The 922,746-nt window shown below is 63.4% G+C and carries 796 protein-coding genes, 5 tRNA genes, 3 rRNA genes, 27 pseudogenes and 1 riboswitch (2 of these 832 only partly in view); of the genes and pseudogenes, 458 read left to right on the forward strand and 373 right to left on the reverse strand.

Annotated features, from left to right (window positions below; genetic code table 11):
* From RR42_RS22070 to RR42_RS22125, 13 genes are all read left to right on the forward strand, one after another.
* A protein-coding gene (locus RR42_RS22070) for a type VI secretion system Vgr family protein (RefSeq protein WP_043353037.1) crosses the window boundary here: on the forward strand, positions 1-897 show its end. 1,584 nt of this gene lie to the left of the window's left edge; only the last 897 of its 2,481 coding nucleotides appear in the window; its start codon lies beyond the left edge, outside the window; its stop codon occupies positions 895-897.
* Positions 898-990: 93 nt separating this feature from the next.
* Positions 991-2,259: a hypothetical protein gene (locus RR42_RS22075; RefSeq protein WP_043353038.1), complete on the forward strand. Its 1,269-nt coding sequence runs from the start codon at positions 991-993 to the stop codon at positions 2,257-2,259.
* Positions 2,260-2,345: 86 nt separating this feature from the next.
* On the forward strand, positions 2,346-4,226 hold the full coding sequence (locus tag RR42_RS22080) for an esterase/lipase family protein (RefSeq protein WP_236702152.1): 1,881 nt from the start codon (positions 2,346-2,348) through the stop codon (positions 4,224-4,226).
* Positions 4,223-5,332: a T6SS immunity protein Tli4 family protein gene (locus RR42_RS38135; protein WP_043353041.1), complete on the forward strand. Its 1,110-nt coding sequence runs from the start codon at positions 4,223-4,225 to the stop codon at positions 5,330-5,332. The genes RR42_RS22080 and RR42_RS38135 overlap by 4 nt, the downstream gene beginning before the upstream one ends.
* Positions 5,333-5,442: 110 nt before the next feature.
* Positions 5,443-6,447 carry a T6SS immunity protein Tli4 family protein gene (locus RR42_RS22090; RefSeq protein WP_236702153.1) on the forward strand — a complete coding sequence of 335 codons (1,005 nt, stop codon included), beginning with the start codon at positions 5,443-5,445 and terminating at the stop codon, positions 6,445-6,447.
* Between the two features lie 110 nt (positions 6,448-6,557).
* Entirely contained in the window at positions 6,558-7,559 is a 1,002-nt protein-coding gene (locus RR42_RS22095; RefSeq protein ID WP_236702154.1) for a T6SS immunity protein Tli4 family protein, read from the forward strand.
* A 117-nt stretch (positions 7,560-7,676) separates the two neighbouring features.
* Positions 7,677-7,964 carry a PAAR domain-containing protein gene (locus RR42_RS38715; RefSeq protein WP_082055043.1) on the forward strand — a complete coding sequence of 96 codons (288 nt, stop codon included), beginning with the start codon at positions 7,677-7,679 and terminating at the stop codon, positions 7,962-7,964.
* Between the two features lie 106 nt (positions 7,965-8,070).
* Positions 8,071-11,625, forward strand: a complete 3,555-nt coding sequence (locus RR42_RS22100; RefSeq protein ID WP_236702155.1) for an ImcF-related family protein — start codon at positions 8,071-8,073, stop codon at positions 11,623-11,625.
* Between the two features lie 46 nt (positions 11,626-11,671).
* Positions 11,672-13,246 (forward strand): type VI secretion system protein TssA, encoded by a 1,575-nt coding sequence (tssA, locus tag RR42_RS22105; protein WP_043353045.1) that lies wholly within the window; start codon positions 11,672-11,674, stop codon positions 13,244-13,246.
* A 23-nt stretch (positions 13,247-13,269) separates the two neighbouring features.
* A complete protein-coding gene (gene tssF, locus RR42_RS22110; RefSeq protein WP_043353046.1) occupies positions 13,270-15,093 on the forward strand; it encodes a type VI secretion system baseplate subunit TssF in 1,824 nt (607 codons plus the stop codon).
* 71 nt (positions 15,094-15,164) lie between these two features.
* Positions 15,165-16,142 carry a type VI secretion system baseplate subunit TssG gene (gene tssG, locus RR42_RS22115; protein WP_082055276.1) on the forward strand — a complete coding sequence of 326 codons (978 nt, stop codon included), beginning with the start codon at positions 15,165-15,167 and terminating at the stop codon, positions 16,140-16,142.
* 59 nt (positions 16,143-16,201) lie between these two features.
* The gene (gene tssJ / locus RR42_RS22120) at positions 16,202-16,807 is read left to right on the forward strand and encodes a type VI secretion system lipoprotein TssJ (protein ID WP_082055044.1); all 606 of its coding nucleotides are present in this window, start codon (positions 16,202-16,204) and stop codon (positions 16,805-16,807) included.
* A gap of 178 nt (positions 16,808-16,985) precedes the next feature.
* On the forward strand, positions 16,986-18,386 hold the full coding sequence (locus tag RR42_RS22125) for an XAC2610-related protein (protein ID WP_043353047.1): 1,401 nt from the start codon (positions 16,986-16,988) through the stop codon (positions 18,384-18,386).
* Between the two features lie 98 nt (positions 18,387-18,484).
* On the opposite strand, the gene RR42_RS22130 is transcribed toward RR42_RS22125, so the two are convergent.
* From RR42_RS22130 to RR42_RS22160, 7 genes are all read right to left on the reverse strand, one after another.
* Positions 18,485-19,927 (reverse strand): amidase, encoded by a 1,443-nt coding sequence (locus tag RR42_RS22130; protein ID WP_043357600.1) that lies wholly within the window; start codon positions 19,925-19,927, stop codon positions 18,485-18,487.
* A 316-nt stretch (positions 19,928-20,243) separates the two neighbouring features.
* Entirely contained in the window at positions 20,244-20,729 is a 486-nt protein-coding gene (locus tag RR42_RS22135; protein WP_043353049.1) for a hypothetical protein, read from the reverse strand.
* 1 nt (position 20,730) lies between these two features.
* Positions 20,731-21,186, reverse strand: a complete 456-nt coding sequence (locus RR42_RS22140; RefSeq protein ID WP_043353051.1) for a c-type cytochrome — start codon at positions 21,184-21,186, stop codon at positions 20,731-20,733.
* The gene (locus tag RR42_RS22145) at positions 21,183-21,704 is read right to left on the reverse strand and encodes a methylamine dehydrogenase light chain (RefSeq protein WP_043353053.1); all 522 of its coding nucleotides are present in this window, start codon (positions 21,702-21,704) and stop codon (positions 21,183-21,185) included. The genes RR42_RS22140 and RR42_RS22145 overlap by 4 nt, the downstream gene beginning before the upstream one ends.
* A 37-nt stretch (positions 21,705-21,741) precedes the next feature.
* Positions 21,742-22,329: a methylamine dehydrogenase accessory protein MauD gene (gene mauD / locus RR42_RS22150; protein WP_043353055.1), complete on the reverse strand. Its 588-nt coding sequence runs from the start codon at positions 22,327-22,329 to the stop codon at positions 21,742-21,744.
* Between the two features lie 7 nt (positions 22,330-22,336).
* Entirely contained in the window at positions 22,337-22,960 is a 624-nt protein-coding gene (locus tag RR42_RS22155; RefSeq protein ID WP_043353057.1) for a MauE/DoxX family redox-associated membrane protein, read from the reverse strand.
* A complete protein-coding gene (locus RR42_RS22160; RefSeq protein WP_236702156.1) occupies positions 22,957-24,171 on the reverse strand; it encodes an amine dehydrogenase large subunit in 1,215 nt (404 codons plus the stop codon). Before RR42_RS22160 ends, RR42_RS22155 begins: the two co-directional genes overlap by 4 nt.
* A 369-nt stretch (positions 24,172-24,540) precedes the next feature.
* Between RR42_RS22160 and RR42_RS40750 the strand changes: the two genes are divergently transcribed.
* A complete protein-coding gene (locus tag RR42_RS40750) occupies positions 24,541-24,717 on the forward strand; it encodes a hypothetical protein (protein ID WP_170301757.1) in 177 nt (58 codons plus the stop codon).
* 73 nt (positions 24,718-24,790) lie between these two features.
* Here the strand turns inward: RR42_RS40750 and RR42_RS22170 are convergent, their stop codons facing one another.
* The 4 genes from RR42_RS22170 to RR42_RS22185 all read right to left on the reverse strand — a co-directional run bounded on the left by RR42_RS22170 (position 24,791) and on the right by RR42_RS22185 (position 28,857).
* On the reverse strand, positions 24,791-25,153 hold the full coding sequence (locus RR42_RS22170; protein ID WP_043353062.1) for a translation initiation factor Sui1: 363 nt from the start codon (positions 25,151-25,153) through the stop codon (positions 24,791-24,793).
* A 130-nt stretch (positions 25,154-25,283) separates the two neighbouring features.
* Positions 25,284-26,150: an isocitrate lyase/PEP mutase family protein gene (locus RR42_RS22175; RefSeq protein WP_043353064.1), complete on the reverse strand. Its 867-nt coding sequence runs from the start codon at positions 26,148-26,150 to the stop codon at positions 25,284-25,286.
* Positions 26,151-27,033: 883 nt separating this feature from the next.
* Positions 27,034-27,732 (reverse strand): YceH family protein, encoded by a 699-nt coding sequence (locus RR42_RS22180; protein WP_043353066.1) that lies wholly within the window; start codon positions 27,730-27,732, stop codon positions 27,034-27,036.
* Between the two features lie 159 nt (positions 27,733-27,891).
* On the reverse strand, positions 27,892-28,857 hold the full coding sequence (locus RR42_RS22185) for a LysR family transcriptional regulator (RefSeq protein ID WP_043353069.1): 966 nt from the start codon (positions 28,855-28,857) through the stop codon (positions 27,892-27,894).
* Positions 28,858-28,947: 90 nt separating this feature from the next.
* On the opposite strand from RR42_RS22185, the gene RR42_RS22190 reads away from it, so the two are divergent.
* The 3 genes from RR42_RS22190 to RR42_RS22200 all read left to right on the forward strand — a co-directional run bounded on the left by RR42_RS22190 (position 28,948) and on the right by RR42_RS22200 (position 32,870).
* Positions 28,948-29,952 carry a Bug family tripartite tricarboxylate transporter substrate binding protein gene (locus RR42_RS22190; protein WP_082055046.1) on the forward strand — a complete coding sequence of 335 codons (1,005 nt, stop codon included), beginning with the start codon at positions 28,948-28,950 and terminating at the stop codon, positions 29,950-29,952.
* Positions 29,953-29,959: 7 nt separating this feature from the next.
* Positions 29,960-31,072 carry a CaiB/BaiF CoA transferase family protein gene (locus tag RR42_RS22195; RefSeq protein ID WP_043353071.1) on the forward strand — a complete coding sequence of 371 codons (1,113 nt, stop codon included), beginning with the start codon at positions 29,960-29,962 and terminating at the stop codon, positions 31,070-31,072.
* A gap of 196 nt (positions 31,073-31,268) precedes the next feature.
* A complete protein-coding gene (locus tag RR42_RS22200; RefSeq protein WP_082055047.1) occupies positions 31,269-32,870 on the forward strand; it encodes an alpha/beta hydrolase family protein in 1,602 nt (533 codons plus the stop codon).
* A gap of 70 nt (positions 32,871-32,940) precedes the next feature.
* Here the strand turns inward: RR42_RS22200 and RR42_RS22205 are convergent, their stop codons facing one another.
* Positions 32,941-34,299: an MFS transporter gene (locus tag RR42_RS22205; protein ID WP_043353074.1), complete on the reverse strand. Its 1,359-nt coding sequence runs from the start codon at positions 34,297-34,299 to the stop codon at positions 32,941-32,943.
* Between the two features lie 147 nt (positions 34,300-34,446).
* On the opposite strand from RR42_RS22205, the gene cyoA (RR42_RS22210) reads away from it, so the two are divergent.
* From cyoA (RR42_RS22210) to RR42_RS22230, 5 genes are all read left to right on the forward strand, one after another.
* On the forward strand, positions 34,447-35,526 hold the full coding sequence (cyoA, locus tag RR42_RS22210) for a ubiquinol oxidase subunit II (RefSeq protein ID WP_052494857.1): 1,080 nt from the start codon (positions 34,447-34,449) through the stop codon (positions 35,524-35,526).
* A gap of 79 nt (positions 35,527-35,605) precedes the next feature.
* Positions 35,606-37,609: a cytochrome o ubiquinol oxidase subunit I gene (gene cyoB, locus RR42_RS22215; protein WP_043353078.1), complete on the forward strand. Its 2,004-nt coding sequence runs from the start codon at positions 35,606-35,608 to the stop codon at positions 37,607-37,609.
* Complete coding sequence (gene cyoC, locus RR42_RS22220) at positions 37,602-38,258, forward strand: cytochrome o ubiquinol oxidase subunit III (RefSeq protein ID WP_043353081.1); 657 nt, start codon at positions 37,602-37,604, stop codon at positions 38,256-38,258. The genes cyoB (RR42_RS22215) and cyoC (RR42_RS22220) overlap by 8 nt, the downstream gene beginning before the upstream one ends.
* The gene (gene cyoD, locus RR42_RS22225) at positions 38,255-38,662 is read left to right on the forward strand and encodes a cytochrome o ubiquinol oxidase subunit IV (protein WP_043353083.1); all 408 of its coding nucleotides are present in this window, start codon (positions 38,255-38,257) and stop codon (positions 38,660-38,662) included. The genes cyoC (RR42_RS22220) and cyoD (RR42_RS22225) overlap by 4 nt, the downstream gene beginning before the upstream one ends.
* Positions 38,659-39,513, forward strand: coding sequence for an SURF1 family protein (locus tag RR42_RS22230; protein ID WP_043353084.1), 855 nt, complete (start codon positions 38,659-38,661; stop codon positions 39,511-39,513). The genes cyoD (RR42_RS22225) and RR42_RS22230 overlap by 4 nt, the downstream gene beginning before the upstream one ends.
* Before the next feature lie 16 nt (positions 39,514-39,529).
* Here the strand turns inward: RR42_RS22230 and RR42_RS38725 are convergent, their stop codons facing one another.
* Positions 39,530-40,732 (reverse strand): dipeptidase, encoded by a 1,203-nt coding sequence (locus tag RR42_RS38725; RefSeq protein ID WP_082055048.1) that lies wholly within the window; start codon positions 40,730-40,732, stop codon positions 39,530-39,532.
* A 248-nt stretch (positions 40,733-40,980) separates the two neighbouring features.
* On the opposite strand from RR42_RS38725, the gene RR42_RS22240 reads away from it, so the two are divergent.
* The 3 genes from RR42_RS22240 (at position 40,981) to RR42_RS22250 (ending at position 43,916) form a co-directional block, all read left to right on the forward strand.
* Complete coding sequence (locus RR42_RS22240) at positions 40,981-42,282, forward strand: UDP-N-acetylglucosamine 1-carboxyvinyltransferase (protein ID WP_043353086.1); 1,302 nt, start codon at positions 40,981-40,983, stop codon at positions 42,280-42,282.
* Positions 42,283-42,646: 364 nt separating this feature from the next.
* A complete protein-coding gene (locus RR42_RS22245; RefSeq protein WP_043353088.1) occupies positions 42,647-43,594 on the forward strand; it encodes a DnaJ C-terminal domain-containing protein in 948 nt (315 codons plus the stop codon).
* A 4-nt stretch (positions 43,595-43,598) separates the two neighbouring features.
* Positions 43,599-43,916 carry a chaperone modulator CbpM gene (locus tag RR42_RS22250; RefSeq protein WP_063778450.1) on the forward strand — a complete coding sequence of 106 codons (318 nt, stop codon included), beginning with the start codon at positions 43,599-43,601 and terminating at the stop codon, positions 43,914-43,916.
* A 23-nt stretch (positions 43,917-43,939) separates the two neighbouring features.
* Here RR42_RS22250 and RR42_RS22255 read toward each other — a convergent pair whose 3' ends face one another.
* From RR42_RS22255 to RR42_RS22275, 5 genes are all read right to left on the reverse strand, one after another.
* Complete coding sequence (locus tag RR42_RS22255) at positions 43,940-45,370, reverse strand: C25 family cysteine peptidase (protein WP_043353089.1); 1,431 nt, start codon at positions 45,368-45,370, stop codon at positions 43,940-43,942.
* A 24-nt stretch (positions 45,371-45,394) separates the two neighbouring features.
* Positions 45,395-46,729: a hypothetical protein gene (locus tag RR42_RS22260; RefSeq protein ID WP_043353092.1), complete on the reverse strand. Its 1,335-nt coding sequence runs from the start codon at positions 46,727-46,729 to the stop codon at positions 45,395-45,397.
* 51 nt (positions 46,730-46,780) lie between these two features.
* Positions 46,781-50,608: a hypothetical protein gene (locus tag RR42_RS22265; protein WP_043353094.1), complete on the reverse strand. Its 3,828-nt coding sequence runs from the start codon at positions 50,606-50,608 to the stop codon at positions 46,781-46,783.
* A 1-nt stretch (position 50,609) separates the two neighbouring features.
* A complete protein-coding gene (locus RR42_RS22270; RefSeq protein ID WP_043353096.1) occupies positions 50,610-52,664 on the reverse strand; it encodes a CHAT domain-containing protein in 2,055 nt (684 codons plus the stop codon).
* Between the two features lie 257 nt (positions 52,665-52,921).
* Entirely contained in the window at positions 52,922-53,188 is a 267-nt protein-coding gene (locus tag RR42_RS22275) for a hypothetical protein (RefSeq protein WP_043353098.1), read from the reverse strand.
* A gap of 108 nt (positions 53,189-53,296) precedes the next feature.
* On the opposite strand from RR42_RS22275, the gene RR42_RS22280 reads away from it, so the two are divergent.
* On the forward strand, positions 53,297-53,752 hold the full coding sequence (locus tag RR42_RS22280; RefSeq protein WP_043353100.1) for a cupin domain-containing protein: 456 nt from the start codon (positions 53,297-53,299) through the stop codon (positions 53,750-53,752).
* A gap of 72 nt (positions 53,753-53,824) precedes the next feature.
* Here the strand turns inward: RR42_RS22280 and msrA are convergent, their stop codons facing one another.
* The 3 genes from msrA to msrB all read right to left on the reverse strand — a co-directional run bounded on the left by msrA (position 53,825) and on the right by msrB (position 57,087).
* Positions 53,825-54,565, reverse strand: a complete 741-nt coding sequence (gene msrA, locus RR42_RS22285) for a peptide-methionine (S)-S-oxide reductase MsrA (RefSeq protein ID WP_043353103.1) — start codon at positions 54,563-54,565, stop codon at positions 53,825-53,827.
* A gap of 123 nt (positions 54,566-54,688) precedes the next feature.
* Positions 54,689-56,497 (reverse strand): cytochrome c biogenesis protein DipZ, encoded by a 1,809-nt coding sequence (locus RR42_RS22290; RefSeq protein WP_043353105.1) that lies wholly within the window; start codon positions 56,495-56,497, stop codon positions 54,689-54,691.
* Between the two features lie 50 nt (positions 56,498-56,547).
* The gene (msrB, locus tag RR42_RS22295) at positions 56,548-57,087 is read right to left on the reverse strand and encodes a peptide-methionine (R)-S-oxide reductase MsrB (protein WP_043353107.1); all 540 of its coding nucleotides are present in this window, start codon (positions 57,085-57,087) and stop codon (positions 56,548-56,550) included.
* A 226-nt stretch (positions 57,088-57,313) separates the two neighbouring features.
* Between msrB and RR42_RS22300 the strand changes: the two genes are divergently transcribed.
* Positions 57,314-58,036: a response regulator transcription factor gene (locus RR42_RS22300; protein ID WP_043353109.1), complete on the forward strand. Its 723-nt coding sequence runs from the start codon at positions 57,314-57,316 to the stop codon at positions 58,034-58,036.
* Positions 58,033-59,550: a sensor histidine kinase gene (locus RR42_RS22305; protein ID WP_052494858.1), complete on the forward strand. Its 1,518-nt coding sequence runs from the start codon at positions 58,033-58,035 to the stop codon at positions 59,548-59,550. Before RR42_RS22300 ends, RR42_RS22305 begins: the two co-directional genes overlap by 4 nt.
* A 12-nt stretch (positions 59,551-59,562) precedes the next feature.
* On the opposite strand, the gene RR42_RS22310 is transcribed toward RR42_RS22305, so the two are convergent.
* Entirely contained in the window at positions 59,563-60,462 is a 900-nt protein-coding gene (locus tag RR42_RS22310) for a LysR family transcriptional regulator (protein WP_043353111.1), read from the reverse strand.
* Between the two features lie 202 nt (positions 60,463-60,664).
* On the opposite strand from RR42_RS22310, the gene RR42_RS22315 reads away from it, so the two are divergent.
* Positions 60,665-61,105 (forward strand): DoxX family protein, encoded by a 441-nt coding sequence (locus RR42_RS22315; protein WP_043353114.1) that lies wholly within the window; start codon positions 60,665-60,667, stop codon positions 61,103-61,105.
* On the opposite strand, the gene RR42_RS22320 is transcribed toward RR42_RS22315, so the two are convergent.
* From RR42_RS22320 to RR42_RS22330, 3 genes are read right to left on the reverse strand one after another with little or no spacing between them, the layout of a single operon-like run.
* Entirely contained in the window at positions 61,057-62,445 is a 1,389-nt protein-coding gene (locus RR42_RS22320) for an MFS transporter (RefSeq protein ID WP_052494859.1), read from the reverse strand. The genes RR42_RS22315 and RR42_RS22320 overlap by 49 nt on opposite strands.
* Complete coding sequence (locus tag RR42_RS22325; RefSeq protein ID WP_043353116.1) at positions 62,442-63,539, reverse strand: hypothetical protein; 1,098 nt, start codon at positions 63,537-63,539, stop codon at positions 62,442-62,444. The genes RR42_RS22320 and RR42_RS22325 overlap by 4 nt, the downstream gene beginning before the upstream one ends.
* 31 nt (positions 63,540-63,570) lie before the next feature.
* A complete protein-coding gene (locus RR42_RS22330) occupies positions 63,571-64,074 on the reverse strand; it encodes an ester cyclase (protein WP_043353118.1) in 504 nt (167 codons plus the stop codon).
* Positions 64,075-64,488: 414 nt separating this feature from the next.
* Between RR42_RS22330 and RR42_RS22335 the strand changes: the two genes are divergently transcribed.
* Positions 64,489-65,766 (forward strand): collagen-like triple helix repeat-containing protein, encoded by a 1,278-nt coding sequence (locus tag RR42_RS22335; RefSeq protein WP_043353119.1) that lies wholly within the window; start codon positions 64,489-64,491, stop codon positions 65,764-65,766.
* A 29-nt stretch (positions 65,767-65,795) separates the two neighbouring features.
* Here RR42_RS22335 and RR42_RS22340 read toward each other — a convergent pair whose 3' ends face one another.
* Positions 65,796-67,082: a DUF2325 domain-containing protein gene (locus RR42_RS22340; protein WP_043357610.1), complete on the reverse strand. Its 1,287-nt coding sequence runs from the start codon at positions 67,080-67,082 to the stop codon at positions 65,796-65,798.
* Positions 67,083-67,312: 230 nt separating this feature from the next.
* On the opposite strand from RR42_RS22340, the gene RR42_RS22345 reads away from it, so the two are divergent.
* The 3 genes from RR42_RS22345 (at position 67,313) to RR42_RS22355 (ending at position 68,786) form a co-directional block, all read left to right on the forward strand.
* Complete coding sequence (locus RR42_RS22345) at positions 67,313-67,669, forward strand: gamma-glutamylcyclotransferase family protein (RefSeq protein WP_144409919.1); 357 nt, start codon at positions 67,313-67,315, stop codon at positions 67,667-67,669.
* Between the two features lie 150 nt (positions 67,670-67,819).
* Positions 67,820-68,248 carry a TOBE domain-containing protein gene (locus RR42_RS22350; RefSeq protein ID WP_043353121.1) on the forward strand — a complete coding sequence of 143 codons (429 nt, stop codon included), beginning with the start codon at positions 67,820-67,822 and terminating at the stop codon, positions 68,246-68,248.
* Between the two features lie 211 nt (positions 68,249-68,459).
* Positions 68,460-68,786, forward strand: coding sequence for a winged helix-turn-helix domain-containing protein (locus RR42_RS22355; RefSeq protein ID WP_043357615.1), 327 nt, complete (start codon positions 68,460-68,462; stop codon positions 68,784-68,786).
* Between the two features lie 128 nt (positions 68,787-68,914).
* Here RR42_RS22355 and RR42_RS37835 read toward each other — a convergent pair whose 3' ends face one another.
* Positions 68,915-69,409: a hypothetical protein gene (locus RR42_RS37835; protein WP_052494860.1), complete on the reverse strand. Its 495-nt coding sequence runs from the start codon at positions 69,407-69,409 to the stop codon at positions 68,915-68,917.
* 373 nt (positions 69,410-69,782) lie between these two features.
* Between RR42_RS37835 and RR42_RS41185 the strand changes: the two genes are divergently transcribed.
* A complete protein-coding gene (locus RR42_RS41185; protein ID WP_236702158.1) occupies positions 69,783-70,100 on the forward strand; it encodes a GyrI-like domain-containing protein in 318 nt (105 codons plus the stop codon).
* Positions 70,101-70,111: 11 nt separating this feature from the next.
* On the opposite strand, the gene RR42_RS40465 is transcribed toward RR42_RS41185, so the two are convergent.
* On the reverse strand, positions 70,112-70,264 hold the full coding sequence (locus RR42_RS40465; protein WP_158408293.1) for a hypothetical protein: 153 nt from the start codon (positions 70,262-70,264) through the stop codon (positions 70,112-70,114).
* Between RR42_RS40465 and RR42_RS40470 the strand changes: the two genes are divergently transcribed.
* From RR42_RS40470 to RR42_RS41190, 3 genes and pseudogenes are all read left to right on the forward strand, one after another.
* Positions 70,251-70,526, forward strand: coding sequence for a hypothetical protein (locus RR42_RS40470; protein WP_043353122.1), 276 nt, complete (start codon positions 70,251-70,253; stop codon positions 70,524-70,526). The genes RR42_RS40465 and RR42_RS40470 overlap by 14 nt on opposite strands.
* A gap of 142 nt (positions 70,527-70,668) precedes the next feature.
* Positions 70,669-71,049: a VOC family protein gene (locus RR42_RS22375; protein ID WP_043353124.1), complete on the forward strand. Its 381-nt coding sequence runs from the start codon at positions 70,669-70,671 to the stop codon at positions 71,047-71,049.
* A gap of 62 nt (positions 71,050-71,111) precedes the next feature.
* Positions 71,112-71,267, forward strand: a pseudogene (locus RR42_RS41190) (arsenical resistance protein ArsH); the annotation flags it as partial.
* Between the two features lie 4 nt (positions 71,268-71,271).
* Here RR42_RS41190 and RR42_RS22380 read toward each other — a convergent pair.
* The 7 genes from RR42_RS22380 to RR42_RS22410 form a co-directional block, all read right to left on the reverse strand.
* Positions 71,272-71,709, reverse strand: a complete 438-nt coding sequence (locus RR42_RS22380) for an ester cyclase (protein WP_043353126.1) — start codon at positions 71,707-71,709, stop codon at positions 71,272-71,274.
* An 85-nt stretch (positions 71,710-71,794) separates the two neighbouring features.
* Positions 71,795-72,772: a Bug family tripartite tricarboxylate transporter substrate binding protein gene (locus tag RR42_RS22385; protein ID WP_043353128.1), complete on the reverse strand. Its 978-nt coding sequence runs from the start codon at positions 72,770-72,772 to the stop codon at positions 71,795-71,797.
* Positions 72,773-72,835: 63 nt separating this feature from the next.
* Positions 72,836-73,642: an SDR family NAD(P)-dependent oxidoreductase gene (locus tag RR42_RS22390; RefSeq protein WP_201777380.1), complete on the reverse strand. Its 807-nt coding sequence runs from the start codon at positions 73,640-73,642 to the stop codon at positions 72,836-72,838.
* A 222-nt stretch (positions 73,643-73,864) separates the two neighbouring features.
* Positions 73,865-74,962: a substrate-binding domain-containing protein gene (locus tag RR42_RS22395; RefSeq protein ID WP_052494861.1), complete on the reverse strand. Its 1,098-nt coding sequence runs from the start codon at positions 74,960-74,962 to the stop codon at positions 73,865-73,867.
* Between the two features lie 112 nt (positions 74,963-75,074).
* Positions 75,075-75,695 carry a flavodoxin family protein gene (locus tag RR42_RS22400; protein WP_043353130.1) on the reverse strand — a complete coding sequence of 207 codons (621 nt, stop codon included), beginning with the start codon at positions 75,693-75,695 and terminating at the stop codon, positions 75,075-75,077.
* Positions 75,696-75,828: 133 nt separating this feature from the next.
* Positions 75,829-76,245, reverse strand: a complete 417-nt coding sequence (locus RR42_RS22405) for a hypothetical protein (RefSeq protein ID WP_052494862.1) — start codon at positions 76,243-76,245, stop codon at positions 75,829-75,831.
* A 136-nt stretch (positions 76,246-76,381) separates the two neighbouring features.
* Positions 76,382-76,936 (reverse strand): AAA family ATPase, encoded by a 555-nt coding sequence (locus RR42_RS22410; protein ID WP_043353132.1) that lies wholly within the window; start codon positions 76,934-76,936, stop codon positions 76,382-76,384.
* A gap of 384 nt (positions 76,937-77,320) precedes the next feature.
* On the opposite strand from RR42_RS22410, the gene RR42_RS22415 reads away from it, so the two are divergent.
* From RR42_RS22415 to RR42_RS22460, 10 genes are all read left to right on the forward strand, one after another.
* Positions 77,321-78,157, forward strand: coding sequence for a hypothetical protein (locus RR42_RS22415; RefSeq protein ID WP_043353133.1), 837 nt, complete (start codon positions 77,321-77,323; stop codon positions 78,155-78,157).
* A 141-nt stretch (positions 78,158-78,298) separates the two neighbouring features.
* Complete coding sequence (locus tag RR42_RS22420; RefSeq protein ID WP_043353135.1) at positions 78,299-80,722, forward strand: penicillin-binding protein 1A; 2,424 nt, start codon at positions 78,299-78,301, stop codon at positions 80,720-80,722.
* A gap of 312 nt (positions 80,723-81,034) precedes the next feature.
* Positions 81,035-81,703: a CDP-alcohol phosphatidyltransferase family protein gene (locus tag RR42_RS22425; RefSeq protein ID WP_043357629.1), complete on the forward strand. Its 669-nt coding sequence runs from the start codon at positions 81,035-81,037 to the stop codon at positions 81,701-81,703.
* An 8-nt stretch (positions 81,704-81,711) separates the two neighbouring features.
* Complete coding sequence (locus RR42_RS22430) at positions 81,712-82,554, forward strand: 2OG-Fe(II) oxygenase (protein WP_043353137.1); 843 nt, start codon at positions 81,712-81,714, stop codon at positions 82,552-82,554.
* A complete protein-coding gene (locus RR42_RS22435) occupies positions 82,551-83,558 on the forward strand; it encodes a flippase-like domain-containing protein (protein WP_043353139.1) in 1,008 nt (335 codons plus the stop codon). Before RR42_RS22430 ends, RR42_RS22435 begins: the two co-directional genes overlap by 4 nt.
* Before the next feature lie 32 nt (positions 83,559-83,590).
* A complete protein-coding gene (locus tag RR42_RS22440) occupies positions 83,591-84,355 on the forward strand; it encodes an NTP transferase domain-containing protein (RefSeq protein ID WP_043353141.1) in 765 nt (254 codons plus the stop codon).
* 53 nt (positions 84,356-84,408) lie between these two features.
* Positions 84,409-86,058: a phosphoenolpyruvate mutase gene (gene aepX / locus RR42_RS41645; RefSeq protein ID WP_419188928.1), complete on the forward strand. Its 1,650-nt coding sequence runs from the start codon at positions 84,409-84,411 to the stop codon at positions 86,056-86,058.
* Positions 86,055-87,236 carry a phosphonopyruvate decarboxylase gene (gene aepY, locus RR42_RS22450; protein WP_043353145.1) on the forward strand — a complete coding sequence of 394 codons (1,182 nt, stop codon included), beginning with the start codon at positions 86,055-86,057 and terminating at the stop codon, positions 87,234-87,236. Before aepX ends, aepY begins: the two co-directional genes overlap by 4 nt.
* The gene (locus tag RR42_RS22455; protein WP_043353147.1) at positions 87,237-88,301 is read left to right on the forward strand and encodes a 2-aminoethylphosphonate aminotransferase; all 1,065 of its coding nucleotides are present in this window, start codon (positions 87,237-87,239) and stop codon (positions 88,299-88,301) included.
* A 332-nt stretch (positions 88,302-88,633) separates the two neighbouring features.
* A complete protein-coding gene (locus tag RR42_RS22460) occupies positions 88,634-89,146 on the forward strand; it encodes an ABC transporter substrate-binding protein (protein WP_330218544.1) in 513 nt (170 codons plus the stop codon).
* On the opposite strand, the gene RR42_RS22465 is transcribed toward RR42_RS22460, so the two are convergent.
* The 5 genes from RR42_RS22465 to RR42_RS22485 form a co-directional block, all read right to left on the reverse strand.
* Positions 89,127-91,268 carry a putative bifunctional diguanylate cyclase/phosphodiesterase gene (locus RR42_RS22465; RefSeq protein ID WP_236702159.1) on the reverse strand — a complete coding sequence of 714 codons (2,142 nt, stop codon included), beginning with the start codon at positions 91,266-91,268 and terminating at the stop codon, positions 89,127-89,129. The genes RR42_RS22460 and RR42_RS22465 overlap by 20 nt on opposite strands.
* A gap of 173 nt (positions 91,269-91,441) precedes the next feature.
* Positions 91,442-92,767 (reverse strand): MFS transporter, encoded by a 1,326-nt coding sequence (locus RR42_RS22470; protein WP_043353150.1) that lies wholly within the window; start codon positions 92,765-92,767, stop codon positions 91,442-91,444.
* A 101-nt stretch (positions 92,768-92,868) separates the two neighbouring features.
* On the reverse strand, positions 92,869-93,084 hold the full coding sequence (locus RR42_RS22475) for a DUF2783 domain-containing protein (protein WP_043353152.1): 216 nt from the start codon (positions 93,082-93,084) through the stop codon (positions 92,869-92,871).
* Between the two features lie 35 nt (positions 93,085-93,119).
* Positions 93,120-94,853 carry an FAD-dependent oxidoreductase gene (locus RR42_RS22480; RefSeq protein WP_043353153.1) on the reverse strand — a complete coding sequence of 578 codons (1,734 nt, stop codon included), beginning with the start codon at positions 94,851-94,853 and terminating at the stop codon, positions 93,120-93,122.
* A 54-nt stretch (positions 94,854-94,907) separates the two neighbouring features.
* Positions 94,908-95,867 carry an MBL fold metallo-hydrolase gene (locus RR42_RS22485; protein ID WP_043353155.1) on the reverse strand — a complete coding sequence of 320 codons (960 nt, stop codon included), beginning with the start codon at positions 95,865-95,867 and terminating at the stop codon, positions 94,908-94,910.
* Between the two features lie 304 nt (positions 95,868-96,171).
* Here RR42_RS22485 and RR42_RS22490 point away from each other — a divergent pair, with 304 nt between their 5' ends.
* Positions 96,172-96,999 carry an IclR family transcriptional regulator domain-containing protein gene (locus tag RR42_RS22490; RefSeq protein WP_043353157.1) on the forward strand — a complete coding sequence of 276 codons (828 nt, stop codon included), beginning with the start codon at positions 96,172-96,174 and terminating at the stop codon, positions 96,997-96,999.
* 11 nt (positions 97,000-97,010) lie between these two features.
* Positions 97,011-97,874, forward strand: coding sequence for an IclR family transcriptional regulator (locus RR42_RS22495; protein ID WP_144409921.1), 864 nt, complete (start codon positions 97,011-97,013; stop codon positions 97,872-97,874).
* A 7-nt stretch (positions 97,875-97,881) separates the two neighbouring features.
* Here the strand turns inward: RR42_RS22495 and RR42_RS22500 are convergent, their stop codons facing one another.
* A complete protein-coding gene (locus RR42_RS22500) occupies positions 97,882-98,871 on the reverse strand; it encodes a LysR family transcriptional regulator (protein ID WP_043357635.1) in 990 nt (329 codons plus the stop codon).
* A 289-nt stretch (positions 98,872-99,160) separates the two neighbouring features.
* Between RR42_RS22500 and RR42_RS22505 the strand changes: the two genes are divergently transcribed.
* The 4 genes from RR42_RS22505 to RR42_RS22520 all read left to right on the forward strand — a co-directional run bounded on the left by RR42_RS22505 (position 99,161) and on the right by RR42_RS22520 (position 103,803).
* Positions 99,161-100,198, forward strand: coding sequence for an aromatic ring-hydroxylating dioxygenase subunit alpha (locus RR42_RS22505; RefSeq protein WP_043353158.1), 1,038 nt, complete (start codon positions 99,161-99,163; stop codon positions 100,196-100,198).
* A 6-nt stretch (positions 100,199-100,204) separates the two neighbouring features.
* Positions 100,205-101,164, forward strand: coding sequence for a PDR/VanB family oxidoreductase (locus tag RR42_RS22510; RefSeq protein WP_043353159.1), 960 nt, complete (start codon positions 100,205-100,207; stop codon positions 101,162-101,164).
* Between the two features lie 84 nt (positions 101,165-101,248).
* Positions 101,249-102,406, forward strand: coding sequence for an ABC transporter substrate-binding protein (locus RR42_RS22515; protein WP_082055278.1), 1,158 nt, complete (start codon positions 101,249-101,251; stop codon positions 102,404-102,406).
* 434 nt (positions 102,407-102,840) lie between these two features.
* Positions 102,841-103,803 (forward strand): tripartite tricarboxylate transporter substrate binding protein, encoded by a 963-nt coding sequence (locus RR42_RS22520; RefSeq protein ID WP_173430725.1) that lies wholly within the window; start codon positions 102,841-102,843, stop codon positions 103,801-103,803.
* A 219-nt stretch (positions 103,804-104,022) separates the two neighbouring features.
* Here RR42_RS22520 and RR42_RS22525 read toward each other — a convergent pair whose 3' ends face one another.
* The 3 genes from RR42_RS22525 to RR42_RS22535 all read right to left on the reverse strand — a co-directional run bounded on the left by RR42_RS22525 (position 104,023) and on the right by RR42_RS22535 (position 106,619).
* Positions 104,023-105,033, reverse strand: coding sequence for an AraC family transcriptional regulator (locus tag RR42_RS22525; RefSeq protein ID WP_043353161.1), 1,011 nt, complete (start codon positions 105,031-105,033; stop codon positions 104,023-104,025).
* Between the two features lie 161 nt (positions 105,034-105,194).
* Positions 105,195-106,250 (reverse strand): alkene reductase, encoded by a 1,056-nt coding sequence (locus tag RR42_RS22530; RefSeq protein ID WP_043353164.1) that lies wholly within the window; start codon positions 106,248-106,250, stop codon positions 105,195-105,197.
* Between the two features lie 72 nt (positions 106,251-106,322).
* Positions 106,323-106,619, reverse strand: coding sequence for an ArsR/SmtB family transcription factor (locus RR42_RS22535; protein WP_043353167.1), 297 nt, complete (start codon positions 106,617-106,619; stop codon positions 106,323-106,325).
* Positions 106,620-106,854: 235 nt separating this feature from the next.
* On the opposite strand from RR42_RS22535, the gene RR42_RS22540 reads away from it, so the two are divergent.
* The 3 genes from RR42_RS22540 (at position 106,855) to RR42_RS22550 (ending at position 111,195) form a co-directional block, all read left to right on the forward strand.
* On the forward strand, positions 106,855-108,087 hold the full coding sequence (locus tag RR42_RS22540; RefSeq protein ID WP_082055049.1) for an MFS transporter: 1,233 nt from the start codon (positions 106,855-106,857) through the stop codon (positions 108,085-108,087).
* Positions 108,088-108,209: 122 nt separating this feature from the next.
* Positions 108,210-109,808: a DUF1800 domain-containing protein gene (locus RR42_RS22545; protein WP_043353173.1), complete on the forward strand. Its 1,599-nt coding sequence runs from the start codon at positions 108,210-108,212 to the stop codon at positions 109,806-109,808.
* 28 nt (positions 109,809-109,836) lie between these two features.
* On the forward strand, positions 109,837-111,195 hold the full coding sequence (locus RR42_RS22550) for a DUF1501 domain-containing protein (protein ID WP_043353175.1): 1,359 nt from the start codon (positions 109,837-109,839) through the stop codon (positions 111,193-111,195).
* A 112-nt stretch (positions 111,196-111,307) separates the two neighbouring features.
* Here the strand turns inward: RR42_RS22550 and RR42_RS22555 are convergent, their stop codons facing one another.
* On the reverse strand, positions 111,308-111,895 hold the full coding sequence (locus RR42_RS22555) for a gamma carbonic anhydrase family protein (RefSeq protein ID WP_043353177.1): 588 nt from the start codon (positions 111,893-111,895) through the stop codon (positions 111,308-111,310).
* Between the two features lie 348 nt (positions 111,896-112,243).
* On the opposite strand from RR42_RS22555, the gene RR42_RS22560 reads away from it, so the two are divergent.
* From RR42_RS22560 to RR42_RS22635, 16 genes are all read left to right on the forward strand, one after another.
* On the forward strand, positions 112,244-112,426 hold the full coding sequence (locus tag RR42_RS22560; RefSeq protein ID WP_043353178.1) for a type II toxin-antitoxin system HicA family toxin: 183 nt from the start codon (positions 112,244-112,246) through the stop codon (positions 112,424-112,426).
* Between the two features lie 11 nt (positions 112,427-112,437).
* Positions 112,438-112,827, forward strand: a complete 390-nt coding sequence (locus RR42_RS22565) for a type II toxin-antitoxin system HicB family antitoxin (protein ID WP_043357640.1) — start codon at positions 112,438-112,440, stop codon at positions 112,825-112,827.
* 273 nt (positions 112,828-113,100) lie between these two features.
* Positions 113,101-113,829: an SAM-dependent methyltransferase gene (locus RR42_RS22570; protein WP_043353179.1), complete on the forward strand. Its 729-nt coding sequence runs from the start codon at positions 113,101-113,103 to the stop codon at positions 113,827-113,829.
* Between the two features lie 218 nt (positions 113,830-114,047).
* Positions 114,048-114,923: a hypothetical protein gene (locus RR42_RS22575; protein ID WP_236702161.1), complete on the forward strand. Its 876-nt coding sequence runs from the start codon at positions 114,048-114,050 to the stop codon at positions 114,921-114,923.
* Between the two features lie 61 nt (positions 114,924-114,984).
* On the forward strand, positions 114,985-115,380 hold the full coding sequence (locus RR42_RS22580) for a DUF4440 domain-containing protein (RefSeq protein ID WP_063778451.1): 396 nt from the start codon (positions 114,985-114,987) through the stop codon (positions 115,378-115,380).
* A 179-nt stretch (positions 115,381-115,559) separates the two neighbouring features.
* Positions 115,560-116,057: a MarR family winged helix-turn-helix transcriptional regulator gene (locus tag RR42_RS22585; RefSeq protein ID WP_043353180.1), complete on the forward strand. Its 498-nt coding sequence runs from the start codon at positions 115,560-115,562 to the stop codon at positions 116,055-116,057.
* A 185-nt stretch (positions 116,058-116,242) separates the two neighbouring features.
* Complete coding sequence (locus tag RR42_RS22590) at positions 116,243-116,668, forward strand: organic hydroperoxide resistance protein (protein ID WP_043353183.1); 426 nt, start codon at positions 116,243-116,245, stop codon at positions 116,666-116,668.
* Between the two features lie 144 nt (positions 116,669-116,812).
* Complete coding sequence (locus RR42_RS22595; protein ID WP_043353186.1) at positions 116,813-117,739, forward strand: LysR substrate-binding domain-containing protein; 927 nt, start codon at positions 116,813-116,815, stop codon at positions 117,737-117,739.
* A 130-nt stretch (positions 117,740-117,869) separates the two neighbouring features.
* Positions 117,870-118,238, forward strand: a complete 369-nt coding sequence (locus tag RR42_RS22600; RefSeq protein ID WP_236702162.1) for a CzcE family metal-binding protein — start codon at positions 117,870-117,872, stop codon at positions 118,236-118,238.
* 112 nt (positions 118,239-118,350) lie between these two features.
* Positions 118,351-118,722 carry a helix-turn-helix domain-containing protein gene (locus RR42_RS22605; protein WP_043353192.1) on the forward strand — a complete coding sequence of 124 codons (372 nt, stop codon included), beginning with the start codon at positions 118,351-118,353 and terminating at the stop codon, positions 118,720-118,722.
* A gap of 2 nt (positions 118,723-118,724) precedes the next feature.
* Positions 118,725-120,059, forward strand: coding sequence for a type II toxin-antitoxin system HipA family toxin (locus RR42_RS22610; RefSeq protein ID WP_043353195.1), 1,335 nt, complete (start codon positions 118,725-118,727; stop codon positions 120,057-120,059).
* A 203-nt stretch (positions 120,060-120,262) separates the two neighbouring features.
* Positions 120,263-121,267 (forward strand): tripartite tricarboxylate transporter substrate binding protein, encoded by a 1,005-nt coding sequence (locus tag RR42_RS22615; RefSeq protein ID WP_043353198.1) that lies wholly within the window; start codon positions 120,263-120,265, stop codon positions 121,265-121,267.
* A gap of 76 nt (positions 121,268-121,343) precedes the next feature.
* The gene (locus tag RR42_RS22620; RefSeq protein WP_043357646.1) at positions 121,344-121,733 is read left to right on the forward strand and encodes a Zn-ribbon domain-containing OB-fold protein; all 390 of its coding nucleotides are present in this window, start codon (positions 121,344-121,346) and stop codon (positions 121,731-121,733) included.
* A complete protein-coding gene (locus RR42_RS22625; protein ID WP_052494866.1) occupies positions 121,730-122,911 on the forward strand; it encodes a thiolase in 1,182 nt (393 codons plus the stop codon). Before RR42_RS22620 ends, RR42_RS22625 begins: the two co-directional genes overlap by 4 nt.
* A gap of 14 nt (positions 122,912-122,925) precedes the next feature.
* On the forward strand, positions 122,926-125,073 hold the full coding sequence (locus RR42_RS22630; protein WP_144409923.1) for a 3-hydroxyacyl-CoA dehydrogenase NAD-binding domain-containing protein: 2,148 nt from the start codon (positions 122,926-122,928) through the stop codon (positions 125,071-125,073).
* 207 nt (positions 125,074-125,280) lie between these two features.
* Entirely contained in the window at positions 125,281-126,354 is a 1,074-nt protein-coding gene (locus RR42_RS22635) for an FUSC family protein (RefSeq protein WP_043353200.1), read from the forward strand.
* Between the two features lie 94 nt (positions 126,355-126,448).
* Here RR42_RS22635 and RR42_RS22640 read toward each other — a convergent pair whose 3' ends face one another.
* Complete coding sequence (locus tag RR42_RS22640) at positions 126,449-127,270, reverse strand: CPBP family intramembrane glutamic endopeptidase (RefSeq protein ID WP_052494867.1); 822 nt, start codon at positions 127,268-127,270, stop codon at positions 126,449-126,451.
* Between the two features lie 239 nt (positions 127,271-127,509).
* On the opposite strand from RR42_RS22640, the gene RR42_RS22645 reads away from it, so the two are divergent.
* The 6 genes from RR42_RS22645 to RR42_RS22670 all read left to right on the forward strand — a co-directional run bounded on the left by RR42_RS22645 (position 127,510) and on the right by RR42_RS22670 (position 135,462).
* Complete coding sequence (locus tag RR42_RS22645) at positions 127,510-128,634, forward strand: LacI family DNA-binding transcriptional regulator (protein WP_082055050.1); 1,125 nt, start codon at positions 127,510-127,512, stop codon at positions 128,632-128,634.
* Between the two features lie 224 nt (positions 128,635-128,858).
* Positions 128,859-129,854 (forward strand): Bug family tripartite tricarboxylate transporter substrate binding protein, encoded by a 996-nt coding sequence (locus RR42_RS22650; protein ID WP_419188905.1) that lies wholly within the window; start codon positions 128,859-128,861, stop codon positions 129,852-129,854.
* Positions 129,855-129,929: 75 nt separating this feature from the next.
* Complete coding sequence (locus tag RR42_RS22655) at positions 129,930-131,087, forward strand: L-talarate/galactarate dehydratase (protein WP_043353202.1); 1,158 nt, start codon at positions 129,930-129,932, stop codon at positions 131,085-131,087.
* Between the two features lie 53 nt (positions 131,088-131,140).
* Complete coding sequence (locus RR42_RS22660; RefSeq protein ID WP_052494868.1) at positions 131,141-132,121, forward strand: Bug family tripartite tricarboxylate transporter substrate binding protein; 981 nt, start codon at positions 131,141-131,143, stop codon at positions 132,119-132,121.
* Positions 132,122-132,297: 176 nt separating this feature from the next.
* The gene (locus RR42_RS22665) at positions 132,298-132,585 is read left to right on the forward strand and encodes a hypothetical protein (protein WP_043353204.1); all 288 of its coding nucleotides are present in this window, start codon (positions 132,298-132,300) and stop codon (positions 132,583-132,585) included.
* Between the two features lie 297 nt (positions 132,586-132,882).
* Positions 132,883-135,462: a penicillin acylase family protein gene (locus RR42_RS22670; RefSeq protein ID WP_082055051.1), complete on the forward strand. Its 2,580-nt coding sequence runs from the start codon at positions 132,883-132,885 to the stop codon at positions 135,460-135,462.
* 138 nt (positions 135,463-135,600) lie between these two features.
* Here the strand turns inward: RR42_RS22670 and RR42_RS22675 are convergent, their stop codons facing one another.
* The 4 genes from RR42_RS22675 to RR42_RS22690 all read right to left on the reverse strand — a co-directional run bounded on the left by RR42_RS22675 (position 135,601) and on the right by RR42_RS22690 (position 139,856).
* Positions 135,601-136,692 carry a porin gene (locus tag RR42_RS22675; RefSeq protein WP_043353205.1) on the reverse strand — a complete coding sequence of 364 codons (1,092 nt, stop codon included), beginning with the start codon at positions 136,690-136,692 and terminating at the stop codon, positions 135,601-135,603.
* Positions 136,693-136,872: 180 nt separating this feature from the next.
* Positions 136,873-137,649, reverse strand: a complete 777-nt coding sequence (locus RR42_RS22680; RefSeq protein ID WP_043353207.1) for an enoyl-CoA hydratase — start codon at positions 137,647-137,649, stop codon at positions 136,873-136,875.
* 9 nt (positions 137,650-137,658) lie between these two features.
* Positions 137,659-138,630, reverse strand: a complete 972-nt coding sequence (locus RR42_RS22685) for a Bug family tripartite tricarboxylate transporter substrate binding protein (RefSeq protein ID WP_043353209.1) — start codon at positions 138,628-138,630, stop codon at positions 137,659-137,661.
* A gap of 44 nt (positions 138,631-138,674) precedes the next feature.
* Positions 138,675-139,856, reverse strand: a complete 1,182-nt coding sequence (locus RR42_RS22690; protein WP_043353211.1) for a CaiB/BaiF CoA transferase family protein — start codon at positions 139,854-139,856, stop codon at positions 138,675-138,677.
* 316 nt (positions 139,857-140,172) lie between these two features.
* On the opposite strand from RR42_RS22690, the gene RR42_RS22695 reads away from it, so the two are divergent.
* Positions 140,173-140,598, forward strand: a complete 426-nt coding sequence (locus RR42_RS22695; protein WP_043353214.1) for a phasin family protein — start codon at positions 140,173-140,175, stop codon at positions 140,596-140,598.
* 193 nt (positions 140,599-140,791) lie between these two features.
* On the opposite strand, the gene phaP is transcribed toward RR42_RS22695, so the two are convergent.
* The 6 genes from phaP to RR42_RS40755 form a co-directional block, all read right to left on the reverse strand.
* On the reverse strand, positions 140,792-141,349 hold the full coding sequence (gene phaP, locus RR42_RS22700; protein ID WP_043353216.1) for a TIGR01841 family phasin: 558 nt from the start codon (positions 141,347-141,349) through the stop codon (positions 140,792-140,794).
* 506 nt (positions 141,350-141,855) lie between these two features.
* The gene (locus tag RR42_RS22705; protein WP_043353218.1) at positions 141,856-142,179 is read right to left on the reverse strand and encodes a putative quinol monooxygenase; all 324 of its coding nucleotides are present in this window, start codon (positions 142,177-142,179) and stop codon (positions 141,856-141,858) included.
* 86 nt (positions 142,180-142,265) lie between these two features.
* Positions 142,266-143,015 carry an SDR family oxidoreductase gene (locus tag RR42_RS22710; protein WP_043353220.1) on the reverse strand — a complete coding sequence of 250 codons (750 nt, stop codon included), beginning with the start codon at positions 143,013-143,015 and terminating at the stop codon, positions 142,266-142,268.
* Positions 143,016-143,240: 225 nt separating this feature from the next.
* Entirely contained in the window at positions 143,241-144,890 is a 1,650-nt protein-coding gene (locus RR42_RS22715; protein WP_043353221.1) for an acyl-CoA synthetase, read from the reverse strand.
* A 158-nt stretch (positions 144,891-145,048) separates the two neighbouring features.
* A complete protein-coding gene (locus RR42_RS38735) occupies positions 145,049-145,666 on the reverse strand; it encodes an SH3 domain-containing protein (RefSeq protein ID WP_082055052.1) in 618 nt (205 codons plus the stop codon).
* Between the two features lie 31 nt (positions 145,667-145,697).
* Positions 145,698-145,865: a hypothetical protein gene (locus RR42_RS40755; protein WP_170301751.1), complete on the reverse strand. Its 168-nt coding sequence runs from the start codon at positions 145,863-145,865 to the stop codon at positions 145,698-145,700.
* Between the two features lie 186 nt (positions 145,866-146,051).
* Between RR42_RS40755 and RR42_RS22725 the strand changes: the two genes are divergently transcribed.
* Positions 146,052-146,606, forward strand: coding sequence for a YbhB/YbcL family Raf kinase inhibitor-like protein (locus RR42_RS22725; RefSeq protein WP_043353225.1), 555 nt, complete (start codon positions 146,052-146,054; stop codon positions 146,604-146,606).
* Between the two features lie 480 nt (positions 146,607-147,086).
* Entirely contained in the window at positions 147,087-148,292 is a 1,206-nt protein-coding gene (locus RR42_RS22730; RefSeq protein ID WP_043357659.1) for an NAD(P)/FAD-dependent oxidoreductase, read from the forward strand.
* A 20-nt stretch (positions 148,293-148,312) separates the two neighbouring features.
* Here RR42_RS22730 and RR42_RS22735 read toward each other — a convergent pair whose 3' ends face one another.
* Positions 148,313-148,852, reverse strand: coding sequence for an RrF2 family transcriptional regulator (locus RR42_RS22735; protein WP_043353227.1), 540 nt, complete (start codon positions 148,850-148,852; stop codon positions 148,313-148,315).
* A gap of 121 nt (positions 148,853-148,973) precedes the next feature.
* Positions 148,974-149,768, reverse strand: a complete 795-nt coding sequence (locus RR42_RS22740; protein ID WP_043353229.1) for an SDR family NAD(P)-dependent oxidoreductase — start codon at positions 149,766-149,768, stop codon at positions 148,974-148,976.
* A gap of 249 nt (positions 149,769-150,017) precedes the next feature.
* Between RR42_RS22740 and purT the strand changes: the two genes are divergently transcribed.
* The 3 genes from purT to RR42_RS22755 all read left to right on the forward strand — a co-directional run bounded on the left by purT (position 150,018) and on the right by RR42_RS22755 (position 152,470).
* The gene (purT, locus tag RR42_RS22745; protein ID WP_082055053.1) at positions 150,018-151,223 is read left to right on the forward strand and encodes a formate-dependent phosphoribosylglycinamide formyltransferase; all 1,206 of its coding nucleotides are present in this window, start codon (positions 150,018-150,020) and stop codon (positions 151,221-151,223) included.
* A 100-nt stretch (positions 151,224-151,323) separates the two neighbouring features.
* Positions 151,324-152,022 (forward strand): aspartate/glutamate racemase family protein, encoded by a 699-nt coding sequence (locus tag RR42_RS22750; RefSeq protein ID WP_043353233.1) that lies wholly within the window; start codon positions 151,324-151,326, stop codon positions 152,020-152,022.
* A 67-nt stretch (positions 152,023-152,089) separates the two neighbouring features.
* Positions 152,090-152,470: a DUF427 domain-containing protein gene (locus RR42_RS22755; protein ID WP_043353235.1), complete on the forward strand. Its 381-nt coding sequence runs from the start codon at positions 152,090-152,092 to the stop codon at positions 152,468-152,470.
* 43 nt (positions 152,471-152,513) lie between these two features.
* Here RR42_RS22755 and RR42_RS22760 read toward each other — a convergent pair whose 3' ends face one another.
* The gene (locus RR42_RS22760; RefSeq protein ID WP_052494869.1) at positions 152,514-153,317 is read right to left on the reverse strand and encodes a GntR family transcriptional regulator; all 804 of its coding nucleotides are present in this window, start codon (positions 153,315-153,317) and stop codon (positions 152,514-152,516) included.
* 198 nt (positions 153,318-153,515) lie between these two features.
* Between RR42_RS22760 and RR42_RS22765 the strand changes: the two genes are divergently transcribed.
* From RR42_RS22765 to RR42_RS22795, 7 genes are all read left to right on the forward strand, one after another.
* Positions 153,516-154,412: an isocitrate lyase/PEP mutase family protein gene (locus RR42_RS22765; protein ID WP_052494870.1), complete on the forward strand. Its 897-nt coding sequence runs from the start codon at positions 153,516-153,518 to the stop codon at positions 154,410-154,412.
* Positions 154,413-154,414: 2 nt separating this feature from the next.
* Positions 154,415-155,815, forward strand: coding sequence for a 3-isopropylmalate dehydratase large subunit (leuC, locus tag RR42_RS22770; RefSeq protein ID WP_043353237.1), 1,401 nt, complete (start codon positions 154,415-154,417; stop codon positions 155,813-155,815).
* Between the two features lie 2 nt (positions 155,816-155,817).
* The gene (gene leuD / locus RR42_RS22775; protein WP_043357665.1) at positions 155,818-156,444 is read left to right on the forward strand and encodes a 3-isopropylmalate dehydratase small subunit; all 627 of its coding nucleotides are present in this window, start codon (positions 155,818-155,820) and stop codon (positions 156,442-156,444) included.
* Between the two features lie 8 nt (positions 156,445-156,452).
* Positions 156,453-157,067, forward strand: a complete 615-nt coding sequence (locus tag RR42_RS22780) for a YbhB/YbcL family Raf kinase inhibitor-like protein (protein ID WP_158408294.1) — start codon at positions 156,453-156,455, stop codon at positions 157,065-157,067.
* A gap of 58 nt (positions 157,068-157,125) precedes the next feature.
* Positions 157,126-158,133: a Bug family tripartite tricarboxylate transporter substrate binding protein gene (locus tag RR42_RS22785; protein WP_082055054.1), complete on the forward strand. Its 1,008-nt coding sequence runs from the start codon at positions 157,126-157,128 to the stop codon at positions 158,131-158,133.
* Positions 158,134-158,271: 138 nt separating this feature from the next.
* On the forward strand, positions 158,272-159,684 hold the full coding sequence (locus RR42_RS22790; RefSeq protein ID WP_043353239.1) for an MmgE/PrpD family protein: 1,413 nt from the start codon (positions 158,272-158,274) through the stop codon (positions 159,682-159,684).
* A 36-nt stretch (positions 159,685-159,720) separates the two neighbouring features.
* The gene (locus tag RR42_RS22795; protein ID WP_052494872.1) at positions 159,721-160,716 is read left to right on the forward strand and encodes a Bug family tripartite tricarboxylate transporter substrate binding protein; all 996 of its coding nucleotides are present in this window, start codon (positions 159,721-159,723) and stop codon (positions 160,714-160,716) included.
* 30 nt (positions 160,717-160,746) lie between these two features.
* Here the strand turns inward: RR42_RS22795 and RR42_RS22800 are convergent, their stop codons facing one another.
* Positions 160,747-162,303 (reverse strand): MFS transporter, encoded by a 1,557-nt coding sequence (locus tag RR42_RS22800; RefSeq protein ID WP_043353241.1) that lies wholly within the window; start codon positions 162,301-162,303, stop codon positions 160,747-160,749.
* 248 nt (positions 162,304-162,551) lie between these two features.
* On the opposite strand from RR42_RS22800, the gene RR42_RS22805 reads away from it, so the two are divergent.
* A complete protein-coding gene (locus RR42_RS22805; RefSeq protein ID WP_043353243.1) occupies positions 162,552-163,427 on the forward strand; it encodes a LysR family transcriptional regulator in 876 nt (291 codons plus the stop codon).
* A 38-nt stretch (positions 163,428-163,465) separates the two neighbouring features.
* Here RR42_RS22805 and RR42_RS22810 read toward each other — a convergent pair whose 3' ends face one another.
* From RR42_RS22810 to RR42_RS22820, 3 genes are all read right to left on the reverse strand, one after another.
* The gene (locus RR42_RS22810; RefSeq protein WP_043353246.1) at positions 163,466-164,266 is read right to left on the reverse strand and encodes an SDR family oxidoreductase; all 801 of its coding nucleotides are present in this window, start codon (positions 164,264-164,266) and stop codon (positions 163,466-163,468) included.
* 191 nt (positions 164,267-164,457) lie between these two features.
* Positions 164,458-165,612: a patatin-like phospholipase family protein gene (locus RR42_RS22815; protein ID WP_043353247.1), complete on the reverse strand. Its 1,155-nt coding sequence runs from the start codon at positions 165,610-165,612 to the stop codon at positions 164,458-164,460.
* Between the two features lie 303 nt (positions 165,613-165,915).
* Complete coding sequence (locus tag RR42_RS22820; protein WP_043353250.1) at positions 165,916-166,545, reverse strand: LysE family translocator; 630 nt, start codon at positions 166,543-166,545, stop codon at positions 165,916-165,918.
* A 127-nt stretch (positions 166,546-166,672) separates the two neighbouring features.
* Here RR42_RS22820 and RR42_RS22825 point away from each other — a divergent pair, with 127 nt between their 5' ends.
* The 5 genes from RR42_RS22825 to RR42_RS22845 all read left to right on the forward strand — a co-directional run bounded on the left by RR42_RS22825 (position 166,673) and on the right by RR42_RS22845 (position 171,070).
* Complete coding sequence (locus RR42_RS22825; protein WP_043353252.1) at positions 166,673-167,134, forward strand: Lrp/AsnC family transcriptional regulator; 462 nt, start codon at positions 166,673-166,675, stop codon at positions 167,132-167,134.
* A 379-nt stretch (positions 167,135-167,513) separates the two neighbouring features.
* Positions 167,514-168,470, forward strand: coding sequence for an ATP adenylyltransferase family protein (locus RR42_RS22830; protein WP_043357675.1), 957 nt, complete (start codon positions 167,514-167,516; stop codon positions 168,468-168,470).
* Positions 168,471-168,805: 335 nt separating this feature from the next.
* On the forward strand, positions 168,806-169,228 hold the full coding sequence (locus RR42_RS22835) for a YfiR family protein (protein ID WP_419188906.1): 423 nt from the start codon (positions 168,806-168,808) through the stop codon (positions 169,226-169,228).
* A complete protein-coding gene (locus tag RR42_RS22840) occupies positions 169,225-170,523 on the forward strand; it encodes a diguanylate cyclase domain-containing protein (RefSeq protein ID WP_052494873.1) in 1,299 nt (432 codons plus the stop codon). Before RR42_RS22835 ends, RR42_RS22840 begins: the two co-directional genes overlap by 4 nt.
* Before the next feature lie 40 nt (positions 170,524-170,563).
* Positions 170,564-171,070, forward strand: coding sequence for an OmpA family protein (locus RR42_RS22845; RefSeq protein ID WP_052494874.1), 507 nt, complete (start codon positions 170,564-170,566; stop codon positions 171,068-171,070).
* 118 nt (positions 171,071-171,188) lie between these two features.
* On the opposite strand, the gene RR42_RS22850 is transcribed toward RR42_RS22845, so the two are convergent.
* Positions 171,189-172,268, reverse strand: coding sequence for a Leu/Phe/Val dehydrogenase (locus RR42_RS22850; protein ID WP_236702163.1), 1,080 nt, complete (start codon positions 172,266-172,268; stop codon positions 171,189-171,191).
* 380 nt (positions 172,269-172,648) lie between these two features.
* On the opposite strand from RR42_RS22850, the gene RR42_RS22855 reads away from it, so the two are divergent.
* Complete coding sequence (locus tag RR42_RS22855; RefSeq protein ID WP_043353254.1) at positions 172,649-173,086, forward strand: universal stress protein; 438 nt, start codon at positions 172,649-172,651, stop codon at positions 173,084-173,086.
* A gap of 81 nt (positions 173,087-173,167) precedes the next feature.
* Here the strand turns inward: RR42_RS22855 and tdh are convergent, their stop codons facing one another.
* Positions 173,168-174,223, reverse strand: a complete 1,056-nt coding sequence (gene tdh / locus RR42_RS22860; RefSeq protein WP_043353256.1) for an L-threonine 3-dehydrogenase — start codon at positions 174,221-174,223, stop codon at positions 173,168-173,170.
* Between the two features lie 57 nt (positions 174,224-174,280).
* The gene (locus tag RR42_RS22865; protein WP_043353257.1) at positions 174,281-175,483 is read right to left on the reverse strand and encodes a glycine C-acetyltransferase; all 1,203 of its coding nucleotides are present in this window, start codon (positions 175,481-175,483) and stop codon (positions 174,281-174,283) included.
* 257 nt (positions 175,484-175,740) lie between these two features.
* Here RR42_RS22865 and RR42_RS22870 point away from each other — a divergent pair, with 257 nt between their 5' ends.
* Genes RR42_RS22870 through RR42_RS22885 form a run of 4 tightly spaced genes read left to right on the forward strand, consistent with a single transcriptional unit; the run spans position 175,741 to position 180,080 of the window.
* Positions 175,741-177,204, forward strand: coding sequence for an ABC transporter substrate-binding protein (locus RR42_RS22870; RefSeq protein WP_236702164.1), 1,464 nt, complete (start codon positions 175,741-175,743; stop codon positions 177,202-177,204).
* A gap of 50 nt (positions 177,205-177,254) precedes the next feature.
* Entirely contained in the window at positions 177,255-178,310 is a 1,056-nt protein-coding gene (locus RR42_RS22875; protein WP_043353259.1) for an ABC transporter ATP-binding protein, read from the forward strand.
* Positions 178,307-179,212 carry a carbohydrate ABC transporter permease gene (locus RR42_RS22880; RefSeq protein WP_043353260.1) on the forward strand — a complete coding sequence of 302 codons (906 nt, stop codon included), beginning with the start codon at positions 178,307-178,309 and terminating at the stop codon, positions 179,210-179,212. Before RR42_RS22875 ends, RR42_RS22880 begins: the two co-directional genes overlap by 4 nt.
* Before the next feature lies 1 nt (position 179,213).
* Entirely contained in the window at positions 179,214-180,080 is an 867-nt protein-coding gene (locus tag RR42_RS22885) for a carbohydrate ABC transporter permease (protein ID WP_043353264.1), read from the forward strand.
* 129 nt (positions 180,081-180,209) lie between these two features.
* Here the strand turns inward: RR42_RS22885 and RR42_RS22890 are convergent, their stop codons facing one another.
* Positions 180,210-180,941: a TetR/AcrR family transcriptional regulator gene (locus RR42_RS22890; RefSeq protein ID WP_043353265.1), complete on the reverse strand. Its 732-nt coding sequence runs from the start codon at positions 180,939-180,941 to the stop codon at positions 180,210-180,212.
* Positions 180,942-181,228: 287 nt separating this feature from the next.
* Here RR42_RS22890 and RR42_RS22895 point away from each other — a divergent pair, with 287 nt between their 5' ends.
* The 9 genes from RR42_RS22895 (at position 181,229) to RR42_RS22935 (ending at position 193,887) form a co-directional block, all read left to right on the forward strand.
* The gene (locus RR42_RS22895) at positions 181,229-183,358 is read left to right on the forward strand and encodes a hydantoinase/oxoprolinase family protein (RefSeq protein WP_043353268.1); all 2,130 of its coding nucleotides are present in this window, start codon (positions 181,229-181,231) and stop codon (positions 183,356-183,358) included.
* Entirely contained in the window at positions 183,355-185,088 is a 1,734-nt protein-coding gene (locus RR42_RS22900; protein ID WP_043353270.1) for a hydantoinase B/oxoprolinase family protein, read from the forward strand. The genes RR42_RS22895 and RR42_RS22900 overlap by 4 nt, the downstream gene beginning before the upstream one ends.
* 66 nt (positions 185,089-185,154) lie before the next feature.
* Entirely contained in the window at positions 185,155-186,159 is a 1,005-nt protein-coding gene (locus RR42_RS22905; RefSeq protein ID WP_236702165.1) for an ABC transporter substrate-binding protein, read from the forward strand.
* Between the two features lie 14 nt (positions 186,160-186,173).
* Positions 186,174-186,947 carry an ABC transporter ATP-binding protein gene (locus tag RR42_RS22910; RefSeq protein WP_043353274.1) on the forward strand — a complete coding sequence of 258 codons (774 nt, stop codon included), beginning with the start codon at positions 186,174-186,176 and terminating at the stop codon, positions 186,945-186,947.
* A gap of 4 nt (positions 186,948-186,951) precedes the next feature.
* The gene (locus tag RR42_RS22915; RefSeq protein WP_043353276.1) at positions 186,952-187,791 is read left to right on the forward strand and encodes an ABC transporter permease; all 840 of its coding nucleotides are present in this window, start codon (positions 186,952-186,954) and stop codon (positions 187,789-187,791) included.
* Positions 187,792-187,860: 69 nt separating this feature from the next.
* A complete protein-coding gene (locus tag RR42_RS22920) occupies positions 187,861-188,298 on the forward strand; it encodes a hypothetical protein (protein WP_043353278.1) in 438 nt (145 codons plus the stop codon).
* Between the two features lie 95 nt (positions 188,299-188,393).
* The gene (locus RR42_RS22925; protein ID WP_043353280.1) at positions 188,394-189,467 is read left to right on the forward strand and encodes an efflux RND transporter periplasmic adaptor subunit; all 1,074 of its coding nucleotides are present in this window, start codon (positions 188,394-188,396) and stop codon (positions 189,465-189,467) included.
* Positions 189,467-192,616, forward strand: coding sequence for an efflux RND transporter permease subunit (locus tag RR42_RS22930; RefSeq protein WP_043353282.1), 3,150 nt, complete (start codon positions 189,467-189,469; stop codon positions 192,614-192,616). Before RR42_RS22925 ends, RR42_RS22930 begins: the two co-directional genes overlap by 1 nt.
* Positions 192,617-192,669: 53 nt before the next feature.
* A complete protein-coding gene (locus RR42_RS22935; protein WP_043357682.1) occupies positions 192,670-193,887 on the forward strand; it encodes a TolC family protein in 1,218 nt (405 codons plus the stop codon).
* A 60-nt stretch (positions 193,888-193,947) separates the two neighbouring features.
* Here the strand turns inward: RR42_RS22935 and RR42_RS22940 are convergent, their stop codons facing one another.
* A complete protein-coding gene (locus RR42_RS22940; protein ID WP_043357683.1) occupies positions 193,948-194,622 on the reverse strand; it encodes a TetR/AcrR family transcriptional regulator in 675 nt (224 codons plus the stop codon).
* 137 nt (positions 194,623-194,759) lie between these two features.
* On the opposite strand from RR42_RS22940, the gene RR42_RS22945 reads away from it, so the two are divergent.
* The 4 genes from RR42_RS22945 to RR42_RS22960 all read left to right on the forward strand — a co-directional run bounded on the left by RR42_RS22945 (position 194,760) and on the right by RR42_RS22960 (position 199,031).
* Positions 194,760-195,788, forward strand: coding sequence for an SDR family oxidoreductase (locus RR42_RS22945; RefSeq protein ID WP_043353283.1), 1,029 nt, complete (start codon positions 194,760-194,762; stop codon positions 195,786-195,788).
* 177 nt (positions 195,789-195,965) lie between these two features.
* Positions 195,966-196,823 carry a D-amino acid aminotransferase gene (locus RR42_RS22950; protein WP_043353284.1) on the forward strand — a complete coding sequence of 286 codons (858 nt, stop codon included), beginning with the start codon at positions 195,966-195,968 and terminating at the stop codon, positions 196,821-196,823.
* Between the two features lie 126 nt (positions 196,824-196,949).
* Positions 196,950-197,981 carry an isocitrate/isopropylmalate dehydrogenase family protein gene (locus RR42_RS22955; protein WP_043353286.1) on the forward strand — a complete coding sequence of 344 codons (1,032 nt, stop codon included), beginning with the start codon at positions 196,950-196,952 and terminating at the stop codon, positions 197,979-197,981.
* A 168-nt stretch (positions 197,982-198,149) separates the two neighbouring features.
* A complete protein-coding gene (locus RR42_RS22960; protein ID WP_043353287.1) occupies positions 198,150-199,031 on the forward strand; it encodes an alpha/beta fold hydrolase in 882 nt (293 codons plus the stop codon).
* Positions 199,032-199,076: 45 nt separating this feature from the next.
* On the opposite strand, the gene RR42_RS22965 is transcribed toward RR42_RS22960, so the two are convergent.
* Both RR42_RS22965 and RR42_RS22970 read right to left on the reverse strand, forming a co-directional pair.
* Complete coding sequence (locus RR42_RS22965; RefSeq protein ID WP_043353289.1) at positions 199,077-199,712, reverse strand: 3-oxoacid CoA-transferase subunit B; 636 nt, start codon at positions 199,710-199,712, stop codon at positions 199,077-199,079.
* Entirely contained in the window at positions 199,709-200,401 is a 693-nt protein-coding gene (locus RR42_RS22970; protein WP_043357684.1) for a 3-oxoacid CoA-transferase subunit A, read from the reverse strand. The genes RR42_RS22965 and RR42_RS22970 overlap by 4 nt, the downstream gene beginning before the upstream one ends.
* 143 nt (positions 200,402-200,544) lie before the next feature.
* On the opposite strand from RR42_RS22970, the gene RR42_RS22975 reads away from it, so the two are divergent.
* Positions 200,545-201,459, forward strand: a complete 915-nt coding sequence (locus RR42_RS22975) for a LysR family transcriptional regulator (RefSeq protein ID WP_043353291.1) — start codon at positions 200,545-200,547, stop codon at positions 201,457-201,459.
* Between the two features lie 60 nt (positions 201,460-201,519).
* Here the strand turns inward: RR42_RS22975 and RR42_RS22980 are convergent, their stop codons facing one another.
* On the reverse strand, positions 201,520-201,924 hold the full coding sequence (locus RR42_RS22980) for a ProQ/FinO family protein (protein ID WP_052494875.1): 405 nt from the start codon (positions 201,922-201,924) through the stop codon (positions 201,520-201,522).
* 564 nt (positions 201,925-202,488) lie between these two features.
* Here RR42_RS22980 and RR42_RS22985 point away from each other — a divergent pair.
* From RR42_RS22985 to rrf, 3 genes are all read left to right on the forward strand, one after another.
* A 16S ribosomal RNA gene (locus RR42_RS22985) occupies positions 202,489-204,020 on the forward strand.
* A 366-nt stretch (positions 204,021-204,386) separates the two neighbouring features.
* A 23S ribosomal RNA gene (locus tag RR42_RS22990) occupies positions 204,387-207,360 on the forward strand.
* 129 nt (positions 207,361-207,489) lie between these two features.
* Positions 207,490-207,602: ribosomal RNA gene (gene rrf, locus RR42_RS22995) — 5S ribosomal RNA — on the forward strand.
* The 16S, 23S and 5S rRNA genes sit together here, the layout of an rRNA operon.
* 189 nt (positions 207,603-207,791) lie before the next feature.
* Here rrf and RR42_RS23000 read toward each other — a convergent pair.
* The 7 genes from RR42_RS23000 to RR42_RS39845 form a co-directional block, all read right to left on the reverse strand.
* Positions 207,792-210,077 carry a xanthine dehydrogenase family protein molybdopterin-binding subunit gene (locus tag RR42_RS23000; protein ID WP_043353292.1) on the reverse strand — a complete coding sequence of 762 codons (2,286 nt, stop codon included), beginning with the start codon at positions 210,075-210,077 and terminating at the stop codon, positions 207,792-207,794.
* Complete coding sequence (locus tag RR42_RS23005) at positions 210,074-210,577, reverse strand: (2Fe-2S)-binding protein (protein WP_043353294.1); 504 nt, start codon at positions 210,575-210,577, stop codon at positions 210,074-210,076. The genes RR42_RS23000 and RR42_RS23005 overlap by 4 nt, the downstream gene beginning before the upstream one ends.
* A gap of 289 nt (positions 210,578-210,866) precedes the next feature.
* The gene (locus RR42_RS23010) at positions 210,867-211,325 is read right to left on the reverse strand and encodes a hypothetical protein (RefSeq protein ID WP_043353297.1); all 459 of its coding nucleotides are present in this window, start codon (positions 211,323-211,325) and stop codon (positions 210,867-210,869) included.
* A 163-nt stretch (positions 211,326-211,488) separates the two neighbouring features.
* A complete protein-coding gene (locus RR42_RS23015) occupies positions 211,489-212,031 on the reverse strand; it encodes a GAF domain-containing protein (RefSeq protein ID WP_043353299.1) in 543 nt (180 codons plus the stop codon).
* A 4-nt stretch (positions 212,032-212,035) separates the two neighbouring features.
* On the reverse strand, positions 212,036-213,016 hold the full coding sequence (locus RR42_RS23020) for a Bug family tripartite tricarboxylate transporter substrate binding protein (RefSeq protein ID WP_043353302.1): 981 nt from the start codon (positions 213,014-213,016) through the stop codon (positions 212,036-212,038).
* A 130-nt stretch (positions 213,017-213,146) separates the two neighbouring features.
* On the reverse strand, positions 213,147-214,976 hold the full coding sequence (locus RR42_RS23025; RefSeq protein ID WP_043353305.1) for a gamma-glutamyltransferase family protein: 1,830 nt from the start codon (positions 214,974-214,976) through the stop codon (positions 213,147-213,149).
* 179 nt (positions 214,977-215,155) lie between these two features.
* A complete protein-coding gene (locus RR42_RS39845) occupies positions 215,156-215,509 on the reverse strand; it encodes a hypothetical protein (protein WP_144409926.1) in 354 nt (117 codons plus the stop codon).
* Positions 215,510-216,154: 645 nt separating this feature from the next.
* Here RR42_RS39845 and RR42_RS23035 point away from each other — a divergent pair.
* Entirely contained in the window at positions 216,155-217,105 is a 951-nt protein-coding gene (locus RR42_RS23035; protein WP_043353308.1) for a LysR family transcriptional regulator, read from the forward strand.
* A gap of 99 nt (positions 217,106-217,204) precedes the next feature.
* On the opposite strand, the pseudogene RR42_RS41765 reads toward RR42_RS23035, so the two are convergent.
* The 3 genes and pseudogenes from RR42_RS41765 to RR42_RS23045 form a co-directional block, all read right to left on the reverse strand.
* Positions 217,205-217,366: pseudogene (locus tag RR42_RS41765) on the reverse strand (type II toxin-antitoxin system RelE/ParE family toxin); the annotation flags it as partial.
* 137 nt (positions 217,367-217,503) lie between these two features.
* Positions 217,504-217,788 (reverse strand): hypothetical protein, encoded by a 285-nt coding sequence (locus RR42_RS23040; RefSeq protein WP_043353310.1) that lies wholly within the window; start codon positions 217,786-217,788, stop codon positions 217,504-217,506.
* A 165-nt stretch (positions 217,789-217,953) separates the two neighbouring features.
* Positions 217,954-218,859 carry a LysR family transcriptional regulator gene (locus RR42_RS23045; RefSeq protein WP_043353312.1) on the reverse strand — a complete coding sequence of 302 codons (906 nt, stop codon included), beginning with the start codon at positions 218,857-218,859 and terminating at the stop codon, positions 217,954-217,956.
* 60 nt (positions 218,860-218,919) lie between these two features.
* Between RR42_RS23045 and RR42_RS23050 the strand changes: the two genes are divergently transcribed.
* The 3 genes from RR42_RS23050 (at position 218,920) to RR42_RS23060 (ending at position 222,200) form a co-directional block, all read left to right on the forward strand.
* Complete coding sequence (locus RR42_RS23050) at positions 218,920-219,999, forward strand: 4-oxalomesaconate tautomerase (protein ID WP_043353314.1); 1,080 nt, start codon at positions 218,920-218,922, stop codon at positions 219,997-219,999.
* Between the two features lie 55 nt (positions 220,000-220,054).
* Entirely contained in the window at positions 220,055-221,002 is a 948-nt protein-coding gene (locus RR42_RS23055; RefSeq protein WP_043353317.1) for a Bug family tripartite tricarboxylate transporter substrate binding protein, read from the forward strand.
* Positions 221,003-221,141: 139 nt separating this feature from the next.
* Positions 221,142-222,200: a porin gene (locus RR42_RS23060; protein WP_158408295.1), complete on the forward strand. Its 1,059-nt coding sequence runs from the start codon at positions 221,142-221,144 to the stop codon at positions 222,198-222,200.
* 158 nt (positions 222,201-222,358) lie between these two features.
* Here the strand turns inward: RR42_RS23060 and RR42_RS23065 are convergent, their stop codons facing one another.
* The 4 genes from RR42_RS23065 to RR42_RS23080 form a co-directional block, all read right to left on the reverse strand.
* Positions 222,359-223,534 carry an L-rhamnonate dehydratase gene (locus tag RR42_RS23065; RefSeq protein ID WP_043353321.1) on the reverse strand — a complete coding sequence of 392 codons (1,176 nt, stop codon included), beginning with the start codon at positions 223,532-223,534 and terminating at the stop codon, positions 222,359-222,361.
* A gap of 162 nt (positions 223,535-223,696) precedes the next feature.
* Complete coding sequence (locus RR42_RS23070) at positions 223,697-224,728, reverse strand: 4-hydroxythreonine-4-phosphate dehydrogenase PdxA (RefSeq protein WP_043353324.1); 1,032 nt, start codon at positions 224,726-224,728, stop codon at positions 223,697-223,699.
* Positions 224,729-224,759: 31 nt separating this feature from the next.
* The gene (locus RR42_RS23075) at positions 224,760-225,725 is read right to left on the reverse strand and encodes a Bug family tripartite tricarboxylate transporter substrate binding protein (protein WP_043353326.1); all 966 of its coding nucleotides are present in this window, start codon (positions 225,723-225,725) and stop codon (positions 224,760-224,762) included.
* A gap of 204 nt (positions 225,726-225,929) precedes the next feature.
* Entirely contained in the window at positions 225,930-226,865 is a 936-nt protein-coding gene (locus RR42_RS23080) for a LysR family transcriptional regulator (protein WP_043353329.1), read from the reverse strand.
* 159 nt (positions 226,866-227,024) lie between these two features.
* Between RR42_RS23080 and RR42_RS23085 the strand changes: the two genes are divergently transcribed.
* Both RR42_RS23085 and RR42_RS23090 read left to right on the forward strand, forming a co-directional pair.
* On the forward strand, positions 227,025-227,951 hold the full coding sequence (locus RR42_RS23085; RefSeq protein WP_043353333.1) for a dihydrodipicolinate synthase family protein: 927 nt from the start codon (positions 227,025-227,027) through the stop codon (positions 227,949-227,951).
* 33 nt (positions 227,952-227,984) lie between these two features.
* Positions 227,985-229,586, forward strand: a complete 1,602-nt coding sequence (locus RR42_RS23090; protein ID WP_043353335.1) for an aldehyde dehydrogenase (NADP(+)) — start codon at positions 227,985-227,987, stop codon at positions 229,584-229,586.
* 41 nt (positions 229,587-229,627) lie between these two features.
* Here the strand turns inward: RR42_RS23090 and RR42_RS23095 are convergent, their stop codons facing one another.
* Positions 229,628-230,443 carry an MBL fold metallo-hydrolase gene (locus tag RR42_RS23095; RefSeq protein ID WP_052494877.1) on the reverse strand — a complete coding sequence of 272 codons (816 nt, stop codon included), beginning with the start codon at positions 230,441-230,443 and terminating at the stop codon, positions 229,628-229,630.
* A gap of 89 nt (positions 230,444-230,532) precedes the next feature.
* Between RR42_RS23095 and RR42_RS23100 the strand changes: the two genes are divergently transcribed.
* On the forward strand, positions 230,533-231,498 hold the full coding sequence (locus tag RR42_RS23100; RefSeq protein ID WP_043353338.1) for a GlxA family transcriptional regulator: 966 nt from the start codon (positions 230,533-230,535) through the stop codon (positions 231,496-231,498).
* Positions 231,499-231,633: 135 nt separating this feature from the next.
* Here RR42_RS23100 and RR42_RS23105 read toward each other — a convergent pair whose 3' ends face one another.
* The 3 genes from RR42_RS23105 to RR42_RS23115 form a co-directional block, all read right to left on the reverse strand.
* Positions 231,634-232,092, reverse strand: coding sequence for a hypothetical protein (locus tag RR42_RS23105; RefSeq protein WP_043353339.1), 459 nt, complete (start codon positions 232,090-232,092; stop codon positions 231,634-231,636).
* Positions 232,093-232,285: 193 nt separating this feature from the next.
* Complete coding sequence (locus RR42_RS23110) at positions 232,286-232,816, reverse strand: isochorismatase family protein (RefSeq protein ID WP_043353341.1); 531 nt, start codon at positions 232,814-232,816, stop codon at positions 232,286-232,288.
* A 149-nt stretch (positions 232,817-232,965) separates the two neighbouring features.
* A complete protein-coding gene (locus RR42_RS23115; RefSeq protein ID WP_043353343.1) occupies positions 232,966-234,675 on the reverse strand; it encodes a serine hydrolase in 1,710 nt (569 codons plus the stop codon).
* A gap of 498 nt (positions 234,676-235,173) precedes the next feature.
* Here RR42_RS23115 and RR42_RS23120 point away from each other — a divergent pair, with 498 nt between their 5' ends.
* Positions 235,174-235,500, forward strand: a complete 327-nt coding sequence (locus RR42_RS23120) for a cupin domain-containing protein (RefSeq protein WP_043353345.1) — start codon at positions 235,174-235,176, stop codon at positions 235,498-235,500.
* Positions 235,501-235,532: 32 nt separating this feature from the next.
* Here the strand turns inward: RR42_RS23120 and RR42_RS23125 are convergent, their stop codons facing one another.
* The 8 genes from RR42_RS23125 to RR42_RS23160 all read right to left on the reverse strand — a co-directional run bounded on the left by RR42_RS23125 (position 235,533) and on the right by RR42_RS23160 (position 242,923).
* Positions 235,533-235,820: a DUF6881 domain-containing protein gene (locus tag RR42_RS23125; RefSeq protein WP_043353347.1), complete on the reverse strand. Its 288-nt coding sequence runs from the start codon at positions 235,818-235,820 to the stop codon at positions 235,533-235,535.
* A gap of 39 nt (positions 235,821-235,859) precedes the next feature.
* Entirely contained in the window at positions 235,860-236,225 is a 366-nt protein-coding gene (locus RR42_RS23130; protein ID WP_043353348.1) for a glyoxalase superfamily protein, read from the reverse strand.
* Between the two features lie 17 nt (positions 236,226-236,242).
* Entirely contained in the window at positions 236,243-237,439 is a 1,197-nt protein-coding gene (fabV, locus tag RR42_RS23135) for an enoyl-ACP reductase FabV (protein WP_043353350.1), read from the reverse strand.
* Between the two features lie 78 nt (positions 237,440-237,517).
* Positions 237,518-237,859 (reverse strand): FKBP-type peptidyl-prolyl cis-trans isomerase, encoded by a 342-nt coding sequence (locus RR42_RS23140; protein WP_043353352.1) that lies wholly within the window; start codon positions 237,857-237,859, stop codon positions 237,518-237,520.
* 143 nt (positions 237,860-238,002) lie between these two features.
* Positions 238,003-239,100: a CaiB/BaiF CoA transferase family protein gene (locus RR42_RS23145; protein ID WP_043353354.1), complete on the reverse strand. Its 1,098-nt coding sequence runs from the start codon at positions 239,098-239,100 to the stop codon at positions 238,003-238,005.
* A 29-nt stretch (positions 239,101-239,129) separates the two neighbouring features.
* Entirely contained in the window at positions 239,130-240,113 is a 984-nt protein-coding gene (locus tag RR42_RS23150) for a tripartite tricarboxylate transporter substrate binding protein (RefSeq protein ID WP_043353355.1), read from the reverse strand.
* A gap of 63 nt (positions 240,114-240,176) precedes the next feature.
* Positions 240,177-241,358, reverse strand: coding sequence for an acyl-CoA dehydrogenase family protein (locus RR42_RS23155; RefSeq protein WP_043353357.1), 1,182 nt, complete (start codon positions 241,356-241,358; stop codon positions 240,177-240,179).
* 11 nt (positions 241,359-241,369) lie between these two features.
* A complete protein-coding gene (locus tag RR42_RS23160; protein ID WP_043353359.1) occupies positions 241,370-242,923 on the reverse strand; it encodes an AMP-binding protein in 1,554 nt (517 codons plus the stop codon).
* A gap of 100 nt (positions 242,924-243,023) precedes the next feature.
* On the opposite strand from RR42_RS23160, the gene RR42_RS23165 reads away from it, so the two are divergent.
* Positions 243,024-243,914 (forward strand): LysR family transcriptional regulator, encoded by an 891-nt coding sequence (locus RR42_RS23165; protein ID WP_043353363.1) that lies wholly within the window; start codon positions 243,024-243,026, stop codon positions 243,912-243,914.
* Between the two features lie 9 nt (positions 243,915-243,923).
* Here RR42_RS23165 and RR42_RS23170 read toward each other — a convergent pair whose 3' ends face one another.
* Positions 243,924-244,859 (reverse strand): LysR family transcriptional regulator, encoded by a 936-nt coding sequence (locus RR42_RS23170; RefSeq protein WP_043353366.1) that lies wholly within the window; start codon positions 244,857-244,859, stop codon positions 243,924-243,926.
* A 192-nt stretch (positions 244,860-245,051) separates the two neighbouring features.
* Here RR42_RS23170 and RR42_RS23175 point away from each other — a divergent pair, with 192 nt between their 5' ends.
* Together RR42_RS23175 and RR42_RS23180 are read left to right on the forward strand one after the other, a co-directional pair.
* On the forward strand, positions 245,052-246,221 hold the full coding sequence (locus RR42_RS23175; RefSeq protein WP_043353368.1) for a mandelate racemase/muconate lactonizing enzyme family protein: 1,170 nt from the start codon (positions 245,052-245,054) through the stop codon (positions 246,219-246,221).
* Positions 246,222-246,440: 219 nt separating this feature from the next.
* Positions 246,441-248,627: a TonB-dependent siderophore receptor gene (locus RR42_RS23180; RefSeq protein ID WP_043353369.1), complete on the forward strand. Its 2,187-nt coding sequence runs from the start codon at positions 246,441-246,443 to the stop codon at positions 248,625-248,627.
* Between the two features lie 233 nt (positions 248,628-248,860).
* Here RR42_RS23180 and RR42_RS23185 read toward each other — a convergent pair whose 3' ends face one another.
* Entirely contained in the window at positions 248,861-249,910 is a 1,050-nt protein-coding gene (locus RR42_RS23185; RefSeq protein WP_043353370.1) for a DMT family transporter, read from the reverse strand.
* Positions 249,911-250,030: 120 nt separating this feature from the next.
* Between RR42_RS23185 and RR42_RS23190 the strand changes: the two genes are divergently transcribed.
* Positions 250,031-250,558 carry a hypothetical protein gene (locus tag RR42_RS23190; RefSeq protein ID WP_043353372.1) on the forward strand — a complete coding sequence of 176 codons (528 nt, stop codon included), beginning with the start codon at positions 250,031-250,033 and terminating at the stop codon, positions 250,556-250,558.
* 117 nt (positions 250,559-250,675) lie between these two features.
* Positions 250,676-251,623 carry a DMT family transporter gene (locus RR42_RS23195; protein ID WP_201777382.1) on the forward strand — a complete coding sequence of 316 codons (948 nt, stop codon included), beginning with the start codon at positions 250,676-250,678 and terminating at the stop codon, positions 251,621-251,623.
* Between the two features lie 94 nt (positions 251,624-251,717).
* Here the strand turns inward: RR42_RS23195 and RR42_RS23200 are convergent, their stop codons facing one another.
* Together RR42_RS23200 and RR42_RS23205 are read right to left on the reverse strand one after the other, a co-directional pair.
* Positions 251,718-252,158, reverse strand: coding sequence for a GFA family protein (locus RR42_RS23200; RefSeq protein ID WP_043353375.1), 441 nt, complete (start codon positions 252,156-252,158; stop codon positions 251,718-251,720).
* A gap of 91 nt (positions 252,159-252,249) precedes the next feature.
* Entirely contained in the window at positions 252,250-252,639 is a 390-nt protein-coding gene (locus tag RR42_RS23205) for a hypothetical protein (RefSeq protein WP_043353376.1), read from the reverse strand.
* A gap of 242 nt (positions 252,640-252,881) precedes the next feature.
* Here RR42_RS23205 and RR42_RS23210 point away from each other — a divergent pair, with 242 nt between their 5' ends.
* On the forward strand, positions 252,882-253,559 hold the full coding sequence (locus RR42_RS23210) for an alpha/beta hydrolase (RefSeq protein WP_043357692.1): 678 nt from the start codon (positions 252,882-252,884) through the stop codon (positions 253,557-253,559).
* Positions 253,560-253,576: 17 nt separating this feature from the next.
* Here the strand turns inward: RR42_RS23210 and RR42_RS23215 are convergent, their stop codons facing one another.
* Positions 253,577-255,115: a DHA2 family efflux MFS transporter permease subunit gene (locus tag RR42_RS23215; protein WP_043353377.1), complete on the reverse strand. Its 1,539-nt coding sequence runs from the start codon at positions 255,113-255,115 to the stop codon at positions 253,577-253,579.
* A 129-nt stretch (positions 255,116-255,244) separates the two neighbouring features.
* Between RR42_RS23215 and RR42_RS23220 the strand changes: the two genes are divergently transcribed.
* The gene (locus tag RR42_RS23220) at positions 255,245-255,688 is read left to right on the forward strand and encodes a MarR family winged helix-turn-helix transcriptional regulator (protein ID WP_043353379.1); all 444 of its coding nucleotides are present in this window, start codon (positions 255,245-255,247) and stop codon (positions 255,686-255,688) included.
* Positions 255,689-255,910: 222 nt separating this feature from the next.
* Here the strand turns inward: RR42_RS23220 and RR42_RS23225 are convergent, their stop codons facing one another.
* The 6 genes from RR42_RS23225 to RR42_RS23250 form a co-directional block, all read right to left on the reverse strand.
* Positions 255,911-256,285 (reverse strand): DUF1484 family protein, encoded by a 375-nt coding sequence (locus tag RR42_RS23225; RefSeq protein ID WP_052494878.1) that lies wholly within the window; start codon positions 256,283-256,285, stop codon positions 255,911-255,913.
* Positions 256,286-256,437: 152 nt separating this feature from the next.
* Positions 256,438-257,628, reverse strand: a complete 1,191-nt coding sequence (locus tag RR42_RS23230; protein WP_043353380.1) for a glycerate kinase — start codon at positions 257,626-257,628, stop codon at positions 256,438-256,440.
* Between the two features lie 124 nt (positions 257,629-257,752).
* Positions 257,753-258,643 carry a 2-hydroxy-3-oxopropionate reductase gene (glxR, locus tag RR42_RS23235; protein WP_082055057.1) on the reverse strand — a complete coding sequence of 297 codons (891 nt, stop codon included), beginning with the start codon at positions 258,641-258,643 and terminating at the stop codon, positions 257,753-257,755.
* 157 nt (positions 258,644-258,800) lie between these two features.
* A complete protein-coding gene (locus RR42_RS23240; protein WP_043353384.1) occupies positions 258,801-259,592 on the reverse strand; it encodes an HpcH/HpaI aldolase family protein in 792 nt (263 codons plus the stop codon).
* A 202-nt stretch (positions 259,593-259,794) separates the two neighbouring features.
* Entirely contained in the window at positions 259,795-260,505 is a 711-nt protein-coding gene (locus tag RR42_RS23245) for a fumarylacetoacetate hydrolase family protein (protein WP_043353386.1), read from the reverse strand.
* Positions 260,506-260,539: 34 nt separating this feature from the next.
* Entirely contained in the window at positions 260,540-260,962 is a 423-nt protein-coding gene (locus RR42_RS23250) for a VOC family protein (protein ID WP_043357696.1), read from the reverse strand.
* Between the two features lie 189 nt (positions 260,963-261,151).
* Here RR42_RS23250 and RR42_RS23255 point away from each other — a divergent pair, with 189 nt between their 5' ends.
* Entirely contained in the window at positions 261,152-262,024 is an 873-nt protein-coding gene (locus tag RR42_RS23255; RefSeq protein WP_043353387.1) for a LysR family transcriptional regulator, read from the forward strand.
* 540 nt (positions 262,025-262,564) lie between these two features.
* Here the strand turns inward: RR42_RS23255 and RR42_RS23260 are convergent.
* The 4 genes from RR42_RS23260 to RR42_RS23275 all read right to left on the reverse strand — a co-directional run bounded on the left by RR42_RS23260 (position 262,565) and on the right by RR42_RS23275 (position 266,344).
* A complete protein-coding gene (locus RR42_RS23260) occupies positions 262,565-263,260 on the reverse strand; it encodes a glutathione S-transferase family protein (protein WP_043353388.1) in 696 nt (231 codons plus the stop codon).
* Positions 263,261-263,288: 28 nt separating this feature from the next.
* Complete coding sequence (locus tag RR42_RS23265) at positions 263,289-264,458, reverse strand: MFS transporter (RefSeq protein ID WP_052494879.1); 1,170 nt, start codon at positions 264,456-264,458, stop codon at positions 263,289-263,291.
* A 280-nt stretch (positions 264,459-264,738) separates the two neighbouring features.
* Positions 264,739-265,254, reverse strand: a complete 516-nt coding sequence (locus RR42_RS23270) for a pyridoxamine 5'-phosphate oxidase family protein (protein WP_043353389.1) — start codon at positions 265,252-265,254, stop codon at positions 264,739-264,741.
* An 82-nt stretch (positions 265,255-265,336) separates the two neighbouring features.
* The gene (locus RR42_RS23275; protein WP_043353390.1) at positions 265,337-266,344 is read right to left on the reverse strand and encodes an NAD(P)H-dependent flavin oxidoreductase; all 1,008 of its coding nucleotides are present in this window, start codon (positions 266,342-266,344) and stop codon (positions 265,337-265,339) included.
* Between the two features lie 289 nt (positions 266,345-266,633).
* Between RR42_RS23275 and RR42_RS23280 the strand changes: the two genes are divergently transcribed.
* From RR42_RS23280 to RR42_RS23295, 4 genes are read left to right on the forward strand one after another with little or no spacing between them, the layout of a single operon-like run.
* Entirely contained in the window at positions 266,634-267,749 is a 1,116-nt protein-coding gene (locus RR42_RS23280; protein WP_043353392.1) for a porin, read from the forward strand.
* Positions 267,750-267,781: 32 nt separating this feature from the next.
* The gene (locus RR42_RS23285) at positions 267,782-268,804 is read left to right on the forward strand and encodes a Bug family tripartite tricarboxylate transporter substrate binding protein (RefSeq protein WP_158408296.1); all 1,023 of its coding nucleotides are present in this window, start codon (positions 267,782-267,784) and stop codon (positions 268,802-268,804) included.
* A 47-nt stretch (positions 268,805-268,851) separates the two neighbouring features.
* Positions 268,852-270,369, forward strand: coding sequence for an AMP-binding protein (locus RR42_RS23290; protein ID WP_052494880.1), 1,518 nt, complete (start codon positions 268,852-268,854; stop codon positions 270,367-270,369).
* 32 nt (positions 270,370-270,401) lie between these two features.
* Complete coding sequence (locus RR42_RS23295) at positions 270,402-271,139, forward strand: enoyl-CoA hydratase/isomerase family protein (protein ID WP_043353398.1); 738 nt, start codon at positions 270,402-270,404, stop codon at positions 271,137-271,139.
* 29 nt (positions 271,140-271,168) lie between these two features.
* On the opposite strand, the gene RR42_RS23300 is transcribed toward RR42_RS23295, so the two are convergent.
* Positions 271,169-272,071 carry a LysR family transcriptional regulator gene (locus RR42_RS23300; protein ID WP_158408297.1) on the reverse strand — a complete coding sequence of 301 codons (903 nt, stop codon included), beginning with the start codon at positions 272,069-272,071 and terminating at the stop codon, positions 271,169-271,171.
* 156 nt (positions 272,072-272,227) lie between these two features.
* Between RR42_RS23300 and RR42_RS23305 the strand changes: the two genes are divergently transcribed.
* Positions 272,228-272,803, forward strand: coding sequence for a hypothetical protein (locus RR42_RS23305; RefSeq protein ID WP_043353402.1), 576 nt, complete (start codon positions 272,228-272,230; stop codon positions 272,801-272,803).
* On the opposite strand, the gene RR42_RS23310 is transcribed toward RR42_RS23305, so the two are convergent.
* From RR42_RS23310 to RR42_RS23320, 3 genes are all read right to left on the reverse strand, one after another.
* Positions 272,800-274,125 carry a cytochrome-c peroxidase gene (locus RR42_RS23310; RefSeq protein WP_052494881.1) on the reverse strand — a complete coding sequence of 442 codons (1,326 nt, stop codon included), beginning with the start codon at positions 274,123-274,125 and terminating at the stop codon, positions 272,800-272,802. The two genes, RR42_RS23305 and RR42_RS23310, sit on opposite strands and share 4 nt — an antisense overlap.
* An 8-nt stretch (positions 274,126-274,133) precedes the next feature.
* Positions 274,134-275,690: a metallophosphoesterase family protein gene (locus RR42_RS23315; protein ID WP_043353404.1), complete on the reverse strand. Its 1,557-nt coding sequence runs from the start codon at positions 275,688-275,690 to the stop codon at positions 274,134-274,136.
* Between the two features lie 84 nt (positions 275,691-275,774).
* Positions 275,775-277,439, reverse strand: a complete 1,665-nt coding sequence (locus tag RR42_RS23320; protein WP_043353405.1) for a hypothetical protein — start codon at positions 277,437-277,439, stop codon at positions 275,775-275,777.
* A gap of 273 nt (positions 277,440-277,712) precedes the next feature.
* On the opposite strand from RR42_RS23320, the gene blaOXA reads away from it, so the two are divergent.
* Both blaOXA and bla read left to right on the forward strand, forming a co-directional pair.
* Positions 277,713-278,513: a class D beta-lactamase gene (blaOXA, locus tag RR42_RS23325; protein WP_052494882.1), complete on the forward strand. Its 801-nt coding sequence runs from the start codon at positions 277,713-277,715 to the stop codon at positions 278,511-278,513.
* 53 nt (positions 278,514-278,566) lie between these two features.
* Positions 278,567-279,454, forward strand: coding sequence for a class A beta-lactamase (bla, locus tag RR42_RS23330; protein WP_043353406.1), 888 nt, complete (start codon positions 278,567-278,569; stop codon positions 279,452-279,454).
* On the opposite strand, the gene RR42_RS41205 is transcribed toward bla, so the two are convergent.
* Both RR42_RS41205 and RR42_RS41770 read right to left on the reverse strand, forming a co-directional pair.
* Positions 279,446-279,826: a hypothetical protein gene (locus RR42_RS41205; protein ID WP_043353407.1), complete on the reverse strand. Its 381-nt coding sequence runs from the start codon at positions 279,824-279,826 to the stop codon at positions 279,446-279,448. The two genes, bla and RR42_RS41205, sit on opposite strands and share 9 nt — an antisense overlap.
* Before the next feature lie 148 nt (positions 279,827-279,974).
* Positions 279,975-280,187, reverse strand: a pseudogene (locus RR42_RS41770) (RNA repair transcriptional activator RtcR family protein); the annotation flags it as partial.
* 130 nt (positions 280,188-280,317) lie between these two features.
* Here RR42_RS41770 and RR42_RS23340 point away from each other — a divergent pair.
* Positions 280,318-281,544: an RtcB family protein gene (locus RR42_RS23340; protein WP_043353408.1), complete on the forward strand. Its 1,227-nt coding sequence runs from the start codon at positions 280,318-280,320 to the stop codon at positions 281,542-281,544.
* 104 nt (positions 281,545-281,648) lie between these two features.
* On the opposite strand, the gene RR42_RS23345 is transcribed toward RR42_RS23340, so the two are convergent.
* The 8 genes from RR42_RS23345 to fliL all read right to left on the reverse strand — a co-directional run bounded on the left by RR42_RS23345 (position 281,649) and on the right by fliL (position 287,455).
* Complete coding sequence (locus RR42_RS23345) at positions 281,649-282,596, reverse strand: methionyl-tRNA formyltransferase (protein WP_052494883.1); 948 nt, start codon at positions 282,594-282,596, stop codon at positions 281,649-281,651.
* 194 nt (positions 282,597-282,790) lie between these two features.
* Positions 282,791-283,576: a flagellar biosynthetic protein FliR gene (gene fliR, locus RR42_RS23350; protein WP_043353409.1), complete on the reverse strand. Its 786-nt coding sequence runs from the start codon at positions 283,574-283,576 to the stop codon at positions 282,791-282,793.
* Between the two features lie 126 nt (positions 283,577-283,702).
* Complete coding sequence (gene fliQ, locus RR42_RS23355; RefSeq protein WP_043353410.1) at positions 283,703-283,972, reverse strand: flagellar biosynthesis protein FliQ; 270 nt, start codon at positions 283,970-283,972, stop codon at positions 283,703-283,705.
* 34 nt (positions 283,973-284,006) lie between these two features.
* Entirely contained in the window at positions 284,007-284,696 is a 690-nt protein-coding gene (gene fliP / locus RR42_RS23360; RefSeq protein WP_173430752.1) for a flagellar type III secretion system pore protein FliP, read from the reverse strand.
* A 149-nt stretch (positions 284,697-284,845) separates the two neighbouring features.
* Complete coding sequence (fliO, locus tag RR42_RS23365) at positions 284,846-285,364, reverse strand: flagellar biosynthetic protein FliO (protein ID WP_052494884.1); 519 nt, start codon at positions 285,362-285,364, stop codon at positions 284,846-284,848.
* Positions 285,361-285,819, reverse strand: a complete 459-nt coding sequence (gene fliN, locus RR42_RS23370) for a flagellar motor switch protein FliN (protein WP_043353414.1) — start codon at positions 285,817-285,819, stop codon at positions 285,361-285,363. Before fliN ends, fliO begins: the two co-directional genes overlap by 4 nt.
* Positions 285,812-286,819 carry a flagellar motor switch protein FliM gene (fliM, locus tag RR42_RS23375; protein WP_043353416.1) on the reverse strand — a complete coding sequence of 336 codons (1,008 nt, stop codon included), beginning with the start codon at positions 286,817-286,819 and terminating at the stop codon, positions 285,812-285,814. The genes fliN and fliM overlap by 8 nt, the downstream gene beginning before the upstream one ends.
* Positions 286,820-286,969: 150 nt before the next feature.
* Positions 286,970-287,455 carry a flagellar basal body-associated protein FliL gene (gene fliL, locus RR42_RS23380; protein ID WP_043353421.1) on the reverse strand — a complete coding sequence of 162 codons (486 nt, stop codon included), beginning with the start codon at positions 287,453-287,455 and terminating at the stop codon, positions 286,970-286,972.
* A 720-nt stretch (positions 287,456-288,175) separates the two neighbouring features.
* Between fliL and RR42_RS23385 the strand changes: the two genes are divergently transcribed.
* Both RR42_RS23385 and RR42_RS23390 read left to right on the forward strand, forming a co-directional pair.
* Positions 288,176-288,493: a tripartite tricarboxylate transporter substrate-binding protein gene (locus RR42_RS23385; protein ID WP_052494885.1), complete on the forward strand. Its 318-nt coding sequence runs from the start codon at positions 288,176-288,178 to the stop codon at positions 288,491-288,493.
* Between the two features lie 156 nt (positions 288,494-288,649).
* Positions 288,650-289,513, forward strand: a complete 864-nt coding sequence (locus RR42_RS23390) for an alpha/beta fold hydrolase (protein ID WP_043353426.1) — start codon at positions 288,650-288,652, stop codon at positions 289,511-289,513.
* Positions 289,514-289,537: 24 nt separating this feature from the next.
* Here RR42_RS23390 and RR42_RS23395 read toward each other — a convergent pair whose 3' ends face one another.
* A complete protein-coding gene (locus RR42_RS23395) occupies positions 289,538-290,425 on the reverse strand; it encodes a LysR family transcriptional regulator (RefSeq protein WP_043353428.1) in 888 nt (295 codons plus the stop codon).
* 213 nt (positions 290,426-290,638) lie between these two features.
* On the opposite strand from RR42_RS23395, the gene RR42_RS23400 reads away from it, so the two are divergent.
* Positions 290,639-291,628: a Bug family tripartite tricarboxylate transporter substrate binding protein gene (locus RR42_RS23400; protein ID WP_043353432.1), complete on the forward strand. Its 990-nt coding sequence runs from the start codon at positions 290,639-290,641 to the stop codon at positions 291,626-291,628.
* Positions 291,629-291,640: 12 nt separating this feature from the next.
* Complete coding sequence (locus tag RR42_RS37845) at positions 291,641-293,026, forward strand: MmgE/PrpD family protein (protein ID WP_052494886.1); 1,386 nt, start codon at positions 291,641-291,643, stop codon at positions 293,024-293,026.
* On the opposite strand, the gene RR42_RS23410 is transcribed toward RR42_RS37845, so the two are convergent.
* On the reverse strand, positions 293,023-293,922 hold the full coding sequence (locus RR42_RS23410; protein ID WP_043353433.1) for a LysR family transcriptional regulator: 900 nt from the start codon (positions 293,920-293,922) through the stop codon (positions 293,023-293,025). The two genes, RR42_RS37845 and RR42_RS23410, sit on opposite strands and share 4 nt — an antisense overlap.
* 84 nt (positions 293,923-294,006) lie before the next feature.
* Between RR42_RS23410 and RR42_RS23415 the strand changes: the two genes are divergently transcribed.
* From RR42_RS23415 to RR42_RS40475, 14 genes are all read left to right on the forward strand, one after another.
* Positions 294,007-294,702 carry a carboxymuconolactone decarboxylase family protein gene (locus RR42_RS23415; RefSeq protein ID WP_419188907.1) on the forward strand — a complete coding sequence of 232 codons (696 nt, stop codon included), beginning with the start codon at positions 294,007-294,009 and terminating at the stop codon, positions 294,700-294,702.
* A 54-nt stretch (positions 294,703-294,756) separates the two neighbouring features.
* On the forward strand, positions 294,757-295,557 hold the full coding sequence (locus tag RR42_RS23420; protein ID WP_043353436.1) for an SDR family NAD(P)-dependent oxidoreductase: 801 nt from the start codon (positions 294,757-294,759) through the stop codon (positions 295,555-295,557).
* A 44-nt stretch (positions 295,558-295,601) separates the two neighbouring features.
* Entirely contained in the window at positions 295,602-296,597 is a 996-nt protein-coding gene (locus tag RR42_RS23425) for a Bug family tripartite tricarboxylate transporter substrate binding protein (protein ID WP_043353439.1), read from the forward strand.
* A 21-nt stretch (positions 296,598-296,618) separates the two neighbouring features.
* The gene (locus RR42_RS23430) at positions 296,619-297,434 is read left to right on the forward strand and encodes an amidohydrolase family protein (protein WP_043353441.1); all 816 of its coding nucleotides are present in this window, start codon (positions 296,619-296,621) and stop codon (positions 297,432-297,434) included.
* Positions 297,435-297,456: 22 nt separating this feature from the next.
* The gene (locus RR42_RS23435) at positions 297,457-298,410 is read left to right on the forward strand and encodes an SMP-30/gluconolactonase/LRE family protein (protein WP_043353443.1); all 954 of its coding nucleotides are present in this window, start codon (positions 297,457-297,459) and stop codon (positions 298,408-298,410) included.
* A 40-nt stretch (positions 298,411-298,450) separates the two neighbouring features.
* Positions 298,451-299,410, forward strand: a complete 960-nt coding sequence (locus RR42_RS23440; RefSeq protein ID WP_043353445.1) for a Bug family tripartite tricarboxylate transporter substrate binding protein — start codon at positions 298,451-298,453, stop codon at positions 299,408-299,410.
* 281 nt (positions 299,411-299,691) lie between these two features.
* Positions 299,692-300,684, forward strand: coding sequence for a tripartite tricarboxylate transporter substrate binding protein (locus RR42_RS23445; protein WP_043353447.1), 993 nt, complete (start codon positions 299,692-299,694; stop codon positions 300,682-300,684).
* 32 nt (positions 300,685-300,716) lie between these two features.
* Positions 300,717-301,511, forward strand: coding sequence for an enoyl-CoA hydratase/isomerase family protein (locus RR42_RS23450; protein WP_043353449.1), 795 nt, complete (start codon positions 300,717-300,719; stop codon positions 301,509-301,511).
* Between the two features lie 3 nt (positions 301,512-301,514).
* Positions 301,515-303,605, forward strand: a complete 2,091-nt coding sequence (locus RR42_RS23455) for an acetate--CoA ligase family protein (protein WP_043353450.1) — start codon at positions 301,515-301,517, stop codon at positions 303,603-303,605.
* On the forward strand, positions 303,598-304,146 hold the full coding sequence (locus tag RR42_RS37850) for an alpha/beta fold hydrolase (RefSeq protein ID WP_236702166.1): 549 nt from the start codon (positions 303,598-303,600) through the stop codon (positions 304,144-304,146). Before RR42_RS23455 ends, RR42_RS37850 begins: the two co-directional genes overlap by 8 nt.
* Before the next feature lie 2 nt (positions 304,147-304,148).
* Positions 304,149-305,483, forward strand: coding sequence for an MmgE/PrpD family protein (locus RR42_RS23465; RefSeq protein ID WP_043353451.1), 1,335 nt, complete (start codon positions 304,149-304,151; stop codon positions 305,481-305,483).
* Between the two features lie 31 nt (positions 305,484-305,514).
* Positions 305,515-306,480, forward strand: coding sequence for a Bug family tripartite tricarboxylate transporter substrate binding protein (locus tag RR42_RS23470; protein WP_043353452.1), 966 nt, complete (start codon positions 305,515-305,517; stop codon positions 306,478-306,480).
* Between the two features lie 22 nt (positions 306,481-306,502).
* Positions 306,503-307,306 carry an IclR family transcriptional regulator gene (locus RR42_RS23475; RefSeq protein ID WP_043357707.1) on the forward strand — a complete coding sequence of 268 codons (804 nt, stop codon included), beginning with the start codon at positions 306,503-306,505 and terminating at the stop codon, positions 307,304-307,306.
* A gap of 133 nt (positions 307,307-307,439) precedes the next feature.
* Entirely contained in the window at positions 307,440-307,610 is a 171-nt protein-coding gene (locus RR42_RS40475; protein WP_158408298.1) for a hypothetical protein, read from the forward strand.
* A gap of 20 nt (positions 307,611-307,630) precedes the next feature.
* Here RR42_RS40475 and RR42_RS23480 read toward each other — a convergent pair whose 3' ends face one another.
* From RR42_RS23480 to catA, 6 genes are all read right to left on the reverse strand, one after another.
* Positions 307,631-308,464, reverse strand: a complete 834-nt coding sequence (locus RR42_RS23480) for a 3-keto-5-aminohexanoate cleavage protein (RefSeq protein WP_043357708.1) — start codon at positions 308,462-308,464, stop codon at positions 307,631-307,633.
* Positions 308,465-308,616: 152 nt separating this feature from the next.
* Positions 308,617-309,402: a 1,6-dihydroxycyclohexa-2,4-diene-1-carboxylate dehydrogenase gene (locus RR42_RS23485; RefSeq protein WP_043353454.1), complete on the reverse strand. Its 786-nt coding sequence runs from the start codon at positions 309,400-309,402 to the stop codon at positions 308,617-308,619.
* Positions 309,403-309,430: 28 nt separating this feature from the next.
* A complete protein-coding gene (benC, locus tag RR42_RS23490) occupies positions 309,431-310,450 on the reverse strand; it encodes a benzoate 1,2-dioxygenase electron transfer component BenC (protein ID WP_043353455.1) in 1,020 nt (339 codons plus the stop codon).
* 25 nt (positions 310,451-310,475) lie between these two features.
* Entirely contained in the window at positions 310,476-311,006 is a 531-nt protein-coding gene (gene benB / locus RR42_RS23495; protein ID WP_052494889.1) for a benzoate 1,2-dioxygenase small subunit, read from the reverse strand.
* An 11-nt stretch (positions 311,007-311,017) separates the two neighbouring features.
* Entirely contained in the window at positions 311,018-312,406 is a 1,389-nt protein-coding gene (benA, locus tag RR42_RS23500; protein ID WP_043353457.1) for a benzoate 1,2-dioxygenase large subunit, read from the reverse strand.
* Positions 312,407-312,538: 132 nt separating this feature from the next.
* Entirely contained in the window at positions 312,539-313,453 is a 915-nt protein-coding gene (gene catA / locus RR42_RS23505) for a catechol 1,2-dioxygenase (RefSeq protein ID WP_043353459.1), read from the reverse strand.
* 196 nt (positions 313,454-313,649) lie between these two features.
* On the opposite strand from catA, the gene RR42_RS23510 reads away from it, so the two are divergent.
* From RR42_RS23510 to RR42_RS23520, 3 genes are all read left to right on the forward strand, one after another.
* Positions 313,650-314,567 (forward strand): LysR family transcriptional regulator, encoded by a 918-nt coding sequence (locus RR42_RS23510; RefSeq protein WP_043353460.1) that lies wholly within the window; start codon positions 313,650-313,652, stop codon positions 314,565-314,567.
* Between the two features lie 175 nt (positions 314,568-314,742).
* A complete protein-coding gene (gene acnB / locus RR42_RS23515; protein ID WP_043353461.1) occupies positions 314,743-317,328 on the forward strand; it encodes a bifunctional aconitate hydratase 2/2-methylisocitrate dehydratase in 2,586 nt (861 codons plus the stop codon).
* Positions 317,329-317,492: 164 nt separating this feature from the next.
* Entirely contained in the window at positions 317,493-317,966 is a 474-nt protein-coding gene (locus tag RR42_RS23520; RefSeq protein WP_043353463.1) for a thioesterase family protein, read from the forward strand.
* A 20-nt stretch (positions 317,967-317,986) separates the two neighbouring features.
* On the opposite strand, the gene RR42_RS23525 is transcribed toward RR42_RS23520, so the two are convergent.
* Positions 317,987-319,108 carry a tetratricopeptide repeat-containing glycosyltransferase gene (locus tag RR42_RS23525; RefSeq protein ID WP_043353465.1) on the reverse strand — a complete coding sequence of 374 codons (1,122 nt, stop codon included), beginning with the start codon at positions 319,106-319,108 and terminating at the stop codon, positions 317,987-317,989.
* A gap of 248 nt (positions 319,109-319,356) precedes the next feature.
* Between RR42_RS23525 and RR42_RS23535 the strand changes: the two genes are divergently transcribed.
* Positions 319,357-320,607, forward strand: coding sequence for a hypothetical protein (locus tag RR42_RS23535; RefSeq protein WP_052494890.1), 1,251 nt, complete (start codon positions 319,357-319,359; stop codon positions 320,605-320,607).
* 30 nt (positions 320,608-320,637) lie between these two features.
* Here RR42_RS23535 and alkB read toward each other — a convergent pair whose 3' ends face one another.
* The 7 genes from alkB to fliF all read right to left on the reverse strand — a co-directional run bounded on the left by alkB (position 320,638) and on the right by fliF (position 328,334).
* The gene (alkB, locus tag RR42_RS23540; RefSeq protein WP_043353468.1) at positions 320,638-321,291 is read right to left on the reverse strand and encodes a DNA oxidative demethylase AlkB; all 654 of its coding nucleotides are present in this window, start codon (positions 321,289-321,291) and stop codon (positions 320,638-320,640) included.
* Between the two features lie 134 nt (positions 321,292-321,425).
* The gene (locus RR42_RS23545; RefSeq protein ID WP_043353470.1) at positions 321,426-322,868 is read right to left on the reverse strand and encodes a flagellar hook-length control protein FliK; all 1,443 of its coding nucleotides are present in this window, start codon (positions 322,866-322,868) and stop codon (positions 321,426-321,428) included.
* 26 nt (positions 322,869-322,894) lie between these two features.
* The gene (gene fliJ / locus RR42_RS23550; RefSeq protein ID WP_043353472.1) at positions 322,895-323,350 is read right to left on the reverse strand and encodes a flagellar export protein FliJ; all 456 of its coding nucleotides are present in this window, start codon (positions 323,348-323,350) and stop codon (positions 322,895-322,897) included.
* A complete protein-coding gene (gene fliI / locus RR42_RS23555) occupies positions 323,343-324,806 on the reverse strand; it encodes a flagellar protein export ATPase FliI (RefSeq protein ID WP_043353475.1) in 1,464 nt (487 codons plus the stop codon). The genes fliJ and fliI overlap by 8 nt, the downstream gene beginning before the upstream one ends.
* Positions 324,799-325,656 carry a flagellar assembly protein FliH gene (gene fliH, locus RR42_RS23560; RefSeq protein ID WP_043353477.1) on the reverse strand — a complete coding sequence of 286 codons (858 nt, stop codon included), beginning with the start codon at positions 325,654-325,656 and terminating at the stop codon, positions 324,799-324,801. Before fliH ends, fliI begins: the two co-directional genes overlap by 8 nt.
* Positions 325,643-326,635, reverse strand: a complete 993-nt coding sequence (fliG, locus tag RR42_RS23565; RefSeq protein WP_043353479.1) for a flagellar motor switch protein FliG — start codon at positions 326,633-326,635, stop codon at positions 325,643-325,645. Before fliG ends, fliH begins: the two co-directional genes overlap by 14 nt.
* Positions 326,625-328,334: a flagellar basal-body MS-ring/collar protein FliF gene (gene fliF, locus RR42_RS23570; RefSeq protein WP_043353482.1), complete on the reverse strand. Its 1,710-nt coding sequence runs from the start codon at positions 328,332-328,334 to the stop codon at positions 326,625-326,627. The genes fliG and fliF overlap by 11 nt, the downstream gene beginning before the upstream one ends.
* A gap of 510 nt (positions 328,335-328,844) precedes the next feature.
* Here fliF and fliE point away from each other — a divergent pair.
* Complete coding sequence (gene fliE / locus RR42_RS23575; protein WP_043353483.1) at positions 328,845-329,165, forward strand: flagellar hook-basal body complex protein FliE; 321 nt, start codon at positions 328,845-328,847, stop codon at positions 329,163-329,165.
* 516 nt (positions 329,166-329,681) lie between these two features.
* Here fliE and RR42_RS23580 read toward each other — a convergent pair.
* From RR42_RS23580 to RR42_RS23660, 17 genes are all read right to left on the reverse strand, one after another.
* Positions 329,682-330,335: a hypothetical protein gene (locus RR42_RS23580; protein ID WP_043353484.1), complete on the reverse strand. Its 654-nt coding sequence runs from the start codon at positions 330,333-330,335 to the stop codon at positions 329,682-329,684.
* A complete protein-coding gene (locus RR42_RS23585; RefSeq protein WP_063778454.1) occupies positions 330,326-331,147 on the reverse strand; it encodes an NAD-dependent epimerase/dehydratase family protein in 822 nt (273 codons plus the stop codon). Before RR42_RS23585 ends, RR42_RS23580 begins: the two co-directional genes overlap by 10 nt.
* Before the next feature lie 8 nt (positions 331,148-331,155).
* Positions 331,156-332,226 (reverse strand): FkbM family methyltransferase, encoded by a 1,071-nt coding sequence (locus RR42_RS23590; protein WP_043357716.1) that lies wholly within the window; start codon positions 332,224-332,226, stop codon positions 331,156-331,158.
* A gap of 187 nt (positions 332,227-332,413) precedes the next feature.
* Positions 332,414-332,959: a dTDP-4-dehydrorhamnose 3,5-epimerase gene (rfbC, locus tag RR42_RS23595; RefSeq protein WP_043353486.1), complete on the reverse strand. Its 546-nt coding sequence runs from the start codon at positions 332,957-332,959 to the stop codon at positions 332,414-332,416.
* Positions 332,956-334,239 (reverse strand): class I SAM-dependent methyltransferase, encoded by a 1,284-nt coding sequence (locus RR42_RS23600; RefSeq protein WP_043353488.1) that lies wholly within the window; start codon positions 334,237-334,239, stop codon positions 332,956-332,958. Before RR42_RS23600 ends, rfbC begins: the two co-directional genes overlap by 4 nt.
* Entirely contained in the window at positions 334,236-335,294 is a 1,059-nt protein-coding gene (gene rfbG / locus RR42_RS23605; protein WP_043357717.1) for a CDP-glucose 4,6-dehydratase, read from the reverse strand. The genes RR42_RS23600 and rfbG overlap by 4 nt, the downstream gene beginning before the upstream one ends.
* A 5-nt stretch (positions 335,295-335,299) precedes the next feature.
* Positions 335,300-336,073: a glucose-1-phosphate cytidylyltransferase gene (rfbF, locus tag RR42_RS23610; protein ID WP_043353489.1), complete on the reverse strand. Its 774-nt coding sequence runs from the start codon at positions 336,071-336,073 to the stop codon at positions 335,300-335,302.
* Complete coding sequence (locus RR42_RS23615; RefSeq protein ID WP_043353492.1) at positions 336,070-338,295, reverse strand: tetratricopeptide repeat protein; 2,226 nt, start codon at positions 338,293-338,295, stop codon at positions 336,070-336,072. Before RR42_RS23615 ends, rfbF begins: the two co-directional genes overlap by 4 nt.
* Before the next feature lie 111 nt (positions 338,296-338,406).
* A complete protein-coding gene (locus RR42_RS23620) occupies positions 338,407-340,647 on the reverse strand; it encodes a tetratricopeptide repeat protein (protein ID WP_043353494.1) in 2,241 nt (746 codons plus the stop codon).
* A 237-nt stretch (positions 340,648-340,884) separates the two neighbouring features.
* Positions 340,885-341,205, reverse strand: a complete 321-nt coding sequence (locus tag RR42_RS23625; RefSeq protein WP_043353495.1) for an EscU/YscU/HrcU family type III secretion system export apparatus switch protein — start codon at positions 341,203-341,205, stop codon at positions 340,885-340,887.
* Positions 341,202-342,515 carry a flagellar hook-length control protein FliK gene (locus tag RR42_RS23630; protein WP_052494892.1) on the reverse strand — a complete coding sequence of 438 codons (1,314 nt, stop codon included), beginning with the start codon at positions 342,513-342,515 and terminating at the stop codon, positions 341,202-341,204. The genes RR42_RS23625 and RR42_RS23630 overlap by 4 nt, the downstream gene beginning before the upstream one ends.
* Before the next feature lie 8 nt (positions 342,516-342,523).
* On the reverse strand, positions 342,524-342,859 hold the full coding sequence (locus RR42_RS23635) for a flagellar protein FliT (protein WP_043353497.1): 336 nt from the start codon (positions 342,857-342,859) through the stop codon (positions 342,524-342,526).
* Between the two features lies 1 nt (position 342,860).
* Positions 342,861-343,307 (reverse strand): flagellar export chaperone FliS, encoded by a 447-nt coding sequence (fliS, locus tag RR42_RS23640; RefSeq protein ID WP_043353499.1) that lies wholly within the window; start codon positions 343,305-343,307, stop codon positions 342,861-342,863.
* A gap of 50 nt (positions 343,308-343,357) precedes the next feature.
* Positions 343,358-344,830 (reverse strand): flagellar filament capping protein FliD, encoded by a 1,473-nt coding sequence (gene fliD, locus RR42_RS23645; RefSeq protein ID WP_052494893.1) that lies wholly within the window; start codon positions 344,828-344,830, stop codon positions 343,358-343,360.
* A 42-nt stretch (positions 344,831-344,872) separates the two neighbouring features.
* On the reverse strand, positions 344,873-345,250 hold the full coding sequence (locus RR42_RS23650; protein WP_043353501.1) for a flagellar protein FlaG: 378 nt from the start codon (positions 345,248-345,250) through the stop codon (positions 344,873-344,875).
* A 143-nt stretch (positions 345,251-345,393) separates the two neighbouring features.
* The gene (locus tag RR42_RS23655) at positions 345,394-346,722 is read right to left on the reverse strand and encodes a FliC/FljB family flagellin (RefSeq protein ID WP_043353502.1); all 1,329 of its coding nucleotides are present in this window, start codon (positions 346,720-346,722) and stop codon (positions 345,394-345,396) included.
* 214 nt (positions 346,723-346,936) lie between these two features.
* Positions 346,937-347,260 carry an RNA chaperone Hfq gene (locus RR42_RS23660; protein WP_043353504.1) on the reverse strand — a complete coding sequence of 108 codons (324 nt, stop codon included), beginning with the start codon at positions 347,258-347,260 and terminating at the stop codon, positions 346,937-346,939.
* Between the two features lie 955 nt (positions 347,261-348,215).
* On the opposite strand from RR42_RS23660, the gene RR42_RS23665 reads away from it, so the two are divergent.
* Positions 348,216-350,297: a methyl-accepting chemotaxis protein gene (locus tag RR42_RS23665; protein ID WP_043353505.1), complete on the forward strand. Its 2,082-nt coding sequence runs from the start codon at positions 348,216-348,218 to the stop codon at positions 350,295-350,297.
* A 194-nt stretch (positions 350,298-350,491) separates the two neighbouring features.
* Here the strand turns inward: RR42_RS23665 and RR42_RS39855 are convergent, their stop codons facing one another.
* Complete coding sequence (locus tag RR42_RS39855) at positions 350,492-350,680, reverse strand: hypothetical protein (RefSeq protein ID WP_144409929.1); 189 nt, start codon at positions 350,678-350,680, stop codon at positions 350,492-350,494.
* Between RR42_RS39855 and RR42_RS23670 the strand changes: the two genes are divergently transcribed.
* Positions 350,670-352,157: an MDR family MFS transporter gene (locus RR42_RS23670; protein WP_043357723.1), complete on the forward strand. Its 1,488-nt coding sequence runs from the start codon at positions 350,670-350,672 to the stop codon at positions 352,155-352,157. The genes RR42_RS39855 and RR42_RS23670 overlap by 11 nt on opposite strands.
* A 46-nt stretch (positions 352,158-352,203) precedes the next feature.
* Here the strand turns inward: RR42_RS23670 and RR42_RS23675 are convergent, their stop codons facing one another.
* A complete protein-coding gene (locus RR42_RS23675) occupies positions 352,204-352,545 on the reverse strand; it encodes a DUF190 domain-containing protein (RefSeq protein WP_043357724.1) in 342 nt (113 codons plus the stop codon).
* Positions 352,546-352,821: 276 nt separating this feature from the next.
* Here RR42_RS23675 and RR42_RS23680 point away from each other — a divergent pair, with 276 nt between their 5' ends.
* Positions 352,822-353,832, forward strand: a complete 1,011-nt coding sequence (locus tag RR42_RS23680) for a tripartite tricarboxylate transporter substrate binding protein (protein WP_043353508.1) — start codon at positions 352,822-352,824, stop codon at positions 353,830-353,832.
* A gap of 74 nt (positions 353,833-353,906) precedes the next feature.
* Here RR42_RS23680 and RR42_RS23685 read toward each other — a convergent pair whose 3' ends face one another.
* Positions 353,907-354,425, reverse strand: coding sequence for a MarR family winged helix-turn-helix transcriptional regulator (locus RR42_RS23685; RefSeq protein WP_173430753.1), 519 nt, complete (start codon positions 354,423-354,425; stop codon positions 353,907-353,909).
* A 135-nt stretch (positions 354,426-354,560) separates the two neighbouring features.
* On the opposite strand from RR42_RS23685, the gene badH reads away from it, so the two are divergent.
* From badH to RR42_RS23715, 6 genes are all read left to right on the forward strand, one after another.
* Positions 354,561-355,328 (forward strand): 2-hydroxycyclohexanecarboxyl-CoA dehydrogenase, encoded by a 768-nt coding sequence (gene badH, locus RR42_RS23690; protein WP_043353512.1) that lies wholly within the window; start codon positions 354,561-354,563, stop codon positions 355,326-355,328.
* 85 nt (positions 355,329-355,413) lie between these two features.
* Positions 355,414-356,196 (forward strand): 2-ketocyclohexanecarboxyl-CoA hydrolase, encoded by a 783-nt coding sequence (gene badI / locus RR42_RS23695; protein ID WP_043353513.1) that lies wholly within the window; start codon positions 355,414-355,416, stop codon positions 356,194-356,196.
* 99 nt (positions 356,197-356,295) lie between these two features.
* Positions 356,296-357,447 carry a cyclohexanecarboxyl-CoA dehydrogenase gene (aliB, locus tag RR42_RS23700; RefSeq protein WP_043353515.1) on the forward strand — a complete coding sequence of 384 codons (1,152 nt, stop codon included), beginning with the start codon at positions 356,296-356,298 and terminating at the stop codon, positions 357,445-357,447.
* 51 nt (positions 357,448-357,498) lie between these two features.
* Positions 357,499-359,151: a cyclohexanecarboxylate-CoA ligase gene (gene aliA, locus RR42_RS23705; protein ID WP_043353518.1), complete on the forward strand. Its 1,653-nt coding sequence runs from the start codon at positions 357,499-357,501 to the stop codon at positions 359,149-359,151.
* Entirely contained in the window at positions 359,138-359,941 is an 804-nt protein-coding gene (locus tag RR42_RS23710) for an enoyl-CoA hydratase (RefSeq protein WP_419188908.1), read from the forward strand. The genes aliA and RR42_RS23710 overlap by 14 nt, the downstream gene beginning before the upstream one ends.
* Before the next feature lie 216 nt (positions 359,942-360,157).
* A complete protein-coding gene (locus tag RR42_RS23715; RefSeq protein ID WP_043353520.1) occupies positions 360,158-360,481 on the forward strand; it encodes a hypothetical protein in 324 nt (107 codons plus the stop codon).
* Positions 360,482-360,687: 206 nt separating this feature from the next.
* On the opposite strand, the gene RR42_RS23720 is transcribed toward RR42_RS23715, so the two are convergent.
* Entirely contained in the window at positions 360,688-361,587 is a 900-nt protein-coding gene (locus tag RR42_RS23720; RefSeq protein WP_236702167.1) for a hypothetical protein, read from the reverse strand.
* Between the two features lie 243 nt (positions 361,588-361,830).
* On the opposite strand from RR42_RS23720, the gene paaA reads away from it, so the two are divergent.
* The 9 genes from paaA (at position 361,831) to RR42_RS23765 (ending at position 369,178) form a co-directional block, all read left to right on the forward strand.
* On the forward strand, positions 361,831-362,835 hold the full coding sequence (gene paaA / locus RR42_RS23725) for a 1,2-phenylacetyl-CoA epoxidase subunit PaaA (RefSeq protein ID WP_043353524.1): 1,005 nt from the start codon (positions 361,831-361,833) through the stop codon (positions 362,833-362,835).
* A gap of 13 nt (positions 362,836-362,848) precedes the next feature.
* Complete coding sequence (gene paaB, locus RR42_RS23730) at positions 362,849-363,133, forward strand: 1,2-phenylacetyl-CoA epoxidase subunit PaaB (RefSeq protein WP_006156041.1); 285 nt, start codon at positions 362,849-362,851, stop codon at positions 363,131-363,133.
* A 15-nt stretch (positions 363,134-363,148) separates the two neighbouring features.
* The gene (gene paaC, locus RR42_RS23735) at positions 363,149-363,949 is read left to right on the forward strand and encodes a 1,2-phenylacetyl-CoA epoxidase subunit PaaC (protein ID WP_043353526.1); all 801 of its coding nucleotides are present in this window, start codon (positions 363,149-363,151) and stop codon (positions 363,947-363,949) included.
* Positions 363,950-363,955: 6 nt separating this feature from the next.
* Complete coding sequence (gene paaD, locus RR42_RS23740) at positions 363,956-364,522, forward strand: 1,2-phenylacetyl-CoA epoxidase subunit PaaD (protein ID WP_043353527.1); 567 nt, start codon at positions 363,956-363,958, stop codon at positions 364,520-364,522.
* A 26-nt stretch (positions 364,523-364,548) separates the two neighbouring features.
* A complete protein-coding gene (gene paaE, locus RR42_RS23745; RefSeq protein WP_043353528.1) occupies positions 364,549-365,637 on the forward strand; it encodes a 1,2-phenylacetyl-CoA epoxidase subunit PaaE in 1,089 nt (362 codons plus the stop codon).
* Positions 365,638-365,703: 66 nt separating this feature from the next.
* On the forward strand, positions 365,704-367,386 hold the full coding sequence (gene paaN / locus RR42_RS23750; RefSeq protein WP_043353529.1) for a phenylacetic acid degradation protein PaaN: 1,683 nt from the start codon (positions 365,704-365,706) through the stop codon (positions 367,384-367,386).
* A 170-nt stretch (positions 367,387-367,556) separates the two neighbouring features.
* The gene (gene paaK / locus RR42_RS23755; protein WP_043353532.1) at positions 367,557-368,882 is read left to right on the forward strand and encodes a phenylacetate--CoA ligase PaaK; all 1,326 of its coding nucleotides are present in this window, start codon (positions 367,557-367,559) and stop codon (positions 368,880-368,882) included.
* A gap of 140 nt (positions 368,883-369,022) precedes the next feature.
* Positions 369,023-369,098: transfer RNA gene (locus tag RR42_RS23760), tRNA-Asn, on the forward strand.
* A 4-nt stretch (positions 369,099-369,102) separates the two neighbouring features.
* A tRNA-Gly gene (locus tag RR42_RS23765) sits at positions 369,103-369,178 on the forward strand.
* A gap of 104 nt (positions 369,179-369,282) precedes the next feature.
* Here the strand turns inward: RR42_RS23765 and RR42_RS23770 are convergent.
* Positions 369,283-370,194, reverse strand: coding sequence for a tyrosine-type recombinase/integrase (locus tag RR42_RS23770; protein ID WP_043353536.1), 912 nt, complete (start codon positions 370,192-370,194; stop codon positions 369,283-369,285).
* Between the two features lie 328 nt (positions 370,195-370,522).
* Here RR42_RS23770 and RR42_RS39860 point away from each other — a divergent pair, with 328 nt between their 5' ends.
* The 6 genes from RR42_RS39860 to RR42_RS23795 all read left to right on the forward strand — a co-directional run bounded on the left by RR42_RS39860 (position 370,523) and on the right by RR42_RS23795 (position 379,371).
* Positions 370,523-370,849 (forward strand): hypothetical protein, encoded by a 327-nt coding sequence (locus RR42_RS39860; protein ID WP_144409930.1) that lies wholly within the window; start codon positions 370,523-370,525, stop codon positions 370,847-370,849.
* A gap of 82 nt (positions 370,850-370,931) precedes the next feature.
* Entirely contained in the window at positions 370,932-372,092 is a 1,161-nt protein-coding gene (locus tag RR42_RS23775) for an ATP-binding protein (protein ID WP_158408299.1), read from the forward strand.
* Positions 372,089-373,027 carry a response regulator gene (locus RR42_RS23780; protein WP_043353542.1) on the forward strand — a complete coding sequence of 313 codons (939 nt, stop codon included), beginning with the start codon at positions 372,089-372,091 and terminating at the stop codon, positions 373,025-373,027. Before RR42_RS23775 ends, RR42_RS23780 begins: the two co-directional genes overlap by 4 nt.
* 236 nt (positions 373,028-373,263) lie before the next feature.
* Positions 373,264-373,593 (forward strand): response regulator transcription factor, encoded by a 330-nt coding sequence (locus tag RR42_RS40480; RefSeq protein ID WP_158408300.1) that lies wholly within the window; start codon positions 373,264-373,266, stop codon positions 373,591-373,593.
* A gap of 385 nt (positions 373,594-373,978) precedes the next feature.
* Positions 373,979-375,319, forward strand: coding sequence for a phospholipase D family protein (locus tag RR42_RS23790; protein ID WP_043353546.1), 1,341 nt, complete (start codon positions 373,979-373,981; stop codon positions 375,317-375,319).
* Positions 375,320-375,714: 395 nt separating this feature from the next.
* Positions 375,715-379,371 carry an SIR2 family NAD-dependent protein deacylase gene (locus RR42_RS23795; RefSeq protein WP_043353549.1) on the forward strand — a complete coding sequence of 1,219 codons (3,657 nt, stop codon included), beginning with the start codon at positions 375,715-375,717 and terminating at the stop codon, positions 379,369-379,371.
* A gap of 331 nt (positions 379,372-379,702) precedes the next feature.
* Here RR42_RS23795 and RR42_RS37860 read toward each other — a convergent pair whose 3' ends face one another.
* Genes RR42_RS37860 through RR42_RS23815 form a run of 4 tightly spaced genes read right to left on the reverse strand, consistent with a single transcriptional unit; the run spans position 379,703 to position 385,049 of the window.
* Entirely contained in the window at positions 379,703-380,413 is a 711-nt protein-coding gene (locus tag RR42_RS37860; RefSeq protein ID WP_052494895.1) for a DUF4400 domain-containing protein, read from the reverse strand.
* On the reverse strand, positions 380,410-382,383 hold the full coding sequence (traD, locus tag RR42_RS23805; RefSeq protein WP_043353554.1) for a type IV conjugative transfer system coupling protein TraD: 1,974 nt from the start codon (positions 382,381-382,383) through the stop codon (positions 380,410-380,412). Before traD ends, RR42_RS37860 begins: the two co-directional genes overlap by 4 nt.
* 30 nt (positions 382,384-382,413) lie before the next feature.
* Positions 382,414-384,618, reverse strand: a complete 2,205-nt coding sequence (gene mobH / locus RR42_RS23810) for a MobH family relaxase (protein WP_052494896.1) — start codon at positions 384,616-384,618, stop codon at positions 382,414-382,416.
* Complete coding sequence (locus tag RR42_RS23815; RefSeq protein ID WP_043353557.1) at positions 384,615-385,049, reverse strand: hypothetical protein; 435 nt, start codon at positions 385,047-385,049, stop codon at positions 384,615-384,617. Before RR42_RS23815 ends, mobH begins: the two co-directional genes overlap by 4 nt.
* A gap of 254 nt (positions 385,050-385,303) precedes the next feature.
* Between RR42_RS23815 and RR42_RS41775 the strand changes: the two genes are divergently transcribed.
* Positions 385,304-385,657 carry a DUF4124 domain-containing protein gene (locus tag RR42_RS41775; RefSeq protein ID WP_419188918.1) on the forward strand — a complete coding sequence of 118 codons (354 nt, stop codon included), beginning with the start codon at positions 385,304-385,306 and terminating at the stop codon, positions 385,655-385,657.
* 53 nt (positions 385,658-385,710) lie between these two features.
* Positions 385,711-386,598, forward strand: a complete 888-nt coding sequence (locus tag RR42_RS38750) for a hypothetical protein (RefSeq protein WP_082055062.1) — start codon at positions 385,711-385,713, stop codon at positions 386,596-386,598.
* Between the two features lie 871 nt (positions 386,599-387,469).
* On the opposite strand, the gene RR42_RS23830 is transcribed toward RR42_RS38750, so the two are convergent.
* The 3 genes and pseudogenes from RR42_RS23830 to RR42_RS41780 all read right to left on the reverse strand — a co-directional run.
* Entirely contained in the window at positions 387,470-388,363 is an 894-nt protein-coding gene (locus RR42_RS23830; protein ID WP_043357736.1) for a TIR domain-containing protein, read from the reverse strand.
* The gene (locus RR42_RS23835; RefSeq protein WP_043353566.1) at positions 388,363-388,647 is read right to left on the reverse strand and encodes a hypothetical protein; all 285 of its coding nucleotides are present in this window, start codon (positions 388,645-388,647) and stop codon (positions 388,363-388,365) included. The genes RR42_RS23830 and RR42_RS23835 overlap by 1 nt, the downstream gene beginning before the upstream one ends.
* Before the next feature lie 376 nt (positions 388,648-389,023).
* Positions 389,024-389,212, reverse strand: a pseudogene (locus RR42_RS41780) (CPCC family cysteine-rich protein); the annotation flags it as partial.
* Between the two features lie 919 nt (positions 389,213-390,131).
* On the opposite strand from RR42_RS41780, the gene RR42_RS23840 reads away from it, so the two are divergent.
* The 25 genes from RR42_RS23840 to RR42_RS23965 all read left to right on the forward strand — a co-directional run bounded on the left by RR42_RS23840 (position 390,132) and on the right by RR42_RS23965 (position 417,750).
* Positions 390,132-391,727 (forward strand): AAA family ATPase, encoded by a 1,596-nt coding sequence (locus RR42_RS23840; protein ID WP_043353572.1) that lies wholly within the window; start codon positions 390,132-390,134, stop codon positions 391,725-391,727.
* A gap of 349 nt (positions 391,728-392,076) precedes the next feature.
* Complete coding sequence (locus tag RR42_RS38760; RefSeq protein ID WP_082055064.1) at positions 392,077-393,057, forward strand: DUF4365 domain-containing protein; 981 nt, start codon at positions 392,077-392,079, stop codon at positions 393,055-393,057.
* Positions 393,058-394,037: 980 nt separating this feature from the next.
* Positions 394,038-396,323 carry a restriction endonuclease gene (locus RR42_RS23855; RefSeq protein WP_082055065.1) on the forward strand — a complete coding sequence of 762 codons (2,286 nt, stop codon included), beginning with the start codon at positions 394,038-394,040 and terminating at the stop codon, positions 396,321-396,323.
* Between the two features lie 433 nt (positions 396,324-396,756).
* On the forward strand, positions 396,757-397,407 hold the full coding sequence (locus RR42_RS23860; RefSeq protein WP_063778455.1) for a lytic transglycosylase domain-containing protein: 651 nt from the start codon (positions 396,757-396,759) through the stop codon (positions 397,405-397,407).
* Positions 397,385-397,681: a hypothetical protein gene (locus RR42_RS23865; RefSeq protein ID WP_043353586.1), complete on the forward strand. Its 297-nt coding sequence runs from the start codon at positions 397,385-397,387 to the stop codon at positions 397,679-397,681. The genes RR42_RS23860 and RR42_RS23865 overlap by 23 nt, the downstream gene beginning before the upstream one ends.
* A 17-nt stretch (positions 397,682-397,698) precedes the next feature.
* Positions 397,699-398,058 (forward strand): hypothetical protein, encoded by a 360-nt coding sequence (locus RR42_RS23870; protein WP_052494900.1) that lies wholly within the window; start codon positions 397,699-397,701, stop codon positions 398,056-398,058.
* A 51-nt stretch (positions 398,059-398,109) separates the two neighbouring features.
* The gene (traL, locus tag RR42_RS23875; protein ID WP_043353591.1) at positions 398,110-398,406 is read left to right on the forward strand and encodes a type IV conjugative transfer system protein TraL; all 297 of its coding nucleotides are present in this window, start codon (positions 398,110-398,112) and stop codon (positions 398,404-398,406) included.
* 3 nt (positions 398,407-398,409) lie between these two features.
* Positions 398,410-399,051 (forward strand): type IV conjugative transfer system protein TraE, encoded by a 642-nt coding sequence (traE, locus tag RR42_RS37865; protein WP_052494901.1) that lies wholly within the window; start codon positions 398,410-398,412, stop codon positions 399,049-399,051.
* Positions 399,017-399,754 carry a TraK domain-containing protein gene (locus tag RR42_RS23885; RefSeq protein WP_043353594.1) on the forward strand — a complete coding sequence of 246 codons (738 nt, stop codon included), beginning with the start codon at positions 399,017-399,019 and terminating at the stop codon, positions 399,752-399,754. Before traE ends, RR42_RS23885 begins: the two co-directional genes overlap by 35 nt.
* 13 nt (positions 399,755-399,767) lie before the next feature.
* On the forward strand, positions 399,768-401,114 hold the full coding sequence (locus RR42_RS37870) for a TrbI/VirB10 family protein (RefSeq protein WP_158408302.1): 1,347 nt from the start codon (positions 399,768-399,770) through the stop codon (positions 401,112-401,114).
* 8 nt (positions 401,115-401,122) lie between these two features.
* On the forward strand, positions 401,123-401,890 hold the full coding sequence (locus RR42_RS23895; RefSeq protein WP_082055066.1) for a DsbC family protein: 768 nt from the start codon (positions 401,123-401,125) through the stop codon (positions 401,888-401,890).
* 10 nt (positions 401,891-401,900) lie between these two features.
* A complete protein-coding gene (locus RR42_RS23900; protein ID WP_052494903.1) occupies positions 401,901-402,470 on the forward strand; it encodes a TraV family lipoprotein in 570 nt (189 codons plus the stop codon).
* A gap of 7 nt (positions 402,471-402,477) precedes the next feature.
* Complete coding sequence (traC, locus tag RR42_RS23905; protein ID WP_043353597.1) at positions 402,478-405,171, forward strand: type IV secretion system protein TraC; 2,694 nt, start codon at positions 402,478-402,480, stop codon at positions 405,169-405,171.
* A complete protein-coding gene (locus tag RR42_RS23910) occupies positions 405,168-405,617 on the forward strand; it encodes a hypothetical protein (RefSeq protein WP_043353599.1) in 450 nt (149 codons plus the stop codon). The genes traC and RR42_RS23910 overlap by 4 nt, the downstream gene beginning before the upstream one ends.
* Complete coding sequence (locus RR42_RS23915; protein ID WP_052494904.1) at positions 405,614-406,144, forward strand: S26 family signal peptidase; 531 nt, start codon at positions 405,614-405,616, stop codon at positions 406,142-406,144. The genes RR42_RS23910 and RR42_RS23915 overlap by 4 nt, the downstream gene beginning before the upstream one ends.
* A gap of 11 nt (positions 406,145-406,155) precedes the next feature.
* Positions 406,156-406,770 (forward strand): type-F conjugative transfer system protein TraW, encoded by a 615-nt coding sequence (gene traW / locus RR42_RS23920; RefSeq protein WP_144409932.1) that lies wholly within the window; start codon positions 406,156-406,158, stop codon positions 406,768-406,770.
* Positions 406,767-407,822 (forward strand): conjugal transfer pilus assembly protein TraU, encoded by a 1,056-nt coding sequence (traU, locus tag RR42_RS23925; RefSeq protein WP_043353605.1) that lies wholly within the window; start codon positions 406,767-406,769, stop codon positions 407,820-407,822. Before traW ends, traU begins: the two co-directional genes overlap by 4 nt.
* Positions 407,822-408,502: a type-F conjugative transfer system pilin assembly protein TrbC gene (gene trbC, locus RR42_RS37875; RefSeq protein WP_052494906.1), complete on the forward strand. Its 681-nt coding sequence runs from the start codon at positions 407,822-407,824 to the stop codon at positions 408,500-408,502. Before traU ends, trbC begins: the two co-directional genes overlap by 1 nt.
* Positions 408,503-408,570: 68 nt before the next feature.
* Positions 408,571-409,716: a hypothetical protein gene (locus tag RR42_RS23935; RefSeq protein ID WP_043353606.1), complete on the forward strand. Its 1,146-nt coding sequence runs from the start codon at positions 408,571-408,573 to the stop codon at positions 409,714-409,716.
* Positions 409,713-411,623, forward strand: a complete 1,911-nt coding sequence (gene traN / locus RR42_RS23940; RefSeq protein ID WP_043353608.1) for a conjugal transfer protein TraN — start codon at positions 409,713-409,715, stop codon at positions 411,621-411,623. The genes RR42_RS23935 and traN overlap by 4 nt, the downstream gene beginning before the upstream one ends.
* A 29-nt stretch (positions 411,624-411,652) precedes the next feature.
* Entirely contained in the window at positions 411,653-412,027 is a 375-nt protein-coding gene (locus RR42_RS23945) for a hypothetical protein (protein WP_144409933.1), read from the forward strand.
* Positions 412,024-412,743, forward strand: coding sequence for a hypothetical protein (locus RR42_RS40485; protein WP_158408303.1), 720 nt, complete (start codon positions 412,024-412,026; stop codon positions 412,741-412,743). Before RR42_RS23945 ends, RR42_RS40485 begins: the two co-directional genes overlap by 4 nt.
* Positions 412,740-413,657 carry a conjugal transfer protein TraF gene (locus RR42_RS37880; protein WP_052494907.1) on the forward strand — a complete coding sequence of 306 codons (918 nt, stop codon included), beginning with the start codon at positions 412,740-412,742 and terminating at the stop codon, positions 413,655-413,657. Before RR42_RS40485 ends, RR42_RS37880 begins: the two co-directional genes overlap by 4 nt.
* A 3-nt stretch (positions 413,658-413,660) precedes the next feature.
* Positions 413,661-415,118 (forward strand): conjugal transfer protein TraH, encoded by a 1,458-nt coding sequence (locus RR42_RS23960; protein ID WP_043353615.1) that lies wholly within the window; start codon positions 413,661-413,663, stop codon positions 415,116-415,118.
* Between the two features lie 22 nt (positions 415,119-415,140).
* Complete coding sequence (locus RR42_RS23965; protein ID WP_043353617.1) at positions 415,141-417,750, forward strand: conjugal transfer protein TraG N-terminal domain-containing protein; 2,610 nt, start codon at positions 415,141-415,143, stop codon at positions 417,748-417,750.
* A 462-nt stretch (positions 417,751-418,212) separates the two neighbouring features.
* On the opposite strand, the gene RR42_RS23975 is transcribed toward RR42_RS23965, so the two are convergent.
* Together RR42_RS23975 and RR42_RS23980 are read right to left on the reverse strand one after the other, a co-directional pair.
* A complete protein-coding gene (locus RR42_RS23975) occupies positions 418,213-419,133 on the reverse strand; it encodes a hypothetical protein (RefSeq protein ID WP_144409934.1) in 921 nt (306 codons plus the stop codon).
* A 136-nt stretch (positions 419,134-419,269) separates the two neighbouring features.
* Positions 419,270-419,851 (reverse strand): hypothetical protein, encoded by a 582-nt coding sequence (locus RR42_RS23980; protein WP_043353623.1) that lies wholly within the window; start codon positions 419,849-419,851, stop codon positions 419,270-419,272.
* A 569-nt stretch (positions 419,852-420,420) separates the two neighbouring features.
* On the opposite strand from RR42_RS23980, the gene RR42_RS38765 reads away from it, so the two are divergent.
* The 7 genes and pseudogenes from RR42_RS38765 to RR42_RS41210 all read left to right on the forward strand — a co-directional run.
* Positions 420,421-421,131: a DUF3577 domain-containing protein gene (locus RR42_RS38765; RefSeq protein WP_082055069.1), complete on the forward strand. Its 711-nt coding sequence runs from the start codon at positions 420,421-420,423 to the stop codon at positions 421,129-421,131.
* Positions 421,132-421,564: 433 nt separating this feature from the next.
* Positions 421,565-422,029 (forward strand): hypothetical protein, encoded by a 465-nt coding sequence (locus tag RR42_RS23990; RefSeq protein WP_043353627.1) that lies wholly within the window; start codon positions 421,565-421,567, stop codon positions 422,027-422,029.
* A gap of 485 nt (positions 422,030-422,514) precedes the next feature.
* Entirely contained in the window at positions 422,515-422,760 is a 246-nt protein-coding gene (locus RR42_RS23995; protein WP_043353629.1) for a hypothetical protein, read from the forward strand.
* A gap of 81 nt (positions 422,761-422,841) precedes the next feature.
* Complete coding sequence (locus RR42_RS40490; RefSeq protein ID WP_158408304.1) at positions 422,842-423,009, forward strand: hypothetical protein; 168 nt, start codon at positions 422,842-422,844, stop codon at positions 423,007-423,009.
* A 140-nt stretch (positions 423,010-423,149) separates the two neighbouring features.
* Positions 423,150-423,665, forward strand: coding sequence for a hypothetical protein (locus RR42_RS24000; RefSeq protein WP_043353631.1), 516 nt, complete (start codon positions 423,150-423,152; stop codon positions 423,663-423,665).
* 98 nt (positions 423,666-423,763) lie between these two features.
* The gene (locus tag RR42_RS24005; protein ID WP_043353633.1) at positions 423,764-424,165 is read left to right on the forward strand and encodes a DUF2958 domain-containing protein; all 402 of its coding nucleotides are present in this window, start codon (positions 423,764-423,766) and stop codon (positions 424,163-424,165) included.
* A 178-nt stretch (positions 424,166-424,343) separates the two neighbouring features.
* A pseudogene (locus RR42_RS41210) lies at positions 424,344-424,475 on the forward strand (IS481 family transposase); the annotation flags it as partial.
* Positions 424,476-424,578: 103 nt separating this feature from the next.
* Here RR42_RS41210 and RR42_RS24015 read toward each other — a convergent pair.
* Positions 424,579-425,535, reverse strand: coding sequence for a LysR family transcriptional regulator (locus RR42_RS24015; protein ID WP_043353637.1), 957 nt, complete (start codon positions 425,533-425,535; stop codon positions 424,579-424,581).
* A gap of 161 nt (positions 425,536-425,696) precedes the next feature.
* Between RR42_RS24015 and RR42_RS24020 the strand changes: the two genes are divergently transcribed.
* The 4 genes and pseudogenes from RR42_RS24020 to RR42_RS24035 all read left to right on the forward strand — a co-directional run.
* On the forward strand, positions 425,697-427,010 hold the full coding sequence (locus RR42_RS24020; protein WP_043353638.1) for an MFS transporter: 1,314 nt from the start codon (positions 425,697-425,699) through the stop codon (positions 427,008-427,010).
* Between the two features lie 119 nt (positions 427,011-427,129).
* Positions 427,130-428,653 (forward strand): CoA-acylating methylmalonate-semialdehyde dehydrogenase, encoded by a 1,524-nt coding sequence (locus tag RR42_RS24025; RefSeq protein ID WP_043353639.1) that lies wholly within the window; start codon positions 427,130-427,132, stop codon positions 428,651-428,653.
* A gap of 17 nt (positions 428,654-428,670) precedes the next feature.
* On the forward strand, positions 428,671-429,567 hold the full coding sequence (gene mmsB / locus RR42_RS24030) for a 3-hydroxyisobutyrate dehydrogenase (RefSeq protein WP_043353640.1): 897 nt from the start codon (positions 428,671-428,673) through the stop codon (positions 429,565-429,567).
* A gap of 360 nt (positions 429,568-429,927) precedes the next feature.
* Positions 429,928-430,317 (forward strand): annotated as a pseudogene (locus RR42_RS24035) (transposase); the annotation flags it as partial.
* Between the two features lie 284 nt (positions 430,318-430,601).
* Here the strand turns inward: RR42_RS24035 and RR42_RS24040 are convergent.
* Positions 430,602-431,423 (reverse strand): FadR/GntR family transcriptional regulator, encoded by an 822-nt coding sequence (locus tag RR42_RS24040; RefSeq protein ID WP_052494908.1) that lies wholly within the window; start codon positions 431,421-431,423, stop codon positions 430,602-430,604.
* Positions 431,424-431,773: 350 nt separating this feature from the next.
* On the opposite strand from RR42_RS24040, the gene RR42_RS24045 reads away from it, so the two are divergent.
* From RR42_RS24045 to RR42_RS38775, 11 genes and pseudogenes are all read left to right on the forward strand, one after another.
* Positions 431,774-432,835 carry a cupin domain-containing protein gene (locus RR42_RS24045; protein WP_043357764.1) on the forward strand — a complete coding sequence of 354 codons (1,062 nt, stop codon included), beginning with the start codon at positions 431,774-431,776 and terminating at the stop codon, positions 432,833-432,835.
* Positions 432,836-432,878: 43 nt separating this feature from the next.
* Positions 432,879-434,531, forward strand: coding sequence for an FAD-dependent oxidoreductase (locus RR42_RS24050; protein WP_043353642.1), 1,653 nt, complete (start codon positions 432,879-432,881; stop codon positions 434,529-434,531).
* A gap of 199 nt (positions 434,532-434,730) precedes the next feature.
* Complete coding sequence (locus RR42_RS24055; protein ID WP_043353645.1) at positions 434,731-435,801, forward strand: aromatic ring-hydroxylating dioxygenase subunit alpha; 1,071 nt, start codon at positions 434,731-434,733, stop codon at positions 435,799-435,801.
* A gap of 11 nt (positions 435,802-435,812) precedes the next feature.
* On the forward strand, positions 435,813-436,811 hold the full coding sequence (locus RR42_RS24060) for a PDR/VanB family oxidoreductase (RefSeq protein ID WP_144409935.1): 999 nt from the start codon (positions 435,813-435,815) through the stop codon (positions 436,809-436,811).
* 53 nt (positions 436,812-436,864) lie between these two features.
* Positions 436,865-438,304, forward strand: coding sequence for an NAD-dependent succinate-semialdehyde dehydrogenase (locus tag RR42_RS24065; protein WP_043353647.1), 1,440 nt, complete (start codon positions 436,865-436,867; stop codon positions 438,302-438,304).
* 24 nt (positions 438,305-438,328) lie between these two features.
* Positions 438,329-439,387 (forward strand): alcohol dehydrogenase, encoded by a 1,059-nt coding sequence (locus RR42_RS24070; protein ID WP_043353649.1) that lies wholly within the window; start codon positions 438,329-438,331, stop codon positions 439,385-439,387.
* 209 nt (positions 439,388-439,596) lie between these two features.
* Positions 439,597-440,436, forward strand: a complete 840-nt coding sequence (locus RR42_RS24075; RefSeq protein WP_052494910.1) for a Bug family tripartite tricarboxylate transporter substrate binding protein — start codon at positions 439,597-439,599, stop codon at positions 440,434-440,436.
* A gap of 195 nt (positions 440,437-440,631) precedes the next feature.
* On the forward strand, positions 440,632-441,519 hold the full coding sequence (locus RR42_RS24080) for a fumarylacetoacetate hydrolase family protein (RefSeq protein WP_043353652.1): 888 nt from the start codon (positions 440,632-440,634) through the stop codon (positions 441,517-441,519).
* Positions 441,520-441,680: 161 nt separating this feature from the next.
* Positions 441,681-442,649: a Bug family tripartite tricarboxylate transporter substrate binding protein gene (locus RR42_RS24085; protein WP_043353654.1), complete on the forward strand. Its 969-nt coding sequence runs from the start codon at positions 441,681-441,683 to the stop codon at positions 442,647-442,649.
* Between the two features lie 111 nt (positions 442,650-442,760).
* Entirely contained in the window at positions 442,761-443,753 is a 993-nt protein-coding gene (locus tag RR42_RS24090; RefSeq protein WP_043357768.1) for a quinone oxidoreductase family protein, read from the forward strand.
* A gap of 35 nt (positions 443,754-443,788) precedes the next feature.
* Positions 443,789-444,273 (forward strand): annotated as a pseudogene (locus tag RR42_RS38775) (isocitrate lyase/PEP mutase family protein); the annotation flags it as partial.
* Here the strand turns inward: RR42_RS38775 and RR42_RS39870 are convergent.
* The 7 genes from RR42_RS39870 to RR42_RS24130 form a co-directional block, all read right to left on the reverse strand.
* Complete coding sequence (locus RR42_RS39870; RefSeq protein WP_052494911.1) at positions 444,248-444,790, reverse strand: hypothetical protein; 543 nt, start codon at positions 444,788-444,790, stop codon at positions 444,248-444,250. The pseudogene RR42_RS38775 and the gene RR42_RS39870 overlap by 26 nt on opposite strands.
* 384 nt (positions 444,791-445,174) lie before the next feature.
* Complete coding sequence (locus RR42_RS24105) at positions 445,175-446,278, reverse strand: porin (protein ID WP_043353658.1); 1,104 nt, start codon at positions 446,276-446,278, stop codon at positions 445,175-445,177.
* Between the two features lie 608 nt (positions 446,279-446,886).
* Complete coding sequence (locus tag RR42_RS24110) at positions 446,887-448,203, reverse strand: TRAP transporter large permease (protein WP_043353659.1); 1,317 nt, start codon at positions 448,201-448,203, stop codon at positions 446,887-446,889.
* Positions 448,200-448,775, reverse strand: a complete 576-nt coding sequence (locus tag RR42_RS24115) for a TRAP transporter small permease (RefSeq protein WP_082055073.1) — start codon at positions 448,773-448,775, stop codon at positions 448,200-448,202. Before RR42_RS24115 ends, RR42_RS24110 begins: the two co-directional genes overlap by 4 nt.
* Complete coding sequence (dctP, locus tag RR42_RS24120) at positions 448,772-449,755, reverse strand: TRAP transporter substrate-binding protein DctP (RefSeq protein WP_043353661.1); 984 nt, start codon at positions 449,753-449,755, stop codon at positions 448,772-448,774. Before dctP ends, RR42_RS24115 begins: the two co-directional genes overlap by 4 nt.
* A 42-nt stretch (positions 449,756-449,797) precedes the next feature.
* Complete coding sequence (locus RR42_RS24125) at positions 449,798-453,349, reverse strand: indolepyruvate ferredoxin oxidoreductase family protein (protein ID WP_063778456.1); 3,552 nt, start codon at positions 453,347-453,349, stop codon at positions 449,798-449,800.
* Positions 453,349-453,768: a hypothetical protein gene (locus tag RR42_RS24130; protein ID WP_043353663.1), complete on the reverse strand. Its 420-nt coding sequence runs from the start codon at positions 453,766-453,768 to the stop codon at positions 453,349-453,351. The genes RR42_RS24125 and RR42_RS24130 overlap by 1 nt, the downstream gene beginning before the upstream one ends.
* 62 nt (positions 453,769-453,830) lie before the next feature.
* Here RR42_RS24130 and RR42_RS24135 point away from each other — a divergent pair, with 62 nt between their 5' ends.
* Complete coding sequence (locus RR42_RS24135) at positions 453,831-454,802, forward strand: LysR family transcriptional regulator (RefSeq protein ID WP_144409936.1); 972 nt, start codon at positions 453,831-453,833, stop codon at positions 454,800-454,802.
* A 616-nt stretch (positions 454,803-455,418) separates the two neighbouring features.
* On the opposite strand, the gene RR42_RS24140 is transcribed toward RR42_RS24135, so the two are convergent.
* Positions 455,419-456,330, reverse strand: coding sequence for a LysR family transcriptional regulator (locus tag RR42_RS24140; RefSeq protein ID WP_043353667.1), 912 nt, complete (start codon positions 456,328-456,330; stop codon positions 455,419-455,421).
* Positions 456,331-456,542: 212 nt separating this feature from the next.
* On the opposite strand from RR42_RS24140, the gene RR42_RS24145 reads away from it, so the two are divergent.
* The 9 genes and pseudogenes from RR42_RS24145 to RR42_RS24185 all read left to right on the forward strand — a co-directional run bounded on the left by RR42_RS24145 (position 456,543) and on the right by RR42_RS24185 (position 465,877).
* Complete coding sequence (locus tag RR42_RS24145; RefSeq protein WP_236702168.1) at positions 456,543-458,168, forward strand: AMP-binding protein; 1,626 nt, start codon at positions 456,543-456,545, stop codon at positions 458,166-458,168.
* Positions 458,169-458,182: 14 nt separating this feature from the next.
* Positions 458,183-458,629: an acyl-CoA thioesterase gene (locus tag RR42_RS24150; RefSeq protein WP_052494913.1), complete on the forward strand. Its 447-nt coding sequence runs from the start codon at positions 458,183-458,185 to the stop codon at positions 458,627-458,629.
* Positions 458,626-459,768: an FAD-dependent monooxygenase gene (locus RR42_RS24155; protein WP_043353671.1), complete on the forward strand. Its 1,143-nt coding sequence runs from the start codon at positions 458,626-458,628 to the stop codon at positions 459,766-459,768. The genes RR42_RS24150 and RR42_RS24155 overlap by 4 nt, the downstream gene beginning before the upstream one ends.
* Positions 459,769-459,779: 11 nt before the next feature.
* Entirely contained in the window at positions 459,780-460,349 is a 570-nt protein-coding gene (locus RR42_RS24160) for an MFS transporter (protein WP_236702169.1), read from the forward strand.
* Positions 460,350-460,409: 60 nt separating this feature from the next.
* Positions 460,410-461,438 (forward strand): gentisate 1,2-dioxygenase, encoded by a 1,029-nt coding sequence (gene gtdA / locus RR42_RS24165; protein ID WP_043353675.1) that lies wholly within the window; start codon positions 460,410-460,412, stop codon positions 461,436-461,438.
* 25 nt (positions 461,439-461,463) lie between these two features.
* Positions 461,464-462,321: a fumarylacetoacetate hydrolase family protein gene (locus tag RR42_RS24170; protein ID WP_043353678.1), complete on the forward strand. Its 858-nt coding sequence runs from the start codon at positions 461,464-461,466 to the stop codon at positions 462,319-462,321.
* Positions 462,322-462,560: 239 nt separating this feature from the next.
* The gene (gene leuC / locus RR42_RS24175) at positions 462,561-463,970 is read left to right on the forward strand and encodes a 3-isopropylmalate dehydratase large subunit (protein ID WP_043353680.1); all 1,410 of its coding nucleotides are present in this window, start codon (positions 462,561-462,563) and stop codon (positions 463,968-463,970) included.
* A gap of 29 nt (positions 463,971-463,999) precedes the next feature.
* On the forward strand, positions 464,000-464,650 hold the full coding sequence (gene leuD / locus RR42_RS24180) for a 3-isopropylmalate dehydratase small subunit (protein WP_043353682.1): 651 nt from the start codon (positions 464,000-464,002) through the stop codon (positions 464,648-464,650).
* A gap of 403 nt (positions 464,651-465,053) precedes the next feature.
* Positions 465,054-465,877: pseudogene (locus RR42_RS24185) on the forward strand (IS5 family transposase).
* Positions 465,878-465,911: 34 nt separating this feature from the next.
* On the opposite strand, the gene RR42_RS24190 reads toward RR42_RS24185, so the two are convergent.
* The 3 genes from RR42_RS24190 to RR42_RS24195 form a co-directional block, all read right to left on the reverse strand.
* Positions 465,912-466,322, reverse strand: coding sequence for a hypothetical protein (locus RR42_RS24190; RefSeq protein WP_201777384.1), 411 nt, complete (start codon positions 466,320-466,322; stop codon positions 465,912-465,914).
* A 20-nt stretch (positions 466,323-466,342) separates the two neighbouring features.
* A complete protein-coding gene (locus RR42_RS38780; RefSeq protein WP_082055075.1) occupies positions 466,343-466,702 on the reverse strand; it encodes a transposase in 360 nt (119 codons plus the stop codon).
* Positions 466,703-467,026: 324 nt separating this feature from the next.
* Positions 467,027-467,863 (reverse strand): oxidoreductase, encoded by an 837-nt coding sequence (locus RR42_RS24195; RefSeq protein ID WP_043353684.1) that lies wholly within the window; start codon positions 467,861-467,863, stop codon positions 467,027-467,029.
* A gap of 260 nt (positions 467,864-468,123) precedes the next feature.
* Here RR42_RS24195 and RR42_RS38785 point away from each other — a divergent pair, with 260 nt between their 5' ends.
* The gene (locus tag RR42_RS38785; RefSeq protein ID WP_082055076.1) at positions 468,124-469,032 is read left to right on the forward strand and encodes an AraC family transcriptional regulator; all 909 of its coding nucleotides are present in this window, start codon (positions 468,124-468,126) and stop codon (positions 469,030-469,032) included.
* A 51-nt stretch (positions 469,033-469,083) separates the two neighbouring features.
* Here RR42_RS38785 and RR42_RS24200 read toward each other — a convergent pair whose 3' ends face one another.
* Positions 469,084-469,977, reverse strand: coding sequence for a LysR family transcriptional regulator (locus RR42_RS24200; protein WP_043353687.1), 894 nt, complete (start codon positions 469,975-469,977; stop codon positions 469,084-469,086).
* 167 nt (positions 469,978-470,144) lie between these two features.
* On the opposite strand from RR42_RS24200, the gene RR42_RS24205 reads away from it, so the two are divergent.
* Positions 470,145-471,287, forward strand: a complete 1,143-nt coding sequence (locus RR42_RS24205; protein WP_043353689.1) for an NADH-dependent flavin oxidoreductase — start codon at positions 470,145-470,147, stop codon at positions 471,285-471,287.
* A 123-nt stretch (positions 471,288-471,410) separates the two neighbouring features.
* Positions 471,411-471,821 carry a YybH family protein gene (locus tag RR42_RS24210; protein ID WP_043353691.1) on the forward strand — a complete coding sequence of 137 codons (411 nt, stop codon included), beginning with the start codon at positions 471,411-471,413 and terminating at the stop codon, positions 471,819-471,821.
* Between the two features lie 227 nt (positions 471,822-472,048).
* Here RR42_RS24210 and RR42_RS24215 read toward each other — a convergent pair whose 3' ends face one another.
* Positions 472,049-472,564 (reverse strand): IS3 family transposase, encoded by a 516-nt coding sequence (locus tag RR42_RS24215; protein ID WP_043353693.1) that lies wholly within the window; start codon positions 472,562-472,564, stop codon positions 472,049-472,051.
* A 680-nt stretch (positions 472,565-473,244) separates the two neighbouring features.
* Between RR42_RS24215 and RR42_RS24220 the strand changes: the two genes are divergently transcribed.
* From RR42_RS24220 to RR42_RS41785, 11 genes and pseudogenes are all read left to right on the forward strand, one after another.
* A complete protein-coding gene (locus tag RR42_RS24220) occupies positions 473,245-474,225 on the forward strand; it encodes a cupin domain-containing protein (protein ID WP_236702170.1) in 981 nt (326 codons plus the stop codon).
* A 16-nt stretch (positions 474,226-474,241) separates the two neighbouring features.
* Positions 474,242-475,453, forward strand: coding sequence for an FAD-dependent monooxygenase (locus tag RR42_RS24225; RefSeq protein WP_052494915.1), 1,212 nt, complete (start codon positions 474,242-474,244; stop codon positions 475,451-475,453).
* The gene (locus RR42_RS24230; RefSeq protein ID WP_043353695.1) at positions 475,450-476,343 is read left to right on the forward strand and encodes a fumarylacetoacetate hydrolase family protein; all 894 of its coding nucleotides are present in this window, start codon (positions 475,450-475,452) and stop codon (positions 476,341-476,343) included. The genes RR42_RS24225 and RR42_RS24230 overlap by 4 nt, the downstream gene beginning before the upstream one ends.
* A complete protein-coding gene (locus RR42_RS37885) occupies positions 476,340-477,017 on the forward strand; it encodes a TetR/AcrR family transcriptional regulator (RefSeq protein ID WP_158408305.1) in 678 nt (225 codons plus the stop codon). Before RR42_RS24230 ends, RR42_RS37885 begins: the two co-directional genes overlap by 4 nt.
* 315 nt (positions 477,018-477,332) lie before the next feature.
* Entirely contained in the window at positions 477,333-478,331 is a 999-nt protein-coding gene (locus tag RR42_RS24240; protein ID WP_043353698.1) for a Bug family tripartite tricarboxylate transporter substrate binding protein, read from the forward strand.
* Between the two features lie 131 nt (positions 478,332-478,462).
* The gene (locus RR42_RS24245) at positions 478,463-479,596 is read left to right on the forward strand and encodes a porin (RefSeq protein WP_052494918.1); all 1,134 of its coding nucleotides are present in this window, start codon (positions 478,463-478,465) and stop codon (positions 479,594-479,596) included.
* Between the two features lie 240 nt (positions 479,597-479,836).
* Positions 479,837-480,940: an aromatic ring-hydroxylating dioxygenase subunit alpha gene (locus tag RR42_RS24250; protein WP_063778457.1), complete on the forward strand. Its 1,104-nt coding sequence runs from the start codon at positions 479,837-479,839 to the stop codon at positions 480,938-480,940.
* A complete protein-coding gene (locus RR42_RS24255; RefSeq protein WP_043353702.1) occupies positions 480,937-481,893 on the forward strand; it encodes a PDR/VanB family oxidoreductase in 957 nt (318 codons plus the stop codon). The genes RR42_RS24250 and RR42_RS24255 overlap by 4 nt, the downstream gene beginning before the upstream one ends.
* Before the next feature lie 85 nt (positions 481,894-481,978).
* Positions 481,979-482,377 (forward strand): annotated as a pseudogene (locus RR42_RS38795) (transposase); the annotation flags it as partial.
* A pseudogene (locus RR42_RS24260) lies at positions 482,337-483,098 on the forward strand (efflux RND transporter permease subunit); the annotation flags it as partial. The pseudogenes RR42_RS38795 and RR42_RS24260, both read left to right, overlap by 41 nt.
* 746 nt (positions 483,099-483,844) lie before the next feature.
* Complete coding sequence (locus tag RR42_RS41785) at positions 483,845-484,237, forward strand: reverse transcriptase domain-containing protein (RefSeq protein WP_201777385.1); 393 nt, start codon at positions 483,845-483,847, stop codon at positions 484,235-484,237.
* 735 nt (positions 484,238-484,972) lie between these two features.
* Here the strand turns inward: RR42_RS41785 and RR42_RS24265 are convergent.
* The 5 genes from RR42_RS24265 to RR42_RS24285 form a co-directional block, all read right to left on the reverse strand.
* Positions 484,973-485,689 (reverse strand): FadR/GntR family transcriptional regulator, encoded by a 717-nt coding sequence (locus RR42_RS24265; RefSeq protein ID WP_043353706.1) that lies wholly within the window; start codon positions 485,687-485,689, stop codon positions 484,973-484,975.
* Between the two features lie 98 nt (positions 485,690-485,787).
* Positions 485,788-486,756 carry a Bug family tripartite tricarboxylate transporter substrate binding protein gene (locus RR42_RS24270; protein ID WP_043353708.1) on the reverse strand — a complete coding sequence of 323 codons (969 nt, stop codon included), beginning with the start codon at positions 486,754-486,756 and terminating at the stop codon, positions 485,788-485,790.
* 108 nt (positions 486,757-486,864) lie between these two features.
* Positions 486,865-487,752, reverse strand: a complete 888-nt coding sequence (locus RR42_RS24275; RefSeq protein WP_043353712.1) for a fumarylacetoacetate hydrolase family protein — start codon at positions 487,750-487,752, stop codon at positions 486,865-486,867.
* Positions 487,749-488,798 carry a cupin domain-containing protein gene (locus RR42_RS24280; protein ID WP_043353714.1) on the reverse strand — a complete coding sequence of 350 codons (1,050 nt, stop codon included), beginning with the start codon at positions 488,796-488,798 and terminating at the stop codon, positions 487,749-487,751. The genes RR42_RS24275 and RR42_RS24280 overlap by 4 nt, the downstream gene beginning before the upstream one ends.
* 1 nt (position 488,799) lies before the next feature.
* The gene (locus RR42_RS24285; protein WP_043353719.1) at positions 488,800-490,470 is read right to left on the reverse strand and encodes an FAD-dependent oxidoreductase; all 1,671 of its coding nucleotides are present in this window, start codon (positions 490,468-490,470) and stop codon (positions 488,800-488,802) included.
* Positions 490,471-490,751: 281 nt separating this feature from the next.
* Here RR42_RS24285 and RR42_RS24290 point away from each other — a divergent pair.
* Positions 490,752-491,478 (forward strand): IS6 family transposase gene (locus RR42_RS24290; protein ID WP_144409937.1). Its coding sequence is split into 2 segments (ribosomal slippage): positions 490,752-490,958 and positions 490,960-491,478, totalling 726 coding nucleotides; the frame shifts between segments, so codons are not numbered across the junction.
* 103 nt (positions 491,479-491,581) lie between these two features.
* On the opposite strand, the pseudogene RR42_RS24295 reads toward RR42_RS24290, so the two are convergent.
* Positions 491,582-492,714: pseudogene (locus RR42_RS24295) on the reverse strand (acyl-CoA dehydrogenase family protein).
* Positions 492,715-493,183: 469 nt separating this feature from the next.
* Between RR42_RS24295 and RR42_RS24300 the strand changes: the two are divergent.
* The 8 genes from RR42_RS24300 to RR42_RS24330 all read left to right on the forward strand — a co-directional run bounded on the left by RR42_RS24300 (position 493,184) and on the right by RR42_RS24330 (position 500,486).
* Positions 493,184-494,371 (forward strand): acetyl-CoA C-acyltransferase family protein, encoded by a 1,188-nt coding sequence (locus RR42_RS24300; protein ID WP_043353722.1) that lies wholly within the window; start codon positions 493,184-493,186, stop codon positions 494,369-494,371.
* A gap of 18 nt (positions 494,372-494,389) precedes the next feature.
* Positions 494,390-495,241, forward strand: coding sequence for a 3-hydroxybutyryl-CoA dehydrogenase (locus RR42_RS24305; RefSeq protein WP_043353727.1), 852 nt, complete (start codon positions 494,390-494,392; stop codon positions 495,239-495,241).
* A gap of 753 nt (positions 495,242-495,994) precedes the next feature.
* Positions 495,995-496,504, forward strand: a complete 510-nt coding sequence (locus RR42_RS24310) for a MaoC family dehydratase (protein WP_043353731.1) — start codon at positions 495,995-495,997, stop codon at positions 496,502-496,504.
* Between the two features lie 61 nt (positions 496,505-496,565).
* Positions 496,566-496,820, forward strand: coding sequence for a hypothetical protein (locus tag RR42_RS39880; RefSeq protein WP_144409938.1), 255 nt, complete (start codon positions 496,566-496,568; stop codon positions 496,818-496,820).
* Between the two features lie 112 nt (positions 496,821-496,932).
* Positions 496,933-497,412, forward strand: coding sequence for a MaoC family dehydratase (locus RR42_RS24315; RefSeq protein ID WP_173430726.1), 480 nt, complete (start codon positions 496,933-496,935; stop codon positions 497,410-497,412).
* Positions 497,412-498,635, forward strand: a complete 1,224-nt coding sequence (locus RR42_RS24320) for a CaiB/BaiF CoA transferase family protein (RefSeq protein WP_043353735.1) — start codon at positions 497,412-497,414, stop codon at positions 498,633-498,635. The genes RR42_RS24315 and RR42_RS24320 overlap by 1 nt, the downstream gene beginning before the upstream one ends.
* Positions 498,636-498,642: 7 nt before the next feature.
* Positions 498,643-499,569 carry an HpcH/HpaI aldolase/citrate lyase family protein gene (locus RR42_RS24325; RefSeq protein WP_236702172.1) on the forward strand — a complete coding sequence of 309 codons (927 nt, stop codon included), beginning with the start codon at positions 498,643-498,645 and terminating at the stop codon, positions 499,567-499,569.
* Positions 499,570-499,703: 134 nt separating this feature from the next.
* Entirely contained in the window at positions 499,704-500,486 is a 783-nt protein-coding gene (locus tag RR42_RS24330; RefSeq protein ID WP_236702173.1) for an IclR family transcriptional regulator, read from the forward strand.
* A gap of 102 nt (positions 500,487-500,588) precedes the next feature.
* On the opposite strand, the gene nadB is transcribed toward RR42_RS24330, so the two are convergent.
* Positions 500,589-502,223, reverse strand: coding sequence for an L-aspartate oxidase (nadB, locus tag RR42_RS24335; RefSeq protein WP_144410078.1), 1,635 nt, complete (start codon positions 502,221-502,223; stop codon positions 500,589-500,591).
* Positions 502,224-502,454: 231 nt separating this feature from the next.
* Here nadB and RR42_RS24340 point away from each other — a divergent pair, with 231 nt between their 5' ends.
* The 6 genes from RR42_RS24340 to RR42_RS24360 all read left to right on the forward strand — a co-directional run bounded on the left by RR42_RS24340 (position 502,455) and on the right by RR42_RS24360 (position 510,177).
* Positions 502,455-504,005, forward strand: a complete 1,551-nt coding sequence (locus tag RR42_RS24340) for a class I adenylate-forming enzyme family protein (protein ID WP_043357791.1) — start codon at positions 502,455-502,457, stop codon at positions 504,003-504,005.
* A gap of 137 nt (positions 504,006-504,142) precedes the next feature.
* Complete coding sequence (locus RR42_RS24345) at positions 504,143-505,255, forward strand: porin (protein ID WP_043353742.1); 1,113 nt, start codon at positions 504,143-504,145, stop codon at positions 505,253-505,255.
* Positions 505,256-505,441: 186 nt separating this feature from the next.
* Positions 505,442-506,353: an HpcH/HpaI aldolase/citrate lyase family protein gene (locus tag RR42_RS24350; RefSeq protein ID WP_236702174.1), complete on the forward strand. Its 912-nt coding sequence runs from the start codon at positions 505,442-505,444 to the stop codon at positions 506,351-506,353.
* Positions 506,354-506,457: 104 nt separating this feature from the next.
* Positions 506,458-507,231: an enoyl-CoA hydratase/isomerase family protein gene (locus tag RR42_RS24355; protein ID WP_082055081.1), complete on the forward strand. Its 774-nt coding sequence runs from the start codon at positions 506,458-506,460 to the stop codon at positions 507,229-507,231.
* 226 nt (positions 507,232-507,457) lie between these two features.
* A complete protein-coding gene (locus RR42_RS38805; protein ID WP_236702175.1) occupies positions 507,458-508,324 on the forward strand; it encodes a Bug family tripartite tricarboxylate transporter substrate binding protein in 867 nt (288 codons plus the stop codon).
* A gap of 458 nt (positions 508,325-508,782) precedes the next feature.
* Positions 508,783-510,177: an MFS transporter gene (locus RR42_RS24360; protein WP_236702176.1), complete on the forward strand. Its 1,395-nt coding sequence runs from the start codon at positions 508,783-508,785 to the stop codon at positions 510,175-510,177.
* A gap of 295 nt (positions 510,178-510,472) precedes the next feature.
* Here RR42_RS24360 and RR42_RS24365 read toward each other — a convergent pair whose 3' ends face one another.
* The 5 genes from RR42_RS24365 to RR42_RS24380 form a co-directional block, all read right to left on the reverse strand.
* Positions 510,473-510,970, reverse strand: a complete 498-nt coding sequence (locus RR42_RS24365) for a hypothetical protein (RefSeq protein ID WP_043353749.1) — start codon at positions 510,968-510,970, stop codon at positions 510,473-510,475.
* Positions 510,910-511,104, reverse strand: coding sequence for a transposase domain-containing protein (locus RR42_RS41790; protein ID WP_144410079.1), 195 nt, complete (start codon positions 511,102-511,104; stop codon positions 510,910-510,912). Before RR42_RS41790 ends, RR42_RS24365 begins: the two co-directional genes overlap by 61 nt.
* 6 nt (positions 511,105-511,110) lie before the next feature.
* Positions 511,111-511,326, reverse strand: coding sequence for an IS66 family transposase (locus RR42_RS41795; protein ID WP_419188919.1), 216 nt, complete (start codon positions 511,324-511,326; stop codon positions 511,111-511,113).
* A gap of 311 nt (positions 511,327-511,637) precedes the next feature.
* Complete coding sequence (locus RR42_RS24375; RefSeq protein ID WP_043353750.1) at positions 511,638-512,810, reverse strand: acyl-CoA dehydrogenase family protein; 1,173 nt, start codon at positions 512,808-512,810, stop codon at positions 511,638-511,640.
* A 17-nt stretch (positions 512,811-512,827) separates the two neighbouring features.
* Positions 512,828-514,591, reverse strand: a complete 1,764-nt coding sequence (locus RR42_RS24380) for an MmgE/PrpD family protein (RefSeq protein WP_082055084.1) — start codon at positions 514,589-514,591, stop codon at positions 512,828-512,830.
* Positions 514,592-514,754: 163 nt separating this feature from the next.
* Between RR42_RS24380 and RR42_RS38140 the strand changes: the two genes are divergently transcribed.
* The 3 genes and pseudogenes from RR42_RS38140 to RR42_RS38815 all read left to right on the forward strand — a co-directional run.
* Positions 514,755-516,380, forward strand: a complete 1,626-nt coding sequence (locus tag RR42_RS38140) for a GMC family oxidoreductase (protein ID WP_043353753.1) — start codon at positions 514,755-514,757, stop codon at positions 516,378-516,380.
* 37 nt (positions 516,381-516,417) lie between these two features.
* Positions 516,418-517,851: an aldehyde dehydrogenase family protein gene (locus tag RR42_RS24390; RefSeq protein ID WP_043357802.1), complete on the forward strand. Its 1,434-nt coding sequence runs from the start codon at positions 516,418-516,420 to the stop codon at positions 517,849-517,851.
* A 31-nt stretch (positions 517,852-517,882) separates the two neighbouring features.
* Positions 517,883-518,727 (forward strand): annotated as a pseudogene (locus RR42_RS38815) (efflux RND transporter permease subunit); the annotation flags it as partial.
* A 55-nt stretch (positions 518,728-518,782) separates the two neighbouring features.
* On the opposite strand, the gene RR42_RS38820 reads toward RR42_RS38815, so the two are convergent.
* The 3 genes from RR42_RS38820 to mdeB all read right to left on the reverse strand — a co-directional run bounded on the left by RR42_RS38820 (position 518,783) and on the right by mdeB (position 524,057).
* Positions 518,783-519,961 (reverse strand): OmpP1/FadL family transporter, encoded by a 1,179-nt coding sequence (locus RR42_RS38820; protein WP_082055085.1) that lies wholly within the window; start codon positions 519,959-519,961, stop codon positions 518,783-518,785.
* A gap of 454 nt (positions 519,962-520,415) precedes the next feature.
* A complete protein-coding gene (locus RR42_RS24410) occupies positions 520,416-521,285 on the reverse strand; it encodes a fumarylacetoacetate hydrolase family protein (protein ID WP_043353760.1) in 870 nt (289 codons plus the stop codon).
* A 57-nt stretch (positions 521,286-521,342) separates the two neighbouring features.
* Positions 521,343-524,057: an alpha-ketoglutarate dehydrogenase gene (mdeB, locus tag RR42_RS24415; protein WP_082055086.1), complete on the reverse strand. Its 2,715-nt coding sequence runs from the start codon at positions 524,055-524,057 to the stop codon at positions 521,343-521,345.
* Between the two features lie 409 nt (positions 524,058-524,466).
* Between mdeB and RR42_RS24420 the strand changes: the two genes are divergently transcribed.
* On the forward strand, positions 524,467-524,910 hold the full coding sequence (locus RR42_RS24420) for a nuclear transport factor 2 family protein (RefSeq protein WP_043353761.1): 444 nt from the start codon (positions 524,467-524,469) through the stop codon (positions 524,908-524,910).
* Positions 524,911-525,361: 451 nt separating this feature from the next.
* On the opposite strand, the gene RR42_RS38825 is transcribed toward RR42_RS24420, so the two are convergent.
* Positions 525,362-526,306, reverse strand: a complete 945-nt coding sequence (locus tag RR42_RS38825) for a helix-turn-helix transcriptional regulator (protein ID WP_082055088.1) — start codon at positions 526,304-526,306, stop codon at positions 525,362-525,364.
* Positions 526,307-526,502: 196 nt separating this feature from the next.
* Between RR42_RS38825 and RR42_RS37900 the strand changes: the two genes are divergently transcribed.
* The 7 genes from RR42_RS37900 (at position 526,503) to RR42_RS24455 (ending at position 534,788) form a co-directional block, all read left to right on the forward strand.
* The gene (locus RR42_RS37900) at positions 526,503-527,189 is read left to right on the forward strand and encodes a TetR/AcrR family transcriptional regulator (RefSeq protein WP_158408307.1); all 687 of its coding nucleotides are present in this window, start codon (positions 526,503-526,505) and stop codon (positions 527,187-527,189) included.
* Positions 527,190-527,663: 474 nt separating this feature from the next.
* The gene (locus tag RR42_RS24430) at positions 527,664-528,239 is read left to right on the forward strand and encodes a VOC family protein (RefSeq protein ID WP_043353763.1); all 576 of its coding nucleotides are present in this window, start codon (positions 527,664-527,666) and stop codon (positions 528,237-528,239) included.
* A 23-nt stretch (positions 528,240-528,262) separates the two neighbouring features.
* Positions 528,263-529,900 (forward strand): FAD-dependent monooxygenase, encoded by a 1,638-nt coding sequence (locus tag RR42_RS24435; RefSeq protein ID WP_043353766.1) that lies wholly within the window; start codon positions 528,263-528,265, stop codon positions 529,898-529,900.
* Positions 529,901-530,030: 130 nt separating this feature from the next.
* Complete coding sequence (locus tag RR42_RS24440; protein WP_043353768.1) at positions 530,031-531,335, forward strand: cytochrome P450; 1,305 nt, start codon at positions 530,031-530,033, stop codon at positions 531,333-531,335.
* A gap of 246 nt (positions 531,336-531,581) precedes the next feature.
* The gene (locus tag RR42_RS24445; RefSeq protein WP_052494926.1) at positions 531,582-532,553 is read left to right on the forward strand and encodes a PDR/VanB family oxidoreductase; all 972 of its coding nucleotides are present in this window, start codon (positions 531,582-531,584) and stop codon (positions 532,551-532,553) included.
* Positions 532,554-532,587: 34 nt separating this feature from the next.
* Entirely contained in the window at positions 532,588-533,520 is a 933-nt protein-coding gene (locus RR42_RS24450; protein ID WP_043353769.1) for a 3-keto-5-aminohexanoate cleavage protein, read from the forward strand.
* 155 nt (positions 533,521-533,675) lie between these two features.
* On the forward strand, positions 533,676-534,788 hold the full coding sequence (locus tag RR42_RS24455; RefSeq protein WP_052494927.1) for an aromatic ring-hydroxylating dioxygenase subunit alpha: 1,113 nt from the start codon (positions 533,676-533,678) through the stop codon (positions 534,786-534,788).
* A gap of 147 nt (positions 534,789-534,935) precedes the next feature.
* On the opposite strand, the gene RR42_RS24460 is transcribed toward RR42_RS24455, so the two are convergent.
* The 15 genes from RR42_RS24460 to RR42_RS24530 all read right to left on the reverse strand — a co-directional run bounded on the left by RR42_RS24460 (position 534,936) and on the right by RR42_RS24530 (position 549,387).
* On the reverse strand, positions 534,936-535,613 hold the full coding sequence (locus RR42_RS24460; RefSeq protein ID WP_158408308.1) for a phage integrase family protein: 678 nt from the start codon (positions 535,611-535,613) through the stop codon (positions 534,936-534,938).
* A 64-nt stretch (positions 535,614-535,677) separates the two neighbouring features.
* The gene (gene cqsA / locus RR42_RS24465) at positions 535,678-536,913 is read right to left on the reverse strand and encodes an alpha-hydroxyketone-type quorum-sensing autoinducer synthase (protein ID WP_330218538.1); all 1,236 of its coding nucleotides are present in this window, start codon (positions 536,911-536,913) and stop codon (positions 535,678-535,680) included.
* A complete protein-coding gene (locus tag RR42_RS24470) occupies positions 536,880-539,306 on the reverse strand; it encodes a DNA topoisomerase 3 (RefSeq protein WP_052494930.1) in 2,427 nt (808 codons plus the stop codon). The genes cqsA and RR42_RS24470 overlap by 34 nt, the downstream gene beginning before the upstream one ends.
* 149 nt (positions 539,307-539,455) lie before the next feature.
* Positions 539,456-539,821, reverse strand: a complete 366-nt coding sequence (locus RR42_RS24475) for a hypothetical protein (RefSeq protein WP_043353770.1) — start codon at positions 539,819-539,821, stop codon at positions 539,456-539,458.
* A 131-nt stretch (positions 539,822-539,952) separates the two neighbouring features.
* The gene (locus tag RR42_RS24480) at positions 539,953-540,285 is read right to left on the reverse strand and encodes a hypothetical protein (RefSeq protein ID WP_043353772.1); all 333 of its coding nucleotides are present in this window, start codon (positions 540,283-540,285) and stop codon (positions 539,953-539,955) included.
* A gap of 182 nt (positions 540,286-540,467) precedes the next feature.
* On the reverse strand, positions 540,468-540,905 hold the full coding sequence (gene ssb / locus RR42_RS24485) for a single-stranded DNA-binding protein (RefSeq protein WP_043353774.1): 438 nt from the start codon (positions 540,903-540,905) through the stop codon (positions 540,468-540,470).
* Positions 540,906-540,965: 60 nt separating this feature from the next.
* Positions 540,966-541,289: a hypothetical protein gene (locus RR42_RS24490; protein ID WP_144409940.1), complete on the reverse strand. Its 324-nt coding sequence runs from the start codon at positions 541,287-541,289 to the stop codon at positions 540,966-540,968.
* Between the two features lie 508 nt (positions 541,290-541,797).
* A complete protein-coding gene (locus tag RR42_RS24495) occupies positions 541,798-542,835 on the reverse strand; it encodes a PFL_4669 family integrating conjugative element protein (RefSeq protein ID WP_052494931.1) in 1,038 nt (345 codons plus the stop codon).
* An 11-nt stretch (positions 542,836-542,846) separates the two neighbouring features.
* A complete protein-coding gene (locus RR42_RS37905) occupies positions 542,847-543,557 on the reverse strand; it encodes a Rha family transcriptional regulator (RefSeq protein WP_082055090.1) in 711 nt (236 codons plus the stop codon).
* Positions 543,538-545,193: a hypothetical protein gene (locus tag RR42_RS24505; RefSeq protein ID WP_043353777.1), complete on the reverse strand. Its 1,656-nt coding sequence runs from the start codon at positions 545,191-545,193 to the stop codon at positions 543,538-543,540. The genes RR42_RS37905 and RR42_RS24505 overlap by 20 nt, the downstream gene beginning before the upstream one ends.
* A gap of 8 nt (positions 545,194-545,201) precedes the next feature.
* Positions 545,202-545,630 carry a hypothetical protein gene (locus RR42_RS24510; RefSeq protein ID WP_043353779.1) on the reverse strand — a complete coding sequence of 143 codons (429 nt, stop codon included), beginning with the start codon at positions 545,628-545,630 and terminating at the stop codon, positions 545,202-545,204.
* Positions 545,627-546,277 (reverse strand): hypothetical protein, encoded by a 651-nt coding sequence (locus RR42_RS24515; protein ID WP_043353780.1) that lies wholly within the window; start codon positions 546,275-546,277, stop codon positions 545,627-545,629. Before RR42_RS24515 ends, RR42_RS24510 begins: the two co-directional genes overlap by 4 nt.
* Positions 546,274-546,825: an STY4526/YPO1902 family pathogenicity island replication protein gene (locus tag RR42_RS24520; protein ID WP_043353781.1), complete on the reverse strand. Its 552-nt coding sequence runs from the start codon at positions 546,823-546,825 to the stop codon at positions 546,274-546,276. The genes RR42_RS24515 and RR42_RS24520 overlap by 4 nt, the downstream gene beginning before the upstream one ends.
* Positions 546,822-548,519: a ParB family protein gene (locus tag RR42_RS37910; RefSeq protein WP_052494933.1), complete on the reverse strand. Its 1,698-nt coding sequence runs from the start codon at positions 548,517-548,519 to the stop codon at positions 546,822-546,824. The genes RR42_RS24520 and RR42_RS37910 overlap by 4 nt, the downstream gene beginning before the upstream one ends.
* Positions 548,506-549,387, reverse strand: a complete 882-nt coding sequence (locus tag RR42_RS24530; protein ID WP_052494934.1) for a ParA family protein — start codon at positions 549,385-549,387, stop codon at positions 548,506-548,508. The genes RR42_RS37910 and RR42_RS24530 overlap by 14 nt, the downstream gene beginning before the upstream one ends.
* Positions 549,388-549,493: 106 nt before the next feature.
* Here RR42_RS24530 and RR42_RS24535 point away from each other — a divergent pair.
* A tRNA-Asn gene (locus tag RR42_RS24535) sits at positions 549,494-549,575 on the forward strand.
* A 5-nt stretch (positions 549,576-549,580) separates the two neighbouring features.
* Positions 549,581-549,656: transfer RNA gene (locus RR42_RS24540), tRNA-Gly, on the forward strand.
* 189 nt (positions 549,657-549,845) lie between these two features.
* On the opposite strand, the pseudogene RR42_RS41800 reads toward RR42_RS24540, so the two are convergent.
* Both RR42_RS41800 and RR42_RS24545 read right to left on the reverse strand, forming a co-directional pair.
* Positions 549,846-550,280: pseudogene (locus RR42_RS41800) on the reverse strand (putative Ig domain-containing protein); the annotation flags it as partial.
* 560 nt (positions 550,281-550,840) lie between these two features.
* Positions 550,841-552,511 (reverse strand): MFS transporter, encoded by a 1,671-nt coding sequence (locus RR42_RS24545; RefSeq protein WP_082055289.1) that lies wholly within the window; start codon positions 552,509-552,511, stop codon positions 550,841-550,843.
* 404 nt (positions 552,512-552,915) lie between these two features.
* Here RR42_RS24545 and RR42_RS39895 point away from each other — a divergent pair, with 404 nt between their 5' ends.
* The gene (locus RR42_RS39895; RefSeq protein WP_236702269.1) at positions 552,916-553,086 is read left to right on the forward strand and encodes a hypothetical protein; all 171 of its coding nucleotides are present in this window, start codon (positions 552,916-552,918) and stop codon (positions 553,084-553,086) included.
* Positions 553,087-553,105: 19 nt separating this feature from the next.
* Here the strand turns inward: RR42_RS39895 and RR42_RS24550 are convergent.
* Positions 553,106-553,378: pseudogene (locus RR42_RS24550) on the reverse strand (IS110 family transposase); the annotation flags it as partial.
* Positions 553,379-554,196: 818 nt separating this feature from the next.
* Here RR42_RS24550 and RR42_RS24555 point away from each other — a divergent pair.
* From RR42_RS24555 to RR42_RS24600, 10 genes are all read left to right on the forward strand, one after another.
* Positions 554,197-555,681: an NAD-dependent succinate-semialdehyde dehydrogenase gene (locus RR42_RS24555; protein ID WP_043353786.1), complete on the forward strand. Its 1,485-nt coding sequence runs from the start codon at positions 554,197-554,199 to the stop codon at positions 555,679-555,681.
* A 35-nt stretch (positions 555,682-555,716) separates the two neighbouring features.
* On the forward strand, positions 555,717-556,886 hold the full coding sequence (locus RR42_RS24560) for an iron-containing alcohol dehydrogenase (protein WP_043353788.1): 1,170 nt from the start codon (positions 555,717-555,719) through the stop codon (positions 556,884-556,886).
* 199 nt (positions 556,887-557,085) lie between these two features.
* Positions 557,086-558,549: a flavin-containing monooxygenase gene (locus tag RR42_RS24565; RefSeq protein WP_052494936.1), complete on the forward strand. Its 1,464-nt coding sequence runs from the start codon at positions 557,086-557,088 to the stop codon at positions 558,547-558,549.
* A gap of 70 nt (positions 558,550-558,619) precedes the next feature.
* Positions 558,620-559,540 carry an alpha/beta hydrolase gene (locus RR42_RS24570; RefSeq protein ID WP_063778459.1) on the forward strand — a complete coding sequence of 307 codons (921 nt, stop codon included), beginning with the start codon at positions 558,620-558,622 and terminating at the stop codon, positions 559,538-559,540.
* Positions 559,541-560,254: 714 nt separating this feature from the next.
* Complete coding sequence (locus tag RR42_RS24575; protein WP_043353792.1) at positions 560,255-560,668, forward strand: RidA family protein; 414 nt, start codon at positions 560,255-560,257, stop codon at positions 560,666-560,668.
* A gap of 56 nt (positions 560,669-560,724) precedes the next feature.
* On the forward strand, positions 560,725-562,092 hold the full coding sequence (locus RR42_RS24580; protein ID WP_173430728.1) for a DUF1329 domain-containing protein: 1,368 nt from the start codon (positions 560,725-560,727) through the stop codon (positions 562,090-562,092).
* Positions 562,093-562,169: 77 nt separating this feature from the next.
* Entirely contained in the window at positions 562,170-564,005 is a 1,836-nt protein-coding gene (locus RR42_RS24585) for a DUF1302 domain-containing protein (protein WP_043353793.1), read from the forward strand.
* A gap of 62 nt (positions 564,006-564,067) precedes the next feature.
* A complete protein-coding gene (locus tag RR42_RS24590) occupies positions 564,068-566,428 on the forward strand; it encodes an efflux RND transporter permease subunit (protein ID WP_043353795.1) in 2,361 nt (786 codons plus the stop codon).
* A 13-nt stretch (positions 566,429-566,441) separates the two neighbouring features.
* Entirely contained in the window at positions 566,442-567,413 is a 972-nt protein-coding gene (locus RR42_RS24595) for a WD40/YVTN/BNR-like repeat-containing protein (protein ID WP_043353798.1), read from the forward strand.
* Between the two features lie 57 nt (positions 567,414-567,470).
* Positions 567,471-568,301, forward strand: coding sequence for a phytanoyl-CoA dioxygenase family protein (locus RR42_RS24600; protein WP_043353799.1), 831 nt, complete (start codon positions 567,471-567,473; stop codon positions 568,299-568,301).
* Between the two features lie 333 nt (positions 568,302-568,634).
* Here the strand turns inward: RR42_RS24600 and RR42_RS24605 are convergent, their stop codons facing one another.
* The gene (locus tag RR42_RS24605; protein ID WP_043353801.1) at positions 568,635-570,068 is read right to left on the reverse strand and encodes a TetR/AcrR family transcriptional regulator; all 1,434 of its coding nucleotides are present in this window, start codon (positions 570,066-570,068) and stop codon (positions 568,635-568,637) included.
* 698 nt (positions 570,069-570,766) lie between these two features.
* Here RR42_RS24605 and RR42_RS24610 point away from each other — a divergent pair.
* The 11 genes from RR42_RS24610 (at position 570,767) to RR42_RS24655 (ending at position 581,845) form a co-directional block, all read left to right on the forward strand.
* Positions 570,767-572,257, forward strand: coding sequence for an FAD-binding oxidoreductase (locus tag RR42_RS24610; RefSeq protein WP_419188909.1), 1,491 nt, complete (start codon positions 570,767-570,769; stop codon positions 572,255-572,257).
* A 15-nt stretch (positions 572,258-572,272) separates the two neighbouring features.
* The gene (locus tag RR42_RS39900) at positions 572,273-572,530 is read left to right on the forward strand and encodes an SDR family oxidoreductase (RefSeq protein WP_236702178.1); all 258 of its coding nucleotides are present in this window, start codon (positions 572,273-572,275) and stop codon (positions 572,528-572,530) included.
* Positions 572,455-573,333, forward strand: a complete 879-nt coding sequence (locus RR42_RS24615; RefSeq protein WP_043353803.1) for a phytanoyl-CoA dioxygenase family protein — start codon at positions 572,455-572,457, stop codon at positions 573,331-573,333. Before RR42_RS39900 ends, RR42_RS24615 begins: the two co-directional genes overlap by 76 nt.
* A gap of 196 nt (positions 573,334-573,529) precedes the next feature.
* A complete protein-coding gene (locus tag RR42_RS24620; RefSeq protein WP_043353806.1) occupies positions 573,530-575,026 on the forward strand; it encodes a flavin monoamine oxidase family protein in 1,497 nt (498 codons plus the stop codon).
* Positions 575,023-575,706, forward strand: a complete 684-nt coding sequence (locus RR42_RS24625) for a c-type cytochrome (protein ID WP_052494937.1) — start codon at positions 575,023-575,025, stop codon at positions 575,704-575,706. The genes RR42_RS24620 and RR42_RS24625 overlap by 4 nt, the downstream gene beginning before the upstream one ends.
* A gap of 35 nt (positions 575,707-575,741) precedes the next feature.
* Complete coding sequence (locus RR42_RS24630; RefSeq protein WP_043353808.1) at positions 575,742-577,238, forward strand: flavin monoamine oxidase family protein; 1,497 nt, start codon at positions 575,742-575,744, stop codon at positions 577,236-577,238.
* The gene (locus RR42_RS24635; RefSeq protein ID WP_082055092.1) at positions 577,235-577,924 is read left to right on the forward strand and encodes a c-type cytochrome; all 690 of its coding nucleotides are present in this window, start codon (positions 577,235-577,237) and stop codon (positions 577,922-577,924) included. The genes RR42_RS24630 and RR42_RS24635 overlap by 4 nt, the downstream gene beginning before the upstream one ends.
* 34 nt (positions 577,925-577,958) lie before the next feature.
* Complete coding sequence (locus RR42_RS24640; protein WP_043353812.1) at positions 577,959-579,455, forward strand: flavin monoamine oxidase family protein; 1,497 nt, start codon at positions 577,959-577,961, stop codon at positions 579,453-579,455.
* Complete coding sequence (locus tag RR42_RS24645) at positions 579,455-580,135, forward strand: c-type cytochrome (protein ID WP_043353814.1); 681 nt, start codon at positions 579,455-579,457, stop codon at positions 580,133-580,135. The genes RR42_RS24640 and RR42_RS24645 overlap by 1 nt, the downstream gene beginning before the upstream one ends.
* Before the next feature lie 245 nt (positions 580,136-580,380).
* Complete coding sequence (locus RR42_RS24650) at positions 580,381-581,070, forward strand: hypothetical protein (RefSeq protein ID WP_043353817.1); 690 nt, start codon at positions 580,381-580,383, stop codon at positions 581,068-581,070.
* Positions 581,071-581,143: 73 nt separating this feature from the next.
* Complete coding sequence (locus RR42_RS24655) at positions 581,144-581,845, forward strand: TetR/AcrR family transcriptional regulator (protein ID WP_236702179.1); 702 nt, start codon at positions 581,144-581,146, stop codon at positions 581,843-581,845.
* Positions 581,846-582,050: 205 nt separating this feature from the next.
* On the opposite strand, the gene RR42_RS24660 is transcribed toward RR42_RS24655, so the two are convergent.
* Genes RR42_RS24660 through RR42_RS24670 form a run of 3 tightly spaced genes read right to left on the reverse strand, consistent with a single transcriptional unit; the run spans position 582,051 to position 586,891 of the window.
* Entirely contained in the window at positions 582,051-585,158 is a 3,108-nt protein-coding gene (locus RR42_RS24660; RefSeq protein WP_043353819.1) for an efflux RND transporter permease subunit, read from the reverse strand.
* Entirely contained in the window at positions 585,155-586,297 is a 1,143-nt protein-coding gene (locus RR42_RS24665) for an efflux RND transporter periplasmic adaptor subunit (protein WP_052494941.1), read from the reverse strand. Before RR42_RS24665 ends, RR42_RS24660 begins: the two co-directional genes overlap by 4 nt.
* Before the next feature lie 36 nt (positions 586,298-586,333).
* The gene (locus tag RR42_RS24670; protein ID WP_043353821.1) at positions 586,334-586,891 is read right to left on the reverse strand and encodes a TetR/AcrR family transcriptional regulator; all 558 of its coding nucleotides are present in this window, start codon (positions 586,889-586,891) and stop codon (positions 586,334-586,336) included.
* Positions 586,892-586,971: 80 nt separating this feature from the next.
* Between RR42_RS24670 and RR42_RS24675 the strand changes: the two genes are divergently transcribed.
* Positions 586,972-588,384, forward strand: a complete 1,413-nt coding sequence (locus RR42_RS24675) for an efflux transporter outer membrane subunit (protein ID WP_082055094.1) — start codon at positions 586,972-586,974, stop codon at positions 588,382-588,384.
* A gap of 42 nt (positions 588,385-588,426) precedes the next feature.
* Positions 588,427-588,978 carry a hypothetical protein gene (locus RR42_RS24680; protein ID WP_043353823.1) on the forward strand — a complete coding sequence of 184 codons (552 nt, stop codon included), beginning with the start codon at positions 588,427-588,429 and terminating at the stop codon, positions 588,976-588,978.
* 39 nt (positions 588,979-589,017) lie between these two features.
* Here the strand turns inward: RR42_RS24680 and RR42_RS24685 are convergent, their stop codons facing one another.
* From RR42_RS24685 to RR42_RS24715, 7 genes and pseudogenes are all read right to left on the reverse strand, one after another.
* Positions 589,018-589,290, reverse strand: a complete 273-nt coding sequence (locus RR42_RS24685; protein ID WP_043353824.1) for a hypothetical protein — start codon at positions 589,288-589,290, stop codon at positions 589,018-589,020.
* A gap of 41 nt (positions 589,291-589,331) precedes the next feature.
* A pseudogene (locus tag RR42_RS24690) lies at positions 589,332-589,610 on the reverse strand (AMP-binding enzyme); the annotation flags it as partial.
* A 62-nt stretch (positions 589,611-589,672) separates the two neighbouring features.
* Positions 589,673-590,389, reverse strand: coding sequence for a hypothetical protein (locus tag RR42_RS24695; protein WP_043357843.1), 717 nt, complete (start codon positions 590,387-590,389; stop codon positions 589,673-589,675).
* A 23-nt stretch (positions 590,390-590,412) separates the two neighbouring features.
* The gene (locus tag RR42_RS24700; RefSeq protein WP_043353827.1) at positions 590,413-592,095 is read right to left on the reverse strand and encodes a GMC family oxidoreductase; all 1,683 of its coding nucleotides are present in this window, start codon (positions 592,093-592,095) and stop codon (positions 590,413-590,415) included.
* Positions 592,096-592,125: 30 nt separating this feature from the next.
* Positions 592,126-593,547 (reverse strand): coniferyl aldehyde dehydrogenase, encoded by a 1,422-nt coding sequence (locus RR42_RS24705; protein ID WP_043353829.1) that lies wholly within the window; start codon positions 593,545-593,547, stop codon positions 592,126-592,128.
* Positions 593,548-593,655: 108 nt separating this feature from the next.
* A complete protein-coding gene (locus RR42_RS24710; protein ID WP_043353831.1) occupies positions 593,656-594,612 on the reverse strand; it encodes an alpha/beta fold hydrolase in 957 nt (318 codons plus the stop codon).
* A 2-nt stretch (positions 594,613-594,614) separates the two neighbouring features.
* Positions 594,615-596,141 carry a flavin-containing monooxygenase gene (locus tag RR42_RS24715; protein WP_043353833.1) on the reverse strand — a complete coding sequence of 509 codons (1,527 nt, stop codon included), beginning with the start codon at positions 596,139-596,141 and terminating at the stop codon, positions 594,615-594,617.
* Positions 596,142-596,610: 469 nt separating this feature from the next.
* Between RR42_RS24715 and RR42_RS24720 the strand changes: the two genes are divergently transcribed.
* The 3 genes from RR42_RS24720 to RR42_RS24730 all read left to right on the forward strand — a co-directional run bounded on the left by RR42_RS24720 (position 596,611) and on the right by RR42_RS24730 (position 598,686).
* Positions 596,611-596,952, forward strand: a complete 342-nt coding sequence (locus RR42_RS24720; RefSeq protein ID WP_043353835.1) for a hypothetical protein — start codon at positions 596,611-596,613, stop codon at positions 596,950-596,952.
* A 201-nt stretch (positions 596,953-597,153) separates the two neighbouring features.
* Entirely contained in the window at positions 597,154-597,780 is a 627-nt protein-coding gene (locus RR42_RS24725) for a hypothetical protein (protein WP_043353836.1), read from the forward strand.
* Between the two features lie 471 nt (positions 597,781-598,251).
* Positions 598,252-598,686, forward strand: a complete 435-nt coding sequence (locus RR42_RS24730) for a YybH family protein (RefSeq protein WP_043353838.1) — start codon at positions 598,252-598,254, stop codon at positions 598,684-598,686.
* A gap of 438 nt (positions 598,687-599,124) precedes the next feature.
* Here RR42_RS24730 and RR42_RS24735 read toward each other — a convergent pair whose 3' ends face one another.
* Positions 599,125-600,216, reverse strand: a complete 1,092-nt coding sequence (locus RR42_RS24735; RefSeq protein ID WP_043357845.1) for a porin — start codon at positions 600,214-600,216, stop codon at positions 599,125-599,127.
* 929 nt (positions 600,217-601,145) lie between these two features.
* Positions 601,146-601,841: a DAPG hydrolase family protein gene (locus RR42_RS24740; protein ID WP_043353840.1), complete on the reverse strand. Its 696-nt coding sequence runs from the start codon at positions 601,839-601,841 to the stop codon at positions 601,146-601,148.
* 99 nt (positions 601,842-601,940) lie between these two features.
* On the opposite strand from RR42_RS24740, the gene RR42_RS24745 reads away from it, so the two are divergent.
* Positions 601,941-602,582, forward strand: a complete 642-nt coding sequence (locus RR42_RS24745; RefSeq protein ID WP_043353842.1) for a TetR/AcrR family transcriptional regulator — start codon at positions 601,941-601,943, stop codon at positions 602,580-602,582.
* Positions 602,583-602,833: 251 nt separating this feature from the next.
* Here the strand turns inward: RR42_RS24745 and RR42_RS24750 are convergent, their stop codons facing one another.
* Positions 602,834-603,175, reverse strand: coding sequence for a hypothetical protein (locus RR42_RS24750; RefSeq protein WP_236702180.1), 342 nt, complete (start codon positions 603,173-603,175; stop codon positions 602,834-602,836).
* A gap of 143 nt (positions 603,176-603,318) precedes the next feature.
* Here RR42_RS24750 and RR42_RS24755 point away from each other — a divergent pair, with 143 nt between their 5' ends.
* The gene (locus RR42_RS24755) at positions 603,319-606,741 is read left to right on the forward strand and encodes an adenylate/guanylate cyclase domain-containing protein (protein WP_043353844.1); all 3,423 of its coding nucleotides are present in this window, start codon (positions 603,319-603,321) and stop codon (positions 606,739-606,741) included.
* A gap of 172 nt (positions 606,742-606,913) precedes the next feature.
* Entirely contained in the window at positions 606,914-607,267 is a 354-nt protein-coding gene (locus RR42_RS24760) for a GMC oxidoreductase (RefSeq protein WP_269083434.1), read from the forward strand.
* 263 nt (positions 607,268-607,530) lie between these two features.
* On the opposite strand, the pseudogene RR42_RS41220 reads toward RR42_RS24760, so the two are convergent.
* The 4 genes and pseudogenes from RR42_RS41220 to RR42_RS24775 all read right to left on the reverse strand — a co-directional run.
* A pseudogene (locus RR42_RS41220) lies at positions 607,531-607,752 on the reverse strand (tyrosine-type recombinase/integrase); the annotation flags it as partial.
* 154 nt (positions 607,753-607,906) lie between these two features.
* Positions 607,907-608,650, reverse strand: a pseudogene (locus RR42_RS24765) (aminotransferase class V-fold PLP-dependent enzyme).
* Positions 608,651-608,675: 25 nt separating this feature from the next.
* Positions 608,676-609,836 carry an NADH-dependent flavin oxidoreductase gene (locus RR42_RS24770; RefSeq protein WP_043353850.1) on the reverse strand — a complete coding sequence of 387 codons (1,161 nt, stop codon included), beginning with the start codon at positions 609,834-609,836 and terminating at the stop codon, positions 608,676-608,678.
* 142 nt (positions 609,837-609,978) lie between these two features.
* Positions 609,979-610,929 carry a LysR family transcriptional regulator gene (locus RR42_RS24775; protein ID WP_043353853.1) on the reverse strand — a complete coding sequence of 317 codons (951 nt, stop codon included), beginning with the start codon at positions 610,927-610,929 and terminating at the stop codon, positions 609,979-609,981.
* 160 nt (positions 610,930-611,089) lie between these two features.
* Here RR42_RS24775 and RR42_RS24780 point away from each other — a divergent pair, with 160 nt between their 5' ends.
* From RR42_RS24780 to RR42_RS24825, 10 genes are all read left to right on the forward strand, one after another.
* Positions 611,090-612,010: an alpha/beta hydrolase gene (locus RR42_RS24780; protein ID WP_043353856.1), complete on the forward strand. Its 921-nt coding sequence runs from the start codon at positions 611,090-611,092 to the stop codon at positions 612,008-612,010.
* Positions 612,011-612,084: 74 nt separating this feature from the next.
* Positions 612,085-612,732 (forward strand): SDR family oxidoreductase, encoded by a 648-nt coding sequence (locus RR42_RS24785; RefSeq protein WP_043353859.1) that lies wholly within the window; start codon positions 612,085-612,087, stop codon positions 612,730-612,732.
* 689 nt (positions 612,733-613,421) lie between these two features.
* Positions 613,422-614,363 (forward strand): LysR family transcriptional regulator, encoded by a 942-nt coding sequence (locus RR42_RS24790; RefSeq protein WP_043353862.1) that lies wholly within the window; start codon positions 613,422-613,424, stop codon positions 614,361-614,363.
* 174 nt (positions 614,364-614,537) lie between these two features.
* Positions 614,538-615,686 carry an acyl-CoA dehydrogenase family protein gene (locus RR42_RS24795; protein WP_043353863.1) on the forward strand — a complete coding sequence of 383 codons (1,149 nt, stop codon included), beginning with the start codon at positions 614,538-614,540 and terminating at the stop codon, positions 615,684-615,686.
* Between the two features lie 28 nt (positions 615,687-615,714).
* A complete protein-coding gene (locus tag RR42_RS24800; RefSeq protein WP_043353866.1) occupies positions 615,715-616,230 on the forward strand; it encodes a MaoC/PaaZ C-terminal domain-containing protein in 516 nt (171 codons plus the stop codon).
* A gap of 10 nt (positions 616,231-616,240) precedes the next feature.
* Positions 616,241-617,455, forward strand: coding sequence for a thiolase family protein (locus RR42_RS24805; protein ID WP_043357848.1), 1,215 nt, complete (start codon positions 616,241-616,243; stop codon positions 617,453-617,455).
* Positions 617,456-617,468: 13 nt separating this feature from the next.
* On the forward strand, positions 617,469-617,876 hold the full coding sequence (locus RR42_RS24810; RefSeq protein WP_043353869.1) for a Zn-ribbon domain-containing OB-fold protein: 408 nt from the start codon (positions 617,469-617,471) through the stop codon (positions 617,874-617,876).
* 59 nt (positions 617,877-617,935) lie between these two features.
* Positions 617,936-618,955, forward strand: coding sequence for a Bug family tripartite tricarboxylate transporter substrate binding protein (locus tag RR42_RS24815; RefSeq protein WP_043353873.1), 1,020 nt, complete (start codon positions 617,936-617,938; stop codon positions 618,953-618,955).
* 6 nt (positions 618,956-618,961) lie between these two features.
* On the forward strand, positions 618,962-620,167 hold the full coding sequence (locus tag RR42_RS24820; RefSeq protein WP_043353876.1) for a CaiB/BaiF CoA transferase family protein: 1,206 nt from the start codon (positions 618,962-618,964) through the stop codon (positions 620,165-620,167).
* A gap of 129 nt (positions 620,168-620,296) precedes the next feature.
* Positions 620,297-621,451: a CaiB/BaiF CoA transferase family protein gene (locus tag RR42_RS24825; protein ID WP_043353879.1), complete on the forward strand. Its 1,155-nt coding sequence runs from the start codon at positions 620,297-620,299 to the stop codon at positions 621,449-621,451.
* Between the two features lie 35 nt (positions 621,452-621,486).
* Here RR42_RS24825 and RR42_RS24830 read toward each other — a convergent pair whose 3' ends face one another.
* The 6 genes from RR42_RS24830 to RR42_RS24855 all read right to left on the reverse strand — a co-directional run bounded on the left by RR42_RS24830 (position 621,487) and on the right by RR42_RS24855 (position 628,578).
* Positions 621,487-622,287: an SDR family NAD(P)-dependent oxidoreductase gene (locus RR42_RS24830; RefSeq protein WP_043353882.1), complete on the reverse strand. Its 801-nt coding sequence runs from the start codon at positions 622,285-622,287 to the stop codon at positions 621,487-621,489.
* Between the two features lie 34 nt (positions 622,288-622,321).
* Positions 622,322-623,584, reverse strand: a complete 1,263-nt coding sequence (locus RR42_RS24835) for a CaiB/BaiF CoA transferase family protein (RefSeq protein ID WP_236702181.1) — start codon at positions 623,582-623,584, stop codon at positions 622,322-622,324.
* Positions 623,585-623,729: 145 nt separating this feature from the next.
* Positions 623,730-625,190, reverse strand: a complete 1,461-nt coding sequence (locus RR42_RS24840) for an aldehyde dehydrogenase (protein WP_043353886.1) — start codon at positions 625,188-625,190, stop codon at positions 623,730-623,732.
* Positions 625,191-625,241: 51 nt separating this feature from the next.
* Entirely contained in the window at positions 625,242-626,297 is a 1,056-nt protein-coding gene (locus RR42_RS24845) for a zinc-dependent alcohol dehydrogenase family protein (protein WP_043353888.1), read from the reverse strand.
* Positions 626,297-627,217, reverse strand: coding sequence for an alpha/beta hydrolase (locus RR42_RS24850; protein ID WP_043353890.1), 921 nt, complete (start codon positions 627,215-627,217; stop codon positions 626,297-626,299). The genes RR42_RS24845 and RR42_RS24850 overlap by 1 nt, the downstream gene beginning before the upstream one ends.
* Before the next feature lie 32 nt (positions 627,218-627,249).
* A complete protein-coding gene (locus tag RR42_RS24855) occupies positions 627,250-628,578 on the reverse strand; it encodes an MFS transporter (RefSeq protein ID WP_043353891.1) in 1,329 nt (442 codons plus the stop codon).
* Between the two features lie 715 nt (positions 628,579-629,293).
* Here RR42_RS24855 and RR42_RS37915 point away from each other — a divergent pair.
* From RR42_RS37915 to RR42_RS24895, 8 genes and pseudogenes are all read left to right on the forward strand, one after another.
* The gene (locus RR42_RS37915; RefSeq protein ID WP_236702230.1) at positions 629,294-629,701 is read left to right on the forward strand and encodes a helix-turn-helix domain-containing protein; all 408 of its coding nucleotides are present in this window, start codon (positions 629,294-629,296) and stop codon (positions 629,699-629,701) included.
* 417 nt (positions 629,702-630,118) lie between these two features.
* Positions 630,119-630,337 carry a CoA transferase gene (locus RR42_RS24865; protein ID WP_043353893.1) on the forward strand — a complete coding sequence of 73 codons (219 nt, stop codon included), beginning with the start codon at positions 630,119-630,121 and terminating at the stop codon, positions 630,335-630,337.
* A gap of 849 nt (positions 630,338-631,186) precedes the next feature.
* A complete protein-coding gene (locus RR42_RS24870) occupies positions 631,187-632,350 on the forward strand; it encodes a porin (RefSeq protein ID WP_043353894.1) in 1,164 nt (387 codons plus the stop codon).
* Between the two features lie 509 nt (positions 632,351-632,859).
* A complete protein-coding gene (locus RR42_RS24875) occupies positions 632,860-633,606 on the forward strand; it encodes an IclR family transcriptional regulator (protein ID WP_236702182.1) in 747 nt (248 codons plus the stop codon).
* A 28-nt stretch (positions 633,607-633,634) separates the two neighbouring features.
* Positions 633,635-633,811: pseudogene (locus RR42_RS39905) on the forward strand (LysR family transcriptional regulator); the annotation flags it as partial.
* Between the two features lie 103 nt (positions 633,812-633,914).
* Positions 633,915-634,694 carry an IclR family transcriptional regulator gene (locus RR42_RS24885; RefSeq protein ID WP_043353898.1) on the forward strand — a complete coding sequence of 260 codons (780 nt, stop codon included), beginning with the start codon at positions 633,915-633,917 and terminating at the stop codon, positions 634,692-634,694.
* A 334-nt stretch (positions 634,695-635,028) separates the two neighbouring features.
* The gene (locus tag RR42_RS24890; protein WP_052494945.1) at positions 635,029-636,969 is read left to right on the forward strand and encodes an AMP-binding protein; all 1,941 of its coding nucleotides are present in this window, start codon (positions 635,029-635,031) and stop codon (positions 636,967-636,969) included.
* An 88-nt stretch (positions 636,970-637,057) separates the two neighbouring features.
* Complete coding sequence (locus tag RR42_RS24895; protein ID WP_043353899.1) at positions 637,058-637,888, forward strand: enoyl-CoA hydratase/isomerase family protein; 831 nt, start codon at positions 637,058-637,060, stop codon at positions 637,886-637,888.
* 89 nt (positions 637,889-637,977) lie between these two features.
* On the opposite strand, the gene RR42_RS40505 is transcribed toward RR42_RS24895, so the two are convergent.
* The 4 genes from RR42_RS40505 to RR42_RS24910 form a co-directional block, all read right to left on the reverse strand.
* A complete protein-coding gene (locus RR42_RS40505; RefSeq protein ID WP_158408310.1) occupies positions 637,978-638,127 on the reverse strand; it encodes a hypothetical protein in 150 nt (49 codons plus the stop codon).
* Between the two features lie 23 nt (positions 638,128-638,150).
* Complete coding sequence (locus RR42_RS24900; RefSeq protein WP_043353900.1) at positions 638,151-638,789, reverse strand: SDR family oxidoreductase; 639 nt, start codon at positions 638,787-638,789, stop codon at positions 638,151-638,153.
* A 95-nt stretch (positions 638,790-638,884) separates the two neighbouring features.
* Positions 638,885-639,820 (reverse strand): alpha/beta hydrolase, encoded by a 936-nt coding sequence (locus tag RR42_RS24905; protein WP_043353902.1) that lies wholly within the window; start codon positions 639,818-639,820, stop codon positions 638,885-638,887.
* Positions 639,821-639,921: 101 nt separating this feature from the next.
* Positions 639,922-640,839 carry an alpha/beta hydrolase gene (locus tag RR42_RS24910; protein WP_043353904.1) on the reverse strand — a complete coding sequence of 306 codons (918 nt, stop codon included), beginning with the start codon at positions 640,837-640,839 and terminating at the stop codon, positions 639,922-639,924.
* 245 nt (positions 640,840-641,084) lie between these two features.
* Between RR42_RS24910 and RR42_RS37920 the strand changes: the two genes are divergently transcribed.
* From RR42_RS37920 to RR42_RS24945, 7 genes are all read left to right on the forward strand, one after another.
* On the forward strand, positions 641,085-641,438 hold the full coding sequence (locus RR42_RS37920) for a hypothetical protein (RefSeq protein WP_052494946.1): 354 nt from the start codon (positions 641,085-641,087) through the stop codon (positions 641,436-641,438).
* Between the two features lie 15 nt (positions 641,439-641,453).
* Positions 641,454-643,010, forward strand: a complete 1,557-nt coding sequence (locus RR42_RS24920) for an MFS transporter (RefSeq protein ID WP_052494947.1) — start codon at positions 641,454-641,456, stop codon at positions 643,008-643,010.
* 2 nt (positions 643,011-643,012) lie between these two features.
* Entirely contained in the window at positions 643,013-643,918 is a 906-nt protein-coding gene (locus RR42_RS24925) for a LysR family transcriptional regulator (RefSeq protein ID WP_043353906.1), read from the forward strand.
* Between the two features lie 105 nt (positions 643,919-644,023).
* Complete coding sequence (locus tag RR42_RS24930) at positions 644,024-644,620, forward strand: hypothetical protein (RefSeq protein ID WP_043353907.1); 597 nt, start codon at positions 644,024-644,026, stop codon at positions 644,618-644,620.
* Positions 644,621-644,790: 170 nt separating this feature from the next.
* Positions 644,791-645,975, forward strand: a complete 1,185-nt coding sequence (locus RR42_RS24935; protein ID WP_043353909.1) for a CaiB/BaiF CoA transferase family protein — start codon at positions 644,791-644,793, stop codon at positions 645,973-645,975.
* A gap of 229 nt (positions 645,976-646,204) precedes the next feature.
* The gene (locus tag RR42_RS24940) at positions 646,205-647,449 is read left to right on the forward strand and encodes a CaiB/BaiF CoA transferase family protein (RefSeq protein WP_043353910.1); all 1,245 of its coding nucleotides are present in this window, start codon (positions 646,205-646,207) and stop codon (positions 647,447-647,449) included.
* A gap of 38 nt (positions 647,450-647,487) precedes the next feature.
* Positions 647,488-648,453, forward strand: coding sequence for a tripartite tricarboxylate transporter substrate binding protein (locus RR42_RS24945; protein WP_043353913.1), 966 nt, complete (start codon positions 647,488-647,490; stop codon positions 648,451-648,453).
* 94 nt (positions 648,454-648,547) lie between these two features.
* Here RR42_RS24945 and RR42_RS24950 read toward each other — a convergent pair whose 3' ends face one another.
* On the reverse strand, positions 648,548-649,195 hold the full coding sequence (locus RR42_RS24950) for a TetR/AcrR family transcriptional regulator (protein WP_052494948.1): 648 nt from the start codon (positions 649,193-649,195) through the stop codon (positions 648,548-648,550).
* Positions 649,196-649,440: 245 nt separating this feature from the next.
* Between RR42_RS24950 and RR42_RS24955 the strand changes: the two genes are divergently transcribed.
* Positions 649,441-650,343: a LysR substrate-binding domain-containing protein gene (locus tag RR42_RS24955; protein WP_043353914.1), complete on the forward strand. Its 903-nt coding sequence runs from the start codon at positions 649,441-649,443 to the stop codon at positions 650,341-650,343.
* Between the two features lie 25 nt (positions 650,344-650,368).
* On the opposite strand, the gene RR42_RS24960 is transcribed toward RR42_RS24955, so the two are convergent.
* The 5 genes from RR42_RS24960 to RR42_RS24980 form a co-directional block, all read right to left on the reverse strand.
* Positions 650,369-651,901: a class I adenylate-forming enzyme family protein gene (locus RR42_RS24960; protein WP_043353916.1), complete on the reverse strand. Its 1,533-nt coding sequence runs from the start codon at positions 651,899-651,901 to the stop codon at positions 650,369-650,371.
* A gap of 160 nt (positions 651,902-652,061) precedes the next feature.
* On the reverse strand, positions 652,062-653,219 hold the full coding sequence (locus RR42_RS24965) for an acyl-CoA dehydrogenase family protein (RefSeq protein ID WP_043353917.1): 1,158 nt from the start codon (positions 653,217-653,219) through the stop codon (positions 652,062-652,064).
* A 98-nt stretch (positions 653,220-653,317) separates the two neighbouring features.
* Complete coding sequence (locus tag RR42_RS24970) at positions 653,318-654,526, reverse strand: acetyl-CoA C-acetyltransferase (RefSeq protein ID WP_043353919.1); 1,209 nt, start codon at positions 654,524-654,526, stop codon at positions 653,318-653,320.
* 48 nt (positions 654,527-654,574) lie between these two features.
* The gene (locus RR42_RS24975; RefSeq protein WP_082055096.1) at positions 654,575-655,876 is read right to left on the reverse strand and encodes an acetyl-CoA hydrolase/transferase family protein; all 1,302 of its coding nucleotides are present in this window, start codon (positions 655,874-655,876) and stop codon (positions 654,575-654,577) included.
* 38 nt (positions 655,877-655,914) lie between these two features.
* Positions 655,915-656,808 (reverse strand): MaoC/PaaZ C-terminal domain-containing protein, encoded by an 894-nt coding sequence (locus RR42_RS24980; RefSeq protein ID WP_043353921.1) that lies wholly within the window; start codon positions 656,806-656,808, stop codon positions 655,915-655,917.
* Between RR42_RS24980 and RR42_RS24985 the strand changes: the two genes are divergently transcribed.
* The 3 genes from RR42_RS24985 to RR42_RS24995 all read left to right on the forward strand — a co-directional run bounded on the left by RR42_RS24985 (position 656,807) and on the right by RR42_RS24995 (position 659,388).
* Positions 656,807-657,061, forward strand: a complete 255-nt coding sequence (locus RR42_RS24985) for a hypothetical protein (protein ID WP_043353923.1) — start codon at positions 656,807-656,809, stop codon at positions 657,059-657,061. The two genes, RR42_RS24980 and RR42_RS24985, sit on opposite strands and share 2 nt — an antisense overlap.
* Positions 657,058-658,224: an acyl-CoA dehydrogenase family protein gene (locus RR42_RS24990; RefSeq protein ID WP_043353925.1), complete on the forward strand. Its 1,167-nt coding sequence runs from the start codon at positions 657,058-657,060 to the stop codon at positions 658,222-658,224. The genes RR42_RS24985 and RR42_RS24990 overlap by 4 nt, the downstream gene beginning before the upstream one ends.
* A 384-nt stretch (positions 658,225-658,608) precedes the next feature.
* Positions 658,609-659,388: an SDR family NAD(P)-dependent oxidoreductase gene (locus RR42_RS24995; protein ID WP_043353927.1), complete on the forward strand. Its 780-nt coding sequence runs from the start codon at positions 658,609-658,611 to the stop codon at positions 659,386-659,388.
* 69 nt (positions 659,389-659,457) lie between these two features.
* Here the strand turns inward: RR42_RS24995 and RR42_RS25000 are convergent, their stop codons facing one another.
* The 10 genes from RR42_RS25000 to RR42_RS25045 form a co-directional block, all read right to left on the reverse strand.
* A complete protein-coding gene (locus RR42_RS25000; RefSeq protein WP_043353928.1) occupies positions 659,458-660,528 on the reverse strand; it encodes a zinc-dependent alcohol dehydrogenase family protein in 1,071 nt (356 codons plus the stop codon).
* 53 nt (positions 660,529-660,581) lie between these two features.
* Positions 660,582-662,069 (reverse strand): aldehyde dehydrogenase family protein, encoded by a 1,488-nt coding sequence (locus tag RR42_RS25005; RefSeq protein ID WP_043353929.1) that lies wholly within the window; start codon positions 662,067-662,069, stop codon positions 660,582-660,584.
* Positions 662,070-662,129: 60 nt separating this feature from the next.
* Positions 662,130-663,641, reverse strand: coding sequence for an aldehyde dehydrogenase family protein (locus tag RR42_RS25010; RefSeq protein ID WP_052494949.1), 1,512 nt, complete (start codon positions 663,639-663,641; stop codon positions 662,130-662,132).
* A gap of 96 nt (positions 663,642-663,737) precedes the next feature.
* Entirely contained in the window at positions 663,738-664,622 is an 885-nt protein-coding gene (locus tag RR42_RS25015) for an SMP-30/gluconolactonase/LRE family protein (protein ID WP_043353931.1), read from the reverse strand.
* A 22-nt stretch (positions 664,623-664,644) separates the two neighbouring features.
* A complete protein-coding gene (locus RR42_RS25020) occupies positions 664,645-665,424 on the reverse strand; it encodes an ABC transporter ATP-binding protein (RefSeq protein WP_052494950.1) in 780 nt (259 codons plus the stop codon).
* Positions 665,425-666,195 (reverse strand): ABC transporter ATP-binding protein, encoded by a 771-nt coding sequence (locus RR42_RS25025; protein ID WP_043353933.1) that lies wholly within the window; start codon positions 666,193-666,195, stop codon positions 665,425-665,427. It abuts the gene before it with no gap.
* Positions 666,192-667,094 carry a branched-chain amino acid ABC transporter permease gene (locus RR42_RS25030; protein ID WP_052494951.1) on the reverse strand — a complete coding sequence of 301 codons (903 nt, stop codon included), beginning with the start codon at positions 667,092-667,094 and terminating at the stop codon, positions 666,192-666,194. The genes RR42_RS25025 and RR42_RS25030 overlap by 4 nt, the downstream gene beginning before the upstream one ends.
* The gene (locus RR42_RS25035) at positions 667,091-667,984 is read right to left on the reverse strand and encodes a branched-chain amino acid ABC transporter permease (RefSeq protein ID WP_043353935.1); all 894 of its coding nucleotides are present in this window, start codon (positions 667,982-667,984) and stop codon (positions 667,091-667,093) included. Before RR42_RS25035 ends, RR42_RS25030 begins: the two co-directional genes overlap by 4 nt.
* Before the next feature lie 6 nt (positions 667,985-667,990).
* Positions 667,991-669,031 carry an ABC transporter substrate-binding protein gene (locus RR42_RS25040; RefSeq protein WP_236702183.1) on the reverse strand — a complete coding sequence of 347 codons (1,041 nt, stop codon included), beginning with the start codon at positions 669,029-669,031 and terminating at the stop codon, positions 667,991-667,993.
* A 252-nt stretch (positions 669,032-669,283) separates the two neighbouring features.
* On the reverse strand, positions 669,284-670,378 hold the full coding sequence (locus RR42_RS25045) for a Bug family tripartite tricarboxylate transporter substrate binding protein (RefSeq protein WP_236702184.1): 1,095 nt from the start codon (positions 670,376-670,378) through the stop codon (positions 669,284-669,286).
* A gap of 177 nt (positions 670,379-670,555) precedes the next feature.
* Between RR42_RS25045 and RR42_RS25050 the strand changes: the two genes are divergently transcribed.
* Together RR42_RS25050 and RR42_RS25055 are read left to right on the forward strand one after the other, a co-directional pair.
* The gene (locus RR42_RS25050) at positions 670,556-671,713 is read left to right on the forward strand and encodes a CaiB/BaiF CoA transferase family protein (protein ID WP_043353940.1); all 1,158 of its coding nucleotides are present in this window, start codon (positions 670,556-670,558) and stop codon (positions 671,711-671,713) included.
* Complete coding sequence (locus RR42_RS25055) at positions 671,710-672,693, forward strand: Bug family tripartite tricarboxylate transporter substrate binding protein (RefSeq protein ID WP_043353943.1); 984 nt, start codon at positions 671,710-671,712, stop codon at positions 672,691-672,693. Before RR42_RS25050 ends, RR42_RS25055 begins: the two co-directional genes overlap by 4 nt.
* Before the next feature lie 79 nt (positions 672,694-672,772).
* Here RR42_RS25055 and RR42_RS25060 read toward each other — a convergent pair whose 3' ends face one another.
* The 4 genes from RR42_RS25060 to RR42_RS25075 all read right to left on the reverse strand — a co-directional run bounded on the left by RR42_RS25060 (position 672,773) and on the right by RR42_RS25075 (position 677,872).
* Entirely contained in the window at positions 672,773-673,474 is a 702-nt protein-coding gene (locus tag RR42_RS25060) for a nitroreductase (RefSeq protein WP_043353945.1), read from the reverse strand.
* Between the two features lie 78 nt (positions 673,475-673,552).
* Positions 673,553-674,965 carry an MmgE/PrpD family protein gene (locus RR42_RS25065; protein ID WP_043353947.1) on the reverse strand — a complete coding sequence of 471 codons (1,413 nt, stop codon included), beginning with the start codon at positions 674,963-674,965 and terminating at the stop codon, positions 673,553-673,555.
* A gap of 159 nt (positions 674,966-675,124) precedes the next feature.
* Complete coding sequence (locus RR42_RS25070; RefSeq protein ID WP_043353949.1) at positions 675,125-676,423, reverse strand: MFS transporter; 1,299 nt, start codon at positions 676,421-676,423, stop codon at positions 675,125-675,127.
* Positions 676,424-676,462: 39 nt separating this feature from the next.
* A complete protein-coding gene (locus tag RR42_RS25075) occupies positions 676,463-677,872 on the reverse strand; it encodes an MmgE/PrpD family protein (protein WP_043353951.1) in 1,410 nt (469 codons plus the stop codon).
* A gap of 266 nt (positions 677,873-678,138) precedes the next feature.
* Here RR42_RS25075 and RR42_RS25080 point away from each other — a divergent pair, with 266 nt between their 5' ends.
* The 8 genes from RR42_RS25080 (at position 678,139) to RR42_RS25115 (ending at position 686,036) form a co-directional block, all read left to right on the forward strand.
* Entirely contained in the window at positions 678,139-679,740 is a 1,602-nt protein-coding gene (locus RR42_RS25080; RefSeq protein WP_043353952.1) for a Na+/H+ antiporter, read from the forward strand.
* A gap of 155 nt (positions 679,741-679,895) precedes the next feature.
* Entirely contained in the window at positions 679,896-680,831 is a 936-nt protein-coding gene (locus RR42_RS25085; protein WP_043353953.1) for a LysR family transcriptional regulator, read from the forward strand.
* A gap of 156 nt (positions 680,832-680,987) precedes the next feature.
* Entirely contained in the window at positions 680,988-681,458 is a 471-nt protein-coding gene (locus RR42_RS25090) for a MaoC family dehydratase (RefSeq protein WP_043353955.1), read from the forward strand.
* Positions 681,459-681,639: 181 nt separating this feature from the next.
* The gene (locus tag RR42_RS25095) at positions 681,640-682,515 is read left to right on the forward strand and encodes an HpcH/HpaI aldolase/citrate lyase family protein (RefSeq protein WP_144409942.1); all 876 of its coding nucleotides are present in this window, start codon (positions 681,640-681,642) and stop codon (positions 682,513-682,515) included.
* A 26-nt stretch (positions 682,516-682,541) separates the two neighbouring features.
* Positions 682,542-683,003 carry a MaoC family dehydratase gene (locus tag RR42_RS25100; RefSeq protein ID WP_042877232.1) on the forward strand — a complete coding sequence of 154 codons (462 nt, stop codon included), beginning with the start codon at positions 682,542-682,544 and terminating at the stop codon, positions 683,001-683,003.
* A 24-nt stretch (positions 683,004-683,027) separates the two neighbouring features.
* A complete protein-coding gene (locus RR42_RS25105) occupies positions 683,028-684,194 on the forward strand; it encodes an acyl-CoA dehydrogenase family protein (protein WP_043353958.1) in 1,167 nt (388 codons plus the stop codon).
* 143 nt (positions 684,195-684,337) lie between these two features.
* Entirely contained in the window at positions 684,338-685,021 is a 684-nt protein-coding gene (locus tag RR42_RS25110; protein ID WP_043353959.1) for a nitroreductase, read from the forward strand.
* Between the two features lie 211 nt (positions 685,022-685,232).
* The gene (locus RR42_RS25115) at positions 685,233-686,036 is read left to right on the forward strand and encodes an IclR family transcriptional regulator (RefSeq protein WP_236702185.1); all 804 of its coding nucleotides are present in this window, start codon (positions 685,233-685,235) and stop codon (positions 686,034-686,036) included.
* A gap of 39 nt (positions 686,037-686,075) precedes the next feature.
* Here the strand turns inward: RR42_RS25115 and RR42_RS25120 are convergent, their stop codons facing one another.
* Positions 686,076-686,855 (reverse strand): IclR family transcriptional regulator, encoded by a 780-nt coding sequence (locus RR42_RS25120; protein WP_043353961.1) that lies wholly within the window; start codon positions 686,853-686,855, stop codon positions 686,076-686,078.
* 323 nt (positions 686,856-687,178) lie between these two features.
* Between RR42_RS25120 and fabG the strand changes: the two genes are divergently transcribed.
* Both fabG and RR42_RS25130 read left to right on the forward strand, forming a co-directional pair.
* Entirely contained in the window at positions 687,179-687,928 is a 750-nt protein-coding gene (gene fabG, locus RR42_RS25125) for a 3-oxoacyl-ACP reductase FabG (protein WP_043353962.1), read from the forward strand.
* A gap of 307 nt (positions 687,929-688,235) precedes the next feature.
* Complete coding sequence (locus RR42_RS25130; RefSeq protein WP_043353964.1) at positions 688,236-691,739, forward strand: pyruvate carboxylase; 3,504 nt, start codon at positions 688,236-688,238, stop codon at positions 691,737-691,739.
* 127 nt (positions 691,740-691,866) lie between these two features.
* On the opposite strand, the gene RR42_RS41225 is transcribed toward RR42_RS25130, so the two are convergent.
* Positions 691,867-692,004, reverse strand: a complete 138-nt coding sequence (locus tag RR42_RS41225) for a hypothetical protein (RefSeq protein WP_236702186.1) — start codon at positions 692,002-692,004, stop codon at positions 691,867-691,869.
* A 580-nt stretch (positions 692,005-692,584) separates the two neighbouring features.
* On the opposite strand from RR42_RS41225, the gene RR42_RS25135 reads away from it, so the two are divergent.
* Positions 692,585-693,559 carry a LysR family transcriptional regulator gene (locus RR42_RS25135; RefSeq protein ID WP_052494953.1) on the forward strand — a complete coding sequence of 325 codons (975 nt, stop codon included), beginning with the start codon at positions 692,585-692,587 and terminating at the stop codon, positions 693,557-693,559.
* Between the two features lie 161 nt (positions 693,560-693,720).
* Here RR42_RS25135 and RR42_RS25140 read toward each other — a convergent pair whose 3' ends face one another.
* The 6 genes and pseudogenes from RR42_RS25140 to RR42_RS25165 all read right to left on the reverse strand — a co-directional run.
* Complete coding sequence (locus RR42_RS25140) at positions 693,721-695,154, reverse strand: MmgE/PrpD family protein (RefSeq protein ID WP_043353966.1); 1,434 nt, start codon at positions 695,152-695,154, stop codon at positions 693,721-693,723.
* Positions 695,155-695,160: 6 nt separating this feature from the next.
* Positions 695,161-696,165 (reverse strand): Bug family tripartite tricarboxylate transporter substrate binding protein, encoded by a 1,005-nt coding sequence (locus RR42_RS25145; protein ID WP_236702187.1) that lies wholly within the window; start codon positions 696,163-696,165, stop codon positions 695,161-695,163.
* Positions 696,162-697,562 (reverse strand): MmgE/PrpD family protein, encoded by a 1,401-nt coding sequence (locus RR42_RS25150; protein ID WP_043353970.1) that lies wholly within the window; start codon positions 697,560-697,562, stop codon positions 696,162-696,164. The genes RR42_RS25145 and RR42_RS25150 overlap by 4 nt, the downstream gene beginning before the upstream one ends.
* A 228-nt stretch (positions 697,563-697,790) precedes the next feature.
* Positions 697,791-698,453, reverse strand: coding sequence for a DUF2889 domain-containing protein (locus tag RR42_RS25155; protein WP_052494954.1), 663 nt, complete (start codon positions 698,451-698,453; stop codon positions 697,791-697,793).
* A 27-nt stretch (positions 698,454-698,480) separates the two neighbouring features.
* Positions 698,481-698,915 carry a YybH family protein gene (locus RR42_RS25160; protein WP_052494955.1) on the reverse strand — a complete coding sequence of 145 codons (435 nt, stop codon included), beginning with the start codon at positions 698,913-698,915 and terminating at the stop codon, positions 698,481-698,483.
* A gap of 654 nt (positions 698,916-699,569) precedes the next feature.
* A pseudogene (locus RR42_RS25165) lies at positions 699,570-700,182 on the reverse strand (IS3 family transposase); the annotation flags it as partial.
* Positions 700,183-700,591: 409 nt separating this feature from the next.
* Between RR42_RS25165 and RR42_RS25170 the strand changes: the two are divergent.
* From RR42_RS25170 to RR42_RS25180, 3 genes are all read left to right on the forward strand, one after another.
* Positions 700,592-700,963, forward strand: a complete 372-nt coding sequence (locus tag RR42_RS25170; RefSeq protein WP_043353971.1) for a tautomerase family protein — start codon at positions 700,592-700,594, stop codon at positions 700,961-700,963.
* Positions 700,964-701,171: 208 nt separating this feature from the next.
* The gene (locus tag RR42_RS25175; protein WP_043353973.1) at positions 701,172-702,095 is read left to right on the forward strand and encodes a 3-keto-5-aminohexanoate cleavage protein; all 924 of its coding nucleotides are present in this window, start codon (positions 701,172-701,174) and stop codon (positions 702,093-702,095) included.
* Positions 702,096-702,552: 457 nt separating this feature from the next.
* On the forward strand, positions 702,553-703,422 hold the full coding sequence (locus tag RR42_RS25180) for an AraC family transcriptional regulator (protein ID WP_043353975.1): 870 nt from the start codon (positions 702,553-702,555) through the stop codon (positions 703,420-703,422).
* A gap of 226 nt (positions 703,423-703,648) precedes the next feature.
* Here RR42_RS25180 and RR42_RS25185 read toward each other — a convergent pair whose 3' ends face one another.
* The 3 genes from RR42_RS25185 to RR42_RS25195 all read right to left on the reverse strand — a co-directional run bounded on the left by RR42_RS25185 (position 703,649) and on the right by RR42_RS25195 (position 708,214).
* Positions 703,649-704,527, reverse strand: coding sequence for an SDR family oxidoreductase (locus tag RR42_RS25185; RefSeq protein WP_043353977.1), 879 nt, complete (start codon positions 704,525-704,527; stop codon positions 703,649-703,651).
* A gap of 171 nt (positions 704,528-704,698) precedes the next feature.
* Positions 704,699-706,468: an acyl-CoA dehydrogenase C-terminal domain-containing protein gene (locus RR42_RS25190; protein WP_043353980.1), complete on the reverse strand. Its 1,770-nt coding sequence runs from the start codon at positions 706,466-706,468 to the stop codon at positions 704,699-704,701.
* A 66-nt stretch (positions 706,469-706,534) separates the two neighbouring features.
* Positions 706,535-708,214 (reverse strand): AMP-binding protein, encoded by a 1,680-nt coding sequence (locus tag RR42_RS25195; protein ID WP_236702188.1) that lies wholly within the window; start codon positions 708,212-708,214, stop codon positions 706,535-706,537.
* Between the two features lie 552 nt (positions 708,215-708,766).
* Here RR42_RS25195 and RR42_RS25200 point away from each other — a divergent pair.
* The 7 genes from RR42_RS25200 to RR42_RS25230 all read left to right on the forward strand — a co-directional run bounded on the left by RR42_RS25200 (position 708,767) and on the right by RR42_RS25230 (position 715,651).
* Positions 708,767-709,345 carry a TetR/AcrR family transcriptional regulator gene (locus tag RR42_RS25200; protein ID WP_043353982.1) on the forward strand — a complete coding sequence of 193 codons (579 nt, stop codon included), beginning with the start codon at positions 708,767-708,769 and terminating at the stop codon, positions 709,343-709,345.
* 375 nt (positions 709,346-709,720) lie between these two features.
* Entirely contained in the window at positions 709,721-710,455 is a 735-nt protein-coding gene (locus RR42_RS25205) for an SDR family oxidoreductase (RefSeq protein ID WP_043353984.1), read from the forward strand.
* Between the two features lie 172 nt (positions 710,456-710,627).
* Positions 710,628-711,812, forward strand: coding sequence for an acetyl-CoA C-acyltransferase (locus RR42_RS25210; protein WP_043353986.1), 1,185 nt, complete (start codon positions 710,628-710,630; stop codon positions 711,810-711,812).
* A gap of 139 nt (positions 711,813-711,951) precedes the next feature.
* Complete coding sequence (locus RR42_RS25215; RefSeq protein ID WP_043353989.1) at positions 711,952-712,575, forward strand: 2-hydroxychromene-2-carboxylate isomerase; 624 nt, start codon at positions 711,952-711,954, stop codon at positions 712,573-712,575.
* A 154-nt stretch (positions 712,576-712,729) separates the two neighbouring features.
* The gene (locus RR42_RS25220; protein WP_043353990.1) at positions 712,730-713,848 is read left to right on the forward strand and encodes a Re/Si-specific NAD(P)(+) transhydrogenase subunit alpha; all 1,119 of its coding nucleotides are present in this window, start codon (positions 712,730-712,732) and stop codon (positions 713,846-713,848) included.
* Positions 713,849-713,858: 10 nt separating this feature from the next.
* Positions 713,859-714,182: an NAD(P) transhydrogenase subunit alpha gene (locus RR42_RS25225; RefSeq protein WP_043354000.1), complete on the forward strand. Its 324-nt coding sequence runs from the start codon at positions 713,859-713,861 to the stop codon at positions 714,180-714,182.
* Positions 714,182-715,651 (forward strand): NAD(P)(+) transhydrogenase (Re/Si-specific) subunit beta, encoded by a 1,470-nt coding sequence (locus RR42_RS25230; RefSeq protein ID WP_043354003.1) that lies wholly within the window; start codon positions 714,182-714,184, stop codon positions 715,649-715,651. The genes RR42_RS25225 and RR42_RS25230 overlap by 1 nt, the downstream gene beginning before the upstream one ends.
* A gap of 351 nt (positions 715,652-716,002) precedes the next feature.
* Here RR42_RS25230 and RR42_RS25235 read toward each other — a convergent pair whose 3' ends face one another.
* The 6 genes and pseudogenes from RR42_RS25235 to RR42_RS25260 all read right to left on the reverse strand — a co-directional run.
* Positions 716,003-716,605 carry a 2-hydroxychromene-2-carboxylate isomerase gene (locus tag RR42_RS25235; protein ID WP_043354006.1) on the reverse strand — a complete coding sequence of 201 codons (603 nt, stop codon included), beginning with the start codon at positions 716,603-716,605 and terminating at the stop codon, positions 716,003-716,005.
* A 49-nt stretch (positions 716,606-716,654) separates the two neighbouring features.
* Positions 716,655-717,662: an NAD(P)H-dependent flavin oxidoreductase gene (locus RR42_RS25240; RefSeq protein WP_043354009.1), complete on the reverse strand. Its 1,008-nt coding sequence runs from the start codon at positions 717,660-717,662 to the stop codon at positions 716,655-716,657.
* 164 nt (positions 717,663-717,826) lie between these two features.
* The gene (locus RR42_RS25245; RefSeq protein ID WP_043354010.1) at positions 717,827-718,483 is read right to left on the reverse strand and encodes a flavin reductase family protein; all 657 of its coding nucleotides are present in this window, start codon (positions 718,481-718,483) and stop codon (positions 717,827-717,829) included.
* 27 nt (positions 718,484-718,510) lie between these two features.
* Positions 718,511-719,497 (reverse strand): tripartite tricarboxylate transporter substrate binding protein, encoded by a 987-nt coding sequence (locus tag RR42_RS25250; protein WP_043354013.1) that lies wholly within the window; start codon positions 719,495-719,497, stop codon positions 718,511-718,513.
* Positions 719,498-719,603: 106 nt separating this feature from the next.
* Positions 719,604-720,863, reverse strand: a complete 1,260-nt coding sequence (locus tag RR42_RS25255) for a serine hydrolase domain-containing protein (RefSeq protein WP_144409946.1) — start codon at positions 720,861-720,863, stop codon at positions 719,604-719,606.
* Positions 720,864-721,002: 139 nt separating this feature from the next.
* A pseudogene (locus tag RR42_RS25260) lies at positions 721,003-721,310 on the reverse strand (short-chain dehydrogenase); the annotation flags it as partial.
* Positions 721,311-721,732: 422 nt separating this feature from the next.
* Here RR42_RS25260 and RR42_RS25265 point away from each other — a divergent pair.
* Complete coding sequence (locus RR42_RS25265) at positions 721,733-722,104, forward strand: tautomerase family protein (RefSeq protein WP_043354016.1); 372 nt, start codon at positions 721,733-721,735, stop codon at positions 722,102-722,104.
* A 179-nt stretch (positions 722,105-722,283) separates the two neighbouring features.
* On the forward strand, positions 722,284-723,624 hold the full coding sequence (locus RR42_RS25270; RefSeq protein WP_043357876.1) for an MFS transporter: 1,341 nt from the start codon (positions 722,284-722,286) through the stop codon (positions 723,622-723,624).
* 241 nt (positions 723,625-723,865) lie between these two features.
* On the opposite strand, the gene RR42_RS25275 is transcribed toward RR42_RS25270, so the two are convergent.
* Positions 723,866-724,774 carry a LysR family transcriptional regulator gene (locus RR42_RS25275; RefSeq protein ID WP_043354019.1) on the reverse strand — a complete coding sequence of 303 codons (909 nt, stop codon included), beginning with the start codon at positions 724,772-724,774 and terminating at the stop codon, positions 723,866-723,868.
* Positions 724,775-724,954: 180 nt separating this feature from the next.
* Here RR42_RS25275 and RR42_RS25280 point away from each other — a divergent pair, with 180 nt between their 5' ends.
* The 5 genes from RR42_RS25280 to RR42_RS25300 all read left to right on the forward strand — a co-directional run bounded on the left by RR42_RS25280 (position 724,955) and on the right by RR42_RS25300 (position 729,908).
* Positions 724,955-725,926 carry a hydroxymethylglutaryl-CoA lyase gene (locus RR42_RS25280; RefSeq protein WP_043354021.1) on the forward strand — a complete coding sequence of 324 codons (972 nt, stop codon included), beginning with the start codon at positions 724,955-724,957 and terminating at the stop codon, positions 725,924-725,926.
* Positions 725,911-727,074 (forward strand): CaiB/BaiF CoA transferase family protein, encoded by a 1,164-nt coding sequence (locus tag RR42_RS25285; RefSeq protein WP_052494957.1) that lies wholly within the window; start codon positions 725,911-725,913, stop codon positions 727,072-727,074. Before RR42_RS25280 ends, RR42_RS25285 begins: the two co-directional genes overlap by 16 nt.
* A 41-nt stretch (positions 727,075-727,115) precedes the next feature.
* Positions 727,116-728,126: a Bug family tripartite tricarboxylate transporter substrate binding protein gene (locus tag RR42_RS25290; RefSeq protein WP_043354023.1), complete on the forward strand. Its 1,011-nt coding sequence runs from the start codon at positions 727,116-727,118 to the stop codon at positions 728,124-728,126.
* A 38-nt stretch (positions 728,127-728,164) separates the two neighbouring features.
* A complete protein-coding gene (locus tag RR42_RS25295; protein ID WP_043354024.1) occupies positions 728,165-728,689 on the forward strand; it encodes a gamma carbonic anhydrase family protein in 525 nt (174 codons plus the stop codon).
* 154 nt (positions 728,690-728,843) lie between these two features.
* On the forward strand, positions 728,844-729,908 hold the full coding sequence (locus tag RR42_RS25300) for a porin (RefSeq protein WP_043354026.1): 1,065 nt from the start codon (positions 728,844-728,846) through the stop codon (positions 729,906-729,908).
* Positions 729,909-730,640: 732 nt separating this feature from the next.
* On the opposite strand, the gene RR42_RS25310 is transcribed toward RR42_RS25300, so the two are convergent.
* Positions 730,641-731,564 carry a LysR family transcriptional regulator gene (locus RR42_RS25310; RefSeq protein WP_043354030.1) on the reverse strand — a complete coding sequence of 308 codons (924 nt, stop codon included), beginning with the start codon at positions 731,562-731,564 and terminating at the stop codon, positions 730,641-730,643.
* A 153-nt stretch (positions 731,565-731,717) separates the two neighbouring features.
* Here RR42_RS25310 and RR42_RS25315 point away from each other — a divergent pair, with 153 nt between their 5' ends.
* From RR42_RS25315 to RR42_RS25355, 9 genes are all read left to right on the forward strand, one after another.
* Positions 731,718-733,223, forward strand: coding sequence for a CoA-acylating methylmalonate-semialdehyde dehydrogenase (locus tag RR42_RS25315; protein ID WP_043354032.1), 1,506 nt, complete (start codon positions 731,718-731,720; stop codon positions 733,221-733,223).
* Positions 733,224-733,295: 72 nt separating this feature from the next.
* A complete protein-coding gene (locus tag RR42_RS25320) occupies positions 733,296-734,282 on the forward strand; it encodes a zinc-binding dehydrogenase (protein WP_236702189.1) in 987 nt (328 codons plus the stop codon).
* Positions 734,283-734,324: 42 nt separating this feature from the next.
* On the forward strand, positions 734,325-735,206 hold the full coding sequence (mmsB, locus tag RR42_RS25325) for a 3-hydroxyisobutyrate dehydrogenase (protein WP_043354033.1): 882 nt from the start codon (positions 734,325-734,327) through the stop codon (positions 735,204-735,206).
* Positions 735,207-735,239: 33 nt separating this feature from the next.
* Positions 735,240-736,466 (forward strand): ABC transporter substrate-binding protein, encoded by a 1,227-nt coding sequence (locus tag RR42_RS25330; RefSeq protein WP_043354035.1) that lies wholly within the window; start codon positions 735,240-735,242, stop codon positions 736,464-736,466.
* 240 nt (positions 736,467-736,706) lie between these two features.
* The gene (locus RR42_RS25335; protein ID WP_043357883.1) at positions 736,707-737,477 is read left to right on the forward strand and encodes an ABC transporter ATP-binding protein; all 771 of its coding nucleotides are present in this window, start codon (positions 736,707-736,709) and stop codon (positions 737,475-737,477) included.
* A 35-nt stretch (positions 737,478-737,512) separates the two neighbouring features.
* Positions 737,513-738,220 (forward strand): ABC transporter ATP-binding protein, encoded by a 708-nt coding sequence (locus RR42_RS25340; protein ID WP_043354037.1) that lies wholly within the window; start codon positions 737,513-737,515, stop codon positions 738,218-738,220.
* Between the two features lie 4 nt (positions 738,221-738,224).
* On the forward strand, positions 738,225-739,112 hold the full coding sequence (locus RR42_RS25345; protein WP_043357885.1) for a branched-chain amino acid ABC transporter permease: 888 nt from the start codon (positions 738,225-738,227) through the stop codon (positions 739,110-739,112).
* Between the two features lie 11 nt (positions 739,113-739,123).
* Positions 739,124-740,146 carry a branched-chain amino acid ABC transporter permease gene (locus RR42_RS25350; protein ID WP_043354039.1) on the forward strand — a complete coding sequence of 341 codons (1,023 nt, stop codon included), beginning with the start codon at positions 739,124-739,126 and terminating at the stop codon, positions 740,144-740,146.
* Positions 740,147-740,324: 178 nt separating this feature from the next.
* Positions 740,325-741,326 (forward strand): zinc-dependent alcohol dehydrogenase family protein, encoded by a 1,002-nt coding sequence (locus RR42_RS25355; RefSeq protein ID WP_236702190.1) that lies wholly within the window; start codon positions 740,325-740,327, stop codon positions 741,324-741,326.
* Between the two features lie 77 nt (positions 741,327-741,403).
* On the opposite strand, the gene RR42_RS25360 is transcribed toward RR42_RS25355, so the two are convergent.
* Entirely contained in the window at positions 741,404-743,068 is a 1,665-nt protein-coding gene (locus RR42_RS25360; protein WP_043354041.1) for an AMP-binding protein, read from the reverse strand.
* A gap of 242 nt (positions 743,069-743,310) precedes the next feature.
* Between RR42_RS25360 and RR42_RS25365 the strand changes: the two genes are divergently transcribed.
* From RR42_RS25365 to RR42_RS25380, 4 genes are read left to right on the forward strand one after another with little or no spacing between them, the layout of a single operon-like run.
* Entirely contained in the window at positions 743,311-744,060 is a 750-nt protein-coding gene (locus tag RR42_RS25365; protein WP_236702191.1) for a nitroreductase, read from the forward strand.
* A gap of 48 nt (positions 744,061-744,108) precedes the next feature.
* On the forward strand, positions 744,109-745,479 hold the full coding sequence (locus tag RR42_RS25370) for an MFS transporter (protein ID WP_043354043.1): 1,371 nt from the start codon (positions 744,109-744,111) through the stop codon (positions 745,477-745,479).
* Between the two features lie 23 nt (positions 745,480-745,502).
* The gene (locus RR42_RS25375; RefSeq protein WP_043354046.1) at positions 745,503-746,261 is read left to right on the forward strand and encodes an SDR family NAD(P)-dependent oxidoreductase; all 759 of its coding nucleotides are present in this window, start codon (positions 745,503-745,505) and stop codon (positions 746,259-746,261) included.
* Between the two features lie 11 nt (positions 746,262-746,272).
* Positions 746,273-747,472, forward strand: a complete 1,200-nt coding sequence (locus RR42_RS25380; protein WP_043357893.1) for an acetyl-CoA C-acyltransferase — start codon at positions 746,273-746,275, stop codon at positions 747,470-747,472.
* Between the two features lie 72 nt (positions 747,473-747,544).
* On the opposite strand, the gene RR42_RS25385 is transcribed toward RR42_RS25380, so the two are convergent.
* The 3 genes from RR42_RS25385 to RR42_RS25395 all read right to left on the reverse strand — a co-directional run bounded on the left by RR42_RS25385 (position 747,545) and on the right by RR42_RS25395 (position 750,705).
* Complete coding sequence (locus tag RR42_RS25385) at positions 747,545-748,303, reverse strand: Crp/Fnr family transcriptional regulator (RefSeq protein WP_082055100.1); 759 nt, start codon at positions 748,301-748,303, stop codon at positions 747,545-747,547.
* 305 nt (positions 748,304-748,608) lie between these two features.
* Entirely contained in the window at positions 748,609-749,247 is a 639-nt protein-coding gene (locus tag RR42_RS25390; RefSeq protein ID WP_043354048.1) for a TetR/AcrR family transcriptional regulator, read from the reverse strand.
* Positions 749,248-749,637: 390 nt separating this feature from the next.
* Entirely contained in the window at positions 749,638-750,705 is a 1,068-nt protein-coding gene (locus tag RR42_RS25395) for an alkene reductase (protein WP_052494959.1), read from the reverse strand.
* Positions 750,706-751,229: 524 nt separating this feature from the next.
* On the opposite strand from RR42_RS25395, the gene RR42_RS25400 reads away from it, so the two are divergent.
* Complete coding sequence (locus tag RR42_RS25400; protein WP_052494960.1) at positions 751,230-751,646, forward strand: winged helix-turn-helix transcriptional regulator; 417 nt, start codon at positions 751,230-751,232, stop codon at positions 751,644-751,646.
* 282 nt (positions 751,647-751,928) lie between these two features.
* Here the strand turns inward: RR42_RS25400 and RR42_RS25405 are convergent, their stop codons facing one another.
* From RR42_RS25405 to RR42_RS25415, 4 genes and pseudogenes are all read right to left on the reverse strand, one after another.
* Positions 751,929-753,644 carry a tannase/feruloyl esterase family alpha/beta hydrolase gene (locus RR42_RS25405; RefSeq protein ID WP_052494961.1) on the reverse strand — a complete coding sequence of 572 codons (1,716 nt, stop codon included), beginning with the start codon at positions 753,642-753,644 and terminating at the stop codon, positions 751,929-751,931.
* A 273-nt stretch (positions 753,645-753,917) separates the two neighbouring features.
* Positions 753,918-754,163: an IS4 family transposase gene (locus tag RR42_RS41230; RefSeq protein ID WP_144409947.1), complete on the reverse strand. Its 246-nt coding sequence runs from the start codon at positions 754,161-754,163 to the stop codon at positions 753,918-753,920.
* Positions 754,081-754,484, reverse strand: a pseudogene (locus RR42_RS39930) (transposase DNA-binding-containing protein); the annotation flags it as partial. The gene RR42_RS41230 and the pseudogene RR42_RS39930, both read right to left, overlap by 83 nt.
* Positions 754,485-754,889: 405 nt before the next feature.
* The gene (locus tag RR42_RS25415; RefSeq protein WP_082055101.1) at positions 754,890-757,733 is read right to left on the reverse strand and encodes a LuxR C-terminal-related transcriptional regulator; all 2,844 of its coding nucleotides are present in this window, start codon (positions 757,731-757,733) and stop codon (positions 754,890-754,892) included.
* Between the two features lie 610 nt (positions 757,734-758,343).
* Between RR42_RS25415 and RR42_RS25420 the strand changes: the two genes are divergently transcribed.
* From RR42_RS25420 to bktB, 8 genes are all read left to right on the forward strand, one after another.
* Positions 758,344-760,413 (forward strand): sigma-54-dependent Fis family transcriptional regulator, encoded by a 2,070-nt coding sequence (locus RR42_RS25420; RefSeq protein WP_052494965.1) that lies wholly within the window; start codon positions 758,344-758,346, stop codon positions 760,411-760,413.
* A gap of 943 nt (positions 760,414-761,356) precedes the next feature.
* Positions 761,357-763,294, forward strand: coding sequence for a hydantoinase/oxoprolinase family protein (locus tag RR42_RS25425; protein ID WP_043354050.1), 1,938 nt, complete (start codon positions 761,357-761,359; stop codon positions 763,292-763,294).
* Between the two features lie 16 nt (positions 763,295-763,310).
* The gene (locus RR42_RS25430; protein WP_017226736.1) at positions 763,311-763,697 is read left to right on the forward strand and encodes an acetone carboxylase subunit gamma; all 387 of its coding nucleotides are present in this window, start codon (positions 763,311-763,313) and stop codon (positions 763,695-763,697) included.
* A gap of 111 nt (positions 763,698-763,808) precedes the next feature.
* Positions 763,809-765,944, forward strand: coding sequence for a hydantoinase/oxoprolinase family protein (locus tag RR42_RS25435; protein ID WP_043354052.1), 2,136 nt, complete (start codon positions 763,809-763,811; stop codon positions 765,942-765,944).
* Between the two features lie 45 nt (positions 765,945-765,989).
* On the forward strand, positions 765,990-768,266 hold the full coding sequence (locus RR42_RS25440; RefSeq protein WP_043354055.1) for a hydantoinase B/oxoprolinase family protein: 2,277 nt from the start codon (positions 765,990-765,992) through the stop codon (positions 768,264-768,266).
* The gene (locus RR42_RS25445) at positions 768,263-769,141 is read left to right on the forward strand and encodes a hypothetical protein (RefSeq protein WP_043354057.1); all 879 of its coding nucleotides are present in this window, start codon (positions 768,263-768,265) and stop codon (positions 769,139-769,141) included. Before RR42_RS25440 ends, RR42_RS25445 begins: the two co-directional genes overlap by 4 nt.
* A gap of 75 nt (positions 769,142-769,216) precedes the next feature.
* Positions 769,217-770,494, forward strand: a complete 1,278-nt coding sequence (locus RR42_RS25450; protein WP_052494966.1) for a CobW family GTP-binding protein — start codon at positions 769,217-769,219, stop codon at positions 770,492-770,494.
* A gap of 249 nt (positions 770,495-770,743) precedes the next feature.
* Positions 770,744-771,928: a beta-ketothiolase BktB gene (gene bktB / locus RR42_RS25455; protein ID WP_043354059.1), complete on the forward strand. Its 1,185-nt coding sequence runs from the start codon at positions 770,744-770,746 to the stop codon at positions 771,926-771,928.
* Positions 771,929-772,056: 128 nt separating this feature from the next.
* Here the strand turns inward: bktB and RR42_RS25460 are convergent, their stop codons facing one another.
* From RR42_RS25460 to RR42_RS25525, 14 genes are all read right to left on the reverse strand, one after another.
* Positions 772,057-772,905, reverse strand: a complete 849-nt coding sequence (locus tag RR42_RS25460; RefSeq protein WP_043354061.1) for an IclR family transcriptional regulator — start codon at positions 772,903-772,905, stop codon at positions 772,057-772,059.
* A gap of 5 nt (positions 772,906-772,910) precedes the next feature.
* Positions 772,911-774,563 (reverse strand): fatty acid--CoA ligase, encoded by a 1,653-nt coding sequence (locus RR42_RS25465; protein ID WP_043354063.1) that lies wholly within the window; start codon positions 774,561-774,563, stop codon positions 772,911-772,913.
* 32 nt (positions 774,564-774,595) lie between these two features.
* Entirely contained in the window at positions 774,596-775,387 is a 792-nt protein-coding gene (locus RR42_RS25470) for an alpha/beta fold hydrolase (protein ID WP_043354065.1), read from the reverse strand.
* Entirely contained in the window at positions 775,384-776,298 is a 915-nt protein-coding gene (locus RR42_RS25475) for an alpha/beta hydrolase (protein WP_043354066.1), read from the reverse strand. Before RR42_RS25475 ends, RR42_RS25470 begins: the two co-directional genes overlap by 4 nt.
* A gap of 11 nt (positions 776,299-776,309) precedes the next feature.
* A complete protein-coding gene (locus RR42_RS25480; RefSeq protein WP_043354075.1) occupies positions 776,310-777,119 on the reverse strand; it encodes an enoyl-CoA hydratase/isomerase family protein in 810 nt (269 codons plus the stop codon).
* A 16-nt stretch (positions 777,120-777,135) separates the two neighbouring features.
* The gene (locus RR42_RS25485) at positions 777,136-777,609 is read right to left on the reverse strand and encodes a hypothetical protein (RefSeq protein ID WP_043354076.1); all 474 of its coding nucleotides are present in this window, start codon (positions 777,607-777,609) and stop codon (positions 777,136-777,138) included.
* Between the two features lie 30 nt (positions 777,610-777,639).
* Positions 777,640-778,626 carry a Bug family tripartite tricarboxylate transporter substrate binding protein gene (locus RR42_RS25490; protein WP_043354077.1) on the reverse strand — a complete coding sequence of 329 codons (987 nt, stop codon included), beginning with the start codon at positions 778,624-778,626 and terminating at the stop codon, positions 777,640-777,642.
* 33 nt (positions 778,627-778,659) lie between these two features.
* A complete protein-coding gene (locus RR42_RS25495; RefSeq protein ID WP_043354079.1) occupies positions 778,660-779,436 on the reverse strand; it encodes an SDR family NAD(P)-dependent oxidoreductase in 777 nt (258 codons plus the stop codon).
* Positions 779,437-779,693: 257 nt separating this feature from the next.
* Complete coding sequence (locus RR42_RS25500; protein ID WP_236702192.1) at positions 779,694-781,403, reverse strand: GMC oxidoreductase; 1,710 nt, start codon at positions 781,401-781,403, stop codon at positions 779,694-779,696.
* Positions 781,404-781,439: 36 nt separating this feature from the next.
* On the reverse strand, positions 781,440-782,141 hold the full coding sequence (locus RR42_RS25505) for an OmpW/AlkL family protein (protein WP_043354083.1): 702 nt from the start codon (positions 782,139-782,141) through the stop codon (positions 781,440-781,442).
* Between the two features lie 199 nt (positions 782,142-782,340).
* On the reverse strand, positions 782,341-783,129 hold the full coding sequence (locus RR42_RS25510) for an SDR family oxidoreductase (protein ID WP_043357909.1): 789 nt from the start codon (positions 783,127-783,129) through the stop codon (positions 782,341-782,343).
* Between the two features lie 11 nt (positions 783,130-783,140).
* Complete coding sequence (locus RR42_RS25515; protein ID WP_043354085.1) at positions 783,141-784,601, reverse strand: class I adenylate-forming enzyme family protein; 1,461 nt, start codon at positions 784,599-784,601, stop codon at positions 783,141-783,143.
* A 50-nt stretch (positions 784,602-784,651) separates the two neighbouring features.
* The gene (locus RR42_RS25520; RefSeq protein ID WP_043354086.1) at positions 784,652-785,584 is read right to left on the reverse strand and encodes an alpha/beta hydrolase; all 933 of its coding nucleotides are present in this window, start codon (positions 785,582-785,584) and stop codon (positions 784,652-784,654) included.
* Positions 785,581-786,555, reverse strand: coding sequence for an enoyl-CoA hydratase/isomerase family protein (locus tag RR42_RS25525; protein ID WP_043354089.1), 975 nt, complete (start codon positions 786,553-786,555; stop codon positions 785,581-785,583). Before RR42_RS25525 ends, RR42_RS25520 begins: the two co-directional genes overlap by 4 nt.
* Positions 786,556-786,713: 158 nt before the next feature.
* Between RR42_RS25525 and RR42_RS25530 the strand changes: the two genes are divergently transcribed.
* From RR42_RS25530 to RR42_RS25585, 13 genes and pseudogenes are all read left to right on the forward strand, one after another.
* Positions 786,714-787,430: a TetR/AcrR family transcriptional regulator gene (locus tag RR42_RS25530; RefSeq protein WP_082055103.1), complete on the forward strand. Its 717-nt coding sequence runs from the start codon at positions 786,714-786,716 to the stop codon at positions 787,428-787,430.
* Between the two features lie 66 nt (positions 787,431-787,496).
* Positions 787,497-788,108 carry a TetR/AcrR family transcriptional regulator gene (locus RR42_RS25535; protein ID WP_043354091.1) on the forward strand — a complete coding sequence of 204 codons (612 nt, stop codon included), beginning with the start codon at positions 787,497-787,499 and terminating at the stop codon, positions 788,106-788,108.
* 150 nt (positions 788,109-788,258) lie between these two features.
* A pseudogene (locus RR42_RS38855) lies at positions 788,259-788,432 on the forward strand (SDR family NAD(P)-dependent oxidoreductase); the annotation flags it as partial.
* A 95-nt stretch (positions 788,433-788,527) separates the two neighbouring features.
* Positions 788,528-788,992: a DUF2147 domain-containing protein gene (locus tag RR42_RS25540; RefSeq protein ID WP_043354092.1), complete on the forward strand. Its 465-nt coding sequence runs from the start codon at positions 788,528-788,530 to the stop codon at positions 788,990-788,992.
* Between the two features lie 8 nt (positions 788,993-789,000).
* Positions 789,001-790,002: an NADP-dependent oxidoreductase gene (locus tag RR42_RS25545; protein WP_043354093.1), complete on the forward strand. Its 1,002-nt coding sequence runs from the start codon at positions 789,001-789,003 to the stop codon at positions 790,000-790,002.
* Between the two features lie 247 nt (positions 790,003-790,249).
* On the forward strand, positions 790,250-790,939 hold the full coding sequence (locus RR42_RS25550; protein WP_043354095.1) for a Crp/Fnr family transcriptional regulator: 690 nt from the start codon (positions 790,250-790,252) through the stop codon (positions 790,937-790,939).
* A 154-nt stretch (positions 790,940-791,093) separates the two neighbouring features.
* Positions 791,094-791,354, forward strand: a pseudogene (locus RR42_RS25555) (HD family phosphohydrolase); the annotation flags it as partial.
* A 101-nt stretch (positions 791,355-791,455) separates the two neighbouring features.
* The gene (locus tag RR42_RS25560) at positions 791,456-792,835 is read left to right on the forward strand and encodes an MFS transporter (RefSeq protein WP_063778461.1); all 1,380 of its coding nucleotides are present in this window, start codon (positions 791,456-791,458) and stop codon (positions 792,833-792,835) included.
* A gap of 21 nt (positions 792,836-792,856) precedes the next feature.
* Positions 792,857-793,993 carry an alpha/beta fold hydrolase gene (locus RR42_RS25565; RefSeq protein ID WP_082055293.1) on the forward strand — a complete coding sequence of 379 codons (1,137 nt, stop codon included), beginning with the start codon at positions 792,857-792,859 and terminating at the stop codon, positions 793,991-793,993.
* 1 nt (position 793,994) lies between these two features.
* The gene (locus RR42_RS25570; protein ID WP_043354101.1) at positions 793,995-795,674 is read left to right on the forward strand and encodes a fatty acid--CoA ligase; all 1,680 of its coding nucleotides are present in this window, start codon (positions 793,995-793,997) and stop codon (positions 795,672-795,674) included.
* A 42-nt stretch (positions 795,675-795,716) separates the two neighbouring features.
* A complete protein-coding gene (locus RR42_RS25575) occupies positions 795,717-796,475 on the forward strand; it encodes a class II aldolase/adducin family protein (protein WP_201777400.1) in 759 nt (252 codons plus the stop codon).
* Between the two features lie 79 nt (positions 796,476-796,554).
* Entirely contained in the window at positions 796,555-797,265 is a 711-nt protein-coding gene (locus RR42_RS25580; RefSeq protein WP_043357915.1) for a haloacid dehalogenase type II, read from the forward strand.
* 237 nt (positions 797,266-797,502) lie between these two features.
* Positions 797,503-798,666: a porin gene (locus tag RR42_RS25585; RefSeq protein ID WP_043354104.1), complete on the forward strand. Its 1,164-nt coding sequence runs from the start codon at positions 797,503-797,505 to the stop codon at positions 798,664-798,666.
* 499 nt (positions 798,667-799,165) lie between these two features.
* Here the strand turns inward: RR42_RS25585 and RR42_RS25590 are convergent, their stop codons facing one another.
* The 5 genes from RR42_RS25590 to RR42_RS25610 form a co-directional block, all read right to left on the reverse strand.
* Complete coding sequence (locus RR42_RS25590) at positions 799,166-799,909, reverse strand: SDR family NAD(P)-dependent oxidoreductase (protein WP_043354106.1); 744 nt, start codon at positions 799,907-799,909, stop codon at positions 799,166-799,168.
* A gap of 84 nt (positions 799,910-799,993) precedes the next feature.
* Positions 799,994-800,857: an alpha/beta fold hydrolase gene (locus RR42_RS25595; RefSeq protein WP_043354108.1), complete on the reverse strand. Its 864-nt coding sequence runs from the start codon at positions 800,855-800,857 to the stop codon at positions 799,994-799,996.
* Positions 800,858-800,985: 128 nt separating this feature from the next.
* Positions 800,986-801,774, reverse strand: coding sequence for an SDR family NAD(P)-dependent oxidoreductase (locus RR42_RS25600; RefSeq protein ID WP_043354109.1), 789 nt, complete (start codon positions 801,772-801,774; stop codon positions 800,986-800,988).
* An 85-nt stretch (positions 801,775-801,859) separates the two neighbouring features.
* Complete coding sequence (locus RR42_RS25605) at positions 801,860-802,954, reverse strand: alkene reductase (protein WP_043354112.1); 1,095 nt, start codon at positions 802,952-802,954, stop codon at positions 801,860-801,862.
* Positions 802,955-803,102: 148 nt separating this feature from the next.
* Complete coding sequence (locus RR42_RS25610; protein WP_043354114.1) at positions 803,103-803,942, reverse strand: alpha/beta fold hydrolase; 840 nt, start codon at positions 803,940-803,942, stop codon at positions 803,103-803,105.
* A 133-nt stretch (positions 803,943-804,075) separates the two neighbouring features.
* Between RR42_RS25610 and RR42_RS25615 the strand changes: the two genes are divergently transcribed.
* The gene (locus RR42_RS25615; protein ID WP_043357917.1) at positions 804,076-804,657 is read left to right on the forward strand and encodes a TetR/AcrR family transcriptional regulator; all 582 of its coding nucleotides are present in this window, start codon (positions 804,076-804,078) and stop codon (positions 804,655-804,657) included.
* Positions 804,658-804,663: 6 nt separating this feature from the next.
* Positions 804,664-805,200 (forward strand): TetR family transcriptional regulator C-terminal domain-containing protein, encoded by a 537-nt coding sequence (locus RR42_RS25620; protein ID WP_043354116.1) that lies wholly within the window; start codon positions 804,664-804,666, stop codon positions 805,198-805,200.
* Between the two features lie 80 nt (positions 805,201-805,280).
* Here the strand turns inward: RR42_RS25620 and RR42_RS25625 are convergent, their stop codons facing one another.
* Positions 805,281-806,237 (reverse strand): LysR family transcriptional regulator, encoded by a 957-nt coding sequence (locus RR42_RS25625; protein WP_043354117.1) that lies wholly within the window; start codon positions 806,235-806,237, stop codon positions 805,281-805,283.
* Positions 806,238-806,398: 161 nt separating this feature from the next.
* Between RR42_RS25625 and RR42_RS25630 the strand changes: the two genes are divergently transcribed.
* From RR42_RS25630 to mmsB (RR42_RS25640), 3 genes are all read left to right on the forward strand, one after another.
* Positions 806,399-807,712, forward strand: a complete 1,314-nt coding sequence (locus tag RR42_RS25630; protein WP_043353638.1) for an MFS transporter — start codon at positions 806,399-806,401, stop codon at positions 807,710-807,712.
* 103 nt (positions 807,713-807,815) lie between these two features.
* Complete coding sequence (locus RR42_RS25635) at positions 807,816-809,339, forward strand: CoA-acylating methylmalonate-semialdehyde dehydrogenase (RefSeq protein WP_043354118.1); 1,524 nt, start codon at positions 807,816-807,818, stop codon at positions 809,337-809,339.
* Positions 809,340-809,356: 17 nt separating this feature from the next.
* A complete protein-coding gene (gene mmsB, locus RR42_RS25640; protein WP_043354119.1) occupies positions 809,357-810,253 on the forward strand; it encodes a 3-hydroxyisobutyrate dehydrogenase in 897 nt (298 codons plus the stop codon).
* A gap of 127 nt (positions 810,254-810,380) precedes the next feature.
* On the opposite strand, the pseudogene RR42_RS38865 reads toward mmsB (RR42_RS25640), so the two are convergent.
* A pseudogene (locus RR42_RS38865) lies at positions 810,381-810,649 on the reverse strand (transposase); the annotation flags it as partial.
* A 230-nt stretch (positions 810,650-810,879) separates the two neighbouring features.
* Here RR42_RS38865 and RR42_RS25650 point away from each other — a divergent pair.
* The 3 genes and pseudogenes from RR42_RS25650 to RR42_RS25660 form a co-directional block, all read left to right on the forward strand.
* Positions 810,880-811,080, forward strand: coding sequence for a hypothetical protein (locus RR42_RS25650; RefSeq protein WP_043354123.1), 201 nt, complete (start codon positions 810,880-810,882; stop codon positions 811,078-811,080).
* 95 nt (positions 811,081-811,175) lie between these two features.
* Positions 811,176-814,685 (forward strand): pyruvate carboxylase, encoded by a 3,510-nt coding sequence (locus RR42_RS25655; protein ID WP_043354126.1) that lies wholly within the window; start codon positions 811,176-811,178, stop codon positions 814,683-814,685.
* A gap of 5 nt (positions 814,686-814,690) precedes the next feature.
* Positions 814,691-815,365 (forward strand): annotated as a pseudogene (locus RR42_RS25660) (cytochrome c biogenesis protein DipZ); the annotation flags it as partial.
* Positions 815,366-816,188: 823 nt separating this feature from the next.
* On the opposite strand, the gene RR42_RS25665 reads toward RR42_RS25660, so the two are convergent.
* From RR42_RS25665 to RR42_RS25700, 8 genes are all read right to left on the reverse strand, one after another.
* A complete protein-coding gene (locus RR42_RS25665; protein WP_043354134.1) occupies positions 816,189-817,445 on the reverse strand; it encodes an MFS transporter in 1,257 nt (418 codons plus the stop codon).
* Positions 817,446-817,586: 141 nt separating this feature from the next.
* Entirely contained in the window at positions 817,587-817,907 is a 321-nt protein-coding gene (locus RR42_RS25670; RefSeq protein WP_043354138.1) for a hypothetical protein, read from the reverse strand.
* Between the two features lie 16 nt (positions 817,908-817,923).
* Entirely contained in the window at positions 817,924-818,391 is a 468-nt protein-coding gene (locus tag RR42_RS25675; protein WP_236702194.1) for a hypothetical protein, read from the reverse strand.
* Positions 818,392-818,411: 20 nt separating this feature from the next.
* The gene (locus RR42_RS25680; protein ID WP_043354140.1) at positions 818,412-819,038 is read right to left on the reverse strand and encodes a family 16 glycoside hydrolase; all 627 of its coding nucleotides are present in this window, start codon (positions 819,036-819,038) and stop codon (positions 818,412-818,414) included.
* A gap of 35 nt (positions 819,039-819,073) precedes the next feature.
* Positions 819,074-819,532 (reverse strand): chromate resistance protein ChrB domain-containing protein, encoded by a 459-nt coding sequence (locus RR42_RS25685; protein ID WP_043354142.1) that lies wholly within the window; start codon positions 819,530-819,532, stop codon positions 819,074-819,076.
* A complete protein-coding gene (locus tag RR42_RS25690; protein ID WP_043354146.1) occupies positions 819,529-820,449 on the reverse strand; it encodes a Fe-Mn family superoxide dismutase in 921 nt (306 codons plus the stop codon). The genes RR42_RS25685 and RR42_RS25690 overlap by 4 nt, the downstream gene beginning before the upstream one ends.
* Before the next feature lie 23 nt (positions 820,450-820,472).
* Complete coding sequence (locus RR42_RS25695) at positions 820,473-821,675, reverse strand: chromate transporter (RefSeq protein ID WP_052494967.1); 1,203 nt, start codon at positions 821,673-821,675, stop codon at positions 820,473-820,475.
* Between the two features lie 30 nt (positions 821,676-821,705).
* Positions 821,706-822,668 (reverse strand): chromate resistance protein ChrB domain-containing protein, encoded by a 963-nt coding sequence (locus RR42_RS25700; RefSeq protein WP_043357922.1) that lies wholly within the window; start codon positions 822,666-822,668, stop codon positions 821,706-821,708.
* A 722-nt stretch (positions 822,669-823,390) separates the two neighbouring features.
* On the opposite strand from RR42_RS25700, the gene RR42_RS25705 reads away from it, so the two are divergent.
* The 4 genes and pseudogenes from RR42_RS25705 (at position 823,391) to RR42_RS25720 (ending at position 825,365) form a co-directional block, all read left to right on the forward strand.
* Positions 823,391-823,705, forward strand: coding sequence for a hypothetical protein (locus tag RR42_RS25705; protein WP_043354147.1), 315 nt, complete (start codon positions 823,391-823,393; stop codon positions 823,703-823,705).
* A gap of 180 nt (positions 823,706-823,885) precedes the next feature.
* A pseudogene (locus tag RR42_RS25710) lies at positions 823,886-824,248 on the forward strand (ATP-dependent Clp protease proteolytic subunit); the annotation flags it as partial.
* 189 nt (positions 824,249-824,437) lie between these two features.
* Complete coding sequence (locus tag RR42_RS37930) at positions 824,438-824,890, forward strand: hypothetical protein (protein ID WP_052494968.1); 453 nt, start codon at positions 824,438-824,440, stop codon at positions 824,888-824,890.
* Positions 824,891-824,945: 55 nt separating this feature from the next.
* A complete protein-coding gene (locus tag RR42_RS25720; RefSeq protein ID WP_201777387.1) occupies positions 824,946-825,365 on the forward strand; it encodes a hypothetical protein in 420 nt (139 codons plus the stop codon).
* A 21-nt stretch (positions 825,366-825,386) separates the two neighbouring features.
* Here the strand turns inward: RR42_RS25720 and RR42_RS25725 are convergent, their stop codons facing one another.
* From RR42_RS25725 to RR42_RS25740, 4 genes are read right to left on the reverse strand one after another with little or no spacing between them, the layout of a single operon-like run.
* Positions 825,387-826,052, reverse strand: a complete 666-nt coding sequence (locus RR42_RS25725) for a DUF2894 domain-containing protein (protein WP_043357925.1) — start codon at positions 826,050-826,052, stop codon at positions 825,387-825,389.
* A 43-nt stretch (positions 826,053-826,095) separates the two neighbouring features.
* Positions 826,096-826,743, reverse strand: a complete 648-nt coding sequence (locus RR42_RS25730) for an OmpA family protein (protein ID WP_043354157.1) — start codon at positions 826,741-826,743, stop codon at positions 826,096-826,098.
* The gene (locus tag RR42_RS25735; RefSeq protein WP_043354160.1) at positions 826,740-829,727 is read right to left on the reverse strand and encodes a DUF802 domain-containing protein; all 2,988 of its coding nucleotides are present in this window, start codon (positions 829,725-829,727) and stop codon (positions 826,740-826,742) included. Before RR42_RS25735 ends, RR42_RS25730 begins: the two co-directional genes overlap by 4 nt.
* 9 nt (positions 829,728-829,736) lie before the next feature.
* Positions 829,737-830,480 carry a DUF3348 domain-containing protein gene (locus tag RR42_RS25740; RefSeq protein WP_043354163.1) on the reverse strand — a complete coding sequence of 248 codons (744 nt, stop codon included), beginning with the start codon at positions 830,478-830,480 and terminating at the stop codon, positions 829,737-829,739.
* Positions 830,481-830,779: 299 nt separating this feature from the next.
* Between RR42_RS25740 and RR42_RS25745 the strand changes: the two genes are divergently transcribed.
* Positions 830,780-830,854: transfer RNA gene (locus tag RR42_RS25745), tRNA-Thr, on the forward strand.
* Between the two features lie 155 nt (positions 830,855-831,009).
* Here RR42_RS25745 and RR42_RS25750 read toward each other — a convergent pair.
* The 3 genes from RR42_RS25750 to RR42_RS25760 are packed head-to-tail and all read right to left on the reverse strand — an operon-like array spanning position 831,010 to position 833,893.
* Positions 831,010-831,831: a DODA-type extradiol aromatic ring-opening family dioxygenase gene (locus tag RR42_RS25750; RefSeq protein ID WP_043354167.1), complete on the reverse strand. Its 822-nt coding sequence runs from the start codon at positions 831,829-831,831 to the stop codon at positions 831,010-831,012.
* Positions 831,832-831,856: 25 nt separating this feature from the next.
* On the reverse strand, positions 831,857-832,714 hold the full coding sequence (locus RR42_RS25755) for an IclR family transcriptional regulator (RefSeq protein WP_043354170.1): 858 nt from the start codon (positions 832,712-832,714) through the stop codon (positions 831,857-831,859).
* A gap of 48 nt (positions 832,715-832,762) precedes the next feature.
* On the reverse strand, positions 832,763-833,893 hold the full coding sequence (locus RR42_RS25760) for an FAD-dependent monooxygenase (protein WP_043354171.1): 1,131 nt from the start codon (positions 833,891-833,893) through the stop codon (positions 832,763-832,765).
* A 216-nt stretch (positions 833,894-834,109) separates the two neighbouring features.
* Here RR42_RS25760 and RR42_RS25765 point away from each other — a divergent pair, with 216 nt between their 5' ends.
* On the forward strand, positions 834,110-834,370 hold the full coding sequence (locus RR42_RS25765; protein ID WP_144409951.1) for a hypothetical protein: 261 nt from the start codon (positions 834,110-834,112) through the stop codon (positions 834,368-834,370).
* Positions 834,371-834,568: 198 nt separating this feature from the next.
* Here RR42_RS25765 and RR42_RS25770 read toward each other — a convergent pair whose 3' ends face one another.
* The 15 genes from RR42_RS25770 to RR42_RS25840 form a co-directional block, all read right to left on the reverse strand.
* Positions 834,569-834,949: a VOC family protein gene (locus RR42_RS25770; protein ID WP_043354174.1), complete on the reverse strand. Its 381-nt coding sequence runs from the start codon at positions 834,947-834,949 to the stop codon at positions 834,569-834,571.
* 101 nt (positions 834,950-835,050) lie between these two features.
* Positions 835,051-836,157 carry an S-(hydroxymethyl)glutathione dehydrogenase/class III alcohol dehydrogenase gene (locus RR42_RS25775; RefSeq protein ID WP_043354175.1) on the reverse strand — a complete coding sequence of 369 codons (1,107 nt, stop codon included), beginning with the start codon at positions 836,155-836,157 and terminating at the stop codon, positions 835,051-835,053.
* Between the two features lie 81 nt (positions 836,158-836,238).
* Positions 836,239-837,054 carry a TauD/TfdA dioxygenase family protein gene (locus tag RR42_RS25780; protein ID WP_043354176.1) on the reverse strand — a complete coding sequence of 272 codons (816 nt, stop codon included), beginning with the start codon at positions 837,052-837,054 and terminating at the stop codon, positions 836,239-836,241.
* A 373-nt stretch (positions 837,055-837,427) separates the two neighbouring features.
* A complete protein-coding gene (locus RR42_RS25785) occupies positions 837,428-838,099 on the reverse strand; it encodes a TetR/AcrR family transcriptional regulator (protein ID WP_236702196.1) in 672 nt (223 codons plus the stop codon).
* A 347-nt stretch (positions 838,100-838,446) separates the two neighbouring features.
* Positions 838,447-840,693 (reverse strand): xanthine dehydrogenase family protein molybdopterin-binding subunit, encoded by a 2,247-nt coding sequence (locus RR42_RS25790; RefSeq protein WP_043354180.1) that lies wholly within the window; start codon positions 840,691-840,693, stop codon positions 838,447-838,449.
* Positions 840,671-841,117, reverse strand: a complete 447-nt coding sequence (locus RR42_RS25795) for a (2Fe-2S)-binding protein (protein ID WP_043357927.1) — start codon at positions 841,115-841,117, stop codon at positions 840,671-840,673. The genes RR42_RS25790 and RR42_RS25795 overlap by 23 nt, the downstream gene beginning before the upstream one ends.
* Before the next feature lie 40 nt (positions 841,118-841,157).
* Entirely contained in the window at positions 841,158-842,237 is a 1,080-nt protein-coding gene (locus tag RR42_RS25800) for a porin (protein ID WP_043354182.1), read from the reverse strand.
* Between the two features lie 81 nt (positions 842,238-842,318).
* Positions 842,319-843,806 (reverse strand): MFS transporter, encoded by a 1,488-nt coding sequence (locus tag RR42_RS25805; RefSeq protein ID WP_158408312.1) that lies wholly within the window; start codon positions 843,804-843,806, stop codon positions 842,319-842,321.
* Positions 843,807-844,336: 530 nt separating this feature from the next.
* Positions 844,337-844,588: a helix-turn-helix domain-containing protein gene (locus RR42_RS25810; protein WP_043354185.1), complete on the reverse strand. Its 252-nt coding sequence runs from the start codon at positions 844,586-844,588 to the stop codon at positions 844,337-844,339.
* A gap of 1 nt (position 844,589) precedes the next feature.
* Complete coding sequence (locus RR42_RS25815) at positions 844,590-845,387, reverse strand: YdcF family protein (RefSeq protein WP_043354186.1); 798 nt, start codon at positions 845,385-845,387, stop codon at positions 844,590-844,592.
* Between the two features lie 47 nt (positions 845,388-845,434).
* Positions 845,435-846,055, reverse strand: coding sequence for a PolC-type DNA polymerase III (locus RR42_RS25820; protein ID WP_043354188.1), 621 nt, complete (start codon positions 846,053-846,055; stop codon positions 845,435-845,437).
* Positions 846,056-846,110: 55 nt separating this feature from the next.
* A complete protein-coding gene (locus tag RR42_RS25825) occupies positions 846,111-847,061 on the reverse strand; it encodes an oxygenase MpaB family protein (RefSeq protein ID WP_043354191.1) in 951 nt (316 codons plus the stop codon).
* A gap of 67 nt (positions 847,062-847,128) precedes the next feature.
* Positions 847,129-848,151 (reverse strand): cytochrome d ubiquinol oxidase subunit II, encoded by a 1,023-nt coding sequence (locus RR42_RS25830; protein ID WP_043354192.1) that lies wholly within the window; start codon positions 848,149-848,151, stop codon positions 847,129-847,131.
* Positions 848,148-849,527 carry a cytochrome ubiquinol oxidase subunit I gene (locus tag RR42_RS25835; RefSeq protein WP_043354193.1) on the reverse strand — a complete coding sequence of 460 codons (1,380 nt, stop codon included), beginning with the start codon at positions 849,525-849,527 and terminating at the stop codon, positions 848,148-848,150. Before RR42_RS25835 ends, RR42_RS25830 begins: the two co-directional genes overlap by 4 nt.
* 4 nt (positions 849,528-849,531) lie before the next feature.
* The gene (locus RR42_RS25840) at positions 849,532-850,149 is read right to left on the reverse strand and encodes a GbsR/MarR family transcriptional regulator (RefSeq protein WP_043354194.1); all 618 of its coding nucleotides are present in this window, start codon (positions 850,147-850,149) and stop codon (positions 849,532-849,534) included.
* Between the two features lie 637 nt (positions 850,150-850,786).
* Between RR42_RS25840 and RR42_RS25845 the strand changes: the two genes are divergently transcribed.
* The 3 genes from RR42_RS25845 (at position 850,787) to RR42_RS25855 (ending at position 855,662) form a co-directional block, all read left to right on the forward strand.
* Positions 850,787-852,367 carry an isocitrate lyase gene (locus RR42_RS25845; protein WP_043354195.1) on the forward strand — a complete coding sequence of 527 codons (1,581 nt, stop codon included), beginning with the start codon at positions 850,787-850,789 and terminating at the stop codon, positions 852,365-852,367.
* A gap of 494 nt (positions 852,368-852,861) precedes the next feature.
* Positions 852,862-854,232: a class-II fumarase/aspartase family protein gene (locus RR42_RS25850; protein WP_043354196.1), complete on the forward strand. Its 1,371-nt coding sequence runs from the start codon at positions 852,862-852,864 to the stop codon at positions 854,230-854,232.
* Positions 854,233-854,255: 23 nt separating this feature from the next.
* The gene (locus tag RR42_RS25855) at positions 854,256-855,662 is read left to right on the forward strand and encodes a cation:dicarboxylate symporter family transporter (RefSeq protein WP_043354197.1); all 1,407 of its coding nucleotides are present in this window, start codon (positions 854,256-854,258) and stop codon (positions 855,660-855,662) included.
* Between the two features lie 49 nt (positions 855,663-855,711).
* On the opposite strand, the gene RR42_RS25860 is transcribed toward RR42_RS25855, so the two are convergent.
* The gene (locus RR42_RS25860; RefSeq protein ID WP_043354198.1) at positions 855,712-857,109 is read right to left on the reverse strand and encodes an MFS transporter; all 1,398 of its coding nucleotides are present in this window, start codon (positions 857,107-857,109) and stop codon (positions 855,712-855,714) included.
* Between the two features lie 97 nt (positions 857,110-857,206).
* Between RR42_RS25860 and RR42_RS25865 the strand changes: the two genes are divergently transcribed.
* Positions 857,207-858,082: a LysR family transcriptional regulator gene (locus RR42_RS25865; RefSeq protein ID WP_043354200.1), complete on the forward strand. Its 876-nt coding sequence runs from the start codon at positions 857,207-857,209 to the stop codon at positions 858,080-858,082.
* Positions 858,083-858,179: 97 nt separating this feature from the next.
* Here RR42_RS25865 and RR42_RS41235 read toward each other — a convergent pair.
* Positions 858,180-858,290 (reverse strand): annotated as a pseudogene (locus RR42_RS41235) (MBL fold metallo-hydrolase); the annotation flags it as partial.
* 188 nt (positions 858,291-858,478) lie between these two features.
* On the opposite strand from RR42_RS41235, the gene RR42_RS25870 reads away from it, so the two are divergent.
* Positions 858,479-859,603, forward strand: a complete 1,125-nt coding sequence (locus RR42_RS25870) for a sterol desaturase family protein (RefSeq protein WP_043354203.1) — start codon at positions 858,479-858,481, stop codon at positions 859,601-859,603.
* A gap of 128 nt (positions 859,604-859,731) precedes the next feature.
* Here RR42_RS25870 and RR42_RS25875 read toward each other — a convergent pair whose 3' ends face one another.
* Both RR42_RS25875 and RR42_RS25880 read right to left on the reverse strand, forming a co-directional pair.
* Positions 859,732-859,923: a hypothetical protein gene (locus tag RR42_RS25875; RefSeq protein ID WP_043354205.1), complete on the reverse strand. Its 192-nt coding sequence runs from the start codon at positions 859,921-859,923 to the stop codon at positions 859,732-859,734.
* 105 nt (positions 859,924-860,028) lie between these two features.
* Entirely contained in the window at positions 860,029-860,853 is an 825-nt protein-coding gene (locus RR42_RS25880) for a hypothetical protein (RefSeq protein WP_043354207.1), read from the reverse strand.
* 477 nt (positions 860,854-861,330) lie between these two features.
* Between RR42_RS25880 and RR42_RS25885 the strand changes: the two genes are divergently transcribed.
* Complete coding sequence (locus RR42_RS25885; RefSeq protein ID WP_043354209.1) at positions 861,331-862,473, forward strand: GGDEF domain-containing protein; 1,143 nt, start codon at positions 861,331-861,333, stop codon at positions 862,471-862,473.
* 247 nt (positions 862,474-862,720) lie between these two features.
* Positions 862,721-863,812 (forward strand): branched-chain amino acid aminotransferase, encoded by a 1,092-nt coding sequence (locus tag RR42_RS25890; RefSeq protein WP_043354210.1) that lies wholly within the window; start codon positions 862,721-862,723, stop codon positions 863,810-863,812.
* Positions 863,813-863,960: 148 nt separating this feature from the next.
* Here the strand turns inward: RR42_RS25890 and RR42_RS25895 are convergent, their stop codons facing one another.
* A complete protein-coding gene (locus RR42_RS25895) occupies positions 863,961-864,869 on the reverse strand; it encodes an IclR family transcriptional regulator (protein WP_082055108.1) in 909 nt (302 codons plus the stop codon).
* Positions 864,870-865,002: 133 nt separating this feature from the next.
* On the opposite strand from RR42_RS25895, the gene RR42_RS25900 reads away from it, so the two are divergent.
* The 6 genes from RR42_RS25900 to RR42_RS25930 all read left to right on the forward strand — a co-directional run bounded on the left by RR42_RS25900 (position 865,003) and on the right by RR42_RS25930 (position 871,999).
* The gene (locus RR42_RS25900; RefSeq protein ID WP_043354211.1) at positions 865,003-865,779 is read left to right on the forward strand and encodes an enoyl-CoA hydratase/isomerase family protein; all 777 of its coding nucleotides are present in this window, start codon (positions 865,003-865,005) and stop codon (positions 865,777-865,779) included.
* Positions 865,780-865,788: 9 nt separating this feature from the next.
* Complete coding sequence (locus RR42_RS25905; protein WP_043354212.1) at positions 865,789-866,997, forward strand: CaiB/BaiF CoA transferase family protein; 1,209 nt, start codon at positions 865,789-865,791, stop codon at positions 866,995-866,997.
* Between the two features lie 31 nt (positions 866,998-867,028).
* Positions 867,029-868,195 (forward strand): acyl-CoA dehydrogenase family protein, encoded by a 1,167-nt coding sequence (locus RR42_RS25910; RefSeq protein ID WP_043354214.1) that lies wholly within the window; start codon positions 867,029-867,031, stop codon positions 868,193-868,195.
* Between the two features lie 91 nt (positions 868,196-868,286).
* Entirely contained in the window at positions 868,287-869,288 is a 1,002-nt protein-coding gene (locus RR42_RS25915) for a Bug family tripartite tricarboxylate transporter substrate binding protein (RefSeq protein ID WP_043354216.1), read from the forward strand.
* A 392-nt stretch (positions 869,289-869,680) separates the two neighbouring features.
* Positions 869,681-870,367 carry a hydrolase gene (locus tag RR42_RS25925; protein WP_043354220.1) on the forward strand — a complete coding sequence of 229 codons (687 nt, stop codon included), beginning with the start codon at positions 869,681-869,683 and terminating at the stop codon, positions 870,365-870,367.
* 98 nt (positions 870,368-870,465) lie between these two features.
* Positions 870,466-870,562: riboswitch (glycine riboswitch) on the forward strand.
* A gap of 168 nt (positions 870,563-870,730) precedes the next feature.
* Positions 870,731-871,999, forward strand: coding sequence for a D-amino acid dehydrogenase (locus RR42_RS25930; protein WP_043354222.1), 1,269 nt, complete (start codon positions 870,731-870,733; stop codon positions 871,997-871,999).
* 17 nt (positions 872,000-872,016) lie between these two features.
* On the opposite strand, the gene RR42_RS25935 is transcribed toward RR42_RS25930, so the two are convergent.
* Positions 872,017-874,443 (reverse strand): DUF3772 domain-containing protein, encoded by a 2,427-nt coding sequence (locus RR42_RS25935; protein WP_082055294.1) that lies wholly within the window; start codon positions 874,441-874,443, stop codon positions 872,017-872,019.
* A 436-nt stretch (positions 874,444-874,879) separates the two neighbouring features.
* Between RR42_RS25935 and RR42_RS25940 the strand changes: the two genes are divergently transcribed.
* Positions 874,880-875,797 (forward strand): helix-turn-helix domain-containing protein, encoded by a 918-nt coding sequence (locus tag RR42_RS25940; protein WP_043354223.1) that lies wholly within the window; start codon positions 874,880-874,882, stop codon positions 875,795-875,797.
* A gap of 163 nt (positions 875,798-875,960) precedes the next feature.
* The gene (locus RR42_RS25945) at positions 875,961-877,592 is read left to right on the forward strand and encodes an MFS transporter (protein ID WP_043354225.1); all 1,632 of its coding nucleotides are present in this window, start codon (positions 875,961-875,963) and stop codon (positions 877,590-877,592) included.
* A gap of 16 nt (positions 877,593-877,608) precedes the next feature.
* Here RR42_RS25945 and RR42_RS25950 read toward each other — a convergent pair whose 3' ends face one another.
* Together RR42_RS25950 and RR42_RS25955 are read right to left on the reverse strand one after the other, a co-directional pair.
* Complete coding sequence (locus RR42_RS25950) at positions 877,609-878,811, reverse strand: MFS transporter (RefSeq protein WP_052494969.1); 1,203 nt, start codon at positions 878,809-878,811, stop codon at positions 877,609-877,611.
* 5 nt (positions 878,812-878,816) lie between these two features.
* A complete protein-coding gene (locus RR42_RS25955; RefSeq protein ID WP_082055109.1) occupies positions 878,817-879,200 on the reverse strand; it encodes a response regulator transcription factor in 384 nt (127 codons plus the stop codon).
* A 374-nt stretch (positions 879,201-879,574) separates the two neighbouring features.
* Between RR42_RS25955 and RR42_RS25960 the strand changes: the two genes are divergently transcribed.
* From RR42_RS25960 to RR42_RS25980, 5 genes are all read left to right on the forward strand, one after another.
* Positions 879,575-883,888, forward strand: coding sequence for an ATP-binding protein (locus RR42_RS25960; RefSeq protein ID WP_043354229.1), 4,314 nt, complete (start codon positions 879,575-879,577; stop codon positions 883,886-883,888).
* Between the two features lie 305 nt (positions 883,889-884,193).
* Positions 884,194-884,853, forward strand: coding sequence for a response regulator transcription factor (locus RR42_RS25965; RefSeq protein ID WP_043354230.1), 660 nt, complete (start codon positions 884,194-884,196; stop codon positions 884,851-884,853).
* A gap of 124 nt (positions 884,854-884,977) precedes the next feature.
* Entirely contained in the window at positions 884,978-886,135 is a 1,158-nt protein-coding gene (locus RR42_RS25970) for an acyl-CoA dehydrogenase family protein (protein WP_043357934.1), read from the forward strand.
* Positions 886,136-886,229: 94 nt separating this feature from the next.
* Positions 886,230-886,469, forward strand: coding sequence for a DUF2789 domain-containing protein (locus RR42_RS25975; protein ID WP_043354231.1), 240 nt, complete (start codon positions 886,230-886,232; stop codon positions 886,467-886,469).
* Between the two features lie 253 nt (positions 886,470-886,722).
* Positions 886,723-887,331: a hypothetical protein gene (locus RR42_RS25980; protein ID WP_144409952.1), complete on the forward strand. Its 609-nt coding sequence runs from the start codon at positions 886,723-886,725 to the stop codon at positions 887,329-887,331.
* A gap of 90 nt (positions 887,332-887,421) precedes the next feature.
* On the opposite strand, the gene cyoD (RR42_RS25985) is transcribed toward RR42_RS25980, so the two are convergent.
* The 4 genes from cyoD (RR42_RS25985) to cyoA (RR42_RS26000) all read right to left on the reverse strand — a co-directional run bounded on the left by cyoD (RR42_RS25985) (position 887,422) and on the right by cyoA (RR42_RS26000) (position 891,361).
* The gene (gene cyoD, locus RR42_RS25985) at positions 887,422-887,796 is read right to left on the reverse strand and encodes a cytochrome o ubiquinol oxidase subunit IV (protein ID WP_043354233.1); all 375 of its coding nucleotides are present in this window, start codon (positions 887,794-887,796) and stop codon (positions 887,422-887,424) included.
* Entirely contained in the window at positions 887,793-888,395 is a 603-nt protein-coding gene (cyoC, locus tag RR42_RS25990) for a cytochrome o ubiquinol oxidase subunit III (RefSeq protein ID WP_043354234.1), read from the reverse strand. Before cyoC (RR42_RS25990) ends, cyoD (RR42_RS25985) begins: the two co-directional genes overlap by 4 nt.
* A 3-nt stretch (positions 888,396-888,398) precedes the next feature.
* On the reverse strand, positions 888,399-890,375 hold the full coding sequence (gene cyoB, locus RR42_RS25995) for a cytochrome o ubiquinol oxidase subunit I (RefSeq protein ID WP_043354235.1): 1,977 nt from the start codon (positions 890,373-890,375) through the stop codon (positions 888,399-888,401).
* A gap of 80 nt (positions 890,376-890,455) precedes the next feature.
* Positions 890,456-891,361 carry a ubiquinol oxidase subunit II gene (gene cyoA / locus RR42_RS26000; protein WP_082055111.1) on the reverse strand — a complete coding sequence of 302 codons (906 nt, stop codon included), beginning with the start codon at positions 891,359-891,361 and terminating at the stop codon, positions 890,456-890,458.
* A gap of 306 nt (positions 891,362-891,667) precedes the next feature.
* On the opposite strand from cyoA (RR42_RS26000), the gene RR42_RS26005 reads away from it, so the two are divergent.
* Together RR42_RS26005 and RR42_RS26010 are read left to right on the forward strand one after the other, a co-directional pair.
* Complete coding sequence (locus tag RR42_RS26005) at positions 891,668-893,071, forward strand: PLP-dependent aminotransferase family protein (RefSeq protein WP_043354236.1); 1,404 nt, start codon at positions 891,668-891,670, stop codon at positions 893,069-893,071.
* Between the two features lie 791 nt (positions 893,072-893,862).
* Positions 893,863-895,035, forward strand: coding sequence for an integrase core domain-containing protein (locus RR42_RS26010; RefSeq protein WP_043343959.1), 1,173 nt, complete (start codon positions 893,863-893,865; stop codon positions 895,033-895,035).
* 169 nt (positions 895,036-895,204) lie between these two features.
* Here the strand turns inward: RR42_RS26010 and RR42_RS26015 are convergent, their stop codons facing one another.
* Positions 895,205-896,707 carry an aminotransferase class I/II-fold pyridoxal phosphate-dependent enzyme gene (locus RR42_RS26015; RefSeq protein ID WP_043354237.1) on the reverse strand — a complete coding sequence of 501 codons (1,503 nt, stop codon included), beginning with the start codon at positions 896,705-896,707 and terminating at the stop codon, positions 895,205-895,207.
* A 260-nt stretch (positions 896,708-896,967) separates the two neighbouring features.
* Between RR42_RS26015 and RR42_RS26020 the strand changes: the two genes are divergently transcribed.
* The 7 genes from RR42_RS26020 (at position 896,968) to RR42_RS26050 (ending at position 906,859) form a co-directional block, all read left to right on the forward strand.
* Positions 896,968-897,867: a carbon-nitrogen hydrolase family protein gene (locus RR42_RS26020; protein ID WP_052494970.1), complete on the forward strand. Its 900-nt coding sequence runs from the start codon at positions 896,968-896,970 to the stop codon at positions 897,865-897,867.
* Positions 897,868-898,209: 342 nt separating this feature from the next.
* On the forward strand, positions 898,210-901,017 hold the full coding sequence (locus RR42_RS26025; protein WP_236702198.1) for an aminotransferase class I/II-fold pyridoxal phosphate-dependent enzyme: 2,808 nt from the start codon (positions 898,210-898,212) through the stop codon (positions 901,015-901,017).
* A 77-nt stretch (positions 901,018-901,094) separates the two neighbouring features.
* Entirely contained in the window at positions 901,095-902,612 is a 1,518-nt protein-coding gene (locus tag RR42_RS26030; RefSeq protein WP_269083435.1) for a biotin carboxylase, read from the forward strand.
* A 33-nt stretch (positions 902,613-902,645) separates the two neighbouring features.
* The gene (locus RR42_RS26035) at positions 902,646-903,710 is read left to right on the forward strand and encodes a C45 family autoproteolytic acyltransferase/hydolase (RefSeq protein WP_052494971.1); all 1,065 of its coding nucleotides are present in this window, start codon (positions 902,646-902,648) and stop codon (positions 903,708-903,710) included.
* Between the two features lie 460 nt (positions 903,711-904,170).
* On the forward strand, positions 904,171-905,484 hold the full coding sequence (locus RR42_RS26040; protein WP_043354239.1) for a dicarboxylate/amino acid:cation symporter: 1,314 nt from the start codon (positions 904,171-904,173) through the stop codon (positions 905,482-905,484).
* A gap of 152 nt (positions 905,485-905,636) precedes the next feature.
* On the forward strand, positions 905,637-906,530 hold the full coding sequence (locus RR42_RS26045) for an amino acid ABC transporter substrate-binding protein (RefSeq protein WP_043357942.1): 894 nt from the start codon (positions 905,637-905,639) through the stop codon (positions 906,528-906,530).
* A 65-nt stretch (positions 906,531-906,595) separates the two neighbouring features.
* Positions 906,596-906,859, forward strand: coding sequence for a hypothetical protein (locus RR42_RS26050; protein ID WP_063778462.1), 264 nt, complete (start codon positions 906,596-906,598; stop codon positions 906,857-906,859).
* On the opposite strand, the gene RR42_RS26055 is transcribed toward RR42_RS26050, so the two are convergent.
* The 12 genes from RR42_RS26055 to RR42_RS26110 all read right to left on the reverse strand — a co-directional run.
* A complete protein-coding gene (locus RR42_RS26055) occupies positions 906,850-908,091 on the reverse strand; it encodes a polyhydroxyalkanoate depolymerase (RefSeq protein WP_043354240.1) in 1,242 nt (413 codons plus the stop codon). The genes RR42_RS26050 and RR42_RS26055 overlap by 10 nt on opposite strands.
* 82 nt (positions 908,092-908,173) lie before the next feature.
* Positions 908,174-909,532 (reverse strand): sigma-54-dependent transcriptional regulator, encoded by a 1,359-nt coding sequence (locus tag RR42_RS26060; RefSeq protein WP_043354242.1) that lies wholly within the window; start codon positions 909,530-909,532, stop codon positions 908,174-908,176.
* Complete coding sequence (locus tag RR42_RS26065; RefSeq protein WP_052494973.1) at positions 909,525-911,300, reverse strand: sensor histidine kinase; 1,776 nt, start codon at positions 911,298-911,300, stop codon at positions 909,525-909,527. Before RR42_RS26065 ends, RR42_RS26060 begins: the two co-directional genes overlap by 8 nt.
* A 196-nt stretch (positions 911,301-911,496) precedes the next feature.
* Positions 911,497-912,492, reverse strand: coding sequence for a cytochrome d ubiquinol oxidase subunit II (locus RR42_RS26070; protein ID WP_144410086.1), 996 nt, complete (start codon positions 912,490-912,492; stop codon positions 911,497-911,499).
* A 5-nt stretch (positions 912,493-912,497) separates the two neighbouring features.
* Positions 912,498-913,901, reverse strand: a complete 1,404-nt coding sequence (locus tag RR42_RS26075; protein WP_052494974.1) for a cytochrome ubiquinol oxidase subunit I — start codon at positions 913,899-913,901, stop codon at positions 912,498-912,500.
* Positions 913,902-913,986: 85 nt separating this feature from the next.
* Positions 913,987-914,646, reverse strand: coding sequence for a DUF6781 family protein (locus RR42_RS26080; RefSeq protein WP_043354245.1), 660 nt, complete (start codon positions 914,644-914,646; stop codon positions 913,987-913,989).
* Positions 914,647-914,712: 66 nt separating this feature from the next.
* Positions 914,713-915,459: an acetoacetyl-CoA reductase gene (phbB, locus tag RR42_RS26085; RefSeq protein ID WP_043354246.1), complete on the reverse strand. Its 747-nt coding sequence runs from the start codon at positions 915,457-915,459 to the stop codon at positions 914,713-914,715.
* 54 nt (positions 915,460-915,513) lie between these two features.
* Positions 915,514-916,689 carry an acetyl-CoA C-acetyltransferase gene (locus RR42_RS26090; RefSeq protein WP_043354247.1) on the reverse strand — a complete coding sequence of 392 codons (1,176 nt, stop codon included), beginning with the start codon at positions 916,687-916,689 and terminating at the stop codon, positions 915,514-915,516.
* A gap of 65 nt (positions 916,690-916,754) precedes the next feature.
* On the reverse strand, positions 916,755-918,446 hold the full coding sequence (gene phaC, locus RR42_RS26095) for a class I poly(R)-hydroxyalkanoic acid synthase (RefSeq protein WP_052494975.1): 1,692 nt from the start codon (positions 918,444-918,446) through the stop codon (positions 916,755-916,757).
* Positions 918,447-918,513: 67 nt separating this feature from the next.
* Positions 918,514-919,872: an NAD(P)/FAD-dependent oxidoreductase gene (locus RR42_RS26100; protein ID WP_043354249.1), complete on the reverse strand. Its 1,359-nt coding sequence runs from the start codon at positions 919,870-919,872 to the stop codon at positions 918,514-918,516.
* A 13-nt stretch (positions 919,873-919,885) separates the two neighbouring features.
* A complete protein-coding gene (locus RR42_RS26105) occupies positions 919,886-921,238 on the reverse strand; it encodes a dicarboxylate/amino acid:cation symporter (protein ID WP_052494976.1) in 1,353 nt (450 codons plus the stop codon).
* 59 nt (positions 921,239-921,297) lie between these two features.
* Positions 921,298-922,746 carry the 3' portion of an NADP-dependent malic enzyme gene (locus RR42_RS26110; RefSeq protein WP_043354252.1) on the reverse strand. The gene runs 846 nt beyond the window's last position, so only the last 1,449 of its 2,295 coding nucleotides appear in the window; its start codon lies beyond the right edge, outside the window — the gene reads right to left on this strand; it ends in the stop codon at positions 921,298-921,300.

Below are 922,746 nucleotides of genomic sequence, written 5' to 3' on the forward strand. Positions count from 1 at the left end.
TTTGAGCTGCGCACCTCTGGCTGGGGTGCGATCCGGGGTGGCAAGGGGGTGTTCATTTCGGCGGATGACCAGCCGAATGCCGGCGGTCAGCAGCTCGATATGGAGGCTGCGCAGAACCTGCTGCAGCAAGCCCTCCAGCTGAGCGAAGCGCTGGCCTCGGCTGCCAATGCGGTGCAAGCGGTGGCCGCGGATTACAACCGGCAGAAAGCCCTGCTCAGCGATACGCTGACGGCGCTGAACAAGGCCGGGATACTTGTCAGCGCACCGGCGGGCATCGCGCTGGCCTCGGGCTCCGACTTGCAACTGACGGCCGCCCAGAACCTGATCGCCACCGCTGGCGGTCATGCCGACATCAGCGTGCTCAAGCGTTTCACGGTTGCGGCAGGCGAACGGATATCCATGTTCGCGCAGAAGCTCGGCATCAAGCTGTTTGCGGCAAAGGGCAAAGTCGAGATCCAGGCTCAGAGCGACGAGATGCGCCTGCTGTCGGACAAGAACATGACGATCAGCAGTGCAAACGGGCGCGTCGTGATCGAGGCCAGGGAGGAACTGCTGCTCAAGTGTGGCGGCTCCTATCTTCGCCTGTCGTCTACGGGCATCGAGGACGGCACGCGCGGGGACCGGACCATCAAGTCGGCTGCGTTCAGCCGTCAGGGGCCCACGTCACTGGCTCAGCATATGAATAGTCTTGCGACGACGGCGTTTAACGATCCCTACGTCCTTCGGAACAAGGTCACTGGCGAAGTGCTCAAGCATCAGTCCTACGAGATCGTGCGTGAAGACGGCACTCGTATCAAGGGCATGACCGATGCCATGGGTCGGACCGCACTGCAGAATAGCCACGATGTCGAAACCGTCGTGATTCGCGTGTTGGACAACCGGGGGGCCTCGGCATGATACCCGAAGGCACTCTCTTCCTCGGCGGAGCTGGGGCAGTTCACGGCCGACCGTATCGAGGTGACGCTTCTCATGCGGTGATGGAGGTGCGCCATGGCCGTTGATTTTTCGCTGCTTCCCGCTGAGGAACCGGCATCGCATCCCCCGCCCTCGCGGCTCGCCTGGACCGTTGCCTTCTTCCTGATGGTCCTGGCCGGCTTGTTTGCCGTGCTCTTCTTCTGGCCGAAGGACATGCCCACCCATTCATGGAGGTTCTGGGCATCTCTCGTCCTGTTCCCGGTGGGTATCCCTGCATGGATCGTGTTGCGCCGGTACAGCGTCTATGAGGGCCGAAAACTGGACACAGCGCTGCACAATGAAGCGGTTCAGGCCTTCAACGAGAGCGTGTTCAGCGCGGCAAGCATTCCACTGTCGGTGATCGCCGCCGCTCACCGGTTCTCGGCAGATCGCGAACAAAGTGCCACGGAAGCGGTCAGGCAGGGCAGCGTTGCCCTGCGCACGCAGGCCCCGATCGCGCGGGACGGCGAGCCTGTCAAAGCCCGCTGGCTCGTCGTGCCCGGCATGAAGGTTACGTCCGGCACGATGGAAGATGACCGCAACCGTCGTCGCGACGTGATGACGTGGCTGTTTGGTGAGCTGCTCGATCAACTATCGCCACGCATTCAGGCACTCCCTGTCCGAGTCCCGCTGACGGTGCGCCTCTGCCTATCAAACGGGCTCACTCGCGAGGAGAACGAGGCGCTATGGCAGGCGTGTTGGCATGCGCGGTCGCTTCGAAAGGCGGAGCCGGCCCCGGCCACGGAGCCCCCGGCGGACCTCATGATGATCGACAGCTGGCTGGACGAGATCCTTGGAGGCGAAAACCTGCACGTCATGCTGATCGTCGCCGCGCAGCTGCATCCATTGCTTGCGGGGACGCCGCCGCCGGGCACGGCGGAAGCTGGCGCGGCGTTGCTGCTGGCGCCGCAGACGCCGGCATTCAAGCACGGGATGCAACGCATAGCCCATCTGCACCGCCCGGTGCAAGGCTTGCTCGAACTGCCAGGTGACGCGCTTTCCCACGCCATGCAGTGGGCCGGCGTACCTGCGCAGCAAATCGCCGGCGGCTGGCAAACCGGCCTTGATGCGACGCAAACCGGCGTATTGCGCGAGCCGTCAAAGCAGCTTGGCCTGACAGCGCGCCCTACCGATCTCGATCAAGCCGTCGGGTACGCCGGCGCTGCCGCCCCCTGGCTGGCGGCGGCCTGTGCAGCTTCGTCGCTTGGCGAATCAAGCGGCGCGCAAATCGTACTCGCGGGTCAGGAAAAACACCTCCATTGCGCAATATTGAAGCACGCAAACCATGAAGACAACGCGCGCTGATCTTCAGGTGGAGGATCGTGTGACGGGCCCCGGACTGGCACGTCATTCCAGCGCTTCGCCAACCAAGCAGACCCAGGAGCAGGCCTATGAGCAGCAGCACCCCTGACGTGAATCCGCTCGCACAAGACCATGAAGACGCAACGGTCCCCGACGCCGGGCACGGAAGTGACGACGTCGTCCGGCTTGCCGGTGGGTTCGACCTGGATGGCGTGGCCTGCGCGCGCGCAGTGCTCACGCCGGATAGCGACCAGCGTCGCAAGGAAATAAGCTTTGATCCACGTTCGCCCATTCCGGTCATCTTCCTGCCTGGCGTGATGGGCTCGCTGCTGGCCAACAAGGACACCGGTGAAGAAGTGTGGTACCCGCCCAATATGGATGGCTTTTTTTCGGGTGCTGCGGGTCTGGTTTCTGTTATTGCAGGCTGGTTCGCCAGCGCCGCCGGGCGCGCCAGGCGCTTCGACCCGATCCCGGCCGTGGTTGATCCCCGCGGTCCGGTCAAAGTAGGCAACAGCGGCTTGAGCGAGAAGGAGGCAAGGCGACGGGGCTGGAGCACGGTGCACCGCTGGAGTTATCAGGGCACGCTGGCCTGGCTGGAGTACACGCTCAACCACCCCATGCTCGATGGCAAGCTCCATGGCGAATGGGCGCACGGCGATGCAGAGGGCAAGAAGGCCGCGCTGAAAGCCGTGCTTGGCACGCACCCATCCGATTACGGCGCCCATGGTCCTGGCGGACCGATTGACGCGTGCTCCGACGTGTTCAAGTCACTGGTCGGCTACCGCTATCCCGTCTACGCCATTGGCTACAACTTCCTGCAATCGAATGAGATCTCGGGCCAGCAAGTGCTGGACGGCATGGATTTCAAGGATCCCGAAAGCCAGGAGGTCACGCGCATCATGGGCATCCGGGAGATCTGCCGGGAAAACCGGACGGACAAGGCCATCATCATCACGCACTCGATGGGCGGCCTGGTGGCGCGCATGGCCTCGCAACTCTGCGGCGGCGCCAACGACATGCTCGGCGTGATCCACGGCGCGCAACCCGCCACCGGGGCGCCGCTGTTTGCCAAACGGTTCCGCACGGGGGGAGAGGGTTTCACCAACGAGAGCCTGATGGGCCGCGACGCGGCCGAGTTCGTGGCGATTGCCAGTAACGCGGAAGGTCCGATGGAGTTGTCGCCGATGCCGGATTACCACGATTCAGAGCCGTGGTGGATCTTTATGGACAAGGCGGGTAATGAGCGCATGAGCTTGCCTCATCAAAGCGCGCTGAAGGAGCTCTATACGAGCGATGCGTGGTATGGCTTACTACCCGACAGCTCTTTGCTGGACCCGGCGGGGATCGTGAAGAAGCGGCTGGAAGAAGAGATGGATTCCTCCACTGTGCACGAACATTTTAAAAGAACGATGCGTAATGTGGTGAATCGGCAAGAGAAGCTGATCAACAACTACCACCCCAACACCTATGCGCTGTTCGGAGACGGTGCGCTCAATCCACAACACTCCGCTGGCGCGCAGGAGTCGCCCAAGTGCGAGTTCAGCGAGCCGGAGACGAGCCTGCAAACCTGGGGCAGGGTGGTGTGGCGGGGCGACCTTCCCGCAAGTGTCGGGGAAGCTGAACTAAAAGCCGCCAAGCGGGTGGGCGACGATCAAGAGGGCGTACTCAAGATCGTGGTCGGCGGACGAACTGTCACGCTCACCGTGCAACAACAAGCGGTCGCGCCAAAGCCGGGGGAGAAAGACAACGGCATCATCCCGGGCGATGGCACCGTGCCGGCATGGTCCGCCGCGGCGCAAGGCCGCGGGCTGATCCCGGATCTGTCTGAAAGAAAAACCACGGGCGTGCAGATGGCCTTTGTGCAAGGCGGCTACGAGCATCAGAAGTGCTTCGACCATCCCTGGACGCGCTGGGCCACCCTGTACAGCGTGGCGCAGATCGTGCACAGCATCAGGGCAGCCTCCCAATGAATCCCAATCCGATCCCTTCGCGCGTACTGCGCGCGGCCCTCTTCCTGTCGATCTGCAGCCTGTCCGCCTGCGTGCGGACGGTTACCGTGGAGCCCGTAATGACCAACAACCCCTTGCTTGCTGATTCGCGTCCGTGGTGCATTGGCCGACTTGTGATGGATCGCCCCGCGCGTAGCGGAATCAGCTATGAAAAATACGAGTACTGGGGCAACAAGATTGATATTGCCCGAGATATCAGCCCGGGAACGTTCCGGTACCGAGTCGATACGCGCGAAAACGAGTTGCGAGCCAAGAGACGTACCACCTCCATTTCCTCATACAAGGAAATGCTGGCAAAGGGCTTAAAGTCCATGATCGTGGAGACCGACATTCCTTTGCTGGAGCAAGCCGTCTCGCCCACACCCAGTTCTCGGTTGTTGATTTTCAAGGACCTGGCGGAAGAGGATTACCCTTTCAGCGCCGAGGGCTATGTGTTGGCCGGCAGCAGGATGCTGACCATGAAGTTCGACGTTCAGCGCAGCAGCGGGATACAGAAGGTCACGCAACGCTCAACCGATGTTTACCAAAATATCACTTACCGCGATGACTGGACGGTTCCCACGGAACGCGGCTTTTGCATTCCGGGTGCGCTGATCGGCGGGCCTTCGCGCAACAGCGAACTGGCCGAGCAAACCATCGTCCTGCAACCCGGCCGAGCGTCCGCGTTCGTCCTGAAGATGCGAGATGCGGTGGATGTGGATCAGCAATCGTCGCTGCTCAAGACCCTGCCCGATCTACGCCAGCGGTTGGGCGGGCAAGGCAGCGTCCGGATTCTGCGCGAAGGCAAGCGTCAGGTCGCGGGCATGGAGGCGGAAGAAGTGCTGTTTTCCATCCGGGATGGTGGGAGTCAGCTATACCGCTTCTACCTTCTGGCGCCGGGCAATCCCGATTCAGTAGCGCAGCCGCACACCGAGATCCAACTGAGGCTGGGAAGTGCACTGACGTATGCTGACAAGGATCGCGGCGTGAAGCCGGAAGCCGTGTCTTCGCTCGTCGATGAGGCCGGCGCGATCCAGGCGTGGGATGCGCTGCTCAACAGCATGCATTTGCGCCCCGGGGCCATGTAATGACGAGTGACAGCCAACATCGGGCGTTTCGCAGGGGCGGGCTGCTGGCGGGGTTTTTGCTCGCGTTGAGCTTGTCCGCCTGCGTGCGGACGGTTGCCGTGGAGCCCGTAATGACCAACAACCCCTTGCTTGCCGATCCGCGTCCGTGGTGCATTGGCCGACTTGTGATGGATCGCCCCGCGCGTAGCGGAATCAGCTATGAAAAATACGAGTACTGGGGCGACGACATTGAAATTGCCAGAGATGTCAGCCCGGGAACGTTCCGGCACAAGGTCGATACGCGCGAAAGCGAGTTGCGAGCCAGCAAGCGAATCATATCCGTCCCGCTCACCGATGAGATGATGAGAAAGGGAGACAATGGTCTGCATAAGAGCGATGTTCCCTGGCTGGAGCAAGCCGTCTCGCCCACACCCAATTCTCGGTTGTTGATTTTCAAAACGAAGGTGAGAGAGGATTACCCTTTCAGCGCCGAGGGCTATGTGCTGGCCGGCAGCACGATGCTGACCATGAAGTCCGACGTTCAGCGCAGCAGCGGGATACAGAAATTCACGCAACTCACAACCGATGAATACCAAAACATCACTTACCGCGATGACTGGACGGTTCCGACGGAACGCGGTTTTTGCATTCCGGGTGCGCTGATCGGCGGGCCTTCGCGCAACAGCGAACTGGCCGAGCAAACCATCGTCCTGCAACCCGGCCGAGCGTCCGCGTTCGTCCTGAAGATGCGAGATGCGGTGGATGTGGATCAGCAATCGTCGCTGCTCAAGACCCTGCCCGATCTACGCCAGCGGTTGGGCGGGCAAGGCAGCGTCCGGATTCTGCGCGAAGGCAAGCGTCAGGTCGCGGGCATGGAGGCGGAAGAAGTGCTGTTTTCCATCCGGGATGGTGGGAGTCAGCTATACCGCTTCTACCTTCTGGCGCCGGGCAATCCCGATTCAGTAGCGCAGCCGCACACCGAGATCCAACTGAGGCTGGGAAGTGCACTGACGTATGCTGACAAGGATCGCGGCGTGAAGCCGGAAGCCGTGTCTTCGCTCGTCGATGAGGCCGGCGCGATCCAGGCGTGGGATGCGCTGCTCAACAGCATGCATTTGCGCCCCGGGGCCATGTAATGACGAGTGACAGCCAACATCGGGCGTTTCGCAGGGGCGGGCTGCTGGCGGGGTTTTTGCTCGCGTTGAGCTTGTCCGCCTGCGTGCGGACGGTTGCCGTGGAGCCCGTAATGACCAACAACCCCTTGCTTGCCGATCCGCGTCCGTGGTGCATTGGCCGACTTGTGATGGATCGCCCTGCGCGTAGCGGAATCAGCTACGAGAGGTACGAATACTGGGGCGACAAGATTGATATTGCCAAAGATGTCAGCTTGGGAACGTTCCAGCACGGCGTTGATGTGCGCGAAAGCGAGTTGCGAGCCAACAAGCGAATCTTATCCATCCCGCTCACCGATGAAATGATGAAAAAGGGGGGCAACGGTCTTCATAAGAGCGATGTTCCTTGGCTGGAGCAAGCCGTTTCGCCCACACCCAATTCACGCCTGTTGATTTTTAAAGACCTTGGGAGAGTGGACTACTCCTTTACCGCCGAGGGTTACGTGCTAGCCGGCAGCACGATGCTGACCATGAAGTCCCGCGTTGGTGGCAGTGAGGTACAGAAGTTCACGCAGCTCACAACGGATGTACACAAAAATATCACTTACCGCGATGATTGGACGGTTCCCACGGAACGCGGCTTTTGCATTCCGGGTGCGCTGATCGGCGGGCCTTCGCGCAACAGCGAACTGGCCGAGCAAACTATCGTGCTGCAATCCGACCGACCTTCCGCGTTCGTTATCAAGATGCGCGATGCGGTGGATGTGGATCAGCAATCGTCGCTGCTCAAGACCCTGCCCGATCTCCGCCGGCAGTTGCGCGGGCAAGGCAGCGTCCGGATTCTGCGCGAGGGCAAGCGCCAGGTTGCGGGCATGGAGGCCGAGGAAGTGCTGTTCTCCATCAGGGAAGGTGGGAGTCAGCTATACCGCTTCTACCTTTTGGCGCCGGGCAATCCCGATTCAGTAGCGCAGCCGCACACCGAAATCCAGTTGATGCTGGGGGATGCACTGACCGATGCTGACAAGGATGACGGAGTGAAGCCGGAAGAAGTGTCTTCGCTCGTCGATGAGGCCGGCGCGATCCAGGCGTGGGATGCGCTGCTCAACAGCATGCGTTTGCGACCGGGAGCGATGTGATGCGTCGTCACGGAAAACCGGAGCACTGGATTGACGCCGCCGAGGCTGGCAAACGGCAATCGGTCTGGTATGCAGCGCATCCTTCAAAACCTTTAAAACCGTGAGAGCGGCATAGCAATGAGGCGTTACGACATTTTAAAAGGTGACTCGACAACGGCCGGTGGCATTGTCGAGGGCGGTGACGCCAACGATCGGGTGGGGGGGCGCGAACAAGCTTATGAAGGCGATCCTGTATGGTGCCCGGCCTGCAACTCAATGGGAAGGATTGTGTGTGAGGGGCCGCGTCAGTCGATGAGGGGCGAGGACGGGCGTGAAGCCGCGTTGAGCGATGACCTGTGCGTTTGCCGCTGCACCACGAGTCCGCGCCTTGTGCCATCCCAATACACCTCGTACACGGACGTTTGATGCATCGGGGGGCGCATGCCGTCCGCTTTCATCATCACGAAGCGCTGCTGGTACGGACCATGGGCATTTGCATGAAAAAGTTTGGGAAGCCATGAAGAAACTACGAATGGATCTGCTATCCCTGCTAGTGCTTGCACTCCTCGCAGGCGGAGGCATCGTGATCTGGGGGGAGCGCCTTGGCATCAAGACACCCGAGGAAAGAGGGATTTGGTTGTCTGTGGCGGCATGCTGCACGATGGTGCTGGCCATCATCGTGTCCTTTGACCGCCTGGGCCGCTGGTCGGATGCGATGCGCACGCTTGGGAAATGGCTTCGCATTCGCCGCCCCGAAATGGCTGGCACCACCCAGGCGATCGTGCTCGCCGCGGATGCGCCGGCAAAGGCGGCTTCGAGGGGGGGCGAACCACTTCGCCAAACCTTGAAGCAACAACACGGCCTGCGCTGGCGCTACCGCCAGCCCTGGCTGCTCCTCACCGGCGACGACGCCGCCATCGCCCGGCTCCTGCCCGAACTGGCGGAACAAGGCTGGCTGATCACCCCCGACGCGGTGTTGCTATGGAGCAAGACCGGCAAGGAGGGCTGGCCGGAGGCCGACTGGCTCAAGCAACTCTACCGGCTACGCCGCCGCCGTCCGGTGGATGCGGTGATTTTCACAACGGACAGTGCCACGGATCTGCAGGCGCAGCGCCGCGGCGCCCATCCCGATGGAATGCGCCTGGCGCGCATCGCCGAGTTGCTGCGCTGGTCCGCCCCGGTCTACCTGCTGGATGTGGCGCAGGCGAGAACGGTGGCCCACGGCCTCATGCCGGTCATCGGTTGCGAGCTGCCGCGCCAGGCGGACGCGGATGCCATCGAGGGCGCGTTGCGCACGCTGCGCGAGCAGCTGGCGCAGCGCCTCGTCGTGCAACTGAAGGACGGCAACCGCGACCGCTATATGGGGGAGCTTTCCCAGCGGCTCGACACCCGCGGCAAGGCGCTCGCCGACTGGATCGCCGGATGGGGGGGCCGGCAGCGCTGGCGCATCGCCGTGGACGGCATCGTCTTTGCGCCGTATCCCCGGCCGGTCGCCGGTGACGCGGACGTGCAGAGCAGCATCGACCTGCCGCTGTGGCACTACCTGGGCGAAGCCGCCCGCCGCCGGCCGGGGCGGCGCGTTGGCTGGCACCCGGTCACGGTGTCTGCCATCGTGGGCCTGACGGCCATCGGCTTGTGGAGCGCCGGCATGCTGATGTCCGGCGTGGTGAACAGCCGGGACATGCACGCCGCCCGGCAATCCGTGGACGACTTCCAGTCGGCGCCCAACCCGGCTGCGCGCCTGCGCGCGCTCATCGCCTTGCAGCAGCAGATCGAGCGCTACGAGTACCGCACCCAGCATCACGCGCCGCTCGCGACCCGCTTTGGCCTGAATCGCGATCCGGCGGTCCTCGCCGCGCTGTGGAAGCCTTACGCGCAGGCCAGCCGCGAGTTGCTGGTCGCGCCCGTGCAGCGGGATCTGGAGGCGTCGCTGGTGGATCTCGCGCAACTGCGCACCACGGTGCTGGACGCGGCCACCAACCGGGTGGCGCTGAGCGGCCACCAGGCGCTCAAGACCTATCTGATGCTGGCCAACCCCGAGCGCGCCGAGCCGGCCTTCCTGGCCCCGCAGCTGGTGCGGCATTGGTCCACCGATGCCAGGATCACCCCGGGCGAGCGGCAGGATCTTGCCGAGCGCTTGCTCACCTTCTATGCGGAGCACCTGAAGTCCAACCCGGCCGGACGCATCGAGCCGCGGCCTGAGCTGGTCGCCGGCGCGCGCCAGACGCTGCTGGCCGTGATCGGGGAGCGCAATGCCGAGGACACCATCTACCGGGGCGTGATCCAGGCCTTTGGCGAGAGCGCTGGCAGCAAGTATCCGGACCAGACCCTGGCGGCGCTGACCGCCGGCACCGATCCCCGGGGGCTGGTGCGAGCTGCCGCCATCGTGCCCGGGGTCTTCACCCGCCAGGCCTATGAGGGCTATGTGGCGCCCGCGATCGAGCTGGCCGCCAGGCGCACGGAGATCGCCAATGACTGGGTGCTGACCGACGGCAAGCCACTGCAGCAGCAAGCCGCGAGCCGTTCGGCCGAAGCGCTGCAGGCGGCCCTGACCGAGCAATACTTTGCCGACTACGCCGAGCGCTGGCAGGACTTCATGAACAGCCTGCAATGGGAGGCCGCGCCGACCCTGCCGGCTGCGATCGCGCAGCTCAAGCTGATGGCCGATGCGCGCCAGTCGCCGGTGATCGCGCTGATGAAGTCGCTCGAATACCAGGGCGGGGCCGGTGCCCGCAAGGACTCGCTGTCCGACACGCTGGTGGCCAGGACGCAGGATCTGCTGGGCAAGAAGCCGGCGGGGCCCGAGGTGGCGAAGCCCGACGCGGCGGGGCCGCTGGGCGCGGCCTTTGGCCCGGTGCTGCGGCTGGTGGCGCAGGGCCAGCTTGGCACCAACGCTGGCACCCATGCGGGCGCCAGCGGTGACCTGAGCCTGCAACGCTTTCTTGACCGCGCGACGGCACTGCGCTTGCGCCTGCAGCAGGTCGGCAACAGCGCCGATGCCGATGCGCAGGCCCGCCAGATGGCGCAGGCGCTGTTCCAGGGCAAGGGCTCTGAGCTGGCCGACACCCACGCCTATGCGCAGCTGATGGCGGCGAGCCTCGGCAGCCAGTGGGCGGGCATGGGCGAGACGCTGTTCGTGCGGCCCATCGCGCAGGCCACGCAGACGGTGCTGCAACCGGCGCAGGCGAGCCTGAACGACGCGTGGCGCCAGAGCATTGCGATGACGTGGAGCCGCTCGTTTGCCGGGCGTTACCCGTTTGCCGACACCGCCAACGATGCCTCGCTGGTTGAACTGGCGCGCTTCCTGCGCCCGCACAGCGGCTTGATCGGGTCCTTCCTCGGCACGCAGCTGGCGGGCGTGCTCGAGCTGCAGGGCGATCAGTGGCTGCCGGCAGCCACCGGCGGGCAGGCGCAGTCCTTCGATCCGGCCTTCCTCAACGCGATCAACACCTTGCAGCGCCTGGCGGCGCACCTGCTGGCGCAGGGCGAGCCGCAGTACCGCTTCGCGTTCAGGCCGATCCCGACCCCGGGCCTGATCGACACGCTGCTGACGCTCGATGGGCAGACGCTGCACTACTACAACCAGCGCGAGACGTGGCAGGCGATGACGTGGCCGGGCAAGACCCTGCAGGACCCGGGCACCCGGCTGCAGTGGCAGACCGAGCGCGCCGGCACCAGCAAGAGCTACGAGTTCGGCGGCCGCTGGGGCCTGGTGCGGATGCTGGAGCGGGCGCACATCGAACCGGTGGATAGCGCGAACTACCAGCTGACGTGGCAGGCAAGGCCGGAAGAGCTGGATGGGATGGACGGGCAGGAAGCGCTGGAAGGGCCGAAGGCCGGTGCCGAGCGCCAGGCCGATGCGCACGGCCGGACCTTTGCCGAAGATCCCGACAGCCTGACCGCGCGCAGCGCCCAGGCGCCCGTTGCGGCGGACGTGACCTATCCGGTGCGCTACCTGATGCGCACCGAGGTCGGGCAGGGGCCGCTGGAGATGCTGGCGCTGCGGGGCTTTGTGCTGCCAACGCGGATCTTCGTGGGCCGGGAGCCGCAGGCGGCGGCCCGCGCCGTGCCCGGCCCGCGCAGGTAGAGACAGACAGGGACAAACGCAGACAGACAGGGACAAACGACAAACCATGTTTAACAACCTTCTCAACGCGCTCTTCGGCGCGCGTGCCCCTGCGGATCTCGCTCGCTCCACGCAGGCGCGCTGGGACCCATGGCTGCAGCCCATCCGTCCCGATGCCCCGGCCGGCGACGATCCGGGCTACGACGACGACTTCCTCGCCATCAAGGATGAGGTTGCCAAGCTGTCCGGCGTGAACGACACGCTGATCGTCGAGTCCGCCGAGCGGCTGCTCAAGCTGACCGCCAAGGACGCGCGCCTTGCCGTGTATTACGTCTACGGGCGCATGCGGCGCGATGGCGCCGAGGGCGTCGCCGCGGGCTTCGAGTTGCTGTCGGCACTGCTCGACCGTTTTGGCGCCCGGCTGCTGCCCGCCCGGGCCGAGAGCCGCAAGGCGGCACTCGAATGGCTGGCCGGCGCGACGTTCACGGACCGGCTCGACCGGGTGCCGGGCCTGGCCGGCGCGCCGCTGGAACGTACCCTGTCGGCGCTGGCGCTGATTCTCGAGCGCACGGCGCAGTGGCCGGAACCGGCGCGTCCGGCGCTGGATGGGCTCATCCGCCGCTTCGCGGGCCGGGTCGAGTCACCTTTTGCCACCGGCAACCCTGGCGGAGACGCGCCATCCGGGCCTGCGGCCGCCTCGGTCCTGCCAGCCCCGGGCGAGGTGGCCTCGACACGTGATCTGCTGGATCGGGCGCGCCAGATGGCACTGTACCTGCGCCAGCAACCGCAGGGCTACCTCGCGGCCTACCGCCTGATGCGCTGCGTACGGTGGGATACGTTGACCGAGATCCCGCCGCACGAGCACAGCGGCAAGACGCGCCTGGTGGCGCCGCGCGCCGAACTGCGCGCCCAGCTCAAGCGCCTGATGCTGCAAAAGCAGTGGCCGGAACTGCTCGACCGCATCGAGCAGGCCTTCGCCGAAGGCGCCAATCATTTCTGGCTGGACCTGCAGTACTACGCTTTCACGGCCCAGGATCAGGCAGGCGGCGCGTACGGCCGCGCGCGCGACCTGCTTGCCACCGACTGCGCACTCATGCTCGAACGCCTGCCCGGCCTCGATCAACTGGCCTTCACCGACGGCACACCGTTTGCGGATGACACCACGCTGGCGTGGATCGCGCGCCATGCCACCGTACGCAATGTCGAGCGCGGCGAGCCCATGGCGCCGGTATCGGTCGCGTCCGCCAGCACCGACTGGGCGGAGACGCAAGCCCAGGCGGCGGACCTCGCCGCCCAACAAAGCCTCGATGCCGCGTTCGCCTGGCTGCAGGGCCTGCCGGCGCCGGATGGCGAGCGCGACCGCTTCGTGCGGCAACTGGTGATGGCGCGCGTGGCCGAACGTGCGGCCCGGCCGGACACGGCGTTGCACTTGCTGGGCGCGCTCGAGAGGAACGCGCAACGCTTTGAGCTGGCCACCTGGGAGCCTTCGCTCGCGTTCGATGCCAAGCAACAGCTGCTGCGGTTGCTCAAGGCCCGCATGACGCGCAAGGATGTGGACAAGGCCGCTCTTGCCCAGCGTATTGAAGCCCTGGTCGGCGATCTGACCGCCATCGACCCGGCCCGTGCCGTGGCCATCGCCTGACCGGCGAGTTAACTGAGAGCCCCATGACCGACCCCACCCAAGACAACGAAATCCTGCGCTACTACGAAGCGGAAATGCGCTACCTGCGCGAAGCCGGGAAGGAGTTCGCCCAGGCCTTTCCCGACCGTGCACGGATGCTCAATATTGACGGCATCGGCGAGCGCGATCCCCATGTCGAGCGGCTGTTCGAGGGCTTCGCCTTCCTGATGGGGCGGCTGCGCCATAAGCTGGACGACGAGCTCCCGGAGCTGACCGAAGGGCTGGTCAGCATGCTGTGGCCGCACTACCTGCGGATGATCCCGTCGCTGTCGATCCTCGAGGTGTCCCCGAACACGGACACGTTGCAGCGCCACGAAACCCTGCCGGCCGGACTGGAGGTGCAGTCCGACCCCGTCCCGCTTGGCACGCAGGCCGCCGGCGGCAATGATGCCGTGCAATGCATCTACCGGACCACGCAGGCGGTCGATTTGTACCCGCTGCGCCTGACCGAGGCCAACGCCTATGCGCGCGAGGATGGCCGCTCGGTGATCCGGCTCAGGCTCGAAATACATGCGCAGGCACTGCGCGAGCAACTGGCGGTGCCGCGCCTGCGGCTCTACCTCCATGCCGACCGGCCATTGGCGCTGGCGCTGTATGCCGCGCTCACCGCCCGGGCGCAGGCCATGCAGGTGCGCATCCCCGGCTACCCGGCTGACCACCCGGGCGTGCCACAGGCAATGCCCGGCCTGGCGCTGGAAGCGGCCGGCTTCGACACGCAGGCGCGCCTGTGGCCCAAGCCGGACAATGCCTTTGGTGGCTACCAGTTGCTGCTGGAGTACTTTACCTTTGCCGAGAAGTTCATGTTCGTCGACCTGGTGGGGCTGGACATGGCCGCCATTCCCCCGGGCGCCGGGCACGTCGACGTGGAGGTGGTGCTGGCCAGGCCGTTCCCCGGCGACATGCGCTTCTCGGCCGAGAACGTGCGGCTCTTTTGCACGCCCATCATCAACCTGTTCGAACTGGAAGCCGACCCGATCACGGTCACGCACCTCGAGACCGAGTACCGGGTGCGGGCCATGGAGCAACACGGGCAGCATGTCGAAGCGTACTCGGTCGACACCGTGCGGGGCTTCGAGGCAGCGAACGGCGCGCGCTTCGAGTACGCGCCGTTCGCCGCCTTTCGCCACCGGGGTGGCATGCTGCGCCACGAGATGCCGGAGCGCTACTTCCACACCCGCATGCGCCGCGGGCCCTCGGGCAGGTTCGACACCTGGGTGGTGCTTGGCGGCCATGTCTGGGAGCAGCAACAGACCCTGCCCGAGGAGACGCTGTCGCTGTCGGTCACGGGCACCAATGGCATGCTGCCCCGCAAGGGTCTGCGCGAGGCCGGCATTACGCAGATGCGCAGCGGGTTCGCCAACGTCAGCGCCGTGCGCAACCTGACCGCGCCGACCCTGCCGGTGTACCCGCCCACCGCCGAGCGCTTCCACTGGCGCGTGCTGTCGCACCTGGCGCCAAACTACCTGTCGCTGCTCGATGCCGAGGTCCTGCGCGGCAGTCTTGCACTCTACGACTGGACGCAAGGCGAGATGAACCGCCGGCGCATCGACGCCATCACGGACGTGCGGCACCGGCCCCTGCAAAAGCTCGTCAAAGGCGGCCTGCTGCGCGGCGTGGAGATCGAGGTGGTGCTGGACAGCACCCGCTTTGCCGGCGAGGGCGATGTCGCGCTCTTCGGCGAGATGCTCAGCCGGTTCCTGGCGCTCTATGCCACGCTGAATCTGTACACCCGGCTGGTGATCGTGTCGCAGCCAAGCGGCAAGCGGCTCGCCTGGCCCGACAGCAAGGCAGAGGGGGCACCGTTTTGAGCCTGCCGAATCCGCCCGCAACCGGGGCGCAGCGCGCCTTGCTGCCGGCGCTGCTCGCCCGTGCGCCGCAGATGAACTTCTTCCGGCTCTGCGAACTGATCGAGTTGTCCGCGCCGCGGTGTCCGGCGCTGGGCACGACCGATTCCCCGTCCAATGAACCGGTGCGCTTCCGCTCGTATGGGCGGCTGGGCTTCCCGGGGCGGGAGATGTATGCGGTCGAGCACGACGGCGACCACCCCGAGCGAGCGCCAGTGGTGCGGACCACCTTCCTGGGCCTATACGGAGTCGATGCGCGCATGCCGTCCTACTTCGTGGACGAGATCGCCCAGCGTCGCGACGGGGCAGAGCCGCTGGCGGTCTTCCTGGACCTGTTTCACCACCGGATCGTCACGCAGTTCTACCGCGTCGCGCGCAAGTACCGCTATCCGGTGGGCTTCCGGCGCGGCGGACAAGACGCCGTGTCGTGTTACCTGCTGAGCCTGCTCGGGCTGGGCTTCGGCAGGCCGGGTGCCGAAGAGAGCGTCCCCACACGCAAGCTGTTGTCGATGCTGGGGCTGGCCAGCCAGCGCACACGTACCGCCGAGGGCCTCGCCGGCGTGCTGCAGCATGCCGTGCCGGACGCGCGCATCACGGTGGAGGAGTTCTACCCCGTGTGGGTGCACCTCGACGCCACCGACCGGATGCCGCTGGGGGAAAGCTGTGTGCTCGGGCGCGGCTTTTATGACCGCGCAAACACCGTACGCGTGGTGATCGCGCCGCAGGCGCGCGACTCGGTGCTGGGGCTGATGCCGGGCCGTGCCCTGCACCGGGAGGTGACGGCGCTGTTGCGCTTCTACCTGGGCTATGAAGCGTGCGCGCATCTGGAGATGCATGTGAGGCCCGCGCTGATGCCGGCGCCGGCCCTGAATTCGGACCAGGTGAGCCTGGGCTACACCACGCAGCTCAGGCAATCCGACGAAGCCGAAGCCACGGGCGCCGGCGATGCCGTCACCCGTGTGCAGCTCGGCAACTGGCGCGGGCACAGCTCGGCGCAGCCAACGCAACGCTGAACCCGCACTGTCAATGAAACCAAGCAATACGCTACAGCGACACAGAGAGGATCAACACGATGAGGCGACAGCTTCGAAACGGCGCCCTACTGCTGGTTGCCACCCATATAGCCGGCTGCGGCGTGGGCCAGGCCGTCAAGGACAGCACGGTGGAGGCGGCGAAATGGGCCTTCACGACCCAGGTCAAGACCATGCGCCTCGATCTGACCAGCCGGTCGTCGTCAAATACAAGCGGCGCCGGGCAATCGTTGTCGACGGTGGTGCGGATCTACCAGTTGAAGACGCCGCAGGCCTTTGAACAACTGAGCTATGCGCAGTTGCAGACGAATGACCTCGTGGCCCTCAAGCCGGATCTGCTGGCGACCAAGGACGTCATCCTGCGCCCCGATGCGAGCGTGAGCCTGAGCGAGCCGATGCATGCCGAGGCGGAGTATGTCGGGGTCATCGCGCTGTTGCGCAGCCCCGGCAAGGAGACGGTCTGGAGGCTGGTGGTGCCGAAGAAGCAGTGGAAGAAGACCGATCCAGTCAGGATCGAGCTGCGAGGCAGCACGCTGGAGCTGGCGGGAGCCAGCTTTGATGGTCCCGGTGCTGCGGATGGCGCTGGCATTGCGCGTTTTGCCGGCACGCTCCGCGATAGTAAGTGCATTACACCGCATGTAAGCTAAGCTGCGGCTTATGACAGTTCGCAGGAGGACTTGGCAAGACGGCATGGCATCGAGGCAGTTGCTTGCGAGGCCATGCCAGCGCCTCCTTTGAACGGAAACGAATACCTGATTCCGGACTTTCAATGCCCGGGCCTTTTAGCCAACCGACTGCATTCCTGCAATTTCCCGACATATCGCCGTGCTGCTCCCCATTCGCTATAAGGCCACATTTGCCAATTCTGCCGCTACCGCCGCTCTGGCCTTTGCTCTCGCGTGCATGAATTCGGCTTTCGCGGCCGACTTCCTGGCGCCAGGCATTTATCGTGTCGAGCCAGACTCCCATCTGAGCCCGCCCAACAGAATGCCGGAGGCCGAGACAAGCCGCGTCAAGGAGCGCTTCGAGCACGCCCTGCCCAAGTCGGCGGATATCACCTATGCCGTGGTGTCGCACGAACCCGGTTCGGACGGCAACAGGGTGCACTTTCTTGTAGACAAGGACTACAGGACCGACGTGAACTCCGCGAACAAGCTATGCGTGGCCTACGCCTTTCCGGGCTGGAACGACTACTCGGCATCCCAGCCGTTCTGCCGAACCAACATCAGTAACGAGTCTGAGGCACTGCTGAGGCGGCGGACGACGGCGGCGTTCACCGTGACCTGGCAGCCCAGGACGACGTACCTGAGCACCGAGACCATTCGGCCACAACGCAAGCCAACGGCCGACGAGGTCGGCGCTTGCGCGCTTGGCGTATGCAGCTCCGAGGCGTATGGCAAGGGGGTCGACCATTATGAGATGGCTTACTACACGGATGGCTTTGCCCTCGACAGGGTCCGCCCTTACCGGACAATTTTGTATCTCACCAAGGCGGTGCCACTGTTTGCCCGAACCGAACGTGACACGATCCTGACCCGTCTCGACGCGGGGACTTATGTTCCCGTCCTCTCCACGGATGCGCAATGGTACGAAATCGAGCGCGTCGGGCGGGACGGCTCGATCACCCACGGCTGGATCGACCGCGACGATGCGGTCGCGGTGAATTGGGTTGCGCAACGTGCCGGAACCAGCAGTTTCCTGTTTCGCGTTGCATTTATCGAGGACGAGCTCACATCCGACTCTCCGCAGGCGGTCGCCATTGAAATCATCGACCGGAAAACCGGAGTTCGTACTCAGGTCATTCGCGACTTCGATTCCGATCCCGGCTTTGCGGCGCGCGCGGACGCCTTGCGCGTGGTCGACGCCAATTTCGACGGCTATCCGGACATTTCGATTTTTGGCATGTCGGGAGGCGCCGGACCGAACAGCTCCGAGAACTTCTTCTTGTTCGACGCCGCCAGGCAACGGTTCGTTTTTGATGAGACCTTGTCGGGACTGTCGCAGATCGCCATCGACTCCCGCACGCGCTCTGTTCACTCGGCGCAGCGCAATAGCTGCTGCAGCCACTCGGGGCAAACCTACCGTTACGCCGGCAGAACGCTGACGCTGGTTTCGACCTGGGACGAAAGCCTGACGGCTGACGGCAAATGGCTGGAGACAACCATAGGCCGCGCGCGCAATGGGAAGCTGCATTACCAGACACGACGAACAAAACCGGAGCGGTGATGCAACAGGGGCGGCGTGGCGCATCCCGCCCGCGGTTTGCGCGATGGCCCGTTGAATGCGCAATCCTCAAGCCCATGCCTCAAGCCTCACGCGGTCCTTTACCCCATCATCGCCGACGGCAATCGCTTCCCAACCCAATCCCGCTCTTCTTCATAGGCCCGCGCCAGGCGCAACACCGACAGATCGTCCCGCGGCCGCCCAATCAACTGCATCCCCATCGGCAACCCCTGCGGCCCAAATCCCACCGGCACGCTAATCGCCGGACATCCCGACAGCGTCCAGGGAAACACCACTTCCATCCAGCGGTGATAGGTATCCATCTCGCGGCCGGCGATCTGCTTTGGCCAGGGCTGGTTCACATCGAACGGGAACACTTGCGCGGTTGGCACCGCGATGTAGTCGAACTGCTTGAACACGCCTAGCAGCGCTTGATACCAGGCGCTGCGCTCCATGCTGGCGGCATAGACGTCGCTTGCGCTGAGCTTGAGCATGCCTTCGATCTCCCAGATCGCGGAGTCCTTGAGCAGCGCGCGCTTGGCCGGGTCCTGGTAGAGGGGCAGCATGCCGTTGCCGGCCAGGAAATGACGGTGCACCAGCCAGGTCTTCCAGAGCCGTTCCGGCGAGAACGGGGGCTTGATGGCTTCCACCTGCACGCCAAAGGCCGGGAATGCGTTGAGGGCATCCTCGCACAGCGGCAGGATGCCGGCTTCCATGGGCAGGTAGCCGTCCCAGTCGCCCAGCCATGCCACGCGCTTGCCCTTGAGGTTGGTCTTCAGCACGTCGGCCACATTGGCCGGGGTGAGCGTGGCCAGCACCGGGTCCTGCGCGAGTGCCTGCGGCGTGCGCGCATCGGGGCCGGCCTGTGTGGCCAGCAGCAGGGCCACGTCGGCGACGGTGCGTGCCATGGGCCCTTCGTAGCCGAGTTGCTGGATAAAGACTTCCGGGGCGGGGCCGTAGGGCACGCGGCCGGCGCTGGGGCGCATGCCGTAGACGTTGCAAAAGCCAGCCGGGTTGCGCAGCGAGCCGCCGAAGTCGCTGCCGTCCGCCACCGGCAGCATGCGCAGCGCCAGCGCGGCGGCCGCGCCGCCGCTGCTGCCGCCGGCGGTGCGGTTTGCATCAAAGGGATTGCGGGTGGCGCCGTAGACGGGGTTGAAGGTTTGCGAGCCCAGGCCGAACTCCGGTGTGTTGGTCTTGCCGATCAGCACGGCGCCGGCGGCGCGTGCGCGCTCCACGATGATGGCGTCCGCCGTGGGCACGTTGTCCCGAAAGATGGGTGAGCCGAAGGTGGTGCGGATGCCGCGCGTGAGCGCCAGGTCCTTGGGGGCTTGCGGCATGCCGTGCATCCAGCCCACGGAGCCGCCGGCGGCGAGGGCCTGGTCGCAGGCGGCGGCTTCGCGCAGCAGCACTTCGGGCTCACGCAGCGCGACGATGGCGTTGGCGCCGGGATTCACCCGTGCGATGTGGTCCAGGTAGGCCGCCATGACTTCGCGGGCCGACAGCTTGCGGGCATGGATCTCGCGCGAGAGTTGCCAGGCCGGCATCATGACGATGGGGTTCGGGCCACCAGCCGAGGTGGCGGGGCCCGATGTGCCCGATGTGCCCGATGTGCCCGGTGCGCCGTTCTTGCCGGCGGGGGGCGCCGCGCTGGCGCCGCCGGAGGCGACGCCCGCGGCGATGCCGGCTAGCGTGGCGCCTGCCAGGTGGCCCAGCAAATGACGCCGCGAAGGTTGTCCGGGGGCGGGGCCATCGACTGCGTTGCGCGCATTGCCGCTATCACGGTCTGTGTTGCCTGTGGGGGTCATCGTGTCGTTCCTCGTTCCGGGCTGTTGTCCCGCGTCTTTGTTTTGCGTGAGTTTGTCACATTGGCCCGGGGCTCGCGCGGGCGGTCTTGTCCTGCGCCGGCGTTGCGCCACCGCCCAGGATCGCCGCGCGATGCGCGCTCACGTCGTCGAGCGGCTGGCGGCGATAGCGGCCCACCTCCTCGGTGCTGAACGCCTGCACGTCGTCGCGGCCGGTGAGCGCGGGCATCAGCCAGTTCATCAGCCCTGCGATCTGGGCGTCGCTCAGGGCGGAGGCCGAGGTGCCCGGCACCTGGATCAGGAAAGCGCGCCCGGCCGGCGTGGCAAGCAGCAAGGGCACGGTCTCGCGCATGTCGGGGATGCCGGCCGAGGGCTTGCCGCGTGCATCGGGCTGGTGGCAGCCCGAGCAGTGCAGCAGGTAGTTGTCGCGCGCCTGGCGCAGCTCGTTCTGCGCGCTCGCGGTCGTGGCCAGCGTGGCCAGCGCCAGCAGGCATAGCCCGCGCCGCGCGGCCGCGCGCAGGGTGCGTGCGCTGCGCGATGCCATGCTATTGCCCCGCCTCGCGCAGCTTGCGCACGGCGCCCGGGGTCTTGCGCTCGGCGCGTGCGCGGGCCAGCGTATCGGTGCTCACGGCCTGCTCGGGCGCGCCGTTGCTCACCGCCAGCCACGACAGCACGGCGGCCAGCGATGCATCCGGCAATGTGGCGAAGCCGGGCATGACGCCGTTGAACGACTGGCCCTGCGACTGGATCGGGCCAGCGAGGCCGTGGGTCAGCACATTGGCCAGGTAGGCCTGGCCCGCCGGCGTGGCGAGCCGCTCGCGCAGCGCGCCGGCCAGCGGCGGCGCCACGCCGGCGATGCCGGAGGCATCGGCATTGTGGCAAGCGGCGCAGTGCGTGCCGAACAAGGCCTTGCCCTGGTCAGCCAGCGACTGCGCAAGGGCGATGCTTGCGGGCGCCACGCATGCCAGGCACAGCGCGAGGCGTGAGAGAGACCGTTTCATTCCTGGACTCCGAGAATGATCGAGGTGGTGCAATGGAACATGGTGCTGTCGTTGCTCATGCACCAGTTCACATCGTTGTGCACCCCCAGCCGGTAGCCCGGCCGTTCGCGCTCGTTGGTGTTGCACTCGCAGCGCCCGCAGGTGGTCTTGCCGCAGCAGTCGTTGTAGCTGACCATGTAGCTCCTGCCGTCGGCCGGGTTGTGGCAGGTGCCGACCCACGACACGCGCGAGGGCTCGGTGCCGGGCGGGCAGGAGGTGGAAGTGCCGCCGCAGCATGCGCACAGAAAGCCATCCACCGCGCAGTACTTCCAGTAGTCGCAGGCGGTTTCGTCCTGCGCTTGCGGGCCGGCGGCCTTGCTGCCGCGTGCTCCCGCCGCGTGCGCGCTGCGGTCAAAGGGCAGCACCGGCAGCGCCATCGTCCCCACCATGACCTTGCCGAGCGTGGCCAGCACGCTGCGCCGGCCCGTGCGCTGCGCCGCGCGCCGGGTCTGGTGTTCGAAGAATCGGTCCATCCACATGGTTTTTCTCTCCCTGCCTTCAGTGCATTCAGTGCTTTCAGGCATGCGTTTCGAGGAACTGCTGCACCGAGCCCACGTTAAGGTCCATCGCGGTGAACAGGCTCTCCAGCTGCTCGCGCGAGTTCACCAGGCCCTTGGCGCGCAGCGTGCCGCGCTCGTCCATCAGCACGCCGTACGGCAGCTTGCCGATCTGCAGGTGCATGCCGAGCTCGGGCGATAGCACATAGGGGAAGGCTGCCAGCCCGGCCTGGCGCAGGAAGGCCAGGTGCTCGGGCTGTTCGCCGTCGGAGGCGAGCACCACGCGCAGCCAGCCTGCCTCGCTGGCCTGCATCGACTTGAGTACCGGCAGCAGCTTCTTGCAGACCGGGCAGGTTGGCGAGAGAAAGAACAGCAGCGTGCTGCGCGGCTGCGCGCCACCCACCGCCACCGGGCCGCCACGCACGTCCTGCAGGGCAAAGGGCGGCAGCGCCTCGCCCACGCGCGGGCCGGCGTCGATCACCAGCGCGCCCATCGGCGCGACGCGCTCGAACAGGATGCCGACCTGGCGGGCCAGGGCATAGAAACCGAAGAGCAGCGCCAGCACGGCGATCCACAGCACGATATTGGCAATCACAAGAGCAGTCATGGGAGTCTCACGAGAGGGGGGAATGCGTAGGGTGGCTGGAAGCGAGGTGGCCGGTGCGGCGGGCAGCGCGGTCGGCATTGACCAGCAATTGCGTGGCGCCAAGCCAGAGCAGCAACAGCGCGAGCGCGCAAAAGCCGGCGGCGAGGGTGTCGAGCCGCGTGAACGCACGGGGGGCCGTGCCGTCCGCCAGTCCGGCAGCAGCGATCGCGGCCAGCACCAGCACCGCGAGCAGGCCAAGGTTGCGCAGCAGCAAGCCGTTGGATAGCCGCAGGTTGTCGGCGTCGCTGCCGCAGCCGCAGCGGATGTCGCGCCGCCCGCGCAGCAGGTTGATGCCCACCGCGCCGCTGGCTACCGCCACCACGCATGCCGCCAGCAGCGCCGCGCCCGGGTGCAGCGGCGCGGCAACCAGCGCCGCCACGCTGGCCGTCTCGGCGCCCAGGTAGGCAAGCGCAAGCGGGCGCGACCATGCGTCGGGCACCAGCCGGTAGGCGCTGACGGCGCCCCGGAAGCCGGAGAAGTCGCGCAGCTTGGGCCACAGGGAGTGCGCGAGCACCAGTGCGGCAGCGGCGGAGCATGCCGCCACCACGACCGGATCGCGCAGCACGTCGGAGACCACGGCGGCGGCGCTCATTGATGCAGCTCCAGCTGCACCGCGTTCTCCGCCACCTGGTCCAGGCGCGCCACGGGCTTGAGGCCCCGGGCCGGGTCCAGCGATACCACGCCGGCCCTGGCGGCGTCCAGCACATACAGCGTCGGCCGCGGCCCTTGCGTGACGGTGAGCGCCAGCGCGTTCTGCCCCGGCGCGCGGGCGATGCGCTTGTGCTGCGCCAGGTCGATGGTCCAGATCTCGGCGGCGGGGGTCTTGTGCGATCCCTCCTTGCTGCGCGGATGCATGCCCAGGTACAGGCGGCCCGTGGCTGCGTGCAGCGCGAACAATTGGTAGCCGCCCGGCTTCCAGCCTGCCTTGCGGTCCGCCGCGTCCACCACGGGCCAGGGCTGCGCAAAAACCGGCGTCTCGCCTGCGAGATCCGCGCTATAGACGTTGCCGTTGAAGGACACGAAGGTCAGCGTGTTGCCCGCGCGCTCGCTGTGCAGGAAGACCGGATCGGCATCGGGATCGAACATGCGCGCACTGCGCTTTTGCCCGCCGGGCTGGCCGGCGGCGTCATGCGTCACCGTCAGCATGGTGCCGTCGCTGCACAGGGTGCGAAAACGCTGGCTGGACGCCTCGGTGGCAAATATGCCCCAGCAGCCCGGGGTTTGTGCCTCCGCCACGAACTTGCCGGCCTGCAGGTCGATGATGCTGACCGAGGTGGCGGGCGTGGCATTCTGCACATAGAGGAAATGCCCGTCGGCGGATACCGCGGCGATGCCCCGGTAGTTCAGGGACTGTGCGTGCTTGGGCGGGATCACGATCTCGCTGCGGTAGGCCAGCGTGGCGGTGTCGTACAGGCTCACCACATCGGCCCGCTCGCCGCGCGCGAGCCGCGTGTAGAACGTGGAGATCACATACAGCGTGCGCTTGTCCGGGGACAGCACGCTCTGGCCGCCGAACCCGGTGGGCACCAGCCCAAGGTAGCGCATGCGCTTGCCGTCCACCACGTGCAGGCGCCCGTCCACCATGTGCTTGAATGCCACATCGGAGATGTAGAGCCGGCCATCGTCGGCAGGCGCGAGTGGTTGCACGGAGAGGGTTTCCGGCTGCAGTTCGGCGGTGCTGGCGGCGTCGCTGGCGTTGGCGGCGGCGGCTGGCAAGGCTAGCACGCTCAACATCGTCGCTGCGGCTACGCTGCGTACCACGCCAGGCCGTCGGGTGATGGCCCTGGTGCTTACCTCGTTCACTGGATGGCTCCTTGGGATGCGCTTTGCGATGGGGCCAGTCTACGAACGGGGGCGGCGCGGGCGTTATCCGAAATCGGCAACGGCGGCACAGGGATATTCACCAATGCGGGCCGGGCTGCGCGGCACGCCATCCGGCATCAGGGCGAACCTGCAGCGCTGCTGTGCACGCAGCGCCATGCCAGGGGGCAAACGCCAGGGCGCAGGCTTATCCGTTTTCGGAAACGGAGCAGAATAGCCGGTGGGGATGAAGAGGGCGAAGGCGGCGTGGCCGGGGTGGCAAAAGCGGCGGCTAATGCGGCTGCGCAGCGGCGCCGGAACGGGCCGAGGCTGCCACCATGCTACGATCCGCGCCTTATACGGAGAATGACGATGTTTTATACCTGCCAGAACCAGTCGTGCCAGACGCGTTGGGACCCCAAGGACGTTACGGTCAAGGACGAAGGCCAGGGCCCGCTGTTTCGCTGCCCGGTGTGCAACTCCCGCAACCCGGTCGTGCCCCAGCGCAAGTCCGACGGCACCATCGTCTACAAGCAGCGCACCCGCTAGGAGGCCGGCTAAGGGGCTGATCAAGGCCTTTCATGGCCTGCTCATGGCCTGTTCATGCGCCGCCCAGAGGCGCTCAGCCTCCGGCCCGCTTGACGGTCATCCCGCGCTGCTTGAGTTTTTCCACGACCGTGTCGCAGTGGTCGCCCTGGATTTCGATCACGCCGTCCTTGACGGTGCCGCCCGAGCCGCAGGCGGCCTTCAGTTCCTTGCCCAACTGCGCCAGCGACAGCGCGTCCAGCGCCACGCCGCGCACCAGCGTCACGCCCTTGCCCTTGCGGCCCTTGGTCTCCCGCGACACCCGCACGATGCCGTCGCCTTGCGCGACGGGCCGCGCCTTGCCGCAGGTGCAGGCCGCCAGCGCATTGCCGCAGCCGGGGCACATGCGGCCGTGTTCGGTGGAGTAGACCAGCGAGCTGGCGGGTTTCGGGTGAGACATGACAGGCGTTCCGGGTGACGGGCTGGCTGGCGCAGCCCGGGGCAGGCAGCGTACGACAAGCGCGCGGCGCCTGCAAGAGGGCGACGGCGCATTTCAGGTGCCGCTTGCTGCCCTCGCCAGCGGCCGTGGCTCACTCGCCATAGCGCTGCCCCTGCGCGATCAGCTCCGGCGTACCGATGACGCCGTTCAGCCCGTCGAAATCCAGCATGGCATCGCGCATCGGCGCGGTGGTGCCATGTTCGAGCAGGCTGCTGTAGTAGCGCTTCATCTGCGCGCCGATGAAGCGCACCACGCCACCCGGGAAGATCACGATGCGAAAGCCCCGGCCGGCGAGTTCGGCAGCGCTCTGCACGGGCGTCTTGCCGCCTTCCACCATATTGGCCAGCAAGGGAACGCGCCCGGCAAAGTGCGCGCAGACGCGAGCCATGTCTTGCTCGGTGCGCAAGGCTTCGATAAACAGCGCGTCGACGCCGCATGCCACATAGGCCTCGGCGCGTTCGATCGCCGCGTCCAGTCCCTCGATGGCCACCGCATCGGTGCGGGCCAGGATCAGGGTCCGCGATGAAGCGCGCGCGTCCAGCGCGGCCTTGAGCTTGCCGCACATCTCGGCTGGCGTGACAACGCGCTTGTTGTCCAGATGGCCGCAGCGCTTGGGAAAGGTCTGGTCTTCCAGCTGGATCATGGCCGCGCCGGCGCGTTCCAGCGTGCGCACGGTCCGGATCACGTTGAGCGCATTGCCGTAGCCGGTATCGGCATCGACGATCAGCGGCAGGTCGACGCGGTCGGTGATCCTGCCGACGATATCCACCGTCTCCGTGGCGGTGGTCAGGCCCACGTCCGAGCGCCCGAGCTGCGTGTAGGCCACGGCGGCGCCAGACAGGTAGAGTGCTTCAAATCCCGCTTGCGCGGCGACCAGCGCCGAGAACGCGTCGTAGACGCCGGGCACCAGCAGCACGCGCGGTTGGCACAGGCGGTCGGCGAGGGATGGAGTTGTCATTGGTTTTTTCGGTGTGGCGGCCCATGGCCGGCGTGGAAAACGCCGGCATGGCGCTTGCCCTTCGATGGGGTGTGGTGCCGCATGATAGCGAATAACGAGCGAGCGCCCAGCCACTGGCGCGAGGTGCGCCATGTCCATACATTAGGGAGCGAAAGTGTCAGAGCGAAAGATGCCCGGGCCTTCGTTGAAGGCGCTCACCAGGCACGCGATGCCTGCATCGGGCCCGGGTGGCTTGACGGTGGGGCGCTTGTGCGGCGCCCCTTGCGCACTGTCGATGGCGCCGCCTAGCGCCCGGCAGGGCTCCCGTAAAACGCACCAGTGCGGGGATTCGAAACGATGTAGGTATTGCGTCTTGCCCAAGTCTGGGCAGCCATGAAGACTTCAGGCTCGCGCTGGCTCCAGTCACTCGTCATGAGTGGTGCAGCCTCCTGCTCCGTCGTGGCATACACGACGGCCTGGTGAAGGGCGGCCCGGCCTTGGCTTCCTGGAATGGTAATGGTGCGAATCGTCACGCGCATCGTCAAAGGCCTCAACGTGTTTGGACTGCAAAGTATGGCTGCCTTTCAAGGACAGATTTGTGACAGCGGAGTGTCCTGGTCTGCCCTGGAAGGCTGCGCCATGGGAGCTTGGCGAAGCCGTGACAATCTGGTTTGCGGCCTCGCGGTGAACAGGGAGCATTCATGCCCGATCATACGCGCAAGCACTAATCGGGCCAACGACATCTGTTGTGGCGCGTCGACAGGCCGGGAACCGCGTGCGGCGGGCACCGTGGCCATGCGGTTTCCGGCGCGAGCGGGTTCGCGGCCGGCCCGGGTAAAAAATGGTCTATCAGGCACTCTTTCACCGGCTGGAGAATGCGATCTCCTCGCGCCTGAGCTCGCGACTAAGGCGCCCCCTTGTCGATCGCAATGCCGAGTTCGCCCGCCATGCGCTCCACCAGCGCCTGAAGCCGGTTCACCTTTTCAGCCAGTTCCTTTTGCTCGGCCTTGAGCGACTCGAATTCGGAGGGTGAGATGCCGTCGTCGGTGCCGCCGCGCTCGGGGATATCGTCCACGCTGACTTCGCCGCACAGCAGGTGCATCCAGCGGTTCTCTCGCCCGCCGGGAGCGCGCGGCAGCTTGACGACGAAGGGTGGTTCGGCGGCGGCCAGTTCTTCCAGGAATACCTCGACCGACGAGATGTCGGCAAATGCGTGCAGGCGTGCGGAGTTCAGCCTCAGCTCCGCGGCTGTCTGGGGCCCGCGCAGCAGCAGCGTGGTGAGCAACGCGACCGACTGGCTCGGCACGCCCAGCACGCGTTTCATGTTCTGCTCGAATCGCGGCACGCGGCTGCTGCTGCCTTCCATGGCCAGGCTCAGGCGTTTCAGGCCATCGATGGCAGTGAGGATCTCGGCCTCGGAGGCATTCATCACCGGTGCGCGCGCGGTCTTTTGGTTGCAGCCGGATGCCAGTGCGTTGAGCGACAGCGGATAGGTGTCCGGCACCGTATGCTGCTTTTCGACCAGCACGGCCAGCACGCGCCCTTCAAGCTGCGTCAGGGAACGGATGGCCGGGCGTGCGGGGGTGTCGGGATTGGGATTCATGAGTGGTATCGCTAGGTGAAGCTGCCTGCCCCGGGCTGATGCGCGGATCCGCGGATCGTGGGCCAGCCGGGAGCGCCTTGTTTGGTGGGCATATGATATCCGGTCAGGGGGCGGGGCTATGTGAGTTTGCGTGAACCTGGCAACCCGTCCGGCGCCTCCCTAAGGGTTGCCGGCTTCCTGCAGCGCATTGGCGATCAAGGTGACCGCCGGCGCAACTGCCGCATCCCGTTGGGTAATGAACACCATCCGCCCGGAGGCGAACGGCGTGCGCAAGCGCACCTGGTGCACCATGGACGTCTGCGCGTAGTGGCGCACGGCGCTGGCCGGCGCAACCGTCAGGAAGCCACTCGCGGCAACCATCGACAAGCTGCTGTGAAATGAGATGGATTCGATATGCGGCACGGGCGGCAACTGACCGCTATCGAGAAACGGCTGCTCGAAGACCTCCCGCGTGTGGGTGCCGCGCGGCGGCAGGATCCATGGTCCTTCATGCAGTGCCGGCAGGCTGACCTCGCGGCGCCTGGCAAAGGGGTGGTCCCGCGCGCAGGCAATGGCCAGGTGTTCGTCCCATAGCGGCGTGATGGCCAGCCGTTCCCGCGATTGCGCGGGATGGCCGGTTTCCAGCCGGCCGATGACGCAGTCGAGCTCGCCACTGGCGAGCAGCCCGAGCAGGCCGCTGACGGTGTGCTCCCTTACCTGCAAGCGCGGCAGCACACCCTGCCGGCTTAGCGCGGCGATCATCCTTGGCAGCACGTTGACCCCGACCAGCGGCAGCACGCCCATGCGCACCAGCGGGATCTCCGGGCGGGCCGCCAAGGCCTCGCTGGCTGCATCCAGGGCGCCCAGTGCAATGCGCAAGCGCTCCAGGGCGCGCTCGCCCGCCGGGCTCAGGCGGCCGCCTCGCGTAGTGCGCTCGATCAGCGTGCAGCCGAAGGCTTGCTCCAGCTCCTGCAGCATCTTGGTCACCGCCGGCTGGCTGATGTGCATGACCTCGGCGGCGGCGGTCAGGGAGCCGGTTCGCGCCACCAGGTCCAGCAGCCGCAGATGGCGGATACGCAGGCGGTCGATCCGGTTCGGATGGGCGGCGCGCGCCGCAGCCACGCGCGAAGGGGAAACCGTTGCCATAACCAATCCTGATGGATTCATAAGAACTGGATCATTGTCTCGAATGATGGCGCGGCGTGACAATCGGGCAAAACCAGAAAGGAGACCGAGATGCCTGCATCCATCTGCCGCACGCGTCGCCTGATGCTGCGGACCCTGCTGACGCTGCCCGTTGCGGCAGCATCCGGCACGCCGGCTTTGGCGTTTGCCGTGGACAACTACCCCAGCCGCCCGATTCGCCTGGTGGTGCCGTATGCCGCCGGCGGCGGCCCGGATATCCAGGCGCGCAAGCTGGCCGAAGTGCTGGGCAGGGAGCTTGGCCAGCCCATCGTGGTGGAGAACAAGGTGGGCGCGGCAGGCATCCTTGCCGCCGAATCCGTGGCGCAGCAGCCGGCTGATGGCTACACCTTGCTGCTGGGCGCCTCCACCCACGTCGCGCAGAAACTCTTGCAGCCAACCGTCAAGTTCGATCCTGCGGCGTTCACCCACGTGATCCGCATCGGCGTCAGCCCCGCCGTACTGGTGGTGGGGGCGAACTCCCCGTACCGCACCGTGGGCGAACTGGTGGCCGCCGCGCGGCACTCGCCCGGATCGCTGAACTATGCATCGGGCGGCATTGGCTCGGCCGCGCATATCTGCGGGGCGGCCTTCGCATCGGCGGCAGGCATCAACGCGGTCCATATCCCCTACAAGGGCTCGGTGGAAATCGTGCCGTCGCTGATCAAGGGGGACACGCAATTCGGCTTTCCGGTAGCGGCCACCGCCGTGCCGCAGATCGGCAACGGCAAGGTGCGCGCGCTCGCCGTGACCTCGGCGCAGCGGATCCCCGGGCTGCCAGGCGTGCCGACCCTGAGCGAGGCGCTTGGGCGCAGCGATCTCACGCTGGATTCCTGGAGCGGCATCTGGGCTCCGGCAAACCTGCCGAAGCCCTTGGTGGCGCGCTTGCATGCCGCCATGCTGAGGGCACTGGCGGATCCCGGGCTGCGCCGGTTTTATGCCGAGACAGGGGCGCTCATCGAGCCGAGCCCCACACCCGAATCCTTCACCCGCCTTGTCGCCGAGGAAACCGCCAGGATGCGGCAGGTGATCGAGAAAAACCACATCACGATCGAGTGAGCCTGCCATGTCTATCACGGCTTCCCATTCATTTACCCCGCTCGCGGGCATCCGCGTGCTCGATTTCTCGCACGTCATCGCCGGTCCCTTCGCCACCTTCCTGCTGGCGCAGCTCGGGGCCGACGTGACCAAGGTGGAAAATGCCAACGGCGGCGATGTCATGCGCCGCACCGCACGGGGCCGCGAGGGTTTCGTCGCGCTCAACGCTGGCAAGTCGTCGCTTGCCCTCGACCTTGGCAGCGAACAAGGGCGCCAGCATGCGCTGGAGCTCGCCGCCACTTGCGATGTCTTCGTCGACAACCTGCGGCCGGGGGTGCTGGAGCGCTTCGGGCTCGGCTTCGAGGCAGTGCTTGCGCTGAATCCGCGCGTGGTCTACTGCAGCATCTCCGGCTTTGGGCGCGGCGCGCCGGCATGGCGCGGCCGGCCCGCTTACGACCACGTGGTGCAGGCCGCCACCGGCATGGCCTACATGGCGGGCAATGAGGGCGACCCGCCCATCAAGACGGGGTTCCCGGTCATCGACTCCGCCACGGGGCTGCTCGCCGCCTTCGCCATCCTTGCCGGCGTACGCGACAGCGAGCGCACCGGGCGCGGCATGCTGCTCGATATCTCCATGGCCAGCGCCGGCATGCAGCTGATGTACCCCATGACCTGCGACGCGCTCACGCACGGCGCCACGCCGCCCCGGCAGGGCAACCAGGGCTACTCCGGCAGCCCCTCCGCCGATTTCTTCCGCACGCGCGACGGCTGGCTGGCCATCGGCGCGAACACGCCAGGCCAGTTGCTGGCATTGCTCGAAGCGCTGGGCCTTGGCCAGCTTGCGCGGGATCCTGCCTTGTTCAATCCGCCGCTGGAACGCAGCGGCCTGCCTGCCTTTGTGCGCTCGCTCGATCCGGGCGCGCTCAAGGAGGCGCTCGCCGCCGCGCTGGCCGATGGCCTGGCCACGGAGCTGGAAGCGCGGCTTAGCGCGTGCGGCATTCCGGCCGCGCGCCTGCGCAACATCGCGGAGTTTGCCGCCGAATCCCGGGACAACGGCAGCCTGGAAACCATCGAGCTGCGCGATGGCGATGCCGCAGTGCTGTCGCCGGGGCTGGGCTTCCAGGTGCGCACAGGGCGCTAGGCCTGGCCGCCTGGCTGCAACCTTGCGTTACTGGTCCTGACCCTCGGGGTGGACAGGCATCACGACCTGTTCATCCCTTTTTCACAATACGAGATCGTGCGCTATAAGGCTGGCGGGTAGTTGGACCGTTTACCTACACTCCGCTAATTGTGTGGATCAGGCTAACCGACGTAGTCCACTGGCGGGGGGATGGAAGATGCGATTGACCATGGCGAAGGCGGGCTTTGCGGGCTTGACGTGTCTGGCGCTGAGCGCGGGGGCTTGTGCGCAATCGGCGAGTTCTTGCAGCGGGGGCAGTTGCAACAACAACGACAACAGTAGCCGCGGCCAGCTTCTCGATCACAGGACCACGCTGCGCCTGAGCGCGGCGGCGCTGGCCGGTGTTCTCAACGCGAGCGATTCAGGCCGGCAGCTATTGCAGATCGCAGGTACCCCTGCATGCGACCTGGAGATCGTCTATTTCCGCTACCGCACCATCGGCGGCGCCAATGAGCCGACCACCGCGAGCGGCGCGCTGATGATTCCAAGCGGCGGGCGCGCATGCGGTGGGCCACGCCCGGCGTTGATGTACGCGCATGGCACCACCACCTACCGCAAGTACAACCTTGCGGACCTGACGCAGAAGGACCCGGGCAACGGTGATGGCGCCTCGGAGGGCATCAGCGTTGCGGCCATGTATGCCGCGCAGGGCTATATCGTGGTGGCGAGCAACTATGCGGGTTACGCCGGCTCCGAGCTTTCCTATCATCCCTACCTGAATGCCCAGCAGCAATCGGCGGACATGATCGACTCGCTGCGGGCCGCGCGGGTTGCGCTGGCCGGGGCCGGCTCGGGCAAGGCGGCGCGGGAGAATGGCAAGCTCTTTATCACCGGATATTCGCAGGGCGGCCACGTTGCCATGGCCACGCATCGCGCGCTACAGGCGGCGGGCATCAACGTGACGGCGGCTTCCACGGGTTCGGGGCCCTATGCCATGGCGGCCACCGGGGACGCGCTGGTCGCGGGTGAGGTGGATCTGGGTTCCACCATCTTCACGACCATGGTGGCGACCAGCTACCAGAACGCCTACGGCAACATCTACCGCAGGCCGGGCGACCTGTTTGAGGCAACCTACGCGCGTGGCATCGAGGATCTCTTGCCGAGCGTGACGCCAATCGACACGCTGATTGGCAACGGAAAATTGCCCGCCACGGCGCTCTTCAGCCCCTATCCGCCGGCCGCGCAGTTTGCCTCGCTGACGCCCCCGACTTCGCCCCCGCTGGCACCGCCTGAGCTGACGCCGATCTTTGCCCTCGGGTTTGGCCAAGGCAACCTGGTGCGCAACAGCTTCCGCCTCGGCCTGCTGGAAGACGCGCTGGTCAATCCGGATGGCGCGTTCCCGTACACCACGGTGGCGATGGCGCCGGCGGCCAACCCGGCTGCGCCGCTGCGCCAGGCGTTCAAGCGCAATGACTTGCGCAACTGGATCCCGCGTGCCCCGGTGCAGCTTTGCGGCGGTCGCTTCGACCCGACGGTGTTCTTCTTCAACGCGGCCGTGCAGCAGGCTTACTGGCAGAACGCCAAGGTGCCGGCGGGGCTGACTTCGGTGCTGGATGTGGATGCGCCGGTGGCCGGGCCCGCCGATCCGTATGCCCCGATCAAGCAGGGCTTTGCGCTGGCCAAGGCGACGCTCGCCGCGCAGGCCGTGGCGGCGGGCGCAACCGATGGTGGCGCGTCGGCGGTGACCGAGGCCTACCACGGGAGCCTGGTGGCACCGTTCTGCATGGTCGCCGCGCGCGGGTTCTTCGGGAATTTCTGAGCAAAGCGGCGTGCAAAGGAAAGCGGCCAGTCATTGCGCATGACTGGCCGTTTGCATTATCGTGGCCGGGTCAGTCGCGCGCTTCCATCTTGCGATTGATCCACAGCGCCAGCAACGTGCATGCCACGCCGGACAGCAGGTAGCCGCTGACGGCAAACAAGCCGAACTCCGCCGACAGTCCCAACGCCACCAGCGGCGCGAAGGCGGCGCCGAACAGCCATGCAAAGTCGGAGGTCAGCGCCGCGCCGGTATAGCGAAAGCGCGATCCGAAGTTTGCCGTGACAGCGCCCGCGGCCTGCCCGTACGACAAGCCCAGCAAGCCGAAGCCGATCAGGATGAACAGGTCTTGCCGCGCCGGGGTGCCGTTCATCAGGTACGGTGCGAACAGGCCGAAGATGCCGATCAGGACTGCCATCAGCGCCAGGGTGGTGCGCCGCCCGATGCGGTCGGCGATCCAGCCGGAGGCGATGGTGGCCGCCATGGCGATCCCCGCGCCGATGATCTGGATGATCAGCACGTCATTGATGTCCTGCGTGGCGTGCAGCGCGACCCACGACAGCGGGAACACCGTGACCAGGTGGAACAGCGCGTAACTGGCCAGCGCGGCAAAGGCGCCGATGAACAGGTTGTAGCCCTGGGCGCGCAGTATCTGCGCCGGACTGATCGGCTCCAGCTCGCCTTCTTCCAGCAGCTGCGTGTACTCCCGGGTCACCACCAGCCGCAGGCGCGCGAACAGCGCGACCACGTTGATGGCGAACGCCACGTAGAACGGATAGCGCCAGCCCCAGTCCAGGAACTCGTCGAAATCCAGGTTGGCGCGCAGGTAGAGGAACAGCGAGCCGGCAAGGAGAAATCCGATCGGCGCGCCGAGCTGTCCCAGCATCGAGTACCAGCCGCGGCGGTGCGCCGGGGCGTTCAGTGCCAGCAGTGATGGCAGCCCGTCCCATGAGCCGCCCAGCGCAATGCCCTGCAGGATGCGCAGCGCCGCCAGGATGACGATGGCGTGGTTGCCGAGCGCATCGTAGCCCGGCAGGAACGCCATGCCCGCCGTGGCGGTGCCCAGCAGGAACAACGCGGCCGTCAGCTTGATGCTGCGTCCCCAGCGGTGCTGGATCGCCATGAACAAGGTGGTCCCGAACGGCCTGGCGATGAAAGCGAAGGAGAAGATCGCGAAGGACAGCAGCAGCCCTTCCAGTTGCCTGACGAACGGGAAGAACACGCTGGGGAAGACCAGCACCGAGGCGATGCCGTAGACGAAGAAGTCGAAATACTCGGACGCTCGCCCGATGACGACGCCGGCGGCGATCTCGGCGGGCGCCACCCGCGCCCGGTGCGCCGCGTCTTGCGCGGGCGTGGGGGAAGACGGTGACGGCTGGTGCTGGTGCGCAACGCCGCTGCTGCCGCTGCTGCTGCTACTGCTGCTGGACATCGTCAGGCCCTCTCGTCTCTCGTTGTTCGGGGTGGCGTTTTGTGTCACTCCTTTAAGAATGGCACTTCTTTGACTACAGTGCCATAGGAAATGTTGAGTTTCCGCGGCCAGCCCACCGGCGTAGTTCCAACGATCACTTCCACGGCTATGCAATTTCGCATTCGGATAGTGCCATCCCGCTACGCGACGCGCGGATGTCTGTTGTTTGCAGCCATCCTGCTGCTGACAGGCTGCAATGCGGTCTTGCTGGCCCCGGCCGGGGATCTCGCGATCCGGCAGCGTGATTTAATCATCATTTCAACCGGGCTGATGCTGTTGATCATCGTGCCGGTGATTGCACTGACGCTACTCTTTGCCTGGCGCTACCGCGAAGCCAACAAGCAGGCCATCTACGAGCCCGACTGGGACCATTCCACCTTGCTGGAGCTGGTGATCTGGGCAGCGCCGCTCCTGATCATCATCGCCCTGGGCGCGTTGACCTGGGTCAGCACGCACAAGCTCGATCCCTACCAGTCCTTGAGCCGTATCGACGCCGAGCGCCCGGTGCCCATGGGCATCGAGCCACTCACCGTGGAGGTGGTGGCGCTGGACTGGAAGTGGCTTTTCTTCTACCCCGAGCAGGGCATCGCCACCGTCAACGAGCTGGCGGCGCCGGTGGATCAACCGATCCGCTTCAAGATCACGGCGTCCAGCGTGATGAACTCCTTCTTTATCCCTGCCCTGGCGGGACAGGTCTACGCCATGCCGGGCATGGAGACCAAGCTGCACGCCGTGATCAACCAGCCGGGTGTCTACGAGGGCTTCTCCGCCAACTACAGCGGCGCGGGCTTCTCCGGCATGCGTTTCAAGTTCCATGGCATGAGCGCCGAGGAATTCGCGCGCTGGGTCCAGCAAGCCAAGGCCGGCGGCGGGGCCTTGACGCGCGACGCTTACCTGCAGCTGGAGCAACCCAGCGAGCTAGAGCCGGTGAGGCGCTACGCCAGCGTGGCGCCGGGCTTGTACGACGCGATCCTGAACCGCTGCGTGCAAGCCAACCGGCCTTGCATCAAGGACATGGCCATGAGTGCGAGGCAGGGCCAGGGCAAGGACAAGGCGCGGGCCTTCAACGTGGCGGCGCTCGAACGCGGCGACGCCGGCGCGAGCCTGGGCGCGATCTGCACGGCAAGCGATCCTGCCGGCATTGGCAACGGCCCCCGTGTGGCGTCCGCCAGGACGTTGCCGCAATGACATTGCCGCAATGACGTCGCAACAATGACTCGTTGCTCCCCGATTCCTGAAACAACGCCCTTGCGGCCCTGGTGACACAATGCCCGAGCACCTCGACCTGACGCAACTGGTATTCGGCCGCCTCACCTGGGAGGCAATCCCCTATCACGAGCCCATCCTGCTGGCGACCTTCGCGGCCGTCGCGATCGGGGGGCTGGCGCTGGTTGGCGCATTGACCTACCTGCGAGCGTGGGGCTATCTCTGGCGCGAGTGGTTCACCAGCATCGACCACAAGAAGATCGGCATCATGTATGTCGTGCTGGGCATCGTCATGCTGCTGCGCGGCTTTGCCGATGCGGTCATGATGCGGCTGCAGCAATCGGTCTCCTTTGGCGATTCGCTGGGCTACCTGCCGCCGCACCACTATGACCAGGTCTTCACCGCGCACGGCGTGATCATGATCTTCTTCGTGGCCATGCCGCTGGTCACCGGGCTCATGAATTTTGTCGTGCCGTTGCAGATCGGCGCGCGCGACGTCGCCTTTCCCTTTCTCAACAACTTCAGCTTCTGGATGACGGTTGGCGGCGCCGTGCTGGTGATGATGTCGCTGTTCGTCGGCGAGTTCGCGCGCACCGGCTGGCTGGCGTATCCACCGCTGTCGGGCGTGTTGCAGAGTCCGGACGTGGGCGTGGACTATTACATCTGGTCCTTGCAGGTCGCCGGGCTGGGCACGTTGTTATCGGGCATTAACCTGCTCGTGACCATCGTCAAGATGCGCGCGCCCGGCATGACCATGATGAAGATGCCGGTGTTCACCTGGACCGCGCTGTGCACCAACGTGCTGATCATCGCCGCTTTCCCGGTGCTCACCGCGGTGCTGGCCCTGCTGGCGCTGGACCGCTATGCAGGCACCAACTTCTTCACCAACGATCTTGGCGGCAACGCCATGATGTACGTGAACCTGATCTGGATCTGGGGCCACCCGGAGGTGTACATCCTGGTGCTGCCCGCGTTCGGCATCTTCTCGGAAGTGGTTTCCACGTTCTGCCGCAAGCGCTTGTTCGGCTACGCGTCGATGGTGTACGCCACGGTGGTGATCACGGTGCTCTCCTACCTGGTCTGGCTGCACCATTTCTTCACCATGGGCTCGGGCGCCAGCGTCAATTCGTTCTTCGGCATCACCACCATGATCATCTCGATCCCGACCGGGGCCAAGATGTTCAACTGGCTGTTCACCATGTACCACGGGCGCATCCGCTTCGAGGTGCCGATGCTCTGGACCATCGGCTTCATGGTCACCTTCGTGATCGGCGGCATGACCGGCGTGCTACTCGCCGTGCCGCCGGCGGATTTCTCCTTGCATAACAGCCTCTTCCTGATCGCGCACTTCCATAACGTGATCATCGGCGGCGTGCTGTTCGGGCTGATGGCCGGCATCACCTACTGGTTTCCCAAGGCCTTCGGCTACCGGCTGGATCCGTTCTGGGGCAAGTGCTCGTTCTGGTTCTGGCTGGTTGGCTTTTACGTTGCCTTCATGCCGCTTTATGTGTTGGGGCTGATGGGCGTGACCCGCCGCATGAGCCACTTCGAGGATGCGTCCCTGCAGATCTGGTTCCAGCTGGCGGCATTCGGCGCATTCTTGATTGCGCTAGGCATCGGCTGCTTCCTGATCCAGCTGGTGGTCAGCTACCGCCGGCGCGAATCCCTGCGCGACACCACGGGCGATCCGTGGGACGGCCGCACGCTGGAGTGGTCGACCTCATCGCCGCCGCCGCAGTACAACTTTGCCTTTACCCCGGTCATCCATGACAACGACGCGTGGTGGCAGATGAAAGAGCACCACTACCAGCGGCCACAGCAGGGCTTTATCCCGATCCACATGCCGAAGAACACCAGCGCGGGCATCATCCTGGCGGGGTTGAGCACGGTGCTCGGCTTTGCCTTGATCTGGCACATGTGGCTGCTTGTGATCGTGTCTTTCGCCGCCATCCTGATCGTGGCGATCGGCCACACCTTCAACTACAAGCGCGATTACTACATCCCGGCCGACGACGTCGTCCGCACCGAGGCAGAGCGCACGCGCCTGCTTGCCACCCATGGTTGATACCACCGCCTCCTACGGCCCCGGCGATGTGAGCATGCCGGACACCCCGCGCCAGAGCGAGCTAAGCTTCTACGCGACCAGCGAGGTGCATCCGCAGAACGGCACGTTGCTCGGCTTCTGGCTGTACCTGATGAGCGACTGCCTCATCTTCGCCAGCCTGTTTGCCGTGTACGGCGTGGTGGGGCGGCGCTACGCCGGCGGCCCCACGGGCGCCGAACTGTTCGAGCTGCCGCTCGTGGCGCTGAACACCACCATGCTGCTGCTGTCGTCGATCACCTACGGCTTTGCCGTGCTGGAGATGCAGAAGGCGCAGGTGCGCGCCACCCTGATCTGGCTCGGCATCACCGGCCTGCTGGGCGCGGCGTTCATCAGCCTGGAGCTCTACGAGTTCGCGCACCTGGTCCACGATGGCGCGGGGCCGCAGCGCAGCGCGTTCCTGTCCTCGTTCTTCACGCTGGTGGGCACCCATGGGCTGCACGTGACGGTCGGCATCGTCTGGCTCATCACGTTGATGGTGCAGGTGGGGCAGCACGGGCTGATCCCGGAGAACAAGCGCCGCCTGATGTGCCTGTCCATGTTCTGGCACTTTCTGGATGTGGTCTGGATCGGTGTGTTTACCTTCGTCTACCTGATGGGAGTGCTGCCATGAACGCGCATGACAATGCCCTTGCAGGCGATCCCCATGGCCACGGGCATGGCCATGACGACCACGGCCACGATGGCGAGGTCAGCCATAGCACCTTCAAGGGCTACATGACGGGCTTCGTGCTCGCGGTGGTCCTCACGGCGATCCCGTTCTGGCTGGTGATGGCCAAGGTTTTCGATAAATCCAGCACCACCGCGTTGTTCCTGCTGGGCTGCGCCGCGGTGCAGATCGTCGTCCACATGATATATTTCCTGCATATGAATGCGAGATCCGAGGGCGGATGGACCATGCTGGCGTTGATCTTCACGATCGTGCTGGTGGTCATCGCGCTGAGCGGCTCGCTTTGGGTAATGTTCCACCTCGACCAGAACATGATGCCAATGCACGACATGAAGAACCTGCCTTGACGGCCCGGCAGCAGGGCGCAGCCCAACCCAATCCGCCTTCCCGCAAGCGCGCCACTGGCGCGCTTGTGGCGTTTGCCCTGCTCGCCATCGTGGCGGTAGCCGGGCTGGTTTCGCTCGGCGTCTGGCAAGTCGAGCGCCGCGCGTGGAAGCTCGACCTCATCGAACGCGTGAACGCGCGCGTGCATGCTCCCGCCACGGCCGCGCCCAGCGCCGATCAGTGGCCGCGGCTCACCAAGGCCGCCGACGAGTACCGCCGAGTGCGTCTCACCGGCACCTTCCTGAACGACAGCGAGACCCTGGTGCAGGCCGTGACGGAGCTGGGTGGCGGCTTCTGGGTGATGACGCCGTTGCGCACGGTGGACGGCAATGTGGTGCTGGTCAACCGTGGCTTTGTGCCGCCTGAGCTGAGCGAGCGCGCCAGGCGCGGCGGGGGCGACCCCACCGGCGAGACCACCGTCACCGGCCTGTTGCGCTTCAGCGAGCCCGGCAACGGCTTTTTGCGCACCAACGATCCGGCGGCCGGGCGCTGGTACGCGCGCGATGTGCCGGCCATTGCCGCCGCGCGCGGCCTGCGCAACGTGGCGCCTTACTTCGTCGATGCAGACGCGGCCGTGCCGCTCGGGGACGCCAGCAAGCGCACCTGGCCGGTGGGCGGGCTGACCGTCATCACGTTCAACAACAACCACCTCGTTTATGCGATCACCTGGTTTGCGCTGGCGCTGATGTTTGCCGCGGGCGCTGTCTATGCCGGGCGGGAGGCGTACCGCCGGTCGCGGGCCGACGATACACGGGATACGCGGGATACCCAGGATACGCCGGGTGAGGGCAAGGCGGGACGGCGCGCGCCGTAAGCGCAGGTCCCTCGCGCTACCCCACGCACGCTTCGAACACCCGGCGGTAATTGCCGCCGAGCACCTTGCCGGCTTCCTCTTGCGTGAATCCTGCCGCCAGCAGCGCGGTGGCCAGCGAGGGCAACTGATCGTAGGTCCGGAACACCGGCGGCGAGATGAAGCCGAGCATGTCCGTTCCCACGCCCACATGATCCACGCCAACCACGTCGGCCATGCGCTTGATGCCTAGCGCCATCGCAGGCAGGTCGCGGAAGGTGCCCGCGCTGGGCCAGACCCCGATCACGCCACCGGTGCCCGCGATCACGCGCGCGTGGTCTGGCGTGATCAGCCGGCTGCGCAGGCTGGGGCGCGTCGCCAGCGCGGAGTGCGAAATCACCAGCGGCTTGGTGGAGATGGCGGCGGCGCGCTTGACCAGGTCATAGGTGCCGTGCGCGACATCGACGACGATGCCCAAGGCATTGCAGCGCCGCACCACATCCGCGCCGAAATCCGTCAGGCCTGCGTGCACCGGCGCCTCCGTCTGGATGTCGCCCAGTTCGTTGACGCGGTAGTGCGTGAGCTGCAGGTGGCGCAACTGGTGCATGCCGTACGCTTCGTCCACACGCTCGAGCCTGCCCTCCAGGAAGTCCGCACCTTCCGACGCGATGATCACGCACGGCCCGGCCGGCCCCCGCGTGGCCAGCGTAGCCGCGTCGGTCACCACTTGCATCTGCTCACGCTCCACCAGCTTGTGCGCACGCGCGAATTCGGCCACGCCAAGCGCGTAGAGCTCGCCTTCGGACGGGGTTCGCCAGGCTTCGAAGCGCGTGCGATCGGCGGACACGCGCGTGACGATGGTATCCGTCACGATCGCCAGGCAGATCACGTTCACGCCGCCCGCGCGCATCGGCGCGGCCAGCGCAAGGAAGGGCCGGTCCGCGCCGATGGCGGGATCGCGCGACACAATCACGCGCCCGGCATGGCTGTGCATGTCGATGACCAGCGCGGCGGGGGAGGGCTTCCTGGGGGAGACGTCTTTGACGCCGCTCGCGTCTTTGGCGGCCTTCGTGCCGGCTGAACCCTGCGGCTGGGTGTCGCCGGCAAGGTGTCCCTGTGCACAGGCGGCTAGCGCCAGTGCAGCGCCAGACGCCAGGAACGCGCGGCGGCTGATGCTGCCCGGTGCTTGTCCAGGCGGCGCATCGGCATCGCCCCGACAGATCGTCGTCCGGTCAATCTGCATTGTCGCCCCACGCGTTTGTGCAGCCACCATGATATCGCGGCGCAAAGTGCTTCAGGCGCACCACTTGCAGGACGCCGTCCCATCGCCCTGGGCCTGCGCGCTGCCTGAGGCGGTTTTTCCAACCTGGTCTTTTTTCGAGAGCGTCATCTGTGAACGCTGCCAGGGCGGCATCCTTGTCCTTGGCAGTGCAAGTACAATGCTGGGCGTTGTTCCATCCTGTCCTGGCTCGTCTCGCAATATCCCATCCCATGTCCAATCTCATCGTGCACGGCGGCAAGCCGCTCCGGGGGCGTATTACCCCTTCCGCCAACAAGAATGCAGTGCTTCCTGTGCTCTGCGCCACGCTTCTGACCGATGAGCCCCTGCGCCTGCATGGCGTGCCCGACATCACCGATGTGCGCAAGATTCTCGACATCTTCCGTGCTTTGGGCAGCAAGGTGCATATGGATGACGCAAGCGGCACGCTGTCGCTGCACCATCAGGAGACCGTGTTCGACGCGGCCCGCCATCGGCTGCCCGAAGAGATGCGCTCGTCCATCATGCTGGTGCCGCCGCTGCTCGCCCGCTTCGGCGTGGCCCGGCTCGAAGATAACGTCAAGGGTTGCACGCTTGGCGTGCGCGAGATCGATCCGCACGTCGATGTCTTCCGCCGCTTTGGCGGCGAGGTGGAGCGGGCCGATGGGTCGCTGCTGGTGCGCAGTGCCGGCCAGCTGACACCCACTGACCACTGGCTTGACTATGCATCGGTCACCACCACGGAGAATTTCGTGCTGTGCGCCGCTGCAGCGGGTGGCGCCTCCACGCTCACCAACGCCGCATCGGAGCCCCATGTGCAGGAATTCTGCCGCTTCATGGCGATGATGGGCGCGCGCATCGAAGGCATGGGCACCTCGCGCCTGACGGTGCATGGCGGCAACAAGCTCAAGGGTGGCGACTTTACCTTCGACGAGGATTTTCACGAGATCACCACCTTCCTGGCGCTGGGCGCCATCACTGGCGGCGATGTCGTGGTGCGCAACAGCGCACCGGGGAATTTTCCGCTGATCGACCGCACCTTCGCCAAGTTCGGCGTGCAGATCACGCACGAAGATGGCTGGTCCCGCGCCACCAGCGCCGGCCCCCTGAAAGTGCAGACGCCGTTTACCAGCAACGTGCTGACCAAGGTCGAGGCTGCGCCGTGGCCTTACTTCCCGGTTGACCTGCTGCCCATCTTCATCGCGCTGGGCGTGCGCGCGCAGGGCAACGCCATGTTCTGGAACAAGGTGTACGACGGCGCGCTGGGCTGGACCGGCGAGCTGTCGAAGTTTGGCGCCCATGTGTTTTCGTCCGACCCGCACCGGCTCATCACCTTTGGTGGCAATCCCCTGACGCCGGCGGTGGTGGAAAGCCCGTACATCATCCGCGTGGCCATCGCCTTGCTCATGGTGGCCGCGAGCATCGATGGCCGCTCGGAGATCCGCAACGCCGCGCCCATCCGCCGTGCCCATCCGCGTTTCGTCGAGAACCTGCGCAGCCTTGGTGTCGAGGTGGAGTGGACCAGCGAGGAGTAATGTCGACTGCGGCTCTAACCTCTGCCAACGGCCAGGATGCCGAGGTTCAGGTCGCCGGCGTGGCGGGCAACAGGCGGTCGAGCTCACGCTTGCGGCCCGAGCTTGCCGAGCCATGATTGTTCGGCGTCTCGCGGGGCGGATGCCCCGTCTTTCACCGGTGCCTCCTGTAGCTGGCTCGCCGATAACATAGCAGGCCCTGCAGGTGCGCACGCCACGTTTTATGGATACGTGCGCCGACAGCGCGCGCAGGGCGAACCGCGTCGCACCGCATGCCCGTGCCTTTGCCTATACTTAGAGCCGCAGGTCAAGCGCATCATTCGCCAAGCGCCGTGCGCGTGCCGCACGCCAGTTGCCGGGGGCATTCATGGAGTACAAGGATTACTACGCGATGCTCGGGGTGGAGCCCACGGCCACGCAGGATGAAATCAAGCGCGCCTACCGCAAGCTGGCGCGCAAGTATCACCCGGACGTCAGCAAGGAGCCGGATGCGGAGGCCCGCTTCAAGGATGTGGCCGAGGCGTATGTGGCGCTGAAAGACGAGGAGAAGCGCGCCGCTTACGACGACGTGGGGGCGCGGTACAAGAGCGGCCGCGAGTTCACTCCGCCGCCGGGATGGGATAGCGGCTTCGAATACAGCGGCGGCGAGGCGGATCTCGAGCAAGACCTGGATCGCAGCGATTTCTTCGAGTCGCTCTTCGGCGCCAGGCATGCGCAGTCTCGCGGCGCGCGAGGCGCTGCCCGCATGGCAGGGGGCGATCACCATGCCAAGGTGCAGATCGATCTGCAGGACGCCTACCGGGGCGGGCGCCGCACCATCACGCTGCGTACGCCCCAGGCAGACGCCAGTGGGCACGTGCGATTGCAGGAGCGGCAGCTGGAAGTCAATATTCCCAGGGGCATTCGCACTGGACAGCATCTTCGGCTTGCAGGCCAGGGCGGCCCCGGACTTGGAGACGCTCCCGCCGGCGACCTCTATCTCGAAATCGAGATCGCGCCGCACCCGCTGTTCCGCGTAGTCGATCGCGATGTCTACCTCGACCTGCCCGTGGCCCCATGGGAAGCCGCCTTGGGCGCCAGCGTCGGCATACCCACGCCGGACGGCAGCGTGCAACTCAGCGTGCCGCCGGGCTCGTCGGCGGGCCGCAAGCTGCGGCTCAAGGGCAAGGGCCTTCCCAGCACGCCGCCCGGCGACCTGTACGCGGTGCTGTCGATCGTCTTGCCACCCGCGGACACGGAAAAGGCCAATGATGCGTACCGGGAGATGGCCAAGACCTTTAGCGGCTTTGCCCCGCGCCGTTCACTGGAGGCTTGATGCGATGAGCGATCAAGGCATATCGATGCTGCATGGCGTCCTTGTCGAAGAAGAGGTGCAGTTCACGCTGGTGGAGCTGAGCGAGGCCTGTCATGCCGACATTGGACAGGTGGTGGCGCTGGTGGAGGAGGGCGTGCTGACGCCGCGCGGAGAAGACGCGCCGCGCTGGCGTTTCGACGGCGCCACGCTCAAGCGTGCCCGCACGGCGCTGCGCCTGGCGCGCGACCTGGAGCTTGGGGTGGCCGGCGCGGCCGTCGTGCTCGACCTGCTGGACGAGATCGAGACGTTAAAGGCAAAGCTGCGGCGGGCGAACCTGGCTTGAAGAGAAGCGTTTTGCACTCCCAGTCACGCCATGTCCCGCACCCTCAGCCGCACCGCCGGGTCCCCCAGCACCACATAGTTGCGCGCATCGTCCCGTGCCACCCAGCGCAGCGCGATGTCGGCGTCGGGGACGTCGGCGCCCGCGCTGCGGTCCCGCAGCAAGTCGGCCAGTTCGGTGCTCAGCGCGGCCCAACGGATGTTGAAGCGGTCTGTCGCCTGGCCAATGCGCTCGCCGCGCAGCAGGCTGCCGATCACGTCGCGGAACCCCTGGGTTTGCGCGTCGGCGCGTTCGGATTGGAAGCCGTAGGCCCACGCCCTGTCGATGTGTCCGAGCACGGCCAGCGCGCCGCCATGCGGATGCGCCAGCAGCCGCTGCGGCAGGCGCGCGGTGAAGGGCGCGGGCGCTAGCCGGGTGGGGGCGTTGCCGCCGTGGCCGAAGTTGTCGAAGTCCGGGCAGCCGGCGCCGTAGCAGGCAAAGCAGAACTGGATAAGGCCGTGGCACTGCGCGTCATCGGGGACGTCCTGCGCGGCGAACCAGTGCTCGGGGCCGATCGCGCCATAGCCTGGCCAGTCCTGGCAGACGATCGCGCCCTGGGTGCCGGCAAGCCGCGCATCGTCCGCGCGAAAGCCCATGCCGTGGGAGCCGGTGAAGAGCAGGGCGGGTGGCCCGTCCGGTCCTTTGCCGCGCAGTACATCTGTCAGCGCGGCTTTGGTGGCGGCCTCGCCCAGCAGCGCCTGCATGGCAAAGCCCTGGCGCTCACCCAGAGGCTTGGCTTGCGCGGTGCCCTGGCTGAGCGGGGTGGCCAGCTGCCGCGTGAGCAACTGGGTGGCGCGATCGAAATCAAGGCAGGTGGCGAACAGCGCAATCCTGCGCCGGGCGGCCACGCTGGCCATGGTCTCGTAAGCTGTCACGCTGTCCGCATAACTGCGAAAGTCCGCCAGTTGCGGAAAATCCAGCCGTCCCACCGCCCAGTACAGGTCCAGCGTGTATTGGAAGGCAAACGGGATCTTGTCCGGCGGCCCGACCAGCACGAGGTAGTAGGGCACGCCCAGCGCGGGGTCGACCACGTTGAGGGAGACACCGTGCCGCGCCAGCCAGGTGGCGGCGCTTTCGCCGGGCAGGCAGCCGTCGGCGCCCTGGAATACCGTGACCTGTCCCGCCTCGCGGTGCCGCCAGGCGATCAGCGGCGCGAGCGCGTCCAGGTAAGGCGCCGGATCCACGTCGGAGGGAAACAGCAGGCCCCAGCCGGCCTCGTCGAGCTTGGCGCCGTCGACATCGCCGAGCACCGCATAGGTCTCGGCCTGGCGGGCTTTCTCCGCGGCGCGTTCCGGCGCGCGGCGCAAGGCGTGCTCGTGCGCGGAGAACCCGGCGATGGCCTGCGCATCGAGGCTGGCGAGCGGGCGTCCGGTGTCGGCCTGGATGCCTAGCGGCATGGGCATGGCGTCGTCGGTCATGACTGGGGCTCCTTGGGTTTGTTCTCAGGCCAGCGCGGCTTGCCAGATCAGGTGGGCGACCTCCGGCCCGGCGATGTCGTTGTGGGCGCCGGCAATGCCACTGCCGTTGCAGATGTACTCACTGGCTTCGATGTTCAGCACCTTGCCGGCCGTCATGGCGTAGTTGCCGTCATACGGTTGCATCGGTGCGTCCGTGGCGGCGTCGGTGCCCTGGATGCCGAACGCACCGATGGCGCCAAAGGTGGGATAGGTGGGAGATGCCTGCGTGGCGTCGAACGCCACCTGGCCCGCCACGCCGGCCGCCCAGGGATACAGCGTGCCGACCGCGCTGTCGTGCCGCGAGCGGGTGACCACCAGCGGCCCGCTGACCTTGCCATCGGGCAGCACGTGGTGGCAGTAGCCCGCCGTGCCCGGGCGCACCGGGATGTCCGGCGCGTACGCCCAGAGCGACATGGCGCCCTGCACCAGCACGCAGGAGGCTGCCGGGCGCCGCAGCGCGGCCGTGCCGCCAGGGCCGCCCAGCGCGGCGGACATGACGACGGCGCCGAAGCTGTGGCCCATCAGGTGGATGCGCGCCGCCGGCAGCGCGTCGCCGATGCTGTTGAGCAGCGGGAAGACGCCGCACTCGCCCACGGTCTGGCCGCGCTTTTTCATGGTCCAGAACGAGAGTTGCCGCAGCGGCGCCAGCAGCCCGCCCAGCACCGGCCCGCCAAACGCGGCGCCCAGCTGGTTGGCTTCGGCGAAGGACGCCGCGGGATCGAAGGGCAGGCGGTCGGCGCCGGCGTCGCCGCCCGGGCCCTCGCTGCCCAGCGCGAGGGCCTGGTCGAGTTGCAGGTAGGCCTGGCGCACCGGGTCGGGCAGCGTCACGGCATCCGCCTGGGTGCGCGCGGCTTCGAAGATGACGGCCAGCGCGGCGCGTACCTGTGGCGTATCGCCCAGGCGCTGCGCATAGGCGTCGATCATGGCTTGGGCGCCTTGCGTGCCCGGTCCGGCCAGCGGCGCAAAGCTGGCGCCGTCGCCCAGTTCCTCGTCGCCCCAAGGCTGGCTGGGCCAGTGCACGCCGATATGGGCAATGGCGAAATCCGGGTGCCGGGCGCGCATGGCCTGCTCGTCGCCGGCGCTGCGCGCGAACGCGCCGATCCAGCGGTCGTACTGGATGCGCGCCGCGGGCAGGTCGCCCTGCCAGCCGTGGCTCCACAGGAAGACATCGGTGGGCGCGGCGGCTTGCCATTGCGCCAGCAAGCGCTCGGACATCCGTCCCGCGATCCCGTCCGGGTCGTCGCTGCGTTCGTTGCCGGCGGCGTCCAGCGCGAGCAGGGCGTAGGTGGCGCTGGTACCAGCGATGGTCTGGAATGGCATGGCGTGCCTCCCTGGCTTGTCAGGTTCAGTCGATAGATGCAGCGGATGCGGTCATTGCGCCTCACACGCGCTAGGTGATGGGGTATCGCCCGTGAAGAACTCGGCCTTCTGCCTGGGCGTAAAGCCGCCGCCGACGATGGCGCAGGCCGCCTGGCGCCACTGCGCCATGTCCAGGTCCCAGATCGCCGCGATCCCGGTGCCCGCCGCGTACAGCCAGCGCCCGTCGTCGCTCACGGATAGCGCGGCCATCGGCTGCCGCGGGTCGCGATAGAGCGCTTGCGGGATGGGCAGCGGACGATCGGCCTCGGGATCGAGCAGGAACAGGTTGCCGTGGTCATCCCCGGCGACGACGAATGGCGCATCGGGCGCGGCCAGCGCGGTGATCACGCCTGCGGCATCCTGCTTGAGGATGGTGGCCTTGGCCGGCACCGGCTGGCCCGGCGTTGTCGCCGAGATTGCTGCCGGCGTTGTTGCCGACATTGCCAAGGGCTTGGGCAATGCCAGGCGATAGACCTTGCCGAGGTAGTTGCCGGCCACCAGCGTGTCGCCGTGCGCGTCAAAGACCAGGCTGGTGATCTGCCCGCGCGGCAGGCCCTCGAAGCGCTGGGCCATGACAGCCTTTGCATTCGCGCAATCGGCGTCGGCCGCGGCAACCTGCCACAAGCTGATGCCGTCGTCGTCGGTGACCGCGAGCTCCGCGGTGCCTGGCCGGAAGGCGGCGTACGCAGCATGGGACAGGGCCTCGGGCAGCGGGATGCGGCAGGCGGCGGCTTCGAGGGTGGCTGCTGTGGACGCCATGGAGGCTGATGGCGCCGCGTGGCGGCTCGCGCCCTGATCTGGCGCCAGCCGCCATAGCTCCAGCCGCCGGTTCTCCGCGGGCTCACCTGAACGGATTGCCAGCAAGCGCGCGTCGTCGCTGATCGTCAGGCGGGTGCTGGCGCCGGCCATCACACCGGGCAGGATCGCATCGCCCGTGCCATCGGTCCGCAGCATCCAGACCTGGCCATTGTCGTCCGCCGCTACCAGGCGCTGCGCGCGGCGTGCCCAGTCGAGTGCCCGCACCGGTGGCGCCAGCAAGTCGATAGGGCGCCGGATGGCCTGCTTGCCCGGCTCGGCCTGCAGCAAGGCGAGCTTGCCATCTTCGGTCGCGGCCACCAGGGGCGGCGTGATGCCCGTGAGCGCAAGCAGCAGGACAGGCGCGCCCTCGTGCCGGCGCGAGACGATGCGGGCCATCGGGTGCCGCGGCGCATCGAAGCGCATCTGCAGCAGTTCGCCCTGCTCGGTGGAGGCGTAGAGCCGCTGGTCGCGGCCGGCCAGGGCCAGTCCGGTGATCTGGCTCGGCAGGTCCAGCAGCTCGGTGCGCGTTGCCCGCATGTGTTCCGGGTCGAGCCGCCAGCGGATCACGCGGCCATCCCAGCCGCCGGAGAGCAGTTGCCGGTCATCGGTAAACACCAGCCGCACCACGGCGTCGTCGTGCCCCAGCAGCGCCTGTGGCCATAGCTCGCCGTCGGCGGTGCGCCACACGCTGATGCGCCCGCCGCGCGTGCCCGCCACGGCCAGGCTGCCGTCGGGGCTGACGGCGATGCTGTGGTAGCCCGCGAACCAGTCGGTGTTGTCCGCGGGCGCCGACAGTTCGTGCGCGGGTGTTGTCAGCACGAAAGGATCCGCCGGGTTCGCCTGCGCCGGCAGGTGCCACAACCTTGCCTTGCCATCGCGCCCCGCGGTGGCGAGCTGCCGCCCCTGGTCGAACAGCGCCACATCGGTCACACGCAGCGCATGCGCGCGCGCGCTGGCAATCGGGTGCCGCCAGGCGTCTCCACCTTTGGCCAGATCCCACACGACAATGTGGCCGCGCTCGTAGCCCGCGACCAGGCGCTGCCCGTCGCTGGATAGGGCGGAGACCGGGCCCCAACCGCCTTCGCGCCCGGCGCCCGCCGGCAGCAGCAGCACCGTGGCGCGCGCAGGCTGGGCAACGTTCCATAACGCCACGCTGCCGTCCTGCCCACCGGTGGCCAGCGTGCCGGCGCCCGTCAGTGCAAACACGCGCACGCCTTCGGGGTGCTGGTTCCGGAGCGCGGTCTCGTCCAGGCGCACCGTTGGGGCACCGGGCGCAATCCCGGTGATCTCCATGAGCCAGTGATTCCCGCCGAGCCGGGCACTCACCCGATAGCCGGCATCGCCCTGCACCTCCAGCGTTTGCTCGTCCGCGCGCGCCAGGTAGGCCTCGATATGCCGGGCACGGTTCATGGCGCCGACCAGTGCGCGCCGAAAATCAAAGCCCTCCGGCGGCGCATGGTTGCGCTGGCCGCGCGTGCCCTCCACCGACGCCAGCAGCGCGGCGTCCGGTGCCGGGCGCGAACCGAGCAGCGAGAACAAGGCGTTTTGCCGCGCGATGTCCTGCTTGGTGGCGCGCAGTTGCCAGGCCAGGATCGCCACGCCAATCAGCACCAGCAGCCCGATGAGCCCGAGCGCATAGCCAAGCATGCGCCAGCGCCGCGCGCGCTCCCGCTCCGTGCGATGGCGCTGGTAGGCCGCCAGGAACCGGTTCTCCGCTTCGCTGTGCCGGTCTTCGGCCTCAAGCAAGGTATCGTCGAGTTCCGCGGTGGAGGTGAGCTTGCCGAATACGCCGGGATTCTCGCCGGACAGCGCCCAGGCCCGCGCCAGCTGTTTCCAGTGCGGCAGGTACTGGGTGCGCCATTGCGCGTTGCTGGCGCGCAGCGGCTCGATCAGCCGGTCGTGGGCCAGCTCCAGCCACTGCGCGTCCTGGCGGCTTTGCGCGCGCACCAGGTGGTACTGCTGCAGGATGTCCAGCTCGGCCGCGGTGGGCGCGTTGCGCGAGCCCGCATCCAGCGTCGCCTGCGCGCGCATGTTGGTGGCGGTGATCAGCTGGCTCTCGATCCAGTCGCGCACCACGCGTTGCCGGATGCGCGTGCCGGTGGCCGCGTCCAGGGCCATGTTGCAGTAGGAGGCGAGCGCAGCGCTGGTGTCCAGGCGCTGCACCTGCTCAAGCGTGATGGCGCCTGTGCCCGCCGGTGGCCCGGCCGGGCCGAAGCACGCCTGCCACAGGCTCAGGCCAACCACCTGCAACTGCACCGGTTCGACATAGCGCCCTTCGCGCAGGCTCACCTGGCCCGCGGCGTCGCGCGTACGGACCTGGGCCAGATCCTTCACGAGCTGCCGCGCCGCGTCCTCATGGAAATCCACGCCAGCTTCGCGCGCGGGGCCGCGCAGCGCTTCGAGCGCCTGCTCGCGCGAGAGCAGGTCGATCCGCATGGTGTTGGTGAGCCGTGTCGGCACCAGGTCGCGATAGGCATCGAGCCAGGAGAAGTACTCCTCACGCATCGCCACCAGCGCCCAGACGGGGCTCCCGCCGCGGCCGAGCAACTCGCCCAGCTGCGCAAAGAACGCTTGCTTGGCGCCAGTGTCGGTGGTGTCGAGTGTGAAGATCTCCTCGAACTGGTCGAGCACGACCAGCAGGCGTCGCGCGCGGCCGCCGTGGGCGGGGCCTTCCAGGCGGGCCAGGCACGACAAGAGCGTGTCGCCCGCGCGCGGCTTGAGTCCGGCGCGCGCGGCCCAGCAGTGCAGCACGCTGGTGACGTAGCGGTTGGCGCCTTCGTACGGCACGCTCACGCGGGCGGTCGGCAACACGTCGAAACGATCCGCCAGGCGCTTGCGCAGCCCCGCCTCTATCAGCGAGGTCTTGCCCGCGCCGGATGGCGAGTACAGCAACACGATGCGGTCGGCGATCAGGCGGTCGCGCAGCTCCTCGATCTGCGCATCCCGCCCGAAGATCGGATCGGTCTCGCCCAGCGGCATCGGGCCGATGTACGGGCCGTGGGCGCGCTGCGCGGCGCTGTCGCGGGCAGGATTGGCCGCCATCTCAGGCCTCCAGGCGCCGCAGCAGTTCGGCGGTGAACATGCCCACGTCGCCCCAGTACAGCTTGAGCCGCGCCTTGTCCTGGAAGTAGCGCTCCAGGTAGCGCCGCGCGCTCACCGGGTCGACGATGCTGTTGGGGTCCAGCTGCGCCGAGAGGTGCTGGTACTCCTGGCGCAGGTCCGCGCCCTCCAGGTTGAGGATGCTGCGAAACAGGATGCGGAATTCCCACGACTGCACGTCGAAGCCGACGAACAGCAGCGCGCTGTCGTTCAGGCGCGCGCGTACGGCCAGCGGGATGGCGGTGCCGTTCGTCGATACGCTGGTGAGGTAGTCGAAGTACTGGTCCTCGGTCAGCACCAGCGAGCCGGGCTCGCGCAGGTCGCCAAACAGCTTGAGCACCATCGGCGTCTGCGGGGTGGGATTGGCACGCTTGCGGCCTTCGGCCAGCGCGTCGTCGCAGGCCTGCGCCTGGCGGTTCCAGCGGCACAGGCGGATGCCGGGATCGGCGCCGCCCTCGCGCAACGCGTCGGCAAGCAGGTCGCTCGGGTCCGTCGTCAGGTAGACCGGCAGCTTGAGCCGCGCCATGGCGCGGTAGGGGTTGTGGGGGTCTTGCTGGCGCTGCGCGCGCCCCACGGCGCAAACCACTTCGCCAAGCTGGGCGATGATGTCTTCGTTGCGCAGCGCCGACAGCTCGGCCGGCAGGATGTCGCGGTACTGCTGGCTCAGGTGCTGGTAGGCAAACTTGAAAAAGAGCCGCCGCGGAAACACGCCTTGCTGGGACACGGCCAGGTACTGCGCCACCTGCGGCAACTCGTCGCGCTCGTGCGCCGCCATCGGGAAGTGATAGGCCTCGGCCCACATCTGCGCCAGTTTCAGGCGCGAGCCGAACACCGTCTCGCTCATGGCGGGCCCGAGGATCGGCGTGGTCTCGCCGTGCTGGATGTTCTCGATGACGGCGCGCCAGGCGTCGGCACCGTCGCCGTCGTCGGGACCGAAGCCCGGCGGGTAGAAGATCCGGCCACTGTCCAGGCGCGTGAATACCGCCGGCATCCACCAATCCGGATACTGGCTGACGGCGGCGCGCGCAACGCCCGCGGCACGGTCCACTTCGCCGTGGTCGCGCAGTTCAGCAAAGAACACCGGCATGAAGGCGGCCATGGTGGCCACGCTCACATTGCCCTGCATGGCCAGCACGGCAGGCACGCCAGCCTGCGCCAGCAACGGACCCAGCGCCATCAGCGTGCTGCCGCCGCGTGCGGCCCCTGTGCCAGCGCTCTGGCACGAGCACAGCACCACCAGGCTGGGCGGGCGTTCCAGCGCGCCGATGTGGTTCACCAGCACGCTGCCAGCCACCAGGTCGCGGGTGCCGTCCATGCGTTCGAGCCATAGCATGGGCTCATCGTCCACCAGCGCCCCGTGGCAGACCAGGTAGAGCACGTCCACGCCGTCGCGCAAGCCGCCAAGGATGCGTTCAACCGTGGCGCACCCTGGCTCGGCCAGCACGGTCACGGGCACCGGGGCCAGCGCGGCGCTGGCACGCGCGGCTTCGCCCGCGGCATCGATCGGCACCATCTCCTGGCCCAGGCCGCTCGGGTTTGACACGACCACCAGCGCCGTCACGTCGCTCTTGGCGCGCAGCTTGGGCAGGCGCATCTCACGCGCAAACAGGTAGCGCGAGAAAAAGCACCGTTGCCCAATGAACAGAGGGTGCTCGCCGGCCGGGTCGAACAAGGTCTCCCAGGGCAGCGCATGCAGCTCGCACGCCTGCACGCTGATGCGCAGGCGCACGCGCAGGTCCAGGCGCCGCTCATCCGCGGCGTTCTGCGCAGTGACAAAGGCATCGCGCACGACCGGCGCGGCAAACAGGCAGGCGGCCAGTGCGCGCCCGCATACCTGCGGATCCGCATCGCGCAGCGCCGGCGCATCCGGCGACAACGCCAGCGGCACGCGCGGCGTGATGGCGTCGCCCTCCGGCACCCGATGGCGGGCTTCCACCGCGTACCTGGCATCGCCATCGCTGTCGATGACGATCTCTAGCTCGGAGTAGTTGCGTGGCATGGGCCGTTTTGCCGCAGGGCGTGACGCGCGATGCGTTGCCGGCTATGCGCTATCGCGCGAATCGCACCCACAGCACGGATTGCACGGCTTGCCGTCCCGGCACGGTGCACTGGTCAGCGCAATGGCGGCCATGTTCCTCCCCCGCAAATCTGCCATCCACGCAGGGTGGATGGCAGCAAATCGCTTTTTGTCGCGGCAATGCCATGCTGGCGGCCCGCATGCCGGCTTGTCTTGTGCTCTGGCTTTGCGTTGCCTAACTACTGAATATGATATTTGCGAAAAATGCAATTTGCGTCGCCGCCGCCGCCGTGCCGATCTTGCCGATGGTGATGCAAGCGCCATCCGGCGCGGCCGCCCACGCTGGCAAACAGGTAGCTGCCGAGGAGCACGCAGAGCGCCGTCAGCAAGCCGGCACAGGCCGAGTAAAGGCCGAGTACAGGCCGAGTACAGGCCCGTGCCGCTGGAGATGACACCCACGCCAGCAGCCGCGAGCCGAAGGTGAACGCCGTGATTTCCGCGATCACGCCCGGCGCCCACAGCTAGCCGATGGTCCTGTCGCAAGCATCCACGCTGACCTAGAATCGCAATAGCGGCGGGGGCGAGCGGTGCTTTGAATTGGCGGGAGATTGAAAATGGCGCTTGATGGCGGGACTCCGGGCGATTCGATCCAGGTGGGTCAGTTGCACATCCAGTACCTGATCGATGGTGCGGCGGCGGGTGGGATGGGTGTATTCGAGTTGACGGTGCCGCCCGGCGCGCAGGTGCCGCCAGCGCACAGCCACACGCACAACGAAGAGTGCGTCTATGTGCTGGCGGGCCGGCTCCGGTACGCTGTCGATGGGGTGGCCCGAGACCTGGCGCCGGGAGAGTGGATGCATACCCCGCGCGGATCGGTGCATCAGTTCAGCAACCCGCACGGCGACGCGGCTCGCGCACTGGTTGTTCTCACGCCGGACATCGGGGCCCAGTACTTCCGCGACGTCGCCGATGTCGTCAATGCCGGCGCGCCACCCGACCGCGCGGCGCTGGTTGCGGTCATGTCCCGCTACGGGCTAATACCGGCAGCACCACCGGCAGCACCGGGTTAAGCGCAATCCACTGCCCGCAGGGCCGCGTCACCCGCGTGGTCGGCGCGGCAAGCAGCGATCTGCGCGCGGCCATCACGAGCCCGCCACCTTCAGCAGTACCGGGTCGTTGCGATACAGGTCGGGAAACATCTGCTTCAGGTAGCCGATCTTGGGCATGTCGTTGATGACGATGTATGGATGCGAAGGATGGCGGGTCAGGAAATTCTGGTGATAGCTCTCCGCCGGGTAGAAGGCCTTGTAGTCCTCGATGCGGGTGACGATGGGTGCCTTGAACGCATTGGCCTTGCCCAGTTGCGCGATATAGGCCTGCGCCACGCTGCGTTGCTCGGCATTGAGCGGGAACACCGCCGAGCGGTACTGCGTGCCGTGGTCCGGACCCTGGAAGTTGAGCTGGGTAGGGTTGTGCGCAACAGAGAAGAAGATCTGCAGCAGGCGGCCGTAGCTGACCTGCGCCGGGTCGAACAGGACCTGTACCGACTCCGCATGCCCGGTATCCCCGCCGCTGACGGTCTCGTACTGGGCCGTGCTGGCCGCGCCGCCGGCATAGCCGGACGTGACCTGCTTCACGCCGCGCACGTGCTGGAACACGCCTTGCACGCCCCAGAAGCAGCCGCCGGCGAACACGGCCGTTTCCGTTGGCGCCGTGCCGGCTTTTTCATCGAGCGCGGGCGGTGGGATCTTGACGGCGTCTTCCGCCGAGTTGGCCACGCGCTGCCAGGCCAGCAGGCCTGCCGCCAGCATGACGAGGCCAGCGACTTTTGCGGCGGACGAACGCGTCCACCAGGAGAAACCGGTTGAAGTTTGCGTGGTCATGATTGCCTGTCCTTGAACGTTGCTGTGTCGTAATCAATGTGTGGAATATGGCGGATATGGCGATATGGCGATACGGCGATACGGCGATACGGCGATACGGCGATATGGCGGCTTGCGTGCGCATCAACCGAAGGTAAAGGCGTAAGCCTCCACGCCGGGGTCCAGGAATTCGATCGCAAACGTGCGATCGGCTACCTTGCCCGTCTGCCGCACCAGTTGGTATAGCCGCTGCTCGGTCACCGTGCCGCTGCCATCGGCCGCCACATCGGTGCCGTGCGCGCTGCCTGGTGCGCCGCCGTCCACGCTCACCCGGAACCGCACTGGCTTGCCGTCCTTGCCCGGCCCCAGCACCAGATGCAGGTCGCGCGCGTGAAAGCGGTAGACGATCCGCCCGGAGGCGCCCGCCAGGGTGGCGTGCTCCGCACCCACCTGCCAGGTGCCGGCCAGGCCCCAGTCGTTGAGTGCGGGGTTTGCGGGTGCGGTATAAGTGTGCGCCTTGTCTTGCGCCTCGCCGCCGGGCGAGGCGAAGTTCTGCGCCCGCTCATAGCCAAGGTAGGTTTCGCCGGACTGGATTTCCGCTTCGTCGGCAGCCATCTGCACGCCTTGCACGTTTTGCGTATCGGCATGGCTGATGCCCATGGCCACCTTCGCCGCATCGGCGTGGCCCGCTTGCGCCAGCAGTTGCTGGATCACCTGCTCGGATTTCGCGTACTCGCCTTCGCCGAAGTGGTGAAAGCGGATCTGCCCCTGCGCGTCGATGAAATAGTGCGCCGGCCAGTACTGGTTGTTGAAGGCGCGCCAGATCGCGTAGTTGTTGTCGACCGCCACGGGATAGTCGATGCCGAGGTCGCGCGTGGCCTTCTTCACGTTGTCGAGATTGCGCTCGAAGGCAAACTCCGGCGCATGCACGCCGATTACCACCAGCCCCTGGTCGCGGTACTTCTGCGCCCAGGCCCTCACATAGGGCAGGGTGCGCAGGCAGTTGATGCACGAGTAGGTCCAGAAATCGACCAGCACCACCTTGCCGCGCAGCGCCTCGGCCGTGAGCGGCGGCGAGTTCAGCCACTCCACGGCGCCGCCCAGCCCGGGCAGCTGGCCTTCCACGGGGAGTGCCGCGGCGGCGCTTTCGCCGGTCTTCAGGCTGGTTGCGCGCATCATCGCGCCGGACGGCGTGGCCATGGCCGCGCCGTTGCCGGCTTGCGCCTGTCTAGCGGAGAGCTTGTCGACCAGCTGCTGCTCGATGCCGCCCGTGGCCACGGTCGAGACGCGGGCCAGCACACCGGTGTCCAGCCCCAGCCCGATGGCAACCACGCCGAGCAACATGGCCGCGCCAATGCCGCGCCGGACCCATTCTCCCGCACCCAGCGAGCGCTTCATCGCGGTAAAGACCCGGCCGCCGATCAGCAAGGCCACCGCCAGGGACGTGGCCGCGCCGGCCGCGTAGGCCACCAGCAGCAGCGTGGTGCCGGCGCTGGCGCCGCGCAGCGCCGCACCAGTCAGCACGAGGCCGAGGATCGGGCCAGCGCACGGCGCCCACAGCAGGCCCGTGGCAATGCCGAGCAGGAACGACGAGCCGGGCCGGACCTGCCCGCCATCGGCCTGCGCAAACGCGCTGAGCCGGCTGCCCGCGCTGACCAGCGGATGCATCAGCCGCTCGGCCAGGCGCGGCAGCAGCAGCGTCAGGCCGAACACGGCCAGCAAGGCAATGGCCAGCCAGCGTCCGTACTGGTTGGCCTGGGTTACCCAGCCACCGCCCACTGCCGCCAGCGTTGCCACCGCCGCAAAGGTCAGCGCCATGCCGGCCAGCAGCGGCAGGCCGCTGCGCACAAAGGGCTGGTCGGCCCGTGAGAAGACGAAGGGCAGCACGGGCAGGATGCACGGGCTGAGAATGGTGAGCGCGCCACCAAGGTAGGCGAGGATAAGGAGGAACATGGAATGCTTCAGTCTGGTTGTTGTTGTCGGCGTTGGAGGCCCGCGCGGGCTCAGGCGGCTTGCGGCTTGAACGTCATCGCCACGCCGTTCATGCAGTAGCGCAGCCCGGTCGGCTTGGGGCCGTCGTCGAACACATGGCCCAGGTGACCGCCGCAGCGCCGGCAGTGCACTTCCGTGCGCGATATGCCGAAGGAGCGGTCCTCGTTCGTGCGTACGGCGTTCTCCAGCGGCGCCCAGAAGCTGGGCCAGCCGGTGCGGCTGTCGAACTTGGTGCGCGACGAGAACAGGTCGAGCTGGCATCCGGCGCAGGCGAAGATGCCGGCGCGATGCTCATCGTTGAGCGGGCTGCTGTAGGGCCGCTCCGTGCCTTCCTGGCGCAGCACGTTGTACTGGCTTGCGCTGAGCATCTGGCGCCACTGGGCGTCGGAGCGCACTACCTCGAAGGCTTCGGCGGGCTTGCCCGCGTTCGCCGTGTTCGCCGTGTTCGTCGCATTTGCCGGGCCGGCGGCCAGCGCGCGCCAGCCGCTAACGGCCGCGAGCGCCGCCACGGCGGCACTGCCCGATACCAAAAAGCGCCTTCTGCTTCCCATGATGTGCTCCTTGCCTCAATGTATCGATCGCGGCGACCGACTTGCCGTCGATCGCTGCCATGCATCGTTGGCCGCATCGTATGGCTGGCACCATCCCGGAGTCCTCACCAAAGGTTAAATTAAATGTGATAACTCGCCGCCTCAAAATTTTGCACAATAGCCAGGCCGGCGCCTTTCCTGTGCCTCCCCTGTCACGCGCGAGCCGGCTCGCGCCTCTAGGCTGAACATGGATCACCCCAAGCGCATCCTGATCGTCGAAGACGACGTCGACATCGCCAACGTACTGAGCCTGCACCTGCGCGACGAGCGCTATGAAGTGGTGCACAGCGCCGACGGCAACGAAGGCCTGCGGCTGCTGGCGCAGGGCAACTGGGACGCGCTGATCCTCGACCTGATGCTGCCCGGCGTGGACGGGCTGGAGATCTGCCGGCGCGCCCGCGCCATGACGCGCTACACGCCGATCATCATCACCAGCGCGCGCGCCAGCGAAGTCCACCGCATCCTTGGCCTGGAACTTGGCGCCGACGACTACCTGGCCAAGCCGTTCTCGGTGCTCGAACTGGTGGCCCGCGTGAAGGCGCTGCTGCGGCGCGTGGATGCGATGGCCAAGGACCTGCGCATCGACGCGGGCAGCCTGGAGCTGGGCGGCCTGTCGATCGATCCGCTCACGCGCGAGGCCAGCGTGGACGGCCGGCGCATCGAGCTCACCCCGCGCGAGTTCGACCTGCTGTATTTCTTCGCCAGGCATCCCGGCAAGGTGTTCTCCCGCATGGACCTGCTCAACGCCGTCTGGGGTTATCAGCACGAGGGCTACGAACATACCGTCAACACCCATATCAACCGGCTGCGCACCAAGATCGAGGCCGATCCGGCACAGCCCAGCCGCATCCTGACCGTGTGGGGGCATGGCTACAAGCTCGCGGCGGGAACACAGGGAGGCGCGCCGTGAGCCTTGACCTTGGACTGAACCTGAGCCGCCGCCTGACCCTGACGCAGCGGCTGTCCCTGGTGTTTTCCGTGCTGCTGCTGGCCTGCTGCGGCGCCTCCGCTTGGCTGCAGGTCCGCTCCAACGACATGCGCGAAAAGGAGGTCATCCAGGACCTGTCGCGCGGGCTGGCCGGCCATATCGCGCGCAATGCATCGCTGATGGACGCCAACGGGCTCAAGCCGGATGCGTTGCGCCGCCTGTTCGGCCAGTTGATGGTGGTGAACCCGAGCGTAGAGGTGTACCTGCTGGACAGCCAGGGCCGGATCCAGGGGCACGATGCGCCGGCCGGGCACCTGCAGCGCCAGCAGGTCGACCTCAAGCCGGTGCAGCGCCTGCTGGCCGGCGAGCCGCTGCCTATCCTTGGGGACGATCCGCGCAGCGCGGGCGGGCGCAAGGTGTTCAGCGCCGCGCCGCTGCGCGTGGGCGGTGCCGAGCCCGCCGGCTACATCTACGTGGTGCTGCTGGGCGAGGCGCATGACGAACTGGCGGCGCGTGCCTCCGCCAACTCGGTGCTGCGCACCACGCTGTGGTCGATGGGGCTGGTGGCGCTGCTGGGCTTGCTGGCGGGGTTGATGGCGTTCGGCCTCATCACGCGGCCGCTGCGCCGCCTGACCGAAGCGATGCGGCGGTTTGATGCCGATGGCGCGCCCGAGACGCAGCCGCGCGTGCCGCGCTCGCCGCGCGGCAATGCACGCGATGAAATCGTCGCGCTGGAAGCGGCCTTCGCGCAAATGGCGGACCGCATCGCCGAGCAATGGCGCGCGCTGACCAAGCAGGACCAGGAGCGGCGCGAGCTGGTTGCCAATATTTCCCATGACCTGCGCACGCCGCTGACCTCGCTGCACGGCTACCTGGAAACGCTGTCGCTCAAGGCCGATACGCTCAGCGAGGCCGAGCGCCAGCGCTACCTGGCCATCGCGCTGGCGCAAAGCGTCAAGGTGGGGCGGCTGGCGCAATCGCTCTTTGAGCTGGCGCGGCTGGAGCACGGCATCGTGCAGCCGGCGCTGGAGGATTTCTCCCTGGTGGACCTGGTGCAGGACGTGTTCCAGAAGTTCGAGCTGCCGGCCGAGGCGCGTCATGTGCGGCTGCGTGCCGGCATCCCGCAGCGCCTGCCCGCCGTCACGGCCGATCTTGGCATGATCGAGCGCGTGCTGACCAACCTGCTGGATAACGCGATCCGCCATACGCCGGCCGAAGGCGCCATCGATGTCGATCTCGCCCTGCGCGACGGCAAGGTGGCGGTCACCGTCAGCGATACCGGCCCCGGCATTCCGGCGGAACTGCGCGAGAGCCTGTTCCAGCGGCCGTTCAGCGCCGGCGGCGCGCATCGCGGCGGCGGGCTGGGGCTGTTGATCGTGCAGCGCATGCTGCAGCTGCATCACAGCCAGATCCGGCTGGTGGAGCGCGCCGGCAGTGGTACGGTGTTCAGCTTTGAGTTGCCGGTGTCCAGCGTCGCTGCCGGCAATGCCCGCTAGCGGCGGGCAGGTTCAGTCCGCTGCCTGGCCGGAGAAGCGTTCGATCAGCCACGAGGCCGCGGGGCCGGGTGGCGTGTCGGTGCGGTAGATCGCATCGAAGGGGTAGAAGTTGCTGTGATTGTCGGGCAGGTCGAGCAGCACCAGGCGGCCCGAGTCGAGATCTTCCTGCACCATGGGCACCGGCATATTGCCCCAGCCGATGCCTTCGCGCAGCAGCATGTGCTTGGCGCCAAGATCGCCCAGGCGCCAGGTATGCGTGCTGATCACCGCGAAATCCTTGCCGCGCGTCAGCGCCGAGCGGTCCGACAGCACCAGTTGAACATGATGCCGTCCGGCACCCGGCAGGTTCGGGCTGCCGCTGGCCAACGGATGGCCTGGCGCTGCAACCGGCCGCAGCATCACATCGCCGATCCAGATGCGCTCGATCCCCGCCACGCCCGCGCCAAGCGGCCCGCTGACGCCGATGGCGGCGGAGCCGTCCAGCACCATCTGCGTCACGGCGCCAAGTGCTTCCATGTGCAGGTGCAGCGCTACCGTGGGAAACGCCTCTCGAAAGGCCTTCAGCGCGTCCACCACCCGGGATGCCGGCAGCATCACGTCCAGCGCCAGGTGGACCTCGGCCTCCAGGCCTTGCAGCAGGCCCTTGACCTTCGCGCGTAGCCCGTCGATGCCCATGGTGACCGTGCGCGCCTCAGCCAGCACGGTGCGGCCTGCCTCGGTCAGCTGCGGCTTTTTGGTGGTCTTGCGGTCGAACAGCGCCACGCCGAGCTGATTCTCCAGGTTGGCGATCGTATAGCTGATGACCGAGGTCGCCCGGCTGAGCTTGCGGGCCGCGCCGGCAAAGCTGCCGACGTCCACCACGGTCAGGAACACTTTCAGTTGATCCAGCGTGGGCGTACCGGGATTTGGCATCTTATCGATTTTATCGAACGTTTCGATCCATATTATCCCAGTTTCGCGGACGTAAAAACCCGCCTACATTTAGGCCCATCGGTTGCGGTACCCGATTCAGACCCTGAACCCCGAACCCGAACCCGAACCTGAACCTGAACCCTGAACCCCTGACTCAACCGGCCTGCCATGACCGTGCGGCCGCATCGAATGGAGAACCACCATGTCCCAAGCCGCCCAACTCAACGCCCAGACGAACGCCCACGCCGACACACCCGCCGCAGCCGGCGTGGCAGTGCTGGGCCGTGTCCTGATCAGCGCCATCTTCCTGCTCTCCGGTGCGTCCAAGCTGGCCGCGCCGGCCGCCATGATCGGCTACATCCAGTCGGTCGGCCTGCCGCTGCCGCAAGTGGCGCTGGCCATTGCCATCGCCGTGGAAGTGGTGGGCGGCATCGCCCTGGTGCTGGGATACCGCACCCGCCTGGTAGCTGCCATCCTGGCCGTCTTTAGCGTGGCGACCGCGCTGGCCTTCCATGCCAACCTGGCGGACCAGAACCAGTTCATCCACTTCTTCAAGAACATCGCGATGGCCGGCGGCCTGCTGCAGATCGTGGTCTACGGTGCGGGCCGCTTCAGCCTGGATGCGCGCCGCGGCAACGCCTGACGCGCGGGGCGGGTTTCACGCGCGGCCATGCGCATGGGAAACGCCAGCACGAAGAGCAGCGCGGCCAGCACCAGGGCCGCGCTGAGGATGTACAGGCTAACCGTGAAGCCTCCGGTGGCGGCCTTGATGGCGCCCACCATGACCGGCGCCACCAGGCCCGCGCTGCTGCCGATCGTGCTGATCATGGCGATGCCGGCAGCCGCGCCCCGGTCCGCCAGGATGCTGCCCGGCACGGACCAGAGAATCGTGAAGGCGCTGGAGATGCCTGCCGACGACAGCGCCAGGCACAGCACCGCCGCCAGCGGGTTGTGCATGAACAGCGTGGTGAGCGACAAGCCCAGCGCGCCAACCAGCGCCGCCACGGCAAAATGCCAGCGCCGCTCCCCCGTGCGGTCCGAATGGCGCCCCACGACGATGGACGCCGCAATCCCGGTGACAGCCGGCACCACCGCGTAAAACCCCACCTGCAGCACGCTCAGCCCCATCATCTTCAACAGCGTGGGCTGCCAGAACGACAAGGCGTAGATGCCCAGGATGGCGAGAAACGAAATCAGGCCGAGCATCCACACGCGCCGGTCGCGCATCGCGGCGCCAAAGCCGTGGGCCGCGCGGATGCCATTGGCGGCCTGGTCCTCCTCCAGCAGCCGGACGACACGTTGCCGCTCAGGGGCGCTGAGCCACCGTGCCTGCGCGGGACCGTCCGACAGGATGAAGAAGGCCAGGATGCCCAGCAGCGCGCTCGGTATCCCCTCCAGCAGGAACAGCCACTGCCACCCCTGCAAGGACCACGCGCCGTTGAGGAACGTCATCACCAGGCCCGCCAGCGGCCCGGCCACGATCGGCGCGGCGCCATACGCCATGAAGAACAGCGCCGTCACCTGTGCCCGGCGGCGCGACGGGTACCAGAGCGTGAAGTAGTACAGCACCCCCGGCGCGAACCCGGCCTCCAGCACGCCGATCAGGAACCGCAACGCATAGAATTGCGTGGGTGTGCTCACGAAGATCATGGCCGCGCTCGCCAGTCCCCACAGTCCCATGATGCGCAGCAGCGTGGCCCGCACGCCGATCTTCGCCAGCATCAGGTTGCTGGGCACCTCGAACAGCGCATAGCCGAGAAAGAAGATGCTCGCGCCCAGGCCAAAGACGGCATCGCCAAAGCCGAGGTCCTCGCGCATCTGCAACTGCGCATAGCCAACGTTGGTCCGGTCCAGGTAATTGAAGACATAGCACACGCATAGCAGCGGCAGCAGCCGCCATGTGATCTTGCGGAACAGTTCGGCGTCGCTGGCCGGATCGGCGGCGGCCGCGCCGGCCGGCTTGGTGAGGGCGGCGGTGTTCATTGCGCGGGCCCCCGGTCTGCCCGTGTGCTGGTCGGGTGGCCGAACTCGGTCTCGCCCCACAAATGGCTGGACGGCGCGCCCGGGAACAGCCAGTACGGCGTGCACTCGGACGACGGCACGACGTTGCAAAACGGATGCGCTTCGGAGCCGCCCGCGATGGTTTTCTCCAGCACCATGGACAGGTACTGGTCGTTGCTGCCCTCCTGTGTATTGCCGTTCAGGATCACCTCGGCCCCGGTGGCGCGCGCAAAGCGCCGGATGCCGTTGTGGCGCGAATGCTCCGGCGACCAGCTATCCGCGCTGACACCGTTCTCGCTGCTCACGCGGATGCCGTCGGGCGTGCGATAGACCAGCGAATGATTGCCTTCGGTGTGCCCTGGCGTGTGCACCAGCGCCAGGCCGTGGCCCAGGTGCACGCTGCCGTCGAAAGCGACGATGCGCTCCCGCGGCACGTGCGCGAGGCCATTGGGGCAGTACCAGTCGGCCTGCACCGGCAGCAGGCCGTGCACGCTGGCCAGCTCCTGCCGGTGCACCAGAAGCCTCGCGTTGGGCAGCAATCCGCGGCTCGCGCCGCTGCCGAGCCAGCGGCGCACGTCCTGCGTGTGCAGGTGATCGTAGGTGATGTAGTCGATCTGCTCCGGCGCCACGCCGCAGCGAGCCAGCGCTTGCAGCACCGTGCCGTAGACGGGGGCGATGGTGCTGTGCAGTAAGCGCGGCGTCTGCGTGCTCATGCGCTTGAAGTAGGGCGTCTCGGCGCCGGCCTCGAAGTCCGCGGGGGTAAACAGCAGCGTGCGCAGGCACCCCGCGAAGTCCTCGTACTGGATCAGCACCATGCGCGACAGCAGGTGGATCAAGTGCGGCTTGAGCAGCTGTTGCGAGTACACGCCGTTAAAGGCGTACCAGGCTGGGTAGGGAACCCGCAGCAGGTTGAAACTGCGCGCGAACCGGACCGGCGGTGCTTCCAGGAATTGCTCGCGGAAGTGCGCCGCGCCGCGGCGCAGGGCGCGCAGGCGGTCCTGTGGCGCGCTGGCGCAGCGCGCGCCGTCAAAGTCGGAGATCGGCAGCAGGCCGGTCGGGTCGGGTTCGCGTTTCATGCGTTGTCTCCTGTGGTTCTTGTTTTTCTTTTTATGCGGCTTCGGCCTGGCGCGCTTGTGGCTGGCCCAGCAGGCCGCCGATCAGCTGGGGCAGCATGTCCGGCGGCGTGCCGGCCAGCAACTGGCGCAGCATCGTCAGCGTGTCGAAATACACGCGCTCGCAAACCAGGCGCTCGCCCTCGAAGATGAACAGCGCGATCATGCGGCAGCGAAACGCATTGCCCGTCGGCGGCAAGCCGCGTAACGGGCCACGGTGCGTGCCCAGCAGCCAGAACTCCACGATCACGGCATCGTCCGTGTGGCGCAGCTGGATGATCTCGTGGCGCTGGTCGGGGAAGGCCAGGCGGCTGTCGATGTAGTACTGGCGCACGGTGTCGATGCCGTCATGCACTTCGCCACTGGGAATCAGCTCGTAGTGCGGGTGCGGGAAGGTGGCGAGCACGGCGTCGAAATCCTGCCGGGTTTCATCGGCGAAGTGGTCAAGCACCAGGCGCTCGCGGCGCGCCTTGAGATCGGGGGGGAGGGTTGTGGTCATGCTGAAAGCTCCGTGGCGGGCAATCTGCGGAACACTGCGGCCGATGCCGCAGTCCGTTGCCTGGAGCGATTATCTGCAGCGCGCCGGTGCAAGACTGTCGCCGCTTGGCAGTTGCCGATCCGGATAAACCCCCGGGTTTGGCGCGCGCGTGCCAGGCGCCCGTTTCTTCTGTTTGATTGGCGGTGGAGCCGGGGGGCGTTACGTAACGCGTAACGGAAAAGGTGGGCGATGGGCGCGCTTCAAACGCGCGATCCTGGCCACGTTAATTTCCCGCAAAGCCAATCCACAAGCGGGTTCCCGGGCTGTGAGCACGGTCGCGCGCGGCACGGGAAAAGGCGCCTTTTACTTCGGGCATAACTATTGCGTCCAGGCCACTACTTGACGATTCAACGCAATAACCAGAGAGGTCTGACCGTGCGCAATCAGCAATATTTCCTTGGTATCACATTGGGCGCGTTGGTGCTGCTTGGCGGCTGTGCCAACGGATCCGACGGCGCCATGGGCAAGACAGGCGCCACAGGCCCGACGGGCAATACGGGCGCGGCGGGCAACACCGGTGTCACGGGTGCGGCCGGTAGCGCAGGCGCCAAGGGCGATGCCGGGGCTACCGGCGCTACGGGGACTAACGGGACGAACGGAACGAACGGAACGAACGGAACGAACGGCGCGGCGGGAGCCACGGGCGCAACGGGTTCCGCAGGCGCTACCGGTGCCACGGGCGCCACGGGCACGAACGGTGCGGGCGGCGCCACGGGTGCTACAGGTCCCTCGGGCCCCACTGGCGCCACCGGATCCGCGGGATCTGCGGGATCCACGGGGGCCACCGGCCCGGCGGGCGGCACGGGACCCACCGGCGCCACCGGTGCTACCGGTGCTACCGGGGGCACGGGGCTCACCGGCGCGACCGGCCCTTCGGCGCTCAATCAACTCGGCACGGCAATCAGCGGCGTGGGCAGCGCCGTCGGCGCGGTGGGCACCGGCCCGCTGGCCGCCGTCACCACGCCGGTGGGATCCATCGTCAGCCAGGTTGGCCAGATCGTGGGTGGCGCGGGACCGCAGGCCATCACCAGTCCGGTGACCCAGATCACAGGCACGCTCGGCCAGGCGATCGTGCCGCTGACCTCCACGCTGACCGGCGCCACGCAGACCCTGGGCGCGGCGACCGGCCTGGGTTCCGTCGTCGACAATCTGCTGCGCACTGTTGGCGGTACGGTGGGCACCGTTGGCACTACGATCACGCAGACCAACGCGCCGGTGGTATCCAGCCTGGGGGGCATCGTGACGTCCACCGGCAATACGGTTTCCGCGCTGGGCGGCCTGGTCAACGCCCCCACGGGCGGCACTGGCAATAATCCGCTGGCGCCGGTCACGAACCTGCTTGGCGGGCTGACGGGCGGTCTGACGGGCGGTCTGACGGGTGGCCTGGCACCGGGCAATACGCCGACGTCGGGCCTGCTTGCGCCAGTGACCAGCCTGCTCAACAACACCCTCGGCACGGTGACGCATGCCACGGGCAGTGGCGGCGGCGCGCTGCCTGGTGCCTTGCCTGGCTCGCTGACCAGTGCATTGGCTCCGGTCACCAACGCGCTGTCGGGCGCAACGGGTGCAACCGGCACGGCGGGCGCCGGCAATGCGGGCACGGGTGGCCTGCTCGGCGGACTGCTTGGCGGGTTGGGCGGCACCAAGCCCTGATACGTTGGCGCCATGGCGCCGGCTTCTTGCTACGCCGCTGCGCTGACGCGCGTGGTCAGCTCGACAAAGCTGGCCACGCTGGCGGTTCGCAAGGGATAGTAGGCCACCTGATGGCGCTCGCAAACGCGCTTGAGCATGCTCATGGAGTCATGGTCGATGCAGTCGACGGGAAACACCACCATGTCCGCGCGGGCCACGGTTGCCGCCAGCAGGCCCTTCCTGTCCTCGATGCCGCCGTCGTGCAGCACGAGCTGGCCGCCGGTGGATTCCACCAGCGATTTCAGGGTGTGGTTGGAGCCGGGGCGTCCGCCGACATAGACAATGCGTTTTCCCTGTAGCTGGCGCAGCCCGGCGTGGCGCTCCTCCCCTTGTGCCGCGGCGGGGAGCACGGCGCGTTCCATGGCTTGCGATTCGGCGCGGCTGATCTTCAGCTGGGCCAGCGCGTCGTCAAGCTGCGCGCGCACCGCTTGCATCTGCTCGTGTTCGCGCATGGCGCGTTGCTCCGCGGCTTCGCGGCGGCTTGCTTGCAGTGCGAGTTCCGCATCGCGTGCCGCCAGGCTTTCTTGCAGCATCTGCAATGCCGCATCCATCTCCGTACCTGTGTCGCGCGGCCCCGCTTGCCGGGCCGCGCGCGCGTTCAGCTGGCTGAGCGGATCGCTCATCTGGCGGATCGCCATTTCATGCCGCGTGTTCAACGCCTGCAGGCGCTCCTGCTGGCGCTCGAGCTTGTCCCGCAGCGTGGCGTTTTCTTCTTCCAGCGCGATCAGCCGGCGGATGTCGGCGCGATTCGCCGCACCCACCAGGTGCGACAGCATATGCACCTCGCCAAACGCCGCCTGGCGAACCGCGGTGCCGGCTTCAGGGTGCGTCATCACCGCCCAGTAAGCCGGCGGGATGTCGCCGCTCCTGACGGCGTCGTCCCAGAGCTTGCGCACGGCATCCGCATCCCTGGCCACGCCGAAACGCTTCAAGGTGCTCGCGTAGCGCTCATCGAGCGCTTTCTGGAATGCTTTGCAACCCTCGCCGCCCGCGCTGGAAAGCTTGACCGCTTCATGGTGGATTTCGAGGTCGGTGGCGCGCTGCCGGTCCAGCGTGGTGAAGCGCGGTACCAGCTTGCGCAGCTCGCTGGTGGTCATGCAAGTGCCTATCACTGAGCAGTGCAGGTGCGAGTCCAGCTCGGCCAGGCGCGTGCGCCGCCGTACTGCGCGGCTCTGCGGCTCGGCTGGCGAGCAACAACCGGTGGCCGGTGGCTGCTCGTGGCCAAGCGCTGCACCAATGCCATTGGCGCGAGCAAGGCGAAACGGTGGCGTGTGCATGCGGACCTCGCGTGAGAGAAGACGGGCAGGGTGGCGCGTTGCCATGCCTCGGAGAGGGGCAACGCCAGGATTCCCGTTCGGTCAGCGAAATATACCATTGAATATAACGGATGTGCGGCGGCGCAGGAAGCGCGTCGCAGGCGCATCAGGTATGTCATGCGGCGCTGCCGGCAACCACCGGGCATGCCCTAGAATTGCAGCGCCAGACAGGCAGATCAAAAGGAGTGGCGATGATGGTGGATGCGAAAGATACGGCTGTACTGCTTTTTTCCTACGGGACGTTGCAAGACAAGGCGGTGCAGATCGCCAACTTCGGCCGCGAACTGGCCGGCCGCGATGACGCCATCCCCGGCTACTCGCAATCGATGGTCGCCATCGATGACCCCGCCGTGGTTGCTACCAGCGGAAAGACGCATCATCCGATTGTCCAGCCCAGCCCGGATCCCAACGATGCGGTGGCCGGCATGGTCTTCGAGATCACCGCGCAGGAACTGGCCGCGGCCGATGCCTATGAAGTCTCTGACTACAAGCGCATCGCGGTGACGCTGAAATCCGGCGTTCAGGCGTGGGTCTATGTCCGGGCCTGATCTGGCAATCTGGCAAGAATGGTGATCAGGAAGGACGGCATGGCGAAGGGATGTGAACGCGCTATGATCGGGCGATCAGGCACCCTGGCGCCACAGGCCGGGACCCATGCGGCCGGGCGATGGCCGCGGACATGACGAGGCGAGGGCAAGATGAAAACCAGCGCAAGAAACCAATTGAGCGGTAAGGTCAGCGCGGTCCACAAAGGCGCGGTAAACGATGAAATCGAACTGGAGATCGCCAGCGGCGTGCGGATCGTGGCGACCATCACCGCCGAGAGCACGAAGCGCCTCGGGCTGGCGGTCGGCAAGGAAGCCGTCGCGCTGATCAAGGCATCGTCCGTGATCGTGGGTGTGCCCGACCCGGACATCCTCCTCTCCGCGCGCAACCAGCTTGCCGGCACGGTATCGGGCATCAGGATCGGGGCGGTGAATGCGGAGGTTTCCATCGGCCTGGCGCAGGGCGGCGAGATCGTGGCCATCATCACCAATGACAGCGTGACCAGCCTCGGGCTGGTGCAAGGCGGCGCGGCTGTCGCCATCTTCAAGGCCTCCAGCGTCCTGCTGGCCGCGCGCGCATAGGCGTGCCGCGCAATGGCGCCTTTTGGGTGGCCGGCGCCGCGAACACTTGTAACGCTTTGCGGATCGTATGGTGCTATCCGCATCGGCGCTAGCGCTATTGCATGGCGCGCGTATTCCGCTGGGGATGCCGCCGGGGTACCATGCCGCCATGGTCAAACTTGCTCGCTCCCGAACCTCGGTCAGCCCGGATACGCCGCAGGCGCTGTTTCGCATGCGCGTCATGCTGGGCGATACCATCGCCATTGGCCCCGGCAAAATTGCGCTGCTGGAAGCGATCCGCGAATGCGGCTCCATTTCCGCTGCGGCGAAACACCTCGACATGTCCTACAAGCGGGCCTGGGATCTGCTCAACGAAATCAACCGCTCGCTGGCCAGGCCGGCAGTGGATTCCGAGCATGGCGGCGCGCAGGGTGGCGGCACCGTGCTCACGCCGGTGGGCGAGGAAGCGATCCGGCTCTACCGCGCCGCGGAGCTACGCGCGGCCAAGGCCTGCGAGGCCGAGATCAACGGCCTGATCAAGCTGCTGGCCAAGCCCTGAACCCTGAACCCTAAGATGCTGATTGTTTCAAAATGAAGCGAGGCGGTTCTGGCCACGCGCGGCCGCAGACAGTACAAGCGAATCGGCCAAGGCCGCGCAACGACGCCAGAATCTTTCGGAAATGGCCTCTAAGCCTGCCACTGCCGGACCTCGATGCCACTGACCGCGAGCGCCTGGCGCGGGCCAAGCTTGAGGTCGCGCAATGACACCAGGTGGAGCCCGCCAAGGTCGGGATCGAACGCCACGCCGTCCTTTTCCACCACCAGAATCACGCCGCTGCCCACGGCCGTGTTGTACAGCTCGTGCCAGGTGAACAGGCACCGGTAGGCGTCTTTCGCGACCACGGCGACCACGCTCTGCTTGCGCCGCCCGATGGGCAGTGCCTGCATGCCGGCGAGGTCAAGCAACTGCGTCACGCGCACGCCGCGCCAGTGCCGCACTTCGCGGACATGGCGCCCCGAATAGCATTGGATGGTTGCCGGCCCGCCCACCATATCAGCGCAGCCCGCCAGGGCTGCCGCGTCCAGGTTGAGCGTTTGCGGCAGCCCCGAAATCGTCAGCGCATCGGACTGGTATTGCCGCACGTTGCTCTCGCCAGTGCTGGCGGACAGTGCTTCATTCACGGAACTCTCTCCTTGGCTGGCCAGGGCGCCTGCTTTGACCCGCGTTGTATACATCGCTATATTTCGCTAATCAAGGCATGGTACGAGCTTCGAATCGGCGTATCAAGTGCCGGCGGCGTTTGCGCTATGCTTGGCGCCGCGCACGCCGCACATCTCCCATGGACTGCTGTTTCTCCGAGCCACAACGCATGCAAGAACCGAACGCCACCGTTCTGCCCACCCCACGTTTTGAAGCCGGCCGCACATTCTGGATAGCGGGCCTCGGCGGGCGGTTCACCCTGGAAACGAACGGCGGCATCCCCGCGCTCTGGGAAGCATTCGGCCCCTCCATTGGCGAAGTCCCGGGCCAGGTGGGCGGGATGACCTACGGACTGTGCTGCAATCCAGGGACGATGGCAGCTTCGAGTATGTGGCCGGCGTGGAAGTGAGCAGCCCGGACGGACTGCCGTCATCGTTTCGCTGCATCAAGGTCGAGCCGCAGCGCTACGCCGTATTCGTGCATGCAGGCGATATTTCGACGCTGCACGAGACGTTTCACCGCATCTGGCACAAATGGCTGCCGGCGTCCGGGTTCCAGGCCGGGCATGCGCCTGAGTTTGAGCGCTACAGCGCGGACTTCGATCCGGTGGCGGGGACGGGCACCGTGGAAATCTGGCTGCCGGTCAGGGGTGGGGCGGATGCACCGGCCTGAGGCGTTGCCCGTCACGGGCGCGACACCACCATGCCTGTAAAGACAGTTAACGCAGTGATCCTGGCATTGTTTTCCGCAAGCAGTTTTTCCACCACGCCGTGCCCGCCCGATGCGCCGTGCGGCCCGTTGGCGCCGGAATTCAAGGTGGCGATGTACGCCTCCATCGTTGCCTTCCCGATGGCTTGCGCGAAGCTGGATCCCGCGAACGCGCCGCGCTACGAGGCAGCCTTGTCGGCGGCGCTTGGCCAACTGGGTGCCGACGATCAGGCGGCCATGGACGAGGCAAGGCGCGATCCTGCCTTGCCCGCGATGCTGATCGCCGCGTCGAAGGCGCTTGAGGCGGAGCAATCGCCTGCGCGGCTTGTGCGCAAGTGCAGCCGTGCGCTCCAGCGCACCGAGGCGGCGGAGTCTGGTAGCACGAAGTAAGCCCAGGCTGAATCGCGCGCTGTGCTCTGTTACCTGCCTTGAGTCCCCCGCCGCGATGAACAATACTGGCCCGTAGGCCGCTGCGGCGCGAGCGGGCCGGTTTTGTTTGCGCATGCGCGGAAGTGATTTCAAGGAGCAAGCCATGTTGCGCGACAGTCATGCATTCAGCGGATTCTCGGTCGACGACATCGCCAGGGCCACGAACTTCTATGGCGGTACGCTGGGGCTGGAAGTGTCCGCAAGCGGGGGCTTGCTGACCCTGTATATCGCCGGCGGCAACAACGTGCTGCTTTACTCCAAGCCGAACCACGTGCCTGCGACGTTCACGGTGCTGAATTTCCCGGTGAAGAGCGTGGACAAGGCCGTGGAGACACTCGGCAAGCTCGGCGTGCGCTTCGAGACCTACGACCTGCCCGGGCTGAAGACCGACGAGCGGGGCATCTGCCGCAGCGAGGGCGGCCCCGTCATCGCCTGGTTCAAGGACCCGGCCGGCAATATTCTCTCTGTGCTTGAAGCGACATAAGCTGTTTTGGTCAGGCACCGGACACCGGGCGGCTCGTGGATCGCTTTATATCGCTGCCGGGATCACATGCGCCGCGCATTCTCCTGCTCGACGGCTCGCTGCACCCGAACTCCTGTAGCCGCCTGTTTGCGCTCGAAGCCCAGCGGATCCTTCGGCACCTCGGCGCGCAGACCAAGGTGTTCGATCCGCATGGCCTTTCCCTCACGGACAGCGTGCCATGCGCTAGGTGGCGGCCAGCCCCAGCGAGCGCAGCTTTGCCCCCTGGTCGAAGTACGGCCGCTCGCAAACGATCTTGTCGCTGTCGGGCGCGAACTCGAACGATGCGGCCATGCGCACGCGAAACGCGCGGCCTGTGGGCGGGTAGACGGTGCCGTTCGCCTTCAGGGGGCCTAGGTGGGTGCCGGTGAGCCAGAATTCCACCAGCACCGTGTCGCCGGCCGCGGCGATGCTGATGATCTCGTTGGCCTGGTCGGGGAAGGGCGTGCGCGAAGACGCGAAGTAGCCGCGCACCGCTTGCTCGCCGTCGAAGACCGCGCCGCCTCCGTGCATCTCGTAGCGCGGATGGGCAAAGGTGGCGATGACGGCGTCCCATTCCTGGGTGCACTCCAGGGCCATATGGTCGCGCACGGTCTGGATGCGGGCGAGAGACAGACTATCCATGTTCAGGGCTCCGTGATTTGGGTTTTTTGCGAACTTGCCGGGTGATTGATGCGCTGATGCGTGCATTGACGCGTGCATAAGGCGCTTAGTCCTGCGTCACGCCGGCGGTCTTTGCTACGTCTTTCCACGCCGGGATATCGCGCTCATTCAGCTTGCCGAGTTCCTCGCCGCTCATCGGCGTGGCCGCGATGCCCATCTCCAGCAGGCGGGCCTTGATCTCCGGCGTGGCCAGCACCTGGTTCAAGGCGTCCGACAGCTTCTGTACGATCGGTCTGGGCGTGCCGGCGGGCACATACAGGCCCCAGCGGAATACGCGGTCAAAATCGATGCCCTCGTCGACATAGCTCTTCACCCCGGGCAGGCTCGGCGAACGCGAGGTACAGGTGCCGATCGCCTTGACCTTGCCGGACTTGACGAAGGGCGTGCCCGAAGTCATGTCCACATAGCCCAGCTTGATATGCCCGGCAACGATGTCGTTGAGCACCTGTGGCACGGTCTTGTAGGGAATATGCGTCATCGAGGCGCCGGCCAGTTGCTTGAGCACCTCGCCGCAGAATTGGCCCGTGGAGCCGGTGCCCCAACTGGCGTACTGCACTTCGTTGGGATGGCTCTTGGTGTACGCCACCAGCGCCTTGATGTCGTTCGCGGGAAAGTCATTGCTGGCCACCAGCAGGATGGCGGCGGTGCCGACCTGGCCGATGGCGGTGAAGTCCTTCACCGGGTCATACGGCAGCTTGGTGTAGACCGCGGCGTTCAGCATATGCGTGGTCGCGCCGCCGAGCGTGAAGGTGTAGCCGTCGGGCGCCGCGCGTGCGACCGCTTGCGTGCCGATGATGCCGGAGGCGCCACCCTTGTTTTCCACCACGATGGGCTGCTTCAGGATGGCCGACATGCGCTGCGCGAGCACGCGGCCAAGGATGTCGCCGCCGGAGCCGGCCGAGATCGGCAGCAACAGGCGGATGGGGTGGGAGGGGTAGTCGGCGGAGGGTTCACTGGCCTGCGCTGCGATTGCGGGCGCGGCAAGCGCGACGACGAGCGTAGCGGCGGCTAGGTGGCGGGGCATGGGGCGTCTCCTGATTCTTTGTCATGTGCCGCGGTGCGGCCTTTGATTCGCTGTCTATTTTCGTCAAAGCCCCAGTCCGCCATCTACCACCATCTCCAGCCCCGTCACATAACGCGACTCATCGGAGGCAAGGAACAACGCCGCGTAGGCGATATCCCACGGCGTGCCTTGCCGGCCCATGGGGCAGCGGCTGTTGCGAAACTCGCGCGCGGCCTGCACGGCGGCTTCGTCGCCATCGGTCAGGTGGGCCGCATGGGGCGTATCGATCAGGCCGGGCAGGATCACATTGCAGCGCACCTGGTCCGCGGCGTAGCGGCGCGCGAGGATCCGCGTCATGTGGTTGAGCGCGGCCTTCGATGCGTTGTAGGAGAGAAAGGGCATCGGGCCCCATTTGCGGCTGGCGATCGACGAGATGTTGATGATCGAGCCGCCGCCCTGCGCGATCATGTGCGGCATTGCCTTCTGGCAGGCGAGCATGGCGCCTTTGAGGTTGATGTCGAACACGCGGTCCCAGGATTGCTCCGTGATGTCCTCGAGCTCGCCGATCTCCTCGATGCCCACGTTGTTGTGCAGCACGTCGATGCGGCCATAGCGCTCGCGGCAGGCCTCCACCATGGCTGCCAGCCGCGCGCCGTCGCGCACGTCGGCCTCGAAGGCGCTGGCGCTTCCGCCCGCATCCTCGATCTGGCTCGCGGTCCTGCGGGCCAGCGCCAGGTCGCGGTCCACGCACAGCACCCGCGCGCCTTCGCGGGCGTAGACGATGGCGGCGGCTGCGCCGTTGCTGGTGTCGGCGCCGATCGATCCCGCGCCTACGACGATGGCTGCCTTGCCGGCAAGCCGGCTCACTCCTTTGCGATTGCTGTCCGGCATGCTGTGGCTGTCTCCGTGGTGATCTTTGGATGATCTTTACGTGATTGTTTGCATGATCCCCACTACCAGGGATGGAAAAAATATAGCACGAAATTGAAACGTTTCATATAAAGGGTAAACGACTGCCTGCAAGGGCTTGAGACAGGGTAAGGGCATGCCGGAATGGCGGCATCGCGCCGCCCGGCGGGGGCTTGCGTGATGGGTCCGGGGAAAGTGGTAGTCCTAGCTGGCGAGGCGCTTCGCCCGGCCTCGCGCCGGTTTTTTGCCTGCCCCCGTGTGGACGGCGGCGCAGGACTCGCGCAGGATCAGCTCGCAGGTCAGCATCAGGTGCCCGGTTGCGTCAGGGCTGCCTTGCGGATCGATGCCGGGCTCCATCTCGGCAAGGAGCAGGCGGGCGGCATGGCGCCCCAGGACCTGCAGGTTCCAGGTGAGCGTGGTCAGCTCGGGCGTATGCACCTGGGCCAGTTCGGTATCGCCCACGCACACCACGGACAGGTCGCCCGGAATGTCCCTGCCGGTCTGGCGTGCTGCCTTGAGCGCGCCGGCGAGCAGGGTCGTGCCCAGCCCAAAGATGGCGGTCGGCGGCGCGGCCTGTTGGAATAACGCCAGGCATTGCGAAAAGGCGACGTCCATCGAGCTGGTGTCGATGCGCACAAGCTCCAGCGCATCGCCGATGCCGCGCGCGGCGGCAGCCGTCTCGAAGGCCTGCCAGCGCTCGCGCGCGGGGCGCAGGTGCGAGCTGGGGAAGAGCAGGGCAATGCGGCGGTGGCCAAGATCGAGCAGATAGTTGGCGGTCTTCAGCGCGCCGCTGAAGTGGTCCACCTTGACGCTGGGCCGATCCGGCGCGATATCGCGGTCCAGGATCACCAGCGGCACATCCACCTGCGCGATCCGCTGCTGCAGCTTTCCGGAGCTCTCGGAGCCGGGCGCGAACAGCACGCCGTCAACGCCGACACGGGTCACGTCCAGCAGCAGCTCGCATTCGCGTTCGGTGTCGTTATGGGTGTCGACCAGCAGCAAGGTGTAGCCGGCCTCGCGCAGCACATGTTCGGCCGCGCGCACGATCACGCCGTAGAAGCGGTTGGTGATGTCCGGCACCAGGCAGGCCACCAGGCGCGAGCGCCGCGAGCGCAGGCTGCGGGCCGCGGCGTTGGCGACATAGCCGATCTTGCGCGCCACCTCGAACACGTGGGCGACGGTCTCGGCGGACGGGCCGTCTCGCTCCGCCATCACGTTGGAGGCGGTGCCGACCGAAACGCCCGCTTGCTCGGCCAGGTCCTTCAGGGTCGGCTTGCGCTGCGCTGCGGCTTTTTTCTGCATGGCACTCCACGGATATCGTCGTTTGCTGTGGCGTGCAGTGTAGCACGCTATGAAACGTTTCAATCACGTGAAGCGCATTGGCACGCGTAGGTGTGTATTGGGGCGCAAGCCCTCAGGCTGCCTTCTTCAGCGACGCCAATGCCGCGCGGCCGGCGGCCAGTTGCCGGGCCACTTCCGCCACGCGCGCACCCAGATGCTCGGCCGTGCGCAGGTCTGCCGGCGGCGGCACCACGTCAGCGCTTTCGTCTGCATTCGACTGCGCTGCCGCACCCAGGAAGAAGCCATGTCGATTGAGCGAATCCTCGGTCGATTTCGAGTTGTTGTGGCCCGGGGGCAGGCCAAGGTTGATCCAGTGCATGCCGTGTTGCGCGGAGAAGATCGCGATCTGCTGCAGCGTGGCAAGCTTGTCGCCCGAACGCGAGGCCGAATTGGTGAAGCCAGCCGCCACCTTGTTGGCCCATTTGCCGCCTTTGGCGAAAACGGTGCGCGAGGTGGCGTCCATAAAGCCTTTGAACTGCGCCGACGCGCTGCCCATGTAGGTGGGCGCGCCGAAGATGATGCCCTCCACGTTTTCAAGTGTGTCCCAGTGCTGGTCGATGTCGTCGACGCTGATCAGCAGGCTTTCCACGCCATCGACGCTGGCGGCGCCGCGTGCAACGGCCTGTGCCTGCCTGGCGGTGTGGCCGTAGCCGCTGTGGTAGACGATAGCGATTTGGGTAGCGTTGGGGTTCATGATGCGGTGCCTCGATAAAGTTGGAAATATTTGAATTTGGCTCGCATCGCGTGGATCACTGGATCTGCTCGATTGCTGGGCCGGTGAGGCAAGTCTAGGCGCCGGCCGATCGCGTTGGCGACTGAAATCTCAATTATTCATTGAAATATTTTGAATTATCAGGCGAGGCCGGGGATTCTGTGCGCCTGGCATTTCGTGCCCACCGTGCCAGGCGCCGATGACGGTGGCGAAACAGCCATTTCACGACGGCTGCCATCGCGCTGCCACCACCGGGCAGCCAGGCTGGGGGTCCGCGCAAGGAAAAGACGAGCCGGTCGTGCACCTCGCAGCCGCCAGGGGTGTCTCGAACCGTTCGTTCGTGCACCCAGCTGCGCATGCTCAGCATCCGCGACGTTTCCTTGAAGCGGTAGCCCGGCCCCACCTCCGCCAGCATGATGTCGTCCGCGTCTACGGGAAACATGCCGAGCGCCAGCAGCCAGCTGCGGCCAAGCCGCTCGCCGAGCGGCAGCTCGCCGATCGCCTTGCCGCGCATGGCGGGCGGCGCCGCCATGCCTGGCTGGCGCTGACCGGCAGGGTGGATGCAAGCTCGAACATCAGGGACATGGCGGCTTTCGATTAGTGGGTGAACGTGTTCGCCATGATAGCGAGCCGAGCCATGCGGTCCGCCGCCTTCCCCGCTTTGCCTGTCAGGTCGCCGCCGCGCCGGCCTCGGATGGCACATGCCGGATCACGTTGAAACCCTCGTGCGCCGACGGAGCCACGAAGTAACGCGTGATGGCATCGAACTGCGCATCGGTCGTCTCGAACGGATGCGTGCCGCTGGCGTTGCGCGTGCGCAGGCGGGCCTTGCACACGGCGTCAGGCACATCGAGGTAGTGGAGTTGATGCGCCACGCCCGACTGCTCGAAGATGGCCCTGGCCCAGCTTCGCGTGGCCGGCGTGTTGGCAGGGAAATCAAGCACCACCGACATGCCCGCCAGCAGCAGCGCGTCGATGTGGCTGGCCATGGCGTCACGCAATCTTGCGGCGCAGCGGGCATAGTCGGCGACTTCCCGGATCTCGCCGGGATACAAGCGTGACAGCCAGTCGTCCTCGCTGATCCGCACGGTGGCTGGCCGGGCAGCGAGCTGCCTGGCCAGTGTCGATTTGCCGGAGCCGATCTTGCCGCAGACCATATAGAGGACCGCGGGCGCTGCTGCTTGTGGTGCTTGTGCTGCTGCTGCGGGGCGGGTTGGCTGCATCTTCAGGCTCCTTGGTGTTTGCAGGCCCCAAGGCGGCGGGCACAAAAAACCCGCCTCGTTGGGCGGGTCGCTGTGTGTGCTCAGTCCACGTGCGCTAACCCACCATCCCTGGGATGGTGCGAATAATCGACGGGTTTTGCGCGCGGGTCATGGCGCAGATGCTAGCGGATTGCCCGCATGCCCGCAATCGATGCGCCGCTTCGCCCTGATCGCTACACCTGTCTTTCTGACGCTCGCCGCCGACAATGCCTGCGCGCTCGATGCCCCGCAGCTGCTCGCCAAGCTCACGCCAAGCATCTATGCCGTGCGGGCAACGGGCGCCAACAACGCGCCGCTGGCGTCGGGCTCCGCCGTGGTGGTTGGCCCGGGGCAACTGGTCACGGCTTGCCACGTGCTGGCAGGCGCGCGGGCCTGGACGGCAAGCTGGACCGCATCGAGCTCACGCTTGATTTGCCGGCGGCCGCCAGCGGTGGCGGCCTGTTCGATGAGACGGGCCGGCTCGTGGGCATCCTGTCGGCACGGCGCGCGCCCGGCGAAAAGCTCAAGGCGTTGCCCGCAAGCTGGATCGCTCAGATCAAGGAGCGCGGCGCGGCGGCGATGGCCAGCTATCGCTCGTCTGCGCCAGCGGCTGCGGCGCCTGTGGTGGACGAGGCCGGCGCTGCCCCGGCTGGCGGCGAGTCGCCCCGCGTTGGCGAGGTCTGGCGCTATGAACTGATCGACAAGCTGACGCGCAAGCGGCGCGATGTGGTCTACCGGGTCGACCGCGTCGAAGGGGAGCGCATCACGTTCAACCAGGGCGCCCGCGTCGAGGCCCTGGACGGCCGCGTCGAGCGGATCAGCACCCCCAGCGGCGGCGAGTTCGATGGCGCATCGCCGCCGCGCGGCTGGGTGCCGGTAGACGTCAAGCCGGGTGCCCGATGGAAATACAGTTACAAGCAGGCCGGCACCGACATGCGTATGGAACTCACCGGCGAGGTGACCGGGGAGTCCGCCATCACGGTGCCTGCCGGCAGCTTCGGCGTCTTGCGCCTGGCCTGCAAGGGCTATGTGGCGCGGCCGTTCTACGGCTTCTCGTATGGCGCACCATCCTCCGTGCCTTACACGGCGGTGGCGTGGTATGCCCCGGAGCTCAGGCGCGTGGTGCGCTTCGATGCCAGCTACGCGTCCAAGTACGAGCGTCTGGACGAAAGCCTGGTGCTTGCGGAGCACCGCTTCGACTGAAGTGCTGAAGTGCTGAAGTGGCCCCGATCCGGCCTTGATTCCCAGGCGCGCGACGAGATGCCGGGGTGCCGCAAGCGATTTTGGTAGGATGCAGGCCTTTCTTCGTGCCGGAATGTGACTCCGCCCCATGCTGCTTGCTTCATGAATCTGGCCCAGATCAAATCCCTGGCCGCCGAGCGGCTTGCCCGCCTGCGGCGCCCCACGCGCCGCGGCGTGGCCAAGGCAGTGGCCGCCGTGCCGGTGCTGTTCCTGCTCTATGTGCTGGTGCTGATTCCCTTCACCCCGGGCATCAGCGACATCCGCAAGGCCAAGTCCGACCAGCCCGCGCAGATCCTGTCGGCCGACGGCAAGCCGCTGGCCGTGTTCAAGTGGGCTAACCGCGAATGGGTCCGCCTGGCCGATATCTCGCCCAACGTGACGACCGCGCTGATCGCCACGGAGGATCACCGCTTTTACCAGCACTTCGGCCTGGACTGGCGCCGCATGGGCTCGGCCGCGCTGCATACCTTCTCCGGCGACCGGCAAGGTGGCTCCACCATCACGCAGCAGCTGGCCCGCAATCTCTATCCCGACGAGATCGGCCGCGCGCCGACGCTCACGCGCAAGCTCAAGGAAGCCATCACGGCGCTGAAGATCGAGGCGCTTTACACCAAGGACGAGATTCTCGAGACCTATCTCAACACCGTGCCGTTCCTGTACAACGCCTACGGCATCGAGATGGCGGCGCGCACCTACTTCGATAAATCCGCCGACCGGCTCGACGTGCTGGAAAGCGCCACGCTGATCGGCATGCTCAAGGGCAACAGCTACTACAACCCGGTCATCAATCCCGAGCGCGCCGTGCAGCGGCGCAATACCGTGCTGGCGCAGATGGTCAAGTACCAGAAGCTGGAGCCGGCGAAGTACGAGTTGCTGAAAAAGCGCCCGCTGCGCATCGACTTCGAGCGGCAGACCGAGCCGCCCGGCCCGGCGCCGCACTTTGCCCAGCAGCTGCGCAAATGGCTGATCACCTGGGCGGACCGCAACGACTACAACATCTACACCGACGGGCTGGTGGTGCGCACCACCATCGATTCGCGCCTGCAGGCGCTGGCCAACCAGGCGGTGGCGCGCCAGGGCAACCAGCTGCAAGGGATTGCCGATGCCGCGTGGGCGCCGCGCTCCGGCTGGGCGGCCAACAAAGACCTGGTGCAGGCCTTTGTGCGCGAGACCCCGGCGTACCGCGCGGCGAGGGAGTCCGGGCAGACACCCGAGGCGGCCATGAAGCAGCTGCTGGCGGACACCGCCTTCATGCAGGCGCTGCGCCAGTCCAAGACCCGCATCCAGGCAGGCTTCGTCGCGCTGGACCCGCGCACCGGCGAAATCAAGGCATGGGTAGGCAGCCGCGACTTCACCCTGGATGCCTTCGACCACGTCCAGCAGGCGCAGCGCCAGCCAGGTTCCACGTTCAAGCCGTTCGTCTATGGCGCTGCGTTCGAGCAAGGCGCCAAGCCCGACGACACCTTCGTCGACCAGGCCGTGGAAATCCCGCTCGCCGGCGGCGAGGTCTGGCGGCCCTCCGACGATGGCCCCCCGAGCGGGCGCGCCATGAGCCTGCGCGATGGCCTGGTGTATTCCAAGAACACCATCACCGCGCAACTGATGCAGAGCGTTGGCCCGGCCAAGGTGGCCAAGCTGGCGCGCGCCATGGGCGTGCGGCAAAGCCGGCTCGATCCCGTGCCCTCGCTGGCGCTGGGCACCAGCCCGGTCACCTTGAAGGAAATGGTCAGCGCCTACGGCACCATCGCCAATCAGGGCGCCTACCTGGAGCCGGTGATGGTATCGCGCATCGAAGACCGCAAGGGCGAGGTGCTGGAGACGTTCCGTCCCGCGTCACCCGAGCAGGCGCTGCCGGTTGCCACCGTGCAGACCCTGCTCGACGTGATGCGCGGCGTGATCGATCGCGGCACCGGCGCGAGCATTCGCACGCGCTTCGGCATTCGCGCGGATGTCGCCGGCAAGACCGGCACCACGCAGGACAACGCCGATGGCTGGTTCATCCTGATGCATCCGCAACTGGTAGCCGGCGCCTGGGTCGGGTTCAACGACAGCCGGGTGACGCTGCGCAGCGACTACTGGGGCCAGGGCGCGCACAGCGCGCTGCCGATGGTGGGTGACTTTTTCCAGCGTTCGCTCCGGTCCCGCATGATCGATGCGAACGTCCGCTTCGTGGAGCAGAAGGAGACCGGCCTCTTTGAAGCCTTGGGCTGGACGATACGCGGCTGGTACCAGCGGTGGTTCGGGTCGGCGGCCAAGCCGGAAGCCCCGCCCGCGCCCAAGCGGGCCGCTCGCCCGGCGCCGCCGGATACGGCGGCATTGGAGCCGGAAGCCAGCGTGGCGGCATCGGTGGCGTCGGCGCCGCCTGCGTTGCCCGCGTTGCCGGGCGCGAGCAGCCCGGCCGTTGAGCAAGGCGGCGCCGATGCGGCACCGGCCGGAGCGCCGGCCAGCGCGCCGCCAGCCATGGCGGCGCCATCGTTCACGCAAGACGATGCCCGAGCACGGGCCAGCGAAAGCAGCCAGCCTTGAAGCCTGGCTTGGCCGGGCCCGGCGCGGCGCTGAGCGCCGCAACCCCGGGCTCCCTTGCGCCAGGTTCAGCCTGCCGGCATGCGGAAGGTAAAGCGCGTCCGCGCTGGCGTGGAGGCGACTTCCAGGTTGGCGCCGTTCACGCGCGCTTACCGTTGCGGGTCACATCGCTTAACATAGCGGTTTGACTGGCGTATGCCCCCAAAAGCGGCCCGGCCGGCCTTTCGGCGTTGCGTGCGCACAATGCAAGGTGCGCAATCCGGCGCTAGTATGCGAGCCGTGCGGCAGCTTTCCTGCCGGTGGACCTTTTTCCTGATGAACAAAAATCCAAAGAATTCTCGTGGCGAGCCTCCCGCTCCGCGTACCTGGGACGCCCGTCTGGCGCGCGCGCTTGTCCGCCCGCTCAAGGACTCCTGGATCACGCCGAACCACTTGACCACCCTGCGGCTCGCGATCGGCCTTGCCGGGGTAGCGTGCCTGATGCAAGGCGGTTTCGCGTGGACCAACTACGGCGCGCTCCTGATCGTGGTGTCCAACTTCGTTGACCACACTGACGGAGAATTGGCAAGAATTAGCGGTAAATCGAGCAAGATAGGCCATTTTTATGACCTGGCGAGCGATGCGCTGATTACCGTCCTGCTCTTCGTGGGCATGGGCGCAGCCATTTCCGGGCAGGCCGCGGCAGACACGATGTCGCCCGTCCTGCAAGGCGCGCTCGCGGGCGTGGCGGTGGCGCTGATCTTCTTCCTGCGCATGCGGATCGAGTCGCGTGTGGGGAAAAGCGGGACGAAGCAAGCCTCTGCCGGCGGTTTCGAGACCGAAGACGTGCTTTACCTGCTTCCCCTGGTGACGTTGACCAGCGGCATCGCGCCGTTCCTGATGGCAGCGTCGATCGGCGCTCCCCTGTTCGCGGCCTGGGTCATCATCGATTACTGGCGTGTGATGCGGCGTCCCCTGCCAGCCACGGCTTCGACGGAGATCTGAGAAACCCGATGAGCGAGCAAGCCAACGACATCACGCTGGACGACCCGTCCCCCGCTTCGGTTCCCTCCCGCCAAAGGCCGGCTGCGGAACCTGCCGCCGGCGCCATGCTGCCCAACCCCGATGCCTGCGTGGCCGAGCGCACCGCGCGGCTCGACAGCAAGCAGCTGCGCGCCGATTTCGTGCGCCAGGACGCTTTCCTGCACCTGGAGGATTTCCTGGCGCCTGAAGTCACCGCGCAACTGGTGGCCAGCGCCCGCGCGCTGGTGCCGCAGATCAACCGCAACTACCTGCCCGGCCACAAGCAGGGCGGCAGCGTCAGCCGGCACACCATCGACGAGCTAGCGCCGTTCATCGCCGAGCTGTACCGGTCGAAGGCGCTGATCGGCTGGCTGGAGCAGATGTGCGGCGAGAAGCTGCTGGTCTCCCCCGATTCCGATCCCCATGCCTACGCGCTGTATTACTACACGCGCCAGGGTGACCACATTGGCTGGCACTACGACACCTCTTATTACGACGGCCGCCGCTACACGCTGCTGCTGGGCGTGATCGAGGAATCGTCATGCCGCCTGGACTACGAACTGCACACGCGCAACGCGCAAGTGCCCGATGAGCCCGGCTCGGTGCAGACCACGCCCGGCGGGCTGGTGTTCTTCGATGGCGACAAGCTGCGTCATCGCATCACGCCGGCCGGCGCCAACGAAATGCGCGTGTCGCTGACGTTCGAGTACGTGACCGATCCGGGCATGCGCCCGTGGCTGCGCTTCATCTCCAATATGAAGGACGCGGTCGCCTATTTCGGCTTCCGGCAAGTGTTCAAGAGACTGGTACCGGGCCAGAAGCCCCGCTCATGACCCGTGCTGCCATGCTTTTCCTGTCAATCGGCGCGGCGCTCTTTGTCGCGCTGCTCGCCTGGCAGGGATTCGGCTCCGTCGCGTCGACGTTCATGTCGGCAGGCTGGGGCCTGGTGCTGGTCGCCGCGTTCCACCTGCTGCCGCTGGTGCTGGACGCCGGCGCCATCTACGTGTTGTTCGACCGCAGGGCCGGCCACGGCACCCTGCGCGACGCGCTGCTGGCGCGCTGGGCCGGCGAGTCCGTCAACAGCCTGCTGCCGGCGGGGCAGATCGGCGGCCCGGTCCTGATGGTGCGCTACCTGGCGCAGCGCGGCACGCGCATGCGCGACGCCGCCGCGGCCATCACGGTGAGCACCACCATGCAGGCGCTGGCGCAGATGGTGTTCGCCTTTATCGGCCTGGCGCTGTTTGGCCTGTATGGCGGGCACGATGCGCTTGCCGACCTGCGCACGCCGGCCCTGGTCGTCACCGCCGTGCTTGCGCTATGCATAGCGGGTTTCTACGTGGTGCAAAAGCGCGGCCTGTTCGGCCGGGTGCTGCGCCTGCTGTCGAAGGTATTCGGCAAGCGCGACTGGTCGGGGTTGACCATGCGCGCCGATGCCGTGGACGCGGCCGTGCAAGGCATGTACCGCGACCGCCGCAAGGTGGCGTCCACCTTCGCGCTGAGCCTGGTGGGCTGGCTGGTCGGCACGGGCGAGGTCTGGCTGGCCCTGCATTTCCTCGGGCATCCCGTCAGCTGGCTCGACGCCTTGCTGCTGGAGAGCGTGGGGCAGGCGATCCGTGGCGCGGCGTTTGCCATTCCCGGCTCGCTGGGCGCGCAGGAAGGCGGCTACCTGCTGCTGGCGCCCATCGTCGGCCTGCCGCCCGAAGCGGCGCTGGCGCTGTCCCTGGCAAAGCGCGCCCGCGAGATCGGGCTCGGCGCGCCCGGGCTGCTGTATTTACATTTGAGTGAACGAAAATTCCAACGGCGGCGTGCAGCAGGTGTGCAGCAGGCCGCCGATTGATCGATGGCAATTTGCATGGGTGCGGAGAACGAATGCGAGCAATCATCCTTGCCGCGGGCCTAGGCCTGCGACTTCAGCAACAACCCGGGGAGCAATTCCCCAAATGCCTGCTGCGTTTTGAGGGCATCACCCTGCTGGAGCGGCATCTGCGCATGCTCGACGCGGCCGGGGTGGACGAGATCGTGCTGGCGCTGGGCTTCCAGCCGGAACACGTCGAGGCCGAGCTGGTACGGCTGGGGCGCGACCCCTATCCGGAGATCGTGCTGAACCCGCGTTACGACCTGGGCAGCGTGCTGACCGTGCACACAGTGGCCGATGCGCTCACGCGCGGCGGCGACGTGCTGCTGATGGATGCGGACGTGCTCTACGACGAGCGCATCCTCGGCGCGCTGGTGGCGGGCACCACCACCAATCGCCTCTTGATCGACCGCGATTTCGAAGCCGGCGACGAACCCGTCAAGCTGTGCCTGAAGGACGGCGTGCCGGTGGAGCTGCGCAAGCAGCTCGCGGTTGGTCTGGAGTACGACACCATTGGCGAGTCGGTCGGTTTCTTCCGCTTTCAGGAGCAAACCGCGCGCCGCATGGCGCAGATCGTCCAGGGCTATGTCGACAGCGGCCGCTCGAACATGCCGCACGAAGAAGCGGTGCGCGACCTGCTGCTCGAAGGCGGCCACGTATTCGATGTCGCCGATGTGAGCGGCGCACCGTGGATCGAGATCGATTTCCCGAACGACGTGGCGCGCGCGCGCGACGAAGTCCTGCCTGAACTTCAGCCGATTGTGGGAGTAGCACAGTGAACGCGATTGACCCGATTTTTTCGACCGCTTCGCGCAGCGCCCGGCTGCGCCAGATGATTGTCGGCAACGAGCTGGAATTCATGATGGAAGCCCACAACGGGCTGTCCGCGCGCATCGTGCGCGAGGCCGGTTTCAAGGCCATCTGGGCTTCGGGCCTGGCGATCTCCGCCCAGTACGGCGTGCGCGACAACAACGAAGCGAGCTGGACCCAGGTGGTCGATACGCTGGAGTTCATGGCCGACGCCAGCGACCTGCCGATCCTGCTGGACGGCGACACCGGCTACGGCAACTTCAACAATGTGCGCCGCCTGGTGCGCAAGCTCGAGCAGCGCGGTATTGCCGGTGTGTGCATCGAGGACAAGCAGTTTCCCAAGACCAACAGCTTCATCGACGGCGAGCGCCAGCCGCTGGCCGAGATCGATGAGTTCTGCGGCAAGATCAAGGCCGGCAAGGATTCGCAGTCGGACGACAACTTCTCCATCGTCGCCCGCGTGGAAGCCTTGATCGCAGGCTGGGGCATGGACGAAGCCCTGCGCCGCGCCGAGGCCTATCGCCAGGCCGGCGCCGATGCCATCCTGATCCACAGCAAGCTGTCGCGCCCGGACGAGATCCTGCAGTTCGCGCGCGAGTGGGCCGGCCGGGGCCCGCTGGTGATCGTGCCGACCAAGTACTACAGCACCCCGACCGAAGCCTTCCGCAAGGCCGGCATCAGCGTGGTGATCTGGGCCAACCACCTGATCCGCGTGGCGGCATCCTCGATGCAGGCCGTGGCCAAGGAGATTCACGACAGCGAGACGCTGGTCAATGTGGAAGACCGCATCGCCACCGTCAACGAGATCTTCCGCCTGCAGGACGCCGACGAGTACTCGACCGCCGAGAAGATCTACCTGTCCGGCTCGCAAGCGCCGGGCGCGGCGGTGGTGCTGGCGGCCGGCCGCGGCACCGGCCTGGAGCCCCTCACCGAGGACCGTCCCAAGGTCATGCTGCCCGTGGCCGGCAAGCCGCTGCTGCGCTGGCTGGTGGACGCGTTCAAGAAGCAGTCGATCAACGACATCACCGTGGTGGGCGGCTACCAGGCCAAGGCCATCGACACGGCCGGCATCAAGCTGGTGGTCAACGAGCAGTACGCCCAGACCGGCGAGCTGGCCTCGCTGGCGTGTGCCGTTGACGGATTGCAGACGGATACCGTGATCGCCTACGGCGACCTGCTGTTTCGCAGCTATATCCTGCGCGACCTGCTCGAGAGCGACGCGCCGTTCAGCGTAGTGGTGGACTCGTCGCTGACCACGGAGTCGAACCAGAGCGTGCGCGACTTCGCCTATTGCTCCGCGCCCGACGACCGCGACCTGTTCGGCCAGAAGATCCTGCTGCGCCATGTGTCGAGCAAGGGCCAGGAGCCGGGCGCAGGTCAGGCCCAGGCACCGCACGGCCGCTGGATCGGCCTGCTGAACGTGCGCGGCGAGGGCCGCGTGCGCCTGCAGAAGCTGGTTGCCGAACTGCGCAAGCGCGACGACTTCAACACGCTGGACATGCCCGCGCTGCTTAACGCGCTGGTCGAAGCCGGTGAACAGATCGAAGTGAAGTATGTGCACGGCCACTGGCGCGGCGTGAACGACCTCGACGACTTCCGCCGCGCGGGCGATTTCGCGCATACGCAGACACCGTTTGCGGTCGGCGGCACGGACGCAGAGGAAGCCCGATGATCGAAGCGGCACAGTTTGTCGAGGCCGCACGTGCGCGCGGCTTCGACTGGTATGCCGGGGTGCCCTGCTCGTATCTCACGCCGTTCATCAACTACGTGATGCAGGATCCATCGCTGCACTACGTGTCGGCGGCGAACGAAGGCGATGCGGTGGCGCTGATCGCCGGCGTGACGCTGGGCGCGCAGGGCGGGCGCCGTGGCGTCACCATGATGCAGAACTCCGGCCTGGGCAATGCGGTCAGCCCGCTGACCTCGCTCACGTGGACGTTTCGCCTGCCGCAGTTGCTGATCGTGACCTGGCGCGGGCAGCCGGGCGTGGCTGACGAACCGCAGCACGCGCTGATGGGCCCGGTCACCCCGACGATGCTCGATACCATGGAGATCCCGTGGGAAACCTTCCCGACCGACCCGGCCGAGGTTGGCCCGGCGCTGGATCGCGCGGTGGCGCATATGGATGCCACCGGCCGTCCGTACGCGCTGGTGATGCAAAAGGGCAGCGTCGCGCCGTATGCGCTCAAGCAGCAGGAGCAGCCCGCGCTGCGCCCCAAGTGCACGCCGCAGTCGGAGGCGCGGGGCGCTTCGCGCGATGGCCTGCCTACGCGCCGCGACGCGCTGCAACGCGTGATCGCGCATACGCCAACGGACAAGACCGTGGTGCTGGCATCGACCGGATTCTGCGGGCGTGAGCTTTACGCGCTCGACGACCGTGCCAACCAGCTCTACATGGTGGGTTCGATGGGCTGCCTCACGCCGTTCGCGCTAGGCCTTGCGCTCGCGCGTCCGGACCTCAACGTGGTCGCCGTGGACGGCGACGGCGCGGCGCTCATGCGCATGGGCGTGTTCGCCACGCTCGGCGCCTATGGCCCGGGCAACCTCACGCATGTGCTGCTCGACAACGGCGCCCATGACTCCACCGGCGGACAGGCGACCGTGTCGCACCATGTCTCGTTTGCCGGCGTGGCGTCCGCCTGCGGCTACGCGTCGGCGGCCGAGGGCGACCAGCTCGACCTGCTCGACCAGACGCTCACGGCTGCGCCAGCGAGCGCCGCCGGCCCGCGTTTTGTCGCGCTGACGATCAGCGCAGGCACGCCGGACGGCCTGCCGCGCCCGACCATCACCCCGGTCGATGTGAAGACGCGCCTGGCGCGACACATCGGTGCCGACCAAGGAGGGAAGTAAATGCTGCTACTCAATCCGGGCCCCGTTACCCTGTCAGAACGTGTCCGCCAAAGCTTGCTGCAGCCCGACCTGTGCCACCGCGAAAGCGAGTTCTTTGACCTGCAGGACGAAGCCCGTGCACGCCTGCTGGACATCTACGAGCTGGATCCCGCCGAGTGGGCCGCGGTCCTGATGACCGGCTCCGGCACGGCGGCGGTGGAGAGCATGATCGCCGCGCTGGTGCCCGAGCAAGGCAAGCTGCTGATCGTCCAGAACGGCGTGTACGGCGAGCGCATCACGCAGATCGCCACGCAGTACCGCATCGCCCATGAGGTCGTTGCGCACGACTGGATGCAGGCGCCTGACCTTGCCCGCATTGCCGCCGCGCTCGACGCGGACCGCGCGATCACGCACGTGGCGGTGATCCATCATGAAACCACCACAGGCCGCCTGAATGACCTCCAGGCGCTGGACGCACTGTGCCGCGTGCGGGATGTACGCTTGCTGGTGGATGGCGTGAGCAGCTTCGGCGCCGAGGCGATCGATTTCGGCGGCAGCATTGCCGCGGTGGCGGCCACGGCCAACAAGTGCTTGCACGGCGTGCCGGGCGCATCGTTCGTCATTGTGCGGCGCAGCGCGCTGGAGCAAGCCGCCAGCCGGACGTACTACCTGGATCTCGGGCGGCTCGCGCGCTTGCAGGACCAGCGCAATACACCGTTTACGCCGTCGGTACATGCCTATTACGCGCTGGTGGAAGCGCTGCGCGAACTGGAGGACGAGGGTGGCTGGCGCGCCCGCCATGCGCGCTATGCGGCCCTTGCGGAACGCGCGCGCGCCGGGCTCGAGGCCTTGGGCATGCCGGCCCTGTGGCCGTCGGAACAGTCCTCGGTGGTGCTGCGGGCCTACCGCTTGCCGGCCCGCTTGTCGTATCCCCAGCTGCACGACGGCCTGAAGGAACGCGGCTTTGTCATCTATGCGGGGCAGGGCGGACTATCGGCCGAGTTGTTCCGCATTTCCACCATGGGCAATATCCAGCTGGATGACATCGAGCGCTTGCTGCAGGGTTTCAAGGCGCTGACGCAGTAATTGCCTGTTGGCCGGTGCGTGGTACGCGCCGGCCACTGTCGTTTCCGTCATTTTATTTTTGGCGGCAAAGCACTAGCATTAGGCAAGAGATGCGGGTACCCCGGGCCCCCGGGGCGAGCGCATCTTGTTCGTGGAGGATCATTGCGATGCCTCGCCCTTTCCGCTTTCGCTTTCGCCTTCGCTTTGCCACTGCGGGATGCAATGCCGCCGTGCTCGCGGTTTGCGCCGGCTTTATCTTTGTCCTTGGTGCATCCTTGCCCATCACCGCGCCGGCCGCGACACCTGGCGAGAGCCCTGCAGCCGCAGGCGTTGACCGCTCCTCGCCGGACCGCATGGTCCGCGCCGCCGTCGAAGGCGTGCTCACCACCATTCAAGCCAACGCCGACACCCGTAACGGCGATCTGGACAAGATCACGGCCGTGGTGCGCCGGCAGTTCCTGCCTTACACCGATTTTCAGCGCACTACCCGGCTTGCGGTCGGCAGCGCCTGGCGCGGTGCCACGCCTGAGCAGCAGAGGCAGCTTTACGAGCAGTTCCAGACGCTGCTGGTGCGCAGCTACGCCTTATCCCTTTCACAAGTGCGCGAGCAGACGCTGAAGTTTCGCTACAAGGCGCCGCGGACCGCGGGAAAGGATGTAGTGGTGGAGACCAGCGTGATCAATAACGGGGATGAGGTGCGGATCGATTATCGGCTGCAGCGGGGCGCGGCGGGGTGGTCGATTTACGATATCAATATGAGCGGGGCTTGGCTGATTGAGATTTATCGCAAGCAGTTTGCGGATATTGTGGCTAAGGGGGGGATTGATGGGTTGGTCAAATATCTGGCTAGTCATAATGCGGCGTGAGGTACCCCGCGTCATAGCATGACCCGATGGTGCCTTCCTCAACCGGCTCTGATAGCAGATTATCGTTGGACAGCGATTCAATCAGGTTTTCCGCGGACATCGGTCGTCCCAGCAGGAATCCTTGCAGCGAGTTGCATCCCAGCCGCGTCAGGAACTCCTGCTGCTTCGCCGTTTCGACCCCTTCTGCGACGATATTCAAATTCAGCGTGCGCCCCAGCGCCACAATGGCCGAGACAATCGCCGCATCCTCGGTATCGCGTGACAGATCCCGGATGAACCCGCGATCGATCTTCAGCTCGCTCGCAGGCAGCCGCTTGAGGTACAGCAGGCTCGAGTAGCCGGTACCGAAGTCGTCGATCGAGATGCGCACGCCCATGTCGTGGAGCTGCTGCAGGATCTGCAGGCTGGCATCCGCGTCGCGCATCGCCGTGGATTCGGTGACCTCCAGCGTCAGGCAGCATGGCTCCAGCGCATGCCGGGCCAGGGTGTCGCGCACGGTCGCGATCAGGCTGGCGTGCCGGAACTGCAGTGCCGAGAGGTTGACCGCCATGGTCCACTCGGGGCGGCCCTCGTCGCGCCACGCTCGCATCTGCCGGCAGGCTTCGTCCAGGATCCAGTCCCCGAACGGCACGATCAGGCCGGTTTTCTCCGCGAGGGGAATGAACTGGTCCGGGGCGATCAGGCCGCGCGTGGGATGCATCCAGCGCACCAGGGCTTCCACGCCGACTATCGGGCCGTTGGGGGCGGTGAGCTTGGGCTGGTACTGCAGGGTCAGCTCACGGCGTTCCAGCGCCATGCGCATGTCCTGCACCAGCTGAAGCTGCTCGTGCACGTTGGCGTTCATCGATGCTTCGAAGAAGCAGATGGTGTTGCGGCCCAGCGCTTTGGCGTGATACATCGCCGCGTCGGCGTTGGTCAGCAAGTCGTGCTGGAGTTCGCCATCGCCAGGGTACATGGCAATGCCGATGCTGGTGGACACGCGCAACTCGCGGCCGGCTACCTGGAAGGGCTCGCGCATGGCGCTCAGCACCTTCTCGGCAAGGGTGGCGGCATCCGCCGGCTCGCTGACGCTGGCCAGCAGCACGAACTCGTCGCCGCCCAGCCGTGCGATGGTGTCTTGCGAGTGGACATTGGCGCCGATGCGCCGCGCGACTGCCACCAGCAACTGATCGCCAATGGGATGGCCGTAGGCGTCGTTGACCGCCTTGAAGCCGTCCAGGTCCATGAACATCAGGGCGAAGCGGCTCTTCTCCCGCGTGGCGCCCTGGATCGCCTGCTCGAGCCGGTCTTCCAGCAGTACCCGGTTGGGAAGCTTGGTGAGGTTGTCGTGCAGCGCCAGGTAGGTCAGTTCCTGGTTGGCTTCGGCGAGCGAGATGGCCAGCATGGAGGTGCGGGCTTCCAGGCGCACATCGAGCACCGAGGTGATCAAGGCAATGGCCAGCACGGCCAGCGTGACGACGATGATCACCACGGCCAGCCAGCCGGTGTCCATGCCGTCGCGCGCCGCGCCGCAGACGGCGCCGATCGGAAATTGCGCGGCCGCCATGCCCGTGTAGTGCATCCCGGCGATGGCAAGGCCCATCACCACCGAGGCGCCCGCCCGCAAGGGCCGCACCCAGACAGACTCGCGCCGCAGGTTGAACGCAATCCACAGCGCCGTGCCCGACGCCAGGACCGCAATGACCACGGACAGGACGAACAACGATGGGATGTAGTAGATACCCGGGACCATGCGCAGTGCAGCCATGCCCGTGTAGTGCATGCCGGCAACGCCGCTGCCGATCAACAAGGCGCCGCCAGCCAGGCGCCGCCACGGCAAGGTTTCCCGGCCCACCAGCCAGAGCGCGAGCGCGGATGACGCGATGGCGATCAGCAACGAGGCCACGGTGATGGGCAGGTCGTAGCCCAGCGGAATCGGCAGGTGGAACGCCAGCATGGCGATGAAGTGCATCGACCAGATGCCGATGCCCATGGCGCAGGCACCACCCGCCAGCCACCAGTGGGCCGCGCGTCCTTGCGCGGTGGCAATGCGCCCGGCCATGTCCAGGGCGGTGTAGGAGGCCAGCATCGCCACAAGCAGTGAGAACAGCACAAGCAAACTGTTGTAGCTACCGGCGTGCATGGAAGACCTTTCTGGATGTTGACTTGGACCTGCCTGGAGGCCACCCGGCGCGCGCGCCAAGCGAGCGCGCCAAGCAAGGCGCCAGTGCGCCCCTCATATCGACAAGAGGGCGGGCAAGTTTAGTCGAAACCCCAGAAAGATGGGAGCCCGGGGGGGCCAGCCGGCCCCCGGGGTTAGCGCCGTGGCTCGGCCTTCGGCACGCCCGCCCACATGGCGACGCCGCTGGCCAGCAGCAACCCTGCGAGCAGGTACAGTGCGTTGTCCATGCTGCCTGTGTGCGTCTTGATCTGCCCGATCACCCACGGGCTGACGATGCCGCTGGTAATGCCGATGCTGCTGATAAAGGCAATGCCGGTGGCGGCGGTGTGGGCTGGCAGGTGGCTTGGCGGCAAGGACCAGAAGATCGGCAGCGCGGCGAAGATCAGCACGCACGCGGCGGACAGCAGCGCGAGCATCGCCGCGAAGCTGGGCAGGTGCAGGGTCAGCAGCGCGAGCGCCAGCGCGCCGCCTACCGTGCAGGCTACGAAATGGCGATGCCGCTCGCCGCGCCGGTCGGAGTGGCGGGCAATCAGGATCAGGCCGACGGCGCCGACGGCGTTCGGGATGACGGAGTAAAGACTGATGGACATCACATCGGTGATGCCGAAGTCTCGGATCATCAGGGGCATCCAGAAGCTCAGCGTCAGCGAGCCGCAGGTCAGTGCGAAGTAAATAAAGGCAAAGAGGTAGATGCGCGGGTTGCGCAACGCCTCGATGAGCGCGCCAAACGAGTGCGCGCGCGTGGCCTGTCCGGCCGGCCCGTTATGCGCGGCGAGCAATGCCTTCTCCGTGGGGGTGAGCCAGCTCGCCTGCTGCGGGCCATCGACCAGGAACACCGCGGCGACGAGCCCGAGCAAGATGGCGGGCGCACCTTCGATGGCAAACATCCACTTCCAGCCATAGAGCCCGAGCACGCCGGCCATGTCGCGCATGATCCAGCCCGACACCAGCCCGCCCAGCACGCCGGCCACGGCAACACCCGCGAAGAAAATGGCCATCACGGCAGCGCGCCGCCGCGCCGGGAACCAGTACGTCAGGTAGAGCACGATGCCGGGGAAGAAGCCGGCTTCGAACACGCCCAGCAGGAAGCGCAGCGTGTAGAAGTGCGTGGGTGTCGACACCCACATCATGCCGACCGATGCCAGGCCCCACAGCAGCATGATGCGGGTGAAGGTGCGGCGGGCGCCAAAGCGGGCCAGCAGCATGTTGCTGGGTACCTCGCACAGCACGTAGCCCACATAGAACACGGCGGCGCCCAGCCCGTACATCGCATCGCTGAAGCCCAGGTCCTGCTTCATCTGCAGCTGGGCAAAGCCGATATTGATCCGGTCGAGGAAGGAGATAACGTAGCAGACAAAGAGGAAAGGGATGATGCGCAGCCAGATCTTGCGATAGAGCGCGTCTTCGTCGCAGGCAGCACGAGCCGGGGGCGCAATGGCCCCTGCAGAGGAAAAGGTCATGGATTGTCTCCGGGAACGCGGGCCCGGCCGGGCCCTGGATGCCGACGTCTGGTGCGTATTGGCAATGAGTGGAAGCGGGCAGCGGGCAGCGCCCGTTGCGATCAGGCTTGCGCGCCGATCTCCGGCGCCGCGCCCTGCCGCGCGAGCTCCATGGCGGCGGCGAGCGTGTCGTGGTTGCCGATATGATTTGCGAGCAACAGGATCAATTGCGCATTGGCCGCCTGGCTCTGGCCGTCGTCGAGATCGCGGTGCATGTCGATCAGGGCTTCGTAGAAGTCGTCGGCGCGCGCCAGGTTGGGTTGGGTGTTGAGTGCCATTGCTGTCTCTCTGACTCGGAATGTCGCGGCGGGATTCATGCCGCTACCGGAGCGGCCGCTTGCGCTGCCGGTGCGCTGGTCTGCGTGCCTGGCAAGTTGCCGGTCGCGCGTGACATGGCCTGCTGGACGGCGGCGATGTCGACCTGCCGCCAGCGCGCGCAGACATGCTGGTCGGGGCGGATCAGGTACAGGGTGCCGGGCCGCGCGTCGTAGCGCTGCGCCGCAAGTCCCTCGGCGTCGTGCAACACCGCAATGCCGGGCGATGCGGCGGGCATGGCATCCGCGCTGACCACCACCAGCCTGAGCGGCAGCGTGCCTTGCTGGAGCCGTTGCAGGGCGGCCAGGCTGTCGGCGTCGGGTGTGCCGAACAGCAGCGCGGTGAATTGCCCGCCTAGTTGCGGCAGCAGCCATCCCTGGCCTTGCGCGCCGCGGACCGGCGCATCCACGCAGGCCGTGCCCGGCTCCATGGCGGCGGCAAAGTCGTCGGTGTCAGGCGTGTTGAGCGTCGAGTCGCGCAGCACCGATGGCAATGACAACCGCCCGCTATTCACCAGCTGCCGGGCGAACGCATGCTTCTTCGACAGTGCCAGCACGGCATCGCGGAACACCTTGCTGACCGCACTCTTCGGTGTGATGAAATCCGTCGAGCGCGTCGAGTTGCGGATGTTCTCGTCGGCAGCGTATTCGCGCTCGCTTGCATAGGTGTCGAGCAGGCTGTCCGGCGCGCGGCCCTGGATCACGTACGCCAGCTTCCACGCAAGGTTCTCCGCGTCCTGCACGCCGCTGTTGGCGCCGCGCGCACCGAACGGCGAGACGCCATGCGCGGAGTCGCCGGCAAACAGCACATGGCCATGGCGGAAGCTGTCCATGCGCAGGCAGGAGAAGGTATAGACGCTGACCCATTCCAGCTCGAACTTCGCGTTCGGCCCGAGCAGCGCCTGCACGCGCGGAATCACGCGCTCCGGCGTTTTTTCCAGCACGGGATCGGCGTCCCAGCCGAGCTGGAAATCGATGCGCCAGACATTGTCGGGCTGGCGGTGCAGCAGCACCGACTGGTTCGGATGGAAAGGCGGGTCGAACCAGAACCAGCGCTCCGTGGGGAATTCGGCTTCCATCTTCACGTCAGCGATCAGGAAGCGATCCTTGAATGTGCGGCCCTTGCTGTCCAGGCCCAGCAGGTTGCGCAGCGGGCTGCGCGAGCCATCGGCCGCCACCACGTAGCGGCCGGTGAGCGCATAGGGGCCGTCCGGCGTGTCGACGCTCAGCACCACGGCCGCGTCCGGCGTGCCGGCGTGACGCTGTTCGATGCCCGTCACCTTGTGCTTCCAGCGGATCTCCAGGTTCGGCAACTGGCGCGCGCGGTCGAGCAGGAAGCCTTCGACGTAATACTGCTGCAGGTTGATGAAGGCCGGCCGTTGATGGCCGGCCTCCGGCAGCAGGTCGAAGGTGTAGACCTGCTCGTCGCGCACGAAGACCTTGCCGACGTGCCAGCGCACGCCCTTGTCCACCATGGGTTCGCCGCAGCCTAGCCGGTCGAAGACATCCAGCGTGCGCTTGGCAAAGCAGATCGCGCGGGATCCGCTCGACAGCGTGCAGTCATCGTCCACCAGCACAACCGGCACGCCGTGCTGGGCCAGGTCGATCGCGGTGGCCAGGCCGACGGGCCCGGCGCCGACGACGATCACGGGGTGCGGCTTGCCTGCGTGCGCCTGCCTTTGCTCGCGGCAGGGCTGGTACTCAAATGACTGGTTCTGGTAATCGTTGCTCATGTTTGTGTCTCCATCCACTCTGTACGGCCATTCCATCTATGCGGCGATTGGCCTTCAGTTTTGCAGCGCGGCCCACATTTCCTTGTCGCGCTGTGCGGTCCAGATGCGCGGATGCTGGATGCCGCTGGCCTCATCGAAGGCGCGCGACACGTCGAACGGCAGGCAGTGCTCATAGATGAAGACGTGGCCGAATTTCGGGTCCATCGATTTGCGCGTATGGGCCATCGCGCTCTTCAGGTCCAGGCGGTCCACCACGGCTTCCTTGCCCGCCTGGAACAGCGTGGTGACGAAATCCTTGGTGTACTCGATGCCCTTCTTGACCTCTTGCGGATTGGTCAGGGCCGGGCCGCGGCCGGGGACGAGCTTCTCGGCGCCCAGGGCCTGCAAGGCGTCGAGCGTGGCGGGCCATTGCGCGAGTTGCGCGTCGCCGCAGTAGCAGGCCGCGTCGTACTCCACCAGGTCGCCGGAGAACAGCACCTTCTGCGACGGCAGCCAGACCACGGTATCGCCCTTGGTGTGGCCCGAGCCCAGATGGGCGATGCGCACTTCCAGCTTGCCGAGGTACAGGGTGATTTCTTTCTCGAACACCAGCGTCGGCCAGGTCAGGCCCGGCACGGTTTCCACGCCGGCGAACAGGCGCGGGAAGCGTTCGATCTCCGACTTCATGTCGGCCTCGCCGCGCTCCACGATCATCTCGTAGGTGCCGCGGCTGGCGATGATCTGCTGCGCGCCTTCGGCGAAATAGGCCGAAGCACCCAGCACGCGCACCGCGTGGTAGTGCGATAGCACGACGTACTTGATGGGCTTGTCCGTCACCGCGCGGATCCTGGCGATCAGGTCTTGCGCCATGGCGGGCGTGGCGGTGGTGTCGACGATCAGCACGCCGTCGTCGCCAATGATCACGCCGGAGTTGGGGTCGCCCTCGGCGGTGTACGCGTATGCGTTCTCGGAGAGCTGGGTGAAGGTGACTTTCTTGGCTTCCAGGTCGGCCTGGGATGCGAATGCCTTGCTCATGCTTGCCTCATCTCTTTTGTCTTGCGTGGGGAAAAGACGAGACAGCAGGCGCCGGAGCGGATCACTGCATGGCGGGGGACTGTCTCGCCCCGTATTCACTCTATAGCTGCACCGGTATCGGGGTAAGGCCATCTTAGGAATCGCAGTGAAATTAGTCAATAACAAATCATATTGTTTTTGACTAACTAACGTGGCGAGGCGGATAAGGCACAAGCAAGACGCGGAAATCCAGGGGGAAACCCTCGGTCTTGCCGGGTGGATGGCGTCGGGTCGATTACTATCTGGGTTTTCAAGCGGGGGCCGAATGCCACGACCAGCACGATCAGCGCGATCCGAGGACCACATGGCGGACGCCGGCGGCGAGGAGAAGGCGCAGCGCGGCATCCAGAGCGTGGAAGTCGCCGGCCGCTTCCTGCGCGCGCTGGCCGACGTCCGTGCGCCGATGGCCCTGGCCGATCTTGCGGCCAGCGTGCAGATTGCGCCCGCGCAAGCACACACTTACCTGGTCAGCCTGGTGCGGCTTGGCCTGATCAAGCGCGACCACCTGTCCGGGCGCTACGAGCCAGGCCCGCTGGCGCTGCAGCTCGGCATGCTGTATCTGGATCACGATCCGGCCTACCGGGCGGCGGTGCCGCTGGTGGCCGCGCTGGCTGGCTCGTGCGGGTTCAGCGTGGCGATCTGCGCCGCCGGCCCGCAGGGCCCCACCATCGTGCGCTATGCGCACGCGGGCTCGCCCTTGCACGTGAACCTGCACGTTGGCACGGTGATGTCGCTGTCGGCAACGGCGACCGGCCGCGTGTTCTGCGCGTTTCTTCCGCCCGGCCAGTGGCAGGCGATCTGGGCGCAACAGCACGCGGGCGACACGCCCGCCGTGGACGCCACCGCGTTCGCTGCGGATCTCGCCGCCATCCGCGAGCGTGGCATCGAGCGCAGCATCGACGCGCCGAGCCCTGCCGTCAGCAGCCTGTGCGTGCCGGTGCTGGACGCCAGCGGGCGGCTGCGCCTGGCGCTGACCGTGGTGGGATCGACCGGCGCCATCGATGTGGGCTGGCGTGGCCCCGTGGCGGTCGCATTGCTAGACACCGCCGCCGCCATCCGTGACGCGATCGCCGCCACTACCGAAGCCGAATGACACCCGCCCCCATGCCAATCGACGACATCCTGGGCCAAGCCGCCAAGCCGCAACGCGGCATCCAGTCGCTGGACAACACCGGCCAGTTGCTTGCCGCGCTGGTCGCGGCCGGGCGGCCGCTGCCCTTGCGCGACCTTGCGCGCGCGGCCGGCATGCCGCCCGCCAAAGCATTCCCGCATCTGGTCAGCCTGCAGAAGATCGGCTTGCTGGCGCGCGACGCGGCGGGCAATTTCCTGTCCGGCCCGCTGGGCCTCGAACTCGGGCTGATCGCCTTGCAGCGGCTCTCGCCAACCCGCGAGGCCGAGCCGGAAGTCATCGAGCTGGCTGGCGCGACCAGCCTGAGCGTGGCAATGGCAGTGCTTGGCCCGCTGGGGCCGACCGTGGTCCGCCTGGAGGAAGCCGCGCGGCCGCAGCACGTCAGCCTGCGGGTCGGCACCGTGCTGTCGCTGGTCAATACGGCGATCGGCCGGCTGTTCGCGGCGCACCTGCCGGAGCCTGTGCTGATCGGCCTGCTTGGCCAGGATGCGCTGCGGCTCGCAGGTGTACCGAAATCGGAAGTCGTCGAAGCGCACAGCGGCGCGGGCGAAGCGCTTGCGCCAGCGTACGCGGCCCGGCTGGCGCAAATCCGCGCGCAGCGGATCGACAATGCGCTGAGCCGGCCCGTGCCCGGCATCGACACACTTGCGGCGGCCGTGTTCGACCACACCGGCAGCATTGCGCTCGTCATCGCCCTGATTGGCACATCGGGCAGCTTCGACAGCAATACGGACAGCGCGACGGCCGGGACGCTGTTGCAGGCGGCGCGGCGGTTGTCGTGGCGGTTTGGCGCGATGGAGCCGATGGAGCCGATAGAGGCAGCCGCGGGGAACGGATAGCCGCCGCTTACTTTCCCTTTGCCGCTCGCCGGGGCCGCCTGGGTTGCGGCGCAGGCACCGCCGCCTCATCCTCGCCATCGTAGACCCGTGGATAGTGTTCGAAGGTCCGTTTCACCAGCTCGCGCAGCCAGATGATTGCCGGGTCATGGTGGAAACGCGGATGCCAATGCTGCTTGATGGCGAATTCCGGCAGCGCCACCGGCGGCTGCATCACGCGCACCGTGCCGTAGCGGGCAAAGACGTTGGCGAGCTCCAGCGGTACCGTGGCGATCAGGTCCGGCTGCTGCTCCATCAGCAACGGCACTACCAGGAAGTGCGGCGTCGAGAGGTAGATATTGCGCTGGATGCCATGGTCGTCAAACGCGCTGTCGTACGCCGCGCTGGCGCGCCCGGACAGCGTGACCACGATCTGCGGCATGCGCTGGAACTGCTCGAGCGTCAGGGCATCGCCAACCTCCTGGTTGCGCGCGCTCACGATGGTCACGAACGAGTGCATGAACAAGCGCTGCTGGAACAAGCCTTCCGGCGCGGCGCGAATCGATCCCAGTGCCAGGTCGGCCTCGCCCGTGCCGAGCATGCCCTCGATCTGCTGTAGTGGAACCTGCAACGTGCGCAGCTTGCAGTGCGGCGCCTCGCGGCGCAGCCTGCTGATCAGCGGCGGCAGGAAGACCAGTTCGCCCATGTCGGTCATGCACAGGTTGAACGTGCGCCGTGCCGCTAGCGGATCGAAGCGGGATTGCGACAGGACTTGCTGCCGCACAGTGGCCATTACGCCGACAATGGCCTCGGTCAGTTCCTCCGCCTTGTGCGTGGGCGTCATGCCTGCTGGTGTCTTGACGAACAACTGGTCATCGAAGAAGGCGCGCAGCCGGTTCAGTGCGTGGCTCATTGCGCTTTGCGTCAGGCCCAGCTCTTGCGCGGCCTTGGTCACGCTGCGCTCCCGCAGCATCGCATCGAACACCGCAAGGAGGTTGAGGTCCAGCTCATCTGCATGCATGGCGTACATTCTCGCTATTAGGTGGATGACGTTGACGCATGTTTCCTCCAAATCTATTCTGCAGTCAAGGACCCCGGAGATGGGTCGCCGCACTGGAGACAAGACATGACATCCCACGCTCGCACGCGCCGCCACCGGCGTTCCGGCCTGCAAGGCGCGTTGCCGCCATCCTGACTCTCCGCTTTTCTTAATGCCCGCAACACGCATTGCCTGCAAGCAATGCGTGCATGGCAACGTGCGCCCTGAATCTGCGCGCCGGGCGCAAAGTGAACGCTCCAAGGAACCCCGCATGTTCATCAAAAACACCTGGTATGTAGCCGGCTGGGATAAGGAAATCCCTGCCGAAGGCATGTTCTCCCGCACCATCATCGGCGTGCCTGTGGTGATGTACCGCAAGGAAGACGGCAGCATCGTCGCGCTGGAGGATCGCTGTTGCCATCGTGGCGCGCCGCTGTCGGTCGGGCGCAGGGAAGGCGATTGCATCCGCTGCATGTATCACGGCCTGAAGTTCGACAGCGCGGGCAGATGCATCGAGGCGCCCGCGCAGGAGCGCATTGCGCCGCAGGCCAAGGTGCGCAAGTTCCCCATCGTCGAGCAACACCGCTGGGTGTGGATCTGGATGGGAGACCCGGAAAATGCCGATCCGTCGCTGATCCCGGATACGCAGTGGCTGGACCATCCGGAATGGCGCAGCCTGGACGGCTACATCCACTACGACGTGAATTACCTGCTGATCTGCGACAACCTGCTGGACTTCTCGCACCTGCCGTTCGTTCACCCCACCACCCTGGGCGGCAGCGAGGACTATGCCGCGGTGCGGCCCAAGGTGGAGCGTATCGACGGCGGCGTGCGGATCACGCGTTGGGCCATCAATACCGAAGCGCCCGCCTTCGCCAAGGCCGTCAAGGATTATCCGGGGAAGGTCGATCGCTGGAACATCTACAACTTCACGATCCCCGCCATCCTGTTAATGGACTCCGGCATGTCTCCCACCGGCACGGGCGCGCCGGCGGGCGTGCGCGTCGATGCCGCTGAGTTCCGTGGCTGCCAGGCCATCACCCCCGAGACGGAAAATTCCACACACTACTTCTTTGCCCATCCGCACAACTTTGCCATCGACAAGCCGGAAGTCACCGCGTCGATTCATCAAAGCGTGGTCACCGCGTTCGACGAAGACCGCGAGATCATCTCCGCGCAGCAGCGAAGCCTCGAGCTTGAGCCCAGCTTCAAGATGATGCCGTTTTCCATTGACGCCGCGCTTTCGCAATTCCGTTGGGCGGTGAACCAGAAGCTCGAAGAGGAAGCGGCGGCGTCCGCGCGGAGGTAGCCCGGCATGCTCGAACTGATCGTATCCAGGATGACCGCGGAGGCCGAGGGCATTCTCGGCATCGAGCTGCGGCGCCCCTGCGGCGGCGCCTTGCCGGCGTTCACCGCGGGCGCCCACATCGATGTGCACCTTCCCGGCAATATCGTCAGGCAATACTCGCTGTGCAACGACGCCACGCAGACCGACCGCTACTGCCTTGGCGTGGGGCTCGCGCCCTCGTCGCGCGGGGGGTCGCGGTATATCCATGAAGGACTCAAGGCGGGCGACGCGCTCGCCGTGAGCGCGCCGCGTTCGCTCTTCGGCATCGACGCGGCCGCCTCGGTGCATCTGTTCATCGCCGGCGGCATCGGCATCACGCCGATCCTCAGCATGATCCGCTGGTGCGAGGCCAACGGCCGGCCGTGGAAACTGCTCTACTGCATGCGCTCGCGCCAGCGCGCGGCCTACCTGGATACGTTGTCGCGCTACGGGGAAAGGGTGCAACTGCATGTCGATGACGAGAGCCAGGGTGCGCTGGCGGATCTTGGCTCCTTTCTTGGCGGGCTGCACGAGGGCGGTCACGTGTATTGCTGTGGGCCTTCGCCACTGATGGACGCGGTGGCCGTCAAGGCGGCGGCGGCGGGTGTGCCACGCGCTGCCACGCACTTCGAGCGGTTCAGCGCGGATCCGCAGCAGGCCGGTGCCCATGCCGATGCGGACGCGGCTTTCACGGTTGTCCTGCACCGGCACGGCGGCCGTTTCACCGTGCCCGCCGGCTCAACCATTCTCGACGCGCTTGAGCACAACGGTGTGCCGTTGCCGTTCTCCTGCCGCGAGGGGCTGTGCCGCAGTTGCGAGGTGCCCTTGCTGTCCGGCAAGGCGGACCACAGGGACTACGTGCTGAGCGACGAAGAGCGCGAGGCCAACACAGCCATCATGATTTGCGTTTCGCGGGCGCTGACTCCCGAGCTGGAACTGGACATCTGAGCACGCCGCGCAGCCCCGCCGCCTGGCAAAAGCACCACAACACGCGCCACCCAGATGGCCGCGATCATCCAAGGAGACAAGACGATGTTCCATCCCATTCGCTCAATGCTGGCTGCCGTGCTCGCCATGGCCAGCCTGGCGGCAACCCCCGCACGTGCCGATATCAACGTCGGCGTCACCCTGTCGCTGACCGGTCCGGCGGCGTCACTCGGCATGCCGGCAAAGCGCGCGATCGACCTTCTGCCAAAGGAGGTCGCAGGGCAGAAGCTGAACTTCATCCTCCTCGATGACACCTCGGATCCGAGCGTCAGCGTGCGCAACTTTCGCCGCCTGGTGGATGAACACAAGGTGGATGTGGTGATGGGCTCCTCGGTCACGCCGTCCACCATTGCACTGGTCGACATTGCCGCCGAGACCAAGGTGCCTTTGATGAGCCTGGCCGCCAGCGCCAGGATCGTCGAGCCGCAGGACGAGAAACGACGGTGGGCATTCAAGGCGATCCAGAATGAGAACCTGATGATCGGCGCCACGCTTGACCATATGCAACAGGCCGGGACGAAGACGCTGGCATTCATGGGCTTCTCGGATGCCTATGGCGACGCATGGCTGTCCGCACTCCAGCCGCTGGCGGACAAGGCCGGCATCAAGCTTGTGGCGACGGAGCGCTATGTCCGCACGGACACCAGCGTCGTTGCGCAGACACTGAAGATCATTGCCGCGAAGCCGGATGCCGTCCTTGTCGCCGCATCCGGCACACCCGGCGCCCTGCCACAGAAGACGCTCAACGAGCGCGGGTACAAAGGAAGCGTCTACCAGACCTACGGCATTGCCAACCGGGACTTCCTGCGTGTTGCCGGAAAGGATGCGGAGGGCGCAATCTTCGCGGTTGGGCCGGTGCTGGTAGCGGACCAGCTTGAGCCAGGCAGCCCGGTGCGACCCGTGGCGCAGGATTTCGTCAAGCGCTACGAGGCCGCGTACGGCCCTAACTCAGCCTCGATTTTCTCGGCCAATGTCTGGGATGCGGGCCTGGTGCTGCGTGCGGCGATTCCCGGCGCCCTTGGCAAGGGCAAACCGGGCACCGAGGCGTTCCGCATTGCGCTGCGCGACGCATTGGAGAGCACCAGCGGTGTCGTGACTACCCAAGGCGTGACGACGATGTCCCGGACCGACCATGTTGGCTACGACAAGCGGGCCGCGGTGCTGGTCCAGATCCAGAATGGCGTATGGAAATACCTGAAGTAGATCGTTGCCTAAGAGGCCGTTTCAAAGTGAGGCGAAGCGGTTCTGGCCGGGCGTGCGGCCGCGGACAGTACAAGTGGATCAGCCAAGGCCGCGCAATGACGCCAGAATCTGTTTGGGCGCCGGCGGCCTGGGCGACCTGGCCGCCGGGGAATTGCAGGGCGGGAAGGGACAGGCTCGGGTCCGGCAAGGCAAGCAGCGGTTCGGTAACGGCGTTGATGCGGCGCTCCAAAAAAAGGGGGAAGCGGAACATCCCAAGGCTGCCGCCCGGGCGTGCCAACGCCGCAATCGGGTTTTTGGAAATGCAAGGGCGGCAGGCGGCGATGCGGCAGCGATGCGCCATCCCGTAGAATCCCCCCTGCGCGGCCGCTCCCATGCGCCGCACGCCATGCACATACCCAGCACCACCCATAAAACCAATAACGCAGGAGCGCCCCTTGCAGAAGCCCTTTGCCCTCATGGCCGCAGCAGCACTGACGACGGCTGCCGCCTTTGCCCACGCCGCTTATCCCGAGCGGCCCATCAAGCTGATCGTGCCCTTTCCGCCGGGGCAGGCCACCGATATCTTTGCGCGCGCGCTGGCCGAGCGGCTGGGCAAGCAGCTTGGCCAGCCGGTGGTGGTGGACAACCGTGCCGGGGCGGGCAGCAACCTCGGCATGGAGATCGCTTCCCACGCCGCGCCCGATGGCTACACGCTGGTGATGGCCGGCAGCGCGATGGCAGTCAACCAGACGCTGTACAAGAAGCTGAACTACAACCCGCGCCAGGATTTCCAGCCGATCTCCGGCGTGTTCTCGGTGCCGCTGGTGTTCCTCGCCACGCCGGCTTCCGGCATCGTCTCGCTGCGCGACCTGATCGCCAAGGCCAAGGCCGCGCCAGGCAAGTACAGCTACGCCAGCGCGGGGGTGGGGGGCACACAGCATCTGTCGGCCGAAATGCTCAAGGCCCAGGCCGGCATCTTCATGGTGCACATCCCCTACAAGGGCAGCGGCCCGGCGCAGTCCGACTTTCTCGGCAACCAGATCCCGCTGATGGTGGATTCGGTGACGGCGGCGTTGCCCCTGATCCAGTCGAAGAAGGCCGTGCCGCTGGCGGTCACGGTGGCCAAGCGCGCGCCGCAGCTGCCGTCGGTGCCCACGGTGCGCGAGCAAGGCGTTCCCGGCTTCGAAGCGCTGGGCTGGGCCATCCTGATGGCGCCCAAGGGCCTGCCCCCCGCGCTCGTGAGCCAGCTCAACGCGGAAACGGTGAAGGCGCTGCAGTCGCCCGAGCTGTCGAAGTTCATCACCGATCGCGGCTCGGAGCCGATGCCGATGAGCCCGGAGGAAACCGGCAAGTTCGTCGACAGCGAGATCCACAAGTGGGGCGCGGTGGTGAAACGTTTGGGCGCCCAGGCTGACTGAGCGCCTGGCGTGAAGCAAGGAATGGCCGGGCGCCGCATGGCGGCTCCGGCCATTTTCTCGTGCCCGGGGGGCAGTCCGCTATGCGCGCCTGTTCAACCGCGCCACGCGGCGGCAAAGCCTGACCGAGATCGGGAAGATCTCCTAAGCGCGTTGCAAAACCCTGTTGGCCGATGCCGAGTTGGTGGCGTCGGTGGCGCAGGCGCTGTCCGCCTCGCCGCGCTAGAGCGCACGCACGGGAATACACAGCTCGCAGGTCAGCGAGCCCGTTCGCGCGTCCAGCGCCGACACTGCTGAGAACCGCTCGAAGCACGGGCGCTCGTCGCATTGCAGACCGCTGGACGGCAGCCATTCCCGGGTCAGCCAGGTCCATGCCTGGGCGATGGCGGCAGGGGCGCCGCTGAATTGCGCCACGGCGTAACGTCCGCCCGGCAGGACGGAGACGCTGGCCCGGCCGCCGGGCTGGAAGGTTTCAGGTATCTCCACGCAGGCGTCGTAGCGGCACTTGTCCGGCGGCGTGATGCCGGGGGCGTCGTGGCCGATGCCGTAACACGTTTGCCCGGCCAGGCCGTTGGCATGCATCCATGGCGCGACGGTTTCACGCCAGAAGGTACCGATCGCCGGACCATAGGGGCCGATGTGGCGTTGGTAGGCGACACGTGCCTCGGGTAGATCGATGACGCGGACTTCCATATTGCTCTCTCCATCTGTTTGGCGGGAGAGGCCATGGTCGATGAAAGCACCGCCATCCACCTGATCGGCATTGCGCAGGACCTGATCGGGATTGCTATGGCGGTTGGCCAGGCGCGCGCGCGCCGCCGCGACCCGCGTGGCCCGATGTTCGGCTGCGCCTGCGCGCCAGGCAGAGGGCGTGCAGCCAAACTTGAGCTTGAAGGCGCGCGCGAATGCCTCGCCGGAGCCGAAACCGGTGGCCAGTGCGATTTCCAGCACCGAGGCGCAGGGTTTGCAAGCCAGCTGAAATGCGGCGGACTCGAGCCGGCGCCGCCGTGCGTAGTCGCCTAGCGTCTCGCCCATCCAGGCCGCGAACAAGCGATGAAAATGGAAGCGGGAAAAGTTCGCGACGTCCGCCAGTTGGGCCAGATCGAGCGGTGTGTCCAGATGCTGGTCGATATAGTCGAGCACGCGGTTCATGCGCCGCGTGTACTCCGCGCGATGGATACGCAACTGCGATGGGTCTGACTGCGGGCCTTCTGCTTGGTCGGTGGGTGCCATGGCTGCGGATTATGGCATGACGGCGACAAGCGCAAACCGGCCCGACCAACGGAAAACGCCCCGCGCTGGGCGGGGCGTTCAACCGTTCAACCGGTCACCTACTCGGCCAGGTCGCCTGGCCGCGCGCGCTCAGGCAAGCCGGCGCGGGCCGGCAACCGTGCTCAGGCAAGCGCGGGGTAGTCGATATAACCTTCCGCGCCCGAGTGGTAGTAAGTCTCCGGCTGCGGCGCGTTCAGCGGTGCGTCGATCTGCAGGCGGCGCGGCAGGTCCGGGTTGGCGATGAACAGCTGGCCAAAGGCCACCGCATCGGCTTCACCGGCTTGCAGCACGTGCTCGGCGGTTTCCTTGGTCATCTTCTCGTTGGCGATATAGGTGCCGCCAAACGCCTGCTTCAGCGCGGGACCGAGGCGGGGCTCGCCCAGCGCTTCACGCGAGCAGATGAAGGCAATGCCGCGCTTGCCGAGCTCGCGTGCCACGTAGCCGAAGGTGGCCGGCAGGTCCGAGTCGCCCATGTCGTGCGCATCGGCACGCGGTGCCAGGTGCACGCCCACGCGCGATGCGCCCCACACGTCGATGCAGGCGTCGGTCACTTCCAGCAGCAGGCGGGCGCGGTTTTCGAGCGAGCCGCCGTAGGCGTCGGTGCGCTTGTTGGTGCTGTCCTGCAGGAACTGGTCGAGCAGGTAGCCATTGGCGCCGTGCACTTCCACGCCGTCGAAGCCGGCGGCCTTGGCGTTCTCGGCGCCGTGGCGGTAGGCTGCGACGATGCCGGGGATTTCATCGGTTTCCAGCGCGCGCGGCGTGACAAACGCGCGCTTGGGGCGCACCAGGCTGACATTGCCCGCGGCGGCAATGGCGCTGGGCGCCACCGGCAGTTCGCCGTCCAGGAAGACCGGATCGGAAATACGACCCACGTGCCACAGCTGCAGGAAGATGCGGCCGCCGGCGGCGTGCACGGCATCGGTCACCACCTTCCAGCCGGCGACTTGCTCGTCGGACCAGATGCCCGGGGTGTCGGCATAGCCCACGCCTTGCGGGCTGACCGAGGTGGCTTCGCTGAGGATCAGGCCTGCGGAGGCGCGCTGCACGTAGTACTCGGCCATCAGGGCGTTGGGCACGCGGCCGCCACCCACTGCGCGCGAGCGCGTCAGCGGTGCCATGATGACGCGGTTGGGGAGGTCGAGGTCGCCGATGCGGATGGGGTCGAAGAGAGAGGTCATGTCAGTTTGTCCGGGTGTCGAGGAGAGTGGCGCACCGTGGGTGCGTAAGTAGGCGCTCGCGCGCCGCTGGTATCAAAGATCGCTGTGCATGTGATCGAGAAAGGCCTGGATGGTCTGCTCGTCACGCTTGAAAAAAATCCATTGGCCAACCCGCTTGGAAGTCACCAGCCCGGCGCGTTGCAACGTGGCGAGATGTGCCGACACGGTGGATTGCGACAGTCCGGTGCGCGCGTCGATCAGGCCCGCGCAGACGCCCAGCTCGAGCGGATAGTCCTGCATGGCGAAATTCTCCTGCGGGGCTTTCAGCCAGGCGAGGATGCTGCGCCGTACGGGATTGGCCAGGGCTTTGTGGATGGCGTCGATGTCCATTGCGTGGGTTTGTCCGGTCTCGGAGGCACGGGCTGTTTCGCGTTTTGGCGAAACATATATCCGCTTCTCACAAAATTAATATCGCAACTATACGATATACGTCGCGGCTCTGCTGGAGAGGCCGTTGCGCCACATGGTAGTACCTACTCGGCGTATGGTTATCCCTATCTGGTTGCTTAAAGAAACCAATGTGACTTAGACTCCGTTCAGTTTCTTTATAAAACCAAATGGATCCATGATGACGCCTGACCCAGCCACCGCCGCCACCCTGGCCACCGCACCGTTGGCGCAGGCCCCGGACGCGCCGTCTGCCATGTCGTCGTCGCTGGTCTGGCTGTTCGCATTGGCGTGCGGGCTCAGCGTGGCCAACGTCTACTACGCGCAGCCCTTGCTGGATGCGATGGCGCGCGAGTTCGGCTTCGGCCATGGGTCGGTCGGCATCGTCGTCACGGCCACGCAGGCGGGCTGCGCGCTGGCGTTGCTGCTGCTGGTGCCGGTGGGCGACCTGGTGGACCGGCGCCGCCTGATCCTGCTGCAGTTGCTGTTGCTCGCCGTCGCCCTGGCGCTGGTGGCGGCGGCTTCCACCCGCACGGCATTGCTGGCAGGCATGCTCGCGGTGGGCTTGCTGGGCACGGCGATGACCCAGGGGCTGATTGCGTTCGCGGCCACGCTCGCCGCGCCGGCCGAGCGCGGGCGCGTGGTGGGCGCCGCGCAGGGCGGCGTGATGATCGGCTTGCTGATGGCGCGGGCCATGGCGGGCGTGCTGGCGGATCTTGCCGGCTGGCGCGCGGTGTACGTGGTCTCGGGCGTGCTGGCGTTGCTGATGATCGGGCTGCTGGCGCGCCGTTTGCCGCGGCAGGCCAGCGCGCCGGCCAAGCTGCGTTACGTGAGCCTGCTCGCGTCGATGTTCACGCTGCTGGCGCAGGAGCGCACGTTGCAGGTCCGCGGCGTGCTCGCCATGCTGATGTTCGCCGCGTTCAGCGTGTTCTGGACCGCCCTTGTGCTGCCGCTGAGCGCGCCGCCGTATTCGATGTCGCATACCGCCATCGGTGCCTTTGGGCTGGTTGGCGCTGTGGGCGCGCTGGCAGCAGCGCGTGCCGGGCGCCTCGCGGATCGCGGGCTGGGGCAGTGGACCACCGGCATCGCGCTGGTGCTGCTGGTGGCGTGCTGGGCGCCGCTGGCGTTTGCGCGGGAGTCGCTGTGGCTGCTGGTGGCGGGCATCATCGTGCTGGACCTGGCCGGGCAGGCCATCCATGTCACCAACCAGAGCATGGTGTTTCGGGTGCGGCCGCAAGCGCACAGCCGTCTGGTGGGCTGCTACATGTTGTTCTATGCGCTTGGCAGCGGTGCCGGGTCCATCGCCTCGACGCATGTCCATGCGTACGCAGGATGGTCCGGCGTTTGCATGCTGGGCGCGGCGATCAGCGCGGCCGCGCTGGTATTCTGGGGGGTGACCTTACGTCGGTAACGCGGCGAGAGCTTTCATTTTGCTTACTGGTTCAGGCTGGATATCGGTGAATCCACGTCAACCAAATCCCGTCGGCCAGCGTAAGAGCGGTGTCACCCCTCGGGGTTCGAGACAGGCCAGCCATGTCCTTGCGCATTTCACGCCTGCGGTCACGCACGATGTCCCGCCTGATGTCGGTTTGCCTCCTGAGTGCGGCCGCAGGCCTGCTGGGTGCCTGCGCGCAAGGCGGCAGCGCGCCGCAGGGTACAACCGGTGCGGCCCTGAAGCCGGCCGACCTGCACTGGCTCAACACCGTTACCTTCGGCGCCAACCAGTCCAGCATCGAGCGCCTGCGCAAACTGGGGCGCGAGCGCTATCTCGAAGAGCAACTCAAGGCGCCCGGCACCGATACGGGCGAGCTTGCCGCCACCATCGGGGCGCTGAGCATTGCCCAGCAAAGCGGTGAGCAAAGGCTGCGCAGCGTGCGCGCCGAGCAGCAGCGCATCAATACCCTTACCGACGAAGACGAAAAGCAGAAGGCGCGCGACGCGCTCAACCGCAGCGGCAACGACGCGGTGCTCGACACCAGCCGCCGCCATCTGCTGCGTGCCCTCTACTCGCCCGCGCAGCTGCGCGAGCAGATGACGTGGTTCTGGATGAACCACTTCAGCGTGTACTCCGGCAAGGGCTCGGTGCGTTGGGTACTGGCCGACTACGAGGACAAGGCGGTGCGCCCGCATGCGCTGGGCAAGTTCCGCGACCTGCTGATGGCGACCGTGACATCGCCCGCCATGCTGGAGTACCTGGACAACGCGCAGAGCGCGGTCAACCGCATCAACGAGAACTATGCGCGCGAGCTGATGGAGCTGCACACGCTGGGCGTGGCCGGCGGCCCGAGCGGCTCGCGTTACACGCAGCAGGATGTGCAGGAGCTGGCCCGCGTGCTGACCGGCCTGGGCATCAACGCCAGCGGCGAGCCGCCCAAGCTCGCGCCGCAAAAGCAGGCGTTTTACCGCGCGGGCGGGCTGTTCGAGTTCAACCCGAACCGGCACGACTTCGGGCCCAAGACCTTGCTTGGCCATCGTATCGAGCCGAGCGGTTTCCACGAGGTGGAGCAGGCCGTGGAGATTCTCAGCCGCGATCCGGCCACCGCGCGCTTCATCTCCTACAAGCTCGCCGCGCACTTCGTCGGCGATACGCCACCGCCGTCGCTCGTCAATCGCATGGCAGGCACATTCACGCAGACCGATGGCGATATCGCGGCGGTGCTGCGCACGCTGTTCCTGTCGCCTGAGCTGAACACCACGCTGGCTTCCGGCACGCGCAAGTTCAAGGACCCGATGCAGTTCGTGGCTTCGTCGCTGCGGCTCGCGTATGACGGCCGCACGGTGGCCAACCTGCGCCCCGCCATCGGCTGGCTTAACCAGCTTGGCGAGCCGCTCTATGGCCGCATCACGCCGGACGGTTTCCCGGCAGCGGAGAGCGCATGGGCCAGTTCCGGGCAGATGGTCAAGCGATTCGAGATCGCGCGCGCCATTGGCTCGGGGCAGGCCGGGCTGTTCTCCAAGGATGACGGCAAGCCGGCCGAGCGCACCGGCTTTCCTTTGCTGACCAACCGCGTGTTCTTCGACAGCATCGAATCCACGCTCGGCCCCGCCACGCGCACCGCGATGACGCAGGCGACGTCGCAGGCGGAGTGGAACACCATCTTGCTGTCGTCGCCCGAATGGATGCAGGACTGAGCAGTCCGCCCAGAACAAGGAGTACCCCATGCAACGACGTGACTGGCTAAAGGGCGCGGGGCTGGCCGGACTGGCGGCATTGGCGCCCGGCATCGTCTCGCGTGCCTACGCGCTGCCGCAGCAGGCCGATGCGCGCTTCCTGCTGGTGTTCCTGCGTGGCGGCTACGATGCCACCAACGTGCTGGTGCCCGCGGGCAGCGATTTCTACTACGCATCGCGCCCGACCATCGCCATTGCTAGGCCGGTGGCGCCGGGCGCTCCGGCCGATCCGCGCGCCGCGCTGTCGCTGTCGCTGGCGCAAGCCTTCGATGGCGGCGCGGGCAGGGGCATCGATGCCTGGGCGCTGCATCCCGCGCTCAAGGACAGCCTGTTGCCGCTGTGGCAGAAGCAGCAGCTTGCGTTCGTGCCGTTTGCCGGCACCGATGACCTCTCGCGCAGCCACTTCGAGACGCAGGACGGGGTCGAGGCCGGCTTGCCGCTAGCCGGCAACGGCAAGGGCAGCGGACGCATCGATGCCTCGTTGCGCGGCACCGGCTTTCTCAACCGGCTGGCCGAATCCATGGGCGGACGCGCCGCGCCCGTCGCCTTTACCGACGGCCTGCCGATGGCGCTCAGCGGCGCGCTCACCGTGCCCAACGTCTCGCTCAAGGGAACCGGACGCACGCCCTTCGACGAGCGCCAGACCCGCGTGCTTGCGCAGATGTATCGCGGCACGCGCTTCGAGTCGCTGATCAACGAGGGCTTCGAGCTGCGCCAGACCGTGGCGCAGGAGGCCGAGGCCATGCAGCGGCGCAACAGCATGATGGCCGCGAACCTGCCCGCGCAGGCCGAGCCGGACATGGCGGGCCGCATGCAGGAGATGCAGGCGGCCAACCGCCGCGCACTCAGCGCCAAGGGCTTCGAGGTGGAAGCGCGCCGCATGGCGGGGCTGATGCGCGAGCGTTTCAATCTTGGCTTTATCGATGTCGGCGGCTGGGATACGCACGTGAACCAGGGCGGCGCGCAGGGGCAACTGGCCAACCTGCTCGATAACCTCGGGCGCGGCATCTCCGGATTCGCGGACGAGATCGGGCCGGCGTGGAGCAAGACCACCGTGGTGGTGGTCTCCGAATTCGGCCGCACCTTCCGCGAGAATGGCACGCGCGGCACCGACCATGGTCACGGCACGGCGTACTGGGTGGCCGGCGGCGCCGTGCGTGGCGGGCGCATCGCTGGCGAGCAAGTGGCGGTGGAGCAGCGCACGCTGAACCAGAATCGAGACTGGCCGGTGCTCAATGAATACCGCGCGATGCTGGGCGGGATCTTCAAGCGCCTGTACGGGCTGGACGATGCGCGCCTGGCGCATGTGTTTCCCGATACCCGGGCGGTGGATATCGGGCTGGTCTAGCTGCCCGGCTGCCAGGCTGTCCGGAAACACGAGACAAGGAACGAGGTGATCGCGCTGACGCGGATATCAAGCGAGCCCGGCTGCGGTGCGGCAAATGCCAAGTGCAGTGCGGTCAAGTGCCGGCAATCGCGTCCAACTCCGCCTGCAGCCTTTCCACCTCCCGCATCATCTGCGCCGAGAACGCCGGCCCTTCCCACGCCCGATAATTCTGCTCCGCATAGGCCAGCGCGTTCTTGTAATACAAGAACGCATTGAGCCGGTTGCGCACATAGTTGTTCTGCGTGCGAGTGACCTTGCCCGGGCTGCCCATCACGATGGAGTTGGGCGGGATCACGGTGCCTTCCTTGAGGAAAGCGTGCCCGGCAATGATGCAGTTATCGCCGATCACGCAGCCGTCCATGATCGTGGCGTTGATGCCGATCAGGCAGTTGTCGCCGATCGTGCAGCCGTGGATGGTGCAGTGGTGGGTGATCGAGCAGTGACTGCCGATGATGGTCGGCGTGCGCTCGCCGATATGCAGCATCGCGAAGTCCTGGATATTGGTGTAGGCGCCGATCACGATTTCCCGGCTCTCGGCGCGCGCCGCCACATTGATCCAGATCGATGCGCCCTCATGCACGGTGATCTTGCCATAGAGGTAGGCCGATTCATGCACGTAGGCGGTGGGGTGCAAGCTCACATCGGGGCCGATGAATGCCATCGCTGTCTCCTTGGGCTATTTTTGGAATGCGCAGATTGTACGTTGGTGCGTTCATGGGCTTAAGCACTCTCGCGCGGCCGCAGTTGCAGTTGCAGTTGCAGTTGTAGGTGTTCCGTTTTCGTCGTGGGCGCGGTGGTGCCGCTTTGCGCACCTCGTTATGCACAATTAAAAGAAAAGCCCACCGGGCTTACGCAGGGCGGGCGAATCGGCCGGAATGCCGAGGAGACAACTAGAACTGCCTGTCGGGATCGAACCGGCCTGGGCGGCGTGGAAGACCGATGCCTGACCAATCGGCCAAGTCCGCGAAATTCTTTTACGCAACGTTGTGTATTGTGTAAGATTACACACATGAACAGCGCAGACCTGATCAAACAACTCCGGGCCGATGGCTGGCAACTGGTCCACGTGGTGGGTTCTCACCACCAGTTCAAGCACTCGACGAAGCTCGGTAAGGTCACGGTGCCGCATCCGAAAAAGGATCTGCCGGTCGGCACCACGCGCAGCATCTTGAAACAGGCAGGTCTCAAGTAATGGAGGGAAAGATGCTCTATCCCGTTTTTGTCGAGCCCGGCGACGCGACCCATGCGCATGGGCTCTCCTTCCCGGACTTCCCTGGCTGCTTCTCGGCGGCCGACGACTGGGCCGATGTCCCGGCCAATGCGCAGGAAGCCGTGGAGGCTCACTACGCAGATGGCGACCCGGTTCCGGCTCCTTCGTCTCCCGAGCAGTGGATCGGGAATCCAGACTATGCGCACGGCATCTGGATGCTGGTCGACATTGATCTTTCGAAGGTCAACGCTAAAGCGGTGCGGTTGAACATCAGCCTACCCGAGCGCCTGGTGCAACAGATCGACGCCGTAGCCAAGCAGCGGCACATGTCGCGTTCGGCCTTCCTCGCCATGGCTGCGCAGCATGAGATGGAGCATGCCTGAGAGCAAGTCCCTGACGTTGCCCCCAGCGCCTTGCGCAAACATCCGCGCGGACCCAAAGCCCGGAAGAGAACAGGATACGTTGCCGGTTGCGAGGCGCGACGTCATGTCTCCACCATGCGCGTGCTCAAGGCTGGACGTATTGTTTGATCATCTTGAGAGGGGTAGGTCTCATACCAGCATAAGTTGTCATCTTGTCGCGCCGGGACTGGCCCTTTAGGCTGTTCAGGGTCATCTCCCCGCAACAAGACAGAGCGAACGAAGAGGAACGCTTCCATGACCCCCAATCAAACCGCCGCCGCCGATCCCGCCGCCAAATTCGACCCCAGCCGCGCTGGCGAGTACGAAAAGCAAAGCCGCATCGCGCTGGCTGGCTACGATGCCTGCCATGAGCTGTCCGCCTGCATGCTGGCGGCAACGCTTGGCGCCGGGCGCGCGGCCGAGGTGCTGGTGGTCGGCGCCGGCGGCACGGCGCAGGAGATCGTCTGCGCGGCCAGGCTGGAGCCGGCGTGGCGCTTCACGGCGGTTGATCCGTCGGCGCCGATGCTGGACCTTGCCATGGCGCGCGTCGCGCAGGCCGGGCTGGCCGAGCGCACGCATGCCGTGCCGGGCGTGGTGGAGGACTTGCCCGCCACGCCGCGCTTCGACGCCGCCACGTTGATCGGCGTGCTGCATCACCTGCCGGGGGACGAAGCCAAGCGCGATATCTTGCGCGCCATCGCTGCCCGCCTGAAACCAGGCGCGCCGCTGATTCTCGCCGGCAATTACCGCGCCTATGCCAGCGAGCCGCTGCTGCTGGCCGCGTGGGGCGAGCGCTGGCGCATGCAAGGCGCCAGCGCCGACGAGGTCCAGGCCAAGCTGGGCAAGATCCTGCAAGGCGCGGACCCGCCACACTCGGAGGCTGCCGTGCAGGCGCTGCTGGCCGAGGCGGGCTTTGCCGCGCCGCAACGCTTCTTTGGCAGCTTGTTCTGGGGCGCCTGGCTGGCGCGCAAGCAGGGCAGCTGAGTCCGCACGCTCGCGCCTGGCTGGGCTTTGCGCGCAATCCGGCCGAGGGCCGGATTAGGCATTTTATTCCTGAGGCCAGATTCATCGGTGCTGGCGCCAATCCGGGTTGTGGGGCGTCATGCCAAGTGCTACCTTCTGGACGTGCTGGCGGCCCGTCCGGGTTGAAACCCCGACCCATGGGCAAGCGCCAGCGGCAGGTTTTTTGCTCGGGAAACCACATGACTGCTAACCCTCACGGGCCGAAGCCCGCCTTCAGGCGGCTGGGTGCGGTGCTGCTGCCATTGCTGCTATGCGGGCTCGCTGATGAAGCCCTGGCGCAGCAAGGCCCCACCGACAGCCCGGCGCAGGGCGTGCCCGGTACCATCTGCGACGCGCCGTGGTTCCAGCCCGGCGCGCGGGCGCAGATGGAGGCCAGTGGCGACATGCCGATGTCGATCACCATGACTATCCGGAACCCGACGCTCACGGAAAATGGCTGCAGCGCCTGGCTGTCGATTCACTCGAAGTCGGCGCTGGCGGCCATGATGGGCCCGCCGGTGGTGATGGACCAGGTCCACAAGATGACGTTCGACCGCGGCGCCACGGCCGGCTCGGTCGGCAGCGTGAGCAGCCAGCGCGCCACCATCAATGCGCAGGCGCGCTACACGCGGTTGTTCGGGCAGGCATCGTTCCAGGGCAAAGGCGTGCTCAGCTACGCCGGCCTTGCGATACGGGAGGGCGTGGTGCTGCCGGGCGAGACGCTCAGTTCCAGCCTGGATCTCGAGATCCACAGCCTGGCTACGGACGAGATGGTCACGACCATTCGCGCGCCATCGGCCTCGGTCTCGGTTGGCGAGCGGCGCGTCGGCCGTGCGCAATCTATCGAGACCATGCTGGGCCGCCGCGAATGCATGCCGATCACTTACGAAAAGCGCACCTCGCTGGGGCCTTTGATGATGGGCGATGACCTCATCCAGACCGAGCCCGCGATCATGAGCGTCACCGACTGGTACTGTCCGACGGAAGCGTTCGTGCTGCGCACGGAGGTGCGGCAAAAAGGCAAGGTCGAGAGAATCGACACGACTGCCATTGGCATGGACGACGACGCACAGTGACGCGGAAATGCAGAGCGCTGGCAGGAACGCCGCGCCAGGGAACGCCAAGGAGCGACACGACATGAACAACGAGAACCAAGAGATCGATTTGCTGCCCTTGCTCCGGCAACTCGAAACCGAACTGCACCGTCCCGCCGCGCGCGGCGACCGCCATCGGCTGGACGCACTGCTGCACGACGACTTCCTGGAGTTCGGCCGCTCCGGTGGCATCTACACCAAGGCCGACACGCTCGACCAACTGCCCACCGAAGCCGCCTCGGGCACGATCTGGGCGCAGGATTTCTCGCTGCGCCCGCTTGCGCCGGGCGTGGCCATGCTGAACTACCGCTCTGCCTGCCAGCAGCCGGACAGCCGGCTGGAGCGGCACACCTTGCGCACCTCGATCTGGACGCTGACTGATAAGGGTTGGCAGATGTCGTTTCACCAGGGCACGCCGACGGACCCTTTTTCTGCTTGACGCGTTTCAAGCGGGCTGAATTCCGCACGTTGATCGGAATGCGCCATGTCAACGACTGCCTTGTAAGGGCCGGTAAGGGCCGGCAAGGGCCGGCAAGGGCTGGTAAGGGCTGGTAAGGGCTGGTTCGGTAAGAGAAAAATAGCTTGCAATTGAATCGCGCACTATATATATTTCAGCCCATGGACACGAAACGCACCTCCCGGACCAAGCAGGCAGCACACGACGCCACGGCAAACGCCGCGTCGGCGCTGCTTCTGGACCAGCAGTTCTGCTTTTCCGTGTACGCCACGTCGCTTGCGCTGAACAAGCTGTACCGCAAGTTGCTGGCACCGCTGGGCCTGACATATCCGCAGTATCTGGTGATGATGGTGCTGTGGGAAGCCGATGGCCTGACCGTGTCGGAAATCGGCGGCCGCCTGCATCTGGATTCGGCCACGCTGACCCCGCTGCTCAAGCGCATGGAAGCGCAGCTGCTGCTGCGGCGTGAACGTGCCGTTGCCGACGAGCGGCAGGTCATTGTCACGCTCACCGCCGAAGGCCATGCGCTCAAGGAGCCGGCGCAGGCGGTGCCCCGCGCGGTGCTGTGTGCCTCTGGCTGCAGCGTCGATCAGGTGATGGCCGTGAAGGCGGAGCTGGACCAGTTGCGCGAGCGGTTTGCCGTAGCAGCCGGCAGCTAAGGATCAAGGCGCCGGCGCGATGGGAGCAGCGGCGGATGGCGGGCTGAACAACTTGACAGCCCGTTTTGGTTGTCTAATATATAGCGTGCTATTTAATAGCAAACTATTAAATGTGGAAAGCGAACAGGCTTTCTCCAACCCAAGGCTCGATGAGCCAGTTTTATCAACTAGCCAGGAGTGTCATCATGTCGATCGAAAAAGTCCTCTACCGTGCTTCCGCCACCGCAACCGGAGGCCGTGACGGCCGCGCCGTGTCGTCCGATGGCGCCCTGGATATCAAGCTGGCCACCCCGCGCGAGCTGGGTGGCGCGGGCGGCGCCGGCACCAACCCGGAGCAGCTGTTCGCGGCGGGCTACTCGGCTTGCTTTCTCGGCGCGCTGAAGTTCGTGGCGGCGCGTGACAAGGTGGCACTGCCTGCCGACACCGCCATCACCGGCCAGGTCGGCATCGGCGCCATTCCGACCGGGTTTGGCATCGAGGTGGACCTGAACATCGCGCTGCCCGGCCTGGACCGCGCCGTCGCGCAAGACCTGGTCGACAAGGCGCACGTGGTCTGCCCGTACTCGAATGCCACGCGTGGCAATATCGACGTGCGCCTGACGCTGATCTAAGCACGCATCTCCATCCCTGCGTCCCCGGGGCCGGCCCCGCGCAATGCTCTAGAATGAGCCCCCTTGCGCGGGGCCGTCTGCTTTGTCTCGCGCGCGGCCACAAGTGGCAAACAGCGAAGCAACAAGACAGCCCCCGGAGACACAGTGCGATACGAGCTCACCGACCTGCGCCTGTTCCAGGCGATTGCAGAAGCGCAGAGCCTGTCCAGTGGCGCCTCTGCCAGCCACATCACGGCATCCGCCGCCAGCTACCGCCTCAAGAATCTCGAGCACGCGATGGGCACGGCCTTGTTCGTGCGCAGCGCGCGCGGCATGGAACTCACCCCTGCCGGCGAGACCTTGCTGGTGCACGTGCGTGAACTGCTGCGCGGCGTGGAGCGCATGCATGGCGAAGTCGGGCGCTTTTCCGCCGGACTCAAGGGCCATATCCGGCTGCTGGCCAACAGCAGTTCGCTCAACGGTTTTATCATCCCCAGCGTGAGCCGCTTCCTGGCCGCCAACCCGGACGTCAACATCGACCTGGAAGAGCGCGCCAGCCAGGCGATCCCGTGCGCCGTGGCTGCGCAAGAGGCCGATATCGGCATTCTGGCTGGCGATATCGATGCCAGCGACGTCCGTGCCGTGCGTTACGCGGTGGACGAACTGATCCTGGCGGTGCCCAACGGCCACCCGCTGGCGCGCCAGGCCGAACTGCGCTTCGGTGCCGCGCTGGATTTCGATTTCGTGTGCATGAGCCGCGGCAGCAGCAACTTCCTCTTCCTGCGCGATATGGCGCAGCGCGCCGGAAAAAGCCCCAACGTGCGGCTGCACGCCCATAGCTTCGAGGCCGCGTTGTCACTGGTCGAAGCCGGCGTGGGCGTGGCGCTGGTACCGCGCAGCGTGGCCGCGGCGGCCCTGCGCGATGCCCGGATAGCTGGCGTGCGGCTGGCGGAAACCTGGGCCCGCCGCGAGCTGAACCTGATCGTGCGCGCCGAAGGCAAGCTGCCGTCCTTCACGGCGGCGTTCGTGCAATTCCTGCTCAATGATCCGCGTGTTGCCGCCACGCGGGAGGATGGCGCCCCGGTCGCGTAGTTGCCGGCGTCATCACTGAGCATGAAAAAAGCGACTGAATGTGTGATGAATATATCATTTTTAGAATAGATTCATCGTCGCTACACTTTCCTCGTGTACCCAAATCTGACAAGGGTAGGCACAAGGAAAAATGATGAACAAGAAGCAAACGCTCGCCGCCGCTCTGGCACTCTCCCTCGTCGGCATCGCCGCCGCCAGCCCCTCCGCCTGGAGCGCCACGCCGGCCACGAAAGCCGCCCGTGTCGCCGCTCTGTTCGGCAGTCCCGCCGACGTGAGCACGACGACCCGCACGGTCACGCTGGTCCCGGGCATGAACTACGTGAACGCGGCATCCGGCGAATCGGTGGCCTTCCGCGCCGGCGACAAGACCGTCGGCTGGACGTTCCTGGAGGCCATCGGCGGGACCTCGGTCGACATGAGGACCATCTTCCCGGCGATGGCGCAGGCCAGGGGGATCCGGGTGTACATCGCGCCGAGCCAGTTGTTTACCGGAGGCTGAGTCTGGATGAAATACAGTGCATGGATTGTATTTTGAATTTACAATCTTTGGCCTGTATTTTGTTTTTACAAGTTATACTTTGTCGGGTAAGTAACATGTGCCGGAGATCGCCGTGGACTATCCCATCAAAGCCATCAGCCAGCTACGTCCCATCCTGCAAGGCTTTCGCAAGGCCAGTCACCTGACGCAGGCGGAGGTTGCCGCCAAGCTGGGCATCACGCAGCAGTCCTATGCCCAACTGGAGGCCAACCCAGCCGCGGCCAGTATTGAGCGTCTCTACCGGACCCTGCAAGTTCTTGGGGTGGAACTGGTATTGAGTCCGGTGGCCTCACAGGCTGCCATGCGTCCCAGCGCCTGTCAGTCGGCGCCGGGACAAGGCACCGCGGCGACTGCATGGGTGGCGCAAGATAGCGCCGCCTCCGCCAAGCCTAAGCGCGCGAAGGCGACCGCGCCCACCGTGCCGAAGCGGCGCGAGGCTTGGTAGGCATGGGACGCCGCTCACACAAGCAAAGGCTGCAGATCTGGATGAACGGCGTCCCAGTCGGCATCTGGGAGCGCGCGCAGGTGGAGTCGCTGACCTACTTTGACGAGTGGATCCAGGACGAGCAAGGGCGCCCGCTCTCGCTGTCCCTCCCATTCCTGCCGGCCAATGCGTCCTACAAGGGCCGCATCGTCACCGATTTCTTCGACAATCTGCTGCCGGACAGCGATGCCATCCGGCGTCGCCTCGCGCAACGCTACCGGACCGGCGGCGTCACGCCGTTCGAACTGCTAGCCGTGCTGGGGCGCGATTGCGTTGGCGCGCTGCAGTTGCTGGAGGAGGGGGATGTGCCAGCCGACCTGACGACGATCAACGGCAGGCCATTGTCTGAAGCGCAGGTCGCACGCGTGCTTCGCGACACCACGAGCGCCGCGCCACTGGGTGCTTACGATGGCGACGACGAGCTACGCCTGTCGATTGCGGGGGCGCAAGAGAAGACGGCGCTGCTCCACCATCAAGGACAGTGGATGTTGCCCCACGGCAGCACGCCGACCACCCACATCTTCAAGCTGCCGTTGGGCATGGTGGGCAATATGCGGGCCGACATGCGGACCTCGGTGGAGAACGAGTGGCTGTGCGCGCAGATCGTTGCCGGCTATGGGCTACCCGTGGCCCGCTGCGACATCGCACGCTTCGAAGACCAGAAGGCGCTGATCGTCGAGCGCTTCGACCGCCGGCGGGCGAGCGACGGGCGTTGGATTGTCCGTCTTCCGCAAGAGGATCTCTGCCAGGCAACGGGCACACCTGCGCTGCTGAAGTACCAGGCGGATGGCGGCCCCGGCATGACGGCGCTGATGAACATGCTTGCTGGTTCCGAGCAGGCCGAAGCCGACCGGCGCAACTTCTTTAAAGCGCAACTGGTGTTCTGGCTGCTTGCCGCGACAGATGGCCATGCGAAGAATTTCAGCATTGCGCTACTGCCGCGCGGCAGTTACCGGTCCACGCCGCTCTACGATGTGCTTTCGGCTCACCCAATCATCGGGCCCGGCCGCAATCAGGTCGCGCCGCAGAAAGCAAAGCTGGCCATGGCAGTTCGCGGCAACGAGAACTACTACCTGATCGGGCAGATACGCCGCAGGCACTGGCTTGCACAAGGCCGGCAGGTCGGCTTGAGCAAGGAGAGCGTCGAAGCGCTTATCCAGGAACTGATCGCCGCAACGGACCTGGTGCTGTCCACGGTCGCGGCCAGCCTGCCTGCAGGTTTCCCCGCCGACCTGGCCGCCGCAATTCTCGACGGCGTACGGCGGCAGTCCCGCAAGCTGGCCGGAATGCCGGCATAGCGGAGCAACTGCCAGGCGCCCGCCGGCTTTGATAACCACCCCCCAAGCGTTCCAATTCCACGAACCGGTGATTCGAATCTTTCGGATGGCCGGGCTCCGGCCACAAAAATATACTGGCCGGCAGCCCCAAGCCATCGATGTTGGCGTTCTCCGCCTCTTGTCGAGCAGGCGGCGGCACACAAGAACGAAAGACCGGAGACACCGTGAAATCCATCCAGGCCCGCCTGCGCCTGCTCGCCTTGTGCGGCAGCGCCCTTAGTTCCCTGATTTCCCTGACAGCCTCCGCGCCCGCGCTGGCCCAGCCGGACCCGTATCCCAGCAAGCCTGTCACCATCGTGGTGGCATTCGCGCCCGGCGGCATGACCGATATCGTGGGGCGTTTGCTGGCGGCCGAACTGTCGCAGGCGTTCAAGCAGAGCTTTGTGGTGGAGAACCGTCCCGGCGCCGCCGGGCAGATCGCGACCGAGTATGTGGCGCGCAAGCCCAACGATGGTTATACGCTGCTGCTTAGCGCGACCGGCCATGTGATCGGGCCGGCCGTGCAGAAGAACGTGCGCTACCAGCCGGTGAAGGATTTCGAGCCGATCGCATTGATCGCCAAGGCGCCGAACATGCTGGTGGTGAACCCATCGGTGCCGGCCAAGACGTTGCCGGAGTTCATCAAGTGGGCTAGATCGCAGCCCAGCGTGCCGTATGGCTCGGCCGGGGTCGGCGGCTCCACGCACCTTGCCGGCGAGTTGTTCCGGCAAGTGGCGGGCGTGCCGCTGGTGCATGTGCCGTACAAGGGCGCGTCGCCGTCGACCAACGATGTGGTGGCGGGGCAGATTCCGATGGTGTTCCAGGATTCCATGAGCGTGTCGGCGTTTATCGCGGCCGGCAAGCTGCGCCCGATCGCGGTCACCAGCGCGGAGCGCAGCAAGCTGTTTCCCGATCTGCCGACCATTGCCGAAGCCGGTTTCAAGAACTATGACCTCTACACCTGGCTGGGTCTGTACGCGCCAGCCGGCACGTCGCCGGAGATCGTGGCGCGACTGAACCTGGAGGCCAACCGCATCATGAGCTCGCCGGAGATGGCGGCCAAGCTGCGCAAGCAAAGCGCCGAAGCCGCGGGCACGCTGGGGCCGGCGGAATTCCGCAAGTACGTCGAGGCCGAGGTGGCCAAGTGGCAGCGCACTGTGCAGGTTACCGGCGTGAAGGTGGACGAGTAGGTGGGCGGCCAGGTGAACGAGCCGGTGAACGAGCCGGTGAGCGAGCCGGTGAACGAGCAAGGGCGGAGCCATGTCGATGCATAACGAATCTTCCACGCAGCACGCCCAGGGCGCGGACGCCTTCTACTTCGGGCAACTGGCCCAGGGCCGCTTCGTCATTCCCCGCTGTGCGGATTGTGGCCGGTGGCACTTCTTTCCACGCGTGCTTTGCCCGCACTGCGGCTCGGATGCGCTGGAATGGCTTGCGCCTTCGGGGCGCGGCACCGTGTACGCCACCACCACGGTGCGCCGCAGGGAGGGCGACTACAACGTCTGCCTGGTCGACCTGGACGAAGGGCCAAGGATGATGAGCCGCATCACCGGCGTCGCGCCGGATGCGGTGCGCATCGGCATGCGCGTGCAGGTGCAGGTCGCGCACGAGGAAGCCGGGCCGTTGCTCGTATTCACGCCGGGAGAGACGCAATGATGGGCAGCACCAGAGGCACATCCGGCTCGCAGCGCGGCGCCATCGCCATCCTCGGCACCGGGCTGGCCGGCCTGGGCCACGCCGGCGGGCGTACCGAGCAGGAGATCATCGCGCAGGCGGCGCATGCCGCGGTGAAGGCCAGCGGACTGCGCATGCAGCAGATCGACGGCATCATCACCTCCAGCCTCACCTCGCCGTGGTGGGTGATGCGCATGGCCGAGTACCTTGGCATCCGGCCGAGATTCTCCGATAGCACGATGTTTGGCGGCTCGTCGTTTATCGCCGACCTGAAGATTGCCGCCATGGCGATCGAGGCGGGCGAATGCGACAACGTACTGATCTGCTACGGCAGCACGCCGCGCAGCGTGCCGAGCAGCTCGCGCCAGAACCAGATGCGGGCCGAGCTTGACCCGCAGCCCTACGAGCACCCGTACAAGCCCTTCAACCCGCCCAGCAGCTATGCGCTGGCCGCGGCACGCCACATGCACCAGTACGGCACCACGCGCACGCAACTGGCTGAGGTGGCCGTGGCCGCGCGCAGGTGGGCGCAGCTCAATCCCGATGCGTTCTCGCGCGACCCGCTTACGGTGGATGACGTCATCAACGCGAAGATGATCTCGGACCCGCTCACGGTGCGTGATTGCTGCCTGGTCACCGATGGCGCCGGCGCCTTCGTGGTCACGCGGGCCGACCGCGCGCGCGGCCTGCACGCCAGCCCGGTGTATGTGCTGGGTTGCGGCCATGCCCACTGGCACCGGCAGATTTCCTGCATGGACGATGTGACGGTCACGCCCGCCGTGGAGTCCGGGCGCAGGGCATTCACCGAGGCGGGCCTGACGCCGGACGATATCGACGTGGTGGAGCTCTACGATGCGTTCACCATCAACCCGATCCTGTTCCTGGAGGATCTCGGCTTCTGCGCCAAGGGCGAGGGCGGCGCCTTCGTGTCTGGTGGGCGCATCGAGCCGGGCGGTGCGTTCCCGATGAACACCAATGGCGGCGGGCTGTCCTGCCTCCACCCGGGCATGTACAGCATCTTCCTGGTGATCGAGGCCGTCACGCAGCTGCGCCGCGAGGCGGGCGCCCGCCAGGTCAAGGACGCGGACATTGCGCTGGTGCATGGCAATGGCGGCGTGCTGTCCAGCCAGGCTACGGCCATTCTCTCCACCTCGCTTTGAGCCCGCGCAATCCTATGACTTCCCGTTCTTCGGCATCCGTCTTCACCCCGCTCACCGCTACGGTGCCGACGGTGCCGACGGTGCAATACGGCCGCCAGGGCCGTATCGCCATCCTGTTGCTCGACAACCCACCCGTGAACGGCCTCGGGGACACCGTGCGCCTTGGCCTGTTCGACGGCATCGCCCAGGCCACGCAAGACGATGCCGTGGCGGCAATCGTGATCCTCGGCGCCGGCAAGGTGTTCTGCGGCGGCGCGGATATCCGCCAGTTCAATGCGCCGGCTGCCAGCGCGCAGCCCACCCTGCGCCAGGTGATCGCGCGCATCGAGCAGTCGGCCAAGCCGGTGGTTGCCGCCATTCATGGCGTGGCGCTGGGCGGTGGCATGGAACTGGCGCTCGGTTGCCACTACCGCATCGCCAGCGCCGATGCCAGCCTGGGGCTGCCCGAGGTCAACCTCGGGCTGGTGCCGGGCGGCGGCGGCACGCAGCGCCTGCCGCGCCTGATTGGCGTACCGGCGGCGCTGGAGCTGATCCAGGGCGGCAAGCCCGTGCGCGGTGACAAGGCGGTGGCGCTCGGCATGGCCGATGCACTGATCGATGGCGATCCGCTGGCCGCGGCCATGGCCTTCGCCGAGCGCGTGGCCGGTTTGCCGGGCGCCCATCCGGTGATCGCGCGCAGGCCTTGTGCCGATGCCGCTGGCGTGGACTTTGCAGCGCGCAGCGCGGCGGTTAGCGCCAAGGCGCGCAATGCGCTGGCGCAACGCGCCGCCATTGCTTGCGTGCAAGCCGCCACGCGCCTGCCGATCGACGCCGGTCTCGACGACGAACGTGCCCGCTTCGACCAGCTCGTGGCAAGCACGGAATCGAAGGCGCTGCGCCACCTCTTCTTCGCCGAGCGCGAGGCGCCCAAGGTGGCAGCACTGCCGGCAGGCGCATCGCTGCGCACTGTGGCGCGGGTGGGCATTCTCGGCGCCGGCACCATGGGCGCAGGCATTGCCATGGCCTTTGCCAACGCCGGCATTGCGGTGACCTTGCTGGAGCAGCAGCAGGCCGCGCTGGATCGGGGGCTGGCCATGATCCGCCGCAACTACGAGATCACGGCCGCCAAGGGCAAGCTCACGGCGCAGGAGATTGCACAGCGGATGGCATGCATCACGCCCACGCTGGCCGATGCCGCCCTGGCGGACGCCGACCTGGTCATCGAAGCGGTCTTCGAGGACATGGCGGTCAAAAAGGCCGTGTTCGCCCGGCTCGACGCGTTATGCAAGCCCGGCGCCATCCTCGCCACCAATACCTCGCGCCTGAGCATCGACGTGATCGCCGCATCCACTTCGCGCCCGCAAGATGTGATCGGGCTGCACTTCTTCAGCCCGGCCAATGTCATGAAGCTGCTGGAAGTGGTGCAGGGCGAGCGCACCGCTCCGGAGGTCATCGCCACCTGCATGAAGATGGCCCGGGCCATCGGCAAGATCCCGGTGCTGGTGCGCGTGTGCGAAGGGTTTGTCGGCAACCGCATGCTCACGCCATACTGGCGCGAGGCCGGCTTCCTGCTGGAGGAGGGCGCATCGCCGCAACAGGTGGACGGCGCGCTCACGCGCTTTGGCATGGCCATGGGCCCGCTGGCCATGGCCGATCTTGCCGGCATGGATATCAACTGGGCCACGCGCAAGCGGCTCGCGCCGACGCGGCCCGCGCACCTGCGCTACTCCAAGGTGGCCGATCGCATCTGCGAGCAAGGCCGCTTCGGCCAGAAGACCAATGCGGGCTATTACCGCTACGAAGCCGGTAGCCGCGCGCCGCTGCCCGATCCGGCGGTCGACGCACTGATCCGCGCCTGCGCGGCGGAAGCCGGCATCGAACGCCGCGAGGTGAGTGACGAGGAGATCGTCGAGCGCTGCATGCTCGCGCTGGCCAACGAGGGCGCGCGCATCCTGGAGGAGGGCATCGCGCGGCGCGCCGCGGATATCGACGTGGTGTACGTGCATGGCTACGGCTTTCCTGCCTGGCGCGGCGGGCCGATGTTCCATGCCGAGACCATCGGCCTGGGCCGCACGCTCGAGAAGATCCGGGCGTTGAATGCCATCCACGGCGAGCACTGGACGCCGGCGCCACTGCTGGTGCGGCTGGTGGCGCAGGGCCGCGAGACCTTCGCCGCAGGCTGAAACGGCGCAAGGCGCGTGCCTGTGTGCCCGGGCCCCGGTTGCCTTACGGCGAAAGGCGGAGGACACTAGCGTAGTTTTTGCTGGTGCCAGCCGGGCGGTCGCGCCCAGCGTTTCTTCGTTGTCAGCCAGGTAGCCGAGGATGTTGCCAAGAATCACCCGTCTGCTGCAGCGCGTGGACGAAAGCATTGCGCAAGCCGGCGGGCGAGCATGACCAGCACGCTGCTTTCCCGTGCCCATCCGTGGCTGCGGCGCGTGCTGCGCCCGGTGCTGGACCCGGCGCGCCGCTACCGCCATGCCAAGGTGATTCATGCCGCCAGGGTGGCGCTTGGCCTGCTGACGTCCATTGCGCTGACCACGGGCATCCACCTGCCTCATGGCGAATGGGCATCGATCACGCTGCTGGTGGTCATCGGCGGCCTGCAGCACCACGGCAATATCCGCAAGAAGGCGGCCGAGCGTGCGCTCGGCACGCTGATCGGCGCGGGCGCGGGGCTGGTGATCATCCTGCAGCAATCGTATTTTCACGCGCCCTTGCTCAGCTACGCGCTGATCGTCATCGCTTGCGCCATCTGTGCGTATCACGCGATCGGCAAGGGTGGCTACGTGGCGCTGCTCTCCGCCATTACCATCTTTATCGTCGCCGGCCATGGCGAGAACGCCATTGCGGACGGCCTCTGGCGCGCGGCGGATGTGCTGATCGGCATCGCGATCGCACTGCTGTTCTCCTTCGCGCTGCCCCTGCACGCCACCTATACGTGGCGCTACAAGCTGGCCGAGGCCCTGCGCAGTTGCGCCAGGATGCACACGGCCATCGTCAACGATGCGGGCTTCGACCGGGCCGTGCTGCAGCAGGCCATGGTCCTGCAAGGCAGCTTGCTGGTACAGCTGCGATCGCTGATGCCGTCGGTGGCCAAGGAGATCAATGTCTCGATGGACCAGCTCGAAGCCATCCAGCACGCCATGCGCGTGTGCATCAGCCTGCTGGAAGTGCTCGCGGCCACGCGCCCGCGCGTTGACGACGAACAGGCCAAGGCATTCGTGCGCGACCATCTTGCCGAAGAGAACCGCCGCATCAGCGCCATGCTGATCGGCATGGCGCGCGCGTTGACCCATGGCGTGGTGGCGCGCCTGGCGCCGCGTGGTACTTGTTCGCTTGCGCGAATTGCGGGCACCGTTGCGCCGCAATGGGCTGGCTATGTCTCGCTGACGCTGCGCTTGTCCGGCGAGTTCGACGATCTCAGGCAGCGTCTGGCGGCCATCGCGGATCGCTGGAACATTTAAGCCCGCTTTGGTGTTCAACGGTTGCTTCGACGCCGATGCTGAAGTTTGCCCAGGCGCCGGCCTCGTGGATTGCCGGCAGGGAGGAAGCTGGCTGTCAGGATTGGCCTTCGGCCGCACCCGCGCCACGCGGGTACCACAGCAGCCGGCGCAGCATCCAGGCCCCGGCCAGCCCTAGTGGAACCGCTAACGCCCACACGCTGAGCGGCGCTTCCAGCGCCGTGCTGTCCGGCGCCATCGCGGCTGAGATCATGACGCCGGTGTTCAGGCCCGCGTGCAGGACGATGCCGGGCCACAGCGAACGTGTGCGGCAATAGAGCGCCGCCGCGAACAGCCCGATGGCGAATGCGATCACGAACTGGTAGATGTTCAGGTGCGCCACGCCGAAGACGAAGGCCGAATACACCGTGGCATCGGCACGCGCGTACCGCCCCAGCATGCCGCGCAGCAGGATGCCGCGGAAGAACATCTCCTCAACGAACGGCGCGATCACGCACACCAGCACCCAGATGCCGATGCCGCCGCTCGTCATCTGCGTGATCATGCGCGCGTCGTCGGCGGAAAAGGGGAGCAGCGCCTCTATGCCGACCATGGCCAGGCCGTCGAGCAGCAAGATCAGCGGCACCATCAGCAGGATCGGCGGGCCCAACAGGCCGAGCGTGGCCGCCACGCTGGCGCCGCCCTCGTGGAACAGCTTGCGATAGCTCAACCCGCTGGCATGCAGCAAGGTGCTGAACACCAGCCCGTAGCAGGCCACGCGGATGAGGCTGGCAGCGGCCATCGGCTGCATGCCGTTGCGCAGCAAGGCCGGGCGCAGCAACATGGTCAATATCACCTCGACAAACCAGGCCACGAAGGTGAGCGCTAGCGCCCACTGGAAGGTAATCGGTCGGGTCTGGTCTGGCCGGTTGGGATTCATGGATCGCGAGATCTATCGGGGCGAAGGGCTTGTCGTAGACGGCCGTCTCCATTAACGGCAGCGGCACCGCGATTCTGTAGGTTCGGCTGCTCGGAAACGGCGCGAAAGCCATGCGCGCGGCGCTGCGCCGCGGTACCGATTCTGGGGTCGTCGGGTCTGCCTGGCCAGGTGGGTATACTCTGCGAGTGCGGCGCTCGGAAGCAACTATCCGGTCCCCGGCACAACTACCAGCAGAAGCGATGAAGCAGGCAAAAAAAGCCATTGAGGGCAACCCGCCCAGCGAAGAGGGCAGCGGCAAGACACCGGCAGCGTTGCCGCACGCTCGCAGCTCGCCCCGAGCAACCGGCAGCGCCACGGTGGCCGATGTCGCCAGCATCGCTGGCGTATCTGCCATGACGGTGTCGCGGGTCCTGAACAACCCGGAACGGGTTTCGCCTCGCACGCTCGCAGTGGTGAAAGGTGCCATCGAGCGCACTGGCTATGTGCCGAACCTGCTCGCAGGGGGACTGGCTTCACGCCGTAGCCGGCTCGTTGCGGTAGTGGTGCCGACCATCGCGAATTCCATGTTCGCCCAAGTCACGCAGGCGCTCACGGACGAACTCGGCAAGTCCGGATACCAGGTGATGCTCGGCCTTTCCGGATACGACGTGTCGCGCGAGCAGGAATTGCTGGACGCCATCCTGAGCCGCCGTCCCGATGGCATTGTGCTGACCGGCACGGTGCATACCGACACCACGCGCACCCGACTGCTCAAATCCGGCATCCCGCTGGTCGAGACCTGGGATATGAGTCCCTCGCCAATGGACATGCTGGTTGGATTTTCCCACGAGCAGGTCGGGGAGGCCGTGGCGGAGTATCTGTTGGGCAAGGGGTATCGGCGATTCGGACTCGTGTTCGCCAATGACCAGCGTGGCGACGTTCGCCGCAGCGGCTTGCTTGCGGCGTTGGCCAGGCACGGCATCAGCGACGTGCCCCTCGAGTCGGTGCCGGTCCCAACCACCATGGGCTTGGGCAAGCGGCATTTTGCCAAGCTGCTGGAACGTGCCCCTGGGCTGGACGTCGTGGTCTGCAGCTCCGATCCCTTGGCGCAGGGGGTCGTCGTGGAGGCGCAAGAGCGGGGCATTGCTGTTCCGGATCAACTCGCGGTGATGGGGTTCGGTGACTACGATTTCGCCGCCGAGTTGTCTCCGACACTCAGTTCCGTCAGCATCGATGGGAAGGCGATCGGCATTCGCGCCGCGCGTTTCCTGGTCGCCAGGATCGAGAAGACGGAGTCCGCTGGGTCCGAGACCGTTGTCGACGTCGGTTTCAGCATCATCGAAAGAAGAAGCACCTCAAAAAGCAAATCCAAGAGCACGACTTGAGTGCGGTTAGGGATTTCCCCGCGAAGTTAAGCCTTGAATCCGCCGGATGGTAGCGCTAACATACAGCCGTTGTTGATCGGCAGGCGAAACGCCCAAGTGGTTCGCCTCGAAATGTTAGCGCTAACACTTTGCGTGTCTGGTTGATGAAGAGCGCGTTGGCAACGAGTAGAAGGGCTCGCCCTGTTACGCATGAGGCAGCCCAGTCCATCAGGCAGGAGACACCCATGACCATGATTTGCCCGGCGCAGGCGCGCCGTTGCGTTCCCTTGATTTGCGTGGCGCTCGCCGCTGCCACGCTGGCGTTGCCGGCGGCAGCGCAGCAGCCATATCCCGCCAAGCCAGTGAACATCGTTGTGCCGTTCCCCGCGGGGGGCAGCTCCGACGCAATGGGCCGGATCCTGGCCGCAGAACTGCAGGCCCAGCTCGGACAGTCGTTCGTCGTGGAGAACAAGGGCGGCGCTAATGGCGGGATTGGCTCCGTGGCGGTGGCGCGCGCGGTGCCAGACGGCTACACCCTGTTGATCTCTGGCGTGGGTTCGAATGCGATCAACTACGGCCTCTACAACAAGCTGCCGTACGCGGACAAGGATTTTGCCCACATTTCCTTGCTGGCGACCGGGCCGAATGTGCTGGTGGTGAACCCTGAGTTTCCGGCCAGGACCATTCAGGAATTCCTCAAGCTCGTCAAGGCCGCGCCTGGAAAGTACCAGGCTGCCAATTCCGGCAACGGGTCTTCGAACCACCTGGGCATGCAGATGCTCGAGTCCGCCGCAGGATTCAAGATCACGCCCGTGCCCTACAAGGGCGGCGCCGCTGCCATCAGCGACACGCTCGCCGGGCATGTGCCCATCCTCACGCTGAACCAGGACGTTCTGCTGCCGTACGTCAAGTCAGGCAAGCTGCGGCCGATTGCCGTATTCAGCGCCGAGCGGAACCCCTCGTATCCGAACGTGCCGACCATCGCCGAGTCCGGCTTCCCCGGTTTCTCGGCGGTCTCCTGGTTCGGCCTGGCAGCCCCCGCAGGTACACCCAAGGCCATCATCGACAGGCTAGCCGCCGCATCGGAAAAGGCGATGGCCAATCCCAAGGTCAAGGAAAAACTGGAGGCCGCAGGTTTCGTCGTGGTCGGCAGTTCACCCGCCAAGGCGAACGAGTTCGTCAAGGCGGAAATAGAGAAATGGGGCAAGACCGTCAGGGAATCCGGTGCAATGGTCGAGTAGGGCCGGCACCAGGCGTCACCATGCATCACCAGGCGGCCCCGGTGGGCCGTATCTCAAGGAATCAGGAGCACAAGCATGACCACGCAGCACCAGCCGAAGACCGGCGCAAACGACAACATCGCATCGATCCGGCTTTCGTCGGTGTACCTGCCGCTCGCGACGCCCATCAGCGACGCCAAGGTGCTGACCGGCAGACAGAAGCCGATGACCGAGATCGCGATACTCTTTGCCGAGATCGAGACGGAAGGTGGCGACAAGGGGCTCGGATTCAGCTACGCCAAGCGGGCCGGGGGACCCGGGCAATTCGCACATGCCAGGGAGATCGCTCCGGCGCTGATCGGCGAGGATGCCAACGACATCGCGCGGCTGTGGAACAAGCTGATCTGGGCGGGTGCATCCGTTGGGCGCAGCGGCTTGGCCACGCAAGCCATTGGCGCATTCGACGTTGCGCTGTGGGACCTCAAGGCCAGGCGCGCCAACTTGCCGCTGGCGAAGCTCCTCGGTGCGCACCGCGACTCGGTGAAGTGCTACAACACCTCGGGCGGCTTTCTTCATACGCCGCTCGACCAGCTCCTGATGAACGCGAGCAAATCGGTGGAGAAGGGCATCGGCGGCATCAAGCTGAAGGTGGGGCAGCCCGACTGCGCCGCCGACATCCAGCGGGTCGAGACAGTGCGCAAACACCTGGGTGATGGCTTTGCGCTGATGGTCGATGCCAACCAGCAGTGGGACCGGCCGACCGCGCAGCGCATGTGCCGCATCCTGGAGCAGTTCAACCTGATCTGGATCGAAGAGCCGCTGGACGCCTACGACTCCGAAGGCCATGCCGCATTGGCCGCCCAGTTCGACACGCCGATCGCCACCGGCGAGATGCTGACTAGCGTGGCAGAGCACTGGGACCTGATTCGCCATCGCGCAGCCGATTACCTGATGCCCGATGGCCCGCGCGTGGGCGGCATCACGCCCTTCCTGACGGTGGCAACGCTGGCCGATCACGCGGGACTGATGATTGCCCCTCACTTTGCCATGGAGTTGCATGTCCACCTCGCGGCAGCGTACCCGCGCGAGCCGTGGGTTGAGCACTTTGAATGGCTGGAGCCATTGTTCAATGAACGCCTCGAAATCAAGGACGGCCGCATGCTGGTGCCGACGCGGCCGGGGATCGGTGTGAGCCTGAGCGGTCAAGTGGCCGGGTGGACCCGGGAGCAGGCGGAGTTCGGCGCCAAGCGGTAACCGGCAAGCGTGCCGGGCCGGTGCAATGATAAAGATGCGATATAGACGGAGACATGATGCGAAACAGGATCACGACGCTACGCTGCGTGGCGGCGCTTCTGATGGCTTGTGCCGGTGGCGCCGCCACCGCGCAAGCCAAGTTCCCGACCGCACCCATTCGCATGCTGGTGGGCACGCCGGCGGGCGGGACCACTGACGTGATCGCCCGGTTGATCGCTGCCAGGATGAGTCAGTCGCTGAGCCAGAGTGTGGTGGTCGAGAACCGCACCGGTGCCAGTGGCCTGATCGCGGCGGAGAGCGTGGCGAAGGCCTCGGCGGATGGCTACACCGTGTTGATGGCTTCGTCGCAATTGGCGACCTATCGCGCGCTGTATGCGGCCACCAGGCTGGAACCGGAAAAGGACCTCGAGCCTCTTGGGATTGTGGCCACTTCCCCGTATGTGATGGTCGTGCATCCGTCGCTGCCGGTGAAAACGCTCCCTGAACTGATTGCGTACGCCAAGGCAAATCCCGGAAAGATCTCCTACGCGGGATCCAGCCCTGGCACCGCCCAGCATCTCGGTTGGGAACTGATCAAGACCAAAGCCGGCGTCGACATGCAGTACGTGCCTTACAAGGGCACTGGCGCCCTGATGCCCGACCTGCTTGCCGGCCGGCTGCAGGCTGGCATCGACAATGTCGCCATCCTGACGCCATACATCAAGAGCGGGCAGTTGCGAGGAGTCGCTGTGACGAGTCCGGCCCGCACGCCGTTGCTGCCGGACTTGCCTACCGTCGCAGCCTCCGGCGTGCCTGATTTCCAGGCCATGGGCTGGTTCGGCGTGTTCGCCACCGGCAAGGCGCCGCCGCAAGCGCTGGCGGCGTTGAGGAGCGCAGTGCGATCCGCGATGGCGGCGCCGGAGGTGAGGGAGAAACTGGTGGGCATGGGAGCGGAGCCCCAGAGTGGTGACCCAGCCGAATTGCGCGGCTTGCTCAAACGCGAGTCCACCGTCTGGTCCAAGGTGATCAAGGACAACCACATCTCGGCGCCATAGCCGGGCCAGCACGCACCGGGCCGTGCGCATTGTGGCTTTGCGCCCTCGCACCTGCCAGGTATTAACAATTGATTACAACCGAGGGAGGCCCGTCGCACTATGCTCCCCGAGCCCCAAAACATTGCGGCCGCCAGTACGGCGGCATGCCGTGCAACATGAAACGCAGGAAAAAGCGCATGAACAAGATCTACTCGTTTGCCTTGATGGCGATTGCCATGCTGGCAGCGACCTCGGGAGCCGCCCAGGCGCAGCATGTTGTCGGGGGGATGGGCGAGGAAGTCAGGCTCGGCGCTTTCAGTGGCCGCGCCGACACTTACCTGGGCGGCCGCAGCCTGCCCGACAGCCATGGGCGCAAGGCAGCAGGCCGGGACAGGAACCGCACACGAGCCATCGACCGGCAAGCAGTGCGCGCCAGTGGCGCGCGCGGAAGGACGCCTTCGCTTCCCGGCAGAAATTTGCCATAGGGCTCAGAGACACCCTCTTTCCGCCGTTCTGGCGCCCGAGTGCATACCCCTGGTGGGCGAGTCGGGAATGACTTCGCAAGCATTCCGCCAGGCGCGCCAGGGTACTGTCGCTTCAACGATGCAAAGTGCCGTCTGTCACCGATCCCGGAAGTGACGTTGACTGAATTTCATGGGCCAGGACGCTCCATTCCGACGCGTTCCTTCCGGGCTGGGATACGCCCCTTAATTAATTGACCGCCCGGTCGGTTTATTTTAGGATGTGCCGGCGCCATAAAGAAAAATGACTCCGGAGACATCATGACCCTGCGCCCCCGCCTTGCCCGCATTGCATCGACTGCCGTCATCCTCGCCCTCGGCGGCATCGCGGATATTCCCATTGGTCTTGCGACGGCGCATGCGGCCTCGTCCCATGCCGCGCAGCAGGTCGTGATCAAGCGGGACGAGTATGGCGTGCCGCATATCTACGCGGATACCGCCTACAAGCTTTTCTATGGCTATGCCTACGCCGTCGCGCAAGACCGGCTGTTCCAGATGGAGATGGCAAAGCGCAGCACGCAAGGAACGGTGGCCGAGGTGCTGGGCGATAAGTTCGTCAAGTTCGACCTGGCCACGCGCGGCAACTACTGGCCTGCGGCGATCGAGCAACAAATCGCGGCCTTGCCGAAGAGGGAGCGCGACATCCTCGATGGCTATGCCGCCGGGATGAATGCGTGGATCGCGCAGGTTCGTGCGCGGCCTGACACCTTGATGCCAAAGCAGTTCAACGATGCGGGCTTCAAGCCGTCAGACTGGAGCGCATTCGACGTGGCGATGGTGTTCGTCGGCACCATGGCGAACCGCTTCTCCGACAGCACCAGCGAGGTGGACAACCTGGCGTTGCTTACCGCCCTGAAAGACCGGTATGGTGAAGCGCGTGGCATGGACCTGTTCACGCAGTTGAAGTGGCTCGTCAATCCAAAGGCGGTCACCACCATCGCGGCCGGCGAGCGTACTTACCCGATACGGCTCGGCGCCCCGGCAGGCACCGGCGAACTTGCCTACGCATTGCCACGCTACGACGGACCGCCGCCGATGGCGCAGCGGCCCGCGCGCGGCGATGACGGCATGCTGCTCGCGCTCGACACGCAGGCCAACCGCGACACCGTGTTCGCCCAGTATGCGCAGAGCGGCGCCAACGGCCCCGCCGGCTTCCCGACCACCAGCAATATGTGGGTGATCGGCAAGCAGCGTGCGCGCGGCGCCAAGGCGATCATGCTCAACGGGCCACAGTTTGGCTGGTTCAACCCGGGTTACACCTACGGTATCGGCCTGCATGGCGCGGGCTTCGATATCGTCGGCAATACGCCGTTTGCCTACCCTTGCATCCTGTTTGGCCACAACGGCAAGATCTCATGGGGATCGACGGCCGGCTTTGGCGACGACATCGACATGTTCGCCGAGCGCGTCGACCCCGCTCGGCCTGACTTCTACTGGCACAACGGCAAGTGGGTGCAGATGCAAAAGCGCGCCGAGATCATCCACGTCAAGGATGGCGCGCCTGTGACACTCACCGTCTACCGCACCGTGCACGGCATCGTCATGCAGCGGGACGACGCCACGCACACTGCCTATGCCAAGGCACGCGCCTGGAGCGGAAAGGAAGTGCAGTCGCTCCTGGCGTGGACCCATCAGGCGCAGGCGCATGACTGGAAGAGCTGGACCGCGCAGGCCGCACGACAGGCCCTGACCATCAATTGGTACTACGCGGACCGCCAGGGCAATATCGGATACGCACACACCGGCGCCTATCCACATCGTCGCACGGGCCACGATCCGCGCCTGCCCGTGCCCGGCACCGGGGAATGGGACTGGCGCGGCGTGCTGCCGTTCTCAACCAACCCGCAGGTCTACAACCCGCGCTCCGGCTATATCGCCAACTGGAACAACTCGCCTGAGCAGGGCTACCCGGCCTCTGATCTGTTTGCCTTCCTGTGGGGCGCGGCGGACCGCAATGTCGAAATCCAGCATCGCATCGAGGCGCACGCGACGCTCGACAGCGACGATGCCTGGCAGATCCTGAAGGACACCAGCCGCTCGGACCTGAACGTGCGGCACTTCCTGCCGTTCATCCGCGATGCCGCGGCGGCGCTGCCCGCCGACGATCCGCGCCGCCGCCTCGCCGATACGCTGGCGGGCTGGAACGGCATCAACGACGACCCGCGCGACACTGGAAAGTACGCCCAGCCCGGCTCGGCCATCATGAACGCCTGGCTCACGTCGATGCTGGCAAGGACCGTCGTCAAGGCGGTTCCCGCACCGTTCGACAAGTGGTACATGGCCAGCGGCTACGAGACGACGCAGGATGGACCCACCGGCTCGCTGAACCTCAGCACGGGCAGCAAGGTTCTTTACGAGGCGTTGCTCGGATCTCGCTCGGCCATTCCCCAGCGCGTGGACCTGTTTGGCGGCGCCGCGCCGGACGATGTCATTCGCGCCGCACTGGGCGACACCTGGACATCGCTGTCGGCCAGGTACGGGGACGATATCGCCCGCTGGCAACCGCCAGCCGTGATGCTCACCTTCCGCGCGAACAACTTCTTCGGCATTCCGCAGGCGGATGCGGCCGAAGCCATTCGCGTGCCGGAGTACCAGAACCGCGGGACGGAGAATGACCTGATCGTGTTCGGCAGTGCCGCCGCTGCCGGCAAGACGCAGGCATGGGATGTGGTGGCGCCGGGGCAGAGCGGGTTCGTCGCGCCGGATGGCACGCGCTCACCGCACTACAGCGACCAGCTCCCCCTCTATACGAGCTTTGGCCGCAAGCCGTTGCGTCTGGAGGCGGGCGAGGTCGCACGCCACACGCGCAGCGAGGAAAGGGTCGCGGTCGCACCGCGATAGTTCGTGGCTGGCGGCCTCAGGCCGCCGGCCGGCCAGCGCTTTCGCCAGAAGCTGTCTGGCCGAAAAAAAAGCCCGCTTAAGCGCGGGCCAAGGTCGATAAAGCGTTTTGCGCTGGGCGAGCAACCCAAGAAGAGCGGCTCAGAACCGATGCCGCATGCCCACGATCGCACCCACCTGGCTCTGCCCGGCGCCGACTTGCTCCGTGGTATTCACCAGCGTTGTCGCATTGGCATTCAGCGACGGCCCGAACCCGGACAATCCCATCGCAGACCCATCGCGGTTCTTCGCGTAAGCGAGGATCGTGTAGAGATCGGTACGCTTGGACAGTGCGTAGGTGCCGGATAAGACAAAGCTCAGCGGATCGGCCGACGAGTTGCGCACGTCGGTGTAGTACGCAGCGCCGGTCAGCGAAATGGCTGGTGTGGCCTGGTACTGCACGCCGGCCCAGTAGAGATTGGTGCGCAGGGAACTGGTGGTGAAGTCGCCACGGTAGTAGCGGTAGCCCGCCAGCACCTTGACCGACGAGAAGGCATAGGCCGCGGCCACGGCGGCGCGGCGCTCGCGGTTATCCTGCAGCGTGACCGTGCTGCCGCGGACTTCGTCGTAGGCCACGCGCGTGGACAGGGGGCCGTTGGCGTAGCCCAAGCTGGCGCTCCATTCCCGTCCCGCCTTGGATGCGCCGGCGATTTCGCCGCCGGCGGTGCTGTCGTAGCCGGTGCTGTAGAACAGGCCGTAGTAGACGCCGCCAGTGGTGCCGGTGAACTTGATGGCGTTGTCTGCGCGGCCGGACATCCACTTGTCGTGCATCAGCAGGGAGTAGCGGGTCGAGATGACCATCGGGTCGAACGCCGACGAGAGATCGTACATCAGCGTCTGTTGGCGGCCGAGGGTCAGGGTGCCGTACCGGGCCTGCAGGCCGGCGAAGGCCTGGCGGCCGAACAGGCGGCCGCCCTGGTTGACCTTGCCGGTGTCGAGGTCGAAGCCGTTCTCCAGTACGAATACGCCCTTGAGGCCGTTGCCCAGGTCTTGCGTGCCACGCAGGCCGAAGCGCGAGGTGGAGAGGTTGCCGGCGGACATGCGCACCGTGGAGTTGCTGCCGCCGGTGGCGTTGGGCACGTGGCTCAGGTATTCGATGCCGGCATCGACCACGCCGTAAAGCGTGATACTGCCTTGCGCCATTGCGGCGCCCGGGATGAGCGGCAACAGCGCCAGCCATGCACGAGATTTCATTGCGTTGATTTCCTTATGATTTGCGACGCCCCTTGGGCTCGGGCATCGCAGCGGCGTCAATGTAGCCTCATAAGGACAATGCAAAAAAGGGAGTTCCCGGAACAGACTGTTCCTGCCGGCGAACAGTCCGTCCTGGCTCCCTTGGCCCGCTTTTCCCACGTACTGCTTACCGCGTACCTCTTACCGCTTGCGCTGCAAGAACGCGTTCATGTACCGCTGCGGCTCCCCGGTCTCGAAGGCACTGCCAAACTCCGCCACGCTGTTGTTGATGGACACATCCAGCGGCGCCTCCTCCCACTCGCGCAACAGCCGCTTTTGCTGGCGCACCACGGCGGGGCCGAAGCCGGCCAGCAGCGTGGCGAGGCGTTCGATTTCGGCGTCCAGTTCGGCTAGCGGCACCACCTTGCTCACCAGGCCCCAGGCCAGCGCTTCGCGCGCGTCGGAGATCTCGCCGGTCAGCAGCATCCATGCGGCGCGGGCGTTGCCGATCAGGCGGGGCATCAGCGCGGCGTGGATGACCGACGGAATGCCGACCTTGACCTCGGGCATGCCGACATGGGTGTTGTCCGCGGCGACGCGGATGTCGCAGGCCAGCGCGAGTTCCAGGCCGCCGCCCAGGCACCAGCCGGGCATGCGCGCGATCACCGGCACGGGGAAGTGGCGCAGCGCGTCGCACAGGCCACGCAGGCCACTGATGAAGCGCTGTGCGCTGTCACGGGTCAGGGCGGCCATCTCCTTGATGTCGGCGCCGCCGATAAAGCCTTTCTCTCCGGCGCCTTGCACGATCAGCACGCGGATCTCGTCCCGGGCCGCGAGCTCGGCCACGGCCTGGGTCAGTGCGGCGATGACCGGCGTGCTCAGGATATTGAGCGAGCCGGCCTCGCGGATGGTGAGGGTGGCGATGCCGAGCGCATTGATCTCGATGCCGGCGTATGGCTTGTTATCTGCTTGGCTCATGGCGTGGACTCACTGCAGTTTTGTGAAATGGATATCTTCGACGACCTTCTTCCAGTGCGCGTTCTGGCCGCGGATCAGCTCGGCGAATGCCTTGCGCGTCATCGGTGCGGGAATGGCGCCTTGCTTCTCGATGGCGGTGACGACCTCGGGATCGGCCAGCACTTGCCGCACTGCGTCGTTGAGCTTGTCCAGGATAGCCGCCGGCGTGCCGGCGGGCGCGCCCAGGCCGAACCAGGAGGGATTGTTCATGGCCGGCAGGCCGGCCTCGGCATAGGTTGGCACATTGGGCAGTACTTTCAGCCGCTTCCCGGCAGCCACAGCCACCGGGCGCAGGCGGTTGCCCTGGATCAGGCTGGAGGAGGAGGGAATGTTGTCGAACACCACCTGGATCTGGCCCGCCACCGCATCGTTGAGCGCGGGGCCCAGGCCCTTGTAGGGCACGTGGAGCATCCTGGTGCCAGTCTCGTTCATGAACAGCTCGCCATTCATGTGGCTCAGGCCGCCATTGCCCGAAGATCCGAACGAATACTTGCCCGGGTTGGCCTTGAGCAACTTGATGAAGGCGGGCAGGTCGCTGGCCGGGAAGGCGGGGTTGACCACCAGCACGTTGGGCACGTCGGCGAGGTTGCTGATGGGTTCGAAATCGCTGACGGGGTCATAGGCTGTCTTGGCGTACACGTTGGGGTTGACCGCATGCGAGCTCTCCACTTCCATGACCAGCGTGTAGCCGTCCGCAGGCTGCTTGGCCGCATAGGCGCTGCCCACGGCGCCGCCCGCGCCAGGGCGGTTTTCCACTACGACGGGCTGCTTGAGCACGGCGCCGAGCCGGGTGCCGACGATGCGCGCGATGATGTCGGTGGTGCCGCCGGCCGCGTAGGGCACGATCAGCTTGATGGGCTTGTCGGGGTAGGCCGAGGCGTGCGCGCCGCTGGCAAGGCTCAGGCCGGCGAGCAGGGTGGTGGCGATGATGTGTTTGTTCAAGCGATGTCTCCGGACGGGTTTCTTTAGGTGTCGGCGCGCAGGTACTAGCTGCCGTTACGCCTGCCGTGCTCATCGAGCAGCGGCGGTGGCGCCAGTGCTTGCGCGCCGCTGCCGGCCAGCATGGGGTTGCGGATCATCGGCACGCGGCCAAGCACCGGGTGCTCGGCTTGCTGCACCAGTTGCCGGTGCGAGACCTGCGGATGCGCAAACACTTCTTCCATGGAGTGGATCGGGCCCCATGGCACGCCGGCCGCGTCGAAGGCTTGCGTCCAGCTCTGCCGGTCGCGGGTGGGGAACACGTCGGTGAGCAGCTTGCGCAGCGCCGGCAGGTTGGCAATGCGCCCCGCGTTGCTGGCGTAGCGTGGGTCCGTTGCCAGCGCGCCGAGGCAGGCCACTTCGCACAAGCGCGCGAATTGCGCGTCGTTGCCGATGGCGAGGATCAGGTGGCCATCCGCGCAGCGGAATACCTCGTATGGCGCGCAGTTGGGATGCGCATTGCCACTGCGTTGCGGCGCCTTGCCGGACACCAGGTAGTTGGAGGCCTGGTTGGCATTGAGCGCGACTGCCACGTCGAGCAGGGCGATATCCAGGTACTCGCCTTCGCCGGTGGCGTGACGGCGCAGCAAGGCTGCCAGCACCGCCGAGGTGGCATACATGCCGGTGGTCAGGTCCACCACCGCCACGCCCGTGCGCAGCGGGCCGGCGCCAGGCTCGCCGTCGGGGTGCCCGGTGTAGCTCATCAGCCCGCCCATGCCCTGGAACACATAGTCGTAACCGGGCTTGTCGGCCATCGGGCCGCTCTGGCCGAAACCGGTGATCGACAGGTAGACCAGCCGCGGGTTGAGCGCCTTGAGCGACTCATAGTCCAGGCCGTAGCGGCGCAGCGTCCCAACTTTGTAGTTCTCCACCAGCACGTCGGCCTGCAGCGCAAGTTTCCGGATCCGCGCGGCGCCTTCCGGGGTGGCGTAGTCGATGGCCACGGATTGCTTGCCGCGGTTGCAGCAGATGAAGTAGGCGGAGAGGCCTGTTTCGCCATCGCCGTCAGCGCTGCCTTCGGGCGGGTGCAGGTAGGGCGGGCCCCAGCCGCGCGTATCGTCGCCGAGGCCGGGGCGTTCTACCTTGGTGACTTCGGCGCCCAGGTCGGCCAGGTTCTGCGTGCACCATGGGCCGGCCAATATCCGGGACAAATCCAGCACCTTGATGCCGGCCAGGGCCTGATGAAGCATGGGGTCTCCGCAAGACAATTCGTTATGGTGCGGGCGAGTGTATCGGCGGCCCCCGGCGCGAGCCAGTTCATAGTTTTCAAGGAAGCGTTCATCGAATTCGAACGGCCCGGTGAAGGCATGGTGAGGGCCGGGCTGGCCTGATGTGAGTTCGGGAGCGCTCGGCTGCAAACGGTGGCGCATTCCCCTCCTGGCGGCGTGCGGTACGCGCTACACTTGCGCTACCGCGCCCGCCATCGAGAAGTCAATCGGGCAGAAGCATCCGGATCACGGCGCGGCCAGTTTCCTGCTTCACCTACCCCCAGCGAGGAGATGCATCATGTCGACACCGTCCAATCCGTTCACCGATTTCAGCAAGTTGCTCGAGCAGTACAAGCTCCCCGGGGTCGATATGACTTCGGTAATCGAAGCGCGGCGCAAGGATATCGAAGCCATCACGGAGGCCAACAAGGTGGCCTACGAAGGCATGCAGGCACTGGTGCAAAAGCAAACGGAGATCCTGAGCAAGACCATGCAGGAGATCCAGTCGGCGGCGCAACAGATGACCACCGGCGGCAACCCGGCCGAGGCCATGGCCAAGCAGGGCGAGTTCGTTCAGCAGGGCCTGCAGAAGGCGTTCAACAATATGCGTGAACTGGCGGAGATGGCGCAGAAATCGCAGGCCGAGGCGCTGGCCGTGATTACCAGGCGCGCGGAGCAGAATATCGAAGAGGCGAAAAACCTGATGAAGCCGAAGGGCAAGTAAGCGCGAGCCATCTCAAAGAGATTCAGGCGTCGTTGCGCGGCCTTGGCCGATCCACTTGTACGGTCTGCGGCCGCGCGCCTGGCCAGAACCGCTTCGCATCATTCTGAAACGGCCTCCAAGGCGCCCGGCGTAGCCGAAGGCAATGCGCGAATCTCCCGCGCAGCACGGGAAGGCCGCGCTGCGCGGGCGTGCTTTACGCCTTGACAGCGCGGCGTGCGCTTTGCTGGACTGCGCCAGTCGCGGCCGCGGTCGATGCTTCGATGTTGGACTTCACCGTTTCAGCCGCTTGCTTCGAGGCCTTCTGCACCGATTCGTAGGTGTTGTTGGCGGCGGCAACCGTCTGCTGCAGCAGGGCGGTGAGCGCCTCCGATCCGGCCGGCGCATTCTTCACGAACGTATCGACGAAAGTCTGCACGCTGCGGTTGTGCTGTTCGTATTGCGCCTCCACCGTCTTGGTGAGCTCGGCCTGCGTGGCCGAGGCAATCTCGTACACATGGCGGGCATACGCAAGCGCCTTGTCGGCTGCCGGCTGCGCGAACTTACCCTGTGCGCTGAAGACATCCTTCAGGTCGCCACCGGACAAGGCCGCCTGCACGTTCTCCTGGCTCTCCGCCAGGTTCGACTTCACGGCTTGCAGGTTCAGCTCGGCCAGTTTCTGGAAACCGTCGAAAGCCGTATTCGTCAGCGCGAACAGGTTGGCGAAATGGGCTTTCTGGGCTTCAGCGAACTGGTCGGACGAAAAAACGAACATGCGTGTTCTCCTGTGTATCGCCCGGCAGCCAGGCCGACATGCACGGGATGTGCCGTCGCGGCAAACGGGTCGAATGTGAGATTCGGAAAGGCGGCGGCATCACTGATTTGCGCAGTGCACCATCCAAGGGCAGATTCTAGAGCCCCCTATTTGGATAGCCCCTAGGGAGATACCCGAATAAACGGAGTATGCCGCTTGCTGCTGTGCAGCAAGGTCGACATGGGTATACCCAACCGTGTGGGGGGTGCTTGCGGTAGTACCCTGCCGCCCCCGCCAATCCAGGGACTTTCTTGCCTCTCCGTTGGCAATCGGCAATCGGTAATCGGTAATCGGTAATCGCACGTTTTTTCACGACATGCGGCGGCCGGCATGCGCCTGCCTGTCCTCCTGGCGCGCTCCATATGGAATCCCGATGACGATCCGGGGCGGGCGCGACGACCGAGTCCTCCACTTCCGGATGATCGTCTTCCGGCTCCCGCCATCAAGGCAACGTCAGCTGCCCGAGCTTATGCCGCCGGCTTTTCGAATGCGCGCAGCGGCTTGAGGAATTCCAGCGTGCGCTCGCGCTTGAGCAGCGTCGGCAATGCCTGCTCATACGCCTGCCGATAGGGCCGGCTCAAGTGATGCGTCTGGAAATACGCGGGGCTGCAAGCCCAGGTCTCGTAGAGCACCAGCGTATCGGGGTCTTCGACCGAGCGATGCAGGTAGGTGTTGACGAAATCCGGCTCCTTGGCCATTTGCTCCAGCACTTGCAGCAAGCTGGATTCGAGTTCGTCGCGATGCTCCGGCTTACCCGGCAGGTGGACGATAAAGGCGATGCTTTCGCTCATGGTGTTCAGTGCTCCTTGCTGATGTCAGGTCAGATAAGTCAGATAAGTCAGTCAAGCCAGTAAAGTCGGTTGAGCCCGCTCGAGCCTCACAACTGGCTCATGCCGCCGTCGACGATGATCTCCGTGCCGACGATGAACGCCGACTCGGTGGCCGAGAGATGCAGCACCGTTGCCGCGATTTCTTTCGCCTCGCCAAAGCGGCCGAGCGGAATCTGGCTCTTGATCTGGGCGGCGGTGTTGGCGAGGGCGTCGGCGTCCAGGCCGAGCTTGCCGTAGAGCGGCGTGGTCACCGGGCCCGGGCTGAGCACATTGACGCGTACGCCGCGCGGCAGCAGTTCGGCCGAGAGTGTCTTGGCCAGCGAGATGAGGCCGGCCTTGCTGGCCGCATAGACGGCGGATGACGGCATGCCGATGTGCGCATTGATGGACCCGTTGAGCACGATCGATGCGCCTGGATTGAACAGCGGCACCAGCGCCTGGATCTGGAAGAAGGGACCCTTCACATTGGTATCGAAGGTCTGGTCCCACATCGATTCTTCGACATCCGGCAGCGGTGCGAACCTGGCGATGCCCGCGTTGATGAACACGGCGTCGAGCTTGATGCCTTCATCGGCGAGGCGTTTTGCCAGCGCGCGGGCTGCGGCCACGGTGCCGGCGTCATTCTGGATGGCCAGCGCGTTGGCGCCCAGCGTGGGCTTGGCTGCCTCCAGCGTCGCGGTATCCCGGCCCGTCACGATGACGCGCGCGCCCTCGGCAGCAAATGCCTGCGCGGTAGTCAGGCCCATGCCACTGTTGCCGCCAGTGACCAGTACGGTTTTGCCTTCGAAGCGATTCATGGTGTTCTCCTGAGAACGTGTTGTGGTGGTGTGAATGGAGTATGGACAGCGCAGGGCAATAAGCCGTACGAAAGAGTTGGCAATCTTGTTCGACAAGATTGGACATCTTCAGCGGCCCGTCAAAAAAGCGCTTCCAGCCACACGTGGACTCGGGAGAATGGAAAAAGGGCGCTGCCAGGCAGCGCCCCCCCGTGTTTTGCTGTGCCGGCAGCCGTGCCGGCTGCGCTACGCCTGCGCCTCGCGCTGCCGCGCCACTTCCTGGTTGCGCAGGATAAAGCGCTGGACCTTGCCGCTCGGTGTCTTCGGCAACTCGGGCACGAACTCGATTTCGCGGGGATAGGCGTGGGCCGCGAGGCGATTGCGCACGTGCAGGCGCAGTTCTTCGGCCAGCTCCGGGCTCGCCTTGTATTCCGAGCCGAGAACGACAAAAGCCTTGATCAGTTCGGTGCGTTCCGGATCGGGCTTGCCGATGACCGCGGTCTCGACCACCGCCGGATGCTCGATCAGCGCGCTCTCCACGTCGAACGGGCCGACGCGGTAGCCGGAGGTGGTGATGACATCGTCGGCGCGTCCGATAAAGCTGATGCTGCCATCGGGGTTCAGCTCCGCGGTGTCGCCGCTCAGGTAGTACTGGCCGACGAAGGCGCCGGTGGGCGTGCCGTGGTAGCCGGCGAACCAGGCCATCGGAGACTTCGACATATCCAGCGCGAGCGTGCCAGGCTGGCCGGCCGGCAACTCGCGTGCGTCGGCGTCCAGCACCACCACGCGATGGCCCGGGCTGGCGAAGCCGGCCGCGCCCAGGTGCACGGGATGGCGCAGCGCGTGGTGATTGCACAGCACCATGCCGAGCTCGGTCTGGCCGTAGTGATCGTGGATGGTGACGCCGAGCTGGTCGGCGAACCAGCGGATCACTTCCGGGTTGAGTGGCTCGCCCGCGCTGCTGACCGCGCGCAGCTTGCCGCGCAGCGGGCCGGCCACGGCCTGCCCCGCCGCGATCAGCAGCCGATAGGCGGTGGGCGAGCCGGCCAGGTTGGTGATGCCGTACTTGTCGATCATCCGGCATGTGCTCTCGATGCTGAATGGGCCGTCATAGAACGTGGTGGGATGGCCCAGGGCCAGAGGCCCGGTCACCGCGTAGTACAAGCCATAGGCCCAGCCAGGATCGGCGAGGTTCCAGAAGGCATCCTCGGGGCGCAGGTCGACCGCGTCGCGCATATAGCCCGCGAACGCAGCCACGGCCTTGAGCGGTACCAGCAGCGGCTTGGCGGGGCCGGTGGTGCCGGAGGTGAACATCATCAGGAACGGATCGTCGCCGGTGCGCATGACCGGATCGAACCGGGCCGGCTGGCGGTCAAGCTCCGCCCAGAAACTGAAGTCTCCACGCGCGATGCCGCGGCCTTTGGCGCCGCCAACGGTGAGTACGTCGGGGCAGTTCTCTACCTCATCGAGCTTGCCGCGATTGGCGCCGTCGGTGACCACGAGCCGGGCGCCGGAGGTTTGCAGCCGATGCTCGATGGCCTTGGGGCCAAAGGCTGTGAACAATGGCTGGTAGACCGCGCCCGCGCGCCAGGTGCCGAGGATGGTGACAAGCAGCTCCGGGGTGCGCGGCAGCAGGCCAGCCACACGGTCGCCGGGGCCGATGCCCTGCGCCGCGAGAAAGCTGGCGAACTGCGCGGAGAGCTTCTGCAACTGGCTGAAGGTATAGGTCTCGCTGGTGCCGTCGCGGCTCTCCCAGAACAGCGCGATGCGCCCTGGCAGTGCATGGCGGTCGCAGCATTCGACGCAGGCGTTGATGGCATCGAGCTTGCCGCTCAGGCACTCCGAGATCGATGCCTCATAGGAAAAGCCGGCGATAGCCTCAGCGTAGTCGCGCATGGTGGTCTCCTGGTTTCTTGTATGAATCGCAGCTGCCCGAATGGACAGGGGGTGCGCGAAATTCTGGGCCACGCCGGCGTGCCCGGCAATGGCCAGAATTTCCAGGCTGGCTGAACCCGTTTGCCAGTGTGCGTCGCGAGGGCTGTTTGGGCGCGCTGTTATCGGCCGCCGTGGCCACCATGGCCGCCGCCACCTCCATGACCGCCACCACCATGACCGCCGCCGCCCCCACCCCCGTGACCGCCGCCGCCACCGTGACCACCACCATGGCTGCTTCCGCCTCCATGACCAGGCGGACGGCCGGGCGGATAACCACCTGGCGGGCGCACATGCACTGGCGGATAGCCCGGTCCCGGCCCATATGGCGGACGATGCGCCCAGCGTCCCTGGTCGTGGTACCAAGGCCGTCCGCGATAGTAGTTACCCCAGTAGGAGCCGATGGAGAACGTGATGATGGGAAGGCCAATCACGGTGCCGTAGTTCAGCACAGAAACACTGCCGCCCTGATACGCGTACCCGAGCTGCCCGGCATAGACCCAGCCACGCAGGTTAGGCAGCGCCACGTCGCACCATGTGTACTGGCTGACGCACCCCATCACGGTGAGCGGCACGCCGCCGGACAGTTGCGCCACCACCGGGTAATCCGGTGCGGGTCCGGCACGCAGGTTGACGGGGCCGGTGGTAAAGGCTTGGGCAGGCTGCGCAAACGCCACACCGGGCGCGGCCAGCAATGCGGTGATTCCCGCCAGAACGCACTTAACGGCCATTCGGCGCATCAAGACCTCCGCAGCCGCTGGTGATTGTGGTTTACCCCGCCACGTGCCACGGCGAGACGGAGAACGCCACCATCAGGACGGAAACGATGGCAGGCGCACCGTATTTGATCGCGAGCGATTGGGAGAGTGTGCCGAGCAAGACATAGAGGCACACCAAGCCGATCGCGCACATGAACACAAGGCTTTGATAATCTTGCATGGATGTCTCCTTTAGTCGTTATATTTTTAACGTTATTTCTAATGACATCGTCCGTACTTAGCAACAGCCTTGAGCACGATCAAGCCCATATTAAGTCTGGTCAATCGTGAATGCCAGAGGGTATACGCGCACCTTCCTCTGCGTGCGCCGAATACATTCCACTCATTCCATCGGAGCGAGGCACAAATGAATCTCATCAGAACACGCTTCGCGCCGCTGGCTGGCGCACTGGTTTTGGGCTGCATTGGCACGGCATATGCGGCAGGCATGCAGGCGTCGTCCGCATCGTTTGCGGATGGGGCGGCGATCCCTACGCTGTATGGCAACAATACGTCCGATTGCGGCGGCAAAGGCGTGTCGCCGCAGGTGTCGTGGTCGAATCTTCCCGCCGGCACCAAGTCCATGGCGGTGCTGCTGCTGGACCTCGATGGCAACATGGGGCTAGGCTATTCGCACTGGGTCGCCTATAACATCGCCGCCGATCGCGGTCAGTTGAAGGAAGGCGAGGGCCAGGCTGATCGCCATGGCGTCACCGTTGGCAAGAATGTACGGGGCGAGCCGATTTATCTTGGACCTTGTCCGCCGGTTGGTGATGCGCCGCACCATTATGTGTTGACCGTCATCGCCACAGACCTTGCGCCAACCGCGCTGCCGCCCGGCCTGAACAGGGACGAACTGATGCAGGCGCTCAAAGGCCATGCGCTGCGCGGCCAAAGCGTCGTCGGAAGATATGCGCGTTAAGCGGCTGCGTATCTTTTTGAGCGCATCGTTCGAGAGCAGGAGGCTAAAGGAAAATGAAAAAGGCGAAAGGCGTTAAGCCATCAGCAATAGCCCTCGGAAGTAACCCCCGGAGTTGCTGAAAGCGCAATTCGCCAAGACCCGCCACACCGGCGCTGCGCGAGTGTTGCCCGCGCGGCGCCGGCCACAACAGGGCTGCGACCAGCACCAGCGCCGCCACCACTGACGCGCCAACGTGATGTCGAACATCACGCAATGCTGCTTGGCGCGCTCGATTCCCTCGCTACGATTTCGTGCTGCTGCCGCAGACAAGGCGCATCGTACGCCGCGTGCGGCGAACGGGACGCTGGTAACGCGTGCCGCGAAAAAATCCCTTGAGTTTCAAAACTACGACTCATAGAATCGGAGTTTTGAGTCGGGGCGTCGCGTGGCGTGCGCGGTCCGGCAGCATGAACGCATGCGTAATTTGAGAGGAGTTGCATGATGGCTAAACGTATCCTGATCATTGGCGCCGGCTTCGCCGGTATGTGGAGTGCGCTGGGCGCGGCGCGCCTGATCGATCTGCACGGCCAGAAGGATGTGGAGATCGCGCTGATCGCTCCCCAGCCGGAGCTGCATGTGCGTCCGCGCTTCTATGAGGCAGGTGCTGCGCGGATGAAGGCGCCGCTGCGCGACATCTTCGATGCGGTCGGCGTCAGGTTCATCCAGGGTACCGTCGAGCGGATCCATGCGGACCGCAATGAAGTCGAGGTGGTTGGCATCGATCAAGCGAGGTCCACGCTGTCCTATGACCGCCTCGTGCTTGCTACGGGCAGCCGCCTGTTTCGCCCGCAGATCCCGGGCCTGGACAAGCATGCGTTCAGCGTGGACCAGATCGATGAAGCGGCCGAGCTGGAGGCGCATATCAAGCGCCTTGCCGATCATCCGGCATCCGCCGCGCGCAATACCATCGTGGTGGCCGGCGGCGGCTTCACCGGCATCGAGACCGCGGCCGAAATGCCGGCGCGCCTGCGCGATGCGCTGGGCGAAGACGCCGAGGTGAACGTCATCGTGGTCGATCGCCATGCCGAAGTGGCCGCCGAGCTCGGCGCCGGCCCGCGTCCCGTCATCACGCAAGCGCTTGAAGCGCTTGGCGTGACCTGGCGGCCAGGCACGTCGGTGGCGTCCGTCGACGAGAACGGCCTGACCACGGCGCACGGCGAGCGCATCGATGCCAAGACGGTGATCTGGACGGCGGGCGTGCGCGCCAGCGCGCTCACGCAGCAGATTCCCGCGCAGCGCGATGCATTCGGTCGCCTGCATGTGGACAGCAACCTGCGCGTCAAGGGCGTGGATGCCGTGTTCGCCACCGGTGATGTCGCTTATGCCGCCACGGACGATGACGGCAACTATGCCGCGATGTCGTGTCAGCACGCGATGAACCTTGGCCGCTCGGCGGGGCACAACGTTGCTGCGGACCTGCTCGGCCTTGCACCGATTCCCTACCGCCAGCCGAGGTACGTCACCTGCCTGGACCTGGGCCCGTGGGGCGCGGTCTACACCGAGGGCTGGGAGCGTGAAGTCAAGCTCGTTGGCGCGGACGCCAAGGCGCTGAAAGGCCGGATCAACGCCGAGTGGATCTATCCGCCCAGCGCCGATCGCGCGCAGGCACTGGCCGCGGCCAATCCCGATCGCACCGTGGTAGCGTAGATCCGCTGCGCTCGCCGGGCCTAGTCTTTGTCTGCCGCATCGCGCTCGCCGCGCCGGTGGGTGGCGCGGTCGGCGAGCCATCGCACTACGTGCGGGCCGAAATTGGCCGGTGCCTTGACGAGGGTCCGCTCGGCGAGATCGGCGAGCGTGTGCCCGGCCAGTTCCTGCCGCATGGCCTTTTCTGCCGCCTGCATGACGGCATGGATGGAGCAGATGCCACGGGTGGCCCAGGCGGGCGGCGCCGCATCGAACAGCGCGCAGCGCTCGCGGATCTCGCGGCAGTCGAACAGCGCCTTGTCGCCGTCGATCGCTTGCACGACATCCATGACCGTGATCTTTGCCGCCGGCCGCGCCAGCGAGAAGCCGCCGCGAATGCCTTCGGTGGCCACGACCAGGTTGGCCTTGGCCAGCTTGGTGAACAATTTGGCGAGGTATTCGGCAGGGACGCCTTGCAGCTCGGCCAGGTCGCGCACGCTAGCTTCCTTGACGCTTGCCGTCGGGTCGGCGAGGAACAGGAGGCAGTGCAGTCCGTATTCGACGCCCGTGCTGATGTGGGACATGGCTTAACTAAGATAGATTGAATCGTAGTTCAGCCTATACAGATTCGGGGCGAAGCGCAAGCGTCGGGGGTGGCCAAGTTGCGCGGCCGCATGGCCGCGCAAGGAAAGCTGCGCAGAGGACTCAGGCGATCGTATCCACGACCCCGCCGTCCACGCGCAATGCGGCGCCGGTGGTGGCCGAGGCTTGCGGGGAGCAGGCATAGACGATCATGTTGGCGACTTCTTCGACGCTGGCGGCACGCTGGATGATCGAGGAGGAACGGTGTGTCTTGACGAAGTCCGCTGCCACGGCTTCGGCGGATTGCCCCGAGCTTGCCATGGCATCCTTGAGCATGTCGGTGACGCCCTCCGATAGCGTGGGGCCGGGCAGTACCGCGTTGACGGTCACGCCGGTACCGGCAAGCCGCTTGGCCAGCCCGCGCGAGACTGCCAGTTGCGCGGTCTTGGAAAAGCCATAGTGGATCATGTCGGCGGGGATATTCAGCGCCGATTCCGACGAGACGAACACGATCCGTCCCCATTTACGCTCGGCCATGGACGGCGCATAGGCCCGCGACAGCCGCACGCCCGACATGACGTTGGTTTCGAAGAAGCGGGTCCACTCGCTGTCGGGCGTCTCAAAGAAGTCCTGCGGCTGGAAGATGCCAAGGTTATTTACCAGCACATCCACTCGGGGATGGGCCGCCACCAGGCGGGCGCAGGCCTCGGGGTCGGCAAGGTCGCCGACGAAGCCCGTCACGTCGGCGCCGGCAACGGCGGCACGCAGCGCTTGCAGGGCCTTGTCCACCGTGGCGTTGCTGCGCCCGTTGAGGATGACGCGGGCGCCTGCGCCGGCGAGTCCCTTGGCCGTTGCGAAGCCGATGCCGGCGGTGGACCCTGAAACAAGGGCGATCTTGCCCGTGAGATCAATCTTCATGGCCATTCCTTGGGAGGCCTGCCGAGTGCAGGCCGACTGACCTAGTTTATTGGCTCGGCGGATTTCGGCAAGGCCCGTCCCCCAGGCGGCCACGCGCGCCAGTTCCACCCGCCGGTTCTTGCCGCGGCCTTCCTCGCAGGTATTGTCGGCAATCGGCTTGCGGGCGCCAAAGCCCTCGGCACGCACGCCTGGGCGCGCGCTTTCGGTCCACGTACAATCGCTGTTTTTACTTGATCCCAAGGGTCCCACATGACCACTCTCGGCACCCCTCTGTCGCCTGGCGCGACCAAAGTCATGCTGCTGGGCTCCGGCGAGCTCGGCAAGGAAGTCCTGATCGCGCTGCAGCGCCTCGGCGTTGAAACGATTGCGGTGGACCGCTATGCCGATGCGCCCGGCCAGCAGGTGGCGCACCATGCGCGCACCATTTCCATGAGCGACCCGGACCAGCTCAAGGCGCTGATCGAGGCCGAGAAGCCGGACCTGGTGGTGCCGGAGATCGAGGCCATTGCCACGCAGATGCTGGAGACGCTGGAAGCCGCCGGCGTGGTGCGCGTCATCCCCACGGCGCGCGCGGCGCGCCTGACCATGGACCGCGAAGGCATCCGCCGCCTGGCTGCGGAGACGCTCGGCGTGCCCACCAGCCCCTACAAGTTCTGCGACTCGCTGGAAGAGCTGCAGGCGGCCATCGATGGCGGCATCGGCTACCCGTGCGTGGTCAAGCCGGTGATGAGCAGCTCCGGCAAGGGCCAGAGCAAGATCGACGGCCCCGCCGACGTCAAGGCCGCATGGGACTACGCCATGGCCGGTGGCCGTGTCAGCCACGGCCGCGTGATCGTGGAAGGTTTCATCGACTTCGACTACGAAATCACGCTGCTGACGGTGCGCGCGATCGGCGCCGACGGCCAGGTGGAAACGCAGTTCTGCGAGCCGATCGGCCACGTGCAGGTCAGCGGGGATTACGTGGAAAGCTGGCAGCCGCATCCGATGCATCCGGCCGCACTGCAAAAATCCCAGCAGATTGCGCAGGCCGTCACCGCCAACCTGGGCGGGCAAGGCTTGTTCGGCGTGGAACTGTTCGTCAAGGGCGAGCAGGTCTGGTTCAGCGAAGTCAGCCCGCGTCCGCACGACACCGGCATGGTGACCATGATCACCCAGTGGCAGAACGAGTTCGAGCTGCACGCGCGCGCCATTCTCGGCCTGCCGGTCAGCACCGCGCTCAAGAGCCCGGGCGCCAGTGCGGTGATCTATGGCGGCGTGGATGCCAAGGGCGTGGTGTTCGACGGCGTGGACGAGGCGCTGCGCGTGCCGCAGACGGAGCTGCGCTTGTTCGGCAAGCCGGAGAGCTTCACCAAGCGCCGCATGGGCGTGGCCCTGGCGTACGACGCCGACGTGGAAGCGGCCCGCGTGCGCGCCAAGGATGCGGCGGGACGCGTGAAGCCGCGCGTGGCAGGCTGAGCCAGCGCTAACTTGCTTTACCCGCTCGGTGCGCGGCGGCTGAATCGGCCGCCGCGCATGATCCCGTGATTTGCCGTGACATCGCATGGAGCCAACCGTCATGACCCTGCATATCGGCATCGTTGCCTGCTCCGCCGAAGGTGCTGCGCTTTGCTACCGGACCATTTGCATGGAGGGCGCGCGGCTGCTCGGGCCGCATGCGCATCCCGAGATATCCATGCACACCCCGTCGCTTGCCGAGTACGTCAAGCACCTGGATCGCGGCGACTGGCAGGCCGTAGGTGAGTTGATGCTCACCTCTGCCAGCAAGCTCGCTGGCATGGGCGCGGATTTCCTGATCTGTCCCGACAACACCATTCACCAGGCGCTGCCGTACATGGCGGCGCGTTCGCCGCGGCCCTGGCTGCATATTGCCGAGGTGGTCGCCGAGAGCGCGGCGGCGCGCGGTTTCACCCGCCTGGGCCTGACGGGAACACGCTGGCTTGTCGACAGCGAGGTCTACCCCGAAAAGCTTGCCGCGCGCGGGCTCGGCTTTATGCGGCCGGACCCCGCCGAGCGCGATGAAATCAACCGCATCATCATGGATGAACTGGTGGGCGGCATCGCTACCCCGGAAGCACTCACTTACTTCCAGCGGGTTATCGGGCGGATGAAGTCGCAGGGTTGCGATGCTGTTGTGCTCGGCTGCACGGAAATTCCGCTGATCGTGAACGACGCTAACTCGTCACTGCCGACGCTGGATTCCACGCGGCTGCTGGCGCAGGCGGCGCTGCGCAGGGCGGTGCAAGGCGCATATTGATGCCGGGCAGGCTGGCGCGTTCACGCGTAGTATTGGCAGGCGCGGCAACACATCAGGAAGCCCAGCCATGACCAGCAAGCCCATCAAGATCCCGGGGCCCGATCATCCGATCGTGATCGAGGCGAACCCCGCGCGCGTCGTCGTGAGGCTCGGCGGCGCCGTCATTGCCGACACCCGCAGCGCGCTCACGCTGCGCGAGGCGGCCTACCCGGCCGTGCAGTACATTCCGCGCAAGGATGTCGATATGTCGCTGCTGGCGCGCACGGACCATGCCACCTACTGCCCGTACAAAGGCGAGTGCGCTTACTACAGCATCCCCGCGGGCGGTGAGCGATCGGTCAATGCGGTGTGGACTTACGAGGCGCCGTATGCCGCCGTCGAGGCCATCAAGGATCACGTGGCCTTCTACCCCAACCGAGTCGATGCCATCGAGCAGCGGCAGGGCTAGGCGGTGAACGCCAGGGCCGTGTGCTTTATGTTGAAACGGCCTCTTAGCCGCGCGGCACGTCGTGGACTAACTGCCCGGCGCTTAGCGTGTTGACCGTGTCGGCCGAGATATCCATCAGGATGCGGCTGCGTTCCGGGGACATGTACACCGTGATGTACTGGACCGGCCGCGACTCCGGGTCATGCATCAGGCGCACCAGCTTGAGCAGTGGCGCACCAACCTCGGTGCGCAGCCAGCCCGCATAAGCGGGGTCGGCCGCCTGGGCCGTGATTTCCTGCACCACGCGGCCAAACTTCACCCCCTGTGCCATCAGGATCTCGTAGAGCGCTTGCTTGCGCAGCGCCGCCGCCGACACGCGCTTGCCCAGCGCGGCGGGTACCCATGCATCCGTCAGTATCACCGGCGTGCCCTTGATGCTGCGCAGGCGCAGCGCGTGCACGGCTTGCTCGCCCGGGGCGAGCAGCAGCAGTTGGGCAATGTCCGCCGGCGGCACGGCCGTGGCCACCTCAAGAACCTCGACGTCCGTCTCCAGCGCGGTCTTGCGCAGGCTGTCGATCACGCTAAGGCTAGGGCTGCTGCGCCCTGCCGGCGCGTCCGCCCGCACAAAGGTGCCAAGGCCATGGCGCCGCTCCACCAGCCCTAGCGCCGCCAACTCGGACAGCGCCCGCCGCACCGTGATGCGCGAGACGCCAAAGCGCTCGCACAGTGCTTCTTCTTTCGGCAAAGCCCCCGTTTCCGCATAGATGCCGCGCGTGATTTCGTCGCGCAGCACGAGAAAGAGCTGCCGGTGCAGTGAGGTGCCGGGCATATGGCCCAGCGGCGAAGGGGAGTCGGTCGTGCGCGGCATGAGGTGACGGTTTAGTGGCGTGGGCAGCATAGCACAACGGTCCAGTGGCGAATTTCCCAATCCTTGACGGAACCGACAAGTTGTATCTAGAATATAAACACATAAACACAGGGCGAAGGTCGACAACCGATTCCCCTCCGCGCTGAGGCTTACTCCGTACGCATTCCGTCACCCACCGCAAGCAGACAGGACCCGTCCATGACCCTCGCAGCTATCCTTCGCCAGCGCCTGCAGGCGCCCGGCATGATCATCGCGCCCGGCGCTTACGACGCCATCGGCGCGCGCCTGATCGAGCAGGCCGGCTTCTCCGCCTGCTACATGACTGGCGCCGGCACGTCGGCGGCGCGCGGCTTCCCTGATTTCGGCCTGCTGACGATGAGCGAGATGGTTGAAAACGCCGCGGTGATGGCGCGCTCCGTGTCGATCCCGCTGATCGCCGACGCCGACACGGGCTACGGCAATCAGCTCAACGTCACCCGCACCGTGCGCGAGTACGAGGCCCGTGGCGTGGCGGCGATCCATATCGAGGACCAGGTTGCGCCCAAGCGCTGTGGCCACCTGGATGGCAAGGAGGTGGTCTCGCGCGAGGAGTTCGTCTCCAAGATCCGCGCAGCGGTGCAGGCGCGCCGCACGCCGGATTTCGTCATCATCGCGCGCACCGATGCGCGCGCCATGCTCGGGCTGGAAGAGGCCATCTGGCGCGCCAACGCCGCGCTGGAAGCTGGCGCGGACCTGGCCTTCGTGGAAGCCACGCAGACCATCGAGGAAGTGGCGGCGGTGCCGCGGCTGGTGCGCGGCCCTTGCCTGCTGAACGTGGTGCCCGGCGGCCGCACGCCGATCTTCGACCTGCGCGAGGCCGAGGTCATGGGCTACAAGCTGGCCATCCTGCCGGGCCTGATGCTCAAGGCCGCGATCCAGGCGGGCGACGAAGCCCTGGCCGAGCTCAAGGCCACCTTCACCGCGCCAGGCGTGTCGGCCAGCGTGGGGCAGACCTTCCGCCGCTTCGGCGCCGATGAATGGGACAGCCTGCGCCAGCGCTTCAATGCCGGCGAGCGCGCCACCAACCCCGATGCGCCGGCAAGCGCAAAGGCTTGACGATGGCGCGCACTCTCTTTGACAAGCTCTGGGACGCGCATGTGGTGCGCGAACTCGGCGATGGCTGGGCGCTGCTGCACATCGACCGTCACTTGCTGCACGATCTTTCCGGCCCGCCGGCGCTGGCCGAGGTGGCGGCGCGCGGCTTGCCGCTACATGATCCGGCGCTGGTGTTCTCCACGCCGGACCACGCGGTCTCCAGCCAGCCCGGGCGCGATGGCAATACCCATGTGCCGGGCGGGCGCCTGTGGTCTGCGCTGCGCGATCGCTCGGCCGCGGCGGGTGTGACGATGTTCGACCTCGGCCAGCCGGGGCAGGGCATCGTCCACGTGATGGGCCCAGAGCTGGGCATCGTGCTGCCCGGCCTGACGGTCATCTGCGGCGACAGCCATACCTGTACCAACGGCGGCCTGGGCGCGATGGCCTTCGGCGTGGGCTCGTCCGAGAGTACGCACGCGCTCGCCACGCAGACGCTGCGCCAGCAAAAGCCGCGGCGCATGCGCATCCGATGCGACGGCGTGCTGGCCGAGGGCATCACCGCGAAGGATCTGGCGCTGCATATCATCGGCCGCCTCGGCGCGGCGGCTGGCGGCGGCTATGCCATCGAGTTCGCCGGCACGGCCATCGAAGCGCTGGAAGTGGAAGGGCGCCTGACGCTGTGCAACCTGAGCGTGGAACTGGGCGCGCGCTTTGGCATGGTGGCGCCCGACGCGCGCACCATCGAATGGCTGCGCGGCCGCCCGTATGCGCCCTCCGGCGCGCAGTTCGACGGCGCGGCCGAGTACTGGCGCACGCTCGCCACCGATGCCGGTGCCGTGTTCGATCGCGAAGAGGTGATCGACGCCACCGCCGTGGCGCCCACCATCACGTGGGGCACCAGCCCCGAGCACGCGATCGCGATCGATGGGCACATCCCCGATCCGGCCGCCGCCAGCGACCAGGCGGCCAGTGCTGCCATTGGCGCCGCGCTGGATTACATGGGCCTGGCACCCAATGCCCCCATCGCCGGTACGCCGGTGGACTGGGTCTTTATCGGCTCCTGCGCGAACTCGCGCCTGTCCGACCTGCGCGCAGCGGCCGCCGTGGCGCGCGGGCGGCGCGTGGCCCCGGGCGTGACCGCCTGGGTGGTGCCGGGCTCGGAGAACGTCAAGCGCGCGGCCGAGGCCGAAGGGCTGCGCACCGTGTTCGAGGATGCGGGCTTTGGCTGGCGCGAGCCCGGCTGCAGCATGTGCGTGGCCGCCAACGGCGAGCAGGTGCCGCCCGGGCAGCGCTCGGTCTCCACCTCCAACCGCAATTTTGTCGGGCGTCAGGGGCCAGGTGCCCGCACCCATCTTGCCAGCCCCGCGATGGCCGCCGCCGCCGCGGTCACCGGCTGCATGACCGACGTACGGAAACTCACATGACCATGCAACCCTTTACGGTCGTCACGGGCGCTGCCGTGCCGCTGCTGCGCGCCAACGTCGACACCGACGTGATCATCCGCATCGAGCGGCTCACCGCGTTGCCGCGCGAGCAACTCGGCCCCTATGCGCTGGAAGCGCTGCGCTACCGCGCCGATGGCAGCGAGGACCCGGGCTGCGTGTTCAACCAGCCGGCGTTTCGCGGCGCGCCGGTACTGCTGGCCGGCGCCAACTTTGGCTGCGGGTCCTCGCGCGAGGGCGCGGTGTGGGCGCTGATGGGCCTGGGCGTGCGCTGCGTGATCGCGCCGAGCTATGGCGATATCTTCTACAACAACTGCTTCCAGAATGGCGTGCTGCCGATCCGGCTCCCCGCCGAGGCGGTGCAGGCGCTGGCCGCGCAATGCGCAAGCGGCGCGCCGGTGCGCGTGGACCTGGCGAGCGCCACGCTGAGCGCGCCCGATGGCGCGACCGTCGCGTTTCCCGTCGACCGGTTGCGTCGTGAAGCCCTGCTGCACGGGCTGGACGATATCGGCCTTACGCTCAAGGACGATGCGCTGATCCGCGCCTGGCAGCAAGCCGATCGCACCCGCCGGCCCTGGGCCTGGACGGTGCGCCGGCAAGACGCGGCATGAACGCCCGGTTGCAACATCCACTGTTGCTGCGCGCAGCCGGCCTGCTGCTGCGCGGACGCCACGCGGGCGATGGCAGCCTGGCATGCAGCGACGCCGTGCTGGCCGCATTGCCCCACACGCTGGCGCTGCACAGCGCGTCGTTTGCCGATCACGGCGCGATGCCCGAGCGCCACGCGGGCGCGGGCGCGGGCGCCAACTGCTCGCCCGCGCTGGTCTGGACGGGATTGCCGGCAACGGCCACGCACTGGCTGTTGCTGGTCGAGGATCCGGATGTGCCGCTGGCTTACGCCATCGTGCACGCGCTTGCCTGGGGCCCGGCCTCGGTCGGCTCGCTGGCCGAAGGCGCACTGTCGCGCGCGCCGTTGCCGGCCGGCGTGACACTGGCCGTCAACGGGCTGGGCCATGCCGCTTACGACGGCCCCCGGCCCCTGCCGGGGCACGGGCCGCATCGCTACGTGTTCCAGCTGTTCGCGCTTGCCGCCGAGCCGCCAGCGGGTCTTGCGCGCGAAGCGCTGATGGCGTGGCTGCGCACGCATGCCATCGCGCGGGGCCGGCTCAATGGCGTGTTCCAGCGCGACTGGCGAGGCCGGCCGCTGACTCCAGCGATCGTTGCGTCGGCTTGAGTGCTTGCACGGCTAGCCGGAAACACCACGGGTTACCACAAGAAAATATGGAGACAACATGCCATCCCTGATCCAACGACAAACCAGGTGCCGAGCCGTCGGCCCGCTCGCCATCGGCGCGGCACTGCTGTCGGCCTGCACGCTAGCCGCCGCCAGCCCCACTGCCAGCCCCGGCGCATGGCGCCCGGACCGTCCGGTCACACTGGTGGTCCCCTATAGCGCCGGCGGTGGTACGGACGCCACCGCACGCGCGGTGTCCAAGCCGCTTGGCGTGCTCTGGGGCCAGCCGGTGGTGGTGGAGAACCTGCCGGGCGCCGACGGCCTGATCGGCACGCGGCGCGTGATGGAGGCGAAGCCCGATGGTTATACGCTGCTGCTGCAGGTGCCGGCTATCGTGGCCACCAGGTACACGCCCGGGTTCAAGGGCATTGACCCGTTGGCGCGGCTCGACCCCATCACGGCGATTTCGCAGTCGCCCGCCGCGGTAGTAGCCAGCGCCAAGCTGCCCGTGAAGACGTTCGCGGAACTCGTGCAGTACTGCAAGACCGTCGCCAAGACCTGTTCGCTCGGCACCGGCGAAAGTCTAGCGCGCATCTCCGGCAAGCAACTGGCGGCGGAGGCGGGCTTGCCTGACCTCATTGTCGTCAACTACCGTGGCACCGGCGCCATCATCACGGACCTGATCGCCAACAACGTCAACCTGGCGTTCACCGGCATCACTGCCGCGCTGCCGCACTACAAGGCGGGCACGCTGAAGATCCTTGCCACGCAGGGGCGCACGCGCGCCGCCGCGCTGCCTGATGTGCCTACCACGGCCGAGGCCGGTTACCCGCAGTTCCAGTCGGTCACCTGGTATGGCCTGTTCGCGCCCAAGGGCACCCCGGCTGCGATCACGCAGGGCATTGTCGCCGCGCTGCGCGAGGCCGTGAAGGATCCGGAAGTGCAACGGACCATCGCCGCCGCGGGCGCCGAGCCGGTGGCGAATTTGCCTGCTGAGTTTGCCGCGCAGGTACGCCAGGAAAGCGAGCGCCTGGGGGCGCTGGTCAAGCAGTATCCATTCGAGTAAGGGGACCCGACCGCCAGCCGACTGCGCCAGTCTCCACGTAGCCTCACGTAACGCCACATAGGCAGACACATCATGCAAAACCAGGATCAGGATCAGGACCCGCATCAGAGTCAGAGTCAGAGTCAGAACGCCGCACCCATGCCGCCAACCGATCCCGACGGGCCCACCGGCAGGCTCGCCCAATGGCTGGCCGCCTTCCGGCTGGAGCAAGCCAGCGCCACCGCGCGCGAGCGCGCCAAGGCGCTCACGCTCGATGGCATCGGCTGTGCCATCGTCGGCGCGCAATTGCCGTGGTCGCGCACCGCCGCCAATATCGTCCGCCAGATGGAGGGGCAGGGGGACCGCACCATCGTCGGCTGGGGGGCGCGCACCAGCGCGCCGGGCGCCGCGCTGCTCAATGGCACCTTTATCCAGGGGTTTGAGCTTGACGACTACCATCCGCTCGGGCCGCTGCACAGCGCCTCGCTCGTGCTGCCCGCGCTGTGGGCCGCATCCGAAGGCGAGCGCCGCGTCAGCGGGCGGCGCTTCCTGGAAGCGGCCATGGCCGGCTATGAGGTGGGCCCGCGCGTGGGCATGGCCCTGCACGGCGCGCAGATGTTGTCGCGCGGCTGGCATTCCGGATCGGTGTTCGGCACGCACGCGGCCGCCGCCGCGGTGGGCAAGCTGCTGGGGCTCGACGCCGCGCGTTTCGAGGATGCGCTGGGGTTGGCCGGCACGCAGTCGGCCGGACTGATGGCGGCGCAGTACGAGGCCATGTGCAAGCGCATGCACCACGGCTTCGCCGCGCGCAATGGGCTCTACGCGGCGGTGCTGGCGGCGGGCGGCTACACCGGCATCAAGCGCGTGTTCGAGCGCGAGTACGGCGGCTTTCTTTCGACGTTCGGCGAAGGGCATGCGCCGGACGCCGCGCAGATCACCGACGGCCTGGGCGAGCGTTGGGAAGTCGAGCGCATCGTCATCAAGCCCTACGCGGCCATGGGTGGCATCCACGCGCCGCTCGATGCGCTGTTCGACGTGGGCGCACAGCGCACGCTCAAGGCAGGGGAGATCGCCGCGATCGAGGTGGATGTGTCGCATGCTGTCTATCACCATGGCTGGTGGGTGCCGCAGCGGCCGCTGACGCCAATCGGCGCGCAGATGAACATCGGTTACGCGCTTGCGGTGGCGGTGCTGGATGGCGCGGCGCTGGTGCCGCAGTTCGCGCCGGCGCGCATTGATGCCGACGACGTCTGGGCGCTGCTGCCGCGTATCGCCGTGCGCCACGATCCCGCCTTCGACGCAGGCGGGCAACGGGCACGCGGGCGCGTGCGTCTGGCCGTGACCTTCACCGACGGGCAGCGCATCGAGGTCAATCGTTGGGCATCGCGCGCCATCGAAGCGCCGCAATCGAGTGACGAAGTGGCCGCGAAGTACAGATCCCTGACGGACGGCTTGATCGCGCCGCAGCGGCAGCAAGCCATCGAGCGCATGGTGCTGGATCTTGAGCAGCTCGACGATGTGCGCGACTTGCTCGCCCTGCTTGCGCCACCGGTGGGTTGCGCGTTCGACTGAGTGCTTGCCGACAACAAAGAACATCAGGAGTGAGACATGACCCAACGATTCCCCCGGCGTGCCGTGCTGGCCCGGATGGCGGCTTGCGCGATGCTGGCCTTATCCAGCCTTTCGGCCGTTGCCCAGGCGCACTGGCCGGACAAGCCGATCCGCCTGGTGCTGCCATTCTCGGCCGGCGGCCCGGGCGACATCACCACGCGGCTGATCGCGCAGGCGCTTGGCCGGCAACTGGGCCAGACCGTGATCGTGGACAACAAGGCGGGCGCCGGCGGCATCATCGGCGCCGAGTTTGTCGCCAAAAGCGCGCCCGATGGCTATACGCTGCTGATCGCCGGCAATGGTGCGGTCGCCAACGCGTTGCTGCGCGCGAAGATGCCCTACGCCGACAGCGACCTCGTTCCTGTGGTCAGCACCAATGCGGCGCCGTCGGTTATGGTGGTGGGCGCCGGTGCTTCGCGCAAGGATATCAAGGACCTGCAGGCGCTGCAGGCCTACGGCAAGGCCAGGGGTGGCATCACGTTCGGCACCGCCGGCGCCGGCAGCACCGGGCATTTCGTGGCGGAGATGGTGGAGACGGCGCTCGGCGTGCCAGTGACACTGGTGCACTACAAGAGCGGCTCGGAAACGCTTAACGCGGTCATTGGCGGCCAGATCGACCTGGCGTCCGAAGCCCCGGTTGGTGTGCTCGGCTTCCTGCGCGGCGGCAAGCTGCGCGCGCTGGCGGTGACCGACGACAAGCGCGCTCAGGCGTTGCCGGACGTGCCCACCACGGCGGAGCAAGGTTTTGCAGGCATCCGCATGGAGCACTGGGGCGGCATCTATGCGCCCAAGGGCACGCCGGCGCCGATCCTGGACCGCATCGCGCAGGCCACGCAGGCCGCGTTTCGCAGCGACGCCGGCCTGCGCGCGCAGTTCGAGACCTACGGCTACCGCCCCGTGTCGGGCACGCGGGCGGAGTTCACGCGTTTTGTGCAGGACGAGAAGCTGCGCCTTGGCAAGATCGTGCACGACGCGCACATGACGATCGATTGAGTGGTTGGCACGGTACGCTTTAGCGGCGCGCTAGCGGCGCGCCGGCACTTCCACGCGCACCGCCTGGTGCGCCGCCGCTTCGTCTTTCATCAGCAGGCGCACCAGGACGGCGCTGAGCAGCGCAACCCCGGCTGCCACGCAAAGAATCCAGGCGAAGCCATCCGCGAAGGCGGTGCGCGCAAGCGGCTCCAGCACGCTGCGCAGCGATGCTGGCACATCGGCCATCGCGCCGTGCAGGTCGCCGGCAACCACGCGCGGGATGATGTGTGCGGCCATGCCGGGCATCACCCCTGCGCTTTGCGCATGCGCATGCAGCGCCGTGTCGAATGCGGCTTCGGTATGGTAGGCGAGGAGGCCGCCGAGCAAGCCGAAGGACAGCACGATGGCGCTGAACCGCGTGGTGGTGCTGATGCCGGACGCCATGCCGGAGCGCTCGCGCGGGATGCAGGCCATGATGTTCTTCTGCGTATCGCCGTTGAGCAGGCCCGCGCCGCTGCCGGTGACGGCAATGGCCAGCGCAAAAGGCAGGTAGGACATGGTGACGGCCGCCCACGCGCTGAGCAGGTTGCCCAGGCCGACCAGCACGAGCCCGAACACCAGCATCGACGGCGCGTCCAGCCGTCCCGACAACTGCACGCCGATGCGCGGAAAGATCAGCATGGTCAGCGCAAACGGCAGCATGGCGGCGCCTGACGCGATCGCCGAGAACCCGAGGCCCGTCTGCAGATATAGCGGGATCAGGGTCATCATCACCTGGGCGCAGGCGGCATAGGCGGCCATGCCGAGCAACGCGCCGATCAGGCGCGGATTGCGGAACAGCGCGAGATCCACCATGGGCCGGCGCTGGATGCGTTCCACGCCGATAAACAGCGCGAAGAGCACGGCGCCGCCGGCCAGCCGCATCTGGGTGTGCATATCGCCCCAGCCGATGCGGTTGGCCTCGATCAGGGCCCAGATCATCAGGAACAGGCTGCCGCAAAAACACAGCCCGCCCCACAGGTCGATACGTGCCGCGCCCGTGTCGCGCGACTCCGCGATATGCCGCAGCACCATGGCGCCCAGCAGGATGCCGACCGGCAGGTTCAGCAGGAACACCCAGCGCCATCCCAATGCTTGGCTGATGACTCCGCCAAGGCCGGGTGCCACCAGCATGGCCACACCCATGCACGCGCCCCAGAAGGCCCACGCCCGGGCGCGCTCGCGCTCATCGTGAAAGGCGTGCGCGATGGTCGCCAGCGCGGAGGTCAGCAGCATGGCCGCGCCCACGCCCTTGACGGCGCGCGCCAGGTTCAGCGCCAGGCTGCTCCCGGCCAGGCCGCAGCCCAGCGAGGCCAGCATGAAGACCGCCAGGCCGGTCAGCAGCATGCGCTTGCGGCCGAACTTGTCGGCCAGGCTGCCGGCAGGCAGCAGGCCGCCGGCAAAGGTCAGCATGTAGGCGCTGACCACCCACTCGATATCGGAGAACGTGGCATGCAGGTCGCTCGCGATGCGCGGCAGCGTGACAGCCACGATGTTGGTGTCCAGGACGATCAGCGCGCAGGCGCCCGAGGCGGTCAGCAGCGCGGCGCGCGAGTTCATGCCGCTCATGCCGGCTCCCCGTCAAACTGCCGTGCCGGCGATATTGCCTGAAATGAAATAAATCCGGATGTGCCGTGTCCGGCGGGCCGTGGGTGACGATTCGTCTTGTGCCGCATATCGTTGCTTGCTGTCGCATTCCTTGATTGGATGCGGGCCAGGATACGGCGGGCAGGGCCACGCGTTGTTGCGCCGGCCGTGCTATTTTGTTGCCTGTCGGCTAATAATCAGAAAGTACTCGGAAGGAAAACAGCAAACCGATGGAACTGCGCCACTTTCGCTACTTCATCGCGGTAGCCCAGGACTTGCACTTCACCCGCGCCGCCGCGCGGCTCGGCATTTCCACGCCGACGCTTACCCGCCAGATCCAGGAGATGGAAGCCAGCCTTGGCATTCGCCTGTTCGAGCGCAACCAGCGCTCGGTGGCGTTGACGCCGGCCGGCGAGGTGCTGCTGGCGGAGGCGCAATCCGTGGTGGCGCAGTTCGAGGCCGCGCAACTGCGCGCGCAGCGCGAGGCGCGCGGCGAGACGGGCAAGATCCATGTGGGTTATGTCGCCTCGGCGGCTTACTCGGGCGTGCTCCAGCGGCAAGTCGCGGCATTCCGCAAGGCCTGCCCCGATGTGCAGCTGCTGGTGCGCGAGGCGCCCATGGGCACGCTGCCCGAGCAGGTCAGGGATGGGCAGGTCGACATCGCCTATATCCGCTCCCCGATGAACCTGCCCGAGGGCGTGGACGCGCTGCCGCTGGCGCCGGAAGGCTTTATCCTCGCGCTGCACAGCGATTCATGGCTGTGCGGCCTGGCCGAGATCCGTCCCGCGCATCTCAAGGCGGAGACATTGATTCTTCCCGAACAGGTGTCGGGCACGCTGTCCACCGCCGAGCAGGGTGGCTTCGTGCCCAGGCTGGGCCCGCAGCCGGGCGGGCTGGTGGCGGTGCTGACGCTGGTGTCGCTGGGCGAAGGCGTGGCGATTGTCCCGAACTCCGTGGCCGGCCACATCAGCCTGCCCAGCCTTGTCTACCGGGATATCGCGGGCCTGGAGGTGACGTCGTATCTGTCGCTGATGTCGCGCCAGTACGAAAAAGCCGCCACCATCCGGCGCTATATCGAACTGGTGTCGCGGCCCGCGCCAGGCTAGGCGGGGCTGCTCCACGAAAGGCTGGCAGCGTCGCAGCGTCAGACGACCATCGGCGTGGTAGCGCCATCGACCGACAGGACGGCGCCCGAAATATAGCTGGCGCGGGGCGAGGCGAGGAACAGCACGGCGTCCGCCACCTCCTGCGGCGTGGCCAGGCGACCCAGGCCGGTGCGCGCGTTGGCGCGTGCCAATGCCTGCTCCACGGTCGTGCCGCTGATGCGCGCATCCACTTCCATGCCTTGCTGCAGGCGTTCGGTATGCGTGGCCGACGGGTTGACGGCGTTCACGCGCACGCCCTGCTTGCCATAGGCATTGGCCAGGCCGGCGCTGGCCAGCATCAGCGCCGCGTTGGCCGCGCCGCCCGCCAGGTGGGCGGGGTTGGCCAGCTTGCCGCCCATGCCCACGATATTGACGATGGCGCCGCGCCCCTGCTGTGCCATGCGCTTGACCACGGGGTCGATCACGTTGATGTAGCTGAAGTACTTGGCGGCCATGGCGTCCTGCCACAGCTGCGGGGTCAGCTCGTCCGGCGGGCGGCGCTTGGCCGCGCCGGCGGAGGTCACCAGGATGTCGATGGCGCCAAGCGCGGCCACTGCCTCGTCCACCGCGCGCGCGGCCGCGGCGATATCGGTCAGGTCGGCAGATACCGCGACCACGTCCTTGGCGTATTCGCCTTCGCCTTCGGCCAGGCTGGCGCAAGCCTTGGCCAGGTTCTCGGCGCTGCGCGAAACAATGGCTACGCGCGCACCCTCGCGCAGGAAGCCGGCCGCGCAGGCCAGGCCAATGCCGCGGCTGCCGCCGGTGATGAGCACGCGTTGATTGCGAAGTTCGAGATCCATGGTGATGTGTCCTGGGTGGTCAGGGAGCGCGCGGGCGTCGATCGATCAATCAATCAACGGCGGATCCGCGGGCGTGGCGGGGCGGCAGTCAGGCCGGTGAGACAACAGGGGTGCCATCTTAGCGCGCCCGCGCCAGCCTTGCTGGTGAGCGCTCAATCCCGGGACGTCGTGCCAGCGCGGCGTCAACACACCTACGCCGGTGTCAGCGCCACATGCACCGCGATGCCCTCGATCGGATCGAGCGCGCCACGCCAGGGCGCGGCTGCGATGGCTTGCTTGCCGTGGACATAGCCTGCGTTCCAGCGCGCGTCGATGCCGGCGGCGCTGAAGTCGATATCCTTGGTCAGGTCTTCGCCGCCGAGCGACGGCGCATTGAGCTCGACCACGTGCATGGTGGTATGGCAGCCCCAGCCCAGTAACGCCTCGACCGCGGGCGTGCTGCGCTCCGCCTGGGGAATGTGCCTGGCCAGTTCGCGGATCACATGCCGCAGCCGGTGCAATTGCCTCTGGTGCTCCAGCTGGGTCTCGGCGCGGCTTGAGTACTGGATGTCCCGCTGCCGTCCCATGGCTTCCCAGATGGTGTCGGGCTCCGGGCCTTGCAGGGGCCACAGCTGCACGGCGAAGATCACCGAGCTGCGGCGAGGGTGGTCGTCGAGCACGGCTTCGATCGGCGTGTTGGAGCAGATGCCGCCGTCCCAAAACGCTTCGCCGTCGATCCGGATCGCCGGGAAGCCCGGCGGCAGCGCCGCGGATGCCAGCAGATGCTCCACGCTCAGCGCGGTGTCCCGGTTGGTGTAGTAGCACATCCTACCGCTGCGCACATTGACCATCCCGACGGTGAGCCGCGTGTGTTGCTCGCCGAGGTAAGCGAAATCCACCAGCGAGAGCAGGGTGTCGCGCAGTGGCGAGACCGAATAGAAGCCGGCGCGCTCTACCCCGAGCGGCACGCGCGTGCCGAGCCAGGCAGCCGGGTTGGGCGTGAAGAAGCCAGGGATGCCCTGGGTGAGGGTTGCAAGGTTCGACATCGTGCTGTCGCCGCCCGAGAGCAGGCGGGCTAGTTCAAGCGGCCCGTGGCGGCCCACCTGCTCCCAGAACTGCCGCAGGCGCGGCAAGCGATCCGCAGGCCGGTTGCCAGCCACGATCGAGGCGTTGATGGCGCCGATGGAGGTGCCGATGGCCCAGTCGGGCTCGACCCCTGCCTCGTGCAGCGCCTGGTAGACGCCGGCCTGGAAAGCGCCCAGCGCGCCTCCGCCCTGCAGGACGAACACCACTTGCTGATCGATGGGCCGACTGGCCGCGCCAGGCGCGTCGGTCGGGGCTGCGGCGGGTTGCGTCTTGCTATTCATGGTGTTCCGGCTCCCTGGTTGTCGGGGGGCGGCCGCGTTTGCCGGTGTTCGCGGCATGAGCGGGCGCCGGACCCGGAACGTGGTCTCGCCAGGACGCGGCTTGACGTGCATCGCGCCGCCATGCCGGTACACCGCGGCCTGGTCAAAGATGCCGGGCACGCTGGCTTCCAGGAGCAAGGGGTCGCGCTCAAGGTGCCTGGCCGCCTTGTAAGGCTAGCACCTCATGCTGTTCTTGGCAGATCCGTGTTGACGGTGGGCAAAAGGCGTCACTCGCGTGGAGGTCCTGTCGTCCTGCGCTTCGCCTTACTCAAAGGAAATCCGCGCGGCAAAGGCCAGCAGCATGGCCGAGAAGGACCAGCGCTGGACCGTCTGCGCGCGCGGGCTGCGGCGAAGCCAGCCGGTCAGGCGCAGCGCGCCGAACACGCACGCCAGGTCGAAGGCAACGCCGGTCAGCACCAGCACCACGCCGAGCTCAAGCACTTGCGACCACACCGGCGCGCCATGCGGATCCACGAACTGCGGCAACAGCACGGAACAAAACAGCAGTGCCTTGGGATTAAGGATGCTGCTGAGCGCGCCCTTGGCAACGGAGGCGCGTAGCCGCACCGGCGCTACTGCCGTGCCGGTGCCGGCGTGCATCCCGAAAGCCGGGCTACGGAAGATCTGGATGGCCACATAAGCCAGGTAGAGGCCGCCCGCGACGCGGATGCCCTGGTACAGCCAGGGCGCCGCGCGCAGCAGCGCGGCCACGCCGCATGCCGAGAGCGTGACATGCGCGGCGCGTGCCATGGCCAGTCCGGCGACCGTGGCCAGGCCATGACGGACACCCCGGCCGGTGCTGGTTTGCAGCACCAGTGCCATGTCCGGCCCGGGTAGGGCGTAGACCACGGCCAGGGCGCCGATAAAGGTGACGAGGAGATGTATTGAGACCATGATGCATGCCGTGTCGAGGGCAACATCATGACCCAGAGGCTGGAGGGAATTCTGGCGTTCTTTTGGAGTTAATAAATATAATTTGGGGGAATCCGCTAATTTTGACGGATTTCTTGGGGGTTGACTTTTGGATCTGGATAAAACCGATCGCGCCATCCTGATGGCGCTGCAGGCGGACGGACGCGCCACCAACGCCAGCGTGGCGGAATCCGTGGGGCTGAGCGAGACACCGTGCGCGCGCCGGCTCAAGCGGCTGGAGGCCGACGGCTATATCGAGGCCTATCGCGCGGTGCTGTCCCGCCAGGCCCTGGGGCTAGGCCTGATGGCGTTCACGCAGGTCCGCTTTGGCGTGCACAGCCGTGAGCTCTCCGACCGCTTCGAGCGGGAGATCCAGGCAATCCCGCGTATCGTGTCCTGCCATAACGTGTCGGGCAGCGCCGATTATCTGCTGTTGGTGGTCGCGCGGGACCTGGAAGATTACGGCATCTTCATGCGCGACGTGCTGCGCACATTGCCCGGCGTGACGGCGGTGGAGTCCATGCTGTCGCTGGGCGAGGTCAAGCGCAATGCCGGCCTGCCGTTGTTGTGATGCGGTGACGTTGCAAGGCCTGGCGCCGCATCCGGCTCAGTCGTCGCGGTCCGCGGCCAGGGATATCTCACGCGCGCCGAAGGCGCATAGCAACGCGATTCCTGTGCACAGGAATCGCCACGGTGAAGGCCAGTTGCCGCCCGTGCCACAGATCGGAAAAGCACTGCGAGAACTCGGCAGCCAGCACCGCTGCCTTGCCGCCGATGCGTTCGAGCTGGAATGCATATTGCCTCTGCCACCCGGGGCCGTAGGCCAGGTCGCCGGCCTCGCCGCTCGCGGCGGACAGATAGATCGGGACGCTTGCGATCCAGCCTGTCCTGCCTTCGAGGGATAAGATCGATCAGCCCCCCCGGCTATAACTCACCCCTTGGGCCAGACCATGCCACATCGATCTCTCCAGCCCGGCACGCTATGGCCGGCCATCCTGCGCCAGACGGAGCACGCCTTGCAATGCGGTGCGCTGCGTCCGATCGAGACCTTCCAGGAGGGCATCGACGATGGCGGCGTGCGCTTCCTGGTGCGCCAGGTTTCCAGCCTTGCGCGCAAGGACCGCGACAGGGATGAGGGCCACGCGCGCCAGCATGACAACGCCGTCCCGGGCAACCAGGCGGGCGCCGACCCGTTCCTTCCCTACGACCCGGACCTGTTTGTCGCGGACATCTCCGAGACCCATCTCGCGCTGCTGAACAAGTTCAACGTCCTGGACCATCACCTGCTGATCGTTACCCGCCGCTTCGAGTCGCAGGACGCGCTGCTCAACCTGGCGGACTTCGAGGCGCTGCTGGCCTGCATGGCCGAGTTCGATGGCCTTGGCTTCTATAACGGTGGCGCGGCGGCCGGCGCAAGCCAGCGCCACAAGCACCTGCAACTGGTGCCGCTGCCGCTTGCCAGCGAAGGCCCGGCGTTGCCCATCGCGCCACTGCTTGCGGCCGCGCGCATGGATGGCGCGGACGGCACAGTGCCGGGGTTGGCGTTTTCGCATGCGTTCGCGCCGCTGGCTTTGTCGTCGGCGCGCGGGCCGGATCTGGCCCGCACCGCACTTGCGCGCTACCGCGCGCTGCTGGAGGCGGTGGGCGTGCGTACGATCCATGTGGATGGAGCGCCGCAGCCGTTGGCTCCATACAACCTGCTTGTCACACCGCTTGGCATGCTGCTCGTGCCAAGGTCGGCTGAGTCCGTCGAGGGTATCTCGGTCAATACGCTCGGGTTTGCAGGATCGTTCTTTGTGCGGAATGAGGCGCAGATGCGCACCATCGAGCGGCTCGGCCCCATGGCGATGCTGAGGCAGGCCGCAGGCCCGCCTTTGTCGTCGCTGGCATCGACGGGCCGGAAATAAGGGGTAAATATAAATGCGGGAGCGCCGTTAAAGGGTTTGGGCTAGCAGGGTTGTCCGGCGGCGTTCGCGCCGGGCAGGAATCCCCGCTTGATCGTGCTAGCCAGGTCAGATCGCATCGCTTGCTGTGCGCTGCGGCGTTCCCCAATCGCATTACTTGGTAGGCTTTACCACTTGCCTCTTCAAACGGCTACCGCCCTAGCCAGTCCGAGCCGCGGCAGCAAGCATTCGCGCCTGCCGCGCTTGCTGCCGGCCCTTCTCGCCGCCATCCTCTGCGCGCAGTCGCAGGGCACCACGGCGGACACGCCCCCCCGCGCACCGAGGCGGTGGCGCGGGTGGTGTTCAGCCTGCTTGGCTATGCGCGCTGGCCAAACGAGCGGGAAGTCCTGCGCCTGTGCGTGGACGGCTCGTCGCGCTACGGCGCCAAGCTCGCGGAAGGCGGCGTGCTGGCAAGCGGGCGCTCCGTGCAATCCAGGCGCATCGACCTGCAGGATGGCGTGTCCACCGCGGGCTGCGATTCCGTCTACCTCGGGCCCATGACGGATGCCCGGCGCAAGAATCTGTCGACGGAGCTGATCGGGCGCCCGGTCCTTGTCATCACGGAAGAAGACTACGAGTGCGAGATCGGCAGCATGTTCTGCCTCAACGTGGTCGATGGCCACGTCTCGTTCCGCGTCAACCTGGATGCCGTTGCCCGCAGTGGCATCCATATCCATCCGGCAGTGTTGCAGCTTGGCCGCCGCCGGGGGCCATCGCCATGAAGCTGCCATTGCGCCCCGACGCGACGAGATCGCGCCCGACGCTATACAACGCGCTGCGCCGCATTCATCTCAGCGTGGCGTTGATCGCCGTGTGCACGGCCGGCATCTCGCTGACCGCGCTCGGGCTGGCCGCGCTGCGCGTCTATGCCGACCACAACCTGCACCTGGTTGCCCGCTCCGTGGCGTACACGCTGGAAGCGCCGGTGGTGTTCCGCGACCAGGCGGCCGCCAACGAGGCGCTGGTGGCCATCGCCGCGACGGAGGTGGCCCAGGCCCGCGTCTATGACAAGGACAACCGCCTGCTGGCCGAGTGGCGGCGCCCGGCCGGCGAGCGGTTTCCCGGCCTGCAGCGCCTGGCCAGCCGCGTGATGGCGCTCGGCCCGGTGGAGCAGGAGATCCTGCATGAAACGCAGGCGGTGGGCACCGTCCGCCTGACCGCCGACACCGGCAACCTCTTGCACTTTGTGCTCAGCGGGCTGCTGGGGCTGCTGGCTTGCCTGCTGCTCACCGCGGTCAGCGCGCACTACATGTCGAGCCGCATGCTGGTCCATATCATCGAGCCGGTACGCAACCTCATGCGCGTGGCCCATGCCGTGCGCTCGGAGCGCGCTTTCGACCAGCGCACGCCGCCAGCGCATATTGCCGAGCTCAACGCGCTTGGGGAGGATTTCAACGGCCTGCTCGACGAACTGGAGACCTGGCAGAACCAGCTCCAGCACGAGAACAGGTCGCTGGCGCACCGCGCCAGCCACGACAGCCTGACCGGCCTGCTCAATCGGGCAGCGTTCGAGGATGCGCTGCATCGGGCCGTACGCTTCGCCGGCACCACCAAGGGATATGCGGGCGTGCTCTACCTGGACAGCGACGCGTTCAAGGAGATCAACGACAACTTCGGCCATGCCGCCGGGGACGAGGTGTTGTCCGACATTGCCCGGCGCATCCGTTCCTGCGTGCGCGAGGGCGACCTGGTCGCCAGGCTCGGCGGCGACGAGTTTGCGGTACTGCTCACCTCGCTGCGCAAGCCTGCCGACATCGTCCAGGTCGCGGAGCATATCCTGCTTCGCATGAAGGATCCGGTACAACTGTCGAGCGGCACCCGCATCGGGGCCTCGCTGAGCATCGGGTTGTCCGTGTTTCCGCTTCATGCCCAGACTGCAGCCACCTTGATGCACACGGCGGACGAGGCCATGTACCGGGCCAAGCGCAGGTCGGGAGGCGGCTGGGAGACCGCGGAGCCGCGGCTGGCGAGCACCGGGCCCGCCTCGGTGTCCGAGTGTGAAGACAGCGAGAAATAAGGCAAGAACGAGAACAAAAATAGGAATAGGAGCATCTGTCATGCTATCGAACTTGCAAGCCGCCGGCAGCCGGTGCATCACGGCCGCCGTGATTGCCGTCCCCCTTGCGCTTGCTGCCTGCCAGACGGTGCCGGCCCCGAAGCTCACTGCTGTGCAAGTCGAGGCGTTGCAGTCGCAAGGGTTCCAGCTTACCGAAAATGGCTGGGAGCTTGATTTTTCCGAGAAGGTGCTGTTCGGCCTGGACGAGGACGTGATCAGCGCGGACCGGCAGGTGGCGGTGCAGCGGATCGGCCGGGCACTATCGGGCGCGGGCATTGATCATGTGCGGCTGGACGGGCATACGGACGACTCCGGCTCGGCCGACTACAACCAGCAGTTGTCGGTCCGGCGCGCGCAGGCGGTGGCGAATGTGCTGGCCACCACGGGGTTCCAGGCGGAGAGCATCCAGGTGCGCGGACTGGGCAAGAGCAAGCCGGTGGTGGACAACCGCACCGCCGCGGGCCGCGCGGAAAACCGGCGCGTGGCCATCGTGGTCACGATCGAGTAGCTGCCGGCGACACCCAAAATGCAGCAATCTCAAGCACGGGCTCCAGGAGGACGACGCGATCCCGCCCGGGTCCGCGCCGTTGTCAGCGCGGACCCTCAACACCGTCAAGGCTAGCGGACTAGCGAGCGCCTTGCGCCAGCTTCTCCTGTGCCCAGTTGACCGCCTCGCGTGCGGGGGCCAGCCCGCTCTTCTCCACGCGCTGGGCCAGCGCGAACACGCGCTCGCGGATCCGTGCCACCTCGGCCAGCACCGCCGCTTCCTCGGCACCGCCCAGGTACTCGCGGGCGCAGCTAATGATGCCGCCCGCGTTGATCAGGAAATCCGGCGCATAGAAGATACCGCGGCGTTGCAGCGTGTCGCCCTCGTCCAGCGACGCGAGCTGGTTATTGGCGCCGCCCGCGACGATCTTGAACTGGCAGCCTTCGGCCACCGCCGGGGTGATCACCGCGCCGAGCGCGCAGGGCGCGAACACATCGGCGGCCACGCTGGTGATGGCGGTGGTGGAGACCACCTGCGCGCCGAATTGCTCGCGCGCCTGTTCTGCCTTGGCGCCATGGATATCGGCCACGATCAGCCGCGCGCCGGCCGCATGCAGCTGGCGGCAGAGGTCCCAGCCCACCGAGCCAAGGCCCTGCACGGCAACGGATACGCCTTGCAGGCTGTTATGGTCGAGCACGTAGCGCACGGCGGCCTCGATGCCGACGAACACGCCATATGCGGTCTTGGGCGACGGGTTGCCGCCGAAGGTGCCCTCGCGCGGCATGCCGCTGATGTAGCGGGTCTGCGTGCGGGCGGCGACCATGTCTTCTACCGTGGTGCCGACATCTTCGGCGGTGATGTAGCGGCCACCCAGCGATTCGACCATGCGGCCGAAGGCGCGGAACAGCTTGGTGCGATCGGTTTGCGCCGGGCTGCGCAGGATCACGGCCTTGCCGCCGCCGAAGGGCAGGTCGGCCAGCGCATTCTTGTAGGCCATGCCTTGCGACAGGCGCAGGGCGTCGGTCAGGGCGTCGCTCTCGGCAGGATAGGCCCAGTAGCGGCAGCCGCCAAACGCGGGGCCAAGGCTGGTGCTGTAGATGGCGATGATGGCCTGCAGGCCGGACTCGGGATCGGTGGCGAGCGTGACGCGCTCGTGGGATGGGCCTTCGCCAGTGCCGAACAGGCGGCCGGCGGCCTCTGCGTTGATGCGTTCAGTCAAAGCGTCTTCTCCATGAAGATGGGAGCGCAAAGGGATACCTTCGCTTTCCGGGTGCACCGCATTGGGTTGCAAGGCAGTGCAGTTGCAACGGCAGCCATCGGGGGCTGCCGTCTCGATAAGGCCGGGCTGCCATTGTGTGGCTGCCCGGCCTCGGGTAAACGCTGGGTGCCGCGTCGTGGCGCGGAACCGGTGCTGGATCTTACCGGCAAAATGCGGGGAGATGAAGGGCGCGCGCGGTGTATGTGTGCTGTGTGTGCGGTGTGCGCGGTGTGCGCGGCAGCGGCACATCTATACTTGGACAGAGGTAATCCTCAACCCGAGCGAAGCGTGAGAGGGCGCCCGTGCGGTGGCCTGCGCCCTTCGCGTGCCAGGAGGGCACCATGTTCCAGCATCTGCTGCTGCCCGTCGACGGCTCACCCCTGTCCGAAGCCGCTTTCCGCAAGGCCCTGGTGTTCGCCCATGAGGCGCGAGCCCGGGTCACGGTGATCCGGGTGATCCCGGACTTCCATGTCTACACCTACCAGGTGGAATTGCTGGCCGACACCCGTACGCGGTTCGTGCAGGAAGCCACCCGCAACTCGGCGGACTACCTGAAAACCCTGGCCGCCGAAGCCGAGGCTGCGGACGTGACTTGCCAGACCCTTTGCGTCATACATGACCACCCCTATGCGGCCATCATCCAGGCCGCCCAGGACAAGGACTGCGACCTGATCGTGATGGCCTCGCACGGGCGGCGCGGTTTGCAGGGCGTGCTGATCGGCAGCGAAACCAACAAGGTGCTGACGCATAGCAGTATCCCTGTGCTGGTGTATCGCTAGCGGCTCATCGCGGCCGGCTTGCGTTGTGCGGCGCCAGCCACCTGCGGCGTGACAGCGTCCGGGCAAGACATGGATGCGCTTCTAGCCCGCGACAGTAGTCGCCTTGCCCGGCTGCGTCCAGTCCAGCACCACCTTGCCGCTGTTGCCCGACAGCATGGCGGCAAAGCCGGCCTCGAAGTCGCCCACGCGGAAGCGATGCGTGATCATCGGCGTCAGGTCCAGCCCGCTTTGCAGCATGGCAACCATCTTGTACCAGGTCTCGAACATCTCGCGGCCGTAGATGCCCTTGATCTCCAGTCCCTTGAAAATCACCTGGTTCCAGTCAATCGCCATCTTCGATGGCGGAATGCCCAGCATGGCAATCTTGCCGCCGTGGTTCATGTGCTCGAGCATGGTCGCAAAGGCGGTCGGCACACCGGACATTTCCATGCCCACGTCGAAGCCTTCCGTCATGTGCAACTCGGCAGCCACGTCTTTCAGGTTTTCGTGCTGCACGTTGACGGCGCGCGTGGCGCCCATCTTGCGCGCCAGCGCGAGCCGGTATTCGTTGACGTCGGTGATCACCACGTTGCGCGCGCCCACGTGCCGAGCGATGGCGGCGGCCATGATGCCGATGGGGCCGGCGCCGGTGATCAGCACGTCTTCGCCCACCAGGTTGAAGGACAGCGCGGTGTGCGTCGCGTTGCCAAAGGGGTCGAAGATGGCGGCGATCTCGTCCGGGATATCGTCGGGAATGCGGAACGCGTTGAAGGCCGGAATCACCAGGTACTCGGCAAAGGCGCCGGCGCGGTTCACGCCCACGCCTACCGAGTTGCGGCACAGGTGGCGGCGCCCGGCACGGCAGTTGCGGCAGAATCCGCAGGTAATGTGCCCCTCGCCGGAAACGCGGTCGCCAATGGCCAGCCCGCGCACTTCCTGCCCGATGGCGACGATCTCGCCTACGTACTCGTGCCCCACCTGCATCGGCACGGGAATGGTGTTCTGCGCCCACTCGTCCCATTTCCAGATATGGATGTCGGTGCCGCAGATGGCCGTCTGGCGGATGCGGATCATCACATCGTTGTGGCCGACTTCCGGCTCGGGGACGTCGGTCAGCGTCAGGCCGGGCGCGCGTTCGAGTTTGGCGAGGGCTTTCATGGGGGAGCCTCCTGCTTGCAGCGTGGATGAAGTGCCTGGGTGACGCCTGAGCGCCGCTCAGGCGATGGCGCCGAACTTGCGGCCCACCTTGGCAAACGCGGCCACGGCCCGCTCGATCTGCTCGGCCGTATGCGCCGCGCTCATCTGCGTGCGGATCCGTGCCCGGCCCTTAGGCACCACCGGGAAGGAGAAGCCCACCACGTACACATGCTCCGCCAGCAACGCATCGGCCATGCCGGATGCCAGCGCGGCATCGCCCAGCATCACCGGGATGATGGGATGCTGGCCCGGCACCAGCGTAAAGCCCAGCGCCGTCATCTCGCGGCGGAAATGCTCGCCGTTCTCCCGCACGCGCGCGCGCAATGCCGCGCCTTCTTCGCTGGCCAGCAGCTCCAGCACTTTCAGCGTGGCGGCGCAGATGCTCGGCGCCAGCGAGTTGGAAAAGAGATAAGGCCGCGAGCGCTGCCGCAGCAACTCCACGATTTCCCGGTGCGCCGCCACATAGCCACCGGAGGCGCCGCCCAGCGCCTTGCCCAGCGTGCCGGTGATGATATCCACGCGGCCCTCCACGCCACACAGCTCCGGCGTGCCACGCCCGTGCTCGCCCACGAAGCCCACCGCGTGCGAATCGTCGACCATCACCAGCGCCCCGTAGCGGTCTGCCAGGTCGCAGATCGATTTGAGGTCCGCGATGATGCCGTCCATCGAGAACACGCCGTCGGTGGCGATCAGCTTGAAGCGCGCGCCGGCGGCATCCGCCTCCTGCAGCCGGGTCTCCAGGTCGGCCATGTCGTTGTTGCGGTAGCGGTAGCGCCTGGCCTTGCACAGGCGCACGCCGTCGATGATGCTGGCGTGGTTGAGCTCGTCGCTGATGACGGCGTCCTGGTCGTCGAGCAAGGTCTCGAACAGGCCGCCGTTGGCGTCGAAGCAACTGGAGTAGAGGATGCTGTCGCCGGTATGGAGGAACTTGGCGAGTACGGCTTCGAGGGTCTTGTGCACGGACTGGGTGCCGCAGATGAAGCGGACCGAGGCCATGCCGAAACCGTCTTGCTCCAGGCCGCGCCGGGCGGCTTCGATCAGGCGGTGGTCATCTGCCAGGCCCAGGTAGTTGTTGGCGCAGAAGTTCAGTACGTGCTCGCCGCCCGCCAGCCGGATATCGGCCGCCTGCGGGCTGGCGATGACGCGCTCGGATTTGTGGAAGCCGTCGGCGCGGATGGTGTCCAGCGTATCGCGGAGGTGGGAGAGATAGCGGTCGCGCATGGGAGGCCCCTGGCAAGGTTGTTGGGCGGCGTGGCTTGCGCCAGCCTCCATGGTATGGCGAAAGCCGGGGAAATGCCGCTTTTGCTGTGCGCGTGTTTTGTGCTGCGCTGCGCAAGCGGTGGCTGGCGAGGCGCGACCGATGCTGCTATGCGGCAGCCGCCGCGCCGGTCGCTGGATCGGATCGTAAACGCAATGAAATCAAGCCTTTGGCTCTTTGCCTTAGGGTCGGTAACTCCTATCCTTAAGAGAGGTTGCGCATGCCGCCGCGATCGGTGCGCATGCCGGCTACCGGCTTGCTGGCGGAGGCGGCCATGAACGAAGACGTACGGATTGCTCCTATCGAGCGAATCATCTATTCGCGCCGGCACGCATCCCCCGGCACCCTTGTTCGCCACAACGCGCGGCGCCGCCGCCTGATCCAGGCCGCTGCGGCCACCGCGCTTGCCGCGGGGCTTGGTCCCTTGGTGCTGCCGCGCCGGGCACAGGCAGCCAAGCACACCTTGAAGATCCTCCAGTGGAACCATTTCGTGCCGGGCTATGACAAGTGGTTCGACAACACCTACGTGAAGGAATGGGGCCAGCGCAACGATACCGAGGTCATCGTCGATCACGTAGGGATCCCCGCGCTGGCCACGCGGGCCGCCGCCGAGGTATCCGCGCAGAAGGGGCACGACCTGTTCATGTTCCTGTCGCCTGCGCCAGTGTACGAGGAGCAGGTCATCGACCACCGCGAGATTTACGAGGAATGCCAGCGCAAGCATGGCAAGCCGGTCGAATTGGCGATCAGGAGTACGTTTAACCCGAAGACGAAGAAGTACTTCGGCTTCTCGGACAGCTTCGTGCCGGACCCGATCAATTTCCGCAAGGACCTGTGGGACGAGAGCGGCATGGCACCGCCGGACAGCTGGGACGACGTGCTGAGCGCGGGCCGCAAGATCAAGCGCAAACGCAACGTGTCGGTGGGCATTGGCTTGTCGGCCGAACTCGATACCGCGATGGCGATGCGAACCATTCTCTTCGCATTCGGCGGCTCGGTCCAGGATGAGCGCCATACCGTCGTGCTGAATTCGAAGAACACGCTGGAGGCGGTCAAGTTCGTCAAGGCCCTGTACCAGGAAACCATGACGCCGGAGGTGCTGGCGTGGGATCCGTCCTCCAACAACCGCGCCATGCTGGCGGGCAAGATCTCGCTTTGCCTGAACGCCATTTCCATCACGCGCGAAGGCGAGAACAAGAACATTCCAGTCACGCCCGATATCTGGCTGACCCAGGCCTTGCGTGGCCCGGTGCGCCGCATCGGCATGGAGCACGTGATGGACTGCTACGTGATCTGGAAATTCGCCGAGAACATAGCGGGTGCCAAGAAGTTCCTGCTGGACTATATCGACAACTTCCACCAGGCCTTTCTCGGCAGCGAGTTCTACAATTTCCCCTGCTTCCCGAGCACGGTCCCGGACCTGCAGAAGTTGATCGCCGATGATCCCAAGGCCCGCCCGCGCGACAAGTACAAGGTGCTGGGCAGCCTGATGAACCAGGCCACCAACGTCGGCTACCCCGGCTATGCCAATGCGGCCATCGACGAGATCTTCAATACCTGGGTGCTCAACACCATGTTCGCCAAGGCCGCCACCGGCGACGAAACGCCGGAGAATGCCATCCGCGCCGCGGAAGCGACGTGCAAGCGGATCTTCGCCAAGTGGCGGGAAAAGGGACTCATATGAGCCGCCCCCGCCGGACCGGAGGCATCGGGATGGGCGTGGGCCGATAAGTCATGGCCACGGTGGAAACCCGCTCACTCACCAAGCGCTTCGACGGCACCAACGCTGTCGACGGCATCGACCTGGCCGTGCACGAAGCTGAGTTCCTGGTGCTGTTGGGCCCGTCCGGCTCGGGCAAGACCACCTTGCTGCGCCTGATTGCCGGGCTGGAAGCACCCACCTCCGGCGATATCCTGGTGGGCGGCCGTGTCGTCACCGGGCTGCCGCCGCGCGCGCATAACATGGCCATGGTGTTCCAGAGCTACGCGCTCTATCCGCACCTGAGCGTGGCCGGCAACATCGCCTTCCCGCTGGAGGCGCAGCGCATGCCGCGCGAGGCGATCGCGCGCAAGGTGAGCTGGGCCGCGGCGCTGTTCGGCATTGGCCACCTGCTGTCGCGCAAGCCGCGCCAGCTCTCAGGCGGTGAGCGCCAGCGGGTGGCGCTGGCGCGCGCGGTGGTGCGCGAGCCGGTGGCCTTCCTGCTGGACGAGCCGCTCTCCAATCTCGATGCCAAGCTCAGGACCTCCGCGCGCGAGGAATTGCAGCAGCTTCAGCGGCGTCTGGCGACCACCACGATCTACGTCACGCACGACCAGATCGAGGCGCTGGCGCTCGGCGACCGGGTCGCCATTCTCGACCACGGCCGCGTGCACCAGCTCGGTACCCCGCAGCAAGTGTATGAGCAGCCGGCAGATACCTTCGTGGCCACCTTCATCGGCTCGCCGCCGATGAATCTGGTCGACACCGATGCCCTGGTGACGGGCTTCCGGCCGGAGCACTTCCTGCCGCGCGAGGTCTACGGCAGCGATGAAGCGCTGGAACCCTTCCCCTTCCATATCACCCGCATCGAGAATCTCGGTTCTGACCGGCTGGTGTATGGCCTGCTGGAGCCGCCACTGCCGCCGGCCAAGGTCATCTCGCGGATTCCCTGCACCGTCACCTTCCCGCTGGAGACCGGCGCGCGCTACCCGTTCGCGGTGCGGCGTGCCGACCTGCGGCGCTTTGATCCGCGTTCCGGCGCCAGCCTCGGTGTGGCGTCGTCCGTAGCGCCGTCCGTGAGGCCGGCATGAGCACCCGGGCTGGTGCCTGGCAGGCGCTGGGCGAGCGCTGGCTCGGTGCCTTGATGCTGGCGCCGGCACTCATCTATATCGCGCTGCTGCTCGGCATTCCCTTCCTGCTGTCGATCTACTACAGCCTGTCCGATATCACGGTGGGCACGCGCGCCATGCATTTTGTTGGCCTCGCGAACTTCCAGCGTATCGTGCAGAACCCCACCTTCTGGCGCTCGCTTGGCAATGCGCTGGTGTTCACGCTGGTGTCGCAGGCGCTGGTGGTGGTTCTGGCCAAGATCCTGGCGCTGGCACTGCTGCGTGATTTTCGCGGAAAATGGCTGGTGCGGCTGCTGATCCTGCTACCGTGGGTGGCGCCGATCTCGCTGGGTTCGATCGGCTGGCTGTGGATCTTCGATCCGGTCTACAGCATCATCAACTGGACGCTGCGCGCGCTCGGCCTGTTTGGCCCGCAGACCTGGCCGGTCTGGCTGGGCCAGCCGGACCTGGCCATGGCGTCGGTGATCCTGGTGGATGTCTGGCGCCTGCTGCCGCTGGCCACGGTCATCATCCTGGCCGGCCTGCACGGCATCCCGCAGGATATCCACGATGCCGCGGCCATGGACGGCGCCGGCTTCTGGCGCCACCTGTTGCGCATCAATATCCCGCTGGTGATGCCGATCATGCTGGTGGCGCTGTTGTTCGGCATCGTGTTTACGCTCACCGACATGATCATCATCTTCGTGCTGACCCGTGGCGGGCCTTATGACACCACGCAGGTGCTCGCCAGCCTGGCATTTTTCACGGGCATCCAGGGCGGCGACCTGGCCGAGGGCGCGGCGATTTCGCTGTTCCTGTTCCCGCTGCTGGTAGCGGTGGTGGCGCTGCTGCTGACCATCGCCAACCGCGTGGAGGTGGCCTGACATGCGTGCTGATGCCAGTCACTGGAAGCACAGAGGCGCGCGCTGGGGCGCACGCTTCGGCCATGTCGCCATCCTTGCCGTCTTCGCGGGGTTCTGCGCCTTTCCCTTCTACTGGATGCTGATCACCACCTTCAAGGATGTCCACGACCTGATCAACACGGCCAATAATCCCTTCCTGTTCAACCAGCCGCCCACCCTGGACAACCTGCGCGTGCTGTTCCTGGAGACACAGTACCTGCGCTGGATTGCCAATACGCTGCTGGTGGGGGCGATGGTGGTGGCCATCACCCTGCTGCTGGCGGTGCCGGCCGGCTACAGCCTGGCCCGGCTGGCAGGCAGCCGCGGGCGGCAGCTGGCGATCGCCATCTTCCTGACCTACCTGATCCCGCCCACCATCCTGTTCATTCCCTTCTCCCGCATCATCGGCGCGCTCGGCCTGCAGGATTCGCTGTGGTCGCTGGTGCTGGTGTACCCGAGTTTCACCGTGCCTTTCTGCACCTGGCTGATGATGGGGTTCTTCAAGGCGGTGCCGCGCGATATCGAAGAGGCGGCGATGATGGACGGGCTGAGCCGCTTCGGCGCCTTCCTGAAGGTGGTGGTGCCGCTGTCCTCGGCCGGCATCCTGACCGTAGTCATATTCACGCTGACGCTGGTGATGCAGGAATTCGTCTATGCCCTCACCTTTATTACCAGTTCGTCGCAGTACACCGTCAGCGTTGGCGTGCCGACCTTCCTGGTGCGCGGGGATGTCTATTTCTGGGGCTCCCTGATGGGCGCCTGCCTGGTCGTCAGCGTGCCGGTAGCCGTGCTCTACAACCTGTTCGTCGACCGCTTTGTCGCGGGTTTTACCGTGGGCGCGGTGAAGTGAGTGCGTCTGGCGGTGGCCGGGTCCGTGCCGACAGCGAAGCGATCCGGGCAGCGTCGAGCGCGGATCGTTGGCCAGCGCAGATGCCATCGGAGCCAGCCACCGGCCAACGGGGCGGCCCGGCAATGCGTGCTACGGCAGCGCCGCCGCGCCTTGCGTGCGCACCGTCGCCTGCTCCGCGCGCGGCTGTTCCTTGCCCTGCGTCGCCGCGGCGCCAAAATTGCACAGGTAGCTCATCACCATGTCCGGCACATGCTGCAACCTCGACGCCACGCGATCCGGGGCGGCGAGGTCCACGCCAAGCACGAACGACAGCGTGTAGCGGTTCGAGATGAAGTAAGACCCCAGGCCCGAGATCGAAATATATAGATCCACCCAGTCTGCATCCTGCCTGAACACGCCTTGTTCCTTCCCCCGCTCCAGAATCTCCGCCAGCGCGCTCTTCAGCGGATTGAACATGGCAGGAATCACCTTGGACTTGCGGATGTGCTCCGCCTTGTGCAGGTTCTCCGTACCCAGCAGCAGGATGAATTCCGGTTGCTCGATGAAATGCTGAATGGTGTGCATCACCAGCGCGCGCATATCGTCGACGGGGCTCTTTCCCGTCAGGCCGAGTTCGTTCTGCCGCTCGCGCATGGCGGAGTAGGCGCGTTCCATGACTTCGATGAACAGCGCCTCCTTGCTGTCGAAATAGTGGTAGACCAGATTCTTGCTGATCTTGCTGCGGGCCACGATGCTGTCCACGCGGGCGCCGTCGAAGCCCTTGGCCGCGAATTCCTTCGAGGCCATCTGGAGGATCTTCTCGCGCGTGGCCTGGGCGTCGCGCGGCTTTGGCTTGCGCGCGGTCTTGGCGGTCACTGGCATACGGATGTTCCTCGATAAATTTGTCATGGCATTGTCATGGCGGGCAGCACCGTGCCAGTGCGCCCGCTAACCAGATGGTTAGTGTACACCCCCTGAAGCGCACCGCAAGAAGGCCGCCAGCCAAGCGCTGGCGCCATTCTGGTGCTCCGTGAAAACCCGGTTGACAAGCAAAATCCCGTCTTCTATTGTACTGACTAGTTAGTTAGCAGATCGGTCGGTGCGCGTTCCGGGGCAACGGAATGCGCGGCACGCGCAAGTCGCCCGTGCCTCACATCCTTGGAGTTGACATGGTTCATGCGGGAAGCAATGCGGGCGTCCGGGTCGGGTGCGATATCGGGGGCACGTTCACGGACATCGTCCTGGCAATGCCGGACGGGCGGTTGTTCGTCAACAAGACATCGACCACGCCGCACGACCTGGGCGAGGCCATCGTCACCGGCCTGAAGTCGCTGATCGGGCAAGCCGGGATTGCGCCGGGCGATATCACCGAAATCGTCCACGGCACCACCACGGCGTCCAACACCATCCTGCAGAAGGTGGGCGCGCGCACCGGCGTGCTGACCACGGCGGGCTTTCGCGACGTGCTGGAGATCGGCCGCATCCGCACCCCGACCATGTTCGACCTGGGCTGGCAGAAGCCGCAGCCGCTGGCGCCGCGCCGTTATCGCCGCGGGTTGAACGAGCGCATCGACGCGCGCGGCAATATCATCGTGCCGCTCAACGTGGACGAGGTACTGGCCGTGGCGCGCGGGTTGGTGGAAGAGGGCGTGGAGGCGCTGGCCATCTGCTTTATCAACAGCTATATCAACCCCGTGCACGAACTGGAAGCCAAGGCGCAGCTGGAGCGGGCGTTTCCCCGCCTGCTGGTGACCGCATCGTGCGATGTGCTGCCGGAAATCAAGGAATACGAACGCACCAGCACCACGGTGGTCAATGCCTACATCCTGCCTGCCATGCGCACTTACCTGCGGCGCCTGAAGGATGACCTGGCCCGCATGGGCGTGTCGGCGTCGCTGCAGGTGATGGCGTCCAACGGCGGCATGATGGGCGTGGCCAGCGCCAGCGAGAAGCCCGTGTTTGCCGTGGCCTCGGGGCCGGCCGGCGGCGTGGCGGGCGCGGCGCAGATCGGCGCGCTGGGTGGCGGGCGCGACCTGATCGTGTTCGACATGGGCGGCACAACGGCCAAGGCATCGATCATCACCGGCGGCACGCCGTCGCTGACCACCGAGTACGAGTTCCGCGACGGCATCAGCGCGCCGAGCCGCTTTGTCAAAGGCGGGGGCTATGTGCTGAAGGTACCGGCCATCGATATCGCGGAGGTGGGCGCCGGAGGCGGCTCGCTGGCCTGGATGGATGCCGGCGGCCTGCTGTGCGTGGGCCCGGAATCGGCCGGCGCCAATCCGGGGCCTGCGTGCTACGGGCGCGGCAACGATCGGCCCACGGTGACCGACGCCAACATGGTGCTTGGCTACCTGAATCCCGAATCGCTGGCGGGCGGCAGCCTCAAGGTGGACCCGGAGCAATCGCGCCGTGCCATCGACGCGCATATCGGTGCACCGCTCAAGCTCGATACGCTGGCCGCCGCGCACGGCATCCGCCATGTGGCCAACGTGAGCATGGCGCGCGCGCTGCGTGCCGTGACGGTGGAGCGCGGGCGCGACCCGCGCGACATGACGATGATCGCCTTCGGCGGCGGGGGGCCGCTGCACGCGGTGGACGTGGCCATGCTGCTGGGCATCAAGCGGGTGATCGCACCGGTGATGGCGGGCGTGTTCTGCTCGGCCGGCATGCTGTGCGCGGATGCCGAGCATAACTTCGTCAAGGCCATCCTGCGGCCGCTGGCGGATTGCGATGGCGCCGGCATTGGCGCGGTGATCGACGAACTGCGACAGCAAGGCCTGGCCATCCTCGCGCTGGAAGGCTATTCGGAGGCCGCGGTCGAGATGGCGGTGGGCATCGACCTGCGCTACCTCGGCCAGAGCTCGGAGCTGACCATCCCGCTGCCTGGCGGTGAAACCGGCAAGGCGCCGGACGCTGCTGCGCTTGCGCAGCTTATCGAGGATTTCGGCGTCCAATACCAGCAAACCTTTGGCTACCGCAACGACGAGCCGCTGGAACTGGTGAATGTGCGCCTGAGCGCCTATGGCCGTAGCGACCAGCGGCTGGATTTCGACGCCATCCAGGTGGATGCCAGCGCGCTGCATGGTGTTGCCGGCACGCGCCAGGTGAGCTTCGGGCGCGACCAGGCACCGCGCGAGACCTTGCTGATCCCGCGCTCGGCCATGACGGATGCGCCGCGCCAGGGCCCGCTCATCATCGAGTCGTACGACACCACCATCGTCGTGCCCCCAGGCGCTTCGGCGCGCGCGGACAAGATCGGCAACATCATCATCGATATCGCCCAGGAGGCAGCATGAGCACGCAGTTCGACCCGGTGACCTTCGCGGTCGTCAAGAACGCGATGGACTCCATCGTCGACGAAGTGGCCTACACGGTCATTCGCACGGCGCGCTCGGAGATCGTCAAGGACGTGATGGACTACTCGGCCGCGATCTGCGACCGGCACGGCCGCATGGTGGCGCAGGCCAAGACCATCGCGCTGCACCTGGGGGCGATCCCCGAGGCCATGGAGGCGGTGCAGGCGCGCTATGGCAACGACCTGAATCCGGGCGACGCGGTGGTGGTCAACGACCCCTACCAGGGCGGCATGCACCTGCCGGACATCTTCATGTTCGTGCCGTTCTTCTATGGCGGCGCGCTGGAAGGCTATTGCGTGGTGATCTGCCACCACACCGACGTGGGCGGGCGCGTGCCGGGCTCCAACGCCAGCGACTCCACCGAGATTTACCAGGAAGGGCTGCGCATCCCGGTGCTCAAGCTGTATGAAGGCGGCAAGGTCAACGACACGCTGGAGCGCATCATCGCGCAGAACGTGCGCCTGCCGGACCGTGTGCTAGGCGACCTGAAGGCGCAGTACGCCGCCACCCAGGTAGGCGTGCGCGAACTAACAGCGCTGTTCGACCGATACGGCCGCGACGACACGCGCGCCTACCTGAACGAGCTGCTGGACTACGCGGAACGCCTCACGCGCGAAGAGATCCGCAAATGGCCCAAAGGCACCTTCCACTTTACCGACTACATCGACGACGATGGCTTGTCGCCGGAGCCGATCCCCATCCAGGTTGCGCTGACGGTGCATGAGGACTATGTGAGCGCGGACTACACGGGCTCGTCGCCGCAGGTGCGCGCCGCCATCAACTCCACGCTGTCGTACACCAAGTCCTGCACCTACTTGAGCGTGCGCTGCGCCTTGAAGGGCGATGTGCCAAACAATGCTGGCGTGTTCCGCTGCATCGAGGTGCGCGTGCCGGAAGGCTCCGTGCTCAACCCCTTGCCGCCGAGCGCGGTGGCGGCGCGCGCGCTGACGGGCTACCGCGTGTTCGATGCGATGCTCGGCGCGCTGGCACAGGTGGTGCCGGACCGCATCCCCGCCGCCGGCGAAGGCGGCAACACGGTGGTGTGCCTGTCCGGCATGAGCGACGAGAACAAGCCCTACATCATCGTGGACATGATCTGCGGCGCATGGGGGGCGCGCCCCGCCAGCGATGGCATCGAGGCCATCACCAATGCCTCGCAGAACCTGTCGAACACGCCGGTGGAAACGCTGGAAGCGCAGCATCCAGTGCGCGTGGAAGCCTACGAGCTGGTGGAGGATTCCTGTGGCGCGGGCGAGTTCCGCGGCGGCCTGGGCATTCGCCGCAGCTATCGCGTGCTGGCGCCCAACGCGCTTTTGCAACTGCGTGCCGACCGCATGAAGTTCTCGCCGTATGGCCTGGCCGGAGGCGGGCCCGCCAGTCCGGCACGCAACCTGCTGCGGCAAGGCGATGAGATCACTGACCTGCCGAGCAAGGTCGGCATGACGATTGCACGCAACGATGTGGTGACGCATATCCAGCCCGGCGGCGGCGGCTTCGGCGATCCGCTGGTGCGCGACTTCGAGCGCATCCGGCAGGACGTGTGGAACCACAAGCTCACCGCCGCCTTTGTGCTCGAGCATTACAAGGTGGTGGTGGACCCTGCCACCGGCGAGATCGATGTGCCGTCCACCGCGGCATTGCGCGCGAAGCTGCTGGCCAAGGCGGCGTAGTATTTCCGGACGGCTGGCAGCCGTCCGCTTACGCATACCCACAGACCCCCCACAAAGGAAATCGAGATGCGTTTTTCTGTCATGAAACTGGCCCGGCGCGCGTGTGCCACCGCGACATCGTTGATGCTGTTCGCTGGCGCGGCCGCGGCGCAGGCGCCCGTCCAGAAGCTGCTTGTGCGGATGGACTACTCGCCATGGGGCATGCACGCCGCTATGCACCTGGCCAAGCAGAAGGGCTGGTTCCAGGAGGCTGGACTCGACGTGGAAGTGCAGGATGGCACCGGCACCATCAACACCCTGCAACTGCTCGCCGCCGGCCAGGCCGATGTGGGCCAGGTGCAGCTTGGCACCATGGCCGTGGCCAAAGAGAACGGGCTGGACCTGATGTCCATCGCCGGCTTCGCCCGCAAGGGCGACCTGGCGGTGATGGTCGATGAAAAGCTGGGCGTCAGATCCGTGCAGGACCTGGTCGGCAAGAAGCTGGTGTGCTTCACCACCAGCCCGTGGGCGCCATTTATCGATCCCTACTTCAAGGCCAACAAGATCGCCAAGGGCAAGGCCACTATCGTGATGGTGTCGCCCGCGGCCATGATCTCCACCTACGCCTCGGGCAACAGCGACGGCTTCCTGTCGCAGGCGCCGTTCGGCCAGCCGATGGTGTCCAAGGTGCGCCCCGCCAAGGCGCTGCTGCTGTCCGACAGCGGCATCAACTTCCCCAGCTATGGACTGGTGGCCACGCCGCAACGGCTGGCCGAGAAGGGCGCGGCGCTGAAGAAGTTCGCCCAGGTGCAGGTGCGCGCGTGGGAGTACATCTACGCGGGCCACGCCGATGAAGGCGTAGCCGCCATCCTGGCACAGCGCCCCAATGCCAAGCTGGACCCGCAGATCCTGCTGGCGCAGATCCAGGCTTACCGTGCGTTCTTCGACAGTCCCACGCACAAGGGCCTGCCGATCGGCAAGCAGAGCGATGCCGACTGGGCGGCCGCCATCCAGTCGATGGAGCAGGCCGGCATGATCAAGCCCGGGCGCAAGCCGGCCGACTACTACACCAACGCCATGCTGGCGAACTAGTCCGGGAGACGTACATGTCGGCATTCCTGCAGATCGGGCAGCTCAACAAGGTCTACCATTCCCAGCGCGAACCGCTGTACGCGTTGAAGGACGTCAGCCTCGAAATCGAGGAAGGAGAATTCGTCAGCATCGTCGGCCCGAGCGGCTGCGGCAAGAGCACGCTGCTCAAGTGCGTGGCTGGACTGGAGCCCATTTCCAGCGGCCACCTGGCGCTGCAGGGCGACCCCATCGTGGGCCCGCCGGCCAACATGGGCGTGGTGTTCCAGCGCGATCTGCTGCTTGACTGGCGCACGATCCTGGACAACGTGCTAATTGCCGCCGAGTTCCACGACCTGGATCGCGCCGATTTCGAGGAGCGCGCGCGTTCCGTGCTCAACCTGTTCGGCCTTGGCGCGTTCGCGCACCGCTATCCGTGGGAGCTGTCCGGCGGCATGCGCCAGCGCGCCTCGATCTGCCGCGCGCTGCTGGTAGACCCGCAGTTGCTGCTGATGGACGAGCCTTTCGGCGCTCTCGATCCCTTCACGCGGGACGATCTTAACGAGGAACTGCAGCGGACATGGCTGGCCACCGGCAAAACCGTGTTGTTCATCACGCATTCGATCTCCGAAGCCGTGTACCTGAGCGACCGCGTGGTGGTGATGTCGCGCAACCCGGGCGGCATCGCCGCGGTGATTCCGATCGAGCTGGAACGGCCACGCGGCCTGGCGGTGCGGGAGACGGAGGCCTTTGCCGGCTACGTGTCGCAGATCCGCCAGATTTTCCGCGAGCTTGGCATCTACAGGGGATGATGTGATGAAGTTGCTATGGAAGCGTTCCGAGAACAGCCGGCTGGCCATCCTGACCATCGTGGTGCTGTTGCTGATCTGGGAGGGCGCGGTGCGGGCCTTTGGCGTGCGCGAATTCCTGCTGCCGCCGCCCAGCAAGATCTTTACCGAGTTCCTGGCGCAGCCGGGTTTCCTGCTGATGCAGAGCCTGGACACGCTGCAGACCACGCTGGCGGGCTTTGTCCTGGCCGTGGTCCTGGGTGTGGGCTCGGCCATCGGCATCGTGTACTCCCGTTTCCTGGATCGCACGCTTTACTCGCTGATGGTGGCGCTCAACGCCGTGCCCAAGGTGGCGCTGGCGCCGCTGTTCGTGATCTGGCTGGGTACCGGTTCCGCGCCAAAGATCGCCATTGCCATGCTGATCGCGATCTTCCCGATCCTGATCGATACGGTGCTTGGCCTCAAATCCATCGACCCGGAAATGCTGAACATGGCGCGCGCCAACCAGGCGTCGCGCAGCAAGGTACTGTGGAAGATCCGCTTTCCCAACGCCCTGCCCAGCATCTTCGCGGGGATGAAGGTGGGCGTGTCGTTCGCGCTGGTGGGCACCATCGTCGGCGAGTTCGTGGCGGGCGAGACCGGGCTTGGCCACGTCATCCTGGTGGCGCAAGGCAGCTTCGACACGCCGACCGTGTTTGTGGCGCTGGCGCTGCTGTGCGCGCTGGGGGTGATCCTCTTCAAGGCGCTGGAGTGGGCCGAGGAGCGGATGCTGCCGTGGCACGCGTCGCAGCGCGGCAGGCCGGGGCAAAGCCATGTGCCCGCGTCGGGTACGGAACGGTTGACGCAACTGGTGCAAGCCAAACGCTGAGGGGGCGGGCGGCGCGGATGGTCCGTTCACAAACTGCGCCGCCGCCTCGAACTCGGCTACAATCGCGCCATGTTTCGCGCAGACCGCCCCTCCTTCTACCGGGGAGCCCTGCTGCTGTTGCTGTTTGCAATGCAGCTCCTTACCCCGCTTCTGCACGGCCATCTCGGAACCCCGAAACTCCATGGCCTGCATGTGCACACGGCGCTCCAAGGTGCGGTTAATTCTTATTCTCCTTCCGCTTCATCCACCTCGCCCGCGGGTTCCGCCGCGCTGATCGCGGTCGAGCCGCTTGAGGTCGACGTGCAGACCGCCATCGGCCCCATTGCCTTTCCCCTCCACGTGCAGGCCGCCGATGTGCTGATCGGCCTGGTCTTCGCGTTCCTGCTGTTTGGCGCGCGGCCGCTGCCGGTGTTCCGGCGCCTGCCGTGGCGGGAGCGCACGCCGCCCCGATGGCGTGGCAGCGACAGCAGGCCACCCCCTGCGCACGCCCCTCCCCTCGCTTCCTGATTCCCCTGCCGGCCACGCCGGCGGTGCACGCTGGCGCGCCTGATCGAGGCTGATCATGGCGTGCCGGGCGCTTCCATCCTGCTTTGGAGCCAGGCATGTTTTCCCGTCGAGTTGTTTTCGTTGGCGCGCTGGTCGCGTCGACGCTGTTCCCCATTGGCATGGCCCGCGCGCAGGTACTGACGCTGTCCGATGCCCAGGCCCGCGCGCTCGGCGTGCGGTTTGATCCCGTCGTCGGTGCCGCGCAGCTGGCGACCGGCGCCAGCGCTCGCGTGGTGCTAAAGCCCGATGCGCAGTACGTGGTTGCCGCGCCTTATGCCGGCATGGTCTCGCGTGTGCTGGTGTCGATTGGCCAGCCGGTGCGCGCCGGCCAGCCGCTGGCCGCCTTTGCCAGCCCGCAACTGTTCGAGGCCGGGCGTGCGCTGTCGGAAGCGCGCTCGCAGGCCAACCTGGCCCGCCTGGCGCTGGCGCGGGACCGCGGCTTGCACGACGACGGCATCATCCCGGGCAGCCGCTGGCAAGCCACGCAGGCACGCGCGGCCGAAGGGGCGGCGATGGTGCGCGCCCGCGAGGCCGAGATGGCTGCCGCGGGCATCGTGTTCGCGGGCGGCTCAGGTGAGCCGCAACTGGTGGCCGGCCGTGCCGGGCTGATCGCCGAGGTTAACGCCGTGCCCGGCACGCGCGTGGAAGGCGCCGCGCCGTTGTTCCGCATCGTGGACCCCACTGCGCTGGAGCTTGATCTGCTGGTCGGCCGCGATGCGCCGGCTCCCACCGGCGGCGAACGTGTGGAGGTGCGCCAGCGCGGCGCCACCGGCACGGTGGCCGGCGTGGTGCCGGCAAGCGACGGCACCGCCGCCGTGCGCGTGCGCGCGGTACTGGACAAGCGCGGTAGCCTGCAGGCTGGCGAGAGCGTGAATGTGATCGTGCACTTGCGTAGCGCACCCGACGCCACCGGCGCGGGCCGTGTGCGGGTGCCGGCCATGGCGTTGACGTATTGGCGTGGCACGCCGGGCGTGTTCGTGGCGACCAAGACCGGCGTGCGCTACCAGACCGTGGTGGTCGAAGCCGTGGACGATGCCGCCGCGACCGTGCGCGGCCCGCTGCCCGCCGGCACGCGCGTGGCGGTGGCCGGCGTGGGCGCGCTCAAGGGCATGCTCGCGGGAGGCCAGTGATGCTTGCCGGCCTGATTGAATTCTCCCTGCGCCAGCGGGCGCTGGTACTGATTGCCGCCTGTGTGCTGGCTGTGGCCGGAGCGTGGGCTTACTTGAAGTTGCCCATCGATGCCTTTCCGGACATCTCGCCCACCCAGGTCAAGGTCATCCTGAAGATCCCCGGCATGACGCCGGAGGAAGTCGAGCAGCGCGTCTCCACGCCGATCGAGCAGGAGCTGCTGGGCATTCCGCACAAGACCATCGTCCGCTCGGTGTCCAAGTACGGCATCAGCGACGTGACGGTCGATTTCGAGGAAGGCGTGGACAGCTACTGGGCCCGCCAGCAGGTGTCCGAGCGGCTCGCCGGCCTGCTGCGCGACCTGCCGCCCAACGCCATCGGCGGGCTGGCGCCGATCACCACGCCGCTGGGCGAGATGTTCATGTTCACGGTGGAGGGCGATGCCTTCTCGCTGGCCGAGCGACGCCGCGTGCTGGACTGGGTGCTGCGCCCGGCCTTGCGCACGGTGCCCGGCGTAGCAGATGTCAACGCGCTGGGCGGCGAGGTGCGCAGTTACGAGGTCATCCCTGACCCGGCGCGGCTGCGCGCCCGCGCCGTTACGGTGGAGCAACTGCGCCAGGCGCTCGACGCCAACAACCGCAATGACGGCGCGGGCCGGGTGGAGCAGGGCGACGAGAACTGGGTGGTGCGCGTGGAAGGCGGCGTGCGCGGCGTGGAAGACTTGCGCCAGGTGGCCGTTGCCGCGCCGGGCGGGCGCAACGGCATGCCGCTGGTGACGGTGGGCGATGTGGCCACCGTCAGGCTCGGCGTGGCCACGCGTAACGGCGCGGTCAGCAAGGACGGGCGTGGCGAAGCGGTGCAGGGGCTGGTGCTGGCCCTGCGCGGCGCCGATGCCCGCCAGCTGGTCGCCGATGTGCAGGCCAGGCTGGATGCGCTGGCGCCGCAGCTGCCCAAGGGCATGTCCACGCACGTGTTCTACAACCGGGGTGAACTGGTCACGCGTGCCGCCAACACCGTGGTGCGGGCCCTGATCGAGGCCAGCCTGCTGGTGGTGGTGACGCTGTACCTGTTTCTCGGCGGCCTGCGCGCGGCGCTGGTGGTGGCGGCAACCCTGCCGCTGTCGATGCTGGCGACCTTCATGCTGATGCGTTACGTGGGGCTGACCGCCAACCTGATGAGCCTGGGCGGCCTGGCGATTGCGCTGGGCATGCTGGTGGACGCGGCAGTGGTGGTGGTGGAGAACATCGAATCCGCCTTGGCGAAAGCGCACGAACGCAAGTCCGACCCATCGCTGCGCGGCGCGGTGATCCGTCATGCCGTCGCCAGCGTGGCGGTGCCGATGCTTGCCGGGGTGTCGATCATCGCGATCGTGTTCCTGCCGCTGCTGTCGCTGCAAGGCCTGGAGGGCAAGCTGTTCGGCCCGGTGGCGCTGACCATCGTGCTGGCGCTGGCGTCGTCGGTGGCGATCGCGTTCACCGTGGTGCCGGCGCTGGCGTCGCTGCTGCTGCGCACGCATGCGGACGAGTCCCCGTACCTGATGCGCAAGGTGGCACGCGGCTTTGCCCGGCTGCAGGACTGGAGCGCTCGGCATCCGCGCGCGGTCTTTGCCTCGGCTGGCGTGGCGCTGGCCGTGGCGGTGGCGCTCTACCTGTCGGTGGGCAAGACCTTCATGCCTACCATGGACGAGGGCGACATGATCGTGCAGTTGCAGAAGGCGCCGTCGGTTTCGCTGGCCACCTCGGTGGGCCTGGACCTGCGGGTGCAGCAGGCGCTGCTGGCCGAGGTGCCGGAGATCCGCTCGATCGTGGCGCGCTCCGGCTCGGACGATCTCGGCCTCGACCCGATGGGGCTGAATGAGACCGACACCTTCCTCGCGCTGCGGCCAAAGGACCAGTGGCGCGGCAGCAAGGAAGACATCGCCAGCGCCATCCGCCGCGTCATGGAGCGTTTCCCGGGCGTGGTGTATGGCTTCACGCAGCCCATCGAGATGCGCGTCTCGGAGATGCTGACCGGCACGCGCGGCGACGTGGCCATCAAAGTGTTCGGCTCTGATCTCGGCGCCATCGACACGGCGGCGCAGGCCATTGCCGCGCGCGTGCGCAAGATCCCCGGCGCGGCCGAAGTGATCGCGCCCAGCAACGAGGGCGTGCAGTACCTCACGCTTGCGCTGGACCGCGCAGCCGTCGGCCGCGCGGGGCTTTCCGGCGATGCGCTGCAAGCGTTGCTGCGCGCGCAGGTGGAGGGCGAGCGGATCGGCATCGTGCCGGAGGGCACCGTGCGCACGCCGCTGATCCTGCGTGGCAGCGATAGCCTGCGGCAGACGCCGGAGACCTTCACCAGCCTGCAGGTCACAGCGCCGGACGGCACGTCCTGGCCGCTCACCTCCCTGGCACAGGTGCGGCGCGTGGAAGGGCCGGTGCGCATCAACCACGAAGACGGCGGGCGCTTTGCGGTGATCCAGGTCAGCGTGGAAGGACGCGACCTGACCGGCTTCGTGCAGGAGGCACAAACGTCCGTGGCGGGCCTGGCCGGACTGCCCAAGGGATTGCGCGTGGCCTGGGGCGGCCAGTTCGAAAACCAGCAGCGCGCCGCCGCGCGCCTTGCGCTGGTGGTGCCGCTGGCGCTGGGCGCGATCTTCCTGCTGCTGATGCTGACCTTCCGCTCGATCCGCCAGGCAGCGCTCGTCATCGCCAATATTCCGTTTGCGCTGGTGGGCGGCATCGCCGCGCTGCGGGTGGCGGGCGAGTACCTGTCGGTGCCGGCCTCGGTGGGCTTTATCGCGCTGCTGGGCATTGCCGTGCTGAACGGCGTGGTGCTGGTTTCGCATTTCAATACCTTGCTGGAGGAAGGGCTGCCAATGGCCGAGGCGGTGCGCACCGGCGTGCGCGACCGCTTGCGGCCGGTCCTGATGACCGCCTGCATCACGGCGCTGGGGATGATTCCTCTGCTGCTCGCCAGCGGGCCCGGCTCCGAGATCCAGCGCCCGCTGGCCATCGTCGTCTCGGGCGGCCTGGTCAGCTCCACCGCACTGACCTTGCTGCTGTTGCCGCTGTTGTTCGAGCGCTTTGGCGTGGCGCGGCCGCGCGAGGACAAGCAAGGCCGCATGGCACAAGGAGAAGCACAAGGAGAAGCACAAGGAGAAGAGCAATGAGAGGCGCAATGGGCAAGATGGCAGCCGCGGCTGTCATGATCGCTGCCACCGGGATGCCGGGTGCCGTGTGGGCGCAAGCCGCCATGCTGGCGCAGGCCGGCGTGTTGCCGCTTGAGTCCGCTGTGCGCGACGCCGTTGGCCAGTCGCCGGACGTGCAGATGGCCGAGGCTCGCCGCGATGCGGTGCTGGCCCGGGCGGACGGCATCCGTGCCGGCACCGCCGAGGCCGTGGTGCGGGCCATCGGGCAGCGCCGCCAGGTGCGCGAGCCGTCCGACCGGTTTGCCGAAGGGCAACTGGCGCTGGAGCGCCCGCTGCGGCTTTGGGGCAAGGCCGACGCCGATGGCGAGCTGGCCGATGCCACGGCGCAGTCAGGCCAGCTCGCCGTGATGGATGCGCGCCATGAAGTCTCGCGGCAGATCCTGTCGCTGTGGTTCGGGGCGCTGCGCGCGCAACAGGCGCGGCTGGCGGCGCAGGGCAACGACAGCCTGGCGGGCGAGCTGGCGGCCGTGACCGCACGCCGCGTACAGGCCGGCGATGCAGCACCCATGGACCATGAGCTCTTGCTGGCCGAACGCGCCCGCACCGCAGCCGCGCTGGCCAGCGCGCGCGCGGCGGAAGCGGCGGCGGCGGCCGAGCTGCGGGCGCGCTTCCCGGGCCTGGGCGTGCCTGGCGGCCTGCCGGCGGATGCGCGCCTGCAGGCGTTGCCGGACGACCCCGCCGATGCGCTGCGCAGCCGCTATGTGGAGGACAGCCACGAGTTTCGCCTCGCCCGGTCGCAGGAGACGCAAGCCCAGCGGCAGGCCCGGCGCACCGACCTGGAGCGCAAACCGGACCCGACTGTGGGGGTGTTCTTCACGGTGGAGCGCGGCGGCGCGGAGCGGATTGCCGGCGTGAGCATCAGCATGCCGCTTGGCTCCGCGCACCGGCGTTCGGCGGCGGTGGCGGCAGCGGCCGACGCGGAGGCGGCCGCCCGTAGCCGGGTGGCGGTGGAGCGCAGGATCGGCGCCGAGTTCGAGGTGCTGTACCGCGGCCTGGAAGGCAAGCGCGCCGCAGCCGTGGCGCAGGCCGAAGCGCTCGCGCTGCAGCGCAGCGCCGCGGCACGCACCGGCCGGGCCTACAAGGCGGGGGAAACCGGCCTGAGCGAACTGCTGATGGTCCGGCGTGCCTTGGCCGATACCACGCTGGCCGAGCGTGTGGCCCTGGTCGATGCGCTGGAGGCAGACAGCCGGCTGCGCCTGGACCTGCACCGCATGTGGGATTTCGATGATTGAGCCAGTGGCTGCCCGGGTGCGATGCGCCCGGGCAGCGGGCGTCCGGCTACCTGTTACCGGCTACCGGCTTGCGCGGCCGCGCTTTGCCGGATGACTGGCATCGGCTGCTTCGCCAGCCACCTGCGCGCTCGCCAGCAGGCCGCGCAGGAACAGCATCAGCATCCGGCCGGTCGGGTCGGCGCTCGTCGTGCCCCGTTGCAGCGCTAGGCCATGGGCGAGCGCCATGAAACCCGCGGCCAGCTCTTCCGGCTGGGCCGGCGGCACGCGGCCCAGATGGCGGAACAGGCGCTCGATCAGGCCGCCGAGTTCGCCGCGATGCGTCTCGCACACCGCACGGTAAACGCTGGCAAACGACGGGCTGCGATTGGCGTGCATCTGCAGCTCGATCGATAGCATGGCCCAGTCGGCATCCGCATGGAGCGCCGCGGCCCAGGCATCCAGGCCTGTGAGCACCTCTGCGCCGGTGTGCTCCGCCGTGTCGAACACCGCTGCCAGCTGCTTTGCCTCGGCCTCCATATGGCCGCGCAGCAGATCGAGCAGCAGCGCCTCCTTGTCCGGGAAGTTCGAATAGAACGCCCCCTGCGAATACCCCGCTTCCTCCGCGATATCCCGGATCGACGTGCCGCCAAAGCCGCGCTGCATAAACAAACTGCGCGCGGCCTCAAGCAGGCGCTCGCGGGTCTGCGCCTGGCTTTGCTCGCGGCTCAGGCGCTTGCGCGGGGTGGGTGGCTTCATTGGCGTGGCATTGGGCATGGCATTGGGTGTGGCGAGAGGGATTGCCGTATCGATTGCATTTGGGATTTCAACTGCTATCATAACGGATATCAATTGATATCTGAATTTCATATGACCTTCGAAATAAGGGCCTGTCCATGAACTTGCAAACCGCTTTCGTGACCGGTGCCACCGGTCTGCTCGGCAACAATCTTGTCCGCGAACTGCAGGGCCGCGGCGTTGCGGTCAAAGCGCTGGTGCGCTCGGCGGAAAAGGCCAGGCAGCAATTCGGCGATCTCGCGGGTGTGGAGTTCGTGGTTGGCGACATGGCCGATGTCAAGGCGTTCGCCCCGGCCATGCACGGCTGTGATGTGGTGTTCCATACCGCGGCGTTCTTCCGCGACAACTACAAGGGCGGCAGTCACTGGGAAACGCTCAGGCGCATCAACGTCGACGGCACGGCCGCCCTGATCGCGCAAGCCTACGCGGCAGGCGTGCGCCGCTTTGTGCAGACCTCGTCCATCGCCGTGCTCCACGGCGCGCCGGGTTCGGTGATCGACGAAACGCATGTGCGAGAACCTGCCGACGCCGACGACTACTATCGCAGCAAGATCCTGGGCGATCGCGCTGTCCTGACTTTCCTCGAGAATGTTCCCGAGATGCATGCCACGTTCGTGCTGCCCGGCTGGATGTGGGGGCCGGGCGATATCGGGCCGACCTCAGCCGGACAAGTCGCGCTCGATACGGCACTGCGCCGATTGCCGGGCCTGGTTCCGGGGAGCTTTTCCGTGGTCGACGCCCGCGATGTCGCGCAGGCCCATATCGCCGCGGCGCTGCGCGGGCGGCGTGGCGAGCGCTATCTCGCGGCGGGCCGGCATATGACCATGCGCGAGCTGATCCCGCTGATCGGACGCACCGCGGGGGTGGCAACGCCCAAGCGCGCGCTGCCCGTGCCGTTGTTGTTTGCGCTGGCCAGCGTGCAGGAGATCTACGCCCGGATCACCGGCAAGCCGATCCTGCTCAGCCTTGCAACCGTGCGGCTGATGGTGAAGGAAGCGGACCGGACCCGCTTTAGCCATGCCAAAAGCGAGGGTGAGCTAGGCTTGGGCTTCCGGCCCGTGGATCACACGGTTCGCGATGTCATTGCCTGGTATCGGACGCATGGATGGCTGCCGGCCTCGGCATGAGGGCCGGGGGCGCAAGCTGAACGCCATGGCAGGCGGGCCGGGTGGCGGAGCAGGCCAAGGTCATGCCGATTTTGCATAAGATCCCCCAACGCCTTGTGGAAGAATGCATGCATTCTTCCAGTGCGCACCCGTACTGCAACCCAGGCCCCGGCGCCCGCCAGCCTTACCCTACCCACCATGAACGAAGAAATCGTCTATCTCAACGGCGAGCTCACGCCCTTGTCCGAAGCCCGCGTCCCCGTGCTGGATCGCGGCTTTATCTTTGGCGATGGCGTGTATGAAGTGGTCCCCATCTATGCCGGCAAGCCGTTCCGGCTGCCGCAGCACCTGGCGCGGCTGGCGCGCAGCCTGGACACCATCGGCATCCCCAACCCGCACACCGATGCGCAGTGGATGGCGCTGATCGACCGCGTGGTGCAGGCCAACGGCCTCGCCGACCAGATGGTGTACATCCAGGTCACGCGCGGCGTGGCCCGGCGCACTCATGCCTTCCCGAAGACGGTGACGCCGACGGTGCTCATCATGACCAACCCGATGTCGCTGCCCACAGCGGCCATGCGCGAGAAGGGCGTGGCCTGCGTGACGGCGCAGGACAAGCGCTGGCTGCACTGCCAGGTGAAATCCACCTCGCTGCTGGGCAATGTGCTGGCGGCGCAGAACGCGGTGGAGAACGACGCCACCGAAACCATCCAGTTCCGCGACGGGATGCTGACCGAGGCCTCCGCGTCCAACGTCTGGGTGGTCAGCAAGGGCCGGGTCTCGGCACCGCCGAAGGACAACCTGATCCTGGAAGGGATCCGCTACGGCTGGATGGAGGAGCTGTGCGCGGCGCTGGATATCTCGCTGGAAGCGCGCCGCATTTCGCAGGACGAGGTGATGGGCGCGGATGAGGTGTTGCTGACATCGGCCAGCAAGGAGATCCTGCCGGTGGTCACCATCGACGGCAAGACCATCGGCGATGGCGCGCCCGGCCCGGTGTTCAAGAAGCTGTACGCCGCATACCAGCAAGCCAAGGCGGCCACGGCGGCGGCGTGATCAACGCCTGAGTTTCCTTCCGGCAGTGCGATCCCGCCGGGCTGACATGATCCGCGCTAGACAGAAATGCGCCCGCATTGCATGCTCTGCGAACGCGGACATTCAACCTGTCGAGAGGAAGCGCAAATGGAACAACCAGCACGCAATCAGATTCCCGCCACCCTGATCCCGGGCGACGGCATCGGCCCGGAAGTGGTGCAAGCCACCGTCAAGGTGCTGGACGCGCTGGGCGCGCCGTTTTCCTGGGATGTGCAGCAGGCTGGCATGGCGGGCATCGAGCAGGGCGGCGATCCGCTGCCGCAGGCCACCCTCGATAGCATCCGCCGCACAGGCCTGGCGCTCAAGGGCCCGCTGACCACGCCGGTGGGCGGGGGCTTCCGTTCTGTCAATGTGCGGCTGCGCGAAGCCTTCAACCTCTTTGCCAACGTACGGCCCGCGCGCACGCTGGTGCCGGGCCGCTTCGAAGATATCGACCTGGTGCTGGTGCGCGAGAACGTGGGCGGCTTCTACGTGGCGCACGATTACTACATCGCCGTGGGCGATGACCCGCATGCTGTGGCCGTGTCCACCGGCACCAATACGCGCGACGCCTGCCGGCGCATCGCGCGTTTTGCGTTCGAATATGCGGTCAAGAACCAGCGCAAGAAGATCACCGTGGTGCACAAGGCCAATATCCTGAAGGCGCTGACCGGCATCTTCCTGGAGGCCGCGCGCGAAGTGGCGCAGGACTACGTGGGCCGCGTGGAGATGGATGATCGCATCGTCGATGCCTGCGCCATGCAGCTCGTGCTCAATCCCTGGCAGTTCGACATGTTGCTCTGTACCAACCTGTTCGGCGACATCCTGTCCGATCAGATCGCCGGCCTTGTCGGCGGGCTGGGCATGGCGCCGGGCGCCAATATCGGCGAGACGGCGGCCATCTTCGAAGCCGTGCACGGCTCCGCGCCGGACATTGCCGGCAAGGGCATCGCCAACCCGATCTCGCTGATGCTGGCCGCCGGCCTGATGCTCGAGCATGTGGGCCGCCAGGACCTGGCGGTGCGGCTGCGCCAGGCGATCGATCTGACGCTCAACCAGGATCAGGTGAAAACCGGCGACCTCAAGGGCTCGGCCTCGACCTTGCAGTTCGCCGAGGCGGTGATCAAGCGGCTGGGGTAAGCGCGCGGCGAACGTCCCGGCCTGCGCCGGGCAGCGGACTGGGAACCCTGCCGTTCCCCACAGCGGCAGGGCGGAGCAACCCCGATAGCCTGAACGCGCCCGCTTGCGTACCATGTCTGCGCCGCAACCGTCACTCCCGACGCGGCCGGCGTTAACCGAGGGCTTGGCATGCAGACATCGGAACCCTACGTCCACTTTCGTCTCGATTCGAATGACGATCACAAGATCGAGGTCCACCGCTGGCAGGGTGGCGCCACGCCGCGTGCCGTGGTCCAGATCGCGCATGGCATGGGCGAGCATGCGCGGCGTTACCGGCCCCTGGCCGACGCACTGGTGCGCGCGGGCTATGTGGTCTACGCCAGCGAGCATCGCGGACACGGCGCCGATGCGGCCGCGCAGGACAAGCTCGGCGACTTCGGCCCACGTGGCTTTGCCGCGCTGGTGGACGATATGGCCGTGCTCAGCCGGCACGCGCGCTCGCAGCATCCCGGGGTGCCGCTGATCCTGTTTGGCCACAGCATGGGCTCGTTCGCAGCGCAGTGCTACCTGGTTGAGCACAGCGCGCTGCTCGACGGCGTATCGCTGTCGGGCACCACCGCGGTGGACCTGATGCTGGCAGCAGCACAGGCGGGTTTCAAGCTGGAAGACATGAATGCCGGGGTGCCGGATAGCCGCACGCCATTCGACTGGCTCAGCCGCGACCCTGCCCAGGTGGATGCGTACATCGCCGATCCGTTGTGCGGGTTCACCGTGACGCCGGCTTCGCGCGCCTCGATGTTTACCGAGTGCGCGCGTCTGGCCGAGCCGGATACGCTGCGCCGCATCCGTGCGGCGTTGCCGATGTACCTGTTCACCGGCGATTCCGATCCGGTCAACAATCACCTGGCATGGTTCGAGCCGCTGGTCAGCCGCTACCGCGCGGCAGGGCAGGCCGACGTGTCGTCCCACGTGTTCGGCTGCGCGCGGCATGAGACGTTGAACGAGACCAACCGCGAGGAAGTGGTCGCGGTGTTCGTCGCGTGGATCGAGCGGGTGGTGTCCAGCCGCTGAAATGCCGATTCTCTGATTTGCTGGTTCGCTGATTTGCCGACGGCGCTAGGCTAGCAGTCGCGCCTCGGTCAGCGCCTGCAACTCGCCGAGGGTCATGCCCTCGGCCATGGCCTCCACCAGCAAGCCGTCGGGCGTCACGTGCATCACCGCCAGGTCGGTATAGATGCGGCTGACCACGCCGCTTGCCGTCAACGGCAGCGTGCAGCGGTGCAACAGGCGCGGGCGAGCGTCGCGCGTGGTGTGTTCCATCAGCACCCAGACCTCGCGCGCGCCGAAGGCCAGCTCCATGGCGCCGCCCACGGCGGGCGGCGTGTTCGGGTCGCCGCGGCTCCAGTTGGCCAGGTCACCGTTCTCCGCCACTTCGTAGGCGCCAAGGATGGCGAGGTCCAGGTGGCCGCCGCGCATCATCGCGAAGCTCAGCGCGGAATCGAAGATGGCCGCGCCAGGCTGCAGCGTCACCGGCTGCTTGCTGGCATTGATCAGGTCCGGGTTCTCGTGGCCCAGTGGCGGGCGTGGCCCGAGATGCAGGATGCCGTTCTCGCTATGCAGGAAGACCTCGCGCTCCCGCGGGAGCATGTCGCCGACCAGCGTCGGCAGGCCGATACCCAGGTTGACGTAGGCACCCGGCCGGATGTCCTGCGCCGCGTGCCGGGCGATCTGTTCCCTGTTCCATCGCTTCATGGCTGGCTCCCGGCTTGCTGTTTGCAGGCGTTAGCGGTGACGACGCGGTGGACAAAGATGCCGGGCGTCACGATCTGTTCGGGATTCATCGCGCCGGCCTCGACCATCGCCTCCACCTCCGCCACCACCACGCGCGCCGCCGTGGCCATGATGGGGTTGAAGTTGCGGCCCGCCAGGTGATAGTCCAGGTTGCCAAGGCGATCCGCATGACGTCCGCGAATCAGCGCAAAGTCCGCATGCAGCGGCAGCTCCAGCACGTGCAGCACACCGTTGATCTCCCGCGTGTCCTTGCCTTGGGCAAGGATCGTCCCGGCAGTGATGGGGCAGTAGAACCCGCCCAGCCCGGCTCCGGCGCAACGAATGCGCTCTACCAGCGTGCCCTGCGCCACCAGTTCCAGCTCGACCTCGCCGCGCCGGTAAGCATCGCGGAAGGCCGTGGCGCCCGCTGTCAGCGGGTAGGAGCAGACCAGCTTGCGCATGCGCCCGGCTTCAATCAGGCTCGCCACGCCTTCGCCGTCGTAGCCGGCGTTGTTGGAGATCACCGTGAGATCCCGCGCGCCATGCGCCAGCACCGCTGCGATCAGGCCGTCGGGCAGGCCCGCGCTGCCGAAGCCGCCCACCATCACGGTGGCGCCGTCGCGCAGGTCGGCGATGGCCTCTGCGCAACTTGCTACCCGTTTGTTGACCAATCCCATGCCCGACTTGCTCCCGATGCGTGCCGCGGCGTCGCCGCCGCCAAGTCGAGCATCATGCGGCGCAGACTTCGATAGGTTCAAGTGCGTAAAGCTTAATTATTGATAAGCTGTACTTATATTGAAAACGGGCCATCGCGATGAACCTCGAACTCCGACACTACCGATACTTTGCCGCGCTGGCCGAAGAGCTGCACTTTGGCCGCGCTGCAGAGCGCCTGGGCATATCGCAGCCGGCGCTGAGCCAGCAGTTCCGGTGGATCGAGCAAGAAGCGGGCGCGCCGCTGCTCTCGCGCAGCAAGCGCCGGATTGCGCTGACCGATGTGGGTGCGGTTTTTTACGAGGAAGCGATGGGTGTGCTGCGCCAGGTCCAGCATGCCGGGCTGGTCACGGCCAGCGCCAGCCGGGGTGATGTCGGCGGCGCTGCCATCGGGTATGTGGCGTCGGCCGCGCTGTCAGGATTATTGCCACGGCTCGTCTATCGTTTTCGCCAGGATCATCCGGCCGTGCGACTCGTCATGCGGGAGATGGACATGCCGGCCCAGCTCGAAGCGGTGGCACGCGGCGAACTCGATATCGGCTTTATCCGGCCACCGTTGCGGTCCCTGCCAGAAGGGCTGGCCTTGTTCGACATCGCGTCCGAGGCCGTCGTGGTGGCCCTGCACGCCACCCATGCGCTGGCTGGCCGCGCTCGCGTCGACGTAGCCACGCTGCGCGACGAGACCTTTATCTGCACGCATACCGAGCACGGTACCGGCTTCTACGCCATCACGCTCGCCATCTGTGGCAATGCTGGCTTCCAGCCGCGCGTGGAGGCTTTGTCGACCCAGATGGCCACCATCATCAGCATGGTGGCGGCCGGGTTTGGCGTGGCGCTGATCCCCGCCTCGATGTGCGCGTTTGCCCCGCCCGACGTGGTATTCAAGCCGCTGGCCCGCAACGACGTGGCGTCGCAACTGGCCGTGGTCCATCGCAAGAACGAGCGCTCACCTGCGGTGCTGAGGCTGATCGAGCGCTGCCGCGAGGCGAAGGGGGCAGAGCGGCCGCCAGAGTAGATCGTGCGGCAAGCCTTATAGCCTTATGCCTGTCCGCATCTGCCGCGCCACCGCCGCCGCTTATTTCTTGAAGCGCGTTGCTTCCGCTTGCGTGACAGCGCCCGCATCGGCGCCGTTGAGGTCTACTCGCGCAGCGCCTTCCGTGAGGCACGCCTTGTAACGGGTGCCACGGCACCAGGTCTTGATGGCTTCACGCAACTCAGCCTCTTGCAAGCCCAGTTCGCTAGCGTAGCCAAGCAGATCGTCAAAGATGCCGACTTTCAGTGCTTTCTTCGGTGCAGGGCTCTTAGGGAAGGCGAGGGGGAAGCGCTTTTGAAGCCGCCCGATGTTCCGTACAACAGGATCCACCGGTTTCGACTGGGCCGCTTGCGCGGGCGGGCGGGCGCGTGTGGGCTTGGCCGCCGGCTTGGGTTTGGCCTGTTGCGCCAGCTGCGCTTTTAGCGCAGCAAGTTGTTCGAATCCCATAGTGTTCTGTTGTGAAGAGGTGAGGAGTGAACGCGAATTTTAGCGGAAGCCGGTCAGCCCCGAGGTTTGATGCTTGATTGTGCGCCTTGAAGCTCTTTTTGCGTGCCGACTGAATTTTTCAGAAAAGACTTGCCAGCACCGTGCCGACAGCTTAGTATTCGCCCCCTTCCGCAGTACAACGCTCAGCTGCAAGGCAGACGGGCGAAGGTTGCGGGGGATGGCAGGAAAGGTGGGAAGAGCGCGTAGCGAATCCAGCCTGAGCAAGAAAAGATTAAAAAAGTATTGATGAAACGCAGATAATTCTTTATAGTCTCGTTTCTCCGCTGCAGCAAACGCAGCGACGCGGTAAGCAAAGCAAATCGCGGCCAGTTCTTTAACAAACAAACAACCGATAAGTGTGGGCGCTTGATAGCGGATGCGGAAGACTTCGGTCTTTTAGCTTACAAGTTATAAAGTGCTCGCACAGTAAAACATGTTGGTTATGTCTTCGGATGTAACCAGTCAGTTTTCTGAGAGTGAGCGACCGCTCGAAAGAGCGAGGTTCTTCGGAACCACACAGGTATTAAACTGAAGAGTTTGATCCTGGCTCAGATTGAACGCTGGCGGCATGCCTTACACATGCAAGTCGAACGGCAGCACGGGAGCAATCCTGGTGGCGAGTGGCGAACGGGTGAGTAATACATCGGAACGTGCCCTGTCGTGGGGGATAACTAGTCGAAAGATTAGCTAATACCGCATACGACCTGAGGGTGAAAGCGGGGGACCGTAAGGCCTCGCGCGATAGGAGCGGCCGATGTCTGATTAGCTAGTTGGTGGGGTAAAGGCCCACCAAGGCGACGATCAGTAGCTGGTCTGAGAGGACGATCAGCCACACTGGGACTGAGACACGGCCCAGACTCCTACGGGAGGCAGCAGTGGGGAATTTTGGACAATGGGGGCAACCCTGATCCAGCAATGCCGCGTGTGTGAAGAAGGCCTTCGGGTTGTAAAGCACTTTTGTCCGGAAAGAAATCCCTTGCTCTAATACAGCGGGGGGATGACGGTACCGGAAGAATAAGCACCGGCTAACTACGTGCCAGCAGCCGCGGTAATACGTAGGGTGCGAGCGTTAATCGGAATTACTGGGCGTAAAGCGTGCGCAGGCGGTTTTGTAAGACAGGCGTGAAATCCCCGAGCTCAACTTGGGAATGGCGCTTGTGACTGCAAGGCTAGAGTATGTCAGAGGGGGGTAGAATTCCACGTGTAGCAGTGAAATGCGTAGAGATGTGGAGGAATACCGATGGCGAAGGCAGCCCCCTGGGACGTCACTGACGCTCATGCACGAAAGCGTGGGGAGCAAACAGGATTAGATACCCTGGTAGTCCACGCCCTAAACGATGTCAACTAGTTGTTGGGGATTCATTTCTTCAGTAACGTAGCTAACGCGTGAAGTTGACCGCCTGGGGAGTACGGTCGCAAGATTAAAACTCAAAGGAATTGACGGGGACCCGCACAAGCGGTGGATGATGTGGATTAATTCGATGCAACGCGAAAAACCTTACCTACCCTTGACATGCCACTAACGAAGCAGAGATGCATTAGGTGCCCGAAAGGGAAAGTGGACACAGGTGCTGCATGGCTGTCGTCAGCTCGTGTCGTGAGATGTTGGGTTAAGTCCCGCAACGAGCGCAACCCTTGTCTTTAGTTGCTACGCAAGAGCACTCTAGAGAGACTGCCGGTGACAAACCGGAGGAAGGTGGGGATGACGTCAAGTCCTCATGGCCCTTATGGGTAGGGCTTCACACGTCATACAATGGTGCGTACAGAGGGTTGCCAACCCGCGAGGGGGAGCTAATCCCAGAAAACGCATCGTAGTCCGGATCGTAGTCTGCAACTCGACTACGTGAAGCTGGAATCGCTAGTAATCGCGGATCAGCATGCCGCGGTGAATACGTTCCCGGGTCTTGTACACACCGCCCGTCACACCATGGGAGTGGGTTTTGCCAGAAGTAGTTAGCCTAACCGCAAGGGGGGCGATTACCACGGCAGGGTTCATGACTGGGGTGAAGTCGTAACAAGGTAGCCGTATCGGAAGGTGCGGCTGGATCACCTCCTTTCAGAGCGTGCATCTTAAGTCGAGCGTTCACACTTATCGGTTTGTTGGTTGTTAGAGCCAGGATACGCGTTGCGTGTCTTGCGTAGCATGGTCAAATGCAAGCGCTTAGCATTGAGCGTTTGCATTTGGCTTTGCCAAGACGACATGAGACCCAGTCTCAGTCGGCTGTTCTTTAAAAATATGGGATGTAGTAAAGGTGTCGTGAGCGTTGATGAGACGCTGCAGTAAAACACGATACCGGGTTGTGATTGTATCAACCGAAATGTATTTAAGTGATCGAAAGATGACTTGGAATACGGCACAAATGCGAGAACTCATCCTGTAGCGAGCACGGCTTGAACGCAAGTTTGAGACACACTCGTTATAGGGTCAAGCGAACAAGTGCATGTGGTGGATGCCTTGGCGATCACAGGCGATGAAGGACGCGGTAGCCTGCGAAAAGCTTCGGGGAGCTGGCAAACAAGCTTTGATCCGGAGATGTCCGAATGGGGAAACCCGGCCCTTATGGGTCATCCCTGACTGAATACATAGGTCAGGGAAGCGAACGCGGCGAACTGAAACATCTAAGTAGCTGCAGGAACAGAAATCAACCGAGATTCCCAGAGTAGTGGCGAACGAAATGGGAAGAGCCTTGTACTCTTTAGCAGCATTGTTAGCAGAACGGGATGGAAAGCCCGGCCATAGCAGGTGATAGCCCTGTATGCGAAAACAGCGTTGTGGAACTAGGTGTACGACAAGTAGGGCGGGACACGTGAAATCCTGTCTGAAGATGGGGGGACCATCCTCCAAGGCTAAATACTCGTGATCGACCGATAGTGAACCAGTACCGTGAGGGAAAGGCGAAAAGAACCCCGGGAGGGGAGTGAAATAGATCCTGAAACCGCATGCATACAAACAGTCGGAGCCTGGAAACGGGTGACGGCGTACCTTTTGTATAATGGGTCAGCGACTTACATTCAGTGGCAAGCTTAACCGATTAGGGAAGGCGTAGCGAAAGCGAGTCCGAATAGGGCGTTCAGTCGCTGGGTGTAGACCCGAAACCAGACGATCTATCCATGGCCAGGTTGAAGGTGCGGTAACACGTACTGGAGGACCGAACCCACTAACGTTGAAAAGTTAGGGGATGAGCTGTGGATAGGGGTGAAAGGCTAAACAAGTCTGGAAATAGCTGGTTCTCTCCGAAAACTATTTAGGTAGTGCCTCGTGTCTCACCTTCGGGGGTAGAGCACTGTCATGGTTGGGGGGTCTATTGCTGATTACCCCGCCATAGCAAACTCCGAATACCGAAGAGTGCAATCACGGGAGACAGACATCGGGTGCTAACGTCCGGTGTCAAGAGGGAAACAACCCAGACCGCCAGCTAAGGTCCCTAAGATTGGCTAAGTGGGAAACGAAGTGGGAAGGCTAAAACAGTCAGGAGGTTGGCTTAGAAGCAGCCATCCTTTAAAGAAAGCGTAATAGCTCACTGATCGAGTCGTCCTGCGCGGAAGATGTAACGGGGCTAAGCCAGTCACCGAAGCTGCGGATGCGTGCATTCCTTTAAGTGCACCTTGCTTGTCGATGCGCAGCATCGACAAAGCGCCCAACAATGGTCGTTGGGATGCAAAGTGAAGTGGATTTAAAGGAGTGCACGCATGGTAGGAGAGCGTTCTGTAAGCCTGTGAAGGTGTCTTGTAAAGGATGCTGGAGGTATCAGAAGTGCGAATGCTGACATGAGTAGCGATAAAGGGGGTGAAAAGCCCCCTCGCCGTAAGCCCAAGGTTTCCTACGCAACGTTCATCGGCGTAGGGTGAGTCGGCCCCTAAGGCGAGGCAGAGATGCGTAGCTGATGGGAAGCAGGTTAATATTCCTGCACCGTCGTATGATGCGATGGGGGGACGGATCGCGGAAGGTTGTCCGGGTGTTGGAAGTCCCGGTCCCTGCATTGGAGAAGGCGCTTAGGCAAATCCGGGCGCGGAATTCAAGGATGCGGGGCGAGCGGCCTAGTGCTGCGAAGCAATTGGAAGTGGTTCCAAGAAAAGCCTCTAAGCTTCAGTCATACGAGACCGTACCGCAAACCGACACAGGTGGGCGAGATGAGTATTCTAAGGCGCTTGAGAGAACTCGGGAGAAGGAACTCGGCAAATTGGTACCGTAACTTCGGGATAAGGTACGCCCTTGTAGCTTGACTGGCCTGCGCCAGGAGGGTGAAGGGGTTGCAATAAAATGGTGGCTGCGACTGTTTAATAAAAACACAGCACTCTGCAAACACGAAAGTGGACGTATAGGGTGTGACGCCTGCCCGGTGCCGGAAGATTAAATGATGGGGTGCAAGCTCTTGATTGAAGTCCCGGTAAACGGCGGCCGTAACTATAACGGTCCTAAGGTAGCGAAATTCCTTGTCGGGTAAGTTCCGACCTGCACGAATGGCGTAACGATGGCCACACTGTCTCCTCCCGAGACTCAGCGAAGTTGAAGTGTTTGTGATGATGCAATCTCCCCGCGGCTAGACGGAAAGACCCCATGAACCTTTACTGTAGCTTTGCATTGGACTTTGAACCGATCTGTGTAGGATAGGTGGGAGGCTTTGAAGCGTGGACGCTAGTCTGCGTGGAGCCGTCCTTGAAATACCACCCTGGTTTGTTTGAGGTTCTAACCTTGGTCCGTGAATCCGGATCGGGGACAGTGCATGGTAGGCAGTTTGACTGGGGCGGTCTCCTCCCAAAGTGTAACGGAGGAGTTCGAAGGTACGCTTGGTACGGTCGGACATCGTACCTAAAGTGCAATGGCAAAAGCGTGCTTAACTGCGAGACCGACAAGTCGAGCAGGTGCGAAAGCAGGACATAGTGATCCGGTGGTTCTGAATGGAAGGGCCATCGCTCAACGGATAAAAGGTACTCTGGGGATAACAGGCTGATACCGCCCAAGAGTTCATATCGACGGCGGTGTTTGGCACCTCGATGTCGGCTCATCTCATCCTGGGGCTGTAGCCGGTCCCAAGGGTATGGCTGTTCGCCATTTAAAGAGGTACGTGAGCTGGGTTTAAAACGTCGTGAGACAGTTTGGTCCCTATCTGCCGTGGGCGTTGGAATCTTGACGGGGGCTGCTCCTAGTACGAGAGGACCGGAGTGGACGTACCGCTGGTGTACCTGTTGTCTCGCCAGAGGCATCGCAGGGTAGCTATGTACGGAAGAGATAACCGCTGAAAGCATCTAAGCGGGAAACTCGCCTGAAGATGAGGATTCCCTGGAGCCTTGAGCTCCTTGAAGGGTCGTTCGAGACCAGGACGTTGATAGGCTGGGTGTGGAAGCGCAGTAATGCGTTAAGCTAACCAGTACTAATTGCCCGTAAGGCTTGATCCTATAACCAGTGTGTTTCTACCTGGTGTGAGTGTCGCGTGCCGCTGCGCAGCAGCTTGGCCGATACGCACAACCCCTTACTACATCCCTATTCGCTGCGTTGAGCAACCCTCAGCGCGGCCACCGTTTATGCCTGGTGACCATAGCGAGTTGGAACCACCCCTTCCCATCCCGAACAGGACCGTGAAACGACTCCACGCCGATGATAGTGCGGATACCCGTGTGAAAGTAGGTAATCGCCAGGCTCTCCCTTGAAACCCCCCAGTACGAAAGTACTGGGGGGTTTTGCTTTTGTGCGATCGAAAGTGGCTGCGATTTTGCGGCTGCGATTTGCAGCAACGATTTTGCGCGATCACGTTTGCCAAATGAAATGTGAATCGCGGAGCGCGAAACCCAACGCCCCGCGATTCAGGCCCGGCCTCAGGCCTCAGGCCTCAAGCTTTCTTCAACTGCTCCCGGATCGGTAGCGCGCGGATGCGCTTGCCGGTAGCCGCAAAGATCGCATTGCACAGCGCAGGCGCGATGGTCGGCACGGCCGGTTCGCCGACGCCGCCGAGCGGTGCGTCGAACTTGCCCGGCACCAGATGCACATGGATCTGGCGCGGCGCCGAGGGCGCGCGCATCACCTCGTACTGGTGGAAGTTGTCCTGCTGGGCGCGCCCGTCCTTGAAGGTGATCTCGCCCGTGGTGGCCAGGCTGATGCCCATGATGCAGGCGCCTTCCACCTGTGAGCGGATGCGGTCCGGGTTGACCTGGGCGCCGCAGTCCACCGCCATGTCGATGCGCGGCACGCTGATGCTGCCGTCATCGGCCACCACCACTTCGACCACCGCCGCGACGTAGGTCACGAAGCTGTAGCAGACCGCCAGCCCCAGCCCGCGTCCCTTCGGCAGCGTCTTGCCCCAGCCGGCTTCGCGCGTAGCCAGTTCAATCACGCCGCGCAGGCGGCCGATATCAAGCGGATACTGCTGCGGCGATTCGCCGTAGTTCCAGGTATCGGACAGCTGCGTCGGGTCAATGCGCCGGTCCGGGCCGAGCAGCGCCAGCAGGTAGTCGCGATGGTCGCGCCCGGCTGCCGTCGCCAGTTCGGCCGCGAACGATTGCACGGCAAAGGCGTGGGGGATGTTGGACACCGAACGGAACCAGCCGATGCGGGTGTGCGCTTCCACCTCGGGGTTTTCCACGCGCACGTTGGGGATGTCGAATGGCATGTTCACCGCCGACATGCCAAGCTCGAACGCGGCTTCGTTCTTCGCGCCAGCCACGAAGGTCGACGTGATGGTGGAGGCTGCAGTGCGATGCAGCCATGCCTGCGTCTTGCCGTCGGTGCCGAGCATGGCTTCCATGTGCTCGACGGAAACGGTGTGGAAGTAGTCGTGATGCAGGTCGTCGTCGCGCGTCCAGGTTACCTTGACCGGCTTGCCACCCATGGCCTTGGACAGCAGCGCGGCCTCGGCGGCGAAGTCCGGCTTGGACTTGCGGCCAAAGCCGCCGCCCAGCAGCGTCACGTGTACGGTGACGTCCTCCGGCTTCAGGCCGAGATGCCCGGCCACGGTTTCGCGCGTGGCCTGCGGCGCCTGGACCGACGTCCAGACTTCACACTTGCCATCGGCGATGCGCGCCGTCGCAACCGGCGGCTCCATCGTGGCGTGCGCGATATGCGGCAAGTAATACTGTGCCACGATGCGCTTGCCGGGGCCGGACAGGGCGGCCATCGTGTCGCCCTGGTTGCGCACCACCTTGCCGGGCTGGCTTGCGGCCTTTTCCATCGCGGCGCGGAACGCACCGGACTCGTAGCTGGCGTTGGGGCCATCGTCCCAGCGCAGCTTCAGCGCCTCGCGGCCCTTGATGGCCGACCAGGTATTGGTGGCGATCACTGCCACGCCGCCCAGCGGGTGGAACAGGGCGGGCGCGGGGCTGCCGGCCAGCTCCACCACCTTGATCACGCCGGGCACCTTCATCGCCAGCGTGGAGTCAACGCCGGCGAGCTTGCCGCCGAACACGGGTGGGCGGGCGATGACGGCGTACAGCATGCCGTCGAGCCGCACGTCGATGCCGTACTGCGCGCGGCCAGTGGCGATGTCGTGGCCATCGATGCTGCGCGTGCTGTCCTTGCCGATATAGCGGAATTGGGCCGGATCCTTCAGCTTGAGGCTGGCGGCCGCCGGCACGGGCAGGCGCGCGGCGTCCTTTGCCAGCGCGCCAAAGCCAAGGCTCTTGCCGCTCGGCACGTGGACCACCGCGTGGTTGCGCGCCTGGACTTCGCTTGCCGGCACATTCCAGCGCGCGGCGGCGGCAGCTTCCAGCATCATCCGCGCACTAGCGCCCACGCGCCGCATGGGCTCGAAGAAATGCCGCACGCTGCGCGAGCCGTCGGTGTTCTGGTTGCCGTAGCGGATTTCATCGCCGGGCGCCTGCACCACCAGCACCCGCGCCCAGTCGGCTTCGAGCTCGTCGGCCACCACCATCGGCAGGCTGGTGCGCACGCCTTGCCCCATCTCGGAGCGGTGGCAGACGATGCTTACCTTGCCATCTTCGGCAATGGAGAGGAACACCAGCGGGCTATCCACGGCACCGCCGGGCATGCCGTCGCGGCCGTACTTCTTGGGCTCATCCGCTGCCAGCACGATGCCGTCCAGGCCAACCGTCAACGTCAGGCCGGCGAGGGCGCCCATGCCCTTGAGCCAGGCGCGGCGCCCGGCGGATTGCAGCGTGCTCATTGGGCGCTCCTCTTGCCGGTCGGCTGGGCAGACGGCTTTGCCGCCACGCTCGATCTGGCAACGTGCTGGATGGCGGCGCGGATGCGCGTATAAGTGCCGCAGCGGCAGATGTTGCCGCTCATGGCCCCGTCGATGTCTTCTTCGCTCGGGTGCGGGTTGGTGTGCAGCAGCGCGGTGGCGGACATCAACTGCCCCGCCTGGCAGTAGCCGCACTGCGGCACGCCGAATTCCTCCCACGCTGCCTGCAAGGCCTGCCCGATCTTGTCGGCCGACAGGCCCTCGATGGTGGTGATCTTCTTGCCGGCCACCGCCGAGATCGGGGTCACGCAGGAGCGGATCGGCTGGCCGTCCAGGTGCATGGTGCAGGCGCCGCACAGGGCCATGCCGCAGCCAAACTTGGTGCCGGTCAGGCCGAGGTGATCGCGCACCGCCCATAGCAGCGGGGCGTCATCGGGCAGATCGATCTTCTGCGGCTTACCGTTGATCGTGATGGTTCTCATGTTTTTTGTGGGGATGGTGCAACGGGGACGAGGGCTGGCGGACGAGCCAGGTGCCTGCGCGGCTTTGCGCAACGCGCATTGTGATGCCGGCGGCAGGTACTCGGGAATGGCGGTGTGGGGATTTGTTAATTCCAAAAACTGGAATTATGACGCTGCGCAGGGTGGGGCGAGGGGCGGTGCGGAGGAGGGGGCGGGGCGGTCTTTTATGCGGCAGGCATGGTGCACAGTCGCTGTCGCGACACCGCATCTCAGGCGGTGTCGCGGCGGGTGGCCAGTTGCGGGTACCGCATCAGGCGTTGGCACCTTCGGTGAAGACGTCGGCCTTGCCGCTGCGGGCGCCATCGGTGTAGGCATCGAAGCTGCGGGCCGGCGTAGCCGATACGCCCGAGCGATCCAGGCCGGCAACCAGCGCGCCATCGGTGTACGGGTCAACCTTGCCGGTACGCGCACCATCGGTGTAGGCATCGAATCCGCGCGCCGGCGAAGCCGAAACCCCCGAGCGGTCCAGGCCAGCGATGCGGGCGCCTTCGGTGAAGGTATCCAGCTTGCCGCTGCGAGCGCCGTCGGTGAAGGCGCCGGTTGAACGGAAGTCGTAGCCATACTTGTCGGCGGGCACCGAGGTGCGGAACTCATAGCCGTACTTGTCGCCGGCGAGGGTGTCCTTGGCAGAAGCGGCCTGGGCGGCGCCGATGGCGGCGAGCGACAGCACGAGGGTGGAAGCGAGCTTGAGGGCGAAGGTCTTGGTCATGATGTTCTCCAGTATCTTAAAATTCGTTGAATTTCGTTGATTGTTCGCTGCGACTGCCAGAACGTTGCTTTGTTTGTGCGCGCCGTCCATGTAACGAACTATAGGAGAGTCATCGGTGCGTTAGACCAGTCTTATCAGGATAAATTGTTCAGAATTTTTGAATTCACGTCGGTGGCATCAGGCAGCCGCTAGCCGCCATCACGGCCGGCGCCGCCATCTGCGCGAGCACGCGCAACACGGCCACCTCGCTCTGCGTCCACGCGTTGCGCGCGGCAAGAAAGTTGAACGTCCCCACGCAGTGTCCGCGCTCGCATACCGGTACGTTCACCACCGCCGAAAGCGCAAGCCCGCGAATCGTCGAGATATCGTCGAACACGGCTTCAAGCGCCGCGTCCCCCTCGCCCACGAAGACCTCGCCCTGATGCAGCACCCAGCGTGTCCACGGCGTATCAGCCTTGTACTTGCGCCCGCCCACGGGGTAAGCGGTGGTGTCGGAGGACCATAGCCGCACCACTTCCGAGCTGGCGCGCCGGTACGCGTTGATGGTGAGCAGCCCCGGGCCCAGCAGCGCGGCAGTGGCGCTGCCGATCGCATCGAAGGCGATGGCGGGCTTGGCCGCGCGCGCCAGCGTGTCGCATAGCGCGGCTAGCAGCGGCACCGGCAAGGTCACGACGCAGGGCGCGGCATCATTCACGGTCTCGGTCACGGCTTCACTCTCCCTTGATGCCCAGGTCCCGAATCAACTTGCCATAGCGGTCCGCGTCGCGGCGCAGGATGGCGGCGAACTGCTGAGGCGTGGAGGTCGCGGTTTCCACGCCGATGGCGTTCATCTTTTCCTTCACGTCAGGCAGCGACATGATGCGGTTGATCTCCTGGTTCAGGCGCGCCACCAGCGCCGGCGGCATGCCGGCGGGGCCGAAGGCGCCGTACCACACGGACAGCTCATAGCCGGGCACGGTCTCGGCCACCGTGGGCACGTTGGGCAGCAGCGGCGAGCGCTTGGCTTCGGTCACGGCGAGCAGGCGCAGCTTGTTGGCCCTGACGTGGGGCAGGGTCTGCGTGCCGGCGGAGAACAGCAATTGCGTTTGCCCGGCCACGGTGTCGACCACGGCGGGCGCGCCGCCCTTGTAGGGCACGTGCAGCATCTGCACGCCGGCCATCTTCTCGAACAGCACCGCGCTCAGGTGGTTGGTGGAGCCGGGGCCGGCGCTGGCATAGGCTAGCTTGCCGGGGTTGGCGCGTGCGTAGGCGATCAGTTCCTTGACGTTGCGCGCGGGCACCGATGGGTTGACCACCATGGTGTTGGTGACAAAGGCCAGCAGGCCCAGCGGGGTGAAGTCTTCCACGCCGCGAAAGGGCATATTGGGCATCAGCGCGGGGTTCATCGCGTGCGTGCTCATGGAGCCGACCAGCAGCGTGTAGCCGTCGGGCTGGGCGCGCGCCACCATGGCGGAACCGATATTGCCCGAGGCGCCGGGCTTGTTGTCGACGATCACCGGCTGGCCGAGAGAGCGGGTCAGGTGCTCGGACAGCACGCGGGCAAGGATGTCGGTGGAGCCGCCGGCGGCCCACGGCACGATCAGCGTGATGGGCTTTTGCGGGAAGGGATCGGCGGCGCCGGCGCCCGAGGCGGCGGCAAACAGCGAGAACGTGGCAAGGCCCAGCAAGCAGCGCTTCAAAACGGCTTTCATCTCTTTCCTTCTCCGATGGCTATGCGAACCGCACGGTGCGATCCGCCTTGATTCGATCCTGCGGGTCTGGTCCAGCGGGCCAATGCACCAATGCACCAATGCACCAATGCACCAATGCACCAATGCACCGTCAGCGGCCCACCGCATATCCCTGCATGCCACGCGCATTGGCGCCGGCGCGCAGCACCAGCCGCCCCTGCGCATCGCGCTCCCGCGTGCAGGCGGACATCCGACCCTCCGACCAGGGCTCGCCTACCTTGACCTCATGGCCGCGCGCGCGCAGCGCCGCGATGGTGTCTTCGGGCAGCCGGGACTCCACGCTGAGCCGGTTGAGCACCACCGAGCGCGGCCAGAACGAGCCGGGGAAATGATCGACATGCCAGGCCGGCGCATCGATGGCTTCCTGCAGGTTCATGCCGTGCACGGCGTGGCGCAGGAAGAAGGCGACAGACCATTGGTCCTGCTGGTCGCCGCCGGGGGTGCCGAAGACCATATAAGGCTCGCCGTCGCGCAGCGCGAGCGAGGGCGACAGCGTGGTGCACGGGCGCTTGCCCGGCGCCAGCGTGTTGGGCAAGCCGGGCTCCAGCCAGGTCATCTGCAGGCGGGTATTGAGCGCGAAGCCCAGCTCGGGAATCACCGGGCTGGACGACAGCCAGCCGCCCGATGGCGTGGCCGCGACCATGTTGCCGTCGCGGTCGATCACGTCGATGTGGCAGGTGTCGCCAACGAAGATCTCGCGCTCGGCCCATTGCGCTACCGGCGGCATGGCCGCAAAGGTGGGCTCGCCCACGCCGAAGCGCACATCGGCGTGGCGCAGCGTGCGCTGCGCCGCGCCGAGGTCAGGCAGGCGGGGCGCGCGGCCATCGACCGTGCCCGGCAGGATGTCGAGCGAGGCGCATCCGCCGATCTGGCGCGCGCGTGCGGCGAGGTAGCCGGGATCGAGCAGGCCGGCCAGCGGCACATCGCCAAAATCGGGGTCGCCATACCACGCCAGGCGGTCGGCCATGGCCAGCTTGGCCGCCTCGGCAATGCGGTGCACGAACTCGGGCGAGGTGGGTGCGTGCGCGGCGAGATCGGCGTGGCGCAGCATGCCGAGTTGCTGCAGGAACGCCGGGCCTTGGCTCCAGATGCCGCACTTGGCCACCGTATAGCGGCCAAAATCCAGCGTGGCGGGCGCCTCCACGGTGGGTGTCCAGTGCGCCATGTCTTCATGGCGCAGCAGACCTTTATGCCGCTCGCCGGTGGTGTCGCGCACCGCCTGGGTACGGCAGAAGCTGTCGATTTCCTTGGCGACGAAGCCCCGGTACCAGCCATCCAGTGCGGCGTCGATCTGCTGCTCGCGCGTGCCGCTGGCGGCTTCGGCGGTCTCGACGATGCGCGTATAGGTGCGTGCCACGCCAGGCACCGTATGCAGGCTGCCCGGGCGGGGCACGCGGCCATCAGGCAGCCAGACGGCCGCCGAGCTGTGCCATTCGTTCTGGAACAGTTCGCGCACCGCCAGGATGGCTTGCGAGATGCGCGGCACCAGCGGGAAGCCGTCGCGCGCATAGCCGATGGCGGGGGCCAGCACATCCGCCAGCGTCCAGGTGCCATAGTCGCGCAGCATGGTCAGCCACGCGCCGAAGGCGCCTGGCACCGTGGCGGGCAGCAGGCCGATGCCGGGCACCAGGTCCAGCCCCATGGCGCGCATCGCCGCCGGGTCGGCCAGCGCGGGCGCCGGGCCTTGCCCGCAGATGGCGCGCACCGCGCGTTCGCGCTCGCTCCACAGCAGGATGGGCACCTCGCCGCCCGGCCCGTTCAGGTGCGGCTCCACCACCTGCAGCACAAAGCCGCCGGCAACGGCCGCGTCGAACGCGTTGCCGCCGCGCTCCAGCACGCTCATGGCGGTTTGCGAGGCCAGCCAGTGGGTGGACGAGGCCACGCCAAAGGTACCGACGATTTCCGGGCGGGTGGTGAACATGCAGACTCCGTGGCGGATCGGGCAGGGTGGCGAAACGCGCTGGCGCTCAAGCGCGCAACGCAAGCCGAGTGGGATTGGTGCCTGGAAGTATAAGGTCACCGGATAACTGTTTTTGGTCAATAAATTATCGTTGCATAACAGATTGGTTATGCATGGAGCGGGTCATGGCCGCATCCGGACTAGCCCTTCGCCAACGCGAACAGCAGAAGCAGGACATTCACAACGATTAACGCGTACAACACCAGCATGGGCGCCGGCGTGCTCCGGCACAGCGCAACCACGTTGCGCAAGCGCCCGTCTCGTCCGCGTTTGAGCAGGTAGGCCAGGCTCATGCCGAACGCGCCAAACCAGGCCAGGTTGCCAAGCGTGCCTTTGGGGGCGGAGGCCGCCTTGCTAGCGAGAGGGGGCGCGGCAGCGACAGCCGGCGAAGCGCGCGACGATGTATCCGCCGTGGTGGCGTTTAGGGCCGGTGGCGCGTCGTGCAGCGCGGCCATCGGCTGCGCCGATGCTGGCGGATTCTGTCTGAGCGGCATTGGCCTTGCTGCTTCGCCGCGCCGTGGACTGTTATGCGCTTCCAGCTTCTCGTGCTGCTTGCTGGAGCGGTTGGTGTCCCGGGCCGGCTTCGGCCTGGCATCGTGCTGCGGCCATTGCGCGAAGACACCGTCAAGACAGCGCACGGTGTCGCAAGCGTCCCGCTTCTTGCGCCAGGCTACGATATCCGCTTGGCGAATGGCACCTGCGTGCAGCAGCCGTTGCTGCTCGGCATAGATGCGCTCATAACCAATCGACAGAAGGGCGTAATCGCAGATGAGCCGCGCCGCGCGTGGGCCTTTGTCTGTTTGCCGCGCACACGCCTGGTGGCTTGCGGCCGGGCCTTGGCAACCGGCAGGGGCCGCACGGCTCGCTGTCTTACAGACGATGTCCGACGCCTGCGCACCAGGAATGACAAACAGGCTCAATGCTAGGAGGACGGCCAGGTGGCCTGTGACCCTGTTCATCGTGTCTTCTCATAGAAGTGACGATTTCGGCGCTGAGGTCCGGCCGGGATCCGTCAGACATTGTGCTACAACGTCACGACCGCGGTCCGCGCGTTACCGCACGTACGCCGCCAGCATCTTTTGGAAATGGTCTCTTAATAAAATCAAAGGTGTGCAACGCGCACAGGCCCAGGACTTTCATTGCCCTCACCAGTCGACAAACTCCAGCACAACCTCATCTCGCGCCTGCGCTTGAAGCACCTTGCGCTGCTCCTGGCGCTGGACCGCCAGCGCTCGGTCTCGCGCGTGGCGGCCGAGATGGACCTGACCCAGCCCGCCGTGACCAAGGCGCTGCGCGAGATCGAGGAGATCTTCATGGTGCCGCTGTTCGTGCGTTCGCGCCGGGGGCTGGAGCCGACGGGCACCGGCGCGGCGGTCTTGGCGCATGCGCGACTGGCCATGGCGGATACGGAGGCGCTGGGGCGGGAGCTGGCGGTGATCGGCGCCGGACTGCATGGGCGGTTGCGCATCGGCGTGATTCCCTATGTGGCGCCGGTGGTGCTGGACGCGGCCTGCTCGCACGGCCTGCGCCAGCAGCCGCGCGTGGCGGTGCTGGTGCGCGAGGGCACCACCGATGAACTGGTGGCGGCGCTGCGCGCGCACGAGCTCGATTGCGTGATCGCGCGGTCCTTCTACGCGCCGGGCGATGACATCGCGCAGACGCCGCTCTACCGCGAGGAACCGGCGCTGGTGGTGCCTGTGGACGCCGCGGCGCGGCTCGCGCGCGGCAAGCTGGACTGGCAGCGCCTGGCGGCGCTGGACTGGATCCTGCCGCCCGCGCACACGCCGATCCGGCGCACCATCAACACACTGTTCGCCACCGCCGGCGCGGTGCCGCCCACGCCAGTGGTGGAAACCTATTCGATCAAGACCATCGCCACGCTGATGCGCGACCAGCCGCGCGCCATCACCATCGTGCCGCGCGCGGTAGCGGCTGAACTCGCCGCCACCGGCAGCGCGGCTGTGTTGCCGCATGCGCTGACGTGGGACTTGCCCGCGGTGGGCGCGATGTGGTTGCGGCGCACGGAGCATAGCGAGCCGCTGCAGGCGCTGGTGCGGGCGTTGCTGGGGGCGGTGGCGGTGAAGGGCTGAAGCCTATGGGGAGCAGCCGGCACGGGGTCAATGTGAACATCCCCCGGTACTTCCGTGGCATCAGCTCTTACGCCTAGCGATCAAGTCATGCATCCATGGCTATCGCGCGTCGCCACGGCTTGTCTTACTTGGCCACCGTCGTGCGGCATGCAGAATGCGCAATATTTTCACGTCACTGCGCCCAATACGGTAGACCATGATGTAGTTCGATCTCACAACGCATTCCCTGGTGCCGGCGACTCTGCCTGCTTTATATAACTCAGGCCGCTGCCGAACCTGTTAGGCCACGGCTTCAAAAGTTTCATCCAACTCAACTGCAGCAACAGGATTGTCATCGCCGATGTAATCCATGATTGCCGCCCGATCTTCAAGTGCCGCTGGTAGCCAGCTTAGCCGCATCACTCGGTAGCCTTGGTCCCGCGAAGCAGCGCTTCACGACGCTTCGCGAAAATTCGGCGGGCCTCATTGTCCTTAACGCTTGGGCGGGCATCCTCGAGGCTGGCCTGAACCTCTTTGCGGAACCACGCGTCATGTTCAGTCGCCTCATCTTGGCTGCGCTTGACGTAGTCGCGCATGAAATCACGAAGCAGCAATGACGCTGGCCGGTCATGGGCCTTCGCAGCCTCGGTGAAAAGTGCTTTTAATCTATCATCAACGCGAAAAGTGAAGGTGGTTTCGGACATGAGTGACGATCTCCATGCAGATACTAGGTATGTATTTCGCACTAACAATGCACTGTGAACAAACCGAACCTAACAACGTCGTCGTGGCCGCACCAGACACTGCGAGCCGTCGATGGCGCTAGTGCCCGCGTTGCAGCAGGCGATTCGTGTGGATGGCCTGCCGCCCTATGTCGCTCGCCTGGCGGTTTTCTGCACCATGTCGCGAAGCACCTTGGCCGTGGGCGAGAGCGGTACGCTGTGCCGGGTGATCAGGCCCAGGGTCCGCGACACCTCGGGCTCGACCAGCGGGATGCTGCGCAACGTGGCATGCCCCTTCACAGGCAGGGCCAGGCGCGGCACCGCGGCGACGCCCAGCCCGGCTTCGACCAGCCCGAGCAGCGTCGACACATGGGCCACTTCAAAAAAACTCGTCGGCCTGCGTTCGCAGTTTGCCAATGCCGAGTCGATCAGCACGCGATTGCCGCTGGAGCGGTCGACGGTCATGAACCGCTCATCCGCCAGCTCCGACCACCTTACGCTTTTGCGGCGCGCGAGCGGATGCGTATGGCAAACGGCTAGCACGAACTTCTCGCTGAAGATCCCTTCGAAGGCGACATCCGGCTCCTGCGTGCCGATGAAGTTGATGCCGAAGTCCGCGCGCCCGGTGATGACGGCATTCAGCACGGTGTTGGCGCTTTCATCCAGTACACGGACACGAATGCGTGGGTAGTGCTGCGCAAATCGCAGGATCACCGAGGGCAGGAAGTAGTAGGCGGCGGACGGCACGCAAGCCACCGTCACCAGGCCGCTGCGTTGCGCGGCAAGGTCCGTGATGTTCAGCACCCCACCCTCAAGCTCCTCGAGTGCCGCCCGTGCGTGATCCAGGAACAGGCGTCCGACGTTGGTCAATGCAACGTGGCGCGTGCTGCGTTCGAACAGCTTGACGCCCAGGATGCCTTCCAGTTTTTCAATGCGCCGGCTCAGTGCCGGCGGCGAAAGATGGAGGTCGTCCGCGGCCGCGCGGAACGACAGTCGGTCCGCTACGGCCACGAATGCCTGCAGTTCCTGCAAATCGAAATTGATGCGTGCCATGCAACGATGTCTCCTGGAATTGCAATATACAAGTAATTACCTATAGGACATCATCAATGCATGAGCAAGGACATTCCCTGTGTATTGATGCGTGGCGGCACGTCTCGCGGACCTTTGTTCCGTGCGGACTGGCTGCCCGATGACCCGGCCAGGCGGGATCAGGTACTGCTGTCGGCGATGGGCTCGCCCCATGCCTTGCAGGTCGACGGGCTTGGCGGTGGCAGCTCGCTGACCAGCAAGGCGGCGATCGTCTCGTGCTCGCGCCGGCCAGGATGCGACATAGATTATCTGTTCGCGCAGGTTGCGGTCGACAAGCATCGGGTAGACACCCGTCCCAACTGTGGAAACATGCTCGCGGCCGTGGCGCCATTCGCCATCGAGGAGGGCTTGGTCCGGGCCGGCCAGTGCGCGACCACCCTGCGCATCTTCAACGTCAATACCTCGTCGGTCGTCGAAGCCGTGGTCCAGACCCCGGGCGGCCAGGTGACCTACGCCGGCGCTACGCGGATCGATGGGGTCGCCGGGACAGCGGCCCCGATCATGCTGAACTTCCTGGACGCCTGGGGGCGCGTGACCGGCGCCATGTTCCCGACCGGGAACACGATCGACGTGATCGACGCGGTCCCGGTGACCTGTATCGATGCCGCCATGCCTCTCGTCGTCGTTCATGCGGCGTCGCTCGGCGTGCGGGGAGACGAAACGCCCGCGGCGCTCGATGCCAACCGGGAGATGCTCGCGCGGCTGGAGTCGGTGCGCAGGCAGGCCGGACGCCGCATGGGGCTGGGCGACGTCAGCCACAGCGTCATTCCCAAGCCTGTCCTCGTCAGCGGCTGCGGCCGGGCGAATGAGATCACGTCGCGCTATTTCACGCCTTTGCGTTGCCACACGGCGCACGCCGTGACGGGGGCCGTCGGCATTGCGGCGGCGTATTGCACGCCTGGGACGGTGGCCAACGGGCTTGCCTCGACGCCTTCGCCGCAAGGCCGCATCGTGGTGCGTCACCCCGCTGGCAGCATCGAGGTCCACGTCGAACCGGAGCGCGACGGCGGCCCGTCGCCGTTCCGGCGCATCGGGCTCGTGCGTACCGCACGACGCATCATGAAAGGCCTGCTTTCCGTTCCCGGCGAAGTGATGGGCTGACCCCCGGGGTGCTTCGCGCTTCATCGCATCACGATAAACCTATCAGGAGATAAAGATGGCGACTACCTTCAGGCATGCCTGTGTCCTCGCGCTGGCCCTCGCCGCCGGCGTGGCGCACGCCAGGAACATCACGATCGTCGTTCCAACTTCGGCGGGTGGCGGCAACGATGCCATGGCGCGCGTCATCGCCCAGCGCATGAGCGTGTCGCTCGGCAAGCCGGTGGTGGTGGAAAACCGTGCCGGCGCCAACGGCGCGATCGCATCCGAGTATGTTGCGCGGGCCAAGCCGGACGGGCATACCATCCTGTTCGGGTACATCGCGACGCATGGGATCAACCCGGCTCTTCAGAAACTGCGCTACGACCCCGTCAAGGATTTCACGCCGATCGGCATGGTCGCCAGTTCCCCCACCCTGGTTGTCGTCAACCCGATGGTAAAAGCCGGCGACATGCAGCAACTGATCGACCTGGCACGCAACAAGAGTGCGAACCTGAACTACGCCTCCGCGGGCAATGGCACCGCGCCCCATGCCACGGCGGAACTATTCAGGCTCGCCACGCAGACGCAGATGGTGCACGTGCCTTACAAAGGATCCGCGCCGGCGCTGGTCGATACGATCGCCGGCAATACGCAGATCATGTTCCCGAGCTTGTTCACCGCCTACCCGCAGATCCGCAACGGCAAGGTACGCGTTCTCGCCGTGGCCAGCAGCAGTCGCACGCCGCTGCTGAAGGACACGCCGACACTGAACGAGCTGGGGATCGATGTCGCCGTCGATCAGTGGTATGCCATGTTCGCCCCCGCGGGCACGCCGCCGGAGATCGTCGCCCGGCTGAATGCGGAGCTCAACGCAGCGCTGCGCGACCAGGAAGTCGCGGACAAGATCGCGGAGCAGGGCGCCTACGTGCAGACCAGCACGCCACAGGAACTCGGCGCGCTCGTGAGCGCCGAGGTCGCCAAGTGGAAGCGGGTGGTTCAGGCGGCCGGCATGACCACGGACTGACTTCGGCAATTCCCGCCGCGTGGCGCCAGCCCGGTCTCGATTGGGGCATCGCGCGATCCGCGCGCGTGCTTGCATCACCGCATCGCTTCGCAGCATGGCCTCACAACATGGCCTCACGACACCTGACCACGGGGGACAAATGAACCAATACCGCCTCGCCATGCACGTCGCAAAACACACTTCGCTCGGTGCGATCTCGACACTGATGGCGTGCGCCGCGCATGCCCAATCCAGCGCGGCCATGTACGGCACCGTCGAATCCGGCATCCGGTACGCGACCAACGCCAGCAAGACCGGGGACGGCAAGCTTGAACTAACGGCGGGCGCGCTGAACGGGTCGCGATTCGGATTGCGGGGCACAGAGGATCTCGGCGCAGGGGTTGCGGCGGTCTATGTGCTGGAAGCGGGCTTTGACCTCGGCACGGGAAGCGCCCCGCAGTCATCCGTCGCGGGCTATGGTCAAGCGTCATCCGGTGGCGCGGGGCGCATGTTCAGCCGGCAGGCTTTCGTCGGGATGCAAAGCCGTTTCGGCGCGATCACCCTGGGCCAGCTGTACGGCGCGGCCTATCAGGCGACGGCAGGCGCGCAGATCTTCGGCAACCTGAGCCTGGACACGCTGGCGATCACGCGCTTCTATACCGGTAGCCGGCAAGACAACGCGGTCAAATACGAAGGAAAGGCCGGCAGTTGGAAGCTGGCCGCGCACCACGCCTTCGGTGAAGTGCCCGGCAACACGCGCGCCAACGCCAGCACCGGGACCGGCCTTAGCTACGACGACAGGAGATTCCGGGCTAGTGCGTTTTACCAGCAGGCCCGAAGCGCCGATGGCGCGCAGGCAAGAAAGACCGTGGGCGCTACGGCGGGATATGCGAGCGGCCGCCTGAAAGCGACTGCCGGATACCTCTCTAACCGATACAGCGCAACGGGCACGCGAAACGATGTCGTCATCGGCGGCGTCAGCTATCAGGTGTCACCGGCCTGGCTGGTCGGCGTGGGCGCATTCCACGATGAGCAGAAGGACCCGGGCGGGCGGCGCTCGGCCGCCTATCTGATCGCCGACTACCGTTTATCCAAGCGGACGGATGTCTTTTTCGGCGCCGACTACAACCGCATCACTGGCGGATACGCGCTGATCAAGTCGCAAGGCAGGGTGGGTGCCAAGGTAGGGGCGATGGTCGGGCTTCGGCATGTTTTCTGACGCCTCGTTCGCAAGCCTCGTTCGCAACCGCGGCTTGCCGGAGCGCGCAAGCCGTTCGTCCCGATACGGGCAGCAAAAAAACGAGGCCGGCGGCGCCTGTCGCATGGCGCCGCCGGCCTCGTCCGATGCGATAGGGCGCCGGTCAAACGGCTTTGGCCTCACTCAATAATCTCGAACTCCCCGAAATACGCTTCATTCAGCGTCAGTCCCAACCCCGGCAGGTTATCGTCCAGTTGCAGATACCCGTTGTCCGGCGCCGGCTCGCCCTTGAAGATGTAATAGAACAGCTCATTGCCCACCTCCACGTCATGCACCGGGAAGAACTCGGACATCGGCGATGCGGTCGAGGCCATGGTCAGGTGATAGTTGTGCATCTGGCCCGCGTGCGGGATGACCGGCACGGACCAGGCCTCGGCCATGGCGTTGATCTTCTGCGCGGCGGTGATGCCGCCAACCCGGTTGGTGTCGTACTGGATCACGTCCACCGCACGGCGCTCCAGCAGGTCCTTGAAGCCGTAGGAGGTGAACTCGTGCTCGCCGCCGGAGATGGGGAAGGGGCTCATCTTCTTGAGTTCGGCGTAGCCTTCGATGTCGTCGGCAATCACCGGTTCTTCCAGCCAGCGCGGGTTGAATTCGGCCAGGCGCGGAATCATGCGGCGGGCGTACTCCAGCGTCCAGCCCATATAGCACTCCAGCATGATGTCCACACCGTCGCCCACCAGCTCGCGCAGCAGGCGCACTTGTTCGATGTTTTTTTGCATGCCGGCGGGGCCATCCTTCGGGCCGTAGCCGAAGCGCATCTTCATCGCCGTGAAGCCCTGGTCGAGATAGCTCTGAGCCTCGGCCAGGAAGGCGTCGCGGTCATCGTTGTTGTAGAGCTTGGAGGCGTAGCACCAGATCTTCTCCTTGGTGCGCCCGCCCAGCAGCTTGAACACCGGCTTGCCCACGGCCTTGCCCATCAGGTCCCACAGCGCGATGTCCACCGCCGAAATCGCTGCCATGCCGATGCCCTTGCGGCCCCAGGCATGGGTGCGGCGATACATCTTCTGCCACAGGTATTCATTGTCGAAGGGGTCCTGGCCGATCACGATCGGGGCCAGGTACTGGTCGATGATTTCCTTGGCCACGCGCGGCGCCAGCGCGCAGTTGCCGATGCCGACCAGACCCGTGTCGGTCTCGACTTCCACCACCAGCCAGCCGTGGAAGCGGAAGGAGCCCATGGCGTCGCCGCGCTCGAACAGGATGTCGGTGGCGTTGGTGCAGAAGTGGGCCTGCGGGGGCACGGTCTTGCCCTTCCATTCAAAGACGCGGGTGCGGATGTTGGTGATTTTCAAGAGAGTCTCCGTGGGTTTGGTTGCCAGTGGCGAATCGGTGGCGGGCTTAGAGGCCATTTCAAAAAGATTCTGGCGTCGTTGCGCGGCCTTGGCCGATCCAGTTGTACTGTCTGCGGCCGCGCGCCTAGCCAGAACCGCTTCGCTTCATTTTGAAACAGCCTCTTAGTCGGCTTTACGGGCTGCGCGGCTGCTGCCCATCTGGCAGGCGATGCGGAAAGCCTGCAGCGTGGCGCCGACGTCGGCGCGGCCTTGCTGCGTGATATCGAAGGCGGTGCCGTGGGCCGGCGTGGTGATCGGCACCGGCAGGCCGCCCTGCACGGTGACCCCGCGCGAGAAACCCATCAGCTTGATGCCGATCTGGCCCTGGTCGTGATACATGGTGACGATGGCGTCGAACTGCCGCTGCGCCGGGCCGCCCTGCACCTTGAGGAAGATGGTGTCGGCGGGGAACGGGCCGTCGGCCGCCACGCCGCGCGCCTGTGCGTCGGCCACGGCCGGCGCGATGATGTCGATCTCCTCGCGTCCGAAGGCGCCGTTGTCGCCGTTGTGCGGGTTCAGGCCGCACACGGCAATGCGCGGACGGGCCATGCCGGCGCCGCGCAGGGCCTGGTCGATCAGGTCGATGGCGTCGCCCACGCTGGCGCGGTTGATCATGGCGGGCACGTCCTTGAGCGCCACGTGCGACGTCACGCGGGAGGTCCACAGGCCATCGAGCACATTGAACTCGCAGAAGGCGCCGTGGTAGCCGAGCTTCTCGGCGAACCAGTGCAGCTCGTCGTTATGCCCCATGCCGGCGGCATGCAGCGCGCTCTTGTTGAGCGGGCCGAACAGGATGGCATCGGCCTTGCCGGCGTCGGCCAGTTCCAGCGCCAGTGCCAGCGTGCCGAGGCTGTAGCGCCCGCCTTCGGCGCTAGCCACGCCGCGCTGGTAGGCGGGCTTGCCGTCGAGTTGCCAGTGGAACAGGCGCGCTGCGTTGTTGCCGTCATCGCCGCCGAATGCCAGCGAATCGGTTTCGCGCAGTGCGATGTCGACACCGGCCACCTGCATGCCGCGGCGCCATTCGTCGCGATCGGCAATCAGCAGGATATCGGCGCGCGCCGCGGTGTCGGGGTCCGCGAGCAGCCTGGCGATCAGTTCGGGGCCGATGCCGGCGGGGTCGCCGAGCACCATGGCGATTCTGGGTCGTTGGGTCATGGGGTTCTCAGGGTGATCGGGAGATGTTGGTTCAGTCCAGCTTGACGCCGAGCTCGGCGATCATCTTGCCGTAGCGCGCATATTCGGCGCGCGAGAAGGCATCGAACTGGACGGCACTAAGCGTGCCTGGCAGCGCGCCCACGTCGTTCAGGCGGCGCACGGTGTCGGGATCCTTGAGTACGGTGGCCAGCGCGGCGCCCAGCTTTTGCAGCGTGGCGGGCGGCGTGCCGGCGGGGGCATAGACGCCGTACCAGGCATTGGTCTGGATGCCCGGCACGCCGGCTTCGGCCAGCGTGGGCACGCTGGGCAACAGCGCCGAGCGCTGGTCGGCGGTGACCGCCAGCGCGCGCAGCTTGCCGGCCTTGATATGGTTGATGACGGACGGCATGGTCTCGAAGCTCATGTCGACCTGCCCGCCCATCAGGTCCACCAGCGCGCTGCTGCTGCTCTTGTAGGGCACGTGCAGCAACTTGCCATGGATCTGGTGCGCAAACGCTGCGCCGGCCAGGTGCTGGGTGCTGCCCACGCCGGAGGAGCTATAGCGGAACTTGTCGGGGTTGGCCTGGATCTGCGCCACCAGCGACTTGACGTCGCGCGCCGTCACCTGGTTGTTGACCACCAGCACATTGGGCACCGACGACACCAGCGCCACCGGCACCAGGTCCTTGAGCGGATTGAATTGCAGCTTGAGCAGGTGCGGCGCGATGGCTTGCGAGGTGACCACACCCATCAGCAGCGTGTTGCCATCGGGCGCGGACTTGGCGGTAATGTCGGCGGCAATAGTGTTGGAAGCGCCGGGCCGGTTGTCCACCACCACGGGTTGCTTGAGGATGGCGGCGAGCTTGTCGGAGACGATGCGGGCCATGACGTCGGTGCCGCCGCCGGGCGCGGCACCCACCATCAACCGCACCGGGCGGGTGTCTTGCGCATAGGCGCCGGTCATGGCGGCGGCAATTCCCAGCAAGCCGGCGAGGGTGCCGGACATCCATCGTTTCATTATTGTCTCCATCGTTGTTATGGGTCTGCGCTGAGGTGCTGTTGTGCTGACGTGCTGTTTTGCTGATGCGCGGATAGCCAGACTATAAGGATGGGAGTGATATCTGACTAATGATGTTTATTGAATGGGTGATTACCTGCGGGAATACATCAGGACGCCCCCTGGTGTGTCTTGCCCGCCCTGCGCCCGGTCTGAAACGCGCTTTCAGGCTGGCGAGCAACCGGCGCGCAGCAGCTTGATCAGCTGGCCGGCCGCGGCGGACAGCGTGCCCCCGCGCCGGGTCACGATGCCGAAGGTCTGTTGCCGGGACTGCATCCTCACTGGAAGGATCCGCAGCAGCTTTTGCCGGGCAAACAGCTCCGCCACGCTGGTCGGCAGCAGCGATACCAGCCTGGCGCTGCGCTGCAGCATGGTCACCGTGACAAAGGTGGACGAGGTGGAGATCGCATTGGGCGGCATGCCCAGTCCCGCCATGTCCAGCTCCCGCTGCAGCAGGGCATGCATGGGCATCTGGCCGGGATAAACGATCCAGCGGTAGCCGGCAAGGTCGGCAAAGCCCAGTTCCTTGCCGCGCGGCGCCGCGTGGGCATAGCCCACCACCACGGAGATCGGCTCGTCGCCCAGCGGCTCGTATTGATAGCTGGCGGGCTGGTCGCTCACCAGCGCACGACCGATGACAAGGTCCAGCCGGCCATCGTCGAGCAGCGTCAGCATGCGCAGGCTGGTGTCCTCGACGATCTCGATGGACAGGTTCGGCTGGTCGGCCTGCATGGCATCGAGCGCCGGCACCAGCACCTGCGGCACCGCGCCCATGATGGTGCCCACGGCAAGGTGCCCGCCACGGCCCGAGCGGATCTCGGCCATGTCCTGGCACAGCGACGTCAGGTCCGTTGCCAGCAGGCGGGCATAGCGGATCACGCAATGGCCGAACTGGTTCGGCCGCATGCCGGTCTTGGAACGCTCGAACAGCGGCGCATCGAGCATGCCTTCCAGTTCCTGCAAGGCCTTGCTGGCCGCGGACTGCGTCATGGCCATGGCCGACGCGGCCTGGTGCAGCGATTTGTGGTCGTCCAGCGCGATCAGCAATTGCAGCTGCTTCATGCGCAGGCGGGACATCAGCACGTCCAGCGTGGCTTTCATATGCGTTCGGGTTCAGGAAGGAGGGCGGCCATTTGAGCGGCCATGTGAGTCGTAAAAGCGATCACGAGATGGAAAGGTTTCAATATACAGCGCGGCATGGCGCGCCGTATATTCATTCCCTGCCGCAAGTCGCCCAGCCATAACAAGGAGAGAGACACCATGCCCAGTATCCAGCCCGCCTATCGTGGCGTATTCCCGGTGGCGCCCACCATCTTCGACGAGCAGGGTGGCCTTGACCTCGACGGCCAGCGCCGCTGCATCGATTTCATGATCGACGCCGGCTCCAACGGCATCTGCATCCTGGCTAACTTCTCCGAGCAGTTCGTCCTTGCCGACGATGAGCGCAGCCTGCTGATGACCACGGTGCTTGAGCACGTGGCCGGCCGCGTTCCGGTGATCGTCACCACCACGCATTTCAGCTCGCGCATCTGCGCCGAGCGCAGCCGTGCCGCGCAGGATGCCGGCGCCGCCATGGTGATGGTGATGCCGCCGTACCACGGCGCGACCATCCGCGTGCCCGAGCGCGCCATCTACGAGTTCTTCGCGACCGTCTCGGCGGCGATCGATATTCCCATCATGATCCAGGACGCGCCTGTCAGCGGCACCACGCTGTCGGCGCCGTTCCTGGCGCGCATGGCCAAGGAGATCGCCAACGTCTCGTACTTCAAGATCGAGGTGCCGCAAGCCGCGGTAAAGCTGCGCGAGCTGATCGCGCTTGGCGGCGACGCCATCGTCGGCCCGTGGGATGGCGAGGAAGCCATCACGCTGATGGCCGACCTCGATGCCGGCGCCACCGGCGCGATGACCGGCGCGGGCTTCCCCGATGGCATCCGCAAGATCGTCGATGCCTACCAGGCCGGTGACACGGAACTGGCCGCGCAGCATTACCAGCAATGGCTGCCGCTGATCAACTATGAGAACCGGCAAGGCTGGCTGGCCACCGCCAAGGCGCTGATGAAGGAGGGCGGCGTGATTGCCTCCGACGCGCTGCGCCATCCCTTGCAGCCCATGCACCCGGCTACGCGTGCCGGCTTGCTGCAGATCGCGCGCCGGCTGGACCCGATGGTGTTGCGCTGGGGCAAGTGAGGCGCGCCGCTTTTTTCATTTCAAGGACCCAAGATGAACCTCACAGGCGAACTGCTCATTGGCCGCCAGTCGGTGCGCGGCACCCATGGCGAGATCCGGGCCATCGATCCCGCATCCGGCGAAACCCTGGCGCCGGCTTTTGGCGGCGCCACGCGGGCGCAGCTGGATCAGGCTTGCGCGCTGGCCGCGCAGGCGTTCGATGGGTATCGCGAAACGCCGCTCGCGCAACGCGCCGCGCTCCTCGAGAAGATCGCCGCCAATCTCCTGGCGCTTGGCGACGCGCTGATCGCGCGCTGCGTCAGCGAGAGCGGCCTGCCGCGCGCCCGCATCGAAGGCGAACTAGGGCGCACCATGAGCCAGTTGCGGCTGTTTGCCGGCGTGGTGCGGCGGGGCGACTTCCTCGGCCTGCGCATCGATCCCGCGCAGCCGCAGCGCATGCCGCTGCCGCGCGTGGACCTGCGCCTGCGCCACATCGCGCTGGGCCCGGTGGCCGTGTTCGGCGCCAGCAATTTCCCGCTGGCGTTCTCGGTGGCGGGTGGCGACACGGCGTCGGCGCTCGCCGCCGGCTGCCCGGTTGTCGTCAAGGCGCATCCGGCGCATCCCGGTACCTCGGAGCTGGTCGGCCGTGCGATCCAGAAGGCGGTGGAAGAACTTGGCTTGCCCGAGGGCACGTTCTCGCTGCTGTTCGATTCCGGGCTGGAGATCGCGCAGGGGCTGGTCAGCGATCACCGCATCAAGGCGGTCGGCTTCACCGGCTCGCGCGCTGGCGGCACCGCGCTGATGCAGCTCGCCGCGGCCCGCAGCGAGCCGATTCCCGTCTACGCGGAAATGAGCAGCATCAACCCGGTCCTGCTGTTCCCGCACGCGCTGGGCAACCGCGCTGATGCCATCGGCAAGGCATTCGCTGCCTCGCTGACGCTGGGCGCGGGCCAGTTCTGCACCAATCCCGGCTTGATCCTTGCCGTGGACGGCCCGGATCTGGAGCGCTTCCTGGCCGCGGCCGAAGCGGCGATCGCGCAGATCCCGGCTTCCACCATGCTCACGCCCGGCATTCACCGCGCTTACGGCGCGGGGGTGGAAACCCTCGGCTGCCATCCGCAGGTGAGCACCGTGGCGCGTGGCCAGGCAGGTGCGCAATACCAGGGGCAGGCCGCATTGTTTTCCACCACCGCGCAAGCGTTCCTTGAACACGAGGCCCTGCGCGCGGAGGTTTTCGGCGCGGCGTCGCTGGTGGTGCGTTGCCCGGACCTGGCCACCATGCAGCGCGTGGTGGAATCCCTTGAAGGACAATTGACCGCCGCCATCCACATCGATGAAGCCGATTACGACACTGCGCGCAGCTTCCTGCCAGCCTTGGAGCGGCGCGTGGGCCGGATCTTGGTGAACGGTTTCGCCACGGGTGTGGAAGTCAGCCACGCCATGGTGCACGGCGGCCCATATCCGTCCACGTCGGACGGGCGCTCTACCTCCGTTGGCTCGCTGGCAATCGCACGCTTCCTGCGTCCGGTCTGCTACCAGGACATGCCTGCGGCTTTGCTGCCGCAAGCGCTGCGCGCGGGCAATCCGCTGGGCCTTGCGGTGCGGGTGGACGGCGAAATGCAGCCGGGCCACCAGCCAGTGGCGCATACCGGCTGAGGACGCGTGACCCGAGTCTTCGTTATCGGAATGACGGTCGCCTAACCAGGCAGTGAGCACGGCCGTCGCTCTCTGTCCGGCGCCGCCAGATGCAACACCTCGCCATCCGTTGGAATACGCAATCGCGATTCGATGCCCGCCTGCCTTGCGGCGAGCGCTAGTGCGCAGCGTGTCACCGGGCAGTGGCTGAGCGCCTCCAGGTGATTTGCGACCACCGTGCCAGGTGCCAGGCGAGTGAGCTCGATGACTTCATCCACGCCCATGATGATGTCGCCACCCAGATCGAACCGTGCACCGCCGGCAGGCACGACGCACACCTGCGGGCGATGGCGCGCAACGAACGCCCGGACACCCGGTGTCAGTACGGTATCGCCGCTCAGATACAGGCTGGGCTCACCTGGTACTTCGATCAGGTAGCCGACGCCGTGCTCCATCAGTGTTCCAACCAGGCCACGGCCATGGGTGCAGCGGACCGTGCGGATCCGGCCTCCCAAAAAGGGGCTGGGCTGCTCATGCGCTTGCGGCAAGGGCTGGACATTCAATCCGCGTTCGGCCAGATAGGCGGCATCGTGCGGTGTGCAGATGGTCGGAATCTGCTTGTCGCGCAACCACCTTTTCGCGGCGCGATCCAGATGATCGAAATGGCCCTTCTGGCAATGCGTGATCAGGCAATGGGTGACAGATTCAAGCGCCGCCGCGGCCGAGCCGGGCAATTCGACTAACGGGTTGCGTTGCCTTGCGCCGAACAGGCGCAAGGGCGGCAGCGCATTTTTCGGCGCGAGCATCGGGTCGACCAGAACCCGGTTTGGGCCAAGTTCCAGAATGATGGTCGCGTTGCGAAGCTGGTGAATATGCATGACGAAGCCTCTGAGAAGAGACTTCATTGTGTCGAGGAGGCAATCCGTTGAGAATGGCGAGATTGGACATAATTGATTCGGTTTCTGCCATGCCAAAACCACTTCGCATTGGTTTGCTTTTTTTCCCGGGTTGCATGCCCGCCGGGCTGTTCGCGTTCTCGGATATGCTGCATGCGGCCAATCGGCGCACCGACCGCCCACTCTTCGAAATGCACCATGTGGCGCTGCGCGCTGGCACAGTCGAGTGCGCCCAGGGCGTGTCATTGCACGTTTCCAAGGCGCTGGATCTCACCAGCCTTGATGCTGTCCTGTTGCCAGGTTTTTGGGCCGAGTCGGCCCAGCAGGTAGACGACACGCTCGCGGCCAACGCAAGCCTTGTCTCGGCTCTGGCGACGCGACCCAAAGCAATGCTGCTATGGAGCTACTGCAGTGGGGTCTGCCTGTTGGCCGCAAGCGGGCAACTGAATGACCAGCCCGCGACCGTGACCTGGTGGCTGGCAGAGGCAATGGCACAACGCTACAAGAAGGTGAAATGGCAATGCGAGCGCAATTGCATTGTCACTGCGAGTACCGCCACGGCTTCCGGCGTGAATGGCTACCTGCCCATTGCCGAGGCGTTGATAGCGCGGCATGTCAGTCCTGAGGTGCTGCGCGATCTGGTCAACCTGATGGTGCTTCCACGTCCTGCGCAGCCGCATCCAGCGTTTCTGGCAATGAGCCTGATCGAGCAATCCAGCCGCTTGCTGCGGCAGTTGCATGCGCTGGTCGAGCAATTACCGGCCGAACAGGTCACGGTGCAACGGCTGGCGGAGCAACTCCGCATGTCGGAGCGCACGCTCGCTCGCAAGGTGAGAGCCGAAACCGGAGTGGCGATCGCAGCGTATGCCCGCTGCATCAAACTGAACCAGGTCAGTGACCGCCTTATTCTCACGGCATCGCCGGTCAGCATACTCAGCGCAGAGCTTGGTTTCAGCAGCGATTCCAATATGCGCCGCATGTTCAAGGAGTTGACTTCGCTGACGCCCCTGGCCTACAGGCAACGGTTCTCCAGATGACGACTCGGCACAGCATGCGCCTGGCTATCTGGTCGAGCCGGCTCGCTGCGTATTGACACCACCCACCCAGGCAAAGCGCGCGGCGCGGCTGTCAGCCGGCACCGCGCGCGGTGAAACCTCTTGCTAACGGACGCATCAGGCGTTGGCGCCTTCGGTGAAGACGTCGACCTTGCCGCTGCGAGCGCCATCAGTGTAGGCATCGAAGCTGCGGGCCGGCGTAGCCGATACGCCCGAGCGATCCAGGCCGGCAACCAGCGCGCCATCGGTGTACGGGTCAACCTTGCCGGCACGCGCACCATCGGTGTAGGCGTCGAATCCGCGCGCCGGCGAAGCCGAAACCCCCGAGCGGTCCAGGCCGGCGATGCGGGCGCCTTCGGTGAAGGTATCCAGCTTGCCGCTGCGTGCGCCGTCGGTGAAGGCGTCGGTTGCGCGGAAGTCGTAGCCATACTTGTCGGCGGGCACCGAGGTGCGGAACTCATAGCCGTACTTGTCGCCGGCGAGGGTGTCCTTGGCAGAAGCGGCCTGGGCGGCGCCGATGGCGGCGAGCGACAGCACGAGGGTGGAGGCGAGCTTGAGGGCGAAGGTCTTGGTCATGATGTTCTCCAGTATCTTAAAATTCGTTGAATTTCGTTGATTGTTCGCTGCGACTGCCAGAACGTTGCTTTGTTTGTGCGCGCCGTCCATGTAACGAACTATAGGAGAGTCATCGGTGCGTTAGACCAGTCTTATCCGGATAGATTATTCAGATTTTTTGAATATGCAGACAGCTCGGGCGCACTGTGGCCCGCTACTTCACAAAGCCAAGCACCTCCCGGAACCGTTCATGCTGGCTCGTGCGCATCCATTCAAAGGCAACCATCTCGACCGTGGCCGCGGTTGCCCCGCTGTTGCGCATCCTGTCGATTGCCGCCTCCCGGCTGCGGGCCTGCCGCGAGCCGATGGCATCCAGCACCACGGTGACTTTCAAGCCGTGCCCGAGCAGCCCGGCAACGGTCTGGAGCACGCAGACGTGGGCTTCGCAGCCGGCCACCACCACGTTCTTCCGGCCTTCAGGAAGCAAGTCGAGCAAACCGTCCCGGCAGCCGTCGAAGTAATCCTTGGCCAGGGTCCGGTCGCACAGGCGCTTGATGTCATCGATATTCCCGCCCAGGCTGCCGGGGCTTTGTTCGGTGCCGATCACAGGCACGTCCAGCACGCGCGCGATGTTGCCAAGACGGACGGCCTCCTTTGCCACGCGATCGCCTTCGTGGATCGCCGGCATCAGGCGACCCTGGAAATCCACCAGCACTAGAACGGATTCGGCGGCGTTGTGCAGCATGTTCATTTCCTTTGGCGAGTTGGAGTGCCCAGCGTTTCGCGCATGCGATGCCCGGCGGGAGCGGTCGACGTCTCAAGCCGCATTGTCCCGCTTTGAGGCCGGCTCGGGCAGGTCGATTCAAGGGCGCCGGCATGCGGCCGTGATGCGGCTTACGCCGGCACAGCCTGCCGCAGTGCCAGGAAGGTGCCATCAGGCTGGTAGAAGATGACCGCGTCCACGATGTCTGGCGAGGGACGGCGAAACGCGACCCGATACCCCTGGAGGCCTTCCAGGTCAAAGGTCCGCCTGTCAAATGGCCGCAGTGGCCAACTCTGCCGCTCGTCGATGCGCAGCGATAGCTGGCCCGCCGCATCGAGCGTGACGCTGATCTCCTGCATGCCGTGCATGAAACTGCCAGCGCAGAGGGCGCGGAATGCCGGGTCGAGCACGTCGCCGCCTGCCGCGCGGCGAAATACGATATCTGCCACCATCGGCTCCAAAGGCGCGCAGATCCGGTCGATGTTGCCTTCCCGGTCATAGCCGAAGCTCAGTGCGAGATTGTCGGGATGGATCTCGGCCGGCTTGTCGGGGGTCACGAACACATCGTAGTGGCGGTGTTCGAGCTGGCCCGACATGCCGCGCCAGCGCCATGCCAGCGCGTTGTTCTCTTTGGTGATGCCGATCCGCCCGTAGGCCGGGTGTTCGTACTCGCCCGCATAGTCGTCGAGCGGATGGCTCGGCGTGGTGCCGGTCCGGCGCAATTCGCTGCGCGCTTGCTGGTCGACCTTCTGCTGCGCAAGCGCCTGGCGGCGCATGGTGCGGAACCGGTCGAACCAGTCGATCGGCTTGTGGCCGCAAAGCTGATCGAGCGCGTGGTAGGTCAGCAGTTCGGTGACGGCGCTTGGGGCGCGATTGGTGAGCACCGCGATGCCGATCCGGCGTTCCGGCAGCATCGTCATGGCGTTGCCCCAGCCGACCCAGCTGCCGGTGTGCGAGACCTTTCGTTCGCCGCGATAGTGTTCCAGTGACAGGCCGAGCCCGTAGTGGAACTCGCCCACCTCCTTGAACACGGAGCGGCCCACGTGCACGCGCGGGGTCATCATTTGCCGGACGATGTCCGCCGACAGCAGCGGCTTGCCGTCCACGGTGCCTTCGTCGATCAGCAAGCGCATCCACTTCGCCAGGTCCGACACGCAGGCATTGAGCCCGCCGGCGGGCAGGGCACGGATCGGCGTCAGCATCGCACGCTGGCTTTCGTCGCCTTGCATGATGTGTGGATGCGCATGGTTCGGCGCGGCGGCGAGCGCTTCGATGGATAGTCCGAAGTGTGCGAAGCCCAGCGGACGGAGCAGGCGCTCGGTGGTGAAATCCTCCCAGCGCTGCCCGCTGATGCGCTGCGCGATCTGCCCGGCCACGAGATACCCCAGGTTCTGGTACTGGTAGGCCTCGCGCACGTCGCGGCTCGGCTCCAGATGGCGCAAGGCCGCCAGGATCTGCACCATGGACAGGTCGCCCGGCGAGTGGATCCAGTCGTGGCGCGGGACGCCGCTGTGATGGCAAAGCAAGTCCCGCACGGTCACGCGCTCGGTTGCGACCGCATCGTGCAGCCGAAACTCCGGTATGTAATCGCGCACGGGCCGGGTCCAGTCGAGCTTGCGCTCATCCACCAGCAGGCCAAGCCCGGCGGCGGTGAAAGACTTGGTGAGCGAGCACAGCAGGAACTGGGTGTCCGCCGTCACGGGCGCCGACGCTTCCGTGTCGCGCACGCCATAGCCTTTTGCCAGCACCGTTTCACCATCCCGGATCACGGCGAGTGCAAGGCCCGGCACCTTCCATTCTTGCATCGACGCCTGGACGAGATCATCGAAATCACTGAGCATGGCGCGGGATCCTTGTCTGTGCAACGGCATGGTTTATTGGCGCTCGGCGCGGTTTGCGTTGCGCGCCGGATCGCCCGCGGGGATCGCAGCATGCGCCAGACGTTAGCACCGGCCCGGCAAACTGTTATCGCCACCAAGGAGGGTGTGTTGTGGCCGCGCGACGGCGCAGGACGCGGCGCAATCCTGCGAGGTTCCCGGCCGGACTGATTTACCGCCAGGACCTCGGAGCGGGGCGGACACCGCTGGGCTGCCGGCGAATGTGCATGTGGTTGGCGACACGCCATCGGGGCCATGATGCGGGATGGCACCTGATGTTACCGGGGCCAGCGGGCGGCCAGGTATCCGGGTTTTTCCGTGTGCGCTAATTTCCGGATCGCTGGCGGGCACGACTAGAATGGATTGTCCGGAGCGAGGCGCTTCGCACTGAAGTGCCCGCCACGCCCCACATCGCTCGCATCGCTCACATTACTCACGCCGTTCGCACCAGAGGAGCCGCCCATGTCCCTGCCTCATCTAGCTTCCGGCCAGGTGGCCAGCGTGCTGCCGCTAGGCGAGCGTCTCGCGAAGACACCCACTACCGCCTTCTTCAAGGAAAGCCGCCTGGAGGTCATGCGCCTGGTGCTGACCGCCGGCAAGCATATGCCGGCCCATGCGGTAGCCGGGCCAATCACCGTGCAGTGCCTGGAAGGAGAGGTCGATATCGGCGTGGAGGGCGCGCACCGGCTGCTACGCCAGGGCGACCTGGTCTATCTGGAATCCAACGTGATGCACGATGTGACGGCGATCAGCAACGCATCGCTGCTGGTGACGCTGGTGCTGCTGTAGCCAGTGCCATAGCTGGCGTCGCCAGGAAACGCTCAGTGCTTTGCCGGACGCGCGTGCAATAGCCAGAGGACTTCAAATTCCTCCGGTGTCATCGCCGTGCCGTCGAACTCCGGATCCGCGTTGATCTCGGCAAGGCAGGGAACCGGCACCAGCCCGAGATTGGTACTGCCCGTTGCCGCGCCGGTGCTCGCGAAGCCTACGGTTCCATCCCGGAAGAATTCCAGCTTCCTGGTCTCGAAGCGTGCGCCGTCAAGCTCCGACACGAGTCGAACCGGCTCCGAGGCAAGCTCGTGCCGCCAGATGACGTCGATGTATTCCATCGGGGTCTCCCCTCAAGCTGCGTGTCGCCAAACAAAAACCTAGTCCTTGGATAGCTCGCAGAACCGCAGGCGGTTGCCAAACGGATCCGCGACTTGCAACTGCCGTCCCCAACCCACCACGTCGATGCCCGGTTTTGCATAGCGATACTGCCTGGCATCCAGTTCGCGATGCAGGGCATCGATGTCCTCCACGGGGACGAACACCGTCGAACCCGGCGTGGCGTCGCCATGGTGCTCGCTCAGGTGCAGCGTCAGGCCGGATCGCCTCACCTGGGCGTAGAGCGGAAATTCCTCACCGAAACGATGCTCCCAATCGAGTGAAAAGCCAAGATAGTCCAGATAGAATTCCTTGGCCTTCTCGACCGAGAAGATCCGGAAGATGGGGATGGCGGGGGACAGGTTCATGGCATTGCGCCTGCGGCTTACGCTTCGACCAGGTTGGGAATCTCCACAGCGGGATTGACGTCGGCCGCATAGTCCACGCCGTCGATGCCGAATCCGAACAGGCGCAGGAACTCCGCCTTGTAGCCCGCAAAATCGGTGAGCGCGTAGATATTGTCGTCGGTGACCTGGTCCCACAACTGCGTTACGCGGGCCTGGACATCCGGGCTGAGTTCCTTCTCGTCCGTGCGCAGGCGGCCTTCCGTGTCCTGGCGCGGCGACTGGCTGTACAGGCAGTCCTGGTAGAGCGAGTAGACCTGCTCGATGCAGCCTTCGTGGGTGCCGGTTTCCTTCATGACCTTGAACAGCAGCGACAAGTACAGGGGCATCACCGGGATGGCGGAGCTGGCCTGGGTCACTACGGCCTTGAGCACCGCGACACGCGCGTCGCCGCCGGTGGCGGCCAGCTTGCCGCGCAGGTCCAGCACCTTCTGGTCCAGGTCTTTCTTGGCGGCGCCGATGGAGCCGTTCCAGTAGATGTCGTGGGTGACCTTCTCGCCCAGGTAGGTAAACGCGGTGGTCTTTGCGTTGTCGGCGAGCACGCCGGCGGCGAGCAGGGCGTCGATCCACATTTGCCAGTCTTCGCCGCCCATCACGGCGACCGTGTGATCGATCTCTTCCTGCGTGGCTGGCTGCAGGTTGATTTCCTTGATCACCTCTTTGTCGGTGTCCAGGCCGCGCTGCCGGATTTCCTTGCCAATGGGCTTGAGCGTGGAAGTGAAGATTTCCCCCGTCTTAGGGTGCTTTCGCCGCGGCGCAGCAAGACTGTAGACGACCAGGTCGACCTGGCCGAGATCACGCTTGATGATGTCGATGGTTTGCTGCTTGATCTCGTCGGAAAAGCCGTCGCCATTGATGCTCATGGCATAGCGGCCTTCGGCCGCTGCCGCCTTGTGAAACGCCGCCGTGTTGTACCAGCCCGCGGTGCCAGGCTTGCTCTCGGTGCCGGCGCGTTCGAAGAACACGCCGAGCGTGTCGGCGCCGCAGCCGAACGTTGCCGTGATGCGAGCGGCAAGCCCATAGCCCGTGGAGGCGCCGATGACGAGGACCTTCTTGGGTCCGTTGGCGACCGGGCCGTTTGCCTTCACGTAGGCGATCTGCTGGTTGACGTTGGCTTCGCAGCCGGCGGGGTGGGCGGTGACACACATAAAGCCGCGCACGCGGGGTCCGATGATCATGGTGGGTTCCTTGCAATTTTGGTGGATTGTAATAGAACCCCGGCCTGCGGCATGCGCCAGCCTGCATTGCCGCCGGTATCAATCGTCCCGCGTCAGCACTTCCAGCAACTCGATCTCGAAGACCAGGTTCGAGTTTGGCTTGATATGGGCGCCGACCTGCCGCTCGCCATAAGCAAGGTGGGCGGGGACATGGAGCTTGCGTTTGCCGCCGACTTTCATGCCCATCAGCCCCAGGTCCCAGCCTTTGATCACGCGTCCGGTGCCGATCACGCACTGGAAGGGCTTGCCGCGATCGTAGGAGGAGTCGAACCTGGTGCCGTCCTCCAGGTAGCCGCTGTACTGGGTGGTGATCAAGGCGCCTTTGACCACGGCCTTGCCGTCGCCGAGTTGAATGTCTTCAACCTGTAGTTCGTTGCTCATCCGCTGCTCTTTTTCATGGGTGCATTGACCGAGGAGGCAGAGTTTACATCCCGCGGCAGTGTCACCAGAAGGGGCACTGGCGCCGCACGTGCACATGCTGGATCTTGGCGGGCGTCAAGATGGTGTTCAGCGCACCGTTCGCGCTACGTGTTGTTCTCGCCAAGCGCGGGAACGTGATCGTCGCTTGCAGGCAGTCCAAGGGAGAACTTGACGGGGAAGTTCAGCGCGATGGCGTTCTCCGATGGCACCTCGCGGACCATGTTCCGCGCCTTGACGTGCGGGTCCGCGAAAAGCTCCCGCGCGCTGAGCGCCGGTGAGAACGGCAGGTCGAAGGGCGCGAAGACTGCCGCCCATTGCGCAAGGGACCGCGACCGGAAGATCCCGCAGAGCAGGCCGTTGACTTCTGGCTTGTGCTGCTGGCGGCCGGGCCGCGACGTGAACCGGGCATCGAGCAGCGCTGGAAAGTCCGCACCAATCGCCTCGCACAGGTTGAGCCAGAACTTGTTTTCCAGGATGCCCATGGCGAGATGGCGGCCATCGCTGGTCTCGAAGATATCGTTGTCCGGCATGACGGTTGGCGATTCGTGCGGGCGATCCTCGTACCCGCGCGCGGCCCAGGCGCCATGGGCAGTCCACGACAGGATGGCGTCATGGATCGACACATCGAGATGCTGGCCACGGCCATGTTGCCGCGCGCTCATGACCGCCACGGCCAGCGCCAGTGCCGCATAGCCCGAGGCCGCATAGTCGGAAACGCGCACGCGCGGCCGGGACACCTTGTCGTCCACCTGCACCGGCACGGACCAGTAGCCTGCCAGCGCGAGATAGTTCAGGTCGTGGCCGGCATGGTTCGCATACGGGCCGGTCTGGCCGAACCCGGACACGGAGCACAGCACGATGGCCGGGTTGGCTTGCGCAAGCGCGTCATAGCCCAGGCCGAGGCGTTGCATCACGCCGGGCCGGAAGCCTTCGACAACGGCGTCCGCTTCTGTCACCAGGCGCAGGAATGCCGCGCGGCCCTCGTCGGATTTCAGGTCGAGCGCGACGGATTGCTTGCCGCGATTGAACTGGGCGAACACGGCAGGCCCGAGCTGGCGGGCGGTGTCGCCCGTGCCCGGCTGCTCCACCTTGATCACGTCTGCGCCCAGTTGCATGAGCAGGGTGGTGGCATGCGGGCCGGGCAGGAGCTGGCTGAGATCGATGATCTTGACGTCCTTCAGGCAGGACCATTCTGGTTTCATCGCGGGTTTCACTGCGGGCTCCCGGTGCTTTAGCCGACGTCGCCGTTCATGCCGATCGAGCGGATCAGCTTGCCGTATCGGGCGGTATCCGCGGCCACCATGCCGTTGAACTGCGACGGCGAAGCACTGCGGCGCAATTCCCCGGCGTTGGCCTTCAACTGCGCATCCAGGCGTCCGCTGGCCTGCAACGCCGTGACTGCGGCAAAGAGCCGCTGGGTGAGTTCGGCGGGCAGGCGCGCGGGCGCGAACAGGCCGCTCCAGTTGTCCAGCACCAGGCCGGGGGGCAGGACCTCGGCAAGCGTTGGCACCTCCGGGAAATAGACGGAGCGTGCGGACGACGACACCGCCAGCGCCCGCACCTGGCCATTGCGCAGGTACTGGGTCGCTGTGCCCAGCACCGGCATGCCGAACTGGGTCTGGCCGCTGAGCATGGCGGTGATGATCTCCGTGGCGCCTTTGTAGGGGATGTGCACGGCCTCGGTGCCCGTCTGGTGCAGCAAGGCCTCTACCGCCAGATGCGCGATGCTGCCTTTGCCGCCCGAGCCGTAGTTGAGCTTGCCCGGCGCGCGCCTGAGCGCGGCGATCAGCTCGCCGGCGGTCTTGTATGGCGCATCGGCAGGCACGACGAGAGCGGTAGGGCCGCCGGAAATCGCCGTGATGGCGGTGAAATCGCGCACGGGATCGTACGGCATGTTTTGGTACAGATGCACGTTGATCACATGCGCGTTCGCGAGAATGCCCAGCGTGTAGCCGTCCGCGGCGGCGCGCTTCAAGGCGTTCGCGCCGATCACGCCGCCCGCGCCTGGCATGTTCTCCACGACCAGCGGCTGGCCAAGCGTGCGGCCCAGCTCGGCCGACAACGTCCGTGCGATGTTGTCCGGCGCGCTGCCAGCCAGGAACGGGACGATCAGGCGCACGGGACGATTGGGATAGGGCGCGGCGGCGCGCACCGGCGCGAGCATGCTGCCAAGTGCGGCAGCGCCCGCGGTGGCGAGCCAGGTTCGGCGTTTCATAGGAGTGTCTCCAGTTATTGGCTGCGCAGTTTGCCTGCGTCGGATGGATCAACCGCTGCCGGCTCAGGCTTTCGCCTGCATGGGTTCGAGAATCGCGCGGGCGATGGTATTGCGCTGGATCTCGCTGGTGCCGGTGAAGATCCGGAACATGCGCAGCTTGCGGAAAGCCTGCTCCACCGGATGTCCTCGCGTCACGCCCACATTGCCGTGGATCTGTACGGCTTTGTCGGCCACCTCGAAACAGCGCTCGGAGATGAACAGCTTGCATGCCGCGGCCTTCACCCGAAGATCCGCGCCACTGTCCGCCAGCGTGGCGGTTTGCGCGATCATGCTCTCGCAAGCCCACAGCGCGGCGGCCATGTCCGCCAGCATGTGCTGGATGGCCTGGAAGCGCGCAATGGGCCCGCCGAACTGGCGGCGCTGGCCGGCGTACTCCAGCGAGGATGCGTAGGCCTTGGTGGCCAGGCCCAGCATGGTGGGGCAATGCAGCAGCCGGTTGACGTTGATGCGCGACATGCCGAGCTTGAAGCCGTTGCCTTCGCCGCCAAAGATGTTGGCGCGCGGCACCCGCACATTGACGAATTCGATGTCCCCATCGATATGCTGGCCCGACATCGGCACGTACTCGGTGCTGACCTTGACGCCGGGCAGGTCCAGGTCGATCAGCACGGCCGTGATGGCCGGGGGGGACGCAGTGGCGTCGGTGACGCACATGACGATGGCAAAGTCGGCAAACGGCGCGCCGCTGATGTAGTGCTTGCGGCCGTTGATGACGAGGTCATCGCCGTCCACCACGGCCGTGGTGGAGATGCTCTGGGCATCCGAGCCGGAATGCGGCTCGGTCAGGGCGAAGCAGGTGGACTTCTCGCCCCGGATGACGGGCTGGAAGTAGCGCGCCAGCTGGTCCGGCGTGGCGTACTTGAGCATATTGCCCACGCGCGGCGGGCCGCCCAGGTCGCCCAGCACGTGCGGCGCCAGCACCGCGCCGCTGGCGGCAAGGTCTGCCTTCAGCGCGCATTGCTCGGCGATGTTCAGCCCCTTGCCGCCGAGCTCGACGGGCAGGCAGGCGGCATAGAGCCCCAGCTCGCTGGAGCGGCGCCACACGCCGCGCAGCACATGGCGCGGCCAGGCATCTTCCGAGCCCAGGCCCAGCTCGCGCTCCAGCGGCAGCAGTTCCTCATGGATGTAGCGCTGGATGCTGGCGCGGGTCTCGACCAGCACGGGATTGGTGAGGTTGTCGAACATGGTGGTTCTCCTTAATTCACGCGACGGGATACGCCTTGCCAATACGGCTCGCGCACCAGTTTGCGAGCGAGCTTCCCGCTCGCGTTCTTGGGCAGTTCGGTGACGAAATCGATGGTTCGCGGCGACTTGTAATCGGCAATGCGCGCGCGGCAGTGCGCGATGAGGTCTTCGGCAGTGCCTTGCCGGCCGGGCCGCAGGGCGACGACGGCCTTGACGCTTTCGCCCCAGGTGTCGTCGGGCACGCTGATCACGCAGGCTTCCATCACGTCCGGATGCTGGTAAAGCGCGGCCTCGACCTCGGTCGGATAGACGTTGAAGCCGCCGGAGATGATCATGTCCTTCTTGCGGTCGACCAGGTAGATGTAGCCTTCTTCATCCACCCGGGCCAGGTCGCCGGTGCGCAGCCATCCGTCCACCAGCACTTCGCGCGTCAGCTCCGGCTCGCCCCAGTACCCGTGGAAGACATCCTCGCCGCGGATCACCAGTTCGCCGATGTCGTCCCCGGCCACTTCGCGGCCCTGCTCGTCGACCACGCGCACCTGCGTTTCGCCAAGTGCCCGCCCGCAGGAGGCCAGCCGCTCGGGCCGGTGCGCCAGTGCGTGGGCATGATCGTCGGTCGAAAGGCGGGTCACGCCGGAGGTGGACTCGCTCGCGCCATAGCCTTGCGACAGGATGGGGCCGATGCGCTCCCACGCCTCGCGGATGCGCGCGGGCGCCATCGGCGCGGCGCCGTAGGCCAGGGTCTTGAGGCTGCTCAGGTCGGCGCTGGCCAGGGTTGGCTCCGTCAGCAGCATATTGATCATGGCCGGCACCATGAACACATGGGTGAGGCGCAGTCTTGCCACCTCCGCCAGGAAATGCGCGGGCTCGAACTTGTCGAACAGCACCAACGTTGCGCCGGTGTACAGATACGGCTGCATCAGCATGCCGGAGGCGTGGGTGATGGGGCCGATCAGCGCCAGGCGGTCACCGGGACGTGCCGGCTTGTCCATGCTCTGCAGCATCTTGCGCAGCGCTGCCAGGCGGTTGCCATAGCTTTGCATGGCGGCCTTGATCTTGCCCGTGGAACCCGAGGAAAAATGCAGGACAGCGAGGTCGTCGGGCTGCGGCGCGATGTCGAGCGGCGCTGGGCTCGCGCCTGCGAGCAGGGCCTCGTAATCGCCGTAGCCGTGCGCGGGTTTGCCAATCGCGATGAACGTTTCCACTGACGCGAAGCCCGCGGTTTGCGCCGAGTAGCCGGTATAGCCCGGTCCGGCAAACAGGATGCGCGGCGTGCAGTTCTCGACCACATCCGATGCCTCCGCCGCCGTGAAGCGCGGATTGAGCGCGGCCTTGACGAGCCCGGCCTTGTACAGGGCGCACTCGATTTCGACCAGTTCGGGGCGGTTGCGTGACTGAATCGCCACGCGATCACCCCGGGTAAGGCCGAGGGCCAGCAAGGCATTGGCGAGGCGGTTCGAGCGCTCGTCCAGTTCGCGATAGGTCAGCACGCGGTCGTTGTAAAGCACGGCGGCGTGATCCCCCCAATAACGCGCGGCGCGGCGCAGGAAGAAAGCGAATCCCATGGGTTGTCTCCTTGATGGTTCTTGGCCGTAGTCTGTAAGATGCGGGGCATCACTACAATGCTGTACCGGATATAAAGACATAACCAGCGGGAATGTCACGATGGAGACGAGAGATCTTGAATACGTGCTGGCCGTGGATGCGCACGGCGGCATCGGCCGCGCCGCGGAGTCGCTGGGCATCAGCCAGCCGGCCCTGACCAAGGCGGTGCAGCGTGTGGAAGCGCAGATCGGCCTGCCCTTGTTCGAACGCACCGCCCACGGCATGACGCCGACGCAGGCGGGCATGCAATTCATGGTGCGGGCGCGCCGCATCCGGCTGGAGTTCGACGATGCGCTCAAGGAGATGCAAGGCATCCGCACTGGCGAACTGGGCATGCTGCGTCTGGGCTATTCGCCTTCGATCCCCAATGCCCTGGTGCTGGACGCCTGCCGTCAGCTGCTGCGGGAGCGGCCTGTTGCCCGCCTGCGATTGCGCCGGCTGCTGGCGCGGGACCTCATGGAGCTGCTGCTGGCGGGCGAGCTGGACCTTGCCATTGCCCCCACACCGAGGGAGCGCGCCAGCGAGTTCGCGGTGGAAGAACTGTTCGACGACCGGCTGGTGGTGGTGGCTGATGAAGCGCACCCGCTGCAGCGCCGCCGCAAGCTGACCCTGGCGGATCTGGCGGGCCAGGACTGGCTGCTGCCCGGGCCGCATATCATCTTGCGCCAGCAGGTTGACGCGGCGTTCCGCAAGCAGGGGCTGGCCGCCCCGAACCTGCGCATCGAGACCGATTTTGGCAGCGCCTCGCTCTTCGACCTGATGCGCGGCACGCTGATGCTAGGCATATCGGGCACGAACGCCAATGCGGTGACGACCGGGCTGCGCCCGCTCAACCTGGGGCTTGAAGAACTGGACCTGCGCCGGCGCGTGGGCGTGATCACCCGGGCCGGCGCCTATCTCTCGCCGCTCGCGCAGCGCATGACGGCGCTGGTGCGCGAGCAAGGCGCCTGAGCTGCCCGGCTATGCGCCACTGTCTGGGGCCAGCGGGGCCACCGGAGTGAAAGGGGCGCGGAAATGATCGACCAGGAAATCGATGAACGCCCGCGCCCGCGTGGTCTGGTCGCGCTGGCCCGGATAGTAGACGAACAGGTCGGCCGGGGGCAGGGTGGCGTCGGGCAGCACCAGCCGCAAGCGCCCGCTTTCCAGGTACTTGGCCAGATCCCACTCGGAGCGCATCAGGATCCCATGCCCGTCGAGCGCCCAGCCCAGGACGATGTCGCCATCGTTGCTCGACAGCGTGCCATGTACCCTGACCATCTCGCCTTGGGTCCCTGCCATGAAGCGCCATATGCCATGTGCGTCGTCGTTCTGGCGATGGATGATGCAGCGGTGATTGGCCAGTTCGGCCAGGCTCGCCGGGGTGCCATGCCGGTCAAGGTAGGCGGGTGACGCGCACAGGAAGCGCCGGTTCGACATGATGCGGCGCGCGTTGAGGCGGCCGTCCGGAAGGGCGCCGAAGCGGATTGCCAGGTCGAAGCCGCTTTCCACGAGATCGATTGCCTTGTCGGTGACTTCGAATTGCACCTCCACGAACGGGTAGCGCCTGGCGAATTCGGAGACCAGCGGGGCGATGGTGGTCCGGCCGAAGCCGAGCGTGGCGTTGATGCGAAGCAGCCCGCGCGGCTCGGCACGGCTGCTGGAAATGGCATCCTCCATCTCGCGCAGCTTGGCGAGGATCTGCGTGGCGTGCGCGAGGTAGATGTCGCCCTCCCGCGTCAAGCTGGTGCTGCGGGTGGTGCGGTTCACCAGCCGTGCGCCAAGCCGTTCTTCCATTTGCGCGAGCCGCTTGGTGGCTGCCGGTGGCGTCAGGTTCAGCGCCCGCGCGGCGGCCGAGAGATTGCCGTATCTCGCAATCAGCACAAAAAACTCGAGGTCCGAGGTGATATCGGTTTTCACTGATGGAAAAGAGTGATGGGTGTCCCAGTGGATTTTAAGCGGGTTATTGCCGCCCGGAGCCGCATCAGTATTAACCACAAGTGAATAGTGAAATGCGTTCTGGCGAAACTCAGCCATGCGCCGCCTCGCTACGCTGGAGCCTTCCTACCACTCAGCGCACGCACGCCGTGCCACGCTCCAGGAGACGCTCCAATGAAAATCGTGGAAATTCGCGAGAAGACGGTGCCCATCAGCTCGCCGATCCGCAACGCCTATATCGACTTCAGCAAGATGACGCTGAGCGTCGTCGCCGTGGTGACCGACGTCATCCGGGATGGCAAGCCCGTCGTTGGCTACGGCTTCAATTCCAATGGCCGCTATGGGCAGGGGCTGCTGATGCGCGAGCGGTTCATCCCGCGCGTGCTCGAGGCGGACCCCGCAACCCTCATCGACGACAACGGCACCAACCTCGACCCCCACAAGATCTGGGCGGCGATGTTCGCCAACGAGAAGCCGGGCGGCCACGGCGAGCGCTCGGTGGCGATCGGCACCATCGACATGGCGGTGTGGGATGCGGTGGCAAAAATCGAGGGCAAGCCGCTGTTCCAGTTGCTGGCCGAGCGCTACGGCGACGGCAAGCCGGAGCGCAAGATCTTCGTCTACGCGGCGGGTGGCTACTACTACCCGGGCCAGGACCACGGCAAGCTCAAGGATGAGATGCGCAGCTATATCGATCGCGGCTATACGGTGGTCAAGAAGAAGATCGGCGGCGCCTCGCTCGACGAGGACCTGCGCCGCATCGATTCGATTCTCAGCGTGCTGCAGGATGGCCAGAAACTCGCCGTGGATGCCAACGGGCGCTTCGACCTGGACACCGCGATACGGTATGCGAAAGCCCTCTCGCAATACGATCTGTTCTGGTACGAGGAGCCGGGCGATCCGCTCGATTTCGAGCTGCAGGCCACGCTGCGCAACTACTACGACAAGCCGATGGCAACGGGCGAGGACCTGTTCTCCATGCAGGATGCGCGCAATCTGATCCGCTATGGCGGCATGCGCCCCGACCGGGACTGGCTGCAGTTCGACTGCGCGCTGAGCTACGGCCTGGTGGAGTACCTGCGCACGCTGGACATGCTGTTTGAGCACGGCTGGTCGCGCACGCGCTGCATTCCGCATGGCGGCCACCAGATGTCGCTCAATATCGCGGCCGGGCTTGGCCTGGGCGGCAACGAGTCCTATCCGGATCTGTTCCAGCCCTACGGCGGCTTTCCCGATGGCGTGACGGTCGATAACGGCTACATCACCATGCCGGACCTGCCGGGCATCGGCTTCGAAGGCAAGGCCGACCTGTATCGCGCCATGCGGGCACTGGCGGGCGGATGACAGGCAGCACATGGGCCGGCTTGCCGGCCCATGTTGCGTACAGAATACAAATCCTTGGGAAATTTCTGACTGTCGTTGAGCTGGCATCTTTCTTTGTGGTAAAAAAGCGAACTATTCTCATTCGTATTCGTATTCGCATTTGAGGGTGAATGGGTGCTTCGCACCACACAGCAGCCCAGGTTCCCGCCAGACCCAACCTTCCCGAGGACGTTTCCGCCGATGTTCAATCACCGCCGCTTGCCGCTGCGCGCCGCCGCATGCCAGGCAATGCCCCGCCTCTCGCCCATTGCCAGCGCTGTATTTGGCCTGACCGTCGCGTTCGCCACGCTGCCCGCCGCCAGCCTGGCGCAGACCGCCACGCCGGCAGCCACGCAAGCCGATGCCACCTTGCCGGTGGCCACCGTCAAGGCCGAGCGGCTGACCGAGCCGGCCAAGGTGGAGAGGATTGGTGGTGGGGCGCTGGGTGAGCGCAAGCCTGTCGACACGCCGTTCTCGGTGGTGGCGGCAAGCAGCGAGGAGATCCAGGACCGCATGGCGCAGACCGCCAGTGACGTGTTCAAGTACGATCCCGCGGTGTCCATCCTGGGCGAGAACGGCCGTACCGAAAACGCCTATTTCGCCGTGCGCGGCATGGCCATCGACCTGCTTAACGGCACCAAGGTCGACGGCCAGAACTTCGTGTCCTGGAACACCGACCTGCCGCTGGAACCGTTCGAGCAGGTAGAACTGCTCAAGGGCCTGTCGGGCTTCATGTACGGCTTCGGCAGCCCCGGCGGCATCATCAACTATGTGGCCAAGCGCCCCACCGATGAGCCGTTGCGCCAGTTCACCGTGGGCTACCAGGCCAACAATGTGTGGAGCGAGAAGATCGACCTGGGCGGGCGCTTCGGGCCGGACCAGCGCTTCGGCTATCGCCTCAACGCGGCCCATGAAGAAGGCCGCACGGCCGATCCGGGCGTGCAGCTGCGTCGCGACGTGCTATCGCTGGCCGCGGATTTGCGCATGACGCCGGACCTGAAATGGAGCGCCGACGTGATGTACTGGAAGCGCAAGACCAACGGTACCCTGTTTGGCCTGGGGTTCGACGCCAGCCTGCCGGTCGCCGATGCCAGCAAGGTCTCGCGCCGCTTCGTCCAGCCCTACAGCTTCCACGAGACCGAGACCACCACGGTGGGCACCGGGGTGGACTACCGCATCAACGACAAGTGGAAGACCAGCTTCAAGTACCGCTTCGCGCGCGAAAGCCGCTTCAGCGGGGACAGCTACATCTTTGTCAACGATGCCGCCGGCAATTTCTCCGACACCCAGTACAACTGGAAGTCGGCGTTTTACTACCAGGCCTATGACGGCATGGTGCAGGGCAGGTTTTCCACCGGCGGCATCCAGCACGACGTGGTGTTGGGCGCGGGCTACCAGTCCCAGGTGCGCGTCAACGATGCGGGCGTTGGCGCCACCGACGGCATCTTCCTGGGCGAGAACAATCTCTACAATCCCACGCTGCTGACCAACCAGGCATCCGGCCTGGTGTACCAGCCGTACCGGGACTACAAGATCACGCAGAAATCCGTCTACGCCAGCGACACCATCCAGTTCACCCAGCGCGTCTCGGTCCTGGCCGGCCTGCGCTACACCGATTTCAGCCAGGACAATTTCGACAGCTCGGCCAATGTCACGGCGAGCTACAGCGCCAGGCCGGTCTCGCCCACCGTGGCCCTGATGGTCAAGACCGACAACGACTCCACCGCTTACGTCAGCTACGTGGAGTCGCTTGAGCAAGGCGGCTCGGCCAGCAACAGCAACGCCAACTTCCCGCAGACCTATGGCCCGCTCAAGAGCAAGCAGTATGAGGTTGGCTACAAGACCGAGCGCCGCGGCTGGGGGGCCAACGTAGCGCTGTTCCGCATCGACCGCGGCTACGAGTACACCAACACGGCCAACGTCTTCGTGCAGGACGGCACCCAGCGCTACACCGGCCTGGACACCAGCGGCTGGGTACGCGTGGCGCGCGACTGGCGCGTGATGGGCGGCGTGCTGTGGCTCGACACCAAGGCTACCGGCATCGACGATCCCGCGGTCAACGGCAAGCGCATCTTTGCCACCCCCAGCTACATCGTCAGCGGCCGCGTGGAGTACGACGCCCCCTTTTTGCGCGGCCTGACGCTGGCGGCAGGCGCCAAGGTCACCGGCGCCATGTGGGTGAATGCGGCCAATACCCAGTACGTGCCGTCGTACACCACTGCGGACCTCAGCGCCAGGTACACCACGCGCTACGCTGGCAAGACGGTGACGTTGCGGGCCGCGCTCAACAATGTGTTCGATCGTCGCTACTGGACTACCACGTACGGCGGCTTTGTGTTGCCGAGTGCGGCGCGCACATTCCTGGCGAATGCCACCGTGCAGTTCTAAAGGCCAGTTCTAGCGGTCATTTCCAAAAGATGCTGGCGTCGTCGCGCGGCCTTGGCCGATCCACTTGTACTGCCTGCGGCCGCGCGCCTGGCCAGAACCGCTTTGCTTCATGTTGAAACAGTCAGCCTCTTGCGAATGACTGCCGGAATCGTCCAAGCTAGGATGGTGGAAAGTCCCCCTGCTCATGCGTGCAAAGGGGCCTGGCTGAGCCCTTGCCTCAGTGCTTCAGTGCCTCAGTGCGAGTGCCGGTGATGCGTATCCGGATAGTGCGGGTGCTTGTGCACCAGCGGCTCGTGCCGATGCAGGTGCCGGTGCGGCTCCTTCCCGTCCCAGTCGAAGGCGTGCTCGTGCTGGTGATGCGCATCGTGGCGATGCGCGTGGCTGTGCTCGGTCGCCTCGTGGCTGTGCTCGTGCTCATGATGCTCGCGCAGGTGCAGCCACACGCCCAGCGCCATCAGCAGCGCCGCCACGTAGAACGCCGGCTGCGGCGCCTGCGGCCACATGCCGAACGCGATCACCACGCCGAACAGCGGCGCCACGGAGAAATACGCGCCGGTGCGAGCGGTCCCCAGCAGCCGCAGCGCGATGACGAACAGCGCCAGGCTCACGCCGTAGCCGAGGAACCCGATGATCATGGCCGCGCCCAGCGCGGGCAACGCCGGCAGGTGGTCACCGCCGGCCAGTGCCAGCCCGGTGTTGCACACGCCGGCAACCAGCCCCTTGATACAGGCGATCAGCATGGCGTCGTTGCTTGATACCTTGCGCGTCAGGTTGTTGTCGATGGCCCAGCACAGGCACGCGCCGACGATCAGCAAGGCGCCGGCGGACAGCCGCAGGCTGCCCGGCTGCCAGGACAGCAGCAAGCCGCCCGCCACGATGGCAAGCATGCCAAGGACGATGTGGCGGCTGGCGTTTTCCCTGAAGACCACCCAGGCGATCAGCGCGGTGAATACCCCTTCCACATTCAGCAGCAGGGAGGCCGATGCCGCGCTGGTGCTGGCCAGGCCAGTCATCAGCAGGGCCGGCCCGGCCACACCGCCAGCCAGGATGGCACCCAGCAGCCATGGCGTCTCCTGTCGCGGCACGGTGAGCGGGCTTGTTGCGGCGCCGCTCATGCTGCGCCGCAGCGCCAGCAGGATGCCAAGCCCCAGCCCGCTGCCCAGGTAAAGCAGGCCGGCCAGCAGCAACGGCGGGATCGACCCGGTCAGGGCCTTTGCAAGTGGCGTGCTTGCCCCAAACAGCAGGGCGGCGGCCAGGGCGGGGGCGGCGGTTCGGATGGTCATGGGCAAGGCAGCGAAGCGTGGCAATGCCGTATTGTCGCGCCACGGCGTGGTGGCGGGGGATGCTATATATTTCAGCCTTGGATGCCATGCCGGGCACGGCGGTTTCTACTCTGGAATGTTATGAAAACCCCCTCGCAATACGTGGGCGGCTGGCTGATCTGCGCGGCTGCGCTGCTGATGCTGCCAGCCTGCGCCATCCTGCAACCGGTGCAGGAAGGCCAGAAGCTGATCGGCTCGCCGGAAAGCGCGGTGCGCGCGACCTTCGGTGAGCCCACCAATATCTACCGGCTGGCCGACGGTTCCGTGCGCTGGATCTACTCCAAGCAACCGCTGGGCTATGAGGCCTACGCGGCAGATTTCGATGCCAGCGGAAAACTCACGAACTTCCGGCAGATGCTGGTCACTTCCGAGATCTACCAGGCCAAGGTCGATAGCTGGACCAAGCGCGATGTGGAAGAGCATTTCGGCAAGCCGCTCGAGCCGGTGCAGTACTACCCGCTGATGCAGCGCGACGTCTGGTCTTATCGTTTCCGCCAGGACGGCAACCTGTCTTCGCTGTTCAATTGCTACTTCGACAAGCAGGGCATCCTGAGGCAGGTGCAGATCACCCTGGATCCGCTGGGTGGGGATTCCAGCAGGGCGCCCTGATGCCCTGATGCCTCAATGCGCGCTGGCTTGGCCTGCAATCCATGCTTCGCCGCAAGCTGAAACGTTCTCCCGCGGCGCGCGCCCACAATGGCGACGTGTCCTTCCGGAGAGAACGCCATGCCAGCCTTGCCCAGCGCGGATGCGCGCGCCAACCACGCCCAAGGCGCCAGCGGCCGCGGGCTGGACATGGCCCTGCTGCTGGCTTTGTCCACGCTCTGGGGCGCGTCTTACACATGCATCCGGCTTGGCGTGGCGACGATTCCCCCGGTCACGCTGATTGCGGCCAGAACGTGGATCGCCGCTGCGCTGCTGATGGCGTGGATGGCGGCAAGAGGCATCCAGATCCCGCGCGGCGCGGCAGTCTGGCGCCGTTTTGCGGTGCAGGCCATGCTCAACAGCGTGGTGCCGTTCACGCTCATTGCGTGGGCTGAGCAATCGGTCCCGGCGGGGCTGGCGACGATACTGAACTCCGCGTCGCCGGTGATCGCCGTACTGGGCACGTGGCTGGTCACGCGCCATGAGCGCATCACGGCACGCAAGCTGTTCGGTGTGGTGACGGGGCTTGCGGGCATTTGCCTGATCGTCGGCACCAGCGTGCTGGGCGGGCTTGGGCTGCAACTTCTTGCGCAACTGGCCATCGTTGCCGCGACTGTCTGCTACGCCGGCGCGGCTATCTACGGGCGCTCGTTCAAGGACCTGCCCGCCGCCGCGCCCGCCGCGGGCTCGATGATCGTCGGGGCGGCGGTGCTGGTGCCGGCAAGCCTGGTCATCGACCGGCCCTGGACGCTGCATCCTTCGCTGTCATCGCTTGCCGCGCTGCTGGCGTTATCCGTGTTCTCGACCGCGCTGGCCTTTGTCATCTACTTTCGCCTGGTACGTACGCTGGGGCCGGTGGGCACCACGGCGCAAGCCTATCTGCGGGTGCCGATCGGGGTTGGCATTGGCATCGTGTTTCTTGGGGAATCGCTGGCTGCGGGGGCGTGGGCCGGCCTGGCGTGTGTTGTCGCGGGCGTAGCCGCCATGACGATGCCTGCCCGGCACCGGCCAGTCCGGCAAGGGGAATAGGCCGCACGCGCCGGCATTCGCACCCGCACCCAAATGCTCGAACCCGCTTAGGGTGCCTGGCGCTGCCGATGGTATCCGGGCCGCGGCCCTTGGCTCAGAACCCGGCCTTGTGCACAGGGCCATCCCAGCCGTCGAGGTACTTGGGCAGGGCGTCGTCGACGTCCAGCACGCGATGGCGATAGAACAGGTGCATGGCTGGCTGCAGCGCATCCGGCAGCGCACCGCCGCAGGCCCGCGCGAAAAGGGTGTTCGGGACCACCGACATGCCCAGCCGGTTGATGCCAAAGAGCGTCTCGCCGCACTGCGGGCAAAACTGGCGCTGGAGCTGCCGGGTCGCATGGTGATAGGTGGCCAGGTGCTGCGCGCCGCGCGCCACCACCACGTTGGCCGGCTCCCAGGCCGTGGCGGCGAACACCGGCGTGGCATAGAAATCCCGGCAGGCCTGGCAATGGCAATTGGCTCTCGCCACCGGTTCTCCGGCAATGCGCAGCTGCACCTGGCCGCAAAGGCACTCCAACGTAGCGGGAATCTGCATAGGCGTTATCTCCTGTTGTTTGTGTTTCCTGAATGGCGGGGTGCATTCTACTTGGCCGCGATGCGGGCTGCAGGGCGCGCCTTCCGGGCGCCTATCCCGCCACGGCCGCATCCAGCATGGCGCCGAACAACCCGATCAGCAGCGCGATGGCCGAGGCGATGAACCAGCGTACCGTCTTGCGGTACTCGGGCACCAGGTCGTCCTCCACCCGCAGCGAACGGAACAGGGCGATGATCTGCAGGCACACCGCCGCCACCAGCGAGATGGCGGCGAACAACGCCTGGACGCTCCAGTGGCCGGGACTCTCGAAGCCCCAGAAGCGCCAGAACGCCAGCGAGAAGCCCAGCAGGACCGTGATGGCGGTGATGATGCCTTGCCGGTAGCCGGCCGGCACGACCTGCGGCGGCGCGCCTGCCGCCTTGGGGGCGGGCGGTGGCGGGGCCGCGGGATCGGGGCCAGGATCGGCTTGAGAGGCGGTCATGGGCTGTCCTCCTGATTGGTGCCGCAAGGCCATGCAAGTGATGCAACGAGTATAGGCACCGGCGGGGCGCGAACGCTCCCCCTGGCCTCTGCATCCGACCTGTATCCGACCTGTCCTGTATCCGACCATCCGTGGCCGCCATCCACCCTCTGCGGGCATTACAATGCGGCTTCAAAGCCGCCGCGTTGCCCGCAACGCTGGCCGGTCTGTTTTTTTGCCTACGCCTGATCCCCTACCTCCTCATGTCCTCGCTTCCCCCCTCAGACAATCGCATCTGGTTCGATGGCGCAGCCGGTAGCATCGAAGCCCTGGCGGATGCGCCGCAAGGCCCGATCCGCGCGATCGCCGTCGTGGCGCACCCGCATCCGCTGCTGGGCGGCAGCGCGGAACACAAGATCCCGGTGGCGCTGGCCAGGATCTTCCAGGCGCGCGGCTTCCTTGCCGTGCGGCCGAATTTCCGGGGCGTGGGCGGCACGCAAGGCAGCCACGATGCGGGTGAGGGCGAGACCGACGATGTGCTTGCCGTGGTGCGGCAGATCCAGTCAGCGCACCCAGGCCTGCCGCTGGCGCTGGCGGGATTCTCTTTCGGCGCCTATGTGCAGACGCGCGTGGCGCAGCGCTTGCTGCAAGGCAGCGAGCCCGTCGCGCACCTGATCCTGGCCGGCATGCCGGCCGGCCCGGCGGCCGGCGGGCGCACCTACGACACGCCCGCGGTGCCGGCCGATGCTTTTGTCATCCATGGCGAGAACGACGCCAATGTGCCGCTGCAAGCGGTGTTCGACTGGGCACGCCCGCAGGAGCTGCCGGTCGCGGTGGTGCCCGGCGCCAACCATTTTTTCACCGGCAAGCTGCCGGTGTTCCAGCGCGCCGTGGCGCAGTACCTGGATACCCGGCTGCGAATCGCCGGGGCCGCCGGCTAAAGATTCTTTAAAGCGCGTCAATCCATGGCCGCATGCGCCACGGCATCGTCGTCGACGTGGCGCGTGGGCTTGATCAGCAGGATGAGCGGCACCACCAGCAGCGTGGCAAGGAACATGACCTTGAAATCGTTGAGGTAGGCGATCATCGCGGCCTGCTGGTTGATCGACTGGTTGAGCATGGCCAGGTCGTAGCGCGAGCCGCTTGCCAGCAGGGATTGCAGGGCCGGGTTGTACACGCTCACATTGGCCGCGAGGTCGGCGTGGGCCACCTGCGTGTTGCGCGTCATCAAGGTCTGGATCACGGAGATGCCGATGCTGCTGCCGATGTTGCGCATCAGGCTGTAGGTGGCCGTGCCGTCCGCGCGCAGCGCTGGCGCGAGCGTGGAAAACGTCAGCGCGCTTAGCGGCACGAACACCAGCCCCAGGCCAAAGCCCTGGATGATGCCGGGCCACACGATATCGGACACCGACAGCACCACGGTGTACTGCATCATCTGCCACAGCGCGAAAGCGGAAATCAGGAAGCCCGCAAACAGCAGCACCCGGGCGTCGATCCGCTTGAGCAGGCGCCCGGCCAGCAGCATGGAGAGCATGGTGCCGGCGCCGCTTGGCGCGGTAACCAGCCCGGTGGTGGCCACCGGATAGCCCATCAGGTTTTGCAGCATCGGCGGCAGCAAGGCGCGGGTGGCGTACATGACCGCGCCGATCACGAAGATAAAGCAGGCACCGGTGGCAAAGTTGCGGTCCTTGAGCAACTGGTACCGGAAGAATGACCTGGGCCCGGCAGTGGCAGTGTGCGCCAGGAAATACAGGAAGCTGACCCCCGCCAGGATGGCCTCGATGCGGATCTCCAGCGAGCCGAACCAGTCGAGCTGTTCGCCACGGTCGAGCATGGCCTGGAACGCGCCGATGGCCAGGCCTAGCGTGATGAAGCCGAACGCATCGAACTTCACGGCCCGCGCCGGCGCCCGGCTGGGCAGGAAGGACAGCACGCCGAACAACGCGAATGCGCCGATCGGCACATTGATGAAAAACACCCATCGCCAGTTGTAGCTATCGGTCAGCCAGCCGCCCAGCGTCGGGCCCAGGATGGGTCCCACCATCACGCCCATGCCCCACACCGCCATTGCCTGTCCCTGCTTCTCGCGGGGGTTGATATCCAGCAGGATGGATTGCGACAGCGGCACCAGCGACGCCCCGAAAATGCCCTGCAGCAGCCGCGACGCCACGATCTGCGCCAGCGTGTCCGACATCCCGCAGAACGCCGAGGCAATGGTGAAGCCGGTGATCGAAATGGCCAGCAGGCGCTTGACGCTGAGCCGGTCGGACAGCCAGCCGGTGAGCGGCGTGGCGATCGCGGCAGCGACGATATACGAGGTCAGCACCCAGGTGATCTCGTCCTGCGACGCCGACAAGCTGCCTTGCATGTGCGGCAGCGCCACGTTGGCAATGGTGCTGTCGAGCGTCTGGATCAGGGTCGCGGCCATGATCGCGATGGTGATCATGGGCCGGTTGAGCGGCATTTCTGCGCGCCCGGCTACCGCTTCGGAAGACATGGTTTGAACAACCTGGAGGGGTTCGGTTGAATAATAAGCATGCTTATTATACGGGCGCGCTAAAGCATGGCAAGCCGCTTGTGGCCGGCGTGCCGGCGTGCCCGAGGGAGATCTTTGTACAATCGCGCCATGGAAACGAAACTGGAAAAGCGCTTTGGCTTCCTGGTCTCGGACGTTGGCCGCCTCAACGGCAAGCGGTTCGATGAACTGGCCAAGTCGTCCCTCGACCTCACCCGGGCGCAATGCCGCGCACTCGCCTACCTGTCGCACTACGGTGAAGTCAACCAGGTGCGGCTCGCCGAACTGCTGGAAGTCGCGCCGATTTCGGCGGGACGCCTGCTTGACCGGATGGAAGAGGGCGGCTGGATTGCGCGCGTGCCCAACCCGGAAGACCGCCGCGAGCGCGTGGTGCGCATGACGCCCAAGGCGGAAAGAGCGCTGGACAAGGCCCGGCGGGTCGGCGACGAGGTTGCGGCGGAGGCGCTGGCCGGCCTCAGCGAGCCGGAGCGGGAGCAACTGATCGGCCTGCTCCAGCGCGTGCGGCAAAACCTGGGCACGATCGTCGATCGTTGATCGTTGACGGCGCGCAGCAAGCCCATCCGGAACCCCTGAATTTCTCAGCCCCGGCGCCGCCTTGCTTCGCTGCCTTGCTTCGCTCCCCTGCTTTGCCGCGCTCCCAGCGCGCCGCGCCATTGCGGCATCGAGTATCGGCGGCTCCCGTGCGATGCCGGCGGGCGGGATGTCGCGGCCAGGCAGGTGGGTGAACGCCGCCGCGTAGTGGATCGAGCCGGCGTCTCAGACCAGTCGAGCCACATCCTCCACTGCGTCAGCCAGTTGCAGCTTGAGCAACTTGAGCAAGCAATACAAGCCGTAAGCCTCCTCCGTCTTCTCGCTCTGCAGCTCCGCCAGTTGCAGCAGGCTATCCATCCCGGCGCTGACGCTTTGCAACTCCGCGCAACTGTTGGCGATGCGTTCGCGCAGGCCGCGATCCAGCGTTTCGATCCGCTCGATCAGCGCGGATACGAGGGGCTGTTCCTCGGCATTGGCGGGACGCGTCATGCCGATCAGCTCGGCGATGAGATCGCCTTGCTTGCTGATGGCGGGCAGGGTGGCGGTGGGACCGCCGCCGCGCGTGGCCGAATCGGGACCGGCTCGGGCGCTGGGATGCATGCAAGCTCCTTAAGGAGGGGGAGGCTATGGGGTGGCAAGACCAGGCCGCCGGCTTCAACGCGAGCGTGGCGGACTCGTAAAAGCATACTGCTTCCGCGCTCGCTCACCTTTAAGAAATTTCTGGATTTGCAGGCAGCCGTGCGCCGTTGCGCTCAGTGCAAGCCTTCGCCCGCTTGGCGGGGGCGCCCATGTTCGAGAGGGTGGGTGCCGGTGAAGCGCAGCCTTGCCATCTGCTCGGCCGCATCCGATAGCAAAGCGCTCGCATTGGCCATGGCCTGCTCGACGGTGATCGGGCCGGGCGCCAGGGAAAAGCAACCCGTGAAATGGGTCCCGAGCGCCGGCAGCGCGGCGGGGTCGATGGCGCCGGAAAGCAATGAGGCGGGCACCCCGCAGGCATGTGCGCGCTGGCAGGCGATCAACGGCGCCTTGCCGCTTAGCGTCTGCACATCGCTGCGCCCCTCGCCGGTGATCAGCCAGTCGGCGCCCGCGAGCGCGCCATCGAGGTCTACGCAGTCCGCCACGATGTCGGCGCCCGGGCGCATCTGCGCGCCAAGCATCAGCAAGGCGTAGCCCAGGCCACCGGCCGCGCCCGCGCCCGCGGCGTCCACGGCGTGGCGCCCGAGCGCCGGCGCCAGCAGGCGATCGTAGCCGGCGAGCGCGGCATCGATGGCATCCACATCCTGCGCTTGCACGCCCTTTTGCGGGCCGAACACGGCGGTGGCGCCTAGCGGCCCGGTCAGCGGGTTGGTGACATCGCACATCGCTACCAGCCTGGTGGAGGCCAGCCGCGGGTCGAGCTGGCTGGCATCGATTGCCGCCAGTTGGGGCAGCGCGGCGGGCGTTGGCGGGATGTCGCGGCCCTGCGCATCCAGCAAGCGCAGCCCCAGGCCATGCAGCAGGCCGGCGCCGCCATCGTTCGTGCTGCTGCCGCCAAGGCCGACGAAGATCTCGCGCACGCCCAGGTCGAGCAAGGCCTTGATGGCATCGCCGAGGCCGGTCGTCGAGCGCTGCGCCACGGGGCATGCCATGCCCGCCGGATCGGTGATGCCGACGATTTCCGCGGACTCGATCACGGCGCGGTCGCCCGCGAGCAGCGCTACCGTGGCGATGCGCGCGGCGCCGTGCGCGCCGCGCACCTCGATGCCGGTGCGCTGGCCGCCGGCGGCCAGCATCGCGTCGATGGTGCCTTCGCCGCCGTCCGCCATCGGGCGTTGCCGGATCGTCGCGCCGGGCAGTGCGCGCTGGATCCCGGCGGCGATGGCGGCGGCGACCTGGCCGGCCGCAAGGGAGCCCTTGAATGAATCGGGGGCAATGACGATAAGGGGATCGGGAAGGCTAGGCATAGGGCGAGGCGGGGTGAACGGCGCTCACCGCAGGGCAAACGCCATACCGAGGAAAAGGGATCAAGGGCCATCGGGTGGCAGCAGGTACCGCCCGATGGCAAAGACTGCTGGCCAAGTCGTGCCCTCAATCCTTCTTGGCCGCGACTTCATGGTTGGCCATCAGCTCAAGCGCGCGGACCAGTGCGGAGTGATCCCAGTCCGAGCCGCCATGGCTTGCGCAGGCATTGAACAACTCCTGGCAGGTGGCGGTGTTCGGCAGCGACACGCCCATCTCGCGCGCGTTCGACAGCGCAAGGTTCAGGTCCTTCTGGTGCAGCCCGATGCGAAAGCCCGGGTCGAACGTCCGCTTGATCATGCGTTCGCCGTGCACTTCCAGCACCTTGGACGACGCAAAGCCGCCCATCAGGGCCTGGCGCACGCGCGCCGGATCCGCGCCGGCCTTGGAGGCGAACAGCAGGGCCTCGGCAACCGCCTCGATGTTCAGTGCCACGATGATCTGGTTGGCCACCTTGGCGGTCTGCCCCGCACCGTTATCACCCACCAGCGTGATGTTCTTGCCCATCAGCTCGAACAGCGGGCGCACGGTCTCGAACGTCGCTTGCGGGCCGCCGACCATGATCGATAGCGTGGCGTTGCGCGCGCCGACCTCGCCGCCGGATACCGGCGCATCCAGGTACTGGCAGCCAAGCGCATTCACGCGCTCGGCGAAGGCCTTGGTGGCAATGGGTGAAATCGAGCTCATGTCGACCACGATCTTGCCCGCGCTCAGCCCTGCAGCGATGCCGCCGTTATTGAACAGCGCTGCCTCCACATGGGGCGTGTCCGGCACCATCAGGAAGATCACGTCCGCGCGTTCGGCCACTTCCTTGCCGGAGCTGCAAGCCACGCCACCGCTGTCCAGCAGGGATTGCGGCACGCCGCTGCGGCTGGACAGGCTGACTTCGTGCCCGCCGGCGATCAGGTTGGCGGCCATCGGGGTGCCCATGATGCCAAGGCCAATAAATCCAAGCTTCACTTTCGTTCTCCGTTAGTCGATCTCGATGGCATCGCTCGCCGCCGCACGCCTGCGCAGCGGGCACCGCGATGCCGGTGCCTCAAATCTGTTGTCTCAATACAGTCTGAAACGCTGTCTGAAATGCTGTCTGAAATGCTTGTGCAGAAACGGGGCCGGCTCAGTACCCCGATGTTTCGCCGCCTGATGCCAGCCCGTCGCGCATCTGCGTCACCACCTGCCGGGCACCGGCCGCCATCAGGCGCGCATCGGAGCCAACGGTGACGAACTGGAAGCCTTGCTCGATCCTGCGCAATGCCGCTTCCGGCGCGCCGTTGTGGATGCCGGCGACCACGCCGTGCGCCTTGGCGCGGGCCACCACGTGCGCGATCGCCTGCGCGACGGGCGGGTCGACATCGTCGAAGGTCGGGCGGCAGCCGAGCGCGAGCGACAAGTCGGACGGGCCGATATAAACCGCATCGAGCCCTTTGACCGACAGGATGTCGTCCAGGTTATCCAGTCCCTGCTTGGTCTCGATCATCGCGAAGACGACGATGGTTTCGTTGGCGCGCTCGGGATAGTCGGGGCCGCCATACAGCATGCCGCGGATCGGCCCGAAGCTGCGCGTGCCCATCGGCGGGTAGTGGGTGGCGGCGACCAGGCGCTGCGCGTCTTCGCGTGTGTTGATCATCGGGCAGATCACACCGTACGCGCCGGCGTCGAGCACCTTCATCAGGATGCCTGGCTCGTTCCAGGGCACGCGCGCCACCGGCATGGTGTCGGTGGTGGAGATCGCCGTGAACAGGCTGAGGGCATCGCGGTAGTCCAGCGCGCCGTGCTGCAGGTCCACCGTGAGGGAGTCCCAGCCCTGGTGGGCCATGGTCTCCGCGGCAAAGCTGCTGGGGATGGACAGCCAGCCATTGACGACGGCTTGCCCGTTCGCCCACATGTTCCGTATCCGGTTCTCGCGCATTGCGTCTCCTGTGGCTTAACTTATAAGTTATCGTACAACATGGGGCAAGTATAACCCTCGCAGGCACGTCGTCAAGCGAAGCGGCAAGGTTGAGGCCGGTTTGAGGAAAGTTAGTGCACCCGGCGTGGCCCGAGGCAGGCGGGGATCGTGCTGCGGCGATGACATGGCTCGGGCTAAGCCATGTCATCGTATGTCTGGCTGGCTAATTCAATACGTCTTCACGCTTGCCCACGCGGAAAGCGATCTCGCCGACACCCGCCACACCGGCGGTCACTTCGTCGCCGGGCTGCAGCGCGCCCACGCCGGCCGGCGTGCCCGTGAAGATCAGGTCGCCAGGTGCCAGGGTCACGCTTTGCGACACATGGGCAATGACGTCGGCCACGGGCCAGATCAGCTCGTCCAGGTCGCCTTCCTGGCGCGTCTCGCCATTGACCTTGAGCCACACGTGGCCTGCGCCGGGATGGCCGATGCTGGCCACGGGGTGCAGCGGGCCGCAAGGGCCGGAGGCGTCGAAGCCCTTGGACCAGTCCCACGGACGGCTCATCTTCTTGGCGGTGTCCTGCAGGTCGCGGCGGGTCAGGTCCACGCCCACGGCATAGCCCCACACCAGGTCGAGTGCCTGCTCGGGCTGGATGTTCGCGCCGCCCTTGCCGATCGCCACTACCAGTTCGATCTCGTGGTGCAGGTTCTCCGTGAGCGGCGGATATGGCACTGTGCCCTCAGCGGCCACGACGGCATCGGCCGGCTTGGTGAAGAAGAACGGCGGTTCGCGGTCCGGGTCATTGCCCATCTCGCGGGCGTGCGCGGCGTAGTTGCGGCCCACGCAAAACACGCGGCGGATGGGAAAGCGGGCGCTGCTGCCGGCCACGGCGACGCTTGCCTGTTCGGCGGGCTGGATAACGTATTCGGTCATGTTGGGGTCCGTCTGTGACGATAGCGGGGAGGGATTACTTTGCGAAGACCTGGCTGATGTCGCCAAAAGCCTTGAACTCCAGCGCGTTGCCCGACGGATCCAGGAAGAACATCGTCGCCTGCTCGCCGACCTGCCCCTTGAAGCGCACATGCGGCTCGATCACGAACTGCGTATGCGCTGCGCGCAGCTTCTGCGCCAGCGCTTCCCAGGCATCCATGGACAGGATCGCGCCGAAGTGGCGCACCGGCACCTCGTCGCCGTCGACGGCGCTGGTGGCACGGTGGCCGCATTCTTCCGGCGCGAGGTGGGCGACGACCTGGTGGCCATAGAAATTGAAATCGATCCAGGCGTCTGAGCTGCGCCCTTCGGGGCAGCCGAGGAGCTCGCCATAGAAGCGGCGGGCTTCCTCCAGGTCGTTGACGGGGAAGGCCAGGTGGAACAACGGGGTTGCGCTCATCAAAGGGGCTCTTGTGGGTGGGGGTTGTCGGTGTGTTGCCGGTGTGTTGCCGCGTTTGATTGTAATCAGCAGAAGTCGTAATATGAAACGAATGATTTCTGTGCTTAGTATCAAAAATTTCAATATCAATCACGCCATGCCGCCTGTAGTCCCCGCATGACTCCGGCATGATCCCGGCATGACCCCCAAATGATCCGTTACTTCCGCACCTTCCTCGTGGCGGCTGAGACCTCGTCCTTTTCCGCCGCCGGCGCACGCCTCGCCCTCACCCAGTCAGCGGTGAGCACCCAGATACGCCGGCTGGAGGAAGACCTTGGCTGCACGTTGTTCGAACGGGCCGGCAAATCGGTCGCGCTGAGCCAGGAGGGCCGCAAGCTGCTGCCTGAAGCCATGCGCTTCGTCGCGCTATACGAGTCCATGAAGGGCCGCGCGCATTGCGCCTCCGACACCACGCCGCTGGAGCTTGGCGCCGTCTCCACCGTGCAGGCCACGCTGCTGCCCGGAGCCATGAAGCGCTTTCGCGCCGGATTTCCCAAGACACACGTCAACATCGTCCCCGGCACGTCTACCCAGTTGCTGACCCAGGTCGATGCCCGAGAGCTCGACGTGGCGGTGCTGATCAAGCCAAGGCTCGGCATTCCGCAGGAACTCAAATGGGTGCCGCTGATGCGCGAGCGCTTTGTCGGCATTGCGCCGGCGGGCTCGCCGCGCGACTTGAAGGCGGTGCTGGCGGCCATGCCCTTCATCCGCTACAACCGGCATTCCATGGGTGGGCAACTGGTGGACCGCTATCTGCGCCGGCACCGGCTGTGGGTGGAGGAAGGCATGGAACTGGACGAGCCCGCCGTGATCCTGCGGATGGTCGACGAAGGGCTGGGCTGCGCGATCATTCCGGCCGCGCTGGTGCCGCTGCAAGCCGCGCGCCACGTGGTGGAGATACCGTTGCCCGGCGAGCCCATGTTCCGCGAGATCGGCGTCCTGGTCAGGCAGTCGGCGCTCAAGCGCGCGTCGATGGCAGCGCTGATCGATGCGCTTGTCGTCGAGACCGCGCACGCAACATGATGCCCTTGCCCGGGCCGCGCAAACGCCGCCGCGGCCTGAAAAAAAATGCGCCCCGCGCGGCGGGAGCGCACGCGGGGCGACCAGGACGACATGGCAGCGCCCACAAGGGCGCTGCCGGACCAGCAAATCTTCAGATGTTCAAGGTTCCGGGTTCACGTTCAGTCAGGGCGCTGCCGGGCAAGGCGCCGCAGAACGTTCCGTGATGGTTACGACGCTGTGGCACCTCGTCGCGTTTCGCGAGGTGCGGCGGCATCTTAAGCAGCGGGAAGAGGGATCAATGCGAGGAGGAGCAGGGCCATTGCGCCCTTATCCCGGCTTTAGGAACGGCGGAGCGGCCTGTCGCCGGCGAGGCGGGAGCGGGCAGGGCGGATGAACTGCCGCGTGCGTCACCTGGCGGGCGCTTGGCGCGGCAATTCGCCGCATATTGGTGCACATGCCACGCATGTGTTGTCATGCCTTTCAACACGCAGGCATTGATTGCGCCAGGCCGGCCAGGAAGACTTGTCGCAGGGCTACAACAGGTGCAACCCATTGACAGGATCAGGCAACCGGCGGCTCACCCTGGAGAAAGCGCGCCGGGATGGCGTCCTTGATTGGGAGCATGTGGAAGTAGGGGCGGGCCTCGGCCAGCACCCGCGCAACCGAAGGACGAGCCACCAGGCGCTCGAAATAAGCGGCCAGGAGCGGATGCGTTTGCGCGAACGGCACCACCATTGCCGCGTAGAACAGCGCGGGTTCCGCGGCGCAGTCGGCCAGCGTGAAGTGCTCGCCGGCCATCCAGGTGCGGCTGGCCATGCGCTGCTCGATCAAATCGTAGGCAGTGCGCAGCGCGGCTTGCGCGTCCGCCACGCCGCGTGGGTCGCGCTCTGCCTCGGCCCGTAGCTGGTCGCCCACGATCTTCTGCATCGGCTGGTGCACGTACAGGTCGAAGATGCGATCCCACAGCCGCGCCTCGCGGCGCGCATCGTCGCCGGCCGGCAGCAGCGCTTGCGCGCCCGGGTAGTGCTGGTCGAGATAGTCGATGATGATCGTGGTTTCCGGGAGCGTCACGTCGCGGCTGTCGTCGCGCAGCACCGGCATCTTGCCGACGGGCCAGAGCGCCAGGAACGCGGCGCGCGAGTCCTTTTCGCCAAGGTGCACCACAACGCCGGAAAATGGCGTCTGGTTTTCGTAGAGCGCGATCAGCACCTTGTGACAGAACGAAGACAGCGGATGGTAGTGGAGAGTCAGGGCCATGATCGTTGCTCCTTGCCGTAGTGCCCGCCTACGTGGCCATCAGCTGCGGCGGCCGCGGGCGCGTGGCCACCGCAAAGGCAATCTGCGCCAGCCCGGCGGCCAGCCCCAGCGCCACGCCGATCTGCCACGCCAGGGTGTAGGAGCCCAGCGCATCGTAGACCAGCCCACCGCCAAACGCGCCGACGAAGCTGCCGATCTGGTGGCTGAAGAACGCCACGCCGCCTAGCATGGCCTGCCAGCGCAGGCCGAAGGTCTGCGCGATCCAGCCCGCCACCAGCGGCGCGACGCCCAGCCACAGGAAGCCCATCACGGCGGCAAACACCAGCGTGCTGCCCGGCGTGGGCGCCGATGAGAAGTACCAGGCCAGCGCCAGCGAGCGCACGCTGTAGATGGTGCCGAGCAGCACCAGCTTGTTGGCCCGCCCGCCAGCCCAGCCGAAGAACAGGCTGCCCAATACATTGAAGCCGCCGATCACGCCGAGCGCCTTGGCGCTGAGCATCGGGTCCATGCCGCAGATGTCGAGATACGAAGGCAGGTGCGTGGTGAGGAAGACCAGTTGCATGCCGCACACGAAATACGCGGCGCCCATCACCAGGAACGCCTTGTTCCGCAGGGCCGCGCCAAGCGCCTCGCGCGCATTCTGCTGCACGGCGCCGGGCAACGAGGGCAACGGCAGGCGATCCACCTTGCCCGCGTACCACGCGGCGGGCAGCATGACCAGCGCAAGCAGGATAAAGGCCGCCAGCCCCACGCGCCAGCCGAACGACTGCGCCACCACCTGCCCGATCGGCGCCGCCACCAGCGCCCCGAGCGAGCCGGCGCCGGACACAATGCCAAGCACCGCGCTGCGCAATGCCGCCGGCACCGGCCGCGCAGCCACCGCCATGGCAATGGCGCTGCCCGTGCAAGCCATCGATGCGCCGATCGCCACGCCCGCGCCGAGCGTCACGCCTGCGATGCCGTGCGCCGTGGCCAGCAGCGCCAGCCCCAGCACATAAAGCAGCGAGCCGCTCATCATCAACGGCCGGAACCCCACCCGCGTGGCCCAGGCGCCGGCCATGGGCTGGAGCAGCCCCCAGGCCAGGTTCTGCACCGCGATCGCAATCGTGAAATCCGACACCGAGATGCCGATGTCCCTGGTCAGCGGGGGCATGAAGATGCCAAGGCTCTGGCGCAGGCCCATGGCCAGGCTCAGCATGACGGAAGCACCGAGCAGGATCGGCAGGACGGGGCGGAGGTCGGACAGGCGAGGGGGCACGGTGGAACGGTCTCTGTCTTTGTATTGTTGTTATTGTTTTCTTCTTTGTCGTGACCTGATCGGCACACTACGGGCAGCCTTGAAGCCACGTAGCCGTGAAGTGATATCGATATGGATATCAACATGCGGGCCGATCGGATAACCCGGCCGAGGGTAAGTCCGGGCGCAAGCGCTGTCAATCTGGATATGGCAAAGGCTGGGTTTGGCTAGCCGGGCGAGGTCAAGGGTTGCGTGCCGTCTCCCACAGCCCCTCCATCATCACCGGGTAGGCCACAGGCCTGAAGGCAGTGAACTGGATATCCCGCACGTGGGTGAAGCTCGACCACAGCAGCCGCGTCCCCTTGAGCCAGCGGGACCCCTTTACCCTGGCTTGGACCAACTGAAGCTCCGCGGCCGTTGCCGGGCGCAGCGGACCAATGGTGCCATAGAGGCGTACCCCTGGCGGCTGGTGAAAGCGGCCGCGCAGCAGCGAACGAAACCAGAAGCCTTTGCCGGAATCGACGGCCATCAGGCAAACCTGGTCGTTGTGGGCAAGGTTGGCGGCCAGCGTGCTGGTGTAGCGGTCGAAGAAGAATGCCGTCTGGTCCGCGCGCGCGAACACGGTCCCGATGGGCGTGACCGTAGGCATGCCGTCGGCGCCGACGGTGGCGAGGGCGCAGTAAAGGGAGGATCGCTGTCCGCGCTCGATCAGCGCGCGGATGGTGGGCCAGGCATCGGCAAGGCAAGGCGTTTGCATAGAGGTCCGTGGAGGTTGTCGGGACACGCCGGGTTGCGCGCGCCCCTTATTTATACGAACCACGGCGGCCGCATGTCAAACTTCAGGACATTGACGCGGCCGCCCGGGCCGCCGGCGCGAAGCGCTTGCGCTGCATCTCATCGGCGGCGCGGTGATACCCGGCCTCAAGCGTGGCGATGATGTCCGCCACGTGCTCGCTCGCATCGATGGAGCCGCATCCGTGGCCGGCGCCGCGAACATCGCGCCAGACCTTTACGTTGCCGTCCCCGGTACTGCGGTACTTGCTGGTTTCCTCGCTGAACGGCGGCAGGTTGTCGGGGTCCAGGTTTGCCTTGACCAGGCTTGCCCGCAGGTAGTTGCCGTACACCCCGGTAAAGGTGTTGCTGTAGACGATGTCGGCCGCCGTGCTCTGGATGAGCTCTTCCTTGTAGACATCGCTCACGCACGACTCCTGCGCGGCGAGAAAGCGCGTGCCCATGTACGCGAGATCAGCGCCCATGGCCTGCGCGGCCAGCACGTCGCCGCCCGTAGATATGGCGCCGCCCAGCACGACGGCGCCATCGAAGAAGCGCCGCACCTCGTTGATCAGGGCGAACGGGCTGCGGTCCCCGCCCTGGCCGCCAGCGCCGGCGGCCACCAGGATCAGGCCATCCACGCCCATCGACGCGGCTTTCCTGGCATGCCGCACATTGGTCACGTCATGCAAGACCAGGCCACCGTAGGCATGCACTTCCTGGATGACTTCCATTGGCGGGGCCTTCAGGCTGGTGATGATAATGGGAACCTGGTGCTCAACGATGGTGACGAGGTCTTGCTCCCAGCGTGTGTTGAGCTTGCTCATGACCTGGTTCACGGCGAAGGGCGCGACCTTGCGCGCCGGGTCAGCCCGCCGCGCGGCAGCCAGGCGCTCGCGAATCTCCGCGATCCAGTCGGCAAGCTGCGCCTGCGGGCGCGCGTTGAGCGCTGGGAAGGCCCCCACGATGCCGTTTATGCATTGCTGGACCACCAGTTCGATGCCCGAGCTGATGAACATGGGTGACCCGATGATTGGCAGGCGAAGCGCATTGTTCAGCGCCGACGGAATGGCCATGGAATTTCCTTGTGGGATGGAGGGAGGGGCAGTGCTTCGAAGAACTATACGAGCCGTGCGCCGGCCGCGTCCAATGCGCGTTCGGGCTTTAATGATGCGAACCTCGCATGAAACGCTCCATGCCGTCTGCCCCGTCTCCTTCGCATTGATTCCACTCTCACATCAATAAACCCGGAACCGTCATTGGACGCTCCCGGGTCGATATGAAATAGTTTGCGGCAGGACATCTCGCCGGACGCGATGCTCCCACGGATCAGAACAATAACGATGGCAGGAGGAGATTTCGAGTATGAAGCAATCGCTTTTCGCGTTGGCTGCATTCAGCCTGTTCGCTGGTGTGGCGCAGGCCGATTCCAGTGTGACCTTGTACGGCGTCGTGGATACCAATATCGAGTACGTCACCAATCTTTCCGGCGTCACGCCGTCCGCGGCCAATGGCTTTGCCGCCGGCCCGGCCAGCAACGTGGCACGGATGACGGCGGGTGGGTTGTCCGGCTCGCGCTGGGGCCTGCGCGGCGTGGAGGAGCTCGGCGGCGGCATGAAAGCCTTGTTTGTGCTGGAGAACGGCTTTGGCTCCGACGATGGCAAGCTGCAGCAAGGTGGCCGCCTGTTCGGGCGGCAGGCCTACGTGGGCCTGGAGAGCGCGAGCTTCGGCCGGGTTACCTTCGGCCGCCAGTACTCCACGCTGTTCAGCATGCTCGCTGATTTCTCCCCCACGGGCTACGCGAGCCAGTACGAGCCATTCGTGGCGTTGCTTGGCCTTAACGTCAGGTCGGACAACACGGTCAAGTACAACGGTGTCTTTGGGCCTGTCACGGCCATCGCGCACTGGAGCTTCGGCAACGGCGTTGCCGGTGGCGGCGAGGTGCCAGGGCAATTCCGCCGCGATACCGGCTACGGGGCGGGTGTGTCCTACGCAGCCGGCCCGTTCGGCGCGAGCCTTGCCTATGACCAGTTCAACCCCACGCTAAACGCGGCGGGCGGCACCGGCACGTTCAAGAAGGTCGGCGCCGCCGCTAGTTACACCGTGGGTGCCGCAAAGCTCATGGGCGGCTACCGCTGGGGCAAGAACACCGACGCCAGCGGCGCTGCGATCCTGCGCGACGACTACTACTGGCTCGGCACCAACTACCAAGCCACGCCGGCGCTCGGCCTCACACTGGCCTACTACTACGACGACGTAAAGAGCCTGGGCGGCGCGAACATCAAGAACCCGTGGCAGGTATCGTTCATGGTGGACTACAACCTGTCCAAGCGCACGGATGTGTACCTGAGCACGGCCTATGCCAAGAACGCCGGCCTGGATTTCGATACCTCGGCGAACAGCTTCGCCAATGGCTATTTCCTTGGCACGGGCAAGGACAGCATGCTGGGTGCGGCCGTCGGCATCCGTCACAAATTCTGATGCTGCGCGCATCCCAAGAGGAGTGTATGAACATGATCGCGAATAGCCGGTTCCCAGCTTTGTCACGGACGCGCCGCGCGCGGCTTGCGGCAGCGCCTGCCGTCTTGCTGGGGCTTGCGGCCCTGGGGCCAGGTGCGTCAGCGCAGCAGCCCGATGCATTTCCATCGCGTCCCGTCCGTGTCATCACGCCGTTCCCCGCAGGCGGATCCACCGACAACTTTCTTCGCCCGCTTGCCATCCGGGTCGCCAGGATCCTGGCCCAGCCCGTCGTGATCGAGCCCCGGCCGGGCGGCAACACGATCATTGCGACCAGCGCCGTGGCGAAGAGCCCCGCCGATGGCTACACCCTGTTGATCGCCGTCAACACGCTGCTGACCAACTCCGCGCTCTACCGCAAGCTGCCCTACAACACGGCAACCGATCTGGTTCCCGTCACCTACCTGGGCGAAGACGGCTTCGCGGTGGCCGTCAGCGGCACGCTGCCCGTGACCAACCTCGCGGGCTTTCTCGCCCTGGCCAGGACCAAGCCGGGTGGCCTCACCTACGGGACATCGACGGTAGGCGGCACGACGCACCTGGGCCCGGTGCTGCTCGAACAGATGGCGGGGATCAAGCTGACGCAGGTTTCCTACAAAGGTGGGCCGACCCTGCTCAACGACCTGGGCTCCGGCGTCATCGACATGACCTTCGATGGCTACACCGGGATGGCGCCGTTGCTGCCTACCGGCAGGGTCAAGGTGATCGCGCAAACGGGCCCGCACCGCAGTCCTTCCATGCCGGGCATACCGCTGGCCTCCGAAACACCGGGCATGGAGAAGTTTTCCGTGAAATTCCACGTAGGCCTGTACGCGCCGGCGGGTACGCCGGTGGCGGTCCTGCGCAAGCTGAACCTGGCGTTTCGCGAAGCGGTCGACGAAGAGATCAAGGCGAAGTCGCTGGCTTACAACCTCCAGCCGCTCAACCTCAGCGTGGAGGAATCCGCGCGGTACTTCCAGACGGAGCTGAAATTCTGGTCGGACGCGGTTCGCCATTCCGGCATCTCGATCGAAGAATAGAAGCCATGCAATCCGCAATGGCACCAAGCCGACTAGCCAACTGAATCATGCATCCATCCCATTTTGGAAAGACCGCGCCGGAAGACGTGTGCGCCATTTTTGCAGACGACAATTTCTCGTTGACGTATGGCGAGCTGGAGCGCAGAGCCAATCGCGGCGCACGCCTGTTGATGAGCCAGGGTCTTCGTGCGGGTGATACGCTGGTCTTCTGCCTGGAAAACGACGCAGCGTTCCTGGCGGTCTGTCTCGCCGCGCAACGTATCGGCGTCTACTTCACGCCGGTTTCGACACGGGCGACGGCGGAAGAACTCGCGTACATCGTGGCGGATAGCGGTGCCAGCATGCTGGTCATCGCGGCCAGCAAGGTTGCGACAATGCCGGGCCTGCCTGGCCTGCTCGATCCCGGTGTACACCGTATTGCCTGCATGGGAGAAGTGGCCGGTTACCTGGACTGGGACCGCGCCGCCGCGGGATTTGACGACAGCGAACTCTCCGACCCGGCCTGCGGGGAGGTGTTGCTGTATTCGTCCGGCACCACGGGCAAGCCCAAGGGCGTCAAGCGTGCCACGATGACCCGCCCGTACGACAGCGCTGATCCTCGCCTGGCAGCGCTGATGCAGACCTGCACCCGCGACACGGTCTTCCTCTCCACGTCGCCGCTCTACCACAGCGCGCCGTTCCGGTATGCGTGCGCCATTCTGGCAACGGGGGGGACGTTGATCGTGATGAAGCGTTTCGACCCGGAGCAGGCGCTGGCACTGATCGAGCGATACCAATGCACGGCCAGCTTGTGGGTGCCAACCATGTTCTCCCGCATGTTGCGCCTGCCCGATGCCGTGAAACGGCGCTACCAGCTCTTGTCGATGACCTTCGCGGTCCATGGCGCCGCGCCTTGTCCGGTCTACGTGAAGGAGGCCATGATCGCGTGGTGGGGCCCGGTTCTCTACGAGGTGTATGCGGGCACCGAAGGCGTCGGCACATGCGGCATCACGTCCGAGGAGTGGCTGCTGCACAAGGGCTCGGTTGGGCGCTCCACGCAAGCGCCCATCCACATCTTTGACGACGAATGGCATGAGTTGCCGGCGGGGCAGGTCGGCATGATCTTCTTCGAGGGCACGGGCAATTTCAGCTATCACGGTGACGCCGCAAAGACCGAAAAGGTGACGAGCCCGCAAGGCTGGCGGACCTATGGCGACCTGGGTTACGTCGACGCCGAAGGCTATCTGTACCTGACGGGCCGCAAGTCATTCACGATCATTACGGGTGGGGTCAACGTTTATCCACAGGAAGTGGAGGATGTGCTGGGTGCCCATCCGGCGGTTGCGGACTGCGCGGTGTTTGGCATTCCGGACGAGGACCTCGGCGAGCAGGTCAAGGCGGTGGTGCAGGCCGTCGCGCCGCACGACGCGGGCCCCGAGCTTGGCCAGGAGCTGATCGCCTGGTGCCGCAGCAAGCTCTCGGCGATCAAATGCCCCAAGACGATCGATTTCGATCCCGCGCTGCCCCGTGAACCCAACGGGAAACTCTACAAGCTGCCGCTGCAACAGCGGTACGCGAGACGCTAGTTCTACCAGGTTGACCAATCCCAAGGAGGCATATGTCAGATCAGGTCGTGTTGTATGAGGAGCGGGATCGGGTCGCGATCATCACCCTGAACCGTCCAGGCAAGAACCTGTTCAGCGATGAGGTCGTGCAGGGGCTGCACGACTCGCTTTGCCGGCTCAACGAAGGCAGTGCGCGGGCTGGCGTCATTTGCGCTAACGGTGAGAACTTCACGATGGGTGCGGATCTCCGCGCCTTCCCCAAGGACATCGCTCGCAGCATCCCTGGCGCGGGCGCACCGTCTGGCAAGCCGCTCGTGGCCGCTGTCAACGGCTGGTGCCTCGGTGCGGCGATGACACTGGTCCAGATGTGCGATCTGTGCGTGGCCACGGAGACGACAAGGTTCATGTACCCGGAAGCCAAGCTGGGTGTGTCGATGGGTATGATCGCCGGTCTGGCCGCGCGGATTCCGCACAAGGTGGCGATGGAAGTGATGTTGCTCGGCGGCGCGCTGCCGGCCCGGCGCGCTTATGAGGTCGGGCTGGTCAACCGGCTGGTACCCGAAGGCGAACAGTTGAACGCAGCGCTCGAGTATGCGAGGGCATTGGCGGACAACTCGCCGCTGGTCATCGCGCGGTTGCGGCGGCTGGTCAATGCGGTGGTGCCGGACAGCCCAGCCGTGCAGGCCTATCGCCTGCAGAGAGAGCTGTCCTTCATGCTGGAAAGCGATGACCTGAAGGAGGGCATGGGCAGCATCGCTGAGAAGCGCAGGGCGAATTTCGTTGGGCGATAGAAGCCGTGGGTGCGGGCGAAGGCCCGCTCTCACGACTTCGCCGCGGCCCCGTCGAAATACCGCGTCAGCATGCTGACCATGCTGCGGACCAGGGGCGACGTGGTGGATTTTCGCCACACGAACATATTCTCCAGGCAGAGCGCCAGGTCATCGATCTCTCGCAACGTCACGCCCCTGGGCAACAGGTAGTTCTCGGCCAGCGGGTGGATGCCGACGCGGCCGTTGTCGATGATGTCCCGTAGGACCCGGTCGATGAAGTTGGACTCGTAAGCGACCGCGCCGAGCAGGCCGCATTGCGCTAGCAAGGCATCCAGGTTCTCGCGCACTCGCGGCCAGGTCTTGGCGTTCACCAGGCTCAGTTCCTCCCCCCGCAGGTCCGCCAATGTCAGTGACGCGCGCTGTGCCAGTGGATGATCATCAGGCAGGAGCACGCGGTAGCGGATCTGCTCGATCTGGATGACGCCCAGGCTGTCGTCCGCGATCGGGCCGCCGCAAAAACCGACGTCCAGGTCGCCGTTGCGCACATAGAACACCACGTCTTGCGAAGGCATTGACTCGATGCGGCCATTCACGCTGGGAAAGGTCTGAAAGAATAGGTCGCTGAACTTCTGCCACTCTCCAAACCTTGAGGTTGCGCTAACGCCAATCAACAGCGAGCCGGCCAGGTCCGCATCCGTTGCGCCAATCTCCGCAAGCCCGGCTTGATAGCTGACCAGTGCCTCGCGCCAGTGGCGCGCCAGCACCATGGCAGCGCGGGTAGGACGCACGAAGCGGGTGGTGCGCTCGAACAGTCGTTGATTGACCCGTTCCTCGATAGCGCTGATCTTGCGCGACAGACCCGACTGGGTCAGGTGCAGTTTCTCCGCCGCGGCGTTGAAGTTGCGCTGCTCCACCAGCTCAAGGAATGCGTAGATGTGATTGATATTTATCATGTTGAGCGGGCGGTATTGGTTGACTGGCCACCTGACAGACCGAACGCGCACGTTCGCGATCATTGTGCCATGGCACACGCAATTGGCCTCTTGGGGAAAACCGTCATGAAATCAAAGCGGGTATGCTTTGCCGGTGGCCAACTTTCCTGCATCCCCATGTCGAAAGTCCGCAAAACCGCCATTCCGCCCGCTGCGCTCTGCGTCCTGGCGCTTGCCTTGTCCGGCTGCATTTCCCATTACCGGGTCGAGACCGGCACGCCCGCCGCCCGCATCCGGCTGGTGACCAACACGGACGACAACACGACTTTCAACGTGGTGGACGCCACCCGGTGCCCGAAGCCACCCAAGCCGCTCCTGCTGGGCGGCACGGGCAAGCAACTGCCCGCGATGGGCACGGAGCGCGACCTGGCCATGGTGGGGATATCGCCGGAGCCGCCCGGCCGCACGCGTGAGCGGTGGCTGGTGGCTGGCCAGCGCATCTACCTGACGGCAGCGGCGGTTGCCGCTGGCGAGCAGCCCTATCGGTGCGCGGTGGGGGTTTCCTTTGTGCCGCTGCCAGGCTGGCAGTACGAGTTGCGCTACCAGCGCGACGCGGCGGCGAAGAGCTGCACCGGGCAGGTGCTGCGGCTGGCCGGCAAGGACGGCCGCGAGATCGAGCCGCAGCCGGATCCCACGCAACTGGTCTTTCGCGGGTTCGAGGCCGATGCCGTCTGCGCGGCGCGGGGTCCTTAGGGCTTGGCGGCCTGCGCGGCCGGCATGAGGCCCACATAGGGCGCATCGGTCAGCGTGCGCAGGAACGCCACGAGATCGTCGATCTCCGCTTCGGTCATGGCCGGCGCGGTCCCTGCGCGCCGGTTCATCGGCGTCGAGTTGATATTGATGTTGCCCCGATACGCCGCCGGCACGTCATCGAAGGTCTTGCCGCCGTGATACCACTTGCCCGGGTCGGTCGAGCGCGTGTTGTAGAAGGCCACGGCATCGCGCAGCGTGGTGAACACGCCGTTGTGCATGAAGCTCTGGCGCACCGCGACATTGCGCAGGCCGGGCGTGCGGATGTACCCGCACCATTGCTCCGGCTCGGGCCAGCGCAGGCGGCGGGCGGTGTCGCACAGGCCATTGTCGAAGCGCCTGGGATCGCGGTTGGCGGCTAGCGCCCGGTTGCGGGGCACGGCAATCGCGTCATAGCCAAAATCCGTGAACAGCGATCGCTCCGGCCGGCTGGCGGTGTCCGAGAGCGTGTGGCAGGTCATGCAGTTGCCCTTGTCCGGGTTCTTGAACAAGGCCAGGCCGCGGGCTTGCGCTGGCGCCAGCGGCGTGCGATGGCGCAGGTAATCGTCAAAGCGGGAGCTGAACGGCGCCATCTCATCGCTCTGCAGGTAGGCCTCCAGCGCTTTGCCGAGCGCCAGCAGCATTTGCTCGGGATCGGTCTGCACGGCGGGGCCGAAGCGCGCCGCCAGCGCGGGCGCCAGCTCCGTCGCCTTGACCTTGCGCAGCAGGCTGGCCGGCGTTGCGTTGTTCATCTCGTTGGGATCGAGCAAGGGGCCGCGCGCCTGTTCGGCAAGCGTATCGGCGCGCCCGTCGGCGAACAGGCCGCCGAAAGGCGAGGCGTAGGGCGCGTCGTCGTCCTGGTAGAAGTGCCGGCGCGGGATGTAGCGCACGTACAGCAGCGAGGGCGCGTTGCGCAGGCTGAAGCGGCCGGGCCGGCTGCCCTGGGGCACGTGCGGGCCTGCCAGCGACGCGGGCGATAGCGTCGGCGCGAAGGCGCGCGCGGGGTCGTGGCACCCGGCGCAGGACATGCCGCGCGGCTCGGACAGGCGCGCATCGAAGAAGATGCGCTTGCCCAGCGCGGCCAGTGCCGGGTCGGGGCGGAACACGGCGGCGGTGGGGTCGACCTTGGCGGCGACCTTGGGCGTGCCCTTGCCGATGGTGTCCACCACGCTGGCGGGTGGGGCGCCGGGCATCAGCACCATCCCCGGCGCGGGCGCTGCAAGCGCCGCGCCGCCAGTGCCAGCCGCAAGACAGATGGCGGCAAGGGTGGCGCTGGCGGCGCGCATGGCCCCGGTCACGGCGCCAGGAAGCCGGTCTTGTCGCAAGCCAGCGTATTGGAGGTTTGCACGCAGGTCGCCATCAGCTTGCCGGCCACGCTATACGCCTTGAAGGTCCAGCCGGTGGCGGGCGACGCATTGCGCTCCATCATCAGGAAGCCAAAGCTTGCGCTGTGCGTGATCTTGTCGATCACGGTGCCGGGCGCGGGAATCGTGCCGGGCGGCAGCGGATCGGGCAGCGCTACGTCCAGGTTGTCGCCGCCGTTGCCCGACACGATGGTGGCCGGGTGGCTGGAGGCAAAGTTGATGGCCTGGAAGTCATGCACGTGGCCGTGCAGCGCCACTTGCACGCCGGGCGGGTAGTAGGCCTGGGCGTTGGCATTGCTCATGACCGATTGCAGGGCCAGGTTGCCCGGCGCCGGGTTGCTGCCCGCCACCGGCGCAAAGGCCAGGATGGGATGGTGGTTGGTGAACATCGTGGTGGTCATGCCCGGCTTGGCGGCCAGCCAGCCTACCGTCTGGAACTGCTTCTGGTAAGCGATGAACTGCGGGTCGGAGGTTGGCAGCGCGGCCTTGCCGGCCTTGGCCGAGTCGAACACGATGACCTGCGAGCCGGTGCCAAGCGCAACCGCATAGGGCTCGGAGTAGTTCGCGTTGCTGTCGTTGGCGGGGTCGTTGCAGGAGCGCGCGTCCGAGTACGGGCGCGGATCGAGGAAGCGGAACCAGCCCTGGCCGGCACGGGCGCATTCTTCATGGTTGCCGCGCACGACCACCCACGGCGCCTTGGCCATCAGTGGGGCGGCGGGCTTGAAGAGGTCGGCCTGCCAGGTATCCCAGCCATAGCCCCACGGCGTGCCCTGGCAGCCGGCGATGTCGGGCGGGCAGAGGTTTTCGCGGTAGTGGTAGTCGCCGATATGCAGCACCAGGTCCGGGTTCATGCCGGCGGCGGTAGTGGCCAGCGCGGCAAACGGCCAGGCGGTGCCATCGCTGCAAGGCTGGTAGGCGTTATCCGCTTTCTTCAGGCGGCAGCCGGTATCGGCCAGCACCAGCACGCGTTGCGGCTGGGCCTTGGGCAGCGGCAGCGTCTGGCCCGCCACGCTGGCGGCGGCGCCGGCCGGCAGCGTGGCTTCGCACACGGAGACCGGGAAATCAGACGGTTTGGAGTCGGCTGCGGCGCTGGCGGTGGTGCGCTGCGCCATGGTGCCGGCGCCCGTGCGCAGCGTCATGCGCTGCTGCACGCCATCGACGGTCAGCAGCGGGCAAAGCGAATTCGAAGGCAACGCGCTGCCTGCCACGACGGCCGGCGCGGCGTAGTTGGTGATGACGCGTGCAATGGCCTGGTTGCTGTCGCCGATCTCGACCCACGCGGCCTGGATGTTGGCGCTGGCGCTGGGTGCATCGCCGGATGGCGTGACCGGCGTGACCGGCGCGGTGGCCACGGCGGCTGGCGCCGCGTCCGTGCTGTCGCTGCCGCAGCCGTGCAGCACGGCGGCCGCGGCCAGCATGGCGAGGACAGCGCCAGCGCCCAGGCGCATGGCGGGGCCGGCGTGCCGGTTGGCGTTGTGGTTATCCATCCTTATATCTCCCTGTTATCCCTGATTGCGAGGCGGAAATATACGGATGTGATGTTTCGGTACGATGAATGTTATGTGTCAGCCTCACCGGCGAGGCGTTCCTTTGGTCTTGCGGGCAGCGCGCGGCGCGGCGCGGATGGCTTCGGCGGCGGCCAGTTGCAGCTCGCGTGGCAGCGCGGTGATGGCCGAGACGAAGAAGCGGCGCTCCGCCGCGCGCAGCTTGCCGAGCAGCCCGGCCAGGCGCTCCACGGTGGCAAACGCGGCAGCCGTGGCACCGTGCTCGAAGGCTTGGAACCAGCTGGCCTCCAGCAGCAGGTTGGCGAGTGGCAGGGCACCGTAATGCACGTGGCCGCTGTCGTGCTCGTCAAGCGCGAAGCTGGCCAGCGACGACCAGCTGATAAAGCCCTTGGCCCGCGCAAAGGGCGCATGGAAGGGACGCAGCGCGTCCACCGCTTCATCCAGCAGCAGCGGCTGTTGCGCGCGAAACGCCTTGAGCGTCCCGCCGCCGTCCTGCGCGCAGTTGCCGCGCGCAATGCGCAGCAGGAAGATGATGTTCCACGCCGAGCCGCCGCCCACGCCAAAGCGGTCGCAGATCCATTCCGACAAGCCCAGCCAGCGCACGGCCTGGCGCTGCACCTGGCCCGCGGGCCATGCGCGCCGGGGATCGATCAGTGCGTGGTTCCAGAACAGCCACAGGCAGAGCCCGAGGTTGGCCGCCACGTGCTGCGCGGCATCCACCGAGTCCGCCTCATAGGCTGCCTGCAGGGCGCCGGAGAAGCCTGCCACGGCCGCTTCAGCCGCTTGCCGCGCCGCCTCTGGCTGCGTTGCCATGTCGCGGATCGCCACCGTCTTGTGGACCAGCGCACCGAGGTTGAGGGTCTCGAAACGCACGCGCGGGTTGTAGCGCACCACGGGCTGCAGCGCCGGATCGGCGCCGAGGCCTTCCAGTTCCGCCTGCGCCGCCTCCATCTGGTTGCCTGCATAGCGCTCCCAGGCCCGCACCACGCGCGCCATGGCGGCGAAGGTGGGCACCGCCGTGTCCACGGTGCCGGTGCCCACGATGCGGTCAAAGCGCTGGAGCGCCGCGCGGCTGCGCGCAAGGTCGTCGCCGCGCCGCCAGGCCAGGCTCTCCTTGAGCAGCGCGAAGGCGTGCTGGAAATCGTCGGTGGCGCAGCGCTGCGCTGCGCGCAGGGCATCCGCTACGCCGTTGCTGGCACCACCACCCGCAACGCCCACGCCGTCCTGCATGCCGCGCATGGCTTGCGTGAGATGGCTCCAGTAGCTGATGTCGCGCATCACGTAGTCAACCGCGGGGTGGGCCGCGTCCGCCTGGCGGGCGGCGTGCTTCGCGCAGGCAGTGCCCAGCCCCACGAAGCGCGCCAATGCCGCATCGCCAGCGCTGCGGCCATCCACGGTGAAGCGCACGCGCTTGGCCGCCGCCGGCTCGATCCAGAACGGCCCGCGGCTGCGGCGCGCCGGGTTGAGACCCGCGATGCCCTGGCCCCGGTCCGGTCCCCACCCCACCGGCACGCCCCAGCGTGCGAAGTCGGCAAAGGCGCGCGAGACCATCATGCGGATATTGGCGGCATCGGGGAAGCGGGTTTGCAAATGCACCGCCGGCAAGCTGGCCCCGCGGTTGCGCGCGGCCGCGCAGACGGCGGCGAGCAGCCACAGGCTCTGGTAGCGCGCGGGCTCGCCGTTGACGAGATAGGGGGCGGATAGCTCAATGGCAAGGGCGGGCTGGCGCATGCGGGACGGTTGTGTGTGGGACGTTGATGCAGGACGTTAATGCAGGACGTTAATGCAGGACGTTGAGGCGGGTCTTTGCAGCGGCACTTTTTAGCAACAACTTGCAGCGGGACGTGTGGGAATTGTGCCATCGGCGCGTGCACCGAGGGTGCCATGTTACGCAGGTTACAGCCAGCGGGCTTGGCGTCATGCCGCCGCGCTTCTATGCTCCGTTTCGTGCGCCGACCTGGCCGGCCAGATCGATCGCGCTCATAAAAAAACACGGAGGTCATCTTGAAGCCAATCGCCATCTTTGCCGCGCTCTGCGCGGCGCTGTCCTTTTCAGCCGCCCATGCCGAGCTGACGTGCACGGTTCTTGCGGACGCCGGTAGCGGCAAGGTGCTCAAGCAAGAGGGCACCTGCAACCAGCGCGTGACCGCGGCATCGACATTCAAGGTCCCGCTCAGCCTGATGGGCTTCGACGCAGGGCTGCTGGCGGATGAGCACGCGCCAGCCATGCCGTATCGCGAGGCGTATCGTGAGAGCAACCCGTCCAAGCGCGTCACCACGGACCCGCAGAGCTGGATGAAGACCTCGGTCGTGTGGTACTCGCAGCAGTTGACGCAACAGCTTGGCCAGGCGCGCCTCGGGCGGTACATCAGTGCGTTCCAGTACGGCAATGGCGATATCTCTGGCGACCCCGGCAAGCACAACGGACTGACGCGCTCGTGGCTTAGCTCGTCGCTGAAGATCTCTGCGCTGGAGCAGGTTGCGTTTTTGCAAAAGGTGGTCAATCGCCAATTGCCCGTGACCGCGCATGCCTATGACATGACAAGCCGGATCATGGCGCTCGGCGAGTTGCCGAACGGATGGGCCGTCTACGGCAAGACGGGCACCGGCGCCCCGCGCCTGGCCAATGGCGCCGAGGACTGGAGCCACGGCTATGGATGGTTTGTCGGCTGGGCGGCGAAGGATGGCCGGAACGTTGTCTTTGCGCGCCTGATCCAGGATGAGAAAAACGAGCCTGTCAGCGCAGGATTGCGCGCGCGCGATGCGTTCCTGCAGGCGTTGCCGGGACTGTTGGGATCGCTCTGATGCAGCCACTCAATCAGCCACTCAATAAGTCACTCAATCACAGGAAAAGACCAATGACACATTCTCCCGTTCGCCGCACGCTGCTGCTCGCCGCCGCGACGGTCCCCTTCGCCGCCGCCTGCACTTCGTGGGCTGGCAGGACCGAAGGGAGCGTCGCGGCGCAAGACCGCCTGGCCGCGCTCGAACTTGCAGCAGGCGGGCGCCTTGGCATCGCTGCGCTGAACACCGCCAATGGCGCGCGGCTCAGTCACCGCGCCAATGAACGGTTTGCGCTGTGCAGCACATTCAAGGTGATCGCCGCATCCGCCGTCCTGCAGCGCAGCGCAACGCAGGCCGGGCTGCTGCAACGGCGCATTACCTACAAGAAGGACGAACTGGTCGCGTACTCGCCGATCACAGAGAAGCACGTCGGCGGTGGCCTGACGGTCGCCGAATTGTGTGCGGCCGCCCTTCAGTACAGCGACAACACGGCCGCCAACCTGCTGATGAAGCTGCTCGGTGGCCCTGCCGCTGTGGCCGCGTTTGCCCGCACGATCGGCGACGACCAGTTCCGGCTCGACCGCTGGGAGACCGAGCTCAACACCGCGCTGCCTGGTGACCCGCGCGATACGTCGACCCCCGCTGCCATGGCCGCTAGCCTGCAACGGCTCACGCTGGGCGATGCGCTGGGCGGGGTAGAGCGCGAACAGCTGGTGGCATGGATGCGCGGCAATACCACTGGCGCCACGCGGATCCGCGCCGGCGTGCCGGTGGACTGGCAGGTGGCGGACAAGACGGGCACCGGCGACTACGGCACGGCCAACGACATCGGAGTGGCATGGCCGCCCGGAAAGCCGCCCATCGTGCTGGCGATCTATTTCACGCAACCCGGCAAGGACACCGCCTATCGCAACGACGTGCTGGCCTCCGCCGCGCGGATCGCGGCCGAGGCGCTAAGCTAGGACTGGCTCGCCGCCGCGAAGGTCAGGCCGGATTTGCCGAGGTACTTGGCCAACCGGTCGCTGTCGTTGCTGCTGCCCTTGCCCAGCCGCAATACGGCAAACTACGGCAAACAGCGTGCGCCCGGCCTCGGCCTGGCTCTTGCTCCGGCGGCACACGCTCAACACATAGTCGAGCTGCACCAGGTCGAACGGGTCCGTGGCAGCCCGCACGGCGGGATCCGGGATGGCCTGCACCTGGCCCTGCATCTGGTCCTGCATCTGGCCTTGCGCTAACGCCTGCTGAGCGCCGTCCTGCCACGAGTCGCTCAGCCGCGCGATTTCCGCGTCCACGACGCTGGCATCGATGCGGCCGCTGTCGGCCAGCGTCATCATGCGCGTCACCGATGCGGCGAGGCCGCGGAAGTTGCCGCGCCAGGAACGACCTGCCGGTGCCGGTCGGGCCGATTAGCAGCACCACGCGCTCGACCTCGCCGATCGTCTGGTTGAAGGCGGCGTTGCGGGTGGCAATGCCGGATTTGAGCAACGACACCGCATCCTGCTGCTCGCGCGAGAAGCGCGCGGCCAGCTGGTCGTAGCGGGACAGGTCCAGATCGATGGCGGCGTAGCGGCCTGGCTGGCCGCTGGCCTGCCGCAAGGGCGGCGAGGTCTGCAACAGGCAGGCCGGCAGGTAGCGCGCCTCGGTCAGCAGGAACAGGCAGATCTGTGCCACGTGGGTGCCGGTGGTGATGTGCACCCAGTACTACTGTGCCGCATTGTCCTACGCTTACAGCACCGGTTCCACAACCCATAGTCGCCCACCTTATTTGGTATCTTGCTGGCCAACGCCAGCGTAGTCCCGCTGCAAGGCAAAGAGAGATGAAGACATGAGCAAGGAGAATTACGACGTATTCCTGTCCGGCACCGGCCGCCCGGTCAAGATGTGGACCCATGGCGTGCCCGTCGATGACGGCGCGCGCGCGCAGCTCGCCAACACCGCGCAGATGCCGTTCATCTTCAAGCATCTGGCCGTGATGCCGGACGTACACCTGGGCAAAGGTTCCACCATCGGCTCGGTGATTCCCACACGCGGCGCCATCATCCCGGCGGCGGTGGGCGTGGATATCGGTTGCGGCATGATCGCCGTCAAGACCACGCTAACCGCCAGCGACCTGCCCGATAGCCTCGGCCCGCTGCGCAGCGCCATCGAGAAAGCGGTGCCGCACGGCCGCTCCAGCAACCGCAGCGGCCGCGACAAGGGCGCCTGGGGCGCGGTGCCGGATGCGGTGGATGCGAGCTGGGCCGCGCTGGCAGGTGGCTTCGAGCGCATCACGCGGAAGTACCCGAAGCTGGCGCGCACCAACAACCGCAATCACCTGGGCACGCTGGGCACCGGCAACCACTTTATCGAGGTCTGCCTGGATGAGAGCCAGTCAGTCTGGTTCATGCTGCACTCGGGCTCGCGCGGGGTGGGCAATGCCATCGGCAACACCTTTATCGAGCTGGCGCAAGCGGATATGCGCCGGCACTTCATCAACCTGCCCGACCGCGACCTGGCCTACCTGGTGGAAGGCAGCGAGCACTATGAAGACTACGTGTTCGCGGTGGAGTGGGCGCAGCAGTACGCGCGCCGCAACCGCGAGACGATGATGGCCAACGTGCTGGACGCCGCGCGCGCTGTGATCGGCAAGCCCTTTGCCACGGAGATGGAGGCGGTGAACTGCCACCATAACTACGTGCAGAAGGAGCGCCACTTCGGCGAAGACGTGCTGATCACCCGCAAGGGCGCGGTCAGCGCCAAGGCCGGCGAGCTTGGCATCATCCCGGGCTCGATGGGCGCGCGTTCCTACATCGTGCGAGGCAAGGGCAATGCGGAATCGTTTTGCTCCTGCAGCCACGGTGCGGGCCGCACCATGAGCCGCTCCGAAGCCAAGCGCCGGTTCTCGGTGGAAGACCAGCGACTGGCCACGCAAGGCGTCGAGTGCCGCAAGGATGCCGAAGTCATCGATGAGATCCCGATGGCCTACAAGGACATCGACGCGGTGATGGCGGCGCAGTCCGACCTGGTCGAGATCGTCCACACGCTCAAGCAGGTGGTGTGCGTGAAGGGTTGAAGGCAGCAAACGCCGTCGCCGGGGACGAACCTGTCCCTGGCATCGCAACAAGAACAGGAGGGGCAACGCTGCATTCGCCCGTTGCGTCCCGCGGCCGTGTGCGCTCAGCGCGGCGCCGTGCCCCGCATCTGTCCGGGCGGCAACAGGTTCCACTCGAGAATGGCGATGAATCCGCCCGTGCAGGAGACGACGAAGCGCTCGCCATCGACATGGTCTACCACGCCCGGCGGCAGGTTATGCGGTTCGCGCCAGGTGTGGGCGTCGATGACGTGGACCACTTTGCCGTTGATGCGCGCCAGGCATTCATGGCGCCCGAAGGCGCGCAGCATCGCGTTAATGCGCTCGGGCGTCAGGGAAAAGTCGAGCGTACGGTCGGCGTCGGTCCAGAAGGGGATGTAGGAGCCCGCGCCCTGCGGCACGGCGTTCTTCCACAGGGCATCGAGATTGAAGGCCACTTCGTGGGCCAGGCGCGACGTGGCGCGCTGCACCTTCAGATCGAGGCTTTCATGCGTTTCGTCGGGGGCAACGTCGAACTGGCGCTGGGCCAGGATGTCGCCCTGATCGAAATCCTTGCTGATCTTGTGGCAGCTTACGCCCCAGGTGGCCAGACCGTCCAGGATGGCCCGTGGCAGCGGATAGGGTCCGCGGCCCACCGGCAATGGCGAGGGGTGGAAATTGATGGCCATCGGGATTCGCGAGGCCCAGTCTCCGATGCGCCACGCGTAGCTCGCCACCACCAGCAAGTCGCACCCGAGATCGCGCAGGCCGTCGAGTGAGTGGTCATTCATGGGGGAGAGCTGGATGTCGATCTTGCGGGCTTGCGCGCGGTCCAGGATGGCGTCGGTGCGATGCATGCGCCCGTCGACGCGGGCGGTGAACAGTTTCACCGGTTCCCATCCGTGCTGGACGAAGGCATCGAAGACGCCAACATAACGGTCGGATGCGGTGATGGCGAAGCGTTTTGGCGTGGCGGGTACCGCCACGGGTTGCGCGGCGGCGGGGCCGAAGCTGGCACTTGCACTGGTGTCGAGGGAGGCAGGGAGGGGGCTCAACGATCGATTCCTGAATCGTCGGGCGGCCCTGCTTGTAGCAAATGGATGCCGCTTCAGCATGAAGCGAAGCAAAAGGACCCTGGCTGGAACCGCGGCCGCCGACACGTCACTGTACGGCACCGCCGCGCAACGCTGCCAGCATCTATTTGAAACGGATTCTTAAAGCTCCGGGCGGGTCCGCCGAGACCTGACCCTCACCGCCCAAACTGCCCCAACACCGTTGCCACCGTACTCAACCCGCCCTCGATCAGCCGCGCCATGAAGGTGCTCATCTGCGGCATGATCAGCATCATCAACAGGAGGCCGCCGCCCAGCGTGACCGGGAAGCCGACCGCGAAGATCGACAGTTGCGGGGATGCGCGGTTCAGGATGCCCATGGCGAGGTTGAGCGTGAGCAGCGCGGCGATCAGTGGCAGGGCCAGCAGCAGCCCCGAGGAGAACACGGTGGCGCCGGAGGCGGCCACCGCCGCCCAGCCGGCGCCGGTGAGGGGCTGGGCGGCGATGGGCAGGCTGGCGAAGCTATCGGCGATGGTGGCCAGCAGCATCAGGTGGCCGTCCATGGCCAGGAACATCAGCATGGCGACCACATTGAGAAAGCGCGCCAGCACCATGGTCTGGCCGCCGGCGGAGCGGTCGTAGAAGGAGGCGAACGACAGGCCCATCTGCAGGCCGATGGTTTCGCCGGCGAATTGCACGGCGGAGAACACCAGCCGCATGCTGAATCCCATCGCCAGCCCGATACCTACCTCGTTGAGGATGATCAGGAAGCCTTCCAGCGAGTACACCGGCACCAGCGGCAGGTGGCCGATGGTGGGCGAGATGATCACCGCCATCAGGGCCGCCAGGCCGACCTTGGCGCGTCTCGGGATGGTCGACTCGCCAAACAGCGGGGCGGTGCCGATCAGGGCCAGCAGGCGGAACAAGGGCCAGAGGAAGGCGGCGATCCAGGCGTAGAGCTGGGCGGAGGTGACGGAGAGCACGGCGGCTGTTGCGGCTGTTGCGGCGGATACGGCTGTTGCGGCGATTGCGGCGTTAGATGTCGCTCAGCGCGGCCAGGCGCGACGCCTGGCTTGTCCGGCGCATGGGGCGCATCGCACGCATCGGACTCAATGCACCAGGGCGGGAATGCCCTGGAACACTTCGCGCATGTAGTCGACAAAGGTGTTGATCATCCACGGGCCGGCCAGCACCATGGTGGCGAACAGAGCCAGCAGCTTGGGGATGAAGGACAGCGTCATTTCATTGATCTGCGTGGCGGCCTGGAACAGGCTCACCACCAGGCCAGCCACCAGCGCCACCAGCAGCAGCGGCGCGGACAGCATCAGGGTCATTTTCATCGCCTGGGTGGCGATGCTCATTACGGTTTCCGGCGTCATGGCGAAGGCCTCGGGTGGGGCTAGCGCCCCGTGATCAGTTCAGGAAGCTCTGCGCCAGCGAGCCCAGCAGCAATTGCCAACCGTCCACCAGCACGAACAGCATCAGCTTGAACGGCAGCGCGATGGTGGCCGGCGGCACCATCATCATGCCCATCGCCATCAGCACGCTGGCTACCACCAGGTCGATGATCAGGAAGGGGATAAAGACGGTAAAGCCGATCTGGAACGCGGTCTTGAGCTCGCTGGTGACAAAGGCGGGCACCAGGATGTGCATCTGCACGTCTTCGGGGCCCTGCATCTCGGGCACCTTGGCCATCTGGGCAAACAGCGCCAGGTCCTTCTCGCGGGTCTGCTTGAGCATGAAGGTCTTGAGCGGCGCGGCGGCCTTGGCGGCGGCGTCTTCCAGGCTGAGCTTGTTCTCGGACAGCGGCTTGTAGGCGTCGGTGTAGATGCGGTCGAACACCGGCGACATGACAAAGAAGGTCAGGAACAGCGACAGTCCCACCAGCACCTGGTTGGGCGGGGAACTGGCCGTGCCCAGCGCATTGCGCAGCAGCCCCAGCACGATGATGATGCGGGTGAAGCCCGTCATCATCAGCATGGCCGCAGGCAGGAACGACAGCGAGGTGAGCAGGACCAGCGTCTGTACCGACAGCGACCAGGTCTGGCTGCCGCCCGGGCCGGCCTTGCTGGTCAGGCCGGGCAATGCCTGCGCGTGGGCCATGGCAGGCAACAGCACCAGCGCAAGGCAGGCGCTCACCAGCAATGCCGCGAGCGCAAGCCGGGAGGGTTGGCTGGCGCATTCGCGCACGGACCGGAGGTGGCGTTGCAGGTGGTGTTGCAAAGTGCGCCGGGAGGCGTCAGGCAGGAAATTCATGACTTCAGGTTGTCTTGCATGGCACGCAGCAGCTTTTGTCCAAAGCTGCCGGCCGGCCCCGGGGTTGCCGTGCTGCCGCAGGGGTGGTCCGGCTTGTGCGCGGCTTGCGCGGGCAAAGTGTGGAGCGTGCGAATCTCGCCGGCGCTCACGCCCAGCACCAGGCAGGTGTCGCCCACTTCCACCATCACCAGGCGCTGGCGGGGCCCGAGCATGGTGCTGCCCACTACCTTCATCTGGCCGCCTTGGCCATGCCGGACCAGGCCGGCGCGGCGCGCCAGCCAGGCCAGCAGCAGGATCAGGGCGATGACGGCAAACAGGCCGAGGCCGGCTTGCGCCAGCCCCGTTGCGCTGCTGACCGGGACATGGCTGCCGGCCCCGGCGTTGCTGGCGATCGTACCGGTACCGGCCGGGCTGGCCGCCGTGGCACTGGCTTGCGCGTACGCGCTCGCCGCATGCGCCAGGCCCACGCCGGCGGCAAGCGCAGCGTGGGCGGTCCGGCGCGGTCCGGCTTTCATCGGTTGAGCTTCCGGATGCGTTCGGACGGCGTGATGATGTCGGTCAGGCGGATGCCGAACTTATCGTTCACCACGACGACTTCGCCCTGGGCGATCAGGTAGCCGTTGACCAGCACATCCATCGGCTCGCCGGCCAGGCCGTCGAGCTCCACCACCGAGCCCTGGGCCAGCTGCAGCAGCGTCTTGATCGGCACCTTGGTGCGACCAAGCTCTACCGTGAGCTGGACCGGGATATCGAGAATCATCTCGATATCGTTGTGGAAGCCGCTCGGCGTTTCCTTCTCCAGCGGCTGGAAGACCTTGGAGGCGGCCGGTGTGGCTGTGGCTGGCGTGGCGGCGACAGCCTGGGCAGGCGCGGCGGCAGCGGCGAGATCCTCGGCGCTGGTCTGCTCCGCCAGGGCGCTGGCCCAGTCGTCCATCGGGTCGGCCGGCTTGTCGTCTTTGCCGTCAGTCATGGTCGGTTTCCTTGTTGGAATCGATTTCTTGGTGATTGATCATCCGTTCTACGCGCAGCGCATACTGGCCGTTCATGGTGCCAAAGCCGGCCTGCAGCACGGGTACGCCATCGACCTTGCCGAAGACCTGCTCGGGCAGCTCGATGGGGAGTACGTCGCCGACGCGCAGCGCCAGCACTTCGGCTACGGTGCTTTCCACGTGGGCAAATTCGGCCACCAGATCCACCTCCGCCGAGCGAATCTGCTGCGACAGCTGGGAGATCCAGCGTTTGTCTACTTCAACCTCGTCCTGCAGCGGGTTCATCAGCAGGTCGCGCACCGGCTCGATCATCGAGTACGGGAAGCAGACGTGCAGCTGGCCACCCACCGCGCCAAGCTCGATATGGAAGGCGGTGGTCACCACCACCTCGCTGAGCATGGCGATGTTGGCAAACTTCGTGTGCATTTCCGAGCGGATATATTCCAGCTCGATCGGATGTACGGCATTCCAGGCCTGGCCGTAGCTGTTGAGCGCAAGGTCCAGCAGGCGCCGGATGATGCGCTGCTCGGTCTGGGTAAAGTCGCGGCCTTCCACGCGGGTGTGGAAGCGCCCGTCGCCACCGAACAGGTTGTCGACCACCAGGAACACCAGGTTGGGGTCGAACACGAACAGCGACGTGCCGCGCAGCGGCTTCATGTGCACCAGGTTCAGGTTGGTCGGCACCGGCAGGTTGCGCACGAAGTCGCCGTACTTCTCGATCCGCACCGAGCCCACCGAGATGTCGGCGCCGCGGCGGATGAAGTTGAACAGCTGGGTGCGAAGCTGGCGGGCAAAGCGCTCGTTGATGATTTCGAGCGTGTGCAGCCGGCCGCGCACGATGCGCTCTTGCGTGGCCAGGTTGTACGGGCGCACGCCATCCTCGGAGACCGGCGCGGCGACCGCGGGCGTATCGGTCTCGCCTGACACGCCTTTCAGTAATTCGTCTACCTCGTCCTGCGAGAGAAACTTGTCGTAGGCCATCTAGTGTCCTGCCCCTTGAGTGCCGTGATGAATGAAAGCGACCATGCACCGATCAGCCCGCGCGCTGGCGTTGGCGCGCGCGCTGTGAGACAGGCAAGGAAAACAAGGACGCATTCATATCGGAGTTGCTGGTGGGGCAGGGCAAAGCGCTTACTGCACCACGAAGGAAGTAAATAGGACGTCCAGGATCTGCTGCTTGGGCAGGTTGGGCGCGAACGGCTGGCTGATGACGTTCTGGATTTCCTGGGCCAGCTTGCGCTTGCCGTCCACCGTCGCCAGATCGGGCGGTTGCTTGGCCGACAGCAGCAGCAAGATGCGGCTGCGGACTTCCGGCAGGTACTCGGTGATGCGCGCCTGGTCCTTCGCGTTCGCCACCTTGAGCGACAAACCGGTATGCAGGAAGCGGTCGCCGTCATCGCTCTTCAGATTGACGGTAAATGCTTCCAGCGGCACAAAAATCGGCGGCGGTACAACCGGAGCGGCAGGCGCGGCCGGTTGGCGGTTGCTCAGGATGTTGCCCAGAAAAAAGCCCCCGGCACCCAGCGCCGCGACGAGCACGACGCCGAGCACCAGCAGCAGTCGCCCGCGCTTGCTCGTGTTGCCGTCAGCCTGGGAAGAAGTGAGCGTATTCGCCATGAGATGCCTGTATCGGAATGCCTTGCCATTCTTGAGGGAATGACCGGCAAGCAAAGGGCCGAAAAAAAGGGTGAAACCCGCTCAGCTTGGCCCTTTGAGCCGAACAGGTCTTGTCATCCGAGCTACGCGGATGGTCTTACAGGGGTTAACGAATGACGGGCACGGAACTTGAGTGGATGTTTGACTAAAAGCCGCACCGGGTACCGGATAGCGGGCGACGGACCAGGAAGCCGCGATGATTTGCCGGGTTGGCGAGCGGGGGGCAGGCAGGCGCGGGTGGCCGCCAAGGGCATGGCGCTGGCGCTGGCGATGCCACCGTCACTTGTCGCGCCGCGTTGCTAAGTCGTTGATTGGTTTGTGGATTTAGTCCGCCAGTGGGACGGTGCGGAGAACCGCGCGACGCCGCGGACTGGCGCCACGCCGCGCCTGGCGGGCCGTAGGAGCTGGCTGCGGACCGCGAAGTCCGCATTCCCGGGCCGACCCATTCGCGAGTGGCGCTACCTGTCCGAGGCAGTGCAAAAATATGCATCTAAGTGCATATTTTGGAGGTGGGTAATACGTTGTGCGCCTCGCCATCCAGGGCATCGTTCCGAAAACGCCGCTTCCCGCTGTCTTGTGAAAAAAAACACGAAAATGCGAAGCGTTGGTCTGCTGGGAGGGGCGCGGTGGCGATCGGGGAGGGCCCGAGCCGGCGTCGCCGCGGCTCGGGCGTCCGCAGCTTTGCGCTTCCTGATCCAGTTCCTGCAGCGGTTGAAGGCACTCCCAGAGGTCCCGACCGTGGCCGAAAGCGGGCTGCCGAACTACGACGTAACGCTCAGGTACGGCCTGATCGGACCCAAAGGGATGCCGGCGGATGTGGTGAAGCGACTGAATACGGAGGTGAACCGTATTCTCGCCATGCCTGAGACCGCGACGAAGTTCTCTACAGATGGCGCGGCGCCCGCAGGTGGCACGCCGCAGCAGTTTGGGGGATTGATCTCGCGAGAAGTCACAGCCTGGACCGGGATCGTCACGAAGCTTGGCGTAAAGCCGGACTGACGAAGGAAGCAGGAGGCGGGCCCCCCCGGGGAACCCCCGGGAACGCGCCCGCTATAACTCTCAGTCAGAATCCATATTGGATATCGCGTTGCCCTCTCGGTACAGTTGTCTGGCGTTTTCACGGTGTCTGATCGCCCTCCAACCGAAGAGGTAGTTATGCAAGTGGATTGTCAGAAGGCGTCGCACGACAAGCTGTCGGTGCCGGTGCAGCGTTACGATGTTCGTCGCGATGACGAGATCTCCATTGAGGTATATGCGACAGGGACGGGCCCCGTCGTTGTTCTGTTGCCGTCCCTTGGCCGTGGTGCGACGGATATGCTCGAACTTGCTGAGCCGTTGGTGGATGCCGGCTATCGTGTGCTCTGTCCGGAACCTCGGGGGAACGCTCGGAGCACCGGTCCCATCGAGAATAAGAGCCTCCACGATTGGGCTGGCGATATTGCCGCCGTTATCGAACACGCCGGTCAGGCTCCGGTGGTGATAGTCGGGCACGCCCACGGAAACTGGATTGCTCGGACAACCGCAAGTGACTATCCCCACCTGGTCAGCTCACTGGTGTTGCTCGCAGGCTCTGCGGGCAAGGTGCCTCGCGGGGTCGATGCACTGCCTATTCCTGCCGAGATTCGTGCAAAGATCGAGCAGTGTGCAGACCTGACCCTTCCTGACGAAGTTCGTCTCGACAGCCTGAGGGCGGTCTTTTTTGCGCCGGGCAACGATCCGACCAGTTGGTTGACGGGTTGGAACACCGAATTGATGACGATGCAGACATTGGCCCAGAAGCGGACGCCAGTAGACGACTTCTTTGCCGGCGGTGGAAAGCCTATCTTCAACGTTCAGGCTGAGTATGACGTCATCGCGCCTCAGCGGTACGCGAATGTCCTCAGCGAGTATCTGGGCGAACAGGTCACGAATCACACGATTCGCAATGCGGCCCATGCGTTGTTGCCGGAGCGCCTGGATGAAGTTGCCGAGGCAATGATTGCCTACCTTAAATTGCCCACCATAAGGAACGGCGCGTAGTGGCTGAGAGCCTGGCGACCCCAGTCAGCTGACAATTGGCTCACGCATGACGGTACCCAGGACCTTGCGGACGAGTTCCCCTGGTCCTTGCTCGCGCCAGATGGCATAGAGCTGAATATGCCCGGCGGTCTCGCCTATTTCCCGAAAGACGACGCCGGGCATCCCTGCCCGCGCGTACGAACGCGGTACGAGCGCTACCCCTAAACCAAGTCTCACCATCTGGAAGGTCGTCAGCGGATTGCGCGCTGTATGCGCAATGGTAGGGCTGAATCCCGCGTCAAGGCACGATGCAATCATGGCATCGAACAGCGCTGGCGCGTGGTCGCGGGAGAAGGCCACCAGAGGCATTTCCTCCAGGTCCCTTATTGTCAGGTCCGACTTCGTCGTGAACTCGTGTCCCTCTGGCACGACGATCGAAAAATGTTCAGTGAAAATCGGGGCTTTTCCGAGGCCCGCTCGCGTAGGAACCGAGTGCACGACGCCGACATCGAGTTTCCCTTGCATGACTGCGTGCACCTGGTCAGCCGATCCCATGTCCGTTACGGCGATATGCAGTCCCGGAAAGCTCTCAGCCATACGCTTCAGGATTGTCGGGAGCACGTGGTAAATACCGGAGGTAACCATGCCAATCTGAAGCGTACCAATGTCGCCCGCCGCGGTGCGGCGTGCGGTGGATACGGCAACCCGCACCTGTTCCAGGACGGAGCGACAGTCGGATTGAAAGGCGCGGCCGGCGTCGGTGAGCCTGACTTCCCTGCGATTGCGGGTGAGCAGCTCTACGCCAATCTCGTCCTCCAGAGCCTTGATCTGCTGAGACAGTGGAGGTTGCGACATATGCAGTCGCACCGCAGCTTTGCTGAAGTTGAGTTCGTCAGCAACGGTGACGAAGTAGAGCAATTGGCGCAGTTCCATCCCGCTTCCCTTGTGTTTCGTGGCGTAAGGATAGCTCGAAGTGCAGCGTGGAGATGCTAGGGAAGACGTGGAGCGTAGCTGATTCGTCAGCCCTATAACTCATGGAGGCAATCGGTATTGGACGCTTGGCAGGGCGAATCTTAAAGTGGCTTGCATGCGCAGCCGGTGGTCAGTACCGGCGAGAAGCGTAAGAACACTTAGGAGGAGACTGCCATGAAGGTATCTGGACTTAACGCGCGACGTGCCGCCATCGGCCTGGCTGGTGCACTGTCGATGGCAATCGGCCTGCCTTCGCATGCGGCAGGGGACTACCCGAATCGGCCCATCAAGATGGTGATTCCCTATACCCCCGGCGGTTCCATCGATACGGTTGGCCGGCTGGTCGCCGCGCAACTGCAGCGTCAGATGGGGCAGCCTATTGTTGTGGAGAATCGCCCAGGCGCGTCGGGGATGATCGGCTCGGAAGCCGTTGCCAAGGCCCAGTCGGACGGCTATACGCTCCTCTTCAACGCGTCCAGCCAAGTCTATCTTCCTCTGGTTGCCAAGAACGCACCGTATGACGCCATCAAGGACTACACCCCGATTGGACAGATTGGCCACGTGCCGCTGCTGGTGGTGGCGAATACCAATGTTCCGGCGAACTCGCTGCGCGAGCTCGTGCAGCTGGCCAAGGCCAAGCCAAGAACCTACGCCTGGGCGACTTCGGGGCTGGGGACGACCAGCCATCTCACTGAAGAGATGATCCGCCACTCGTTCAAGCTCGATATGGAGATTGTTTCCTACAAAGGGGCGGTTCCACAGCTCAACGATGTCATGGGAGGCCATGTAACAGCTGCGGTTTCGCCGATGCCTGGCGTATATCCGTTCGTCAAGGGCGGGCGTTTGAAGGTCCTCGCGGTTACCAGTGGCAAGCGGATTCCCCAACTGCCTGATGTCCCGACTGTGGCGGAGAGCGGGCTGCCAGGCTTTGAGTTGCTGTCATGGTACGGAATCTGGGGCCCGGCTAATCTGCCGGCTGAGATCACACAACGCCTTTCACGAGAAGTCAACAAGGCCGTCCAGGATCCGGCGATGAAGGCGCGATTCGCGGATATGTCGTTCGAGACCGTGCAATCGACGCCGGAGCAGTTCAAGGCATTGATCAGCTCCGACATCACCAAGGTGTCCGCCATCGTCAAGGCAGCAAACATCCAGATTGATTGAGACGAGACGACTATGAATTTCAACGGGCCGGATGTGGAAATGACAGCGGCGCTTGCATCCTGGATTGCGAACGTCAGAAATGACGACCTGCCGCTGGAGGTGAGAGAGGCCGTTGGCTTGCTGTCTCTCGACACCTTCGGGGCGGGACTCACCGGCCATGATGAGCCGTGGTCGAAAGCCATCGCCGACTGGGCAGCCGAGGGCAGCCAGGTGCCACGTGTGAAGGGCGCGCGCGCCTGGGGAAGTCAGAGCGTGACATATCGGGCAGCTGATGCAGCCCTGGTAAATGGCGCAGCGGCGCATGCGTATGAATTGGATGACTTTCACAATGCAAAGGTCCATCTTGGTGCCGTCGTGTTGCCGGCGGTCTTCGCTTTGGCAGAGGAGCACCACGTAGCGCCTGGGCGGGTGGAGACCGCCATCGCCGTCGGTTACGAGACGATGATCCGCTGTTCACTTGCGCTGCAGCCGGCGCTTGCACGTATGAAGGGGTGGCACATGACGGCCGTGTGCGCGCCCTTAGGCGCCGCAGCGGCTTCGGCGGTCATGCTGGGCCTCGACGCCCAGCGTACGGCGTGGGCGCTGGGACTTGCCGGCACCCAATCTGGCGGGCTCTTCGCATTTGCATGCGATGGCTCGGATTCGAAGCGCTTCCATCCGGGGCGCGGTGCTCATGCAGGGGTCATGGCTGCGGAACTCGCGGCACGAGGGCTTACGGGTCCGGGAAAACTGTTCGAGACCGAAGATGGAGGGTGGTTGAAGGCATTCTCGGATGATCCCAGGCCGGACGAAATCCTGAACGGGTTGGGCCGGGAATGGCGCATGCCACGAACCAACTTCAAGCCATATGCCTGCTGTGGGAGCGCGCACTCTCATGTGGATTGCGCGCTTCAGCTGAGGGAAGAGTGGTCCCGCCAGGGGAAAATCAAGGTCGGCATGCCCACTGTCGTGGACGTGCAGTGCGGCTACAGGTACGAGCCGGGAAGCGTGCTCAACGCCCAGATGAGCGGACGCTACAGCCTCGCCGTGGCTCTGATCGATGGGCAGGTCCTGCCTGCACAGTTTGGCGACAAGCGGCTGTCTGACCCGGAGGTTGTCGCACTTGCAAATGCAATGGAAATCGTCCGCGATCCTCAGCTTGATGCGCTGTATCCGGCGAGCTTCTGCGGATGGGTGGAGCTTGAGTCGCGAGATGGCAAGCGAGTACGGGCGGAACAAACCAATCCGTCCGGCTCAGCGGAGAATCTTGCGCGCCCGGCAGCCATTCGCGCAAAGTTCAGGGCATTGACAGAGTCTGTCTTGTCACCGGGGCAGGCAGACGAGCTAACCGCCGCGTTTGGAAAGCTAAGCACGACTTGCGTCAAGGACATTCTCACCTTGGCCGTTCGTCGGAACTAAGCTACTGAGCTGTCCACGTCTGGAACTCCAAGTGCCTTCAAGGCTCGCAGCAGTACCGGTGACTGGTTCGCGGGGTTCCAGATTGCAGAGTATTCCGCCACGGCTGAGACATCGTTTAGCTCCCTCAGTGCAACGCCTGGCAACGAAGCCTTCGCAAGCGTGGCAGGGACCAGAGCGAAACCTCGTCCCAAGCCTACGAGGCTGACCACGGAAAGCAGATGCTTGGCGTAGTGGCGGATGTGGGGACTGAATCCGGCTTGCATGCACGTGGCGGTAACGAGATCGAAGTAAGCAGGCGCGCTGTCACGTGGAATTGCGACGAAAGGGACATCCGCGAGCTGGAAAAGGTCGATCTTCTTGCGTTTTGACGCAGGGTGGTCGTCCGGTAGCGCTGCAACCAGGCGTTCTTTATGAACGACGTGTGCGCGCAACTCAGCAGGCGGTGTTCCTATTTGGGCGAACCCGAGATCAATGCGGTCGCGTTGCAATGCGTCGACTTGCTCGGCCGTGCTGATTTCTTCCCAGGTCAGGTCAATCTCGCTGATGTCTTTTTCGAACTTTCGGACGATGTTCTCGATGTTCATGTAGAGCACAGCCGCGACGAAACCGATGCGGAGGTGGCCGATGTCACCGTGTTCCGCCTTCTTGACCGCTTCCACCGTCGCATCAAGCTGGTTCAGCATGCGGCGTGCTTCGCGCACCAGCGCGGAGCCAGCTGGTGTCAGTTTCACGGTACGCCGATTGCGGTCGAAGAGTTGCACGCCCAAGTCTTCCTCCAACTGCTGGATGTGCTTCGTCAGGGGCGGCTGGGATATCGCAAGCCGTTGCGCGGCGCGGCCGAAATGGAGTTCTTCGGCTAGCACGAGAAAGAGGCGGAGGGTACGGAGTTCGAGCATTTCGGGTGCTGCCGCGTTGCAGCAACGCGGCGTCGATGGGTCTCACTTATTCTAATCGGGAATTAGTCTCTTCCGAAATATGTATTGGACGCTATCGATTCGTCGACCCAGAATACAGCCATCAAATCAAGAATGAAACGGAGACAAGCCTTACCCGGCGGCACATCGATGATGGCGTCCGGGGCGGTGTTCCGGTTCATTGTCACCTCGGAACACATGCACACCATGGAACGTCTCCAGCCGCTCAAACCTGAAGAACTGTCGCCCGAACAGCGCGAGGTGTACGACGCCATTGCTTCCGGTCCGCGTGGCCAAGTACGTGGCCCGCTGGCCATGTGGCTGCACCGCGCCGGACTTGCCAGCCGAGCCCAGGCACTTGGACAGTATTGCCGTTACGACTCCTCGCTGCCTCCTCGGCTTTCCGAGCTTGCCATTCTCGTGATGGCCCGAACCTGGATGGCCGAGTTTGAGTGGTGGGCCCACAAGCCTATCGCGCTGAAGGCGGGCGTGTCATCCGAGGTAGTCGAAGCGATTCGCGTTGGCAAGACGCCGGAGTTTTCGCTCCCGGATGAAGCCGTCGTCTACGACTTCATTAATGAACTCCACGCTACGCGCAATGTCTCGGATGCGCTCTATCAACGTGCGCTCGACGTCCTTGGCAAGGAGAGGGTCGTAGACCTGGTGGGTGTGGCCGGGTATTACACCCTGATCTCCATGACCATCAATGTGTTTGGCGTCGTGCCGCCTGACGGGAGCGCGCCGGAGCTCCAGAAAGCCTGACGGCTTGCGTTCCAATCAACTTCGTTTGCGAATCAAGAGATAGAGGTATCAAGAATGGCTGGTCGTCTGGAAGGAAAGGTCGTCATCGTTACCGGTGCAGGTTGCGTCGGTCCGGGCTGGGGTAATGGTCGTGCGGTTGCTGTGCGTTTTGCGGAAGAAGGCGCGAAGGTATTCGCGGTGGACAAGAACCAGGACCCGATGGTGGAAACCCTGGACCGTCTGGCGGCAGTCGGTGGCGAGTTTGCATCGCATCTCTGCGATGTGACTGACTCGGCCGCCGTTGGCGCAATGGTCGAGGCCTGTGTTGAACGATTTGGCCGCGTGGATATCCTGGTCAACAATGTTGGCGGGTCTGCGAAGGGCGGGCCGGTTCAGCTGAGCGAAGAAGACTGGGACCGTCAGCTTAACTTCAACCTGAAGAGCGTTTTCCTGACTTGCAAGCACGTGCTGCCGCACATGGAAAAACAGGGTAGCGGCGCCATCGTGAATACGGCGTCAACGTCCGGTATCCGCTGGACTGGTTCCGCTCAAGTGGGGTATGCATCGGCCAAGGCTGCCATCATCCAGTTCTCACGCGTGGTCGCCGTCGAGTACGCGAAGAAGAACGTTCGCGTGAACACGGTGGTTCCTGGTCAGATGCATACGCCGATGGTCGAGGCGCGCCTGGCAGGTCAGCGTGCGGGTGGCGATGTCGATACGCTGCTCGCGCAACGTCAGGCTCGCATTCCTCTTGGCTTCATGGGCGATGGCCGCGACACGGCGAACGCTGCACTCTTCCTGGCTTCGGACGAGGCTCGGTTCGTCACCGGTACTGAGATTGTCGTTGACGGCGGCATGAGCGTTCGCTGCGACTAACCCTGAATGGCACATTACAGCGCAAGAGAACTCGAGGAGTCGCAATGAAGTCAAGTTTCCACGTGATGCGTCGTCGGTCGCTCGGTCTGGTGGCCGCTGCGGTACTGGGGGCTGTAGCATTCCCCGCAGCGGCCGGCGGGGCATATCCGGACAAACCGATTCGGCTGGTCGTGGCGTTCTCGGCGGGAGGGCCCACCGACATCATCGCGCGTGTCATCGCGAAAGACATGAGTTCGCGGTTAGGGCAGCAAATTATCGTAGACAACCGGCCGGGTGCAGGCGGAAACATTGCTGCGGAGTTTGCGGCAAAGTCGCCGGCCGACGGATACACGTTGCTCTATAACAGCTCCTCGATTGCGATTTCTCCTGCGCTGTTCAATCTCTCGAAACTGAATCCGGATCAGATTTTTACGCCGGTCGGTTACGTAGCAAATGTGCCGCTTGTTCTCATCGTGAACTCGGCGTCGCCGGTCAAGACACCGGCCGACTTTATCAAGTTGCTCAAGGACAAGCCTGGCCAGCTGAACTTTGGCTCGTCAGGCAACGGCACCATCGATCATCTGACGAGTGCCGTGTTCGCTGACAAAACGAAGACGAAGTTCAACCACGTGCCGTACAAAGGCAACGCGGCGGCATTGCCTGACCTTCTGGCTGGCCGCATTGATTTCATGATGTCCGGAAGCCTGAATGCCGTCCTGCCGTTCGTCAAGGAAGGAAGGCTGCGCGCCATTGCTGCTACCACGTCGAAGCGAGTTTCGGTTTTGCCCGGCGTTCCTACGTTGGCGGAAACCGTGATTCCCGGATTTGACTCGGGCACGTGGCAGGGAATCGTGGCACCGGTGGGCGCCCCGGCGCAGGTCGTCGAACGCCTGAATCGCGAGCTGAACCAGACGCTGAAGTCGCCGGAAGTTGTGAAGGCGTTGCAAGCGCAAGGTGCGGAGCCCACCGGCGGAACGCCTTCGCAGTACCACGACCTCATCCACAAGGAGTACGTTCGTTGGACGAAGGTCGTCAAAGAGACCGGCGCTACGGCGAACTAAACGATTCAAGGCAAGGGAAGCATGTCGGTTTCCACTCCTGTGTGGGATTGCCACACGCATATCTACGGCCCTTACGATCGCTATCCGCTGCCCAAGGAAGCCGTCTATGTGCCAGAGGCCGCGCCATTCGACGCGCTACGTGCGGTACACAAATCGATTGGCATCACCCACGGGGTGATCGTCCAGGCTGCCAACTATGGGCCGAATCATTGCGCGTTGTTGGCTGCCTTGGATGCTGGCAATGGGGCGTATCGAGGCATCGCCGTCATTTCGCCAGAAATCCCGGATGAAAAGCTCGCGATGATGGCGGCTCGTGGCGTCAAGGGGATTCGGATTGGTTTGATGAGCCATCTGGGTAACTCGTTTGATGCCGGCAAGGTGCGAGCGCTGGTTGAGCGCATACGACCGTACGGTTGGCACGCGCTGATCCATGGAGAACCCGAGAACGTAATGGCTGCGGCGGATGCTGCTGGTCACTATGGCGTGAAGCTGGTCATAGATCACATGGCCCGTCTTTCCTTGGATGCGCCCGACCTGACTGCCCGCCTCGATGACATCTGCACGCTGCTGCGTCACGAGCATGTATGGATCAAGGTTTCCGGAGTTGACCGTATCACCAAGGGTCGACTGGACGCGCCAGAGGCCAAAGCGGTGTTGCAGCGCCTGGTAGAGACGGCGCCGAAGCGTGCAATCTGGGGGACGGACTGGCCGCATCCGAACCTGACTTATCCAGTGCCCAAGGACGATGCGCTGCTCTCCTGGCTAGGTTCCGCTGTCGGGGATGAAGCCATGCTGAAAGCCGTTCTGTCCGAGAACCCCGCCAGCCTGTATCAATAACAATGCCAGAGAGGAGACCATCATGCAGGACGCTTCCTTGTCGGTCGAGCCCATCCGCTATCCGGACGCACGCATTCAAGCACTCAGCCCGCGGTTCGAAAAGTACCACTTGCCTCTGGCAGCGATCGACCGCATCGCGACGGGTGGCCGATGGAATGAGGGGCCTGTGTGGTTTGGCGATGCACGCTGTCTGCTTTGGAGTGACGTGCCGAACAACCGGATTCTTCGCTGGGACGAGGAGACGGGCAACACCACCATCTTTCGCAAGCCATCTAACAACGCCAACGGGAATACCCGCGACAGGCAAGGGCGCTTGGTTACCTGCGAGCACGGCGGCCGACGAGTCACCCGTACTGAATACGATGGCTCCATCACCGTGTTGGCTGACCAGTACGACGGGAAGCCGTTGAATTCCCCCAACGATGTGGTTGTGAAGTCGGATGGATCTGTCTGGTTCACGGATCCGCCGTTTGGCATCGTCGGGTTCTACCAGGGCGAGAAAGCCGTAGCCGAGCTTCCCGAGCGTGTCTATCGCATTGATCCGCATACCGGGGAGCTGAGCGTGGTTGCTGACGATGTGAGCGGTCCAAATGGCCTGGCTTTCTCTCCAGATGAGAAACTTCTGTACGTCATCGAGTCCCGCACTCGTCCGCGTCGGATTCGTGCCTTTCACGTATCCGGCGACGGTGAAAGCCTGACGGACAGCAAGGTGTTGATCGATGCCGGACCCGGCACCCCTGATGGCTTCAGGGTAGATGTTGACGGAAACCTTTGGTGCGGTTGGGGAATGGGCACGCCTGAGCTTGACGGAGTACGGGTCTTCGCTCCGGACGGTGAGGCGATTGGTCACATTGGCCTGCCTGAGCGATGCGCCAATCTTTGTTTCGGTGGTCGTCACCGCAATCGGCTTTTCATGGCGTCGTGCACGTCAATCTACGCCCTGTACGTCAACACGCAAGGGGCAATCGGCGGCTGACTGGCGCCGATTCAAGCGTTTCCATAGAGGGGACAGTGGTATGAGAAGGACATTCCTGCGGGTGGCTTTGGCCTGCGCAATGGCAGCGCTTTGCTCGCAATCCGCGATGGCGGCGGATATCGCCCGGATGGTGGTAGCGTTTCCGGCTGGCGGTCCTGCGGATGCCCTGGCACGGTCGATCGCAAAACAGCTCGAAATCGAACTCAAGCGAACCGTCATCATCGACAACCGCCCAGGTGCAAATGGCGCTATCGCAGTCAGCGCGGTTACGAAGGGACCTGCCGATGGTTCGGTCTTCTTCCTGACCAGCGCCGGCGCAATCGTCATCAATCCAGCGTTGTATAAGAACCTGTCCTATAAGCCCGAAAAGGACTTGGTCCCCGTTTCTCTTGTGACGACCACGCCGCAGGTCATCGTTGCCCCTATGCAGTCCAAGTTCACGACGGCAAAAGACATCGTTGTTCTGAGTCGTTCGGGTAAGGCGGTGTCGCTGGCTTCCTCCGGGGTTGGCAGCATGCCGCATATGGCTATCGAACTCTTCAAGGCATCGACCGGCGCCGAGTTCCTCCATGTGGCATACAAGGGTGCAGCGCCGGCGATCACGGACACCATTGGCGGTCAAGTTGATGCGTTCTTCGGCGATGCCTCTGGCCTGCTGCCTTTCATCGCAGGAAAAAAACTCAAGCCCATCGCCGTGACGACGAGTGCGAGGCTGCCCTATCTTCCCAACGTGCCCACGCTTGAAGAGGGAGGTATCAAGGGGGTGATCGCCGAGAACTGGTACGGCGTGATGGTACCGGCCGGCACCTCGCAGAAGGTTGTCCAGGAACTCAATTCCGCCATTCGCAAGACGCTCGAGAACAAGGAAGTCAAGGCTGGTCTCACGACCATGGGCATGACTCCGGCGCCGTCGTCTCCCTCGGAATTCGCTTCACGGATCCGCTCGGATGGAGAGAAGTGGTCGCGACTCATCACGGAACGCCGCGTGAAGCCGGAGTGACACGCAACGGAACTTTCTGACCCCTGTCCGACTTTGTAAAGTCTCCAGGAATCGAGGCAGGGTTAGCCCGGCGGAGTGCCTACCGCCGGGCTTTTTTTGTATTTGCCGCAAGCGTCGTTCGGTGGCCGGCTTGGATGGTGCTCCGCAAAATTCCACGGTATGGAATTTGGGGGGTGTCCGATCGCCAGCTTGCCGCTAACCTGTATCTAACAAAGAAACGCGCTGAGATGAGGGACGTATCGCGTCTCACACGCTCAAGCATTCGTTAACAGGAGACAAGTATGAATATCATCCGTGCGGCCTTCGTGCGAAGCATCGCTCTCGCATTGATTCCACTGGCAGCCGCTGTTGCACCATCTGCGGCGTCTGCCGCCTATCCAGACAAGCCAATTCGCCTGGTCGTTCCGTTTGCTCCGGGCGGCGGCACGGATCTGGTTGCGCGGGCGATGGGAATCACGATGGGCGAGGAGCTGGGGCAGCCCGTCATTGTGGACAACAAGCCGGGTGGCAGCACCATCATCGGTACCGACGCGGTTGCGAAGGCCGCGCCCGATGGCTACACGATGGTGATGGCAACCTTGGCACACGCGGTCAACCCCAGCCTTCACAAGAAGCTGCCGTTCGATACCGAAAAGGCATTCGCTCCGGTGATGCTTGTCGGCCGGTCGCCCAATGTGCTGGTGGTTCGCCCCGATAGCGCGATCAAGTCCGTTCAGGATCTCATTGCTGCCGCCAAAGCGAAGCCTGGAAAAATCACCTACGCCTCGCAAGGCGCGGGCACGTCCGCCCACCTGGCCGGCGAGCTCTTCAAGAAGCTGGCCAAGGTCGACATGAACCATATCCCATACCGCGGTGCGGGCCCGGCAATTACTGACCTGCTTGGCGGGCAGGTCGATGTGATGTTCGCAACAGCGGCAGCCGTGGCACCTCATATCGAGAGCGGGAAGCTCCGCGCCATTGCAGTGACCACAGCGCAACGCTCGCAGGCTGGCGGCCTGAGCAAGGTTCCGACCATCGCCGAGAGCGGTGTCCCAGGTTACTCCGCCGACAGCTGGTACGGCCTCTTCGTGCCGGCAGGCACGCCCAAGGATGTTATCGCGCGTCTGAATGCTGCCGCCAAAAAGGCAGTTCAGACAGAAATGTTTCGCAAGCGTGCTGAACAGGAAGGCCTGACGGTGAGCGCCGGTTCCCCTGAAGAGTTTGGCCGGTATGTAGCCGGTGAGAGCCAGCGCTGGAGCAAGATCATCAAGGAATCAAACATCACGGCCGACTAACCGCGGTGTAGTTACGAAAACTGGATTGGATCATGGAAAACTATTCCCTTATCGAACTGAAGTACGAGTCTGGCGTGGCTGTCATCGCGCTTAACCGTCCCGAGAAGCGCAACGCCATGAGCGACGATATGCGCACCGAGTTCATCGACGCACTCGAGCGTGTTGCTGCCGACAAAGCGGTGCGGGCTCTGGTTATCACCGGAAACGGTAAGGGATTCTGCGCTGGCGGCGACGTATCCGGTATGAAGCGCCGGATGGAGGCGCCGCAAGGCGAGGTTGGGTTCAATGGCTGGAGTCGTCAGCAGCGCGTGCATTACACTCAAAAGCTGCTGCATACCATGCCCAAGCCGACCGTTGCGGCGGTCAATGGCGCAGCCGCTGGCCTTGGCGCAGACACGGCGCTGTGCTGCGACTTCGTCATCGCGTCGGAGCACGCATCGTTCTCCTGGTCTTACATCAATCGTGGCCTGATTCCGGACGGTGGCGGCATGTACTTCCTGCCGCGACGGGTTGGTCTGGCGAAGGCCAAGGAGTTGGTCTTTACCGGCCGGAAGGTCGCGATTGAAGAGGCAAAGGAGATTGGCATTGTCGATCGCGTCAGCCACGCTGACAGCCTCGTGGCAGACGCCGTGGCATGGGCAAAGGAACTGAGTCAAGGATCGCCCACTGCAATCGCGCTGGGCAAAACCATCATGAATCAGTCTTACGAATTGCCGGCGGATCAAATCTTTGCTCAGGGCAGCCAGGCTCAAGGCATCTGCTACACCAGCGCTGAACACCGTGAGTCGGTACTGGCGTTCCTGAACAAACTCGCAGACAAGGGCTGAGCCATGAATGCTATCCAACGCCTTGTGGCGCCGCGTAGCGTCGCAGTGATCGGTGCATCCGCCGACCCGACGAAGACGGCTGGCCGGCCGGTCCAATATCTCCGCAAGCATGGCTTCACCGGCGCTATCTACCCCATCAACCCGAAGGTTGGCGAGATTGATGGCCTGCGTTGTTACCCGGATGTGGATTCCCTTCCAGAGGTACCGGACGTCGGCATCGTACTGCTTGGCGCCGAGCGTGCGCATTTGGCGGTTCGCGACCTTGCTGCCAAGGGCGCCGGGGCTGCGATCGTGCTGGCAAGCGGGTACACGGAAACCGGCCCCGAGGGCGCACGGCGTCAAGCCGAACTGATTGAGGCTGCGGGCGATATGCGGTTGCTCGGCCCGAACACGATTGGCCTGGTGAACCTGACCGATGGAATTCCGCTCTCTGCCAGCGGCGCTCTGGAGATGGACAAGTTTCCGGCCGGCAGCATCGGCGTTGTGTCGCAAAGCGGCGGCATCCTCGGCGCGCTGTTGTCGCGCGCGGCTGCTCGAGGGATCGGGATGTCCAAGCTCGTTTCCACGAGCAATGAGGTCGATCTCGATCTGGCGGATTTTATCGACTACCTGGCGGACGACGAGGCCACCAAGGTCATCGCGCTGTATGTCGAGAGCATCCGCAATCCCGAGACCTTCCGGCGTGCCGCGCTGAAGGCGGCTCGCGCTGGCAAGCCCGTTGTGGCATTCAAGATCGGTCGTTCGGAGAGCGGCGCGCGCGCTGCGGTATCGCACACCGGTGCGCTGGCCGGTGCTGACCGAATGTATGACGCACTGTTCGACCAGGTGGGCGTCATTCGCGCGCAATCCTTCGCGGACCTGCTGGATATTCCGGCCGCGCTTTCCACGGGGCGCAAACTGGCAGGAAAGCGAATCGCGATCCTCACGTCTACAGGCGGTGCTGGTACGCTGGTTTCGGATAGCCTGGGTGTCGCCGGTTTCGAGACGCCGGCCCCGGATGAAGAGACGGCAGAGAAGCTGCGCGCGATGCAAAAAGGGGACCATGCCGCGCTGGACCGTAACCCGATTGACGTGACGTTGGCCGGCCTGCAGCCAGACCTGCTTCGTGCGGCGATTCGCATCCTGCTGGACAGTCCGAGCTACGATGCAGTCACCGTCATCGTCGGATCATCGAGTCTGGCAATGCCCGACCTGATGGCAAACGCCATTCGCGATTGCCTCCCGACCAGCGCCAAGCCGGTCATCGCATACGTCAGCCCGCATGCGCCGGAAGTGGCGTCGCTCTTGAATCGGTGCGCAGTGCCGGCGTTTTCGGCCCCCGAGGCCTGCACGGTGGCTTTCCAGGCGATGCTGCGCTCCGGCTCGTCTAATAGCGCAGAGGATCTCGGCACTGAACCGAAAGCCGCTCCCAAGCTGGACGACTTTGGTTCGGGATCACTGGATGAGGCGGCTGGCAAAGCACTGTTTGGTGCGTTTGGGGTGCCGGTGACGCGAGAGACGGTGGTGAAGAGCCCGGAAGAGGCTCTCGCGGCCGCCAGGCAGTTCGAGGGTGGCGTGGTGCTGAAGATCTTGTCTGGCGAGATCACCCACAAGAGCGATGTCGGCGGGGTGGCTGTCAATGTGGACCCCGCTCGGATTGGCGAGCGGCTGGTTCAGATGGGCGACCAGGTCGAACAGGCGGTCGGTACGCGCCCGACTCGCTTCCTGGTACAGGAAATGGTGAAGGGTGGCGTCGAGGTCATTCTCGGCATGCACCGGGACCCGCTTGGCACGGGCATTCTCCTTGGGATGGGCGGTGTCGCCGCGGAACTCTTTGAGGACACGACGCTGCGCCTGCTGCCGTCGGGTCGCGGTTTGTCGAAGACGGTCGCGCTGGAAATGATCCGCTCATTGAAGACCGCCCCGTTGCTGGAGGGTTATCGCGGTCGGCCGAGGGCGGATGTCGATGCGTTGGCTGATGCCATCGTAGCCTTCTCGGGCATGGTTGCTTCGCTCGGTGAAAAGCTGGTGGAGGCCGAAATCAACCCGGTCTTTGTCCTGCCGGAAGGACGCGGCGTGGTGGCTGGCGATGCCGTCGCAGTCCTCGGTGCCTGAAGTCCTGACGACTTCGGTGGAGGGGCGCAAGGTCGCATGGCGGGTCGTCGGTGACGGCCCGCCAGCGATTCTCCTGCATGGCGGCCATGGCTCATGGAGGCACTGGGCTCGGAATATCGCATCGTGGTCGGGCGTTCGCCGGCTGCTGATTCCCGATATGCCAGGGTTTGGCGACTCGGACGACTCGCCGTTTGCCGACATGGCCGGATTTGTCGGCCTGTTGGCGAAATCGATAGACCAACTACCCACCAGTGACGGAAGCGTCGACCTGGTGGGTTTCTCGTTTGGTGGGCTTGCTGCCGCTCATCTGGCATGGGGTGATGCAGACGTAACAGTCACCCCGGCCGGGATTCCAGACATCATCCATGTCTCCCGTCCCAATGCCGGTGCGCAATGCGCTGACGGCCGCACGCGTGTGTGCGTCGTTCCGGCAGCGGGGCATTGGGGCCAGTACGAGGCTGGTCAATCGGTGAACGAACTCCTGCTGCAGTTGTGGCAGGACACAGAAAATAGCCTGGCTGGTGCCGGGCGAGGAGCCTAAACGTGTACGCAACAGAAGCCTTCGGCGAGTTCTACGCCACCGTCCAGTCTGCGCCGCTTCCCCCGCAAGCCATGCACCACGCCAAGCGCGCCTTGGTGGATTGGCATGCCGCGGTTTATCCCGGTATCAGCCATGAGGCCGTTGCGATCCTGGAGCGCATTCTCGAAGACGAGTTGGGGAAGGGCAGCGCAAAGCTGGCTTCCGGCAAGTCCGCGACCATCAGGGCGGCGGCGTTGATCAATGGCGCGGCCGCGCATGCGGCGGAGATCGATGATAGTTTCAAGGACGCCATGTATCACCCGGGGGCACCTACGATTGCCGCGGCAATCGCTGCTGCCCAGGACGTAGGCGCCACCGGCGAGACGTTGCTCAAGGGCATTGTCGTCGGCTACGAGATCTCTACTCGCATCGGCGTTGCTCTTGGCCGCGGTCACTACAAATACTGGCACAACACCGCAACTGTCGGCGTATTTGGCGCCGCGTCCGCGGCGGCCTTCATTTACGGTGCAACGCCGGCCCAACTGACTCACGCGCTGGCAACGGCTGCGACCTTCTCCTCGGGCCTGCAGCAAGCGTTCCGGATGGACTCCATGTCGAAGCCGCTGCATGTGGGGCGCGCTGCGGAGGGAGGACTGCTGGCGGCCAAAGCAGCAGCCGCGGGCGCAACCGGTTCGCTGGATGTCCTGGATGGTGATGCCGGCCTCGGCAAGGCTATGTCCGATGGTGCGAACTGGGACGCGGTGGCTGCGACGCTCGGCAGTGACTTCCATATCTGCCGGTTGACTTTCAAGAACCACATCGGTTGCGGCCACACGTTCGCGGCGATTGATGGCGCCTTGGCGTTGAAGGCTGTGCTCGGCATCGATTCCAGCAAGATCAGACGCATCCACGTCGCGACATACCGGCCCGCACTCGATATTGCTTGCAATCTGAATCCGAAGACCGAGAATGAGGCCAAGTTCAGTTTGAAGTACATTGTCGCGACCGCTTTGGCATTCGGCAGCGTGCGGCTTGCAGCCTACACACCGGAAAGGATTACTGACGCCGAAACTCGCCGACTGATGGACTGCATGACCATTGAGGTCGATCCGGAGATTGACGCGGCGTTTCCCGGAAAGCGCGCTGCGAACATCCGCATCGAGACTGTCGACGGGCAAGTTGCCGAACACTTCCAGCCGAATCGCAAGGGCGACCCTGAGGATCCTCTCACCGATGCGGACCTCGATGCGAAGTTGCTCGAGCTTGCATCTCCTGTTCTGGGGCAATCCGTGGCAGAGAAGCTTGCTTCAATGCTTTGGCGTATCGACCGTGCGACAACGGTGGATTTCGCACGGTAACCCATAAAAACAAAGATCAGGAGGAGACAGAATGCGTAGAAATTTCTTGAGGCTGGCCTGCGTTTGCGCAGCGTTCTCGGCGCTGCCCGTCCTGGCCGCATCGTACCCGGACCGTCCGGTTCGAATTGTCGTCCCGTTTCCTGCAGGTGGCGGAACGGATGCCATTGCAAGGTCGCTCGGCGAAGCGCTGTCACGTCGCCTCGGCAAGCCATTCATCGTCGAGAACAAGCCGGGCGCGGCGTCCATCATGGGTTCGGACCAGGTAAGCAAGAGCCCGGCGGATGGGTATATGCTGCTTCTGACGACGAGCGCGTTCGCGATTGTGGCAAGCGTTGGTCCCAAGCTCCCCTATGACGGTACGCGCGCGTTCGAGCCGGTCGCGTCATTGGGGCGCGCGCCTAACGTTGTGCTTGTCCGAAAAGAGAGTCGGCTGACATCGATGGAAGACCTGTTGCAGGTTGCCAAGGCGTCCCCGGGGAAGCTGACATATGGCTCGGCTGGCAACGGAAGCTCGGTGCATCTGGCTGCCGAGTATCTGCAGGCGATGTCCGGCATCAGGTTGATTCATGTTCCTTACAAGGGATCGGCACCGCAGTTTGCCGACCTCCTCGCGGGCCATATCGATGCCGCGTTTGCCACCATGGCCAGCTCGGCGAGCCTCATCCGGGATGGCCGCGTGCGCGCGCTGGCCGTGACCTCCGCTGATCGCTCCCCCACGTTTCCGGGGGTACCGACCGTCGGTGAAGTTGGCGTGAAGGGATATAGCGCGGACGTCTGGTACGGTGTCTTTGCGCCGAAGGGCACGCCCCCGGCGATCGTCCAGGTTCTCTATCAAGCGATTGCGAGTGCTTCGGCGAGTGGCCCGTATCGCGAGCGTCTGACGCGGGAGGGCGTGACCGGTAAGGTAGGTTCGCCACAAGAACTGACGGCCACCGTCGACCAGGAAGTCGCGCGATGGAAGAGCGTCGCGAAGGAACGAAATATTCAGTTTGACTAGCCACATCGGCCTGCGGCTCACCATGACGAAACCCATCGCAAATCCAGACCGTGTGAAACCGGGAAAGGGAAAGGCGACACCCAACCGGTCGCTAGAACGGGGAATATCCGTCTTGCGGGCGTTCCGGGCAGGCTCGTCGATGCTCGGCAATAGCGAGATTGCTGATAGAACGGGACTCTCGCGGTCGACAGTGAGCCGACTTACGCAGTCTTTGGTCGAGAGCGGAATGCTCGATTATGTTCCGCAATTCCGCGCTTACCGGTTGGGCGTTCCGGTCCTGAGCATGGCGCATGCAATGCGCGACGGCTCCACGGTTCTAAAGGCGGCGACTCCACTCATGACAGAGGTGGCGACGCGCCACAAGATAAACGTCGGACTAGCGGTGGCTGATGATGATGACATGGTGTATCTGGAGTCATTCCGTTACAGCAGGCGCCAATCGCTCCGTACTATCGTTAGTGGCTTGCGTATCCCCATGGCTTTGACATCCCTGGGCAGGGCTTACCTGGCGACACTGTCCGCGACCAACTTTGACATTGCGATGCGCGAGATGGCCGGCCGTAACCCAGGGCGAGCGTGGCACTCTATTCGCAAGGAGATCGAACTGGCGGTCAAGTCAGTGCAGGAGAACGGATATTGCGTGGCGTCGTGGCAGCCGCAGGTGGTGGCAGTTGCAACGCCAATGCAGATCGAGGGCTATGGCACGTACGTCCTCAACGCCAGCATCTCGACTCAGCAGACGGTCGAGGAGGTCGAAGCCACGCTCGCAAAGCCTCTGCTGTCCTTGGCGGCCTCGATTCAAGCGGCGATCAGTCGTATTGAATGAATGCGACGAGGCACCGTGAGTTTGCTCACAACTTGCGTTGTCCGCTGTCTGTTGAGCGTTCGGGCGGGACGCTGTGTGCATCAGGTGATACTCTGGATTGGAGCCGCTCGCAAATCCGTATCAGAAGGTGTTAATGGACGACTTCAATGCGGCGGCGGCGGCGGCCGGTCGCTGGGACCTGCACAGCAATCCCAGCGGCGTGGGAGGAGGGCTACTTACCAAGGCCAAGCCAGCGCGAGAGATCGTCGCACACCTTGTGAAAAGCGCTTCGGAATCAATCTCTCGGCTGGCGGGCAGTATCTGACAGGCTAGGTTGCTATTGGATTAGACGAGGGCTTTCAATCCGAGGAGAGCCCTCGCCTCGGCAACAGTTGCCACGGGACGCTCGTACTCTTCGCAGAGTGCTGCGATTTGGCGGACCAAGGCAGCGTTTGACGGCGCGAGCGTATCTCGGTCCAGGCGAATGTTGTCTTCAAGACCCGTGCGGCAATGTCCGCCCAATTCAAGCGACCAGCGTGCCATGGTCATCTGGTCGCGCCCAATGCCAGCTCCCGTCCAGGTCGCGTTGGGCGAAAGCCTGCGCAGGGTCGCCGCATAGAACTCCAGAGCCTCGCGGTCGACGGGCATCGCGTTCTTGATGCCCATCACAAACTGGACATGCAGTTCTCCGGCGATCTTGCCGACCCGCTGCATATTGGCTGCCTGGAAGATCATTGATAGGTCGAAGGCTTCAATTTCGGGCTTGACGTCGTACGCCAGCATTTCAGATGCCAGCCAATCCACCAGGTCTGGCGAATTGTCGTAGACGCGGGTCGGGAAATTGACTGAGCCTGTCGCAAGTGAGGCCATGTCCGGGCGCAGGGAGATCATCCCACCACGTTCACGGCCTGCGCCGGAGCGTCCACCCGTTGAAACCTGGGTAATCATGCCTGGGGCATGCTTCCGAATCCCTTCGAGTACACGCGCGAACCGCGCGGGGTCCGAGGACGGAGTGCCATCGTCGTTTCGGACATGCAGGTGGACGAGCGTTGCTCCTGCTTCAAATGCTTCTTGAGTGGATTCGATTTGCTCGTCGACCGTAACCGGCACTGCCGGATTGTCGGATTTCCGCGGCAAGGAGCCCGTGATGGCCACGGAGATAATGCAAGGTTGGGTCATGAGTACCTCAAAGCAGGAAGCCGTATATTCGGTTACGGCCTGGATTCGTGGAGATTTTGCGCGAGCGAGAATCCAGTAGAGGTCAAATTCGCTCGGCTGTGACCGGAACTCGACAATCTCCACAACGGCTCGCCATTGGTCGCATCGGAGGCTTAGCCGAGGTCGCCGCCGCCCACGGGCAGGACGGTGCCGGTGATGTAAGAGGCCTCGTCGGACGCCAAAAACAGAATCGCGCGCACCTGTTCATCAATGGTGCCGTAGCGGTGCATCAGGCTGGATGCCATGGTCTGGTCGACGATGCCCTGGTACCACGCGGCTTCCTGCGGGGTCTGCTCCGCCGTGTTGCGGGGCACTTTGCGCGGCGGCGCTTCGGTGCCCCCGGTGGCGATCGCATTGACGCGGATGCCGTCCTGCGCGTGCTCGAAGGCGAGGCTGGCGGTCAGGGCGTTGACGCCGCCCTTGGCGGCCGCGTAGGGCACGCGGTAGATGCTGCGCGTGGCGATGGACGAGACGTTGACGATCACGCCCTGCTTGCGCTCGATCATGCCGGGCAGCACGGCGCGGCAACACCACAGGGTGGGAAACAGGGAGCGGCGGATCTCGGCTTCGATCTGCGCCTCCTCGTATTCCTGGTAGGGCTTGGCCCAGATGGTGCCGCCCACGTTATTGACGAGGACATCGATGCGGCCATGGGCCTGCAGCGCCGCGCTGGTCATCAGGCAGGCGCCGGCATAGGTTTCCAGGTCGGCCTCCACCGCTAGTGCCTGGCCGCCGTTCGCGTGGATTTGCGCGGCGACCTCGTGCACCAGTGCCGCGCGGTCGACCAGCACCAGGCTGGCGCCCTCGGCCGCGGCGGCTAGCGCCACGCCGCGTCCAATCCCCTGCGCCGCGCCGGTTACCACGGCGATTTTTCCGCTAAAGCGCGCGTTGTTGTTCATAGCGTGTCTTTGATCCGTGGAAGGTGGGTCAGGCAGCGTTGCTGGCCGAGAATTTTTCGTAGTGGAAGCTGGCCGGCGTCACCCCGGCGTCCTGCAGCCAGGCGCGCACCGCATCCACCATGGCAACGGGGCCGCACAGGTAGATGTCGACATCGCCGCCGTTGAGCCAGTCCCGCTCCACGTGCTGCGTGACATAGCCCTTGCGGGTTTCGTTGCTGACCGGATCGAGCACGCAGGTGCGGTACTCGAAGCCGGCGAGCTGGTCCTTTGCGCGGTCGAGTTGCGCCAATGCCACCAGGTCGATCTCATGCGTCACGCCATACACCAGGCGGATCGGGTGCGGGCTGCCGTTCGCGGCCAGCACGTCCAGCATGGACAGGAAGGGCGCGATGCCGGTGCCGCCCGCCAGGAACAGCACCGGGCGGGCCACTTCGCGCAGGTAGAAGCTGCCATAGGGGCCGGCGAAGGAAATGGGCTGGCCGGGCAGCGCCTCATTGCTCAGGAACTCGCTCATTCGGCCGTTGGGCACGTTGCGTACCACGAACGAGGTGCGGGCGGCGCCGGGGGCGGAGGAAAACGAGTACGAGCGGGTCAGGCCGGTACCCGGGATATCCACGTTCACATACTGCCCCGCCAGGAAGGTCGGGGCGGCGGCTTCACCGAGGTCGATCGAGAACCCGATGGTGGAGTCCGACAGCTTGTCCACCGCCGCCAGCTTGCCCTGGTAGCGGGTCACGCCGGTCTTGCAGGCGGCCGACGAGGCCGGCACCTTGATCACGCAATCGGAGCGCGGGCGGGTCTGGCAGGCCAGCACGTAGCCCTTGGCGGCCTCCTCGGGCGTCAGCGCGTCTTCGATATAGCTCGACGCCGGCAGGTCGTACTCGCCGGATTCGCACAGGCCGCGGCAGGTGCCGCAGGCGCCGTCGCGGCAGTCCAGCGGGATATTGATCTGCTGGCGATAAGCAGCATCGGACAGGGTTTCGTTGGCGGTGCAGGTGATGAAGCGGGTAACGCCGTCTTCAAACTGCAGAGCGATGTTGTATTCCATGGCGTGGTTCCTCCGGCGCGTCCGCTCAGATGTGATAGATGTCGATGACCTGGTTGATGTAGTCGTTCTTCAGCACGACGTACTTGTCCAGGATCTGCGCTTGCTCGCCGGCGAAGTCGATGACGTAGCGCGACATGCCGAAGTAGCTGTAGTTGGTCTTGTAGCGGTGGCTCAGCGTGTGCCAGTTGAAACGCACTGTGCAGACGCTGCCTTCCTGGCGCTCCAGTTCGACGTTGCTGATGTTGTGGCTGGTGCGCGTGTCCGGCATGGTGGCGCTGGAGCGCTCGGTCTTGATGCGGAACACGCGGTCTTCCAGGCCTTGGCGGTTCGGGTAGTAGATCAGCGAGATCTCGCGCTGCGGATCGGTCACCAGGGTGTCGTCATCGTCCCAGGACGGCATCCAGAACGCGGCATCCGGGTGATAGCAGGCCAGCCATTCATCCCATTGTTCGTCGTCAAGCAGGCGGCTTTCCCGGTAGAGGAAGGCCTGGATCCCGGCAAGGCCGATGGGTGCGGTCGTGGGCGTCGTTGGGGTCGTTGGGGGCGTTGAGGTCATTGGGGTCGTGCTCATGCTTCACTCCCGGCGCTGCTGATCTTGCTGGCTTCGGCTCCGGTGGCCTTCTTCATCACGTCCAGCCAGTAGCGGTGCTGCACCGTGTACAGGCCTTCGTCCTCGGTCTTGACGCCGCTCATCAACGGCTTGAGGCCAATCTTGCGCGCAGCCTCGTCGGCGCCCTCCACCCAGTGCGTGGCGCCGCGGCACATGTCGTTCCATGCCACCGCGCTGCCGGCATAGCCTTGCTGGCAGGCGCGGAATTCTTCCAGGTCGTCGGGCGTGGCCATGCCGCTGACGTTGAAGAAATCCTCGTACTGACGGATGCGGCGTGCGCGCGCGTCGTCGGCTTCGCCCTTGGGCGCGATGCAATAGATGGTGACTTCGGTCTTGTCAACCGACAGCGGGCGCAGCACGCGGATCTGCGAGCCGAACTGGTCCATCAGATAGACGTTGGGGTACAGGCACAGGTTGCGCGAGTTCTGGATCATCCAGTCCGCCGTCTCGGCGCCGCAGCGCTCGGCGAATTCCTCGCGCCGGTTGAAGTTCGGCCGGTCTTCCGGGTTGGCCCAGCGCGACCACAACAGCATGTGGCCGTGATCAAACGCGTAGAAGCCGCCGCCTTGCCGGCCCCAGTTGCCCGCATCCATGGCCCGGATCTTGTCCTCGCGGGCATTTTCCTGCTTGCGGTGATTAGTGGTGGCGGCGTAGTTCCAGTGCACGGCGGAGACGTGGTAGCCGTCGGCGCCGTTCTCGGTTTGCAGCTTCCAGTTGCCTTCGAAGGTATAGGTGGACGCGCCACGCAGCACTTCCAGGCCGTCGGCGGACTGGTCCACGATCATGTCGATGATCTTGGCCGCCTCGCCCAGGAAATCCTTGAGCGGCGCCACATCCGGGTTCAGGCTGCCGAACAGGAAGCCGCGGTAGTTCTCGAAGCGCGCCACCTTCTTCAGGTCGTGCGAGGCTTCCTTGTTGAAGCAATCGGGGTAGCCGGCGCCTTCCGGATCCTTGACCTTGAGCAGCTTGCCGCTGTTGTTGAAGGTCCAGCCATGGAACGGGCAGGTGTAGGTCGCCTTGTTGCCGCGCTTGTGGCGGCACAGCATGGCGCCGCGATGGGTGCAGGCGTTGATCAGCGCGTTGAGTTCGCCCTGGCGGTTGCGTGCGATCACGATCGGCTGGCGGCCGATGTAGGTGGTGTAGTAATCGTTGTTGCCGGGGATCTGGCTTTCGTGGGCCAGGTAGATCCAGTTGCCCTCGAAGATGTGCTTCATCTCGAGTTCGAACAGGGCCTCGTCGGTGAAGGCGCTGCGATGCAGGCGGTGGTCGCCGGTCTCGCGGTTTTCCACCAGGTAGTCGTCCAGGCGCTTCAGGGCCGGGCTGTGGTCCGGGTAAATGGGGATCATGCGGTGTCTCCTGCATCCGTGGCGGATGCGCCGGGCCGTGAGGGATCCTCAGAAGCGGCCCTGATGTTGCTGCGTCGTGGCTGATGCTGTGGGAGGCGCCTGAGGTGCTTGAGGTGCCTCAGGCGCCGTGGCTTATGCGGCGGCGCGCGTGCGCTCCACTTCCGGTACCGGCGCTGCCGCGCAATCGGCGTACAGGCGGAAATCGAAATCGATGGAGGCAAACGGCTTGTCCAGGCCGTGCTCGGCCAGTGCCCGCGGGGACTCGACGTGCCTGAGCGCTGGCACCAGGCCCTCGCGGCTGGCAAAGGCAAAGTCGTCCCACAGGTATTCGTCGCCGTCGATGTTGATCTGGGTGGTCAGCTTGCGATGGCCGGGCGCGGACACGAAGAAGTGAATGTGCGCGGGACGCCGGCCATGGCGGCCCAGCAGGTCCAGCAGGCGCTGCGTGGTGCCTTGCGGCGGGCAGCCATAACCCATCGGCACGATGCTGCGGAACTGGTAGCGGCCCTCGCTATCGGTGGTGATGGTGCGGCGCAGGTTGAAGTCGGACTGCGTCTTGTCGAAGAACGAGTAGTTGCCGAGCAGGTTGGCATGCCAGACCTCCACCGAGGCGCCCGGCAGCGGCTTGCCGCTGGTGTCGAACACCGTGCCCTGCATGAACAGGACTTCGCCCTGGCCGTCTTCGCTGCCGTCGTCCAGCCGCGCGAAGCCTTCGCTCGCGGGCGCACCGGCCACGTACAGCGGGCCTTCGATGGTGCGCGGCGTGCCGCCGGCGAGACCGGCCTTTGCCTCGGCTTCATCCGCGCGGATGTCCAGGAAGCGCTCCAGGCCCAGGCCGGCGGCCAGCAGGCCAAGTTCCGGCCCGGCCTCGGCGAAGTACTCGATGCCCTTCCAGACTTCGCTGGCGCTCAGGTCCAGGTCTTCGATCGCCTTGAAGAGATCGGTGGTCAGGCGAACCACCACGCTTTGCACACGCGCATCGGCCTTGCCGCTGGCGGTGTCGAGGATGAACGCTTTCACCAGCGCTTCGATTTCCGGGTGCGTCATTTGTCTGCTCCTTGTCTCTGGTTTTCTATGTGGGGTCCGTCTTTGCAGTGGCATTGCGCCACGGAAGCGTGATCCGAACTAAAATGCCATAAAGGTATAAAAAGTCGTTGTCACAGCCTGATGCGAAGGATAGGAGTGCCAAAATCGGTGGTCCAACACTGTTTTAGTATTGGCTGGATACTTAAAAGGTATAGTCGTGGACTTGCGTCACTTACGTTACTTTGTTGCCGTCGCGGAGGAGCTCAACTTCACTCGCGCGGCCGAACGGCTGCATATCGCCCAGCCGCCGCTGAGCCGGCAGATCCAGCAACTGGAAGAGGGCCTGGGGGTGCAGCTCTTCGAGCGCAACGCGCGCCCGCTCAAGCTGACCGAGGCCGGGCGCTTTTTCTACGCGCACGCCCAGCAGTTGCTGGCGCAAGCCGCGGAGCTGGAGTCGATGACACGGCGGGTGGGGCAGATCGAGCGGAAGATGTCGCTCGGCTTTGTCGGCTCGACCCTGTACGGCATGCTGCCCAAGATCATCCGGCGCTTTCGCGCCGAGCACCCGCAGATCGAGCTGAGCCTGGTGGAGATGACCACCATGGACCAGATCGCGGCCCTCAAGCAGGGCACCATCGACGTGGGGTTTGGCCGCATCCGGCACGAGGACCCGAACGTGCGCCGGGTCGTGCTGCGCGAGGAGCGGATGATCGTGGCGCTGCCGGTCGGGCACCCGCTCTCGCTGGCCAAGCCGGTGCTGGCCCTGCACGACCTGCTGGGCGAGACCCTGATCATCTTTCCCAAGGCGCCCCGACCAAGCTATGCCGACCAGGTGCTGGCGGCGTTTCATGACCGGGCCTTGCAGCCCGGGCGTATCCATGAAGCGCGTGAGCTGCAGATCGCGCTGGGGCTGGTGGCGGCCGGCGAGGGTATTTCGATCGTCCCGAGCAGCGTGCACGGCCTCAAGCGGGACGACATCAGCTACCGGGAGCTGGACGATCCCAACCTGGTCTCGCCCATCATCATGAGCATGCGCAGGCTCGACGAGACCGAGGAGATCAGCGCCTTGCTGGACATGATCTACCGGCTGTATGAGGAGGAGAAGCTGGTTTTCCTGCCGCCGAGCCAGGATTGATGGCTGCTGGCCTGATGGCGCCGGGGGAACTCTTGCATGCGGCCTGGCCTTGATTTGATTGGGTTTTCCGTTTCTAACTCTTATATAAGATATAAGACGTTTGACCCAAGGGGGCACTTTATTTTACAATCGCGGCACAACCGGTTTTTGCAACCCTATTACTCCGCAGGTTCCCATGCTTGAAAACTATCGCGCCCATGTAGCCGAACGCGCCGCGCTTGGCATCCCCCCTCTGCCGCTGACCGCCAAGCAGACTGCGGAGTTGATCGAATTGCTGAAATCCCCGCCGGCTGGCGAGGAACAAGTCCTGGTTGACCTGATCACGCATCGCGTGCCGGCGGGCGTGGACGACGCCGCCAAGGTCAAGGCCTCGTACCTGGCAGCCGTGGCGCTGGGCAAGGAAGCCTGCGCGCTGATCTCGCGTGCCAAGGCTGCCGAGCTGCTGGGCACCATGCTGGGCGGCTACAACATCTCCCCGCTGATCGAGCTGCTGGACGACGCCGAGATTGGTCCCGTTGCGGCTGAGGCGCTCAAGAAGACGTTGCTGATGTTCGACGCCTTCCACGACGTCAAGGAAAAGGCCGACAAGGGCAACGCCATCGCCAAGTCCGTGCTGCAAAGCTGGGCCGACGCCGAGTGGTTCACCAGCCGTCCGGAAGTGCCGCAAAGCCTGACCGTGACCGTGTTCAAGGTCACCGGCGAAACCAACACCGACGACCTCTCGCCGGCGCCGGACGCCACCACCCGCCCCGACATCCCGCTGCACGCGCTGGCCATGCTGAAAAACGCGCGCCCGGGCATCACCCCGGAAGAAGACGGCAAGCGCGGCCCGGTCAAGTTCATCGAATCGCTGAAGGAAAAGGGCAACCTGGTTGCCTACGTGGGTGACGTGGTCGGTACCGGTTCCTCGCGCAAGTCCGCCACCAACTCGGTGCTGTGGTTCACCGGCGAAGACATCCCGTTCGTGCCGAACAAGCGTTTCGGCGGCGTGTGCCTGGGCAGCAAGATTGCCCCGATCTTCTACAACACCATGGAAGACGCCGGCGCACTGCCGATCGAGCTGGACGTGTCGCAGATGGAAATGGGTGACGTGGTCGAGCTGCGTCCCTATGATGGCAAGGCCCTGAAGAACGGCCAGGTGATCGCCGAGTTCACCGTCAAGTCCGACGTGCTGTTCGACGAAGTGCGCGCTGGCGGCCGTATTCCCCTGATCGTTGGCCGTGGCCTGACCGCTAAGGCCCGCGAGGCGCTCGGCCTGGCCCCGTCCACGCTGTTCCGCCTGCCGCACAACCCGGCCGACACCGGCCGCGGTTTCACGCTGGCCCAGAAGATGGTTGGCCGCGCCTGCGGCCTGCCGGAAGGCAAGGGCATCCGCCCGGGCACCTACTGCGAACCGAAGATGACCTCGGTGGGCTCGCAAGACACCACCGGCCCGATGACCCGCGACGAGTTGAAGGACCTGGCTTGCCTGGGCTTCTCGGCCGACCTGGTGATGCAGTCGTTCTGCCACACCGCCGCTTATCCGAAGCCGGTCGACGTCAAGACCCATCACACGCTGCCGCAGTTCATCAGCACCCGTGGCGGCATCTCGCTGCGCCCGGGCGATGGCGTGATCCACTCGTGGCTGAACCGCATGCTGCTGCCCGACACCGTTGGCACCGGCGGCGACTCGCACACCCGCTTCCCGATCGGCATCAGCTTCCCGGCAGGCTCGGGCCTGGTGGCGTTCGCCGCCGCCACCGGCGTGATGCCGCTGGACATGCCGGAATCCGTGCTGGTGCGCTTCAAGGGCAAGATGCAGCCCGGCGTCACCCTGCGTGACCTGGTCAACGCCATTCCGCTGTACGCCATCAAGTCGGGTCTGCTGACCGTGGCCAAGCAAGGCAAGAAGAACATCTTCTCGGGCCGCGTGCTGGAAATCGAAGGCCTGCCCGACCTGAAGGTCGAGCAAGCGTTCGAGCTGTCCGACGCTTCCGCCGAGCGTTCGGCCGCCGGTTGCTCGGTGCGCCTGAACAAGGAACCGATCATCGAGTACATCAACAGCAACATCACGCTGCTGAAGTGGATGATCGCCGAAGGCTACCAAGACCCGCGCAGCCTGTCGCGCCGTATCCAGGCCATGGAAGCCTGGCTGGCCGATCCCAAGCTGCTCGAGCCGGATGCGGACGCCGAGTACGCCGCCGTGATCGAGATCGACCTGGCCGACGTGCACGAGCCCATCGTGGCCTGCCCGAACGACCCGGACGACGTCAAGACCCTGTCGGAAGTGGCTGGCGCCAAGATCGACGAAGTCTTCATCGGTTCGTGCATGACCAACATCGGCCACTTCCGCGCAGCCTCCAAGCTGCTCGAAGGCAAGCGCGACATCCCCGTCAAGCTGTGGGTTGCCCCGCCGACCAAGATGGACGCCAAGCAACTGACCGAAGAAGGCCACTACGGCGTGTTCGGCACGGCCGGCGCCCGCACCGAAATGCCGGGTTGCTCGCTGTGCATGGGTAACCAGGCACAAGTGCGCGAAGGCGCCACGGTGATGTCGACCAGCACCCGTAACTTCCCGAACCGTCTGGGCAAGAACACCAACGTGTACCTGGGTTCGGCCGAGCTGGCGGCAATCTGCTCGCGCCTTGGCCGCATCCCGACCAAGGAAGAGTACATGTCGGACATGGGCGTGCTGGCCACCAACGGCGACCAGATCTACAAGTACCTGAACTTCGACAAGATCGAAGACTTCAAGGGCGTGGCGGATACGGTGACGGTGTAAGCGGTATTGGTTTTCCAGCCGTACGTTTGAAAGGCCCCTTGCGGGGCCTTTCTTTTGGTTGGTCGCTGTGTTTTTAGCGGCGTTGGTTTTTGGGTCCAAAAACCAACACCACCCACAAAAAACCAAATAGCACTAAACCACACCTAGTTCTCCCCCTTCACATCATGGCCCGCCTGAATCTCGAATTCCCCGAAGACCAATTCTGCTACTCCACCCACCTGACGGTGCGCGTGACCGATATCAACGCCGCCAACCACCTCGGCAACGACTCGATGATCTCGATGATTTCCGAGGCGCGGGCGCGCTTTTTGTTCGACCTGCGCACGGCAGACGAGCCGGATACGCAGACCGACCAGGTGGGCATCATCGTGACCGACCTGGCCACCACCTACCGCAATGAAGCCCATGCCCGCGACCAACTGCTGTTCGAGGTGGGGGTGATGGACTTCAATCGCTATGGCGGCGATATCACCTTCCGCATCACGCGCCCGGCAGACCAGGCGCTGGTGGCCATGGCCAAGTCCGGTTTTGTCTTTTTCAGCTACGAGCGCAAGCAGGTCGTGCCGATGCCGGAGGCGTTCGCGCGCAAGTTCCCCAAGGTCAACTGGGTGGACCGCGGGGTGGCCAAGGCAGGCTAAGTCAGGCCAGGGCTCAGAAGCTACAGTCCGTAGTAAGGCCGGTTCGACTGGATGCGGGTGCTTTCGGCGGGCGGGAAACGCGCCTCGGCCAGCAGCTTTTGCAAGGCGGCCTTGCCTTGCGCCAGCGCGCCGACGTAGTACGCGCTGACCGTGAGTTCGTCGAGCGCGCGCCAGGCATAGACCGACGCGTCGACAAACAGGGTATCGGCCGGGCAGGGCATGGCCGCGGCCTGCTGGGCGTAGAGATGCGCCTGCGCGAACTCGCCGCGCAGCCGGTGGTAGCGGGCCAGTTCGCACAGCGGTTCGGCACGCGCGGGGCGCGCCTGGTAGGCGGCGAGGTAGGCATCGCGTACGGCAGCGGGGGCGTAGGCCGGGTTTGCCGCATGCGCGGCGTCGGCGGCAAGGCGCTCTGTCAGCACGGCGATCTGGAACAGCGCGAACCAGCGCTCCTCCTCCCAGCCGCCCATGGCCACGCGCGCCTGGTATTGCTGCAGGCTGGCTTCCAGCTTGCCGGCGTCGCGGTAGCTCTGCGCCAGGTAGAAGCAGTAGCGCGCGTTGGCCGGATCGTTGCGCAGGGCGCGCTCCAGCACTTCGATGTCGCGCAGGTAGGTCTGCGGATCCCGGGCGCGGGCGCCATCGCGCGAGACCTCGATGGCAGGGCCGGGCAGGTGCTGCCAGGCGTGTGCCGGGTCCTGCGTCAGGTATTCGTGCAGCACACCCTCCCAGCGCCAGGGCTGGCCCGCCTTGACCAGGGCGTTGCGCTGGTATTGCCAGCCGCCCAGCTCGCACTGGAAGCGGTAGCCGTCGTCGGCCAGCCGGGGCCAGCGGAATCCTTCGGGCATGCGCAGGGTTTCATCGGCATCGATGAACAGTACGTAGTCTTCGGCGCCGGCCGCGCCCTCCATGCCGGCGCGCGCCAGCGCCAGGGCCTCGTTGCGGTTGTGCGCGAAATCGATCCAGGGCCGCTCATGGAGCGCGCCGGGCAGGTCCCCCATGATCTTGCGCACCAGCGCCTGGGTGCCGTCGGTGGACCCGGTGTCGACGATCGCCCAGCGGTCGATCCATGGCTTGACGGACGCGAGGCAGCGGGCGATCACCGGGGCCTCGTTCTTCACGATCATGTTCAGGCAGATGCGCGTCAATTCAGGTTTCCTGTGATCCTGGGGGGCGGGGCCACGGGCGGGATGGTCGGCCCGGCGCCGCGGCGAGCGCCAAGAATAGCGCAAAAAGATGGCAGCGCAACACGGCGCGGCAGGGCGCTTGGCGGAGCACGGCGAGGATGCCGAAATGCCGGGACATGGGGTAAGGTGTAAGCACTACCATCCGGGCCAACATCCGGGCCAACATCCGGGCCAACATCCGGGCCAACATCCGGGCCATTGTCATCGCCATGGGCTTCTTCGAATCGCTTTTCCTGCGCAAGCCGCCGCCGGATCGTTTCGCGGCGCTGTTCATTGCCGCTGCCCGGCGCCAGGGCTTTGAGGGGCGCCTCGATTTCAACGCGGACGAGTTCCGGCTGGAGCACGGGCGCAACGCTTTTTTCAACCTCCACAACGCCTACCGGGCATACTGCGAGGCGCCTGGCGCGCAGCGCGGCAAGGCGCTGCATGGCTTCGTGGCCACCTTGTGCTCCAGCGGGCAGGCCCCGCCGGCCTTGCTGTCCGAGGCCCGGCCCATGCTCCGCCCGCTGATCCGGAGCCGCTCGCTGATCGACGAGATCCGGCTGCACCACTTGCGCACGCAAGGCGATCCGTCGACCTTTGAGGTCGCCTGCCTGCCCTTCGGCGAGGATTGCGTGATCCTGCTGGCGGTGGACTATCCGGAAACCACGTCGACGCTGCTCAATGGCCCCTGCGCCTCCTGGCAGGTGACGCTTGGCCAGGCGCTGCAGATCGCGGGCGACAACCTGCGTGACCACACCGGCGAATCCTTCGTCCGGGTCGCGCAAGGCGTCTACCAGGGCGCCTGGAGCGACGGCTACGAGGCCAGCCGCGCGCTGCTGCCGGATGTGCTGGAGCGGGTACCGGTACGCGGTCGTCCGGTGTTCATGATGCCAACCCGCGAGGTGCTGCTGGTGACGGGCGACCAGGATGACGCCGGGCAGCTGCGCATGGTCGAGCTCGGCCTGCAGGCGTCCCGCCAGGGCCGCACGATCTCGCCGGCCATGTTCCGCTACCAGCCCGGGGGCGTGGCGCACGCAGTGCCCACGGGGACCGAGGTGTCGCATTTCGTTCCGGCCGGCGAGGAGGCCGCACGGCACCTCGCCCATCTGGTGCGGCTGTACCGCAAGGAAGAATACGACACGCAAAAGGCCGCCCTGGACCGCCTGAACGAGCGCGATGGCGCCGATGTCTTCCTGGCCAGTTACCTGCTTTATGGGCGGCAGGACGATCCGCTCACTTCGTTCTCGCTTACCACCTGGACCTGCGGCGTGGAGACTTCGCTGCCGCGCGCGGATCGCATCGCCCTGGTACGGCCGGACGCGGCCAATGGCGTGGGGCAGACGCGCGTGGTGGGCTGGCAGCAGGCGCTGGCCATGCTGGGTGACTTGATGGAGCCGGAGGCGCAGTATCCCGCCAGGTATCGCGTCAAGGCGTTTCCCGACGATAGCCGGCTGGCGATGCTCGATGAGATCGGTTGATGATTGCCCGCCAATGCGCCCGGCACGCAGTTAGCGCGTCTTGCGCAAAGTCAGGTTGATCCGCTCGCGGCCCACCAGCGCGTGATCGCCGTCGGCCAGCGGCGCAATGCCGTGGAACGCCAGCCTCGCCGGGCCGCCCCATACCACCACATCGCCATGCGCCAGCCGCACGCGCAGCGGTCGCTCGGCGCGGGCAAGGCCGCCGAACAGGAACACGGCCGGCAGGCCAAGCGACACCGAGACGATGGGCGCGCGCAGGTCGAGCTCATCGCGGTCCTGGTGCAGGGATAGCCGGGTGCCTGGCGCATAGCGGTTGAGCAGGCACGCGTCCGGGCGGAAATCGGCAAAGCCGGCCGCGGCGGCCGCATCGCGCGCCAGCGCCAGGAAGGCATCCGGCATGGCGGGCCAGGGCTGGCCGCTGAGGGGATCGGCCGCTTCGTAGCGGTAGCCGGTGACATCCGAAACCCAGCCAAACTGGCCGCAGTTGGTCATGGCCACCGACATGCGCTGGCCGCCCGGCGTGACAAGGTGCCGCCACGGCGCTTGCGAGGCAACGGCGCGCACATTATCCAGCAGGGTTTGTTCATGCTCCCGTGCGAAGCCGCGCAGCACCACAGCGCCGGGCACGATGGGCTCGGCGCGGGGGGCGTCCTGGGGGAGGGAATCGAACAGGTCAAAGGTCATGGCGTCTTGGCGGGCGGGGCGCGCCAGCCCTGGTGGCTGCGGCCCTGCTCTAAAACGACATGGTAAGCGCGAATGCGCTTGGCCGCGTAGCATGCCCGGGCGTGTGCGCCCGAGCCTCCATCGCGCCCGGGCGGTCAGGCGAAGGTGTCGACCTCGCCGCGTGCGAGGGTGCGTGCCACGGGGGCCACGGGGCCGGCATTGACCGGGGCTGCCGGCATGCCTGCCAGCGTGCCGAAGCCATTCTGCGCGTTGCCCGGCTGGCGTTGCTGCTGTTGGCCGTTGCCGGCCTGGCCGGCAAAGCCGTCGGCGCCCACCGAGGTCTGGCCCAGCTGGATGCCGTTGTCGGCCAGTGCGGTGCGCAGTTGCGGCAGCGCGGCTTCGACCGCGGCGCGCACGGCGGCGTGTGGCGAGACGAACTGGGCCTGGGCCTGGTCGTTGACGACGTTGAGCACGACCTTGAGCGGGCCGAGGTCGGGCGGATTGAGCTGCAGCTCGGCGGTGTGGTTGCCTTGGGTCGACAGGCGCACCATCTGCTGGCCCAGCGCTTGCGGCCACTGGCCATCACCCACGGGCGGTGCGATCGGCAGCGAGGTGGTCGGCGACAGGCCGCTGGAGGTCGGCGCCTGGCTCGGGGCCATGTTGCCGGCCGCCATCAGCGGTGTGGCGGCGGGCGTGGCTTCGGTGCTGTCCGGCTCGGCGGCGCGCATGGCCGCCGCCAGTTGCATCGGGTTGGCCGGCGCGGCGGCGGTTGCCGCGGGCGCGTTGTTCTTGCCGGCATCGCCAAGCTGCAGCGGGGCCTTGTACGGCTGGCCGAGCGAGGCGTCCTGCTGCCCGGAGGAGGCCTGGCCATTGCCGCCTTGCTGGCCGGCCATGGCGGCCTTGAGGCTGGCGGCCAGGTCCGGCGCGGCTTTGGTGGCGTCGGTGCCTGGCTTGTCCGTGGTTGCCGCCTGGGTGCCGGCCGCGGTTTGCGGCACGGCCTGCAGCGCGGCGCGCTGGGATGCGATGGTGGCCAGCGTATCGGCGGCGGCCGAGGTTGCTGGTGCGGCCGCGTTGGGCGTAGCGGCTGCGGCGCTGGCGAGCGCCGGATCCTTCATGTCCTTCAAGCCAGCTTGCGCGCCCAGGGCAGCAGTACCGGGCAGTCCGGCCGAGCCTGGCAGCGCGCCGCCTGCTGCCAGCGCGGCAGGCTGTGCTGGCTGGGCCGGTTGCGGCGCGAGCAGGGCGGCCAGCGCGGCGGCGGCAGACTGCGCGGTGGGATCCGCGGCCTGGTCCTCGGAGGTCTTGCCGTCCTTGTCCTGGCGGCGCGACGGCTTGGTGGCTATCGTGCTGGCTTGCGTGCCTTGATTGGCGGCGTTGGCGTTCTGGCCGCCGGCGTCGTTGCGTGTGGACGCGTCGGCGGTGTTGTTGTTGCTGCTTGCGTTGCCGGCGTTGCCATCGCTGCTGGTGCGCTCGTCGTTGCGGGCGCGCGCCAGCGCGTCGCCGAACCCTTGCTGCTGCGTGTCGGCACTGCTGGTGTTGCTGGTGCTGCGCGAAGAGGCGGCCGTGGCGGCATTGCTGACAATCTGGCTGATATCGATCATGTTGGGGCTCGGTCTGTCTGGGCGGCTTAGCGATGGCGGCCTGCAACTTGCAGGCGGGCGGCGCGGGCTGCGTATTCGTCGGTGTCGCGTTGCTCGCGGCGCATGCTGGCAATCTGCTCGCGCGTATCCGCGCGGGTAATGAGCGTGTCGAAGGAACTCTGGCGGCGCTTTTGCTGCTGCCAGTTGGCGCGGCCAGCGAGCAACTGGGCTTCGGCCCGGGCCAGCGCTTCGGTCTGCTGGCGGATGGCGGTATCGAGCGAGGCCAGGAACTGTGCAAAGTCCTGCCAGCGGGTGGAAGTCATGCCGTCCTGCGCGATGGCTTGCATGCGTTCGCGGTATTCCTGCCGGTACTGCGTGAGCGCGGCCAGTTGCTGCTCCGCCTGGTTGCGCAGGCCTTGCAGCCGGCCCAGCTCGCGCGCGGCGGCATCCGTATCGTTCTGGGCCAGGTCGGCCAAGGTATTCAATGCAGATGGCTTAGCCATGTTCACTCCGTTGGAAGAGACTATGCAACTGGCCGATCGAGGCGTCGTAGCCGGCGCGCTCATGGATGTCTTGCTGCAGGAAGGCCTCCATCTGCGGATGCAGGTGGATGGCCAGATCCAGCTCCGGATCGTTGCCCGGCACGTACGCGCCCACGCTGATCAGGTCGCGGTTGCGCTGGTAGCGCGACATCAATTGCTTGAAGCGCCGCACCGAGGCGAACTGCGGCGGCTCGATCAGCGCCGTCATGGCCCGGCTGATCGAGGCTTCCACATCGATGGCGGGGTAGTGGCCGGATTCCGCCAGGCTGCGCGACAGCACAATGTGGCCGTCCAGGATGGCGCGCGCGGAATCCGCGATCGGGTCCTGCTGGTCGTCGCCTTCGGTCAACACGGTGTAGAAGGCCGTGATCGATCCACCGCCTTCGGCGCCGTTGCCGGTACGCTCCACCAGCGTGGGGAGCTTGGCGAACACCGAGGGCGGATAGCCCTTGGTGGCGGGCGGCTCGCCGATGGCCAGGGCGATCTCGCGCTGGGCCATGGCGTAACGCGTGAGCGAGTCCATGATCAGCAGCACGTGGCGGCCCTGGTCGCGGAAGTACTCGGCCAGGCGCGTGGCGTAGGAGGCGCCCTGCATGCGCAGCAGCGGCGAGGTGTCGGCCGGTGCCGCCACCACCACGGAGCGCGCGCGCCCTTCCGGGCCCAGGATGTTCTCGATGAAGTCCTTCACTTCGCGGCCGCGCTCGCCGATCAGGCCGACCACGATCACTTCCGCGCTGGTATAGCGCGCCATCATGCCCAGCAACACGCTCTTGCCCACGCCGGAGCCGGCGAACAGTCCCATGCGCTGGCCGCGGCCCACGGTGAGCATGCCGTTGATGGCACGCACGCCCACGTCGAGCACAGTCTCGATGGGCGCGCGCGACAACGGGTTGATCTGCGTGCCGCCGAGCGTGACTTCCGTGGCAGCGGTGATGGGGCCCAGGCCGTCCAGCGGACGCCCGGCGGCATCGAGCACGCGCCCGAGCAGGCCTTCGCCCACCGGCAGGCGCTTCGAGCCCGGCTCGCGCGGGGCGGTGTCGCCGCTGGGCAGCGGCGTCGGCTCTAGCGGATAGACGCGCGCGCCGGGCACCAGGCCCACCACGTCGGATTGCGGCATCAGGTAGAGCCGGTCGGCGCCGAAGCCAACGACTTCTGCCTCGGCCAGGCGCGGGCCGGTGTTCTTGCCGTGCAACTGGCCACCCGGCAGCTCGATCAGGCAATCGCTGCCGACCGGCAGGCGCAGGCCTACGGCTTCCAGCACCAGGCCGGCGGCACGGGTCAGGCGGCCGCAGCTGCGCTTGCTGTCGATCTCGGCAATGCCGGCCGAGGCCGCGGTGAGCGCATTGCGCCAGCGCTGGCCATGCAGGCCGGCGGTGAAATCCGTATTCACCGAGGTATTGGCCGAGGTATCAGGCATGCGGCGGCTCCCACGGGTCGTCACGGCCGAGCGCCTTGACCACGCGGCTCCAGCGCGTGGACAGCGTGGCATCGAGCTCGCCACTGGCGGCACTCGCGACGCAGCCGCCGCGCGCGATGGCTGCGTCGGCGCGCACGCTCCAGCCGGCGGCCTGGAGCTCGCCAGTCAGGTGGGTTTCCACCAGAGTGACATCGTCGGGATTGAGCAGCAGGCAGGGCGAGCCGGACAGCGCCGGCTCGGCCGCGAGCAGTTCGCGTACCGCTGGCAGCAGCACGGCGGGATCGGCCTGCACGGCTTGCTGCACGAGCTGGCGCGCCACATCCAGCGCCAGTGAAATCAGGGTCTGGGCCACTTCTTCGTCAACGCGGCCAAGCGCGTGGCTGAAGGTGGCGGCCAGTTGCTGCAGGTGGGCGGCTTCGGTGCGTGCGCCTTCCAGGCCGCGCGCATAGCCTTCGCGGTGACCGTCGCCGTAGCCCTGGGTCTGGCCCTGGGTATAGCCCTGGGCGTAGCCTTCCTTGCGCGCGCCTTCACGCATGGCGTCGAGCGCGGCAAAGTCGATGGGGGGCGGTGCGGGCTCCAGCGGCATGAACTCCGCCGGAGCGGGTGCGGCCTTGCGCGGATCCAGCGAGACCATTTGCCAGCGCTGCCAGCCGTTTTTCTGCGGGGCGCGCCCCGCCGGCGCGGTAAAGCTCTCGAAGCCGGCCTGCCGCGGCGCGCCGCGGTTGCCCGCCGCGCGGCCGTCGCCGGCATCGCTGGCGAGATCGCCGCGAAGCTCGCCGCGACCATCGACAAAATCGCTGTCCGAGGCAAGGCCCCGGAACTGGCGCAGGGCACGTTCAGACGTAGGCATCGTCGCCACCACCGATTACAACTTCGCCGGCTTCGGCCAGGCGTCGTACCACCTGGAGGATGTTCTTCTGCTCGGCCTCGACTTGCGAGACCCGTACCGGGCCCAGCGCTTCGAGGTCTTCGCGCAGCATTTCGCCAGCGCGGGTCGACATGTTGCGGATGAACTTGTCGCGCAACTCCACCGGCGCGCCCTTGAGCGCGACGATGAGCGATTCGGTGGCCACTTCCTTGAGCACGCGCTGGATGCCGCGATCGTCGACTTCCATCAGGTTCTCGAACAGGAACATCTCGTCGATGATCTTCTGCGCGAGGTCGCCGTCGTGCAGGCGCACGCCTTCGATCACCGCTTCTTCGTGAGCCGTGCTCATCAGGTTGATGATCTCGGCCGCCGTACGCACACCGCCCATGCGGCTGCGCTTGAGGCTCTGGCCCGCGAGCAGCTTGGTCAGCACGTCGGTCAGTTCCTGCAGGGCGCCAGGCTGCACGCCGCCGAAGGTGGCGATCCGCAGGATCACGTCCTGGCGCAGGCGCTCGGTGAACATGCCGATGATCTCGGACGACTTCTGCCGGTCCAGGTGGATCAGGATGGTGGCGATGATCTGCGGGTGTTCGTCGCGGATCAGTTCTGCCACCGAAGTGGAATCCATCCAGTTCAGCGAATCGATGCCGGCGCCCGGGTCGCGGGACTCGAGGATGTCCTCGATCACCGATACCGCGCGCTCCTCGCCCAGCGCCTTGTTCAGCACGCTGCGGATGAAGGCGCTCGAATCCACGTTCAGCGCGAGATACTGCTCGGTCTCCTGGCGGAACTCGGCCAGCACGGCGGACATCTGCTCGCGTGTCACCGAGTTGAGCGTGGCCATGGCCGAGCCCAGGCTCTGCACTTCGCGGGGGCCAAGGTGCTTGAATACTTCTGCTGCGGCGTCTTCACCGAGCGACATCATCAGGATGGCGCTCTTCTGCAATCCTTCATCGGTCATCGCTAGCCATCCAGTTTTTGATCACACTAGCAACCAGGCGCGGGTCGCGCTGCGCGGCGTCACGCACCAGGGCGAGATCGCTTTCATATTTAGCGGCAAGCCGCAGGACTTCCGGATTCGCCGGCTCTTCAGGCGGCAACAAAATGGCTTCGTTGTCGGCTGACCTTTCCTGTGGCGGCGGCAGGGGCGGCGCGGTGTACTTGCGCAGCACTGGACGCGCTACCTTGAACCACACGAACAGCGCCAGCAGTGCCAGCAGCAGGTAGCCGGCGGCGGTCTTGGCCAGGGCGATCATTTCCGGCTGCTTCCACAGCGGCAGTTCCGGCTTGATGTCGTTGTCCACGGTGAACGGGCTGTTGACCACATTGAGCGAGTCGCCCCGGTCGGCCGAGAAGCCCATGGCTTCCTTGGTCAGGTTCTCGATCTGGGCGAGCTGCGCGGCGGGCAGGGCTTCAGACACCACCTTGCCGTTGGCGCGCGCCTTTTGACGGTAGTTGACCACCACGGCGACCGACAGGCGCTTCACGCCGCCCGGTGCCTGCTGCACATGGCGCACGGTACGGTCGAGCTCGTAGTTGGTGGTGGAGTCGTGGCGGTTGCTGCTCGGGCCGGTCTGGGCCGTGGCGGTGGCGCCGCCCTGGGCCTGGCCCGCGGCCTGGCCTTGCTGGCCGGGCTGCTGCCCCGGCTGGTTCGGTTGGCCCGGACGCGGCGGCTGGGCCGTGGCGATCGGTGCCGTGGCCGGTGCCGGCGGCTGGTTGGACAGCGCGCCAGGCACGCCGCCGACCGGCGCCGCGCCTTGCTGGCTCGATTCGCTCGATTGCTGGCTGCGAATGGCGGCGCGGGTCGGGTCCTGGTTCGGCTTGTAGGACTCGTCCGTGTGCTCGACGATGGAGAAGTCCACGTCGGCGGTCACCTGCGCTTTCACGTTGTCCTGCCCGAGGATCGGTGCCAGGATGGCCTCCACGCGCTGCGCGTAGTTGCGCTCCAGCGCCTGCACGTACTTGATCTGGCCGGCGTCGAGCATGCGCTCGTTGGTGCCGCTGCCGGATAGCAGGTTGCCGTGCTGGTCGACGATGGAGATGGCCTTGGGCGTGAGCTCCGGCACGCTGGACGAAACCAGGTGGCCGATCGCGGCGACCTGGCCGTCATCGATGGCGCGGCCCGGGTAGAGTTGCAGCACGATCGAGGCGGTCGGCTTCTGGCGTTCGCGCACGAACAGCGTCGGCTTGGGAATGGCCAGGTGCACGCGCGCCGACTGCACGGCGGCAATCGATTCGATGGAGCGGGCCAGCTCGCCTTCCAGGCCGCGCTGGTAGTTGACCTGTTCGGCAAACTGGCTGATGCCGAACTTCTGCGTGTCCATCAGTTCCATGCCCGTGGTGCCGCTCTTGGGCAAGCCTTGCGAAGCCAGGCGCAGCCGCGTTTCGTGGACTTTCTCGGAGGGCACCATCACCGCACCGCCGCCTTCGGCGAACTTGTACGGCACGTTCATCTGCTGCAGGGAGGCGATGACGGCACCGCCGTCGCGCTCGGACAGATTGCTGTAGAGCACCTTGTAGTCCGGCGCACGCGACCAAAGCACACCCACCGCGATGGCCGCGGCGAGCGCCGCGCCGCCCAGCATCATGGGCAGGCGCGGATTGGTCTTGAGTCGCTCGAACAGCTCGGACTTGTTCGACAGGGCTGCCACGGCGTTCATGCGCGCGCCCCCGTCACGGCCGGGCCGGCATGGGTCAGGATCGGCTGGGCCGGATGGCGGGCGCCGCTCTGGCTGCCCTGTCCACCCCGGCTGGCCTGGCTAACCCTGGCTTCGGCATGGCTAAGATCACGCTGCTGACAAAACACGCGTACTCCCCGCGATAGTTGATGAGATTCGGGTCCGGACCGGGCGCGCAAAGGTAAGCGGCATCCCAGATTCGGCACGGTATCGATGATCATCCAAGGCGGGTGCCGACAATCCGGCGAATAGGCCTCGTTTTCCACCCGAATTCCCGCAATGGCCCAGGTGACGCCACGAGTACGCTTCGGGGGCTGGCACAGGCGGCGCGCGCGGATGCGGTATTTGTGGCATGGGCGGCGCATTGCGCCAGGTTTGCCGGCAACGGCCCGGGCGAGTGCCCGGCGCAACCTTAATGACTTATTTTCGAACCGGTTTCCCCCGGGGCGGGCTTCGGCTGGCCGGGGCGGGGCGGGTTCCAAGCGGATCGCCATGACTACCATCTCTTCCATCGACGGCATGTTGCAGCAACTGCGCGGGCTGGCCCAGAGCGCCACCGGGCAGGAAAGCCAGGCTTCAGCCGTTTCCTCCGGCGGTTTTGCCGGCGAACTCCAGCGTTCGCTGGCGCGCATCAGCAACGTGCAGGAGAAGGCTTATGGGCAGGCCGAGGCGTTCGAGCTTGGCAAGCCGGGTGTGTCGCTCAACGATGTGATGATCGATATGCAGAAGGCTAATGTTTCGTTTCAGACTGGGGTGCAGGTTCGGAACCGGTTGACGGCGGCTTATCAGGAAATGATGAATATGACGGTTTGAGGGGTGGGTTTTGCTCGTGGCTGCTTTGGGGTAAGGGCAGTTGCAGCTGCTTAACCACAACTGCTTAACGTCAAAGGCAACTGCAGTTTCACCACCCCTGCGGGGCGGCGACCTACTTTCTTGTCTTGCCAAGAAAGTAGGCAAAGAAGGCGCGCCGGATGGGGCGACTACTTCCTCGGGCTTCGACGAAAAGAGCGGCCGGGACCCAAACTCGCATCGCCTTAAGGCGATACTCAGACATGGGTCCCTCTTTTCCGCTCTTTTCGCCGAATCCCGAGGCGCCCCATACGGCCTCTGAACACCTGCACGGCTCGCTTCGCATCGCGCGTGGGTGTTTCCCGCCCCTCGGGCGGGAAACACGGCTACACCGAATCGATGTTCAAAATCTCCCGCTGGTTGGCTCCCCTCTCCCACTTGTGGGAGAGGGGCCGGGGGAGAGGGCGGGCGCTTGCCATGCCGCGATGCCTTCGTTACCGCTTGCGCTCCTTGCGGCACGGGCTGGCAGGCCTCGGGAACTTACAGCCGGAAATACTCTTCCGCCGCTGGTTCGCGCACCGGCTTGCATACCAGATCCCCGGCATTTCCCGCGTACACCAGGCAATCGCCCGGCGTGTCGCGATTGATCACGCTGACGCCTTGCGCAATCACCGACCCATTGCCCACATGGCTGCGGCCGATGATGGCGGTATTGGGATACATCACCACGCCGTCGCCGATCACCGGGGCGGCGCCGTGGTTCTTGCCTACCGTGGAGTTCTGGTACAGCACGAGGTAATTGCCGTAGGTGGCTTTTGCCAGCACGATGCCGACCGAGTGCCCGATGAAAAAGACTTCCGGCATTTCGATCTCGTAGAACAGGTCGATGCCGTTGAGCGCCTTGTTCAGCAGGAACAGCCTGGTGCAGGCGCGGGCGTCGCCCTCGTTGCGCCAGATGGTGTTGGCCAGGTAGTAGAGGTACTGGCAGTACTGGCTGGAGTGCAGGTAGTTGAAGCGCCCGGGGTGCCACATGCGTACGGCGTTGATGCAGCGCTCCACCCGGGCCAGCGCTTGCGCCTGGTTGCGCATGATCAGCGGCAGCAAGGTCTCTGCCTTGCCGTCCGGCACCAGCGCCGCGACCTGCGCGCAGGTGTAGGCGGCAAGGCTCTCAGGTGTCTGGTCGATCAGTTCCATGTTCTTGCTCCTTCCAGGTGAGCGGCCAGCACCTCGCGCACGTCGCGCGGTGCTACGCCTAGCGCACGCAGGCGCGTCACGCTGCATACCGCGGCCGGTTGCGCCCGGGTGGACCTGGCCAGTTCGACTGCCCAGCCTGCGCGGTTGAACACGTCGGCCAGTTCGCCGTTGGAGACGTTGGCGCCGCTGGCCACGTTGAAGATCCCGCGCTCGCCCAGTGCCGACATGGTGGACAGGGCTTGCACGACATCGTCGAGGTGGATGTAGTCACGCACCAGGGCGGCATCGCTGTCGAGCTGGAACGCGCGCTCGGTCGATGCGCGCTGCAGCCATTCGGACAGGAAGCCAGGCGAGCCCGGCGACCAGTCGAATACGCAGGACAGCCGCGCCACGGCTGTGCGCTCCGGCGCGAGCGTGAGGCACAGGTTTTCGCCGAGTGCCTTGGACAGGTCGTAGAGATGCCGCGGGTTGGCGGGCTGCAGCGTGAGCGCGCCGGCCTCGTCGCCTACCGGCAGCGCGGAGCTGTCATACAGGCGGGTGGAGGAGAGATAGACCAGGTGGTCCCAGCGGCCCGCCTGCAGCAGCCGGGCCAGCAGGCCGACATGGGCTTCGACCGTATCGAAGGGGCGCGCGGCAAAGTCGGCGGTCAGGCCTGCGCAATAGAACACGCGGCCCAGGTCGCGCGCCAGCAGGCCGGGGTCGTCCCGGCCGGGCACATGGACCTCATGCCCGGCCTGGCGCAGCGCCTGGACCAGGCGCTGGCCGACAAAGCCGGCGCCGCCAATCACGGTACAAGGTACGGAGCCGGGCATGCCTGGCCTCACGACAGCGGGTGATGCAGCGCCGGGTCACGATGCCACAGCAGCTTGGGGCTGACGCCATGGCACACGGAGAAGTCCGCGCCTTGCAGCAGGGACGGGTCCTTGACGGCGACCATGTTGAAGCCGTGCGCCGGGCCTTCCAGGTAGACCTCGTCGACCGGGATCAGCTCGATGGGGCGGCCGGCCATGTCTACGTTGGAGTTGAAGTCGCGCACTGCGAACACGCTGTAGCCGAAGCCCTGGAGCAGTTGGATGATCTCCGCGTTCTCCAGGCCGTTGCTCCAGTCCACGTAGTGGCGGTGCACCTCGAACACGATGTTCGGGGCGTCGGGCGCCGGGCGCGACAGTTGCTCGCGCGCACCCTTGAACACGTCGAGCTCGGCGCCTTCGATGTCCAGCATGATCAGGCTGAGCTTGTCGAGCTTTTGCTGGGCGCAGTAGTCGTCGATGGTGATGGTGGCAAAGCTGTCGTCGCCGGCAGCGCCGTCGGCGCGCTCGGCGTGGGCGAAGGAGTCGTTGCCGACCAGGCGCAGCTGGGTGCTGCTGTCCGACCACAGGCCCAGGCGCCAGCTGTGGATGTTCTCCACGTGGTTGAGCTGCGCGTTGTTGCGCAGCATGCCGAGCTGGTCGGCATTGGGCTCGAACGCGTGGCAGGCGCCGCCGGCGGCCGCCAGCTGCTTGGCCATCAGGATCACCTGGTCGCCGAAGTAAGCGCCGCCGATCACCGCGTTGCCGCCGTTGCGGCACAGCTTGACCAGCAGCTTGGTGGTTTGCGGCTCCCATACGTGGTCCGGCTGCGCCGGCGTGCTCATCAGGAAATCGCGGGCGATCTTGGTGCGGTAGAGGAACTCGAACACGGTGCCATCGGCCAGCGTCTTGCGCAGGCGCGATTCGTCGTCGTACATGGCGTCGACGATGGGGCCCGTGATGTCATCGCGCACGCTGCCTTCGTAGCCGCAGAGGTCTTGCTCGATGGACTTGCACAGCGCGACCAGCCGGTCACGCGCGGCCGCGCTGGTGCCAACTTCGCGCAGGGCATTGGACAGTTTCTGCAATTGATCGGTACTCATGGCATGGCTCCGCAGTTTGGCTTGTTGGTCGGCTTTGCTGACCGGTTGGATTTGATGATTCGGCAATTCGGGCAATTCGGGCAATTCGGGCAATTCGGGCAATTCGGGCAATTCGGGCAATTCGGGCAATTCGGTAATTCGGTAATTCGATGTTTCGGAATTTTGGGTATTTCGGGTAATGCGCAATTCAGTAGGCGCTGAGCGCCGTGAGCGAAGGCAACGCCATGTCCTTGGCCGAGATCAGCCGGTTCTGGCACGGCGGCCAGGCGATGCCGATCTCCGGATCGTCCCAGCGCACGCCGCCGCTATGAGCGGGCGCGAAGGGCACGGTCATCTGGTAGAAGACCTCAGACAGATCCGTCAGGGTCTGGAAACCGTGCGCCACGCCCCTGGGGATATACAGCGCGCGCTGGTTCTGCGCCGTCAGTTCCACCGAAAACCACTGGCGGTAGCTTGGCGAGTAGGGGCGCAGGTCCAGGATCGCATCGAAGATGGCGCCGGTGGTGACGCGCACCAGCTTGTCCTCGCCGGCAGGCTCGTACTGGAGATGCATGCCACGCAGGATGCCGGCCCGGGTATTGCGCGAGATGCTCTGCTGCACAAAGCGCCCGTTCAGCCCGTGGTCCGCGAAGGCGTCCACGCAAGCCGTGCGCGCAAAGAAGCCGCGCTCGTCGGCCAGGGGCTCCGGGTCCACCAGCCATGCGCCTTCGATGGGGGTCCGCGTGAACATCATGGCAGCACCGCGGTTTCCGGAATGGCCACCACGAAGCGGCCGCCCCATTCGCGGATGCCGGCCATCTGGGCGATGACTTCGTCCTTGATGTTCCAGGGCAGGATCAGCAGGTAGTCGGGCTTGTCGCCGAAAACCTGCTCGGGCGCGACCACCGGGATGCGCGTGCCGGGCAGCAAGCGGCCCTGCTTGGTGGGATTGCGGTCGACCACGTAGTCGATGAAGTCGGTGCCGGCGCCGCAGTAGTTGAGCAGCGTATTACCCTTGGCGGCAGCGCCATACGCGGCGATGCGCTTGCCGGCATTGCGGGCTTCGATCAGGAAGGCGAGCAGGTCGCGCTTGGCCTTGCGCACGCGCTCGGCAAAGCCGGCATACAGCGCGGCCGAGCGCAGCCCGGCCACGCGCTCTTCTTCCAGCGTGGCGGCCACCGAGGGGCGGGTCGCGTGGTTGGCGTCGGCATGGCAGGCAAACACGCGCAGGCTGCCGCCATGGGTGGGCAGGTGCTCGATATCGAACACGCGCAGGCCGGCCCGGGCGAACACCGGCTCCAGCGCCGATAGCGACAGGTAAGAGTAGTGCTCGTGATAGAGCGTGTCGAACTGGTTCTGCTCGATCAGGCGCAGCAGGTGCGGAAACTCCAGCGTGATCACGCCCTGGGCTTTGAGCACCAGCGGCATGCCGCCGACGAAGTCGTTGATGTCCGGCACATGCGCCAGCACGTTGTTGCCCAGCAGCAGGTCCACTTCCCAGCCTTGCTGGCGCAACGCGTGCGCGGTGTCGCGGCCAAAAAACAGCTCGCGGCTGTCGACGCCCTTGGTGCGTGCGGCGGCGGCGGTGTTGGCGGTGGGCTCCACGCCCAGGCAGGGAATGCCGGCCTGCACGAAGTACTGCAGCAGATAGCCGTCGTTGCTGGCCAGCTCCATCACGCGGCTGTCGGCGTTCAGGCCGAGGCGGTGGGTCATGGTGCTGACATAGCGCTGCGCGTGCTCCAGCCATGACGACGAGTATGACGAGAAGTAGACGTAGTCGTCGTGAAAATGTGTCTGGGCCGGCGTGGCGTCGCGCAACTGTACGAGCCAGCAGTGCTGGCACACCATCGCGTGCAACGGGTAGAAGGTTTCCGCCAGGGCCAGGTCGTCCGCCTTGATGAACGCGTTGGAGACTGGCGACAGGCCAAGGTCCACCACGGTCTGCGTGAGCGCCTGGCCGCAGGAACGGCAGGCAGCGTCGACGGCAGCGTGGCTGGAATGGGTAGCAGGGGAGGCGTGGGCAGCGTCTGTCATACGCAGAATTGCTCGATTTGTCGTTCGGTGACGGACCGCGCCTGGGCCGGAGCTTCATGCACGGCGCGGTACCAATGGGCGGTGGCGGCAAGGGCCTGGTCGAGCGACCAGCGCGGCTCCCAGCCAAGCAGTCCTCTGGCCAGGGCCGAGTCCAGGTGAAGGTTGCGGGCTTCGTGCGGCGCGGCGCCGGCGGGATCCGGGCGATGTTCCCAGCGCAGTTCGGGCCAGTGTTGCGCCAGGCGCGCCAGCACCGCGCCCACGGCGAGGTTGTCGGCGGCTTGCGGGCCGAAGTTGAAGGCGCGCGCAAGCGCTTGCTCTGCGGCCATCAGGCGTGCGCCGAGCAGCAGGTAGCCGTGCAGGGCTTCCAGCACATGCTGCCAGGGCCGCGTGGCCTGCGGGTTGCGGATTTCGAGCACCGCGCCGGCGGCGGCCGCACGTGCGGCATCGGGCACCAGGCGATTGTCGGACCAGTCGCCGCCGCCAATCACATTGCCGGCGCGTGCGGTGGCGACCAGCACGCCGCGCTCGGCCAGGAAGGCATTGCGATAGCTGGCGGCAACCAGCTCGGCCGCGGCCTTGCTGGCGCTGTACGGGTCATGCCCGCCGAGCGGATCGGTCTCGCGGTAGCCCCAGAACCATTCCTTGTTGTCGTAGCACTTGTCGGTGGTGATGACCACCACGGCACGTACCGAAGGGCAGTGGCGCACTGCCTCGAGCAGGTTGACCGTGCCCATGACGTTGGTGGCCCAGTTGGCCACCGGGTCGCGATAGCCGGCCCCGACCAGCGGCTGCGCCGCCAGGTGAAAGACGATCTCCGGCTGCGCTGCCTGCATGGCGGCAGCCAGCGTGCTCGCATCGCGGATGTCAGCCAGGTGGTGGGCTTGCAGCGTGCTCTGGACGTCCGCCGCGGTAAACAGGCCGGCCGGCGACTCGGGCGCCAGCGCATAGCCTGTCACCCGCGCGCCGAGGCGCGCCAGCCATAGCGCGAGCCATGCGCCCTTGAAGCCGGTGTGGCCGGTCACGAAGACCGGGCGGCCGGTGTAGCCGTCTAACATGCGGGTCACCATGTCTTCCAAGGTGCCGCGCCGGATTGCCACAACTGCTCCAGCATGTTCTTCTCGCGCAGGGTGTCCATCGGCTGCCAGAAGCCCTGGTGCTCGAACGCCAGCAAGTGCCCGCGCGTGGCAAGCTCTTCCATGGGGGCCTGCTCCCAACTGGTCTTGTCGTCGGCGATCAGGTCGAGCACTTCGGGCTGCAGCACGAAGAAGCCGCCATTGATCCAGGCGCCGTCGCCGCGCGGCTTTTCCGCGAAGCCGGCCACCATGCCTTCGCTGGTACGCTCGAGCGCGCCGTAGCGTCCCGGCGGCTGCACGGCCGCTACCGTGGCCCAGCGGCCGTGGTTGCGGTGAAAGGCGATCTCGGCGGTGAGGTCGATGTCGGACACGCCGTCGCCATAGGTAAAGCAGAACGGCTCGCCGGGCGTGAGGTACTCGCGCACGCGCCGCAGGCGCCCGCCGGTCTGCGATTCCTCGCCGGTATCCACCAGTGTCACGCGCCACGGCTCGGCCTTGCGGCAGTGCACGTCCATGCGGTTTTCCGACATGTCGAAGGTCACATCCGACATATGCAGGAAGTAGTTGGCGAAGTATTCCTTGATGACGTAGCCCTTGTAGCCCAGGCAGATGACGAAATCATTGATGCCGTGCGCGGCGTACATCTTCATGATGTGCCACAGGATCGGCTTGCCGCCCACTTCAATCATGGGCTTGGGACGCAGGTGGGATTCTTCGGAGATGCGGGTACCCAGCCCGCCCGCCAGGATGACGGCTTTCATGCTGCTTCCTCCAGCACCTGGATGCCCAGGATTTCGTAGGTCGAAGGTTTGCCCTGGCTATCGATCAGGGCCAGGTCGAGGCCGAACTGCTGCTGCAGGATATCGGCCACGGGACTCGTGTCATGACCGCCTTCGCGCATCCGCACGCTGAGCAGGCGGTAGAGCGGCAGGTGGTACGGGCGCAGGTTGACGGCTTCCATCAGTAGTTCGAGCGCGCGGTCGTAGCGGCCCTCGCGCTGGGCCATCTCACCCAGCGCGAAGGCGATCAGCCAGTGCTTGCTCCACTTGGCCGACATGTTTTCCAGCAGGCTGTTGAGCTCGATATGGCGTCCTTCCTGCAGAAGCAGCCCGATGGTCAGCACCAGTTCTTCCATCGAATGCCAGGCGCCATTGCAGAACACGCCGTCCTGCGTACGCGGCTTGAGGTGGCTCACATCCCGGTGCTGGCTGATCAGTTGCGCTGCCTGGTCTTCGAACCAGCGCGTAAACCCGGCCACGTCGGCGATGGCGCTTTTCTCGAAGCGGTGCCGCAGGGAGAGTCGCAGCGCGTTGAGCTGCTCCACGTCCGCGGCAAGCTGCGCGGCCATCTCGACGTAGGCCTCCTCCGTTTCGCAGACCAGGCCGCCCAGGCCTACGGCGTGCAGGAAGGGCGCGGAGACGCGGGTGTGGAATGCCGGGCCGGCCAGCGAGACCACGGGCACGCCCATCCAGAGCGTGTCGCAGGTCGTGGTGCCGCCGGTGACCGGCGAGGTATCCAGTGCGATATCGATATCGTGGTAGGTCAGGTACTGGTTCTTGCCTTCCCGGAGGATGCAGGCGACGCGCTCGGTGTCGATGCCGGCTTGCTGCATGCGCTCCAGCAGGGGCACCTTCACTTCATCCGTATCGAGCCCTGCTGCCTCGACCAGCAGCCGGCTGCCAGGGCAGCGCGTCAGTACGGCGCTCCACATCCGCAGGGTCCGGTCGGTCAGCTTGCCGATGTTGTTGCAAGAGCCGAAGGTAATGAAGCCATTGCGCAACGCCGGCGTTTCCCTGACCTGGTATTCGGCCTGATAGACCGTCAGCGGATTGCCGACCAGCGGGTGGTAGACGGCAAACGGGCCGGGCGCGCGCAGCAGGTTCTCGGTGTAGTTGGGCTCCGCCCCGGCCGGATCCCCGATCCAGTCGGTCACGCGATGCTGGATTGCCGGCATGCCGGTGCTGCCGGGATAGCCAAGCCAGGTGAGTTGCACCGGAGCCAGGCCGTGGACCATGTAGTGCAGCGGAGAGGTGCCCGTATATCCGCCAAGGTCAATCAGCACATCGATGTTTTCCTCGCGGATCAGCTTGACGACTTCACCATCCGGCTTATTGGCCAGGTTGACGAAGCGGTCGCAGTAGATGGATATCTTGTGCGTGACGTTGTCGTGATAGGCGTGCAGGCCGAGCGCCACCACTTCGAATCTGGCCCGGTCGAGGTTGGCGATCAGCGGGATCAGGAAATAGGCGCAGGCGTGCCTGTACAAGTCGTTCGACAGGATGCCGATGCGGATCCTGTCCGAGCGCGGGCGGGGCTGCACGGCCAGTTTCGGCAGCCGCTCGCGCGCCAGCATTTGCGCATACCTGGAGGCTTCGGTCAGCAGATCCTGCGCGCCCGTCTTCTCGCCGAACAAGAGCATGAACAACAGGTTCGAGCGGATGTTCTTGTTGGTCGGCGCGATTGCCGCGGCGCGTTGCAATACCCGGATTGCATCCTCGGCAAATCCGGTATTTTTCAGGTCATTGGCATAGTTTGCCAGGATCGCCGGATGATCCGGAGCGATCTCGATGGCCTTGAGCGATGCTTGCTTGGCTTCGGCATGCATGCCCAGCTTGTTCAGCACGATGGCGTAGTTCGCCCAGCCTTCAAGGCACCGCGGGTGGGATGCCACGCAGTCTCGCAGCATGGTCCTGGCGTCCTCCAGCTTGCCCATCGCCGCAAGGATGCGCGCGCACATGGATGCGATCTCAGGCTGGCCGGGATGCGCGGCCAGTCCTTCCTGGGCGAAACGGTACGCGTCGTCGAGCCGATGCAGTTCCAGCGAGGAAAAAGCCGCCCAGTAATAGGGCTTGGCCATATGCGGGGCGAGCTTCCTGGCCTTCTCCGCATGGACGATGGCTTCCTCGAAGTGGCCAGAGAAATGACTGGCTTCAGCCTTCTTGTTATGCTGGTCCGCTTTGGCGTTGAATGCGAAGTTCTTCATATGGTAAGGATGGATTTGCCAGGCCGGCAGGCCGTTGCAGGGCAACACCCAGCCGCAACGGCGCCGGGCGGATGAGCCCGGGGGCGGTCCGCACCCCGGGCGAGCGGTAGCTCATGCATGTGCCGGCTCGGCTTGCATTGGCTGGCTGACGTCGATGCCGAGGACTTCCAGCACCGTTGGCGCACCCTGCTGTTCGACGAGTGCCAGCGGCACCCCGAGTTGCTGCAGCATGAATTCGCCAAGCGAGCCCTTGTCGTACTGGTACTCGTCGAGCCGCGCGCTAAGCAGGCGGTACAGCGGCAGGTGATAGGGCCGCAGGCCAACGCTCTCCATCAGATAATCGACCGCGGTGTCGTGCTGCCCGGCGCGATGTTCGATCTCGGCGAGTGCGTAGGGAACGATCCAGTGCCTGGGCCACTTCGCCGAGAAGTTCTCGAGCAGCGCCCGCAGTTCCACGTAGCGGCCCGCCTCCAGCAGTCCAGCGACGGCAATCACGATTTCCGCCATGGTGTGCCAGGTGCCGGAGAAGTACACGCCGTCGTGCGGGCCGGCCGTGCTGTCGACCGGGCGGTGCGGCTTGAGCGCTTCGGTGAGCTGGTCTTCCATCCAGCGCGCGAAGGCGGCGCTGTCGGCCAGGGGACTCTGCTCGAAACGCTGCCGCAGCGACAGGCGCAAGGCGTTGAGCTGGTTTGCGTCAGCGGCCAGTTGCGCGGCCATGTCGACGTACGCTTCGTCGCTGTGGCAGATCAGGCCATCCAGGCCGAGCGCATGCAGGAAGCTGGCAGACATCCGCGAGTGGAAGGCCGACCCTGCCAGCGTGATCACCGGCACCCCCATCCACAAGGCGTCGCAGGTGGTGGTGCCGCCGGTCAGCGGCGCGGTGTCCAGCATGATGTCGATGTCGTGATAGGTCAGGTACTGATTCGTCGCCAGCCGGGGGATGCAGGCGACCCGGGCCGGATCGATGCCGGCCAGGGCCAGGCGCGCCAGCAGGGGGCCGCTGACGGCGTCGTTGTCGAGGTCGCGCGCTTCGATCAGCAGGCGGCTGTCCGGGCAGCGGGCCAGAACCGCGCTCCACAGGGCCACGGTCTGCTCGGTGATCTTGCCCAGGTTGTTGCAGGAGCCGAAGGTGATCGCACCGGTGCGCAGCGCCGGCGTCTCCTGGACCCTGTACTTCGGGCCATACGCATTGAGCGGGCTGTGCACCAGCGGCGCATACGTGCAGAAGACGGTGGGCGCCCTGAGCAGGGTTTCAGTGTAGTGGGGCTCGAAGCCCTCCGGGTCGCAGGTCGCGTCGCTGATGCGGTACTGGATGGACTTCAGGCCGGTGCTGCCAGGATAGCCAAGCCAGGTCATCTGCACCGGCGCCAGCTCGTGCACCATGTATGGCAGCGGCGAATTGCCGGTATGGCCGCCGAGATCCATCACGACGTCGAGTTGCGCGTCGCGGATGGTCTGCACGATGTCGGTGGTGCTTCTTCCCGCCAGCTCGATGAACTCGTTGGCGTGCAGGCGGATCTTGTCCGTGACGTGGTCGCTCAGCGGGTTGAGCGAGAGCGCCACCACTTCCACCCGGGAGCGGTCCAGATGTGCCATCAGCGGCAGGATGAAGTAGGCGCAAGCGTGGCGCAGCAGGTCGTTCGAGAACAGGCCCAGGCGGATCGGACCGCTGGTGCGCCGCGGCGCAATGTCGTTGCGCGGCAAGCGCGGGCCGTCCAGCAGCAGCGTTTCGTAGGTTCTGGCTTCACGCAGCAGGTCCAGCGCCGTGGTTTCCTGGGCGAACAACATCGCGAACAGCAGGTTGGCCCGGATGGCGAGGCTGCGCGGTGCCAGCTTTACCGCCTTGCGCAGCGCCGGCATGGCCTCCACCATTTCGCCTGTCTCCTTCAGGGCCAGGGCGTAGTTGCAGGCTGCGGTGGCTTCGTTGGGGTCGATCGCCAGTGCCTTGCTGGCGGCTTCCTTGGCCGCCGCGGGTTCGCGCAACTCCAGCAGCAGGGCGGCGTAGTGCACCCACGCGCTCAGCGAGCCGGGAGCGGCGCCGACGCAGCGCTGCAGCAGTTGCCTGGCTTGCTCGTGCTCGCCGTTGCGCAGCAGGACGAAACCGCCAAGAGACATCAGCTCGATGTCGTCGGGGAAATGCTGCAGCCCGTCGCGCAGGATCTCGCCGGCCCTCTTCGTATCCTGCAGGGCCAGCCAGGCTGCCATCTGCCAGTAAGACGCGTCGGCCCGCTTGCCGAGGATCTGCTCCGCCTTTTCGGCTTCCCTGAGTACAGCGCGGTACTGGCCGGCCTGGTAGGCTGCGCGAGCCTTCTCGATCTGGCGGGGAGACTTGCTAGCGTTGGTAGGTTTCATCGGTTGGGCCCGTCTTGGCGGGCTGGTACAGGCAATGCGCTTATTGGCGACGCCGCCGCGTACCGGGAAAGGCGGTGTCGCGGCGGCATCGCCAGGCTGTTCCGGCCCCTGAAAGTTATCAGGACGACAGGCGCGGGGAGGCCGGAATACAAGCCAAAAAAGAGGCCAATTCCGGAGGCGAGGCAGCAGTGAGGTGAATGCGGCGCTTTCGGGTGGGGGGCGGCTGCCGCCGGGGACTCAGCGAGGGCTGAACGTATTCGACGCCGGCGCGGAACCGGCTTGTGCCTCGCCCTTTTCGAGCTGGTACAGCCAGGCCAGCAATTCGGCCACGGCCACGTACAACTGCTCCGGGATGCGCGAGTCCAGGTCGACCTGCATGAGCAGGGTCACCAGCGCGGGGGAATTGTGGACATAGACGCCGCTATCGCGGGCGCGGGCGATGATGGCGTCGGCCACGTCGCCATAGCCCTTGGCGACCACGCGGGGGCTTTGGTCGCGTGTTTCGTCGTAGCTCAGCGCCACTGCGGTGCCGCGCGCGTTGTCGTCAGGCTGTCTCACTGCCCGGTGCTCCCGGCCGGTCGGAAGATGCCATCCACCGCCAACGCAGTGAGATCGAGGCCGGTCGCGGCGAGGCGATCCTGGAGCTGCGCGCGCGCTCCGGCCAGGAGGTTGACCGAGGCGGGCGCCGCCAGGCGTGCTTCGATGCTGTTGCCGGTCAGCCTGATTCTGGCCTCCACGGTGCCGAGGTTGGGGAACTCGAGGACCAGCCGGGTCGACCAGACGCCGTCGCCAATGGCATCCGGCTCGCCCTGCCCGCGCGCGGGGGTGTCATCTTGCTCACGCGTGATCTGCCATTGCATCGGCGTACCCGGCCACGCTTCGCCCATCCAGCGCAATTGCTGGGTTGCCAGGGTGTCGAGCTGCTGGCGCACCAAGGTGGTGGCATCGGGGTGCACGGCGGGGCCGGTGGCGCTGGCGGCTTGCAACGGGTCGGCGGCTGGCTTGCTTGCGCCGAAGATGTCGTCCGCCGAGAGATGCACCGTACGCGGCGCTGGCGTGGCTGAAGCTGCCTGGTAGGCCTGGGTTGCCTGCTGGGCGAGATGTGCGGAGGGCGTGGACGGATTCGCGGCAGGCGCCGCGGCCGTGGAGGCGGCGCTGGGGGCGGGCGCTGAATAGGTGCTCGCGGCCTTCTGCGCTTGTGCCGGTGTGTCGGCGCCGGGACCTTCCGCGGGAAGGGGAAGGCTGCCCGACTCCGCCGCGACAGCGACAGCGGCGGCTGCCTTTGCCGCCGCCTGGGCAACAGCCTGTGCCGGGGCAGGCGCTGCCGGCTGATACGTCAACTGCAATACCGGGTGCGTGGCATCCGTGGTGGCCGGCGCAGCGGGCGGGCGCCCCAGCAAGGCCTGTGGCTCGCGCATCAGGCTGTCGAGCGGGCGCGTGCCGTTCAGCCATTGGCCCAGATGCGACTCATAGAACAGGCCGCTCTGCCCAACCTGGCGGGCCAGCGCGCTTGCCAGAGAGCTGGCCTGGCCGCTGCCCGGCGGTGTGGCCACGATGGGCGCCGCGCTGCGCAGCGGCGCGGCGTCGGTGCCGTCCAGGATATCGAGGATGACGCGTGCCGCCGTGCTGAACGACTCGCGCGCCGAAGTAGTTGCCGCGCCTTCGGGCGCAGGCGGCATGCCGGTGCCGACCGTTCCCGCACGGCCTTGCTGCACGGTGTTGCCGCCCTCGGCAGCCCCCACCATGTCGGTGACGGTGCCAACCGGCTGCAAGGCTGCCAGCTTGGCTACGGTAAGGGCGGACTTGAGCGCCTGCGGATCCGTGCGCAGGGCAAGCGATACATCTGCCGGAAGGTTGATGCCGATCATGCGCCGTATCAGGCCGGCGAGCCGTAGGTGTGATGCAGTTCCTGGCGGCGGCGCGAGCTATTCAGCAGGTACCCCAGCTCCTGCATCTTCGGCGTGACCAGGTTGCGGATGGCGGCATCCTGCGACAGGATGGTTTCCAGCATCCGGTAGCGGTAGCGCCGTTCCTCGGCGCTCAGCAATGCCACGTCGTCGATGCTCTTCAACGTGCTGACCTGGGTGACGTACCCGTTCTGCAGCGCGCACAGCGTATCCCAATTGCCCGCGCGCGCGGCTTCGCACATCAGGCTGGACAAGCGTAGCAGCTCTTCGTAGCAAGTGATGATCTTCTTCTTTTGCGGCAGCATGTCAGGACCCTATCGAGACAGCTTCCCTCGGCATGAATGCCTGTGGCGCAGGCTCCGGCACGGCGTCCGGATCGATCTGGCGCCAGGCCGAGGCGATGTCGGCCAGCAGCTTGTCGACCTCGTTGAAGCGGCTCTCGTCGTTATGCAGGTTGGCCAGCATCAGTTGCCGGGTCATGTAGTCGTAGAGCGCATCGAGATTGCCGGCGAGCTCCGCGCTGGCGCCGTGATCCAGCGACGCGCGCAGCCCGCTTTCGATGATGTTGATGGCGTTGGAGACGGCCTTGCCTTTCTCGGCGATCTTGCCTGCTTCCATGTGGAACTTGGCGCGGGCGATCGCCGCCCGCGCACCATCGAACAGCATGACGATGAGGCGGTGCGGCGAGGCACTCATGGCCCCGGTCTCGTGGCCGACATTGGTGTAGGCGTTGACGGCGGTGCGTGCGTACATGGCGGCGCTCCCTGAGTTTGTTATGACGTGTGCGAGAAACCTGGCCGGGCTCAGCCCGAAGTGCTGGTCGAAGAGCTGAACTGCTGCGTCAGGTAAGTCTTGGTCGAGTTCAGCTGTGCCATCAGCGTGTCCAGGTTCTGGAACTCGGTCTGGTATTGCGCCACCGCGGCATCGATCTGGGCCGACACATTGGTGTACTGGGTCGCGAGCGACTTGAGCGTGGCGTTGACACCGTTGGTGGCGGTAGTCAGCGCGCCCGTGGGCGAGACAAAGCCCGCCGCCGCGCTAGACAGCTGGTTGCCGTAGCCCGACTTGCCGTCGGTGCCGCTGAACAACTGCGCGACGCCCGTGCGGTTGGTGGTGAGCGCGGCATTCAGCTTGCTCGAATCCAGCGACATGCTGCCGTCGGCGTTGAAGCTGATGCCGATCTGCGTCAGGTTGGTCAGGCCGGTGGCGCCGGTGGCCGTCTGCGGGGTATTGATCACGTTGCGCAGCTGGTTCTCGATCACGCGCAGCGTGGAGTCGCCAAGCAGCGCGCCGGCGGTCTTGGTGCTCGGGTCGTAGGCGGAGAGCTGGGCCGCCGTGGACTGCAGGGTGTTGTACGCGGTGACGAAGCTCTGCACACCGGTAGCCATGGCGCTGGTGTTGCTGGCCACGTTCACCGTGCTGGTGCCGGTGGTGGCCAGGTTCAGGGTCACGCCCTGGGCCGCGCCCTGGACCGAATTGCTGGCGCTGGTGATCGCCAGGCCGTTGATGCTGAGCTTGGCGTCCTGTGCCGCGATGTTCTGCGTCATCGCCGTCGTGCCGCCCGGGTTGTATGTCAGCAGGTTGCTGATGGTGGTGGGGTCGCCGCTGCCGTTGCTGCTGACCGAAACACTCATGCTCGAAGCAGCGCCGGTGGTGTTCGAGGTCAGCACCAGGTGATAGGGCGTGCTGCTGCCGTCGTTGACGATGCTGGCGGTAACGCCGGCATTAGCGGCATTGATGGCGTCGCGGATGCCGCTCAGCGTATTGTTGGTGCCGTTGATGTTGATCGACGCTGCCGCGGCGCTGCCGGGTGTGAAGGTGGTCGTGCCGCCGCTGGTGGTGGTGGTGCCGAACTGGATCTGGATGGTGGCGCTGCCCAGCTGCTGGCCGGTACTGTCGGTGATGCCGTTCGCTACCAGCGTCTGCGACTGCGCCAGCTGCGAGACGTTGACGGCATAGCTGCCCGCCACCGCGGTATTGTTGGCCGAGGTGCTCAGCACGCTGGTGTTGCTCGACGAGGTGGTGGTGCTGCTGTACAGGCTGGCCGTGCCCAGGGCGGTGGCGGCCGACTGGAACGAGGCCAGCGCCCCCTGCAGCACGCCATAAGCTGAAAGCTGGGTGTTGACCGCGCTCTGCTGATCGGTGATCGGGGTGAGCTTGAGCTGTTCCGCCGATTTCAGATTGGTCAGCAAAGTGCTCAGATCCAGCCCGGAACCAACACCAAGCGACGAAATCGCTGAGCCGCTCGTCGAACTCGTTGCACTCGTTGAACTCATGATGCGTACCTGTGGTTTATGTGTACGGGGAGAGGCGCCCGATCAGGCGGTTTGGTGAATCAGCAGGCCCTGCAATTTATCAATGGCGCGGACAATGCGCAGGACTTCTTTTGTGGGGAACTGGCGAATAGTCTCGCCGGAGACCTTGTCCACGACACTCGTGACCATTCTGTGCGTGGCTTTGTCGATGCTGACGCGGACCTCGAGCGGGGTGGCCTCCAGGGCCTCGTTGAGGCTCTTCAGCGCACCGTCCAGCCCGGTGCTGCCGGCCGCATGGGCGCCGTCGGCCGGCTTCGATTCCGCTGGACCCGAACCCGGATCCGCCGGGCTTCTCGCCGCTCCGGTGGTACCAACGGACGATGCCGGCCCGACGGTGAGTGTGGCCGGCATTGGCAGTAGCGGTTCGGTCGAACTGATCATGATCTGTTCTCGCAGCGTTGGGTCGGTGCACAAAAGGCTTCGGTGGAAACGCTTTCAGAGCGGAGGCCGCTCTGAAAACATTCCCGGCAGGACGGGCCCGGGCAGAACCCGTCCTGCTAGGAGACAGCCGTCTGTTGCGAGAATTAACGCAGCAGCGACAGCACGCCTTGGTTCGACTGGTTGGCCTGGGCCAGCACAGACGTACCTGCTTGTTGCAGGATCTGGGCGCGCGACATGTTCGACACTTCGGTCGCGTAGTCAGCGTCCTGGATGCGCGAGCGCGAAGCCGACAGGTTCGTCACCGCCGAGCCCAGGTTGGTGATGGCCGAGTTGAAGCGGTTCTGAACGGCACCCAGCGAGCTGCGCAGCTTGTCGACCGTGGCCAGCGCCTTGTCGATCAGGGCCAGCGGGTTGGTGCTGCCCGAGCCGGTGAACTGGGCCGTTGCGGTGGTGGTGCCGGCGGTGCTCAGCTCGATTTGGGTAGCGTCCGTGACCGACGTGGTGGTCGAGCCGCCGTTGGCCTGGGCACCAGCTTGCGTACCGGCGGACAGCGCGTAGTTGTTGCCGCCTTGGGTGATGAAAGCGACTGCAGCGCCGCTGGTGTTGGCGCCGACCTTGACCAGCTGGCCAGCCACGGTGTTGCCGGTGTTGCCGTTGGCGGCATCGCCGATCTTCACTTGCACCTTGTTCAGGGTGACGTTGCCGGTGGCAGCGTCGACCGAGGCAGCGTAGTTGTCGTTGCCGTACTTGACCACGTAGTTGCTGGTGGCGTTGCCGGCGGTGTCCAGCACGTTGTTCAGGGTCAGGGAGCTGGTGCTGACGGTCGAGCCGACGACGGCGGACAGGGCGTTGGCAGCCGAGGTCAGGTTGACCGAAACCGGTGCGGAGCCGGTGGCGGCTGCAACCGTGGTGATGGCGCCGCTGGTGCTCAGGGCGTTCTTGGCCACCGTGAAGCCGGTCATGCCCAGGGTCTTCGAGCTGATTTCTTGCAGGCCGATCGAGATGGTCTGGCCGTCTTGGGCGCCGACTTGCACGCTCAGCGGGGTGGCGGTGGACGACAGGACCTTGACGCCGTTGAAGTCGGTTTGTTGCGAAGTGCGGTCGATTTCAGCCAGACGTTGCGTGATTTCGTCCTGGATCGATTGCAGGTCGCTTGCCGAGTTGCTGCCCGTTGCGGCTTGGACGGACAGGGTACGGATAGCTTGCAGGTTGTTGTTGACTTCGTTCAGCGCGCCTTCAGTCGTTTGCGCCAGCGAGATGCCGTCGTTGGAGTTGCGCTGTGCTTGCGTCAGGCCGTTGATGTTGGCGGTGAAGCGGTTGGCGATCGCCTGGCCGGCGGCGTCGTCCTTGGCGCTGTTGATACGCAGGCCCGACGACAGACGCTGGATCGCGCTGTTCAGCGACGACTGCGAAGCGTTCAGGTTGTTCTGCGTCATCAGGGACAACGTGTTGGTATTGATGGTCATCGACATGGTACGACTCCTATTCTTTACAGTAGATTGTGCAATCCGGCTGCTGCCGCAACGTTGGCTGCCAGGCAATGCTGGGCGAGAAGTGCCACCGTTGTTTGGGTTATCGGTTGGGGCCGGAAAAGATTTAGAGTGATCTTTGCGATGGATTGAAACTGAGTGACGGATTCGAGGTGAAGCGAGCCCGTCCGGGCCTGCGGCGCGACGCCGGCAACGCCTAGCGGCGCTTGCGGGTACGCGGGGTATATAAGCTGACGAATTCCGGCGAGGTCTCCGCCCCAGGCACGCAGGCCGTGGCCTCGGGGGCGTGAGCCGGCGTGATCACGGCGATGGAGTGCTTGTAGACGATCTGCGGAAGCGGGTCCTGCGCAGACTCTGCCAGCAACACCATATAGTTGTCCGCAGCCATGATCACGCCGTGCAGCCGAATGCCGTTCGATAAATGCACGACGACAGGATTGCGACTTGCGCTGTGGGTGGAGAGCTGCAGGTGCTGCAGATTCCGGCTCGGGCGATCGATCCTGGTTACCTTCTTGTTCACAACTTCTCCGGAAGAGCCCGCTCGGGTTCTGGCGGCTGGCAACGGTCCAATGACTGGGCCTGGGCAAATGGGGTGTGGCAGCACGGCTGGGCGCCGGCTGTGGCGCGGCCTGGGCTGGGCGGGGGATGAAACATCCGCTCTCGGTGCTGGCGCGGGACGGCGAGGCGGCATGGGCCGGGACCGGCCCTGGTTTGTGTCCGGGCGGTGGATCCGATGCTGCTCCGCAAGCTGTGGCGGGCGACGCCGCCAGAAGAGAAGGGCAGTACTTCAGGGGCGAGGGTAACAAAATTTTAAAAATCTTGACGGTTGGGGGGGCGCGTCTTGTGTAGAGGTTTTCCTCTAATAAATCTATTGCGTCACACTGCGAATTTATGCATTGATTGCGCTGGTGTGGCAAGTCCCAACGCCACCCCCGCCCGCATTCCCTATCTGGCATGGGTTTGCGGGCCGCAAGGTGGCCCTGGCCTGCGACAGCGATGCACTCCATGCCGGGTATTCGCCACTTGCGTGGCATTTTCGGCACTTTTTCTATCAGAGATATCCCTGATAGAAATAGGATTTACACCTCATGTAAGCAGGTTTATATTCGCGTTAGGGCCTTTCGGCTCTAACGCAGTCCTGGAAAGCCTACGAGCACCCCGCGCGTGGGCTTCTTTTTTTGCGCGCCCACTTTGTTTGTTGTGCGTCCTCGGCGCCAAGCGCCGATCGCAGCACTTCGAAGTGCGTGGGTGACATTAGACGACAGGTTGAAGCCGGGCAATCGTTCGAATTGCCCGGCTTTTCCCCTCTATATTTCCTTGCAATTCCCCGTTTTTGCGCTTCTTTTCGCAAGTCGCTGTTTAGCCCTCAAGCTTGCTCCTGTCCCTGCCGTTAAGCCCGCGATGCGGCGTCGCTCCGGAAATCTGTCCGGGGCGAGGATGAAGCGCGCGCGATAAGAGTAAAAGGAGCGGGGAAGATGCGTTGGTTGCGAAACTTTGGCATTGGGGTGCGCCTGACGGTAGCGTTTTCGCTCGTGGCGCTGCTGCTGATTGCCGTGGCCGTGCTGGGCATGATGTCCCTGCGCACCATGAACGAATCGATGCGCCTGACGGTGGAGGGGCGCCTGTTCAAGGTGCTGGAGATCGAGCGTGTCAAGCAAGATGCGCTGCGCACCGGCATCCTGGTGCGCGATGCCACCCTGAACGAGGATCCGGTTGCCGTGCGGCGCGACGCCGAGCGCATCGGCGCACTGCGCCAGGACATGCGCGGCACGCTGGATGAACTGGGGAAATGGCTTTCCAGGTCCGCCAAGCCTGAGATCCAGGAAACCTATCGCGCCCTTGTCGAGGCACGCAATGCTTACGACACCCAGCTCGACACGGTGTTGCGCCAGTTGCAGGGCGGCGAGTTTGACAGCGCTCGCAGCGCGCTGGTCGCGACCCTGCCGGCGGCCCAGGCGCCTTACTTCGACAAGCTGAGCGAATTGTCCGACGGGGGGCGCAAGGTGGCCGCCGCCGCCGTGCAAGAAGCCAATGCCAGCTATGAGATGGCGCGCAACCTGCTGCTGGGCCTGGCTGCCGCCGCGGTCGCGCTGGCCGCCGTCCTCGGCATCGGCATCACGCGCTCGATCACGCGCCCGGCGCGGCAAGCGCTGGACGCGGCACAAGCGCTTGCGCATGGCAACCTGACCTATGTCATCGACGCCAGCAGCGATGACGAGATGGGCCGCATGCTTGGCGCGCTGGAGCGCGCTTTCGGGCAGTTGGCGACGCTGGTGCACGGCATCCAGGGCGCGACGCGCTCGATCGATGGCGCGACCCGGGAAATCGCCAAGGGCAATACCGACCTGTCCCAGCGCACGGAAGAGCAGGCGGCATCCCTGGAGCAGACTGCGGCATCCATGGAGCAGCTCACCTCGACGGTCAAGCAGAACGCGGCCAATGCACGCCATGCCAATGAACTGGCGGTCAGCGCTTCGGGCGTGGCGACGGCGGGCGGGCACGCTGTGCGCGGCGTGGTCGAGACCATGCAGCATATTTCGCAATCGTCGGCCAAGGTCGCCGAAATCGTCGGCGTGATCGAAGGCATTGCCTTCCAGACCAATATCCTGGCGCTCAATGCTGCCGTGGAAGCCGCCCGCGCTGGTGAGCAAGGACGTGGCTTTGGCGTGGTGGCCGCGGAGGTGCGCAGCCTGGCCCAGCGGTCTTCGTCGGCGGCCAAGGAAATCGGACAGCTGATCAATGGCTCGGTGGGACAGGTGGCCCATGGCGCCAAGCAGGTCGAGGACGCCGGGCGCACCATGGACGACATCGTCGGGGCGGTGAAGCGCGTGACCGACATCATGGGCGAGATCGCCGCGGCCAGCGAGGAGCAGTCCTGCGGCATCGAGCAGGTCAACCGCGCCATCAATCAGATGGAGAGCGTGACGCAGCAGAACGCCGCGCTGGTGGAGCAAGCCGCTGCCGCCGCCGAGAGCCTGCAGCAGCAGGCCGCCGGGCTGGTCGATGATGTGTCCAGGTTCCAGGTGACACCGGCGCAAACGCATGTTGCGCGGGCGCCGGCGCCGGCACCGGCACTGACTGTGCCTGCGCGGGCGGTAGCTGCAGCGCGCGTGGCGCCGGCAGCCGCCGGGCGGCGCCCTGCGGCGCACACGGCGGCGGGTGGCAAGAGCCACCCGCCGGCCCGCCCGGGGGCGGCTCGCCCGACCCCGGCCAGGCCCGTGGCTCCGGCCGCTCGTGCTGCCCAGGCAGTGCAGGTGGTTCAAGCAGCATCGGCAGCACGAGTCGCGCCAGCAACCGCGGCCAAGCCTGCGGCCCGGCCAGCCGCCGTAGCGCCACGTGCCGGCGCGGTCCGCACCACCCGCGAGCCCGTGTTGCCCAGCAAGGCCCGCGCGCCGGTGGTGCGCCAGGGCCGCGAGCCTGTGCTGTCTTCCAAGGCGCTGCCCGCCGCCCGCCAGGCCAAGCCTGCCGGCGTGGCCGCAGCAGTGCCGCGCCGCGCCGCGCGCACCCCGGCTGCCGGCAGCCCGGCCGTGGCTGCCGGAGACTGGGAATCGTTCTAAGTCCAGCAATGTTGGCTTGAATGTCGCCTTGGCGGCGCTTCGGGCCAGGAGCCCGGCAAGGCGGCGGGGCGGCTGCAAGGCGCAAGGCTTAGGCCTACAATAGCGCCCTTGTATACAAAAACAGACAGGAGCGATGCCGCCCGTTCGCGGTGGCGCCGCACTCCATGTCCCTCGCCGCAAGCGTTCTCTCCCCCTCAGCCCATGACCGCCGTCTCCATGCCGCCCTTCCTGGCGGCTTCAGCTCCGCCTTCATCCGCCCAGTCACCCGCGACCGCTTCGGCCACTTCCGCCCCCGCCGCGGCCGATGGCGGCAAACCTGGCAACGCGGCATCCGTCCCCTCGCCGGTTCCGCCGATTCCGCCGGTGCCGGTGATGCAGATCATCTTCGGGCTGATGCTGGCCATCTTGCTGGGAGCGCTGGAGCAATCGATCGTAGCCGTGGTGTTGCCGGAGATCGCGCTGCAGCTTAACGGCTTCGAGGAGATGGCCTGGGTGGTCTCGGCCTACCTGGTGGCCTCCACGGTGGTGACGCCGATCTACGGCAAGCTCTCGGATCTGCTCGGGCGGCGCTCGGTCCTGTCGTTTGCCATCGTGCTGTTCTTCCTGGCTTCGATCGCGTGCGCACTGGCGCAGACCATGCCGCAACTGATCATCGCGCGTGTCCTGCAAGGGTTGGGCGGCGGTGGCCTGATCTCGGTGTCGCAGGCCACCATTGCCGATGTGGTGCCGCTGCGCGATCGTGGCCGTTACCAGGGCTATGTGAGCGGCGTATGGGCCGTGGCCAGCATGGCGGGCCCGGTGATTGGCGGCTACCTGGCGCACTACCTGTCGTGGCGCTGGATCTTCTGGATCAACCTGCCGCTGGCGCTGCTCGCGCTGCTGGTGGTCCGCCGTGCGCTCAAGCACCTGCCGGCGGGCGGGCGCCGCCATCGCATTGATTACGTCGGCGCGCTGCTGTTCGGTGGCGGCCTGACCGGCGTGCTGGTGTTCCTGACCCGGCTCGGGCAGGGGCAGTCTGCCGCAACGCCGCAGACGCTTGGCTTGCTGGTGGCCGGGATGGCCGCCATGGTGCTGTTCGTGTGGCAAGAGCGCCGGGTGGCGGACCCGATGATTCCGCTGGACATGCTGCGCGTGCCGACGGTCACGATCTGCTGCATCACGCTGTTCCTGTGCTTCTTCCAGTTGATCGCCATGTCCGTGCTGCTGCCGCTGCGCTTCCAGGTCGTGGGCGGCGTCCAGGCCGATAGCGCCGCGCTGCGGCTGGTGCCGCTGACGTTGTCCATCCCGTTTGGCGCCTTTATCTCGGGCCGGCTGATGACGTGGAGCGGGCGCTACAAACCGCTGCAGCTGGCGGGCTCGCTGGTTGCGCCGCTGGCGATCGTCGCGCTGGCGTTCGTTGATCCGCATGCGGTCTTGCTGACCGCGCTGGTGATGGTGATGCTCGGCCTAGCCATCGGGCTGCAGTTGCCAAGCGGCCTGGTCGCCACCCAGAACGCGGTGCCTGCGCACCAGGTGGGCGTGGCCACGGCGCTGACCGCCTTCTCGCGCATGCTTGGCGGCGCGGTTGGCGTGGCGGTGCTGACCACCGTGCTGATCGCACTGTTGCGCCATGGCGGCATGGGTATAGCGGACCTGGCCGGCGGCGAGGACATCCTGATGAGCATGTTCCATCGCGCCATGGCGGGGGGCGATGCGGGCACCTCGGCCGATGCCGGCGCGGTGCGTGCTGCGGCCGAGGTGGCGTTCCGCACCTTGTTCCTGCTCAGCGCCGCCGTGTCGCTGGTGGCGCCCTTCCTGGTGGCGCGTTTGCCGGAGGCCACCTTGCGCGGCAGCACCAGCGTGGCAGCCAGCATGGATTGATTGGCGCGCACAGGCCGGGTGAGGCCAGGCCGCACTGCCGGCCAGGTCAGGGGCTCTGCGTCTCTGGCGCGCTGCTTTTTCCCAGGAAGCCGAACTCCACCGGCGTCTTGGCGTAGAACACCTGGACGTCTTCCTGGGCGAGGCGGTCGAACAGCCGCTGCACTTCTTGCTCCGTGGCAATCACGGTGATCTCCTCCGGCCGGTCGGCCAGCTCCAGAAAGTGCCAGGTGTGAAAGCGGTGGTCATGGCCGATGCCTTCGGCCGCCACCGTATGCGTGGCGCCGCGGATCTGCAGTTCGCGCAGGATCTGCAGTAGCCAGTGGGATAGCTGCTTGCCGTGGTGGCGGCGGTTTTCGATGGTGAACAGCGTGAGTTGGAAGCCTTGCACGGCAGCCCCCTTTTGCCCCCTTGCGGCGGTGTTCGCGTGCCGCGGATGTGGCATGGACGGCGTGCGCCTGACAGGGTGCCGTCTTTAGTTTAGGCGCGAATCCTGCTCACAAAAAAATCAAGGGATTACCCTAGTCTCGTTCCGGAGGGCGGCGAGCTATATTCCAATTTGTCCAAAAATTGTCCCAATAGCGATCCGTGGTTTTATATGTAAAACAAAATGTAAAACAAAAGCCAAGGAATCACTCTCGTTACGCCAACCCTTAGCAGGTTCCCAGTGCGACATCCGAAGCCCGAAACCAACCTCAGGCGTGCACTGCGCGGGCCCGCCGCTGCCTGCCTCGCGTTCTCCTGCCTGTGGATTGGCGCCACACCAGCGGCGCAAGCCGCCTCCGCCTGCAGCGCGCTGCGCATTGTTGTGCCGTTCCCGGCGGCTGGTCCGGCCGACCTGCTCGCGCGCACGCTCGCGCAGGGTTTGCACCAGCGCCGCGGCATGACCGTGGTGGTGGACAACAAGCCCGGGGCCAACGGCAACATCGGCATCGATGCGGTGCGCCGCGCGGCGGGCGATGGCTGCACCTTGCTGGTGGCGCCGGCCGGCAACCTGACCATCAACCCCACGCTGTTCCCGGCGCTGTCCTACAACGTCGAGCGAGACTTCCTTCCCGTTTCGCTACTGGCAAGTTCGCCCAATGTGCTGGCGGTGCACCCTTCCGTGCGCGCCAGCTCCGTGCAGGAGCTGGTGGCGCTGGCCCGGCGCGCCAAGCCGCCGCTTGGCTATGCCAGCCCCGGTGTGGGCAGCGGCCTGCACCTGGCCGGCGAGCTGTTCCGACAGCAGACCGGCATCGCGCTGCTGCACGTGCCCTATAAAGGCACCACGCAGGCGCTCAACGATGTGGTGGGCGGGCAGGTGCCGATCCTGTTCGGCACGCTGCCCACGCTGGCACCGTTTATCCGCTCCGGCGCGTTGCGCGCGCTGGCCGTGACCCAGGCCACGCGCTCGCCCGCGGCGAGCGCGATTCCGTCGCTGGCAGAGCAGGGCGTGCGCGGTATCGAGGTCAGCTCGTGGTACGCGCTGCTGGTGCCGCGCGCCACGCCGGCGCCGGTGGTGCAGGCGCTTTATGCCGACGTGCGCGAAGTCTTCGGCGGCAAGGCGGTGCGTGAGGAACTGGCGCGCCAAGGCATGGAGCCGGTTGCCAGCACGCCCGATGCGCTCGCCACGCGTATCCGCCAGGAAACCGCGAGCTGGGCCGAGCTGATCCGCGCGCGCGGCATCAAGGCGGAATAAGGCAACAGCGCAATAACGCGATAACGCACGCCGGCGCTGGCGGCCGGCGTGCGTCACCTCTCATGCGTTGCGCTTTACTCCCGCGCATCTTCCCCCGCGGCGCCTTCGGCATCCAGCCCCTTCATGTTCTCCAGCAGCTTGAGCAGGTAGTGCAGCGTGTGGGTGATGTCGCCGGTTGAAAAATCGGTCAGCGCCCGCTCGTAGTAATCCCGGATCTTGGGCTGCGCCAGGCGCAACCATACATGACGCCCGGTCTCCGTCATGGTGACCAGCCGCGAGCGCCGGTCGCGTCCGTCGGGCGCCATGCTCAGGTGGCCATCGCGCTCCATGCGGCTGATCAGCCCCGACAGGTTCTGCCGGCTCACCATCAGGTAGCGCGCCAGGTCGCCCACGCTCATGCCATCGGCTGCCTGTGGCCGCGACAGCGCGCCCAGCACGGCCCACTGCTGCGTCGTCAGGCCTTCGGCCTCGACTGCCCTTGACCCCGTTTTATGCAACATATTTGCGCATTGGTACAGGCGAAAGAACAACCTGTTTGCCATTTCCATGCGCGCAGCCGGGGCAAGATCATCATCAAAATCGGGGTTAACCATCATAAATTCCTGAGTAGCCGTACTTGCATTGGTCCAGTTGTCCGCCTAGTATACGTCAATATATTTACATATTTAAACGCTGGCGCGCGACCTATCAGCCGCACGATAGCACCCTGGACCACGAAGGAGAACACTGTGCAAAGACTCGAAGGCAAGACGGTCATCGTGACCGGTGGTGGCGGTGGCATCGGCGGGGCAACCTGCCGGCGCTTTGCGCGGGAGGGCGCTGCCGTGGCCGTGCTCGACCTGAACCTGGCGGCGGCACAGCAGGTCGCCCAGCGCATCCGCGAAGAAGGCGGCCGCGCCGAAGCATTCCAGTGCGACATCACGGACCGCGCCAGCGTCGACGCCGCCGTGGCGGCCACCACCAGCCAGCTTGGCCCCATCGACGTACTGGTCAACAACGCCGGCTGGGACGTGTTCAAGCCCTTTACCAAGACCGAGCCGGCGCAATGGGACCGCCTGATCGCCATCAACCTCACCGGCGCGCTGCACATGCACCATGCGGTGCTGCCCGGCATGGTGGAGCGCAAGCGCGGGCGCATCGTCAACATCGCCTCGGACGCGGCGCGGGTGGGTTCCTCCGGCGAGGCGGTCTACGCCGCGTGCAAGGGCGGCCTGGTGTCGTTCTCCAAGACCATCGCGCGTGAGCACGCCCGCCACGGCATCACCGTCAACGTGGTGTGCCCCGGCCCGACCGATACCGCCCTGTTCGAGGATTACAAGCAAGGCGCCGGCAACCCGGAAAAGCTGATCGAGGCCTTCACCCGCTCGATCCCGCTGGGCCGCATCGGCCAGCCGGAGGACCTGCCAGGCGCCATCGTGTTCTTTGCCAGCGACGACGCGGCCTTCGTCACCGGCCAGGTGCTGAGCGTGTCGGGCGGCCTGACCATGAACGGCTGACCCGGCTGCAGCGGCTTCCAAGACAACGAAGACAACGAAGACAACGAAGACAACGAAGACAACGAAGACAACGGAGACAGCGACCATGAACTACGAAGACATTCTCTACGACGTGCGCAACGGCGCGGCCTGGATCACCATCAACCGCCCGGAGAAGATGAACGCCTTCCGCGGGCGCACCTGCGACGAACTGATCCACGCCATCAACCGCGCCGGCTATGACCGGGAGATCGGCGCCATCGTGCTGGCCGGCGCCGGCGAAAAAGCCTTCTGCACCGGCGGTGACCAGTCCGCGCATGAAGGCCAGTACGACGGCCGCGGCACCATCGGCCTGCCGATGGAAGAGCTGCACAACGCCATCCGCGACGTGCCCAAGCCTGTCATCGCCCGCGTGCAGGGCTACGCCATTGGCGGGGGCAATGTCATCTGCACGATCTGCGATTTCACCATCGCGTCCGAGAAGGCCGTGTTCGGGCAGGTCGGCCCCAAGGTCGGCTCGGTCGACCCCGGCTACGGCACGGCCTTCCTGGCCCGCGTGGTGGGCGAGAAAAAAGCGCGCGAGATCTGGTATATGTGCCGCCGCTATCCGGCTGCCGAGGCCCTCGCCATGGGCCTGGTCAACGCTGTCGTTCCCCATGAACAACTCGACGCCGAAGTGCAGAAGTGGTGCGACGAGATCATGGAGAAGAGCCCCACCGCGCTGGCCATCGCCAAGCGCTCCTTCAACATGGACACGGCCCACCAGAGCGGCATCGCCGGCATGGGCATGTACGCGCTCAAGCTCTATTACGACACCGAGGAATCGCGCGAGGGCGTCACCGCCTTCCAGGAAAAGCGCAAGCCCGATTTCCGCAAGTACGCCAAGTAAGCCGCCATAGCCGCCATAGCCGCCGTTGCGCCCACAAGCAACGCGGCCGCACGGCGCATCGCATCAGCGCGCCATGCGGCAAGACCTCCCGGAGACGCCATGAACCCCTATCTCGACGAAGACCTGGCCGCGCTCGGCGACCATGCCCGCCGCTTCGCCACCGAACGTATCGCGCCCGGCTTCCTGGAGCGTGACCGCACCCGCGAGCTTGACCGCGCGCTGATGCGCGAAATGGGCCAGATGGGCTTTATCGCCCCCGAGCTGCCCGAGCAATACGGTGGCCAGGGCCTGGGCTGCCTGGCGGCCGGCGTGATCCACGAAGAAGTGGCGCGCGCGGACCTGAGCCTTTCCTACATCAACCTGCTGGCCTCGCTGAACGGGCAGATCCTGGCGCATCACGCCGCCCCGGAGATCGCACGGCCGTGGCTGCAGCGCCTGACGCAAGGCGAAGCCCTGTTCGCCATCGCGCTGACCGAGCCGCGTGGCGGCTCGGACGCGGCCAACCTGCGCCTGCGCATGGAGCGCGACGGCGACCACTACGTGCTCAACGGCGAGAAGACCTCCATCTCCGCCGCCGACCAGGCCGACGCCGCGGTGGTGTTCGCGCGCAGCGGCTCCGTCGAGGCAGGCGCGCGCGGTGTCTCGGCGCTGCTGGTGCCGATGGACCTGCCTGGTATCACCACCAACCGCTTCGACTGCCACGGCCAGCGCGCCATCGGGCGCGGCTCGATCTTCTTCGAGAACGTGCGCGTGCCCGCCAGCCATCTGCTTGGCAAGGAAGGCGAGGGCTTCGTGCAGGTGATGCAGGGCTTCGATTTCTCCCGCGCGCTGATTGGCCTGCAGGTACTGGCGGTGGCCAGTGCGAGCCTGGAAGAAACCTGGGAATACGTGGCCGAGCGCCAGGCCTTCGGCAAGCCGCTGGCGGCGTTCCAGGGCGTGTCCCATCCGTTGGCGGATTTCGAGACGCAGGTCACTGCCGCGCGCCTGCTGTGCCTGCAAACGCTCTGGCTGAAAGACCGCAACCTGCCGCACACGGCCGAAGCCGCGATGTGCAAATGGTGGGCGCCCAAGCTGGCCTACGACGTGGTGCACCAGTGCCTGCTGTCGTTTGGCCACGGCGGTTACGACCGCGGCCCGATGGAGCAGCGCCTGCGTGATGTGCTCGGCTTCCAGATCGGAGACGGCACCGCGCAGATCATGAAGACCATCATCGCCCGCACCCGCGCGGGCAGGCAAGCGGTGCCAGCCTGATCTCGCCAGCGGGCAAGCCTGACCAAAACGACAACAACGAGGAGACACGCCATGGAATTCGACGCCATCTTGCTGCCCCCGCGCCGCGCGTCCAGCGTCGCGCAAGGCCTCTGGCCAGAGCGCACCATCAACGATGCGCTGGACGACTGCGTGGCCGCTTGCCCCGACAAGGTTGCGCTGAGCGCATTGCAGGTGGAAAGCGGCGCGACCACGCGCCTGACGTACCGGGAACTGGCCGGGCGGGCCGGGCGCATCGCGGCGGGCCTCGCGAGGCTGGGCGTTGGCGCCAACGATGTCGTGTCCTGCCAGTTGCCCAACTGGTGGGAGTTCACCGCGCTCTACCTTGCCTGCGCGCGCCTTGGCGCGGTGCTCAATCCGCTGATGCCGATCCTGCGCGAGCGCGAGTTGTCGTTCATGCTCCGGCACGCGTGCACAAAGGTTGTGGTGATCCCAAAGCGCTTTCGCGGGTTTGACTACGAAGCCATGTTCGATGGCCTGCGCCAGGCGCTGCCTGACCTGCAGCACGTGGCCGTGATCGGCGGCGCCGGGCCCAATGCGTTCGAGACCCTGCTGGACGGCGCCGGCGCGCCGGACCTGGCGGCCGCCCATCGCCCCGGCCCGGACGACATCACCCAGCTCATCTACACCTCCGGCACCACCGGCGAGCCGAAGGGCGTGCTGCATTCGTCCAACACGCTCATGGCCAACATCGTCACGTACGCCGAACGCCTGCGCCTGGGTGCGGACGACGTGATCCTGATGGCCTCGCCCATGGCGCACCAGACCGGCTTCATGTATGGCCTGATGATGCCGGTCATGCTGGGTGCGAGCGTGGTGTTGCAGGACATCTGGGAGCCGCGCAAGGCCATAGCGTTGATCCGGCAGGAGGGCGTCACCTTCACCATGGCCTCCACGCCGTTCCTCACCGACCTGGCCCGCACGGTCACCGAGACTGGTGGCGCCGTGCCCACGCTGCGCGCCTTCTTGTGCGCCGGCGCACCGATCCCCGGTGCACTGGTGGAGCTGGCGCGCGGCGCGCTGGGCGCCAAGGTGATCTCCGCCTGGGGCATGTCGGAAATGGGCGCGGTGACCACCACGCGGCTCGAGGACGACGATGAGCGCGCCTCCAGCACCGACGGATGCCCGTTGCCCGGCGTGCAAGTGCGCGTGGTCGACGCAGCGGGCGCGGCGTTGCCGGTGGGCGCCAGCGGCCGCCTGCTGGTGCGCTCGTGCTCCAATTTCGGCGGCTACCTGCGCCGTGCGCACCTCAACGACACCGACCCGGACGGCTGGTTCGATACCGGCGACCTGGCCCGCATCGACGCGCGCGGCTACATCCGCATCGACGGCCGCAGCAAGGACGTCATCATCCGCGGCGGCGAGAACATCCCCGTGGTCGAAATCGAAACCCTGCTGTACCGCCATCCGGCCATCGCGCAGGTGGCCATCGTCGCCTATCCCGACGAGCGCCTCGGCGAGCGCGCCTGCGCCTTCGTCGTGACCCGCGACGGCCAGCCATTCGACATGGCGGCGATGGTGGACTTCCTCAAGGCGCAGCAGATGGCCGCGCAGTACATCCCCGAGCGGCTGGTCGTGCAGGGTGCGCTGCCCTCGACGCCAGCGGGCAAGATCCAGAAATTCAGGCTGCGGGAGCAACTTCGCCAGAGCGGGCAAGGGGAGGGCGCATCCAGTGACCGCGCATGAAGCCACGCCGGCGATCGACGAGAACCTGGTACTGCTGGAGATGGTCGGCCGCGTCGCCGTGATCCGCCTCAATCGTCCCCGGCAGATGAACGCGCTCAACGATGCGCTGATGGATGCGCTCGGCCTGGCGCTGCTGGCGTGTGAGCAAGACGACGGCGTCGGCGCCATCGTGATCACCGGCAACGACAAGGCCTTCGCCGCCGGCGCGGACATCGCAGCCATGCGCGGCTGGGACTATATGGACGTGTTCAAGTCCAACTACATCACGCGCAACTGGGAGACGCTGCGCAATGTGCGCAAGCCAGTGATCGCCGCGGTCGCGGGCTACGCGCTTGGCGGCGGCTGCGAGCTGGCCATGGCCTGCGACATTCTCATCGCGGCGGACAACGCGGTGTTCGGCCTGCCCGAACTGAAGCTCGCGGTCATCCCAGGCGCGGGCGGCACGCAGCGCCTGCCGCGCGCCATCTCCAAGGCGAAAGCCATGGACATGTGCATGACGGCGCGCAACATGGATGCGGATGAAGCGGAGCGCAGCGGGCTGGTATCGCGGGTGGTGGCCGCCGGGCGGTTGATGGATGAAGCGATGGCGGTGGCGCAGACGATTGCCGGCTTCTCGCTGCCGTCGATGATGGCGGTCAAGGAGGCGATCAACCGCGCTTGCGAGTCATCGCTGTCCGAGGGCATGCTGTTCGAGCGGCGGCAGTTGCATGCGCTGTTTGCCACGGAGGATCTGAAGGAGGGGATGAATGCGTTTTTGGAGAGAAGGGCGGCGGTGTTCCGGCACCGCTAGACGGCATGTGGGCATCGATGCCGAAACCTCGATCCGCCAAAGCCGCAAAAGGGCTCCACGTCCACCCGGCAATTGCACCATTTTGGGGAAAAGAAGTTTGAATGCCAAGTCAACGGACGCTTAATACGATGCGTTTAGCAGAGAGCTGGCCGGTCAGGCTGGCTCAATGTTCGCGTGTTCACGGCTGCCCGGACGGTGGCCTTCCAAGGAAATGTCATGAAGAAGATTGTCGCTACCGCTTTTGCGCTGTGCCTTGGCGCAGCATCCATCGCCGCTCAGGCGCAAGGCACCGGCAAGGTTGATCCCTACACCCAGGGCGCCAAGGCTGGCAAAGCAGACCCGTACACCGATGGCGCCAAGGCTGGCAAGGCCGACCCCTATACCGACGGGGCCAAGGCTGGCGACAAGTTTGACCCGTATACCCAGGGCGCAAACAAGAGCTCGCGTGCCAACCTGACGGATTCGAAGGCGAAGAAGGCAAAGAAGTCGCATAAAAAGCAGACCAAGAAGGCTGCGCCGGCATCCGCCGCCGGGGCCTGAGCCGTCTCGCCGCGCGGCGGTTGACGCCTTGCGCCTGGAAAAACCCGCCAAACCGGCGGGTTTTTTTCATTCGGCGAACCGGGTTGGCTTGTCCCCGGCGCCGCGGGCCATGGCGATGACGCAGCCCAGGGCAAGGCTGCGCCGCTGCGCGTCGTGCCCGTCCTGCCTGGTTTGCCTGCCTGTTCCCCGAGCTCCCCGAGCGGGAGTCAGGGTGCCTCGCCGACCGGCATGATTGCCGTGGTATCGATGCGCTGGACCTTGCCCTGCTCGCGTACTTCCGTACGGAGCACGAAGCGCTCGCTCGGGCAATACCAATCCGTGATCTGCATGACCGAAGGCGTCGTCATGATCAACGTATCGACGAGCTGCGTTGGGCCAAGCGAGGAATGCTTTTCGTAAGTGATCGGTATGCAATCCTTGCGGCCCAGCGCGGTATCAATCACGCGGTGCCGTCCGACGTGGCGCGAGCTGATGGTGATCGTGGCGTGCGCAGCGCGCAGCTCGCCCACCTCATCATCCGTTCCGCGCGCATAGATCTTGAGCTTCACGCTGGAGCTGACCGTCTCGCCGCCAAGTATCGCGCCCTCGCGCAGATCTGCTCCTGCATAGTTGACCACACCTTCGCCTATGCTTGTCGACGTGCCATAGAGCCGGGCATAGCGTGCTCTCGCGTTGATCTCCGAGTGGATTTCGACGCGGACCGCCGACGGCGCAGCGAGCGGCGAGATGCTGACCAGGTCGCGCTGATCCGCAATGACCGGCGGCCCCATCAGCGCTGCCAGCGCGCTCTTCGAGTGAATATTGATGATCGCCTGGCATCCCGCCGGCGGGCTTTCCAGCAGCTCCTGGACCGTCGTTATTGACATCGGCATGGCGCCGTCCGCCTCCATCCGCACTTTCGCATTTGGACGAGACCAGAGCGTTTCCCAGCAGTTTGCGTTGCCGGCCGATGGCGGCGCCGCGGCCGGCAGCGGTCTTTCGGGCGGAATCGGCGCGTCGCTCGCGGCCCACACCACCACCTGGGTGGCAGACAGTACAGCGGCGATGCCAATCGCAGCAAGCTCGCGCTTAACGCACACTTTCTTCCCCACGGGACAAATTTCCATTTTACTGCCCGGGTCCGCAGCCAAGGGGAGCCGGCCGTGCGCCGGGCCTGCCTAACGCTGCACGGCGTAGAGGCTATCCCGGAATGAGTATGCCTCGTTCGTCACGTCCCTTTCCCTTCGTCCGGCAAGTTTTTCAACGGCCACGGTGTGTGGCTATCAACATATACAAATCGATCTAAATAATAAATCAACCGGACGGTCGGTTTATAAATATACTGCGGCATCGGTCCACAGGAAAACGCCATGTACACCCAATCACTGGATATCCCGGGCAACGCCCAGCCGCTCGAAACGGTGCAAGCCGACGTCTCGCCGGAACAGGCGCATTTCGACGCGGTCATGGACGCTGACGGCAAGATCGAGGCGCAGGACTGGATGCCGGACGCATACCGCAAGACCTTGATCCGGCAGATCTCGCAGCACGCGCACTCCGAGATTATCGGCATGCAGCCCGAGGGCAACTGGATCAGCCGGGCGCCGAGCCTCAAGCGCAAGGCCATCTTGCTCGCCAAGGTGCAGGACGAGGGCGGCCATGGCCTGTACCTGTACAGCGCGGCCGAAACGATGGGCGTGTCGCGCGACCAGCTGGTCGATGCCTTGCACGCCGGCAAGGCCAAGTATTCGAGCATCTTCAATTACCCCACGCCCACCTGGGCGGACGTGGGCGTGATCGGCTGGCTGGTGGATGGCGCGGCGATCATGAACCAGATCCCGCTGTGCCGCTGCACCTACGGCCCGTACGCGCGCGCCATGATCCGCATCTGCAAGGAGGAGTCCTTCCATCAGCGCCAGGGCTTCGATGCGCTGCTGTCGATGATGAAGGGCACGCAGGCCCAGAAGGACATGGTGCAGGAGTCGGTGAACCGCTGGTGGTGGCCGGTGCTGATGATGTTTGGTCCCAGCGACAAGGATTCCATCCATAGCGGCCAGTCGTTCAAGTGGGGCATCAAGCGCATCTCCAACGACGACCTGCGGCAGAAGTTTGTCGACGCAACGGTCGAGCAAGCCAAGATCCTCGGCGTGACGCTGCCCGATCCGGACCTGAAGTGGAACGAGGCGCGCGGCGCGCACGACTACGGCGCGATCGACTGGGAAGAATTCTGGCGCGTGGTCAATGGCGACGGGCCTTGCAACAAGGAGCGCCTCGCCACCCGGGTGAAGGCGCACAACGATGGCGCCTGGGTGCGCGAAGCCGCGCTGGCGCATGCCGAGAAACAGGCCGCCCGCGCCCGCAAACAAGCTGCTTGAACAGGAGACAAAGATGAACAAGGAATGGCCAATCTGGGAAGTGTTCGTGCGTAGCAAGCAGGGCCTTGACCACAAGCATTGCGGCAGCCTGCACGCGCCTGACGCCAGCGGCGCGCTGCGCATGGCCCGCGACGTCTACACGCGCCGGCAGGAAGGCGTGAGCATCTGGGTGGTGCCCTCAGCCATGATCACGGCGTCGGACCCGGCGGACAAGGAGTCGTTCTTCGAGCCGGCTGGCGACAAGATCTATCGCCACCCGACGTTTTTCGTGCTGCCCCCCGAAGTCGACCACATGTAAGGCGGGACCCAGAACATGACCACGCCCCAACATTTGTCGTACGTGCTGCGCCTGGCCGATAACGCGCTTATCCTTGGCCAGCGCAACAGCGAGTGGTGCAGCCAGGGCCCGGCGCTCGAGGAAGACATAGCGCTGGCCAACATCAGCCTGGACCTGATTGGCCAGGCACGCCTGCTGTATTCACACGCGGCTACCCTTGACGAAGCACTGAACGGCGCACGGAAAACCGAAGACAGCTACGCCTACTTCCGCGCCGAGCGCGAGTTCGCCAACTACACCTTGGTGGAGTTGCCCCACTTCGGGCCGCTTGCCGGCACGGCACGCGCCGAGCGCGACTATGCGGTCACGATCACGCGCAACTTCCTGTATTCCGCGCTGATGGGCCACCTGTGGACGGCGTTGCAATCGTCCACCGACACGCATCTGGCAGCCATCGCCGCCAAGTCGCTGAAGGAAACCCGCTATCACCTGACCCACGCCGCCGACTGGCTGATCCGCTTTGGAGACGGCACCGAGGAGTCGCACCGGCGCGCGCAGGCGGCGCTGGACTACCTGATGCCGTACACCCGTGAGTTCTTCGCGGCCGATGCGGTGGAAACCGCAGTGGCAGCGGCCGGCATCGGTCCCCTGATGGCGGACCTTCAGCCCGCCTGGCAGGCTGACGTTGCCGCCACGGTGGCCCAGGCCACGCTCACGTTGCCGTCCGAGGCGAAACACATCACCACCGGCAAACACGGCGAGCACTCGGAGCACATGGGCTACCTGCTTTCCGAAATGCAGAGCCTCGCGCGCCAGCATCCCGGCGCCACCTGGTAGACCAAGATGAACGCTGCTGACACGCTGATGGAGTCCGACGCCACGCTGGCGCGCGCGTGGACCGTGCTCGAAGCCGTACCCGACCCGGAAATCCCGGTGGTGTCGATTCGCGAACTGGGCATCCTGCGGGACGTGCGCCGCGGCGCCGACGGCGTGCTCGAAGCCGTCATCACGCCAACCTATTCGGGCTGCCCTGCCATGTCGCAGATTGCCGAGGACATCGGGCAGGCCTTGAACGCCGCCGGGATCCGCCCCCATCGCGTTGTCACCGTGCTCGCCCCGGCCTGGACCACCGACTGGATGACCAGCGAAGCGCGCGACAAGCTGCGGCAATACGGCATCGCGCCGCCGATGGGCAACTGCGGCAGCGGCCACGCGCCGCAAGAGAAGACCATCCGCTTCGTGCCGCGCACGGCAACGCACGCAACGCACGCAACGCACGACCGGCCCGCATGCCCGCAATGCGGCTCCGTGCACACCGAACGCCTGGCGCAGTTCAGCTCGACGGCCTGCAAGGCACTGTACCGCTGCCTCGATTGCCGCGAGCCATTCGATTATTTCAAACCGTACTGACAACCGTACCGACCTGGACCGACAACATGGCGACACCGCAATTTCATCCGCTGCGTATCCGCGAGGTACGGCCCGAGACCGCCGATGCGGTGACCGTCTCGTTCGAGGTGCCGGAGGCCCTGCGCGACGCGTACCGTTTCACGCAAGGGCAATTCGTCACGCTCAAGGCGCATCTTGATGGCGAGGAAACCCGCCGTTCGTATTCGATCTGCGTGGGCGTCACCGACTATGACCGCGATGGCGAACTGCGCATCGGCATCAAGCGGGTACGCGGCGGCAGGTTCTCCAATTTCGCCTTCGACACGCTGCAGCCCGGCCACGAGATCGAGGTGATGACACCCGACGGGCGCTTCTTCACCCACCTGAACGCCGATCTGTCGCGGTCCTACGTGGCGTTCGCGGGCGGCTCGGGCATCACGCCAGTGCTCGCGATCATCAAGACCACGCTGGAGACGGAGCCGACCAGCCGCTTCACGCTGGTGTACGGCAACCGCAGCGTTGACGCGATCATGTTTGCCGAGGAGCTCGAAGACCTCAAGAACCGCTTCATGAGCCGGTTCTCGCTGTATCACGTGCTGTCCGATGATCTGCAGGAGGTCGAACTGTTTAACGGCGTGTTGGATCAGGCGAAATGCGAGGCCTTCCTGGCCACGCTCGTGCCCGCCGCCGAGATCGACGAAGCCTTCATCTGTGGCCCCGGCCCGATGATGGACGCCGCCGAGGCCGCGCTCAAGGCCGCCGGCGTGGCGCCTGCGAAGGTGCACGTGGAGCGCTTCGGCACGCCGCTGCCGCAAGCGGGCGTGCCGCCGATCGAGATCACCGACGATACGCCGGCTGCGGATCTGGAGCTGATCATCGATGGCAAGAAGCGCAAGCTGCGGCTGCCGTACGTGGGCGTGAGCGTGCTGGACGTCGGCCTGAAAGCGGGCCTTGCATTGCCCTATGCCTGCAAGGGCGGCGTGTGCTGCACGTGCCGGGCCAAGGTCCTGGAAGGCGAAGTCAAGATGGAAAAAAACTACACGCTGGAGCAGCGCGAGATCGACGATGGCTTCGTGCTGACCTGCCAATGCCATCCGGTCTCCGACCGGGTTGTCGTCAGCTACGACGAACGGTAAACAAACGGTAAATCGACGCACACGAAGTGCAGTACCGCAATCCTTTAAAGAAATACGGCCCCCGCAATGAATCACGCCCTGTTTGAAAAACACGAGAAGACACTTGCCCAAGCCCTGGACGCCATCCGGACCCGAGGCTACTGGAGCCCCTTCAACGAGATGCCCAGCCCGCGCACCTACGGCGAAACCGCCGCCGCCGACGGCGAGGCGGCATTCAAGGCGCAACTCGGTCAGCCCTTCGTGCTCGAGCAAGCCGGCAGCAGCGGCACGGTCGGAGCGGAACATTCCCCATTCGGCTTCGCGCTGAACATCGGCTATCCCAATGCCGAGCCGGACGCGCTGATCGCGGCGGCGCAAGCGGCGCAGCTGCAATTCCGCAAGGCCGGCCCGAAGGCCTGGGTCGGCGTGAGCCTGGAGATCCTGGCGCGGTTGAACCAGGCGAGCTTCGAAATCGCGCACAGCGTCATGCACACCACCGGGCAGGCGTTCATGATGGCCTTCCAGGCCGGCGGCCCGCACGCGCAGGACCGCGCGCTAGAGGCGATCGCTTATGCGTGGGATGCCATGCGCGACATTCCGCAGACGGCTTACTGGGAAAAGCCGCAAGGCAAGAATCCGCCGCTCGCCATGGAAAAGCGCTTCACCGTCGTGCCGCGCGGGATCGGCCTGGTGATCGGCTGCTGCACGTTTCCTACCTGGAACAGCTATCCCGGCCTGTTCGCGGACCTTGCCACCGGCAATGCCGTCATCGTCAAGCCACATCCCGCCGCGATCCTGCCGCTGGCCATCACCGTGCGTATCGCGCGGCAGGTGCTGGAGGAGGCTGGCTTCGATCCGAACGTCGTGACCTTGATGGCCACCGCACCCAATGATGGCGCGCTGGTGCAGGCGCTCGCCACGCGTGATGAAATCCGGCTGATCGACTTCACCGGCAGCACCGCCAACGGCGATTGGCTGGAGACGCATGCGCTGCAGGCGCAGGTGTATACCGAGAAGGCGGGCGTCAACCAGATCGTGATCGACTCGGCCGACGAACTGAAGGCGGTGTCGCGCAATATCGCCTTCTCGCTCGCGCTCTACTCGGGCCAGATGTGCACCGCGCCGCAGAACATCTACGTGCCGCGCGATGGCATCAAGACGGCGCAAGGCACGGTCCCGTTCGAGGAAGTGGCCCAGTCCATCGCCGATGCCGTGCAAAAGCTGACCAGCGATCCGGCCAAGGCCGTGGAGCTGATCGGTGCGATCCAGAACAAGGGCGTGCTTGACCGGATCGAGCAGGTGACCAAGCTGGGCGTGCCGCTCCTTGCCAGCCAGCGCCTGGTGCATCCGGCCTACCCGGAAGCCAGCGTCAGCACGCCGGTCCTGCTGAAGCTCGACGCCCGGCGCGACGAGGATACGTTTACGCAGGAATGGTTCGGCCCGATTGCGTTTGTGATTGCCACTGATTCCACCCGGCATTCGCTGGAACTCGCCGCGCGCATCGCTCGCACGCGCGGCGCGCTGACGCTGTCGGTCTATAGCACGGACGAGCAGGTGCTCGATGCCGCTGACGAGGCTGCGGTGTCCGGCGGCGTTGCGCTGTCGGTCAACCTGACGGGCGGCGTCTTCGTGAACCAGTCGGCTGCGTTCTCGGACTTCCACGCCACCGGCGCAAATCCCGCGGCCAACGCGAGTCTTGCCGACACGGCCTTTGTTGCCAACCGCTTCCGCGTCGTGCAAAGCCGGCGGCATGTGCCGCAGCGTACCTAAGCGACCGCGTATCCAGCACTTCCGATCAGTAAGCAGGCACCTCGCCAACCTGGGCGGCACGACGGCAAAGACCGTCGACGCGCATGACCAGGCTGGCAGGCTGCCGCGTGGCGCCCCCGTTCCCGCCACCGTCCGTTCCTCTTTTGCCGCGTCATTCTCAGGAGACAACCGTGGTCCAGCCAATTCCTCAACCGGGTGAGCTCGAAGCCATCGAACTAGCCAGCCGCGACGAACTCCAGGCGCTGCAACTGGCGCGCCTCAAATGGTCGCTGCGGCATGCTTATGACAATGTGGCGCACTATCGCCGCGCCTTCGACGCCGCCGGGGTGCATCCGGACGACCTGCGCCAGCTATCCGACCTGGCGAAATTCCCCACTACGACCAAGAAGGACCTGCGCGACAACTATCCGTTCGGGCTATTTGCCGTGCCAAAGGACGAGGTGGTGCGCGTGCACGCATCGAGCGGCACCACCGGCAAGCCGACCGTGGTGGGCTACACCGCGAAGGATATCGACACATGGGCCAACGTGACGGCGCGCTCGATCCGTGCAGCGGGCGGCCGGCGTGGCGACACGCTGCACAACGCGTTTGGCTACGGCCTGTTTACCGGCGGCCTCGGCATTCATTACGGCGCCGAGCGGCTCGGCTGCATGGTCGTGCCCATGTCCGGCGGGCAGACCGAGAAGCAGGTACAACTCATCCGCGATTTCGAGCCGTCGATCATTCTCGTCACGCCGTCTTACATGCTTAACCTGATCGACGAGATGGCGCGCCAGGGCATGAACCCGGCGGAGTCGTCGCTGAAGATCGGCATCTTCGGCGCCGAGCCGTGGACCCAGGGCATGCGCAGCGAAATCGAGACCCGGGCGGGCATCCAGGCCATCGACATCTACGGCCTCTCGGAGATCATGGGCCCGGGCGTGGCGTCCGAGTGCATTGAAAGCAAGGACGGCCCCGTGGTCTGGGAGGACCATTTCTATCCCGAGATCATCGATCCGGTCACCGGCGAAGTGCTGCCCGACGGCAGCCAGGGCGAACTGGTGTTTACCTCGCTCTCCAAGGAAGCCATGCCGATGATCCGTTACCGCACGCGCGACCTGACCGCGCTGCTGGCGCCGACATCGCGTTCGATGCGCAGGCTGGCGAAGATCACGGGTCGCTCCGACGACATGCTGATCATTCGCGGCGTCAACGTGTTTCCGAGCCAGGTCGAGGAGCTGATTCTCGGCATTGCGCGGCTTAGCGGCAACTACCAGCTGTGCATCACGCGCGACGGGCATATGGATTCGCTGTCCGTGTCGGTGGAGGCGCGCGCGGAGATCTGCGGCTCGCTGGCCGAAAGCGAGCGCGCGCAGCTGGCTCGTGAGCTGCAGCACCGGGTGAAGACGATGATCGGCGTTTCCACGGCCGTGCGCGTCCTGAATGCCGGCGAGATCAAGACCACCGCCACGGGCAAGGCGCAGCGCGTGCTCGACCTGCGGCACCTCGGCGCCTGAGGCGGTAACCGCGGGGGGCGTGAGAAGCGAGCGAGAAGCAAGCCAATCGCAGCCGATTCACGCTGGGCGAAAAAAACTATTCAAAAACGTAAAAGGCTGTTGTACAATCCGGCCTCCGTTTCGATTGAGACGGAACTTGTTCCCCGATAGCTCAGTTGGTAGAGCGCCGGACTGTTAATCCGTAGGTCCCTGGTTCGAGCCCAGGTCGGGGAGCCAAAAAGCGGGAGTAGCTCAGTTGGTAGAGCGCAACCTTGCCAAGGTTGAGGTCGCGAGTTCGAGCCTCGTCTCCCGCTCCAAAATGGCAAAATTTACCCGCTAGGGTATCGTGAGAGCGCCCGCACAGGTCGCCTCCCAAACGAGAGGGTGCACGAACCTCCCGTAGCTGTCAACATTCCATCTGCTACAAATACGAAACCAAATCCCGCATCTCGTCGATATCGGGGTGGACATACTTCATCGTCGTATTGAGACTCGTATGTCCAAGCTGAAGCTGAACAAGCTTCGGGTTCTTCGTCACTCGCATCAATTTCGTTCCGGTCGTATGGCGGAAACGATGGCAGGATGCAACTATCCCATGTGTATCCCTTAGCTCCGCGAAGACGTCACGCAGATTCCATTCGCCCATGGCTTCCCGAGGGTCAGTCCGTTTCGCTCGAGTTCGAAACGGGCCGACATTGAAGACCTTCCAGTTTGGGTTCGTTCCGCCGAGGCGCTTGCAGTATATTTTTCGATACATTCCCAACTCGGAGAGTAAGGCTTGTGGTACGGGAATGTCGTAAGATCGCCGGGTCTTGCTGGTTTCGGATCTGAGGTGAATAGTGCGTTGTCCGACGTCTATATCACGCCACTCCAGGTTGAGAATCTGTCTTCTCCGCATGCCCGTGAAATAGAGCGTCTTGATGAACGCTCTCCAGAACCAGATAGGTCGCATGCAGGGCGGCCACGGGTGCTCTGGATTGTCTAGTAGCTGAAATAACAGGCTCAGCTTTTCCCTCTGAATGACCTTCGGCAGTTCATGATGCACAGGTGCCTTCTTGACGACGCGGAACGGGCTTGAGGCAACGACCCCAGTTTCCACGCCGTATTGGAAGATCGCAGAGAGATGCCGGTGTAGCGTATTGTAAGTCGAAGCCGAAGTGCCCTTGATAACCTTGTTTCTGTAGTCAATAAGGTTATCAACACTCAATTCCTTCGCGTCAATATCGCCTACTCCTCGGATAAGGTGAGTAGTCTTCTCCTTGTACGATTTCACCGTGTCTGGTGCCAGAATTTTGTTGCGAAGATACTCTTCCAATAGTTTCGAGATCAACATTCTTTTTTCCGATATTTGAAATATTAATATCCAATCTATCCAATAAATATGGATAGTTCAAATGTTGACAAAGAGTAGATGCGTTGCGCTGTCAACAGTGCTGCTGGGACGATTTTTCTCCGCTTTATCTTTGATATTCAGACGGATTCGGTAGAGTAGTCTTAGGCGCGGAAAAAGGCAGTTGTGGGATTCTGCCAAGTAGATTCTTAGATGTGCAGGGCGAAAATACGGGGTTATGGAGGAGGTGTTGTGTGCCCCGTAAATCTACGGATGACAGCCGGTTGTGAGCTGGGGCATGATTTGCGCACACGCATTGTGTTCGAGCGAGATGGAAATAATTGGCGTCAGTGAGAAATCCAGTGACTCTGAAGAATATCCCGGTTGTCAATCGGACTTGTCCTATCTAATGGTCGAAAAAAATAGGGAGGCGAAGCGAGTTCCCAATAGCATCGCCAACGGCAGGGATAGTGAAGGTAATCGGCTATTGCCTGGATTGACCTACGGCCTGCATGCGCAAGGGTGTTCGCCTGCCCTGGGTGGCGTGTTTGCCGTTTGGGATGGCCGGTGCTTTCTGAACGACGTGACAGGTGAAGTGGTTTCGCCAGCCGACGGCGGCTATACCCACGCGATGCTCGTCACACGTCGTGATGCATAAAGCACCCTCAGGGCCTTCGCGGAAGGCATTCCAGTTCTCGGAAGAGCCGCTGCACTGGGCGCCGCGGCTGAGGCTGCTTTGGGTGGGCGGCGCTCTTGGTCACGGCATCTATTGGATCGTCTGGTCTTTTGTGTTTGTGCAGCCCCACGACAGCCTGGCGCTTCGTGGATGTGTTGCCGGGCTGTGGTTCCTGGTTGGCACAGGACGATATCTAAGAAGCTGCAGCGGGAGAATCTCGTCGTATGTCCACTATGCGATATTTATCCTCAACGTGCCGTTCTTCTTCTCGTACATGTACTTGGCGAATGGAATCGACAATCGCGTATGGGCGATGTCGTTCGTCTGCGCCATCTACTTGACGTTCTTTTCCCTACGCGTGCTGTCCGGGTTGGTGTGCTTCGCGATTGGGAGCACGCTGGCGGTGGCCGTCCTTCACCTCGCGCCCACCGGCGAGTTCACCGGTGTTCCAGTCCAGGATGGTGCCGTGATCCTGCCAATATTCCTCTTTGCCTTTGCCACAGCGGTGGCTGGGGCTAGCCGGCGAGATCAGCAGGTCAGGGACGGACTTGTGGGCGCGTGGCGCGCGTTGGCCGTCCTGGCACATGAGGTTAGGAGCCCCATGTTTGCATTGCGCATGCAGATGCTGGCCTTGAAGGAGGAGATGCTGGATAGATCTGATCGGTGTGACCAGGCCTGGGGTGAGATCTTGGATCGTCTGGAGAGGCGGATATCGGACGTACATAGCAACCTGAATTTCCATCTCGAGAACGTCCGATGGTCTAGTGGCGAGGCGGCGGAGGACACCAGCGCGACATTTGACTTGGCGGAGGTTGCGCGGGATGCGCTCGATACGTTGGCGGGAGGGAGGAATGCGCCGTTGATTGAGCTTCGCGGTGACGCGAGCTGTCTTGTGCGAGGCGATATCGGTGGCGCGCGTCAGATTGTGGTGAACCTCCTTCGTAACGCGATTGCCGCCGTGGCGGCGGCCGGTGGCGGGACGGTGTCCTTGGAGTTGGCGCAGCGGGATGGTTGGGGCGTAGTGACGGTGGAGGACTCGGCTGGCGGTCTGTCGGCCGCGCTAGTGCAAAACCTCTTTGTGCCATTTTTCAGCGCGAAGAAGGAGGGCATCGGGGTGGGCCTTTACGCAAGTCGAATGATCGCTGAGCGGATGGGAGGCGCAATACAAGTCATGTACGAGGATCGCGTGTTCACACGCTTTCAATTGGAGTTGCCGAGCGTATGACGATGCCGCTTCGAATGCAATGTGGTGTGCTACTGGTGGACGACGACGAAGATGTGCTGGCCAGCATGACGAAGGTCCTACGTCGACGCTTACCTCACAACAAGATCTACACTGCGTCGACTTGCTGGTCGGCATTGGCCTTATTGGAGAAGCACGCCATTGATCCAGACGCGCTCTCGCGACGGTTGGTTGAAGAGGTCGGGTTGGTGCCCGGCAAGCGATCCCTGCGAGTGAATGACAGTCTGCTGAGCGGCTTCGAATTGCACCGCCAATGTTTGGAGCAGATCGGCGTCGTCGTACTGGACTACGCTATGCCCGAATTGACCGGCTTCGAGGTGGCGGACTTGCCGATCTGTCGCGGACTTGGGAAGGTCTTGCTGACGGGGCAGGCATCACCACGTCACGCGATAGAGGGGTTCAACGCGGGCGTCATCGACCGCTTCATACGGAAGGACGATCGCGAGGCAATTCGACGTGTCGTGGACTATATTCGGGAGCTCGAGTGCAAGGTGACGGCATCCGTCGCTGACGCGGCATTGAGCATTTTGCAGCGGCAATCGCTACCCTTCCTCGGGAATCCGGTGTTGCTCGCACTGCTTGATGACGTGACGCGCGACGCCGAGGCTGTCTGGGTCACCGTCAGTCTGACGCCGCCAGGGGTTACGGCGATCGATAAGGCTGGGCGCATGAAGCGCTGGCTCGTCATGGATGACGAGGCCGGAGTGTCCCAACTGGAGGTAGCCCGGGAGGCGGGGGCACCTGAGGCGTTCATGAAGGCAATCCTGCGCGGAACACATTTGCCATTCTTCCTCGGTGCGCTGAATGCTGGGGGGTACTACGAACATGGCTTGGAGTGGTCAGCCGGCTTGCACAAAGTCATTGCCGACATCCCAGGGTTCAAGGTCGCGGAACTCCCAAGATGCTCCCCGGTTTGACAGAGGCATTTCCGGAGTTGGAGGCGACGCGCGGACGCCTGAAGGCGTCGGGACTTCGCCTCAATTATGCGTCACCCGTCTGCTCACGCTTCATCAGTCACGAGTGTGGCTCGATGACCCGCAGCGCCCGGTTGGCGGGATCGCAGTTTAGCTCTCCATACGCGGCGTTGCCCACGGTTGTAAGGCCGGGTGTGGTAGCGAGTGCGTATTTTGGTCCTTTTGGCTCGGCGTCGTGGTTGCTGGTCGAGTACGAGGACGGGGCTGACCCGGACGCCGTGCTGATCGGGCATGCGAAGCTGCACGTCTTGCTTGATACGCGGTACATGGCGGCGTCGTCCGCTTATTTCGGCAACCAGCGACTGACCGAGCGTGAGGCGCAGGCTTTGTCTTTGACTGCGACCGGAAAGTCCAGCCGGGAGATCGGCGAGCGGTTGGGTATATCGGCGCGCACGGCTGATCACTACATCGATGAGGCTCGCCGAAAGCTCGGCGCTCAGAGCCGCGCCGAAGCCGTGTTCCTGGCGATGCGATCGGGATTGTTTCGTGTGGAACCTTGGTGCCGCTAGTAAAAGGTTATACGCCGAGTTTCGGGATAGGGGAGCCGAGGCGATCGGGGGCTGACTGCGTAGTTCAGGGATCGGTCTGACGGCTGAGTTCGGCCATCTTGTGTCGTACACCAGGCGACCCGCTCCGACCTTCGAGTGTCAGCGGCATCCCAAATCGGCCACCCATTCGACATCTCAAGTTGCAGTCTCCCGCTGCCGTTCGGAACGGCACCGTAGTAAGATGTCGTATCAGTCGCATCGCACGTCGTTAGCCCTGCGTCAGGGTGACTAACAGCATCGAGCTCGCGGGGTCGCCCCCCGCGCGTGTTGCATGCTGATGACGATCGTCGACAGGCCCATTGAGGTCACCACCACAACATATTGAGCCATACGGGGTCCCCCAACCATGAAGTTCGTTCACGGCAGCGATATTCGGCGCGGGCTGCGCGAGATTTCACCGAACCAGATTGCAGTCGCCTACGTCGGCATCGATTGGAAGACCTATATCGTTCCCGAGAAGCTCCAAGACATCGTACTGTCTCCGACTGTCGGCACGAACCCTGCCGCGATCGTCGAGATCGCCGAGGCGATCGGCTGGGAGCACGTCTATTTCCTCGACAACTTGCATGCCAAAATTTACCTCGGAGAGCGCAGCGCGGCGGTCGGCAGCTTCAATCTGACGGCAAACGGCTTGAGCGCCGAAGGGCTACAGGAAGCCGGGTTCCTCGTCGATGATGCGCGGGCGCTAGTCGAGTTGCGCGCGCGGCTTGATGACTACCGGCGGCAGGCGGCTATGGCTTATCCGACCATTTCGTCCAAACTCGCGCGCCTGGCCGAACTGCGCGCGCTTTGGGATCGCGCTATCAAGCAGGGTGTGATTCGCAACGATGCGCAGGCCACGGCTCTGGACGCTTATCGACCGGTGTCCGCCGATGAAATTTACGTGTGCTGGGTGCTCGGCGACATCACTCACACCGATCAGATCGTCTCGCCCGGGACAGTCAACAACTCACTGGCGTTCCTCGAATCCGACATGGTGCGGCCCGACCGCTGGATTCTCTGCTGGACGCCGCGCGGCGACGGGCACCCGGACGAACGCTGCCGCCCCTACTGGCTGCATGTCGACGAGGTGATCGAGGGGGGCGCACAGGAGGCGCCCTATACGAAGGTCGCCGTCGAGCGAACCGGCCGGTCCGAGCTCCCTCCGCCGTTCGAGATCACCGATGCGGCGGCGCGTGCGCTGTATGCAGTGCTGAACTCAGGCGAATTCCCGGAATTTCTCGACCATCATGAAACCTGGTCGGTCGATCGCACGCTGCCGCGCCTACCCGCGTTCCTGCGTGCGATGAGCGAGGCCGCGCGGCACGCCGCCACCGCCGCCCACACCCCCGAATCGGCTGAGGAGCGCGGCACGGCCACCGTCTCGCCCGACGTGCTGGTCCGTGAGTTCGGCGCGCGCATCCGTGAGGCGATGGACATTTCGCTTTCGAAGAAATACGTGAAGACAACGATTGAGGGCCTGCTAAAGACGTATCCGCCCGTCACTCTGGCCAAGCGGCTCGTGAAGCCCGGCTCCGACATCAAGAGCGGCCTGAAAAGCCTCGCGAAGCACGGGGCGCTGCGCCTGTCGTTCGAAAGCATCATGCTCGAACCGTGTTTCGCACCCCTGTTCAACAAGAACGACCTCGACTGCGCGCGCTTCAACTTGTTCGAGGCCGATCCGTCCTACCGACCGCCATCGCCGTAGCACGGCTTGGCTGGGGCGGTTCCCAAAGCTGCCCCAGCCGCTTCCGGCACTCCTGCGATTCCCGTATCTTGACGGTCGTCAATACCGACCAGTAAAACGAAATCATGTGGCCACCGTGCTCCGATTACTGCCTGTCGCGAAATTACGCAATGAGCGTCTGCAAAGGGTCTGCTACGCAAGTTCGGCGCCGCAGCCGGCCCAGCCTGACTTCCGAGATCGGCCAAAAGCAGACGTTCGACATCGCGGCGTAAATTGTTGGCAATGCGCGCCGACATTGGCGATCCGGAATCGCGGACCGATAGATTATAGCCTGTGTCTGCTGGACAATTACGGTGCCATTCTGGATGAATGCCAACGGAGATAAAGTAGCTCGACCGTACACGCCGGAACTCAAAATGACCTTTAAAATCGACACGCTGCCCGACTATTCAGCATTACAGCAATTCGCTCGATCACTATGGCGCGACGGGACAGTCCGGGGAGCTGCCGTCCTGGTAGGCGCAGGCTTCTCAAAGAACGCGCTCTTCCCCGCAAAGGACAGCCGGCAACCTCTGTTGTGGGGGGACTTATGTGACGCCATGGTCGAACAACTCTACCCCGGGAGAAAAGGCAGCGCACCGACGAATCCTCTTCGGATCGCCGAGGAGTATCGGACCTATTTCGGGCAAGCGGCCCTTGACGACTTTATCCGGTCTCATTTCCCCGACCGAGCCTGGCAGCCCGGCGCCTTACATACGGAGCTTCTCGAGTTTCCTTGGTCCGATGTCCTGACTACCAACTGGGATACTCTGCTGGAACGGACCGCAGAGAGTACTTTTGAACAGAGATACGATCTCGTAAGGTTGGAAGCAGATCTGCCGCATGCGCGGGCGCCCCGTGTGGTTAAACTGCATGGATCGATAGGGGACGAAGGACCACTCATTTTTGCTGAAGAGGACTATCGGACCTATCCGAGCAAACACGCTGCGTTCGTGAACCTAGCAAGACAGATTTTTATCGAGAACGAGCTCTGCCTAATCGGATTCTCGGGTGACGATCCCAACTTTCTCGAATGGACGGGGTGGGTGCGTGACCAGTTGGGAGGTAAAGCCCGTCGCGTCTACCTTGTCGGCAATCTGGACCTTGCCCCTGCGAAGCGAAAATTCCTAGAGTCGCGCAACATTGCGCCAATCGATTTCGCACCAGCTCTCGTCGCAACACCAAAAGCGGCGCGTCATGCGGAGGCAACGAAGCTCTTCTTCGAAGCGCTGCATGCTGCTCGCCCGAGGCTAATGCACAACTGGGCGCCGGCGGAGCCGGGCAGCTTCCCTCTTCGGCGGGCTGGCCAAGACGCGCATACGAAGGCACGCAAAGATGACGCCTTCGCTGCAGATCTTCTGCAGCAAACTGCCGCCGTAATCAAGAGCGACCGGGAAACGTATCCGGGTTGGCTGGTGTGCCCCGCAAGTCTGCGCGACCAGATGAGACATCGTTCAGATGAAGCTTGGCTGTTGCGCGCCTCTGTTCTGGAACGCTTCGAAGTGACAGAGCGGGCAGCTATCCTGCGTGAATTTCTCTGGCAACGCACAGTTTCTTATTCTTGGATTTCAAATCAGCTATTTGAGGCGCTGAGCACCTTACTCGATGCTCGTCCCGTCAGCGTAGATGAAGACGTCCTCTGCGAGTTCGCCGTCGCGCTGATGCGACGAGCGAGACTGCATCCGGATGAAAAGGCCTTTCTGAAGTGGGAAGACTTCGTAACTCAGCTTGCTCCGTCGTCGGACGAGACTCGCATGGAGGCGAGATATCAGAAATGCCTTTTCGAACGGGACCAGCTCAAGCTTCATGAACTGGCAGATTCTGTGTCATTACTGGAATCTCCCGATCCCGTCTGGATGCTTCGCCGGGCGGGTCTGCTGACTGAAATCGGCTTTCATGGCCATGCCACAAAACTGATCAGGGATGCCGCGACAGAACTTGAGCGGCGATACAGGCTCGACCGTAGCTCCATCTGGATCAGGGCCCGGCTGGGGTGGGCAGAATGGATTTCACGCGGAACCTATGCGGGGGCGTTCCAGGCGCCCGTTGATGCGCCCAAAGCCCGCGAGTTCAAGGAACTGTTGGTTGCGCCCCGCGATGAGATTGAGCGGATCGAAACGATGGCAACTGAGCACTATGCCAAGCAGAAGCTGGATGAGACGGGGTTTAAGCTACTTTTCGAGCCTGGGCATTATCGTGAATCCCGGCAACTGGCTCCGGATACCGTAGACAGTTCGGCCGCAGCGGCGTTTTACCAGCTTGACCAGCTAATGGAGGTCGTCGGTCTGCCCATCAGGACGAGCGGCGTCAACTTCTGCGCAGATGCGGTCGGCGCAGTTGCGAAGATTACCTATCATCGAACCGTTGACTGGTACATCTGGTTGATGCGGGGAATGCATAGTCACTATGACAAGACCTTCGACGTCTATTTCAGCCGCATTGCCGTCGCTCAACTACCCGATGAAGTGAGCTCTGGGTTGATATCCGTCGTCAGGGCAGGGGCCGATTTCTGGGTGAGCCGCCTTGAGACATCGCAGGGCAAAGAGCAAGCCGAGGACAGGAGCGGCGCGATCGATCGCCTGAGACTTCATCTCACCGTGCTATCGCGACTTGCCGTGCGAATGTCGGAAGATGACGCGCAGGCAACGCTTCTCTATGCTCTCAGCCTCGCAAGACGTAGTTCGATGCAATTCCACTGGATTCTGGAGGCAGTGAACGAACTGGCAAACCAGTCGGTGGCAGCGCTTCCACCATCTAGGCAGAGCAAACTCGCATGGGAGATCATTGACTTTCCGTTAGCGGCAGAAGCCCAGTCGGACACTCGATGGTGGCCGGATATTATCAACCGTATCTGGAACTTAGTGCCAGACCGTTCCGGTGAAGACGCGCGATGGCAGCAGCGCATCCAGCAGTTGCTGGTGGCGGCGAAGCGTGGACAGCCTTCAAGGAGGGAAGCGGTATATCGACTCAGCTACCTGTCATTGCGGGAATCGCTGAAGGCTGACGAGCGTGCATCTTTCGGAGACGTCTTATGGTCTGACGTGGACGCCCAAAGTGGACTACCCGCCGACACAGGGTTGCTCAGTAGCGCGCTCGCGAACCTTCCCTCACCGAGCGCTATCGACCCTAGGGAGACGGTTTGCGCCGTGCTGTTTCAGGGCGGTCAAACAGGCGGTCTTGAGGCGCCGAAATTGCTCGATACACGAGTGCTAGACCAGAAACTGCAAAATATGCAGTCCTATGTCCTCGCTGCACAGATTGGTATCAGACCGGACCATCAGCAGGCGCAACGGCTATTTGATGAACTTGTTGCGTGGGATCCTGTTTCCGTTGAACCCAGAGATCCAATAGATGATTCATGGAGGAAGAACTTTCTGGATGGAATGCGTCGCCACGTTGGAACAGTATTGACTGAACTCTGCGCTCCAGCTCTGGACCCGACGTCAAAAACTGCGGGGCGAGTCTCAACGCTACGCACGTGGATATTGAAGTCTCGCGAATGGCATGGCTTGCCCGCGATGCCGGCATTTCTGGACACCGTGCCGGACCTTGCTGGCGATCTTGCGACTCTGATACGACGTGCGCTTTTCGGCTCATACAGCCATCGTGTGTGGAACGGGGTGACGGCTCTACGGAAATGGGCGACGCTGGTACAGAACGGCTCAGGTGTTGCACTACCAGACCATCTGATCGACCAGCTTGTTTCGACGATCGAGACCCGGCACGAGCATGGGTTGCCTGCGCTGCTCTACACCGCCAGACATTTCCTCGAACGGAATCTCATCCCTGCGGCGGGGGTATCGCGCTTACTCCCAGCACTTGAAGACCTGTGGATCGAAAGTCAATACCTCGACACTGAAGCTACAGGCCGTAGGGCGATCTCGCTATCGCTTGTCCGCGCTGAATGCGTCAGACTTGCCTACGCAATGAAATCGCGGATCAGCGACGATGGAACGCTGGATCAATGGATTGAAGCAGGCAAATCGGACCCGCTTCCTGAGGTACGAAATGCGCTGCTCGATGCAGAGCCGTGAGCTCAGTCTAAGGACCAGCTATCACACGGACGATAATTAACGCGCCGACGGATTAACTGTAGTGAGTTCATTAAACCTTACACCATGGCGATTGTTGTTGGGTTTCTCAATACAATGCCGTGGCGATTGACCGCTTTCGTTAAACTCGACTGACTGTTCAGTCGGGAAGTGCCGATGACGACCTAGCTCACGGAGGGCGCCTGCCGGCAGTTCCGACCATTCGACGCCTCCCCAGTGACGATTAGCTGACATCGGCGCTATCTACGTCCAAAGAGAGATAAGCGGCCAGAAGCTGCAACCGCAGAAGAACCACCCGCAAACAGCCGCCTGCTCAAAGATACTTCTTAAAGAACTTCCACTGTATCCGTGCCAGGATCCCAATGATCATGGCGATAGGAAACAACACCCACCGCACATCAAGCTGATACGGTAGGCAGACGAAAACGAGGACCGAGGTAGCGCCCAGACTCAACTGGGCATATTTCGCGCGATGGTACAGACCGGACGATTCGCGCCCAGCGCAGGCGCTTCGGATCGAGCGTTCCACGAGACCATCGGTCATGCCGCACCAAAAAGCCAGCAGAAGTACCGGCCAGCCGGTTAGCAGTAGCATCAGGCGGCTTCCGAAGGTCTTCACGGCCAGCGCCGCGATCCACAATTCCTTGAGCCACGGCCGCAGCAGTCTCTCGCCGATTGTCGCGTCGGTCCCACTATTGGCAATGTTGTGGGTGAGGCGGGAGAGGATGTCGTGTAGCTGGGTGACTTGGAAGAACAGCCAGTAGGCGAAGTCCGCAGATTGCTGTACCAACCAAGTGGCCCTTGAAGTCGCCCCGAGCAGGCTGGTTGCCTCCATCGATTGGCGATAAATCTGGTAGGCGCTATCCACCGGGTCGGTCCAGAGATAGTGGGCGGCCAACAGGAAGGTCGCCACGCAGAGGGCGCATAGCACGCCATAGATGTACAGCACCTTCCAGAGCAGCTTGAGCGGCCAGACGAAGACGTGGATGAGCTTGAGTTCGTGGAATTCATAGCGTGAACTCATTGCCAGCTTCCCGGCACAGTGAGGGGCTCGACGTCGGCCGCGCTGTCATAGCGGGCCTTCATGTCGGCGGCGATTACCTCGAGCGATGCCGGCAGGGCCAGATCGGTGGCGTCGGCCTTGGGATCGAACAGCGGCAGGCGCAGCTTGTAGAGCCTGCCGCCCTCGATCAGCGCAAATGCCTGGCCCTTGGGGAGCTTGACCAGATCGGCCGGGGTCAGCATTGGCACGCGTTGGGTGGAAATGCGGTCCTCGCTGCGGGAGCCGAATTCCTCAAAATCTCGGGGGTCGTTGGTGTCCGAGGCCGCGCTGGCCAGCATGGTCGAAGCGATGGACACCTCAGGCAGTTGGTTGGTCAGAATCTCGGCTGTTTCGTTATTCTTGACTCGCAGCATGATGAGCGTGTTGAGGTTGCCGCCGATTTGGCCGGCCTTGGCGCGGTTGCCGATCTTGGCTTCGACGTCCGACCAGGTCTGCGTGTACACCGTGACCTGGAAGCCGGCGCCGCCGGCCTTGTTGAGTAGCGGGATGAACTCGTCGCCGATCAGCTCGTTGAACTCGTCGGCGTGAACGACGATGCGGCGTTTGCCTTCTGCCGTACTTTGGCCAAAACCGGCGCCAAACTTGTAGAGTTGGCCAGCGATGGAGGTGAGATCGGCAAACATGGCGTTGCCAATGGCCGAGCCGACTTCAAAGTCAGAGAGCGAGTCCAGGCCGACATAGACGATGCCCCCACGGTTGATGACCGACATCCAGTCGAAAATGGGGCGTGGATCGCTGGTGGCTTCGTAGTCGGGGGAGATGAGCTCGGCAATCTTTCCGGTGGTGAGCTTCTCCAGGAACGGATACAGGGAGGCCACCAGCTTTTCAAAGTAGCCACGCTCTTTGGCCACCAGCCCGGCCAAGGCGTTCGCCACTGGGTCGAACCATGCCTGCGCGTTGATGAAATCAATGAGCAGCAGCAGGTCCAGCGCATGCTGGGTCTTTTGCGATTCCTTGGTCTTGGCCTTGCGGCGGTCCTCATCGCTCGCATAGTCTTCGAATGCGTCTCTCCAGCTGGGCTGAGTCGTATCCAGCCAGTGCTCGATGTACGCCTGAGCCAGCACATCGACGTTGGTGGCGTGCTGATAGATCAGCGCGTAGCTGGGCCTGTGGCCCAGGCCGTTGAGAGCGCGCGCGATGACGTTGACGAAGAGCCAGACGAATTGGCGAAAAGCGGCGGATTGTCCCTCGCTGGGTAGGGGGCCTGCCGTTCGGGTGGCCACCTCGGTGATGCGGCTGAAGCTGCCGACCGGGTTGTAGCGCGCCGAGATGTCCGGGTAGCCCAGGTGGAAGAAGTGGAAATCTTTCTCGCGCCCGGCGCGACGGGCTTCGGCATACATGCGCCGCAGCAGGTCGGCATCGCCCTTGGGGTCAAAGACGATGACGACATCGCCGCGGCGGATATCCTGACAGATCAGAACTTCAGCCAGCCGGGTCTTGCCGACGCGGGTGGTGCCGAGCACAAGCGTATGGCCATTGCGCTCGGCCAGATCCATCACGACGACGTCTTCGTCAGGTTCAACGCCGTGGAGGGTTGGATCGCCGCCCACGCCGCCCCATTCTCCGCGTCCTCTTGTCAGGTATTTCTGGTTGACCGGATCCCGGGACTGCAGCAGTCGCTGTGAGTGGCGCTGGTCCCAAGCAAAGCCCCGGCCGAGGAAGAGGAATGTATCGGAGACCGGTACGTCCGCCGCGGCGATGACGTACTTCGGCAACCGTTTCAGGTTGCGGTGAAAACGCACGATGCGGTAGCCCTGGTGCAGGCGCCAGGCCGCCAGCGTGTAGAACCCCAACATGCCTGTCCAGGCCACTGGCGGGGGCATCATGAACCAATGCGGGGCGGTGAGGAGCGCCGTGCCGGCCATGGTGGCTGTGGCAGCCGAGAGAAGTTCGACAGGGCGACGGAATAGATTCTCGATGGGATACGCCATATCCAGTCTCCAAGGTCAGACAGGGGTAACTCAGGAGGAGGGGCCCAGGTTGAGGGTGATGTCCTCGCGGTAAGTGAGGTGGCAGTTGACCGGCGGGACGGGATTAACGAAGCGCTCGGGCTGCAGGATGACGACGCCGGAGAGCGGCTTGGCGGTGGTGGCACCGCCCGGGCCGCCACCGGACGTGGTGTAGCGCAGGATATTGATTCGCGTTGCCTTACGGCCCTTCGGGGCGGGCTTGGTGGCGATGTAGTGCCAGTGCGCCTTGAAGACCGCCTTCTGCACCGCCGTGTACTCCAGGGCTTCTCCACTCTCGGCGCGTGGATCGGTGTCGTGCGTGAACTGGCGGAAGATCCGGGGGGTGACCAGCAGTAGGCCTTCCTTGACCGAATGGACCTGTGCCTGGGAGGTATTGACCAGCAAGCTGCCTTGCGCAATGCCCTCCTGCAGCCACCGCATGAATTGCAACGCCAATGGTGGCGGCGGCGCTTCGTCACGCGGCGTCAGAGGCGGCAGGGCGGGCGCGGCTGGAACCACGGGCGGGAGAATCTCCGCTGGAGGCATTCTGGGCATGGGGGCCGGACGGCCCGCGCTGGTGTCCGCCGTTCTCTGTTGCTGGACTTCGGCCCGCAGGGCGGAGGCCGATTCGATCTCATCGATGAAGTCCTCTTCGCTCAGGGTTTCGGGAGTCGGATCGTCAATCGATTGAGCTGCGGTTGGTGCAGCGTCATGGGATCTGACGCGGGAGACTGGCGCAGCATCCGCACGGTTCGTGGCAGTCACTGACTCGGGTTCCGAAACAGATGGCGCGGGCGCGCCAGCCATCGATGCGTTGGATCCAACCATTGCGACGGGGGCTGGGGAAACCGGCCCAGCTTCCGTACTTCGTGCGGCCGCAGAGGCAGCTTTCGACGGACTGGTGCCGGATGCAGTCTCAGCTGGGCTGGGGTTTAGTGCGGGCATCGTTGCGCCAGGATCCAGAATGACGATCCGGCCTGCGATGGCACTCGGATACTGCGACGGATCCCGGTACAGTTTCTCCAACGGAAAACGCAGCACCCGCATATCTGCCGACCACGTCTCCAGCTCGATGCGGATGTGCCAGATTGCGCCATGGGTCAGTGGATTGGTTATCACGGCGCCATACTCCTGGAACGTGTCATAGATCCGCTCGTCCTTATCCGGACCAGGAATGCCCTTGCCCTCGCCCTTGGCGGCGAAAGCCTGGCGCAGCTCCTCCACCAGTCGTTTGCAGACGAACCAGACTTCGCCCCGGTAGATCCAGCCCACCGCGCCGGGACGGTTCAGCGGCAACCGTCCACCTTCCTCGAGCAGGGCGCAAAGCTCGCGCATCAGACGCTCGACCAGCGGCACAATCCTCGCCGAAGCAAAGCGGGCACGGGAACCGGACCGCAGGTTGTGTGCCACGGACTCGCGGTCGGCCTTGGTCACGATCTCGGCAATCAGGCTCTTCTCGTCGTGCTCGTCTCCCAGATAGGCCATCAGCTCCTGCAGCAGAACGGGATCGGATGACAGCCACTGCAACGTAGGCTGCGGGATCAGGCGCTGGGCCAGAATGACGGGTAGCTTCTGATGCTGGGTGTAGTCCCGATCGGGCTGGAAGGCCACTCGGTACGTCTCGGCCCCGCCTTCGACCAGGGAGCCTGATAGCGGATGCCAGGGCCAGCTCCGATGTCCGGCGCGCGCCGTGATCTGCAGATCGGCCATCGGCTTGCCAATATCGTGGAGCAGCGCACCGACGAAGACACCGTAGGTCCACAGATGTTGCAGCCTGTGGATATCCTCCGGTGGTACGCCGCGCGGTAAGGTATAGCTGGTCCGGATGCCCAGGGCATGATTCAGGACCTCGAGCAGGTGGATCAGCAGTCCGCCTGGCTGCGCATGGTGGTGGCTCTCGGACGCCGGCAGCAGTTGGCAAAGATCCGCGACAGCGTGCAGGAGCGGGGTGCAGTCGCGCACAAAGCTGGCGGCGGTGAAGCCGGTTCGCTGGCGAATGGACTCCCAAAGGCCCTGCAGTTGCAGGCCGCCGATCAGTTGCTCCGCCGTGTGGACCTGGATGTCGCTTCCGGTCGGAGGCAGCAAATGCCCGCCAGGCAGTGATGGCGTGTCCGGAGCCGCGCTATCGGGCTGGCGGCGTGCCAGCAATACCAAGGCGCAGCCGCCGATGACGGCGAGGATGCCGCCGGCGCCGATGCTGTGCCAGATCCAGTTCATTGGGATTGGGATTGCTGCGTCAGCAGCCAGCGGGCGGTGACGTCTGGAGCGGGATGCTCGATATCCAACTGGTACACGACCGGGTCAGCGTCTCGAACGAACTCGGCGAAGGGCCGGTCGACGAAGGACCAGAGGGCGTGAGAGACAGCATGGCGCACGCGCCATGTCAGAAAGTCGGCCCGCGAGAGGCATCGCACCAACTCGGTATCCGAGATGGACTCAGGCAACTGGGCCAGAAGCAAACAGACCTGATGGTCTGGCAGATCGTCTGGCCGGGGCAGGAATTCGCCGAGCCCATCAAAGCGGTTGAGCCAGAGCAGTAGGGTGACACGCCAGCGCACCAGGTTGCGTTGTTGCAGTATCGCGAGCAGGCGCTGCAGCGCGCTGGCGCGTGGGTCGCTGGCGACGCCGTTGGCATGAAGTCTGGGCATGAAGAGAAGAGCGAGTCCGCGCTCGCAGAATTTGTCACTGGCAAGACGATACGGACCGGAGCACGGGTGTGCCAGCGGAAACCTGCGGCAGACGGCGCAGGTTTTTGATGGCTTGGCAGGCGGTTTTTCTATAGCATCCCAAGGCACTGCTTAAAGGATTCAGGCCACCCCACTACAGAGGGGGGCTGCACTGGGGCTGGCGTCTGCACAATTCTCACAGGAGGATTGCGATGCTGCTTATGCCGTTGTTGCTCATGCTGATCGGGACAGGCGTCCACGCCCAGACGATCTATCAGTGCCGAAGTCCGGCGGGAAAGGTCACTCTCCAGGACTCGCCGTGCCCAGACAACGCGAAGACAGAGTTGTCTCGGAAATCTATTGGCCAACTTAACGCGGAAGATCGTACGCAGCCATTTGTGATTGGCGACCAACAGTCTGCGAAACGACTCGCATCGAGCATCATCTGTCCTTCCCTGCGGCAGCAGTACACGGCAAACCTCGCTTGGTCAGAGCGTGCGATGGCCCGGAATGATCCCGCTGAGGCTCAACGAGCAGCAGAGGCAGTTCAGCGAACTGGGGCGCAGATGTCAAGTAACCGGTGCGAGTGAATCTGAAAAATTGCCTTAAGAGATGACCGTAAGTATTTCTTTATTTTCGAAACATGTCAGAATCAGATTATCCACAATATATATTTTCCCGGCTCGCCGTAGACAAAGCGAAACTCTGTCCCGTCGATCACCAAGCGCAGAATCCTGCGCCACGTGTGGGTATCGTTCTTGCGCGAGGAGCAGAACTCATCGGCTGGTATGCAAAGGGCGTTGGTGGACAGTTTTTGGACGAGCATCAATTGAAGGCCTTCACGGCAAGACCGAACGCACACGCTGAACAAGCACTACTTGAGCAGATGGCTGGGGCCGACTTTTCAGCCGTCACGGCCTATGTCACGCTGGAACCTTGCACCAAGAAAAAGGGAAAGGGATTATGTTGCGCTGACTTGCTGATAAGAGCCGGTATCAGGCAAGTTTATATTGGCAACTGTGATCCGAATCCTGATGTGGGTGGCTTGGCATGGCGAGCTTTCCACGCTACGGGAGTCGAAGTACGTGACTTTGCGCCGGAGCTTCGCAATGAAGCACGTCGAGACAACGATCCCTTCTTTCGCAAATTCGTCTTCTCGACCTCTGAAGCCGGGCAAGCATCGTTCGACTATGAGAGCAACGGTGGAAAACGCACGCTCGGTGCTCCTGGGGAGGCGTTCAAAACGTCGTGGACTAACCGTGGCAACGGGTCAATCTACGCGCTGGACTACGAATTTAATGTGGCCTTGGCGAAGCACCTCACGAGCTTCGAGCAGGTCGATGATCCGGCTAGATGGTTCGAGGATTCCCACTACACGAAGCCGGTAAGCGAAGGAGAGATCGTCATTTTCCGGAATGAAACTGGGTATGCGCTGGTACAAATAATCAAGGTCAGGACGAAATCGAACGCAGCCAATGCGGAACTGCATTTCCGCTATCAGCTTCGCCATTACCGCGGGCAGGAAGCATAGATAAAGGTCTATTTTGAATAGACTGCCGTACGACAGAATCCACGTCAACCAGATTCTGGAAACCTATCGAACGTTATTTCCCTGCGCGAGCGGTGAACTTGAAAGGTACTGGGATACCGATCGGCAGAGAGATTGGTCGTATGTCACCACCGGTTGTCATAGCGCAAACTACGACAAGCTTATAGACGCCGATGCGTAGTTCGCTGCTCGGACACACTGTCACTCCAGCGACTTCGTGCTGGGAGGAGCCATCGGGCTCTGAAGCTTGCTGAAGGACTCGTAGAAGCCGGCCAAGACCTTCCGGGCGCGCGATACGTTGGGAGAGGTAAAGCGAAGAGGGTCAAATTGGTTCCAGCGACGGTCGTTGCTATCGTCGGCTGATCGTGGCTGGAGCGGCCGTTCGACTCTCTGGCGATTGCTAGAGGCAGGCGGGATCAGGTCAACTGATCTTGAATGGCGCGTTTCGCGCGCTCGCCGCTGTCCGTTCCGGGTCGAGCCTGCGTGAAAACGCTGACCGAACGCCCCATTCGAAAACTGGGCCCTTCAGATCGCGTTGTATCGGCTTGGTAGCGACTCGGGAGGGGCAATGGGTCACCTGAAAACCGGGTAGTTTCGCGTTTTCACACAACCTCGGTCGTATGCCGCCGGCCGTATGGGACAGCTTTCGGCGACCAGTCGCCGTTGAACATGGCACAACGAGGTCATTTGGGTGCGATTTCACTCTTGAGGTGAACCTTCATCGTACCGGCCAGTAAACCAGCGCATTCGCATCGACCAAGGCTATGTGGAATTCGCCATGGAGCGCGCCGACCAGCCGCGCAGACCAGCGCCGGTACCGAAATAGAGTCGAGCGCGACGGGCTGGCCTACAACTAAAACACCTTGTTGAGATCGACTTCATGGCCTGCGGCCTTGAGTTCGCGAGCCAAGGAGAGTTTCCAGCCCCCTCCGGCATCCATCGTTTCCCAAAGGACCCCCTGATAGTCGCTAGGAAGCTCAAGATCTCCGCTCTTGAGCGCACACACCTTGTGCCGACCGAGCCGTCCAATGAAGTAACCGAGTTCCAGCACCACATTTTGCCGGGCTCGGGGCTGAAGTTCACCGCCCTTTGCACGTCCTTCGTCGTCGGGTGTGAGCAGTACCACGGCAAAACCGACGTCGCCGTGCTCCTCGAACTTCTCAATGATCGTGCGCCCCCGGTTGGCCTGCTCCTGAAGGATGATCGGCTCGAAGCCGATTTTTTCCAGAAAGCGGGCAACTGATTGCCGCGCACCGTCGTCATGGCCGTGGACAATGAAAACCTTGTTCGACATGGGCATCACTAGCTTCGGTTGAATGTTGCCGTGGGAGATGACGTACCCTTTGTAGTCCCGCGCAAAAGGGACGATCATGTCGCGCGTAATTCCGCGAATGCCCGCAATAAGCTTGGCCCCCCCGTAGTAGTAGGTATGGCCAAAGTCAATCATGTAGTCCGGGTCGTCTGCAAACTTACCTATGAGCAACCACGTCAACCCGAGGATCTTCTCGGGGTCATCCGGCCATGCGAGCTGGGCACTCCCGACCATTCCCCCTTGGGATTTGATGCTCTCCGCTAGAAAAGCGTCAAGGTCCACGCCTGCGGCTAACGGCCCGTTCACGTCATCAAGGGCAGGGTTCTGCAGCAGTCGCGCAAGGGTTTTGATGGGACGGGAATACGACTGCAGGTCGGCCGACTGTAAATCGAGGACCGCGTTATTGATCTGCTGGAAAATGTCGGGCTGCACCATCACGTCGCGTCCTTCTCGAGGCGCGCGGCCGCAGCCCGTTCAAGGAGTCCTTCCCGCTGGGCTTCCTTCACGCCCTCGACAAGCTGGGCAACCAGCGGATTCGATGCATACGGCGCTACGCGTTCGTCGACCAGACGCGCCGCCTCCTGGATTGCTGCTTCAATACTGGCGGGATCGTGCGGATCCATGCTGACTGAACCCAGCTCGCCGTCGAGTTCGCCAAGTGCATTTTGTGCGGCTTCCAGATCACGTGTCAGTTTGTCCAGTCCGTCAATCTTGAACATCGTTTGTTCTCCTTCTACGTGCGATAAAGGACATTATCAGCTACAAGAGCGCATTGGTGCCGAGATATATTCTCCTCACTCCTTGAACGAAAAATACGGTTGAACTGCGCATCTTCCTGGGCCTTCTGCTAGGGCATGCATCCTCTCGCCGCTTCGCCGCAACTGGCGGGAGAGCGAGCCGCTGTCCCTTTTCAAGTTGCCGAGCGGCTGCGTCGCCTTGAAGCAGCCGTCAGGTTGCGGGGAGCCGACTGACCGTAGTCGGGCAGGGACGACCCTTAGCGGCCGGTCGAGGCCCCCTTTAGGCCAGAAGCGACCGGTCCCCTGGGAGTTGCCACTACTCTGGTCCGGACTCGCGCACGTATTCTTGTGTTCCGTACTATTCGTTGCCCCAATGGCAATCGGACCCAGCGCGGGGAAAACATGGAAATCTGGTTCGTGCTTCCGCCGGCGAGACGTTGGCTCGCATCGATTCGCAGCAGGTCCCAAATCGCGCAAAATTATCGCGCGCGTCGTGCAGGGTCGGACCCTGATCGGCACCGGACGGACAATCGAGTTCCTCCAGTCCGAAGGCATCATCCCGCTGACGTTCCCGCCACTTTTGATCTCACGAATCTCATCTACGCAGCGGATCGTCCGCTGAATCGAAGCCGGGTCGCGAGGTCTGAAATTGATGTGGCAACTGGCCATATCGGAGTTTATTGGAGGAAATTAGCAGGTCGGCAGGTATTCTAGCTTGCCGAACACCTTCGAGTAAGCGCGACCCCGAAGCAACGGCCGTTAAGGGGAAACGGTCGTTGACATCGGCGTCCGGCCAGATCAAATTTAAGATGAATGATTCAATGTCCATGGTGGCGTTTGGCATCGTTCGCGAATGTCTACCTCAAAACAAATGCTTGGAGACTGATATGCACTTTGAAGTTCGCCCCTTGGCTCGGTCGCCAAGCGGCCGAGCCTTACCATTAAACCCTTCCATTCCCCTTGAGTCCTTTGTACCTTCGTTCCACTTCCGGCAGGAAGGAAGTGGAGCAGCCCTTTGGGCAAGGCCCTTACCGTTACGCATTTGACCATTTTTTGAGTGTTTTCAGACTGGGTCGCGGTCAAGGTAAAATGACAAAAATTAGCCACATTTAGGTCATCCGGCTGCGCAGGGTCGAACGATTGTAGAGGGTTAGTTGTTCGATGGATGCTCTGTGGATCGTGGATCGTCGGGCCACAAAGGCCATACGCCGAAGCATCGTTCCGATTTTGCAGACTACGAGTAGCTTTGTAACATGCGTGGGGCAACGATCTATATCACACTGGATACAGTTGCTACGCAGCGTCCCTTACGCGCCGTTGAGAATTATTTTGTGCGATCCTGTTTCGGAAGAGCATTGACGGACACAACACAACAACGTTCAGTCAGCCCCTCCCGATGCAGGGGCGCAGACCGTAGTGATTTGTGTTAGTTTCTCGGAACGATATATTAATCGACGAGGGAAACTATGCGTATAAGCCGAATTTCAGTCAGAAACTTCAGGTCGTTGCAGTCAGTGGAGTTCGAGCCCGGCTCGTTCTCGCTGCTAGTCGGCCGCAATAATCATGGCAAGACTAACTTGTTCGAAGCTATGGACTGGTTCTACTCACCAAAGGGCAACCTGGAGGAAATTCGAAATGTGGCCGGCGATGGGGCCGACGTATCGGTTGAGATTGAGTTCTCCGGGGCCCAGGCGGGAATATCCAATATTTCGAATGTGGAAAACCGACAGAAGTTGAGGAATATCCTGGGGGAATCGGACACGCTCATCGTACGCCGGACAAGCCAAGACGCAAAAAATCGATATATCTTCAACCCAAAGAAAGTCGACTGGCAGCGTCAGCCTGCAGGAGTTGACTCAGCCTTCAACAACTGCATTCCGCGATTTGAATTCATCCTTACTGGGAAGAGTCTGAAGGAAGTCGCAGCCTACAAATCGACAACGCCTATTGGACAGCTCCTTGGCGGAGTAATATCTGAAGCACTTGAGCAGGATGCCCAATACATCGAATTCAGGGCAACATTCGAGAGACTTTTCCAATCGCCAGACTCGAATGTCCGCAAGCTTCTTGAGCGAACTAGTGAGAGTGTTCGAACTCATCTGGCTATGCAGTTTCCGGATTGCAAAGCTCTCGAGTTTAGTGTCGACATCCCACCGTTCGAGGAGTTTCTCAAAAATTACACTACTAGGCTTGATGATGGTGTAGTCACCTCCGCGGAGTCAAAGGGCGATGGGATGCAGCGTGCGCTGATGCTGGCCATTATCAAAGCACATGCGGATGCTCGCCGGGATGAGGCGTTAGGCCGTGCATTTATTTTTTTTATCGATGAGGCTGAGCTTCATCTTCATCCGACCGCGCAACGACAGCTAAAGAGCGTTCTTCTATCGCTTGCCCAGGAAACTGATCAAGTCTTCTTGACGACGCACTCATCGGTTTTCCTCGCCGACAACCATTATCTTCAAACTCCGTTCGTGGTTGAGAAGGAGGACGGCAACACGTCAATCACGGCGATGAATTCCCGGAGTCGAGCTAGAACAGTTTATGAGCTACTCGGCGGTAGTCCGACCGATTTGCTGTTCCCTGCGAACTTCTTGATCGTGGAGGGGCCAAGCGAGGCCGAACTACTGGAAGGCATTTGTAGCCGTTTATACCCAGACCGGCCACGCATCCATGTTGTGCCAGCGAATGGCGATGATGAGCGCCAAGCTCAATACCTTGCCGCTTTGATGAAAGCCTTTGCGCCACTTGGTGACTCTCCCATATATCGTAACAGGGTTGTTATTCTCTTCGACCACCCTACGGGAGCAGAGAAGGCTGCAAGGCTAGCGACATTTCTTCGAGAGAAACCGGCGTTAGAAAGAAACAATCAGGTCTTTATTCTCCCGACGGAAGGGTTGGAGGATTATTATCCGCGGACGTTGCGAGAGCAGTTCCAGAATCTGAGGCAGAAGGTGAAACTGGCCCGGAATATCTCGAAAGCTATCACCCTTGAAGTATTTGAGCGGGACATGCCCGTGGTTCATCAAGCTCTCATAGCATGCTGGGAAAAGGCGCATCAGTAATCCATTATTCAATCTGGCCTGCTAACCTCAGTGTTCATGCTAGAGCGCTGCGTAGGTCCCCGTGTACATCTTATAGATTGAGAGGTCGCCAATACATCGTAGAGAGTCGAGCGTCTCCGGTTATCGAGAACGTTGAAGTCGGTTTTGCTAACTGGTACGCTAAGACCTGCTTGACCCACTTGCACTCTAAATAGGATGGAAGATGGCACCTGGAGGGGGCGATAGCCGTTCGGGCGCTCGCGGTAACCGAAATCCGCCGCGAGGCGAGATCTTTGGAAGTCAGGGGTAATTAAATCCATATTAAATGATGAATCGACTAAAGTTTGATAAGTAAGGGATATCTGGTGTAATGACGAAAAGATCAAATCGGCAGAAAGAAGCGATTGGAATTCGGGTGGCGCAATCGGTTGTTCGAGAAACGTGGGATTGCGGATGGCAGGAGCTGGAAGCCAGAAATGATAATGGAATAGATGGTCTCGTTATAATGAGGCGGCGCGGGAAAGAAACTGGGGGGGTTGTCTTTGTTCAAGTAAAATGCGGAGGGGATGGGTATCGCAAAGACCAAGCTCAATACCCAGATAAGCTTGGCGTACAACTCGGTCGGGTCTATATAAAGGACCATCGCCCGCGTTGGAATTCAACGATAGGGCCTTCGGTAATCGTTTTCATCGATGACGTGGCGGATCCGCGGAATCCGCCTGCATGGTGGGCAAATCTAAAGGATCCGGAAACTTATTCACCGACAAATGCTGGAATGTTGCTGATTCCAAAAAACCAGAAATTCGGCCCACACACAAAGGGAGATTTCCATAGGCTGTGCGGCTCTGGTCCAGTTGATAAGGTCTTGCCGGTACTGAAAATGGCTAGGGATGAATTAATTATTCCCGGGAGAACTGAGACATTGCTTCGAGCGGCTCGAGGCTTCTACAAGCGATGGTCGCAAATCGACTACCCAACGCACAACCCATCTTTAGGCGAAATTCTAATCAATCGCGTGGGTTGGCGCCATATCACACGCCAAAATCGATTGAAAGAACGCGTGTTCCAAAGTCTTTGCTTACTTAGCGTTGCAAAACGTATGATCAGTGAGTTCAGCGAGGTCGATATGTTAGGCCGACCTGAAGTAGTTCACCTCGAAGATGGATCGTTAAAGGTGACTGATCATTTGGGGCTGCGGGCAAATATCGCTTTCCCGCACCGGCACCAGGCGGTGGTGCAAGTCGTACTGCGACGGGAACGCATCTTCAGTCCACTTGCTGCCTCCCTGCCCGCACAAAGGATCTGGTTCCTGTCGGTATATGAGCTCCGGCGAGGAGCAGTGCCTTCGTAGGGTGCGCTAGCTGAGCCGGTTGAGTACTCACGAAATCCCAGTTACAAGGAAACATCTAGAGCTTCCTTGGTCGCAAAAGGAGAGTCTAGATCTCTCCTCCTGCCTTTTACCCTTGGAGTCTGACACGCATTAACTCTCCACAGAAGCCCAGCTGCGCGAGACGAATTCTAGCACCAGTGCGCAACATATGCACATCGGCAGTTGGAGTCGGGGCAGCCGAATGTCCCTGTCGGCCGACGAGGGGATGGTCGTCAGCTAACGAGGAGCGGTCGTTTCCGACCGGGATTGTGTGAAAACGTGATCCACACAGGATTTCAGGGGATATGTTGACTCCGAGTCCAGTCCGAAATTTCAATGCAATGTCGTTCGAAAGTGCCAGAACGCCAGAAGTGTCGAACTTGGCCGCGCCAGGCGCTGGTGGGGCCGCCGAGCCGAGGGGAGCCTCGTGATCGTAAGATACGCTGATGGCACCGTTGTCGGTTTCGCTTGGGCGTATTACATCAAACGCTTCAAGCGGGACATGCAGCAGAGGCCGGGGCAATTTGCATTCAAGCTACGCCCGGAGAAAACTCGCCTGATCCAGTTCGGCCGCTTCGCGTTGGCGAACAGAGCCAGGCGTGGTCTGGGGAAGCCGGAAACCTTCAACTTCCTGGGGTTCACCCCTATATGGGGACGAGCCAGAGGTGGCAAGTTCATGCTCAGGCGACACACCCGGCGTGACCGGATACAAGCCAATCTACGGGAAATCAAGGAGGGGTTGAAGTAACATCCACATCTGGTGTGGTTGTTGACACGCCTACAGTTCATCACGCCCAACGTGCGGTCGACGCGTTGGCGCAGTCGCCGGTCGCCAATAGATGCGGTTTATCAATGCTGGCGCGCTCGCGCGCGCAATTCTTCATGTTTCGAAGCGCGCGATGCGATGGCAAAAAGGCAATTTGCTTGTTACCTGCCAAAATTCGGGACCAGACGGAGTTTAGATGACTGATGTAAGCACTCAGGTGAGGGAGGTGCAAGGCCCCCATACCACTCTTGCTCTTCATACGTTAGGCTGGAAGGCCTTCCAAGATCTGTGCGCGCAAGTGTGTGCCGAGGTGCTTGGCACAACGGTTTCAGTATATCGAGAAGCACAGGATGGCGGTCAGGATGCCGTATTCCTGATATCCAAGTCTCCCGAAGAAGGGACAGAAGAGGCTACGGTTCAGTGCAAATTCAGCAGCAAGGCAGATCAACGTTTACGCCCTAGTGATGTAAGGAGCGAGCTTGAAACCGTTCGCCGATTGGTGCGAGACGGCCGCGCGAGCACTTATTATTTTGTGACGAGCCTAGGTGTAGACGCACCAGTTGCAGCGGCCGTTCGAGATCAACTCAAAGCTGTTGGTGTTCTGAGCCCGCACGTCTTTGGCAAGGAATGGCTCACTCTTCAGATCCGCGGCAACTCACGCCTAAGGGCACTCGTACCTCGAGTCTATGGGCTTGGCGACCTATCGTTGATCCTTGATGAGCGGTGCGCTCGGCAGACGCAGGCTTTGCTCGGTCATATGATGGACGGGTTGCGGGTATATGTGCCTACTGCGGCTCATCGAAATGCTGTCCGGGTGCTTTCAGAGCATAATCTTGTACTCTTGCTTGGCCCTCCAGCAACCGGAAAGACGATGCTCGCCGCTATCTTGGCGACCGCCGCGATGGATGGGGAGAACCATCAATGCATGAAGTGCGAGGGGCCACTTGACCTCGTTGCACGCTGGAATCCAGACGAGCGAAATCGCCTGTATTGGATTGATGATGCGTTCGGTCCAAACCAGTTGCGTAGTGACTACATTGATACCTGGATCAGCATCATCCCGAAGGTAAAGACGGCCATAGACGCAGGCAATCGCTTCATTTTGACTTCGCGTATACATATATGGAATGCGGCAAAGCACAAGCTGGGAACAAGGAATCATCCGTTGTTGACCAATGGGGCGGCCGTGGTCAACGTCGGCTTGCTTAGCCCAGAGGAACGGCAGCAGATAATCTATAATCATCTGAAGGCAGGCAATCAGAGTAAGCCTTGGAGGCGTCAGGTTAAGCCTCATTTGGCCGACGTCGCGGATAGCCAATTGCTGCTACCAGAGATTGCACGGCGTTTGGGTGATCGCAATTTCACCAAAGCTATTCGAAAGTTGCCGTCGGACTTGATGAAGTTCGTTAGTGAGCCGGCAGAGTTCTTGAAAGACACAATCCAAGAGTTGACCGACGCGCAACAGGCGGCATTGACGCTCGTATTTTTATGGCGATCCCGACTCCCAGTAAGTGAGATTACCAGTAGCGAAACCAGGTCGATTGCTGATAAGTATGGAATACCCGTAGCAACGATAGTTGAATCACTTCCACAGTTAGATGGGTCATTTGTAACGCGGCGACGCGAAGATGAACAAGACTATTGGGGCTTCTATCATCCGACGTTTGCCGACGCAATCACTGAGATCCTCGGTAGCCGACCGGACCTCGTGGAGTTATATATCCGAGGCACGCGCGTGGAAACGCTGCTCAGTGAGACTATTTGTGATGGGGCAACTCATATCCCTGACGCGGTTGTGATTCCCAGTGTGGCTACGGAACATCTTGTCACGCGCCTCCTTGACATTCCCAATACGCCCGAGTTAAACCGCTCGTTTTTTGGCTATTTGGAGTCACGCGCATCGGAGACGGTACTCAAGACAATTATCTCTCGCGATCCTGCCGTTCTCTCCCGCCAGTCTATCCGTTCTTGGCGCATAGGCTTGGACAGCCGTATCAAAGTTATCGCTCGGGCACACCGACTTGGTATGTTGAACGCAGAAATCAGGATGGACGCCGCCTATGAGTTGGAGGCATCTGCGCTGAATGGATTCGATGCTTCTTTTCTCGACGATGACGAAGTTCTTGGCTTAATTCCTCCATCTCGAGTCATTCGCCTAACCGTGCAGTTGCTTGAACAGATTGAGGAGGCAGTTCCTGATCGCATCGCCGAGCTAGCACGGGAAGTGGACCCGGACTCAGATGTGTCTGACTATTTTGACGACATCCGGATGTATGTAGAGCAACTCCAAAATGTGTTTTATTCAAGCTCTGGGATCCAAGACCAGTTGTCTGCGCTCGACAAACGAATCGTCGATACCGTGGCCGAAGTGTCACTTCGCAAGAAGCGCGACGACGAGCAAGGCGATTGGTCGAACGTATCACCCGCTAGGGTGACCACGGCGCTCCACGGACGCTCGATTTTCAGCGATATTGACGACTAGCTTGGACGTAAGGGTGTCCTGAGCACCGTCTGTTCATAGGTGGGCCGCTTGGGCATTCTGATTCCCACCAGATCTGGTGGGAATCAGAATAATGGAAGTAGGTGCGCGGGGCGCGCTTACCCACAGACTGATCTGAGAGACTGAGTTTCGGAAGAGCCAGACGGCCCACTGGCCAGATCGAGTTTTTATCCGAATCGGCCGCTAGCAGCTATCCCGCCTGACCCACCAGAGGCACTATCGCAGAACCATAAGAAAGTCAAAGATAAACCTGCGCCACGTGCCGCAGGTTTTCGCTGGAATCGCATAGGGCCTCCGATCTAGCATTCCCCCTGTCCATCGCATGGTGCTCAGCTCCTCCCCCCGAGGACCCCGCGATTGACGGAACTTGATCGTAGCTCCTTGTCCTCCGGGCAAGCCCGGAGGCCTTTTTCCCATGCGAACGAACCACCTTTTTGTCGCCACCGCGCTGATGCTCACTGCCGTCGCCGCGCAGGCCACATGCTTCGAGTCCGCGGCTGCACGCTACGGGCTCAATCCTGAACTGCTGGTTGCCATCGCCAAGACCGAAAGCAGCTTGCGCCCCGAAGCCATGAATCTCAGCCACAAGGCGCGCACGGGCTCCTACGACATCGGCCTGATGCAGATTAACTCCTCCTGGCTGCCAAAGCTGGCCGCACTTGGCATCAGCGAGCAGGCGCTATATGCGCCGTGCCAGAACGTCATGGTTGGTGCCTGGATCCTCGCTCACCACCTGCGTGAGACGGGTAGCGACTGGAATGGTGTCGGGGCTTACAACGCCAGCTGCCGCACGCTGTCCGTGGCGCAGTGCCGCGCTGCTCGCGCCGATTACACCTGGAAGGTCTATCGCAACTGGCCCAAGGCCGGATCGCCGAAGCTTGATGGCCAAGCGGATAGCGACGTCGCGGCCCGCGAATTGCTCAAGAGGCGCCCGAACCGTAGTGCGCCGCAGCCCACTGGCGCCGGTATCGAGGCCGTACGCCTGGCGCTGGGCCCGGCGCAGCCAACGACGCCAACCCCTTTCCCCGATGAGGATCAGGCCCATGATGAAGCCAGCCCCTCGTGACCATCAGCCCGGCTATGAGGCCGTGCTGCTGCGCGCGAACATCCGCGCCGAATTGCGCGCTTTCCGTCGGACGCATTTTGGTGGCGACTCGCATATCGAGCGTTGCATGGTGTCGGCCGCGATCCAGATGGTGATGGCGTCTCCTTCGCTACAGGAGCAACTGCTCGCCCGCATGGCGGATGCCGTGCAAACCGATGTGCGTCTGTCGCTCGATTCGAAGCGGCAGACCGCGACCGTGTTCCCGATGGAGCCGCTTGCCAATGGTGGCAGGTGATTGATGAGAGGTTCTCTATGCAATTGACTGTGCAATCCGAGGTGCACTTCGCCGACCGGCTGGTCGCGCGCACCTGTGATGCATTGGTGCGTCACAGGGTGGCGATCTTCGCCGCGCTGCTGCTGTTGCTGGCGATGACGGCGCTGGCTGTCAAGGCGGGTACCACGGGGGCCGAGTACAAGGCCGCCTACGAGTACTTCGTCGGCCTCATTACCGGCTACCCCGGCAAGATCGCCGCAATCATGATTGGCCTGGGCGGCGTGCTCATGAGCTGGTCCAAGGGAAGCCCGCTGTGGTTCGCTGGCGCCATCCTGATCGGCATCGTGATCTGGAACCTGCCGACCATCATTGACGGCATTTTCACGGCGACGATCTAAGGACGGCGCAAACCGACGACAGAAGACCGAAGACAGAAGCACGGAGTTGGAATGAGCGAGCAGCCGATAGAAGAAACGCTTCCGTTGACCCTGGACGATCCACACCAGTTCCTGTTCTGGGAGATGGATGTAGCCATGATTACCGGACTGCTGTTTTACCTCGGGTTCGCCTTTGCTGACTCTTTCCTGGTCGGGGGCGTGCTGGGCTTCGCGGCCGGCTTCACTCTGCAGAAGATGAAGTCGAACAAGCACAAGAAGTACAGCGTGCATCTCTCGTACTGGTACCTGCCAGTGAATATCGGATTGCAGCGCACGCCGCCGTCCGCGATGCGCCGCTTCATGGGGTAAGGGATGGACTTCGATCGGATGGGCGAGGAGATCCAGGCGCGCTACGGGATTCGCAAGGCGATCCAAGGCTTCCTGGTGCTGATGGTGATCAGTAACACATTGCTGGCAGCGAAGGTGCTGCTGCACAAGGATCGCAACCGCGAGACGCTGGTGCCTCCGCAGATTCACAAGAGCTTCTGGGTGGATGACGAGGGCCTGGACCCGGCCTACCTGGAACAAATGGGCGGCTACCTGCTGCAACTCCGGTGGAATCGCACTCCACTGACTTGCGCGGGCCACAAGACGATGTTCCTGCGCTACGTCGGCGCGGGCTCCTATGGCGCGCAAGAGCGCGTGCTGGACGCCGACTGCGCCAAGCTGCGCAACCTCAATGCCTCGCAGACGTTCACGCCCAGCGGGGTCACGCCTGGCGAGGATGGCAACAGCATGGTGTTTGCCGGCAGTCTTGCCACCTATATCGGCGACAAACGGACTTCTGACCTGACCAAGCGCTACTGGGTCCGGTTCGGCATGTCGGGCGGCAAGCTCTACCTGGACAGCCTCCGTGAGGTGGTCGGTGACAACGTGACGCAGTTTGACGTGGATAACGCCACGCACAAGGATACGAAGGATGACGCAGATGAGACCGCGCACACTGCTCCTTAGCCTGGTACTGCAGATCTGTGCGAGTTTCGCGCAGGCCGCGCAGAACGTGGATCTCGTCGAGAACGAGACCGCGACGATTCGCATTTCCAAGACGGCGCTCACGCGCCTGGTAATGGAGGGCGGACAGCTTCGCGGCCTCGACGTACCCAGGGGAGACCTAGCCACGCAGACTGACAGCGAGGCCGGGGACATCCTGCTCACGCCTAACGTGATCCGTCCGATCGAGGGCTTCGTGATCTCGGCGACCACCGGCAAGAAGTACCCCATCGTCATGCGGCCCGCCGATATTGGCGTCGAGACGGTCGTGTTGCGTGAGGGCGCCGCGCGCATGGGGCAGGGCAACCCGGCGGACGCGCTGCAATCGGTGACGGTGGTGTCCAAGGCACCATCCTATGATGCCCAGCTCAGCCAGTTGATGGTCACCATGGCGAACAACGCCCAGTTGCGCGGCTATCAACGGCAGCCCCAGGATGCGGAGGTGCCGTTCCTGCCCGGAACGAGATTGACGCTGGTGCGTACCTATGCCAGCCGCACCATCCAGGGCGCAGTCTATCGCCTGAGCAACACGGGCACGGATCGGCTGTTCCTGTCGGAGACGCAGTTTTATCGCCCCGGCGTGATGGCGGTTGGTCTGGAGCGTGCCGAGCTTGGGCCTGGCGAGGAGACCCACCTCTACGTGATTGGAGGGGCGAGCCGTGGCTAGCTGGACCGCATGGTTGCAACGAATCAAGCCCCGCAAGGCCGCCGCCAGGTCGATGGCGGTGTCGACACGCCGTAACCGCAGCGCGCAATGGCAGCGCCTGGGCGTGATCGGCATTGTCTTGGGTGCCATCGCTGTCACGACCGTGGTCTTCATGGGGCCGCAGGTCAAGAGCGGTTCCAAGCCAACCCTGGTACCCGCACCCATGACGCGCGACATTGGCAGTTCGGTGGGCGACGTGGACAAGGATGCGTGGCGCAGCCTGTCCATCGGGGAGATCGAGGGCATGCGGCGCGATCTCGCGGAACTCAGGAAGAGCGTGTCCGATGGCCAAGCCGAGCAGGCCAAGCAAGCCAGGACGCTGGCGGCAGCGTCGGCCGCGGCCGCGCAAGGACTTGTCGCGCCGCCGCCGCTGCGCATGACAGGGGAGGCGAGTCCATTCACCCAGGCTGGCGCTATGCCGCCGTCGCCAGCCTTGGGCGGACCGGGTACGCCTGCCGGACCCGGTCCGCAAGCCATACCCACCTACGAAGCCAGAATTGACCGGATCCGTGTAGGGCAGGACAGCGGAGCGGGGCAGCAGGTTGCATCGGCCGGGAGAAACGCTACGGACAGCAGCTATGCCCAACTGGAAGCCAGCCTGAGCGAGAGCAGGCGTGGGCACCGCTCCCCACGCAGTGGCGAGCGATTCGAGCCGGAGGACCCGCTGCTACCCAACCGGGCAGGCGGTCGCGGCGTCAAGACGTACGTCCCAGCCGGTACCAACATGCGGGTGATGCTGGTGCAAGGCATGGATGCCCCTACCAGCGGGCAGGGACAGACCAATCCGCATCCGGCGCTGTTCTCCGTGATCGACGCGGCCAATCTGCCCAACGGTTTCTCGGGCGATCTGGAAGGGTGCGTCATCACCGGCAATGGCTATGGCGACATCTCGTCGGAGCGCGCCTACATCCGCACCGATCGTCTGTCTTGTATCGACGCGTCGGGTGGTGCGATTGACGTCAAGCTGACCGGCTATGCGGCCGGCGAGGACGGCAAGGCGGGCATCCGCGGCAAGATCGTCAGCAAGACTGGCGCCATGCTGGCCAACGCCATGTGGGCGGGCCTCGGAGCCGGATTCAGCCAGGCGTTGAAGAGCGCGGCCACCACCACAACCACCACCCCGCTGGGCGGCGTGACCAGCACTATAGATAGCGACCAGTTGTTGCGAGCCGGCGCCGCCGGCGGCGCCTCCAAGGCGATGGACATGCTGGCGCGCTACTACATCAAGCTCGCGGAGAACACGTTCCCCGTAGTCGAGATCAATGCCGAGCGGGTCATCGACATCGTCGTGACCAAGGGCTTCACCATCGAACGCCAATGAGGATTCCAATGTCACTTGCCAACCTCCGCCTCACCCCGCGCCGTTACGCTGCTGTTGCGGCACTGGTAGCCGTTGCCGCATTGAACGCGATGCCCGCCACCGCGCAGGATGACCCAAAGACCCTGGCAGTGTTGCAGGCGCTAAAGGAGCGGTACCCGAAAACGGAGTTCAGCCGGATCAGGGCGGCCGAGATCCCCGGGCTCTACGAAGTCTCGATGGGCAAGAACGTCGCCTATTTTGAAGCCTCCGGGCGCTATGCGCTCTTCGGCCATCTGTACGATATGAATAGCCAGGTCGATTTGACCGCCCAGCGCGAGCAGTCCCTGCAGGTGATCAACGTCGACATGTTGCCGGTCGCGGATGCGATCAAGACCGTGCGAGGCAAGGGCTCTCGTGCTCTCTACGTTTTCTCGGACCCGGACTGCCCGTTCTGTCACCAGCTCGAAGCGTCCCTCAAGGGCCTGGATGACGTCACCATTTACACCTTCCTGTATCCGCTGGAAGGCCTGCATCCGGACGCGAAGAAAAAGTCGGCCGCCATCTGGTGTGCCAAGGATCGCGCCGGGGCCTGGGATGCCTGGATGGGCGCCAAGGTCTTGCCGGCGCCGCGCAGTTGCGCTACGCCCGTCGAGCGCAATCTGGCGCTGGGGGCCAAGCTGGGTGTGGAAGGCACGCCCACCATCTTCGCTGCCGACGGGCGCAAGCTGGTCGGTGCGGCCTCAACGCAGCGTATCGATGCTTTCCTGTCGGGTGGCCAGTCCGCCGCGGCGCGCTAAGGGGCTTGCTATGCACCGCACCCTGCTGGCCCTGTGCGCGGCCGCGATGCTCACGGCGGGCTGCGCCGACATGTCCGGGCTCAATGCATCGAGCCAATTCGCCTGTGCCGCCCCGGAAGGGTCGTCTTGCCTGTCGGTATCGGGCGTCTATGCCAATCTGGAAGCGGGCAATTTGCCCGGCGCGGGCGTGACCGCGGGGATGGCGAGAGACGTGGGCCGGCAGGGCGAACATCCGCGCTTGGCATCGCCAGCGGGCGTTGCTGCACCGTATTCCGGGCCGCCCGTCCGCAGTCCGGAGCGCACGTTGCGCGTGTGGGTCGCGCCATACGAAGATGACACTGGCACGCTGTTTGATCAGAAATACTTCTATGTGCTGGTGTCTAGAGGGCAGTGGCTGATCGAGAAGAATCGGGAGCACCTGCTGCGCAATCGCTTCCGCATGGTCTACCCGCTGCAAGCGCCGAATGGATCAGAGCAGGTTGAGGCCCAATCCCCGGCGACGGGAAGCATGCCGTTCATGCCGCCGGCTGGCCAGGGTGATCCGACTCCACAGTCCCCCGTCTCCATGATTGGGAAATGAGGCCGCCATGCTCCGCAAGCTGTTCGCAAAGACCGACGCAAATTATCGCGAGCTCGACGACGATCTGGTGACGCCGCGCCAGGGCAATCCGCTGCCCTTCGACCGGTTTTCGCAGTTGCTGCCCTACACTGGCTACGACCGCCAGAACGAACTGTTCGTGATCGCCGCGCCGTCGGCGGATCCCAGCGCGATCGAGGGCTTCGGCTTCACGCTCGAGCTGTGCCCGCAGATCGGCGCCGATCGGGAGATGGCCGCCAACCTGGTCAACCTGTTCAAGGTTGGGCTGCCCGAGAACACGGGGATCCAGGTGCAGATGTTCGGCTCGCCCGTGCTGGACCACCAGCTCAACGTGGCGATGGCTTGCACGGTGGGCTCTCCGCAGGCGCCGCCCGGGCAGATTCCGCTCCTGCGCAAGATGTGCGAGCGGCGCAATGCCTTCTATCGCAAGGGCGCGCGCACTGAGTTGTCCCCGAACACCAACTTCCGCATGCGCGATTTTCGCGCCAACCTGAGTGTCGTCATTCCCGCCAAGAGCCTGAAGGACGAGATGGCCAGGCGAAATGCGGTCACCGCGCGCCAGAGCGTCATCAATACGCTCTCGCAGTTTTACCTCTACGGACACACGTGGGACCCAGAGGACCTGATCAACTGGTGCGCGCTATTGCTAAATCCGCAGCGCACGCTGGACAGCAATCACGCATGGCTGTCCTATGATCCGGGCCGCGCGCTGCGCGACCAGATCGTGGCAGCCGACACTGCCGCAGCGGAAAGCTCGGATGACATTCTGTACACCGGCGGTGGATCACCGCCGGTTGCAATGCGCGCCATGTCTGTGCGCAACTACCGCAAACACCTGACATTGGGGCATATGGGGGCTCTGCTGGGTAGCGCTACTTCTGATGCGGTCTCCTATCCCTGTCCATTCCTCATCACCTTCGGGTGCAGCGTTCCGAACGTGGAGAGCGAGAAGCAGAAGACGCAGCTGCTGGCCATGCGCGCGCACCAGAAGGCCGAATCGCCGCTCTCCAAATGGATGCCACGCCTGCACGACGTCAATGCCGACTGGAAGCTCGCCCAGGCGGCCTTCGATCGGGGCAGCGGCACGTTGAAGTGCTACCACCAGCTGCTACTGTTCGCGCCGCCTGAGGAACTCGCCAACGCCGATCAATCCGCCCGCTCGGTCTGGCGGACGATCAATTGCGAACTGGTGGTCGACAGCAAGATGCAGAAGCAGGCGCTGCTGTCGGCCTTGCCGATGATGTATGGGCCGTTGCTCCAGGGCGACCTGCGCAAGACGGGGCGCTGCACCACGAAGACGATGGAGAACGCGGCCAACATGATGCCGGTGCTGGCCGAGTGGACGGGCACCGATCCACGCGAGTTCAACGGCATCCAGCAGGCCGTGCTGACACTTTTCGGGCGGCGGGGCCAGATGATGGGCATCGATATCTTTGCCAACCCGTCGGGCAACTACAACGGCATCGTGGTGGGCAAGTCAGGGTCGGGCAAGTCGAACTTCCTGAACGAGTTGCTGCAGCGCACGCTCGCCGTCGGCGGCCGGGCCTGGGTGATCGACGTGGGCGGTTCCTACGAGAAGCTGGCGGGCACGCTAGGCGGCCAGTACATCCGCTTTACGAACGATTCGGGCCTTAGCCTGAATCCGTTCTGGATGGTCAACACGGAGAACGAGGAAGAACAGCAGGAAGACCTGCAAATGGTCCAGCTCGCCGTCGCCCAGATGATTTCCCCGTCGCGCCCGCTCACTGACTACGAGGCGCGACAACTGCGCATCGCGCTCGATCAATTGTGGCTTGACCATGGCAGGCAGGCCACCGTCACGCAACTCGCCGAATACCTCAAGAAGAACTGCGCCAATGGCGGCTCGACCGAGACCACCGGCTATGGCGGCGAGGCCGATCCGGCGCTGTGCGACCCGCGGATCCGGGACATGGGGGTGCAGCTCTATCCGTTTACCGAAGACGGACCCTACGGCAAGTTCTTCCATGGTCCGGCAAACGTACGCTTTGACACAAACTTCATCGTGCTGGAGCTCGAGGAGCTAGCTTCCCGGCCGGACCTGCAATCAGTGGTGATGATGATGCTGATGTATCGCATCACGCAAGGCATGTATCTCGCCAGGCGCGACCAGCCCAAGCTCGCGGTGATCGACGAGGCCTGGGACCTGATGAGCAGCGGAAACTCGGGCGACTTCATCGAGAAGGGCTATCGGCGCGCGCGCAAGTACGGCGGGGGCTTCTTCACCGCCACGCAGTCGATCGCGGACTACTACAAGTCCGATACATCGCGCGCGGCCTTTGAGAACGCTGACTGGATGTTCCTGCTCAGTCAGAAGGCTGAGTCGATCAATCAGCTGGTCAAATCGGACAAGCTGGACCTCGACGAATACACCAAGGGATTGCTCAAGAGCGTCAAGACGGTGCACGGCAAATACGCGGAGATCTTCATCAAGGCGGGCGACTTGCCGCCGGCGGTCGGCCGGCTGTACCTTGACCCGTATTCCCTCGTGACCTTCTCCACCCAGCCAGCGGACTTCCAGGCGGTGCGCGACCTGCGTGCGCAGGGCATGTCCACCGACGAGGCGATCGAGGCGGTGCTCGCCATGCGCGAGGCAGCGGGGCAGGCGCTCTACGTACCGCCGACATTCGATGAAGAGGATGAGTACCTGGAGGAGATGCAATGACCCGGCATCGCACAGCCAACCGTCGGCTGGTGGCCGCCGTCCTGGTGTCGGCCAGTCTTTCTGCACTGATGGTCGCCGGAGCGGCGTGGTGGACCCGCCAGCATCTGCCGCGCATGGCGACCGTCGACCTGCAGGCGGTGCTGGATGCCAAGCGGGCGAGCTTCGCGGAGCGCATCACCCGCCCGAATGTGACCGACCGGGACCGCGATGCGGCACTTGCCGAGACTAGCGACGTGGGTACGCAGATGAGCGCAGCGCTCAAGGCGCTGCAGGCCGAGTGTGGCTGCATTCTACTGACACGCGCGGCCGTCATTGGCGCTTATGCCGATGTTGAAGACCTCACGCCGCTGCTGATGGCTCGCCTGGGGATGTCAGGGCAGGCCGCCGCCGACGCGAACAGCAAGCTCGACGAGCGGATGCAGACATCCAGGGCGGAGGTGCCATGACGAGCCGCATCGCGAAGATCCCCCGGCGCGGGCATGCCCTGGCGCCGATGATGGCCGAGCACTTCGGGCGCTGGTGGTGGGCGTGGGCATTGATCCTGATCGCCGGCGTACAGGTCGGTAGCCGGTGGGCGCTGCATGCGAACTTGTCCCACAGCATCGAGGAGGTCAACGTGTTCCTGGTGAGCAAGACCGATCGCCAGATTGCGCGCGATAGCCTGGTGGAGTTCCTGTGGCCGGGCGGCGGCCCATACCCGGCCGGAGCGCGATTCATCAAGCAGATCAAAGGCATGCCGGGCGACATGGTGACCAGTCAAGGCCGCGACTACTTCATCAACGGCGTCTACGTCGGTACCGCCAAGTCCAGCTCCGCCCGGGGCGAAGTGCTCGAGATGGGGCCAACCGGCCGTATTCCGGCGGGGCGCTTTTTCGTCTGGACGCCGCACCCGGACTCGCTGGATTCGCGCTACGCCCTCACAGGCTGGGTCAATTTCGGGCAGATCGTCGGCACGGCCCGCAAGCTCTTCTGATGGGAGGCACGATGCGATCCCTCCTGCTGGTAGTACTTACGGCGACATTGCACCTGGTGCCGGCGGTTGCCGCCGATGCCCTGGGTCCGACGTATCCAATCGTCGAGCCGGATCTGCTCCAGGACATCCGGCGCAGCCTGCAGGACAAGGAAAGATCCGGCAAGCTGGCGCTGCTGCAACGCGAGGCGGTCGCCCGCTCCGAACACGCGATGCGCAACCCGAAGCCCGCCCGGGACGTGGTGCGCACGCTCACGCCGCGCACCTTCTACTTCGATCCAACAGTGGCCGTGGGCCAGCCCATCACCGGGCCCGGCGGGGAGATCCTGGTGCAGGCCGGCCAGCGTTTCAACCCGCTCGACGAGGTGGCGCTGCGCCAGCAGCTGGTGTTCTTTGATGCGCGCGATGCCAGCCAGGTTGCCCTGGCGGCAAAGGTGATAGCGGATTCGCGTGCCCCAAGCAAGCCGATCCTGGTCAACGGCGACTACCTTGCGCTGCAAAAGCGCTGGCAGCGCCAGGTCTTCTACGACCAGTCCGGATCGCTGGTGCGCAAGCTGGGTATCCGACAGGTACCGGCCGTGGTGCGACAGGACGGCAAGCGCTTGCGCATCGAGGAGATCCTGCCATGAGGTGTTGCCTGAGCGCTCTGCCGGTCTCGATCACGCGCGGTCTCCTCGCATTCGTCCTGGCGCTGGCATGCGTCGGTGCCCATGCTCAGCAAGGCCAAGGCAGCGCCACTTGCGTGGGGAAGTTCCTCAACCCGATTACCGATATCTGCTGGTCCTGCATCCTGCCGCTGAAGATTGGCGACATGACCATGATGCGCGATGGCCAGGAGGACAACGGGTCGCCAGCCAGTCCCTTTTGCTGGTGCTCCGGCGCCAATGGGACGCTGCCGCGCGCCGGCGTCAGCATGTCGTTCTGGGAGCCGGTGCGCACGGTCGAGGTGGTACGCCGCCCCTTCTGCTTCCCGTCGCTGGGCGGCGTCACGCTGGATCCCGGGATCGATGCGCCGGCGCACGGCCGTATCGGCGAGGGCAAGGCCCGGGCGGCCACCTCCTTCTACCAGGTGCACTGGTACATGAACCCCATCCTGTTCTGGCTGGAGATCCTGCTGGACAACCCGTGCCTGGAGCAGAACGTGTTCGACCTGGCGTACTTCACCGAGGTCGATCCACTCTGGGGAGATTCGGAACTGACTTTCGTCCTGAATCCGGAGGTGGCGCTCTTCACTTCGCCGCTGGCGCAGGCCGCCTGCGCGGCCGATTGCGTTGCGGCCACGGCGGGCTTTCCGCTCTCGGAGTTGTTCTGGTGCGCGGGTTGCCAGGGCGGCATGTACCCGCTCAACGGTTGGGTCTCGACCCATATCGGCGGGGTGCAGGCGTCGCAGCTGCTGACCCAGCGCTTCACCAACAAAATGCACCGCGAAGGGCTCATCTGGTCCGCCAGCGGCAAGGACGGGACTTGTGGCTATGTGATGCAGCCGCTGATGGACAAGCGCAACTACAAGACCAGCATGACCTACCCGTCGCGACAGACCGAAAAGATCAACGGGCGTTGCTGCCAGCCCTTCGGGCGCTCCACCATCCTGTGGGGCGCCGGCAAATCGTTTCCCTACCGCGGCGAGGACTTCGCGTACATGCTGTACCGCAAGCGGGACTGTTGCATGGGGGCCTTCTGATGCGTGTACGCCTTTTCATCCTCGGCCTGCTGGCCTGCACCGGGGCAATGGCTCAGCACACCGCGCCACCGGATGCCGCATTGGAGCGCGCCATGTCGGCCGCCCAACAGCGCGCCCAGTCGGTGCTGCAGGCGATGCCGGATCCGGCCATGGGCACCGTCAAGGTGCCGGACCTGCGGGCCAGGTCGGCGCAGCCGATGCCCGATCCCGCGGCGCTCGCGCAGCGTTACCAGTCCACCCAGGCACCTCCGCCGACTGAGCGGACGTATCCCGTGATGATATTTGCGTCGTTGTCGATGCCGGAGGCATCGCTCAAGCGCATCGGGCAGCAAGCGCGCCGCGCCGGCGCCGCGGTGATTTTCCGGGGCTTGCGCTATGGGATGGGGCAAGGCAACTGGAAACGCTCGGTCGAGGCCATGAAGCCGGTGACTGACACCGGTGCAGTGGTGCTGATCGATCCACGCCAGTTCGAGCGCTTCGATATCCGAACCGTGCCCGCAGTGGTGGTCTCGCTCCATGCATTGGAGGACTGCGCCGAAGGTGCGTGTGCCAGCCGTTCGGCGCGGGTGGATGGGGACGTGAGCCTGGAATACGCGCTGGAGCGGGTCGCCGTCCGACAGGACACGCTTGGGAAAATCGCCCGGCAGGCGCTGGGGCAGATGAGCGGGGAGATGCCATGAGGCATTGCCTTCAACCCGGGCGCACCAGGCTTTGGCGACCCACGCGGTTCTTTCCCGTTATAGCGAGCATGGCGATCGGCCTCACCGGGATCGGGCCGGCGCGCGCTGCCGACGTGACGCCGGCGCAAGCCGATGGTATGGCCCGGGGCCTGGGCAGTCTGCTCATTGACGGCCTGTTCCAGCGCATCACGACGCCGAACGCGCAGCAGACCGTACCCGGCTATACCAACTCGGCCCAGCCTTCCGGCTTCTACGAGGGAGGGCAGGGGCAACTCAATGCGCCCGGTACTTCCCGAGTGCAAGGGTGTGCGGGCATGAGCGATACCGAATGCCAGGCCGTCAACCTGCTCAAGAGTCGGCCCCAGACCGCACCGCAGTTTCACATCGACCGCAGAGATCCATTGCTGGTGCGGTACCGCGCGCTCTATGGCAACCCGGGCAGTCAGCTCGGTGACCTGAACCAGCTCGTCAGTGGCGATTCGGCCTGCCGTACCGACACGGTCACACTGCCAGCGCAACATGAGAATCGGGTCTGCAACGACTACGCCGTGACACGCAATGACGCCTGTATCCTGGGGCGCCAGGTCGAGGTCGATGCGGACCACCTGTACCGATGCCTGGAGTCGATCCAGAATCAGGCACAGCGCACCTGCACCGTCGGGCGTGTGATCCAAGTCAGTCCCGAATACAACTACCAGTGCGCTCGGACGCTCAAGGCCGAGCAAACGATGACTTGCGGCAAGCAGTTGATCGTGACGGCTGTCACCAACTGGCAGCAGCGGCCAGGCTGCTCGCCAGGGCAACTGGTTGTGGATCTGGGCGGGCGGCCAGGATCAGGATCCAACTCCGTGGGCCGCGTGTACTGTGGCGGCGATGGCCGCAGTTTGCGCTTCGAAACGGGGGCCGCGCCCAATCAGCGGTACTACCTCCGACCAGGATGTAATGCGAACGTCACGACATCGATGGACGGAGGCTCCGGCTCGGCGTGGTGGTGTGCCGCCGCAAGCGGCGGTCGCTGCGGTAGTTTCTGCGGCAGCTCCAATCTCAGTATTTCGTGCAATGGGGGCTCGTGTACCGCGTCAATCCAGAGTGGCGGCAACCTGTCGACGTATCGCGGCTCCGCGGGCTTTGCCCAGCCTACGGTCTGGAATCCGGTAGTGGCCTTTGAGGATAGCTGGGACAACCAGTGCAGTAGTCTGGAGGCGCGGCAATGATTTGCCTCCTGCGTGGTCTGATTGGGATCTTGCTGTCGGTCATGTTTGTCCAGGCCTGGGCCGGCGATTGCCGCAAGACCGCCGAGTACTGCGTCGATTCCGGCACCAAGTACGTGAGCGGCTACGCCGTGCATCGGGATTGCTGGCGTTACGAGTCCCAATTCACCTGCGAGGTCAGCAGCCCGGCGAACTACTGCAGTGCGATCGCAGCCGTGCCCGGGTGCTTCCAGGTGGACTCGCAGTGCGCCCGGATCGGCTCCAGCGGTGCATGCATCCGCTATACCGACACCTACCGCTGTGGCCAGAGCGTTGCGCCGCCGGCGGGCGTGGTCCAGCTCGAGAACACCTACACCGTGACGACCGACACCACCGATCGCAGTCAATGCGAGAGCCTGGATGGCAACAAATCCTGCCAGCGGGCCGAAACAGTCTGCGTGGAGCCGGGAGGCACCCGCGTTATTGACGGGCTGCCAGTGACAAAGGACTGTTGGCGATGGGAGGAGCGCTACGCCTGCATCACGCAGGACTACAAGAATTACTGTGAGCCGCTCAAGAACAAGGCTGATTGCAAGGAGGTAGCACGAACGTGTACGTCGCAGGCCTGGGACGGTAGTTGCAACGCCTACCAGGTGGACTACAACTGCGACGCCAAAGTGGCCGCTCCGTTGCCGGAGCAGGTGGTGCATCTCGACAGCAGCTACACGATCACCAATGACTTGATCGACAGGTCGCAGTGCGAGCAGTACGCGAACAACCGAAACTGCACCTTCGCAGGCCAGCGCTGCACGGAACCCGCCGGCACGCGCAATATCAACGGGCTCGACGTGACCAAGGACTGCTGGGCCTGGACCGACGACTACGTATGCGCCGACACCACACTGAAGTCCGATTGTGACGAGCTCAAACAGAACAAAGCCTGCGCGCTCCGGAACAGTACCTGCCTGGACACCCTGCCGGCGGGGCAGTGTGGGCTGCAGGAGCATCTCTATACCTGCGTGACGCGTGCGGAACAGACCACCGACCGTCAGATCTGCGGTGACCTGATCTGCGTTGGCGGGCGCTGCGAAACCCGTATCCCAGCCGCGGATGGTGACTTCGGACGGGTGATCAGTGGTCTGGAGGCACAACGCCAGGTTGGCATGTACCTGGATCCGGCCACGCTGAAGATCTTCGGGGGCGAAAAGAGCAGTTGCACCAAGAAGATCGGCGGCATGGTTGACTGCTGCAAGGCCACCACCAAAGGGGGCAACTCCAGCAACAGCATGATCAACCAGGCGGCTCAGGCCGGCGTCAAGTACATCGCCGGGGAAGCCGTCCAGACGCTGGGGTCGGCCTATCTGTTCGATGCGCTCTCGAGCACCGGCATGGGCACCAATGCGCTGAACTTCTTTGGCATCACCAAAGGATACTCGTTTGGAGATACGCCGTTTAGCTTCTACGGCGTGTCGTGGTCTCCGATGACTGGCTTTGCCTTCGATCCCTACAGTCTCGCGGCGCAGGTCGCCATCCAGATGGTGACACAGTACATGCAGTGCAAGGAGGGTGACAACCTGCTCGCCATGCGCAAGGGCCAGGGTCTCTGCACCCGGGTGGGTTCGTATTGCGGCAGCAAGCAACTGGGCGTCTGCCTGGAGAAGAAGGAAGGCTATTGCTGCTTTAACTCGAAGCTCTCCCGGATCATCAACGAGCAGGGGCGCCCACAACTGGGTAAGGGCTGGGGCGACCCTGCCAACCCGGATTGCTCGGGTTTCCTGATTGATGAGTTCACCCAACTGGACTTCGGGACGATGAACCTGGAGGAGTTCTACCAGGACGTCATACCCAAGGATCAGGACAAGGGGGCGATTGTGGACAGGATGAAAAAGCGCACCAGATCTGCCGTGCAGCGGTCTAGTGCCAATCCATGACGCCAACGCACCCACTATCGGGAGGCTTGATGAAACCGCAGAACAAAATGCATTGGGTGCTGTTTGCTTACCTCGCGGTGATGATGGCGTGGGCGACGGCAGCGCACACCGCCGAGCCGCTGTCGGATGCCATCAAGCGCGCTCTCACGGCAAGTCCTGTGGACGTGGAGGTGTCGGGCGAAGAGGTCGAAACGCTGCGCCGGCAGATCCAGGCGCCGCGCATCCTCGCCCACGTCGAACCCATCCGCGACCTTGGCGGCGCATGCAAGCGCCTTCGGACCACGCTCAGCGCGCCAGTGGCGGTCGACAAGGCTGGGGTGCGCAGGCCCTTCTCCTGGTCGTTCGAGATGAACCTGTGCCCTGGCGGCGCGCCGCCGCCGGCAAGCGGGGGGATAACGCAATGAGGCAAGTGATGCGCAAGCTTCGGCAATGGGGCGCGTCCGGCCTGCGTTCGCTGGGTCGCTTCTTGATCCTGTACGTGTTCATTGCCATGCCGATCACGCTGCTTGGGATGCTGATCTACCTGTGGGGCAACCTCGTCGGCGGAGAGCTCGGCGGGGCACTCTCCCTGGCGTATGTGGGCGTCGGGGTGTTCGTCCTGGGCCACTGGCTGCGCGTGCCTTTCCCCGACGCGGAGCCGCGCCTGAGCGTGCGTGGCGTCTTGTTGGTAGGTGCGCAGTTCCTGGCCTGGCCGTGGGTGGCGGTGCCGGAGGTCCGTCGACGCCTACGGAACGGAGAGGACCTTAAGCTGCGTCCTTTCCGTCCGCGCGCCAAGGCCTGCCAGGTGGCGATGCGGCCGCTGTACCGCGAGTCGATGACCTGGGATGAGCACGCGGCATTTGCGGCCGGCCTGCTCATCTATTTCTTCCCCTGTTTCGTGAGTAGTTGCGGGTTGCCGCTGGGGATTGCCGTGTTCGTCGGAGGAGAACGGTTCCTGCCACTCCTCTGTGGCGCGCTGTACATGCTGGTGGGCCCGGTCGTGCTATGGGATCGGCTTGGGCTGCGCTCTGCATTTATCGAGTCGGAATACACCCTGGGCGGCGCGATCGACGATTGCTGCCATGTCATGTTCTGGCCGCTGGTCGCCCTGGTGCATTTTCTCAAAAGGAGCTGGCGATGAGACGCTTCAAGTGGTCGGCCGCGCTGGCGTTGATGATGACGATGGCCGTGGTCACGGCAGGACATGCGCAGGGCAGGGTCCAGACCGGAGAGGCGGAACCTGCCATCGCGGCGGCCGCGCCCGACGATCCAGCCCGGAGTCCTGGCGCCTGGTGGGAGACAGACATCTGGTCCCGTGTCGATCGCGGTTTTACCTGGTACCCGCCGGATGAGCCGCCCGTGAAGCACAGGAAGGCGCCACCGGTGGCGCCCATCGTACCGCTGTCGGCTTTCGATTCGACCAAGGCTATCAACAGGCACTACGAGCGCCTCAAAGACATTGCGGTCATCAATCCGACCGAGCGCAACGTCTACGCCTTCCACAAGTTCAAGGCTGAGATGCTGGACCAGTCGCAGCGCTTCACCGCGGTGTCCCAGCGCGTGGTCTGGCAAAGCCCCGACATCGACTTCAACAACATCAACCCCTTCGTCAGCTTTGCGCAGACCGATATCCGTAATGCGAGCTATCAGGGCGAGCGCGACCAGGTCGCGGCGATCGCGCAGGAGTACGGGCTGCTGTTCTTCTACCGCAGCGACTGCAGCTATTGCCACATCCAGGCCCCGGTGCTGGCCGATCTGGCGCAGCGCTTTGGGATCCAGGTAATCCCGGTGAGCCTGGATGGCGGGCCGATCCCCGGCTTCGCCAACTGGCGCCCCGACAACGGCATCGCCAGGCGGGTGTCCGCCGGGCGCGGGATCGAGGTGACGCCCACGCTCTACCTGGTCTCGCGTCGCACACAGGAGGCCATCATGCTCGGCTCCGGCGTGATGGGCCAGGACGATATCGTGCGCCGCATCCTGGTGTTCAAGACCCGCAGCGTGGACCAGCAGTTTGACCCGCGGCTCTCCGTTGGCCGCCCCAGCACACAGAGGTAATCCATGGCAAGACTGGCCAAGAAGATCATCGCTGGCGCGGTCGCGCTCGCCATGCAGGCAAACCTGGCGCACGCCGGCTTCATGGAAGACTACTTCAACAGCGCCGGCGCGGCCTCGACCTCTGCCTCGGCGGGCTTTGTGCACGGGCGGGACGTGGATGTGGTCACCGGCGGCAGCTTCACCTTCCGCTCGCCCAACCGCGACTTCCAGCCCTTCTATGTGACCCCGCCCAACCTGAAGGCAGGCTGTGGCGGGATCGATATCTTCCTGGGCGCGTTTGGTATTGCCAACAAGCAGGAGATGATCAACTTCCTGCGCAATGTCGGGCAGAACGCCGCGGGCCTCGCCTTCTCGCTGGCGCTGCAGTCGATGGCGCCCGACCTGATGGCGCAGATCCGCGAATGGTCCGGCGACATCCAGAACTGGACCCGGCAGTTCCGCAACTCCTGCGATGCGGCCAAGACGCTGCTGGCACAGTCTGGCGCCGGCGACTGGATCGCCCAGAACGCGTTCCAGGCGGGCCAGGCGCTGGGCACGCGCGGTGACTATACCGATGCACAGCAGCGCATTACCTCGATGGCGGAGGTCAGGAAGAATGTGGCCGACGTGCTCAACACCGAGGGGGCGAAGCTCGATGGGTTCGAGCTCAACCTGACGTGGGCTCTCTTGAACAATGGCAGATTCAGTAGCTATTCACAGGGCCTGGCGGTCGAGCACGAGAAGGAACTGATCCTGGCGCTCTTTGGCACCACGATCATGCGGGCCAAGGGTGGTACGAACAGCTCCGATCCGGACGACGTGATCGTGGCCGTATCCAGGCCACCGCTCTATGACGGCGAGAAGGCGCTGGTCGAATTCCTGGGGCTACCCAACGCCCCGAAGACGCAGGTGCGTTACTACCGATGCGACGATCAGTCGAGGTGCATGGATCCGACTGCCACTGACTCTCTGGAGGTTGGCTTTGCGAAGGTGATTCGCGACAAGGCGCTGCGCATCCGCGACGGCATTCGCGCCCGCAATGCGTATGGCGGGCCGCCGAGTCTGGATGAGGACATCCAGATGCTGCGCAATACCTCCGGCCTGCCGATCTACCGGTTGATCGAAGCCTCGGCCTACCAGAAGTATCCCGGCGTCTCCGAAACACTCTTGATGTCTTACTGCGACGCCATGGCAGTCGAACTGGTGTCCCACTACATCCAGGACATGGCGGCCAACCTCGACAAGGTGGCGGGGACGGCCGAGATCTCCGGCCCCGGCGGCAAGGTCAAGCTGAAGCATCTGGAGCATCTGCGCGCCCGGGCCCACATGCTGTCCCAACAGGCTGCCGACGCGCGCAAGGCAGTCTACGCAGTCATTTCTGCCCAGACGGGCGTCATGACCCAGTTGCTGCACGTGGAGAAGGCGCTATACGGCAATCTCTCCGCTGACGTCGCAGCAAACCTGCGATTCGGTCAGCCTTGACCGAGCCCACCGGGGATTGAACATGGTCCACACCTACTACACCTACTGGAATGCGGAAGTGGTCCGCGACACGTTCCAGGCGATCGCCATGATCTTCTCGACCGACGACATGCGCGGCTTGCTGAAGGTCAGCGCCATCGCCGGTTCGATGGGGGCGATCTGCGCGCTGATCGCGACAGTCCGCGTGAAGGAATTCGGGATGCACCTGGTCTTGATCGCGCTCCTCCATCTCGGGTTGCTGTGGCCCAAGGTGGAACTGATCATCAAGGACGAGCGCGCAGGGCAGGTGTACACGGTAAAGGGGGTGCCGGCGGGGCTTGGCGTCTTTGCCAGCGAGATCAGCCACGTCGGCATGTGGCTGACAAAGAGCTACGAGACGTTCTTCACGCCGATCGATGATCTGCGTTTTTCCAAGACCGGCATGGTGTTTGGTGCCCGCCTGGTGGAGGATGTGCAGCGCACCCGGATCAACTCGGCGGCGCTACGCAACGACATGACCATGTTCGTCAAGTCGTGTGTGAACCCGGAGCTGCTCGACTATCCGCAAAAGCTGGAAGACCTGATTCGCTCCCGGGACATCTGGGGCCTGCTCGGACAGGCCGACTGGCTCAACCCGGCGAGAGTGGCCACCATCAATTTCTCGGGCGGTGCGGTCACGCCCGCGCCGCTGGTGTATGCCTGCCCATACGCCTATCAGCAGTTCGGGCTGGCGCTGCAGCAGGATGTGCAGCGCGGGCTCAAGCGGCTCGATCGCCGCTACGCGGGCAAGGTGGCCGAAACGGGCAGCGATTTCGTGGCAGCGTCGATCGCCGGTACTGAGTCCTTCCTGATGGAGATATCGCGCTCGTCTGCCGACTCGCTCAAGCAGGCCATGATGATGAACATGGTGCAGGAGTCGCAAGGCGCCATTGCTGCCATGCGCGGGGACGCTGCGACAATGAGCGCGATCATGGCGGCCACCATCGCCCAGAAGACGCTGGAGGCAAGCAGCGCAACCATGCGCAATATGGCGGAAGGATCGCTGCCTATCCTGCACAACGTGATGGAGGTCATCACGTTGGCGATTTTCCCGATCATCGGTGTGCTGCTCGTTTTGTCCGGATCGGGCGCTGGCTTGGTGGGCAAGTCGTATCTGGCAGGCCTGCTCTGGGTGCAGCTCTGGGCGCCGCTCTACGCGGTGGTCAACAGCATTGTGACGCGCGGGGCCGCGCGCAATTTCACGCAGGTGGTGATGAATGAACTGGGCAGCGGACCGGACGGCCCGGCGCTGTCCAACGCATCCACGTTGCTCGGCGAGTCCTGGTGGATCCAGTCGGCCGCTGGCTGGGTCTGCATGCTGGTCCCGATCATTGCCGGGGTGCTCGCCAAGGTCGGCACGTCGTCGGTCAGTTCGATGGCCATGTCGCTGGCAGGCCCGGGCCAGAGCGCGGCCAGTGCGGCCGCGCAGCAGACCGCGGCAGGCAACCTCTCCGCAGGCAATGTGCAGTGGGGGAATGTGTCCCAGTACACCAGCAACTCAGGGAAGCTGGACCGGCAGGTCCGTTCGGCGCAGGGTCTGGTCTCGATGAGCTCGGCCGATGGCTTCGACACCATGACCAGCAGTGCCTATGGCGGCAGCGCTGGCGGGGGAGGGCACCTGGGTAGTGGCAGCGGTAGCGGCGCAGTGATCGACCAGTCGGCCCGGGTGCCGAACCTTGGTGGAATTGCGGGGAACTTTACGAGCCAGGCGTCGGCATCGGTGCGCAAGGCGCTCATGGAGAGCGAGCAATCCACGCGGCAAGCCGGGCTGGAGCTCGCGCAGTCTGTGCAGAGCAGTTGGAGTCGAAGTGATGGGTGGAGGCAGTCGAATTCCTTGAGCAATTCCAGTTCGGCCTCGAATAACTGGCAGCAGAGTCAGAGTGTGGGTCGCGATGGCGGCCATTCGGAATCGGCTGGTACACAAACTACTGCAGGGAATGCAGCAAATGTGGCGAGCACCGGGAGCGCTGCAATTCGAGAGACTTCGGGTGTCAACGCCAACGTTGGCGGCTTGGTTAGCCAGCTTCGGGGGGCAATTGGCGGTCGGCAGGGGAACGTGTCTACTCAAGTAGGTACGACTACGGGTCGAGATCGAGCGGTTACTTCTCAAGAGGGAGCGCAGACAGGTTCGAATAGAAATGTCAATGTCGGAGATCAAATGCAAACTACCGCGCGGATGCTCGAATCGGCAATCCAGGGTCGTCTGAACCAGATTCAATCAGGCAATACCTCTGAGTCGTACAGCGGTGAGGCGAACGAGTTGCGTAAGGCACAAGGGCTTGCGCAGAAGTTCTCTGCCTCTCTGTCGAACACGCAGCAGCTACAGCAGGCGAAAGAGCGGCTGGAGTCGACTTCTGGTTCCATGTCGGTGAACACCACGAAGGCACTTAACGACGCCATCGTTGGCGGTGTGGGTCTGGCAGGTTGGAACAGCATGAGTGATACCCAAAAGGCGGCCTTCGCGGCGCAAGCGCTGGCCGGTACGCACGATGCACTCACGGCGCAGACGCCAGCCGGTACTTCGACACAAGGCCTGGATAGCAGCGCAGTCCGGACCCATCATGCCGGCGCGATGGGCGAAGTGCAGGGGCGGGCCGGGGGGCTTGCTGCCTAGCGGGGGAGGTGCCGGAGGCGCGGACAGTGGCGCGGGAGGTGGGGCACCCCGTGGGCTCTACGACAACGGTCGAGGGCGGCGCAGCTTTCCGGTGCGGCCGGCGGACAGGCCTCGTCTTGCCTCCGATTCCGGCGGCAAGGTGGATTCGGCGTCAATGTCATCGGCGCCAGCGATGCCGGCGAATGCCGAGGCGGCAAGGGTCACAGGCGAGGCCGCAGAGCGGATCAACGCATCCCAGGCCGCGGTAGATGCCGGGAAGGATCGGGTGACATCGGAGGCGGCGGAGGTCAGGGATTCTGCTAAAGAGCAACTGGAGAAGGCTGAGCCGCTGGCGCTACAGGGTGCGAGAAAGCTTAGAGATTTCTGGAAAGGCAACAAGAATGGAAGTTGATATTTCGGACCTGGCAGATCCCGGACAGGGGATTTGATATGCCTGGCCATAGTCCCATGGCGACCACTTATCTATGGCCACTGCTCTTGGCGAGCATCTCGCATTAGTTCCTCGTCGCGCATGTGGCGAGCGTGCTCGTCCCAGACCTCTTGCGTGTTGCGATTGGCTTCATCCCAATGGTGGTGTGATTGAAGCTGGTCCTCCCAGAGTTCTTGGGCATGGCGATTGGATTCCTCCCAACTTTGTTGCATTTGCAGATGTCCCTTCCACAGGTCATCTGAGCGGCGATTGTGCTCATCGTCCCGTTCGCTGTCTCTGTAAAGGTCAAATCCAAAGGGATTCCCCGTGATGTCGAAGCCGCTATTGCCAGGCATCATCGGTAGTCCCGAAGCAGGATTAATCGTCTGATGCTCTCCTGTCTTTACGTAGCTACCGCGAGGTTGCGGCGGCGGCGACATTTGCCGAACGCTGCGATACAGTGCTGTGCTGCAGCCATCGCAGATGTGCAAACGCCGGCTGTCGCCTCTGGACTCCAGTCCCCAGTTGCGAGCCTTGTCAGAAGAGCAATGGAAGCACCGGATGCCGCGCCGCGTACGGCACTGCGGATGTTGTGACAGATAGCGCTGAAGGTCCGGGACGGACTCCCAGCCTTGCTTCACTGCTTCAGCCGCGCGCCGCCTTTGGGCGGCCGCGCGGGGACTCAGAAGCAGGGCATAGGCGATGAGAGTACCGATGCCAAGCCAGAAGGCGCTCTGGCCAACCGTCACCATGGAGATCAAGGCCACGCCGGCGATTGCGGCGACCGTCAGCATGCCATGTGGGCCGTGAGGCGGCTCGCCGGTCCTCTCCGCTTCGACAGCCGCAAGCCAGTGCAACCAGGCCAGGATGACCGCGAGCGCGATTGTCACGGGGACCAGGTAGCCCTGCGAGATCAGGTAGAGCGAGGCGAAGGCGACGAGTAGCGTCGCGAATCCAAATCGAGTGAGTTTCATGCTCATGTCACCTGATGGTTTGAGGTGAAGACGGCATCCGCCTATGGCTGCTATGCAGTGTTGTGCTGCGGCCAATGCAGATGGGAAAGCGCCGACTGTCGCTACTTGATTCCAGGCCCCAGTTGGATCCGCGAGCTCATTCTTCCCTCGGTTGAGGAGGCGGTGACAAGTCGGCTTCGCGTACCCATTTTTCACCCGATTGTCCAGCCGAATCAGTCTGAACCTTGACGAGAGGTGGCTTCACCTCAATCACCATCCCCAGGTTAGTCCGCTCCCCGACTCTGAATTTCCGCCCGGTTCCCCAGACGTTCTGGATCGTTTGGCCGTTGCCGTAGTGAATGATCTCAACGTAGCGCGGCAGACCCGGTTGCGCAACGATGGATGCCTCCACTCCGAATTGAGGTACGTTCTCGTGGCTGGAGTGACAGGCCCAGCGCTCCACGGGAGCAACGCCCTCGCTAATGCCATTGACTGGGTAGCGCACCATCTTTCCTGCAATTGCAGCACAGAATGCAAAGGTCCAGTCTATGCTTGTTCTTTTCACCGCCTCGGCGTCGCGAAGTTTCGTGGCCGGATCGAATCCTCGATACAAGGAGAAGCGAACCGTGGCGATACCCTGATGCTCGATCGGCCCGACGCTGCTCGCGGGGCTCTCGTACGCAAGTTGTACAAAGCTCAGGTACCCGTCACCAACGCGCTCCCGAGCCAGCTTGACCATATCTTGCTGCTGGGTGCAAAAAAACGTCCCTCCTGGCGCCACAACGCACTGCGGTGGGGGCAGGAACGACCGATAGGCGAAAACGTCAGTAGCGCTCAGAAGCAGTGAGGTCGAAAGCAGAAATCTTCGTAGCGAAGGCATTGCTGGCTCCATCATCGTGGATTGTCTCAAGGGAATCCATTGTTGCTGCTGCAAAATTGTCCGTAACGCGTCATAACGTGCGAGTGATGCGCTGTTGAAGCATCTAGTTTGGCAGGGACATGGGCGCCCTCGCAATCGGACAAGTCTGGTTTTGCGGATTCGACCGCGTCTAGGGATGCTTGACATCTCTCAAATCTTCGCGTTGAATAGAACCTGTTTTAGCTGGCCTCGGCCCCGTTTGATCTCGGTTATCGGATCAATCCCTGTCAGTTCACCTGACGCCCTTGAACGTTGCTCGGTCCATGAAATGGCAACGGATCCCTCCGGGATCTTGGATGTGATGAAAATCTGATTGATTGTCCCAGCTGGGGGTTCTAACACTCCCGCCGGGATGTGTGGACTCCCTTTTTTCATTCTAGGAGCCCACCATGTCGCAATCCCAATCCGCTTCCCAACAAGCCCAATCGCAGTACTTCGATCTCCACATGTCTGGTATCGGTTATCTCTCACGCGTGCGTGATGTGCCGACCGACAATGGTCCTGTGCTCGCTTGCAATATCGCTGCACTGCGTGGCAAACGCGATGACGCCCAGTACACGTACTGCGACGTCTACGTTGTCGGCCAACGCGCCAAGGAAATCGTCAAGATGCTCGAGCAGAATGTACTCGCCGATCGGAAAGTCTTGATCGGCTTCAAGCTCGGAGATCCGTCTGCCCAGGCCTATGAAGTCAGGGAAGGCGAATCGCAAGGCGAAATCCGTACTGTGATTCGTGGGCGTTTGCTCAAGATCACGATGGCCAAGGTTGACCAGGAGTTTGTCGATCTGCCGGAAGACGAGAATCAGCAGCAACATCGTCCCCAGCAGAACGACGGACGCTTCGGCAACCAAGGACGTCGCAATGACAGCGATTCGCGTGGACGTCAGTTCTCGCGGGACCAAGGTCAAAGCAACGCCCAACGCAACCGCGATGGCCAAGACGACAATTCGCGCGCACCGCAGTACGCACGCGATACTCGCCAAGGCAACGCGCAGCAGTCTCGCGATACGAACGGCTCTCAAGGCCGCCAGTTTTCGCGAAACACGAGCCAAAGTACTGGCGACAGCCAACGTCCCCGCCGTACCGGGTCGTATGCTTGAGTCGCTGACCTTGTGGGTTCTGAAGGGGTTCGCCCTTTCGGAACCCCCAAGTTTTCACAGGATGTTCCCGGCTTGTGCGTTGTCCGGCTAATTCAACGCTCAGCAAGCTCTGCTTGCGCCCTTAGGATGAAACTGGGTCTCTGAAATGGTTTCAGACTGGCTTGCCAGTTGGGGATGCGATGTAAGTTGTTCGCTATGCGCAGGATTACCGGAACTCCCTGAGTCTGTACGCCTCCCAAGCTGCATCCTTACGGATGCGCAGGCTCACAGTAACCGGCCATGTAGCAGCAGGGCGTTGGACTGAACGCCCACGTTCCAATGATTCACCCGCGGCCATCTATTGATGGCTGTTCCCTTTCCACCCTTGCGGGCTGACGCCTCCCGCTCGGGAAACTGGTGCGTCTACCGCTCAATACTGACGGGAGATCTCACCATGTATTCGTTTTCTCAACACAGTACGGCCGACCACTACGCGGACGTTCCGCCCGGTTTCAATTTCGATGCCGAGTTTGACGATGGCGTTGTCAGTCCGGGCCACCGCGAGGACCGCGCTACCAGGCACGCCCCGTGTGATGACCGTCAGCTCTTTGGCGAGAGTATCTTTTACGAACGCCTCGAAGCGGGCCTATGTGTTGTGCTGGACGAAGGTCTGCCACGGCTCCAACGCTATGCGCAACAAGGCCGGCTCATTGAGCTCGGTTATGCCTTCGACGGCATGAGCCGCTGCTGGTGGCCTAAAGGCGCGATGGTCCAGTGCCTTGAGCCGAAGCCTTCCATATCGGCTGAAGCGGTACCCGCCGAAGCACGCTGGAACATCCGTAACGCACTGCGTCCGTTCTGGGCCTTTGCCGCGCTTGGTCTGGTGACAGGCAACATCGTCGTGCAGTTGTTGCGCTGACGATCATGCCAGCCCTCTTACCCGCCGATGGCGGGCTTTCCCGAGCAGGGTCTGTGACCCAGGCTGCTCCGGCAAGTCCGCCCCGGCCCGCTCGATTCCCCAGGGTGGCGACTACCACGAAGGTCGCGGCTGAACTCCCTCTAAATGCGCGCCGGGCCTCTCTCGCGGCGCGTCGGCCGACAGGCCGTCAGAGGTGCGATCTGAACCGTCTCCATCCAAATCTATCCGTATTGCTCGGTCCCGACCTCTGCGTGAGGTCCTGTCGATGGCCATGCCGCTCGCGTGGCCATCGACAGGGTTTTACGTTGATCGACGATTCGATCCGCTGCTCGCGTCACCAGCATGCCATCTCGATGGCGCCCGACACAGCTTGGCTTCCGCAATGGCTGTGGGTCCTTGGGGATCTGAAGTGCAATCGTTGTACTCAACCTGGCTGCCGTCTCGCTACGCGAGGCCACGCGGCTCTCTAACTGGAGATCAATGACATGACAGTGGCAGCCGTCCCGGCTGAGGGAAAGAAGATATGGGTCAACGCCGAATACTGTGTGGAGTTTCATAAGCACAGCAAATGCGACGTGACATATTTCAAGACGATGTCGGAAGTCACGACATTCATCGAAGCGAACTTTCGCCACTACGGGGAAGGGTTCAAGGTCGACGGCATTGCGTTTCGACCGGCTCGCTTTGTCTGGGATTTTTTCGGCGAACTCGAGGAAGAGGGCGATCAGTGAGGTGTTGCTGACGCCGTGATGTTTCCACCCGCCCGGGGAATCCGTCCCCTGGGATCGATTCCCGCTGTCAGGAGAATCGATATGGAGGGAAATCGCAAATCGTTCTGGCAACACTGGAACGACTGGCTCTCGCAGGCTTCCGAGCATGAACTGGAGGTGCTGGAGCGCTATCTGCGGCTTGCCGCAAAACGCAAGGGAAACACGAGTGTCTCCGGGGACTACCTGGTGCGCCTGTGGATCCGTTGTTGACGTTGGTATCAAACACAGCTTGGCTCCTGTAATGGCTGTGGATCCTTCGGGATCTGGAGTGTGATCGTTTCAACCATCCCGCGGGGACCGCATCCCCGATCGGGGTCATGCCGGAACCCGCATTCTCAAGGAGTCTTGAAATGCAATTCTTGCGCAATCTATCCGCCGGCTTCCATCGCCAACCTGCCCAAAACGGTCACGTTCCGTTCTGGCAAGGGATGAGCCGGAACTATCCGAGATTCCTGGTGACGCTGGAACTTGGATATGTGCAGCGTCTCACGGTTGGTATCTCCGCGCCACATGAAGACGGGGCGACATCCATCGTGCGTCGTGCGCTAGACGCCGGCACGCTCTGGAAAGACACCGAAAGCATGCCGATCCTGCAGCACGGGTTCGAGCCTGCCAAGGCGGAACGTCTCATCCAGGGCATGTCCGTGCACGAGGTGGAGGAACTGCCGGAGGCGGATCCATCGGTGTCGATGATGCGGTGCTATGACGCCTCGTTGACGCTCTTGACGTTCGCCAGGCAGGTGCTGGAGGAGTGTGAGCGCCACCAGGACCTCGATGACCCGGTCTCCGACACGTTCACTGTGGAACTGGCCGCCGATGACATTCGCAAGCTGGCGAAGTTGGTGAGTACGCTCGACGACTGCTGAACGTCGTCTTTCTGTTGATCCCAGCGGGGAAATCGTTTCCCTGCCCAGGGTGACGATTTCCCTCGCCTTCGATATGCATGGTGTTGGAGATGTCACCGATGGAAAACAAGCTGCATACGCAGTTGCTTCAAAAGATGGCGGGCTATCCGCTCGGCTCGCAGGCCGAGGCGAACGATCCGGTCGTGGTGGCCAAGCTCCTTGACGTTGCCGGGTCCGCGACCTGGTGGCTGACGGAGTATGACCCCGAGGACAGGATCGGCTTTTGCTACGTGACTGGCTTGGCCTATGACGAGTGGGGAACGGTCTCGATCGATGAGCTGTTCGAGATGTGGATGACCTTCGCCACGGATCCGCGGCGCAATGTCTGGCGCGTGCAAACAACGAAGCCGGGCATCGGCACGCCACGAATCGAGTTGGATCGTTCCTTCGAGCCAAAGCTGTTCAGTGAGGTGAAGGCGATGGTGGCGAAGTATGCGTTGAGAGCTAGCAACGCAGTCTGAACGTCGCATATCACGCAACTTGGAGAGGGTAACCTCTTTGCACTTGGTCGGATCTGCCGAGTTTCCTGGGAACGGGATTCTCGGCGATCCGAACCTAGACCGCGTGTTCGCAGCCCTACCCAGAGGGATGCAAGGCAGGTCTCGTGAATCGGTCGGGTTCGCGGAACACTGCAGCATCGATCTCGATGCCTGGCTTGACCAGTACAACAACCGGCGAGAATATCGGGGGCGATGGTGCTACGGCAAAACGCCCATGCGCACCTTCCTCGACTCGCTGGAACTCGCAAAGGAGGAACTGATCCCGCATTGAGTTGCGCTTCTCAATTCAACAGCCCGACTATCTGTGAGATCGAGTCCCAGCTGACTAATACAAATGAATATCTATTCCTTGTGTTTGGGGGCGTGCAAGGGAATCAGGTGTCTCCCACAAGCCGGAGCTCTCCCGATTCCCCCGCCAGAAGAGCGCGGTTGTCCTCGGCGGCCGCGCGTAGGTACTCCCACAATACCGTGATGCGGCGCAGCTTGCGCAAGTCCTCGCGGCAATACAGCCAAAAGCAGCGGGTTACCACTACCTCATCGGGCAGCACCGGTACCAGCGCCGGCTGCTGCGCGGCGATGAAGCAGGGCAGGATGGCCAGCCCGCCGCCCTGTAGCGCGGCGAAATACTGCGCGATCACACTGGTGGTACGAAGCCCGGCCGTGGCGCCTGGCACGGTGCGCTCCAGGTAGAGCAGTTCGCTGCTGAACGCCAGGTCGTCCACGTAGCTGATGAAGGCGTGATCGGGCAGGTCGGCCTTGCTGGCAATGGGCGAGTGGCTTGCCAAGTATTCGCGGGAGGCATAGAGCCCGAGCCGGTAGTCGCACAGCTTGGTGCAGACATAGGGGCCGCGCTCGGGCCGCTCGAGGGCAATGGCCAGGTCGGCCTCGCGTTTGGTCAGGCTGACGAAATGCGGCACCGGCAGCAGGTCCACCGTGACATGTGGATGCGCGGCGCGGAAGCGGGTCAGCTGTGGCGCCAGGAAAAAGCAGCCGAAGCCTTCCGTCGAGGCGATCCGGACATGACCCGAAAGAGCCTGCCCGGTGTTGGCCACCTGGTCGCAGGCGGATTGCACGGTGCTCTCCATGGCGTCGGCATAGGCCACCAGCTGCTGCCCTTCCGCGGTAAGCGTGAAACCGCCGGAACGGGACTTGTCGAACAGCAGCGTGCCCATCGCGTCTTCCAGCACGCGGATGCGGCGCGCCACGGTAGTGTAGTCAACGCCTAGCCGCTTGGCGGCGCCGCTGGCGCGCTGGGTGCGCGCTACCTCCAGGAAAAAACGCAGGTCGTCCCAGTTGAGCTTGCCCGGGACCAGGTCAGGATGAATTGGCATGGGAAGGATTGTGGTATTGCAGCACCAGCATCGACAACTGGTTCGGATGTGCATTTTTACATATCGAACCAGTTTATTTGTGACTACATCATGATTGTTTGCATAACTATACTCGCCGAGACTTGCACGCCGACAGGCTGCAGGAGAACAACGGAGACACGATGCAAACACCATCCACCCTCGACGACGGCGCAGCTGTCACCACCCCGACACGCACCACCAGGCACTATCTGCTTGCCGGCTGGGCCAGCATGGCGGGTACCACCATCGAGTGGTATGACTTCTTCCTCTACGGCACGGCTGCTGCGCTGGTCTTTAACCGCATTTTTTTTCCTTCGCTGGACCCCACCGTCGGCACGCTGGCCGCCTTCGGCACCTTTGCGGTAGGTTTCATTGGACGGCCATTGGGCGGTATCGTGTTCGGTCACTTCGGCGATCGAATCGGCCGCAAGTCCATGCTGATGGCTACCCTGTTGCTGATGGGCGTCCCCAGCATGATCATCGGGATGATCCCTTCGTATGACAGCATCGGCTACTGGTCCACTGCGCTGCTGGTGGCCATGCGGTTCCTGCAAGGCATGGCGGTGGGCGGTGAATGGGGCGGCGCGGTGCTAATGGCGGTGGAGCATGCGCCCAAGGGACGTAAAGGTCTTTTTGGCAGCCTGCCGCAGACTGGCGTGGGGCTTGGCCTGATCCTGTCCTCGCTGGCGATGACTTCCGTGGCGGCCATGGCCGAGGCCGACATGCTCTCCTGGGGCTGGCGCATTCCCTTCCTGGCCAGCATCGCACTTGTCGGGCTGGGCGGGTTCATCCGCCTGAAGGTGCCGGAGTCGCCAGACTTCCAGAAGATGAAGACCCAGGGCAAGGCGGTGAAGGCCCCCGTGCTGGCAGCTATCCGCAATCATCCGCGCGCGATGCTAACCATCATCGGTGCGCGCGCTGCTGAGAATACCTGGTTCTACATGGTAGTGACCTTCTCGCTGGCCTATGCGGCGAACCATCTGCATCTCCCCAAAGCCGACGTGCTGCATGCCATCACGGCAGGCGCGGTTCTGTCTCTGGTGACGATGCCGCTGTGTGGACACCTGAGCGACCGGATTGGCCAGCGGCGCATGTTCGCCATCGGCCTGGTGCTGATGTGCTTGTTCGCCGCCCCTTTCTTCGCCATGCTCGGCACGCGCGAGCCGACAGCGGTGTGGTGGGCTATGGTGCTGGGCCTGGGCGTGGTGTTCCCGATCCTATATGCCCCGCAATCGCTGTTGTTCGCGACACAGTTCCCGGCGGAGATCCGCTACAGCGGTATCTCGCTGTCGGTGCAGCTGGCCGGCATTCTCGGCGGCGGCTTCGCGCCGATGATCGCGACCTCCCTGCTGGCGGCCGGCGGCGGCGATCCACACTATGTGATCTATTACCTGGTCGGACTCGGCACCTTTGCCATCCTCTGCACGCTCCTGATGCGCAGCCCTCGCGCCTGACATCCAGCCTTTTCAATCCCGTTGTCCAATTGCCTGATGTCGGCGCAGTGATGCGCCGGCTGGCAATCCCTTATTCCCAAATTCCCAAATTCCCAAATTCCCAGTCACGGAGACTACTCATGAATTCCGCTGTACCTCACGCCACCCTCCAACTGCCCACCGCAAAACTCCTGATCGACGGCAAGTTCGTCGAATCCGATAGCAATCAGTGGGGCAACGTCGTCAACCCGGCCACGCAACAAGTCATCGGCCGCGTCCCCTTTGCCACGGTGGAAGAAGTCGATGCCGCCATTGCCTCGGCCCAGCGCGCCTTCCTGACCTGGCGCAACACCCCGCTTGGCGCGCGCCTGCGCGTCATGCTGAAGTTCCAGGACCTGGTGCGCCGCAATATGGAGCGCATTGCCCGCACGCTCACAGCCGAGCAGGGCAAGACCTTGCCCGATGCACAGGGCGACATATTTCGTGGCCTGGAGGTCGTGGAGCATGCCTGCTCTGTCGGCACACTGCAAATGGGCGAGTTCGCCGAGAACGTGGCAGGCGGCGTCGATACCTACACGCTGCGCCAGCCGATCGGGGTGTGCGCTGGCATCACGCCGTTCAACTTTCCCGGAATGATCCCGTTGTGGATGTTCCCGATGGCGATCGTGTGCGGCAACACCTTCGTGCTCAAGCCGTCGGAACAGGATCCGCTCTCGACAATGGAACTGGTGGAGCTGGCCATGGAAGCCGGCGTGCCGCCCGGAGTGCTGAACGTGGTGCACGGTGGCAAGACCGTCGTGGACATGCTGTGCACCCATCCCGACGTGAAGGCGATCTCTTTTGTCGGGTCGACCCATGTTGGCACGCATGTCTACAACCTGGGCAGCAAGCACGGCAAGCGCGTGCAGTCGATGATGGGCGCCAAGAACCACGCCGTTGTGCTGCCCGACGCGAATCGTCAGCAGACCCTGAACGCACTGGTGGGTGCGGGCTTCGGCGCCGCGGGCCAGCGCTGCATGGCCACATCCGTGGTGGTGCTGGTGGGCCAGTCGCGCGATTGGCTCCCCGAACTGGTCGAAAAGGCGAAGCTGCTCAAGGTCAACGCCGGGCATGAACCAGGCACCGATGTTGGCCCGGTGATGTCGAAGGCAGCCCATGCGCGCGTCACCGGGCTGATCGAGGAGGGCGTACAGGCTGGCGCCGCGCTGTTGCTCGATGGCCGCGATGTGAAGGTGCCCGGCTACGAGAGCGGCAATTTCGTTGGCCCCACCATCTTTTCGGGTGTGAGCCCCGACATGTCGATCTACACGCAGGAGATATTCGGGCCGGTGGTAGTAGTGCTGGAGGTCGACACGCTGGACGAGGCCATTGCCCTGGTCAACCGCAACCCGATGGGCAATGGCGTGGGCCTGTTTACGCAGAGCGGGGCCGCGGCGCGAAAGTTCCAGAGCGAGATCGACGTCGGCCAGGTCGGCATCAACATTCCCATTCCGGTGCCCGTGCCCTACTTCAGCTTCACTGGCTCTCGCGGCTCCAAGCTTGGCGACCTGGGCCCGTACGGCAAGCAAGTTGTTCAGTTCTACACGCAGACCAAGACCGTCACTGCACGCTGGTTCGATGACACGCCGGCCGAAGGCGTGAACACCACCATCGCGCTGCGCTGATAGGAGAGCACCTCATCATGGAAATTGCATTCATCGGTCTCGGCAACATGGGCGCCCCCATGGCTGCCAACCTGCTCAAGGCAGGACATGCGCTGACGGTGTTCGACCTCGATGCCAACGCCGTGGCCGCTGCCTTGCTGGCGGGGGCGACCTCGGCTGGGTCGCCGCGTGAGGCGGCAGCCCGGGCAGACCTCGTCATTACGATGCTACCGGCCGCGGCGCATGTCAGGCAGGTCTACCTTGGCGAGGACGGTGTGCTGGCCGGCGCCCGACCCGGCGTACCGATGGTCGACTGCAGCACAATCGACCCGGCGACCGTGCGCACAGTTGCCGAAGCCGCCGCAAGCCAGGACAGCCCGTTTGCCGATGCGCCGGTATCCGGCGGCACCGGCGGCGCCCAGGCCGGCACGCTCACCTTCATGGTGGGCGCGGACCAGCCGCTGTTCGAGCGCATCCGCCCTGTGTTGCTCGCCATGGGCAGGAACGTCGTGCCTTGCGGCGCGCCCGGTACCGGGCAGGTCGCCAAGATTTGCAACAACCTCCTGCTAGGCATCTCCATGATGGGCGTCTCCGAGGCCATGGCGCTTGGGGCGGCGCTGGGTATCGATCCCGCCGTGCTAGCCGGCATCATCAACACCTCGACTGGCCGCTGCTGGAGCTCCGATAGCTACAACCCGTATCCGGGCGTGCAGCCCGCGGCCCCGGCCGCGCGGGGCTATGTGGGCGGTTTTGCCGCTGACCTGATGCTGAAGGACCTGGGCCTGGCCACCGATGCGGCGCGTCAGGCCCACCAGCCGCTGTGGATGGGTGCCCTGGCTCAACAGCTCTACCAGTCCATGAGCCAGCAGGGCATGGGTCGGCTCGACTTCTCGGCCTGTCTCAAGCTGTACGAGAAACCGGATCCTTCTGCCTGAACGACGAGCAAAGGCCGATCATCGTCCCTGATGACCAGCCGCGGTCCGCTGCACAACACGCGGGCCGCCTCCGAAGACCCATGCTGTCACTGCCCCGACCCGAAAACCATAACTTTCAGCAGCGTGCGTCAACTCGTTGGCAGCATCGAACGCTACGTCGAGCACTACAACGTGCACAAGCGTCCATTCATATGGACCGCGACCGCCGATTCCATCATCCAGAAAGTGGCTCGGATATGTAAAGTTGTTTCTGGGACAGAACACTAGCAGGCTGTTGAAATTACTCGAGCCATAGTCGGCCCACAGACATGCTCAAACGTTGATCTGAGAACTCGACACTATCCACTTTCCCAACATCGCATGCGCGACGCCGACACCTTCACAGAGCGCTTGTTCACTATGCGGCGGCTGGACGATTTCGAACCGAAGTCTCATCCACTGCGCTCGATTCAGACGATGGCCATTCGGGCGCTGGCGAAGATGGATCGGCGGCGCGCCGGGATGTATGAGGCCGACATAAAGGCGGTCGCCCGAGCACTGCACCGGAGAAGCTGTTGCGGGATGCTACTGCAGGCGCTCTACGGCATCTGGTCCGAGCGTCAACTGGTGGAGCAGACGCAGTACAACCTGCTGTTTCGCTGATCTATTGGGTTGTCGATGGACGATGCGATCTGGGTGCCCATGGTAATCCGTGCTCGCCTGATCCAGCACGATGCGGTGATCGAACTCTTCAACCTGGTGCTCGTCATTACCGTGAACAATCCGCGGCGCCCGCTGAACTAGACGACCGAAGTGCTGATCGGCATCATTGCGGAAAGATCCGTCGATTGTCCACCGTCAGCAGCACCAACGCGACGGCGCCCGATCCCTCCGCACGGCAGCTGCGTCGCATCTAAGCGTTCCATTCACCGTCGTCGATTGAACCGCACTGCGCGCGCATACGGCGCCGCAGGTTTCCAGTCACAGGCGGACCTGGTGTCTCGATTCTTCGGTGCCGGTCCATGTTGGAGACGGTCGATCTTTGACGACAGCAACTATGACCGTTGCTTCTTGGCCATGGCCTTCTCTTTGGCGCGCAACTGCTGGCTTAGACGTTCCAAATGACGCGTCATCTCTTGGATGGCCGCGTTCGCGTCACGTGCGCGCAAGTGTCTGAGAATCTGCCGCCGAACTTCGACCACATCGCTGCGCGGATCCGGTCCGATCCGGTCGAGCAATTGCCGTACGATCTCGGAAAGCGAGTTTATTAGCATGACCATTACTTCGTTGTTCGTGGCACGTGCAACAAGGTCATAGAAATTGATAATGTACGTCGAACGTCGCGTTAGATTGCCGCTCAAGGTGAGCTCTTCCACCAAATCAATGTCGCGCTCAATAGTGTCCAAATCGACGTTCGTTGCCCGCTCGCAGGCCAAGCGCAGCGCATCATTCATTAGCATGATGCGCGTTTCGGTGATGCTATCGATGCTGATGCGACCCACCAACACCATATCTTGCACCGCTTGCGTGATGAGCTCTGGATCACCACGTTGAATAAAGGTGCCGCCGTTCACACCGCGCTCGCTGGCTATGAGGCCGGCCACTTCCAAGCTGCGCATGGCTTCCCGAACTGCCGTTCGTGACACGCCAAACTGGTCCGCGAGTTCGCGCTCGGCCGGCAGGCGGCTGCCAGGCTTCAGTCGGCCTTCACTGAGCTCCTGACGGATCTGCAGGCAGATGTCCTCGAACGCGCGCCGCGGCCTTACCGATTTGAAAACGGGTTGTGTTACCTGATCGGCAGATTTCCGAGAAGTGATCGCAACTGCGCCATCTTTGATGTCGGAGGAGGTGCGTAGGTGGTTCTTTGTAACGGTCATGTTGACTGCCTTCTATCTGGATGGAACAGCGGCCCCCCGAACGGTGGGGCGGCTTTGAGGACGGCTCCCTGAGAAAGGCTTCCGATTCTAACCCATACCGTCACAATCGACATAAAGGTTGTACCTTTTGTTCGCAAGATCCTTGCCAGAGGGGCGAACCGCTCACCTTGCCTTGGAGACGACGGCAATCGCGCCACGGTGTTTACCCGAGTTCTACGCGAATAGCGGCAGATCTGCAAAAGCTGACGCTTGACGAAGGTAAGGTCGCCAAATATCATAAAGGTCAGACCTTTTGACAGATGGGCGAAAAACCGTGGTTTCTTTGCCCCTCCAACTTGTTGGGGACCGTAATGGCAGAACTGAATGCTAGCCAGATGAGCGACGCAGACGCGCGTCGCAGTCTCGACGAAGAGTTGGGGCGTTTCAATTGCCGGGTACATCAGCCCAGCGACCCGCCCCTGTTCACTCGTGACCCACAGTCGCCCATGATGCCCCTGCATTGGCGGTGGTCAGACCTCGCGCCGCTTCTGGAGCGTATTGGCGGGGATCTCAAACTGGAGGCCAAAGGCAACCGGCGAACGTTGCGGCTAACCAACCCCGGGCTTCCCTATGGCACAACGCCGACTTTCTGGGGCTCGATTCAGGTCATCTTGCCAGGCGAGGTAGCGACGACACATCGGCATGTGGCTTCCGCCCTGCGTTTCATCATGAAGGGAAACGGGGCTTTCACCACAGTCGATGGCGAGGAGTATGCGATGAACGAGGGGGACCTTGTCATTACGCCGGCCATGACTTGGCACGACCACGTCCATCGCGGCGATGAACCGATGATCTGGCTTGATGTGCTCGACATCTCGCTGGTACGAGCCATGCACGCAACGTTCTTTGAAGGCTACTCCTCCGATCTCCAGGCCGTTTCCGAGTATCCGCATCGTTCGTATCAGCAGTTTGGAAGTGGCATCATGCGCCCCGTTCGCCCGAAAGTGCATAACCCAGTAAATCCGTTGCTGGCCTACCCGGCGGACCGTGCGCTGGCGGCACTGAGTTCCGCCGCCGAACTGCCGGCAGACCCATATTGCGATACACAGCTTGAATACCAGAATCCGGCGACTGGCCAATCGGCGCTTCCGACAATTAGCACGCGCCTGCAGCGGCTGCGTCCCAACAGTCGATGCCTGCCGCAACGACACACCGGTTCCGTCCTCAACTATGTAATCGGCGGTAGCGGAATCACGGTGGTGAACGGTCAGCGCTTCCAATGGGGGCCGGGAGACTTCATCGCGATCCCGCCCTGGTCCTGGTACGAGCATGCCCTTACGTCGCAAGAGCCGGCAACGCTCTTCCAGGTGAACGATATTCCTGCGCTGCGAGCCCTAGGCTTGTACCGGGAAGAATTCGCTGCCTCGGAATAATCTTCCTCACTAGAACCTCCATTCTTCTTGTACCCATATCACCATGGCACATTTCACAACACCTGTTCTTATCGTGGGCGCCGGACCGATCGGACTTGCACTGGCGGGCGATCTCGGCTTCCGCGGCCAATCCTGCATTTTGATTGACAAAGGGGACGGCGGTGTCTACCAGCCAAAAATGGACATGGTAGGCATCCGTACGATGGAGTACTGCCGCCGTTGGGGCATTGTCGACTTGGTCGAGGGTGCAGGCTACAACCGCGAATACACGCAGGACTGCGCCTGGGTGACATCGTTGAACGGTCACGAGTTTGGGCGCGAGGAGTTTCCGGCTCCAAAGGATGAGAAATCGCCGCCGCAGAGCCCGCAGCACCGTGAGCGCTGCCCCCAGAATTTTTTCGACCCCGTTCTCAGGCGCTTCGCCGAGCAGTTCTCAGGTGTGCAAATCGTCTATCACACGGAATTGGTCAATTTCTCTGAGAGCGAAGAGGGCTTGCTTGCGACGGTGCGTAACGTGAAGACCGGGGAGATGCGCACCATCGCGGCGAACTACATGGTCGGCTCGGACGGCGGAGCGAGCACGGTGCGACAGCAGTTGGATATCAAGATGGCCGGGGAGCCGGTGCTGACGTACACCACCAACGTGGTATTCCGGTGCGAGGGCCTTGAGAGATTGCACAACAAGAAGCCGGCATACCGATACATCTTTATCGGCTCCGAAGGGACGTGGGCTACGCTCGTGGCAATTAACGGTCGCGATCAGTGGCGCTTCTCTCTGGTCGGCGACGTTACCATGCAGACCCTGACCGAGGCCGACATGCGCAAGGCCATCGTACGTGCGGTGGGTCGCGATTTCGACTTCGAGATCCTGTCGATGCTCCCGTGGGTGAGGCGGCAACTTGTCGCCGAGAGTTATGGCTCCCGGCGAGTATTCCTGGCAGGGGACGCGGCCCACCTCACCTCACCGACTGGCGGCTTCGGCATGAATACCGGTATCCAGGACGCGGTCAACCTTTCGTGGAAGCTTGCCGCCTGTCTCGAAGGATGGGGCGGTAGAAAGCTGCTCGAGTCGTACGAGATCGAGCAGCGCCCAGTCGCTATCCGCAATGTGGAGGAGTCCACGGGGAACCTCAAGCGCATGCTGAATCCGCGCGTCACCGAGCCGCCGAAGGAGTTGTTCGATCCCACACCCGACGGCGAAAAGGCGCGCAAGGCATTCGGCGACGCGTACACCGAACTGATGAAGCGCGAATGGTTCAGCATCGGGATCCATCTCGGCTACGTCTATGAAGGCTCGCCGATCATCGTCCCCGAAGGGACACCGAGGCCGGAGGACACCGTGCAGACATACTCGCAGACGGCTCGTCCCGGCTCGCGCGCCCCGCATGTCTGGCTCGAGGAGAACGTCTCGACGCTGGATCTGTTCGGCAAGGAGTTCGTCCTCCTGCGATTTGGCACCGACGCACCTGCAGGGACGGGGCTCGCCGCTGCGGCAAATGAGCGCAAGGTGCCGTTCAAGGTTGTCAGCGTGAGCAGTGCTGAGGCAGCGGCTCTCTACGAACGAGCCCTTGTGCTAGTTCGCCCGGATGGTCAATGCGCCTGGCGTAGCGACAGTGAGCCAGAAGACCCACTGCAGGTCATCGACATCGTACGAGGTGCGTCGCCGGACGGTGCATCCGTACAGGACGCGGCGTAGACCTGTTTTCCCTGACGTCTGCGCGCGCCCGCGAGGCGATCGGGGGTGCAGTCAGAAGCGGTGCTTGCAGGCAAAACGTCTGACGGCTAGCCGATGGTGCGCACCCCGTTCCGCCCCAGCACTGGACAACAGTTCGCGCCGTGTGCCCCGTGAGCAGCCACGCGTATCAAGAAAATTACATCGATAACTGGAGATAGCTATGTTTCTGAAGAACTGCTGGTATGTCGCCGCCTGGGACGCTGAGATTGACGCGGTGGAGCTGTTCTCGCGAAAAATTCTCGGTGTGCAGGTCGTCTTCTTCCGTGGGGCCGACGGAAAGATTGGGGCCCTGGAAGACAAATGCTGCCACCGGCTCGCCCCGCTATCGCATGGCAGGCGGGAAGGAAACTGCCTGCGCTGCATGTACCACGGTCTCCTGTTCCAGGCGGACGGCCGCTGTGTGGAAGCACCAGGTCAAGAGCGGATCAACGACAAGCTACGGGTGCGCAGCTTTCCGGTTGTGGAGCGAGATCACTTCGTCTGGGTGTGGATGGGTGACCCATCACTGGCAGACAGCCCGCTGATCCATGACTCACATTGGCACGACTGTGAGGACTGGAAAGCCGAACGCGGCGGGTACATGCACTACGAGGCGAATTTCGAGCTGATCGCCGACAACCTCCTTGACTTCTCACATCTCGCGTTCGTGCATCGAAACACCATCGGCTCCTCACGTCAGGCCGAAGTCAAGCCCGTGGTGGAGCGTCTGGAGAACGCAGTGCGCATCAAGTACTTCACGCTCGACTCGCCTGCTCCGCCTTTTGCCCGGAAGCTGACCACGCTTCCGGAAATGGTTGATCGGTTCCAAACCTACACGTGGAACGTAAAGAGCAACTACTTTGTGCAGGATTCCGTCATCGCTAGCGTTGGTGAAGGAATCGATACAGCGAGCAAGAACGCAATGCGTGTGCATACCACGATCGCGCTCACTCCTGAGACGGAGCACACCACTCACTATTTCTGGTCCGCTGCGCATAGCGATTTCAACCCAGCCCTCGAGGGCATCACGCGTCTGTTGACGGAACAGGTTGAGGCGGCCTTCGAAGAGGACCGGATGATGATTGAAGCGCAGCAGAGGACCATCTCGGCCTCATCCGAAGAAGGGATGGTTGCGATCCCCGGCGATGCGGCCCTGATGCAGGCCAGGTGGATGTTGCGCAATCTAATTCGGCAGGAAACAGCGGGGCTTGGCGGGCGCTCAGCCGCTTCAACTGAATTGGAACGCGCTTGAGGAACTGCATCGTGACTGCTTCCATCGTGAACTCTGTTGGCTCCACTCGCCATGAACTGCTCCTAGTCACGGTCGCAGGTGTTCGCCACGCGGCGTGCGATGTCGTTGAACTGGAGCTCATCTCCGAGACGGGCGACGAGTTGCCTCATTTTGAGCCTGGGGCGCACATTGACGTGCACCTGCCCAATGGTCTTGTGCGCCAGTACTCGCTGTCCAACTACGGCAAGTTCAGCGGCGCGTATCGAATCGGGGTGGCACGCGCGGAAATCAGCCGTGGCGGCTCGTCACACATCCATACCGAGATTCAGGCTGGAAGCAGACTACTTATCGGGGCGCCTCGCAACAATTTCCCGCTCGTTCCCGATGCATCGCGCTATCTCTTCGTCGCTGGCGGCATTGGCATCACTCCCATCATGTCGATGATACGGTGGTGCGACCTCAACAAGAAGCCATGGCGCCTTCTGTACTGCGTAAGGAGCAGGAGCCGGGCGGCATTCTGGTCGGAGATCAGCAAGCTGTCGTTCTCGGAACTGACGTTGCATTGCGATGAAGAATGCGGAGGGGATAGGGCTGATATCAAATCGCTTATAGCTAGCGTGAAAGCGGGGGAACACATCTACTGCTGTGGTCCGGCAGGCTTGATGCGAGCTGTAGAAAACGCCGCTCGTTCCTTTCCAGCCGATGCCGTCCACTTCGAGTGGTTCTCGCGCGCGGAGGAGGATGCCCAGTCCAAGCCAGGCGATCAGCAATTTGACGTGGTGCTGCGTCAGAGTGGCAAGACCATCTCTGTGTCTGCGGAGAAGACGATCCTCGAAGCGCTTGAGGATGCCGACGTCATGGCCCCATTTGGTTGCCGTGAAGGGCTCTGCGGATCCTGTGTGACGACTGTGTGCGGCGGTGAACCAGATCATCGCGATCAGGTTCTGACTGAAGCGGAGCGGAAGTCGGGAAAGGTGATGATGATCTGCGTATCACGTGCGAAAGGGGATCGAATCGAGCTGGATCTCTAGCGGGCCCGTACCGACGCGCTGAACATCAACCTCAACATGGAACACCTTAGACAATGACCTATCCAAAGCTGAGCCTGCTGATTGACGGCGAATGGATCGAGAGCGGCCGACCCACCAGGACTGTCAGAAATCCCGCCACTGGCGATGTACTCGGTGATCTTCCCATGGCCTCGAAAGAGGACATCGGCCGCGCTATCGATGCTGCGGATCGGGCCTTCGCGCAATGGAAGCGCGTATCACCGTTGGAGCGCGCGCGCGTACTGGCCCGCATCTCATCTGCAATTCGGACCGGTGCCGAGGTCCTGGCGAGCGTGTTGACGATGGAGCAGGGCAAGACTCTGCGGGAAGCACGCGCCGAGATTGAAGCAACCGCCGATACCTTCGAATGGATGGCCGAGGAGGGAAAGCGTGTCTACGGTCGCATCGTCAGTCCTCGATTGGCTGGTGTTGAGCAGTTGGTACTGTATGAACCGGTCGGGCCAGTGGGTGCGTTTTCCCCCTGGAACTATCCTGCCGTTCTCGCGGCCCGGAAGGTTGCCACGGCGCTTGCCGCGGGATGCACGGTCGTCCTGAAACCCGCCGAGGAAACTCCGGGCATTCTGGTTGCGATCGCGAAACTATGCCTTGAGGTCGGCCTCCCCAATGGCGTGTTCAATGTCGTCTTCGGGGACCCAGCGCAGATCTCTGAGCACCTGATTTCTTCACCGAAGATCAGAAAAATCACCTTCACGGGCTCTGTTCCCGTAGGTCGACATCTTTCCGCACTGGCTGGTGCGGCGATGAAGAAGATCACTCTTGAGCTCGGCGGGCATTCCGCTGTCATCGTTGACCGCGACGTGGACGTGACGCGCTTCGTCGAGCTCGCTGCGGCTGCGAAGTTCAGGAACGCCGGCCAAATCTGCCATGCGCCTACTCGCTTCTTCGTACACAACGAGGTCTACGATGACGTTGTGCGGCAGTTTTCCGACCGGGCGGCCGGCTTGCGCCTTGGGAATGGGTTGATACCCGAGACTCAGATGGGCCCGCTGCTGAATGAGAGGCGCATGGCGGCGATGCGGGATATGACTGCCGATGCGGTCGGGAAAGGCGCGAAAGTCGTGACGGGTGGGAGCGCCGCAGAGGTGCATCCCGGTGGCCACTTCTGGCGTCCAACCGTCATTGCCGAAGCCGATGGCGATATGGAGGCCATGCGGTCCGAGGTATTTGGCCCAATTGCGCTGTTCTCCCGATTCAACACGGTCGGTGAAGCCATCGATGCCGCGAATCGAGTCGAGCTGGGACTTGGCTCCTACGCATTCACTGACTCAGTGAAAACCATGCATGAAATCCAGGAGAGGATCGAGGCGGGTTTCGTCAGTTTCAATGCTTTCTCCAGTCCACCACCGGAGATGCCGTTCGCCGGGATTAAAGATAGTGGACTTGGCTGCGAGATGGGGATGGAAGGGTTGCTTGAGCACTTCAACGTCAAGTCGGTGCTTCGAAGCGCCACGTGACCACTTGTAGAGGAGATTGCGTCAGTGAAAAGTTATGACATCGTTGAATGGGGAAAGCCGCTACAGACGGTCCTGCGTGAGCGACCGCGCCCTATCGGAGCCCAGGTTCTCGTCAAAGTAGAGGCGTGTGGAGTTTGCCATAGTGACGTCCATATCTGGGAGGGCTATCTCGATATGGGAGGCGGCAAGAAGGTGTCCTTTGAGGATGTCGGGGTCAAGCTTCCGTTCACCTTGGGCCACGAAATCGTCGGGGTCGTCGAAGAAGCGGGCCCTGAAGCAGCGGTCCCGGTTGGCATGCGGTGCGTGGTATATCCATGGATAGGGTGCGGCACGTGCCGTCACTGCGCGAGGGGAAACGAACTGGACTGCGCGGCGAACGTCGGGCTCGGCACACGGAAAGCGGGTGGTTACAGCGACTATGTCGTGGTCCCTCACGACCGATACGTCATCGACTATGGCAGCATTGATCCGTATGTTGCTGCCACCTCTGCCTGCTCGGGCCTCACCGCGTACTCGGCGTTAAGGAAGCTGCCTGAGTATCAAGCCGACGATACCGTTCTGCTGATCGGCGCCGGGGGTCTTGGCCTCGCCGCGCTGGGCCTGGCTTCGGTCCTGACGCCGGCAAAGATCCTGGTCGCGGATATCGACGACCCCAAGCTCTCGATCGCCGCAGCTCATGGTGCAGCCGGAACCATCAACACTGCACAGCAGAACTCAATTGGTCGATTGCGGGAAATGGTGGGCGAAGGCGTTCGCGGCGTCATTGACTTCGTTGGTTCACCGGAAACTCTGTCGTTTGCAATCCAATCGGTTGGGAAAGGCGGAACAATCATCGTTGTCGGTCTCTTCGGCGGAGAACTTCCTCTGTCAACGGCGCTGCTACCGATGCGCAACCTGACTCTTCGTGGATCATACGTCGGGTCTTTGCAGGAGATGAATGCACTCATCGATCTCCTGAAGCGACGGAACGTACTCTCTGTCCCATTACACAAACGACCGGTCGGCACGATCAACGAAATGCTGCATGACCTGAAAGCCGGACGCATCAACGGGCGGGCCATCGCCGTAATGGACCACGCATAAACCGTCCGGAAATCGGCCGTCAAAACGGTGGAAAAAGGCTCGATGAAGCCCACGTACCCTAGGAGACAACCATGTCAACAAGCAGACGCAGGTTCAATGGCGCAGCGTTAGGGCTCTTTGCCACAGCAGCGCTCCCCCGATTGGCTCAGGCCGTAGCGTGGCCGGATAAACCCATAGAATGCGTGGTCGGATACTCGCCTGGAGGGGGAGTGGATTACATCATGCGCTCCATCGCACCGGGCCTGGGAGGGCGGTTGGGCAAGCCGGTGGTGATCAGCAACAAACCTGGCGCGGGGGCCATTATCGCCGCCAGTTATGTAGCGAGGGCAGCAGCAGATGGGCACACGATCTTCGGAACCGACGGCTCTGCACCGGTGCTCAACAGCGCGCTGTACCCCGAGCTTCCCTACGATGCGGCTCGCGATTTTGCCGCGGTGACTCTGGTGGCGCGGGTGCCACTATTGATCGTGACACACCCTGACGTTCCGGCCAAAGATCTTCCTTCGTTGATCGCGTTATGCAAGCGTTCGTCTGTCAGCTATGCCTCGCCCGGGAAAGGTACTTACCACCAACTCGCAATGGAGTTACTGAAACGGCGAGGCAGCTTTGACGCTGTCGAAATTCCGTTCAAGGGTGCTGCTCCCTCAATGCAGGCTGTGCTCGCTGGACACGTGCCGATCGGGCCGCTCGATGCAGCAATCGCCTTGTCCCATTTGCGGGCAGGCAAGCTGAAAGCCTTAGCTGTGCTAAGCAAGACTCGTATCCCGCAACTTCCCAATGTACCCACCGCCGAAGAGCAGGGAGTCGCCGATGCCGAAGCGTTTGCATGGACCGGAATTCTGGCACCAAAGGGTACGCCGCGCCCTATCGTGGACAGGTTAAGTGCGGAAACGGCCATGGTTTTGAAGTCGACGGAGATTCGCGAGCGCTTTATAGACCTCGGAATGGAACCTGTCGGCAACAAACCGGCGGAGTTCAGCGACTTCATTACAGCGGAGGTTCGCCGGTGGCACCCACTCATCAAGACCTTGGGCCTTAGGCTCGCCTGAAGGCGTAACAACTCCCGGGCGCCCCAGGCGATTCGGAGACCCGTAGCTCGATTCGATCGTCTGAAGGTTGTGACGACTGAGACGGTGTTACTGGCATAGACGACATAGGTTCGACTTCATTCCTCGATTGCTCGAGATGCAAGCCGAGTGCCCACTTCAACAACGGTTTAGAAACCTGATATTTGAGATCTGCTCATGAAAATTGCATCTTTCAACGATTATCGTGTCGGCGTCGTCGAGGGCGACACCATCTATGACATGACAGGAGAGCTGCCTGCCTTTCTCGCCGAAATGCCGCGCCAACGCATCAATTGGCTGATCAGCCACTGGTCGGATCTGCGGCAGACATTCGGTGAGCATCGGCAGAAGGGGAAGGCGCTGCCGTTGGCCAGCGCACGACTGCTGCCGGCCAATCCCGCGCCCCAACATGTTTTCGCGGCTCCGGCGAACTACCAGAAGCACATCGGCGAGCTGGGCGAGCGAGTGGTAACGCCAGGCGGGCGGTCAGCGCGTGAACAAGGCTTCTTCCTCAAAGCTCCCGGCTCCTTGGTCGGTGCGGGCGGTCAGCTGCAACTTCCCAAGGGTTCAGCGCGACGCTTTGACCATGAGTCCGAGTTGGCCGTGGTCATCTCGAAAGAGGCCCGCAACGTGCCGCGCAGTGAGGCTATGGACTACGTCTTCGGCTATGCGTGCTTGATCGACGCGACGATGCGTATCGAAAAGGGTGTAGCGGAAGAAGAGCGCTCGATGCGCAAGTCCTTCGAGACATTTACGCCACTCGGTCCATGGATCGTTACGGCAGACGAAGTGGAGTTCCCCCAAAAGCTCGGGAACAAGCTGTGGGTGAATGGCGAACTCCGGCAAAGCGCAAATACCGGTGAAATGATCGTGGGGATCGAAGAACTGATTGAGCTGGTGTCCTCAGTGCTTACCCTGCAGGCAGGCGATGTCATTGCCACTGGCACGCCGGAGGGCGTTGGTCCGTTCGTCCCCGGCGATGAGGTGCGGATCGAGATCGAAGGGGTTGGGGCGATGAGTCTATCGGTGAGCGAGACGGATGTTCGAGCACCGCGCCCGTACTGAGAGAGGGCGTGCTTGCTAAAGCAGGATCCTGGACAGCCGCACTCACAGTGCGGCCACCGCCATGCATTCCTTCTGGAGCGAGCGCTGTCAGTGCGGCATGCCATGGTAAGTACGGCAACCGGTGACAGTTTGGTACTCAATAACAGGTTGGGAGACGAGCGATGAAACACAAGGCTCTACTGGCTACACTCTTTCTTACACTGGCGACGTCAGCCTCGGCGGCCCGACTTTATCCAACCAAGCCGGTTACGATCGTGGTTCCATTCGCTCCTGGAGGGGGAGTCGACATCATCACAAGGGCCGTTGGCGCGAAACTGGCGGAGCGCTGGAAGCAGCCCGTTGTGATTGAGAACAAGGCAGGCGCGGGCTCCGCGATTGGAGCGGCTCAAGTCGCCCGATCTCCGGCCGATGGCTATACCCTTCTGGCAACGGTGAATCAGTCGATCGTCGGCAATCGCTTCCTATATAAAAAGTTGGGCTACGATCCCGACAAGGATTTCGATCCTTTGACCCTGATGGTGAAGGCAGATCAACTCATCGTAGCGAATGGAAGCCTCCCCGTGAATTCGCTTAAGGACGTGGTCCGACTTTCGAAAGAAAAGCCCCGTTCGTTATTTTATGGGTCATATGGAAAAGGCAGTCAGCCGCATTTGCTTTTTGCGTCGATCGCGGATCATGAAAAAATTGATATTACACATGTTCCCTATAACGGTGTATCGCAAAGCCTTACCGCCCTGGCAGGCGGCGAGGTGGCCTTGGCCTCAGCTAGCTCCGGTGTAATTGCTCCCCTTGTTCAGGCGGGAAAGATCAAGCCCATCGCTGTGGCGGGAGATAAGCGCGTTGCGCGCTTTCCCGACGTACCCACCGTCGCAGAGCAGGGATTTCCCTACGCGAAGATTTCCATCTGGTATGCCCTGTTCGCACCCGCGGGTACGCCGGCTGCAGTGTCCGACCGAATCCGTGCCGATGTGCGTGACATCTTGCGCGACCCCGCATTCATTGACCAGTACCTCAAACCGCGAGACCTTGAAGTGGTGGCCAGTGATGGCAAGCAACTGCGCGCCGTTATTGCGGAAGAGGTCCAGGCTACTGCTGCCATGATCAAAACGGCCGGAGTGGTTGCGGAGTGACCGCATTTTGGAGAAACACGAGCGGCTATGGCCGAAACCACCATGAATGACGACATAGGCTTTAACGCGAAAGCGAGAAGGGTAGAGGAGCCGCTGGCGGCAGGGGCTACCATGCGCGCTATGTGGATTGAGCGATATGGTGGGCCGGAAGTGGTCCGTGTTGATTCCGACATGCCGGTACCGACCCCGGGACTGGGGGAAGTGCTTGTAAAGGTCGAGTGTGCCGGGATCAATTTCATGGACATCCACACGCGCCAGGGAAAGTACGCTCACTCTCGTACCTACTCTGTAGGTCTGCCCTGCATACTCGGAATGGAAGGCTCTGGCACCGTTGTACAAATAGGCGAAGGTGTCACCCATCTGCGGCAAGGTCAGCGTGTTGCCTGGTGCATCGCATGGGGGAGCTTCGCGGAGTACGCGTGTATCCCTGCAAACAGGATCGCCGTACTTCCCGATTCAATTGGCTATGACTTGGCCGCGGCCGCGATGTTTCAAGGCTGCACTGCCCACTATCTGGTGCACGACGTCGCCCGTCTCTCGGCAGACAGCGTCTGCCTGGTCCACGCGGCTTCAGGGAGTATCGGCCAAATTCTCATCCAGCTGGCAAAGAGAGTCGGAGCGAGAGTCTTTGCGACTGCCAGTACTGAGGATAAGTGCCGAGTCGCAAGGCAACGCGGTGCCGACGCAGCCTTTCTTTACGAAGAGGGCCGTTTCGCAGATGTGGCGCGAGACTTGACCTCCGGCGCAGGCGTGGACGTGGTGTTCGACTCCCTCGGCCGCGCCACATTGCGGGATAGCTTCCGCGCGACGCGCAAGCGCGGTCTTATCATCAACTATGGAAACGTATCCGGGAGTATTGCTGACCTCGATCCCTATGAACTGGGGGAAGCTGGTTCACTCTTTCTGACCCGGCCCCGGCTAGCGGATCACATGGCTGATGCCGGTACGGTACAGCACAGAGCCGATGACATTTTCGCGGCAATCAGCGACGGCTGGCTGAAAATCGAAATCGCGAATCACTATTTGTTCGACCAGATTGCCGAAGGGCATGCCCGTATCGAGTCCCGACAACAGATAGGTAAATCGGTAGCCTGGATCCGATGACGGGAAGCAGACATGCTACAAACTCTGGAGCAAGCATGAAATCGCCAGGCCGAGAAAATCGATTGAAGGAGATGATTTACGAACGACGCGCCATCTGGTTCCCGGTGCAGGCAACGCGCTGGCGGCGCGCGTAATCGAAAGTCTGGGATTTGAAGCGGTGTATCTGAGCGGAGTAGGACAGACGAATCAGTTCTATGGCATGCCCGACTTGGGATTCATTGGACTCAACGACGTCGTGCAGAACGCAGCCGCTATACGCGATGTCGTGGATTTGCCATTGATCGTCGACGCCGATACCGGCTTTGGCAATGCGTTGAATGTGAGACATACGGTCAGAAATCTGGAAAGAGCCGGTGCCAATGCCATTCAACTGGAGGACCGGGTGATGCTGAAGAAATGCGGCCACCTCTCAGGTAAGGCCTTGATAAGCCTTGACGAAATGGTCGGAAAGGTGAAGGCCGCAGTTGATGCCAGACATTCCACAGACTTCCTCATCATCGCCAGAACAGATGCATCTTCGACACGAAGGCGTCGACATCCGCAATGGTGATTCCAGCCAGCGAGTCCAGGGTGGGACGCAAGCTGTCGAAAAACCATGCCAATCTCTCCGACCGAGTTGAGATGGTCACTGGTGAGAGACCGCGCTCGTCCCGCAGGTACACGGCGAATTCGTTGATCTCCTCGGGGAATCTGCGCGGAACTGATGCTTCGGCGAACAGGTTCATGCCTCGAAGCCACGCTACGACAAAGCGTATGAAAACCACAGCGGACGACGTTGCATCCGTGACGCCGCCCGGCTGCTGCAGAACATGCATCCTGCGCTCGACAGCACGTTGGACATCGAGCGCTGTAAGCGCGCCTCTGCTCAGGTCTAGGGCGGGTGCGACGGTCATCAATATCCACGCGATCTTGACCTGCATCCGGCGCGAGTACCCTTGCTTCGCGCACGACTCGACAAACTGTTCCCGGGCTTCGGCATAGGGACCTTCGTGATATCGGGCCAACACACCTGGGTACTTGAAAAGAGTCTCATACATGCTTCGCCTCCTCAAAACAGCGAGGCTAACCATGATAGGCGGGGCGAAAATTATGTGGCCTGGGTCGCAACAAGACTGGCCAAAACCACCGCGTCGGAGGCGATCGCGCTCATAGATTTGGGCGCCACATACTGCGCCGGCGAATGCGGGCGCGACGGCTCGCCGGCCGGCGTGCTGGCCAACACCGTGCGTCATTCGCGCCCGCAAAAGATGCTCGCTGGGTCCTCATCGCGGCGCAGCGGACGGTGTGCATTGAAGTCGCGGTTCGACGACACTTGACAACAGCACCCAAGGGGAGCGAAGGGCGCGTGCGGTGGCCGCCACGCGCCTTGTCACCGGCGTGTTCCGTGACGGCTCCCGCATGTGCCTCGCGAGAACTAGATGTTAGAAGATGTGCTTCATCCCCACCATGGCGCCGAGTTGGTTTCCACCGGCATTGGTGTTGGTGCCGGCTTGGCCGGCATTGACCGACAAGGTGAGGTTGCCGCGGTTATCGATATAGCCTGCCGTTGCGTACACGGAAGTGCGCCTGCTGAAGGCGTATGTGCCACGTGCTGCGAACATCCATGCCTTATTGGCGCTGTCGTGGAACCGCTGGTGAAACCCTTCCGCATCGACGCTAAAGGCCGGTGTGATAGGAAAGGACGTGCCAAGATAGTAGAGGTCGCTGATTGGCGTTGGGCTTCCTTCATTATTTCGACGGAGCCAGCCACCACCAATCTTCGCCTGGCCGAGCATGAAGTAGCCGTTGATGGAAAGACGATCGTCCTTTAGATCGCTTCTGGTGAGGCCGCCAAAGGCACCGGCACCACCACGTTGCGAGTCATATGCGGCCCCGATACTCCATGATGACGTATCGTACTTGAGTAGTACGGACCATTCGCGACAGGCTGATTTGTCGGCTGGGCTTTCTCCAGCGCAGTTCGTACCGGCGGGGCTCGGCCCCGCATTGACTGAATCGCGACCGAAGCTGTAGGTAGCGCCGATAGTAACGCCACCAAAGGTTCCCTTGTAGGAAAGGGCGTTATCCGCCCGCGCATTGGGCAGGTAGGTGTCGAACGACCCGGAGCCGAAAATGTTCGGTCCGAGCATGTCCGGTTCCGCCATAGCCCAGAACAACATCGTGTACTGTCGACCGACCGCGGCCTGTCCCCATTGGCCACTAATCCCAACAAGAGCTTGACGGCCGAAGATGCGCCCTCCTTGATTTGCGACGCCGGTGTCTGGCGCAAAGCCCGATTCGAGCCAAAAGAGTGCCTTGTTTCCTGCGCCGAGATCTTCCGTTCCTCGCAGACCCCAGCGCGACGGAACTGTGCCGGAAAGATTCGGCATGAACGCTACGGAACTTCGGCTTGCACCGACTCCGTTTACAAAGGCTACTCCAGTGTCCACCACGCCGTAGAGCGTCACCGCGCTCTGTGCGTGAGCAGGCGTGGTTATCAGAGTGACTGTCGCCACCAAGCCAGCGATCTTCGTGTGGAATTTCATTCTTGTCTCCTCGATTTTTTGTTGTGTGCGCTCCGTGCAGACGTAGGGATAGCCACGCTTAGCCCGAGGCGCGTCTTTTAATGCAAGAAAAATTTCGATTGCCGTTCCGTCGACAGTAGAACAGCGCCTGGTACGCGGCACTGACGGGTTCTCTGATAAGGACACATTAAGTCGGATCCGATCTGGATAATCCGTGAGTGTGAAAAGCCTGGGCGTTAATCCGCCATACTAGGCTACGAATATATCTAGCTAAGTCGACGGTTGCGATTAGTCTTTAATGGTAACTATCGTCGCAATCTGTGAAAGCATTTGGTATGCCAGTCTTCGAACGCTTGAGCACGGGGCTTCACACTTCGCGGCGGCATATTAGCTACTTGGGGAGATAATAAGCTCCGAAGCGGCGCACCGGGTAACCGGAAAGGGTGTGTTAGTGGCGGCGCGGCCCGATTAATATCAAATGCCGACCGCGCCCCTTGTTGCTCGATGAGGTCGCCGCTCATCTCATCGCTTTATGATGGAAATCACCCGCTCTCGGGGGCTTTCGTCCAGTCTCGTGCAGCCCGCGGTGAGCCCCGGGGCGCTGCTCAATGTGGGTCCAGTCTTGTCGCTCATTTGATGATTCCTGGTAACCAAGTGGCGATGGATGGGAAGAAGAACAGGGCGGCGAGCAGTAGCACGCTCATGGCGATATAGGGCACGATGGCACGGAATATGTGGGCCATGCTCACGGTAGGAGGAGCGACGCCTTTCATCGTCATTAGAAGCAAGCCATGCGGGGGCAGCAGCAAGCCCATCTGCATGCAGACGAGGAACATGATGCCGAACCAAACAGTGTCGACTCCTAGCTTCTGCACAATCGGCATGAAGATGGGGATTGTGATGAGCATCATGCTCACCTGGTCCACGAAGATCCCAAGGAAGATTAGGATCAGCATCATGCCGGCAATGATGGCCATCGGCCCGAGGCCAATGGCCGTGATTGACTCGACGATTCCGTTGGAAGCCCCGGAGAAAGTCAGGATCTGGGCGAACGTGGTCGCGCCCATGATGATCAGCAGAATCATCCCGGAGATTCCGATCGTTCCTCGCAAAGATTTCATGAGCGCCTGCAGCGACAGTGCGCGGTACGCAAGGGCAATCACCAACGTGGCCACCACGCCCAGTGCCGCGCTTTCCGTCGGTGTGGACCAGCCCGCAACCATTGCGCCAACCACCACTCCGAAGATAGAGAGCAGTGGAAGCACGTACTGGAAGAAGAGCTTGTACCGCTCCCACCCGTGGAAGTGCTCAAACTCACCGGCCGGAGCCAGCGAGGGATTCATGGCGCAGCGCAGCACGATCCAGGCGATGAATCCGATCGATAGGAGGACTCCAGGGACGATGCCGCCGATCAGAAGCCCTGAGATCGAGATGTTCGCGAGGCTGCCAAGCAGAACGGTTAACGCGCTGGGGGGAATCAGCATGTCGACTGCCCCGATCGCCATGATCGGGCCAGTGGCCATGGTCGGATGGTAGCCACGCTGCAACATGACGGGCACCATCAGGGATCCGAGCATCGCCGTCGTGGCGATCGTCGACCCCGAGATGGCGGAGAATACCGACCCCGCAACAACAGCTACCACCGCCAAGCGGCCCGGCACCCGAGTGATCAGCCGCTCCACGCCTTCGATGACCTTCACCGCCAGGCCGGTGTGGAACAGGATCTCGCCCATTAGGATGAACAACGGAATGGGCGTCAACGAAAAGCTGGTGACGGCGGCCACGCTATTGCGTGCCAACTGCACGAGCCCCGCCTCGCCGCCCAGGTACATACAGGCGCCCACGAGGTTGGTTATGAGGAACGCGAAGGCCACTGGAAGGCCGACGAAGAGAAGGAGCGTGGAGCCGCCAAGAAGCAGCCACGCGGGAAGGATCCAGGCACTCATGCTGTAGATACCGCGTCCGAACGCGGCCCCCTCTGGCTATGCGCAAGCCGCCACATGCGGAATGCAAACTCGACGGCCAGCAACGCGAACGCAACTGGCAACGGCGCCATCACCCACCATTCTGGGATGACAATGCTCTTGATCTGGATCGCTCCGCTTGCGTAGCTCCGGAAGGCCATCACCACGCCCATCCACGCCACCACCACGCATCCCGTGAGAGCTATCACGTCCGAAAGCCACTCACAGGCCCAAGCGAGCTTGGCGGGAACGGCGCGCAGCACGATATCCACCCGGATGTGCTGTCCTGCGCGCAGCAGCCAAGGCGCGGCCAACAAGGTGCAGAAGTAGAGGGCGTACTCCGAGATGTCGTTGGACGCTGGGAAGCCGCGCGGCAAGCCTGGGATCACCAGGTTTCGCAACAGGACATCCAGGGTAATTGAGCCTACGATCATCAACAGCAGAAGGCAGGCCAGCACCATCAAGAAGTCGTAGAGGCGGCCAACAGCGGCCTGCAGGGTTTCGATGATGTTGCCTGCAGGTGCGAGAGTTCTGTTAAGTGATTCGCCGCTCATTGCTTCCTCATCGCTTCTTTGGACAGCAGTGCGCGCAGCTTCGGTCCATGGACCGGGCTCGTCTTGATCAGGTCCGCCCAGCCCGCCTCGTAGACGGCGTCCAGGTACTTTGCGGTTTCGGCGGCGCCAAACGTGAGCGGCTGGATGCCGGAGGCGTTTTGCTTCTTCTTCTCGTCCTCCCCCTCCTTGTGCCAGTAGGAGGAGTTACTCTCGATTTCCATCGCCATCTTCTGGATGAAGTCGCGCTGCTGCGGCGTCATGGATTTCCACTTGTCTAGGTTCATGATCAGCGACACGTCCGCGTCGTAGAAGCCCGGATCCACCCGGAATTTCGTAAGCGGCGCTATCTTCAGGTCGAAGATGCCGCCGATCGACCAACCGTAGCCGTCGATGACACTGCGTTCCAGAGCTGTGTAGATTTCGCCAGGAGGGATGTTGATTACGTTTCCATTTAGCGCCTGTACCGCAGGCCGGATGGCGGGCGACACGCGGATCTTCTTGCCGGTGAGATCCAGCTTGTCAATCTTCTGGGTCAGGAATATGTGGAAGGGGTAGCCTTCCACCATGCGGGCGAGGTACACCATATTGCCCTTCTCATTCCAGACCTTGTTGATGTATTCAATCGCGCCGTTCTTGCGCTGCTCGCTCACCGGAATCTGCGCCATCTTAAGCATGTCGGCTTCCGGGAACACGTTCGTGTAGAAGGCACCCGGACTGAGGGCCATATCAACCACGCCGCTCTTCACCGCATTCCCGATCTCGAAAGTCGGGATCGCGCGCGGGCCCCCGATGAAGCTTATCTTGACCAGGCCCTTGCCTTTCGAATTCACTCGCTCGCTCCACTTCACCAACTCCTGCACCCACGACGTGTTCTCGGGAAATGCCGTGGCCAGCCGGATCTGCGCTTCCTCCGCTGCTGCCGAGACAGCCAGCAGGCCGAGAACAGCCGTGGCCGCAAGACGTTTGAGTAATTTGGACATCTGTTTGTCTCCGTTATCGTTGTAGAACAGGGAAAGGCGGCGTTACGGCTCAACTGGATCGGGCACGATCTTGATGGTGCGCGGGCGCTTCAGCGCGGCGAGCATGCGATCAGCCTGCGCCTTGGCTTCCGTAGCGGCCGCAGATTTCACAGTTTCATAGCCGCGGATCGTTGTAGGTAGCCGGAGTAGCTCGACGACTTGGGCGGAGTTGTGCGCGTCGAGCAGCTTGAGACCTTCGCCTAGCACACCCTCGTACCATGCGAGCAGCGCACGCTCCTCCTTGCGTGATGCGAGCGCGTAAAACGGGTCCAAAGCGGTGCCCCGAAGGAACTTGAGCGCGGCCAAGGTTTTCAGTGCGGGACGAATCCAGCCGCCCACGCGCAACTTGCCTTTCAGGCCCAGGGTGCGTGCGAGAGGCGGCTGGAGGTTATATTTCAATCGAACGCTGCCGGAGAACATGTCCGCAACCCGTTTCTCGAACCCGGAGAGCGTCAGCAGGCGAGCGACTTCGTACTCGTCCTTGTAAGCCATTAGCTTGTGAAGGCTCTCGGCAATCGCCGCCGTGACCTCGTAGCCGTGGCCCTCGCCGCGTGCGGCAGCCTCCGCCTGCAGCGACGCCGTCACGCGCCCCAGGTAACGGGCAGCGTACGCAGTATTCTGATAGTCGATCAGATCCGCGAAACGCAGTTGCACGCGCTCCCGCAACTGCGGCGACAGCTTCGCCAAGTGCGACTCGAAGCGCGCCAGCGCTTTCAGTTTGCCTTCACTGCGCAGGGCACGTAGGCGCTCCGTGCGGTCGGCCAGCGGGTGAAGCTTCAGGGAGCCCATCACTTCGACCCGCTCGGGCGCATGCACCCACAGTCTCCCGGCGCGAAATGCCATCGTGTTGGCTTCCACCTGGGCGCCATTCAGCCCAATGGCAGCTTCGATGCATTCCGCACGGATCGGCAGCCACCCTGCCTGGTACGCAGCGCCGATAGCGACCATGTTGGTCATCATGAAATCACCGAAAAGCGCTTCCGCGATACGGCGCGCGTCCAGCGTCAGGACGCTCTCTTTCCGCCCGGCGGCTGCGACCGTCTCGCACAACTCCAGCGTGGGCAGCGTCTTGCGCGAGTCGCGGATGACATCCCCGTTCGGAAACACACCCGCATTGACGACGACTCGAGTATGGTTGGCATCGCAGCACTTCAGGTTGTTCGTTTCCACGGCCGCGAGCAGGTCGAGGGCGAGGTAGAGGTCGGCTTTGCCGATGCCTACCTTGTTGGTGTGCGGCGGCCGGTCCGCCGGAGCCAGGATCAGGCTGGAGAGCACGGCCCCCCACTTCTGCGCCGCTCCGGTCTGGTCATACGTTTTCACCTGCAGACCCTGCATGCACGCCGCCTGCGCAAGGATGGCGCTGGCCGTCAGCACGCCGGATCCGCCGAGGCCCGGGATGTAGATGTGATAGGGCGCCTGCAACGATCCCGGCTCGATCTCCGGAATACTGGCGGCATCGATGGCGGGTAGGCTCGGCTTTCGAACGCCTTTTCCGGACTCCACTTCCACCGTGACGAAGGACGGGCATTCTCCCTGGATGCAGGCCTGGTCCTGGTTGCACGTTGACTGGTGGATCTGCGTCTTTGGCCCGAATTCGGTGGGCACCTTCTGCAGCGACATGCAGTTGGCCTTCGCGCCGCAATCGCCGCAGTTCTCGCAAACCTCTTCGTTGACCACAGTGAATACGGTGGGCGCGGGCAGCAGCCCCCGCTTTTGGCGCCGACGCCGCTCATTCGCACACGCCCCGTCGTAGATCAGGATCGTGACCCCCTTAATCGCCGCGAGCTCCTTCATGGTCTGCTCGAGCTGGTCCGGTGAGCGGCGCACTAGGCTGGCGGGGAGTTGCACTCTGGCGTACTGGTCCGGCTCTTTCGTGACTAGGACCACGCGGGATGCGCCGTCCTGCAATAGACGGCCGGCAAGGTCCGCAATCGCACTCGCCCCTACCGCTTCCTGGCCGCCGGTGTTAGCGAGAACGCCGTTGATCAGGAGCTTGAACGTCATGTTCGCCCCGGTTGTGATCGCGAACCGGATGTTCTGATAGCTGGAATGGAACAGTGCGCCGTCGCCGACGTTCTGCACGATGTGCGGCCGGCTCGTGTATGGCGCCAGGCCCAGCCACGGCAAGCCTTCGCCACCGAGCTGGGTTGTCGCTTCCACGCGCTTTTGTGGCTTGTCCATGAGCGCCGCGAAGAGGTGGCAGCCGGGTGCCCCCCAGGCCATCTGGCCCGGCGCGAGCAGGGTCGACACATTGTGCGGGCATCCCGAGCAGTAATTCGGTGCCCGGCCCGGAAGCGCGGCATCGCGCTTCACGCTATTTCCCTCCAGATACTGGATGCGCTCGCGGCCGCGCTCCGGAAGCGGCGTGCTTCGCGCCAGAATCCGGGCCAGTCTTTCGGCCACCATGTCCGCTGTCATGCCGCCCTCTACCGGGAAGAGGCGCTGACCATGTTCGTCGTGCTTGCCGAGGATCTCGCGAACGGTGGCGCCGACAGCCCCCGCTGCGACCTGCCGCTCCAGGAAATCGCGCTTCTCCTCGATGACGACGATGGTCTGGAGGCCTTCGGCGAATTCGCGGAAGAAGGCGCCGTCAGCGGGACAAAGCAGGCCGACCTTAGCGAGGCGGATGCCTTGGGCCTGCAGGGCCGGTCCGTCGAAACCGAGGTCTTCCAAGGCTTGTTGGGTGTCGGCCCAGCTCTTTCCGGCGCTGATGATTCCGATGCGGTCCCCGGGCGCCGAGCGCACGATGCGATTGAGGCCATTCGCGCGGGCGTAGGCCAGTACCGCCGCATGTCGCTCGTCGTAGAGGCGCCGCTCGGTCTCGACATTCGTCACCGGAAAGAAACGGTGGTTCGCCATCCTGGTAAATGGCTTTCCGCCGATCTGCAGCTCCGGGATCTGCGTACGGATGCCGGCAGGGTGCAGCTGCACGACTTCGCCGCCGTCGCACAGGGTGCCGACAAGCTTTAGCGCCACCCAGCATCCGGAGAAGCGCGACAGCGCGGCGGCGTGCAGGCCGTAGTCCAGGAACTCCTGGACGCTGGCGGGATACAGCACGGGGATGCCGTGGTGTTCGAAAGAGAACTCCTGCTGATAGGGGACGGTCGAACTCTTCGCTTCGTGGTCCTCGCCGCTAAGAATGACCACGGCGCCGTGGCGGCTCGTGCCAGCGAAGTTTGCGTGCTTCAGCGCGTCGCCGGAGCGGTCCAGGCCCGGACCCTTGCCATACCAGTAGCCAACGACACCATCGACATCCGGGTGAGGGTGTTCATCGAGCATCTGCGTGCCGCTCAGCATGGAGACTGCGAACTCCTCGTTCTGCGCCGCACGGTGGGTGATCCCGTGGGCATCCAGAGTCCGTTTGGCCTGCCGCAGCGCGATGTCGATGCTGCCCAGCGGCGAACCGGGGTAGCCCGTGACGAACGCCTTGGTGCGCAAGCCAGTTTCCCCATCCGAGCGCATTTGCTCAACGATCATGCGGATCAGCGCCTGGTTTCCGTTCAGGAAGGCCAAGGGTGTGTCAGCCTCATAGCGAGCATCAAGAGAGCGGGCCATTACGTTTCCCTTTCCGAAACTCGCACTGCCATCGAACTAATGCCCTGCACCTTGGCGCCCGTTACGTCACCGTGGGCGAGCCTTACCTTGCTCCGCTCGCAGGCGGATTCCAGCTTAGCTAGCACTTCGAGTCGTGGTGTGTGAGAGCACTGGTTGCCATAGGTGTAAACACCCTGGCGCCCGCGGACCACTCGGATGTACTTGCAGCTTTGATGTCCCCGGATGACGTCACCGAACAACTCCTCATCCGCAGCCTGTATTGCCCCCACCGCGACGCCGGAGAATTCGACGCCCCAGCGGTAAGTCGCTCCCGGGTCCTGCTCTACGACGTGAATGCGGTGTTCTGGATGCTTTTTCTTCAGAAGGAAAGCTAAGAAGCACAGGCTGGCTGGGCCGTCCCTCACTACAAAGGTCTTCATGCGTTGTCTCCATTTAGAGTCTCAGTCTTGGGAATCGCATGCGATAGCACACGGCCAGAGAATTGACCGGGATCAATATTTGTGCAATAAAGGCGGCGTTATTTTCGATATTTGCCAAACAAATGCCCGGTCGATTCGATCTCAATCTCTTGCGGGTGCTCGTGGCGCTTCACCGCTGGAGAAGCGTGTCCAAGGCGGCGGAGGAACTCGATTTGAGTCAGCCGGCGACGAGCCTCGCATTGGGGCGCCTGCGCACCCGCCTCGGGGATCCGCTCTTCGTGCGCTCACCGTCAGGAATGCTGCCGACGCCGCGCTGCACGGAGCTGGCGGACGCGGCGTCGAAGGCGCTGGCGGACTTCGAAGGGAACATTCTTCAGTGCCCCACATTCGAGCCGGCTACGGCTCGGCGCGATTTCGTCGTCACCATGGCCGACGTCGGCGAGCTCTACTTCCTGCCCCGGTTGATGGCACATCTCGCGCGGGCGGCGCCTCAATGCAACCTCAGATGCGAGACTTTCCCGATAGAAGACATTGAGCTGGCGCTGGAGGAGGGGCGCTGCGATCTGGCTCTGGGGTTCTTTCCCAACCTGGAGCGCCCGGCACTCTACGCCCAGCAGTTGTTCATGCACTCGCTGGTGTGCCTAGTGCGGGCAGACCACCCTTATGTGCCGTCTTCTCGCATCAGCATGCGCGACTTTCTGGAGCTTTCGCACGCGGTGGTGGAACCTATGGGGCGCAGCCATGAGCTATTCGAAGGGCTACTCAAGGAGAAGGGCTACCGAAGACGTGTGCAATTGATGTCGGTCCACTTTCTGTCCATTCCGGCAATCATCGCGGCCACCGACCTCATCGTGACGGTGCCTCAATCCCTTGCAGACTACTATGTGGGCCTGGAGAACCTGCGGATCGTCGAGCCACCGATCAATATCAAGCCCTATGCGCTGAAACAGTTCTGGCATCCGCGTTTCCATACAGATCCTGCGGTCAGGTGGTTACGGGAGTCGGTCGTCGAATTGTTCAGCAAACATCGATAGCAATCAAGAGCCGTCTTGGCACGCGGCGCATGGGGAGAGGGATACAGAGACGTCGGGACACGCACCTCGTTAGCCAGGGCACGAAAAGCAGTGCACGTACGAGTCATTGTTCTCGACAAATGCGGAGATCGCAGTGGGTCTGCGCGCCTCGGCGCTTGCTACCCCGAGGGCTTCGATCACCGCGTATATGCGGTTATGGATTGCGTATTGTGGGTCGCCTCCCTTTTCCAGGCGAGCGAAAAGCGCTTGCGGCCGCTGCGCGGTTGCCCTTTCGGCATCCGATTACTTCGATTGCCGCACACGGCTGGACGAGTTTGGGGCAGTCACAGATGCCGGTGATACACATGCCGCAAATCTATTGCTCGCGACAAGGCCTGCGCCAAGGTCTGCTATCAGCCACTCGGCATTAGCCGCGGTCCGATCCATTTGCGCGTGATGGTGGCGCCGGCGGACGGCAGACTGCTCGGTCACTGACCTGCGGATTCGCCGCGCATGCATCGGCGAACTGCCTTATGGTGCGGCTGCGACGGCAGCGCCCATGCGTGGCCTCTCGGCATGGTCCGCATCTTTTTTTGCGGAATATCGCGCGTCGCGGCTGACATGTGAGGTAGTGTCTTCAGGCGTTCTCGGTGAAAGCTTCCACAATCTGACCTCGCAGCCACTTCAGTCCAGGGTCCGCGTGGAAGCGCGCATGCCAGTACTGCTTTAGCGCGTAGCGACGCGTATTGACGGGGGGCTGCACAATGCGCACTTCCCCGAACCGTACAAAGTACTCCGCCACCGCTTGCGGTACCGTGACGATCATATCGGTCGCAGCAACGATTGCAGGCACGCTCATGAAATGTGGGATGCTGAGTTGAACGCGGCGGCTGAGGCCTTTGCTCTTCAACAGGCGCTCAAAGAGTTCGTGGCTGCGTCCCTCAGGTTCTACGACGGCATGCGGCAATTCGAGGAATACGGCCAATGGAATTCTCTCTGTCTTCACGCGAGGATGATCTTTGCGCACAAGGCAGACGAAGCGGTGTTCGAACAGCCGCTGCATATAGAAGCCGGGACGTTCCAGATCGGGGAAGAAGCCGATCGCCATTTCGACTTGCCCGCTCTGCATGGCCTCCGGCAACTCACGCACGGACAGTGCTTTTGCCCTGAGATTGCAGTGAGGCGCCAGCCGTGACAACCTGGCCATCAGCTTGGGCAGGAACACCACTTCGCCAATATCGGACAACGTGACCACGAAGTCCCGCCGCGCGTTCAAGGGATCAAAGTCGGCAGGAGTCTGCACCACGCCGTCTATCAGGGATAGCGCTTCTAGCGCCGCCGTCACTGCTTCATCGCACCTGCCGGTCGCCACCATGCCACTAGAACCACGGACGAATAGCGGGTCGCCAAGGATGCGGCGCAGGCGACCGAGCGCGAGGCTGGCTGCTGGCTGGCTCAGGTGGACGGCATCGGCCGCCTTGGACACGCTGCCCAACGCGTGAATCTGCGTAAGCAAGCGCAGGAGCTTCAGGTCGATCTCAGGCTGCATGCGTATCAGGTATTTAGCCCATAAATACTAACAATAACACTCATTGCATTGTGCATCTACGACCGGGTGTCCCATACTCGGATCCGTTGAACACAATAGACAGGAGACGATGCATGCGAGAGCCCTGCAAAGGAAAGGGAGGGGCGGACCCTGGAAATCAGCCTCTGCGCGCCTGTGACAAAACCGGCCCTCTGCACCCAATGGATGGGGTCGTGTACACCCCTCCGGAACAGGCCGCGTACTATCTCAACGGCGGCATCTGGGACCGCCAGACACTGGGCGATACCCTGCGAAGTGCCGCGAAGCACGCGCCAGAGCGGATTGCGTTCGTCTGCGAAGGCGACCGCATGAGCTTCGGCGAGCTCGACGCGAAAAGCGAGCGCCTGGCGTGCGGCCTGAGAGCGTTAGGGCTGCAAGTGCATGACCGAGCCATGTTCCAGATGGGAACCAGCATCGAAACGGTCGTCGCACTGTTTGCTTGCTTCAAGGCCGGCATCGTTCCTGTCTGCAGCATTCCCCAGTACAGGGAACTGGAGATCGGCAAGCTGGCCGAACTGACGAATCCCAAGGCTTACTTCGTACAGGCGGACGCCGGAGGGCGTTTCGATCTGGCGAAGTTCGCGTCCGGAATGTCGGAGCGACACCAGATCCCGCACCTTATCGTCGCCGGCGGCGCCCCGGACGCAAGGGGGCACGCGCTGGAGAGCCTCTGTGAGAGCACCGCGGAATTTTCCGCCCTGGATACGTCCGGTGAGTTCGGCTGTGAGGACGTAGTTGCCTTCCAGCTTTCTGGTGGTTCGACGGGCGTACCCAAGGTTATTCCGCGCTTCCATGCCGAGTATCAAAGTCACGTGCGTTCCTGGTGTGCCTGCTATGACATGCGGGATGGTCACGTTGGCATTTGGGCTCTACCGATCCTGCACAACGCCGGCATGATGTTCGCCATCGTTCGCACGGTGCTGTTCCGGGCAACGACAGTGTTGATGCCACAGTGGGACGTGGAACGCTACTTCGAAGCAATCGAGCACGAGCGCGTGCAGCATGCGTTCACCATCGGACCTCATGCGCCGGCGATCGCTGCCTACCCCCACGTCGCACGGCATGACCTGTCTTCCGTGCGTTCGCTGTCGACCTTGATGGGCGCGGAGGCCATCGAACGCGCGACCGGCATGCCATCAATCAACATGTTCGGGATTACCGAAGGGTTGGTGCTGACAGGCACTCCGGAGTCGTCGATGAAGGCGCGCCATGGCAGCGTAGGCATGCCATGCTCGCCCTACGACGAAGTGCGGCTGCTTCACCCTGGCACAGACGAGGAGGTACAGATCGGCGAGGCTGGGGAGCTGTGTTTCAGAGGGCCTTCGACGCTGCGCGGCTACTACGCGGCGCCGGAGATCAACGCGGTCAGTTTCACCCCAGACGGTTTCTTCCGGACCGGCGACCTGATCCGGGCCGCAGTGATCGACGGGCAGATCGTTTACCGCTTCGAAGGCCGGATGCGGGACAACATCAACCGCGGCGGCGAAAAATTCGGAACGGAGGACATCGAATACCTGATCGCTCGCCATCCGGCAATCGCCGACGGTAAGGTGGTGGCGATGCCCGATCCGATCTATGGGGAGAAGGCGTGCGCGTTCCTGATCATCCGAGACGGCCACAAGGTGCCTACCGTCGGGGAGCTGGGCGAGTACTTGCTCGCGCACGGCGTGGCCAAGTTCAAGCTGCCCGAGCGGATCGAAGCCTGCGACGCTTTTCCGACCACTCGTGTCGGCAAGCTTGATCGCGCGCATCTACGCGCAACGATCGCGGGAAAAATCGACGAAGAGTCAGTACATTGAGCCGGGCGACAATCATGCGTACCTACCGCTATAAGCGACGCCTGCACTGGAGCGAATGCGACCCTGGTGGCATCGTCTTCTTCCCCCACTACTCGCGCTGGATGGTCGATGGGCTGAACGAGATGCTCTTCTCGCTCGGAATAGACCCCACCGCGATCCTTGACGAAAAGACGCGCGGCGGTCTGCCGGTGGTGCAGTTGTCAATGCAATTTTTCGATGCGCCTACACTCCATTCCTACCTATGGCATGAGATCGCCGTCGAAAAGATCGGCGGGAAGTCACTTGGCTTCGTCCATCGCTTCCTGCGCGAAGACACCCTGCTCATGGAGGCACATGAGACCCGGGTCTGGGCCGTACACGCGGTCGGAACCACAACCTCGATGCATGCCCGTGTCGTGCCGGAATCGGTACGCGCACTGCTCATGGGCGACGACGCCGAGGTATTGGAGACAAACACATGAAGATCAATATCATAGGCGGCGGCCCGGCGGGCCTGTACGCAGCCCATCTCCTGAAGCGCGAGCGTCCTGACGCGACGGTCCATGTCTACGAGCAGAACGATGCGCATACGACCTTCGGATTCGGCGTCGTTTTCTCGGATCAGGCGCTAGATCTTCTGCGGGCAAGCGACGCGGAAACGCTCGAGATGATCAGCTGCGGGCTGGAGACATGGCGGGACATCGAACTGCGGATCCATGGTCAGACCATCCGGATCGACGGCGTCGGTTTCACGGCCATCGCCCGCCTGAAATTGCTGGAAATTCTACGCCAGAGGGCTGAATCGGTAGGTGCCGTACTGATCAACAATCGGGTCATCACCCGCCTGGACGACTTGGACGCGGCCGACCTCGTCATCGGCGCTGACGGCGTGAACTCCCTGGTGCGTCGCACGCATGAGCAAGCGTTCGGCGCGCGCATCGATTACCTCGATAACCGCTTCGCATGGTTCGGTGCCACGCGCCCGTTTGATCGCCTGACTCAGACTTTTAAGAAACTACCCCAGGGCTTCTTCAACGCTCACCACTACCGCTATTCGGCAAGCATGAGCACGTTTCTGGTGGAGGTCGATGCGTCGACCTTCGAGCGAATCGGTTTCGAGCACATGAGCGAGGATGAATCGCGGCGCTACTGCCAGGAGGTGTTTGCCGACGAACTGGCCGGTGCGTCGCTGGTGGTCAACCGGTCCCTGTGGCGACGCTTTCCCAAGATCAGCAATGCACGCTGGTCGGTCGGGAACTGCGTGCTCGTGGGCGACGCGCTTCGCACCGCACATTTCTCTATCGGCTCGGGAACCCGTCTGGCACTGGAGGACGTACAGGCGCTCGCGCAGTCGGTGGCAGATTACCCCGACAGCGTCCCCGACGCGCTGGCCAGCTTTGAAGCCCGCCGCCGGCCCATTGTGGAGAAGATCACCGCCGCAGCGAATCAAAGCGCCGATTGGTACGACCACTTTCCTCAACACATGGAACTGCCTGCATGGGAGTTCGCGATGGACTACATCGGCCGCACGGGACGCGTCGATCCAGATCGCTTGCGCAGCATGTCACCGCAGTTTGTAGATGGCTACGACGCGTGGCAGGCCGCCGCCGCTTCGTCATAAGCGGGAGCTCAATGCTCGCCATCTTCGTTGGCGGCGGCGGAAGAAACTCGAACGAGGAGACAAAACACATGACATCGACTGCAACCATCAACGCATCGCTTGCCCACACCATGGATGGCAAGTCGATGACATTCTTTCAGTGGCGGGCAATTGGGCTCTGCTTCCTGATCAACATGCTTGACAGCTTCGACGCGATGGTCATGGCGTTCACCGCGGCATCCGTCAGTGCACACTGGTCCCTGACAGGGGCGCAGCTGGGCTACCTTCTCAGTGCCGGCCTGGTCGGTATGACCGTCGGATCGCTGTTTATCGCCCCGTGGGCGGACCGCATCGGCCGGCGCCCGTTGGTGCTTCTGTGCATCGTTGTCGCCGGGCTGGGGAGAATCGCTTCCGACTATGCCAGGACGCCAACGCATCTTGGCCTGCTGCGCTTCGTCACCGGACTTGGCATCGGCGGTATCCTCGCCAGCAGCTACGTGATTGATGGCGAATACGCGTCTGCCGGAGCGTACGAGCGTAGCAGCAGGGTAGGATTTGTCCCGGCCTGCGATGAGGCTGGGATCAACTGTGCCCCCAACTAACTACCAGATTTCGCTCAGAACTGCGACTCATCCCGAGGGTGAGGGCGCACGGAGAAAAGCATGAACGTCGAGCAAGAGAGACAACGCTATTACGAGAATCTGCGGCCCTTGAACCTCGCACCGCTCTGGAGCGTGCTGAAGAAACTCGTGCCCGCCGAACCGGTACCGGAAGCTCAACCCTGGTGCTGGAACTGGGAGGATGTCTACCCTCAGCTGCTTCGCGCAGGACCGCTGATTTCAGCCGAAGAAGCGGAGCGCCGTGTTCTGGTGCTGGAGAACCCGGGCCTGCCCGGAAAATCACAGGTGACGGACACTCTCTACGCGGGGATCCAACTAATCTTGCCCAGCGAAGTCGCGCCTGCGCATCGCCACACGCAGTCGGCGCTACGCTTTGTCCTGCACGGAACCGGCGCATACACGGCCGTTGATGGCGAGAAGACGCGGATGAACCGGGGCGACTTCATTATTACGCCCTTCTGGACGTGGCACGACCACGGCCATGAAGGCACGGAACCAGTTGTATGGCTGGACGGGCTTGATGTGCCGCTTGTCAACTTTCTGCGGGCGGGGTTCCGCGAGAGTCATGAGGAGAAGGCACAGCCATCGACGCGAGTGAGTGGCGAAACGGCCGCCCGCTTTGGCTCAGGCATGCTGCCGCTCCAGTGCGACCGGGGCAATGCCACGTCGCCGATCTTCAGCTACCCGTACGAGCGCTCCCGCGAGGCGCTTCACGTCCTGGCCGGTGTCGAAGCGCCGGACCCCCATCTGGGCATCTGCCTTAAGTATGTGAATCCGCTGAACGGCGACTGGGCCATGCCCACGCTCGGCACGACACTACGCTATTTCCCGCGCGGGTTCTCTACCCGGCCGTATCGCTCTACCGAAAGCCTGGTCCTCGTCTGCGTTGAAGGACGCGCTAAAGTCACGATCGAGGAGGGGCCTACCTTTTCGGTGGGCCCTAACGACATTGCAGCAATTCCAGGCTGGTGTGCCTGCACTATCCACGCGGAGGAGGACTCGGTCTTCTTCAGCTATTCAGATCGGCCTGTGCACGAGAAGCTTGGCTTGCTGCGCGAGCAACGCGACTAACCCTCACTCTCTTGAAAGCATCATCATGAAACTCTGCATCTTTGACGACGACCGCATCGGTGTCGCCCTCGGACAGGATGTCGTCGACATTACCGATGTCTTCGCTTCGTCCTTTCGCCCAACCTGGCCTTATCCGAAGTATGACTGGATCATCAACAACTTCGAGAGCGTGCGGCCCCACATCGACGAGGCCATAGAGTCCGGGCGACGCGTTCCGCTTGCCAGTGTCCGTCTCCGCGCCCCTGTGGCCAATCCCGGAAAAATCATCGCCGCGCCGATCAACTACAAGGATCACATTGCAGAGGCCAACAACGACCCACAGATTAATCATGGGAAAACGTTCACGGACCTGAGCACGCTCGGGGTTTTCCTGAAGGCAAACAGTTCAGTCATTGGTTGTCATGAGGACATCAGGATTCCGTTCCCTGATCGCCGCACAGATCATGAAGTTGAACTGGCGGTCGTGATTGGCCGTGAAGCCAAGAAGGTGTCGCGGGAAAACGCTCTCGCTTTCGTGTTTGGGTATTGCATCGGACTTGACATGACGGTGCGCGGCCCCGAGTTGCCTGATTTCCGTAAGTCGGCGGATACGTTCTCTGTTCTCGGCCCCTGGATCGTCACAGCGGACGAGATCCCGGAGCCCAACTCCCTAGATCTGAGCATCCACGTCAACGGCGAACTGCGCCAGCAGTCGAACACCAAGTACCTGATCTATGACGTGCAACGGCTGATCGAGTACGCATCGGCGATGTACACGCTGTATCCCGGAGACGTAATCATGACAGGGACGCCCGCCGGCGTGAGCCCGGTCACTTATGGTGACATTCTGGAAGCGAGTGTTTCCGGTATCGGGACGATGACTGCGCGCGTGGCCGCAAATTAAGCCTCCAAGCTGCGATGTCGGCGCGAGCAGTGCTTTTGCAGCCCCACTGCATGAAGGTAGCGAACCCCGCACGCCGAATGTGGCGGGGGGGCCGCCGCTGTTCTCATCGGGATCATCAAGACTGGCTGCAGCACATGACGCTACGCCCGGTGTGCACGTGCACGCCGAAGAGAACCCCCCAAACCACAAGCGCGGATCTGCACCGTTCCTGAAGGACGGGTCCGTCCGCCCCCTGCATCATGGCCAAGACGCTCTACGACAAACTTTGGGATGACCACGCTGTCCACGTCGAGGAAGACGGCACCACGCTGCTCTACATCGACCGGCACCTGCTGAATGAAGTGACCAGTCCGCAGGCGTTCGAAGGCCTGAGGATGTCGGAGCATCCGGTATGGCGCATCAGCGCGAACCTGGCGGTGTCGGACCACAACGTGCCGACCACTAACCGCAGCCAGGGTATTGCCGACCCGGTGTCGAAGCTGCAGGTCGATACGCTGGACGCCAACTGCGACAGCTTCGGCATCACCCAGTTCAAGATGAACGATCATCGCCAGGGCATCGTGCACGTGATCGGGCCGGAGCAGGGCGCCACGCTGCCCGGAATGACGGTGGTGTGTGGCGACTCGCATACCAGCACGCACGGCGCATTCGGCGCGCTGGCGCACGGCATCGGCACTTCGGAAGTCGAGCACGTGATGGCCACGCAGACCTTGCTGGGTAAGAAGACCATGAACATGCTGGTTAAGGTGGAAGGCAAGCTGCCGCGCGGCTGCACCGCCAAGGACATCGTGCTGGCCATCATCGGCAAGATTGGCACCGCGGGCGGCACCGGGAACACCATCGAGTTCGCCGGCTCGGCCATCCGCGACCTGACCGTGGAAGGCCGCATGACGGTCTGCAACATGGCCATCGAAGCCGGCGCGCGCGCCGGCCTGGTGGCGGTGGACGATGTTACGCTGGAATACTTCAAGGGCCGCCCGTATGCGCCGCAGGGCGTAGAGTGGGACCAGGCCGTGGGTTACTGGCGCACGCTGCATTCGGATGCGGGCGCCAAGTTCGACCTGGTGGTCGAGCTGCGTGCAGAAGAGATCCGCCCGCAGGTGACCTGGGGCACCTCGCCGGAAATGGTCATCAGCATCGAAGACCGCGTGCCGGATCCAGACAAGGAAAAGGACCCGAACAAGCGCACTGCGATGGAACGAGCGCTAGAGTACATGGGCCTGCAGCCCAATGTTCCGGTCGAGAGCATCAATATCGACAAGGTCTTTATCGGCTCGTGCACCAACAGTCGTATCGACGACATGCGCGCCGCCGCGTGGGTGGTGCAGAAGCTGGGTCGCAAGGTCGCGTCGAACGTGAAGCTGGCGCTGGTGGTTCCGGGCTCGGGCCTGGTCAAGGAACAGGCCGAGCGCGAAGGCCTGGACGAGGTCTTCAAGGCCGCGGGCTTCGAATGGCGCGAGCCGGGCTGCTCGATGTGCCTGGCCATGAATGCCGATCGCCTCGAGCCGGGCGAGCGCTGCGCATCGACTTCGAACCGTAACTTCGAAGGCCGCCAGGGCGCGGGTGGACGCACGCATCTGGTCAGCCCGGCGATGGCAGCTGCCGCCGCCATAGAAGGCCATTTCGTAGACGTGCGCAAGCTTCTCTAAGCGGCTAGATATCAGGCAAGGACCAAGACATGGAAAAGTTCACCATACACCGCGGCCTCGTGGCCCCGCTCGACCGCGGGAACGTCGACACCGACGCCATCATCCCGAAGCAGTTCCTGAAGTCGATCAAGCGCACCGGCTTCGGCCCCAACCTGTTCGACGAGTGGCGCTACAAGGACGTCGGCGAGCCCGGTATGGACAACAGCAAGCGTCCGCTGAACCCGGACTTCGTGCTAAACCAGCCGCGCTACCAGGGCGCGTCGATCCTGCTGGCGCGCCGCAACTTCGGCTGCGGCAGTTCGCGCGAGCACGCCCCGTGGGCGCTGACGCAATACGGCTTCCACGCCGTGATCGCGCCCAGCTTTGCCGATATCTTCTTCAACAACTGCTACAAGAACGGCCTGCTGCCGGTGGTGCTGACCGAGCAGCAGGTCGACCACCTGTTCAACGAGACCAATGCCTTCAAGGGCTACCAGCTCACCATCGACTTGGACAAGCAGGCGGTGATCACGGCGTCGGGCCAGGGCTACGAGTTCGACATCGCGCCGTTCCGCAAGTACTGCATGCTCAACGGCTTCGACGATATTCGCTTGACCCTGCGCCACGCCGACAAGATCAAGGTTTTTGAGGCCGAGCGCGTGGCCAAGATGCCGTGGCTGAAGCCCCGTCTTGCCGGCTGATCTATTTCCATTGCGGATTCAACGGGTCGACCGGCCGGTAGTCGCGATGTCCTCGACGTACAGAGTGGGCGAGACGGAAGTACGAGAGGGCGCGCTATCACAAACGGCTTGCGAGGAATGGCTACGCAAGGCGTGGAGTGAAGTAAAACTGCTTCCTCAGGGCCTTTTCCAAAGATGTTGTAAATAATAAACAAAAAGGTTAGCGCTTTCTGCGTTGGCCTCCGTACGGTTCTGTCGCAGTAAGTTTCCCGCGTACTGATACGCGCCGAAATAGTTTCACTATCGTGAAACATAATGGGCGACTGCATTTGTGCCTATGCAATGCAGCCACCAGTTCGGTTCGGCCCGTCAGCGGTTAGAGCCCCTTTTTGAAAATTCGCCGCAGATGTGTTCTAACGTTCGGATGTGGAAAAAAGAACATCGAGAGCGGCAGGCAAGCATGGCAGCCAAGACACGGCGGTATCCGAGCGATCTGACGGATATGGAATGGGCAGCGTGGCGGGACTGCTGCCCAAGCCCGCACAGCGGGGGCGGCGCAGGAAGGCTGATCTGCGGGAGGTCATCAACGCCTTGCGATACCTGTTGCGCTCGGGGTGGGGCTGGCGCATGCTACCCAAGGACTTTCCGGCCTGGCAAACGGTGTACTGGTGGTTTCGCCGAATGATGCGCCGGTTCCTGTTCCAGACGCTTCATGACGCAGTGCTGATGCTCGATAGGGAGTTGGAGGGCAGGCGGCCTTGCCCAAGCGCGGGCGTGGTGGATAGCCAGTCGGTAAAGGCGCCAGCGGCGAAGGAACGCGGCTACGACGCGGGAATGAAGATCGTTGGACGCAAGCGGAATATTGCCGTGAATACGAACGGTTGGTTGCTGATGGTGAACTTGACGCCTGCAGACATCGACGACAGTACCGGGGCGCTGGCGGTCCTGGAGGCCCTAAAGAAGCGCTGGCCGGGGCTGAAGCATCTGTTTGCAGATGGCGCATACGATCGTCGCACGTTGATGGATAAATCCGCGACGCTCGACTTCGTCGTGCAGGTGGTGTGTCGCCATGAAGGTCAGATTGGCTTCGCGGTGCTACCCCGGCGTTGGGTAGTGGAACGTACCTTCGGTTGGATGATTCGCTGGCGACGCCTGGTCAGGGACTACGCGCGCCGTCCTGATGTGTCCGAGGCTATGGTCTATATCGCAATGGGCGGGCTGCTGCTACGCAGAATCGCCCATCCTTGAATTATCAAACGGGCTCTAAGCCCAGCCGCGCCGACTATCTCGGTGCGGCAGGATCGTTGACCACCACGGCATCGCGAATCACTGCGGCAACTTCATCGCCTTGCGCGTTGCGCATGTTCCACGTACGGATGCGACTCGACGTAAGCGAGCACATGATGACACCATCCAACTCTATCAGACCAGAAGGATCGCCTGGTGGCGCACGTCGGGCCAGATACGCGGGAGATGCAACGGCGATGATGTGAGCCGGCACCAGCTCGAAGTCACCACCGATAGCGGCGTCGTAGCCTTCAGCGATCAGGACTACCGCAGCAGGGCTCTCGAAATGCCCCTCGGGCCGGATGCGGCGGTACCCGTGGTGCGGCTTGGCAGCGCCGAACACGGCCACGACCCGTACCAGAGCAGCGTCAGTGCCAGCGCGCATGTCCAGCGGTTCGACGGCCATCCAGACCGCTTCAGCCTTTATCACCGCGGCAGATCTCGCAGCCAGCTGCCGCACTCAATAGCCAGTGCGCCAGGCCAGGTCATCACAACACTCAGTGCAACTCGGCGCACCTCCACACGGATCTCTCCTGTTGGTGTCGACGGCGCGGCCGCTGCGGGCATTTGGACTGGTACGAATCCAGCAGCGATCGGACGGGCGGCGCGCGAAGCAGTGTCGGCTACATCGAGCACCGCGGGCACGCGCTGCTGGATTTCCGCGTCCCGGACCCAGTGTCGAAAGAGATTTGCTTTGATGCCCAGCGACATTGTTTCAGCCGCCATCGAAATTCCCGGCTGCGCTGCAGAGGCGACCGCATCTGCCTTGAAGTCGTCAGTGTGCAGGCGTCGTCGACGCCGCTAGCTAGAAGCTGAAGGAGAGATAGTGTGCAGCTTCGCCGCCTTGCATCGCCAGTGTGCTGGCGATGCAAGGCAATCACCGGAGATCAATAGTCTCCACAACTTTGGACTCGCTAACTCAACATCGACACGTCCAAAGGGGGCAAGTCAGGATATATCGCTCCGCAGATGCGCGATTGGCGTCACCCAGAGTTCGTAGGAACGCAACGACCTCGGCTTTGCTGGGCATCACGCGCCGACAATTGAATTTGCAGGGTAGGTTGTCCAGACGACGCTGGCTAGACCGATGGCGGCCCCCCAAGCTGTGAATCAGCGGTGGTCCGTGGAAATCGACAAGCGCTCCCACGCCTCGATCTCAACCAGGCGCTTCTTCAAATCGTTCCGAACCGTCTCGATGGCATCGGAGCCAAGTAGCAAGTGCAGGGGCGGCGTTTCTGCATGTGCTACCTGCACGACGGCAGTCCCGAGCTTGGCGGGGTCGCCAAGCTGCTGGTGATTGAAGCTTCTGTAGGCAGATTCGACCTTGCTACGGACTTCTTCGTAATCGTCGATGGGGTTCCCGGAAAACCGCGCCGAACTGTCATCAAGGAAGTCTGTGCGGAAATGTCCTGGTTCAACCACCGTGACGTGGATCCCTAGGGGCGCGACATCACGGGCCAGATTAACGCTGAAACCCTCCACAGCGAACTTGGACATACCGTAGAGCGTGCACAGGTCGAAACCCACCAAGCCGCCAACCGAGCCAATATTGATGATGTGGCCGGAGCGTTGACGACGCAACGTCGGTAGAACCGCCCGTGTCATGGTCGCGAGTCCGAACACGTTCGTCTCAAACTGACGTTGCAAGTCATCCGCGGAAGATTCTTCGAAAATACCGAGATGACCATAGCCTGCATTGTTCACGAGTACATCGATCGTGCCGAATCGTGCAATGGAAGCGTCCACAGCAGCCTGCGTCCCGCTGGCGCTGGTCACGTCGAGAGGAAAAACAAGGAGTCGCTCTGTGTGCTCACTGAATGCGCTACGAGCTGTCTCCACGTTCCGCGCGGTGGCAACCACGTTGTCTCCTGCCGCAAGGGCAGCGCGTGCAATGTGAGCGCCCAAGCCACGGGCTGCGCCCGTAATCAGCCAAGTTTTCCTATTCATCTGTATTCCTTGAGTTGGTTTGACCTCAGGTTGCCCCAGGGCCTCTTTGAGCGAGGGACAGCGTCCATGCGTCAAGACGAGATCCCAGATGAAATTTTGGCGTTGCCTAACGCCAAAGGCTAGGTCAATTCGTATTCGATCATTGCCTATTCCTATGATTTGCCGGATTCTGTGGCAAATTTCGTATAAGATCCTTGCCAATTAACTGACCTATCAGTGTTCTGGATATGAGTGAGCAGATTTCGTCGACACGACAAGAGATGGTGACGCTGCTGAAACAGCTCGCGCCGCAAGAAGGCTTCACTCGATCGTTGCTCGACGGGGTGCGGTTCATGCGAGTGGACAGATCTCTTCCCCGCACCCCCGCGTTCTACGAACCCGGCATTGTGATCGTCTGCCAAGGGCGTAAGCGCGGGTACTTGGCAGAACGGGTCTACTGCTATGACGCCCAACACTACTTAGTGCTAGCAGTGCCCCTGCCGTTCTCTAGCGAAACTGACGCTAGTCCGGAGGAACCGCTGCTCGCCGTTTCAGTTCGGCTGGACATGGCAGCGGTGGCAGATCTGGTCTTGGAATTGGGTCATCAGGGTTCAGGTATGCTGACCGCCCCTGAGGGAATTCTCTCTACGCCATTGGATGCAGCGTTAGCTGACACTACGCTGCGACTGTTGCGCGCACTAATGTCACCTGTCGAGGCTAAGGTGCTAGGAGCCGGAATTGTGCGCGAGCTTTGTTTCCGAGTTTTGGTCGGTGAACGAGGTGGTGCGATCCGGTCTGCATTGGCGAACCACGGTAACTTTGGGCGAATCTCTCGCGCACTTCGACGCATACACCGCGAGTACGCTGAACCGCTGGACGTTGCTCTTCTAGCCGGCGAAGCTGGCTTGAGCATGCCAACCTTTCATGTGCATTTCAAGGCTTTTGCTAGAACATCTCCAATCCAATACATCAAATCCGTAAGGCTGCATCAGGCCAGACTGCTGATGATTCGCGACAACGCCACAGCCGCAGTTGCCGCAGCGCGGGTCGGCTACGAAAGCGCTTCCCAGTTCAATAGAGAATTCAAACGATTCTTTGGACGTAGTCCAAGAGAGGAGGCTAGGGAACTGAGGACTGCTTTCTCGCTCCTACCTCCCACGCAACTGGAAGGAATAGCAGACACACATTAGTGTCGGTCCGATTCTTCGTTCGGCGTTGCGACGCATAAAGCGCGAAGTTGTCTACGGCGAATAGCGGAGAGACTCTACGAGCAGGGTAAATGCGGCAGAGGGGTGCCGACGGTTTGGATAGTAAAGGTGATAGCCCGGTATATCAGGCGTGTACTTGTCGAGAATTTGCACAAGACGTCCATCGTCTAGAAACGACTGGACTTGGTCCAAGTGGATGTATGCCAAGCCATGACCGTCGAGCACCGCATCGACGAGAAGGTCGATCGTGTTCACAACCAGTTGCCCTTGACCTCGCACTCTAATCTCCCGCCCCTCCCGCATCAGACGCCACCCAATGACCGCACCGGATGTTGGCAGTCGGAAGTTGATGATCCGATGCTCGGTCAACTGCGCGGGAGTGGTTGGAGCAGGAAATTTCGACAGGTATGAGGGTGCGGCAACTATCGCCATCGGAATGTCCGGTCCCAGTCTTACCGCCACCATGTCCTTGGCAATCTCGCCGCCCAAGCGGATGCCAGCGTCGAACTGATCTGCAACCACGTCGACCAATGCGTGATCGACCCTGATCTCCACGTGTATGTCAGGGTTGTCGCCAAGAAGGCGCTTCATCGCCGGCATGAGAATCGTCTTGGCCGCATGCTCGACCGTCGTGATCCGGATCGTGCCGGCGGGTCGGTCGCGCAGTTCACCCAATGACCCGACCGCGGAGTCCAGGTCGCGCATCATCGGGCCAAGCCTTGCAAGTAGGCGCTCGCCCGCCTCGGTAGGTGCGACGCTACGCGTCGTGCGCGAAAGCAGCCTGATCCCCAAGCGCTCTTCCACCCGACGCACGATCTGGCTCAGCGCCGACTGAGCCATGTCGAGGCGCTGGGCCGCCTTCGTGAAGCTGCGCTCCTCAGCAACAGCCACGAAGGCAGCCAAATCGGCGATTTCATCGCGTCGCATGTCGATCCTCTTGCTGGGTTCATTCAATTATCACATGAATGATAAAGGCAAGGCATTTTATGCGCCTAGTCGGATCAATTGGCTGGGACTACAGTGCTGCTGTGCACCCCACGGCCAGCCTGGCGAATTCAACGCTGGCACCGCCCAACTCTACGAGACCATTTGTGATGCGCTCTTCACCTCTTTTCGAAAAATTCAGCTTTGGAAATGGCGTCACACTCCGCAATCGCGCAGTGATGACGCCGATGACAACCTGGTCCGCCAATCCAGATGGGACAGTGTCGGATCAGGAGCTCGTCTACGTTGAGGCGCGGGCCAAGGACGTCGGGATGGTGATCACTGGGTGTACGCACGTCTCGCCGGAGGGGATCGGCTTCACAAACGAATTCGCCGCCTACGACGATCGCTTTATCCCAAGCCTGCGCAGGCTCGCGCAAGCAGCAAAGAGTGGGGGTGCCCCCGCCATTCTCCAGATCTTCCATGCCGGCACCAAAGCGGTGCCCGAACTTGTGCCAAACGGTCGAGTCGTCGGCCCGAGCACGATTCAGGTGCCTGCTGGCTTGTTCAACGCCGGCGGAAACATCTCCTCCGAGCTGACCCACGACGAGATCGAAATCATCATCAGGGCGTTTGCTGATGCGACTCGACGCGCGATTGAGGCCGGCTTCGACGGCGTCGAGCTACATGGCGCGCACGGATTCCTCATCCAGGACTTCTTTTCGCCGCTCGCAAATCAGCGCAATGATCAATGGGGTGGCACATTGGAGGGCCGACTGCGCTTTCCGCTGTCCGTTGTTCATGCCGTTCTACAGGTCATCAAAGAGCATGCTGGCCGGCCGTTTCTGCTGGGCTATCGTGTTTCCCCGGAAGAGCCCGCCGAGGGTGGGTTGCGCATTTCTGATACAAACCTGCTGATTGATCGGCTAATCGAGGCTGGCGTTGATTACATCCATGCGTCGCTGTACGACGTACTAAATGGTATGCCGTCCGACGGCAGTGCAGGAAAGACTACTGCGCAACTTCTCATAGAGCATGTGGCCTGGCGGGTTCCCTTGATCGCGGCGGGCGGCATGAAAACGCCAACACAGGCAGAGGCGGCGCTGAATAGCGGCCTTTCCTTAACCGCCATCGGTCAAGGGCTTATCATGAACCCGAACTGGGTCGCGCTCGCCAAGAGCGACCGTGCGGAAGAGATAGTGACCGCCCTCGACCCCGCGTCGGCGCCAAGCCTGACCATCCCGGACAAGCTCTGGGCCGTCATCCAAGCTGCTCACGGCTGGTTCCCGATACGGGAGCGCCAGCCGGCATGACGGGGAACCCGTCTAGGCAGTGCGTCAACACAGTTGTGTTGTATGGCCGGCAATTGGACCGGCCCTATATTGGTCTCGCGAAACGTCGCGTGGCCTCGGAGTAAGGCATTTGGAGGAATGATAATGAGCGAAGCATTTAACGAAGAATTGGTCGCGATTGAAGCGAGAGCAGTCGACTACTTGACCGCCTTCAACCGCGCTGATGCCGCCGCCGTGGTAGCGACATACGCTGATGACGGCGTGCTGATGGCCCCCGGCAGGCCGGCAGCGGTGGGCAAGGACGAACTGGCCATAGTCTATCCGAAAGTCTTCGAAACCGTCGGTTTCGCCATGGCCTATGAAATAAAGGAGGTTGTGCAAATCAGCGCCGACTGGGGTTTCGTGCGGAGCGCCACCGAGGGCACCGAAACCAACAAGGCGACCGGCGTCGTCATGCCCGCGGCGTATCAGGAACTGTTCCTGCTACGTAAGTCGGCCACCGGAACGTGGCAGATTGCACGATACTGCACGTCTAAGATCAGCCCTGCCGGCTGAGCCGCTTACCGACGAAAACACTGCTTTGCCGTCGAGCGGACTGGCGACATTTAGCACGCAGTCGGATCATGCAGACGCCCCAATCCCCATCGTATGTAAGGCCTTGCGGAACGGCGGACGTAAGTCGCCGTTCGCGCCCTTTCCAGGGATATCCCCCATTTCTAGCGGTCGTTGGAAGTAGAGGCTAGGCCATGATGACGTCCCCCCAATAGTGATGGGACTTAAAACTAGAGCTCGGTCATTTCTGACGATCTGACCTTGTGGGCCATGGCGTACTCGCTCGGGGTCAGTTTGCCGAGCGAGCCGTGCGGTCGTTGATGATTGTGATCACGCCGCCAGGCTTCAATGATCTGCTTCGTGTGGTCCAACGATGTGAACTCATGCTTGTTCAGGCATTCGTCGCGAAACCGTCCATTGAATGACTCGCAAAGCCCGTTGTCGGTTGGCTTTCCGGGGCGTGTGAAGTCCGGTTGCACATGGTTCTCCCAAGCCCAGGCATCGAGCGCTCTGGAGGTGAATTCGGTGCCATGATCTACCGTGATGCACGCTGGCAGTCGGGTCACCCTTCCGACCCGGCTGAGGGCCTCGACGACGCTGGCGCCCGTTAATCGGAATCCCACCTCAAGCAGCGGGCTCTCGCGACTCCAATTGTCGACCACGGTCAGCACCCGAAACGCCTGCCCATTAGACAACTGATCGTGGACAAAATCCATGCTCCAGCGCTGGCCAAGTGTCGTCGGCATCGGCGCTGGGCCGCGGTGTAGGCTCAGACGCTTCTTTCGACGCACCCGCTACGCACCTCCAGCCCCTCTAGGCAATACAGTCGATGCACCCGCTTGAAGATTCACGTGCCAACCCTCGCGACGCAAGAGAATGTAGATGCGCTCATAACCGTCGGGTGTGAAGCTCCAATGACAATGTGTTTCCCGACCGATGGACCGTCCTGGCGACAAGATTGGGGAGCCGAGAGAAGGCTGGTTTCGGGCGAGATTGCGGATGCTAATGGCTTCGTCCAGCCAAGTGGGACTGGAACTTGTGCTTGGAAAGGCGCTGGATGGCCTGATGACACACCCGGTCGCTGGCGGCGTTTCAACGGTTTCGGGGCGTGGCCAAGCCGATGCCAAGGCGAGACCGCCCCAACGCGGGCCCTGAAGACAAAAAGGACGCTTCAGTAGAATCCCCTATTTCTTCCACGTCCGAAATAATTAAACTACATACCGACCCGACGGTTTGTAAGATGCAGGGCTGAGGGTGGGGCGATTTGGAGCACATCTCCGGCACTGCCGCTGGCGTAGGGTTGGCGGGTCCAGTTCCGACCTGTACAACACCAAGCAATTCGAGGGGGCGTGATGAGAGAGGTCGTGCCATACCGCATGGTGCGGACCATCATCCAGGTCACAACTCGACATGGCAAAGGAAAAAAGTGTCTGAAATCCTGCAAGACGTCTCTATTGCTGACTACGATGCGATCCGCGACGTTGATGAACTCGTACGAGCAATCGATTCCCGCGATTGCACCCCAGGCTGGGTTCAGCGTTCTGAACCTTTGATGTGGGCTACGCCGCGATCACGCTTCGTGCCAGCCCATTGGCGCTATGCGGAGATGCGGTCGGCCCTGGTCGCCGCCGGACGTGTGATAGGCACGGATCTCGCCGAGCGGCGCAATTTTATCTTGCGCAACCCGATCCCCGGCAATGACTTTGCCACCACCCGGACGCTGGTTGGGGCGTATCAGTCGATACTGCCTGGTGAGAAGGCCCGTTCACACCGGCACTCCTCACACGCGCTGCGGGTGATCATTGAATCCCACGGATCCTATTCGGTTGTAAACGGCAAGCGGCACCCGATGGAAAGCGGCGATATAGTCCTGACGCCTGGTGGGTATTGGCACGGGCATGGCCACGATGGCGACGAGCAGGCATTCTGGTTCGACTGTCTCGACCTGCCACTCGTGCACCTGCTCGAACCGATGACTGTCCAGGAGCATCCGCTTCAGTGGGAGGCGGATGTTGAAGAGGTGATCGAATCGCCAATGCGCCTGAGTTGGTCGGGCACGCTCAGCAAACTTGCGCAATGTGTGGACGAGGACCGTCACTTTGGCAACACGGTCGACCTGACGTCCGAGCAAATGTCGACGATCACGATCAAGGTCCACGAATGGACTGCGGGCTGGAAGAACGATCCCTATCGGCAGCGCACAAATACGATCTATGTCGTCCTGCGCGGCAATGGCCGCAGTGTCATCGGCGATTCGCACTTCGAGTGGGGCTTTGGCGACGTGATCGCCGTGCCGATGAATGTGAGGGTGGCGCACGCCGTGGACCAGAACGCGATTCTGGTCGCGCTGTCGGATGAAGGCTTAATGAAGCACTGCGGATACTACGCGCTGGAAGACTGTGAGTGACAATAGGACGCAAACAATGAAGCAAAGCGATCAGAACCCGATCATTGTGGTCGGAGGCGGGCTTGGCGGAGTCGCCACGGCGCTAGGACTCGGCAGACGCGGCAAGGCCGTCTGTTTGCTGGAGCAATCTGCGGAGATCGCGCCGATCGGGTATGGGGTACAACTGGGTCCCAACGTACTGCCGGCCCTGGCTCAGCTTGGGTTGGAGCGCGAAGTCCGGATGGCCTCCTACTATCCGGAGGAACTGACGCTGTATGAAGCCTTCAGCGGTGAGGTGCTCGCACGCGTTCCTCTATGCGGGGCGGCCTTCGACGGTCGCTATCCTGCGCCCTATATTGCCATCCACCGGGTCGATCTGCATGAAATACTGTTGAAGGCGTGTCGCGCACTGCCGAATGTCTCGCTGAACCAGGCGACGACGGTGACCGGCTTTACACAGGACGCCGAACGCGTGTATGTGGAGAGCAGCACCGGGCAGAAGCTCGAAGGCAGCGCGTTGATTGCGGCTGACGGGTTGCGGTCGCGAATCCGCGCTCAGCTATACCCCGAAGACCAGCCCTACGATACCGGCTATATTGCGCACCGTACTATTGTCGCCATGGCGGATGTTCCCCCGTTGATGCGCAAGCGCCGCGGCGTGACGATGTGGACCGGTCCGGGTTTCCACGTAATTTACTACCCATTGCGCGATGCCACGGAGATGAATATCGTGGCTGTATTCGAAACGCCTACGGATGGTTCGGAAATGAATGACGAGGGCTATTCGAAACATATCGCTCGAGTGTGTGCCGATGCGCAGCCAGAAGTAAAGGAAGTGGTCTCGATCGTCAATTTGGAGCGGCGCTGGAGCATTGCGGACCGCCATCCCATCCGCAAATGGCGTCGCGGGTTGGTCGTTCTGCTCGGTGATTCCGCCCACGCGACTCTGCAGTCGTTGGCGCAAGGTGCCGGCATGGCGATCGAAGATGCGGTGACGCTCAGCGGGCTGATCGACGAACACGGTAGCGACTACGAGCAAGCCTTTGGCAGATTCGAAACACTCCGATTTGGACGAACTACGCGGGTACAACTCGAGTCTCGCGCACTATGGCATACCTATCACTGCGATGGCGTGGACGCGGAAATCCGAACCCAGCAACTGCAGGAGCGGACTCCCGAAGATTTCTACCGCTGCCTTGACTGGCTCTGGAAATCGCAGCCATTTAACCATTCGAAGGAGAACTCATGAAGCTGTGCAGATTCAATGGCGACCGGCTCGGTTGCGTCGAGAACGACACCGTCTACGATGTCACGGCCGCGCTCAACGCGCTGCCGGCGTTGCGCTGGCCGGCAATTCTAGGTGACCCGCTAATTCGGCATCTCGATATTCTGCGTGAAGCAGTTGGCGTTGCCCGTCGCGGCGCAAACGCACAGAAGCTGGACGAAGTCCGGGTGCACAGTCCACTGACAAATCCTTCCAAGGTAATGGCGGCCCCGGCTAACTACCGTCTACACGTCGAGCAGGATACGAAGGACGCGGGCGTCGATGCAGGCGTTCATCGCATGGCACTTGAGGGGGTGGACCGGCCTGCGGAGTACTATGGCTTGTTCCTCAAGGCAGCCTCTTCCGTGGTGGGTCCCACCGAGGGCGTGCAAATTATTCTGCCGGATCGCCGTACCGACTATGAGGTCGAGCTGGCGGTGGTGATCGGCAAGCCAGGTCATTCGATTCAACGCGAGCACGCGCTGTCCCATGTGGCTGGCTACTGCATCGGGCTTGACATGACCGTGCGCGGCAAGGAGGATCGGAGCTTTCGCAAATCGCCCGACAGCTACACCGTGCTCGGACCGGCGTTCGTGAGCGCAGACGAGATCGCGGACCCGCACGCCCTGACACTATCGCTCTGGGTGAATGGGGAGCGCCGCCAGCATAGCTCGACCGGCGCCATGACGTTGGACATCCCGGAACTGATCGCGATCGCCTCAACAATGTATACACTACAGCCGGGCGACGTGATCCTGACCGGCACTCCGGAAGGTGTCGGCGCCGTTGCCCCAGGCGACGAAATCCGCGCTGCATGTTCTGGAATCGGAGAAATGTCGGTGCGGGTTACCCAACATCCAAGCTCATTGACATGAAATCCACAGCAACTTCTTCGACGAAACGCCGGCGCACACAAGCGGAACGGACTCAAGAAACGCAGCAGAAGCTAGTGCGCGGCGCCATTGCGTTGCTCAAGCGGAAGCGGTACACAGGCTTTCGCACGGCCGATGTCGCGGAAGAGGCTGGTGTCTCCAAGGGCGCCCAGACGCATCATTTCCCGTCAAAGGACATGCTTGTGCTCGAGGCGCTGGAAGAGGTCTATCGGCAGACGCAAGAGAACGCGATGAAGCGCATTGCCCAGGCAAAGGCATCGCCTGAGGAATTTGTTGAACTGTTGGTCGCTGATAGCGAATCATTTTTCTTGAGCGACGACTTTTTGCTATCGCTGGACCTGATGATGGTGGATCCGCAATCCCCGCTTGGCGTAGGCGTTAAAGAACTGGCACAGCGTTACCGGCTTCCGGTCGAGAAGGCCTGGGTCGATGCACTGATTGACGCCGGCAATGATCGTGCCAAGGTGACGCAGGTGGTCGGTCTGACCTACGCGCTCGCCCGCGGCTTTGGCGTCCGCCAACTGATCAGCGACCCCGGGGACGATTTCCACCTGTTAATGCAGTCTTGGCTCGAAACGGCACGCGCCATGCTGGAGCACAAAGCCTGTTCCGCCCGACCCAGTCGCACACCCCGAGCGGTGCGCAAGGCTGGCTGATCGGCTGCATCTCGACAAAATAGGGGGGGGTGGGTCATACCCTAATTTTCAGCGCCTGTGTATCGGCGAAGTCGAGACAGCCTTGTCGGCTCGCATACCAAGAATAGTGCAAAAGCACACTATCACGACATTCCTTGCAACGCCGCAACCCCACTGTAGCGGCTAGGCCCCATGAGATGCGCATCGGCGCGAGCCATGGGGAACCCTAATGGAAATTGAGTTCCGTGAGGGGTCTTATTATACAAACCGGGCAGACGGTATGTATAAATTTCTGAGCATACAAGATCGGAATCGGATACCAAAGGAGACTCCACCATGAAGCGCGATAACCCCACTTCCGCTACGCGGCGCCACACACTTTCTGCACTATTGGCGGTAACTCTTTCGACAGTTGCAGGACGGCCAGCTTTAGCCCAGCGGTTTCCCAACAAGCCATTCAGGATCGTCGTGGGTAGCCCGCCCGGTGCGTTAGGCGACGTACTCTCTCGTCTCCTGGGCCAGAAGCTTTCCGAAGCGACCGGGCAGCCCGCCGTTGTCGACAACCGCCCTGGCGCAAGCGGCTCCATTGCAGCGGACTTGGTTGCCAAGGCGCAGGCCGACGGCCATACGCTGCTGATCGCACCGGATAGCGTGGTGGTTGTCAATCCCTTTGTGTTCCCGAAGCTGACCTACAACCCGGCCAAGGACTTCCGCTCTGTCGCCCTGCTGGGAAAGGCTACGCTTGTTCTGGTGGTTAGTCCGGCACTTGGCGTCAGAACGCTCCAGGCGTTTGTAAAACTCGCCAGATCAAAGCCCGGGGCCATCAATTTCGGGACCGGAGGCGCAGGGCACCCCACCCATATGGCGATGGAGCTTGTCATGGACCGACTTGGGATAAAGCTCACCCACGTTCCCTACAAGGGAACCTCGCCCGCCTTGCAGGGGCTGATGGGAGGTGAAATAGGCTCCATGGTTGTGGGCGTGGCGGAAGCCATGCCCCTGATCACGGCTGGCAAGCTCGTACCGCTTGCAACAAGCGGGCCGGCGGCCAAGGAGATCTTCCCGGCCTTGCCGGAGCTCAAGGCTTCCCACCCGGATCTCGATATAGCGGTCTGGTTCGGCATGTTCGCCCCAGCTGCAACACCCACGGACGTCGTGTCGCGGTTGAACGCAGAGGTCAATCAGGCACTTCAGCAAGCCGACATCAGGAGGCGGCTTAGAGAATATGGGCTAACTCCGCTGCCCGGCGGGGCCACCGCGCTGGACACCCTGATAGCGCTGGACAGGGCGCGCTTCGGCCCGCTGGTCAAGTCCCTTGGCATCGCCCTTGAGTAGCTGACCCAATGCACGGCCCAGGCCTGATCATGCCACCCTATTGCCGTGTCCAGAATTAATGCCGCTCCCCCGGCATTCCATAGCGCTTTACCTTCGTCACATATAAAAAATAGGCTAGGAGACAAGAGTAAATGAAGCAGTCATCATATAAGAGGGAGAAGGGATTCTGCACCTCTCAGCTAACGTTTCGGATCGCGTTGCTTGTGGCAGCGGCTACAACATTTGGAACAGCGCAAGCCCAGAGCGTCAGTCTCTATGGCGTGGTGGATACGGGCATTGAATATGTCAGCAACATCGGTCCGAGCCGATCCGACTCCTTCCGCATCCCGACGATTACAGGCTCAGTGCCGTCTCGCTGGGGGCTGCGAGGAAAGGAAGACCTCGGGGGCGGAACATCCGCCGTTTTCGTGCTCGAATCAGGTTTTGGGGTTGACCAAGGTACGCTGAACCAGGGAGGTCGGCTTTTCGGCAGGCAAGCGTATGCCGGACTCTCCGGTAGTTGGGGGACGTTGACGGTAGGGCGGCAGTACTCGCAAATATATTGGGCGCTCATCGGCGACACCATGGGGCCCAATATATTTGCCGCGGCAGATCTAGATACTTATCTCGCAAATTCACGTGTGGACAACGCCATCGCGTACTCCGGAAAGTTCGGTGCATTCGCGGCCGGCATTACTTATTCATTGGGACGCGATGCCGTATTGCCAGCAGCAGCTGGCGGATGCGCTGGAGAGTCACCGACCGACTGGAAGGCGTGCAAGGCATTCTCGGCAATGCTGAAATACGACACGGGATCGTGGGGATTGGCAACGGCATTTGATCGCAATTTCGGCGGTGCTGGGGCCGGTTCACCATTACCCGCGAGTTCGCAGACAGATACCCGCATCCTCGTCAACGGCTATGCGAAGTACGGTATCGCTGCGTTTGGTGGTGGACTCGTCCACCGCAAGAACGAGGGTGCACCCTTCCCTACGAGCAACTACTGGTTTGCCGGCGTAACCGTGTCACCGACGGCGCAGATTGACCTTGACCTGCAATACGGTCTTTTGAGGGTCCGGTCCAGCCCTGCCGGCGCATCCCTTGTCGCACTGCGGGCAATGTACAACCTGTCGAAGCGTACGGCGGTTTATGTGACGGCGGGCAGGATCTTCAATCAGGAAAAGTCCACACTTACCATTGACGGCGGAAATCTACCTACCTCCAATACGCCGCTACCCGGCGTGGGACAGACTGGTGCAATGGTCGGAGTTAGGCATGTGTTCTGAAAGGGCGACAGAAATGAAATATGGAGGAGACAACAAGCAGGCGATCATGTGACTTTGCGTGCGGAAGAAATCAGATTGAATCCAACGGAGACTAGCTGGGTACGCTAGAAGTCTCCCTTCGGTAACCATGGGTGAGCAGGCGTGCCGGCGAACGGAGCGGCCTTGCCGCCACGAACCTTCGGAGGGTCGCGCGACTCCTCGGGCTGACGGCATCCGGTAATGCCGAACAGTCAGGGTTGATTGCGACAAATCTTTATGTTTCCTTTAAACAGCTGGTACGTGGCCGGATGGGACCACGAGATTGGGCGGAAATTGCTGGCAAAGATGATCTGTGGCATCAAGGTTGTCCTTTACCGCAAGACCGATGGAAGCGTTGCTGCGCTCGAGGATGCTTGCTGGCACCGCCAGTTGCCGCTTTCGTTGGGAACCCTGGAAGGAGACACGGTGACCTGCGGCTACCACGGTCTGAGTTTCAACGGTGATGGCCGGTGTACCCACATGCCGTCTCAGGAAACCATCAATCCGTCCGCGTGTGTACGTAGTTTTCCTATCGTTGAGCAGCACCGTTTTGTGTGGATCTGGATGGGCGAAGCGCATCTCGCGGACCCGTCGAAGATTCCGGATTTCCATCAGAATGAAAATCCTGAATGGGCTGGCGATGGTGGTACAACGCACCTCGAGTGCGATTACCGGTTACTGGTGGACAACCTGATGGATCTGACGCACGAGACCTTCGTGCACTCATCCAGCATTGGCAACCGAGCCGTGGCAGAGGCTCCCTTCACGGTGTCTCGTACTGAAGAATCGGTTATCGTGACGAGGTGGATGATCGGTATCGACCCGCCACCGTTCTTCAAGAAGCAACTCGGCGGCGAGTGCCTGGTCGATCGTTGGCAGATCATCACGTTTCGCGCACCGAGCGCCGTCACTATCGATGTCGGCGTGGCCCGGACCGGCACCGGTGCCCCTCAGGGTGACAGGAGCAAGGGGGTGACCGGCTTTGTCATTCATGTCAGTACACCCGAGACGGAGCGATCATGTCACTACTATTGGGCCTTCCTGCGCAACTACCAGCTATCGAGTCAGAAGTTGACGACGGAATGGCGTGAGAGTGCGAGAAGCATCTTGGCCGAAGACAAGACAATCCTTGAAGCCCAACAGAAGGCTGTGGACTTCTATGGGGATCGCGACTTCAACCCACTTAGTATCGACAGCGGCGTCATTCTCGCCCGCCGCCGGATTGAAGAGATGGTGGCTACCGAGCGCCAGAACGTCAATGGCTACGCGAAGCCGATCATTCCTATCGTTGCCGCGCCAACGCAGATCGGGGAGATGGCAAAATGACCCGTAAGTACACCGCAAGCCTGAGAGCCTATCGGGATGTATGTTCCGACGTACGAATGTTTGAATTCAGCGCGGAGGGATTCCCGACACGATTTCAGGTCGGCAGTCACATCGATGTCTGGTGTGGCGATGGTTCGCGTGCTCATGTACGCTCGTATTCCTTAATCGGAAGCCATTTCCAGAAGGACTCTTTTCTGATTGCAGTCCGTAAGGTTCCGAACTCGCGCGGAGGATCCTCGTTCATGTGGAACCTTGAGACCGCCCAAAGCCTGCAAGTCAGTGCTCCGCTCAGCGAATTTCCCCTATCGGACCGCTGTGTGCCGAAGCTGCTGATCGCGGGTGGAATCGGCATTACGCCGCTGGTGAGCATGGTCGAGCAACTCGATGCGGATGACTCGGACTTCCGCTTGCTCTACGCAGGCCGCAGCCGCGAAACGATGCCGTTCCTGAATGAGCTTGGCGAGCGACTCGGCGACAGACTGACCATCTATGACGAAGGCGCGGGCCGGGTTCTCGATATTGCAGTGACGATCGGTAGCCTTCGCAGAGACGCAGAGCTGTATGTCTGTGGGCCACTTGGCATGCTCAATGCTGCGCGCGCGGCATGGGAGAATGACGGGCGGGACTCCGCCGACCTGCGCTTTGAGACTTTTGCCAACAGCGGGAGCTTGCCAACGACAGCATTCCGGGTATCCGTTCCGCGGCTGAAGCTTGACCTCGACGTGGGCCCAGACCAGACGCTGCTCGAGGTCCTGGAGGCAGTGGGCGCTGACCCCTTGTACGGTTGCCGCAAGGGGGAATGCGGGCTTTGTGCTGTTGAGGTTTTGGACTTGGATGGCACGATTGATCATCGCGACATATTCTTCAGCGATGAGCAGAAAAGAAGTCGCCAGAAGCTATGTGCATGCGTGTCGCGTATATCGGGCCGGTGTGTGACAATTGATCTTCCATAGAGACTTTCAAAAAGCCCCCCGCGGGGCTGCCAACCTTTTCGGCAGGTTGTTAACCTTGGTCACCTGAAAAACTGGAACCGGGGGGATGAGCGCGGTGATCATTGATGACGAACTGTGGGCACTGATCGAACCTTTGCTACCGCCGGCGAAACCGTGACGCAGGAAATACCCAGGAAGACGCCCGGTTTCGAACCGAGCTGCACTGAACGGCATCCTGTCCGTGTTCAAGACCGGGATACGCTGGTGTGACCCGTCGACCAAGTTGGGATTTGGTTCGGGTTTGACCTGCTGGAGGCGCGTGCGCGACTGCCACAAGGTCGGCGTATGGAAGCGATTGCACGAGCTACTGCTGGCGAAGTTACGCGAGGCCTGCGAGCTCGATTTCTCACGAGCTGTTGAGGACGTTAATTCTGCTAGCGGTGCCCGCTGTGCGCCGTTCGCAGAAGGTGGGCAAGATCGATGTGCGCATGGAGGAGCCCATCATCCGCCGGCGCGATCGCATGCCGACCATTACGGTCCGCGGCGATATTGCCGATGGACTGCAACCGCCCGACGTATCGACAGCCATCAGCAAGCAGCTTTGGCCGATCATCGAGAAACTGCCCGGCGGATACCGCATTGAACAAGCGGGGTCGATCGAGGAATCGGAGAAGGCGACGAAGGCCATGCTGCCGCTGTTCCCGATCATGTTGGTGGTTACCCTGCTGATTCTCATCTTCCAGGTGCGGTCCATCGCGGCGATGGTCATGGTGTTCCTGACCAGCCCCCTCGGCCTGATTGGCGTGGTGCCGATGCTGATTCTGTTCGGGCAGCCGTTTGGCATCAACGCACTGGTCGGCCTGATTGCGCTGTCGGGCATCTTGATGCGCAACACGCTGATCCTGATCGGCCAGATTCAGCACAACAAAGAGGAAGGGTTGGACCCGTTCAGGGCCGTTGTGGAAGCCACCGTCCAGCGTGCGCGGCCGGTGATTCTGACTGCGTTGGCCGCCATCCTGGCCTTTATTCCGCTGACCCATTCGGTGTTCTGGGGGGCACTCGCTTACACGCTTATCGGCGGGACGTTTGCCGGGACGATTTTGACCCTGGTATTCCTGCCGGCCATGTACTCCATCTGGTTCAAGATCCGCCCCGGTAATGCGGCCAACGCCCAGCGGGATCGGCATGAGCAAGCGCAGCCAGCCGGAAAACTGGTGCCCGAGTAATGGTGATCCGCAAGGGCATGTGCTCGCCACATTGCCTCTGATCTCAATTCACTTGCATCGCGCCCACTCCATGGGGGGGCAGCAGCATTTTGTCTCCCCGCCAGCCCATTTCTACCTCCGTGTCTCCGTACCTTTAGGGCAGGCGGGTTTTTTTTCTATGCCGGAATGTCTGTTAACGACAGAGCGGTGCTGCGCAAGATATACATCTACGGTTATCTCAACCGCGTGTAGCCGAGCCCATGCCAGGAGCGTAGGCGACGTGCCGTCCTCTACCTGCAGATCGCTAGGACAGCTGATGTATACGCCGACGTTATCCTGCCAACGCTCATTGGTTGACGCTGCCATTGGTCAGGCGGTCCCATTTTCGGTGAGACTGAATTCCTTCGACATCGCCTCGCGCATGACGAACTTCTGCACCTTCCCGTGATGGTCATTGGTCTCGGCGAGAAGAAGGGGCGGCGTTATCCTGCCGATGAACGCGGTCAACCTGCGGGGATGAGCGGCGTGAAATCGGCGAAGCCGTATAACATTGCGAAGCGCACGGTATGGGAAGCATACCGGCAGGTCAAGGCCAACCGTGGAGCTGCCGGGATCGACGATGAAACCATAGCCGAATTCGAGCAGAACCCGTCGAAGAGATCATGGACCGCTGATGAAAGTGGTGTGCACCCACATCAGGGAAGACTGGAAACTGTTATACATCGAACGGCGGCTGGTTGCACCGTTCGAGACAACGGACGGGGTACGTGTGCCCCGCACGTGGGGGGACACTCCGGGGCGGTGTCGTCAGTCTGATCCTGATGAACCTGTTCATGCATCACCCATTCGACCGATGGATGCACCGCACCGGCCCCAACTGTCCGTTTGCCCGCTGCGCGGATGACGCGGTGGTTCACTGCCATAGCCGCAGGCAGCCGGAATACGTGATGCGGTCCATTGCAACACGGCTGGCCGCTTGTGGGCTGACGACGCATCCGGAGAAATCGAAGATCGTGTTCTGCAGAGACAGCAACCGCAGCGAACGCCATCCGCATGCGAGCTTTAGTTTCTCGGTTTTACGTTCAGGTCGAGGAAGGCGCGCAGCACGCAAAGGGGACCTTTTACCAGCTTCCTGCCGGGAGCCAGCGAGAGTGCCTTGAAGCTGATGCGGCAGGCAGTGCCGGGTCTGGCGGCTTACCCGCCAGACCCATGTAACGCTTGCCGACGTGGCTAGACTGTACAACCCCGCGATACAGGGGGGGGAATTACTATGGCGAGTCCTACAAGACTGCGATGCTTCGCATCTTCCGGCACATCGACTGTGCTCTGGAGCGTTGGGCCCGACGGAAGTATAAGGGCCTGCACCGGCGCAGGCGACGAAGTGCCGAATGGCTGGACAGGATGCGCCGTACCAACCAGATGCTGTTTGCTCACTGGCGTGTGGTCGCGCCGCAGGCTGGATAACGGGATCCGCATGACGCGAGAGTGTCACGTACGGTTCTGCGAGAGGCTCGGGGGGCGGTTCCCCGGGTTTACTTACCACGCTGTGGTGACGGTGCCGGTTTGGCAATGAGGTCCGATGCATTCGCTATGACGCGGCGATCTCGAGCGCCGAGATGCGGCGGGCCGAGAATTCCCGTTCAAAATCGCGACCCGGACCCGGACCCGGACCCGGACCCGGACCTGGACCTGGACCAGGCAGTGCAGCCCGGAACAGACCGTATCCTTGCTGCAAGTCAGGGCGCCTGACGAAATCTCCCTCGCCACCTTTTTCACGCTCTCGAAAGAGAGGCAATTTTCCTTTGGTCTACGTCAAAGCCGGCTCGCGCGCGAGGCTGTGTCACTGAAGCCACTCGCAGCGTGGATGGGCGCCTGCCGCAACCTGCAATCGCCGGCTAAGATCGCTGTTTGGGAGGTGATTTCTCCGCCTTGGCCAGATAGGAGTGCAGCTTCTTAAGGTGCTCTGACATCAACAGGGAGGCTAGCTCGACCTCGCGCGCCCGAATGTGTTGCAGAATGCGGCAGTGCGTCTTAACGGTCGTCGGCAAGGGCACCGCATTGTACCGTTGCAGTAGCGAGGAAACCAGGTCGGTAAGGGCGCCGACCAGCAGCACCATCACTTCGTTGTGTGTGGCCCGTGCGAGGACGCGATAGTAGTCCAGCAGTTGGGCTCGACGCTCTATCAGCTTGCCTTCCTTGGTGAGCGCTTCAGTCAACTCGATGCTGTGCTGTAGCGCGTCGAAGTCTGCCTCGGTGCCTCGCATGCAGGCGAGGCGAATGACTGCGTCCTGAACGATGGCCCTGCTCTCCGTCAGATCCTGGATCGAGATGCTGCCAAAACTCAGCAGGTCGTTCAGCGAGCTGGAGACCACGGACGAGCCAACCTGCGAGATGTAGGTTCCGCCCTTTGGACCTTTGCGCAGTTCGATCACGCCTGAACGCTCGAGGCTTCTCAGAGCCTCTCGGACTGCCGACCTGGAGGTTTGAAATCCCTCGGCGAGATCCCGTTCCGAAGGCAGCTTGTCGCCTGGCTTGAGGGCGCCGCTTGCCAGCTGCTCTTTGATCTTTTTGCAGATGTCCTCGAAGACCCGTGTCGGCCTGTCAGTCGTCACGCTTGAATCTGGAGTTGGCACCATACCTGGAAATCGCACTGGATAGATAAGCAAAATGTGGGGCCGAAGATGAACAGCACTCCCTTGTCGCGCAGGCGCTACTCAGCAACTACGCCGGCAGCCTTGATCATGGCGGAGGTCTGCTGGCTTTCGGCTCGGATTGTATCAGCCAGCATCTTGCCATCGCCGGCTACAACGGTGAGACCCTTCGCATGGACTTGCTGCTCGACGAACACCGGATCCCTCAGCACTTCCGCTACGGCCGCCCGGATCTCTTTGACTACGGCGTCTGGCGTACCGGCCGGCGCAAACAGCGCATACCAGATCGAGCTCTTGGCATAGGGAAAACCTTGTTCCACCGTGGTCGGCACGGACGGGTACTGGCTCAGTCTGGTATCGGCCGCCACTGCCAGCGGCTTGAGCCTGCCGGACTTGATATGGGTTTCCATCACGGCGACGCTGCCGCTGGCAAGCTGCACGTCACCCGCCAGCAATGCAGTCAGATTCTGCGAGATGCCGTTGTAGGGCACATGCAGGAGTTGAATCTTCTCGTGATCGTTGATCGCGGAGAAGAGCAGGTGCGGCTGGCTGCCGTTCCCGTAGGAGCCGAAGTTCAGGCTGTCCGGCTTCTTCCTGGCCAGATCCACCAGCTCCCTGAGGGAATTTGCGGGCAGCTTGGCATTGGCCACGATCAACTGGTCGGCCTTGACCATCATGATGACCGGCGCAAAACTCGTCTCGGGATTGTACGGCAGCCTTTTGTACAGGAAGCGGTTTGAGACGACAGTCTGGTTCACCGTCGCCAGCAGTGTGTAACCGTCTGCAGGCGCGCGCGCCACAAATGCCGCGCCAATCGCGGAGCCCGCGCCGGCCTTGTTATCCACGACGATCGGCTGCTTCCAACGGGCAGTCAACCGACTTGCCATGGCGCGGACGAGGACGTCGATGCCGCCCCCGGCGGCGAACGGGACGATGACGTTGACGGGCTTTTCCGGATAGGCGGCCAGCACCGGCGCGGCAGCGAGCAGCAAGGCGCTGGATGCGAACAGCGTTATCTTCTTGAACATGTTGTCTCCTGATCTTCTTGTACGGGTGCCGCCGGCAGTCCTTGCCTGCACCGGTTTATCGGACGTCGCGGCACGGTCCGCGATGTTGGTCACAAGGCCCGGTCCGTTCTAGTATGCACGTGGAGCCACGGCTTCGCGTTCCTTGACGTCCAGACTCATTTCACCCACGCCCTGGATGGCAATCTTCAACGTATCGCCTGCCGCGAACGCTCCAACGCCTTCCGGTGTGCCGGTAGCGATGACATCGCCAGGCGACAGCGGCAGCACCGACGAGATCAACTCGATCAGCTCCGCCACGCCAACGATCATGTCCTGTGTTGACGCTTGCTGGCGCAGTTCGCCATTGACCCATAGCTGGTTGCTCAACCCGTGTGGATCGCCGACCTCGTCGGCCGTGACGATCCATGGCCCCAGCGGGGTGAAACCCTCAAAGGATTTGCGCATCGAGCGCTCTTCTTCCGCGACGCCGGGTTCGATTCGCATGGTGGCGTCGATCAGGCAGGCATAGCCGAACACGTATTCCATGGCGTGTTCGCGTGGAACATCGCGACCCGCTTTCCCAATGATGATCGCCAGCTCGGATTCGTGATCGAAGCGCCGGGTGGAACCCTTGGGCAGGAAAATCGTACCGCCGGCCCCAACCAGGGAGCCGGGTGCCTTCAAGAAGAAGCCTTGTTCCCTGGCGCTACGGCCGCCCTTGGTGACGACGCGATCCCCCAGTTCGCCGATGTGCTTGCGGTAGTTTGCCGGTGCGGCAAATACATGCGGCGGGCAGGGCGCGGCAGGAAGCAGGCGCACCGCATCCAGGCGTCGAGGGAGGCTTGCCGCGCGACATCGCTTGAGTTCCTCCTGAACACTGTCCCAGTTGGCGATGAGCCAGTTCAACCGCTGCTGCGGAAAAGCGTCGATACCGGCAGGTACCACCGCGGTGACATCGTACAGTTGGTCTCCTTCCACCAGACCAATCCGGTAATCGTCGAACGACCCGATCTTCATGCCAGTTCCTCTCTAAAGTAACCCAATGATTTCAGTACCGGCAGATCGTTGACCTGCCACAGCAGGGCGTCTTGCCCGCCGGTGTTCTCATGTGCGTGCCAATCCCATGGCGCAACCGTGAAGAGGTCGCCCGCGCACCACGCGAAGCGCTGGTCCCCGACGCTGGTCGCCCCTTCGCCGCGCATGACGTAGTAGAGCTTGCTGCCGGTGTGGCGCCGCTTCCGCCCCACAAAGCCGGACCGCAGCAGCTGCATCCGCATGGCGAGCGTTGGCATGGCAGGGCCGCCGCCCAGCGGATTGCGATACTCGAGCGCAACATCGTCATACGCATCACCCGGCATGCCCGCGGCGGCTGCGATAGCCTTCTCGGCCATGTCGAAAGGGTAGGCCAGCAGGGGGTTGGCGCCGCCGGCGCGAGGCTGCGCCCCAGGAGGCATCATCAAGCCGCTGCCGAATTGGCGCCAGCTCCGGTCCGGCATCGTGTCCACCGGCTGCAGGCCATCCGTGTAGGGTTCGAAGAACGTGGCTTCCAGCGCTTGCATCAGCGAGATGTCAAGGACGTCAAGCCAGATCATGGGCTGGTCGCCCCGATGCACGTGATCGTGCCACGCCCACGATGGCGTCAGCACGAGATCGCCCGTGCGCATCGGATAGCACTCGCCATCCACCGTCGTCCATGCTCCCTCGCCTTGCATGATGAATCGCAGGGCATTGGCAGTGTGGCGGTGCGCGGTGGCGACTTCGCCTGGCAGGATGACCTGGATCGAGGCCCAGAACGTATTGGTGGTGCCGCGCGGCAGGCCGGGGTTGTGCAGGCGCAGTGTCCGGCGCGGCCCACCTGCGGTCAGGTCGACCTCCTGACCGATGCGTTCCAGCAAGGGGCACAGATCCTCCCAGCGCCAATGCACGGACTGGGTCGCAGGCTGCGGGCTGCGCGTGAACAATGGGGGATCGTCTGGCTGGTGCACTCGGCAGTGGTACTTTGCCAGGTCCTGCTTCAGTGCACGTCTGCGATCCGCGTCCTGGCCGATGAGCTCGTCTGACATATCAGATCTCGGCCAGTTGGTAAGCGCGGCGCGGAACAGGACTGCCAGAGGCACCCATGCCCCGCACGACATCGACGATGCGGCGGGCATCTGTGGGGACAGTGTCGCCACGCCATGCCACCGAGCCGTCCGGTCGTACCAGCACCAGGCGGCGTCCATAGATGGCCCGGGCTTCGCCTTGCGCGATATCGGCCACCTCCAGCGGCAGACCGACCTCTGCAGCCGCCTGCGTGATGGCATCCACCCCCGGAGGATGATCGCCAAAGCGCAGCAGTACGTAGTGCTTGCCGAAAAGGTCTAGCGTGGACTTTCCTTTGGAAAGCCACACGTGGGGCGCGCGCGATCCCGGCCTCGCGCTCTGCGTGTACCGCGCCACCTCGTTGGGCGGGGCGGGCGTGCCATCGGGAACGACGATCGGCGAATCCTCGTAGACATAACCGAGATGGATGCCGATGGAGAACCATTCGCGCTTCATCATCTCCGTATAACGCGCACCGTACTCACGGCGTGCTGCATCGATATGCACGTTGTCGCTGTCGAAGATGGCCGCTTCAGGCTTGACCACCCGCGGCGACAGCATCCGCCGGAGATTCTCTCCGGCTTCTGTGACGTTGCGCACCGCGACAGGCCGCTGCTCATCCTCGTAGGAATCGAGCAGAAGGGGGCCGCCCCAGCCCTGCAGCGTGCCAGCCAGCTTCCAGCTCAGGTTGACCACATCGAGGATGCCCGTGTTCATACCGAAGCCGCCTGTCGGGGAGGTCAGGTGTGCAGCGTCGCCGGCGATGAAGACCCGTCCCTTGCGGTAATGGTCCGCCACCAGTTGCCGCCTGACCCAGGGCAGGACCGAGAGGATCTCGAAGTCGAACTCCCGTCCCACGGCTCGAACGATGGCGCGGCGGATCTCGTCCTCACCGAGCGTGCGCTTTTCGGCGTTGCCTACCAAAGAGAATCGCCATTGGTCACGGCCGTTGATGGCCACCAGCGTCGCCCAGGTGCCCTCCGGTCCGATGAAGATATAACGGTAGCCGGGCTGCTTGGTGTGAAGCCGCTCGAGCCCGTCGCAGCGGAAGATGACGTTGGTAGTGTAAGTCAGTACGGCATCGCCCGACATGCCGATACCGAGTGCCTGGCGCACTGCGCTGGCACCGCCGTCGCAGCCCACCAGGTACTGCGCTTCGATCTGGTGGCGTGCTCCGGTTTTCCCATCCTTGACCGTCACGATTACGTGGTCACCACGGTCTTCCAGTGTCTCCAGCTCCGTCTCGTACACCAATTCCGCGACCCCCGTGCTGGCGGCAAAGCGCTGCAGCACCGGATCGAAGAAGTTCTGCGGGCAGCGCTCACGCTTTTGCGGGCTTTGTGGCGGACATGTTTCGTTTCTTGGCGCGGGGAATGTCTCCCGGCCGAACTCATATCCGTTCAAGTCGGTTACCCAGGCACAGTCCTGCGGGTAGTCCCGGTTGTAGCCGGCCTGTTCCACCGCCTCGACGATGCCCCAACGCCGGCACAACTCCATGGTTCTGATGCCGACCATGTCCATGCGAGGCTGAGGAACGACTCCGTTGCTCCTCTCGATCAGGGTGCACTTGACACCACGCCATCCGAGATCGCCCGCCAATGCCAGGCCGACCGGTCCGCCTCCCACGATCAGCACCGGGGTCTTCTGGATCATTTTGTCCCTCCATTCTTCATTTAAGCCGACGCTGCTGCCCGCTAACCAGAACCGTCGACATAACTCGATAAAGCATTCCACCTCGGGGCATGCGCCGGACATTATTAAGCTGGTCAGACCAAATTGGTACGACCATGTTGGTCTGACCAAATTGTAACGAAGTAGATCATTTGCGCGAGTTGGTAGAAACCCTGGGGCGACGATCGAGAGTTGAGGTGAAGGTTCCGTCGCAGTAAGGGTGCCGAGGTAGAAGTGTCGGTCGCGACACCCGAAGCCACAAGATGAGCCATCACACGAAGGGCCCACGAAAGAGCCTGCCGACAGGGATTGCCAAGGTGCTCAAGCGCGTGCATACCTCGCTGGAGGTGATCCTGCTGTGCGTGCGCTGGTACGTCGCGTATTCGTTGAGCTTGCGCGATCTCGAAGAGACGATGGCCGAACGCGGCATCGCGGTCGACCATTCCACTGTGCCCCGCTGGGTGATCAAATTTGCTGCAGCTATTCGAGAAGACGTTTCGCCGGCATCTGCGTCCGGTGGGTAACAGCTGGCGCATGGACGAAATCTACATCCTGGTCAAAGGCCGGTGGACGCACCTCGACAGGGCCGTGGACAAGTCCGGCAGGACCATTGACTTCCTGCTGCGCGCTCGTCGTGATACCGCCGCCGCTCGCCACTTCCTCGAGAAGGCCATCGCCCAGAATGGAGTGCCGCAGACTGTCACGGTGGACAAGAATCGTGCGAACCTGGCGGCCCTGCAGGCAATCAACGCCGAGCGGGAAACGCTCATCAAGATCCGGCAAAACAAGTACCTGAACAATCTCGTCAAGCAGGACCATCGATCCATCAAACGCCGGGTCAGGCCGATGTTGGGATTCCAGACCTTTCGCTGCGCGCGCATCATCCTGGGCGGCATTGAGACCATGCGCATGATCCGTAAGGGGCAGATGGCTACCCCAAAGAGGAGCAATCCGTCCGCGGCCGAGCAATTCTGCTCGCTGGTCGCATAAGCGCTTGCTACTCGGACACCGCCGGCTGCACCTACACCCTTATCGCGCCGGAACCCATGGTTCTCTCCAGAAAGAGTGGTTCTGTTGGCAAGTGAGGAAATGACTACAGGCTGCGCGCAATCAGCATGCGCTGAATCTCGCTGGCGCCTTCGTTGATTTGGGTGATGCGGGCGCCGCGGTAGTGGCGTTCGACCGGGTAGTCTTCCAGGTAGCCATAGCCGCCATGGATCTGCAACGCTTTAGAGCAGACGCGCTCGGCCATCTCATACGCATAAAGCTTGGCCTGCAATGCCTCCGACAGGCATGGCAGGCCTTCGCTGCGCATATGCGCGGCTCGGCGCACCAGCAGGCTTGCGGCGTTGAGCTCGGTTGCCATGTCGGCCAGCATGTTGGCGATCGGCGGATGCTGGCGCAACGCACGGCCAAACTGAATGCGCTCGCCGCATAGCAGCACGCGGCCTCGAATGCCGAGCGCGCAATGCCAATGGCCTGCGCGGCGATGCCGATACGACCGCCTTCCAGGTTTGAAAGGGCGAGACGCTGCCCTTCGCAGGGCTCGCCCTGCAGGGCATCGTGCGGTACGACGCAGGTTTCCAGCGTGATGGCGCACGTGTCGGAGGCGCGGATGCCCAGCGTCTTTTCCGGGGCGCGGACGATAAATCGTGGCGTATCAGCAGGGACCACGAAGGCCGAAGGGCCTTTCTTGCTGCGCTCTGGATCAGTGGCAGCGAACACCACCGCCACGCCAGCACGCAGGCCGTTGGTGACGAACTGCTTGCTGCCGTTGAGCACCCAGCCGCCCTCGTTGGGGCGTGCGCGCGTGCGCAGGTTGTGCGCTTCGGAACCGGCCTGCGGCTCGGTCTGGCAGAAGGCGCCGATCACCTCGTCGCTGGCCAGGCGCGGCAGGTAGCGCTCCTTCTGCGCGTCGGTACCGTAGTGCAGGATGGGTCCGCCGCCGACCGAGTTGTGCACACTCATCAGCGTGGCACATGCGGCGCAGCCGGCCGCGATCTCTTCGATTGCGAGCGCGTAGACGATGTAGTCGGTATACGTGCCGCCCCATTCCTCCGGCACGATCATGCCGAGTAGCCCGAGTGCGCCCATGTCGGCGACGACGTTGTCGGGTAGGCGGCCGTCGCGGTCCCACTGCGCGGCGCTGGCGGCTAGCCTCTCGCTGGCAAAGGCGCGTGCGGAATCACGGATCATCGTCTGCTGTTCGGTGTACTCGCTGTGCATGGGATGGTTGCGGTGGTGTTCCTGTGGAATTTATGTCGGGAAGAGTCTGGCGACGTTCCGTAAGTCATGCTGATTGCGGGGCCATGCCGGCAGTGTAGGGATGCCCGATGCGGTCCCCAATGGCAAAAGCCGCCAACCTTCCTTAATTCGTTTGCTATTCAGGTCGGACCATGGTCCAACGATGGTTGCCGAGTTTTCGTTTGATGTCTCAGCATGCTCGCGGTTGTAAGGCACGCCCAAAGGGACGCGCCGCCTCACTTATCTACCTCCATCACTCGTGAACAGGGACACCGAAGAACCGTAAAGAATCACAGCTGTGATATCGATCGCAGGGTGTCAGGTGCCCATTGCCGCTATTGCTGCTGCTTGCTGTAATGTCGCCACATCTCGATTTTCCCTGCCCGGCCATATGCTGTGCCGTACGAGATGGCGGCGATGCAGGTGGGCCGCAATATCAAGGAACAGACGCATGACCCAGGCTGAGATTTATGTTGTTGGAGCAGCGCGCACCGCAATTGGTACGTTTGGCGGATCGCTTAAGGACGTACCAATGAGCCGGCTCGCCACCATCGTGGTGCGGGAGGCAATGTCGCGGGCCGGAGTTGCGCCTGAATTGGTCGGACAGGTTGTCATGGGAAACGTGATCCCAACGGAGGCGCGAGATGCCTATCTGTCCCGAGTCGCCGCCATCGAGGCGGGAATTCCGCCAGAGACGCCAGCATTCAATGTCAATCGACTTTGTGGATCTGGCTTGCAAGCCATTCTGCTCGCCGCTCAGGCGTTGGCAGCCGGTGACGCTGAGATCGCGGTCGGGGCAGGAGCGGAGACGATGAGTCGCGGGCCATACCTGTTACCCAGTGCGCGATGGGGAACGCGAATGGGCGACGCGTCGGTGCAAGACTATATGCTTGGCATTCTGCATGACCCGTTCCATCGATTTCACATGGGCTTGACGGCAGAGTACGTCGCAAATCAGGAGAACGTCTCACGGGAGATGCAGGACGCCCTGGCCCTTGCCAGCCAACAACGAGCCGGTCGTGCGATTGCGGAGGGGCGTTTTAAGGGCCAGATTGTCGGTGTCGAAATCGACGGGCGCAGCGGCAAAGTATGCTTCGATACGGATGAGCACGTGCGTGCCGACGTCACACTGGAACAATTGTCAAAAATGAAGCCAGCATTCCAGCCGAGTGGCGGAACGGTAACAGCGGGTAATGCGTCGGGTTTGAATGATGGCGCCGCAGCGGTAGTACTCGCAACACGGGCGGCGGTGGAGCGGCATGGCCTCAAGCCACTGGCGCGGCTGGTTAGTCACGGCCATGCCGGGCTAGATTCGCGCGTCATGGGACTTGGCCCCGTCCCGGCAACCAGAATCGCCCTCCAACGCGCTGGCCTGGATGTATCGGATCTCGATGTAGTCGAGGCGAATGAGGCATTTGCGGCTCAGGCCTATGCAGTAACGCGTCTTCTAAACCTTGATCCGGAAAAGGTAAATCCGAACGGATCGGGAATCTCATTGGGCCATCCTGTTGGTGCGACCGGCGCCATCATCGCGACCAAGGCCATCTACGAGTTGCACCGCGTACGTGGACGTTACGCGCTTGCAACGATGTGCATTGGGGGCGGTCAGGGTATTGCGGCCATTTTTGAGCGGGTCTGAGAGAGACGGGGTGACAACATGACTATCCAACGTATTGGGGTTATCGGTGCGGGATTGATGGGCAACGGTATTGCACAAGTCAGCGCGCAGGCGGGCTTCTCGGTATCGATGATCGACGTATCCGGAGATGCGCTAAGAACGGGACTGGCAACCATCACAGCTAATCTGGACCGGCTCGCTAAGAAGGGAAAGCTCAGCGACACAGAATGCATGGCGACGCTAGCGCGCATCGACGCTACTGCGGACTATAAAGCCTTGCAAGATGCGGACCTGATCATTGAGGCCGCGACCGAGAATCCCAGCCTAAAGATGCAGATTCTCCGGCAGATTGAGAGCATCGTAAGGCGCGATGCAGTGATAGCGACCAACACATCTTCCATATCGATCACGCAATTCGCGGCGGTTCTTGACGAGTCCGTGCGCTTCATCGGAATGCATTTCTTCAATCCGGTGCCCGTGATGGCGCTGGTCGAGTTGATCAGGGGCGTCCAGACTTCGGACGCCACGCATGTTGCCGCGTCCTCGTTTGCCCAGCGCATCGGTAAGACTCCGATAACAGTCAAAAACTCGCCTGGGTTTACGGTGAACCGTATTCTCGTGCCGATGATTAATGAGGCGGTGTTCGTGCTGCAAGAGGGACTCGCATCGGCTGGGGACATTGATGCTGGGATGACGCTCGGTTGCAACCAGCCAATCGGCCCTCTGGCTCTTGCGGATCTGATTGGTCTGGATACGCTGCTGGCCGTGATGCAGGTGTTTTACGACGGCTTTAACGATCCGAAATATCGGCCTGCGCCACTGCTAAAGGAACTCGTTGCGGCGGGTAGATTGGGGCGTAAGAGCGGACGGGGATTCTACGTCTACTGTTGACGAAGCCGGCTATCTCGCGGAGCCTATTTGCACCTCGATGTCCTCTGGAATCGTCGTGACCGCTCAGGCAGCGCCGATCTGGCGCCAAATAATGTCTCGGAGACGACATATGCACGGAGCGAGTCATGTCCCTATGTAATCTCTGCATAGCACAGGTTGACCGTCCCGGCCATTTCCCTCCGCGCCCGGCCAGGACCGGCTTGGCGCGTAGGGCTACTGGTCAGAATGCCTTCGTCTAACAATGCAAAGTCTGCGGACATGCGTTCCTGCTCGCCGCCGTCGACCAGGACGCACCGCGGATCCTCGGTGGCGAGGATCCGCGGCCCTGAGGGCCTTTGGGGGCGCCCGGCCGGTGCTGGCTGCGAGGCGACCGGCGATCTAGCGCGGGCGAGCCGCCTGCCGCCGTCAGCATTGCTGGCAGTCCCAGCCCAACGCTTGGCGATTGACCACAGATTCTGGCCTGACGGAAACAATGAAAGATTAGGCACGGATCCTATGTGGAGAATGCGTTGCACGGCCGTTCTCTTTCGGGTCATGGGCCTCTTACAAGCACCACCACGGCGTGCAGGCCTGAAGCTGGGCTTCACGGACGAAGGCTATAGCTCTCGCCATTACCTGGGATCGTCCTGTGACCAAAATTAGCGCCGCATTATCACATATGTAGTATGTGTCGAAACTGCGTCATACAGTGCCTACCTTCGTCCATACTGATTCAGGCTAAGTGTTTGCCATCTAACAAGTGAGTCAGTGGATATGAAGCAAGAGATGATAGATCGAGCTACTTTGCGCACGAAGGGCTATTGGTACGAAGATTTCGAAACGGGGCGCGTTTTTGAACACCATTGGGGACGAACACTGTCGCAAGCTGAAAGCGCTATCTTCACGTCTCTGACGCTACATTTTAATCCGCTCTACACGAATGCAGAGTATGCACGCGCGTTGGGGCATGCTGATACCCCGTTGAATCCATACCTTGTATTCAACACGGTGTTTGGATTGTCGGTGCAAGACCTCAGCGAGAACGGCGTGGCATTCCTCGGCGTTGATGAGTTGAAGTTTCACGAGCCGGTCATGCCCGGCGATACGATCACCGCTCGCTCCACTGTGGTGCAACGCCGCCCGTCACAGAGCAATCCGAAGACCGGTATCGCGACCTGGCATACCGAGGGCTTCAATCAGCATGGCAAGAGGGTGTGCGATTTCTTGCGATCGAATCTCATTTTGCGAAGAGATCTTGTATCGGAGCAAACTGCCCAATGTTGAGGGCCATAATCTAATGGCGTAAGAACGCTAGATGATAACAGCGCAGGCGTGGAATTACGCAATGACTGAAGTATTTCCGTTAGCAAGCAACCTGGATCCTTTGAAAGGCGACATGGCAATGACGTCGTTTAAGAAGCTCGCGGGTTGGGATACTCGATCCAAACTCCATAAGAGTATGGATGGTTCGCAATGCGAAAGATCAGGTGTCGGCCAATCACGAAAAATTTTTGCACGCATGGACAGCATTGCTGATTACACGAACCAACAACGTGCAGGAAAAAACATTGTCTCAGCGAGGCGAAGCGCCTTGAATTAATTGCAGGCAAGCCACTCCGCATATTGTCGGACGATAGGCTAATCACTGATTCCGAAAGAATATCCGAGATTCGGCGGCGGATCATCTCCAGCCGCCTTCTAGGGAAATGACTATGAAAATCCATACCCTGACCGGTGTCGACAACTACTTCGAGGACTTTCAAGTGGGCGATGCAATGAAGCACGCACGCTCGAAGACACTTGAACCGCTCGAACAAGTTCTTATAACCAATATTGTTATGAACAGCGCTGCTGGCCATTTTGATGAAGAGATGATGAAGGGCACAGCATTCGGGAAACGCCTAAGCTTTGGGGGTGTCAACATCGCAATGTTTGTTGGTCTGGCCAGCCAAGACACAGCGGAGAATGCGATATGTGAGTTGGGCATGGACAAAATTCGGCTGAAGGGACCGGTGTTCCACGGTGACACATTGACTGCCTATACCGAGGTAATCGAGAAACGTCCAGCGGAACGCGAAGATGCCGGTATTGTCCACTTCAGGCACTATGGCGTGAAGCAGGATGGTTCCGAGGTATTCGAGGCGGAGAGGACGGTACTCATCAAGCGTCGATCGCATTGGGGGATCCGTTGATGTCGACCGCGGGCTTCGGCGCGCTCGATGGCGTGCGGGTTATCGATATGACCCAAATGCTTGCGGGGCCGTTCTCTACACAACTGCTTGCAGACCACGGCGCCGAAGTGATCAAGATCGAACCTGTCGACGGAGAAGGAAGTCGTAAGACGGGCCCATTCTGTGACGACGATTTGCGGCGCGAGTTCGGAGGATATTTCGCTTCTGTTAATCGAAACAAGAAGTCCATTGCACTGGACTTGAAGCAACCCGATGCCCGTGAAGCGTTACTGCGACTGACGGACCGCGCCGATGTGCTGGTGGAGAACTACCGCGCCGGGGTAATGGATCGACTAAACCTCGGTTATGAGGTTCTACGGGCACGCAATCCAAAGCTGATCTATGCGGCAATTCGGGGCTTTGGAGACGGCCGGACTGGAAAAAGCCCATATGTTGATTGGCCAGCTTTCGACGTCGTCGCACAAGCGATGGGTGGATTGATGGGGATTAACGGACCGGACGCCGCAACGCCGATGAAGGTGGGGCCGGGCGTTGGTGATTTGGTACCCGCTATGCTGTGTGCATTTGGGATTGTTTCTGCCCTCCATAGCGCTACGAAGACTGGGGAAGGTCAGTTTGTCGATGTCGCAATGGCAGACAGTGTGTTGGCGCTATGCGAACGGATCATTCATCAGAAGTCCTTCCAAAACCTGACACCGCACCCGGAAGGAAATAAACATCCTTTGCTTGCACCGTTCGGCATGTTTCGAGCACAGGACGGTTTTATCACCCTGGCCGCGCACACCGATGCTTGGTGGAGAGTACTGTGCCGGCTGATCTCCCGCGAGGATCTGATTGTCGACAGTCGTACAGCAACTGCTGACGCTCGTATCAAGAACCGAGACTTTCTATATGCCGAGGTGGAGCGTTTCACTTCGCATAAGACCAAGCGGCAGCTGTTGGAGCTGTTGGGGGGGAAACTGCCTTTTGGGCCCGTTTACGACGTCGACGAGATTCTCGCCGACCCACATTTCACGCATCGCGAAATGATCGTGGAAGTACCGCATCCGGGAGTAGAGAGGAACGTCCGGATTGCGGGCATTCCGGTCAAGATGAGCGCCACACCTGGGAAGGTTCACACCCGCGCGCCCTTGCTCGGCGAGCACACCGATCTGTTGCTTCGTGAAATCGGCTATGCCGACACGGAGATCCGCGCGCTGCGAGAGCTGCGCACAATTGCCTAAGAGGAAAATGATGCACCAAACCTCCCCGCGGCCAACGCGCCGCCGTCGTGTCCAGTTGGCAACGCCTGGCTCGTCCGAAAAGATGATGGAGAAGGCGGCGTCCAGCAACGCCGATCATGTCTTCCTAGACTTGGAAGACGCTGTCGCCCCCAACCAGAAGGTAGCAGCAAGAAAGAAGATTATTGACGCACTGAATCATCTCGATTGGCAAGGAAAGGTACGCTGCGTCCGCATCAATGACTTGTCGACCGAGTATGCCTATGAGGATATCATTGAGATCGTCGAAGGGGCCGGTCATAACCTCGACACCATTATGATGACGAAGGTGAACGGGCCTGCGGACGTACTTTTTGCCGACCGTTTGCTATCGATGATGGAGAAGAAGCTGCGTCTTCCCCGGCGTATCGGTCTGGAGGCGCTTATCGAGGAAGTGCCGGGCCTGCAGAATGTGGAGGCGATCGCGCAGTCGACTGAGCGACTGGAATGCTTGATTTTCGGCATGGGCGATTTTTCCGCCGCAATGGGTGTCAATCTTGAATCCATTGGTAACACCGGTGGTTACCCCGGTGATATCTGGCATTACGCGCGTTTTCGGCTCATCATGGCTTGCCGTGCCGCTGACATCGATCCCGTGGATGGGCCGTGGGCGGAATTCCGTGACTCCGAGGGATATCGCAATGAGTGCAGGCGCGCCGGCACGCTCGGCTGCGTCGGGAAGTGGGCGATCCATCCCAGCCAGATTGAAATCGCGCTAGCCGAGTTCAGCCCGGATCCAGCCAAGGTAGCGCAAGCGCGTAAGCTAGAAAGTGCTTATGTACAGGCGGAAGCCGAGGGCTTGGGCGCCATTAATGTCGATGGGGTCATGGTTGATGTGGCGACCATGCGGCTCCTACGCAATACAGTGCTGAAAAAGGCGCAAATGTATGGTCTGTAGCCTTACGCCTCGGTGAGCGATCTAGGGAGTGGTGCATTGTGTTCATTGTGTGATAATGAGTAGACGGCTATGTAAGTCTGAAAATGAATAGTATGCGCACTCCCAAGACTCCCAAGACTCCAAAGACTCCAAAGGTGGATGCTGATCTCTCCAAAGGTGAGGAAAGCGGTGTGATTAAATCCGCCAAGCGAGTGCTCGAAGTATTCGAGTTTTTCGCCGAGCGTCGACGTCCCATCTCCGTCGGGGAATTGGCAGCGGCGCTGAACTATCCGCAATCCAGTAGCTCGGTACTACTCAAAAGCTTAGTGAAACTACGCTACCTGGACTACGATCGAAATGCGAGACTGTACGCACCGACGATGCGGGTTGCCCTCCTCGGCGGATGGGTTCATGACCAGCTATTCACTGAAGCAAGTCTTTCTAAGGTCATCGATGGATTGCACGAGGCGTCTGGGCAGACCGTAATGCTTGGCATGCGGAATGACGCCTATGTGCAATATATCTATTTAGTTCAAGGGGCGAACACAGAGATTCCCTGGTATATCAAGCCTGGCTCCTTGCGTCCTTTAGCGCGCTCTGCACTTGGTAAAGTGCTGTTGAGCCGCGAGACCGATGTGAACGCAATGCTGCTATTGCGCCGGATCAATGCCGAAGAGTCAGATCCTGCTAATCGGGTACCCTCGGCCGATCTGCTTCGTGAGCTGGATATGATCCGACAACAAGGCTACGCGTACACCGAAGGTACAGTTAATCCATCTGCCGGTGTCATCGCGATTGAGTTGCCGACTCCCGCGAGTCAGCCGCCGATGGCGGTCGGGATAGGTGCTGCGATAGAAGTGTTACGTGCGAACCGTCAAACGTATCTCGATATGTTGAGAGAAGCAGTAGCGCCCTACCAGTTGAAGCCCCAACGTTGAGCCTTCATGCAATACATCAATCGCTTAGGCGCCCCGATTGACGTCTTGCGGAGACAAGCAGCGGTGGCGGACGGCAGGAACGTAACGAGAGTCGCGCTCTCATCATGGCCGCAAGACCGTGGGGGCGGGCTCGGCTCCGGCGAATGGGTAGTCCAAGCTGAAGTGCAGGCCGCGACTTTCGTGGCGTGCTAGGGCGCTTGTGACGATGAGTTGTGCGACGTCAATCATATTCCGCAAGACTAGCGATGTCGAGCTGGCAGGGGCCTTTCTTCTCCTACGCTCGTGCTCGCGATACATTCTGTTAATTTCCGCCTGCGCTTGATGGAGCCGTTCGTTGGACCGGACGATGCCGGCATGAGTTGACATAAGTTCGCGCAGCGTGGTTATAGTGGAATTGATCGATAAATTCTCAAATTCCGTAGCCAGTCTCTCATCTGGTCGCGGTCGAATGCCACAATGCAGTTGTGGCAGCGTTGAGTTCGCCAGCGTATCGGTTGTCTGCTCCGCAATCTTCTGTGCCGCTGCGCGCGCAATCACGATGCATTCAAGTAGAGAATTGCTGGCCAGCCGATTGGCGCCATGAAGGCCGGTGCATCCGGTTTCGCCTACAGCGTACAGTCCGGCGAGGTCAGTGCGTCCAGACAGGTCGGTCAGCACTCCTCCGCAGGTGTAGTGGGCCGCCGGGACAACTGGAATTGGATCCCGAGTGATGTCAATGCCGATTGCCTTGCAACGTGCGAAGATCGTCGGAAAGTGTGATGTCAGGAAGGACGCCGAGCGATGTCGAATGTCTAGGTAAACATACTTCGCCCCGTATTTGGCCATTTCCTGCTCGATGGCGCGCGCTACAACATCGCGGGTCGCCAGCTCGGCCGCAGGGTCATACGCGAGCATGAAGCGTTGGCCGTCGTGGACGCGCTTGAGAAGTCCACCTTCGCCGCGAACCGCTTCGGAAACTAGAAAGGTATCTCCGACCGGATGGTACAGGGACGTGGGATGAAACTGCACGAACTCCATGTTGGCAACGCGGCAGCCTGCACGCCAGGCCATCGCGATTCCATCGCCGGACGCTGAGGCTGGATTTGTTGTGTGAAGGAAGACATGGCCTGCGCCCCCCGTTGCCAGAACGGTACTGGCTGCCGCAATCGTCTTTGTGCTGCCGGTGCGAACATCCAGAACGTGAAGTCCCACGCAGGTATGATTGGACGAACCGGGGACTCCCGAAGTGAGCAGATCTACCGCGAAATGGTGCTCGAAGATTTTGATTCTTCGATGGCTGCGAACTTTGGCGCCCAGCGCCTCCATGATGGCGCGGCCAGTTGCGTCAGCGGCGTGAACAACGCGGCGTTGACTGTGGCCACCTTCACGCGTCAGATGTAGTCCGGATTCGGCATGGTCGTCCGGCGTGAAGTCGACGCCATGGGATCGTAGCCACGCGACCGCTTCGGGACCCCGCTCGACAATATAGCGTGCTGCCGCTTCGTCGCTCAGCCCGGCGCCTGCGCAAAGAGTATCGCCGATATGATCTGCGAAGCTGTCGCGCCTATCCAGCACCGCGGACACGCCTCCTTGCGCCAGCACACTTGCCCCTTGTGTTAATGCTGTCTTGCTGACGAGTGCTACATCGTAGCGCTGTGCCAGTTCCAAGGCAGCCGTAAGACCAGCAAGCCCGCTCCCGACAATGGCTACATCGAATAAGGCGGCTGGTGGCATCGCGAGAGCCTGATTTCTGTGCATTTTGTTAGTGTCAAAAACCACGGATAGCTTGTCTTCGGTTGCGAACGACATTGATTTCAGCTTAACTGAAGATCCCCGGAAATAAGTGCCTCTCTGTCAAATATCACGAGTCTGATGTTATCTCTGTCTCTCCCCGGACTCGCAGGTACGCACTAATATCTCAAGAAGGAGGGTCGCCTTGCGAGCAAATTGCAGAGCCGCCTGTTTCTTTGCACCTCGCAATTCGATTCCATGATAATCACTGAGCTATTCGATCTGGCCGTTGCGGCTCATCCTGATCGCGCCTTTTTAATTGACGGCAAAAGAACTCTGACTTATCGAGATGTACAGGACGCTTCCTTGGGCGTCGCGGCGGGACTGCAAGCTATTGGTTTCGGAGAAGGGGCGCGCGGCGCAGTCCTGTCTGTCAATGATTCATCAGCGATTGTATGTATCCTTGGGCTGCTAAGATCCGGTGTTGTTTGGTTGCCAGTCAATCCGAGAAACGCAATTTGCGAAAATACTCGAGCGTTGCAAATATTCAAATGCAACGTACTTTTTTTTCACAGTAGTTTTCTTGAATTGCTGCCCCAGATTCTTTCCGGCGCGCCGTGTATCCAGAGTGTCATCTGTATTGATAGAGACGATACCGACTATCCCCGCATGGGATCGTGGATGCCATCTCAACAGCCCGCATATCGCTCGTTGCCACCTGACCCTGATCGCCTTGCTGCTATAAGTGTGACGAGTGGCACGACCGGCAAGCCAAAAGGTGTGATGCTGACAGAGCGGAACTTTGTGGCGTTTACCCTCGGCTACGCACAGCTCCTACATGAGGATACGCCGCCTGTATTTCTTGCCGCAGCACCAATCACCCATGTCGCTGGTCGCATGTGTTTCCCGGTAATGCACCTCGGCGGTACGGTAGTGCTACTGCCTTCTGCTGAGCCTCAGGCCATCCTTAAAGCGATCCAGCATTACAAGATTACGCGGCTTTTTCTACCTCCGACGGCGATCTACAACTTGCTGGACCAGCCCAATGTGCGCGCGATCGACTATTCGTCTCTGAAGTACTTCGTTTTCGGTGGCGCTCCTATGGCTATTGCGAGGCTGAAGGAGGCGATTGACGTGTTCGGCCCTGTGATGACACAGGGCTACGGCCAAACGGAAGCCCCAATGCTGATTGCACAAATGTATCCTCAGGATTACTTCGTGAGCGGGGAGATCGCGCCCGACAGTCGGCTCATGTCGTGCGGCCGGCCGACTGCCGCAGCCGATGTGGCAATCATGGACGAGGGCGGGAACGTACTGCCTCCCGGTATGGAAGGGGAAATCGTCGTGCGGGGAGCGTTTGTGATGTCTGGCTACGAGAATGATCTCGCGGCCACGGCCGAAGTCTCCGCATTCGGATGGCACCACACCGGGGATATCGGCTGCTTCGATGCTGATGGCTTTCTCTTCATCGTGGATCGTAAAAAGGACATGATCATATCCGGTGGATTTAACGTCTATCCTGCCGAGATAGAACGGGTGCTCTTAGATCAACCTGGTGTTCAGGACTGCGCTGTAATTGGTGTTCCCGACGCCAAGTGGGGGGAAGCGGTGAAGGCGGTTGTTCAACCAGTTCCCGGCCACGAGGTCGATCCGACGCTCCTGCAGGCCGTTTGCCGGACAAATCTGGGAGGCGTGAAAACGCCAAAGTCCATCGAGATCTGGTCATCGCTCCCGCGAAACGAGGCGGGTAAAGTCCTGAAGCGAGAAATCCGACGGCAATTTTGGGTCGACAAAGACCGGCGTATCTGAACCAAAGTTATCACAACCTTGATATGTCGTCAGGGAGCGCGTCCCCCTCTTGTCTGGGCTCCGCGCTGCTTTTACCCTGTGTCCGGGACAAAGTCTTTAATACCTAAAGATACATTAAAAAATCAGGAGACGAATATATGCGAATGGCCGCCGTGTGCATGGCGCTTGGTATCACTTGTGGTTTCGATGCCAACGCGCAATCTAATATTACCTTGTATGGCGTGGTTGATACGAACATTGAGTATGTGAATCACTATTCCACCGTCACGCCATCGGTGGCTAATGGATTTGCTACGGGGCCTGCTGCGAACCGCGTGGCGATGATGCCGGGCGGTCTGTCGGGTTCGCGCTGGGGCTTGCGGGGGACCGAAGAGCTGGGCGGAGGTTTGCAGGCATTATTTGTGCTCGAGAGTGGCTTTGGTGTAGACGACGGGAAACTGCAGCAAGGTGGGCGAATCTTCGGCCGCCAAGCCTTTGTAGGTTTGAATAGTGCGATGGGTCAGCTCACCTTTGGGCGGCAATACTCGACCATGTTCGACACCATTTCCAATTTCGCACCGTCGCGCTATGCCACTCAGTATGAGCCCGCGATCGCACTACTCGGATTAGGATATCGCGCTGACAATAGTCTCAAATACGTGGGCAAGTTCGGCGGTTTCAACCTGGAAGGCCACTGGTCTTTTGGTAATGGCGTCGCGGGTGCAGGTGAAGTGCCGGGACAATTCCGGCGAGATACTAGCTATGGTGGGGCAGTATCGTATGAAAGTGGTCCGCTCGGTTTCGCGCTTGTATATGACCAATATAATCCGACGCTGACAGCGTCTGGCGCAACCGGTACCTTCAAAAAGGTAGCCGGTGCGGCTAGTTATGCGATCGGTGATGCCAAATTGATGGGTGGCTACCGCTGGGGGCGGAGTGACGGCGCGAGCGGCGATACTCTATTGCGCGACAACTATTACTGGATCGGTGTGACCTATCAGGTGACCGCTCCGTGGGGTATTTCTCTGGCATATTACTACGACGACGTGCGCGAATTGGCGGGCAATAATATTAATAATCCTTGGCAGGTAACATTCATTACAAACTACAGCTTTTCGAAGCGAACCGATGTTTATCTGACGACGGCATATGTCAAAAATTCCGGGATCAACTTTGACACATCCGCCATCAACTTCGCAAATGGCTACTTCCTCGGCCAAGGTAAGAACGATATGTTCGCAGCGGCCATTGGTATTCGGCATAAATTCTGATATTCCTCAAAAGTGCAGATTATCATGCGATGGCATTGATCCCATTGGTAACGTTGAAAAGTGACGTCTAAATTTTACATTCCGATATTATCGAAGCTCGATGTCGGTGATTATCGCTAGATCTCGGAAGAAAGTTAATACGTGCTCGAAGTTTCTACCCAAAAAATCTGGTGAGGGGGGCAGACGATGGCAAACTTAATTCTTAAAAAGCATTTAAACATGTCTCGAAATAGACATCGTCGATCGGTACTTTACACGCCCGGCGCAAATGTGCGCGCGCTTGAGAAAGCGAAACTGCTAAATGCAGACGGATTTATTCTAGACCTAGAAGATGCCGTGGCGCCGGATGCAAAGGAAGATGCGCGCGAAAATGTGGCACGTGCTATTGAAAGTGGAGGTTATGGTGGGAAGGAGGTTCTCGTACGCATCAATAGCCTCGACACGAAATGGGGGAAAGGCGATCTTGAAATAGTTGCTCGGAGTGCGGCCGACGGCATTGTGATTCCGAAAGTCGAAAGCGCGGAGAATGTCCGTGAGGTGCGGGCAATCATGATCGAAGTCGGGGCCCCGGAGTCAATGCGGATCTGGTGCATGATCGAAACTCCAAGAGGAGTTCTTCGAGCGGAAGAGATAGCTGGGAGTGACGCGCAACTGGGCGGCTTGATCATGGGTACCAGCGACCTTGCGAAGGAATTGGGGTGCGCGCACACGCGAATGCGTTTGCCGATGCTCGCCAGTTTAGGAAGATGCGTGCTTGTGGCGCGAGCGTACGGCCTGAGCATTTTGGACGGGGTTCATCTGGATCTCGATGACGCAAAAGGCTTTCAGCTATCTTGTGAACAAGGCAGGGAGTTCGGTTTTAATGGTAAGACCCTGATTCATCCGAAGACCATAGATAAAGCAAATGAAATTTTCTCTCCAAATCAAGATGAACTGAATTGGGCGAAAAAGATCATTGCAGCCTACCGGCAGGGGGTTGCCGAAGGTAAAGGAGTTGTTGTCGTGGACGGTCACCTCATTGAAAACTTGCACGTTGCGGCCGCGCAAGAGCTACTAGAAATAAGCAAAGCGCTATCGGATAGCACTGGCGAGGCATGATGACAACCCAGAAACCAGGCGATGGCTGGAAAGTGTCAGTGAGAGTCCATTTGAAAGAACCAGATATTGCATAGGATTTCGGATCTTGGAGTTAGGGAGTAGTAATGATCAGAAAGGTATTTGTAGAGAATCAGGGTGCGGTTTCAGTTATCACGATGGACGCTTCCCCAGGGCTGAATACAGTGGATCCGGAATTCTGCGCTCAGATGCTGGCAGCGCTTGATGAGGCAACTCATTCGCCTAACACACGAACCGTTGTGCTACAAGGATCGCGAAAACTATTTTCCGCTGGGGGGAGTCTGCCTTATATAAAGCATACACTCGAAAGCCCAGGCGAACTTCTGGCTTCGTTAATCGATGCCTTTCATGAAGTGATTTTGACCATCCGCAGGATTCCAATTCCCGTGATCGCGAGCGTGCACGGTGCGGCCGCTGGAGCTGGGTTTTCGCTCGCAATGGCTTGTGACCTGATTGTCGCCGCGGACACGGCGCGCTTCGTTGTCGGATATTCAAAGTTGGGGACCTCAAGTGATGGTGGGCTGACATTCCAGCTTTCCAGGAGGCTCGGTTCGCGGCGCGCAATGGAGGTATTTTTGCTCATGGAATCATTGGACGCTGCCCTTGCTTGCGAGATGGGGTTGGTGAACCGTGTAACAAACGAAATCGACTTGCGAAGGGACACCTTGCTACTGGCGGAGAGGCTGGCCGCTCAGGAGCCGGAGGCAGTTTGCGCGATCAAAGGCCTGCTCAATTTGTCCACAGGACCGGGTCTGGAAGAGCATTTGCAGCGAGAAAAGCACGCGTTTCTACGCTGTGCTGCGACTCCAGAGTTCCGAGAGCGTGTAATGAACTTTGGCGGTCCGGTCAATAAAGGCTAAATCAGCGATAGCCGACCTACGATGAGAAGCGAAGAAGCCAGATTGGCTTAGGGCGGCATGAAATACGTTTTAGGAAAGCCATCGCTGGTGAACCTATGAAATAGAAGTTGGAGACACGAAGATGATAAGGAAAATATTTTTTGGATTAGTGTGCATATTTGTTGGTACGCAACCTTGTTTTGTTCCTATCGCTTCCGCGCAGCCGTACCCTAGCCGAGCTATACGAATGGTGGTTCCGTTTGCGGCTGGTACAGGAACCGACGCAGTAGCGAGAATCATTGGGCAGGCGATAAGTAAAAACGCGAATGTGCCCGTCGTGGTAGACAATTTCCCCGGGGCAAATGGATTCATTGGTGCAAAGGAAGTAGCGCGAGCGCCCGCTGACGGCTACACGATCCTTATGACTACGAGCACAACCCATGCGGCAAATGCGGCAATGTTTAAACAGTTGCCTTATGATCCGATAAAGGACTTTGAGCCCGTGGGGAAAACCGGGGACGCCACACTGGCGTTGGTTGTTAGATCAGATAGCCCTTATCGAAATATTTCCTCATTTGCTAATACCATTAGATCGAAAAAGTCTCTGACTTTTGGTGCTTCCAGTGCCTCTACTCGTATTGCCGCGGAAATGCTAAAGCTTCGTCTCAAGGGTAATCTGTTGTATGTTCCCTATCGGTCATCGCCACAGGCACTTACGGATCTCTTGGGCGGACAGTTCGATTTCATGACATGTGACCTCTCCCCGGCATTACCACTAATACGCGCCGGAAAGCTCACGGCCCTTGCCGTGACATCGAAGCAACGAGATTCCCATCTGCCAAACGTTCCGACTATCGCGGAAAGTGGGCTCCCTGGATTCGAACTAACTGCTTGGTCTGCGGCCTTCGCACCTGCACGAACCCCGAAGGCCGTTATTGACCGTCTCAATTTTTTCCTTCGGCAAGCGCTGGAAGATGAAGGTGTCCGGAAACAGATGATCGAGAAAGGGGTGACACCGTCCTATTCAACTAGTGAGGAATTAGGAATTTTTGTGGTTCAGGAGTCAAAGAAGTGGGCTCAGGTGGTAAGAGATGCCGGAATTAGTCCGGAATAGAACTATTTGAATGCTCGACACGCTCGACACGCTCGACGGCGAGGCGAGTATACCAGGGGAAAATGAAGCGGTGGTGATCCAAGCTGGCGGAAGACATTCTCCGCTTGGGGAATATCCCTACAGCAGACAGGAAAACGAGCGCCAGGGAAATCTGCTCGAGGCTTCAATCGATTACTCCCGCGGAGTGATTCTCTCGCGTCGCTGCATCCAACGGCAGGATTGCAGGCGGTCTTGGCGAGTCCCGGGACCGGTCTCTCACTGACGATGACGCGTGACCTCGTTCTTACCTCGCGGTCGGCACGCTTCAGTGTGGCCATCCAAGGTTTGGAACATTAAGCGACGGTGGGCAGAAGTTCCAATTGGGATGCGCGTCGGCACGCCGGGAGCAATGGGAGTGTGTCCCTGCGCTCGACGCGGTAACCGGGCGAGTTGGGAACTCCCAGACCGTCGGAGAGCTCTTGATTAATAAAGAAAGCACGGAGACGGAAGGGGTTGGGTTGGTTCCTATAACAATGGAGACAGAAATGACATCAAAGGTTGTGTTACCTCAAATTTGTGACGTTCCGTATTCAGATGAGTCGATTGATTCTACCTACAGGAAGATCAGCTGGCGCCTCATCCCATTCATTTTTCTATGCTATGTCATGTCATTTTTGGATCGAATAAACATTGGCTACGCGCAGTTGCAGATGAAGCATGATTTGGGATTGAGCGATGCAGCTTATGGACTTGGCGCCGGTATTTTTTTTGTTGGCTACCTGATGTTTGAGGTGCCAAGTAACTTGTTGTTGCAGAAGATCGGTGCAAGAAAGACGCTCTTCCGAATCATGTTTCTATGGGGAATCACGTCCGTTTGCACGATGTTTGTCACCAACCATTTTCAATTTTTTATCGTTAGATTTTTACTCGGCATATTCGAGGCGGGGTTCTTTCCCGGTGTGATTCTTTATCTCACATACTGGTACCCTGGCCGCCGACGCTCTCAGATCCTCGCGCTGTTTATGACGGGCATCGTGGTCGCGGGACTGATAGCCGGCCCTGTGTCGGTCGGAATTATGGAGGCTTTTAATGACGTTTATGGTTTGCGGGGCTGGCAGTGGCTGTTCGTGTTGGAGGGATTACCCAGCACGTTGCTCGGGATCGTCGCTCTCGTGTATCTGACGGATCGCCCGAGCGATGCGCGCTGGCTCAGCCCAACGCAACGCGCGATCGTCGCGCACGAGGTTGAAAATGAGCTTCGCGACGTTGAGACGGGTCGCACGACCAAAAGTACCGAAGTTTTTCGTGATTTCCGAGTGTACTTCTTCGCCTTGAGCTTGTTTGCGGCTGTATGTGGCGGCTATGCCATTACCTTCTGGCTTCCTCTGATGATTAAGGGATTTGGAGTTACTGAGCCTACTCAGATCGGGCTGTACTCGATGATCCCTTATGCACTCACTGGCGTTGTGATGGTTTTATGGAGCCGACATTCTGACCGGGTCATGGAAAGGCGTTGGCATTTTGCATTGGCGGCCTTCGCGGCAGCCGCAGGTTTTATCCTGATTCCACTCAGCAAAGATAGTTTTCCTCTCGCAATGGGCGCGTTGTCGCTAGCCTCGGCCGCTTCTATTTCGGCGTTGCCGGTGTTTTGGGCGATGCCGACGGCATATCTGAGTGGAAAGGCAGCAGCCTCTGGTATTGCATTCATTAATGCGCTGGCGACGCTTGGCGGTGTGCTGAGCCCATGGCTCATCGGGACGATCAAGACGATGACAGGGAGTCAAGATAACGCGCTCTATGCCATCGCTGCCGTGCTGGTGCTTGGGGGTGTGACCGTGCTGGTTAGCGTACGAGCCAGGGAAGCAGCGCATTGAGCCTTGCCGATGTAACATGAGGCTGCACGATGTTCGTCATCTTGAACGGGGGTGGATCTGAGCCCCCGGCCTCCATCCTCGCATTGAAGACGTACGTGGGTGCAACATAAGTGCCTGCGTGTGCCGCTCAGTTCGAGACACCAAGCGCGTCACACCTCATAGGCACAGGCTAGACCCCTCGTTGTTGCGCCATAAAGCCGAGCTTCATATCGACTCCTTGGCGAAGAAGCTAGGCAGGCGTCATCGCACCCCATTTGTCATGGACTTGGCGTCTTCCTCTGACCGTGGGTGACGGCTACAGATCGACCACTTTACGCAGAAACGCTGAGGAGACCCGCCTGTGTCCCTCGTCGGGATTGCACTGCACGGACACGGTCTTCTGATTGGCGCTCGCGACGGTGCCGATACGCTTGTGCAGGTGCTGGTCCGTAAAGGCCACCGTGTCACCGACCATGAAGTCAGCACGTTGCACGCGGGGCGGTGGTGGAGAAGCCTGCGGTGACGGTTGAGCCGCCGCGGTGGCATCGGCGATGACCGCGGCATACGGCAAAGCCCAGCGGCAGCGCGTTGCGGTGTCCTCAACCACAGCCTGGGTCTGCCGCAAATCAAGGATACGGCCCCACCGCAGCGGCTGGATGAGATCGTCGGCGACGTAGCTGACGGTCATGCCGATATACAGGTGCCGGCGCCTCTCCTGGATCCGCGTCGGATCGTCGAGCATCCGACCGATGGTCAGATACAAGCGGTACAGGTCGGCGCTCGGGGCGAGGCGCAATGCGTCAAGAACGTCCATGACGCACAGTTTACCGGTTGGCGTGGCAGCGGTGGCAGTTCGTGGAGCCGGCTGATGGGGTGGGCTGGCAGGCGCTCCAGGGTATCCTTGAGCCGGGCATAGGGCTCGATACCGTTCAGGCGACAGGTACCCAGCGGCGACTACATCGTCGCGGCGGCACGCTCGCGACGCGGCGAGTCCGCGAACATAAAATTCGCTCTGCCAACGGAAATTTGGCGGATGGCGCGTTCGAGGCGAATGTTGTCCGGCTCCAGGATACCGCTTTCGGCGTAGCGCACGAGCGGTCGCAGTGCCTTGCCGACGGCTGCTCCAAGGTCTGCTTGGCCAGCAAGCCATGGGTAATGCCTAGCAGCCACTGGTGGAACTGGGACGGCGCAGTTGTTGAGCCTGTTTGGTCTGGCGAATCTGGCGCTCGCCAGGAAGCGGTTGCTGGCTTCACAGGGGAGCAATCTGTTCTGAGCGCGCAAAGCGCGCCGGGAAAGGTGCGACGCAAGGCAAGTACCAGCCTGAATTGGCCTTCTTCTCTCACATTACGAAAGCCAAGGTCGGGTTTACCTGCATCGCTGCTCGCCGACCTCATTGATCAGCGTTTCTTAATGAACTTTGCGCCTTGATCGGCGAATAGGTTCGGTTAGTTCATGTAGCTTCATCGGCGTTAGCTTTACGCTTACTTGCCCAGCAGCCGGTCGGAGATGATGCGAAGCTGGATCTCGGACGTGCCTTCGAAGATCTTGGTGAGGCGCGCATCGCGCCAATAGCGTTCCATAGCATGAAGCGTGGTGTAGCCTGCACCGCCGAGGATCTGAATTCCCTCACTGGTGACGCGTTCTGCCATTTCTGTGGCAAACAGCTTGACCATTGAGGCTTCCAGGTCACAGCGGCCGCCAGTGTCGATTTGTGTGCATACGAAGTGGTTCAACTGGCGCGCGGCCTCGATCTCGGTGGCCATCTGGGCGATCTTGAAGCGTATTGCCTGGAAGCAGCTTATCGGCGAACCAAACTGCTCGCGCTCGTCCGCATAGGCGATCGCGTCTTCCAAAGCTCCCCGCGCCAATCCGATAGCGCGTGCCGCCGTGTGGGCGCGCGCCTTCTCAAGCCCATGGGTGGCGAGATAGAAGCCTTTGCCCTCTTCTCCGAGCAAGGCGTCGGCCGGCACACGAAACTCGTCGAACGAGAGCTCCCAGGTCTTCCAGCCGTGGTAACCAATCTTGGGGATGGGGGCACCATTGATGCCTAGTGGAAGCTTGCCGCGCTCCTTTGGAATCATGAATGCCGAGAGCCCCTTGTGCTTCTTCCCTTCTGGCGCGGGACTGGTGCGTGCGATGACCACGAGATAGTCGGCGCCATCGGCAAAAGTGCACCAATACTTGTTGCCATGAATTATCCAGGAGTCGCCATCACGCTTCGCGCGGCAACTGATATTCCCGATGTCAGAGCCGGCGTTGGACTCTGACATTGCGAAGGCGCCGAGCCATTCGCCCCGGGCGACGCGTGGAAGAATCTCCTTTTTTTGCTCGGGAGTCAGCATTTCCATGCCTGGCACGTTATTCGCACGCGCGATGAGCGAGGCAACACTCATCCAGCCGCGCGCGAGTTCCTCGGCCACCAGGCAGTATTCGAATACACCTAGGCCAAGACCGCCGTAGTCTTCGTCGATCAGAATACCGAAGTATCCCATCTCTGCCATCTTCTCTCGCAGCGACATCGGAATCTCGCCCTTGTCTGGATCGAGCTTATTGGCGATAGGAAGCACCTCGCGAAGCGTGAACTCACGCGCCTGCTCCTGAATGGCGCGCCGTTCCTCGGTCATGTAAGCGCGGGCAATGACGTCTTGACTCATTGGGATGTTCCAGAGGGTTATCGAAGCATGGACATCAGTACTCCAATGTCCGGGAGTTGTTCTAGCTCTGCGATGGCGCGAAAGATCGACGTGGCCCGATCTGCACCTACGACTGGGACAGCCAGGGCAAAAAACTTGGACCCGAGCCGATGGCGCTGCCGCGCGAGGTCGGATTCGGGAAGACCACTATCGTGATGGCCTGTGAACTGGCGACCATCGTATGTATGAATGCGTACCTGGACCAACATGCGCGGCCATTCCCCAGGCATGAACTGCACGCGCACTCGATCGCGCAGCGCTACCAGGTCGGCCCGTTGTACCATCGCATCAGAATAGACTGCAGGGGACGAAGTGTCTGCTCCAGTAACGGCGAGCGCCGCATTTAGTCGCAGGCTGAATTTCGCTTCTAGACCGGTGCGTGGCTCGCGAATGTCGCACATGTTTTGCGCGCCAGACTCCACATCCAGCTCGATGCGGTCGATATCGTCAGCCGCCAATCGATGCTGACGGCACAATTCGCGTATGGCTTCGATTGACGCATGCGTGCCGTAGCAAGCGGCGTGGTACTTGAAGAGGTTGTGATTCAGATAGCTGTCTTGCTGCGGAATGGCCGATGCTGCATCGATGGCGGGGAGCTGACTTGTGGCATCGGCGAAGCCTTGTGTCGCCTCGAGAAGGTCCGCTCGCCCCGTGAAACCGCGTGCGGCCAGTTGTGCGCCGGTCACCCCGTTTTCTGCCGCCTTGCCCGCATGTAGCGGCTTGCACATGGTCCCGAATTGCGCTTTCACGCCGCCAGCCTGGGTGCCTGCGATGCCCAGTGCAATGGAGGTGGTGCTTGCGTTCAGTTGCATGAGGCAGGCAGCGGCACAGGCTGCGCCAAAGCTACCCACCGTGGCCGTGCCGTGAAACCCTCTCTCATAGTGGTCGCGCCCGAGGTACTGACCAACCATGCCGACCATTTCGTAACCTGCTACGAAGGCGCGAAGCACGGCATCCCCGCTCAGCCCCCGCGCTTCCGCGACCGCGAGCGTGGCCGGCAATACGGCAGCCGTAACATGCACTTGAGCAGCTACGTTGACATCGTCGTAGTCGATTGCATGGCCAATAGCACCATTGATTAGGGCGGCTTGACGTACGCTTACGCGCTTGCCTCTACCCACCAGGGTTGCAACATGCTGCCCCCCGTCCTCTATGGCCTGGTCTATAAGCAAGCCGACAAGCGGATCCTGCGAGCCTGAGAGTGCGACACCAACCCAGTCGAGTACACACTGGCGTGCCAGCTCGACGTGGTCCGATCGCAAGGGCGCGTCCGCGAACGACATGGCACGCGCCACAAGTGCGCGTGTGATCTGAGAGCGTACTGGTTGCAGATCGGTGAGTGCGCCGTTCAAGTCTGTCTCCGCAGGTCTTTTCTTTCCATCGTCAATATTCTGAGCCAGAAAGTGCAAATTTACTTGCGGCTTCGGAAAGGAATCATGCATGTGATACGGAAGAAGTTTTTGAGAGCTTATTTCCCGCGCGCGCGCCAGCAAGATAAGAGAGATCACATATGTGTTATTTGGCTCGACGACTTTACACGCTATTGCGGAAAAGCGAGCATTCGGTAAAGGAGGGTTAAGACCGGCGAGAGTGATCGCTGTCGTCCAGTTCGCCTTCGGCGTTCGCTGCCAATCAATGTAAGCCCGGAGCCAGGATATGTGGAACCGCGCGACGCGTGGTAATTCGGTGGCGATGCCGAACCCCGATGAGGTGAGCCAGAGCGCAACGACTTCGTCCCTCATGCGTCCTGCGCAATCAAGGAAATAGGCGCTGAATTCTGGCGTGGATGGTCGTAGACGGCCCCTTCATGCAAGCGTCATCGACAACAACAACTAGCAAGTGGAGGCGTGGTCGATCTTCAACTGTAGTTCGTCGGAGGCCACCCTAGCTGTGCATGAACCTAATATGAATTCCTCAACTCACGATACAGAGTTTGACTACATTGTTGTAGGTGCGGGCTCAGCAGGTTGTGTCCTGGCAAACCGTCTGAGTGCTTCGCCGAACGTCAGTGTGCTTCTCCTGGAGGCCGGGAAGGATGCCGAACCGTTCTGGGTTCGCACGCCGGCGGGTGTTGGGAATCTCTTCTTCAACGAGCGGCTCAACTGGAAGTTTTTTACGGAGCCGGAAGCAAACCTTGGCGACCGCCAAGTGTATTGGCCGCGTGGAAAGATTTTAGGCGGCTCCAGTTCGATCAATGGCATGGTCTATGTTCGAGGCTTTGCTAGTGATTACGACCGATGGCAGGCGCAAGGGAATCCTGGCTGGGCTTGGAGCGATGTACTGCCGTATTTCAAGCGAGCCGAACACAACGATTATGGCGCCAGCGAGTCTCGTGGGGTCGGAGGCCCGCTTCACGTTTCGTTTCCACATCGCCAGCATCCGACGACCGAGGCGTTTGTGCGGGCAGGTGCAGCGGTTGGTCTTACACGACATGACGACGTGGTTGCCGGCGGTGATGCGGAAGGGGTGGGTTACCTTCAGCACACCATTGGCGAAGGCCGGCGCTGGTCGAGCGCGCATGCCTATGTAAGGCCAGTGCGCCAGCGTACCAACCTAGCCATCGAGAGTGAGGCGGTGGTGACTCGATTACACCTCGATGGCCGCTGCGTAGTAGGTGTCGAGTACATACGTCGAGGACAGAGCCGGACGATACGAGCGCGGCGCGAGGTGATCCTCAGTGCAGGGGCGATCGGTTCACCGCATCTGCTTATGTTGTCGGGCATTGGCCCCCCAGATCACCTGCAGGAGATGGGGGTGCGGGTGCGGCATGCGCTGCCCGGCGTAGGCTGCAATCTGCAGGATCATCTGGCCATCAACGCCTGCTATGAGGTCCGCAAAGACGCCTCACTGAATGCCGCGCTTTCCGGGTGGCACAAATATCTCAACGGTGTCGATTACCTGCTGCATCGGCGCGGCCCGCTCGCCATTGGAGCTTCGCACGCGGTGGCTTTTGTTTGCAGCAGTACTTCCATCAAGGTGCCAGATATCCAGTTGAGCTTCCGGCCACTGAGTTTCGCCTTTGATTCAAAGAACAAGCTGCGAATGCATACCTTTGCTGGCGTTCAGTTCGCCAGCGCAATGCTTCGGCCGCGCTCACGTGGACAAATTCTGCTTCGCTCGCCCAATCCCTTCGACGCGCCCGTTATCCATGCCAATTACCTTACCGATCCCGATGACATGCGGGTCATGGTTGCGACGCTGGAGTGGACCCGGCGTCTTGCGGCCACGGCGCCATTGGCTGACATGGTGGTTCGTGAGTATCTACCCGGTGAAAATGTACGATCGGCTTCAGAGGTGGTCGAGTTCATCCGGCGCAGCAGCCAAACACTGTTCCACCCGGCAGGCACGTGCAAGATGGGCTCCGACTCCTTGGCGGTAGTCGATGAAAGGTTACGTGTGCGCGGCATCGAAAACCTACGCGTGGTCGACGCGTCAGTGATGCCAACCATTGTGAGCGGCAACACCAACGCCCCGACGATCATGATTGCGGAGAAAGCATCTGACATGATCTTGGAAGACGCCCGCAGTTGATACGAAAATCCTAGGTCTTTTGTACATCTTTCATGATATGACTACATATACACTCAACCACTTCATTGATGGAAGTGAGCGCCTGCCCGCTGGCGGTTCCTACATCGACGCATTCGATCCGCGCAGCGGCCGGGTCATTAGCCAAGTCGCCCTGGGTAATGAGGACGATGTTTCGGCCGCAGTCACTGCGGCAGCCGATGCATTCGGAAAATGGCGCGATATGCGTCCGATCGCGCGCGGCCGGCTGCTGACTCAGGTAGCACTCGCTATCCGTGCACAGGCGAAAGAGTTGGCGGCCATCGAATCACGGGAAACCGGAAAATCGCCGTTGCAGGCGTTGGCCGAAATCGAAGGTACTGCACAGTATTTCGAATTGTTCGGCGGGTTGGCGACCGCGCTGATGGGGGAGACCATTGGCCTGGGAACCGGCTACCACTCATATACGATTCGCGAACCCTACGGTGTGGTCGGAGCTATATTGCCGTGGAACGCGCCGATCAACCAGGCAGGCCGGGCTTGCGCGCCAGCGCTGGCGGCTGGAAACACCGTCGTCGTCAAGCCCTCGGAGGCAACTTCAGGCTCGGTATTGGCACTGGCGCGTATTCTGGTCGAATGCGGCGTGCCTCGAGGCGTGCTCAATGTCGTTACCGGCGTGGGGTTGGAGGCTGGCCAGGCGTTGGTGGTTCATCCTCAAGTGCGAAAGATCACATTCACTGGATCGCTACGCGCTGGGCAAGCCATCGCAAGGTTGGCTGCCGATCGGATATTGCCGCTCACGCTCGAACTAGGTGGAAAGTCCCCCGACATCGTCTTTGCCGACGCCGATCTCGCCGCGGCCGCGCCAGGCGTTCTCAAGGGGTTTCTGACCCATGCCGGTCAAGTGTGCTTGTCGGGTACTCGAATTCTGGTAGAACGCTCGATTCATGATGAATTCGTGGTGGCGATGAAGAAAGCCATGCAATCCTATGTCGTTGGTGCAGTTGATGGCACCGTCGGTCCGATGACGACCCACGCACAGTACCAAAAGGTCCAAGAGTACTATGCCATAGCAAGAGCGGAAGGTGCGGTGGCGGCGGTGGGCGGCCGCTTGCCCGACGATCCGGCGCTGGCCGATGGTTGGTTCGTGTTGCCAACGATTTATACGGGCGTTGACAATTCCATGCGCATTGCCCGCGAGGAGGTATTCGGTCCGGTCGCCTGTGTGATGCCATTCGATGACGAGGCCGAGGCAATCCGGATTGCGAACGACAGCGACTATGGTCTCGCCGCCGGCATCTGGACGCGCGATTTGGCTCGCGCCCATCGCATGGCGACCTTGCTAGAGGCGGGACAGGTCTATGTCAACGAATACATGGCCGGCGGAGTCGAAACGCCGATGGGTGGCTACAAGCTGAGCGGGTACGGTCGAGAGAAGGGACTTGAGGCGCTGCGCAACTATACGCATCTCAAATGCGTGACGATACGACTATGAGGATTACGAATCGGACTCCACGACGCCCCTACTGATTTCTGCCGCAGGCATTCTGGCGTTCTTCACGCTCGGGCGTGCGGAAGATCCACAGTTTGCGGGTAAGCAGATGACGATCGTCACTGCCTGGCCGGGAGCGACGGCTCGGGAGATGCAGGATCAGGTGGCGGAACCATTGGAAGAGCGCATGCAGGAACTGCGGTGGTACGACAGCACGGAAACCTACACACGGCCCGGTTTGGCCTTCACCATGGTTTCACTGCTTAATAGTGCCCCACCGTCGGAAGTTCAGGAGTAGTTCTATCAAGCCCGCAAGAAGATTGGGGACGAGGCCAAGAAATTGCCTGCGGGTGTCATTGGCCCGTTGGTCAACGACGAATATGCAGACGTGACGTTTGCGCTCTTTGCCCTCAAGGCCAAAGGGGAACCACAGAGACTGCTGGTGCGCGATGCGGAAGCACTGCGTCAGCAACTACTGCATGTTGCGGGTGTGAAGAAGGTCAACATCATCGGGGAACAACCTGAACGCATCTTCGTGTCCTTCTCCCATGTTCGTCTGGCTACGCTGGGGGTTACACCGCAGGACATCTTCGTCGCGCTCAATAGCCAGAACGTGCTGACCCCTGCCGGATCCATTGAGACCAAGGGGCCACAGGTCTTCCTTTGCATCGATGGTGCGTTCGACAGAGCCCGATCGTCGCGCAGGGGCGGACGCTGAAATTGTCGGATGTGGCGACCGTCGAGTGTGGTTATGACGCCCCCGCCACCTTCCTGGTCCGCGACGGCTGCGAACCGGGATTGTTGCGCGGTGTCGTGATGCGCGACAACTGGAACGGGCTCGACCTTGGCAAGGCACTTGAGGCGGAAGTCGCTAAGATCTGAGCCAGCCTGGAGCAAGCAGCTGCCCCAGGCTGTCCTCAGAAAGTCCTTGGGCTCAAAATTTGTGCGTGTAGCCGATGGTGTACCACTGAGACTTCGCCGAGATATTCGTACCTGTGCTCGGTCCCGTTCCGGTTACCGTCCGGGGGATATCGTACTCCAGTGCGAAGGTTACAGTATTGGCTTTATCGACGTTGTAGCTGAATCCCGCCGTAACGGACTTCGTTGTGATGCCGTTCGCATAGAAGTTCGCTAGAGTATGGTCCGAATCAATAAAGGAATTGGCGGCGCTGAATCCGGCCCGTACTGTCCAACTGGGGTTGATGTCGTATGACACACCGATTCGAAAGACGTTCTGATCGTGCCAGTTGAATGTAGCTGGATCGTTGTAGCCTGCTGCTCCACTCCAAAGGATTCGAAGAAAATCTGCACCGATGGTTAGTCCGGAAAGTGGCCTCACTGCGATGCCTACTCCGTACTTCGATGGACTATCTAGATGCCCGTTGCTTGATGCCAGAAGGTCGTCACGATAGCCTGCAAGCGGGCTGAACCGCGTCTTCGTATAGTACGACGCCCCGAGGCTAACCATCGGGGTCAGGTCCCACAGAACGCCGAATCCGGCTCCGATTCCCCCTGCGTATGAGTCGCCGTGGGTGGGAACGGCGGCAGGACCGCCAGGACCGGCGCCGACCACACCGTTTGCTCGAAACTGTTGCGCGCCAATGATGAGCGACGCGCCCAGCGATACATTTGAGGCTGGCTTGTAGGTTACCGTTGGACTGGTTCTGACGATCATGAGGCTTGACCGGGCGTCAGCAAGCCCCGGAATCGGTAGAGCTGGCGAGCTGTACTTGGTCCCAAGGCCTGCGCCGGTGACGGACACACCGACGGTCCACCGTGGATCAATTTGATAGTTGAATCCAAAGCCTGGAGCGGGTTGAATGACGTTGGAAAAGTGCGAGTTCGTTTCGGTGCCGAACGAAGCATTTACCCTTGCGGAAACCAGCACACCATACAGGTCCAGCCTTGTGCCGACCCCGGCCATGCCCGCAGGATTGTCTGCCGCAGCGGTCGCTCCTTGGGGGATCGCGATGCCGACGCCGCCCATGCCGGCTGCCAGCGCGCCGTTGGCCGACAATTCTGATCCATTATTCGCGCGCGCGGTGTTGCACGCTAGGTTGAAGCCCAAGACCAAGAACGAGACAGCCGCTACTTTCTTCCTACGGGGGTACATTTTCGTCTCCGAGTTATATTTGTTCGCGCCACGTGCCACCACCGCTAGCCCGGAATTCGGGCCAAAACAAGGCTTGCATCAGCTTGGACACATCCATTTGTCGGTGTGTGAGTTGATCGTTTTCCCTATTGGCGCGGCACAGATAGCATGAAGGAGGACATGGATGCTGGCTTGCCGGATGTTGCGGTCATTGGGGAATGTTGCTCTGGAAGTTCGAACAAACGGCGCGAGCACGAATCATGTATCGTTGGACTGACTTCCATGAAAATTCCGGTGATCACGTCACGCAACTCCGCACTCCCGCGTGTAGGGAAGCCGAGAGCGTGCTGGACGCAGCAGAGCACTGTGAATGCTGAAATGGGGAGCGAACGATGAAATGGGAGGCGAGCGATTGTCCGCCACTGAGGGTTACGGCTAGGCGAAGCTGGGATGCCAGCTTCGCCTACGCGAAGCGTTAGTGCGACTTCGTTTCGGTGCGGACCAGGTTTTCTATGGCTCCGATGCCGTCAATTTCCACCCTTACACGGTCGCCGCTGCGCAGAGGGCGCGGTGGCTTGTGGCCCCAGCCTACGCCTCCTGGTGTGCCTGTAAAGATGACGTCACCCGGCTCTAGTGTCATGACTTTCGAGAGATGCTCTATCTGGGCATAGCAGTTGAAGATCAGATTCCTGGTGTTGGATTTCTGACGCAGTTCTCCATTGACGAAGCACCTGATGGGAAGCTCGTGAGGGTCGTTGATGTCGTCTGCCGTGACAATCCAAGGGCCGAACGGTGCATGCGTATCGAACGACTTCCCGAGAAGGAACTGGGTTGTCCGGAACTGCCAATCTCTCACGGATACGTCGTTCGCGGCACAGTACCCGAATATGAACTTGTGTGCGTCGCTCTTTGAAACGTGACGGCAACGACGACCAATGATGAACGCGAGCTCGGCTTCGTAGTCGAGGGCATCCGAGACCATTGGGATTTCGATTGCGGAGAATGGGCCGGTGACTGCCGTCGGCATCTTGGCGAACCATAGCTGGTCTGTTGGGGGTTCCATCTTGGATTCCGCAACATGATCGGCGTAGTTCAGACCGATGCCAAGAATCTTGCCCGGCCTTGGAACGGGCGCCAGCAGTGTGACGCCATCGAGCCGAACGTCGGCGCGAACGCGCGTCACCAAGCGGGCCAAAGCGTCTTGCCATTGGCACCAATTCTCAATCAAGTTAACGGTGTCAGCGGGTACGCCTGGGATGTGGAGGCTGACGTCAATGATCCCATCATCGACGACGAGGCCAGGGCGTGGACGGCCTGGGGTTGTTTCAAAAGTAGCGAGCCTCATTGGCGACCTCTCATGCTAGTGGGGGTAGACGGTGTCTCGAGAATACTGATCTTGGCCTTAACACTCCCATGGAGCTTTCGGATCCACGGCGATGCCGTAGCGCTCTATGGCTTCCTTGCAGAGCGTTGGGTTGATGCGACCGCTTCGGGCAAGTGATTCAAGGGCTGCGAGGACGATGTGATGGCGGTCAACCTCAAAAAAGCTGCGCAGAGCGCTCCGCGTGTCGCTACGCCCGAAACCATCGGTGCCCAGCACCGTTAGCCTTGCGTCGACGTAGGGCGCGATGAGCTGTGGCCATGCTCGTACGTAGTCTGTGGCGACAATTACCGGAGTCTCTCCGGAAAGGGCGCAGCCAACATAACTTTGGCGGGGCTCTTCCTCGGGATTCAACCGATTCCATCGCTCGACTGCGCGAGCTTCACGTGCCAGCTCACTGAAGCTCGTTGCGCTCCAGATCTCGGCCTCAATATTCCAGTCGTGCGAAAGCAAGTCCGCCGCAGCGATTACTTCGCGGAGAATCGCCCCCGAGCCAACAAGGCGCACCTTCTCGCCGGCCTCGGCAAGTTGACTGGCGCCATAAAGATAGAGACCGCGAATGATCCCCTCGGCCGCGCCTTCGGGCAGGGAAGGCTGAGGGTAGTTCTCGTTCATCAGAGTGACGTAGAAGAAGACGTCCTCCTGATTCTCTAGCATGCTGCGCATTCCATGGTCGAGGATTACCGCAAATTCGCCGGCAAAGGCGGGATCGTAGGCACGGCAGTTCGGCACCATTGAAGCGGTGACAAGGCTGCCTCCGTCCTGGTGCTGCAAGCCTTCGCCGCCAAGAGTCGTGCGGCCCGCCGTGGCGCCAAGCAGGAACCCTCGGGCTCGCTGGTCTGCGGCGGCCCAGATGAGGTCCCCAATCCGCTGAAAGCCGAACATGGAGTAGTAGATGTAGAAGGGGAGCATCGGGAGGCCGTGCACACTGTAGCTAGTCGCCGCCGCAACCCAGGAACTAATAGCTCCGGCTTCGCTGATGCCTTCCTCCAGGATTTGACCATCCAATGCCTCTCGATAGCTGAGGATGGAACCGATGTCCTCCGGTTCGTAGTGCTGGCCGACGCTCGAGTAGATCCCAATCTGCTTGAAGAGATTTGCCATTCCGAAGGTACGTGCCTCGTCCGCAACGATTGGCACGAGCCTCGGAGCGAGCGTCTTATCCCTTAGCAGATTGCTGAGCATTCGCACGAAGCCCATCGTGGTCGACATCTCCTTGCCATCGGCTTCTATAGCGAAGCGCGCGTAGTCGGCGAGCGCGGGGACCTTGAGTGGGGGCGCCTTGATGGAACGGGAGGGTACGTAGCCACCGAGCGCTTCGCGTCGCGCGTGCAGATAGCGCATTTCGTCGCTGTCCTCCGCTGGTTTGAAGAAATGTAGCGCTTCAGTCTGCTCGTCGGTCAGTGGCAGCTGGAAGCGATTGCGGAAGCTGATGAGATCGTCTCGGTCAAGCTTCTTCTGCTGGTGGGTCGTCATCTTTCCCTGGCCGGCATCGCCCATACCAAAGCCCTTCTTCGTTTGCGCCAGAATGACCGTGGGCTGTCCGCGATGTCGGGTTGCTGCATCATAGGCGGCGTAGATCTTGACCAGGTCATGACCCCCGCGTTTCAAACGGTCAATCTGCTCATCCGTAAGACCCTGCGCCAAGCTAGCCAAGGCTTCGTTTTGGCCGAAGAAGTGTTCCCGGTTGTAACGACCATCCTTTGCAGCGAAGGTTTGGAACTGGCCGTCGACAGTGTTGGAGAATGCTTGAATCAGCGCTCCAATTGTGTCCCGGGCAAACAGACCGTCCCAGTCCGAGCCCCACGCCAGCTTGATGACGTTCCAACCTGCCCCGGCAAAGAGTTCCTCCAGCTCGTCCATGATGCGGCCATTGCCGCGAACGGGGCCATCGAGTCGTTGCAGATTGCAGTTGACGACCCAGACCAGGTTGTCCAGGCGTTCGCGTGCAGCGAGGGTTAGCGCGGACATGCTCTCGGGCTCATCCATTTCGCCATCGCCAAATACACCCCAGACCTTGCGCCCCTCAGTGTTGAGCAAGCCGCGATGCTGAAGGTATCGCATGAAGCGAGCCTGGTAGATCGACGATATCGGGCCAATTCCCATTGAGCCGGTCGGGAACTGCCAGAAATCTGGCATCAGCCACGGATGGGGATAGCTGCAGAGCCCCCGGGCTCCGGCTTTGTTCGCCGTGATTTCCTGTCGATAATGAGCCAAATCGCGCTCTTCGAGGCGGCCTTCGAGGAAGGCGCGCGCGTAGACGCCTGGCGCGGAGTGTGCCTGGTAGAAGACCAGGTCACCGCCGAAGGAGTCGGTTCGAGCACGAAAGAAGTGATTGAACCCGACCTCAAAAAGATCAGCTGCGCTAGCGTAGCTAGCGATGTGCCCACCCAGTTCTCCATATGCTTTGTTTGCGCGCACCACCATGGCTAACGCGTTCCACCGCACGATGGAGCCCAGGCGCTCTTCCATCGCAAGGTCGCCTGGGAAATGTGGCTGCCGGTCTACCGGAATGGTATTGACATAGGGAGTCCCGCGAAGCGGCTTCCAGCCAATTGACGGGTGTTGGCCCAGTGTCGCGAGCATGTCAAGGATGAAATGTGCCCGATCGCGCCCTACGGCATCGACGAGAGACAGCAGTGCATCGCGCCACTCGGCGGTCTCTTGAGGGTCGCTATCGACCAGGGATTGCTCGCCGTGGGCGATGTCGAGAAAGTGTTGGTTTCGATCATTCATAGGTAATCGGCAGGGGCGTCAGCGCGTTCAGCAACCTCTTGGCCAAATTTCGTCCTGGCGTTTGCGCTGATTTTTGATGGGCGGCCATGGGACCAGTCTTACGTAGGATGCATGGCCGGCCGCGGCGGGGCTGGAAGAATCGTGCGGTACTTGGGGAAACTTGCGGAGGAATCTGAGGCCATCATGAGGAAGGAGCGCGACTGTCCGGAACTGGTACTCCGTGATGGCGGACTCTGCTCTCGGCGGTTGCTTGGGGAGAATCAATCGCAATCAATCCACAGTACCGCACGGTTCCGGGAGAGATTCATCCGTTCTCCTCCATACTGAGCCAGAGTGCTATCCGCGTGTCTTCTTATGCCTGGTGCCGAGAGGACAATGTACGAAACAAGTATTGATAATGGATGTTGATATGGGTCATTTGACCATTGATCAAAGTACCTGGATTTCTATCTCGCAGACCATCGCAGACCATGTCTGGCTCATTGACAACAACATGGCCGATCGGGCGATAGATCTCTTCGCAGAAGGAGCTCGTCTGGAGTTTGCCAAGGGCGCCCCGGTGCCAGCTGTTTATGACGGGAAAAAATCCGTTGAGGGATTTCTCAAGGCGCGCGCCGCGCAGCGGGATGGGGTTAGTCGCCACATTGTTACCAACGTCAGGATGATCCGCCAGGAGGACGGCAGCGTTTTGGCGACGTCCCTTGTGACACTTTATCGAGGTAATGCCGGAGAGCGGAGTACAACGGCAGCAGTGATAGCCGATGTGACGGAGACCTACGTTCTGGAGCCAGACCAGGTCTGGCGAATCATGGAACGCGTCGTGATGCCAGTGCTGTTGGCCAATGCAACATAGTGTTGAGGCCGTCACGTCGACGGCCGCCGATAGGGATAGGGATAGGGAGGCTCTGCACGTAGTGGATGAAGCAAACTGACCATGCTCGCCGGCTCGACGATTCATGGCAAGCACATCCGCCGGCTAATTGGGGACGAGATGAACCGCGTGGTGCCGTGAGTCGATCTGGTGATGCTGATCGCTCCGTACGCCCCGGAAGGCAAGTGCGGCAGTACACCGCACAACTCATGACTTTGTCGCGCTGTCCAACTTGTGGATGGCGCGCGGCAAACTGTGGCTGCCGGGGACTGAGCGCGTTTCTGGCTCGGGCCGATGCCTCGCGCGCAGCCCGCGAATGCTGCTCTGCGCGTGCCAGACAGCTTCGCTCCGGTCTGATAGGTTGGCGTCGTGGCACATTCGGCTTCCTGTCAAACATCCAGGCACAGTCGATTCGCGTTTGTGCAGAGCATCCCTAGCGATTCAGTAGCCGATATTCGCGTGGCGTGCAATCCATGATTTGTTTAAACGCGCGGGCGAATTCGCTCGGGCAGGAGAATCCGACCTCTAGTGCGATGGTTGTTATGGGCGTCCGCGAGGACTTAAGCAAGTCTGATGCCTTCCGAATTCTGAGGTTTAGCAGATACTTATATGGCGGAACACCGAATGAAGTCTTGAAAGCGCGAGTGAAGTGGAAGCGGCTGAGACCTACCCGTTCCGCCAAGGTTGCAAGATCAATCTTCTGATCCAGATTCTCTGATACAAATTCTCTGATGATGTTCCGTGCCCGAGACGAAAGGCCTCCCGAGCAACGCGATGATGAGGCGCTAACGTCGTTCTGTGCGTAGCGCACTTCCACGGCGAGCATCTCCACCAATGTCTCGAGATATAGCGGATCGACAGGCTCTCCATCGCTTCCAGAGCAAAGTTGTCGAAGCCTGTCTGAAAGTGGAAAAAGCAGATGTCCGGTGAGACCGAGAGAAGGGTGTAGGGGACTGCGGGTAGGTGTGGTTTCGGAATCCGCCTGGCCATGATCATCCTTGACCGATACAAGGATGCAGCCAATGTTGCTGCCTTGCCTAGCGAGCGCATGAAATTCTGTGTTTGCGGGGACGACATCAATTCCTCGATCTAGAGGGGATGATGTGGCAGAGCGCAGCCCGGATACGTGCCGCTCTCCGTCGACGAAGCTTCCACGGTCGAAAATCATGAACGTGTGTTGACTGCGACGAAACCGTGCGGAGTGAGGCTTGGCGCCGACCGATACCCTATGAATAGAGCACCATGGTGTATCCAGCAATGATGCAACGGGCACATCGATCAAATCTGCCGTCGCCAACTCCGAATATCCCAGGTTCTTCCACCAGTGGAAGTCGCCGGCGATTCCGCGGTTCGCCTCTTCGCGAGGGATCAAGGACATGTTTGTCTCCTATCAGCGGCGACTCTGGGGGCGCCTCCAGTTTACGCTTGGTTCCCTCGAAGTATATAAACGTATAAAATAAATTTAAACCGGTAAAAACCCGCACGAATATGCGCAATAAAGCACGTTTTTTTTGCTGAATGTGGCTGAGGCGGTATATTTGTGAATGCACCGTACGTTAGCGGCAGGGGGTCACATGAGTGAGACAGCGGCAGCAGAGCCTAGCCGGCGTTCGGTAGGCGAAAAGCGAGCGATGACGAAGGGCGGCCAATCTTCCAGGGTGGATGGCACGACACGAGCCCAAATTCTTTCGTCGGCGATGCGATGGTTCGCGAGGCGTGGGTTCGATGGCGCTTCGGTCACCCAGATTGCGGCTGACGCAGGTGTGCCCCAGCCACTAATCAACTATCACTTTGGAACCAAGCTTAAGCTTTGGCAGGCTTCCGTCGACTTCCTGTTCGATGAATTGATCAAGGACCTGGCCATTTTCAGTTCGTCGCTGCGGGACCTGGAGCCGGTCGATGCGTTGAAAGTCACACTACGACGTCACGTCGAATTTGTGGCGCGCCGGCCAGAATTCTTCATGATTGCCATTGTCGAGGGGCGCGAAGATACAGAGCGCCTGGCATACCTTATGGAGCGGTACATCAACCCGCTTAACAAGACAATGGAGGAGCTGATCCTGGCAGCTCAAAAAAAGGGGCAGATCAAAAACGCTCCCGTTTTGAACTTACTTGAGATCATGATTGGCGCGACCATCATCTTCTTCGGGCCGTCAGCAGCTTTTCGGTTCTCAGAGGCATTTCTGACAGAGGGAGCGGGCCCGAGCGTTCGACACGCAGACGTTGTGGTTGACGTCCTGTTCCACGGTTTGGCACTCTGAGCACATCGGGTGCCCAGGTAATCGGATTGACGGCGCGCGCTTGGCGACGGACTTGCGTGGCCGCCTCCCTGAAGTCGTACCCACATCAGCATCGCCTTCCTTCGCGTCGTTGTTGATACTCCGTTGCTCAGCTCTGAGTCTTGCAGCAGCCTCTTCCGCAGGCTACTAAACACAACGTCTTCCTATTGTGCGACGCACAAGCCTCGCTCGGCAACCGGAGACGCATATTCCCACAAGCAATCCACATTACAGCAATGTTCACACAGTGGTGTTGCCGAGGGTTGTCAATACTTCGTGCAATGGCAAATCAAGCTGTACGTGGCGATCCCCGCTTGCCGAAGTCCCGGCAGAAGCCTTGGTTTGCGATCCGAGAGAAATCGCTACCGGATTCCGGGAGCGTCGCTACCTGCGCAAGAGCATAGCTAACGAGCGCCTTTTCGATCCCCGGGGCGCCAAAACAAATAGGAGACGACAATGACGACATCTCGCGCGGCAACGCCGCCTGCCAAGTTCGCGCACTTTGTTCTGCGAACATCCCGCTACCAGGAGGTTGTCCGGTACTACACCAACCTCCTATGCGCACACCCGTCCTTTGCAAACGACGTGTTGACGTTCCTCACGTACGATGAGGAACACCATCGAATCGCCGTACTCAATGTGCCCGAGCTCGCAGATCAACAGGCAGGAGTCGCGGGAGTTCATCACGTTGCATTTACCTACGGCTCGCTGGCAGAGCTGATTGGTAACTACGAACGTGCCAAGGAGCTCGGCATCGAACCAGTCTGGTGTACCAATCATGGTCCGACCACGTCGCTCTACTACCGTGATCCGGATGGGAATCAACTCGAGCTGCAGGTGGAGAACTTCGACACCATCGAAGAATCGACCAGATTTTTCTATTCTCCGGAATTCGCCGAGAACCCAATTGGCGTCGACTTTGATCCGTCGGAGCTTGTTCGTCGCTTTCACGCGGGCGAGTCCGAGGCCGGACTCAAGAAGCGCCCACATGTTGGCGCTCGCCGCTTCGACTCCACCGTAAAGATTGTTTGATTGCGTAGCAGAGGTTAACTCCCATGATTGAAACTCCGATTCTCATTGCCGGCGGCGGACCGGTTGGCTTGACCCTCTCGCTCGAGCTGGCCCATCAAGGCATCAGAAGCATCGTTGCGGAACGCAATCCCACTACGACACGTCATCCCAAGATGGACTTGACCAATGGTCGAAGCATGGAGTTGTACCGACGCATCGGCATCGCCGACAAGCTTCGGAAAGTGGGTGTGCCAGAGAGCAGTCCGTTCGACATCGTCTGGGTGGATAGTCTGGCGTCTCACGAACTCTGTCGCTTTCCATACCCGTCAAGTGCGAGGTCTCAAGAAATCCGGAAGACTCAGAACGATGGAACTTTGACACTCGAAGCGCCGATGCGGGTGAGCCAGATTGTTTTCGAGCCGGCGCTCAAAGACGCCGCCGACGCAAGCGCTCTTGCACAGACGTGGTTCGGCTGGAATGTTGAATCCTTCGAGCAGGATGCGAAAGGCGTGACAACACTCTTGCACAACCGCGATCTAGGTGAAACCCGCGAGGTGCGATCCCAGTATCTGGTTGGCTGCGATGGCGGCAACAGTATGGTCCGTCGCCACCTTGGAATCGAGTTGCACGGAACAAGCAATGCTGCTCAAGCCTTCATGGTGCACTTCCGCTCTGACGCGCGCGATCTTCTGCAGCGCTTCGGGGTTGCTTGGCATATCCAGACGGGGAGTGGCGCGCTAATCGCTCAGAACGACAAGGATATCTGGACGCTGCAGGCGTTCCTGCCGCCTGGAGTCAAAGGGGAGGAGTTGGATCCGCACGCGGTACTGAAGAGTTGGATCGGTGAGGACTTTGACTACGAAATTCTTCAGGCAAATCCGTGGTGGGCCCATTTCCTGCTCGCCGATAGCTATCGACAGGGGCGGATCTTCATTGCCGGCGACGCATGCCATCAATGGATGCCTACCGGTGGGTACGGGATGAACTGTGGCGTTGCAGATGCCGCAAACCTGGGCTGGAAGCTTGCAGCGGCAGTTCAAGGGTGGGGCGGAGAACCCCTTCTGGACTCCTATGAGCAGGAGCGACGACCGGTCGCAGAGATGTCACTCAAAACATCCCAACGCCATTTGGGTGTGAGGCTGGAAATTGCACAGGCCTATGCAAGCGCGGGCGAGTTGTCTGGCGAGGGCGACGAGGCTGCGGCACGTCGCACCGAACTTGGTCGAAGAATTCTTGAGCTTGGCAATGCCGAGAACGAGGGGTGGGGCGCTGAACATGGTTACCGATATGCCTCGGCTGTGACGCGGGAAGAGGCAGGCGAACCTCCGGCATTCGATGCGCTGAGCTACACGCCTTCGACCTGGCCGGGAAGCCGTCTTCCGCATGTCTTTCTTTCGGATGGAACGGCAGTGTACGACCGCCTTGGACCTTGGTTCTCTCTGCTGGTCCTGAGGGGCGCGGATACGTCCGAGTTCGAGTCGGCGGCCAAGGACCTAGGGGTGCCCGTGAGAATCGTGCATATCGCGGACGATACCGCCTCGCGAATCTACGGTAGTGCTCTGGTGCTTGTTCGCCCAGATCAGCACGTCGCTTGGCGGGGAGAAGTGCTGCGGGAAAATTGCGCATCCATCCTGGCCTATGCAGCAGGAAGGGCCACCGAAGTGATTCCGGCAGCCGCTTGAATGGTGCCAAGGGCAGCATGAGGAGCTAGAACGGCCGCTCGGACGTAGCTCCCGTTCCAACCGGTCGGTGCCCTAATCGGCCCTGACCGGACAAAGACGAAGGTGGGCCTTAAAAAATCTGGAGACAAGCATGTCTGAAAATAAAGCACAAGTATCACGCTGCCCATTCTCGGCCGCAGCGAAGAACTTCGACCCGTTCGACCCGACATTTCTGGAGCAACCGTTCTCGACGCTAAAGGAGCTGCGTGAATCTGAGCCGGTATTCTTTGACGAGAAGCTCGGCTATTGGGTTGTTACGCGCATGGACGACGCCAAAGCAATCCTTCGGAATCAAAAGGACTTCTCAGCGGACATTGTGCTTGATCCCATCGTGCCTCTGTATCAGTCCACAATCGAAAACTTCATGCGTTCCGGGTTCCACGGGGGCGGTGGATCTCTGGTGAACGACGTGAACCCTGAGCACGACGAGCGCCGAAAGTGGTTGGCAAAGAGCCTGACTCCACAGCGCGTCAAAGAGCTCGAACCGTTCGTGCGGGAAGCCGTGGTGAAGTGTATCGACGGCTTTGTCAAAGATGGTGAAGTGGATCTCGTGAAGATGCTGGGCAACCAGGTGCCCGCAGTCGTCCTCTTGAACTTCCTGGCCATTCCACAAGAAGATCTTGAGCGAGTTAAGGCATGGGCCGAGCCGACGATCTTGTTCAGCTGGGGCCACCCGACAGAGAGCGACCAGAACCATATGGCTGACATGCTTGGGGAATTCTGGCACTACTGCAAGGCGCATATCGCAAAGCTACGGGACAACCTCGGTGATGACGTAGTTAGCGAGGCAATCCGCGGGCAGCAAGAGAAGAGCCTTTGGACGGATGACGAACTGACTCGCATGGTGCTGAATTTCACATTTGCGGGGCATGACACGACCACAAATGCCGCGGCAAACATGTTCGAGACACTGATGAAGCACCGAGAATCGTGGGACGATCTTTGCAGAAACCCGGCATTGATTCCCAATGCAGTCGAGGAGTGCATTAGATTTGCGCCATCGGTGATCTCGCATCGTCGCCGTGCTGTAAACAACATCACAATTGGCAGCGCTGAGATTCAGGCTAACGATAAGATATTGATCTACTTTGCCGCTGCGAATCGAGACGACGCGACTTTCGCGAACGGCGATACGTTTGACATCCATCGTGACGGTCCGAATCGACACGTGACGTTCGGCTTCGGATGGCATGCGTGCTACGGTGCTCCTCTGGCAAGACTTGAACTGAGGATCATGCTGGAGGAGATGACAAAACGCCTGCCCCACATCCACCTCAAGCCGCACCAAAGGTTCGAGTACGCGCCACTGAATACAACGATGCGCGGACCGAGCCATGTGTATGTGCAGTGGAATCCCGCGCTGAATCCTCTACCGCTGGACAGGCCATCGAACTGAATGTGGTGAACGCCTGTGAATCTAGAGGGCTTCGTAGAGAGAATTGTTTTTGTCAACAGATGGGCAAGGACCGGACCTCATTACGACGAATGACGTGTCGCCTAGCGAGGTGGTGTTGCAGTTGAAGGCCGGCCGGAGGTTGGGGGTAATAGATGCTGCGCCAGGGGGGAGCGGCGTCTACCCCCACCAAGAGCAGAGGCGACATGCCAGAGAGTGATGGGGTTACCTCAATTTTGAGAGTTAGTCATGATTGATCTGAAGGATGTGATACCGGTCCGTGTAGTGCGCAAGACCGTGGAGTCTGAAGGTATCGTCAGCTTTGAGCTGGTACATGCGGAGGCGGGGCGCCTACCCTCTTTCGCGCCTGGTGCGCATATTGATGTTCATATTCCAGGTGGTTTCGTACGCCAATACTCCCTATGCAACGCGGCGCGTAAAACGGGACGCTACGTGGTCGCTGTTCTGCGTGACCCTTCGTCGCGCGGAGGTTCGACCGCCCTTCACGATTCCGTTAGCGAAGGCGATACGCTTGAGATTTCGCCTCCCAGGAACCATTTCAAGTTGAACGGAGAGTCGGTTCATAGCCTTCTTCTTGCTGGGGGTATCGGAGTTACTCCCATTTTTTGCATGGCGGAGCAACTTTATGAGGAAGGCCGCTCATTCGAGCTCCACTATTGCGCGCGGAACAAGCAGAAGATGGCATTCCATGACGCTATGTCCCAGGCTGCGTGGTCGAGTTCGCTTCGCCTGCACTTCGATGATGGTGCGCCTGCACAGAAATTTGATATTGACTCTGTCTTGGAGGGGGCTGGCGCAGATACGCATCTCTACGTTTGCGGTCCACAAGGCTACATGGATGCGGTTCTGGACGCAGCGCGAGGGATGGGCTGGGCGCAGGAGCGACTGCACTACGAGTATTTCAAGGCTGACGTGATCCACAAGGATACCGATTCAGACTTTGAAGTGGAAATCGCTAGTACCGGTACCGTCCTGAGCGTGCCGGCGGATAGGAGCATCGCATCCGTGCTGAACGAGCATGGCTTCAACATCTCCATGTCTTGTGAGCAGGGCGTTTGCGGGACGTGCGTAACGAAAGTGCTATCCGGGGTGCCAGATCATCGCGACTCATTTCTGTTGCCCGATGAGCGGGATGCCAATGACCAGATGACACCTTGCTGTTCGCGCGCCAAGTCCAAGCGGATCGTACTCGACCTGTAGTCGTCCTTGACCATTGATACACGATACCACTGCCATGTACCAACAGAGTAAAGTCATCATCAGCTGTGCCGTCACGGGAGCAATCCACACGCCATCGATGTCGCCACATTTGCCAATTACACCAGAGGAAATTGCGGAGTCGTCGATTGCCGCGGCTGAGGCGGGTGCGGCGATCATTCATCTTCATGCCCGCGATCCCGTAACTGGGCGTCCCGACCAGCGGCCGGAAGCGTTCCTTCCTTTTGTAAGGGAAATCAAGGCACGATGCGATGTGGTGCTGAACCTCACGACTGGCGGGTCGCCGTATATGACGGTTCAAGAGCGGATGATGCCGGCGAAGGTACTCAAGCCTGAAATCGCGTCAATGAACGTTGGCTCGATGAACTTCGGCCTGTACCCCATGCTGAAGCGCTACAAGGAATTCAAGCATGATTGGGAACATTCGTATCTGGAAAGCAGTAAGGACCTGATCTTCCGGAACACCTTCGGCGATCTTCAGACAGTTCTGACTGAGCTATCGCCAAACGGAACCCGATACGAGTTCGAGTGTTACGACACATCGCACTTGTACAACCTGGCGCATCTCGTCGAGTTGGGGCTTGTGAAGGCACCCTATTTTATTCAAACCGTGTTTGGCATTCTCGGCGGTATCGGCACGCATCCGGACGACGTCATGCATATGAAGCGGACGGCGGATCGGTTGTTCGGAAGTGACTATCGCTGGTCGGTTCTAGGTGCCGGCGCGAGCCAGATGAAGATTGCTGGCATGGCCGCATCCATGGGGGCGAACGTACGGGTGGGGCTGGAGGACAATCTGTGGATCGGAAAGGGGAAGCTCGCTCAGAGTAATGCTGAGCAGGTTTTGAAGGTCCGTGAAATTCTCGATGGCTTGGGTCTGGAGGTCGCGAGTCCCAGCGAGGCGCGTGAGATTCTCCAACTGAAAGGTGCCAGCCAGGTCGCATTCTAGTTTGCAATCACTGTCATGTATGCCCACTTCCGGCCATGGCTACGTCATGCAGGTGCTTGTCGCGCAAGCAGATGGCGTGCTGCCGCATTGGTGTGGCGGCGGCGGGGATGACTCTGACCGTTATGTGTCTATATTGAATCGAGGGGAATTGGATAATGTCGACAAAAGAATTCCTGAAGCAGGCCTGGTATGCGGCGGCATGGTCCGACGAGGTGAAGCACGAACTGTTGACGCGCACCATCATCAAGGAGCCGGTGCTGTTGTACCGCCGCGAGGACGGTACCCCCGTCGCGATGGGCAATGTCTGCCCGCATCGCTTTGCTCCGCTCAACCGGGGCAAGCTGTTGGGCGATGTGGTGCAGTGTCCGTACCACGGGTTGCGGTTCAATTCCATCGGCCAGTGCGTTCACATTCCGCATGGCGACGGTACGGTATCGCAAAAAATGGCCGTACCGAGCTATCCCGTTGTGGAACGCCACAAACTTATCTGGGTCTGGATGGGTAATCCTGCGGACGCCGACCCCGCCACCATCCCGGATTTCAGTTGCCACGAGGATGATGAACTCGCCTTCGTCGGGGGGATGCTCGAGGTTGATGCAAACTACAAGCTCGTCGTCGACAACCTGATGGACCTCTCCCATGCCGCGACCGTGCATGAAGGGTTGTTGTCGATGCCAGGCCTGTATACGAGCAAGCTGGAGACCATCCAGCGCGGCACCACCGTTTATGCCAACAAATGGATGCCCGACGGCGAGATCCAGCCGGCCCATGCGATGCTCTGGAAGGATCATGTTCCAGGAGAGAATTGCGACCAATGGGCCTATATGCGATGGGATGCGCCGGCTCACTTATTGCTAGACGTCGGTGTCACGAAGGTAGGTGCGCCGCGTGCGAAAGGTATCTTTATGTATGGCACCGACGTCCTGACGCCCAAGGATGAGTTCACGACCTACTACTTCTGGGGTGTGACGCGCAACTACGACATTGACAATGAGGTTGCCAACGCTCAGTGGCGAGAGATCATCAAGATGGCCTTCGATGGGCAGGACAAACCGATGATCGAGGCGCAACAGAAGGTGCTCGGCGAGCGCGATATCGAAGATATGAATCCCGTGATGTTCTCCGCCGATACCGGATCGATGCGAGCACGCCGTGTGCTGGCCGGACTGATCCGTGATAAGGGAACTCCCCAGCCCCAGATCGTGCCGTTGCGCTCACATCGACACGAGGTTGAGAGTTCCATAAATCCCGTCCTGCCGGCCATTTAAGACAGCCCTAAGGCAGCGGTAACCGTGCTCTCGGAGAGACTCCGTTTCTAGGGCGCGGCGACAGTCCACGCACGTCCGCCACTTACAAAGAAGCGAGGGGACGATGACACGCGGTATCCAAATCAAGATGAGATGGGGGTTAATGTTTCATGGCCTGAATTCCAGTGCTCTTCTTCCACTGGCACACGATGGCGTGGAACTAACTGCAAACGGGCCGACTGCCTGTGGTGTTCGAGTATGACATCCCCAAGACGCTAACTGACACGGGCGCCGGGCCTGCAGCGCCCCGGCCACCGCCGGCGTTGCGAGAGCCGTGCAAGTGACGTGCGGGCCGAGTTGCCCGATCGACGCACTGTGCTGAACCAGGATTTGCACAATGCGCCCGGCGGCCAGTGGGCCGATGCGCAGCACGTGTCGCCACCAGCTGCTGCCTCGCTGGTTGCACAGCGCGTTCAGATCCGCCAAGGTCACGATGCCGGCTGCCGAAAGCCGGCGCACCAGCGGCGCGGCCAGCCACAATCCGACGTCATGCGCGGGCAGCGGTTGCGGCGTGCCCATGCTTTCGAGGTAGCGCACCGCCTTGATCGCGCGGTCCATGCTCGTGCCGGAGCGTCCGGGCGTGGCCGACGCCTCGGCCAGGTCCTCTCGCGCGTGTAGGCGTGCGCGTTGTACCAGGTCGTCACGGATCGTGTGCAACATCGCTAGTGCTGCGCGAGGCCCGGGAACTTCGTCGGGGTCGGTCGCCAGCCAGCGGCCCGCGATGACGTCAAGTGGCAAGCCCTGCAGCCAGGCCCGCAAGGCCGCATAGTGGACGCGAGTGAGCATCGTCGGCGCCAGGCTAGTCGTCATAGCCTGGGCATCGAGACGGCCTGCGCCGCGTCCCGCTCCATCATAGGTTCACCTCGCCGCGTATGTCTGCGCAAGCCCGCAAGAGCCGCTCGATATCGTGATCGGTGTGACCGGCGTTTAGCGTGAACCGGACCAGGGAGTGGCGCTTTGGCGTGGCCGGGGCACAAAAGACCGCGCCGAACACCCCGCGCCGCTGCAGGGCGTTGCGTAGCCGCAGGGTATTGCGCTCGGTGCCGCTCTCCAGGCTGATGATCTGCTCGGTGCCTTCGGAGAGCGCGTATCCGAGACGAGCCAGTTCTCGGCGGACGAGGCGGGCCATCCGGTGCAGCCGAGCACGCCGCGCATGTGCCGTGGAAATGAAGGGCAATGCGGCGTCAAACCAGGCGATCTCGTGCGCAAGCAGGCCCGAGCTGAAGATGGCGGGACGAGACTCGCATGCGAAATACTCTTTGAACTCGCTCGAGCACGAGATGAAGCCCGCCCTGCCGGCAAAGGCTTTCGCAAGCGATGCAGTACGGAAGTGCACTCGTTCAGCCAGGCCCAGCTCGCATACCAGTCCGCGGCCGCCGGGGCCGTGCGTACCGAGGGAGTGGGATTCGTCGACCACGAGGATCGAGCCCGTTGCTTCGGCCAGCTCGACTAGCGCTGGAAGCGGTGCAACGCTCCCGCTGGTGCTGTAGACCGAGTCGACGGCGATGACTCCGGCACCGTGTTTGGCAAGCCGCGATCGCGCGTGCTGAACATTGTTGTGCAGGAACGGAACGAACCGGGCCCCGGCTGCTAGCGCGCCTTCGCGCAGCGAGGCGTGCGCGTGCATGTCCAGATACACGGGGATATCGGGGGCAGCCAGGGACTGGAGCAAACCAACGTTGGCCGCCCAGCCGGATTGGCAGATCACACCGTCTTCGGCACCGATGAAGTGGGCAAGGCGGCGCTCGAAGGCATGCTGGGGCGAGTCGCGATGCAGGAACGCCGACGATATGAGCAGCTCGCGCTTGTTGTTAAGCAAGACTTGGGCTTGGTGTTGCCGCAGGGCGGATTCGTCTAGCAAGCTGAGATAGTCATTGCTCGAAAAATGCACGGCATCCGGTGGGGGTGTCATGTCGCGCAGCGGATGCGATCCCCCCCATGCGTTCTGCAAGCGGTCCACGTAGTACTCGCGCAGACGGCGTGCGACGAAATCCGGGAAGCGGTCCGGTGCGCCACGGCGTTGCGCACCGCGTAGCTGGTGATCCAGATTTGTCATATTGAGCTTGATTGCTGCTGTGGCAGCCATTGGAAATGCCGACAAGCCGGGAATCCGGTGCATCCGAGGAAGCGGCGGCCGGAGTCCTTCATGACCCGGCCGATCAGGCGGCCGCCGGCACAGCCGGGGCAAGGCGAGCCGGCAACGGCAGGCACCGGTGCCGACGGGGGCTTCGCAGCCTGGCGGGCTGGCCCAGGCAGGTCCTGGCGAGCGCTCTTTCCCTGCACGTCTGCTGGCCGCACGCCCGGCTTGCCGCCTTCATCCGGTTGGGTGTAGTTGCAAGCTGGAAAGCCGCTGCAGCCCCAGAAGGGTCCTCGGGAACTGGTGCGCTGTCGCAAGGGCTTGCGGCAACGGGGGCAGGGATAAACAGGGCCTGCCGTCGACACCGAGGTGGCGCGACGTTGTCCAGGTCGGCCGTCGACGTCCGGCAGCGTGACGCTGCAGTCCGGGTAGCCTGAGCACCCCCAGAACGGCCCCTTGGCGCTCTTGAGCGATCGCATGGGCTTGCCGCATGCTGGGCACGGCTCAGTGCTGTCGGGCATGGCATGAGGCATGTCCGGTCGTTGTGGCGCCGTACGTGCGACGGACTTCAAGCGAGCGATGAGCTCGGACAACCAGGTGCTAAGCTCCCCCTCAAAGACCTCAAGTGTCAGGGTGCCTGCTTCCAGCTGCATCAGGCGGTCTTCCCACTCGGCAGTGAGCACCGGATCGGCCAACTGCGGCGCGTTGGCCTCGATGAGCGTGATCAGGGCCTCGCCTCGTGGCGTGGGCAAGACCTGTTTCTTCTCCGTGGCCAGGTAGTCGCGCTTGAACAGGTTTTCGATGATGGCCGCACGAGTGGCGTCGGTACCGATCCCTGCCTTCTCCTTGTTGCGCATGATCTTGCGCAACCGTTCGTCTTCGATCTCCTTGTCGATCGACTCCATGGCGGCGATCAAGGTGCCTTCGGTGTAACGCCGGGGCGGCTTGGTCTTCCTGGATACTGCGTCGCAGTGAAGGTTGCGGGCAGGATCGCCCGTTTGCGCTGACGGGAGGGCTGCGACATCCTCCGCCGGCGGGGCGTCCTTGGTATTCGGCTTGTCCTGTTCCTCGGGATAGGCGCGCTTCCAGCCTGGCACCTGTGGCGTCTTTCCGGAAACACGAAACCGCTCGCCGGCGCAGACCACCTCGATTACCGTCTTGTGGAAATGAAAGTCGCCGAGGAATTGCGCCAGGTAGCGCCGCGCGATCATGTCGTAGATCGTCTGCTCGGATTTCGACATATTGCCGACCGAAACCCGAGGATTGAGAGACGGAATGATCGCGTGGTGGGCGGTGATCTTGCGGTCATTGAAGGCTCGTGAGGTGCTGCTCGGATCGGCGCAAGCCAGCAGGCTGGCCATGTCGGGCCGTGCGGCCCGGATGCCCTGCAGAACCATAGCCGTTTCTGCGAGCATGGAGCTAGGCAGGTACTCGCAGTCCGTGCGTGGGTAGGTGGTCGCTTTGTGCTTCTCGTACAGCGCCTGGCAGGCGTCCAGGACTGCCTGTGCTTTGATGCCATAGCGGGCAGAAGCCTCTCGCTGCAGGCTGGCGAGGCTGAATAGCAGGGGCGGCGCTTCGCGCTCCGGCCCGGCCTCAACATGATCGACTCGACCAGGCTGGCCCCGAACCTTGTCCGCGACGGACTTGGCGGTCGCCGCCTGCGCCACGTGGCCATCCGGGTCGAGCAGCGCCGGCGCCGGGCGCCAGGCCATCGGCACCGCGACGCCGGCGAGCTCGAAGCTCGCCTGCAGCTCATAGTAGGCCTTCGGGACGAAAGTGCGGATCGCCCGCTCACGTCGCACCACCAGAGCCAGCACGGGCGTCTGCACGCGCCCGAAATGCAATGTTCCTCCTTTGCCGCCAGTGCCAAAGCCGGTGGTGAGCATCATGGTGACGTTCATGCCGGCGAGCCAGTCGGCGCGCGAGCGACCAAGGCCCGCGGCATACATCGGCGCCGTCTTGGCGCCCGGGAGCAGTTTGCCAAGCGCCTTGCGCACAGACGCATCGTCGAAGGCAGAAAGCCATAGCCTGGAGACAGGGCCCCGGTAGCCGGCGGCCTGCATCATCTCCCGGGCGATGACCTCACCCTCGCGATCCGCGTCGGTAGCGATCACCAGTTCGGACGCTTGCTTAAGCAGCCGAATGACGACACCGTACTGCGTCTTCACCGTCGGTTTGACGTCCAACTGCCACTGCATGGGGATTACCGGAAGCAGTTCGGGATCCCAGCGAGCCAAGCGCGGCTCGTAAGTTTCCGGCTTGGCTTGTTCGAGCAGGTGGCCGATGCAATAGGTGACCGTCACGCTGTCACCCGTGAAGCATCCGTTGTCGCGCTTGCGCGCGCCGACGTGTCGGGCGATCTCGGCGGCCTGGGACGGCTTTTCGCAGAGGTAGAGCTTCATTGACGTCCTACGTACTTCAGCAACTTATTGCCCATGGCGTGGCAAGTTCCGCCTCGTTGCGCCCGCATCGGCGGCACCGGTCAAGCGAAATGGTCATGTCGGGCACCCTCCTCGTCAATTTCTATCGGTTCTTCTCATCGGCATCGACTTCACTGGCCGATGCCCGGTCTAGCCCGTTGCGCACCGAATGGCGACGAGAACGGCAACGCGTCCAACTCCGCTTGTTTGGTCGCAACGCGAAACTGCTTGGCCGAGGCGGGATCAGCCTGCAATCGCTCAGCCATCACGCGCAACTCGGCCAGTCGCGCGTCGATGGGTGACGGATAGGCACGGCGCCATTCGTCCACTAGGAGAGAGACCTCGGGGTGATGCATTGCCTCGAGGCGCACTAGCAAGGCGCTCTGCGCCTCATTGCGCCGCGCCTGCGCGTCTGCGTGCCGCGAGTCCGCCAGGATCGCGCCAAAGAAGAAGTAGGCAATACAGCCCACAATGAGTGCTTTGAAGATGAAGCTCATCGTCACCCCTCACCCGCGCGGCAGATTCCGATGGCTTTAAACACGTTGATCGATTCACGATCACACCGGGCCTCGGTATGAAAAAACGTGCAGACCCCTTCGTGCATCTTGATGGATGTCACGTGTTGCTCCTATGCCTTGATATCCGAGGCGATGGTGCCGTCCGGCGCATAGTTGACGGTCCGGGTTCCAATGTCGTGGGCGGCATCGCGTGCCAGTTCCTGCAGCAGCCGGTTGGGGACAACCAGGTCCAGGTCGGCAAGCTTGGCGGCGTAGTACAAGAGATCCGTGTACCGGGTTACATGACGATCCAGCAGGTTGCTATACAGATACTCGTCCTCGGCATCCCGGGGCAGATCCGTGTAGCTCACCACCAGGAAGTGTCGTTGCAGGGGACGGTCCCATCCCATTAGGATGCAGACTGGGCGCCCATGATGGATCGATTGATAGAAATGCTGGCTCATGGAAGGGGTTCCAGATGTCGGTGCGCGGTAGTGCCAGGGTCAGAGTCCAGCGGAGCCGCCGCGGTGAAGGGCAACTGTCCAGTGGCTTCGTGCGCGCCAAACAGCGGCAAGCGCATTCGGGGATCGATGCAGCATGGTCGTAGCGGCTGCGGCCGAGACGTCTGGCTCAGCGGCCGCACGGCTCAGTCGAACGGGCGGTCGTCGTGTTGGTCGTGTGCGGGCGCGTTGTCGGCGGCATCTGACCGGCGCTTGGCCCGCATCTCGATGTGCTCCACGCGGTTCAGATTCAGAAAGAGGCTGTCCGCATTGACCTGGAGTGCATAGCGCATTTCGCCGCTGTCGCGGTCTTCGAACTTACCAACGGTCAGGCGCCCCTGGACGGTGATGCGCATACCTTTGCGCAGCAGCTTCATGACTTGATCACGCAGGCCATCACGCCAGATCGAGACCGAGTACCACTCCTGTTTGGCTTCGTCCGCGACATACTCGGTCTCACCATCGCGCTCGATGGGCTTGTATTCGTCGCACAGCATGCGTAGACGAACGACGGGGCCGTAGGTGGTGTTTTCCAGCGACGGGTTGTCGCCCATATTGCCGGTGACTTCAATGATGTTGGACATTGTCAAATTCTCCGTGAGATGAGCGATCGCTAATTCGGTGGCGTTGCGGGGCGTCGATGCTCACAGCAGTCGCTCCGTGCCGGCCCCACTCTTGCTGGCTTGCAGTGTCCGGAGTTGTGCACGCAAGGCGCGTTCGGAGTGGTTCAATTGCTCGGCCTGCAGACCCGCGCGGTTGAACCAATGGCGCATGGTTGGCTGCAGGCGGCGGATCAACTTCAGGGCGCGATCGGCCGTCAGATGCCTGTGATCGGAGGCGCGCCACCGCAATGTCACGCCATAGCCCTTGCGGGTGTACGTTTCGAGATAGCAGGGGCGACCTTCGACGGCCTTGGTCTTGATCGAGAGGTCCTTCATCTTTCCGTGGATGGAGTCGAGTTGTTCCATGAGGTCGCGTTGCCAGCGCATGTCGCTGTGTGCTCGGTAAATATCGTTGAAAGATAGCGGCGCACGTCTTGCGAATCCACCTGAAACCTGCGGCTTAACGTGCAGGTTTCTTGTTGACATAGCGAGCGCCGCGTGAGCCCAATCGGAGGCTGTTGCCAGTGAACGCGAGCGGCACGTGTGGTGTCTCCGGGCTGCCGCCGACATCGCGATGCAGCGATGCTGCTCCGCAAGGACCAGGCGGGTGGTTTGGCTATGGCCGCTAGCGATAAGGATCTTTGGTTTGTCGTTCGCCATCGCAACTTCCAGTTATATGAAACATCGCTGTGAACAGGCTCGTGTCTAGCATCGCCGATTACTATCGGACAGGCAGGCGTGGCGCTGCCATTGCAAGCGGTGCGCGAGAAGCGCATTCGGCCTGTGCCGGCCGATGGGTGCGCCGCGGACTCCAACGCGCTGCCCCTTACCCTTAAAGCCCTTTGTGCAACACACTTGTTGACAGAACGCAGGCTCACAGCAACGGCTCCTCATCTTCTGGCGCAGTCTCCGCAGTCAGCGACACGTTCTGGAGCACATCTCGCTGGGCAGCCGTTAGTCCGACACGGCGCTTTGTATGGCGGGGCAGGATCTCGCCGGTGAAGACCTCCCGCTTTACTTCCCCGAGCAGTAGTGTTGCGGCACGCACGCGTTTGCACGCAGCATCATCCAGGTCGCTCCAATCGGCTCGGCACAGGCCTTTGAGTCGGTCGTCCATCAGCTTGCGCTGTGCGGGGATCAACTGTTCAAAGATGGACCGGACCCGACTGGACAACTTGTAGAGGCTTTCTCGGCCTTCCTTGTCGTTGATCCGGGATTTGGCGGTCAGCGTTTTGATCAGCCTGGCGTAGAAGTCGAAGTCAAGGATCAGCTCGGCGACCATGTAGCCGTAGGGAGATCGAAAGCCCAGCTCCACGTCGATGGGCTTGCGGGATCGCATGACGGACAGTTTCAAGCCCCGTTGCTGGCTTTGTTCCAGCAGCCGGTTTCTGGCGGCAATCTCGGTCTCCAGCGTGCGGCGCAGGCTGTCAATGCGTTCGGTGGTAGCGATCAGGAGTTGATCGGCGTAAGGGTTGTCGCTGGCGGATAGCATCCAGATGGCCCGGAGCACTGCGCCGACCTTCTTGCCCGAGATCTCGCCGTTGGTGCGGCTATCGTCGCCGGAGCGGCCGATGAACAGACGGTACGCCTCACGTGTGTGCAGCGACATGGTGTCGGTTTCTTCGCCGATCAGTGTGCCGATCTGGTTCATGCCGACGGCCTCGTTGTCCGGTACGACTTCCTCGGCATAGTCGCGCAGTCTGCGGCGTGTGCGCTGGCGCTGCAATTGGTCGAGCCGGGAGCAGTACTCGGCGAATCGCGAGTACAACGGATCGTCCATGTCTGGATCGTCGGCTTCGATCAGGTGTTTCAGGGTTTCGGCTTCGGCATGGATGTCGTAGCCATCGGCGAAGGGGGAGTCCTTCGACACGGGGTGCGGCACTGGCAGCATCTTGCTGGTGCGTGTAGCCATAGGGAGCTCCGTTAGGCAATGAGTCGGTTGAATTCGGGGGGCAGGACGGCGGTGTCCAGTTTTAGCGTCTGCATGGCTAGCACGATCGCGCGGGCATTGAGGTGGTAGCTCCACGTCGCCCCGCGGGTCACGGTGAGCAGCCCTCTTGATTCAAGGCGCTTGGCGGCCTTGAACACCGTCATTCGGGAAATCCACCTGGCGAGGTCTGCCTCGATGATCCGTGTGGATCGACGCAGCGGCGCCCGATGGGCGCCCTCCCGGAGAAGGTAGGCGAGGAGTGTGGCTTGCCCCGAGACCTTGACCAGTCGCAGCATCTCGGTGAAGAGCGGTCCGCTCAGCCCATCGTCGGGCTCCGGCAGCAGCGGCCGCGGCGAAGGGGCGACAGGCAATTGCCGGAGGGCTTGCTCCATCTGGTTGAAGGCTTCGATGTACTTCACCTTCCATTGCAGAGCTTGCTTCCCAGTGAATCCCATTGCGAGAAGGGCAAAGCCGTCTCGGGTCATGAGGAAGGTTGGCATTCGACGAGTTGATCCGTTCGCTCCGGCCACGTCGCGGAACACCTCCTTAAAATTTAGGCGAAACGACTCCGGAAGATCTGCGAGCGTATTACGTATTGCTTGGACGACGTTGTCATGCCGCCGCCCAAAATGCTCGGCCACAGCCAGCGAAGTGGTAGTAATGGCGCCATTTGCGACAGAAATCCTAGGTTTTGTCGGTAGCATGGGGTTGCTCTCGTTTTCCTGATGTGGTAGGCGGAAAGGCGGTTCCACTGTCAACAGTGTTGACAGTGGAACCTTCGGTTGCTGGGGGTAAAACTGGTCCGGGGAGGTCGGGGTATTGCCCACGTTCACTGTCAACACTGTTGACGATGAACGGGTTGCCCCGGGTGGATCCGTTGCTTTTCATCAAACGCTTGATGGCTGCGAAATTTCTGCGCCCCTGTGCCCTCGACGTCTCGGTCGGTATGCCGGCACCAGTGTCTGGCGTTGCCGGTTGCATGGCAGCCTCACGGGCCGCTTTCATGCGAATGCCCTGGCTGGGAATAAAGACGCCGCGCCGGGCTTTCTCGGCAAGCCTCGCAAGATAGGCCAGCGGATTGCGCACCGTCTGCTTGCGGCGGTCGCCGGTGAGCTCGTCGAGGATCGATTGCGCGACAGGGGCAGCAAGACCTTGTAGCAACTCCGCTGCGGCTGCGTGTTCCGCTGCGAGCAGACAGTCGGGATAGGCCAGGGCCTTGGGGTTCAACGTCTTCGCCAATGCACCACCACCACCAATCGGGGATGCATCGAGGGGCGATCGGCTCTCGATTACCACCGTGGTTTGGTGGTGGTTATTTGAAGGTTTACTCGCGTTAACTAGGAGTTCTGACGTTTTCGCACAACTGGATGTGCGCTTTCGACAAGAGTTGTTGTGCGTTTCCGTCAAAACTTGTTGTGCGTTTTCGTCAGGAGTTGTTGTGCGGTTTTGACAGGAGTGGCTGTGCGAAAACGTCAGAACTTGTTGTGCGTTTTCGTCATGAGTGACGCGCTTGACTGCGTGTTTTTCAGCTAACGCCCTGTTGTGCGTTTTCGTCAGAAGTGGTGCGATGAGTGTCTGATCGGCCAGCAGTGCGCAGACCCGAGGCAGATCCAGGCGGATCAATTGGCGGCCATAGAGCGTCGAATCGCGCTTGCAGTCGAGTAGAGCGAGTGCTTCGAGGTGATCGCGAGCGGTGCGCAACTGGCGCTCGCTCAATGCCAGACGGTCCAGGCGCAGATCTGCTGTCTCGATAAATCCATCGGCACGCAGATCGCCCCGTTTGACGGCTTGCCGCGTCGCGTTGACCAGGCGTGACAGGTAGATGCCGCCCACCGCGCCGCCAGCTAGCGTGGCCAGTGGGGCGTAGCAGCTGTGGGCGGCGCCCAGGAGCAACCGCATGGCTTGTTCGTTCCAGGTCCAGGTGCTCTCCGTACCCACGCTTGCCGCGTATCGGTGCAGATGGGCTGCCAGGTCATCGAGGCTCAGTCGATAGTGCAGGCGGCAAGGCATCCCCAGGCGCGTTTCTTGAAGCAAACCGAGGGATAGCAGTTGGCGGCGTGCCGAGGCCTGTTCGCGCGCGGTGAGGCCGGTGGCATCGGCCCAGTCCTCGCGGGTCTTCCAGAACCAGCCATCGCGCTCGGGTGCGCGCGTGGAGAGATCCCGCGTCACGTAGAGGGCGTGCCCTAGTAGCAGTGCTGCCTTGGGGCTACCGGTGACGATGGCCAGCGTTGGAAAGTACGTGACGAAACGATGGCCAAGGATGGCCATCAGTTGGGACAGGCCGTGCGCACCCTGCATGCGCGCGCTGGCAAAGGCATCGGGCCGCAGCTGTGCGGTCATTGCACGGGCTAGCTACGTGGCCCGCGCTGGGCGGTATGCGCGACGATGCGCTCCCACAGCCGCGTGGCGTCGACGCGATAGATGGGCACCGGCGGCTGGCCGCGTGTCGCCTCGGCTAGCAGGCTCAGGCGCGTCAAGGCACGGCGCGCGGTCTGTTGCTCGAAGCGGTTCAGGCCGGTATCGGCTTGCCATTCGTCTGGACTGCAACGGAACCAGCCGTTGGCGTCCGCCTGGGTCTCCGAGAGCATCACGGCATGGCTGAGCATGAGTGCGGCCAGGATACTCTGGGTAATATCGACGAAGACCCGGTGGAAGGTGACAGGTGGCTGCAAGACTTCGAGAATGACGGAAGGCGTGAAGGGGGTGGCGTCGGCCATCAGCGCGTCGGCGGCATCGAACAGGTCGCCTGAGGGGCCGGATGTGGGCAGGCGGCTCATTCGGCTTGCTCCTGGGAGGGGAGCCGGACCAGACCGAGTTCCGGGTGTTCGACCACGAAGGCGGCCATCTTCAGATACGCCAGGGTCGGCGCTCGCTCGCAGGCTGCGAATGCATCAGTCAGGGTGGCGGCCTTGCCAGTGAGCAGGGGTACGGCGATCGAGTTGCCCAGGACGCCGTCGAAGGCGGGATGGGCGCGCTCCCACTGGAAAGGCAGGGCGGGGGCGATCGTGCACTCCAGTTGAGCCACGCTGGCTTCGTGCCCGGCGATGCTGGCCTTCCACGTCCTGTGATCCACGGTGTGCCAGGCAGCGTTACCTGCGACGCGGGTCTGGATGCGCGCCCCGAGTGCGGCCTGGCAAGCGGCCTCGACCGTGGGCGCTTCGCCACGAGCGCGCAAGTAGTTGCCCTCGTCGAGCTTCTTCCACAACTCCCAATAGAACCCAGCGCTGCGATCGTGATAGTTGCGGCGCACGGTTAAATGGATGCCGCTGTCCTCGTCGTGGCGAGTGAGAGAGTCGCCAGAAGCGGAGCCCACGTGGCCCCGCCATGTGTGGCCGTCCACGATGACCAGCGGGAAATCGTCGTGCTGATGGCCTTCTGCGCGCGGCAAGTCGTTGACGAAGGGAAGGTATTCGCGCTTGCTCATGGTTGCTCTCCTGCTTCGTTGACGACGGCGTAAAGCGTTTCGAGGGAGTAGGTGTGGAATTGCTGGTGGAGCTTGCGGTAGCGAACCCGCAGGTCGGTGTTCTCGCGCAGGGCGGCCCACGATCTGTCGATCTCCTCGCGAGTGTCCGCGTCAGGCAGGCTGGGCCGTCCGACACGGCGCTCGCTGGCGTAGCTGGCGCGGTAGCCATCGATCATGTCGCGGCTGAGTGTGAAGAAGCGGCGCAGCATGGCGATCGAGGCGCGGTTGGCGACGAAGTAGAACAACAGCTCTTCCTGTTCTGCGCGAGCGCGCAGGGTGCTGAAGGCAAGGTCGAGGCCATCGGGATCGACCAGGACGCCGATGACCGGCTGCTCCATCTGGCCAAGGCGCACGATATCGGCGGACTGGAGGGCGCGTAGCCGATCAATCTGGGCCGGGTCCAGGCCCGCCTGGACGAGCGGGGCCAGGTTCCCGCGTTCGAGGTGCTCCATCAATTGCAGGATGACCATGACCCGCAGATTGGGGCTGGAGATCTGGATCAGGCTCATGGCGTCACTCCTGTTTTAGCGTGCTGCGTGAGGGGGTGGAATTCGTGGAAGGCTTGGATGGTCAGGAACAGTGCCTTGCGCACTAGTGGCCCGGCTCGGTAGAGCAGGGCGGGATCCATCTGGCCGAGGACGACACTGGTGTCGGCGAGAATGCGGGCGTGGAGTGCCTCACCAGCGAGGGTGGGCCAGATGAGACCCTCCGGCATGCGCCGTGCGATCTCGGGATCGAGCTGGCCGGAGAGGCTGACCAGGAAGTGCCAGACCAGAGGGCGATCGGGGTCGTCGGCGGTCCCTCCAAAGGTCTTGTCCTTGGGCAGGTCGATGAAGAAGCCATAGGGCGCGGCCTCGACCTCATGGAAGCAGTGGCCGATGGGGGCGAGCCGCGCCAGCTCGTTGAGCCTGGACATAAAAGCGGCGCGGACCTTGGCGTAGACCTGGTCGGGGGTGACGGCGATACCGCCCGGGGTCTGCATGGCGCTGGGCGGGGGCACGGCGGAGCCCGGCGATGGCGGCATTGTCTCGGCGGTATCGCCTGGCGTCCCGGTCGTTTGACGCGTGGCGGGCACGTCGGAGCCATACTCCGGATCGATGGCATGCTCGCCGGGCATCAGCGGATCGACCCAGTCCGGGGGGCTCGTGTCGGGCAGGATTGGGACGTCCGCAGGGCCGGATGGCTCGGTCGCGGACGCAGGTGCGGTCTCACGGCCGTGGGCCTGTAATTCACCGAGGGTCATCTCCGGGAATTGCTCAATCAGGCGCAACATGGTGGTCACGCGCTCGGGATCCACGCCGAGCCAGGGGGCGAGCCGCGCCGCGGAGAGATCGAGCAGTTGATTGACATTCACAGGCGTGCCGGCTTCAAGCCCGGCGGCCAGATCCTGCTGCGCGGGGACAAAGACCTCCGGGACGAACGTGTTTTCGTCACCGACAAAGCGGGACGCCAGGCGCTTCTGGAGGGCAAAACCGGGCTGGATCTGGCGCACCGACAAGCTGGTGAGGTGGGGGCCGAGGGATGTCAGCGTATGGGTTGCGAAGATGTACTGGCTAAGCGTGGTGCGATTGGTGGGTAAGCCGATACGCTTCAAATGGCTTTCCAGGTCGCGCAGCGAGATGGTTGTGCCGGTGTCCACCTGCAGGGCATCACGCAGGTTCAGGATGCCGGTAGCCTTGTCCCAGAAAGACATTTCGCCCCTGACGTCGTTCTCGATCAGGTGGCTGGCCAGCACGTCGCTCTCGCTTTTCCAAGTGCGGTAGATGCACATCACCGTCCCAAAGCGCGGATCCTCGGTTTCGAGCCACAGTTCCTGCAGCGCGCGCAGCCGAGTGTTGCCACCCTTGCCCAGCATGTAGCGCAACGTATTGGGGCGGCGGGTCACGATCAGTGGGTTCTCCAAGCCCTTGGCCCGGATAGATGCCTTGATGTTCTCGTACTCGGGGTTCGGCGTGGTGCGTGGATTCCGGTCGTAGAAGTCGATCTCCATCACCGGGAGGTCGATGGTGCTCGCATCCGTCATGGCATACGGCGACAGCCCGGTCACGGCCGCCGGCGGATTGGGAACCTGCAGGCTGTCGTGGACCATGGTCTTGAGCCGCTGGCGCACGTCGTCCTTGGAGACGGCCTTGAGGCCTTGCTTCTCGGCGAGTTCGACGGCGCTCATGCTGCGTGGCACGGGAATGGCCTTAGCCTTGCTCATGGCCGCTCTCCTCGACAGTCGGGGCGGCCGGCGCCGTGGTGACCGTAAAGCCACCGGCGTAGACGTCCTTCAGGCTGGGAATAAGCTCCCAAACCAGCTCGTGCATGACTTGGGAGGCACTCTTCATCGTCCCCGGATGGCGGGTCTCATGGCGATGGACGGGGATGCGCTTGGTGGAGGCCTCGGTGTAGGCCTTGGCGAGGGGGACGGGGGTATTTAGCAGGGTGACGCGCCCGCCCATGGGGATGAAGTCCTCGCGCAGGGCCTGCGCGACGTGCTTGGCATCGGCCGTGCGGCTTTGCTTGTAGAGCACAGCCCTGACAGGCCCCAGGCGGAAGCCGAACTCGGGGCCGACTTCCAGGCGCTCGAGCAATTCCATGGTGCCGGTGGTGAACTCGCGAGCGGCGAGCGTCTCGGGAACGACAGGGAGGATGATCTGGGAGGCGGCGAGGGCGGCGTTGTTCTGGAGGTGACCAGCAGCGCCCTGGGTATCGATGATGACGACGTCGTAGTTGTCATCGGACATGATGGGGGAGGCGAGCGCACGGGACAGGCGGAACATGCCGTCGGCCCGGGTGGCGAGCTTGTGCTGGATGGCACCTTCCGGGTCATCGCTGAGGATGATGTCCAGGCCATCGATCTCGGTGTGGGAGATGCATTCCTGGGTGATGGCACCGTGGTCGATGACGTAGGTCAGGCCTTTGGGGGCCTGGTGGGAGAGGGGGTAGTACTTGGAGAGTGAGGGCTGGATATCGGCGTCGATGAGGAGGACGCGCAGGCCCATATCGGCGAGCAGACCGCCGAGGGACGCGGCGAGCGTGGTCTTGCCGACCCCGCCCTTGGTGGACAACATGCAGAACTTGATCATTTTCTAGCGCTCCGGAAGTGAAAACTTCGGGCGGCGGAAGATGTCGGGCGAAAAAAACAGAAAAGCCCACATCACTGCGGGCTAGTTTTACGATACAATTCGCGTCCCCCCGATTTGGGGCTCAAGTCAGCGAGGCCTCGGGACTGTTAATCCGTAGGTCCCTGGTTCGAGCCCAGGTCGGGGAGCCAAATAAGCGGGAGTAGCTCAGTTGGTAGAGCGCAACCTTGCCAAGGTTGAGGTCGCGAGTTCGAGCCTCGTCTCCCGCTCCAGACATGATGTCCACGGACTTCCATCGAAGTCCGCTGGTCTTTGAAAAAAGGGGCTTCGGCCCCTTTTTTCATTCCATCTGCCACAACGGCACTACATCGTCGTGTTGAGACTCGTATGTCCAGGCTGAAGTCGTTGCCTGCGGTTCCGATGATCTTTTGTCCTGCAATCGAGGCCGCCACGACGATATGCAAGGATTGAGCGGCGCTCGACCCCGCATGGTCAGTGGCGGTGACTTCTAAGTCCGGATTCCCGGCATCGCCGCTGCTCGCTTTGCCGCTGAACGTGCGGGTAGCCGCATCGAAGCTCAGCCAGGCCGGCAGACCGCTGCCATCGCTGCGCGTTGCGCTATACGTCAACTTGTCGCCCGCATCCACGTCGACGAACAGACCATCAGGCAGCGTGTACTTCCACAGAACCGCTCCCGCAACAGTCTGCGCAGCCATCTGCGCCCCGACTGTGGGCGCGTCGTTCGTGTTGGCAATGGTGATGCCCGGTGTCGTAGCCGCACTCGCGCCTGTCGCGTCAGTGGCGGTCACATTGAGAACAAGGCTGCCGATATCTGCGTTGAGCGGCATACCAGTGAACGTCCGCGTCGCCGCATTGAACGTCAACCACGAAGGCAATGCGGCATCATGGCGAGCGTCGCATTGAAACTCAGGGCGCCGCCATCCCTCGCAGCAAATGTGTCAGCGGGCAGCACGAAGATCCACGCGGCATCTTCCGTGACATTCTCGCGCAGATAACCGCGAGGGACGAGACAATCAGCGTCGCTGATTGTAGGAGAGGCAACAGTCTTATCTAAGTAGGGCCAGCCTCTCGCCGCCTCTTAGCGCGTGTCTGGCACTCGGGGGCAACTCAATCTGGAACCGTTCAACGACGAGCCGGATGTGGCAGAAATCGACGGGGCTTACGAGCCAATGGTATCTGACGACGCGCTCGAGGCACGCCACCTCCTAAGACGCCGGATGAGACGTTGACTCGCAGTACGTCAGCGCAAGTTGCTTGCACGCTCTTGGGGGCTATCTATTTCGGTGGCGGCTCACACCGCGCGTCTGGTCGACTGGCATACGCGCCTCCGCGTTGCCGCCGGCGACCACGCGCTGCACCCGAAGCGCGAAAAGACCGGCATCAGGCCGCCGACGATGTAAATGCCGCACGATGTCGCCAGCTCGGAGCTCGGAGCTCAGGCGTCAGCGGCGATGTCAATATCGCGGGTCTCGCGGAAGAAGCACAGCGCAACCAGGGACAGGATCGTCCAGCCAACGGGATACCACAGGCCGCAGAGACTGTTGCCAGTCTGGGCCGCGATGGCGAAAACGAAGGTCGGCAACAGCCCGCCTACCCAGCCGGTAGCGAGGTTATACGGTACACCCATCGAGGTGTAGCGGATGCGGGTCGGGAACATCTCCACCAGCGCGGGACCGATCGTCATCACGGTCAGTATCGAGCTGGCGAAGAAGAGCGCCAGCAGGAGAAGCACCACCGTTACGTTAAAGGCCTTCGGATCGCTCTTGCCGGGATAGCTGTACTTTTCCAGCGCCGCGTGCAGCGCCTGCGACAACTGGCTTGATTGTGCCTTTGCCTGATCCGCAGACATGCCGCCTGCATCGTAGGCGTCCAGGACGTCATCGCCGATCCGGATCCTCGCGGTCGTGCCAGGGGCGGCGTCGATGATCTGGTAGCTGGCGCCCGCGTTGGCCAGGGCTTGCTTGACCAAGTCGCAGGACGAGGCGAACTTGCGATTACCCAGCGGATTGAACATCAGCGAGCAGGCCGCACGGTCCACTTCGATAGAGATAGGCGCCTTGGCCTGTGCGGCGGCAAGGGCGTGATTGGCGTAAATCACGAGTCCCTTGAACACCGGGAACGCCAGCAGCGCGCTGGTAAGAAAACCCACCAGCAATACCGGCTTGCGGCCAAATCGGTCACAAGCCCATCCGGCCAGAGGAAACACGGGGACGCAGAGTGCGGTAGCCAGCAGGACGACCGTATTCACCGTGGTGGGATCCACTTTCAGGGACTTGGTGAGGAAGAACGTCGGATAGAGCGCAGCCATGTAGTACATGGACGTCATCCCGGCGCACAACGCGAAGGCGATGACGATGCGGCCGAGATTGGCGCGATCCAGCAATGCGTCGCGCAACGGCGCCTTCGACAGCTTGTTTGCGCTGCGCAGCTTGCGGAACGCGGGCGATTCATCCATGCGAACGCGCAGCAGCAGTGAAACCAGCAGCATCACCGATGCGGCGAGGAACGGCAGGCGCCAGCCCCAATCGTCGAAGCTGTCGCCGGCGATGGTGCGCGAAGCCAGGATCACGAGGAATGACAACAGCAGGCCGACGGTTGACGACGCTGTGGTCCATGACATGTTGAGCCCACGGCGGCGACCGGGGGAATACTCGGCAACGTAGGTCAGGGCGCCAGTATACTCACCGCCCGCGGAAAATCCTTGCAGAATGCGCAGGCAGAGCAGCGCAATTGGCGAGACGATGCCCGCCGAAGCATAGGTGGGCAGGCAACCGACGCCGATCGTCGCGCCGCCCATCATGCAGATAGTGATCATGAACGTCCGCTTTCGGCCGATCATGTCGCCGATGCGTCCGAACACCAGTGCGCCCAGTGGACGCATCATGAAGCCGACCGCGAACGTCAGCAGCGCAAAGATGAAGGCCGTGGACGGATCCACGCCAGCAAAGAACTTATCCGCCAGTACCGAGGCCAGCGCGCCATACAGGGCAAATTCGTACCACTCAAAGATGGTGCCGATCGAAGCGGCCCAGATTGCCCGCGACATCGGGCTGGTTGCGTCGGGCCCGTGGGCGATGGCTGTCTCCGTTCTGACGGGACTGTTCATGGTCATGGCTCCTGGAATTGCGGTATGTCCCGCAATGTGAGGATCCAGTGGCCGCCAAGCGGCCGTCAACGTACGGGCCGAAGCCATTCCGTACTTTGAAAGGGCACATGGCGCGAAGGACTGCGTGTATTGCCCCCGCGTGCGTCGCGCAAATTGCCCACCGGCGCGCAACATCACCTATTTCATGTTCTACCTGAAGTTGCGCATGGCTGTGGCGCATCCGTTGTCGTGAGCGCGTAGTTGCCGTCTGCGTAGTCCACGGCGACTCGCCACTTCAATCCCTCGGAATCGCCGTTTCGAAGGAGGCCAGTTGGAGAGACGGTGGCGCACCTCTACGCTTCGCGCATGCGTCAGGTCCAAGCAGATGCAACGCAACGCATATCCAGCGAAGGAGCGTATCAGCAATGCATGACTTTCCTCTTGACGGCGTGGTGGTGGTCGAGCGGAGTGACAGCGCTTCGGCGCCGTTCGCCGGCCAGATCCTTGCGGCGCTCGGCTTGGGGGCCGAGCAAGTGGAAGGGCAGCGGCGCGGCCTTCCATGCCATCAACTGCGGCAAGCGCTTCATCAGCCTTGACATCAAGGATCCCGATGATCTTGCCACGCTTGCCGGACATGCGATATGGCGCAACCAACCTGGGCGCCATCAGCTTGACGGTATGTCCGTGCACGCGAAACAGCCGAGTTCAATGATGCGCGCCCGAGCAAGCCTCCATGCCAATCAGACAAGGGGGTAACTCGGCAATGAGCATGGCCAACTGATCATGGGCAACTCTCGGCTTGACGAGAAGTGGTTTGCCTGCCGCATCGACCCCATGAACGGCAAATATGGTCTTGGCCAGATCGATCCCCACGGTAACAATGGACATGGACTTCCCCTCCTGTGGTCTTGATGGCGTTTCGACAAGCCATCATGCACCTCGATGCCGACTTGCGGCTTCCGCCGCTGCCTCGGGACGGGGAAGTCCCTTCCATTCGATTACCCCAAATAGGGCCAACGCGGAGCAACGGAGAGCGCTGTAGCAGCTTGTACGCGGGTAGAGGTATCGATGCTCACGGTAAGCTTTATGTTGAAACGGGAGGCGAGGAAGTCAAGCCAACCCGCTTCGTACGCCCCACATCGAGCACCTTACTAGCGAACTCCGAACCGTTGTCCACGTTGGTGGGCGTCGACAAGCCTTGCGTCTCCTTCAGTCGTTCAAGCCCGCATACACGGCAACGAGGTGTCTACCTCGAATGGCGAGTGCACACACGTGCAAACACTGCGCTTGAACAGCCGCGACTGCATGTCCCGCAACACGCCCAACTAACTCGACTCGACATCAATTGCGCCTGAGCCGGTTGGTGTTTTCCCTAGCTTCTGCCACATTGTATTTAGGCCATTAAGACGCTAATATTTGGCCATGACAACGTTGTTTATAGGCCGGTGATACGCAACTAAGAGGCAGTTTGTCGAGACTGACATCTTGCATGGTTGCACTGCCCTGACTGTCTCTTTGCACCTATGCCAAGGCGTCGGCGTTTGCGAAGGTCGCTGCACATTGGCTCGCCGCGGAGGTGTAGCAGAGCCTTCCAACCAGGGTGGGCGTGCGGTCGAAGCGTTCCGATATCTGGTTCGCCGGCCTCTGTATAGCTTGCCCAGCCGCTTTCTGCGAAGCGTCATCCACATCATATGCAGTTCAAAGTAATGAACCACGATACGCAAGTTACTACAGCGCTCCAAGCCCGCCTGCGCGACCCTTCACTGCTGGAAACGCGCGCCTGGTTGGCCTCGGGATGGCAAGAGGCATCCGGCGGACGCTCGTTTGCGGTGACCAATCCTGCCACGGGCGAGATCCTGGCCCGCGTGGCCAGCCTGAGCGGTGCCGAGGTTGAGTCCGCGATCACGGCCTCCGCACAAGCGCAGGCCGTGTGGCAGCGCCGCAGCAGCCACGAGCGGGCTAAGCTGCTGCGTGCCTGGTTCGATCTGATGATTGCCAATGCCGACGACCTGGCTCTGATCATGACCTCGGAGCAGGGCAAACCGCTGGCCGAAGCGCGCGGCGAGATCCTTTACGCGGCGTCGTTTGTTGAGTGGTTCGCGGAAGAAGCCAAGCGCATCTACGGTGACGTCGCACCGCATCCGCAGACCGACAAGCGGATTCTCGTCATTCGCCAGCCGGTCGGCGTTTGCGCGGCCATCACGCCGTGGAATTTCCCGGCAGCGATGATCACCCGCAAGGTGGCACCAGCCCTTGCCGCGGGCTGTTCGATTATCGTGCGGCCGGCCGACCTGACGCCGCTGACCGCACTTGCGCTGGCAGTGCTGGCCGAGCGTGCCGGCATTCCCGCCGGTGTGCTTCAAATGGTGTGCGGCCCATCGCGCGAGATCGGCGCGGTCCTGACGGCCAGCCCGGTCGTGCGCAAACTGTCCTTCACAGGCTCGACCGAGGTTGGCCGGGTGCTGATGAGCCAGTCGTCGCCGACGATCAAGCGGCTGTCGCTCGAGCTGGGCGGCAACGCGCCGTTCATCGTGTTCGACGATGCGGATCTCGATGCCGCCATCGAAGGTGCGATGGCGTCGAAGTACCGCAACAGCGGGCAGACCTGCGTATGCGCCAACCGTTTCCTGGTGCAGGACGGCATCTACGATCGCTTCGTCGAGGCGCTGGTGCGCCGCGTGGCGGAGCTCAAGGTCGGCAATGGTGTCGAGCCAGGCGTGCAGCAGGGGCCGTTGATTCAGAAGTCCGCGTGCGAACACCTGCAAGCCATGATCGACGATGCCGTCGGCAAGGGCGCGAAGGTCGTCGTCGGCGGCAAGGGCCATGCATTGGGTGGCACGTTCTTCGAGCCAACCGTGATCGCCGGCGCCACGCCGGACATGCGCGTGGCTCGCGAGGAACTGTTCGGTCCGGTAGCTCCTGTGTTCCGCTTCCGCGATGAGGCCGAGGCGATTGCTCTGGCCAATGACACCGAGTACGGCCTTGCCGCCTATCTCTACACCCGCGACAACGCGCGCATCTGGCGCGTTGGTGAAGCGCTGGAGTACGGCATGGTGGGCCTGAACACCGGTCTGATTTCCAACGAGGTGGCCCCGTTCGGCGGCGTGAAGCAGTCCGGCCTCGGCCGCGAAGGCTCGCGATACGGCATCGACGAATACCTGGAAATCAAGTACCTGTGCGCACAGGTCTGACCACGGCGCAACCGACAACACCAAAGAGCAAGAGAATGGCTCAATTCCAACAGCCGGTACGTTTCGACACGGTCCCTTCCATCCTCCAGGAATGGGGCGCCGCGCGCCGCCTGGGAGAGATCCTGGCTGCATGGACCGAGCGCCGCAGTGTGCTGGTCGTCACCGATGGTGGCCTGCACAAGGCCGGGGTGCTGGAGGGCGCCAAGGCATCGCTGGCGGCAGCCGGCTTCCGCGTGACCGTGTTCGACGAAGTGGTGGCCGATCCGCCTGAGGCGGTGCTGCTGCGCTGCGTCGAGCATGCGCGCGCGGCCCGTGTCGATCTCGTGATTGGTCTGGGTGGCGGCTCGTCGATGGACATTGCAAAGCTGGCGGCCGTGCTGGTTGTCTCCGGGCAGCCGCTGGCCGAGATGTACGGCATCGGAAACGTCAAGGGCGCACGCGTGCCGCTGGTGCAGATGCCGACCACGGCCGGTACCGGTTCGGAGGTCACCAATATCTCCATCGTGTCGGTCGGCGAGACGACCAAGATGGGAATCGTCGCGCCCCAGCTTTACGCAGACCGAGTGATCCTGGACGCCGAGCTGACCGTCGGCCTGCCGCGGCAGCACACCGCGGCCACGGGGATCGACGCCATGGTTCACGCCATCGAGGCTTACACCAGCAAGCACAAGAAGAACGCCATCTCCGATGCGCTCGCGCGTGAGGCGCTACGCCTGCTATCGGCCAATCTGCTACCTGCATGCGAGAACGGTAACGACCGGGGCGCGCGCGAGGCGATGCTGCTTGGCGCGACGCTCGCCGGCCAGGCCTTTGCCAATGCGCCGGTTGCGGCCGTGCATGCGTTGGCGTATCCGCTGGGTGGGCATTTCCATATCCCGCACGGTCTGTCGAACGCGCTGATGCTTGGGCCGGTGTTGCGCTTCAACGCCGCAGCAGCGGCTGCGCAGTACGCAGAGCTGGCTGGTGCGCTGGGCATCGGTCAGGCAGACGGCGATGACGAAGCCCGCACCGCGGCCTTTATTGGATTCATGGAGGATCTGATGGATCGGTCCGGTGCGCCGCGGCGGCTGCGCGATGCCGGTGTCACGCGCGAAAGCCTGGCGATGCTTGCTGCGGACGCCATGCAGCAGCAGCGCCTACTGCAGAACAACCCGGTCGAGGTGCAGCAAGCCGACGCCCTGCGGCTCTACGAACAGGCGTACTGAGGAGGGAGTGGGGCGCTCGCTGGACCGGCGCAGACCGGCGCGCCACTGCCTGGAGAAACGCGTGTTGGCCCACGCCAGGCGCGAAGCCTGAACTTGGCCTGCGATGCGGTCGGGCACGGGGCAGGCTGGCATCTACCAATCCATTGCAATAGAGGGGCCCGTCGTCGGGCGGGGCCCGCAGCACAGGAAGTGAAGCATCATGAGTAACGTGGAAACCAACGGTCACTACAAGGTTGTCATCCTCGGCGCCGGATTCGGCGGGTTGGGCATGGCGGCCCAGTTGAAGCAGGCGGGCATCGATGATTTCGTCGTGCTGGAAAAGCGCCCGGCGCTGGGCGGCGTTTGGCGTGACAACTCCTACCCCGGCGCGGCGTGTGACACCGAATCGCACCTCTATTGCTACAGCTTCCATCCGCATCTGCGCGTGAGTGCCATGTACGCGGGCCGCGACGAGCTGCTTGGCTACATGGAATCGCTCGCAGCCCGTTTCGGACTCGATGCCCACCTGCGCTTCAACAGCGAAATCCGCAGCGCGGTCTGGGATAAGGCCGATCGCCTCTGGCGCTTCGAGCTGGCCGACGGCTCGCGCCTGACTTCGCGCTTCTTCGTGCCGGCCTGGGGCCAGCTCAACCGACCGTTGATTCCCAAGGTGCCGGGACTGATCACCTTCAAGGGGGAATACTTTCATTCCGCCGACTGGCGCCATGACGTGGATCTGCGTGGCAAGCGCGTCGCCAGCATTGGTAACGCGGCCAGCGCGGTGCAGTACGTTCCCGAGATTGCGCCGGTGGTGAACCATCTGACCGTGTTCCAACGCAGCGCCAACTGGATCATGCCGCGCAATCAGATTGTCTTCACCACGGAACAGCTCGATGAATTTCAGCGCGATCCGGTACTGTTCGAGAAGAGCCGCGAGAGGCTGCATGCATTCCGAGAGTCAGGCTTCGAGCGCACCCGCGTCGGCACCGATGCGCAGCGCGAAGGCAAGCGCCTGGCGCTGGAGCATTTGCAGCGCAGCGTGGCCGACCCGGCCCTGCGTACCAAGCTCACGCCTGACTATGAATTTGCCTGCAAGCGAATTCTGCGCTCCGACGACTACTATCCGGCCCTGACACGCGACAACGTCACGCTCGAGACGGCCGGAATCGAGGCGTTTGTCGAAGAGGGCATCCTGACCAAGGATGGCCGCGTGCACGCTTTCGATGTCGTGGTGTTCGGCACCGGTTTTGAGAGCCAGGCATTTCAGGGTGACCTGCAGGTCAGCGGCCTCGACGGTTCGCTCGCCGATGCCTGGGCCGACGGCCCGGAAGCCTACCTCGGCATGGCGGTACCGGGCTTCCCGAATCTGTTCATGATCTATGGCCCGAACACCAACCTGAACCACAACTCCATCCTGTCGATGCTGGAGATCCAGCAGCGCTACATCATCGATGCGATTCGCGGCATCGAGGCTTCGGGCGTTGGTGCGTGCCAGGTCAGCAAGGCGCGATCCGACGACTACAACCGTGCGCTGCAGGCGGCGATGGGCGGCTCGGCGTTTTCCGCCGACTGCTCAAGCTGGTACAAGAACGCCCAGGGCAAGGTCATCAACAACTGGTCCGGCACGGTGGACGAGTACCGCGCGGCGGTGCGCTGGGATCTCGGCGCATTCGAGCAGGTTTGACGGGGGCAGGGACTTGTCTTCGGAACTCTCCTGGCAGCCGCTAAGCGAGGTGGCGGAGGATGCGCGGCCCATGGTGCAGGCGTTCCGCGAGGCGGGCGGCCTGCACTACGGCAGCCAGGCGCCGGAGCCTTCGCGTGCGAACTTTGCCCGGGCCTGCGGCCTGCACGGCTTGAAAGACATCGACGGCGTTGACCACCGCGACATCATGGTGCCAGTGACCGACGGTGAGATTCGGGTGCGGCTGTACCAGCCCGACGAGGCGGAGTGCGCGGGCGGCAAGGGGCCGTTGGCCGTGTTCCTGCATGGCGGCGGCTGGGTGATTGGCAGCATTGACACGCATGACGGCATTTGCCGACTGCTGGCGCGGCAAAGTGGCTGCATCGTCGCGTCGGTGGAATATCGCCTTGCCCCGGAACATCAATGGCCCGTGCCGCTACGGGACTGCGAGCAGGCACTCGGCTATCTGGTAGCCAATGCGGCTGCGTTGTCCATTGACGCCAGCCGCGTGGTGCTGGCTGGCGATAGCGCGGGCGGCAGTATGGCGACCATCATCAGCAACGCGCCGGCTACAGGGGCGTACCAGGTCGTAGGCCAGGTGCTGCTCTATCCGGTGACGGACCTTACAGCAAGCCGGCCGTCCTATGGCCGCTTCCAGGGCGGACTGCCGCTCGTCGCAGAATCGATGCAATGGTTCCGTGATCTGTACGTGCCCGCAGGCACACCGCTTGACCAGCCTGCCTTGTCGCCGCTGCTACACGCAGAGGGCCGCCGTCAGCCTCCGATGTTTATCACCACGGTTGGCCTGGACCCACTCTGCGACGAAGGCATTGAATACGCGGCAATGGCGGCGCGGGCAGGTGGCTTGCTGGAGCATCACCACCTGCCTCGTCACATGCACGGCATCTTCACGGCGGCAGGGCGCATCAGCACTGCGCAGAATCTGCTAGAGCGTGCGGGCTTATTCATTCGCCGACTTTCTTCGCATTCGTGAAGCGTTGCTTCTGATGGGTGACGATGAGGTCGCCTTCTCCTGACGTGTGGCACGCGAGCTAGCGCGTGTGCTGATCGCTGCGCCAGGCATGCCGCGCCGATCCTGCCGGTCTTGACTCGCACTTCGGCAATTTGCCAGGCGTGCAAGGCATGACCCCATTCGCCTTACCATGCGCGGATCGGTTCGGTCGACCGCCCGCGTGAATCTCAGCCCCCTTGAACACGGAATTCTCGACGCTCCTGGCGATGGAGCCGGCGTTGTCGCGAGTGCGCCTCCCTCAGTCGCTCCAGTTCCGGCCCTCCCTCCGATGGCAACGCGACACTCGCGCGTGCTGAAGCGTTGCGCTGCGGCGATCGAACCGCCGAATCCACACCAGCACGCGTAATGAACCGGTTGGACATCGTTTGCGTCCCGCTTGGTTGGTATTTTCCCTAGCTTTTCCCACCTTGCAGATAGGCCAGTGCAACGCTAATATTAGGCCATACAAACGCTATGTGTAGGCCGTCAATACGTACTCGTAAGGCGATGCACAGTTGGGTGTCGCCCAGGTCGGTACCGCACCGCGCGTCACGCGCCCGTGCTGGCTTTCTTGGCGGCGAGGCGATCTTCAAATGGCAGCCCGAAAACACACGCCGGGGCAACAGCGCTATTGGCGTTTTCTTCCACTCCGCGCACCTGTTTCCATCAACGCATCTATGCAGGGAGGCTCAAGCCATGGCAGCGAGCAATAGGCGTCAATCGATCGTCCCGGCCCCTTTCCAAGGGCACTACGACGCGTATCACTTCTCGCCGGCAACGCGTGTGGGCGACATGGTGTGGGTGTCTGGCCAGGTTGGGGTGGACGCCGACATGAAGCCTGCGCAGGGGATGCAAGCGCAGGCGCAGATCGCATTCGAATGCCTGAAGCGCGTTCTCGAAGAGGCGGGCGCAAGCCTGGCCGATGTTGTTGAGCTCACGACGTTTCACACGGACCTGCATGGCGACATCGATGCATTTGTCGCCGTCAAGGACCAGTACTTTCCGAGCCGCTATCCGTCGTGGTCAGCGGTGGGGGTGACGCAGTTGGCCTTGCATGGATTGCTTATCGAGATTCGCGCAATGGCCGTGGCCGGATCCGGAGAGGAATGAGCGCTTGAGGCGGCCGGACATGCTGGCTGCAAGGCGAGAGATATTGGAAGGAGCCCATGATGAAGAAGCAACGCATTGGAGTCGTATCCGCTATCGCGGCCGCAGTATGTTGTGTGATCGGCACCGCCGCCATGGCGGAAGACCTCACACCCGAGGGCGCTGATCGCTCTGCCAGCAAGGACGGTAGCGTCTCGGCCTACGCTGGCAAGCAATCCCCCGAAGCCGGATGGGAGTGGGGCAAGTACCGCGGCGATTTCTGGAAGCACAAGAACGAGAAGCCGCTGTACTCGATCGATGCATCGAACATCGACAAGTACGCAGACAAGCTGACGCCCGGCCAGATCCAGCTCCTCAAGCAGAAGAAGGGCTATCGCATGGATGTGTATCCGTCGCATCGCGAATGCCAGGTGCCTGACTTCGTTGCGCAGAACTCTAAGGCGAACGTGACGGGAGCGAAGCTCGATTCGACGGGAGAGCAGATGCAGACCGCGACCCTTCCTGGTGTTGCGTTCCCCCAGCCCAAGAACGGCGCAGAGGCGATCCTGAACTATATGTATCGCTACCACGGTGAGGGTCTGGAATGGCCGAAGATGGTCACCTCCATTTCCCCGCGCCCGGGCAGCAACGAATGGATCGACGTGATCTCTCCGCAGCATGCCTTCTTCCCCTGGGGCAAGCCGGGCAAGACGACGCCGCAGGATGTTGATCAACTGAGCAGTGCGGCCTTCTTCAAGATGGAATCGCCACCGGCGCTCGCTGGGCAGGCGTTCGTGCAACGTCAGTATTTCAACAAGCCTTCGGAGACGTTCTACTACTTCCCGGGCCAGCGACGTGTTCGTCGCATGCCGGCCTATACGCACGATGCGCCGGTCATTGGCATGGAGAACCAGTACCTGATCGATGAGGCCAACATGTTCTACGGCACCATCGACCGGTTCAACTGGAAGCTCGTCGGCAAGAAGGAACTGCTGGTGCCGTACAACGCGTTCGGCATGTACAAGTTCAAAACCAACCTGCACGACGTTGCCACGCCCGATGGCATTGCTTCGGCCAACCGTCGCTACGAGATGCACCGCGTCTGGGTGGTTGAGGCCACGCTCAAACCGAGCGCGCGCCACGTTGCATCCAAGAAGGCCTTCTACCTCGATGAAGACAGCTGGCTAGCCCTCATCGGCGAAGACTATGACGCCCAAGGCAAGTTGTGGAAGGTGCGCGAGAGCTACCCGATTCCGGTGTGGGAGTTGGGCGGCACGTGCGACAACATGCCCTTCGCGATGTACGACCTCAGCAATGGCCGTTACGTGATGGATCAAACGACGTTCGGGCAGGGCAAAGACATCCATTGGTACGAGCAGATCAATGATCCGCGCTTCAAGACGGACTTCTTCACGGCCGAAACCCTGCGCGCGGTGAGCGAGCGCTGAACGTGGCCGCATGAGCGGGGACCGGCACGCACTTGAGGAGGGGCGTACCGGTATCAAAACGGGTTGGAGGAATCACGATGAAAACAACGACGATGTTTCGGCGGAGCGCGATCTCGCTCGCCGTTCTGGGGGCCACTGCGTCAAGCGCATATGCCTACGATTTCACCTTTGGCGGGGACGACGCGGTCAAGGGATCACTGGTAAGCAACATCACAGCCGGTGTGGCAACGCGGACAAAAAGCCCGAGCTGCGCACTCACGGGCGATCCGAACGCAAACGGCTGCGGTGCGGCGGCCAACACCGACCAGTGGGGCGCGGGCGACAACGGCGATTTGAACTATCGCCGATGGAAGCCCTACAGCACGTACCTGAGCGCGACCAGCGAGCTGCTGCTGACGATGCCCAGCGAGGGCCTGAAGTTCATGGCGCGCGGCACCGGCATGTACGACTTCATGGCCAAGAACACCGAGCGCACGCCACTGTCGAGTGATGCGAGGGCGCAGGTGGTTTACGACGCGCGCGTGCTTGATCTATGGGCGCAAAAGGACTTTACCGTGGCGGATCAGAACGCCCACGTCCGTATCGGCAACCAGGTCATCAACTGGGGCGAGAGCATGTTTGCCATGGGCGGCATCAATGCCACCAACTCGCTTGATATCCAGAAGTTGCTGATTCCGGGCTCGCAGCTCAAGCAGGCGCTGCTACCCGCGCCGATGGTGAGCTTTGCCACGAATCTCTCACATGGCTTCAGCACCGAGGCCTACTACCAGTTCATCCAGAACGGCAACCGCATGCCGCCGGTTGGCTCCTTCTGGTCGGCGTCCAACGTTGTGGGCCGTGGTGCTGAGCCGTTCACCGTGAACACGACCAATTTCAACGCGAATGGCCCGAGCGCGGGCACGGTCGCAGGCCAGAACGGTTTGAACAGCCATGACCCGGGCACTATTGCGGCAATCAACAACGGCCTGGTCAATGGTGACTTCGCCGGGGCCCCATCGTTCTCGATCGGGCTGCCGGTCTCCAACAAGCAGCCTTCGAAGTACAAGCCGCAGTTCGGTGTGAAGTTCAACTACGTGCCGACCTCCATCGACGCGAACTTCGCCTTCTATTACGAGAACTACACCGACAAGTCGCCCGTGTTGACCTCGTTCGCGAACAACACAGCGCAGTGGTCGTATCAGCAGAATCGTCAGCTGTTTGGTATCAGCGCGAACTTCCCGGTTGGGCCGTGGGCAGTGGGGACGGAACTGTCGTATCGCCCGCGTGACGCGGTGGCGCTCTCGGGCTGCTACGGCGCAGGCGGACCGATGGACCTGAACGTGAACCCGGCCGGTGTCGACTGCCAGCAGTGGGTTGATCGCAAGAAGCTGCAGTTCGGCATCAACGGCATTCTGGCGCTCACCCGCAGCGAGTATCCGTTCCTCAAGATGATCGGAGCGCAGTCGGCCACGCTGACCGCCGAGGCCACGATGGTCTACTACCCAGGCCTGGGTGGCAGCGTGACACGCACCGTAAACGGCGTGCAGGTCATGCAGGCACCCCAGGCTGGCTACTTAACGTGGCTGAACAACAACTCGGGCGCGGGCTACCCCATCGGCATGCGCCAGGGTACGGCCGCCTCGGGCGGCGTGACGGTCGACTTCAACTGGACTTATGACGGCACGCTGATCCCGGGCTGGCAGGTCACGCCGGGTGTGACGTTCAACGCGGGCCTGTACGGCTATACGCCCACCTTCAACGCGAACTACATGCAGGGCGCGAAGTCGGCCAACTTCTACGTGCTGTTCAACCAGAACCCGACGGTGTGGCAAGCGGGCATCAACTTCACGGCGTTCTGGGGTGGCCACAACACGGTCGGCAATCCGTACTCGGATCGCAACTTCATCGGCGCATTCGTCACGCGCAACTTCTGACGCGTTCGTGTGGGCAGCGGCGCACGCGGTGCGCAGCCAGAAATACTTGAAGGGGTAGTGTCGTGTTGAATCGTCTTGTTGCGGGGCTGGAAAAACTTTTCTTCGGCCACCGCGCGATCGTGCTCGTGGTGATCGGTCTGTTCACCGCAGGGATGGCAGTCTTCGCCGTGCAACTGCGCATGGATGCGGGCTTTGAGAAGCAGATGCCGATCGGCCATGAATACATCCAGACGTTCCAGAAGTACCGGAACGATCTGCTTGGGGCCAATCGCATCACGGTGGTGGTACGCGCGAAAAAGGGTTCCATCTGGACGCCGGAGGGGCTCACACGTCTGTACAACGTGACCCAGGCCGTCATTTACCTGCCGAACGTGGATCGCATCGGTGTGCGCTCGCTGTGGACGCCCAACGCGTTCGTCAATGAGATCACCGAAGAAGGCTTCCGCGCCGAGCCGATCATCTCGGGCAACATCACGCCGGATCAGCTGACGCCTGAAGTCGTTGCGAGCATTCGTCGCGCGACTACGCTCGGCGGCTATGTCGGCACGCTTGTCTCGCACAACGAAGACAGCGCGATGATCACCGCTGAGTTGAACGAGCGCGATAGCGCCGGCAAGGTGCTCGACTACGTGGCGTTCAACCACACGCTCGAAGACAAGATCCGCAAGCCGTTCGAAGATGCGGGATACGAGGTCCAGATCATCGGCTTCGCCAAGCAAATTGGGGACATTGCGGATGGCGCCAAGGGTGTGCTCGTCTTCTGCGCGATCGCGCTGCTACTGACGGCCCTTTCGGTGTACTGGTACTGCCATTCGGTGCGCTTCACGGTGCTGCTGATTGTGTGCTCGCTGTCGTCGCTGGTTTGGCAGTTCGGCACGCTGCGGCTGCTGGGCTTCGGGCTTGATCCGCTGGCGGTGCTCGTGCCGTTCCTGGTGTTCGCCATCGGGGTGTCGCACGGCGTGCAGCAAGTGAACTTCATCGTGCGCGAGATTGCCCGCGGCAATAGTTCCTACGACGCCGCCCGCCACAGCTTCAGCGGCTTGCTGATCCCCGGTGTGCTGGCCCTCGTTACCGCGTTCGTATCCTTCATCACGCTGCTGCTAATCCCGATTCCCATGGTGCGGGAGCTGGCGATCACGGCATCGCTGGGTGTGGCCTACAAGATCGTGACGAACTTGATCCTGTTGCCGGTGGCTGCCTCGTGCTTCAACTTCACGCAGGCTTATGCGCAGAGCGCACTCAAGCGTGCGGCTTGGCGCTCGGCGGTCCTGCGTCCTCTGTCAAAGGTCGCCCAGCCGAAGTACGCCGGCGTCACGCTGTTGATCACGTTGGTGGTGTTTGGGCTCGCGGTCTGGCAGAGCCGCGACCGTGTGATCGGCACGCTGCAGCCGGGCGCGCCGGAGCTGCGCGAGGAAGCGCGTTTCAACCGGGATGCGGCGTCGATTGCCGGCAACTACGACATGGGCCTCGACTGGTTGTCGGTGGCGATCGAGTCGAGCGGCAAGGCTTGTGACAACCCGGCGGCCGGCCTGTATGAGGACGAGTTCACCGCCGCCATGCGCACCGAGCCGGGCGTAGTGTCCGCCCAGTCGTACTCGGGGATGCTGCGCACCTACAACGCGGGCTACAACGAAGACTATCCAAAGATGAACGTCGTGCCGATCGACCCCGAGAACTATGGGGCTGTGTCGGTCGATGTGGCACGCCTGAAGGGCTTCATGACGGCGGATTGCAGCATGACGGCTGTCCATCTTTACCTGACCGATCACAAGGCGACGACGATCAACCGGATCCTGGATGACATCAAGCAGTACCGCGCATCGCATCCGTTCCCGGGTATCAAGATCCGCCTCGCAGCGGGTAATGCCGGCGTGCTGGCCGCCACCAATGACGAGGTGGAACACAGCGAGCTGCCGATGATGCTGTACGTCTACGCAGCCATCGTGATCCTGGTGTTCCTGGCCTACCGCGACTGGCGCTCGATGCTGGCGTGCTGCGTGCCGCTGACGGTGGCCACCTTCATTGGTTACTGGTTCATGAAGGAACTCAAGATCGGCCTGACGGTGGCGACCTTGCCGGTGATGGTGCTGGCGGTGGGCATCGGCGTGGACTACGCGCTGTACATCTACAACCGCCTGCAGCGGCACCTGGCCGAGGGCGACCCGATCGAGCGCGCGATGGAGCGTGCGCTGGAGTTCGAATGTGTGGCGACGATCTTTACTGCCATCACGCTGGCCGTCGGTGTGGCGACATGGAGCTTCTCGGCCCTGAAGTTCCAGGCGGACATGGGCAAGCTGCTGGCTTTCATGTTCATCGTGAACTTGGTGATGGCGATGACCGCACTTCCAGCGCTGGCCTCGGTGCTGGGGCGCTGGTTCCCGCGGCGCAAGCCGGCGCGTGCACCGGGCCTGTTGAACCACTGATCCGGAGGCAACCATGATGAAAACTATCTTTACCAGCATTGCACTGTGCGCGGCTTCTGTGGTCCTTGCACAAGCACCCTCCGAAGGCACGGTCGCGACCTGGAGCGCCAAGCCCGCGCATACGTGGCCAGTGCCGACCAACAGGATGCTGCTGGACGCCACGCGCGCCGGAAAACGCATCGTCGCCGTGGGCGAGCACGGCATCGTTCTGCTCTCCGACGATGAAGGCAACACGTATCGGCAGGCGCGCACGGTGCCGGTGTCCGCCACGCTATCCGCTGTCTCCTTTGCCGATGAAAAACACGGCTGGGCAGGCGGGCAGTGGGGTGTGATTCTCGCGACGAGCGATGGCGGTGAGACATGGCAAAAGCAACGGATGGACACGGCCGTCGATCAGCCGCTGTTCTCTGTGCTATTTACGAACGACCACGACGGCATTGCGGTTGGGCTGTGGTCTTTGATGCTGCAGACTCATGATGGTGGCAAGACGTGGACCAAAACGACGTTGCTAAAACCACCCGGGGGTGGCAAGGCCGACCGCAATCTGTACCACGTGTTTGCGGATGGTAAGGGCGCGCTCTACATCTCGGCCGAGCAAGGGACGGTGCTCAAGTCGGCCGATGGCGGTGCCACTTGGGACTACCTGGCAACGGGCGGCAAGGGCTCGCTGTGGTCGGGTGTAGCCATGCCCGATGGGCGGATTGTGGTGGGTGGTCTGCTCGGCAGCCTGTTCCAAAGCAGCGATGGCGGATCGACCTGGCAACCATTGAAGGCTGAGACCAAGAGTTCGATCACCGGTCTTGTGGCATCGGGCAAGGGGCTCCTTGCGGTTGGGCTGGATGGGTTGGTGATGAAGCAGCGCGAGGACGGTGCGCCGTTCGACGTAGCTCAGCGCCCCGACCGAGCAGCGGTCACGGCAGCGGTGATCGATACGGGCGGCAGGCCGATTCTGTTTTCGAAGGATGGCGTGCTCGCTGGGCTTTGAGCGCGTTTGTGATGCTGTTTCGCACACATCGGTTTAACGAGGCAAGAGGAGATTGACATGCAAGTGACTGCGCAGATGAAGCTGGAATTGGCTAGTGATGGTGCGACCGTCGTCCGAGGCTTGTTTCGCTCGGAGCGACTCAAGCAAATGCGCGAGGCGTTCGACTACGGGGTCGCCCATCCGAGCGCACAGCACGGCTACGCATTCGAAGGCACGCCGGACGAGCATTTCAACGACTACGGCAACTTTGACAACCGCGATGTGCACGTTGCGACGGTCAAGGCGTTGGAACTCGATGCACTTGTGGCGTCGCTCTGGGACACCGAGCATGTGTGGTTGATCGGTGAGGAAATCTTCATCAAGAAGGGCGGCAAGGCTGGCCGGTCGCCGTGGCACCAGGACACTTCGTACTATCCAATGAGCGGGCCGCAGATGCTCAACATCTGGACCTGTTTCGAGAGGATTCCCCGCAAGAATGCGCTCGAAATCGTGCGAGGCTCCCACCTCGGCATTCAGTACAACGGTACCTCCTACGACGACCCGAACAATCATACCAAGCCGTTGTGGGCCAATACCGATTGGCCCCAACTGCCCAACATTGAGGCTGAGCGCATGAAGGATCCTGTGTCGTGGGATGTCCTTTCCTGGGATCTTGAGCCGGGCGATGCGCTGGTGTTCCACTCCGGCTCCCTGCACGGTGGTGCTCCCGTGACCCCGGATTGCCCGGATCGCCATACGCTGGTCTACCGGTTCCACGGCGACAAGCTGTTCTACCGGCCCCTGCCGACTGGGGGATGCAACTTCGGTTATGACATTAGCGAGCTCAATGATTCGTCGCTGACGCCGGGCGAACCGTACCGGCCCCCATATTTCACGCAGTTGCGTTGACGCATGAGAAGTGCCTCGGCAGCGGTGGCGTAGCACCTGGCTGGGGTCGCGTCTGACCACAACGACGCCGAGGTTCTTTAGACCAGTGCACAGCGATTCGGTGCAATTGAATGTGTGCGCTGGTGACGTCTCCTGGATCCTAGGTTCGGTCTCCTCTGGGGTCTTTCGATGCCGTGGCAGCACGGCATCTTTTTTCCTAAGCGGGTCGGATTCTTCTTGAATCTGGCGCGCGACCGCGTCGGCGGTCAGACATACAGCCGCGATCTCGAGTCCGGGTTGCTTCCGGGCAGCCAGCCAATGGGCGTATCCGTGCGGCTTGTTGATGCTCTTGCTTTATGGAACGTCGTTGGTAGCGATGCGTCCCTGCGCGATAAGTGCTGTCATCACCATCACCAGTTCGAATGCGCGGTCCTCGCTCACGGATTGATGCTGAGCGTCAAACCGCAGCATCGTTACACCGTCCAGCAGTGCTGTGATGAGTGTCGCGCGAGCAAGGCATTCCCGCGCGGTTGCCGACGCGTCGAGTTCGCGGATGAGATCGGCCCAGATCACCCGATAGGCGGCATAGCCGTTTCTCACATACTCACGCGTGATCTCTGAATGCTGGGCCAGCGCCCACATCTCCGACCAGAGTTGCTGTACCGCAGGAACACAGGATTCGTTGAAGTTTTCTGCGGCAATTTCGAGCATGCGCTCCTGTGTCGGCTTGTCGCTTGGTTTGCCGATCTCCGAGTAGCGGTCCAGATAAGCCTGCCCCACCGCCTCCATCGTCGAGCGAAGCAAGTCGTCATGGGTCGGGAAATAGTTCTGAAGCACTGATGGCAGGACGCCAAGTTCTCTTGCCACCCGTGCCAAGGTGAAGTTTGCATAGCCTTCCGTCGCCAGCAGGTTGGCGGCGATGGAGATGATCTCGTTAATCTTGATCTCTCTACGCTTCCCCTGGGCTGTCGGCCGATAGTGGAAGGTGTCTTGAGCCGACTGACGCACGCGCAATTCCAGTAGAGCCGGTTGTAGATACCCGTCAGATCCAAAAACGCTGACACGGAGATCGCTACCGTCGTGAAGCGTGCGTGGACGACGAAGGGGCACCTCGTTTTTCAGCGTCGCTGCTGAAGCACTCACGACCATCTTTACGGCGCGCTTCGCAACACGAGCGAGTTCGACATAGTCTCTTCCCGGGTAGTCGCCGTGCGATGCAAATAGCGTCATGCCGTCCATCTGGGCGCCGATGACGGCGGCACGCACCAGACATTCTTCGCTGTTCAACGTGGGGTGAAGCTCCGACAGTAACTTCGCAAAGATGCCTCGAAAACGCGCCTGCATATCGTCCAGCAGTTCCGCGACAAAGGCGTCATGCGAGGCGAATGCCCAGATCTCCACCATGAATTTCGGCAGATCGGTCTCGTTGATGTTCTGGAAGATGCGATTGATCAGCACGGAGCAACGTTGTGCTGCCCCCGTGCCCGGACGATTCGCAATCGCTGTGTAGTCCTCCATGACCTGGCTCATATAGGCCGGGAGCGCGGTGCGCAGCAATTCTTCTGTCGTTCGAAAGTAGTACTGGAGATTTCCATGGGTGATGCCCATGCGATCCGCTACACGACGTATTGCGAACCCGGCATAGCCGTCATCCTGAAAGACCTGGCGGGCGGTATCAATGATCTCCCGAATGCGCTGTTCCCGATTGCGCCGCGTTGACGGCCGCACCTCGGACTTGGCTCCCTCCGAATGGTCAGGGGCTCCTCGCTTGATCGCGCTATTTTGCACGTCGACTCTCCCATGGCTTGTACAAGACTTCTGCAGATTATAGGCCTATCCGACGGAAGAGGAAAAACGCCGCTTCTTTCTCCGCTGCCTTTGTGCATAAGAGATGACTGCTTGCGTGCGCCGGGCGCTCGCCAACGTCTTTAACTCAAGCACGTAGCGGACGACTGTCCGCGCCAACCTTGCACTGCGAAGCCCCTTAGTTGGTCTGCTGCGCTACGCAGCAGCTTGCAGCGTGCGAAGTTGAGTCGGCATGACACCGTTTGCGTCGCGCTTGGTCGGTGTTTTCCCTAGCTTGTTGGCCCTTGAATGTAGGCCAATGCACCGTTAATATTAGGCCATAAGAACGTAATTCTAGGGCCGAAGATACGTTCATGCTTGATTGATATCAAATGCGGAGGAGCCGGTGGATTTCAGTCATCGCAGTGCTGCTTTGCATGCGGGTTCCGAGAGGTGCTGCACGCCTTCCCAACTTGGTGGTGAAACAGGAGAAGGGCGGCGTCGCTTCTCTTTCCCCCGGACATGAGAGCCGGCTTCAACGGATGTGCAGTGCACCGTCGCGTATCCATTCACGCCGGCACCGGCCAGCTCTATGAGCCGGTTACACCACTGCGTGGCGAGGCCGGTATGCGCCAGGGTCAGGGCATCGAAGAGGCGGCACAGGTTGTCCACATTTTGAGCAAGGATTGAGGGAGTCTGAAATGAGCACGGTTGTCGAGTCAAAGCAGGAAAAGCCAGCTGAGCGTGCGGGAATGACCCGGCGCAATTTCGTGAAAGGTGCGGCAGCCGCGGCCGTTGTCGTGCCTGCCGTGGCGGCGATGCAAAGTGCGCGCACGGAACCGGTGGAGGACGGCAAAGAGCGAGCCGACCTCGAAAAGTATCGGGCGCTTGGGGGATGGGTTGAAAAGCCCGACGACATGCAACCTGCGCTCGAAGGCGATGTCAGCGCGGATGTGGTGATCGCCGGCGCCGGTTTCGCAGGCCTTTCCGCGGCAGTGGAGCTCGCCAAGCAGGGCGCGAAAGTGGTTGTCATTGAGCGTGAGTTTCCCGGCTTTGGCGCAAGCGGCCGCAACGCGGGCTATCTGGCCGGCGCCATGGGGCTCGAATACGATCTGATGCTCCGGGATATCAGCAAGGAGCAGGCGACGCAGATCGTCCGCTACTACGACGACGCAGTCGGCTTCGTCGAAGGCAAGCTCAAGGAACACGATATCGACTGCGAGTACGTGCAGTCCGGATGGATCCGTGTGGGCGTGCATCCATCGCAGGAAAAGAAGATCCGCGAGGAGATGCAGATCGGTGCCGAACACGGCCATAAGTCGGAGTTTCTGGATCAGGCGCAGATGCGCGCGCGCGGGATCCCCCCCGCGTTCCTGTTTGGCGAATACACACCGACTGGCGGCACGCTCCACCCCGGCAAATACGTGATGGGGCTGCGGCGTGCGGCACTGCGGGCCGGCGTGAAGCTTTACGAGAACACGCCGCTGCTGTCTTACACGGAAGGCCCCGTCATCCAGGTGAAGACCCCGGGCGGTAGCGTCAGCGCCCCGGTGCTGATGTTTGCCACCAATGCCTACACCCCGCAGCTCGGCTTGCTTGCAAACAAGGTGGTGCCATTGCGGATCTCGGCAATCGAGACCGAGCCGCTGTCCAAAGCGCAACTGGCGTCGCTGGGTTGGCCAAGGCGCGAAGGCATCATCACCGGCCACTACGCCATGGAAAGCTTCCGCCTGACGGCACGCAACACGATCATCTCCACCGTCAAGCGCATCCACTATCCATACGGCTCAAAGACGCCGAATGTGCCCGCCTACGATCAGTATCGTGAATTGAGGACGAACCTCCATGAGCGCTTGCCGATTTTGAAGGACGTCGCATTGCGGCACTGCTGGAGCGGCTATATCAGCGCCGCCGGCGACGCACTTCCCGTGGTCGGCAGAAGCGGCGCGAACCAGAACATTTACTACACCGCAGGGTGTTCTGGGCATGGTGTAGCCAGTCAATCCATGGTGGGGCACATGATTGCCCAGCACATTCGCGGCACCGAGCCGCCGCTGCTGACTGCGTTGCACCACGACACGCCCTCGCTGCCGCCCGAGCCGTTCCGGTGGTGCTTCATCAATGGGCTACTGGTCGGCGCGAACGCGATGGACGATTGGGTGAACCGCAAGGTGCGCGACGCTTCAGCCTGAAGGTTCCAGAAATCGATGCCTGACAAGGTACTCGAAGGATTCCGCTCCAACTGCTGGCAGCGCCGCCTGGGCTCGCCAAATGAAATCGCAAACGTCTATGCGTTCCTTGCCTCCGGTGAGGTCAGCTTTATCAACGGGGAAGCGATCGAAGCGGGTTCGCAGTTGTTCAGTCATCAATATCATCGTGAGGTAACACCATGTCCGTTAAGCGTTTCCCCAATTCAGCCGCGCCCTCTGAACTCGCGTCCGCCATTGAAGCGGACGGCGGTGTGATCGTGAAGGGCTTCCTCAGCCCCAGCCTGCTCGAGAACCTGAAGCAGGAACTTCTTCCGATGCTCGAAGCGACCCCGAACGGGGTGGACGAGTACTTTGCCGGTGCACAAACGCGGCGGCTGTCACGTCTGTTTGCACGCACCGACCATATCGTCGACGTCGCGCTGAACCCGCTGTATCTCGAAACCGCGCGCCTCATCCTGCAGAAGCCGATCAAGCTCTGGAGTGGAGAGAACCAGGTCGAGGTGGCGCCCGATATTCAGGTGGGTGTGACGCAGGCCATTCAGATTCGCCCTGGTCAAGGCGTGCAACCGTTGCACCGTGACGATTCGGTCTGGCTTTGGCGGCACCCCGGCTACAACCGGGAAGCTCGCGTGCAGATCATGATCGCCATCACCGATTTTTCTGAAGAGAACGGTGGGACTTTGGTCATCCCGGGCAGCCACAAGTGGGATGACGAACGCATGCCAAAGCAAGAAGAGGCGATCCCGACCTCGATGGACGCGGGCGATGCGCTGATCTTCATCGGTTCGACGTACCACGGAGGTGGTCAGAACCGTAGCAATACGCCGCGCACGGGACTGACCATGTCGTATGACCTCGCGATCTTGCGACAGGAAGAGAACCACTATCTGACATTGCCGATCGAGCGCGTCAAGCGCTTTCCTGAGGAAATGCAGCGGCTGCTTGGGTGGTCGTGTAGCACGACCTATGCGGGATTTGTCGAGCGCAACGGGGTGATGACTGACCCGCAGGCGTTGCTCCAGCAGGACGACTTTGTCGAGGTCGGCCACTTCGACTGACTCCAGTGCATCCGTCCCTCCCATGGATCGCATGGGCGGGGGCTCTATCGCTTCAAGAGCGGTGCGGGCCGGATGCCACTGGAGCGATGCCCGAGGGCGTCAGCACGCTGTCGCAACAGGATATCGACGGCTGTGCGCGATACATCGCAAGCCAATAGATCACGCAGATTTTTCAAGTTGGGCACGGGGAGTCAAGGTGGACGACATTGCAAAGAAACACGATGAGGCGCCCGAGGCGGCTGCGCTCACGCGGCGCGGCTTTCTCGGCATGGCCGCATCGGTGACGGCAGTGGCGACGGCAGCAGTATTGCCGAACGTGGCGGGCGCTGTGAGTGCCGCCGGTGACGAGCGCGACGTGCTCGAAGTGGCCATCATCGGCGCCGGGCTGGCCGGCCTGACCGCGGCACGTGACCTGAAGCGTGCGGGGTGCGAGTCCTTCGTTGTGCTGGAAGCGCGCGACCGCGTCGGCGGACGGACCCTCAACCACGATCTCGGCAACGGCTACTTCTCGGAAGCGGGTGGCCAATGGATCGGGCCCGGCCAGACTGCGGTTGCCGATCTGGCTCGCGAGCTGGGGGTCGGCTCCTTCCTAACGTACTGGGAGGGCAAGGCCGTGATGCTTGCCGGCAACGCACGCGCGACCATCGCAATCGATGGCGGCTTTGACACGGATCCGAAGCTGCGGCGCGAGCTCGAGGAGATGGCCAGGAGCGTGCCGACCGCCGCGCCGTGGACGTCACCGCGTGCTGCCGAGTTCGACGCCATGTCGCTAGCCGACTGGCTGGCAACCAAGCACCTCACACCGGAAGACCAAATCGGCTGGGCGCTCGCCGCGCAGCTGACGACGGGTACTGCACCGGAAAAACTATCGATGCTGCACTATCTGTCCCTGATCAACTCGGCTGAATGCAATTACCGGCAGCTCGAAGCAGTCAAGGGCGGTGCACAGGAGAGCCGCATTGCGGGTGGCTCGCAGATCCTGTCGATCAAGATGGCCGAGGCGCTGGGCGACAAGGTGCGCCTGTCGACCCCGGTGCTGCGCATCGAGAACTGGCAGAACGGACCGGTGACCCTCCACACCGCGAAGGGCGTGATCCGCGCGCGCAGTTTGATCGTCGCGCTCTCGCCATCGCTGTGCAATCAGATCACCTTCGATCCGCCGCTGCCGGAAAAGCGCCGGGAAATGCAGCGCCGCTGGCCTGCCTATGCACCGATGCGCAAGACGGCGCATGTCTACAAGAAAGCGTTCTGGCGCGACAAGGGCTTGAACGGCATGGTCGTGCAATTGAAGGGGCCGGTCCAATGGGCCTTCGACAACTCGCCGGAAGATGTCTCGTTCGGCGTGATCTCGGCCTTTGCGAACAACGGCGTGCTGCCGTCCGACCCCAAGGCTGCCGAAGCCGAGCTCTCGCGCATCTATGCCCAGGCGTTTGGCGACGAGGCGTTGCATCCTGTCGCGTACCACGAGCACGACTGGGGCAAGGCTGACAACTGGTCACTGAGCTGCACATCGCCCATCCCTCCGGGCTTTCTCACCAAGTACGGCGATGTGCTGCATCCGTCAATCGGCCGGCTGATCTGGGCAGGTACGGAAACCGCGGAAATCTGGATTACCACCATGGACGGTGCCATACGGTCGGGCCACAAGGCGGCATTGCAGGCGCTTCAGGCCGTGGCAGAGCTGAAAGCATGACGAACACGAAAACGAAATCACGCGGCCGCGGCAAGCGGATTCTGGTGCTGGGGGGCGCGCTGCTGTTGGCCGCAGTGGTAGTCGGCGGCGTCATGTACGGGCCGGAGCTCTATGGCCTGCTGCAGTTTGGCAAGCAGCTCGATCAGATCACGCAGGAGGACACGCGTGTCGGCGGTCCATGGCCGCGCGCCAGCGAAGCGTGCGTGTCTTGCCATGGTTATGGGGGCAATGCACGTGCACAGACCTATCCGCGCTTGGCGGGTCAGCCGGAGGCCTACCTGAAGAAACAGCTCACCGCCTTCGCCAGCGGCGAGCGCAGCAATCCGACCATGACGTCGCTGGCGGTGAGCATGTCGCAACGCGAGCTTGACGGCTTGGCGGCGCATTTCTCGAAGATGACGCCGCTGCCGAACACGACGTTCCAGGCGGATCCGGCACGCGTGGCGCGCGGCGAGGCGCTGGTCAAGGCCAACAACTGCGCCGCTTGTCATGGTCAGCAGTTGGAGGGCAAGGACCTGTATCCGCGGTTGGCCGGGCAGGGTTACGGCTATCTGCGCGATCAGCTGACCAGCTTCAAGAGCGGCGCACGCCGCGATGCCACCGGCTCGATGCCGGTAGTCGCCAGAGCGCTGTCGCAACAGGATATCGACGACCTGGCGCAATACATCGCAAGCCGATAGACCACGCAGATTTTTCAAGCTAGGCGGGAAACAAGATGGACGTTATTGCAAAGAAACGCGATGAGGCGCCGGAGGCGGCCGCGCTCACGCGTCGCGGCTTTCTCGGCATGGCCGCGTCGGTGACGGCCGTGGCAACGGCGGCGGTACTGCCGAAGGTGGCGAGCGCTGCGAGTGCTGCAAGCGATGAGCGCGGCGTGCTCGAGGTGGCCATCATCGGCGCCGGGCTGGCAGGCCTGACGGCGGCGCGTGACCTGAAACGTGCCGGATGCGAATCCTTCGTTGTGCTGGAGGCGCGCGACCGCGTCGGCGGACGCACCCTCAACCACGATCTCGGCAACGGCTACTTCTCGGAAGCAGGCGGCCAATGGATTGGGCCAGGCCAGACCGCAGTCGCCGATCTGGCGCGCGAGCTCGGCGTCGGTACGTTCCTCACCTACTGGCAAGGCAAGTCCATGATGCTGGCCGGCGATGCACGCGCCGCGATCGATATCGGAGGCGTACCCGGTACGGATCCGAAGTTTCAGCGCGAACTCGAGGCGATGGCCAAGAGCGTGCCGTCGGGGGCGCCGTGGAAGTCGCCGCATGCCGCCGAATGGGATGTGATGTCGGTCGGCGACTGGCTGGCGAAAAAGAACATCGCGCCGGAGAACCAGATCGATTGGGCATCCAGCTTGCGACTGACGAGCGGCACCTCGCCGACGAAACTATCGCTCCTGTACTACCTGTCGATGATCAACTCGGCCGATTGCAAGTACGAGCGGCTCGAAGGCACCAGTGGTGGTGCGCAGCAGGCCCGTCTCTCGGGCGGTTCGCAGATCCTGTCAATCAAGATGGCACAGGCACTGGGCGACAAGGTCCGATTGTCGACTCCCGTGTTGCGCATTGAAAACTGGCAGAACGGGCCGGTTGCCATCCACACCCCGAATGGCGTGATCCGTGCGCGCAACGTGATCGTCGCGCTCTCGCCGCCGCTGTGCAACCAGATCGCCTTCGATCCGCCGCTGCCGGAAAAACGCCACGAGATGCAGCGGCGCTGGCCCGCCTATGCGCCGATGCGCAAGACAGCCCATCTCTACAAGAAGCCGTTCTGGCGCGACAAGGGGCTGAGCGGCTGGATCGCTCAAATCAAGGGGCCGGTGCTATGGGCCTATGACAACTCGCCGGAGGATCTCTCGTTCGGTGTGATCAACGCGTTTGTGCACACCGGCTTACTGCCATCCGATCCGAAGGTGGCCGAGGCCGAATTGACGCGCATCTATGCCGAGGCGCTCGGTGACGAGGCGCTGCATCCCGTGGCCTATCACGACCGCGACTGGGGCAAGGCAGATCCATGGACGCTGACCTGCGTCTCGCCGATGCCACCCGGCTTTCTCACCCAGTACGGTGAAGCCTTGCATCCGTCGGTTGGCAGGCTGATCTGGTCGGGCACGGAAACAGCAGACATCTGGGCGGGCTACATGGATGGCGCAGTGCGTTCCGGCCACAAGGCAGCATTGCAGGCGCTGCAAGCCTCGGCAGCGAAGAGGGCATGATGAATACGACGACGAAAACGAAACCACGCAGCCGCGGCAAGCGGATGCTCATCCTCTCGGGCTGGCTGCTGTTAGCTGTCGCCGTGATCGCCGGCATCATGTACGGGCCGGAACTTTACAGGCTGCTGCAACTGGGTCATCAGGTCAACCAGATCTCGCAGGATGACACGCATGCCGGTGGTACCTGGCCACGTCCGAGCGAAGCGTGCATTGGCTGTCATGGCTACGGAGGCAATGCGGGTAGCCAGATCTATCCGCACTTGGCGGGGCAGCCGGAGCCTTATCTCAAGAAGCAGCTTGCGGCATTCGCCAGCGGCGAACGCAGCGATCCAAACATGACGCCGATGGCGCTGAGCATGTCGCCGCGCGAGCTGGACGGTCTGGTGGCGTTTTTCTCGAAGACGGCGCCGCTGCCGAATACGACCTTCCGTGCCGATGCAGCGCGCGTGGCACGTGGCGAAGCACTGATCAAGGCCAACAACTGCGCCGCCTGTCACGGGCAGCAGTTGGAGGGGAAGGACGTCTATCCGCGATTGGCCGGGCAAGGCCATGACTACCTCATCGATCAGTTGACGCGCTTCAAGAGCGGTGCGCGACGCGATGCCACCGGCGCGATGCCGGCGGTCGTCAGAGTGCTGTCGCAACAGGATATTGAAGACCTGGCGCAATACATCGCAAGCCGCTAGAGCGCCCAATTTTTCAAGCTAGGCAGGAGACAACATGGACGATATTCCAACGAAGCGCGATGAGACGCCAGAGGCGGCCGCACTCACGCGTCGCGGCTTTCTCGGTATGGCCGCATCGGTGACAGCCGCGGCGACGGTAGCCGTACTGCCGAAGGTGGCGAGCGCCGCAATTGCCGCGAGCGATGAGCGCGACGTGCTCGAAGTGGTCGTCATCGGTGCTGGGCTGGCCGGCCTGACCGCGGCCCGTGACTTGAAGCGTGCCGGATGCGAGTCCTTCGTGGTGCTGGAGGCGCGCGACCGCGTCGGCGGACGTACCCTCAACCACGACCTCGGCAACGGCTACTTCTCGGAATCGGGCGGCCAATGGATCGGGCCGGGTCAGACCGCGGTTGCTGATCTGGCACGCGAGCTGGGCGTCGGCACATTTCCCACCTACTGGCAGGGTAAGACCATGATGCTGGCCGGTGACGCTCATGCCGCAGTCGATACCGAGGGCGGGTTCGGCACGGATCCGAAGATTGCGCATGAACTCGAGGAGCTGGCCAAGAGCGTGCCGTGCGGCGCGCCGTGGAAATCGCCGCGCGCCGCCGAGTTCGACGCGATGTCGGTCGGCGACTGGCTGGTGAAAAAGAACATCGCAAACGCAGACCAGATCGGTTGGTCGACCGGCTTGGCGATCACGGGTGGCGCCTCGCCGGCGCGACTGTCGCTGCTGCACTGGTTGTCGATGGTCAATTCAGCCGAATGCAATTACGACCGGCTCGAAGCGGTCAAGGGCGGCGCGCAACAGACCCGCATCTCCGGCGGTTCGCAGATCCTGTCGATCAAGATGGCGCAGGCGCTGGGTGACAAGGTGAGGCTGTCGACCCCCGTGCTGCGCGTCGAGAACTGGCAGAACGGACCGGTCGCCATTCATACCGCGAACGGTGTGGTTCGTGCGCGCAACGTGATCGTCGCGCTCGCGCCGATGCTGTGCAACCAGATTGCCTTCGACCCGCCGCTGCCGGAGAAACGCCACGAAATGCAGCGCCGCTGGCCTGCGTTTGCGCCCGGGCGAAAGACGACGCATGTCTACAAGAAAGCGTTCTGGCGCGACAGGGGCTTGAATGGCTGGATTTTTCAACCGGGGGGGCCGGTACTTTGGGCGTACGACAACTCGCCGGAGGATGTCTCGTTCGGCGTGATCAACGCGTTCGTGCACATCAGCATGCTGCCGGCCGATCCGAAGGAGGCCGAGGCCCAACTCTCGCAGATCTATGCCCAGGCGTTTGGCGACCAAGCGCTGCACCCCATCGCGTTCCATCAGCGTGATTGGCTCAAGGCAGATAAATGGACGCTGAGCTGCGTGTCGCCGATGCCGCCCGGTTTTCTCACCACGTACGGTGAAGCCCTGCATCCGTCCGTTGGCAAGCTGATCTGGTCGGGCACGGAAACGGCGGAAATCTGGGCGGGTTACATGGATGGTGCGGTGCGTTCCGGCCACAAGGCAGCGTTGCAGGCGCTGCAGGCCGTAGCCGGGCGGGAGGCTTGATGAATACCACAACGAAACCACGCAGCCGTGGCAGGCGGATGCTCATCCTGTCGGGCTGGCTGGTCTTGGCCGCCGTCGTGGTCGCCGGCATCGTCTACGGACCGGAAGTCTATGGCTTGCTGCGTGTAAGCAATGAGGTCGACAAGATCTCGGAGGACAACGCACGTGTGAACGGCCCTTGGCCTCGTGCCAGCGACTCCTGTGCGTACTGCCACGGCTTCGAAGGCAACGCCGTTACCCAGGCCTATCCGCGCCTGGCGGGGCAGAAAGAGGCGTATCTCAGGAAGCAACTCAAGGCATTCGCTAGTGGCGAGCGTAGCGACCCGACCATGACGCCATTTGCGCTCAGCCTGTCGGAGCACGAGTTCGAGTCGATGGTGACGCATTTCTCGCAGATGACGCCGCTACCGAACACCAGCTTCCATGCCGATGCGGCCCGCGTGGCACGTGGCGAAGGGCTGGCCAAGGCCAAGAATTGCGCCGCCTGCCACGGGCAGCAACTGGAAGGCAAGGACGCGTATCCGCGATTGGCCGGGCAGGGCTACGACTACTTGGTCGTTCAGCTCACGAACTTCAAGACCGGTAAGCGCCACGAATCCACCGGGGTAATGGCGGCGATGGCCGGCCCATTGTCGCAACAGGATATCGAAGACCTCGCGCAATTCATCGCCAGCCGATAAGAAGGAGACAGGCCATGACACAACGCGTGATTCATCCCACGTGGTTGTGTCTCTTCGGCATTAGCTTGCTGCGCAAGCGCGCACCAGCCTTCGTTGGCACGGAGATAGCGCCAGCCGCCTGACATACCTGAACGAAGCCCACATGGATCGGCAGTGTCATCTCGCGTCGGGGTGATACCAGGATTGATGTTGATGTGAGCAAGCGTAATGGTGATTCAAATTAAAAATGACCATTGGAATGCATCATGGAACTCAAATTTTATCTTTATTGCCTCGCTGATCTTGCACTGATCACGACTTCGCTCATCTATGGCGTGAAGCTTCTCAAGAAGCGCAACTTCCTCCTCGGGCTCGAGTGGCTGGTTGTGACGTTTTCGGCGTCTAATATCATGCTCAATGCCTTAACTGGAGAAAACGTCTTTTATAGCATCGCTCTTTTTTGCGATGCATTTTCCAGGGCCGCCGGCATACCCATTATCGCCATTGCGGGCATGATGGCGGTGACGCATCGATACAAGCCATCGGTTCTCGCTGATGTCCTGTATGTGTTGGGCGCGTTGGTGCTGACCGTCATTGTGTGGGGAGCCGACTTTATGGTCGAAGTCAAACCCTATTTCTATCTGGTGATGTGGTCGTTGTTCTCGGTTTACCTTGCTTACGTTGTCAAGAAATTGCTCAGCGTCGGAGAGAAGTTTCACGCCGTGAGTGTGACCCTGGCACTGGTATCTGGGCAGATTATTGCGAGCACCTATGACTTCTATCATATCCCTGGTGATGAAAATCACGTGATCTTTTATATCTTCGCGTTGCTTACTTGGTCTTATCAATCTGTTTCGGCGTATTACGCCTACTGCGCCTTGGAGCGCGCGCAGGAAAAGGAACTGAACCTGAATCGAGGTTATGCCGTCGGCGGCCTGGGGCAGATTTCGCGGTGATCACGCCGCTTTCGTAGAGATTCCTTTAAAGGCTCTCAGAACGAGTGGGGCATGCACTTTTGGAGTGAGTGCCGTGAAGCGTCAAAGCTGCGTGCCGTCCGCTAAACGCTGGGTCCGACGCGAGGAAACCCGGCCGCAAGAGCTGGTCTCCGCTGCGTTGGTCCTGTTCGTTGCACGCGGCTATGCGGCCACGCGGCTGGAAGATGTCGCCTCTGCTGCCGGGGTATCCAAGGGCACGGTCTACCTGTATTTCGCCAGCAAGGAAGCGCTGTTCAAGGCAGTGATCCAGGAAAGTCTGTTGCCTGTGCTGGCTGAAGGCGAGGCCTTCATTGATACCTTCGAAGGCACCAGCGAGGCGCTGCTGCACGAGATTCTGATGGGCCGGTGGGAGCGAATTGGTGAATCCTCTGCCTCGGGGCTGACCAAACTGTTGATCGCCGAATCGGGCAACTTCCCCGATCTCGTGCAGTACTACAGCGTGGAAGTCATAGAGTGCTATGACCGGCTGTTTGCATCCATCCTGGCACGCGGCGTGGCGCGGGGCGATTTTCGAGAAACCGACGTGCATCAGACCACGCTGGCACTGGTCGCACCGATGCTGTTTCTGAAGATGTGGAAGCACTCCTTCGGTATATGTGCATCCAAGGCGCTGGAGCCGAAGGTGTTCATCACACATTTGGTATCGCTGGTGTTGCACGGCCTGCTACGCGATCCCGCTCCGGGTACAGTACTTCCCGCGCCTCCACCAATTACGGCTCAGCCCTGGGGCATCTAGCGGCGAAGTTTCCACATGCTGTATCCGAGGCTTATTCGAATCGAGTGTGGAAAGCTGCAAGTTGCCACACGCCAGCATTGCAGTTTTGTTTGGGAGAGAGCGTTGCAACCAGCTCCCCAAAAGCCAACGGGGTGGTCTTCCAGACCACCCCGTTGGCTTTAAGAGATCGACGCAGTGCAGGTCCTGCATCAAGACCTGCGTTGCATCAGGAGTGCGCGACAGATCCGGAGGACTCGCCGCTGCGGCGTTGTTCCAGCCAGCGCGCCAGCCGGCCGCCGAATAGCAGTTCGTAAAGCACCGGCACCAGACCCAGCGTGATCAGTGTGCCCAGCAGGAGCCCGCCGACGATGGTGAGCGCCATGCCCGCCCACAGGCTGCCGCCAAACAGCAGCAGGGGGATCAGACCCGCCACGCACGTCAGCTTGGTCATCACGATGGGGCGCAGCCGAGCCACGGCCGCAGACACTACGGCTTCGCGCCGGGGCTTGCCGGTGGCCAGTTCGGCCTCGATGCGCTCCAGCAGCAGCACCGCGTTGTTCACGATGATGCCGGCCAGCGACAGGATGCCGAAGTTGGCCATGAAGCCCAGCGGCTCGCCGCCGAGCAGCAGTGCCGGCGCCACACCGATCATCGCAAACGGGATGATGCCCACGATCAGCGTCAGCTTGCGGAACGAGTTGAACTGCCAGACGAACAACAGCAGCATGGCCACCACCGCGAGCGGCAGGTAGGTCTCGAGGGATGCGTTGGAATCGGCGGCTTCCTCGATCTCCGCACCCATTTCGATACGGTAGCCCGGGGGCAGCGTGATTTTTGCGATGCCAGGGGCAGCGCGGTCGACGGTCTGTTGCGCAGTGGCCTGCGTACTGCGGCCTTCCACGGTCAGCGTACGCACCAAGTCGCGGCGACGAATGGCCGACGGCTCGGAAGACAGCGACACACTCGCCAGTGCAGACAGGGGCACGGGTGCCGCACCGCTGGCCGGGTGGATTAGCGTGTTCGCCAGGTCTTCGGGGCGAGCGCGTTCAGCATCGCTGCCACGCACCACCAGCGGCACGAGCGTGTCGCCGTCGCGCAGGACGGACACCTCCACGCCGGTATAGCGGGCGCTCAGCGAGGTGGCGATATCTTCACTGCTGATGCCCAGGCGGCGTGCCTTGCGCTGGTCGATCTGCACGTCCACAAGCGGTACGCGGGGGCCCCAATCGTTGCGCACCTGCACCATCCCCGGCAGCGGGCGCAGTACGCCTTCGATCTTGCTGCCAATGTCACGCAGTACGGTTTCGTCTGGGCCGCTGATCCGGTAGGCCACCATGCCTGCATCGTTCGTACTGCGTGAGAAGCGCTTGGCATCCACGCGCACATCGGGATAGCGCTGCGCCATCCACTGGCGTGTGCGCTGGATCATGGGAGCAACATCCTTCGCACTCTGCACGCTCACCGTGAAGTAGCCCACGTGCGAGGCTGGCAACGGCGGATTGAGCACCAGCACAACGCGAGGGCCGCCATCTGCCACGTAACCGATGCTGGTCGTGACTTCGGGGTTCGCTTTCTTGTCGCTCAGCCAGTGGCTCAGGTCGCGCACCACAGCTTGCGTGCGTCGTGCATCGCTGCCTGGCTGCAGCTCGATTGCAACCTGGTACTGCGGGCGTTCCGACGGGGGCAGGAACCCGGCCGGCACGCGCGAGAGCAGCAACATCGAGCCGATAAACAGCACCGTCATCGCGGTCAGCATCGTGCCCTTGTGGTCGAGCACCTTGCGGATCGCGCGGGCATAGCCTGCGTAGAAGCCGGTTTCTTTCGGCGGTTCGTCGGCGTTGTGGTGGCCGGGCTTCAGGAAGTAGTAGCACAGCAGTGGTGTCACCGTCAGGCACAGCAGCCAGGAACTCAGCAGCGACAGCGCCACCACGATCACCAGCGGCCGCAGGTATTCATTGACCGTGGTGTTGCCGAAGAAGAATGGCGAAAAGGCGAAGATGATGACCAGCGAAGAGGTCAGCAGCGGAATCCCCAGCGTTTGGCCAGCGCGGATGCAGGCCGTTCTGCGGTCTTCGCCCATGGCCAGGCGTCTTTCCACGTCTTCGGCAATCACGATGCCGTTGTCCACTAGCAGGCCCAGCGCAATGATGATGGCCGCCATTGAGACAATATGCAGCTCGATGCTCAAGGCGCGCATCACCAGCAGCGTGGCGAGAATCGTCAGCGGCACGATGCTGCCGACGATGATGCCGGCTCGCCAGCCCAGGAACAGCACCACCACCGTCATCACGATGATGATGGTCTCTTCCATCACGCGGTTCATGTTGCCCATCTCGCGCTCGACCACGTCGGCCTGGTAGGTCACGAAGTCCAGCGAGAAACCGGCGGGCAACTGCTGCTCCAGCTGAGCCACGCGCTCCTTGAGTTCCTGGCCCAGCATCTTGATGTTTTGGCCGGGGCGCATCGACACACCCAGCACCACGGCGTTATCGCCGCGATAGATGGCTGCAGACTCCGGTGGGTCCGCCGGCAGCACGCGTATCCGGGCGATGTCACCCAGACGGACGGTGGCCGGCGCCGTGCCAGCGCTGGCGGGCACGGCCAGCACGAAATCGCGCAACGCCTCCAGCGAGCGGATCTCACCTGAGGCGACCACAGCACTGTTCAGCCCCGAGAGCACGACTTGCCCGCCCGAGAGCACTACGTTCTGCTGGTGCAGTTGCCGCAGCACAGCGTCGGCACCCAGGCCCAGGCCGGCGAGGCGCGTGCGGTCGAATTCGATATAAACCCGTTCGTCCTGCAGCCCGTGGAAGGTCACGCCCTGTACGCCCTTGATGGCGTAGATGCCCTCACGCAGGCGCTTGAGCGGCTCGCGCATCTCGCTCATCGAGAAACCCGGTGCGGTGACGGCGATCGAGGCGATGGCCACGCGGCCAAAGTCGTCGTTGATCTGCGGCGGCAGCGTGCCGGCAGGGAAAAGTGGGCGAGCCTCTTCGATCTTGGCGCGCATGCGCTGCCAGACCGGCATCAGATCGCGGAGTTCATCGCGCAGGTTGACCTGCAGGATGACGGTGCCGGGGCGCACCGTGCTCGTCACGTGCTTGAGCTCGGGCAACTGTCGTAGTCGCTCTTCCAGCAGACGTGCTACCAACTGCTCCATGCGCTCTGCAGGCAAACCTGGGTTGGCCACGATGACGATCGCGTCACGGACGGTGGTAGAGGGTTCCTCTTGCGATGGAAAGCCTAGGAAGGCGAAGACGCCCGACACCAGAATCAGCAGCGCGGCGAAGAAAGTCAGGCGGGTACTGTTAAGCGCGCTTTCGGTGAGCTTCATTGCGCGGCCCCTTCCGCTGTACCTTGAAGCAGGGTCTGCATCGGCTGCGCTTGGGCGAGCTGGCCCTCATGCAGGAAGGCAGTGCCTGCCACGACCACACGGTCGCCGGCCGTCAGACCTTGGGAAACCGTGACGCGGCCCTCTCGCTGCACGGCGGTGCCCGCTTGCACGGGGCGGCGCTGCAGCTTGCCGGCTTGGTCCAGTACAAAGACGGTAGCATGGCCCGGCTTGTCGCCCCACATGACGGCAGGCGCCGGCACGGTGACAGCATTGGGCGCGTTGCGGTTAGGTAGCTCGACCGACACGACGCCGCCGCTGCGCAGATGTTTCGAGCCAGCCGCACTTTGCGGCACGCGGAAGATCGCCTGCACCAGCGAGCCGTTGTCGCTGCGGGCGGACAACCGTTCCAGCGTAAGCGGAAACGACTCGGTGTCGCTCTTGCCTTGGGCGCTGTCTCCGGAAGAGAGGGGGGCGGCGACGCTGTCGGGCAGCATGGCAACCACCTCCAGTGCGTTGCCGGCTTGAATCTGCAGGATGGCCTGGCCCGGCGCAACATCAGAGAAGGGCTGCGTCAGGCGTGCCACGACTTCGCCGTCAAACGGGGCGGTGATGTGGGTGAGCGCCAGATCCCGGCGGGCCGTAGCGAGTGCTGCATCGACTGCTGCTAGCTGACTTTGCGCAAGCTGGTGGGCGGCCCGTGCAGATTCCAGCGCCGTCTGCGAAATGATCTTGTCGCGTGCCAGCGCCTCTTGCTGCTGCAATTGGGTGCGGCGCTCCACCACGGCTGCTGCGGCGGCGGCACGGTCGGCTTCTGCCTTGTTCAGGCGCCAGCGGGCTGGAGACTCGTCCAGCCGTGCGAGCACCTGCCCCGCACGCACCCGGTCACCGACCTCGACGGGGATGGCCACCACCCGGCCGGCGGCCTCGAAGCCCAGGTCGCTGCGCTGGCGCGCGCGCAGCGTACCAACGAAGCTGTCGGCCGATGCACGGGCTCTGGAGGCCCCCACCACCTCAGTCTTGACGGGCTTGGGAGGTGCGGCCACCTGCGTGGCAGATTGGGTGCAAGCGCTCAAGGCGAGTGCTGACGCCACGGCCGCGAGGACTATAAAACCAGCGGTGGGCTGGGAATGGGTACGCATGGGATAACCTTCTAAACGAAGCGGTGAGGCAAGGGGTTAGGGCAGATCGCGTGCCAGTTTTTCCACCGTCTTGCGCATGGCCGCGCGCTGATCAGGGGTGAACTCGTGCAGTTGGAGCAGTTCGAGCAGCAGCAGGCCGTCCAGCGCAACTGACAGCAGTTGCGCCAGACCTGCCTTGGGGCCGCGGTCCAAGGCTTCATAGCTGCGGGCAAACAGCGCTTGGACCGGCGGTAGCAGGTGAGGGTGAGCCGAGGCCGCCGCCAGCATATTGGTCATGAGCTGCTTCTGGCTGGCGGGCATATCAAAGGTGAAACTTGTCAGCTCGGCCATCTTTGCCCGTGGCGAGACTGGTTCAGCATCGTTCGGCGCTGGTACGCCGACTTGTGCGTCCAGCTCGGCCACCATGCGCTCGACAAGGGCGGTGAGCAGATCATCACGTGTCTTGAAGTGATAGATCAGCCCGGCTTTGGTGATGCCGACGGCATCTGCCGTAGCCTGGATGGTCAATTGCGTCACACCGCGCTTGGCCATTAGATCTGCCGCGGCATCGAGAATCTTGTCGCGAGAGTTGGAGGACTCAGTAGGTGCTGCCATGGGATCTCCTGCGTGTTGGAACTTTACCATACGTATAGTATAGTTAAAGAAATCGACTCGTCAATGCCCGGAGCTATTGCATGTACCCTCTGATTTCTTCCGCTGCCCCCGTATTCCGCCGCTCCACCTGCCAGACGCTGCTTGGCGCAGCGGTGTTCATTCTGATTGGGTTGGCCGGCTGCGCCACGGCCCCGGCCGGCTCCGCACCGGCGGCAACCACCGTCAACGTGCCTAGCCAATGGAGCGAAAGCGCAATTGCCACCAAAGGCGTCGTGGCCGCCGAGTGGTGGCGTGACTTCGGTAGCAATGAACTGGATGCGCTGATTGATACAGCGCTGAAGTCGAACCGAGACCTGAAGATCGCAGCGGCCCGCTTGGCCCAGGCACGCGCACTGACGGATGGTGCGCAGGCCGAGCGCCTGCCTCAGTTGGGTGCCGTGGCAGGTGCGCAGCGTGGCCGGGAGACGGGGATCGATCCACGCGCCGAGCGCAGCTTCGGTGGCCTACGCGCGAGCTGGGAAGTCGATGTCTTCGGGCGGGGTGCTCTGGCTGTCGACGCGGCTCAGGCGGATGCACAAGCGGCTACTCAGGCGTTGCGGGCAACGCAGATCGCGCTCGCGGCTGATGTGGCAACCGCCTACTTCGAGCTGCAGACACTTTTGCACCGAGTGGTGTTGAACCGCCAGGCGATTGCCCTTGCACAGCGCCAGGTCGAAGTGGTTCGCCGCAAGTTTGAAGCTGGGCAGGCCACTTCGGTGGATGTGGAGCGCTGGCAGGCAGAGCTGGCGCAGGAGCAGGCCGTTACGGAGCAACTGGATGGTTCCCTGCGGGTGCGTCATCGACAACTGGCCGTGTTGCTGGGCGTGAGCGAAGCACCAGTGCTGAATTTGCAGGCGACCGCCAGTACACCGCAGCCGCCGGCCACCTTGCTACCTGGCGAACTGCTGGAGCGCCGCCCGGATGTTTTGCGCCAAGCTCGCGCGCTGGATGCTGCCCTGGCACGTGTGGGCGTGGCACGTCGTGAGGTCTATCCCCGGCTGCAGATCGAGTGGGCTAACACGCGTGAACGGACGGCGATCGTTGGCCAATCCGCGTCTCCGCAGGTTGTATTGGGCTACGGCGTCTCGTTGACGTTGCCGATCCTGGATGGCGGGCGTATCCGTGCCAACATCGCGGTCAACGAGGCCAGGGCCAACGAAGCGATGGCCGAGTATGAAAAAGCCATGCTGGCCGCATTGTCGGACGCCGAGGTGGCCTTGGCACAGTGGTCCACCTCGGAGGCCTCTTTGAGCAAGTGGCAGCAGGCGCAAGCTGCGGGCGAGACTGCGGCACTGCGCGCGGAACGCCTGTTCGAGGCCGGCCTGACAGATGTGAGCTCGGTACTGGATGCGCGGCGCAGCTACCTGCGTGCGCAGGATGCCGTCAGTCAAGCAGAAGGCGCGCGTTGGGCGGCTGCAGTGGGCCTGCGTCGCGTGTTTGCCGGCGCGGTTTGACATGAATATGAGACAGCTACTTCGCCATTCAGGAGACTGCGCATGAGCCAGGCACGAGCGTCGGAAGACCGGCAACTACGTTTCGAGGCATGCCGCTTCGCGATCGATACGTTCGTAAAGATCCACCTGGAACATATTGAGGGCGCAAGACTGCTGCTCACGAGCCATCTGCGCATGATGTTCACGCTGTCGCTCGGGGCACTAGCGGGGTTGATCACGCTGTACGCGTCGATCCTGCGCTTTGGCGCCGTCGACCTTCATGCGCCTGGAGGCATGGTGCGCGTGTGCTTTGCGATGGCCGCGCTTGCTTCCATGGTGGTATCGGCGCTGCTGTCCGCCGCAAGCCTGCAGCGTGCTAGTGCCGATGCGGCGCAGCTCCTGCGCGATCCTTTCCCGGATACGGACAACGCGTTGACGAACATCTTCGACAAGGTCGACGCGAACGAGCGTCAGATCCTCCAGTCTGTGAATCAGGCATTGGAGGCGCGTGTGGCACGGCACCCTGGCTTCGATGCCAACACGCGTACGCCGACCATACTGCTGGTGGTAGGGGTTGTCATGGCGGGGCTGTCGTTCTTTGAGGCCACTATCTGAGCCACCGAGCGATGTTTGCGGCCCGGGGGCACTTCGCGATCAACGCGGGCGGCGTGCAGCATCGGCCATCGGCTTCCAGTGCAGGACACCGAAGAGCAGCGTCAGCAGCACGCTATCGAACAGCGGCCCCTTATGCAGTGCCACCTTTCTGAAGCAGACCAATACCTCAAGAAAATGCACGCCCAGCAGCACCGCCGCCATGATGCGCACCCAGTGGATGACGTCCGGCGATAGTGGCAGCGCCGTCAGGTAACTGCAGACTGCGACGCCGTACACAATGAGCAGCAGCAACTTGCTGGGGAGGGTGAACACGGGGGAATCTCCAGAGAGGGGTGCGGGCTGCGGTGATCGGCTCAGCTTGCGGTTCTTGCGGCCTTCGCGGCTTCGTGATCCTGAAGCTCGCGCCACATGATTTTGCCGGTGCCCGATTTAGGCAGTGATTCGACAAATTCAACAATGCGCGGTGCCTTGTACGCCGCCATGTTCTCGCGGGCCCACGTGATGATGTCGTCCTCGGTCACGGCTTGCGCGTGCCGCGCATTGCGCACGACGAACGCCTTCACCGTCTCGCCGCGATGCGTGTCGCGCGCGGCAATCACGCAGACCTCCTGAATTGCAGGGTGGTAATACAGTGCGGAGAGGTTGCCGGGGGCATGTTTCGACTCCAGACTTCACGTGGGTGGTAGACGAGGGGTTAAGCCCGAATGACATTCGGCACCGCAAGCGTCGGCGCGCGACGCAGCAACTGCCAGCCAAACACCAGCATCCAGAGCGGCAGGGCCAGGACGCCGACGGTTTCGCCCGCATCCGTGACTGCAGCAAGGCTAGGGAAGAAGCCGCAGACGAAAAAGACGCCGAAGCCCCAGCCGACGATATGGAGAAGGAACGATCCGCGCCAGCCCGACTGTTTGAGCAGTCTGGCGGCAATCGATGTCCAGAAGAACACGAGCGGGCCTTCCACCCACCAGAACCCGTTTTGCGTGGCATTGGCGATGGCGGTCCACACGGCTGCCGCTGCAACCTTCGCACCTTCGTCCCCGCTGGCATACACATGCGCGAGCGGATGGAGGGTCGACAACTGGAGCACCGCCCCGGCGACCCCGCAGACGATATAGACCGCGACAGCAATGGCGATCATCTCGCGGAGCGCCCCAAGCTCTTCACGGAACGTGTGCAGGAAGTAGCCTCCGATGGCCACGAACGGCAGATAGAAGCCCAGCACGTCGGCCAGCATCCACCAGCGGAACAGGTTACGCCCTTCGGCGGACAACGCCAGCATTGCCGGGCCGTGGGGCACCATTTCGATGTCTCCGCCCGTGACGACCACCGAAAGGCCGAGGGTGGCGCAAGCCGCGAGACCGCCAAAGATGGCGTTCCAGGCCGTGAACCTGGCTACGTTATACGAGTTCATATGCATCAATCTCCGGGGGCGCCTCAGGTGGTTACATGACTGGTTTTTTGGTGATGTGACGCGGACTGCGCGGCGGCGGCTTCCGCCTGCGCGCGCACGTCGGACGTGACACGGCTGACACCGCGGATCAGATCGACGGCCTTCTCACCGATCATGATGGTGGGTGCGTTGGTGTTGCCGCCGATCAGCGTCGGCATGATCGACGCATCGACAACACGCAGTCCGTCCAGGCCGTGCACGCGCAGCTGCGGGTCGACCACGGCCATCTCGTCCTGGCCCATGCGGCAGGTGCCGACGGGGTGATAGACGGTATCGGTGCGCTGTCGCAGGACTGCGCGGATGTCGTCGTCGGTCTTCACGTGTGAGGTGAAGAGGTCGCGCGTGGCCCACTTGGCAAGTGCGGGTGTCTGCATGAGCCTGCGCGTGATCTTGAAGCCGGCCACCATGTCTTCGACATCCAGCGGGTCATCGAAGAAGGCCGGGTCGATGAGCGGTGCGGTGAGCGGATCGTTGCTGTGCAGCGTGACCGAGCCCGTGCTGCGCGGACGCAGCAGGCAGACGTGGCACGAGAACCCATGGCCCAGGCGCATGCGGCGCGCGTGGTTGTCGACCATCGCCACCACGAAATGCAGCTGGATGTCGGGTGCCTCAAGCTCGGGGCGCGTCTTCAGGAAGCCGCCGCCTTCGGCGAAATTCGTCGTCAGCATGCCGCGCCGCTCTCGGCGGAAGCGCAGGATCTCGCTCAGGATGCGCACGCTGCCGAGTAGCGAGACGCCCATCGTGTCGAGACTGCCGGTGCGGTAGCCGAAGACGAAGTCGGGATGGTCCTGCAGATTGCGTCCCACGCCTGGCAGATGCTGCACGGTCTGGATGCCCACGCGTGCAAGCTCCTGTGCCGGCCCCACGCCGGACAGCATCAGCAACTGCGGCGTCTGGAGCGCACCTGCAGCCAGCACCACTTCGCGCCGCGCGCGCAGTGTGCGGATCACGCCGTGCTGCAGCACCTCCACGCCAACGGCGCGCTTGCCCTCGAGCAGGATGCGGCGGACTTGCGCGTGGGTTTCGACTGTAAGGTTGGCGCGTCGGCCGATGTGCGGGTGCAGATACGCGCGCGCTGCGCTCCACCGTTCCCCCTGCTTCTGCGTGACCTGGTAGATGCCGATGCCTTCCTGTTGCGCGCCGTTAAAGTCGTCGGTGAGCGGCAGGCCGGCCTGGCGGGCGGCTTCCAGATAGCGTGCCTGGAAGGGGTTGTCGGTGCGCAGGTCGCTGACATTGAGCGGGCCGTTGCGGCCGTGCCAGGCGTTGTCGAAGCGCTCGTTGTGCTCGCTGAGGCGGAAGTAGGGCAGTACGTCGTCATACGACCAACCGCTGTTGCCCAGCGACGCCCAGCGATCGTAATCGCTGCGGTGGCCGCGGATGTAGACCATCGCGTTGATGGCGGAGGAACCTCCCAACATCTTGCCGCGAGGCTGGTAGCCGATGCGCCCGCCAAGCCCGGCCTGCGGCACGGTATCGAATGCCCAGTTGTTGAGGCGGGTCGGCATCATGGCGACCGCGCCCGCCGGCACCTTGACCACCATGCCGTCGCCATGGCCGCCTGCCTCGAGCACGCAGACCGAGAGGTTCGGGTCTTCGGATAGACGGCCCGCGACCACGCAGCCGCCCGAACCGCCGCCGACGACGATGTAATCAAACTGTTGATTCATGAGGTTTCTCTCGACAAGCAACGGACGGGATCAGGCAATGCGCGACAGCACGCGCAGCAGCCAGTTGAAGGTATGGCCATAGGGTGGGTGGAACAGCACGGTGCCATTCCAGCGGGTCTGATGAAAGACTGGCTTGAGTTTGCTGAAGGTATCGAAGCCCCACTTGCCGTGGTAGGCGCCCATGCCGCTGGGGCCGACGCCGCCGAACGGCTGGCTCTCTTGCACCAGATGCCACAGGCAGTCGTTGATCGTCACACCACCCGATACGGTTTCGCGCAGTGCGCGGTTGCAGTGCGATGCATCGTCACCAAACCAGTACAGCGCGAGCGGGCGTGCGTTGCGCTGGACGTACGCCAGCGCGTCGTCGAGATTTGCATATTCGACAATGGGCAGCACGGGGCCAAAGATCTCTTCACGCATGAGCCGCGTGTTGGCGGGTGCGCCAATCACGAGCGTGGGCGGGAACTTGCGTGATGCCGCATTGAACGCTTCGCCAGCCGGGTTAACTTCAATCACGCGGGCGCCTGCTGCGCGCGCTTCGCCGACCATGTCCGCCAGACGCGCGCGATGACGTTCGCTGATGACGGCGGTGTAGTCTGGGTTGGCAGCGAGCCTCGGATACAGCTTTGCGATGGCCTGCATCAAATGCGAGGCAATCTTTTCAGCGGTGCCCGCTGGTACGAGCAGATAATCCGGCGCGACGCAGGTTTGACCTGCGTTCAGCAGCTTTCCGAACGCGATGCGTTGCGCCGCAACTGCGACATTGCATGACACATCGAGAATAGCCGGCGATTTGCCGCCGAGTTCCAGTGTCACCGGCGTCAGGTTGGCCGCCGCCGCTTGCGCCACGTCACGCCCAACCTGGGTTGAGCCTGTGAAGAACAGGTGATCGAACGGCAGGCTGGCAAAGGCCTTGCCGAGTTCAACATCGCCGATGGCGACATCGAGCTCATCCGGGTTGAATATCTCGCGCGCCATCGAGGCGAGCAACGCAGACAACCGGGGCGTGAGCTCCGACGGCTTGATCAACACCCGGTTGCCGGCCGCAAGCGCGGCAAGCGCAGGCCCCAACGACAGCTGCAACGGATAGTTCCACGGCGCAATGATGCCCACCACGCCCAGCGGCTGTGGCATGAGCCGGTTGTAGCCGGGGCGGAAATGCAATGCGGTCGGCACGCGTTGCGTGCGCATCCACTGCTTCAGGTGGCGCCGCGCATGACGGATGCCTGCGCGCACGACAAACACCTCGGCAAGTCGGGTTTCGTGTGCCGAGCGGCCTTGAAAGTCGGCGTCGATGGCACGCACGATGTCGGGCTCGTGCGAGTCGAGCCAGGTCGCGAGCCGATCGAGACGCGACAGGCGCGTGGCCAGCGTCGGGTCGGGGTCCAGCGCGAAAGCCTGGCGCTGGCGTTCAAAGCTGGCGACAAGCTCGGTTGGGGAGCCTTGCAGCATGGTGTCTCCTATGCGCTCTCGATTGAGAGATCGCAGCAACGGCTGTTCTTGTTTTGGTTGTGCGTGGATTGCATGCCGACGAGGTGGTCATGGCACGCCGAAACGTACTCAGGCGGAATGCCTGCTGGCGTTCATCTGTTCGGCTGCGGAACCTGCCGTGTTGCGTCTTGCATGTCCGGCGATCAGGTCGACCAGCAGCGGTACGACACCTTCCGAGATGTCGTGGCCCATGCCGCGGATGGTGACCATCTCCGCATCGGGGATGGCAGCCGCAGTCGCGGTGCCGCCGCTGGTTGCCACCATCAGATCCCGATCGCCGTGTACCACCAGCGTCGGCACCCGGATACGGCAGACGTCTGCCGTCCTGTCGCCCGACTTCATGATGGCCTCGAGCTGGCGTGCCATGCCTTCGGCATCCTTCGCCTGCTCGCCGCGGTCCCACGCGTCGGCGGCGTAAGCGCGTCGCGCGTCGTCGTTCACGGGGTACGTCTGCGTGCCGATGTGGGCCATGGCCGCACTGTAACGCTGCACGGCTTCGTCGCGCGTGCGTGCGGGCGGCTTGATCAGCATCAGCATGCTGGACATGGCCAGTTGGCCGACTTTTCGCGAGCCGGTGCTGGAGAAGATCGAGGTGAGCGACAGCGTGCGCTGCGGATGGGTGCCGGCGATGATCTGCGCGATCATGCCGCCCATCGACATCCCCACGATATGGGCGCGCGCCACACGCAGATGATCGAGCAGGCCAACCGTATCGGCGGCCATGTCTTCGAGGTCATAGGCCGAAGGCTTCGGTAACCACAGGAATTGCCGCAGCAAGCCGGGAGGCTTCTGCGGGATGCGCGAGGAGCGGCCGGCGTCGCGGTTGTCGAAGACGATGACGCGAAAGCCGTGTTGTACCAGGCCGTCGATCAGGTTGGCGGGCCACGACGTCAGTTGCAGGCTCAGGCCCGCGATCAGCAGCAGGGGTTCTGCGCTCTCGAGGCCGTACGTGCGATAGCACAGGCGGACACCGGTCGGCACGTCGCAGAACAGATCGCGCGCTTCATCCATGGCGTGGATCGACATGATCAGGCTCCCACCGCTTGCCGGGCCTGCGAGCGCGCCGTGCTGCTCGCTTGGTGGGCATGCCCGAAACGCAGGAACGGGTTTTCGACCGGGCTGTTCCGCAGGTTGGCGACGTCGAGGTTGTAGTCCTCCGACATGACCCAGGGCGTTTCCAGGCCCTGGCAAGGCATGCTCTGGACGGCGCGCTTGACGTAGCCGGCGCCGAGATTGAGCAGCGGAAGCTTGGGCATGTCAGCGTCGGGAGCCTCGGGCACGCAGATCGCGGAGCCGGTGCGATCCATATGGTCGAGCATGCGGCAGAAGTGTTGCGCCAGCAGCCCCAGCTTGAGTGTCCACGACGAGTTCGTGTAGCCGATAGAGAAGACGTAGTTCGGCACGCCGCTGAGCATCATGCCCTTGAAGGTCACCGTGCTGTGCAGATCGACGGGCTCGCCGTCGACCGTCAGCTGGATGCCGCCGAATAAGCGAATGTTGAGCCCGGTGGCCGTCACAACGATATCGGCGGGCAACTCCTGCCCCGACTCCAGCAGGATGCCGGTCTCCGTGAATGTCTTGATGCGGTCCGTCACCACGGACGCCTGGCCTTGGCGGATGGCCTTGAACAGATCGCCATCGGGCACCGCGCACAAACGCTGATCCCACGGGTCGTAGGGCGGGTTGAAGTGCACGTCGATCGGATAGCCCTTGGGCAACTGGCGCTTGTTGAGGAAGCGGATGAGACGCCGCGCGAATTTTGGCCGCTTCTTGCACAGGTACCAGATGCCGCGCGAAATGGCGATGTTCTTGCGGCGCACGAGCGCGTAGGCCCACGCGTGCGGCATCACCTTGCGCAGCGTGTTGGCGATGACGTCTTCCGAGGGAAGGCTCACGACATAGGTGGGCGTGCGCTGGAGCATCGTCACATGCTTGGCCTTGTCCGCCATGGCCGGCAACAGCGTGACGGCGGTGGCGCCGCTGCCGATCACCACGACACGCTTGCCAGTGTAGTCGAGGTCTTCCGGCCAATGCTGCGGATGCACGGTGCGGCCCTGGAAGCGTTCGATACCTTCCAGCTGCGGGGTGAAGCCTTGATCGTGGTGGAAGTAGCCGGCGGCGCTGAACAGCCATTTGGCCAGGATCGTTTTGCGTTCGCCCGTATCCGTGCGCTCGACCTCGACCGTCCACAGGGCTTGAGCGCCGGACCACGATGCTTGAATCACCTTGTGGTTCAGGCGGATGTGGCGATTGATCCCGTACTCCGCGGCAGTCTCGCGCAGGTAGGACAAGATATCGGCCGCCCCGGCAATCGACTTCTTGTACGGCCATGGCTTGAACGCGTAGCCGTAGGTGTGCATGTCCGAGTCGGACCGGATGCCGGGATAGCGGAACAAGTCCCACGTGCCGCCGGTGACCGCGCGCGATTCCAGAATGACGTAGGACGTGTTCGGGCGCTCCGTTTCCAGGTAACGCGCAACACCGATGCCAGACAGGCCGGCGCCAACGATCAGGACATCCACATGCTCTGTGGGCGGAAGGTGATGTACGGTCACAGCGTGTCTCCAGATTGGATCGAGGTGCCCAGGGGGTGGGGAGTTTTGGTTGGCAGCGCTGTGGTCCGACCCCGGTTTTCGGGCTGCACTCCGGACCCCGCGTCGCTGCCATACGCCGCTCCTGCCCAAAAACGGCATTCGAAGTACGTATTCTCGGCCTACAGTTAACGTTTTGATGGCCAAATATTAGCGTTGTTGCGGCCTAAATACAAGGCGGCGCAGGGTAGGGAAAACACCCAGCCGATCGGGCGTAAACGATGTGCATGCCGTCCACTCCGTGTGCGGCAGGACACGCGCCGGTGAAAGGCGCCGCCATGCCGCAGAATCCAACCCCACCCGTAAGTCCATCCTGGTCGCTGCCTTTGCCACGTGTTCAGGAACTGATCCGCAGGGCGCCAAAATCGTGCTCACTGTGCGAGCGGCATGGCTGGAGGAGGTCGATCGGCTGAACGTGGTCACGAGCTAGGAGATGGGCCGCCCCGTGGTGGTGGCGGCGATCCGCAGACTCAACCGTATGGACGGTCAAGATCATCTGGCATTCCTAATCGCAGTCGGTGAGTCATTCTGCGACGCACTATCAGACGAACCCGGCTTTGAAGATGCATCGCCGCACGATTTTCAAGAGGTGTTGCGCGCGGCTGTCGGCGACCCGCTTACCCCCGAAATACTTAGCAGTACAACCAGTGGTGAGTACCTTGCGAAGATCGTCGCCGAGTGTGTCCGCTGCTTCGAAGTTGACTTGACCGCGACAGCGAAGGTCGAGCAAGCATTAGGTCAGTCCTTGTTTCGATGGCCAGTTGGAGACCACTGACCACGTCGGGGCCGTCTCGGTGGTTGCCATCCCTTGCCGCGTACGGCAAGTAGCAGTCAGTCGAGATAGACTCCCGGTTTTGAGTCGAACCGAAAATCTAATCAAAAAAGCCGTCATCGGCGATAAGCCTGGGGACTGCGGCGGCGCTGATGTACCTAGCGCCCGCATAATGTCGAAACACGCCCCCAAGGAGACTACAGAATGATTGTCGATGAATTGCTTGCGGAAGGCGAGCGTCTGTGCCGCCCGTGCTTCCGGCTCAACGTCGAGGGCGAAGTCGTTGGCTATTGGCAGGGCGAGCGTGCGGACCGGCCGAATGCGGTACCGCCGGAAGCAACGGAGTTGCGTTCGATCAGGCACATCATGCCAATAGACACTGGCCTGCTCGAAAGGGCGGGTCTCCGCGTACGTTCGTCCACCATCGGTTTTGCCGAAGTCGAGTCGGCACGCGGCGACACCGGCTACCGCTTCTTTGAAGCCGACGTTCCCATTTCAGACCTGCAATGCGACGGACTTCGACTTCATGCCGCCGAAGGCAAGTCTTTCCCGCCATTTGAGGCGGTCTGCCTCTATGGCGGAGAATGTGTCGCTGCTTGGCTGAAAAATCTCGGGCTGGAACGGCACGAATATGAAAAGGCTGCGTCCGAGCCGGAAGCCGTAGGTTACTTCGACGCCTACGCGGCGCGTTCCCCAATCTACCGAGGCGATGTGGATGTCGTCGTCGGCGGCTGGCATCAATGCTGGCCGGACGATGAATTCTACATGCCGCTAGAGATGCGATTGGCTGTGCTCACATTGCGTGACTCCGAGCCTTGGTACGAATTGTGACAGGCGACCAGGCGCGGCAACTGGAGCGTCAAGGCGCGGATCACCTGATCTGCGGGCCGATCTAGCCATCGCGGGAAAATAGCAATCAATGCGGACAATCGGCTCCACGGCTCCACCGATATCCACGCATCCTGCCGAGCGCAGGGCGCGGCCCGCACCGCGTGGAATTGATCGCACCACGTAATACGGGTTGCAGCCGCCATCCACCTGTCACGCGTGAACTATTTCAGCTTGTACTCTCATTACGAGACCGGTGGAACTCGGACGGGGCCGCCGTGGCCGTCCGCTAACGGGAACGGCGAAAGGCCGTTGTGGGTTGCGGCTACGGCCGACCGCCCCTCAATCGCGGCCGTCGCAAGCCGGCCATGAGCCGACATTCCATGGTAAGGCAGAATTCGCTTTGACCGCTCGACAACAACCGTTCGGTGTGGACGTCGGGCGTCGCAACGTCAACTCTCGCGAGAATCCACCATGAATCAAATGAGTCAACCCGAAGACGTGCTCCACGCGTTTCAGACCGCTTGGAACAGCCACGACATGCAGTCCCTCGGCGCATTGTTCCATGAGAATGCGACATTTGTGAACCGGTTCGGGCACTACGTGCGGGGCGTCGAGGCGATTGTCAAGCTGCATGCGCCCATCCACGCAACTATCTACGGCGATTCCACGCTGGATAACGAGCTGATTGACGTGATCCCCATCGGCAACGATGCGGCGGTCATTCACTTCTGGAGCCGCCTTACGGTCGGTGCGGCTCATCCGGCGGGCCCGCACGCTGTCGACACGCTGATCCTTGCCGTGCTGACGCGACAGGTTGACGAGTGGCGAATCAAGGCGCTCGAGAATGTTACTCTGACGAATCCTCGCACGGGAGAAGCTGTCTTGAGAGACGTCCGGAGTCCTTGATCGAGCAGCGAAGTTACTTCCACGACGCACGGGGTTGTCTGCTTGCTGGCGGATCGCGTGTCCGCCATTGGTGCGGCCGTCCACCCCGTGGTTGGACGTTGGCTTTTTCGGCCGACGCGGACATTCGGCCTGGCATCTCCCAACGACCGAGACGGTCGGCCACGGTCGTTGACATCGTCTTCAGACCGGATCAAATTTCAGATGGATGAGTCAATATCTCCGGGGGAAATTGGCATCGCTCGCGGATGTCTACCTAAAAGAAAGTACCTGGAGGCTGATATATCCCCTTTGAAGTTCGCCCTACCGTTAGGCCCTTCCATTTCCCTTGAGTCCTTTTCCCTTTTGTTCCACTTCCGGCTGCAAGGAAGTGGAACAGCCCTTTGGGTAAGGCCCTTACCGTTACGCATTTAGGATAATTTTTCATATCAAACATTTACGTTAGAAGATATGTTTGATTCCGACCATGCTGCCAAACTGGGACCCACCCGGCTTAGGGCTGGAGTTTGGTGCACCGGTGCTGACAGACGTGGCAAGCTGCCCTTCATTTTTAATATGGCCTACTGTGACATAAACAGAAGAGCGCTTGGAAAGCGCGTAGGACCCACGCAACGCGTACAGGATTGCCTTGTCTCCACTGTTGTGGAACTTGAGATAGTAGACCTGCCCCGCCAGCGTGAGTGCCGGTGTGACATCGTAGGCGGCGCCGGCATACCATAGTTCACTGCGTGGCGTAGTGCTGCCGTCATTGTCGCGGCGAATCACCCCCACCCCGAGCTTGGCTTGCGATAGAAGGACATATCCGCTGACCAGGAGGCGGTCGTCAGTCAAATTCTTGCTAGTAAGGCCGGCAAATGCCCCGGGACCACCGCGCAGAGAATCATAGCTGGCAGCGACGCCCCACCAACTGGACTCGTACTGAATCAGAGTCGACCACTCGCGGCAAGCCGACTTGCTGGCAGCAGCCTCACCCGCGCAGTTCGTGCCGGCCGGGCTTGGACCAGCATTGACTGTGTCACGGCCGAAGCTGTAGGTTGCACCGACGGTCAGTCCCCCAAATTTTCCCTTGTATGCCAATGCGTTGTCCGCACGAGTATTGGGAATGTAGCTGTCCAGCGCGCCGGTGCCATAGATATTGGGGCCAAGAATGTCAGAATCCAGGTTCGCCCAGAACATCATCGTGTATTGTCTTCCGAGCGATAGTTGTCCCCACTGCCCGGATAATCCCACCAGCGCCTGCCTGCCGAAGAGTCGCCCACCTTGATTAGCGGTACCAGAATCCGGAGCAAAACCCGACTCGAGGACAAAGATGCTCTTCAGACCGCCACCCAAATCCTCGGAACCTCGTAGACCCCACCGCGAAGGCACCATTGCAGTCAGTGCAGGCATGCGCACCAGACTATCGCCGGCTGGACCGACGTTATTCACATATTCGACACCAGTGTCGATCACGCCATATATTGTGACGGACTGGGACCAGGCAAGCATGGGGGCTGTGGCAAACAATGCTGCAGCCAGTCTTCGATAACTCATCGTCTTCTCCTCCTTGTTGATATTTATATTTCGCTGACGATCTACGTCGTCGTTGAGGCTTAAAGAAGCCATAGTCATAGTATTGATATGACCTGCTCCACAGGTTGACGCAGATTGGCTGGAAGCCACGTCATCCCGCTTGTTGCTTAACGATTAACCCGCTTTGCGGACAAGGTGAACGCGAGGGCGGGCTCCAATGAGGAGAATTGCTCAGAACATCCTCATTGCCACTGCCGCACGACCAGTAAGGTGCATCACAACGCCGATGATTCCGTTATTGAAAAGGATAGGTATCCTGTAAGCCGGAATTTCGAATGAGCGTCGCTATCCAGAAACTGATTGCATAGATGCAGAGGAGAATGACGAAATCGAAAAAAAATTGCCAACAACCACACCCTCACATCCTTTAGTCAATCCACAAGGCGGAAGGTGCTATGTCCGCTTTCGGCGGCGTCGGTGGCTAATATGCCTGCCACGATCTCCATCTCCCTCTGCGAAAGCAATTTCGCCTCGTTGGGCGAGTTCGCGAGTACAAGAAAGTCATGAATCCGAGTACGACGTGGGGACCGCTTCGAGCAGAAATAGCCACTGCCACCCATAGAGACCGCTGATCTTATGGAAGTGAATCAAGATCCAGCCAGAAAGGGGCCACCTATCACGCCAAAGAGAGCTGCCCCGAGAAAGAACAGACTCATGACACGAGCACGGCGATACGATGGGAACCAACTAGCGAGGAAAAACGCGACACCTGGATGAAGATATCCATACGACGCATCGCACCCGAGGCTTGTCTCGGAGACTATCGTGAAAGCTATGCTGATGATCGCGGCGCCAACCCGCAGCTCTCGATCGGACGAGTGCTGTGCGTCGGGCAGGACATGCGTGCCGCGATGGACAGGGAGATCGACAATCTCGCGTACCTTTTCAGGCTACCACGGCAAAGGCACCACTTCTCCGTTGGCACGCTCCCCAAAATAGAGCGATGGCAGAAAGCGCGAAAGAAAGGTGAACTCCGTATAGCAATGACGCATTAGCGCCAGGCCCATGGCGTCCGTCGGGCCACTGCCCGTGGATTGGTCGTCAAGGCCCAACACGAAACGACTGCGCAATACGCATCCCCAATCGGTGTCGCGAGCAACATGAAGCATTTGACCATTGAGAGGGTCACCCGAATCATCAAGCTGCACGTGCTCGCCAAAGCCAATTCTGGCCGCAACCACCGCCGATACGTGCGCGTCGCTCAGTGCTTGCTTCAATGTTATTTGGTTAAAGATGGTTGCGGGATCATGGAACTTCAGCTTCGCGGACACCGGAGGAATCTCTGCGAGCGATTCAACCGCGTGAATGCTCGCGCCGTAATAGTTTTCGCCCTTGCGCCACTTATCGTCCCACCCACGGTGTTCGACGTGGTCAACCGGATGCCACCATTTAATGTGTTGGGTCGTCTCGAAGAACTTGAACCACCAGTCGAACATACGCCCTTTGCAGCCGTGTAAATCTGTTCGCACGGCAACCATTAGTGCACCGCTCTCTAAACGTTGAACACCTGTTTCAATCATCATCGGCGACGGGTCAAGAAGTGCAGAATGATCGAGCCAAGGGGTAGCGCTTCGTTTCGAATCCATGTGTGTACTCCATAGACGGGGTAGGGTGAGTATATAGGAAACGTTCACCGTTTCCAACTGTGATGCATACTCTCGGCTATCGTTTTTTGAGGGGTAAAGATGACCGTCGAAGCGCGACGCGGGCGAGGTCGGCCTGCGCAACGAGACGAGGAAATTCGGCAGCTTGTGGTTCGAAGCGCGATGCAGCTATTGTTGGACGTCGGGTACGAATCGACGACGATGGAAGCGATTGCTGCGCATGCAGGCGTGGCGAAGAAGACCGCCTACCGATTCGGCGCAAATCGCGATGAGTTGATTGGACTGGCTGTGCGCGAGTGGACAGACTTGTACGCGCCAGCACTATTCATCCGACCGGACTCGGTGCAGGACGTACCTCGAGTGCTGCGAGACATCCTGGAGAGCATTTGTGCGCACGTGTTGTCGGACTCTGCGGTGAGGATGTTCCGCTTGCTGACTACTGAGTTTCCTGGAAAGGACTCGCTACTCATCCAATATCAACGCAATGGTGTCGAGCGCGGTCGGAGGATGCTCGCGGACTGGCTTGCGGTGCAACACGAAAGGCGGCTAGTACATGTGCCCGACGCAGTCATGCTGGCAGAGCTACTACTTTCGATGGCAGTTGCGGAGCCGTTGCGTCAGATCGCGCTCGGCGTTCAACCGCCGCTGCCGGTTGGCAGCGTTAAGGCCCATCTCGACGGTTGCCTTTCCTTGATATTGCCGCTAATCCAACGGAAAAGGTGATGGGGGCTTGGGGTCGGAAATTGTCCGCTGCGGGGGGGAAGCTCCGACCCCAAGGATATTCAGGTAGTCCCAAAAACGGCGAGTCCGGATCTTCCGCCCTCCCAAGCTGAAAGGCGGTTCATCGGCTTTTCCGGAGATACAGACGGCCGCTATCTCGTCGCTACTGCTACTTGCGCGTCACAAAGCAATGAGCAGAACGGTGGTTTAAACTGTAGAGGCGCCTGCGGTGTCCGGGTTATCCTGAAGCCTGCTCACGCGGGCGCTACGTCGTATCGGCAGGCAATGCGCAGGAGCAGCGCGTCCATCTCTTGCAGGATCGGCCGGTAGTCGTCCACACGCCGTACCAAGGCCGAGGGCATGGCTGGAAGGTCGATCTCGACAAAGGCCATCTGAGGGGTCGCGCAGTAGCTGGCGGCCCGTTTGGTCAGCATGAGCAGGCCCTGCTTTGTGCAAACCACGGAGATGGCTTCGCGGATCGTGCGTATCACGGGACCACCACCGATCTGCTTGCCTTGCGGGGTGTGGCGCGGGAAATGATAGTCCTGCCATTCATGGTTGACCGATCCCGGCACCATGCGCACGAGCCGCTCCATCGCGCCGGCATTCTCCCATGCGAACTGGTTTGACTAGGCATTGGCGGAGGGCAGTGCCAAATGCTGCACTGCGGCAGTCTTGCCAAGCGCAGGGATTGCGCCTCTAATGAGTTCGTGGCGGCCAAAGGCAGTCAGGTGACGAGATGCGCTGCACTAATTGCCAGTTCGAGAACCCCGCAGGCACCAGGTTCTGTGAGGAGTGTGGGCAAAGGCTTGCACTGATCTGCGCGCAATGCGGCCACGCGTCCAGCCCCGCCGCGAAATTCTGCGGGGCGTGCGGCGTGCTGCTGGCGAACCCGGCTTCCGCCTCGCCGCCGCGTCCGCTACCTGCGCCAATCCTCTACACGCCACCGCACCTGGCCGACCGGATCCGTGCCGAGCGGGCCGCCATGGAGGTAAAGGGCGCGGACGCCGCCGGCGAGCGCAAGACCATCACGGCGCTATTTGCGGACATGGCCGGCTCGACGGCGTTGATCCAGGACCTGGATCCCGAGGAAGCCCGCAACCTGATCGACCCGGTGGTCGCGCTGATGATGGAAGCCGTGCATCACTACGAGGGCTACGTGGCCAAGTCGCTCGGCGACGGCATCCTGGCGCTGTTCGGCGCACCGATCGCCCACGAGGACCATGCGCTGCGCGCCCTCTTTGCGGCCCTGCGGATGCAACAAGCCATGCGTGCGCACAGTGACAAGGTGCGCCTGGAGCAGGGCATCCCGCTGCAGATCCGGGTCGGCGTGCATACCGGGGAAGTGGTGGTCCGTTCGATCCGCAAGGACGACTTGCGCACCGACTATGATCCGGTCGGCCACACGATCCACATCGCCGCCCGCATGGAGGGCGTCGCGACGCCGTCCTCTATCCTGGTCAGCGAATCGACCCATCGGCTGGCCGAGGGGTACTTCGAATTCAAGCCCTTGGGAAGAACGCAGATCAAGGGGCTGCGCGAACCGCTCGCAGTGTATGAGGTGCTCGGCCTGGGGGCACTCCGCACGCGCTTGCAGGTGGGCGCGCACCGGGGCCTGGCCCGATTTGTCGGCCGCGAGGCCGAACTCGAGCGCCTCGGGGAGGCGCTGACCCTGGCTAGGGGCGGGCATGGGCAGATCGTCGGCGTGGTGGGCGAGGCGGGCGTTGGCAAATCGCGCCTGTTCCACGAGTTCAAGGCTCGCGCGCAGCAAGGCTGCATGGTGCTTGAAACCTTCTCGGTGTCGCATGGCACGGCATTCCCCTACTTGCCGCTGATCGACCTGCTGCGGAACTATTTCCAGATCACGGCGCAGGATGACGAACGCCGCTATCGCGAGAAGGCGACCGGTCGGCTGCTGATCCTGGATCGCACCCTCGAGGTGCATTTGCCTTACCTGCTGTACCTGCTCGGCTTTATCGAACCCGGTTCGGCGCTGCCCACGATGGACCCGGCCATCCGGCGCCAGCGCACGTTTGAGGCGATGGTCCGGCTGCTGGTGCGCGAGAGCCAGAATCAGACGCTGATGGTGCTGTTCGAAGACCTGCAATGGCTCGACAGTGAAACGGAAGCGTTCCTCAATGTTCTCATCGACGCTGTGCCGGGCGCCCGGATCCTTCTGCTCGTCAACTATCGCCCCGAGTATCGGCATGACTGGGACCGCTTCTCCTGCTATACCCGGTTGCAACTGGAACCGCTCGGGCAGGCCGAAGCTGAAGGTCTGCTGTCGGCCCTGCTGGGCGACGATGCCTCCCTGGTGCCGCTAAAGCAGCTGATCATGTCCAAGACCGAGGGGAACCCGTTCTTCATGGAGGAAGTGGTCCAGACCCTGGCCGAGGAGAACGCTTTGCTCGGCCAGCCCGGAAACTACCGGATCGATAAGGCCCCGTTGGCGCTTCATATCCCAACGACCGTACAGGGGGTGCTGGCGGCTCGTATCGACCGCTTGGAGGTCCCGCAGAAGGAACTGCTGCAGACGCTGGCGGTCATCGGCACGGAGTTCCCCTCCAGTCTGGTCCGGCATGTCACGGGGCAGCCCGACGACGCGTTACACTCGTTGTTGGCGGACCTCCAGGCGGGGGATTTCATCTATGAGCGTCCCGCCTTTCCCGAGGTGGAGTACGCGTTCAAGCACGCGCTCACGCAGGAGGTGGCGGGCAATTCCCTGCTGTCGGGGCAGCGTAGCATCCTGCACGAGCGCACGGCCCAGGCCATCGAGGCATTGTTTCCGGAGAGGCTGAAGGAGTATTGCAGCGAGCTCGCGCACCACTACAGCCAGAGCGGCAATGTTCCGAAGGCGGTCGAATACCTGCAGCTGGCTGGAAAGCAAGCCTTGCAGCGTTCCGCTCAGCTCGAGGCGATCGGGCATCTCAGTGCGGCCCTTGAATTGCTCAAGACGCTGCCCGAGACCCCGGAACGCCTGCGCGAGGAACTCTCGCTGCTGCTGGTCCTCGGTCCGGCATGGATGGCCGCGCGAGGCTATGGGGCGCCGGAGGTGGAGGCGACCTACACACGGGCGTCGGCGTTGAGCGAACAGGGCGGCGACACCCCGCAATGCTTCTCCGCACAACTTGGCCTATGGTCATTTTATTTGTTGCGCTCCCAACTCAGAACGGCGCAAGCCGTGGCGGAACGGCTGCTCTGCCTCGCGCAGGACGCGCAAGACCCGGAACAGCTCGCCGAGGCGCATCGTGTGCTCGGCGCGACCGTGTTCCGGCTGGGCCAGATCAGCCAGGCCCGTTCTCATATGGAGCAGGCACTGGCATTGCACCGCCCCGACCGCCAGTCATACGGTCATTTTCTACGCTATGCGCGAAATCCAGCTGTCCACATGCGGAGCACCCTGAGTTGGATCCTCTGGTACCTGGGCTTGCCGGATCAGTCCCTAAACCGCTGCGAAGAGGCACTGGCGCTGGCCAGGAAGGCTTCCGATCCGTTCGCCCTTGCCCTGAGCCTGATCTTCGCGGCCGAACTGCATCAGCGCCGGTGCGAGCTGGAGCCGGCGCTGGAGTACGCAAATGCCGCGCTCGCACTTTCGAGCGAACAGGGGTTCCCGCATTACCTTGCGTGGGCAACGATCCTGCGCGGCTGGGCGCTCGCCAGGCAAGGTAACAGCGAGGAGGGAATCGCACTGATACACCAAGGACTTCGCGCCCACGAAGCGACCGGGGCCGCACTGGGACGACCATCCCTCTTGGGACTGCTCGCCGATGCCTATGGACGGGCCGGGCAGCTTGAAGCCGGGCTGCGCGTGCTGGGTGACACGCTGGTGCTGGTGAGCAACACGGGCGAGTGCTTCGATGAAGCGACGCTGAATCGCCTCCAGGGAGAGTTGACGCTGCAGTTGCCAAGTGAGAATCGCAATGCGTCCGTCAAGGCCGACGACGCGCAGGTATGTTTCCAGACTGCGATCACGCTCGCCCGTCACCAAGGGGCCAAGTCCATCGAGTTGCAAGGGGTACTGAGTCTTGCGCGGCTTTGGCACCGCCAAGGCAAAAATGAGGCAGCGCGGAAAATTCTGACCGAGACTTACAATTCCTTCACGGAAGGATTTGATACCGTGGATGCGCGTCAGGCAAAAACACTGCTGGAGGACCTTTCGTAAGAGCGGAGCGAGCCGGAAGGATCGGATTTCACAATGCCGCAGCATTCTTTCCAAGTCGATACCAGACCCCGGTGAGTGGCAGGGCAAGTCACTGACTCGATAGCGTGGATGTTCGCGCCATGGCGGGCGGTGATGCGAGTGAATTTCTTCGCGATAGTGAGCGCCTAGCAATCTGGCTACCGAATCGGATCAGCGAGCGATCGTAGCCGTCGTCAAGATGGCACGCGCGGTGCTTCAGGCGCGCCCGTTCGCCGCGCACAACGTCGACGAGGTGTTCCCCGGGAACGATATCCGCACCGACGACGAGATCCTTGACGTTGCGCAGCAGCGCGGGGGCACCGTGAATCATCGCTATGGCACCGCGCGGATGGGTCCGGACAGCGATTCGCAAGCGGTCGTCGACGCGTCGATCATGCCGGCACCGATTTCGGGTCCCACCAATGCATCAACGATCAGGATCGGCGAGAAGGCGGCGGACATGATCCTGCAGGACGCCGCTCGGCCACGCGTTCAGGTAGTGGGGTAGTGGAATATCCGTCGAAGCATCGTGGCGCAACCGACACGTTGGATTGGGCTTCGCCTGCGGGGCGCCGCGGAAGTATTAATCGCCAAGAGAAAAAGCCAGCCGACCACGAAGCTCGCAGGCGAGGGCGCCGTCCGCGATGTCCCGTCGCGTTGATGTGATCGCAGACTCGGATGAAAATTTCACCATCGTGAAATTAAAAATGCGGGCTTCCGGCTGGCTTGCCGTCGTCGAGACAAAGCTGGCGGGCCCTACGCCTTGTGCGTTCAGCCAATCCGATGCCGCTCCTGGGTTGCCTCATGTTTCACATCGACTTCGGTGTGCAGGCAGATGCTGGTCGTGGCGATGGAGGCGTGACCGAAGTTGTCGCGCACATGGCGCAAGTCCACCGGGCGGTCGCCGATGTGCGAGCCGGCTGTATGCCGCAGCCAGTGCGCCGACTCGCTGGCGAGTACCTCGGCCTGCGCCTGCCACTCGGGCCCGCGCGCCGTTGGTGGTCCGTTACCAGCGAGACACGGTCTTGCGCCGAATGGCGCCCGCCAGCTGCAAATGCTTTATGCTGCGTCCGGCGCCGCCACCAGCGCCATCAGCGGCGCCATGCATGGGCTGGCCGCCGCCAGCGCGCGCTGTTCGTCGAGGATGTTAGCGGGCGTTATCGATGCTGCGATCGATCAACTGCGCCAACCCCTTGCGACCGAGCAGGTGCAGGTTTGCGTAGAGCATGACTGCCGCAGCGCCCCGCGATCCCTCGAGCGTATGGCGCCCCAGGTCCACCGAGCCCTTGCGCACAATATAGTTTGCATGCTGGATGATTTCCTGCGTCCACGCCGGGCTCCGGAACAGCACCATGCCGGCGCCCATCGGCACGTAGAACTGCTTGTGCGCATCGATGACGACGGAATCGGCACGCTCGATGCCCGCGAAGCGCCAGCGCTCGCGCTCCGACAGTAGCGTTGCGCCGCCTCAAGCGGCATCCACGTGGAAATGGCAGCCGGCCTCCTGGGCCACATCCGCGATCGCGTCGAGCGGATCGACCGCGCCCGTCTCCGTCGTCCCCGCTATGCCGACGATTGCCATCGGCCGGATGTTGCGCCGCTGCAGGTCACGCAGGGTGTCGCGCAGCAGGTCGATGCGCATGCGCCCGTCCGCATCGACCGCGACCGGTACAAGATTGTCGCGCCCGATGCCAAGGACATCGGCCGCTTTTCGCAACGAGTAGTGGCCGCGCTCCGAGACGACGATCGCGAGCCCGTCATGGCCGTAGTGCCGCAGCGCGGCTACCATTCCGGCACGATGGATGCCGGCGAAGCCACCACGCGCGCCCAGTAGGTTGTTGCGGCTCGCCCATAGCGCGGTGAGATCGGCTTCACGGCCTGATGTGCGCATGTAGGCCACCTATCCCCGCGCGGATTCACCCTAAAGCGCAAGCAACGGTTTCTGCTTGGCGCACCGGAATCCACCCCGGCGCCGCTTCGACCGCCCGCCAAAGACCATCGGGAATTGACCACTCGGCGCGCTCAGCCGGATCCAGTTCCTGGCGAATTTGCGCACCGCAGCCCGACTCGGCCAGCCCCACCCAGTCGGGATTCATCACCAGCCCCTTGCCCACGGCCACCAGCGACAAGCCCAAATCCAGGGCTGCCTGGGCCTGCTCCGGCGTGCGAAGCATGCCTGCCGCCAGTACTGGCACGCGGTTGGCTACATGCGTAATCACTTGCTCCACGGTGAGGCGGGTGTCGGTCCCCAGCGGGCGCGCACCGAGAACGTCGTTGAGCGAGACATGCAGGTAGTCAATGCCTTCGGCGATCAGTCCATCCCCCAGAGCGCAGATGTCCGGCACGCGGTAACCGCCATCCTCGCGCTCCTCGGGCGAGATGCGATAGCCCAGCAAAAACGGCCGTTTGGCATGCGCCGCAATCACCCGCTTGGCCTCCCGCACCACGGCCAGCGCAAAGCGCATGCGGTTATCTTGCGAGCCGCCCCATTCGTCATCGCGCTGGTTGTAGCGTGGCGAGAAGAAGTTCTGCAGCAGGAAGCCGTGCGCGCCGTGTAGTTCCACGCCGTCGAAACCTGCCCCAATGGCCCGGCGCGTCGCCTCGCCGAAGGCGTGCACCATCGCCAGGATCTCGTCTTGCGATAAAGCCCGCGGCGTCACGTCGCCCCGGTTGAAAGGACCTCCCAGCGCATTGACGGCGCTGGCGCTCACCAACTCGCCTTCAGGCACCGCGTCCACCACGGCCTTGTTGCCTGCGTGGAAGATTTGCAGAACCGCCGGAGCGCCGCCGCTCTTGGCGGCGTCGGCCAATCGGCGCAGGCTGGGAATGAAACGGTCGTCATAGGCGGCGAACTCATCGGTGAAGCCAATGCCGTTCTCCGTTACATGCGTGCAGCCCGTGATGACCATGCCCACGCCCTGGACGCGGCGGCGGTAGTAGTCCAACTCCGCATCCGAGATGCTTCCATCGGGATTGGCCGACCAGGTGGTCATGGGCGCCATCACCACGCGGTTGCGCAGCGTCAGGCCGTTACGGAAGGCGATGGGGTGAAACAGGGTGGTGTGTTCAGAAGTCATGTAGAAGGCTTGGCGCGAGGCGGGCGCCTGGAAGTCAAAGTCGCAAGACTTCCAAGCTGAGGCCGGAGCGCCAGCGCGGCAAGATTTCCAAACTACACAACAGTATTCAGTCCAAATTGACAATGGCGCATGAGAAGGCTGCTCAGGACCCCCGCTTCTTCCTGGAAGACGGCTGCCGCAGGGGCGCCATGGCCTCGCGCTTCTCGACCAGAAAATCAATCAATGCCCGCACCTTGGCGGGCATTTGCGCTCGGGTCGGGGCATAGATATAAAAGCCCGCGAAAGGCTTGCACCAGGGTTGCAGCACGCGCACCAGCGCGCCGGATTCCAGGTGCTGCTGCACGGCAATGTCGATATGCTGCATGAGGCCTGCGCCTTGTAAAGCGGCACGGGTCATTCCATCGTCGTCGTTGGTAATGATGCGGCCCTGCGGCTCCACGGTGAAGGTGTGCCCGCCAGCCTCGGGCGAGGTAAATTCCCACGGCAGGATCGCGCCGCCCGGCAATCGGAACCGCAGGCAATTGTGCTGCGCCAGATCGGCGGGTGTGGCGGGTTGCCCATGGCGCTGGAAGTACGCAGGCGTGCCCACCACCGCCATCTCCAGCGCCGGCGTGATCGGCACCGCCACCATGTGCTCGGCCAGGCTCTCGCCCACGCGGATGCCCGCGTCGCACCCGTCGGCCACGATGTTGGCCAACGCATCGTCCATGACCAGTTCAAATTGCAGCTTGGGGTAGCGCGCGCCAAACTCCTCCAGATGCGGCTCCACCAGTGTCCTGGCGGCCACCCGCGAGGTATTGACACGCACCAAGCCTGAAGGCTCGTCGCGCCCATCGTGCATCTCATGCACGGCGCGCTCCACCGCCGTGAGCGCCGGGTACCACACGTCATAGAGCCGCTGGCCTTCTTCGGTCAGCGACATGTCCCGCGTCGTGCGATACAGCAGCTTGACGTTCAAGCGGCGTTCCAGCGCCTTCACGTTCTGCGACAGATTGGCTCGGGAAACTCCCATCTCCGCCGCCGCCTTGGTGAAGCTGCGGTGGTGGGCCACATGGGCGAACCAGGCCAGGGAAGGAAGCAGTGACGGGTCCATGTGGTAATCATTGTCAATTTAAAGATACTACTGTAGCGCAGATTGATACCTATGATGGATCAAATATTCAGCCTACAGTGCATCCATCGGTGGTCGGCTGCCCTCCCGTTAAAGGAATGTGGCCCTGCCATTTCCATTCAGCAGCCATAGGGAGCACATCATGCAAAGCGTCAAGATCAAGCACACGTACTGGGACATTGCGGCGGACCTGTACTTCCCGCCGAACTTCAACGACAACAAGAAGTACGCGGCCATCATCAGCGCCCACCCCATCGGAAGCTGCAAAGAGCAGACTTCAGGCAATGTCTACGGCGAGGCGCTGGCCAAGGCAGGCTTTGTCGTCATCGCCTTCGACGCCAGCTTCCAGGGCGCCAGCGGCGGTGAGCCGCGCTTCACCGAAGACCCGACGCTGCGCGTCGAGGACTTCCGTGTGGTGTGCGACTACCTCGTAACGCTGCCCTATGTGGATGAAGAACGCATTGGCGTGCTGGGCATCTGCGGCGGGGGCGGCTACGCCATCAACGCGGCCATGACCGAGCGCCGCATCAAGGCGGTGGGCACTATCACCGGCGCCAACTATGGCCGCCTGATGCGCGAAGGCTTCAGCGGCTTCGATCCGATCGGCGCGCTGGAGGCAATGGCCAAGCAGCGCACGGCCGAAGCCCGGGGTGCCGCGCTGCGCGTGGATGACCTGCTGCCACCATCGCCCGAGGCGGCCAAGGAAGCAGGCATCAAGGAAATCGACGTATTGGGCGCCACCGACTACTACCGCACCGACCGCGGCCGTGCCCCCAATGGCCTGAACCGCGCGCTGTTCTCGCACCAGGCCGCCGCCATCGGCTGGGATGCCTTCCACCTGTGTGAGACCTTGCTGACGCAGCCCCTGATGGTGGTGGTGGGCGATCAGGTGGGGGCCTTTGGCGCCTACCGCGACGGCTGCGAAGTCATCGGCCGCGCGGCCTCGAAGAAGAAGGAACTGGTGGTCGTCGAAGGCTGGTCGCACTACGAGCTGTACGACCAGCCGGAGCCGGTCGGCCAGGCGCTGGCCAAGCTGATTCCCTTCTATCAAGAGAACCTGTAAGGCCAGGCTCAGAACCAAATCCGCCACCGGCCCGGCCAGAAACGGTGGGGCCGATCCATTTGGAGAACAACACAATGACCAAAACCACCACCAAGGTACTGATTCTGGGCGCCAGCGGACAGATTGCCCGCCGGGCCATACAGATGCTGGGTGAGCGCCAGGATGTCGAGCAGACCCTGCTCGTGCGCGATCCCAAGAAGCTGGCCAGCACCGAACCAGCCAACGCCAGGATCACCATCGGCGACGTGATGGACAAGAAGCTGCTGCCCGAGCTTATGGAGGGGCAGGATGTGGTCTATGCCAATCTGGCGGGCGACGTGGACAAGCAAACCGCGCACATCCTCACGGCGATGAAGACCAAGGGCGTCAAGCGCCTGATCTTCGTGAACTCGCTCGGCGTTTATGACGAGGTGCCGGGGAAATTCGGCGAGTGGAACCGCAACGAGATCGGGCAGTACCTGCCGCCTTACCGCAAGTCGGCGGATCTGATCGAGGCATCCGACGCCGACTACACGATTCTGCGCGCCGCCTGGCTGCAGGATGAGGACGAAGTGGACTACGAGATCACCCGCCGGGACGAGCCCTTCAAGGGCACCGAAGTCTCGCGCAAGAGCGTAGCCGCGCTGGTGGCCGAACTGGTGGTGAACCCCGACCGGCTGGTGCGTGCGAACGTGGGTGTGAACAAGCCCAATACCGACGGCGACAAGCCCGCTTTCGTTTAAGCGGAAAGAGTCCTATGCGGATTGGCTTGCCGCGGATGGCACCAGTCTCCGGCTCGACAAAAGGAACCTGAAAGATGTACTCGGCCAGGTCGATGGCTACTACTGTGGTCGGTTCCATGTGGATCCGCCTTGGCAAATTGCGACGATGTGGCGCATTCACCCTCAGCTTGTAGGAGGCTTGCGCTGCAAGCCACGGTATGTGTTCCGCCGAGGGCGGGAGGCGACCATTCCATCGACCCGAACGGAACCAGGCAGAGCACCTCGGCTTCGGGCTGCACGACGTTCGGCGAGCGCCGGCCCAAAGCCGCTTCGACCGCAACGAACCGTCGCTTCGGAAAAGGCCAGTTGGCCTGTCCGGTCATGCGCCCTACGCTTTGGCCTCATGGCGCCTCCCCCCGCCTGGCTGGCGCCGAGGCGTGGCATGGCAGAGGGCGTCTCACAGGTCAGCGCCGCCGGCTTCCGCGTGACGCGGCGCGAATGGCACCGGGAACCGGTCTCGATCGCCGTGCCGGTTAGTGTTCCCGCCCGCCGCCGGCGCTCCCATGCATCGGACAGGAGGCGCGGATGGGACGCACCCGCATCGCAAACGAAATCGGACTGAGGCTGGTGAATGCCGCACGGCGCGCCGCGGCGAGGCGTAATATCGACTTCATCACACGGTTCCCAACCCCCGACAATTTGGCACAAAAATGGGCACTTTCAACCGCCTGCACCTGATCCGCCAGATCGACCTGTTCACGCTGCGCCTATTCCTGTCCGCTGTCGAAGAGCAGCAGATTCAGCGTGCTGCACTGCGGGAAAACATCGCCGCCTCGACGGCGACCAAGCGCATTCAGGACCTTGAGGACATCGCGGGCGTCAAGCTGCTCGAACGCGGCCCGAAGGGCGTGGTGCCCAGTCCTGCCGGCGCTGTGCTGGTCCACTACGCGCGCCGCATCTTCGAGAACGTGGAGGACATGGGCTCCGAGATATCGGCTTTCACCGAAGGGATGCGCGGCAAGGTCGTGGTGGCCTCGGCGCGCTCGATCATCGCCCCGTTCCTGGCCCGGGAGCTGGGCGACTTTGCCCGCGATTTCCCGATGGTGGAGCTGGCCGTGCGCGAGCTGGAGAACGCCCAGATCCTGGAAGCGGTGTCCCGCAGCGATGCCGACATTGGCGTGTTCGCCATGGCCCACGAGCTGGAACTCGGCGGCGTGGATGTCACGCCGTACCGTCGCGACCGGTTGGTGGCCGTGGTGCCCCGATCCCATGCGCTGGGCGCGCACGAGACCGTCACGTTCGACGACCTGCTGCCCGAGCGCGTGATTCCTGTCGACGCGATGCTCGGTGCCTTTCGGGTCGCCGCAAAGCGGCTTGGGAAGGAGTTCGCGCCGGCGTTCAGTGTCCGCAGCGCCGGCACGGCGATCAGCCTCGTGCAGGCAGGACTCGGCGTGACGGTGCAGCCTGAGTGCCTGGTAAGTCATCAACTGTTCGGCGACGTGAGCTGCATTCCGCTGGACGAACCGTGGGCCGTACGCACCATCCACATTGCCACGCCACGCGGCCGCGCGCTGAGTCCCGTCGCCGCCGCGCTGATGAAGCAACTGCTCGACCGTCCCGGCGAACAGACGCCCGCGCAGGCACAGGACTGACGGCTTTTTCCGGATCGCCGCCAGGGCGGGCATTCGTGCCTGCCCTTTTTCATTTCGATCGCACCGAAGCGCCGCTTCAGAAATGGCCAGTTGGCCTCGCGGTGGCACGACTCTACTCTTCCAACACGCGCCGCACTAATGCAAGCCGGCGCAACCCAACAACGGAGAGACGAAGTGCAACCCAACTTCCTGAACGAATCCCAGGCCCTCTGGCTCGACACCGTGAACCGCTTCATGGACAACGAGGTCACGGTCGAATACGTGCGCAAGTGCGACCAGAATCGCGACTATCCTTACGAGGCTTACGACAAGATCGCCAAACAGGGCTGGCTGGGTCTGCTGTTCAGCGAGGAAGAGGGTGGCGCGGGCGGCGACATCTTCGACTACACGCTGATGGCCGAGGGTCTCGGCAAATTCGGCTTCGACTTCGCGGCCGCGGTGCTGGTGCCGACCTTCACGGCGATGAACATTGCCAAGTACGGCACCGCCGCGCAGAAGGAAAAGTACATCCAGCCGTTCATCGACGGCAGGATCCGCTTTTCTGTGTCGATCTCCGAGCCCGACGCCGGCTCCGACGCCTCCAACACCAAGACCCGCGCCCGCCGCGCCGAGAACGGCGACTGGATCGTCTCCGGCCAGAAGCTGTGGTGCAGCGGCGCGGCGGCGAAGGACACGGTCATCGCCATGCTGGTGCGCACCGATGCCGACAACAAGCACGGCGGCCTCTCGGTGTTGCTGATCCCCAACTCCACGCCGGGGCTGGTCATCAACAAGCTGCCGACGCTGTCGCGCCACGCCACCGGCACCACCGAGATCTTCCTCGACGAAGTGCGCGTCCCTGCCGAGGCCCTGCTGGGCGAGGAAGGCCAGGGCTGGGAAATCATCACCAAGCATCTCGAACTGGAGCGCTGCGCCGTGGCTGCTGCCTATGTCGGCAACGCGCAGACGGCGGTGTCGAAGGCCACGCAGTACGCCCACGAGCGCATCCAGTTCGGCAAGCAACTTTGGGACTTCCAGGTGCTCAAGCACATGCTGGCAGATTGCCAGACTCAAGTCGATGCCGCGCGCCTGCTGTGCTACCGCGCCGCGCAGATGGCAGCAGCCGACGTGCCGTGCAGCCGCGAGGTGTCGATGGCCAAGCTGTACGGCTCGGAAACGCTTAAGCACTGTGCGCTGACCGGCATGCAGGTGCTTGGCGGCTACGCCAACCTGCCCGAAGCCGACATGGAGCGCTACCTGCGCGAAAGCGTGCAGTCGACTATCGGCGGCGGCACCTCGCAGATCCAGAAGACCATCATCGCCAAGTCCATGCGGCTCGGCTGAAGCAGGCGAATTTCAAGGAGATACAGACATGAGCGACACGAGCAAGCGCATCATCAACAACCGCATCGACCAGACCTTTGACGAACTCCAGATCGGCCAGGTCTTCCGCTCGGGCGGGCGCACCGTCACTGAGGCCGACGTGGTCAACTACTGCGCGCTGACGGGCAACTGGATCGAGATCCACTCCAACACGCACTACGCCTCGAAGACCCGCTTCGGCCAGCGCCTGGTGCAGGGCTCGCTGACGTATTCCATCGTCACCGGCCTGATCCAGTTCGGCCTCGGCATCCAGGCCAACTACGGCATCGACAACATGCGCTTTCGCAACCCGGTGTACATCAACGACACCATCTACGCGGTATGCGAGGTCATCGGCAAGAAGGAGAAGGACGAGAAATACGGCGTGATCAAGTTCCGCATCAGCGCGATCAACCAGAATGGCGACCTGCTCCAGCAGGGCGAGTGGAGCCTGCTGATGTTGCGCAAGCGCGATGACCTCGACGCGCTGATCGCGTCGTCGCTGCCCGAACTGAAGGCGGCTTGAGGGCGACATGATGTCGACGAAGCCAGTTGCCGCGATTGTCGGGATGGGGGATGCCTACGCCTCCCGGCAGGATCGCAAGGACCCCCTTCAGCTTGCGGCCGAAGCCACGCGGCGCGCGCTGCGTGACGCGGGCATCCGCAAGGAGCAGGTCGATGCGGTCTACACGGGCCGCTCGCCCTGGGCCGACAAGCGCTCGCAGTGGAGCAACATCTTCATCTCGCACATGCAGATGCCGGTGAAGCGCACGACCGAGATCACGATGCACGGCGCCGGCCTCACGGCGACGCTGGCGGTGGCCGCGGAGATGATCGCGGCCGGACAAGCCGAGTACGTGTTGTGCCTGCAGAGCGATGCGACGGAGTTGTTCGTCGACGCCGTCGCCATGGGAGCCGAAGCCGACGCCGACCCGCAGTTCGAGGTGCCCTACGGCCCCATCATCCCGGCACTGTACGGGCAGGCTGCCTGCCGGTATCTGCACGAGTACGATCTGACCGAGGCCGACCTCGCCGACGTGGCAGTGTCGAACCAGCGCTGGGGCGTTCACCATCCGCACGCGGCCAAGGCGCGCTTTGGGGAGGTGGATCGCGAGACGGTGCTGGCGTCGCCCTACGTCGCCAGTCCGCTGCGGCGCTGGATGTGCTCGACGTGGGGCGGCGGCACTGGCGGCGCGCTGGTAGTCACATCGCCGGAACGGGCGCGGGCGATGCACGCCGATCCGGTCTACCTGCTCGGCTACGGGTCCGCCACGACGCATGAATACCTGACGGATCGCATGAACATGCGTGCGTGCCGCTTCCCCGAGCTCGGCCCCATGCCCAACCTGACGCATACGGCCACGGCCGCGGCGGCGAACCAGGCATTCGACATGTCGGGGCTGTCGCGCGGGGATATCGACATGGCGCAGATTTCTGTGAACTTCGCGCACATGGGGCCCATCGTCGTGGAGGACCTGGGCTTTGCGAAGAAGGGCCGGGGGATCGACCTGTACCGCGAGGGCCGCACCGGCGTCGACGGCGACCTGCCGACCGATACCAACGGCGGCTGGCTGTCGTTCGGCCAGCCGGGCATCTCCTGCAACATGGACAGCCTCGTCGAGGCCGTGCGGCAGTTGCGCGGCCAGCCGCTGGGCGCGGCGCCGAAGCGCAGGCCGAAGACCGTGCTCGTGCAGGGCGCGGGCGGCATGCTGGCGGCCGGCTGCGTGATGCTGCTGTCTTCGACAACCTGAACGGGAGCACGTGATGATCCAGACCAAAGACGGCTGGCCACAGCCATACGCGTTGCTCGACGCTCAACCCTACTGGGAAGGGCTGGCGGCGGGACAGTTGAAGTACCAGCGGTGCACCGGCTGCGGTGAAGCGGTCTGGCCGGCGCATTCGTTCTGCCCGCATTGCGATGCCGATGAGCTTGTGTGGCAGGCGGCGAAGGGCACCGGCACGCTGTATTCGTTCAGCACGGTGATGCGTGGGCCCACGCCGGCCTTCTCGTCGATTGCCCCCTACACGGTGGGTTTCGTGGAGATGGACGAGGGCTACCACCTGTTCGCGCAGATCGAGGGAGCGCCCGAGACGTTGCGCATTGGCGCGCGCATGACGGCGCGGTTGATCGAGCGGGGCGGGCAACGCCTGCCGGTCTTTGCCGCAGCCTGACGCTGCGCCGCGCAAGGCATCTGGCAAGACATCCATAAAGAGACATAAGGAGGAGACCCATGAGAGACCCCCGTGAACGGGATCACCGGCGGCGCTGGCTACGCAAGGCGGGTGTCGCCTGCGTGGCCGGCTGTGCGGCGATGCTGCTGCCCCGGCTGGCATCGGCGGCCGAGCTGTGGCCGACGCGCCCGGTGCGCATCGTTATTCCGCTGGCGGCCGGCTCCAGCGGCGACTTGCTCGCGCGCCTGCTGGCGCAACGGCTCGAAGGCATTTGGAAGCAGCCGGTGATCGTGGAGAACCGGCCCGGCGCGGGCGGTGTGATCGGCACCGAATACGTGGTGAACGCCACTGACGGGCACACGCTGCTGCTGGGCACGCAAAGCTCGATCCTGCCGAAGTTCACCACGAAGAACCTGAAGTTCGACCCGACTGCCGACCTGGTCCCGGTGTACAAGGTCATCAATTACCAGCTTGTGGTGGCCGCCAACGACGGCACCGCGGGCAGGGCGAAGACCATGCGCGGACTGGTCGACCTGAGTCGGCGTGATCCGGATGGCCTGTTCTTCGCGGGCACCGGACGCACGTCGATCTTCAACCTGACGATGGCGCTGCTGAACAAGTCGCTCGGCATGAAATATGCACCGATCGACTTCAACAGCGTGACGGCAATGAACATGGCCGTGATGCGCGATGATGCACAATTTCTCGTGAACACGCCAAGCTCGATGAAGTCTCAGATGGAGGCTGGCAAGCTGCGGCCCATGGCCGCCATCAGCGCCGAGCGGTATGCGGACCTGCCCAACGTGCCGACGTTGTCGGAGGCCGTGGGCTACAAGGGCTACCTGCCGCTGCTGTGGGCCGGCATCTTCGTGCCGAAGTCCACGCCGCCGGCCCTGGTGGACCGGATCGCGCGCGATCTTCGCGCGCTGACGGCGGACGCGCAGTTCAGGAGCCTGGTGGAGTCGCGCTTGAGCGGCAGCATGGTGGCTTCGTCGCCGGGCATGTTCGCCCAGCAACTGAACGAAGAGGTCTCGGTATGGAAAGGCCTCTTCGCCGAACTCAACTACAAGCCGGAGTAAGCAGCCATGCGTGACCTTCCTCTAGATGGCGTGGTGGTCGTGGAACTGAGCGACAGCGCCTCGGCGCCGTTCGCCGGCCAGATCCTTGCGGCGCTGGGCGCCGATGTGTGGAAGATCGAACGCCCCACGGGCGATTCGGCGCGCGGCTGGGGGCCGAGCAAGTGGAAGGGCAGCGGTGCCGCCTTCCATGCGATCAACCAGGGCAAGCGCTTCATCAGCCTCGACATCAAGGACCCAGACGACCTTGGCACGCTGCATCGGCTCATCGCCGAGCACGCCGACGTCTTCTTCCACAACCTGCGCCCGGGCTCGGCCGCGCAATACGGACTGGACCCCGACAGCCTGCGCGTGACCAAGCCCGAACTGGTTTGCTGCGAGGTAGGCGCGTTCGGCAATGTCGGTCCGCTGAACCAGGCGCCCGGCTACGACCCGTTGATGCAGGCCTTTGCAGGCATCATGAGCATCACCGGCGAGGAAGGGCAGGCGCCGGTGCGCGCAGGCGTGTCGATCGTCGACTTCGGCGCCGGCATGTGGGCGGTCATCGGCATCCTCGCCGCGCTGTGCCGGCGGCAGCGCAAGCACGTGGGCGCCACCGTCAACAGCTCGCTGCTGGAGACGGCCATCGCCTGGATGACGGTCGGCATCGCCAACTACAACGCCGATGGCGATACGGGCGGCCGGCATGGTTCGGGCGTCGGCTTCATCGTGCCGCACCGCGCGTACGACACGGCCGATGGCCATCTGGTGGTCAGTTGCGCCAACGACCGGCTCTTCGCGCGCCTGTGCGCCGCGCTGGACCGGCCGGAGTGGGCCACCGACCCGCGCTTTGCCACCAATGACGGGCGTCTGCGCCACCGGGCGCAGATCGATGCCCTGATCGGGGGGCGGCTTGCCGAGTATTCCCGCGCGCACTGGCAGGAAGTGCTCGGCGCCGCCGGCCTGCCGTGTGCGCCTGTGCAGACTACCAGCGAACTGGTCAATCACGAACAGACGCGAGCGCTGGGCATCATCGGCAAGCCGTCCGGGGACGATCTGGCGCTGGTCGGACTGCCGCTGCTGTTCAATGGCAGGCGGCCGGGACCACTGTCGGCTGCGCGCGACGTTGGCGAGGACAATGCGGACCTCGACAGGCTGATGGCGTCGCGGCGCGGCCGGCGCGAGGCGCAGTCGTCGGGCGGCGAGGCAGTGTTCGACGCGGGGGCAGCTCAGTAGAAGTGGCGGTTATGACCGCCATGACCGTCGAATGCGTGACCGCGGCCACCCGAAGGGGCGGCGCGGCGCGCGATGCAGGCCCGGCTCGTCCCAGCGAGCCGGGTTTCAACGTTTGAGGAGACCAAAACGATGCGCAAAACCCAGGGCCCGCTCGCGGGTGTCAGGCTCGTTGAGCTGGGCGGTATAGGGCCTGTGCCGTTCTGCTGCATGCTGCTCGCGGACCTCGGCGCGGACATCGTCCGCATCGACCGTCCGCCCGGCCACGACGGCGGTCAGCCCGGCGATCCGCGCTTCAACCTGCTCAATCGCGGCCGGCGCAGCGCCGTACTCGACCTGGAGAAAGCCGAAGCGAAGGATGCGGTGCTGAAGCTCGTCGGCCAGGCCGACGCGCTAGTCGAGGGATTCCGGCCGGGGGTCGCCGAGAAGCTGGGCCTCGGCCCGGAAGACTGCCTCGCGGCGAACCCCGCGCTGGTCTACGGCCGCATGACGGGCTGGGGCCAGGACGGGCCGCTCGCGCACGCGCCCGGTCATGACATCAACTACATCTCGCTGACCGGCGTGCTGCATGCGGTCGGCACCTGCGGCGGCCCACCGGTGATCCCGCTCAATCTGGCGGGGGACTTCGGCGGCGGTTCGCTCTACCTGGCGCTCGGCGTCGTATCGGCCATCCTCGAAAGCCGGCGGTCGGGCAAGGGGCAGGTGGTGGATGCTGCGATGGTCGACGGCTCCGCCTCGCTCATGACGCTCTTCTACGGCATGTTCGCCAGTGGCTACTGGAAGGACGAGCGCGGCAGCAACCGGCTCGATTCGGGGGCGCCTTGGTACAACGTCTACGAGACGCGGGACGGCCGCTGGATCAGCGTCGGCTCCAATGAGGCGCGCTTCTGGCGCCATACGCTGGAAGTGCTCGGGCTGGATGAGGCGCAGATGCCGGACCAGCACGACCGTTCGTGCTGGCCGGAGGTGCGGGCGAGGTTCGCGGAAATTTTCCGCACGCGCACGCGCGACGAATGGTGCGCGCTGGCCGAAGGACGGGAGGCCTGCTTCGCGCCGGTCATGTCGCTGGCCGAGGCGCCCGGTCATCCGCATCTGCGGGCGCGCGGGACCTTCGTCGAGCGGGACGGTGTCGTGCAACCCGCGCCCGCCCCGCGCTTCAGCCGCACGCCGGGCGCGATCCAGAATTCCCCCACACGCCCCGGCGAGCATACCGACGCGGTGCTGGGCGACTGGGGCTTCGGCTCGCAGGACATCGCGGCCTTGCGCGCGGCCGGCGCCATCGTGTGAGGCGGCGGGCCGCGCGGCCAGTCGTCCGCGTATCGTCAGTGAATCGTCAGTCCGCCGGTCGGGCTGACGGTCGCCCCGGTCAGGTAGCGCGACTCGTCGGAGGCGAGGAAGGCCACCACCTGGCCGATATCCTCCGGGCTCGCCACGCCGAGCGGGCTGCTGGCAATGATCTTCTCATACTGCTTGCGGTGCCGGTCCGACACGCCATCGGTGCGCTCGAAGGCGGCCTTCCACGACGGACTGTCGCGCACCACCGTCACGCACACGCAGTTCACGCGGATCAGGTCGCGCGCCAGCTCCTTCGACAGGACCTTGCTTGCGCTGATCAGGCCGCCGGCAAAGGTGGCCACCGCGGTCTGCGTCGGCGTCGGCACGCGGCCGCCCTCCGAGGTCACGAAGACCACCGCGCCGCCACCACACTTGCGCATGAAGGGCAGGGCCGACTGCACCGGCAGCAGCTTCGCGGCGGTGTTCTCCGCCACCACGGCGCAGACGCGCGCGAGATCGATGTCGCCAAACGGGCCGCGCACGTCCGGGCGGCGTGCCTCGTCGTCGTTGCCGCCGGCATTGGCGACCACGATGTCGATGCCGCCGTGCCGGCGCGCGGCCTCGGCGGCGAGCGCATCCATGTCGGCCTTCACGCGGACGTCGCCGGCGATGAAGTCGCCCTGGCCGCCGGCCTCGCGCAGTTCGGCGAGCACCGCGTCGGCCTTTGACGCGCTCCTGCCGCTGATGACAACCAGCGCCCCGCGCGCCGCGAGCTGCAGTGCCACGCCCCGGCCGATCCCACCGGTGCCGCCAGTCACGATTGCCACTTTGCCTTCAAGACTTTTCATTGCTGTTTCCTTGCTGGGTTTCGCTGTCTTCCGGTCAGACGATGCCGTCGGCGCGCAGCGCCTCGACCTGCCGCGCATCGAGGTGCAGCCAGTCGCGCAGCACGGCGTCGGTATGTTCCCCGAGCCGCGGCGGCACCCCAGCCTCGGGCTCGGGCACGTCCGACATCTTGATCGGGTTGCCGACGACCTGCACCTGGCCCCACACTGGGTCGTGGACCGTCATCAGCATCTCGCGTGCCGCCACATGCGGGCAGTCGAACAGGTCGGCCACGTCGTTGACCACTGACGCCGGCACGCCGCCCGCGCGCAGCAGGTCCACGGCTTGCGCGCGCGTGCGAGTGGCGAGCCAGGCGTCAATATGCGGATCAAGGCCGGCACTGTGCTTGCGGCGGGCAATGCCGTCGGCGAAGCGCGGGTCGTCCACCAGGTCCGGCTTGCCGATCACCTCGCAGAAGCGGCGCCAAATGTGCTCGCCGAGCACCGCGATGACGATATGGCCGTCGCTGGCGCGGAACGGCCCGAACGGTGCCGTCACCGCGGGTACGCCCGGCGGCAGCGGCTTGTGCAGGGCCGAGTACATGGTGACCGAGATCTCGTTCTGGACCAGCGAGGCGTCGTACAGCGAAATGTCCACCTTCTTGCCCCGCCCGGTGCGCTCGCGCTGGTACAGGGCCAGCAGCGCGCCCTGCGCGGCGAGAATGCCGCCCTGCAGGTCGGTCATCGAGAAGCCGAGATAGGTCGGCCGGTCGTCCTGCCGCTCGGGACGGTACATCAGGCCGCTGAGCGCCTGGCCGACGATGTCGAGCGCCGGGTGGTCGGTGTAAGGGCTCGGCTTCACATCGGTGTGGCCAAAGCCGGAAATGGCAACGTAGATCAGGCGCGGGTTGCGCGCGCGCAGGGTGTCGTAGCCGACGCCGAGGCGGTCCATCACGCCTGGGCGCAGGTTCTCGAGCACGATGTCGGCGCCGGCGGCCAGTTCTAGGAACAGCCGCTTGCCCTCAGGCTGCTTGAGGTCCAGCGTCAGGCTTTTCTTGTTGCGGTTGGTGCGCAGGAACGACAACGCATGCGGGCTGCCATCCGCTGCCGTCCTGACGGGGCTGGTGCTGCGCGCGAAGTCGCCGCCGGCCGGCGCTTCGACCTTGATGACCTCGGCGCCCGCGTCGGCGAGCCACATCGACGCGAACGGTCCTGCGACGAAGTTCTCCACGGCCAGCACGCGCACGCCCTGGAGCGGGCGGTCGGGGGTGGGGCATTGGTCCTGCGTGGCCGCCGTGGCGCGGCCGGTTTCGGTGTTCAAGGCTGTCTCCTTTGCATCTTCCGGATGGGTTTGATGCAAGGGTAGAGCGCTCGGGGCGCGCGTCCAACTTGCCATTTTCGAAGCTGCGATTCGGACGGCCCGAAGCGGGCGGTGGACATTCGCCCGCTCCGGCTGGCCGCCACCGTCAGGCCAGCACGATGGTCTTTGACTCCATGAAGGCGGTCAGTCCTTCAACGCCGCCCTCGCGGCCGATGCCCGACTGCTTGAAGCCGCCGAAGCCGATGGAGAAGTCGGTGCGCGGGCCATTGTGGCCCACGGTGCCCGCGCGGATCTGCCGCGCCACCGCGAGCGCACGCTCACGGTCGTTGGTGAAGACGGCGGCGTTCAGGCCGAACGGCGTGTCGTTCGCCATGCGGATGGCGCTGGCCTCGTCGTCGGCCGGAATCACGCTCAGCACGGGGCCGAAGATCTCCTGCTGGGCGATGCTCGAGCGGTTATCGACATTGCCGAACACCGTCGGCTCGAAGAAGAAGCCGCGCGCCAGATGTGACGGCCGCTTGCCGCCGGCCGCCAGCACCGCGCCTTCCTCCACCCCCATGGCGACGAAGCGCTCGACGGTGTCGCGCTGGCGGGCACTGGCGAGGGGGCCGGAGGTGGTCTCCGCCGCGAGCGGGTCACCGAGCACGATCTGCCGCGCGATGGCGGACAGCGCCTCCACCATCGTGCCGTGCTTCGCGCGCGGCACGATGATGCGGGTCAGGCTGTGGCAGATCTGCCCGGCGTTGTAGCCGAAGTAGGAGTTGCCAAGCGTGGCGGCGGCAGTTTCGACGTCGTAGTCGTCCAGGACGACGGCAGGCGACTTGCCGCCGAGTTCCAGCGTCACGCGCGCCACGCGGTCGCCGGCGATGGACGCGATGCGGCGGCCGGCCGCGGTCGAACCGGTGAATGTGATCTTGTCGACGTCCTGGCTGCGCACCAGCGCCTCGGACACGTCGCGTTCGGCCGTAATGACGTTGACGACGCCCGGGGGCAACCCGACTTCCTCGCAAACCTGCGCGAACAGGTAGCCCGAGCATGGCGCCTCGGGCGGCGACTTGATGACCAGCGTGCAGCCAGCCAGCAGCGCCGGCGCCGTCTTGTAGGCGAGCAACCCTGCGGGACCGTTCCAGGGAATGATCTCTGCGACCACGCCCACCGGCTCGTAGACGCGATATGCGTCGTTGCCGGTGACCGACTGGCACGGCTGCGTGAAAGGGAAGGTCGATGCCATCGCCGCGTACTGCCGGAAGGCGCCGCTGATGAACAGCCCGATCCGCGGCTGCGCGACCTGGTAGACAATGCCGGTTTCCAGCGACCAGATACGGGCGAACTCGTCGTTCAGGGCTTCGAGCCGCGTGGCAATCCTCTCGAGGAAGGCGGCGCGCTCCATCGGCGTCATGCGTGGCCACGGGCCATCGTCGAATGCCCTGCGCGCGGCGGCGACGGCGCGCTGCATGTCGGACGACTCGGCGCGGGCAACCGTCGCGACGACCTGCTCCGTTGAGCAGTCCAGCACGTCGAAGACGCCGCTGGTAAAGGGTTCGACCCATTCGCCGTCGATGTAAAGCTGACGCGGGTGCTTGAGTTCAATGGTTCGGTTCGTCATGGGTTGGATCTCCGTTGCCGGCCAGCGGCAACCGTGAAAGGGACGGCAGGGTCAGAACAGGAACACGCCCTTGCCGCCCGCCTGCCTGTCGAAGTGGGCATAGGCCTGCGCGGCCTGGTCGAGCGGCCAGGTATCGGTAAACAGCCGGTCCACCTCGATGCCGCGTTTGGCGATAAAGCCGGCGCAAGCCTTCATCTCAACTTCGGAGAATGTGAACGAGCCGAGCAACAGCCGCTGCTTGCCGATCACGTCCTTCATCGCGTCGAGCACCAGGTTGCCGCCCACGGCGACCAGCGCGACGCGGCCCCACACCCTGGTGCTGCGTACGGCCTGAGCGCGCGGCAGCTCGCCACCGGCACACTCCACCGCGCACGACGCGCCCTTGCCCCCGGTCAGCTTCAGGATCTCGGAGACGGGGTCGAACTGCGTGGCGTCGATCGCGTGGGACACGCCGAAGTCTTTCGCGCGGGCCACGCGCGCCGCATTGATGTCGACGCCGAACACCTCGACGCCCATCGCCGCGGCAAGCTGGGCCACCGACAGGCCGACCGGGCCGAGGCCGTAGACGGCCAGCGTGTCGCGGGCACTGATGTCAAGCCGCAGCAAGGCGCCATAGGCGGTGCCGGTGCCGCACGCCACGGCGGCGCCGCCCGCGAACGACATTTCCTGTGGCAAGTGCACCAGCGACGACACCGGCACCTTCATGTAGTCGGCATGGCCACCATGCGCCAGCACGCCATGGATGCGCGCGCCGTGGTCGCAGAGTTGCGTCCAGCCGGTGCGGCAGTGGTCGCAGTGGCGGCAGCCCTCGTAGTGGAAGACCATCACGCGGTCGCCCACGCGGAACGCTTTTCCGTCCACGCCTGGGCCGAGCGCAGCCACCACGCCGCAAGGCTCGTGCCCCCCGATAATCCGATCGGACGCAATGCGGTCCTTCAGGCCAAGCATCTCCAGCGATGCCGCCATGCCATGCCGGTAGTAGTGGAGGTCGGTGCCGCACATGCCCGACGCCTTCATCTCGATCACGGCCTCGCCGGGGCCGGGCGTGGGATCGTCGAAGTGCGCCAGCTCGACCTCGCGGGCGCCCCGGAAGATCATTCCGCGCATCAGAGCTGTTCCCGGTAGAACGGGATCAGCTTGTCGAGCGCCTTGCGCACGGGCTCGGGCTTGTCATACAGGTCGTAGTGCGACCAGCCATCCAGTACGACGAGTTCCTTCTTCGCCGAGCGTGCGCGGCCCACGATCTCGCAGCCGTCGCGGTAGGCGCCGAAAGCACCGACCTTGTCGCCGACCACCACCATCAGCGGCTGCGTCAGCAGGACCTCGGCGAGATGGAAGGCATCCCATCCGGTCGCGGCGCCCTGGTGGGAAAAGAGCGAGCGGTTGGCGCCGTGTGGCTTCTGCCCCCGCGGCGTCCGGTAGTACTCGGTGGCCTCATAGACGTCGATCTCTGTCAGGCCACGCTGCTTCGCTTGCTCGGGCGACGGCGGCAGCAGGTCATCCACGCGCAGTGTGGCACCACGTGCCTCGGCGGTGCGCTGCTGCGCCATCGCTTCGAGCGCGCCGATCGGATCGTAGCCGCTGAAGCCCTCGCGCATCAGCCGGCCGTAGTTGACCCCCGTGATGGTACCCACCGCGCGGATGCGGCGCTCTGTCATGGCGGCATTGATGGAGTAGCCACCACCGCCGCAGATGCCGAGTACGCCGATGCGGCGGTCGTCCACGTAGTCGAGCGTCACGAGATAGTCGGCGACCACGCGGAAGTCTTCCACGCGTAGCGTCGGATCCTCGATGTAGCGCGGCTCGCCGCCGCTGGCGCCCTGGAAGCTGGCATCGAACGCGATGACAACGAAGCCGGCCTCGGCGAGCGCGGTGCCGTAGACGCTTCCCGAGGTCTGCTCCTTGCAGCTACCGATCGGATGGGCGCTGATGATGGCGGGATATTTCTTCCTCTCGTCGAAGTCCGGCGGGAAGTGGAGATCGGCGGCGATATTCCAGCACTGATGCTTGATGCTGACGGTTTTCATGGTTTCACCTCATGACGAAGAAGATGGCGGACTCAGTCCGCGGTACGGTAATCCGCAACGGGTGTGGCGTCGGGCTCCAGTGCCGGCTTCGGGATCAGCGGCACGAGCATGATCGCGACGACGGCGGGTACGACGAACGCGTAGAAGTTCCAGTGCAGCGCGAGGTTCGAGCCGACGATCCACCCGCCGATCAGCGGGCCGAGGATGGAGCCGAACCGCCCGAACGCCTGCGACGCCCCGAGCGCCGAGCCGCGGCACGAAGCCGGAAAGTGCGTGGCGATGTAGCCGTAGATCAGCGTCGTGGTGCCGATGGAGCCGATACCCGCGCCGAACACCGCGAGCATCAGCCAGCCGAGATCCAGCTTCTGGCTCAGCGCGAGCAGCGACAGTCCGCCGATCATGAAGAACGGAATGATCACTCGTTTGGAGCCCAGCCGGTCCGCCAGCAACGCGCCGCCGATCATGCCCACCACGGCGCCGAACTGCATCACCAGCAGGAACTGCAGCGACGACCCTAGCGGATAGCCCGCCTTGCGCATCAGTTGCGGCAGCCAGGCGTTCAGGCCATAGACGATCAACTGGACGCAGAAACTCACCAGCGCGAAGAGCAGCGCCGAGGTGCGCATTGCGTCCGTCGCCAGCAGCCGGTAGCCGCGCGCGCCGGAGGCGGCCGCGTGCACGGCCTGGCCTCGTTGCTCCCGTATGATCCGTTCCAGGTCAAGCGAATGCCGGGCGGCCAGGATGCGCGCCTCTTCCATGCGACCGTGCTCGACGAGGAAGCTCACCGACTCGGGGAGCCACAGGTACATCCCCGGCAGGATCAGCGCGTAGAGCGCGCCGAGCGCATAGAGCATGCGCCATCCGTGTTCCTGCAGCAGCGTGATCGCCAGCAGCGCGCAGATGACGCCACCAACGGAATAGCCCGTCAAGGTCAGCGCATTGTACAACTGACGCCGGTTCGCAGGCGCGTACTCGACCGTCAGCGCCACGGCGGACGGCACCACGCCGCCCAGCCCGATGCCAGTGAAAAAGCGCGCGGCACCCAGTGAGAACGGCGAGGGGGCGAGTGCGCAGAGGATGGAGCCGATGGAGAACCACAGCACGCCGGCCATGATGAGGTTGCGCCTGCCCACCCGGTCGGAGAGCGGGCCGGCCGCACCCATGCCGACCATCAGGCCGGCGAGCGTCCAGCTCCCGATCATGCCGGCCGCCGCTGGCGTCAGGCCCCAGCCCGGCTCTTCCAGCAGGCGCGGGAGGGTGGCCCCGTAGACGATGAGATCGTAGCCGTCCGCCACGATCGTCAGAAAGCACAAGATGACCACGAATAGGCTGTTGCGAGCCGGCAGTGTTGCTTGTTGCACATTGTCTCCTGGATGTCCTTGTTGTAAGTTCCGCCGCCATGCAGGGTGCGGTGTGCGTCGGGTAGTGACCGCGCCACCGGAAGGGTAGTGTCGTGCCAGTGCCGAACCAATTGGCCTTTCTCGAAGCGCCGATTCGGCCGAGACGAAACTGTCGGGGGGGCGACGCGTGAACCGGCGCTTCGGAAATGGCCAGTTGGCGCGCGCAGCGGGAGGCCCTACGCTTGGTTCATGGCGGCCCACCCGAAAGCCTGTTGGCACGAGAGGGGGGATGTGGAGGGGCGATGCGGAGGGGCGATGTGGAAGCAGTGCGCGGGGTGAACCGGCAGGCGGGCTGGTCGTATGTAGCGGATGCGGCGTGCGCATGGCGTGGCGTGAGCGTTCGCCATGGGGGCATACTCCATGGAATCATCGCAGCTCTCCTTCCCAGATCTACCCAACGTTTGTCAGATGGATTTTGGAAGCCATCACCGTATCTGAGTGATGGTTCGGGCGCCGGACGCGCAATCAGGCACGGAGGAGTCCATGTTGCGGCACACGACTGCGAGGCCATCGAGCAGCCAGCCACGCACCCGGCTGGCGTGGCCCGCGCCCGATCCAGCTGCGGCGGAAAGCCGGATCAGGGTGATGCCATTGGCCCGCGGCCTGGCAGTGCTGGCCGCCTTCGGCCCCGGAGCAGACGTGGCTGGGCAACCAGGAAATTTCGCACGAAACCGGTATCCCCGCATCGACGGTGACGCGGCTGCTGCAGTCGCTGGTGGCGCTGGGTTACCTGCACCTTGACGAGGTGAGGCGCAAATACCGGCTGGCGGCGGCCTCGCTGGCGCTCGGCTACGCGGCTATTGCCGATTCGGCCGTGCAGCGCGAGGCCAGCGTCGAGATGCGCAGAGTTGCCGAGGCGACCGATACCTACGTGGTGCTCGGCACGGGGGACCGGCTCGATGTGATCGTGCTCGACAGCCGCGTGGGGAGCCGGGCGAGAACTTATCCGCCAGTACCGAGGCCAGCGCGCCGTACAGGGCAAATTCGTACCACTCAAAGATGGTGCCGATCGACGCGGCCCAGATTGCCCGCGACATCGGGCTGGTTGCGTCGGGCCCGTGGGCGATGGCTGTCTCCGTTCTGACGGGACTGTTCATGGTCATGGCTCCTGGAATTGCGGTATGTCCCGCAATGTGAGGATCCAGTGGCCGCCAAGCGGCCGTCAACGTACGGGCCGAAGCCATTCCGTACTTTGAAAGGGCACATGGCGCGAAGGACTGCGTGAATTGCCCCCGCGTGCGTCGCGCAAATTGGCCACCGGCGCGCAACATCACCTATTTCATGTTCTACCTGAAGCTGCGCACGGCTGTGGCGCATCCGTTGTCGTGAGCGCGTAGTTGCCGTCTGCGTAGTCCACGGCGACTCGCCACTTCAATCCCTCGGAATCGCCGTTTCGAAGAAGGCCAGTTGGAGAGACGGTGGCGCACCTCTACGCTTCGCGCATGCGTCCGGTCCAAGCAGATGCAACGCAACGCATATCCAGCGAAGGAGCGTATCAGCAATGCATGACTTTCCTCTTGACGGTGTGGTGGTGGTCGAGCGGAGTGACAGCGCTTCGGCGCCGTTCGCCGGCCAGATCCTTGCGGCGCTCGGCGCAGACGTCTGGAAGATCGAGCGACCCACGGGCGATTCGGCGCTCGGCTTGGGGGCCGAGCAAGTGGAAGGGCAGCGGCGCGGCCTTCCATGCCATCAACTGCGGCAAGCGCTTCATCAGCCTTGACATCAAGGATCCCGATGATCTTGCCACGCTCCAACAGGCGAGTTCAACATCGCGCATGGCCCGACGCCTGCGTCATTTGCCGTCCCCCGCACCGCTCCCAGCGCGATCTCGATTTGCAATCTGGCGGGCGTGAAGAACGCCGTTGTTCAGCTGTCACCACCAGGAGGAAGCTGCTCCCGGTTCAGCTTTTCGCAGCAGCTCACCATCGCCCTTTCTTCCACTGTACGGGACATCCAAGGCTCCTGCGTTGAACTTACCGACGTCCATTTCTATGCTTAGTCGCCGAAGCCTGTTTTCTCATCCGCGCGACAAGGAGACAATCGAAGCCGATCCATAACAAGTAAACGCAGGGAGTGGGACCACGGAACGAGCGACGGTCGAGAAGCTGTCGCAACAAACTGGACGGCGTTTCGATCTGATGGATCTGGTGGTACTCAATGCACCTTGGCATGCCAAGCGCTCGCTTATGTGAAAGGGTGGGACAACTCCATTGACGAAATGGAGGGGCGGCTGAGCCTAGACGGTTGCACCATTGCCTTTGATCACTCGGTGGGCGCCGCTGGCACACGGTTCATGCCATCGCTGTTGTACGAACTGCGGCGTCGCATTCTTTTAAGGGCGCGAACAGGTACCTCCACTCACCGAACGCTCCGCCACAAGCTCTCCGAGAAAGCGGCCGGTCATATCGGCTACATGGCTGCAGCAAGTCAAGAATTGGGACGTCATTCGAATTCCATTCTCGAGTGGGTCTCAGTGACTTGGTAGTGTCAAAAAAAAGATGAGTAGCGAAGTCGTTACCAAACCGGACGGGAAACCCACGTCCAAACCAGAAAGAAGGAGGAGGCGATTATGAAGTTGAAGTGCATTGCTGCGGTATCAATGCTCGCTGGTGCGGGAAGCGCATTTGCGCAGACAAATGTGACGCTCTATGGCGTGGTCGATGCCAACGTCGAGTATGTCAATCATGTTGGCGCGGTGCCTCAGGCAACAAACGGTTTCAACCCTGGGACCGCCAATAGTGCTTACCGCATGGGCTCGGGTGGCCTGTCCGGATCGCGCTGGGGTATTCGTGGCACAGAAGACCTGGGAGGGGGGCTGAAGTCAGTCTTCGTACTCGAAAGCGGCTATGCCGCGGATACGGGTGTCGGCCAGCAAAGTGGCCGGATGTTTGGTCGTCAGGCTTTCGTCGGCCTGCAAAGCGCCGGCCTCGGGCAGCTGACTTTTGGTCGTCAGTACACCTCGATGTTCGACGCGCTGGCCAACTTCGCCCCGGCTTCCTACGCGACGCTCTACGAGCCGACGGTGTTGCAGAACGGTGGCAACTACCGGGAGGACAATACCATCAAGTACACGGGGCAATTTGGTCCTCTGTCGGCATGGGCTCACTGGTCGTTCGGTGTCGGGTTGACTCAGCCTCAGGTCGCCGCGGGAGTGCCTGCAGTCGGCGGCAACGGAGAGGTTCCCGGGCAGTTCCGCCGCGACAGCGCGTATGGTGCAGCCGCGATGTATGCGGTGGGTCCGTTTGCCGGAACCATCGGCTACGACCAGTGGAATCCGTCGATTGGCATCGCCAGCGGATCAGTCAAAAAAGCGTCGGTTGCTGCGAGCTATACCGTTGGCCCGGCGAAGATCATGGGGGGCTACCGTTGGGGGCAGAGCAAGAATGCAACGGACGTCGTGATGTTGCGCGACGATTACTACTGGATTGGCGCCAATTATCAGGCAACGTCTGCCCTGGGTTTCACGCTTGAGTATTCGTACGACAATCTGAAGAACCTTTACGGCAATACGAATGCAGCCAATCCCTGGCAGATCGCATTTATTTCGACGTATGCCTTCTCGAAGCGCACTGATGTCTATCTGAGCACCGCATACTCCAAGAACGCCGGCCTGACACTTGATTCGTTGGCGACCGGCTACCTCACCAGCCTTTCCCTTGGCTCCAGCTACGTACTGCCAAGTGGGGGGAGTTCGATGCTGGGCGTGGCTGTCGGCCTGCGCCACAAGTTCTAAAGTCGTTCGATATCTGCCTGGCGGGCCACGTTGCCTTGCCAGGCGGATCGCGGCTGTCTTCACTAACCACCAGGGCGACGCGATGCAGGTGGCGCGGGAAATTCGCTCGGGCCTAACGGCTTCCATGGAATCACATGCAATCGCATCGCTCGCCCGCATTCCACAGATGCGTAATGGCAAGCTGCGGCGGGTGTGTAGCTTTCGCATCTCGCGGGTTCCCGCGGGATGCAGCGCGCAGCACCGTTGGCCTGACGGTGAGGGTGAGGCGCTCATGAAGTGGGTTAACCCCCATGGCACTCATGCGATTCACCGTTCAAACTACACCTAACGTTTGTAAGGTAATTTCGAATCCGGATGTGGATTTTCCTCGGACGGGACGACACCTCATGCACACGGAGACGCCCATGTTGCAGCCAGCCGGCGCAAGGTTGCGGGATCACCAGTACGATATCGGCACGATCTTTCAAAGTCCGGGCCGATCAGCTACCGCGGAAGGCCAGGTGAGGGTCATGCCGCTGGCCCGCGGCCTGGCCGTGCTGGCAGCCTTCGGCCCGGAGCAGGTGTGGTTGGGCAATCAGGACGTTTCCCTCGAAACCGGCATCCCCGCGCCGACGGTCTCCCGCCTGATGCAGTCGCTGGTCGCACTGGGCTACCTGCACCAGGACGAAGGGCGCCGCAAGTACCGCCTTACGGCGGCCTCCTTGTCGCTCGGTTACGCAGCCATCGCCGACCCCGCGGTTCGGCGGGAGGCCAGCGTCGAAATGCGGAAGTTCGCCGAAGCTACCGATACCTACGTGGTGCTCGGCACACGGGACCGGCTCGATGTGATCGTTCTCGACAGCCGTGTAGGCAGCCAGGTAGTGCTGGACCTGCGCCTGACGCCGGGTACGCGACTGCACATTGCGTCTTCCCTGATGGGATCGGCCTTGCTGGCCGCGATCCCGGAACTGGAACGCTGCTACCTGCAGGGCAACGTGGAGCGCAAGGCCGGCCGCGAGTGGCCGACGCTACGGCGGCGCATGGCCGAGAAGATCTCTCAGGTCCAGGAACGGGGCTTCTGTATGTCGCTCGGCGAGTGGGAGCCGGAGTTGGCCACAGTCGCCGCGCCAGTCTGCGTGCCGGACCAACCGCCCCTGGCATTGGCCTGCATTGGCCGTACCGCCCGCATGCAGCGTGCCCGAGTCGAGCGGGAGCTCGGGCCGCGGCTGGTCGCCACGGCACAATTGCTGCAGGAGCGGCTTACGGCACGTGAGTGACGCGAGCCAGATAGCCGCACCGAAATCCATGACGAAATTCAACCGCCTCCACGTCATCCGCCAAGTCGATCGTCTCACGCTGCGGCCGTTCCTTTCCGCCATCGAACAACAGCAGATCGGGCGCGCCGCAATCCGCGAGAACGTTGCCGCATCGACTGCAATCAAGCCTGCAATCAAGCGTATCCGAGACTTGGAGGATATTGTCAATCGTAAGGCTCATGTGGCCGTGGATGCCCAATCCTGCACTCGGGCGCGTCCCCCGGCCTGATGGCGCGTTTCCTACCTTTTGTAAGGCGCACGGAGTGGCAATGACTCAATCCTCACCGGTCACCTTGACGCTGGAGCGTGGCCTCAAGGTGCTGCGCGCCTTTCGCGCGGAGCGGGTGCCCCTGACCAACAGTGAGTTGGTGCGTCGAACGGGGCTCTCAAAGTCCACGGTGTCCCGGCTGACGATGACGCTGGTCGGCCTGGGCTTCTTGCGCAGGGTGGCGGGCGGGCCGCAATTCGAGCTGGCCGGCGGTCCGCTTGGCATCGGGCACGCGTACCTGGAAACCAACGCGGTGACACGGCTCGCCCATCCGTTCATGCAGCAACTGGCCGACCGGCTCAACGCGTCCGTTGCACTTGCGGTGCCTAACCAGCTTGACATGCTCTACATTGCCTATCGGACCAGCACGCGCATCGCCACGCTGCGGCTGGGCGTGGGGTCGCTGCTGCCGATGGGGTTGACGGCGATCGGGCGCGCCTGGCTGTGGGGGTTGCCCAAGGACGCACGGGCTGACTACGTGGCATCCGTGATCGAGGCCGCGGGTCCGCAGGCGGGAGACATCAGGAAGAACATAGAAGCCGCATTCGATGACTTGCGCGAGACCGGCGTCTGCATGTCGGTCGGCGAATACCAGCGCAACGCATACGGCATTGCATTGCCGCTAAGCGTGGGCCGCGCCGGCATGCTGATGGCGCTGAACTGCGGCGCGGTCGAACTTCGGCCGGACGTCGAGTCGATACGGGCGAGCATGGTGCCGGAACTCAAGGCTGCTGCGGTGGAACTGATGGTGCTGCTGCGCGATGTCGGTACCGAGGCTTAAGGCGCTGGTAGCGGGGATCGTGTATCCGTCCCGCATCATTCGTCAGCGTAGGCCTGGATTGTGTTCCGTACTTCGGAAATGAAAATTGGGGCAACGGATTCAACTACGCCGGCGCCCGTGCGGGGTAACCCCCGTCAACGCCCGGATGCATGCCGCGCCGCGGCATTCCAAAGTACGGCACAACCCCGCCGGGACGATTGACTCGCGCAGGCGCGTCGAGCACGCTGGTTCCATGCGATGGAGATGGCGCGGCGTGGAGCCCCCGATGCTGCATGGGGCCTGCCTTGCCCACATCGCGCCGCAGTAACCGTGCAACCAATACGCTGGATTTTCAATGAGTGACTCTCTGCACAATGACTGGATCCCTACGGGAGACGATATCGCCACGGCGAACGTGTCGGCGCTGGTCGCGCGCCTGGGCCTGAAGGACTACGATGAACTGCTGGCCTTCTCGAACGAGAAGCCCGACGCCTATTGGGATGCCGTGATCGACTTCTGCGGCATGGTCTGGGACGTTCCCTACGAGAAGTACGTAGATGCGTCGAAAGGACAGCCGTTCCCGAAGTGGTTCCCGGGTGGGCAGCTCAACTGGGTCAAGTCCGCGCTCAAGTGGGCAGATGATCCCGCGATGGCATCGCATGCCGCGGTTGTTGCCGAGCGCGAGGACGGATCCGCCCAGCGCCTGAGCTATGCCGAGCTGGCGCAAAAGGTCGCCGCCTTCGCCGGCGGGCTGAAGGCCCTGGGTGTGAAGCGCGGCGACCGCGTTGGCCTGTTGATGGAAAACGGCGTCGAGGCGACGGTGACCTCGCTGGCCATTGCCTGGATCGGCGCGGTGACGGTGCCGCTGTTCAGCGGCTTCGGCGTCGATGCGATCGTGTCGCGGCTGTCGTCATGCTCGGCCAGCGCGCTGGTAGCCACCACCGGCTTCTCGCGCCGCGGCAAGTGGGTCGATACGCGCAGCTTGGTCGACGAGGGCCTGTCGCGCCTGCCGGACCTCGGCATCGTCGTCTGGAAGCATGCTGGCGAGGCAATCGACTTCAGCGGCAAGGTGCTGGACTGGCAGCAGGTTGCCGCCTCGCAGCCCGACGCAGCACCGGCGCGGATGTCGCCGGACGATCCCTTCATGATCATCTATACCTCGGGCACCACCGGGAAGCCCAAGGGCACCGTGCATACCCACGGCAGCTTTCCGATGAAGATCGCGCACGATTCCGCCGTCCATTTCAATGTCAGCGGGAAGGATGTGTTCTGCTGGCCCGCGGACATGGGCTGGGTGGCCGGCACGCTGGTGATGTCGTGCGCGCTGCTGCGCGGCGCGACGCTGGTCTGCTATGACGGCGCCCCGGATTTCCCGGACTGGTCGCGCATGTCGCGCATCGTCGAGCGCTATGGCGTGACTCACTTCGGCTCCGCGCCCACGCTGATCCGGGGCCTGGCCGCCAACGAGCCTATCGCCACGCAAGGCGATGTGTCGACGGTCAGGTTGCTGATCACGGCAGGGGAGGGGATCGATCCCGAGCACTTCCTGTGGTTCCAGAAGGCGTTCGGCAGTGGCCGCAGTCCCGTCATCAACTACACCGGTGGCACCGAGGTTTCCGGTGCGCTGCTGTCCAGCGTGATCGTCAAGCCGATCAGCCCGGCCGGGTTCAACACAGCATCGCCATCAGTGGCGGCCGACGTGGTGGATGCCGATGGCAAATCGCTGACCAACACCGTGGGCGAACTTGCGATCCGCCGGCCCTTCGTCGGCATGACGCAGTCGTTCTGGCAGGACGACGAGCGCTACCTCGACGCCTACTGGCGCACGGTGCCGGGCATCTGGGTGCACGGCGACCTGGCGCTGCGCCGCGACGATGGCACCTGGTTCATGATGGGGCGCTCCGATGACACCATCAAGCTGGCAGGCAAGCGGCTCGGGCCCGCCGAGATCGAGGACGTGCTGCTGGAACTGCCGGAGATCGCCGAGGCCGCCGCGATTGGCGTCGAGGATCCGGTCAAGGGACAGAAACTGGTGGTCTTCCTGGTGCCATCTGCCGCCATGGCGCTGTCGCAGGAAGCGCTGGCGTCCGTTGTCAGCAAGCATGTCGATGGCCGCCTGGGCCGCCCGTTCCGCCCGTCCGTGGTCCACGTAGTGGCGCAGCTGCCGAAGACGCGCAGCTCGAAGATCATGCGGCGCGTCATCCGCAGTGTCTACACCGGCGTGCCTGCCGGCGACCTGTCCGCGCTGGACAATCCGCCGGCGCTTGATGAGATTCGTGCTGCCGCAGCGCATTGATGGCGTATTGACGCCGCATCGATTAACGGGGGCATGTGTATTTCATTGTTCGCTGCACACTCCCCCGCACTTTTATTCAGGAGATCCCATGTCGAAAAGCAATGCCGCGCCGGGCGCGGCCTACGAACAGTATTCGAGCCTGGCGTTTGACCGCCCTAGCGAGGGCGTACTGCGCATCACGCTGAACCGTCCCGAGCGCCTGAACGCGCTGGATGCACGTGGCCACGACGAGATCGCCCGCGTTTGGCGTGATATCGACGCCGACCCGACCGTGAGCGCCGTGGTGCTGTGCGGCGCGGGCAAGGCCTTCTCGGCCGGAGGCGACTTCGAAATGGTCGAGGAGATGATCGATTCCTTCGATGCGCGCGCCCGCGTCTGGCGCGAGTCAAAGGACCTGGTCTACAACATCATCAATTGCTCCAAGCCGATCGTTTCGGCGATCCATGGCTCCGCAGTCGGTGCGGGACTGGTCGCTGCGCTGCTGGCGGATATCTCGGTGGCGGCTCGCACCGCCCGACTGGTGGACGGCCATACGCGTCTCGGCGTTGCCGCCGGCGACCACGCAGCGATCGTGTGGCCGTTGCTGTGCGGCATGGCCAAGGCCAAGTACCACCTGCTGCTGTGCGAGCCGGTGAGCGGCGAGAAGGCGGAGCAGATGGGCCTCGTGTCGCTGGCCGTGGATGAGGCGGATCTGCAGGACACGGCGGTCTCGATCGCCACCCGTCTTGCCAATGGTGCACCGTCGGCGATCCGCTGGACCAAGTATGCGCTGAACAATTGGCTGCGCCAGGCAGGCCCGACCTTCGACGCCTCGCTGGCGCTGGAGATGTTTGGCTTCGGCGGCCCCGAGGTCAAGGAGGGAGTGGCCTCGTTCCGTGAGAAGCGCGGTCCGGTCTTCCCGCGTACGACCACCGCCTGAGTTTGCGCCTGACCGCCGCGGCACGTCACCGCGGCGGATCATTCAGTGGCGGACCAGCCAGCCGGCGTCCTTGTGAGTAACAGGGTCGCTTAGCCGGGCGCTGCCGTCGCACTGGCACTGACCAGGTCGCCATTGCTCTCGATCCAGTTGACGGAGAGCAGGGCGCCAGTTACAGCGACGAGAGCCGGTCCCAACGCAGCAACGAGCCATTGCATGATCGGCATGGTCGTTCTCGCCATTCCCCGATCCGATCAGTTCCGGCTTACATGAAATACGGCTTGTCGCTGTCGGTATTCGGCTTGTTCACGCCAAGACTTGCGCCGGCGTGCAGTTGCGGCGACTCAATGACCTTGACGATAAGATCGGCCACGCTCCTGCGCGACACGACGGTGCCCTTGAAGGGATCGTGGCGCCCCGTCAGCTCATAGTCGACTTCGTCCTCATCGGTCAGCCACGCCGGGCGGATGATGGTGTAGTCGAGCCCCGAGGCTTCGATGACATTGGCCGCGCGGCGGAAAGGTTTCAGGTCTTCGCCGATCGTGGCGTCGTTCCACTGGCCGAACTTGCCCGGCACTTCGTCGTAGATGCCAAGTGATAGCACAAAGACCAGGCGCTTGACCCCCGACGCCCGCATCGCCGCGATGACGCTTCCCGCCTGTACGTCGAGGTTCTCGCCGGTCAGGTTGGCATAGGCGATGTCCTGGCCGGCCATGGCTTGCGTGAGCAGCTTCCTGTCCAGAACATCGCCAATGACGATCTTCGAGTTCGAGGGCTCGTTGCCTGAGAGTCTTTTCGGATTGCGCAGGAGCAGCGTTAGCGCGGTGTCGCTGCGGTTGGCCAGCGCCTGGATCACCCATTGCGCGATCTGGCCGCTGGCGCCAAGAACCAGGATATTGTTCATGCTTTGTTCCTTAGATAAGCGGGAGGGCGCCAGGCATGAGCCGGTCGTCCAGGGCGGGCTCGCCGTGGGCAACGACGCGGCTCATCTGGCATGGGTTACAGGTGTTCCTTGAAGAACGGCACGGCCCTGGCCAGTGCCAGGGCCACCGGCTCCGGCTTGTCATACAGGTCGTAGTGCGACCAGCCTTCCGCGATCACGATGTGCTTGTCTTTTGATGCCGCGCGGCCGTAGATCTCCCAGCCATCGCGGTACGCGCCGAATCCGCCCGGCTTGTCGCCGATCACGATCATCAGCGGCTGGGTCAGCAGCACTTCAGCATGCAGGAACGCATCCCAGCCCATGGCGGCGCTGTTGAAGGAGAAAAGCCCGCTGGTGGCGCCATTCGGCTTCTGGCCGCGAGGTGTCTTGTAGTACTCGGTGGCCTCCAGCACGTCGATGTCCGTGACGCCGTTCTTCTTGCCTTCCTCCACCGACGCTGGAAGGTAATTGATGACGTTGCGCGCTCCGCCCTGGGCCTCCGCGGTGCGCTGCTTGCCCATGGCTTCCAGTGCGCTGACGGGGTCGAAGTTGCTGAAACCTTCGCGGATCAGGCGGCCGAAGTTGACGCCGGTGATCGAAGTCAGCGCCTTGATGCGATGGTCGGTCATCGCGGCGTGGATGGTGTAGGCTCCGCCGCCGCACACGCCGATGGCACCGATGCGCTTCTCGTCGACATACGGCAGCGTGACCAGGTAGTCGATGGCAAACCGGATATCCGATACGCGGATCGCCGGATCCTCGATGAAGCGGGGCGAACCGCCGCTGGCACCCTGGAAGCTCGCATCGAAGGCAATGACAACGAAGCCTTCCTTCGCCAGTGCCGCGGCGTAGACGTTGCCGGAGGTCTGCTCCTTGCAGCTGCCGATCGGGTGCGTGCTGACGATGGCCGGATACTTCCTGCTTTCGTCGAAGTCCTGCGGCAGATAGATGTCGGCCGCGGATTCCCAGCCCAGGTTCTGGTAAGTAACGTGCCTGATGACGCTCGAAGTCATGATGGCTCTCCTGTTGATAAACCGTTTTGAGTACAGCCGGCCCGGCGCAGGGGAGCGCGATGCGCGCAGTCCCTGGCGACGGGAGGGGGGGCGAGGCGTGGTTACTTCAGCGTGCGCTGGAAGAACGGCACGAGCACCGACACGGCCTCGTCGACGTACTTGGTGACGTCGTACATTGACATGTGGTTGGCGCCCTCGACCACGTGGAAGCTCTTGTCCTTGCTGGCGGCGCGGTTGAACAGGTCGTCGCTCATCCACTTGCTGCCGGCCACGCTGCCGGCTACGATCTGGAGCGGCTGCGTCAGGAACGCCTCGGCCTTGTTGTAGGCGTCGTAGGTGATGATCTGGTTGAGGCTGCGCGTCGTCATGAAGCCGGGCGCGTTCGGATGCTCGCAGCGCGGCGTGTGATAGTACTCCCACGCTTCTTCCAGCTCCTTGTTCGGCGCGTCTTCCTTGCGCATCGGGGCCAACGGGAACGTGGCCAGTTCCGCCTTGCCGGCGTCGCTGGTGCGGGCCTTTGAGCCGAGTTCCAGCACGGGAATGGCGTCGGCGTCGCGGATCGTGTTTTCCCAGCCGTTGCGGAACATCTGGCCGATGTTCACCGCGCTGACCGTGCCGACCGCCTTGATGCGCCGGTCATTGATGGCCGCGTTGGCCGTGTAGCCGGCGCCCGCACAGATGCCCATGGCGCCGATCCTTTCCACGTCGACGTATGGCAGCGTCGTCAGGTAGTCGACCACCGCGCTGATGTCCTCCGTGCGGACGTACGGGTTCTCGAGCTGGCGCGGCTCGCCGGTGCTTTCGCCCTGGTACGAGGCGTCGAACGCGATGGCGACCAGCCCGTTTTCGGCCAGCTTCTTCGCGTACAGGCCGGCGGTCTGCTCCTTCACGCCGCCGCCGGGGTGGGTCACGACGACGGCCGGATATTTCCCGCCCTGCTCAAAGCCCGCCGGGAAGTGGATGACTGCGGCGATGGTGATGCCCTGGCCGTTCAGGTTCTTGATATTGACTGTTTGCATGATGGGTCACTCCGTGTGTGAACGGTGATGGGCGTGTGGATGAGGCAATGATAGGAACTGGATTGCGAAAGATAAACGGGGTGATGAAGACATCAGAGTTAAGCCTCGCTTAACAATGTGCAGTGCGGTGCGCACCCCTCCGACCTGCTGCGGGTCGCGTGACGCCGACACTGCGTTCCTTGGCTGGGTACCGGCGTTTGCGACATTGATGCTGATCCAGTTACTGGCACCTATCAATAAACACCATGGCAGCGTTCCGAGCATCGAAATCCGCGCCCGGCAAGTTGAAGTACGGAACACTGAAGGCTCCGGCGTTGACCTCCGTGCAACGCCGCGTTAATCCTAGGTGCCTGGCCCCCACGGACCGGCGCATCAAGGTCGTGAAGCCGACACGTAAGGGCAAGGAAGTTGCCGAGCGTCTGGAGAAGGCCGCGTCGGCGCTGCGCGTGAAGCTCCTTGGCGACATTCCCGAGGCGGACATAGAGACCGCGACGCGTGTGCTGCACCTGCTGGAGGAACGGTCGATCCGGTACCTTGCGGAAGAAGCGCTGCAATGGGTGCAGGCGCCGGGGGGGGCGGAGTCCGGGGCACCAAGGTAAGCAGGAAGCAAAGGGATGAACATCATATCGGCCGGGTTGCAGAAGATCGACGGGAAGCAGCCGCGCATGAATGTGTTCGCCTGGGCGATTGCCCTTGCCACCGGGCTGGATTATTTCGACAATGCGATGTTCGGCTTTTTCACGCGACACATCGCGGGCGGCATCAATGCGTCGCCTGATGAGCTGGTCTGGGCATCGACGGCATATGCCATGACTTCGGTGCTCGGCATTTTGCAGCAGCAGTGGTGGGTCGAGCGCATCGGCTACCGGCGCTATGTCAGCGCCAGCCTGCTGTTGTTTGCCGCCGGCTCGGTGGCGACCGCACTGTCCGAATCGTCGAAGGAACTGGCAGTGGCTCGCGGGCTGCAGGGGTACTTTATCGGCCCGATGATGAGCGCGTGCCGCATCCAGTTGCAGGTCAGTTTCAACCCGCAGCAGCGCCCGGCTGCCATGCAGGTGTTCCTGGTGATGATCTTGCTGGCGAGCGCGCTCGCGCCACTGTCCGGCGGCTATCTGATCGCACACTTCGGCTGGCGCGCGCTGTTCGCCGGCACGGCGCTCGGCGGTGCCGCTCTGGCGCTGTTTGCCTGGCTGGCCGTGCCGCATTCCGGCCAGGTGCACCCCGAAGCGCGCGGCGACGCGCATTTCTGGCCGTATATCCTGTTTGCCTCCGGACTGGGTGCGCTGCTGATAGTGATGCAGCAGGTGCGCTTTGAGGTGTTCAGCGCCTCGCCCGCACTCGTGTTCCTGACCGTGGCCGGCCTGCTGGCGCTGGCGTGGTTCGTCTGGCACCAATGGCATCACCCGCGGCCGCTCGTTCGCCTCCATGCCTTGCGTGAAAAGACGTTCCAGGTCGGGCTCGTGCTGTACGTACTCTTTTACTATCTGAGTCACTCAATGGGTTACCTGGTTTCGCGCTTCCTGGAGGGCGGCCTTGGGTACCCGGTGGAGAACGCGGGGCAACTCGTCGGCATCACCTCGCTGGTGTCGCTGACTCTGGCATTCGCGTACTTCCGGTACGCATCGCTGGTCCGGCACAAGAAATGGATGATCGTCCCCGGCTTCCTGCTGGCGGTGCTTTTCGGCGCCTGGATGACCCGCATGCCGCCCGGCGCCAGCATGTCGTGGCTGGTGGTGCCAATGGTGCTGCGCGGCCTGCTGTTGTTGTTCGTGGCCTTGCCTGTGGCCAACGTCACCTTCCGGATCTTCGCGGTAGAAGAGTTCAACCATGGCTACCGCTTCAAGAACATCGTCAAGCAACTGACTTACTCGTTTGCGACCGCGACCATGATCATCCTGGACCAGCACCGGTTCGCTCTTCATGAAGCTCGTCTTGCTGAGTTCGTGAACCCGTTCAACCCGACCTACCAGGCCACGCGCGATCGGATGGTCCATGCCTTCGAGAGCATGGGCCACACCAACAATGAAGCCGCCAGCCTGGCGCTGCATGAAATCGGCCGTATGGTCACGCAGCAGGCAAGCTTCCTGAGCACGCTGGATGGCCTCTATTTTTTGACGTGGGTTGCCATCTGCGGCGGCATCTTTGCGATGTGGCAAAAGCGGATAGACTGAAGATGGCACCCGAAGAAGCCGACGACGCCTGCGACTGGCGCGACTGGGACAATTTCTGCAGGGTCGTGGAGGCCGGCAGTTTCACGGCCGCCGGCACTCGGGCTGGGCTGCCCAAATCTTCTGTCAGCGCATCGGTGACGCGGCTTGAGCAACAGCTTGGCATCAGGCTGCTGGAGAGAACCACCCGCCGCGTGCGCGTCACCGAGGCCGGCGAGGCGCTCTATGCGCGTGCGGCGCCGCTGTTGATAGCGCTGCGTGACGTCGCGGCCGACGCGAAGTCGGCAACGCTGGAAGTCCGGGGAACGCTGCGGGTGAGCGCGCCGTACGAGAGCGGATGGCTGCATTTGTCCCCGGCACTCGCCAGGCTCCTCAAGGCGTATCCCGACCTGCGCGTCGAGATCGATGAATTACGAGGGGTGCCCGATCTCATAGAGCAGGGGTACGACGTTGCCTTTGTCAGGACCACCACGCAACTGCCGAGCAGCTCGCTGGTGAGCAAGCGGGTGGTGGCAATGGAGCGGGCCTTCTATGCATCCGTAGCGCTGTGCAGCGCGCGGGGGCTTCCCCAGGCGCCGGAGGAACTTGAAGCATGGCCCGCCATCGCGGAGCCCGCTGATCAGTACTGGGAGATCTGCCAGGGCGGCGTAGAGGTAGCGCGCGTGCCGGTGCAGCCACGCATCCGGACCTCCAATGCCGAGATGCGCGTCCGGGCGGCCGTTGACGGGTTGGGGGTGGCGCGCCTTGCGTCAAGCTTTGTCGAAGACTATGTCAAGCGCGGCGACCTTGTGCGGGTCTTGCCCGCATTCAACTCATCGCCATCCAGGATCTATGCGTTAACGCCTGCGCGTCGGCTGATGCCGGCAAAGGTGCGCGCCTTGCTGGACGCCGTCGGCAGTGCCGACGAATAGCGACGCCCTGCCGTCGCGGTAAACGGGGTGTTCGGAAATTGCATAGGCGGGAAACCGGCCTGGCGGCGATGATATTCATCGTCCCTGACCGTTTTCCGAGCCTCCATGCGCGTTCATCTGCAGTCCCACATGCACGTCAGTCTGCGTCGGCAGTTGCTGGCCTTCCCGCTGTCTGTCGCCGCCACGCACGGGAGGCTGGTGATCAGGCGGCGCGGGTATGAACGCATGCTGCTGCCCGGGCAGGAGGTCACCATCGAGCCGTTCGATGCCATCGACCTGCATCTGGACGGCAGCAGCGTGCAGCCAGCCGCCTGCGTCCTCGAGATCCGGGATATGGTGCCGGCGGCGCCGCACGCTTCGCTGCATCACCGTATCTGCAAACGTGTTTTCCTGCAGCCACAGTACGCGTGGAGCGCCGCCTTTATCGCTGAGCGGCTGAATCTGTCGACTGCGCAGGTTCGCCGCACGCTGTTCGCGCAGGGGACGGCCCTGACCGATCTTTGCCGCACGCAACGGCTGATGCGGGTGCTGTTCGAAGCGATGGCGGGCGATGTTGCGGTGTCCGCTCTGGGGCGCTTCGCCGGCTGGCCTGTCACCAGTGACCTCGACTCCGCTTTCTACGACCGCTTCGGCTTGTCGATGGATGCGGCAAGGCGGCTTGCGACCGGCCGCTCGTCGGGCCGTCGGCTCTCGGTCGCCTGAGCTGGGCGACGTGGCACGCCAGTTCCGGGTGCCGACCCGGCCAAACCATTTCGATGCACGGAACGTCTTGTGAGCCTTGATTGACCGGCGAAGGGCCGGCCGTCAGGATCGATTCCATCAGCCGTCGTCTCACCCGGACGAGGCAGCCAGTGAGATGGAAGCTAAAGAATATGTCCAAGGTGCTTGAAGGTATCCGCGTCCTCGATTTCGGGCGCTTCATTGCCGGCCCGTTCTGCGCAGCGTTGCTCGCCGATTACGGTGCCGACGTCATCCGTATCGACCGGGTCGGTGGCAGCGAAGACCGGTTCATCGTGCCGGTCACGGACTCGGGGGAAGGGGCGCTGTTCCTGCAGTGCAACCGCAACAAGCGCTCGATCACGCTGGATATCGACAGCGAGGAGGGCCGTGAGGTGGTGCGCCGCCTGGTCGAGACGGCTGACGTGGTGGTGGCGAACATGCCGCCGAAAACGCTGGCGAACCTGGGGCTGGATTACGCGACGCTGAGCGCGATCAACCCCGGCATCATCCTGACCGCTTCGACGGCCTTCGGCTCACATGAAGCCGCTGGCCACCGGGTCGGCTTCGACGGGGTGGGGCAGGCGATGAGCGGCGCAGTCTACATGTCGGGCACACCGGACAGTCCCACCAAGGCGATGGTGCCGGTGGTCGATTTCTCGACCGCCCTGTCGTGTGCGCTAGGCACAATGATGGCGCTGTACGAGCGCCGCAACAGCGGACGCGGGCAATGCGTCGAGGCGTCGCTGCTGCAGACGGCGCTGAACCTGTCCAGCGGGGCGCTGATCGAGGAAGCGGCGCTTGCCATCGACCGGCAGGCGATGGGCAACCGCAGCCCCTCCTATGGACCCTCGGACATCTTCCGCGTGGCCGACGGCTGGATCATCGCGCAGGTGATCGGGCAGCCGCTGTTCCGGCGCTGGGCCAATCTGATCGATGCGCCGGAACTGGTGGACGATCCTCGCTTTAGCGACGACCTGCGGCGCGGCGAGCACGGTGAGTTCCTGAGTGACCTGATGAGCAAATGGTGCGCCACCCGCACTCGCGATGACGCGCTGCGGGAACTGGAGAAGGCCAAGATCCCGGCGGCGCCGATCTATTCCCCGCGCGAGGCGCTGGATGATGCGTCGATCCAGGAGTCCGGCGCCTACATCTGGCTCGACTACCCTGGATTGCCGCGCAAGGCACCGATCGTGGCGCCGCCGGCAGTCCTGTCGCGTACGCCGCCCGATGTCGCGCGGCGGCCGCCCACGGTTGGCGAACACACCGAAGAGGTGCTGGCTGAGGTGGGCTACGACCGCTCGCAGGTGCAAACCATGCGCAAGGCCGGCATCGTCTGACAGCGCGATCCGCACCACGAGCAATTCGCACAATGCGAACTGGTGGTTCGCCAGTGACTACTTGAGCGCAACCGCCCGGTTCCACTAGCATCGAATAAGGGCTACCGGGACCTGTCCCGGGCCAAAGGCCCGGAAAGCACGATGCCCTCGCGTAGCTAACAGTTGCAAGGCAATGGAAGTCGAAATGGCCCGGCCGCATGACGCCGGACCGACAAGAAAGGAGACAGCAGTGCAAGCAAATCAATCGCGGCCACTCGAAGGCATCCGCGTACTGGACCTGACCGTGGCGCTTGCCGGGCCGTATGGCTCGCTGCTGCTTGGCGGAATGGGCGCGGAGGTGATCCGCGTGGAAGCGCCCGGTGGTGGGGACATCGCACGAACCAACCCGCCGTTCGTGGGCGGCCACGGCATCCACTTTGGCCAGCGTGAAGACGGCGAGGTATCTCTGACGGTCCTGAACCGGGCCCGCAACAAGAAGAGCATCACGCTGGACCTGAAATCGGAGCAGGGCCGCGAGCTATTTATGCGGCTGGCCGAGCAATGCGACGTGGTGCTCGAGAACTTCAGCGAGGGCACCACCGCCAAGCTCGGCGTGGACTACGAGCAGGTGAAGCAGCGAAATCCGCGCATTGTCTATGCGTCGGTCAAGGCGATGGGCGAGCCAAGTGCGTTCCCAGGGCTCAAGGGCATGGACATCATCGTCCAGGCGCTCAGCGGCCTGATGGAGGTCACTGGCTACGCCGATGGCCCGCCGACGCGCTGCGGCCTGCCAATCGCGGACCTGGTCGCGCCGATGTATGTCGTCAACGGCATCCTGGCCGCGCTGATCCATCGGGGCCGCACCGGCGAGGGCCAGCGTGTGCAGGTGTCGATGCTGGATTGCCTGGCATCGTGGGTGGCTGAAGAGCACTTCGACGTCATGGGACGGGAAGGCTATCCTTCGCGCACTGGCAACTACCATGACCGGCTCGCACCGTTCGGGGTCTACCCGACGCTGGACGGGCACGTGGCAATTGTCGCGTTCCAGCCGGACTGGATGCGCGGGCTGCTGGAATCGATCGGTCAGCCCGAGCTGCTCGAGGACCCCCGTTTCAGCGGCCGCGGGCCGCGCATGCGCAATGCCGCGGCACTCAATGAGGTAATCGCGGGCTGGACGAAGCAGCGCAGCTCGGCCGAGGTGGTGCGCGAACTGCTGGACAACCGCGGCGTGCCCTGCGCGCCGGTGCGCAAGCCCAACGAGGTGCTGCACGACCAGCGTCTGCATGACAGCGGCGCGCTGATGAACCTGGCCCACCCCGAGTTCGGCCCGGTGGACGCGGTGGGCATGGGCCTGCCGATCCGGTTCTCGGCGACGCCTTCGCAGTTCGACCAGCCTGCTATGGAGTTGGGCGGTGCCAACGAGGAGATCTACGGCAGGCTGCTCAAGCTCAGCCCCAAAGAGATCCAGGCATTGCGCGAAACGGGGATTGTCTAACCATTGCCCCGCCGGCTGATACAACAGGAGATAACGCAATGATTTCACGCCGTACCTGCCTGCAGTTGCTACCCGCGCTGGCAACGCTTCCGCTGTCTGCACTTGCGCAGGCCTACCCGTCGCGCCCGGTCCGCTTTATCGTGCCTCTGAGCCCGGGCTCCGGTACAGACGTCGTTGCGCGCTACATGAGCGCGGAGTTGACGAAGACGATGGGCGGGTCGTTCGTCGTCGAGAACCGCATGGGCGCCAGCGGGATCATCGGCACAGATCTGGTAGCAAAGGCGCCCGCCGACGGCTATACGATCCTGTTCAACTACGCGGCGCACTACTCGAACCAGTTCGTGGAGAGGACGCCGTATGACGCGGTCGGCGACTTCGAGCCAATCGCCCGCCTGGCGACCTCGGCGATGGTGCTGGTCACCGCGGCGAACTCACCGTTGCACACAGTGCGGGATCTCATTACCGCCGCGAAACGCAAGCCGGACGAGCTGTCGTATGGCTCACCCGGCAATGGCACCACGCCGCAGATGGCTGCGGCGCTGATGAGCAATATGGCCGGGATCCGGATGAACCACGTTGCATACAAGGCGCCGGCGCAGGTCGCAATCGATGTGGCGGGCGGACAGCTGGATGCCGGCTTCGGCGGCGTGGCCACGTCGTTGCCGCTGGTAAAGGCGGGGCGCTTGCGGGTGCTGGCCGTGACCAGCAAGCAGCGGTCGGGCTATTTTCCCGACGCGCCCACCCTGGACGAGGCCGGCCTGAAGGGCTATGAACTGGTCACCCCGATCTGGGCGTTTGCCCGCCGCGGCACGCCGCAGGCAATCGTCACTCAGTTGTCCGACGCCATGACTAGAGCCGCCGCGGCGCCGGCCTTCAAGGCGTTCTGCATCAGCCAGGGGCTGGAGGTCGACATCCAAGACGCTGCCAGAGCCCGCGCCAATGCGCCAGCCGAACTTGAGCGCTGGAAGCATCTGGTGGCGCTGTCTCAGGCGAAGGCAGGATAACCATGCCGGCATGCTGGGGGCATTCCCCCCCTCTCCCGCATGACGAAGAGGGGGAATCCTGTCCGCGATCGGGAGGTGCTGCTGCTGTATTGGCTCACGAAGCCACAGCCTGCTCCCGCCGCGCCGGCTTGCGCACCTGCTTAGGCCGGACGCCTTCAAATAGGATCGCGCAGAGTTCGTCGATCACCTTTTCGGGCGAACCCTTCTTCGGGTTGAACCAGGTCTGCACGGAAGTCATCGTGCTCAGGACGAACACGCGGCACAGGGCGATGTCGACGTCTTCGCGCAGGTGTCCTTCGGTGCGCAGGTCTTCCAGCATGCCGCTCCAGAATGTCTGATGCTGGGCGCGTCGCTTGAGATGGCGCTCGCGCACCTTGTCCGGCAACTCGGCCAGTTGGCGCCCATGCGCCAGGGTGTAGTCGCCGTACTTGATCATTGCGCTGAAGAGGCCGAGCAGGCCGGCGCGGAAGCGCTGCTCGGAGTCGGCGCCTGGCGGGAGCGCCGCGATGCGCGCCTGCGTGTGCGCAAAGATGCTTTGGGCGCCGTGTTCCATCACCGCGTCGAGCAGTTCTTCCTTCGAGGAGAAGTGGTAGTAGATGCTGGCCGCTTCGATGCCGGCCTGGTCGGCAATCCCGCGCATGGTCGTGGCGGCATAGCCTTGCGTGCCAAAGGCGCGCGCCGCCAGGCGCATCAGGTTCTCGCGGGTGTCCACAGTGGTGGCGTTTGCCTGGCGTTTTGTCATGACTTATGAGGGCCTGAGCCGGGTTCCTGACAGGGTTGTGGAGATACTCCCCATGGAAGTTACTGCATCGGGCGCACAAAATCTACCTAACGTTTGTGGGGTTACGCCCGCGCGGGCGGACTGGAAAACGGTCAGGCCTGTAAGCGGGCGGCAATTCACGCCCGGCGGGTCGGGAATTGGCACTGCTCTGGCGTACTGCGCGCTGCCCTGGGAGATAATCCGGTACAAAGTTTGGGAAGGATGTGATGCGCTTTGATCTGGTCGATCTGAAACTGTTCACGCATATCGCGGAGGCCCAGAGCCTGACCGGCGGTGCGCAACGCTCGCATCTGTCCCTGGCCGCGGCCAGCACCCGCATCAAGAACCTGGAGGAACACGTCGGCGTCAAGCTGCTGAGCCGCAGCAGCCAGGGCGTGAAGGTGACCGGTGCGGGGGAGACGTTGCTCGCCCACGCGCGCCGCGTACTCCGCCAGCTGGAGCAGCTGAGCGGCGATCTCCAGGAGTATGCGGCGGGCGTGAAAGGCCATGTGCGCGTCTTCGCCAACACCACGGCGATGAGCGAGTTCCTGCCAGCCGTGCTGCGCACCTATCTTGTCAACCATCAGGACGTGACCATCGACATGCACGAACGGCTGAGCCCGGACATCGTGCGCGCGGTGCAGGACGGGATCGTGGACATCGGCATCGTCGCCGGCAACGTGCGTACCGAAGGGCTCGAAGTCATGCCATACCGGAACGACCGCCTGGTACTAGCCGCTGCGCTGAGCCATCCGCTGGCCGAGCGCAGCAGCGTGGATTTCGTCGATACGCTGGATTACGACTTCATCGGCTTGCCGGAAGCGAGTGCGATCCACAATTTCCTCAAGCGGGCGGCGGCGGATTTGCAGCGCGCGTTGCGCTGGCGCGTCCAGGTCAGCAACTTCGAGACAGCCTGCCGGATGATCGAGGCGAATGCCGGTGTTGGCGTGCTGCCGGAAACCACCGCCCGCCGCCATGCAAGTACGATGGCGCTGCGGATCGTCCAGCTCAACGATGAATGGGCTGAGCGCAAGCTGCAGATATGCGTTGCGGATCTCGGCGCATTGCCGCTGTTTGCGCGCAAGCTGGTGGACCTTCTGGTCGAGGATGGCCTCGGTCGTCAGGACTGAAGGCGCCCACGAAACCCTGATTCTGCTACTTCTGCGCGGCGACCATCTGCCGGAGCTGGTGCTTGAGCAGCTTGCCGCTGGCCGTCGTCGGAATCGCGGCCACGCGCAGGATCTTTCCGGGGCGCTTGTATGGCGACAGGCGATTGATCAGGTAGGCGTGCAGAGCCCCCGCATCGAACCTCTCTCCATCCTTGATTTCAACAAAGGCGACCACTTCCTCGTTGCCGTCCGCGGCGGGCTGCCCGACCACGGCAGACCGGCGTACGGACGGATGCGTGTTGATGACCGATTCGACTTCATTCGGGTAGACGTTGAAGCCGGAGCGGATGATCAGCTCCCCGGTGCGGCCGACGATGAACAACGCGCCGTCGGGACCCAGCCGGCCGATATCGCCGGTGTTGAGCCAGCCGCCGGGGAGCAAGGCGTCGGCGGTCAGGTCCGGGGCATGGTAGTAGCCGCGCATGACACCGGGACCTCTTACCCATAGCTCGCCCGGTTCACCCTCCGGCACCGGCTTGCCGTTCGGCCCGACCACCTGCAGCTCCGCGCCTTCGACGATCTCGCCCGCCGAGCAATCGGTGCGCGGCCGGTCCATGCGTGTCACGAACAGCGAACCCGCATACTCGGTCATCCCGTAGCCATGGTGCAGCGGTTGGCCGAACATCGTCTCGACCTCTTGCTTGAGCGTCGGATCGAGCGGCCCGCCGCCCGTGTAGAGATAGCGCAGCCGCGGCGAGGGCAGCAACGGCAAGTCGCTCGCACGCACGTGGGCGACGATACGGCTGAACATCATCGGTACGCCCTGTAGCAGCGTGATTGCACCCTGCCGGATTGCCGCGGTGACATCCGCCGCATTGAAGCGCGCGCACAGGTACAGGCTGGCGCCGGCATGTAACGTCGATAGCAGCAGCGTCCCCAGCCCGAAGACATGCGACATGGGCATGACCGCGTAGGCGCAGTCGTCGGCCTGCATGCGGCGGGAATCGACCGTGACGCGCGAAAAGTGCAGCAGGCCCCGGTGCGTGACCATCGCGCCCTTGGGCTGCCCCGTCGTGCCGGAGGTATAGATCAGCGCGGCGACATCGCGCGCGAGTGCTTCAGGCTCGCGCTCGCTGGTTTCGTCGACGGCGCTCGCCATCAGCGGGCCCAGACCGGCCGGGGCAATCTCCCGGGCCCGATAGCGCACGCCGTGCCGCAACGCATCCGGCGACGCAGCGTGGGTGAACAACATCAGGCGTGGCCGGCAGTGCGCCCGGATCACCTCGATTTCCCGTTCTGTCATGCGGGCATTGACGACGACTGGCCACGCCCCCAGTTCCGACAAGGCGAACACTAGTGTGATCACGGCCAGGCAGTTCTCGGCCGCGATCAGCACCCGGTCGCCGGTGCCGACGCCCTGCGCCTGCAGATAGCGCTGTGCATCCTCGATACCCGCCCACAGCTGCGAGAAAGTGGTGGTGCGGCCATCCTCGAAGACCGCCACATGCCCGGGTGCCTGGATGGCCCAGTGGCGCGGGATTTCGCTGATCCGTTGTGCAGGTTCTCGGTCCGGTGGCATCTGGCGGAAATCCTTGTGCGGGTGGAAAGCCGTTCCGCAGGGCGTAGCGCAAGCAGAACGACGCCAGTGGATGTGCGCCGGAAGTGGGGTGCAATCCCGGCGGTACACCACGCCTGACACGCGAGGCGTCCCGTTGCTCCGGGCCGGCTACGGGCGACCTTCAGGCGTCGCGCGCCTCGCGGATCATGTTGCGGGCAATGATGATCTGCTGGATCTGCGTGGTCCCCTCGTAAAGGCGGAACAGGCGCACGTCTCGATAGAAACGCTCGATGCCGTATTCGGAGATGTAGCCGGAACCGCCGAGGATCTGTACTGCGCGATCCGCCACGCGGCCCACCATCTCCGTGGCGAACATCTTGCAGCACGAGGCTTCGGTGGAAACGTTCCGGCCCTCGTCGCGACGGCGAGCGGCGTCGATCACCATGCATTCGGCCGCATAGAGTTCGGCCTGGCTGTCGGCCAGCATGGCCTGGATCAGCTGGAACTCGCTGATGGGCTGGCCGAACTGCTTGCGCTCCAGCGCATAGTTCAGGGCGTCGCGCAGCACGCGCCTGGCCACGCCGACGCTGACGGCGGCGATGTGCAGGCGCCCCTTGTCCAGCACCTTCATCGCGGTCTTGAAGCCCTGGCCTTCCTTCAGGCCGATCAGGTTAGCTGCGGGCACGCGCACGTTCTCGAAGATGACGTCGCAGGTGTGCGCGCCTTTCTGGCCCATCTTCACGTCGCGCTTGCCGAAGCTGATGCCCGGCGTCTTGGCGTCGACGATGAATGCCGAAACCCCGGCCGATCCCTTGATGTCAGGATTGGTACGCGCCATCAGCGTAAACATGCCGGCTTGCGGCGCGTTGGTGATAAAGCGCTTGGTGCCGTTGACCACATAGTGGTCGCCATCCTTGATTGCGCTAGTGCGCAGCGAGCCGGCGTCCGAGCCGGCATCGGGTTCGGTCAGCGCAAACGAGGCCAGGATCTCGCCGGTGGCCAGGCGCGGCAGCCAGGCGGCCTGCTGTTCGGGAGTGCCATCCATGAGGATGCCCTGCGAGCCGATGCCCACGGTGGTGCCCAGCAGCGAGCGGAACGCCGGCGAGGTCTGGCACAGCTCCATGACCACGCGCACTTCCTCTTCCATGGTCAGTTCCAGGCCGCCGAAGCGCTCGGGGATGGTCATGCCGAACAGGCCCATGTCGCGCATGTCCTGCACGATGTCCTGCGGGATCTCATCGGTTTCGGCTACCAGTGCCTCGGCGGGCACCAGGCGTTCGCGCACAAAGCGGCGTACGCTGTCAAGCAGGGCTTCGAGGGTGTCGTTATCACGGATCATTTCAGGTCTTCCTAGATGGCGGGACGGCAGGCGCAGACCGGCCGTCTTCGTCACGCTGTGAACAGGGCCGTGCCTTGGCCAGGCGTAATGGGGTCGCTTCAGTAGCGTTCAAAGACCGCGGCAATGCCCTGGCCGCCGCCGATGCACATGGTCTCCAGTCCATAGCGGCCGCCGCGGCGCTGCAGTTCGTGCAGCAGCGTGGCCAGGATGCGCACGCCCGTGGCGCCGATCGGGTGGCCCAGCGAGATGCCCGAGCCGTTCACATTGAGCTTTTGCTCGATCGCGTCCTGGTCGTTCCAGTCCCAGCCCTTGAGTACTGCCAGCACCTGGCAGGCAAAGGCTTCGTTCAGTTCCACGAGGTCCATCTGGTCGAGCTTCAGGTTCAGGCGCTTGAGCAGTTTCTTCACCGCGGGCACCGGGCCGATGCCCATATGGGACGGCTCGCAGCCTGCCGCAGCCCAGCCGACCAGCGACGCCATCGGGGTCAGGCCCAGTTCGGCCAGCTTGTCCTCGGCCACGATCAGGCAGGCGGCCGAGGCATCGTTCTGCTGGCTGGCGTTGCCGGCGGTGACGGTGCCGTTCGGCATCAGCGCGCGCAGCTTGCCCAGGCTTTCCATTGTGGTGCCGGGGCGCAAGCCTTCATCGCGCGCGAACGTCACCGGATCGCCCTTGCGCTGCGGCACCTGCACTGGAACGATTTCGGCATCGAAGCGGCCGGATTCCCATGCGGCCGCAGCGCGTTCGTGGCTGCGCACAGAGAAGGCGTCGGCCTGCTCGCGGGTAATACCATAGTCGCGGGCCAGGTTCTCGGCGGTCTCGATCATCCCGGAGATCTTGCCGAAGCGCTCGGCCGGCTGCGAGCGCTCGCGGCCGCGGTCGAGGCGGTCGTAGAACCTCACGTTGCCCGAGCGCGAGCCCCAGCGCATGTCGGTGGTGTAGTACTCGATATTGCTCATGCTCTCGACGCCGCCGGCGATCACCACGTCGGCGGCACCGCTCTGCACCATCATCGAGGCCGTGACGATGGCCTGGAGGCCGCCGCCGCAACGGCGGTCCAGCTGCATGCCCGGCACCTCTACCGGCAGGCCGGCCTGCAGCGCGGCCCAACGGCCTACGCAAGGCACCTCGCTGCTGGCGTAGGACTGGGCAAAGACCACGTCGTCGATACGCGCGGGGTCGATGCCGCTGCGTTGCACGACGGCACGCACGGTGGTGGCGGCCAGTTCCTCGACGGACACGGGGCGCAGGCTGCCGCCGAAGGTCCCGACGGGGGTACGGAGGGGAGTGACAATAGCGGCTCGGCGCATGGAAGTCTCCTTGGAAATCTCTCTTGGGTAGATGAAGAAGGCAGTCGGTCAGGCAGTGCCCGCAACGGCCACGAAAGCGGCGCCGCACTGGCACAGCAGGGCGTGGGCCTGGCGCTCCAGGTCCTCGCGGTGTTCGGGGGCGGCGATGTCCAGCATGCGGCGCACGCGCTGCGACAGCGTCTGCCCGCGCAAGTCGGCCACGCCGTGCTCGGTGACGATCAGGCCGGCATCGGAGCGGGGCGTGCTTACCGGGCCGGACAGCTGCGCCACGATGCGGCTTGCGTCCTTGGCGGTCGCCGGCAGGGCAACGATGGGCAGGCCGCCGCGGCTGCGCGCCGCGCCACGCAAGAAATCCACGGCACCGCCAACGGCGCCGACATAGACGCCGGCGGCGACTTCGGCGTTCACCTGGCCGGTCAGATCGACCTCGATGGCGGAGTTGATGGCGGTCAGCTTGTGGATGCTGGCGAGCACCTCGGGGTGATGGGTATAGCTGGTCTCGCGCAGTTGCAACTGCGGATTCCGGTGCGCCCAGCGCCGCAGGCGCTCGCTGCCCATCAGGATGCCGCCGATGCCAACGCCCGTATCGATGTTCTTGCGCGCATTGGTCAGCACGCCGGCTTCGGCCAGCGCCGCAATGCCGTCGCCGACCGCGCCGCTGTGCAGGCCCAGGTCGCGACGGTCGTGCAGCGCCGCCACCACGGCCTCGGGCAGGTTGCCGATGCCCATCTGCAGGGTGGCGCCATCCTCGACCCAGCCGGCGATGTGGCCGGCGATCGCCAGTTCCGCCGGGCCGGGGGCGCTGCGCTCCAGGCTGATCGGCGCATGCGCGGCATCGACCAGCAGGTCGATCTCGTCCACGGTCAGATGGCGGCTGCCATAGGTCCACGGCACCTCCGGGTTCACCTCGGCGATGATCACGCGGGCCCGGTCCAGCGCGGCGGGAATGTACTCATGCACCAGCCCCATGCTGTAGCGGCCTTCCTTGTCGGGCGGCGACACCTGCACCAGTACCACGTCGGCACGCAGCGTACCCTGCCGTATCAGCCCGGGCAGGTGCGAATAGTGGCTGGGTACGATGTCGAGCACGCCGGCCCTGGCCAGAGCACGGTGCGGGCCGCTGGCGGCGTAGCCGAAGAAGTCGAGCACGTCGGCCTGAGCCGGCTGCAGCGTGTCGGACTGGCCGATGCCGACAAAGACGCTGAGCCGCCCGTGCCGGGCAAGCGCGTGGCGATGCTTGACCAGTGCGCGCGTCAGGGTCAGCGGCTCGGCGGTGGCCTGGCCCCACCAGATGTGGTCGCCGGGGCGCAGCAGCGCCTGCAGCCCGGCGGCGAGGGAATTCGGGTCCATGGCAGTGGGATTCATGTGCGGATTGGGCGGGTGCCGGCTCAGGCGATCTCGGCCCAGCCGTGGCTGAGCACGACCTTGTCGCGCTCGGCCACGCGGGCGCGCACCTGGTAGTGGTTGGGGTTCTCCGGCGTGCGCCAGATATCGGTGACTAGGGTCTCGCCGGGGAAGACCGGCGCGGTGAAGCGGATATCGAGCGCGCGCAGGCGGGTGGGGTCGCCCTGCGCGCACTGGCGCACCAGCGCATGCGCCGCCAGGCCGTAGCTGGCGAGGCCGTGCAGGATCGGGCGCTCGAAACCAGCGGCCCTGGCCACCGCCGGGTTGGCGTGCAGCGGGTTGAAGTCGCCCATCAGGCGATACAGCAGCGCGGCCTCGGGGCGGATCGCCTGCGTGTCGGAGAAGTCCGGCGCGCGGTCTTCCGGCGTCGGGCGCAGCGCCGGCAGCGGCTCGTCGCTGGGCTGGCCGCCGCCGAGCTGGCTGTAGCCACCGTCGCCGCGCAGGAAGCTGACCTGTTGGACCGTCGCCAGCAGTTCGCCCTCGGCCGTTTCCAGGCGGCGTTCGGTAACCATGATGGCGCCTTTGCCTTCGCCCTTGTCGGTCAGGTGCGTGATGCGGTTATGGCCGACGACGTCTGCGTTGGCCGGCAGCGGGCAGTGCAGGCGCATGCGCTGTTCGCCATGCAACAGCTTGACCCAGTCGATGCCGGTATCGGCCTCGCGCGCCCAGAAGCCGGGATAACCCAGCACCACCGCCTGCGACGGCAGCGTGCGCAACCCGCCGGGGGCGCCTTCGAACACAAAGGGCAGGGCTGCCTCGTCCAGCGGATCGCTGCCCAGTCCAAGGCTGAGTGCATACAGCATGGTGTCGCGCTCGGTGTAGGTCTGGCGGACGGGGGCGAACGGACGTTGCTTGAGATGGTGGTAGCTGACTGCCATGTCCTTGTTCCTATGTGATCGTCAGGAAATTGTCCAAAGCATGTCGTCAAAGCGGGTTTTGCGCTATTTGACAATGCCAATGGCGGCCTTCGGCGATTGCGAAAACGCGGGCTTAAGCGCGCTTGAAGGCGCGCTTTGGCAAAGGCTGATTGTCCGAATGGCGGATAGCCGCGACTATTGCCACATCACGCTGGGATGGCCCATGGCATTCCCGGCAAGAGCAACGATGTTGACCGCCAAAGACTCCCCATGATCGAACAGACCCAATCCAACAACTTCCACGACATCCGCGATGCCGTACGCGCACTTTGCGGTGAATTTCCCGACGAGTACTTCCGCAAGGTGGACGAGCAGCGCGCCTATCCGGAGGCGTTCGTCAATGCGCTTACGGAAGGCGGCTGGCTGGCGGCCCTGATCCCGCAGGAGTACGGTGGCTCCGGCCTGGGCCTGACCGAGGCTTCGGTCATCATGGAGGAAATCAACCGCTGCGGCGGCAACTCCGGCGCCTGCCACGGCCAGATGTACAACATGGGAACGCTGCTGCGGCACGGTTCCCAGGCGCAGAAGGAAAAGTACCTGCCGAAGATCGCCTCGGGGCAATGGCGCCTGCAGTCGATGGGCGTGACCGAGCCCACCACGGGCACCGACACCACCAAGATCAAGACCTCCGCCGTCAAAAAGGACGGACGCTACGTGGTCAACGGCCAGAAGGTCTGGATCAGCCGCGTGCAGCACAGTGACTTCATGATCCTGCTGGCGCGCACCACGCCCCTGGCCGACGTGAAGAAGAAGAGCGAGGGGATGTCGATCTTCATGGTGGACCTGCACGAGGCGCAGAAGAAGGGCCTGACTGTGCGGCCCATCCCGAACATGGTCAATCACGAGACCAATGAGCTGTTCTTCGAGGATCTGGAGATTCCGGAGGAAAACCTGATCGGTGAAGAGGGCAAGGGCTTCAAGTACATCCTGGATGGCTTGAACGCCGAGCGCACGCTGATCGCGGCCGAGTGCATCGGCGACGGCTACTGGTTCATGGACCGGGTGACCAAGTACGTCAAGGAACGCGAGGTCTTCGGCCGCCCCATCGGCCAGAACCAGGGCGTGCAGTTCCCGATCGCCGAGTCGTTTATGGAGATCGAGGCCGCGAACCTCATGCGCTGGAAGGCTTGTGAACTGTTCGACAAGCACGAGCCCATGGGCACCCAGGCCAACATGGCCAAGTACCTGGCCGCCAAGGCCAGCTGGGAGGCCGGCAACGCCTGCCTGCAGTACCATGGCGGCTTCGGCTTCGCCTGCGAATACGACGTCGAGCGCAAGTTCCGCGAGACGCGCCTGTACCAGGTGGCGCCGATCTCGACCAACCTGATCTACTCCTTCGTCGCGGAGCACGTGTTGGGGCTGCCGCGGTCGTTCTGAGCGACCAGGCGGTGCGCGCCTGGCCCATGAGCCAGGCGCTGAAGGCATCCGCCGGCAATGCGGCTGCGGCCATCTGCAGGAACGGCTAGCCGCGAGGCTCGTCATTCATGGTTTCCCTTCCCGAAGCAACCCCCCCCCCCACGTAGCCGTTCCGGGCGTCGAAGTGCAGCCCTCGGAACGGATACCAACCTTCCCGACGTTCATTGTCGACCTGTCACCGAAGCGACTCCAGGTCCGGCTTCTGGTGGCTCGCCACTGCCTTCTTCTTCCAAGGTACGGGACATTGGCTTTCAAGACGATTGCGAAGCAAGTCAATACCACAGAGTATTGGTCATATGGCGAACAAGACCTGAAGTGCTGTAGATCGAATCTATGGAGAATCCGATGGGTATCAACGGTATCAATGGTATCAATGGTATCGAAGGAAAATCGATCATCGTCACTGGCGGCGCCAGTGGCATCGGCGAGGCTGCGGCGCGGCTGCTGGCCGCAAACGGGGCACTACTGACGATCGCGGACCGGGGTTCCAACGGAGCGGCTCTGGCAAAGGAACTGACTGATCAGGGCCTGCGGGCGCAGTTCGTCGAGACGGACATATCGTCCGAGGCGGATGTCATTGCCATGGTCGAGGCGGCGGTACGAAGCTATGGCCGACTGGATCGCGCATTCAACAATGCCGGTGTACCCAATGCCGGCAAGCTGCTGGCCGAGCTTACCGAGGAGGACTTCCGGCGTTGCCACGACGTCAACGTTATCGGTACGTTCCTTTGCATGAAGCATGAGATTCTGGCCATGCTCAAGACCGGCGGCGGCGCCATCGTCAACTGCTCGTCGATCCACGGCCTGATTTACACCGCCCGCGCGGCCGAATACACCGCGTCCAAGCATGCGATCACCGGCATGACCAAAGCCGCGGCCGCCGACTATGGCCTGCAAAACATCCGCGTCAACGCGATCGCGCCTTCCTCGACGCGCACGCCGATGTACCTGCACTACTTGAAGACCAAGCCCGATCACGAGGAAAGGGTCAACGGCCTGCACCTGCTCGGTCGCGCCAGCGAGCCGATTGAACAGGCGCAGGCTGCCATGTGGTTGCTGTCCGATGCCGCGTCGTTCGTCACTGGCGTGACCCTGCCGGTGGACGGTGGCTACACCGCCGTGTGAACGCGAAAACCCGTCCGGTATGCGCGCCATGTGACGGCACGCATACCGGATGGATGAGCGTAACCGCGCTCAGAAGAGGAATACGCCCTTGCCCCCGGCCTGGCCGTCGAAGCGACGATACGCCTCCTCGGCTTGTTCGAGCCGCCAGTGGTCAGTGAACAGCTTGTCCACTTCAACGCCACGACGGGCGATGAAGTGGGCGCATTCCTTCATGCCGACCTCCGAAAATGTGTAGGAGCCAATCACGGTCCGTTGCTTGCCGATCAGGTCCTTCATGGCGTCGACGTTGAGATTCCCGCCGATCGCCACCAAGGCGACCTTCCCCCATGTCCGGGTGCAGCGCACGGCCTGCTGCCTGGGCACTTCACTGCCCGCGCAGTCCATTGCGCAGCTCACTCCCTTGCCACCGGTGAGCCGGAGGATTTCCGCCACGGCATCCACCTGGCTCCCATCGATAGCATGGGCGACCCCGAACTCCTTAGCCTGCTTGACGCGATCCGGCGAGATATCCACCCCAATGACCTCGACGCCCATCGCGGCCGCGAGTTGGGCGGCAGACAGGCCGACGGGTCCCAGCCCGAACACCGCCAGGGTGTCGCGCGCGCTGATATCCAGCCGTTGCAGCGCACCGTAAGCGGTGCCCGTGCCGCAGGAAATGGCCGCGCCGCCCGCGAAGGACACCTCTTCTGGCAGGTGGACCAGGGACGAGACCGGCACCTTCATGTAGTCGGCATGGCCGCCGTGGGCGATCACGCCGTGCACAGTGGCACCGTGATCGCACAGCTGGGTCCACCCAGTGCGGCAGGAGTCGCAGAAACTGCAGCCTTCGTAGTGGAACACCATGACGCGATCGCCAACCTTGAACGCTTTCGGGTTCACGCCCGGGCCAACTGCAGCGACCACGCCACACGGCTCATGGCCGCCGATGATCGGTGCATTCTCGTCGATACCGCGCGACGCCAGGTCCTTGAACCCCAGGGACCGGATCACCTCGGCGGGACCGTGCCGGTAGAAGTGCAGGTCGCTGCCGCACATGCCAGACGCCTTCATTTCGATCACTACCTCGCCCAGGCCCGGGGTCGGGTCGGGGAAGTTCATGATTTCGAGCTTGCGATCACCTTTGAATACAACACCACGCATAGATTTCTCCGTTTAGACGGTATTCAGACAGACAGGCGCCCCGGTCCGGGGCCTCAGTCGAGATTCATGTAGACGGCCTTCTGGTAGAGGTAGCTGTCCACCTGTTCGGCGGCGCCCTTCCAGCCATAGCCACTCAGCTTGTAGCCGCCGAAACCGACCTGTGGATCCAGCACGCCATAGCAGTTGACCCAGATGGTTCCGGCCTGGATGCCCTGCGCAAACCTGTGCGCGGTGGACAGGTTCTGCGTCCAGACACCCCCGGCCAGACCAAAGCTGGTGTCGTTGGCGATGCGCAGTGCCTGCTCCGGTGTGTCGAATGGCATGACCGAAGCGACCGGGCCGAAGATCTCCTCGCGTGCAATGGTCATGTCGTTGTGCACGCCCGTAAACACGGTCGGCTCGACGAAATAGCCCGCGGCCAGCTCACCGCCCAGGCGCCGGCCGCCACAGGCGAGCTCTGCGCCTTCCTGGCCGCCCACGTCGACGTAGTGCATCACGCGATCGAGCTGGCGCTGCGAGACGATTGGTCCCAGCTGCACTTGCGGATCGAGGCCGTTGCCGATCTTGAGCGAGGTACTGAAGGCCTTCAGCCGTTCGATGAATTCGTCGTAGATCCGGCGCTGCACCAGCACGCGCGTACCAGCGGCGCAGATCTGGCCGGTGTTGGTGAACACGCCCATGGCCACGCCCGGCACCGCCTTGTCCAGGTTGGCGTCATCGAACACGATATCGGGCGATTTGCCGCCGAGTTCCACCGACACCCGCTTGAAGTTGCCGGCCGAAGCCCGGACGATCCTGCGCCCGGTCTCGGGTGAGCCGGTGAAGGCGATGCGGTCCACGCCAGGGTGTTCGGCCAGGGCGCTGCCCGCTTCGCCGCCGTAGCCTGTCACCACGTTGATTACCCCCGCTGGTACGCCTGCTTCCTGCAGCAGTTCGGCCATGCGCAGCGCGCTCAGCGAAGCATCCTCGGCCGGCTTGAGCACCGCGGTACAGCCGGTGGCCAGGGTCGCGCCGAGAATCCACCATTGGCTCAACAGCGGGCCGTTCCAGGGAATAATGCCGGCGACCACGCCCACCGGCGCCTTGATCTTGAGCGTCGCGAACTTGCCGGGCAGCGCGTTGAGCGGAGTCTGCACACCACCGGCGGCCGTCTGCGACGCGTAGAACAGGATCAGCTGCAGCAGGAATGACTTGAGGCCGCGCGTGCGCACCAGCGGCGCGCCCATGTCCAGCGTCTCGATCAATGCCAGTTCATCGAAGTGCTTCTCCACCACGTCGTGGATGCGGATCAGCAGGCGCTGGCGATCGCTGTGCGTCCACTGGTTCCAGGGGCCCTCGAAGGCCTGGCGCGCCGCGGTGACGGCCCGGTCGATGTCGGTCTGGTCCGCCTGCGCCAGGCGCGCAATGACTTCGCCAGTGGCTGGATTGACCGTGTCAAAGGCCTTGCCGGATGCGGCTGGCACCCATGCGCCGCCAATAAAGAGGCGTTTGGTGCCGCCGACGAACGCCGGCGTCTGCACGCCGTATGTCGTGCTGCTCATGCAATGTCTCCTGAAATATTCTTGTGAAGGGCAGGGGGCTTGCCCCCGCGCCCGTGCCGCTTACATCCTCAGCATCACAGCCTTGACCTGGGTATAGGCGTCGATGGATTCCTGGCCGAATTCGCGCCCCCATCCGGATTGCTTGTAGCCGCCGAAAGGCATGGCGGGATCGGCCTCGCCATAGGTGTTGATCCATACGCGCCCGGCCTTGAGCGCGCGCGCCACCTTGTGCGCCCGCGCAACATCGCGCGTCCATACGGCCGCGGAGAGGCCGTATGTGGTGTCGTTGCCCTTGAAGACGGCGTCGTCTTCGTCCCGGAACGGGATGATGGAGAGGACGGGCCCGAAGATTTCCTCCTGCGCGATGCGCATGCCGTTGGTCACGCCATCGAACACGGCCGGCGCGACGAAGTAGCCGCGGCCGCTCCACTGAGAGCCGCCCAGTTGCAGCGAGGCGCCGCCCGCCTGGCCGGCCTCGATATAGGACAGCACCCGGTCGCGCTGTTTGGCCGAGATCAGCGGGCCGAGCTTGGTGTCCGGCGCCAGCGGATCGCCTACCGTGTAGGTGGCGGCCAGGCGGGTGACGCGTTCCGAAACTTCGTCATGCACGCTTTCATGGACGAACAACCGGGTACCCGCCGAACACACCTGGCCGGAATTGCCGCAAAAGGTCTTGACCGCGGCCTGGACGGCCTTGTCGAGATCCGCGTCGGCGAAGATGACGTTCGGCGATTTGCCGCCGAGTTCCAGCGTCACCTTCTTCAGGTTCGAGGTGGAGGCCTGCACAATCTGCTTGCCGATCGCCGTGGAGCCAGTGAACGCGATTTTGTCGACATCCGGGTGGAGCGCCAGCGCTGCGCCGGCGGTGGCGCCGAAGCCGGGCAGCATGTTGATGACACCCGGCGGCAGGTCCGTCTCCTGGATCAGCTCTGCCAGCCGCAAGGACGTGAGGCAGGCCAGTTCGGCGGGCTTGAGGATCAGCGTGTTGCCGCAGCACAGCGCGTTTGCCAGCTTGATCGACGCCATCAGGATCGGCACGTTCCACGGGATGATCTGTCCGCACACGCCGAGGGGCTCGCGCAGCGTATAGACGAATCCGGAAGCATCTGACGGAATCGTGGAGCCCAGGATCTTCGTACACCAGCCGCCGTAATAGCGGAAGATGTCGGCCGCCGTGGTGGCAACGGCGGTACTGAACCACAGTGGCATGCCGTTATCGAGGGTCTCGATCGCGGCAAGCTCGTCGGCGTGCCGATCGATCTGATCGGCGATACGCAGCAACGCACGGGTGCGCGCGTGCGGCGACATGCCGACCCAGGATGAGTTGTCGAAGGCGTGGCGCGCCGCGGCCACCGCCGCATCGATATCGGCACTGTTGGCTTCCGCCACATGGCAAAGCAGTTCTTCCGTGGACGGGTTGATGACCTCGAAGGTCTTGCCGGATGCCGCCTCTACCCACCGCCCGCCAATGAGCAGGCGCTTGGGTCCCGAGCCGATCCACGCCAGTGCCCTGGCCAGTCCCGTGTCGGCCTTGTTGGCCGCGGCGGTTGCCGTTGCTGTTTCATTTCCCATATTGCACTCCTTGTCTTCGGGGCGATCGTACGATCGCTACATTCGGGTTGGCAGATGTACCCGGCATCCCTGCGGGATCCGGCCGATGCAACGCCATCAGGCGACGGGCACGTCCACCCGGGTTGACAACACCTGGCTCAGCGGATGGTTCCTGCGGATCTCCGGATTGAACTCAGCCGGCGTGGCGCACAGGAACAGCGTGTGCCCGTCCTCGCCGCCCAAGGCACAGGCATAGCAGTTGAGGTCGCCCGTCGAAACCTCGTCGACGATCTCACCGCCCGGAAGCACACGGATCGCGCGCGTCCTGATAAAGTCGGCAACCCAGATCGCACCCTCGGCGTCCGCCTGCGCGATGCCATCGGGCGCCACCACGATCTCGGCCATCGCCTGGATCGGATCAGGGTTCTCGGGCACCGCGCCAAAGCGCGCCCAGTCCCGGCGCCCGGACAGGGTCCCGTCAGGCCGGATATCGAAAGCCGACATGCGGTTGCCAAACGACTCGGCGACGACGAGCGTGCGGCCGCCGTCCATCACGACCGAGCCGTTCGGGAAATGCAGCGGTTCGCTCACCGCGGTTACCGAGCCGTCCGGATCCACGCGTACCAGCCGCGCGGGCCGGCGCGGGGCGAGGTTCATGACGTCGAACCCCAGGTTTCCGACCCAGGCGCGGCCGTTGCGGTCCACCACCATGTCATTCGGTTCGAACTCAAGGTGCGCAGACAGGTCTGCGTGCGTGACGACCGTGCCGTCATGCTCGCGGCGCAGCAGCTTGCGATCGTGCATCGACACCGCCAGCAACCGTCCATCCGGCAACCAGCCAGTCCCGGACGGGCAACCGGGCACCTCCAGTTCGGTGCGCAGGTCCGACCCGTCCTCTTTCACGGAGTACACGCGGTAGGTGTACAGGTCACTGAACCAGAAGCGCCCTTGGTGCCAGCGGGCACCTTCGGTATGCGTCAGGCCTTTCAGCAGGACAGTCATCTTTCTCATGATTCGTTTCGCTTCAGGTTGCGGCCGCCTGGCCGAAGTAGTGGTCCGCGATCACGGGGTCGTTGGCCAGGTCGGCCGCCATGCCCTGCCGGACGATGCGCCCCTGTTCCAGCACTGCGGCCCGGTGGGCAGTCTCCAGCGCCAGGCGGGCGTTCTGTTCCACCAGCAGGATCGTCATGCCCTGCGCATTGAGCCGCTTCACCGCGCGGAACACGTCGGCGACGATCACGGGCGCCAGGCCCAGGCTCGGCTCGTCGAGCAGCAGCACATGCGGATTTCCCATCAGCGCGCGGCCGATGGCGAGCATTTGCTGCTGCCCGCCGGACATGGTGCCGGAGGCCTGGTTGCGGCGTTCGGCAAGGATCGGGAACAGCTCGAAGACCCGTTGCAGGTCGGCCTCGAAGTCGCCGCCACGCACTCCGGCCGCCTCGCAGCCCAGCAGCAGGTTGTCCATCACGGACAGCGGTGCGATGACGCGGCGTCCCTCGGGCACCTGGATCACGCCTAGGCGCGAGCGCCGGTGCGCGGGCAGGGCATCGAGCGGGCTGCCGTCGAAGCGGATCGAGCCGGAGCCGGGCACGATGCCGCAGATCGCATTGACCAAGCTGGATTTGCCAGCCCCGTTGGGGCCGATCAGCGTGAAGATCTCGCCGCGCCGTACCGTGAGCGAGACGCCGCGCAACGCGGTGATGCCGCGATAGTGCACTTCAAGGTTCGTGATCGACAGGGCGTCGGCGCCGGCCTGGCCAGGAACGGCCTCCGGCGCGGCAATGGGAGGTGGATGGCTCGTCATTCAGGTCCCCAGATAGGCTTGCATCACGACTGGGTCTTGCAGGACCGCCTCGGGCTGACCCTCGGCGATCTCGCGCCCGGACGCGAGCACGTACAGGTAGGAGCAGACCTGCGTCATGAAGCGCATGTTGTGCTCGATCAGCAGCACCGCCACGCCTTCGGCCGCCACCTCCTGGAAGATGCGGCCGAGGCTGGCCGCCTCGACGTCGTTCATGCCGGCCACGGGCTCGTCCAGCAGCAACAGGCGCGGCTTCATCGCCAGCGCGCGCATCATCTCGATACGTCGCTGGTGCCCGTAGGAGAGGTTGCCGGCCCGGTGCTGCGCAAGTTTGGCCATGCCGAAGCGTTCGAGCAGGGCTATGGCCTCGGCGCGGTGCGCGGCCGTCTCCGCGCGCGCCGCGCGCAGGCCCAGCAGGTTGGCCCAGAAGCCGGTGGTCTGGTGCCGGTGGAATCCGGCCAGCACGTTGTCGAGCACCGTCGCCTGCGGCACCAGGCGGATGTTCTGGAAGGTCCGCGCCACACCGGCGCGTGCCAGCTGGGACGCCTCCATGGTGGAGACATCCCGGCCATCCAGCAGCACCCGGCCGGAGGAAAGGTGCAGCAGGCCCATCACCAGGTTCACCACCGTCGATTTGCCGGCGCCGTTGGGCCCGATCAGGCCCGTGATGGTGCCGGGCGCGGCGGACAGGCTCAGTCCGCTCAGCGCCGGGACACCGCCGAAGCTGCGTGCGACCTCATCGAGCCTGAGCATGGGGTTGATCGTCGGGTTCATGCGCCTGCTCCTCCCGTTTGTTGGGAAGCTGTCCGCGCACCCTGCGCCGCCACGCGCTTTACGCGGCGGTCATGCGCGAGTCCGGCCAGCGTATCGGCGATGCCGTGCGGCAGGTAGATGATGATCAGCATCAGCAGCGCGCCCTGGGCCACATCGCGGAATTCCTCGAAGACTCGGAACAGCTCGGGCAGCAGCGTCAGCACGGTGGCGCCGACCAGTGGCCCCCACAGGGAGGTCTGGCCGCCGAGCACCGCCATGGCGAGCGCTTGCACCAGCATGTGGAAGCCGAAATCTTCCGGATTGACGGCGTAGGCATTGCAGGCCGACAGTGCACCGGCCAGGCCCGCCAGCAGGCCGGAGAGCGTCATGGCCAGGCGCTGGTGGTAAGCCACCGAGATGCCGAGCGACACCGCGACCGTCTCGTCCTGCCGGATCACGTCCATCGCCCGCCCCAGGCTGAAGCGGCTCAGCGTGTGCACCAGCGCCATGGCCATGGCCACGATCAGGATCAGCCAGCCTGTGGTCGCTGCCTTGGGAATGCCGGTGATGCCCAGCGCGCCGCGCGTCACGTCGTCCCAGTTCATGGCCACCGTGACGATCACCTGCACCAGCGCCAGCGTCGCCACCGCCTGGAATACGCCGCGCAGGCGCGACAACGGGAACGCCATCATCAGGCTGATGCCGCCGGCCAGGGCAACGCCGCTCGCCATCGCCAACGGGGGCCACCAGCCCAGGCGAGTGACGAGGATGGCGGTGGTGTACGCCCCGATGGCGGCAAACGCGGCCGACCCGATCGAGAACGTGCCGGCACGCAGTGCGATCGCCTGGCTCATGGCCAGCAGCGAATAGATCAGGATGTGGTCGAGGACCGACTGGTAGGAAAGGAGATAGTCAATCATACGCGCTGCACCCGCACGACCGCGCTGGCCTGGCCGAACAGGCCGGTCGGGCGGATCAGGATGATGAGAAACAGCACCACGAAGGCGATACCGTCGGCGGCGGCCGACGAGATATAGGCATAGGCCAGCGACTGGACCACACCGATCAGGATCCCGCCTGCCAGGGCGCCGGGAATGCTCCCGAGGCCGCCGACGATGATGACGACGAAGGCCCGCATCAGGAAGGACTCGCCCATCATGAAGTGGATCGAGTTGAAGGCCACGCCGATCAGCACGCCTGCAAGGCCCGCCAGGGCGCCGGAGATAAAGAACACCTGTGCGTTGACCCACTCGGCATTGATGCCCAATAGCCGCGCGGTAGCTTCCGAATAGGCGACGCAGCGAATCCTGCGTCCCATGCCGGTGCCGTACAGCGCATAGACCAGGCCAGCGACGATCACCATGCCGGCGCCGACGATGATGATCTGCAGCAGCTGGATCTGCAGTCCCAGGAACTCATACACGACGATGGGGAACGTCCCTTCGGGAAACTGCATCACCGACGTGTTGGACACCTTCTGCGCGAGCGCCAGCATTACCAGGCTAGCGCCGATCGAGGCCAGGATGTAGGAGAAGTCGGGCGCATGTCGGCGACGCAGGGGGCGGAATGCCACTAGGTCAAGCGCGATGGACAGTACACCGCCGGCCAGCATGCCAACCAGCATCGATACAAAAAAGGGTGCCTTGAACAGGGTGGCGGCGTAGAGGCCGGCGAAGCTGCCCCACATGAACAGGGAGCCGTAGGCCATGTTCATGATGTGGTTCACCCCGAACAGCAAGGTGAAACCGAGCGCGAACACGGCGTACGTGCTGCCCATGACCAGGCCGTTGAGAAGTTGCTGGATCAGCACGGCGTCTCACCTGTCAGCCTGGACGAACTTGCCGTCCTTGACGACGAGCACGACGCTGCCGTACCTGGGGCGGCGATCGCTGTGGTTCCAGCTACCCGAGCCGACCACGACCGGCACGTCGCGCACCGTCATCAAGGCGTCGCGCACCTTCTGCCGGTCGGGATTTGCCCCCGCATTCCTGAGCGCTGCGAGCGCGACCTGGACGGACGAGTAACCGGTCGCGGCCCAGCCATCAGGCTCGGCGTTGTAGCGCGCCTTGTAGGCAGCCTCGAAGGCTTTGTTCAGCGGCCGGTCCATGCCGTTGACGAACTCCGACACGGCCAGCGTGCCTTCGGCTGCCTTGCCGACGATGTTCAGGAAGCGCGGGGTGACGAGTGCGATAGTGCCGATGAAGCGCACCTTCTCCGGCAAGCCGGCCTGGCGCAGCTGGAGGATGATGTTGGCGCTCTGCTCGGAATAGGTGGCGAGATACACCGCATCGAGGTCCATGGCCTTGAGCTTCGTCACCAGCGGCAGGAAGTTGGTGTCGCTGGTGACGACCGCTTCTTCGGCCACCACCGTTCCGCCCCCCGCCTTGAACGGGTCGCGGAAGTAATTCTTGTACTCGATCAGAGCTTCATTGCCGCGGTCGTACACCATCGCGACCTTGCGCACCGGCGTCTTCTCGAGCACGTACTTTGCCATCCGCGGGCTGATATCAGTCGCGCTCTGCTGGAACTTGAACACCCACGGTCCGGGGGCGATGATGGCGTCCGAGCTGGCCATCGACATCATGGGAGTGCGCTTGTCATTAAAGACCGGCGCCGCGCCGACGGAGTCGGAAGTCGCCGAGGGCCCGAGTGACAGCACCACCCGCTCCCGGTCGATCGCCTGGTTGGCCAAGTTGATGGCCTGCCCCTTGTCGCTCGCGTTGTCGCGTTCGATCAGCTTGATCCTGGCGCTGCCGAGCACGCCCTTCCTGTTGGCTTCGTCGACTGCCAGGCGGATGCCGTTCTGGTAGCTCGCGCCAGCGAAGGCAGCCGCGCCGGTCACCGACTGGATGGACATTATCGGGATTTCCTGGGCTTGGGCCTGCGCGACAGCGCAGGCGGCAAGGGCAGCGAGGCTAGCTAGGCGCAGCGAAAGAAGGCGTTCTAGGCACATGGTCTTTGTCTCCTGGATATTGTTTATGCTTGGCGCAGCCGCACACTCGTCGGATAGCCGCCGGAAACCATTTCACTTGAGGTCGTACAGCCGCGCCAAGTGAGCAACGCGGTTTGTCCCGTACTTTGAATTTTGGGGAGGGAGAAGCCCGCGAGCTCAGGATTCCTTCGACAGCTGCGCGATGCGCTTCCAGTGCGCATCCTCCTTCGGAAATGCAGTGAGAAACTGGCGGCGATCCGCGATATCGACGTACATCGACTGATGAGCACAGAACGCCTTGAACTCGGGCGACTGGGCGATTCGAACCAGTTCCTCGGACAAGCGTTCCACAATCGGCGCCGGCGCTGCTGCAGGCGCCAGCGCGCCGATCCACGACGAGACCTGGAAGCCCGGCACGCCGGCTTGCGCGGCAGTCGGAACTCCCGGGATCTCACTCCAGCGCCCGGCGCTGGTGACGGCGAGGCCGCGCAGCTTGCCCGCCTTGATCATCGGCACCACGCTCGGCGCGCCCTGGCAGGTGAAGTCCACTTGGCCGGCCATGACGTCGGTCACAGCTGGCCCGTTGCCCTTGTAAGGGATATGCTTGGCCCGCGTTTTCGTCAGGTCATTCAGCATCACCGAGCAGAGATGAGACGTGCTGCCCGCCCCCCCGGATGAGTACGTGATCTCGCCCGGCTTGCGCTTCATGGCGGCGATCAGGTCGTCCAAGGTCTTGTAAGGCGAGTCGGCTCTGACCACGATCGCCAGCGCGGAACTGCTCACTTTGGCAATCGGCGCGAAGTCCTTGACCGGGTCAAACGTGACAGGCCCGGCGGTAAACCATCGCGTGGTCAGGTGGGGAACACCGGCGAACAGCAGCGTGTAGCCGTCAGCGGGAGCCTTGGCCACGGCGTCCGTGCCGATGAGCCCGCCAGCGCCGGCACGGTTGTCCACCAGGACGGGGGTTTTCAGGCTCTCTGCCAGTGCCTCGGCCATGAATCGCGCAGTAATGTCCACCGCCGTGCCTGGAGAGGCCGGCACGACAATTCGAATCGGCCGCGACGGATATTGCTGCGCAAAGGCCGACGGCGCGCAGGCGACCGCAGCTAGTGATGCCAGTGATTTCAGGAAATTCCTTCTGCCGAACATAATGTCTCCTCTCTTATGCTTTCGACGATAGGCGCGGCCGGCGGGCTGGGCAATTGGCGCTGGTGTGCCGTTCCGTGCTTTGAGAGCAGGCGCAGGCCCGCCTCTCAAAGCACGGAACGGCACGGGCTGGCGAGTTGAGTTCCGGGGGGAGGGCGCGCACGATTGGTATGCGGCGGAAGTACGCGCGGGGAGCATCGGCGAGCCTGAGTCAGGCAGATCGCCCCCCGGTGCAGTACTGACCGCTCTCGCGCTCATTACAGTTGGCGCGCGGAAACCGGGCATAGCTATCAGGAGACCATCGTGGGACCACTTGCTGGAGTGCGCATCGTGGAGCTGGCGGGCATCGGGCCGGCTCCCTTTTGCGCCATGTTGCTTGCAGACCTTGGCGCGACGATCATCCGCGTCGACCGGAAGGAGCCGTCGGGGCTGGGGCTATCGCGGCCGCTACAGTTCGATCTGGTGTTGCGCAACCGAAAGTCGATTCAGGTCGACTTGAAGGACCCGGCCGAACTGGAACTGGTTCGCACGCTGATCGACAAGGCAGATGGGTTGATCGAGGGATTCCGCCCCGGGGTCACCGAGCGGCTCGGGCTCGGGCCTGAGGTGTGCCTCGCGCGCAATCCCAGGCTGGTGTACGGCAGGCTGACGGGCTGGGGCCAGGATGGGCCGCTGGCCCAGACCGCGGGGCACGATATCAACTACATCGCCATCACCGGGCTGCTCAACGCGATCGGGCGTGAGGGCCAGCCGCCGACGGTGCCGCTCAATGTCGTCGGCGACTATGCCGGCGGCTCGGTCTATGCCGCACTCGGCATCGTGAGCGCGATCCTGGAGGCGCGTTCCTCGGGTAAAGGACAGGTGGTCGACGCAGCGATCGTCGATGGCGTGGCGTCGCTGCTGGCCGTACATACCGGGCTACGGGCTGCGGGCCTGACCGGACCGGAACGAGGCACCAACCTGCTGGATTCGGGGGCGCCTTTCTACGATGTCTACGAGTGCGCCGACGGTAAATACGTGTCGATCGGCCCGATCGAGTCCAAGTTCTATCAACAGTTGCTTGAACGACTGGAGTTGGATCCGTCCGCGCTGGGCAAGCAGGCAGATCGCACTGACTGGCCAACCGCACGCCGCGTGTTTGCGGCGCAGTTCAGGACGCGGACGCGCGCGCAGTGGACAGAGCTGCTCGAAGGCAGCGACGTGTGCTTTGCGCCCGTGCTCGACCAGGAAGAGGCGTTTGAACATCCGCACCTGAAGGCGCGCGGCACCTTTGTCGAGGTCGATGGCGTGATGCAGCCGCGCCCGGCGCCGCGCTTTTCGCGTACGCGCCCGGCCGATCCGGCTCCCCCCGCTGCGGCAACGCCGGAGAACGCGGCGCTGGCACTGGCGCAATGGCTCTCCAAGGAAGAGCTCGACAACCTGGCGGCCGCCGGCCGCATCCAGAATGGAGCAGCGCAATGATGAGGCGCCGCACCTTCCTGCAGTCGCTGGCGGCGCTGGCGGCCATCCCGGCATCGTTCCCGGCTTCGGTGCTCGCCCAGGCCTATCCCTCCCGCCCGGTGCGAATCATCGTGCCCGTCAGCCCTGGCTCGGGCAGCGATGTCGTGGCGCGTTATATGAGCGCCGTGCTGACGCAGGCCCTGGGCTCTGCGTTTGTCGTGGAGAACCGCCTTGGCGCGAGCGGGATCATCGGCACGGATTTCGTGGCCAAGGCGGCACCGGACGGCTACACGTTGCTGTGCACGTATGCCGCGCACTATTCGAACCAGTGGGTCGAGAAGACGCCATACGATGCGGTCAGGGACTTCGAGCCGATCGCGCGGCTGGGCATGTCCGCACTGCTGCTGACTACCGCGGCAAATTCGCAGTTCCGCACGGTCAAGGACGTCATCGCGGCGGCGAAGCGCAAGCCCGGGAGCGTGTCCTTCGGGTCTTCCGGAAATGGCACCACGTCGCACATGGCGGCGGCGCTGATGAGCAGCATGGCCGGCATTGAGATGATCCACGTCCCGTACAAGGGGCCGGCGCAGGTCGCGGTCGATACGGCGAGCGGCCAGGTCGACGTCGGCTTCGGGGGCGTGGCCTCGTCGCTGGCTCTGATCAAGGCGGGACGATTGCGCGTGCTGGCAGTCACCAGCCTGCAGCGTTCGAGCCAGCTTTCGGGTGTCGTGACGATGGACGAGGCTGGCCTGAAGGGCTATGAGCTGATCTCGCCGATCTGGGTCATGGCTCCACATGGCACGCCGCCTGCCATCGTCTCGCAGCTGTCCAGGGCAATGACTGCGGCGGCTGCGACGCCCGCTTTTAAGTCTTACTGCATCGGGCAGGGGCTGGAGGTCGATATAGCGGATGCCGCCGCGGTTCGCGCCAGTGCGCCGGCTGAGCTGGAGCGGTGGAAGAAGTTGGTGGCCCTGACGGAGGCCAAGTCAAAAACTGGCTGAAAGCCGGCCGATAAGTCTCCGACAAAGAGAACGAGCCGACCAGGTCGGCTCGCTTGCTTTATCACGAAAACGCCGGTAGTTACACCAACCGCATAATCTCTTCGTCAGGCGCCCGGCTCGTCCTGAAGCTGTTCGCCGCATGATCGGGATCCGCGTAGCCAAACGAAATCGCGCAGATCATCTTGCGGTCGTCGCCGATGCCAAAATGGGAGCGCACAAACCTGGCGTGCCGTGCCAGCGCCCCCTGCGGCGTGGTGGCAATACCGTGCGCGTGCGCGGCCAGCAGGAGCGAAGCGATAAACCCGCCGCAATCGACAGCCGCGTACGGCCCCAGATCCGCAGCCATCGTGACGATGGCCACATGCGGCGCCCCGAACAGCCGGAAATTCTCGAAGCCCTGGCTAGCGCGGCGCTCGCGGTCGTGGCGCTCGATGCCCAGCGCTTCATAGAGCCGGTAACCCGTTTCCTGTCTGCGTCGCGCGTGGACGCCGCGATATTCTTCCGGGAAGGGCAGGTCCGAATCGACTTCGGGTGAGCTGGCGGCGTGCTCGAGCAGCGCATTGCGAAACTGCTCCGTGGTCGCCTGCGAGCCGATGACCAGGTGCCAGGGCTGCACGTTGCACCAGGATGCGCTCTTCTTGGCAACGTTGACGATGCTTCGGATCACCGCGTCGGGCACGGCTTTGTCCAGGTATGCGCGGCACGTGAAGCGCTCGGACATCAATCTTGTGAGGGTGTCGACGTCGCTGCCGGACGGGCGGCTGACGGGGTGCTGCTGCATTGCTATCTCCTGACTATCATGAGCGGCCGACCTGGCACGCTGGGCCGTGTCGGCGCGCGTCCTGCCTAGTGTCATTCCTCAGTGCGTCAATGCCACCAAGTCTGCGGTCTTGAGGCGCGGATCCATCTTCCTGAGCGTGGCCAGCAGCGTCTGCGCCCGGTCTTCGCCGAGCACGTCAACCGTCAGCTCCATGAACTTCGCGTCCTGCTCTGCCTCCGACATGGGGTTGGCCAGCGAGCCAATCGGGTCCTCTACGAAGACATGCTCGGACGAGCCATCGCGGAAGGTCACCGTGACATCGGCGACGAACTTGCCGGGGTAGCGCTGCTCGAGTTCCGGTGCTTCCGTAATGCCGATGCCGCGCGCGACTTCCTTCACGGGGCCCATGTCGAGCTTGCCGTCCAGGTAGTCGCGGTGCACCTTGTAGCCATTGCCCATGCCGAGCACGGCAAATGCCATCTGTGTCGGCAGGCTGAACTGGACGTGCTCGATGTTCTTCGGCTCATACGCATTGGCGTTGGCGGTGCCGACGACCACGTTGAAGGCGGGATGGATGCGGGCTTGGATATCAGCAATGTCGGCGCGGCGCGCCGCGAACGGGCGGATTGCGTCGATATATGCATGGGTGCAATAGCAGGCACAGTACGCCTTGAGCCAGACCGTGCCGATCTCGAACGGCTGGTCGAGACGGAACCGCTCCTCGGCCCGATCGCCCGGGCCACGCTGCAGGAGGGTGCGGAAGAATCCTTTGTTGCCGCTCAGGAAGGCGCGCGGCCCGGTGATGCCGACCTGTGCCATGTCGGCCGAGACCATGCCGCTGCGCGTGCCGATGCCAGCGTGCACGCGCTTGACCGAGCCGCCGGTGGAGGTGTACTCGGTGGTGCCGGCCGCATGGCTCAGCGCGATGGAGAGCGCGTGCAGGGTGGTTTCCGCATCGAACCTGCGCAACTTGGCCGAGACTGCCGCGGCGCCGAAGCTGGACAGTACGGCATGCGGGTGATAGCCGCGCTTGAGCAGGTCCGGCGCCGCCAGCACGCCGATCCGGGTGTAGACCTCGTAGCCGGCCACGATCGCGGTGATGACCTCCTCCAGGGTCGAGCCCAGTTCCTCGCCGATCGCGAGCGCCGCGGGAATCACGCAGCTGCCGGGGTGGCTAGCGCTGGCGCCGTGGGCGTCGTCGTACTCGAAGCCATGACCATAAGCGCCATTGACGAAGGCGGCGTCCGCCGCACTCATGGTGGCGGTGCTGGCGGCCACCCGGCTGCGCCCGGGGCGTTGCTGGGCAATGGCGAATGCCAGCACCTGGTGCGACCAGGGCATCTGCGAGGTGCCGACCTGCAGCGCGAGCTGGTCGCGCATGAGCCGGCTGACGCCGGCATGCGCCGGCGCATCGAGCTGGTCGAAGGTCAGGTCCTGGATCAGGCGAACCACTGCCTGCTCGAGGGGGGGGCAGTTGGGCGGCGAACTGGAATCGGATTGGGTGGTAGTCACAGGTGCGTCCCCTGGGAAAAGTGTCGTTGATGCGTCGCCCGGTCGATGGCGACATGCGCTGGCATGGTGACCAGATTCCTCGCAAGTATTGGGGCTGTCAATCCGAGGCGGACTCCGGTTCCGTACAGTGAGCGCAAGACGCGCCCCGGGGTGAGCGGATTATTCGCCGGTTGGTGTCAGGGCGATTGCGGGCGGGTTGCTGCGCCTGCCGACCCCCAGCGCAACGGCGGCAGCGACGAAGGCCACGGCGGCCAGGATCATGAGCCCGCCAGCATAGCTGCCGGTCAGGTCCTTGGACAGCCCGAGCAGCGACGGCCCCGCGAAGCCGCCCAGGTTGCCGACCGCCCCGATGAAGGCAATGCCGGCGGCGGACGCGGGTCCGCTGAGCAGGGTGGTGTTGATGGCCCAGAACGCCGGCAGGGCGCCGAAGATGCCAAAGGCAGCCACGCTGAAGGCGATCATCTTCAGGATCGAGTCGTCCACCAGCGCCGCGGCAATCAGCGCCACCCCGGCGATAAACGCGGGCACCGCGATATGCAGGCGGCGTTCCTTCCGCGCGTCCGAGCGCCTGGCCCAGAACACGATGCTCAACGAGGCGATCACGTACGGAATCGCGGCCACGAACCCGGTCTGCACATTGCTGAGGCCAAACGACTTGACGATCTGCGGCAGGAAGAAGCCGACGCCGAAGATGCTCAGGAAGAAGCCGAAGGCCATCATCGACAGCAGCCACACCTTGGGGGTGAAGAACACTTGTGCCACCGAGAGGTGATGTTCGGCGCGACGCTCACGGTCCTCCGTCGCCATGCGCTGGGACAGCCAGCTGCGCTCGTCCGCCGACAGCCAGGGGGCATCCGACGGTTCGCCGCTCAGGTGCCTCAGCGCGATGAATCCGAGAATGACGGCGGGCAGCGCTTCCAGGATGAACATCCATTGCCAGCCATGCAGGCCCATCACGCCCTCCAGGTTCAGCAGCCCGCCTGAGATCGGGGCACCGATCACGGTGGACATCGGCGCCGCGACCAGCAGGTAGCCCATCACGCGCGCGCGGTATGCCGAAGGGAACCAGAGCGTGAGGAAATAGGCTACACCCGGGAAGAACCCGGCTTCCGCCAGGCCGAGCAGCAGGCGCACGATGTAGAAGCCGGTCGGCCCGGTGACGAACGCGGTCGCAGCCGAAACCAGTCCCCACGTCACCATGATGCGCGCGATCCAGCGGCGCGCCCCGAAGCGGACCAGCAGCAGGTTCGACGGCACTTCAAAGAGGAAGTAGGTCAGGAAGAACAGGCCGGCCCCCAGTCCGAATGCCGTGGCGCTCAGTCCCAGGTCCTTGTTCATTTGCAAGGCCGCGAAGCCGACATTGACGCGGTCCAGGAAGGACACGAAGTAGCAGAGGATCAGGAGCGGGACGAGGCGCCGGAACACCTTCGGCATGACGCGTTGTTCGAGCGTTTCCATTTGAACATTGTCTCCAGTAGTTTTGCCATGCCTGTTGGTTCAGGCTTCGGCGGGGGTCAGCGGCGCGAGCAGGGCCTGCGCCACGTCGTCGATCCGCTCCAGGTGCAGGATGTCGTCAATGAGCGTGTCAACGCGCTCTTCGCTTAACGGGTACGCGGAATAGGGCACGCACAGCCTGAACTTGGCAATGAAGTCCTGCTCGCTGAACGGGTTCTCGGGGTGGCCCTTCACGTAGACGTATTCCTTGCTGACCACGCGCCCGTCACGCAGCCTGGTGGTCAGCCGTGCGCCCCAGTCGGACACGGAGGGGTCCTCCGATGCGGTGATCCGCGTCATCAGTTCGCGGACGTCCTCCCGCTCCCTGGCCTTGGCGCTGTAGGAGTCCAGGAATACCTTGTCGTCGAACGCCGCGGTGGCCACGGCGTAGGGCAGGCTGAACTGGCATTCCGGTACGGTCCGTGGCTGCCATTTCTTTTCGGTCGGTTCGCAGACCGCGCGCCAGCCAGACGTGGAGACATCGATGTGGATGCTCGCGATGTCGGCCGCGCCAAAGCCATTGCTGCGCATCTGGTCACGGATGCCGTCGATGGAGGAATGCGAGAAATAGCAGGCGCTGTAGCCCTTGGTGATGATGCTCGCCAGTTCCCAGCGCCCGCCGAGATCCCGTGTCAGCGCTTCGGGTTCCGTTTCCCAGCGGGCCGTGTTCAGGTAGCCGTTGGCGCCTAGCAGCACCTCCTCGCGCGGTCCGGTGATGCCGCGCGCGGCCAGCTGGCACGCTGTGATCGCCGCCTGGCACACCAGTCCGTGATGCACGCGGACCATCAGCGTGGCGGGGGCGTAGATGGCCATCGTATGCGGCTGCGTCATGGTGCGCGCGATGCCCTGGGCGTTCTCGAGCTGCTCCTGGGTCAGTCCCAGAAGTTTGCCGACCGCCGCGACCGCGCCAAAGATGTAGTGGCCGCCGCAGTCGTTGGCCTTGACTGCCCGGCTGATGACCTTGTAGGCCGAACCAAGGCGGATCAGGATCTCCTGGCCGATCACCAGCGCAGCGAGGAACTCCTTACCCGTCACTTTCTGCCGCAGGCCCGAAGCGGCCAGCAGGCTGGCAACGATGTATTCACTGACGTGCCCGGCCTCTTCATGGAGGTCGCCGCAATCCATGGCGCGCGGCATCGGCCCGATGGCCAGCGCCGCCTCTGCGGCAGGGACCTTGCCGCCATAGAAGGGCAGCATGGTTTCCGCTTTGCCTCCCTTGTCTTTCACCAACTCAACGATCGCCGGTATGCCGTCCATCGCCGAGCCGCCGATGGTGACGGCCATGGCGTCCAGCAACGTATGCCTGGCATGCCGGATGACGTCTGCCGGCAGGTCCTCGTACTGCGTTTGCAATGCCATGCGGCACAGCGTGGCCATCGGGTCTTCGGAACTCTGGCGTGGAAATCTCGTCATGGCAGATTTTTGTGGGTGGTTAGCCATCATGGGGTCGCGCGCCAGCAGTCCGACGGGTGACCCCACGGCATGAATCGGCCGGTCGCCTGGCTGGCTGATGAGAAGAGGCGGGCGCTCGTTGCGAACGATTAGAGCGTCGGGTACCGCCCCCGGCAATCCGATTGCCGCGCTTGTTCCGGAAATCGAAAGCACAAGCCTCTTGCATCACGTAGCTATCGATGTTTCGTGGATAATTGCCGCAACACCGAACCCCTGGGGGAAACGCCATGTCGCCGGTTCTTGCCTTCAAGCTGGTGCTGCTATCGCTGGTCGTCATCATCGGCCTGGATCTGCTTGCCAAACGGCTCCGGTTGCCCCCTGCAGCCGCCTTCCTCGTTGGCGGCATCGCCATGGCTTTCATACCTGGGCTGCCCGACGTGGAGCTTGACCCGGACCTGGTCCTGGTCGTCTTCCTGCCGCCGCTGCTGATGGACGGCGCTTACTTTTCGGTCTGGGATGAGTTCCGGCGCAACCTGCGCGGCATCCTGATGCTGGCCATCGGGGCCGTGCTGTTCACCACGCTGGTCGTCGGCGTGGCAGTCCATCTAGTGGTCCCCGGTCTGCCGTGGGCCGCATGTTTTGCCCTGGGCGCCATCGTGTCCCCGCCCGATGCGGTCGCGGCAAAGGCGGTGCTGGAGCGCGTCGCGTTGCCGCGGCGGATGATGGCATTGCTGGAAGGCGAAAGCCTGCTCAATGATGCGTCAGGGCTGGTGCTCTACCGCTTCGCGGTCGCGGCCGCGCTGACCGGCGCATTCAGCATCCAGCACGCCGCGGCCGAATTCGTGGTGCTGGCATTGGGCGGGGTCGCTGTCGGCGTCGGTGTCGGTGTCGCGCTAATACGCGTCATCACGGTGCTGACAGATGAGTACCTGATCATCACGGCATCGGTCCTGCCGGCCTGGATCAGCTACATCTTGGGGGAATGGCTGGAAGTCTCCGGCGTGATCGCCACGGTCACCACGGGCATGATGCTGGGGTGGCATCAGCACCGGGTGTTTTCGGCAACGACCCGGATCCGTGGCACGGCGTTCTGGCAGATGATGGTGTTCCTGCTGGAAGCGCTGGTCTTCCTGCTGATTGGCTTGTCGCTGCGCGGCGTGATTGGCCGGCTCGGCGGCACGGCGGATGCGGTGGCTTATCTGGCGCTGCCGGTCACCATCGTCATGGTGGCAGTGGTGCTGTCGCGCTTTGTGTGGGTCTTTGCCACGGAAGCGCTGAAGCCGGCCTGGCACCGCCTGTTGCACAGGCACCAGGCACGGCCGGACTGGCGCTCGGCAACGATCGTGAGCTGGGCGGGGATGCGCGGCGTGGTGACGCTTGCGATTGCGCTGGCACTGCCGGAGGCGATGCCGGGCAGGGACCTGATCCTGGTGGCGGCATTCGCCGTGATCCTGGTGACGGTGCTGGTCCAGGGCACGACCATTGGCCCGCTGATCGGCATGTTCGACGTCGGCAAGATGAAAGCGGGCGGAGGTGTCGTCAAGTTGACCGAACCCCAGGCCTGGGCCCGGCTGGAGAAAGTGCAGCTGGATGCCATTCGCCCGCTGGTATTCGACGCCGACGGCAAGCTGCTGCACCCGCGCTTGTGGGAGCAGTACAACTACCGGGCGCAACTGACCGAGCGCTTCAAGGACAGCGTCTTTCCCGACGAGGCACGATCGGCCCACTTCGCCGTGGTCCTGGCCGGGCTTGCCGCCGCCAGGGCCGAACTACTCAAGATGCATCGCGCCGGACAGCTCAGCGACGAACTGCTGCGTCACCTGGAACACGACCTGGACCTGCAGGAAGTCTCCAGCTTGCATGGCAGCGGCGGCGTTGGCGCGGGCTGAGCGGCACGCGCCTGGCCGCGGCAGCCGTGCAGGTCCGCCTGACATGGCGGTATACTCGCGGTACGATTCGCGGCACACGTAGCGCATGCTGCCATGCAGCATGCGCGCGACGCCCGACCCGGCGACAGACCGGTTCCACCATTGAAGGAGACACCATGAGCACGCTGAGTGTGCATGGCCTGACCCGGCGGGTCGACCTGTTCACCCTGCGGCTGTTCCTGACGGTGGTGGAAGAGCGCCAGATCCGGCGCGCCGCCATCCGCGAGAACATCGCCGCCTCCGCGGCAACCAAGCGCATCCAGGATCTGGAAGACATTGCTGGCGTGCAGTTGTTCGAGCGCAATCCCAGCGGGGTGGCGCCGAGCGCGGCGGGCGAAGTCCTGGCGCGCCATCTGCGCCTGCTGTTCGAGAACCTCGAGGACATGCGCCGGGAACTCGGCGAATTCTCCGAAGGGGTTCGTGGGCACGTCACCGTGGGCACCACGGGTGCCGTCATCATCCAGTACCTGGCGCGCGAGATCGGCGAGTTCTCCCGCAATTTCCCGCTGGTCGAGCTGGAGCTGAAACAGGACGCCAATACCAACCTGGTGCGTTCGGTGGTGGCGGGGGATGTCGACATGGCGGTGTATATCGTCAGCCCGGATATCGACGATGAGCCGCTGGACAGCCTGCCATATCGCGTCGACCGTCTGGTCGCGCTGGTGCCGCATGGCCACCCGCTGGGCGAGCAGCCTGAAGTCGCCCTCGCCGACCTGATCCGCGAGCCGTTCATTGCCATGCACCCGAACACCACGCTGATGTCGGATGTCAACCGCGCCGCGCGCGCGATCGGCCGGGTGTTGCATCCCAAGTTCACAATCAATGGTCCCGAGGCGGCGCGCAGCCTGGTTGAGGCTGGCCTTGGCGTGACCATCCTGCCGGAGTGCATGGTCTCGCTCGAGGCCAGCACACGCTCGACGGTGCTACGGATTCCCGAACCATGGACGACGCGCAGCGTGCGCATCGGCACGCGTCGCGGCAAGACGATCACGGCGGCGACGCGCGCGCTGATCCGCCAGCTGACCGAGCAGCCTGAGCAGGCGTCATCCTGAGCCGTCCGGCATGCCTGATGCCGGATCGCGGTTGGCGAATCGCCGCGTCGCGGAACACAACTTGGCGCCTCGCCGCTTGCTGATTACCCTTGACGCGTGACGGGACGCTGCGTCGTGGCATGCGCGTCAAGTCCCGCCTTTCAAGGGAATGCACCCATGTCCGATGCCGCGACCGGCCGCTACTTCGAGGACTTTGTGATTGGCAGCGCCTACCGGCACGCCATCCGCAAGACCCTCTCGGAGGCCGATAGCCTCCTGTTCAGCACGCTGACCTATGGCATGGAGCCATTGCACGTGGACCAGGCGTATGCCGAAGCCGCGCCATATGGCATGCGTGCAGTAAACAGCATCCTCCTGCTGGGGCTGGCATGCGGCATCGGTGCGGCCGGACTGGCACGGGACGCGGTGTCAGGCACCGTGGCCTTCAGCGACGCGCGCTTCACGCGGCCCGTCTTCATCGGCGACACCATCCATGTGGAAAGCGAGGTGCTGGACAAGCGCGACGACCCCGAGTGCCCTGACGCCGGCCTGATCGAACTGGAACGTCGCGCCTATAACCAGCGCAACGAGGTGGTGGCCAAGTTTCGCTGCCTGCAACGGTTGCCGAGGCGCCATCCGGCGGGCTGAAGCCGTCCGTGCATCGCCGATTCGCGCAATGCGAGTCGGTGGTTCGCCAGTCACTACTTGAGTAAAACCACCTGGCCCATCTAGCATCAAGGCCACGGGAGCTCCCAAAATTTTTTCGCCGTTTATCTAACAGTTGTAAGGCAGTAATCATTACCAGGAGACGAGGATGAGTGTAAGTGCCATGAAACCGATGCGATCCATGATGTTCGTGCCGGGCAACAAGCCAGACTGGATCGAGAAATCGGTGGCAGCCAAAGCGGATGCGCTGATCCTGGACTTGGAGGACAGCGTGCCGCCGGCCCAGAAGGTCGAGGCGCGTGAGATCGTCAAGTCCAAGCTGGACTGGCTGGCTGGGCAGAAACCGCGCATCTGGGTGCGCATCAATCGCAGCGCACACCTGTACGACTACGAAGACATCCTGGCAATCGTCAATCCGGTGGTCGAGGGCATTGTGATTTCCAAGCCCTGCGGCCCTGAGGACATTCATACCGTCTCGTCCATGCTGGCCGAGGCCGAATACCGCGCCGGCGTGCCGGTGGGCCACACCCGGGTGATTCCGCTGCTGGAGACCGCCCGCTCGCTGCAATACGCCTACGAGATCGCCCAGCACGAGCGCGTGCCCGCCATTGTCGGCGCCACGGCCAAGAACGCCGACGTGGCCCGTGCCCTCAAGACCGTCTGGTCGCTCGAAGGGCGCGAGACCCTGTACCTGAAGTCGCGCATCGTCATGGCCGCACGCGCCGCGGGCAAGCTGCCCATCGGCGGAGTATGGCAGCAGGTGCATGACCTGGAAGGGCTCAAGGTCTCGTCCGCCAACGACCGCCAGCTGGGCATGAGCGGCGAGCTGGTGCTGCACCCCTCCAACGTCGAGATCGTCAACAAGACCTACAGTCCCACCGAGGAAGAAGTGGCGTTCTACCAGGGGATGATCGACGCGCTGGAAAAGGCCCAGGCCGAGGGGCGCGCCTCGTGCATTTATGACGGCGAACACATCGACATCGCGCATGTGAAGACGGCGCGCGAAATCATCGAGCTTGCGCAATCGTTCAACAACTGATTGTGACCACCTAAGGAGATAGAAAAATGGCAGGCCTTTACTTCGAAGAATTCAAGCCCGGCATGGTGATCGAGCACGCCATCCGCCGCACGGTCACCGAGACCGACAACGTCCTGTTCTCGGCCATGACCTACAACTGTGCACCGCTGCACATCGACGCCGAGTACAGCAAGAATACGTTCTACGGCCAGCGCCTGGTCAACAGCATGTTCCTGCTGGCGCTGGTGGCCGGCATCACGGTGTATGAGACCACGCTGGGCACCACGCTGGGCAACCTCGGCTTTGGCGAGATTGCTTTCCCCAAGCCCACCTTCCACGGCGACACCATCCGCGTCGAGACTGAGATCATCGAAACCCGCATCTCCAAGAGCCGCACAGACTCTGGCATCGTCACCTTCAAGCACGTTGCCAAGAACCAGCGCGACGAAATCGTCTGCACTGCCGTGCGCACCGGCCTGATGATGCTGCGCCCTGCCGACAAGGCCTAATCTGACACCTGCAGGAGTGAAGCGATGGATTACCAACTCAGCGCCGATCAGCTCGCCATTATTGATGCGGCAGAAAAGATCTGTGCGGACTTTCCGCTCGAGTACTGGCGGAACAAGGACAAGAACCACGAGTTTCCGCACGAGTTCTTCGAGGCTGTCGCCAGCGGCGGCTGGCTCGGAATCTGCATGCCAGAGGAGTTCGGCGGCTCGAACCTTGGCGTGACTGAAGCTGCGCTCTTCCTGCGTACCGTGGCCGAGTGCGGCGGGCAAGCGGGCGCGTCCACTATCCACATGAACATCTTCGGCTTGCAGCCGGTCGTGCATTTCGGCACGGATGCACAGAAGAAGGCCTGGCTGCCGCCCTTTGCCCGGGGCGAACACAAGGCGTGTTTCGCAGTCACCGAGCCGGACACGGGCCTTGATACCACCAAGCTCAAGGTTGTGGCGAAGAAGCAGCCCGATGGCAATTACCTGATCTCGGGCAAGAAGGTCTTCATTTCGACCGCGCAGGTCGCCGACCACATGCTGATTCTCGCGCGCACCACGCCGGTCGAGGAGGTCAAGAAGCACGGCGAAGGGTTGAGCCTGTTCTACACCAAGCTCGATCGCAAATATGTGGAGATTCGGGAGATCGACAAGCTTGGCCGCGCCGCCGTCGACACCAACGAGTTGTTCATCGACGATCTGCCGGTCTCCAAAGACTCGCTGATCGGTGAGGAAGGCAAGGGCCTGAAGTACATCTTCCACGGCATGAACGCGGAGCGCGTTTTCGTCTCCGCCGAGCAGGTCGGTATCGGCCGCGCGGTGCTCAAGCTTGCCACGCAATACGCCAAGGACCGCGTCGTCTTCGGTCGTCCGATCGGCAAGAACCAGGGTGTCCAGCATCCGCTGGCCCGCAACTGGGCGGAGCTCGAGGCTGCCAACCACATGCTGCTCGCCGCTGCCGATCTCTACGACAAAGGGATCTCCTGCGGCTCGGAGGCCAATGCGGCCAAGCTGCTGGCATCCGAGGCCTGCATGAACGCTTGCCAGACCTCGATCCTCACGCATGGAGGCTTCGGCTACGCGAAGGAGTATCACGTGGAACGATTCATGCGGGAAGCCTGGATCGGCTACATTGCGCCCGTCACCCCGCAGCTTATCCTGTCGAACATCGCCGAGCGCAAGCTCGGGCTGCCGAAGTCTTATTGAGCAGTTCGTGGCCCACAACGTGCTGGGTCTGCGCAAGTCGTGCCGATAGGCCATGGCGCCAGCCTTTTCCTGTTCGGGGAAGGTTGGCGAGCATCGCCGGGCCGCTGCCCGGCACGAACTGACTCCTGGAAGGATTGGTCCCCATGACCGCACTAAATGCCGATATTGATGCGCTACGGCGCTTGATCTTCGGGCGCGCCACGTGCCGCGCCTATTTGCGCGAACGGGTGCCAGAGGACGTGATCCGCAGCATCGTCGACGCCGCGCGCGGCACCGCCTCGTGGTGCAACACGCAACCCTGGGATCTGGTAATTACTTCGGGCGAGAGCACTGAAACGTTCAGGAATGCGCTGATGGAGCAGGTGCGGCAGCACCCCGAACTGGACTCTGACTTTCCGTTTCCGGACGAATACCGGGGCGTCTACCTCGACCGTCGCCGCCAAGCCGGCTTTCAGCTCTATGAAGCGCTGGGGATTGGCCGCGGCGACAAGGAGAAGCGCGAAGACCAGTCGTTCGAAAACTTCCGCCTGTTCGGCGCGCCGCATGTGGTGATCGTCACCGTGCCGGAGGAGCTGGGAACGTATGGCGCCGTGGACGCGGGCGGTTTCGTCAGCGCCTTCCTGCTGTCAGCCCAGGCTCATGGCGTGGCCACCACGCCGCAGGCCGCGCTGGCCATGCAGTCCAGCTTCATTCGCAATTACTTTTCCATACCGGAGGGACGCAAGGTGGTGTGCGGCATCTCCTTCGGCTACGCCGACAGGGCACATCCGGTGAATGGCTACCGCACCGAGCGCGCCCGGGTCGACGATATCCTGCGCCTGGTCTGACGCGCGCGCCGAGTTCTCAGCTGGCCGGGCAGCCTGGGCCGGCGTCATCCTGAGCCAGTTGCCCGGCACGCGGGGTGCTGGATCGCGGTTGGCGAATCGCCGCGTCGCGGAACACAACTTGGTCCATCGCCGCCAGCTGATTACCCTTGAGGCGTGATGAGAATAGCGGCTCGGTCCAATGAAGGCCTGGCCGGAAAAAATGGAGACAGCCATGGCAACCGTTCAAGCCGTGAAGCAATCGAACCGTGATCTCGACAAGGGTGACGTGCGGGTGGTGCCGCTGGCCCGCGGCCTGGCCGTGCTGGCTGCATTCAGCGCTGAGCATCCGTGGATGGGCAACCAGGAGATTGCCGTGGCGACCGGCATTCCGGCGCCCACCGTGTCCCGGATGGTGCATTCCCTGGCAGCACTCGGCTATTTGCGCTACGACGAGAGCCGGCGCAAGTGCCGGCTTGCGTCGGCCGCATTGACCTTGGGCTACGCGGCCGTCTCGGGCGACAGCGTGCAACGCGCCGCCCGCATCGAGATGCAGAAATTCGCCGACGCCAGCGATACCCATGTCATCCTGGGTGCGCGCGACCGGCTCGATGTCATCGTCAATGAATCGCAGGTTGGCAAGAACGTCAATCTCGACACGCACCTTGCCGCCGGGCTCCGCGTGCCGATTGCTTCGTCCCCGATGGGCTGGGCATTGCTGGCCGCATTGCCGGAACGGGAGCGTTTCTACCTCCAGAGCAACGTTGAGCGCAAGAGCGGCCGTGACTGGCCTTCGGTGCGCAGGCAGATGGCCGAGGGCATGTCACAGCTCCACCAGTATGGCTTCTGCATGTCGCCTTGCGGGCGCGAGCTGGCATCGGTTGCGGTACCGCTCAGCGTGCCGGGACATCCGTCAGTGGTGCTGGCCAGCGTTGGCCGCAGCGCGGGCATGAATCGGGCCAGGATGGAGCGGGAGTTGGGCCCGAGGCTCGCCGCGACGGCGCATGCCCTGGAGGAGCGCTTGAGCACGTGTCACTGATGCCGCCATGGCGCCTGGGAAGGCGCCGCGGATCGGCCGTCAGATCAGCGTATCAATATCCCGCAGCAGTTCGACGAGGTCGGCTGCCGCGGCCTTCAGCACTGGCGCGAGGCGTTCTGTGATGGCTGCCATGTCCGGCTCCAACTCAACCGCGCCGCAGCTCAGCGACATCAGTGTTGCCGAACGTCCCACCGTGACCGGCAGGGCAATCCCGTAAGCACCGCGCTGATACTTGCCCAGGGAAGTGCAGACCCCAAGGCTCTGCAGGTCCTGAAAGGCTGCAGCGATGCCGCGTTCGAGCTCGGCGACGCGCGCGCCGTCCGCGCGCTTGAGGGTTTCCAGGTATTCATGTCGGGCCTCGGGGTGCAACCCCCACAGCCAAGCACGGCCGGTCGCCGTCCAGCCCATCGGCAGCAGCGAGCCCACGCCGAGGCGCAGGGTCGCAATGCGCGAACTGGTTCGATGTGCGATATAGAGCATATCGAGCTGATCAGGCACGGCAAGGGCGACCGACACATTGAGTCGGTCCGCCAGTTCCTGCAGGAAGGGGTGCACGCGATCGGTGACCGGGTTGGTTTCCAGGTAGGTGTCGCCGATGTGGAGGGAGGCCGGGGCCAGCTCGAACTGCGTGCTGCCGGCAACGCGGCGCAGGAAGCCCAGCGCGATCAGGGTGGTGGTCAGGCGTGACACCGTCGCTTTCGGCAGGCCGGTGCGCTTGACGATCTCGCTGTTTGTGAGCGGCGTACGCTCGGCACGGAAGGCACGAAGCACATGAAGGCCCCGTTCGAGGGTCATCGTGATCTGTGCGGGAGGTGTCATGATCGGGTTGCCCTTTCAGTGCACCACTCCGGGAGGGTGCTTGTCTGCTCTCTTGTCCGCGCCTTGCGGTGCGTTTTCCATACCGCTCGAACTGATGGTAGAGGCGGCAACCGCGCGGCTCAAATGCCGATTCGCGAGCCGGCGATTGCCGGAACACGAACCAGGCCGGCAGGTGTTCGCGGGCGGCGAATCGCGGCTTCGCCGATCGCCATTTGATGCGGCGCGGTACGACTTATACGATTCCGGTATTCGTTCGGCCCCGTTGCCGGACCGCCTGTCCATCGCGATGGCATCCGCCGCCGCGGCTAATGAAAAGGAAGGAAATGGATCTTCAGATCAAGGACCGTGTCGCCATCGTTACCGGTTCCGCACGAGGCCTGGGTGCGGCAACGGCGCGCCGGCTGGCGGAAGAGGGCGCGCGCGTGGTCGTGACGGACGTGCTCCGCGAGCGGGCAGAAGAGACTGTCGCGGCGCTGCGTGCTGATGGCCTGCAAGCCCATTGCGTAATCGCCGACATCACCAAGGCTGAAGACGTGAGCCGGCTGGTGGAAGAAACGGTTGCCCAATTTGGCGGGGTGCACATCCTCGTCAACAACGCCGGATTCCCGCGGGACAAGTATCTGGTGAAGATGAGCGAGGAAGACTGGGACCTCGTCATTGCGGTCATGCTCAAGGGGGCGTTCCTGGCGACCCGGGCGGTGATGCCGCATTTCATCGAACAGGGCTGGGGCCGCGTCATCAACATCAGCTCGCGCGCGCACCTCGGCAATCCCACACAGGCCAACTATTCGGCTGCGAAGGCAGGGCTGATTGGCGTGGCCAAGGCACTGGCCATCGAGGAGGGGCGCTATGGCGTCACGGTGAACTGCGTGGCACCGGGCTTTATCGAGACGGAAATGGTACAGGCGTTGCCTTCGTACGAGACCATCAAGGAGCGTGCGGTGCAGATGCAGCCTATCAAGCGCGTTGGTCGTCCGGGAGATATCGCCGACGCGGTTGCCTTTCTGGCCTCCGAGCGCGCGGGCTTCATTACCGGCGAGGTACTGCATGTGAGCGGGGGACGCTTTGGCTGAGCCATGCAAGGGGGGCGTGAACTGCCAGGTCGGCCGGCGCGGACAGCCGCGAGCTTGCTGGCGATGACAGCCAGCCGCGTGCGGGACAGACGCGAAGCGAGCGTTACGAAAGCAAGAAGCGGTCGCCAAGGCGGAAGAATTGGGCGTGGGCGGCTGCGACAGGGCAATACGACTGGATGGATTCGCCCCCCCCATTTTTCCCATTACGACTGACGGCAGCGCGGAGCCTCAGGCCCGGCGCCGCATCCCCGATCATCTGACACGCCGTGAAGCTTGTGCACGGCATGGCCCACTTTCTTGTGCACCCATGGACTACACCCCAATCAAATCCCTGTTGATTGCCAACCGCTCCGAGATCGCGATTCGTGTGATGCGCGCCGCTGCGGAAATGAACATCCGTACGGTGGCGATCTATTCGAAGGAGGACCGGCTTGCGCTCCATCGCTTCAAGGCCGACGAGAGTTACCTGGTTGGCGAGGGCAAGAAGCCGCTGGCGGCCTACCTCGACATCGACGACATCCTGCGCATCGCCCGGCAGGCCAAGGTCGACGCGATCCACCCGGGCTATGGCTTCCTCTCGGAAAACCCGGATTTCGCGCAAGCCGTGATGGACGCCGGGATTCGCTGGATCGGCCCGTCGCCGGAGGTCATGCGCAAGCTGGGGAACAAGGTAGCCGCTCGCAATGCGGCGATCGAGGCGGGCGTGCCAGTGATGCCGGCGACCGATCCGTTGCCCAGGGACCTCGACGAGTGCAAGCGCCTGGCGGCCGGCATCGGCTACCCGCTGATGCTCAAGGCGAGCTGGGGCGGTGGCGGGCGCGGCATGCGCATGCTGGAGAACGAGCAGGATCTCGAGACCGCGCTGCCGGCCGCGCGGCGCGAGGCATTGTCGGCATTCGGCAATGATGAGGTGTATGTCGAGAAACTGGTGCGCAACGCGCGCCACGTAGAAGTGCAGGCGCTCGGCGATGCTCACGGCAACCTGGTGCACCTGTACGAACGCGACTGTACCGTGCAGCGTCGCAACCAGAAGGTGGTGGAGCGCGCGCCGGCGCCATACCTCGACGATGCCGGCCGGGCCGCGCTGTGCGATGCGGCGATGCGGCTGATGCGCGCGGTCGGGTACACGCATGCAGGCACGATCGAATTCCTGATGGATGCCGACTCCGGCCAGTTCTATTTCATCGAAGTCAATCCGCGCATCCAGGTGGAGCACACGGTCACCGAGCTGGTTACCGGGGTCGATATCGTCAAGGCGCAGATCCGCATCACCGAGGGCGGTCATATCGGCATGACCGAGAACACGCGCGACGCCGACGGCAAGATCGTCGTGCGCGCGGCCGGCGTGCCGGAGCAGGCGGGAATCTCTCTGAACGGGCATGCCCTGCAATGCCGGATCACGACCGAGGACCCCGAGAACGGCTTCCTGCCGGACTATGGCAGGCTCTCCGCCTACCGCAGCGCTGCGGGCTTCGGCGTGCGCCTGGACGCTGGTACTGCCTACGGTGGCGCAGTGATCACGCCGTACTATGATTCGCTGCTGGTCAAGGTCACCACGTGGGCGCCGACTGCCCCCGAGTCGATCCGGCGCATGGACCGCGCGTTGCGTGAGTTCCGCATCCGCGGCGTCGCGTCCAACCTGCAGTTCCTCGAGAACGTCATCAACCATCCGGCCTTCCGGTCCGGCGATGTCACCACGCGCTTTATCGACAAGACGCCGGAACTGCTGGCCTTCACCAAGAGGCAGGACCGCGCGACCAAGCTCCTGCGCTATCTCGGCGATGTGTGCGTCAACGGGCATCCGGAAATGAGCGGCCGCTCGCTGCCTGCGCTGCCGCTGCCCACCCCGGTGCTACCTGCGGTGGATACCACCGGCCCGCTTCCCACCGGTACGCGCGACCTCTTGCGAGAGCTCGGCGCGGAGAAATTCTCGCGCTGGATGCTGGAGCAGAAGCGGGTGCTGCTGACCGACACGACTATGCGCGATGCGCACCAGTCGCTGTTCGCCACGCGCATGCGCACTGCTGACATGCTGCCGATCGCGCCGTTCTATGCCCGCGAACTGCCCCAACTGTTCTCGATGGAGTGCTGGGGCGGGGCGACATTCGACGTGGCGCTGCGCTTCCTGAAGGAAGATCCGTGGCAACGTCTTGAGCAACTGCGCGAGCGCGTGCCCAACATCCTGTTCCAGATGCTGCTGCGCGGCTCGAACGCGGTCGGCTACACGAACTATGCGGACAACGTGGTGAAGTTCTTCGTCCGCCAGGCCGCCAGCGCCGGCGTGGACGTGTTCCGCGTGTTCGATTCGCTGAATTGGGTGCGCAACATGCGTGTGGCGATCGACGCCGTATGCGATAGCGGTGCACTGTGCGAGGGCGCAATCTGCTACACCGGGGACATTTTCGACGGCTCCCGCCCTAAATACGACCTGAAGTACTACGTCGGGATCGCGCGCGAACTGCAGGCTGCCGGCGTGCACGTGCTTGGCATCAAGGACATGGCGGAGATCTGCCGTCCGCAGGCTGCCGCCGCGCTGGTGAAGGCGCTCAAGGAAGAGACGGGCCTCCCCGTGCATTTCCACACCCACGATACCAGCGGCATTTCGGCCGCTTCCGCGCTGGCTGCCATCGATGCCGGCTGCGATGCGGTCGATGGCGCGCTGGATGCGATGAGCGGGCTGACCTCGCAACCCAACCTGTCGAGCATCGCGGCGGCACTGGCCGGCAGCGAGCGCGCCTCCGGACTCGACCTGGAGCGTCTGCATGAGGCGTCGATGTACTGGGAGGGCGTCCGTCGCTACTACGCACCGTTCGAATCGGAGATCCGCGCCGGCACGGCCGATGTTTACCGCCATGAGATGCCCGGTGGCCAGTACACGAACCTGCGCGAGCAGGCCCGCTCGCTCGGCATCGAGCATCGCTGGACCGAGGTGTCGCGCGCGTACGCCGATGTCAACAAGATGTTCGGCGACATCGTGAAGGTGACGCCGACTTCCAAGGTGGTGGGCGACATGGCACTGATGATGGTGGCCAACGACATGAGTGCTGCCGATGTCTGCGATCCGGGCAAGGAGATTGCCTTTCCCGAATCGGTGGTCTCCCTGTTCAAGGGGGAACTCGGCTTCCCGCCAGATGGCTTCCCGGCGGCACTCTCGCGCAAGGTCCTGCGCGGGGAGCCGCCCGCGCCTTATCGGCCGGGCGACCAGATACCGGCAGTCGATCTGGCGGCGGCGCGTGCCGCGGGCGAAGCGGCCTGCGAGCAGGCGCTCGACGACCGGCAGCTCGCTTCTTACCTGATGTATCCGAAGCAGGCGATCGCCTACCACGCGCATGTGCGGACCTATAGCGATACGTCAGTCGTACCGACGCCGGCCTTCCTGTATGGCCTGCAGCCGCAGGAAGAAACGGCCGTCGACCTCGAGCCGGGCAAGACGCTGCTGGTGTCGCTGCAGGGCATGCACCCGGACGCCGAAGAGGGCAACATCAAGGTCCAGTTCGAGCTGAACGGCCAGTCGCGAACGGCGCTGGTCGAACAGCGCAGCGCCGCGCATGCGGCGGTGGTGCGCCACAGCCGTCCGGTTGCCGAACCTGGCAATCCGCTGCATGTTGCCGCGCCGATGCCGGGCGCGATCGTGACGGTGGCGGTGCAGCCGGGACAGCGCGTGGCCGCAGGCACGACGCTGCTTGCGCTGGAGGCGATGAAGATGGAAACCCACATCGCGGCCGATCGCGATTGTGAGATTGCCGCAGTACATGTGCAGCAGGGCGACCGAGTGGCGGCGAAGGACTTGTTGATCGAACTCAGGCTTTGAGGTTGAGCGCCTATTTGCGCCGATCCGAAAGTAGGGATCCGGAATGGGGCGGCAGGGGCCTCTCGCGGCGTCACCAGGGCCAGCGCTTCGCGAGCCTCTCGTGGCGTACGGACTTCACCGGCCGCCATCAAGGGAACGCGGCCATGGCGCTGGCGCTGATCAGTTCGCCGTTCGGGATCAGGCTGGGAATGAATCGGTCGTCGTAGGCCGCGAATTCCTTGGTGAAGCCGATGCCGCCGGCCTGCACGTGGGTGCAGCCTGTCAAGACGAGACCCACACCTTTTGCGCGAGCGCGGTACCAGGCCAGCTCTTGGTCGGAGATGCTTTCGTCGGCGTTCTAGGACCAGGTGGTCATCGGCGCCATCACCACGCGATTGCGCAGTGTGATGCCGTTGGCGAATGAAAATGTTTGGAACAGGAAGTCGTTAGATGATGTCATGCTTGATCTTCAAATCTGATGTCTTACGCCGATGTCTTACGCCGATGGCGCAAGTGCCGAAGCCCTGAAAGAGCATCAACGCCCGGATTGAGGCGCGAACCATTCGTCGTCGATGGCGCGCAGCATCTCGTCAGGCGGCATCCGGGAGGCGGCGTGAAGGAGCAGACCACCTGCCTCTACGCCAGGAAGCTGGCAGATAATGGCTTCGTCGCCATTGCCTACGACGCTTCCTACCAAGGCGAAAGCACGGGCGAGTTCAGACCTGCGGTGGCATATGGGGCACCTAATTCACCCTGGGGCATGGCCCGAGCCTGTCGCTTGAGTTCGAATGGTAGGAAGCGTATTGACAACCAGCAAGCCATTGGCATCTACTGCACATGTAAATCTGGCTTAACAATGAGGCAAGATGGATCCGTCCAAAATACCCTCGCTCGCTTGGTTCTCTCTCATCGCACAGCACGGTAGTTTCACAAAGGCTGCAGCGGAGATGGGGATCACGCGGGCGGCGCTGTCGCAGAGTCTTAAGACCCTGGAGCGGCAACTGAATGTCAAGCTCATTTACCGCACGACGCGCGACATGTCGTTGACAGAGGAAGGGCAGCGCCTGTTCGACCAGATCCGTCCGGCATTCGGGACCATTGAGCAAGCCGTGCGCAGCGTAGGCGAAGCCAATACGTCCCCATCGGGTCTGTTGCGAATCAACACGTCGAGGATTGCATCCCGGAACCTGATTGAACCGCATCTTGCGGAATTCCTGGCGCGCTATCCCCAGTTGAAGCTGGAAATCTTGCTGGATGACGGGTTTTCCAACATTGTGGCGGATGGATGTGACGCAGGCATCCGCATGGGAGAAAGCCTGGCGCAACATGTCGTGGCTGTCCCGATTTCGCCGTCGTTGGAGATGGCCGTCGTTGCGTCGCCTGACTACTTCAAGCGCCGCGGTGTGCCTGAGTCTCCCGCTGATCTGGCCAAGCATGACTGCGTGGCTTACCGACACACATCGAGCGGAGCCATCTTTCGGTGGGAGTTCAGTTCCCCGGAGCCGAATGGCCATGCGTTCGTTGTGGTGCCTCAGGGGTCCTTGATCACCAATGATGACGACAGCATGATTCGCATGGCCCTTCAAGGCGCCGGACTCGTCCAACATGTGGATATTGCGGTGCGCCACCTGATAGCGGACGGTTCATTGATGCGCGTCCTTCAGCCTTGGTGCAAGCCTTTTGCGGGGTTCTACCTCTATGTTCCCTCGCGCGCTCAGATGCCCCTGAAGGTTCGCGTCGTCATGGACTTTCTGATTGAAAAGAGAGGCCTCCTGGAGGCCGAAAAATCGGCTTTGGAGAATAGGCGGCGAAACATGAAGAAGCGACGTGCAACGGGATAAAGGCGCTGCCGAAGCGGCCCCTGAATCAGTGCGCCTCTCTGAGCATGAAGCGGGCCATTGAAGGAGACACTGGCCGTCGCGCGCGTGGCGCCGACCAAAACACGTGGGCAGCGTGCTGCTTTGGGAGAGAATCCGGCACGACGCGTGGAAGGGTTGGCGCTCTACTTTTCCTGCTGCCGCGCCAGCAGGCGCATGAGCTTGCCAAAGTCATCGACCTGCTCGAGGTGCAGCACGCTGTCCAGGACCTTGTCGATGGTCGCGACTGGAAGAAGACCATCGACGAAGGTGCGGAACTTGCAAACCAGTTCCTCCGTGGTCATGTAGGTCTGCGGGTCGGCGGAAGGGGTGCCCTTGGGGAAATGCTTCTCGGCAGCGAACGTCTGGCCACGTGCACGAATCTCGACGCGTGACGGGCGGCTGGTGATGTCTGCGGAAATGGACTGGAAGTAGGTCGGGTGTGTTTCCAGTTTTACCCGGTGCATCAAGGTCATGACCGACGGGTCGAAAACGACGGACGGGTCCTGCCATTGTCTGCCGGGTGGGATGCGGTGAGCAGCGACAGCCAGGCCATGCGCGAAGCAGAACTGCGCGTCATGCAGTTCAGTAATCTCGTGGTTCGTGAAGCAAGGTAGCTCGTAGGCCCAGCCCTCTCCGTAGGAAGTGATGCCCTCGATTTCCTCGACACGTATGTTGTGCTGCGCCACGAGATCGATCAGGATATCCAGGGGTGCGTGCATGACGCGGCAGTGCGGATAAGGCTTGAACATCTGGAAGGCGGGGAAACGCCATTCCTCGCCGAGGCCCGTGGTGAGAAGCTCGGGTGACCAGCGCGCGGTGCCGATAAAGCGCGGATAGCCGAATTCCTCGTCATCGAGCATCTGCAGGTCACCGCGGTGGCCGAGATCGCCCATGTCGGCCGCCGACAGGGCAGCATTGGTCAACGCGCCGGCCATCTGGTACTTGATGGTCGCTGTCGGCGTGTGCATGAACCAGGCACGCTGCGAGTTGACGGGCGCCGTGGCGGCGGCGATGCCCAGTGCATTCGCCAGTCGGTCCACGGCAAGCCCCTTGAGCTTCGCGGCCGACGCCGTCGCGCCGAACACCGTGCTGCTGTAGCCGACGACCGACGTATGCGCAGCCGTACCGTCCTTGGTGTCGCGATAGCCGCTCATGGCGGCTCCCAACCGGCAGGAGATTTCGTGGGATACGGCGACGGCAGCGATCAGGTCACTTCCCGAGCGCTGGTGCACCTCAGCGGACGCGAAGGCTCCGGGCAGCACATAGGGGCTCACGTGGCCAGGCAGCAGCACGGAGTCCGCGTCCAGGGCGTTGATCATCTCGCCGTTGGCAAATGCCGCGCCGTGAGGGGTGGACTTGTCACCGGTGCCGATGATTGTCGCGCTGCCTCCGGTGCCACCGAGCCGCCGGCCGGCCTCAATGCCGATGCGCCCCTTCGGATGTTCCATGCCCGCCAGCGCGCAGCCGATGGAGTCGAGTATGTCGCGCTTGCATTCTTCAATGACATTCGCCGGCAGCCGCGCGATATCGGCTTTCGCCGAGAACTCTGCCAGGCGTTCGATAATGGTCTTGCCCATGGGCGTTCACTCCTTTGCCAGTTCGAGGTCGGCGACGATCTTCATCGTGCGTTGCAGATCCTGCTGAAGGAAGCGGGTGAAGGCTTCCGGCGTCATCGTGCCGGGCTCTGCGCCATCGCGGCGGAAACGCTCTCTCACCGGGGCACTTGCCAGGGAGGCTAGCAACGCCTGGCTGAGGCGCTGTACGACCTCTTTCGGTGTGCCGGCAGGGGCGAGCAGGCCAAGGTACACGGTGTAGCTATACCCGGCGAGTCCTTGTTCGGCCAGCGTGGGGATATCGGGGAATGCCGGGGAACGCTTGGCGGATGTCACGCCCAGGGCGCGCAACCGGCCGTCCTTGACTTGCGGACCCGAGGAATTGCCGCCATCGAATGCAAAATCGACGCGGCCTGCGATAACGTCGCTCATGGCCGAGGCGATACCCTTGTACGGCACGTGTACGAAATCCAGGTTTGCCTGGTGCATAAGAATCGCGGCAGCCACGTGAGTGGTGGTGCCGCTGCCGCCTGACGCGTATGAGAGCTTGCCAGGCCTGGCCTGGGCCGCGGCTGTCAGATCAGCCACGCTGCGATATGGCAAGCTCGGCGAGGTGACCATCAGTAGCGGTGCTTCGTTCATCATGCCAATGCCGACGAAGTCCTTTAGCGCGTAGCCAGGGTCCTTCTTCATCGCCGGCAGTTGCGCAACGGTGTTGGCGCTGGCCAGCAGCGTGTATCCGTCGGCCGGTGCGGCCTTCGTGGCCCGAATGCCGATCTGGCCGTCCGCGCCGGGACGATTGTCGATGACAAGGGGCTGCCCCAGGTTCTCTGCCATTTGCTGTGCCACGGCCCGCGTGGTGATGTCCAGCAGCGCGCCCGGAGCAGAGTTCACGACGATTCGGATCGGGCGATTGGGATAGTGCTCCTGCGCTATGGCGGCAGCGGTTCCGGTCAGCAGAAGCGTGCCACACGCGATTTGGTTGATGAGTCGGTACATGAAGAATGTCTCCGCAAGATAGGGCGAGGCGGTCAAGCCACTCGATCGCCCAGCAGGGTCATGAGGTCGCGGCAATCTTTGAGCGACTCGATCTCGCGCAATAGCGCAACCGCGCGCCTGGCCGAGGCACTTCTTATGCCGAGCCGCTCCGCTGCCCGGTAGAGGATGTCTTCGATTTCCGTAGTCGGTAGCGGATTCTTCGGGTTGCCTCTCGATCCCGTGATCACCGGGGATTCGAGGACTGTGCCGTCGGAGAGCGTGAGCGTCACCACGGTTCCATTTGCCTCGTCTCGCATGTGTACATTGACCAGTCCTGCCAGATGCCGCAACTCCGGGTCGCGCTGGGCTGCGTCGTCGTAGTGACTGATGGAAAAGTGACCATCGCGGATTGCGCACGCGGCCGCCCATGGAATGCTGAACTGGGCTTCGATGACGCTGGCGGGTGCGCGCTTACGGTCGATGGGGCTGGCCATGATGGCCAGGCTGGTTGCTCCGAAGACGTCGATCGACTGAACCGGGCGACCGTTCAGCGAGGCACGAGTCTCCAGCACGGCGTCGATGACGGGGTGCGCCACCACGCCGCAGGGATATCCCTTGAATCCCAGATGGACGTTGAGAAAATCTTCGCCCAGGCGATGGACGATTTCATCGGCTGCAACCGTGCAACGCGGAAAATGCATTGCATAGAGGCCGCAGCGGCCGGTCAGCGATCCTCTGGGGCCAGGCATGCCGACCGCGGCCATCCGGGCCGCCGCAATGCCATTGCGCACGGCGATGCCGGCCTGAGTTGCCACCCCGCGTCCTTCAACCTGCCCCTGGAAGTTGCCGCAGGCCTGGCAATGCGCAAGTCCGAGTGCGTCGAGGAAGCCATCGGCATTTAGACTGAAGATCTTGGCCGCTGCCACCGCGGCGCCGTAGGTGCCCAGCGTAAATGTCGCGTTGGCTACGGCCTGGCCGGGCACAAAACCCAGGCCAAGGGGCCGCAGCAGCCGAATCTCCAGGTCGATGGCCAGGGCGACCGCCGTCGCCAGGGCAGGGCCACTTACGGCGCCTCGCGCCTCGGCCGCTGCAATGGCCGCGGGCACAACGCAACAACCGACGGCAAAGCCGATGGTCTCGTCAACCCAATACTTGTCCTCGTGCTCCCAGGCCTTGCCAGCTCGGCCATTGACCAGGCCTGCGAGTTCGGCAGTCGTGCGCTGGCTGGTGCCCAGTATCGCGGCTTCGGCTGGCCCCGCCAGTTGTTCAACATAGCGCAGCAGCGTTGCATGGTTCGCTTCGGTGACGCCCTCCAGTCCTGTCGCCAGCCACCACAGGATGGCACGCAACGCACTCTCACGCGATGGCGCCGGCAGATCGTCCCAGGCCGTCGCAGCAAGATGCGTGGCAACGCGGCGCTCGATGGGGAAATCGTCAGTTGCGTGTGGCTGCATGCTTCTCCTTCGTAGTGGCCGTCAGGCGGGGCGCAAGCTCGTCGTCGTCACACAGATCCAGTGAGGCGTTGGCGCAAACGAGTTTCGAGGCCGCCGCCAGGAACCGTCAAGCGGTGGCCCTGCCATGTTCCGTACAAAGAACAATGCCGCCATGCGCCAATGGAATGGGCCGGAGCTCCAGGAGTCGCAGCCTCCTGGGGGCGGGCCGGCAATAATGAAGTGCGGTGGTTAGTCCGAAGCGGTTGGACTGGTGCCTGCCGAAGCGTTGCCGGGGGGCTGGTAGAAGTCCGGGGCCCACCGCCTTATCACTTCGCCGTCAAGGCGCCAGCCGAGGCACTTGCCCCAATGCGGCTTGGGCGACGTCGCCATCGGAGGTCTGATGCGCGGTTCGGGCAGGGCCTCCCATTCCTGGCGCCGCGTTTCTCCGCCCACGGTCTGGTATGCCACGGTACCGAAATTCATCAGCAGTTCGCGCAGATGCGTGCAGCCTCTGGTGCCACCCAATGTGGCTTCCAGCGCCTTGCGCCAGCCGCGCGCGATGCTCGCGCCAACCAGGCCTTGCAGCGGCGGAATGCCCCCGGTGCATTCGGGAAAAGGAGTGGAAGGCAGTGCCGCTGCGATGGCCCGGACGGTATAAGTGTCGTCCAGCGTGATGCGGACCCGCATGTGGTGTATTGGCACGTCGGGCGGTTGCTCACCGCTTTCCCAGCTGGGCCAGGGCGCGGTCTTGCTGTCCTTCATCTCACCTTCGATATCCCATAAGCCGTCATCACGGCGAAAGCCTTGCATGATGACAGCGCGGGTATGCAGGTGGCGTCGTGGTGCCGGTGGCGGCAATTCGTTGGCAAACGTTGGCGCGGAATGGTCGGCGGGCGCGTGGTCTTCGTGCATCGGGTCTTCTCGATGAGGGGGCTCCGGCTATTGGATAGGCGGTGCCTCCGGTGTCGGGGAAAAGTGGTGCTGCAGAATCTGCCACACGCCTAGGCGCTTGACCAGCACCCAAGTCGTCCGCAGTGTCGAGTCGGTTTCGCGCCCGTCTGTGAGCACGAAGCGGAAGTTTGCATGCCCCTGCGCCAGCAGCGTGTCCTCGCCGAGCTCGACCAGGGTCTGGTCGGCCAGGGACATCGATGCCGAGCGCAGCGTCCCGGTGTACGAGGCAAAGTACCCCAGGATCGCCGCGTGGCCCACGGCGTGGCCCGGGCGGCCCCCGAAGAACAGGGCTTCGGGTGCGTACAGCGCGGTCAGCGCGTCGGCGTTCCATGTCAGTGCGGCAGTATTCCAGCGGCGCTTGACATCTTGCAGTATGGCCTGCGCGCGTGCGGCGTTCGTGCTTGTGGCGTGGTGTTCAGTCATGGTTGCCTTGTCATGTCATAGCCAGGCCCAGCCCGGGTGTTCCCGGCCATGCCTTCCCTGTGCCATTGCCGGCAATGCTACGGCGACGACGCCCGCCAGCTCAACCGAGAAGTCCGGGAGTTCCGTACCTTGGAATGCCACGGCGCGGCTGCACAGTGGGAGCTTGCCTGGATCTTTCAAAGTACGGGAGAGTTCGCACAGAGCGATTGGTAATCTTCCTGCGATACAGCATAGTGAACGCGTACACGCCAGAATGCGGTAGCCGTTGTCTCCATGCTCGCCTCAGCGAGCTTATGCCCCGCGGCTCGCCGCGGGGCTCTTCTTTTCGGTGCCCCCGTCAGGGCCCACTGACTTGAGGGTGCAAGTCCCTTACACGCCCGGCAAGGGGAAGTGTCAGCCTGAGACAAGGGTTTCCCGGGCGACTGGGAGTTTGAAGGAAGTCCGAGGCAAAGCGCTGGCCTGACGAACAGGAAGCGGATGAGGCGTCGTATCGGGGTGAGGTAGCCGAAATTGCCAAAGCCCAGTACTTGCACGGAACGATCCGATCGGCTTGCCGAACTGGACACGATCCTTAGCAAGGCGTGCCGCCGGCTCGTAGGCCACTTCGGCCACACGGTATTCCCCCCCATTTCTAGCGGTCGTTGGAAGTAGAGGCTAGGCCATGATGGCCAATCGTTGTTTCGGGGTAATGCCGTCGAGCGCCATATTCGGGCGCTCGTGATTGTAAGACCACAACCATCTGGTAGCGTAGTCCTGAACCTCGGCAACGGTGTCGAACAGGTAGTGCGCCAGCCAGTCATACCTGACGGTCGCGGTTGTACCGCTCGATGTGAGCATTCTGCTGCGGCTTGCCTGGCAGGATGAACTGCAGCTTGACTCCTCGCTTGCCGGCCCAGTCCTTCAGCGCTTCGCTGACGTATTCCGGGCCGTTGTCGCATCGGATCGCCTGCGGCTTACCCCGCCACTCGATGATCTGATCCAGGCAACGGATCACCCACGGTGATGGCAGCGAGAAGTCCACGTCGATACACAGCCACTCACGGTTGAAATCGTCGATAACGTTGAACAGCCGGATGCTGCGGCCGTCGGCCAGTTGGTCGTGCATGAAGTCCATGGACCAGCTTTCATTCAACGACTGTGGCACTGCCAAAGGCTTCGGCTGCTCGCGTACCAGTCGTCTGCGGGGCTTGATGCGCAAGTTCAGCTCCAACTGGCGGTAGATGCGATACACGCGCTTGTGGTTCCAGCCAAAGCCCTTCACGTTGCGACGCCGTCGCCAGTGAGTTGCCCACCGCCGGGCGGCGTCGTGGTCGACAAAGGCGACTCGCCGCCCGCCTGCGGACAACTCGAACGACGCCATCAAAAGGAACCCAACTATCGACATAAAATTCAGATGTAAGACTGTCCGACGAAGCGGGGTACCCTCGGACAGGCTGTCGGCGTTGTGCCAATGCTGCCGTCAGCGGCTCCTGCAGCGCCCGGGCGCCTAGCGGGTGGGGCACTACCTACGTCGCACTGGCGGGCACCGGCCCACCGATAACGAACTCGGCCTGGACCGGTGGCACGACGCGATGTCATGGCACTGCCAAGCAAGTGGTGGCACCCCGATGCAATCGCCCGCGGCGACGTTCCGAGAGACTGAAGCCTCAACAGCCCTATCTTCACGGAGACACAACATGCCCGTCATTGTTTGCGAATGCAAGGTCGGAATCGAAGCTGGCGTCAAGGCCAAGATCGCCAGCGAGTTCACGAGCGCGATCAGGGAGATCATCCTCTCGCCGCTCGACTTGATTAGCGTCGTATTCCATGAATCCACGCCCGAGAATACCTACCGTTCGGGAGAGCCCACTTCCGAAACGCTGATCTTCTGCCACATACGTGATGGGCGCAGCGACGGCGCCGTGCTATCGCTGGCCAAAAAGGTGAGCACGATCTGGAGCGCGTGCACCGGGGCAACGGAGGACGAAGTCGAGGTTCTCGTCACACTGTATCCCGCCAAGTACGTCGTGCGCGGCGGTGAACGCCTGCCCGAAGCCCCTCGCGTGTGAGGGTGGGTCAGCCTGCACGGACCAACGGGAGCGACCTTGTCTATGCACGGGCGGTCGTTGGCCGTGAGGTCTCGGCCCGGAATGTGTGTCTGCGCCGCATGCCGAACCTCAAACTGAAGATAAAAAGAGACAAGTCAATGAAGTCAACCCGCCCTAAGCCGGTAATCGCAGATTCAGGCCACCGGATGCGGACTTCCGGATTCATATTATGAGTAAAGTCATCATCACATGCGCTGTCACCGGTGCGATTCATACGCCCTCAATGTCACGGTATCTACCGGTCACACCGGAAGAGATCACCGAAGCCTCGGTCGGCGCGGCCGAAGCGGGCGCCGCGATCATTCACCTTCATGCACGCGATCCTGTCACGGGCAAGCCGGACCAGAGCCCCGATGCATTCGGCCGATTCTTGCCGCAAATCAAGGCACGCACCGACGCCGTGTTGAATATCACCAGTGGCGGCTCGCCCTACATGACGATCGAGGAGCGCATTCAGCCGTCAATGCGCTTTGCGCCCGAGGTGGCTTCACTCAACATGGGCTCCATGAACTTCGCGCTGTTCCCGATGCTCGCGCGTTTCAAGGAGTTCAAACATGCATGGGAGCGCGAAGCGCTGGAAGCCAGTCGTGACCTGATTTTCCGCAACACCTTTAAGGATATTGAATACGCCCTGGCGCAATGTGCTGCCAATGACACGCGCTTCGAATTCGAGTGCTACGACGTGAGCCACCTCTACAACTTGGCGCACTTCGTCGAGCGCGGGCTGGTCAAGGCGCCGTTCTTTGTCCAGACTGTGTTCGGCATCCTGGGCGGTATCGGCACGCATCCTGAAGACGTGTTGCACATGAAGCGGACGGCCGACCGACTGTTCGGCAATGACTATCGCTGGTCGGTGCTGGGGGCAGGCAAGGATCAGCTTCGCCTTGCAGCAATGTCTGCCAGTATGGGCGGCAATGTGCGCGTCGGATTGGAAGACAGCCTGTGGCTTGGGCGGGGCACGCTCGCCGAGAGCAATGCAGCGCAGGTGCGGCAGGTGCGGCAGATTATCGAGGGGCTTGGACTCGAAATCGCCAGCCCGAACGAAGCCCGAGACATCTTGCAATTGAAGGGCATTGGGAAAGTCGGGTTCTGAGAAGGAACAGGGTCGACGTTTTTGCCCAGGCAAACCGCGTGGCCAGGCCCATGGGGCCGCGCGCCGAGATCACGCGCGCCCGGTGCGGCCGACGCCGCAATCGGTCAGCAGTGCCTTTCACCGGGATGTTGGGACGCCATCGGCCAGGCCTGAGTCGCGGATTTACCGTGCTTGATGCCATTGCGCCGCGGCCTCGTTGAGCAACGCATCTCGGCGACCTACCTCGGCTGCGCTGACCGCACTTCGATCGCCTGCCGATGGGCCGGGATTTCCTGCTTTAGCGTGCGGCACATCGAGGGGCGCGGACTATCGTCTTGGGCAGCAAGTGCGATGCTGGATGGGATGCGTCAGCGACCCCCTCCCCATAAGGGGTCTTCACCCGCGACTGATTCGCTTGCGAGGCCAAGGGGCCGCGCGCACAATGAGGCCGGAAGCAAGGTCGAAGCGGAGGTAAGCAATGCATGGTCACCTAGACTCACAAGATGAATACCGCGAGGTAGGGGGCGAACTCGTATCCGGCACCATTGTTGACTCGCGCACCACACATGTTGAAGTCCTCGCGCGCCGGGCGACCGGGCCCATCTCCTGGCGTTTTCGTCAACCGCGGCTCGCGCTGTTCTGGTTTCGGAACGGCCTCAAAGAGTTGCATCTGGAACTCGACGGCCGCCGCATCCACTCGGGAATAAAACAAGGAACAAACCTTGCTCTGTTCCCGGCCTCGATTTCAGTCGAAGGCGAGTTCGACGTAGCCCCGAACTTCGACTACACGGTGGTCTTCCTCGACCCGATCGTTGCCTCCGACGCCGGCTGCCACTTCAATCGGCCGCTGATTGCCTTTGGCAACGAAGATCTGCAACGTGGCCTTTCAGTCCTATGCCGTGAGGCGCGCAATGCAGACAGCCTTTACGGGTTGTTCGCCGAGGGCTGGGCAATGCAAGCACTCGCCCTACTGGCGCGGGTCGACGGCAGCCAGCCAGCCACCATTCGCCAGTGCGGTGGCCTCGCACCTGGCAGCTTGCGGCGCGTTATCGACTACATCGAGGCCGACTTGTCGAGGCCGTTCACGATCAAGGGCCTGGCGCAAGTCGCCGGTGTCAGTCCCCGGCATTTCATGCGGGCTTTTCGCGAAAGTGCCGGGCAGACGCCCTTGCGCTTTGTGTACGGTCTGCGTCTCGAGCGTGCCAAAGAGTTCCTCCTGGATCCTCGTCGCACCGCAACCGAAGTCGCGCTGGATTGCGGCTTCAGCCACGCTCAGCACTTCAGCACCGCATTCAAGAAGGCGACCGGCGTCACGCCGTCCGATTTCCGCAGGGCTGCGACGCGCTAATGCGTTACGCGGCCCCGGGTGCCATAGTGGCGTTGGTCATCGTGATTTCCTTCAAGGACAAAGTTCGGTGGATCGCACATCAAACGAATCCAGACTTCACGATGGCCACCCCGAGCGAAGTGGTCGCTGCGCGGCAAGCTGCTTCGGGCTAAGCCCTACGCGCTTTGCCGCGCAGCGAGTGGCACAAGACTTACCTCACTTCCTGGGACACCAACCGATGGAGAGCTCACGCTCGAAATACGTCCAGGTTGTCGGTCAACCATTCGGTCAACGAACGTGGGGCCTTTCCGGTCAGTTCCTCGACCGTCGACGTCGTTTCGGCGATCACAGACTCGCGGAACATTTGGTCGAGTCCAACCAAAAGATCGGCTACGAGCGGAGAAAGTCCGGCGCCGAGCAGCGCCTCTCTCTGCTCAGCAGGCGAACGGTCGACGTAAGTAACCGGATGTCCAAGTAGGCGCGCCAACTCCTCTGCCACCTGGTTCATGGTCCACGCACGCGGGCCAGACAGGTGGTACGCACGTTGCGACGCCGGCTCGATCTCCTCGAGCAATGCAATGCGGGCTACTTCAGCAACGTCGCGGGTATCGATGAAGTTCACACGCCCATTACCTGCTGCGCCGGCCCAGGAACCGGCGGCGACGTGTGGCCCCAGGCGCTTGAGCACGTGGCTGAAAGTGCCAGGGCGCAAGACGGTAGATGCGATTGGCTGCTGCGCCAGATGCGCTTCGATCTGCATGTGCCAAGCGATGGGAAGAAGTCGGGTCGCGGGACCGAGGGCGGACAGTTTGACGATGTGCCGAACGCCTGATGCAACTGCTGCATCGATCAACGCGATTTCGTTGGCGACCTGTTCGAGGGAGGTGCCATGCGCGATGAAGAGCCGGTCGACGCCGCGCAGGGTCTCCTCAAGCGTGTCCGCGCGTTTGAAGTCGGCCTTGAGTGTTACCACCCCTTCGGGCAGTCGCGCTGTGCTGGGTTGGCGCGTTAGTGCGACCAGGTCGATCGGGTCAGCGGCGAGCAACGCCGTCAATGTAGCGCCAACGCGTCCTGTTGCGCCCGCGATGGCGATCCGCGGTTTTTTGATATTAGGCTTCGAGAGCAATGTCAGTACCTTTAGGATGTATCACGGAACGTTCGTTCCAATTTGTCAGGGGGTGCCTGGTTGTAGAGCCAAGCTTCTTCGGCGCCCGGCAGGCAGCAAACTCTGTATGTTCTGGCGGCAGCGCATTCTGCTGCGGCTGCCGCCAAAAAGACCATGGCGAAAGTGGAGGCGTTAGCCGAAATCAAGCTCCATGATCGGACCGGAGCCGGCAGCGATAGCCGCTGCCAGAGAATGTATTTCGGGTAGCAGCTTCTTGAAATAGAAGCGCGCTGTCGCGACTTTCGATGCATAGATCGGGTCGGCAGAGGCGGGGTTGACGAGCCCGATCGCAGCCATGCGTGCCCACATCCATGCTAGACCGACATGGCCGGCAAGCCGAAGGTAGGATGCAGCAACGCTTCCCAAGACATGAGGATCCGTTTTGGCTTGCATCAGTACTTCGTGCGTCGCGTTCCGCAACACTTCGGTCGCGCTCGAAAGCGGGGCGGTAAATTCCCGCAGGACTGGATTGTTGGCATTCGCGTCGATGAACTCGGTGACGATTGCAAGGAACATCTCCAGCCGTGTGCCCTGGTCGGGGAGAACTTTGCGTCCAAGGAAGTCCATGGCTTGAATGCCGTTGGCACCTTCGTAGAGCGGGATGATACGTGCGTCACGAAGATGCTGTTCGACCTGGTTATCCACGATATAGCCATGTCCACCAAAGACTTGCATTGCCAAGCTGGTACATTCGACGGCGAGGTCGCTGCTGAATGCTTTAACGATCGGAGTAACCAGCGCAGAGAGTTCTGCCGCCTGATGCCGGACGCCGGAGTCATCGGCGAAGTGCTGGGTGTCGGCCAGCTGGCATGCCCACTGCGCGAATGCTCGTGTTCCTTCGACATATGCTTTCTGAGTCAGCAGCATACGGCGCACATCAGCATGCTCGATAATCGGATCCGCAGGGACGTTACGGGTCGATGCTGTCGGGGACCTTCCTTGTGTGCGGTCCTTGGCATAGCCCAGTGCCTTCTGGTACGCCGCCTCCATCAGTCCGATTGCGTTGACCCCGACAAGGAGCCGCGCGTGGTTCATCATGACGAACATAGCCGCGAGCCCCTTGTCTGGCTCGCCCACCAGATAACCTGCTGCACCATCGAAGTTCATCGTGCAGGTGGCGTTCGCATGGATGCCCATCTTGTGCTCCAGGGAGCCACAAGTGACTGCGTTGCGTTCGGCCAAATCTCCTTCAGGCGACACCAGGAACTTTGGAACAAGGAAGAGGGAGATACCCTTGACGCCGGGGGGCGAGTCCGGTAACCGGGCGAGTACCAGATGGACGATATTGTCCGTGAAGTCGTGTTCGCCTCCCGAAATGAAGATCTTCGTACCGGTTATGCCGAAGGTGCCATCGGCATTCGGTACTGCACGGGTGCGCAAAAGTCCGAGGTCGGTGCCGCAATGCGGCTCGGTCAAACACATGGTTCCCGCCCATTCGCCGGAAGCCAGCTTCGGGAGGTAGAGCGCCCTCTGCGCGTCCGAACCATTAGCCGCCAGGCATGTGTAAGCCGCCTGCGACATACCAGGATAGGCCGCCCAGGCCATGTTAGCGCCAGCGAATATCTCCATGACAGCCGCATTGACCGCGTTCGGCAGTCCCTGGCCACCATGCTCCGATTGACATGCCAGTGCGGTCCAGCCTGCTTCAGAAAATTGCTTGTACGCGTTCTTGAATCCATCAGGCGTCGTCACCACACCTGACGAAGGCATGGTGCAGCCTTGACGGTCTCCAATGCCGTTCAAGGGCGCCAGAATTTCTGTAGCGAACTGACCTGCGGCTTCGATTACCTGGTTGATCGTGTCGGGATCGGCAATTTCGGCAATTGGGGAACCGGCGGACACGTCGAGCAGTTCATGCAGCACGAACTGAAGATCGCGGACGGGGGCGTGATAGTAGTTCATATGGTTCGGATGTGGTGGCAGCCGCATGGCAGGCCAGAGAGAAATCGAGAAGGGATGAGCGGGGCGTTATGCATTGCTTTGCTCGGCAACCAAGCGCGAACGCAAGTCTCTACGCAGGATCTTGCCAACCGTTGATTTGGGGAGGGCATCGATCAGCGTAATGTGTCGTGGCACTTTATAGGCCGCAAGATGGGAGCGACAGTGTGCCTCCACTTGTTCCGTGGTGAGCGCCATGTTGCGTGGCACGATGAAGAGGTGCGGGGCCTCGCCAGAACGCTCGTCAGGCACCCCGATACAGGCTGCCTCGAGGACATCGGGCATCATTGCGACGACGGCCTCGATCTCATTCGGATAGACGTTGAAGCCTGAGACGAGAATCATGTCCTTCTTGCGGTCGACCATTGTCATGAAGCCCAATTCGTCCATGACAACAATGTCGCCCGTCCTGAACCAGCCACCATCAAGGAACGCTTTCCGTGTTTCGTCGTCTTGATTCCAATATCCGCTGAAGAGTTGTGGTCCCTTGATCAGAAGTTCGCCTGCAACACCAAGTGGGACGTCGTGCCCACTTTCATCTACCAGGCGAACGTCGGTCGAAGGCGCAGGAATGCCGATCGTCCCGCTTCGCCCAGGAGGATTGAAGGTGGCGCTCGGTGAGGTCTCTGTAAGACCATAGGCTTCGGTAACAGGGGGAGCACCGGCCGCGAGCCATCGCTTTGCAATAGCGTCCTGGATTGATGCCCCGGCGCCAATCACCAAACGCGTGGCGCTGAAGTCTACGGAAATGAGTTCCGGTGTGTTCACCAAGCTGTTGAACAAGGTGTTGACCCCGATAAAAATCTGGAATGGCCGCCGCTTCAACTCAGCAAGCACAGCACCAGCCTCACGCGGATTGGGAACCAAGCGATTCTCACAACCGAGCAATAGCGCCAGTAGTGCAGTTGCAAGCGGGAAGATATGATACAGAGGCAGTGGTGTCACCATTGATGCCTCCGAGCCTGCTAGAGGCGGTCCAACCCAAGTCGAAACTTGCGCCAGACTCGCGCAAACTGACTTGTGCGTGAGGACTGCCCCCTTGGACACGCCCGTCGTGCCACCGGTGTATTGCAGAATGGCGATGTCCTGAGCGGTCTGTGCGACCGGGGAAAGACTGCCCCTGCTTCCCTGCAGAATCGCGTGGGCTAAAGGTTGGCACGTGCGACCACCGGTCGTGCCGGCATGTTGAACAGCGCCAGCATCTTTTGCGAGTGCCGCGAGTTGAACGGCAATAGGCTTCATTCCAACAACCGGTGCCGTCAGCACCTGAACAATGCTGGTTTCCTCCAGCACTTGCTGCAGCGACTGCTGTAGTTGGTCGGCGACGATAATGCAGGTGGCGCCAGAATCCTGCAGCTGATGCTTCAATTCACGCGGTGTATACAGGGGGTTGACTGGAACCGCCACCATCCCTGCTTGAAATACCGCTGCCAGGCCGATCAGGAAAGCTGGGCAGCTTGGCAGCATCAACGCTACACGGTCCCCCTTTTTCAATCCCGATTGCTGCAGGAACGTCGCGAGCGCCTCGGACAGAATACCGAACTCTGCGTAACTAAGTGATTCCTCCAGGCAGGTTACCGCAGGACGCGTGGCGAACGAGGCGACCGCGCGTGCAATCATGGGCCCCAGTGTCGCTGTCGCGTCCACCTCAATGTCAAGCGGTATCCCGGCGGGATAGGAGCTATGCCAGCGTCTGGCTTCCATATTCATGTCTCTCAGTTGTTATACCCTGGTTAATATCCAGGTTGTTTCGCTCTGTTGCCATCCGCCCCACGGCTTCCCGAACGAAATCGGGTCCGTGTAGTGAGATGCATCGTGACGAACGCGCAGCTCACCGGTAGGCCTACCGACCGAATACTCGTGCCGGGGATTGGCGCCAACAGATTCCGCGTGATCCGTTAGTTAACGATCGTTTTGCAAACGATGCTAGGTTGCACACTGAGTGATGTCAACAAGTATTTACGGTTTGTGATCTGATCTGCGTATGCCGTTGGGTGCCCCCCAGCACAGGAGTGGGACGCGGGCAGGGCGCCTTCGTGTCCCGAGGAAGGCACTCAGTCGGGCCGCGAAGAGACAGCGCTTAGACGGGCTACGACGGCCGGTGTGCAGGACGGCATCCGCGGCTCCCGGCCCTGCCTGGCGCAGGCCAGTATCTTGGGGATCGGCAGACCGTGCGCCGCAGCATACAACGGAGGCAGAACTTTCCTGAACGATCGTCATGCTACAATTCCTGCCATGTCCTGAGTTCGAAGTGAGCCGAAAATGCGCTACTCAAGCACGCACAAGCAGGAGACGCGGGAAAAACTCCTCAACAGTAGTCAAGCGATTGCCAAAAAGGGAGGATTCGATTCCACGGGAGTCGATGCCCTGATGGGGGCCATCGGGCTTACGGGGGGCGCCTTCTATAGTCATTTTGGCTCCAAAGCGGAACTGTTCGCGGAGGTCATCCAGCGGGAGTTGGCCAACAGCGCTGAAATGCTCGCGGGCGAGGATGAGACGGCAGAAGATCATTTCGTGAAACGCATCCGAAGCTATCTCAGCAGTTCTCATGCGCTGCATCCGGAATCAGGCTGCGCCCTGCCGACCTTGGGACCTGAAATCGCGAGGTCCGGGCCAGCAGTCCGCGCCTCAGTGGAGGAAAGCGCGAAGAAGCTGCAGAGCAGTTGGAAGCAGCGTCTGGACGATCCGGACGCGGCCTGGGCGTTGATTGCGCAGTGCGTGGGTGCCATTTTGCTGGCCCGGGTGGTTGAAACCGACCGGACCAGGCAGCAGATTCTCGCTTCCAGCCGTCGTTTTCTCGGGCGGTCTATTGAACGGCTCGGACCCCTCAGCAAGACCTGAGCGGTGCCAATGTAGCACCCACCCCTCCGGGCGCTGTTCTGCGCCCTTCTGGCTTCTTCTCGATGCGCGCAGATAGGTGCGTGCATGCCGCGGTACCACGCTTTCATTGCGACGGCTTCGATTGTCGGACCCGGCCGCACCGCACGTGCTGTCGATGCTTGCGCTTCGGGCCCCAGCGCGCGAAGCCATGCAGCCAAGCGCCGTCGCGGCTTTTCTTCTTCCATCCTTACAGCTTCGCCACTGCGCGTGCCGCGCGGTGCGTGCTCCTGAGCTTTCTCATCATAGGTGCGTTAGGGTAAGTTGCCCTTGACTCCTGCACAGGGATGAAATAACCTCCTTTTACTAAACGGTCGTTTGTTAATAAAGGAGACGATGATGGATGTCAAAGAGCAGAGGGTCGCGCTCGTGATCGGCGCGGGGGACTCAACGGGTGGTGCAATCGCGAAGCGTTTCGCCGCGGAAGGCATGGTCGCTTGTGTGACGCGTCGTTCAGCGGACAAGCTCCAACCGCTGGTTGACTCCATTCGCGATGCCGGCGGGATGGCCTACGCGTTTGGCACGGACGCGCGCAAGGAAGAGGAGGTGGTCGCCCTCATCGACAAGATTGAGTCCGAGATCGGTCCAATTGACGTTCTCGTATTTAACATTGGCGCCAATGTGCCTTCTTCCATCCTTGAGGAGACAGCGCGGAAGTACTTCAAGATCTGGGAGATGGCCTGCTTTGCAGGATTCCTGAACGCAAGGGAAGTTGCCAAGCGCATGGTGCAGCGTCAACGCGGCACGATTCTCTTTACCGGCGCTACTGCGGGTCTGCGAGGCAAGGAAAACTATGCCGCGTTTGCGGGCGCCAAGCATGCACTTCGCGCGCTTGCGCAAAGCATGGCCCGCGAACTCGGCCCGAAGAACATCCATGTGGCCCATATTGTGGTGGACGGCGCGATCGACACCGACTTTATCCGCACCAATTTTCCGGATCGTTATGCATTGAAAGACCAGGATGGCATTCTGAATCCGGAGCATATCGCGCAGAACTACTGGTATCTTCATTCGCAACCGCGCGATGCCTGGACCTTTGAACTCGACCTGCGTCCCTGGACAGAGACCTGGTAATCAAAACGTCTGACCACATGGGATAGAGACCGCTTGCGCACGATCGCAATGCCTTGCCACCCGAAGACATTCTTCATTCTGTCTGTTGATGGCCCAACTTCGCGATGTGCCAGAGACAGACGCGGTCATAGCGGGACGTCTACCCCGGTATTCACATCATCAAGAGGGCAGCATGAGGGAAGCAGTCATTGTCTCGACGGCACGGACCGGGATCGGTCGCGCCTATAAGGGTTCGCTGAATCACACAAAATCGCCGACCCTCATGGGGCACGTCATATCGCATGCGGTTCAGCGTGCCGGAATCGCCGCGGAAGAGATTGAGGATGTCGTGATCGGTACATCGATGCCGGGAGGCACGGCTGGCATGAACATTGGCCGTCTTAGCGCGCTAGCCGGCGGACTTCCGGTCAACGTCGCGGGCCAGTCCATCGATCGACAATGCGCCTCGGGCTTGATGGCGATGGCCACCGCAGCAAAGCAAATCATTGTGGACGAGATGGATGTGGTAGTGGCAGGGGGGCAAGAGAGCATCTCATTGGTTCAGGACCGTTTTGTCGAATGGATGACGAGTGCGGCCGACTCGGAATTGATCGAGCGGGTTCCACATGCCTACATGCCGATGCTGCAGACTGCTGAACTCGTCGCAAGGAGATATGGCATTTCCCGAGAGGCGCAGGATACTTACGCGGCGGAATCACAGCGGCGTACGGCACTTGCCCAGGAGGAGGGCCGCTTCGCGGCCGAGATAGTACCGTTCCAAACGTCCATGGCGATCCAGGATAGGGAGACGGGGGAGATCAGTTTCCGTGACGTGCTACTGGACCGTGACGAAGGGAACCGTCCCGACACAACGGTTGAGGGGTTGGCAAAGCTCAGGACAGTCATCGACGGCGGCGTCGTCACCGGGGGCAACGCAAGTCAGCTTTCAGATGGTGCCTCGGCTTCGGTCCTGATGGACCGCCGCCTGGCCGAGCGGCGCGGATTGCAGCCTCTTGGCATCTACCGCGGCATCGCGGTGGCGGGCTGTGCGCCCGAGGAAATGGGTATTGGCCCGGTTTTTGCGATCCCGAAACTCCTGGAGCGGCATGGGTTGAAGGTTAGCGATATCGGTCTGTGGGAACTGAATGAAGCGTTCGCGTGCCAGGTTCTTTACTGTCGCGATCGCCTTGGTATCGATCCAGACCGATTGAATGTGAACGGTGGCGGGATTTCCATCGGGCACCCGTATGGCATGACGGGGGCAAGGCTTGTCGGTCACGCCCTGATCGAGGGAAAACGCCGTGGGGAGAAATATGTTGTCGTCACGATGTGCGTCGGTGGTGGAATGGGGGCCGCGGGGCTGTTCGAGGTAGCGTAAATCCCCGTTGGAAGACGGGAGAGTTCCGCCCGCGATCTCGACAAGGATCGTGCAAGTCCGTCGTCAGATCCGCACAGGTAAACGGGCTTTGCTACGCCTTCCACACAAATTTCATCACGTCTATCTATTAGGAGACACCATGAGCGACGTACGAGCTCAGTTCCACTTTGATTTCGGCAGTCCGAATTCCTACCTTAGCCACAAAGTCATTCCGAGTATTGAGGCACGGCAGGGCGTCAAGTTCGAATATGTTCCGGTGCTTCTTGGGGGGCTGTTCAGGCTGACGGGGAATCGTTCTCCTGCGGAGGCTTTCGCGGGTATCAAGAACAAGCCGGAGTTTGGGCGTCTGGAGATCCAGCGCTTCATCACCAAGCACGGACTCACTGCCTATCGGGACAATCCGTTTTGGCCCGTCAATACATTGCAGATCATGCGTGGGGCCGTGGCTGCCCAGAAGAACGGCACCTTCATGCCCTACGTAAATTCCGTGTTCGCAAACATGTGGGAACAAGGCTTGAAGATGGATGATCCCGCCGTCATCTCGGCGGCCCTGGATGTCGCCGGTCTGGACGGGGAAGGCTTCGAGGCACGCATTGCGGATCCCGAAGTCAAGCAGATCTTGCTGGCGAATACCCAGAATTCATTCGAACGCGGTGCGTTTGGCTCGCCGACATTCTTTGTCGGCGACGAGATGTTCTTTGGGAAGGATCAGTTGCGGGAAGTGGAGGACGAGATTGAGAACGCGAAAGCACGCCTAAGGTAAGCGAACCGTTGCCCACGGCGCCTCAAGACGCCGGGGCGGCGCGCACGCTCGGTGAGCGACAACCATGGCCCTCAAGAAGGGCAGCAAAATCTAGAATGGAAGGCTGGCCCCGCCGGGTACCACGCCAGGAAAAAATACATCATGAGGAGACGAGATGCAAATCGGTATCCCGCGGGAGACGCGGGCCGGCGAGACCCGTGTTGCCGCCACCCCCGAGACCGTCAAGAAGTACGTCGCGCAAGCTCACGAAGTCATTGTCCAGGCGGGCGCCGGAGTCAGGGCAAGCCAGCCGGACTCGGCCTATGAGGCCGCGGGCGCCCGCATCGGCACCGCCGCGCAGGCACTCGGTGCCGACCTGGTGCTGAAGGTGCGCGCGCCGGACGAGGCCGAACTCGGCCAGATGAAGCCCGGCGCCACGCTGGTCGGCATGCTCAATCCCTTCGACACCGAAAACAACGCGCGTATGGCCGCGGCCGGCATCGTCGCCTTCGCACTCGAGGCCGCACCGCGCACCACGCGCGCGCAGAGCATGGACGTACTGTCGTCGCAGGCCAACATCGCGGGCTACAAGGCAGTGCTCGAAGCCGCCCACCACTACCAGCGCTTCATGCCGATGCTGATGACCGCGGCCGGCACAGTGAAGGCCGCGCGCGTGCTGATTCTCGGCGCCGGCGTTGCCGGCCTGCAGGCGATCGCCACGGCCAAGCGCTTGGGGGCGGTGATCGAGGCCTCCGACGTGCGCCCAGCGGTCAAGGAGCAGATCGAGTCGCTCGGCGCCAGGTTCCTCGACGTGCCTTTCGAGACCGAGGAGGAGCGCGAAATCGCGCAGGGCGTGGGCGGCTATGCCCGCCCGATGCCGGCCGGCTGGATGCGCCGCCAGGCGGAGCTGGTGCACCAGCGTGCCAGCCAGGCCGACATCGTGATCACCACTGCGCTGATTCCGGGCCGCAAGGCGCCGGTGTTGCTGAAGGAAGAGACCGTGATGGCCATGAAACCCGGCTCGGTGGTGGTCGACCTGGCCGCCGCGCAAGGCGGCAATTGCCCGCTGACGGTGGCCGACCAGGTGGTCGAGCGGCATGGCGTGGTGCTGGTTGGCCATACCAACCTGGCCAGCATGGTCGCGGCAGACGCTTCGGCGCTGTACGCGCGCAATGTGCTGGACTTCCTCAAGCTGATTCTCGACAAGGAAGGAAAGCTCGTGATTGACCGACAGGACGACATCGTCGCCGCCTGCCTGATGACCGGGCAGGAAGAAGCGGCGCTGGCCGGCTAAGGAGACACAAATGGAAATGACTAATCACACGGTGATCAACCTGATCATCTTTGTGCTGGCGATCTATGTGGGCTACCACGTGGTGTGGACGGTCACGCCTGCGCTGCACACGCCGCTGATGGCGGTGACCAACGCGATCTCGGCCATCATCATCGTCGGCGCCATGCTGGCTGCCGGCCTGACCGAAGGCGGCGTGGGCCGCGCGATGGGCACGCTTGCTGTGGCGCTGGCCGCAGTCAACGTGTTCGGCGGCTTCCTGGTGACGCAGCGCATGTTGGAGATGTTCAAGAAGAAGGAGCCCAAGGCTAAGGCGGCTAGCAAGGAGGGTGTGTGATGGATGTCGTCAGCATGAATCTTGTGACCTTGCTCTACCTCCTGGCATCGATCTGCTTCATCCAGGCGCTCAAGGGACTCTCGCACCCAGCGTCGGCCCGCAAGGGCAATGCCTTCGGCATGCTCGGCATGGCGGTGGCCGCAATTACCACGGTGGCGCTGATCGTCAAGCTCAAGAACGAGTTCCTCACGGCCGGCACGGCGCAGTCCTCGGTCGCATCGGGCCTGGCGCTGATCTTCGGCGCGCTGGTGGTGGGCGGCGGCATCGGCGCCTACGTAGCGAAGAAGGTCGAGATGACCAAGATGCCTGAGCTGGTCGCGGCGATGCACTCGCTGATCGGTCTCGCGGCGGTGTTCATCGCGGTGGCGGCAGTGGCCGAGCCGTCGGCCTTCGGCATCGCGCCCGCGGGCTCGCATGCGATCCCGTTGGGCAACCGCGTGGAGCTGTTCATCGGCTGCTTCGTCGGTGCCATCACGTTCTCGGGCTCGGTGATCGCCTTCGGCAAGCTCGCAGGTCGCTACAAATTCCGCCTGTTCCAGGGCGCGCCGGTGGTCTTCGCCGGCCAGCACATGCTGAACCTGGCGCTGGCCGTGGCGATGGTCGGCTTTGGCGTGGCGTTCTTCCTCACGCAGGACTGGCAGCCGTTCCTGCTGATGCTGGCGATCGCCTTCGTGCTCGGTGTCCTGATCATCATCCCGATCGGCGGCGCGGACATGCCGGTGGTGGTGTCGATGCTGAACTCTTACTCGGGCTGGGCGGCGGCCGGCATCGGCTTCTCGCTGAACAACCCGATGCTGATCATCGCCGGCTCGCTGGTGGGTTCCAGCGGTGCGATTCTGTCGTACATCATGTGCAAGGCCATGAACCGCTCGTTCTTCAACGTGATCCTTGGCGGCTTCGGCGGTGCGGCGACGGCCGCGGTCAGCGGCAGCGCCGAGCAGCGCAACGTCAAGTCGGGTTCGGCCGATGACGCGTCTTTCCTGATGAGCAATGCCGAGACAGTGGTCATCGTGCCGGGCTATGGGCTGGCAGTGGCGCGCGCCCAGCATGCGCTCAAGGAACTGACCGAGAAGCTGACGGAGCAGGGCGTGACGGTAAAGTATGCGATCCACCCGGTGGCAGGCCGCATGCCGGGTCATATGAACGTGCTGCTGGCCGAGGCCGAGGTGCCCTACGACCAGGTCTTCGAGATGGAAGACATCAACAGCGAGTTCGGCCAGGCCGACGTGGTGCTGGTGCTGGGCGCCAACGACGTGGTCAACCCGGCGGCCAAGACCGACCCGAACTCGCCGATCGCCGGCATGCCGATCCTGGAGGCGTACAAGGCCAAGACCATCATCGTGAACAAGCGCTCGATGGCGGCCGGCTATGCTGGCCTGGATAACGAGCTGTTCTACATGGACAAGACCATGATGGTGTTCGGCGACGCCAAGAAGGTGGTCGAGGACATGGTCAAGGCCGTGGGATAGCCGCATGTGGTGACGGCCGACAAACCGGCCTCAGCCCGCCCAGGTGGCTGCCTGCCTTCGATTGCGCCGCCATGCCGTCAAGGCTTTGACGAACGTCGCAGCGGATGCGGAAATGGGGGCGCAGCCCATCTGGTCTACATAGCAAAAAGAATCGTTATCTGAGGCAATGCAAATAGCAGGAATTGCCGGCGCTGGAACGATGGGAAATGGTATCGCACAAGCTGGCCAAATCGGCGCGGTGTTTAGGAGACAGCAATAAATTCGCGCTGTGGTGATACACGGCCGCGAAGAAGCATTCGCGAGCGGAAAATGCAGGGTCAGAACCAGGCCGCCGGAGACGGCCGGATCCATTCACAGAGGCTTGCCTTGCAGTGCGTGACAGACCCATTCGAGGCGGTCTTGGCCGAAGAACATATGCTCGCCGACGAAGATGGTCGGGGCGCCGAACACGCCACGCTTGACGGCCTCTTCCGTCGTCGAGCGCAACTGCGACTTCACCTCGGCATCGTTGGCGAGCGCCAGGATCGCCTCGATGTCGAACCCCGCGTCGACCAGCGTTTTGGCGACAACCTGGGGCTCGTTGAGGTTCAGCGCATCGACCCACAACGCATGGAGGACGCTGCGCAGATAGTCCTGGAACCGTTCGGGCATTCTCATCTGTACGCCAGTGGCGGCTCGCATTAGCGTGAGCGAAATGACGGGAAAGTGCGGGTTGCTCTGATAGGGAACGCCGTAGAGCCTTGCGTGCCGGGCGGAATCGATGTTGGTGTATGCGCCCTTGGCCGGGATTGTCGCGGGCGAGGCATTGCCAGTAGCCTGGAATACCCCGCCGAGCAAGATGGGCTTGTAGACAAGTGTGCCACCAGTTTCTTCGCAGATCGTCGGCAATTGCGTCCATGCGAGGTACGATGCCGGGCTGCCGACGTCGAAATAGAACTCCGCGGTCCTGGACATGAGTTTTCTCCTGAGTCTGATGGATTTCCGATGTGTACGTCGAGCTTCGTCAGGGGGCAACGCTGTCCTCGGGCATCTGTTCGGACCCGAGAATTCGGCAGAGGCGCTGCCCGATCAGGTGGCTGGCGTCGGCCATGATGCGATCGATGAGCTCGCGTACGCTCGGAATGTCGTCGATGAGGCCGGCGACCATCCCGCAGCTCCAGGCCCCTGCATCCATCTCACCGTCGACCATCACTTTCGGATAGACGCCTGCGACCTGCTCAAGGATGTCGGAGATCTGGATCTGCTCACCCTTGTCGCGCTCGATATCCAGGATCTTCTGGACGCCCGCGTTCTTCAGCACACGCTCCGTGTTGCGCAACGGGCGCATCACGAGTCGTGTGTCGAGCTCGGTGGCCGCGACGATGGCGCGCTTCACGTTCTGGTGAACCGGCGCTTCCTTGGTCGCCACGAATCGTGTGCCCATGTTGATGCCATCGGCGCCAAGGGCGAGGGCGGCCACCAGGCTGCGGGCGTCCGCCATGCCGCCGGAGGCCACAAACGGGATCGAGAGCTCGTCGGCGGCCCGGGGCAGCAGGATCATGTTCGGGACATCATCCTCGCCGGGATGGCCGCCGCACTCGAAGCCGTCCACGCTCACCGCATCACACCCGATCCTCTCAGCCTTCAGAGCATGCCGGACTGACGTACACTTGTGGATCACCTTGATGCCGGCCGCCTTCATCGCCGGCATGTACTCCTCAGGGCTGCGCCCTGCTGTTTCGACGATGCGCACGCCTCCCTCGACGATTGCCTGGATGTACTCTGCATAGGGCGGGGCGGAAAAAGTCGGCAGGAAAGTGAGGTTGACGCCGAAAGGCTGGTCCGTCATGTCGCGACATCTGGCGATCTCCTTCTCCAGCAGTTCTGGCGTGCGCTGCGTCAGCGCGGTGATGACGCCCAGCCCGCCGGCATTCGAGACGGCGGCCGCCAGGTCGGCCAGTCCAACGAAGTGCATGCCGCCTTGCACGATGGGGTGTCGAATGCCGAACAGCTCAGTGATTCGTGTCTTCATGGGATTGAGTCGTAGTGGTTGTGGGTCGGGTCCGTCTCAGACGCGTTTCATGCGGGGCCTGAGATCGAGTTCGTAAGTCCAGGCATCACGCGGCTGCGTGTGCAGGTACCAGTCCGGCATGGGGGTGTTGCATCTCCTTGGCATGTGCCGTCTTTCGGATGTCGCTATCCCTTGCCGTGCGACGACGGGCTGCTGGCGCCCGCGAGCCGCGCGATCTGAAAGACATTGTCTGGCGAGACCTGGACATAGTCATTCAGTCCGCCGGACCGCATGATCGGATAGGCGTCGGCTGTCTGATAAACGCCGTCTTTCAGGAGTGTCTTGTCGATGTACACGGCCACCACTTCGCCCAACACGAGCCAGCCACTTACCTTTTCGCCTTCGGCGTTTCGGAATTGCACGATGTCGATCACCTTGCATTCCATGGCCGCGCGGCTTTCGCCCACTCGCGGGACGTTGACCTTGCGACCCGCCACGGCCGTGAGGCCGGCGAACTGGAACTCGTCCTCGCCGCGCGGAAGTGGTGATGAGGTCTGGTTCATCTGGTCACCCAGTTCGCGGGTGACCAGGTTCCAGGTGAACTCGCGTGTTTCCGATGCGTTTTGAACGCTATCCTTCCAGGAGATCGAAGAAAATCCGATGATCGGCGGGTCGTAGTTGAACGCGTTGAAGAAACTGTAGGGCGCGAGATTGACCCGCCCCTGCGCGTCGCGTGACGAGATCCAGCCGATGGGCCGCGGGGCGACCAGTGCATTGAGCGGGTTGTGGCTCAGCCCGTGGCCCTTGGCGGGCTCGTAGTAGTGAAAGTCTCGAACGGTCATCGTATGGGCCTTTCCGGTGCGGTGGCGTTATTGCGCCACCAGATTAAGGGTCTTCGCGATGTTGATGAACTTTTCGTTCTCTACACGCAAGAAGGCCGCTGCCTGCTGCGGCGTCATTGAGTCCAGCTTGCGAAAGCCCTGCACGGTCGCGAGCGCGAGGAATTCCGGGCTGTCGTTCCACTCCTGGAAGGCCTTGCTAAGGCGCGCGACGATAGCATCGGCGGTGCGCGCGGGCGCGAACAAGCCCGTCCAGATGCCGAATTCGAAGTTCTTGAATCGAGCGTGCTCGCTCAACGTCGCGACGTCCGGAATGAGCGGATGTCGCTTGGCGCTCGCGAAGGCGACGGCCTTGATCCGCCCGGTCTGAATCATTCCCAGGATCGGCCCCGCTAGAGGAACAAACGCGAGGTCCACCTCGCCACCGGCGACGGCCGTGGCCATGGGAGCGATGCCTTTGTACGGCACCTCCAGCAACTTGACACCGACTCGCTTCTGGAATTCAGCGGCCGCGAGATGAGCGAGCGTGCCCTGGCCCCAGTGGGCAATGGAAAGCTCCTTCGCGCCACGCTTTTGCATCTGTTCGAGGAGCGCGTTGAGATTGTTGAAAGGGCGGTCGGGATGACTGACGAGGACCATGTCCGAGATCCCGAACGAACCGATGAGCTTGAAGCTGTCGAAGGTGTACTTGGCCGACGCGACCGTTAGGGGCGCCACCAGTAAATCCGGGCCGGCCGTCGCGAGCAGCGTGTATCCATCGGGCGACGCCTTCAACACATTCATCGCCGCGATGGAGCCGTTCGCACCGGGCATGTTGTCGATCACGAGAGTCTGCCCAAGGGCGCGCTCCAGCACGGGTGCGGATGGACGCACTGAAGCGTCAACCCCGAACCCGGGCGGGTAAGCGACCTTGATCAGGATGGATTTGTTCGGATAGGGCTGCGCCGTCGCGGCGGCGGCGCTGCAAAGCGCGACCATGACAGCGGCATCAAAGAGTCTGCGAGTCAGTGTTTTCATGTTTGTCTCCGTGCGCCGGTCAAACCGGCAAAGTGTTGTGAATGAACAAGCCATGTCATAGACCCTGCGCCCTCGATCCTGAAGGGCGGTCACTGCCCTTCAGGCATCAGATCAGCGAGGCGTAAACGCTCTTTTCAAAACCGTAGAACACGTCCACGGTTCTCGGATCCACGGACGGCAGCGACTGCATCATGGCCAGGCCTGCGATGTTCAGGGTGGGGTCGATCCAGAAGTACGTATTGGCCAGTCCCGCCCATGCCAGGCTGCCGGCGCTGCGGCCCGTGGGCGTCGCGCTCTCGTTGATCATGAAGCCCAGGCCCCAGGTCTTGGGCACGCCGGGGAAGAATTCCATGTCGCGCGAGAAAAAAGGAAGCTGCGTCGGCAGCTTGCTCACGCGAAGAGCGCCCATGGCATTGCGCGACATCAGGGCCACCGTCTCCGGCTTGAGGACCTGGTTGTCATTGCCCCGCCCCGCATTGAGGATCATGCGCATGAACTTCAGGTAGTCGTTGGCGGTGGAGTACAGGCCTGCGCCGCCCGACTCGAACTCGGGATCCTGCACTGTTCCGAGATCGATCACGGATAACTCGCCGTCGTCTCCGCGCGAGTGCATGCCGGCCAGTCGAGTACGCATGGCCGTGCTGATCTTGAACGCCGTGCTGTCCATGCCCAGCGGTCCTGTGATATTGCGCTGGAAGTAGTCGCTCAGGCGCATGCCGCTGGCGGCTTCGACCAGCTGGCCCACCCAATCGATGCCGATGCCATATTCCCAGCGCGTGCCGGGGTCGAAGCACAGAGGCACCCGCAGCGCCGCTTTCTGCCCCGTCAGGACGTCTGGGACGTTCTGCGTGCGGTAGAAGCGCTCCAGGTCCGCGTTCCAGATCTCGTAGGTGAAGCCGGACGTGTGGGTGAGCAGATGCCGCAGGGTGAGCTGGCCCTTGGCATCTCGCAGCTGGGGTGCGCCATTCGTGTCCCAACCCTCCAGAACCTTGAGAGCGCCCAGCTCGGGGATCACCGCGGCCGCTGGTCCGTCCAGGCTCAACTTGCCCTGCTCGACCAGCTGCATGGCTGCGGCGCTGGTGATCGGCTTGGTCATGGAGGCGATGCGCATCACCGTGTCCAGGTCCATCGCCGCGGAGGCGCCCAGCGTGCGCGCTCCCTGCGCCGCGGTGTAGAGGGTCTCATCGCGAGTGATCACCGCGGCGGCTACGCCGGCTGTGTCGCCGGATGCGACGGCACGGATCAGCACGGGATCGGCGTTGGCTTTCAGTGCGGCGCTGTCATCCGATGACGAGCGGCAACCGGCGACCGGCAAGGCCGCCGGCGCGACGGCGGCCTTGAGAAATGTGCTGCGACTTTGTGCCAAGGTTTGTCTCCGTACGCCGGTCAAAGCCGGCAAATTGTTGTGAAAGAAGGAGTGATACGTTGAAGGCTTAGCCAGAGACGCGGTCCCGAGTCATGCGTGCATATTCGTGACGGCGTGGGCGAAGCGCTGAGAGGGGTACGCGCGGGCCATGCTTTGCGCCGGCGAATGCGGCGAGACCTTCGCGTCCGCGCAAGCTGGCCGTTGCGCCCGTAAAGATCATGGTGCCGGGCTCCCGTGGCAGCATTGGCGGTCCTCCTTGCGCACGTCGGAACCGAAGCCGTTCGCCTCGCCGCGTTCGATCCTGATCTCGTCAAACTGGGGCTTGAGCTTGCCGACGGTGCGGCGGGTAACGCACGCGATGTAGCCTTCCTTGGCAAAGCGCCTGGCGATGGCGCCGCCGGTAGCGTCGCCGGCTCCAATCACCAGAATGGCTTTCTTTTCTGCCATGTGAATTGCTCCATGGATGAGTAAGAAGACGCGCGTCCACACCTCAGGTGCGTTTAACAATACGATCGTTTAGTAAACGAAGCGTATGTTATCGTCAGTTCCCTGTCAACGAGGGTTTCCTCCATCCATTCTTGAGCGTGACTCGCGGCGCTAGCCGGTCGGTGCTTTCCCCGACCCCGGGGACCAGGGTAAGGCAGTGCTCGCTGGAAGAACGTTCGCACGAAAGGCCAAACGCGTGGGCGCTGTTTGGTGCACGTCGCACTGGCGGGCACCGGCCCACCGATAACGAGCTTGGCCTGGAGCGGTGGCACGACGCGATGTCATGGCACTTCCAAGCAAGTGGTGGCATCCCGATGCAATCGCCCGCGGCGACGTTCCGAGAGACTGAAGCCTCAACAACCCTATCTTCACGGAGACACAACATGCCCGTCATTGTTTGCGAATGCAAGGTCGGAATCGAAGCTGGCGTCAAGGCCAAGCTCGCCAGCGAGTTCACGAGCGCGATCAGGGAGATCATCCTCTCGCCGCTCGACTTGATTAGCGTCGTATTCCATGAATCCACGCCCGAGAATACCTACCGTTCGGGAGAGCCCACTTCCGAAACGCTGATCTTCTGCCACATACGTGATGGGCGCAGCGACGGCGCCGTGCTATCGCTGGCCAAAAAGGTGAGCGCGATCTGGAGCGCGTGCACTGGGGCAACGGAGGACGAAGTCGAGGTTCTCGTCACACTGTATCCCGCCAAGTACGTCGTTCGCGGCGGTGAACGCCTGCCCGAAGCCCCTCGCGTGTGAGGGTGGGGCAGCCTGCACGGACCAAGGGGAGCGACCTTGTCTATGCACTGGCGGTCGTTGGCTGTGAGGTCTCGGCCCAGAATGTGTGACTGCGCCGCATGCCGAACCTCAAACTGAAGATAAAAGGAGACAAGTCAATGAAGTCAATCCGCCCTGAGCTGGCAACAGCACCTTCAAGCGTGCACCGGATCGATGTTCAAAAACTGGCCGATGAGGCCGAGTTCAACAGCTTTCACTGGTCCGTGCTGATCTGGTGTTTCGTGATCCTGGTGCTCGACGGCTACGACCTGGCGGTCGCCGGCACCGCGCTTGCGTCAATCATGAAGGCGATGAATGTGGATGCCGCGACCGCGGGCTTCATGGCCAGTTCGGCGCTGTTCGGCATGATGTTCGGAGCGATCGCGCTCGGCGCGCTGGCCGACAAGATCGGTCGCCGCTGGGCGATCGCGATCTGCGTGTTCCTGTTCAGCGCTTTCACCGCGGCCGCCGGGTTCACCAACGACCCGATCACCTTCAGCGTGATGCGCTTGCTCGCCGGGCTCGGCATCGGCGGCGCGATCCCGAATGCAGCCGCGCAGATGACCGAATACTCGCCAAAGAAGGTGCGCAGCGTGATGGTCACGCTGATGTGCTGCGGCTACGCGGTCGGCAGCATCCTCGCCGCACTGCTCGGCAAGCAGTTCATCGAGACCTATGGCTGGCAATCTGTGTTCATCGCCGCGGGCGCCGCGGCGGTGCTGATCCCGTTCATCCTGAAGTACATGCCTGAGTCGCTGCCGTTCCTGATGAAGCAGCACGACGACACGCATCTGCGCGAAGTGGTCCGGAAAATCCGGCCGGACATGCGGCTCGAGCCGCACGAAGAGTTCCTCGTTCCGGCCGAGGACAAGGCCGAAGGTCCGACCGTAGGCAGGCTGTTCCTGGACGGCCGCGGCTTCAGTTCGGTGATGTTCTGGGTCGCCTACATGACCTGCCTGTTCATGCTCTATGCGCTCAGTTCGTGGCTGGTCAAGCTGATGGGCATGGCCGGCTACAGTCTCGGTTCGGCGCTGAACTTCCTGCTCGCCTACAACGCCGGTGCAGTCGTCGGCGCCGTCGGTGGCGGATGGCTCGCCGACAAGCTGAACATCAAGTGGGTGACGACCGCTTTCTTCGCGGTCGCGGCGGTCTCGCTGACGCTGCTCGGCTACGGCGCGCAGCCGCTGTTCCTCATCGTTGCCGTCGTCGGCGCGTCGACGCTGGGCACGCAGATCCTGCTGTACGCGTATGCCGGGCAGTTCTACCCGACGTCGATCCGTTCGACGGGACTCGGCTTTGCCTCGGGGGTCGGGCGTATCGGCGCGATCGCGGCGCCGATCGTGATCGGGCTGCTGGTCTCGATGAAGCTGCCGCTGGTGCAGAACTTCCTCGCGATTGCAATGGCCGCGGTGATCGGCGGTGTCGCGGTTGCGCTGATCAAGCACAAGTCGTCGGCCTCTTCGCACAGCCACGACGCGAGCATGGTCGGGCAGCGGACTTGATGCGCGTTGCGAGCGTACGAGTCGGCATGGTAGTAGCGCAGGATTTTCGCTTCGAGTCCGGCTCCAATGGTCATGGGTCGCATCCTGTCGCAGGAGTTTCAAGGAAGACCCGACGGCGCAACGGCCCGAGGCGTACAACGCCTGAACAGACGCAGTGGCAGAAGTGGCAATGCTCAGGAACCGGTGCGGCGGGGTGGCTGCTGCTCTCTCTCTCTCTCTCTCTCTCTCTCTCTCTCTCTCTCTACTGCTCCGCCTGGCTTTTTTCTGACAAGTGGGCGACGAGAAGGCGCGCCGCGGGCGACAGAGCCTCAAAGTTGCGGAAGCAAAGTGAAAAGCTTCGCCGCGCCCACGCATCGTCAAGGGGAATCACTTTGGCTCCGAAGGCTCCAGCTATGGGCAGTACCGTTTCGGCCGGAATGATGCAGACCCCGAGGTTTGCCTGGACGCATCGAAGAGCGCCGTCGAACGTGGAGACCACTGCTCTATAGAGCATCCTTGCGCCAAGAATGGCCGCCTGCCTGCCTAGTAATGCCTGAATGGCGGATTGCGCGGGCATGCCTATATGGTCGAACGCGAGCGTTTGTGCAAACGTGCATCGATCCGCGTTTGCGAGGGGGTGTTCGACAGGGACAACTGCCGCCAGATGATCGCTGCGATAGGGTCTTGTCTGAAACCCCTCCAGGCCCGCCGCGTTCCAGCATATGCCCAAGGGAACGGTGCCTTCCCGCAGAGCCTGAGCAATGTCATTGCTCAATCCCTCATCGACCGTCACAGCAATGTCTCGATGCTCCGGGATCCGTAAAAACGATGCTATGTCCTGCGGCAGCGACTCCGCCATCGATGACACCGTAGCGATTAAACGTACGTGACCTCGTATGCCGCTTCCGAAGTCCGCCAGGTCGCGAGCGGCGCGGTCCGCTGCAGCAATCATGGCACGCGCATGGGCTAGCAGCGCCTCGCCCGCAGCCGTCGGAATGACGCCGCGCCGGCCCCGCTCGAACAGCTTCGCTCCAACCAGATCCTCTAGCTGAGTGAGGCGCTTGCTGACACCGGAAGCAACCACGTGCGATTGTTCCGCCGCACGAGCGATGTTCTGGTTTTCGCACGTGGCGACAAATAGGCGCAGCGATGTTAGGTCAAAGTCTCTCATAGGCCATATCGGAAGAGCTGCATAGAGAGCAACCTAGGCATTCCCCCAAGTGTTGGCTGAGCTTCAGTGGTGGGTCAGCCGTTCCAGTTCGTCACGATAGCCTACACGAATGATCGCTGTTCGTCGTGTCGTTAACGTCATAAATTGATGGCCAACAACCCAATCTCATCTAAATCACACATGGCAGCTACGTTCCCACACCGCGCTGTGATCCGCGAAGTCGGCTTACGCGATGGACTTCAGAGCATCCAGACAATTCTGCCGACCGAACGGAAAAAGGAATGGATCCGCGCGGCCTACGACGCAGGACTCAGGGAGTTGGAAGTCGGCTCCTTTGTGCCAGCCCGCCTTTTGCCACAACTCGCCGACACGGCGGAGATCGTAGCGTTCGCCCGCACTTTCCCAGGCCTCTTTGTTTCTGTTCTTGTACCAAACCTGCGCGGCGCAGAAGACGCCATCGCCAGCGGTGCGGACTTGATGATCGTGCCTTTGTCTGCAAGCCACGCTCACAGCCTTGCGAACCTGAGAAAGACCCCCGACGAGGTGGTAGCGGACGTCGGGCGCATTCGCGCTGCACGAGATGCCGCTGGTTCGAAGACGGTTATCGAAGGCGGAGTAGGGACCGCTTTCGGCTGCACCATCCAGGGCGAAGTGAAGATCGCAGAAGTCCTTCGATTGATGCAAGCGTTGTTTGATGCTGGTGCGGACCGCGTCTGTCTCGCCGATACGGTTGGTTATGCCGATCCCCTGATGGTCCTGGACCTCTTTGAGCGAGCGCGCGCTGTCGCTGGCGACAAGCTCTGGTGTGGTCACTTTCACGACACTCGCGGCTTAGGCCTCGCCAATGTGTTTGCTGCACTTCAGACAGGCGTTACGCGCTTCGACGCCTGTCTGACCGGTATTGGCGGCTGCCCGCACGCACCGGGTGCAAGCGGCAATGTGGCCAGCGAGGACTTGGCCTACATGCTGGAGAGCATGGGCATTCAGACGGGAGTCGACATCCCTGCACTGCTGACCTTGCGCGAAAAGCTTGCCGCATGGCTGGCAGGCGAAATCATGCATGGAACCTTGTGGAAAGCCGGGCTTCCGAGAACTTTTGAGCCTACCCAAGTCACCGCAGCAGCCAGAGAGGCAACATGGAATACGAAGTGAAGCAGTCGGACGAACAGGGGCTCCCGCTGGCCGGCATCCGGGTGCTCGAGTTTTCACACATGGTCATGGGCCCAACATGCGGGATGATTCTCGCCGATCTTGGCGCCGAAGTCATCAAGATCGAGCCGCCTGGTGGAGACAAGACGCGGCACATGCTTGGCGTCGGTATTGGTTTCTTCCGGACATTCAATCGCAACAAGAAGAGTGTTGTACTGGATATCCAGACCGAAGAGGGGCGTGCCGCCGCCGCCGAGCTCGCGGAGCAGTGCGACGTCATGATCGAGAATTTCCGCCCCGGCCTGATGCAGAAATTTGACCTCGACTACAAGACCCTTGCCGAGAAGAATCCTCGGCTCATCTACGTGACCCACAAGGGCTTCTTGCCGGGACCCTATGAACATCGGCTGGCGCTGGATGAAGTCGTCCAGATGATGGCTGGCCTTTCCTACATGACGGGTCCGGTCGGTCAGCCGCTGCGTGCTGGCACGTCCGTGAATGACATCATGGGTGGGATGTTCGGTGCGATTGGCGTGCTTGCGGCGTTGCGCGAGCGCGACCATACGGGGCGCGGACAGGAGATCCAGAGTGCGCTGTTTGAAAATTGCGTGTTTCTGTCGGCACAGCACATGCAGCAGTATGCAATGACTGGCGAAGCGCCACCCCCGATGCCTGCCAGGGCACAGGCTTGGAGCATATACGACATCTTTGCGCTCGCCGAAGGAGAGCAGCTCTTCATTGGCGCGGTGAGCGACAAGCAATTCGTCGCACTGTGCAACGTGCTGGGGCATCCTGAACTGATCGGCCGGCCGGAGTATGCGGACAACACGCTGCGCGTGGCAGCGCGACCGACGATGCTCCAAGAACTTGGCCAGATTTTGAGTCAGATGTCCGTCGCTGAGCTGGCGCCGAAACTGGAAGCCGCCGGTGTCCCATACGCTCCCATTGTCCGCCCTGATCAACTGATCGAGGATCCGCACCTGAAGGCGAGCGGCGGCCTTGTCCCGATGCAAGTGGAGGACGGGTCCACGGCGCCGGTCGTCTTGTTGCCGCTGACCATGAATGGTCGACGCCCCGGGGTGCGCAGGCCTCTCCCGAGTGCCGGTGAGCATAACGCCGAGATCCTGTCGCGACTACGTTCGACTGTCTAGCAGGGTAAAGAACCCATACATCAATAAAAAGGAGACAACTGATGCTTTTTCATTCGACGCAGTGGCCGTCGCTCAGCCGCCGCAAATTGCTCTGTGTCGTTGCCACGTCATCCTTTGCGGCGGTGATGGCAGGCATGCCTAGCCTTCCCGCCCTTGCGCAGACCGGCAAGCCAGTGCGACTCATCTTGCCATTGAGCGCTGGATCTGGAACCGACACCATCGCAAGAGCTGCTGGTCCCGCGCTCAGCAAAGCCATGGGGCAGCCGGTCGTGATCGAGAACTTGCCGGGTGCTGGCGGAGTAACAGGAACCGCACAAGTTGCCAAGGCCTCTCCTGACGGTTCCACGCTGGGTCTTGTGTCAAACAACCACGTCATTAATCCAAGTGTCTACAAGTCGATGCCCTTCGATGCGTTGAAGGACATCACGCCGATCAGCATCATTGGTGCCGTGCCCTTTGTCCTGGTTGTGAATCCGAAGGTGCCTGCGAAGAACATGAAAGAGCTCGTGGCTCTCATGAAGGCCAAGCCCGACGGATTCAATATGGGTTCGTCTGGAAATGGAACAATTCTCCACCTTGCGGGAGAAATGTTCCTGTTCGAGGCGGGCGTCAAGGCGCGTCACATTCCTTACAAGGGAACCGGCCCAATGGTGACCGACATTCTCGGCGGCCAGGTCGAGATGGGCGTAGTTGCACTCAACGCGGTGCAGCCATTTCTCAAGGCAGGCAGTCTTCGCGCGATTGGCTTGCTGAGCGATAAGCGATCCGCCGCTGCGCCCGAAATTCCCACGCTCGCAGAACAAGGACTTCGCAACTTCAACGTTGAAGGCTGGATTGCAGTCATCGGTCCCGCAGGAATGAAGCCGCCCGAAGTCAAGCGAGTCCATGACGCCTTCGCAGCAGCATTCACGAGCCCCGAAGTCCTGAAGGCCATGGAGGAGCAAGCAACCAGCGTGAATCCGAGCACCCCGGAAGCTGCGATCAAGTACTTCAAGTCCGAAGCCGAACGCTATGCCGCGCTTGTCAGGAAAGCCAACGTCACCATCGAATAGCACTGTCGTTGGTCTCATTACTAGAACAGGAAATTAGCATGTCCCTATATCAGCTCGGCGAACATTCACCTTTCGTTTCCGACTCGGCGTTCGTCGCAACGGAGGCCACTGTCATTGGCCGCGCGGAACTCGCAGAACACGTCACCATCTGGCCGGGCGCCGTCATTCGGGCTGACAACGAACCCATCAAAGTCGGGCAGGGAAGCAACATTCAGGAAGGCGCCGTTCTGCACACCGATCCCGGCATCCCTCTTACCATCGGCGCGAACGTCAGCGTTGGTCATCAGGCCATGCTACACGGATGCACTGTGGGGAGCGGGTCTCTGATAGGCATCCAGGCAGTGATTCTGAACAAGGCGGTGATTGGCGAAGACTCGCTGGTCGCGGCCGGTGCGCTCGTGACGGAAGGTAAGCGCTTCCCTGCGCGGTCGCTCATTCTGGGCTCACCGGCGAAAGCGGTTCGGGAGCTTTCCGACAGCGAAGTCGCGAACCTGCACGCCAATGCTGCCGACTACGTCAAGCGCGGCGCTACCTACAAGACTTCGCTGAAGAAGATGGTATAGGTCGAGCCAGCTTCTTCTGGCGCCTTTACACGCTTCCGGTTCGTATCTTCCGAACCGGAATGGCCGCGCCTTGGGGTCACGGTCCAGAGTCCAGGTTCGTTTGCTTTGAAACAAGATACGGGCACGTGTGAGCGTACCCAAAACAGGAGGGGGCATGAGAAAGAAGTTGCCGTTTGTCGCTTTGCTTGCAGCAGTCGCGCCAGCCGCATGGGCGCAGTCTTCCGTTACGCTGTACGGCGTCGCCGATGCGGGCTTGGAGTACCTTACGCACGCCAACGCTGCTGGCAACAGCCTCGCGCGTGTGACGTCCGGCACCATGTCCGGGTCGCGTTGGGGCTTGCGCGGTTCCGAGGATCTTGGCGGTGGGCTGCGTGCCGTATTTGCGCTTGAAAGCGGATTTGAACTCGATACCGGCGTCTCTTCACAAGGCGGCCGGCTCTTCGGGCGGCAAGCCTTCGTTGGCTTTGAAAACCAATGGGGCCGCCTGACACTCGGCCGGCAGCAGAATGCGTTCTACGATCTGCTGATTAACTATGATCCGATGATGCTCGGCGGCAAATACTCCGCGCAGCTCGTGGAGCCGAACTTCGTTGGCCGATACGACAATTCGGTGAAGTTTGCTGGAAAGTCTGGTCCCATATCCGCCGTTGCTGTGTATAGCGCAGCGCGTGGCACGTCCCTGGCTGGGGGCGGCTTCGCGAGCGAAGTGCCAGGGGATCCCCAGAGCGATCGCGCGTTCAGCGCAGGCGTGGAGTACGCCACTGGCCCGTTTGGCGTGACTGCCATCTTCGAGCAGCAAGACGGCACAGCAGGCGTTGTCGGGCAAAACTCCGGCCAGCGCGATCGGCGGTTTGCCACCGCCGCCAACCTGGCTATTGGAAGCTCCAATGTCTACGTCGGATACCGCTGGCTGAACGGTGGTATTGCCGCCCCCAAACGTAACGACGTGTACTGGCTGGGCTATCGCTACCAGTTGCTCCCCGCGCTCGCGCTGACTGCCGCAGGCTACTACTTTAACGACAAGGATACGGCGCGCGATCCTTGGGCAACCGTTGTCTCCGCCAACTACGTTTTTTCGAAGCGTACTGATGCGTTCCTGACGGTCGGCTACGTGAAGAACAAAGCGGGTTCGAACCTGGGCCTGAATGGCTTTGGCAGTGCAATCGGTCAGGGACAAAACCAGACCGGCGTATCCATGAGCATCCGCCACAAGTTCTAGTCCAAACCGGGCCGGCGCCTACTCCGAGCCTGCGAGCCGACTTACCGGCTGTGCGGGCGGCCTTCATGCTGCCCTGGAGCAATGGCGAGACCGAGGGGCACGTCAACCGGCTCAAGTTCCTCAAGCGCCAGATGTATGGCCGCGCGAATATCGAGCTTCTACGGCTGCGGGTATTGAAGCCAAGTTAAACCCGCCTGCTTTGTCCTGCCGGACCGGATAGTCTGGTCGCCATCGCAGGCGGGTGAGTTTGTACGGCCAGGACGAAGCTGGCGGCCTCGCCCACGTTTGTCAACAGGCAGAAGAGTGGTGGTGGGGCGGGAAAGACGGCGGCGAGGTCCTCCACGCGAGTTCGCCGTCGTCACACAAATTGCGGAAGACCCGCGATTGCTTCACTTCACGAGCTCGAAACGATTGGGTACTGGCGGCTCAACGGGATTGGCAACTTAAATCAGTTGCCTCGCACAGCGAGCGCAAAACGCCACCGGGACCTCGTTTCGCATTGAAAAGCTACATTGGCATGAGTGATGCGAGCAAAAAGCGATGGTCGCTTGAATGATGAGCGCGGGTCGCACGAATGACGATCTTCAACAAAAGCTGATGATGCCCGCCGAGCGCCCGAGTGTGCGGGCCATGGCCAGCACACTCGAACGGCTCTGGCTCATGCTCGCGATCGTCATGCGCTCCTCAGGCTGAAGTTGTTGGCTCACGCTCAGAAAGTCGGGCGAATCACGACTATGGCACCCATGTTATTGTCGCCGTTCGACCTAGCAAAAAGTCCCGATTCACTTCTGCGACTTCGCGAATGTAGTCCCAGAGTGCCTTGACCCGCGCTACCTCTCTTCGCTCAGGCGGAGCAACCAGCCAGAACGTTCTGGTGACGTCTACCTTGTCCGAGAGAATTGGCACCAATCCCTCAGTCACGCTGCCCAGAAAGCAGGGAAGGACGGCGATGCCTAACCCGGTTTTCACTGCCTGAGCTTGAGCAATGACGCTTGTACTACGCAGGAATGGCTTGCTGGAGGGCAACCACTTCTGCAGTGAGAATTGTTGCGGCGAAAAGATCAGATCATCAACGTAGTCAATCCATCTATGGCTTTGAAGATCTTCCACCTCTCGGATTGGAGGATGTTCCGCCAAGTAAGCGGGCGTTGCATATGGCAGCAAGCGGTAGTCGGAAAGCTTGCAGGTCACAAAGCTGTTTGCACTCGGCCGGTCAATGGCCACTGAAGCGTCCGCTTCCCGCTTTGAGAGATTCAGGGAACGAGGCATTGGGAGAACATCAACCGCAATGGCCGGATGTCGAGCGCAAAACTGGCCAACATGCGGTGCGAGGAAGAATGTTCCGAAGGCCTCCGTGGCGCCCAAACGGATCTCACCGGTTAACGCCAGGCTGTCGCTGAACACGCTTGTCTCGACAGCGGACAACGTGCTTTCCAGCTTCTCGACATGCTCTAAGAGCCGATGACCAGCGCTTGTCAGGCTAAGGCCCAGAGAGCTACGTTCGAACAACTTCGATCCGGTATCGCGTTCCAGGCGCTGGATTCGTCGCGATATCGTCGACTGGCTCAACTTGAGCGTGTGCGACGCCTCCGAGGCCGACTGTGAGCGGGCCGCTGCTAAGAAAATTCTGAGATTATCCCAATCAAAGTGATTCATAGCTATCTTTAGTATGCATTTTTGGATACCTATCTTCCAATTTATCTTATACCAAATGCAGAAACGCTGAAATAAGATGCCTCCTACCGAGGGCCCGGGTGTCACTGGAGCCCGAGACCGACAGTCCATAGAAACCACGGAGGCACGTTTCCCATGTCCAGCCTGATCGAGCACTTCATCGCCGGCACGACCTATTCCGAACCTCGTACGCGTACCGGCGCCGTACACAATCCGTCCACGGGCGAAGAGATCGCCCGGTGCGCTTATGGCTCTTTCGCGACCGTAGACCACGCGGTGATGGTGGCCAAGGAGGCCGGGCGGCGCTGGGGGCGTGCCTCGCATGCTGCGCGCCAGGCAGTAATCTACAAACTGCGTGAGCTGATGATCGCCAATCTGGATACGTTGGCAGAGGCAATCGGGCGCGAGCACGGCAAAACGATCCCGGACGCGAAGGGCGAACTGGGTCGGGCGATTGAGGGCATTGAGTTCGCTTGCAACGCCCCCCATGTGGCCAAGGGGGAATATGCGAACAACGTCGGCGGCGATATTGAGGTCTTCTCGATGCGTCGACCAATCGGTGTCGTTGGTTGCATTACCCCGTTCAACTTCCCGATTATGGTTCCTGCCGTGATGATGACGATGGCGGTCGCTGTCGGAAATGCCATCGTATGGAAGCCTTCCGAAAAGGTACCCAGCGCGGCGCTCGAATTTGCCCGCCTGTGGAAAGAGGCCGGCCTGCCGGACGGCGTGTTTAACGTCGTGCAGGGCGACAAGGAAGTGGTGGACGCGATTCTCGAGCACCCGGGAATCGCCGGTGTGAGCTTCGTGGGCTCCACCACTGTCGGGGAGTACATCTACCAGAAGGGTACCTCACACAACAAGCGGGTCGCGGCCTTCACAGGTGGAAAGAATCATATGGTCGTGCTGCCCGACGCCGACCTGGAAGCTGCAGCAAGTGCCTTTGTTTCTGCCGGTTTTGGGTCGTCGAGCCAGCGGTGCATGGCGGTCTCGCTTCTCCTTCCCGTGGGCCATGAAACGGCTGAACGCCTGCGGGATCTCATCATTCCGAAGATCCAGGCGCTGAAGGTCGGACCCTACAACGATGCCAGCGCGGACTTCGGCGCGGTTGTGTCCAGGGAATCGAGGACGTCTGTCGAACGCGCCATTTCCCGCTGTATCGAGGAAGGTGGCGAGCTGGTGATTGACGGACGAGAGATCGAGATTCCCGGCCATCCCAATGGCTTCTACCTGGGCCCGACCTTGTTTGATCGCGTCACAACCGACATGCACCTTTATAAAGAGGAAGTGTTTGGCCCCGTGCGAGGAATCATGCGGCCAACAAGCTTCGAGGAGGCAATCGAAATCACTAACATGCATGAGTATGGCAATGGCTCGGTGATCTTCACCCGCGACGGAAAGTCGGCACATCGCTTCATGATGGAGGTCGAGTCCGGCATGATCGGTGTGAATGTTCCCGTTCCGCTGCCGTCCGCCTACTTCAATTTTGGTGGTTTGCGCCGCTCCAAGTTTGGCGAAGGACACCTCTACGGCCCGGATGCCGCCCGCTTCTACACGAAGATCAAAACGGTCTCGCAACGCTGGCCCGAGCCTGACGACCGCGCACTGCCTATCTCTCTCGCATTCAATCCCAGCGCGTAAATCCCATACGCGGCGGCCGTCAGGCCGCCCAGGCCATGGAAACATCGGATCTACATAGAGGAATGGAGACGAATGATGAAAGCAGTTGTTATTGTGAATGGAGCAGGACAAGAGCGTCCGACGCTCGAGTACCGAACCGTTGAAGATCCAGTACCCGAGGCCAACGAACTCCTGGTGTCAGTGCGTGCCGCCGGGATCAATCGCATCGACCTGCATCGTTCCACTGCGCACGGTGGGCCCGCAGCTGGCAAGCCCTTGATCGCCGGGCTCGAGATGTCCGGTGACGTCATTGCGGTCGGCGCCGCCGTCAGCGAATTCAAAATCGGCGACAAGGTAATGGGGATGACGACGGGCGCTTATGCTGAGCTCGCCACGATCGATCACCGTGTCGCACTGCGTCTGCCGCCAACGTTCACTTACGACCAGGCGACCGCGGTAGCAACCGTGTATCCCACCGCGCATAACGCACTTGTCACGAATGGTCAATTCTCGTCCGGCAAGACTGTCTTGATCCAAGGTGTCGCTTCTGCGGTAGGGATTGCCGCGCTGCAAATTGCGAAGGCAATGGGGGCAAAGCGGGTGATCGGCACGGGACGACCCAATGCCAAAGCAGACCGTCTGGCGGAACTGGGCTTGGATCGGTTCTTGATCAACGGACAGCACGATATCCCGACAGAAGTGCTCAAGGTCACCGATGGGCGCGGTGTAGATGTTGTGGTCGACATGGTCGGCGGTCCTGTCATTTCGGACAACCTCGAATGCGTCGCCCTTGGGGGGCGAATTGTGAACGTTGGCTGGGTTGGCGGCACGAAAGGCGAGATTGACCTTGACACGCTGGCCAAGAAGCGGATCAGCCTTGTCGGCGTCTCCTTCAGAACGCGAACCATCGAGCAAAAGACCGCGCTGTTTGCGGAGTTCGCGCGCGACGTCTACCCCTTTTTCGTCTCCGGGGCGTTAGTGCCAGTCATCGCGGCCACCTACCCATTGTCTGAAGCACTGACCGCGCAAGACGCCATGGCAGAGGACAAACACTTTGGGAAGATCTTGCTTCATCCCTAATACCGCCCAACGCGAATAGAAAATAAACGATCAGGAGACGCTATGAAAATCGGCTTTATCGGTCTTGGCCACATGGGTCTGCCCATGGCTTCCAACCTGCTGCGAAGCGGGAATGCCGTACACGTATTTGACACTTCATCCCAGGCCATCGGCCTTGCCGTTGAGCGCGGGGCCATCGCCACCGGATCGATTGCCGACCTTGCGGCAGCCGTGGACGTCGTCATCACCATGCTCCCCAATCCGGCCATTGTACGCAGTGTCGTTGCCGGGCCGGACGGTGTGCTCGCACATGCCAAGGACGGCACGCTGATCATCGAGTGCAGCACAAGTGACCCTCAAACGGCTCGTGACCTGGAGTCGATGGCTCAATCGTCCGGCAAAGCGATGATTGATGCTCCGGTTTCCGGAGGTGTGCCGGGCGCTGAAGCAGGAACGCTGACGTTCATGGTCGGTGGCACGGAAGAGGCTTTCGTTGCAGCCCGGCCAATCCTAATGGCAATGGGCAAGAATATCGTCAACTGCGGGCCTGCAGGAAGCGGGCAAGCGGCCAAAATTTGCAACAACCTCCTGCTTGGCGTATCCACGATCGCCGTGTCCGAGTCGATGTGCCTCGGCGTGAGCCTCGGCTTGGCTCCTGACGTGCTGGCCGCAATTATCAATACGTCCTCAGGCCGTTGCTGGGTATCCGAAGTCTACAACCCATACCCCGGCGTGGTGAAGAGTGCGCCTGCATCGAACGACTTCTCCGGAGGCTTTGCCTGCGATCTGATGATCAAGGATCTCTCTCTTGCTCTTGATGCAGCGAGTGGCACGAGGCAACCGCTGCCCATGACAGCGTTGTCCAAGCAACTCTTCCAGTTGCTGAGTCTGAAGGGTGAAGGATCGAAGGACATCACTGCGATTGTGCAGATGTTCAAGATGTAGAAGAGACAGAACTAAAGAAAATAAGGAGACAGGATGAAACGCTACATCAAGTTTGGCGCTGCGGCGATCAGCGTCGCGCTGAGTGTCAATACGGCGCATTCACAGCAGTCGAAGGTGTCGGACGACGTCATCAAGATCGGTGTGTTGACGGATCTGTCTGGCACCTACTCCGAGTTCTCCGGGCCTGGAGCAGTGACAGCCATCAAGATGGCAGTCGAAGATTTCGGTGGGAAAGTCTTAGGCAAGCCGATCGAAGTCGTGGTTGCCGATCACCTCAACAAGCCAGATGCGGCGTCAACCAAAGCGCGGGAATGGTTCGACACGCAGAAGGTAGACGTGGTAGCGGATCTGACGAACTCTGCTGTAGCCATTGCGGTAAGCAAGCTCGCATACGAAAAGAATCGCATCGCGATTGTGACCGCCGCGATGACCGAGAAGCTGACCAACGAGGAATGCACACCGAACACAGTCCACTACGTTGCAGATACATACGCGTTTGCCAACGGAACTGCGAAGGCGATGCTCGAGCAAAATGGCGACACCTGGTTCATTCTGGCAGCTGACTACGCTTTTGGCACCCTCATGCTGGACCGACTCGCTGGCACCGTAAAGGGCGGAGGAGGAAAAGTCGTCGGTTCCGCAAAGCACCCGCTCGGTGCGTCGGATTTCTCTTCATTCATATTGCAAGCACAGGCTTCGAAGGCAAAAGTTATCGGCCTGGCCAACGCAGGTGTTGACACTGTCAACGCCATGAAGTCCGCCCAGGAGTTTGGCGTAACCAGAAGTGGAAAGCAAAGCCTCGTCGGGCTTGCAACCACCATTACCGACGTTCACGGGATGGGGTTGAATATTGCGCAAGGCCTCCTGCTGACGACGCCGTTCTATTGGGACATGAACGACGAGACGAGAAAATGGTCGAAGCGTTATTTTGACAAGATGAATAAAATGCCGAATATGGTTCATGCCGGCGACTACTCATCGATCATGCACTATCTCAAAGCGGTTCAGGCCGCAGGTACCGATAATGCAAAGGACGTCATGGCCAAGATGCGCGAGCTTCCCATTAACGATTTCTTCGCGAAAAATGGAAAGATTCGCGAAGACGGACGAATGGTGCATGACATGTATCTGATGCAGGTGAAAAGTCCTGCGGAGTCAAAGTACCCGTGGGACTACTACAAATTCAAGAAGACGCTGCCCGCGAGTACCGTGACTATTCCGGTTGAACAGAGCAAGTGCCCCTTGCTCAAGAAAGGCTAGACCTATAGCCGGACGCCTATTCTCAAGCGCGAGCGAAGCGTGGTTCCGCACGATTTTTGTTTTCGATCAGGCTGGCACGCGTTGGAGCCAAGTTCCTCCAGCGCTTGAGATTCCAGGACAGATATCACTCCCTGCTCCCAACGCGTCGGAATTGGCCCTACCGCCAACCCGACCCGCGAGCGGCTCATCGCTGCGGCCGCACTGCACGGAGCGACCTACATTCATGATTGGGAGGTGACGATGATGGACGTCATCCTAGAGACGCGCAGCCTTACGAAACAGTTCAAAGGCTTTACCGCCGTATCAGACGTGAATCTGAAGATTCAACGTGGCCATATTCACGCACTGATTGGACCAAATGGCGCGGGAAAGACAACCTGCTTCAACCTTCTGACGAAGTTCCTTGCTCCGAGTAGCGGAGCAATCTTGTACAACGGTCGAGACGTCACCGGCGCCAAGCCCGCACAGTTGGCGAAAGACGGGATCATCCGCTCGTTCCAGATATCTGCGGTGTTTCCCCACCTTACGGTCCTGGAGAACGTGCGGATCGGCCTTCATCGCGCGCTTGGTACCTCCTTCCACTTCTGGAAGAGCGATCGCACACTGCATCGTCTCAATGAGCGAGCCATGGCGTTGCTGGAGGAGGTTGACCTCGCCGCTTATGCCGACGCCATCGCTGTAGACCTTCCCTATGGACGAAAGAGGGCGCTCGAGATTGCAACCACTCTGGGCATGGAGCCGGAGCTGATGCTGCTCGATGAGCCGACGCAGGGGATGGGGCATGAAGATGTCTCCCGGGTAGCCGAGCTGATCAAACGCGTATCTGCAGGCCGAACCATCCTGATGGTTGAGCACAACATGAATGTTGTCTCTGGCATCTGCGATCGAATTTCCGTCTTGCAGCGTGGAGCGCTACTGGCCGAAGGAACGTATGCGGAGGTATCCGCGATTCCGCAGGTCATGGAAGCGTATATGGGAACGACAAGCGGGTCCTTGGTGGGATCGCATTGAACATAGGGCGAGATTGCTCGCAGGGGGGAGTGCGGATGGAAAAGGCGCTTGAGGTCGTCGATTTGCATGCCTGGTATGGGGAGTCCCACATTTTGCACGGGCTCAACTTCTCGGTGAACAAGGGGGAGGTTGTTACGCTGCTTGGCCGAAATGGTGCCGGCCGAACCACAACACTCCGGGCAATCATGGGGCTTACAGGTAGCCGGAGGGGTTCGATTAAGGTGAGTGGGATCGAGTCAGTGCATATGGCAACCCACAGGATTGCCCACCTGGGGATCGGCTACTGCCCGGAGGAGCGCGGCATCTTCTCCGGTCTCACTACGCAAGAGAACCTGATGCTGCCGCCTACGTTGTCGAGATCCGACCGTGGCATGTCGATCGATGAGATCTACGGCATGTTTCCGAACCTCGCGGAGCGAAGAAATAGCCCTGGCACGAGATTGTCTGGAGGAGAGCAGCAAATGCTTGCTGTGGCGCGAATTCTCCGCACCGGCGCGAGGCTACTTCTTCTTGACGAGATATCCGAGGGGCTGGCCCCCGTGATCGTTCAAGCTCTCGCGCGCATGATACTCAGGCTTAAGGAAAAAGGGTACACCATCGTCATGGTAGAGCAAAACTTCAACTTTGCGGCGCCGTTGGCGGATCGCTTTTACATCGTCGAGCATGGCGAAACCATCGAACATTTTACCGCGGGCGAGCTTCATGAAAAGACCTCGTTGCTAGGTGAACTACTGGGAGTCTGATGAGATGGACGAGATTCTTGGAATTCCAATGCCAGCCCTGATGAGCCAACTTTTGATTGGCCTCATCAATGGCTCCTTCTACGCGATGCTTTCGCTTGGGCTGGCAGTCATTTTTGGGTTGCTCAACGTCATCAACTTCGCGCATGGGGCGCTTTACATGGTAGGAGCGTTCCTCGCCTGGATGGGGATGAATTACTTTGGTATCAACTATTGGGTGATGCTGCTCGCATCGCCACTCATTGTTGGCGTTATTGGACTCCTGATCGAGCGGACCATGCTGCGTTGGCTGTACAAGGTAGACCATATCTACGGCTTACTGTTGACCCTTGGGATTACCTTGGTTGTGGAAGGTGTATTCCGGGCCGCCTACGGTGTCTCGGGGCAGCCTTATGCCGCACCGGATGCGCTGTCCGGTGGCATAAACCTTGGGTTCATGGTGTTGCCTACCTATAGAGCATGGGTCGTGGCAGCCTCACTTCTGGTCTGCATGGGTACCTGGTACGTGATTGAGCGCACGAAGCTTGGAGCCTACCTCCGGGCGGGGACGGAGAACCCGAAGCTCGTTGAGGCATTCGGTGTCAATGTGCCAGTCATGGTCACGCTGACATATGCGTTTGGCGTGGCGCTTGCCGCGTTCGCCGGAGTTCTCGCTGCGCCCGTGATCCAGGTGTCTTCGCTCATGGGTTCGAGCCTGATCATCACAGTCTTTGCGGTGGTCGTCATCGGGGGGATGGGGTCGATCATCGGTTCGATCCTGACAGGTCTCGGACTTGGCGTAATTGAGGGTCTGACACGCGTTTTCTACCCTGAATTGTCCGCGACCGTGGTCTTCATCCTCATGGCGATCGTGCTGCTGGTACGGCCATCCGGGCTGTTTGGTAAAGAGAATTGATGGAGTAGTCGATGAGTAAGATAGCGTTCTGTTTCATCGCGCTGTGCGGCGCCATTTTCCTGCCTTCACTGATCTACCCGGTGTTATTGATGAAGATCATGTGCTTCGCACTGTTTGCCTGCGCCTTCAATCTGTTAATTGGCTTTACCGGACTCCTTTCGTTTGGACATGCCGCGCTCTTCGGTGCAGCCGGCTATATGGCAGGGTACGCAGCCAGGGACCTGGGCATTCCGATTGAAGGATCGATCGTTCTTGGCGTGTTGGCATCTGCGTTGTTGGGGTTCCTTATGGCGGGTCTGGCAATTCGGCGAAAGGGTATCTACTTCACCATGATTACCCTTGCGCTGGCGCAGATGGTCTACTTTGTCTTCCTTCAAGCTTCCTTCACGGGTGGCGAGGATGGAATGCAGGGAATTCCGAGAGGGAAACTGATGGGGATGATCGACCTCTCTGATGATACGGTCATGTACTACGTCGTCCTGGTCATCTTTGCATTGACACTCGCACTCATTGCCCGCATTGTCCATTCTCCGTTTGGGCAAATCCTGCGAGCGGTGAAGGAGAACGAGCCTCGTGCCATCTCGCTCGGGTACGATGCAGATCGCTACAAGCTTGTTGCCTTCATTCTTTCCGCGGCGTTGACGGGGCTTGCGGGCGCGACAAAAGCGTTTGTCCTCGGGTTCGAAACGCTCGTTGATGTTCACTGGCAAATGTCGGGACTAGTGGTTTTGATGACCTTGGTCGGCGGTGTTGGCACGCTCACCGGGCCGATAGTCGGTGCAATCATCATTCTCATCCTCGAGAACAAGCTTGGCGAAATCGGTGTATTCCTCGCAGATCTCACGCATATTGAATGGTTCGGAGCCCTCGGCGAATCGGTGACTATCGTGACTGGTTTGACGTTTATTGGCTGCGTGCTAGTCTTTCGAAAGGGCGTAGTCGGCGAACTCAATACATTGATACTGAACATGCGCAGAAGCGGAGCCAAGTCTGCCGCCCGGAAAGATGTGAGTGCGGTACAGGAGCCTTCGTGACTTAATTGAGGCTGACACAGGCGGGGCACTATTGGAACCAGAAGAGTCGATTAAGGTCGATATCGGTGAGGCGCGGTCCTGAGTTCAATTGGCACAGTACCGGTTCAACGATCCAGTGGAAGAGCTGACAAGAGAGGTGGAATTGATGCGCGCGTTTCAAGTAGATCAGGCGTGGTCCATGGATAACGTCAAAATGGCCACCCGTACGCGACCGACACCAGGGCCTGGCCAGGTGCGAGTGAGAATGAGCGCTGCGGCGTTGAATTATCGTGACCTCATCATTCCCATGCGTGGATACGGTAGGCGAATGCAGGATCTGCCATTGATTTTGCTTAGCGATGGTGTGGGCATCGTTGACGCTATGGGTGATGGTGTGTCAAGCGTGGCATTGGGTGATCGAGTTTGTCCGATTTTTTACCAGACTTGGCTGGCTGGAAAGCCCAGCAACGAGACAATGCTCTCCAGCTTGGGTTGCGAACAGGATGGAACCATGAGTGACTACATGGTGCTGCCGGCCGAAGGCGTTTGTCACGTCCCTTCACACCTTAGCGACTTTGAGGCGGCCACACTGCCCACCGCGGCTGTCACTTCGTGGCGTGCTTTGGTGACTGAAGGGGGACTGAAGGGGGGAGACAGGGTCCTGTTGCAGGGCACAGGAGGCGTTTCGCTATTCGCTTTGCAGTTCGCCAAGTCGCTGGGTGCGCATGTGATCATCACTTCGTCGAGTGACAAGAAGCTGGCGCGGGCACGAGAGCTCGGTGCGGATGAGACCATCAACTACACCACGGATCCGCAATGGGGACGCTCCGTCAAAGCGATGACGGACGAAGCCGGGGTTGACCACGTCATCGAAGTCGGAGGAGCGGGGACGCTCGAGCAGTCGCTGCGTGCAGTTCGCACGGGGGGCACCATCAGCATGATCGGCGTGCTCTCCGGTTCCGAACCCAGGATTCCTCTCGGCCAGGTTGTCACGCGCCATGTTCGGCTACAAGGCATTACCGTCGGAAGCCGGGCGGACTTCGAATCCATGTCGGCGCATATTGCCGGACAACGGCTGCGCCCGGTCGTCGACAGCGTATTTCCGTTCGAAGCATTGCGAGACGCCATGGATTACCTGGTTACTGGCCAACATTTCGGGAAAATCTGCATCAGTCATGCAGGCCAGATGGCGAATAACTGATGCTCCGAATGGCGACGAGCGACGAGCGACGAGCGACGAGCGACGCAGCTGACTATCGTAGATCGCGGACAGTGCCCTCAATCTGTGTGATTGGCAGCCAGTTCCGTGATCGCTTCCCGGCTGCCCGCTAACGCACGCAAGCGATACTTCTGAATCTTCCCGGTTCCCGTCTTGGGTAACGCCCCATACACAACCCTGGTCGGGCACTTGTAGTGGGCCAGACGGCTGCGGCAGAACGCAATGATCTCAGCTTCCGTCGGCGCTGCCACACCGTTCTTGAGTTCGATGAACGCGCACGGCGACTCGCCCCATTTGGGATGAGGTTGCGCCACGACAGCGGCAATCAGCACGGCGGGATGCTGGTGGAGGACGTCCTCGACCTCGACCGACGAAATATTCTCTCCGCCTGAAATAATCACGTCCTTCGACCGATCGGTGATCTGGACGTACCCGTCCGGATGCACGACGGCGAGATCACCCGTGTGGAACCACCCACCGGCGAAAGCCGCCTCGGTGGCCTCGGGGTTCTTCAGGTAGCCTTTCATCACGATGTTGCCGCGCAAGAGCAACTCGCCCTGTGTCGTGCCGTCCCAGGGGACCGATTCCATCGTGTCCGGGTCGGCCACACGGAGCCCTTCGAGGCCTGCGGCGCGGTTTCCCTGGCGAGCCATCAAGCGGGCCTTCTCATCGCCGGACTTTTCATTCCATGCGGGATTCGCGTACGAACTCACCGGCGTTCCCGACGCTTCGGTGATGCCATACACATGCTCGACGTCAAAGCCCTGCTCGATCACTGCCTTGAGCACGCTTGCAGGCGGCGGAGACCCAGCGGTGCGGATACGCACAACGTGCGAGAAGGGACGGCGCTCCTCCTGCGTCGCGGTGGCAAGTGACGAAAGCACGATCGGCGCGGCGCAGAAATGGTCCGCACCGTATGCCTCGATTGCACTAAAAATGTTGGCAGCGGTCACCTTGCGCAGGCAAACGTGGGTGCCGGCGGCCGCCGTGACGGCCCATGAAAAACACCAGCCGTTCGCATGGAACATGGGGAGCGTCCACAGGTACTTCGGCGCGCGCGGCATTCCCCAGTCTGTCAGCTGCAACATGCTCATGAGATATGCGCCGCGATGACTAGGCACCACGCCCTTGGGGTCGGATGTCGTGCCGGACGTATAGTTCAGCGCGATCGCATTCCACTCGTCATCGGGCCAGACGCCGGGGAAGTCGATGTCGCCCTCGCGCAGGAATTGCTCATACTCCATTGCGCCGATCGGTTCGCCCGCCGGCGCCAGCGCGTCGGCAATGTCGATCACCAGTGGCGCATTCGGCAAGCCTTGCAAGGCCTCGGCAGCCAGTGCCGAGAACTCACGGTCCACGAACAACACCTTGCATTCTCCGTGCGCGACGATGAACCGCACGCCGTCAGCATCCAGGCGACAGTTGATCGCATTCAGCACTGCACCGCTAAGCGGAATGCCGTGATGGGCTTCGACCATTGCGGGTGTATTTGGCGCCAGAATCGACACCGTATCTCCGCGGCCGACGCCGCGCTTGACCAGCGCGCTGGCCAGTTGCCTGCAACGCTCCCTTGTTACCTTCCAGGATTGGCGAACGGGGCCATGGATGATGGCGGTGCGGTCCGGATACTGCTCGGCGCACCGGTCAAGAAAGTGCAGGGGGGTGAGCGGCATGTGGTTCGCGGCGCGGCGATCCAGTCCGACCTGGTAGATGTTCGTGTTCATGCGTTGTCTCCTGCAGATTTTCGAGGCTGTCGGGCGTGCTCCGCCAGCGATTGATCTTAGGTGCTTAAGTGGGTGACGATACCGCTCATGGCGCGCAAACAATGTCTTGCACAGGACAATGCCGTGCTCGAAGCATCCGCAGCCATCTGACGCGATTGTCGGCTACGTGACAGTGAGAACGCTGGGCCGGCACTACGCTCCTTCCCACACGCTCGTGTGAGCTGGTGAGAAGGGAAGCGAAAGTGAAAGTGAAAGCGAAAGCAAACAGATTGGCGTCGCCGCCTGGCGAGTTGGCAACGATTCGTCAGGCCGTGGAATGGGCCATCGTCACCCGCCGCAGCGTGCGGGCCTTCCTGCAGAAGACGGTCCCGGTCGAAACGATTGAAGCGATCCTTGACGTGGCTCGCTACGCCGCAACAGGCGTCAACATTCAACCGTGGAGGGTCCACGTGGTTGCCGGAGAGGCAAAGGAACGCCTTTGCGCAGCGATCCGGCGCGTCGATGACGATCCTGCGCTTTCCACCAGCCATTCCGATGAATGGGACTACTACCCGGAGCAGTGGGTCTCGCCGTATGTGGACCGTCGCCGTTCATTGGGATGGCAGCTCTACGGGCTGCTTGGCATCGAAAAAGGCAACAAGTCGCGGATGCAGCAGCAGCATGGCCGCAATTACCTGTTCTTTGATGCGCCGGTCGGATTGCTCTTCACCGTGGACCGAGTGATGAGCGAGGGCAGCCTGCTTGACTACGGGATGTTCCTTCAAAACATCATGGTGGTCGCCCGTGCACACGGTTTAAGCACCTGCCCGCAGGCGGCGTTCATGAAGTACTACACGATCATCGAACAGCAGCTTTCCCTGGCGCCAACCGAGAAGTTCCTGGTGGGAATGAGCCTCGGCTACGCAGACGAGAGCCGCGTGGAAAACACACTCGTGTCCGAGCGCGAGCCGGTGTCGAGCTTCACCTGTTTCCACGGCCTGGAACGCGCTTGACCGAAGATTTCACAACAATGACTTGATCCATCACGAATGGAGGAGACGATGAAAAAAGATATCGATGTGCAAAAGGTTGCAGAGAACGCCCGGTTCTCCGGGTTTCACGGCATCATCCTGTTTTGGTGTGTGGTGATTCTCGTGCTCGATGGCTATGACTTGGCGGTCGTCGGCGCTGCACTTCCTTCGATCATGAAGGAAATGGGCGTGGACGCCACCAAGGCCGGATTCATGGCCAGTTCGGCTCTGTTCGGCATGATGCTGGGCGCTATCTACCTGGGGACGCTTGCCGACAAGATTGGTCGCAAGCTGTCGATTTGCATCTGCGTGGGGCTGTTCAGTGTGTTCACTGCCGCTGCAGGCCTGACCAGCGATCCGGTCAGTTTCAGCGCGATGCGCTTTCTCGCCGGGTTGGGGATCGGCGGTGTCCTGCCGGTGGTCACTGCCCAGATGGGAGAGTTTGCCCCTGGCAAGGTGCGGGCGAGATTGGTGACGATCGTATTCGCCGGTTATTCCATCGGCGGCATCCTGGTCGCCCTGACCGGCAAGCAGCTCATCGGCGCCTACGGATGGCCGGCCGTGTTTTTGGTGGCGGGCCTGCCGGTCCTCTTCATTCCGTTCATCCTGTGGACGATGCCGGAATCGATGGCCTTCCTCGCCAAGAAGAATCGGCAGGAGGCACTCCGGCGTGTTGTACAGAAGATCGCGCCGGAGCTACGCATCGCCGATGACGATCGTCTTGTCGTACCGCAGGAAGCGATGGCGTCCAACGCTCCCGTCAAGGCATTGTTCGCCGATGGCCGTGCGCTGAGCACTGTCATGCTGTGGACGGCGTTCTTCACCGGGCTTTTCATGGTCTATTCGCTCAGCTCGTGGCTGACTAAGCTGATGGCGATGTCTGGCTACAGCCTCGGATCGGCGCTGAACTTCGTGCTGGTGTTCAACATCGGGGCAGCATGCGGGGCGATTGGCGGTGGGTGGCTGGGCGACAAGTTCAACATCAAGCATGTACTGGTGGCCTTCTACGCGACCGGTGCGGTGTCGCTCACCCTCATGGGATACACGAAGGCTACTGAGCTGCTCTTCGTACTTGTCTTCGTCGTCGGCGCATCGACGCTGGGTACGCAGTTGCTCGCGTACGCATACGCTGGCGAGTTTTACCCCGGCTCCATTCGATCGACCGGCGTCGGCTTCGCCTCGGGAATTGGCCGTCTTGGCGCCATCGTGGCACCGGTGCTGATTGGGATGCTGGTCGCTATGAAGCTGCCGCTTGAGCAGAACTTTCTTGCGATCGGTATTGCCGGTGTGATTGGAACGCTTGCCGTCACGCTGGTCGACCACCGCCGCAGCGCCTCCGTGCGGACGAAACAAGGTAGTTCGCTCTCCTCGCTGGATGTACGGTCGTCCACTCATCACTAAACCACTCTTACCGATTTACCGATATGCAAATTCAGGACAATGTTTTTATAGTGACGGGCGGCGGATCCGGGCTGGGCGCTGCCACGGTACATGCCCTTGCCGAAAATGGCGCCAAAGTCGTGATCGCGGACCGCGATGCGGATGCCGGCCAAGCTGTCGCCAAAACATCAGGCGGCGCCTTCGTGCGGACCGATGTCACGGACGAAGAAAGCGTGCAGGGCATGTACGCATTCGCAACGCGATTGGGCGTACTGCGCGGCGTGATCAACTGCGCTGGCGTGGCGCCCGCTGAGAAAGTCATTGGCAAGAGCGGGGTGCATGCCATGGCTTCTTTCAGCCGGACCATGCAGATCAACGTCGGTGGCACCTTCAACGTGCTGCGCCTTGGGGCGGAGATCATGGCCGGTCAGGAGGCGCTGGCGGATGGCGAGCGGGGCGTCATCGTCAACACGGCCTCCATTGCCGCATTCGATGGCCAGGTTGGGCAGACCGCCTACGCCGCCTCGAAGGGCGCCATCGTCGCCATGACGTTACCGCTGGCCCGCGAGCTGGCGCGCTTCGGCATCCGGGTCATGGCAATCGCGCCGGGAATCATGGAGACGCCGATGCTACTGGGTATGCCGGCAGAAGTGCAAAAGGCGCTTGGGGACGCCGTGCCCTTTCCACAGCGTATGGGACGGCCAACGGAGTTCGCGGACCTTGTGAAACACATCATCGGCAGTCCATATCTGAACGGCGAAGTCATTCGTCTCGATGGCGCAATCCGCATGGCGGCAAAATGAAGGAGATTGGCATGACGAACACAAACGATCCCGTGGTGATCATGTCCGCGGCCCGCACACCGATCGGTGGCTTCCAGGGCGCGTTGGCATCGTTGACAGCGCCGGAGCTGGGGGGCGCTGCCATCCAGGCCGCCGTGGAGCGGGCAAAGATCGATCCCGCGTCGGTCCAGGAACTGCTGATGGGATGTGTCCTTCCCGCCGGACTTGGGCAAGCCCCGGCGCGGCAGGCGTCCATCAACGCAGGCCTGCCGCTTGGCGTGCCATGCACGACGATCAGCAAGGTCTGCGGTTCGGGCATGAAGTCGGTGATGTTAGCCCATGACCTCCTTCTTGCTGGATCGAACGACCTCATGGTGGCAGGCGGCATGGAGTCGATGTCGAACGCGCCGTACTTGTTGCCGAAAGCGCGTGCGGGATACAGGCTTGGCCACGGCAAGCTCATTGACCACATGTTCTTCGATGGCCTCGAGGACCACTATGGCGACGATACGCGTGGCCGGTTGATGGGAACGTTTGCGGAAGATTGCGCCGACGCATATCGCTTCAGCCGGCATGCACAGGACGAGTGGGCGGTTCTCTCGACGCTGCGCGCGCAGGCGGCCATTCAGGCGGGGCACTTTGCCTGGGAGACCGTGCCGCTAACCGTCGCGGGGCGCAAGAGCAGTGTGACGGTCCGGGAGGACGAGCTGCCGCTCAAGGCCGACCTGAGCCGCATTCCTACCCTGAAGCCTGCTTTCAGGCAGGATGGCACCGTGACGCCGGCAAACTCCAGTTCGATTTCGGACGGCGCCGCGGCGCTGGTGCTTACCCGCCAGTCCGTCGCCGAGCGCATGGGCGTGCGCCCCCTCGCGAGGATCGTCGGTCATGCGAGCCATGCCCAGGAGCCCGCCAAGTTCGCGACGGCGCCGATTGATGCCATTCGCAAGCTCCTGGATCGCACCGGATGGGCGACCGCCGATGTCGATCTGTGGGAAATCAATGAGGCCTTCGCGGTGGTCCCAATGGCGGCTGTTCATGATCTCAGGTTGGATCGGGACCAGGTGAACGTCCACGGCGGGGCGTGCGCATTGGGACACCCGATTGGCGCTTCGGGCGCGCGAATTCTCGTCACGCTGCTTGGTGCGCTTCGAAGAATCGGTGGCAGGCGAGGTATTGCAAGCCTCTGTATCGGGGGCGGTGAGGCTACCGCTGTGGCTGTCGAACTCGTCTGACGCCATCAATGGCAACGTGGCGCGCCGCCATTTGTCTTCCAGCGCGCGTCACGGGAGCCCCTGCGGCGGCCTTCAGTCACCGATGTGGGCAAACTGCCGCATCCCTTCGAGATCGAGGATCTGTATGGAGCCATACTCGATGGCAAGCATGCCGGCGTCGGCCAGTTCGCGAAGCGCCCGATTGGTGTTCTGCCTTGACAGGCCGGACAGACGGCCGACTTCCTCCTGAGACAGGCTCAGTGTCCGGTCGGTGGACGGGTAGAGTTGCTGGTGAAACAGTTCGGCCAGGCAGAATGCGACGCGAGCTGCAGCTTCATGCAGGCGCAGGTTGTGGACCAGGCCAACGTAGTAGCCGCACCGGGCATTGAGCTGGTCGATGACATAGCGGCTGAAGGCGGGATTGCGGTCAAGGAGCCAAAGGAAAGTCGCACGGGGCACAAAGGCCACGCGGCTCTCCTTGATCGCAACGACCGAATATGGGCGCGGCTCGCGCTTCAGGACCGCCCCCTCACCAAACCATGATCCGGCCGGAACGCCGGCGAACGTGATAGCCCGCCCGCAGGCCGATGCGGTGTCGACCTTCGCCATGCCTTCGATCACGGCCAGCCAGTGATCGGCGGGGTCCCCACGATGGCAAGCCACTCCGCCGGCGGGATATTGGCGCTCGTAGGCGTCGGCCTGCACTCTGGCTTGTTCCTCGGCCGTCAAGCCAGCAAACCACGTAGCGCTTTCGACGAAGGATTCTAATGAGGCGGAGCGGGACGAGCGCGTGCGCAGGAGAAATTCGGGGGTAACGGATCGTTCCCGATGCGGGTTCGACAGCGTTTGCATGACAACTCCTTTCTTGCGTGGGTGGCACGATTGAGTGTGCATGCGTGTCTCCTTGCATTCAGCGCCGGTCAGGCTGCCGTAGTCTTAAGTGAAATTGTGATTTCACTTAAGACTACGGCGCGCCCCATCCACTGTCAAGGATTAGCTAGGCAGGGAAAATCCTAACAAAACGGGATCATTCGGAAGATTTGCGGCGCAAGAGCCACAAATCGTGCGCGTCGATAGTTCGCCGTAAGTGAAACGGAGGTTCATTTTATGCGAAAGGAGTGTCGCACATGCCTGCATGAGCCGCGAACGACGCACTCTTAGGGCGGGAAACTCAAAGGACGACCGGAAACACCGCGAAGGCAGAAAGTGATAATGGTTGCCGCCTGAGGGATCAACGGCGCGGTATCTGGCCGGGGTTCGGAACTCAGCGGCGCGACGAGCCCTTCGAACAGGCAGCCGACGATGCAGTCAGCCGACGCCGCAACATCCTGGGCTGGAAACTCGCCGTCGGCAACACCCTGCTCGATGATCGTCTTGAATACCCTGGACAGCGCACGGTGATAGGTCAGCCTTGCAGCCTCCACCTCTGGCTCTACCGGCTCAGCAACCAGCGCGTGCGCGAGCCGGCGACCTCGCAAGGCACGACTGGCGAAGGTCCAGGCGGCCGCACCGAGACGCTCGCACGCGGTCCCGTCGCCCATGGCGATGCCTGCGACCACATCCACTTCCCGTTGCGCCGTGGTCTTGACGACTTCGACCATGAGTTCGGTCTTGGAGGGAAAGTAGCGGTAAAGCGTGCCAATGGCGATGCCCGCGGCATCAGCGATAGCCGTCATCTGTGCCTCGCGAAATCCCGACCGTGAAACCAGGTCCCGCGCAGCTTTGAGAATAAGCGGATGCTTGTCGGCGCCGCGGCGCCGGATGCGAACACGCTGGGGATTCAGAAGATCTTGCATGCCAGGCTACTCGTCGCTCTGCTCGCACCAGGAAAGTGCGAAGTCATCGATAACGCTGAGCCAATTATGCCACCGGATCAGGGCAAGGCGCCTACGCCGGCTCGCGCCAGGGCCGTGATCAGAATCCTTGGGCCGAGCCGGTTCGCTGGACTAGGCGGATGGCGCGGTACCGCGGCAGGCCAAGCAAGCTGGCCAACTCCGACAGCCCCTCGAAGAGGTGTTCCCAGCTCGGATTGTTGTCCTAGGCAACGAGTGCGATGCAGGCTTGTCCGTCGCCGGGGTGCGAAGCGTAGAGCTGGACGGAATAAGATGAGAAAGATTAGGAAACCTCAGCTAACCGATTTCGCTTCGATCTCTATAGTTCTCCTGAGTCTGGAGCCAGGATGTCCGCTACGCCAGCGGAGGATAGTCAATATAGCCTTCTTCGGAACCGCTGTAGTAGGTAGAGGTGTCCGAGGTGGCCAGAGGCGCGTCCAAGCCGAAGCGTTGCGGCAGGTCAGGGTTGCTTATGAACAGGGTTCCAAATGTAATTGCATCGGCCAAGCCAGTTTGCAGCGCCTGTTCCGCGGACTTCTGATCATAGCCAACGTTTAATACGAGTAGCCCTGAGAAACGCTTTCGAGCCTCGGGCGCCAGCGGTTTCAGACCTTCCGGTAGGGTCGCAGATTCCATGAAATGCAGAATGCCAATCTTTTTCTTTTCCAGCGCTTCCACCGCGAACATGTAGGTCTGCTCGAGATTGGAGTCGCCCATGTCATTGTACGGAATACGGGGCGAAAGCCTGACCGAGACGCGGGCCGGTCCGAAGACCTTTATTGCAGCGTCGGTGGCCTCAAGCAGGAACCGAGCTCGCTTCTCAATGGTGCCGCCATAATCGTCTGTTCGTTTGTTTGGGCCGTCCTCTAGAAACTGGGCGGGCAGGTAACCATTGGCACCATGAACCTCGACACCGTCAAAGCCCGCCTCTTTCGCGGCCTGTGCAGCTTTTTCGTAGTCTGCGATGGTGGCTTTGATTTCATCGATTGTCAGTTCGCGTGGTGTCACTGACGGTTTGACGCCTTCTGGCGTGAACGCCTGGCTATGGAAGGGGACGGCCGATGGTGCGACCGGGAGTTTTCCACCATGAAAATCAGGGTGGGATGCTCTTCCGGTATGCCAGAGCTGGGCGAAAATAAGACCGCCGGCTTCATGAACAGCCTGGGTTACCTTCTTCCAGCCCGCAATCTGCGCAGGAGCATAGATTCCGGGGGTATTCGCCCATCCGATCGCCTGGGGACTGATTTGAGTGCCTTCTGAGAAAATAAGACCCGCCGATGCGCGCTGCGCGTAATAGGTCGCAGTTAATTCGTTGGCAACCTGATCCTTGGATCGACCTCTTGTCATCGGTGCCATGAAGACTCGATTCTTGAAGGAGAGATCTTCGTTGCCCACGGCAGTTAAAAGCTTTGAGTTTTTCATTCTTTCCTGAGATGTTCAATCTATGGGTGTCCGCTCGCGCTCAACGATTGCTCACCCACGGTTTAATCAAAGAAGTGCCTCCTGTCGGATGACTATTGGCGGGTGCAAACCGCCAGCAAGCGTGGCGAACGAGGGTGACGGCTCGGACCGTTTTTCCTCAAGGTGACAATGGGCATGGTATCAATAACAAACCTAGTGTCAATTAGGCACTCTTGATCGCCCTAGTAGGTCGGAGGATACCTACTGTCAGGGTGCGGGGCTGAACCCATGTCCGCATAGGCGCTAGTGACATCCTGTCCAGACCAACTGAACCAACACCAATTGTGGCGACTCCCTTCACTTTCTTCGCCCAACCTGCGCAGTTCGGACCCTCTGCCCCGCGGCGAGGGTAGGCGGCACTCGGTTGGTATCAGATTTGACATCGACATGAACCCTATTGCGTCAGGAGGGCATGTAGTATATTTGGTAAACCAAATTTCAATTAGGCGTCACTAGTAGCCTAGGTATATCAGAGGAAACCTCCAGTGCTCGAATTAAAGCCGCAATGCTTCTCGTCGGATTGCCCTAGCCGGGCGCTTTTTGACCAGATCGCAGATAAGTGGTCGATGATGGTTCTGGCCGTCCTCGATGACGGGCCACAGCGCTTCAACGCCATCAGGCGTCGACTTGAGGGGGTAACGCAGAAGGCGCTCACGCAGTGCCTCCGGCGGCTTGAACGTAATGGCCTGGTCTCGCGGCACGTCATCACGTTTTCGCCGGTGGCGGTGCAGTATGAGATCACTCCGCTTGGCCGAACCTTGCAACAACCGTTTCGAGCGCTGCACGAATGGACGCTTGCCAAGTTGCCCGAGGTCGAAGCCGCTCGGTTGCATTTTGACGAGTCGTCGCGGATCTCAGGATCTAGTCTGCACACCGAAAGTCCGAACGGTATAGGCTTGTGACGCAAGGCTGACAGCGGTGGGCTCGGTGGACTCGGTGGGAGCGAAAAGGGGTGGGTCCGGCGCTTTGGAGCAAACGCTTCTCCCCGGCCCACCCGTAAAACCTGCGCAAAGTTCGCTCCGTTCTTAGGTCCTGCGCCCCTCCAAAAAAATGCCTGGCACTACCCCTAACGCCATGTGACAAAGGTCTGGAGACCTCGAGCAACCATAGGCGGCTAGTTGGACGGCATGAATGCCGGCGCCGCAATGTAGCACCGTGGAGGTATCGTCAACATGCTTTCGTCGTTATTGTGCGCAGGTAAAGCTAGCCGCGGAATTCACGTCGCCGCTGACGTACTTTGGCCACGTCGGATATTCGCAAAGGGGACGCGTGCGGTTGGCTGTCGGCCCATTCGCATCCGTGATGACGAGTTGGTTTGGCGGATTACCGCTTGTCACCCAGTTGTCAAGGACAGTCAGGGCGTCATAGGCACCCCCAAATTGGCCACCAGAGCCATGCGCCGCCCCTGGCACCAGATAGAATTTCACAAATTCATTAACGGTCGCTTGCCCATATCGTGTCAAAAGACGATTGTAGTAATCAACTGACATCTGGGCAGGGATGAACTGGTCGGACTGCCCGTGCTGAAGAATCAGCTTTCCGCCCCGCGCCTTGAAGGTGGCCAGATCGGTGCTCGTGGCATCCATCATGTTACTGACCGCCTGCGTCCGCGCCGTGAGGGTGCCGGGATCGGAAAAGTTAAACGACATGAGGTCTACAAGTTGGGTGCGGGAAATCGCAAAATTCACAAGCGCATTTGGGAACGCATAGAAGAACGATCCTTGGCCCGAGGCAGGATCCGCCAAGGCCTCTGTTGGGGACAGACCCAGAGGCGCCACGAGGCCGTTCCAGAAGTCGGTCCCGGCGAGGATGTTGTAACCGGGGATCGTATGGATGCCGTTAGCGAAATCAAAAGTGATCGTCAACGGCGTAGCGATAGTGTTGACGGTATTAAGTTGTGCGTCAGACAAGCAGGTATTGCCTGTATCAGCCCCCCCTGGGCACCGCAATGTCGACGGATCGAAGTTGCAGGTCGACGGGTTGCTAATGAGACCATCTGTTGCGCCGTCCAGCGCATCGCATTGGGCCATCACAGCCGCTTTAAGAACTGTCGCCTTCGCCGATGTAATAAATCCTCCAGGTGCAAGCGAGGCCTGCGAGACCCGTCCCATGGCAAAGGAGAGGCCCAGAAGCTCGGAGGCCGGGTAAGTTGAAATTACGCCATCATAGTCGGCTGGATATCGCTGGGCGGCCACCAGGCCTTGTCGGCCGCCTCCCGAACCACCAATGTAGTAGCTGTGAAGGAAGGATTTTCCATAGCGGCTTTGCGCCAGAAACGCAGCGACGTCGTGCGTCTTCTTGACGTGCTCACCGGCGTAGTTCGCCAGAGCTTCATCGTTCTGCAAGAACACGCCTTCAGAAAAGGTTCCCTGGTGCCCGCTGTCACTGCCGAGGGTCACGAAGCCCCGTGCCAACGGCGTCTTGGTTCCGGTGCGCTCCGTGAGAGTGAGCGCGGAGCTAGCGAAACTGGCAGTTGCCGGAATGGTACCGTCCAGGCCACCGCCACCGAAGTGAACGGACTTTTCATTCCAGTTGCTCGGAAGGTCCACTTCAAAGCGGATATCAGGCGCCTGAAAATCCACCGGATGAATCTTCCCCAACACTTTGCAATATTCGCCCGACTGGTTGCCGGTTTCAGTTGACGCTACCAACGTCGCGCTGGATACAGATGCGCCAGTTGTGGGAAGACCTATCGCCGAAGCGGGAATCTCGAGATTTTGAAAACCCGCACACAACTCGGCAGGAGTCTTGCTTGGCGCGCTCGGGCTACTTGGTGATGTCGTGGTCGCCGCAGACGATGCCGTATTATCGTCTCCTCCACATGCAGCAAGTATTGCGGTCGATCCAATAGCGAGAACAAAGCCCTTGCGGACTGTGTGCATGAATGCATGGTACTTCATGTGTCTGGTCTCCTCTGATGTTTTGTAGCAATGGTCGGCCACTCGCCCCTGACCATTGCGTCTCGTCAAGACGCTTCAGTTATTCTCTGTGTCCGTTGTATAAGCGTCAGGCTGAATGCTACTGCTCGGTGAGACGCCACATTGTCATGTGCAAGACAGTACAGTTGGCGATGCGACGGGATGGCGAGGAATGGAATCCGGGAGAGCGTGAACGGAATGGCGAACCACAACATCTTGGAATGACCCGATTACTGCGTGGTCACTGCGCGGAAATCATTTTGGCTTGCAGCCAAGCCAAATCGTATTCGCGCCTGGATCGTCATTGCCCTTGCGACCAAGGAATCCGCCAAGGCGAGCAATCGGGCGCAGCACTTCGTTCAGGCTTGGCTTGGCGGGCTGCCTGACACGGGTCAACAGGTACCTTTGGCCCACTGCACTTGCCAAATTTGTCCCGCTTCTCGCGTGCCCACATCCACGCGTCCAGCACGCCAAGCGGCTCGCGTTGCGGTGTGACGGCATAGGGCGGGTCAAATTCATGCCGCGCTGCGCTTCATAGCTCAGCGGCCCCAGACCGATCGCCCCTTGGCCGTTGAAATCAAGTTCCGTCGTGTCCTGAAGACGCAGCACGACCGGCTGAGCCTGCATTCTCTGTTGGGTCTGCTGCCAATGCGGCGCCAGAATATCGCGCCAGTCAACGCTGTCGTTGCCCAAGAAGCGATAGGCTTCCATCGTCTCTCGCCAGCCGTGACATGCCTTCGGAACGCTGGCCATCGGATCGGCCGCCAATCGCTCCATGAATATCCTCGTTCGCTTGTCGAGGCGCGCATCACCGAGATCCAGTTGAGCAAATTCAGTCGCTGCCCAGTGCGTCGATTCAGTAGATAATACGTCGCCAAAAATGCGAGAGTAAGCGCGAGGCTCGGGGAGTTTACAAGTGCCGTCTCAAGTCATTGAAAGTAAACAGCTTTCCTGCGTCCCCTCGGTCGCCTTGATAGGTCAGAGATGTGTATAACCGCATGGATTATGATCGGGTTATTTGTTTTCTGCGTGGCGTCCGCCGTGTTTTTTGCTTACAAAGAATTTAGAGGTAATTATCCTGATCGTGGTTTGTCATTGACTGAAAACATTGGTCTCAGCCTTTTTAGTAAGACACTTCTACGTCGTCTCATGCGCAAGCAGCTTGCACAGGTCGTCATTCTCTTCAATAGCAGCCTTAGCGAAGGGGCTGCTCAATCTGGATCCGTGTTACGCCTTATCAAGCAGCCGTAGCCTTCTCGCCTCAGCAATCGCTTGACCGCGGCGCGCCACACACAGCTTATTGAATATCGATTTAAGGTACCACTTGACCGTATCAACGCTAATGCTCAGCGCTCGCGCGATCTCTTTGTTTGAGTGACCTTGATCAATAAGTTTGAGAATTTCGATTTCACGACCTTTCAGGCGATCATCGAAGGGTGGCTTTGGATCGTCTCCAGCATCTAGCTTAGGAATTGGCTGCTTCATTGGCAATTGTAGAGGCAGACCTCGAGCAGGGGCTCTACTAGCTGTGATCAACAGGTTTGCTGCCGCGCCGACATCGGAGTGCGCGCCGGAGGATCCTTGGTGACGGCGTGCTTTCTCACGCAGCCGCTCCAGAAGCCTGATGACGCGCTGTCCCTCGTCCAGGAAGATTCGAACGAAGCCGAGCGATACCCCTTCTGTTACCGCTCTTGTCAACACGTCTTCCGCTTCCGATTCCTTTCCAGAGAGACTGAGTGCAATAGCCATCAAGACGCTCACTACGATCTCGTGATACATGCGTCCAGTTGCTCTGGCGCGCTCTGATTGGAGGCGCAGGATAGCGATCGCCTGTTCCGGATGACCCTGCTCACAGAGTAGACGAGCTCTCGCAACTTGGAGGGTATCCCAAATTTGCCCCCCTATCCCTGCGGCTGGCACCTCACCGTGGTATTGCTGGAAGTGCGAGCCGTCTAGTATTTGCTCGGCTGTGTGAATGTCGCCAGCCAAGAGGCTGATCCGTGCCTGCTCGCAGGCAACGGCCACACCGAGGCGAGTGAGTCCCACATGCTTGGCTGTTTCCTGACCTTCCTTGAGGATAATGCTTGCGGCGCCGCGATCACCCTTCAGAACCATCAACCTGGCAGAGGAAATGAAAGTCGCCATATAGAAGTCTACAACTCCGCCTTCGAATCCAAGTACTCGGCTGTCTTGAAGGAGTTGTTCCGCTTCTTCAAGCTCATTCATCTCGTATTTCATCTGACCCAGGAGGGAACCTGATAGATGGGCGGCGTGTGATTCTTTTCCGGCGGTGTTTTGAGCCAGTACAAATGCGTCAAGAAAATGCTTCTTGCCTAGGTGGAGGTTTCCGGACAAGTAGGCTGCAATACCGGAGAAACAACGACCATATACCGCACTGAATAGCCCCTGCGCACGGTCCTGGAAATCGCGAGCCCAAGTCTGCAATGGCGGAACCTTGTCAAACTGGAACGTATGGATGTATCGGTAAGTCAAGATATTGGCTGCGACCCCAACGACCCAGGGTGGGTATTCGGAGCTGGATTCAAGGCATGGTTGGACCATTCGCTCCACGTCATCGATTTCGTCCGCATATATGGCAATGCAGGCGCGAATGACATCAGCCTCATGAGTCAGAAGTTTTTTTTCCGAGGGAGTAGCATTGGCCGCAATTCGCGCAACATGCGATAGTGCCTCCTCTGCCGCGTGAGGATGATGTGTGAGGCAGTTAGCCCACGCTATCGCCGTCTGGAGTAGAGGCCTGTCGACAAGCAGGTCTTTCGGCAGTTGGCTCACGAGGCCGAGCAGGGAACCCATATAACTGTTCTGCACCAGCGACATCGCATCTTTTTCAACCAGCTCGATCGCACGATGTTTCTCACCGGCGGCCAATGCATGACTCAGAGACTCCATGGTCTGCCCATGCAGAGAAAACCAGACTGAGGCGGCAAGATGAAGGGACGGGATGAGTGTGGGAAAGTCCCTCTCCAGTTTTCGCTGCAGGAACCCGGCGAACAAATGGTGATAGCGGAACCACTGCCTGTCCTCGTCCAAGGGCAGCAGAAAGAGATCCTGTCGTTCGAGCACATCCAGAATGTGCGCGCTGTCCTGCCGCCCGGTGACAGCGTTGCACAGGCCAGGAGATAGTCGCCCTAGCAACGAAGTCTTGAGCAGGAAGTCGATCATGTCATTGGGCAGGCTGGCCAGCACATTTTCGGCGAGATATTCACCGATATCGCGAGGTGTGCCGGAAGCCCAGTGTAGGAGGCTCTCTCGGTTCCCGGCACGTCGCAACGATATTGCCGCCAGTTGAAGTGCTGCGACCCATCCCTCCGTGCTGCGCCACAACGTGGCTAAATCCACTGGGCTAAGTTCGAGCGCCTTGGTATTGGACAGGAACATGCTCGATTCTTCGTAGTCGAATCGCAGATCCGTCGCGTTGATTTCGATGAGTTCGTTTTGTACTCTGAGCCTCGCTAGCGGCAAGCCAACCCGAGTCCGACTTGCGACGACCAGATGGAAGTTCGGTGGAACGCGTGAGAGGAAGAGTTCCAATGCCGCATGAATCTTTGGCTCGCTGACCAGGTGCCAATCATCCAGGAAGAGCACGAATTCCTGATCATAAAGCTCGAATTCATTAATGAGACTACCCATGACGAATTCCGTGGCATTGCCAGGATTCGATTCAATCACTTGTGCCAGACCGGAGCCGATATCCGGCTCAACGGTGCGGATGGCTTCGACGACATAGGCAAGAAGGCGCTCAAGGTCGTTGTCCGACGCATCTACAGAGAGCCAGGCAACCACTGCGCCTTCTTGTGAAAGCCGTGCGTACCATTGTGCTGCCAGCGTTGTCTTGCCAAAGCCGGCGGGGCCGTGGATCAGTACCAGCTTATGGGCTAGTGTTTGCCCGAGAATCCCCACAAGACGCGCGCGTTCAATCAGCTTCGCCTTGTTGAAGGGCGGTTTTAGCTTTGTTGTAACCAGCGGGCTTTGGCGGATTCCGACTCTCTCTTCCTGACTGGGATTGCCCACACCCGTCGTGGGCGGAAACTTGGGTACTCGTTCAGTCATGAGGTCTGTCTTCTGTCTTGCATGCGAGGGAAATTGACCGACGACTGACGCGTCATTGTTGACGTTGCGGGAAGAATGTGAACTCTAACGTGCACATCGCCGACGGACTGGCGGGCCTTGACGGGGGTGCTGACGCTGTCATTCAACTTGTCTCCGATGTAGCAATTTTTGAGGGACCATGCTGCGATGCGGCATTTCCGGCCCTGGTACCCTTACTATAAATCACCCCCAGAGTCCGTAAAACCCCAAGCGGACGCGCACATAGCCAACGCTGCTTGACCACGTTATGCCGCCGTCAGGGTTCCCCCGGAAGTTTCTCCATTGCACTCGCACTCTTGCTGTTGGCAGGCTGGTAGCGCGCAGGTTTCGAATGCAGACCATCGCGGATAGGCGAGAGGACCGGGTGAATTCCTCGCCGACTCGTCGCTGTTGCCCAAGCCTCAGGAGGTGGGTGTGCTGTCAGCGGCGCCAGTACTACCCAATGTATCCAGCCATACCACTCTTTTAGGTGGTGATCCAATTCGCCACCGGCTCTAACCTACGGTTGTCCGGCTGAATGATCAGACTCTGGTCGATGAGAAGTGAACGACACACGCAGGAGACAACCAGAATGCCCGCCAGAGCTTTAGAGCAGATGTTCTCGCGACCGGAGAATGACGGCCGCGTCATGTCCGCTTGGGAACGATTCCAGTGCGGTCGCGAAGCCGACTCGAGCACCCTCCGGCGGCTGATCGACGATTCATGGCGCCGCTGCCAGCAAGCCAGCGTCAACCCGGACCGCGCCAACGCACCGCTACCGATGTCCGAGGACAAGCTGCATCTACTGCGGGATCAATGCGCCGAATTGCTCGGCGCCAGCACGCCGGTGATGGCACTGGCGCGAGATTTCCTGACTGAGACGGGTACGGTGATGGTCCTGACCGATGCCCGCGGCACGGTTCTGAATCTGGAGGGCGATACCTCAACACTGGGCGCCGCGGAGAACGTCCATCTGATCTCGGGGGCCAACTGGAGTGAGCCGGCCTGCGGCACCAACGCGATCGGCACAACGCTGGAGATCGGGCAGCCCGTGCAGATACATTCGGCAGAACACTATTGCGAGGGCATCAAGCGCTGGTCGTGTTCCGCCACGGTGATCCGCGATCCGCTCGACAACAGCACGCTGGGGGTGCTCGATGTGTCGGGTCTCACCACGTCATACAGCCGCCACGCGCTGGCGCTGGTGGTATCTACGGCGGCTCGCATCGAGGGAAGGCTGGCGCAGACCGAATTGGACATCCGCTGCAGCCTGCTTGAGGCTTGCATCGAGCGCGTTACGGACAATATGAGCGATGGCGTCATTCTGTTTGATCGCAGAGGCAGGGCAATCAAGGCCAACGGCCTCGCCACGCAGATGCTGGCCGAGCTAGGGCGCGCAGATGGTCGCCCCGCAGGACCGCGGCTGACCGAGATCACGATCGGTGGCAACGGTGTGCCGATCACGCTGCCGGCGTGGGCGAGTCGTGACTGGCTGGAGCCGGTGATGGTTAGCGGGAGACAGGTCGGGGCGCTGCTGACATTGCCCTTCCACCAGCGCGCGCGCGGCACCGCCCGGTCGGTTCCTGAGCCCGTGGCTGCGTCTTCCGACCGCTCGTTTGAGCGCGTTATCGGCCACTCCGCGGCGATTCAGCAGACCATCTCCCGAGCAAGGCATCTGGGAAAGTCACGCGTGCCGGTGCTGCTGCTCGGCGAAACCGGAGTCGGCAAAGAGGTGTTCGCGCGCGGCATTCACGAAGCAAATGCGGACAAGAGCGCGCCATTCGTGGCACTGAACTGTGGCGGCCTCTCGCGCGAACTGCTTAGCAGTGAGCTGTTCGGTCATGCCGAGGGTTCGTTCACTGGCGCAAAGCGTGGCGGGATGATTGGCAAGATCGAAGCAGCTGACGGAGGCACGCTGTTTCTCGATGAGATCGGCGAGATGCCGATCGACCTGCAGCCGCATTTTCTACGCGTGCTGGAGGAGAGCGAGGTTTATCGCCTCGGCGAGAACAAGGCTCGCAAGGTCAGCTTCCGCCTGATCGCCGCCACGCACCGTGATCTGCGCAGGCAGATCAGCGATGGCAACTTCCGGATGGACCTGTTCTATCGTATTGCGGTCACCAGCATCAACATCCCGCCACTGCGTGAACGCGCCGATGACATTCCCTTGCTGGCCGATCACTACCTGAAACTACTGTCGCGGCAACACGGACTCGAGTCTGTGCAGGTGACGCCCGGCGTGCTCGAGCGGCTTCAGGATTATGCCTGGCCCGGAAATGTGCGCGAGTTCAGGAATGTGATCGAGAACATGCTGTTGACGGCAGGCAATACCCTGATCACCGAGGCAGATCTGCCGGTGGAGCTTTTTCAGCCCCAGGCAGGCGATCGCGAGCGAATGGCTGTCGATAACGGCCGTCGGCCGCGTGTTCTGACGCGTCTAGAGGCAGCCGAGCGGAGGGCGCTGTACGAGGCCATTCGGCAATGCCAGGGCAACATGACTGCCGTGGCGCGTCACCTGGGGATCGCCAGGAGCACCCTATACCTCAAGCTCGAGCGCTTCGGTCTTGACGGCGTAGTTGATGAGTTGCGCAGCAGCGCGTCCGGTGGGCAAGTCATTCCGGATAAGCCGCCAGGTTGCTTTGCGGCCAGCTTCGCCTCGTAGGCTTGGGGCGATCGAGCGCATGGGCGTGCATGCAAACGCGTCGGATTATAGATGCCCGGCAATGTACCAGGTGATATCACGCCGGGCGTCGGTTTGATTCGCATACTGCCCCTGCCTCTCCATCGTCAGATCCAGCAAGTAGCGCCCAATAAGGGAAGGTCCGGCACCCCTTGCAGTTCACACTGCAAACGATCGCGCGGCGCGCGTGCATCGCCCGGTGCTCAGTGCAGGCATATGGACTGCCACCGCCTGGTACATCCAGCGCCGGGCGGAGCAGATCTACGCGACATACGATACTCGGGCACAGTATTGCTCGAACCAATCGCACTGCCGGTCAATTGCATTCCCCGTGAATGGTTGATCATGTTTACCATGGGGCGCCATCGAAAACTAGCGCGTCCCGGCAGAACGCAGCGCACGATTCCGCCTTTATCCATCGGTCTATTTCCTTAACCGATAGGGCTAGAGTCTTGAAAATCCATGCGACTTCTCGCTTTCGGCTGGCACCGGATTGTCGGCGGTGTCTTGTCATCTGTTTGCCTCATCGATTGAGGTTGCGCTCCTGTCGGCCTGTCCTGGGGAATCCAGCCACTACCCTGCTCTGGACAAGATCGCAATGAATTCTCGGAATAACGTTGCATCCTGTTCATTACCTCGTCAGGGTATTTGCCGGGTTTTTCGGCAGCTGCACTTCCGGTCTCCCAATGTTGCGTCGCAGAATGTCCAGCGAGGCTCATGATGTCTGTCCGGGAATCGGACAGTAGATCTGAGGCGGTCTTTTCTGACGGGAGTAAAAATACAGTGAAATCAAGTAGATAGCTTTTTTTGTCGGCCTCTCCAGATCTGGCACGGGTTTCGCGTTATAGGGACTGCGGAACTCAACCGACGCTACCCGGACATCGGGGGCAATGACTGCGAGATCAACGCTAGGAGACGGCACGACATGACGTTGCAAATCAACATCGATAACGGCGGGACGCTCACCGATATCTGCATATTGGATGACTCGACGGTCAGGAAGACCAAAGTCCTGACCACGCCATACGACCTGAGCAAGTGTTTTTTCGAGGGGCTGGAAAAGGCATCGGGCATTGTCTACGGAAAGCCGGACGTAAAGCGTCTGCTGGAAGAGGTAGACCTGATCCGTTATTCGACGACGCAGGGCACCAACGCCATCTGCGAACGCAAAGGGCCGCGGCTGGGGCTAATTGTCGACGCGAAAGCGCGCGATCTGCCGGTGCGCTTGGCCGAGCATGACCCGGATGTATTCGAGGCGCTGGTCGGCGACCGCGTGGTTTTTCTCGATTCCGCGGTCGTGATGGGCGACCAGGCCGAGATCGACGTGGTCAAGGCAATTAACCACCTCACCGCGAACGGCGCGAACCGCCTGGTGGCGAGTTTCGGCGGCAGCAATTTCCTGGCGGTGGAAGACCGCTTCAAGAAGATCGCGTTGCGCAAGTATCCCCGGCACCTGCTGGGTGCCGTACCGATTCTGTACGGCAGCGATCTGACCTCCGACCGTGACGTGGTGCGCCGCACCTGGACGGCGCTGATCAACTCGTTTCTCCATCCGGCGATGGAGGCGTTCCTGTTCAACGCGGAAAACCGCCTGCGCGCCTATCGGACGAAGAATCCGCTGCTGATCTTCCGCAATGACGGCGACGCCTCGCGCGTCGCCAAAACGGTAGCAATCAAGACCTACAGTTCCGGCCCGCGCGGTGGCATGGAAGGCGTTAAGGCTTTCTCGAAGCGCTACGGCTTCAATGACACCGTTTCAATCGACGTCGGCGGGACGACCACCGACATCGGCCAGTACCTGAATGGCGCGGTTGCAGAGGTGCGCCGCGGCCACGTGGAGGGGATCAGTGTTTCGTTCCCACTGTGCGAAATCCTGAGTGCAGGGGCAGGCGGCAGCTCGATTTTCAAGGTTGTCAACGGCCGCATCACCATCGGCCCCGAGAGCGTCGGCGCGGTGCCCGGCCCGGCCTGCTTCGGTCGTGGCGGCAAAGAGGCGACGATCACCGACGCCGGTTTGCTGTGCGGGTTGCTGGACCCGAAGTCATACTTCGGCGGCGATATGGCGCTCGATCTGGATCGGGCCGCGACTGCCATTTACATCAACATCGCCGAGCCGCTGCAGGTGAGTCCGGACGAGGCGATCCTGCAGATGGAGCACGCCTACGAAGAGAAGATCGCCGTCGAATTGCATCGGTTCACAACGATCTCGAAGGACACCGTGATGCTCGCCTTCGGTGGTGCTGGCCCGCTAAACGCCTGCGGTGTGGCGGAGAAGGCCGGTATTGATCAGGTGGCGATTCCGCAGATGGCAGCGGTGTTCAGCGCCTACGGCATCGGCGCCTGCGATATCTCGCAGCGCTACACGGTGACGCTGGGGGACCACAGCACGGATTGCTTGAAGGAGGTGCTCAACGCACTGGAGGTTAAGGCATCGCGTGACATGTTTGCCGAAGGCTGCGCTGCGGGATCCTACACGGTCGAGGCGAAGCTGGTGGCCGATTTGGGAGATGGGGAGGAGGCGGTGCAGTCGCTCGATGCGTCGCCGGTCTTCCCGACTGCATTCGCCAGAGCCCGCTCGGTTGAGCTGGAATTCAAGGCGGTCAAGGCGTTGCGTTCCAACGCGTCCAGGACTGCCTCCTTCGCTAAGGCTAATCCTGCCCCGTCCGACGGGGTGCGCAACGTCCTCACGCGAGATAGGGGCCGCATTGACGTACCGGTCTACAAGTTGGCGCAATTGAAAGCCGGGGACTGGGCGACCGGGCCAGCGATTCTCGAAGAAGATTATTTCACCTGTCGGGTGCTCGATGGCTGGGCATTCGCCATCAGCGATGCCGGCGATATTCTGCTTAACAGGAAAGGCTGAAGCCATGAAAGTGCTAATGACGGAGTATCTCCAGATCGATCTGGAGACCGAGAAATGGGAATGCCGCGTCTGTGGGCATGTGATCGGACCAGCCAGCGAAAGCTACAAGGAAGGGCTCCTGGTGCATAACCGGGATCCGCGCGAGATCCACCCACCGATCATCGATCCCGAGAAGTACCGCTTCACTTTCAGCCCCGATCCGGAGTGGGTACGGATTCTCGAATATTGCTGCCCGGGCTGCGGCACGCAGGCCGAAGTCGAATATGCGATTCCTGGCCACCCGCCGCTGCACGACATGCAGCCGGACCTGCCCGCCCTGAAAGCACAGTGGGCGCGGCGCGGGGAAATGGGCGAGGCGGTGGTCGGTCCGGCCGTCGTGCCCGACCAGGGACACAACCACTGAACCCCTGCTGAACTGACTACCTGAACCGGCTTGGCGAGCCGACGCGGAGGAGGGTGTACGCACCCGCCGCCGGGTCGGCGCACGCCGGTACCCACGAATTGAGGAGATAGCATGAGGCGAGTTTCTGTCGACATCGGTGGGACGTTCACCGATTGTTTCGTAGTCTGGGATGGCGAGTACATTGAAGCCAAGGCCCTGACCACCCATCACAATCTGGCGTTGGGATTCAATGAGGCGCTGGGCAAGGCCTGCAACGTGCTGGATCTGCAATTGGAGCAGATTCTGTCGCAGGTCGATTCGGTACGCTACGCCACCACGCTGGGCACGAATGCGCTGATCGAGCACAAGGGCCCGAAGATCGGAATGCTGGTGACAGCCGGCTTTGAAGCCACGGTGCCCCTTAGCCGGGCACGCGGCTATGGCGAAGGTTTGGACAACCTCGGCCAACAGGACATGCCCAACGCGCAGCGTCCGGACCCGCTGGTGCTGCCGCACATGATCTGCGGTGTGCGCGAACGGGTAGATTTTCAGGGCAAGCTGGTGATGCCGCTGGACGAAGACGATGTACGCACGCAGATCCGTTTGCTGGTGGACAGGGGTGCCGAGATCATCGTTGTCGCCCTGGTCAATGCGGTGGTGAGCCCGACACATGAGCAGCGCATCGAGGAAATCTTGCTGGAAGAATACCCATCGCACCTGCTAGGCGCGATCCCTGTCATCTTGTCGCATCAAGTGGCGGGACGCAAGGGTGAGTACGTGCGCGCTACCTCGGCGATTGTCGATGGCTACCTGCACTCGACGATGTACCACGCGTTGTCGGCGTTGGAGCAGAACCTGCGCGCGCACCGCTACGAGAAACCGATGCTGGTGATCCACAATTCCGGCGGTATGGCGCAATTGAACTCGACCGATGCGCTGCAGACCATCCACTCCGGCCCTGTCTCTGGCATAGGCGCGTCCGAGCACCTTGCAATGCAGGCCGGTCTGGGCAACGTGGTGGCCACCGACATGGGCGGCACGAGCTACGACATCGGCATCGTCGTTGACGGCGGCATCAAGCACTACGACTTCAACCCGGTGATCGACCGTTGGCTGGTGTCGGTGCCCATGGTGCACCTGGTGACGCTGGGCGCTGGCGGCGGCTCGATTGCCAGCTATGACCGCATGTACAACACAGTGAAGTGCGGTCCGGAATCGGCTGGCTCCGACCCCGGTCCCGCTTGCTACGATCGCGGCGGCATGCGCCCGACGGTGACGGACGCAGACCTTGTGCTGGGCTATCTGGACCCGAAGAACTACGCAGGCGGATCGATTCCGCTAAACCCGCGCCGCGCGAAGGCGGCAATCGAAGACACGCTCTGTGACGACCTCGACTGCTCGGTCATCGAAGCGGCGCTGTTAGTCCGCGAGAAGGTGGACGACAACATGGCAAACGGGTTGTTCACCGAGTTGCGCGCGCGTGGCTACAACCCGAAAGACTTCACGATGCTGGCCTACGGCGGCAATGGCCCCTTGCACTGCTGTGGCATCGCACAGAATCTGGCTATCGACAAGATCCTGGCGCCGCCGCTTAGCTCGGTGTTCTCGGCGGTAGGCGCCGGCAACATGCATCAACTGCATATCCACGAGCAGTCGCTGTACATGGTTTTGTACGACTCTAACACCCGTCACCTGTTCGATGACTACGACCGCTTCAACAGCATCGTCACCGAGTTAAAGGAATTGGGCACGCAGGACCTGCTACGCCAAGGCGCTTCGCGCGAGGACATTTGCCACAACCTGGAACTGGACATGCGATATGGCAATCAGCTGGTGCAGACCACGGCGGTGATTCCCAATCATGAGGTGCATGGCCCTGGCGACGTGCTGGCGCTGATTTCGCAGTTCTCAAATGATTACGGCAAGCGCTTCGGCGAGGGTTCGCAAGCACCCGAGGCGGGCATTCGCATCAACACCATTCGCGTGGCGGCCTTCGTGCGGCATGAAACGGTGCAATTCGAGGACATCAAACCACTACCTCCCGAGCAGCGTAAGGCGCCGCCGCCTCCGGGTAGCTCGCGAAAGTGCTACTTCGTGGGCCATCAGGGTTCGCTGGACACCCCGGTGTGGAACCGCGCCGACATCAAGCCGGGTGTGCAGATCTCGGGGCCGGCCGTTGTCGCTTCCGAGGTGACTACCTTCTTGGTCAACCCGGGATGGAACTTCGTCGCAGCGCGCCAGGGCGCCTCCTGGTTTCTGCGTGCCTGAGCGCGGCCGCAACCTCATCCAACACTCACAATTGCAGGACTGAACATGAGCGAACTTAATGTGCCGGTCAAGGCAAAGATGCCCAGCGCCGAGGAAGTGGCGCTGATCAAGAAATTTCTCAACGACACAACGCTGTTCCTCGGACCCGACCCCGAGATCATGCAGAACCACGACCTGATGCCGCGCACGGCGGACGAGGACGTAGCCATCCACCAGGTCAGCGACGCTCACACCGTCGCAAAGATCCGCGACCGCATCCAGGCTGGCTGCGACGAGGGCTACGAGATGGTCGAGCAGATGGGCGCGGCACCCGGCGCCAAGTGGGGCGACGTGATCACCGGTGTGTATTCCGCCTCGGGCGATCTGGCGATTGCCAGTGCGGGCGGGGTGCTGATCTTTTCGGCGCTGGTGCACCATCCGATCAAGTTCATCGTCAAGAACTGGATGAACGACCCGACTGTGGGCGTGCGCGAGGGCGACGGATTCATCCACAACGACTCACGCTACGGTAACGTCCACAATACCGACCAGAGCATGATCCTGCCCATCTTCCACGAAGGGAAGCTGGTATGCTGGGTCGCGTCCACGGTGCATGAGGGTGAGAACGGCGCCATTGAGCCCGGCGGCATGCCCTCGATGGCCGAGAGCCCTTGCGACGAGGGGCTCAAGATGTCGCCCTTCAAAGTGGTTGAAAACTATCAGATCAAGCGCGACATCCTGACCTTCCTGCAAAACTCTGTGCGCGAGCCCAAGCTGCAGTACGAGGATATGAAAGTCAAGCTCTTTGCCTGCCTGCGCATTAAGCAGCGCCTCGAGGAGACACTGAATACCGACGGCCCGCAGGCTCTGGTTTCAACGCTGCGCCTGACAATGGAGAATGTCCGTGCCGAGGTCAAGCGCCGCATTAGCGAGTGGCCTGACATGACGGTGCGCACCTATATCATCCAGGACTCGACGCTGCGTGAGAACTGCGTGGTGAGAATCAATTGCCAGCTCACCAAGACTGGCGATAGGCTGATCTTCGACTTCCGAGGATCCAGCCCGGAATTCACCAATCGCGCCACCAACACGATCGTCGCCGGGCTCAAAGGCATGCTGGCACAGGTCTTCCTGTGCTATGTCTGGCCGGATCTGCCGCGCGGCCAGGCGGCGTTCGCGCCAATCGAGGTCATCACCGATCCGCATTCGATCGTCAACTGCTCGTATGCAGCGCCGAACTCGCAGAGCCTGATGTCGATCTTTACCGGCTTCACCGCCGGTCAGCATGCGGTGGCCAAATTCCTCTACAGCTGCCCGGAGAAGTACACCAAGGTTCATGCGCCAACCTTTAACATGATCAACACCTTCATCTGGGGTGGGGTCAGCCAGCACGGCGAGACGCTGGGCAATCTGTGCGCGGACCTGAATGGCATGGGCGCGGGTGCGACGGTCGATCGCGACGGCGAGCATGCGTTGGCGCCGATCTTCGCGACCATGGCAGACATCGGCGAGCAGGAACTGAATGAAGAGGAAGTGCCGTTTCTTCAACTCGTCTCGAAGAAGATGACGCGGGACGCCATCGCCCCCGGCAAGTACCGCGGTGGTCAGGGCTACACCATGATGGTGGCCACCAAGGACAGCGACCAGTGGGGCTTCATGACCGTTTGCCAGGGCGCCAAGATCCCGCCCATCCAGGGCCTGTTTGGTGGCTACGCCTGCGGCGCATATCCACTGTGCAAGGTGCAGGACGTCGATGTGTACGACGTACTGATGAACGAGCCGGAGAAGTTCAAGCACTCGATTGAGGAGATCATGAACGAGCAGCCGTTCGAGGGCGCAAGCTATACCACCCACCACATGGGCATGGGATTCGAGATCTCCAAACGAGGGGAGCTTTTCATGATCTCGCAAGGAGCAGGCGCCGGCTACGGCGACTTGCTGGAGCGTGACCCGGCTGGTGTCATCAAGGACATTGAGGATGGCCTGATCTCCCCGGGCGTAGCCGAGCGGCTCTACAAGGTGAAGTTCGACCCTGTGACACTGGCGATCAATCACCAGGCAACTCAGGCCGCGCGCGATGCTGAGCGCAAGGCGCGCATCGCTCGCAGCGTGCCGTTCAAGGAGTTCGTCAAGACGTGGAACCAGCCCAAGCCGCCGTCGCACATGCAGTATTTTGGCTGTTGGGGCGATGACGTGGACACGCTCTACGTTGGCAGCCCAGATAACACTCGTAGCGCAAGGGAACCCAAGCCTAACTACATGCGCAATCCCAAGGACGTGCGCATCGAGGAGTTGGAAGCCCGACTGGCCGTTGCCGGCGTGCTGAAGGACGCGAAGCAATGAGCACGCCATTCGCCGAGTTGTTGCCGCGCTCGGCGGGCAGTAGCGCGATCCGTGTGTGGCTGAAATCCTCGGCCTACACGAAGCGCCTGCTGCTCGGCGCGGACGATGCGGACCCGTGGGGAAGTGCCGCGGGCTTCCTGGCCTACTTCTCACAAGCACACGGCCTGCTGAAGCCGGACGTGGCGGTTATCGAGGTCGGTGATCTCTTCGAAGCCTGGAGCAGACGCGAGGGCGGGCTAGAGGCTCGACTTGGAAGCCGTCGCCGGCCGGCGACGGCGCTGCGCAAGCTGCTGGAGCCTGCGGCACCCAAGGCAGTGCTGGCTGAGGTGGTAGAGGCGGTGCTGGCGCACTTGCGTGGTCAGACGCCGCTCGTGTTGGCGATGCCATCGCCGCGCGCGTGGCTGATGCACGCCAACCGGCTGGCCGGCGGCGCTGACGAAGACCTCGACCCCGATGCCATCGAGGATGCAGCGATGTACGTGGCCGACCTGATCCGCTCGGTCTCGACCTTCCCGATCTCGGGCCTGTTGCTGGAGGAACAGACGGATGACAGAGACCTCGGGACGGCCTTTGTCGAGCCTTACAGGTCGGTGATCAACGTTGCGCGTCACTATCGCTGGTCGGTGGCGCTGCGGCTGCCCGCTTTTACCCAGGTGCCAGCCGAGGCAATGGCCGGGCTCGACGCGGTGATCGCCGAGGCTGGGAGCTATGACGGCTCACTTCCGTTCGGAAGCGACATTAGTGCGGCGTTCGCGGCCGGTCAGACCATTGCACCGCCCCCGACCGGACAGTTCCAATTCGTTGAGATCGCGCCGGGGCTCCGACCCGAGGCGGTGCTTGAGATGTTGGTGCGTCTGCGGGCACTTTCGGCGTGATGCTGTGCATGCTAAGACGTTACGCCAGCCAGGGATCGTACCTGCAATGACATCCGCTTATCAGGAGGCTTTTCGATGAATCTCATTTCCGCCACGCCGCCCGTAGCGGGCAAGGTCCCCGTCGATCGCATTCCGGTCAGCTTGCTTACCGGCTTCCTGGGCGCGGGCAAGACCACTTTGCTGAACCATTGGGTCCACCAGCCAGGCATGGCTGGCGTGGCCGTACTGGTCAACGAGTTCGGTGAGGTCGGCATCGATCATCACCTTGTCGACGCCGTCAGCGATCGGATGCTGCTGCTCGATTCGGGCTGCCTATGTTGCAATATGCAGGGCGATCTGGTTGCCGCGCTGAAGAGCCTGTTCACGCGTGTCGCGCGCCGCGAGATTGCGCCGATCACGCGTGTAGTGATCGAGACCACCGGTCTCGCGGACCCGGTGCCCGTGCTCTACACACTGATGGAAGAACCCTTTGTCTGTGCGCGATATGTGTGCGCTGAGGTCGTCACGGCGATCTCGGCGACCCATGGGCTGGAGCAGTTGCACGAATACGCCGAGAGTCGGCGACAGATCATGGCAGCCGACCGGGTGCTGATCACCAAATGCGACCGGGCGTCTACGGCGGAACTGGGCCGGCTTGAGGAGGAGTTGCAGTCGCTAAACCCACAGGCGAGCCGTGTCCTGGTGCGTCACGGTGTTGCCGATCTTGGCGTGCTACTGTCATCCACTGGTGTCTACGGTCGCACCGACCTGGCACCTGGTTTGCAGGCGTGGCTGGGCACCGAGATTGCGCACCAGAACGAGGCCGCAGGGGGTATCAGTGGCGCTGAGGTGGCCGGATCGGGACGTTATCTGCCCCAAGCACACAAGCGCGGACGCCATAGCGCCCATGTTCACAGCTTCGTCATCACTTTCGACCGGCCAGTGCCGTGGTTCGGCTTCGCGGTCGCGATGGGGCAGATCCTGCGCCGGCATGGTGCTGCGCTGCTGCGTGCCAAAGGCTTGATGTGCGTGGCAGGCGATGCGCACCCTCGGGTCGTACAGTGCGTGCAGGACGTGGCCTATCCGCCGGTGCGCTTGCGGGCCTGGCCGCGCGAAAGCCCGTTCGAGGATGGTCGCGGGCGGCTGGTCTTCATTGTCCGGAATCTCGCTGCGGCGCAGATTGAGGCGATCCGAGCCACGCTCGCCGACCTGCCCAGTGACATCGCCGCGCTACGCGCAAGTGTCGCCGACTGGGAACTGCCGACGCGCTGCTGGCTCTCGCAGCGCGTGCCGATGATTGCATCTTCGACAGTGCAGCACGACGCATGGCTGATCCAGCCACGCCACTTCCGCACCCTGACCAACGACCGCTAAAGGGAGCAGCATGGGTGTATCTATCGAGGACAGTGGACCGTGTCCGGTCCGCAGTCCGGGCGAGGAGGCGATGGAGTCGTCGATCATCCAGGTCAAAAGGCAGGCTGAGCGCTGGCGTGCATTTGCCGCCGAGGCCGATGCGGTCTGCCTCTGGCAGAGCCACTCTTGCCGCTCCTCGCTCGAAACAACACCGCGCACCGGTACGTGAAACCGGACCGCGCCTGGCAACTGAAACTGTGGAGATGAGAGATGACACGTGAAGTGGTGGTGGTAAGCGGCGTCCGGACCGCGATCGGTACCTTTGGCGGCAGCCTGAAGGATCTTTCCCCGACCCAGATGGGCGCCATGGTGGTGCGCGAAGCGCTGGCCCGCGCGCAGGTCAGCGGCGACGACGTCGGCCATGTGGTGTTCGGCAACGTCATCCAGACCGAGCCCCGGGACATGTACCTTGGCCGGGTGGCGGCAGTGGAGGGCGGCGTCACCATCGACGCGCCGGCCCTGACCGTCAACCGCCTGTGCGGCTCGGGCCTGCAGGCCATCGTCAGCGCCGCGCAGACCATCCTGCTGGGCGATGCCGATGTGGCCATCGGCGGCGGCGCGGAGAGCATGAGCCGCGCACCGTACCTGGCGCAGTCGGCCCGCTGGGGCGCACGCATGGGCGACGCCAAGATGCTCGACATGATGCTGGGTGCGCTGCACGACCCGTTCCACGGCATCCACATGGGCGTCACCGCCGAGAATGTGGCCAAGGAGTACGACATCTCCCGCGTCCAGCAGGACGAAGCCGCGCTAGAGTCGCACCGTCGTGCATCGGCGGCGATCCGCGCCGGCCACTTCAAGGACCAGATCCTGCCGGTCACGCTCAAGGGCCGCAAGGGCGACGTGACCTTCGATACCGACGAGCATGTGCGCCACGACGCGGTCATGGAAGACATGACCAAGCTCAAGCCGGTCTTCGTCAAGGAGAACGGCACGGTCACCGCGGGCAACGCCTCGGGCTTGAACGATGCCGCCGCCGCCGTGGTGCTGATGGAGCGTGCCGAGGCTGAGAAGCGCGGCCTCAAGCCGATGGCGCGCCTGGTCTCCTATGCGCATGCCGGCGTCGATCCCAAGACCATGGGCATCGGCCCCGTGCCGGCCACGAAGAAGGCGCTGGAGCGTGCTGGCCTGACCGTGGCCGACCTCGACGTGATCGAAGCCAATGAAGCCTTTGCCGCGCAAGCCTGCGCGGTCACCAAGGCGCTCGGTCTCGATCCGGCCAAGGTCAACCCGAACGGCTCGGGCATCTCCCTGGGCCACCCGATCGGCGCCACCGGCGCGCTGATCACCGTCAAGGCCCTGTACGAGCTGCAACGCGTGCAAGGCCGCTATGCACTGGTGACCATGTGCATTGGGGGCGGGCAGGGCATCGCTGCCATCTTTGAGCGGGTCTGAACCAAGGCCAAATGGTTGCGCTTGGCGCTGGACGAGGGAGGGGCGGTCAGGGCGTGGAAAAAAGGGGGAAATCCGGCAGGAAGCGCGCGGGTTTCGTACCCGCGTCCCTCAGTTCTTTTCGGACCCTGCTAGGCTTGCAGCCAGTTGCGTTTGTAGCGATTCTCGATGATCTTGGCTGCTGTCATCACGCGGGGGCGAACGTCCGAGATGAATGTCTGCGCTGATACCGTCCTGGCGGGCGCAGCGGCGTTGATCACTACCGGGGGCAGCGCATTGCCGAGCTTCAGGGGCACTGCGACAGCATTGATTTCCTTGTTCCAGTCACCGAACGACGTCACGCACCCGAGTTCCGCAATATCAAGGAATGCCTTCGAGATGCCGTGCTCGAGCGCGGGCCAGTTGGCCTCGCTCAACGCTCGCAGACGATCGAGAACGATTCGACGTTCGGCAACGCCCATGATCGTTATGTGCGCGCGGCCCATTGCCGTTGTTCCAAGTGGCAATCGCGAACCGATATCCAGATTCAGCGTAATCGCAGTTGACTGGCTTCGGTGACTGTCGATATACAGGACCGAAAGATCGTCGCGGATGCCGAGCGAAATCATTGTGCGAGTGCTGTCTGCGAGCTCCTGCAGCAATCCCTCGCTCGCTTGCATGAGATCCAGCCGGGAATGGGTCATGCGTCCCAGCGTGAGCGTGGCCAGACCGATACGGTAGCGTCCGAGTTCGTGGATGTGATGCAGAAAGCCGAGCGTCGTCAACGTATAGGTCAGGCGGGTCACCGTCGACTTCGGCAGCCCGCATCGCAGGGCGATTTCGAGATTGCTCAGGCGCTCTTCGCTTGAATGGAATGCCTGGAGGATGCGCAGCCCTCGGGCGAGGGCTTCGACAAAGTTCCGATCGATGCCTTCCTCGCTACCGGATGCAACGGGGTCAACCTTTCCGATTGTCTCGGTTGACGGGTGCTCCTTCGCCATTTTCTTCAACTTGGTCCCCTGACATGCTGGTAGCGTTCGCGCATAGCACGCTTGTCGTACTTGCCCACGCTGGTGCGCGGCAACTCGTCGACAAAGTGTATCGTCTCCGGGATAGCATACTTCGGAATGTGCCCCGAGGTGACGTAGTCTGACAGGTGGTTCCGGATGGCGGCTGCATTGAACGAGCTTGGGGAGGGCGTCGTTGCAACGACGATCGCCATCGGACGCTCACCCCACCTGGAATCGGGGACGGCGATAACGGCGGCTTCGCGAACATACTGATGCTGGCGAATCAGGTCCTCCAATGTGCTCGACGACAACCATTCACCTCCCGTCTTGATCACATCCTTCAGGCGGTCGGTGATCCGCAAGTATCCGGCTTCGTCGAGAATACCAATATCACCTGTATGGAGATAGCCACCGCGCCAGAGTTCTTCCGTGGCAGACGCATTCATGTGGTACGCCTGCGTAAGCCACGGGGCGCGCAGCACGATTTCCCCTTGGGTATGATTTCCCTCAGGCACCGGCTGCATCGCCTCATCGACGATCTGTATATCCATAAGCGGCAATGCGCGCCCGGCGCGTGTCCGGTATGTCATCGCCTCGGCTGAATCGTCCGTAGCGCAAAGGGACGGTCCCAGATGCGAGGTGGTGACGAAAGGGCAGGTCTCCGACATACCGTAGCCGGCAAATGCATCGATCCCGTGTTCCATCGCTCTGCTTGCCAGACTCGTGGGGAACGAGGCGCCGCCGACCACGATCTTCCACCCCGAGAGGCCGACGCGATCAAGGTCGGCCCGATCGAGAAGCATCTGCAGGATAGTGGGAACGCAATGGGAGAACGTTACGCCCTCCCGAGCGCGCAGTGCCAGGATCCCTTCGGGTGTATAGCGCCCGGGATAGACCTGTTTCACCCCCATCATGGTCGCGACATAAGGCATGCCCCACGCGTGGACGTGGAACATCGGCGTGAGTGGCATGTAGACATCGCCCCTGTGAAAGCGCCCCTGGCTGGCTGGCATGGCAAACGCCGCGCAGACGGCGAGCGTATGGAGCACGATCTGGCGATGACTGTAGGAGACTCCCTTGGGCAATCCCGTCGTGCCGCTCGTATAGAACTGCGTGGCGCAGGTGTTTTCATCAAAGTCGGGGAATCGGAAATCGGCGCGACTCCGGGCCAGCAGCGCTTCGTAGCCGCCAGCCGCGGTGCAGTCCTCCTCGTCATCCAGGATCAGCAGGCACTTCGCGTTCCTGACGACCTCGCTGAACGATTCCACGAGTTCGAGAAAGTCGCGGTGAACCAGCAGGACTTTCGGCTTCGATTGCTCAAGCGTATATTGAAGCTGCTGCGGGCTCAAGCGGATGTTGGCCGTCATCAGTACGGCACCCATCATCGGCACCGCGAGGAAGCACTCCAGGTACCGGTGACTGTCCCAGTCGAGTACCGCCACGGTATCGCCGTGGCCAACCCCCAGCGATTGCAGTCCGAATGCGAGCCTGCCGATCCGCTCCCTGAGTGCGCGGTATGTATACCGGTGATTATCACGGTAGACAATCGACTGATCGGGGGCTTGCGTCAATGGTGAAAGCAGCAGTTGCTTGATTAGCAAGGGGTACTGGCTCCCCGCCGGTGGAGAGGGTGTCTCGCTGGATTGCATCCGAATGTCTCCTGTTTGTTGTCGCCAGCAAGTCAGCGTTGATCTGCAGTCTGTCCTGGCAGCGTGCGGATGAAGTTCGTCAGTGTTTGCGCCAATGCTTCCGGCTGTTCCAGTTGGGGCCAGTGGCCGGCGCCGGCCACCCTGGCCATCGTCCCGTTTGGAAAACGGGCCGCCGCCGCTCCCACAAGTTCTTCGCTGAAGAACTTGTCGTCAGTGGCAATGCAGAGAACGGGATGGTCAACCGATGACGGAGACCTGCCGGCCGGATGGCCTCCGGTCCATGCGCGCAGTTGCGCAAGCGCTTTGTCGCGGCTCGTTGCGAGCGTGCAGCGGACCAGGATATCCAGCCCCTCTTCATCCAGCGCTACGGCGAGGCTTCGCTTTCCTTGGCGGATTGCATCGCTGTCCTTCATGCCTGCGCGCGACATGAAGCGCTCCATGACCGGCGGTGGCAAGGCATAGCCGGCCAGCGGGGCAGAAGTGACCAGAGCCAGCCCCGCTGCGCGAGACCCAAGACGACGGGCCACGAGCTCGCCGATCTGGCCGCCCATGCTATGGCCTACAACAACGACGGCTTCCGAGCCCGAAATGCACGCAAGCCGGACTTCCGCCAGGACCGCGCTGGCGTACTGCTCGAGTTGCAGTTCGGACGTGGATGGCGGTGGCTGGTCTTCTCCCCATGCAACGCAGAGGATGCGCCAGCCGGGCAGCTCGAGTCTTTCGACAACGCGAGCCCAGACATCGGGGCCGTCTAGATAGCCGTGCACGAGCACAAGGATGCCCTCCGGTACCGCAGGATCGAGTGGCGGCGCTATACCCGTCATAGGTGTGTCCCGGGCATCAGGTGTTTCTGATACCAATTCAACGCGGCGCTGCTGGAAGCCTCGAACTCCTTGCGGTAGGCGTCGAAGTGCCCACCGCCGATAATCCTGAGCTGCTTTGGCTCCACGGCCCGTTCATAGGCGGCCAGCGCGAGATCGGTTGGTGTCACCGTGTCGTGCTCCGCCACCACCATGAGCAGCGGCTTCGGCCCAATGCGTGAAATCCACTGACCCGGTTCATACATCTGGGACAGCCTTGTCGAGCGCACGGTAACGAATTCGCTGTGATCGACGCCGTCCGGAATCTCGAAAGCGTCATGGAACTCCATCATCTCCCTGGACCGGTAGACGGCACGCACGGCGGGGTCGAGACTCACCACACGCTGCATCATCGGCGCTTCCCCACGCAGTTGCGCAAGATCGTCCTCGTTGAAGAGCGCTTGCTGAGCGGCGCGGGCGTCAGGTGCGACTCGTCGCAGGCTCTGTTCGTAGCCGCTGACGATAGGGACCTGCGCCGCCACTACCTTGATCCGGGCATCGGTCGCGCCAAGCACCACCGCGTGACCTCCGGCATAACTTGTTCCCCAAATGCCGATGCGTTGCCGATCGATGCCGTCGAGCGTCTCAAGGTAGGTGATGACACGGCGCCAGTCTGCGATTTGTCGCCAAGGATCGATATCGCCGCGAACCTCGCCGCCACTGAGGCCGAAGTTGCGATGGTCGTGGACGATCACGGCAAAGCCGGCTGCCGCAAACCGCTCGGCGTACGCGCGTAGGCCCCGGTACTTGAGGCCGGAAAAGCCGTGCGCCATCGTGATCGCTGGAACTGGTCCCGTGCCGGCTGCCGCCCGGAACACCCATGCGTGGAGTTCAATGCCGCCTTCGGCGGCGATGTAGTGTTCTTCTGCTTGCATGAAAAATGTCCTCACTGCCCGTTGAACGGAATCTCCGGCCGGGCCACGCCCGCGTCGATCGCCTGGATCGCGGAGCTGACGCCACGCTGCACATCGTCGGTGGCGAGCAACACCGAGACATGCTCGATCATCACTTCATCGGCGCTGCGCACGCCGCCCGCGGACCATGCGCCGAGCACCGATTTGGTTACGGCGTGTGCGCGCGTGGGACCTGCGGCAAGTCCTTCGGCGTGAGCGAGTGCCACCTCTGCGAGTTGCTCATCGGCGACCACCTTGGCGACGATATTCAGGGAGAAGGCTTCTGCCGCCGTGATTTCCTCCGACAGCATCACCAGTCGCGCAGCCACGCTGCGGCCACAGCGCTCGGCGATGCGTTGTACGCCGCCTGCCAGCGGAGAGACGCCCAGTGTCGCTTCGGTAAAGCGGAACCTTGCCGATTTGGCGGCGATGATCAGGTCGGTGTGCAGCGCAAACTCGAAGCCGCCGCCATATGCCCGGCCGTTGATCTGGCTGATGGTCGGGATCGGCAGCGATTCGATCGCGTTCAGGATGCCGTTCGAATAGCCAAAGCGTTCGCGTCGTGCGCTGTGTGTTTGGAGGTGAGGCCACTCACGGAAGTCGCCACCGAGGCAGAAGTCATCGAGGTTGCTGCGAAACAGCATGCATCGCGCACCTTGGCGAACGCCCTGGCGCACCGCGGCCTCCAGCTCGGCATAGAGCGGGCGATTCAGGCGGTTTTGGGGCGGACGGTTGAGCGTCACGATGGCGACGCCCTGGTGCAGTTCGTAGAGAACGAGCGCTGCATCGTTGGGTTGCGTCATGTTTTCTTCTCCTCGTTTAAACGGTTTCCCAGATCTCGCTGAGCGCTGTACGGTCGGTCAGCGTGCTTGCCACGGTGACCACTCGCCAGCCCTGGCCGGTGCGATGGATGTCGAAATGGACCGCGCGGCGTTCAATCTCGGTTTCGTCCGCACGTCGGCGCGACCAGATCACATCGATGGAACCGGCGTTGCTGTTGTAGCCCTTCACGTGGCGATCGAGTACCACGGTATGCGTGTACTGCTGCGCCTGCAGTGGCTCCTGGTTCGCGCGAAGCAGGCCGATGACTTCGTCGCCGGTGAGCAGGCACCGCGTCATGTTGACCGACGCGGCGTGCAGCGGCGCCCCCCAGTATTCGAGGATTGCCCCGTTGTTCAAGGTGGCATCGGAACCCATCCGTACCCACGCAGGCAAGTAAGTGTCGAAAAACCAGCTATTCATTTCCCTGACGGCCGTGCGATCGGCTGTCATCGCGGTTGCGGCATTGGTCATGTTGTGTTGTCTCGTATGGGCGGGGATGGATCAGTCCAGTTTTGCGCCGGATTGACGTACGACTTCCTTCCAGACCGGGGCTTCGCGGCGGTATGTCGCGGCGATGCCCTTGGGGTCCTGGTAGCTGGGTGTCCAGCCGAGGTCCAGGATGCGCTTCCGGATATCCGGCTTCTTCAGTGCCTTGTCGATTTCGTCAGCCAGTCGCTGGACGATGGGCTCAGGCGTTCCGGCCGGAGCGGCCACGCCAACCCAGCCCACCGCGCGTAGCGTCGGGTCATTCATGCCGACCTCGCTCAAGATCGGGACATTGGGCAAGGCTGCCAGGCGGGCCGGCCCCGTCACCCCGATGGGCTTCAGCCGTCCGGCCGCAATGAACTGTGGCGCCTGTGCACCGGTGACGAAGGAAAGCTGGATGTTCCCTGCGACGAGGTCGTTGATCATCGGCGCTTCACCGCGGTAGGCGACGTGCGCCATGTCGCCGTCAAGCAGGTCGTTGAGCCGGCTCGCGCTGAGGTGAGAAATGGTCCCGACTCCCCACGACCCATACGACATCTTGCCCTTGTGGGCCTGCACGTACTTGCGCAGGTCCGCGAGGTTGTTGACGCCGAGATGCGAGTTCACGACAAGCACGAGCGGGGCGTCCGCGACTTTTGCAATCAGCGTCAGGTCCTTGCCCGGGTTGTATGGCAGCTTCGCATACAGGAACTGGTTGATCATCAGGTTGGAGCTCAGGGCCACGGTCAACGTGTAGCCGTCTGGCGCTGCCTTGGCGACGGCATCCACGCCAAGGTTGCCTGCCGCCCCTGTCTTGTTGTCGACGACCATGGGTTGTCCGAGCGCGCGGCCTACCGGGTCTGACAGCGTGCGTGCAACGATGTCGATCGCTCCGCCAGCCGCGTACGGGGCCACGACCTTGATCGGGCGAGAAGGGTATGTATCGGCAAAGGAAATCTGGGTCAAGGCGAGCAATGCCGTGCCGAGCATGGCCGCGTAGCGGCGGCGCGATTTCGCATTCATGTCTGTCTCCACGTTGTTTGTTTGAGGTTTTGCTTACATCCAGCTAAGGACTTGTCCGCCGTCGACAGGAATGACCGCACCGGTCATGTAACGGCCGGCATCGGAGGCGAGAAGCAACGTCGCGCCGTCGAGATCGGAGGGCTCGCCAAAGCGGCGCATCGGGATTCGCTTCATGATGCCGTCCTCGATGCCGCGCTCGGTGAATTCCGCCTGCATGTCTGTCTGAATGTTGCCCGGTGCCAGGGCGTTGACGCGCACCCCCTTCCTGGCGAGTTCAAGGGCCATGATTTGCGTCAGGTGTATGAGTGCGGCCTTGGATGCGCCGTAACTCGACATCTGGCCACCGGCGCGCAACCCCGACGACGAGGCGATATTGATGATGCTGCCCTGGCCGTGCGTCGACATATGGCGTGCGGCCTCCTGCGCGACCATGAAGGCGCCTTTCAGGTTGGTGTCGAAGATGCGGGATACCGCTTCGTATGACTGGGAGGTAAAGCGCTCGATGTAGATGACACCGGCGTTGTTGAACAGGATGTCGATCGGCTGGCCGAGTTGATGTTCGGCTTCGCGCCATGCCGGCTCAATGGTCGACGGGTCGGTGACGTCGAGTCTTACTGCACAGGCCTTGTGTCGCTCAGACCGTAGTTCGGCTACAACCGCGTCGAGACGATCCGTTCGGCGAGCCGCCAGGGCAACGGCTGCGCCCGCTTTTGCCAGCATACGGGCAGTGTGTTGACCAATACCGCTTGATGCACCGGATATGAAGGCGGCCTTGCCTCGCAGGTCAAAGATGGAAATTGGACTAGTCATACCTGTGCTTCTAGATTGTGGCTGGACTTCCATTGAGGTCTGGGCGTCGCACGTGGTCGCCTGCATGCGCGAGTACGCGCGGCCGGCCCGCGCGGCTGTGACGCACGGGGCCTGCCAAAAGCCTGTCTCCGAATAGTTTTCTGGAACGCCGTGCAATCGCGCGACGGTGTGGAAAGTCTAGTTGGCCCGCTGAGGCGAACCAATGGTGCGTTCCGCTCTGCGGTCTGCACCTTGGGTAGGGGGAAGGGGGGATATCTTCAGCGTGCTATTGGCGATTCCGGGACAGGTGCCGGAACGGCTGGGGGAATCTGCGCCATGGCGTACTCGGCTAGCGCAGTGATCGTCAGCGCCGGATTCACGCCAGGATTTGCCGGCATCGCGGCACCATCGCACACCAGCAGGTTCCGGTAGCCAAAAATATGCAGATGACGATCGATCACGCCGCTCGCGTCATCGGCGCCGATGACGGCTCCACCCAGAACGTGAGCGGTGGTCGGAATGTTGCCCAGCGCCTCCAGCACGTTGCTTTGAGCGATACCGCCGGTATGCTTCGCCAACCATTGAGCGGCTTGATTGCCCACTTCGATGTACGTGGGGTTGGGCTTGTCACGATTTTGCTCTGTCACCAGCCGGTAGCCTCGGCCGAACCACCGCTTCCTTGCCCGCAGCTTGATGGCGTTGTCCAGAGTCTGCATCACCAGCAGCATCACCATGCGGCGGCTCCAGCCGACTGGCCACATTGACCTGCACCATTGCAGCGGATGCAGTACGACGTTACCCAGCCACTTAAGGGGTCGCGTCAAGCGATTGCCGTTGCCGACCAGCAGCGTGCAAAGCAGACTCAAGAAATCGGCGTTGCGGCCGTAAGTAAGAAATTCGATGTGCGTATCATGATCGACGTGAACACTGCTGCTGGCGGTGACATCGTTCCAGGTTCTGCGATCCTCGGGCAGGCGAACGTTCAGAACCGATTCGCTGTTGGTGCGCACCAGTTGACCAAGACGGTCGCTGATCAGGGGCAGTGACCCACCATGCTTGCAGTTGGCTAGCAAATCATTGGTGCCAAGTGAACCACCTGCGAACACGACGCCGCGTGCGGTGTGAATCTGGCGATCGCTACCGAACCAGAGGCTGCCGGGGCGTTGGGTAGTCACTCGGTAGCCTTCGCTGCCATCCGCCGCGCCCAGCGGGCGCACATCAACGACCTCACGCTCTGCCAAAATCTGCACGCCTCGCTTCTCCGCGAACCAGAGATAGTTTTTCAACAGCGAGTTCACGGCACCCACTCGGCAGCCCACCATGCATGCACCGCAGCGCGTGCATCCTGTACGGTCGGGTCCTTCGCCGCCAAAGTAAGGATCCTTGACAGTCTTGCCGGGCTCACCAAAGAAGACGCCGGTTGGCGCCCGGGTGAACGTGTGTTCGGTCCCGAAATGTTGTGCCATTCTTCGAGCCAATTGCTGGTTTGGCGAATCGAAGGGCACGGTCTTTACGCCGAGCATGCGTTCGGCGGTGGCGTAGTGCGGCTGTAGCAGCTCCTCCCAGCGACCAAGCTCGCGCCACTGCGCGTTCTCGAAGAACTCTTGCTTGGCACGGTACAGTACGCCGCCATAGACTGTGCTGCCACCGCCAACGCCGGACTGACTCGGGAAGAAGACATGCCGGAATAGCGACATGCGCATGATCCCCTTCAAACCAAGACGGGGTGCCCACAAGTACTTTCTGAACTGCCATGCGGATTCCGGGAGGTCCTTGTCTCGATAGCGCCTGCCGCGTTCGAAGACACCGACCCGATAGCCTTTTTCGGCAAGTCGCAGAGCAGAAACACTCCCGCCGAAGCCTGAACCAATGATGAGCCAATCAAAGTCGAAGGGAGTTTTGCGCATAGCAATCGTGTTCGGTACTACAGTCGTTGCCATCCTGATGACGTTCAGGGACGCATGACATGCACTGACATGCACTGACATGTTCTGTGCCCTGACTCAAGGAGGAAGAGGAAGCTGTCAGAACTTATATCCAAGGGTCAAGCCGAATATCTGCGGATACCCCTTGATGTCGATCCGACGGGAGATGGCGCCAATACCTGGCGTTTGTGTGACAACAGTTGCCACAGTTTTCATGCGAAATCTGGAGTACTCCATATTGATGGCCCAGTGCTTGTCAATCGGATACTCAAAGCCGATTCGTGCATAAGGACTCCAGGAGTTCTGCAAGTGAATGGAGCTACTGGTGCCTTGTACTGCCGCTGTATAGGTGCTGCTCGATTTCTCATCGGTAAAGAATGTGTAGGTGACCCCGGCGCCAAGATACGGCCGGATAACAGGTACGTCGGTAAACGTGTAGAGCGCCAGGACGGTTGGAAACCAGATGCGCGCCGTCGCAACCGTTCCTACGGATTGACCAGTGCCCGCGCCGACAGCAGTCAAGGTTGGGGGAACTCCCGCCTGGAGCTGCACTGCCCAGTTGCGGGAAAGCCGCCGCTCAACGCTGATCGCAAGGATGTCCAGATCCTTGACCCCCATCCTGAGACCGGGCGGCGTAGTGCCCGGGGGACCAGTCAGATCGCCAGACTTGAGATTCAAGTTGACATAGGCATAGCCGATTTTGATGGTGTTGTCGGGCTCATCGGCGTGGGCCGCATTGCATAGCGCGAATGCGATTGGAATCGCCGCGAAAATATTCCGGACAATGATCCTTCCTTGCATTTTGTCTCCTGCTTGAGTTTTTTATATTTTCTTGCCATCACGGAGAACGCCGGTTTTCAACATCGGCCCTTCTTCTTGACGAAAGGGAAAGACATTCGAAATGGCGTTGTTCTTGTTGTCTGGCAAGCTGGCGTTCAATGCGGAGCATCGATCGCATTGACGGTTTTGAACGCGCGTTCTTCCTGTGCTTGCCGGACGGCTATCGCGCGAAGTACCGAACCGCCTGCCGGCTGAACGCAGGCGGTGCGATTCGCGTAAGGGCGGCCAGGAAGCCGGCCTGCAAGCCGACGGTCCAATGGGTCTTGTGAAGCCGTGGCCTGGTCACCGCGCAGGCCCACACGGCGGCCGCAACGTCGGCCGGCTTCAGACGAATGCCCAGCGACCTCGCACTGGCGAGCTGCGCAAAGTTCTCCGCCATATCGGTCTTGACAAAACTCGGCCAGATGTCGCAGACGCCGATGCCGAACTTGCTCCACTCGAGATCGAGCCCCTCGGTGAAACCGCGCACGGCAAACTTCGTCGCCGAATAAGTCACCAGTTCGGGCTGGCCGTAGATGGCCGTGGCCGATGCCATGTTGATCACGCGGGCACCTGGGGAGCGTTGCAGGTAGCGAAACGCGCAGTGGCAACCGTTGATCATCCCCTGCACGTTCACGGCCAGCATCGCTTCATGCCGCGCCAGGGCCACGGTCTCGAACGGCCCCGTGGCGAGGATGCCGGCGTTGTTGAGGAGCACGTCAAGCCGTTCGCCGCTGCGCACCCAGAACTCGGCCAGCGCTCGGTGCCACGCGTCGGCGTCGCTCACGTCAAGCGCGCCAGCGACGGCGTTGCCCTTGCCCAAAGTGGCTGCGACCGCTTCGGCGCCTTCCACGTCGACGTCGTAGAGTCCGACGAACCAGCCGCGTTGCGCGAAGAGTTCAGCGCAGGCGCGTCCGATTCCGGAGGCTGCGCCAGTCACGAAAATCGCCGGCCGGCTTTCGTGCAGCATGCCATTCTCGCTCATCCGCGTAGCCCCTTGGTCAGCTCGCGTAGTTTCGGCTTGTCGATCTTGCCCATGGCATTCTTCGGCAGCGTGTCGACGACGTGGATCATCGCGGGGCGCTTGTAGCGCGTCAGGCGGTCGGCACAGTGTTCGTTCAACGCGTTCGAGGTGCCCCTGGCGCCCGGTCGGAACGCGACGCAGGCGATGACGATTTCGCCTAGCGTCTCGTGTGGTGCGCCGATCACCGCAGCCTCGAGCACGCCGGGGAAATCGTGGAGCACATCCTCGATCTCCTTTGGATAGATGTTCTCGCCTCCGCGGATGATCATCTCCTTGATTCGCCCCACGATAGACAGATAGCCGTCCGCGTCGATGCGGCCAATGTCCCCCGTGTGCAACCAGCCGTCGACCACGGTTTTCGCCGTCTCCACGGGCTTGCCCAGATAGCCGCGCATGACGTTTGGACCTTGCACCAGCACCTCGCCGGTGGCGCCGGGTGGCAGGTGAACGCCCCGCGCGTCTGCGATCGCGATGCGCTGGCCCGGGAAGGGCAGGCCAACGGTACCGGGCTTGCGCAGACCGGCAATGGGGTTCAGCGTCGAGGCGCAAGTGCCTTCCGACAGCCCGTAGCCCTCGACCAGCGCAAAGCCATAGCGTGCTTCGAAGTTCTTGAGCAGGTCCGCCGAGGCGGGCGCCGCACCGCAGACGCCAAAACGCAGGCTTGCCGTGTCGGGACGCACCGTGGCCGGCAGCGCATTGAGCATGGCGTAGATCGTTGGCACCGCGGAGAAGTAAGTTGGGCGCAGTTGCTCGACGTCATTGAAGAACGCCTCGATGTCGAAGCGGCGCCGGAGCGTGACCCGTCCGCCGGCCGACAACGGTACCAGGATGCTGACCACGATGCCGTTGACGTGGAACAGCGGCAGCACCAGCAGGCAGTGGTCGGCAGCCGTGACTTGGAGCGCCTCTCGCCCCATGCTGGTCATCGCCTCGATGTTCGCATGATCCAGCATCACGCCCTTGGGCAGCCCCGTGGTGCCGCTGGTGTAGATCAACAGCGCCAACGCGGCCGGGTCGTCGAGAGGCTCGCCCACGTGGAGCGGCCCATCCTGCAATGACTCGGCAGGGATGGTGGACAGGTCCGCGAACAACGGCTGGCCGCTTTCGTTAAGGAGCAGTTTCGCCTGCGAATCGACAATCTGATGGGTTGCCTCGTTGATGGTCAGGCCGGGGTTGATGGGCGTCACCGCGGCCCCGAGACGCCAGGCGGCGAACATTGCCACAACGAACTCGACCTGGTTGGGCAGCATGAGGGCGACGACATCCCCGGCGCCGATCCCCCGGTCGGCGAGCACGCTCGCCGCTGCGAGGACGCGCGCTTGAAAGTCGCGGTTGGACAAGGAGGTGCGCGCATCGGCAACGCACGGTGCATCCGGCGCCGAGGCCGCACGAGAGTCTGGAAGTAAGGAAAGTCGCATCTTTGTTCACTCTAGCTAGGGAGTTGGTGGGAATGGACGCTCGAATCCGTTCAGCGGTCCCCGAGCAGGTGCCTGGTCAGGAAGCGTGTCTGGTCGGCCACCAACTGCTCGAAGGCGGCGCCCATGTAGAAGTCGAAGTGGCCGGCGTCGTAGCGCTTGATCTCACCCCGCGGCGCTCGGCGCGCGAGGGCGAGGGTCCTGCCGGGCGGTGTCACCGTATCGGTGTTGCTGACGCAGAAGAGGATCGGCACGGTCACGCGGGCGGCACAATGCCCTGGCCGGTAGGTGACAATCTCGGGAAGCACACGCGCCGCGACGTGGTTGACGAACTTCATCCCCGTCGGCATCAAAGCCATGTAGCCCGGCAACGCGTCATGGGCGTTCATCAGCGCCGGTTGGCCAGGTATCGCGGCGATGGGCACCATCACCGGCGCGCGCCCCATGAGTTTGGCCATGAAATCACGCAGGATCACTGGGGTAACCTTTAGCGTGCCCTTCAAGCCCAAGGCTGTAGCAGAGGCCAGGCCGTCCGTGAATGGGCACTGGCTGATGGCGGCAAGCAGTTCGGGGTGGCGGCTGGCCACAGTGATCGCATGGCCTCCTCCGAACGAGCTACCCCAGACCGCGAGGCGGCGGCCGTCGACATCGGTGCGGCGCTTGACGAAAGCCAGCGCCGCCTCCCAGTCCGCTAGCTGCCGTTTCACAGACATCAATTGCCGAGGCTGACCGCCGCTGTCGCCGAAGTAGCGGTAGGTGAAGGCGAGGGTTGCGATGCCTGCTGCGGCGAAACGCTCCGAGAAGGCGTCGAGGCGCATCTCGCGGATCGCGCCCAGGCCATGGCCAAGGACAACGACCGGTGGGCGCTCGACACCGGCGGGCAGGTAGAGCCAGGCCGAGCAGTAGGACTCGCCAGAGTCGAAGCTGACGTCCTGACGGGTGAACGCGCCAGTAGTGGCGGCGCAGGATTGGGGCAGGGCGCTCATTGCTGTATTTCGCTGCGTTGTAGAGGGAATCGACCGTTGGCAAGCGCCTCGTCGTAGATCGCGGGGGCGTACAGTGGCAGGTCGCCGTCGTGTGCCGTGCGATCGAGGTAGCCGACCATCAGTGATTGCGCCGTGGCGGACGGTGCAATCGTGATGAACTCGGTCCGCTCCAGATGAAGGCCCTCGTCGAGCGTCATTGACCCGCCAAGGTAGACCGCGCGCTTGATGGCAGCGATGGAGTCGCGGGGGCGCGAACCGAGGTATCCGGCCAGTTCAAGAGCGCGCTCCAGCAAGGCGTCGGCAGGCACAACCTCGTCGATCAGGCCGATTTCTAGCGCCTTCGCGGGCGGCACCGGCCGCCCCTCAAGCATCATCATGAGCGCGCGATGGGAGCCGACAAGGCGTGTGAGCCTCTGTGTGCCGCCCCCGCCGGGAAGAATGCCAAGGAGTACTTCAGGCTGACCGATGAAAAAGTCTCCGTCCGCCATCAGGCGCATATCGCAGGCTTGTGCGAGTTCGCTGCCCAAGCCCAGTGCGGATCCGTTCAGCGCCGCGATGAAGAGCACGCCGCAGCGGTTCATGCGCAAGAACGTGTCGTGCAACTGGTCCAGTTCCATCCCGCCCTCCAGCGGCGTGACCGATGCCGCCGCTGCCAATGGGGGCATGCCGCGGACCGTCTTTGCCACCCGGGCGATAGCCGAAGCGGCCCCACGCCCTACCTTCGGAATGCTCTTGCCGCCCTCCTGCAACCAACGCACATCCGCATGTCCAATGAAGCGCCCGGGATGCGTGCCGGTGAGTACCACCGCCCTGACCGCCGCATCGGACTCCACCTTGTCCACCAACGCCGCCAGATCTCTGGCCATGTTGAGCCCCATCAGCCCCTGCGGTCCACCCTCCAAACGCGCGATCAGAACGGCGCCGCGGGTTTCTACATCGAGGTGGCCGGGCATCGCCGGTGTCTTTTTCATCTCTGGTTCCTTTCTGCTTTCTGTGTAGGCGTGGAGCGCGCGTGCACTGAGCAACTCGTCAGGTCCGACTGTGTTTGCAACGCCACTCACACGGGCGCAGGTCACTAAATAACAGTGTTATTTGTGGTAGCATAACGTTGTTATTAAGGGCTTGCAATATGACCACTGATAGGACTTTCCCTGATGCGCGCACCCGCCTCGTCGAGGCAGCGATTCGTCTGCTCACGACGAATGGCCCTTCCGAAGTCAAGGCCCGTTCGGTTTCAAGTGAGGCAGGACTGTCAACAATGGGGGTCTACACGTACTTTGGCGGCGTGCCTGAATTGCTTCAGGCCGTTGCGGATGAAGGATTTGAACGGCAGGCTGCGATCTTCAAGCAGGTTGCAAACACAGACGATCCCATGGTCGATCTATGTGCGATGGCTCTCGCGTGCCGTGACTTCGCGAGAAGCAACCCGCATCTGTACGACCTGATGTTCGGTCTTTCGATCCACGGCAGGTATAGCCCCTCGCGAGGCACGCCGGAGTCGGAGTCGAGAGGGCGCTCGGCATCGTTTACCGCGTCCTACGCGTATCTGCATTGGGAGTGCACCCGCCTGGTGGAAGGCGGCATCGTGCGCAAGATCGATCCCGATCGGATTGCGGCCCAGCTATGGAGCGCCTTGCACGGATTCATCATGCTCGAACTCGGCGGTCACTTCGCGGCCATCGACGATCCCTCTGCTGAAATCCTGGTGCCGATGTGCGTCAACGTCGTCGTCGGGCTTGGGGCGGATCGCAAGCGTGCCGAGACTTCGGCCGCCAATGCAACAGCCGGATGGGGAGGTTCGCCGAGCGCTGAACCCGATGGCAAGCGAACCAGGAAGGCCGGTTGAGGGAACGCTGGCTAGGCAGTTGTCGTCTGCGGGAAAACCGCGGCACACGCATCGCGCAAATTTGATATGATTCGCATCATGCGAAATATGAAAATCAACGCTAGAAGCGCTGCCAAGGAAGCGTCGCACGAACGCATTGTGGCCGCGGCTGCCAGGGCGATCCGACGCAGTGGCTATGACGGCGCTGGCGTCGCCGACATCATGAAGGACGCCGGGCTGACGCATGGGGCGTTTTATGCTCATTTTCCCTCGCGCGAAGCCATGCTGGCAGAAGCTGCGGATCGAGCGTGTGCAGAGTCCGCGGCCGTCGCGCAAGACGTTGTTGCGAATGCGACCCCCAAGACGGCCTTGGAATCCATGTGTCGAGCCTATCTGTCCAAGGAACACCTCGAACTTGTCGAGATGGGATGTCCCTTGGCCGCGCTAGGCTCGGAAACGCCGCGGCAGGCGCCCGAAGTGCGCCGTGCGACGACTCGCCACATCAAGGCGATGACGGACCTAGTCGCCCGACAATCTCCCGATTGGGGACAACCCGATGCGCACGAACAAGCACTCGTGACCGTCGCTACCATGGTCGGTGCCTTGGTGCTGGCTCGTGCAGTCGACGAGCCAGCGCTGTCCGATCGCCTGCTCGAAGCCGCGCTGAAACGCCTGCTCGCCCCGGCATCAAAAATCTGAACTCTCGCCAATGCAACCATCTCGCTCGCCAATTCATATGATATTCATCATGCGAAATAACGATGGCGCTCGTATTGGCGTGCCGCGTCGAATCACCCTCAACGCGCATCCCGGACGATCCCGAACTCCACGCTCTGACGGAGAAACTTCATGAACATGCGGGGCAAGATTGCCCTCGTTACAGGGGCCTCCTCAGGCATCGGCCAAGCCACCGCGGAGCGGCTCGCGAAGGCGGGCTACAAGGTGTATGGGACCAGTAGACGCGCCGACACAACCAGTCAGCGATCGTTCGAGCTGCTGTCTCTCGACGTAGCTAGGGACGAACACCCAGTCAACCAATCTGTGAGAAAGGAATGCCCATGTCATCACGCATCGCCAGGCGGCCACGCGCTGGCCAGGCAACGTTAACCGTTGAGGCCATGGCAACGCTCCGTTTGAAACAAGCGGCCGGCGTCGCTCTGATTCTCGCCGCGGCGCTCGCGGCGGCGCCGGTGCGGGCCGGCGACGCGTCGCCCGCCGGCCTGTGGAAGAATGTTGACGACGCCAGCGGCAAGCCGCGCGCGCTGATCCGCATCACTGAATCGAATGGAACGCTTCAGGGCAAGATAGAAAAGGTGTTTCCCGCCCCGAGCGAGGACCCGAATCCGAAGTGCGAGAAATGCGAGGGCGCAAACAAGAATGCGCCGGTCATCGGCCTGGTCATCCTGAGTGGCCTGAAGAAGGAGGGCGAAGAGTATGTCGGCGGTCAGATACTTGATCCCGACAACGGCAAGGTCTATCGCAGCAAGGTCCGCCTGGCCGACGATGGCAAGACGCTCAGCGTGCGCGGCTACATTGGCGTGCCAATGCTGGGCCGCTCGCAGACCTGGGGGCGTCAGGAATGAGAGCGACCATGAATGCATTTCTTCTCGATCGGTACGGGAAACAGCGCGTGTTGCGTCGCGCGGAGGTACCGAGCCCGATGCTGGGTGAGGATGAGGTCATGGTCCAGGTCCATGCGGCAGGTGTGAATTTGCTGGATTCCAAGATCAGGGACGGCGAGTTCAAGCTGATCCTTCCCTATCACCTGCCCCTTGTCCTGGGCCACGACGTCGCCGGCGTCGTAGTCGAGGTCGGTTCTCGCGTCCGGCAGTTCAAGCCGGGCGACGAGGTCTATGCCCGGCCTGATGATTTCCGCATCGGCACCTTCGCCGAGTACATCGCGGTCAAGGAAGCGTCTTTGGCGATCAAGCCCAAAGCACTGAGCATGGAAGAAGCCGCATCGATCCCCCTGGTGGGGCTGACGGCATGGCAAGCGTTGATCGAGAAGGCCAATCTGAAGAAAGGACAGAAGGTATTCATCCAGGCGGGTTCCGGTGGCGTAGGCACATTTGCGATCCAGTTGGCCAAGCATGTTGGCGCCACTGTAGCCACCACCACGAGCAGCGCCAACACCGACCTGGTAAGAGGTCTCGGGGCAGACGTCGTCATCGATTACAAGAGCGACGATTTCGAGAAAGTACTGCAGGGCTACGATGTTGTCCTCCACAGCCAAGACGCAACGGCGCTGGAGAAATCCCTGCGCGTCCTTAAGCCCGGCGGAACACTCATCTCGATCTCCGGACCTCCTGATCCCACTTTCGCACGTGGAATCGGAGCGCCGTGGTTCGTGAGATCGGCTGTTCGTCTCCTGAGTTACGGAGTCCGGAAGCGGGCGATAGGTCGTGACCTGAAATATTCATTCCTTTTCATGAAGGCCAGCGGGCACCAGTTGAGCGAGATCACTTCACTGATTGATGGCGGCGCAATACGGCCGGTATTGGATCGGGTTTTTTCATTTGATTCGACCAACGAGGCCATGGCCTATGTCGAGAAAGGCCGAGCCAAGGGAAAGGTCGTCGTCCGGGTCAGGTAGGCGCGATCACCCGTTGGTTCATTTCGGACTCTGCTCCACTGCATGTATGACCAGCCGTGGGGCAGAAACCGCATGCCGCCATCCCACGCCCAAGGGCTGATGCGATCCTTCATCGTGCAGTGTCAACTAAGCGACCAGACGTGCCCTGCCTCCAGCTTGATATGAATGGAAGCCATGCCCTCGCCGTACTGGAGGAGGCGATGCGCAGGCCGGGCGGCTCGCCCCCCCGGTAACAGAGCATCCTCAAATGTCGACGCCATACAAAGAACTCCTGGACATCTTTGGCGACCCGTGGTTCGAGTCGCTTGAACCGGCATCGCAAGAGGTATTGCTAACGCAAGGGCGCCCGTTTCGTGTCAGAAGCGGTGAGTTCGTCGTGCGCAAGGGGGATCCGGCGAACGGATTCTTCGGCGTTGTGAGCGGCGCTCTCGCTGCCTCCTCGGTCCTTGAAGACGGGCGGCAAATGATTTTCGGCTTGCTCGAGCCGGGGGATTGGTGCGGCGAGGCGTCGTCGCTCGACGGATTGCCCCGCACGCACGACATCCATGCCGTGCGCAATGCCGAAGTGCTGCACATCGCGCCGCCACTGTTCGAGCAATTGATGCTGAATGTCCGGTTCGCACGGGCGATCGCGGTCCTGCAGACGGCGCGCACCCGAACCATGTTCAGTTTCTTCGAGGATGCGGCGCTGCGTAGCACACGTGCTCGTGTCGTGAGGCGACTGCTCAGGCTGGCGCGTGGCGACGCTCCGGCGTTGCCCCGTTCCAGGCGGGTGATTCCCATCACACAGGAGACCCTCGCGATGATGCTGGGCCTCACCCGCCAGACTTTGTCCCTGGAGCTCAAGGCCCTGGCCGCGACGGGAGCACTGTCGCTGTCATACGGACGCATCGTCATCGAGTCGGAGCAGACGCTGAACTCGCTCAGCGAGGCCTGATCAGGGCGCCGCGAGCGACTTGCCCTAGGACTTACCCGTGGAATGTCAGCTGCATTGCATTCGCGCGTGCAAGCCCATCCCTACCATGTGCAATCCTTCATCGCATTGGTTGACACCTATGACTGAGCGCGCAACATTTCGCAGATTCCAAGAAAGCACGGCCCAGGATTGGATGGCGATCCAGGGGCACTACTTCTTCCATCATCTTGGCATGGATCGCGACATGCGCGAGCAGTTCGCCGGGCATCCGAACTACGACCGCACGGCGGAGTTCTGCGAGCTGTATGACAGCCCGGCCTTCGACCCGATGGCCGAGACGTTGCTGCTTGCGGAGTTCGAGCCAATGGTGCGCCGCCTGTTCAAGCATCCCGTCAACAGCATCTACAAGAAAGCGGCCGCGATGGCCGAGACCTGACGGGGCCTTGCGGACTGGCCCGCTCGGCCCTAGCCATCCCACGGCACGGCCCTGATGACCGATACGGCCCTTAAATATAAGAGGAATGTTGGAGACCCACGATGAACCGAACGGCAAAGCCCGCCCTGGCAGGTCCTATGGACCATGTGCATGAACTACGCAGGGAGAAGATGTACCGGAAGATCACGTGGCGGCTGGTTCCGCTGCTCTTCCTGGCCTACGTCATCTCGTATATCGATCGGATCAACGTCGGCTATGCCAAGCTGCAGATGAGCTCGGACCTGCACCTGACCGATTCCATCTACGGGCTCGGCGCGGGCATCTTCTTCGTCGGGTATGCGTTGTTTGAGGTGCCCAGCAACATCTTCCTGATGAAGATCGGCGCGCGCCTGACGATCATGCGCATCATGCTGTGCTGGGGCCTGATCTCCGCGGCGACGATGTTTGTCACTACGCCCTCGCAGTTTTACATTGCACGCTTCCTGCTGGGGGCGTTCGAGGCTGGCTTCTTCCCGGGCATTGTGCTCTACCTGACCTTCTGGTTCCCGGCTGCGCGCCGCGCGCGCATCATCGCCTTGCTCATGAGCGCGACGGTGGTAGGCGGCCTCTTTGCGGGCCCGCTGTCAGGCTGGATCCTGCAGAACCTCGACGGATGGCACGGGCTTCGCGGCTGGCAATGGATGTTCCTGCTGGAAGGCTTGCCCTCTGCCTTTCTAGGTTTCGTTGTCTACGCCTGCCTGTCCAACTCGCCTGAAGAGGCCAAGTGGCTGTCGGAGGACGAGAAGCGAATGATCCGCGTCGAACTGCCCACGCAAGCTGCCCCTCACGCCTCGACGCCGGCGCTGGAGGCCGCGGGTGCCGCACTGCGCGACCCCAAGGTCTACCTGCTGTCTTTCCTGTACTTCGCGGCCGTTTGCGGCGGCACCACCCTGAGTTTCTGGATGCCTACGATGATCCAGAGCTTGGGCGCAAAGAGCATGCAGATCATTGGACTGATCTCCGCCGTGCCTTACGCATTCGCGGCCCTAGCCATGATCCTGTACGGCCGCCACTCGGACAAGCGAGCCGAGCGTCGCTGGCACTACGCCGTGGCGGTCGCCATCGGCGGGGTGGGGCTGGCGCTCACAAGCTGGACCGGCGCCTACATGTGGCTGTCGGTCGCGTTGATCGCGATTGCGATTGCCGGCTCGGTGTCGGCGCTCCCGGTCTTCTGGGCGGTCGCGACCGCCCAGCTGTCCCCGCAATCGACTGCTGCAGGCATCGCGATCATCACCAGCTTAGGCAACCTGGCCGGACTTGCGTGCCCGTACGTGCTAGGGGTGATCAAGCAATCCACCGGCAGCCTGACCGGCGGCCTGTTCCTGATCGCCGGCGTCATGCTGGCCGGCGCCTTCGTGATGATCGGCAGCGGGTCGATTCGCCCCCGCGCTGATCATCGATCGCTTCCGGCCGGGAAGATGCCGGATGCCTCCGCGCGCTGAACAATGACCCAGGACCCATCGATGATGACCTTGCCGCTCGAGCCCGGCGTGCGCGCGTGCTATTCCGACAACGGCAATGGCCTTCGCATTCATTGGCTGGAGGCGGGCGACCCGCGCCCCGAGACGCCGATGATCGTGTTGCTGCATGGCTTCCCCGAGCTGGCGTTCAGCTGGCGGCATCAGCTGAACGCGTTGGCGCAAGCGGGATTTTACGTGGTCGCGCCCGACCAGCGCGGCTATGGCCGCACGACGGGCTGGATTGCCGAAGCCGACACGGACCTTGGCACTTTCCGAATGGACAACCTGGTGCGAGACGTACTGGGTCTTGTCCAGGCGCTTGGAAGGACGTCGGTCCACGCCGTGGTGGGCCATGACTTCGGCGCGCACGTCGCCGCCTGGTGCGCGCTGATCCGCCCCGACGTCTTCCGTTCACTGGCGATGTTGGCCACGCCTTTCACCGGGCCGCCGCCGTTCCGGCTCGGCGCACCTGATGCTCCGGACCTTCGTTCCAGGCAACTGGCGGAAGCCCTCGCGGGCCTGTCGGCCCTCGAGCGCCCGCGCAAGCACTACCAACTCTATTACTCCGGCCCGGACGCCAATGCCGAGATGCACGCCGCCCGCCAGGGTTTGCATGAATTCTTGCGGGGCTATTACTACCTGAAGAGTGCGCAGGGCGCCGACGAGCGGCCCGAGCCCTTGCCCGACCTGACCGCGCAATCCTTGGCCCGGCTGCCGACCTACTACGTGATGGACGCCGACGTGGGGATGTCCGAAACCGTCGCCCGCAGCCTTGCACAACGCGAGCTGCGGCCGAGCCCGTGGCTGTCGGATGAAGCGCTTTGCGTGTATAGCCAGGAATTCGGCCGCACGGGTTTCCAGGGCGGCCTGTTGTGGTACCGGGCCGCCACCAGCCGTGAGCTTCAGCAGGGGCTGCAGCTCTATGCCGGGTTGACCATCGACGTGCCCAGCTGCTTCATCGCCGGTGAGCAGGACTGGGGCGTCCACATGCTGCCGGGCGCGCTCGACGCGATGCACCGCGATGCCTGTTCCCGCTTGGTCTCATCCCGGTTCATCGCCGATGCCGGCCATTGGGTGCAACAAGAAAAACCCGAGGCGGTGAATGCCGCGCTCCTCGATTTTCTCAATAGAGGCTGTTGATATGCAATCTGCAACCGTGGAATCGGGTACCACATCTGACGCCTTTGGGCGGAACTCGTTGCTGATCAAGCAACTGCTGGAAGCTGGGCTGACCCGAAACCCCTCACAGGAGGTTGTGTACGGCGACGCCGTGCGCTTCGATTACGCCGAACTGAGCCGGCGCATCGGGCGCCTGGCGGCCGGCCTGGCGTCGTTGGGTGCGGGGCCCGGCAACACCATCGCGGTCATGGACTGGGACACGCATCGCTACCTGGAGTGCTTCTTCGCGGTCCCGATGGCGGGCATGGTGCTGCATACGGTCAACGTCCGGCTCTCAGCCGAGCAACTGCTTTACACCATCAACCATGCGCAGGACGACTTCATCCTTGTCAATGCGGAGTTTCTGCCGATGCTCGAGGAGATCTGGGACCGCGTGGTCCCAGGAAAACAGTTGGTCCTGATGACAGATGAGGCCCAACCGCCTGCGACCCGGCTTCCCATCGCCGCCGAGTACGAGGCGCTGCTCGCTCGCTCGAACGCGGTGACCAAATGGCCCGATTTGGACGAGTCGACACGTGCCACCACGTTCTACACAACCGGCACCACCGGGTTGCCCAAGGCTGTCCACTTCAGTCATCGGCAACTCGTGCTCCATACCCTGGCCAGCCGTTCCGCATTAGCTGGGCCGGGCGCGGGTCGCTTCAACCATGACGACGTCTACATGCCGGTGACGCCCATGTTCCACGTTCACGCCTGGGGACTGCCCTACGTCGCCACGATGATGGGCGTCAAGCAGGTGTACCCCGGGCGATACATTGCGGACCGTTTGCTCACCTTGTTCGAGCGCGAGAAGGTCACCTTCTCTCACTGCGTGCCGACGATCCTGCAGATGATGCTGGACGCTGCGGCCGCGAGGGGTCAGCGCCTCGACGGCTGGACCGTCGTCATCGGCGGGGCGGCGCTCGCGCAGTCTCTGGCCAAAGCCGCAATGACAATCGGGATTGATGTTTTTGCCGGCTACGGCATGTCGGAAACCGGGCCCATCCTCACTCTGGCACAACCCCGATCGGCACGGTCCGAGGTACCCACTGACCAGGAGATTGAAGCCCGCTGCCATGCGGGCTGGGCCATCCCATTCGTCCAGTTGCGTATCGTCGACGAAGCGATGAACGACCTACCGCCGGACGGCCGCTCGCCCGGTGAACTCGTGGCGCGATCGCCTTGGCTCACGCAGTCCTACATTGGTGATGAACAAGCGAGCCAGGCGCTGTGGGGCGGTGGCTGGCTGCACACAGGGGACATCGCCGTCATGCATGCAGATGGCTGCGTCCGGATCGTGGACCGATTGAAGGACGTGATCAAGACCGGCGGCGAATGGGTCTCGTCGCTGCAGCTTGAGGACATTCTCCTCAAGCATCCGCAGATCCAGGAAGCCGCCGTCATCGGTATTCCCGACCCCCGCTGGAGCGAGCGTCCTGCTGCAGTGATCGTGCCAAAGCCTGGCGCGGCCCTAGATGCTGACGCCGTGCGTGCATATGTCAAGCAGTTCGCGGACGCGGGCGCGATCTCGAAGTTCGCGATCCCGCAAGAGGTGATGTTTGCCGACAGCCTGCCCAAGACCAGCGTGGGCAAGCTGGACAAGAAGCTGATGCGGTCACGCCACGCGCAGCGGTCGCAGCCGCAGACCTCGGGCACCGTGTAGGTCAGAAATTGGCGCAGCCCCCCCCATTATTTAAAGGAGTCAATCGTGTATATCCCATCTCTCAAAGAAGTCGTCAGCGCTGAAGAATGGCAACTGCGTTGCGACCTGGCTGCCTGCTATCGCCTGGTGGCGCTGCACGGCTGGACCGACCTGGTGTTCACGCACATCAGTGCGCGCCTGCCGGGTGACGGCCATGACTTTTTGATCAACCCCTACGGCCTGCTGTTCGACGAGATCACGGCGTCATCGCTCCTGCGCGTCGACGCATCGGGCAACCAGCTCACCGAGTCGCCGTTCACGGTGAACCGCGCCGGCTTCGTCATCCACAGCGCCATCCATGCCGCACGGCCGGACGTGCAGTGTGTGTTGCACACGCATACGCGTGCCGGTGTCGGCGTCAGCGCGCAGCAGGCAGGGCTGCTGCCCATCTCGCAGCAGTCGATGGTAATCCAGGGTTCGCTGGCGTACCACGACTATGAAGGTATTGCGCTGCGTGACGCGGAGAAGCCGCGACTGCAATCGGACTTGGGCAAGGCCAACTACCTGATGCTGCGCAATCATGGCCTGCTCACGGTAGGTGCGACGATCGCGGACGCGTTCCTGGCGATGTACATCTTCGAGAGCGCCTGCCAGATTCAGATCGCGGCACAGGCGGGCGGGCCATTGACCATGGTCGATGAGTCCATCCAGGCGACCGCGCAGGCCGATGCGCGCGCGCAGACCGGCGGCATTGGCGGCCGTTTCGTGTGGCCGGCCCTGTTGCGCAAGCTTGAGCGTACCAACCCCGGGTACGACGCGTGATTGGTTCGATGGTTGCGCGAGTGGCCCTGTGCCTTCTCCTGCAAGCGTGGGACTTGAAACAAACAAGATGATGGAACACATGAATCCTCAATTGGCTGCCGGCACCAAAGTGCTTGCCTTCGATGTATTCGGAACAGTCGTCGATTGGTACAAGAGCGTCATGCAAGAGCTCGGTGCGATGAACCTCGACGTGGACCGCAACAAGTTCACGCTGGCCTGGAGAGCAGGCTACATGCCGGCTATCCAGAAGGTCATGTCCGGCGAACTTGGCTGGACTTCGATTGACGACCTGCACAGGATGGTCCTGGATGAACTCCTGGAAACGTTTCAGGTGCTGCACTTGACGGAGGCGGAGAAACGCAACCTGAACAAGGCCTGGCATCGATTGGAGGCGTGGCCGGATGCGGTGGAAGGCCTTACCAGATTGAAGTCGCGATACACGATCTGCACCATGTCGAACGGCAATATCGGATTGCTGGCCAATATGTCGAAGAGTGCATCTCTACCGTGGGACTGCATTCTTTCGGCAGAGGTCTTTCGCAAGTACAAGCCCGACCCGGCGACTTACCTGGGAGTCGCTCAGGTGTTCGATATCGCTCCAGGCGAAGTCATGATGGTGGCGGCTCATCAGGATGACTTGGCACATGCGCGCGCATGCGGACTGCAAACCGCTTACATCGAGAGGCCGCTGGAATACGGTCCTTTCCAGCACAAGGACGTCTCTCCCAATGCGGACAACACGCTTCACGCCAGGAATCTGGTGGAACTTGCTGTTGCGCTGGGCTGTTGATCGAAGGCCTGGGAACAATTCGGGCAGCACCGCGACAACCCGCCTTCGGGCATTGATCGCCCAGGCGGGTACGGATCCGCGCATCCCCCCAACCCTGCATCGTGGGGACGATGCAGGGATCACGTACGCGCTGCTTGGCTAGTCATCGACACATTGCACGCTGGTTCAGCGATTCCAATCAGAGAACGAATCTGGTTCCATCAGTAGTAACAAGAAGAGAAACGGAGAGAGACACCAATGACCCTCAGGAAAATCGCCTTTGCAGCACTGCTGGCTTGTCCGCCGGCTGCATTCGCGCAGTTGTCCGTCACGCTCTATGGCGTCGCGGACGTCAACGTCGAGTACGCCAATCACGTTGCCGCATTGCCCACGGCAAGCAACGGCTTTAATTCCGGTTCCGGGAACAACGTTGTCCGCATGGATTCCGGTGGTTTGTCAGGTTCGCGCTGGGGCCTACGCGGTACGGAGGACCTTGGCCAGGGACTTCGAGCGCTTTTCGTGCTGGAGAGCGGCTTCGGTCTTGATACCGGCACCCTGCAACAAGGCGGCCGATTGTTCGGGCGGCAGGCATTTGTGGGCGTGCAAGATGCGCGCTTCGGTCAGATCACCCTTGGCCGCCAGTACACCTCGGTGTTTGACGCACTCGCCAACTTCGTGCCAGGAGTCTACTCGACCCAGTATGAGCCCACTGTGTTGCAGCAGGGCGCCAACTACCGCGAGGACAATACCGTCAAGTACACGGGCAAGCTCGGTCCTGTTACAGCGCTCGCTCACTGGTCGTTCGGTGCCGGGGTGGCACTGCCGGCCGCGGCGGGTGTGGCGGTGCCAATCGGCGGCAACGGCGAAGTCCCGGGCCAGTTCCGGCGTGACACCGCGTATGGCGCCGCGCTGGTCTATGGAGCGGGCCCGCTCGGCTTGACTGCTGGCTACGATCAGTGGAATCCGACCATCGGCACCGGCAGCGGCACCGCCAAGAAGGCTGTGATCGCCGCAAGCTACACCTATGGGCCGGCGAAGGTGATGGGCGGCTATCGCTGGGGTCAGACCAAGAATGCGACCGACGTCCTGATCCAGCGTGATGACTACTACTGGATCGGCGGCACCTATCGAGTGACGCCAGCGGTTGGCCTGACGCTCGAGTACAGCTACGACAACCTCAAGAGCCTGTTCGGCAATGCGAACGTGGCCAACCCGTGGCAGATCGCCTTCATTTCGACCTACTCGTTCTCCAAGCGTACCGATGTCTATCTGAGCACGGCATACGCGAAGCACGCCGGTCTGATGATGGAATCAGTGGCGACGACTTTCGCCACCAGCCTCTCCGTGGGCAACAGCTATGCGCTGGGCAATGGCCAGACCTCAATGGTGGGTGTTGCCCTGGGCGTTCGCCATCAGTTCTGAGGGCGCGGGGACACCGGCAAGGAGCAGGTGGTGAAAGTCCACTACGATGAGGTTATGGCGAACCACATCGGCCCCGAGCCGGGCGCACGCCACCGTGCGCGTCGTAGGCGAACGTGAGGGCCAGCCTGGACTGGGGGCGCCCACCGGCTGCTGGCTGAACCAGCGCATGCCGATCAGGTTGGCCACGGGCATTGAGCAGGCTGGCAGGGCGATACAGGTACGGCGCTTTCGGCCGCAAGGTGCGCCGGTAGAGCAATAGGGACCAGAGATGGCGGCGTTGATCAAAGCCCTACTCGAGCTCCGAGCTCCGAGCCTCGCACCGGTCGCGCTACCTCCAGGGGCATCCTGTTGGCAGGACGAAACGCTGATCCCTCGTCGTTGACAGGGCGGAGGGGGGAACGTTTTAAAGCCACCAGAATTGCAAGTTGAGCCGGATCGCAAAACCCATGCTGTCAATGGGCATCGATTCCTGAGCCGGCGGCGGCTTGATTCGGTGTGGTTACCAGTTTTCCTTGAACGGTCTCAGGTCGAGTTCCTGCGTCCACGCCGATTTGGGCTGGCGGTGCAACATCCAGTAGTTTTCGGCAATGGCATCATACTCAAGGAGTCCTTCCGGACCGAGGTGCTCGATCATTTGTGGATAGGCGCCCTGAAGCCGATCTCCCAGGATGCCGCCATCAATGACGATATGCGCGACGTGAATTCCCCTGGGCCCGTATTCGCGGGCCATGCTTTGCGCGATCATTCGAAGTCCCGCCTTGGCGGCGGCGAAGTGCGCAAAGCCGGGCTTGCCGCGCAGACTGCCTGAGGCGCCAGTGAAGATGACTGTGCCACGGCCCAGCGGGACCAGTCGCCGTGCGGCCTCACGACCGACGAGGAAGCCCGAATAGCAGCCAACGCGCCAGAAGTCTTCGAACTGTGCCGCGGTTAGTTTCGTGAAATCGATCAGGGCGTTGTTGCCAGCGTTGGACACGATGACATCGGCAGGCTCGCGGCCCGGCCCTGGGTTCATCGCCCGGTCGAAAGCGGCGATCACCTGCGCTTCATCGGTCACGTCGGTCCGAATCGCTTCGGCACTGCCGATTCCAGACGCGGTAATCTGCGCAACCACCTCCTCAATTTTGGACAGTGTGCGTCCGGTCGCGATGACGTGATAGCCCTCGCGCGCGAAGCGCCTGCACACGGCGCCGCCGACGCCGCGGACCGATCCCACGCCGAACACGATTGCGGTTGGCTGATTCATGTCATTGTCTCCAATCAGTTAGTGTGGATGCCGATACTGGCGTCATCGCGCAGGCATGCCCCGGCGGCGGCCAGCATGAATCGGTCATTCATTCAAGAAGGAAAGGGCCTTTGATACGAAGTCGGCCTGATTCTGGAAAATTCCACCATGCCCGGCGTCTTCGTAAATGACCAGTTGTGCGTCCGGAATGCGGCGCGCCATGTCGGTACTGTTCACGGTGGGCACCATGATGTCGTTGTCGCCGTTAGCGATCAGGACCGGGATCCGGATGTTGCCGAGATCCTGCGGTGCTTGCCGGCCCCAGGCCTTGATCGCCTTCAACTGCCGCAGGAAGGCGACCGGTGTCGGGTCTTTGTCCCGGTTTCGCTTGCGTTCCTTCAGTCGATCCAGGAAGGCCTTCGCGGCTTGGCGACCATTCGCCGTGGACGTGAAGAACAGGTAGTACTTGGGATCCCTCCGCGTCAGCAGGCCCTTGATGATCAATGGCCAGGAGACCGCGCCGACCTTGTCGATGCCTTGGCCACCCGCCGGGCCCGTACCGGTCAGAAGGAGCTTGCGCACCAAGCCGGGCGCTTTCAGCACCATGTCCTGCGCCACGAATCCGCCGAGGGAAAAGCCGAGCAGATCCACCGTCTCGAAACCCAGTGCGTGGATCAGGGCGATGGCATCGCGTGCCATTTCATCGATGGTCACGGGCGCCGTTCCGCCCGACGCGCCGATTCCCCGGTAGTCGGTGGCAATGACGCGATGCCTGCCAGCAAGGCCATCGACGATCCGCGGATCGAAATTGTCCAGCACCGCGCCCCAATGATTGAGGAGAATCAGTGGCACTCCACTGCGAGGCCCCAGGTCGCGGTAGGCAAAGGCGGTGCCCCCGACGTCGATCAATAGGTTCGCGGCGTTGGCGTAGGTCGTGCCCGATCGAACGTGTTTGTCGGAATGGGTCATTGTTGACTCCGCGTCGCCGTATGGAACCGGAAATCTGGGGATGTGAGGGAGAAGGCCCGCCGTCAAATACGATGGGGCGCCCACGCGTTCATTCGACCATTGTGCGCCGTAGGTTTCTGGAGGGCGCTTTACGAGGCCGTGCGATACCGCTCTGCGGCGTGCGCCTGCCTGATGTCCGGAAGCAGGCCTTGCCGCGCGGCATCCAGGGCGTCCCAGCGTGAGGCGTTATGCAGGGGCGGGATGGTCACGAGTTCACGGCGATCGAAGCCGACCAGCGCGGCATCGACCAGCTCGTCCACTTCCATCACTCCGGACAGGGTATTGAGGTCGATGCCCGCGCGCTCCCAGATCTCCGTGCGGGTGGCCGCCGGTAGCACGGCCTGGATGTAGACGCCCTTGGGTGTCAGCTCCAGGCTCAGCCCCTGTGAGAGGTACAGCACGAAGGCCTTGGTCGCCCCATAGACCGACATGCCGAACTCCGGCGCCAGGCCGACGACCGAGCCGATGTTGACGATGGCGCCTTCGCCAACCTGTGCCAGGCGCGGGGCGATGGCGGCCGCCAGCCGGGCCAGCGCAGTCGTGTTGAGCGTGACCAGCCGGTCAATGCTGTCGGCGGTCTGCTCGATGAAGCCGCCGGACTGGGCGACCCCGGCATTGTTGATGAGGATGCCAATCCTGGCGTCGTCACGCAGGCGCTTCTCGACCGCGGTCAGGTCGTCGGGGCGGGTGAGGTCGGCCTGGAGGACATCAACGGCGACGCCGGTTTCCTCACGCAGGCGGGCCGCGAGGGTATCCAGCCGCACCTTGTCGCGCGCCACCAGCACGAGATCCTGGCCGCGGCGCGCGAAGCGCTCGGCGTAGGTGGCACCGATGCCGGTGGATGCACCGGTAATGAGGACAGTCGAACGGGTTGTCATGTGCTTGTTCTGTGGCGAAACGTGAACAGGCCGCGATGGCGCGGCATGTTGGCCGGTGCCGCATTGCGGTGCGGCCCCGGAGAACTTACTGGGCGCTGGCCTCGGCCAGCGTCGGGTGGTCGGTATAGCCCTCCGCCCCGCCGCCGTAGAGCGTGGCCGGATTGAAGTCCGCCAGCGGTGCGCCGGTCTTCAGCCGTTCCACCAGGTCGGGGTTGGCGATGAACGGGCGGCCGAAGGCGAACAGGTCCGCTTTGCCCTCGTTGAGGCGGGCGGCGGCCAGGGCCAGGTCGTAGCCGTTGTTGGCGATGTAGGTGTTCTTGAAACGCTTGCGCAGCGCGTCATAGTCGAACGGGGCCACGTCGCGCGGGCCGCCAGTGGCGCCTTCGACGACGTGCAGGTAGACCAGGCCCAGGGCGTCGAGCTGCTCGACCAGGTAGTCGAACTGCGCCTGTGGATCGCTGCTGGAAACGCCATTGGCCGGCGACACCGGCGAGATGCGGATGCCGGTGCGCTCGGCGCCGATCTCGTTGACCACGGCACGGGCCACCTCCAGCACGAGCCGTGCACGATTCTCGACCGAGCCGCCATAGGCGTCGGTGCGGACATTGGCGGCATCCCTGAGGAACTGGTCCAGCAGATAGCCGTTGGCGCCATGGATCTCGACGCCGTCGAAGCCGGCGGCGACGGCGTTGGCCGCGGCCTGGCGGAAGTCGTTCACAATCCCCGGCAGTTCGTCCAGTTCGAGCGCGCGCGGCGCGGAGACGTCGGTGAAGCCGTTGTTGACGAAGGTCTTGGTCCCGGCCTGGATGGCCGAGGGCGCCACCGGAGCGGCACCGTTCTCCTGCAGGTCGACGTGCGAGACGCGCCCGACGTGCCACAACTGCAGGAAGATCCGCCCGCCCTTCGCATGAACAGCGTCGGTGACCTGACGCCAACCGTCGATCTGCGCCTGCGTGTAGATGCCGGGCGTGTCTTGGTAGCCCTGTCCCTGCTGCGAGATCTGCGTGGCCTCGGAGATCAGCAGGCCGGCCGACGCGCGCTGGCTGTAGTAAGTGGCGGCGAGTTCGCCGGGAACGAAGCCGGCGCCGGCGCGGTTGCGCGTCAGCGGCGCTAGCACGACCCGGTTGGATAGGGTCAGGGAGCCAAGCGTGTAGGGCTTGAACAAAGTCTTGTCGGTCATGTCTTTTTCCTTTTCAGTTGATTGATGGTCGTTGTTGCGAGTGCGCGTCGTCGCACGGTCGATCATCCGAATGGGGCTTGTGTCGAGCCCTGCGGGACCGCTCAATTCAGACCAACGCCTCGCAGTGACGGCGACTGCGCGCCAAGTACTACTCCTCCAGGAACTGGATCGCGTGCTTCAGGAAGCGCTCGGGATACTGGTACTGCGCGCCATGCCCGGCATCGGGGTAGATCAGCAACTGGGCGTTGGGGATGTTCTGGGCCAGGTACCAGGAATTGATCGAGGCGATCATGATGTCGTTGACGCCGTTGAGCACTAGAGTCGACTGCTGGATCGCGTTCAGGTAGGCATAGGGGTTCTCACCCGGCAGCGGCGCGAAGTACGCCACGTGCGCCTCGGCCTGGGCCTTGGCCACCTCGGCCGAGCTGGGCGGGTCCTGGTCGACGCGCTGGTGGCGCCGCTCCCAGAACGCCAAGCCCGCTTGCTTGGCGGCCTCCGAGCGGCCGAAGAACAGGTAGAGGAAGTCTTCCGCGGTCGGCACTGGATTCGGCGCGACCTGCAGCACCTTCGGTTCCATCGTCGGATCACCACCTCGCAGGCCGGTGCCGAGCAGTAGCAGCTTGCGCACCAGCCCGGGGTGGCGCAGCGCGACCTCCTGCACCTGCATTCCGCCTATCGAGAAGCCGAGCAGATCGACCTGCGACAGGCCCAGCGCCCGGATCACCATGGCGATGTCGTCGGCCATGTCCTCGATCCGGTTGCGAGGCGTACCGGTGGACGAGGCAACGCCACGACCATTGAACAGGATGACCTCGCGGCCCTCGGCCAAGCCATCGGTCAGCAGAGGATCCCAGTGGTCCAGGCCGCCTCGGAAATGCTGCACGAAGAACAGTGGGACGCCGGAGGGCTTGCCCCAGCGGCGGTAGGCGAAGCGGTCGCCGTGCACTTCGATGAAGCGGGTGGGTGCAGTCAGGTGAGTGTCGCTCATTGCCTAAGTCCTTGGAAAAAGACGAGCTACTATGATGATGACCGTAATCTAAAATGTCAATAGCTTTGATGATGGTCAACATCAATGTATATTGAAGCTTTATTTCTTGGCTTACAGAAAGAGGCTCACGGGCATGAAAGTCACCAAAGCACAGGCACAGGAGAACCGGGCGCGCATTGTTGAGACAGCGTCCACGTTATTCCGTGAGCGCGGCTATGACGGCGTGGGTGTGGCAGAGCTCATGGCGGCCGCCGGCTTCACCCATGGCGGGTTCTACAAGCACTTCCGCTCCAAAGCCGACCTGATGGCCGAGGCGGCCGCCTGCGGGATCTCACAAACCGAGGCGCGGACCGGGGGAGTGGACATCCCGGAGTTCATCCATCGCTACGTTTCCCGGGAGCACCGCGACGCCCGTGGCAGCGGCTGCACGATAGCGGCCCTTTGCGGCGATGCGGCGCGTCAACCAGAAGCCATCAAGGCCACGTTTGCGGCTGGAATCGAAAGCCTGCTGACTACCCTTGAACGCGATGGCGTGACGTTGGGTACGCTGGATCAGCGCGAGGCGCGCGCAAAGATGATCGACATGCTTGCCCATTCGGTCGGCGCAATCGTGCTGTCGCGAGCCTGTCCGGATGACTCCCCGCTGGCCGACGAGATTCTGGAAGTTTGCCGCTCGGAAATTCTCGCGCCATTGTCGACGTCGGTGGGCAACTAGCAAGCCGTGTCGAAGAGCCGCATCTACCAGCACTTCGAATCCCGCAGCGCGCTACCCGCAGAGACCGTCCTTGCTTTTGCTGAGGCCCTCTCGGCCGACGCGATAAAGGCTGCCGCGCAAGCGCCAAAAGGCTTACGCTGGCTAGTACGCATGCTGGACGTCTGGCTCGGCGACTATGTATTGCGCGGTGGTTGCCTCATCCTGCGCGCCGGCAGCGAATCGGCTGGGCGAGCAGAGAGCGCTGTCAGTCTTAGCGTGGCACAGGCGGTAACCACCTGGCGTGGCCTGTTGGCTTCGCAGCTAAAGGACGCCGCGCATATAGGGGAAATCACCCCGAGTGTTGATGTTCGACACCTCGTGTTCGAGGTTTTCCGCTTTGCTCTGGGTGTTCAGCATGACCACCTGTTCCTGGGTTATTCGGTGGAATTCCGGCATTCGGTTCTGAAGGGAATCTTCGGCCGTCATGGCATTGAGGTACCGGTAGCGGCGAGCCGCCGCGTCTTACCATCCGGCGCGCTCAGGCACGCTTGGACGACCTACTGAGGCATCCTGACGAAGCCGGCTTGCCTCAGCAATTCTCTTGGAAACAGCGGAAGTGGATCGGGGGGGGGCGTGCAAGGGAATCAGGTGTTTCCCACAAGCCGGAGCTCTCCCGATTCCCCCGCCAGCAGAGCGCGGTTTTCCTCGGCGGCCGCGCGTAGGTACTCCCACAATACCGTGATGCGGCGCAGCTTGCGCAGGTCCTCGCGGCAATACAGCCAGAAGCAGCGGGTTACCACTACCTCATCGGGCAGCACCGGTACCAGCGCCGGCTGCTGCGCGGCGATGAAGCAGGGCAGGATGGCCAGCCCGCCGCCCTGCAGCGCGGCGAAATACTGCGCGATCACACTGGTGGTACGAAGCCCGGCCGTGGCGCCTGGCACGGTGCGCTCCAGGTAGAGCAGTTCGCTGCTGAACGCCAGGTCGTCCACGTAGCTGATGAAGGCGTGATCGGGCAGGTCGGCCTTGCTGGCAATGGGCGAGTGGCTTGCCAAGTATTCGCGGGAGGCATAGAGCCCGAGCCGGTAGTCGCACAGCTTGGTGCAGACATAGGGACCGCGCTCGGGCCGCTCGAGGGCGATGGCCAGGTCGGCCTCGCGTTTGGTCAGGCTGACGAAATGCGGCACCGGCAGCAGGTCCACCGTGACATGTGGATGCGCGGCGCGGAAGCGGGTCAGCTGTGGCGCCAGGAAAAAGCAGCCGAAGCCTTCCGTCGAGGCGATCCGGACATGACCCGAAAGAGCCTGCCCGGTGTTGGCCACCTGGTCGCAGGCGGATTGCACGGTGCTCTCCATGGCGTCGGCATAGGCCACCAGCTGCTGCCCTTCCGCGGTAAGCGTGAAACCGCCGGAACGGGACTTGTCGAACAGCAGCGTGCCCATCGCGTCTTCCAGCACGCGGATGCGGCGCGCCACGGTAGTGTAGTCAACGCCTAGCCGCTTGGCGGCGCCGCTGGCGCGCTGGGTGCGCGCTACCTCCAGGAAAAAACGCAGGTCGTCCCAGTTGAGCTTGCCCGGGACCAGGTCAGGATGAATTGGCATGAGAAGGATTGTGGTATCGCAGCACCAGCATCGACAACTGGTTCAGATGTGCATTTTTACATATCGAACCTGTTTATTTGTGACTACATCATGATTGTTTGCATAACTATACTCGCCGAGACTTGCACGCCGACAGGCTGCAGGAGAACAACGGAGACACGATGCAAACACCATCCACACTCGACGACGGCGCAGCTGTCACCACCCCGACACGCACCACCAGGCACTATCTGCTTGCCGGCTGGGCCAGCATGGCGGGTACCACCATCGAGTGGTATGACTTCTTCCTTTACGGCACGGCTGCTGCGCTGGTCTTTAACCGCATTTTCTTTCCTTCGCTGGACCCCACCGTCGGCACGCTGGCCGCCTTCGGCACCTTTGCGGTAGGCTTCATTGGACGGCCATTGGGCGGTATCGTGTTCGGTCACTTCGGCGATCGAATCGGCCGCAAGTCCATGCTGATGGCTACCCTGTTGCTGATGGGCGTCCCCAGCATGATCATCGGGATGATCCCTTCGTATGACAGCATCGGCTACTGGTCCACCGCGCTGCTGGTGGCCATGCGGTTCCTGCAAGGCATGGCGGTGGGCGGTGAATGGGGCGGCGCGGTGCTAATGGCGGTGGAGCATGCGCCCAAGGGACGTAAAGGTCTTTTTGGCAGCTTGCCGCAGACTGGCGTGGGGCTTGGCCTGATCCTGTCCTCGCTGGCGATGACTTCCGTGGCGGCCATGGCCGAGGCCGACATGCTCTCCTGGGGCTGGCGCATTCCCTTCCTGGCCAGCATCGCGCTTGTCGGGCTGGGCGGGTTCATCCGCCTGAAGGTGCCGGAGTCGCCAGACTTCCAGAAGATGAAGACCCAGGGCAAGGCGGTGAAGGCCCCCGTGCTGGCAGCTATCCGCAATCATCCGCGCGCGATGCTAACCATCATCGGTGCGCGCGCTGCTGAGAATACCTGGTTCTACATGGTAGTGACCTTCTCGCTGGCCTATGCGGCGAACCATCTGCATCTCCCCAAAGCCGACGTGCTGCATGCCATCACGGCAGGCGCGGTTCTGTCTCTGGTGACGATGCCGCTGTGTGGACACCTGAGCGACCGGATTGGCCAGCGGCGCATGTTCGCCATCGGCCTGGTGCTGATGTGCTTGTTCGCCGCCCCTTTCTTCGCCATGCTCGGCACGCGCGAGCCGACAGCGGTGTGGTGGGCTATGGTGCTGGGCCTGGGCGTGGTGTTCCCGATCCTATATGCCCCGCAATCGCTGTTGTTCGCGACACAGTTCCCGGCGGAGATCCGCTACAGCGGTATCTCGCTGTCGGTGCAGCTGGCCGGCATTCTCGGCGGCGGCTTCGCGCCGATGATCGCGACCTCCCTGCTGGCGGCCGGCGGCGGCGATCCACACTATGTGATCTATTACCTGGTCGGACTCGGCACCTTTGCCATCCTCTGCACGCTCCTGATGCGCAGCCCTCGCGCCTGACATCCAGCCTTTTCAATCCCGTTGTCCAATTGCCTGATGTCGGCGCAGTGATGCGCCGGCTGGCAATCCCTTATTCCCAAATTCCCAGTCACGGAGACTACTCATGAATTCCGCTGTACCTCACGCCACCCTCCAACTGCCCACCGCAAAACTCCTGATCGACGGCAAGTTCGTCGAATCCGATAGCAATCAGTGGGGCAACGTCGTCAACCCGGCCACGCAACAAGTCATCGGCCGCGTCCCCTTTGCCACGGTGGAAGAAGTCGATGCCGCCATTGCCTCGGCCCAGCGCGCCTTCCTGGCCTGGCGCAACACCCCGCTTGGCGCGCGCCTGCGCGTCATGCTGAAGTTCCAGGACCTGGTGCGCCGCAATATGGAGCGCATTGCCCGCACGCTCACAGCCGAGCAGGGCAAGACCTTGCCCGATGCACAGGGCGACATATTTCGTGGCCTGGAGGTCGTGGAGCATGCCTGCTCTGTCGGCACACTGCAAATGGGCGAGTTCGCCGAGAACGTGGCAGGCGGCGTCGATACCTACACGCTGCGCCAGCCGATCGGGGTGTGCGCTGGCATCACGCCGTTCAACTTTCCCGGAATGATCCCGTTGTGGATGTTCCCGATGGCGATCGTGTGCGGCAACACCTTCGTGCTCAAGCCGTCGGAACAGGATCCGCTCTCGACAATGGAACTGGTGGAGCTGGCCATGGAAGCCGGCGTGCCGCCCGGAGTGCTGAACGTGGTGCACGGTGGCAAGACCGTCGTGGACATGCTGTGCACCCATCCCGACGTGAAGGCGATCTCTTTTGTCGGGTCGACCCATGTTGGCACGCATGTCTACAACCTGGGCAGCAAGCACGGCAAGCGCGTGCAGTCGATGATGGGCGCCAAGAACCACGCCGTTGTGCTGCCCGACGCGAATCGTCAGCAGACCCTGAACGCACTGGTGGGTGCAGGCTTCGGCGCCGCGGGCCAGCGCTGCATGGCCACATCCGTGGTGGTGCTGGTGGGCCAGTCGCGCGATTGGCTCCCCGAACTGGTCGCAAAGGCGAAGCTGCTCAAGGTCAACGCCGGGCATGAACCAGGCACTGATGTTGGCCCGGTAATGTCGAAGGCAGCCCATGCGCGCATCACCGGGCTGATCGAGGAGGGCGTACAGGCCGGCGCCGCGCTGTTGCTCGATGGCCGCAATGTGAAGGTGCCCGGCTACGAGAACGGCAATTTCGTTGGCCCCACCATCTTTTCGGGTGTGAGCCCCGACATGTCGATCTACACGCAGGAGATATTCGGGCCGGTGGTAGTAGTGCTGGAGGTCGACACGCTGGACGAGGCCATTGCCCTGGTCAACCGCAACCCGATGGGCAACGGCGTGGGCCTGTTTACGCAGAGCGGGGCCGCAGCGCGAAAGTTCCAGAGCGAGATCGACGTCGGCCAGGTCGGTATCAACATTCCCATTCCGGTGCCCGTGCCCTACTTCAGCTTCACTGGCTCTCGCGGCTCCAAGCTTGGCGACCTGGGCCCGTACGGCAAGCAAGTTGTTCAGTTCTACACGCAGACCAAGACCGTCACTGCACGCTGGTTCGATGACACGCCGGCCGAAGGCGTGAACACCACCATCGCGCTGCGCTGATAGGAGAGCACCTCATCATGGAAATTGCATTCATCGGTCTCGGCAACATGGGCGCCCCCATGGCTGCCAACCTGCTCAAGGCAGGACATGCGCTGACGGTGTTCGACCTCGATGCCAACGCCGTGGCCGCCGCCTTGCTGGCGGGGGCGACCTCGGCTGGGTCGCCGCGTGAGGCGGCAGCCCGGGCAGACCTCGTCATTACGATGCTACCGGCCGCGGCGCATGTCAGGCAGGTCTACCTTGGCGAGGACGGTGTGCTGGCTGGCGCACGACCCGGCGTACCAATGGTCGACTGCAGCACAATCGACCCGGCGACCGTGCGCACAGTTGCCGAAGCCGCCGCAAGCCAGGACAGCCCGTTTGCCGACGCGCCGGTATCCGGCGGCACTGGCGGCGCCCAGGCCGGCACGCTCACCTTCATGGTGGGCGCGGACCAGCCGCTGTTCGAGCGCATCCGCCCTGTGTTGCTCGCCATGGGCAGGAACGTCGTGCCTTGCGGCGCGCCCGGTACCGGGCAGGTCGCCAAGATTTGCAACAACCTCCTGCTAGGCATCTCCATGATGGGCGTCTCCGAGGCCATGGCGCTTGGGGCGGCGCTGGGTATCGATCCCGCCGTGCTAGCCGGCATCATCAACACCTCGACTGGCCGCTGCTGGAGCTCCGATAGCTACAACCCGTATCCGGGCGTGCAGCCCGCGGCCCCGGCCGCGCGGGGCTATGTGGGCGGTTTTGCCGCTGACCTGATGCTGAAGGACCTGGGCCTGGCCACCGATGCGGCGCGTCAGGCCCACCAGCCGCTGTGGATGGGTGCCCTGGCTCAACAGCTCTACCAGTCCATGAGCCAGCAGGGCATGGGTCGGCTCGACTTCTCGGCCTGCCTCAAGCTGTACGAGAAACAGGATCCTTCTGCCTGAACGACGAGCAAAGGCCGATCGTCGTCCCCGATGACCAGCCGCGGTCCGCTGCACAACACGCGGGCCGCCTCCGAAGACCCATGCTGTCACTGCCCCGACCCGAAAACCATAACTCCTACACGTTCCGCGTGCCGTCCACGCTGAAGTGCTCGCTCGACAGCCAGTCCTTGTTCTGCGCAATGGCCAGCACTTCGTTGAAGAACTCGATCACCGCGTCGTGCCGGATCAGCCGTTCGCGGTTCTTGCTGAACACGGTGGGCACCCAGACCGTATCGTCCATCGACAGACCGATGAACCGGCGGAACAGCAAGTTGTACTGCCCCTGTTCCCCATCCGTTGGCGTTCGGAACGAAGACTGTAGAGCACCTGCAGCAGCATCACCCGCAGCAGCTTCTCGGTTTCACAGATGAAATATTGAATTTCAATTATGAAATTCATTGAGCTGAGGCACGTGACAATCTCTCGCTAAATCAATCGGATACACGATTTGGCTGCCACTGGTCCATTTCTTGCGCAAGAAGATCGGGCGGGCACGCGTCTGGTTGTGTCCGCAAATTTGCCGTCGCCTGGCTATCGCGTTGCGTGGAAGGGCAGGCGCCCTTGATCTTGACGAGGAAAGCACCGCGATGTACTACGGAAGAAATGGAGCCGGCGCGGACAGCCGCGAGCTTGTCGACGATGACGGCAAGCCACGCGCTGGCCAGAAGCGAGGCGAGCGTTGCGATAGCAATGAGCAGTCGCCATGGCGAGCAAACTGGGCCTGGGAAGCGACGACCGGGCACTACGACTGGATGGACTCGCACACCCCGTTTGCTCACTACGACTAGCGGCCAGGCGAAGCCTCAAGCCATATCCTGCCCTCCGATCACTTGACCACGCCGTACCGTTGTGCCCGGCTGGTTCATTTCCTTGCGCGCCCCCTATGGACTACACCCCAATCAAATCCCTGCTGGTTGCCAACCGTTCCGAGATCTCGATCCGCGTGATGCGCGCGGCCGCCGAGATGAATATCCGCACGGTAGCGATCTATTCGAAGGAAGACCGCCTCGCGCTCCATCGCTTCAAGGCTGACGAGAGCTACCTGGTTGGCGAGGGCAAGAAGCCGCTGGCCGCTTACCTTGATATCGACGACATCCTGCGCATTGCCAGGCAGGCGAAGGTCGACGCTATCCATCCGGGCTACGGTTTTCTTTCTGAGAATCCCGAGTTCGCACAGGCTGTCATCGACGCCGGGATACGATGGGTCGGTCCTTCGCCGCAGGTCATGCGCATGCTTGGCAACAAGGTGGCTGCGCGCAATGCGGCAATCGCAGCCGGTGTGCCCGTCATGCCGGCAACGGATCCGCTGCCCCATGATCTGGACACGTGCAAGCGTCTTGCAGCCGGAGTCGGCTACCCGCTGATGCTCAAGGCGAGCTGGGGCGGAGGTGGACGGGGCATGCGCGTTCTGGAAGGCGAGCAGGATCTCGACACCGCGCTTGCCGCGGCCCGGCGCGAGGCGCTTGCCGCGTTTGGCAACGACGAGGTGTATCTCGAAAAGCTGGTGCGCAACGCGCGCCATGTCGAGGTGCAGGTGCTCGGCGACACGCATGGCAACCTCGTGCATCTCTACGAGCGGGACTGTACCGTGCAGCGGCGCAACCAGAAGGTCGTCGAGCGGGCTCCCGCCCCGTACCTCGACGATGCCGGCCGGGCAGCGCTGTGCGAGTCGGCACTGCGGCTCATGCGCGCGGTCGGGTACACGCATGCCGGCACGGTCGAATTCCTGATGGATGCGGACTCCGGGCAGTTCTACTTCATCGAGGTCAATCCCCGCATCCAGGTCGAGCATACGGTCACGGAGATGGTCACCGGGATCGATATCGTCAAGGCGCAGATCCGCGTCACCGAGGGCGGCCATATCGGTATGACCGAAAACACGCGCAACGAGAACGGCGACATCATCGTGCGCGCCGCGGGCGTGCCTGCCCAAGCGGAGATTTCGTTGAACGGGCACGCGCTGCAATGCCGGATCACGACCGAGGACCCGGAAAACGGCTTCCTGCCCGACTATGGGCGGCTCACTGCCTACCGCAGTGCGGCAGGCTTCGGTGTGCGCCTCGACGCTGGTACCGCATACGGCGGCGCGGTGATCACCCCATACTACGATTCGCTGCTGGTCAAGGTCACGACCTGGGCGCCTACGGCTGCCGAGTCGATCCGTCGCATGGACCGAGCGCTGCGCGAGTTCCGTATTCGCGGCGTCGCGTCAAACCTGCAGTTCCTTGAAAACGTCATCAAGCATCCCGCCTTCGGGCGCGGCGATGTCACCACGCGCTTCATCGACCTGACCCCGGAACTGCTGGCCTTCACCAAGCGGCTGGATCGGGCCACCAAGCTGCTGCGCTATCTGGGTGAGGTGAGCGTCAACGGCCACCCGGAAATGAGCGGCCGCTCGCTGCCGTCGTTGCCACTGCCCAGGCCGGTGCTGCCCTCTTTCGATACCAGCAAGCCGCTGCCTTACGGCACGCGCGACCGGCTGCGCGAGCTCGGCGCGGAAAAGTTCTCGCGCTGGATGCTGGAGCAGAAGCAGGTGCTGCTGACCGACACGACCATGCGCGACGCGCACCAGTCACTGTTCGCCACACGCATGCGCACCGCGGATATGCTGCCAATCGCGCCGTTCTACGCGCGCGAGCTGTCGCAGTTGTTCTCGCTGGAATGCTGGGGCGGCGCCACCTTCGACGTGGCGCTGCGCTTCCTCAAGGAAGACCCGTGGCAACGTCTTGAGCAGCTGCGCGAGCGGGTGCCCAACGTGCTGTTCCAGATGCTGCTGCGCGGCTCGAACGCGGTCGGCTACACCAACTACGCAGACAACGTGGTGCGCTTCTTCGTGCGCCAGGCCGCCAGCGCGGGCGTTGACGTGTTCCGCGTGTTCGATTCGCTGAACTGGGTGCGCAACATGCGTGTAGCGATCGACGCCGTATGCGATAGCGGTGCGCTGTGCGAGGGCGCGATCTGCTATACAGGCGATCTCTTCGACCCCTCCCGTGCCAAATACGATCTGAAGTACTACGTCGGTATCGCGCGCGAACTGCAGCGCGCCGGCGTGCACGTGCTGGGCATCAAGGACATGGCCGGCATCTGCCGGCCGCAGGCGGCGGCTGCGCTGGTCAAGGCACTCAAAGAGGAAACCGGACTGCCTGTGCATTTCCATACGCACGACACCAGCGGCATCTCGGCCGCTTCCGCACTGGCTGCCATCGGGGCCGGCTGCGATGCCGTGGACGGCGCGCTCGATGCCATGAGCGGGCTCACCTCGCAGCCTAACCTGTCAAGCATCGCCGCAGCCTTGGCGGGCAGCGAACGCGATCCCGGCCTCAGCCCGGAGCGCCTGCATGAAGCATCGATGTACTGGGAAGGGGTACGTCGCTACTACGCCCCGTTCGAATCCGAGATCCGCGCCGGCACCGCCGACGTGTACCGCCACGAGATGCCCGGCGGGCAGTACACCAACCTGCGCGAGCAGGCCCGCTCGCTGGGCATCGAGCATCGCTGGACCGAGGTGTCGCGCGCCTATGCCGAGGTCAACCAGATGTTCGGCGACATCGTCAAGGTGACGCCGACTTCCAAGGTCGTGGGGGACATGGCCCTGATGATGGTGGCCAACGACACGACCGCCGCCGATGTCTGCGACACCACCAAGGAGATAGCCTTCCCCGAGTCGGTGGTGTCGCTGTTCAAGGGCGAACTGGGCTTCCCGCCCGACGGCTTCCCGGAAGCACTGTCGCGCAAGGTGCTGCGCGGCGAGCCGCCCGCGCCGTACCGGCCCGGCGACCAGATCCCGGCAGTGGACCTCGACGCGGCGCGCGCCGCGGGCGAAGCGGCGTGCGAGCAGCCGCTCGATGACCGTCAGCTGGCTTCGTACCTGATGTACCCGAAGCAGGCCAGCGATTACCACGCGCATGTGCGCACCTATAGCGATACCTCAGTGGTGCCCACGCCGGCCTTCCTGTACGGCCTGCAGCCGCAGGAAGAAACGGCAATCGACATCGCGGCGGGCAAGACCCTGCTGGTTTCGCTTCAAGGCACGCACCCTGATGCCGAAGAGGGCGTCATCAAGGTCCAGTTCGAACTGAACGGACAATCGCGCACAACGTTGGTCGAGCAGCGCAGCGCCACGCATGCGAGTGTGGTGCGCAGCAGCCGTCCGGTTGCCGATCCCGACAATCCACAGCATATCGCCGCACCCATGCCGGGCTCGATCGTGACGGTGGCGGTCCAGCCGGGACAGCGCGTTGCAGCGGGCACGACATTGATGGCGCTGGAGGCGATGAAGATGGAAACCCACATCGCGGCTGACCGCGACTGCGAAATCGCCGCCGTTCATGTTAAGCAAGGAGACCGTGTGGCTGCGAAGGATTTGCTGATCGAATTGAAGGGCACGGAGTGACATCGGCTATGTGGCGAGCGTTCAGTTGCGCGTTCAACAACAACTACTGGCCCGCCGCCTATTTCGTGGATGCGCGTGGCAACATCCGCCATCATCAGTTCGGCGAGGGCGACTACGCCAACTCGGAGCGCGTGATGCAGACGCTGCTGGCCGAAGCGGGGCGTCCGTCCACGTCGCCCGATGTGGTGGTGCCGGACGGGCAGGGCGCGCAAGCCGCCCCCGACCTGCGTAATGCGCGCTCCGGCGAGACCTACGTTGGCTACACCCAGGCGTCGAACTTCGTGTCGCCGGGCGGTCTCCGCCATGACGCATCGCGCGCCTATGCCGTCGGTGACCTGCAACTGAATGAATGGGGCCTGAAAGGCGAGTGGACCGTTGGTGCCGAGCGGGCCACGCTCGATCGTGCTGACGGCAGCATCGCGTATCGCTTCCATGCGCGCGACCTGCACCTTGTGCTCGGGCCAGCCGCCGATGGCCGCGCCGTGCGCTTCCTGGTGACGGTCGACGGCAAGCCCCCCGGCGACAGCCACGGCGCGGACACCGATGCAGCCGGCAACGGCGCCGTTACCCAGACGCGCCTCTACCAGTTGGTGCGTCAGGCCGGCAAGGTCGGCGAACACACGTTCGAGATCCGCTTTCTGGACCCCGGTGCCCACGCTTACGCCTTCACCTTCGGTTGATGCGGGCTGGGTGCGGGCTGTGCGGCGGTCGCACGGCAACTTCACGGGAGATAGCAGGAAACGCCATCCCACAACAGTTTCAGTGCGGTCACGACCAGTAACCCGTAGCAGGTTCGATAAACCTGGCGCTGGTCCAGTGCGCCGCGAAGCCGCCAACCGAGGTAAACGCCGGTGGGAATGGCGAACAGGCAAATCGCCATCCATGCCCGGACATCCGCGGTTGGTCTCACCAGCAGCAGCCAGGGCACCGCCTTGGTCGCGTGCCCACGGTGAAGAACATGCTTGTCGTGCCCGCATACACTTCCTTGCCGAGGCCAAGCGGCAGGAGATACATCGCAAGCGGCGGTCCGCCCGAGTGCGCCACCATGTTAGTGACCCCCGAGGCGAACCGGCCGTGACCGCCTTCGGCGTCGAACGCGGACGCGTCTTCAGCTGCGCGCCCCCGGCAAGCCACAGGCCAACAAAGAACAGGGTGATCGCCGCCATCAGGATCGCGATGGCGCGGTGGTCAAGGAAGTTGAACAAGGGCGCAAGCAGGCCGCCGGCGGTGACGGGATCCATCATGAGTATCGGTGATGCGTCGGGAAGAGCCGATGACGACCTAGCTCACGAAGGGCGCCTGCCGGCAGTTCCGACCATTCGACGCCGCCCCAGTGACGATTCGCTGAGATGGGCGCTATCCACGTCCGAAGTGCGATAGGCGGCCGGGTGCTGCAACGGCAGAAGAACCACCCACAAACAGCTGTCTGGTCAAAGATACTTCTTAAAGAACTTCCACTGTATCCGCGCCAGGTGCCATGTACGGATCAAAGTCGACTTACGGTCAATCGACCGGTCTGATACGTCGAAAGGTGCCCAGGAGCGCCAGATCATAGGCAATTTTGAGCAGGCCGCAGGCGACCAGCGGTGCGCCGACCCAGCCCATGGCAAACAGCGCGCCCGCTAGGGTCGGGCCGAGTGCGGACGCCAGGCTCCTGGGCACGGCGGTCAGGCTAGCGGCCGCCGGTCGCTCCGGCGGCGTGACCACGGCCATCACATAGGCAGTCCGGGTCGGTACGTCCATCTGGGACAGCGCGCTGCGCACGAGCAACAAGGCCAGGGCCGCCACCAGGGAGGGGGAGAAGGCGGCGGCGATCAGGCAGAGGCTGGATGGAATATGCGTAAACACCATCGTGTTCAACAAGCCAAACTTGCGGGACAGCGGCACGGCAACGAGTTGGGAGCCGGCCGCGAGCATCCCCGCCGAGAAAAAGAACTGGCCAGCGGCGCCAAGGGAAAGACCGAAGCGCTGCATCAACCACAGTGCCAGCAGCGAGTTCACCACCAGTCCGCCGGCAAAGGCGTCGACGCTAAAGAGCAGTGCAAGGCGGGTAACGATCCGGCGAGACGGACCAAGCGGCACTCGCACCGATGTCGCGTGCGGGTGTGGCTCGGGGATGCGCGCATAGAGGAACCAGAGTGCGACACCCGTCAATGCATAGATCATGAACATCACGCGCATGGCGCTGAGGAACGATATCCCCAACTGCGGGGCAAGCCAGCCCGGCAGCGCTGCCGCCAGTGCGCCGACGGCGGCGGAGAAGGCGCCAGTCAGGCTATAGCGGGCGAATAGCGCAGTGCGAGCATCGGAGGAGGACGAGTCGGCGAGACGAGCCTGCTCCAGCGGCAGGAAGACACTGACGTCTCCGGAACTCGGGTTGAGCGTGCCGACGAATGCGACGGGCAACAGTGGCCATAGGGAGGACAGTCCGGCGAAGCCGATGCCGGTTGCGACCATCAATGCAGCCGCCAACACCAGCAGGCGGCGCTGCGGGTAGCGATGGCCGAGGATGCCTACCAGTATCGTCGCCAGTGCGGAGCCGATCAGGGTTGCACTGCTGATCAACCCCACGGCCAGTTGCGCGAAGCCGAGCGCTAGCAGGTACGCTGGCAGCAGGACGGCGATAAACCCGTCACAGAAGCCGCGTAACGCGCGGCCGACGAGAAGCGGCAAGGCGCCGGCGTGGACGCCTGTCGGCAACACCTGGCGCGCAAGCCAGCCTCGGCTGTTGGGTGCAACGGGGTCTTTAAGGGTATGCATCGCGAAGGTCCCGTCTACGTGATATGGCATCGCCGGCTGTGCCGAAGTGGATCAGGCCAATCCAGGTGGGTTCCCGAGCAATAAGATCCATGAGGGTCTCCCGATCGGCCGCTTGAACCGTTCTCCTGCGGCCAACTTGCGTCAATCATCTTCGTCATCATCATCGTCGGCACGGGCGGCGAGCTGTTTGCCGTCTTCGCCAATGAAAACGGTTTGTTTCTCGCTGCCGGTGCCGAGCGTAACCTCATAGCGGATCTTGCCGTTTGCTGTCTGCTTCTCGATCTCGCCGACCGTACGGCCCTGCGCTTGCTTCTCGATTGCCGCTTTGACCGGAGCAGGTACTTGCGCAATATCAATGGCCTGGTGACTGCGCTCACCGAATGGATTTTTCCCGCAACCAGCCACGATGAGTCCTATGGAAACTAGAACGGCTGCAGCGAGCTTAAGGATGGGATTCGACATGACACACTCCGCCACTTCATTTGTCCGCCAGCTCGCCCTCGGCGATGGTGACGTCATCCCGTCGATATTCGATCCGTTGTTGATGCCGCCAGACCTGATAGCACTCCTCGGCGTTCGCATTGCTTGTCGAAAAGGTCATACACAGGTCGTTGTTCCTCAGCCTCCAGTGCCCCTTCTGGATTTGGCCGTGCATGATGGATTCAAGGGTGCCGTCGGCCTTGAACTTATCTGACCAATGGGCACCGTCCGTGACAACTTTGCCAACGATCCCCTTCTTGATTTCAACGGCAGATAGGCGCTTGAATGCGCCCTCGGCCTGGGTCGCGGTAGCAGAGCAGAGAATTGCGACGCCGATCCATAGGCTGGCGCGCGACATCGGCGTCCGAGCGGGGCCGGTTTCGGCCGCTGCCAGCCGTGGCACGACCGCCAACGTCTGCCATTCCGGGTTGGCAGCGCTGTCCCGCACTTGTTCTGATGTGAGCATTGTTTTACGCTGCCTTGTTGTCACTTCGTGCTGGCGTTTCCGAATGAGACGGTGTCGAACAAGGTCACGCTATCCGCCTTGGTCCAAACGCCGACCCTGCCGGCGCCACTGATGTGATCGTCCGCCACATCGATATAGCGCTTGCCGTCCAGCGCCACCTGGATGCGGTTTCCCACGAAGTCCACGCGCAGCGTATGCCAGACCCGGGCGGCGACAGGGGCTTCCTGGTACTGGATCGTGTGCCGGCGGCCCCCCGTCGTGTAGTACAGCGAGACATTATTCTCCAGTGCGTTTGCCCGCGCGACATAGTAGGTATCGCCGTCCTTCCAACGCCAGACAACGCCGCCAGCTTGATCTTCGCGGCCGGAAACGGGCTTGAACTTCGCCTCCACGAAACCATCGGCGATAGAGACATCTTGCTTCACGCACCAGGGGAAATCTCCGGAGCCCGATTGCTTGAGCACGTTGGCGCCGTCCTGCGCGGTCGGGTCTGTCTCGACGGTCCATTTCGGCGTGCCGCGGCCGGTGACACCCGCCACCCATCCCGCCGGCAACGCACCTTGTTTGTCCTGGTTGAACATAAGCGTTTCTCCAGTTGCCGGCATGGCTGTCAGGAGCATCGATACCATGAGCAGGATCGGTTTCACGGAGCACCTCCTGGGCGATGAGGTAACGGAACGATTTACGCCGGCATCTTCGGCGGCCATCGACGCGTTTCCGCCCGGCAATGCTGGCACCAGGCATACAAGGCGTCGTACATCACCATGCCGTGTCGGAGCATCTCGTGATCGTCGGCGAACACTTGCGAGAGACCCAGTGACATAGCGTAGAGCCCTCCGGATTGCGGGGTGAGATCCAGCTTTGACGTGTCCGCGCCCCGCACAATGCCAGCGAGTTGTTGCAAGGCAGGATCGTTCAGATGGTACTTATCCAGGAACGCGTCGAAGCTGCACAGTTCGCCGACATGCGATAGCTCGACGCCGGGGATGTCATAAGGAACGGCGCCGGTCTCGCCTGCGACTTTCACCACGTCGCCGGTGGGCACATACAGAAATTCCGGCTCGTTGTCGATAAAGCGGGCGATCAGCCAAGGGCAGGCAATGCGGTCGATCTTCGGGCGTTCGCGAGTGATCCATTTCATGACACCACCTCTTTGGGCTGAAGCGGCTTGCCTGCTTCTCGCCAGGCATCGATGCCGCCGTTGAGGTAGCGAACATCGAAGCCACGCCCTCGCAGCCACAGCGCCGTGGAGCGACCAATGTCCAGCCCCTTCATGCAGTACACGAAGAGCGGCTGCGTGGCATCGATCTTGTCGCTCCACTGATCGACGGTCGCTGGGTCATGCCAAGTAGCACCGGCCACCATGTCCGGAGCGACGGCGAAGTCCTCCGCGCGTCGCACGTCGATGACATGCGGCGCGCCACCATCGAGGGCGCTGATGCCCACGCCGAGCGGCACGGCATCGCCCGCCACGGCTGCTCCATAGCGCCGGTAGATGGCATCCCAGCGGATGTTTCGCATGAAGGCATCGACGTAGGCCGCCGCCTTCGCGCCGAAGTCCATCTGGTACGCGTGTTCGTACATATCCAGGGCAAGCACCGGAGTTGCGCCGGCGAGCAGGTTCGTGTGGTCTGCGGCCCAGTGGTTTACGAGCCGACCCTCGCGCGCGGACCATGCCATGATCGCCCAGCCGGACCCACCGCCCATCGCCTTGGCCAGCGCAGTGAACTCGGATCGCCATTGCTCGACGGAGCCGAAGTCGCGCGTCAACGCCACCGAGAGCCCGCACGAGGGCAGCACCCCATCACCGCCGAGCGCATCGAAGTACAGCTCGTGCAGGACAGCAGAATTCGCAGCGACCAGCTCCTCGCGCTTGAGCCCATTGATCAGAAAGCCCTGCGTCGTGCCCCAATCCAGTTCGGCGAGTTGGCCGCGAATGGCGTTCAGACGTTTCACAGCGCCGGTGTAGTTGTTCTCGTAATGGCTGACGATCAGTTTTTCCGAGAGGCCAGTGAGCTTGCCTGGGTCGACGCCCAGCGGCTTCATTTGATAGGTCATGATGGATTCCTTGTTCGTGTGGCTCATGCGCGGAGGAATGGGTAGGCGACCAGGCCGATTAGTGCGGCGCCGACGACGATGACTGGCTCAGGCAACTTCTTGAATTTCCAGAGCAATGCGACCGTGACAAGCGCAAGCAAGACAGTGGGCAGATCGATAATTGAGCGTTTGGCCAGGACGATCACGGCGCCCGTGATGGCCCCGACAGCCGCCGCCGTCACGCCATCGACGAAGGCGATGATGCCGGGGCGCTTCCCGTACTTCTTGAAGTAGGGTGCCGGGATCACGGTGAACAGGTAGCAAGGCAGGAAGGTGCCCAGCGCGGCCACGGACGCCCCCGGCAGGCCGGCAACCAGATAGCCGATGAACCCGACCGTGATCACCACGGGGCCGGGCGTGATCATGGCCACTGCCACTGCGTCGACAAATTGCTTGTCGTTCAACCAATGGTGCTCGGTCACGACGCCGCCGTACAGGAACGGCACGATGGCAAGCCCGGAACCGAAGACGAAGGCGCCGGCTTTGGCAAAGAACACGCCGATCTGCGTCAGCAGCGGCCAATCCACGGTGCTGACGATCCCGCCCACCGTGGGTACTTGCGTCACCGCAAGGGCATTGAGGCCGCCTTGTCGTAGCCACTTCGGTGGCGCGCGCCAGAACCACACCACGATGCCGGCCGCCAGGAACAGCCAGGCGATCTCGGACTCGGTGACCACCGTCACCGTTGCCAGCACCAGGTAGATCACCCACAGCAGCTTGTCCTTGCCCACGCTCTTGTTCGTGAGCTTGTAAGCGCTGATCGCGATGATCCCGATGACCGCCGCACCCACCCCATAGAATACCGACTGCATCCAGGTGAGTCCGCCAAACCGGACGTAAGCCCAACCCAGTGCCACCACCATCAGGAACGAAGGGGTGACGAATGCAATGCCGACCAAGGTCGCCCCGACGATGCGGTAGTGCACATAGCCGAGATAGATGGCGAGCTGCGCGGCCAGCGGCCCGGGTGCCAACTGCGCCAGCGCCAGGCCTTCCTTGTAGTCGGCATCGGTAATCCACTTGCGCGTATCCACCAGGTCCCGGTGCATGTAGCCTGCGAGGGCCACGGGGCCGCCGAAGCCCAGCGTACCCAGGCGCAACATATAGAGCACAAGTTGCCAGAGCGTATAGCTCGGCCGTTCGGCCGCCGGGGCCTGCGGAATGTCGGTTTGCTGCAGGTTGCTCATTGATCTTCCTTGAGATGGGTTCGGTGACGGCTAGCGTTTCCGGTTATTCAAAAAGTGGGCATGCAGGGAATCCAGCACCAAGCCGATTTCGGCCAGCAGCGCATCGTCGTCGGCTAGCCGCTCGCGGGCGCCGGCCAGAATCGCCTCGAACCCGCTCGCTTCAGGGACCGTCGGGCCGCCGACATCCAACGCGTGGACCATTCCCGCCAGACGCTGCAATCCAGTGTCCGCGTCAAGGCCAAAGCTCGCTAGCAGCACTTCGAAGGAAACCTTCTCGCCGACATGGGTGAAGGTCGCCCCGTCGTAGTCAAAGCCCAACGCGTCTGAGGGGCAATCGCCGGGGCTTTCGAGCCACAGGAATCGGGCGTGGGGGTCAATAAAGCGCTGGATTAGCCAGGCGCAAGCCACCCGGTCGACCCAAATATGGCGGCGGGTGGCCCATAGCCGTCCCTGATACTGTGTGGGGTCACGCCGGGCGATTGACCCGGAAGCGAGATGCGGTTCTCCCGGCGACAGGATCGTTTCAACGGCGCCCGTGAAATCTCGCCACTGCGCTTCAGCACGCAAGGACGCCTCGTTGGGAAAGAAGTCGACCTTGCGGATCGCTTCATAAATGCGTCCAAGCCGTCGCAGCAAGCGGTTGAGTTCGGCCTCACTTAGTCCGGAAAGGGTCTGGCGGGCTTCCGAGACAGATGCAAGGAGTTCGGCGTATTCGCTCGCTCGGTCGAACAGTGCGCGATATGCGGCGGCGTCGTCATCCTGATGGGGATGCACCGTCAACAGCCATGCTTGGCCGTCCTGCTGCTGCGTTTCGTCGGCCAGCTCGCGGAACTGCTCCACCTGTTCTGCGCGGGCAGGCAGCAGATAGGCTCCGTCGCGCAAGGCGGCTCCGCCTAACGCCTTGAGGGTGCGCCAAATCCGCATGCGTGCAGTCGCGCCCGATGTGGGAAGGCTGACAATCAGCAGGATCCAGGAGTCTTGAGGTGTGGTCATGGAAGGCAGCATAGGGAGACATCGCACAGGTTTCAATGATGTAGAGATCATTACAAAAGTTCGTGCGATTATGGGATTTTGTCCCAGAAATCTTGATGGATCTATCCCTCGAGTGCCGACTGCCAGCGCGCAAAGCCATCGTGGTAGCCGCGCGGCGTGCGCGCCGGTTTTGGCGTGGTAAGTACTTGTCAGTGGGAGAGTAAGGCTGGATCAGATCACGTCTGATGCCATGCTGGGTGCGGCAAAAGGCAATCTGAGTTCCGAACTCTGGCGTTCGGGGTGTTCGCCGGCAAGTCGTCGGCGATCGCGGGCCAGAACCGTCGGACATCCTCAATCGACGCCGGAAACGTACCCTGCGCTATGTTTCTGGAAGTGGCGAGATCCAGGAAATGCTGCATCACAGCATTTCCACTAAAGGCGGACACCCGGCGTACGACAAGCGCACTGAAGGGCGAGTGTTTGCACCACGCGATTGGACGGCCAGTCGACGGCATTCCGCATGAACACGCACCTCGGACCGTACCGCGTGAGGTCGGGGTTCCGTTCGGTTGCGGTACAGACAGTCGCCAACAAGAAGTGCAACCGCTCCACTCCATCGCGTGCTCCCCAGCTTTCATGCTATTCGATCGGCCAGTGGATATATCTTCCATCGCGCCGCACCGAATATGCTTCCAACGGGCTATGCACTCGAGCCACGCAGCTAAAACCACGGAAAAGTGGATATGCGTAGATTCTCGACTTTCTTGTGCCTCGCACTTTCAGCGGGCACCGTGTTTGCCGATGATGTGCCAAAGGTGGATATTCGCGGAGTGATTGTCGTGACCAAGCCTGCTACCCGTGCTCAGGGATTTGACTTTTCTGCCCAACGCATCCGGATGATTCAGCTTCCAAACGGCAAGCAGCGGATTCCCCTAAGGGAGTTCATGCTGACGTACTGCCAGGGGAAATACTCGAACGAGACGTGTGCACGAGGATCAAAAATTCTCAGCATCGACAGTTCGTCGGGCCCGCGTGAGCAGTTGCCGGCGGACCTCTGATCCAAGGAACGGGCATGGCATCGAACATTCCACGCCCCTACCACATAGCCGTCGATGTGATGGCGGTGGTAATGGGTGCGATTACGGCTCGGGCAGCCTATGAGAGGCTTGGAGAAGGTCTCACGCCCACCCCTCATGAGGGGTGCCACTGAAAGCGGGTCATTGATCAGTTTCTTCATCGTGATGTTCCTGAACGGTGAGGTCAACGATGCGGTATCCGCATTGGTCTGTGCGCGACTCCTGCTCCTGGAAGCCGAGAATCCGGCGAAGACGATCCATCTCTACATCAACTCGCCCGGTGGGGTCATTACCAGCGGTCTCGCCATGCATGACACCATGCGATGCATGAAGGCGCCGGTGCATACGCTGTGCATGGGAGCCGCGCGCTCCATGGGCTCGTTTCTGCCGATGGCCGATGAGCCAGGCGAAAGGGCGGCGCTCCCCAATGCGAGTCTGCACGCCCATCAGCCGCTGGGCGGTTTTCAAGGGCAGGCCTCGGATTTCCTCATTCATGCCGAGGAGATGCAGCGGACCAAGCGCAGGAATGGGGGCTGATCGACCGCGTTCTCACGCAACGGGAGCTGACATCGTTGCGGTGAGCGAGCGAGCCGAGCTTCCTGGCGCTGGCCGGGGCAGCTTCGATCTTGATGTGGAAGGACGACAGTTGTCATCGCCGCCTGTAAACTGGCGGCATGCCTTGCACTGCCTTCCTTCCCACAGGCATGCCGCGCCTTGCGGGCGATCATGGTTGCGCATGTGGGGGTGCCGGCGAGCGAGAAGCGAAAACGGTTACCGCCTGACGACAATTTTCGTGATCCGGGGCTGGCGTACTCCCTCGCGCGCGCAGTTGCGAGGCAGCCTGGCCGCGCGACAGTGGCGCTGCCGGGAACGCATCAGCTACACACTCAACGGAGAGTAGACATCGAAGACATCGCGTTCGGCCTCGGCCTGCTTGTGGGGGGCATCTCCGCAACCGTGGGGAGCGTGCGGCTGCGCTCGGTAATATGGCGCGTGGTGTTGCCAGCCAGCATGGCAATTGCAGCATTTGCCGCTGCGACCATCTGGGGGCGGCCGTACTCTGGCCTTCTGGTTCTATTCGTCAGCGTGGCCACCGGCAGTGGCTATCTGATCGGGATGCTGGCAACGTTTTTTACGCGGCGCGCCATCCATCGAAGGACGGGTTGACGCGCGGCGCTGGCTTGCGAAGCGCCGCCAATCGCCATGGGCAAAGACTAGATAGATGACCAAGCAGACAGATCAAGCCATGCCGGGCGTTTCACTCTCCATCCGTTTTCTGTTCGCCTGCTTTTTTTTGGTTGCGACAGCCAATCACGTGCGGGCGGATTTTCAACATGGCTTTCTCTGGGACCACGGCTATGGGAATGGCGCGTATTGGGCCAGCCGGGTGTTCTGGGGCGCGCTGACGATTGTCGATCCCTTGGCGGCACTGCTTCTTTTCATCAAACCAAGGGTGGGCATTGCGCTCACCGCGGCGATCATCATTGTCGACGTCGTTCACAACACGTTTTACGTCGCATTGAATCGGCAATGGCTCGAGCCGTTCTATCTTTCGCAGGTGGCGTTCCTTCTGGCGGTGCTGCTGCTCTCGCCTGTGGCGTGGCATCGTACGGCTCGCAGTGATGAATCAAGCCGATATTGACCCGCCGTTCCCCAAACTGCGCTAGCGTGGCCTGCCGCGAGCGCTCGGCTTGATGCTTCCTGCGCGCGGCGCGTCTTTGCCCGCCATGGCGCCGCCGCCGTTCATCTGCTCCATCCACGACAAGGCGTCAACGTACGACAAGAACTGGTGGAGATATTCAGGCGACAGTTCACGCATCAGGCAGAGCGAGCGATGCACGAGGCGGCTCGAATTGAGCGGGCCGGCGTTATCGGGCACCTGCTCAAGCGACTGCCGTAACCGTCGATCGGTGCTGACCCTGGACCAGGTGTCCCGGAAGTAGCCGAGCACCTCCATGTCTGGTAAGGACGCGCGGCGGGGCATGCCAGCAATCGCCGCGGGGGGGGCGCCGCGATCCGACGGCGCCGGGATGGCGAGGTAGTTGACCAGTCCGGCCAGCGGCCCGCGAGGGGGAGCGCCTGGCAATGCCGTGCCGCCGACATCGCCGCTCTTGCCGTCTTTGCAACCGGCGCTTTCAAGATCGCCGGCATAGGCTTCGAGTAGTTTGGCCAGCCTGCCATCCAGGATGTGTCGCGCATCGCCGCTGTGGGCGGCTGCGCGTCGGGCCAGCGCCTCGATGAATCGAAAGCGGACAGGATTCAGGCGATCGGCGCCACGCGCGCGCCATGCGTCGAGCGTGGCAAGGGCGTCGCGGCTTTCGCCACCAATCTCGCCACCAATCTCGCCGCAAGTCTCGCCACTGATCTCACCACTAATCACGCGGCTTCCCCGTTTCGTTGGACGGCCTTGGGATCGGCGCTATTTCCACGCGCCGGTTCTTGGCTCGTCCTTCGTCGTTGGCATTCGAGGTCACGGGCTGCTCGGCGCCGAAGGCGGCCGCAAACACCGAGGAGGGCGGCACGCCCTCATCGATCAACGCGCGGGTTACCGTCAGCGCGCGCTGGGCGGACAGCTCCCAGTTGTCGGCAAAGCGGCGGTTGGCCTCGCGCATCTGGCGGTCGTCGGTAAATCCGCTCACCATCAGGATCTCCTCGCGGGCCTGGAGGTAAGCGGACAGCGGCGCGGCCAGGCTCTTCAATACCTCCCGGCCTTCGGGCTGCAGCTGATCGGAGTTGAGGGCAAACAACACGCTGCCCTTGATGCCGATGCGCCCGTTGACCAGCGTCACCCGGCCCGCCGCCAGCGGGCCAGCCAGCGCTTGCTCAAGGGCCTCGCGGCGATGCTTTTCCACCTGCCGCTGCTTGACCTCCTCCTCCAGCCTGGTCGAGAGCTCCAGCTGCACGCCGATGACGCTCACCAGGATCAGCACAAAGGCGCCCAGCAGCACCGACATCAGGTCGCCGAAGACGGCCCAGATCGGCACGGCCGGCTCCACGCCGGCATCGATCTCTTCGCTCATGCCGCTTCAGCGCTGGCGGGCGCCCGCTGTCCTGCGAGATGTTGCAGGTTTTCGACGATCTGCTTTTGCGACAGCATGCTCAGGTCGATGACTTCCCGGGCCTGAGCGACGTAATAGGCAAGCTGTTCGTCGCTACGCGCGACGGACTTGTCCAGTGCGGCTTCGATGCGCTGCAGGTGAGCCACCAGCTTGTCGTTCGACTCGCCGAACAGCTGCACCGCCATGCCGAAGGCTTCGCCCAGGCTTGCCACCTCGACGGCGCTGCCGGTGACCTGCGCGGCGACGGCTTCCAGCTTCCCTGCTTCGGCCTCGACCTTGTCGGTGAACCGGGTGCCAACACGATCCAGCAGATCCGCCGTCGTGCCTACCAGCGCGTCGACGGCCGTGCGCTGCTCGGTGGAGGCATGGTTCACGGCATCGAGCAGGGTTTGCAGCGTTTGCAGCAAGCGGCCGCGCTCCTCCAGCATCGCGTTGTCGCGGACCATGCTGTCGGAGAGCTTCTGGCGCAGTTCGCCAATGACATCGGCGGCTGCCTTGGGGGCTTCCGAAGCGGCTTGCACGAGCTGGGCGATCTCGGCGATGGTGTTGCTGGCGTGCGCCTGCGTCTGGGCCGAGATGTCGCGCGCGGTCTGTGCCAGCGTGTCGCAGACTTCCTGCTGCCGGCTGACGTTGTGCGTGCCTGCCTGCTCCCACTCCTGGCGCAGCGTTGCGGCCATCGCGCCGAGCGTATCGGTCCAGGCCGCCAACCGTTGCTGGTCGCGCGCAGCCAGTTCCGCTTGCAGGTCCGCATGCGACTGGCCCACGGTGCGCACCAGCGACGCCGAGTGTTGCTCGAACGTCGCCGCGGCCGCCGCCAGGGCGTGCTGGTTGTCGCCCGCCAGTTTTTCGCTGACGCGTTCATGCTGGGAGAGCGCATTGTTCCACGCTTGCGACATGCCGCTTGTCGCGCTTTCCAGGCGGGCGGAGACGCTTTCCAGCAGCTTGGGGGCTGCCGAGGCGGCTTGCACGAGCCGGTCGATCTCGGCGACGGTGTTGCTGGCGTGCGCCTGCGTCTGGGCCGAGATGTCGCGCGCGGTTTGTGCCAGCGTGTCGCAGACTTGCTGCTGCCGGCTGGCGTTGTGCGTGCCTGCCTGCTCCCACTCCTGGCGCAGCGTTGCGGCCATCGTGCCGAGCGTATCGGTCCAGGCCGCCAGCCGCAGCTGGTCTCGCGCAGCCAGTTCCGCTTGCAGGTCCGCATGCGACTGGCCCACGGTGCGCACCAGCGACGCCGCGTGTTGCTCGAACGTCGCCGCGGCGGCCGCCAGGGCGTGTTGGTTGTCGCCCGCCAGTTTTTCGCTGACGCGCTCGTGCTGGGAGAGCGCGTTGTTCCATGCTTCCGACATGCCGCTTGTCGCGGTTTCCAGGCGGGCGGAGACGCTTTCCAGCAGTTTGGGGGCCGCCGAGGCGGCTTGCACGAGCCGGTCGATCTCGACGAGGGTGTTGCTGGCGTGTGCTTGCGTCTGGGCGGAAATGTCGCGCACGCTCTGCGCCAGCGTGTCGCAGATTTCCTGCTGCCGGCTCGCGGTGTGCGCGCCCGTCAGTTCCCACTCCTTGCGCAGCGTCGCAGCCAGCGTGCCGAGCGTCTCGGCCCAGGCCGCCAGGCGCTGCTGGTCGCGCGCAGCCAGTTCCGCTTGGAGGTCCGCATGCGACTGGCCTACCGTGTGAACGAGTGCCGTCGATTGCTGCTCCAGGCTCGCCGCGGCAGCCGCCAAAGCGAGTTGATTGTCGCCCGCCATTTTCTGGCTGACGCGTTCGTGCTGGGAGAGCGCGTTGTTCCAGGCCGCCGACAGGCTGCCGGTCGTGGCTTCCAGGCGGGTGGAGACGCCCTCCAGCAGGCCTGCTGAGCGTTGCTCGAAGGTGTCGGTGAACCGGGAGAGCGAGGTGCGCAGGTCCTGGGTCAGCGCTTCGCTCGATCGCTGGTGCCCCGCCAGCGCATCGTTCCAGATGCCCGCCACGGTGGTGGTGGTCGCCGCGAAACCGGTCGACAGGCCATCCAGTTGCCGCTGCACGGCCTGCGTGACGGTGTCTTGCAGCGCGGCCGTCCCGCGCGCGAGGCTCGCCATGGTGGCCTCCACCGCCGGCTGGAGCGCCGCACCGGCGGCGCGGGCGCTATCGGCGACGCTCTCTTTCAAGGATTGCTCCACCGAGGAAGCCAGGCGGGTGTACGCGGCCTCGGCCTTGCCGTGGAAAGCGTCCTGGCTGGCGAGCTGGCGCTCGTGCAAGGCCAGGCTTTGCTGTTCCATGGCCGCCATCATGGCCTGCAGCCGATCGACCAAGGTGGGCATCACCTCGGCCTGCCGCTGCAGGAGCTTGAAGGTTTCCTCGCGCTGGTGGGGCAGCGAGTAGATGCGCAATGTCGTTGCGATCCTGGCGTCGAGCCTCTGCGCCGCTTGCGTGCGCTCGCGGCGGCACAACGTCGAAAGCAGCCCCAGCATCGCGGAGGTGGCCACGCCCGCGACCGAAGTGCCGAATGCAAATCCCAGGCCCTTGACCGGCGCGGCCAGCGAGGCGCGGATGGCCTGCAAGTCCGTGGCGCTTTCCAGCGCCATGCCGGTGCCTTTCAGGGTGGCCACCATGCCCAGGAACGTACCCAGCATGCCAAGCAACACCAGCAAGCCCACCAGATACGGCGTGAGTGACGGCCCCGGCAAGCCCACGCGCTCACCTTCAATGCGCAGGCGCGCCGCATTGCGCAGGCTCGCAGGCAATAGCGCCAGCCAGGCATCCAGGCTGGCCGGCGGCTCGGACAGGCCATCTATGGCCTGCGCCAGGGTGGACGTGGCCTGGTGATAGCGCCGCAGTTCGAGCGCGCCTGCCACGTAGCAGGCGCCAATCAGCATGGTGACAGCCAGCGCCAGGGTGTTCGAGCCGGCGTAGCCGACACCGATCCAGCACACCGCGGCCAGGCCGGCCAGAAAAACAGCGAAATTAAGATATCTGGACATGGCGTCCTGTTAGCTGGAGCGAAGGGCGGCAAGCAGCCCCTCGACCGGTTGAAAACGAATATCCAGTTCGGCAAGCAGTACGCTGCGCATATCCCTGCGGAACACGTCCAGCCATGCGCCGGACGTGACCGCCGCGGGCTCGCCCGAGGCCTGGGCGTCGGCCAGCGCTACCTGCTCGGCCTGGCGCAAGCGTGCGAAGTGACCTTCCAGCAATGCCGGCACGCCACCAAGCAGGCTGCGCTCGCGCGCACCCAGTGCCCCCTCCATGACGGCGTCCACCGCTGCGAGCTGCGACAGGGCGGGTGTCCTGGCGGCCAGCATCGCCCGCAGGCGGCCGCGCAAGCTGCCGATATCGGTCTCCATCGCCTGCTGCATCGCGAAATAACGCTGACGATAAGTCGCGTAATCGACCGCTGCATCCATGGAATCTCCCTGGGCAGGCGCTTGCGGTTGCCCGCGCCGCTTGGCGGAGGCAACAGCGCTATCGCCTGCGATGGCATTGGCCAGCGCGGTTCGCACGCGGTCGCACGCCAGCGCCTCGGCGCTGCCGAGGGCGCGCGCGCCGGGGGCTACCGACGGCGGGTTGCCGTTCAGGGCCGTGGACAGCCCGATGGCATCGGCCCAGCCGAGCCACTGGCTCAGTCGGTCCGAGAGCGATTGTCTGGGTTCGGGAACATCGACGTCCGCAAGGCGCGCAAGCAAGCGAATGAGCGTCGGGCCGCTGCAACCTGTGTGCTGTGGAGCTTGCACCATACCGGCTGAATCAAAAACCCTGCAGTTTACACGCCGGCGAGGGGTGGACCTACCGCATTTCGCTTTGAATTGCGAATACCCACGCAGAGTCACATCGGAATCACATGCCGCGAGATTTTGCGGCCGGAACAGAGATGGAAACTTTCGCGATTAAGGGGTTGCCGAGCAGGGTCGATTAGTCCATAATGCAGTCCATTGATTCGGCGGGAACTCAAAAAATTCCTTAAAAATCAATGGGTTAGAGTGATTTTTGGTGGTAAGGATAAAGCAGTAAGGTAGTAAAGCAACGCGTAATCGTTGCCCATGTGGCTCAGTGGTAGAGCACTCCCTTGGTAAGGGAGAGGTCGGCAGTTCGATCCTGCCCATGGGCACCATGTCTTTTCCCCATGTCCCCATGGTTCGCGTTCTTCGCGCGGGCTCATCAAGCTAGCTGGCGCCGACAAGCTGTCCCTCCCGGCCCACGCCACTTTCGCCAATGCGGAATCCCCGCACCGGCTGCCTGCAAGTTTCACATTTCACGTTTCAGGTTTCAGCTTCCCCCGAACATAAAGCTCGACACGGTGATGCCGCCGGCGAAGTCGTCTTCGTGGTAGACGCGCGTGGCAATGTCGTCTTCGGCCGCGCCCACGGCTACCATCAATGGCAACAAGTGCTCTTCTCGCGGATGGGCCTGCCGGGCGGCGGGCGCGCTTTCCCAGCCCGTTAGCGCGGCAGTGCGCTGCGCTGGGGTGGTTGTCGTCAGCGCTTGCTGGAGCCAGGCATCGAATGCGGCCGATGGCGCTTTCCCGGCTGGGCCGAATGCGCGCAGGTTGTGATAGCTCAGCCCGCTGCCCACGATGAGGATGCCTTCGTGGCGCAGCGGCGCCAGCGCGCGACCGAGTGCCAGATGCGTTTGCGGATCGAGCCCGCGCTTGAGCGAGAGCTGCACGGTCGGCATAGCGGCGTCGGGATAGATGGCGGCCATCGGCGCAAACATGCCATGGTCGAAGCCGCGCAGCGGATCGAGCCGCGCGGCCAGGCCGGCGTCCTCGAGCAAGCCTTGCACGCGCGCGGCGAGCTGCGGTGCGCCCGGTGCCGCGTACTGAATCTGGTAGGTGTAATCCGGGAAGCCGTAGTAGTCATAGATCATGGGCGGCTTCGGGTTGGCCATGACCGTGAATTCCGGCTCTTCCCAGTGCGCTGAAATCATCAGGACGGCCTTGGGTGCAATGCCTGTGCGTTGCACCAGCTGGGGCATCTGCTGCAGCGCGGCCTTGAGCTTGTCGTAGCGGCCGCCCATCTGGTCTTCCATCCAGGGCCAGGGCCCGCCGCCATGCGAGATGAAGAATGTGGGGAGTGCAGGCGTTGTCATCCGGGCGTCTCCTGTTGACGTGGTGTCAGTGTGGGTGGCGCTGCCCGGCGGCGTAGCCGAGCAGGCCGGACAAATCGCGCGCGGCGCGCTTGACCTCGCGCTCCACGCGTTCGCGAAGATCAGGGGCGCGCTCGAAACGGATGTCCGGGCCGGCCACGCTGATGGCAGCCACGGTGGCGCCGCTGGCGTCGAACACGGGCGCCGCGCAAGAGTCGATGCCGGGCTCGAACGCCGAGAAGCTCCAGGCGCAGCCCCGCTCGCGGTCGGCGGCGAGGATGTCGCCCAGGCGGGCATACGTGGCCGGGCTTTGCCCGGTGACGGTCGTCAGCGGTTCCTCGCCGAGCCTCTCGCGCAGCGTGTCTTCCGGCAGGCCGGCAATCAGCATGCGGCCGGGCGTGGTGAGGTGCGCCGGCACCCGGCTGCCAACCTGGATATTGCTGACCAGCGAGGTCTGCGGCATATCGCGCAGCAGGTAGAGCACGTCGCCGCCATCCAGCACGCCGAGATAGGCGGAGAGCTGCAGCGATTCGCTCAGGGCAGCCAGCACGCGCCGCGCAAAGACGGTGAGATCCTTGCCTGCCAGCACCTTTGCGCCCAGCTTGAGCAGAGCGAAGCCTGCCTGGTGGCCGCCCTGCGGCAGCCGCTCCACCATGCCTTCGTGCTCCAGCGTGGCGAGCAGGCGCATCACGGTGACGCGGTTCACGTCGATGCGCCGGCCGACTTCGCTCAGGTTGGCGGTGGAGCCGCCTTCCGCGATAAAGCGCAGCAGCCGCATGGCGCGGATCACCGGGCTGACCAGTTGCGTCTTGTCTTCGTCGCCGCCGGGATCGGCGGCATCGCTTGCGTCGGGCACGGGCTGGTTCAGCCTGGGGTTCTTGCTCATCGGTTCCGTGGAAGGGTGGGCGGCGAGGTCAGCCTGCGGACTTGGTGCTTAGCCGAGGGCTACCTGCCAAGCGTTGTAATCGTACACCCAGTCCGCGTTGCCGCCCTCCTTGAGCCAGGCGTTGCTGCGCGAGCCGATCTGGATGCGGCTGGTGCGCTCAAAGCGCGCAGCCCGGTAGCGTGCGAGCGCGCCGGGGATGTCGTCGCCATTGGCTTCGGCCAGGCACCGCGCCAGTACCACGCCATCCTCGATGGCCATGCCGGCGCCTTGCGCCATGAAGGGCATCATCGGGTGGCAGGCGTCGCCCATCAGCGCAACGTTGCCGGCCGACCAGGCAGGCAGCGGGTCGCGCACGTAGAGGGCGGAGATCAGTACGTCGTCGCAGGCATCAAGCAGCGCACGCGCTTCGGCATGGAAGCCAGCGTAGGCTGCGCGCACGTCTTCCACGCGGCCCGGCGTGGTCCAGGATTCGTTGCGCCAGGCTTCCTGCGCCACCGTGGCGAAGATAAAGATCTCGCGCCCGCGGTTGAGGGGGAAGGTGACGATCTGCGAGGTCGCCTCCGGGCCCCACCACTTGGTGAAGGCCTGCAGGTTCGGCACGCCGGCAAGGCGCTCGGCGGGCACCACCGCGCGGTAAGCCACCACGCCGGTGAAGACCGGATGCTCGGGCCCGAACAGCGCGGTGCGCACGGCCGAGTGGATGCCGTCGGCACCGATCAGCACATCCACGTCTTCCTGCGTGCCATCGGCGAAATGCAGCGTGGCACCGGCGGCATGCCGCTCGATCTGCGTCGCCTTCTTGCCAAGCTTGACGCAGGCCGCCGGCAGGGCGGCTTCGAGCGCGGTCATCAGGTCGCCGCGGTGCATGGTGAGTTGCGGCGCGCCGTAGCGGATCTGCGCCTCGTCGGACATGGTCAGCCGCGAAGTCTCCTCGCCGGTGTTCCACACCCGGCTGATGCGGTGGCTGGGCCGCGCGGCGGTCTCGCGCAATGCCTCGCCCACGCCCAGCCCATCCAGCGCGCGCACGGCATTGGGCGTGAGGTTGATGTCCGCGCCGACCCGCGCGAAGCGCGAGGCTTGCTCGAACACCACCACGTCCTTGCCGAGCTTACGCAGCGCAATCGCCACAGCGAGTCCGCCGATGCCGGCGCCGTTGATGCCAATCTTTTGTGAAGCCATGGTGCTTGTTCCTCTGGAGTCGCCTTGGTGTGGGCCCGGGTGTGCGCCTCGCTGCTCAGCGGCTGCGCTTGCCGGCGTGTATGTTCAAATATGAACGTAGTGTTCATAAAAGAATATAAAGGCGAGATGGGGATGTCAATCCGAGGGTTTACGCGGGGGAGCGAGAAAAGAGGCCGCATTGGGGCCTCAGGGGGGATGTGGAGCAGGGACGCCAGGATGGGTGTTGAATACAGGATCGTCGTTGACCTGCCGTCAGACGTCAGAAGGCAGAAGACATCGCCGAGAAGATTCTCGGCCGTGCGGGAGGCAGGGCAGGCAAGAAGAGTTCCTCCGGTTTTGATTTCAGGTCGCCAGCGCTTCCAGGCGGAGATGGAAAGCGTGCTGCCCCGGCAGCGCCTGTTCAGCCAGTATGGTCTGGCGAGTCCGGTGCTGGCAAAAAAGCAGTCGTTGGCGCTGCAGGCGAGCAGTCCGTCCTGAGCGCGCAAAGCGCGCCAGGAAAGGCGCGAAACGAGAGAGAAACCGGCTTGAGTCGAATCATCTCTCTCGCATGACGAAAACCCAGGTCATTGTGGCCGGACTACGCGCGTTCACGCGTAGTCCGACGACTGTCTGCTCGCTGCCGGAAGGCCGCCCATCCGGGCAGGACAGGCGAGACCCCATGGCACGGGATTCTATTTACATAGCCTCGAAGCAGTAAGTGCAGATCTTGTTCCCATCGGGGTCTCGCACGTAGGCCGCGTATGACGTCGGGGTAAAGTTTCGCGGACCAGGTTGTCCTTCGTCCTTGGCCCCGAGCTTGAGGGCGGCCTGATGGAATTCATGAACCGCGGCACGGGTCGGCGCGGCAAAGCTGACGGTGCCGCCGTTGGCGTATGTCGACGGTAGCCCATTGCCGGGCTTTGTGACCATGAATTCAGGACCCTCGATACCCCAGAGCGAGGCCGTATCCATGCTCATGACTCGCTTGATTCCGAGTGTCCCCAGTACCTCATCGTAGAAGGCGCGTGCGCGGTCCAGATCGTTGGTCCCAACTACAACGTGCGTAAAAATGGTCATTTCCAATGCTTCCGTGGTTGTCAAAAAGAAGAGTTGTATCTGGCGAGCCTGGACTGCGGCACACCCTATTGCTTCAAAGATCGCTCCCGCATGGCGGGCATTCAGTACAGCACGACCGAGCGGATCGACTCGCCGCGCTTCATCAGGTCGAAGCCCTCGTTGATGCGCTCCAGCGGCAGGGTGTGGGTGATCAGGTCGTCGATGTTGAGCTTGCCCTCCATGTACCAGTCGACGATCCTGGGCACATCGGTGCGCCCGCGCGCGCCGCCGAAGGCCGATCCCTTCCATTCGCGCCCGGTCACCAGCTGGAACGGGCGGGTGGAGATTTCCGCGCCGGCCTCGGCCACGCCGATGATGATGGACTTGCCCCAGCCCTTGTGACAGCACTCCAGCGCCTGGCGCATGACCTTGGTGTTGCCGATGCACTCGAAGGAGTAGTCGGCGCCGCCATCGGTCAGTTGCACGATATGGTCCACCACGTTCTCGACTTGGTTCGGGTTGATGAAATGCGTCATGCCGAACTTGCGCGCCATGGCTTCGCGGCCCGGGTTCAGGTCCACGCCGATGATCTTGTCCGCGCCCACCATCCTGGCCGCCTGGATCACGTTCAGGCCGATGCCGCCGAGGCCGAACACCACCACGTTGGCACCGGCCTCCACCTTGGCGGTAAACAGCACCGCGCCCACGCCGGTGGTCACGCCGCAGCCGATGTAGCAAACCTTGTCGAATGGCGCGTCCGGGCGGATCTTGGCCAGCGCGATCTCCGGCACCACGATGTGGTTGGCAAAGGTGGAGGTGCCCATGTAATGGAAGATCGGCTTGCCATCGATGGAAAAGCGCGAGGTACCGTCGGGCATCAGGCCCTTGCCCTGGGTCGAGCGAATGGCCTGGCAAAGGTTGGTCTTGCGCGACAGGCAGAACTTGCACTGGCGGCATTCCGGCGTGTAGAGGGGGATCACGTGGTCGCCCGGCTTGAGCGAGGTCACGCCCGGGCCCACGTCGGTGACGATGCCGGCGCCTTCGTGGCCCAGGATGGCCGGGAAGATGCCCTCCGGGTCGGCGCCCGACAGGGTGTAGTAGTCGGTATGGCAGATACCCGTGGCCTTGATCTCCACCAGCACTTCGCCGGCGCGCGGGCCGTCCAGGTCGACTTCTTCCACGGTCAGCGGGGCGCCGGCTTTCCAGGCGATTGCAGCTTTGGTTTTCATTGTCACTAATTTCAGTTGGACGGACCGGATCTGGCGGACCGAAGTGGTTTGCTGAAGGAATTCGAGTTCGCACTCAAGTGGTCAGCGAATGGCGACGCGATGCATTCGGCGCGGTTCGGGGTGGTAGTCGTTGACCGCGTAGTGCTGCGTGGCAAGGTTGTCCCATACGGCAACCGAGCCTTTTCTCCATCGGAACCGAACCTGCCATTCGGGAACTTTCGCCAGGCCGCTAAGAAAGGAAATCAACGCACGGCTCTCGTCATTCGTGACGTCGCGAATATGGGTTGTATAGAGCGAATTCACGAAAGCCACCGGTTTTCCGGTCACGGGATGGTCAAGAACCACCGGCTGCTCCAGAGGCGCATATTTCTCGCGAGCCGCCTTGTACAGCCCACCCGTTGCATCCCGCTTCCTGAGGTTGTCTGTCAGTGCCGGGGCCTCCCAGTTGTGGACCGCGCGCAGATCGCGCAAGTACATTTGCATGTTCGGAGCCAGCGACTCGAAAGCGGAGGTCATGCTGGCCCACATGGTGTCACCGCCGGTCTCGGGCACATCCACGGCGTACAGGCATGCACCAGCAGGCGGCGACTCTTGCCAGGTCAGGTCCGCATGCCAGATGTCCGTTCCTGTCCGTGTTCCTTGACTGACAAGAAGCTCGACATACGGATTCTCGGGATGCGCGGGAAATGTCGATGAAACCGCTTCCACGCGCCCGAAGATCTTGGCGAATCGAACCTGCGCTTCAGGCGTCAACTCCTGATCGCGAAAGAAGATCACCTGGCGTTCTGCGAGAACGGCGCGCAGGTCATCGGCACAACTGTTGACTTGATCGGCGTCGGCCAGATTGATTCCATGAATCTCGGACCCGATCGCCGGTGTCAGATTGTCGATTTTCATATGATGTCTCTTCCTTTTGATTTAGACGAAGTCCGTGCTGTATGTCGATGATCCGGCGAGCTGGAAAGCGCCAGTCGCGCGACGCGCTGCCAGGACCAAGCGTGGGGCGCAACTTGCGTGCCGGCTCCTCAGCACTTGTGCCCGACCGGCAATCCGTCTGCGGGCAAACGACTGACTGAGTTTAATTGCCATATGTGGCAATTAAACTCAGTTTAGTGCGTAACGGGAAGTTCCGTCAAGAGATATTGATTGAGGGGGAGGGGGCTGAGCGGGTTCAGCGAGGTGCTCAACGCGCCAACCGCGGAAGTGGCAAGTGCGCGAGCGTGCTGAGCGGCAATCCAGGCGCCTTGGCGTGCAGCGTAGCTTTCCAGGCTTATGGCTTTGTGCGCTCGGGCTGTTGATCGATCGCGTCCGCGAGCATGCGCGAGACGAACTGGAGATAGGCATCTACTTGCTGCTCGCATTCCTCCCCGGTCCCGAAGAGATGATGGAGCAGCGGTTGCGCGCTCGGAATGAATGCAGACACACTCAGTATCACCAGGTGAAGGAATCGGGCATCGACCTTCGCCCCCTGCGCATCCTCGAGAATCATGTCGGTCAGTTCCAAGCCGCGCTTGGTGATGCGCTGCAGCGCGCTTCCCGCAGGGTTCTCTTCGGTAGCGTCCTCCCCGTAGTAGATCTCGCCAAGCGCCAAGCGCTCGAAATACGGATGCTCGCGCATGAATTCCAGGCGTAGCAGAAGGCGCTGGTGTACTCGCTCACGCACCGAGCCTTGCATACGCATCACGACTTCCATGCGATCCTGCAATTGCCCCATCAGGCATTCCGTCACCTCGCGAAGCAAACCGTGGAGATCGCCAAAATAGTAGCGAACCAGCGTTCTGGCCACCCCGGCCTTCGCCGCCACCTCAAGCACCGTGAGTTGTTCTGGCGCCCTTATCTTCAGCAATTCCACAGTGCTCTGAATGATTGCCTGCTTGCCGACCGTGTCTTCACCTGTTGGTCGCCCGCTGACACGACGGCGCGCTTTGTCGGCAGTGGACACGGTACGCTTCAGTGGAATTTTCGTTGCCATATTGCTGGATGTGATCGCGAATCGAGGACGGGCACGGAGGCCAGAATACACGGCGTAGCGAGCCTGGATGCCGGATGGGCGTACCTTGCCGGATTCCGGTGCATCGGTGCACGTGTTGGCGTGCAGGAGCGCTCGCGCGCCAAGGCATTCTATCAACACCGCGACGTGAAGTCTTCATTACTCCGCCCGCGCCGGACGCGCGGGCTCAACGCGGCATGCCTTGCCGGCCCGCCCAGCGAATGCAATGGCGGTAAGATCGATGGGGGGGCGGCGCTCATACCGGCTACGTCCCGTAGCCGGCAGCCATACGCGTGGCCTCAGACAGACTGAGGCAGGGGCATGGACCGGAATCGCGTCCCTGTCGCATGGAACATGGCACTCGCTACGGCCGGCGCCGTCGGTCCGAGCACAACCTCGCCACAGCCCTGGGGCGGCCTGTCACTTTCAAGAATGGTAACTTCCACGTTCGGCATCTCCGCCAATTGCAGCAGCGGATAGTCGTGGAAGCTACTTTGCCGGATGGCTCCTTTGTCAAAGGTGAGCTCGCTTTTGAACGTATTGGTCAGCGCAAAGCCAATCCCGCCCTCCATATTGGCCTTGATCAGCCCCGGGTTGACCGCGCGCCCCGCATCGACTCCGCAGACGGCTCGCTTCAGCTTGACTCGCCCCTGCACGACCTCAAGCTCGATGACCAAAGCGACGTAGGTCTGAAAGCCCTCTCCCCGCCCCGTGTAGACATTGAATGCCATCCCGCGAAAAACTCCCGGGCCCGCCTCGCGTTCCCATTGCGCGGCCTTCGCTGTCGCATCCAGCACCCTAAGCGCCAGTGGCTGCTCGGCAAGCAGTTTTCGTCGATATTGGTAATCGTCAGCGCCCGCCGCATGAGCAAGCTCGCTGACGAAGCTCTCCAGGAAAAACACACTTGACGTACTGCCGACACTGCGCAGGAAGCTCAGCGGAATGGGTTGCTTGACATCGACCGCATCGACGAGGAGATGCGGCACACGATAGATCAGGTCGTATATCGACTCGACCATGGTCTCATCCCATCCACCGACCGCGGCCATCTTGTCCTGCTTGATCACACCGTACAGGGACTGGCCGGAAATCCTCGCATGCAAGGCAAGCGGCATCCCGCCATCACCCAGCACTGCACGAAAGCGGCCTGCGGCACCGGGCCGATAGTATGAGTGCCGCGTGTCATCCTCCCTCGAGCGGATAACCTTGACGGGCTTGCCGACAGCCTTTGAGGCGGCTGCCGCATGCAACGCGAAGTCAGGCAGGTATTTCCGGCCAAAGCTGCCGCCGAGATAGACTGTGTGGACGGTCACCTTGTCCGGGGGCAGTCCAAATGCCTTCCCCAGTTCCCCGCGAAGAAAATCCTGTCCCTGGAAGGGACCCCAGGCCTCGATCTCCCCTTCGCGGACATCGACGGTGGCGACGACCGGTTCCATGGTGGCATGCGCGACATATGGCGTGTGGTAGTCGGCGGAAACAACGACACGCTTGCCCGGTCCGTTCAGGATTTCTTCCGGGTTTCCGATCCTTCTCGCCACGGGAGCATCCTTGCTATCAAGCCCCTCGACGAATTGCTTGCGGATCAGGTCGCTCGATGTATTTCGTGCCGCACCGGCGTCGAACTCGATATCCAGCGCATCCAGGGCCTGCTTGGCAGTCCAATAGGAATTGGCAACAACGATTACCGTGTTGCGCGTGGGCACCGGCCACAGTGACGTGACCACGATGGCCTTCACGCCTTCGCGCTTGCGAATCTCGGCTTCGTTGCGAATGCGCACGATGCTACCCGTCACGCTAGGCGCCATGCGCACCGCGCCGATCAGCATGCCCGGCACCTCGACATCCATCCCGAAGACCGCACTACCGTCCACTTTCGGCGGTGTGTCTACACGACGGAGGTTCTTGCCGATCAGCGAATGCTCCGAGGGCACCTTCATCCTCGGATGTGGATTGATGCGCAGTTTGATGGCATCCGCAACCACCTCGCCATAGCCGATGCTGCGCCCGGTTGCGGGGTGAATCACACGCCCCGTTCGGGTCGTGCATTGGGACGAGCGGACCCCCAGCCGCTGCGCACCCGCGCGCAGCAGCACATCCCGGGCTTGCGCGCCGGCGAGGCGCATTCGCTCAAAGAAGTAGGTCATGGACATGGAAGCGCCGGTGTATTGCTGCAGCGGCTCGTCCCCGGCATCGTTCCGATATGCGTCTCGCGCAGTGACGAATTTGACCGAGATGTTCTCCCAGTCTGCATCCATCTCGTCCGCGAGCACTTGCGGCAATCCTGTATAGATGCCCTGGCCGAACTCACACTGCGACACGCCGATGATGGTATGGCCGGATGGCTCGATCCAGATCCAGTCGCTGACCTCGACCTCCGCGGCGGGCGTCCCGGAGTGCTTCTCGGACAATGAGTACACGACCGGTATGGCCAGGCTTCCTGCCGCGGGGATCGCGAGAAGTGCCACGGCGCTTTTCAGCAAGCGGCGGCGTTGTGGTGACTTCACATCCGAGCTTTCGTTGCTGTCATTTCTTTGAAGCGGCGTCATGGATGGCCTCCCGAATTCGGTGATAAGTCGCGCATCGACACAGGTTCGTCATTGCCTGGTCGATCTGTTCATCTGTAGGTTTCGGATAGTTTTTCAACAGTGCGGCAGCGGACATGATCATCCCTGACTGACAATAGCCGCACTGCGGTACATCCTTCTCGATCCATGCCAGCTGGATCGGATGAGATCGGTTCTTCGACAGTCCTTCAATCGACGTTACGGTTCTGCCGGTAACGTGCTTTACTGGGACCGAGCACGAGCGTACCGGCACGCCATCGAGGTGTACTGTGCATGCGCCGCACATACCAATACCGCAACCAAACTTCGTGCCCGTCAGCTTGAACTGTTCGCGGATCACCCACAGCAACGGGGTCTCGACGTCACCGTCGAACGTGACTTGCCTGCCATTGAGGTTGAACTTCACCAAACACCTCCACCAAATTTGCGCGCCATCGCAGGCACTTTCAGAATGAAGTATGAATACCGGCACTAACCACTGACTGGTTACGTCCGGAGGAGATACCCACAACGTTCATTGCCGCGACGCCATCGACCGCATGTTGGTACGTCCACAGCGCGTACAACTGCGTGCGCTTCGATAGGTAATACATGCTGCCAAGATTGAGTTGATGCCACTTTGTCCTCTCGAATTTGCTGAACGAGTAACCAATATTGACGGCTGTTGCAGGAGTCGCTTGCCAGCTCAATCCAAGGTCGGCAGCATTCATCGTGCCCTGGGACATCCCCACTCTTAGTGTCGAGCGCGAATACAGCGCATTGACGGAAATCGGCAGGGTCTCCAATCGATAACCGCCACCAATCCCTCCCGCCTTGAATGAATCGATCGGAAGGGCTCTGCCGGCGGCAAGGCCTTGACCCATGGCCTGCGCGATTCCGGTTGTGCCATTGATATCAAACGCGCGCCCATTGGCGTCGGTGTATGCAATTGCAAGGTTCAGTCTCGCGCCTGCATACGTGCCCGCAAAGCTATACGTGCGGTTTGCGCTTCTGTCTCCCGGTACCTCGCCGAGGCCATACATTGCACTGGCCTGCATGCCGCCAAAGACTGGTGTGCGATAGGTAATCGCATTGTCTACCGGGAACTGACTCGAAAGCCCATCCAGGTTGCCGGGGTGGTACAGATAGAAATTGAACAACTGGTAGCCGTTGCTCCACTGCCCAAGCTTGTCTGCCGTGAAGTCGACTTGCCTGCCGAGCTTGACGATCCCCAGTTTGCCTTCGAGCCCAATCCATGAAGCACGGTTGAATAGCTTCCCCGCTGCGATCATCGAACCACTGTCGGTGAGGAAGCCGTTTTCCAACTGGAACAGTGCCTTCATTCCTCCACCGAGGTCCTCTGTTCCGCGGATCCCAAAAAGGTCTGGCTGGGAGATTCCGGCATCCATGCGCACTGAGCCGTGGCCTTGGATATTGCTGATCCATGGGACGGATTCATCCATGCTTCCATACAGGGTTAGTTGACCCTGTGCGAGCGCCGCGTTCACACAACCGAACGTCAGCGCCAAGATAACTCTGAGTTTCATTCGATAGCCTTATGTGGAGAATTCGGTCTTCCTTGAGTCGTAATTGCCACAAATGGAAATTACTGTCAAAAAAATGCAAGATCAGGGCGTTTGTGGAACCGAGGACGCTTCTTCTAGTGTTCGACCGCTTGTCTCTTCCCCGAAGAGCCCCACCGCCAACGCCGCGGCAAATGCGACTCCGGCGATTGCGCCAAAAGATGTGTTGAGCGTACCCCTGGCAACGAACCAGCCGATCATCGAGGGGCAGACAATGGAAGCAAAGCGCAACATCGCGCTCGACACGCCAACACCCATGGTGCGGATCTGAGTCGGATAGAGCTCTGGCGTATAGACGTAACAACCGATAAATGCGGCGGCCGAGAAACCGAATGCCGTGGAAATGCAGAGGGCTGTGGATGCAGCGGTCATCGGCGCGAAAACGATGGGGGCAAGCATCGCCACGCCCGTGCATAGCCATGTCATGGTCATCCACAACCGACGCCCGAAGCGGTCAATCGCGATAGCGCAGGCCGCAGAGCCGATGATTCCTGCAAGAGACGTATATGTTCCAAACTTGAGCGCGGTCGCCAGGTCAACGTGAAACTCTTGCCGATAAATGGTGGGCATCCAGGCGGTAACCCCCGCCGTTACAAAACCGCCGGCGAACCAAAGGGTGAACAGCACAAGAGTGCGTCGCAGCAAGGGCGGACGGAACAGGCTCTGCCACGAGACTCCGGTTCCCCGCCGTACCGCACTTGCGTTCGGTTGCGCGGGGATGCCGGGCAGGCTGGGAACATCGACCGTCCGGCAGGATTTCCGGAAGCGATCAAGAGCGGCATCCGCTTCCTGGAAACGTCCCTTTGACGCTAGCCACCGGGGGGATTCAGGGAGGAAACGGCGCATGCACAGCGCGATCAATGCGGGCAACGCACCGATGAAGAACATGGCCTGCCAGCCCAGATTCGGGACGGCCCACATGCCGGCCAGGCTGGCAGTAAACAGTCCGATCGGGAAGATCAGTTCATAGAAGAGGACGAAGCGGCCGCGATGGCCGGCCTTTGCCAACTCATTGATGTAAGTCGCTGCAACTGGCAATTCGCCCCCGAGCCCGAGACCCTGAATGAATCGATAAACCATGAAGCTCACCGGTCCACCCGCAAAGCCGCATGCCAGACTGCCAAGTGCGAAGATGGCTACCGACAGGCTGGCACAGCGAAGCCGTCCAATCTTGTCCGCGAGATAGGAGAAGCCCAGCGACCCGAGAAGCTGACCTAGATATCCAATGGATATGATGTAGCCGACCTGCTCAAGGGACAGGGACCACACCTTGATCAGCACGGGCATCGCGGCAGCAATAGCGAGCACATCGAAGCCGTCGAAGAAGGTCGCGCTCCCGACAATGACACGCGCGAGCCGGTGCAGCGGCGTGAGTGGCATGGCCTCCACCTGCGCCACGATGCGCCCCTCGTTGTCGGCGTTGGCATCGCCAGGTCGCACGCCTGTCGCATCAGGGATAGTACCGTTGGATGCCCGGCAATCAGGGGATAGCCCCAGATCGCCTTTCGTGATTTTCGTTCCCGATATGTTCATAACTATCCCAACAGAATCAAAGTTAAACCGTCTGACAACACCAGGGCACTTGCCAGCTATGCCCGACTCAAATGCGCTCGGATGTGAGCCTTCGTCGACCTGCTGGCACCTCGCAATGCTGCCGATTTCAGCGCGCGCGCTTAATTGCCATATGTGGCAATAATAGGTGTTGGGCATTGACTTTATCTGTAGGGGTTTTCCTCTACGGGGTATTGGAATGGAAGGGACTTCCCCGTCGCAAAGTTGCGGTGGAAGCCGCCGGTTGGCACCGAAGCGCCATGATGGCGTGTCTAAACTGCATCACAACCAACGAAGGGGAAGTCCATGGCTATCGCTACCGTTGGAATCGATCTCGCCAAGAGGGTGCTGCCATTCATGGCGTCGACGCGGCCGGCAAGGTGGTGCTGGTCAAGCCGAAGGTCGCGCGCGAAGCGACTCATGCAACTGCGAGGGAGCGGCCCCACGAACTCTCGCGCCGATGCCCGGCTTGTTCGTGCGGTTGGGCCTCCCGAGCCGACTGGTGTTGACGCTTAGAGCTTGGCAACACCCATCAACTCCGCGACCGCAACGTCAAGCGCAGTCGCAATTCTCAAAAGATGCATCATTCCCAGGTTTTGTCCTCCCCGCTCCACCGAACTCATATAGGAGCGGTCGATGCCGGCCCGATGGGCAAGCTCTTCCTGGGAAAGGTCACGCCGAAGGCGGACCTCTCTGATCGCGGATCCCAACTGAACAAGAGGGGGGGGGGCGGCACCACCGTGCCTTGGGGAAGCTATTGGCATTTCAGAATTCACGCAATACCCAGCCACTGATGAACGCAAAGTACTCACGCAGCCAGGCGTTGTAGCGCAAGTAAAGCGGCGTTGGCGCTCCTGCGCCAGACACGGCCTGGAACCCGGCCTTACGCGCGATCCGCTTTGCGCGCACCAGATGAAAATCACTGGTCACCAGCACCAGCGGGTCTGCGGCGCTCACGCCCTGTTGCGCAAGCAACCGGTGGCTGAAGAGCAGGTTTTCCTCCGTGCTGGTGCTGCGGTCTTCCCGGATCAGGCGCTCCGGTGCCAGGCCGTGCGCGATCAGGTAGTCCGCCATGATGTCCGCCTCACTGCACTGCAGCCCGAAATCCTGGCCGCCACTCACCACGACTCGCGCCGCTGGCCATTGCCGCGCCAGCGCCAGCCCTTTGTCCAGCCGTGCGGCCAGGGTGGGCGACGCGGCGCAGCGCGGCGTGCCGGAACCCAGTATGAGGATGGTGTTTGCCGCCGGTCCGGTTGCCGGGAAGTTCGCGTTGCTGGCGCTGATGAAATAGAAGAACATCCCGAGCGTCACCAGCCATGCGGCAAATGCGGTGCGGCCCAGCGCCCAGATCCATCGGCGCCGTGGGCTGGCCGCGCGCCATCGCACGACCTGCTCCCAGCGCCATGACAGCGCGAGAAAGGCCGCGCCGATCGCCAGAGGGAGGACGACTCCGAAGTTGAACAGCCCCATCAGCATCAGGGCGATGGCATCGGCCACCAGCAGTGCGCCAAGCAGGGCAAGGCAGGCGCGCCGCCAGAATGCGCCAGTCTTCAAGTCATGCATTGTCGTTCGGACCCAAATTGGCGCAGTGCCGGCGTTCGGCCCACGCATCATTGCGCCTGGCTCTCACCCAGAGAGCGCAGGAGAGCCGGCACCTTGGCGCCGCTGGTGGCCTGCACGCGGGTGATGAGGTCGTAATCCACCCGGCGCATGCCGTAGGTCTCGGCGATATCGTGTTGCAGACGGTGCCAGAGGTGGCAGGTCATCTGCGCGTCGGCCATGGCCCGGTGGGCGCGTCCGGCCTTCGGCAGGCGCAGCATATCCACCAGCGTTGACAACCTGTGGTTCTGCGCATGCGGGTAGACGCGCCGCGAAACGAGCATCGTGCAGGCGAAGGCCTGATCGGCCGGCATGCCCAGCAGCGAGAGCTCGGCTTGCCAGAACCTGCGGTCGAACCCCGCGTTGTGGGCCACCACGGGATGCTTGCCGACGAACTGGGCCACCTCCCGCATCACCTTTGACGCGGCGGGTGCCGACGCGATCATGTCGTTGGTGATGCCGGTGAGGCGCACGACGTCCGAGGGAATGCGTCTGCCCGCGTTCATCAGGCTTTGATACTGGTCGACGATTTCGCCGCCGCGCAGCAGCACGACTGCGATTTCCGTGGCCCGGTCGCCTTGACGCGGTGACAGTCCTGTCGTTTCAAAATCCAGAACCGCAACGGTCTGCATGATGTTCTTTTCCTGTTTCCTGTTGTTGGTGAATCGCCCGCCCCGGCGTGGCCGGTCAGGACGGCTGCATCGCCCGCCGCCGCGCGCGCGCCGCCAGGCCGCTGCCCAAGGCCCAGCGCAATGTGGGCGCCAGCACGCGCATCCCGGCCAGCGAGACCGGACGGCGGATCGCGGTGCTGCCATGCAGCCCGAGTTCGCGCTGCGCCCAGCGCGGCAATAGCGCAATGCCAGCGTCTCCCATGACCCGCACCGCCGGCACCAGCAGCGGGCTGGCCACCGGCATGGCCATGACCAACCGCACCACTTCGCGGGTGCGCTCGCTCACCACCAGCTGAGGGCGCATGCGCTCCAGGTAGCCGGCGATGGCGTCGGCGCTGCGTGGCACGCCGGTGGCGCCCAGGCGCTCGGCGATCTGTGCCACCTCCGCGTAGTAGCGGTCCTGCTCGGTGACCGAGAGCGGGCCGACGTAGCGCAGGTAGGCGGTGAGAAAGCTCGACACCTCGGCCACATGCACCCAGGTCAGCAACGCCGGATCGTCGGCCGCGTAGGGGCGGCCATCTGGCGCCGTGCCCTTGATCGCCGCGTGGATGCGCCTGACCCGGTCAATCAGCGCTAGCGCATCGGCGCGGTTGCCGTAGGTGGTGCCGGCGATGAACTGCGCGGTGCGGCCGAGGCGGCCCTGCATATCGGTACGGAAGGTGGAATGATCCCACACTCCCGCCAGCGCCAGCGGATGCATGGTCTGCATCAGCAGGGCGCTGACGCCGCCGGCCAGCATCGCGGGGAAATCCGCGTGCACGCGCCAGCAGACCGCGTCCGGCCCGAACAGGCCGGGATCTCCGGGCGGGTTGTCGTAGTCGAGGCTGAGGCCGGAGTTGCTGCGGGTCAGGCCCCGCACCTGTGCGCCGGCACGGGCGCGCAGGCGGTCGAGCAGCCGCCGGGGGAGGGGGGCGGCCTGGGGCGTGGAGGGTGGGGTGCCGGGTTGTTGGCCTTGCGAGCCGCTCATAGGTGCCAGGTGTGCGTGATATGCGAGGTTGATCGACCGCCGCTCAGTCAATGCTCAGTAGCTATGCTCAGTAGTAATGCAGGTCGGTCGCCTTCCCCCAGAATACACGGTAGGCATACACCGTGTAACCCAGGATGGTCGGCAGCACCACTGCCGCGCCTACCAGGATCACCCCCAGCGACTCCGGCGCGCTCGCAGCTTGCCAGATATCGATCCTGTCCACCACCAGGTACGGGAAAATGCTGTAGGCCAGGCCGTTGAACGCCATCAGGAAGATCACCGCCGTGCCGGCGAAGGGCACCCAGCACCAGCGGTCGTTGCCGCGGTCGTGCATGGCCGGCAGGCGCCGCAGCAGGCGGTCGATGAGGATGAACAGCGCCACCGTGACCAGCGGGATCGGCGCCAGCAGGATGATGTTGGGCAGCGAGAACCATTTGTCGAAGATGCGCTGGCTCACCATCGGCGTGACCAGCGAGATCGCCGCCACGCCAATGCCTGTCAGCCAAAGGCTGCGGCGTGCCCAGTACATGGCGCGCCGCTGCAGGCTGCCGCTGGTCTTCATGATCAGCCAGCCCGCGCCCAGCAGGCAGTAGCCCGCCACCAGGCACAGGCCCACCACTACCGCAAAGGCCAGGTCGAGCCAGCCGTGCTGGAATCCCGTGATATACAGGCCGAGCATCAGGCCCTGCGAGAACGCGGCCAGCAGCGAGCCGGCGTAGAACGCGCGGTTCCACCACGGCTTGTGGTGCGCGCGTGCCTTCACGCGGAAGTCGAACGCCACGCCGCGCAGGATCAGCCCTGCCAGCATCAGCGCCACCGGCAGGTAGAGCTGGGTCAGGATCACGCCGTGCGCAATGGGAAAGGCCACCAGCAGCAGGCCCACGCCCAGCACCAGCCAGGTCTCGTTGGCATCCCAGAACGGGCCGATGGAGGCGATCATGGTGTCCTTGTCGGCATCGTCCGCGCGGCGCAGCAGCACGCCCACGCCCAGGTCGTAGCCGTCCAGGATCACGTAGACCAGCATGGAGATGCCCATCAGGGCCAGGAACACCAGCGGCATCCAGCCGGCGGGTTGGGTCAGGTCGGTCATTCTGCGCTCCGCGGTTCGCCGGGCAACACGGCTTGAGGGGGGGCGGTCCGCGGGCTGTCCACCTTCGGGTCGGTCCCGGCCTTGCGTGCCAGGTGGAACACCACCGAGACATAGGCCGCGATCAGCGCCAGGTAGAGTGCCAGGTACATCGCCAGCGTGGAGGCGATCATCGCCGCCGGCACCTTGGACGCGGCCTGCGCTGTGGTCAGCACGCCGTACACCAGGTAAGGCTGGCGGCCGATCTCGGTCACGTACCAGCCAGCCACCAGGGCCACCCAGCCGGAGAAGGTCATGGCAATCAGTACGCGCGCCATCCACGGCGCAGGCTGGCCGCCACGGCGCAACTGCCACGCCGCCGCCCATGATGCCGCCAGCATCAGCAGGCCCACGCCCACCATGATCCGAAAGGCGAAGAACAGCGGCGCCACCGGCGGGTGCTTGTCGCCAAAGGCATCGATGCCCTTGATCTCGCCATCCATGTGATGCGTCAGGTAGAGCGAGGCCAGCTTTGGAATGGCGATCTCGAAATCATTGCTTTGCGTGCTTGCGTTGGGCACGCCGAACAACACGGCGGGCGCGCCCTTCTCCGTCTTCCAGATCCCCTCCATCGCAGCGATCTTGGCCGGCTGGTGGTGCAGCGTATTCAGGCCATGCAGGTCGCCCGCCACGATCTGCAGCGGGATCAGCACCGCGGCAATGGTCACGCCGGTGCGCAGCGACGACAGCACCTCCGGCGCGCGGTCGCCACGCAGCCAGCGATAGGCCGAGATGCCCGCCAGCAGGAACGCCACGGTCAGCCCCGACGCCAGCAGCATATGCACGAAGCGGTACGGGAACGATGGGTTGAAGATCACCGCCAGCCAGCTCGTCACATGCACGCGGCCATCGATGATCTCGAAGCCCGCCGGGGTTTGCATCCACGAATTCAGCGCCAGGATCCAGAACGCCGACAACGTGGTGCCGCCCGCCACCAGCAAGGTGGCGATGGTATGCGTGCGGTTGCTCACGCGGCGCATGCCGAACAGCATGATGCCGAGGAGGGTCGCCTCCAGGAAGAACGCGGTGAGCACCTCGTAGGCCAGCAACGGGCCGGCCACGTTGCCCACGGTCTCCATATAGCCCGGCCAGTTGGTGCCAAACTGGAAACTCATGGTGATGCCGCTGACCACGCCCAGCGCAAAGGTCAGCGCAAAGATTTTCACCCAGAAACGGTACGCTGCCATCCAGCGTTCATCGCCGGTCTTATTGAAGCGCAGCTTGAAAAACAGCAACACCCAGCCCAGCGAGATGCTGATGGTGGGAAACAAGATGTGGAACGTGATGTTGGCGGCAAACTGCACGCGCGCAAGCACCACCGGGTCGAGCGACGAGAACATGCAACTACTCCTTCCGGGTGCGGGTCGTCCTGGCTTTCACGGCACTGGCGGGGGGTGTGCCGGCGCGGGCTTTTCCGCCGATGGCAAGGCTGAGCTTGTCCTTCACGTCCAGCAGCTTGTTGACCTTGGAGCCGAGCTTCATCAGCTTCTCCAGCGTGGCCACATCCAGCTTCTGGATTTCGCCGAACCAGCTCGTCACCAGCAGGATCAGCCCATACATCTCCTTCATCCGCTCCTGCGCATGGCGATCGCCCGGATCGCTCACGGCCTCCAGCTGGACCTCGCGCAGCATGGACAACGTGGGGTCGATCTCGCGCCGGCGGCGTTCCTCGGCCAGGGTGCGGAAAATCGCCCAGACATCGTCAGGTGCCGAGAAATACTCTCGGCGGTCGCCCGGCTGGTGAGACAGCTTGACCAGGTTCCACGACTCCAGCTCCTTCAGCCCGATGCTGACATTGGAGCGCGAGAAGCCCAGCGCCTCGGCGATTTCGTCGGCGTTGAGCGGGCGGGAGGCGGTAAACAGCAGGGCATAGATTTGCCCAACCGTGCGGTTGATGCCCCAGCGGCTGCCCATTTCACCGAAGTGAAGCACGAAGCGCTGGATCAGGGGCGACAGATGCATCTTGTTTGTTTTGAATTTTTAGGAAGTTGTGAAAGTTTAGTATGAAAAGGCGGGCTGTGCTGCGGTGCGGGGTGCGGCAACGGGTCGCTGCTGTCCGGCCTCGGTTGTCACCTCCCAAAGTTGTTGGGTACACCGAAGCTGCGAAGGCAAGGGGTTGCCTATTGGGATGGCGCTTTGTGACTGGAGGTCATGTTGATGAGATCTGCGCCAGCCTCCTGGCAGAGAGGTGGCAAGGCCCGTGAGCGGTGGACATCCTGAGGGGCACTGGGCGCGAAGGTCAGGGCTGCCGCAAGCGCCCATGACACGGTTCGGTCGACAGGCGTCTACAAAGTCCCCCCAACTATCGTGGCTCAAGCCATCCGTGCTCGCCTTGCTTCTAACAACTGAAAACGCTTTTCACATTGCGGGATTCGCGCCGAGTTTCCCCAGGATTTCGTTTTCGTTTCTCGAAAACACGTTCCACATTGCGAAATTCAATCGCTATCTCATTGAAAAATAAGGATAAACCAACTCTTATGTCTTATATAAGACTTCACCGCAGTGCACCAGAAGCGCCATACAATGATTCCACGCTGCTTGCTTCGATATCCGTAGCGGCACACGCACCCCTTTCTTCAAACGCGCTTAGGAATTTCACATGGCCCAGTATCAAGACGACATCAAGGCAGTTGCTGGTTTGAAAGAGAACCACGGCAGCGCATGGAATGCCATCAACCCCGAGTATGCCGCCCGCATGCGTGCCCAGAACAAGTTCAAGACGGGCCTGGACATCGCCAAGTACACCGCCAAGATCATGCGCGCCGACATGGCCGCCTACGATGCCGACTCGTCCAAGTACACCCAGTCGCTGGGTTGCTGGCACGGCTTCATCGGCCAGCAGAAGATGATCTCCATCAAGAAGCACTTCAACAGCACCGAGCGCCGCTACCTTTACCTGTCCGGCTGGATGGTGGCCGCGCTGCGCTCCGAGTTCGGCCCGCTGCCGGACCAGTCGATGCACGAAAAGACCTCCGTCAGCGCGCTGATCCGCGAGCTGTACACCTTCCTGCGCCAGGCCGACGCCCGTGAACTGGGTGGCCTGTTCCGCGAACTGGATGCTGCCCAAGGACCCGCCAAGGCCGCCATCCAGGAAAAAATCGACAACCACGTCACCCACGTTGTGCCCATCATCGCGGACATCGACGCGGGCTTCGGCAACGCCGAGGCAACGTACCTGCTGGCCAAGCAGTTCATCGAAGCGGGCGCATGCTGCATTCAGATCGAAAACCAGGTGTCCGACGAGAAGCAGTGCGGCCACCAGGATGGCAAGGTCACCGTGCCGCACGAGGACTTCCTGGCCAAGATCCGCGCTATCCGCTACGCCTTCCTGGAGCTCGGCGTGGACGACGGCGTCATTGTGGCCCGTACCGACTCGCTGGGCGCTGGCCTGACCAAGCAGATCGCCGTGACCAACACGACGGGTGACCTGGGCGATCAATACAATTCCTTCCTCGATTGCGAAGAATTGTCGGCCGACGAACTGGGCAATGGCGACGTCATCATCAAGCGCGACGGCAAGCTGCTGCGCCCTAAGCGCCTGCCTAGCAACCTGTTCCAGTTCCGCGCCGGCACGGGCGAAGCGCGCTGCGTGCTGGATTGCGTCACCGCACTGCAAAACGGCGCTGACCTGCTGTGGATCGAGACCGAAAAGCCGCATATCGCCCAGATCGGCGGCATGGTCAGCGAGATTCGCAAAGTCATCCCGAACGCCAAGCTGGTGTACAACAACAGCCCATCGTTCAACTGGACCCTGAATTTCCGCCAGCAGGTGTATGACGCGATGAAGGCCGCAGGCAAGGATGTGTCGGCATACGAGCGCACCCAACTGATGAACGTGGAATACGATCAGACCGAACTGGCGAAGCTCGCCGACGAAAAGATCCGGACCTTCCAGGCCGACTCGTCGCGCGAAGCAGGTATCTTCCACCATCTGATCACGCTGCCGACCTACCACACCGCCGCGCTGTCGACCGACAACCTGGCCAAGGAATACTTCGGCGACCAGGGCATGCTGGGCTATGTGGCTGGCGTGCAGCGCAAGGAAATCCGTCAGGGCATCGCCTGTGTCAAGCACCAGAACATGTCCGGCTCGGATATCGGCGACGACCACAAGGAGTATTTCAGCGGCGAAGCAGCTCTGAAAGCGGCAGGTAAAGACAACACCATGAATCAGTTCTGATAGCAGTAATACGCTTCAAACACAGCGCCAACCCAGAACGGGTTGGCGTTTTTCTTTTTGTGCGCCCGGCAGGGCGCACTCACTTGAGGGTGCAAGTCCCTTACACACCTGGCAAGGTGAAGTGTTAGCCAGAGGCAAGGGTTCCCCGGGCGACCGGGGGGCTGAAGGAAGCCCGAGGCAACGCGCTGGCCTGACGAACAGGAAGCGGATACGGGGCGACGCATCGGGGTAAGGCAGAAAAGGCCAAAGCCAGGTGCTTGCACGGAACGATGCGGCGTAAAGCACTTGTGGTTCGGTCGGCAGCAATGTGCCGAGCGGGAAATGACCGGGTCGAATGCCTTGCGTCAGATCGCGGGCGATGGTCGAGACGTCGAGCTTCGGCATGGTGCTAGGGTAAACCCATGGTTGCGAATATGTTTGAACATATTATAGTTTTATATGTTCGAACATATTGGAACGTGTTCGCGAAACCAGCAATTACCTCAGAGGCCGATATGTCCACTTTCTCCGTCCCCATGGCTAGCACCGTCGTTGATTCGATTTTGTTCCGCGATGCCTTTGGCACCGCCAGGATGCGCGAGATCTTCTCCGACCGGGCGCTGATCCAGCGTTACATCGACGCCGAGATCGCGCTGGCGAAGGCCGAAGCGCGCGTCGGCGTGATCCCGGCCGAGGCGGCGGAAGTGATTGCGCGCGAGTCGCGCATCGAGCGCATCGACTTTGACCATATGCGTGAGGAGACGGACATCGTCGGGTACCCGATCCTGCCGCTGGTGCATCAGCTTGTGGGCATGTGCGGCGATGCCGGCCGCTATGTGCACTGGGGCGCGACCACGCAGGACATCATGGACACCGCGGTGGCACTGCAGGTGCGCGACGCGCTAGACAGCATCGATACCGATATCCGCGAACTGCGCGCCATCCTGGCAGACCTGGCGGTCAAGCATCGTGACACGCCCATGGCCGGCCGCACCCACCTGCAGCAGGCGCTGCCGGTCACTTTTGGCTACAAGGTAGCCATCTGGCTCGCCATGTTCGACCGCCACCAGCAGCGTCTGGCGGAATTGCGCCCGCGGGTGGCCGTGGTGGAGTTTGCCGGTGCGGCGGGCACCCTGGCCTCGCTGGGCGACAAGGGCTTCGCGGTGCAGCAGGCGATGGCCGGGGAACTTGGGCTGGGCGTGCCGGCAACCACCTGGCATGTGGCACGTGACGGCTTTGCCGAGGCGGTGAACCTGCTCGCACTGATCACAGGTTCCCTTGGCAAGATCGCGCTCGACATCATGATCATGGCGTCGACCGAGTTCGCCGAGGTCTACGAGCCGTTCGTCAAAGGCCGTGGCGCCTCCAGCACCATGCCGCAAAAGCGCAATCCGATCTCCAGCGAACTGATGCTGGCCGCCTCGAAGGCAGTGCGCCAGCACGCGGGCCTGATGGTCGATGCCATGGTGCAGGACTTCGAGCGCGCCACCGGCCCCTGGCATGCGGAATGGATCGCCATTCCCGAGAGCTTCATCTTTTCCTCCGGCGCCCTGCACCAGGCGAAGTTCGCGCTTGGCGGCCTCGTCGTCGATACCGAACGCATGAAGCACAACCTCGGCATCACCCGAGGCCTGATCGTGGCCGAAGCGGTGATGATGGGCATGGCCCCATTCACCGGCCGCCAGCAGGCGCACGACATCGTCTACGACGCCTGCCGCACCGTGAACGAGAAGGGCGGCACGCTGGCCGAGGCGCTGATGGCACTGCCTGAGGTCACGCAACACTTCGATCGTGCGGCGATCGACCGTTTGACCGATCCGGCCAACTATCTTGGCCTGGCTCCGCAGATGGTGGACCGCGCCGTCGCTTTGTCGAGCGGCGTGTAAGAAGCAGCATCGAGGAGACAGCTATGGAAAACCACTCATCCGGCGCAGACGCGCTGATCTCGTCCCCGAGAAAATTACCCTGGTATCGCAAGCTGGGTATGCAAGTGCTGGTGTCGCTGGTGCTTGGCATCGCGGTGGGCTTCATCTTCCCGAAGTTCGCCTCGCAGCTCAAGCTGCTCGGCGACATGTTCCTCTCACTGATCAAGGCGGGCGTGGCGCCGCTGGTGTTTCTCACCATTGTCCACGGCATTGCGTCGGCGGGCGATGTGAAGAGTGCCGGCCGCGTTGGCTGGCGCTCCATCTTCTACTTCGAAGTGCTCTCGACCATTGCCCTGGTCGTGGGCATGCTGGCGGGTAACCTGTTGCAGATCGGCAAGGGCATGACCACGGTAGCCACCGGCGCCGCCCCGCCCGTGGTGGCCAAGGCCGGGCCGCACGGCTTCCTGGAGTTCATGGCCCACATCGTGCCAGACAACTTTGTGGGGGCGTTTGCCAAGGGCGAGCTGCTGCAGGTGGTGGTGCTTGCGGTGATGGTCGGCATCGGCATCCTCGCCATTCCGGAAGGCCGGCGCGAGAAGATCAACGAGGGCCTCGGCCAGATCTCCGAGGTACTGTTCTCCTTTATCAACCTGGTGATGAAACTGGCGCCGATCGGCACGTTCGGCGCAGTAGCCTATTCGGTCGGCAGCAACGGCACCGCCGTGCTGATCGCGTTGGCACAACTCGTGTTCAGCTTCTACGCGGTGGTGGCGGCTTTTATCGTGGTGGTTCTGGGCCTGGTGGCACGGCTGGCAGGCTTCAGTCTCTGGCGTTTCCTGCGCTACATCAAAGACGAGATCCTTATCGTGCTCGGCACCGCATCGTCGGAAAGTGCGCTGCCCCGCCTGCTGATCAAGCTGGAGCGATTAGGTTGCGCGAAGCAGACCGTGGGCCTGGTGCTGCCAACCGGCTACGCATTCAACCTCGATGGCACCTCGCTCTTCATGGCCATGGGCGTGATGTTCATCGCGCATGCCTACGGCGTGCCGCTGTCGCTGGATCAGCAGATTGGCATCCTGTTGCTGATGCTCCTGACTTCCAAGGGCGCGGCGACCGTCTCCGGCGGCTCCTTCGTGGTCTTCGCTGCAACGGTGACTTCGACCGGGATGCTGCCGGTCGAAGGACTGGCCGTTATTTTTGGCGTCTACCGCTTCCTGTCGATGGCGATCTCCACCTGCAATACGATCGGCAACAGCGTCGCGACCGTGGTCATCGCCAAGTGGTCCGGCACCTTTGACCACGAGATTGCGCAGCGGCATCTATATCCCGAGCGCTTTCCTGAAACGGCCAACGCCGATGCCGCGCTCGACGATGGCAACCTTTTGCCCGAGGACTCCGGGCAAGGCAATCCACACACTGCCGGTATCCCGCTCTCGAAATCCGGAGTGTGATCGGTCCATCCCGCCATGGAAGCGAAGGCGCCAATTCAAGCGCATTGGTTCAAGTGGCGCCTTGCCGCCCGTCCTTGCCAGCGGCTGGACGTTCCGCACGAATGCCAGACCAGCACATCACGGCACCCACCAGCAGCAGTGCTGCCGCGAAGCCGAGCGAGAGGTGCATGCCGCGCATGAAGGCTTGCGGGGCAGTGTCGTGCACCAGATAGCCGAACCCTGCCACGCCGAGCATGCCGCCTACCTGCCGCGCCGAGTTGAGGACGCCGGAGGCGATGCCCGCACGGGAGCCATCCACGGCTGAAAGCGTGACATTGGTCATGGTCGGCACCATCAGCGCAATGCCGCTGGCGGCCAGCAGCATCGGCGGAGCGAGCTGCCAGTAGGGGCCATCGATGCGCACCGGCAACAGCATCAGGTAGCCCAGGGCGGCCAGGAGCAATCCCAGCACCATCAAGTACCTCGCGCCCATCCGCGTGATCAGGCGGCCGGCGAGCACGTTGACTGCCATCAGCACCGCCGTCATCGGGAGGAACGCCAGCCCGGTCTGCTGTGGCGACAGTCCCTGCTGAAGCTGGAAGAACAGGCTGAAGACAAAGATCTGGCCATAGTAGGCAAAATTCACGATCACACCGGCAAGCGACGCCACCCTGAACGCCGGGATGCGCAGTAGCGCCAGCGGCAGCATCGGCGCGGCACTGCGGGATTCGATGCGGATGAAGGCGGCCGCCGATGCCAAGGCCAGCCACAGCCCCGCCTGCACCCAGGCGTGTCCCCAGCCGAGACGGCTGGCTTCGGTGACCGATGCGGTGAGTGCGGCCAGCGCCAGTATGGCTGCGCCTTGCCCGGGCCAATCCAGGCCGCGGTGGTGTCCGCTGCCATCGGCGGCGACATGGCGCAACGTCAGATACAGGCCAATCAGGCCCAGCGGCAGGTTGATCAGGAAGATGCTGCGCCAGCCGAAGTGGGTCACCAGCAGGCCGCCCAGCACCGGCCCGGCCGCCAGCGAGATGCCGCCGATCGCACCCCACCAGCCCACTGCGCGGCTGCGTTGTTCGCGATCGGGAAAGGCCCGCTGAAGCATCGACAGCGAGTTCGGCACCAGCAGCGCCGCACCAATGCCCTGGCCCAGCCGGGCCATCACCAGCATCGCCAGGCTGCCCGCCGCGCCGCACGCCACCGACGTTAGCGTGAATAGCGCGAGCCCCATCAGGAACACACGCCTGGCGCCCAAGCGATCTCCGATCGCTCCGCTGGTCAGTAGCAACGCCGCGAACACCAGCGTGTAGGCGTTGATCACCCATTGCAGTCCTGCCACATCGGTGGCGAATCCTTGCCGCAAGGTATCAAGGGCGACGTTGACGACGCTGACATCCAGCAGGACGACGACGAAGCCGAGCGCAGCGGCCAGCAGGGTGGCCCGTTGTGCATTGGTGGTGGTGGGCATGACATGGATTCCAACGATAGGATCCCCGGATGCTAGGTTGCAGACGTGTCTGCGTAAATTCCCTAAAATCTCCACCGAACCTGGAGAAAACGCACAGATGCTCGATTGGGAAAATCTTCGTCACTTCCTGGCGGTCGCCCGCACCGGCACGTTGTCCGGCGCAGCGCGCGATTTGCAGGTGGATCACGCCACGGTAAGCCGCCGGCTGGCCGCGCTCGAAGCCGGGCTGCAAGCGCCTCTGGTTGAACGCTTGCCGCGCTCGTGCCGCCTGACGCCGCTTGGGGTGTCGGTCTTCGAGCAAGCCAAGACGATGGAAGCTGCCGCGTTCGCAATCGAGCGGCAGACGCGTGCCAGCCACGAGCCCGTGAGCGGCAAGGTGTCGCTCAGTGCGCCACCGGTACTGACCACGCATCTGCTGGCCGGCCGGCTGGCGGATTTCCGCGCGGCTTATCCGGGTATCCGGCTCAGCGTGTCGGCGCAGGCCCGCGCGGTGTCGCTGACACGCCGCGAGGCGGACGTAGCGCTACGCCTGGTTCGGCCCAGCGAGTCGAGCAGTGTGGTGCGCAAGTTGGGGCAGATGCCATTTGCCTTGTACGCAAGCCTCGACTATCCGGCATTGCGCAATCCCCGCGACTGGACCTTTATTGCCTACGATGCGCAGTTCGCCGACATGCCGCAGCAGCGCTGGCTGCTGGAGCTGGCGGGGCCGCGGCCTGTGGGCTGCGAACTCAGCGATATCAGCAGCCATTTCGCCGCTGCCCGTGCGGGGGCGGGCGTGGCAGGCCTGCCTTGCTTCCTGGGGGATGCCGATGCGGGCCTGGTACGGCTGGAGCACGAGGGCGCTGCATTCTCGCGCGACATCTGGCTGGTGGTGCACAGGGACCTGCGGCGCTCGGCCCCCGTGCGCGCGGTGATGGACTTTCTTAGCGAGGTAGTGGCCGGGCACGGCGCATTTGGATCCGCTTCGGAGTAGGCACGTGGTAGGCACATGGACTCTCAAACGGCAGCTTGGGGCCGGCTTGATCCATGACGAGCAGGCGGCGGCTCATCCTCTGCCACAAACGGCAGGATTATTTCCCGGGTTCTCCGACATAGTTCAGGGGCACCCATTCATATTTGTTTCCCGCTCTTCGAATGTGCCCCAAGCCGGGGAAGGCGATGTGGGCCGCACCTACCGTGTAATGTGCTTGTCTGCCGCAGGTAAAGCGCGCATTGCACTGCACAAAAAATTTGCCGGATTTCAAGATACGCGCCATAAAAAATGACATTTTTTGCCATAATAACGACCGCTTCTGACCAGTCTCTGACCCGTTCCGGCAAGGGGTAGGTCAATCGTTTGTCGGCCGTAAGGCACTTTTTTGAATGGCGCATGGAAGAACAAATCACCGTCTACGCTTTCCCGGTATTCCTGCTATTGATGCTGGTGGAGCTGGGCTACGGCCTGTTCGTCGGTCGCAATACCTATCGCCTAAGTGATGCGCTCAGCAACCTGAGTCAAGGCTTGCTAAGCCAGCTGGTGGCCAGCGTCAGCCAGCTCTTCCAGATCGGCCTGTATATCTTGACGTGGCGCCGGGTGGCGCTGTTTCCCCATGCCGGCCTGTGGGGCAGTGTCTGGGGCTGGTTGCTGGCGATCGTGATGTTCGATTTCTGCGACTACTGGCTACATCGGGCCGGGCATGAAAGCGCGGTGTTCTGGGCCGCCCATGCCGTGCATCACCAGAGCCAGGATTTCAATCTGTCCACCGCGCTGCGGCAGGAGAGCACCGTTGCCTTCCTGGGATGGCCGTTTTACTTGCCGATGGCGCTGGCTGGAGTTGCACCGCAGCAGTTTGCGCTGGCCGGCCTCGTCGTGCTGCTATACCAGTTCTGGATTCACACCGAGCACATCGGCAAGCTGGGCTGGTTTGACCGGGTGTTTTCCTCGCCGTCCAACCATCGTGTGCATCATGCGGTCAACGACCAGTACCTGGACAAGAACTACGGCGGGATGCTGATCATCTGGGACCGGCTGTTCGGCACGTTTGCCGAGGAAGCAGAGAAGCCGGTGTATGGTACCCGCACCCCGCTCAACAGCTGGAGTCTGCTAGGGGCGGTGGCTTCCGGCTATGTGCCCCTGTGGCAGATGGCGCGCCGTGCGCCACGCTGGCAGGACAAGATCAAGGTGTGGTTCAAGGCGCCGGGCTGGCTGCCGCCCGGCGTGAGCGATGATAGTGCGCCCTTTGACTTGGAGCGTGCACGCCAGCGCTTCGATCCACCGCTGGTGGCCGGTGCCGCGCCAGTGGCTCTGCTGCAGTTCGCTCTGCTGATGGCGGCCGGTGCCGGCTATCTGTGGCAAAGCGATGCGATGGGCAGCGGCCTGCTGTGGGGGCTGGCACTGCTGCTGGTCACCGGTCTGGCTGGTCTGGGCGGCCTGCTGCAGGGGAGGTTGCGGCCACGCAGCCTGCTGGGGCTGGATGTGCTGCTGTTGCTGCTGGCCGGATTGCTGCTGCGCTGACTGGCAACCAGTCGCCGATTCGCCAAGTGGCCAAGTGGCCAAGTGGCCAAGCGGCCAAGCGGCCAAGCGGCAAAACGGCTGGGCAGCCCATGGCTCTGCCTATAAGCATCTTGCCGCATGCGGCGGGCTCAGGCCCCGCAGGCTGATTTCATGAAATGCCGCAGCAGCGTGCGTTCGCGCTCCAATAGCGACAGCATATGTTCAAGCCCGGCAATGTGGTCAAACAACGGTGGCGCGATCACCACCATGGCGTCCTTGCCCGCGCCGGCCAGCTCTTCCAGCGGCACGCACGTGCAGCGCCGCCATCGATAGGCGATCATCACGGGCCTCGGTTCAGGCGAGCAGCACCACATCGGCGCGCTCTCGACCTGCGCAGGTAGTGCTTGAGCCAGGACGCATGCACCCGCTCACCCGATAAGAGTGCCTCACGCAGTCGCCAGCCCGCCGCGGGCCTCTGCGAGTGCAACCGTCAGGTGCTGCACCTTCTTTTTCAGCTGATCGCGCTCTTCTGTGAGCTGTGCCACCAGTTGCGTCAGGCGATGAATTGCCAGTTGATCGGGGGTGGCGTCGCTGGGTGGGGGCACCGGCTCAGGCTTGGGTGGCACGCGGGCCTCGCGCACCTGTCTCGCCACCTGGCGCAGTTCCTTCTTGCCCCCGGCAACCGCCGCTACCTGCTTCTCGCCAGGCAAGGAGGCTACGGCAGCCGCAGCATTGATGGAAATCACGCCCGCCTTTACCGCGCTGACCAATTCGGGCGCAGCGGTCTTCTGGATCTTTTCGATCTGGCCAAGTGTCGCACTGCTCACCCGCGCTGTGCGCGCGACGGCCTCGCGAGTCAACACGGCATCGGTCCCGGATTGCAGGGCGACTTCAGCCCCGGCAGGCTTTGCAGGACCCGGCTGGGCTTGGGCTTGTGCTTGTGCCAGACGCGCGGATACGATTTCCTTCTTCCGCAATGCGAGTACACCGCGCTGGAAATCCGATACGCTGCGCCGCCCGAGGTGATTGTCGATCATCCACAGGTGCACGTCCTCCATGGACTGGAACGTCTGGTTTTGCACCGTATTGAACGGGACGCCGTGCTTCTGGCAGATGCTGTAGCGGTTGTGTCCGTCCACCAGGAGATCGCCCCACAACACCAGTGCATCGCGGCACCCTTCGGAGAGCAAGCTGCGTTCTAGTGCCGCGTATTCGTCTTCTGTCAGTGGATCGATATAGGCACGGAGGTCTTCGTTGATAGTGATCGTCATGGGTCAAGCGGAAAAGGTAGGGCGGTAGTGTACACACTGCTAGCCATTCCAAGACGTGTATGCCGCGCCGAGTGCTACCTGCCAGGCGACAGCCGACCTGCCGGCTGGGCGGTGGCTAACGGCCAGTACAATGTGCGCAAAATGCCATGTGCGTAAATCGCCACACTCGAAAATCGGCCGCCGTATCGTCGAGCCCGAGCAGGAAGTCAGCCAGATGTCGGATCAGCACGCTCATGCTCAACTGGTTCGGAGCCAAATCGCGTATGCTTCGCCCTGTCTCGCCCGGGCGCAGGAAGGTCTTGCGTCCGTAGTTTCCCTATGCATGCCTCTGCGGTGGGGTTGCCGATTGCCACTGCCATGCCGAGGCTTGCGGGGTTCAATGCCAGCTAGAACGGGCACACTGACATGACCGCACTTCCTGACAGCATCCCGACCGGTCAACGACCAAGGTCTATCCTGTACCTCTACGGCTGACCAATGCTGAACCTGGACCTGCGCTCCATGTCGGTGATGACGGGGATGATCAATATCGCCCTGGGCATCGTCCTGCTGGCCTTTCGCCGCGCCTATCCCGCCTCTATCAAGGGGTTGCTACCCTGGGCGCTGGCACCGCTGCTTTGCGCGCTTTCCACCGCCTTCTATGCGATGGACGGGCAGTGGCCGGCCGTGCTCGTCGCACTTGGCGGCAACGCGCTGCTGCTATCGGGCTGCGCACTGTTCTACTTCGGCAGCCAGCGCTTCTACGGGGTGCCCTGCACCTGGAAATGCTGGCTCGCCCTGGGCATTGGCTGCCTGGCTGGCATCACGTGGTTCCTGCTGGTCCAACCCGACTACCGGATCCGCGTGTTGCTGCTGACCGCGGTGCTAGCTGCGATATGCCTGACCCATGCGCGGCTGACCTGGGAGCACGGCCGGGGATTTGCGCCGCGTTTCATGGCAGGTGTCCTCGCTTTCCAGGGGCTGGCCTTGCTGATGCGGGCTGCGACGACGATTTTCCAGGATGCCGCCGATACTTCGCGGTTTGCCCCTTCGGCTATGCAGGCCGCGTACATTGCGGCGTATTGTTTCGCGTCGCTCTTCGTCTGCCTTGGACTGCTCCTGACTGTGAGCGAGCGGTTACGCGCGCAGTTCGAGTACCTGGCGCAACGCGACGACCTGACGGGAATCTTGAGCCGCCGCGCTGTGCTGCACGCAGGTAGCAATGCACTGAGGAACCGGCGCGGCGGCCAGCCACTGTCGTTGCTGCTGATGGATATCGACCACTTCAAGCGCATCAACGACCAGCACGGACACCTGGTCGGTGACCGCGTGCTGGCGCATTTCGCACAAATCGTAGGGCGGGCGCTGCGCCACACGGACCATCTCGGCCGTTTTGGCGGCGAAGAGTTTGTCGTGCTGCTGCCGCATACCGGCATGGAGACCGCGCTTGTCATGGCCGAGCGCGTGCGCCAGGCAGTCGAGCAGCAATCGGCCGTCGCGGGGCAGCCCGCCTGCACGGCAAGCCTGGGGTTGGCCAGCATCGAAGCCGGGGAAGCGACCCTTGACGAATTGCTGGCACGGGCCGATTCGGCGCTATATCGCGCCAAGGCTGAAGGACGCAATCGTGTTGAGGCAGGCTAAGCCGTGACTCCCTCGGTTCTGTGGGTGCCCCGTCTGCTTGGGCGGTGGCGCTGACGGATGAAAGACCGGGCGATATCCCAGGCTGGCGATGGGGCGGGCCTGCAATGACATGGAAGACAAACCGGGCGCCAGCATGCGATCATCGATACCCTCGGATTTCACGTAAAACCACGTGCCATGCCGGTGGCAGACAGGGGTGTTCGCTCTGCTGCCAATCCCCAACGCCAGCGAAGGAAGACGCGCGCTCATGACGCAACAAACCACTTTCAGCCTCGAACCCAACCCGAACGCGCTCGACGCGGCCACGCGGGATGCACTGATGCGCGACCCCGCGTTCGGCCGCGTCTTCACCGACCATATGGTGACGATCACCTGGCGCGAAGGACAGGGGTGGCAGGACGCCAAGGTTACCGCCCGCAAGCCGTTCTCGATCGATCCGGCGTGCTCGGTACTGCACTATGGCCAGGAGATCTTCGAGGGCATGAAGGCCTATCGCGGCGCGGATGGCGCCGTGACGCTGTTCCGCCCGCTCGAGAACGCGCGCCGTTTCCAGGCGTCGGCCAAGCGCATGGCCATGCCGGCGTTGCCCGAATCGCTCTTTCTGGAAGCGATCGAGCAACTGGTGCGGATCGACCAGGCCTGGGTGCCGCACGGCTCGGGCAGCCTCTACCTGCGTCCTTTCATGTTTGCAAACGAGGTGTTCCTCGGCATCAAGCCCGCCTCCGAATTCATTTTCTGCGTGATCGCCTGCCCGGTGGGCCCGTACTTCAAGGGCGGCGACAAGGCCGTCTCCGTCTGGGTATCCGAGAACTACACGCGCGCCGCGCCCGGCGGCACCGGCGAGGCGAAGTGCGGCGGCAACTATGCCGGCAGCCTGGTCGCGCAGAACGAGGCCACCGCGAACGGATGCGACCAGGTGGTCTTCCTGGATGCCGCCGAGCACCGCTGGGTGGAGGAACTCGGTGGCATGAACATCTTCTTCGTGATGGACGACGGCACCCTGGTCACGCCGCCTCTTAGCGGCTCGATTCTTCCTGGCATCACGCGGGCTTCGGTGATCGAGCTGGCCAGGGAGATGGGCATGGTGGTGGAAGAGCGCCGGTATTCGTACCCCGAGTGGGAGGCGGATGCCAAAAGCGGACGCCTGGCCGAGGCCTTTGTCTGCGGAACGGCGGCGACGCTGGTGGCCATAGGCGAAGTGCGGTCCGCGCGCACGCGCTTCGCGATCGGGAACGGCACCGCCGGCAACACCGTCAAGGTGCTGAGGGACCGGCTGGTGGAGATTCAGCGCAACCAGGCCGCAGGTCCTGCCGGCTGGGTCCATCACGTCGCTCTGTAAGGGTGCCTTGCGGCGCGCTTGCCGAGACGCTTACGTTCGGGCTTGCCTGATCTGCCGCCTGGCAAGCGGCAGGCCAGACCGGAAGCCATCGCACAGTCTGGATGCTAACCTCGCTGCGCCATGCCGGCCCCGCGCCAGCCGGCGGCCGTCATGCTGGCTCCGCGCTGTCCTCCATCCCGCATGACGCGCTGATCTTCTCGATCAGACCCAGCAGGAGCGGTGCATAGCGCGCCACATCACGCGGCTTTTCGCTGGGCTTGTGCGGGAAACTGATATTGAGTCCGTACCACTGGTGGTCCGGCCCGCGGAACGCCGCGCCCACGGCGGTCAGGTGACCCGGCTGGTAATTGGCGCTGCAATAGCCTTGTGCCTGGGCTTGGGCAATGCCACGCGACAGTTCCTCGTGCAAGGCCGGCCATTCGCCGCCGGCCTTCTCCTCGATCCGTGCGAGGAACTGGTCGCGCACGCCGGCCGGCACCGCAGCCAGCCACGCCATGCCGATCGAGGTCAATTCCATGGGAACGCGCGTGCCGGGCGCTACGCGCCGGGTGCGCGATACGCTGTCGCGGCTGTGGCGCACCGCGGCCAGGTAGACCATGGCGGTCTGGTCGGGCACGGCCAGGCCGACATTGACCTTTTCCGCTTCGGCGATCTTGCGCATCAGCGGTAGCGCGATATCGGGCACCGCGGTGGCGTGGTGGAAGGCGTCCGCCAGGCTCACCACCACGGCCGCCAGCCGATAGGCGCGCTCGGTGGCGTCGTAGCGCAGGAAGCCGCTGTCCACCAGCGAGCGCGTGAGGCGGCTGACGGTCGGGCGCGGCAGGCCGGTGCGCGCTGCCAGGTCCGCATTGGTCAGGCTGGAAGAGCCGACGCGGAACGCGCGCAGCAGCATCAGGCCACGTTCGAGCGACTGACTGCCTTCGGTCTGCCGCGTGAACCGGCCGGTACTGTGCGTGAGTTCGCGGCTCGAAGGCGGTTTGGCGCGCGAGTCCGGGTGGGAGCCGAGGCCGGAAGCGGGGTTGGAAGCGGGGTCGGAACAGGGGTGCGGATCAGGCATGTGGTTGGCCGCAGGCCCGCCAATCCAGCATCGGGGCGCTGCAAGTAATTTCGGTATCCGAAATTGTAGTGTAGCGCGGGGATCCGCATCGGCGAATACTGGGTGCCTTTCCACCCTCCCGGAGCCCTTCGCCATGACCTCGGCATCCACCCCCGAAATCGTCCTGACGCGCGACCAGCATGTTGCGCAGATCGAGATATCCCGCCCGCCCCATAACTTTGTCGACGCCGATGTCATGCGCCGGCTGGCTGAAACGCTGCTGCAACTCGACGAGGACGATAGCTGTCGCGCCGTTGTGCTGTCGTCTGGCGTGGGCGCCTTCTGCGCCGGGGCCGATTTCAGCGGCGCCGGCCAGGGCAGTGTCTCGCGCGACCCATCGGCCTTCTACGCACAGGCCATGAAGCTCTACCGCAACCGCAAGCCCATCGTGGCGGCGGTTGCGGGTGCCGCGATCGGCGCGGGGCTGGGACTGGCGCTGGTGGCGGATTTCCGCATCACATGCCGCGAAGCGCGCTTCAGCGCCAGCTTCAACAGGCTCGGCTTCCATCCCGGTTTTGGGATGAGCGTGACGCTGCCGCGCCTGGTCGGCGAGCAGCAGGCTGCGCTGCTGTTGTACACGGGCAGGCGCATCGACGGCGAAGAAGCGGTGCGCATCGGGCTGGCCGACGAACTGGTGGCGCAGGCCGAGGTGCGTGCCCGCGCGCTGGCGCTCGCGCACGATATCGCGGCCTCGGCGCCACTGGCCGTGGAAAGCACACGCGAGACGCTGCGCCTGGGGCTGGCCGACCGCATCGTGGCGGCCAACCAGCGTGAACTGGCCATCCAGCGCGTGCAGTTCGCCACCGCGGATTTCCGCGAAGGCGTGGCGGCGATGGCCGAGCGCCGCGTGCCCGTCTTCCAGCGCCGCTGAGGGGGCCGCATGCCACATCAGAAACCCGTCTGCGCGGGCCCGCTTGAGGGAATTCGCGTACTCGACCTGACTTCGGTGGTGCTGGGCCCCCTGGCCACGCAATCTCTGGCCGACCTGGGCGCGGACGTCATCAAGATCGAAGGGCCGGAGGGCGACCTCATGCGCGCCAACGGCGTATCGCGCAACGCCGGCATGAGTTCGATCTACCTGGCGCTCAACCGCAACAAGCGCTCGGTGGTGCTGGACCTGAAGACACCTGCAGGCGCGGCTGCGCTGCGCCGCCTGATCGCCGGCGCCGATGTGCTGATCCACAACATGCGCGTGGCCGCCATCGAGCGGCTGGGCTTTGGCTACGGCGCGGTGGCAGCGTTGAACCCGCGCATCGTCTACTGCGTGGCCACCGGCTTTGGCCAGGACGGCCCGCACCGCGACAAGCCGGCCTTCGACGACATCATCCAGGCCGCTTGCGGGCTGGTGTCGCTGGGCTGCGTCGCCGGCGGCCGGCCCGAGTACGTGCCTAGCCTGATCGCCGACAAGACCACCGGGATGGCGCTGGCCAACGCGGTGATGGCCGCGCTGCTGCACCGCGAGCGCCACGGCAGCGGGCAAGCGGTGGAAGTACCGATGCTGGAAACCATGGCCAGCTTCGTGATGGCCGAGCACCTGGCGGGGTTGACCTTCGAGCCCGCCACCGGCGCGGCCGGCTATGCGCGCCTGCTGCAGGGCGGGCGGCGGCCGGCGCAGACTGCGGACGGCTGGATCTGCGCGCTACCGTACACGGACCGCCACTGGAAGGCCTTTTTCCACGCCGTGGGCCGCGATGACCTGGGTGACAAGTACAACATCGCCAGCCGCGCGCAGCGCAACGCCCATATCCGCGCGCTTTACCAGCACCTCGCGGAAATCACGCCGACCCGTACCACAAAGGCGTGGATGGCGCTGTTCGAGACGCTGGATATCCCCGCCACGCCGATCTATGCGCCGGACGAATTGCCGACGCATCCGCACCTGGAGGCGGTCGGGCTGTTCCAGCAGACCGAGCATCCCACCGAGGGCCCGTTGCGCGAGATGCGGCCCACGGCGCGCTTCTCCGCCACGCCGCTGTCGCTGCGCCGGCACGCGCCCACGCTGGGCGAGCACACCGATGAAGTGCTGCGCGAAGCCGGACTAGCCCCTGAAGACATCGCCCGGGTGACGGGCGGCCGGGACGCCGCCTGAAGCGGCACGCAAACAATCAAGGAGATATTGCATGAACTTCGTACTGGAAGACGAGCACCAGATGCTCAAGGATCTGGTGGCGCGCTTTGTGCGTGAGCAGTTGATCCCGCTCGAAGCGGGCGTGCTGGCCCGCGAGGCAGAGGGCGGCCAGCTTACGCTGTTGCCGCAGGAGCAGGACAAGCTGGACGGACTCTCGCGTGAGCTGGGCCTGTGGGGCCTGGATGCGCCGGCCGAGATGGGCGGCGCCGACTTGCCAGTGGTGGCCATGGTCGGCGTCAACGAGGAGCTGGGCAAGACCGTCACCCCCTACGACCTGCCGCCCGATTCGCCGAACCTGCGCATGCTGCTCAAGACCGCCGACGCGGCCCAGCGAGCGCGCTACCTGGAACCGTACGCGCGCGGCGAGACCATCTCCGCCATCGCCATTTCCGAGCCCGGTGCCGGCGGCGACCCGGCCATGATGACCACCCGTGCCGAACGCGACGGCGACGACTGGGTGCTCAACGGCCGCAAGATCTGGATCAGCCGCGCTGCCCGCGCCGACTGGACCATCGTGATGGCCGTGACCGACAAGGCGCGCGGCGCCCGCGGCGGCATCTCCGCGTTTCTGGTCGACCGTGGCACGCCCGGCTTCAAGGTGGAACGGCGCATCCCCATGATCGGCGGCGCCTCCACCTACGAGGTGGTGCTGGAGGACTGCCGCGTTGCGCACACGCAGCTGCTCGGCGTGCAAGGCCAGGGCTTCGCGCCGATGCAGGCACGGCTTTCCAGCCGGCGCGTGCAGATGGCGGCCTGGTGCATTGGCCGCGCCCAGCGCGCGCTGGACATGCTGTGCGAGTACGCGCCGCAGCGCCGGACCTTCGGCGCCGCGCTGGCGGACCGGCAGGCAATCCAGTGGTGGGTGGCCGATGCCGCCACCCGCATCCACGCCTGTCGCCTGATGACTTACGAGGCCGCGGCACGCATTGACGCCGGCGACGAGGCGCGTACCCAGGTCTCGATGATCAAGGTATTCGCCACCGAGATGGCCTGGGACGTGATCGACCATGCCATGCAGGCCTTTGGCGCGATGGGCATGACCAAGGAAATGCCGTTGCAGCAGATGGCCAACGAGACGCGGTTGATGCGCATCTACGAAGGCCCGTCCGAAGTGCACCGATGGGTTATCGCGCGGGATCTGCTTGGCCTCAAGCGTTAGCCCGCCGCCAAAGCGAATCACTGAACCACGGAATCACAGACGCACCCGCACTGGCGGAACCCACTGCCAGGCGCAAGACCAAGGAGACAACATGACCCGAACCGTGAACGGTTCCCGGCGCCGCTTCGCCATCCTGGGCGGCACCGCCGTCGCAGCGAGCCTGGCAGGCGCGCCGTTCGTCGCGCTGGCGCAGCCGCAGGCATTTCCCACCCGGCCGATCCGCTTTATCGTGCCGTTCCCGTCAGGCAGCGGTACCGACATGACCGCCCGCATGTTCGCCAAGAAGATCGGCGAGCTGACGGGGCAGGGCGTGGTGGTGGAGAACAAGCCGGGTGGCAACGGCTTTATCGGCGTGCAGACGCTGCTCAGCGCGCCGGCCGACGGATACACGGTGTTTATCGGCAGCAACTCCACGCTGTCCACCAATGCCGCCACCTTCCGCAAGCTGCCTTACGATCCGCTGACCGACTTCACGCCCATCACGCTGCTGTCGCGTGGGCCATGCCTGATCATCGTACCGGCCAGCTCGCCGTACCACACGCTCAGGGCGCTGGTGGAGGACGCGCGCAAGCGGCCCGGCGCGCTCAACTACGGCACCGGCTCGGTGTCGTACACCCTGTACAGCGAATGGCTGAACGAGCAAAGCCGCATGAAGACCACCGGCGTGCCCTACAAGGGCGCGGGCGACGCGATCAACGGCGTGATGGCCGCCAACGTGGACTTCGCCGTGGTGGATGCCAGCGGCGCGATTGAGCTGGTCAAGGGCGGCAAGGTGCGCGCGCTGGCTTACACCGCGCCCCAGCGCTCGCCGCTACTGCCGGGCGTGCCGAGCGCGGCCGAAGCCGGCGTGCCGGACTTCCTGGCCTATAACTGGGTGGCAGCGGCGGTCTCCGCCAGGACACCTGCGCCCATTGCGCAACGCCTTGGCGAACTGTTCGCCCAAGCCGGCGCCGCCGATGACGTCAAGGAGTACTACCAGCGCCAGTCCACCTCGCTGATCCTGTCCACGCCGGCAGAACTTCGCGACTACCAGAAGGACGAGATCGCGCGCTGGAAGCGGCTGGCGGCGATCGCGAAGATCGAGCTGCAGTAAAGAGTGCGCGGAGACGATGGCGGACACCAGATCCGTTGTCATTGGGTCGCCACCAGAAAGCCGGCGCACGCCGGCAGCCCCCCCTCGCAGAAGTTCGCATTGCGCTCGGTGGCCATGGCCACCACGCAGCCGCCGCAGCCGCCGCAGCCGATATCGCGGCGGCTGTGCGCTCGCCAAGGCTGCGAGTCTCGCGTGGCCCGATGTCCGTGGGGCATCGCCAGGTTCTTCGAAATATCAATCAATAAAATTGAACAAGTTATCCGACGAATTCATCACATCGTCGGCCGGCGCTGCCATAAAGTTCAACCCATGGACGGATCGACGCCAAAGACGACGTTCTAAATAATTCAACCAAATCGCCAGTTCGCCAAATAGCCAAAGAGAGAGAAATCATGACCAACGCCAAGCTCGAAGTCCTGACCCCGCAAAACAGCCAGCTGATTTTCATCGACCACCAGCCGCAGATGGCCTTCGGCGTGCAGTCGATGGACCGCCAGGCGATGAAGAACAACGCGGTGGGTTTGGCCAAGGCAGCCAGGATCTTCAATATCCCCACCACCATCACCACGGTGGAGAGCGAGTCTTTCTCCGGCTATACCTACCCCGAGCTGCTTGACGTATTCCCCGGCCAGCAGACGCTGGAGCGCACCTCGATGAACTCGTGGGACGACCAGAAGGTGCGCGACGCGCTGGCCGCCAACGGCCGCAAGAAGATCATCGTGGCCGGCCTGTGGACCGAGGTCTGCAACACCACCTTCGCGCTGTCCGCAATGCACGACAGCGACTACGAGATCTACATGGTGGCCGACGCCTCCGGCGGCACCAGCAAGGAAGCGCACGACTACGCCATGCAGCGCATGGTGCAGGCCGGCGTGGTGCCGGTAACCTGGCAGCAGGTGCTGCTCGAATGGCAGCGCGACTGGGCGCGCCGCGACAGCTATGACGCCGTGATGAAGCTGGTCAAGGAACACTCGGGCGCCTACGGCATGGGCGTGGACTATGCCTACACCATGGTGCACAAGGCCGCGCAGCGCACCGCCACGCCGCACGAGTCGATCGCCCCGGTTCCGGCCCGCTGAGATTCGCGCCCTGAACCCGCAGGAAACTTCCCCAGGCAGTCAGACTAGTGCTACAGTTCCAAGCCATGCCGCCTGGTACTGCCGGGCGGCATCATGCAAAGTTGATATCGGGAGAGACTGCCTGGCCAAGCGCCGGGCGGCGCCGAAGGAGCAACCGCCCCGGAAACTCTCAGGCAAAAGGACCGGTATCACGTTTGAACTCTGAAGAACCCCGGCGCTCGTCAGCCGGCGGTACCGAAGGAGCAAGCGATCCCCGCCACCCCCAAAGTGGCGTATCGTGAATCTCTCAGGTCAAGGACAGAGGGGGCGTCTTTTGCGCATGCCGCGCAAGAGGCCCCCATCCGACGTCCTGGAACCATAGAGATGAAGACAATTGCCGTTATCGGTGGTGGCATCACCGGCGTGACCACTGCCTACGCGCTCGCCAAACGCGGTTTCTCGGTCACCCTGCTCGAAAAACACCGCTATGCCGCCATGGAAACCTCGTTCGCCAACGGCGGCCAGCTTTCCGCTTCCAACGCTGAAGTCTGGACCCACTGGTCCACCATCCTCAAGGGCATCAAGTGGATGCTCAAGAGCGATGCGCCGCTGCTGGTCAACCCGCGCCCGAGCTGGCACAAGCTGTCCTGGTTCGCCGAGTTCATCGCCGCCATTCCCCACTACCGCAAGAACACCATCGAGACCACGCGCCTGGCGATTGCCGCGCGTGACCACCTGTTCTCCTGGGCGGCGGCCGAAGGCATCGATTTCGACCTGAAGAAGGAGGGCATCCTCCATATCTATCGCGACAAGGCGGGCTTCGAGCATGCGGGCAGGGTGTCGAAGCTGCTGGCCGAGGGCGGCCTTGCGCGCCACGCCGTCACGCCGGAAGAAATGCGCGCCATCGAGCCGACCCTGGCCGGGCAGTACTACGGTGGCTATTTCACCCAGAGCGACTCCACCGGCGACATCCACAAGTTCACCAGCGGCATGGCCGCGGCCATCGACCGCCTGGGCGTGCGTTGCCTGTACAACCAGGATGTCCAGTCGGTCAGCACCGATGGCCGGCAGGTCACCATCGTCAGCGGCGACGGCCGGCAGGCCGAATCGCGCGTGTTCGACGGCGTGGTCGTCTGTGCCGGCACTGCCAGCCGGGCGCTGGCGGCCAGCCTTGGCGATCGCGTCAACATCTATCCGGTCAAGGGCTATTCGATCACCGTCAACCTGAACGACGCGCAAAGCCAGGCGGCCGCGCCCGTCGTGAGCCTGCTTGACGACGAGACCAAGCTGGTCACCAGCCGCCTGGGCGTTGACCGCTTCCGCGTGGCGGGCACGGCGGAGTTCAACGGCTATAACCGCGACATCCGCGCCGACCGTATCCGTCCGCTGGTGGAGTGGGTCAACCAGTGCTTCCCCGGTGTCAGCACGCGCAGCGTGGTGCCCTGGGCCGGCCTGCGGCCGATGATGCCTACCATGCTGCCGCGCGTGGGCCGGGGCCGTGCGTCCTGCGTGTTCTACAACACCGGCCACGGCCACCTGGGATGGACGCTGTCGGCGGTCACCGCGGACATGATCGGCGATGTGGTGCAGCAAGCCATGGGCGCCAGGCGTGCGCATGGCGTGCAGGAACCGGTGGCGCTGGTGACCCCGTAAGGGGCCGGCAGGGCGCGTTACGCGCCAAGCGCGGCCATATTCTCCACCCGCAAGGTCTGCGGGACCGACAGCGAGATATCGGCCGCGCGCAGCCGCTTCAGTATCTCGAACAGCAGGTCGCTCTTGGTCGCGGTGGCGATTCGCGGGCTGCCTACGTAGCCCGTCACGCTAAGCGTGATCCCGTTCGGCGCCAGCTGGCTGAACGTGACGGATGGCGCGGGCTTGTCGAGGATCGCCTCATTTTCCCGATAGGAGTCGAGCAGCAGTTCGCGCACCTGTTCAGGATCGATGTTCAACGGGAAGGTGAGCAGCAGCGTGGCGACGCCTTGCGTGCTGTTGCTCATCGTCACGTTGCGCAGGTTCTGCGAGATCAGCTGCGAGTTGGGCACGATCACGGTCGAGCGGTCGCCCAGCAGGATCTCTGTTGCGCGCACGTTGATGCGCTTGATGTCGCCTTCCACGCCGCCGATGCTCACCATGTCGCCGACCTTCACCGGGCGCTCGGTCAGCAGGATGAGCCCAGACACGAAATTCTTGACGATCTCCTGCAGGCCGAAGCCGATGCCCACGGACAGCGCGCTGACGATCCAGGCCAGGTTTTCCCATCTGACGCCCAGCAGCGACAGCGTCAGCAACACGATCAGCACATAGCCGATGTTGCTGAACAGCGTGATGAGCGATGCGCGCAGGCCCGCTTCCATGCAGACCTTCGGCAGTAGTTCCGCGTCCAGCCAGCGCCGCACCGAGCGCAGCAGGCAGGTGCCGACCGAGAGCGCGATGACCGCGTTCAGGATGCGCTCGGGCATGATGTTGAGGCTGCGCAGCCGCTCGCCGCCGAGCATCGTCAGCAGGCTGTTGAGCAGGTCGCTCGGCGTGGTGCCGAAGCCGCCGGTCAGCAGCGCGATGACGGCCACCAGGAGCAACAGGCTGGTGCCGATCCCCGAGAGCACCGTCGACGCCTGCGCGAGATGGCTGTCCCCGAGTCCGAACAACTGCTTGATGACCTTGCCGCTTGGATGGTGCGCGCTGAACACGCTTTCGCAGACGTCGCGGGTCAGTTGCGTCAACAGGTACAGGCTGCACAGGACGATGTCGATCCAGACAAGCTCGTAGGTCAGGAAGCGCGCGAACGTGATGTAGCCGATCAGCAGCGCCATCAGCGAGGCGACGACCGTCACCGTTACGCCGGCGTGGATCAGGCCGGCGAAGGTGGAGCGCGCTTCAGGCCGCTCGCCCGCCGCGGCGAGCTTCGTGCGCACACGGTTGGCGCGCAGCAGCGCCGCGCCGATTGTCAGTACCACCACAAGCGATACCAGGCCGCGGCCTAGCAAGGTCACCTGCAGGCTTGTGTCCGCGGTCCGGTTGAGTTGCTCGAGCGTGCCGGCGATCAGCAGCAGGCCCGCGAGGACACTTGGGAAAGGACGCATCGCCAGCGCGACCTTGTCGGCGAGCGCCGGCACGCGCCATGAGGGATGGTGCGTGCACAGCAATGCCCGTCCCAGGCCCGCGATCAGCGCGCTCGTCAGCGTCAGCTTGCCGAGTTCGCTGATCAGGTCCTGCACCTGAGCTGGCAGTTCGCCCGGCGGGACGAAAGCAAAACACACAACCTGCACCGCGATGGCGGTCGCCGCAACCGTCGCGAGTACCGTGGCAAGCGCGAGCGCGCTGCGCCGCAGCCGGCTCTCGGGCAAGCGCGTCAGGCAGAACCATGCCAGCGCCCGCTCGATCAGCCGTCGGCCGATGGTCCAGACGCCGATCGCAAGCAGCAGAAGCAGGGCGGTGACCGTCTGCCGCCCGGGCTGCCAGGCCATGCCCCACAACGGGGTGACTTGCCCCATGAACGCGCTCAGCCGCTGCTGGTCCTCCTGGCTCGGCGCGAACAACGGCTCCCAGAATGCCGTGCCGAGAATGCTGGCCGACCGCAGCGCGAGCTGGTTCTTCAAGCGGCTGCGCTGCAGCTTGGCGATCTGCTCGCTCAGGTTGGTGACATTGCCCTTGACCTCGGCCGCTTGCTTCAGTCCGCTGTCCAGTTGGGCCTTGCGCGCGTTCAGGTCCGCCCGCTGCTGTGCGACAGCAGCCGCCTCTGGCGTGGTGCCGGCGGCGGGCGGCGGCCCGAGCACGTCGAGCTGTGCCTGCAACTGCGCGCGCTGGGGCGTGAGCGCCGCGCTCAGCTTGTCGACGTCGCTTGCCAACTGGTGGATGGCGTCATCCAGCCCTTCGAGCTGCGTGCCGCTGGTGGGCGACGACGCCAGTTGCTTGATGCGGTCCTGCTCTGTCTGGAGCCGTTTGAGCTCGGCAACGGCATCCGCGCGCGATGGCGGCCGGGTGGCGGGCGCGTCTGCATTCAAGGTGGTGTCGGCGGTTGCGGCCGGGAGCGCGGTGGGGATCAGGTGCAATAGCGCAACCAGCACAAGGCTCAGCACGAGCCTGGGGAGTTTGCTCATGGAAAGAGAAATATCTTTGCTGATCGGCTTGCCGGGCCGGCAATCGCGCAGGTTCGCGTGAATTGCCATGGCTCGTCGGACGGTCGATGGCCGGCGGGCGACGATCAGGATGTTGGGCGGACGCGCGGCGATCGGCATGGGAGCCGATCGGAGCGCCGGGGGAGCGATCTTGCCGGCGCGTGCTCTATAGTCAGTCGGACTACTGGCGATGGCGCGTGATTGGCACGCCGCTTGATACGGGAGAATTGCCTGAAAGAGCCTGAATTATACAGAAGGCATCGCGCCCTTGGTTTTCAGCAGGCAACAGGCGCTTGCGTCACTCGACCTGTGCCATCCAAGGTTTCACGCGGGCTGCCTGCAAGCTCTGCTATTCTTGGTCAGCCGGTGCTGCCACGGCGTGGGTTTTCATGGCGGTGGTTTATTCCCGTCTGAGATCATGCCTGTCAACGCCAAAGCCTCCTTCCCGCACGCAGCTCCTGTATCGATCGACGCATTCGGGTGCGCCGCGGAAAAGCTCTCCAAGGATCAGAAGCTCACCGGCAGCGAGATCCATTTTTTCCGCAAGAGCTCGCCCGGCGAGAAGGCGAGCCAGGTTATCACTTCGGCGTCGCATCGCGGCTTTCTGGTGGGGATTTCGCTGTGCACGGGCCATCGCCGCCGGGTGTTTCATGAGCGCCGCGCGAGCACCCACGAATTTGAAAATAACTCCATCTATATCCGGAATTTCCTTGAAGACTATAAAGCCGATTTTTATGGTTTTTTCGACTTCATCCTGCTGGAGATTTCCCGCACCTTTATCGAGCGCACCAGCGCGGAACTAGGCCGCTCGCGCATCCTGGGGCTGCGCAGCGCGGCGGGAGAGCAAGACCAGGTGCTGGCGCATCTCGCCCAGGCGGCGGCGCCGGCACTGAGCCAGCCCGGGATGGCCAGCAAGCTGTTCGTCGATCAGCTGGGCTTCACGATCGGGACCTATCTCGTCGAGCGCTATGGGAATGGCTCCGTCGCGACGCCCAAGACAAACCGGTTGCTGTCGCAACGCAGCGTGGAGATGGCCAAGGAAATGCTGATCGCCAAGATCGATGGCGATCTGTCCATTGCCGACGTCGCCGACGCCTGCAACCTGTCGCGTAGCCATTTCACCCGTGCCTTTCGGGATACGACTGGCCAGACACCCCATCAGTGGCTGGCGGCCCAGCGCCTGGAGCGCGCCCGCGGGCTCCTGCGCGAAACCGGACTCTGCCTGGCGGAAGTGGCAATGGCTTGCGGCTTCTCCGATCAAAGCCATTTCACCCGCGTGTTCTCGCAAGCGGTCGGCGTCTCTCCCGGCAACTGGCGCCGCAGGGTTCACGCCTGACGCGCCGGGCGCAAGGCTGGTGCGCCGATGCCGATGCCGATGCCGAGGCACAAGACCATTGTCCCTTGGTATAGGTAGACGGCGCCCGCTGTGCTCCACACAATGCGGCTGTGCCACTGTTGGCATTGCCACCTTCAGTGCCTGAGCAACTTGCGACCAAGCCATGAATGACTCTCAAGCCGGCTCAGCCGGCACGCCCGCCGCGCAGCGCGGCAGCGCCGGTGCAGCCGGCTCGCCGTGGAGCCCGCTGCGGTACAGCACTTTCCGGATGCTGTGGATCGCCACGGTGGCGTCCAATGTGGGTACCTGGATGAACGACGTAGGCGCCAGCTGGCTGATGACGTCGCTCGACCCCGATCCCCTGATGGTCGCCCTGGTGCAGGCTGCGGGCAGCCTGCCGATGTTCCTGTTCGCCCTGCCGTCCGGGGTGCTGGCCGATATCGTCGACCGGCGCAAGTACCTGATCTTCGCGCAGCTTTGGACGCTGGCGGTGGCGACCACGCTGGGCGTGCTTGCGCTCACCGGCCTGGTCAACGCCCATGTGCTGCTGCTGGCTGCATTTTTGCTGAGCACCGGCGCGGCGATGAGCTCGCCGCCGTTCCAGGCCATCGTGCCGGACCTGGTCGACAAGGCGGACTTGCCGCCGGCCATTGCGCTGAACTCCCTGGGGATCAATATCAGCCGTGCGATCGGCCCTGCGCTGGGTGGCTTGATCCTGTCGTTCTCCGGGCCCGCGGTGGTCTTTCTGCTCAACGCGCTGTCGGTGCTGGGCGTGACGCTGGTGCTGTACCGGTGGAAGGCCGAGCCCGCCCGGCGGAACCTGCCGCCCGAGCATTTCCTTTCGGCGGTGCGTGCCGGCCTGCGGTATGTGGAGGCCGCGCCGCTGCTGCGGGTCGTGCTGGTCAGGGCGGTCGCGTTCTTTCTCTTCGGCAGTGCCGGCTGGGCGCTGCTGCCGCTGGTGGCCCGGCGGGAACTGGGCCTCGGCCCGGGCGGATATGGCTTGCTGCTGGCCAGCATCGGCCTGGGCGCCGTCGGCGGCGCGCTTGTGCTCCCCAAGCTGCGCGGCCGGGTCAGCGCCGATCGCATGGTGGTGCTGGCAAGCCTGCTGTTCGCGCTGAGCTTGCTCGCGCTGGCCTATGTGCGGCATTTCTGGCTGCTGGCAGCCGCACTGCTGTTTGCCGGGCTGGCCTGGATCGCGGTACTGTCCACGCTCAATGTGGCCGCCCAGCGCAGCGCCGCGGGCTGGGTCAAGGCACGCGCGCTGGCGGCCTACCTGACCGTGTTCTTCGGCGCCATGACCGCGGGGAGCGCGCTATGGGGCAAGACCGCCGCGCTGCTGGGCATTCCCGCCGCCCTGATGCTAGCGGCAGCCGGGCTGGCCCTGGCTTGCACCGCTGCGCTGCGGTGGCGCCTGGGCATCTCGCCGGAGCTGGACCTGGCGCCTTCAGGCTTTCTGCACCCGGGTGAACTGGACGTGGCCCACGACCGTGGGCCAGTGATGATCTGCGTGGAATACGAGGTCGCGCCCGAGGATGCGGCAGCGTTTGGCAAGGCCGTGCAGGAGATGCGCCGGATTCGCCGCCGCGGCGGTGCGCTGTCCTGGGGGGTCTACGAAGACCTGGCCGCGCCCGGGCGCTTCATCGAGACCTTCCTGGTGGAGTCGTGGCTGGAGCATCTGCGCCAGCACGAGCGCCACACCATGAACGACAAACTGATCCAGACGCGCGTGCATAGCTTTCACCGCGGTGCCGCGCCGCCCGTCGTGCGCCACCTGGCAGCACCCGATGGCAGCTGACCACACCTGCGCCGGATCAGGGCGGGGTGGCGTCCAGGCGCGGCAGCAGTTGCCTGGACAGTTCCAGGATCAGCAGGATCACGAGCGCGCCGCTGATGGCGAACAAGGCCGGGATGCCGGCCGTGTCCACCAGGCGCGCCGCTAGCAGCACGCCAAGGCCCTGGCCGGCGAACAGGCAGAACGCAAACAAGGCGACGGCGTTCGCGCGTTGCGAAGGTGCCATCTGCGTGGCGGCGGTCTGCATCGCATTCAGGACGATGTAGTAGCCACAGCCCGCGCACAGGCAACCCGCGGCAATCCAGAGCCAGTGTTGCCCAAGTGCGATGCAGGCCATCCCCACGCCAAGCAGCGCGGCCGCCAGCCTGGCCAGGCGCCGCCGTCCCACGCTGCGAATCAGCGCCGGCGCGAAGCCGGCGTACAGCAGCCCGCCTATGCCGTGCATCGACGTGATGGCGCCGGCCGCCGCCAGGGACAAGGCAAAGTGGAGCTTGAGGTAGGTCGGCACAAAGGCGAACACGCTCGGGCAGAGCAAGCCCAGCAGCAAGGTCATGCACAGTACCCGGCGCACCCATGCGGATTTCAGCAGGGTTGCGGGTCCTGGCCGCGGGCCGGGTGCCCCGCGCCGCCAATCGCCGGCCGTTTCATCGCGGCGTGCCAGGCTGGCCAGGATCGCGGCCACGCAGGCGAAACCGGCGGCCAGCAGCACGAAGGCGGCACGCCAGCCCAGCGTATCGGCGACGAGTCCGGATACCCATTGGCCGGTCATCAGTCCGCAGATGGTGGCCACCGAGTAGCGCGCGAGCAGGCTCTGCCGCGAGACCAGTGGTTCGGTATCGCCGAGGCGCGCCAGGCAGATCGGAATGACGCCAGCCGCCGCCGCGCCGGCGATCGCGCGCACTACCACCAGCCATTCGAAGCCAGGCGCCAGCGACTGGCTGAAATTGGCAACGGCGCAGGCCAGCAAGGCAGCCGCGATGACACGCAGCTTGCCGTAGCGTTCGGCCAGGGGCCCGTAGATCAGCTGGAATGCGGCATAGGCAAGCATGAAGCTTGTCACCGCCACACCGGTCTTTCCCGCGGAGATCCCGAAGTCGCGTGACAAGGCCGGCAGCAGGGTGTCGGCGGCCCGGATGGAGGCCGCGGCAAAAAAGCCGCTCAGGCCCAGGGCAAGCCGCTCGTGGCGCATGCCGAGTGCCAGGGGCACCGCGATTTCGGGCATCGTCTTCAGTCCCCTGGCTGCGGCCCGGACTTCGCGCTTCGCGCCAGCACGTTCCCGATGCAACGGATGATGTCGGCTTCCATGAACGGCTTGCCGAGAAAGCAGGCAGCGCCGATCGCCTCGGCGCGTTGCCGGTAGCATTCCTCGGGAAAGGCCGTCATGAAGATCACCGGCGTGGAAAACCCGCGTGCGCGAAGGTGTTCGCACAGCGCGAAGCCGTTCATCGCGGGCATCTGCACGTCGGCAACCAGGCAGGAAATGCCATCGATGGTGTTTGACTGCAGCAGATCGTTCCCGCTCGCATAGAGTTCGACGCTCATGCTGAAGGAGCGCAGCAGGCTTCCCAGGGCTTGTCGGACAGCAGCATCGTCGTCGACGATGGCGATCACCGGGGTAGCTATCACACGGTGTTCCTCCTTTTGTCATGAGCGGTGACGAAGCGGTCGGAGGCCCCCATCGCTTGCATCGAGGATATCGTGCTGCCACGTTCTCTGGAATCATACGGTGGTATTGCCGGCCACGGTCAGGGATTCCCCCCGGGCGCGCGGGCAAGAGCGGTCCGGCCGCGCCGTGCGCCCCGTGCCCACGCGCTCTCGGGTCCGGCCAGGCCCGCCCGGGCCAGGCCTGGCGTGGCAGGGGGTAACACCAAAGTATGAGACGGCGACACCGGCGGGCGCATCCTCTGCCGCTGATTGCCCCTGTCGGGCGGAATATACTCCGAGCTTCCGAGCTTCCCGGCTTTCATGATGCAGTCCCAGGTTCGATGAATTCGTTGCGCAACTACAAGCTCGAATATTTGCTGGACGGCGAGATCGCGCTGCTTCGCGGGACTGCCGCCGGATGCCCGCCCGTGCTGCTTTCGCTCGCCGGCCCGGCTGCCAGCGTGGCTGGTGTGCAGCGCCGGCGCCTCGAGCACGAATTCACCTTGCGGGACCTGCTGCGATCCGATTGGGCAGTGGTTCCGGTGGCGTTGATCCGCTATGACCGCAGGCCGGCCCTGCTCGCGGCCGACGAGGGCGGCTCGCCGCTGGCCCCGTTGCCTGGCGAGCCGTTTGCGCTGGATGCCTTCCTGGAAATCGCGATCGCCGTGTCCGCCGCGATCGCGGCCATGCACGAATCCGGCATCGTCCACCGCGACATCAAGCCTGCGCATCTCCTGGTCGCACCGAACCGGGAACGGGCCTGGATTACCGGGTTCGGCATCGCCACCGTCGCCTCGTCTGGCACCTTGCCCGGCACCTTGCCCGGCGCGCAAGCCCCGATGCTGGCGGGAACCCTGGCCTACATGGCGCCCGAGCAGGCCGCCAGGGGAGAGTCGGCGGTCGACGCACGGGCGGACCTCTACGCGCTGGGCGTGATCCTGTATCAGATGCTCACGGGTGTCCTGCCGCTCGAAGCCAGCGAGCCGGTAGGCTGGGTGCACAGCCATTTCGCAAGACTGCCGGTGGCGCCGTCCGAGCGCAACGACGCCGTTGCGCCAGTGTTGTCGGCCATGGTGATGCGGTTGCTGGCCAAGGCGCCCGCGGAACGCTACCCCAGCGCGAGCGCGCTTGCCGGCGAACTGCGGCGGTGCCAGCAGGCGTGGCGCAACCACGGCAGCCTGGATGAGGTCGCAAGCGCCCCATTGCCTGACTTGCCGGATAGCCAGGGCGATGCGCCGGGTTTGCTTGCCGAGGGCCTGCAGCGGCTGCCGCCGGAAACAGGCGCCTTGCTGATGGCCCTGTCTTGCCTGGGCAGCACGGTGCCGGCGGCAACCGCGGCTCAGGCGTTGGATGTCAGCGAAGCACGGCTTGGCGGCCTGCTGGCGCAAGCCGTGGCCGGGGGCTACATCGTGGTCGGCGATGCCTGCTATCGCTTCGCCCACGAACGGGTCCAGGAGGCAGCCTATGCCTTGATTCCTGTTGCCGATCGCCCGGCCTTGCACCTGCGGTTTGGCCGCCGGTTGGCGCACGGTGACAATGGTGACGGCGGCGTCTTCTGCGCGGTTGACCAGTTCAACCGCGCAGCCGGCATCCACCTCGATGACGGCGAGCGGCTCCAGGTTGCCCAACTGAGCCTGGAGGCCGCGCTTCGCGCGATGAAGACAACCGCCTACGACACCGCCAGTGCTTGTTTTTCCGCCGGCGAGCGATGGCTGCCAGACGGGGCATGGGAGACCCATCACGCGTTGGCGCTGGCGTTGGCGATGGGCCGCGCCGAGTGCGAATTCGTTGACGGCCGGCTTGGCGCCGCCGCGGCCAGTTTGCTGGACCTGAGCGCCAGGACGCGGACACCCGCCGACCTGGCGGCGGTCACGCGGCTGCAAGTGGCGGTGCATACGGCGCTTGACCAGTCCGACCACGCCGTCAGGCTGGGGCTGGGGTTCGTCCGCACGATGGGCCTGGACTTCCGGCCCGACGCGCCGGGGCAGGTGGAGGAGGAGTACCAGCGCTTGCTTGCGTTGCTGGGCGATCGGCCGGTCGAGTCGCTGGCCAGCTTGCCGCGCATGCATAGCCCGGTGTGGCGCGCCACGCTCAGCGTCCTGGCCGAGGTGATGTCGCCCGCGTCGTTCATGGACCGGAACCTGCGCGACCTGATACCGCTCTGGATGGCGCTCATCAGCCTGGAGCATGGCAACGACGAAGCCTCCTGCATTGCGTACGTTCACCTTGGCATGACGATCGGGCCGCGTTGTGGCGACTACGGGCTGGGTTATCGCCTGGGCCAGGCCGGCCTGGCGCTGGTCGCGCAGGAGGGCATGGGCCGCTTTCGCGCCAAGGTCCATATGTGCTTTGGGGCGTTGCTGCTGCCGTGGACCCAGCCCATCCGCGGCGGGCGCGAACTGATCGAGCGCAGTTTCGAAGAAGGCCGGCAGACGGGGGATTTCAATTTCGCTGCCTATAGCCGCAACCAGCTGGTGACCCATCTGCTCGGTTGCGCGGAGCCGCTGGCCAGCGTGGAGGCGCAGATCGAGACTGGCCTGGCTTTCGCCCGCTCTCTCGGCCTGGGGCGGGTCGTCGATATCCTGAGCGCGCAGGCCAGGTATGTGGCGGTGCTGCGGGGCAGGGCCGCAGGCTGGATGGCGCGGGAGGCCGGCGAGCCGGGGCTGCTGGAAGCCGAGGCAAGACTGCAGGCCGATCCCCGCCTCGCCGTCGCCGCCTGCTGCTACTGGATTCGCAAGCTGCAGGCCTGTTTCGCCGCGGACGACTATCGGGGGGCGCTGGACGCGGCCCGCAAGGCGGAGCCGCTGCTATGGACCGCCCCGTATTTCCTGGAGATCGCGGACTATCATTTTTTCGCGGCGCTCACGTTGGCGCGGGCGCCGGTATTCCCGGGCCACGCACCAGGCCACACATCCGGCCACGTGCCTGGCGGCGCGCACGCGGCGGCGTTCAAACGCCATCACGACCAGCTGAGCGCCTGGGCACGGGAGAATCCCGCCAACTTCGGCGCGCGCGCGGGCATCCTGTCGGCCGAAGCCTCGCGCATGGCGCGAGATCCCTTGCAGGCCATGCGGCAGTACGAGCAGGCGGCCCGACAGGCGCGAGAGCGGGACCTGGTGCATGACGAGGCCCTGGCCTACGATCTGTGCGCGCGCTGCTGTTTCGAACAGGGCCTGGCGGCGCCGGCAATGGCTTACTTGCGCAAGGCCCGCGATGCCTATGGCAGTTGGGGCGCCGAGGGCCTGGTGCGCAAGCTGGAGGCGCGCGCGCGCGCCCATGACGGCACGGATCTGGACACGGGCCGCACGGCCATCGAACGGACCGACGCGGCGGCCCTTCAGCCCGCTACCTATATCGGCCCTGCCTCCCAGCTGGACCTCGACACCGCCATCAGGGCGACGCAGGCGCTGGCCGGCGAGATACAGCTCGACCGCCTGATCAACACGCTGCTGACGACCACCCTTGAGCAGGCGGCCGCACAGAGAGCATTGCTGTTTCTCTGGCAGGACGGTGCACTGCGCCTGGCCGCGCAAGCCCGGACCGAGCAATCCGGCATTGTGGTCGACCTGGACCCGGCCGGCGCCGTGCCCTATCCCCGCGCCATCATCGACGCGGCGCTCACGACCCGCGCGGATTTCGTCCTCGACAATGCCAGGACGCATGCGAAGTTCGGGCAGGATGCGGACGTCCAGGCGCGCAGCGTGCGCTCGGTGGCGTGCCTGGCGCTGGCCAAGCAGGCCGCGCCGATCGGCGTGCTCTACCTGGAGAATAATCTGGCGGATGGGCTGTTTACCGGCCGGAGAATCAACCTGCTGGCCATGCTGGCCTCCCAGGCAGCCATCTCCCTGGAGAATGCCAGGCTCTATGAAGAGTTGCTGCGCCAGAACCAGGAGCGCCAGCGGGCACAAGCCGAACTGGCGCACGTCTCCCGGGTCACCACGCTTGGCGAGCTGGCGGCGTCGATTGCGCACGAGGTCAATCAGCCGCTGACCGGTATCGTCACGTATGGCGGCGCGTGCCTGCGCTGGATCAACCGTCCCGAACCCGATCTCGATGAAGCGCGTCATGCGGTGGAGAACATGATCGCGGAAGGACTGCGCGCAAGCGAGGTGATCCGGCGCATCCGGGCGCTCGCGCGCAAGGGGGAGTCTCGTCGCTTGCCGTTGCAATTGAGCGACCTTGTGGCCGAGACCGTGGCCATGGTCAAGCACCAGGCCGAGGCTCAAGCCATCGTCATTGCCCAGGACTGCGCGGCCGGGCTGCCGCAAGTGCTCGGCGACCGCATCCAGTTGCAGCAGGTGATCATCAACCTGCTCGTCAATGCCATCCAGGCAATGTCATGCCGCCGTCCGGGGCGCCGTCACCTTCGGGTCACCACCGCGGCGCCCGCCGACGGCCAGGTACTGTTGCGGGTGGAGGATACCGGCCCGGGTATCGACGCGGGAAAGCTGGACAAGCTGTTCGAGGCGTTCTACACCACGCGCGAGCAAGGGCTGGGCATGGGCCTGTCGATCTGCCGATCGATCGTCGAAGCGCATGGTGGCTCCATATGGGCCGAGTCTCCCGTGCGTGCCGAGGCGCAAAGCGGCCAGCATCCGGCAGGCCCCGGCGCGGCCTTCTCCTTTACCCTGCCGGTGCCGCAACCACAGCCGTGACCGCAGGCCTGGGCGGCGCCCTGGCGAGCGTCTATTGAGCGTCTATTGTCTTTTGGCATGGGTCAGCGGGTCCTTGGGCAAGCGCTGCCCTTAAAGTGATCGTTAGTAATCTTCGACTGTGAGGCACGCATTAACAAGCCACAGTAGACAAAAGCCGGCACAAATCGACAATACGCCGGCAGGGCAAAAGCGTAGAGTGCCCATGGGCAAGCCATGCGGCGACACCGCCCCGCACAGCCCGAAACAACGATTGACGTGGTCCGCGTTCGTGCTGGCGCCTTTGAATCTGACTGGAGAAACTGACCGTGACAATTCAAAGTCTGGAGCCTGTCGAGACGATTGACCGGGACGAGGCGTTGGTGCTGGTCGTCGACGACGATGCGTCGCTGCGCGGTGCGCTGGGCACCCTGTTCCGCTCGGTCGGCATGCGTGCCGCGCTGTTCGGCTCGGCCGCGGAATTGCTTGAGTACCGGTTGCCGGAAGCGCCTTGCTGCCTGGTGCTCGATGTCAGGCTGCGCGGCCAGAGTGGACTGGACCTGCAGGCGCACCTGGGGCAATTGGGCATCCGTGTCCCGATCATCTTCATGACGGGCTATGGCGATATTGCCATGACCGTGGCAGCGATGAAGGCTGGCGCGGAAGACTTCATGGCCAAGCCGTTTCGCGATCAGGACCTGCTCGATGCGGTATCGGCGGCACTCGAGAAGGACCGCCGGCGACGCGAAGGAATGCGCAAGGCCCAGGGGCTTCGCTGCAGTTTCGAGACACTGACGCCGCGCGAGTCGGAGGTGATGGGACTGGCCGCATCCGGGCTGATGAACAAGCAGATTGCCGGGCGCATCGGCATCAGCGAGGTGACGGTAAAGATCCACCGCGGGCAGGCCATGCGCAAGATGAAAGCGCGCACGTTTGCCGATCTCGTGCTGATGGCCCAGCAACTTGGCGTGTGCCACGTCGCGTGCTAGCCGCGCAGGGATAGCCACGCCGGCCTATCCACACACCTCGCGCCGGGACACCCGCCTCGCCTACAATGCATTGCGCATGGCTGCAACGGCCAAATCGGAAAACGAAGCAAGGCGAGGCAAGATGATGGACTTCAGTTTGACGCCCGTTCAACGGGAGCTGCAGGCACGCACCCGCCAGTTCATTGCGGAGCAGGTCATGCCCATGGAGCGCGATCCCCGGCAAACGGCGCACGGCCCGACCGAGGATCTGCGCACGGACCTGGTGGACAAGGCAAGGGCGGCGGGCTTGCTGACACCCCACGCCAGCACGCAGGCCGGAGGCCTTGGGCTTTCGCACCGGGACAAGGCCATTGTCTTTGAAGAGGCGGGCTACTCGCCGCTGGGGCCGGTGGCGATGAACATCCACGCGCCGGACGAAGGCAATATCCACCTGATGGAACTGGTTGCCACGCCGGAGCAGAAGGCGCGCTGGCTGCATCCCCTGATCCTCGGGCACACGCGCTCGTGCTTTTGCATGACCGAGCCGGCGCCAGGCGCGGGGGCCGATCCGTCGATGCTGCAGACCACGGCGGTGCGCGATGGGGATCATTTCGTGATCACGGGCAGGAAGTGGTTTATCACGGGCGCCACCGGCGCCACCTTTGCCATCATCATGGCGCGGATGGAAGACGGCACCGCCACCATGTTCCTCGCTGACATGAACCAGGCCGGTGTCGAGATCGAGCGGCAGATGGAGGCGCTCGATACGTGCTTCACGGGTGGGCATGCGGTGGTGCGTTTCGATGGCCTGCGCGTGCCCGAAAGCGATGTGCTCGGCAAGCTTGGCGAAGGATTCCGCTACGCGCAGCTGCGCCTGGCCCCGGCGCGGCTGACGCACTGCATGCGCTGGCTCGGGGCGGCCCGGCGCGCGCATGACATTGCGGCCAGCTATGCGCGCCAGCGCCTTGCGTTTGGCCGGACCCTGGTGGAGCATGAGGGCGTGGGGTTCATGCTGGCCGACAACGAAATGGATATGCACACCGCGCGCCTGACCATCTGGCACTGCGCCTGGGTGCTGGACCAGGGCGAGAAGGGGCGCGACGAGTCCAGCCTGGCCAAGGTGTATTGCTCGGAGGCGTTGTGGCGGGTGGTGGATCGTTCCGTGCAGGTGCTTGGCGGCAGCGGGGTGACGGACGAAACCATTGTTGCGCGCATCTTCCGCGACATGCGCGCCTTCCGGATCTACGATGGCCCCTCGGAGGTGCATCGCTGGAGCATGGCCAAGCGGATTGCGCGGGGCTGAGCCGGTTTCAGCGCGCAGGGCCGCGCAGTGATGCATGTGATTCAGTGATTCAGTGATGCAGTGATGTGTCTTCACCATAGGAGGTACGCACGCCATGGACAATTCCTTCCACCATTTTTCCGAGTTGTTTGCGCAACTCGGCCTGCCCGCCGACGACCGGGCGATCCGTGAATTCCTGGCCGCGCATTCTCCCCTGGCCCCCGATGTCATGCTTGCGGACGCCCCGTTCTGGACGCCCGCGCAGGCCACGTTGCTGCGGGAGGAAATCCTGGGAGATGCTGACTGGGCGGAAGTGGTTGACCAGTTGAATGCCGCGCTGCGGCTGCCCGGGTAGCGCCTCGACGAAATTCGGCTTCGGCGAAATTCGGCCCCGGCGAAATTCGGCTCTGCTCCGCTCCAAATAGCGTACTTCTGCTCCTGTTCTGCATTGTTGCGGTGCGGCAACATCCCCTGGACGCGCGTCATTGTCGACGCCAGGGGAAACCGCCGCAGCCATGAAGTACCAGTTATTTGTATTGGCCGGATGTCCGGCCTGCACCGCGCTTGAACTGTGCATGCGAGACGCCGGTCTCGCCTATGACCGCATCGTGCTGGCATCGCCGCGCCACGCTGCCGATGTGCTGCTTCTGCTTTCCGATTCCGATCCGCGTTGTCCGGCCTTGAGCATAGGCGAGCAAAGCGCAAGCGGCCTCGCGGCTTGCCTTGCGCTTCTCGGCCAGGCGCATCCCGAAGGTGTCCCGCTTGCACCGCCGGCATTCACCGCCGCGGGCAAGGAACTGATGGATGGTGTGCTTAGTGGCCGTGTGCTGACGGCCAGGAATGAGCGGGCGTTCCAGCTCGCGCTCGGTGCGTTGCGTGCTGCCGTCCAGGCATGGGGCGGTGCGATGCCGGCGGCGCTGCGCCGCATCGGCCTGTTCGTGCCTTACCTGGACCTGAGCATCGCGGATGGTCTGTCGGGCGGGAAATTCAGGCTTGCTGGTGCGTTCGGCGCTGACGAAAGCGCGCTGGCCTCCATGGCCAATCGCTTGCCAGCCGGGTTTGAAGACGCCTATCTGGACCGCCTCAGAAGGGGCCGGAGCTGGGTCTATTGGGAAGGGGGCGCCAGCCTGCTTGGCGACCGGACCACGCGGTTTCAGAATATCCGCCACTGGCCCGCGGCCAGCCGCACGGCGGCCGCCGGCAGCCTGTTTTTCTGATCTTTCTCAAGCACGCCGCCTGAAGGTGGCAAGTGGCCGGCCCCCGCCGAGGGAGCCGGCCACGCCATGGTGCCCTTGGTGACTGTGGTGCTAGTCGCGCAGACGCGCGCGTTCCGGCGACATATCCATCGGCATCATGTTGACGTTCGCGTTATGCATGACCCACAGCGAGCCTGCCACGATGATGGCGATCAGCGTCCCGGTGCACACGAAGATCGCCGTGTTCATGCGCTGGTCCGCGGACGTCCCGATATGCAGGAAGAACACCAGCTGCACCACCAGCTGCGCAACGCAAAGCAGCACGATGGCGGCAAGGCCCATGCCCTTGGGCACGAACCCGCCCATCACCGCGCCGAACGACGCGAGGGTGAGCACCAGCGACAGCGCAAAGCCGATCGCATAGCCTTTCAGGCTGCCGTGCGCGGCGTGCGCCGCGGATCCTGTGTGGAGATGGGCGGTCTTCATACAAACTCTCGCAGATAGACAAAGGTGAACACGCAGATCCAGATCAGGTCCAGGAAGTGCCAGAACAGGCTGAGGCAGGCCAGGCGGCGCCGGGTCACGCCATCCAGGCCGAAGGACTTGACCTGGTGCATCATGACCAGGATCCACAGCAGGCCGCAACTCACGTGCAGGCCGTGGGTGCCCACCAGGGAGAAGTAGGCAGACAAGAACGCGCTGACGCCCGGCCCCGCGCCGGCATGCAGCAGCTCGGCAAACTCATACAGCTCCATGGCGATGAAGGCCGCGCCAAGCAGGAACGTGATGCCCAGCCACTGGATGACCTGGCGCTCCCGCCCGGGCTGCATGTTCAGCATGGCCACGCCGAAGGTGAAGCTGCTGATCAGCAGCAGCATGGTTTCGCCGAGCACGAACGGCAGCTCGAACAGCTCCCGGCCGCTGGGGCCTCCCGCCGTATTGCCGGCGAGCACGCCGAAGGTGGCGAACAGCACGGCGAAGATCAGGCAGTCGCTCATCAGGTAGATCCAGAACCCCAGCGTGGTCTTGGATCCGTCGTCGTGCGCGACATGCTCGTGCGTATTGTGAATGACTGTGTAGCTCATGGGTCAAGCCGCCTTGCGTAGCTGCGCATAGCGCGCGTTTTCGATGCGTTCGACTTCGGCCGCCGGGACGTAGTAGTCCACGTCGCGGTTGTAGGTCCGTGCGATGAAGGTGCCGATCACGCCCAGCAGGCCAAGGCCCGCGATTGCCCACATGTGCCAGACGAGCGCGAAACAGAGCACCAGGCCAAACGCCGACACGATCACGCCCGCGCTGGTGTTCCTGGGCATATGGATGTCCTCGTAGTGGGCTGGCCGCACGTAGGCGCGCCTCGCCTCCTTGTCATCCCAGTGCTGTTCCAGCGAGGTGATGTGCGGCACATGGGCGAAGTTGTAGAAGGGGGCCGGCGATGCGGTGGCCCACTCCAGGCTGCGGCCATCCCACGGGTCGCCGGTGAGGTCGGGATTTTGCTTGCGGTCGCGCACGCTCACGGCCAGCTGGATGAGCAGGGCGACGATGCCGGCGCCGATGATCACGGCGCCGCACAGCGCCACGATCAGGTAGGGCTGCCAGTCGGCGTGCGTGTAGTGGTTCATCCGGCGGGTCATGCCCTTGAAGCCGAGCACGTAGAGCGGCATGAAGGCCAGGTAGAAGCCCACCAGCCAGCACCAGAACGAGATCTTGCCCCAGCGCTCGTTCAGGGTGAAGCCGAACACCTTGGGGAACCAGAAGCTCATGGCGGCCAGGCAGCCGAAGATGACGCCGCCAATGATCACGTTGTGGAAGTGCGCGACCAGGAACAGGCTGTTATGCAGCAAGAAGTCGGCGCCGGGCACGGCCAGCAGCACGCCGGTCATGCCACCGATGGCAAAGGTCACCATGAAGCCGATCGTCCACAGCGTGGACGAGTGGTAGCGGATGCGGCCGCGATACATCGTGAACAGCCAGTTGAACAGCTTCACGCCCGTCGGGATCGAGATGATGGTCGTCATGATCCCGAAGAAGGCATTGACGTTCGCCCCGGAGCCCATCGTGAAGAAGTGGTGCAGCCAGACGAAGAACGACAGGATGCCGATGGACGAGGTGGCGTACACCATCGACTTGTAGCCGAACAGCGGCTTGCCGGAGAACGTGGAGATGATCTCCGAGAACGCGCCGAAGCACGGCAGGATGAGGATGTAGACCTCCGGGTGGCCCCAGACCCAGATCAGGTTGACGTACATCATGGCGTTGCCGCCAAGCTCATTGGTAAAGAAGTGCATGCCCAGGTAGCGGTCGGCGGTGAGCAGCGCGAGCGTGGCGGTCAGCACCGGGAACACGGCAACGATCAGGATGTTGGTGATCAGCGCGGTCCAGGTGAACACCGGCATCTTCATCAGCGTCAGGCCCGGGGCACGCATGCGCAGGATGGTGACGATGAAGTTGATCCCGGTGAGCGTGGTTCCCAGGCCCGATATCTGTAGTGACCATATGTAGTAGTCCACCCCCACCGTCGGGCTGTATCCCAGCTCGGACAACGGTGGATAGGCGACCCAGCCCGTGGCGGCAAAGTCGCCGACGAACATCGACATCATCACCAGCACCGCGCCCGCCGCCGCCAGCCAGAAGCTGAGCGAGTTGACGAACGGATAGGCCACGTCGCGCGCGCCGATCTGCAGCGGCACGATGACGTTCATCAAGCCGAGGATGAACGGCGTCGCCACGAAGAAGATCATGATCACGCCGTGGGCGGTGAAGATCTGGTCGTAGTGGTGTGGAGGCAGGTAGCCAGCCGCATCGCCGACAGCGATCGCCTGCTGCGCGCGCATCATGATGGCGTCGGCAAAACCGCGCAGCAGCATGACCAGCGCCATGATGATGTACATCACGCCAATGCGCTTGTGGTCGACCGAGCAGATCCACTCGGTCCACAGGTACTTCCATTTGCCGAAGTAGGTGACGGCGCCGAGCAGCGCGACGCCGCCCAGAATGACGGCGGCCAGCGTACCCATGATGATGGGCTCATGGTACGGAATCGCCTCGAGGTTCAGTTTGCCGAACATGGATCAGTGCTCCGTGGCCGCGGCGCGGTGGCGTTGCGTGTGTTGCATGCAGTGCATGTGTTTCGGATTCATTGGCTTCATCAGTTGGCCGCCAGCGGGGGGCTTTGGGCTGTGCATACGTCGCCAAGCGCGTTACCAAGCGCGTTGCCAAGCGCGTTTCCACGCGCATCGCCACGCATGTTGGCGCGCATATCGCTATGCATGTACTTGTTGACGATGTTCTGGAACAGGCCGGGCGCAACGCCCGCGTAGACCGTCGCCGGCTCCTTGGTGCTCGGCAGCTCCAGCGTCTTGTAGGCCTTCTCGTCCAGCGTCAGCGGCGACTGCCTGGCCTGCCGTACCCACGCGTCGAACGCCTCGCGCGAGGTGGCCACGGTGTCGAAATGCATGTCGGAGAAGCCCGGGCCGCTGTAGGCCGCGGACATGCCCGCGTAGGTGCCAGGCGTGTCGGCGATCAGGTGCAGCTTGGTCTGCATGCCGGCCATGGCATAGACCATGCTGCCGAGCTGCGGGATGAACAGGGAGTTCATCATCGATTCCGCGGTGATGCTGAAATTGATCGGCGTATCGACCGGGATCGGCAGCCGGTTGACCGAGGCGATGCCGTAGTCCGGGTAGATGAACAGCCATTTCCAGTTCAGCGCCACGGCTTCGACGCGGATGGGCTTGACGGTCGACTCCAGCGGCTTGTAGGGGTCCAGCGAATGCGTGGTGTTCCAGATCAGCACCGCCAGGCCGGCCACGATCACGCACGGGATGGTCCAGATGACCACCTCGATCCGCGTGGAGTGCGCCCATTTGGGCGCATACGTTGCCTTGGTGTTGGAGGCGCGATAGCGCCAGCCGAAATACAGCGTCAGGAAAATGACGGGCACGACGACCAGCAGCATGATGAACAGCGAGACCAGGATCAGCGTCTTTTCCTGGTGCCCGATGTCGCCCTTCGGGGATAGCAGCTCCAGCTGGCAGCCACTGAGAAGGAGCATCGCTGCTCCACCGAGAAATAGCCCCGCATGGCGGAGCCCTCCCTTGCAAGCATTCAGCCAAGCGCTGGATTCTCGCCGGACAGCAGCGTCTGCCCCGGCAAATGAGTTACGCATAAGACACACCTTAGTTATGCATCACATAACCGGCGCGCGCGTCGGGACTGCCTGCCACGGCACGCTGGAAACCATCGCGAGAGAGGGGATTCCGCCGGACTGGCGGGAAACGCATACAAAGCGTTAAATGTATGGATTTGTGTGATGCTGCGGCGCATGATAATGTAAGACAAAGGCCATACATAAAGCAAAATGCATCCCAGTAAATCCATACAAGATGACGACGACGGTCCGGGCTGGGCCGCCGCCTTCGTGCGCGGCGAGGGCGCGCGCTACCGGCAGATCGTTGGCTTCATCGAGCGCGCGGTCGGGGACGGGCGCCTGAACCCCGGCGACCGCCTGCCGCCGCAGCGCGAGCTGGCCAGGCAGCTCGGGGTGGATCTCACCACGGTGACGCGCGCGTTCACCGAGGCCAAGCGGCGCAACCTGATCGAGGCGCGCGGGGCGCTGGGCACCTTCGTCGCCCCGCCCAAGGTCGAACTGGCGCAGATGGTTGACCTGAGCATGAACGTGCCGCCGCCGCCCGCCGGCGTGGACTTCCATGACTTGCTGCAGCGCGGCCTGTCGCAGGTGCTGCTGCGCACCGATGCGCACCTGCTCATGACCTACCAGCTTGGTGGCGGCAGCAGGGCGGACCGGGCCGCCGGCGCCATGTGGCTGAAGCCGGTGCTGGAGTCGGTCAGCCCGCAGCAGTTGATTGCCTGCCCCGGCGCCCAGGCCGCGCTGGCGGCGCTGATCCTCACGCTCACGCAGCCCGGCGACGCCATCCTCGCGGAGCCGCTGACCTATCCCGGCCTGCGCGCTGCGGCCGAGCAGCTCGGGCGCCGCGTGGTCACGGTGGCCACCGATGACGACGGCATGCGGCCCGATGCGCTGGAGCAAGCATTGCGCGAGCATGGCGCGCGCGCGATCTACCTCAACCCGACCATCCAGAACCCGACCACGCGGACCATGCCCGCGCACCGGCGCCGCGATGTCGCGCTGGCCGCGCAGCAGTGCGGCGCATGGATCATCGAGGACGATCCCTACTGGCTGCTCGGCAGCGACGCACCGCCGCCCGTGGCCCACTTCGCGCCGAGCCAGGTCTACTACGTTGCCACGCTGTCGAAATGCCTGAGCCCGGGGCTGCGCACCGCCTATATCCGCCTGCCCGAAGCGCGCAGCCGGGCGGGCGTGCTGGCCGCGCTGCGCTCGTTCGCGTTGATGTCCACGCCGCTGTCGACAGCCCTGGCCACGCAGTGGATCCACGAAGGCTCCGCCGCGCAGCTGCTGGCCGGGATCCGCACGGAAGCCTTCGCGCGGCGCGAGCTCGCACGGCAGTTGCTGTTCAGCGCGGACCAGGCTCCACCCAGCGGCATACACGTCTGGCACACCTTGCCGAGCTACTGGACTTCGCTGGCGCTGACGCAGGCCGCGCGTGCGCAGGATCTGCGTGTTACCGCTTCCGATGCGTTCCATGCCGGCCCCACGCCGCCCAATGCGATCCGCATCTCGCTGGGCGGCGTCGAGACGCGCGCCCATCTTGCTGCCGCGTTGAAGAAGCTGGCTGAGTTGTTGGTGCGAAGGCCGCAGATGTCGCGGGAGATTGTGGTTTAGGGGCGGGGCGTTGGGGGGGCGGGCGACTGTCGCTAGTGCGGCGTTCCATTGGTCCAGATGAAGGGCTTGGAGTTGGCTTTGGTGTTGTGGTGAGCGATGTCCATCGTTGATGGTGTCGACCAGCTTCGGCATGATGCCGAGGTGGGCGTGAAGGCATCGCGCTGCAGGGTTGGTCGCGGTTTCTTTTCGCGGCGTTGGCTTTTGGACCCAACAGCCATACGACATCCCCCTGCGGGGGCTGCCGGTCACTCTTCTTTGCGTCGGCAAAGAAGACTAACGAGAAGAAAGCCGACCCTGCCGGGGGCAGAGCAATCGGGCTTGTCGACCTCGTTGGTTTCGTCGTGCGGCCTGCGATTCTGCTCGCATCTGCCGGTACCGGTTTGACTGGCCACGAAGTTGCGGGCGTCCCGTTTTCGTCGTGGGCGCGGTGGCACCGCCGCAATAGTTCTGAGGCATTCACCACCGCGCCCGCCCCGCCACAAAACCATCACGGCGTGACATATCGTTGTGCTTTGCACTGGTACCGGCAGATGGGGGATTAGGCAAGGACACCGCTACCGAGTAGCCTCACCACGAAACCGGTGTCATTCACAGGATCGTGGCCATTCAAACCGGTAACGGCACGAGGCCATTAAAGCCCGCGGCCTGACCACGAAACCATGGGGCTGCGCAACCCCGACACGCCAGCCTCCTGCAAGGAGGTACGACTCACTCACATAGGTAACACTTGAGTTCAAGCACATAGGTAACAGTTTTCTACCCTGCATGGGCGACCCTGAAAGGAGATGCCCATGCCCTGGAGCGAGCTGAAACCCATGGACCAACGAATTTTGTTTGTGGTCGATCACGTCAAGGGTGTTGAGAGCATGAGCGCGCTGTGCGCGCGATATGGCGTCAGCCGGAAGACAGGTTACAAGTGGCTTGAGCGGTACGAAGCAGAGGGGCTGGATGGACTGGCCGAACGCAGCCGGCGTCGGCGTGAGCAGGATCGCGTGCCCTACGCGATCCGCCAGGCGATTCTGGCGCTGCGAACGCAGGGCGGGATGGAGCAAGGGCCGAAGAAGATCCAGAAGCTGCTGGAGGCCCGGTACGGGGCAGAGCTGGTGCCCTCGCGCACGACGATCTACAACGTACTTAAGCAAGCAGGACGGATCCTCCCACGGCGCTTGCGACGTCGTGTGATGCCGCACGAAGGCGTATTGCGCTCGACCCAGGAGCCGAACGGCTTGTGGAGTGCGGACTACAAGGGGCAGTTTCTGACGGGGGACCACCGGTGGTGTTACCCGTTGACGGTAATGGACCATGCGAGCCGGTATCTGCTGGGTTGCAAGGGCTTGAACGGGCCCCAGTTGGTACCTACGCGTGCGGTCTTCGAGCAACTGTTCCGGCGCTACGGCTTGCCGGACCGGCTGCGCACGGACAACGGCGTTCCGTTCGCGAGTACGGGTAGCGCAGGGTTGTCGCAGTTGTCGATCTGGTGGCTGAAGCTGGGGATCGTGCCGGAGCGGATCGAGCGAGGGCATCCGGAGCAGAACGGTCGGCACGAGCGCATGCACCGCACGCTCAAGCGAGCGACGGCGCAGCCGCCAGCGGCCACGTTGAGCAGCCAGCAGCGTCGCATGGATGAATTCCGGCGCTACTACAATCGGGAAAGGCCGCACGAGGCGTTGGAGCAATGCACGCCGCAGAGTTGCTACACAAAGTCGATGCGGGCCTATCCGAGTCGTCTTGAGGAGATGAGCTACGCGAGCTACATCCTGCCGCACCGAGTGACGAAAGCGGGGCTGATCTACCAGGCGGGCAAGATCATCTATGTCGGTCATCTCTTGCAGGGCGAGGTGGTCGGATTGGAGGCAGTTGCCGATGGGATATGGCGTGTGCACTTCGGCCCCATTGCCATAGGATTGATTGATGAACGCCAGGCGAAGCAGCACTACCTGACAATCAAAGTGTTACCTATGTGAGTGAACTCGTTTGTTACCCATGTGGTTGATTCGTACAAGGATCGCTTTCTTTGGGTTGCTTTTCTTGACGAGTAAAGAAAAGTGACATCTCACACGTTCCAAAACGGCCAACACCGTCCAGCCGCGCCAGCAGCTAGGAGCGCCAAAGAACTGGCCCCGCAGCCTTAACTCAAGACCCCTTCACCAACTCAATCGCCCGCGCCAGCTTGCCAACCGCAGGCGCAATCTCCGCATCCGCAACCCCGCCATAGCCGAGTACCAACCCGTTTTGCGCCTGCAGCGAATCAGCAAAATACGAAGACAGCGGTCGCGCTACAATCCCGTGCGCCAGCGCGAAACGCGACACCAACTGGTCATTGGCATGCCGGAGTATGACGCTCAGGTGCAGCCCGGTATCGGTGCCCACGATCGCCACCTCGTCGCCGAGCTGGCGCTGCAGTTCGTCAATCAGCAACATCTGGCGCTCGCCGTAGATCTTGCGCATGCGCCGTACGTGCGCTGCGTAATGGCCATCGGAAATAAACTCCGCCAGCGCGGCTTGCACCGATAGCTGTCCGCCGCGATGCAACTCGGATTGCGCTACCGAGAAGGCGTCGACCAGTTCCGGTGGCACGATCAGGAAGGCGAGCCGCAGGCCGGGATAGAGCACCTTGGAGAAGCTGCCGACATAGATGGTGTTGCGGTGCGGGTCCAGCCCCTGCAGCGATGGCAAGGGTGCGCCCTGATAGCGGAACTCGCTGTCGTAGTCGTCTTCGATGATCCATGCGTTGTGGCGATGCGCCAGCTCCGTGAGCAGGCGGCGCCGCGCAAGGCTCATCACCACGCCGCTCGGGTATTGGTGAGAGGGTGTGACAAAGATCAGCCGTGGCGCGCTCTCTGGCGCAACCGGCGGCCGGATCCCGTGCTCGTCCACCGCGATGCCATCCATGCGCAGGCCCGCCGAGCGAAAGACACTGCGCGCGCCCCAATAGCATGGGTCCTCGACCCAGACCAGTTCGCCTGGGTCCGCGAGCAGGCGGGCGCAGAGATCGATGGCCTGGTGGCTGCCTTGCGTCACGATGATCTGCTCCGGCGAACAATCCACGCCGCGGGCGAGCGACAGGTACTCCGTGAGCGCGCGCTTGAGCGGCGGATGGCCATGCCGGCTGCCATAGCCCAGTTGTTCCTGGCTGGCGGTCTTCCAGACCTTGGTGATCAGGCGTTGCCACACGCCGCGCGGGAACTGGCTGACATCCGGAATGCCGGGCACGAACGCACCCACTTGCAGGTCGGATGCGCCAACGCTGGCCAGCAGTTCGCGCGCGCGCAGGGAGAGCCTGGATTGATCGGCGGGAAGCGCGGGTTCGCCGGCCCGGCCGGGGTCGGCGATGCGGGCGAGCAGGGCGGGGTCGGGGGCGGTGTCGCCAACATAGGTGCCGCTGCCGCCGTGCGTGTGCGTGTAGCCCTCGTCGGTGAGCCGCTCGTAGGCATAGAGGACCGTGTTGCGGGCAATGCTTAGTTCACGGGCTAGTTCTCGGGTGGGTGGCAACCGTGTGCCCGGGGATAGCTGGCCGGCGAGGATGGCCTCGCGGATGTCGTCGAACAACTGCCTGTTTAGCGGAGCGCCGGATCGTTCGGGCTGGCTCCAATGACTGCGCGCGAGAAGCCAATCGGTCAGCGGCGTCTCTCTCAATTCTTGGCTCCATCTGAAAATTTGTACCGGCACTATACAGTGGAGCCAACGGGCTTGTAGAGTAGATCCCATCATGTCGCGGCATTACCACATAACCATTTCAACTAAGTAACAGACCGCCGGCGTAGCCCCCAGAAATGTGAAAGACCCGCTATTGAGCAGGCACTTAATTCACTACATAAATGCGATGGGGAAATGGCGAATATCCCCATATCGGTGCGTGCCGATGCACCAGTATGTTGTATTTATCGAGGCATTAAATGAAGCGTTTTGCAGTAGCAGGTATCCAGATGCCGGTGTCGGCATTCGAAGAGAACATCACGCAGATGAATCGCTACCTGGCCCATGTCAGGCACCGCTTTCCGTGGGTCGACATGGTGATGTTCTCCGAGCTGGCGGCGTTTGGCCCGAGCCCGGCCAAGGCCGAGGAAATGCCGGGCGCAGCCGAGGCCCGCCTGTGCGAGATGGCGGCCAAGTACGGTTTGTGGCTGATCCCCGGCTCCTTGTTCGAGCGTCGTGACGGCGCGATCTACAACACCGCGCCGGTGATCGATCCCGCCGGGAACGTGGTTGCCCGTTTTCGCAAGCTGTTTCCCTTCCGGCCCTATGAGCAAGGCATCGCCGCGGGCAGCGAGTTCGTGGTGTTCGATGTGCCGGACGCGGGGCGCTTCGGCATCTCGATCTGCTATGACATGTGGTTCCCGGAGACGACCCGGACACTGGTTGCGATGGGCGCTGAAGTGATCCTGCACCCGACCATGACGGACACCATTGACCGCGACATCGAATTGTCGATCGTGCGGGCATCGGCGGCAACCAACCAGGTCTATTTTTTCGATATCAACGGTGTCGGTGACGGTGGCGTGGGCCGCTCCATCGTGGTGGATCCCGCTGGCTATGTGCTGCATGAAGCCGGCCCGGGCACCGCGGAGATCATCCCCGTGGAGATCGATTTCGAGAAGGTCCGGCGCGAGCGCGAGCGCGGCTTGCGCGGGCTTGGCCAGCCGCTCAAGAGCTTCCGCGACCGGGAGGTGGAGTTCCCGGTCTACCAGCGCAACAGCGGCGCGGATGCCTATCTCCACACGCTCGGCAAGCTGGTGAAGCCGGGTGTCCTGGAAGACGCACCACAGGCGGAAGTGACCGGGCCGGCGGGCGAGTAGCCGCCGGGGGCAAACCCCCGGCACGCCGCCAAGTTATTCCGGCGCGGCGAAAAAAAACGGAATTGAAATATCCAGGGGAAAGCGTGATTGCTGGCCCAATGGATAGCGCTTGCCCTCAAGGTTGCGATTGACCAGCTTGAAAAACGGGAGCCGGTGAATAGCGGGACGGAAATAAAACGGTCGTTCGATTAAACGGATTCGAAGTTGCAGATCCGCGCATTGAGATTATCTAGTTAGCAGAGGAATAACATGGCACGCAGCACGGCACGAAAAGCAAAGACCGGGCAACACATTTCCCTAAACCGTTACCGCAGCGTTTGGGAAATGCGCGCGGATGGCTGGATGAATCTGACTGATGACCTGGGCCGCCTGGTCAATCTCGCGCGGGAGTGCAAGGAGTTCATCGAGCGCCACGCCCGGGTAAAAGAGACCCTGGCCATGCTCGAACCGATCGAGCGGTTCTGGGCGTTCCCGGGGCACCGGTTGTTCGAGGAGCTGACCGCATGGTTCGAGGCTGGCGACCTGGGCCGGCTGAACATCGCCGTGCACCGTATCAACCGCATGCTGGCCAGCGATACCTATCGCCACAAGAAGCTGTCGCTGGATGCGGAGTCGGAGGAGCCGTCCGAGATCGAGACAGAAGAGGAGATGCAGGCGCAAATAGCACGACCGTACTTTGAGGTCCTGATCGTCGACGACATGACGCGCGAGGATGAAGAGGCCCTGCGCCGGCGCGTTCAGCGCAAGCAGCGCGTGGATGATCCCTTCGTGTGGGACGTGGTGGTGGTGCCAAGCTTCGAGGATGCGCTGATCGCCACGCTCTTCAACTTCAACCTGCAGGCTTGCGTGATCCGGCATGGCTTTCCGTTCAAGTCCGAGTATGAGCTGGACCTGCTGCGCAAGTTCCTGGAAGGGCTGGACGAGGGCATCGAGGAGCAGCCGGAATCCGAGCGCGGCCCCTTGCTGGGGCAGAAGATTGCGCAATTGCGGCCGGAACTGGACCTGTACCTGGTCACGGACGTGAAGGCCGAAGAGATCGCGTCGCGGCTGGGCGAGGTCTTCAACCGGATCTTTTTCCGGGAGGAGGACCACACCGAGCTGTACATGTCGATCATGAAAGGGGTGTCGGAGCGTTACAAGACGCCGTTCTTCACGGCGTTGAAGGAGTACTCGAAGCAGCCGACCGGGGTGTTCCACGCCTTGCCGCTGGCGCGGGGCAAGTCGATCATGAACTCCCACTGGATTCAGGACATGGCGCAGTTCTATGGCCTGAATCTGTTCATGGCCGAGACCTCCGCCACGTCGGGCGGGCTCGACTCGCTGCTGGACCCCATTGGCCCCATCAAGGTCGCGCAGGAGTATGCGGCGCGCGCATTCGGCGCGCGCCGCACCTTCTTCGCCACCAATGGCACTTCGACGGCCAACAAGATCGTGGTGCAGGCGCTGGTCAAGCCGGGCGATATCGTGATGGTGGACCGCAACTGCCACAAGTCCCACCACTACGGCATGGTGCTTGCGGGCGCCAAGGTGGCGTATCTCGACTCCTACCCGCTCAATGACTTCTCGATGTACGGGGCGGTCCCCATCGCCCAGATGAAGCGCACGCTGCTGCGGTTCAAGCGGGCGGGCACGCTGCACAAGGTCAGGATGGTGCTGCTGACCAACTGCACGTTCGATGGCGTGGTCTACGACGTGAAGCGCGTCATGGAGGAATGCCTGGCCATCAAGCCGGACCTGATCTTCCTGTGGGACGAGGCCTGGTTTGCCTTCGCCCGCTTTCATCCCACCTACCGCCAGCGCACCGGCATGGATTCGGCGTCGCGCCTGCGCCGCGAGCTCGATAGCGAGGACTATCGCCAGCGCTACGACGCATTCACCGCGTCGTTTGGCGGGGCGGACTGGGATGACGAGGAGAAGCTTGTCGCCACCCGCCTGATGCCGGACCCGGACCGGGCGCGGGTGCGCGTCTACGCGACCCAGTCCACCCACAAAACCCTGACCTCGCTGCGCCAGGGCTCCATGATTCACGTGTGGGACCAGGACTTCAAGGACAAGGCGGAAGAGGCGTTCCACGAGGCGTACATGACGCACACCTCCACCTCGCCGAACTACCAGATCCTGGCTTCGCTCGATGTCGGCCGCCGCCAGGTGGAGCTGGAAGGCTACGAGCTGGTGCAGCGCCAGATGGAACTGGCCATGACGCTGCGCGAGTGGATCCACACGCACCCGTTGCTCAAGAAGTACTTCCAGTTCCTCAACGTCTCCCGCGTGGTGCCGACCGCGTACCGGCCATCCGGCATCGAGGCGTACTACAGCCCGGAATCCGGCTGGGCCAATATGGAAGCCGCGTGGCGCGTCGATGAATTCGCGCTGGACCCGACCCGGCTGACCCTGTCGATCGGCACCTCCGGCATTGACGGCGACACGTTCAAGAACAAGTACCTGATGGACAAGTACGGCATCCAGATCAACAAGACGTCGCGCAACACCGTCTTGTTCATGACCAATATCGGTACCACGCGCTCGTCGGTGGCATACCTGATCGAGGTGCTGATCAAGATCGCCAGGGAACTGGAGGAGCGCACGGCGGACATGAGCGTGATCGAGCGCCGCCTGCACGAGAAGCGCGTTTCGTCGCTGACCAGGGAACTGCCGCCGCTGCCGGACTTCTCGCACTTCCATTTTGCGTTCCGCAGTGTGTGCAACAGCGGGCAGATCGAGACGCCGGACGGCGATATCCGCAAAGCCTTCTTCATGTCCTATGACGAAGAGAACTGCGAGTACCTGAACATGGCCGAGGTGGCCAAGGCCATCTCCAAGGGCCGTGAAGTGGTATCGGCCTTGTTCGTGATTCCCTACCCCCCGGGCTTCCCCATCCTGGTGCCGGGGCAGGTGATCAGCTCCGAGATCCTGGAGTTCATGCAGGCGCTGGATGTGCGGGAGATCCACGGTTACCGCCCGGAGCTGGGCTTCCGCGTGTTCAGCGACGGGGCGCTCCAGCAACTGGCGCTCCAGGCCGCCGGCGAGGCAGCCGCGGCGGTGGCGGCCGCGGCGAAGGCGTCGGTCTCGGCCGTTGTGGAAGTCTCGACGGCAACGGTCGATGAAGTGGCGGCGGCGGCCCTGGCGGACCGCCCAGCGGCAAAAAAGTAGCGAGGCGGGAGGCCGGGACAGGCGCCCGGCTTCTCGCAACAGAGCCCATGTCGACAAAAAAAGAATGCCGGACCTGGATGTCCAGGAACCGCGGGAAACCCGCGTCCAGCCGGCCCCGAGTTCATCAGGAGAAAGCCGCGATGCAAAAAGTCCGTAATGTCTCAGATCTGCGCGTGATGTTCCACAGGAACGAGAAGCCCATCTACTTCATCAGCGCCACCAACTTCAATCTCCTGGGCATCGATCAGTGGGTCAACCGTTTCAAGTACATCAACTACATCGATTGCTTCGACGGCCGCCATCCCAATGTGTTCGTGCCGCGGGCGCTGCCGCACGAGGAATTCACCTCGATCGAAGATATCAACAACTACCTGCTGCAGCATAAGGACGTGGTGGAGATGATCGAGCAGCGGGGGGGACGGCCTGCCGCGACCTTCCTGATGTTCGATGAGAAAACCGAAGAGCTGGCCGACGAGCTGGGGCTTGACGTGTGGTTCCCGCCGGCCGCGCTGCGCAGCCGCTGCGACAACAAGATGGAGACTGTGCGCATCGGCAACAAGGCGGGCGTGCACTCGGTGCCCAACGCACTGGAGAAGGTGGACAGCTACGCGCACCTGATGCAGATCGCGGAGCACTACGGCCTGGGCAATGACCTGGTGGTGCAGAGCGCCTTCGGCGACTCCGGCCACACCACCTTCTTTATCGCCAGCGTTGACGACTTCAACAAGCACAAGGATGAGATCGTCAACGACCCCGAAGTCAAGATCATGAAGCGCATCAACTGCCGCGGCGCGACCCTGGAGGCCTGCGCCACGCAGTCAGGCACGCTGGTCGGGCCGCTGCTGACCGAGGTGGTGGGCGCACGTGAACTGACTCCCTACAAGGGCGGCTGGTGCGGCAACGAGATCTTCCCCGGGGCGTTCTCGGAAGAAGTCAGGATGAAGGCGCGCGACATGGCCTTCCGTTTCGGCAACCAGTTGCTGGAGGAGGGCTATCGCGGCTACTTCGACCTGGACTTCCTGATCGACGTCGATAGCGGCGAGGTGTATCTCGGTGAGCTGAATCCCCGCATCTGCGGCGCCAGCCCGATGACCAATCATGCGGCCTTCGCCTATGCCGACGCGCCGTTGTTCCTGTTCCACCTGCTGGAGTTCTCGGGGGTGCCGTTCGAGCTCAATGTGCGCGAGCTCAATGAGCGCTGGGCCGAGAAGTCGTTCATCGACGGTTGGTCCCAGCTGGTCATCAAGTACACCGAGGACAACGTGGATATCGTGACCCATGCGCCGCCCTCGGGCATCTATCGCATGGCGTCCGACGGCTCGGTGTCCTACCACCGCTTCGACTCCAACCGTCGCGAGATCGAGAGCGAGCAAGAAGCCTTCTTCCTGCGTATCACCGGGCCCGGCGACTATCGCTACGAAGGGGCGGATCTGGGCATCCTGATCACGCGGGGCCGTTCGATGAACGACGAATTCAAGCTCAACGAGCGCGCGCACCAATGGATCCGGGGCATCAAGCAGTATTACGTGGCCAAGCCCCTGGTTGCCGCGCAGGCCGAGCTGGCGCCGCAGCCGGGCGCGTTCAAGATCCTGTAGGCCGAAGGTCCAACCACGAGAGGGCAGGAATTCATGCGTTGTACATTCGAAGCGATCAGCGAGGACTTGCCCGGCCAGCGATGGCAGAACATCTTCCGGCAGTTCTGGCCCGGCTACCGGCAATGGTATCTGCGCGACGGCGATCGCGCGCGGCCTGGCTTCCTGATGTGCCGCAAGGCTTTGCGCCACCATATGCCGGAGCTGGTCCCGACCTGGGAGCGGCTGGTCGAGCTGTCCGGCGGCGGCGACCTGGAAGCGCGCTTCCTGTCGATGTGGGGGCCGCCGCCCTACATTGCCGGCTGCTCCCAGGCGGTGTGGTTGCCGGTGGACGGGCAGCAGGCCGCCGGCGCCACGCCCGCGCTGTTGCGCAACTACGATTTCGCCCCGGCTTTGCTCGAGGGCGTGTGGCTGGCGTCCAGATGGCATGGCCAACGAGTGGTGGCGGTCAACGACTGCCTGTGGGGCGCGCTCGACGGCATCAACGAGAGCGGCCTGGCTGCGTCGCTGTCGTTCGGGGGCCGCAAGGCGGTGGGCAATGGATTCGGCATTCCACTGGTCTTGCGCTACGTGCTGGAGTTTGCCCAGAACGTCGACCAGGCCGTGGAAATGCTCGCGCGCATCCCGGTGCATATGAGCTACACGGTGAGCCTGCTTGACCGCCGCGCACAGTGGGCAACGGTGTTTGTCACGCCGGACCGGCCGCTGGAGGTGGTGCGCAAGCAGGCGGTGAGCAACCTGCAGCATGGCGTCGAGTGGACGGCGCACGCCAATGCGACCCTGGCCGAAGCCAGGGAGCAGACGCTGGCTGTCGCGGTGCGGCAGGCCGAGGATGCCAAGGCCGTCCTGCGCGCGCTGCTGCGCCCGCCGCTGTTTCAGACTGCCTACGGGCGTGGCCATGGCACCTTGTACAGCGCCGTCTATCACCCCTATGACGGGTCCGTCGAAATGGTCTGGCCAGATGCCGTCTGGCGGCAGTCCTGCAGCCATTTCCTGCCCGGCGCCCGCATGATCGAGTTCGACGTGGAGAGCACCGCGCTGCCGCACGCGGTGGCGCCGGCGCGCCGGTGGATGCTCGACGATGTTGGCAGTTTTCAGTGAGTTTCTTAGCCTCATAGTCATGAGGGATGGCGTGCATGGCGAAGCCGCGCTGCCTTTGGCCGCCGGTTAGCCATCTGAGACGCGCAAACACAAGCAGGACGCGGTCCGGTCCGGGCCGCGGCGACCCAATTCGCCAGAACATATCCGGGGGTGGCGGCTTCGGAAAAGCGGTGCTTCGGACTTTCGTGCGGGTACTGCATGCAGGTGCGAGCTGCCGGAAGCAGAAAGCTGGTTTGCTCCCCTCTCCCATGCAATGGGAGAGGGGACGGGGGAGAGGGCGGGCGCTCGCTCAGTGTGATGCGCCTCGCTCTTGCGCAGGCCCGCCCTCTCCCCCAACCCCTCTCCCGCCATGCGGGAGAGGGGAGCTACGGCAGCGCTGGATTTAGCACAGCGATGCATCGACACACATGAAAGTCTGAAGCACCGGAAAAGCAGGCTCGCAAGAATCCAAGGAGCAGTCATGAAAAAAAAGCGCCCAATCACCACCTACATCGTCATCGCGATGATCCTCGGCGTCATCGTCGGCTATAGCTGTAACAAGGCCTTCCCGGATCCCGGTACCGCCAAGGAGATCGCCGGCTATATATCGATCTTCACCGATGTCTTCCTGCGCCTGATCAAGATGATCATCGCACCGCTGGTGTTCTCCACCCTGGTGGTTGGCATCGCGCACATGGGCGACGCGAGCACCGTAGGCCGCGTCGGCGTGAAGGCGCTCGGCTGGTTTATCGTGGCGTCGTTTCTCTCGCTCACGCTGGGCCTGATACTGGCCACCGTGCTGCAACCCGGCCACAACATCGGCCTGCCGTTGCCGGACGTGGGGGCGGCCACCAACCTGAAGACTAATGCCTTCACGCTGAAGGATTTCATTACGCACCTGGTGCCGAAGTCCGTGGCGGAGGCCATGGCCACCAATGAAATCCTGCAGATCGTGGTGTTCTCGATCTTCTTCGGCACCGCGCTGTCGACGCTGGGCGAGACGGGCAAGCGGCTGGCTGGCGTCATCGACGACCTGGCGCAGACCATGCTGAAGATCACCGGCGCCGTGATGTGGATGGCGCCGGTGGCGGTGTTCGCGGCCATTGCTTCGACCGTGACCACGCAAGGGCTGGGCATTCTCATCACCTTCGCGAAGTTCATGGGCAGCTTCTATCTTGGCCTGCTGGTGCTGTGGGGCCTGCTGGTGGCGGCCGGGTTCTTCTTCCTGGGCAAGCGGGTGTTCACGCTGATCCGGCTGATTCGCGAGCCCTTCCTGCTGTCCTTTTCCACCGCCAGCTCGGAGGCCGCCTATCCGAAGATGCTCACCGCGCTGGACCGGTTCGGCGTCAGCCGCAAGATCTCCAGCTTCGTGCTGCCGATGGGCTACTCCTTCAACCTCGACGGCACTATGATGTACTGCACGTTCGCCGTGCTGTTCATCGCGCAGGCCTATGATATTCACTTGCCGATCGGTACCCAGATCACCATGCTGCTGCTGCTCATGCTGACGTCCAAGGGCATGGCCGGGGTGCCGCGCGCATCGCTGGTGGTGATTGCCGCCACGCTGAACCAGTTCGGCATTCCGGAAGCCGGGTTGCTGCTGATCATGGGGGTCGACCAGTTCCTGGACATGGGCCGCTCGGCGACCAATGCGGTAGGCAACTCGATTGCCGCTGCCGTGGTGGCGAAGTGGGAGGGCCAGCTGGCGAGCGAGTCGGATCTGGAAAGTGAGGGCGACAGCACGGCAGCGGGCGCCGGCGCCCCGCTCGGCAAGCCGGACGCGGTCCAGGCCTGAGCGGCCAGCGCGGGGAGGCGCCTTGCAGGCGGCCCCGCGCGTGGTGTGCCGGGCATTGTGCGAACGATCACTGCAGGAGTGCAAATCAAATGCGTTCAAATGGAGTAGGCGTGGGCGGCGGGCGCGGCAGCCGCGGCTGCCGGCGGATCGTGATGTGGGCGGCCGTTGCGCTGTGCGCGGCGTTGGCCGCCGGCGCGGTGTCGGCGCAACAGGCGGGGGAACTGGCCGGCACGCTGAAAAAGGCGAAGGAGAGCGGCACCCTGACCATCGGCTATCGCGAGTCGTCCTTGCCATTCTCGTACCTGGACAGGCTCGGCAAGCCGGTCGGCTACTCCATCGATATCTGCCGCGCGATTGTCGATGCGGCGGCGGCGGAGGTGGGCCGCGAGCTCAGCATTCAATGGGCGCCGGTCACCTCGGACAATCGCTTCGATGCGGTCACGTCCGGCAAGGTCGACCTGGAGTGCGGCTCCACCACCAGGAACGTCGAGCGCCTGAAGCACGTGTCGTTCTCACCGGTGATCTTCGTGGCCGGGACCAAGCTGATGGTGCCGAAGGGCTCGCCGATCAGGTCGTTCAAGGACCTGAAGGGCAAGACCGTGGTCGCGACCGGCGGCACCACGAACGTGGAGGCGCTTGAGCGGCTCTCGGCGCGCTTCGGCCTGCAGTTGAACGTGATCAAGGCGCGGGATCACGCCGATGCGTTCCAGGTTTTGCAGCGCGGTGGCGCGCACGCCTATGCGGGGGACGATGTGCTGCTGTATGGATTTTTGCGCAGCAGCGCTGCCGGCGGCAGGTTCCAGATCGTCGGCGATTTCCTCTCCTACGATCCCTACGGGATCATGTTCCGCAAGGGCGATCCGCAGTTTGCCGCCGTGGTGGACAAGGCGGTGCGCGAGATGGCCGTGTCCGGGGAACTGGATCGCACGTACAAGCAATGGTTCATGAACAAGCTGCCGACCGGCGAGCGGCTCGGGTTGCCCATGAGCGCGCAACTCGATGAGCTGATACGGGCGGTGCCGGACCAGTCGGACCAGCCGGACTAACGAACCAAGGAACCAAGGGACGGATTGTTCAGGCTGCGCGCTTCGGCGCAGCCTGAAAGCGAATCATGAGACAGATCGAGCTGCTATCCAGAATGGCTGCGGGCGCGCGCCTGCGCGTCTCGTGCAATCCCTGGGGCGAGCCGCTCCGCGGCGCGTTTCTCGATGCCCCGGAAACGCCTGGCGGCGCGCTGTATGTGCATCAATGGCAGATTGGCCGCCTGCTTCGGTCAGGCTTGCTCCGCTGCCGCGGCGAGTCGCCGGCGGCGTCTGCGGAATTCGTCCTCAGCGCCTCCGGTCTGGCCGCAGGCGCCTGCAAGCCTCAGCGATAGCTGGCGATGAACGCGCGCAGCTGCGGATAGATCTCCTCGCGCCAGCGCCGGCCAGAGAAGATGCCGTAGTGCCCGCAGCCCTGCGCCGTCACATGCTGCTTGCGCGCGCCGGGAATGCCCGCGCAAAGATCGTGCGCCGCGGCGGTCTGGCCCGCTCCCGTGATGTCGTCCAGTTCGCCCTCGATGGTCAGCAGCGCCGCGCCCGTGATGTCCTGCGGCCGTACCGGCTTGCCGTCGATCTCCCAGGTGCCGCTGGCCAGCCGGAATTCCTGGAACACATCGCGGATCGTATCCAGGTAATACTCGGCGGCCATGTCGAGCACGGCGTTGTACTCGTCATAGAAGCGCACGTGGGCCTCGGCGTCGTCCAGGTCGCCATCGACCAGGTTCTGGTAGTAGTCGTAGTGCGAGGAGAGGTGGCGATCCGGGTTGGTGGCCACAAAGCCGGCGTGCTGCAGGAAGCCAGGGTAGACCTTGCGGCCGTGTCCCGGGTAGTTGGCCGGCACGGCATGAATCACGTTGTTCTCGAACCACTCGAAGGACTTGTCGGTGGCCAGCGCGTTCACGGCAGTGGGGCTGCGGCGCGCATCGATCGGGCCGCCCATCATGGTCATGGTTCGCGGCGTGGCTTCGCCGGCGGAAGCCAGCAGCGAGATGGCGGCAAGCACCGGCACGGCCGGCTGGCACACGGAGACGACATGCAGGTTTTCCGCGCCGATGTGGCGGATGAAGTCCTGGATGTAGTGCACGTAGTCGGTCAGGTGGAACGGGCCGTCCTCCGCCGGCACCATGCGCGCATCGATCCAGTCGGTCACGTAGACCTTGTGATGCTGCAGCAGGGTTCGCACCGTATCGCGCAGCAGGGTGGCGTGATGGCCTGACAGCGGGGCGCACACCAGCACCACCGGCTCGTCCTTGAGCCACTGGATGACCTGCGGATCGTCGGCATAGCGCTTGAAGCGCAGCAGCTTGCAGAAGGGCTTCTCCACAATGGTCTGCTCGACGATGGGAACGTCCCGCCCGTGGCATTGCACCGACTTGATGTCGAAGGGCGGCTTCTTGTAATCCTTGCCGAGGCGGTAGAGCAGTTCGTAGCCGGCGGCCATCCGGTTGGCGCCCGGCATCATGGACAGCGGGCTGAGCGGATTGGTGAAGGTGCGCGAGGTGGCTTGCGCCAGCGCGGTGAGCGGCAACAGCAGGGCGCTCTTGAGTTCGTGGAATTGGTAAAGCATGGGGAATACCTGTGAGTCTTGAAAATAGGGGGCGTCCCCGCGCTACCGGGGGCGATGGTGGCTCAGTTGAATTACGCCTGGGTTACTCCTCGGCCTGCACCTTGTCATAGGCGATTTGCAGACGGCGCAGCTTGGAGTACAGCGTTTGCTTGGGGATGGAAAGCGCCTTGGCGGTAGCCGCCACATCGCAGTTGTTCCGCTTGAGTTCCTCCATGACAACAACCCGTTCAAACTGTTCGAGCTGGTCGGGCAGGCTGTTGCCGTGCCCGGCATGGCCGCCGTGCAGCTCGAAATCATCGGACAGCAGCCCGAGCACGAAACGGTCGGCCACATTGCGCAGCTCCCGCACGTTGCCAGGCCATGAATGGGACAGCAGCAGCTCGAACTGCGCGTTCCCGAGCACCGGAGCGGGCCGGTTGAAGCGGGTGGCGGCCTGCAGGATGAGATGCTCGAACAGCAGCGGGATATCCTCGCGCCGCTCGCGCAGTGGTGGCAGGTCGATAAAGGCCACGCCAATGCGGTAGTACAGGTCGGCACGGAACTTCTTTTGCTCGCTGAGGAGTTTCAGGTCTTCCTTGCTGGCGGCAATGACCCGGCAATCCACCGCGATGGGCTCGTTCGACCCGACCCGTTCGATGGAGCGCTCCTGCAGCGCGCGCAGGAACTTGACCTGCACCGACAGCGGCATGCTCTCGATCTCGTCAAGGAACAGGGTGCCGCCCTGCGCATGCTCGAACTTGCCGCAACGCCGCCGGGTGGCGCCCGTGAAGGAACCCACCTCATGCCCGAACAGCTCGCTCTCGGCCAGGGCTTCGGGCAGGCCGCCGCAGTTCAGCGGCACGAAGTTGCCGGTGCGGCGCGCGCTATGGTCGTGCAGGCAGCGCGCCACCAGGTCCTTGCCCGTGCCCGTCTCGCCATAGATCACCACGTCCGCCGGCGCATCGGCCAGCGCGCGCACGGCGCGGCGCACCCGCTCCATCTGCGCGGAGCGTCCGATCAGGCAGGCCTGGATCCCGTGCCAGCTTTCCAGCTGCTCGCGCAGGCCCAGCACTTCCAGGCTCAGCTTGCGCCGGTCGGCGGCGCGCCTGACCACGGAGACCAGCCGCTCGGAGGAGCACGGCTTCTCGATAAAGTCGTATGCGCCCTCGCGCATGGCTTGCACCGCCATGGAGATGTCGCCGTGGCCGGTCATCAGGATCACGGGCAGGTCGGGGTCGATGTGCCGGATCTCGTTGAGCCAGGCCACGCCGTTCATGCCCGGCAGCTTCACATCGCAGACCACCACCACCGGCTCGCCGATGCCGATGCTGCCGCGCGCGTGCTCCACCGAGGCAAAGCCGTTCACGGCGAAGCCCGCCAGCTCGAGGGCCTGCGAGCTGCCAACCAGCACATCCTCCTCGTCTTCGACAAAAACCACGCGGATCGGATGGGTGTCAGTCATTGGTTTCTCTCTCATGCGACGGCGCCAGCGGCAGCTCGACCACGAACTCGGCACCAGCAGGCGCAAGGTTGCGGGCGTACAGGCGCCCGCCGAATTCGCGCACGATGTGCGCCGAGATCATCAGGCCAAGGCCCAGGCCCTTGCCCGCCGGCTTGGTGGTAATGAACGGGTCGAAAAGGCGCGGCAGCACGTCGGGATGGATGCCGGGGCCTGTGTCGCGGATGGTGACGATGCAGAGGTGCTCCTGGCGGGCTGCGTGGATGACCAGCTCCCGCACCGGTGCGCCCGACAAGGCATCGGCGGCATTGCCCAGCAGGTTGACCAGCACCTGCTCGATGCGGATCTCGTCGGCCAGGACGCTGATGTCGGCGGGGTCGATCGCCAGGCTCACCGTGATATCGCGCTCGCGCAACCGGGTGCTGACGAGGAGCAGTGCGTCCTGCACCGCCTGGCGTACCGGGACTGGCCGCACCGCATCCTGCGACTTGAAGGCAAAGACCTTGAGCTGCTGCGTCAGCCGGCCGAGGCGATCGATCAGCTTGGCGATGCGCTGGAGGTTGCCCGCCACATCCTTGAGCCTGCCTTTTTCCAGCAGCACCTCGGCGTTGTCCGACAGCGTGCGCATGGCCGCCAGCGGCTGGTTGAGTTCATGCACCACGCCGGCGGACATCTGCCCGAGCGCGGCCAGCTTGCCGGCGTGGACCAGGTCGCTTTGCAGCGCGCGCAGCTCGGCCGTGCGCTCCAGCACCTTGGCCTCCAGGCCATCGTGCGCGGTGCGCAGCGCGCGTTGCGCGGCGGCTTGTTGTTGCGCGGCGCGCAGGCGCAGTGCGATCACCAGCGCCAGCAGCAGGATCACCATGCAGGCCAGCAGCGCGCCGATGGCGGCGTTGCGGGCCAGGTTGCGCGCCGGCAGTTCGTCATCCAGCAGCATGATGCGCCAGAGGCCGTGGTTGACCGTGCGCTCCGAGGCCAGGTAATCCACGCCGTCCAGGCGCACGCGCGTGGTGTGCGCATCCAGCCTGGCGCGTACCAGCCAGTCCAGCGGCATCAGGTCGGACTTGCCGTAGGTGCGCGCCAGGCCGGCCTCGGCCAGCATCGCTTGCGTCAGTGGCGCCAGCGGGCGCAGCCGCCAAGGCGCAAGCGAGGCCAGGATGACCACATCGCGGGCGTCGACCACCAGCACCTTGCCCGGGATCTGGACCCAGTTGCGTTCCACCGCGTCGAGGTTGACCTTGACCGTGGCCACGCCGCGCTGCGCGCCGCCCTGCTGCAGCGCGTAGGCGAGGTAATAGCCGGGCCGGCCGGAGGTAAACCCTACGCCGTAGAAGCGGCCCCGGCCGTGATCGAGCGCATCGCGCATATACGGCCGGAACGAGAGATCGGCGCCCACCGGGGTGCCCGGCTGGTCCCAGTCGGCCGCCGCCAGGGTCAGGCCGGAGCGCTGGGTGACGTACAGGTTGTCCGCGCCGGCGGTTGCGGTGATGCCGTGCAGGTAACGGCTGACCTGCTGCTTGAGCGCCACGTCATCGGGCCGGTCGAGCAGCGCGAAGACATCCGTGGTGGATTCGAGCAACGATGGCAGGTAGTCGAACCGGGACAGCTCGCCGTCAAGCCGCGCGGACACGACATCGAGGCGATGCTGGGCGGCAACCCGCAGCTGATCGAGCCCGGCGCGCAACGCCATGCCGTAGGCCAGCCACGTGGCCAGTGCGATCGCCGCCATTGCCATACCGCACCAGATCCCCATGCGCATACGGCCGAGATTCATGTCGCGAGCCCTTTCTCCGTGGTCCTCAACGATGCAGGACGTGTCGTCCGGATACCAGTGATGGAAGCGAGACCTGTGCTCGTCCAGGCACAGCTCAGGTGAATGCAGTGTACTCCCGGAGCAAGGCTGCGCGAAGCCCGCGCAGCCGTCGGCGGGGCCCTGCGCCGTGTGGCGCCGCAGGATGTTGCGGGGCCAGCTAGGCATAGCGGAGTTCGCCGGTCTTGCCGCGGAAAACCCGGTACGAGAACACCGTGTAGCCGGCAATGGCCGGCACCGAGATGCACACGCCCACCAGGATCACCTTCAAGGCCTGCGGACTGCTGGCGGCCTGCCAGATCGTCAGGCGGTGGATCACGACATACGGGAAGATGCTGTAGGCCAGCCCGAGGAAGCTGAGCACGAAGACCCCGATCAGCAGCACGAATGGCAGCCAGCTCACCGGCCCGCGCACCACGCGGGTGTTCAGCAGCATGCGCACGGCCACGAGCGCGACGCCGGTCACCAGCGGGATGGAGACGAGGGCGACGATCTGCGGCAGCACGAACCAGCGCTCGCGCACCGCCGGGCTGATCCAGGGCGTGGCAACCGAGATCAATGCCAGCCCGCATACCATCGGCGCCCACGCGATCCCGGCCCAGCGCACAGCGCGCTGCTGGAGTTCGCCCTCGGTCTTCATGACGAGCCAGCACGCGCCGAGCAGCACGTAGGCCATCGGCAAAGCCACGGCGATGGCCGCAGCGAACAGGGGATAATTCCAACCGGTACCGAAGCCACTGATGTAACGTCCCAGCATCCAGCCTTGCGAGACCGACGCGATCGTCGAGCCGGCGAAGAAGAGGCGGTCCCACATCGGCTTGTGCGCGCTCTTCACCTTCACCCGGAAGTCGAACGCCACGCCGCGCAGGATCAGCCCCACCAGCATCAGCGTGACAGGCAGGTAGAGCTCGGTCAATATCAATCCATGCGCCTTAGGGAAAGCCACGAGGAGGATGCCGACGCCGAGCACCAGCCAGGTTTCGTTGGCATCCCAGAACGGACCGATCGACGCCACCATGACGTCTTTCTCGGCCGGGGTCGCCCGGTGCATCAGCATGCCGACGCCCAGGTCATAGCCGTCGCTGATCACGTAGACCAGCATGGACACGCCCATCAGCGCCATGAAGATCACGGGCAGGGCGTCGTCCAGACGCATCCAGGTCATGGTTGGCTCCCGGCAGGCAAGGGGCGCGCGGCGATCGTGCCGCACGCGGGTGTGGGTTGTCCGGCGTGATCGGCCCCGGGTGGGGCTTCCGGTTTCTCCGCCAGGTACTTGAGCACGCTGACATAGGCGACGATCAGCGCGAGGTACACCGTCGCGAACAGCGCCAGCGTCAGGGCGATATGGGGCGCCGGCACGTTGGAGGCAACGTCGGCGGTGCGCACTAGGCCGTAGACGATAAAGGGCTGCCGTCCGATCTCGGTGACGTACCAGCCGGCCACCGTGGCAATCCAGCCGGAGAAGGTCATGCCCGCCAATCCCCACAGCAGCGCGCGCGGCAGCCGCTGCGCCTGCCAGCCGGCGCAGCGGTACCACCACCAGCCCAGCCAGCTGGCCGCCAGCATCAGCACACCCATGCCCACCATCACGCGAAACGCGAAGAACAGCGGGAGGACGGGCGGATGCGCGTCGCCGAAGCTGTTCAGCCCGCGGATCTCGCCGTCGGCGCGGTGCGTCAGGATCAGGCTGGCGAGATGCGGGATGCCGATCGCCGCGCGGTTGGTGCGCGCGCCGGCATCGGGAATGGCGAAAAGCAGCAAGGGCGCGCCGCGCTCGGTCTCCCACACGCCCTCCATGGCTGCGATCTTCTGGGGCTGGTGCTCAAGCGTGTTGAGCCCGTGCATGTCGCCGATCACGATCTGCAGGGGGATCGCGACAGCGGCCAGGGTCAGCCCGACCCGCAGCACCTTGGGCGCGGACAGCTGTCCGGTGCCCTTGAGCAACTGCCACGCGCTCAGCCCCGCGAGCAGGAAGGCGCAGGTCAGCGCCGAGGCCAGCAGCATGTGGCAGAAGCGGTAGGGGAAGGAGGGGTTGAAGATGATGGCGAGCCAGCTCTGCACATGGAACTCGCCATGGATGATCTCGTAGCCCTGGGGCGTCTGCATCCAGGAGTTCAGCGCCAGGATCCAGAAGGCGCTGAGCGTGGTGCCGAAGGCGACGAAGAAGGTCGACATCAGGTGTATCCGCTCGCCCACCTTGCCGTGGCCGAACAGCATCACGCCAAGAAAGCCGGCTTCGAGAAAGAACGCGGTCAGCACTTCATAGGCGAGCAGGGGCCCGGCAATATTGCCGACCGTTTCCATGAAGCCCGGCCAGTTGGTGCCGAACTGGAAGCTCATGGTGATGCCGCTGACCACGCCAAGCGCGAACGTCAGCGCGAACACCTTGGTCCAGAACCGGTAAGCATTCAGCCAGGCATGGCGCAACGGTGGCGTGTCCGCCTTCAGATAGCGCCAGCGGAAGAACAGCAGCAACCATCCCAGGCCAATGCTGATGGTCGGGAACAGGATATGGAAGGTGATGTTGGCAGCAAACTGCATGCGCGCCAGCAGGATGGGATCCATCTGTCCGGGCTCCTCCGTGGGTTGTGGATGGGACGCCGCGCGTGCGGCGTCCCGGTTGCCGCATGGCGGCGCGGCTAGCGCGGGGTCAGCGCTTGCCTTCGCCGTTGAGGCCATTCGACATGCCGATCAGCACGCCGCTGACCAGCGTGGCGTAGTGCTCGAGCCAGGCTTCGGTGCTGCTTTGCGCAAAGGCCCGTCCCTCGCGCGCGAGCTCGCGCGCCTGGGTGGTCAGTTGCTCGACCACCGCCGTGGCGCTGGCGCCGGTCGCCGTGCCTTTGCGCTTCATGCCCTCCAGCACCGACGACCACGGCCCCTGCACCGGCTGCGGCAACTCACCGATAGATCTGGCCACCGCGCCCAACAGCGCGTCCTCCATCTTCTCGATGTCGGCCACGGCCTTCTTGAGGTGGGTCTCGCGCAATTGCGCGCCCTGGTCGACGATCTGCTGCAACGCCCGGCGATTGGCTTCCACCGCTTGCACCAGCGCGGCGTCCATGCCCTGCGCGACCTGGGACAACATCGGCTCCAGCCCCGGCCCGGCGAGCCCGCTGCTGGCCGCCCCGGCGGAGGCCGCCTGGGTGACCATCTTCAGCGTGTCCTTGATGCTCTTCAGGGTCAGCTCCCGGCCTTGCAAGGCCTTGAGGGTCGCCTGCTGGACAGCCTGTTGCAGGGATTCGCCTTGCTTTTGCGACGCTTGCGCGAACTGCTTGATCAGCGCGTCGTGATCGATGCCCATGGATTTCATATGGTCTCCCGTTGCTGCCTTGCCTAGTTGTTGTCTTGCCAGATGGCCGTCATCGCCGCGCCGGCGTCACTGCATGTGCTGGCCGCCGTTGATGGCGATGTTGGCGCCGGTCAGGAAGGCGGCTTCCTCCGAGGCCAGGTAGATGATCAGGCCCGCCACTTCCTCCGGCTTGCCCAGGCGGCCTACCGGGATCTGCGGGAGAATCTTGGTATTCAGGATCTCCTCGGGAATGGCAGTGACCATCTTGGTCCCGATGTAGCCGGGCGAGATGGTGTTGACCGTCACGCCTTTCCGGGCGACCTCCAGGGCCAGTGCCTTGGTAAAACCGTGCACGCCGGCCTTGGCCGCCGAGTAGTTGGTCTGGCCGAAGGCGCCCTTGGAGCCGTTTACCGACGACACGTTGATCACGCGGCCCCAGCCGCGCTCGACCATGCCGTCCGCGACCTGCTTGGTCATGTTGAACAGGCTGTCCAGGTTGGTGCGCAGCACCATGTCCCAGTTCACCTTGTCCATCTTCTTGAACGTCATGTCGCGCGTGATGCCGGCGTTGTTGACCAGCACATCGACCGGGCCGGCGACTTCCGTCACGGCCGCCACCGCCTTCGCGCACGAATCGATGTCCGCCACATCGCAGGGCACGGCGAGGATGTCGTAGCCGCGTGCCTTCATCTGCTGAACCCATTCGCCATGGGTGGTGTTGCCGGGCGAATAGGTGACCGCCACCCGGTAGCCGGCATCGGCCATCTTGGTGGAAATGGTTTCGCCCAGGCCGCCCATGCCGCCGGTGACCAGTACTACGCGTTGCTTGCTCATGGTTGTTTTCTCCTTGTGGAATGCAGGTTGTCTTAGCGCTCGATTGGCGCTCGATCAGCGCTCGACGGCCAGCGCCACGCCCATGCCGCCGCCGATGCACAGCGACGCCAGGCCGCGCCGGGCATCGCGCCGCGCCATTTCATGGAGCAGGGTGACCAGGATGCGGCAGCCGGACGCGCCGATGGGATGGCCGATGGCGATGGCGCCGCCATTGACGTTGATCTTGCTGGCGTCCCAGTCCATTTCCTGGTTGACCGCGCATGCCTGCGCGGCGAAGGCTTCGTTGATTTCCATCAGGTCCAGGTCGTTGATGCTCCAGCCCGCCTTGTGCAGGCAACGCTGCGAGGCCGGGACCGGGCCCATGCCCATGATCGCGGGATCAAGCCCGGCGCTGGCATAGGAGGCGATGCGGGCCAGCGGCGTCAGCCCCAGCTCGCGCGCCTTGCTGGCCGACATCATCAGCACCGCCGCCGCGCCGTCGTTCAGGCCGGAGGCATTGCCCGCGGTGACGGAGCCGGCCTTGTCGAAAGCCGGCCGCAGGCCCGCCAGGGCATCGGCCGTGGTGCCGTGCTTGATGAACTCGTCGGTATCGAACACCACCGTGCCCTTCTTCGAGACGATCGAGACCGGCACGATCTCGTCCTTGAAGCGGCCGGTCTTCTGTGCCAGCTCGGCCTTCTGTTGCGACGCGGCCGCGAACGCGTCCTGCTGCTCGCGCGAGATGTGGTAGGCCTTGGCCACGTTCTCGGCGGTGGTGCCCATGTGGTACTGGTTGAAGGCATCCCACAGGCCGTCGACGATCATGGTGTCGGTCAGCTTCCAGTCGCCCATGCGCTGGCCGTCCCGCGAGCCCGCCAGCACGTGCGGTGAAGCGCTCATGTTCTCCTGGCCGCCGGCAATGACGATATCGGCGTCGCCGCACTTGATGGCTTGGGCCGCCAGGTGCACGGCCTTCAGGCCGGAGCCGCAGACCTTGCCGATGGTCATGGCGGGCACGGTGTTGGGCAAGCCGGCCTTGATGGCGGCCTGGCGCGCGGGGTTCTGCCCGCCACCGGCGGTCAGCACCTGGCCCAGCAGCACTTCGTCGACCATCTCGGGTTTCAGGCCGCTGCGCTCGAGCAAGGCCTTGATGACCGTGGCGCCCAGCTCGGGGGCCGGCACCTTGGCGAGCGATCCGCCGAACTTGCCCACGGCGGTTCTGGCTGCGGCGACGATAACAACATCTTCCATGTGACTCTCCTGGGTGAATCTGGGGGTAGGGTGGATAGCGGATTGATGGCTCAGCCGGCTGGTAGCTAGCTGGCCTTTGCCTTGACGTAACGCCCGGGTGCGGGCTCGATCACGGGGTAAGCGGCGTTGCCGGGCGCGCGGCGCGCAGCGGTGCGGGCGCCGGCGTGCTGCGCCAGCCAGCGGGTCCAGGCCGGCCACCAGCTGCCTTCGGCGCGCTCGGCGCCGTCGAGCAAGCGTTGCGGATCGCTCTGGAGCGGCCCGGTCCAGTGATGGCGCTTGCCTTTGGCCGGCGGGTTGATCACGCCGGCGATATGGCCGCTGGCGCCAAGCACAAAGGTCGTGGGCCCGCCCAGCAGGCGCGTGGTGGCATAGGCGCTGCCCCACGGCACGATATGGTCGTCATGCGAGGCATAGAGAAAGGCTGGCACCCGGACCTGGGCAAAGTCCACCGGCTCGCCGCACTGCACCGTGCCGCCGGGCACCCGCATGCGGTTCTCCAGGTAGGCGTTGCGCAGGTACCAGCAGTACATCGGCCCGGGCAGGTTGGTGTCGTCGCAGTTCCAGGACAGCAGGTCGAACGCGCCCGGCGCGCTGCCCTTCAGGTAGCTGTTCACGGCATAGGGCCAGATCAGGTCGTTGGCGCGCAGCGCCGCGAACACATGGGCCAGCTCGCGGCCGTGCAACAGCCCGCCGCGGCCGATCGTGGCCTCGCGCATGGCGACCATGGCTTCGTTGACCAGCAGCCCGATCTCGCCCGTGTCGTGGAAATCCAGCATCGTGGTGAGCAGCGTGACGCTGGCAGCCTTGTCCTCGCCGCGCGCGGCCGCCACGGCCAGCGCGCAGGCCAGCAGCGTGCCGCCCACGCAGAAGCCCAGTGTGTTGACGCGGTCGGCGCCCGTGATGTCCTGCGCCACGTCGATGGCGCGCAGCACGCCTTGCTCGAGATAGTCGTCCCAGGTCAGGTGCCCCTGCGCCTGCGCCACGTTGCGCCAGGACACCAGGAAGACCGTATGTCCTTGCGCCACCGCATGGGCGACGAAGGAGTTCTCGGGCTGCAGGTCGAGGATGTAGAACTTGTTGATGCAGGGTGGCACGATCAGCAGGGGGCGCTGATGGACCTTGCCCGCGCCCGGCGCGTACTGGATGAGCTGCATCAGCTCGTTCTCATGCACCACGGCGCCCGGCGTGGTGGCTAGGTTGCGGCCAACCTCGAAGCTCTGCTCATCGGTCATGGAGACGCGCCCCTTGGCCAGGTCCTGCAGGAACAGGCGCATGCCCTCCACCAGGCTGGCGCCGCCGGAGTCCACGGCCAGTTGCAGCGCCTCGGGGTTGGTGGCCAGGCAGTTGGCCGGGCTGAGCGCATCCAGCACCTGGCGCAGCGCAAACTGCCACTGGCCTTTGGTCTGCGCATCGGCCGGCGCTTGCTCGATCGCGCCTTGCAGCAGCGTGGCGTAGCTATGGTAGTGGCGCACCGCCAGCGCGAAGCGCGGGTCATCGCGCCAGGCCTGCGCGGCAAAGCGCCGGTCCGTGGTATCGGCAGGCTCGCCCGCCGGCCAGAGCGCGCTCATTTGCCTGAGGGCCTGTTCCGGCCAGGCAGCGAGCGCGCGCGCTGCCGCCAGCATGGAGACCGGCGCGGGCGTGGCGCCGGCGTCCTGCGGCGCCTGGCCGGGCGCGGCGCCGAACGCGCGCAGCATGGTCTGCTGCGCGCTGAAGAGCTCGGCAATCCAGTTGGAGGGATCGGGCGTGGGCATGGTCATGGGGTCCGGATGAGTGCGGTTGCTTGTGCGTATGTGTGTGCGTGTGCGCGGGACAGCGGCGCCGGGTTCAGTGCAGCTTCACATGCGGCTCGGTGCGCCGGACGATGGAGCGCGCCAGCGTGTCCAGCGCCACCTTGGCAAAGCCGTGCAAGGCCAGTTCGTGCATCTTGTAGAGCGACAGGTACATCATCCGGGCGAACAGGCCCTCCACCATCAGGCTGCCGCCGATCAGGCCGCCCATCATGTTGCCCACGGTGCTGAACTCGCCCAGCGACACCAGCGAGCCGAAATCGCGGTAGCGGTAGTCGGCCAGCGGCTTGCCCGCCATGCGGGCGCGGACCTGCCTGACCATGTGCGAGGCCTGCTGGTGCGCGGCCTGGGCGCGCGGCGGCACGAACCCGCCCTTGCCCTGGTTGGCCTCGGGCCACGCGCACGCCGCGCAATCGCCGATCGCGAAGATGTTCTCGTCGCGGCTGGCCTGCAGCGTGGGATTCACCACCAGTTGGTTGATGCGGTTGGTTTCAAGGCCCGCCAGGTCCTTGAGAAAGTCAGGCGCTTTCACGCCCGCCGCCCATACCACCAGCTCCGCCGGCAGCAGGCGGCCATCGCCCAGCAGCACGCCGCCGGGGAGCACCTCGGCCACCTTGGCATCGGTGAGCACTTCCACGCCCAGCTTGCGCAGCAGGCCCTCCGTGGCGCTTGAGAGGCGCGGCGGCAGCGCCGGGAGCACGCGTGGCGCGGCTTCGATCAACGTGACGCGGATGTCCTTGTCCGCATCGACCCGGTCCAGGCCGAAGGCCACCACCTCGCGCGTGGTGCGGTGCAGCTCGGCCGCCAGTTCCACCCCGGTGGCGCCGGCGCCGATGATGGCAACGTGCAGCTGCTGGGCCAGCAGGGGGGCGGTCTGGGCATGCGCGCGGATGCAGGCATTGACCATGCGCGAGTGAAAGCGCAGCGCGTCGGCGGCGGACTCCAGCCGCATGGCGTGCTCGTAGACGCCAGGGGTGCCGAAGTCGTTGCTCTGGCTGCCCACCGCGATAATCAGCGTGTCATAGCCAAAGGTGCGCGGCGGCGTGATCTGCGTGCCTTCGTCGTCCACATAGGGCGCCACCAGCACCTCCTGGCGCTCCCGGTCCAGTCCCACCATCTCGCCGACGCGGTAGCGGAAGTGGTGCCAGTGCGATTGCGCGAGATAGCCCACCTCGTGGGCGCTCATGTCCATGCTGCCCGCGGCGATCTCGTGCAGCTTGGGCTTCCACACGTGGGTGCGGGTCTTCTCGATCAGGGTGACTTCGGCTTGCCGGCGCCGGCCAAGGGTGTTGCCCAGCCGGGTGGCCAGCTCAAGCCCGCCCGCGCCGCCGCCGACGATGACGATGCGGTGCGGTGCCTTGAGGCGGGCGTCGGGACGATAGGTGGAAGGTTTCATCGCGGCCTGCCGGTCACCGGGTCATTGAGGTGCCGGAGGCCGGCATGCGCGCCACCATCGGATCGAGCACGGCCTCCGGCTCGTCGGCCTCGGCGTCCGATTCGTTGTCCAGCCGGCGGTGCATGCGCGCCACGTCCAGGTCGCCGGTCCATTTCGCTACCACCACCGTGGCCACGCCGTTGCCGATCAGGTTGGTCAGCGCGCGCGCCTCCGACATGAAGCGGTCGATGCCCAGGATCAGGGCCAGGCCGGCGACCGGCACATGGCCTACCGCCGACAGCGTGGCCGCCAGCACGATGAAGCCGCTGCCGGTGACGCCGGCCGCGCCCTTGGAGGTGAGCAGCAGCACGGCCAGCAGCGTGAGTTGCTGCGTCAGGCTCATCTCGGTGTTGGTGGCCTGGGCGATGAACACGGCCGCCATGGTCAGGTAGATGGACGTGCCATCCAGGTTGAACGAGTAGCCGGTGGGAATCACCAGCCCCACGACGGACTTGCGCGCGCCCAGGTTCTCCAGCTTGGCCATCATCCGCGGCAGCACCGATTCGGACGACGACGTGCCCAGCACGATCAGCAGTTCCTCCTTGATGTACTTGATGAACTTCCAGATCGAGAACCCATGCGCGCGCGCGATGCCGCCAAGCACGACAAAGATGAAGAACAGGCAGGTCGCGTAGAACGTGGCCATCAGCTGGCCGAGTTGCAGCAGCGAGCCCACGCCGTATTTCCCGATGGTGAAGGCCATGGCCCCGAACGCACCGATGGGGGCCACCTTCATGATGTAGCCGACGATGGCGAACAGCACATGCGAGAACTTCTCGATGAAGTCGAACACCAGCGTGCCGCGCCCGCCGAACTTGTGCAGCGCGAAACCAAACATCACGGCAAACAGCAGCACCTGCAGGATCTCTCCCTGGGCGAAGGCGTCCACCACGGTATTGGGGATCACATGCAGCAGGAAATCCACCGTGCCCTGCATCTTGCCGGGCCCGGTGTAGGCGGCGATGCTCTTGGTGTCGAGCGTGCTCACGTCCACGTTCATGCCCACCCCGGGCTTGGCGATGTTGATGATGACCAGGCCGACGACCAGGGCAATGGCGCTCACCACCTCGAAGTACAGCAGCGCCAGCCCGCCGGTCTTGCCGACCTTTTTCATGTCCTCCATGCCGGCGATGCCGACCACCACCGTGCAGAAGATGATCGGCGCGATGATCATCTTGATCAGCTTGATGAAGCCGTCGCCCAACGGCTTCATCGCCGCGCCCGCCTGCGGATAGAAGTGTCCCAGGATGACGCCGATGACGATCGCGGTGATGACCTGGAAATACAGGGATCTGTAGAACGGCTTGGGGTGATTGTCTTTTTCCATGGGTGTCTCCTTTGTCGGTTTTCGTGTCGCAGGCAGGCAGGCAGGCAGGCCGGGCCAGGTCAGTCGATCGCCCAGTCGGTTGCGCGCTGCGCGCTGGCGTCGACGGTTGCCACGGCGCTCATGTTGACGATGCGGCGTACCGTCGATGAGGACGTCAGGATGTGCACCGGGCGCGCGGCGCCGAGCAGGATGCCGCCCACCGTGATGCCGCCGCCCGCGGCGATGCGCATCAGGTTGTACGAGATGTTGGCGGCATCCACGTTGGGCATCACCAGCAGGTTGGCTTCGGTGGGCAGGCAGGATTGCGGGAACTCGTGCTCCAGGATGTGCTTGGACAGTGCCGCATCGCCGCGCATCTCGCCTTCCACGGCCAGCGACGGCTCGCGCGCCTTCACCAGCGCCAGCGCCTCGCGCATCTTCACCGCGGCCGGCGCGGTGGAGCCGCCGAAGTTGGAGTGGGACAGCAGGGCCACGCTAGGCGTGATGCCAAAACGCCTGACAGCCTCGGCCGCCAGCAGCGTGATGTCGGCGATCTGCTGCGCCGTCGGGTCGAGGTTGACGTGGGTGTCGCAGATGAACAGCTGGCGGCCCGGCAGCATCAGCATCTGCATGACGGCGAGCGTCTCGTTGCCTGGCTTGAGGCCGATGGTGTCCCGCACATAGCCAAGGTGGTCCTGGAAGCGGCCCACGGTGCCGCACAGCATGGCATCGGCCCGGCCCTGGCGCACCAGCATGGCGCCCAGCAGCGTGCCGCGGCTGCGCACCTCCGCCTGTGCCAGCGCCCGTGAAACGCCGTCGCGGCAGCTCAGCTGGTAGTACGCCTCGGCCGCGTCGCGGTAGACGGCGGGGTCCAGCGGATCCACGCACTCGCAATCCACGCCGGGCTCAAGGCGCAGGCCGAACTGCGCGATACGCTGGACGATCGTACCGGGGCGGCCTACCAGCAACGGGCGCGCGATGCCCTCATCGATCACCACCTGGGCGGCGCGCAGCACGCGCTCGTCCTCGCCTTCGGCGTAGATCACCCGCTTGGGCGCGCGCTTGGCCGCGGCAAACACCGGTCCCATGGCGCTGCGCGACTGGTAGACGAACTGGCCAAGGCGCTGGCGATACGCCTCCATGTCAGCGATCGGGCGCGTTGCCACGCCGCTGTCCATCGCGGCCTTGGCCACGGCCGGCGCCACCGCTTCGATCAGGCGCGGGTCGAACGGCTTGGGAATCAGGTACTCGGCGCCGAAGCGCAGGCCCGCCGCGCCGTATGCCTGGGCCACCACTTCGGGGATTTCCGCGTGCGCCAGTTCGGCGATGGCGCGCACGGCGGCCAGCTTCATCTCCTCGTTGATGGTGGTGGCGCCGACGTCCAGCGCACCGCGGAAGATAAACGGAAAGCACAGGACGTTGTTGACCTGGTTCGGATAGTCCGAGCGCCCGGTGCCCAGGATGGCATCGGGACGCACCGCCAGCGCATCCTCCGGCGCGATCTCCGGCGTGGGGTTGGCCATGGCCAG

It is taken from the genome of Cupriavidus basilensis (assembly GCF_000832305.1).
Lineage (GTDB): Bacteria > Pseudomonadota > Gammaproteobacteria > Burkholderiales > Burkholderiaceae > Cupriavidus > Cupriavidus basilensis_F.

Bases quoted from the DNA above. Each gene is read 5' to 3' on its own strand.
- fliE (WP_043353483.1), top strand. From the start codon at position 328,845: ATGACTACCATCTCTTCCATCGACGGCATGTTGCAGCAACTGCGCGGG.
- RR42_RS24440 (WP_043353768.1), top strand. From the start codon at position 530,031: ATGTCTGAAAATAAAGCACAAGTATCACGCTGCCCATTCTCGGCCGCA.
- RR42_RS24885 (WP_043353898.1), top strand. From the start codon at position 633,915: ATGACTCAATCCTCACCGGTCACCTTGACGCTGGAGCGTGGCCTCAAG.
- fliG (WP_043353479.1), bottom strand. From the start codon at position 326,635: ATGACCGATGAAGGATTGCAGAAGAGCGCCATCCTGATGATGTCGCTC.
- mmsB (WP_043354033.1), top strand. From the start codon at position 734,325: ATGAAAATCGGCTTTATCGGTCTTGGCCACATGGGTCTGCCCATGGCT.
- RR42_RS23840 (WP_043353572.1), top strand. From the start codon at position 390,132: ATGCGTATAAGCCGAATTTCAGTCAGAAACTTCAGGTCGTTGCAGTCA.
- RR42_RS25625 (WP_043354117.1), bottom strand. From the start codon at position 806,237: ATGCCAATTCATCCTGACCTGGTCCCGGGCAAGCTCAACTGGGACGAC.
- RR42_RS23580 (WP_043353484.1), bottom strand. From the start codon at position 330,335: ATGGAACTGATCGACCAGACACCTGAGAGCCTTGCCGCCTACACCTGC.
- RR42_RS22500 (WP_043357635.1), bottom strand. From the start codon at position 98,871: ATGCATGCAGATGAGCTGGACCTCAACCTCCTTGCGGTGTTCGATGCG.
- RR42_RS22340 (WP_043357610.1), bottom strand. From the start codon at position 67,082: ATGCACACGCCACCGTTTCGCCTTGCTCGCGCCAATGGCATTGGTGCA.
- RR42_RS25440 (WP_043354055.1), top strand. From the start codon at position 765,990: ATGAGCGAACTTAATGTGCCGGTCAAGGCAAAGATGCCCAGCGCCGAG.
- RR42_RS25950 (WP_052494969.1), bottom strand. From the start codon at position 878,811: ATGCCCGAAATCGCGGTGCCCCTGGCACTCGGCATGCGCCACGAGCGG.
- RR42_RS24255 (WP_043353702.1), top strand. From the start codon at position 480,937: ATGACCCGTAAGTACACCGCAAGCCTGAGAGCCTATCGGGATGTATGT.
- RR42_RS22260 (WP_043353092.1), bottom strand. From the start codon at position 46,729: ATGCCATTCCAGACCATCGCTGGTACCAGCGCCACCTACGCCCTGCTC.
- RR42_RS25475 (WP_043354066.1), bottom strand. From the start codon at position 776,298: ATGCAAGCAGAAGAACACTACATCGCCGCCGAAGGCGGCATTGAACTC.
- RR42_RS23965 (WP_043353617.1), top strand. From the start codon at position 415,141: ATGGTCCACACCTACTACACCTACTGGAATGCGGAAGTGGTCCGCGAC.
- RR42_RS25445 (WP_043354057.1), top strand. From the start codon at position 768,263: ATGAGCACGCCATTCGCCGAGTTGTTGCCGCGCTCGGCGGGCAGTAGC.
- RR42_RS41205 (WP_043353407.1), bottom strand. From the start codon at position 279,826: ATGATGACGCTGGCCGACAGCGGCCGCATCGATGCCAGCGTCGTGGAC.
- RR42_RS25530 (WP_082055103.1), top strand. From the start codon at position 786,714: ATGACCACTGATAGGACTTTCCCTGATGCGCGCACCCGCCTCGTCGAG.
- RR42_RS23200 (WP_043353375.1), bottom strand. From the start codon at position 252,158: ATGCAGATTCCCGCTACGTTGGAGTGCCTTTGCGGCCAGGTGCAGCTG.
- RR42_RS24445 (WP_052494926.1), top strand. From the start codon at position 531,582: ATGATTGATCTGAAGGATGTGATACCGGTCCGTGTAGTGCGCAAGACC.
- RR42_RS23300 (WP_158408297.1), bottom strand. From the start codon at position 272,071: ATGATAAATATCAATCACATCTACGCATTCCTTGAGCTGGTGGAGCAG.
- RR42_RS24130 (WP_043353663.1), bottom strand. From the start codon at position 453,768: ATGAAGACCTTTGTAGTGAGGGACGGCCCAGCCAGCCTGTGCTTCTTA.
- RR42_RS23790 (WP_043353546.1), top strand. From the start codon at position 373,979: ATGAAGTTCGTTCACGGCAGCGATATTCGGCGCGGGCTGCGCGAGATT.
- RR42_RS22130 (WP_043357600.1), bottom strand. From the start codon at position 19,927: ATGCCGGCCTGGCAACTCTCGCGCGAGATCCATGCCCGCAAGCTGTCG.
- RR42_RS23240 (WP_043353384.1), bottom strand. From the start codon at position 259,592: ATGCGCGAGAACCGGATACGGAACATGTGGGCGAACGGGCAAGCCGTC.
- RR42_RS37845 (WP_052494886.1), top strand. From the start codon at position 291,641: ATGAATTTCAACGGGCCGGATGTGGAAATGACAGCGGCGCTTGCATCC.
- RR42_RS25180 (WP_043353975.1), top strand. From the start codon at position 702,553: ATGCATGGTCACCTAGACTCACAAGATGAATACCGCGAGGTAGGGGGC.
- RR42_RS24195 (WP_043353684.1), bottom strand. From the start codon at position 467,863: ATGAATAGGAAAACTTGGCTGATTACGGGCGCAGCCCGTGGCTTGGGC.
- bla (WP_043353406.1), top strand. From the start codon at position 278,567: ATGACACATTCTCCCGTTCGCCGCACGCTGCTGCTCGCCGCCGCGACG.
- RR42_RS25975 (WP_043354231.1), top strand. From the start codon at position 886,230: ATGGACAATTCCTTCCACCATTTTTCCGAGTTGTTTGCGCAACTCGGC.
- RR42_RS24730 (WP_043353838.1), top strand. From the start codon at position 598,252: ATGAATCAAATGAGTCAACCCGAAGACGTGCTCCACGCGTTTCAGACC.
- RR42_RS23000 (WP_043353292.1), bottom strand. From the start codon at position 210,077: ATGAGCACGCTGCAATCCGCCGGGCGCCGCGCCTGGCTCAAGGGCATG.
- RR42_RS23420 (WP_043353436.1), top strand. From the start codon at position 294,757: ATGGCTGGTCGTCTGGAAGGAAAGGTCGTCATCGTTACCGGTGCAGGT.
- RR42_RS38750 (WP_082055062.1), top strand. From the start codon at position 385,711: ATGTCAGAATCAGATTATCCACAATATATATTTTCCCGGCTCGCCGTA.
- RR42_RS24955 (WP_043353914.1), top strand. From the start codon at position 649,441: ATGCGCTTTGATCTGGTCGATCTGAAACTGTTCACGCATATCGCGGAG.
- RR42_RS25700 (WP_043357922.1), bottom strand. From the start codon at position 822,668: ATGACCACACCTCAAGACTCCTGGATCCTGCTGATTGTCAGCCTTCCC.
- RR42_RS24680 (WP_043353823.1), top strand. From the start codon at position 588,427: ATGAGCCAGGCACGAGCGTCGGAAGACCGGCAACTACGTTTCGAGGCA.
- RR42_RS22610 (WP_043353195.1), top strand. From the start codon at position 118,725: ATGGGACGCCGCTCACACAAGCAAAGGCTGCAGATCTGGATGAACGGC.
- RR42_RS24450 (WP_043353769.1), top strand. From the start codon at position 532,588: ATGTACCAACAGAGTAAAGTCATCATCAGCTGTGCCGTCACGGGAGCA.
- RR42_RS25105 (WP_043353958.1), top strand. From the start codon at position 683,028: ATGGATTACCAACTCAGCGCCGATCAGCTCGCCATTATTGATGCGGCA.
- RR42_RS24520 (WP_043353781.1), bottom strand. From the start codon at position 546,825: ATGAGCCTGATCCAGATCTCCAGCCCCAATCTGCGGGTCATGGTCATC.
- RR42_RS24155 (WP_043353671.1), top strand. From the start codon at position 458,626: ATGAAGATCAATATCATAGGCGGCGGCCCGGCGGGCCTGTACGCAGCC.
- RR42_RS22355 (WP_043357615.1), top strand. From the start codon at position 68,460: ATGCGCGTCATGCTGGGCGATACCATCGCCATTGGCCCCGGCAAAATT.
- traD (WP_043353554.1), bottom strand. From the start codon at position 382,383: ATGGCGTATCCCATCGAGAATCTATTCCGTCGCCCTGTCGAACTTCTC.
- RR42_RS22920 (WP_043353278.1), top strand. From the start codon at position 187,861: ATGTTTCGCGCAGACCGCCCCTCCTTCTACCGGGGAGCCCTGCTGCTG.
- RR42_RS25160 (WP_052494955.1), bottom strand. From the start codon at position 698,915: ATGACTGAACACCACGCCACAAGCACGAACGCCGCACGCGCGCAGGCC.
- RR42_RS23470 (WP_043353452.1), top strand. From the start codon at position 305,515: ATGCGTAGAAATTTCTTGAGGCTGGCCTGCGTTTGCGCAGCGTTCTCG.
- RR42_RS22645 (WP_082055050.1), top strand. From the start codon at position 127,510: ATGAAGCAGGCAAAAAAAGCCATTGAGGGCAACCCGCCCAGCGAAGAG.
- RR42_RS22270 (WP_043353096.1), bottom strand. From the start codon at position 52,664: ATGCCACGCAACTACTCCGAGCTAGAGATCGTCATCGACAGCGATGGC.
- RR42_RS24570 (WP_063778459.1), top strand. From the start codon at position 558,620: ATGGTGCAGGCGTTCCGCGAGGCGGGCGGCCTGCACTACGGCAGCCAG.
- RR42_RS24560 (WP_043353788.1), top strand. From the start codon at position 555,717: ATGGCTCAATTCCAACAGCCGGTACGTTTCGACACGGTCCCTTCCATC.
- RR42_RS22200 (WP_082055047.1), top strand. From the start codon at position 31,269: ATGCGATTGACCATGGCGAAGGCGGGCTTTGCGGGCTTGACGTGTCTG.
- RR42_RS25375 (WP_043354046.1), top strand. From the start codon at position 745,503: ATGCAAATTCAGGACAATGTTTTTATAGTGACGGGCGGCGGATCCGGG.
- RR42_RS25395 (WP_052494959.1), bottom strand. From the start codon at position 750,705: ATGAAAAACTCAAAGCTTTTAACTGCCGTGGGCAACGAAGATCTCTCC.
- RR42_RS38725 (WP_082055048.1), bottom strand. From the start codon at position 40,732: ATGCAGATTGACCGGACGACGATCTGTCGGGGCGATGCCGATGCGCCG.
- RR42_RS25300 (WP_043354026.1), top strand. From the start codon at position 728,844: ATGAGAAAGAAGTTGCCGTTTGTCGCTTTGCTTGCAGCAGTCGCGCCA.
- RR42_RS24985 (WP_043353923.1), top strand. From the start codon at position 656,807: ATGTCCTTGTTCCTATGTGATCGTCAGGAAATTGTCCAAAGCATGTCG.
- RR42_RS25615 (WP_043357917.1), top strand. From the start codon at position 804,076: ATGAAAGTCACCAAAGCACAGGCACAGGAGAACCGGGCGCGCATTGTT.
- RR42_RS23090 (WP_043353335.1), top strand. From the start codon at position 227,985: ATGAACCTCACAGGCGAACTGCTCATTGGCCGCCAGTCGGTGCGCGGC.
- RR42_RS22935 (WP_043357682.1), top strand. From the start codon at position 192,670: ATGCCGGGTGCCGTGTGGGCGCAAGCCGCCATGCTGGCGCAGGCCGGC.
- RR42_RS23865 (WP_043353586.1), top strand. From the start codon at position 397,385: ATGATGAAGCCAGCCCCTCGTGACCATCAGCCCGGCTATGAGGCCGTG.
- RR42_RS23450 (WP_043353449.1), top strand. From the start codon at position 300,717: ATGGAAAACTATTCCCTTATCGAACTGAAGTACGAGTCTGGCGTGGCT.
- RR42_RS25205 (WP_043353984.1), top strand. From the start codon at position 709,721: ATGGATGTCAAAGAGCAGAGGGTCGCGCTCGTGATCGGCGCGGGGGAC.
- RR42_RS23770 (WP_043353536.1), bottom strand. From the start codon at position 370,194: ATGTTGATCTCGAAACTATTGGAAGAGTATCTTCGCAACAAAATTCTG.
- RR42_RS24170 (WP_043353678.1), top strand. From the start codon at position 461,464: ATGAAACTCTGCATCTTTGACGACGACCGCATCGGTGTCGCCCTCGGA.
- RR42_RS25895 (WP_082055108.1), bottom strand. From the start codon at position 864,869: ATGCCTGATCCGCACCCCTGTTCCGACCCCGCTTCCAACCCCGCTTCC.
- RR42_RS24965 (WP_043353917.1), bottom strand. From the start codon at position 653,219: ATGATCCGTGATAACGACACCCTCGAAGCCCTGCTTGACAGCGTACGC.
- RR42_RS23870 (WP_052494900.1), top strand. From the start codon at position 397,699: ATGCAATTGACTGTGCAATCCGAGGTGCACTTCGCCGACCGGCTGGTC.
- RR42_RS25295 (WP_043354024.1), top strand. From the start codon at position 728,165: ATGTCCCTATATCAGCTCGGCGAACATTCACCTTTCGTTTCCGACTCG.
- RR42_RS23280 (WP_043353392.1), top strand. From the start codon at position 266,634: ATGAAGCAATCGCTTTTCGCGTTGGCTGCATTCAGCCTGTTCGCTGGT.
- RR42_RS23145 (WP_043353354.1), bottom strand. From the start codon at position 239,100: ATGAAACCAGAATGGTCCTGCCTGAAGGACGTCAAGATCATCGATCTC.
- RR42_RS24275 (WP_043353712.1), bottom strand. From the start codon at position 487,752: ATGAAGATCGGGTCGTTCGACGATTACCGGATTGGTCTGGTGGAAGGA.
- RR42_RS25720 (WP_201777387.1), top strand. From the start codon at position 824,946: ATGACCAAGCAGACAGATCAAGCCATGCCGGGCGTTTCACTCTCCATC.
- rfbG (WP_043357717.1), bottom strand. From the start codon at position 335,294: ATGTTAGACGGCTACACCGGCCGCCCGGTCTTCGTGACCGGCCACACC.
- RR42_RS24980 (WP_043353921.1), bottom strand. From the start codon at position 656,808: ATGGCAGTCAGCTACCACCATCTCAAGCAACGTCCGTTCGCCCCCGTC.
- RR42_RS22900 (WP_043353270.1), top strand. From the start codon at position 183,355: ATGAGCACGCAGTTCGACCCGGTGACCTTCGCGGTCGTCAAGAACGCG.
- RR42_RS24280 (WP_043353714.1), bottom strand. From the start codon at position 488,798: ATGTCAGACGAGCTCATCGGCCAGGACGCGGATCGCAGACGTGCACTG.
- RR42_RS22670 (WP_082055051.1), top strand. From the start codon at position 132,883: ATGACCCTGCGCCCCCGCCTTGCCCGCATTGCATCGACTGCCGTCATC.
- badI (WP_043353513.1), top strand. From the start codon at position 355,414: ATGAACTACGAAGACATTCTCTACGACGTGCGCAACGGCGCGGCCTGG.
- RR42_RS25195 (WP_236702188.1), bottom strand. From the start codon at position 708,214: ATGAATATGGAAGCCAGACGCTGGCATAGCTCCTATCCCGCCGGGATA.
- RR42_RS25695 (WP_052494967.1), bottom strand. From the start codon at position 821,675: ATGAGCAACCTGCAGCAAACCGACATTCCGCAGGCCCCGGCGGCCGAA.
- RR42_RS25800 (WP_043354182.1), bottom strand. From the start codon at position 842,237: ATGAAACTCAGAGTTATCTTGGCGCTGACGTTCGGTTGTGTGAACGCG.
- RR42_RS22195 (WP_043353071.1), top strand. From the start codon at position 29,960: ATGTCTATCACGGCTTCCCATTCATTTACCCCGCTCGCGGGCATCCGC.
- RR42_RS23935 (WP_043353606.1), top strand. From the start codon at position 408,571: ATGGCGATCGGCCTCACCGGGATCGGGCCGGCGCGCGCTGCCGACGTG.
- RR42_RS22175 (WP_043353064.1), bottom strand. From the start codon at position 26,150: ATGACAACTCCATCCCTCGCCGACCGCCTGTGCCAACCGCGCGTGCTG.
- RR42_RS23125 (WP_043353347.1), bottom strand. From the start codon at position 235,820: ATGGAATACATCGACGTCATCTGGCGGCACGAGCTTGCCTCGGAGCCG.
- RR42_RS26075 (WP_052494974.1), bottom strand. From the start codon at position 913,901: ATGGATCCCATCCTGCTGGCGCGCATGCAGTTTGCTGCCAACATCACC.
- RR42_RS26045 (WP_043357942.1), top strand. From the start codon at position 905,637: ATGTGGGCGGCCGTTGCGCTGTGCGCGGCGTTGGCCGCCGGCGCGGTG.
- RR42_RS23670 (WP_043357723.1), top strand. From the start codon at position 350,670: ATGCAGATCATCTTCGGGCTGATGCTGGCCATCTTGCTGGGAGCGCTG.
- RR42_RS24975 (WP_082055096.1), bottom strand. From the start codon at position 655,876: ATGGACCCGAATTCCCTCGCCGCCGGGCTGCAGGCGCTGCTGCGCCCC.
- RR42_RS24675 (WP_082055094.1), top strand. From the start codon at position 586,972: ATGTACCCTCTGATTTCTTCCGCTGCCCCCGTATTCCGCCGCTCCACC.
- RR42_RS23520 (WP_043353463.1), top strand. From the start codon at position 317,493: ATGGCCCGCCTGAATCTCGAATTCCCCGAAGACCAATTCTGCTACTCC.
- catA (WP_043353459.1), bottom strand. From the start codon at position 313,453: ATGACGCACCCGGAAATCGAAGCGCTGGTGAAAGCGTTCATCCTCGAC.
- RR42_RS24600 (WP_043353799.1), top strand. From the start codon at position 567,471: ATGCAAGTGACTGCGCAGATGAAGCTGGAATTGGCTAGTGATGGTGCG.
- RR42_RS23175 (WP_043353368.1), top strand. From the start codon at position 245,052: ATGAAAATCGTGGAAATTCGCGAGAAGACGGTGCCCATCAGCTCGCCG.
- RR42_RS23180 (WP_043353369.1), top strand. From the start codon at position 246,441: ATGTTCAATCACCGCCGCTTGCCGCTGCGCGCCGCCGCATGCCAGGCA.
- RR42_RS24050 (WP_043353642.1), top strand. From the start codon at position 432,879: ATGGCACATTTCACAACACCTGTTCTTATCGTGGGCGCCGGACCGATC.
- paaC (WP_043353526.1), top strand. From the start codon at position 363,149: ATGACCACGCCCCAACATTTGTCGTACGTGCTGCGCCTGGCCGATAAC.
- RR42_RS25080 (WP_043353952.1), top strand. From the start codon at position 678,139: ATGTCGCCGGTTCTTGCCTTCAAGCTGGTGCTGCTATCGCTGGTCGTC.
- RR42_RS25520 (WP_043354086.1), bottom strand. From the start codon at position 785,584: ATGAGCGCCCTGCCCCAATCCTGCGCCGCCACTACTGGCGCGTTCACC.
- RR42_RS24460 (WP_158408308.1), bottom strand. From the start codon at position 535,613: ATGCTCACTCGCGTCCACTATGCGGCCTTGCGGGCCTGGCTGCAGGGC.
- RR42_RS25630 (WP_043353638.1), top strand. From the start codon at position 806,399: ATGCAAACACCATCCACACTCGACGACGGCGCAGCTGTCACCACCCCG.
- RR42_RS26030 (WP_269083435.1), top strand. From the start codon at position 901,095: ATGTCCAGGAACCGCGGGAAACCCGCGTCCAGCCGGCCCCGAGTTCAT.
- RR42_RS39860 (WP_144409930.1), top strand. From the start codon at position 370,523: ATGGAAATAATTGGCGTCAGTGAGAAATCCAGTGACTCTGAAGAATAT.
- RR42_RS24750 (WP_236702180.1), bottom strand. From the start codon at position 603,175: ATGGAGCGGCTCGTGCGCATGGTGCCGGGATCGGTCAACCATGAATGG.
- RR42_RS25150 (WP_043353970.1), bottom strand. From the start codon at position 697,562: ATGCAGCCACACGCAACTGACGATTTCCCCATCGAGCGCCGCGTTGCC.
- RR42_RS25770 (WP_043354174.1), bottom strand. From the start codon at position 834,949: ATGACCATTTTTACGCACGTTGTAGTTGGGACCAACGATCTGGACCGC.
- RR42_RS22475 (WP_043353152.1), bottom strand. From the start codon at position 93,084: ATGGCACTCAACACCCAACCCAACCTGGCGCGCGCCGACGACTTCTAC.
- RR42_RS25435 (WP_043354052.1), top strand. From the start codon at position 763,809: ATGAGGCGAGTTTCTGTCGACATCGGTGGGACGTTCACCGATTGTTTC.
- RR42_RS38715 (WP_082055043.1), top strand. From the start codon at position 7,677: ATGAGGCGTTACGACATTTTAAAAGGTGACTCGACAACGGCCGGTGGC.
- RR42_RS24870 (WP_043353894.1), top strand. From the start codon at position 631,187: ATGAAGTTGAAGTGCATTGCTGCGGTATCAATGCTCGCTGGTGCGGGA.
- RR42_RS23245 (WP_043353386.1), bottom strand. From the start codon at position 260,505: ATGACCGAATACGTTATCCAGCCCGCCGAACAGGCAAGCGTCGCCGTG.
- RR42_RS37920 (WP_052494946.1), top strand. From the start codon at position 641,085: ATGGCAGCGTTCCGAGCATCGAAATCCGCGCCCGGCAAGTTGAAGTAC.
- RR42_RS24350 (WP_236702174.1), top strand. From the start codon at position 505,442: ATGGCAAACTTAATTCTTAAAAAGCATTTAAACATGTCTCGAAATAGA.
- cqsA (WP_330218538.1), bottom strand. From the start codon at position 536,913: ATGGCTGCCACAGCAGCAATCAAGCTCAATATGACAAATCTGGATCAC.
- RR42_RS24725 (WP_043353836.1), top strand. From the start codon at position 597,154: ATGATTGTCGATGAATTGCTTGCGGAAGGCGAGCGTCTGTGCCGCCCG.
- RR42_RS22405 (WP_052494862.1), bottom strand. From the start codon at position 76,245: ATGGCGGCGCCGCCCGCCATGCGCGGCAAGGCGATCGGCGAGCTGCCG.
- RR42_RS25200 (WP_043353982.1), top strand. From the start codon at position 708,767: ATGCGCTACTCAAGCACGCACAAGCAGGAGACGCGGGAAAAACTCCTC.
- RR42_RS22805 (WP_043353243.1), top strand. From the start codon at position 162,552: ATGGAACTGCGCCACTTTCGCTACTTCATCGCGGTAGCCCAGGACTTG.
- RR42_RS23250 (WP_043357696.1), bottom strand. From the start codon at position 260,962: ATGAGCGCAACCCCGTTGTTCCACCTGGCCTTCCCCGTCAACGACCTG.
- RR42_RS24455 (WP_052494927.1), top strand. From the start codon at position 533,676: ATGTCGACAAAAGAATTCCTGAAGCAGGCCTGGTATGCGGCGGCATGG.
- aepX (WP_419188928.1), top strand. From the start codon at position 84,409: ATGATTGTCGGCAACGAGCTGGAATTCATGATGGAAGCCCACAACGGG.
- RR42_RS24630 (WP_043353808.1), top strand. From the start codon at position 575,742: ATGGACGTTATTGCAAAGAAACGCGATGAGGCGCCGGAGGCGGCCGCG.
- RR42_RS25495 (WP_043354079.1), bottom strand. From the start codon at position 779,436: ATGACTAGTCCAATTTCCATCTTTGACCTGCGAGGCAAGGCCGCCTTC.
- msrB (WP_043353107.1), bottom strand. From the start codon at position 57,087: ATGGGAAGCAGAAGGCGCTTTTTGGTATCGGGCAGTGCCGCCGTGGCG.
- RR42_RS24840 (WP_043353886.1), bottom strand. From the start codon at position 625,190: ATGACGAACCGAACCATTGAACTCAAGCACCCGCGTCAGCTTTACATC.
- RR42_RS25100 (WP_042877232.1), top strand. From the start codon at position 682,542: ATGGCAGGCCTTTACTTCGAAGAATTCAAGCCCGGCATGGTGATCGAG.
- RR42_RS23115 (WP_043353343.1), bottom strand. From the start codon at position 234,675: ATGCTCAGTGATTTCGATGATCTCGTCCAGGCGTCGATGCAAGAATGG.
- RR42_RS24150 (WP_052494913.1), top strand. From the start codon at position 458,183: ATGCGTACCTACCGCTATAAGCGACGCCTGCACTGGAGCGAATGCGAC.
- RR42_RS23095 (WP_052494877.1), bottom strand. From the start codon at position 230,443: ATGCATATTCACCAGCTTCGCAACGCGACCATCATTCTGGAACTTGGC.
- RR42_RS23130 (WP_043353348.1), bottom strand. From the start codon at position 236,225: ATGAACCTGTCCCCCGCCATCCCCATCTTCCGGATCTTCTCGGTCGAG.
- RR42_RS24325 (WP_236702172.1), top strand. From the start codon at position 498,643: ATGATGCACCAAACCTCCCCGCGGCCAACGCGCCGCCGTCGTGTCCAG.
- RR42_RS25780 (WP_043354176.1), bottom strand. From the start codon at position 837,054: ATGAAAATCGACAATCTGACACCGGCGATCGGGTCCGAGATTCATGGA.
- RR42_RS25020 (WP_052494950.1), bottom strand. From the start codon at position 665,424: ATGACGAGCCATCCACCTCCCATTGCCGCGCCGGAGGCCGTTCCTGGC.
- RR42_RS24300 (WP_043353722.1), top strand. From the start codon at position 493,184: ATGACCCAGGCTGAGATTTATGTTGTTGGAGCAGCGCGCACCGCAATT.
- RR42_RS23815 (WP_043353557.1), bottom strand. From the start codon at position 385,049: ATGCCCAGACTTCATGCCAACGGCGTCGCCAGCGACCCACGCGCCAGC.
- RR42_RS22310 (WP_043353111.1), bottom strand. From the start codon at position 60,462: ATGCCAAATCCCGGTACGCCCACGCTGGATCAACTGAAAGTGTTCCTG.
- RR42_RS25055 (WP_043353943.1), top strand. From the start codon at position 671,710: ATGATGAGGCGCCGCACCTTCCTGCAGTCGCTGGCGGCGCTGGCGGCC.
- RR42_RS24375 (WP_043353750.1), bottom strand. From the start codon at position 512,810: ATGAGTCAAGACGTCATTGCCCGCGCTTACATGACCGAGGAACGGCGC.
- RR42_RS25345 (WP_043357885.1), top strand. From the start codon at position 738,225: ATGGACGAGATTCTTGGAATTCCAATGCCAGCCCTGATGAGCCAACTT.
- RR42_RS22960 (WP_043353287.1), top strand. From the start codon at position 198,150: ATGCAGACATCGGAACCCTACGTCCACTTTCGTCTCGATTCGAATGAC.
- RR42_RS23425 (WP_043353439.1), top strand. From the start codon at position 295,602: ATGAAGTCAAGTTTCCACGTGATGCGTCGTCGGTCGCTCGGTCTGGTG.
- RR42_RS23945 (WP_144409933.1), top strand. From the start codon at position 411,653: ATGAAACCGCAGAACAAAATGCATTGGGTGCTGTTTGCTTACCTCGCG.
- RR42_RS25175 (WP_043353973.1), top strand. From the start codon at position 701,172: ATGAGTAAAGTCATCATCACATGCGCTGTCACCGGTGCGATTCATACG.
- RR42_RS37900 (WP_158408307.1), top strand. From the start codon at position 526,503: ATGAGTGAGACAGCGGCAGCAGAGCCTAGCCGGCGTTCGGTAGGCGAA.
- RR42_RS24240 (WP_043353698.1), top strand. From the start codon at position 477,333: ATGAAGCGCGATAACCCCACTTCCGCTACGCGGCGCCACACACTTTCT.
- RR42_RS23010 (WP_043353297.1), bottom strand. From the start codon at position 211,325: ATGACCAAGACCTTCGCCCTCAAGCTCGCTTCCACCCTCGTGCTGTCG.
- RR42_RS38760 (WP_082055064.1), top strand. From the start codon at position 392,077: ATGACGAAAAGATCAAATCGGCAGAAAGAAGCGATTGGAATTCGGGTG.
- RR42_RS23635 (WP_043353497.1), bottom strand. From the start codon at position 342,859: ATGCTGCCGCAAAAGAAGAAGATCATCACTTGCTACGAAGAGCTGCTA.
- RR42_RS24740 (WP_043353840.1), bottom strand. From the start codon at position 601,841: ATGGATTCGAAACGAAGCGCTACCCCTTGGCTCGATCATTCTGCACTT.
- RR42_RS22535 (WP_043353167.1), bottom strand. From the start codon at position 106,619: ATGGACATCGACGCCATCCACAAAGCCCTGGCCAATCCCGTACGGCGC.
- RR42_RS23295 (WP_043353398.1), top strand. From the start codon at position 270,402: ATGTCAGATCAGGTCGTGTTGTATGAGGAGCGGGATCGGGTCGCGATC.
- RR42_RS24390 (WP_043357802.1), top strand. From the start codon at position 516,418: ATGACTACATATACACTCAACCACTTCATTGATGGAAGTGAGCGCCTG.
- RR42_RS25855 (WP_043354197.1), top strand. From the start codon at position 854,256: ATGGAAAACCACTCATCCGGCGCAGACGCGCTGATCTCGTCCCCGAGA.
- RR42_RS24110 (WP_043353659.1), bottom strand. From the start codon at position 448,203: ATGAGTGCCTGGATCCTTCCCGCGTGGCTGCTTCTTGGCGGCTCCACG.
- RR42_RS25360 (WP_043354041.1), bottom strand. From the start codon at position 743,068: ATGAACACGAACATCTACCAGGTCGGACTGGATCGCCGCGCCGCGAAC.
- RR42_RS22290 (WP_043353105.1), bottom strand. From the start codon at position 56,497: ATGTTCCTCCTTATCCTCGCCTACCTTGGTGGCGCGCTCACCATTCTC.
- RR42_RS22785 (WP_082055054.1), top strand. From the start codon at position 157,126: ATGCCATCCCTGATCCAACGACAAACCAGGTGCCGAGCCGTCGGCCCG.
- RR42_RS22180 (WP_043353066.1), bottom strand. From the start codon at position 27,732: ATGAATCCCAATCCCGACACCCCCGCACGCCCGGCCATCCGTTCCCTG.
- RR42_RS24695 (WP_043357843.1), bottom strand. From the start codon at position 590,389: ATGAACTCGTATAACGTAGCCAGGTTCACGGCCTGGAACGCCATCTTT.
- RR42_RS25635 (WP_043354118.1), top strand. From the start codon at position 807,816: ATGAATTCCGCTGTACCTCACGCCACCCTCCAACTGCCCACCGCAAAA.
- RR42_RS24345 (WP_043353742.1), top strand. From the start codon at position 504,143: ATGCGAATGGCCGCCGTGTGCATGGCGCTTGGTATCACTTGTGGTTTC.
- RR42_RS22865 (WP_043353257.1), bottom strand. From the start codon at position 175,483: ATGCGCGACCGCTATCTCTCCCACCTCCGCGATACGCTGGACACCATC.
- RR42_RS24495 (WP_052494931.1), bottom strand. From the start codon at position 542,835: ATGGCTACACGCACCAGCAAGATGCTGCCAGTGCCGCACCCCGTGTCG.
- RR42_RS38820 (WP_082055085.1), bottom strand. From the start codon at position 519,961: ATGTACCCCCGTAGGAAGAAAGTAGCGGCTGTCTCGTTCTTGGTCTTG.
- RR42_RS22975 (WP_043353291.1), top strand. From the start codon at position 200,545: ATGAACCTCGAACTCCGACACTACCGATACTTTGCCGCGCTGGCCGAA.
- RR42_RS22930 (WP_043353282.1), top strand. From the start codon at position 189,467: ATGCTTGCCGGCCTGATTGAATTCTCCCTGCGCCAGCGGGCGCTGGTA.
- RR42_RS22410 (WP_043353132.1), bottom strand. From the start codon at position 76,936: ATGCAGCCAACCCGCCCCGCAGCAGCAGCACAAGCACCACAAGCAGCA.
- RR42_RS25560 (WP_063778461.1), top strand. From the start codon at position 791,456: ATGAACCGAACGGCAAAGCCCGCCCTGGCAGGTCCTATGGACCATGTG.
- RR42_RS25510 (WP_043357909.1), bottom strand. From the start codon at position 783,129: ATGCTGCACGAAAGCCGGCCGGCGATTTTCGTGACTGGCGCAGCCTCC.
- RR42_RS22315 (WP_043353114.1), top strand. From the start codon at position 60,665: ATGTCCCAAGCCGCCCAACTCAACGCCCAGACGAACGCCCACGCCGAC.
- RR42_RS23185 (WP_043353370.1), bottom strand. From the start codon at position 249,910: ATGACCATCCGAACCGCCGCCCCCGCCCTGGCCGCCGCCCTGCTGTTT.
- RR42_RS22880 (WP_043353260.1), top strand. From the start codon at position 178,307: ATGAGCACCCGGGCTGGTGCCTGGCAGGCGCTGGGCGAGCGCTGGCTC.
- RR42_RS24045 (WP_043357764.1), top strand. From the start codon at position 431,774: ATGGCAGAACTGAATGCTAGCCAGATGAGCGACGCAGACGCGCGTCGC.
- RR42_RS25040 (WP_236702183.1), bottom strand. From the start codon at position 669,031: ATGTCCATCCAGTCGGTGACCGGCGCGGCTGCCTTCGCTGGCGCGAGC.
- RR42_RS24015 (WP_043353637.1), bottom strand. From the start codon at position 425,535: ATGCCAATTCATCCTGACCTGGTCCCGGGCAAGCTCAACTGGGACGAC.
- cyoD (WP_043354233.1), bottom strand. From the start codon at position 887,796: ATGAAGACCGCCCATCTCCACACAGGATCCGCGGCGCACGCCGCGCAC.
- RR42_RS25380 (WP_043357893.1), top strand. From the start codon at position 746,273: ATGACGAACACAAACGATCCCGTGGTGATCATGTCCGCGGCCCGCACA.
- RR42_RS23390 (WP_043353426.1), top strand. From the start codon at position 288,650: ATGCAAGTGGATTGTCAGAAGGCGTCGCACGACAAGCTGTCGGTGCCG.
- RR42_RS22440 (WP_043353141.1), top strand. From the start codon at position 83,591: ATGCGAGCAATCATCCTTGCCGCGGGCCTAGGCCTGCGACTTCAGCAA.
- RR42_RS22540 (WP_082055049.1), top strand. From the start codon at position 106,855: ATGATGACGCCTGACCCAGCCACCGCCGCCACCCTGGCCACCGCACCG.
- RR42_RS23830 (WP_043357736.1), bottom strand. From the start codon at position 388,363: ATGGTGCAGCCCGACATTTTCCAGCAGATCAATAACGCGGTCCTCGAT.
- mmsB (WP_043354119.1), top strand. From the start codon at position 809,357: ATGGAAATTGCATTCATCGGTCTCGGCAACATGGGCGCCCCCATGGCT.
- RR42_RS24025 (WP_043353639.1), top strand. From the start codon at position 427,130: ATGAATTCCGCTGTACCTCACGCCACCCTCCAACTGCCCACCGCAAAA.
- RR42_RS24270 (WP_043353708.1), bottom strand. From the start codon at position 486,756: ATGTTCAAGAAGATAACGCTGTTCGCATCCAGCGCCTTGCTGCTCGCT.
- RR42_RS24755 (WP_043353844.1), top strand. From the start codon at position 603,319: ATGCGCTGCACTAATTGCCAGTTCGAGAACCCCGCAGGCACCAGGTTC.
- RR42_RS25870 (WP_043354203.1), top strand. From the start codon at position 858,479: ATGGAAGAACAAATCACCGTCTACGCTTTCCCGGTATTCCTGCTATTG.
- RR42_RS25570 (WP_043354101.1), top strand. From the start codon at position 793,995: ATGCAATCTGCAACCGTGGAATCGGGTACCACATCTGACGCCTTTGGG.
- RR42_RS23990 (WP_043353627.1), top strand. From the start codon at position 421,565: ATGTATTCGTTTTCTCAACACAGTACGGCCGACCACTACGCGGACGTT.
- RR42_RS25390 (WP_043354048.1), bottom strand. From the start codon at position 749,247: ATGCAAGATCTTCTGAATCCCCAGCGTGTTCGCATCCGGCGCCGCGGC.
- RR42_RS25930 (WP_043354222.1), top strand. From the start codon at position 870,731: ATGAAGACAATTGCCGTTATCGGTGGTGGCATCACCGGCGTGACCACT.
- RR42_RS24935 (WP_043353909.1), top strand. From the start codon at position 644,791: ATGTCCAAGGTGCTTGAAGGTATCCGCGTCCTCGATTTCGGGCGCTTC.
- RR42_RS24775 (WP_043353853.1), bottom strand. From the start codon at position 610,929: ATGGACCCGTCACTGCTTCCTTCCCTGGCCTGGTTCGCCCATGTGGCC.
- RR42_RS23795 (WP_043353549.1), top strand. From the start codon at position 375,715: ATGACCTTTAAAATCGACACGCTGCCCGACTATTCAGCATTACAGCAA.
- RR42_RS23305 (WP_043353402.1), top strand. From the start codon at position 272,228: ATGTCGAAAGTCCGCAAAACCGCCATTCCGCCCGCTGCGCTCTGCGTC.
- RR42_RS39880 (WP_144409938.1), top strand. From the start codon at position 496,566: ATGACTGAAGTATTTCCGTTAGCAAGCAACCTGGATCCTTTGAAAGGC.
- RR42_RS22465 (WP_236702159.1), bottom strand. From the start codon at position 91,268: ATGCACGCCGGTAGCTACAACAGTTTGCTTGTGCTGTTCTCACTGCTT.
- tssA (WP_043353045.1), top strand. From the start codon at position 11,672: ATGTTTAACAACCTTCTCAACGCGCTCTTCGGCGCGCGTGCCCCTGCG.
- RR42_RS23435 (WP_043353443.1), top strand. From the start codon at position 297,457: ATGCAGGACGCTTCCTTGTCGGTCGAGCCCATCCGCTATCCGGACGCA.
- RR42_RS23320 (WP_043353405.1), bottom strand. From the start codon at position 277,439: ATGCGCCAGCCCGCCCTTGCCATTGAGCTATCCGCCCCCTATCTCGTC.
- RR42_RS22855 (WP_043353254.1), top strand. From the start codon at position 172,649: ATGTTCCAGCATCTGCTGCTGCCCGTCGACGGCTCACCCCTGTCCGAA.
- RR42_RS23960 (WP_043353615.1), top strand. From the start codon at position 413,661: ATGGCAAGACTGGCCAAGAAGATCATCGCTGGCGCGGTCGCGCTCGCC.
- RR42_RS25545 (WP_043354093.1), top strand. From the start codon at position 789,001: ATGAATGCATTTCTTCTCGATCGGTACGGGAAACAGCGCGTGTTGCGT.
- RR42_RS23045 (WP_043353312.1), bottom strand. From the start codon at position 218,859: ATGGCACGCATCAATTTCGATTTGCAGGAACTGCAGGCATTCGTGGCC.
- RR42_RS23055 (WP_043353317.1), top strand. From the start codon at position 220,055: ATGGCGACTACCTTCAGGCATGCCTGTGTCCTCGCGCTGGCCCTCGCC.
- RR42_RS23620 (WP_043353494.1), bottom strand. From the start codon at position 340,647: ATGAAACCTACCAACGCTAGCAAGTCTCCCCGCCAGATCGAGAAGGCT.
- trbC (WP_052494906.1), top strand. From the start codon at position 407,822: ATGCGTGTACGCCTTTTCATCCTCGGCCTGCTGGCCTGCACCGGGGCA.
- RR42_RS22665 (WP_043353204.1), top strand. From the start codon at position 132,298: ATGAACAAGATCTACTCGTTTGCCTTGATGGCGATTGCCATGCTGGCA.
- RR42_RS22185 (WP_043353069.1), bottom strand. From the start codon at position 28,857: ATGGCAACGGTTTCCCCTTCGCGCGTGGCTGCGGCGCGCGCCGCCCAT.
- fliD (WP_052494893.1), bottom strand. From the start codon at position 344,830: ATGAGTTCAACGAGTGCAACGAGTTCGACGAGCGGCTCAGCGATTTCG.
- RR42_RS25675 (WP_236702194.1), bottom strand. From the start codon at position 818,391: ATGCTCACATCAGAACAAGTGCGGGACAGCGCTGCCAACCCGGAATGG.
- RR42_RS23995 (WP_043353629.1), top strand. From the start codon at position 422,515: ATGACAGTGGCAGCCGTCCCGGCTGAGGGAAAGAAGATATGGGTCAAC.
- RR42_RS23430 (WP_043353441.1), top strand. From the start codon at position 296,619: ATGTCGGTTTCCACTCCTGTGTGGGATTGCCACACGCATATCTACGGC.
- RR42_RS22585 (WP_043353180.1), top strand. From the start codon at position 115,560: ATGGACACGAAACGCACCTCCCGGACCAAGCAGGCAGCACACGACGCC.
- RR42_RS25030 (WP_052494951.1), bottom strand. From the start codon at position 667,094: ATGATTGACTATCTCCTTTCCTACCAGTCGGTCCTCGACCACATCCTG.
- paaD (WP_043353527.1), top strand. From the start codon at position 363,956: ATGAACGCTGCTGACACGCTGATGGAGTCCGACGCCACGCTGGCGCGC.
- RR42_RS22955 (WP_043353286.1), top strand. From the start codon at position 196,950: ATGGAACAACCAGCACGCAATCAGATTCCCGCCACCCTGATCCCGGGC.
- RR42_RS26055 (WP_043354240.1), bottom strand. From the start codon at position 908,091: ATGCTTTACCAATTCCACGAACTCAAGAGCGCCCTGCTGTTGCCGCTC.
- RR42_RS23105 (WP_043353339.1), bottom strand. From the start codon at position 232,092: ATGACCAAGACCTTCGCCCTCAAGCTCGCCTCCACCCTCGTGCTGTCG.
- RR42_RS23455 (WP_043353450.1), top strand. From the start codon at position 301,515: ATGAATGCTATCCAACGCCTTGTGGCGCCGCGTAGCGTCGCAGTGATC.
- RR42_RS24085 (WP_043353654.1), top strand. From the start codon at position 441,681: ATGAAACACAAGGCTCTACTGGCTACACTCTTTCTTACACTGGCGACG.
- RR42_RS24805 (WP_043357848.1), top strand. From the start codon at position 616,241: ATGTCGACGAAGCCAGTTGCCGCGATTGTCGGGATGGGGGATGCCTAC.
- aliB (WP_043353515.1), top strand. From the start codon at position 356,296: ATGAACCCCTATCTCGACGAAGACCTGGCCGCGCTCGGCGACCATGCC.
- RR42_RS24065 (WP_043353647.1), top strand. From the start codon at position 436,865: ATGACCTATCCAAAGCTGAGCCTGCTGATTGACGGCGAATGGATCGAG.
- RR42_RS40490 (WP_158408304.1), top strand. From the start codon at position 422,842: ATGGAGGGAAATCGCAAATCGTTCTGGCAACACTGGAACGACTGGCTC.
- RR42_RS22845 (WP_052494874.1), top strand. From the start codon at position 170,564: ATGCTATCGAACTTGCAAGCCGCCGGCAGCCGGTGCATCACGGCCGCC.
- RR42_RS24790 (WP_043353862.1), top strand. From the start codon at position 613,422: ATGGGCACTTTCAACCGCCTGCACCTGATCCGCCAGATCGACCTGTTC.
- RR42_RS24545 (WP_082055289.1), bottom strand. From the start codon at position 552,511: ATGAACAGTCCCGTCAGAACGGAGACAGCCATCGCCCACGGGCCCGAC.
- RR42_RS25755 (WP_043354170.1), bottom strand. From the start codon at position 832,714: ATGAGCAAGAACCCCAGGCTGAACCAGCCCGTGCCCGACGCAAGCGAT.
- RR42_RS25230 (WP_043354003.1), top strand. From the start codon at position 714,182: ATGGATGTCGTCAGCATGAATCTTGTGACCTTGCTCTACCTCCTGGCA.
- RR42_RS23600 (WP_043353488.1), bottom strand. From the start codon at position 334,239: ATGACAGACGCTGCCCACGCCTCCCCTGCTACCCATTCCAGCCACGCT.
- RR42_RS24890 (WP_052494945.1), top strand. From the start codon at position 635,029: ATGAGTGACTCTCTGCACAATGACTGGATCCCTACGGGAGACGATATC.
- RR42_RS24470 (WP_052494930.1), bottom strand. From the start codon at position 539,306: ATGAAGCTCTACCTCTGCGAAAAGCCGTCCCAGGCCGCCGAGATCGCC.
- RR42_RS25015 (WP_043353931.1), bottom strand. From the start codon at position 664,622: ATGACTGTCCTGCTGAAAGGCCTGACGCATACCGAAGGTGCCCGCTGG.
- RR42_RS26050 (WP_063778462.1), top strand. From the start codon at position 906,596: ATGAGACAGATCGAGCTGCTATCCAGAATGGCTGCGGGCGCGCGCCTG.
- RR42_RS25140 (WP_043353966.1), bottom strand. From the start codon at position 695,154: ATGGGCAAGACCATTATCGAACGCCTGGCAGAGTTCTCGGCGAAAGCC.
- RR42_RS25565 (WP_082055293.1), top strand. From the start codon at position 792,857: ATGATGACCTTGCCGCTCGAGCCCGGCGTGCGCGCGTGCTATTCCGAC.
- RR42_RS23780 (WP_043353542.1), top strand. From the start codon at position 372,089: ATGACGATGCCGCTTCGAATGCAATGTGGTGTGCTACTGGTGGACGAC.
- RR42_RS25670 (WP_043354138.1), bottom strand. From the start codon at position 817,907: ATGTCGAATCCCATCCTTAAGCTCGCTGCAGCCGTTCTAGTTTCCATA.
- RR42_RS22320 (WP_052494859.1), bottom strand. From the start codon at position 62,445: ATGAACACCGCCGCCCTCACCAAGCCGGCCGGCGCGGCCGCCGCCGAT.
- RR42_RS25500 (WP_236702192.1), bottom strand. From the start codon at position 781,403: ATGTCAGTGCATGTCAGTGCATGTCATGCGTCCCTGAACGTCATCAGG.
- RR42_RS26025 (WP_236702198.1), top strand. From the start codon at position 898,210: ATGAATCTGACTGATGACCTGGGCCGCCTGGTCAATCTCGCGCGGGAG.
- RR42_RS22730 (WP_043357659.1), top strand. From the start codon at position 147,087: ATGGCTAAACGTATCCTGATCATTGGCGCCGGCTTCGCCGGTATGTGG.
- cyoB (WP_043354235.1), bottom strand. From the start codon at position 890,375: ATGTTCGGCAAACTGAACCTCGAGGCGATTCCGTACCATGAGCCCATC.
- RR42_RS26070 (WP_144410086.1), bottom strand. From the start codon at position 912,492: ATGCGTCTGGACGACGCCCTGCCCGTGATCTTCATGGCGCTGATGGGC.
- RR42_RS25880 (WP_043354207.1), bottom strand. From the start codon at position 860,853: ATGACGATCACTATCAACGAAGACCTCCGTGCCTATATCGATCCACTG.
- RR42_RS24815 (WP_043353873.1), top strand. From the start codon at position 617,936: ATGAGAGACCCCCGTGAACGGGATCACCGGCGGCGCTGGCTACGCAAG.
- RR42_RS25470 (WP_043354065.1), bottom strand. From the start codon at position 775,387: ATGACGGGTATAGCGCCGCCACTCGATCCTGCGGTACCGGAGGGCATC.
- fliI (WP_043353475.1), bottom strand. From the start codon at position 324,806: ATGCCTGATACCTCGGCCAATACCTCGGTGAATACGGATTTCACCGCC.
- RR42_RS24190 (WP_201777384.1), bottom strand. From the start codon at position 466,322: ATGGCCGTCGAACCGCTGGACATGCGCGCTGGCACTGACGCTGCTCTG.
- RR42_RS25730 (WP_043354157.1), bottom strand. From the start codon at position 826,743: ATGAGCGAAGAGATCGATGCCGGCGTGGAGCCGGCCGTGCCGATCTGG.
- RR42_RS25350 (WP_043354039.1), top strand. From the start codon at position 739,124: ATGAGTAAGATAGCGTTCTGTTTCATCGCGCTGTGCGGCGCCATTTTC.
- RR42_RS22575 (WP_236702161.1), top strand. From the start codon at position 114,048: ATGACTGCTAACCCTCACGGGCCGAAGCCCGCCTTCAGGCGGCTGGGT.
- RR42_RS22875 (WP_043353259.1), top strand. From the start codon at position 177,255: ATGGCCACGGTGGAAACCCGCTCACTCACCAAGCGCTTCGACGGCACC.
- RR42_RS26060 (WP_043354242.1), bottom strand. From the start codon at position 909,532: ATGACTGACACCCATCCGATCCGCGTGGTTTTTGTCGAAGACGAGGAG.
- RR42_RS22740 (WP_043353229.1), bottom strand. From the start codon at position 149,768: ATGAAGATTGATCTCACGGGCAAGATCGCCCTTGTTTCAGGGTCCACC.
- RR42_RS22495 (WP_144409921.1), top strand. From the start codon at position 97,011: ATGCCAATCGACGACATCCTGGGCCAAGCCGCCAAGCCGCAACGCGGC.
- RR42_RS25075 (WP_043353951.1), bottom strand. From the start codon at position 677,872: ATGACGAGATTTCCACGCCAGAGTTCCGAAGACCCGATGGCCACGCTG.
- fliO (WP_052494884.1), bottom strand. From the start codon at position 285,364: ATGAAAGCCGGACCGCGCCGGACCGCCCACGCTGCGCTTGCCGCCGGC.
- RR42_RS24020 (WP_043353638.1), top strand. From the start codon at position 425,697: ATGCAAACACCATCCACCCTCGACGACGGCGCAGCTGTCACCACCCCG.
- fabG (WP_043353962.1), top strand. From the start codon at position 687,179: ATGGATCTTCAGATCAAGGACCGTGTCGCCATCGTTACCGGTTCCGCA.
- RR42_RS39895 (WP_236702269.1), top strand. From the start codon at position 552,916: ATGCATGACTTTCCTCTTGACGGCGTGGTGGTGGTCGAGCGGAGTGAC.
- RR42_RS25805 (WP_158408312.1), bottom strand. From the start codon at position 843,806: ATGAACATATCGGGAACGAAAATCACGAAAGGCGATCTGGGGCTATCC.
- RR42_RS22710 (WP_043353220.1), bottom strand. From the start codon at position 143,015: ATGAATCGCTTCGAAGGCAAAACCGTACTGGTCACTGGCGGCAACAGT.
- RR42_RS25405 (WP_052494961.1), bottom strand. From the start codon at position 753,644: ATGAAGTACCATGCATTCATGCACACAGTCCGCAAGGGCTTTGTTCTC.
- RR42_RS24710 (WP_043353831.1), bottom strand. From the start codon at position 594,612: ATGTCGATCCACGCCATGGATGAAGCGCGCGATCTGTTCTGCGACGTG.
- RR42_RS23855 (WP_082055065.1), top strand. From the start codon at position 394,038: ATGACTGATGTAAGCACTCAGGTGAGGGAGGTGCAAGGCCCCCATACC.
- RR42_RS24245 (WP_052494918.1), top strand. From the start codon at position 478,463: ATGAAGCAGTCATCATATAAGAGGGAGAAGGGATTCTGCACCTCTCAG.
- RR42_RS24970 (WP_043353919.1), bottom strand. From the start codon at position 654,526: ATGCGCCGAGCCGCTATTGTCACTCCCCTCCGTACCCCCGTCGGGACC.
- RR42_RS25515 (WP_043354085.1), bottom strand. From the start codon at position 784,601: ATGCGACTTTCCTTACTTCCAGACTCTCGTGCGGCCTCGGCGCCGGAT.
- RR42_RS24355 (WP_082055081.1), top strand. From the start codon at position 506,458: ATGATCAGAAAGGTATTTGTAGAGAATCAGGGTGCGGTTTCAGTTATC.
- RR42_RS24435 (WP_043353766.1), top strand. From the start codon at position 528,263: ATGATTGAAACTCCGATTCTCATTGCCGGCGGCGGACCGGTTGGCTTG.
- RR42_RS23205 (WP_043353376.1), bottom strand. From the start codon at position 252,639: ATGACCGCCTCTCAAGCCGATCCTGGCCCCGATCCCGCGGCCCCGCCA.
- RR42_RS25970 (WP_043357934.1), top strand. From the start codon at position 884,978: ATGGACTTCAGTTTGACGCCCGTTCAACGGGAGCTGCAGGCACGCACC.
- RR42_RS25810 (WP_043354185.1), bottom strand. From the start codon at position 844,588: ATGCCAATAGCTTCCCCAAGGCACGGTGGTGCCGCCCCCCCCCCTCTT.
- RR42_RS25830 (WP_043354192.1), bottom strand. From the start codon at position 848,151: ATGACCGACCTGACCCAACCCGCCGGCTGGATGCCGCTGGTGTTCCTG.
- RR42_RS24850 (WP_043353890.1), bottom strand. From the start codon at position 627,217: ATGAAAACCGTCAGCATCAAGCATCAGTGCTGGAATATCGCCGCCGAT.
- RR42_RS22190 (WP_082055046.1), top strand. From the start codon at position 28,948: ATGCCTGCATCCATCTGCCGCACGCGTCGCCTGATGCTGCGGACCCTG.
- fliQ (WP_043353410.1), bottom strand. From the start codon at position 283,972: ATGACGCCGGAAACCGTAATGAGCATCGCCACCCAGGCGATGAAAATG.
- traE (WP_052494901.1), top strand. From the start codon at position 398,410: ATGGACTTCGATCGGATGGGCGAGGAGATCCAGGCGCGCTACGGGATT.
- RR42_RS24580 (WP_173430728.1), top strand. From the start codon at position 560,725: ATGATGAAGAAGCAACGCATTGGAGTCGTATCCGCTATCGCGGCCGCA.
- RR42_RS23860 (WP_063778455.1), top strand. From the start codon at position 396,757: ATGCGAACGAACCACCTTTTTGTCGCCACCGCGCTGATGCTCACTGCC.
- RR42_RS24745 (WP_043353842.1), top strand. From the start codon at position 601,941: ATGACCGTCGAAGCGCGACGCGGGCGAGGTCGGCCTGCGCAACGAGAC.
- RR42_RS22655 (WP_043353202.1), top strand. From the start codon at position 129,930: ATGACCACGCAGCACCAGCCGAAGACCGGCGCAAACGACAACATCGCA.
- fabV (WP_043353350.1), bottom strand. From the start codon at position 237,439: ATGATCATCGGACCCCGCGTGCGCGGCTTTATGTGTGTCACCGCCCAC.
- phaC (WP_052494975.1), bottom strand. From the start codon at position 918,446: ATGACCATGCCCACGCCCGATCCCTCCAACTGGATTGCCGAGCTCTTC.
- RR42_RS24575 (WP_043353792.1), top strand. From the start codon at position 560,255: ATGGCAGCGAGCAATAGGCGTCAATCGATCGTCCCGGCCCCTTTCCAA.
- RR42_RS25750 (WP_043354167.1), bottom strand. From the start codon at position 831,831: ATGACAACGCCTGCACTCCCCACATTCTTCATCTCGCATGGCGGCGGG.
- RR42_RS22505 (WP_043353158.1), top strand. From the start codon at position 99,161: ATGTTCATCAAAAACACCTGGTATGTAGCCGGCTGGGATAAGGAAATC.
- RR42_RS23665 (WP_043353505.1), top strand. From the start codon at position 348,216: ATGCGTTGGTTGCGAAACTTTGGCATTGGGGTGCGCCTGACGGTAGCG.
- RR42_RS22810 (WP_043353246.1), bottom strand. From the start codon at position 164,266: ATGGATCTCGAACTTCGCAATCAACGCGTGCTCATCACCGGCGGCAGC.
- RR42_RS25170 (WP_043353971.1), top strand. From the start codon at position 700,592: ATGCCCGTCATTGTTTGCGAATGCAAGGTCGGAATCGAAGCTGGCGTC.
- RR42_RS25940 (WP_043354223.1), top strand. From the start codon at position 874,880: ATGCCTGTCAACGCCAAAGCCTCCTTCCCGCACGCAGCTCCTGTATCG.
- RR42_RS23165 (WP_043353363.1), top strand. From the start codon at position 243,024: ATGGAGACGAGAGATCTTGAATACGTGCTGGCCGTGGATGCGCACGGC.
- RR42_RS24780 (WP_043353856.1), top strand. From the start codon at position 611,090: ATGCAAAGCGTCAAGATCAAGCACACGTACTGGGACATTGCGGCGGAC.
- RR42_RS25925 (WP_043354220.1), top strand. From the start codon at position 869,681: ATGACCAACGCCAAGCTCGAAGTCCTGACCCCGCAAAACAGCCAGCTG.
- RR42_RS25765 (WP_144409951.1), top strand. From the start codon at position 834,110: ATGGGTGTTGAATACAGGATCGTCGTTGACCTGCCGTCAGACGTCAGA.
- RR42_RS23285 (WP_158408296.1), top strand. From the start codon at position 267,782: ATGATCGCGAATAGCCGGTTCCCAGCTTTGTCACGGACGCGCCGCGCG.
- RR42_RS38735 (WP_082055052.1), bottom strand. From the start codon at position 145,666: ATGCGCCGAATGGCCGTTAAGTGCGTTCTGGCGGGAATCACCGCATTG.
- RR42_RS25120 (WP_043353961.1), bottom strand. From the start codon at position 686,855: ATGACACCTCCCGCACAGATCACGATGACCCTCGAACGGGGCCTTCAT.
- RR42_RS25825 (WP_043354191.1), bottom strand. From the start codon at position 847,061: ATGAGCGGCTCGCAAGGCCAACAACCCGGCACCCCACCCTCCACGCCC.
- RR42_RS25000 (WP_043353928.1), bottom strand. From the start codon at position 660,528: ATGCGTGGTGTTGTATTCAAAGGTGATCGCAAGCTCGAAATCATGAAC.
- RR42_RS22420 (WP_043353135.1), top strand. From the start codon at position 78,299: ATGAATCTGGCCCAGATCAAATCCCTGGCCGCCGAGCGGCTTGCCCGC.
- rfbC (WP_043353486.1), bottom strand. From the start codon at position 332,959: ATGATGTTCACGCGGACCCCCATCGAAGGCGCATGGCTGGTGGACCCG.
- RR42_RS39855 (WP_144409929.1), bottom strand. From the start codon at position 350,680: ATGATCTGCATCACCGGCACCGGCGGAATCGGCGGAACCGGCGAGGGG.
- RR42_RS22940 (WP_043357683.1), bottom strand. From the start codon at position 194,622: ATGAAGCCACCCACCCCGCGCAAGCGCCTGAGCCGCGAGCAAAGCCAG.
- RR42_RS22675 (WP_043353205.1), bottom strand. From the start codon at position 136,692: ATGAAATCTCGTGCATGGCTGGCGCTGTTGCCGCTCATCCCGGGCGCC.
- RR42_RS25460 (WP_043354061.1), bottom strand. From the start codon at position 772,905: ATGGCGAAGGAGCACCCGTCAACCGAGACAATCGGAAAGGTTGACCCC.
- RR42_RS23270 (WP_043353389.1), bottom strand. From the start codon at position 265,254: ATGCAAACGCCTTGCCTTGCCGATGCCTGGCCCACCATCCGCGCGCTG.
- RR42_RS25705 (WP_043354147.1), top strand. From the start codon at position 823,391: ATGCGTAGATTCTCGACTTTCTTGTGCCTCGCACTTTCAGCGGGCACC.
- dctP (WP_043353661.1), bottom strand. From the start codon at position 449,755: ATGTCCAAATTACTCAAACGTCTTGCGGCCACGGCTGTTCTCGGCCTG.
- RR42_RS24285 (WP_043353719.1), bottom strand. From the start codon at position 490,470: ATGATCCAGAAGACCCCGGTGCTGATCGTGGGAGGCGGACCGGTCGGC.
- RR42_RS24660 (WP_043353819.1), bottom strand. From the start codon at position 585,158: ATGAAGCTCACCGAAAGCGCGCTTAACAGTACCCGCCTGACTTTCTTC.
- RR42_RS24830 (WP_043353882.1), bottom strand. From the start codon at position 622,287: ATGAAAAGTCTTGAAGGCAAAGTGGCAATCGTGACTGGCGGCACCGGT.
- RR42_RS23050 (WP_043353314.1), top strand. From the start codon at position 218,920: ATGAGCAAGGACATTCCCTGTGTATTGATGCGTGGCGGCACGTCTCGC.
- RR42_RS23900 (WP_052494903.1), top strand. From the start codon at position 401,901: ATGCACCGCACCCTGCTGGCCCTGTGCGCGGCCGCGATGCTCACGGCG.
- RR42_RS39870 (WP_052494911.1), bottom strand. From the start codon at position 444,790: ATGTATGAGACTCTTTTCAAGTACCCAGGTGTGTTGGCCCGATATCAC.
- RR42_RS23615 (WP_043353492.1), bottom strand. From the start codon at position 338,295: ATGAAGAACTTCGCATTCAACGCCAAAGCGGACCAGCATAACAAGAAG.
- RR42_RS37905 (WP_082055090.1), bottom strand. From the start codon at position 543,557: ATGCTACCGACAAAACCTAGGATTTCTGTCGCAAATGGCGCCATTACT.
- cyoC (WP_043353081.1), top strand. From the start codon at position 37,602: ATGGTTGATACCACCGCCTCCTACGGCCCCGGCGATGTGAGCATGCCG.
- RR42_RS24595 (WP_043353798.1), top strand. From the start codon at position 566,442: ATGATGAAAACTATCTTTACCAGCATTGCACTGTGCGCGGCTTCTGTG.
- RR42_RS40485 (WP_158408303.1), top strand. From the start codon at position 412,024: ATGAGGCAAGTGATGCGCAAGCTTCGGCAATGGGGCGCGTCCGGCCTG.
- RR42_RS25240 (WP_043354009.1), bottom strand. From the start codon at position 717,662: ATGAAGACACGAATCACTGAGCTGTTCGGCATTCGACACCCCATCGTG.
- RR42_RS25960 (WP_043354229.1), top strand. From the start codon at position 879,575: ATGAATTCGTTGCGCAACTACAAGCTCGAATATTTGCTGGACGGCGAG.
- RR42_RS38135 (WP_043353041.1), top strand. From the start codon at position 4,223: ATGAATCCCAATCCGATCCCTTCGCGCGTACTGCGCGCGGCCCTCTTC.
- RR42_RS25865 (WP_043354200.1), top strand. From the start codon at position 857,207: ATGCTCGATTGGGAAAATCTTCGTCACTTCCTGGCGGTCGCCCGCACC.
- RR42_RS22325 (WP_043353116.1), bottom strand. From the start codon at position 63,539: ATGAAACGCGAACCCGACCCGACCGGCCTGCTGCCGATCTCCGACTTT.
- RR42_RS24420 (WP_043353761.1), top strand. From the start codon at position 524,467: ATGGGTCATTTGACCATTGATCAAAGTACCTGGATTTCTATCTCGCAG.
- RR42_RS22455 (WP_043353147.1), top strand. From the start codon at position 87,237: ATGCTGCTACTCAATCCGGGCCCCGTTACCCTGTCAGAACGTGTCCGC.
- RR42_RS25915 (WP_043354216.1), top strand. From the start codon at position 868,287: ATGACCCGAACCGTGAACGGTTCCCGGCGCCGCTTCGCCATCCTGGGC.
- RR42_RS25370 (WP_043354043.1), top strand. From the start codon at position 744,109: ATGAAAAAAGATATCGATGTGCAAAAGGTTGCAGAGAACGCCCGGTTC.
- RR42_RS24735 (WP_043357845.1), bottom strand. From the start codon at position 600,216: ATGAGTTATCGAAGACTGGCTGCAGCATTGTTTGCCACAGCCCCCATG.
- fliM (WP_043353416.1), bottom strand. From the start codon at position 286,819: ATGGCCTACGACAAGTTTCTCTCGCAGGACGAGGTAGACGAATTACTG.
- RR42_RS22895 (WP_043353268.1), top strand. From the start codon at position 181,229: ATGGTTCATGCGGGAAGCAATGCGGGCGTCCGGGTCGGGTGCGATATC.
- RR42_RS24945 (WP_043353913.1), top strand. From the start codon at position 647,488: ATGATTTCACGCCGTACCTGCCTGCAGTTGCTACCCGCGCTGGCAACG.
- RR42_RS25735 (WP_043354160.1), bottom strand. From the start codon at position 829,727: ATGTCCAGATATCTTAATTTCGCTGTTTTTCTGGCCGGCCTGGCCGCG.
- RR42_RS25590 (WP_043354106.1), bottom strand. From the start codon at position 799,909: ATGAATCAGCCAACCGCAATCGTGTTCGGCGTGGGATCGGTCCGCGGC.
- RR42_RS22075 (WP_043353038.1), top strand. From the start codon at position 991: ATGGCCGTTGATTTTTCGCTGCTTCCCGCTGAGGAACCGGCATCGCAT.
- RR42_RS23535 (WP_052494890.1), top strand. From the start codon at position 319,357: ATGGGCTTCTTCGAATCGCTTTTCCTGCGCAAGCCGCCGCCGGATCGT.
- RR42_RS22095 (WP_236702154.1), top strand. From the start codon at position 6,558: ATGACCAACAACCCCTTGCTTGCCGATCCGCGTCCGTGGTGCATTGGC.
- RR42_RS22100 (WP_236702155.1), top strand. From the start codon at position 8,071: ATGGATCTGCTATCCCTGCTAGTGCTTGCACTCCTCGCAGGCGGAGGC.
- RR42_RS24365 (WP_043353749.1), bottom strand. From the start codon at position 510,970: ATGGACGTTCTTGACGCATTGCGCCTCGCCCCGAGCGCCGACCTGTAC.
- aliA (WP_043353518.1), top strand. From the start codon at position 357,499: ATGGAATTCGACGCCATCTTGCTGCCCCCGCGCCGCGCGTCCAGCGTC.
- RR42_RS24340 (WP_043357791.1), top strand. From the start codon at position 502,455: ATGATAATCACTGAGCTATTCGATCTGGCCGTTGCGGCTCATCCTGAT.
- RR42_RS22630 (WP_144409923.1), top strand. From the start codon at position 122,926: ATGACTTCCCGTTCTTCGGCATCCGTCTTCACCCCGCTCACCGCTACG.
- RR42_RS23275 (WP_043353390.1), bottom strand. From the start codon at position 266,344: ATGGCCATTCCGTCGGCGCTGAACAATGCGCTTCGCCTGCCAATCATC.
- fliP (WP_173430752.1), bottom strand. From the start codon at position 284,696: ATGGCCCACGCGCAGGCATTGCCCGGCCTGACCAGCAAGGCCGGCCCG.
- RR42_RS23265 (WP_052494879.1), bottom strand. From the start codon at position 264,458: ATGCTGAGCCTGGCCATGGGCCTGCGCCAGAGCCTTGGCATCTTCATG.
- RR42_RS22950 (WP_043353284.1), top strand. From the start codon at position 195,966: ATGAACGAAGAAATCGTCTATCTCAACGGCGAGCTCACGCCCTTGTCC.
- RR42_RS22830 (WP_043357675.1), top strand. From the start codon at position 167,514: ATGCCACATCGATCTCTCCAGCCCGGCACGCTATGGCCGGCCATCCTG.
- leuD (WP_043357665.1), top strand. From the start codon at position 155,818: ATGCAACCCTTTACGGTCGTCACGGGCGCTGCCGTGCCGCTGCTGCGC.
- RR42_RS25860 (WP_043354198.1), bottom strand. From the start codon at position 857,109: ATGCCCACCACCACCAATGCACAACGGGCCACCCTGCTGGCCGCTGCG.
- RR42_RS25115 (WP_236702185.1), top strand. From the start codon at position 685,233: ATGGCAACCGTTCAAGCCGTGAAGCAATCGAACCGTGATCTCGACAAG.
- RR42_RS25790 (WP_043354180.1), bottom strand. From the start codon at position 840,693: ATGACGCCGCTTCAAAGAAATGACAGCAACGAAAGCTCGGATGTGAAG.
- RR42_RS22725 (WP_043353225.1), top strand. From the start codon at position 146,052: ATGAATCTCATCAGAACACGCTTCGCGCCGCTGGCTGGCGCACTGGTT.
- cyoB (WP_043353078.1), top strand. From the start codon at position 35,606: ATGCCCGAGCACCTCGACCTGACGCAACTGGTATTCGGCCGCCTCACC.
- RR42_RS25430 (WP_017226736.1), top strand. From the start codon at position 763,311: ATGACGGAGTATCTCCAGATCGATCTGGAGACCGAGAAATGGGAATGC.
- RR42_RS24510 (WP_043353779.1), bottom strand. From the start codon at position 545,630: ATGAGCCGCCTGCCCACATCCGGCCCCTCAGGCGACCTGTTCGATGCC.
- RR42_RS22625 (WP_052494866.1), top strand. From the start codon at position 121,730: ATGATGGGCAGCACCAGAGGCACATCCGGCTCGCAGCGCGGCGCCATC.
- RR42_RS23060 (WP_158408295.1), top strand. From the start codon at position 221,142: ATGAACCAATACCGCCTCGCCATGCACGTCGCAAAACACACTTCGCTC.
- RR42_RS22800 (WP_043353241.1), bottom strand. From the start codon at position 162,303: ATGAGCGGCATGAACTCGCGCGCCGCGCTGCTGACCGCCTCGGGCGCC.
- RR42_RS24990 (WP_043353925.1), top strand. From the start codon at position 657,058: ATGATCGAACAGACCCAATCCAACAACTTCCACGACATCCGCGATGCC.
- RR42_RS22650 (WP_419188905.1), top strand. From the start codon at position 128,859: ATGACCATGATTTGCCCGGCGCAGGCGCGCCGTTGCGTTCCCTTGATT.
- RR42_RS25595 (WP_043354108.1), bottom strand. From the start codon at position 800,857: ATGACCCATTCCGACAAACACGTTCGATCGGGCACGACCTACGCCAAC.
- RR42_RS22755 (WP_043353235.1), top strand. From the start codon at position 152,090: ATGACCAGCAAGCCCATCAAGATCCCGGGGCCCGATCATCCGATCGTG.
- RR42_RS23215 (WP_043353377.1), bottom strand. From the start codon at position 255,115: ATGTCTTCCGAAGCGGTAGCCGGGCGCGCAGAAATGCCGCTCAACCGG.
- RR42_RS24670 (WP_043353821.1), bottom strand. From the start codon at position 586,891: ATGGCAGCACCTACTGAGTCCTCCAACTCTCGCGACAAGATTCTCGAT.
- RR42_RS24665 (WP_052494941.1), bottom strand. From the start codon at position 586,297: ATGCGTACCCATTCCCAGCCCACCGCTGGTTTTATAGTCCTCGCGGCC.
- RR42_RS24930 (WP_043353907.1), top strand. From the start codon at position 644,024: ATGCGCGTTCATCTGCAGTCCCACATGCACGTCAGTCTGCGTCGGCAG.
- RR42_RS25060 (WP_043353945.1), bottom strand. From the start codon at position 673,474: ATGCAGCAGCACCCCGTCAGCCGCCCGTCCGGCAGCGACGTCGACACC.
- RR42_RS23975 (WP_144409934.1), bottom strand. From the start codon at position 419,133: ATGAAACTCACTCGATTTGGATTCGCGACGCTACTCGTCGCCTTCGCC.
- RR42_RS23150 (WP_043353355.1), bottom strand. From the start codon at position 240,113: ATGAAACGCCGAACCTGGCTCGCCACCGCGGGCGCTGCCGCACTTGGC.
- RR42_RS25095 (WP_144409942.1), top strand. From the start codon at position 681,640: ATGAAACCGATGCGATCCATGATGTTCGTGCCGGGCAACAAGCCAGAC.
- RR42_RS22870 (WP_236702164.1), top strand. From the start codon at position 175,741: ATGCCGCCGCGATCGGTGCGCATGCCGGCTACCGGCTTGCTGGCGGAG.
- RR42_RS25850 (WP_043354196.1), top strand. From the start codon at position 852,862: ATGTCCACTTTCTCCGTCCCCATGGCTAGCACCGTCGTTGATTCGATT.
- RR42_RS25220 (WP_043353990.1), top strand. From the start codon at position 712,730: ATGCAAATCGGTATCCCGCGGGAGACGCGGGCCGGCGAGACCCGTGTT.
- RR42_RS22690 (WP_043353211.1), bottom strand. From the start codon at position 139,856: ATGCTTCATCAGGCCCTGGCCGGCATCAAGGTGCTGGATTTGTCCCGG.
- RR42_RS23070 (WP_043353324.1), bottom strand. From the start codon at position 224,728: ATGACCCAACGACCCAGAATCGCCATGGTGCTCGGCGACCCCGCCGGC.
- RR42_RS23715 (WP_043353520.1), top strand. From the start codon at position 360,158: ATGAAGAAGATTGTCGCTACCGCTTTTGCGCTGTGCCTTGGCGCAGCA.
- cyoC (WP_043354234.1), bottom strand. From the start codon at position 888,395: ATGAGCTACACAGTCATTCACAATACGCACGAGCATGTCGCGCACGAC.
- RR42_RS24650 (WP_043353817.1), top strand. From the start codon at position 580,381: ATGGAACTCAAATTTTATCTTTATTGCCTCGCTGATCTTGCACTGATC.
- RR42_RS22250 (WP_063778450.1), top strand. From the start codon at position 43,599: ATGAGCGATCAAGGCATATCGATGCTGCATGGCGTCCTTGTCGAAGAA.
- RR42_RS22400 (WP_043353130.1), bottom strand. From the start codon at position 75,695: ATGAACCCCAACGCTACCCAAATCGCTATCGTCTACCACAGCGGCTAC.
- RR42_RS24080 (WP_043353652.1), top strand. From the start codon at position 440,632: ATGAAAATTGCATCTTTCAACGATTATCGTGTCGGCGTCGTCGAGGGC.
- phbB (WP_043354246.1), bottom strand. From the start codon at position 915,459: ATGAGCAAGCAACGCGTAGTACTGGTCACCGGCGGCATGGGCGGCCTG.
- RR42_RS24770 (WP_043353850.1), bottom strand. From the start codon at position 609,836: ATGACTTCTGAACACACCACCCTGTTTCACCCCATCGCCTTCCGTAAC.
- RR42_RS38140 (WP_043353753.1), top strand. From the start codon at position 514,755: ATGAATTCCTCAACTCACGATACAGAGTTTGACTACATTGTTGTAGGT.
- RR42_RS40750 (WP_170301757.1), top strand. From the start codon at position 24,541: ATGTTTTATACCTGCCAGAACCAGTCGTGCCAGACGCGTTGGGACCCC.
- RR42_RS25245 (WP_043354010.1), bottom strand. From the start codon at position 718,483: ATGACCGTTCGAGACTTTCACTACTACGAGCCCGCCAAGGGCCACGGG.
- cyoD (WP_043353083.1), top strand. From the start codon at position 38,255: ATGAACGCGCATGACAATGCCCTTGCAGGCGATCCCCATGGCCACGGG.
- RR42_RS22795 (WP_052494872.1), top strand. From the start codon at position 159,721: ATGACCCAACGATTCCCCCGGCGTGCCGTGCTGGCCCGGATGGCGGCT.
- RR42_RS24225 (WP_052494915.1), top strand. From the start codon at position 474,242: ATGAAGCAAAGCGATCAGAACCCGATCATTGTGGTCGGAGGCGGGCTT.
- traC (WP_043353597.1), top strand. From the start codon at position 402,478: ATGCTCCGCAAGCTGTTCGCAAAGACCGACGCAAATTATCGCGAGCTC.
- mobH (WP_052494896.1), bottom strand. From the start codon at position 384,618: ATGAACTGGATCTGGCACAGCATCGGCGCCGGCGGCATCCTCGCCGTC.
- RR42_RS25655 (WP_043354126.1), top strand. From the start codon at position 811,176: ATGGACTACACCCCAATCAAATCCCTGCTGGTTGCCAACCGTTCCGAG.
- RR42_RS38805 (WP_236702175.1), top strand. From the start codon at position 507,458: ATGGTGGTTCCGTTTGCGGCTGGTACAGGAACCGACGCAGTAGCGAGA.
- RR42_RS24610 (WP_419188909.1), top strand. From the start codon at position 570,767: ATGAGCACGGTTGTCGAGTCAAAGCAGGAAAAGCCAGCTGAGCGTGCG.
- msrA (WP_043353103.1), bottom strand. From the start codon at position 54,565: ATGACCACGCAAACTTCAACCGGTTTCTCCTGGTGGACGCGTTCGTCC.
- RR42_RS22380 (WP_043353126.1), bottom strand. From the start codon at position 71,709: ATGGATAGTCTGTCTCTCGCCCGCATCCAGACCGTGCGCGACCATATG.
- RR42_RS39900 (WP_236702178.1), top strand. From the start codon at position 572,273: ATGCCTGACAAGGTACTCGAAGGATTCCGCTCCAACTGCTGGCAGCGC.
- RR42_RS25155 (WP_052494954.1), bottom strand. From the start codon at position 698,453: ATGCACGAAGACCACGCGCCCGCCGACCATTCCGCGCCAACGTTTGCC.
- RR42_RS25525 (WP_043354089.1), bottom strand. From the start codon at position 786,555: ATGAAAAAGACACCGGCGATGCCCGGCCACCTCGATGTAGAAACCCGC.
- RR42_RS22840 (WP_052494873.1), top strand. From the start codon at position 169,225: ATGAAGCTGCCATTGCGCCCCGACGCGACGAGATCGCGCCCGACGCTA.
- RR42_RS22660 (WP_052494868.1), top strand. From the start codon at position 131,141: ATGATGCGAAACAGGATCACGACGCTACGCTGCGTGGCGGCGCTTCTG.
- RR42_RS22750 (WP_043353233.1), top strand. From the start codon at position 151,324: ATGACCCTGCATATCGGCATCGTTGCCTGCTCCGCCGAAGGTGCTGCG.
- RR42_RS24960 (WP_043353916.1), bottom strand. From the start codon at position 651,901: ATGCCACCGGACCGAGAACCTGCACAACGGATCAGCGAAATCCCGCGC.
- RR42_RS25775 (WP_043354175.1), bottom strand. From the start codon at position 836,157: ATGAAAACCAAAGCTGCAATCGCCTGGAAAGCCGGCGCCCCGCTGACC.
- RR42_RS22735 (WP_043353227.1), bottom strand. From the start codon at position 148,852: ATGTCCCACATCAGCACGGGCGTCGAATACGGACTGCACTGCCTCCTG.
- RR42_RS22815 (WP_043353247.1), bottom strand. From the start codon at position 165,612: ATGAATAGCAAGACGCAACCCGCCGCAGCCCCGACCGACGCGCCTGGC.
- RR42_RS25600 (WP_043354109.1), bottom strand. From the start codon at position 801,774: ATGACAACCCGTTCGACTGTCCTCATTACCGGTGCATCCACCGGCATC.
- RR42_RS37880 (WP_052494907.1), top strand. From the start codon at position 412,740: ATGAGACGCTTCAAGTGGTCGGCCGCGCTGGCGTTGATGATGACGATG.
- RR42_RS25310 (WP_043354030.1), bottom strand. From the start codon at position 731,564: ATGAATCACTTTGATTGGGATAATCTCAGAATTTTCTTAGCAGCGGCC.
- RR42_RS24705 (WP_043353829.1), bottom strand. From the start codon at position 593,547: ATGCTGCAAGGCTCCCCAACCGAGCTTGTCGCCAGCTTTGAACGCCAG.
- RR42_RS25610 (WP_043354114.1), bottom strand. From the start codon at position 803,942: ATGAGCGACACTCACCTGACTGCACCCACCCGCTTCATCGAAGTGCAC.
- RR42_RS24530 (WP_052494934.1), bottom strand. From the start codon at position 549,387: ATGATCAAGTTCTGCATGTTGTCCACCAAGGGCGGGGTCGGCAAGACC.
- RR42_RS24900 (WP_043353900.1), bottom strand. From the start codon at position 638,789: ATGAACAATATCCTGGTTCTTGGCGCCAGCGGCCAGATCGCGCAATGG.
- RR42_RS22490 (WP_043353157.1), top strand. From the start codon at position 96,172: ATGCCACGACCAGCACGATCAGCGCGATCCGAGGACCACATGGCGGAC.
- RR42_RS24905 (WP_043353902.1), bottom strand. From the start codon at position 639,820: ATGACTTCGAGCGTCATCAGGCACGTTACTTACCAGAACCTGGGCTGG.
- RR42_RS38765 (WP_082055069.1), top strand. From the start codon at position 420,421: ATGTCGCAATCCCAATCCGCTTCCCAACAAGCCCAATCGCAGTACTTC.
- RR42_RS25820 (WP_043354188.1), bottom strand. From the start codon at position 846,055: ATGCAGACCGTTGCGGTTCTGGATTTTGAAACGACAGGACTGTCACCG.
- tdh (WP_043353256.1), bottom strand. From the start codon at position 174,223: ATGAAAGCCCTCGCCAAACTCGAACGCGCGCCCGGCCTGACGCTGACC.
- RR42_RS23485 (WP_043353454.1), bottom strand. From the start codon at position 309,402: ATGAACAACAACGCGCGCTTTAGCGGAAAAATCGCCGTGGTAACCGGC.
- RR42_RS24210 (WP_043353691.1), top strand. From the start codon at position 471,411: ATGAGCGAAGCATTTAACGAAGAATTGGTCGCGATTGAAGCGAGAGCA.
- RR42_RS22905 (WP_236702165.1), top strand. From the start codon at position 185,155: ATGCGTTTTTCTGTCATGAAACTGGCCCGGCGCGCGTGTGCCACCGCG.
- RR42_RS26065 (WP_052494973.1), bottom strand. From the start codon at position 911,300: ATGAATCTCGGCCGTATGCGCATGGGGATCTGGTGCGGTATGGCAATG.
- RR42_RS23040 (WP_043353310.1), bottom strand. From the start codon at position 217,788: ATGTCCGAAACCACCTTCACTTTTCGCGTTGATGATAGATTAAAAGCA.
- RR42_RS22715 (WP_043353221.1), bottom strand. From the start codon at position 144,890: ATGCGCGACTACGCTGAGGCTATCGCCGGCTTTTCCTATGAGGCATCG.
- RR42_RS23395 (WP_043353428.1), bottom strand. From the start codon at position 290,425: ATGGAACTGCGCCAATTGCTCTACTTCGTCACCGTTGCTGACGAACTC.
- mmsB (WP_043353640.1), top strand. From the start codon at position 428,671: ATGGAAATTGCATTCATCGGTCTCGGCAACATGGGCGCCCCCATGGCT.
- RR42_RS22580 (WP_063778451.1), top strand. From the start codon at position 114,985: ATGAACAACGAGAACCAAGAGATCGATTTGCTGCCCTTGCTCCGGCAA.
- RR42_RS25090 (WP_043353955.1), top strand. From the start codon at position 680,988: ATGTCCGATGCCGCGACCGGCCGCTACTTCGAGGACTTTGTGATTGGC.
- RR42_RS24785 (WP_043353859.1), top strand. From the start codon at position 612,085: ATGACCAAAACCACCACCAAGGTACTGATTCTGGGCGCCAGCGGACAG.
- acnB (WP_043353461.1), top strand. From the start codon at position 314,743: ATGCTTGAAAACTATCGCGCCCATGTAGCCGAACGCGCCGCGCTTGGC.
- RR42_RS25550 (WP_043354095.1), top strand. From the start codon at position 790,250: ATGTCGACGCCATACAAAGAACTCCTGGACATCTTTGGCGACCCGTGG.
- RR42_RS25190 (WP_043353980.1), bottom strand. From the start codon at position 706,468: ATGAACTACTATCACGCCCCCGTCCGCGATCTTCAGTTCGTGCTGCAT.
- RR42_RS25740 (WP_043354163.1), bottom strand. From the start codon at position 830,480: ATGGTGCAAGCTCCACAGCACACAGGTTGCAGCGGCCCGACGCTCATT.
- RR42_RS37860 (WP_052494895.1), bottom strand. From the start codon at position 380,413: ATGAGTTCACGCTATGAATTCCACGAACTCAAGCTCATCCACGTCTTC.
- RR42_RS25485 (WP_043354076.1), bottom strand. From the start codon at position 777,609: ATGACCAATGCCGCAACCGCGATGACAGCCGATCGCACGGCCGTCAGG.
- RR42_RS22345 (WP_144409919.1), top strand. From the start codon at position 67,313: ATGATGGTGGATGCGAAAGATACGGCTGTACTGCTTTTTTCCTACGGG.
- RR42_RS22265 (WP_043353094.1), bottom strand. From the start codon at position 50,608: ATGGCGGCCAATCCTGCCCGCGACAGCGCCGCGCAGCGCGCCCACGGC.
- traW (WP_144409932.1), top strand. From the start codon at position 406,156: ATGCGATCCCTCCTGCTGGTAGTACTTACGGCGACATTGCACCTGGTG.
- RR42_RS25535 (WP_043354091.1), top strand. From the start codon at position 787,497: ATGATTCGCATCATGCGAAATATGAAAATCAACGCTAGAAGCGCTGCC.
- RR42_RS22620 (WP_043357646.1), top strand. From the start codon at position 121,344: ATGCATAACGAATCTTCCACGCAGCACGCCCAGGGCGCGGACGCCTTC.
- RR42_RS23895 (WP_082055066.1), top strand. From the start codon at position 401,123: ATGTCACTTGCCAACCTCCGCCTCACCCCGCGCCGTTACGCTGCTGTT.
- RR42_RS22240 (WP_043353086.1), top strand. From the start codon at position 40,981: ATGTCCAATCTCATCGTGCACGGCGGCAAGCCGCTCCGGGGGCGTATT.
- nadB (WP_144410078.1), bottom strand. From the start codon at position 502,223: ATGCACAGAAATCAGGCTCTCGCGATGCCACCAGCCGCCTTATTCGAT.
- RR42_RS25415 (WP_082055101.1), bottom strand. From the start codon at position 757,733: ATGACTGAACGAGTACCCAAGTTTCCGCCCACGACGGGTGTGGGCAAT.
- RR42_RS25815 (WP_043354186.1), bottom strand. From the start codon at position 845,387: ATGCATGACTTGAAGACTGGCGCATTCTGGCGGCGCGCCTGCCTTGCC.
- RR42_RS23685 (WP_173430753.1), bottom strand. From the start codon at position 354,425: ATGGTTAACCCCGATTTTGATGATGATCTTGCCCCGGCTGCGCGCATG.
- RR42_RS23085 (WP_043353333.1), top strand. From the start codon at position 227,025: ATGCCCAGTATCCAGCCCGCCTATCGTGGCGTATTCCCGGTGGCGCCC.
- RR42_RS23585 (WP_063778454.1), bottom strand. From the start codon at position 331,147: ATGCCCGGCTCCGTACCTTGTACCGTGATTGGCGGCGCCGGCTTTGTC.
- RR42_RS22375 (WP_043353124.1), top strand. From the start codon at position 70,669: ATGTTGCGCGACAGTCATGCATTCAGCGGATTCTCGGTCGACGACATC.
- RR42_RS24625 (WP_052494937.1), top strand. From the start codon at position 575,023: ATGACGAACACGAAAACGAAATCACGCGGCCGCGGCAAGCGGATTCTG.
- RR42_RS24700 (WP_043353827.1), bottom strand. From the start codon at position 592,095: ATGAATCAACAGTTTGATTACATCGTCGTCGGCGGCGGTTCGGGCGGC.
- RR42_RS24865 (WP_043353893.1), top strand. From the start codon at position 630,119: ATGCATGACTTTCCTCTTGACGGTGTGGTGGTGGTCGAGCGGAGTGAC.
- aepY (WP_043353145.1), top strand. From the start codon at position 86,055: ATGATCGAAGCGGCACAGTTTGTCGAGGCCGCACGTGCGCGCGGCTTC.
- RR42_RS22790 (WP_043353239.1), top strand. From the start codon at position 158,272: ATGCCGCCAACCGATCCCGACGGGCCCACCGGCAGGCTCGCCCAATGG.
- cyoA (WP_052494857.1), top strand. From the start codon at position 34,447: ATGCAATTTCGCATTCGGATAGTGCCATCCCGCTACGCGACGCGCGGA.
- tssF (WP_043353046.1), top strand. From the start codon at position 13,270: ATGACCGACCCCACCCAAGACAACGAAATCCTGCGCTACTACGAAGCG.
- RR42_RS25070 (WP_043353949.1), bottom strand. From the start codon at position 676,423: ATGGAAACGCTCGAACAACGCGTCATGCCGAAGGTGTTCCGGCGCCTC.
- RR42_RS25760 (WP_043354171.1), bottom strand. From the start codon at position 833,893: ATGGCTTCACAAAAGATTGGCATCAACGGCGCCGGCATCGGCGGACTC.
- RR42_RS24205 (WP_043353689.1), top strand. From the start codon at position 470,145: ATGCGCTCTTCACCTCTTTTCGAAAAATTCAGCTTTGGAAATGGCGTC.
- RR42_RS24925 (WP_043353906.1), top strand. From the start codon at position 643,013: ATGGCACCCGAAGAAGCCGACGACGCCTGCGACTGGCGCGACTGGGAC.
- RR42_RS25910 (WP_043354214.1), top strand. From the start codon at position 867,029: ATGAACTTCGTACTGGAAGACGAGCACCAGATGCTCAAGGATCTGGTG.
- RR42_RS26090 (WP_043354247.1), bottom strand. From the start codon at position 916,689: ATGGAAGATGTTGTTATCGTCGCCGCAGCCAGAACCGCCGTGGGCAAG.
- RR42_RS23650 (WP_043353501.1), bottom strand. From the start codon at position 345,250: ATGATCAGTTCGACCGAACCGCTACTGCCAATGCCGGCCACACTCACC.
- RR42_RS23290 (WP_052494880.1), top strand. From the start codon at position 268,852: ATGCATCCATCCCATTTTGGAAAGACCGCGCCGGAAGACGTGTGCGCC.
- RR42_RS24125 (WP_063778456.1), bottom strand. From the start codon at position 453,349: ATGGCCCGCTCTCTTGATGCTCGCTATGAGGCTGACACACCCTTGGCC.
- RR42_RS22090 (WP_236702153.1), top strand. From the start codon at position 5,443: ATGACCAACAACCCCTTGCTTGCCGATCCGCGTCCGTGGTGCATTGGC.
- RR42_RS24565 (WP_052494936.1), top strand. From the start codon at position 557,086: ATGAGTAACGTGGAAACCAACGGTCACTACAAGGTTGTCATCCTCGGC.
- RR42_RS25225 (WP_043354000.1), top strand. From the start codon at position 713,859: ATGGAAATGACTAATCACACGGTGATCAACCTGATCATCTTTGTGCTG.
- RR42_RS24315 (WP_173430726.1), top strand. From the start codon at position 496,933: ATGAAAATCCATACCCTGACCGGTGTCGACAACTACTTCGAGGACTTT.
- RR42_RS22560 (WP_043353178.1), top strand. From the start codon at position 112,244: ATGAACAGCGCAGACCTGATCAAACAACTCCGGGCCGATGGCTGGCAA.
- RR42_RS24480 (WP_043353772.1), bottom strand. From the start codon at position 540,285: ATGAGCCAGCATTTCTATCAATCGATCCATCATGGGCGCCCAGTCTGC.
- benA (WP_043353457.1), bottom strand. From the start codon at position 312,406: ATGATCCCCATTTACCCGGACCACAGCCCGGCCCTGAAGCGCCTGGAC.
- RR42_RS24040 (WP_052494908.1), bottom strand. From the start codon at position 431,423: ATGACCGTTACAAAGAACCACCTACGCACCTCCTCCGACATCAAAGAT.
- RR42_RS22545 (WP_043353173.1), top strand. From the start codon at position 108,210: ATGTCCTTGCGCATTTCACGCCTGCGGTCACGCACGATGTCCCGCCTG.
- RR42_RS24800 (WP_043353866.1), top strand. From the start codon at position 615,715: ATGAGCGACACGAGCAAGCGCATCATCAACAACCGCATCGACCAGACC.
- RR42_RS25585 (WP_043354104.1), top strand. From the start codon at position 797,503: ATGACCCTCAGGAAAATCGCCTTTGCAGCACTGCTGGCTTGTCCGCCG.
- RR42_RS22350 (WP_043353121.1), top strand. From the start codon at position 67,820: ATGAAAACCAGCGCAAGAAACCAATTGAGCGGTAAGGTCAGCGCGGTC.
- fliF (WP_043353482.1), bottom strand. From the start codon at position 328,334: ATGAACGCCGTGGCAGCCCTGTCGAACAAGTCCGAGCTGTTCGAGCGA.
- RR42_RS25355 (WP_236702190.1), top strand. From the start codon at position 740,325: ATGGATAACGTCAAAATGGCCACCCGTACGCGACCGACACCAGGGCCT.
- tssG (WP_082055276.1), top strand. From the start codon at position 15,165: ATGAACTTCTTCCGGCTCTGCGAACTGATCGAGTTGTCCGCGCCGCGG.
- RR42_RS22550 (WP_043353175.1), top strand. From the start codon at position 109,837: ATGCAACGACGTGACTGGCTAAAGGGCGCGGGGCTGGCCGGACTGGCG.
- RR42_RS23655 (WP_043353502.1), bottom strand. From the start codon at position 346,722: ATGTCGATGACCATCAATACCAACACGTTGTCCCTGATGACGCAGAAC.
- RR42_RS26105 (WP_052494976.1), bottom strand. From the start codon at position 921,238: ATGGAAAAAGACAATCACCCCAAGCCGTTCTACAGATCCCTGTATTTC.
- RR42_RS22480 (WP_043353153.1), bottom strand. From the start codon at position 94,853: ATGAGCAACGATTACCAGAACCAGTCATTTGAGTACCAGCCCTGCCGC.
- RR42_RS22705 (WP_043353218.1), bottom strand. From the start codon at position 142,179: ATGAGCGAAAGCATCGCCTTTATCGTCCACCTGCCGGGTAAGCCGGAG.
- RR42_RS23225 (WP_052494878.1), bottom strand. From the start codon at position 256,285: ATGCATCCCAGCGCCCGAGCCGGTCCCGATTCGGCCACGCGCGGCGGC.
- RR42_RS23910 (WP_043353599.1), top strand. From the start codon at position 405,168: ATGACCCGGCATCGCACAGCCAACCGTCGGCTGGTGGCCGCCGTCCTG.
- RR42_RS22965 (WP_043353289.1), bottom strand. From the start codon at position 199,712: ATGAAGCGATGGAACAGGGAACAGATCGCCCGGCACGCGGCGCAGGAC.
- RR42_RS22680 (WP_043353207.1), bottom strand. From the start codon at position 137,649: ATGAGCCAAGCAGATAACAAGCCATACGCCGGCATCGAGATCAATGCG.
- RR42_RS23025 (WP_043353305.1), bottom strand. From the start codon at position 214,976: ATGTTCACCACCCGCCCGGAAATCGTCGGTACCTTTGGCGTGGCCTCG.
- RR42_RS22280 (WP_043353100.1), top strand. From the start codon at position 53,297: ATGGCGCTTGATGGCGGGACTCCGGGCGATTCGATCCAGGTGGGTCAG.
- RR42_RS22525 (WP_043353161.1), bottom strand. From the start codon at position 105,033: ATGGCACCCACCGACCAAGCAGAAGGCCCGCAGTCAGACCCATCGCAG.
- RR42_RS24230 (WP_043353695.1), top strand. From the start codon at position 475,450: ATGAAGCTGTGCAGATTCAATGGCGACCGGCTCGGTTGCGTCGAGAAC.
- RR42_RS25935 (WP_082055294.1), bottom strand. From the start codon at position 874,443: ATGAGCAAACTCCCCAGGCTCGTGCTGAGCCTTGTGCTGGTTGCGCTA.
- benC (WP_043353455.1), bottom strand. From the start codon at position 310,450: ATGGAATACAACATCGCTCTGCAGTTTGAAGACGGCGTTACCCGCTTC.
- paaB (WP_006156041.1), top strand. From the start codon at position 362,849: ATGAACAAGGAATGGCCAATCTGGGAAGTGTTCGTGCGTAGCAAGCAG.
- RR42_RS23120 (WP_043353345.1), top strand. From the start codon at position 235,174: ATGTCCCTGCCTCATCTAGCTTCCGGCCAGGTGGCCAGCGTGCTGCCG.
- RR42_RS25605 (WP_043354112.1), bottom strand. From the start codon at position 802,954: ATGACCGACAAGACTTTGTTCAAGCCCTACACGCTTGGCTCCCTGACC.
- RR42_RS26040 (WP_043354239.1), top strand. From the start codon at position 904,171: ATGAAAAAAAAGCGCCCAATCACCACCTACATCGTCATCGCGATGATC.
- RR42_RS22980 (WP_052494875.1), bottom strand. From the start codon at position 201,924: ATGGGATTCGAACAACTTGCTGCGCTAAAAGCGCAGCTGGCGCAACAG.
- RR42_RS24115 (WP_082055073.1), bottom strand. From the start codon at position 448,775: ATGAGCGGCGAATCACTTAACAGAACTCTCGCACCTGCAGGCAACATC.
- RR42_RS24875 (WP_236702182.1), top strand. From the start codon at position 632,860: ATGCCGCTGGCCCGCGGCCTGGCCGTGCTGGCAGCCTTCGGCCCGGAG.
- RR42_RS23980 (WP_043353623.1), bottom strand. From the start codon at position 419,851: ATGGTCAAGCTGGCTCGGGAGCGCGTTGGTGACGGGTACCTGAGCTTT.
- RR42_RS24000 (WP_043353631.1), top strand. From the start codon at position 423,150: ATGCAATTCTTGCGCAATCTATCCGCCGGCTTCCATCGCCAACCTGCC.
- RR42_RS22140 (WP_043353051.1), bottom strand. From the start codon at position 21,186: ATGAAACGGTCTCTCTCACGCCTCGCGCTGTGCCTGGCATGCGTGGCG.
- RR42_RS25420 (WP_052494965.1), top strand. From the start codon at position 758,344: ATGCCCGCCAGAGCTTTAGAGCAGATGTTCTCGCGACCGGAGAATGAC.
- RR42_RS24105 (WP_043353658.1), bottom strand. From the start codon at position 446,278: ATGAAATTCCACACGAAGATCGCTGGCTTGGTGGCGACAGTCACTCTG.
- RR42_RS25320 (WP_236702189.1), top strand. From the start codon at position 733,296: ATGATGAAAGCAGTTGTTATTGTGAATGGAGCAGGACAAGAGCGTCCG.
- RR42_RS23835 (WP_043353566.1), bottom strand. From the start codon at position 388,647: ATGTTCAAGATTGACGGACTGGACAAACTGACACGTGATCTGGAAGCC.
- alkB (WP_043353468.1), bottom strand. From the start codon at position 321,291: ATGACCTTTGACCTGTTCGATTCCCTCCCCCAGGACGCCCCCCGCGCC.
- RR42_RS26080 (WP_043354245.1), bottom strand. From the start codon at position 914,646: ATGAAATCCATGGGCATCGATCACGACGCGCTGATCAAGCAGTTCGCG.
- RR42_RS22885 (WP_043353264.1), top strand. From the start codon at position 179,214: ATGCGTGCTGATGCCAGTCACTGGAAGCACAGAGGCGCGCGCTGGGGC.
- gtdA (WP_043353675.1), top strand. From the start codon at position 460,410: ATGAACGTCGAGCAAGAGAGACAACGCTATTACGAGAATCTGCGGCCC.
- RR42_RS23195 (WP_201777382.1), top strand. From the start codon at position 250,676: ATGCCAGCCTTGCCCAGCGCGGATGCGCGCGCCAACCACGCCCAAGGC.
- RR42_RS22135 (WP_043353049.1), bottom strand. From the start codon at position 20,729: ATGGCATCGCGCAGCGCACGCACCCTGCGCGCGGCCGCGCGGCGCGGG.
- RR42_RS25215 (WP_043353989.1), top strand. From the start codon at position 711,952: ATGAGCGACGTACGAGCTCAGTTCCACTTTGATTTCGGCAGTCCGAAT.
- traL (WP_043353591.1), top strand. From the start codon at position 398,110: ATGAGCGAGCAGCCGATAGAAGAAACGCTTCCGTTGACCCTGGACGAT.
- RR42_RS24200 (WP_043353687.1), bottom strand. From the start codon at position 469,977: ATGCGACGCGATGAAATCGCCGATTTGGCTGCCTTCGTGGCTGTTGCT.
- RR42_RS25265 (WP_043354016.1), top strand. From the start codon at position 721,733: ATGCCCGTCATTGTTTGCGAATGCAAGGTCGGAATCGAAGCTGGCGTC.
- RR42_RS25425 (WP_043354050.1), top strand. From the start codon at position 761,357: ATGACGTTGCAAATCAACATCGATAACGGCGGGACGCTCACCGATATC.
- RR42_RS24140 (WP_043353667.1), bottom strand. From the start codon at position 456,330: ATGCAGCCTGAGATCGACCTGAAGCTCCTGCGCTTGCTTACGCAGATT.
- RR42_RS25450 (WP_052494966.1), top strand. From the start codon at position 769,217: ATGAATCTCATTTCCGCCACGCCGCCCGTAGCGGGCAAGGTCCCCGTC.
- RR42_RS24310 (WP_043353731.1), top strand. From the start codon at position 495,995: ATGAAGCAAGAGATGATAGATCGAGCTACTTTGCGCACGAAGGGCTAT.
- RR42_RS24410 (WP_043353760.1), bottom strand. From the start codon at position 521,285: ATGAGGCTCGCTACTTTTGAAACAACCCCAGGCCGTCCACGCCCTGGC.
- RR42_RS25005 (WP_043353929.1), bottom strand. From the start codon at position 662,069: ATGAGCAGCACGACATACGGCGTGCAGACGCCGGCGTTCGTCGGCGGC.
- RR42_RS25280 (WP_043354021.1), top strand. From the start codon at position 724,955: ATGGCAGCTACGTTCCCACACCGCGCTGTGATCCGCGAAGTCGGCTTA.
- RR42_RS25945 (WP_043354225.1), top strand. From the start codon at position 875,961: ATGAATGACTCTCAAGCCGGCTCAGCCGGCACGCCCGCCGCGCAGCGC.
- RR42_RS23315 (WP_043353404.1), bottom strand. From the start codon at position 275,690: ATGGATAACCACAACGCCAACCGGCACGCCGGCCCCGCCATGCGCCTG.
- RR42_RS25385 (WP_082055100.1), bottom strand. From the start codon at position 748,303: ATGCAAACGCTGTCGAACCCGCATCGGGAACGATCCGTTACCCCCGAA.
- RR42_RS25315 (WP_043354032.1), top strand. From the start codon at position 731,718: ATGTCCAGCCTGATCGAGCACTTCATCGCCGGCACGACCTATTCCGAA.
- RR42_RS25210 (WP_043353986.1), top strand. From the start codon at position 710,628: ATGAGGGAAGCAGTCATTGTCTCGACGGCACGGACCGGGATCGGTCGC.
- RR42_RS24950 (WP_052494948.1), bottom strand. From the start codon at position 649,195: ATGACAAAACGCCAGGCAAACGCCACCACTGTGGACACCCGCGAGAAC.
- RR42_RS22890 (WP_043353265.1), bottom strand. From the start codon at position 180,941: ATGCCAGTGACCGCCAAGACCGCGCGCAAGCCAAAGCCGCGCGACGCC.
- RR42_RS37885 (WP_158408305.1), top strand. From the start codon at position 476,340: ATGAAATCCACAGCAACTTCTTCGACGAAACGCCGGCGCACACAAGCG.
- leuC (WP_043353237.1), top strand. From the start codon at position 154,415: ATGGCGCGCACTCTCTTTGACAAGCTCTGGGACGCGCATGTGGTGCGC.
- RR42_RS22460 (WP_330218544.1), top strand. From the start codon at position 88,634: ATGGTCCGCGCCGCCGTCGAAGGCGTGCTCACCACCATTCAAGCCAAC.
- RR42_RS23190 (WP_043353372.1), top strand. From the start codon at position 250,031: ATGAAAACCCCCTCGCAATACGTGGGCGGCTGGCTGATCTGCGCGGCT.
- RR42_RS22695 (WP_043353214.1), top strand. From the start codon at position 140,173: ATGTCGACACCGTCCAATCCGTTCACCGATTTCAGCAAGTTGCTCGAG.
- RR42_RS23260 (WP_043353388.1), bottom strand. From the start codon at position 263,260: ATGGCCCTGACTCTCCACTACCATCCGCTGTCTTCGTTCTGTCACAAG.
- RR42_RS24305 (WP_043353727.1), top strand. From the start codon at position 494,390: ATGACTATCCAACGTATTGGGGTTATCGGTGCGGGATTGATGGGCAAC.
- RR42_RS25235 (WP_043354006.1), bottom strand. From the start codon at position 716,605: ATGTCCAGGACCGCGGAGTTCTATTTCGACGTCGGCAGCCCGGCATCG.
- RR42_RS25890 (WP_043354210.1), top strand. From the start codon at position 862,721: ATGACGCAACAAACCACTTTCAGCCTCGAACCCAACCCGAACGCGCTC.
- RR42_RS41775 (WP_419188918.1), top strand. From the start codon at position 385,304: ATGCTGATCGGGACAGGCGTCCACGCCCAGACGATCTATCAGTGCCGA.
- RR42_RS25665 (WP_043354134.1), bottom strand. From the start codon at position 817,445: ATGCATACCCTTAAAGACCCCGTTGCACCCAACAGCCGAGGCTGGCTT.
- RR42_RS23210 (WP_043357692.1), top strand. From the start codon at position 252,882: ATGTCCTCGCTTCCCCCCTCAGACAATCGCATCTGGTTCGATGGCGCA.
- RR42_RS22640 (WP_052494867.1), bottom strand. From the start codon at position 127,270: ATGAATCCCAACCGGCCAGACCAGACCCGACCGATTACCTTCCAGTGG.
- RR42_RS25010 (WP_052494949.1), bottom strand. From the start codon at position 663,641: ATGGGAAATGAAACAGCAACGGCAACCGCCGCGGCCAACAAGGCCGAC.
- RR42_RS22565 (WP_043357640.1), top strand. From the start codon at position 112,438: ATGCTCTATCCCGTTTTTGTCGAGCCCGGCGACGCGACCCATGCGCAT.
- RR42_RS24645 (WP_043353814.1), top strand. From the start codon at position 579,455: ATGAATACCACAACGAAACCACGCAGCCGTGGCAGGCGGATGCTCATC.
- RR42_RS22590 (WP_043353183.1), top strand. From the start codon at position 116,243: ATGTCGATCGAAAAAGTCCTCTACCGTGCTTCCGCCACCGCAACCGGA.
- RR42_RS24995 (WP_043353927.1), top strand. From the start codon at position 658,609: ATGGGTATCAACGGTATCAATGGTATCAATGGTATCGAAGGAAAATCG.
- RR42_RS25335 (WP_043357883.1), top strand. From the start codon at position 736,707: ATGATGGACGTCATCCTAGAGACGCGCAGCCTTACGAAACAGTTCAAA.
- RR42_RS23160 (WP_043353359.1), bottom strand. From the start codon at position 242,923: ATGGGATTCGCTTTCTTCCTGCGCCGCGCCGCGCGTTATTGGGGGGAT.
- RR42_RS24515 (WP_043353780.1), bottom strand. From the start codon at position 546,277: ATGAGCAAGCGCGAATACCTTCCCTTCGTCAACGACTTGCCGCGCGCA.
- RR42_RS25840 (WP_043354194.1), bottom strand. From the start codon at position 850,149: ATGCATCTGTCGCCCCTGATCCAGCGCTTCGTGCTTCACTTCGGTGAA.
- RR42_RS23630 (WP_052494892.1), bottom strand. From the start codon at position 342,515: ATGATCGGCATCAACCTTCCGGCAGATGTATCGCTTGCCCTGCGCACG.
- RR42_RS23075 (WP_043353326.1), bottom strand. From the start codon at position 225,725: ATGAAACGATGGATGTCCGGCACCCTCGCCGGCTTGCTGGGAATTGCC.
- RR42_RS22925 (WP_043353280.1), top strand. From the start codon at position 188,394: ATGTTTTCCCGTCGAGTTGTTTTCGTTGGCGCGCTGGTCGCGTCGACG.
- RR42_RS24820 (WP_043353876.1), top strand. From the start codon at position 618,962: ATGCGTGACCTTCCTCTAGATGGCGTGGTGGTCGTGGAACTGAGCGAC.
- RR42_RS25835 (WP_043354193.1), bottom strand. From the start codon at position 849,527: ATGTTCTCGTCGCTCGACCCGGTGGTGCTTGCGCGCGTGCAGTTTGCC.
- RR42_RS40465 (WP_158408293.1), bottom strand. From the start codon at position 70,264: ATGGAGGCGTACATCGCCACCTTGAATTCCGGCGCCAACGGGCCGCAC.
- paaA (WP_043353524.1), top strand. From the start codon at position 361,831: ATGTACACCCAATCACTGGATATCCCGGGCAACGCCCAGCCGCTCGAA.
- RR42_RS24380 (WP_082055084.1), bottom strand. From the start codon at position 514,591: ATGAGGGACGAAGTCGTTGCGCTCTGGCTCACCTCATCGGGGTTCGGC.
- RR42_RS22205 (WP_043353074.1), bottom strand. From the start codon at position 34,299: ATGTCCAGCAGCAGTAGCAGCAGCAGCGGCAGCAGCGGCGTTGCGCAC.
- RR42_RS25330 (WP_043354035.1), top strand. From the start codon at position 735,240: ATGAAACGCTACATCAAGTTTGGCGCTGCGGCGATCAGCGTCGCGCTG.
- RR42_RS24215 (WP_043353693.1), bottom strand. From the start codon at position 472,564: ATGCCGACGACACTTGGCCAGCGCTGGAGCATGGATTTTGTCCACGAT.
- phaP (WP_043353216.1), bottom strand. From the start codon at position 141,349: ATGTTCGTTTTTTCGTCCGACCAGTTCGCTGAAGCCCAGAAAGCCCAT.
- RR42_RS22915 (WP_043353276.1), top strand. From the start codon at position 186,952: ATGAAGTTGCTATGGAAGCGTTCCGAGAACAGCCGGCTGGCCATCCTG.
- RR42_RS23545 (WP_043353470.1), bottom strand. From the start codon at position 322,868: ATGATCGATATCAGCCAGATTGTCAGCAATGCCGCCACGGCCGCCTCT.
- fliN (WP_043353414.1), bottom strand. From the start codon at position 285,819: ATGACTGACGGCAAAGACGACAAGCCGGCCGACCCGATGGACGACTGG.
- ssb (WP_043353774.1), bottom strand. From the start codon at position 540,905: ATGTCCAACATCATTGAAGTCACCGGCAATATGGGCGACAACCCGTCG.
- RR42_RS25845 (WP_043354195.1), top strand. From the start codon at position 850,787: ATGGCCCAGTATCAAGACGACATCAAGGCAGTTGCTGGTTTGAAAGAG.
- RR42_RS23590 (WP_043357716.1), bottom strand. From the start codon at position 332,226: ATGAGTACCGATCAATTGCAGAAACTGTCCAATGCCCTGCGCGAAGTT.
- RR42_RS24635 (WP_082055092.1), top strand. From the start codon at position 577,235: ATGATGAATACGACGACGAAAACGAAACCACGCAGCCGCGGCAAGCGG.
- RR42_RS24055 (WP_043353645.1), top strand. From the start codon at position 434,731: ATGTTTCTGAAGAACTGCTGGTATGTCGCCGCCTGGGACGCTGAGATT.
- RR42_RS24810 (WP_043353869.1), top strand. From the start codon at position 617,469: ATGATCCAGACCAAAGACGGCTGGCCACAGCCATACGCGTTGCTCGAC.
- RR42_RS40505 (WP_158408310.1), bottom strand. From the start codon at position 638,127: ATGGCGAGAACGACCATGCCGATCATGCAATGGCTCGTTGCTGCGTTG.
- RR42_RS24825 (WP_043353879.1), top strand. From the start codon at position 620,297: ATGCGCAAAACCCAGGGCCCGCTCGCGGGTGTCAGGCTCGTTGAGCTG.
- RR42_RS23310 (WP_052494881.1), bottom strand. From the start codon at position 274,125: ATGCGCGCCGCCAGCGCCACCCTTGCCGCCATCTGTCTTGCGGCTGGC.
- fliJ (WP_043353472.1), bottom strand. From the start codon at position 323,350: ATGGCTAAGCCATCTGCATTGAATACCTTGGCCGACCTGGCCCAGAAC.
- RR42_RS25130 (WP_043353964.1), top strand. From the start codon at position 688,236: ATGGACTACACCCCAATCAAATCCCTGTTGATTGCCAACCGCTCCGAG.
- RR42_RS24615 (WP_043353803.1), top strand. From the start codon at position 572,455: ATGTCCGTTAAGCGTTTCCCCAATTCAGCCGCGCCCTCTGAACTCGCG.
- RR42_RS24505 (WP_043353777.1), bottom strand. From the start codon at position 545,193: ATGACCGCACAGCTGCGGCCCGATGCCTTTGCCAGCGCGCGCATGCAG.
- tssJ (WP_082055044.1), top strand. From the start codon at position 16,202: ATGAGGCGACAGCTTCGAAACGGCGCCCTACTGCTGGTTGCCACCCAT.
- RR42_RS25505 (WP_043354083.1), bottom strand. From the start codon at position 782,141: ATGCAAGGAAGGATCATTGTCCGGAATATTTTCGCGGCGATTCCAATC.
- RR42_RS22430 (WP_043353137.1), top strand. From the start codon at position 81,712: ATGAGCGAGCAAGCCAACGACATCACGCTGGACGACCCGTCCCCCGCT.
- RR42_RS25580 (WP_043357915.1), top strand. From the start codon at position 796,555: ATGAATCCTCAATTGGCTGCCGGCACCAAAGTGCTTGCCTTCGATGTA.
- RR42_RS23400 (WP_043353432.1), top strand. From the start codon at position 290,639: ATGAAGGTATCTGGACTTAACGCGCGACGTGCCGCCATCGGCCTGGCT.
- RR42_RS22765 (WP_052494870.1), top strand. From the start codon at position 153,516: ATGACCCTCGCAGCTATCCTTCGCCAGCGCCTGCAGGCGCCCGGCATG.
- RR42_RS22570 (WP_043353179.1), top strand. From the start codon at position 113,101: ATGACCCCCAATCAAACCGCCGCCGCCGATCCCGCCGCCAAATTCGAC.
- RR42_RS22155 (WP_043353057.1), bottom strand. From the start codon at position 22,960: ATGAGCGCCGCCGCCGTGGTCTCCGACGTGCTGCGCGATCCGGTCGTG.
- RR42_RS22555 (WP_043353177.1), bottom strand. From the start codon at position 111,895: ATGGCATTCATCGGCCCCGATGTGAGCTTGCACCCCACCGCCTACGTG.
- RR42_RS25905 (WP_043354212.1), top strand. From the start codon at position 865,789: ATGCCACATCAGAAACCCGTCTGCGCGGGCCCGCTTGAGGGAATTCGC.
- traU (WP_043353605.1), top strand. From the start codon at position 406,767: ATGAGGTGTTGCCTGAGCGCTCTGCCGGTCTCGATCACGCGCGGTCTC.
- RR42_RS25875 (WP_043354205.1), bottom strand. From the start codon at position 859,923: ATGATCGCCTATCGATGGCGGCGCTGCACGTGCGTGCCGCTGGAAGAG.
- RR42_RS23480 (WP_043357708.1), bottom strand. From the start codon at position 308,464: ATGACCCAACCTTGCATTATCTCCGTGGCCATCACGGGCTCCTTGCCG.
- RR42_RS22080 (WP_236702152.1), top strand. From the start codon at position 2,346: ATGAGCAGCAGCACCCCTGACGTGAATCCGCTCGCACAAGACCATGAA.
- RR42_RS26100 (WP_043354249.1), bottom strand. From the start codon at position 919,872: ATGAAACCTTCCACCTATCGTCCCGACGCCCGCCTCAAGGCACCGCAC.
- RR42_RS22485 (WP_043353155.1), bottom strand. From the start codon at position 95,867: ATGAGCAAGGCATTCGCATCCCAGGCCGACCTGGAAGCCAAGAAAGTC.
- RR42_RS26035 (WP_052494971.1), top strand. From the start codon at position 902,646: ATGCGTTGTACATTCGAAGCGATCAGCGAGGACTTGCCCGGCCAGCGA.
- RR42_RS22820 (WP_043353250.1), bottom strand. From the start codon at position 166,545: ATGGTCTCAATACATCTCCTCGTCACCTTTATCGGCGCCCTGGCCGTG.
- RR42_RS23885 (WP_043353594.1), top strand. From the start codon at position 399,017: ATGACGCAGATGAGACCGCGCACACTGCTCCTTAGCCTGGTACTGCAG.
- RR42_RS22435 (WP_043353139.1), top strand. From the start codon at position 82,551: ATGACCCGTGCTGCCATGCTTTTCCTGTCAATCGGCGCGGCGCTCTTT.
- RR42_RS39845 (WP_144409926.1), bottom strand. From the start codon at position 215,509: ATGCCGCTCAGACAGAATCCGCCAGCATCGGCGCAGCCGATGGCCGCG.
- RR42_RS23230 (WP_043353380.1), bottom strand. From the start codon at position 257,628: ATGCCTAGCCTTCCCGATCCCCTTATCGTCATTGCCCCCGATTCATTC.
- RR42_RS25250 (WP_043354013.1), bottom strand. From the start codon at position 719,497: ATGAAAACACTGACTCGCAGACTCTTTGATGCCGCTGTCATGGTCGCG.
- RR42_RS22245 (WP_043353088.1), top strand. From the start codon at position 42,647: ATGGAGTACAAGGATTACTACGCGATGCTCGGGGTGGAGCCCACGGCC.
- RR42_RS24475 (WP_043353770.1), bottom strand. From the start codon at position 539,821: ATGAGCTTCATCTTCAAAGCACTCATTGTGGGCTGTATTGCCTACTTC.
- RR42_RS24640 (WP_043353812.1), top strand. From the start codon at position 577,959: ATGGACGATATTCCAACGAAGCGCGATGAGACGCCAGAGGCGGCCGCA.
- RR42_RS24320 (WP_043353735.1), top strand. From the start codon at position 497,412: ATGTCGACCGCGGGCTTCGGCGCGCTCGATGGCGTGCGGGTTATCGAT.
- RR42_RS25135 (WP_052494953.1), top strand. From the start codon at position 692,585: ATGGATCCGTCCAAAATACCCTCGCTCGCTTGGTTCTCTCTCATCGCA.
- RR42_RS26005 (WP_043354236.1), top strand. From the start codon at position 891,668: ATGCATCCCAGTAAATCCATACAAGATGACGACGACGGTCCGGGCTGG.
- RR42_RS22170 (WP_043353062.1), bottom strand. From the start codon at position 25,153: ATGTCTCACCCGAAACCCGCCAGCTCGCTGGTCTACTCCACCGAACAC.
- RR42_RS25690 (WP_043354146.1), bottom strand. From the start codon at position 820,449: ATGACCTATCAAATGAAGCCGCTGGGCGTCGACCCAGGCAAGCTCACT.
- RR42_RS24430 (WP_043353763.1), top strand. From the start codon at position 527,664: ATGACGACATCTCGCGCGGCAACGCCGCCTGCCAAGTTCGCGCACTTT.
- RR42_RS25465 (WP_043354063.1), bottom strand. From the start codon at position 774,563: ATGCAATCCAGCGAGACACCCTCTCCACCGGCGGGGAGCCAGTACCCC.
- benB (WP_052494889.1), bottom strand. From the start codon at position 311,006: ATGACCTCAACGCCCCCAACGACCCCAACGACGCCCACGACCGCACCC.
- RR42_RS25085 (WP_043353953.1), top strand. From the start codon at position 679,896: ATGAGCACGCTGAGTGTGCATGGCCTGACCCGGCGGGTCGACCTGTTC.
- RR42_RS22515 (WP_082055278.1), top strand. From the start codon at position 101,249: ATGTTCCATCCCATTCGCTCAATGCTGGCTGCCGTGCTCGCCATGGCC.
- RR42_RS22510 (WP_043353159.1), top strand. From the start codon at position 100,205: ATGCTCGAACTGATCGTATCCAGGATGACCGCGGAGGCCGAGGGCATT.
- RR42_RS22530 (WP_043353164.1), bottom strand. From the start codon at position 106,250: ATGACCTCTCTCTTCGACCCCATCCGCATCGGCGACCTCGACCTCCCC.
- paaE (WP_043353528.1), top strand. From the start codon at position 364,549: ATGGCGACACCGCAATTTCATCCGCTGCGTATCCGCGAGGTACGGCCC.
- RR42_RS24005 (WP_043353633.1), top strand. From the start codon at position 423,764: ATGGAAAACAAGCTGCATACGCAGTTGCTTCAAAAGATGGCGGGCTAT.
- traN (WP_043353608.1), top strand. From the start codon at position 409,713: ATGATTTGCCTCCTGCGTGGTCTGATTGGGATCTTGCTGTCGGTCATG.
- RR42_RS25650 (WP_043354123.1), top strand. From the start codon at position 810,880: ATGTACTACGGAAGAAATGGAGCCGGCGCGGACAGCCGCGAGCTTGTC.
- fliS (WP_043353499.1), bottom strand. From the start codon at position 343,307: ATGTACGCACGCACCGCCGTCAACGCCTACACCAATGTCGGCCACGAG.
- RR42_RS24490 (WP_144409940.1), bottom strand. From the start codon at position 541,289: ATGGAACAACTCGACTCCATCCACGGAAAGATGAAGGACCTCTCGATC.
- RR42_RS25885 (WP_043354209.1), top strand. From the start codon at position 861,331: ATGCTGAACCTGGACCTGCGCTCCATGTCGGTGATGACGGGGATGATC.
- leuC (WP_043353680.1), top strand. From the start codon at position 462,561: ATGGCCAAGACGCTCTACGACAAACTTTGGGATGACCACGCTGTCCAC.
- RR42_RS24910 (WP_043353904.1), bottom strand. From the start codon at position 640,839: ATGCAAACAGTCAATATCAAGAACCTGAACGGCCAGGGCATCACCATC.
- RR42_RS38785 (WP_082055076.1), top strand. From the start codon at position 468,124: ATGGTGACGCTGCTGAAACAGCTCGCGCCGCAAGAAGGCTTCACTCGA.
- RR42_RS25340 (WP_043354037.1), top strand. From the start codon at position 737,513: ATGGAAAAGGCGCTTGAGGTCGTCGATTTGCATGCCTGGTATGGGGAG.
- RR42_RS25110 (WP_043353959.1), top strand. From the start codon at position 684,338: ATGACCGCACTAAATGCCGATATTGATGCGCTACGGCGCTTGATCTTC.
- RR42_RS22300 (WP_043353109.1), top strand. From the start codon at position 57,314: ATGGATCACCCCAAGCGCATCCTGATCGTCGAAGACGACGTCGACATC.
- RR42_RS40470 (WP_043353122.1), top strand. From the start codon at position 70,251: ATGTACGCCTCCATCGTTGCCTTCCCGATGGCTTGCGCGAAGCTGGAT.
- RR42_RS24920 (WP_052494947.1), top strand. From the start codon at position 641,454: ATGAACATCATATCGGCCGGGTTGCAGAAGATCGACGGGAAGCAGCCG.
- RR42_RS23440 (WP_043353445.1), top strand. From the start codon at position 298,451: ATGAGAAGGACATTCCTGCGGGTGGCTTTGGCCTGCGCAATGGCAGCG.
- rfbF (WP_043353489.1), bottom strand. From the start codon at position 336,073: ATGAAAGCCGTCATCCTGGCGGGCGGGCTGGGTACCCGCATCTCCGAA.
- RR42_RS23720 (WP_236702167.1), bottom strand. From the start codon at position 361,587: ATGGAAATTTGTCCCGTGGGGAAGAAAGTGTGCGTTAAGCGCGAGCTT.
- leuD (WP_043353682.1), top strand. From the start codon at position 464,000: ATGGAAAAGTTCACCATACACCGCGGCCTCGTGGCCCCGCTCGACCGC.
- RR42_RS23020 (WP_043353302.1), bottom strand. From the start codon at position 213,016: ATGAAAGCCGTTTTGAAGCGCTGCTTGCTGGGCCTTGCCACGTTCTCG.
- RR42_RS22760 (WP_052494869.1), bottom strand. From the start codon at position 153,317: ATGCCGCGCACGACCGACTCCCCTTCGCCGCTGGGCCATATGCCCGGC.
- RR42_RS23410 (WP_043353433.1), bottom strand. From the start codon at position 293,922: ATGCTCGAACTCCGTACCCTCCGCCTCTTTCTCGTGCTAGCCGAAGAA.
- RR42_RS23155 (WP_043353357.1), bottom strand. From the start codon at position 241,358: ATGTTCGACAACCTCACCAATCCCGTGCTGGTCGAGACCCGCGCCAGC.
- RR42_RS24160 (WP_236702169.1), top strand. From the start codon at position 459,780: ATGCTCGCCATCTTCGTTGGCGGCGGCGGAAGAAACTCGAACGAGGAG.
- RR42_RS25275 (WP_043354019.1), bottom strand. From the start codon at position 724,774: ATGAGAGACTTTGACCTAACATCGCTGCGCCTATTTGTCGCCACGTGC.
- bktB (WP_043354059.1), top strand. From the start codon at position 770,744: ATGACACGTGAAGTGGTGGTGGTAAGCGGCGTCCGGACCGCGATCGGT.
- RR42_RS25685 (WP_043354142.1), bottom strand. From the start codon at position 819,532: ATGAAATGGATCACTCGCGAACGCCCGAAGATCGACCGCATTGCCTGC.
- RR42_RS23140 (WP_043353352.1), bottom strand. From the start codon at position 237,859: ATGAGCAACGAACTACAGGTTGAAGACATTCAACTCGGCGACGGCAAG.
- RR42_RS23445 (WP_043353447.1), top strand. From the start codon at position 299,692: ATGAATATCATCCGTGCGGCCTTCGTGCGAAGCATCGCTCTCGCATTG.
- RR42_RS40755 (WP_170301751.1), bottom strand. From the start codon at position 145,865: ATGCAAGATTATCAAAGCCTTGTGTTCATGTGCGCGATCGGCTTGGTG.
- RR42_RS24585 (WP_043353793.1), top strand. From the start codon at position 562,170: ATGAAAACAACGACGATGTTTCGGCGGAGCGCGATCTCGCTCGCCGTT.
- RR42_RS22910 (WP_043353274.1), top strand. From the start codon at position 186,174: ATGTCGGCATTCCTGCAGATCGGGCAGCTCAACAAGGTCTACCATTCC.
- RR42_RS41230 (WP_144409947.1), bottom strand. From the start codon at position 754,163: ATGCCGTCACACCGCAACGCGAGCCGCTTGGCGTGCTGGACGCGTGGA.
- RR42_RS25490 (WP_043354077.1), bottom strand. From the start codon at position 778,626: ATGAATGCGAAATCGCGCCGCCGCTACGCGGCCATGCTCGGCACGGCA.
- purT (WP_082055053.1), top strand. From the start codon at position 150,018: ATGACCACTCTCGGCACCCCTCTGTCGCCTGGCGCGACCAAAGTCATG.
- RR42_RS22945 (WP_043353283.1), top strand. From the start codon at position 194,760: ATGAACTTGCAAACCGCTTTCGTGACCGGTGCCACCGGTCTGCTCGGC.
- fliL (WP_043353421.1), bottom strand. From the start codon at position 287,455: ATGGCGAATACGCTCACTTCTTCCCAGGCTGACGGCAACACGAGCAAG.
- RR42_RS37910 (WP_052494933.1), bottom strand. From the start codon at position 548,519: ATGAGCAAGGCTAAGGCCATTCCCGTGCCACGCAGCATGAGCGCCGTC.
- RR42_RS23255 (WP_043353387.1), top strand. From the start codon at position 261,152: ATGATCCGTTACTTCCGCACCTTCCTCGTGGCGGCTGAGACCTCGTCC.
- RR42_RS22425 (WP_043357629.1), top strand. From the start codon at position 81,035: ATGAACAAAAATCCAAAGAATTCTCGTGGCGAGCCTCCCGCTCCGCGT.
- RR42_RS22330 (WP_043353118.1), bottom strand. From the start codon at position 64,074: ATGACCACAACCCTCCCCCCCGATCTCAAGGCGCGCCGCGAGCGCCTG.
- RR42_RS22635 (WP_043353200.1), top strand. From the start codon at position 125,281: ATGACCAGCACGCTGCTTTCCCGTGCCCATCCGTGGCTGCGGCGCGTG.
- RR42_RS22390 (WP_201777380.1), bottom strand. From the start codon at position 73,642: ATGCCGGACAGCAATCGCAAAGGAGTGAGCCGGCTTGCCGGCAAGGCA.
- mauD (WP_043353055.1), bottom strand. From the start codon at position 22,329: ATGACTGCTCTTGTGATTGCCAATATCGTGCTGTGGATCGCCGTGCTG.
- RR42_RS25285 (WP_052494957.1), top strand. From the start codon at position 725,911: ATGGAATACGAAGTGAAGCAGTCGGACGAACAGGGGCTCCCGCTGGCC.
- RR42_RS23100 (WP_043353338.1), top strand. From the start codon at position 230,533: ATGCCAAAACCACTTCGCATTGGTTTGCTTTTTTTCCCGGGTTGCATG.
- RR42_RS22470 (WP_043353150.1), bottom strand. From the start codon at position 92,767: ATGACCTTTTCCTCTGCAGGGGCCATTGCGCCCCCGGCTCGTGCTGCC.
- RR42_RS25025 (WP_043353933.1), bottom strand. From the start codon at position 666,195: ATGAACCCGACGATCAACCCCATGCTCAGGCTCGATGAGGTCGCACGC.
- RR42_RS24720 (WP_043353835.1), top strand. From the start codon at position 596,611: ATGGGCCGCCCCGTGGTGGTGGCGGCGATCCGCAGACTCAACCGTATG.
- RR42_RS23915 (WP_052494904.1), top strand. From the start codon at position 405,614: ATGACGAGCCGCATCGCGAAGATCCCCCGGCGCGGGCATGCCCTGGCG.
- RR42_RS25540 (WP_043354092.1), top strand. From the start codon at position 788,528: ATGGCAACGCTCCGTTTGAAACAAGCGGCCGGCGTCGCTCTGATTCTC.
- RR42_RS23475 (WP_043357707.1), top strand. From the start codon at position 306,503: ATGACGAAACCCATCGCAAATCCAGACCGTGTGAAACCGGGAAAGGGA.
- RR42_RS23080 (WP_043353329.1), bottom strand. From the start codon at position 226,865: ATGAAAGCCACGCTGGACGTGCTGATGTCCCGCCTGCGCATGAAGCAG.
- cyoA (WP_082055111.1), bottom strand. From the start codon at position 891,361: ATGCTCCTTCTCAGTGGCTGCCAGCTGGAGCTGCTATCCCCGAAGGGC.
- fliH (WP_043353477.1), bottom strand. From the start codon at position 325,656: ATGCCTACGTCTGAACGTGCCCTGCGCCAGTTCCGGGGCCTTGCCTCG.
- paaN (WP_043353529.1), top strand. From the start codon at position 365,704: ATGAATCACGCCCTGTTTGAAAAACACGAGAAGACACTTGCCCAAGCC.
- RR42_RS22600 (WP_236702162.1), top strand. From the start codon at position 117,870: ATGATGAACAAGAAGCAAACGCTCGCCGCCGCTCTGGCACTCTCCCTC.
- RR42_RS25290 (WP_043354023.1), top strand. From the start codon at position 727,116: ATGCTTTTTCATTCGACGCAGTGGCCGTCGCTCAGCCGCCGCAAATTG.
- RR42_RS23110 (WP_043353341.1), bottom strand. From the start codon at position 232,816: ATGCTGCACAACGCCGCCGAATCCGTTCTAGTGCTGGTGGATTTCCAG.
- RR42_RS23220 (WP_043353379.1), top strand. From the start codon at position 255,245: ATGGAAACGAAACTGGAAAAGCGCTTTGGCTTCCTGGTCTCGGACGTT.
- RR42_RS24555 (WP_043353786.1), top strand. From the start codon at position 554,197: ATGAACCACGATACGCAAGTTACTACAGCGCTCCAAGCCCGCCTGCGC.
- RR42_RS26020 (WP_052494970.1), top strand. From the start codon at position 896,968: ATGAAGCGTTTTGCAGTAGCAGGTATCCAGATGCCGGTGTCGGCATTC.
- mdeB (WP_082055086.1), bottom strand. From the start codon at position 524,057: ATGAATGATCGAAACCAACACTTTCTCGACATCGCCCACGGCGAGCAA.
- RR42_RS23340 (WP_043353408.1), top strand. From the start codon at position 280,318: ATGAGCAAGGAGAATTACGACGTATTCCTGTCCGGCACCGGCCGCCCG.
- RR42_RS38825 (WP_082055088.1), bottom strand. From the start codon at position 526,306: ATGTCCTTGATCCCTCGCGAAGAGGCGAACCGCGGAATCGCCGGCGAC.
- RR42_RS22145 (WP_043353053.1), bottom strand. From the start codon at position 21,704: ATGTGGATGGACCGATTCTTCGAACACCAGACCCGGCGCGCGGCGCAG.
- RR42_RS22255 (WP_043353089.1), bottom strand. From the start codon at position 45,370: ATGACCGACGACGCCATGCCCATGCCGCTAGGCATCCAGGCCGACACC.
- RR42_RS25480 (WP_043354075.1), bottom strand. From the start codon at position 777,119: ATGACGCAACCCAACGATGCAGCGCTCGTTCTCTACGAACTGCACCAG.
- RR42_RS22385 (WP_043353128.1), bottom strand. From the start codon at position 72,772: ATGCCCCGCCACCTAGCCGCCGCTACGCTCGTCGTCGCGCTTGCCGCG.
- RR42_RS23005 (WP_043353294.1), bottom strand. From the start codon at position 210,577: ATGAGAACCATCACGATCAACGGTAAGCCGCAGAAGATCGATCTGCCC.
- RR42_RS40475 (WP_158408298.1), top strand. From the start codon at position 307,440: ATGGACGACTTCAATGCGGCGGCGGCGGCGGCCGGTCGCTGGGACCTG.
- RR42_RS22395 (WP_052494861.1), bottom strand. From the start codon at position 74,962: ATGCAGAAAAAAGCCGCAGCGCAGCGCAAGCCGACCCTGAAGGACCTG.
- RR42_RS24895 (WP_043353899.1), top strand. From the start codon at position 637,058: ATGTCGAAAAGCAATGCCGCGCCGGGCGCGGCCTACGAACAGTATTCG.
- RR42_RS24845 (WP_043353888.1), bottom strand. From the start codon at position 626,297: ATGCGCGGAATGATCTTCCGGGGCGCCCGCGAGGTCGAGCTGGCGCAC.
- RR42_RS26010 (WP_043343959.1), top strand. From the start codon at position 893,863: ATGCCCTGGAGCGAGCTGAAACCCATGGACCAACGAATTTTGTTTGTG.
- RR42_RS24090 (WP_043357768.1), top strand. From the start codon at position 442,761: ATGCGCGCTATGTGGATTGAGCGATATGGTGGGCCGGAAGTGGTCCGT.
- RR42_RS25900 (WP_043354211.1), top strand. From the start codon at position 865,003: ATGACCTCGGCATCCACCCCCGAAATCGTCCTGACGCGCGACCAGCAT.